The 917,937-nt window shown below is 72.8% G+C and carries 856 protein-coding genes, 3 tRNA genes, 3 rRNA genes, 1 other RNA gene, 11 pseudogenes and 2 riboswitches (2 of these 876 cut by a window edge); of the genes and pseudogenes, 366 read left to right on the top strand and 508 right to left on the bottom strand.

Annotation, left to right across the window (positions count from 1 at the left end; genetic code table 11):
• On the bottom strand, positions 1–2,485 hold the beginning of the coding sequence (locus FHX44_RS30745; RefSeq protein ID WP_147258978.1) for a hypothetical protein. 4,085 nt of this gene lie to the left of the window's left edge; only the first 2,485 of its 6,570 coding nucleotides appear in the window; the start codon lies at positions 2,483–2,485; its stop codon lies off the left edge, out of view.
• Positions 2,383–38,028 carry a preprotein translocase subunit SecA gene (locus tag FHX44_RS30740; RefSeq protein ID WP_147258977.1) on the bottom strand — a complete coding sequence of 11,882 codons (35,646 nt, stop codon included), beginning with the start codon at positions 38,026–38,028 and terminating at the stop codon, positions 2,383–2,385. The genes FHX44_RS30745 and FHX44_RS30740 overlap by 103 nt, the downstream gene beginning before the upstream one ends.
• Positions 38,029–38,687: 659 nt before the next feature.
• Here FHX44_RS30740 and FHX44_RS43465 point away from each other — a divergent pair.
• Both FHX44_RS43465 and FHX44_RS43920 read left to right on the top strand, forming a co-directional pair.
• Positions 38,688–38,987: pseudogene (locus FHX44_RS43465) on the top strand (tyrosine-type recombinase/integrase); the annotation flags it as partial.
• Between the two features lie 12 nt (positions 38,988–38,999).
• A complete protein-coding gene (locus FHX44_RS43920) occupies positions 39,000–39,128 on the top strand; it encodes a hypothetical protein (RefSeq protein ID WP_281287927.1) in 129 nt (42 codons plus the stop codon).
• Positions 39,129–39,359: 231 nt separating this feature from the next.
• Here the strand turns inward: FHX44_RS43920 and FHX44_RS30725 are convergent.
• The 12 genes from FHX44_RS30725 to FHX44_RS30670 all read right to left on the bottom strand — a co-directional run bounded on the left by FHX44_RS30725 (position 39,360) and on the right by FHX44_RS30670 (position 49,096).
• Positions 39,360–39,433, bottom strand: a tRNA-Pro gene (locus FHX44_RS30725).
• 241 nt (positions 39,434–39,674) lie between these two features.
• Positions 39,675–40,823 (bottom strand): sensor histidine kinase, encoded by a 1,149-nt coding sequence (locus FHX44_RS30720; RefSeq protein ID WP_246170674.1) that lies wholly within the window; start codon positions 40,821–40,823, stop codon positions 39,675–39,677.
• Complete coding sequence (locus FHX44_RS30715; protein WP_147258973.1) at positions 40,820–41,461, bottom strand: response regulator; 642 nt, start codon at positions 41,459–41,461, stop codon at positions 40,820–40,822. The genes FHX44_RS30720 and FHX44_RS30715 overlap by 4 nt, the downstream gene beginning before the upstream one ends.
• A gap of 29 nt (positions 41,462–41,490) precedes the next feature.
• Positions 41,491–42,897 carry a ribosome biogenesis GTPase Der gene (der, locus tag FHX44_RS30710; RefSeq protein ID WP_147261594.1) on the bottom strand — a complete coding sequence of 469 codons (1,407 nt, stop codon included), beginning with the start codon at positions 42,895–42,897 and terminating at the stop codon, positions 41,491–41,493.
• A gap of 23 nt (positions 42,898–42,920) precedes the next feature.
• Entirely contained in the window at positions 42,921–43,565 is a 645-nt protein-coding gene (locus tag FHX44_RS30705) for a lysophospholipid acyltransferase family protein (protein ID WP_147258972.1), read from the bottom strand.
• Entirely contained in the window at positions 43,562–44,272 is a 711-nt protein-coding gene (gene cmk / locus FHX44_RS30700; RefSeq protein ID WP_147258971.1) for a (d)CMP kinase, read from the bottom strand. The genes FHX44_RS30705 and cmk overlap by 4 nt, the downstream gene beginning before the upstream one ends.
• Before the next feature lie 97 nt (positions 44,273–44,369).
• Entirely contained in the window at positions 44,370–44,732 is a 363-nt protein-coding gene (aroH, locus tag FHX44_RS30695) for a chorismate mutase (RefSeq protein ID WP_147258970.1), read from the bottom strand.
• Positions 44,733–44,736: 4 nt separating this feature from the next.
• Positions 44,737–45,513, bottom strand: coding sequence for a pseudouridine synthase (locus FHX44_RS30690; protein WP_147258969.1), 777 nt, complete (start codon positions 45,511–45,513; stop codon positions 44,737–44,739).
• 20 nt (positions 45,514–45,533) lie between these two features.
• Positions 45,534–46,349: an SMC-Scp complex subunit ScpB gene (gene scpB / locus FHX44_RS30685; RefSeq protein WP_147258968.1), complete on the bottom strand. Its 816-nt coding sequence runs from the start codon at positions 46,347–46,349 to the stop codon at positions 45,534–45,536.
• Positions 46,342–47,157 (bottom strand): segregation and condensation protein A, encoded by an 816-nt coding sequence (locus FHX44_RS30680; protein ID WP_147258967.1) that lies wholly within the window; start codon positions 47,155–47,157, stop codon positions 46,342–46,344. Before FHX44_RS30680 ends, scpB begins: the two co-directional genes overlap by 8 nt.
• 76 nt (positions 47,158–47,233) lie before the next feature.
• Complete coding sequence (locus tag FHX44_RS30675) at positions 47,234–48,148, bottom strand: ParA family protein (protein WP_147258966.1); 915 nt, start codon at positions 48,146–48,148, stop codon at positions 47,234–47,236.
• 195 nt (positions 48,149–48,343) lie between these two features.
• Positions 48,344–49,096: a DeoR/GlpR family DNA-binding transcription regulator gene (locus FHX44_RS30670; protein WP_147258965.1), complete on the bottom strand. Its 753-nt coding sequence runs from the start codon at positions 49,094–49,096 to the stop codon at positions 48,344–48,346.
• Between the two features lie 50 nt (positions 49,097–49,146).
• Between FHX44_RS30670 and FHX44_RS30665 the strand changes: the two genes are divergently transcribed.
• On the top strand, positions 49,147–49,515 hold the full coding sequence (locus FHX44_RS30665) for a DUF4406 domain-containing protein (RefSeq protein WP_246170673.1): 369 nt from the start codon (positions 49,147–49,149) through the stop codon (positions 49,513–49,515).
• Positions 49,516–49,567: 52 nt separating this feature from the next.
• Here the strand turns inward: FHX44_RS30665 and xerD are convergent, their stop codons facing one another.
• Positions 49,568–50,482, bottom strand: coding sequence for a site-specific tyrosine recombinase XerD (gene xerD, locus FHX44_RS30660; protein ID WP_147258964.1), 915 nt, complete (start codon positions 50,480–50,482; stop codon positions 49,568–49,570).
• 115 nt (positions 50,483–50,597) lie between these two features.
• Positions 50,598–51,593 (bottom strand): LLM class F420-dependent oxidoreductase, encoded by a 996-nt coding sequence (locus FHX44_RS30655; protein WP_147261592.1) that lies wholly within the window; start codon positions 51,591–51,593, stop codon positions 50,598–50,600.
• A gap of 150 nt (positions 51,594–51,743) precedes the next feature.
• Here FHX44_RS30655 and FHX44_RS30650 point away from each other — a divergent pair, with 150 nt between their 5' ends.
• Genes FHX44_RS30650 through FHX44_RS30625 form a run of 6 tightly spaced genes read left to right on the top strand, consistent with a single transcriptional unit; the run spans position 51,744 to position 59,437 of the window.
• The gene (locus tag FHX44_RS30650) at positions 51,744–53,081 is read left to right on the top strand and encodes a purine-cytosine permease family protein (RefSeq protein ID WP_147258963.1); all 1,338 of its coding nucleotides are present in this window, start codon (positions 51,744–51,746) and stop codon (positions 53,079–53,081) included.
• Positions 53,082–54,653: a hydantoinase/oxoprolinase N-terminal domain-containing protein gene (locus FHX44_RS30645; RefSeq protein ID WP_147258962.1), complete on the top strand. Its 1,572-nt coding sequence runs from the start codon at positions 53,082–53,084 to the stop codon at positions 54,651–54,653.
• A complete protein-coding gene (locus FHX44_RS30640; protein ID WP_246170672.1) occupies positions 54,650–55,777 on the top strand; it encodes an S-methyl thiohydantoin desulfurase family protein in 1,128 nt (375 codons plus the stop codon). Before FHX44_RS30645 ends, FHX44_RS30640 begins: the two co-directional genes overlap by 4 nt.
• On the top strand, positions 55,774–56,877 hold the full coding sequence (locus tag FHX44_RS30635) for an S-methyl thiohydantoin desulfurase family protein (RefSeq protein WP_147258961.1): 1,104 nt from the start codon (positions 55,774–55,776) through the stop codon (positions 56,875–56,877). Before FHX44_RS30640 ends, FHX44_RS30635 begins: the two co-directional genes overlap by 4 nt.
• Positions 56,878–56,894: 17 nt before the next feature.
• Positions 56,895–57,968, top strand: coding sequence for a DUF917 domain-containing protein (locus FHX44_RS30630; protein WP_147258960.1), 1,074 nt, complete (start codon positions 56,895–56,897; stop codon positions 57,966–57,968).
• Positions 57,965–59,437, top strand: coding sequence for a PucR family transcriptional regulator (locus tag FHX44_RS30625; protein ID WP_246170671.1), 1,473 nt, complete (start codon positions 57,965–57,967; stop codon positions 59,435–59,437). The genes FHX44_RS30630 and FHX44_RS30625 overlap by 4 nt, the downstream gene beginning before the upstream one ends.
• A gap of 31 nt (positions 59,438–59,468) precedes the next feature.
• Here the strand turns inward: FHX44_RS30625 and FHX44_RS30620 are convergent, their stop codons facing one another.
• Positions 59,469–60,584 carry an IS630 family transposase gene (locus tag FHX44_RS30620; RefSeq protein ID WP_147256888.1) on the bottom strand — a complete coding sequence of 372 codons (1,116 nt, stop codon included), beginning with the start codon at positions 60,582–60,584 and terminating at the stop codon, positions 59,469–59,471.
• Between the two features lie 183 nt (positions 60,585–60,767).
• Between FHX44_RS30620 and FHX44_RS30615 the strand changes: the two genes are divergently transcribed.
• From FHX44_RS30615 to FHX44_RS30605, 3 genes are read left to right on the top strand one after another with little or no spacing between them, the layout of a single operon-like run.
• Positions 60,768–61,319, top strand: coding sequence for a TIGR03086 family metal-binding protein (locus FHX44_RS30615; protein WP_147258959.1), 552 nt, complete (start codon positions 60,768–60,770; stop codon positions 61,317–61,319).
• Positions 61,316–61,675: an ArsR/SmtB family transcription factor gene (locus FHX44_RS30610; RefSeq protein ID WP_211362153.1), complete on the top strand. Its 360-nt coding sequence runs from the start codon at positions 61,316–61,318 to the stop codon at positions 61,673–61,675. Before FHX44_RS30615 ends, FHX44_RS30610 begins: the two co-directional genes overlap by 4 nt.
• Positions 61,672–62,142 carry an SRPBCC family protein gene (locus FHX44_RS30605; RefSeq protein WP_147258958.1) on the top strand — a complete coding sequence of 157 codons (471 nt, stop codon included), beginning with the start codon at positions 61,672–61,674 and terminating at the stop codon, positions 62,140–62,142. Before FHX44_RS30610 ends, FHX44_RS30605 begins: the two co-directional genes overlap by 4 nt.
• Positions 62,143–62,149: 7 nt before the next feature.
• Here the strand turns inward: FHX44_RS30605 and FHX44_RS30600 are convergent, their stop codons facing one another.
• Positions 62,150–63,373 (bottom strand): RNA polymerase sigma factor, encoded by a 1,224-nt coding sequence (locus FHX44_RS30600; RefSeq protein ID WP_147258957.1) that lies wholly within the window; start codon positions 63,371–63,373, stop codon positions 62,150–62,152.
• A complete protein-coding gene (locus tag FHX44_RS30595) occupies positions 63,357–63,728 on the bottom strand; it encodes a YciI family protein (protein WP_147258956.1) in 372 nt (123 codons plus the stop codon). The genes FHX44_RS30600 and FHX44_RS30595 overlap by 17 nt, the downstream gene beginning before the upstream one ends.
• A gap of 153 nt (positions 63,729–63,881) precedes the next feature.
• Between FHX44_RS30595 and FHX44_RS30590 the strand changes: the two genes are divergently transcribed.
• On the top strand, positions 63,882–64,385 hold the full coding sequence (locus FHX44_RS30590; RefSeq protein ID WP_147258955.1) for a DUF1707 domain-containing protein: 504 nt from the start codon (positions 63,882–63,884) through the stop codon (positions 64,383–64,385).
• On the opposite strand, the gene FHX44_RS30585 is transcribed toward FHX44_RS30590, so the two are convergent.
• The 4 genes from FHX44_RS30585 to steA form a co-directional block, all read right to left on the bottom strand.
• Positions 64,386–65,018 carry an NUDIX domain-containing protein gene (locus tag FHX44_RS30585; protein WP_147258954.1) on the bottom strand — a complete coding sequence of 211 codons (633 nt, stop codon included), beginning with the start codon at positions 65,016–65,018 and terminating at the stop codon, positions 64,386–64,388.
• Entirely contained in the window at positions 65,015–66,742 is a 1,728-nt protein-coding gene (locus FHX44_RS30580) for a CTP synthase (RefSeq protein WP_147258953.1), read from the bottom strand. The genes FHX44_RS30585 and FHX44_RS30580 overlap by 4 nt, the downstream gene beginning before the upstream one ends.
• Before the next feature lie 71 nt (positions 66,743–66,813).
• On the bottom strand, positions 66,814–67,749 hold the full coding sequence (locus tag FHX44_RS30575; protein WP_147258952.1) for a copper transporter: 936 nt from the start codon (positions 67,747–67,749) through the stop codon (positions 66,814–66,816).
• Positions 67,746–68,942, bottom strand: coding sequence for a putative cytokinetic ring protein SteA (gene steA, locus FHX44_RS30570; protein WP_147258951.1), 1,197 nt, complete (start codon positions 68,940–68,942; stop codon positions 67,746–67,748). Before steA ends, FHX44_RS30575 begins: the two co-directional genes overlap by 4 nt.
• 104 nt (positions 68,943–69,046) lie before the next feature.
• Here steA and FHX44_RS30565 point away from each other — a divergent pair, with 104 nt between their 5' ends.
• Positions 69,047–69,916, top strand: a complete 870-nt coding sequence (locus FHX44_RS30565; protein ID WP_147258950.1) for an alpha/beta fold hydrolase — start codon at positions 69,047–69,049, stop codon at positions 69,914–69,916.
• A 495-nt stretch (positions 69,917–70,411) separates the two neighbouring features.
• On the opposite strand, the gene recN is transcribed toward FHX44_RS30565, so the two are convergent.
• From recN to FHX44_RS30455, 22 genes are all read right to left on the bottom strand, one after another.
• On the bottom strand, positions 70,412–72,223 hold the full coding sequence (gene recN / locus FHX44_RS30560; protein WP_147258949.1) for a DNA repair protein RecN: 1,812 nt from the start codon (positions 72,221–72,223) through the stop codon (positions 70,412–70,414).
• 45 nt (positions 72,224–72,268) lie between these two features.
• Positions 72,269–73,183 carry an NAD kinase gene (locus FHX44_RS30555; protein WP_147258948.1) on the bottom strand — a complete coding sequence of 305 codons (915 nt, stop codon included), beginning with the start codon at positions 73,181–73,183 and terminating at the stop codon, positions 72,269–72,271.
• The gene (locus FHX44_RS30550) at positions 73,180–73,971 is read right to left on the bottom strand and encodes a TlyA family RNA methyltransferase (RefSeq protein WP_147258947.1); all 792 of its coding nucleotides are present in this window, start codon (positions 73,969–73,971) and stop codon (positions 73,180–73,182) included. The genes FHX44_RS30555 and FHX44_RS30550 overlap by 4 nt, the downstream gene beginning before the upstream one ends.
• A gap of 4 nt (positions 73,972–73,975) precedes the next feature.
• Positions 73,976–74,158, bottom strand: coding sequence for a hypothetical protein (locus FHX44_RS30545; RefSeq protein WP_147258946.1), 183 nt, complete (start codon positions 74,156–74,158; stop codon positions 73,976–73,978).
• A complete protein-coding gene (locus FHX44_RS30540; protein WP_147258945.1) occupies positions 74,155–75,216 on the bottom strand; it encodes an HAD-IIA family hydrolase in 1,062 nt (353 codons plus the stop codon). Before FHX44_RS30540 ends, FHX44_RS30545 begins: the two co-directional genes overlap by 4 nt.
• Positions 75,213–76,412: a tetratricopeptide repeat protein gene (locus FHX44_RS42375; protein ID WP_212612718.1), complete on the bottom strand. Its 1,200-nt coding sequence runs from the start codon at positions 76,410–76,412 to the stop codon at positions 75,213–75,215. Before FHX44_RS42375 ends, FHX44_RS30540 begins: the two co-directional genes overlap by 4 nt.
• Before the next feature lie 1,380 nt (positions 76,413–77,792).
• Positions 77,793–77,909 (bottom strand): 5S ribosomal RNA (gene rrf / locus FHX44_RS30530).
• Positions 77,910–78,001: 92 nt separating this feature from the next.
• Positions 78,002–81,115, bottom strand: a 23S ribosomal RNA gene (locus tag FHX44_RS30525).
• Positions 81,116–81,448: 333 nt separating this feature from the next.
• Positions 81,449–82,970 (bottom strand): 16S ribosomal RNA (locus FHX44_RS30520).
• Together the 16S, 23S and 5S rRNA genes form the textbook arrangement of a ribosomal RNA operon.
• Positions 82,971–83,447: 477 nt before the next feature.
• Entirely contained in the window at positions 83,448–84,719 is a 1,272-nt protein-coding gene (gene tyrS / locus FHX44_RS30515) for a tyrosine--tRNA ligase (protein WP_147258944.1), read from the bottom strand.
• A 33-nt stretch (positions 84,720–84,752) separates the two neighbouring features.
• A complete protein-coding gene (locus tag FHX44_RS30510; protein WP_147258943.1) occupies positions 84,753–85,754 on the bottom strand; it encodes an iron-siderophore ABC transporter substrate-binding protein in 1,002 nt (333 codons plus the stop codon).
• Between the two features lie 19 nt (positions 85,755–85,773).
• Positions 85,774–86,409 (bottom strand): DNA-3-methyladenine glycosylase, encoded by a 636-nt coding sequence (locus FHX44_RS30505; RefSeq protein ID WP_147258942.1) that lies wholly within the window; start codon positions 86,407–86,409, stop codon positions 85,774–85,776.
• Positions 86,402–87,643 (bottom strand): aspartate aminotransferase type Ic, encoded by a 1,242-nt coding sequence (locus FHX44_RS30500; RefSeq protein WP_147258941.1) that lies wholly within the window; start codon positions 87,641–87,643, stop codon positions 86,402–86,404. The genes FHX44_RS30505 and FHX44_RS30500 overlap by 8 nt, the downstream gene beginning before the upstream one ends.
• Positions 87,640–89,061 (bottom strand): argininosuccinate lyase, encoded by a 1,422-nt coding sequence (gene argH / locus FHX44_RS30495; protein WP_147258940.1) that lies wholly within the window; start codon positions 89,059–89,061, stop codon positions 87,640–87,642. The genes FHX44_RS30500 and argH overlap by 4 nt, the downstream gene beginning before the upstream one ends.
• A complete protein-coding gene (gene argG, locus FHX44_RS30490; protein WP_147258939.1) occupies positions 89,061–90,494 on the bottom strand; it encodes an argininosuccinate synthase in 1,434 nt (477 codons plus the stop codon). The genes argH and argG overlap by 1 nt, the downstream gene beginning before the upstream one ends.
• A 21-nt stretch (positions 90,495–90,515) precedes the next feature.
• Complete coding sequence (locus FHX44_RS30485) at positions 90,516–90,971, bottom strand: arginine repressor (protein ID WP_147258938.1); 456 nt, start codon at positions 90,969–90,971, stop codon at positions 90,516–90,518.
• Entirely contained in the window at positions 90,968–91,891 is a 924-nt protein-coding gene (argF, locus tag FHX44_RS30480) for an ornithine carbamoyltransferase (protein WP_147258937.1), read from the bottom strand. Before argF ends, FHX44_RS30485 begins: the two co-directional genes overlap by 4 nt.
• Positions 91,884–93,086, bottom strand: a complete 1,203-nt coding sequence (locus FHX44_RS30475) for an acetylornithine transaminase (protein WP_147258936.1) — start codon at positions 93,084–93,086, stop codon at positions 91,884–91,886. Before FHX44_RS30475 ends, argF begins: the two co-directional genes overlap by 8 nt.
• Entirely contained in the window at positions 93,083–93,976 is an 894-nt protein-coding gene (gene argB, locus FHX44_RS30470) for an acetylglutamate kinase (RefSeq protein ID WP_147258935.1), read from the bottom strand. Before argB ends, FHX44_RS30475 begins: the two co-directional genes overlap by 4 nt.
• Positions 93,960–95,120 carry a bifunctional glutamate N-acetyltransferase/amino-acid acetyltransferase ArgJ gene (gene argJ, locus FHX44_RS30465; protein WP_147258934.1) on the bottom strand — a complete coding sequence of 387 codons (1,161 nt, stop codon included), beginning with the start codon at positions 95,118–95,120 and terminating at the stop codon, positions 93,960–93,962. The genes argB and argJ overlap by 17 nt, the downstream gene beginning before the upstream one ends.
• Entirely contained in the window at positions 95,117–96,136 is a 1,020-nt protein-coding gene (gene argC / locus FHX44_RS30460) for an N-acetyl-gamma-glutamyl-phosphate reductase (protein ID WP_147258933.1), read from the bottom strand. Before argC ends, argJ begins: the two co-directional genes overlap by 4 nt.
• A gap of 356 nt (positions 96,137–96,492) precedes the next feature.
• Positions 96,493–97,050: a DinB family protein gene (locus FHX44_RS30455; protein ID WP_147258932.1), complete on the bottom strand. Its 558-nt coding sequence runs from the start codon at positions 97,048–97,050 to the stop codon at positions 96,493–96,495.
• 93 nt (positions 97,051–97,143) lie between these two features.
• On the opposite strand from FHX44_RS30455, the gene FHX44_RS30450 reads away from it, so the two are divergent.
• Positions 97,144–98,148, top strand: a complete 1,005-nt coding sequence (locus FHX44_RS30450) for a helix-turn-helix transcriptional regulator (protein ID WP_147258931.1) — start codon at positions 97,144–97,146, stop codon at positions 98,146–98,148.
• A 45-nt stretch (positions 98,149–98,193) separates the two neighbouring features.
• Here the strand turns inward: FHX44_RS30450 and FHX44_RS30445 are convergent, their stop codons facing one another.
• Genes FHX44_RS30445 through FHX44_RS30430 form a run of 4 tightly spaced genes read right to left on the bottom strand, consistent with a single transcriptional unit; the run spans position 98,194 to position 102,502 of the window.
• Positions 98,194–99,042 carry a carbohydrate ABC transporter permease gene (locus FHX44_RS30445; protein WP_147258930.1) on the bottom strand — a complete coding sequence of 283 codons (849 nt, stop codon included), beginning with the start codon at positions 99,040–99,042 and terminating at the stop codon, positions 98,194–98,196.
• A gap of 2 nt (positions 99,043–99,044) precedes the next feature.
• Positions 99,045–100,001, bottom strand: a complete 957-nt coding sequence (locus tag FHX44_RS30440) for a carbohydrate ABC transporter permease (RefSeq protein ID WP_147258929.1) — start codon at positions 99,999–100,001, stop codon at positions 99,045–99,047.
• A gap of 3 nt (positions 100,002–100,004) precedes the next feature.
• Positions 100,005–101,309: an ABC transporter substrate-binding protein gene (locus FHX44_RS30435; protein ID WP_147258928.1), complete on the bottom strand. Its 1,305-nt coding sequence runs from the start codon at positions 101,307–101,309 to the stop codon at positions 100,005–100,007.
• A gap of 2 nt (positions 101,310–101,311) precedes the next feature.
• The gene (locus tag FHX44_RS30430; protein ID WP_170309099.1) at positions 101,312–102,502 is read right to left on the bottom strand and encodes a mandelate racemase/muconate lactonizing enzyme family protein; all 1,191 of its coding nucleotides are present in this window, start codon (positions 102,500–102,502) and stop codon (positions 101,312–101,314) included.
• A gap of 351 nt (positions 102,503–102,853) precedes the next feature.
• Here FHX44_RS30430 and FHX44_RS30425 point away from each other — a divergent pair, with 351 nt between their 5' ends.
• The 3 genes from FHX44_RS30425 to FHX44_RS30415 all read left to right on the top strand — a co-directional run bounded on the left by FHX44_RS30425 (position 102,854) and on the right by FHX44_RS30415 (position 105,282).
• The gene (locus FHX44_RS30425; RefSeq protein WP_147258926.1) at positions 102,854–103,597 is read left to right on the top strand and encodes a FadR/GntR family transcriptional regulator; all 744 of its coding nucleotides are present in this window, start codon (positions 102,854–102,856) and stop codon (positions 103,595–103,597) included.
• A 335-nt stretch (positions 103,598–103,932) separates the two neighbouring features.
• Complete coding sequence (locus FHX44_RS30420) at positions 103,933–104,616, top strand: DNA alkylation repair protein (RefSeq protein ID WP_246170670.1); 684 nt, start codon at positions 103,933–103,935, stop codon at positions 104,614–104,616.
• A gap of 141 nt (positions 104,617–104,757) precedes the next feature.
• Positions 104,758–105,282 (top strand): hypothetical protein, encoded by a 525-nt coding sequence (locus tag FHX44_RS30415; RefSeq protein WP_147258924.1) that lies wholly within the window; start codon positions 104,758–104,760, stop codon positions 105,280–105,282.
• Here FHX44_RS30415 and pheT read toward each other — a convergent pair.
• The 7 genes from pheT to FHX44_RS30380 form a co-directional block, all read right to left on the bottom strand.
• Positions 105,279–107,792 carry a phenylalanine--tRNA ligase subunit beta gene (gene pheT / locus FHX44_RS30410; protein WP_147258923.1) on the bottom strand — a complete coding sequence of 838 codons (2,514 nt, stop codon included), beginning with the start codon at positions 107,790–107,792 and terminating at the stop codon, positions 105,279–105,281. The two genes, FHX44_RS30415 and pheT, sit on opposite strands and share 4 nt — an antisense overlap.
• Before the next feature lie 21 nt (positions 107,793–107,813).
• Positions 107,814–108,881 carry a phenylalanine--tRNA ligase subunit alpha gene (pheS, locus tag FHX44_RS30405; RefSeq protein WP_147258922.1) on the bottom strand — a complete coding sequence of 356 codons (1,068 nt, stop codon included), beginning with the start codon at positions 108,879–108,881 and terminating at the stop codon, positions 107,814–107,816.
• Between the two features lie 12 nt (positions 108,882–108,893).
• Positions 108,894–109,712: a TrmH family RNA methyltransferase gene (locus FHX44_RS30400; protein WP_147261589.1), complete on the bottom strand. Its 819-nt coding sequence runs from the start codon at positions 109,710–109,712 to the stop codon at positions 108,894–108,896.
• A complete protein-coding gene (gene rplT / locus FHX44_RS30395; RefSeq protein WP_147258921.1) occupies positions 109,709–110,086 on the bottom strand; it encodes a 50S ribosomal protein L20 in 378 nt (125 codons plus the stop codon). The genes FHX44_RS30400 and rplT overlap by 4 nt, the downstream gene beginning before the upstream one ends.
• A gap of 88 nt (positions 110,087–110,174) precedes the next feature.
• On the bottom strand, positions 110,175–110,369 hold the full coding sequence (gene rpmI, locus FHX44_RS30390; RefSeq protein WP_147258920.1) for a 50S ribosomal protein L35: 195 nt from the start codon (positions 110,367–110,369) through the stop codon (positions 110,175–110,177).
• A 76-nt stretch (positions 110,370–110,445) separates the two neighbouring features.
• Complete coding sequence (gene infC, locus FHX44_RS30385; RefSeq protein WP_147258919.1) at positions 110,446–111,033, bottom strand: translation initiation factor IF-3; 588 nt, start codon at positions 111,031–111,033, stop codon at positions 110,446–110,448.
• Positions 111,034–111,231: 198 nt separating this feature from the next.
• Positions 111,232–114,183 (bottom strand): ATP-binding protein, encoded by a 2,952-nt coding sequence (locus FHX44_RS30380; RefSeq protein WP_170309098.1) that lies wholly within the window; start codon positions 114,181–114,183, stop codon positions 111,232–111,234.
• Between the two features lie 122 nt (positions 114,184–114,305).
• Between FHX44_RS30380 and FHX44_RS30375 the strand changes: the two genes are divergently transcribed.
• From FHX44_RS30375 to FHX44_RS30360, 4 genes are all read left to right on the top strand, one after another.
• Complete coding sequence (locus FHX44_RS30375; protein WP_147258917.1) at positions 114,306–115,127, top strand: GNAT family N-acetyltransferase; 822 nt, start codon at positions 114,306–114,308, stop codon at positions 115,125–115,127.
• Complete coding sequence (locus FHX44_RS30370) at positions 115,124–116,203, top strand: class I SAM-dependent methyltransferase (RefSeq protein ID WP_147258916.1); 1,080 nt, start codon at positions 115,124–115,126, stop codon at positions 116,201–116,203. Before FHX44_RS30375 ends, FHX44_RS30370 begins: the two co-directional genes overlap by 4 nt.
• Before the next feature lie 63 nt (positions 116,204–116,266).
• Complete coding sequence (locus FHX44_RS30365) at positions 116,267–117,232, top strand: ATP-binding cassette domain-containing protein (RefSeq protein WP_147258915.1); 966 nt, start codon at positions 116,267–116,269, stop codon at positions 117,230–117,232.
• Positions 117,229–118,014 carry an ABC transporter permease gene (locus FHX44_RS30360; protein WP_147258914.1) on the top strand — a complete coding sequence of 262 codons (786 nt, stop codon included), beginning with the start codon at positions 117,229–117,231 and terminating at the stop codon, positions 118,012–118,014. The genes FHX44_RS30365 and FHX44_RS30360 overlap by 4 nt, the downstream gene beginning before the upstream one ends.
• On the opposite strand, the gene FHX44_RS30355 is transcribed toward FHX44_RS30360, so the two are convergent.
• Positions 118,011–121,121: an AfsR/SARP family transcriptional regulator gene (locus FHX44_RS30355; RefSeq protein WP_246171014.1), complete on the bottom strand. Its 3,111-nt coding sequence runs from the start codon at positions 121,119–121,121 to the stop codon at positions 118,011–118,013. The two genes, FHX44_RS30360 and FHX44_RS30355, sit on opposite strands and share 4 nt — an antisense overlap.
• Positions 121,122–121,203: 82 nt before the next feature.
• On the opposite strand from FHX44_RS30355, the gene FHX44_RS30350 reads away from it, so the two are divergent.
• The 8 genes from FHX44_RS30350 to FHX44_RS30315 all read left to right on the top strand — a co-directional run bounded on the left by FHX44_RS30350 (position 121,204) and on the right by FHX44_RS30315 (position 127,760).
• Positions 121,204–121,737, top strand: a complete 534-nt coding sequence (locus tag FHX44_RS30350) for a hypothetical protein (protein WP_147258912.1) — start codon at positions 121,204–121,206, stop codon at positions 121,735–121,737.
• A gap of 64 nt (positions 121,738–121,801) precedes the next feature.
• Positions 121,802–122,662 carry a DUF4097 family beta strand repeat-containing protein gene (locus tag FHX44_RS30345; RefSeq protein ID WP_147258911.1) on the top strand — a complete coding sequence of 287 codons (861 nt, stop codon included), beginning with the start codon at positions 121,802–121,804 and terminating at the stop codon, positions 122,660–122,662.
• Positions 122,663–122,688: 26 nt separating this feature from the next.
• Positions 122,689–123,639 carry an ATP-binding cassette domain-containing protein gene (locus FHX44_RS30340; protein ID WP_147258910.1) on the top strand — a complete coding sequence of 317 codons (951 nt, stop codon included), beginning with the start codon at positions 122,689–122,691 and terminating at the stop codon, positions 123,637–123,639.
• Positions 123,636–124,412 (top strand): ABC transporter permease, encoded by a 777-nt coding sequence (locus FHX44_RS30335; protein WP_147258909.1) that lies wholly within the window; start codon positions 123,636–123,638, stop codon positions 124,410–124,412. The genes FHX44_RS30340 and FHX44_RS30335 overlap by 4 nt, the downstream gene beginning before the upstream one ends.
• A gap of 12 nt (positions 124,413–124,424) precedes the next feature.
• Entirely contained in the window at positions 124,425–125,744 is a 1,320-nt protein-coding gene (locus tag FHX44_RS30330) for a cytochrome P450 (protein WP_147258908.1), read from the top strand.
• 42 nt (positions 125,745–125,786) lie between these two features.
• The gene (locus tag FHX44_RS30325; RefSeq protein ID WP_147258907.1) at positions 125,787–126,215 is read left to right on the top strand and encodes a MerR family transcriptional regulator; all 429 of its coding nucleotides are present in this window, start codon (positions 125,787–125,789) and stop codon (positions 126,213–126,215) included.
• Positions 126,216–126,261: 46 nt separating this feature from the next.
• Positions 126,262–127,377, top strand: coding sequence for an aldo/keto reductase (locus FHX44_RS30320; protein ID WP_281287926.1), 1,116 nt, complete (start codon positions 126,262–126,264; stop codon positions 127,375–127,377).
• Positions 127,377–127,760 (top strand): PPOX class F420-dependent oxidoreductase, encoded by a 384-nt coding sequence (locus FHX44_RS30315; protein WP_147258906.1) that lies wholly within the window; start codon positions 127,377–127,379, stop codon positions 127,758–127,760. The genes FHX44_RS30320 and FHX44_RS30315 overlap by 1 nt, the downstream gene beginning before the upstream one ends.
• A gap of 215 nt (positions 127,761–127,975) precedes the next feature.
• Here FHX44_RS30315 and uvrA read toward each other — a convergent pair whose 3' ends face one another.
• Positions 127,976–130,888 (bottom strand): excinuclease ABC subunit UvrA, encoded by a 2,913-nt coding sequence (gene uvrA / locus FHX44_RS30310; RefSeq protein WP_147258905.1) that lies wholly within the window; start codon positions 130,886–130,888, stop codon positions 127,976–127,978.
• Positions 130,889–131,114: 226 nt separating this feature from the next.
• Here uvrA and FHX44_RS30305 point away from each other — a divergent pair, with 226 nt between their 5' ends.
• Positions 131,115–131,537: an OsmC family protein gene (locus tag FHX44_RS30305; RefSeq protein ID WP_147258904.1), complete on the top strand. Its 423-nt coding sequence runs from the start codon at positions 131,115–131,117 to the stop codon at positions 131,535–131,537.
• Here FHX44_RS30305 and FHX44_RS30300 read toward each other — a convergent pair.
• The gene (locus FHX44_RS30300) at positions 131,516–132,472 is read right to left on the bottom strand and encodes a LysR family transcriptional regulator (protein ID WP_147258903.1); all 957 of its coding nucleotides are present in this window, start codon (positions 132,470–132,472) and stop codon (positions 131,516–131,518) included. The genes FHX44_RS30305 and FHX44_RS30300 overlap by 22 nt on opposite strands.
• Positions 132,473–132,546: 74 nt before the next feature.
• Between FHX44_RS30300 and FHX44_RS43915 the strand changes: the two genes are divergently transcribed.
• Positions 132,547–133,521 (top strand): EamA family transporter, encoded by a 975-nt coding sequence (locus tag FHX44_RS43915; protein WP_212612717.1) that lies wholly within the window; start codon positions 132,547–132,549, stop codon positions 133,519–133,521.
• Between the two features lie 55 nt (positions 133,522–133,576).
• Here the strand turns inward: FHX44_RS43915 and FHX44_RS43455 are convergent.
• The 5 genes and pseudogenes from FHX44_RS43455 to FHX44_RS30270 form a co-directional block, all read right to left on the bottom strand.
• Positions 133,577–134,074, bottom strand: a pseudogene (locus FHX44_RS43455) (ABC transporter ATP-binding protein); the annotation flags it as partial.
• A complete protein-coding gene (locus FHX44_RS30285) occupies positions 134,071–134,829 on the bottom strand; it encodes an ABC transporter ATP-binding protein (protein ID WP_212612716.1) in 759 nt (252 codons plus the stop codon). The pseudogene FHX44_RS43455 and the gene FHX44_RS30285, both read right to left, overlap by 4 nt.
• Entirely contained in the window at positions 134,826–135,818 is a 993-nt protein-coding gene (locus FHX44_RS30280; protein ID WP_147258901.1) for a branched-chain amino acid ABC transporter permease, read from the bottom strand. Before FHX44_RS30280 ends, FHX44_RS30285 begins: the two co-directional genes overlap by 4 nt.
• Complete coding sequence (locus FHX44_RS30275; protein ID WP_147258900.1) at positions 135,815–136,678, bottom strand: branched-chain amino acid ABC transporter permease; 864 nt, start codon at positions 136,676–136,678, stop codon at positions 135,815–135,817. Before FHX44_RS30275 ends, FHX44_RS30280 begins: the two co-directional genes overlap by 4 nt.
• A complete protein-coding gene (locus FHX44_RS30270; protein WP_147258899.1) occupies positions 136,678–137,904 on the bottom strand; it encodes an ABC transporter substrate-binding protein in 1,227 nt (408 codons plus the stop codon). Before FHX44_RS30270 ends, FHX44_RS30275 begins: the two co-directional genes overlap by 1 nt.
• A 165-nt stretch (positions 137,905–138,069) precedes the next feature.
• Between FHX44_RS30270 and FHX44_RS30265 the strand changes: the two genes are divergently transcribed.
• The 3 genes from FHX44_RS30265 to FHX44_RS30255 all read left to right on the top strand — a co-directional run bounded on the left by FHX44_RS30265 (position 138,070) and on the right by FHX44_RS30255 (position 140,502).
• Positions 138,070–138,753, top strand: coding sequence for an MBL fold metallo-hydrolase (locus FHX44_RS30265; RefSeq protein ID WP_147258898.1), 684 nt, complete (start codon positions 138,070–138,072; stop codon positions 138,751–138,753).
• A 318-nt stretch (positions 138,754–139,071) separates the two neighbouring features.
• Positions 139,072–139,674, top strand: coding sequence for a DUF1326 domain-containing protein (locus FHX44_RS30260; protein ID WP_147258897.1), 603 nt, complete (start codon positions 139,072–139,074; stop codon positions 139,672–139,674).
• Positions 139,675–140,502 carry a DUF2182 domain-containing protein gene (locus tag FHX44_RS30255; protein ID WP_147258896.1) on the top strand — a complete coding sequence of 276 codons (828 nt, stop codon included), beginning with the start codon at positions 139,675–139,677 and terminating at the stop codon, positions 140,500–140,502. It abuts the gene before it with no gap.
• A 19-nt stretch (positions 140,503–140,521) separates the two neighbouring features.
• Here FHX44_RS30255 and FHX44_RS30250 read toward each other — a convergent pair whose 3' ends face one another.
• The 3 genes from FHX44_RS30250 to FHX44_RS30240 form a co-directional block, all read right to left on the bottom strand.
• The gene (locus FHX44_RS30250) at positions 140,522–140,863 is read right to left on the bottom strand and encodes a PadR family transcriptional regulator (protein WP_147258895.1); all 342 of its coding nucleotides are present in this window, start codon (positions 140,861–140,863) and stop codon (positions 140,522–140,524) included.
• A gap of 269 nt (positions 140,864–141,132) precedes the next feature.
• Entirely contained in the window at positions 141,133–142,089 is a 957-nt protein-coding gene (locus FHX44_RS30245) for a ParA family protein (RefSeq protein WP_147258894.1), read from the bottom strand.
• 203 nt (positions 142,090–142,292) lie between these two features.
• Positions 142,293–143,129: a hypothetical protein gene (locus FHX44_RS30240; RefSeq protein ID WP_147258893.1), complete on the bottom strand. Its 837-nt coding sequence runs from the start codon at positions 143,127–143,129 to the stop codon at positions 142,293–142,295.
• 404 nt (positions 143,130–143,533) lie between these two features.
• Between FHX44_RS30240 and FHX44_RS30235 the strand changes: the two genes are divergently transcribed.
• Together FHX44_RS30235 and FHX44_RS30230 are read left to right on the top strand one after the other, a co-directional pair.
• Entirely contained in the window at positions 143,534–144,148 is a 615-nt protein-coding gene (locus FHX44_RS30235) for a hypothetical protein (protein WP_147258892.1), read from the top strand.
• A gap of 151 nt (positions 144,149–144,299) precedes the next feature.
• Entirely contained in the window at positions 144,300–144,590 is a 291-nt protein-coding gene (locus FHX44_RS30230; RefSeq protein ID WP_147261586.1) for a GlsB/YeaQ/YmgE family stress response membrane protein, read from the top strand.
• Between the two features lie 56 nt (positions 144,591–144,646).
• On the opposite strand, the gene FHX44_RS30225 is transcribed toward FHX44_RS30230, so the two are convergent.
• The 14 genes from FHX44_RS30225 to FHX44_RS30160 all read right to left on the bottom strand — a co-directional run bounded on the left by FHX44_RS30225 (position 144,647) and on the right by FHX44_RS30160 (position 151,979).
• The gene (locus tag FHX44_RS30225; RefSeq protein ID WP_147258891.1) at positions 144,647–145,036 is read right to left on the bottom strand and encodes an STAS domain-containing protein; all 390 of its coding nucleotides are present in this window, start codon (positions 145,034–145,036) and stop codon (positions 144,647–144,649) included.
• Positions 145,037–145,074: 38 nt separating this feature from the next.
• Positions 145,075–145,365, bottom strand: coding sequence for a gas vesicle protein K (locus tag FHX44_RS30220; RefSeq protein WP_147258890.1), 291 nt, complete (start codon positions 145,363–145,365; stop codon positions 145,075–145,077).
• Positions 145,362–145,532 (bottom strand): gas vesicle protein, encoded by a 171-nt coding sequence (locus FHX44_RS30215; protein ID WP_212612715.1) that lies wholly within the window; start codon positions 145,530–145,532, stop codon positions 145,362–145,364. Before FHX44_RS30215 ends, FHX44_RS30220 begins: the two co-directional genes overlap by 4 nt.
• Positions 145,529–146,284, bottom strand: a complete 756-nt coding sequence (locus FHX44_RS30210) for a GvpL/GvpF family gas vesicle protein (protein WP_147258888.1) — start codon at positions 146,282–146,284, stop codon at positions 145,529–145,531. The genes FHX44_RS30215 and FHX44_RS30210 overlap by 4 nt, the downstream gene beginning before the upstream one ends.
• Positions 146,277–146,639, bottom strand: a complete 363-nt coding sequence (locus FHX44_RS30205) for a gas vesicle protein (protein WP_147258887.1) — start codon at positions 146,637–146,639, stop codon at positions 146,277–146,279. The genes FHX44_RS30210 and FHX44_RS30205 overlap by 8 nt, the downstream gene beginning before the upstream one ends.
• A complete protein-coding gene (locus FHX44_RS44050; RefSeq protein ID WP_147258886.1) occupies positions 146,636–147,064 on the bottom strand; it encodes a gas vesicle protein GvpO in 429 nt (142 codons plus the stop codon). Before FHX44_RS44050 ends, FHX44_RS30205 begins: the two co-directional genes overlap by 4 nt.
• The gene (locus FHX44_RS30195; protein WP_147258885.1) at positions 147,057–147,317 is read right to left on the bottom strand and encodes a gas vesicle protein GvpG; all 261 of its coding nucleotides are present in this window, start codon (positions 147,315–147,317) and stop codon (positions 147,057–147,059) included. The genes FHX44_RS44050 and FHX44_RS30195 overlap by 8 nt, the downstream gene beginning before the upstream one ends.
• Positions 147,318–148,049, bottom strand: coding sequence for a GvpL/GvpF family gas vesicle protein (locus FHX44_RS30190; protein ID WP_147258884.1), 732 nt, complete (start codon positions 148,047–148,049; stop codon positions 147,318–147,320).
• Entirely contained in the window at positions 148,046–148,504 is a 459-nt protein-coding gene (gene gvpJ, locus FHX44_RS30185; protein WP_147258883.1) for a gas vesicle protein GvpJ, read from the bottom strand. The genes FHX44_RS30190 and gvpJ overlap by 4 nt, the downstream gene beginning before the upstream one ends.
• A gap of 3 nt (positions 148,505–148,507) precedes the next feature.
• On the bottom strand, positions 148,508–149,644 hold the full coding sequence (locus FHX44_RS30180) for an SRPBCC family protein (RefSeq protein WP_212612714.1): 1,137 nt from the start codon (positions 149,642–149,644) through the stop codon (positions 148,508–148,510).
• The gene (locus FHX44_RS30175; protein ID WP_147258882.1) at positions 149,637–150,197 is read right to left on the bottom strand and encodes a hypothetical protein; all 561 of its coding nucleotides are present in this window, start codon (positions 150,195–150,197) and stop codon (positions 149,637–149,639) included. Before FHX44_RS30175 ends, FHX44_RS30180 begins: the two co-directional genes overlap by 8 nt.
• A gap of 316 nt (positions 150,198–150,513) precedes the next feature.
• Complete coding sequence (locus FHX44_RS30170) at positions 150,514–150,804, bottom strand: hypothetical protein (RefSeq protein ID WP_147258881.1); 291 nt, start codon at positions 150,802–150,804, stop codon at positions 150,514–150,516.
• 150 nt (positions 150,805–150,954) lie between these two features.
• Entirely contained in the window at positions 150,955–151,350 is a 396-nt protein-coding gene (locus tag FHX44_RS30165) for a hypothetical protein (protein WP_147258880.1), read from the bottom strand.
• 224 nt (positions 151,351–151,574) lie between these two features.
• Positions 151,575–151,979, bottom strand: coding sequence for a VOC family protein (locus FHX44_RS30160; RefSeq protein WP_246170669.1), 405 nt, complete (start codon positions 151,977–151,979; stop codon positions 151,575–151,577).
• 85 nt (positions 151,980–152,064) lie between these two features.
• On the opposite strand from FHX44_RS30160, the gene FHX44_RS30155 reads away from it, so the two are divergent.
• Positions 152,065–152,298, top strand: coding sequence for a hypothetical protein (locus FHX44_RS30155; RefSeq protein WP_147258879.1), 234 nt, complete (start codon positions 152,065–152,067; stop codon positions 152,296–152,298).
• 70 nt (positions 152,299–152,368) lie between these two features.
• Here FHX44_RS30155 and FHX44_RS30150 read toward each other — a convergent pair whose 3' ends face one another.
• Positions 152,369–153,265 (bottom strand): hypothetical protein, encoded by an 897-nt coding sequence (locus FHX44_RS30150; RefSeq protein WP_147258878.1) that lies wholly within the window; start codon positions 153,263–153,265, stop codon positions 152,369–152,371.
• Positions 153,266–153,638: 373 nt separating this feature from the next.
• Here FHX44_RS30150 and FHX44_RS30145 point away from each other — a divergent pair, with 373 nt between their 5' ends.
• Both FHX44_RS30145 and FHX44_RS30140 read left to right on the top strand, forming a co-directional pair.
• Positions 153,639–154,877, top strand: a complete 1,239-nt coding sequence (locus FHX44_RS30145; RefSeq protein ID WP_147258877.1) for an LCP family protein — start codon at positions 153,639–153,641, stop codon at positions 154,875–154,877.
• Between the two features lie 27 nt (positions 154,878–154,904).
• Complete coding sequence (locus FHX44_RS30140; RefSeq protein ID WP_147258876.1) at positions 154,905–156,995, top strand: S9 family peptidase; 2,091 nt, start codon at positions 154,905–154,907, stop codon at positions 156,993–156,995.
• A 15-nt stretch (positions 156,996–157,010) separates the two neighbouring features.
• On the opposite strand, the gene FHX44_RS30135 is transcribed toward FHX44_RS30140, so the two are convergent.
• Entirely contained in the window at positions 157,011–158,408 is a 1,398-nt protein-coding gene (locus FHX44_RS30135) for an MFS transporter (protein WP_147261583.1), read from the bottom strand.
• A 156-nt stretch (positions 158,409–158,564) separates the two neighbouring features.
• Here FHX44_RS30135 and FHX44_RS30130 point away from each other — a divergent pair, with 156 nt between their 5' ends.
• The 3 genes from FHX44_RS30130 to ligD are packed head-to-tail and all read left to right on the top strand — an operon-like array spanning position 158,565 to position 160,427.
• Positions 158,565–158,939, top strand: a complete 375-nt coding sequence (locus FHX44_RS30130; protein ID WP_147258875.1) for an FKBP-type peptidyl-prolyl cis-trans isomerase — start codon at positions 158,565–158,567, stop codon at positions 158,937–158,939.
• Positions 158,940–158,941: 2 nt separating this feature from the next.
• Positions 158,942–159,442, top strand: coding sequence for a metallophosphoesterase family protein (locus FHX44_RS30125; protein ID WP_147258874.1), 501 nt, complete (start codon positions 158,942–158,944; stop codon positions 159,440–159,442).
• 28 nt (positions 159,443–159,470) lie between these two features.
• A complete protein-coding gene (ligD, locus tag FHX44_RS30120; protein WP_147258873.1) occupies positions 159,471–160,427 on the top strand; it encodes a non-homologous end-joining DNA ligase in 957 nt (318 codons plus the stop codon).
• Positions 160,428–160,529: 102 nt separating this feature from the next.
• Here the strand turns inward: ligD and FHX44_RS30115 are convergent, their stop codons facing one another.
• The gene (locus tag FHX44_RS30115) at positions 160,530–161,948 is read right to left on the bottom strand and encodes a gamma-glutamyltransferase (protein ID WP_147258872.1); all 1,419 of its coding nucleotides are present in this window, start codon (positions 161,946–161,948) and stop codon (positions 160,530–160,532) included.
• Positions 161,949–161,979: 31 nt separating this feature from the next.
• Positions 161,980–162,372 (bottom strand): cupin domain-containing protein, encoded by a 393-nt coding sequence (locus tag FHX44_RS30110; protein ID WP_147258871.1) that lies wholly within the window; start codon positions 162,370–162,372, stop codon positions 161,980–161,982.
• Positions 162,373–162,423: 51 nt separating this feature from the next.
• Between FHX44_RS30110 and FHX44_RS30105 the strand changes: the two genes are divergently transcribed.
• Genes FHX44_RS30105 through FHX44_RS30095 form a run of 3 tightly spaced genes read left to right on the top strand, consistent with a single transcriptional unit; the run spans position 162,424 to position 166,461 of the window.
• Complete coding sequence (locus FHX44_RS30105; protein ID WP_147258870.1) at positions 162,424–162,735, top strand: antibiotic biosynthesis monooxygenase family protein; 312 nt, start codon at positions 162,424–162,426, stop codon at positions 162,733–162,735.
• 46 nt (positions 162,736–162,781) lie between these two features.
• Positions 162,782–165,544: an alpha/beta fold hydrolase gene (locus tag FHX44_RS30100; RefSeq protein ID WP_170309095.1), complete on the top strand. Its 2,763-nt coding sequence runs from the start codon at positions 162,782–162,784 to the stop codon at positions 165,542–165,544.
• Entirely contained in the window at positions 165,541–166,461 is a 921-nt protein-coding gene (locus FHX44_RS30095) for an ABC transporter permease (protein ID WP_147258869.1), read from the top strand. Before FHX44_RS30100 ends, FHX44_RS30095 begins: the two co-directional genes overlap by 4 nt.
• 21 nt (positions 166,462–166,482) lie before the next feature.
• Here FHX44_RS30095 and FHX44_RS30090 read toward each other — a convergent pair whose 3' ends face one another.
• Positions 166,483–167,253, bottom strand: a complete 771-nt coding sequence (locus tag FHX44_RS30090; protein WP_212612713.1) for a DUF2182 domain-containing protein — start codon at positions 167,251–167,253, stop codon at positions 166,483–166,485.
• A gap of 2 nt (positions 167,254–167,255) precedes the next feature.
• Entirely contained in the window at positions 167,256–167,897 is a 642-nt protein-coding gene (locus FHX44_RS30085; protein WP_147258868.1) for a DUF1326 domain-containing protein, read from the bottom strand.
• A gap of 191 nt (positions 167,898–168,088) precedes the next feature.
• Between FHX44_RS30085 and FHX44_RS30080 the strand changes: the two genes are divergently transcribed.
• Positions 168,089–170,716: a helix-turn-helix transcriptional regulator gene (locus FHX44_RS30080; RefSeq protein WP_147258867.1), complete on the top strand. Its 2,628-nt coding sequence runs from the start codon at positions 168,089–168,091 to the stop codon at positions 170,714–170,716.
• Here the strand turns inward: FHX44_RS30080 and FHX44_RS44325 are convergent.
• A complete protein-coding gene (locus FHX44_RS44325; RefSeq protein ID WP_425469204.1) occupies positions 170,702–170,923 on the bottom strand; it encodes an SDR family NAD(P)-dependent oxidoreductase in 222 nt (73 codons plus the stop codon). The genes FHX44_RS30080 and FHX44_RS44325 overlap by 15 nt on opposite strands.
• A 29-nt stretch (positions 170,924–170,952) precedes the next feature.
• A complete protein-coding gene (locus FHX44_RS30070) occupies positions 170,953–171,168 on the bottom strand; it encodes a hypothetical protein (protein WP_147258866.1) in 216 nt (71 codons plus the stop codon).
• 731 nt (positions 171,169–171,899) lie between these two features.
• On the opposite strand from FHX44_RS30070, the gene FHX44_RS30065 reads away from it, so the two are divergent.
• The 3 genes from FHX44_RS30065 to FHX44_RS30055 all read left to right on the top strand — a co-directional run bounded on the left by FHX44_RS30065 (position 171,900) and on the right by FHX44_RS30055 (position 174,338).
• On the top strand, positions 171,900–173,162 hold the full coding sequence (locus tag FHX44_RS30065; RefSeq protein ID WP_147258865.1) for an arginine deiminase: 1,263 nt from the start codon (positions 171,900–171,902) through the stop codon (positions 173,160–173,162).
• A 40-nt stretch (positions 173,163–173,202) separates the two neighbouring features.
• On the top strand, positions 173,203–173,754 hold the full coding sequence (locus FHX44_RS30060) for a hypothetical protein (RefSeq protein ID WP_147258864.1): 552 nt from the start codon (positions 173,203–173,205) through the stop codon (positions 173,752–173,754).
• 98 nt (positions 173,755–173,852) lie between these two features.
• The gene (locus FHX44_RS30055) at positions 173,853–174,338 is read left to right on the top strand and encodes a DUF1269 domain-containing protein (RefSeq protein WP_147258863.1); all 486 of its coding nucleotides are present in this window, start codon (positions 173,853–173,855) and stop codon (positions 174,336–174,338) included.
• Between the two features lie 1,039 nt (positions 174,339–175,377).
• On the opposite strand, the gene FHX44_RS30050 is transcribed toward FHX44_RS30055, so the two are convergent.
• From FHX44_RS30050 to FHX44_RS30025, 6 genes are read right to left on the bottom strand one after another with little or no spacing between them, the layout of a single operon-like run.
• A complete protein-coding gene (locus FHX44_RS30050; protein WP_281287923.1) occupies positions 175,378–176,454 on the bottom strand; it encodes an acetoin dehydrogenase dihydrolipoyllysine-residue acetyltransferase subunit in 1,077 nt (358 codons plus the stop codon).
• A gap of 46 nt (positions 176,455–176,500) precedes the next feature.
• Complete coding sequence (locus tag FHX44_RS30045; protein WP_147258861.1) at positions 176,501–177,514, bottom strand: alpha-ketoacid dehydrogenase subunit beta; 1,014 nt, start codon at positions 177,512–177,514, stop codon at positions 176,501–176,503.
• A 14-nt stretch (positions 177,515–177,528) separates the two neighbouring features.
• Positions 177,529–178,524, bottom strand: coding sequence for a thiamine pyrophosphate-dependent dehydrogenase E1 component subunit alpha (locus tag FHX44_RS30040; protein ID WP_147258860.1), 996 nt, complete (start codon positions 178,522–178,524; stop codon positions 177,529–177,531).
• On the bottom strand, positions 178,521–179,288 hold the full coding sequence (locus FHX44_RS30035) for an acetoin reductase (protein ID WP_147258859.1): 768 nt from the start codon (positions 179,286–179,288) through the stop codon (positions 178,521–178,523). Before FHX44_RS30035 ends, FHX44_RS30040 begins: the two co-directional genes overlap by 4 nt.
• On the bottom strand, positions 179,285–180,352 hold the full coding sequence (locus FHX44_RS30030; RefSeq protein ID WP_147258858.1) for a 2,3-butanediol dehydrogenase: 1,068 nt from the start codon (positions 180,350–180,352) through the stop codon (positions 179,285–179,287). Before FHX44_RS30030 ends, FHX44_RS30035 begins: the two co-directional genes overlap by 4 nt.
• On the bottom strand, positions 180,349–181,443 hold the full coding sequence (locus FHX44_RS30025) for an ATP-NAD kinase family protein (RefSeq protein ID WP_246170667.1): 1,095 nt from the start codon (positions 181,441–181,443) through the stop codon (positions 180,349–180,351). Before FHX44_RS30025 ends, FHX44_RS30030 begins: the two co-directional genes overlap by 4 nt.
• A gap of 339 nt (positions 181,444–181,782) precedes the next feature.
• Here FHX44_RS30025 and FHX44_RS30020 point away from each other — a divergent pair, with 339 nt between their 5' ends.
• Positions 181,783–182,217 carry an SRPBCC family protein gene (locus tag FHX44_RS30020; protein ID WP_147258856.1) on the top strand — a complete coding sequence of 145 codons (435 nt, stop codon included), beginning with the start codon at positions 181,783–181,785 and terminating at the stop codon, positions 182,215–182,217.
• Between the two features lie 4 nt (positions 182,218–182,221).
• Here the strand turns inward: FHX44_RS30020 and FHX44_RS30015 are convergent, their stop codons facing one another.
• Together FHX44_RS30015 and FHX44_RS30010 are read right to left on the bottom strand one after the other, a co-directional pair.
• The gene (locus FHX44_RS30015; protein ID WP_147258855.1) at positions 182,222–183,475 is read right to left on the bottom strand and encodes a GAF domain-containing protein; all 1,254 of its coding nucleotides are present in this window, start codon (positions 183,473–183,475) and stop codon (positions 182,222–182,224) included.
• A gap of 21 nt (positions 183,476–183,496) precedes the next feature.
• Positions 183,497–184,399, bottom strand: a complete 903-nt coding sequence (locus FHX44_RS30010; RefSeq protein ID WP_147258854.1) for an EamA family transporter — start codon at positions 184,397–184,399, stop codon at positions 183,497–183,499.
• Between the two features lie 73 nt (positions 184,400–184,472).
• On the opposite strand from FHX44_RS30010, the gene FHX44_RS30005 reads away from it, so the two are divergent.
• Complete coding sequence (locus FHX44_RS30005; RefSeq protein ID WP_147258853.1) at positions 184,473–185,405, top strand: LysR family transcriptional regulator; 933 nt, start codon at positions 184,473–184,475, stop codon at positions 185,403–185,405.
• Here the strand turns inward: FHX44_RS30005 and FHX44_RS30000 are convergent.
• From FHX44_RS30000 to uvrB, 4 genes are all read right to left on the bottom strand, one after another.
• On the bottom strand, positions 185,368–185,769 hold the full coding sequence (locus FHX44_RS30000) for a VOC family protein (protein ID WP_147258852.1): 402 nt from the start codon (positions 185,767–185,769) through the stop codon (positions 185,368–185,370). The genes FHX44_RS30005 and FHX44_RS30000 overlap by 38 nt on opposite strands.
• Before the next feature lie 18 nt (positions 185,770–185,787).
• Positions 185,788–186,123, bottom strand: coding sequence for an MmcQ/YjbR family DNA-binding protein (locus FHX44_RS29995; protein ID WP_147258851.1), 336 nt, complete (start codon positions 186,121–186,123; stop codon positions 185,788–185,790).
• On the bottom strand, positions 186,120–187,397 hold the full coding sequence (locus FHX44_RS29990; RefSeq protein WP_246170666.1) for a glycosyltransferase 87 family protein: 1,278 nt from the start codon (positions 187,395–187,397) through the stop codon (positions 186,120–186,122). Before FHX44_RS29990 ends, FHX44_RS29995 begins: the two co-directional genes overlap by 4 nt.
• 459 nt (positions 187,398–187,856) lie before the next feature.
• Complete coding sequence (uvrB, locus tag FHX44_RS29985; RefSeq protein WP_147258850.1) at positions 187,857–190,037, bottom strand: excinuclease ABC subunit UvrB; 2,181 nt, start codon at positions 190,035–190,037, stop codon at positions 187,857–187,859.
• A 40-nt stretch (positions 190,038–190,077) separates the two neighbouring features.
• Here uvrB and FHX44_RS29980 point away from each other — a divergent pair, with 40 nt between their 5' ends.
• Complete coding sequence (locus FHX44_RS29980) at positions 190,078–190,644, top strand: ribonuclease FAU-1 family protein (RefSeq protein WP_147258849.1); 567 nt, start codon at positions 190,078–190,080, stop codon at positions 190,642–190,644.
• 374 nt (positions 190,645–191,018) lie between these two features.
• Here FHX44_RS29980 and FHX44_RS29975 read toward each other — a convergent pair whose 3' ends face one another.
• From FHX44_RS29975 to rpsA, 5 genes are all read right to left on the bottom strand, one after another.
• The gene (locus tag FHX44_RS29975) at positions 191,019–191,666 is read right to left on the bottom strand and encodes a hypothetical protein (RefSeq protein ID WP_147258848.1); all 648 of its coding nucleotides are present in this window, start codon (positions 191,664–191,666) and stop codon (positions 191,019–191,021) included.
• Positions 191,663–192,355, bottom strand: a complete 693-nt coding sequence (locus FHX44_RS29970) for an RNA polymerase sigma factor (RefSeq protein WP_147258847.1) — start codon at positions 192,353–192,355, stop codon at positions 191,663–191,665. The genes FHX44_RS29975 and FHX44_RS29970 overlap by 4 nt, the downstream gene beginning before the upstream one ends.
• A 98-nt stretch (positions 192,356–192,453) precedes the next feature.
• Positions 192,454–193,647 carry a dephospho-CoA kinase gene (gene coaE / locus FHX44_RS29965; RefSeq protein ID WP_147258846.1) on the bottom strand — a complete coding sequence of 398 codons (1,194 nt, stop codon included), beginning with the start codon at positions 193,645–193,647 and terminating at the stop codon, positions 192,454–192,456.
• A gap of 125 nt (positions 193,648–193,772) precedes the next feature.
• The gene (locus FHX44_RS29960) at positions 193,773–194,462 is read right to left on the bottom strand and encodes a hypothetical protein (RefSeq protein WP_147258845.1); all 690 of its coding nucleotides are present in this window, start codon (positions 194,460–194,462) and stop codon (positions 193,773–193,775) included.
• A gap of 137 nt (positions 194,463–194,599) precedes the next feature.
• On the bottom strand, positions 194,600–196,066 hold the full coding sequence (gene rpsA / locus FHX44_RS29955) for a 30S ribosomal protein S1 (RefSeq protein ID WP_147258844.1): 1,467 nt from the start codon (positions 196,064–196,066) through the stop codon (positions 194,600–194,602).
• A 195-nt stretch (positions 196,067–196,261) separates the two neighbouring features.
• On the opposite strand from rpsA, the gene FHX44_RS29950 reads away from it, so the two are divergent.
• Positions 196,262–197,125 (top strand): class I SAM-dependent methyltransferase, encoded by an 864-nt coding sequence (locus FHX44_RS29950; RefSeq protein ID WP_147258843.1) that lies wholly within the window; start codon positions 196,262–196,264, stop codon positions 197,123–197,125.
• Positions 197,126–197,320: 195 nt separating this feature from the next.
• Here the strand turns inward: FHX44_RS29950 and FHX44_RS29945 are convergent, their stop codons facing one another.
• Positions 197,321–197,989: a transposase gene (locus tag FHX44_RS29945; RefSeq protein ID WP_147258842.1), complete on the bottom strand. Its 669-nt coding sequence runs from the start codon at positions 197,987–197,989 to the stop codon at positions 197,321–197,323.
• A 16-nt stretch (positions 197,990–198,005) separates the two neighbouring features.
• Complete coding sequence (locus FHX44_RS29940; protein WP_147253724.1) at positions 198,006–198,443, bottom strand: IS110 family transposase; 438 nt, start codon at positions 198,441–198,443, stop codon at positions 198,006–198,008.
• A gap of 371 nt (positions 198,444–198,814) precedes the next feature.
• Between FHX44_RS29940 and FHX44_RS29935 the strand changes: the two genes are divergently transcribed.
• Positions 198,815–199,939 (top strand): winged helix DNA-binding domain-containing protein, encoded by a 1,125-nt coding sequence (locus FHX44_RS29935; protein WP_147258841.1) that lies wholly within the window; start codon positions 198,815–198,817, stop codon positions 199,937–199,939.
• Positions 199,940–199,953: 14 nt separating this feature from the next.
• Complete coding sequence (locus tag FHX44_RS29930) at positions 199,954–200,373, top strand: hotdog fold thioesterase (RefSeq protein WP_147258840.1); 420 nt, start codon at positions 199,954–199,956, stop codon at positions 200,371–200,373.
• A gap of 49 nt (positions 200,374–200,422) precedes the next feature.
• Here FHX44_RS29930 and FHX44_RS29925 read toward each other — a convergent pair whose 3' ends face one another.
• From FHX44_RS29925 to FHX44_RS29900, 6 genes are all read right to left on the bottom strand, one after another.
• Positions 200,423–201,145: an ABC transporter ATP-binding protein gene (locus tag FHX44_RS29925; RefSeq protein WP_147258839.1), complete on the bottom strand. Its 723-nt coding sequence runs from the start codon at positions 201,143–201,145 to the stop codon at positions 200,423–200,425.
• Positions 201,132–201,989 carry an ABC transporter ATP-binding protein gene (locus FHX44_RS29920; RefSeq protein WP_147261578.1) on the bottom strand — a complete coding sequence of 286 codons (858 nt, stop codon included), beginning with the start codon at positions 201,987–201,989 and terminating at the stop codon, positions 201,132–201,134. The genes FHX44_RS29925 and FHX44_RS29920 overlap by 14 nt, the downstream gene beginning before the upstream one ends.
• Positions 201,990–202,063: 74 nt before the next feature.
• Positions 202,064–203,206: a branched-chain amino acid ABC transporter permease gene (locus FHX44_RS29915; RefSeq protein ID WP_147258838.1), complete on the bottom strand. Its 1,143-nt coding sequence runs from the start codon at positions 203,204–203,206 to the stop codon at positions 202,064–202,066.
• Positions 203,203–204,204, bottom strand: coding sequence for a branched-chain amino acid ABC transporter permease (locus FHX44_RS29910; protein ID WP_425469203.1), 1,002 nt, complete (start codon positions 204,202–204,204; stop codon positions 203,203–203,205). Before FHX44_RS29910 ends, FHX44_RS29915 begins: the two co-directional genes overlap by 4 nt.
• Before the next feature lie 104 nt (positions 204,205–204,308).
• The gene (locus FHX44_RS29905) at positions 204,309–205,532 is read right to left on the bottom strand and encodes a branched-chain amino acid ABC transporter substrate-binding protein (protein WP_147258837.1); all 1,224 of its coding nucleotides are present in this window, start codon (positions 205,530–205,532) and stop codon (positions 204,309–204,311) included.
• A 153-nt stretch (positions 205,533–205,685) separates the two neighbouring features.
• On the bottom strand, positions 205,686–206,318 hold the full coding sequence (locus FHX44_RS29900; RefSeq protein WP_425469160.1) for an ANTAR domain-containing response regulator: 633 nt from the start codon (positions 206,316–206,318) through the stop codon (positions 205,686–205,688).
• 140 nt (positions 206,319–206,458) lie between these two features.
• On the opposite strand from FHX44_RS29900, the gene FHX44_RS29895 reads away from it, so the two are divergent.
• The 4 genes from FHX44_RS29895 to FHX44_RS29880 all read left to right on the top strand — a co-directional run bounded on the left by FHX44_RS29895 (position 206,459) and on the right by FHX44_RS29880 (position 209,809).
• Positions 206,459–206,536: transfer RNA gene (locus FHX44_RS29895), tRNA-Leu, on the top strand.
• A 44-nt stretch (positions 206,537–206,580) separates the two neighbouring features.
• Positions 206,581–207,336, top strand: a complete 756-nt coding sequence (locus FHX44_RS29890) for a transcriptional regulator (protein ID WP_147258836.1) — start codon at positions 206,581–206,583, stop codon at positions 207,334–207,336.
• Positions 207,337–207,765: 429 nt separating this feature from the next.
• Positions 207,766–209,007, top strand: coding sequence for a lipopolysaccharide biosynthesis protein (locus tag FHX44_RS29885; RefSeq protein ID WP_147258835.1), 1,242 nt, complete (start codon positions 207,766–207,768; stop codon positions 209,005–209,007).
• Positions 209,008–209,017: 10 nt separating this feature from the next.
• Positions 209,018–209,809: an SDR family NAD(P)-dependent oxidoreductase gene (locus FHX44_RS29880; protein ID WP_147258834.1), complete on the top strand. Its 792-nt coding sequence runs from the start codon at positions 209,018–209,020 to the stop codon at positions 209,807–209,809.
• 212 nt (positions 209,810–210,021) lie between these two features.
• Here FHX44_RS29880 and FHX44_RS29875 read toward each other — a convergent pair whose 3' ends face one another.
• Both FHX44_RS29875 and FHX44_RS29870 read right to left on the bottom strand, forming a co-directional pair.
• Complete coding sequence (locus FHX44_RS29875) at positions 210,022–210,723, bottom strand: DUF6319 family protein (RefSeq protein ID WP_147258833.1); 702 nt, start codon at positions 210,721–210,723, stop codon at positions 210,022–210,024.
• Positions 210,724–210,834: 111 nt separating this feature from the next.
• Complete coding sequence (locus FHX44_RS29870) at positions 210,835–211,662, bottom strand: NAD(P)H-binding protein (RefSeq protein WP_147258832.1); 828 nt, start codon at positions 211,660–211,662, stop codon at positions 210,835–210,837.
• A 133-nt stretch (positions 211,663–211,795) separates the two neighbouring features.
• Between FHX44_RS29870 and FHX44_RS29865 the strand changes: the two genes are divergently transcribed.
• The 5 genes from FHX44_RS29865 to FHX44_RS29845 all read left to right on the top strand — a co-directional run bounded on the left by FHX44_RS29865 (position 211,796) and on the right by FHX44_RS29845 (position 215,914).
• Entirely contained in the window at positions 211,796–212,584 is a 789-nt protein-coding gene (locus FHX44_RS29865; RefSeq protein WP_147258831.1) for an AraC family transcriptional regulator, read from the top strand.
• A gap of 70 nt (positions 212,585–212,654) precedes the next feature.
• Complete coding sequence (locus tag FHX44_RS29860) at positions 212,655–213,746, top strand: LLM class flavin-dependent oxidoreductase (RefSeq protein ID WP_147261575.1); 1,092 nt, start codon at positions 212,655–212,657, stop codon at positions 213,744–213,746.
• Positions 213,743–214,360, top strand: a complete 618-nt coding sequence (locus tag FHX44_RS29855; protein ID WP_147258830.1) for an FMN reductase — start codon at positions 213,743–213,745, stop codon at positions 214,358–214,360. Before FHX44_RS29860 ends, FHX44_RS29855 begins: the two co-directional genes overlap by 4 nt.
• Positions 214,357–215,367 (top strand): sigma-70 family RNA polymerase sigma factor, encoded by a 1,011-nt coding sequence (locus FHX44_RS29850; protein ID WP_246170664.1) that lies wholly within the window; start codon positions 214,357–214,359, stop codon positions 215,365–215,367. The genes FHX44_RS29855 and FHX44_RS29850 overlap by 4 nt, the downstream gene beginning before the upstream one ends.
• 1 nt (position 215,368) lies before the next feature.
• On the top strand, positions 215,369–215,914 hold the full coding sequence (locus FHX44_RS29845) for a dihydrofolate reductase family protein (RefSeq protein ID WP_147258829.1): 546 nt from the start codon (positions 215,369–215,371) through the stop codon (positions 215,912–215,914).
• A 72-nt stretch (positions 215,915–215,986) separates the two neighbouring features.
• Here FHX44_RS29845 and FHX44_RS29840 read toward each other — a convergent pair whose 3' ends face one another.
• Together FHX44_RS29840 and FHX44_RS29835 are read right to left on the bottom strand one after the other, a co-directional pair.
• A complete protein-coding gene (locus FHX44_RS29840) occupies positions 215,987–216,754 on the bottom strand; it encodes an SDR family NAD(P)-dependent oxidoreductase (RefSeq protein WP_147258828.1) in 768 nt (255 codons plus the stop codon).
• Entirely contained in the window at positions 216,751–217,932 is a 1,182-nt protein-coding gene (locus FHX44_RS29835; RefSeq protein WP_147258827.1) for an MFS transporter, read from the bottom strand. The genes FHX44_RS29840 and FHX44_RS29835 overlap by 4 nt, the downstream gene beginning before the upstream one ends.
• Positions 217,933–218,056: 124 nt before the next feature.
• On the opposite strand from FHX44_RS29835, the gene FHX44_RS29830 reads away from it, so the two are divergent.
• Together FHX44_RS29830 and FHX44_RS29825 are read left to right on the top strand one after the other, a co-directional pair.
• Positions 218,057–218,635: a TetR/AcrR family transcriptional regulator gene (locus FHX44_RS29830; RefSeq protein ID WP_147258826.1), complete on the top strand. Its 579-nt coding sequence runs from the start codon at positions 218,057–218,059 to the stop codon at positions 218,633–218,635.
• A 24-nt stretch (positions 218,636–218,659) separates the two neighbouring features.
• Positions 218,660–219,145, top strand: a complete 486-nt coding sequence (locus FHX44_RS29825) for a DUF309 domain-containing protein (RefSeq protein ID WP_147258825.1) — start codon at positions 218,660–218,662, stop codon at positions 219,143–219,145.
• On the opposite strand, the gene rnhA is transcribed toward FHX44_RS29825, so the two are convergent.
• Together rnhA and FHX44_RS42370 are read right to left on the bottom strand one after the other, a co-directional pair.
• Positions 219,119–219,592 (bottom strand): ribonuclease HI, encoded by a 474-nt coding sequence (gene rnhA / locus FHX44_RS29820; RefSeq protein ID WP_212612712.1) that lies wholly within the window; start codon positions 219,590–219,592, stop codon positions 219,119–219,121. The two genes, FHX44_RS29825 and rnhA, sit on opposite strands and share 27 nt — an antisense overlap.
• 35 nt (positions 219,593–219,627) lie before the next feature.
• Positions 219,628–221,409 carry an arylamine N-acetyltransferase gene (locus FHX44_RS42370; RefSeq protein WP_170309094.1) on the bottom strand — a complete coding sequence of 594 codons (1,782 nt, stop codon included), beginning with the start codon at positions 221,407–221,409 and terminating at the stop codon, positions 219,628–219,630.
• Positions 221,410–221,499: 90 nt separating this feature from the next.
• Between FHX44_RS42370 and FHX44_RS29810 the strand changes: the two genes are divergently transcribed.
• Positions 221,500–222,615 carry a GNAT family N-acetyltransferase gene (locus tag FHX44_RS29810; RefSeq protein WP_147258824.1) on the top strand — a complete coding sequence of 372 codons (1,116 nt, stop codon included), beginning with the start codon at positions 221,500–221,502 and terminating at the stop codon, positions 222,613–222,615.
• A gap of 723 nt (positions 222,616–223,338) precedes the next feature.
• Here the strand turns inward: FHX44_RS29810 and FHX44_RS29805 are convergent.
• The 4 genes from FHX44_RS29805 to FHX44_RS29790 are packed head-to-tail and all read right to left on the bottom strand — an operon-like array spanning position 223,339 to position 226,928.
• Entirely contained in the window at positions 223,339–224,478 is a 1,140-nt protein-coding gene (locus tag FHX44_RS29805; protein ID WP_147258823.1) for an ABC transporter substrate-binding protein, read from the bottom strand.
• A gap of 16 nt (positions 224,479–224,494) precedes the next feature.
• Positions 224,495–225,304 (bottom strand): ABC transporter permease, encoded by an 810-nt coding sequence (locus FHX44_RS29800; RefSeq protein WP_212612711.1) that lies wholly within the window; start codon positions 225,302–225,304, stop codon positions 224,495–224,497.
• Positions 225,301–226,062 carry an ABC transporter ATP-binding protein gene (locus tag FHX44_RS29795; RefSeq protein ID WP_147258822.1) on the bottom strand — a complete coding sequence of 254 codons (762 nt, stop codon included), beginning with the start codon at positions 226,060–226,062 and terminating at the stop codon, positions 225,301–225,303. Before FHX44_RS29795 ends, FHX44_RS29800 begins: the two co-directional genes overlap by 4 nt.
• On the bottom strand, positions 226,059–226,928 hold the full coding sequence (locus FHX44_RS29790) for an ABC transporter permease subunit (protein ID WP_147258821.1): 870 nt from the start codon (positions 226,926–226,928) through the stop codon (positions 226,059–226,061). Before FHX44_RS29790 ends, FHX44_RS29795 begins: the two co-directional genes overlap by 4 nt.
• A 206-nt stretch (positions 226,929–227,134) precedes the next feature.
• Here FHX44_RS29790 and FHX44_RS29785 point away from each other — a divergent pair, with 206 nt between their 5' ends.
• A complete protein-coding gene (locus FHX44_RS29785; protein WP_147258820.1) occupies positions 227,135–228,010 on the top strand; it encodes a phosphotransferase in 876 nt (291 codons plus the stop codon).
• Between the two features lie 167 nt (positions 228,011–228,177).
• Here the strand turns inward: FHX44_RS29785 and dprE2 are convergent, their stop codons facing one another.
• Complete coding sequence (dprE2, locus tag FHX44_RS29780) at positions 228,178–228,912, bottom strand: decaprenylphospho-beta-D-erythro-pentofuranosid-2-ulose 2-reductase (RefSeq protein WP_147258819.1); 735 nt, start codon at positions 228,910–228,912, stop codon at positions 228,178–228,180.
• Between the two features lie 101 nt (positions 228,913–229,013).
• Here dprE2 and FHX44_RS29775 point away from each other — a divergent pair, with 101 nt between their 5' ends.
• Both FHX44_RS29775 and FHX44_RS29770 read left to right on the top strand, forming a co-directional pair.
• Complete coding sequence (locus FHX44_RS29775) at positions 229,014–229,829, top strand: shikimate dehydrogenase (protein WP_147258818.1); 816 nt, start codon at positions 229,014–229,016, stop codon at positions 229,827–229,829.
• A 16-nt stretch (positions 229,830–229,845) separates the two neighbouring features.
• The gene (locus FHX44_RS29770) at positions 229,846–231,096 is read left to right on the top strand and encodes an ROK family transcriptional regulator (RefSeq protein ID WP_147258817.1); all 1,251 of its coding nucleotides are present in this window, start codon (positions 229,846–229,848) and stop codon (positions 231,094–231,096) included.
• Here FHX44_RS29770 and FHX44_RS29765 read toward each other — a convergent pair.
• On the bottom strand, positions 231,075–231,674 hold the full coding sequence (locus FHX44_RS29765; RefSeq protein ID WP_147258816.1) for a class I SAM-dependent methyltransferase: 600 nt from the start codon (positions 231,672–231,674) through the stop codon (positions 231,075–231,077). The genes FHX44_RS29770 and FHX44_RS29765 overlap by 22 nt on opposite strands.
• Between FHX44_RS29765 and FHX44_RS29760 the strand changes: the two genes are divergently transcribed.
• A complete protein-coding gene (locus FHX44_RS29760) occupies positions 231,673–232,425 on the top strand; it encodes a DsbA family oxidoreductase (protein ID WP_147258815.1) in 753 nt (250 codons plus the stop codon). The two genes, FHX44_RS29765 and FHX44_RS29760, sit on opposite strands and share 2 nt — an antisense overlap.
• A gap of 1,143 nt (positions 232,426–233,568) precedes the next feature.
• On the opposite strand, the pseudogene FHX44_RS29755 reads toward FHX44_RS29760, so the two are convergent.
• From FHX44_RS29755 to FHX44_RS29740, 4 genes and pseudogenes are all read right to left on the bottom strand, one after another.
• Positions 233,569–233,759 (bottom strand): annotated as a pseudogene (locus tag FHX44_RS29755) (dihydroxy-acid dehydratase domain-containing protein); the annotation flags it as partial.
• Positions 233,760–233,797: 38 nt separating this feature from the next.
• Positions 233,798–235,150, bottom strand: a complete 1,353-nt coding sequence (locus tag FHX44_RS29750; RefSeq protein ID WP_147258814.1) for an MFS transporter — start codon at positions 235,148–235,150, stop codon at positions 233,798–233,800.
• A 137-nt stretch (positions 235,151–235,287) separates the two neighbouring features.
• Positions 235,288–237,033 carry a DEAD/DEAH box helicase gene (locus tag FHX44_RS29745; protein ID WP_246170663.1) on the bottom strand — a complete coding sequence of 582 codons (1,746 nt, stop codon included), beginning with the start codon at positions 237,031–237,033 and terminating at the stop codon, positions 235,288–235,290.
• A 301-nt stretch (positions 237,034–237,334) separates the two neighbouring features.
• Positions 237,335–238,318 carry a TIGR03557 family F420-dependent LLM class oxidoreductase gene (locus tag FHX44_RS29740; RefSeq protein WP_147258812.1) on the bottom strand — a complete coding sequence of 328 codons (984 nt, stop codon included), beginning with the start codon at positions 238,316–238,318 and terminating at the stop codon, positions 237,335–237,337.
• 68 nt (positions 238,319–238,386) lie between these two features.
• Between FHX44_RS29740 and FHX44_RS29735 the strand changes: the two genes are divergently transcribed.
• Positions 238,387–238,806, top strand: coding sequence for an SAM-dependent methyltransferase (locus FHX44_RS29735; protein WP_212612710.1), 420 nt, complete (start codon positions 238,387–238,389; stop codon positions 238,804–238,806).
• A gap of 48 nt (positions 238,807–238,854) precedes the next feature.
• Here FHX44_RS29735 and FHX44_RS29730 read toward each other — a convergent pair whose 3' ends face one another.
• Positions 238,855–241,383, bottom strand: coding sequence for a Tex family protein (locus FHX44_RS29730; RefSeq protein ID WP_212612709.1), 2,529 nt, complete (start codon positions 241,381–241,383; stop codon positions 238,855–238,857).
• A 15-nt stretch (positions 241,384–241,398) separates the two neighbouring features.
• The gene (locus FHX44_RS29725) at positions 241,399–242,610 is read right to left on the bottom strand and encodes a macrolide family glycosyltransferase (RefSeq protein WP_147258810.1); all 1,212 of its coding nucleotides are present in this window, start codon (positions 242,608–242,610) and stop codon (positions 241,399–241,401) included.
• 116 nt (positions 242,611–242,726) lie between these two features.
• On the opposite strand from FHX44_RS29725, the gene FHX44_RS29720 reads away from it, so the two are divergent.
• From FHX44_RS29720 to FHX44_RS29710, 3 genes are all read left to right on the top strand, one after another.
• Positions 242,727–243,311, top strand: a complete 585-nt coding sequence (locus tag FHX44_RS29720) for a TetR/AcrR family transcriptional regulator (RefSeq protein WP_147258809.1) — start codon at positions 242,727–242,729, stop codon at positions 243,309–243,311.
• 135 nt (positions 243,312–243,446) lie between these two features.
• Positions 243,447–245,018: an APC family permease gene (locus FHX44_RS29715; protein WP_147258808.1), complete on the top strand. Its 1,572-nt coding sequence runs from the start codon at positions 243,447–243,449 to the stop codon at positions 245,016–245,018.
• The gene (locus tag FHX44_RS29710; RefSeq protein WP_147258807.1) at positions 245,015–246,961 is read left to right on the top strand and encodes a primary-amine oxidase; all 1,947 of its coding nucleotides are present in this window, start codon (positions 245,015–245,017) and stop codon (positions 246,959–246,961) included. Before FHX44_RS29715 ends, FHX44_RS29710 begins: the two co-directional genes overlap by 4 nt.
• Positions 246,962–246,965: 4 nt before the next feature.
• On the opposite strand, the gene FHX44_RS29705 is transcribed toward FHX44_RS29710, so the two are convergent.
• Complete coding sequence (locus tag FHX44_RS29705; protein WP_147258806.1) at positions 246,966–247,370, bottom strand: RidA family protein; 405 nt, start codon at positions 247,368–247,370, stop codon at positions 246,966–246,968.
• A gap of 31 nt (positions 247,371–247,401) precedes the next feature.
• Here FHX44_RS29705 and FHX44_RS29700 point away from each other — a divergent pair, with 31 nt between their 5' ends.
• Both FHX44_RS29700 and FHX44_RS29695 read left to right on the top strand, forming a co-directional pair.
• Positions 247,402–248,028: a CGNR zinc finger domain-containing protein gene (locus tag FHX44_RS29700; protein WP_147258805.1), complete on the top strand. Its 627-nt coding sequence runs from the start codon at positions 247,402–247,404 to the stop codon at positions 248,026–248,028.
• A 37-nt stretch (positions 248,029–248,065) separates the two neighbouring features.
• Positions 248,066–249,256 carry an ROK family transcriptional regulator gene (locus FHX44_RS29695; protein ID WP_147258804.1) on the top strand — a complete coding sequence of 397 codons (1,191 nt, stop codon included), beginning with the start codon at positions 248,066–248,068 and terminating at the stop codon, positions 249,254–249,256.
• Here the strand turns inward: FHX44_RS29695 and FHX44_RS29690 are convergent.
• Together FHX44_RS29690 and FHX44_RS29685 are read right to left on the bottom strand one after the other, a co-directional pair.
• Positions 249,246–250,433, bottom strand: coding sequence for a class I SAM-dependent RNA methyltransferase (locus FHX44_RS29690; protein WP_147258803.1), 1,188 nt, complete (start codon positions 250,431–250,433; stop codon positions 249,246–249,248). The genes FHX44_RS29695 and FHX44_RS29690 overlap by 11 nt on opposite strands.
• Positions 250,430–252,472 carry an APC family permease gene (locus tag FHX44_RS29685; RefSeq protein WP_147258802.1) on the bottom strand — a complete coding sequence of 681 codons (2,043 nt, stop codon included), beginning with the start codon at positions 252,470–252,472 and terminating at the stop codon, positions 250,430–250,432. The genes FHX44_RS29690 and FHX44_RS29685 overlap by 4 nt, the downstream gene beginning before the upstream one ends.
• 68 nt (positions 252,473–252,540) lie before the next feature.
• Here FHX44_RS29685 and FHX44_RS29680 point away from each other — a divergent pair, with 68 nt between their 5' ends.
• Both FHX44_RS29680 and FHX44_RS29675 read left to right on the top strand, forming a co-directional pair.
• A complete protein-coding gene (locus FHX44_RS29680) occupies positions 252,541–253,203 on the top strand; it encodes a potassium channel family protein (protein WP_147258801.1) in 663 nt (220 codons plus the stop codon).
• 5 nt (positions 253,204–253,208) lie between these two features.
• Positions 253,209–253,865, top strand: coding sequence for a potassium channel family protein (locus FHX44_RS29675; protein WP_147258800.1), 657 nt, complete (start codon positions 253,209–253,211; stop codon positions 253,863–253,865).
• 129 nt (positions 253,866–253,994) lie between these two features.
• Here FHX44_RS29675 and FHX44_RS29670 read toward each other — a convergent pair whose 3' ends face one another.
• Positions 253,995–254,672 carry a DUF3159 domain-containing protein gene (locus FHX44_RS29670; RefSeq protein WP_246170662.1) on the bottom strand — a complete coding sequence of 226 codons (678 nt, stop codon included), beginning with the start codon at positions 254,670–254,672 and terminating at the stop codon, positions 253,995–253,997.
• Between the two features lie 126 nt (positions 254,673–254,798).
• Positions 254,799–255,182 carry an OB-fold nucleic acid binding domain-containing protein gene (locus tag FHX44_RS29665; RefSeq protein ID WP_147258799.1) on the bottom strand — a complete coding sequence of 128 codons (384 nt, stop codon included), beginning with the start codon at positions 255,180–255,182 and terminating at the stop codon, positions 254,799–254,801.
• Between the two features lie 232 nt (positions 255,183–255,414).
• Between FHX44_RS29665 and FHX44_RS29660 the strand changes: the two genes are divergently transcribed.
• On the top strand, positions 255,415–256,017 hold the full coding sequence (locus tag FHX44_RS29660; RefSeq protein WP_246170661.1) for an alpha/beta hydrolase: 603 nt from the start codon (positions 255,415–255,417) through the stop codon (positions 256,015–256,017).
• Between the two features lie 2 nt (positions 256,018–256,019).
• Here FHX44_RS29660 and FHX44_RS29655 read toward each other — a convergent pair whose 3' ends face one another.
• Positions 256,020–259,283: a DUF3710 domain-containing protein gene (locus FHX44_RS29655; RefSeq protein WP_147258798.1), complete on the bottom strand. Its 3,264-nt coding sequence runs from the start codon at positions 259,281–259,283 to the stop codon at positions 256,020–256,022.
• Positions 259,283–259,774 (bottom strand): dUTP diphosphatase, encoded by a 492-nt coding sequence (gene dut / locus FHX44_RS29650; protein ID WP_147261568.1) that lies wholly within the window; start codon positions 259,772–259,774, stop codon positions 259,283–259,285. Before dut ends, FHX44_RS29655 begins: the two co-directional genes overlap by 1 nt.
• Positions 259,775–259,884: 110 nt before the next feature.
• Between dut and FHX44_RS29645 the strand changes: the two genes are divergently transcribed.
• The gene (locus FHX44_RS29645; protein WP_147258797.1) at positions 259,885–260,364 is read left to right on the top strand and encodes a DUF3093 domain-containing protein; all 480 of its coding nucleotides are present in this window, start codon (positions 259,885–259,887) and stop codon (positions 260,362–260,364) included.
• 80 nt (positions 260,365–260,444) lie between these two features.
• On the opposite strand, the gene FHX44_RS29640 is transcribed toward FHX44_RS29645, so the two are convergent.
• A complete protein-coding gene (locus tag FHX44_RS29640; protein ID WP_142104151.1) occupies positions 260,445–260,747 on the bottom strand; it encodes a DUF4193 domain-containing protein in 303 nt (100 codons plus the stop codon).
• 248 nt (positions 260,748–260,995) lie between these two features.
• Between FHX44_RS29640 and FHX44_RS29635 the strand changes: the two genes are divergently transcribed.
• Both FHX44_RS29635 and cei read left to right on the top strand, forming a co-directional pair.
• Positions 260,996–262,105 (top strand): phosphotransferase family protein, encoded by a 1,110-nt coding sequence (locus FHX44_RS29635; RefSeq protein ID WP_147258796.1) that lies wholly within the window; start codon positions 260,996–260,998, stop codon positions 262,103–262,105.
• Positions 262,102–262,761 carry an envelope integrity protein Cei gene (gene cei / locus FHX44_RS29630; RefSeq protein WP_147258795.1) on the top strand — a complete coding sequence of 220 codons (660 nt, stop codon included), beginning with the start codon at positions 262,102–262,104 and terminating at the stop codon, positions 262,759–262,761. The genes FHX44_RS29635 and cei overlap by 4 nt, the downstream gene beginning before the upstream one ends.
• A gap of 16 nt (positions 262,762–262,777) precedes the next feature.
• Here cei and FHX44_RS29625 read toward each other — a convergent pair whose 3' ends face one another.
• Positions 262,778–263,686, bottom strand: coding sequence for an inositol monophosphatase family protein (locus FHX44_RS29625; protein ID WP_147258794.1), 909 nt, complete (start codon positions 263,684–263,686; stop codon positions 262,778–262,780).
• On the opposite strand from FHX44_RS29625, the gene FHX44_RS29620 reads away from it, so the two are divergent.
• Entirely contained in the window at positions 263,580–265,328 is a 1,749-nt protein-coding gene (locus FHX44_RS29620; RefSeq protein WP_342793096.1) for an RNA polymerase sigma factor, read from the top strand. The two genes, FHX44_RS29625 and FHX44_RS29620, sit on opposite strands and share 107 nt — an antisense overlap.
• 34 nt (positions 265,329–265,362) lie before the next feature.
• Entirely contained in the window at positions 265,363–266,337 is a 975-nt protein-coding gene (locus FHX44_RS29615) for a tyrosine-type recombinase/integrase (RefSeq protein WP_246170659.1), read from the top strand.
• A 586-nt stretch (positions 266,338–266,923) separates the two neighbouring features.
• Here the strand turns inward: FHX44_RS29615 and FHX44_RS29610 are convergent.
• From FHX44_RS29610 to FHX44_RS29600, 3 genes are all read right to left on the bottom strand, one after another.
• Positions 266,924–267,337, bottom strand: coding sequence for a hypothetical protein (locus FHX44_RS29610; RefSeq protein WP_147258793.1), 414 nt, complete (start codon positions 267,335–267,337; stop codon positions 266,924–266,926).
• Between the two features lie 270 nt (positions 267,338–267,607).
• Positions 267,608–268,111 carry a hypothetical protein gene (locus FHX44_RS29605; RefSeq protein WP_212612706.1) on the bottom strand — a complete coding sequence of 168 codons (504 nt, stop codon included), beginning with the start codon at positions 268,109–268,111 and terminating at the stop codon, positions 267,608–267,610.
• A gap of 256 nt (positions 268,112–268,367) precedes the next feature.
• Complete coding sequence (locus FHX44_RS29600; RefSeq protein WP_147258792.1) at positions 268,368–268,721, bottom strand: hypothetical protein; 354 nt, start codon at positions 268,719–268,721, stop codon at positions 268,368–268,370.
• 798 nt (positions 268,722–269,519) lie between these two features.
• Here FHX44_RS29600 and FHX44_RS29595 point away from each other — a divergent pair.
• Entirely contained in the window at positions 269,520–270,980 is a 1,461-nt protein-coding gene (locus FHX44_RS29595; protein ID WP_170309092.1) for an ApeA N-terminal domain 1-containing protein, read from the top strand.
• A 217-nt stretch (positions 270,981–271,197) separates the two neighbouring features.
• Here FHX44_RS29595 and FHX44_RS29590 read toward each other — a convergent pair whose 3' ends face one another.
• Positions 271,198–272,292 (bottom strand): MGDG synthase family glycosyltransferase, encoded by a 1,095-nt coding sequence (locus tag FHX44_RS29590; protein WP_147258790.1) that lies wholly within the window; start codon positions 272,290–272,292, stop codon positions 271,198–271,200.
• Between the two features lie 44 nt (positions 272,293–272,336).
• Entirely contained in the window at positions 272,337–272,966 is a 630-nt protein-coding gene (locus tag FHX44_RS29585; RefSeq protein WP_147258789.1) for a hypothetical protein, read from the bottom strand.
• Positions 272,967–273,937: 971 nt separating this feature from the next.
• Between FHX44_RS29585 and FHX44_RS44320 the strand changes: the two genes are divergently transcribed.
• Positions 273,938–274,369, top strand: coding sequence for an MrcB family domain-containing protein (locus tag FHX44_RS44320; RefSeq protein WP_425469159.1), 432 nt, complete (start codon positions 273,938–273,940; stop codon positions 274,367–274,369).
• Entirely contained in the window at positions 274,302–274,790 is a 489-nt protein-coding gene (locus FHX44_RS42905) for an MrcB family domain-containing protein (RefSeq protein WP_281287922.1), read from the top strand. The genes FHX44_RS44320 and FHX44_RS42905 overlap by 68 nt, the downstream gene beginning before the upstream one ends.
• A gap of 1,535 nt (positions 274,791–276,325) precedes the next feature.
• Here FHX44_RS42905 and FHX44_RS29575 read toward each other — a convergent pair.
• Positions 276,326–276,769: a hypothetical protein gene (locus FHX44_RS29575; protein WP_147258788.1), complete on the bottom strand. Its 444-nt coding sequence runs from the start codon at positions 276,767–276,769 to the stop codon at positions 276,326–276,328.
• 517 nt (positions 276,770–277,286) lie between these two features.
• Here FHX44_RS29575 and FHX44_RS29570 point away from each other — a divergent pair.
• Positions 277,287–277,748 (top strand): hypothetical protein, encoded by a 462-nt coding sequence (locus FHX44_RS29570; RefSeq protein ID WP_147258787.1) that lies wholly within the window; start codon positions 277,287–277,289, stop codon positions 277,746–277,748.
• 271 nt (positions 277,749–278,019) lie between these two features.
• Here the strand turns inward: FHX44_RS29570 and FHX44_RS29565 are convergent, their stop codons facing one another.
• Complete coding sequence (locus FHX44_RS29565) at positions 278,020–278,751, bottom strand: XRE family transcriptional regulator (protein WP_147258786.1); 732 nt, start codon at positions 278,749–278,751, stop codon at positions 278,020–278,022.
• Between the two features lie 110 nt (positions 278,752–278,861).
• Between FHX44_RS29565 and FHX44_RS29560 the strand changes: the two genes are divergently transcribed.
• Both FHX44_RS29560 and FHX44_RS29555 read left to right on the top strand, forming a co-directional pair.
• Complete coding sequence (locus tag FHX44_RS29560; protein WP_147258785.1) at positions 278,862–279,332, top strand: GntR family transcriptional regulator; 471 nt, start codon at positions 278,862–278,864, stop codon at positions 279,330–279,332.
• Positions 279,333–279,386: 54 nt separating this feature from the next.
• The gene (locus FHX44_RS29555; protein WP_212612703.1) at positions 279,387–279,929 is read left to right on the top strand and encodes an HD domain-containing protein; all 543 of its coding nucleotides are present in this window, start codon (positions 279,387–279,389) and stop codon (positions 279,927–279,929) included.
• A 493-nt stretch (positions 279,930–280,422) separates the two neighbouring features.
• On the opposite strand, the gene FHX44_RS29550 is transcribed toward FHX44_RS29555, so the two are convergent.
• Together FHX44_RS29550 and FHX44_RS29545 are read right to left on the bottom strand one after the other, a co-directional pair.
• Complete coding sequence (locus tag FHX44_RS29550) at positions 280,423–280,902, bottom strand: NUDIX hydrolase (protein ID WP_147258784.1); 480 nt, start codon at positions 280,900–280,902, stop codon at positions 280,423–280,425.
• A complete protein-coding gene (locus FHX44_RS29545; protein WP_147258783.1) occupies positions 280,899–281,645 on the bottom strand; it encodes a DUF5919 domain-containing protein in 747 nt (248 codons plus the stop codon). The genes FHX44_RS29550 and FHX44_RS29545 overlap by 4 nt, the downstream gene beginning before the upstream one ends.
• 109 nt (positions 281,646–281,754) lie before the next feature.
• Here FHX44_RS29545 and FHX44_RS29540 point away from each other — a divergent pair, with 109 nt between their 5' ends.
• The 8 genes from FHX44_RS29540 to FHX44_RS29510 all read left to right on the top strand — a co-directional run bounded on the left by FHX44_RS29540 (position 281,755) and on the right by FHX44_RS29510 (position 288,916).
• On the top strand, positions 281,755–282,114 hold the full coding sequence (locus tag FHX44_RS29540; protein ID WP_147258782.1) for a WhiB family transcriptional regulator: 360 nt from the start codon (positions 281,755–281,757) through the stop codon (positions 282,112–282,114).
• The gene (locus FHX44_RS29535; protein WP_147258781.1) at positions 282,114–282,446 is read left to right on the top strand and encodes a hypothetical protein; all 333 of its coding nucleotides are present in this window, start codon (positions 282,114–282,116) and stop codon (positions 282,444–282,446) included. The genes FHX44_RS29540 and FHX44_RS29535 overlap by 1 nt, the downstream gene beginning before the upstream one ends.
• On the top strand, positions 282,443–283,141 hold the full coding sequence (locus tag FHX44_RS43445) for a hypothetical protein (RefSeq protein WP_246170658.1): 699 nt from the start codon (positions 282,443–282,445) through the stop codon (positions 283,139–283,141). The genes FHX44_RS29535 and FHX44_RS43445 overlap by 4 nt, the downstream gene beginning before the upstream one ends.
• Complete coding sequence (locus FHX44_RS44315; RefSeq protein ID WP_425469202.1) at positions 283,024–283,275, top strand: hypothetical protein; 252 nt, start codon at positions 283,024–283,026, stop codon at positions 283,273–283,275. Before FHX44_RS43445 ends, FHX44_RS44315 begins: the two co-directional genes overlap by 118 nt.
• Positions 283,268–285,664 (top strand): cell division protein FtsK, encoded by a 2,397-nt coding sequence (locus FHX44_RS29525; protein ID WP_147258780.1) that lies wholly within the window; start codon positions 283,268–283,270, stop codon positions 285,662–285,664. Before FHX44_RS44315 ends, FHX44_RS29525 begins: the two co-directional genes overlap by 8 nt.
• Before the next feature lie 664 nt (positions 285,665–286,328).
• Positions 286,329–286,601, top strand: coding sequence for a hypothetical protein (locus FHX44_RS29520; protein WP_147258779.1), 273 nt, complete (start codon positions 286,329–286,331; stop codon positions 286,599–286,601).
• Between the two features lie 796 nt (positions 286,602–287,397).
• Complete coding sequence (locus FHX44_RS29515; protein ID WP_147258778.1) at positions 287,398–287,670, top strand: hypothetical protein; 273 nt, start codon at positions 287,398–287,400, stop codon at positions 287,668–287,670.
• Between the two features lie 322 nt (positions 287,671–287,992).
• Positions 287,993–288,916, top strand: a complete 924-nt coding sequence (locus tag FHX44_RS29510; protein ID WP_170309090.1) for a spherulation-specific family 4 protein — start codon at positions 287,993–287,995, stop codon at positions 288,914–288,916.
• A 749-nt stretch (positions 288,917–289,665) separates the two neighbouring features.
• Here FHX44_RS29510 and FHX44_RS29505 read toward each other — a convergent pair.
• The 3 genes from FHX44_RS29505 to FHX44_RS29495 form a co-directional block, all read right to left on the bottom strand.
• Positions 289,666–292,512 carry a transglutaminase family protein gene (locus FHX44_RS29505; protein WP_147258776.1) on the bottom strand — a complete coding sequence of 949 codons (2,847 nt, stop codon included), beginning with the start codon at positions 292,510–292,512 and terminating at the stop codon, positions 289,666–289,668.
• Between the two features lie 383 nt (positions 292,513–292,895).
• A complete protein-coding gene (locus FHX44_RS29500) occupies positions 292,896–293,453 on the bottom strand; it encodes an ImmA/IrrE family metallo-endopeptidase (protein ID WP_170309089.1) in 558 nt (185 codons plus the stop codon).
• A complete protein-coding gene (locus FHX44_RS29495) occupies positions 293,450–293,959 on the bottom strand; it encodes a helix-turn-helix domain-containing protein (RefSeq protein ID WP_147258774.1) in 510 nt (169 codons plus the stop codon). The genes FHX44_RS29500 and FHX44_RS29495 overlap by 4 nt, the downstream gene beginning before the upstream one ends.
• A gap of 314 nt (positions 293,960–294,273) precedes the next feature.
• Here FHX44_RS29495 and FHX44_RS29490 point away from each other — a divergent pair, with 314 nt between their 5' ends.
• The 4 genes from FHX44_RS29490 to FHX44_RS29475 all read left to right on the top strand — a co-directional run bounded on the left by FHX44_RS29490 (position 294,274) and on the right by FHX44_RS29475 (position 297,767).
• Positions 294,274–295,098 (top strand): adenylate/guanylate cyclase domain-containing protein, encoded by an 825-nt coding sequence (locus FHX44_RS29490; RefSeq protein ID WP_212612702.1) that lies wholly within the window; start codon positions 294,274–294,276, stop codon positions 295,096–295,098.
• Positions 295,099–295,112: 14 nt separating this feature from the next.
• Entirely contained in the window at positions 295,113–295,709 is a 597-nt protein-coding gene (locus FHX44_RS29485) for a type II CBASS E2 protein (protein WP_147258773.1), read from the top strand.
• A 43-nt stretch (positions 295,710–295,752) separates the two neighbouring features.
• The gene (locus tag FHX44_RS29480) at positions 295,753–296,220 is read left to right on the top strand and encodes a Pycsar system effector family protein (RefSeq protein WP_147258772.1); all 468 of its coding nucleotides are present in this window, start codon (positions 295,753–295,755) and stop codon (positions 296,218–296,220) included.
• 488 nt (positions 296,221–296,708) lie between these two features.
• A complete protein-coding gene (locus FHX44_RS29475; RefSeq protein ID WP_147258771.1) occupies positions 296,709–297,767 on the top strand; it encodes a DUF2157 domain-containing protein in 1,059 nt (352 codons plus the stop codon).
• A gap of 87 nt (positions 297,768–297,854) precedes the next feature.
• Here FHX44_RS29475 and FHX44_RS29470 read toward each other — a convergent pair whose 3' ends face one another.
• Both FHX44_RS29470 and FHX44_RS29465 read right to left on the bottom strand, forming a co-directional pair.
• The gene (locus FHX44_RS29470; protein WP_147258770.1) at positions 297,855–298,472 is read right to left on the bottom strand and encodes a hypothetical protein; all 618 of its coding nucleotides are present in this window, start codon (positions 298,470–298,472) and stop codon (positions 297,855–297,857) included.
• 219 nt (positions 298,473–298,691) lie between these two features.
• Complete coding sequence (locus FHX44_RS29465) at positions 298,692–299,009, bottom strand: ArsR/SmtB family transcription factor (RefSeq protein ID WP_281287921.1); 318 nt, start codon at positions 299,007–299,009, stop codon at positions 298,692–298,694.
• A 142-nt stretch (positions 299,010–299,151) separates the two neighbouring features.
• Here FHX44_RS29465 and FHX44_RS29460 point away from each other — a divergent pair, with 142 nt between their 5' ends.
• Entirely contained in the window at positions 299,152–301,020 is a 1,869-nt protein-coding gene (locus tag FHX44_RS29460) for a heavy metal translocating P-type ATPase (protein WP_147261561.1), read from the top strand.
• Here FHX44_RS29460 and FHX44_RS29455 read toward each other — a convergent pair.
• A complete protein-coding gene (locus FHX44_RS29455; RefSeq protein ID WP_147258769.1) occupies positions 301,005–301,346 on the bottom strand; it encodes an MmcQ/YjbR family DNA-binding protein in 342 nt (113 codons plus the stop codon). The genes FHX44_RS29460 and FHX44_RS29455 overlap by 16 nt on opposite strands.
• A 174-nt stretch (positions 301,347–301,520) precedes the next feature.
• Between FHX44_RS29455 and FHX44_RS29450 the strand changes: the two genes are divergently transcribed.
• Entirely contained in the window at positions 301,521–302,849 is a 1,329-nt protein-coding gene (locus FHX44_RS29450) for an MFS transporter (RefSeq protein WP_212612701.1), read from the top strand.
• A 16-nt stretch (positions 302,850–302,865) separates the two neighbouring features.
• Positions 302,866–303,948 carry a PTS fructose transporter subunit IIC gene (locus tag FHX44_RS29445; protein ID WP_246170657.1) on the top strand — a complete coding sequence of 361 codons (1,083 nt, stop codon included), beginning with the start codon at positions 302,866–302,868 and terminating at the stop codon, positions 303,946–303,948.
• Here the strand turns inward: FHX44_RS29445 and FHX44_RS29440 are convergent.
• On the bottom strand, positions 303,942–304,607 hold the full coding sequence (locus FHX44_RS29440) for an NAD(P)-dependent oxidoreductase (RefSeq protein ID WP_147258767.1): 666 nt from the start codon (positions 304,605–304,607) through the stop codon (positions 303,942–303,944). The genes FHX44_RS29445 and FHX44_RS29440 overlap by 7 nt on opposite strands.
• 242 nt (positions 304,608–304,849) lie before the next feature.
• On the opposite strand from FHX44_RS29440, the gene FHX44_RS29435 reads away from it, so the two are divergent.
• Genes FHX44_RS29435 through FHX44_RS29425 form a run of 3 tightly spaced genes read left to right on the top strand, consistent with a single transcriptional unit; the run spans position 304,850 to position 306,496 of the window.
• Positions 304,850–305,272 carry a PPOX class F420-dependent oxidoreductase gene (locus FHX44_RS29435; protein WP_147258766.1) on the top strand — a complete coding sequence of 141 codons (423 nt, stop codon included), beginning with the start codon at positions 304,850–304,852 and terminating at the stop codon, positions 305,270–305,272.
• Positions 305,265–305,783, top strand: a complete 519-nt coding sequence (locus FHX44_RS29430; RefSeq protein ID WP_147258765.1) for a dihydrofolate reductase family protein — start codon at positions 305,265–305,267, stop codon at positions 305,781–305,783. Before FHX44_RS29435 ends, FHX44_RS29430 begins: the two co-directional genes overlap by 8 nt.
• Positions 305,780–306,496 carry an SDR family oxidoreductase gene (locus FHX44_RS29425; RefSeq protein WP_147258764.1) on the top strand — a complete coding sequence of 239 codons (717 nt, stop codon included), beginning with the start codon at positions 305,780–305,782 and terminating at the stop codon, positions 306,494–306,496. The genes FHX44_RS29430 and FHX44_RS29425 overlap by 4 nt, the downstream gene beginning before the upstream one ends.
• On the opposite strand, the gene FHX44_RS29420 is transcribed toward FHX44_RS29425, so the two are convergent.
• Together FHX44_RS29420 and FHX44_RS29415 are read right to left on the bottom strand one after the other, a co-directional pair.
• The gene (locus FHX44_RS29420) at positions 306,489–307,448 is read right to left on the bottom strand and encodes a sigma-70 family RNA polymerase sigma factor (protein ID WP_170309088.1); all 960 of its coding nucleotides are present in this window, start codon (positions 307,446–307,448) and stop codon (positions 306,489–306,491) included. The two genes, FHX44_RS29425 and FHX44_RS29420, sit on opposite strands and share 8 nt — an antisense overlap.
• Before the next feature lie 98 nt (positions 307,449–307,546).
• Positions 307,547–308,038: a MarR family winged helix-turn-helix transcriptional regulator gene (locus tag FHX44_RS29415; protein WP_147258762.1), complete on the bottom strand. Its 492-nt coding sequence runs from the start codon at positions 308,036–308,038 to the stop codon at positions 307,547–307,549.
• A gap of 94 nt (positions 308,039–308,132) precedes the next feature.
• On the opposite strand from FHX44_RS29415, the gene FHX44_RS29410 reads away from it, so the two are divergent.
• Complete coding sequence (locus tag FHX44_RS29410; RefSeq protein ID WP_147258761.1) at positions 308,133–309,512, top strand: MFS transporter; 1,380 nt, start codon at positions 308,133–308,135, stop codon at positions 309,510–309,512.
• An 8-nt stretch (positions 309,513–309,520) separates the two neighbouring features.
• Here the strand turns inward: FHX44_RS29410 and FHX44_RS29405 are convergent, their stop codons facing one another.
• From FHX44_RS29405 to FHX44_RS29380, 6 genes are all read right to left on the bottom strand, one after another.
• Positions 309,521–310,840, bottom strand: coding sequence for a lysine N(6)-hydroxylase/L-ornithine N(5)-oxygenase family protein (locus FHX44_RS29405; protein WP_246170656.1), 1,320 nt, complete (start codon positions 310,838–310,840; stop codon positions 309,521–309,523).
• 44 nt (positions 310,841–310,884) lie between these two features.
• Positions 310,885–311,697, bottom strand: coding sequence for an alpha/beta fold hydrolase (locus FHX44_RS29400; protein WP_147258759.1), 813 nt, complete (start codon positions 311,695–311,697; stop codon positions 310,885–310,887).
• 246 nt (positions 311,698–311,943) lie between these two features.
• The gene (locus tag FHX44_RS29395; RefSeq protein ID WP_147258758.1) at positions 311,944–312,165 is read right to left on the bottom strand and encodes an MbtH family protein; all 222 of its coding nucleotides are present in this window, start codon (positions 312,163–312,165) and stop codon (positions 311,944–311,946) included.
• A 342-nt stretch (positions 312,166–312,507) separates the two neighbouring features.
• Positions 312,508–313,668, bottom strand: a complete 1,161-nt coding sequence (locus tag FHX44_RS29390) for a trypsin-like peptidase domain-containing protein (protein ID WP_147258757.1) — start codon at positions 313,666–313,668, stop codon at positions 312,508–312,510.
• 309 nt (positions 313,669–313,977) lie between these two features.
• Positions 313,978–314,436, bottom strand: a complete 459-nt coding sequence (locus tag FHX44_RS29385) for a universal stress protein (RefSeq protein WP_147258756.1) — start codon at positions 314,434–314,436, stop codon at positions 313,978–313,980.
• Between the two features lie 6 nt (positions 314,437–314,442).
• On the bottom strand, positions 314,443–316,236 hold the full coding sequence (locus FHX44_RS29380) for a thiamine pyrophosphate-requiring protein (protein ID WP_147258755.1): 1,794 nt from the start codon (positions 316,234–316,236) through the stop codon (positions 314,443–314,445).
• Between the two features lie 119 nt (positions 316,237–316,355).
• Between FHX44_RS29380 and FHX44_RS29375 the strand changes: the two genes are divergently transcribed.
• Positions 316,356–317,405 carry an NAD-dependent epimerase/dehydratase family protein gene (locus FHX44_RS29375; RefSeq protein WP_147258754.1) on the top strand — a complete coding sequence of 350 codons (1,050 nt, stop codon included), beginning with the start codon at positions 316,356–316,358 and terminating at the stop codon, positions 317,403–317,405.
• Between the two features lie 19 nt (positions 317,406–317,424).
• On the opposite strand, the gene FHX44_RS29370 is transcribed toward FHX44_RS29375, so the two are convergent.
• From FHX44_RS29370 to FHX44_RS29350, 6 genes are all read right to left on the bottom strand, one after another.
• Positions 317,425–317,979: a GNAT family N-acetyltransferase gene (locus FHX44_RS29370; protein ID WP_147258753.1), complete on the bottom strand. Its 555-nt coding sequence runs from the start codon at positions 317,977–317,979 to the stop codon at positions 317,425–317,427.
• Between the two features lie 9 nt (positions 317,980–317,988).
• Complete coding sequence (locus FHX44_RS43910) at positions 317,989–318,120, bottom strand: hypothetical protein (protein WP_281287920.1); 132 nt, start codon at positions 318,118–318,120, stop codon at positions 317,989–317,991.
• Between the two features lie 6 nt (positions 318,121–318,126).
• Positions 318,127–320,778, bottom strand: a complete 2,652-nt coding sequence (locus FHX44_RS29365) for an MFS transporter (RefSeq protein WP_147258752.1) — start codon at positions 320,776–320,778, stop codon at positions 318,127–318,129.
• A 64-nt stretch (positions 320,779–320,842) separates the two neighbouring features.
• On the bottom strand, positions 320,843–321,322 hold the full coding sequence (locus FHX44_RS29360) for a MarR family winged helix-turn-helix transcriptional regulator (RefSeq protein WP_147258751.1): 480 nt from the start codon (positions 321,320–321,322) through the stop codon (positions 320,843–320,845).
• 101 nt (positions 321,323–321,423) lie between these two features.
• Positions 321,424–322,152, bottom strand: a complete 729-nt coding sequence (locus FHX44_RS29355) for an SDR family oxidoreductase (RefSeq protein WP_147258750.1) — start codon at positions 322,150–322,152, stop codon at positions 321,424–321,426.
• Positions 322,149–322,676, bottom strand: coding sequence for a PadR family transcriptional regulator (locus tag FHX44_RS29350; protein WP_147258749.1), 528 nt, complete (start codon positions 322,674–322,676; stop codon positions 322,149–322,151). Before FHX44_RS29350 ends, FHX44_RS29355 begins: the two co-directional genes overlap by 4 nt.
• 99 nt (positions 322,677–322,775) lie before the next feature.
• Between FHX44_RS29350 and FHX44_RS29345 the strand changes: the two genes are divergently transcribed.
• Positions 322,776–323,645: an SDR family NAD(P)-dependent oxidoreductase gene (locus FHX44_RS29345; RefSeq protein ID WP_147258748.1), complete on the top strand. Its 870-nt coding sequence runs from the start codon at positions 322,776–322,778 to the stop codon at positions 323,643–323,645.
• Between the two features lie 7 nt (positions 323,646–323,652).
• On the opposite strand, the gene FHX44_RS42900 is transcribed toward FHX44_RS29345, so the two are convergent.
• Positions 323,653–324,201: a hypothetical protein gene (locus FHX44_RS42900; protein ID WP_212612700.1), complete on the bottom strand. Its 549-nt coding sequence runs from the start codon at positions 324,199–324,201 to the stop codon at positions 323,653–323,655.
• Between the two features lie 169 nt (positions 324,202–324,370).
• On the opposite strand from FHX44_RS42900, the gene FHX44_RS42895 reads away from it, so the two are divergent.
• A complete protein-coding gene (locus tag FHX44_RS42895) occupies positions 324,371–325,120 on the top strand; it encodes a YqjF family protein (protein ID WP_212612699.1) in 750 nt (249 codons plus the stop codon).
• Between the two features lie 234 nt (positions 325,121–325,354).
• Here the strand turns inward: FHX44_RS42895 and FHX44_RS42365 are convergent, their stop codons facing one another.
• Positions 325,355–325,528 (bottom strand): hypothetical protein, encoded by a 174-nt coding sequence (locus FHX44_RS42365; protein WP_170309087.1) that lies wholly within the window; start codon positions 325,526–325,528, stop codon positions 325,355–325,357.
• A 1-nt stretch (position 325,529) separates the two neighbouring features.
• Between FHX44_RS42365 and FHX44_RS29335 the strand changes: the two genes are divergently transcribed.
• A complete protein-coding gene (locus FHX44_RS29335) occupies positions 325,530–326,816 on the top strand; it encodes a hypothetical protein (protein WP_147258746.1) in 1,287 nt (428 codons plus the stop codon).
• A gap of 69 nt (positions 326,817–326,885) precedes the next feature.
• Positions 326,886–327,323: an SRPBCC family protein gene (locus FHX44_RS29330; RefSeq protein ID WP_147258745.1), complete on the top strand. Its 438-nt coding sequence runs from the start codon at positions 326,886–326,888 to the stop codon at positions 327,321–327,323.
• Here the strand turns inward: FHX44_RS29330 and FHX44_RS29325 are convergent.
• Entirely contained in the window at positions 327,296–328,891 is a 1,596-nt protein-coding gene (locus FHX44_RS29325; RefSeq protein ID WP_147258744.1) for a phytoene desaturase family protein, read from the bottom strand. The two genes, FHX44_RS29330 and FHX44_RS29325, sit on opposite strands and share 28 nt — an antisense overlap.
• 62 nt (positions 328,892–328,953) lie before the next feature.
• Between FHX44_RS29325 and FHX44_RS29320 the strand changes: the two genes are divergently transcribed.
• A complete protein-coding gene (locus FHX44_RS29320) occupies positions 328,954–329,370 on the top strand; it encodes a nuclear transport factor 2 family protein (protein WP_246170655.1) in 417 nt (138 codons plus the stop codon).
• Here FHX44_RS29320 and FHX44_RS29315 read toward each other — a convergent pair.
• Both FHX44_RS29315 and FHX44_RS29310 read right to left on the bottom strand, forming a co-directional pair.
• Positions 329,325–329,741 (bottom strand): type 2 periplasmic-binding domain-containing protein, encoded by a 417-nt coding sequence (locus FHX44_RS29315; RefSeq protein WP_147258743.1) that lies wholly within the window; start codon positions 329,739–329,741, stop codon positions 329,325–329,327. The genes FHX44_RS29320 and FHX44_RS29315 overlap by 46 nt on opposite strands.
• 605 nt (positions 329,742–330,346) lie before the next feature.
• Positions 330,347–330,808, bottom strand: a complete 462-nt coding sequence (locus FHX44_RS29310; RefSeq protein ID WP_147258742.1) for a 2,4'-dihydroxyacetophenone dioxygenase family protein — start codon at positions 330,806–330,808, stop codon at positions 330,347–330,349.
• A gap of 114 nt (positions 330,809–330,922) precedes the next feature.
• On the opposite strand from FHX44_RS29310, the gene FHX44_RS29305 reads away from it, so the two are divergent.
• From FHX44_RS29305 to FHX44_RS29275, 7 genes are read left to right on the top strand one after another with little or no spacing between them, the layout of a single operon-like run.
• The gene (locus tag FHX44_RS29305) at positions 330,923–331,858 is read left to right on the top strand and encodes a LysR family transcriptional regulator (RefSeq protein WP_147258741.1); all 936 of its coding nucleotides are present in this window, start codon (positions 330,923–330,925) and stop codon (positions 331,856–331,858) included.
• 55 nt (positions 331,859–331,913) lie between these two features.
• Entirely contained in the window at positions 331,914–332,675 is a 762-nt protein-coding gene (locus tag FHX44_RS29300) for an SDR family oxidoreductase (protein ID WP_281287919.1), read from the top strand.
• Between the two features lie 22 nt (positions 332,676–332,697).
• Complete coding sequence (locus FHX44_RS29295; RefSeq protein WP_147258740.1) at positions 332,698–333,843, top strand: ABC transporter substrate-binding protein; 1,146 nt, start codon at positions 332,698–332,700, stop codon at positions 333,841–333,843.
• Between the two features lie 38 nt (positions 333,844–333,881).
• A complete protein-coding gene (locus FHX44_RS29290) occupies positions 333,882–334,670 on the top strand; it encodes an ABC transporter permease (protein ID WP_212612698.1) in 789 nt (262 codons plus the stop codon).
• Positions 334,667–335,467 carry an ABC transporter permease gene (locus FHX44_RS29285; RefSeq protein WP_147258738.1) on the top strand — a complete coding sequence of 267 codons (801 nt, stop codon included), beginning with the start codon at positions 334,667–334,669 and terminating at the stop codon, positions 335,465–335,467. Before FHX44_RS29290 ends, FHX44_RS29285 begins: the two co-directional genes overlap by 4 nt.
• Positions 335,464–336,255: an ABC transporter ATP-binding protein gene (locus tag FHX44_RS29280; RefSeq protein WP_147258737.1), complete on the top strand. Its 792-nt coding sequence runs from the start codon at positions 335,464–335,466 to the stop codon at positions 336,253–336,255. The genes FHX44_RS29285 and FHX44_RS29280 overlap by 4 nt, the downstream gene beginning before the upstream one ends.
• Entirely contained in the window at positions 336,233–336,577 is a 345-nt protein-coding gene (locus FHX44_RS29275) for a hypothetical protein (RefSeq protein WP_147258736.1), read from the top strand. Before FHX44_RS29280 ends, FHX44_RS29275 begins: the two co-directional genes overlap by 23 nt.
• A 12-nt stretch (positions 336,578–336,589) precedes the next feature.
• Here FHX44_RS29275 and FHX44_RS29270 read toward each other — a convergent pair whose 3' ends face one another.
• From FHX44_RS29270 to FHX44_RS42360, 3 genes are read right to left on the bottom strand one after another with little or no spacing between them, the layout of a single operon-like run.
• A complete protein-coding gene (locus FHX44_RS29270) occupies positions 336,590–337,309 on the bottom strand; it encodes a GAF and ANTAR domain-containing protein (RefSeq protein ID WP_147258735.1) in 720 nt (239 codons plus the stop codon).
• Between the two features lie 49 nt (positions 337,310–337,358).
• Positions 337,359–337,838 (bottom strand): STAS domain-containing protein, encoded by a 480-nt coding sequence (locus FHX44_RS29265; RefSeq protein ID WP_170309086.1) that lies wholly within the window; start codon positions 337,836–337,838, stop codon positions 337,359–337,361.
• Positions 337,835–338,239: an STAS domain-containing protein gene (locus FHX44_RS42360; protein ID WP_170309085.1), complete on the bottom strand. Its 405-nt coding sequence runs from the start codon at positions 338,237–338,239 to the stop codon at positions 337,835–337,837. The genes FHX44_RS29265 and FHX44_RS42360 overlap by 4 nt, the downstream gene beginning before the upstream one ends.
• Positions 338,240–338,524: 285 nt before the next feature.
• Here FHX44_RS42360 and FHX44_RS42355 point away from each other — a divergent pair, with 285 nt between their 5' ends.
• The gene (locus tag FHX44_RS42355) at positions 338,525–339,289 is read left to right on the top strand and encodes a GAF and ANTAR domain-containing protein (RefSeq protein WP_212612697.1); all 765 of its coding nucleotides are present in this window, start codon (positions 338,525–338,527) and stop codon (positions 339,287–339,289) included.
• Positions 339,290–339,361: 72 nt separating this feature from the next.
• Positions 339,362–340,570 (top strand): alkaline phosphatase, encoded by a 1,209-nt coding sequence (locus tag FHX44_RS29255; protein ID WP_147258732.1) that lies wholly within the window; start codon positions 339,362–339,364, stop codon positions 340,568–340,570.
• A 1,561-nt stretch (positions 340,571–342,131) separates the two neighbouring features.
• On the opposite strand, the gene eda is transcribed toward FHX44_RS29255, so the two are convergent.
• Entirely contained in the window at positions 342,132–342,776 is a 645-nt protein-coding gene (eda, locus tag FHX44_RS29250; RefSeq protein WP_147258731.1) for a bifunctional 4-hydroxy-2-oxoglutarate aldolase/2-dehydro-3-deoxy-phosphogluconate aldolase, read from the bottom strand.
• A 39-nt stretch (positions 342,777–342,815) separates the two neighbouring features.
• Here eda and FHX44_RS29245 point away from each other — a divergent pair, with 39 nt between their 5' ends.
• Positions 342,816–343,544 carry an SDR family NAD(P)-dependent oxidoreductase gene (locus FHX44_RS29245; protein ID WP_147258730.1) on the top strand — a complete coding sequence of 243 codons (729 nt, stop codon included), beginning with the start codon at positions 342,816–342,818 and terminating at the stop codon, positions 343,542–343,544.
• 399 nt (positions 343,545–343,943) lie between these two features.
• Here the strand turns inward: FHX44_RS29245 and FHX44_RS29240 are convergent, their stop codons facing one another.
• The gene (locus FHX44_RS29240) at positions 343,944–344,963 is read right to left on the bottom strand and encodes an NAD(P)-dependent oxidoreductase (RefSeq protein WP_147258729.1); all 1,020 of its coding nucleotides are present in this window, start codon (positions 344,961–344,963) and stop codon (positions 343,944–343,946) included.
• Between the two features lie 112 nt (positions 344,964–345,075).
• Here FHX44_RS29240 and FHX44_RS29235 point away from each other — a divergent pair, with 112 nt between their 5' ends.
• Both FHX44_RS29235 and FHX44_RS29230 read left to right on the top strand, forming a co-directional pair.
• Positions 345,076–345,855, top strand: a complete 780-nt coding sequence (locus FHX44_RS29235; protein ID WP_147258728.1) for an HpcH/HpaI aldolase family protein — start codon at positions 345,076–345,078, stop codon at positions 345,853–345,855.
• 51 nt (positions 345,856–345,906) lie between these two features.
• A complete protein-coding gene (locus FHX44_RS29230) occupies positions 345,907–346,581 on the top strand; it encodes a FadR/GntR family transcriptional regulator (RefSeq protein WP_246170654.1) in 675 nt (224 codons plus the stop codon).
• 18 nt (positions 346,582–346,599) lie between these two features.
• Here the strand turns inward: FHX44_RS29230 and FHX44_RS29225 are convergent, their stop codons facing one another.
• Positions 346,600–346,800: a hypothetical protein gene (locus FHX44_RS29225; RefSeq protein WP_147258726.1), complete on the bottom strand. Its 201-nt coding sequence runs from the start codon at positions 346,798–346,800 to the stop codon at positions 346,600–346,602.
• A 208-nt stretch (positions 346,801–347,008) separates the two neighbouring features.
• Here FHX44_RS29225 and FHX44_RS29220 point away from each other — a divergent pair, with 208 nt between their 5' ends.
• Entirely contained in the window at positions 347,009–347,452 is a 444-nt protein-coding gene (locus FHX44_RS29220) for a MarR family winged helix-turn-helix transcriptional regulator (RefSeq protein WP_147258725.1), read from the top strand.
• Positions 347,453–347,539: 87 nt separating this feature from the next.
• Here FHX44_RS29220 and FHX44_RS29215 read toward each other — a convergent pair whose 3' ends face one another.
• The gene (locus FHX44_RS29215; RefSeq protein ID WP_147258724.1) at positions 347,540–348,364 is read right to left on the bottom strand and encodes a PaaX family transcriptional regulator; all 825 of its coding nucleotides are present in this window, start codon (positions 348,362–348,364) and stop codon (positions 347,540–347,542) included.
• Between the two features lie 97 nt (positions 348,365–348,461).
• Here FHX44_RS29215 and FHX44_RS29210 point away from each other — a divergent pair, with 97 nt between their 5' ends.
• Entirely contained in the window at positions 348,462–349,763 is a 1,302-nt protein-coding gene (locus FHX44_RS29210) for an MFS transporter (protein WP_147258723.1), read from the top strand.
• Here the strand turns inward: FHX44_RS29210 and FHX44_RS29205 are convergent.
• The 3 genes from FHX44_RS29205 to FHX44_RS29195 are packed head-to-tail and all read right to left on the bottom strand — an operon-like array spanning position 349,729 to position 352,320.
• Complete coding sequence (locus FHX44_RS29205) at positions 349,729–350,772, bottom strand: ABC transporter ATP-binding protein (protein WP_147258722.1); 1,044 nt, start codon at positions 350,770–350,772, stop codon at positions 349,729–349,731. The two genes, FHX44_RS29210 and FHX44_RS29205, sit on opposite strands and share 35 nt — an antisense overlap.
• Entirely contained in the window at positions 350,769–351,461 is a 693-nt protein-coding gene (locus FHX44_RS29200) for an ABC transporter permease (RefSeq protein WP_147258721.1), read from the bottom strand. Before FHX44_RS29200 ends, FHX44_RS29205 begins: the two co-directional genes overlap by 4 nt.
• 16 nt (positions 351,462–351,477) lie before the next feature.
• Positions 351,478–352,320, bottom strand: a complete 843-nt coding sequence (locus tag FHX44_RS29195; protein WP_212612696.1) for an ABC transporter substrate-binding protein — start codon at positions 352,318–352,320, stop codon at positions 351,478–351,480.
• Positions 352,321–352,346: 26 nt separating this feature from the next.
• Here FHX44_RS29195 and FHX44_RS29190 point away from each other — a divergent pair, with 26 nt between their 5' ends.
• A complete protein-coding gene (locus FHX44_RS29190) occupies positions 352,347–353,264 on the top strand; it encodes a substrate-binding domain-containing protein (RefSeq protein WP_147258720.1) in 918 nt (305 codons plus the stop codon).
• Positions 353,265–353,680: 416 nt separating this feature from the next.
• On the opposite strand, the gene FHX44_RS29185 is transcribed toward FHX44_RS29190, so the two are convergent.
• Genes FHX44_RS29185 through FHX44_RS29170 form a run of 4 tightly spaced genes read right to left on the bottom strand, consistent with a single transcriptional unit; the run spans position 353,681 to position 356,991 of the window.
• Entirely contained in the window at positions 353,681–354,457 is a 777-nt protein-coding gene (locus FHX44_RS29185) for an alpha/beta hydrolase (RefSeq protein WP_246170653.1), read from the bottom strand.
• Between the two features lie 4 nt (positions 354,458–354,461).
• Entirely contained in the window at positions 354,462–355,919 is a 1,458-nt protein-coding gene (locus tag FHX44_RS29180; RefSeq protein WP_246170652.1) for a DUF2252 domain-containing protein, read from the bottom strand.
• Positions 355,920–355,948: 29 nt separating this feature from the next.
• Entirely contained in the window at positions 355,949–356,560 is a 612-nt protein-coding gene (locus tag FHX44_RS29175; protein ID WP_147258719.1) for a LysE family translocator, read from the bottom strand.
• The gene (locus FHX44_RS29170; RefSeq protein ID WP_170309083.1) at positions 356,557–356,991 is read right to left on the bottom strand and encodes a DUF2000 family protein; all 435 of its coding nucleotides are present in this window, start codon (positions 356,989–356,991) and stop codon (positions 356,557–356,559) included. The genes FHX44_RS29175 and FHX44_RS29170 overlap by 4 nt, the downstream gene beginning before the upstream one ends.
• A gap of 59 nt (positions 356,992–357,050) precedes the next feature.
• On the opposite strand from FHX44_RS29170, the gene FHX44_RS29165 reads away from it, so the two are divergent.
• The 3 genes from FHX44_RS29165 to FHX44_RS29155 are packed head-to-tail and all read left to right on the top strand — an operon-like array spanning position 357,051 to position 358,569.
• Positions 357,051–357,524, top strand: a complete 474-nt coding sequence (locus tag FHX44_RS29165) for an Lrp/AsnC family transcriptional regulator (protein ID WP_147258717.1) — start codon at positions 357,051–357,053, stop codon at positions 357,522–357,524.
• 33 nt (positions 357,525–357,557) lie between these two features.
• Positions 357,558–358,145 carry a TetR/AcrR family transcriptional regulator gene (locus tag FHX44_RS29160; protein ID WP_246170651.1) on the top strand — a complete coding sequence of 196 codons (588 nt, stop codon included), beginning with the start codon at positions 357,558–357,560 and terminating at the stop codon, positions 358,143–358,145.
• The gene (locus tag FHX44_RS29155) at positions 358,135–358,569 is read left to right on the top strand and encodes a hypothetical protein (protein WP_147258715.1); all 435 of its coding nucleotides are present in this window, start codon (positions 358,135–358,137) and stop codon (positions 358,567–358,569) included. The genes FHX44_RS29160 and FHX44_RS29155 overlap by 11 nt, the downstream gene beginning before the upstream one ends.
• Here FHX44_RS29155 and FHX44_RS29150 read toward each other — a convergent pair.
• From FHX44_RS29150 to FHX44_RS29140, 3 genes are read right to left on the bottom strand one after another with little or no spacing between them, the layout of a single operon-like run.
• Entirely contained in the window at positions 358,544–359,422 is an 879-nt protein-coding gene (locus FHX44_RS29150; protein ID WP_147258714.1) for a TroA family protein, read from the bottom strand. The two genes, FHX44_RS29155 and FHX44_RS29150, sit on opposite strands and share 26 nt — an antisense overlap.
• A 30-nt stretch (positions 359,423–359,452) precedes the next feature.
• Positions 359,453–360,310, bottom strand: coding sequence for a helix-turn-helix transcriptional regulator (locus tag FHX44_RS29145; RefSeq protein WP_147258713.1), 858 nt, complete (start codon positions 360,308–360,310; stop codon positions 359,453–359,455).
• 34 nt (positions 360,311–360,344) lie between these two features.
• Positions 360,345–361,238: an IS982 family transposase gene (locus FHX44_RS29140; RefSeq protein WP_147254063.1), complete on the bottom strand. Its 894-nt coding sequence runs from the start codon at positions 361,236–361,238 to the stop codon at positions 360,345–360,347.
• Positions 361,239–361,379: 141 nt separating this feature from the next.
• On the opposite strand from FHX44_RS29140, the gene FHX44_RS29135 reads away from it, so the two are divergent.
• From FHX44_RS29135 to FHX44_RS29120, 4 genes are read left to right on the top strand one after another with little or no spacing between them, the layout of a single operon-like run.
• Positions 361,380–362,180 (top strand): phytanoyl-CoA dioxygenase family protein, encoded by an 801-nt coding sequence (locus FHX44_RS29135; RefSeq protein ID WP_147258712.1) that lies wholly within the window; start codon positions 361,380–361,382, stop codon positions 362,178–362,180.
• 28 nt (positions 362,181–362,208) lie between these two features.
• Entirely contained in the window at positions 362,209–362,715 is a 507-nt protein-coding gene (locus FHX44_RS29130) for a (2Fe-2S)-binding protein (RefSeq protein ID WP_147258711.1), read from the top strand.
• On the top strand, positions 362,712–363,713 hold the full coding sequence (locus tag FHX44_RS29125; RefSeq protein ID WP_147258710.1) for an FAD binding domain-containing protein: 1,002 nt from the start codon (positions 362,712–362,714) through the stop codon (positions 363,711–363,713). The genes FHX44_RS29130 and FHX44_RS29125 overlap by 4 nt, the downstream gene beginning before the upstream one ends.
• Before the next feature lie 3 nt (positions 363,714–363,716).
• Positions 363,717–365,804 carry a xanthine dehydrogenase family protein molybdopterin-binding subunit gene (locus FHX44_RS29120; RefSeq protein WP_147258709.1) on the top strand — a complete coding sequence of 696 codons (2,088 nt, stop codon included), beginning with the start codon at positions 363,717–363,719 and terminating at the stop codon, positions 365,802–365,804.
• 130 nt (positions 365,805–365,934) lie between these two features.
• On the opposite strand, the gene FHX44_RS29115 is transcribed toward FHX44_RS29120, so the two are convergent.
• From FHX44_RS29115 to FHX44_RS29085, 7 genes are all read right to left on the bottom strand, one after another.
• Complete coding sequence (locus FHX44_RS29115; RefSeq protein WP_147258708.1) at positions 365,935–367,071, bottom strand: ABC transporter ATP-binding protein; 1,137 nt, start codon at positions 367,069–367,071, stop codon at positions 365,935–365,937.
• A 34-nt stretch (positions 367,072–367,105) separates the two neighbouring features.
• Positions 367,106–367,726, bottom strand: coding sequence for a GNAT family N-acetyltransferase (locus tag FHX44_RS29110; protein WP_147258707.1), 621 nt, complete (start codon positions 367,724–367,726; stop codon positions 367,106–367,108).
• Positions 367,727–367,825: 99 nt separating this feature from the next.
• On the bottom strand, positions 367,826–369,292 hold the full coding sequence (locus FHX44_RS29105; RefSeq protein WP_147258706.1) for a rhamnulokinase: 1,467 nt from the start codon (positions 369,290–369,292) through the stop codon (positions 367,826–367,828).
• Positions 369,289–370,737 (bottom strand): L-fucose/L-arabinose isomerase family protein, encoded by a 1,449-nt coding sequence (locus FHX44_RS29100; RefSeq protein WP_147258705.1) that lies wholly within the window; start codon positions 370,735–370,737, stop codon positions 369,289–369,291. The genes FHX44_RS29105 and FHX44_RS29100 overlap by 4 nt, the downstream gene beginning before the upstream one ends.
• Positions 370,738–370,757: 20 nt before the next feature.
• On the bottom strand, positions 370,758–372,794 hold the full coding sequence (locus FHX44_RS29095; protein WP_147258704.1) for a bifunctional aldolase/short-chain dehydrogenase: 2,037 nt from the start codon (positions 372,792–372,794) through the stop codon (positions 370,758–370,760).
• A gap of 89 nt (positions 372,795–372,883) precedes the next feature.
• Positions 372,884–374,041 (bottom strand): L-rhamnose isomerase, encoded by a 1,158-nt coding sequence (rhaI, locus tag FHX44_RS29090; RefSeq protein ID WP_147258703.1) that lies wholly within the window; start codon positions 374,039–374,041, stop codon positions 372,884–372,886.
• Positions 374,038–374,403: an L-rhamnose mutarotase gene (locus tag FHX44_RS29085; protein WP_212612695.1), complete on the bottom strand. Its 366-nt coding sequence runs from the start codon at positions 374,401–374,403 to the stop codon at positions 374,038–374,040. The genes rhaI and FHX44_RS29085 overlap by 4 nt, the downstream gene beginning before the upstream one ends.
• 359 nt (positions 374,404–374,762) lie before the next feature.
• On the opposite strand from FHX44_RS29085, the gene FHX44_RS29080 reads away from it, so the two are divergent.
• From FHX44_RS29080 to FHX44_RS29065, 4 genes are all read left to right on the top strand, one after another.
• Positions 374,763–376,055, top strand: coding sequence for an MFS transporter (locus FHX44_RS29080; RefSeq protein WP_246170650.1), 1,293 nt, complete (start codon positions 374,763–374,765; stop codon positions 376,053–376,055).
• Positions 376,052–380,137 (top strand): hypothetical protein, encoded by a 4,086-nt coding sequence (locus tag FHX44_RS43440; protein ID WP_246170649.1) that lies wholly within the window; start codon positions 376,052–376,054, stop codon positions 380,135–380,137. The genes FHX44_RS29080 and FHX44_RS43440 overlap by 4 nt, the downstream gene beginning before the upstream one ends.
• A 171-nt stretch (positions 380,138–380,308) precedes the next feature.
• Positions 380,309–381,319, top strand: coding sequence for a LacI family DNA-binding transcriptional regulator (locus tag FHX44_RS29070; protein ID WP_147261553.1), 1,011 nt, complete (start codon positions 380,309–380,311; stop codon positions 381,317–381,319).
• Between the two features lie 74 nt (positions 381,320–381,393).
• A complete protein-coding gene (locus FHX44_RS29065) occupies positions 381,394–382,209 on the top strand; it encodes a tetratricopeptide repeat protein (RefSeq protein ID WP_147258702.1) in 816 nt (271 codons plus the stop codon).
• Here the strand turns inward: FHX44_RS29065 and FHX44_RS29060 are convergent.
• From FHX44_RS29060 to FHX44_RS29035, 6 genes are all read right to left on the bottom strand, one after another.
• Positions 382,128–382,886: an ABC transporter ATP-binding protein gene (locus FHX44_RS29060; RefSeq protein ID WP_147258701.1), complete on the bottom strand. Its 759-nt coding sequence runs from the start codon at positions 382,884–382,886 to the stop codon at positions 382,128–382,130. The two genes, FHX44_RS29065 and FHX44_RS29060, sit on opposite strands and share 82 nt — an antisense overlap.
• Positions 382,879–383,775, bottom strand: coding sequence for an ABC transporter permease (locus FHX44_RS29055; protein ID WP_147258700.1), 897 nt, complete (start codon positions 383,773–383,775; stop codon positions 382,879–382,881). The genes FHX44_RS29060 and FHX44_RS29055 overlap by 8 nt, the downstream gene beginning before the upstream one ends.
• Positions 383,750–384,769 carry an ABC transporter substrate-binding protein gene (locus FHX44_RS29050; protein ID WP_246170648.1) on the bottom strand — a complete coding sequence of 340 codons (1,020 nt, stop codon included), beginning with the start codon at positions 384,767–384,769 and terminating at the stop codon, positions 383,750–383,752. The genes FHX44_RS29055 and FHX44_RS29050 overlap by 26 nt, the downstream gene beginning before the upstream one ends.
• Positions 384,760–384,873, bottom strand: a riboswitch (TPP riboswitch). (Overlaps the previous gene by 10 nt.)
• Before the next feature lie 66 nt (positions 384,874–384,939).
• Complete coding sequence (locus FHX44_RS29045; RefSeq protein WP_147258698.1) at positions 384,940–385,608, bottom strand: phosphodiesterase; 669 nt, start codon at positions 385,606–385,608, stop codon at positions 384,940–384,942.
• Between the two features lie 38 nt (positions 385,609–385,646).
• The gene (locus FHX44_RS29040) at positions 385,647–386,645 is read right to left on the bottom strand and encodes a cytochrome d ubiquinol oxidase subunit II (RefSeq protein ID WP_147258697.1); all 999 of its coding nucleotides are present in this window, start codon (positions 386,643–386,645) and stop codon (positions 385,647–385,649) included.
• Positions 386,642–387,985 (bottom strand): cytochrome ubiquinol oxidase subunit I, encoded by a 1,344-nt coding sequence (locus tag FHX44_RS29035; protein WP_246170647.1) that lies wholly within the window; start codon positions 387,983–387,985, stop codon positions 386,642–386,644. The genes FHX44_RS29040 and FHX44_RS29035 overlap by 4 nt, the downstream gene beginning before the upstream one ends.
• 617 nt (positions 387,986–388,602) lie before the next feature.
• Here FHX44_RS29035 and FHX44_RS29030 point away from each other — a divergent pair.
• The 5 genes from FHX44_RS29030 (at position 388,603) to FHX44_RS29010 (ending at position 395,506) form a co-directional block, all read left to right on the top strand.
• Entirely contained in the window at positions 388,603–389,538 is a 936-nt protein-coding gene (locus FHX44_RS29030) for a UDP-glucose/GDP-mannose dehydrogenase family protein (protein ID WP_147258696.1), read from the top strand.
• Positions 389,535–390,800 (top strand): glycosyltransferase, encoded by a 1,266-nt coding sequence (locus FHX44_RS29025; RefSeq protein ID WP_147258695.1) that lies wholly within the window; start codon positions 389,535–389,537, stop codon positions 390,798–390,800. The genes FHX44_RS29030 and FHX44_RS29025 overlap by 4 nt, the downstream gene beginning before the upstream one ends.
• Positions 390,797–392,695 (top strand): right-handed parallel beta-helix repeat-containing protein, encoded by a 1,899-nt coding sequence (locus tag FHX44_RS29020; protein ID WP_147258694.1) that lies wholly within the window; start codon positions 390,797–390,799, stop codon positions 392,693–392,695. The genes FHX44_RS29025 and FHX44_RS29020 overlap by 4 nt, the downstream gene beginning before the upstream one ends.
• The gene (locus tag FHX44_RS29015) at positions 392,695–394,038 is read left to right on the top strand and encodes a right-handed parallel beta-helix repeat-containing protein (RefSeq protein ID WP_147258693.1); all 1,344 of its coding nucleotides are present in this window, start codon (positions 392,695–392,697) and stop codon (positions 394,036–394,038) included. The genes FHX44_RS29020 and FHX44_RS29015 overlap by 1 nt, the downstream gene beginning before the upstream one ends.
• A 169-nt stretch (positions 394,039–394,207) precedes the next feature.
• Positions 394,208–395,506 (top strand): NAD(P)/FAD-dependent oxidoreductase, encoded by a 1,299-nt coding sequence (locus FHX44_RS29010; RefSeq protein WP_147258692.1) that lies wholly within the window; start codon positions 394,208–394,210, stop codon positions 395,504–395,506.
• A gap of 28 nt (positions 395,507–395,534) precedes the next feature.
• On the opposite strand, the gene FHX44_RS29005 is transcribed toward FHX44_RS29010, so the two are convergent.
• From FHX44_RS29005 to FHX44_RS28980, 6 genes are all read right to left on the bottom strand, one after another.
• Positions 395,535–396,803 carry a DUF4232 domain-containing protein gene (locus FHX44_RS29005; protein ID WP_147258691.1) on the bottom strand — a complete coding sequence of 423 codons (1,269 nt, stop codon included), beginning with the start codon at positions 396,801–396,803 and terminating at the stop codon, positions 395,535–395,537.
• A 16-nt stretch (positions 396,804–396,819) separates the two neighbouring features.
• Positions 396,820–398,022, bottom strand: a complete 1,203-nt coding sequence (locus FHX44_RS29000) for an ROK family transcriptional regulator (protein ID WP_147258690.1) — start codon at positions 398,020–398,022, stop codon at positions 396,820–396,822.
• Complete coding sequence (locus FHX44_RS28995; protein ID WP_147258689.1) at positions 398,019–399,503, bottom strand: sugar ABC transporter permease; 1,485 nt, start codon at positions 399,501–399,503, stop codon at positions 398,019–398,021. The genes FHX44_RS29000 and FHX44_RS28995 overlap by 4 nt, the downstream gene beginning before the upstream one ends.
• Positions 399,503–400,276 carry an ATP-binding cassette domain-containing protein gene (locus tag FHX44_RS28990; RefSeq protein ID WP_147258688.1) on the bottom strand — a complete coding sequence of 258 codons (774 nt, stop codon included), beginning with the start codon at positions 400,274–400,276 and terminating at the stop codon, positions 399,503–399,505. Before FHX44_RS28990 ends, FHX44_RS28995 begins: the two co-directional genes overlap by 1 nt.
• Before the next feature lie 71 nt (positions 400,277–400,347).
• Positions 400,348–401,475: a sugar ABC transporter substrate-binding protein gene (locus tag FHX44_RS28985; protein WP_147258687.1), complete on the bottom strand. Its 1,128-nt coding sequence runs from the start codon at positions 401,473–401,475 to the stop codon at positions 400,348–400,350.
• 293 nt (positions 401,476–401,768) lie between these two features.
• Positions 401,769–402,587: an EamA family transporter gene (locus FHX44_RS28980; protein WP_147261551.1), complete on the bottom strand. Its 819-nt coding sequence runs from the start codon at positions 402,585–402,587 to the stop codon at positions 401,769–401,771.
• Positions 402,588–402,935: 348 nt separating this feature from the next.
• Here FHX44_RS28980 and FHX44_RS28975 point away from each other — a divergent pair, with 348 nt between their 5' ends.
• On the top strand, positions 402,936–403,121 hold the full coding sequence (locus FHX44_RS28975; protein WP_147258686.1) for a DUF7455 domain-containing protein: 186 nt from the start codon (positions 402,936–402,938) through the stop codon (positions 403,119–403,121).
• A 417-nt stretch (positions 403,122–403,538) separates the two neighbouring features.
• On the opposite strand, the gene FHX44_RS28970 is transcribed toward FHX44_RS28975, so the two are convergent.
• Positions 403,539–405,251, bottom strand: coding sequence for a DEAD/DEAH box helicase (locus tag FHX44_RS28970; RefSeq protein ID WP_147258685.1), 1,713 nt, complete (start codon positions 405,249–405,251; stop codon positions 403,539–403,541).
• Positions 405,252–405,505: 254 nt separating this feature from the next.
• On the opposite strand from FHX44_RS28970, the gene FHX44_RS28965 reads away from it, so the two are divergent.
• Both FHX44_RS28965 and FHX44_RS28960 read left to right on the top strand, forming a co-directional pair.
• Entirely contained in the window at positions 405,506–407,197 is a 1,692-nt protein-coding gene (locus FHX44_RS28965) for a PHA/PHB synthase family protein (protein ID WP_212612694.1), read from the top strand.
• Positions 407,198–407,258: 61 nt separating this feature from the next.
• Positions 407,259–407,930, top strand: coding sequence for a flavin reductase family protein (locus FHX44_RS28960; protein ID WP_147258683.1), 672 nt, complete (start codon positions 407,259–407,261; stop codon positions 407,928–407,930).
• A gap of 1 nt (position 407,931) precedes the next feature.
• Here FHX44_RS28960 and FHX44_RS28955 read toward each other — a convergent pair whose 3' ends face one another.
• Positions 407,932–408,612 carry a class I SAM-dependent methyltransferase gene (locus FHX44_RS28955; RefSeq protein WP_212612693.1) on the bottom strand — a complete coding sequence of 227 codons (681 nt, stop codon included), beginning with the start codon at positions 408,610–408,612 and terminating at the stop codon, positions 407,932–407,934.
• 12 nt (positions 408,613–408,624) lie between these two features.
• Positions 408,625–408,888, bottom strand: a complete 264-nt coding sequence (locus FHX44_RS28950) for a DUF3039 domain-containing protein (RefSeq protein WP_147258682.1) — start codon at positions 408,886–408,888, stop codon at positions 408,625–408,627.
• Positions 408,889–408,898: 10 nt separating this feature from the next.
• Here FHX44_RS28950 and FHX44_RS28945 point away from each other — a divergent pair, with 10 nt between their 5' ends.
• Complete coding sequence (locus FHX44_RS28945) at positions 408,899–409,831, top strand: pseudouridine-5'-phosphate glycosidase (RefSeq protein WP_246171011.1); 933 nt, start codon at positions 408,899–408,901, stop codon at positions 409,829–409,831.
• The gene (locus FHX44_RS28940) at positions 409,828–410,709 is read left to right on the top strand and encodes a carbohydrate kinase family protein (RefSeq protein ID WP_147258681.1); all 882 of its coding nucleotides are present in this window, start codon (positions 409,828–409,830) and stop codon (positions 410,707–410,709) included. Before FHX44_RS28945 ends, FHX44_RS28940 begins: the two co-directional genes overlap by 4 nt.
• Here FHX44_RS28940 and FHX44_RS28935 read toward each other — a convergent pair.
• The 10 genes and pseudogenes from FHX44_RS28935 to FHX44_RS28890 all read right to left on the bottom strand — a co-directional run.
• A pseudogene (locus FHX44_RS28935) lies at positions 410,669–410,899 on the bottom strand (HAD hydrolase-like protein); the annotation flags it as partial. The gene FHX44_RS28940 and the pseudogene FHX44_RS28935 sit on opposite strands and share 41 nt — an antisense overlap.
• Before the next feature lie 135 nt (positions 410,900–411,034).
• Positions 411,035–411,730 (bottom strand): ArsR/SmtB family transcription factor, encoded by a 696-nt coding sequence (locus FHX44_RS28930; RefSeq protein WP_212612692.1) that lies wholly within the window; start codon positions 411,728–411,730, stop codon positions 411,035–411,037.
• A 45-nt stretch (positions 411,731–411,775) separates the two neighbouring features.
• Complete coding sequence (locus FHX44_RS28925) at positions 411,776–412,099, bottom strand: DUF3099 domain-containing protein (protein ID WP_147258679.1); 324 nt, start codon at positions 412,097–412,099, stop codon at positions 411,776–411,778.
• Between the two features lie 69 nt (positions 412,100–412,168).
• Complete coding sequence (locus tag FHX44_RS28920) at positions 412,169–413,011, bottom strand: energy-coupling factor ABC transporter ATP-binding protein (RefSeq protein ID WP_147258678.1); 843 nt, start codon at positions 413,009–413,011, stop codon at positions 412,169–412,171.
• Entirely contained in the window at positions 413,008–413,742 is a 735-nt protein-coding gene (cbiQ, locus tag FHX44_RS28915) for a cobalt ECF transporter T component CbiQ (protein WP_147258677.1), read from the bottom strand. Before cbiQ ends, FHX44_RS28920 begins: the two co-directional genes overlap by 4 nt.
• Positions 413,742–414,041: an energy-coupling factor ABC transporter substrate-binding protein gene (locus FHX44_RS28910; protein ID WP_147258676.1), complete on the bottom strand. Its 300-nt coding sequence runs from the start codon at positions 414,039–414,041 to the stop codon at positions 413,742–413,744. The genes cbiQ and FHX44_RS28910 overlap by 1 nt, the downstream gene beginning before the upstream one ends.
• The gene (locus tag FHX44_RS28905) at positions 414,042–414,716 is read right to left on the bottom strand and encodes an energy-coupling factor ABC transporter permease (protein WP_147258675.1); all 675 of its coding nucleotides are present in this window, start codon (positions 414,714–414,716) and stop codon (positions 414,042–414,044) included.
• A gap of 73 nt (positions 414,717–414,789) precedes the next feature.
• On the bottom strand, positions 414,790–415,152 hold the full coding sequence (locus FHX44_RS28900; protein ID WP_246170645.1) for an ArsR/SmtB family transcription factor: 363 nt from the start codon (positions 415,150–415,152) through the stop codon (positions 414,790–414,792).
• Positions 415,153–415,188: 36 nt separating this feature from the next.
• Positions 415,189–415,764 (bottom strand): HhH-GPD-type base excision DNA repair protein, encoded by a 576-nt coding sequence (locus FHX44_RS28895; protein WP_147258673.1) that lies wholly within the window; start codon positions 415,762–415,764, stop codon positions 415,189–415,191.
• A gap of 60 nt (positions 415,765–415,824) precedes the next feature.
• Positions 415,825–417,102: an MFS transporter gene (locus FHX44_RS28890; protein WP_246170644.1), complete on the bottom strand. Its 1,278-nt coding sequence runs from the start codon at positions 417,100–417,102 to the stop codon at positions 415,825–415,827.
• A 349-nt stretch (positions 417,103–417,451) separates the two neighbouring features.
• On the opposite strand from FHX44_RS28890, the gene FHX44_RS28885 reads away from it, so the two are divergent.
• From FHX44_RS28885 to FHX44_RS28870, 4 genes are all read left to right on the top strand, one after another.
• Positions 417,452–418,939: a DUF7782 domain-containing protein gene (locus tag FHX44_RS28885; protein ID WP_147258672.1), complete on the top strand. Its 1,488-nt coding sequence runs from the start codon at positions 417,452–417,454 to the stop codon at positions 418,937–418,939.
• Positions 418,936–419,361, top strand: coding sequence for a D-aminoacyl-tRNA deacylase (dtd, locus tag FHX44_RS28880; protein WP_147258671.1), 426 nt, complete (start codon positions 418,936–418,938; stop codon positions 419,359–419,361). The genes FHX44_RS28885 and dtd overlap by 4 nt, the downstream gene beginning before the upstream one ends.
• A gap of 147 nt (positions 419,362–419,508) precedes the next feature.
• Positions 419,509–420,573, top strand: a complete 1,065-nt coding sequence (locus FHX44_RS28875) for a sigma-70 family RNA polymerase sigma factor (protein WP_147258670.1) — start codon at positions 419,509–419,511, stop codon at positions 420,571–420,573.
• Between the two features lie 170 nt (positions 420,574–420,743).
• Entirely contained in the window at positions 420,744–421,271 is a 528-nt protein-coding gene (locus FHX44_RS28870) for a flavin reductase family protein (protein WP_212612691.1), read from the top strand.
• Between the two features lie 91 nt (positions 421,272–421,362).
• On the opposite strand, the gene ptsP is transcribed toward FHX44_RS28870, so the two are convergent.
• The 4 genes from ptsP to FHX44_RS28850 form a co-directional block, all read right to left on the bottom strand.
• The gene (ptsP, locus tag FHX44_RS28865; RefSeq protein WP_246170643.1) at positions 421,363–423,843 is read right to left on the bottom strand and encodes a phosphoenolpyruvate--protein phosphotransferase; all 2,481 of its coding nucleotides are present in this window, start codon (positions 423,841–423,843) and stop codon (positions 421,363–421,365) included.
• 61 nt (positions 423,844–423,904) lie between these two features.
• Positions 423,905–424,552: a dihydroxyacetone kinase subunit DhaL gene (dhaL, locus tag FHX44_RS28860; RefSeq protein ID WP_147258669.1), complete on the bottom strand. Its 648-nt coding sequence runs from the start codon at positions 424,550–424,552 to the stop codon at positions 423,905–423,907.
• Complete coding sequence (dhaK, locus tag FHX44_RS28855) at positions 424,552–425,553, bottom strand: dihydroxyacetone kinase subunit DhaK (protein ID WP_147258668.1); 1,002 nt, start codon at positions 425,551–425,553, stop codon at positions 424,552–424,554. Before dhaK ends, dhaL begins: the two co-directional genes overlap by 1 nt.
• 38 nt (positions 425,554–425,591) lie before the next feature.
• Positions 425,592–426,200 carry a TetR/AcrR family transcriptional regulator gene (locus FHX44_RS28850; protein WP_147258667.1) on the bottom strand — a complete coding sequence of 203 codons (609 nt, stop codon included), beginning with the start codon at positions 426,198–426,200 and terminating at the stop codon, positions 425,592–425,594.
• A 66-nt stretch (positions 426,201–426,266) separates the two neighbouring features.
• On the opposite strand from FHX44_RS28850, the gene FHX44_RS28845 reads away from it, so the two are divergent.
• Both FHX44_RS28845 and FHX44_RS28840 read left to right on the top strand, forming a co-directional pair.
• Positions 426,267–427,433 carry an FAD-dependent monooxygenase gene (locus tag FHX44_RS28845; protein ID WP_147258666.1) on the top strand — a complete coding sequence of 389 codons (1,167 nt, stop codon included), beginning with the start codon at positions 426,267–426,269 and terminating at the stop codon, positions 427,431–427,433.
• Positions 427,430–427,891: a bleomycin resistance protein gene (locus tag FHX44_RS28840; RefSeq protein WP_147258665.1), complete on the top strand. Its 462-nt coding sequence runs from the start codon at positions 427,430–427,432 to the stop codon at positions 427,889–427,891. Before FHX44_RS28845 ends, FHX44_RS28840 begins: the two co-directional genes overlap by 4 nt.
• 5 nt (positions 427,892–427,896) lie before the next feature.
• On the opposite strand, the gene FHX44_RS28835 is transcribed toward FHX44_RS28840, so the two are convergent.
• Entirely contained in the window at positions 427,897–428,874 is a 978-nt protein-coding gene (locus tag FHX44_RS28835; protein WP_147258664.1) for an endonuclease/exonuclease/phosphatase family protein, read from the bottom strand.
• A 240-nt stretch (positions 428,875–429,114) separates the two neighbouring features.
• Positions 429,115–430,344, bottom strand: coding sequence for a PucR family transcriptional regulator (locus tag FHX44_RS28830; RefSeq protein ID WP_147258663.1), 1,230 nt, complete (start codon positions 430,342–430,344; stop codon positions 429,115–429,117).
• 160 nt (positions 430,345–430,504) lie between these two features.
• Between FHX44_RS28830 and FHX44_RS28825 the strand changes: the two genes are divergently transcribed.
• From FHX44_RS28825 to FHX44_RS28785, 9 genes are all read left to right on the top strand, one after another.
• Positions 430,505–431,293, top strand: a complete 789-nt coding sequence (locus FHX44_RS28825) for an ABC transporter ATP-binding protein (protein ID WP_147258662.1) — start codon at positions 430,505–430,507, stop codon at positions 431,291–431,293.
• Between the two features lie 91 nt (positions 431,294–431,384).
• Positions 431,385–432,104, top strand: a complete 720-nt coding sequence (locus tag FHX44_RS28820) for an ABC transporter ATP-binding protein (RefSeq protein ID WP_212612690.1) — start codon at positions 431,385–431,387, stop codon at positions 432,102–432,104.
• A 12-nt stretch (positions 432,105–432,116) separates the two neighbouring features.
• The gene (locus FHX44_RS28815) at positions 432,117–432,995 is read left to right on the top strand and encodes a branched-chain amino acid ABC transporter permease (RefSeq protein WP_147258661.1); all 879 of its coding nucleotides are present in this window, start codon (positions 432,117–432,119) and stop codon (positions 432,993–432,995) included.
• A complete protein-coding gene (locus tag FHX44_RS28810; protein WP_147258660.1) occupies positions 432,995–434,086 on the top strand; it encodes a branched-chain amino acid ABC transporter permease in 1,092 nt (363 codons plus the stop codon). The genes FHX44_RS28815 and FHX44_RS28810 overlap by 1 nt, the downstream gene beginning before the upstream one ends.
• Positions 434,083–435,396: an ABC transporter substrate-binding protein gene (locus FHX44_RS28805; protein ID WP_147258659.1), complete on the top strand. Its 1,314-nt coding sequence runs from the start codon at positions 434,083–434,085 to the stop codon at positions 435,394–435,396. The genes FHX44_RS28810 and FHX44_RS28805 overlap by 4 nt, the downstream gene beginning before the upstream one ends.
• Positions 435,397–435,466: 70 nt before the next feature.
• Positions 435,467–436,615 (top strand): NAD(P)/FAD-dependent oxidoreductase, encoded by a 1,149-nt coding sequence (locus FHX44_RS28800; protein WP_147258658.1) that lies wholly within the window; start codon positions 435,467–435,469, stop codon positions 436,613–436,615.
• A gap of 100 nt (positions 436,616–436,715) precedes the next feature.
• Positions 436,716–437,684, top strand: a complete 969-nt coding sequence (locus tag FHX44_RS28795) for an ABC transporter substrate-binding protein (protein ID WP_147258657.1) — start codon at positions 436,716–436,718, stop codon at positions 437,682–437,684.
• Between the two features lie 25 nt (positions 437,685–437,709).
• Positions 437,710–438,426: an HpcH/HpaI aldolase family protein gene (locus FHX44_RS42890; protein ID WP_147258656.1), complete on the top strand. Its 717-nt coding sequence runs from the start codon at positions 437,710–437,712 to the stop codon at positions 438,424–438,426.
• Positions 438,427–438,458: 32 nt separating this feature from the next.
• Entirely contained in the window at positions 438,459–438,923 is a 465-nt protein-coding gene (locus tag FHX44_RS28785; protein ID WP_212612689.1) for a group II truncated hemoglobin, read from the top strand.
• A 37-nt stretch (positions 438,924–438,960) separates the two neighbouring features.
• Here the strand turns inward: FHX44_RS28785 and FHX44_RS28780 are convergent, their stop codons facing one another.
• The 7 genes and pseudogenes from FHX44_RS28780 to idi form a co-directional block, all read right to left on the bottom strand.
• Positions 438,961–439,959: a methyltransferase gene (locus FHX44_RS28780; RefSeq protein WP_170309082.1), complete on the bottom strand. Its 999-nt coding sequence runs from the start codon at positions 439,957–439,959 to the stop codon at positions 438,961–438,963.
• A 176-nt stretch (positions 439,960–440,135) separates the two neighbouring features.
• Positions 440,136–440,804 carry a transposase gene (locus FHX44_RS28775; protein ID WP_147258653.1) on the bottom strand — a complete coding sequence of 223 codons (669 nt, stop codon included), beginning with the start codon at positions 440,802–440,804 and terminating at the stop codon, positions 440,136–440,138.
• Between the two features lie 16 nt (positions 440,805–440,820).
• Positions 440,821–441,258, bottom strand: coding sequence for an IS110 family transposase (locus FHX44_RS28770; RefSeq protein WP_147254181.1), 438 nt, complete (start codon positions 441,256–441,258; stop codon positions 440,821–440,823).
• Positions 441,259–441,543: 285 nt separating this feature from the next.
• Complete coding sequence (locus FHX44_RS28765; protein ID WP_147258652.1) at positions 441,544–441,906, bottom strand: VOC family protein; 363 nt, start codon at positions 441,904–441,906, stop codon at positions 441,544–441,546.
• Positions 441,907–441,946: 40 nt separating this feature from the next.
• Positions 441,947–442,969, bottom strand: a complete 1,023-nt coding sequence (locus tag FHX44_RS28760; RefSeq protein ID WP_147258651.1) for a hypothetical protein — start codon at positions 442,967–442,969, stop codon at positions 441,947–441,949.
• 12 nt (positions 442,970–442,981) lie between these two features.
• Positions 442,982–443,926 (bottom strand): ribose-phosphate diphosphokinase, encoded by a 945-nt coding sequence (locus FHX44_RS28755; protein WP_147258650.1) that lies wholly within the window; start codon positions 443,924–443,926, stop codon positions 442,982–442,984.
• A 144-nt stretch (positions 443,927–444,070) separates the two neighbouring features.
• A pseudogene (gene idi, locus FHX44_RS28750) lies at positions 444,071–444,655 on the bottom strand (isopentenyl-diphosphate Delta-isomerase); the annotation flags it as partial.
• A 21-nt stretch (positions 444,656–444,676) separates the two neighbouring features.
• On the opposite strand from idi, the gene FHX44_RS28745 reads away from it, so the two are divergent.
• Positions 444,677–445,249, top strand: a complete 573-nt coding sequence (locus FHX44_RS28745; protein ID WP_212612688.1) for a TetR/AcrR family transcriptional regulator — start codon at positions 444,677–444,679, stop codon at positions 445,247–445,249.
• A complete protein-coding gene (locus FHX44_RS28740; protein ID WP_147258647.1) occupies positions 445,246–446,436 on the top strand; it encodes an MFS transporter in 1,191 nt (396 codons plus the stop codon). Before FHX44_RS28745 ends, FHX44_RS28740 begins: the two co-directional genes overlap by 4 nt.
• A 118-nt stretch (positions 446,437–446,554) precedes the next feature.
• Here the strand turns inward: FHX44_RS28740 and FHX44_RS28735 are convergent, their stop codons facing one another.
• The 7 genes from FHX44_RS28735 to FHX44_RS28705 are packed head-to-tail and all read right to left on the bottom strand — an operon-like array spanning position 446,555 to position 454,087.
• The gene (locus FHX44_RS28735; protein WP_147258646.1) at positions 446,555–447,385 is read right to left on the bottom strand and encodes an amidohydrolase family protein; all 831 of its coding nucleotides are present in this window, start codon (positions 447,383–447,385) and stop codon (positions 446,555–446,557) included.
• Positions 447,382–449,295, bottom strand: a complete 1,914-nt coding sequence (locus FHX44_RS42350) for an enoyl-CoA hydratase (RefSeq protein WP_170309081.1) — start codon at positions 449,293–449,295, stop codon at positions 447,382–447,384. Before FHX44_RS42350 ends, FHX44_RS28735 begins: the two co-directional genes overlap by 4 nt.
• Before the next feature lie 14 nt (positions 449,296–449,309).
• Entirely contained in the window at positions 449,310–450,638 is a 1,329-nt protein-coding gene (locus FHX44_RS28725) for an ABC transporter substrate-binding protein (protein ID WP_147258645.1), read from the bottom strand.
• Between the two features lie 13 nt (positions 450,639–450,651).
• Entirely contained in the window at positions 450,652–451,506 is an 855-nt protein-coding gene (locus tag FHX44_RS28720; RefSeq protein WP_147258644.1) for a carbohydrate ABC transporter permease, read from the bottom strand.
• Positions 451,503–452,459, bottom strand: a complete 957-nt coding sequence (locus FHX44_RS28715) for a carbohydrate ABC transporter permease (protein WP_147258643.1) — start codon at positions 452,457–452,459, stop codon at positions 451,503–451,505. Before FHX44_RS28715 ends, FHX44_RS28720 begins: the two co-directional genes overlap by 4 nt.
• The gene (locus FHX44_RS28710; protein WP_147258642.1) at positions 452,456–453,310 is read right to left on the bottom strand and encodes an NAD(P)-dependent oxidoreductase; all 855 of its coding nucleotides are present in this window, start codon (positions 453,308–453,310) and stop codon (positions 452,456–452,458) included. The genes FHX44_RS28715 and FHX44_RS28710 overlap by 4 nt, the downstream gene beginning before the upstream one ends.
• A 15-nt stretch (positions 453,311–453,325) precedes the next feature.
• Positions 453,326–454,087 (bottom strand): RraA family protein, encoded by a 762-nt coding sequence (locus FHX44_RS28705; RefSeq protein WP_147258641.1) that lies wholly within the window; start codon positions 454,085–454,087, stop codon positions 453,326–453,328.
• 139 nt (positions 454,088–454,226) lie between these two features.
• On the opposite strand from FHX44_RS28705, the gene FHX44_RS28700 reads away from it, so the two are divergent.
• The 3 genes and pseudogenes from FHX44_RS28700 (at position 454,227) to FHX44_RS28690 (ending at position 456,607) form a co-directional block, all read left to right on the top strand.
• Positions 454,227–454,892 (top strand): GntR family transcriptional regulator, encoded by a 666-nt coding sequence (locus tag FHX44_RS28700; RefSeq protein ID WP_147258640.1) that lies wholly within the window; start codon positions 454,227–454,229, stop codon positions 454,890–454,892.
• A 322-nt stretch (positions 454,893–455,214) separates the two neighbouring features.
• Positions 455,215–455,508, top strand: a pseudogene (locus FHX44_RS44310) (DUF222 domain-containing protein); the annotation flags it as partial.
• A 55-nt stretch (positions 455,509–455,563) separates the two neighbouring features.
• Positions 455,564–456,607 carry an HNH endonuclease signature motif containing protein gene (locus FHX44_RS28690; protein WP_147258639.1) on the top strand — a complete coding sequence of 348 codons (1,044 nt, stop codon included), beginning with the start codon at positions 455,564–455,566 and terminating at the stop codon, positions 456,605–456,607.
• A gap of 40 nt (positions 456,608–456,647) precedes the next feature.
• Here the strand turns inward: FHX44_RS28690 and FHX44_RS28685 are convergent, their stop codons facing one another.
• Positions 456,648–457,025 carry a nuclear transport factor 2 family protein gene (locus FHX44_RS28685; protein ID WP_147258638.1) on the bottom strand — a complete coding sequence of 126 codons (378 nt, stop codon included), beginning with the start codon at positions 457,023–457,025 and terminating at the stop codon, positions 456,648–456,650.
• Positions 457,026–457,111: 86 nt separating this feature from the next.
• Between FHX44_RS28685 and FHX44_RS28680 the strand changes: the two genes are divergently transcribed.
• On the top strand, positions 457,112–457,903 hold the full coding sequence (locus FHX44_RS28680; RefSeq protein WP_147258637.1) for a helix-turn-helix domain-containing protein: 792 nt from the start codon (positions 457,112–457,114) through the stop codon (positions 457,901–457,903).
• Between the two features lie 15 nt (positions 457,904–457,918).
• On the opposite strand, the gene FHX44_RS28675 is transcribed toward FHX44_RS28680, so the two are convergent.
• The 3 genes from FHX44_RS28675 to FHX44_RS28665 are packed head-to-tail and all read right to left on the bottom strand — an operon-like array spanning position 457,919 to position 460,952.
• Positions 457,919–458,836 (bottom strand): fumarylacetoacetate hydrolase family protein, encoded by a 918-nt coding sequence (locus FHX44_RS28675; RefSeq protein ID WP_170309080.1) that lies wholly within the window; start codon positions 458,834–458,836, stop codon positions 457,919–457,921.
• Positions 458,836–459,759, bottom strand: a complete 924-nt coding sequence (locus tag FHX44_RS28670; protein WP_147258636.1) for an MBL fold metallo-hydrolase — start codon at positions 459,757–459,759, stop codon at positions 458,836–458,838. Before FHX44_RS28670 ends, FHX44_RS28675 begins: the two co-directional genes overlap by 1 nt.
• Positions 459,756–460,952, bottom strand: a complete 1,197-nt coding sequence (locus FHX44_RS28665) for an MFS transporter (protein WP_147258635.1) — start codon at positions 460,950–460,952, stop codon at positions 459,756–459,758. The genes FHX44_RS28670 and FHX44_RS28665 overlap by 4 nt, the downstream gene beginning before the upstream one ends.
• A gap of 96 nt (positions 460,953–461,048) precedes the next feature.
• On the opposite strand from FHX44_RS28665, the gene FHX44_RS28660 reads away from it, so the two are divergent.
• The 4 genes from FHX44_RS28660 (at position 461,049) to FHX44_RS28640 (ending at position 464,999) form a co-directional block, all read left to right on the top strand.
• Complete coding sequence (locus tag FHX44_RS28660) at positions 461,049–461,657, top strand: TetR/AcrR family transcriptional regulator (RefSeq protein ID WP_147258634.1); 609 nt, start codon at positions 461,049–461,051, stop codon at positions 461,655–461,657.
• Between the two features lie 467 nt (positions 461,658–462,124).
• Positions 462,125–462,421 carry an alpha/beta hydrolase family protein gene (locus tag FHX44_RS28650; RefSeq protein ID WP_246170641.1) on the top strand — a complete coding sequence of 99 codons (297 nt, stop codon included), beginning with the start codon at positions 462,125–462,127 and terminating at the stop codon, positions 462,419–462,421.
• 70 nt (positions 462,422–462,491) lie between these two features.
• Complete coding sequence (locus FHX44_RS28645; protein ID WP_246170640.1) at positions 462,492–463,820, top strand: MFS transporter; 1,329 nt, start codon at positions 462,492–462,494, stop codon at positions 463,818–463,820.
• Positions 463,821–463,853: 33 nt separating this feature from the next.
• Positions 463,854–464,999, top strand: coding sequence for a Gfo/Idh/MocA family protein (locus FHX44_RS28640; protein ID WP_147258633.1), 1,146 nt, complete (start codon positions 463,854–463,856; stop codon positions 464,997–464,999).
• A gap of 56 nt (positions 465,000–465,055) precedes the next feature.
• Here the strand turns inward: FHX44_RS28640 and FHX44_RS28635 are convergent, their stop codons facing one another.
• On the bottom strand, positions 465,056–465,982 hold the full coding sequence (locus FHX44_RS28635) for a DMT family transporter (protein ID WP_147258632.1): 927 nt from the start codon (positions 465,980–465,982) through the stop codon (positions 465,056–465,058).
• Here FHX44_RS28635 and FHX44_RS28630 point away from each other — a divergent pair.
• Together FHX44_RS28630 and FHX44_RS28625 are read left to right on the top strand one after the other, a co-directional pair.
• Positions 465,981–467,390 (top strand): aminotransferase-like domain-containing protein, encoded by a 1,410-nt coding sequence (locus tag FHX44_RS28630; RefSeq protein WP_147258631.1) that lies wholly within the window; start codon positions 465,981–465,983, stop codon positions 467,388–467,390. The genes FHX44_RS28635 and FHX44_RS28630 overlap by 2 nt on opposite strands.
• Positions 467,391–467,472: 82 nt before the next feature.
• Entirely contained in the window at positions 467,473–468,261 is a 789-nt protein-coding gene (locus FHX44_RS28625) for a DUF899 domain-containing protein (protein WP_147258630.1), read from the top strand.
• Between the two features lie 109 nt (positions 468,262–468,370).
• On the opposite strand, the gene FHX44_RS28620 is transcribed toward FHX44_RS28625, so the two are convergent.
• Genes FHX44_RS28620 through FHX44_RS28580 form a run of 9 tightly spaced genes read right to left on the bottom strand, consistent with a single transcriptional unit; the run spans position 468,371 to position 478,265 of the window.
• Complete coding sequence (locus tag FHX44_RS28620; protein WP_147258629.1) at positions 468,371–469,687, bottom strand: ABC transporter substrate-binding protein; 1,317 nt, start codon at positions 469,685–469,687, stop codon at positions 468,371–468,373.
• Between the two features lie 11 nt (positions 469,688–469,698).
• Positions 469,699–470,511, bottom strand: coding sequence for a carbohydrate ABC transporter permease (locus FHX44_RS28615; RefSeq protein WP_147258628.1), 813 nt, complete (start codon positions 470,509–470,511; stop codon positions 469,699–469,701).
• Positions 470,508–471,395 carry a carbohydrate ABC transporter permease gene (locus tag FHX44_RS28610; RefSeq protein WP_147258627.1) on the bottom strand — a complete coding sequence of 296 codons (888 nt, stop codon included), beginning with the start codon at positions 471,393–471,395 and terminating at the stop codon, positions 470,508–470,510. Before FHX44_RS28610 ends, FHX44_RS28615 begins: the two co-directional genes overlap by 4 nt.
• A gap of 16 nt (positions 471,396–471,411) precedes the next feature.
• Entirely contained in the window at positions 471,412–472,578 is a 1,167-nt protein-coding gene (locus FHX44_RS28605; RefSeq protein ID WP_147258626.1) for an acyl-CoA dehydrogenase family protein, read from the bottom strand.
• 10 nt (positions 472,579–472,588) lie between these two features.
• Entirely contained in the window at positions 472,589–473,782 is a 1,194-nt protein-coding gene (locus tag FHX44_RS28600) for an SfnB family sulfur acquisition oxidoreductase (protein WP_147258625.1), read from the bottom strand.
• Complete coding sequence (locus FHX44_RS28595; protein ID WP_281287918.1) at positions 473,779–475,173, bottom strand: LLM class flavin-dependent oxidoreductase; 1,395 nt, start codon at positions 475,171–475,173, stop codon at positions 473,779–473,781. The genes FHX44_RS28600 and FHX44_RS28595 overlap by 4 nt, the downstream gene beginning before the upstream one ends.
• Complete coding sequence (locus FHX44_RS28590) at positions 475,170–475,973, bottom strand: carbohydrate ABC transporter permease (protein ID WP_147258624.1); 804 nt, start codon at positions 475,971–475,973, stop codon at positions 475,170–475,172. Before FHX44_RS28590 ends, FHX44_RS28595 begins: the two co-directional genes overlap by 4 nt.
• Complete coding sequence (locus FHX44_RS28585) at positions 475,970–476,905, bottom strand: carbohydrate ABC transporter permease (protein WP_212612687.1); 936 nt, start codon at positions 476,903–476,905, stop codon at positions 475,970–475,972. Before FHX44_RS28585 ends, FHX44_RS28590 begins: the two co-directional genes overlap by 4 nt.
• 37 nt (positions 476,906–476,942) lie before the next feature.
• The gene (locus FHX44_RS28580) at positions 476,943–478,265 is read right to left on the bottom strand and encodes an ABC transporter substrate-binding protein (protein WP_147258623.1); all 1,323 of its coding nucleotides are present in this window, start codon (positions 478,263–478,265) and stop codon (positions 476,943–476,945) included.
• 359 nt (positions 478,266–478,624) lie between these two features.
• Here FHX44_RS28580 and FHX44_RS28575 point away from each other — a divergent pair, with 359 nt between their 5' ends.
• Together FHX44_RS28575 and FHX44_RS28570 are read left to right on the top strand one after the other, a co-directional pair.
• A complete protein-coding gene (locus tag FHX44_RS28575) occupies positions 478,625–479,779 on the top strand; it encodes an LLM class flavin-dependent oxidoreductase (RefSeq protein ID WP_147258622.1) in 1,155 nt (384 codons plus the stop codon).
• Entirely contained in the window at positions 479,776–481,104 is a 1,329-nt protein-coding gene (locus tag FHX44_RS28570) for an MFS transporter (RefSeq protein WP_147258621.1), read from the top strand. The genes FHX44_RS28575 and FHX44_RS28570 overlap by 4 nt, the downstream gene beginning before the upstream one ends.
• A 74-nt stretch (positions 481,105–481,178) precedes the next feature.
• On the opposite strand, the gene FHX44_RS28565 is transcribed toward FHX44_RS28570, so the two are convergent.
• The 11 genes from FHX44_RS28565 to FHX44_RS28515 all read right to left on the bottom strand — a co-directional run bounded on the left by FHX44_RS28565 (position 481,179) and on the right by FHX44_RS28515 (position 492,885).
• A complete protein-coding gene (locus FHX44_RS28565) occupies positions 481,179–481,712 on the bottom strand; it encodes an NAD(P)H-dependent oxidoreductase (RefSeq protein WP_246171010.1) in 534 nt (177 codons plus the stop codon).
• 5 nt (positions 481,713–481,717) lie between these two features.
• Positions 481,718–482,215 (bottom strand): flavin reductase family protein, encoded by a 498-nt coding sequence (locus FHX44_RS28560; protein ID WP_212612686.1) that lies wholly within the window; start codon positions 482,213–482,215, stop codon positions 481,718–481,720.
• Positions 482,212–483,018: a DUF1684 domain-containing protein gene (locus FHX44_RS28555; protein WP_147258619.1), complete on the bottom strand. Its 807-nt coding sequence runs from the start codon at positions 483,016–483,018 to the stop codon at positions 482,212–482,214. Before FHX44_RS28555 ends, FHX44_RS28560 begins: the two co-directional genes overlap by 4 nt.
• Positions 483,018–484,343, bottom strand: coding sequence for an NtaA/DmoA family FMN-dependent monooxygenase (locus tag FHX44_RS28550; RefSeq protein WP_147258618.1), 1,326 nt, complete (start codon positions 484,341–484,343; stop codon positions 483,018–483,020). Before FHX44_RS28550 ends, FHX44_RS28555 begins: the two co-directional genes overlap by 1 nt.
• Positions 484,340–485,476 carry an LLM class flavin-dependent oxidoreductase gene (locus FHX44_RS28545; protein WP_212612685.1) on the bottom strand — a complete coding sequence of 379 codons (1,137 nt, stop codon included), beginning with the start codon at positions 485,474–485,476 and terminating at the stop codon, positions 484,340–484,342. The genes FHX44_RS28550 and FHX44_RS28545 overlap by 4 nt, the downstream gene beginning before the upstream one ends.
• Before the next feature lie 70 nt (positions 485,477–485,546).
• On the bottom strand, positions 485,547–486,767 hold the full coding sequence (locus FHX44_RS28540; RefSeq protein WP_147258617.1) for an LLM class flavin-dependent oxidoreductase: 1,221 nt from the start codon (positions 486,765–486,767) through the stop codon (positions 485,547–485,549).
• Positions 486,764–487,867 (bottom strand): LLM class flavin-dependent oxidoreductase, encoded by a 1,104-nt coding sequence (locus tag FHX44_RS28535; RefSeq protein ID WP_147258616.1) that lies wholly within the window; start codon positions 487,865–487,867, stop codon positions 486,764–486,766. Before FHX44_RS28535 ends, FHX44_RS28540 begins: the two co-directional genes overlap by 4 nt.
• The gene (locus tag FHX44_RS28530; RefSeq protein ID WP_147258615.1) at positions 487,864–489,477 is read right to left on the bottom strand and encodes a dipeptide ABC transporter ATP-binding protein; all 1,614 of its coding nucleotides are present in this window, start codon (positions 489,475–489,477) and stop codon (positions 487,864–487,866) included. The genes FHX44_RS28535 and FHX44_RS28530 overlap by 4 nt, the downstream gene beginning before the upstream one ends.
• Positions 489,474–490,355: an ABC transporter permease gene (locus tag FHX44_RS28525; RefSeq protein ID WP_147258614.1), complete on the bottom strand. Its 882-nt coding sequence runs from the start codon at positions 490,353–490,355 to the stop codon at positions 489,474–489,476. Before FHX44_RS28525 ends, FHX44_RS28530 begins: the two co-directional genes overlap by 4 nt.
• Complete coding sequence (locus tag FHX44_RS28520) at positions 490,352–491,293, bottom strand: ABC transporter permease (protein ID WP_147258613.1); 942 nt, start codon at positions 491,291–491,293, stop codon at positions 490,352–490,354. The genes FHX44_RS28525 and FHX44_RS28520 overlap by 4 nt, the downstream gene beginning before the upstream one ends.
• A complete protein-coding gene (locus FHX44_RS28515) occupies positions 491,290–492,885 on the bottom strand; it encodes an ABC transporter substrate-binding protein (protein ID WP_147258612.1) in 1,596 nt (531 codons plus the stop codon). The genes FHX44_RS28520 and FHX44_RS28515 overlap by 4 nt, the downstream gene beginning before the upstream one ends.
• A gap of 428 nt (positions 492,886–493,313) precedes the next feature.
• On the opposite strand from FHX44_RS28515, the gene FHX44_RS28510 reads away from it, so the two are divergent.
• The 9 genes from FHX44_RS28510 to FHX44_RS28475 all read left to right on the top strand — a co-directional run bounded on the left by FHX44_RS28510 (position 493,314) and on the right by FHX44_RS28475 (position 502,105).
• On the top strand, positions 493,314–493,925 hold the full coding sequence (locus tag FHX44_RS28510; protein WP_147258611.1) for an FAD-dependent oxidoreductase: 612 nt from the start codon (positions 493,314–493,316) through the stop codon (positions 493,923–493,925).
• Positions 493,926–494,114: 189 nt separating this feature from the next.
• Positions 494,115–494,228: riboswitch (SAM riboswitch) on the top strand.
• A gap of 42 nt (positions 494,229–494,270) precedes the next feature.
• On the top strand, positions 494,271–495,620 hold the full coding sequence (locus FHX44_RS28505; protein ID WP_147258610.1) for an aminotransferase class V-fold PLP-dependent enzyme: 1,350 nt from the start codon (positions 494,271–494,273) through the stop codon (positions 495,618–495,620).
• A 111-nt stretch (positions 495,621–495,731) separates the two neighbouring features.
• Entirely contained in the window at positions 495,732–496,577 is an 846-nt protein-coding gene (locus FHX44_RS28500; protein WP_212612684.1) for a pentapeptide repeat-containing protein, read from the top strand.
• 114 nt (positions 496,578–496,691) lie between these two features.
• Complete coding sequence (locus tag FHX44_RS44305) at positions 496,692–496,769, top strand: putative leader peptide (RefSeq protein ID WP_425469201.1); 78 nt, start codon at positions 496,692–496,694, stop codon at positions 496,767–496,769.
• A gap of 62 nt (positions 496,770–496,831) precedes the next feature.
• Positions 496,832–497,707 (top strand): TauD/TfdA dioxygenase family protein, encoded by an 876-nt coding sequence (locus FHX44_RS28495; protein ID WP_147258608.1) that lies wholly within the window; start codon positions 496,832–496,834, stop codon positions 497,705–497,707.
• A 49-nt stretch (positions 497,708–497,756) separates the two neighbouring features.
• On the top strand, positions 497,757–498,704 hold the full coding sequence (locus FHX44_RS28490) for a glycine betaine ABC transporter substrate-binding protein (RefSeq protein WP_147258607.1): 948 nt from the start codon (positions 497,757–497,759) through the stop codon (positions 498,702–498,704).
• Positions 498,689–499,894, top strand: coding sequence for a quaternary amine ABC transporter ATP-binding protein (locus FHX44_RS28485; protein ID WP_246170639.1), 1,206 nt, complete (start codon positions 498,689–498,691; stop codon positions 499,892–499,894). The genes FHX44_RS28490 and FHX44_RS28485 overlap by 16 nt, the downstream gene beginning before the upstream one ends.
• 3 nt (positions 499,895–499,897) lie before the next feature.
• The gene (locus FHX44_RS28480; protein WP_147258606.1) at positions 499,898–500,788 is read left to right on the top strand and encodes an ABC transporter permease; all 891 of its coding nucleotides are present in this window, start codon (positions 499,898–499,900) and stop codon (positions 500,786–500,788) included.
• 81 nt (positions 500,789–500,869) lie between these two features.
• On the top strand, positions 500,870–502,105 hold the full coding sequence (locus tag FHX44_RS28475; RefSeq protein WP_147258605.1) for a flavin-dependent oxidoreductase: 1,236 nt from the start codon (positions 500,870–500,872) through the stop codon (positions 502,103–502,105).
• Positions 502,106–502,174: 69 nt separating this feature from the next.
• Here FHX44_RS28475 and FHX44_RS44300 read toward each other — a convergent pair.
• The 8 genes and pseudogenes from FHX44_RS44300 to FHX44_RS28435 all read right to left on the bottom strand — a co-directional run.
• A pseudogene (locus tag FHX44_RS44300) lies at positions 502,175–502,702 on the bottom strand (amino acid synthesis family protein); the annotation flags it as partial.
• A gap of 48 nt (positions 502,703–502,750) precedes the next feature.
• Positions 502,751–503,728, bottom strand: a complete 978-nt coding sequence (locus FHX44_RS28465; RefSeq protein WP_147258604.1) for an LLM class flavin-dependent oxidoreductase — start codon at positions 503,726–503,728, stop codon at positions 502,751–502,753.
• Between the two features lie 15 nt (positions 503,729–503,743).
• Complete coding sequence (locus tag FHX44_RS28460) at positions 503,744–504,367, bottom strand: VOC family protein (RefSeq protein WP_246170638.1); 624 nt, start codon at positions 504,365–504,367, stop codon at positions 503,744–503,746.
• Positions 504,364–504,939 (bottom strand): UbiX family flavin prenyltransferase, encoded by a 576-nt coding sequence (locus FHX44_RS28455; RefSeq protein WP_147258603.1) that lies wholly within the window; start codon positions 504,937–504,939, stop codon positions 504,364–504,366. The genes FHX44_RS28460 and FHX44_RS28455 overlap by 4 nt, the downstream gene beginning before the upstream one ends.
• Entirely contained in the window at positions 504,936–506,312 is a 1,377-nt protein-coding gene (locus FHX44_RS28450; RefSeq protein ID WP_147258602.1) for a UbiD family decarboxylase, read from the bottom strand. The genes FHX44_RS28455 and FHX44_RS28450 overlap by 4 nt, the downstream gene beginning before the upstream one ends.
• On the bottom strand, positions 506,309–507,697 hold the full coding sequence (locus FHX44_RS28445; protein ID WP_212612683.1) for a sodium:solute symporter family protein: 1,389 nt from the start codon (positions 507,695–507,697) through the stop codon (positions 506,309–506,311). Before FHX44_RS28445 ends, FHX44_RS28450 begins: the two co-directional genes overlap by 4 nt.
• Positions 507,694–508,434: an SDR family NAD(P)-dependent oxidoreductase gene (locus FHX44_RS28440; RefSeq protein ID WP_147258601.1), complete on the bottom strand. Its 741-nt coding sequence runs from the start codon at positions 508,432–508,434 to the stop codon at positions 507,694–507,696. Before FHX44_RS28440 ends, FHX44_RS28445 begins: the two co-directional genes overlap by 4 nt.
• Before the next feature lie 18 nt (positions 508,435–508,452).
• Complete coding sequence (locus FHX44_RS28435; RefSeq protein WP_246170637.1) at positions 508,453–509,769, bottom strand: MFS transporter; 1,317 nt, start codon at positions 509,767–509,769, stop codon at positions 508,453–508,455.
• Between the two features lie 194 nt (positions 509,770–509,963).
• Here FHX44_RS28435 and FHX44_RS28430 point away from each other — a divergent pair, with 194 nt between their 5' ends.
• Both FHX44_RS28430 and FHX44_RS28425 read left to right on the top strand, forming a co-directional pair.
• Positions 509,964–510,326 carry a PPOX class F420-dependent oxidoreductase gene (locus FHX44_RS28430; protein ID WP_246170636.1) on the top strand — a complete coding sequence of 121 codons (363 nt, stop codon included), beginning with the start codon at positions 509,964–509,966 and terminating at the stop codon, positions 510,324–510,326.
• A 44-nt stretch (positions 510,327–510,370) separates the two neighbouring features.
• The gene (locus FHX44_RS28425; protein ID WP_170309079.1) at positions 510,371–511,936 is read left to right on the top strand and encodes an HNH endonuclease signature motif containing protein; all 1,566 of its coding nucleotides are present in this window, start codon (positions 510,371–510,373) and stop codon (positions 511,934–511,936) included.
• 233 nt (positions 511,937–512,169) lie between these two features.
• Here the strand turns inward: FHX44_RS28425 and FHX44_RS28420 are convergent, their stop codons facing one another.
• The gene (locus tag FHX44_RS28420) at positions 512,170–513,057 is read right to left on the bottom strand and encodes a helix-turn-helix transcriptional regulator (RefSeq protein ID WP_147258598.1); all 888 of its coding nucleotides are present in this window, start codon (positions 513,055–513,057) and stop codon (positions 512,170–512,172) included.
• Positions 513,058–513,159: 102 nt separating this feature from the next.
• On the opposite strand from FHX44_RS28420, the gene FHX44_RS28415 reads away from it, so the two are divergent.
• The 3 genes from FHX44_RS28415 to FHX44_RS28405 are packed head-to-tail and all read left to right on the top strand — an operon-like array spanning position 513,160 to position 515,977.
• Positions 513,160–513,678, top strand: a complete 519-nt coding sequence (locus tag FHX44_RS28415; RefSeq protein WP_147258597.1) for a cyclophilin-like fold protein — start codon at positions 513,160–513,162, stop codon at positions 513,676–513,678.
• Between the two features lie 29 nt (positions 513,679–513,707).
• Entirely contained in the window at positions 513,708–514,721 is a 1,014-nt protein-coding gene (locus tag FHX44_RS28410) for a zinc-dependent alcohol dehydrogenase family protein (protein ID WP_147258596.1), read from the top strand.
• Entirely contained in the window at positions 514,718–515,977 is a 1,260-nt protein-coding gene (locus tag FHX44_RS28405; protein WP_212612682.1) for a multidrug effflux MFS transporter, read from the top strand. The genes FHX44_RS28410 and FHX44_RS28405 overlap by 4 nt, the downstream gene beginning before the upstream one ends.
• Before the next feature lie 137 nt (positions 515,978–516,114).
• Here FHX44_RS28405 and FHX44_RS28400 read toward each other — a convergent pair whose 3' ends face one another.
• The gene (locus tag FHX44_RS28400; protein ID WP_147258595.1) at positions 516,115–516,714 is read right to left on the bottom strand and encodes a TetR/AcrR family transcriptional regulator; all 600 of its coding nucleotides are present in this window, start codon (positions 516,712–516,714) and stop codon (positions 516,115–516,117) included.
• Between the two features lie 70 nt (positions 516,715–516,784).
• On the opposite strand from FHX44_RS28400, the gene FHX44_RS28395 reads away from it, so the two are divergent.
• The gene (locus tag FHX44_RS28395; RefSeq protein WP_147258594.1) at positions 516,785–517,612 is read left to right on the top strand and encodes an alpha/beta hydrolase family protein; all 828 of its coding nucleotides are present in this window, start codon (positions 516,785–516,787) and stop codon (positions 517,610–517,612) included.
• Positions 517,609–518,739, top strand: coding sequence for a YbfB/YjiJ family MFS transporter (locus FHX44_RS28390; RefSeq protein ID WP_147261533.1), 1,131 nt, complete (start codon positions 517,609–517,611; stop codon positions 518,737–518,739). The genes FHX44_RS28395 and FHX44_RS28390 overlap by 4 nt, the downstream gene beginning before the upstream one ends.
• Here FHX44_RS28390 and FHX44_RS28385 read toward each other — a convergent pair.
• The 6 genes from FHX44_RS28385 to FHX44_RS28360 all read right to left on the bottom strand — a co-directional run bounded on the left by FHX44_RS28385 (position 518,702) and on the right by FHX44_RS28360 (position 526,549).
• A complete protein-coding gene (locus FHX44_RS28385) occupies positions 518,702–519,622 on the bottom strand; it encodes a LysR family transcriptional regulator (protein WP_147258593.1) in 921 nt (306 codons plus the stop codon). The two genes, FHX44_RS28390 and FHX44_RS28385, sit on opposite strands and share 38 nt — an antisense overlap.
• Positions 519,623–519,632: 10 nt before the next feature.
• On the bottom strand, positions 519,633–520,868 hold the full coding sequence (locus FHX44_RS28380; RefSeq protein ID WP_147258592.1) for a xanthine dehydrogenase family Fe-S subunit: 1,236 nt from the start codon (positions 520,866–520,868) through the stop codon (positions 519,633–519,635).
• A complete protein-coding gene (locus FHX44_RS28375; RefSeq protein ID WP_147258591.1) occupies positions 520,865–521,758 on the bottom strand; it encodes an FAD binding domain-containing protein in 894 nt (297 codons plus the stop codon). The genes FHX44_RS28380 and FHX44_RS28375 overlap by 4 nt, the downstream gene beginning before the upstream one ends.
• 1 nt (position 521,759) lies before the next feature.
• Complete coding sequence (locus FHX44_RS28370; RefSeq protein ID WP_147258590.1) at positions 521,760–522,539, bottom strand: enoyl-CoA hydratase/isomerase family protein; 780 nt, start codon at positions 522,537–522,539, stop codon at positions 521,760–521,762.
• Positions 522,520–524,955, bottom strand: a complete 2,436-nt coding sequence (locus tag FHX44_RS28365; protein WP_147258589.1) for a xanthine dehydrogenase family protein molybdopterin-binding subunit — start codon at positions 524,953–524,955, stop codon at positions 522,520–522,522. Before FHX44_RS28365 ends, FHX44_RS28370 begins: the two co-directional genes overlap by 20 nt.
• 76 nt (positions 524,956–525,031) lie before the next feature.
• On the bottom strand, positions 525,032–526,549 hold the full coding sequence (locus FHX44_RS28360; RefSeq protein WP_147258588.1) for a class I adenylate-forming enzyme family protein: 1,518 nt from the start codon (positions 526,547–526,549) through the stop codon (positions 525,032–525,034).
• 124 nt (positions 526,550–526,673) lie between these two features.
• Between FHX44_RS28360 and FHX44_RS28355 the strand changes: the two genes are divergently transcribed.
• The 3 genes from FHX44_RS28355 to FHX44_RS28345 all read left to right on the top strand — a co-directional run bounded on the left by FHX44_RS28355 (position 526,674) and on the right by FHX44_RS28345 (position 528,213).
• Positions 526,674–527,252, top strand: coding sequence for a PadR family transcriptional regulator (locus FHX44_RS28355; protein ID WP_342793024.1), 579 nt, complete (start codon positions 526,674–526,676; stop codon positions 527,250–527,252).
• Positions 527,253–527,371: 119 nt separating this feature from the next.
• The gene (locus FHX44_RS28350; protein WP_147258587.1) at positions 527,372–527,614 is read left to right on the top strand and encodes a hypothetical protein; all 243 of its coding nucleotides are present in this window, start codon (positions 527,372–527,374) and stop codon (positions 527,612–527,614) included.
• Between the two features lie 143 nt (positions 527,615–527,757).
• On the top strand, positions 527,758–528,213 hold the full coding sequence (locus FHX44_RS28345; protein ID WP_170309078.1) for a DoxX family protein: 456 nt from the start codon (positions 527,758–527,760) through the stop codon (positions 528,211–528,213).
• A gap of 69 nt (positions 528,214–528,282) precedes the next feature.
• On the opposite strand, the gene FHX44_RS28340 is transcribed toward FHX44_RS28345, so the two are convergent.
• From FHX44_RS28340 to FHX44_RS28310, 7 genes are all read right to left on the bottom strand, one after another.
• Positions 528,283–529,542 carry a DUF6777 domain-containing protein gene (locus tag FHX44_RS28340; protein WP_147258585.1) on the bottom strand — a complete coding sequence of 420 codons (1,260 nt, stop codon included), beginning with the start codon at positions 529,540–529,542 and terminating at the stop codon, positions 528,283–528,285.
• Positions 529,543–529,547: 5 nt separating this feature from the next.
• Entirely contained in the window at positions 529,548–531,455 is a 1,908-nt protein-coding gene (locus tag FHX44_RS28335; protein ID WP_147258584.1) for an Hsp70 family protein, read from the bottom strand.
• Positions 531,448–533,280 (bottom strand): dynamin family protein, encoded by a 1,833-nt coding sequence (locus FHX44_RS28330; RefSeq protein ID WP_170309077.1) that lies wholly within the window; start codon positions 533,278–533,280, stop codon positions 531,448–531,450. Before FHX44_RS28330 ends, FHX44_RS28335 begins: the two co-directional genes overlap by 8 nt.
• The gene (gene grpE, locus FHX44_RS42345; protein WP_170309076.1) at positions 533,277–533,729 is read right to left on the bottom strand and encodes a nucleotide exchange factor GrpE; all 453 of its coding nucleotides are present in this window, start codon (positions 533,727–533,729) and stop codon (positions 533,277–533,279) included. Before grpE ends, FHX44_RS28330 begins: the two co-directional genes overlap by 4 nt.
• A 158-nt stretch (positions 533,730–533,887) precedes the next feature.
• Entirely contained in the window at positions 533,888–535,327 is a 1,440-nt protein-coding gene (locus FHX44_RS28320) for a dynamin family protein (RefSeq protein ID WP_147258582.1), read from the bottom strand.
• 147 nt (positions 535,328–535,474) lie between these two features.
• The gene (locus tag FHX44_RS28315; RefSeq protein ID WP_342793020.1) at positions 535,475–535,759 is read right to left on the bottom strand and encodes a response regulator transcription factor; all 285 of its coding nucleotides are present in this window, start codon (positions 535,757–535,759) and stop codon (positions 535,475–535,477) included.
• 96 nt (positions 535,760–535,855) lie between these two features.
• Positions 535,856–536,056, bottom strand: a complete 201-nt coding sequence (locus tag FHX44_RS28310; protein WP_147258581.1) for a hypothetical protein — start codon at positions 536,054–536,056, stop codon at positions 535,856–535,858.
• A 157-nt stretch (positions 536,057–536,213) separates the two neighbouring features.
• On the opposite strand from FHX44_RS28310, the gene FHX44_RS28305 reads away from it, so the two are divergent.
• From FHX44_RS28305 to FHX44_RS28280, 6 genes are all read left to right on the top strand, one after another.
• A complete protein-coding gene (locus FHX44_RS28305; protein ID WP_246170635.1) occupies positions 536,214–537,371 on the top strand; it encodes a hypothetical protein in 1,158 nt (385 codons plus the stop codon).
• Positions 537,372–537,482: 111 nt separating this feature from the next.
• Positions 537,483–538,478 carry an endonuclease/exonuclease/phosphatase family protein gene (locus tag FHX44_RS28300; RefSeq protein WP_170309075.1) on the top strand — a complete coding sequence of 332 codons (996 nt, stop codon included), beginning with the start codon at positions 537,483–537,485 and terminating at the stop codon, positions 538,476–538,478.
• 137 nt (positions 538,479–538,615) lie between these two features.
• Positions 538,616–538,822, top strand: a complete 207-nt coding sequence (locus tag FHX44_RS28295) for a DUF7455 domain-containing protein (RefSeq protein WP_147258579.1) — start codon at positions 538,616–538,618, stop codon at positions 538,820–538,822.
• Positions 538,823–538,887: 65 nt separating this feature from the next.
• The gene (locus tag FHX44_RS28290) at positions 538,888–539,637 is read left to right on the top strand and encodes an enoyl-CoA hydratase-related protein (protein ID WP_147258578.1); all 750 of its coding nucleotides are present in this window, start codon (positions 538,888–538,890) and stop codon (positions 539,635–539,637) included.
• A gap of 9 nt (positions 539,638–539,646) precedes the next feature.
• Positions 539,647–540,351: a class I SAM-dependent DNA methyltransferase gene (locus FHX44_RS28285; protein ID WP_147258577.1), complete on the top strand. Its 705-nt coding sequence runs from the start codon at positions 539,647–539,649 to the stop codon at positions 540,349–540,351.
• Between the two features lie 36 nt (positions 540,352–540,387).
• On the top strand, positions 540,388–541,305 hold the full coding sequence (locus FHX44_RS28280; RefSeq protein ID WP_170309074.1) for an arginase family protein: 918 nt from the start codon (positions 540,388–540,390) through the stop codon (positions 541,303–541,305).
• Positions 541,306–541,470: 165 nt separating this feature from the next.
• Here the strand turns inward: FHX44_RS28280 and FHX44_RS28275 are convergent, their stop codons facing one another.
• The 5 genes from FHX44_RS28275 to FHX44_RS28255 all read right to left on the bottom strand — a co-directional run bounded on the left by FHX44_RS28275 (position 541,471) and on the right by FHX44_RS28255 (position 544,851).
• Entirely contained in the window at positions 541,471–541,854 is a 384-nt protein-coding gene (locus FHX44_RS28275) for a DoxX family protein (RefSeq protein ID WP_147258575.1), read from the bottom strand.
• 122 nt (positions 541,855–541,976) lie between these two features.
• Positions 541,977–542,546: a TOPRIM nucleotidyl transferase/hydrolase domain-containing protein gene (locus FHX44_RS28270; protein ID WP_147258574.1), complete on the bottom strand. Its 570-nt coding sequence runs from the start codon at positions 542,544–542,546 to the stop codon at positions 541,977–541,979.
• A 123-nt stretch (positions 542,547–542,669) separates the two neighbouring features.
• The gene (locus tag FHX44_RS28265; RefSeq protein WP_147258573.1) at positions 542,670–543,680 is read right to left on the bottom strand and encodes a phosphotransferase enzyme family protein; all 1,011 of its coding nucleotides are present in this window, start codon (positions 543,678–543,680) and stop codon (positions 542,670–542,672) included.
• A gap of 182 nt (positions 543,681–543,862) precedes the next feature.
• Positions 543,863–544,259, bottom strand: an RNA gene (gene rnpB / locus FHX44_RS28260) — RNase P RNA component class A.
• A 28-nt stretch (positions 544,260–544,287) separates the two neighbouring features.
• Positions 544,288–544,851, bottom strand: coding sequence for an AMIN-like domain-containing (lipo)protein (locus FHX44_RS28255; RefSeq protein WP_147258572.1), 564 nt, complete (start codon positions 544,849–544,851; stop codon positions 544,288–544,290).
• Positions 544,852–545,137: 286 nt separating this feature from the next.
• Between FHX44_RS28255 and FHX44_RS28245 the strand changes: the two genes are divergently transcribed.
• The 7 genes and pseudogenes from FHX44_RS28245 (at position 545,138) to FHX44_RS28220 (ending at position 550,681) form a co-directional block, all read left to right on the top strand.
• Positions 545,138–545,899, top strand: a complete 762-nt coding sequence (locus FHX44_RS28245; RefSeq protein WP_147258570.1) for a sulfite exporter TauE/SafE family protein — start codon at positions 545,138–545,140, stop codon at positions 545,897–545,899.
• Between the two features lie 52 nt (positions 545,900–545,951).
• Positions 545,952–546,440 carry an SRPBCC family protein gene (locus FHX44_RS28240; RefSeq protein WP_147258569.1) on the top strand — a complete coding sequence of 163 codons (489 nt, stop codon included), beginning with the start codon at positions 545,952–545,954 and terminating at the stop codon, positions 546,438–546,440.
• Complete coding sequence (locus FHX44_RS28235) at positions 546,437–546,808, top strand: YciI family protein (RefSeq protein ID WP_147258568.1); 372 nt, start codon at positions 546,437–546,439, stop codon at positions 546,806–546,808. The genes FHX44_RS28240 and FHX44_RS28235 overlap by 4 nt, the downstream gene beginning before the upstream one ends.
• Positions 546,802–548,022 (top strand): RNA polymerase sigma factor, encoded by a 1,221-nt coding sequence (locus tag FHX44_RS28230; protein WP_147258567.1) that lies wholly within the window; start codon positions 546,802–546,804, stop codon positions 548,020–548,022. Before FHX44_RS28235 ends, FHX44_RS28230 begins: the two co-directional genes overlap by 7 nt.
• Before the next feature lie 56 nt (positions 548,023–548,078).
• Positions 548,079–548,246 (top strand): annotated as a pseudogene (locus FHX44_RS44295) (IS982 family transposase); the annotation flags it as partial.
• A 1,353-nt stretch (positions 548,247–549,599) separates the two neighbouring features.
• Positions 549,600–550,013: an IS110 family transposase gene (locus tag FHX44_RS28225; protein ID WP_147258566.1), complete on the top strand. Its 414-nt coding sequence runs from the start codon at positions 549,600–549,602 to the stop codon at positions 550,011–550,013.
• Positions 550,013–550,681 carry a transposase gene (locus tag FHX44_RS28220; protein ID WP_147258565.1) on the top strand — a complete coding sequence of 223 codons (669 nt, stop codon included), beginning with the start codon at positions 550,013–550,015 and terminating at the stop codon, positions 550,679–550,681. The genes FHX44_RS28225 and FHX44_RS28220 overlap by 1 nt, the downstream gene beginning before the upstream one ends.
• 239 nt (positions 550,682–550,920) lie before the next feature.
• Here FHX44_RS28220 and FHX44_RS44290 read toward each other — a convergent pair.
• From FHX44_RS44290 to FHX44_RS28190, 6 genes and pseudogenes are all read right to left on the bottom strand, one after another.
• Positions 550,921–552,002, bottom strand: a pseudogene (locus tag FHX44_RS44290) (histidine phosphatase family protein).
• Between the two features lie 10 nt (positions 552,003–552,012).
• Complete coding sequence (locus FHX44_RS28210; protein WP_147258564.1) at positions 552,013–552,750, bottom strand: zinc ribbon domain-containing protein; 738 nt, start codon at positions 552,748–552,750, stop codon at positions 552,013–552,015.
• 36 nt (positions 552,751–552,786) lie between these two features.
• Positions 552,787–553,680, bottom strand: coding sequence for a nitrilase-related carbon-nitrogen hydrolase (locus FHX44_RS28205; RefSeq protein ID WP_147258563.1), 894 nt, complete (start codon positions 553,678–553,680; stop codon positions 552,787–552,789).
• 430 nt (positions 553,681–554,110) lie between these two features.
• Positions 554,111–555,277, bottom strand: coding sequence for a cupin domain-containing protein (locus FHX44_RS28200; RefSeq protein ID WP_147258562.1), 1,167 nt, complete (start codon positions 555,275–555,277; stop codon positions 554,111–554,113).
• 9 nt (positions 555,278–555,286) lie between these two features.
• Entirely contained in the window at positions 555,287–556,285 is a 999-nt protein-coding gene (locus FHX44_RS28195; protein WP_147258561.1) for a nuclear transport factor 2 family protein, read from the bottom strand.
• 92 nt (positions 556,286–556,377) lie between these two features.
• On the bottom strand, positions 556,378–557,373 hold the full coding sequence (locus FHX44_RS28190; protein WP_147258560.1) for a LacI family DNA-binding transcriptional regulator: 996 nt from the start codon (positions 557,371–557,373) through the stop codon (positions 556,378–556,380).
• Positions 557,374–557,502: 129 nt separating this feature from the next.
• Between FHX44_RS28190 and hisD (FHX44_RS28185) the strand changes: the two genes are divergently transcribed.
• Genes hisD (FHX44_RS28185) through FHX44_RS28175 form a run of 3 tightly spaced genes read left to right on the top strand, consistent with a single transcriptional unit; the run spans position 557,503 to position 560,299 of the window.
• On the top strand, positions 557,503–558,822 hold the full coding sequence (gene hisD / locus FHX44_RS28185) for a histidinol dehydrogenase (RefSeq protein WP_147258559.1): 1,320 nt from the start codon (positions 557,503–557,505) through the stop codon (positions 558,820–558,822).
• A complete protein-coding gene (locus FHX44_RS28180; protein ID WP_147258558.1) occupies positions 558,819–559,568 on the top strand; it encodes an SDR family NAD(P)-dependent oxidoreductase in 750 nt (249 codons plus the stop codon). The genes hisD (FHX44_RS28185) and FHX44_RS28180 overlap by 4 nt, the downstream gene beginning before the upstream one ends.
• Positions 559,568–560,299 (top strand): HpcH/HpaI aldolase family protein, encoded by a 732-nt coding sequence (locus tag FHX44_RS28175; protein WP_212612681.1) that lies wholly within the window; start codon positions 559,568–559,570, stop codon positions 560,297–560,299. Before FHX44_RS28180 ends, FHX44_RS28175 begins: the two co-directional genes overlap by 1 nt.
• 101 nt (positions 560,300–560,400) lie before the next feature.
• On the opposite strand, the gene FHX44_RS28170 is transcribed toward FHX44_RS28175, so the two are convergent.
• Genes FHX44_RS28170 through FHX44_RS28160 form a run of 3 tightly spaced genes read right to left on the bottom strand, consistent with a single transcriptional unit; the run spans position 560,401 to position 562,046 of the window.
• Entirely contained in the window at positions 560,401–560,754 is a 354-nt protein-coding gene (locus FHX44_RS28170) for a VOC family protein (RefSeq protein WP_147258556.1), read from the bottom strand.
• Between the two features lie 28 nt (positions 560,755–560,782).
• Positions 560,783–561,514, bottom strand: coding sequence for an SDR family NAD(P)-dependent oxidoreductase (locus tag FHX44_RS28165; RefSeq protein ID WP_147258555.1), 732 nt, complete (start codon positions 561,512–561,514; stop codon positions 560,783–560,785).
• 1 nt (position 561,515) lies between these two features.
• Entirely contained in the window at positions 561,516–562,046 is a 531-nt protein-coding gene (locus FHX44_RS28160) for an SRPBCC family protein (RefSeq protein ID WP_147258554.1), read from the bottom strand.
• 58 nt (positions 562,047–562,104) lie between these two features.
• Between FHX44_RS28160 and FHX44_RS28155 the strand changes: the two genes are divergently transcribed.
• The gene (locus FHX44_RS28155) at positions 562,105–562,581 is read left to right on the top strand and encodes a winged helix-turn-helix transcriptional regulator (RefSeq protein WP_147258553.1); all 477 of its coding nucleotides are present in this window, start codon (positions 562,105–562,107) and stop codon (positions 562,579–562,581) included.
• A 228-nt stretch (positions 562,582–562,809) separates the two neighbouring features.
• Positions 562,810–563,235, top strand: coding sequence for a TIGR03667 family PPOX class F420-dependent oxidoreductase (locus tag FHX44_RS28150; protein WP_170309073.1), 426 nt, complete (start codon positions 562,810–562,812; stop codon positions 563,233–563,235).
• A 41-nt stretch (positions 563,236–563,276) separates the two neighbouring features.
• On the opposite strand, the gene FHX44_RS28145 is transcribed toward FHX44_RS28150, so the two are convergent.
• The 7 genes from FHX44_RS28145 to FHX44_RS28115 all read right to left on the bottom strand — a co-directional run bounded on the left by FHX44_RS28145 (position 563,277) and on the right by FHX44_RS28115 (position 570,318).
• Complete coding sequence (locus FHX44_RS28145) at positions 563,277–564,170, bottom strand: carbohydrate ABC transporter permease (RefSeq protein ID WP_147258551.1); 894 nt, start codon at positions 564,168–564,170, stop codon at positions 563,277–563,279.
• Complete coding sequence (locus FHX44_RS28140; RefSeq protein WP_147258550.1) at positions 564,167–565,036, bottom strand: carbohydrate ABC transporter permease; 870 nt, start codon at positions 565,034–565,036, stop codon at positions 564,167–564,169. The genes FHX44_RS28145 and FHX44_RS28140 overlap by 4 nt, the downstream gene beginning before the upstream one ends.
• Positions 565,037–565,060: 24 nt before the next feature.
• The gene (locus FHX44_RS28135) at positions 565,061–566,377 is read right to left on the bottom strand and encodes an ABC transporter substrate-binding protein (RefSeq protein ID WP_170309072.1); all 1,317 of its coding nucleotides are present in this window, start codon (positions 566,375–566,377) and stop codon (positions 565,061–565,063) included.
• A gap of 9 nt (positions 566,378–566,386) precedes the next feature.
• The gene (hisD, locus tag FHX44_RS28130) at positions 566,387–567,748 is read right to left on the bottom strand and encodes a histidinol dehydrogenase (protein ID WP_147258548.1); all 1,362 of its coding nucleotides are present in this window, start codon (positions 567,746–567,748) and stop codon (positions 566,387–566,389) included.
• Positions 567,749–567,797: 49 nt separating this feature from the next.
• The gene (locus tag FHX44_RS28125) at positions 567,798–568,940 is read right to left on the bottom strand and encodes a Nif3-like dinuclear metal center hexameric protein (RefSeq protein ID WP_147258547.1); all 1,143 of its coding nucleotides are present in this window, start codon (positions 568,938–568,940) and stop codon (positions 567,798–567,800) included.
• Complete coding sequence (cobC, locus tag FHX44_RS28120; protein ID WP_147258546.1) at positions 568,937–569,986, bottom strand: Rv2231c family histidinol phosphate aminotransferase CobC; 1,050 nt, start codon at positions 569,984–569,986, stop codon at positions 568,937–568,939. The genes FHX44_RS28125 and cobC overlap by 4 nt, the downstream gene beginning before the upstream one ends.
• Positions 569,987–570,048: 62 nt before the next feature.
• Positions 570,049–570,318 carry a hypothetical protein gene (locus tag FHX44_RS28115; protein ID WP_147258545.1) on the bottom strand — a complete coding sequence of 90 codons (270 nt, stop codon included), beginning with the start codon at positions 570,316–570,318 and terminating at the stop codon, positions 570,049–570,051.
• A gap of 104 nt (positions 570,319–570,422) precedes the next feature.
• On the opposite strand from FHX44_RS28115, the gene FHX44_RS28110 reads away from it, so the two are divergent.
• From FHX44_RS28110 to FHX44_RS28100, 3 genes are all read left to right on the top strand, one after another.
• A complete protein-coding gene (locus tag FHX44_RS28110; protein WP_246170634.1) occupies positions 570,423–570,605 on the top strand; it encodes a MerR family DNA-binding transcriptional regulator in 183 nt (60 codons plus the stop codon).
• Between the two features lie 96 nt (positions 570,606–570,701).
• Entirely contained in the window at positions 570,702–571,181 is a 480-nt protein-coding gene (locus FHX44_RS28105) for a low molecular weight protein-tyrosine-phosphatase (RefSeq protein WP_147258544.1), read from the top strand.
• A gap of 8 nt (positions 571,182–571,189) precedes the next feature.
• Positions 571,190–572,023 (top strand): fructosamine kinase family protein, encoded by an 834-nt coding sequence (locus FHX44_RS28100; RefSeq protein ID WP_147258543.1) that lies wholly within the window; start codon positions 571,190–571,192, stop codon positions 572,021–572,023.
• 86 nt (positions 572,024–572,109) lie between these two features.
• Here the strand turns inward: FHX44_RS28100 and FHX44_RS28095 are convergent, their stop codons facing one another.
• The 4 genes from FHX44_RS28095 to FHX44_RS28080 form a co-directional block, all read right to left on the bottom strand.
• Positions 572,110–573,036, bottom strand: a complete 927-nt coding sequence (locus FHX44_RS28095) for a GNAT family N-acetyltransferase (protein WP_170309071.1) — start codon at positions 573,034–573,036, stop codon at positions 572,110–572,112.
• 76 nt (positions 573,037–573,112) lie between these two features.
• Positions 573,113–574,507 carry a WS/DGAT/MGAT family O-acyltransferase gene (locus tag FHX44_RS28090; RefSeq protein WP_147258541.1) on the bottom strand — a complete coding sequence of 465 codons (1,395 nt, stop codon included), beginning with the start codon at positions 574,505–574,507 and terminating at the stop codon, positions 573,113–573,115.
• 74 nt (positions 574,508–574,581) lie between these two features.
• Entirely contained in the window at positions 574,582–575,811 is a 1,230-nt protein-coding gene (locus FHX44_RS28085; RefSeq protein ID WP_147258540.1) for an SAM-dependent methyltransferase, read from the bottom strand.
• A gap of 11 nt (positions 575,812–575,822) precedes the next feature.
• A complete protein-coding gene (locus tag FHX44_RS28080) occupies positions 575,823–577,175 on the bottom strand; it encodes an FAD-binding oxidoreductase (protein WP_147258539.1) in 1,353 nt (450 codons plus the stop codon).
• 128 nt (positions 577,176–577,303) lie between these two features.
• Between FHX44_RS28080 and FHX44_RS28075 the strand changes: the two genes are divergently transcribed.
• A complete protein-coding gene (locus FHX44_RS28075; protein ID WP_246170633.1) occupies positions 577,304–577,999 on the top strand; it encodes a dienelactone hydrolase family protein in 696 nt (231 codons plus the stop codon).
• A 10-nt stretch (positions 578,000–578,009) separates the two neighbouring features.
• Here the strand turns inward: FHX44_RS28075 and FHX44_RS28070 are convergent, their stop codons facing one another.
• Positions 578,010–579,023 (bottom strand): alpha/beta hydrolase, encoded by a 1,014-nt coding sequence (locus FHX44_RS28070; protein WP_147261527.1) that lies wholly within the window; start codon positions 579,021–579,023, stop codon positions 578,010–578,012.
• Positions 579,024–579,159: 136 nt separating this feature from the next.
• Between FHX44_RS28070 and FHX44_RS28065 the strand changes: the two genes are divergently transcribed.
• Both FHX44_RS28065 and FHX44_RS28060 read left to right on the top strand, forming a co-directional pair.
• Positions 579,160–579,792 (top strand): DUF4190 domain-containing protein, encoded by a 633-nt coding sequence (locus FHX44_RS28065; protein WP_170309070.1) that lies wholly within the window; start codon positions 579,160–579,162, stop codon positions 579,790–579,792.
• A gap of 40 nt (positions 579,793–579,832) precedes the next feature.
• A complete protein-coding gene (locus tag FHX44_RS28060; RefSeq protein ID WP_147258536.1) occupies positions 579,833–580,975 on the top strand; it encodes an acyl-CoA dehydrogenase family protein in 1,143 nt (380 codons plus the stop codon).
• A gap of 1,524 nt (positions 580,976–582,499) precedes the next feature.
• Here the strand turns inward: FHX44_RS28060 and FHX44_RS28055 are convergent.
• The 9 genes from FHX44_RS28055 to FHX44_RS28015 form a co-directional block, all read right to left on the bottom strand.
• Complete coding sequence (locus FHX44_RS28055; protein WP_147258535.1) at positions 582,500–583,345, bottom strand: PPK2 family polyphosphate kinase; 846 nt, start codon at positions 583,343–583,345, stop codon at positions 582,500–582,502.
• Between the two features lie 16 nt (positions 583,346–583,361).
• A complete protein-coding gene (locus tag FHX44_RS28050) occupies positions 583,362–584,498 on the bottom strand; it encodes a mandelate racemase/muconate lactonizing enzyme family protein (protein WP_147258534.1) in 1,137 nt (378 codons plus the stop codon).
• Positions 584,495–585,382: a dihydrodipicolinate synthase family protein gene (locus FHX44_RS28045; protein ID WP_212612680.1), complete on the bottom strand. Its 888-nt coding sequence runs from the start codon at positions 585,380–585,382 to the stop codon at positions 584,495–584,497. Before FHX44_RS28045 ends, FHX44_RS28050 begins: the two co-directional genes overlap by 4 nt.
• Positions 585,379–586,770: an MFS transporter gene (locus FHX44_RS28040; RefSeq protein ID WP_147258532.1), complete on the bottom strand. Its 1,392-nt coding sequence runs from the start codon at positions 586,768–586,770 to the stop codon at positions 585,379–585,381. Before FHX44_RS28040 ends, FHX44_RS28045 begins: the two co-directional genes overlap by 4 nt.
• Before the next feature lie 22 nt (positions 586,771–586,792).
• Positions 586,793–587,416: a GntR family transcriptional regulator gene (locus FHX44_RS28035; protein ID WP_425469200.1), complete on the bottom strand. Its 624-nt coding sequence runs from the start codon at positions 587,414–587,416 to the stop codon at positions 586,793–586,795.
• Positions 587,417–587,809: 393 nt separating this feature from the next.
• Positions 587,810–588,526: a Uma2 family endonuclease gene (locus FHX44_RS28030; protein WP_147258531.1), complete on the bottom strand. Its 717-nt coding sequence runs from the start codon at positions 588,524–588,526 to the stop codon at positions 587,810–587,812.
• Positions 588,527–588,592: 66 nt separating this feature from the next.
• Complete coding sequence (locus tag FHX44_RS28025; protein WP_147258530.1) at positions 588,593–589,447, bottom strand: ABC transporter ATP-binding protein; 855 nt, start codon at positions 589,445–589,447, stop codon at positions 588,593–588,595.
• Positions 589,444–590,532 (bottom strand): FecCD family ABC transporter permease, encoded by a 1,089-nt coding sequence (locus FHX44_RS28020; protein ID WP_147258529.1) that lies wholly within the window; start codon positions 590,530–590,532, stop codon positions 589,444–589,446. Before FHX44_RS28020 ends, FHX44_RS28025 begins: the two co-directional genes overlap by 4 nt.
• A complete protein-coding gene (locus FHX44_RS28015; protein WP_425469199.1) occupies positions 590,532–591,566 on the bottom strand; it encodes a FecCD family ABC transporter permease in 1,035 nt (344 codons plus the stop codon). The genes FHX44_RS28020 and FHX44_RS28015 overlap by 1 nt, the downstream gene beginning before the upstream one ends.
• Before the next feature lie 110 nt (positions 591,567–591,676).
• Between FHX44_RS28015 and FHX44_RS28010 the strand changes: the two genes are divergently transcribed.
• The 9 genes from FHX44_RS28010 to FHX44_RS27970 all read left to right on the top strand — a co-directional run bounded on the left by FHX44_RS28010 (position 591,677) and on the right by FHX44_RS27970 (position 597,073).
• Positions 591,677–592,408 carry a pyrimidine reductase family protein gene (locus FHX44_RS28010; RefSeq protein WP_147258527.1) on the top strand — a complete coding sequence of 244 codons (732 nt, stop codon included), beginning with the start codon at positions 591,677–591,679 and terminating at the stop codon, positions 592,406–592,408.
• A gap of 86 nt (positions 592,409–592,494) precedes the next feature.
• Positions 592,495–592,977: an Asp23/Gls24 family envelope stress response protein gene (locus FHX44_RS28005; protein ID WP_147258526.1), complete on the top strand. Its 483-nt coding sequence runs from the start codon at positions 592,495–592,497 to the stop codon at positions 592,975–592,977.
• 26 nt (positions 592,978–593,003) lie between these two features.
• On the top strand, positions 593,004–593,312 hold the full coding sequence (locus FHX44_RS28000; protein ID WP_246170630.1) for a hypothetical protein: 309 nt from the start codon (positions 593,004–593,006) through the stop codon (positions 593,310–593,312).
• Positions 593,309–593,551, top strand: a complete 243-nt coding sequence (locus tag FHX44_RS27995; protein WP_147258524.1) for a hypothetical protein — start codon at positions 593,309–593,311, stop codon at positions 593,549–593,551. Before FHX44_RS28000 ends, FHX44_RS27995 begins: the two co-directional genes overlap by 4 nt.
• 12 nt (positions 593,552–593,563) lie before the next feature.
• A complete protein-coding gene (locus FHX44_RS27990) occupies positions 593,564–593,743 on the top strand; it encodes a hypothetical protein (RefSeq protein ID WP_147258523.1) in 180 nt (59 codons plus the stop codon).
• Positions 593,740–594,111, top strand: coding sequence for an Asp23/Gls24 family envelope stress response protein (locus tag FHX44_RS27985; RefSeq protein ID WP_147258522.1), 372 nt, complete (start codon positions 593,740–593,742; stop codon positions 594,109–594,111). The genes FHX44_RS27990 and FHX44_RS27985 overlap by 4 nt, the downstream gene beginning before the upstream one ends.
• A 77-nt stretch (positions 594,112–594,188) precedes the next feature.
• Positions 594,189–594,728: a DUF6286 domain-containing protein gene (locus tag FHX44_RS27980; RefSeq protein ID WP_147258521.1), complete on the top strand. Its 540-nt coding sequence runs from the start codon at positions 594,189–594,191 to the stop codon at positions 594,726–594,728.
• Complete coding sequence (locus tag FHX44_RS27975; protein WP_246170629.1) at positions 594,725–595,375, top strand: alkaline shock response membrane anchor protein AmaP; 651 nt, start codon at positions 594,725–594,727, stop codon at positions 595,373–595,375. The genes FHX44_RS27980 and FHX44_RS27975 overlap by 4 nt, the downstream gene beginning before the upstream one ends.
• 93 nt (positions 595,376–595,468) lie before the next feature.
• The gene (locus FHX44_RS27970) at positions 595,469–597,073 is read left to right on the top strand and encodes an alpha/beta fold hydrolase (RefSeq protein ID WP_147258520.1); all 1,605 of its coding nucleotides are present in this window, start codon (positions 595,469–595,471) and stop codon (positions 597,071–597,073) included.
• A 134-nt stretch (positions 597,074–597,207) separates the two neighbouring features.
• Here the strand turns inward: FHX44_RS27970 and FHX44_RS27965 are convergent, their stop codons facing one another.
• Positions 597,208–600,051, bottom strand: coding sequence for a DUF732 domain-containing protein (locus FHX44_RS27965; protein ID WP_147258519.1), 2,844 nt, complete (start codon positions 600,049–600,051; stop codon positions 597,208–597,210).
• A gap of 344 nt (positions 600,052–600,395) precedes the next feature.
• Between FHX44_RS27965 and FHX44_RS27960 the strand changes: the two genes are divergently transcribed.
• The gene (locus FHX44_RS27960; protein ID WP_212612679.1) at positions 600,396–602,021 is read left to right on the top strand and encodes a glycoside hydrolase family 13 protein; all 1,626 of its coding nucleotides are present in this window, start codon (positions 600,396–600,398) and stop codon (positions 602,019–602,021) included.
• Between the two features lie 74 nt (positions 602,022–602,095).
• Here FHX44_RS27960 and FHX44_RS27955 read toward each other — a convergent pair whose 3' ends face one another.
• From FHX44_RS27955 to FHX44_RS27900, 12 genes are all read right to left on the bottom strand, one after another.
• Complete coding sequence (locus FHX44_RS27955) at positions 602,096–603,358, bottom strand: aminotransferase family protein (protein WP_246170628.1); 1,263 nt, start codon at positions 603,356–603,358, stop codon at positions 602,096–602,098.
• A gap of 21 nt (positions 603,359–603,379) precedes the next feature.
• A complete protein-coding gene (locus tag FHX44_RS27950) occupies positions 603,380–603,814 on the bottom strand; it encodes a DUF5709 domain-containing protein (RefSeq protein WP_147258517.1) in 435 nt (144 codons plus the stop codon).
• Positions 603,815–603,876: 62 nt separating this feature from the next.
• Positions 603,877–605,040 carry a PucR family transcriptional regulator gene (locus FHX44_RS27945; RefSeq protein WP_147258516.1) on the bottom strand — a complete coding sequence of 388 codons (1,164 nt, stop codon included), beginning with the start codon at positions 605,038–605,040 and terminating at the stop codon, positions 603,877–603,879.
• Positions 605,041–605,132: 92 nt separating this feature from the next.
• Positions 605,133–606,101, bottom strand: a complete 969-nt coding sequence (locus FHX44_RS27940) for a 5-oxoprolinase subunit C family protein (protein WP_147258515.1) — start codon at positions 606,099–606,101, stop codon at positions 605,133–605,135.
• The gene (locus FHX44_RS27935; protein ID WP_246170627.1) at positions 606,098–606,991 is read right to left on the bottom strand and encodes a 5-oxoprolinase subunit B family protein; all 894 of its coding nucleotides are present in this window, start codon (positions 606,989–606,991) and stop codon (positions 606,098–606,100) included. The genes FHX44_RS27940 and FHX44_RS27935 overlap by 4 nt, the downstream gene beginning before the upstream one ends.
• Positions 606,992–607,025: 34 nt before the next feature.
• Positions 607,026–608,384: an acetyl-CoA carboxylase biotin carboxylase subunit gene (locus tag FHX44_RS27930; protein ID WP_147258514.1), complete on the bottom strand. Its 1,359-nt coding sequence runs from the start codon at positions 608,382–608,384 to the stop codon at positions 607,026–607,028.
• 2 nt (positions 608,385–608,386) lie between these two features.
• Positions 608,387–608,632 carry an acetyl-CoA carboxylase gene (locus tag FHX44_RS27925; protein ID WP_147258513.1) on the bottom strand — a complete coding sequence of 82 codons (246 nt, stop codon included), beginning with the start codon at positions 608,630–608,632 and terminating at the stop codon, positions 608,387–608,389.
• Complete coding sequence (gene pxpA / locus FHX44_RS27920) at positions 608,629–609,369, bottom strand: 5-oxoprolinase subunit PxpA (RefSeq protein ID WP_147258512.1); 741 nt, start codon at positions 609,367–609,369, stop codon at positions 608,629–608,631. The genes FHX44_RS27925 and pxpA overlap by 4 nt, the downstream gene beginning before the upstream one ends.
• A gap of 13 nt (positions 609,370–609,382) precedes the next feature.
• Positions 609,383–611,770 (bottom strand): xanthine dehydrogenase family protein molybdopterin-binding subunit, encoded by a 2,388-nt coding sequence (locus FHX44_RS27915; RefSeq protein WP_147258511.1) that lies wholly within the window; start codon positions 611,768–611,770, stop codon positions 609,383–609,385.
• A gap of 288 nt (positions 611,771–612,058) precedes the next feature.
• The gene (locus FHX44_RS27910) at positions 612,059–612,682 is read right to left on the bottom strand and encodes an NADPH-dependent F420 reductase (protein WP_147258510.1); all 624 of its coding nucleotides are present in this window, start codon (positions 612,680–612,682) and stop codon (positions 612,059–612,061) included.
• 201 nt (positions 612,683–612,883) lie between these two features.
• Positions 612,884–613,618 carry an SDR family NAD(P)-dependent oxidoreductase gene (locus FHX44_RS27905; RefSeq protein WP_147258509.1) on the bottom strand — a complete coding sequence of 245 codons (735 nt, stop codon included), beginning with the start codon at positions 613,616–613,618 and terminating at the stop codon, positions 612,884–612,886.
• 94 nt (positions 613,619–613,712) lie between these two features.
• Positions 613,713–614,648: an SDR family oxidoreductase gene (locus FHX44_RS27900; RefSeq protein ID WP_147258508.1), complete on the bottom strand. Its 936-nt coding sequence runs from the start codon at positions 614,646–614,648 to the stop codon at positions 613,713–613,715.
• A 220-nt stretch (positions 614,649–614,868) separates the two neighbouring features.
• Here FHX44_RS27900 and FHX44_RS27895 point away from each other — a divergent pair, with 220 nt between their 5' ends.
• A complete protein-coding gene (locus tag FHX44_RS27895; RefSeq protein ID WP_147258507.1) occupies positions 614,869–615,780 on the top strand; it encodes a LysR family transcriptional regulator in 912 nt (303 codons plus the stop codon).
• A gap of 70 nt (positions 615,781–615,850) precedes the next feature.
• Here FHX44_RS27895 and FHX44_RS27890 read toward each other — a convergent pair whose 3' ends face one another.
• Positions 615,851–616,981 (bottom strand): FAD-dependent oxidoreductase, encoded by a 1,131-nt coding sequence (locus tag FHX44_RS27890; protein WP_147258506.1) that lies wholly within the window; start codon positions 616,979–616,981, stop codon positions 615,851–615,853.
• A 153-nt stretch (positions 616,982–617,134) separates the two neighbouring features.
• Here FHX44_RS27890 and FHX44_RS27885 point away from each other — a divergent pair, with 153 nt between their 5' ends.
• The 4 genes from FHX44_RS27885 to FHX44_RS27870 are packed head-to-tail and all read left to right on the top strand — an operon-like array spanning position 617,135 to position 622,332.
• Positions 617,135–617,710 carry an urease subunit gamma gene (locus FHX44_RS27885; protein WP_147258505.1) on the top strand — a complete coding sequence of 192 codons (576 nt, stop codon included), beginning with the start codon at positions 617,135–617,137 and terminating at the stop codon, positions 617,708–617,710.
• Entirely contained in the window at positions 617,707–619,380 is a 1,674-nt protein-coding gene (locus FHX44_RS27880) for an urease subunit alpha (RefSeq protein ID WP_147258504.1), read from the top strand. The genes FHX44_RS27885 and FHX44_RS27880 overlap by 4 nt, the downstream gene beginning before the upstream one ends.
• A gap of 17 nt (positions 619,381–619,397) precedes the next feature.
• Complete coding sequence (locus FHX44_RS27875; RefSeq protein WP_425469158.1) at positions 619,398–621,035, top strand: amidohydrolase; 1,638 nt, start codon at positions 619,398–619,400, stop codon at positions 621,033–621,035.
• 1 nt (position 621,036) lies between these two features.
• On the top strand, positions 621,037–622,332 hold the full coding sequence (locus FHX44_RS27870) for an MFS transporter (RefSeq protein WP_147258503.1): 1,296 nt from the start codon (positions 621,037–621,039) through the stop codon (positions 622,330–622,332).
• 152 nt (positions 622,333–622,484) lie between these two features.
• Here FHX44_RS27870 and FHX44_RS27865 read toward each other — a convergent pair whose 3' ends face one another.
• Positions 622,485–623,216: an alpha/beta hydrolase gene (locus FHX44_RS27865; RefSeq protein WP_147258502.1), complete on the bottom strand. Its 732-nt coding sequence runs from the start codon at positions 623,214–623,216 to the stop codon at positions 622,485–622,487.
• A 139-nt stretch (positions 623,217–623,355) separates the two neighbouring features.
• Positions 623,356–624,624: an MFS transporter gene (locus tag FHX44_RS27860; RefSeq protein ID WP_246170626.1), complete on the bottom strand. Its 1,269-nt coding sequence runs from the start codon at positions 624,622–624,624 to the stop codon at positions 623,356–623,358.
• A gap of 68 nt (positions 624,625–624,692) precedes the next feature.
• Between FHX44_RS27860 and FHX44_RS27855 the strand changes: the two genes are divergently transcribed.
• The 3 genes from FHX44_RS27855 to FHX44_RS27845 are packed head-to-tail and all read left to right on the top strand — an operon-like array spanning position 624,693 to position 626,942.
• Complete coding sequence (locus FHX44_RS27855) at positions 624,693–625,619, top strand: LysR substrate-binding domain-containing protein (RefSeq protein ID WP_246170625.1); 927 nt, start codon at positions 624,693–624,695, stop codon at positions 625,617–625,619.
• 28 nt (positions 625,620–625,647) lie between these two features.
• Positions 625,648–626,196 (top strand): GNAT family N-acetyltransferase, encoded by a 549-nt coding sequence (locus FHX44_RS27850; RefSeq protein WP_147258500.1) that lies wholly within the window; start codon positions 625,648–625,650, stop codon positions 626,194–626,196.
• Positions 626,193–626,942 (top strand): helical backbone metal receptor, encoded by a 750-nt coding sequence (locus FHX44_RS27845; protein WP_212612677.1) that lies wholly within the window; start codon positions 626,193–626,195, stop codon positions 626,940–626,942. Before FHX44_RS27850 ends, FHX44_RS27845 begins: the two co-directional genes overlap by 4 nt.
• A gap of 350 nt (positions 626,943–627,292) precedes the next feature.
• Here FHX44_RS27845 and FHX44_RS27840 read toward each other — a convergent pair whose 3' ends face one another.
• Both FHX44_RS27840 and FHX44_RS27835 read right to left on the bottom strand, forming a co-directional pair.
• Complete coding sequence (locus FHX44_RS27840) at positions 627,293–628,477, bottom strand: mandelate racemase/muconate lactonizing enzyme family protein (protein ID WP_147258499.1); 1,185 nt, start codon at positions 628,475–628,477, stop codon at positions 627,293–627,295.
• Positions 628,477–629,640, bottom strand: a complete 1,164-nt coding sequence (locus FHX44_RS27835; protein WP_147258498.1) for a M24 family metallopeptidase — start codon at positions 629,638–629,640, stop codon at positions 628,477–628,479. The genes FHX44_RS27840 and FHX44_RS27835 overlap by 1 nt, the downstream gene beginning before the upstream one ends.
• 71 nt (positions 629,641–629,711) lie before the next feature.
• Here FHX44_RS27835 and FHX44_RS27830 point away from each other — a divergent pair, with 71 nt between their 5' ends.
• On the top strand, positions 629,712–630,614 hold the full coding sequence (locus FHX44_RS27830; protein ID WP_147258497.1) for a LysR family transcriptional regulator: 903 nt from the start codon (positions 629,712–629,714) through the stop codon (positions 630,612–630,614).
• A gap of 65 nt (positions 630,615–630,679) precedes the next feature.
• Here the strand turns inward: FHX44_RS27830 and FHX44_RS27825 are convergent, their stop codons facing one another.
• The 7 genes from FHX44_RS27825 to FHX44_RS27795 form a co-directional block, all read right to left on the bottom strand.
• Positions 630,680–631,534 carry an ABC transporter permease gene (locus FHX44_RS27825; protein ID WP_147258496.1) on the bottom strand — a complete coding sequence of 285 codons (855 nt, stop codon included), beginning with the start codon at positions 631,532–631,534 and terminating at the stop codon, positions 630,680–630,682.
• Positions 631,534–632,442, bottom strand: coding sequence for an ABC transporter permease (locus FHX44_RS27820; RefSeq protein WP_212612676.1), 909 nt, complete (start codon positions 632,440–632,442; stop codon positions 631,534–631,536). The genes FHX44_RS27825 and FHX44_RS27820 overlap by 1 nt, the downstream gene beginning before the upstream one ends.
• Positions 632,439–633,554 carry an ABC transporter ATP-binding protein gene (locus FHX44_RS27815; protein WP_147258495.1) on the bottom strand — a complete coding sequence of 372 codons (1,116 nt, stop codon included), beginning with the start codon at positions 633,552–633,554 and terminating at the stop codon, positions 632,439–632,441. Before FHX44_RS27815 ends, FHX44_RS27820 begins: the two co-directional genes overlap by 4 nt.
• Positions 633,551–634,759 (bottom strand): extracellular solute-binding protein, encoded by a 1,209-nt coding sequence (locus tag FHX44_RS27810; protein ID WP_246170624.1) that lies wholly within the window; start codon positions 634,757–634,759, stop codon positions 633,551–633,553. Before FHX44_RS27810 ends, FHX44_RS27815 begins: the two co-directional genes overlap by 4 nt.
• Entirely contained in the window at positions 634,756–635,763 is a 1,008-nt protein-coding gene (locus tag FHX44_RS27805; protein WP_147258494.1) for a LacI family DNA-binding transcriptional regulator, read from the bottom strand. Before FHX44_RS27805 ends, FHX44_RS27810 begins: the two co-directional genes overlap by 4 nt.
• Positions 635,764–635,975: 212 nt before the next feature.
• On the bottom strand, positions 635,976–636,977 hold the full coding sequence (locus tag FHX44_RS27800; RefSeq protein ID WP_147261517.1) for a TIGR03557 family F420-dependent LLM class oxidoreductase: 1,002 nt from the start codon (positions 636,975–636,977) through the stop codon (positions 635,976–635,978).
• Between the two features lie 86 nt (positions 636,978–637,063).
• On the bottom strand, positions 637,064–637,726 hold the full coding sequence (locus FHX44_RS27795; protein WP_147258493.1) for an FMN-dependent NADH-azoreductase: 663 nt from the start codon (positions 637,724–637,726) through the stop codon (positions 637,064–637,066).
• A gap of 106 nt (positions 637,727–637,832) precedes the next feature.
• Here FHX44_RS27795 and FHX44_RS27790 point away from each other — a divergent pair, with 106 nt between their 5' ends.
• The gene (locus tag FHX44_RS27790) at positions 637,833–638,312 is read left to right on the top strand and encodes a MarR family winged helix-turn-helix transcriptional regulator (protein WP_246170623.1); all 480 of its coding nucleotides are present in this window, start codon (positions 637,833–637,835) and stop codon (positions 638,310–638,312) included.
• Positions 638,313–638,348: 36 nt separating this feature from the next.
• Positions 638,349–638,678, top strand: a complete 330-nt coding sequence (locus FHX44_RS27785) for a DUF3140 domain-containing protein (RefSeq protein ID WP_147258491.1) — start codon at positions 638,349–638,351, stop codon at positions 638,676–638,678.
• Here FHX44_RS27785 and FHX44_RS27780 read toward each other — a convergent pair.
• Both FHX44_RS27780 and FHX44_RS27775 read right to left on the bottom strand, forming a co-directional pair.
• A complete protein-coding gene (locus FHX44_RS27780) occupies positions 638,665–639,510 on the bottom strand; it encodes an imine reductase family protein (RefSeq protein WP_147261516.1) in 846 nt (281 codons plus the stop codon). The genes FHX44_RS27785 and FHX44_RS27780 overlap by 14 nt on opposite strands.
• An 8-nt stretch (positions 639,511–639,518) precedes the next feature.
• Entirely contained in the window at positions 639,519–640,403 is an 885-nt protein-coding gene (locus FHX44_RS27775; protein ID WP_147258490.1) for an NAD(P)-dependent oxidoreductase, read from the bottom strand.
• A gap of 104 nt (positions 640,404–640,507) precedes the next feature.
• On the opposite strand from FHX44_RS27775, the gene FHX44_RS27770 reads away from it, so the two are divergent.
• Entirely contained in the window at positions 640,508–643,708 is a 3,201-nt protein-coding gene (locus tag FHX44_RS27770; RefSeq protein WP_147258489.1) for an AfsR/SARP family transcriptional regulator, read from the top strand.
• On the opposite strand, the gene FHX44_RS27765 is transcribed toward FHX44_RS27770, so the two are convergent.
• The 8 genes from FHX44_RS27765 to FHX44_RS27730 form a co-directional block, all read right to left on the bottom strand.
• The gene (locus FHX44_RS27765; protein ID WP_147258488.1) at positions 643,688–644,932 is read right to left on the bottom strand and encodes an MFS transporter; all 1,245 of its coding nucleotides are present in this window, start codon (positions 644,930–644,932) and stop codon (positions 643,688–643,690) included. The genes FHX44_RS27770 and FHX44_RS27765 overlap by 21 nt on opposite strands.
• A gap of 238 nt (positions 644,933–645,170) precedes the next feature.
• Positions 645,171–645,638 carry a hypothetical protein gene (locus tag FHX44_RS27760; RefSeq protein WP_147258487.1) on the bottom strand — a complete coding sequence of 156 codons (468 nt, stop codon included), beginning with the start codon at positions 645,636–645,638 and terminating at the stop codon, positions 645,171–645,173.
• A 47-nt stretch (positions 645,639–645,685) separates the two neighbouring features.
• The gene (locus FHX44_RS27755; RefSeq protein WP_147258486.1) at positions 645,686–646,096 is read right to left on the bottom strand and encodes a MarR family winged helix-turn-helix transcriptional regulator; all 411 of its coding nucleotides are present in this window, start codon (positions 646,094–646,096) and stop codon (positions 645,686–645,688) included.
• 25 nt (positions 646,097–646,121) lie between these two features.
• On the bottom strand, positions 646,122–647,963 hold the full coding sequence (locus FHX44_RS27750; protein WP_170309067.1) for a putative nucleotidyltransferase substrate binding domain-containing protein: 1,842 nt from the start codon (positions 647,961–647,963) through the stop codon (positions 646,122–646,124).
• Positions 647,964–647,983: 20 nt separating this feature from the next.
• Positions 647,984–649,537 (bottom strand): GMC family oxidoreductase, encoded by a 1,554-nt coding sequence (locus FHX44_RS27745; protein WP_147258484.1) that lies wholly within the window; start codon positions 649,535–649,537, stop codon positions 647,984–647,986.
• 2 nt (positions 649,538–649,539) lie between these two features.
• Positions 649,540–651,084: an APC family permease gene (locus FHX44_RS27740; protein ID WP_147261515.1), complete on the bottom strand. Its 1,545-nt coding sequence runs from the start codon at positions 651,082–651,084 to the stop codon at positions 649,540–649,542.
• A 51-nt stretch (positions 651,085–651,135) separates the two neighbouring features.
• Entirely contained in the window at positions 651,136–652,605 is a 1,470-nt protein-coding gene (locus FHX44_RS27735; protein ID WP_147258483.1) for an aldehyde dehydrogenase family protein, read from the bottom strand.
• A gap of 56 nt (positions 652,606–652,661) precedes the next feature.
• Complete coding sequence (locus FHX44_RS27730; protein ID WP_246170621.1) at positions 652,662–653,858, bottom strand: MFS transporter; 1,197 nt, start codon at positions 653,856–653,858, stop codon at positions 652,662–652,664.
• Between the two features lie 103 nt (positions 653,859–653,961).
• On the opposite strand from FHX44_RS27730, the gene FHX44_RS27725 reads away from it, so the two are divergent.
• Positions 653,962–655,035, top strand: coding sequence for a LacI family DNA-binding transcriptional regulator (locus FHX44_RS27725; protein WP_246170620.1), 1,074 nt, complete (start codon positions 653,962–653,964; stop codon positions 655,033–655,035).
• Between the two features lie 42 nt (positions 655,036–655,077).
• Positions 655,078–655,722, top strand: coding sequence for a LuxR C-terminal-related transcriptional regulator (locus FHX44_RS27720; RefSeq protein WP_212612675.1), 645 nt, complete (start codon positions 655,078–655,080; stop codon positions 655,720–655,722).
• A 104-nt stretch (positions 655,723–655,826) separates the two neighbouring features.
• On the opposite strand, the gene FHX44_RS27715 is transcribed toward FHX44_RS27720, so the two are convergent.
• Both FHX44_RS27715 and FHX44_RS27710 read right to left on the bottom strand, forming a co-directional pair.
• Positions 655,827–656,798, bottom strand: a complete 972-nt coding sequence (locus tag FHX44_RS27715) for an IS481 family transposase (RefSeq protein ID WP_147253972.1) — start codon at positions 656,796–656,798, stop codon at positions 655,827–655,829.
• A 249-nt stretch (positions 656,799–657,047) separates the two neighbouring features.
• Positions 657,048–657,611, bottom strand: a complete 564-nt coding sequence (locus tag FHX44_RS27710; RefSeq protein ID WP_246170619.1) for a dihydrofolate reductase family protein — start codon at positions 657,609–657,611, stop codon at positions 657,048–657,050.
• Positions 657,612–657,855: 244 nt separating this feature from the next.
• Between FHX44_RS27710 and FHX44_RS27705 the strand changes: the two genes are divergently transcribed.
• The 5 genes from FHX44_RS27705 (at position 657,856) to FHX44_RS27685 (ending at position 664,831) form a co-directional block, all read left to right on the top strand.
• On the top strand, positions 657,856–659,493 hold the full coding sequence (locus tag FHX44_RS27705; protein ID WP_147258479.1) for an ABC transporter substrate-binding protein: 1,638 nt from the start codon (positions 657,856–657,858) through the stop codon (positions 659,491–659,493).
• Positions 659,494–660,459 (top strand): ABC transporter permease, encoded by a 966-nt coding sequence (locus FHX44_RS27700; protein WP_246170618.1) that lies wholly within the window; start codon positions 659,494–659,496, stop codon positions 660,457–660,459.
• A complete protein-coding gene (locus FHX44_RS27695; protein WP_147258478.1) occupies positions 660,459–661,340 on the top strand; it encodes an ABC transporter permease in 882 nt (293 codons plus the stop codon). The genes FHX44_RS27700 and FHX44_RS27695 overlap by 1 nt, the downstream gene beginning before the upstream one ends.
• Before the next feature lie 74 nt (positions 661,341–661,414).
• Complete coding sequence (locus FHX44_RS27690) at positions 661,415–663,148, top strand: gamma-glutamyltransferase family protein (protein ID WP_212613061.1); 1,734 nt, start codon at positions 661,415–661,417, stop codon at positions 663,146–663,148.
• Positions 663,149–663,223: 75 nt separating this feature from the next.
• On the top strand, positions 663,224–664,831 hold the full coding sequence (locus tag FHX44_RS27685; RefSeq protein WP_147258476.1) for a dipeptide ABC transporter ATP-binding protein: 1,608 nt from the start codon (positions 663,224–663,226) through the stop codon (positions 664,829–664,831).
• On the opposite strand, the gene FHX44_RS27680 is transcribed toward FHX44_RS27685, so the two are convergent.
• A complete protein-coding gene (locus tag FHX44_RS27680) occupies positions 664,823–665,704 on the bottom strand; it encodes a LysR family transcriptional regulator (protein ID WP_425469157.1) in 882 nt (293 codons plus the stop codon). The genes FHX44_RS27685 and FHX44_RS27680 overlap by 9 nt on opposite strands.
• An 80-nt stretch (positions 665,705–665,784) precedes the next feature.
• Here FHX44_RS27680 and FHX44_RS27675 point away from each other — a divergent pair, with 80 nt between their 5' ends.
• From FHX44_RS27675 to FHX44_RS27650, 6 genes are all read left to right on the top strand, one after another.
• Entirely contained in the window at positions 665,785–667,017 is a 1,233-nt protein-coding gene (locus FHX44_RS27675) for an MFS transporter (protein ID WP_246170617.1), read from the top strand.
• Positions 667,014–667,355, top strand: coding sequence for a UBP-type zinc finger domain-containing protein (locus tag FHX44_RS27670; protein ID WP_147258473.1), 342 nt, complete (start codon positions 667,014–667,016; stop codon positions 667,353–667,355). The genes FHX44_RS27675 and FHX44_RS27670 overlap by 4 nt, the downstream gene beginning before the upstream one ends.
• Before the next feature lie 283 nt (positions 667,356–667,638).
• Positions 667,639–668,646, top strand: coding sequence for a Gfo/Idh/MocA family protein (locus FHX44_RS27665; protein ID WP_212612674.1), 1,008 nt, complete (start codon positions 667,639–667,641; stop codon positions 668,644–668,646).
• A gap of 92 nt (positions 668,647–668,738) precedes the next feature.
• A complete protein-coding gene (locus FHX44_RS27660; RefSeq protein ID WP_147258472.1) occupies positions 668,739–668,939 on the top strand; it encodes a hypothetical protein in 201 nt (66 codons plus the stop codon).
• Between the two features lie 63 nt (positions 668,940–669,002).
• Positions 669,003–670,268 (top strand): threonine ammonia-lyase IlvA, encoded by a 1,266-nt coding sequence (gene ilvA, locus FHX44_RS27655; RefSeq protein WP_147258471.1) that lies wholly within the window; start codon positions 669,003–669,005, stop codon positions 670,266–670,268.
• Positions 670,265–670,882, top strand: coding sequence for a uridine kinase family protein (locus FHX44_RS27650; RefSeq protein WP_212612673.1), 618 nt, complete (start codon positions 670,265–670,267; stop codon positions 670,880–670,882). The genes ilvA and FHX44_RS27650 overlap by 4 nt, the downstream gene beginning before the upstream one ends.
• Before the next feature lie 20 nt (positions 670,883–670,902).
• Here the strand turns inward: FHX44_RS27650 and FHX44_RS27645 are convergent, their stop codons facing one another.
• The 6 genes from FHX44_RS27645 to FHX44_RS27615 form a co-directional block, all read right to left on the bottom strand.
• A complete protein-coding gene (locus FHX44_RS27645; protein ID WP_147261509.1) occupies positions 670,903–672,048 on the bottom strand; it encodes an RNA polymerase sigma factor in 1,146 nt (381 codons plus the stop codon).
• Between the two features lie 8 nt (positions 672,049–672,056).
• Entirely contained in the window at positions 672,057–672,464 is a 408-nt protein-coding gene (locus FHX44_RS27640; RefSeq protein ID WP_147261510.1) for a YciI family protein, read from the bottom strand.
• A 68-nt stretch (positions 672,465–672,532) separates the two neighbouring features.
• Positions 672,533–673,720 carry an MFS transporter gene (locus FHX44_RS27635; protein ID WP_212612672.1) on the bottom strand — a complete coding sequence of 396 codons (1,188 nt, stop codon included), beginning with the start codon at positions 673,718–673,720 and terminating at the stop codon, positions 672,533–672,535.
• 35 nt (positions 673,721–673,755) lie between these two features.
• Positions 673,756–674,991 carry a VOC family protein gene (locus tag FHX44_RS27630; protein WP_147258470.1) on the bottom strand — a complete coding sequence of 412 codons (1,236 nt, stop codon included), beginning with the start codon at positions 674,989–674,991 and terminating at the stop codon, positions 673,756–673,758.
• Entirely contained in the window at positions 674,988–675,518 is a 531-nt protein-coding gene (locus FHX44_RS27625; protein WP_147258469.1) for an RNA polymerase sigma factor, read from the bottom strand. The genes FHX44_RS27630 and FHX44_RS27625 overlap by 4 nt, the downstream gene beginning before the upstream one ends.
• A 150-nt stretch (positions 675,519–675,668) precedes the next feature.
• Positions 675,669–676,253, bottom strand: coding sequence for a TetR/AcrR family transcriptional regulator (locus FHX44_RS27615; protein ID WP_147258468.1), 585 nt, complete (start codon positions 676,251–676,253; stop codon positions 675,669–675,671).
• A 58-nt stretch (positions 676,254–676,311) separates the two neighbouring features.
• Here FHX44_RS27615 and FHX44_RS27610 point away from each other — a divergent pair, with 58 nt between their 5' ends.
• Positions 676,312–677,454: an acyl-CoA dehydrogenase family protein gene (locus FHX44_RS27610; RefSeq protein WP_147258467.1), complete on the top strand. Its 1,143-nt coding sequence runs from the start codon at positions 676,312–676,314 to the stop codon at positions 677,452–677,454.
• Positions 677,455–677,529: 75 nt separating this feature from the next.
• Here the strand turns inward: FHX44_RS27610 and FHX44_RS27605 are convergent, their stop codons facing one another.
• Entirely contained in the window at positions 677,530–677,940 is a 411-nt protein-coding gene (locus tag FHX44_RS27605; RefSeq protein ID WP_147258466.1) for a tautomerase family protein, read from the bottom strand.
• 130 nt (positions 677,941–678,070) lie between these two features.
• Between FHX44_RS27605 and FHX44_RS27600 the strand changes: the two genes are divergently transcribed.
• On the top strand, positions 678,071–678,736 hold the full coding sequence (locus tag FHX44_RS27600) for a winged helix-turn-helix transcriptional regulator (protein WP_147258465.1): 666 nt from the start codon (positions 678,071–678,073) through the stop codon (positions 678,734–678,736).
• An 8-nt stretch (positions 678,737–678,744) separates the two neighbouring features.
• On the opposite strand, the gene FHX44_RS27595 is transcribed toward FHX44_RS27600, so the two are convergent.
• A complete protein-coding gene (locus FHX44_RS27595; protein ID WP_147258464.1) occupies positions 678,745–679,341 on the bottom strand; it encodes a TetR/AcrR family transcriptional regulator in 597 nt (198 codons plus the stop codon).
• Between the two features lie 85 nt (positions 679,342–679,426).
• Between FHX44_RS27595 and FHX44_RS27590 the strand changes: the two genes are divergently transcribed.
• Entirely contained in the window at positions 679,427–680,920 is a 1,494-nt protein-coding gene (locus FHX44_RS27590) for an MFS transporter (RefSeq protein ID WP_246170616.1), read from the top strand.
• A 61-nt stretch (positions 680,921–680,981) separates the two neighbouring features.
• Here the strand turns inward: FHX44_RS27590 and hutH are convergent, their stop codons facing one another.
• Both hutH and FHX44_RS27580 read right to left on the bottom strand, forming a co-directional pair.
• Positions 680,982–682,529, bottom strand: coding sequence for a histidine ammonia-lyase (hutH, locus tag FHX44_RS27585; RefSeq protein ID WP_147258463.1), 1,548 nt, complete (start codon positions 682,527–682,529; stop codon positions 680,982–680,984).
• A 58-nt stretch (positions 682,530–682,587) separates the two neighbouring features.
• On the bottom strand, positions 682,588–684,765 hold the full coding sequence (locus FHX44_RS27580) for an MMPL family transporter (protein ID WP_147258462.1): 2,178 nt from the start codon (positions 684,763–684,765) through the stop codon (positions 682,588–682,590).
• Positions 684,766–684,892: 127 nt separating this feature from the next.
• Between FHX44_RS27580 and FHX44_RS27575 the strand changes: the two genes are divergently transcribed.
• From FHX44_RS27575 to FHX44_RS27565, 3 genes are read left to right on the top strand one after another with little or no spacing between them, the layout of a single operon-like run.
• Complete coding sequence (locus FHX44_RS27575; RefSeq protein ID WP_147258461.1) at positions 684,893–687,493, top strand: PEP/pyruvate-binding domain-containing protein; 2,601 nt, start codon at positions 684,893–684,895, stop codon at positions 687,491–687,493.
• Positions 687,494–687,513: 20 nt separating this feature from the next.
• Positions 687,514–688,491: a non-homologous end joining protein Ku gene (gene ku, locus FHX44_RS27570; RefSeq protein WP_147258460.1), complete on the top strand. Its 978-nt coding sequence runs from the start codon at positions 687,514–687,516 to the stop codon at positions 688,489–688,491.
• Entirely contained in the window at positions 688,488–688,922 is a 435-nt protein-coding gene (locus FHX44_RS27565; protein ID WP_147258459.1) for a hypothetical protein, read from the top strand. Before ku ends, FHX44_RS27565 begins: the two co-directional genes overlap by 4 nt.
• Positions 688,923–688,928: 6 nt before the next feature.
• Here FHX44_RS27565 and FHX44_RS27560 read toward each other — a convergent pair whose 3' ends face one another.
• Complete coding sequence (locus FHX44_RS27560) at positions 688,929–689,108, bottom strand: hypothetical protein (protein WP_147258458.1); 180 nt, start codon at positions 689,106–689,108, stop codon at positions 688,929–688,931.
• Positions 689,109–689,159: 51 nt separating this feature from the next.
• Between FHX44_RS27560 and FHX44_RS27555 the strand changes: the two genes are divergently transcribed.
• On the top strand, positions 689,160–690,116 hold the full coding sequence (locus FHX44_RS27555; protein WP_342792993.1) for a LysR family transcriptional regulator: 957 nt from the start codon (positions 689,160–689,162) through the stop codon (positions 690,114–690,116).
• 62 nt (positions 690,117–690,178) lie between these two features.
• Complete coding sequence (locus FHX44_RS27550; RefSeq protein ID WP_147258457.1) at positions 690,179–691,117, top strand: aldo/keto reductase; 939 nt, start codon at positions 690,179–690,181, stop codon at positions 691,115–691,117.
• 12 nt (positions 691,118–691,129) lie between these two features.
• Here the strand turns inward: FHX44_RS27550 and FHX44_RS42340 are convergent, their stop codons facing one another.
• The 3 genes from FHX44_RS42340 to FHX44_RS27535 all read right to left on the bottom strand — a co-directional run bounded on the left by FHX44_RS42340 (position 691,130) and on the right by FHX44_RS27535 (position 694,169).
• On the bottom strand, positions 691,130–692,296 hold the full coding sequence (locus FHX44_RS42340; RefSeq protein ID WP_170308685.1) for a hypothetical protein: 1,167 nt from the start codon (positions 692,294–692,296) through the stop codon (positions 691,130–691,132).
• A 116-nt stretch (positions 692,297–692,412) separates the two neighbouring features.
• Positions 692,413–692,847, bottom strand: coding sequence for a hypothetical protein (locus FHX44_RS27540; protein WP_147258456.1), 435 nt, complete (start codon positions 692,845–692,847; stop codon positions 692,413–692,415).
• The gene (locus FHX44_RS27535) at positions 692,844–694,169 is read right to left on the bottom strand and encodes a phosphodiester glycosidase family protein (RefSeq protein WP_147258455.1); all 1,326 of its coding nucleotides are present in this window, start codon (positions 694,167–694,169) and stop codon (positions 692,844–692,846) included. Before FHX44_RS27535 ends, FHX44_RS27540 begins: the two co-directional genes overlap by 4 nt.
• 171 nt (positions 694,170–694,340) lie before the next feature.
• Between FHX44_RS27535 and FHX44_RS27530 the strand changes: the two genes are divergently transcribed.
• Positions 694,341–694,712, top strand: coding sequence for a hypothetical protein (locus tag FHX44_RS27530; RefSeq protein WP_212612671.1), 372 nt, complete (start codon positions 694,341–694,343; stop codon positions 694,710–694,712).
• A 94-nt stretch (positions 694,713–694,806) separates the two neighbouring features.
• Positions 694,807–695,481: a DUF6766 family protein gene (locus FHX44_RS27525; protein WP_147258454.1), complete on the top strand. Its 675-nt coding sequence runs from the start codon at positions 694,807–694,809 to the stop codon at positions 695,479–695,481.
• Between the two features lie 4 nt (positions 695,482–695,485).
• Here FHX44_RS27525 and FHX44_RS27520 read toward each other — a convergent pair whose 3' ends face one another.
• Positions 695,486–697,234, bottom strand: coding sequence for an ABC transporter ATP-binding protein (locus FHX44_RS27520; RefSeq protein WP_212612670.1), 1,749 nt, complete (start codon positions 697,232–697,234; stop codon positions 695,486–695,488).
• Positions 697,235–697,308: 74 nt separating this feature from the next.
• Here FHX44_RS27520 and FHX44_RS27515 point away from each other — a divergent pair, with 74 nt between their 5' ends.
• Entirely contained in the window at positions 697,309–697,884 is a 576-nt protein-coding gene (locus FHX44_RS27515) for a TetR/AcrR family transcriptional regulator (protein WP_246170615.1), read from the top strand.
• A gap of 593 nt (positions 697,885–698,477) precedes the next feature.
• Here the strand turns inward: FHX44_RS27515 and FHX44_RS27510 are convergent.
• Positions 698,478–698,876, bottom strand: a complete 399-nt coding sequence (locus FHX44_RS27510) for a RidA family protein (RefSeq protein ID WP_212612669.1) — start codon at positions 698,874–698,876, stop codon at positions 698,478–698,480.
• 51 nt (positions 698,877–698,927) lie between these two features.
• On the bottom strand, positions 698,928–699,566 hold the full coding sequence (locus FHX44_RS27505; RefSeq protein WP_147258451.1) for a TetR/AcrR family transcriptional regulator: 639 nt from the start codon (positions 699,564–699,566) through the stop codon (positions 698,928–698,930).
• 109 nt (positions 699,567–699,675) lie between these two features.
• On the opposite strand from FHX44_RS27505, the gene FHX44_RS27500 reads away from it, so the two are divergent.
• Both FHX44_RS27500 and FHX44_RS27495 read left to right on the top strand, forming a co-directional pair.
• A complete protein-coding gene (locus FHX44_RS27500; RefSeq protein WP_170309065.1) occupies positions 699,676–700,224 on the top strand; it encodes a YceI family protein in 549 nt (182 codons plus the stop codon).
• A gap of 3 nt (positions 700,225–700,227) precedes the next feature.
• On the top strand, positions 700,228–700,776 hold the full coding sequence (locus tag FHX44_RS27495; RefSeq protein ID WP_147258449.1) for an NADPH-dependent FMN reductase: 549 nt from the start codon (positions 700,228–700,230) through the stop codon (positions 700,774–700,776).
• A gap of 12 nt (positions 700,777–700,788) precedes the next feature.
• Here the strand turns inward: FHX44_RS27495 and FHX44_RS27490 are convergent, their stop codons facing one another.
• The 7 genes from FHX44_RS27490 to FHX44_RS27460 all read right to left on the bottom strand — a co-directional run bounded on the left by FHX44_RS27490 (position 700,789) and on the right by FHX44_RS27460 (position 707,003).
• Positions 700,789–701,037 carry a hypothetical protein gene (locus FHX44_RS27490; RefSeq protein ID WP_147258448.1) on the bottom strand — a complete coding sequence of 83 codons (249 nt, stop codon included), beginning with the start codon at positions 701,035–701,037 and terminating at the stop codon, positions 700,789–700,791.
• A 236-nt stretch (positions 701,038–701,273) separates the two neighbouring features.
• Positions 701,274–701,828, bottom strand: coding sequence for a hypothetical protein (locus tag FHX44_RS27485; protein WP_147258447.1), 555 nt, complete (start codon positions 701,826–701,828; stop codon positions 701,274–701,276).
• Positions 701,829–702,902: a hypothetical protein gene (locus FHX44_RS27480; RefSeq protein WP_147258446.1), complete on the bottom strand. Its 1,074-nt coding sequence runs from the start codon at positions 702,900–702,902 to the stop codon at positions 701,829–701,831. It lies immediately after the preceding gene.
• A 2-nt stretch (positions 702,903–702,904) separates the two neighbouring features.
• Positions 702,905–703,306, bottom strand: a complete 402-nt coding sequence (locus FHX44_RS27475; RefSeq protein ID WP_147258445.1) for a hypothetical protein — start codon at positions 703,304–703,306, stop codon at positions 702,905–702,907.
• A complete protein-coding gene (locus FHX44_RS27470) occupies positions 703,303–704,664 on the bottom strand; it encodes a hypothetical protein (RefSeq protein WP_147258444.1) in 1,362 nt (453 codons plus the stop codon). The genes FHX44_RS27475 and FHX44_RS27470 overlap by 4 nt, the downstream gene beginning before the upstream one ends.
• A gap of 108 nt (positions 704,665–704,772) precedes the next feature.
• Positions 704,773–705,420, bottom strand: coding sequence for a response regulator transcription factor (locus tag FHX44_RS27465; protein ID WP_147258443.1), 648 nt, complete (start codon positions 705,418–705,420; stop codon positions 704,773–704,775).
• Positions 705,411–707,003 carry a sensor histidine kinase gene (locus tag FHX44_RS27460; protein WP_147258442.1) on the bottom strand — a complete coding sequence of 531 codons (1,593 nt, stop codon included), beginning with the start codon at positions 707,001–707,003 and terminating at the stop codon, positions 705,411–705,413. The genes FHX44_RS27465 and FHX44_RS27460 overlap by 10 nt, the downstream gene beginning before the upstream one ends.
• 85 nt (positions 707,004–707,088) lie before the next feature.
• Between FHX44_RS27460 and FHX44_RS27455 the strand changes: the two genes are divergently transcribed.
• From FHX44_RS27455 to FHX44_RS27445, 3 genes are all read left to right on the top strand, one after another.
• Positions 707,089–707,781, top strand: coding sequence for a hypothetical protein (locus tag FHX44_RS27455; protein WP_147258441.1), 693 nt, complete (start codon positions 707,089–707,091; stop codon positions 707,779–707,781).
• A 94-nt stretch (positions 707,782–707,875) separates the two neighbouring features.
• Positions 707,876–708,400, top strand: a complete 525-nt coding sequence (locus FHX44_RS27450; protein WP_147258440.1) for a cupin domain-containing protein — start codon at positions 707,876–707,878, stop codon at positions 708,398–708,400.
• 39 nt (positions 708,401–708,439) lie between these two features.
• Complete coding sequence (locus FHX44_RS27445; RefSeq protein WP_147258439.1) at positions 708,440–709,411, top strand: helix-turn-helix domain-containing protein; 972 nt, start codon at positions 708,440–708,442, stop codon at positions 709,409–709,411.
• Here FHX44_RS27445 and FHX44_RS27440 read toward each other — a convergent pair.
• Positions 709,382–710,155 carry an AraC family transcriptional regulator gene (locus FHX44_RS27440; protein ID WP_147258438.1) on the bottom strand — a complete coding sequence of 258 codons (774 nt, stop codon included), beginning with the start codon at positions 710,153–710,155 and terminating at the stop codon, positions 709,382–709,384. The genes FHX44_RS27445 and FHX44_RS27440 overlap by 30 nt on opposite strands.
• Before the next feature lie 100 nt (positions 710,156–710,255).
• On the opposite strand from FHX44_RS27440, the gene FHX44_RS27435 reads away from it, so the two are divergent.
• The 7 genes from FHX44_RS27435 to FHX44_RS27405 all read left to right on the top strand — a co-directional run bounded on the left by FHX44_RS27435 (position 710,256) and on the right by FHX44_RS27405 (position 716,582).
• Positions 710,256–711,116, top strand: coding sequence for a phytanoyl-CoA dioxygenase family protein (locus FHX44_RS27435; RefSeq protein WP_212612668.1), 861 nt, complete (start codon positions 710,256–710,258; stop codon positions 711,114–711,116).
• Positions 711,113–711,382: a hypothetical protein gene (locus FHX44_RS27430; protein ID WP_147258437.1), complete on the top strand. Its 270-nt coding sequence runs from the start codon at positions 711,113–711,115 to the stop codon at positions 711,380–711,382. The genes FHX44_RS27435 and FHX44_RS27430 overlap by 4 nt, the downstream gene beginning before the upstream one ends.
• Before the next feature lie 97 nt (positions 711,383–711,479).
• A complete protein-coding gene (locus FHX44_RS27425; RefSeq protein ID WP_170309064.1) occupies positions 711,480–712,736 on the top strand; it encodes an ABC transporter substrate-binding protein in 1,257 nt (418 codons plus the stop codon).
• A 7-nt stretch (positions 712,737–712,743) separates the two neighbouring features.
• The gene (locus FHX44_RS27420) at positions 712,744–713,676 is read left to right on the top strand and encodes a carbohydrate ABC transporter permease (RefSeq protein WP_212612667.1); all 933 of its coding nucleotides are present in this window, start codon (positions 712,744–712,746) and stop codon (positions 713,674–713,676) included.
• A gap of 100 nt (positions 713,677–713,776) precedes the next feature.
• Positions 713,777–714,568, top strand: a complete 792-nt coding sequence (locus tag FHX44_RS27415; RefSeq protein ID WP_212612666.1) for a carbohydrate ABC transporter permease — start codon at positions 713,777–713,779, stop codon at positions 714,566–714,568.
• A 17-nt stretch (positions 714,569–714,585) separates the two neighbouring features.
• Positions 714,586–715,908 carry an alpha-L-fucosidase gene (locus FHX44_RS27410; RefSeq protein ID WP_212612665.1) on the top strand — a complete coding sequence of 441 codons (1,323 nt, stop codon included), beginning with the start codon at positions 714,586–714,588 and terminating at the stop codon, positions 715,906–715,908.
• Entirely contained in the window at positions 715,908–716,582 is a 675-nt protein-coding gene (locus FHX44_RS27405) for a FadR/GntR family transcriptional regulator (protein ID WP_147258433.1), read from the top strand. The genes FHX44_RS27410 and FHX44_RS27405 overlap by 1 nt, the downstream gene beginning before the upstream one ends.
• A gap of 10 nt (positions 716,583–716,592) precedes the next feature.
• On the opposite strand, the gene FHX44_RS27400 is transcribed toward FHX44_RS27405, so the two are convergent.
• On the bottom strand, positions 716,593–717,249 hold the full coding sequence (locus FHX44_RS27400; protein WP_147258432.1) for a GntR family transcriptional regulator: 657 nt from the start codon (positions 717,247–717,249) through the stop codon (positions 716,593–716,595).
• Between the two features lie 138 nt (positions 717,250–717,387).
• On the opposite strand from FHX44_RS27400, the gene FHX44_RS27395 reads away from it, so the two are divergent.
• The 3 genes from FHX44_RS27395 to FHX44_RS27385 are packed head-to-tail and all read left to right on the top strand — an operon-like array spanning position 717,388 to position 721,427.
• Positions 717,388–718,656, top strand: a complete 1,269-nt coding sequence (locus FHX44_RS27395; protein ID WP_147258431.1) for an MFS transporter — start codon at positions 717,388–717,390, stop codon at positions 718,654–718,656.
• On the top strand, positions 718,653–720,263 hold the full coding sequence (locus tag FHX44_RS27390) for an N-acyl-D-amino-acid deacylase family protein (RefSeq protein ID WP_147258430.1): 1,611 nt from the start codon (positions 718,653–718,655) through the stop codon (positions 720,261–720,263). The genes FHX44_RS27395 and FHX44_RS27390 overlap by 4 nt, the downstream gene beginning before the upstream one ends.
• Before the next feature lie 27 nt (positions 720,264–720,290).
• Positions 720,291–721,427, top strand: a complete 1,137-nt coding sequence (locus FHX44_RS27385) for a mandelate racemase/muconate lactonizing enzyme family protein (protein WP_147258429.1) — start codon at positions 720,291–720,293, stop codon at positions 721,425–721,427.
• A gap of 131 nt (positions 721,428–721,558) precedes the next feature.
• Here FHX44_RS27385 and FHX44_RS27380 read toward each other — a convergent pair whose 3' ends face one another.
• From FHX44_RS27380 to FHX44_RS27370, 3 genes are all read right to left on the bottom strand, one after another.
• Complete coding sequence (locus tag FHX44_RS27380) at positions 721,559–722,044, bottom strand: cupin domain-containing protein (RefSeq protein ID WP_147258428.1); 486 nt, start codon at positions 722,042–722,044, stop codon at positions 721,559–721,561.
• 158 nt (positions 722,045–722,202) lie between these two features.
• Positions 722,203–723,609: a selenium-binding protein SBP56-related protein gene (locus tag FHX44_RS27375; protein WP_147258427.1), complete on the bottom strand. Its 1,407-nt coding sequence runs from the start codon at positions 723,607–723,609 to the stop codon at positions 722,203–722,205.
• Positions 723,610–723,778: 169 nt separating this feature from the next.
• Positions 723,779–724,807 carry a LacI family DNA-binding transcriptional regulator gene (locus tag FHX44_RS27370; protein ID WP_147258426.1) on the bottom strand — a complete coding sequence of 343 codons (1,029 nt, stop codon included), beginning with the start codon at positions 724,805–724,807 and terminating at the stop codon, positions 723,779–723,781.
• A 78-nt stretch (positions 724,808–724,885) separates the two neighbouring features.
• Between FHX44_RS27370 and FHX44_RS27365 the strand changes: the two genes are divergently transcribed.
• Positions 724,886–725,695, top strand: a complete 810-nt coding sequence (locus FHX44_RS27365; protein WP_246171008.1) for an MBL fold metallo-hydrolase — start codon at positions 724,886–724,888, stop codon at positions 725,693–725,695.
• A 59-nt stretch (positions 725,696–725,754) separates the two neighbouring features.
• Here the strand turns inward: FHX44_RS27365 and FHX44_RS27360 are convergent, their stop codons facing one another.
• The 4 genes from FHX44_RS27360 to FHX44_RS27345 form a co-directional block, all read right to left on the bottom strand.
• Positions 725,755–726,549, bottom strand: coding sequence for a DeoR/GlpR family DNA-binding transcription regulator (locus FHX44_RS27360; RefSeq protein ID WP_147258424.1), 795 nt, complete (start codon positions 726,547–726,549; stop codon positions 725,755–725,757).
• A gap of 7 nt (positions 726,550–726,556) precedes the next feature.
• Positions 726,557–728,737, bottom strand: coding sequence for a 4-hydroxythreonine-4-phosphate dehydrogenase PdxA (gene pdxA, locus FHX44_RS27355; RefSeq protein WP_212612664.1), 2,181 nt, complete (start codon positions 728,735–728,737; stop codon positions 726,557–726,559).
• Between the two features lie 116 nt (positions 728,738–728,853).
• Entirely contained in the window at positions 728,854–730,374 is a 1,521-nt protein-coding gene (locus FHX44_RS27350; protein WP_147258423.1) for a carboxylesterase/lipase family protein, read from the bottom strand.
• A gap of 73 nt (positions 730,375–730,447) precedes the next feature.
• Entirely contained in the window at positions 730,448–730,927 is a 480-nt protein-coding gene (locus FHX44_RS27345) for a cupin domain-containing protein (RefSeq protein WP_246170614.1), read from the bottom strand.
• Positions 730,928–731,128: 201 nt separating this feature from the next.
• Between FHX44_RS27345 and FHX44_RS27340 the strand changes: the two genes are divergently transcribed.
• Entirely contained in the window at positions 731,129–731,428 is a 300-nt protein-coding gene (locus FHX44_RS27340; RefSeq protein ID WP_212612663.1) for a hypothetical protein, read from the top strand.
• Between the two features lie 34 nt (positions 731,429–731,462).
• On the opposite strand, the gene FHX44_RS27335 is transcribed toward FHX44_RS27340, so the two are convergent.
• The 4 genes from FHX44_RS27335 to FHX44_RS27320 form a co-directional block, all read right to left on the bottom strand.
• Complete coding sequence (locus tag FHX44_RS27335; RefSeq protein WP_246170613.1) at positions 731,463–732,116, bottom strand: class I SAM-dependent methyltransferase; 654 nt, start codon at positions 732,114–732,116, stop codon at positions 731,463–731,465.
• A 151-nt stretch (positions 732,117–732,267) separates the two neighbouring features.
• Positions 732,268–732,990 (bottom strand): alpha/beta fold hydrolase, encoded by a 723-nt coding sequence (locus tag FHX44_RS27330; protein ID WP_212612662.1) that lies wholly within the window; start codon positions 732,988–732,990, stop codon positions 732,268–732,270.
• A gap of 180 nt (positions 732,991–733,170) precedes the next feature.
• Positions 733,171–733,243 (bottom strand) — tRNA-Asn (locus tag FHX44_RS27325).
• 43 nt (positions 733,244–733,286) lie between these two features.
• The gene (locus tag FHX44_RS27320) at positions 733,287–733,514 is read right to left on the bottom strand and encodes a hypothetical protein (RefSeq protein WP_147258420.1); all 228 of its coding nucleotides are present in this window, start codon (positions 733,512–733,514) and stop codon (positions 733,287–733,289) included.
• A gap of 205 nt (positions 733,515–733,719) precedes the next feature.
• Here FHX44_RS27320 and FHX44_RS27315 point away from each other — a divergent pair, with 205 nt between their 5' ends.
• Genes FHX44_RS27315 through galK form a run of 4 tightly spaced genes read left to right on the top strand, consistent with a single transcriptional unit; the run spans position 733,720 to position 738,723 of the window.
• Positions 733,720–735,696, top strand: coding sequence for a beta-galactosidase (locus FHX44_RS27315; protein WP_246170612.1), 1,977 nt, complete (start codon positions 733,720–733,722; stop codon positions 735,694–735,696).
• Positions 735,696–736,463 carry a DeoR/GlpR family DNA-binding transcription regulator gene (locus FHX44_RS27310; RefSeq protein WP_147258418.1) on the top strand — a complete coding sequence of 256 codons (768 nt, stop codon included), beginning with the start codon at positions 735,696–735,698 and terminating at the stop codon, positions 736,461–736,463. The genes FHX44_RS27315 and FHX44_RS27310 overlap by 1 nt, the downstream gene beginning before the upstream one ends.
• 35 nt (positions 736,464–736,498) lie before the next feature.
• Positions 736,499–737,596, top strand: a complete 1,098-nt coding sequence (gene galT, locus FHX44_RS27305; RefSeq protein ID WP_147261497.1) for a galactose-1-phosphate uridylyltransferase — start codon at positions 736,499–736,501, stop codon at positions 737,594–737,596.
• The gene (galK, locus tag FHX44_RS27300) at positions 737,593–738,723 is read left to right on the top strand and encodes a galactokinase (RefSeq protein ID WP_246170611.1); all 1,131 of its coding nucleotides are present in this window, start codon (positions 737,593–737,595) and stop codon (positions 738,721–738,723) included. The genes galT and galK overlap by 4 nt, the downstream gene beginning before the upstream one ends.
• Here galK and FHX44_RS27295 read toward each other — a convergent pair.
• The 3 genes from FHX44_RS27295 to FHX44_RS27285 form a co-directional block, all read right to left on the bottom strand.
• A complete protein-coding gene (locus tag FHX44_RS27295) occupies positions 738,716–739,114 on the bottom strand; it encodes a type II toxin-antitoxin system VapC family toxin (protein WP_147258417.1) in 399 nt (132 codons plus the stop codon). The two genes, galK and FHX44_RS27295, sit on opposite strands and share 8 nt — an antisense overlap.
• Positions 739,111–739,338 (bottom strand): FitA-like ribbon-helix-helix domain-containing protein, encoded by a 228-nt coding sequence (locus FHX44_RS27290; RefSeq protein WP_147258416.1) that lies wholly within the window; start codon positions 739,336–739,338, stop codon positions 739,111–739,113. The genes FHX44_RS27295 and FHX44_RS27290 overlap by 4 nt, the downstream gene beginning before the upstream one ends.
• Positions 739,339–739,430: 92 nt before the next feature.
• Positions 739,431–740,252, bottom strand: a complete 822-nt coding sequence (locus FHX44_RS27285) for a hypothetical protein (protein ID WP_212612661.1) — start codon at positions 740,250–740,252, stop codon at positions 739,431–739,433.
• 231 nt (positions 740,253–740,483) lie between these two features.
• Between FHX44_RS27285 and FHX44_RS27280 the strand changes: the two genes are divergently transcribed.
• Positions 740,484–741,317 carry an ETEC_3214 domain-containing protein gene (locus FHX44_RS27280; protein ID WP_147258415.1) on the top strand — a complete coding sequence of 278 codons (834 nt, stop codon included), beginning with the start codon at positions 740,484–740,486 and terminating at the stop codon, positions 741,315–741,317.
• A 2-nt stretch (positions 741,318–741,319) separates the two neighbouring features.
• Here the strand turns inward: FHX44_RS27280 and FHX44_RS27275 are convergent, their stop codons facing one another.
• The 3 genes from FHX44_RS27275 to FHX44_RS27265 are packed head-to-tail and all read right to left on the bottom strand — an operon-like array spanning position 741,320 to position 744,848.
• Positions 741,320–741,730, bottom strand: a complete 411-nt coding sequence (locus FHX44_RS27275) for an OsmC family protein (protein WP_246171007.1) — start codon at positions 741,728–741,730, stop codon at positions 741,320–741,322.
• A 2-nt stretch (positions 741,731–741,732) separates the two neighbouring features.
• Positions 741,733–743,178 (bottom strand): ATP-binding protein, encoded by a 1,446-nt coding sequence (locus tag FHX44_RS27270; RefSeq protein ID WP_147258413.1) that lies wholly within the window; start codon positions 743,176–743,178, stop codon positions 741,733–741,735.
• The gene (locus FHX44_RS27265) at positions 743,175–744,848 is read right to left on the bottom strand and encodes an FAD-dependent oxidoreductase (RefSeq protein WP_147258412.1); all 1,674 of its coding nucleotides are present in this window, start codon (positions 744,846–744,848) and stop codon (positions 743,175–743,177) included. Before FHX44_RS27265 ends, FHX44_RS27270 begins: the two co-directional genes overlap by 4 nt.
• A gap of 145 nt (positions 744,849–744,993) precedes the next feature.
• Between FHX44_RS27265 and FHX44_RS27260 the strand changes: the two genes are divergently transcribed.
• From FHX44_RS27260 to FHX44_RS27245, 4 genes are all read left to right on the top strand, one after another.
• The gene (locus FHX44_RS27260; protein WP_246170610.1) at positions 744,994–745,638 is read left to right on the top strand and encodes a FadR/GntR family transcriptional regulator; all 645 of its coding nucleotides are present in this window, start codon (positions 744,994–744,996) and stop codon (positions 745,636–745,638) included.
• Positions 745,635–746,411 (top strand): creatininase family protein, encoded by a 777-nt coding sequence (locus tag FHX44_RS27255; RefSeq protein WP_246170609.1) that lies wholly within the window; start codon positions 745,635–745,637, stop codon positions 746,409–746,411. The genes FHX44_RS27260 and FHX44_RS27255 overlap by 4 nt, the downstream gene beginning before the upstream one ends.
• A 137-nt stretch (positions 746,412–746,548) precedes the next feature.
• Entirely contained in the window at positions 746,549–747,508 is a 960-nt protein-coding gene (locus FHX44_RS27250; protein ID WP_246170608.1) for a CE1 family esterase, read from the top strand.
• Complete coding sequence (locus FHX44_RS27245) at positions 747,505–749,046, top strand: AbgT family transporter (protein WP_147258410.1); 1,542 nt, start codon at positions 747,505–747,507, stop codon at positions 749,044–749,046. Before FHX44_RS27250 ends, FHX44_RS27245 begins: the two co-directional genes overlap by 4 nt.
• A gap of 47 nt (positions 749,047–749,093) precedes the next feature.
• Here FHX44_RS27245 and FHX44_RS27240 read toward each other — a convergent pair whose 3' ends face one another.
• A complete protein-coding gene (locus tag FHX44_RS27240; protein ID WP_147258409.1) occupies positions 749,094–750,551 on the bottom strand; it encodes an aldehyde dehydrogenase (NADP(+)) in 1,458 nt (485 codons plus the stop codon).
• Positions 750,548–751,453 (bottom strand): fumarylacetoacetate hydrolase family protein, encoded by a 906-nt coding sequence (locus tag FHX44_RS27235; RefSeq protein WP_147258408.1) that lies wholly within the window; start codon positions 751,451–751,453, stop codon positions 750,548–750,550. Before FHX44_RS27235 ends, FHX44_RS27240 begins: the two co-directional genes overlap by 4 nt.
• A gap of 61 nt (positions 751,454–751,514) precedes the next feature.
• Here FHX44_RS27235 and FHX44_RS27230 point away from each other — a divergent pair, with 61 nt between their 5' ends.
• Positions 751,515–752,168, top strand: a complete 654-nt coding sequence (locus tag FHX44_RS27230) for a GntR family transcriptional regulator (RefSeq protein ID WP_147258407.1) — start codon at positions 751,515–751,517, stop codon at positions 752,166–752,168.
• Entirely contained in the window at positions 752,152–753,525 is a 1,374-nt protein-coding gene (locus FHX44_RS27225) for an FAD-binding oxidoreductase (RefSeq protein WP_147258406.1), read from the top strand. The genes FHX44_RS27230 and FHX44_RS27225 overlap by 17 nt, the downstream gene beginning before the upstream one ends.
• 63 nt (positions 753,526–753,588) lie before the next feature.
• Here FHX44_RS27225 and FHX44_RS27220 read toward each other — a convergent pair whose 3' ends face one another.
• Complete coding sequence (locus FHX44_RS27220; RefSeq protein ID WP_147258405.1) at positions 753,589–754,635, bottom strand: tartrate dehydrogenase; 1,047 nt, start codon at positions 754,633–754,635, stop codon at positions 753,589–753,591.
• Positions 754,632–756,236 carry an SLC13 family permease gene (locus FHX44_RS27215; protein ID WP_147258404.1) on the bottom strand — a complete coding sequence of 535 codons (1,605 nt, stop codon included), beginning with the start codon at positions 756,234–756,236 and terminating at the stop codon, positions 754,632–754,634. The genes FHX44_RS27220 and FHX44_RS27215 overlap by 4 nt, the downstream gene beginning before the upstream one ends.
• 57 nt (positions 756,237–756,293) lie before the next feature.
• Here FHX44_RS27215 and pepE point away from each other — a divergent pair, with 57 nt between their 5' ends.
• The 3 genes from pepE (at position 756,294) to FHX44_RS27200 (ending at position 759,610) form a co-directional block, all read left to right on the top strand.
• The gene (pepE, locus tag FHX44_RS27210; RefSeq protein ID WP_147258403.1) at positions 756,294–757,016 is read left to right on the top strand and encodes a dipeptidase PepE; all 723 of its coding nucleotides are present in this window, start codon (positions 756,294–756,296) and stop codon (positions 757,014–757,016) included.
• Positions 757,017–757,851: 835 nt separating this feature from the next.
• Positions 757,852–759,387: an HNH endonuclease signature motif containing protein gene (locus tag FHX44_RS27205; protein WP_212612660.1), complete on the top strand. Its 1,536-nt coding sequence runs from the start codon at positions 757,852–757,854 to the stop codon at positions 759,385–759,387.
• A 28-nt stretch (positions 759,388–759,415) separates the two neighbouring features.
• Entirely contained in the window at positions 759,416–759,610 is a 195-nt protein-coding gene (locus FHX44_RS27200; RefSeq protein ID WP_147258402.1) for a hypothetical protein, read from the top strand.
• Here FHX44_RS27200 and FHX44_RS27195 read toward each other — a convergent pair.
• The 3 genes and pseudogenes from FHX44_RS27195 to FHX44_RS27185 all read right to left on the bottom strand — a co-directional run bounded on the left by FHX44_RS27195 (position 759,600) and on the right by FHX44_RS27185 (position 760,498).
• Complete coding sequence (locus FHX44_RS27195) at positions 759,600–759,806, bottom strand: MerR family transcriptional regulator (protein WP_147258401.1); 207 nt, start codon at positions 759,804–759,806, stop codon at positions 759,600–759,602. The genes FHX44_RS27200 and FHX44_RS27195 overlap by 11 nt on opposite strands.
• 16 nt (positions 759,807–759,822) lie before the next feature.
• Positions 759,823–760,203: pseudogene (locus FHX44_RS44285) on the bottom strand (aldo/keto reductase); the annotation flags it as partial.
• 73 nt (positions 760,204–760,276) lie between these two features.
• Positions 760,277–760,498, bottom strand: a complete 222-nt coding sequence (locus tag FHX44_RS27185) for a hypothetical protein (RefSeq protein WP_147258400.1) — start codon at positions 760,496–760,498, stop codon at positions 760,277–760,279.
• A 296-nt stretch (positions 760,499–760,794) separates the two neighbouring features.
• Here FHX44_RS27185 and FHX44_RS27180 point away from each other — a divergent pair, with 296 nt between their 5' ends.
• The 4 genes from FHX44_RS27180 (at position 760,795) to FHX44_RS27165 (ending at position 764,334) form a co-directional block, all read left to right on the top strand.
• Complete coding sequence (locus FHX44_RS27180; RefSeq protein WP_147258399.1) at positions 760,795–761,646, top strand: TIGR03560 family F420-dependent LLM class oxidoreductase; 852 nt, start codon at positions 760,795–760,797, stop codon at positions 761,644–761,646.
• A 105-nt stretch (positions 761,647–761,751) separates the two neighbouring features.
• Positions 761,752–762,591 carry a glycoside hydrolase family 16 protein gene (locus tag FHX44_RS27175; RefSeq protein ID WP_147258398.1) on the top strand — a complete coding sequence of 280 codons (840 nt, stop codon included), beginning with the start codon at positions 761,752–761,754 and terminating at the stop codon, positions 762,589–762,591.
• Positions 762,592–762,679: 88 nt separating this feature from the next.
• A complete protein-coding gene (locus tag FHX44_RS44280) occupies positions 762,680–763,228 on the top strand; it encodes a UGSC family (seleno)protein (RefSeq protein WP_425469156.1) in 549 nt (182 codons plus the stop codon).
• Positions 763,225–764,334, top strand: a complete 1,110-nt coding sequence (locus FHX44_RS27165) for a hypothetical protein (RefSeq protein ID WP_212612659.1) — start codon at positions 763,225–763,227, stop codon at positions 764,332–764,334. Before FHX44_RS44280 ends, FHX44_RS27165 begins: the two co-directional genes overlap by 4 nt.
• Here the strand turns inward: FHX44_RS27165 and FHX44_RS27160 are convergent.
• The 9 genes from FHX44_RS27160 to FHX44_RS27120 form a co-directional block, all read right to left on the bottom strand.
• The gene (locus FHX44_RS27160) at positions 764,318–765,616 is read right to left on the bottom strand and encodes an aspartate aminotransferase family protein (protein ID WP_147258397.1); all 1,299 of its coding nucleotides are present in this window, start codon (positions 765,614–765,616) and stop codon (positions 764,318–764,320) included. The genes FHX44_RS27165 and FHX44_RS27160 overlap by 17 nt on opposite strands.
• 25 nt (positions 765,617–765,641) lie before the next feature.
• Positions 765,642–766,544: a universal stress protein gene (locus FHX44_RS27155; RefSeq protein WP_147258396.1), complete on the bottom strand. Its 903-nt coding sequence runs from the start codon at positions 766,542–766,544 to the stop codon at positions 765,642–765,644.
• Between the two features lie 85 nt (positions 766,545–766,629).
• Entirely contained in the window at positions 766,630–769,389 is a 2,760-nt protein-coding gene (locus tag FHX44_RS27150; RefSeq protein ID WP_147258395.1) for a helix-turn-helix transcriptional regulator, read from the bottom strand.
• A gap of 187 nt (positions 769,390–769,576) precedes the next feature.
• Positions 769,577–771,196 carry a peroxidase family protein gene (locus FHX44_RS27145; RefSeq protein ID WP_212612658.1) on the bottom strand — a complete coding sequence of 540 codons (1,620 nt, stop codon included), beginning with the start codon at positions 771,194–771,196 and terminating at the stop codon, positions 769,577–769,579.
• Positions 771,174–772,130 (bottom strand): alpha/beta fold hydrolase, encoded by a 957-nt coding sequence (locus tag FHX44_RS27140; protein WP_147258394.1) that lies wholly within the window; start codon positions 772,128–772,130, stop codon positions 771,174–771,176. The genes FHX44_RS27145 and FHX44_RS27140 overlap by 23 nt, the downstream gene beginning before the upstream one ends.
• On the bottom strand, positions 772,127–772,846 hold the full coding sequence (locus tag FHX44_RS27135) for an alpha/beta fold hydrolase (RefSeq protein WP_147258393.1): 720 nt from the start codon (positions 772,844–772,846) through the stop codon (positions 772,127–772,129). The genes FHX44_RS27140 and FHX44_RS27135 overlap by 4 nt, the downstream gene beginning before the upstream one ends.
• A 27-nt stretch (positions 772,847–772,873) precedes the next feature.
• Positions 772,874–773,824, bottom strand: coding sequence for an alpha/beta hydrolase (locus tag FHX44_RS27130; RefSeq protein WP_147258392.1), 951 nt, complete (start codon positions 773,822–773,824; stop codon positions 772,874–772,876).
• Complete coding sequence (locus tag FHX44_RS27125) at positions 773,821–774,267, bottom strand: cupin domain-containing protein (protein WP_147258391.1); 447 nt, start codon at positions 774,265–774,267, stop codon at positions 773,821–773,823. The genes FHX44_RS27130 and FHX44_RS27125 overlap by 4 nt, the downstream gene beginning before the upstream one ends.
• Positions 774,268–774,330: 63 nt before the next feature.
• On the bottom strand, positions 774,331–775,077 hold the full coding sequence (locus FHX44_RS27120; RefSeq protein ID WP_147258390.1) for an SDR family oxidoreductase: 747 nt from the start codon (positions 775,075–775,077) through the stop codon (positions 774,331–774,333).
• 162 nt (positions 775,078–775,239) lie between these two features.
• On the opposite strand from FHX44_RS27120, the gene FHX44_RS27115 reads away from it, so the two are divergent.
• Positions 775,240–777,918, top strand: coding sequence for a cation-translocating P-type ATPase (locus FHX44_RS27115; protein ID WP_147258389.1), 2,679 nt, complete (start codon positions 775,240–775,242; stop codon positions 777,916–777,918).
• On the opposite strand, the gene FHX44_RS27110 is transcribed toward FHX44_RS27115, so the two are convergent.
• From FHX44_RS27110 to FHX44_RS27100, 3 genes are all read right to left on the bottom strand, one after another.
• Positions 777,908–778,192 (bottom strand): Rossmann-fold NAD(P)-binding domain-containing protein, encoded by a 285-nt coding sequence (locus FHX44_RS27110; protein ID WP_212613136.1) that lies wholly within the window; start codon positions 778,190–778,192, stop codon positions 777,908–777,910. The genes FHX44_RS27115 and FHX44_RS27110 overlap by 11 nt on opposite strands.
• Positions 778,126–778,305 (bottom strand): arginine deiminase family protein, encoded by a 180-nt coding sequence (locus tag FHX44_RS27105; protein WP_246170607.1) that lies wholly within the window; start codon positions 778,303–778,305, stop codon positions 778,126–778,128. Before FHX44_RS27105 ends, FHX44_RS27110 begins: the two co-directional genes overlap by 67 nt.
• Positions 778,306–778,481: 176 nt before the next feature.
• Positions 778,482–779,042 (bottom strand): YceI family protein, encoded by a 561-nt coding sequence (locus tag FHX44_RS27100; protein WP_147258386.1) that lies wholly within the window; start codon positions 779,040–779,042, stop codon positions 778,482–778,484.
• A gap of 187 nt (positions 779,043–779,229) precedes the next feature.
• On the opposite strand from FHX44_RS27100, the gene FHX44_RS27095 reads away from it, so the two are divergent.
• The 4 genes from FHX44_RS27095 to FHX44_RS27080 are packed head-to-tail and all read left to right on the top strand — an operon-like array spanning position 779,230 to position 782,905.
• Entirely contained in the window at positions 779,230–780,240 is a 1,011-nt protein-coding gene (locus tag FHX44_RS27095; protein WP_147258385.1) for a patatin-like phospholipase family protein, read from the top strand.
• Entirely contained in the window at positions 780,237–781,460 is a 1,224-nt protein-coding gene (locus tag FHX44_RS27090; RefSeq protein ID WP_147258384.1) for a macrolide family glycosyltransferase, read from the top strand. The genes FHX44_RS27095 and FHX44_RS27090 overlap by 4 nt, the downstream gene beginning before the upstream one ends.
• Positions 781,461–781,463: 3 nt before the next feature.
• Entirely contained in the window at positions 781,464–781,955 is a 492-nt protein-coding gene (locus FHX44_RS27085) for a hypothetical protein (protein ID WP_147258383.1), read from the top strand.
• Positions 781,952–782,905 (top strand): hypothetical protein, encoded by a 954-nt coding sequence (locus tag FHX44_RS27080; protein WP_147258382.1) that lies wholly within the window; start codon positions 781,952–781,954, stop codon positions 782,903–782,905. Before FHX44_RS27085 ends, FHX44_RS27080 begins: the two co-directional genes overlap by 4 nt.
• A 258-nt stretch (positions 782,906–783,163) precedes the next feature.
• Here the strand turns inward: FHX44_RS27080 and FHX44_RS27075 are convergent, their stop codons facing one another.
• The 5 genes and pseudogenes from FHX44_RS27075 to FHX44_RS27055 form a co-directional block, all read right to left on the bottom strand.
• Entirely contained in the window at positions 783,164–783,520 is a 357-nt protein-coding gene (locus tag FHX44_RS27075) for a CBS domain-containing protein (RefSeq protein ID WP_170309061.1), read from the bottom strand.
• A gap of 71 nt (positions 783,521–783,591) precedes the next feature.
• Positions 783,592–784,194, bottom strand: a complete 603-nt coding sequence (locus FHX44_RS27070) for a GNAT family N-acetyltransferase (protein WP_147261492.1) — start codon at positions 784,192–784,194, stop codon at positions 783,592–783,594.
• A complete protein-coding gene (locus FHX44_RS27065; protein ID WP_246171006.1) occupies positions 784,194–784,673 on the bottom strand; it encodes an RbsD/FucU domain-containing protein in 480 nt (159 codons plus the stop codon). The genes FHX44_RS27070 and FHX44_RS27065 overlap by 1 nt, the downstream gene beginning before the upstream one ends.
• Before the next feature lie 18 nt (positions 784,674–784,691).
• Positions 784,692–785,222: a flavodoxin family protein gene (locus tag FHX44_RS27060; protein ID WP_147258379.1), complete on the bottom strand. Its 531-nt coding sequence runs from the start codon at positions 785,220–785,222 to the stop codon at positions 784,692–784,694.
• A 156-nt stretch (positions 785,223–785,378) separates the two neighbouring features.
• Positions 785,379–785,570: pseudogene (locus FHX44_RS27055) on the bottom strand (NAD-dependent epimerase/dehydratase family protein); the annotation flags it as partial.
• Between the two features lie 174 nt (positions 785,571–785,744).
• Between FHX44_RS27055 and FHX44_RS27050 the strand changes: the two are divergent.
• The 6 genes from FHX44_RS27050 to FHX44_RS27025 all read left to right on the top strand — a co-directional run bounded on the left by FHX44_RS27050 (position 785,745) and on the right by FHX44_RS27025 (position 793,186).
• Positions 785,745–786,140 carry a cupin domain-containing protein gene (locus FHX44_RS27050; protein ID WP_212612657.1) on the top strand — a complete coding sequence of 132 codons (396 nt, stop codon included), beginning with the start codon at positions 785,745–785,747 and terminating at the stop codon, positions 786,138–786,140.
• A gap of 2 nt (positions 786,141–786,142) precedes the next feature.
• Positions 786,143–787,360, top strand: a complete 1,218-nt coding sequence (locus FHX44_RS27045; protein WP_246170606.1) for a low temperature requirement protein A — start codon at positions 786,143–786,145, stop codon at positions 787,358–787,360.
• Entirely contained in the window at positions 787,357–789,087 is a 1,731-nt protein-coding gene (locus FHX44_RS27040) for an L-aspartate oxidase (protein WP_147258378.1), read from the top strand. Before FHX44_RS27045 ends, FHX44_RS27040 begins: the two co-directional genes overlap by 4 nt.
• Before the next feature lie 108 nt (positions 789,088–789,195).
• The gene (locus FHX44_RS27035; RefSeq protein ID WP_147258377.1) at positions 789,196–791,934 is read left to right on the top strand and encodes an ATP-binding protein; all 2,739 of its coding nucleotides are present in this window, start codon (positions 789,196–789,198) and stop codon (positions 791,932–791,934) included.
• Between the two features lie 182 nt (positions 791,935–792,116).
• Positions 792,117–792,764, top strand: coding sequence for a sigma-70 family RNA polymerase sigma factor (locus FHX44_RS27030; protein ID WP_147258376.1), 648 nt, complete (start codon positions 792,117–792,119; stop codon positions 792,762–792,764).
• A gap of 137 nt (positions 792,765–792,901) precedes the next feature.
• Positions 792,902–793,186, top strand: coding sequence for a DUF3040 domain-containing protein (locus FHX44_RS27025; protein WP_147258375.1), 285 nt, complete (start codon positions 792,902–792,904; stop codon positions 793,184–793,186).
• On the opposite strand, the gene FHX44_RS27020 is transcribed toward FHX44_RS27025, so the two are convergent.
• Together FHX44_RS27020 and FHX44_RS27015 are read right to left on the bottom strand one after the other, a co-directional pair.
• Positions 793,144–793,824, bottom strand: a complete 681-nt coding sequence (locus tag FHX44_RS27020; protein WP_246170605.1) for a response regulator — start codon at positions 793,822–793,824, stop codon at positions 793,144–793,146. The two genes, FHX44_RS27025 and FHX44_RS27020, sit on opposite strands and share 43 nt — an antisense overlap.
• Before the next feature lie 8 nt (positions 793,825–793,832).
• Positions 793,833–794,984 carry a sensor histidine kinase gene (locus tag FHX44_RS27015; RefSeq protein ID WP_170309060.1) on the bottom strand — a complete coding sequence of 384 codons (1,152 nt, stop codon included), beginning with the start codon at positions 794,982–794,984 and terminating at the stop codon, positions 793,833–793,835.
• A gap of 212 nt (positions 794,985–795,196) precedes the next feature.
• Here FHX44_RS27015 and FHX44_RS27010 point away from each other — a divergent pair, with 212 nt between their 5' ends.
• Both FHX44_RS27010 and FHX44_RS27005 read left to right on the top strand, forming a co-directional pair.
• Positions 795,197–795,607, top strand: coding sequence for a DUF6223 family protein (locus FHX44_RS27010; RefSeq protein ID WP_147258373.1), 411 nt, complete (start codon positions 795,197–795,199; stop codon positions 795,605–795,607).
• 41 nt (positions 795,608–795,648) lie between these two features.
• A complete protein-coding gene (locus tag FHX44_RS27005) occupies positions 795,649–796,290 on the top strand; it encodes a TetR/AcrR family transcriptional regulator (protein WP_147258372.1) in 642 nt (213 codons plus the stop codon).
• Here the strand turns inward: FHX44_RS27005 and FHX44_RS27000 are convergent, their stop codons facing one another.
• Complete coding sequence (locus FHX44_RS27000) at positions 796,291–797,031, bottom strand: SDR family NAD(P)-dependent oxidoreductase (protein ID WP_147258371.1); 741 nt, start codon at positions 797,029–797,031, stop codon at positions 796,291–796,293.
• Between the two features lie 114 nt (positions 797,032–797,145).
• Here FHX44_RS27000 and FHX44_RS26995 point away from each other — a divergent pair, with 114 nt between their 5' ends.
• Complete coding sequence (locus FHX44_RS26995) at positions 797,146–797,946, top strand: enoyl-CoA hydratase/isomerase family protein (protein WP_147258370.1); 801 nt, start codon at positions 797,146–797,148, stop codon at positions 797,944–797,946.
• Here the strand turns inward: FHX44_RS26995 and FHX44_RS26990 are convergent, their stop codons facing one another.
• The gene (locus FHX44_RS26990) at positions 797,947–798,951 is read right to left on the bottom strand and encodes an LLM class flavin-dependent oxidoreductase (RefSeq protein ID WP_147258369.1); all 1,005 of its coding nucleotides are present in this window, start codon (positions 798,949–798,951) and stop codon (positions 797,947–797,949) included.
• A gap of 107 nt (positions 798,952–799,058) precedes the next feature.
• Between FHX44_RS26990 and FHX44_RS26985 the strand changes: the two genes are divergently transcribed.
• Entirely contained in the window at positions 799,059–800,030 is a 972-nt protein-coding gene (locus tag FHX44_RS26985; protein WP_147258368.1) for a pirin family protein, read from the top strand.
• 49 nt (positions 800,031–800,079) lie between these two features.
• Entirely contained in the window at positions 800,080–801,165 is a 1,086-nt protein-coding gene (locus FHX44_RS26980; RefSeq protein ID WP_246170604.1) for a cyclase family protein, read from the top strand.
• Between the two features lie 31 nt (positions 801,166–801,196).
• Here the strand turns inward: FHX44_RS26980 and FHX44_RS26975 are convergent, their stop codons facing one another.
• The gene (locus FHX44_RS26975; RefSeq protein ID WP_170309059.1) at positions 801,197–802,129 is read right to left on the bottom strand and encodes a LysR family transcriptional regulator; all 933 of its coding nucleotides are present in this window, start codon (positions 802,127–802,129) and stop codon (positions 801,197–801,199) included.
• Between the two features lie 88 nt (positions 802,130–802,217).
• Here FHX44_RS26975 and FHX44_RS26970 point away from each other — a divergent pair, with 88 nt between their 5' ends.
• From FHX44_RS26970 to msrA, 4 genes are all read left to right on the top strand, one after another.
• Positions 802,218–802,751, top strand: coding sequence for a flavin reductase family protein (locus FHX44_RS26970; protein WP_170309058.1), 534 nt, complete (start codon positions 802,218–802,220; stop codon positions 802,749–802,751).
• Positions 802,752–802,755: 4 nt separating this feature from the next.
• Positions 802,756–803,952: an acyl-CoA dehydrogenase family protein gene (locus FHX44_RS26965; protein WP_147258365.1), complete on the top strand. Its 1,197-nt coding sequence runs from the start codon at positions 802,756–802,758 to the stop codon at positions 803,950–803,952.
• Positions 803,949–804,605: an SDR family oxidoreductase gene (locus FHX44_RS26960; RefSeq protein WP_147258364.1), complete on the top strand. Its 657-nt coding sequence runs from the start codon at positions 803,949–803,951 to the stop codon at positions 804,603–804,605. The genes FHX44_RS26965 and FHX44_RS26960 overlap by 4 nt, the downstream gene beginning before the upstream one ends.
• A 65-nt stretch (positions 804,606–804,670) precedes the next feature.
• Complete coding sequence (msrA, locus tag FHX44_RS26955; protein WP_147258363.1) at positions 804,671–805,189, top strand: peptide-methionine (S)-S-oxide reductase MsrA; 519 nt, start codon at positions 804,671–804,673, stop codon at positions 805,187–805,189.
• Between the two features lie 19 nt (positions 805,190–805,208).
• Here msrA and FHX44_RS26950 read toward each other — a convergent pair whose 3' ends face one another.
• Together FHX44_RS26950 and FHX44_RS26945 are read right to left on the bottom strand one after the other, a co-directional pair.
• Entirely contained in the window at positions 805,209–806,678 is a 1,470-nt protein-coding gene (locus FHX44_RS26950) for a mannitol dehydrogenase family protein (protein WP_246170603.1), read from the bottom strand.
• A 205-nt stretch (positions 806,679–806,883) separates the two neighbouring features.
• On the bottom strand, positions 806,884–807,753 hold the full coding sequence (locus FHX44_RS26945) for a hypothetical protein (protein ID WP_147258361.1): 870 nt from the start codon (positions 807,751–807,753) through the stop codon (positions 806,884–806,886).
• Positions 807,754–807,945: 192 nt separating this feature from the next.
• Between FHX44_RS26945 and FHX44_RS26940 the strand changes: the two genes are divergently transcribed.
• The 4 genes from FHX44_RS26940 to FHX44_RS26925 all read left to right on the top strand — a co-directional run bounded on the left by FHX44_RS26940 (position 807,946) and on the right by FHX44_RS26925 (position 811,150).
• Positions 807,946–809,148: an aminotransferase gene (locus tag FHX44_RS26940; protein WP_147258360.1), complete on the top strand. Its 1,203-nt coding sequence runs from the start codon at positions 807,946–807,948 to the stop codon at positions 809,146–809,148.
• 12 nt (positions 809,149–809,160) lie between these two features.
• Positions 809,161–810,027, top strand: coding sequence for a sugar phosphate isomerase/epimerase family protein (locus tag FHX44_RS26935; RefSeq protein ID WP_147258359.1), 867 nt, complete (start codon positions 809,161–809,163; stop codon positions 810,025–810,027).
• Positions 810,024–810,665 carry a nucleoside/nucleotide kinase family protein gene (locus FHX44_RS26930; protein ID WP_212612656.1) on the top strand — a complete coding sequence of 214 codons (642 nt, stop codon included), beginning with the start codon at positions 810,024–810,026 and terminating at the stop codon, positions 810,663–810,665. Before FHX44_RS26935 ends, FHX44_RS26930 begins: the two co-directional genes overlap by 4 nt.
• Before the next feature lie 83 nt (positions 810,666–810,748).
• On the top strand, positions 810,749–811,150 hold the full coding sequence (locus FHX44_RS26925) for an ester cyclase (RefSeq protein WP_212612655.1): 402 nt from the start codon (positions 810,749–810,751) through the stop codon (positions 811,148–811,150).
• Position 811,151: 1 nt separating this feature from the next.
• Here the strand turns inward: FHX44_RS26925 and FHX44_RS26920 are convergent, their stop codons facing one another.
• On the bottom strand, positions 811,152–812,252 hold the full coding sequence (locus FHX44_RS26920; protein WP_147258356.1) for an LLM class flavin-dependent oxidoreductase: 1,101 nt from the start codon (positions 812,250–812,252) through the stop codon (positions 811,152–811,154).
• A 15-nt stretch (positions 812,253–812,267) separates the two neighbouring features.
• Positions 812,268–812,612, bottom strand: coding sequence for a hypothetical protein (locus tag FHX44_RS26915; RefSeq protein WP_147258355.1), 345 nt, complete (start codon positions 812,610–812,612; stop codon positions 812,268–812,270).
• Between the two features lie 264 nt (positions 812,613–812,876).
• On the opposite strand from FHX44_RS26915, the gene FHX44_RS26910 reads away from it, so the two are divergent.
• Both FHX44_RS26910 and FHX44_RS26905 read left to right on the top strand, forming a co-directional pair.
• Entirely contained in the window at positions 812,877–813,824 is a 948-nt protein-coding gene (locus FHX44_RS26910; RefSeq protein WP_147258354.1) for a PDR/VanB family oxidoreductase, read from the top strand.
• A 58-nt stretch (positions 813,825–813,882) separates the two neighbouring features.
• Complete coding sequence (locus FHX44_RS26905) at positions 813,883–814,830, top strand: DMT family transporter (protein WP_147258353.1); 948 nt, start codon at positions 813,883–813,885, stop codon at positions 814,828–814,830.
• Here FHX44_RS26905 and FHX44_RS26900 read toward each other — a convergent pair.
• Together FHX44_RS26900 and FHX44_RS26895 are read right to left on the bottom strand one after the other, a co-directional pair.
• Entirely contained in the window at positions 814,754–816,076 is a 1,323-nt protein-coding gene (locus FHX44_RS26900) for an MFS transporter (protein WP_147258352.1), read from the bottom strand. The genes FHX44_RS26905 and FHX44_RS26900 overlap by 77 nt on opposite strands.
• A 97-nt stretch (positions 816,077–816,173) precedes the next feature.
• Entirely contained in the window at positions 816,174–816,812 is a 639-nt protein-coding gene (locus FHX44_RS26895; RefSeq protein ID WP_147261488.1) for a TetR/AcrR family transcriptional regulator, read from the bottom strand.
• Positions 816,813–816,956: 144 nt separating this feature from the next.
• Here FHX44_RS26895 and FHX44_RS26890 point away from each other — a divergent pair, with 144 nt between their 5' ends.
• Together FHX44_RS26890 and FHX44_RS26885 are read left to right on the top strand one after the other, a co-directional pair.
• Positions 816,957–817,880: a shikimate dehydrogenase gene (locus tag FHX44_RS26890; RefSeq protein ID WP_246170601.1), complete on the top strand. Its 924-nt coding sequence runs from the start codon at positions 816,957–816,959 to the stop codon at positions 817,878–817,880.
• A gap of 128 nt (positions 817,881–818,008) precedes the next feature.
• Positions 818,009–819,157, top strand: coding sequence for an ABC transporter substrate-binding protein (locus FHX44_RS26885; protein WP_147258351.1), 1,149 nt, complete (start codon positions 818,009–818,011; stop codon positions 819,155–819,157).
• An 8-nt stretch (positions 819,158–819,165) separates the two neighbouring features.
• On the opposite strand, the gene FHX44_RS26880 is transcribed toward FHX44_RS26885, so the two are convergent.
• The gene (locus FHX44_RS26880; RefSeq protein ID WP_147258350.1) at positions 819,166–819,813 is read right to left on the bottom strand and encodes a cytidylate kinase-like family protein; all 648 of its coding nucleotides are present in this window, start codon (positions 819,811–819,813) and stop codon (positions 819,166–819,168) included.
• A 94-nt stretch (positions 819,814–819,907) separates the two neighbouring features.
• Positions 819,908–820,693: an SDR family oxidoreductase gene (locus FHX44_RS26875; RefSeq protein ID WP_147258349.1), complete on the bottom strand. Its 786-nt coding sequence runs from the start codon at positions 820,691–820,693 to the stop codon at positions 819,908–819,910.
• 26 nt (positions 820,694–820,719) lie between these two features.
• Between FHX44_RS26875 and FHX44_RS26870 the strand changes: the two genes are divergently transcribed.
• Together FHX44_RS26870 and FHX44_RS26865 are read left to right on the top strand one after the other, a co-directional pair.
• Positions 820,720–821,505, top strand: coding sequence for a polysaccharide lyase family 7 protein (locus tag FHX44_RS26870; protein WP_147258348.1), 786 nt, complete (start codon positions 820,720–820,722; stop codon positions 821,503–821,505).
• Between the two features lie 55 nt (positions 821,506–821,560).
• Positions 821,561–822,085, top strand: a complete 525-nt coding sequence (locus FHX44_RS26865; protein ID WP_147258347.1) for a pyridoxamine 5'-phosphate oxidase family protein — start codon at positions 821,561–821,563, stop codon at positions 822,083–822,085.
• A gap of 5 nt (positions 822,086–822,090) precedes the next feature.
• On the opposite strand, the gene FHX44_RS43435 is transcribed toward FHX44_RS26865, so the two are convergent.
• Genes FHX44_RS43435 through FHX44_RS26840 form a run of 5 tightly spaced genes read right to left on the bottom strand, consistent with a single transcriptional unit; the run spans position 822,091 to position 827,209 of the window.
• The gene (locus tag FHX44_RS43435; RefSeq protein ID WP_147258346.1) at positions 822,091–822,912 is read right to left on the bottom strand and encodes an ATP-binding cassette domain-containing protein; all 822 of its coding nucleotides are present in this window, start codon (positions 822,910–822,912) and stop codon (positions 822,091–822,093) included.
• Complete coding sequence (locus tag FHX44_RS43430) at positions 822,909–823,724, bottom strand: ABC transporter ATP-binding protein (protein WP_147258345.1); 816 nt, start codon at positions 823,722–823,724, stop codon at positions 822,909–822,911. Before FHX44_RS43430 ends, FHX44_RS43435 begins: the two co-directional genes overlap by 4 nt.
• Entirely contained in the window at positions 823,721–824,605 is an 885-nt protein-coding gene (locus FHX44_RS26850) for an ABC transporter permease (RefSeq protein WP_147258344.1), read from the bottom strand. Before FHX44_RS26850 ends, FHX44_RS43430 begins: the two co-directional genes overlap by 4 nt.
• Complete coding sequence (locus FHX44_RS26845) at positions 824,602–825,630, bottom strand: ABC transporter permease (RefSeq protein ID WP_212612654.1); 1,029 nt, start codon at positions 825,628–825,630, stop codon at positions 824,602–824,604. The genes FHX44_RS26850 and FHX44_RS26845 overlap by 4 nt, the downstream gene beginning before the upstream one ends.
• Positions 825,620–827,209, bottom strand: a complete 1,590-nt coding sequence (locus tag FHX44_RS26840; protein WP_147258342.1) for an ABC transporter substrate-binding protein — start codon at positions 827,207–827,209, stop codon at positions 825,620–825,622. The genes FHX44_RS26845 and FHX44_RS26840 overlap by 11 nt, the downstream gene beginning before the upstream one ends.
• Before the next feature lie 181 nt (positions 827,210–827,390).
• Between FHX44_RS26840 and FHX44_RS26835 the strand changes: the two genes are divergently transcribed.
• Positions 827,391–827,978 (top strand): Lrp/AsnC family transcriptional regulator, encoded by a 588-nt coding sequence (locus FHX44_RS26835; RefSeq protein ID WP_212612653.1) that lies wholly within the window; start codon positions 827,391–827,393, stop codon positions 827,976–827,978.
• Between the two features lie 6 nt (positions 827,979–827,984).
• Here the strand turns inward: FHX44_RS26835 and FHX44_RS26830 are convergent, their stop codons facing one another.
• From FHX44_RS26830 to FHX44_RS26815, 4 genes are all read right to left on the bottom strand, one after another.
• Positions 827,985–828,911, bottom strand: coding sequence for an AEC family transporter (locus FHX44_RS26830; protein ID WP_147258341.1), 927 nt, complete (start codon positions 828,909–828,911; stop codon positions 827,985–827,987).
• 62 nt (positions 828,912–828,973) lie between these two features.
• Complete coding sequence (locus FHX44_RS26825) at positions 828,974–829,918, bottom strand: NADP-dependent oxidoreductase (RefSeq protein WP_147258340.1); 945 nt, start codon at positions 829,916–829,918, stop codon at positions 828,974–828,976.
• A 12-nt stretch (positions 829,919–829,930) separates the two neighbouring features.
• On the bottom strand, positions 829,931–830,524 hold the full coding sequence (locus FHX44_RS43905; RefSeq protein WP_212612652.1) for a TetR/AcrR family transcriptional regulator: 594 nt from the start codon (positions 830,522–830,524) through the stop codon (positions 829,931–829,933).
• A complete protein-coding gene (locus FHX44_RS26815; protein ID WP_147258339.1) occupies positions 830,521–831,204 on the bottom strand; it encodes an alpha/beta fold hydrolase in 684 nt (227 codons plus the stop codon). Before FHX44_RS26815 ends, FHX44_RS43905 begins: the two co-directional genes overlap by 4 nt.
• 315 nt (positions 831,205–831,519) lie before the next feature.
• Between FHX44_RS26815 and FHX44_RS26810 the strand changes: the two genes are divergently transcribed.
• From FHX44_RS26810 to FHX44_RS42330, 3 genes are all read left to right on the top strand, one after another.
• The gene (locus tag FHX44_RS26810) at positions 831,520–831,957 is read left to right on the top strand and encodes a hypothetical protein (protein WP_212612651.1); all 438 of its coding nucleotides are present in this window, start codon (positions 831,520–831,522) and stop codon (positions 831,955–831,957) included.
• 154 nt (positions 831,958–832,111) lie between these two features.
• Positions 832,112–832,711 carry an RNA polymerase sigma factor gene (locus FHX44_RS26805; protein WP_147258338.1) on the top strand — a complete coding sequence of 200 codons (600 nt, stop codon included), beginning with the start codon at positions 832,112–832,114 and terminating at the stop codon, positions 832,709–832,711.
• A 34-nt stretch (positions 832,712–832,745) separates the two neighbouring features.
• Positions 832,746–833,684 (top strand): hypothetical protein, encoded by a 939-nt coding sequence (locus tag FHX44_RS42330; protein WP_170309057.1) that lies wholly within the window; start codon positions 832,746–832,748, stop codon positions 833,682–833,684.
• A gap of 67 nt (positions 833,685–833,751) precedes the next feature.
• On the opposite strand, the gene FHX44_RS26795 is transcribed toward FHX44_RS42330, so the two are convergent.
• Entirely contained in the window at positions 833,752–834,531 is a 780-nt protein-coding gene (locus tag FHX44_RS26795; RefSeq protein ID WP_147258337.1) for a helix-turn-helix domain-containing protein, read from the bottom strand.
• A gap of 91 nt (positions 834,532–834,622) precedes the next feature.
• Here FHX44_RS26795 and FHX44_RS26790 point away from each other — a divergent pair, with 91 nt between their 5' ends.
• On the top strand, positions 834,623–835,912 hold the full coding sequence (locus tag FHX44_RS26790) for an FAD-binding protein (RefSeq protein WP_212612650.1): 1,290 nt from the start codon (positions 834,623–834,625) through the stop codon (positions 835,910–835,912).
• Here FHX44_RS26790 and FHX44_RS26785 read toward each other — a convergent pair.
• The 6 genes from FHX44_RS26785 to FHX44_RS26760 form a co-directional block, all read right to left on the bottom strand.
• The gene (locus FHX44_RS26785; RefSeq protein ID WP_147258336.1) at positions 835,897–837,120 is read right to left on the bottom strand and encodes an MFS transporter; all 1,224 of its coding nucleotides are present in this window, start codon (positions 837,118–837,120) and stop codon (positions 835,897–835,899) included. The two genes, FHX44_RS26790 and FHX44_RS26785, sit on opposite strands and share 16 nt — an antisense overlap.
• Before the next feature lie 100 nt (positions 837,121–837,220).
• Positions 837,221–838,621 (bottom strand): helix-turn-helix transcriptional regulator, encoded by a 1,401-nt coding sequence (locus tag FHX44_RS26780; protein WP_147258335.1) that lies wholly within the window; start codon positions 838,619–838,621, stop codon positions 837,221–837,223.
• On the bottom strand, positions 838,618–840,090 hold the full coding sequence (locus FHX44_RS26775) for a dynamin family protein (RefSeq protein WP_147258334.1): 1,473 nt from the start codon (positions 840,088–840,090) through the stop codon (positions 838,618–838,620). The genes FHX44_RS26780 and FHX44_RS26775 overlap by 4 nt, the downstream gene beginning before the upstream one ends.
• Positions 840,087–841,904: a dynamin family protein gene (locus tag FHX44_RS26770; RefSeq protein ID WP_147258333.1), complete on the bottom strand. Its 1,818-nt coding sequence runs from the start codon at positions 841,902–841,904 to the stop codon at positions 840,087–840,089. Before FHX44_RS26770 ends, FHX44_RS26775 begins: the two co-directional genes overlap by 4 nt.
• A 43-nt stretch (positions 841,905–841,947) precedes the next feature.
• Positions 841,948–842,703 (bottom strand): IniB N-terminal domain-containing protein, encoded by a 756-nt coding sequence (locus FHX44_RS26765; protein WP_147258332.1) that lies wholly within the window; start codon positions 842,701–842,703, stop codon positions 841,948–841,950.
• A gap of 83 nt (positions 842,704–842,786) precedes the next feature.
• Entirely contained in the window at positions 842,787–843,308 is a 522-nt protein-coding gene (locus tag FHX44_RS26760; RefSeq protein ID WP_147258331.1) for a hypothetical protein, read from the bottom strand.
• 239 nt (positions 843,309–843,547) lie between these two features.
• On the opposite strand from FHX44_RS26760, the gene FHX44_RS26755 reads away from it, so the two are divergent.
• Positions 843,548–845,251, top strand: coding sequence for an Hsp70 family protein (locus FHX44_RS26755; RefSeq protein ID WP_170309056.1), 1,704 nt, complete (start codon positions 843,548–843,550; stop codon positions 845,249–845,251).
• A 49-nt stretch (positions 845,252–845,300) separates the two neighbouring features.
• Here FHX44_RS26755 and FHX44_RS26750 read toward each other — a convergent pair whose 3' ends face one another.
• The 3 genes from FHX44_RS26750 to FHX44_RS26740 form a co-directional block, all read right to left on the bottom strand.
• A complete protein-coding gene (locus tag FHX44_RS26750; RefSeq protein WP_212612649.1) occupies positions 845,301–847,376 on the bottom strand; it encodes an adenylate/guanylate cyclase domain-containing protein in 2,076 nt (691 codons plus the stop codon).
• The gene (locus tag FHX44_RS26745; RefSeq protein WP_147258329.1) at positions 847,373–848,035 is read right to left on the bottom strand and encodes a Crp/Fnr family transcriptional regulator; all 663 of its coding nucleotides are present in this window, start codon (positions 848,033–848,035) and stop codon (positions 847,373–847,375) included. The genes FHX44_RS26750 and FHX44_RS26745 overlap by 4 nt, the downstream gene beginning before the upstream one ends.
• A gap of 63 nt (positions 848,036–848,098) precedes the next feature.
• A complete protein-coding gene (locus tag FHX44_RS26740; RefSeq protein WP_147258328.1) occupies positions 848,099–848,734 on the bottom strand; it encodes an RNA polymerase sigma factor in 636 nt (211 codons plus the stop codon).
• A 375-nt stretch (positions 848,735–849,109) separates the two neighbouring features.
• Between FHX44_RS26740 and FHX44_RS26735 the strand changes: the two genes are divergently transcribed.
• Positions 849,110–849,748: a hypothetical protein gene (locus tag FHX44_RS26735; RefSeq protein WP_147258327.1), complete on the top strand. Its 639-nt coding sequence runs from the start codon at positions 849,110–849,112 to the stop codon at positions 849,746–849,748.
• Positions 849,745–850,302, top strand: a complete 558-nt coding sequence (locus FHX44_RS26730; RefSeq protein ID WP_147258326.1) for a DUF6529 family protein — start codon at positions 849,745–849,747, stop codon at positions 850,300–850,302. Before FHX44_RS26735 ends, FHX44_RS26730 begins: the two co-directional genes overlap by 4 nt.
• A gap of 16 nt (positions 850,303–850,318) precedes the next feature.
• Here FHX44_RS26730 and FHX44_RS26725 read toward each other — a convergent pair whose 3' ends face one another.
• The 13 genes from FHX44_RS26725 to FHX44_RS26665 form a co-directional block, all read right to left on the bottom strand.
• A complete protein-coding gene (locus FHX44_RS26725; RefSeq protein WP_147258325.1) occupies positions 850,319–850,786 on the bottom strand; it encodes a RidA family protein in 468 nt (155 codons plus the stop codon).
• On the bottom strand, positions 850,786–851,937 hold the full coding sequence (locus FHX44_RS26720) for an aminotransferase class V-fold PLP-dependent enzyme (protein WP_147258324.1): 1,152 nt from the start codon (positions 851,935–851,937) through the stop codon (positions 850,786–850,788). The genes FHX44_RS26725 and FHX44_RS26720 overlap by 1 nt, the downstream gene beginning before the upstream one ends.
• On the bottom strand, positions 851,934–852,788 hold the full coding sequence (locus FHX44_RS26715; protein WP_170309055.1) for an acetylxylan esterase: 855 nt from the start codon (positions 852,786–852,788) through the stop codon (positions 851,934–851,936). Before FHX44_RS26715 ends, FHX44_RS26720 begins: the two co-directional genes overlap by 4 nt.
• A 70-nt stretch (positions 852,789–852,858) precedes the next feature.
• The gene (locus FHX44_RS26710) at positions 852,859–853,767 is read right to left on the bottom strand and encodes an acetylxylan esterase (protein ID WP_147258322.1); all 909 of its coding nucleotides are present in this window, start codon (positions 853,765–853,767) and stop codon (positions 852,859–852,861) included.
• Entirely contained in the window at positions 853,764–854,885 is a 1,122-nt protein-coding gene (locus FHX44_RS26705) for an ABC transporter ATP-binding protein (protein WP_147258321.1), read from the bottom strand. Before FHX44_RS26705 ends, FHX44_RS26710 begins: the two co-directional genes overlap by 4 nt.
• A gap of 3 nt (positions 854,886–854,888) precedes the next feature.
• Entirely contained in the window at positions 854,889–855,743 is an 855-nt protein-coding gene (locus FHX44_RS26700; protein ID WP_147258320.1) for a carbohydrate ABC transporter permease, read from the bottom strand.
• Positions 855,740–856,684, bottom strand: coding sequence for a carbohydrate ABC transporter permease (locus tag FHX44_RS26695; RefSeq protein WP_147258319.1), 945 nt, complete (start codon positions 856,682–856,684; stop codon positions 855,740–855,742). Before FHX44_RS26695 ends, FHX44_RS26700 begins: the two co-directional genes overlap by 4 nt.
• Positions 856,681–858,009, bottom strand: a complete 1,329-nt coding sequence (locus tag FHX44_RS26690) for an ABC transporter substrate-binding protein (protein WP_147258318.1) — start codon at positions 858,007–858,009, stop codon at positions 856,681–856,683. The genes FHX44_RS26695 and FHX44_RS26690 overlap by 4 nt, the downstream gene beginning before the upstream one ends.
• Positions 858,006–859,316, bottom strand: coding sequence for a helix-turn-helix domain-containing protein (locus FHX44_RS42325; protein ID WP_170309054.1), 1,311 nt, complete (start codon positions 859,314–859,316; stop codon positions 858,006–858,008). Before FHX44_RS42325 ends, FHX44_RS26690 begins: the two co-directional genes overlap by 4 nt.
• 295 nt (positions 859,317–859,611) lie before the next feature.
• The gene (locus tag FHX44_RS26680) at positions 859,612–860,298 is read right to left on the bottom strand and encodes an ABC transporter ATP-binding protein (protein WP_147261482.1); all 687 of its coding nucleotides are present in this window, start codon (positions 860,296–860,298) and stop codon (positions 859,612–859,614) included.
• A gap of 114 nt (positions 860,299–860,412) precedes the next feature.
• A complete protein-coding gene (locus FHX44_RS26675) occupies positions 860,413–860,877 on the bottom strand; it encodes a cupin domain-containing protein (protein WP_147258317.1) in 465 nt (154 codons plus the stop codon).
• A gap of 10 nt (positions 860,878–860,887) precedes the next feature.
• On the bottom strand, positions 860,888–861,703 hold the full coding sequence (locus FHX44_RS26670; protein ID WP_425469155.1) for an ion transporter: 816 nt from the start codon (positions 861,701–861,703) through the stop codon (positions 860,888–860,890).
• Between the two features lie 135 nt (positions 861,704–861,838).
• Entirely contained in the window at positions 861,839–862,714 is an 876-nt protein-coding gene (locus FHX44_RS26665; protein WP_147258316.1) for an NAD(P)-dependent oxidoreductase, read from the bottom strand.
• Between the two features lie 586 nt (positions 862,715–863,300).
• On the opposite strand from FHX44_RS26665, the gene FHX44_RS26660 reads away from it, so the two are divergent.
• A complete protein-coding gene (locus tag FHX44_RS26660; RefSeq protein WP_147258315.1) occupies positions 863,301–864,677 on the top strand; it encodes an HNH endonuclease signature motif containing protein in 1,377 nt (458 codons plus the stop codon).
• A 361-nt stretch (positions 864,678–865,038) separates the two neighbouring features.
• Here the strand turns inward: FHX44_RS26660 and FHX44_RS26655 are convergent, their stop codons facing one another.
• Entirely contained in the window at positions 865,039–865,506 is a 468-nt protein-coding gene (locus tag FHX44_RS26655) for an Lrp/AsnC family transcriptional regulator (protein ID WP_147258314.1), read from the bottom strand.
• A gap of 158 nt (positions 865,507–865,664) precedes the next feature.
• On the opposite strand from FHX44_RS26655, the gene pdhA reads away from it, so the two are divergent.
• From pdhA to FHX44_RS26635, 4 genes are all read left to right on the top strand, one after another.
• Positions 865,665–866,708 carry a pyruvate dehydrogenase (acetyl-transferring) E1 component subunit alpha gene (pdhA, locus tag FHX44_RS26650; protein ID WP_147261479.1) on the top strand — a complete coding sequence of 348 codons (1,044 nt, stop codon included), beginning with the start codon at positions 865,665–865,667 and terminating at the stop codon, positions 866,706–866,708.
• A gap of 14 nt (positions 866,709–866,722) precedes the next feature.
• Entirely contained in the window at positions 866,723–867,685 is a 963-nt protein-coding gene (locus tag FHX44_RS26645; RefSeq protein ID WP_147261480.1) for an alpha-ketoacid dehydrogenase subunit beta, read from the top strand.
• Entirely contained in the window at positions 867,682–868,941 is a 1,260-nt protein-coding gene (locus FHX44_RS26640) for a dihydrolipoamide acetyltransferase family protein (RefSeq protein ID WP_147258313.1), read from the top strand. Before FHX44_RS26645 ends, FHX44_RS26640 begins: the two co-directional genes overlap by 4 nt.
• 70 nt (positions 868,942–869,011) lie before the next feature.
• Positions 869,012–869,569, top strand: coding sequence for a hypothetical protein (locus FHX44_RS26635; protein WP_147258312.1), 558 nt, complete (start codon positions 869,012–869,014; stop codon positions 869,567–869,569).
• Here the strand turns inward: FHX44_RS26635 and FHX44_RS26630 are convergent.
• Together FHX44_RS26630 and FHX44_RS26625 are read right to left on the bottom strand one after the other, a co-directional pair.
• The gene (locus FHX44_RS26630) at positions 869,556–870,146 is read right to left on the bottom strand and encodes a GNAT family N-acetyltransferase (protein ID WP_147258311.1); all 591 of its coding nucleotides are present in this window, start codon (positions 870,144–870,146) and stop codon (positions 869,556–869,558) included. The genes FHX44_RS26635 and FHX44_RS26630 overlap by 14 nt on opposite strands.
• The gene (locus FHX44_RS26625; protein WP_246170600.1) at positions 870,143–870,748 is read right to left on the bottom strand and encodes a TetR/AcrR family transcriptional regulator; all 606 of its coding nucleotides are present in this window, start codon (positions 870,746–870,748) and stop codon (positions 870,143–870,145) included. The genes FHX44_RS26630 and FHX44_RS26625 overlap by 4 nt, the downstream gene beginning before the upstream one ends.
• 88 nt (positions 870,749–870,836) lie before the next feature.
• Here FHX44_RS26625 and FHX44_RS26620 point away from each other — a divergent pair, with 88 nt between their 5' ends.
• Entirely contained in the window at positions 870,837–871,352 is a 516-nt protein-coding gene (locus FHX44_RS26620; protein WP_147258310.1) for a gamma carbonic anhydrase family protein, read from the top strand.
• 9 nt (positions 871,353–871,361) lie between these two features.
• Here the strand turns inward: FHX44_RS26620 and FHX44_RS26615 are convergent, their stop codons facing one another.
• Positions 871,362–872,246 (bottom strand): LysR family transcriptional regulator, encoded by an 885-nt coding sequence (locus FHX44_RS26615; RefSeq protein WP_147258309.1) that lies wholly within the window; start codon positions 872,244–872,246, stop codon positions 871,362–871,364.
• A gap of 71 nt (positions 872,247–872,317) precedes the next feature.
• Between FHX44_RS26615 and FHX44_RS26610 the strand changes: the two genes are divergently transcribed.
• Together FHX44_RS26610 and FHX44_RS26605 are read left to right on the top strand one after the other, a co-directional pair.
• A complete protein-coding gene (locus tag FHX44_RS26610) occupies positions 872,318–873,463 on the top strand; it encodes an MFS transporter (RefSeq protein ID WP_147258308.1) in 1,146 nt (381 codons plus the stop codon).
• Positions 873,460–874,476, top strand: a complete 1,017-nt coding sequence (locus FHX44_RS26605; RefSeq protein ID WP_147258307.1) for an endonuclease/exonuclease/phosphatase family protein — start codon at positions 873,460–873,462, stop codon at positions 874,474–874,476. The genes FHX44_RS26610 and FHX44_RS26605 overlap by 4 nt, the downstream gene beginning before the upstream one ends.
• Here FHX44_RS26605 and FHX44_RS26600 read toward each other — a convergent pair.
• Genes FHX44_RS26600 through kdpF form a run of 6 tightly spaced genes read right to left on the bottom strand, consistent with a single transcriptional unit; the run spans position 874,439 to position 882,126 of the window.
• Entirely contained in the window at positions 874,439–875,113 is a 675-nt protein-coding gene (locus tag FHX44_RS26600; RefSeq protein WP_147258306.1) for a response regulator, read from the bottom strand. The genes FHX44_RS26605 and FHX44_RS26600 overlap by 38 nt on opposite strands.
• A complete protein-coding gene (locus FHX44_RS26595; RefSeq protein ID WP_147258305.1) occupies positions 875,110–877,602 on the bottom strand; it encodes a DUF4118 domain-containing protein in 2,493 nt (830 codons plus the stop codon). Before FHX44_RS26595 ends, FHX44_RS26600 begins: the two co-directional genes overlap by 4 nt.
• Positions 877,603–877,618: 16 nt before the next feature.
• Positions 877,619–878,227 carry a potassium-transporting ATPase subunit C gene (locus FHX44_RS26590; RefSeq protein WP_147258304.1) on the bottom strand — a complete coding sequence of 203 codons (609 nt, stop codon included), beginning with the start codon at positions 878,225–878,227 and terminating at the stop codon, positions 877,619–877,621.
• 1 nt (position 878,228) lies between these two features.
• Entirely contained in the window at positions 878,229–880,376 is a 2,148-nt protein-coding gene (gene kdpB / locus FHX44_RS26585) for a potassium-transporting ATPase subunit KdpB (RefSeq protein ID WP_147258303.1), read from the bottom strand.
• Entirely contained in the window at positions 880,373–882,037 is a 1,665-nt protein-coding gene (gene kdpA, locus FHX44_RS26580) for a potassium-transporting ATPase subunit KdpA (RefSeq protein ID WP_147258302.1), read from the bottom strand. The genes kdpB and kdpA overlap by 4 nt, the downstream gene beginning before the upstream one ends.
• Complete coding sequence (kdpF, locus tag FHX44_RS26575) at positions 882,037–882,126, bottom strand: K(+)-transporting ATPase subunit F (RefSeq protein ID WP_075952592.1); 90 nt, start codon at positions 882,124–882,126, stop codon at positions 882,037–882,039. The genes kdpA and kdpF overlap by 1 nt, the downstream gene beginning before the upstream one ends.
• A 344-nt stretch (positions 882,127–882,470) precedes the next feature.
• Between kdpF and FHX44_RS26570 the strand changes: the two genes are divergently transcribed.
• Both FHX44_RS26570 and FHX44_RS26565 read left to right on the top strand, forming a co-directional pair.
• Positions 882,471–883,577, top strand: a complete 1,107-nt coding sequence (locus FHX44_RS26570) for a cupin domain-containing protein (protein ID WP_147258301.1) — start codon at positions 882,471–882,473, stop codon at positions 883,575–883,577.
• The gene (locus FHX44_RS26565; RefSeq protein ID WP_147258300.1) at positions 883,574–884,443 is read left to right on the top strand and encodes a fumarylacetoacetate hydrolase family protein; all 870 of its coding nucleotides are present in this window, start codon (positions 883,574–883,576) and stop codon (positions 884,441–884,443) included. Before FHX44_RS26570 ends, FHX44_RS26565 begins: the two co-directional genes overlap by 4 nt.
• Here FHX44_RS26565 and FHX44_RS26560 read toward each other — a convergent pair.
• Positions 884,406–885,764, bottom strand: coding sequence for an MFS transporter (locus FHX44_RS26560; protein ID WP_212612648.1), 1,359 nt, complete (start codon positions 885,762–885,764; stop codon positions 884,406–884,408). The genes FHX44_RS26565 and FHX44_RS26560 overlap by 38 nt on opposite strands.
• Positions 885,765–885,828: 64 nt before the next feature.
• Here FHX44_RS26560 and FHX44_RS26555 point away from each other — a divergent pair, with 64 nt between their 5' ends.
• Positions 885,829–886,620, top strand: coding sequence for an ArsR/SmtB family transcription factor (locus FHX44_RS26555; protein ID WP_147258299.1), 792 nt, complete (start codon positions 885,829–885,831; stop codon positions 886,618–886,620).
• Here FHX44_RS26555 and FHX44_RS26550 read toward each other — a convergent pair.
• From FHX44_RS26550 to FHX44_RS26515, 8 genes are all read right to left on the bottom strand, one after another.
• The gene (locus tag FHX44_RS26550) at positions 886,606–887,598 is read right to left on the bottom strand and encodes a hypothetical protein (RefSeq protein WP_212612647.1); all 993 of its coding nucleotides are present in this window, start codon (positions 887,596–887,598) and stop codon (positions 886,606–886,608) included. The two genes, FHX44_RS26555 and FHX44_RS26550, sit on opposite strands and share 15 nt — an antisense overlap.
• A gap of 122 nt (positions 887,599–887,720) precedes the next feature.
• Positions 887,721–888,764, bottom strand: coding sequence for a cation diffusion facilitator family transporter (locus FHX44_RS26545; RefSeq protein WP_246170599.1), 1,044 nt, complete (start codon positions 888,762–888,764; stop codon positions 887,721–887,723).
• A 65-nt stretch (positions 888,765–888,829) separates the two neighbouring features.
• Positions 888,830–889,489, bottom strand: a complete 660-nt coding sequence (locus tag FHX44_RS26540; protein ID WP_212612646.1) for a TetR/AcrR family transcriptional regulator — start codon at positions 889,487–889,489, stop codon at positions 888,830–888,832.
• Between the two features lie 40 nt (positions 889,490–889,529).
• Positions 889,530–891,158: an asparagine synthetase B family protein gene (locus tag FHX44_RS26535; RefSeq protein ID WP_147258295.1), complete on the bottom strand. Its 1,629-nt coding sequence runs from the start codon at positions 891,156–891,158 to the stop codon at positions 889,530–889,532.
• Positions 891,159–891,163: 5 nt separating this feature from the next.
• Positions 891,164–891,670: a hypothetical protein gene (locus FHX44_RS26530; RefSeq protein WP_147258294.1), complete on the bottom strand. Its 507-nt coding sequence runs from the start codon at positions 891,668–891,670 to the stop codon at positions 891,164–891,166.
• The gene (locus FHX44_RS26525; protein WP_212612645.1) at positions 891,667–892,380 is read right to left on the bottom strand and encodes a hypothetical protein; all 714 of its coding nucleotides are present in this window, start codon (positions 892,378–892,380) and stop codon (positions 891,667–891,669) included. Before FHX44_RS26525 ends, FHX44_RS26530 begins: the two co-directional genes overlap by 4 nt.
• Positions 892,377–893,381, bottom strand: coding sequence for a hypothetical protein (locus FHX44_RS26520; protein WP_147258292.1), 1,005 nt, complete (start codon positions 893,379–893,381; stop codon positions 892,377–892,379). Before FHX44_RS26520 ends, FHX44_RS26525 begins: the two co-directional genes overlap by 4 nt.
• A 44-nt stretch (positions 893,382–893,425) precedes the next feature.
• On the bottom strand, positions 893,426–894,031 hold the full coding sequence (locus tag FHX44_RS26515; protein ID WP_147258291.1) for a cupin domain-containing protein: 606 nt from the start codon (positions 894,029–894,031) through the stop codon (positions 893,426–893,428).
• A gap of 130 nt (positions 894,032–894,161) precedes the next feature.
• On the opposite strand from FHX44_RS26515, the gene FHX44_RS26510 reads away from it, so the two are divergent.
• A complete protein-coding gene (locus FHX44_RS26510) occupies positions 894,162–895,043 on the top strand; it encodes a formylglycine-generating enzyme family protein (RefSeq protein ID WP_147258290.1) in 882 nt (293 codons plus the stop codon).
• A gap of 59 nt (positions 895,044–895,102) precedes the next feature.
• Here the strand turns inward: FHX44_RS26510 and FHX44_RS26505 are convergent, their stop codons facing one another.
• The 3 genes from FHX44_RS26505 to FHX44_RS26495 all read right to left on the bottom strand — a co-directional run bounded on the left by FHX44_RS26505 (position 895,103) and on the right by FHX44_RS26495 (position 897,537).
• On the bottom strand, positions 895,103–895,384 hold the full coding sequence (locus tag FHX44_RS26505) for a YggT family protein (protein WP_147258289.1): 282 nt from the start codon (positions 895,382–895,384) through the stop codon (positions 895,103–895,105).
• A 64-nt stretch (positions 895,385–895,448) separates the two neighbouring features.
• Positions 895,449–896,285, bottom strand: a complete 837-nt coding sequence (locus FHX44_RS26500; RefSeq protein WP_147258288.1) for an SDR family oxidoreductase — start codon at positions 896,283–896,285, stop codon at positions 895,449–895,451.
• 82 nt (positions 896,286–896,367) lie between these two features.
• Positions 896,368–897,537, bottom strand: a complete 1,170-nt coding sequence (locus tag FHX44_RS26495) for a glycosyltransferase (protein WP_147258287.1) — start codon at positions 897,535–897,537, stop codon at positions 896,368–896,370.
• 224 nt (positions 897,538–897,761) lie between these two features.
• On the opposite strand from FHX44_RS26495, the gene FHX44_RS26490 reads away from it, so the two are divergent.
• Positions 897,762–898,418: a TetR/AcrR family transcriptional regulator gene (locus tag FHX44_RS26490; RefSeq protein ID WP_147258286.1), complete on the top strand. Its 657-nt coding sequence runs from the start codon at positions 897,762–897,764 to the stop codon at positions 898,416–898,418.
• Here FHX44_RS26490 and FHX44_RS26485 read toward each other — a convergent pair.
• Together FHX44_RS26485 and folP are read right to left on the bottom strand one after the other, a co-directional pair.
• On the bottom strand, positions 898,388–899,137 hold the full coding sequence (locus tag FHX44_RS26485) for a dihydrofolate reductase family protein (protein ID WP_147258285.1): 750 nt from the start codon (positions 899,135–899,137) through the stop codon (positions 898,388–898,390). The genes FHX44_RS26490 and FHX44_RS26485 overlap by 31 nt on opposite strands.
• Positions 899,137–900,012, bottom strand: coding sequence for a dihydropteroate synthase (gene folP, locus FHX44_RS26480; protein WP_147258284.1), 876 nt, complete (start codon positions 900,010–900,012; stop codon positions 899,137–899,139). The genes FHX44_RS26485 and folP overlap by 1 nt, the downstream gene beginning before the upstream one ends.
• Before the next feature lie 209 nt (positions 900,013–900,221).
• On the opposite strand from folP, the gene FHX44_RS26475 reads away from it, so the two are divergent.
• Complete coding sequence (locus FHX44_RS26475; RefSeq protein WP_147258283.1) at positions 900,222–900,608, top strand: SCO5389 family protein; 387 nt, start codon at positions 900,222–900,224, stop codon at positions 900,606–900,608.
• A 69-nt stretch (positions 900,609–900,677) separates the two neighbouring features.
• Here the strand turns inward: FHX44_RS26475 and FHX44_RS26470 are convergent, their stop codons facing one another.
• Entirely contained in the window at positions 900,678–901,676 is a 999-nt protein-coding gene (locus tag FHX44_RS26470) for an AraC family transcriptional regulator (protein ID WP_147258282.1), read from the bottom strand.
• Between the two features lie 103 nt (positions 901,677–901,779).
• On the opposite strand from FHX44_RS26470, the gene FHX44_RS26465 reads away from it, so the two are divergent.
• Positions 901,780–904,947, top strand: a complete 3,168-nt coding sequence (locus FHX44_RS26465; RefSeq protein ID WP_147258281.1) for a bifunctional cytochrome P450/NADPH--P450 reductase — start codon at positions 901,780–901,782, stop codon at positions 904,945–904,947.
• Here the strand turns inward: FHX44_RS26465 and FHX44_RS26460 are convergent.
• Both FHX44_RS26460 and FHX44_RS26455 read right to left on the bottom strand, forming a co-directional pair.
• On the bottom strand, positions 904,923–905,516 hold the full coding sequence (locus FHX44_RS26460; protein WP_147258280.1) for a DedA family protein: 594 nt from the start codon (positions 905,514–905,516) through the stop codon (positions 904,923–904,925). The genes FHX44_RS26465 and FHX44_RS26460 overlap by 25 nt on opposite strands.
• Before the next feature lie 3 nt (positions 905,517–905,519).
• A complete protein-coding gene (locus FHX44_RS26455) occupies positions 905,520–906,638 on the bottom strand; it encodes a cytochrome P450 (protein ID WP_147258279.1) in 1,119 nt (372 codons plus the stop codon).
• Between the two features lie 65 nt (positions 906,639–906,703).
• Between FHX44_RS26455 and FHX44_RS26450 the strand changes: the two genes are divergently transcribed.
• From FHX44_RS26450 to FHX44_RS26420, 7 genes are all read left to right on the top strand, one after another.
• Positions 906,704–907,069 (top strand): BlaI/MecI/CopY family transcriptional regulator, encoded by a 366-nt coding sequence (locus tag FHX44_RS26450; protein ID WP_147258278.1) that lies wholly within the window; start codon positions 906,704–906,706, stop codon positions 907,067–907,069.
• On the top strand, positions 907,066–907,959 hold the full coding sequence (locus FHX44_RS26445; protein ID WP_147258277.1) for a M56 family metallopeptidase: 894 nt from the start codon (positions 907,066–907,068) through the stop codon (positions 907,957–907,959). Before FHX44_RS26450 ends, FHX44_RS26445 begins: the two co-directional genes overlap by 4 nt.
• A gap of 89 nt (positions 907,960–908,048) precedes the next feature.
• Positions 908,049–909,056: a 4-hydroxythreonine-4-phosphate dehydrogenase PdxA gene (locus FHX44_RS26440; RefSeq protein ID WP_147258276.1), complete on the top strand. Its 1,008-nt coding sequence runs from the start codon at positions 908,049–908,051 to the stop codon at positions 909,054–909,056.
• A 113-nt stretch (positions 909,057–909,169) separates the two neighbouring features.
• Complete coding sequence (locus FHX44_RS26435; protein ID WP_147258275.1) at positions 909,170–909,787, top strand: hypothetical protein; 618 nt, start codon at positions 909,170–909,172, stop codon at positions 909,785–909,787.
• 20 nt (positions 909,788–909,807) lie between these two features.
• Positions 909,808–910,536, top strand: a complete 729-nt coding sequence (locus tag FHX44_RS26430; RefSeq protein WP_212612644.1) for a B3/B4 domain-containing protein — start codon at positions 909,808–909,810, stop codon at positions 910,534–910,536.
• A 29-nt stretch (positions 910,537–910,565) separates the two neighbouring features.
• Positions 910,566–911,039 carry a hypothetical protein gene (locus tag FHX44_RS26425; RefSeq protein ID WP_147258274.1) on the top strand — a complete coding sequence of 158 codons (474 nt, stop codon included), beginning with the start codon at positions 910,566–910,568 and terminating at the stop codon, positions 911,037–911,039.
• A 732-nt stretch (positions 911,040–911,771) separates the two neighbouring features.
• A complete protein-coding gene (locus tag FHX44_RS26420) occupies positions 911,772–913,409 on the top strand; it encodes an IS4 family transposase (RefSeq protein ID WP_147258263.1) in 1,638 nt (545 codons plus the stop codon).
• Between the two features lie 328 nt (positions 913,410–913,737).
• On the opposite strand, the gene FHX44_RS26415 is transcribed toward FHX44_RS26420, so the two are convergent.
• From FHX44_RS26415 to FHX44_RS26405, 3 genes are all read right to left on the bottom strand, one after another.
• A complete protein-coding gene (locus tag FHX44_RS26415; RefSeq protein ID WP_147258273.1) occupies positions 913,738–916,176 on the bottom strand; it encodes a glycoside hydrolase family 65 protein in 2,439 nt (812 codons plus the stop codon).
• 61 nt (positions 916,177–916,237) lie between these two features.
• Positions 916,238–917,080: a carbohydrate ABC transporter permease gene (locus FHX44_RS26410; protein ID WP_246170598.1), complete on the bottom strand. Its 843-nt coding sequence runs from the start codon at positions 917,078–917,080 to the stop codon at positions 916,238–916,240.
• Positions 917,077–917,937, bottom strand: the 3' portion of a protein-coding gene (locus FHX44_RS26405) for an ABC transporter permease (RefSeq protein WP_246170597.1). The gene runs 444 nt beyond the window's last position; only the last 861 of its 1,305 coding nucleotides appear in the window; its start codon lies beyond the right edge, outside the window — the gene reads right to left on this strand; the stop codon is at positions 917,077–917,079. Before FHX44_RS26405 ends, FHX44_RS26410 begins: the two co-directional genes overlap by 4 nt.

Genomic DNA, 917,937 nt, shown 5'->3' with positions numbered 1-917,937 from the left:
CACCCAGCGCGAGAGCACCCGCCGCCGCAGTCACCTTGACCGTCGCAGCGAGGGCGCGGGCTGCCACCCCCTTACCGACGATCTCACCTGGTGCGGCCCGCAACTCGTCCACCAACGCCGCGGCGTGCTGGTCGTGCCGATCACCGGTGTGCTCGTCGCCGGCCAGGTGGAACTCCCACTCGTGCCGCAGCAACCGCTCCCACCACGCAGCGAACCCCGCGTCGAGGCCGACCAACCGGTCGACCAGCGCCGCGACCGCGGCCGGGACCACGATCACCCCGTCCCCGGGTGCGGCACCCTCGGGCCGCCAACCGAAGCCGATCAGCTTCCCGCCGAGGGGACGCTCATCGGTGATCCGCACCAGGCCGGTCAGCTCCGGCGGCCCGCGCGCCAGATGCGGGAACTCCTCACCACGCAACGGCCGAGCACCCGCCACCAGGGCCGGCGTCGACGGCATCAACACCTCGCGGGCCCGGCCGCCATCCACACCGTCCGCGACCGCCCCGCCCTGACCAGCCGAGCCGGCGGCGCCGTTCGTGCGCTCCGTGCCACAGGCCTCGCAGAACCGATCGGCCGGCCCGAGCAGGTAGCCGCAGTTCGCGCAGTTCTCGATCAGCGGGGGCGCGGGTGCGTACTGCTCGGTGAAGTGAGCAGCCAGCAGCCGCTGGGTGAGTTCGAGTGCGTCGCGTGCCTCGGCAGGCGGCAAGCCGGCGGTTCGCTCTCCCCGTGCGATCTGTTCGCGCAGCACGGCGAGGTCACCGACCAACTCGGCATGGAACCGGTGAAGCGGTGGCCCACCCGAGGGGCGCAGGTGGCTGACGTCCTCCCACACCATGTGCGCCCCGTACTCACCTGAAGCATGCCGGGTGACCTGCAGGTCACGGACCACGAAGGTGGACCCCGGGATGAAGGTCAGCTCGTGGAACCGCCCCCCGGCCATCGCCTGCATCACCGGCCAGGAGTTCCGGCCGGTGCGCGAGCGGACCTCGATGGTGACCGGGTGCACGAGGTAGTAGATGGTGCGCAGGCCTGCGACGGGGTCGGCGCCGGCCGGGACGGGGTCCGGCAGCTCCGTGCTGACGAAGCCGGGGTCGATCACCAGCCCGCCGACGGGGTGGGTGTGGCGCAGCCGCACGATGTCGGATTGCGACAGCCAGATCGCCCGGTAGGTCGTGGTGTTGTCGACGGCGTCGAGCTGGTTGAACCCGGAGGCCGCGACCCGGATGAAGTCCTCGTAACGAGCGATCTGCTCGGCATCGCCGGACCTCAACGCCGCGTTCGGTTCCGCGTACAGCGCGGACAGGTACACCACCACCGCGTGCAGGTCGGCGCGCGGAATGCGGGTGCCCAGCTTGTCGACCGTGCGGTGCGCCGATGCGTTCTGGCCGGCGGTGATCGGCGGGTTCGCCAGGTAGCGGCGCCGATCCTCCTCCGACGCACGGAAGTCGGGGTTGCCGAAGTACTCCCCGTACGCGGCAGTCGGATGCTCACCAGTGACCGGGATCGGGTTCGTGCCCAGGACGTGAAGCACGGGATGGTCAGCCAGCAGTGCCGCCACGGCGCGCAGGTGACGCAGCGCGTCCTGCCCCAGGTCCGTGGTCCGGGAGCCTGCCGGGTCCGCCGCCTCCCGCCGCACCCTCGCCAGCAGGACGAGGCCGGCCAACTCGGCGGCGTGCGCGTCGTGCCTCGGTCCGGTGTGCTCGGCACCGTGGAGGTGGAACTCCTGCTCGTGCCCCAGCAGCCGCGACCAGAAGCCCTCGTCCAGCCGGCCGGCGGCGATGTGCCCGGCGATCTCGTCCAGCATCACCCGGGTGATCACCGCCGCCCCGGCCTCGGCCCAGCCGAACCCGACCAGCCGGTCCGCGTGCGGCAGCGCCACGTCGTCGCCTGCCACCAGAACCCGCACGCCCGGTGGGCCGCGCGGCATCCGGTGCGGCAGCTCGTCCAGCGGGGTCAGCCGGCTGGCCTGCGCCCGCAGGACGGCGGCCACCTCGCGGCGCTGGTCGTCGGTGAGCGGCTCCCCGATGACCACTGGGCCACCGGCGTCGTCCACCGGCCTGGTGAGCCGACGGGAGCCGAGCTCGATGACGACGGCGGTCTTGTTGCCGCTGCCCTGGGTCAGCACGCGGTCGATGAGGTGGTCGGCGGCCTGGCCGGGGCTGGTGGTGGCACGGACGACGGCGCCGAGGTCGGCGGCGTCAGGGTAGAAGTCGTGCAGCTCGTCGGTGGTCAGCACGATCGTGGCCGCGCCGGTCAGCTCGCGGGTCTCCACGGCGGGCCGGTGGCCGGAGCCGCGGCCGATCCAGCGGGTGACGTACTGGACCGGGTTCTCGACGGGCGGCGCCTCGACGGTGTGGGCGGCGCTCCAGGTGTGGTCGGTGGTCACTCGTTCGGTGCGATCGGAGCTGACCAGGTAGCCGCGGCTGTCACCGACCCAGACGAACGCCACCCGGGTGGCGCCGGGCCCGGTGGGGGCGGCGACCACGACCAGCAACGTGGTGGAGCTGTGCGCCGAGGCGGTGGCGGCCTCGGCGGCGTCGAACGCGATCCGGGCGACCTGCTCGACGGGCAGGTTCCGGTCGGCTTCCCGGGCGGCCGCGATGGCGGCGGTGACCGCGGCCTCGGACGCCGAGACCGGGACATCGGCGTAGCCCTGCTGGTCGGCGATGACCGCGATGAGCCGCCCGCTGCGGTGATCGCACCGGCCATCGCGTCGAAGTTGCGGTTGGCGGGGTGTCCCTGGTCGGTGCGCCCGGCCATCACCCGGCCGAGGTCGAACCCGAACCGGATCTGGTGGTCGGCCCCGGGCCGGACGGTCTGGGGACGGCCCGGGAGCGTGCCGGACTCCAGCAGCCCGGGCGGGACGCTCTCCGGCCGGGTGGGCAGCGGCGGGTCGTGCGGTCGGTGCTTGCTGCCCGGACCGTCCTCGATCGCTCCGCGGGCCGCGTTGTTGGCGTTGATCGCGGTCGTCAGCTGGGTCTCGAGGTGGCGCAGCCGCCGCCGGCGCGCCTCGGCCGTGAGGATGGCCTGCTCGGCCAGGCCGCCGGCCGCGATCGGGTCCGTGCGCCCGGCGCGCAGCGCGTCGAGCTGGTCCGCCACGTCGATCAGGGACAGCCGCACCCGCCGCAGCCAGGACAGCTGCCGGCTGATCGTGGCGTCCAGCTGGCGCAGCGCGCGCCCGCGCAGCACCGCGTCGTGGGCCGTGCGCCGCTGGGCCACCATGTCCAGCCACAAGAGCCACCTGATTCGCGCGTCGGTTCGCCATCGCTGGGGGAGCAACCGAACCAGGGGCCTGGTGACGAACTGGATCCCTCGGGCCAGCAGGCCGGCGATCGCCGGGCCCGTGTGCTGGACCAGATGGAACGGCTCCTCCCAGATCGGCTTGTCCTTGTGGTGGATCTCCAGTTCCTGGGCGGAGGCTCGGTACTCGACGAAGTTCGGCAGCAGCGGGTTGCGCGGCCCGAACCCGACCCCGAACTGGGTCTGCGAGAGGAACTCCCACGGCTTCCACGTCCATGGGCTCAGGTCGTGCGCCCGGATCCAGCGCCAGAACCGGCGCGGCAGGTCGAACCGCTGCCGGCCGACCAGCTCTGCCGGGGCGTGTTTGCGCTCGAGCTTCTTTCCGGGTACGTCGAAGTGCACCAGGAAGAAGTCCAGCCGGATGTCCCCGAGGTAGATCTGGAACGAGATCCGCCCGATCGGGAAGATCCCGAACACCCGGTTGCGGTTGTTGGTCGTACCGCCCAGCTCGGCCAGGTCCAGCACCGTGAACGTGCCCAGGTTGCCACCGCTGACCTTGAGCCCGACGCCGAACCAGCCGACGTGGGCCTCGGGCCCGACCGGCGGGGTCATCCAGGGGAGAACCGACGTGAACGCGCGGTTGTAGCGCAGCTTCGCCGTCTTGGTGAACGCCTTCAGCTTCAGGTGCAGCAGCTGGTATAGCTCGAACGAACCCGCGAGCCACGGACCGACCACCGGGATCGAGGCGATCAGGGTCTGGATCCAGGTCGGGTAGATCCGGTTCTCCCAAGTGAGCGTGTACCGCCACTCGCCCACCCGGATCTCCAGCGAGGTTCGCAGCCGCCCCAGCCAGCCGCTCGCCAGCGCGACCTGCAACCGCGCGACCGCGGCCCACCGGCCGGCGAGCTCGCGCGCCAGATCGACCCACGCGGCAACCCGCGCCCGCGCCGCGCCGACCTGGAACCGCGCCGCAGTGATCCACCAACCGGCGTGATCACGAACCGGGCCGACCCAGGGCCACGCATCGGGGAACCGGAACCCGTAGGTGTCCTCCAGCGCGATGCGCGTCTGCTCGAACCAGGCCCGCACCGCCCGGCCGGCCGCCGCAACCACCTCACGCGGCGGTGCCCGCGACTGCCGTGGCGCCCACCAGGCGCGAATCGCGGCCGCGACCGCCGCAGCCGTGAGCAGCAGCCCGGTCAGGGTCACCGGTGTGCCCGCCCCGGACAGAGCCATCCCGAGGCCCACGGCGGCACCGGCAACCGAGCCGGCCCGCAGCCCGGCACGGGCCGGACCCGGCACCATCGGCGCGCCCCAACCCGTGAACACCGCGCCGGCCGCGTCCCGAACACCCCCGAAGGCGCTGCCCAGCCCGCGTCGAATCCCGCCCATCAAGCCACCGAACGCAGCGCGGATGACCGGAACGTGCCGCCACAGCGCCCGCAGCCCGAAGAACGCGGCGACGACTACGAGAACCGCGCCGGCGACACCCAACAGCACCGGCCACGGCGTCCCCCGAACCGACGGCGGGCGGGTCGGGGCCGGTGACGAGGCCGACGGTGTCGGTGTCGGCGTCCGGGTCGGGACGGGCTGTTTCGGTTGCTCCTCGTCCGGCGTGCCCGACCGCTCCCGTTCCGGCCTGGGCTCCACCGGCGGGGCCTTGCGTACGCGGTACTCGTTGCCCGGGTGGATCCGGTCGGGGGTGGCGTCGCGGGCCACGGCGCGGCGGTACCCGGCCGGGTCGTGGAACCGCTCGATGTAGATCCGCCAGTACGAGTCGCCCCGCTGGCTGATCCACACACCCGTCCAGTTCTTCGGGGCGAACACAGTGCGTCCGCCGATCCGCTGGCCGGGCCCGGTGAACCGGTTGCCGTTCGCGGCGTTGAACGCCGCGAAGCCCACCGGGCGCCCATCAGGCCCCATGAGCGCGGCGGCCACCTCACCGGCGCGGTCCGTGGGGCCCGCGGTGAACCTCACCTTCGAGCCCAGCACCGGCTCGTTCCCGGAGACCGGCCGCACGGGGCTACCGGCCGCGAGCGCGTCGTCCACCCCACCCCGGATGTTCCGCCCCGCCGCCACCGGGGCGGCGGGCACGTCTGCGGACTGGGTCGCCCCGGCGCCCGACGCCAGGAGCGCAACGACACCGACGGCGGCACCAGTGATCACGCGACCGACCCGGCCGGCAGCGCGGAGCCGCTCGCCGAGCCACCGCAGGACGTCGGCCGCGAACGGCGGCGCCCGGACGGTCTTGCCCCCGGTCAAGGCCTGCACCGCGAGCACCGCGGCCGCGATCGTCGCGGCGGCCATGCCGAGCTGGGCGGCAATCTCCAGACCGTGCTGGACGCCCCCGGACAGCCCACCAGCGGCCAGCCCGACCGGCGCGACCGCGCCCGTCAAGCGCGCCGACCCACCCGGGCGCTCCGTGCCGCACGCCTCGCAGAACTGCCAGGCCGGATCGAGCGGTGCGCCACAGCTCGAGCACGTCTGGGTCGACGGCACCTCGGGGCCGTTCGATTCGGCCAGGCGGAACTCGGCGTGCCGCAACACGGCGAGTGCCCAGTCGACCCGAAGGCGACCCGGTGAGCCAGTACCGGCCACGACCGCGAGCCACTCCGGATCGCCGTAGGTGCCGGCCAGCACTGCACGGGCCCGCTCGCTGGCACGGTGGTACACGGCACGGTAGGCGACCGGGTCGGTCTGCGAGGTTTTGACCGCGACGATCCGCTGTGGCTCCCTGAGCGGCTCGATCCGACCCGCGCCGAGCCGGCTCAGCCTGTCGGTGACGTCCTCCAGGTAGGGGTGGACCTTCGCACCGGTCTTGACGAACAACACGCCGCCCACCCGCAGCGAGGCCATGACCTCGGCCAGTGACCCGATCCTCGGCCCGGTGAACGCGGTGTAGTCGAGGTCCTCGAAAACCACCTCCTGGTACCAATCCTCGGGCAGAGTGACGGCGGCGATATCGGCGATTTCATGCGGCCAGGCGGCGCGGTCCATGTTCAGCGTCTTGTCCCGCCACGAGTTGGCCGGCATTTCCGCCGATCTGCCACCCCCGACAACCAGCCGAGGGCTGTTCGCGCCCGGTGCACTCGTTGTTCCGGCCACAGCGGGCACATCCGACAACGAGGTCAGCACCGGCAGCGGGGAGCGGGCCGCGATCTGCGCTTCGGTCTCGTTCCCATGGAGCACGTGCGCCAGCTCGTGGCGCAGCAGCGCGGCGAGTGCTTGCTCATCCAGGGCGCCCCCGCGCAGAGCAGCCAGCGTTCGGGTGTCGGTGAACAGCCAGCGGCCGTGGGCGTAGATCACCAGGTCGTCGACCCCGGTGGCCTGTTCGGTGCGCTCGTTGAGCCCCCCGATCGCGCAGAGGCCCTTGCAGATGCTGACCTCGGCCAGGCCCAGCCCGGCCCAGCCCGCCAGCTCACTGGGCAGCAGCACCTCGTCGGCCAGGGCCGGATCCAGCAACGGCGCGATAGCGCCGCGCTGCTCAGGGGTGAAGTCACCACCCGATACCCGTGACGGGCCGCCACTCTGCGGGCCCCAACCCGCAATGCGCCGCCACCAGCGCGAGAGCGGCGACGATCGGCGGGCTGTCTCGTCACGGTCGACGGTCGGTTCGTCCAGCCCACTGGCATACAGGAACGCGGAGACGACATCGGCACGGACCGCGACGACAGCTCGCCCGGGCACGATTCCGTCGTTGTACGCACGAACCACCCCGGCCAGCCGTTCCGCGCTGCGTCCGTCCGGGCGGTGGACTTCCACGATGACCGGGCCGCCAGAGGCCCCTACATCGACGGTGCCGTTCCCACCGACGACCAGATCGAACCGCCGGTACCCGAACCGTTGCCCCCGATCCGGCCCGATCACCACGAATCCGCCGTCGACCACCAGAACACGCCCGTTGGTCGGCCGCGGAGTGCCCTGAGGCCCGACGGGAATCGTGATGTCGGGGAAGCCCAGCACGATGACGCGGGTATTCGGGGTATCGAGCGATTCATCCAGTGCGATGGGCTCGATCCCGAGCTCGGCGATCGCAGGATGCTCGATGCGCATGATGGCCAGGTCGAGCTGGCGCACCGCCTCGAGCAGATCCGCACCCGACAGACCGCGAGCAGCCCCCTGCGCCGCCAACCGGTCGGCGATGACCCCGGCGGACGGCCGAGGCAGGACCGTGCCCGGGATCGTCAGTTCCCCGTCCGGGGTGGAGACGCTTACCCGCAGGTCACGCACCTGCTCGACGACGTGCTGGTTGGTCAGCACATAGCCGACCGAACCCTCAGTCCACAGGATGGTCCCCGAACCATCGACCGCCCCTGCCTGCACCTGACCGACAACTTGCACGACCCGGTTCGCGGTGCCCGGCGCCTCCCGTCTGAGATCCGGAGCCAGCCAGACCTCCCGGCCGTGCCCGTCCGCAGCCACCGAGAACGATCGGCCTGCCCGGCCGTGCTCGTCCCCCGCCACCGAGGACGCGGCCACTCCCGACAACGAGGTCAGCACCGGCAACGGGAAGCGAGTCGCGATCTGCGTTTCGGTCTCGTTCCCATGGAGCACGTGCGCCAGCTCGTGGCGCAGCAGCGCGGCGAGTGCTTGCTCATCCAGGGCGCCCCCGCGCAGAGCAGCCAGCGTTCGGGTGTCGGTGAACAGCCAGCGGCCGTGGGCGTAGATCACCAGGTCGTCGACCCCGGTGGCCTGTTCGGTGCGCTCGTTGAGCCCCCCGATCGCGCAGAGGCCCTTGCAGATGCTGACCTCGGCCAGGCCCAGCCCGGCCCAGCCCGCCAGCTCACTGGGCAGCAGCACCTCGTCGGCCAGGGCCGGATCCAGCAACGGCGCGATAGCGCCGCGCTGCTCAGGGGTGAAGTCACCACCCGATACCCGTGACGGGCCGCCACCCTTCGGGCCGGTGGGGCCCGCGTCGACCCGCGGGGTGCGGGAGATCACGCGGTCCGTCCACCGCCACGCGGCCAGGCCGCCGCTGGCGGGTGTGGTCGCGTCCACCCGGCCGGGTGGACCGCGGATGCGCACCAGATGCACCGCCATCGCCAGCGCACCGGCCAGCACGGCACCGGTCACCCAGAACAGCGCGATCGAGATCGCCGGCCCGCCCGCCAAGGCGGCAGCCGCCCCGCCACCGGCGCCGGCCAACAGGGCGGCCCCGGCGGTGGCCCGGACCGGGAACCGGCGCGGTGCGGCGGGCGGCGGCGGCCCGGCGAGCGGTGGGCCGTGCTCGGCCTGTGTGCGCACGTTGAGGACCAGCAACGCCACCCGCTGGGCGCTGTCCCCCCTCGCACCCGTCCGATCCAGCTGAGCCGGGCGCAACCAACCCGAGCCGGCCGCCGCCAGCGTGGCCAGTTCATGCTCGGTCAGCGGGGCGAGCTCGCCGTCGGTCGGGATGGCGGCACGACGCAGCAGACCCGCAGTCTCCGCGGGCAGCCCCTCCGCAAGCACGGCGAGCTCGTCGACGTGAGCTCGCCGCACCAGCGAGTCGAGCGAACCGGCCGTGGCCGGACCGACCGAGCGGCCAGGCAGGCCGACCGCGATGCGCAGCGCAGTGAGCAGCTGGTCGTGCCCCCAGGGGGCGTTCTTGGCCAGCTCGGCGGCCAGGCGCTGGTCCACCGTGCCGGTACGGCTGGGTACCCCGGACCGGCCGAGCACACGGCGTACCGCCCGGATCGCGGTGCCCGGCAGTTCCATTTCGGCCAGGTGGTCCGCCGACAGCGCGGCCAGCTGCGCCACCGAGACGATCCCGGCCCGCGCCAGCGCGCGATACACCCGGTCTCGGTGCCGGGCGGGCAGCCGCTCGATCAGCTCCTCGATCCGGTCCGCCGGTTGCCACAGCGCGGCCGCCTCGGCCGGGTGCAGAACGGTGACCTCGACGTCCCGCAGCTCGTCCCGGACGCGCCGCCACGCTCCCTCGACGTCCAGCCCGCCGAGGTCTGCGATCGCCCGGTCACGCACGTCCGCCTCGGTGCGCACCCCGCGCCCGGCCAGCTCCCGCGCACCCAGCCGCGCGTTGTTCCGCATGAGCCCGGTCAGCTTCTCGACCGCGGTCCCGTTGAACCAGCGGACCTCGTGTGGCGTCACCCCGAGTCGGGCGGCGATCTCGGCCTCCGGCAGGCCCCGGGAGTAGTCGAGAAACGCCCGCAGCTCCCGGTCTCGCAGGGTGGTCAACCGCAACCGCTCCTCCGGTCGAACCTTCGCGGCCAGCACCGCGTCGGGCTGTCCGTGGATCTGGTCGAGCAACCTTCCGGCCACGGCGAGCGTGTCGGCCAGCGTCCGGGCGTCCATCCCCAGCCGGGCGCGCAGCTCGACGTCCCGCTCGAAGGCGCGCAGCTGGTCGGCGAGGGCCCGCTGCGCTCGAACCACGTCCGCCAGGTCTTCTTCGGTGTACTGGTGGGGCACCCAGCTGCGCCGGGGGATCAGTTCGGCCAGCCACGTGGCCGCCTCGGGGTACGCGGCCAGGTCCAGCTGCGTCAACCGCTGGACCTCGGCGTTCGCCGGCTCGGACAGGCCGTCGATGGTGTGGCCGAGCCGCGCCGCTTCCAGCTGAGCCAGGTCGATCGGGCTGTCCTCGTCGATCCGGACGGCCATCTCGGCGCCCGACCCGGTGGACAGCTTCGGTCTGGCGAGCCTCCGCTCGGCCCTGGCTTCCCGGCGGACCTCGGACCGGCTGCGGAGCGGAACGGCATCGAGCCCGCTCAGGACGCGCGCCTGGAGACGCTGCCGAGCCAACCCGAACATCGTTGCCAACCCGGGCGCATCAGGCGCCAACGTCGGCTGCTCGACGACCTCGCGGGCCACCTGGTACCTGGCCCTGGCCCGGGACTGAAGCACCCTGTCCTCGGGCGAGCGGTGGATCTCACTGTGGCCGAACTGGCCGTCCCGGCCGGCGCGACCGCGCAGCTGCCCCTCCAACCGCGCCGACGGTGGGTCACCGAGGCCGATCACGTGCAGCCCGCCGCCCGGCACGTTGAGCCGGCGGAACTCGGCGTCGCGCTGGGCCTCGATCTGCCGCCGCACCGCGTCGCGCCGGTCTCGGTAGGCCGCGTCGTCGCCGGCCACCCCCGGGTACCGGCGGTTCATGGCGTGGGTGGTGCGGAAGCCCACGTCGCCGCCGAGCTTGATGTCGGTGCCCCGGCCGCTCACGGTGCTGACCGTGACCACACCGGCCCGACCGGCCTCGGCGATGATCTGGTCCTCGAACCGGATGTTCTCGGCCGTGAGCACCCGGTGCGAGATGCCCTCCTCGCTCAGCCGCGCCGAGACGGCTCTCGCCTCCAGCACGTCCGGGACGTCGATCAGCACGGGGTACCCGCCACGGTGTGCGCGCTTCGCGGCGGCCACCACGGCCTCACGCTGCGCCACCCGCGTCGGGTGCGTGACGGTGGCTGCATCGGTGCGTCGCACACCGTTGTGCGGGTCGATGGCCACCACGCCCTTGCGGTAGTGCCGGGCGAACGCCCTCTCGGTCTCGCCGATGACACCGGTCATCCCGGCGAAATCGCGATCGCCGAGGAACTCGCGGACGGTCATCGAGTCGATCGTCCTGCTGGGCCTGCCGACGTGAATGCCGGGATGGGTCCGGGACTCCGCGTACTCGATGGCCTCCTGCAGACCGTCGTGATAGCGGCGGCCCGCCAGCGGGCGGCGGTCGGGTGGGTGTGCCCGCAGGTCTCCGGCGCCACTTGCGGGGCCGCTCACGACGCCGTCGACCTCCGCCGCGGTCCGACGACCGGTCGCCACGACCGGCAGTACCCGGCCCGGTGCCCGGCGGTCCCGCCAGGAGAGCTCACCCGCCACGACGACCGGGACGGGTGGGCCGCGTTGCCGGTGCAGGTGCAGGAGGACCGCGACGGCCACGGCGACCAGCACGGCCACTGCGGCTGCGGTCAGCGTCGGCGCGTTTCCCAGCAGGTCGGCCAAGTCACCCAACAGCGAGCCGGACGCCTGCGTCGCACCGTCGACGGCCCCGGTCGTGGGATCGGCCGGCGTGGCGGCGTGGGCGGGGGCGCCGCCACCCGGCAACAAGGCCGGCAGCGCGACCAGCGCCCCCGCGATCCCGACGACCGCAGCCGCGCCACCAGCGCGGGGGCCGTGTTGCGGGGAGGCCGGGCCGGGATCGGCCTTCGCGCTGGGCCGGGCCGGGCCGGCCGGGTCGGTGTTGACCGCGACGACGACCGCGGTCTTGTCGTCTCGTCCGCCCTCGGCGTTCGCGGCGTCGACCAGCTGCTGCGCCGCCCGCTGCGGGTCGCGCACAGCGGTGCCGAACTCGACCGCAGCGGCGAGGTCGGACGGCGCCGGGAAGTTGTCCGAGACCCCGTCGGTCACGACCACCAGCAGCGCGGGCCCGTCCACGGTGATCGTGTGCGTCTCCGCCTCCGGGGCCGGCCGCTCACCCAACGACCGGGTGCTCGCCGACGTCGGACTCGATGAAGGCTCACCCTCGACCGTCTGCGCGGTGGCAAGGTTGTCGTCGACGGTCACCAGCACCGCGCGGCCCTGCGCGTCGATCAGGTAGACCCGGCTGTCACCGACGCCGACCAGCGCGACCTCGCTGCGCCGCGCCACCGGGTCGGCCGACCGGTCGACGACCACCACCCGGAACCCGGTCAGATCCGAGTCCGTGGAGTCCGCCTGCGGGGTGGTCGCGGCCACCGCGGCGTCGTAGACCGCCCGACCGACCCGCACCCCGCTCAGACCCCCGGGCTGCGCGGACACCGCCTCCGCCCCGGCCCGGACCGCGACCTGCGCGGCCGGCAGCGGACGCGGGCTCACACCCTGCTGGTCGGCCACCATGACCACCGTCCGGCGGCCCGAGCGCAGCAGCCGCATCGCGTCCCCGCCGTTGCCCACCGGGCCCGATTCCACCACCCCGGCCGCACCCGGGACCCGCACCGTCGTCGCCGGGCCCAGCTCGGCCACGGTGCCCGGGATGACCACGCCGTGCGCGGTCAACGACTCGATCGCCTCGTTGGCCACCTCCTTGTTGTGCTGGATCGCCTCGATGAGAGCGGCGCGGCGGCGCTCCAGCCGCCCGATCTCGGCCACCAGCAGCTCACGGGGGTCCATCGCGACACCGGCCACCGAGTACAGCGACGCGTACCACGGCGGCGCCACCACACCGTGCGGGTCCGCCAACACCCCTTCCAGGAACACCAGCCGCTGTCGGACGGAGTTCAGCTCATCCAGCTGCCCGGCGAGCAGCTGATCCAGCCGCTCCAGCAGCTTCGTCTTCTTCTCCTGGTCGTACGCCGCCGATCGCGCCGCCTTCCGCGCCGGCAGCCCCCGCAGCCAGGCCCGCACCGCCACCGGCACCCACCGGCGCAACCCGCGCTGCACCCGGCCCGGCGGGTGCTGGGGGTGGATGCCCAGGAGCCGCTCGCCCAGGTACCGCAGCAGGTACCCGAGGCCCTTGACCAGGTCGAGCTTGACCTGCTTGCCCCGCCAGACCACCGTCACCGACTGCAGCGACACCCGGAACTCGAGGAAGTTCGGCAGCTCCGGATCACCGGGTCCGAACCCGAGGAACAGGTGGAACTGCGAGATGAACTCGAACACCCGCCACGACCACGACGACCAGTCCCGCACCAACACCCAGTCGCCCAGCCACTGCAGCGGGTGGAACCCGACCACCGCGGGCATCTTCGACACCAGGACGAACTGCTTGCCGGGCGTCGTGAACGCCACCACGCCGAAACCCATACCCACGAGCCGCCACAGCACCAGTCGGCCCTCGAACCGTCCCAGCGTGAACACACCCAGCGACCGGTTGTCGTTCTTCGTGGTCAACGGATCGCCCACCGCGGCCGTGTCCAGCACCGTCAGTTCACCGGCGATCTCCGCGGAGGCCTTGGCGAACATCTCGACCCCCAGATGTGCCAACCACCGCGGCAGTGACACCTCGGTCACCGTGGAGAGGAACTCCAGGCGCGGACCGATCGTGGCCGCCCGGTTGAAGATCAAGGACCGCACGATCCGCCACCACCGGACCACCCGCTCCCGCAGCGTCAACCGCTGCCCCTCGGCAAGAGCACCCTCCTTGTCCTTGCGCACCAGCTTCAGGTGCAGCAGCGACAACACGTAGTCACCCAGGGGCCCCAACCACTCCTGCACTCCGGTGGGATAGATCCGGTTCTCCGTGCCCCACGTCCAGCGCGGCCGCGAGGCGGCCCACTCCGCCACCCGCCGCAGCGGCGCCAGCAGCCGACCGGCCTGGACGCGCGCCCACGCAGCACCCAGGTGCACCTCGATCGGCATCCCGTCCCACCACCGCGACAGCGCACGACCGACCCGGCCCGCCACACCGGCCCGACCACCACGCGGCTGCACGGCACCGGCGACCGGCGCATCCGAGACCGCCCGCCGCAGCCCGGCCCGCAACGTCCCGGCCAGCTCCTCGGTTGATCGCCCGGCCAGCTCGTCGTCATCCAGTACGGCGGCCGGGTTCCGCAGCAGCGCATCCGCGTAGGCCGGCGGCGCACGAGCCACCAGGTCCCGCAGCATCTCGCTCGCCTGCACCACCCGACCTCGCCGTGTCCGCACCACCACGACCAGGCCGGCCGCTTCCAGCTCAGCCACCCACGGCGCCAACTCGCCGGGCACGCCGGCCAGGAACACCGCTAGTTCCGCCAGCCACTCCGGATCACCCGGCCGGTGCACCCACTTCCCCCGCCGCAGCAGCGACAGGTTCACCCCCGACCTCTTCAGATCCCGCCGGTCGGCGCCCAGCACCAACCGCAGCAGCAGGACCGGGCCCGCATGCTCGGCCGCCGAACCACCAGCAGGCAGCTCCGCCACCGGCACCCGCCGCCACATCCCCGACAGCACCCGCGCCCGCCACCGCGACACGCCGGCCCTGACCGCTCGGACCGCCTTGCGACCGGTCCACCAGGCCACCGCGAGACCCAGCCCGGCGTAACCGAACTGCACGACACCCTCGACCCAACCCGGAACCCCACCCAGACCCCCGGCCAGCCCGATCAGCTGCACGGGTCCCCCACCGATCACGAACAGCCCGGCCGCGGCGCTGAATGCGATTCCGGCACTGACCCGAATCGCGGCCGCCCCGACTCCGCGCGCACGCAACAACCGCGCGGCGAGGTAGGCCACGACCACGCCCAAGATGCCCCCGATGCCGAACAACACGAACCACGGCACGCCGCGCACGGCGGGCGGCTCGTCCGTGGTGGGCGCGGGGCTCGGGGACGGGGATGGGGTGGGCTGTTCCTCCGCCGGCTTCTCCTCGTCCGTCCGGGGCTCGTCCACCGCGCGTTCGCGCGGCGGCGCCTTACGCACGCGGTGCTCGTCGCCCGGGTGGATCAGGTTCGGGGTGGCGTCGCGTTTCACCGCGCGCTCGTACCCGGCGGCGTCGCGGAACCGGACGATGTAGATGAGCCAGTACGAGTCCCCCGGCCGGGTGCTCCAGACGCCCGCCCAGTCCTCGGGGGCCACCACCTTCCTGCCACCGATCCGCTGGTGCGGCCCGGTGAACCGGTGCCCGTTGGCCGCGTTGAACTCCGCGAAGCCGACACCAAGCCCTCGCGCCACTCCACCCGCGTCGTCGAACTGGGCCGTGACGAACTCGCGTCGACGCACCGGGTCCGGGACAACCGGCTCCCGTAGCACCGACGTCGCCTGCCTGCCACCCCCGACCGTCACGACCGGCTGCGCCACGACCGGCTGCGCCACGGCAGCGTTCGAAACCCCCGCCGCCCCGGCAGCGACGACGCCGGCCGCCAGCAGCGCTCGGGCCGCACCGACCCACGCGGTACGCCGATCCGGTGATGGCGCACCAGCAGCGTTGAACGCCGCACGCTTCGACGGCATCGCGGTGCCGCGGACCACGCCGGGACCACGACCGGCTGCTCCGTACGTGTTCGGGACGGCCTGTGCATCTCGGATCCTCTGCAGGATCGCCTGCACGTCGGCGAGGTGCTCCACCTCACTGGCGAACCCACCGACGCCGTGCCGCCGCTCGTGCTCGAGCACGAGCTCCAGCAACCCGAGCCCCTCCAGCTCCGCGAGGCTGTCCGGGAACAACGCGACCACGAGCACGCCGTCGGCGTCGCGCCAACCGAACGCCCGAACCGCGAGGATCCGCCCGACCTGCTCCGGGGTCGCGCCACGCTCGTGCAGCGCAACCGCCACGGCCGCCGGATCGGCGACGAGCAGCTCCTCGTCACGACCGAACCCGGGCGGGCCCCGGCTGCGCGGCCCGTACCCGTCGATCCCGCTGCCCCACCGCGCCGCAGCGCGTACCGCCGCGAACGCCTGCGTCGCGAACGCGATCTCCTCGTCGGTGAGGTGACCGAGCGGCCCCGCACCCGAGCCGAGCCCGCTCGCCCGCAGGAAGGCGTCGATGGCCTCGGCGCCGACTGCACTCTCGGCCCGCCGGCCGCCGGCCGTCTCGCGCACGGTGGCCTGCCATAGGCCCGCCACCCTTTCGATGCGGACGCCGCGATCGTCCACCCCCCTGGTGATCAGTGGCCCGCCCGAGTTGCCGTGGCCCAACCACTGGTTCCCGCCGAAGTACAGGTCCAGGTGACGCACCGGAGTCCGGCGAGCCCAGTCGGCGTCCACGACGAGTCCTGCGCTGACGACCAGGTGCTCGGCCCGGGTGCGCAGATCGCGGACGACGCGGTCGCCGGTCTCCACGGGCAGTTGCCGCCACGGGAAACCCATCAGCACGACCCGCTGCTCGCCACCATCCAGATCCAGTCGCAACGACGGCAGCACGCGGTCCTCGACGATTCGCACCACAGCGAGGTCCACCTCAGCGGCCGCCTGCATGAGCTCGTCACGTGTCAGACCTGCCGCGGTTCGAGTACCCATCAACCAAGACACGATCGCCGCAGCCGAGGGTCGGGGCGCCACGACTCCGCGCACGCGCCGCACTCCCGCGGCAGTGGACACCTCCACCCACGATGCGGTCGCGTCCATGACGACGTGCCGGTTGGTGAGCACGTAACCGAAGCCACCATCAGCCGACCACAGCACACCGGACCCGACATGCTCGTACCCATCCGCGCCGTGCACGATCACCCGCACCACTCGAGAAAGGGTCTGCGGCGCGACGCTGCCCAGCTCCGGCGCCTGCCACGCCGACCGCCCGAAGCCGTCACGCACGCGCTGCAGCGCGGTCGCCGCGGCGACGGCCGGCTCGAACAGGTGCCGCAGCGGGCTGAGGTCCGGCAACGGCGCGGCCTGCTCGACCTCAGCTTCCGGGATGCTCAACGCCGATATCTGGAGCAACGTGTTCTCGAACAGCTCCCGGCGGGCTGCCGCATCCAACGCGCCGGCGCGAAGAGCGGCCAGCACCCGGACGTCGGTGTAGAGCCACCCGTCCGTCGAGGGCCACACGACCCGGACCGAACCCCCGATTCCCCGAGCCCCTGAGATGAACCCGTCCAGCGCGCGCATCCCGCGGGCGCCGCTGGCCGTCCAGGGGTGCCCGGGGTGCCCGCTGAGGGCCGACAGCTCGGCGTCGCCCGCCTCCAACTGCTCGACCACCGGCAACCGCGCCAGCAGGTGTTCGGTCCTGGTCCGCCCCCATACCGCCTCCTCGGCCTCGTGCAGCTCCCGCACTAGCCGGTCGGCATCGCCGTCATGCCGGTGCCCCGTGTGCTCGTCGCCGGCGAGGTGGAACTCCCACTCGTGGCGCAGCAACCGCACCCACCACTCGGCGAACGACGGGTCCAGCTCGATCAGCCGGTCCGCCAGAGCGGCCACCCGCACCGGCACCACGATCACACCGTCCTCCGGCGCGCCGCCCTCGGGCCGCCAGCCGAACGCGATCAGCCGACCACCGAGCAACTCCTCGTCGGTGATCCGCACCAGGGTGACCAACTCCGGCGGTGCCCGCGCGAGGTTCGGGAACTCCTCGGCGTCGACCGGCCGCGCACCGTCTCGCACGCGCGCCATCCGCGGCGACAGCTCGTCCCGCGCGGTCGCGCTGCCCACGCCGTCCGCGACCGGTCCACCGTGACCGCGCTTGCCGCTGTCCGGCTTCCGCTTCCCGACGGCACCAGGGGAAGAGGTGCCCGCACCACCGATGTTGATCACGATCGTCGTCTTGTTGCCGCTGCCCAGGTGGGCGACCCCGTCGATGAGAGCGTCCGCGGCCACGCCCGGCGCCTGCGCCCCGCGGACGACGGCGGCGAGGTCTGCGGCGTCGGGGTAGAAGTCGTGCAGCTCGTCGGTGGCCAGCACGATCGTGGCCGGCCCGGTCAGCGTGCGGGTCTCCACACCCGGCTCGTGGTGGGAACCACGACCGAGCCAACGGGTGAGGTACTGCTCCGCGCCCGGCGACGGGGTCGTCTCGACGGTCTCCGCGACGCTCCACGTGTGGTCGGTCGTGACCTGCTCGACGTCGTGCCGCGTCACCAGGTAGCCGCGGCTGTCACCGATCCAGAGGAACACCACCTCCACGGCGTTCGGACCGGCCGGGACGATCACCACCACCAGCAGCGTCGTCGAACTGTGCGCCCCGGCGGTCGCCTCGACCGCCGCCTCGTAGCCGATCCGAGCGACCTCCGCGGCGGGGGTGCCCATGGGCACCCCGCGCATCGCGGCCATCGCCGCCTCCGCCGCGACCTGCGCGATGGACAGTCCGTGCACGCCCTGCTCGTCGGCGATCGCGGCGACGATCCTGCCGTCGGTGGACCGCACCGCCGCCGCCATCGCGTCGAGGTTCGGGCTGTCCGGGTGCCCGGGATCGCTGCGCCCCGCCACCCGGCCGTCAACCAGCTCGAACCCGACACGGCCCGATCCAGGAGCCGAGTCGGTCCCCGGGAGGGTGCCCGACTCCACCTCGCGCCGTCCGACGCGGGACTGTGCCAGCTTCAGATTCACCGGGGGCGGCGGAATCATCGGCTGTCGATCCGAACCGGGGCCCTCCTCGATGGCCTCGTGCCGCGCGTAGTTGGTTTCGATCGTCTTCACCAGCTGTTCGCGCAAGCGCTCCAACCGGGCCCGCTCGACCTCCGCGGACACCAAGGCCGGCCCCGCCCCGGCAACCGGGTCACCGTTCGCATCGCGCATCACCTCGATGCGTGCGTCGACGTCCCGCAGCGCGGCGACCAGCGACTCCAGCGCGGCGCGCTGGCCGTCGATCACCTTGTCCAGCTGGCGCAGCCCCCGACCCCGCAGCCGCTGGGTGTAGGCGCGGCGCCGCTCGGCGAGGCTCTGCCGCCACACGTACCGCCACACGGCCAGCGCACCTGCACGAACGACGGCCGGTACCCGGCGACCGATGCGCTCTCCGAGGAACCGGACGACCCAGCCCACACCCTTGACCGCCAACGGGACCAGGCCCTTCACCAAGTCGATCTTCCAGATCGGCTTCCCGTGCCGCCGGACCTCCAGCGTCTGCCCCGAGAGGCGGTGCTCGTAGTAGTTGGGCAGCAGCGAGTCCCGCGGCCCGACACCCGCACTCAGCTGGACCTGGGACACCGCCTCCCGGAACTTCCACATCGACGGGCCCAGGGTGTGGACCCGCAGCCAGCGCAGGAACCGCAACGGCACGTTGAACCGCTGCAAGCCGGTCACCCGCGGGGTCGCGAACATCTGCTCCGGCTTCCACCCCGGGACGATGAAAACGATGAAGGAGACATCCACCCTGTGAGGCCCGAGGTAGGCCTGGAAAGAAACCCGCACCACCAGGAAGCCGCCGACAACGCGGTTGCGGTTGATGGTCGCGCCACCCAGCTCGGCGACGTCCAGGACGGTGAACGACCCGAGATTGCCGAAACTGATCTTGAATCCGACCTCGAGGCCGTTCCACACGAACTCCGGTCCGACCGGGGGGTGCATCCAGGGCAACCCCGAGGTGAACGCACGGTTGAAGCGCAGCTTGGCGAGGAACGCCCGGACCCGGCCGAACCAGTCGGTCACCACTTGCAGACCCCGCGGGCCGATCTCGGCACCGCAGGTCGCACACGTCGCGCGTCCCCGGGCCCCCCTCCGCCACACGTTCGCGCCCTTGACGAAGACCTTGAACTTCAGGTGGAGCAACTGGACCACGTCGAGCGTGCCCGTCAGCCACGGGCCGATCACCGGGATGCTCGCCAGCACGGATTGCAGGCCCGTGGGATACGCGCGGTGCTCCCACGCGATCTTGACTCGCATCCCCCACAGACCGCGCACGACCCGGGACGCCACCACGCCGCGCAGCCACGTGAGGATGGCTCCGGCCTGCAGCTCGATCGGAAGTCCGTCGAGTCCGACCCCGGCGACCCCGAGCGGGTCGCGCAACAGCGCCGCCACCGCCTCGGGAGGCGCCCGCGCCAGCAACCGACCCAGCTCACCACCCGGCCGGTACCGCTCCACACGTGACCGGGTGGTCTCCGCGACCAGCAGGCCGTGATCGGCGAGCTGCGCCAGCCACGCCGCGACCTCCCCCACCGCGGCAGGTTGGCCCACGCCGCGCGCCGCCAAGCGCTCGACCAGCGGGACGAACCAGGCGGGCGCACCGTCGACCGCCTGCTCGCCGGCCATGCGCTCGACCAGCGACACCACGTCGGCGGCCGAGATACCCCAGAGGTGGACCGGGCCCAGGGCCGGCGGGGCCCCGGGGCGCCCCCACAGCTGGACGAGCCGCCACACACCCCACGTGGCCGCGTCGGCCTCGCCCAGCTCGGCCGCGGGATGCCGCTCCCACTCCTCCTCCGCGGCTTCCCATGCCTGGTGACGCGCCGCAGTCCGACCGCGGGCGGGAGCCGGCGCCACCTGGGTCGCGCGACCAAGCCACGCGTCGAGACGGGGAAGCAGGTCGGCGATCTCGGCCAGCAGCGCGGTGCGCTGCTCGGTGTCCGCGGTGGCCAACTGGTCCCGGATCGCGAGGAGCCGCTTCAGCGACGCGGCGGCCGAGTCCGTCCGCGAGCGGCCCCACCACATCGGCAGCGCGGAGAACGTCATCTGCCGGTCCAGGTATTCGGCGAAGACGACCGCCTGGTCCAGCAGATGGTGCCGCACGACCAGGTGCCCGACGAAGGCCGGGTCGTCGTGGCGGGCCTTCGGGTCGATGAAGTGCACCTGCTCGTGGTCGTACACGTCGAACAGCCAGCCGTCCAGCATCCGCTGGAGCTCGTCGGCCTGGCTGTTCCTGTTGGCCGCCCGAGCGGTCGCGATGACCTCCCGAACACGCTGTACCCGCGCGGCCAGTTCCGCGTCCACCGCCACCAACTGCTGCCCCTCGTGCCGCCAGGCGAACGCCACCAGGTCGTGCACACCCAGCACGCGCAACAACACCCAGCTCGACATCCCGCGCACCGGGTGCAGGTCGAGGACGCCGACGACGTCGCCGTTCGTGTTCCGCACCGCGACGGGCAGCACCACGGCCTCGCCCTGCCGGTACCGCGTCGCCAACCACTCGGCGAGCTTGGCCCTCGACCAGCGGCCCATATCCCCGCCACCGCGGCGCGACGGCCCACCTGCCGCGCTCGCCGCGGACGCCGCTGTGAGCGACTCACCGGTGTCGGTCGACCGCGGGGCCGGCGGACCCGCGGGCCGCAACCGGTCGAGCTCGGCCAGCACCTCGGACGCCGCCGCCAGCGCCCGCGTCCGATCGGCGGCGCTTCCAACACTGTTCGCCTCCTCGCGGAGCTGCTCCAGCTCCTCGAACAGCGCTGTGTGCTGCCGCTCCTGCGCAGGCGTCCAGATTCCGCCCGGTACGCGCTCGCGCAGCGCCTCGACCGCGTCGTGCAGCCCTTCCACGGTCGCCGGCGGCGAGCGCTGCGATCCCGCACCGGTCATCGCCCGCCGCGGCCCGGGTTCCCACAGGACGGCCGCGGCGGCGACCGCCCGTGCCACGGCCCATCCCGACGACGCCACGGCCACGAACCACGCGACGCTCGCGACCAGCGGCACGCCCGGCACCGTCAGGGCCGTCGCGACGCCGGCACCGAGCCCGACGACGATCCCGACGACCTGCACCCGCCCGTCGCGGACCGGCCGAGCGGCAACCGGATCCCCGGTGAGCGGCATCGCCCGCGGCCGCAGCAGCGTCCGCACCGCCGCGAGCACCACGAACCCGACCACCCCGCCTGCGAGCAGCAGATCGGTCACGGCGTGCCCGGCACCGGTCGCAGCGCCTCCCGCGACCACAGCAGAGGCACCAACGGCCGTCGCGGCCGACGCCGTACCGGACAGCACCACCAGCAGCACGGCGGCCACCAGCAGGACACGGATCGCCGTACGCATCCACGGGGGCCCCCGCGTCCACACGTGGTGCAGCAACGCCGCCAGCACCGGACCGACGACCGCCGCGCCGATACCGGCCAGCGCGACCACCGCGTCGGCGGCGCTGAGGACCACCACCACACCCGCGGCCCGGACGGCACGGGTCACCCACTCGACGCCCGACGCCCGCGCGCTCCGCCGGACCCGCGACACGAACTCGTCGAACGACGTCGTCACGAGCCGGACCGCGGCCGCCCAGCCCACCCACGACGCCAGACCGGTCAGCACCGCCACGCCGACCCAACCCACGGCGCCGAAGGCCGACGACGCCGCGACCGGGGCCACGAACCCGGCCAGCGCCGACGTGATGACCGTCGCCGACAGCCCGGCAGCGGCCTTCGGGCCCAACCGGGTCGCGACGAAGCCGTTGATCCCCAACCCCACACCGGCGTTCGCCACGACGAACAAGAAGTTGCCTGCCACGACCCCCATCACCGCCACCGCGGTCACGGGGACGAGCGCGGTGAGCAGGACGACCGTCCCGGTCGCCGCCATCCCGGCGGCGATCCACATCAAGAACTTCCCGGCACCCTCGCCGAGCAGGTCGCCGACCTGTTCACCCGCGAGTCGCGCACGCCGGCTCCTGATGTCGGCGGGACCGAACACACCCAGGAACAGCACGACGTTGGCGAAGAACACGGCGCCGTTCATCACGAAGGCCAGCGGGCCGTCGGAGGCAACGCCGTAGCGGTCCAACGCCATGCGCCAGACGGTGTTGAACGCGCCCTGGATGAACGCCGTGGAGGCGAACACGAACGCGGCGATCCGCAGCGCCCGGTCCGATCTCAGCGCCGACCACACCGCACCGACCGAGTCCGCCATCGTGCCCAGCGGTCCCCGACGACCGCTCGTCCCCGACGCCACCTGCGGTCCTCGCGGTGCGGACACCTGCTGCCGCATCGTCAGCCGCAGGAGCACGGTGGCGAGCACTGCCGTGCCCACCATCGCCCACGCCCCGAGCGCTGCCGACGACTGGGCGGGGAACGCCAATACACCCCAGGTGACCAGCCCGGCGGCCGCTCCCAGCAGCGGGTTGACGCTGTCGATGACGCGCAGGCCCTTGTCGACGGCCAACCGGGCCTGGTTGGACTCCCGGAACCACCCCTGGACGAATGCCATCAACGACGGGAAGGCGCTGGTCCCCACCCCGACGGTCACCGCGATCACCAGCAACGGCGCGGCCGAGGCCCACGCCACCACCACCGCGAAGGCGGCGTACCCACCGGCCAGCAGGGTCAGGAACACCGTTCCCATCCCACGGGCCGAGCGCGAGCCCCACATCGGCCCGAACAGCAGCGCACCGATCAGGAAGCCGCCGAACGACAGCGTCCCCATCAGCCCGACGTCCACGATCGTCAGCGTGCCCAGCAGTGCCGCCATGCTCTGGTAGCCGGCCCCGATGAGCCCCAGCGCCACACCCGAGGCGACGCCGAACGCCCAGCGCAGCGACCGCGACGGTGCCGCCTCCCGCTGCTCCGAGCGCTGCGTCCGGGCGCCGGCCCGCAGCGGCCCGGTCGAGCCCGCATCGCGCCACCCGGCCCAGCCGGACAGCCCCGCACCCAGCACCACCCACGCGACCGTCGCGAGCAACGGCTGCGTCGGCGCCGTCAGGACCGCCGCGACCCCGAGCCCGAGCCCGATCGCCCACCCGGCGACCCGCTCCCGACGACTCCCCACCGACGGAGCCGTGACCTGGGCCACCAGCAGCCCGCCCCGCAAGGCGTTGCGCAGCACGCGCTGCGCCACCACGAGAACCACCGCCGCCACCCCGACCGCGGCCGAGGCCCGTGCGGCCGCCGCCGGCATCGCACCGATCCCGTCGACCACCACACCGAGCAGGAACGGCGAGGCCCAGCCGAGCAGCCCACCCACCGTCGCCGAGGTGGCCACACCACCGACGCGCCACAGCCTCGTCGACCACGAGCCGCCCCACGACGGCGCACCCGACGCGGCCGCCGACGACCACAGGACCCAGATCGCCAACGCCGTACCGGTCACCCACAGGACCGTCGCGGCCACCGGTACCACCGGCGCCGCCACGACCGCCGCGACGCCGACCCCGTCCCCGGCCAGGAACGCACCGACCCGCGCCAGCACGCTCCGCGCCCGCGCGGCAGCCTGCTCGGTGCCATCCGCGGCCAGCGCCCCGACCCGACGCAGGGCCACCGCCGCCACCACACCGACGACCGCCAGCACCGGACCGGCGGCGAGCAGCACGTCCGCCACCGCTCCACCCGAGCCGCGCAGAGCAGCACCGGCGACCGCGGCGGAAGCGGATCGGGACAGCACGCCCAGCATCACCGCGACGACGACGACGACCAGCGCGACACGCGCCAGCACCCGCACGCTCGACCCGCTCGTCCACCGCCGCTCGACCGAGCCGGAGGCGGTGGGTTCAGAGGCGTTCGGGCCCGGCGGTGGTCCCCGGTTGCGGATCAGGTGGATCATCATGACCGAGGCGACCGCCAGCGCGGCGCCGATCGCTGCGAACAACGCGAAACCGATCACCCCGGCCTCGAACAGGGCCGCCAGCACCCCACCGGCGTAGCCGCTCACTGATGCGGACGCCACGGCGGCACCGGTCGGGAACGGACGTCGCGGAGCGGTGGCCGGTTCGGCCGGCGGCGCATCCGTGGGAGCGGGGACAGGGGCGTTCTGACGAGCCCGGAACTGCTCGTAGAGGATGCCGATGGCGAGCGCGCGGTCGGCGGTCTCGGTGGTGCCCCGACCGACAGCGACCCGCGCGAGCCCGGCGACCTGCGCACGGGTCAGCGCACCGTCCCGGGCCGCCTGCACGAGGGCCGCCGCCACGGTGGAGGCATCGCCGACGTGGTCCACGTGGGCGACGGCATCGCTCGCGCCGGTCGCCGACAGCAGGTCGGCGAGATCGGACGGCGGGAGGCCCCACGTGGGCAGGCGCGAGTCGTGCAGCAGCAGCCGCAGCGCCGTGACCAGCTGCTCCTCGGTCCACTCGGGCGCCTGCTCGAGCTGTTGGCGCACGGGTTCCCGCGTCGACGGCCCGTGCGGGATCTCGCTCCGCAACGCCGCGATCACCTCGGGGTCGAGCCCGACCGCGGCGAGGGTGGTGTCGTCGGCCGCCATGACGTCGGACGCGGAGACGATGCCGGCTGCGACCAGCATCCCGTACACCTGCTGGCGCCGGGTAGGGGACAGCGACAGTCGGTCGATCCACTCCTCGATCCGTGCCGGGCTCCACAGGGCCTCGCGCTCGCCCGGGGTCAGGTTCTGCTCGTCGTCACGAAGCCGCCCCCGCACCTCCGACCACCGGCCGTGGGTCTCCGCGAAGGCCTCGGAGCGCGCGCCGGCTTCCGACCGGGGCAGGCGCGCGCCGCCACGCCCCAGCTTCTCGACCGCATTCGCGCGGAGCCCCTCGACCTCCGCGACGGGTATCCCGAGCTCGGCCGCCAGCGCCTCGGGCACCCTGCCGCTGCCGTACCCCACGAGCACCCGCAGCTCCTGCCGGCTCAGCCGGTCGAGGCGCATCTCGGCGTCCTCGGTAGCGGGGTGCGGCACGCCCGACTGCAGCCGTTGCCGCGCGACGCGCAGGGCGTCGACGACCTGATCGACCGTCAGCTGCGTGTCACCGGCCAACGACGCGACCTGCTCGGCCTCCCGCACTCCCGCGTCGAGGATCGACCCGAGCTGCTCAGGGTCGCCCGTGACGAACCGCTGACCCGCGATCGTCCCGGCGACCGGCGGGGGCACGCCCAGCCCCGCCGAGAGCCGCAGCCCATCCACCACCTGCTTCCGCTGGTCGGCCGACCACCCCAGGATGTTCCCGAGCCTGTGCGCCGCCTGGTACGACTCCGCCGGCGTGCGCATCCATCCGGTCTGCAGCAACCCGAGCACGTCCGCCGCGTCCACCGCCGGCGCGCCCGGCCCGGTGGGGAAGAGCGCTCGGTAGACGTCGTCCACCACGTCCCGGGCGTGACGGGGCGGAGGGACCTGGCCCGCGGCCATCGTCCACTCGTCTGCCAGCCGCAGGTGGTGTTCGGCCAGCCCGAGGTAGCCCTCTGCGATGTGCGCGGCGAGGGCGTTCGCGCGGTAGCGGGCCGCTTCGGCAGCCAGTGCGTACACCGGCGAGGCGTCGTCCTGCGCCTGATCGGCGTAGCCCTGGAGGTGCCGCGCGAGCTCGCCCCACACCTCCACGCGCTCTGCTCGCGTCGTGGTGCGCCACGCCGAGGGCGACACCCCGCGAGGTGCGCTCCTGCCGACCAGCGCGTTCTTGGACACCGGAACTGCGCGGAGCGGTCCCAGCCGCCCATCACGGAGATCCCGCTCGAGCTCCGGGGTCAGCACGGCCTCCGGTCCGTGGAGCACCAGCGCTGCTCCGCCGGGCTCCCAGCGCTCTGGGAGAGCACCGCTGCGGGAACCGGGCCCGGTAAGTCCGCCGGCCTCGCCGTGCCGGCCGACCTCGGCGTGGCGGCCGAGCTCGATGACCGCACTCTTGGGCACCTCCACGGTATGCGCGGCCTGTGGTGTCGCGTGCGCAGCAGCAGCGGCGTCAGGGGCCAGCACGTGTGACACGAGCATGGCGGCGACTCCGAGCACCTGCCTCATCTCGCCACCGCGCGCGGTGGCGGCGTCCAACGCGGCGTCGGCAGCCGCCGTGGGCCGGGCGGCGTGAGCGACCGGCTCCGCCTCCTGCTGCTCGCCGAGGAGCTCGTCGAGTCGAACGATGCGCGCTGCCGACGGCCGCTCGCCCACCGGTTGGGTCGTGATGGCGTACCCACCGTCGGGCCGCGCCGAGATGATGACGTCGACCGCGCTCGTCGGACCATCCGGTGCGCGCTGCGGTGTGGGCTCCGCCGGAGCGAACTCGAGGGTCCCGTCCGGCTTCAGCTGAACACGGCCCCGCCACGGCGACTGGCGGACGCCGTCGGCCGTCGCCCCGTTCCCCGTCTCGCGAACAGAGGCCGGCCCGGCACGGGTCGTACGTGCTCCGTCGAGGGGATGTTCGAGCACATAGCCGTCCTGCTCGGAGAAACGCCCCGCCGGGTCCGCCTCGATCGCCGACCGAACCCGCTCGGGTGTGCTCCCGACCGCGGCGGCGACCTCGGCGAGCGGGCGCTGCGGCCCCTGCATCGCCTTGTTGATCCTGCCGAGCACCGCGGACGTTTCGCGGAGCGCAGCGCGGGCCTCCCACCTGGTCACCCCGGTCTCGGCAACCACATCGGACACGGTGGGGCGCCTGCCGCGCTCGGCAGCCATCCTGGTGACCCGATCCACCGGCAGCGGCAACGGGGCGGCTCGCAAGGACCGGCGGATGGTGGTCGGGCGGATGCCCAGCGTCTGGGACAGCTGGTGAACGCCCGGGCGGACCCCGCCCCGTGCCGCGGTCAGCGCCTCGATCTGCCCGTTGATCGTCTGCGCCCGAGCCGGACTCACCCTGGTGCGCAGGTTGAACCCCAGCGCGCCGAGGGAGAAGGCCCCGATGGCCGAGTCGATCACGGTATCGGTCTTTTGGGACGGGGTGAGGCTGTTCCAGTTGGCCAGCGCGGAGTAGGTCGAGTGGGCCTGCTGCACGCCGAAGAGGGCGCCGCCGGTCAGGCTCGCACCGTTGCCCACCCGGCGCGTGACGACCGCGGCCGGCGCGAGGCTCCGCCCGGCGAGCATCTTGAGCCCGCCCCCCGCCCCGACGAGCAGGGTGGCTCCCATCGTCATCCAGTTCTGCCGGGCGACGGGGTCCGACCAGCTGATGTCCTGGTTGTGCTGGCTCCGCTGGTACTGGTCGTGTGCGGCCGTCGCGCCCATGACGAGGCCGCTGACCGCGAAGGCCCCAGTGATCACGGCACCGCCCACGGGCGCGCCCAGCCCGCTGGCGATGAGCAGACCGCCACCGGCGACGGCCAGCCCTCGCCCGGCCCACACACCAGCCGTCTTCCACACCGGATCGTCGTGACCGTCGATCTGGGTGAGACCGCTCCTCGCCTCGTACACGCCGTCGGCGGGGTTCGGGTCCGCGTTGTCGTAGGGGTACGTCGGCGCCAGCAGGTACTGGTCGTCGGGGAGCTCGTTGTGGAGCCGGTAGTCCTCGATGCTCGTGTAGGTCGCGCCAGATCCGTCGACGAAGGTGTACTTGTCCCGCACCTTCACCCGGAAGAGGGTGAGCTCCCCGACCACGGCGTTCGTGTCGTTCGGGTCCAGCGCGTACAGGCGGAGCGCAGCGATCTCGCCTCCCTTCTTCATCGCGCTCTCGAGCGCTTCGAGCGCTCGGTCCACCTTCTCTGCACCCTGCTCGCCCGGGTTCTCCCGCTCGAGCGACGCCCTGGCGGCGAGCAGGTCCTTGACCTTTGTGACGGCGGAAGCCTCGTACAGCGCCTGCTCCGGGCTCTGCCGGGACGCCAGGTCGGCGAGCTCGTCCTCGTCGAGGTGGCCGACCAGCGTGGCGAGGGCGGGGTTGTTCCGGTAACCGGGCGTGTTCACCGCCGAGTTGAGCACCAGCACCATGTCCGACCGCCCGGTCGACGGCAGCGCGATCAGGCGCAGGTTCGAGGTGTCCTTCCCGTCGGTCGCCGGGTCCCGCGCGTAGGCGAGGAGCTTGGTCTCGGGCGAGCGGGAGGCCAGGTCGCGGGAGACCGTCTCGTAGTTGAGCCCGGCGGTAGCGGCGATGACGCCCACCTGCGCGGCGAGCTTCTTGTTCCCCGACCCACGCAACCCCTCGGCGAGATCCGAAGCGCGCGTCTGGAAGGCGTCCCACGCCTTCATCTGGTCGGCCATGTCCTGCTCGCCGGCGTTGCGCGCGAGCCCGATGTCGAACTCCCGCAGGGGCTTGGCACCGGGCCTCGCGGCGGCGTCCCGCTCGGCCTGCCTCCGGAACAGCTCGCCGGTGGCTTCGATCGCAGCCCTGTCGGCCTCGATCCCCTTGCGCAGGGTCGCCAGCCGCGTGAACTCGGCGTCGAGCGCGGCGCGGTCGGCCGGGGTGGCCGAGCCGTTCCCGACCCTCTTGTTGTAGTCCTCGACCATCGTGTTGTACGCGGTGGTCCGGTCGTTCAGCGCGTCGCTGCGCAGCCGCACGTCCTCCTGCCGCCCCGTCAGGCTCATCGCGGCGACCGCCCGAGCATCGGCTCGCGCCTGCTGCTCGGGGGTCAGGACGACGGGCCTTCCCGCGCCGTCGACCGGCTCACCCAGACCATTGACGCCCAGTGCCTTCTGCAGCGCTCGGTTGACCTCTGCCGACGACTGGCCCTTGAAGAACCGGGACAGGTCGGCCTCGCCCGCACCGCGAGCCCTGGCGTCGATGAACAGTTGCTCGGCCTGGATCTGGTCCAGGCCGTTGATGATCCCGCGATCGATCTGGTACAGCGGGAACCGGTCCATCGCCCGGTCCCACAGCTGCCTCTCCTTCTGGGTCAGGGTGGACAGCGAGCCGGCTTTCTCGATCTTGTTCAGCACGGTGCGCAAGCCGGGCAGGGCCTTGTTGCCCTCGTTCTTGACGTACTGCGCGTTGGACTCGGCGGCGGTCGCCCGGGCGCCTGTGAGGGCACGCTCCAACCGGGTCAGCGGGCGCAACGCGTCCTTGTAGCGCCTCGCCGCGTCCGGATCGTCCTTGCGGAGGTTGTCCAACGCCTGCGGCGACAACGGCGGCAGCGGGTCGCCCTCCTCGACCCCGAACTTGGCCAGGTCCTTGGCCAGCTGCTTGTCGACCGCCGCACCGGTGTACGCCCGGGTGTAGTCCGCACCGAACAGAGGCATCCAGCTGGGATCGGCCTCACCCCGGCCCATGAACTTGTGTTCCGGGTCGTTGTGCTGGCAACCGCCGCCGCCCGCCCCCAGACCACAGGACCAGCCCTCGTTCGGACCGTAGATGTCCCGGTTGTAGATGTCCCGCCCCTTCGAGACGCCCTCGAGCTTCGTGTCGGGGTTCGGATACAGCAACGTCGCCGGCTTGCTGCACGATTCGGCGCACTTCAGGAACTTGCGCTCCTGCTCGTTGTTGGTGGTCTCGCCGATGCAGGTCCCGGCGCCACCGCAGTACATGAACCCGTTGTTGCCCTTGTCGTCCCGGTAGCGCTGGATGTACCAGCAGCCCTCGCCCTCGCAGTAGGCGCCGTCGCCCTTCGTCGTGAAGCTGGCGACCTTGCCGTTCCCGAGCAGCTCGACCTCGAACCGGCCGAACGGGGTCGGGCTGCCCTCGTTGCCGGCGAACTCGTCGTACATCACGCACCGCGCGGTGCACGTCCGCGAACGCGGGTCGACCTCGAGCGGGCGACCCTCACCCGTACGCGCCGCATCGCAGATCGCGCTGCAGTTCTCCTGCAGCCATGCCTTCGACTTGCCCGCGACGGTCTCGCTGCACATGCCCCGGCACGCGATGCTCCCACCCTTGCCCCGCGCGTCCGGGGCGACCACGACGATCTCGTCGTCGAGCGTGGGCACCGTGCGCCCTTCTGGCCTGGCGCGCTGGCAGAGCGCCGAAGCTGCTCCCACGCAGAGGTCCGGCATCAGGGAGGAGAGCGCCGGCTGCTCCGCCGGGTACTCGTTCTTGATCGTCTTGCCGTTCGGCAACCGGACCGAGCCGGACTGCCCGTAGATCTCGTAACGACCGTGTGGGTTGTCCGTGCCCTCGGTCTGGATGCGGACGGAGTTGGCCTTCGCCGCCACGTCGGGGGGCACTGGGCCGTGGACGCCCTTCGGCAGGCCCGTAGGTCCGTCTCCCATGGCCTTCAGGACGACGTTCTCCGCGGACGTGAACGTGCCGGCGCCCTTCCAGGTGAGCAGCGCCGACTGACCGTTCGGGCCGCGCCCCAGAATCTCGGCGTTGGTCCCGGTGATGTCGAAGGCGTCGATCTTGTCGCCCTTGACCAGCCAACCGCTGCAACCCTTCGGGCAGCTCGCCGAGAACCTGCCGGCCGCGTCGCGGTAGGTGGTGGTGCGGGCGCCACCCTTGCCCGTCGTCCAGGTGCCGGAGCGGCCGTCGGTGATGGTGCCGGTGGATGCGACCCACGCCTTCCAGACGCCCTTGGCGTCCACGGCGCTGGAGGCGGCCTTCGGGTCGGTCGCCTTGTCGTACTTCTGCTTCGGGTCGCAGACGCCGGTCTTGCACGGCTTGGTCGGTGTCTCCACACCGAGGTCCCCGTTCCGACCCCCGGTCAACCTCTGGCCGTTCCCGCCGACGCCGGCTTGCGCAGCGCACTCCGACTTCTGGCAGCTGTGCCATTCGCCGTACTTCTTGTCGCCGAGGTTGCGGTACCGGTACTTGCAGTCAGCACCGTCGCACTTCGTCTGCGCGCCCGTGTGGTCCTTGCCGAGCGTGGGGTGTCGGATGATCGGGTTGCCGTTCTTGTCGACCTTGCCACCGCGCGCGATGTACTGCGCCATCAGCGACGGGGAGGTCTGGGTGAAGTTGTTGCCGCCGCTCTGGTGGAAGTTCGCGCAGTTGCCCCAGCAGCTCGCGCCGCCTCCCCCACCGGGGCTGGCCTGGGCCCAGGCCCGCACGCCGCAGCCGCCGTCGCTGCCCGAGCAGGTGCCCTCGCCGTGGGCGTTCCAGCGCCCGCCCGGCGCGGTCCAGGTGGGCGCCTGGGTCCGGCTGTCGGAGGCCGAGGCGTGCGCGCGGTAGTGCGAACTGCACTTCGTGCCCTTGGAGCCGCGGCAGCCCGCGGCGGCCTCCGCGGTGCTCGGGCCCGCCGACGCTGCCGCGCTCGTCATGACCTGCCCGCCGCCGCGGGTGCCCTTGCGGTAGCCGGTAGCGGTGCCGTGCGCGTTGCTGCCCGGCCCCGAGGCGGAGGCATCGCTGTGCGCGCGGTAGGAGAAGCGGCACTTCGTTCCGGTGCAGCTGGCGCCGGCGAAGGCCTGCGTGCCGGCCGGGGAGCTGACGACCTGGCTGAAGCCCGAGCAGGCTCCACCCGCACCGGCGCGGCAGTTGCCGTGCGCGGTGGACTTCGCACCACCGGAGTGGGTGGCGCCCTTGGTGTTCACCCGGCAGCCGGTGCCCGCGCACGTGCCGCTGACGAACGCGCCGCGGCTGGCGCCGTGCGCCGCGACCGTGGTGCTCACCCCGGCGCCGATCTGGCCCGCGCAGGCGGTCTTGCCGCCGCACACGACCCGCCCGGTCGACGTGGTCGTCCCGCCCGAGGTGGCGCGGCCGGTCAGCTGGCCCGTGCAGCCCTTCTGCGGGCACGACAGCTGCGAGCCGGCCTGGCCGGTCACCGACAGCCCGGGCAGGGTTCGGGTCTTCTTGCTGCCCTTCGTCGCGACGACGCCGGCGTTCGCCGTGACGCTGGCGGTCGCGCTGCTCACCGCCGCGCAGCCGCCGCTCTTGCCGCGGCACACCGCGCCGGTGTGCGCCTCGCCCGCGGTACCGCCGATGTCGCCGGAGGTGCTGACGGTGCAGCCGCGGCCGACGCACTGGCCGACCACATTCGACACCGACATGCTCGCCGGCGGGTTGGTCACCTTCCCGGTACGGAGGATCTCCGCCGCGGTCGCGGCGTTCCTGCGTGTCTCCTGCGCGATCTGGGTGGCCTGGGTGGCCGCCTTCTTCTGCTTCTTCGTCGCGCCGGGCGCGGCGGCGACCTTACGAGCCTGCGCGGCGGCCTGCCGCGCCTGCCGAGCCTGCGCCGCGCTCGCCGTGGCGTTGTCCTCGGCGTTGGCCAGCAGCGTGTCCACCACGGCCTGACCGGACACCGAGTACGAGGTGCTCTGCATCGTGCAGGCACTGCCCGAGGTCGTGCAGGTGCCCTTGGTGGTGGCCTGTGCGTTGGCCGGTGGGCCGCGCGCCCCGACACCGCCCGCGGCGTTGTCCGGGTCCACGATGCTGCCGCCGCCGGAGCGCGGCGTACCGGTGCACTTGCCGCCGCCCGAGCAGTCGACGGCCGCGGAGGCCATCGACCAGCTCGACGGGCCCGACACGCTCGCCGCGCCGCCGCTCGCGGCCGCGCCCGGCGACCCGGCCGGCGGCAGGCCCTTCGTCTTGCCCTCCGGCGTCTGGGCGTCGTTCCGGCCCGGGTCCTCGCTGGAGTCACCGTCACCGGCCGGGGCGGTGCCCGCCCCGGCCCCGGTGCGCTCCGTGCCGGTCTTCGCGTTGTCCGTCGACCGGCCCCCGACCAGCGGGCTCAGCGAGGAGGCGTCCGGGCCGGAGGAAGCCCCGGAGTTGGTGACGCCATGACAAGCTCCGCCGGACACCCCCGCACACGAGGCCCAGGTCCGGTCGCCGCTGGTCTTGCCGGTGGCCCCGTCGGTCGCGCTGGCCGAGCTGGTGACCTTGCCGTTGCACGTCCCGGCTCCCTCACAGGACACCGCGCCGCCGGTGACCGTCGCGACCGACGGGCCCCCGGTGCGGCGGGCGTTGCTCGGGCGCTGGGCCAGCGTCTGCGCAGCACCCGGGCTGGAGTAGGCGACCGAGACCATCTGGCCCTCGCACGCGTCGCCGCCCCGGCAGGTCACGTCATCCCGCGTGGCGTCGGGCTTGCCGCCGTTGACGTCGCCGTCCCACGCGGACGCCTCGACGGTCACGGTGACCCGGCAGCGCCGGTCGGCGCAGCCGATGCTCCCGGTGGCCCTCGAATTCGCGGTAGCGCCCTCCTTCGGCCGACCCTTGCCCTTGAGCGCCTTGCCGGTCTTGGTGTCCAGCGCGACGAAGTCCGGCTCGCTGCCGGCGTTGGAGCGGGTCCCGACCACGCAGCTGCCGTGGCTGGCCGCGCAGGTCTCCTTGTGGCCGGCGCCCTTCCACTCGTCCGACACGGCCGTGTTGCGGGCCCGCGCCGAGCTCGACGCCGTGCCACCGCAACGCGTGCTGTCGGCGCAGCTGACGTACGCGTCGCCGGAGGAGACTGTGACCGGGGTGCCGTCGCGGCGCTCCACGGTGCTCACGCTGCTCGCCCCGCAGGACCCGCCGTCCCCGTAGACCGTGCAGCGGCCCTTGCCCTCGCTCTCCCGCAGCTTCACGTCCCCGGATGCGGAGCTCGTGGTGCGGGTGCTGGCCCTGCCCTTGCAGGAGACGCTGTCGCAGACAACCTGGCCGTGCGCCTCGCTCGCCGCGTGGAGACCGGGGCGTGCGTCGACGGTCGAGGTGGAGTCGGACGTGCAGCTGCCGCCGCTCACGGTGCACTCGCCGTGGCCGGTGGTGGTGCGGGTCGCCGCATTGCGGCCCTTGCCGTTGTCACTGCCGGTGGTGATGGTGGCCCGGGTGTCGGTGGTGCAGCTCCCGTTGGCCGAGCCACAGGCCGACGCCGAGCGGTCCGCCGCGGCGAGGGTGCTCAGACCGCACTGGCCGGTGCAGCGGCCGGTGGCCTCGGTCTCGACCCGCGCCTTGCTGCCCTTGGTCGTGCTCGCGGTCTTGCCGATCTCGTCCCGCGACGGCGTGACCGCCCGACCGGAGTAGCTGCTGGCGGCCGTGCAACCGTTCGACGCCTGGCAGCCGGTGACCGCCTGCTTCCGGTCGGCCATCGCGGTCACGGTGCACTCGCCGATGCCGCACCCGGTGGTGGCGGCCTTCTCGCCGCTCTGGGCGGTGGTCTTGCAGCCCTTCGTGGTGCACTTCGCGGTGGCCTTGTTCGCTCCCTTCTGCGACTTCGCGCCACAGCCCTTCCCGGCGAAGGCGGTGCAGTCGTCGCGGGTGACGTCGCCGGTCTTCTTGTTCGCCGCAGCGGTGTTGCACGAGGTGAACGCGCCACTGCGTCCGCAGGCACCCGCCGCGCCCTTGTCCCCGACCTCGACCGCGTCCACGACGTCGTTGCCCGACGCCTTCTGCAGCTTCTCGGTCTGAGTGCCGATCTTCTTGCGCTCCGCCGCCGTGAGCTTCTTGTTGCTGGCGAGCTGCTGCTGACCGGTCACCACACTGTTGATCAGTTTGCGGTTGGCCGCGCTCACCTTCTTCGCGGCGGCGTCGGCCGTCTTCTGCGCGGCCTTCTCCGCCTTGACCTGCTTGTTGTACTGCGCCTTCGTGATATCACCTGCCGCGAGGTCCTTCTTGGCCGCCGCGACCTTCTTCTCCGCCTTCTCGACCTTCACACGGGCGTTGACCGCAGTGTTGACCTTCTTCTCGGCCGCGGTCCGTCCGGTACCCGCCGCGGTACCGCCCGTCGCGCCGTGCGGCGCCTCCTCGACATTGACGGAGTTGAAGTCGATCTGATCGGTCGTCACGCACGAGAGGCAGTCACCGATCATGCTGTCGCCGCCGGAACCGCCGTCGGTGGGCGGGCCGATGAGCTGGTCCCCGAAAGTGACCGACCCGCCCGAGGTGCCCCCGTCGACGAGAGCGGTGCCGAGGCTGCTGTCGTAGGTGATCGCGCTGGAACCGCCGCCGTCGGAGTAGGAGCTACCGCCGTCCGAGCCGCGGGCGTCCACGAGAGCCGTGCCAGGGCTGCTGTCGAACGCGATCCCGGAGGAACCGCCGCTGCTGTAAGTGCTGCTGTCGTACGAGCTGCCGCCACCCGAGTCGCGGGAGGTCGTGAGGGCCGTGCCGGCCCTGTCGTCGAACGTCAGCTGCGAGGCACCGCTGCCACCGGAGTACGTGCCGTGCGTGCCGCCACTGTGCCGGCCGTGACCGCTCGGCTCGGCGTAGTCGGCAGCACCGCTGTAGTCGGCAGCACCGGAGAAGCCGCTGCGGCCACCGCGCCCCTCCCTGCTGCCGCGTTCACGAGCCGCACCGCTGTACCCGTCGGCGCGGCCGAGCTCAGCGAGGTCGGAGAAGCCGCCTCTGTGGTCGGTCGTGCCGTCGACCGCGTGCCTGCCGCCCTGCGCGTTCCTGCCGGCGTACCCGGAGAGGTCGGTCGCGTAGCTGTCGCTGGTGTATCCGTCGCTGGTGTAGCTGTCGCTGGCGTAGCTGTCGTTGGTGTCGTGGATGCCGTTCCCGATGCCGTCGGAGTGCATGGCGTGGTGTGGAGGACCGCGCGCGCTCTCGGAGGACGCCCACTGCGGGCCGAACGACCCGGTGTCGCAGCCTCCGCCCGAGGCGGCGCACGGATTGCCGACGCCGGGGTCGTCGGGTGGCAGCCCGTCGTCACCACCCGGGTCGAAGCGGCGCTCACCCGCCCGCTTCGCACCGGAGTCGCGCGCCAGCACGGCCAGCAGCTGCTCGGGGTGCTCCGACCGCTCGTCGCCGGACCTCATCGACCGCGAGACCTCGTCGGCCAGGTCCTTGACGGCGTCGACGAGCGCGGCCACATCGACGTCGCCAGCGGACAGCGCTGTGTCGACGGCCTCCTCGACCACGTCGACCACGCGGTTACCGACGCGGCGCAGGGACTCGGTGTCGACGTGGGTCCGCCGGTCCGACGCGTCGCGCATCACGACCTCGGGACCGCCCCGTTCCGCGGCGACCCCGCCGCCGCTCTCGGTGGCCTCGTCCTCGATGTCACGCGGCGGCCCGTCCCGGACGTCGCGCAGCATCTGCCCCGCGCGGTCGAGCGCGTAGTCCGCCGACTCCTCACCGGGCGGGCGGGCCGTACGCGGGCTGTCGTCGGTCCCGCGGGCGTCGCGGTCGCGCCAGCCGGAGCGCGCGGACTCGACGCTGCGGGTGATGTCCTCGCCGGACGAGACGGCCTCGACCCAGTCGGGCAGGCGCGTGAGCACGTCGCGCGCGACCCGGTCGGCGTCGTCGCGGTTGGCGTCGTCCCGGCCCGCCACGAGCTCCTCGACGGAGTCGGTCACGCGGCGCGCGGCGTCCTCGACCTCATCAGGCACGGCGCCGCCGGAGCTCAGGTCGCCGGAGCCCGGGTCGTCGACGAACAGGTCCATCGCGGTCGTGCCGCCGGACGGGTCGGGCATCGGGTGCTCATCGCGCCGGTGGGCGTCGTGGTAGCGGTCGCGTCCCGAGTACCGACCGTCGGCGTCCCCGTCGTCGACGGCCCCTCCATCGGCGGCCCAGAGCCGCGACCGCGCGGTGCGACCGTCGTCGCCCTCGCCGCTCACCCGGCCGCGCTCGGAGGAGACGTGCCCGCCGAATGTGTGGGACAGCCCCTGCTCCCGGAGGTCGACAGGCCGGTCGTCGCCGGAGCGCCCGGAGCCGCTGTCACGACTCGCGCCGGAGCGGCCGTGCCAGCCGCGCTCGGTGCGGCCGTCCGCCGGGTCGCCGTCGGAGATCGCCTCAGCTCCGAACGTCCGGGACAAGCCCTTCTCCCGGACGTCGATCGACCAGTCGTCGCCAGAGCCCTCGGAGCCGTCGCCAGAGCCGTCGCCGGAACCGTCGTCGGGGCGCTCGGTCCAGCGGCCCTCGGTACGGGTGTCGGTGCGGGTGTCGTCGTCACGGCCGTCCGCCCGGTCGCCGCCGGAGAACGCCTCAGCTCCGAACGACCAGTCGTCGCCAGAGCCCTCGGAGCCGTCGCCAGAGCCGTCGTCGGGGCGCGCGGTCCAGCGGCCCTCGGTACGGCCGGTCCGGCGCGGCTCGCGGACGTCGTCGCGGTCGGAGCGGTCATCCGTGGCGCGGGCGCGCCCCGATCCGCGGGAGTCGCGCGACCCCACCGCGGCGAGCTCCTGGTCGTCGGAACGGTCGCCCCAACGGCTGTCGGCGCGGTCCTCCCGGCGCGACCCACGGTCCTCGTCGCCGCCCGAGCGGTCGTCGCTCTCCTGCGATCGCGTCGATTCCCGGGAACCCCGCGTTGCGAAGACGACGGTGTCGCGGTCGTCGGACGCGGAATCGTCGCGTGCGCGGCTGTCGCGGGACGCGGAATCCCGGGAGGCGGATTCACGGGACCTGCTGTCGCGGTCGTCGCGGTCGCGGCTCTCGTCCTCGCGCGTGCGGCTCTCCCGCTCACCCCGGGAACGGTTCTCGTCGTGGCCGCGGCTGCGCGTCGCGCGCTCTTCGTCGCGGTTCCGATCGCTCTCACGGGTGGCGCGGCGGTTCTCGTCCCGGCCGTTCTCGTCCCGGCCGTTCTCGTCCCGGCCGTTCTCGTCCCGGCCGTTCTCGTCCCGGCCGTTCTCGTCCCGGCCGTCCTCGTCCCGGCCGTCCTCGTCCCGGCCGTCCTCGTCCCGGCCGTCCTCGTCCCGGCCGTCCTCGTCCCGGCCGTTCTCGTCCCGGTTCCACTCGTCGCGCTGGGGCCGCTCATTCCGGTCGCGGTCGCCCGTCTCCCGCTCACGGCTCTCGCCCTTGTCGCGCTTGCGACCGTCGTCCGAATCCTTGCGCGACTCCTTCCGTTCGCGCTTCTCCGTCTTCTGCTCGCGGCTGTTGCTCTCGTCGCGATCGCGCCCGCCGCGTTCCCGGTCGCCACGGCTGTCGTCGCCGCGGCTCTCGCCCCGGTCGGAATCGCCCCGGTCGGAATCCCCACGGTCGGAATCGCCCCGGTCGGAATCCCCGCCGTCGGAATCCCCACGGTCGGAATCGCCGGAATCGCCACCACCGTCACTCGACCCGCGGTCCTTGCCCTTGGCGGCGGACTGGTAGGCCATGGCGACCGGCACGGCCGCGGCCGACGCGGGGGTCGCGAGGAACGCCGCCCCGATCCACAGGACGGTGACTGCGACCGCGAGTCCGAGGACCCATCGCAGAGCGGTCAGCGCCCGCTCCGCGGTCGAGGTCCGCAGGCGCACGACCACATGCTCGCGCACGACGGGGCCGACGGCCCCACCGTGGGATGCGGCATGCGTGCGCAAGGGAACTCCTTCGAGCTGTGGACGCGAAGCGGAAGAAAGCGCAGGAAAGGACACACTGCGAGGTGGCGGGCAAACCCGTGCACGCTGCGCTCGACGCAAGCAGCCCACGACGGGGACGGCCCACTCACCGGTCGACGCTGCGACCCGTCTCCCGTTGCGAGCGTCAGCAACTTGAGCGATCCCAGCGGATCGGAAGGTAGCAGAGGGGCCAGTGGGAGTCGAGACTCGATCACCCTGATGGAGCTACCGCTCGGCGCGCGAAACCCCGCGCCGACCAGCGGATGTCCGGTCAGCGGGGTCCACAGCGGACGGCGCGGCACGCCGCCGCGGCGGGATCATGGCTGACGACGCCGTGTCCGGTGGGATCCGTCGCCGACGATCGGCACGAGCTGCTGTCCCCCGCCGACAGCGGCATGCGGTCGCACGTTCCGGTGACGCCGAAAGCGGTTCGAGGGCGGCGCAGCGGCGTTCGGCCGTCGACGGGGAACAGCGGTTCAGCGGCCGCCAACCGGGTTCGACCGCGGGGTGGTAGCGGACTTCGCACGTGTTCGGCACGGCGGCGTCGCCGGAAAGCCCGAAGACCTCGTCGGCCCGAGGAAGAACTGCATCAGCCCGTCGGTGGAATATTCGTCCAGCACCGGTAGTTCGGCGAGGTTCAGCTGCGCCAGGAACCCAAGACCAAGAGCAGCCACACCTGGATCGGGCTCTCCTCCCGCGCCGTCCGCGCCCTGCGCCGACAGGCCGAACGGCAACGTATCCTGCGACTCACCACCGGCCCGGCCTATCGCGATCAGGACCTGGTATTCACCCGCCGCGACGGACAACCCCTTCGACCCGAGTACGTGCTGTGCCACCTCCACCAGCTCACCGACCAGGCGGGTCTGCCGCGCATCCGGGTGCACGACCTGCGCCATTTCGCCGCCACGACCATGCTGTCCTCGCAAGTCCCACTGGCGATGGCGTCCAAGACGATGCGGCACTCGACCCTGTCGACCACCACCGAGGTCTACGGCCACCTACTCCGCCACGTCGCCCAGCAAGCCGTCGACGCCATCGACACCGCGCTCACCTCGGCCGAGAACTCGACGCACGCCGCCTGACGACCACATCGCGACCACCCGATGATCGACCGGCCCTCACCGGCCCGTGGCACCACGACAGACCGCACCGGAACGGTGGCCGCAGCCTGGCCGAGTGCGACCACATCGACGCAGTGGATCACCAACTCCCACGTGCGCCGTCCCACCCGCCCCAAGACGGCGACAGCGTTTCCGCAGGTAGAGACAGCGATGGGCGGCTCCCCAGTAGCAAGGGAACCGCCCATCACGCCGTCGGGACGACAGGATTTGAACCTGCGACCCCTTGACCCCCAGTCAAGTGCGCTACCAAGCTGCGCCACGTCCCGGCCACCCCCCGAGGGGGCCCGATCAGCCTACCCCATGACCGATCCGCCCCGATCGGCCGGTCGTGACTCCCCCGACGCGCCTGGTAGCCGCACCTGACCCTCCGCGCGCCGATGGCCCGGCGCGGCGGAGGCATCAGTCTCCGCAATGGGAGCCGCAGGCACCACCGTCGTCGGTAGGCCCCCGGGGGCGACTTTGGTAGGTACCCGGCGGTAGCGCGGATGTTACGTCCCGTTCGCCCGATCAGGACAGCGCCGGCTCTTGCTCGCGGGCCGGTTCGACGGGCGCCGGGGGCGGCGGGTCGAGCGGGAACACCGCCCGCACCGCGAAACCGCCGCCCGGTCGCGCACCGGCGGTGAGGTCGCCGCCTGCGGCCGAGACCCGCTCGGCGAGGCCCGTGAGCCCCGCCCCGCCACCGGTGTCCGGGCGACGCGAGGTGGCGGCGGTGGGGCCGTTGCGCACCTCGACGACCAGCTCGGTGGAGCGCCAGTGCAGGAGGACCGACACGCGCGCGCCCGCAGCGTGCCGGGCCGCGTTGGTGAGCGACTCCTGCACCACGCGGTACACCGCACGGCCGGTGCCGGGCGCGACCTCGACGGGGTCTCCGCGCTCGTCGAACTCGACGGCCACGCCCGCCGCCCGCGAGCCGGCCACCAGCGCGGGGATCTCGGTGAGTCCGGCGACGTGTTCGCTGCCGTCGAGCAGGCCGAGCGCCGCACGCATCTCGGCGAGCGCGCGCTTGGCGAGGACGCGCAGCTGCTCGGCGCCGCGGCGCGTCTCCTCCTCCGCGGTGGAGGCGGCGATGGCGGCCGCGCCCACCGCGATCAGCGTGGCGTGGTGGCCGACCGCGTCGTGGATCTCCCTGCCGATCCGGGCCCGCTCCTGCGCCCGCGCGGCGTCCCGCGACGCGGCGAGCGCCTCCTCGCGGGCTTGCTCGAGCTGCCGCAGGCTCTCGGTGAGCCGGGCACGGGTGCTCACGAGCAGCCCCAACGCGGCAGGCGCACCGGCGTACAGCGCGACGAACGCGACCATCAGGACGATGCGGCCGATGGGAAGGTCCTGCGTGAGCAGCACCGGGGTGATCGACACCGCGAGCGTGGCCACGAGCCACGGTGCCAGCATGCCGACCCGCCTGCAGCGCCGGCCGAGCGTGTAGAGCGCGACGATCGCGGGCGGCCAGCCCAGGCCACCTGCGAGCGCCCAGAACGAGCCGAGCAGCCCCAGCGGCGGCCAGAGGTGCCGCAGCGGCAGCAACGCGCACGCCACGAGCGCCGCGGCGACCGACCACTCGAACGGCGGGACGCCCAGCAACACCGCGATGGCCGGGAGAACGACGGCGGGCAGCTCGACGAGCACCCGCCGCACCGGTGGCGGAACCCGGAACACTGTCACGACAACCCCCATCCCTGGGCGAGCAACGCGGCTTGCACGCGGTTCTCCGCGCCGAGCTTGATCAGGAGTGCCGACACGTACTTCTTGACGGTGGCCTCGGCGAGCCCGAGCCGATCCCCGATCGCCGCGTTGGAGTCGCCGGCGGCGAGCCCGCGCAGCACCTGCAGCTCGCGGGGTGTCAGATCGGCGAGCTTGGACGAGCGGGGCCGCGCGGTGCCGGCCGCGAGCCGTGGCAGCAGCCGGGCGGTGATCCGCGGGTCGAGCACGGCGCCGCCTGCCGCCAGATCGAGCACGGCGCGAACCAGCGCGTCCGGCTCGGCGTCCTTGAGCAGGAACCCCTGCACGCCCAGCCGCAACGCCTCGGCGACGTAGTCGTCGAGGTCGAAGGTGGTGAGGACGGCCGCGGCCGGCGCGTCGGGGCGCGCGCACAGCACGCGCAGCGCCTCCAGCCCGCCGACGCCGGGCATCTGCACGTCGACCAGGACGACATCCGGCCGGTGCGCGTCGACGCACGCGAGCATCGCCGCGCCGTCCTCGGCCTGCCCGACCACCTCGACGGCGCCGCCGGCCTCCAGGACGGTGCGCAGTCCGGCCCGCATCAGGGGTTCGTCGTCGGCGAGCACGACCCGGACCGGCACCCGTCCAGGGTAACCGTGGTATCCGCTGATCAGCCCTTTCGGTTGCGCTTCTCCCGCACCCGGACCGAGATGCGCACCGGCGATCCGGTGAAACCGAACTCCTCGCGCAACCGCCGCTCCAGGAACCGCCGGTACCCGGCCTCCAGGAACCCGGTGCTGAACAGGACGAACGTCGGCGGCCGGGTCTGGGCCTGGGTGGCGAAGAGCACCTTGGGCTGCTTGCCGCCGCGCACCGGCGGCGGGGTGGCCGCGATGACGTCGGACAGCCAACCGTTGAGCCGGCCGGTCGGGATCCGCTTGTCCCATGACGCGAGTGCCGTGCGCAGGACCGGCGCGATCTTCGCGACGGCCCGGCCGGTGAGCGCCGAGACGTTGACCCGCTCGGCCCACTGCACGCGGACGAGGTCGCGTTCCAGCTCGCGCTTCATCGCATGCCGGCGGTCCTCGTCGACGAGGTCCCACTTGTTGAACACCAGCACGAGCGCCCGGCCGGCCTCCTCCACCATGGAGATCACGCGCTGGTCCTGTTCGGCGATCGGCTCACTCGCGTCTATCAGCACAACGGCCACCTCGGCGGCCTCGATCGCGGCGCGCGTGCGGAGGCTGGCGTAGTACTCCATGCCGCTCGCGGTCTGCACGCGCTTGCGCAGGCCCGCGGTGTCGACGAACCGCCAGACCTCGCCGTCGAGCTCGACGAGCGAGTCAACCGGGTCGACGGTGGTGCCCGCGACGTCGTGCACGACCGAGCGCAGCTCGCCGGAGACGCGGTTGAGCAGGCTCGACTTGCCGACGTTCGGCTTGCCGACGAGCGCGACGCGCCGCGGCCCGGTCCCGGTGGCGCCGAAGTCGTCGCGCGGGGTCTCCGGGAGCGCCTCGAGGATCGCGTCCAGCAGGTCACCGGAGCCGCGCCCGTGCAGGCCGCTGACGGGGTGCGGCTCCCCCAGCCCGAGCCGCCAGAGCGCGGCGGTGTCGGAGATGAGCCGGTCGTCGTCGACCTTCGTGGCGGCGAGCAGGACGGGCCGGTCGGAGCGGCGCAGCACGCGCGCCACCGCCTCGTCGGTGGCCGTGGCGCCGACGCTCGCGTCGACGACGAGCAGGACCGCGTCCGCGGTCTGCATCGCGAGGTCGGCCTGGGCGGCGACAGCGGCCTGCAGGCCGGTGGCGTCGGGCTCCCAGCCCCCCGTGTCGACGAGCGTGAAGCGACGCCCGTTCCACAGGGCGTCGTAGGCGACGCGGTCGCGGGTGACACCGGGGATGTCCTGCACGACCGCCTCACGACGACCGAGGAGCCGGTTGACCAGCGTGGACTTGCCGACGTTCGGCCGCCCGACGACGGCGAGAACCGGGGCGGGCGGTGCCGCCTCGGTGCCCTCGTCGGGGGTGCCGGGGCTGTCGGGCGCCCCGAATTCGTCGGGGTCGATCCCCAGCGCGGCCATGGCCGCCCGATCGTCGGTTCCGTTCACGCCTTGCTCCGTAGCTCGTCCAGTTCGCGGACCATGCCGGCCAGCTCGGCCCGCATCGTCTCGGTGGCGGCGGTGAGTCCCGCGCGCCCGCCACCGGCAGGGACGCTCAGCGGCCGCCCCACCACCACGTCGACGCGCGGCCGCCACCGCCGGCCGGAGCCGGCGGGGCGCCGGGTCCCCCGCGACACGACCGGCAGCACGGTGGCTCCGCTGGTGCGCGCCAGCCATGCCGCTCCGTGCTCCGCTGTCGCGACGTCGCCGCTGCCGCGCGTGCCCTCCGGGAACACGCCGACGAGGCCGCCGCCGCGCAGCACGCCGATCGCCGCCGTGAGGGGCCGCCGGTCGGCCTCGCCGCGACGCACCGGCAGCTGCCCGATCCGCCGCAGACCCCAGCCGGCGACACCGGTGAACATCTCCTGCTTCACCCAGAACACCGCGCGGCGCCCGAGTAGTCCGAAAAGCAGCGGTCCGTCGACGAACGCGCTGTGATTGGCGACGACGACCACCGGGCCGCGGGCGGGGATCCGCTCCCGGTGGTGGACGCGCACCCGGTAGACGGGCCGGAAGAGCCAGGACGCGAGCCAGCGGCCGCGGTCGTGCAGCCACGGCCACGCGTCGGGAGGCAGGTCCGGAGAACTCACGTGACCATCCCGCGGTCCGTCACCAGCCGCAGGAGCTCGGTCAGGACGTCGTCGACGGACAGCCCGTCGGTGTCGAGCACCAGAGCGTCCGGCGCGGCGTGCAGCGGCGATGTCTTCCGGGTGGAGTCGAGCTCGTCGCGCCGCCGGACGTCCGCGAGCACCGCGGCGTGGTCGGCGGCCCGGCCCGCCTTGCGGTCCTGCGCCTCCCGGCGCGCAGCCCTGACGTCCTCGGACGCGGTGAGGTAGACCTTGAGCGGCGCGTCGGGGACCACGACGCTCCCGATGTCCCGGCCCTCGACGACGATGCCGCCGCAGCCCGTGATCGCCTCGTCGATCAGAACGCGCTGGCGCTCGACGAGAGCGGCGCGGACAGCGGGGATCGCGGACACCGCGCTGACCGCCGATGTGACGGCGGCGCCGCGGATCTCGGACTCGACGTCCTCCCCGGAGAGGCGGATCGCCGGGGCCGACGGGTCGGTCACCGACTCCAGGTCGGCCACGGCGGCCACCGCGACCTTCTCGGTGTCCGATTCGGTGCCCTCGAGCCCGGACCGCAGCACGGCGAGCGTGAGCGCGCGGTACATGGCCCCGGTGTCGAGGTAGGCGGCGCCGCACGCGGCGGCCAGCCGTCGCGAGACGGTGGACTTCCCCGTCCCGGACGGTCCGTCCATCGCCACGACCCCGTGCAGCCGCCCGGTCACCCGCATGCCCCCTGGTTCTCGGGCCCCGGTGGCCCGTCCTGCCGCGCGCCTCCGCGGGCCGCGAACCATCATGCCTTGCCGGCTCCGGAGTGATTCCGCGCGGTCACCGGGGCAGGTCGGTGCGCAGTGCGGCGGCGCCGCGCAGGTAGACGTGGCGCAGCTCGGACCGGGCCCGCGGGGTGTCGACGTGGGCGAGCAGCCGCAGCGTGCGGGGCAGCGCGCCCGGCACCGCGATCTCCGAGGCGCACAGCAGCGGCACGTCGGTGAGGCCGAGCAGCCGCGCGGCGTAGGCGGGGAACTCGGCGGTGAGGTCCGGGGTGGCGGTGAAGACGATCGAGATGATGTCGTCGGCCGTGAGGTCGTTGCGCTCCAACACGGCGCTGACGAGCTCGGCCGAGCCCTTCAGGATCTCCTCGCGGGTGTCGCCGTCCACCTGGATGGCACCGCGGATCGCGCGGACGGGCACTTACTTACATCCCCACAGAGCGGTAGAGCGAGCCGACCTCGGGCCGGGTGAGCGGCCGGAACCGGCCGGGCCGCTGGTCGCCCAGGCGCACCTCGCCGATCGCGGTGCGCACCAGCCGCTGCACCGGGTGCCCGACCTCGTCGAGCAGCCGCCGGACCACGTGCTTGCGCCCCTCGTGGATGACGAGTTCCACCAGCGAGCGCCCGGGCGTGGAGTCGACCAGCTTGAACGAGTGGACCCGCACCGGGCCGTCGTCCAGCTCCACGCCATCGCGCAACCGCCTGCCCAGGTCGCGCGGCACCTGCCCGATGACCTCGGCGAGGTAGGTCTTCTCGATCTCGTACGACGGGTGCATCAGCCGGTGGCCCAGCTCGCCGTCGTTGGTGAGCAGCAGCAGGCCCTCGGTGTCGGCGTCGAGGCGTCCGACGTGGAACAGCCGCGCCCGCGGCGACCCGGTGAAGTTCTCCTCGACGATGCCGCGCTCCACGACGAGGTCGCCGACACAAGGGCGACCCCGGTCGTCGTGCATCGTGGAGAGGATGCCGCGCGGCTTGTTCAGGGCCAGGTGCACGAGATCGTCCTGGAGGACGATGCGGGAGCCGTCGACGTGCACGACGGCCGTCTCGGGGTCGATGCGGCGGCCCATCTCGCGCACGACCTTGCCGTCGACGCTCACGCGGCCGGCCGCGATCAGCTCCTCGGCGGCACGCCGGGATGCGACGCCGGCCTGGGCCAGCACCTTCTGCAGGCGGACGCCGGCCGGCCGCTCGCCAGTGGTCATGTCATTCATCTGAAGGTTTCTCACAGTTCGTCGATCGCGTCGACGTCGGGGAGCAGGGGAGCCAGCGGGGGCAGCTCGTCGAGGGAGGACAGCCCCAGCCGCTCCAGGAACAGTTCGGTGGTGCGGAACAAGGTGCCCTGGGTGGCGGGGTCGACCCCCGCCTCCTGCACCAGTCCGCGGGTGAGCAGGGTGCGCAGCACACCGTCGCAGTTGACGCCGCGGACGGCCGACACGCGGGCCCTGGTGACCGGCTGCCGGTAGGCCACCACCGCCAGGGTCTCCATGGCGGCGCGGGTGAGCCGGGCGCGCTGGCCGTCGAGCAGGAGGCGTTCGACGTACCGGGCGTGGACGTCGCGGGTGTAGAAGCGCCACCCGCCGCCCGCGTGGCGCAGGTCGATCCCCCGCTGCTGGGCCGTGTACACAGCGGACAACCGCAGGACGGCTTCCCGCACACGCGCCACCGGCTGGTCGAGGGCCTGCGCGAGCGTCTCCTCGTCGGTGGGCGCGTCGACCACCAGCAGCAGGCCCTCGAGCGCGGCGTCGAGGGCGGCGTCGTCGGCGAGCTCGTCCGTGCCGGGCTCGTCGACGGCGAGGCCGGGGTCGAGCTCCTCCTGCGCCTCCGGGACGAGACCGAGTACGGCGGCGGCTAGTGCCCCCTGCCGGGAGTCCTTTGCGTGTATCGGCGGATCCAGGTTTCCGCTGGGCGTGCCGGCGAGTCGTCCCTCGTATCGGGCATACTCGGGCGGCTCGCCGGTGCGCCCAGCGGGAGGCTGGGCCGTCGAGACATGTGAGGGACTCCCGGCAGGGGGCACTGGGTCGGACGGGGTGTCAGTCATCTGTTGCGGAGGCCTGCTCGGGCTGTTCGTGGGGGAATGGTGTCCAGCGTACTGTGAGTTCCCCGAACGGCTCTGGCTGCTGCAGGTCGATGACGGCGCTGCGGAACAGGTCGAGCACCGCGAGGAAGCGGGCGACGACCTCGAGGGGGTTCGCGCAGTCGGCGGTCAGCTCGGCGAAGGTCGCCGAACCGAGCTCGGCGAGCCGCTCGCGCAGGATCGCGGCGTGCTCGGCCACGGACACCGCTGCGGCGTGGAGGTGGTCGATCCCGACCGTGGGCGGTGGTTTGGGCCGGAACACCGAGGCGGCGAGGTCGGCGAACTGCTCGGGGTCGACCCCGAGCAGCACCTCCGGCAGCAGCGCCGCGAACCGCTCCTCCAGCGCGACCGACCGCGGGAACCGCCGCTGCGCCCCGGCCTCCAGCTCGACGAAGAGCCCGGCCACCTGCTTGTAGGCGCGGTACTGCAGCAGGCGGGCGAAGAGCAGGTCACGGGCCTCCAGCAGCGCGAGGTCCTCGGCGTCCTCCACCTCGGCGTCGGGCAGCAGCCGGGCCGCCTTCAGGTCGAGCAGCGTTGCCGCGATCACCAGGAACTCGGTGGTCTCGTCCAGGTCGGCGTCGTCGCCCAGTGCGGCGAGATGGGCGATGAAGTCGTCGGTGACGGTGTGCAGCGCCATCTCGGTGATGTCGAGCTCGTGCTTGCCGATGAGCTGCAGCAACAGGTCGAACGGACCCTCGAAGTTGTGCAGCCGCACCTGGAAGCGCGGGCGCGCCGGTGCGACCACCGGCACGTCGTCGTCGACGACGGTCACCCGCCCCGACCCCGCCGCGCTCGGAAGGGCGAGCGACCGAGGTCGCGGTGCCCGACGGGCTCGCCCGCGCGCTCGCTCACCGTGCGAGAACCTCACGGGCCAACAGCCGGTACGAGTGGGCACCGTTCGAGTTGGAGGCCCACGTCGTGATCGGCTCGCCGGCCACGGTGGTCTCCGGGAAGCGCACCGTCCGGTTGATCACGGCCTCGAACACGAGGCCGCCGAACGCCTCGATCACGCGCTGGCGCACCTCCTTGGTGTGCAAGGTGCGCGGGTCGAACATCGTGGCGAGGATGCCGAGGATCTTGAGGTCCGGGTTGAGCCGCTGCTGGACCTTGTCGATGGTGTCCATCAGCAGCGCGACCCCGCGCAGCGAGAAGAACTCGCAGGCCAGCGGGATGAGGATGGCTTCGGCGCAGGCGAGCGCGTTGATCGTCAGCAGGCCGAGCGACGGCTGGCAGTCGATCAGGATGACGTCGTAGCGGTCGAGCACCGGCTTGATCGCACGCCCGAGCGCCTGCTCCCGGCCGACCTCCGTGACGAGCTGCACCTCGGCGGCGGACAGGTCGATGTTGCTGGGCAGCAGGTCCATGCCCTCGACGTTCGTGGACCGGATGACGTCGTCGATCTCGGCTCCCCGCTCCATGAGCAGGTTGTAGATCGTGGTCTCCAGCTCGTGCGCCTGCACCCCGAGGCCCACGGACAAGGCCCCCTGCGGGTCGAAATCGACCAGCAGGACCTTGCGGCCGTACTCGGCGAGCGCCGCGCCGAGGTTTATCGTCGACGTCGTCTTGCCGACGCCGCCCTTCTGGTTCGCCACCGCGATGACCCGCGCCGGGCCGTGCTCGGTCAGCGGAGCGGGCTCCGGCACCTTCAAGCGGTGACTCCCCACGGACGCGGCGGCGGCATCCAGCTCGCCACCCTCGTAGTCGCCATACGGTTCCTCTTCTAGCGGCTCCGGGCGGGGAGTGAAGGGCCGCGGCGTGTCCATGCGGTCTCCGGTCTCTAACGGGTGACCCGGGAGGGGCCGATCTCCGCAGGGTAAGAGGCCGGGCGGACGACCGCCAACGCACCCCGCCGCGTGTCGGCCGACCAATCGGCCGGATGTGGCCGACGCATCCGGAACGTTACCGCCCGGTGTCCGAGCGGTGGCGGCCGCCCACCGACCGTGGGCGTGTCGCCAGCCTCAGGACACGAGCTGAACGCCGGCGGCCGTCAGGTCGCGCACCGCGGGTGCGGCCGGGTCCGCATCGGTGACGAGCGCCGTGACGTCGCTGAGCGGCAGCACCGCGAACCGCGACGCCGCCCCGATCTTCTCCGCACTCGCGAGCACGTACGTGTCGGCGGCGCGGCGGGCGAGAGCGCGCTTCATGGCGGCCTCGTCGGCGTCGCCGGTGGTGAGTCCCGCCTCGTGGTGCACACCGGTGACGCCGAGCAGGAACAGGTCGGCGATGACCCCCTGCGCCGCTTCGACCGCCGCCGCGCCGCACGTCACCAGCGAATGCTTGAACAGCCGCCCGCCGAGCAGGAACACCTCGACGTCGCGGTGGTCGACGAGCGCGGAGGCCACCGTCGGGCTGTGCGTGACGACGGTGGCCGCGAGGTCGAGCGGCAATGCGCGGGTGACTGCGAGCGCGGTGGTGCCGCCGTCGATGATCACCGTGCACCCCGGGACGACGAGCCGGGCCGCCGCGGCGGCGACCCGCTCCTTGCTCGCCGGCTCGACGCGCTCCCGCCCCGCGACGTCGGCGATGGCGGGCGAGATCGGCAGAGCTCCGCCGTAGACCCGCTGGCAGAGCCCTGCGGCGGCGAGCTCGCGCAGGTCGCGGCGAACGCTGTCCTCGGAGACGCCGAGCTCGACGGCGAGGTCCTTCGCGACCAGGCGTCCGTCCACGCGGAGGCGTTCGAGGAGCAGGTCACGGCGCTGCGCGGCGAGCATGCACATTCTCCCTTGTTTATTCCGACTCGTGCACACTACCGTGCCGAATCATGCCGACTTCACTGATGGTTCTGATCGCCGGTCCCTACCGTTCCGGCACCGAGGACGATCCCGGCCTCATGGCCGCCAACCTGGCCCGCCTGGAGGAGGCGGCGTGGCCACTGTTCCGGGCCGGGCACGTGCCGATGATCGGAGAGTGGGTCGCGCTCCCCGTCCTGCGCAGCGCCGGCGCGACCGGCGTCACCGATCCCCTCGCTGAGCGGGTCATGTACCCGACCGCTCAGCGGCTGCTGCAGCACTGCGACGGGGTCCTGCGCCTCCCCGGGAAGTCGAAGGGCGCCGACCAGGACGTGGCGATCGCCCGCGAGCGCGGGATCCCGGTATGGCACCGCCTGGAGGACGTGCCCGGTTGCGGGTGAGCCCGCGAGTCGCGGTCCAGGTGCGCGGTCCAGGTGCGCGCGAGTGGCGGTCTCAGCGCAGGGCGCGGGGGTGGGAGGTGGCGTAGACCTCGCGCAGCGTGTCCACCGTGACGTGGGTGTAGACCTGGGTGGTGCTCACCGAGGCGTGGCCGAGCAGCTCCTGCACGACCCGGACGTCCGCGCCACCGGCGAGCAGGTGCGTCGCGAAGCAGTGCCGCAGCGTGTGCGGGGAGACCTCGGCGGTGAGCCCGGACGCCTCGGCGGCACCGCGCAGGACGTGCCACGCGCTCTGCCGCGACAGCCGTCCCCCGCGCGCGTTGAGCAGCAGCGCAGGGCTCCCGCGCCCGCGGGTGGCGAGCGCGGGGCGAGCCCGCACCAGGTACGCGTCGACGGCGGTGAGCGCGGGCCGCCCGACCGGCACCACGCGCTGCTTGCCACCCTTGCCGCGCAGCAGCACCGTGCGCGCATTGGTGTCGAGGTCGTCGAGGTCGGTCCCGACCGCTTCGGAGATCCGGGCGCCGGTCGAGTACAGCAGCTCCAGCAGCGCGCGGTCTCGGAGCGCGCCCGGCCCGTCGCCGATGCAGCCGGCCAGCAGCTGCTCGACCTGGTCGACCGACAGCGCCCGCGGCAGCCGCGCCGGCAGCGCGGGTGGCACGACGTCGCGGGCGACGTCGACCGGCACGAGGTCGTCCCGCACGGCGAACCTGTGCAGCCCGCGCACCGCGGCGAGCGCCCGCGCCGCCGACGACGCGGCCAGGTTCAGGGGCGGGCTGCGCAGCGCCGGGACGAACGCCGCCACGTCGGACTCCCGCACCGCGGCCAGGTCGTCGAGGTCACGGGCCCGCAGGTGGTCGAGGTAGCGGGCGAGGTCGGAGCGGTACGCGGCCAGCGTGTTGGCCGCACTCCCCCGCTCGACGGCGAGGTGGTGCAGGAAGGCCTCGACGACGTCACCCGGCCGCGCACCCACGACGCGATCCTCCCGGAGCACGCACCCGAGCGGATGGCGACGCGCCGGTCCCGAACGTCAGCAAAGCCACTTTCATGTCACGTGACGTCATGAAAGTGGCTTTGCTGCCATCGGGTCAGCGCAGCGCCGGGATCACCTCACGCTCGAAGAGCTCCACGCCCGACAGGTCGTACGCGGAATCATGGAAGTTGAAGATGCCGTAGGTCAGGCCCAGCTCCTTGAACTTCCCGAGCTTCTCCACGATCTGGGCGGGCGTGCCGACCGTGGGGCTGTCCCCGTTCAGCGTCCAGCTCGCGATGGAGCTCTCCGCCCTCTCTGCGCCGACGTAGGGCTCCAGGCGGGCCTTGGCGGCGTCGATCCGCTTCTGCACGTCGGCCTCGGTCTCGCCGATGAAGACGTTGAAGTTGGCGGACCGGACGATCGCGTCGTAGTCGGTGCCGACCGTGTCGCAGTGCCCCTTGAGGATCTCCGACTTGCGGGAGAAGACGTCGGCCGTGCCGATGAAGTTGGTGTACTGCGCGTACTTCGCAGCGATCTTCAGGGTGACCTGCTCCCCGCCACCGGCGATCCAGAGCGGGATGCCGCCCTCCTGCAGCGGCAGCGGGCGGACGATGGCTCCGTCCACCTGGTAGTGCTTGCCGTCGAGGGAGGCCGTGCCCTCGGTCCAGGCCTGCCGCATGATCTGCACGCCCTCGTCGAGCATCCGCAGCCGCTCCCGCGCGACCGGGAAGCCGTAGCCGTACGCGCGCCACTCGTGCTCGTACCAGCCCGCGCCGATGCCCATCTCGATGCGGCCGCCGGAGACGTGATCGCAGGTGGCGGCGACCTTCGCGAGGTAGACGGGGTTGCGGTAGCTCATGCACGTGCACATCTGGCCGAGCCGCACGCGCTCGGTGACGGCGCCGAGCGCCGACATGAGCGTCCAGGCCTCGTGCGTGGCCTCGTCGGTGGGGGCGGGGACGGTGTGGAAGTGGTCGTAGACCCAGATCGACTCCCACGGCCCGGCGTCGGCACGCTGGGCGAGGGCCTTCATCGTGGGCCACTGGTCCTTGGCGTCGATGCCGACGAGGTCGAGGCGCCAGCCTTGGGGAACGAAGATTCCGAAGCGCATTCCGGTCACGGACTCTCAGCGTAGTCCACTTGTATGACGAGTGCGCAGCTGTGCACAGTGCACTGCCGCCCCGATCCGACCGAGCACTCTGCCTCGTGACCACCCTCTGACCAGCGCCTACGGTTCCGCAAACGGCCCGAGGAGGTCACCGTGGCAGCACATGTGGGTGTCGACGACTACGCGCTCACCCGCGTCCCGGCCGCAGCACGCCATTCCTGGTGGACCGTCGCGGTGCAACGGTTCGGGCAGGTCTCGGCGCTGAGCCAGTTCCTGCTGGGCTCCACGCTCGGGTTCGGAATGGGCTTCTGGGACGCGTTCCTCGCGTTCACGTTCGGCGCGGTGATCCTCGAGCTGGTCTCGATCGGCGTCGGGATCATCGGCAGCCGCGAGGGCCTGCAGACCTCGTTGCTCACCCGCTGGACCGGGTTCGGCCATGGCGGCAGCGCCGTGGTCGGGGTGGCGATCGGGATCTCGCTGATCGGCTGGTTCGGCATCCAGTCCGGTGTCTCGGCGGAAGGACTGGTCAGCCTGATCGGCGTGCTGCCGTCGTGGGCGTGGTCGCTGCTCTTCGGGCTGGCGGTCACCTTCATCGTGCTGTGGGGCTTCGCCTCGATGAAATGGGTGGCCTACCTGACGGTGCCGTCATTCCTCGTCCTGGTCGCGTGGTCGATCGGCAGCGAGCTCTTCGACCACGACTTCGGCACGCTCGTCGCCTCCGCCCCGCCCGGGCCGAGCCTCTCCCTGCTGGAGGGCACCACGCTCGTCGCGGGCGGCTTCATCGTCGGCGCCGTGATCACCCCCGACCTGACGCGGTTCAACCGCAGCGCGGCCGACGTCGTCAAGCAGACGGTCGTCGGGTTCACCGTGGGTGAGTACCTCATCGGGATGTCGGGCGTGCTGCTGGCCCACGCCATCCGCTCCGACGACATCATCGCGATCGTGACGTCCTCGGTCGGCTGGGTCGGCACGCTCGTGATCATCCTGGGGACGCTGAAGATCAACGACTGGAACCTCTACAGCTCCGGGCTCGGCGTCGTGAACTTCGTCGGCACGGTGTTCGGCAAACACGTCAACCGCGCGATGGTGACCCTGGTCCTCGGCGTGATCGGCAGCGTGCTGGCCGCCGGCGGGATCCTCGACAGCTTCATCGGCTTCCTCACCGTGCTCGGCGTGGCCTTCCCGCCGATCGCCGGGATCATGGTGGCCGAGTACTTCGTGGTGAAGCAGTGGCGGCCGGACCTGGAGCGCTCCCGCGCCGCGGGCACCGTGCCCGAGACGGCGCCGACCTGGGTCCCCGCCACACTCGTCATCTGGCTCGGCGCCGCGCTGATCGGCCACTTCGTCAGCTGGGGCCTGCCCAGCATCAACTCGCTCGCCGCCGCGTTCGTGCTCTACGTCGTGGCGGGCAAGCTCGGCCTGGTCCGCGGCGTCGGGGTCAGCCGCACGATCGACAGCTTCCAGCCCGTGGACCAGAAAGAGAGCGTCTGAATGCGGATCGGGATCGACGTCGGGGGCACCAACACCGACGCGGTGCTCATGGACGGCGACCGGGTGCTCGCCGCGGTCAAGGCGGCCACCACGCCCGACGTCACCTCCGGCATCGTCACCGCGCTGGACGGGCTGCAGGCCGGGCACCCGTTCCCGCCGGCCGACGTGCAGGCGGTGATGATCGGCACCACGCACTTCATCAACGCGCTGGTGCAGGCGCGTGATCTCGCCCCGACGGCCGCACTGCGCCTCGGTCTGCCGGCGACGGCGTCGCTGCCGCCGATGGTCGACTGGCCGGGGCGCCTCGTGGAGGCGATCGCCGGGCGCGCCTACCTCGCCCACGGCGGCCACGAGTTCGACGGCCGCCCGATCTCCGCCCTCGACGAGGACGAGCTGCGCCGCCACGCCGCCGACATGGCCGCGAACGGCGTCCGCTCGGTGGCGATCTCGTCGGTGTTCTCCCCGGTCAACACCGAGTTCGAGGTGCGAGCCGCCGAGCTGGTCGCCGAGGTCATCGGCCCGGACGTCCCGGTCTCCCTCTCGCACGAGATCGGCCGTGTCGGCCTGCTCGAACGCGAGAACGCCACGATCATCAACGCGGCCCTGCGCGAGCTGGCCGCCGGCATCGTCGACGGGCTCGCCGCCTCCATCGCCGGTCACGGCATCACGGCGCCGCTCTACCTCAGCCAGAACGACGGCACGCTGATGGACGTCGAGTTCGCCCGCCGGTACCCGGTGGCGACGTTCGCGTCCGGCCCGACCAACTCGATGCGCGGCGCCGCGGTGCTGTCCGGGCTCGGCACCTGCGCAGTCGTCGACGTCGGCGGCACCACCACCGACGTCGGCGTGCTCACCGGCGGTTTCCCCCGCGAGGCCACGGTGGAGGTCAGCGTGGCCGGCATCCGCACCAACTTCCGCATGCCCGACGTGCTGTCGGTGGGTCTCGGCGGTGGCAGCCTGGTGCGGGGTTCCGGCACGGACACGACCGTCGGGCCCGACTCGGTCGGCTACCGCCTCACCGAGCAGGCGCTCGTGTTCGGCGGCAACGTCCTCACCGCCACCGACGTCGCCGTCGCGGCGGGGCGGGTGGAGATCGGCGACAGCTCCCTGGTTGCCGGCCTCGACCCGGCCGACGTCGCGGCGGCCCTCGAACGGATCGCCACGGACGTCGCCGACGTCGTGGACCGGATGCGGATCTCCGCCGACCCGCTGCCGGTCGTGGCCGTCGGCGGCGGCTCGGTGCTGCTGCCGGAGTCCTTCCCCGGCCTCGGCGCGGTTCACCGGCCGGAGCACTTCGCCGTGGCCAACGCCATCGGCGCGGCGATCGCGCAGGTGGGCGGGGAGGTCGACCGGGTGTTCGCGATCGCCCCCGGCCGGCGCGACGCCGCGGTCGACGAGGCCCGCCAGGAGGCCGTGGACCGCGCGGTGGTGGCCGGCGCCGACCCCGCCACCGTCGAGATCGTCGACTTCGACGAGGTGCCGATCCCCTACCTGCCCGGCAACGCCACCCGCATCCGCTGCAAGGCCGTCGGGGACCTGCGGATCGAGCAGGCGGCGGGACGGCGCGCGTGACGGGGGTGATCACCGATCGGCTCACCACGATCGGCGCGGACGATCTCGAAGCACTCGCCCGCGGCGCCGCCGTGCTCGGCACCGGGGGCGGTGGCGACCCCTACATCGGGCGGCTGCTCGCGGCGCAGGCGCTGCGCGAGCACGGGCCCGTCCGGCTCGTCCACCCCGCCGACCTGCCCGACGGCGCCGTCGTCTTCCCGGTCGCGATGATGGGCGCGCCCACCGTGATGGTCGAGAAGACCCCGTCGACGGAACGGATCGGGGCCGCGGTCGCCGCGCTGGCGGAGTTCCTCGGCGTCACCCCGACGCACATCGCCTGCATCGAGGCCGGCGGCGTCAACTCCACGTTCCCGCTGGTGGCGGCCGCACAGCTGGGCCTACCGGTCGTCGACGGCGACGGGATGGGCCGCGCGTTCCCGGAGCTGCAGATGGTGCTGCCGACGCTGTCGGGCATCCCCTGCACCCCCATGTCGATCGCCGACGAGAAGGGCAACATCGGCGTCCTGAACACGGTGGACAACCACGCGGCCGAGGCGCTCGCCCGCTCCCTCACGATCACGATGGGCTGCGCGGCGATCATCTCCAACTACGTGATGAGCGGCGCCCAGGCCCGCGAATCCCTCGTGCCCGGCACCCTGAGCCTCTGCACCCGGATCGGCCGCCGGCTCGACCGGGTGCGCGCCGAGCACGGCGACGCCGTGGCCGCGGTGGCCGACGAGCTGGGCGGGCGGGTGCTGCACGCCGGCAAGGTCAGCGACGTCGCCCGCCGGACCCTCACGGGCTTCGCTCGCGGCACGGCGATCATCTCCGGTACCGCGCCGATGGCCGACCCTGCGAGCAGGTCGGCTGCGGGCGACCTCACGCTGGAGTTCCAGAACGAGCACCTGATGGCGGTGCGCCACGGCATCGTCGAGGTGACGACGCCGGACCTGATCGTCGTGCTCGACACCGACACCGGCGAGCCCGTCACCACCGAGGCGCTGCGCTTCGGCCACCGCGTCACCGTGGTGGCCGCCCCGACCGACGAGCGCTGGCACTCCCCCGGCGGGATCGCCCTGGTCGGCCCGCGCTACTTCGGCTACGACACCGACCCCGTCCGCTTCGACGCCCGGGAGCGCCCATGACGTGGCAACTGAGGCCGGAGGACCTGCCCGACCTCGCCCGCGGCGCTGCGCTGCTGGGCACCGGTGGCGGCGGCGACCCGCACATCGGCCGGCTGATGGTCGAGGCCGCCATGCGCGAGTACGGCGCGGTGACCGTGCTCGACCCCGACGAGGTCGCCGACGGCGCGTTCGTGGTCCCCACCGCGATGATGGGCGCACCGACCGTGATGGTGGAGAAGATCCCCCGCGGCGACGAGGCGGTCCGCGCCCTCCGCACACTCGAGACGCACCTCGGCCGGCAGGCCGACGCCACGATGCCGATCGAGTGCGGCGGGATCAACTCGATGATCCCCCTGGTGGTCGCCGCCACCGCGGGCCTGCCCGTCGTGGACGCGGACGGGATGGGCCGGGCGTTCCCCGAGCTGCAGATGGAGACGTTCGGCGTGTACGGGGTGCCCGGGTCGCCGATGGTGGTCTCCGGCGACCACGGCGAGACCGTCACCATCGACACCGGCCCGGACAACGAGCGGATGGAGTGGCTCGCGCGCGGCGCGGCCATCCGGATGGGCGGTGCGGCGCTCATCGCGGAGTACGCGATGTCCGGAGCCGACGTCAAGCGCACCGCGATCCCCCGCACGCTCTCCCTCGGCCTCGCGGTCGGGAGGGCGCTGCGGGAGGCCCGCGAGCAGCTGCGCGATCCGATCTCGGCGCTCACCGAGGTGCTGGCCCCCACCCTGTACTCGCACCTGCGCGTGCTGTTCGCGGGCAAGGTCGCCGACGTCGAGCGGCGCACGGTCGACGGGTTCGCACGCGGCAAGGCCCGGTTCGTCTCCTTCGACGGGACCTCGACCCTGCGCACCGAGTTCCAGAACGAGACGCTGATCGCCGAGGTCGACGGCGTGGTGCGGTGCATCGTCCCGGACCTGATCTGCGTGCTGGAGGCCGAGTCGGGCGAGCCGATCACCACGGAGACGCTGCGGTACGGCCAGCGGGTCGTCGTGATCGGCATCTCGACGCCGGAGATCATGCGCACGCCGGAGGCCCTCGCCGTCTTCGGGCCGTCCTGCTTCGGGCTCACCGAGGAGTTCCGCCCCGTCGAGGACACCGTTCCGGTTCCCTGATCTGCGACCATTCGCGGATGGCGGGTGTCCGGCTCGGAACCGCCGACGTCGACCCGCTCGTCGTCGGGCTCCAGCTGCTCGGCTCGGGCGGGGGTGGCGACCCGCTGCCGTTCCGCCACGGGCTACGCCGCGCGCTCGCGGCGGGCGGTGTGGAGCTGCACGACCCCGCCGATCTCGGCGACGCTCCGGTCGTCGCGGTCGGGATGCTCGGCGCCACCAGGGTGTTCGCCGAGAAGCTGCCGAGCGGGCAGGAGATCACGCGGGCCGTGCGGGCCCTGTCCCGCTGGACCGGCGTCACGCCCGCCGCGCTGATGCCCTACGAGGCGGCCGGCCTGAACGGCGCGCTCGCCGTGGTGGCGGCGGGCGAGCTCGGGCTCCCGTTGGTCGACGCCGACCTCATGGGTCGCGCCCTCCCCCGCCTGGACCAGCTCACCCGCGCCGTCGCAGGCGGGACGCTCACCCCGTACGCGCTGGCCGAGGCGAGCGGTCAGATCGTGCTCGTCGACGACGCCGACCCGGTCGCGCTGGAGCGGGTGGCCCGCACGGTGGTGGCCCAGGGCGGCGGGTGGGCCGGCGGAGCGCTGGCGCCGGTGCCGGCCCGGCTCCTCGCCACCGACTCCTGCGCCGGCACCCTCGCCAGGGCGCTCGGGTTGGGACGCGCGCACGCGGGGCTCGTCCGGCCCAGCCCGGCCGAGGTGGCCGAGGCGCTCGGCGGCCGGGTGCTCGCCGCAGGCCGCACCGTGGAGATCGCGCGGCATCCCTCCTCCACCTTCGGCCGGGCGGGCGTCACGGTCGTCGACGACGGCGGCGGTGTGCTGCGCGTCGAGGCGGAGAACGAGTACCTGCTCGCGATCCTCGACGGCGAGCCGGTCGCGAGCTGCCCGGACCTGCTGTGCCTGCTCGACCGGCGCACCGCGGCCCCGATCCCGGTGGACGGGCTGCGCATGGGCGACGACGTCCTCGCCGTGGCGCTGCCGGGCCCGCCCTGGTGGCGCGCCGCCCCGGAGCGGCTGCGGCACGTCGACCCGCGCGCGTTCGGGCTCGACTGCGACGCCGTGCTGCTCCCCGACCCGGTCCGGGGCGCGTCGTGACCGACGCTCCGCTCGTCCTCCAGGCGCTGCTGCGCCACCCCGACTGGGCCGCCGTCAGCGTGCTCGCCGTCCCCGGCGGCGGGCCGGACGGGGTGCCCGTCCGGGGCGTGCTCACCGTCGCCGACCTCCGGGCGGAAGTGGCCACGGCCCCCGACGCCCTGCTCGCCGTCGCGCTGTCCGGCGACCGGGAGGACTGGCACCTGGACGCGCTGCTGCGCCGGGCCGCCGCGGCGGAGGCGGCGGCGGTGTTGCTCCCCGGCGGGGAACCGCTGCGGGTGGCGAGCCGGCTGCTCGCCGAGCGGGTGGGGCTCACGGTGCTCGGCGCCCCGGACCCGCTCGCCGCCGCGATGGCCGCCGCGCGCCTGCTGCGCGAGTCCGACCAGGTGGTGGCCGCGCTCGTCGCGACCACAGCCGCGGTGTGCTCGGCCACCGGCGGCGGCGTCGACGAGCTGGTGGCCGCGCTGGCCGCGGCGTGGCGCCGCCCGGTGTGGCTGCTCGACGGCGCGGGCGACCGGCTGGCCGGGCCCGAACCGGGCCCCGCCGACCCGGGCGCCCTGCTCACCCGCCCCGTCGGTACGGGACGCAGGCCCACGGTGCTGGCGGCCGCCGTCCCGCCGGGGATCCCCGCGGAACTGGCCGCCGTGCGCGCCGCGCTGGGGGTGGCGGCGGGCGCGGTCGGGCAGCGACTGGCCGAGAACCGGCTCGCCGTCGAGCGGGACGCCCGGCTACGAATGTCGCTGCTGGCCGAGCTCGTGCAGGCCGAGCCGGACCCGGGCACGCGCCGTCGTGCTCTCGACGCCGGCTGGCAGCTGGACGGCTGGCACGTCGGCATCCGCATCGACGTCCCGGACACCGTCGACCCGCTGGCGATGCGTCCCGAGGTGCTGCGCGCGTTCGGGACGGCGCACCTGCACGCGCTGGTCGTCGAGCAGGGTCGCGGGTGGAGCGCCTGGACGACGTTCGCCGAGGAGCCGTCGGCCACCGAGCTGCACCGCCACGCCGCCGCGGCCCGCCGCGCGCAGTGGCTGCTGCGATCCACCCTGCCCAGCGCCATGGGCGTCGGCCGGCTGTACCGCGACGCCACCGGCATGGCCCGCACCCTCGGGGAGGCGGGCGACGCCGCCCGCCTGGCGGCCACCCGCTCCGCGAGCGGTTACTTCGTGCACGTTGACCGGCTCGGGCTCGGCCAGCTCCTGCTCGCCTGGACCCGCACCGACACGTTCCTCCCTGCCGCCCGCTCCCTGCTCGAACCGCTGCGGGACCAGCCCGGCGACCTGCTCGCGACCCTCACCGCCTACCTCGACGCCGAGTCCTCGCTCACCGAGACCGCCGCGGTGCTGGGGGTCCACCGCAACACCGTCGCCACCCGCATGGCCAAGGCGCAGGAGCTGCTCGGCGTGGAGCTCACCGATCCCGACGAACGGCTCGCCCTGCACCTGGCCTGCCGCAGCGTGCTGTTCCACAGCTAGTGCGTTGACCACATACGTTCGCCGGGTTTGATCATGCGGCGGCGCGGGGTCGGCCCCAGCGTTGTTGGCGTTCGCTGCGGACCCGGGCTCGTTCGCGGCGCTGGGCCGCGAGGACGTCGGGGTGGCGGGCGTTGGCGTTGCGCCAACGCAGGTAGGCGTGCAGCTCGCGGGCCAGGACGGTGTGGTTGGGGTGGTTCGAGGCGCCCATGACGAAGGTCCGCAGCGGCCCGAACTGGGCCTCGATCGGATTGGCCCAAGAGGCGTAAGTCGGGGTGAAACACAGCTCGACCTTGTTGCGGGCCGCCCACGCCCGGATCTTCGGTGTCTTGTTCGCCGACAGGTTGTCCAGGATCACGTAGATGGGTGCGCCGTCGGGTCGGGCGGCTCGGATCGATTTGAGTGCGGCGAGGGTGTGGTCGCCGCCTTTGCGGCGCCGGATGACACCCCAGAGCTGGTCATCGCCGAGGCTGTAGCAGCCGTGGAAGTAGCGGATGCCGTGCGTGCGAGTGTAGGTCGCGGGCAGCCGGGTCGGTTTGGACTCGAGCGCCCAGGTGGAGCCGTGGCAGGGGCGGATCGACAGCGGCCCGAACTGGTCGAACGCGAAGCACCGGTTCGGGAACTTGGCGGTCACTTCCTCGATCCGGTCCAGCTTGGCGTCCTTGTCCGGGTCGCGCGACTCCTTCCAGGTCCGGGTCCGCTGGAACGACACCCGCCGCTCACGCAGCAGTTGACGCAGCCGCTCGTACCCAATCCGTATCGGTCGGTCCGGGTGCTCGGCCAGATACGCGGCGAGCTTGCGCAAGCTCCAGCGGGTGAACGGGCGCCCGAGCTTGCGCGGGCGAGTGGTGGCCGTCGCGATGACGAACTCGATGTCCTCATCGCTGATCAGGCGGGGACGGCCTCCCGCCCACTGAGGGTCCAGCGCGGCCAACCCCCGCCGGTTGAACGCGTGGATCACGTCCCGGACCGTGTCCTCATCCGCGGCGACCAGCCGGGCGATCGCGGGAACCGGAGTACCCGACGACGACGCCATGATGATCATCGCTCGGCGGACCCGGATCGAGCCGTGCTTGCCCCGGCGCACGATCTGGGTCAACCGCTGGCCCTCCGCATCGGTGAGCCTGCGCGCTCTGACCGGTTCTGCCATCCAGACCTCAACCCTCGATCCCGACCTCACGTCGGGACCGAGAGTGGGATCAACGCGACTCCACGCCCGGGACGCTGCCCGGCGTGTCGCCAACCCGGTGAACGTTCGTGGTCAACGCACTAGCGGCTTGACGGCCAGATTCAGCAGTGCCTTAATTAAGATCTACTGCAATCAGGAGGGCTGATGAACGACACCGACCCGGTGAGGCTGTTCCAGCGGGCGACGGCCCGGGCGTCCACGATCATGGGCGGGATCACCCCGGAGCAGCGCACAGCCGGAACACCGTGTTCGGAGTGGTCCGTGCAGCAGCTCATCGACCACATGACGGGGTCCACCGACTACCTGCTCGCCGCCGTTGCGGGAGAGCCGCCGTCCGTCCGCCGGGGAGCGACCCCGGACGACTACCGGGCAGGTGTGGCGGCGGCGCTCGAGGCGCTCGCCCGCCCCGGCGTCCTGGACCGGCGGTGCGCGTCACCGCTGGGCTTCGAGTGGTCGGTCGCCGAGGCGACGGCAGGCACGTTCATGGACAACCTCGTGCACACCTGGGACCTCGCCGTCGCGACCGGGCAGGACCCGACGCTGGACGTCGACCTCGTCGACGCGTGCGTCGCGATGTTCCTCCCGGACATGCCCGAACGCGGCCGGGCGGCCGGGATCGTCGGACCGGCCGTCGCCGTCCCGGTCGACGCCTCGCCGCAGGTCCGGCTGCTCGGGGCGATGGGCCGCAGGCCGTGACCCCCGCCGCCGGCCCGTCGGACGATCCGTCGGACGAGGCGATCCGCGCCATCGCGCACCCGAGCAGGCGGACCATGCTGCGCTTAGTGTGGGACCGCGAGCGCCCGGCATCGGAGCTGGCGGACGCGGCGGGCCTGTCCCGACCGGCCGCGAGCCAGCACCTCAAGCAGCTGCGGGAGGCCGGGCTCGTCACCGTGCGGGTGGATGCGAACCGGCGGCTGTACCGGGCTGATCTGGGGCGGATCGCCCAGGTCGCGTCGTTCCTCGACGACTTCTGGTCCGAGCCGCTGCGCCGCCTGACCGCCGCGGCCGAGGCGAAGGCGGGGAACCCGGACGCCGGCGGGCAGGCGCCGTGAAGCTCGTCGTGCAGGAGCTGGTGATCGCCGCGCCGACGGACGTCGTCTACGAGCTGCTCACCGACCCGGTGGAGTTCGTGAGGTGGATGGCGGAGGAGGCCGTTCTGGACGCCCGCCCGGGTGGCGCCATCAGGTGGACCCACGCCAACGGCGACACCTGTTCCGGGACCTACGTCGAGCTCGTCCCCGGGCGGAGGGTGGTCTTCACCTACGGCTGGGAACGCCCGGAGGTCGAGATCCCACCCGGCTCGACCACGGTCGAGATCGACCTGACGCCCACGGTCGACGGCGGCACGCTGCTGAAGCTCGTGCACCGCGGCCTGGCAGCACCGGCCGCGGACGCGCACGACGGCGGTTGGCACCACTACCTCGGCCGACTGGGCAGGCTGGCCGCCGGAGACCCGCCGGGCCCGGACCCGTTCGCGTCCCGCCGGGTCCCGACACCGGCCGAGTTGGCCCAGCGGTGATCCCTGCTCAGCGTCTGCCTCTGCCGCCGAGCCTGAGGAAGTCGCGTTCGGCGTCGGTCGGCGCCATGGTGGCCGCACGTTCGTAGGCGACCGCGGCCTCGCTGTCGCGGCCCAGCCTGCGCAGCAGGTCCGCCCGGGTGGCGTGGAAGGCGTAGTAGTGGCCGAGGTCGAGCTCGTCGACCAGGGCGAGCGCGGGGGCGGGGCCGTGCACCTCGCCGACGGCGACGGCCAGGTTGAGGGCCACGACGGGGGTGGGCGCCATGGCCAGCAGCTGGTCGTACAGGGCGAGGATCTGCGGCCAGTCGGTCTGCTCGGCAGTGGCCGCGTCGGCGTGCACGGCGTTGATCGCCGCCTGGATCTGATAAGGGCCGGGACGGTTCCGGCGCAGGCATCCCCGCACGATGGCCTGCCCCTCCTCGATCAAGGCGCGATCCCACCGGGAACGGTCCTGCTCACCGAGCACCGCGAGGGAGCCGTCGGGGCGCGTGCGCGACGCGCGCCGGGACTCGATCAACAGGACGAGTGCGAGCAGGCCGGCCACCTCGGGCTCGTCCGGCATGAGACCGCTCAGGATCCGCGCGAGCCGGATCGCCTCCGCACACAGTCCCGGACCGGCGAGCCCGGCGTTGTGGACCCCGGCGTTGTAGACGAGGTAGATGACGGCCAGGACGGATCGCAGCCGGTCCGGCAGCTCGCCGTCCTCCGGCACGCGGTAGGGGATGCGGGCGGCCTTGATCTTGCGTTTGGCCCGGACGAGCCGTTGCGCCATCGTCGGCTCCGCCACCAGGAAGGCCCTGGCCACCTCCGTGGTCGACAACCCGCCGAGCAGCCGGAGGGTGAGCGCGACCCGTGCTTCGGCCGACAGGGCCGGGTGGCAGCAGGTGAAGATGAGGCGCAACCGGTCGTCGGGCACGGTTCCTCGTCCCTCCGCACCATCCCGTTCGGCGAGTGCCGCCACCTCACCGAGCAGATCCCTGCCCCGTGCCTCCCGGCGCAGCCGGTCGATGGCGCGCTTGCGGGCGGTCGTGGTGATCCACCCGCCGGGATTGGGCGGCACACCGGCGTCGGGCCATCTGCGCAGCGCGATGGCGAACGCCTCCTGCACCGCGTCCTCCGCGACGTCGATGTCTCCGCAGAACGCGATCAGGGCGGCGACCGATCGGCCGGACTCCTCGCGGAAGATCCGGCCGATCAGGGGCGCGTCGACCACCCCGTCAGGCGTGTGGTTCATCCGCGAAGCCGGCCAGCGGACGGACCTCGATCGGTACCTTGATCGCCGCGGTGACCTTCGCCGCCCAGCCGAGCGCGGCGTCGAGGTCGGCGGCCTCGATCAGGTAGAAGCCGCCGAGGTGGTCCTTGGTCTCGGCGAACGGACCGTCGGTGGTCAGGATCTCGTCGCCGGACACGCGCACGACCGTGGCGGTGTCCGCCTCGTGCAGGCGCGCGGAGAACACCCACGCGCCCTCTGCCGCCATCTCCCGCTCGATGTCCCTGAGCTGCGCGTGGGACCGCTGCATCTCCTCCTCCGTCAGCGGCTCGCGCACCTCACCCTCGCGGCTGTGCACGGACAACATGTATCGCACCATGCCGGTCCTCCTCCTGGTCGGCGGGCGCAATCCCCGCATCCTCACCCCACTACGAACGGGGTGCGCCCGAATCGACACCGGACCGGAGGAATCTCGCTGCCGGCACCCGCCGCGTTCCCGCCGACCCCCGGCGGGAGCGGTACCGTCGATTGCGTGAGCACGCCATCGGTGCGCATCGGCTACGTCGAGCGTGAGGCGGCGGTCCGCGAGCTCGGCGAGCACTACACCGCGGGCCGGCTCGACGCCGCCGAGTACGAGGAGCGCACGTCCGCCGCCTACGCGGCCCGCACCGCCGACGACCTGGGGCCGCTCTTCGCCGACCTCCCGCGGGAGCAGCCCACCGTCGCGATCCCGCAGCAGGCCACGGCCGCCTTCCCCACCACGGCCGTGCCGGTGGCGTACGACCCGGAGGCGCCCTACGGGCGCGACCCGGTCAGCGGCCGCCCGTACTCGGACCGCCTCAAGGTGATCGCTGCGCTGCTGCAGCTGTTCCTGCCGTTCGGCACCGGGCGCTTCTACACCGGGCACACCGGACTCGCGATCGCCCAGCTGCTGCTGGTGTTCCTCGGGGTCGGGGTGATCTGGTCGTTCATCGACGGGATCGTCCTGCTGGCCGGTGACCCGACCGACCCTCAGGGCCGCCCGCTGCGCCCCTGATCAGCCCTCGGCGACCCGATCCGCGAACCTCGTGGGGCGGTCCGGCCACGGGGCGTCGGCGGGCCGACCGGCCTTCGGCGCCCCGGACAGGACGTGCGCCGCCAGTACCCCGGCCACGGTCGTGGCATTGATGATCGTCCCGGACAGCACCATCCGCACCGCCACCGGCAGCGAGACCCAGCGGGCGGCGAGGTCGGCCTCCTCGTCGTCGGCGTGCTCGGGGCGCCCCACCTCGGTGAGCCCGCGGGCGAGGTAGACGCGCACCGCCTCGTCGGTGAAGCCGGGCGAGGGCGTGACGTCCACCAGCACCGACCACTCCGCCGCCGCCAGCCCGGTCTCCTCCGCCAGCTCGCGCTGGGCGGTGGCGAGCGGGTCCTCACCCTTCACGTCGAGCAGGCCCGCGGGGAGCTCCCAGAGCCGGCGCCCGACGGCGTGCCGGTACTGGTGGATCATCATCAGCCGGTCGTCGGCGTCGAGCGCGGCGATCGCGACGGCCCCGGGGTGCTCCACGATCTCCCGCACGGCCACCCGGCCCGACGGCATCAGCACGTCATCGGCCCGCAACGCCATGACGCGGCCCGCGTAGATGTCCTTGCTGGCCTGCACCGTGAACTCGTGCCGCGAACCGGTCATGACGCCGCCCCGTTCACGGCCGCCTTCGCGCCCGCGGTGGCGGGCTCACGGGCCGGCAGCTCCACGGGCAACCGGCCGGCGGCCTGGTAGGCCAGCGCGGCCTTGACGAATGCGCTGAACAGCGGGTGCGGGCGCGTCGGGCGGCTCTTGAGCTCGGGGTGGGCCTGGGTGCCGACGAAGAACGGGTGCTTGTCCGCGGGCAGCTCGATGAACTCGACGAGCTTGCCGTCCGGCGACGTGCCACCGAAGACGAGCCCGACCTCCTCGAGCCGCTCCCGGTAGGTGTTGTTGACCTCGTAGCGGTGCCGGTGCCGCTCGGACACCTCCCGCGCGCCGTAGGCGCCTGCCACCACGGAGCCCTTCTTCAGGACGGCCGGGTACGCGCCCAGCCGCATGGTGCCCCCCATGTCGCGTTCACCGGCCACGACGTCACGCTGGTCGGCCATCGTGGAGATCACCGGGTGCGGGGTGCGCTCGTCGAACTCCGAGGAGTTGGCGTCGGTGAGGCCACCGAGCGACCGGGCCGCCTCGATCACCATGCACTGCAGCCCGAGGCACAGCCCGAGCGTGGGGACGCCACGGGTGCGGGCGTGCCGGATCGCGCCGAGCTTGCCCTCGATGCCACGCACGCCGAACCCGCCGGGGATCAGCACGCCGTCCATCCCGTCCAGGTGCGCGGCGGCCCCCGCGGGGGTGCGGCACTCGTCGGACTGCACCCAGACGATCTCCACCCGGGCCCGGTGGGCGAAGCCGCCCGCCCGCAGCGCCTCGGTGACCGACAGGTAGGCGTCCGGCAGGTCGACGTACTTGCCGACGAGGGCGATCCGCACCGTCTCGTCCGGGTGGTGAACCCGGTCGAGCAGGTCGCCCCACACCGTCCAGTCGACGTCGCGGAACGGCAGCCCCAGGCGGCGCACGACGTACGCGTCGAGGCCCTCGCGGTGCAGCACGCGGGGGATGTCGTAGATCGACGGGGCATCGGGTGCGGCGACGACCCCGTCGGTGTCCACGTCGCACATGAGGCTGATCTTGCGCTTCATCCCGTCCGGGATCTCCCGGTCGGCGCGCAGCACGAGCGCGTCGGGCTGGATGCCGATGTTGCGCAGCGCGGCCACGGAGTGCTGGGTGGGTTTCGTCTTCAGCTCCCCCGAAGGCGCCAGGTAGGGCACCAGCGAGACGTGCAGGAAGAAGCAGTTGTCGCGACCGACGTCGTGGCGGACCTGGCGCACCGCCTCCAGGAACGGCAGCGACTCGATGTCGCCCACCGTGCCGCCGACCTCGGTGATCACGACGTCGGGGACGTTGCCGTCCTCGTCCGGCTCCGCCATCGCATGGATGCGGTCCTTGATCTCGTTGGTGATGTGCGGGATGACCTGGACGGTGTCGCCGAGGTACTCCCCGCGCCGCTCCTTCGCGATCACCGACGAGTACACCTGGCCGGTGGTGACGTTGGCACGGCCGTGCAGGTTCCGGTCCAGGAACCGCTCGTAGTGGCCGATGTCGAGGTCGGTCTCGGCTCCGTCCTCGGTGACGAACACCTCACCGTGCTGGAACGGGTTCATCGTGCCCGGATCCACGTTCAGGTACGGATCCAGCTTCTGCATGATGACCCGCAGGCCGCGGGAGGTGAGGAGCTGGCCGAGGCTGGAAGCCGTCAGGCCCTTACCCAGCGAGGACGCTACCCCGCCGGTGACGAACAGATGACGCGTCGCGCGAGGCTGCACGGGTCTTCAGGGTACATACGAACCCGCGCGCTCGGCCAACTCCCCCGCGTGTCGTACGCCTCGGCACCCGATCAGGCGGCCGGCGCCGCTCCCCCACTGGCCGTGTCCGCGGTGCCGTAGCTGCCGGACCGGCCGTCGAGCTGCTCGCGCAACGCGAGTACCGCCGACACCTGGCCGGCCCCGGTCTGCAGGTCGTCCACGGTGGACACGCGCTCGACGATGCCGGGGTCGGCGCGCGCCACGCCCACGGCGCCGGTGGCGTCCGCGGAACCGGTGCGGCCGGCCAGCACCGCACCGCCACCGACCCGGTCGAGCTGGGCCGTCAGCCGGGCGATGACGGCTGCGGCGTCGCCCGCGTCGACACCCTGCAGCGCGCCGCCGGTGAGCACGAGAACGGCGTTCCCGGGCTGCGGCCGCGGGCCGGGCGCGACGAACCCCGCGGCCGCGAGCCCGGACAGCACCGCGTCGGCCTGCTGGGCCGCGATCGGCTGGCCGCCCTGCTCACCCGCCGGGGCGAGGACGATGCCGCCGAGCAGGCCCCCGACGAGGCTGCCGGTGTCGGTGGCCGCCGGCAGCTGCGCACCGGTGGGCAGGAGCCCCGCGGTCAGCTCGCGCAGCTGGTCGCCGCGCGCCGGGTCGCCGACGGCCGGGGTGAGCGCCACCTCGCCGCCCACGGTGGCCCCGGCCTGCTGCAGGAGCGCCAGCACGGCGTCGCGGTCGGCCGGGTCGGCGCCGGAGGTGACCAGCGTGACGCTGCTGCCCTGGAGCAGCCCGCGCACCGCCGCGGGGCCGACGCGGCGCGCGAACTCGTCGGACGCGCGCTGGCCCGCGGCGAGCTCGTCCCGCTCCGCGCGCAGGGTCTGCACCTGCCCCGCGAGGTCGTCGGCCTCGTGGGAGACGGCCGACAGCAGCCGGTCGGACACCCCGGCCGACCCCAGCACGACACCGACGGCGAGCGCCAGGAACACCGCGGCGATCGAGACCAGGTGGTAGCGGAACGAGATCACGACAGCAGTCCCCCGGTCACGTCCCTGATCTGCTGCACCAGGCCGACGAACACCTGGGAGATCCACGCCAGCACGGCCTCGCCCGCGTCCGACACGAGCAGCGCGGCCAGCACCGCAACGAGCGCGGACGCCGCCATCAACATGATCGCGCCGATCGAGATGCGGCTGCGGTAGAGCGAGGCGATCACCCGCCCGTCCACGAGCAGGCCGCCCAGCTGGAGCCGGGTGAGGAACGTCGAGGCGATGCTGCCCGACCGCCCGCGGTCGAGGAACTCCGCCATGCTCGCCGAGAGCCCCACCGTGACCACGAGGGACGCCCCGCCGTGCGCGGCGATGAGCAGGGCGAGGTCCTCCGGGTTGGCCGAGCTCGGGAACGTCACGGCACCCACCCCGAGGTCCTGCACGCGGTGCAGCCCGGGCGCGTGCCCGTCGGCGAAGGCGGGGACCACGACGTCGGCGCCGCAGGTCAGCGCTTCGCTGGAGATCTCGCTCGGGTCGCCCACGATGAGCTGCGGCCGGTGCCCGGCCTTGATCAGAGCGTCCGCGCCCGCCCCGACGCCGACCAGCACCGGCCGGTACTCGCGGATGTAGTGCGCCAGCCGCTCGAGCTCGCTGTCGTGGTCGTACCCCGTCGCGACCACGAGCACCTGGCGGTCGGTCAGCTGCACCTCGACGTCGGGCACGCCCGCCCCGTCGAGCAGCATCGAGCGCTCACGGCGCATGAACTCGATGGTGTTGGCGGCGAACGCCTCGAGCTGGTGCGTGAGGCCCGACTTCGCCTCCACCATCGCGTCGGCCACCGTGTCGGCGGTCTGCTCGACGCCCTTCGCCAGCTCCAGCTCGCCGGCGTAGACCGTGCCCTCCAGGATCCGGATCCGGCTCCCGTCCTTGATCACCCGCAGGGCCTCGTCGCCGACGTTGTCCACCAGCAGGATGCCGGCGGCGACGAGCACCTCGGGGCCGAGGTTCGGGTACCGGCCGGAGATGGACGGCGCCGCGTTGACGACGGCCGCCACCTGCGCGGAGACGAGCGCCTCCGCGGTGGCACGGTCCAGGTCGACGTGATCGATCACAGCGATCTCGCCCGCCTTGACGCGGCGGAGAAGGCCGTCGGTGCGCCGGTCGACCCGGGCGACGCCGGACAGCCCGGGCAGCGCCGCACGCGAGCGGTGCAACAGGCCGGACAGCTTCATGCACGCACTGTGACACTCGATAAGCAGGATCCCGGGAAGGCACGCCGGACGGTCACCGTCGGTTCACCACGCGAGTTGTCGGTGCCGCCCGAGAGCATGAGCCCATGACGCCGCACATCCCCGGCTTCGACGTCCACGACGTGTCGCTCCCCGCCGGACGGCTGCGCGTGGCCGCAGGCGGCGCCGGGCCGCCGGTCCTGCTGCTCCACGGCTTCCCGCAGACCCACCTCGCGTGGCGGGCGGTCGCGCCGCTGCTCGCCGAGCGGTTCCGGGTCGTCTGCCCCGACCTGCCCGGCTACGGCGCCAGCGCACCCGCCGCGAGCTACGCGAAGCGCACCACCGCGGCCACGATGGTCGCGCTCATGCGCGAGCTCGGCCACGAGCGGTTCACCGTGGTGGGCCACGACCGCGGCGCGCTGGTGGCGTTCCGGGCCGCACTCGACCATCCCGGCGCCGTGGAACGGGTGGCCGTCCTCGACGTCATCCCCGCCGTCGACATGTGGGCGGCGCTGCACGGCACGGCTGGCGTCTTCGCGTTCCACCTCTACCTGCTGGCCCACCCCGCCGACCTGCCGGAGCGGATGATCGCGGCCGACCCCGACACGTTCTTCGGCCACTTCCTCGACATCTGGTCCCGCCGCCCGACGGCGACCCCCGCCGAGGTGCGCGCCGCCTACCTGGCTGCCTGCCGCACCCCGGAGGCGATCCACGCGATCTGTGAGGACTACCGCGCGAGCGCCACGGTCGACGTCGAGCACGACGCGGCCGACCGGCAGGCAGGCCGCCGCATCGGTGTGCCCGTGCTCGCGATGTGGCAGGACCCCGGCGACCTGGTCCTGCCGTTCGACCCCGAGGAGATCTGGTCGACATGGGCCTCCGACCTGCGCACCCGGGTGCTGCCCGGCGGCCACTTCCTGCCCGAGGACTGCCCGGAGGAGGTAGCCGCGGCCCTGACCGACCTCCTCACGAGCTGAACCCGGACCACGTCCCCATCCATGATCACCGGCCTGGAGCACGAGCGGCCGCATCCGGCCGGAGTCGCACCCGGCCGATGATCATGGCCTGGCCGGCTCCTCCCCATGATCATCCATTTGGCGCGCCCGCGGCCGAATCCGGCCGCGATTGCACCAATCCCGTGATCACCGCCTGGTCAGCCCCGCCGTCCATGATCATCCATCTGGAGCACAGGCGGCCACATCCGGCCGGGAATGCCCCCAGCCGGCGATCACAGGGCGAGGCCCATCACCACTTCCGCCGACGCAGCAGCCTCGAGACCCGCCCCTCCCGACGGGCACGCCCTAGCCATGATCGTCGGACTGGTGCAGGCGCGGCCACATCCGGCCGGAGAGGCACCCAACAGCTGATCTTGATCCTGGCCTCGCCGGGACCATCCACCATGATCACGGGATCGGTGCGTGAGCGGCCGCATCCGGCCGGGAATGTCCCCGACGGACGATCATGAGCTCGCCTCAGCCGGCCTGGGGCACGGCCTGCTTCCTCCGGCGGCCACCCCGCCCGGCACCGGCGGCGGCCCGGTCGGCCTCCCGGTGGGCCCGCGCGGCAGCGAGGAGCTCCTCGGCGTGGGCGCGGCCGGTGTCGGTGTGGTCGAGGCCGGCCAGCATCCGAGCGAGCTCGACGATGCGGTCGGGCTCCGCGAGCGTGCGGACGCTGCTGCGCGTGGCGCCGTTGTCGCGGGCCGTCTTGTCGACCACGAGGTGGCGGTCGGCGTACGCGGCCACCTGCGGCAGGTGGGTCACGACGATCACCTGGTGGCGCGCTGCGAGCCGGGCGAGCCTGCGGCCGATCTCGACCGCCGCGCGACCACCGACACCGGCGTCGACCTCGTCGAACACCATCGTGGGCACCGGGTCGGCGCCGGCGAGGGCCACCTCGAGGGCGAGCATCACGCGCGAGAGCTCGCCGCCGGACGCCCCCTTGTGCAACGGCTGCGGTGTGGCACCGGCGTGGGCCACCAGGCGCAGCTCGACCTCGTCGACGCCGTCGGTGCCGGCCTGCAGCAGTGCGCCCCCGACCTGCAGGGCGTCGGGGGCGTCGCGGCCGGCCTCCCGCGGTGTGACCGACACCTGCAGCCGGGCGTCGCGCATCGCGAGCCCGGCGAGCTCGGCGGTGGCCCCGGCGGCGAGGCGGGTGGCGGCCTCGGTGCGCGCGGCGGTGACCGCCTGCGCGTGGCCGGCCAGCTCGGCGGCGAGCTCATCGCGACGGGCCGCCAGGGCGGCGAGGGCCTCGTCGGAGGTGTCGAGGCCGGCCAGGCGCTCCCGCGCGGCGTCGGCCCATGCGAGCACGCCGTCGATGTCGGCGGCGTACTTGCGGGTGAGCGCCTTCAGCTCGGCCTGCCGGGCGAGTACCTGGGCGAGCCGTTCGGGGTCGGCGTCGAGCTTGTCGAGGTAGGCGGTGAGTTCCGTGCCGACGTCGCCGAGCAGTGCGAGCGCCTCGCCGAGCCGCGCGTCCAGCGCCGCGAGCTCGGGGTCGCCCGAGGCGGCGAGCCGGTGGCGGGCATCGCCGATCAGCGCGAGCGCGGCCGGCGCGTCCGGGTCGCCCTCGTCGGCCCCGACGAGGGCGACCTGCGCGGCCGTGGCGGCCTCGCGCAGGTCGTCGGCCGCGGCGAGCCTGCGCGCGAGGTCGACCAGCTCGACGTCCTCCGCCGGCCGGGGATCGACCGCCTCGATCTCGGTGAGGCCGTGGCGCAGCATGTCGGCCTCCTGCGCGAGACGCCGGGCGCCGTCGCGGCGCTCCGCCAGCTCCGCGGCCACCCGCTGCCACTCCGCCCGCACCGCGCGGTAGCGCTCCAGGGGCCCGGCGACGGCGTCGCCCGCGAAGCGGTCGAGCAGCGCCCGCTGCTCGGCGGGGCGCAGCAGGCGCAGCTGGTCGTTCTGCCCGTGCACCGCCAGGGTGGCCTCCGCGAGCCGCGACAGCACCCCGGCCGGCACCGACCGGCCCCCGAGATGCGCCCGCGACCGCCCGTCCGCGGACACGGTGCGGATCGCGATGAGGGTGCCGTCCTCGTCGGCGTCGGCGCCCACCTCGTCGGCCACCGCGAGGGCCGCGGCGTCGGCGGTGAACCTGCCCTCCACGACCGCACGGCGAGCGCCGCCTGCCACCCGGGACGCCTCGGCCCGGCCGCCGCCGAGCAACGAGAGGCCGGTGACGACCATGGTCTTCCCCGCACCGGTCTCGCCGGTGAGGACGGTGAGCCCCGGGTCCAGTTCGAGCGTCGCGTCGTCGATCACGCCGAGGCCCTGGATCCGCATCTCGGCCAGCATGGCCGTGAGCGTACGGCGCCGGTCGGACAGGCGGTCGGACACGGCCTAGTGTCGTCTCCCGGGCGCGCCGCGCCAGCCCCGCACGGGGAGGTCGAACTTGCGGACGAGGCGGTCGGCGAAGGGCTGGCCGTCCAGGCGCACCATCTGCACCGGCATGGCGCCGCGCCCCAGCTCGACCCGCGCCCCGGGCGGCAGCGTGAACGTCCGGCGCCCGTCGCACTCCAGGACGGCGGGCGGGCCGTCCGGGTCGACCTCGATCGCCACCCCACTGTCCGGGGCGATCACCATGGGACGCGCGAACAGCGCGTGCGCGTTGCTCGGCACCAGCAGCAACGCCTCGACCTGCGGCCACACCAGCGGGCCACCCGCGGAGAACGCATAGGCGGTGGAGCCGGTCGGGGTGGCGCAGAGCACGCCGTCGCAGCCGAACGCCGACACCGGGCGCCCGTCCACCTCGAGCACCACCTCGAGGATCCGCTCCCGGCTGCTCTTCTCGACGGTGGCCTCGTTGAGCGCCCAGGTGTGCGCGATGACGTCCCCGTTGGTGCGGGCGACGGCGTCGATCGTCATCCGTTCCTCGACGGCGTAGTTGCCCTCGACAACGGCGTCGAGTGCGGCGTCGAGGGACTCCTGCTCGGCCTCGGCGAGGAACCCGACCCGGCCGAGGTTGACCCCGAGCAGCGGCACGCCCACCGGGCGAGCCATCTCGGCGGCCCGCAGCAACGTGCCGTCGCCGCCGAGCACCAGCACCACCTCGGCGCCCTCGGCGCACCCCGGCCTGCCCTCGACGATGCGCGGGCTCAGCGCCGCTGGCAGGTCGCCGTCCTGCACCTCCGCCCACTCCTCGCCCAGTACGCGCAGCCGGACACCGGACGCGGCCAGCCGGTGCGCGACGTTCGCGGCGGTGCGGAGGTTGGTGGCTCGACCCGTGTGCAGGACGACCAGGATCTCTCTGGTCATGGTCCCTCCCCGACCGCGGCGGCCAGCACGCCGTCGCCCGCGTCGGCGCCGGAGCGAGCGAGCCGCAGGAAGTACTCCACGTTGCCCGACGGGCCGGGCAGCGGGCTCGCGACGGCGCCGCGCACGACGAGGCCGAGCTCACGCGCCGCGGCCGCCACCTCCATGAGCGCCGCGAGGCGCAGCTCGGGGCTGCGCACCACGCCGCCGGCGCCCAACCGCGCCTTGCCGACCTCGAACTGCGGCTTGACCATCGGCAGCAGCTCCCCATCGGCCGCGGTGCAGGAAACGAGCGCCGGCAGCACGGTGCGCAGCGAGATGAACGACAGGTCGGCGACGGTGAGGGCCACCTGGCCCCCGATCGTCGCCGGCTCGAGCGCGCGGACGTTGGTGCGATCGAACACCCGCACGCGTTCGTCGCTGCGCAACCGCCACACGAGCTGCCCGTACCCGACGTCGACGGCCACCACCTCGGCCGCCCCGCGGTCGAGCAGCACGTCGGTGAAGCCGCCGGTGGAGGCGCCCGCGTCCAGGCAGCGCAGGCCGGTGACGTCCACGCCGAAGGCATCGAGCGCACCGATCAGCTTGTGCGCGCCCCGCGATGCCCACTCGCGCTCGTCCCCGCGCTGGACGGTGACCGGGGTGTCCCGGTCGACGACGGTGGCGGGCTTCCCCGCCGGGACGCCGCGCACGACGACGCGGCCTTGCGCGATCAGCTCGGCCGCCTGCTGCCGGGAGCGGGCGAGCCCGCGCCGGACGAGCTCGGCGTCGAGACGGGCTCGGGTGACCACCGCGTCACGCGCCGCCCGAGGACCCGGCGGAGAGCGCGTCGGACAGCGCGGCGTGCACCCGCTCGTACGCCTCGACGTGCTCGGCGAGCGGCCGGTCGGCCAGCCCGTCGAGGCCGGCGACGGCGCGCTCGACGGCGTCGAGGGGGTCGGCCGGGCGCAGTGGCGGCCCTGGCATGGGGACAGTCATCGATCGGCTCCCGCCGTCTGGTCGTGCTTCCCGACCCTCGCCACGGTAGCCGAGCCAACGGCATCGAGGCCGAGGCGGCGCAGCGCGACGCCCGCGCCGTCCCCGTCCGCGGTGACGCGGGCCGGCCCGCCACCGGCGGCCCAGTGGGCGGCGCACAGGGCGCGCAACGCGTCGACCGGGTCTGCGCCGGTGCCGGCCAGCACGAGGCTGCCGGGCTCCGGCACCCGGACGTCCCAGCCCGGCCGCGGCCCGAACGCGAGGTCCTCGGGACGGGCGGTGAGGCCGTCCAGATCGGCGGCCACGTGATCGGGCCGCATTCGCGGCGGCGCGGCCAGCAGCTCGGCGGCATCCGAGATGCCGGTGAGCACGAGCAGCGTGGCCATCCCCGCGGCCCGGCCGCCCTCGACATCCGTGTCGAGACGGTCGCCGACCATCAGCGGGCTCCGCGCACCGGTGCGCCGCGCCGCCTCCTGGAGCAGCGCGGGACCGGGCTTGCCTGCGACCTGCGGCTCCCGCCCCGTGGAGACCCGCACGACACCCACCATGGCCCCGTTCCCCGGCAGCGGGCCGCGCTCTGTGGGCAGGGTGGGGTCGAGGTTGCAGGCGACCCACAGCGCGCCCGCACGCACCGCGACCGTGGCCTCGGCCAACTGCGGCCAGCCCGTGTCCGGGCTGTGTCCCTGCACCACGGCGTCGGCCTCGTCCGCCATCGTGACGACCTGCAGCCCGCGCCCGGTCACCTCGGCGACGAGGGCCTCGGTGCCGACGACGAGCACGCGGGCGCCGGTCGGCAGCTGGTCGGCGAGCATGGCCGCCGCAGCCTGCGAGCTCGCGACGACGTCCTCCGTACGCGCCGCGAAGCCCAGGTCGGCGAGGTGCTCGGCCACCGCGGACGGGCGGCGCGACGCGTTGTTCGTGACGTACACGGTGCGTACGCCCCGCTCCGCCGCCCCTCGCACTGCCTCGACCGCGCCCGGCACGGCCGAGGGTCCCCGGTAGAGCGTGCCGTCGAGGTCGGCGAGCAGCACGTCGTGGCGGCTGAGCAGGTCGTCGCTCAACCCGACGCTCCGGTGCCGGGCTCGTCGTCCCGGCGCGCCTGCCCGTCCTCGGCAGCGACGACGTCGGCACTCGCGCCCTCGCCGCCGGAGAGATCCGCGCTCGACGATGGCGCCGGCTCCGCATCGGCGCCGGCAGCGTCCGGACCGGCGCCCGTAGGCTCGGCCGGCTCGACCGCCGAAGGCTCGGACACGGCATCGGCGCTCGCGGCGGCCGGAACAGCCGGATCGGCGTCAGCACCGACCCCGGCGTCATCGACGTCCGGGCTCTCCTCGACCGCCGAGGCGGGTTCGTCCCCGGACTCCGCGGCATCTGCACCCGAACCGGCACCGTCCGCGGCGTCGTCGGCGTCGGCCGCTGCGTCGGCATCGGTGTCGTCGGCGGCGGCATCCGCTTCGGCGGCATTGTCGGTGTTGTCGGCGTTGTCGGTGCCGGCGTAGTCGATGTCGTCGGCGTCGTCGGTGTCCGCTTCGGCGGCGGCGGCAGGAGGTGTGTCCTCCACCCCGAACGCGAACTCCTCCTCCGGGAGCGACTCGCCGGTCAGCTCGGCGATCCGCTGGGCGGCATCGGTCTCGCCGTCCTCGTCCACGTCGGCGGCGTGCACGAACCACTGCAGCGCGTCCGCGTCGCGGCCGGCGGCGAGCAGGTTGTCGGCGTAGGCGTAGAAGAGCCGCGCGCTCCACGGTTCCCGGCGCGCCGGGTCCAGCTCGGGGATCTGCAGGCTGACGACCGCGGCGTCCAGCTCTCCGAGGTCACGTCGCGCCCCTGCCGCGACGATGGCGAGCTCGATGCTCTCCGCCCGGCCCAGCTCGCGGACCTCGGGTCCGCGACTGAGCTCCAACGCGCGCTCGGGCCGGCCCAGGGCGCGCTCGATGTCGGCCATGACCGCCAGGTGCCCCGGTCCACCGCCCATGCGTCGCGCAGCGCGCAGCTCACCGAGCGCCTCGGCCCATTCCCCGGCGTGGTACGCGGCGATGCCCGCCGCCTCGCGGACGACCGCGATCCTCGACGCCCTGGCCCGCGCGAAACGGGCGTGCTCGAGCGCGAGCTGCGGGTCCTCGTCCACCAACCGGCCGGCGGCCACCAGGTGCCGGGCAACGGCGTCGGCGGTGTCGCGCTGCAGACCGCGCAGGTCGCGCCGCACGTCGGCGTCGAGCCCGGCGGCCGTGATGTCCTCGGTCAGAGCCGGCTCGGGCACCTTCGCGGCGGTCTGCGCGGCCGCGCTGTCGGGCCGCTGCTGCCGGGGCGACGCATCGGCGTACCTGCGCCCGGCACCCGGTCGCGACTCGCCCCGACGCTCCGGGCGCCCCGACTCGTCACGCCGGCGGGAACCGCCCTCCGGCCGTCCGGCCGACCGACGTCCCCGCTCTGCCCCACCGTCACGCTCGTCACGCCGATCGCCCCGGAACCGCTCCTCAGAGCGACCCCGCGACTCGCCGCGATCTCCCTGCCGGGACTGGCCGGCGGCACGATCGCCGCGGTCGGTCCAGGGCCGACGCTCGCCCGCGCCGCGATCGTCTCGACCACCACGCGCATCGCCGCGGTCGGCCGACGGCCGCCGGTCTCCACCGGATCGGTCGTCCCGCGCACCGCGGGTGTCGCCGCGGTCCTGCCAGGAGCGCCGGTCACCGGCGGAGCGGTCGTTCCGCCCGCCTCGCGCGTCTCCCCGGTCTGCCCACGGCCGCCGCTCACCGCCGGACCGGTCGTCCCGCGCACCGCGGGTGTCGTCGCGGTCCTGCCAAGAGCGCCGGTCACCGGCAGAGCGGTCGGTCCGCCCGCCTCGCGCATCGCCGCGGTCGGCCCACGGCCGCCGCTCACCACCGGACCGGTCGTCCCGGGCGCCACGATTGTCGCCGCGGTCCACCCAGGGCCGGCGCTCACCTGCACCGCGGGTGTCCCGGCCACCCCGCGCGTCTCCGCGATCCACCCACGGCCGCCGCTCGCGACCAGGGCGGTCATCCCGCCTGTCTCCGCGCTCCGCGGGCCGCCCGCCGCCGTAGGGTCGGCGGGGGCCGCGCTCGTCGGCCCGCTCGGGCCGACCCTCGCGGCCGCCCCGGTAGTCGCCACGGGGATCGTCGCCGCGGCGCGGACCCCGGTCGTTGCGCTCGCCGTCGTTCCGGCGCGGCTGCGGCCTGGAGTCGTCCTGCCACCCGCGACGGCCACCGGGCTCGCGACCCGGCGCGCGGCCGCCGGCGTGGCCGCGATCGTCCCGGTCGCGGCCGGACCCGCTCCGGCGCTCCCCGCCGCTGTCGCGATCCGGGCGCGCACCACGCCGGTCACGCTGTTCGTAGGGCCGCCGGTCGCCTCGACCTCGACCCTCGTCCTCGCCCTGCCGGTTGCCGGCGCGGTCGTTCCAACCGGATCCGAGCCGCGGCGAGCCGGCTCCCCGGCCGCGTTCGTCGTTCTGCCGGCCTCGGGCTGCACCGCCACGCGGGCGGCCTTTTCGATCATCGGTTCCGCGGCCGCTGTCGCGATCTTCTCGCGGGCGGTCATCGCCGGAACCATCCGCGATACTCACCTAGAGAGGATACAAAAAAGTGGGCCCCCGCCTGACGGCGGGGGCCCACAACACGTTGAATGTCGGCGGCGACCTACTCTCCCACACCCTAACGAGTGCAGTACCATCGGCGCTGGAGGGCTTAGCTTCCGGGTTCGGGATGGGACCGGGCGTTCCCCCTCCGCCAAAACCACCGACAACACTATCAAATTATATAAACCCCAAAACCGGGTTGCAATGTGGATGCGATTATGTGCTCAGGGTCGCACAGTGGATGCAAACAACTCGTCATGAACAAGCCCTCGGCCTATTAGTACCAGTCAACTCCACCCATTGCTGGGCTTCCATCTCTGGCCTATCAACCCAGTGGTCTGCTGGGGGCCTTAACCACGCAAGGTGGTGGGAGACCTCATCTTGGAACGAGCTTCCCGCTTAGATGCCTTCAGCGGTTATCCCTTCCGAACATAGCCAACCAGCCGTGCTCCTGGCGGAACAACTGGCACACCAGAGGTTCGTCCGTCCCGGTCCTCTCGTACTAGGGACAGCCTTCCTCAAGTCTCCTGCGCGCGCGGCGGATAGGGACCGAACTGTCTCACGACGTTCTAAACCCAGCTCGCGTACCGCTTTAATGGGCGAACAGCCCAACCCTTGGGACCTACTCCAGCCCCAGGATGCGACGAGCCGACATCGAGGTGCCAAACCATGCCGTCGATATGGACTCTTGGGCAAGATCAGCCTGTTATCCCCGGGGTACCTTTTATCCGTTGAGCGACACCCCTTCCACCAGGAGGTGCCGGATCACTAGTCCCGACTTTCGTCCCTGCTCGACCTGTCAGTCTCACAGTCAAGCTCCCTTGTGCACTTACACTCAACACCTGATTGCCAACCAGGCTGAGGGAACCTTTGGGCGCCTCCGTTACACTTTGGGAGGCAACCGCCCCAGTTAAACTACCCACCAGGCACTGTCCCTGAACCAGATCATGGCCCGAGGTTGAGACACCCAATTCGACCAGAGTGGTATTTCAACAACGACTCCACCATCACTGGCGTGACAGCTTCACAGTCTCCCACCTATCCTACACAAGCCGAACCGAGCACCAATACCAAGCTGTAGTAAAGGTCCCGGGGTCTTTCCGTCCTGCCGCGCGTAACGAGCATCTTTACTCGTAGTGCAATTTCGCCGAGTCTGTGGTCGAGACAGCGCCCAAGTCGTTACGCCATTCGTGCAGGTCGGAACTTACCCGACAAGGAATTTCGCTACCTTAGGATGGTTATAGTTACCACCGCCGTTTACTGGCGCTTAAATTCTCCGCTTCGCCCCCGAAGGGACTAACAGGTCCTCTTAACGTTCCAGCACCGGGCAGGCGTCAGTCCGTATACATCGTCTTGCGACTTCGCACGGACCTGTGTTTTTAGTAAACAGTCGCTTGGGCCTGGTCTCTGCGGCCGGCTGCCCCTAGCCCGAAAAGAGCTTCAGAGCCTCCGGCCCCCCTTCTCCCGAAGTTACGGGGGCATTTTGCCGAGTTCCTTAACCACAGTTCACTCGATCGCCTTGGTATTCTCTACCTGACCACCTGTGTCGGTTTAGGGTACGGGCCGCAACAGCACTCGCTAGAGGCTTTTCTCGGCAGCATGGGATCATCCTACTTCGCCTCAATCGGCTACGCATCACCTCTCACCCTTGATGACATGCGGATTTACCTACATGTCGGGCTACAGGCTTACACCAGGACTACCACCGCCTGGCGGGACTACCCTCCTGCGTCACCCCATCGCTTGCCTACTACCGGATCGGGTCCCACGCTCCCCCAACAAGCCAGCCCGAAGGCCAGCAAGCGGGTTCGGATGGTTAGCATCACCGGCCTCAGCACGGACGCACTGTCACGGGCACGGGAATATCAACCCGTTGTCCATCGACTACGCCTGTCGGCCTCGCCTTAGGTCCCGGCTCACCCTGGGCGGATTAACCTGGCCCAGGAACCCTTGGTCATTCGGCGGCAGAGGTTCTCACTCTGCATTCGCTACTCATGCCTGCATTCTCACTCCCACACCCTCCACCCCTAGGTCACCCCGAGGCTTCACTGGATGCAGGACGCTCCCCTACCCAACACCACGACTACACAACCCCCCGAAGAGGAGAAGCGGATCTATTGTGGCATTGCCACGGCTTCGGCGGTGTGCTTGAGCCCCGCTACATTGTCGGCGCAGGACCACTTGACCAGTGAGCTATTACGCACTCTTTAAAGGGTGGCTGCTTCTAAGCCAACCTCCTGGTTGTCTGGGCGATCCCACATCCTTTCCCACTTAGCACACGCTTAGGGGCCTTAGCCGGTGATCTGGGCTGTTTCCCTCTCGACTACGAAGCTTATCCCCCGCAGTCTCACTGCCGCGCTAGAAATACCGGCATTCGGAGTTTGGCTGAGTTCAGTAAGCTTGTCGGCCCCCTAGCCCATCCAGTGCTCTACCTCCGGCATCCACCACGCAACGCTGCACCTAAATGCATTTCGGGGAGAACCAGCTATCACGGAGTTTGATTGGCCTTTCACCCCTACCCACAGCTCATCCCCCAGGTTTTCAACCCTGGTGGGTTCGGGCCTCCACGACGTCTTACCGTCGCTTCACCCTGGCCATGGGTAGATCACTCCGCTTCGGGTCTACACCCCGCGACTACACGCCCTATTCAGACTCGCTTTCGCTACGGCTACCCCACACGGGTTAACCTCGCCACGAAGCATAACTCGCAGGCTCATTCTTCAAAAGGCACGCCATCACTTCGAAAAGCTCTGACGGCTTGTAGGCACACGGTTTCAGGTACTATTTCACTCCCCTCCCGGGGTACTTTTCATCTTTCCCTCACGGTACTAGTCCGCTATCGGTCATCAGGGAGTATTTAGGCTTACCGGGTGGTCCCGGCAGATTCACAGCAAATTCCACGAGCTCGCTGCTACTCGGGAACAACGTCCATAGCGCGTGCGGAGTTTTCGCGTACGGGGCTCTCACCCACTACGGCGACCCTTTCCAGAAGTCTTCCACTAACACCACACCACACCATCTGGAGCTCGGCAGAACCCCAACGACGAAATCCCACAACACCCCAGCCGCAACGCCTGCCGGCTTGACACGACCGAGGTTTAGCCTCATCCGCTTTCGCTCGCCACTACTCACGGAATCACGGTTGTTTTCTCTTCCTGTGGGTACTGAGATGTTTCACTTCCCCACGTTCCCCCTCATACCCTATGTATTCAGGCATGAGTGACACCCCATGACGGGTGCCGGGTTTCCCCATTCGGAAATCCTCGGATCACAGCTCGGTTGACAGCTCCCCGAGGCCTATCGCGGCCTCCCACGTCCTTCATCGGCTCCTGATGCCTAGACATCCACCATGTGCCCTTAAACACTTATTCACAACAAGATGCTCGCATCCACTATGCAACACTCAACACACAACCACACCCCAACCCACCACGACCACCACCACCCCGACAAAGCAGAGCGTTAGACGATCCAGGCCAGGGGCCAGAAGAAACACCCCAAACAAGGTGTCCCCTCAGGACCCAACAGCGTGCCGAACCCCCGAACCGAAATCCGGAAAACCATGAACCAGACTCTATGTTCCACCCAGCCACACCCACACCACCCCCGAAGAAGGCGGCACGAGCATGGAATCAAGGAAAAGGAGAACGAACCCCAACCGAAACCAGAGCTGGCCAACCCCACCACACGGTGAGACTCCTTAGAAAGGAGGTGATCCAGCCGCACCTTCCGGTACGGCTACCTTGTTACGACTTCGTCCCAATCGCCGGTCCCACCTTCGACGACTCCCTCCCACAAGGGGTTAGGCCATCGGCTTCGGGTGTTACCAACTTTCATGACGTGACGGGCGGTGTGTACAAGGCCCGGGAACGTATTCACCGCAGCGTTGCTGATCTGCGATTACTAGCGACTCCAACTTCACGGGGTCGAGTTGCAGACCCCGATCCGAACTGAGACCTACTTTAAGGGATTCGCTCCACCTCGCGGTCTCGCAGCCCTCTGTATAGGCCATTGTAGCATGTGTGAAGCCCTGGACATAAGGGGCATGATGACTTGACGTCATCCCCACCTTCCTCCGAGTTGACCCCGGCAGTCTCCCATGAGTCCCCGGCATAACCCGCTGGCAACATGGAACGAGGGTTGCGCTCGTTGCGGGACTTAACCCAACATCTCACGACACGAGCTGACGACAGCCATGCACCACCTGCACACCAGCCACAAGGGAACGCCTATCTCTAGACGCGTCTAGTGCATGTCAAACCCAGGTAAGGTTCTTCGCGTTGCATCGAATTAATCCACATGCTCCGCCGCTTGTGCGGGCCCCCGTCAATTCCTTTGAGTTTTAGCCTTGCGGCCGTACTCCCCAGGCGGGGCACTTAATGCGTTAGCTGCGGCACAGAGACCGTGGAATGGCCCCCACACCTAGTGCCCACCGTTTACGGCGTGGACTACCAGGGTATCTAATCCTGTTCGCTCCCCACGCTTTCGCTCCTCAGCGTCAGTATCGGCCCAGAGACCCGCCTTCGCCACCGGTGTTCCTCCTGATATCTGCGCATTTCACCGCTACACCAGGAATTCCAGTCTCCCCTGCCGAACTCAAGTGATGCCCGTATCGACCGCACGCTCAGGGTTGAGCCCCAAGTTTTCACGACCGACGTGACACACCGCCTACGAGCTCTTTACGCCCAATAATTCCGGACAACGCTCGCACCCTACGTATTACCGCGGCTGCTGGCACGTAGTTGGCCGGTGCTTCTTCTACCGGTACCGTCAGTCACCCTTCGTCCCGGTCGAAAGAGGTTTACAACCCGAAGGCCGTCATCCCCCACGCGGCGTCGCTGCGTCAGGCTTTCGCCCATTGCGCAATATTCCCCACTGCTGCCTCCCGTAGGAGTCTGGGCCGTATCTCAGTCCCAGTGTGGCCGGTCGCCCTCTCAGGCCGGCTACCCGTCGTCGCCTTGGTAGGCCATCACCCCACCAACAAGCTGATAGGCCGCGGGCCCATCCCCAGCCGAAAAAACTTTCCACCCACTGTCATGCAACAGCAGGTCATATCCGGTATTAGACCCAGTTTCCCGGGCTTATCCCAGAGCTGAGGGCAGGTCACCCACGTGTTACTCACCCGTTCGCCGCTCGTGTACCCCCGAAAGGGCCTTACCGCTCGACTTGCATGTGTTAAGCACGCCGCCAGCGTTCGTCCTGAGCCAGGATCAAACTCTCCAACAAAATCTGGCTCTAGCAAAACCTGCGACGGGGTCGCAGGTAAAACAAACTGGCATAAAACCAATTCATGATAAAGCTCGACACACTGTTGAGTTCTCAAGAGACACCCGCACACCATGCGATCCTTGCGGATCGGGCCGGGGCAACTTTCACACGGTACGTGGTCCTGGGCGCGGAGTCAAGCTCCGCCAGGCCCACTCCTTCAGGCTAGCACCGTGGTGCTCGGCCTTCCGGGGCGGCCGCCGTATCCGGGGGCTGACTCTGGGCCGGAGATCCGTCCCGGTCTGTCGTGCTGCCCGCCGTGGCGACGAGGAGAAAGTTACACACCCCCGTCAGAGGCCCGAACACCGGGGGTCCTTTTTTGGCATCTCCGCTGGTCAGGGGCCCTTTCGGGCGATCCGGGCCTCAGGGCGGCTTCCCGCCCCGTCGAGCCCGGCGCGCGGGGGCGGGTGGGTGTTCCCGCCCCCGCGCGCGGACGGCTCATGTCGCGCGGACGCCTGCGAGGTTGCGCTTGCCCCGGCGCACGACGGCCCATCCCCCGGCGAGGAGGTCGCTCTCGCCGAGCGTCCAGCCCTCATCGGGAACCTTGGTGTTGTTCACGTACGCCCCGCCCTCGGCCACGGTGCGCCGAGCCGCGCTCCGGCTGTCCACGAGTCCGGTCGAGAGCAGGAGATCGACGATCGTCGGCTGCTCGTCGATCTTCACGTCGGCGTGCGGCACCTCGGCGAGGGCGGCGTCGAGCGTGCCGGCGTCCAGCTCACCGAGGTCGCCCCGCCCGAAGAGCGCTGAACTCGCCGCCACGACCTGCTCGGTGGCGCGTTTCCCGTGCACGAGCGTGGTGAGCTCCCCGGCCAGCCTGCGTTGCGCCTCGCGCATGTGCGGCCGTTCGGCCACGGCCTGCTGTAGCTCGTCGATCTCCGCCCGGGACAGGAACGTGAAGTACCGCAGGTACCGGATCACGTCGGAGTCGGCGACGTTGACGAAGTACTGGTACCACGCGTAGGGCGAGGTCATCTCGGCGTCGAGCCAGATGCTGCCGCCACCGGTGGACTTGCCGATCTTGCGGCCTTCCGCGTCGGTGACGAGCGGGGTGGTGAGCGCGTGTACGGCGGCGCCGTCGACCTTCCGGATCAGGTCCACCCCGCCGACGATGTTGCCCCACTGGTCGGACCCGCCGATCTGCAACCGGCAGCCGTGCTCGCGGTGCAGGTGCAGGTAGTCCTGGCTCTGCAGGAGCAGGTAGCTGAACTCGGTGTAGGACATGCCGTCGCCTTCGAGCCGGCGCTTGACCGTCTCACGCTGCAGCATCACGTTGATCGAGAAGTGCTTGCCGACGTCGCGCAGGAACTCGAGGGTGGTCTGCCCGCCGGTCCAGTCCAGGTTGTTGACGACGAGCGCGCCGGTGGGACCGTCGTCGAAATCGACGAACCGCTCCAGCTGCCCCCGGATCCGGCTCGCCCAGTCGCGGACGGTGTCGGCGCTGTTCAGCGTCCGCTCGCCGACGTCGCGAGGATCACCGATCATCCCGGTGGCGCCGCCGGCGAGGACGATCGGCCGCGCCCCCGCCTGCTGGAACCTCCGCAGCGTGAGCAACAACATGAGGTTGCCCGCGTGCAGGCTGGGGGCGGTGGGGTCGAACCCGGCATAGAGCGTGAGCACGCCGTCGGCCAGGTCCCGGCGCAGCGCGTCGAGGTCGGTGCTCTGCGCGATCAGGCCGCGCCACTCCAGCTCGTCGAGGATGTTCGTTCCCACACGCCGATCCTCCCCCACCCCGGCCAGGGGGTTTCAGCCGCCCAGACGCGCGGCGAACTCGGCGGGCAGCTCGTCGAGCAGCGCGGGAAGGCTCAGCACGCTGCTGAACGACAGCGCGACGCCCTGCTCCTCGGTGAGTTCCACCACGCGGCCCTCCTGCGCCACGCGCAGCGCGGCCGCACCGGGCTGCTGGGCGATCCCCGGGTTCGACGCGCCGGGGATCGTGATCCACGCCACCAGCTCGTTCTGGTCGAGGAGGCCGAACTGCTCGCCGCTGATGTCGGCGTAGAAGTCGCCGTCGGCGAGCTCGTCGAACCGGGCGGGCACCGTGAAGCCGAGCGAGGTGAGGAAGCGCCCGCGGTTGTCGTCGGAGGTCCACACGAAGTAGTGACCGTTGCCGTTCGAGCTGGCCGCGGCCACGGCGGCCGGCCGCCCGGCGAACTGCGGGTACTGCGCGCGCACCGAGGCGAACCGGGCCTCCAGGTCGGTGACCAGCCGGTCGGCCTCGTCGGTCTTGCCCAGCGCGCTGCCGATGAGGTGCGTCGCGTCCTGCCAGGCGGTCTGGTACGCATCCGCGCCCGGCGGTTGCGTGATCGTGGGCGCGATCCGCGAGTACGTGTCGTACTGCTCCTGCGTGAGCCCGGCCGACACGGCGACGATCAGGTCGGGCCGCAGCGCCGCGATCGCCTCCGTGCTGATCTCTCCGGTGAGGACCTGCGGTTGCTGGCCCTGCAGCCGATCGCTCGCCCACGGCCACGTGGCCGCAGGCCGGTTGCCGGTGAACTCCCGGATCGCGACGGGCACCACACCGAGCGCGAGGATCGTGTCCTGATCGGTATAGCCCAGCGACACCACGCGCTGCGGCTCCGCCGGGATCACCGTGGAGCCGAGCGAGTGCTGCACCGTGACCGGGAACGCTCCCCCACCGGCGGCCGGAGGGCCGTCCGCCGCGGGGACCGATCCGCCTCCCCCGCACGCGCTGAGCAGGACGGCGGCGGTGAGAAGAGCCGCGAGGGCTCGCAGGCGCACGATCACGCGCGAAGGCTAGGCTGCCCTACCCCACACGTCCAGTCGATGTGATCGGCGCGCCGCGGCCCGGCCGGTACTGGCTGACCGCGGGCGACCCGTCCAGCCAGAACCGCCACGGCAGCTCGTGGGCTGCGGCCACGCCCACCCGCGGACCGGTGCGCACCAGCGCGGGGTCGACCGGCGGCGCGGCCAGCAGCCGGACCGGCGACGTGGGGTCGGTCACGTCCACCCCGTTGTGCTCCCGCCCGAGCCCGAGCAGCGACGCGAGCCGCGCCGGGCCCTTGGCGAGATCGTCGTCACGTCGGGCCGTCGGGCGCCGCACGCGGGCGACGGCGAGGTCGGACACGACCTCGCCCGCGCGCACCAGCACCGCCCCCGCCTCACCGTCGTCCAGCGCGGTGATGTTGGCGCAGAAGTGCATGCCGTAGACGAAGTAGACGTACAGGTGCCCGGCCGGCCCGAACATCACCGCGTTGCGCGGGGTGCGGCCGCGGAAGCTGTGGGACGCGGGGTCGTCGGCGCCGCGGTAGGCCTCCACCTCGACGAGCCGGACCGCCACCGTGCCCTCGGGCGTGTCCGAGACGACCGTGCAGCCGAGCAGCCGCACGGCCGCCTCGGGGACGTCGACGGCCAGCTCCTCCCGCGGGAGAAGGTCACCCACGTTCGGCGAGCGCCAGCCGCACGCACACCGCCACGCCCTCCATCGCCTTGCGCACCTCGGCGAGGACGGGGAACGTCGGCGCGAGCCGGATGATGCTGTCCTGCGGGTCCTCGCCGTACGGGTGGGTGGCCCCGGCCGGGGTCAGGGCGAGACCCGCCTCCTTGGCGAGCCGGACGATCTCGGTGGCGGTGCCCTCCGGCACGGTCAGCGTGACGAAGTACCCGCCCGCCGGCTTGGACCACTCGACGCCGGGGGTGTCGGCGAACTCACGCGTCAGCACCTCGTCGACCGCCGCGAACTTGGGGGCGATGATCTCGCGGTGCGCGCGCATGTGCGCCCGCAGGCCGTCGGCGTCGCGCAGGAACCGGACGTGACGCAGGTGGTTGACCTTGTCCGGGCCGATCGTGCGCTTCGACGTGAGCCGGATCCACCAGTCGACGTTCTCCGCCGACGCGCCGAGGAAGGCCACGCCCGCGCCGGCCAGTGTGATCTTCGACGTGGAGCCGACGACGAACGGCCGGTTCGGGTGACCCGCCTCGGCGGCGAGCGCCAGCACGTCGGCGATCTCCACCTCGTCCTCGGTGAGGTGGTGCACCGCGTAGGCGTTGTCCCAGACGATCCGGAAGTCGGGCGCCGCCGTGGGCATCGACGCGAGCCTGCGCACCGTCTCGTCGGAGTACACCGCGCCCGTGGGGTTGGAGTACTTCGGCACGCACCAGATGCCCTTGACCGTGGGATCGGCGGCCACCAACTGCTCGACGACGTCCATGTCGGGGCCGTCATCGGTCATCGGCACCGGGACCAGCTCGATCCCGAGCCGCTCGCACACGCCGAAGTGCCGGTCGTACCCGGGGACGGGGGCGAGGAAGACGACCCGCTCCTCGTCGGCCCAGCGCCGCTCGGCGTCGGGGAGCGGGCTGAGCAGCGCGTGGACGAGCGTGTCGTGCATCAGCTCGAGGCTGGAGTTGCCGCACGCGATCAGCTGCTCGACGGGCACGTGCAGGAACGGCGCGAAGATCTCCCGCAGCTCCGGGAGGCCGTGCAGGCCGCCGTAGTTGCGGGTGTCGGTGCCGTCGGCGGCGCGGAAGTCGTCGGGGCCGGGCAGGCTCAGCATCGGGGTGGCGAGGTCGAGCTGCTCGGCCGACGGCTTGCCCCGGGTGAGGTCGAGCTTCATGCCCTCGGCCTGGAGCTTCTCGTATGCGGCGCGGGCGTCCTCGAGCCCCGGCGTTGTCATGCTGATCCTCCATGGTCGGTGAGGGCCTGTCGCGCGGCGGCGACGGTGGTGCGCAGCTCGGCGAGCTGCTCGGTCACGCGCTCACCCGCGGTGCCGCCGCGGGCGGCCCGGGACGCGATCGAGCCTGCCACGGTCAGCACCTCGCGCACGTCCGGGGTCAGGGCGGGGTGGACGGCGGCCAGCTCGGCGTCGGTGAGGTCCTCCAGGCCGACGCCGCGGGCCTCGGCCGCGCGGACGCATCCGCCCGCCGCTTCGTGGGCCACGCGGAACGGCACGCCCTGGCGCACCAGCCACTCGGCGACGTCCGTGGCGAGCGTGAAGCCCGCGGGGGCGAGCTCGGCGAGCCGGTCGGTGTGGAAGGTGAGAGTGGCCACCATCCCCGCGACGGCGGGGAGCAACAGCTCGAGCTGCTCGACCGAGTCGAACAGCGGCTCCTTGTCCTCCTGCAGGTCCCGGTTGTACGCCAGCGGCAGGCCCTTGAGCGTGGCGAGCAGCCCGGACAGGTTGCCGATCAGCCGGCCGGCCTTGCCTCGCGCGAGCTCGGCGACGTCCGGGTTCTTCTTCTGCGGCATGATCGAGCTGCCGGTGGAGAAGGCGTCGTCGAGCGTGACGTAGCCGAACTCGGCGGTGGCCCAGATGATCACCTCCTCGGCGATCCGGGACAGGTCCACCGCGATCATCGCCAGCACGAACGCCGCCTCTGCGGCGAAGTCGCGCGACGCCGTGCCGTCGATGGAGTTCGCCGACGACGAGTCGAAGCCCAGCTCGGCGGCCACGGCCTCGGGGTCGAGCCCGAGCGATGAGCCGGCGAGCGCGCCCGACCCGTACGGCGACACGGCGGCGCGCCGGTCCCAGTCGCGCAGCCGGTCGACGTCGCGCAGCAGGGCGTGGGCGTGTGCGGCCAGGTGGTGCGCGAGCAGGACGGGCTGGGCGTGCTGCAGGTGCGTCCGACCGGGCATCGCCGCGTCGGGGTGCGCCTCGGCCTGCGCGACCAGCGCGTCGACGACCTCCAGCACCCCCGCGCCGAGCCGGCGGGCCGCGTCGCGCAGCCACATCCGGAACAGCGTGGCGACCTGGTCGTTGCGCGACCGGCCGGCGCGCAGCTTGCCGCCCAGCTCGGGCCCGGCCCGCTCGATGAGACCGCGCTCCAGCGCGGAGTGCACGTCCTCGTCGTCGGGCGCAGGGCCGAATGCCCCGGACTCGACGTCGGCACCGAGTTTGGCCAGCGCGTCGAGCATGCCGGTCAGCTCGTCGTCGGTGAGCAGGCCCGCACGAGCGAGCACGCGGGCGTGCGCCGTCGAGGCGCGCACGTCGTAGGGCGCCAGGCGCCAGTCGAACTGCGTGGACTTCGACAGCGCCGCCAGCGCGTCGGCGGGGCCGGAGGCGAACCGGCCGCCCCACAGCTGGGAGCCGGCCATCAGTCGGTACCCGCTTCCAGCGCGACGTCGTCGAGTGCCGCTCCGGCACCGGGCTCACCGGCCTCGTCGGCCGCCGCGATCCGGTCGAAGCCGCCTGCAGGGAGCTCGCCGAAGAGCGTGCCGTGCTCGACGAGCACCGTCCCCTGCTCGTGCGGCTGCCCCGCGTAGGCCTCCAGCTTGGCGCGGGAGTCGGCGATGTCGAGGTTGCGCATGGTGAGCTGGCCGATCCGGTCGGTCGGCCCGAACGCGGCGTTCTCCACCCGCTCCATCGAGAGCCGCTCCGGGTGGTAGGAGAAGCCGGTCCCCTCGGTGTCGAGGATGGTGTAGTCGTCGCCGCGGCGCAGGCGGAGCGTGACGGTGCCGGTCACGAGCGAGGCGATCCAGCGCTGGATCGACTCGCGCAGCATCAGCGCCTGCGGATCGAGCCAGCGCCCCTCGTAGAGCAGCCGGCCGAGCTTGCGGCCCTGGTAGTGGTAGTTGGCGAGGGTGTCCTCGTTGTGGATCGCGTTGAGCAGCCGCTCGTAGGCGGCGAAGAGCAGCGCCATCCCGGGCGCCTCGTAGATGCCCCGCGACTTCGCCTCGATGATCCGGTTCTCGATCTGGTCGGACATGCCGAGGCCGTGGCGCCCGCCGATCGCGTTGGCCTCGAGGACGAGGGCGACGTGGTCGGCGAACCGCGTGCCGTTGATCGCCACCGGGTACCCGGCCTCGAACGTGATCGCGACGTCTTCGGTCTCGATCTCGACCGACGGGTCCCAGAACTTCACGCCCATGATCGGCTCGACGGTCTCGAGCGACACGTCGAGGTGTTCGAGCGTCTTGGCCTCGTGCGTGGCACCCCAGATGTTGGCGTCGGTGGAGTACGCCTTCTCGGCGGCGTCCCGGTACGGCAGCCCGTGGGCGGTGAGCCACGCGCTCATCTCGTGGCGCCCGCCCAGCTCCTGGACGAAGTCGGCGTCGAGCCACGGCTTGTAGATGCGCAGCTCGGGGTTGGCCATCAGGCCGTAGCGGTAGAACCGCTCGATGTCGTTGCCCTTGAAGGTCGAGCCGTCGCCCCAGATGTTCACACCGTCGGCCTGCATCGCCCGCACCAGCAGCGTCCCGGTGACGGCACGGCCCAGCGGCGTGGTGTTGAAGTACGTCCGGCCCGCTGACCGGATGTGGAAGGCGCCGCACGCCAGCGCCGCCAAGCCCTCCTCGACCAGCTGCGGCCTGATGTCGACCACGCGGGCGATCTCGGCGCCGTACTGCTTCGCGCGCGCCGGCACACCGGAGATGTCCTGCTCGTCGTACTGGCCGAGGTCGGCGGTGTAGGTGCACGGGATCCCGCCCTTGTCGCGCATCCAGGCGACCGCCACGGAGGTGTCGAGGCCCCCGGAGAAGGCGATGCCGATGCGCTCGCCCTTGGGGAGGGAGGTCAGGACCTTGCTCACGAGAGGGATGCTCCTTGCTCCTCAGAGTTCGCGCAGGCGCGCGACGAGTTGGGCCCCGGTGAGCGGCTCACGGGCCACCACCAGGAGTGTGTCGTCGCCTGCGATCGTGCCGACGACTTCGTGCAGGGCGGCGCGGTCGAGCGCGCTCGCCAGATAGTGGGCCGCACCGGGTGGGGTGCGCAGGACGGCCAGGTTCCCACTCGCGTCCGCGGACACGAGCACCTCCCCCAGCAGGCGCGCCAGCCGGGCGGTGCCGCCCTCGATGCCGCGCACCGGGCTGCCGTCGTCGGGGATCACGTAGGCGCCGCGGACCTTGACCGCGCCCAGCTCGTCGAGGTCGCGTGACAGCGTGGCCTGCGTGGTGGCGATGCCCTCGGACTCCAGCAGCCCGAGCAGCTCGGTCTGGCTGTGCACGGCGCGGTCCCGGACCAGCTCCACGATCCGGGCCTGGCGGGCCGCGCGCGTCCCCGTGGTCATGCCTGTCGGAGCAGCCACGAGAGCAGTGCCTTCTGCGCGTGCAGCCGGTTCTCGGCCTCGTCCCAGACGGCGCTGGCCGGGCCGTCGAGGATCTCGTCGGTGATCTCGTCGCCGCGGTGAGCGGGCAGGCAGTGCAGCACGATCGCACCCGGGGCGGCCCGATCCAGCAGCGCCGCGTTGACCTGCAGCGGACGGAACGGCGCCGCGCGGTCGAGACCGTCGTGCTCCTGCCCCATCGACACCCAGGTGTCGGTGACGACGACCTCGGCGCCGTCGACCGCGGCGTGCGGGTCGGCGACGAGCTCCACGCCTCCGCCCGTCTCCGACGCCCGGTTCTTCGCGTCGCGCAGCACGCCGCCGTCGGGCTGGAAGCCCTCGGGGGCGCAGACCCGGACGTGCAGCCCCGCGGTCGCACCGCCGACCAGCAGCGAATGGGCCATGTTGTTGGCGCCGTCACCGAGGTAGGTGAGCGTGAGCCCGGCCAGGCGCCCGAAGCGCTCCCGGATCGTCTGCAGGTCGGCCAGCACCTGGCACGGGTGGAACTGGTCGGTCAGGGCGTTGACGACCGGCACGCTCGACCCGCTCGCCATCTCCTCGATCCGCGACTGGTCGCCGGTGCGCCACACGATCGCGTCGACGTAGCGGGACAGCACGCGGGCGGTGTCGGCGATCGTCTCGCCGCGCCCGAGCTGGCTCGCCCGGGCGTCGACGATCAGGGGGGTGCCGCCGAGCTGGGCGATCCCGACCTCGAACGAGATCCGGGTGCGCGTGGACGGCTTGTCGAACAGCACGGCGACGGCCTTCGGCCCGGCGAGCGGGCGCTGGGCGAACCGGTCGGCCTTCATCGCGTCGGCGAGGTCGAGGACCTCCCGCTGCTCGTCGGGCGTGAGGTCGTCGTCGCGCAGGAGGTGCCTAGTCATCGCTGCCCGCGTCCAGGAATCCGGGGAAGGCCGCGAGGAACTCGCGGGCCTGCTCGCGCGTGAGTACCAGCGGCGGGACCAGGCGGGTGCGGTCGGGCACCGCGTTGTTGACGAGGAAGCCGCCCGCCCGCGCCGCGGTGGCGACGGCCGTGGAGACCGGCTTGCGCAGGCCGATGCCGATCAAGAGCCCGGCCCCGCTGACATCGGCGACGAGCGGGTGGCCCAGCGCCTCGACGCCCGCGGCGATCTCCTTGCCCACCAGGGTCACGTGCTCGAGCAGGCCATCCTGCGCGATCGTGCGCAGCACGGCCAGCGCGGCGGCCGCGCACACCGGGTTGCCGCCGAAGGTGCTGCCGTGCTGGCCGGGGCCGAACAGCTCACCGGCCGCGCCGAGCGCGATGCAGGCGCCGATCGGCAACCCGCCCGCGAGGCCCTTGGCCAGCGTCACGACGTCGGGCACGACCCCGGCCTGCTGGAACGCGAACCAGGAACCGGTGCGCCCGATGCCGGTCTGCACCTCGTCGAGCACGAGCAGCGCTCCGCGCTCTGCGGTGATCCGCCGCGCGGCCTGCAGGTAGCCCTCCGGCGGGGTGACCGCGCCCGCCTCGCCGAGGATCGGCTCCAGGAACACCGCGGCGGTATCGGCGTCGACGGCCGCCTCGAGCGCGGCGACGTCGCCGAAGGGGACGTGCTCCACCCCCGGCACCAGCGGGTGGAACGGCGCCCGCTTGGGCTCCTGCCCGGTGAGCGCGAGCGCCCCCATCGTGCGGCCGTGGAAGGCGTTCTCGCAGCCGACGACCTTCGGCCGGCCGGTGCGGCGGGCCAGCTTGAACGCGGCCTCGTTGGCCTCCGCCCCCGAGTTGCAGAAGTAGACGCGGCCGGGGGCGTCGATCAGTTCGAGCAGCTTCTCGGCCAGCTCGAGGGGCGGCTCGGTGATGTAGAGGTTGGACGTGTGGCCGAGCGTCCGCATCTGGGTGGTGACGGCCTCGATGACGGCCGGGTGCCCGTGGCCCAGCGAGTTCACCGCGATGCCTGCGACCAGGTCGAGGTAGCGGTTGCCCTCGGCGTCCCAGACCTCGGCGCCGCTGCCGCGCACGAGCGTGAGTGGCGGGGTGCCGTAGTTGTCCATCATCGCGGCCTGCCACCGCTGGGTCGTGTCCGTCAGCGCTGACGATTCGCTCGCACGCGCGCTCATTCCGGGACCACCATCGTTCCGACTCCCTCGCTGGTGAACACTTCGAGCAGCACCGAGTGCGGCACCCGCCCGTCGATCACGTGGGCCTGTGGCACCCCGCCGCGCACCGCCCGGAGGCAGGCCTCCATCTTCGGCGCCATCCCGCTCGCCAGGCCGGGCAGCATCGGCTCCAGCTCGTCGGCGCTGAGCGAGCTGATCACCGACTCCGGGTCGGGGTAGTTCGCGAAGAGCCCCGCCACGTCTGTCAACACGACGAGCTTGGCCGCCCCCAGCGCCGCGGCCAGCGCGGCGGCCGCGCTGTCGGCGTTGATGTTGTAGACCGTCCCGTCGACGTCCGGGGCGACGCCCGCGACGACCGGGATCCGCCCGGCCCGCACGATGTCGAGCACCGCGTCCGGGTTGACGTGCACGACGTCGCCGACCAGCCCGATGTCGACCGCCTCGCCGTCGACGAGCGCGGTGCGCTGCTCCGCGGTGAACAGGTGCGCGTCCTCACCGGACAGGCCCACCGCGTACGGGCCGTGCTTGTTGATCAGCCCGACGAGCTCCCGGCCGACCTGCCCGACCAGCACCATCCGCACGACGTCGATCGTCTCCGGGGTGGTGACGCGCAGGCCGCCGCGGAACTCGGCGGGCAGGCCGAGGCGGTCGAGCATCGCGGTGATCTGCGGGCCGCCGCCGTGCACGACCACGGGGTGGATGCCTGCGAGGCGCAGGAACACCATGTCCTGGGCGAAGGCCTGCTTGAGCTCCTCGTCGATCATGGCGTTGCCGCCGTACTTGACCACGACGATCTTGTCGTGGAACCGCTGCAGCCACGGCAGCGCCTCGGCGAGGACCCCCGCCTTCTCGCCTGCGCGCTCCAGCCGCGCCTCAAGAGGAGTATGCACTGTTCTCCTCCACGTAGCCGTGCGACAGGTCGGTGGTGAGGATCTCCGCCGCGCCGTCGCCGAGGCCGAGCGCGATCTCGACGAGGACGTCCGCGCCCTTCAGGTCGGCGGCGGAGCGGTCGCCCGCGGCCACGCCGCCCTGGCAGAGCAGCACGCCGTTGATGGTGACGTCGATCCGGTCGGGGTCGACCGCGGCGTCGGAGTAGCCGACGGCGGCCGCGATCCGGCCCCAGTTCGGGTCGGAGCCGAAGAGCGCGGTCTTGACGAGGCTGTCGCGGGCCACCGTGCGGGCGACCGTGACGGCGTCGTCCTCGTCGGCCGCGCCGGTGACGTTGATCGTGATCCGCTTCGTGACGCCCTCGGCGTCGGCCTGCATCTGCCGCGCCAGGTCCTTGCACAGGTCGGTCACCGCGGCGCCGAACGCCTCGGCGTCGGGGACGACCCCGGACGCCCCGGAGGCGAGCAGCAGCACGGTGTCGTTGGTGGACATGCAGCCGTCGATGTCGAGCCGGTCGAAGCTCACCCGCACCGCCGGGCGCAGGGCCGCGTCCAGGGCGGGCGCGTCGAGCACGGCGTCCGTGGCGATGACCGTGAGCATCGTGGCCATCGACGGGGCGATCATCCCGGCACCCTTGGTGAACCCGCCGATGCTCCAACCCGCGACGTCGGTGTGGGCGGCTTCCTTGGCCACGGTGTCGGTGGTCATCACGGCGGTGGCGGCGGCCAGACCGGCCGCGGCGTCGGCGCCCAGGGCCGCGTGCGCGGCGGCCACGCCGTCCAGGACGTTCTCGCGGGGCAGCTGCGAGCCGATGAGCCCGGTGGAGCACACCGCGACCTCGATCGCGCCGCACCCGAGCAGCTCGGCGGCCTTCTCCGCGGTGGCGTGGGCGGTCTGGAAGCCCTCGGGACCGGTGCAGGCGTTGGCGTTGCCCGCGTTGAGCACGACGGCGCGCAGCTTCCCGGTGGCGAGCACCTGCTCCGACCACAGGACGGGGGCGGCCTTCACCTGGTTGCGGGTGAAGACGCCCGCAGCGGCGTGCCGCGGGCCGTCGTTGACGACGAGGGCGAGGTCGGGGCCTGCGCCGGTGCGGATTCCGGCGACGACGCCCGAAGCCCGGAAACCCTGGGGAGCCGTGACACTCACGGAGCCACCCCCGTGACCGGAAGACCTGCGGTCTCGGCCAGGCCGAGCGCCAGGTTCATGCACTGGATCGCGCCGCCGGCGGTGCCCTTCGTCAGGTTGTCGATCGCGGCGACGACGACCAGCCTGCCCGCGTCCGGGTCGACCGTGACCTGGAGCTGGACCGTGTTGGCGCCCAGGGTGGACGCGGTGGCGGGCCAGCTGCCCTCGGGGAGCAAGTGCACGAACGGCTCGTCGGCGTAGGCCTTCGCGTAGACCTCGACCGCCTCGGCCGCCGTCACGCTCGTGCGCGCCGTGCAGGTGGCGAGGATGCCGCGCGGTAGCGGGGCGAGTACCGGCGTGAAGCTCACGGTGACCGGGGCGCCGGCCGCGGCCGACAGGTTCTGCGCCATCTCCGGGGTGTGCCGGTGCACGCCGCCCACGCCGTAGGCGGACAGCGAGCCCATCACCTCGGCGCCGAGCAGGTGCGGCTTGAGGGACTTGCCCGCACCGGACGTCCCGGTGACGGCCGTGACGACGACCTCGGGCTCCGCGATGCCTGCGGCCAAGGCCGGGGCCATGGCCAGGCTCACCGCGGTGGGGTAGCAGCCGGGGACGGCCACGCGCTTCGCGCCCCGCAACGAGTCGCGGGCGCCGGGTAGCTCGGGAAGGCCGTACGGCCAGCTCCCGGCGTGCGTGCCCCCGTACCAGCGCTCCCACGCGGCGGGGTCGGCGAGCCGGTGGTCGGCGCCGCAGTCGATCACCACGGCGTCGTCGCCGAGCTGGGCGGCGAGCTCCGCGGACTTCCCGTGGGGCAGCGCGAGGAAGACCACGTCGTGCCCGGTGAGCATCTCGGCGGTGGTGTCCTCCAGCACCCGGTCTGCCAGCGGGAGCAGGTGGGGCTGGTGCGCCCCCAGGCGCGTGCCCGCGCTCCCGCCCGCTGTGAGTGCCCCGATCTCCACGTCCGGATGCGCGAGCAGTAGCCGGAGGAGCTCTCCCCCGGCATACCCGCTCGCACCCGCCACCGCTACCCGCGCCATGCGTATGACTATGCACGCCGACGCAATCTGATGCAATCGACTTCGGCCGTGACCTTGCCGGCGGCCGGTGGCCTCGGGATCGCCACCCCCCATGATCGGCAGGTGGGTGCGAGAACGGCCGGATCCGGCCGCGTTCGCGCCGAACCGCTGATCACGGCCGGCTCGGGTGCGTTCAGCGGAACGAACCGGGGTGCCGCTCAGGACGAAACCGTCTTGCGGGCGGGCCGTTCCCGGCCCGGGCCACATTGAGTTCCCCATTGCTGTCGCCACAGCAATGGACAACCGCTACTGCGGATCATGCCGCGGGAGGCCACCGCCGGACGTGCCGCAGACCATGATCACGGCCTGCAGTGGTCTCAGCCCATCGTCTTCTGGCCGTCCAGGGACTCCCGGATGATGTCGGCGTGCCCGGCGTGCTGGGCCGTCTCGGCCACGATGTGCAGGAAGGCCCGGCGCGCCGACCGGTGGGCGCCCTTCGGGAACCACGGCGCCTCGGGGAGCGGGTGGGACAGGTCGAGGTCAACGGTGGCGACGAGCTCGTCGGTGCGCCGGGCGACCTCGTCGTAGCGGGCGAGCACGCCTTCCAGGGTCTCGTCCGGGAGCAACTGGAAGCCGGCCTTGAAGCTCTCGATCAGCTCCGGCGACGGCTCGCTCCAGTCGACCCCACCGCCCATCGCCTCGGGCCCGTCGACGATGAAGTCCACCCATCCCTTCTCGATCTCGGCGACGTGCTTGATCAGCCCGCCCAGGGTCAGCTCGCTCGCCGTGGTGCGCTGCCGGGCCTCGTCGTCGGTGAGCCCCTGCACGGTGTGACGCAGGAACTGGCGGTGCGCCGTGAGGGTCTCGAGGATGTCGGCACGCTCGCCGGTCAGCGCGGTGGTGATCATGGCGGGGGCCTCCTGGGTGCTGGTCATCGGGTTCTCGCTCTCGGTATCGGCGCTGTTGAGGACTACGTTAGGGCCCTCAAGTGCCACTTTCTGACCTCAATTGGCGAGAATCTTCCGGACATGGCGAACACGAGCTCACGGACACTGCGGTTGTTGTCCCTGCTGCAGACCCACCGGTACTGGCCGGGGCCGGAGCTGGCCGACCGGCTCGGCGTCTCGGTGCGCACGCTGCGGCGCGACATCGATCGGCTCCGGGAGCTCGGCTACCCGGTGGAGGCCAGCCGCGGCGTCGACGGCGGGTACCAGCTCGCCCCGGGCGCGGCGCTCCCCCCGCTCGTCCTGGACGACGAGGAGGCGGTCGCCCTCGCGGTCGGCCTGCAGGCCGCCTCACAGGGCGGCGTGGCCGGGATCGCCGAGTCGTCGGTGCGCGCGCTCGCCAAGGTGGTGCAGGTGATGCCGCCGCGGCTGCGACGGCGGGTGGACGCGCTGCGGGCAATGACCGTGCCCGTCACCTGGGGCGCCGCCCCGGCGACCGACCCGGCCGTCCTCACCGCCCTCGCGCAGGCGTGCCGCGACACCGAGCGGATCGAGTTCGGCTACCGCGCCGCAAACGGCGAGCGCACCGACCGGCACGTGGAACCGCTGCGGCTCGTGTCGCTCGGGCGGCGCTGGTACCTCGTGGCCTACGACCTGGGCCGGCACGACTGGCGCAGCTTCCGCGCCGACCGGATCGACGCGCCGCGGACGACCGGCGCCCGGTTCCTGCCCCGGGCGCTCCCTGCGGAGGACGCCGCCGCGTTCGTGCGGGCGTCGGTGGACCAGCGGGCCTCGGGGTGGGACGTCGAGCTGGTCGTCGACGCGCCGATCGCCCGCGTGCGGGCCCTGGTGGAGCGGTGGGGCACCGTCGAGGACGCAGGCGGCGGCCGGTGCCGACTGCGGATGCGGGTGGACTCGCTCGACTGGCCCGCGATGCTGCTCGGCGCGCTCGGCGCCGACGCGGAGATCGTCTCGCCGCCCGAGCTGCTCGACCACGTGCACGGCTGGGCGCAGACGTTCCGCCGGCTACGGATCGGGAACGGCGCGCCCGCGCAAGCCGCGGACCCGCGCCCCGAGATCACGCCATAGCGGCTCACCCGCTCCGGGGTGGGCGGCACGCGATGTCGCCAGCCGCTACTTCACGGCCCCTGCGGTCAGGCCGGCGATCAGCTGCCGCTGCAGGACGATGAACAGCAGGATCACCGGGAGCGAGACGATCACGCCACCGGCGGCGAGCAGACCCCAGTTCACCGTGAACTCGGTGATGAAGAACTGCAGCGCGACCGGCAGCGTCCGTACCGCCTCGTCCTGCGCGAGCATCGCCGCGAACGTGTACTCGTTCCAGGAGACGATGAAGATGTAGAGCGCCGTCGCCGAGATCCCGGGAACGGCCGTCGGCAGCAGCACCCGGACGAAGGCGCCCAGCCGGCTGCAGCCGTCCACGCGGGCGGCCTCCTCCATCTCGACCGGCAGGGCCGCGAAGTAGCCGGTCATCATCCAGACCGCGAACGGGATCGTGAAGGAGCTGTACGCGACGATCAAGGACGCGTAGGTGTTCAGCAGGCCGGTCACCCGCATGATGTCGTAGATCGGGATGAGGATCAGCACCGTCGGGAACATCGGGATGACGAGGAACAGCGTCATGAAGAAGCGCCGGCCGCGGAAGCGGAACCGGGCGAACGCATAGCTCGACGACATCGAGATGATCAGGCCGAGCACGGTGCTGCCGATCGCGACGATGAAGCTGTTGGCGAAGTAGCCGAAGAAGTTCATCCGCTCGAACAGCATCACGAAGTTCTCGAGCGTCACCTGCGACGGCAGGTACTCCAGCGGGCGGACGAAGATGCGCGCTTCAGGCATGACCGACGTCTTCAGCAGCCACAGGAACGGCCCGAGGGACAGCAGGATGACCGGGACCGCCAGCAGCCAGATCACGAACACGCTTCGGCGCCGGCGCGCGGCGACCGGGAGAGCTGTTGCCATGGTCAGTCGTCCTTCCGCATCTGCCGGACGTAGAGGTGCACGACGACCAGCAGGATCAGCGCGAGCAGCACGCTGACCGCCGACGCGTACCCGAAGTCGAGCCCGCGCACGGCCTCGAAGAAGGTGACCACCGGCAGGGTGGTCGTCGCGAAGTTCGGCCCACCGGCCGTCATGATCCAGATGATCTCGATCGAGTTCGCGAGCCAGATGATCCGCAGGAGCGTCGTCGTGCGGATCGTGTCGATGATGCTGGGCCAGGTGATGTAGCGGAACCGCTGGAGGGCCGACGCACCGTCCAGGTGGGCCGCCTCGTACATCTCCGCAGGCACCGCCTGCAGGGCCGCCAGCAGCATCAGCGCGAAGAACGGCATCCCGTGCCAGGTCATCGCGATCACGACGACGGCCATGGCCGTGCTCGGGTCGTTCAGCCACGGGATGCCCGTGTCGATGAGACCGATCCGGATCAGCAGGTCGTTGACGACGCCGAGGTTGCCGTCGAGGAGCCAGCGCCACAGCAGCGCCACCACGGCGCTGGGCACCACCCACGGCAACAGGACGGACGCACGCAGCACGAGGCGGCCGGGGAACGCCCGGTTCATCAGCACCGCGATCGCCATGCCGATCACGAACTGGATCGGCAGCACCGCACCGACCCAGATCGCGGTGGCCCGCAACGCGCGCCAGAACATCTCGTCGGTCAGCGCCCGGACGTAGTTGTCCAGGCCGGAGAAGTAGACGTTGTCCGGCTCGCGCAGGTTGTAGTGGTGCAGGCTGTAGCCGATCGACTGGGCGATCGGGAATGCCACGACCAGCGCCACCACGCCGCATGCCGGGAGCAGCAGCAGGTACGGGAGCAGGAGGTCCCGGGGCCGGCGGCGGGCTCGCCGCACCGGCGTGGCCGGTGGGGTGCCTGCCTGGCGTCGCGCGACGCCGGCGGTTGCAGGTGCACCAGCGCTCACGGTCTACCGCACATCCTCGGCGAGGCGGCCCGCGAACTCCGCGCTGGGCATCTCCCCGGACAGGGCCGGCTGGGTGAGCTGCGGCCAGGTCTGCTCGGCGAGCCGCGCGTAGCCCGCGCGCTCGGTGAACGGGATGAGGTACGCATCGGGGAGGCTGTCGATCGACACCTTCGCGAACGGGTTCTCCTGGAAGTACGGGTCGGCGCCGACCGACTGACGCACCGGCAGCCCGCCGTCCTCCGTGCAGAAGATCCGCATCGCCTCGGGCGAGGCCAGGTAGGACACCCACTCCCAGGCGGCGTCGGGGTCCTGCCCGCCCGCGTAGACGGCGTTCATGCTGGGGCCGAACTCGGTCCACCGCTGCCCGGACGGGCCCACGGGCATCGGGACCGCCCGGATGTTCTCCGCGCCCAGCGTCGAGACGAGGGTCTCCGACGACTTGACGTGGTGGATGGCGGTGCCGGTGACACCGGCCTTCATGTTGTTCATCAGCTGCTCGAACCCGTCGCCGGACGCGGTGGGGGGCACCACCTCGTGCCGGCGCGCGAGATCCAGGAACCAGTCGGTGCCGGCGATTCGCTCGGGCTGGTGGAAGACCGGGCCGCCGTCCTGGCCCCGCACCGCTTCCAGGCCGCCCAGCGTGGCCAGCCAGATGAAGTAGTGGATGTGGCCGTGCGTGGCCCCACGCAATCCGTACCCGTACCGGCCTGCGGCCGGGTCGGTGATCGCGCGGCAGGCCGCAACGAAGTCGTCGGTCGTACGCGGCTCGGGCAGCCCGGCGGCCCGGAACCAGTCGGGCCGGTAGTACAGGTAGCTCACCAGGCCGTACCAGGGCATGGTGTGCAAGGGGGCGCTCTCGTCGCCGAGGCGGGAGCCCAGCACCGCGGTGGGGACGAAGTCGTCCTTGTCCGGCAGCGCGTCGAAGTACTGGTCGAGCGGGTGCAGCGCACCCATCGCGGCGACGTCGGCGACGTTGTTGACGTGGATCGCCGATGCGTCCGGCGGGTCGCCCGCGTTGATCGCGGCGAGCAGCCGCTCGTACACGGCGCTCGCCGGCATCAGCTCCACGTCGACCTCGATCGACGGGTGGTTCTCGTTGAACCGGTCGGCCAGGTCGTTCAGCACCCGCGACGTCGGGTCGTCGACCCACGCCCAGTAGCGCAGGCGCAGCTTCTGCGATCCGCCGGAGGAGCCCGGGCTGCCCGTTCCCGGCCCGGGGATGCAGGCGCTCAGCGCGGTTCCCGCCGCCGCGAGTCCCGCTCCGCGCAGCAGGGTCCGCCGGCTGATCCTCGATGTGGAGAGAGTCATCGTCACGCCCTCCCCGCCACCGCGCCCGCGGCCGGCGAACCCGGTTCGACGTGGTCGGACCAGGAGTGCCTGCGGCGGCGCCCCTGCGTCGACACCATCGCCCCGAAGGGCAGCTCGTCCACCTCGTACCGCTCGGCGTCCGCGCGCAGCTCCAGGCCGTGGCCGGGCCGGTCGCTCAGGGTGATCCAGCCGTCGGCGACGACCTGGTGGTTGTCGACGATCGCTTCCCACCCCGGCCAGACCAGCTCGACGCCGAGGTGCAGCGGCATGACCGTGCCGATGTGCGCCATGAAGTCGCCGGGGCAGTTCATGGTCGCCACCGGCAGCTCGTAGGCCGCCGCGAGCTCCGCGACCTGCAGCGCCCCGGTGATGCCGCTCGTGTACTGGCCCACCTGCACGATGTCGACGGCCTCGCCGTGGACCAGGGGGAGGAAGTCCCACGTGCCGTTCAGGTTCTCGCCCGTGGCGACGGCGGTGGCGATCTGGCGGGACACGGCGCGGAGGCCGCGCACGTCCCACCGTCGCGTCGGTTCCTCGCACCACTCCAGGTCGAAGGTCTTCTCGACCTCGCGGACGTACCGCACGGCCTCCTTCGGCGACCAGTACTCGTTGGCGTCGATGGCGAGCCGGGCCGTGCGCCCGTCCTTGCTCAGGGCCTGGCGCATCAGCTCGATCCGCCGGAGGTCGGCCTCGAGGTCGCGGCCCACCTTCAGCTTGCCCAAGGTGATCCCGAGGTCGGCCATCCGCCCGTAGAACGCGGTGATCTCCTCGTCCGACAGCGGCAGGTCGATCCCGCTCGCGTAGGCCAGGACCTGGCCGGACGAGGCGCCGAGGGTCTTCCACAGCGGCTCGCCGTTCGCCTTGGCCTTGAGGTCCCACAGTGCGACGTCGAGGTGGCAGATCGCCTCCTTGACGATCCCCTCGACGCCGCCCTTGAAGGCGCGGTCGGCCATCCGCTGCCAGAGCCCGCGGACACCTGCGGGGTCCTCCCCCACGAGCATCTCCGCGAACTCGACGACCGTCTGCCGGGACCCCGGGTTCCCGAGGCTGAGGCCGGTGAGGCCCTCGTCGGTCTCCAGCTGCACCGCCATGACCGTGGCACGGCTGCGTCCCACGGGATCGTTGGCGTCGCCGATCGGGCGCTGCAGGGGAACCTGGAACACTCTGGTCGTCACGCCGGTGACGGCAACCACGTCTTCTCCTCGGGGTCGAGCGCTGCGCGCGCCGGTCGTCCCGGATCGCAGCGGGGCATCGGTGGACGAGCCCCGCGCCGTGGGACCGCGGAACGTCGCGTGCGGGAAATGGCGGTCGCGGCAGTGGACGGATGTGGGCATCGCGACGGGTCCACTCCACCGACGCGGCCGAGACGTGCCCGCCGCACGGTCGAGGTCGAGTCCCATGTGATCTCCCTTGATCCACTGCCATTAGTTGCCAACTAATAACGCGGAGGAGGCTAGATCGGCCGCAAGGAGGGGTCAATAGTTGCTATCCAACTTTGGCCGCGAGAGGATCGACGCCAGTCGAGCAACGGTGAGGGGGAGGACGTGACCGATGAGCGGGCGTACCGCCCGGGCTACCAGATCGCCGCGGAGCGGATACTCGAGCACATCCGCGCGGCCGGCCTGAGCCCTGGCGACCGGCTGCCGACCGAGAAGCAGCTCGCCGCCGAGCTCGGGGTGAGTCACACGGTGGCACGCGAGGCCGTCAAGCTGCTGTGCGCGCGCGGTCACCTCACCGTGCGCAAGCGCGCGGGGATCTTCGTGGCACGCCCGGACGACCGGCTACCGCCGGAGATCTGGGGCAGCCTGCTCGTCGAGAACCTCGAACACGTCGAGATGCTGTTCGAGTGCCGTCGGACGATCGAGGGGCAGACGGCGGCGCTGGCCAGCCAGCGGGCCACCCCCGTACAAGTCCGCGCGCTGCGGGAGTTCGCCGAGCGCACGGTCGCCGCCGCCGAGTCCGACGACCAGGCCGCGTTCATCGAGGCGGACGAGGAGTTCCACCGGGCCCTCGCGGAGGCCGCGCACAACACGTTCCTGGCCTCCATCGTGGAGACGATCTCCGCACTCAAACTCAGGGTCCTGACCGTCGGGCTCGGCACCGAACCCGGCACCGGGATGCGTCGAGGCGCCGCCGAGCACCAGGCCATCGCCGCCGCCGTCGCCGACGGGGCCACCGAGGCGGCGGAGTCGGCGATGCACGTCCACGTGGACAGGGCACTGGCCGGATACCGCGCGGAGGTGCAACGCAACCTCTTCGCCGCCACCACCCCCGCACCTCCGGGCTGATTCCCGCAGCGCGTCCGGCTACAGGGGCGCGGAACCAGGAGACCGCGACCTCCCCGAAGCGCTGCGCGGCCCGCGAGAGGTAGGCGTCCTTCCCACCCCACCAGCGTGAGCACCGAGATCGCCCGCCGCGAGCGGACGGCCGGCCGCGCGGACGACCGGTGCGGCCACTGCCACGGTGCTCGCCGTGCAGGGTGCGACCCCGGCCGGCGTCGCCCTCCTCGCATCCGGCCGGCTCGGGTCCCCCTTCTCCCGGGCCGAGCGTGACAGTCTCACCGACACATTCCAGCCGTGGGACCTGCGGGGACGCTGTCGGGGCCGGGCCGTACGGTGCCGGCGTGCACCAGATCGTCGAGCGGCTGCGGGCCGATCTCGCCGCGCAGGCGGACCCGTCCGCGGCCGTGGAGATGCAGCGCTACATGAAGTCGGCGATGCCGTTCCGCGGGGTCGCGAAGCCGGCACGCGAGCGGTTGCTCAAGACCGCGGTCACCGCGCATCCGCTCGCCGACCCCGGGGAGCTGGCCTCCGTCGTGCGGGAGCTGTGGGACGGCGCCGAGTTCCGGGAGGAGCGCTACCTCGCCCTCTCGCTCACCGGCCACCGCCGGCACCTGCCGTGGCTCGACCCCTCGTGGGTGCCACTGCTGCGGCACTGGATCGTCACGGGCGCGTGGTGGGACTTCACCGACGAGATCGCGAGCCGCCGGATCGGGCCGCTGCTGCGGGCACACCCCGACGAGCTGCTGCCCGTGGTCCGCACGTGGATCACCGAGCCGGACCGCTGGCTGCGCCGCACGTCCGTCATCTGCCAGCTCCATGCGGCGGGGTCCACCGACATCGCGCTGCTCACCGATGCGATCGAAGCCAACATCTCCGACCCCGACTTCTTCCTCCGCAAGGGCATCGGATGGGCCCTGCGCCAGCACGCCCGGATCGACCCGGACTGGGTCCGCGCGTTCGTCGACGGCCACCCCGGGCTCTCGCCGCTCTCGCGCCGCGAGGCCATGCGCCACCTCGGCGGCTGACCCGCAGGCCCCCCGGTGCGACGCTGATCGTTCACTGCGCGCCTCGCACGCCCCGAGCCGAGACCGCGACTCGCGGAGTGGCCCGGGGTGAATTGCGCGGAACGGGCCCGGAGCCCGGGGGTGGCTGGTTACCGTCGCTGCGTGTGGCGGGCGCGGGCGTGCTGGGTGGTGATGGCGCTCGTGCTGCCGCTCGCCGGAGCGGGATGCACGACCGTCGTCGCGGGGTCGGCCGCGCCGGCGGCACCTCGCATCGACGGGCTCGACGCCGACGTGCTGGCCGACGAGTGCCTGCTCACCGCGGCGGAGTTCGGCGAGCTCGTGGACCTGCCGGTGCAGCCGCCGGAGCAGGGCGCGGTCGACCGCGGCGACGGTTCACGCAGCGCCGCCTGCGTGGTGGTGGCAGGGGCCGAGCCGGTCGCGCTGGTCAACGTCTACGGGGTTCGCGCGGGCGCTCCCGCCGACTACGTCAGGGCCGCAGGCGCGGCGGGCAGGCGCGAGCTGCCGGGGGTCGGTGCCGGGGCAGCCGTGATCGGCACCGCGGCGGGACCCACCCTGCAGCTCGCGGGCGAGCGGTACCTGGTCACGATCCTCGTGTCGGGCAGCGTGCCATCGGACGAGGAGTGGCGCGCCGCCGCCGAGGCCGCGCTGTCCCGACTCCCCGTCTAGCCGCGCAGCTCCGCCGAGTGCCGCTGCGCCGCCAGCGCGACCGCCGCGTCGCGGGCCTCGTTGGCCTCCTCGCTGGTGAGGGTGCGATCCGGGGCGCGGAACCGGAGCGTGAACGCCAGCGACCGGCGCCCGGCGCCGACCTGCTCGCCGGTGTAGACGTCGAAGAGGCGGACGTCCTCCAGGAGGTCGCCGCCGCCGTCGTGCAAGGTGTCGGCGACGTCAGCGGCGGGCACCGCGGCGTCGGTCACCAGGGCGACGTCGACCGCGATCGGCGGGTACGGCGACACCTTCGGCGCGGGCCTGCGGTCCGTCAGCGGGATCGCGTCGAGGTCCAGCTCCATGGCGCAGGTGCGCTCCGGCAGCCCGAGTGCCTCCACGACCTTCGGGTGCAGCTCGCCCGCGTGCCCCACGACCCAGTCGCCGACGCGCAGGGCTGCGCACCGGCCGGGGTGGAACGGCGGGAGCGTGGCCGCGGTGACCCGCAGCTCGACGCCCGCCGCCTGCCCGACGAGCCGCGCGGCCTGCACGGCGTCGGCCCACCCGGCCGCGCGTCCAGGACCCCACCAGCCGCGCTGCTCGCGCTCGCCCGCGAGCACCGCTGCGACGTGCAGCGGCTGCACCGGCAGGGCGGCCTCGATCTGCGCCAGCTCGGCGTCGGACGGGCGTCCGCTGACGTCCGGGTCCGGCATCGGCTTCGGCTCGGCGTGCGGCAGCACGACCTGCCCGACGTGGAACAGGGCGAGGTCTCCCGTGCCGCGGGAGCGGTTGCGCACCAGCGTGTCCAGCAGCCCGGGCAGCAGGGTGGTGGCGAGCTCGGCGCGCTCGGCGTCCAGGGGGTTGAGCACGTGCACGGTGCGGCGGCGCACGTCGTCGGCCGGCAGCCCGAAGGCGTCCCAGGCGGCGGGCCCGACGAACGGGAACGGCTCCACCTCGACGTACCCGGCCTCGGCGAGGGCCCGCGACACGGCGCGGCGGCGCTCCTGGCCCGGCGTGTGCCCGCGCCCGGCGGGCGCGGGGGGCAGCACCGAGGGGATCGCGTCGTAACCCTCCAGTCGCAGCACCTCCTCCACCAGGTCGGCGGGCTGCGTGAGGTCCGGCCGCCACGACGGCGGGAGTGCGACGACGCGGGCGCGGCCGTCGTCACCGGTGACGAGGTCGACGGCGCAGCCGATCTGGGCGAGCCGCCGGACGGTGGCCCCGGGCGCGTAGGTGAGGCCTGCGACCTGGTCGGGCAGGTCGATCGGCATCCGCACGGGCGCGGCCTGCGGTGCCGCGCCGGCGTCGGTGCGGCCCGGCGCGAGGGTGCCGCCCCCGTGCTCGACGAGCAGCTGCGCGGCCCGCTCGGCGGCGACCGGTGGCAGCTGCGGGTCGACCACCCGCTCGAACCGCTTCGACGCCTCCGACGGCAGCTTGTGCCTGCGGGCGGCGCGCGCGATCACGGCCTGCTGGAAGTGGGCGGCCTCGATGAGGACGTCGATGCGCCCGTCCTCGCCGGGGGCTGTGCCGTCGGACCGGCCTCCGGCCGTGGCGATCTCGGTCGACGCCCCACCCATGACCCCGGCGAGCCCGATGGGCCCGGAGTCGTCGGTGATGAGCAGGTCGTCGGGGTCCAGGGTGCGCTCGACGTCGTCGAGCGTGACGAGCTTCTCCCCCGCCTGCGCCCGGCGCACGACGATCGGGCCGGACACCCGGCCGGCGTCGTAGGCGTGCAGGGGCTGGCCGAGCTCGAGCATCACGTAGTTGGTGACGTCGACGATGAGCGAGATCGGGCGCATCCCGGCGGCGAGGAGCCTGCGCTGCATCCACCACGGCGACGGCGCGGCGGGGTCGACGCCGTCGACGCGGCGGGCGACGAACCGGGCGCACCCCGGGTCCGGAAGCTCCACCGGCCAGGCGTCGCCGTCGGCGGCCGGCACGTCGACGCGGGCGGCGGGGTCGGCGAAGTCGACGTCGAGGGAGCCGGCCAGCTCGCGGGCGAGCCCGCGAACGGAGAAGCAGTAGCCGCGGTCGGGGGTGATGGCCAGCTCGACGACCGGGTCGTCGCGCCCCAGCAGCGGCAGCGCGTCGTCGCCGGGCTCGGCGGTGCCGGGCGGGAGCACCATGATGCCGGCGTGGTCGGAGCCGAGGCCGAGCTCGCGGGCGGAGGCGATCATGCCGTCCGACACGTGGCCGTAGGTCTTGCGCGAGGAGATCGGGAACGGCCCGGGCAGCACGGCCCCCGGCAGCGCAACGACGACGAGGTCGCCCGCCGCGAAGTTGGCCGCGCCGCAGATGATGCCGCGCACGTTCTCGCCGACGTCGACCTGGCACCACCGGATGGGCTTCTTGAGCCCGTCGAGGACCTCGAACTCCAGCACCCGCCCGACCACGATCGGGCCGGTCAGCTCCGGTGGCTCGTGGACGTCCTCGATCTCCAATCCGACGCGCACGAACGCCTCGGCGGTCTCGTCGGCAGGCGGGACCTCGACGTCGCCGATGTGCTCGGCGAGCCAGGACAGCGGAACACGCACTCTTCGCCCTCCGGGGCAGACTCAGACGCCGAACGCGCGGCTGAACCGCACGTCGCCCTCGACCATGTCGCGCATGTCGGGGATGCCGTTGCGGAACTGGAGCGTGCGCTCCAGGCCCATGCCGAACGCGAACCCGGAGTGCACATCCGGGTCGATGCCGCAGGCACGCAGGACGTTGGGGTTGACCATTCCGCAGCCGCCCCACTCGACCCAACCGGCCCCGCCCTTCTTCTCCGGGAACCAGACGTCGACCTCGGCGGACGGCTCGGTGAAGGGGAAGAACGACGGCCGCAGCCGGGTGCGGGACTCCGCGCCGAACATGGCGCGGGCGAACGCGTCCAGGGTGCCCTTGAGGTGGGCCATCGTGATCCCGCGGTCGACCGCGAGGCCCTCGACCTGGTGGAAGACCGGGGTGTGGGTGGCGTCGAGCGCGTCGGTGCGGAACGTGCGGCCCGGGCACACGACGTAGACCGGCAGCTCGCGCTCCAGCAGCGCGCGCACCTGCACGGGCGAGGTGTGGGTGCGCAGCACGGTGCCGGAGTTCTCGGACTCGCCCAGGTAGAACGTGTCCTGCATGGTGCGGGCCGGGTGGTCCTTGCCGAAGTTCAGCGCGTCGAAGTTCAGCCAGGACGACTCCACCTCGGGCCCTTCGGCCACCTCCCAGCCCATCGCGACGAACACGTCCGCGATGCGCTCGGCGATCTGCGTGATCGGGTGGCGGGCGCCGCGCGGGACGCGGTCCCACGGCAGCGTGACGTCGACGGCCTCCTCGGCGAGCACGCGCGCGTCGCGCTCCTCGACGAGCACCGCGCGCCGGGCGTCGAACGCCTCCTGAGCCTGCTGCCGCGCGGCGTTGACGCGCTTGCCGGCCTCGGCGCGGTCCGGCCCGGGCAGCGAGCCGAGCTCGCGGCGCGCCAGCAGGATCGGGGCGCGGTCACCCAGGTGCGCCGGGCGGACGGCGGCGAGCTCGGCGAGGTCGGACGCCTCGGCGAAGGCCCGCTCCGCGGCCGCGACGGCAGCCTTCAGCGCGTCGGGGTCCAGCAGGCTCGTGACACCGCTGGGGACGTCGAGGTCCGTGCTCTCAGACATGATGAGGGGATCCTATCGGCGACGTGCGGCGGCACTCGCGTAGAGGCAGACGGCGGCCGCGGTGGCCAGGTTGAGGCTCTCGGCGCGGCCGTGGATGGGGATGCGGACGCGGTGGTCGGCGCGCGCCGCGAGGTCGGCGGGCACGCCGTGCGCCTCCCCGCCGAAAACCCAGGCCACCGGCCCGGCGAGCACCGGCCCGGCGGCGGGTTCGTGCAGGTCCAGCTCGCCCCCCGCGTCGGCGGCGAGCAGGGTGAGCCCGGCGGCGGCGCACGCGTCCAGCACGGTGGCGGCGTCGCGGTCGCGCGCGAGCGGCAGGTGGAAGACGCTGCCCGTGGACGCCCGGACCGCCTTGCCGTTGTGCGGGTCGACCGTGTCGCCTGCCAGCAGCACGGCGTCGGCGCCCGCGGCGTCGGCCACCCGGATCACGGTGCCGGCGTTGCCCGGGTCGGTGATGCCCGCGCAGACGGCCACGAGCGACGGCCGCTCACCGAGCGCCACTCCGACTGCGACGTCGAGCAGGTCGCAGACCGCCACCAGGCCCTGCGGGGTGATGGTGTCCGAGAGGGCCGCTGCCGCCCGATCGGTCACCGGGCTGATCCGCGCTCCCGCGGCCGCAGCGGCCTCGACGAGATCGCGGTGCCTGTCGGCGGCCCCGTCCGTGACGAACAGCTCGTGGACCCGGGCGTACCGGACGGCCTCGCGGACCGCCTGCGCCCCCTCCACGAGGAACCGCCCGGCCCGATCGCGGCCTGCGCGGCGGAGCAGCTTGCGGGCTGCGACGACGCGCGGGGTGCGTTCGGTGCCGGGCGGGTCGGCCTGGACCGCGCTCAGGCGGCGCTCCCCTCCTGGGAGGGAACGTTGGCGCGGGCGAGCTCGACGAGCGCGGTGAACGCGGCCGGGTCGCTGATGGCGATCTCCGACAGGTTCTTGCGGTCGACCTCGACACCCGCGGCCTTGAGGCCCTGGATGAAGCGGTTGTACGTCATGCCGTTGGCGCGGGCGGCAGCGTTGATGCGGGTGATCCACAGCTGCCGGAAGTCGCCCTTCTTGGCGCGCCGGTCGCGGTAGGCGTAGTTGAGCGAGTGGAGCATCTGCTCCTTCGCCTTGCGGTACAGGCGCGACCGCTGCCCGCGGTAGCCGCTGGCCAGCTCGAGGGTGGTGCGGCGCTTCTTCTGAGCGTTGACCGCGCGCTTCACGCGTGCCATGAGGGTGTTCCTTCGTGTCGGGCCGGCGGCGGGGTGGCCGCGCGCCGGTCAGGCGGGATGGGTCGGTCCCTGGCCAGGGACGCGGCCGTCAGCGGCCGAGGAGCTTCTTGACGCGCTTGACGTCGGCCTTGCTCACCGGCACGACGCCGGACAGGTCGCGCGTCTCCTTGCTCGACTTGACCTCGAGGCGGTGCCGCAGGCCGGTCTGCTGGCGCAGCAGCTTGCCCCGGCCGGTGACCTTGACCCGCTTGGCGATCCCGCTGTGCGTCTTGTTCTTGGGCATGACAGTTCCGTTCACCGTTGACGCCCCCTTGGGGCGGGGACGTCGAGCTTGTCGTACTGGGCGTTCCGTCGAGCCGTCAGCCCTGCGGTGCGTCCGCCGGCCCGGCTGCGGGGGCGGTGGCACGCGGACGAACTGCCGGCTTCTTGTTCGGAGCGATCACCATCGTCATGTTGCGGCCGTCCTGCTTGGGCGCAGCCTCGACCGTGCCCAGCTCCGCCACGTCCTCGGCGAGACGCTGCAGCAGCCGGAACCCCAGTTCGGGGCGGGACTGCTCGCGACCGCGGAACATGATCGTGACCTTGACCTTGTTGCCACCCTCGAGGAAGCGCACGACGTTGCGCTTCTTGGTCTCGTAGTCGTGGGTGTCGATCTTCGGCCGGAGCTTCTGCTCCTTGATCGTGGTGAGCTGCTGGTTGCGGCGGGACTCCCTGGCCTTCTGCGCGCTCTCGTACTTGAACTTGCCGTAGTCCATGAGCTTGCAGACCGGCGGGCGGGCCTGGGCCGCGACCTCGACGAGGTCGAGCTCGGCCTCCTGCGCGAGCCGCAGGGCGTCCTCGATGCGCACGATGCCGACCTGCTCCCCGTTCGGCCCGACCAGGCGGACCTCGGGAACGCGGATGCGGTCGTTGATGCGCGTCTCTGTGCTGATGGGGTCTCCTCGTATCGACGTCGTGGGGTGCGACGGAGCGAAGACCCTGTGGCCGAGCCGACGAACCTACGGCTCGCCGGCGGACCGTGACCCGGACACCCTGGAGGTGGCGGGTGGGAGCGGGGCTCCGCTTTGTCGCCCTGACGCGCAGCACAACGCGCGACAGGGTGGTCGCATTCCGGAGGGTACCAGGTGCGTCCGCCGGTAGCGCGGTCAGGCCGGAGCACCGGCCCGCGACCGGGCGAACGCGATCGCGCCGGTGTCGCCGAGTGCGGCGCCCCGGGCGAGTAGGGGCTCGAACTCGGGTCCGAGTGCTGCTGCGGCGGCGTCCACGACGGCGCGTACGCGCGCCGAGTCGGCACCGTACGCGGTCGTGGCGCGTGGACTCGCCCGCATCGCGCCCAGCAGGACGGCGGCGTCACGGTGGTGACCGAGCCGCGACAGCGCCTCCGCGAGCGCCCGCACGGCGATCCACAGCTGGGTCCACGACCCCAGGCCGAGCCACGTGTCGAGCAGCGGCCCGAACCGGGCGAGGGCTTCTACCGGATCGCCCACCCGCGCAGCCGTGGTGAGCAGCGTGTGCCGCGCGACCCCGGCGAGGAAGGCCGCGTCGACCTCCTCGGCGAGCACGACGGCGCGCTCCAGGAAGCGTGCGGCGTCCGGGTCCCCGATCTCCGCGCGGCGCTCCCCGGCCGCGTACGCCGCCCACCCGCGTGCGGTCGGGGAGCCCATCCGCTCCGCCAGGCTGTTGGTCTCCGCCTCGTAGCCTGCGGCGGATGCGTCCTGACTTGCGTAGGCCGCGATGAGGACCATGTCGGTCAGGGCCATCACGAGGGTGGTCTCGTCACCCGCCGCCCGGGACAGCTCCGCGGCGCGCCGGCAGTGTTCCGCCGCGGGCGCCAGGTCGCCGCGGAACATCGCCGTGTTGGCGAGCACCTCGTACGCCTCTCGTGCCAGCAGGGGGTCACCGAGCCGCTCTGCGAGCTCGAGCGCGCGCCGGCAGCGACGCTCGGCGCCCTCGACGTCGCCCCGCTGCCATCGCGGCGCAGCGGACAGGCCGAGCAGCCGGGGCAGCAGCGGGTGCAGCGCGACCCGCTCGTCGGCCGCCGGATCGTCGCTGTCCGGGTCGTCGCTGTCCGGGTCGTCGCTGTCCGGGTCGCAGCCCGCCGTCCGGAGCGCCTCGTCGGCCATCCGCACGAGGTCGCCCCGCGCCTGCTGGAAGCCCAGCTCGGCGCAGACCACACCGAGCCGCAGCAGATCTTCCAGCGGGCCGTCCGTGCACAGCCACGCGTGCGCGCGGCGGACGTCGGCGAGGTGGCCGGTGAAGCGGTGGACGGCAGCGGGTTCGTCGGGCCGCGACCGCGCGACCGCAGCGTCGGATGCGAGCCCGAGCGCCCACGCCGCGTGCCGAGCGCGCAGCTGCGCCGCCGCCGGCTCGGACGCCAGCCGTTCCCGGGCGAACGCGCGCAGCGTGTCGAGCATGCCGAAGCGCGTGCCCTTGCGGACGACGAGCGACCGCTCCACGAGGTCGGGCAGTGCCGCCGCGTCGCCGCACACGGCGGCGACCGCCTCGGGCTCCACCGCGCCCGCGAACACCCCGAGCCGGACGAACAGCACCCGCTGCTCGTCGTCGAGCAAGCCGTAGGACCACGCGACGACGTCGCGCAGCGACCTGTGCCGTGGCGCCGCGTTGCGGCGCCCGTGGCCCAGCGAGTCGAGCGGCGCGTCGAGCGCGTCGAGCAGCCCGGCGAGGCCGAGCGCGGGGACCCTGGCGGCGGCGACCTCCAGCGCCAGCGGCAGCCCGTCGAGCCGCGCGCAGATCCGCTCCGCGAGCGCGGCGTCGGTCGGTGCAGCCCCGCCCGCGGCGCTGATCCGGTCGGCCAGCAGCTCTGCGGCCGGTGCCGGCAGCAGCGGCTCGACCTGGAACACCTGCTCGCCGTCCACCCGCAGCGCCTCCCGGCTGGTGGCGAGGACGTCCACGCCCGGGGCACCCACCACGACGGCGTCGACCAGGGCGGCCACGCCGTCGAGGACGTGCTCGCAGTTGTCGACGACGAGCAGCTGCCGTCGCACGGCGAGCACCTCCACGATGCGATCGAGGAGGCGACCCGAGCCGCCGCCGGACAGCCGGAGCGCCGCGCCCACGGCGACGGCCACGACGCCGGGGCCGACCACCGCACGGGGACGAACGGCGTCGAGCTCGACGACCAGGACGCCGTCGGGATACCGGTCGGCGACGGCAGCGGCGGTGTGCCGGGCCAGCCGGCTCTTGCCGACGCCACCGGGGCCGCAGAGCGTGACGATCCGGCGCTCGGCCAGCAACCCGGCCGCACGGGCGAGGTCGGCGTCGCGCCCGACGAACGAGCTGACCGGGACGGCAGGCGGGGGAGGCCTCGGCGGACCCGCGACCGCGGCAGCCGGTCCCCGGCGCAGCACCTCCTCGTGGAGGGCACGCAGCTCCGGCGAGGGGTCGAGGCCGAGCTGCTCGGCCAGTTCCCGGCGCAGCCCGGTGTACGCCCGCAGCGAGTCCGCGGGCCGACCGGCCGCCACCAGCGCGCGCATCAGGACGGCCACCCCGCTCTCCCGGATCGGGTCGGCCGCCACCAGCGCTTCCGCCGCCGCGACCGCCGCACCCGCCCGGCCTGCGGCGAGCAGGGCCTCCGCCCGCTGCTCGACGGCGGCGGCACGGAGCGCCGAGAGCCGAGCGACCTCGGGCTCGGCGGCCGGATCGTCGAGGTCGGCGAACGGGCGACCGCGCCACAGTCCGAGCGCCGCGTCCAGCTCGGTGAGCCGCGCCCCGGGTTCCGGCGCCGCCGCGGCGCGGGCGAGGTGCGCGGTGAACCGGCTGGAGTCGAGGTCGTCCGAGGCGACCACGAGCCGGTAGCTCCGGGCCCCGGTCTCGATCGTCACATGCGCGGGCAACAGCCTGCGCAGGCGCGCGACGTTGGTCTGCAGCGCGGCGTCCGGATCGGCGGGTTGCTCGTCGCCCCACACGATCTCGGCGAGGGTCCCGCACCCGACCTCCGCACCTGCGTGCAGAGCGAGGGCCGCGAGCAGCCGGCGTTGCCGGCCGCTGGCGACCGGGATCCGGACGCCGTCCGAGGCCAGCAGGAGCAGCGGCCCGAGCACGCCGACAGTCACATCGGTGCTGCTCGCGGCCGCCATGCCGCGATTGTGGTGGGGACCGGGCATGGGCGATAGCGCCGTCCGTTGCAGAAGGGTGCGGGTGCCGGAGGTGACAGTCCGGTGAGAGGGATCCGACAGACGGCGTTCCTAACGTCGCCGTCATGACCACCACGCCCGCACCGGAGCACCTGACCGACGGCTGGGAGCAGGCGACACCGCACGCCGACTCGTTGTGCCGGACGTTCGTACACCACTGGGCCGAGCAAAACGCGGCCTTCGCAGCGGCCGCGGGCGGGATCGTCGCGCGTACCGACCGGTTCATCGTGGCCGACCACGGCCATGAGACCGGCTTCTTCAACGCCGTCGTCCTGCTCGCCCCGCCGCGGGACTGGGATGCGCTGCTCGACGAGCTCGACCCGTACCTGACCCGCGGCAGCGGCAACCTGATGCTGTGGAGCCTCTGGCCCACGCCCGACCTGCGTGGGCGGGGCTGGTCGCTGATGGGCCACCCGCCGGTCCTGCTACGCCCGCCCGCAGACCTGGCACCGGTCCCGCCGCCCGCGCCCGAGCCACACGTCGTCCGCACCGCCCCGGAGCTGGCGCTGTGGGCGGACGTCGCCGTCGAGGCCTACCCGCTACCCGCGCCGGACGGCGGCCCGGCACTGCTCGGCCCGGCACTGCTCGCCGACGAGCGGCTGGCGTTCCGGGTCTCGCACGACGACGGGGGGAACCCGGTGTCGGTTTCGGCGCACTTCGTCGAGCACGGGCTGGCGAGTCTCGCGTTCGGCGCCACCCTCCCGGCCGCGCGGGGCCACGGGCACTGGGCGCGGCATGCCCGCACCCGGCTGCGGGCACGGCCCGACCTGTGGCACGCCGGGATCTTCTCCGACCTCAGCCGTCCCCTGGCCGAAGCGATCGGGTTCCTCCCGATCGTCCGGTTCAGCCTGTGGTTCCACCCCCGATGCGATGAGGAGCAGTCATGACCATCACCGACACCTCGCCCACCACGACCGCCGAGGAGTTCGGCGAGCGGATCTTCGATGCCGTGCTCGGCGCCCAGCTCGTCCAGGCCGCCTACCTGGGCGACCGCCTCGGCTACTACCGCGTCCTCGCTGCCGAGCCCTCGACCCCGCCCGAGCTGGCGGCGCGCACCGGCACCGCGGAGCGCTACGCCCGCGAGTGGCTGGAGCACCAGGCCGTGGCCGGAGTGCTCACCGTCGACGACCCGGCCGCCGCACCGGCCGAGCGGCGTTTCCGGCTCCCGGCCGGCCACGCCGAGGTGCTCACCGACGTGCTGAGCCCGAACCACGTCCTGCCGCTGGCCCGGTTCGTGGGCGGGGCGGGCCTGCACCTGGACGCGCTCGTGGGTGCCTACCGCTCGGGCGGCGGGGTGTCCTGGTCACAGCTCGGGGCGGACGTCCGCGAGGGCCAGGGCGCGGCGAACCGCCCTCTGTTCCTCGGGGCGCTGCCGCGGGAGTACCTGCCGTCCATCCCGGAGATCCGCGCCGTGCTGGAGCGCGGCGGGCGGGTCGCCGACGTCGGCTGCGGGTACGGCTGGTCGTCGATCGGCATCGCGCTCGCCCACCCGGGCGTGACCGTCGACGGTTACGACGTCGACGGTCCGTCCATCGACGTCGCCCGGCAGAACGCGGTCGAGGCCGGAGTCTCCGACCGGGTGCGGTTCCACTGCGCGGACGCCGCCACCGCAGAGGGGCGCTTCGACCTGGTGGCCGCGTTCGAGTGCGTCCACGACATGTCCGACCCCGTCCCGGTGCTCGCGACGATGCGCCGGATCGCCGCACCCGATGGCGTCGTGCTCGTCGTCGACGAGCGGGTGGCGGAGACGTTCACCGCGCCGGGCGACGAGGTCGAGCAGCTGATGTACGGCTGGAGCATCACCTGCTGCCTGCCGGACGGGCTCGCGCACCCCGGGTCCGTCGGCACCGGCACGGTGATGCGGCCGGACACCCTGCGCCGCTACGCCCGCGACGCCGGTTTCGCCGACATCGAGGTACTGCCGGTGGACGACATGTTCTTCCGCTTCTACCGCCTCGGCTGAGTGCGCCGGCGCTGTCAGCGGAATATCGCCGCGCTGTCAGCGCCGGCCCGCAGCCTTCCGGCCATGGACTGTGTCATCCAGGCCGAGGGCCTGGTCAAGAACTTCACGGGGACGACGGCGCTCGCGGGCGTCGACTTCGCCGCCCGGCGCGGCACCGTGCTCGGCCTGCTCGGCCCGAACGGCTCGGGCAAGACCACGTCGGTGCGCGTCCTCACCACGCTCCTGCGCCCCGACGGCGGCCGCGCCCGCATCCTCGGGCACGACGTCGTGCGGGACGCCCCGGCCGTCCGCAGGCGGATCGGGCTCACCGGGCAGTACGCAGCCGTCGACGACGCGCTGTCCGGCACCGACAACCTCGTGCTCGTCGCCCGCCTGCTCGACATGCCACGCCGTGCGGCGCGGGCCAGGGCGGCGGGCCTGATCGAGCGGTTCGGGCTAACCGAGGCCGCGGGGCGGCTGGTGCGCACGTACTCGGGCGGCATGCGGCGCAGGCTCGACCTCGCGGTCAGCCTCGTCGGCCACCCGGAAGTGCTGTTCCTCGACGAGCCGACCACCGGCCTCGACCCCCGCCACCGCGGCGAGGTGTGGGACGCGGTACGCGCGCTCGTCGCCGACGGTGTCACGGTGCTGCTCACCACCCAGTACCTCGAGGAGGCCGACCAGCTGGCCGACGACCTCGTCGTGCTCGACCGCGGCCGGGTGATCGCCGCGGGCACCCCGGCCACGCTCAAGGCGGAGGTCGGCGGGCAGCGGCTGCACGTGCGACCGCTGTACCGCGAGGACCTCCCCCGCGTCGCTGGCCTCGTCGCCGAGACGGCTCCGGGCGCCGCGGCGAGCACCGACTCCGTGGGCGAGCTGATCGTCCCGGGCGGCGGGCCGGGGCTGCTGCACCGGCTCGGCCTGCGGCTCGACGAGGCCGGCATCGCGATCGCCGAGCTGGGGCTGCGGCTGCCGAGCCTCGACGACGTCTTCCTGACCCTGACCGGGAGCGCCACGAGCTCCGAGATCGAACAGGAGGTCGCGGCATGACGACCGCCATCACGGCACCCGCCCTCCCGGCAACCCTGCGACACAGCGCCACGCTCGCCTGGCGCGGCATCGTCAAGACGGTCCACTCGCCGGAGGCGCTGCTCGACGTCACCCTGCAGCCGGTGATCTTCCTGCTGCTGTTCGTCTACGTCTTCGGCGGCGCCATCTCCGGGGACCCGCAGACGTACCTGCAGTTCGCCCTCCCCGGCGTGCTCGTGCAGACGTTCGTCTTCGCGTCGGCCGGTACCGGGGTGGCGCTCGCCGACGACCTCAACACCGGGATCTTCGACCGGTTCCGCAGCCTGCCCATCGGGCGGTCGGCCCCGCTGGTCGGGGCGATCGGGGCCGATCTCGTCCGGTACCTCACCTCCGGGCTGATCATGCTGGTGCTCGGCGTGGTCCTCGGGTTCCGGTTCGGGACGAACCCGCTCGCCGTGCTCGCCGCGCTCGGGCTGGTCACCGCGTTCGCGTTCGCGCTGTGCTGGGTGTTCACCGCGCTCGCCATGGTGGTCACCCAGCCGAGGTCGGTGCAGGGGCTCAGCGCGCTGATCATGCTGCCGATCACCTTCGGCAGCAACGTCTTCGTCCCGGCGGCGACGATGCCGTGGTGGCTGCGGGGGTTCGTCGAGGTCAACCCCGTGTCGAAGCTCTCCGACGCCGTGCGCGGGCTGCTCACCGGCGGGCCGGTGGCGGGTCCCGCGACGGCGGCGCTGGTGGCGTCCGCCGTGATGGTCGGGATCTTCGCGCCGCTCGCGGTGGCGCTCTACCAGCGCCGGACCTAGCGTGCGGCCGACTCACCGGCGTACGCGACGAGGGCGGCGCAGCCCTCGTGGCGAGGCAGTTCCAGGCCACCGCGCACCGCCTCGTCCGCCTCCCGGCCGAGTGCGGCGCGGACGCGGTCGTACGCGACCTGCACCTCCGGGTTGCCGACGTCGACCGATCCGCGCTGCGCGGCGGCGACCCCGAGCAGCAGGCCGGCCGCCGCGGGATCGCCCTCCGCCAGGGCGAGTGTCGCGGCCACCTCGGCGACGCGCGCGATCACCGGGCCGTCCCGCGTCTCCACCGATGCCGTGACGGCCTCCGCGAGGCACGCCCTGGCGGCCGCGAGGTCGCCCGCGGCCACCTCGACGGCGGCGCTCGCGAGGCCCAGGCTCGTCCGACGGTGGGGACGGTCGACTCCGTCGGTCGCCGCCGCGGCCGCGAGGTGGTGGCGCGCCCGGTCGAGATCCCCGGCCATCCGCTCGACGTGCGCGAGCGAGATCAGCAGCGCCCCGTCGTTGCCGAGCCAGGACGCCTGCAGGTCCAGCGCCTGGCGAAGCCGGGAGCGGGCCGCCCCGAGGTCACCGCGGCGCGCGTCCAGCATGGCGCGGTTGCTCGCGAACAACGGCAGGTCGTCGGTGTTGCCCAGCTCGGTGGCGAGCGCGATCGACTCGTCGTAGGCGCCCGCCGCGGCCGCGTAGTCCCCCGCGATGTCCTCCAGCTCGCCGAGCGAGTGCACCACCATGCCCAGGCCGAAGCGGTCGCCGGTGGCCCGGAACGCTTCGTGGGCCGCCCGCAGCAGCTGCCGCTGCTCGTCGAGCTCGCCGTTGTTCTCCGCGGCGAGGGCCAGCGTGTTGAAGGCGAAGGCGCGCACCCACGGGTCCTCCGCCTCGGCCGCCAGCCGACGGATCGGCCCGTCGTCGGCGTCGACGAAGAGCGTGTGGATCGGCCACGTCAGCTGGAGCGTCGGGTGGGGTGGACGGGGCAGCTCGTCGGCAAGCGCCACCGCGGCCGTGACCGCCTCCAGCTCCCCGCTGCCGTCGCCCCGGATGGCGCACTGGAGCGCCTCGTACGCCCAGTTCACGGCGCGCGCGGCCGCCGGCGCGGGCCCCTCCATCGCCACCACGGCGCCGAGCCAGCGCGCCACGTCCTCGAACAGGCCGCGGATGATCCACGACCACGCCATGCCCGCCACCAACCGGTGCGCGCTCGCCGCGTCCCCCGCCGCGACCGCCCGCCGCAGCGCGACGTCGATCTCCTCGGCCTCGGCGCGCAACCGGGCGAGCCACGGGAGCTGATCAGCACCGCGCAGGTGCGGCTCGGCGGCCTCGACGAGCTCGAGCAGCACCCCGAGATGCGCGGCCTCGGCGGCGCGGCGCTCCCCCGCCTCGTCGAGACGTTCGCCCGCGTACTCCCGGATCGTCTCCAGCATCCGGTAGCGGGTCGGCACACCGTCCGGTTGCGGGACGGCGACCACGATGGACTTGTCGACCAGCGATGCGAGCAGCTCGAACACATCCCCGGTGACGGGTGGGCCGGCGCAGACCCGCTCCGCGGCCTCGGCCGTGGCGCCCCCGGCGAACGCCGCGAGCCGGCGCGCAACCGCCCGTTCCGGTTCGGCCAGCAGGTCCCAGCTCCAGTCGACCACGGCTCGCAGCGTCTGGTGCCGCGGAAGGGCGGTGCGCGCGCCGGAGGTGAGCAGCCGGAACCGGTCGTCGAGGCGAGCGGCGATCTCCGCGGGGGACAGCGTGCGCAGCCGTGCCGCGGCCAGCTCGATCGGCAGCGGCTGTCCGTCGAGCCGGCGGCAGATCTCGGCCACGGCCTGCGTCACGTCCGGGGTGAGGGCGAAACCGGGACGCACCGCGGCAGCGCGGTCGGCGAACAGGCGCATCGCGTCGGCGAGGGCGAGCGCGTCGACGGGGTGCAGCACCTCGCCCGCGATGCCGAGCGGCTCCCGGCTGGTGGCCAGCACGCGCAGTCCGGGGCAGGCGAGCAGGAGCGACTCGGCGAGGGCCGCAACGGCGTCGACCAGGTGCTCGCAGTTGTCGAGCACGAGCACGATCCTGCGCCCGCTCAGCGCCGCGACGAGCCGCGCGTTCGTATCGGGCTCGGGGGCCTCGCCGGAGCGGACCACGAGCTCCGGCTCGCCGACGGCGGCGAGCACCGCGGCCGGGAGCTGGTGGGCATCGGTCAGCGCGGCGAGCTCGGCCACCCGCGATTCGCCGGCTCTTCCGTCGGCCCTGCCGGCGATCGCCTCGCGCGCCAGCCGCGTCTTGCCGGCACCACCGGGCCCGGTGAGCGTGACGAGCCGGGCGGTGGCGAGCAGCTCACGAACCCGTCCCACGTCGCGGTCGCGCCCGACGAAGCTGGTCAGCGCCGGGACCGGGGGCGGCACCGCCCGACGCACCGGGGCCGCGGCCCCGCGCAGCACGGCGAGCCGGGCCTCCTCGAGCTCCGCGCCCGGGTCGACGCCCAGGTCCTCGACGAGGCGGCGGCGGGTGCGATCCAGCACCGCGAGCGCGTCGGCCTGGCGACCGCAAGCGTGCAGCACCCGGGCGAGCAGCGCGGCGGTGGTCTCGCGCAGCGGGGCGGCGTCGAGCTGGGCGGTGAGCGCGTCGATCTCCGTGGACGGCTCGCCGAGCAGCAGCGCGAGCCGGGCCCGCTCCTCCACCGCCGCCGCCCGCCGCTCGGCCAGCCGGTGTGCCGCGGGCTCGGCGAACGGCAGCTCCCGCACGTCGGCGAGGGCGGGACCGCGCCAGCACCCGAGCGCCTGCCCGAGCAGCGCGTGGCCGGCACCCGGATCGCCCGCCCCGCTCGCGGCGGCCACCAGCTCGCCGAACCGCGTGGTGTCCACCGCGTCCGCCGGCAGCGCGAGGCGGTAGCCGCCGGCCGCGGTGGCGACCAGGTCCGTCCCGACGGCGCGGCGCAGCCGGGACACCAGCGCCTGCAGCGCGTTGGCGGCGCTGCCCGGCAGCGCATCGCCCCACAGGTCGTCGATGAGGGTCGACACCGGGACCGCATGCCCGGCGTCGAGCGCGAGCCGGGCCAGCAGCCCGCGCACGCGCAGGCCGCCGAGCGGGACGGCGGCACCGTCCCGCCGCGCCTCGACGACGCCGAGCAGCCCGATCATCACGAGGGCAAGTCTGCTCCGGCACCACGCTTGGCACCACCCTCGCTTGACTTGGCACCATCGTGGTGCCACAGTGGCACGCATGGACCTGACGCCACACGTGGAGCGGCTGCGCTACGAGCTCGGGGTCGCCGCAGGCGCGGGCGGTGAGGACGCCCGGGCGCTCGCCGAGCGACTCACCGCGCCCCTGGAGTCGGCCGTCCGGCTGGTGCTGCTGGAAGCCCTGTCCGAGGCCGCCGACGAGATCACCCAGGAGCTGGCGCCCGGGTCCGTCGAGATGCGGCTCCGCGGGCGGGAGCCCGGGTTCGCCGTCACCCTGCCCCCGGCGGACGACGTCGTGCCCACCGACCAGGACGCCGCCGGCGCGATGGGGGGTGGCGCCGGCGGCGTCGCACCGCCCGACCTCGAAGACGGCCCCATGACGCGGATCAACCTGCGGCTGCCCGACACGCTCAAGTCGCGCGTCGAGGAGGCCGCGGGCCGCGAGCGTCTGTCGGTGAACGCGTGGCTGGTGCGCGCGGCCACGGCCGCGCTCTCGTCCGACACCCGCGGCGCGCCGCCGGCCACGCGCCGCACCGCGCTCGGCGGCGACAGCCTCACCGGCTGGGTCCGCTAGCAGCTCCGGCCCCGCGCTCCGGGGCCCCTCCACATCCATCACTCCTACGAGGGAGGGCTTTGCCATGCCCACATTCGCCACCCCGGAACCGATCACCGTCACGCTCACGCTCACGCTCGCCGACATCCGGCTGCGGGCGAGCGAGCGCACCGACACCGTCGTGACGATCGGACCGCGCGATCCGTCCAACGCCAAGGACGTCGAGCTCGCGGAGCGGACCCGCACCGAGTTCGCCGACGGCCACCTGGAGATCCGTGCTCCGCAGCCGTGGCGCGTGCTCGGCCCGTCCCGGACGGCCGGGGCACTCGACATCGAGATCGAGCTGCCCACGGGCTCCGCGGTACACGGCGAGGCCTGGATCGCCGACCTGCACACCACGGGTGAACTCGGACGCTGTGACTTCGCCACGTCGATGGGCGACCTCACCCTCGACCGCACGGGTCCCGCGAAGCTGGCCACGAACAGCCGGGTCATCGTGCACCGGATCGGCGGAACCGCCGAGATCAAGTCCGCGGGCGCCGTGCGCATCGACGAGGTCGGCGGCACCACGACGATCAAGAACCTGAACGGCGCCACCCAGGTCGGCCGGGTCGAGGGCGACCTCACCTGCCGGTCCGCGAACGGCGACATCACCATCGACACGGTGCAGGCGGCCGTCACGGCCACCACCTCCAACGGCGGCATCCGCGTCGACGAGATCGTTCGCGGCGACATCTCGCTCAAGACCGCCAACGGCCACATCGAGATCGGCATCCGCCCTGGTACGGCCGCGCGGCTGGACGTGCACACGAAGTTCGGCCGGGTCCGCAACACCCTCGATGCGGCCAGCGGCCCCGGGGAGTCCGACGAGGTCGCCACCGTCAGCACCCGCACCTCCCACGGAGACATCGTCGTCCGGCGCCCCGAGTCCCCCGCCGCCCGATGAGGAGCCCGGAGATCAAGGACGCAGACATGCCCGCCCCGGCGGCTATCATCGTGCGCGGCCTGCGCAAGGCGTACGGCCGCAAGATCGTGCTCGACGGCCTCGACCTCGAGATCCCGGCCGGCTCGATCTTCGCCCTGCTCGGGCCGAACGGCGCCGGCAAGACCACCGCCGTCAACATCCTCTCGACGCTCATCGCCGCGGACGGCGGGAGCGTCCGCGTCGCAGGCCACGATCCGGCCCGCGACCCCGACGCGGTGCGCGCGGCGATCGGCGTGACCGGCCAGTTCTCCGCCGTGGACGGCCTGCTCACCGGCGAGGAGAACCTCGTCCTGATGGCCGACCTGCACCACCTGCCCCGGGCCGAGGGCCGTCGCCGGGCCCGCGACCTGCTCGAACGCTTCGACCTGGCCGACGCCGCCGGCAAGCCCGCCGCCACCTGCTCCGGCGGCATGCGGAGGCGCCTCGACCTGGCGATGGGTCTCGTGGGCCGCCCCCGGGTGCTCTTCCTCGACGAGCCGACCACCGGGCTCGACCCCCGCAGCAGGCGCGCGCTCTGGCAGATGATCCGCGAGCTCGCCGCCACCGGCGTCACGGTGCTGCTCACCACCCAGTACCTGGAGGAGGCCGACCAGCTGGCCGACCGCATCGCGGTGCTCGACCACGGCCGGATCGTCGCGGCCGGCACGGCCGACGAGCTGAAGAGCCTCGTGCCCGGCGGGCACGTCCGGCTGACCTTCCCCGACGCCGCCGGGTACGACGCGGCGGTCCGGGTGCTCACCGGCGCCGTCCGGGACGACGCCGCGCTGGCGCTGCAGGTGGCCAGCGGCGGCACCGCCTACGAGATCCGCGACCTGCTCGACCAGCTGGACCGCCTCGAGGTCGAGGCCGACCGGCTGTCCGTGCACACCCCCGACCTCGACGACGTGTTCCTCGCCCTCACCGGCCGCCCGACGCTCGAGGAGGCGACCTCCCGATGACCACCGCCCTCGCCGCTCACCCCGTCCGGGACTGTTCGACCATGCTGCGCCGCCAGCTGCGGCACATGCAGCGCTACCCCTCGATGACGCTGATGCTCGTCGGGATGCCGGTGATCTTCCTGCTCCTGTTCGTGTACGTCCTCGGCGGCACGCTCGGCGCCGGGCTCGGCGGAGGCCGCGGCGACTACGCCACCTACGTCGCCCCCGGGATCCTGCTGATGACCGTGGGCACCGCCGTGAGCGGCACGTCCGTGTCGGTGGCGATGGACATGACCGAGGGCATCGTCGCCCGGTTCCGCACGATGGCGATCTTCCGGCCGTCCGTGCTGACGGGGCACGTGCTGGGCAGCATGGTCCAGACGATGCTGTCGGTCGCCGTCGTGGCCTGCGTCGCGGTCCTCGTCGGGTTCCGTCCGGCCGCGGGCGTCGGCGGGTGGCTCGCCGCGCTCGGGACGATCGCCGCCTTCGCCTTCGCGCTGATCTGGCTCGGCGTCGCGCTCGGCATGAGCGCGGGCAGCGTCGAGACCGCGAGCAACACGCCCATGCCGCTGATGCTGCTGCCCTTCCTCGGCAGCGGGTTCGTCCCGACCGACTCCATGCCGGTCGTGCTCCGCTGGTTCGCCGAGTACCAGCCGTTCACCCCGGTGATCGAGACCGTGCGCGGCCTGCTCATGGGCACGCCGGTCGCCGACGCCGTCGCCGCGTTCCTCTGGAGCGCCGCCATCGCCCTGGCCAGCTACCTCTGGGCGATCCACCTCTACAACCGTGCCTGATGGGGGACCGCCATGACCTCGCTCGCCCCTCGCGTCACCACCCTGCCCACCGTCCGCCACCCGGACCGGCCGTTCGACCCGCCCGCCGAGCTGGCCGAGATCCGCGACCGGCACCCGCTGGTCCGGATGACCTACCCCGACGGCCACGACGGCTGGCTGGCCACCGGGTACCAGGTCGTGCGCACCCTGCTCGGGGATCGCCGCTTCAGCAGCCGGTACGAGCTCATGCACCTCCCGATCGAGGGCGCGCCGCCGCAACTGCCGCCTGCCCCGGTCGGCGACCTCACGGGGATCGACCCGCCCGAGCACACGCGCCTGCGGCGCCTGCTCGTCGGCTACTTCACCGTGCGCCGGATGCGCGCGCTCACCGAGCGGGTCGAGGAGATCACCGCGGCCCAGCTCGATGCCATGGAGCGGCAGGGCCCGCCGGTCGACCTCGTGACCGCGTTCGCGGCGCCGGTCCCCGCGCTGGTGATCTGCGAGCTGCTCGGCGTGCCGTACGCCGACCGCGAGACCTTCCAGCGCCACGTGTACACGCTGACCGGCATGAGCGAACCGGAGGCGATGGCCGACGCCTGGACGGCGCTCCACGAGTACCTGCTCGGTCTGGTGCGGGCCAAGCGCGCCGACCCCGGCGAGGACATCCTCAGCGCGCTGTGCGAGAGCGACCTCACCGACGACGAGCTCGCCGGCACCGGCGCCTTCCTGCTCGGGGCGGGCCTCGACACCACGGCGAACATGCTCGGCCTCGGCACGTTCGCGCTGCTGCGCCACCCGGACCAGCTCGCCGCGTTGCGCTCCGCCCCCGCGATCGCCGACGCTTGCGGACCGGCGTCGTCCTGCGGGGGAGGCGCGCAGGGAGCGAGGAACGAGCGACCGAGCACCGGAGGAGCAGGACGGCGCCTCGAGGGCCCGCAAGCCCGCCGGAGCGGAGCCGAAGCCATCGATACGGCGGTGGAGGAGCTGCTGCGCTTCCTGACGATCACCCACACCAACATCCGCGCCGCGCTCGAGGACGTCGAGGTGGAGGGGCAGCTGATCCGGGCGGGCGAGAGCGTCACGCTGGCCGTGCAGGCCGCCAACCGCGACCCCGCGCAGTACCCGGACCCCGACACCCTCGACCTGCGCAGGCGGGCCACCGGCCACCTGACGCTGGGCCACGGGATCCACCAGTGCCTCGGCCAGCAGCTGGCCCGCGTGGAGATGCGGGTGGCCTTCCCCGCGCTCCTCAGCCGGTTCCCGACGCTGCGGCTCGACTGCGACCCCGCCGACGTGCCGCTGCGCACCCACTCCACGATCTATGGCGTGCACCACCTCCCGGTCGCCTGGTAGAGGCTTGCGTTAGAGCGCGCTCGAAGGCCTAGCGTCGTGGACATGACCGCATCGGTGGACGCCGCACTGGACCGCCTGCAGAGGCAGGACGCGGCGGTTCCGGCTCCGGACGCGACGCTGACGATCGCCGAGATGGCCGAACGCACCGGTGTCTCCGCCCACACGTTGCGGTACTACGAGCGGATCGGGCTGCTGACGGTCGCGCGCGACGCCACCGGGCACCGGATCTACAACGCCGGTGACTACGCCCGCGTGGTGTTCCTCAACCGGCTGCGGATGACGGGGATGTCCATCCGCGACCTGCAGCGCTACATCGCCCTCGTCGCCGAGGGCGAGGCCAGCGTGCCGGAGCGGCTGGAGATGATGCTCGCCCACCGCGAGGCGGTCCGCGCGCAGATCCAGGAGCTCACGTTCGCCCTCGACACGATCGAGTTCAAGATCGCCGCCTACGGCGGGCACGCTCAGCCCTGACCCACCGCTCGGCTTCTCGGATCACCCTTCACCCCAGGAGACATCTGTGTCCCTACCCACCCGTGCCCTCGGCCCCCTGTCCGTGAGCGCGCTCGGCCTCGGCTGCATGGGCATGAGCACCGCGTACGGCCCGACGGACCGGGACGAGTCGCTCGCCACCCTGCACCGGGCGCTGGACCTCGGCGTCACCTTCCTCGACACCGCGGACCTGTACGGCCGCGGCGCCAACGAGGAACTGCTCGCCGAGGTGCTGGCCGACCGCCGCGAGGAGGTCGTGCTCGCCACCAAGTTCGGCATCATCGCCGGCGAGGACGGCCGCCCGGCCGGCGTCGACGGACGGCCGGAGTACGTCCGGCAGGCCTGCGAGGCGTCGCTGCGCCGGCTCGGCGTCGACCACATCGACCTGTACTACCTGCACCGGCCCGACCCCACCGTGCCGATCGAGGACACCGTCGGCGCGATGGCCGAACTCGTGGCGGACGGGCTCGTCGGCCACCTCGGTCTGTCCGAGGGCTCGGCCGACACCATCCGCCGGGCCGTCGCGGTGCACCCGATCGCAGCGGTGCAGACGGAGTGGTCGGTGTTCAGCCGCGACATCGAGCGCGCCGTGCTCCCGGCCTGCCGGGAGTTCGGCATCGGCGTGGTGCCCTACAGCCCGCTCGGCCGCGGCCTGCTCACCGGCACCCTCACCGGCACGTTCGCCCCTGACGACTTCCGCCGCACCCTCCCCCGCTTCCAGGGCGAGAACCTCGACCGCAACCTGGCCCTGGTCAGCGCGGTGCGGGAGATCGCCGAGGCGCACGGGGCGACCGCGGGCCAGGTGGCGCTGGCCTGGTTGCTCGCGCAGGGCGACGACGTCGTCCCGATCCCGGGCACCAAGCGCGTCCGGTACCTGGAGGAGAACGCAGGCGCGCTCGACGTCACGCTCACCGCCGACGACCTCGCCCGCCTCGACGCGTTGCAGCCCGCGGGCGAGCGCTACCCGGACATGACCTGGGTGGAGCGCGACACGGCGAGCGGGCCGGCGCTGTCCTGCGGGGGAGGCGCGCAGGGAGCGAGGGACGAGCGACTGAGCAACGGAGGAGCAGGACGGCGCCTCGAAGGCCCGCTCGCCCGGCGGAGCGAAGCGGAGGCAATCGAGCACGGCGACGGAGCCGCCTGATGATCCCGGCCGAGTACGAGGACCTGCTGACCCGCCCGCTCTTCGGACACCTCGCGACCGTCCGCCCGGACGGGACCCCGCAGGCCAATCCGATGTGGTTCTCCTGGGACGGCGAGTACCTGCGGTTCACCAACACGACGACCCGCCAGAAGTACCGCAACGTGACGGCGGAGCCGCGCATCGCGATGTCGGTGAACGACCCGGACAAGCCGTACCGCTACCTCGAGGTGCGCGGCACGGTGGAGCGGAGCGAGCCCGATCCCGACGCGGAGTTCTTCGCGGAGCTGGCGAAGCGCTACGGCCTCGAGCTCGACGGCCCGCCCGGCGACGCGCCCCACCGCGTGGTGATCGTGGTGCGGCCGGAGGCGGTGAGCTACCAGTAGCGATCCGACGAACGGCGCCCTCGTCGGTACCTATCCGACGAGGGCGCCGTTCGTCGGAATCGCCACGTGATGATCATCGCGAGAAAGTACTTCGGAGCTCTGAGTCACGCGCTGCTGTGGTGATCGAATCGATCATGCGCCCAGCGGCCGCTCCCGATCCCTGCACCCGGGCGACGTCCCCGGAGCCGACCCTGCCCGGTCGGCCCCAGCGGCACTCAGCTGGCGGCGGTCGCCTTCTTCCGGCGCGTGGTCCTCGGCGCCGGTGCCTCCTCCGGCGTGACCAGCCCTTTCAGGAACTGACCGGTGTAGCTCGCAGGGTTGGCGGCCACCTGCTCCGGGGTGCCCTCGGCGATCACCGTGCCACCACCCGAGCCGCCCTCCGGGCCCATGTCGATGATCCAGTCGGACGTCTTGATGACGTCGAGGTTGTGCTCGATGACGATCACCGAGTTGCCCTTGTCGACCAGGCCGTTGATCACGTCGAGGAGCTTGCGGATGTCCTCGAAGTGCAGGCCGGTGGTGGGCTCGTCGAGGATGTAGATCGTGCGGCCGTTGGACCGCTTCTGCAGCTCCGACGCGAGCTTGACGCGCTGGGCCTCCCCGCCGGACAGGGTGGGCGCCGGCTGCCCGAGCCGCACGTACCCGAGCCCGACGTCGACGAGGGTGCGCAGGTAGCGGGCGATCGAGGTGATCGGCGCGAAGAACTCGGCCGCCTCCTCGATGGGCATGTCGAGGACGTCGGCGACCGTCTTGCCCTTGTAGTGCACCTCGAGGGTCTCGCGGTTGTACCGGGCGCCCTTGCAGACCTCGCACGGCACGTAGACGTCCGGCAGGAAGTTCATCTCGATCTTGATGGTGCCGTCGCCGGAGCACGCCTCGCAGCGGCCGCCCTTGACGTTGAACGAGAACCGGCCCGCCTGGTAGCCGCGCACCTTCGCCTCGGTCGTGGAGGCGAACAGCGTGCGGATCTTGTCCCACACGCCCGTGTAGGTGGCCGGGTTGGACCGCGGAGTGCGCCCGATCGGCGACTGGTCGACCCGCACCAGCTTGTCGAGCCCGTCGAGACCGGTGATGCGCGTGTGCCGGCCCGGGACCTGGCGGGCGCCGTTGAGCTTGTTGGCGAGCACCGTGGCGAGGATGTCGTTGACCAACGTGGACTTGCCAGAGCCCGACACGCCGGTGACGGATACGAGGCACCCGAGCGGGATGTCGACGTCGATGCCCCGCAGGTTGTGCTCGCGGGCTCCGACGACCGTGAGCTGGCGCTTGCGGTCGCGCGGCCGGCGGATGTCGGGGACCGGGATGGAACGCCGACCGGACAGGTAGGCGCCGGTGAGCGAGGTGTCGTGCGCCTCCAGCTCCGCGACCGGGCCGCTGTGGACGATCTGCCCGCCGTGCTCCCCCGCGCCCGGGCCGATGTCGACGACCCAGTCGGCGTGCCGGATGGTGTCCTCGTCGTGCTCGACGACGATGAGCGTGTTGCCGAGGGCGCGCAGCCGGGTGAGGGTCTCGATGAGCCGCCGGTTGTCGCGCTGGTGCAGCCCGATCGACGGCTCGTCCAGCACGTACAGGACGCCGACGAGGCCGGAGCCGATCTGCGTGGCGAGCCGGATGCGCTGGGCCTCGCCACCGGACAGCGTGCCCGCGGCGCGGTCGAGCGAGAGGTAGTCCAGCCCGACGTCGAGCAGGAAGCCCAGCCGCGCCTGCACCTCCTTGAGCACCCGGCCCGCGATCGCCGCCTGACGCTCGTCGAGCTGCATGCCGCCGAGGAACTCCGAGCACTCGCCCACCGACATCGCCGTGACCTCGGCGATGGAGCGGTCGCCCTGGATGCGGTGCTTGAGCGTGACGGCCAGTACCTCGGGCTTCAGCCGCGCCCCCTTGCACGCGGGGCACGGCACGTCGCGCATGTACCCCTCGTACTTCTCGCGCGCGTACTCGGAGTCGGTCTGGTCGAGCCGCCGCTCCAGGAACGGGACGACGCCCTCGTAGTTGGCGTAGTACGAGCGCTCGCGGCCGTAGCGGTTGCGGTAGCGGACGTGCACCTGGTCCTGGGTGCCGTGCAGCACCGCCTTCTGCGCCGCGGCGCCCAGCTTGCGCCACGGGGTGTCCATGCGGAAGCCGACCGCGCGGGACAGGCCCTCCAGCAGCCGCCCGAAGTACTCCGCCGACTGCCCGCCCGCCCACGGCGCGATCGCGCCCTCGGCGAGGGACCGCTCCGGGTCGGGCACCACGAGCTCCGGGTCGACCTCCTTCTTGACGCCGATGCCGGTGCACTCGGGGCACGCGCCGTAGGGCGAGTTGAAGGAGAACGTGCGCGGCTCGAGGTCGTCCAGCGAGAGCGCGTGGCCGTTGGGGCAGGCCATCCGCTCGGAGAAGCGGACCTCGCGGTGCGGGTCGTCGTCGGGCAGGTCGACGAAGTCGAGCACGACGAGCCCGTCGGCCAGCCGCAGCGCCGTCTCCACCGAGTCGGTGAGCCGCTGCTTGGCCGACCCCTTGACGGTGAGCCGGTCGACCACGACGGAGATGTCGTGCTTCTCCTGCTTCTTGAGCTTGGGCGGGTCGGTGAGCTGGTGGACCGTGCCGTCGACCATCACGCGCGAGTAGCCCTGCGCCTGCAGGTTGGAGAACAGGTCGACGAACTCGCCCTTGCGGGTGCGCACCACCGGCGCCAGCACCTGGAACCGGCTGCCCTCCTCCATGGCGAGGACCTGGTCGACGATCTGCTGCGGGGTCTGCTTCTCGATGACGTGCCCGCACACGGGGCAGTGCGGCACGCCCGCGCGCGCGTACAGGAGGCGCAGGTAGTCGTAGACCTCTGTGATGGTGCCCACCGTGGACCGCGGGTTGCGGTTGGTGGACTTCTGGTCGATCGAGACCGCGGGCGAGAGGCCCTCGATGAAGTCGACGTCGGGCTTGTCCATCTGGCCGAGGAACTGCCGCGCGTACGCGCTCAGGGACTCGACGTACCGGCGCTGCCCCTCGGCGAAGATGGTGTCGAAGGCGAGGCTGGACTTGCCCGACCCGGACAGGCCGGTGAACACCACGAGGCTGTCGCGCGGCAGGTCGAGGTCGACGCCGCGGAGGTTGTGCTCGCGGGCGCCGCGTACTACCAGACGGTCGGCCACGGTGGGGAAGCCTCCTGAGATGCGGGTGGAGGGCCGATGGCGGCCCTCGATCCATGCTAGGCGCGGCCACCGACAGAACCGGTGCGTCGGCCCGGCGAGCGGCTGCTGCGGGGAGCCGGGCAGCCGGAACGAGGATCGCACACACGTTCGAACGACCGCTCACCGGGGGCGCGCCGGCACCGAGAGGGCTGCGTCAGCAGTACCCGCGGGGTTCTAGGCTGATGCGGTGGGAGAACCGAACGTCTGGTCCGTCGCGCGCCTGCCGTCCCCCGAGAGCGAGGCAGCGGACCTGAGCGTCAACGGGCTCGAGCTGAGCTGCGCCGTGCCCGACGGCACCGGGGAAGAGCCGCCCGGCGCCACCCCGTTCGGCCTGCTGGCGGCGTCCCTCTCGGCCTGCACGGCCATGTCGGTGCGCACGTTCCTGCAACGCTGGCACATCGATCCCGGCGCCGTCACGGTGCACGTTGGCGTGCACCCGAGCACCCCGCCGATGCTCGACCGGCGCGTCACGGTCGACAGCGAGGTCGGCCGGGACCTGAAGGAACAGCTGGCGGGGGTGGTCGACACCACGCCGGTCACGGTCCTGCTGCGCGACGCGGTGACCATCCGCACGGTGCTGACGACGGGTCAGGACGGAGCCGCCCGGTAGGTGTGCCGGTGCGGCACGGCCTCGTCGTGCTCGCCGTCGACCAGCGGCAGCGGTGACTGCGCACCCACCGCCGCGAGGGCGGCCAGCCCGCGCGCGACCGCCGGCTGCGCACCGCTCCCGCGGCGCACGCACGTCAGCACCGCCCGGGACGGAGCGGGGTGGCGCAGCGGTATCCGCACGACCCGGTGGTGCGCCGGGACCGGCGCGAGCCGTGGCATCAGGCACACCCCGAACCCGTGCGAGACGAGGGCGACGACCCCGTTCCACTCCTTCGCGCCGTGCGCGATGCGCGGGGCGAAGCCTGCGGCGCTGCACGCGGCCAGCACGATCGCGGAGTCATCGCCCCGGTCGGCCCCGATCCACGGCTCGTCGGAGGCCGCGGAGAGATCGACCTCGGCGGCCGACGCGAGCGGGTGACCCGCCGGCACCACCAGGTCGAACGGGTCCTGCAGCAGCGGCTGCTGGTCGAACCGGGGGTCGTCGCGCGGGGGCGCCTCCGGCGCCGGGAGGACGACGGCGATGTCGGCCTCACCCGCGAGCAGCAGCGCGAAGCACTCGGCATTGCCCGCCTCCGTGACCTCGACGGCCAGTGCGTCCCGCAGCGCTGCGGCGGCGGGCGCGAGCAGGGCGGCGAGCGCCGTGGGGAACCCGCAGAGCCGCAGCACCCCGCCCGCGGGGGCGGCGGTCGCCTCGGCGAGCACGCGTTCCCAGTCGGCGTAGAGCCGGTCGGCGTGGCCGAGCAGTACCCGCGCGGACGGCGTGAGCCGCACCCCGCGACCCACCCGCTCCAGGAGGTCGACGCCGGTGTCCCGGCCGAGCAGCCGGATCTGCTGGGACACCGCGGACGGCGTGAGGTGCAGCGCCGCCGCGGCGGCCGTGACGGTGCCGTGCTCGTCGAGCATCCGCAGGACGTGCAGCCTGCGCAGATCGATCATTCAGCTCATGCTACATGAATTAACGTAGAAAATTACAGCTGGACGTTCATCGATTCCGGCCGGACGGTGGAGTCATGTCCCGTGCCCCGCTGCTCGTGCTCGCGAGCGTGGTGAGCGTCCAGGTCGGGCAGGCGTTCGGGAAGCAGGCGTTCGGCGTGCTCGAACCCGCAGGCGTCGTCACGTTGCGGCTCGGGCTCGCGGCGCTCGTCCTGCTCGTGGTCCTGCGCCCGCGGCCGCCTGCCGACGCCCGGACGGTCGCCCTCGTCGTCGCGTTCGGCACCGCCATCGCCGGGATGAACCTCGTCTATCCCGCCATGCAGCTCCTCCCGCTCGGCATCGCGATGTCGCTGCTGCTCCTCGGCCCGCTCACGCTGGCGCTCGCCGGTTCCCGCCACCCCGTGGACGCGGGATGGGCGCTGCTCGCCGCTGCGGGTGTGTTCCTGATCGGCCGTGGTGCCGGCCCCCTGCCGCTCGTGGGCGTGCTGCTCGCGCTCTGCGCGGGCGCTTCGATGGCCGCGTACCTGCTGCTCAGCCGTCGTGCGGGCACCGCGCAGCCGGGCACGCTCGCCCTCGCCGTGACGTGGGCGGCTGCCGTCTCGCTCCCGTTCGGGATCTCGTCGTCCGGCACGGAGCTCGTCCAGCCACGGGCGCTGGCCATCGGGCTGCTCGTCGCCGTGCTGTCGGCGGTGCTCCCCTACTCGCTCGACCTCGCCGCGCTGCGCAGGCTGCCGCCACGCACGGTCGGCGTGCTGCAGAGCCTGGAACCGGTGGTCGGCGCCCTGGCGGGACTGGTGCTGCTCGGCGAACTGCTGGACGCGCGGCAGTGGGCCGCGGTCGGCTGCATCACGGCGGCCTCCGCGGGCGCTGTGTTCACGCCACGCCGAGCAGCCGGTAGGCCGTGTCCGGATCCCGCCGGAACTCCGGCGTCGGCACCCGGTGCACGAGCACGCCCTTCTCCATCACCGCGATCTCGTCGGCCACGGCGAACGCCAGGTGCAGGTCCTGCTCCACGATCAGCACCGCAACCCCCTCGCCGCGCAGGGTGCTGACGACCTCGCCGATCTTGTCGACCACCGCCGGCGCGAGTCCCTCGGACGGCTCGTCGAGCAGCACCAGCCGCGGGTCGGTCAGCAGCGCGCGGGCGACGGCCAGCATCTGCTGCTCCCCGCCCGACAGCTGGCCCGCGTAGTGCCGGCGACGCTCGGCGAGCCGGGGCAGCAGGTCGAGCACGGTGTCCACGGTCCAGGTACGTCCGCGGCCCCGGGACGAGAGTGCGAGGTGCTCGGCCACCGTCAGCGTCGCCCACACCCGCCGCCCCTGCGGCACGAGCGCCACGCCGGCTCGCGCGATCCGGTCCGGGCGCTGCCCGGCGAGCTCGCGGCCGTCGAGCAGCACCGAGCCCGCGCTCGGCGGCACGAGCCCGGCCAGCGTCATGATCAGCGTCGACTTGCCGACCCCGTTGCGCCCGAGCAGCCCGAGCACGCTGCCCGCGGCCAGGTCGAGGTCGACGCCGTGCAGCACGACGCCCCGGTCGTAACCGGAGACGAGCCCGCGGACCTGGAGGAAACTCCGCGCTGATGATTCGCTCGCAAGCTCGCTCATGACAGGAACAACTCCTCGCGGCGGCCCGCCCCCAGGTACGCCTCGCGCACGGCCTCGCTCGCGCGCACCTCGTCGGGCGTGCCGGACAGCAGCACCCGCCCGAGGTGCAGCACGGTGACGGAGTCGGCGAGGGAGAACACCAGATCCAGGTCGTGCTCCACGAAGAGCACCGTGATCTCCGCGGGCAGCGCGGACAGCAGCGTGAGCAGTCGCGCGCTCTCGGCGGGCGACATGCCGGCCGCAGGCTCGTCGAGCAGCAGCAGCGACGGGCGGCAGGCCAGCGCGAGCGCCACCTCCAGCTGCTTGCGCTCGCCGTGCGAGAGGGCCGGGACGGGCACGTCGCGGCGGTCGGCGAGCCCGACCTCGGCGAGCAGCTCCTCGGCGCGGGCCCGCACCGCCGGACGCCTGCGCGGCAGCGGCGAGATCCGCCCGCCCTCGTGCCGGGCCGCCGCAAGCGCGACGGTCTCGGCCGCCGTCATCGACCCGAACAGGCTCGCGTGCTGCATCGTCTGGCTCATCCCGAGCCGGCAGCGCGCCACATCCGACAGCCGGGTGACGTCGCGCCCGGCCAGCTCCACGGTGCCCGCGTGCGCCCGCATGGTGCCGGTGACCAGCTTGAACAGGGTCGACTTCCCGGCACCGTTCGGCCCGATCAGCGCGTGCCGGGCGCCCGGTTCCACCGCGAGATCGACCCCGTCGACGGCCTTGAGCGCGCCGAAGGACCGGCCGAGGCCCGTGCACCGCAGAGCGTTCACGACGACCTCCGACGGCGCAGCCGGATACCCGCCGCCCCGCGCGGGAGCACGTAGACGACCAGCACGAACACCGCACCGAGCAGCAGCGTGCCGTGCCCGCCGAGGCTCGGCCCGAGCGCGTCCCTGACGACGATCACCAGCGCCGCGCCGAGGCACGCGCCCCACAGCGACCCGGCCCCGCCGATGACGACGGCGAGCAGCGCGAACGCCGCCGTCACGAAGCCCATGTCGGGCAGCGCGACGAACCGCGCCTGCGCCGCGAGCAGCGACCCCGCCAGGCCCGCGACGCCGCCTGCGAGCACGAACACCGCGTACTTGTAGAGCGATGTCGGGTATCCGATCGCGCGCATCCGCGGCTCGTTGTCCCGGATCCCCCGCAGCGCGGCCCCGAACGGCGACCGCGCCACCAGCCAGACGAGCGCGAACCCGAGGAGGAACACCGCGAGCACGTACCAGTAGGTGAACCCGGCGTTCGCGAGCGGCGCCCCTGCGACCCGCACCGACGGGATCCCGGTGAGGCCGTTCGCGCCCCCGGTGACCGAGTCCCACGCGTTGCCCAGCTGCTGCACGACCTCGCCGATGGCGAGCGTGAGCATCAGGAAGAACACTCCCGCGCTGCGGACCGTGATCCAGCCGGTGAGCGCGGCGGCCACCGCCCCGACCGCGGCCCCGACCAGCAGCGGCACCGGCGCCTCCGCCGTGACGTGGATCGAGACCCAGCCCGCGGCGTAGGCGCCCGCGCCGAAGTAGGCAGCGTGCCCGAGCGACGGGAGGCCCGTCACGCCGACGAGCAGGTCGAGGCTCACCGCGAACAGCGCGAACACCAGGATGCGGGTGAGCGTCGTGGTGGCGAACGGCGCGAGGAACAGCGGCACCGCCGCGAGCACGGCGACGACGGCCACCGCACCGAGCCAGGCCCGGCCCCGCGGCGCCCGCGGGGTGACCGCCGCCGCGCCGCCCGGAACAGCGGGCGCCTCCACGGCCGTCACCGGGCGCCCACCGCCGCCGGCCCGCCGAACAGGCCCTGCGGCCGCAGCACCAGCACCAGTGCGAGCGCCGCGAACAGTACGAAGGAGGCCAGCTCGGGCAGGAGCATCCGGCCGAGCGTGTCGACCTGCCCGATGATCAGCGCCCCGACCAGCGCGCCCCGCACCGAGCCGAGTCCGCCGATCACGACGACCACGAGCGCCAGGATGAGCACGGTGGCGTCGAGGCCCGGCCGGGCGCCGTAGATCGGCCCGCCGAGCACACCCGCGGTGGTGGCGAGCAGCGACCCGACGGCGAACACGGCGGTGGTGACGAGGCGGTTGTCGATGCCGAGCGTGGCCACCATGTCCCGATCGGCGACGGTGGCGCGCACCAGCGCGCCGACCCGCGTGCGCTCGACCACCAGGTACACCGCGACCGCCAGCACCGCCCCGACGCCGATCAGCACGAGCCGGTAGGCCGGGTACACCGCGCCGAACACCGTCACCGAGCCGTCCAGCGCGGGCGGGGCCGCCGCCGACAGCGGGTCGTCCCCGAAGGCGATGATCAGCAGCTCGGCCACGACGAACGCCACCCCGAGCGTGAGCAGCGCCTGGTCCAGGTGCGAGCGCCTGCGCAGCGGCCCGGTCATCAGCGACAGCAGCGCCCCGGCGAGGAGCCCGCCCACCGCGGCGATCCCGAGCGCCGCGAGGAAGCCGCCCCAGCTCCCGGAGAGCGCGGCGCCCAGGTACGCCCCGCCGAGGAAGAGCGCGCCGTGGGCGAGGTTGAGCACGTCCATCATCCCGAACACGATCGACAACCCGACCGCGAGGATGAACAGCAGGAACCCGATGGCGAGCCCGTTGAGGACCGAGACGAGCATCAGACCGCCGCTGGCTGGCTCTGCGGGCCGAGATCCTGCACCACGGCGTTCACCAGCGTGCCGCCGACGTTCTCGACCTTGCGCAGGTAGATGTTCTGCCGCGGCGTCTGGTTCTCGAACGTCCACGGGCCGCGCGGGCTGTCGTCGACCGTCCCGATGCCGCCGAGCGCGCCGGAGAGGGCGTCGCCGTCGAGCGCGGTGGCGCCGCGCAGCGCCCGGTCGAGCACGTTGGCCGCGTCGAAGGTGGCCATCGAGAAGCAGCTCGGCGCCTCGCCGTGGGCCGTGGTGTAGGCGTCGACGAACGCCTTGTTGGCCGGGTTGTCCAGCTGGTCGCTGTAGTGCAGCGTGTTCTGCACGCCCAGGGCGGCGTCGCCCTGCTGGGGCAGCACGTTCCCCTCGGTGAGGAAGCCCGAGCCGTAGAGCGGGATCGACCCGGCCAGCCCGAACTGCGCGTACTGGCGCACGAACGTGATCGCCTCGGAGCCGGAGAAGAAGCAGAACGTGGCCCGCGCCCCGGAGTCCTGGATCCCGGTGAGGAACGGCTGGTAGTCCGATGTGGTGCCGAACGGCGTCTTCACCTCGCCGACCACGCGCCCGCCGCCGGCCTCGAACGCCCGCTTGAAGTGCGAGATCACCTCGCTGCCCGCCGCGTAGTCGGGTGCGATCGCGTAGACGCCCTCCGAGAAGCCCGACTCGGCGAGGTGAGTGCCCATCGCGGCGGAGATCTGGCCGTTGGTGAACGACGTGCGCCAGATGTACGGGGTCCGGCGGGCACCGGTGACGTCCTCGGCGCCCGCGTTGGTGACGATCAGCAGCTTGCGCGCCTCGGTGATGGCGTCCCGCACCCCGAGCGCGGTGGCCGAGTTGACCAGGCCGACGACCACGTCGACACCGTCGCTCTGCAGCACCTTCTGCACCGCGGGCACGCCCGTCTGCGGGGTCTCGCCCTCGTCGGCGACCACGGTCTCCACGGCGAAATCGCCGAACTTGCCGCCGTTCTGGTCCAGCCAGAGCTGCCACCCGCGCTGCATGTCCGTGCCGAGCGCGGCGTAGACGCCCGACTGCGGCACGACGAGGCCGACCTTGACCGTGCCTCCGCCACCGCCGGTGGCGCCCCCGCCGTCGGAGCCCCCGACGCTGCTGCCGCACGCCGAGAGCACCGGCACGGATGCGGCCGCACCGAAAAGACCGAGGAGACGTCGTCGGGTGAGTGGGTGGGGATCCATCGCAGACAGCTCCTCGTCGAACTGGTCACGCCCGGGGTCGAGTGTCGACGGATCGTTGTCGAGCGACCGATCTGCTGTCAACGATTCGGGCTAATCGCTCATCCCAACGCGATCCGATCGTGACGGGCGGGTCCCGCCACCCGGCCACGGTCCTAGTCTGTGCGGGTGGACGTCCTCGACAGCTACACCGGCCATGTCGACCCGGGCGGCGCTGCCATCCGCCGCGACCTCGAGTCCCTCAGCATCACCAAGATCTCCGTGGGCCCGATGGACAACAACGCCTACCTCCTGGTGTGCCGCGCCACGAACGAGGCGCTGCTGATCGACGCCGCGAACGAGCCGGACCGGCTCGCCGACCTCGTCGGTGCCGACGACGGCCGCCCCGAGCTGAACCACCTGGTCACCACGCACCGCCACCACGACCACTGGCAGGCCCTCGGCGCCGTGGCCGGGATGTTCCAGACCCGCCAGATCGCCCACCCCCTCGACGCCCCCGAGCTGCCGATCCCGATGGACGAGCTGGTGGAGCACGGCGACACGGTCCGCTTCGGCGAGATCGAGCTCGAGGTGGTGCACCTGCGCGGCCACACCTCCGGCTCTATCGCCCTCGTCTACCGCGACCCGGCGCCCGGCGGGTACCCGCACCTGTTCACCGGCGACTCCCTCTTCCCCGGCGGCCACGGGAAGACGGCCACCACCGAGGACCACGTCCAGCTCATGGACGACCTGGAGGAGCGGATCTTCGGGCCGCTCCCGGACGAGACGTGGTTCTACCCCGGCCACGGCGACGACTCGACCCTCGGAGCCGAGCGACCGCACCTCGGAGAGTGGCGGGAGCGAGGCTGGTGAGCTGACGAACCCCGCGGCATCGGTCGCGGGCAGGCGGTCCCGGGTTTCGCCCGCAGGCCACCGCGGCAGCGACGGTGGGGTTCGAAGCCGATCGGCAGCCGGTTGATCGGGCCGAGAACCACCCCACGGCCGCTCCGACAGCACACGCGTGCTCCTCAGCGCGATCAACCCGCGATGATGCCGCTACCGGACTCACCGTTCCCCGGCGGGCACGTGCGCACCACCACCCACGAGGACCACATCCGGCTCACGACAGACAGCTTGACCGGGCAAGATCACAGGACAAGACTTGCCGCCCCATTTCGGGAGGGGGCACACATGACCTGGTCCATTCGCGGTCGCTACTTCGAGAACTGTTCGTGCGACATGCCCTGCCCATGCACCATCTCCTTGGACGCGGGCGCCGACAAGGAACGCTGCAACGCGGTGCTCGTCTTCCACGTGGACACCGGCGAGGTCGACGGTGTTGACGTCAGCGACCGGACCGTCGTGGCGGTGGTCGACAGCCCGCAGGTCATGGCCGACGGCAACTGGAAGCTCGGGCTGGTGGTGGACGAGCGCACTTCCGACGACCAGCTCCAGAAGCTGGGCGCCGTGTTCGGCGGTGAGTTGGGCGGCCCGATGGAGGCGCTCGGCCCGTTGGTCGGCGAGATGCTCGGCGTGGAGCGGATGCGCATCGAAGTCAGCGAAGGGAACGGGAACCACCGGCTGACCGCCGGAGACGCTGTCGAGGTCGACGTCGACGACGTCGTCCCGTTCGGCGTCGAGAACGGGCAACCGGTCAGGCTCGTCGACGTCTTCCACCCCGCCGGCAACGAGCTCACCGTGGCGAAGGGCCGTTCGCGGGTCGGGGTCCTCGGCCTCGAATGGAACCAGGAGGCGACGTCGGGTTTCTCCGCACCATTCTCCTGGTCCGGCTAGATGAGCGCGGCGTCGGTCCCCGTCAGGTCGGGGCGCCTGCCGACGGTCCTGGTGCTGCTGGCGGTCGCCGCGCTCTGCTGGGTCGTCGTGGTGCAGCTGATGGGCGGTGCGCACGAACGCGACGATCCGGGCGCGCTCGGCTTCTTCGTCGGGATCTGGGTCCTGATGATGGCCGCGATGATGCTCCCGTCGGTCTGGCCGACGGTGCTCGTGTACCAGCGTCTGCAGGCCGCGCGGCGCGAGCGCGGGGAGCACGGCGTCCCGATGGGGCCGTGCCTGCTCGTCGTCGGCTACCTCGCTGCATGGACCGCTGCCGGACTCGTCGGCTTCGCGATCCTCCAAGTGGGACGATCGATGCAGGTCGACGCGCTGAGCTGGGACCGTGGCGGGCCGCTGCTGACGGGCGGGGTGATCGTCGCGGCCGCTGTCTACCAGCTCACCCCGCTGAAGGACGTTTGCCTGCGCCATTGCCGCGGGCCGTTCAGCTTCCTGCTCGAGCATTGGCGCCCGGGGTCACTCGGCGCTGCACGGATGGGTGTGCGACACGGCGTCTGGTGCATCGGCTGCTGCTGGGCACTGATGGCATCGCTGTTCGCGCTCGGGATCATGAGCATTCCGTGGATGGTCGTGATCGCCACCTTCATCGGGGCGGAGAAGCTGCTGCCGTGGCGCCGAACCGCCACGGGCGCCGTGACCGTCGCGCTGCTGGTGCTCGGCATCGCAGTGGCTCTCGTTCCCGAACGGGTGCCTTGGCTCATGACGCCCTCCGGCGGGATGCACGGGACCACGACGCCGGAGATGGTGCCTGAGATGGAGATGCCGACATGAGCATGTGCGGTTTCCGCGTCTACTCGGCACGCGTGGGACGTCCGCGGTCGATGTCGTCGGCTGCGCCGAGCACACCGTCGAGCCCGTGGGACAGCGCCTCCCATTCGCGGCGTCGCATCGCGAGGACCCGCTGCCCGAGTGGCGTCACCGCGTAGCGGCGAACCCTTCCGTTCCCCGTGACCCGCATCAGCCGCTCGTTCGTGAGCCGGTGCACCTCGCGGACGACGATGCGCAGGGACAGCACGAAGATCCCATCGCTCCGCTCGCGGACGAGATCGATCAGCTCGCGCCCGCTCGCCGGCCCCTCGGTCGCCGCCGCGAGCAGGAGCAGGTCGACGTGCCGGCGGTCGCGAACCTCCACGGCACCGAGCCCTCGACGCGGTGCGCGGGCGCCCGGAAGACGGGAGGCTCGCGCGGCCCCGTCCGCCACCGGCGCCCGACGACTCGTCCTGTCAGGCACGTCGTCCTCCATCGTCTCCGGCTCGACCGGGTCGGGCTGCTGAACCTGCCTCGGCCGCCGCGTGCGGATGCGGCGTCGCGACAACGCGGCCGCCGGGGCGCCGAAAATCGAGGACAGTTCGGCGGCGGGCCTGTGGTCGTGGCCGTCGTGGGCAGCCGAGCCGCTCGAGGTCATGCCGGGCCCGCTGTGCTGTCCGGAGCATCGGCCCGCTCGGCCTCCTCGGCGGCCTGCAGCGCGGTGAGCACCTCCACCCCCAGGGCGCGGTAGTCGCCCGCGACGCTCGCGGCGGTCGCCGAGACCCGTGGCGCCCGGACGCCCGACCGCAGCGCCTCCCACCACGCCGGTTGGGCCGCAGCCTCGATCTCGAGCTCATGGGCGAGCTTGCCGAGACGACGCGCGTCCTGGGCGGTTCGCTCCGCGTGCCGGATGGTCGTCTCGAACCGCGGCGAGTTGCCACCGAACGCCGTGTCGATCGCCGCTCGCGCCTCGCTGTGGATCGCGCGCGAGCGCGTGCCGGTCGCGAAGAGGACCACCCCGAGCAGGCCCAGCCGCGGATTGATCTCCTGGGCGAGGGCGAACCGCTCCGCGACGAGGGTCATGCCCACGAGGCCGCCGACGTCGGACTTCGTCGGCATCAGCACCCAGCGGGCCGCGGCCAGCGCCAGGTCGGACAGGATCGTCGACTCCGGCGGGCAGTCGATGAACACGACCTCGTAGTCGGTCGCGATCGGGGCGAGCACGTCGCCGAGCACCCGGAACGCCCTACGCCCGCGGTGCTGCAGGCGCGAGACCATGATCGGCGTCAGGTCTTCGAGCCGCGCTCCCCCGCACACCACGTCCAGCTTCGGGCGCACGTCCGCCGCCGGGACGAGAGGCGTGCCGGCGAGGACGCTGCCCAGCAGCCCCGCACCCTGGTCGTCGGCGTCGGAGTCGCGGTAACCGAGGTCGTCGGCCAGGTTCGCCTGCCGATTGAGATCGATGAGCAGGCAGCGGTAACCCGCGCCGGCGAACTGGCCCGCGAGGTTCGCGGCGATCGACGTCTTACCGACGCCGCCCTTGTCGTTGACGATCGCGATGACACGCGCCAACGCGAAATCGCGTTCCTGCTCCGTCGAGCGCTCGACCATCGGCCCCTCCGCACGGTTCGACGAGGAGGACAGCACCCTGCGCCCACCTGACCCGGCGCAGCGGCAGATACCCGCCCGCGGGGATCGTCATGCCTGGCCGCGGCGGGCTAGCCCGCCGCGCGCAACGCGGGCCCCCACTTGCACGCAGGCGTTGCGGCGAACAGCCGCCACAGCGGAAGCGCACTCGGACGGACCTCGTCCCGTCAGCGGCGCGGCCGCGCCGCACCTTCCCTGCTGCCCCGGCGGGCCGGCTGCCCGGCCTGCGCCTCGCCGCCTCGCGGCGGCGACGAATCGGCCCGGCGAGCGCCCGCATCCGGCACCGACGAGCGCCCTTCCGGCCCCTCCGAGGACCGGCCGGAGGCCTGCCGGCGCGATCGCCGGTCGTCGGCGGCCCTGCGTGGGCGGCCTCCGCCGTCGTCACCCCCGCTCTCCTCGGGGCGGCGGGGCCGCGGGCGGAGCAGGTCACGAAGGCTGGCTTGCGCGGGAGCCCGGTCGTCCCGGTCGACGTCCTCGGTGTCGTCCTCTTCGTCGAACGCGCCGTCGTCCTCCTCGTCCTCTTCGTCGAACTCCGCGTCCTCCTCGGCGTCCTCCTCGGCGTCCTCCTCCGCGTCCTCCTCCGCGTCCTCCTCCGCGTCCTCCTCCGCGTCCTCCTCCGCGTCCTCCTCCGCGTCCTCCTCCGCGTCCTCCTCCGCGTCCTCCTCCGCGTCCTCCTCCGCGTCCTCCTCCGCGTCCTCCTCGTCGTCGGTCTCTTCGTCGAACTCGGCGTCGTCCTCGTCGTCGAACTCCGCGTCCTCGGCGTCGACGTCGTCCCGCTCGCCCTCGTCCTGGTCGCCGGCCCCGTCGTCCTCGTCGAACTCCGCGTCCTCGAACTCCGCGTCCTCCTCGTCGCCGAACTCGACATCGCCCTGATCACGATCCTCGGGCTCGATCTCGCCCACGGCGTCGCTGTCTTCGAGGGTGATGTGGATGTTCAGCCGTTTCGTGCCCAGGAGGATGTAGCCACTGATGTCGACGGCATTGATCGGTACTGGATCGCTCACGGTCGGTGACCCCCTTGCACGGTCGATATCGCTCTGGCGTCGCGCTCACGTTGCGATCACATCGGCTGCCAGGCCCAGCGTGACTACCCCACCTGCGAAGGCTGAACCCGGATCTGTGGGCAGTGGTCCCTATGCGGAAGTTGCGTTGCTACATCTGCTTCGATGCGCGCGCAATCGGCGGCGACCCATGGGCCGAGCGGGCGCCGCCCTTGTCATCGGACGCCATGGCGAGGAGCATCGATTCCCTCGAAGCGGCCTCCAGAACGGGGGTGGCTCTTCGATGACCCCGCTTCTCGCACCCGACGTGGCCCACGGCGACCGGCGGTGTGCTCGAGGATGGCGTGAAGAACCGCGACGCCCGCGGGGCGGCCGCATGCCGCTGCAGCGAGAAGGGACGTGACCCGATGTCCACCACCGCGACGCGCACGGCAACGGACGCCATCGACGGGGCCCCGCAGGCCGGCCGGGAGACCACGCGAAGCGCGATCCGCGGGGCCGCCCGCGAGGTGATGAGCGAGGTCGGCGGTGTCGCGCTCAGGGCCGTGGTCGAGATGGGCGTCTCACAGGTCGGCCGGATGGCCGACCGGCTCGACGCCGTCGCGGAGCGCGGGGGTACCGGCGTACGGGAAGCGCTGACCGGCAAGCCCGCCCCGGCGCGATCGGACCGGAAGCCCGTGCGCCAGGCCGCGAGGGCGGTGCGGGCGCGGGTGGGCGCGGCGTTCAGCCTCGTCGTCACCGCCGCCCTCAGGCTGCTGCAGTTCCTCCAGAGGCTGGCCGCGCAGATGCTCGAGGCACTGCGACGCCTCGCACGGCGGCCCCGTAGGGCACGTCCCGAACCGGAGGCCGGCGCCGACGAGGCGGGTCCGGTGCCGGAGGCAGCGGGCGAGGCCGGCGAGCACCGGGAGCCCCGCCGCGCTCGTACCGCACCACGCGGCGATGCTCCCGGCCCGAGGCGCGACGATCGCTCCGTCCCCGCCCGGCCGACGGTGCGGCGCCGCCGTCCCGCCGTCTCTCCATGATCTCCGCCTCCGATCGTGGGGCGAGTTCGTTGTCGCACACGCCAGGCGCCATTCCCGGCGGGTGCGCAGAATTCTGCCGCCACGACGCTTGACGAAGGTCAGGACCGGGTATTCGAGCGAATCATCCGGGCAGTTGGTGGTTGGAGGTAAAATGACCATCACCGGCATCATCAGCGCGCTACTCGTCGGGATCGTCGTCGGCGCACTCGGCCGACTGGTCGTACCGGGCAAGCAGCACATTCCGATCTGGCTCACGATCGTGGTCGGAATCGTGGCCGCCTTCATCGGCACCGCCCTGGCCAGGTCGCTCGGCATGCCGACCACGACGGATGGCATCGACTGGCTGGAGCTGATCGTGCAGGTGGTGATCGCGGCCATCGGCGTGGCGTTGGTGGCAGGCATGTACGGCCGCCGTCGATCCCGCTTCGGCCTCAGGGGCTGACGAGGACGCCGGTGCGCCCGGGCCGCATCCGGCCCGGGCGCACCGCTGTTCGTTCCTCAGCCGCCCGACGCGCGAAGCGCCTCCTCGACCGTCGGGTACACGCCTCCGAGAGCGAGCAGCCCGCCGGTGGACAGGTGCATCCACGCCGGCCCGGACGCGACGAGCCGCAGGTCGATGTCCGCCCTCTCGGCGCGCTCCGCCACGCACCACAGGCCCTCTGCGCCGCCCCGATCGACGAACGTGACCCCGGTCAGGTCGAGGACCACGACGGCGGGGACCAGAGCCAGCTGCGCGATGACCGCGTCCCGCACAGCCGCCGCGGAATCACCTGTCAGGACTCCGCGCAGGCGCAGGACCCGGGCGTGCTCGTACCTCCGGTCGAGCGTCATGGTCAACCCGGCGCCGGACGCCGTTCCGGTCGCGGTGCGTTTGTCGTCGACGTGCACGTCGGTGCCTCCTCTTCCTACGCGCCCCCGCCGTCAGGTCACTCGTGCTGCCGGGGCAGGAGGTTTCCCAGCGGGCCGAGGTCGATGTTGAGGTCCTCGGCCCGCAGCCCGAAGTGCTCCCGCAGGTCGGCCATGGCCTCGTCCAGCCGCATGAGGCCGAGCCCGAGCCGCTCGACGGTCTCCTCCGGCAGGTCACCGGCCTCGACCCGTCGGAGCGCCTGCCGCTCCATCAGCTGGCGAACGAGCTCGACGATGGTGAGGACGAGCCTGCCCAGGTCGCGGCCGACGGCCTCCGGGTCGAGCTCGAGCCGCTCCGGGACGCTGGTCACGGTTCCACCAGGGTCTGCACGGAGCTGATCAGGGCGCGGAGCGAGACGTGCACCAGATCGACCTCGGCCAGCGAGATGGTGATGTCCCCGCTGATCACGACGCCGCCGGCGAGCAGCCGGTCCAGCAGGTCGACGAGTGCGACGTCGCGGTCGGCCACGACCGTCACGGTTCCTCCAGGGTGGCGAAGGAGTACGGGGCCCACGGCCCGGTCAGCTCCAGGCGCAGCTCCGGCACGTCACGGTCCTCGACGAGCCGCCGCACGGCCGCGGCCCCGGCCTCGTCGACGAGGTACGCGGCGTTGAGCACCATCTGCTCGCGGCGACCGGACAGCCTCGGGTCCTGCGGCTCGTAACGGCGGGTGGCGTCGGCGAGGTCCGAGATCACCCGGTGCACCGCATCCGCCGCCTCCACCGCGGCCCGGAGCCCGCCTGCCGCGCGGTCGCGTTCGGACCGCCGTCGCATCAGGTAGGACGTTCCGGGCTTGGCACCGTCGGCCTCGTCCCGGTCATCGGCCTCAGGGGCGGGCACGGCGTAGGCCTTCACCCCCCACTCGCTCCGCCCGCGGACCCGGTCCAGTGCCCGGTGCAACGCGGAGGCGCGGTCGTGCAGGAGTGCGCGGACGTTCTGGTCGTCGAGGTAGACCGTCGCCATCCGCACGGGCGCGACGGGGCCGGATCGCGCGAGGGAGGCGACCACCTCGTGGTGCGAGCGTGCCACCTTCTCCAGCCACTGCAGGTCCTCCAGGCTGCGTCGCAGCGCCTCCTCGCCGAACCGCTCGGCGTCGACCGAGCTGACCACGGCGGCGAGGCCGTCGGCGACGACACGGCGCACCGGCGCCCCCTCCACGCCGGAGATCGCATGGTCCTGGGCGTCGGCGGCGTCCGCGACGGCGTAGAGGTACACGAGGGTGTCAGTCATCGGCACCGTCCCGCCGGGCGCCGGCTCCGTCGTGCTCGGGCCGGCCCGCCTCGAGGGCGGCGATCCGCTCCCGCAGCGCCTTGTTCTCCTCGGCCAGGTCCCGCTTGCCGATGCTCAGCGTCGGATCGTGCTCCCACCAGTCGATGCCGATCTCACGCGCCTTGTCGACGGACGCGACGAGCAACCGGATCTTGATCGTCAGCAGCTCGATGTCGAGCAGGTTCACCCGGATGTCCCCGGCGATCACGATCCCCTTGTCCAGCACGCGCTCCAGGATGTCGGCGAGGTTCGTCGACTCCTGACGGTGGTCCGGCTGACGGGCGCGGTTGGGTGTGGTCAGTCCGCCCGAGGTCATCGGCACTCCTTGTCCAGCTGTCCTCGCGCGTAGCGGCGCGTTCGGCGGTAGGAGACGAGGCTGCCGTCGCCGTCGAGGCGCACCTCGTAGGTCGCGAGGACGTCGGTCGTGTCCGGGATGCGGTGCGTCTCGACGACCTCGACGCCGACCTGCCAGTCACCGTCGTGACGCTCGACCGAGATGACGCTCTCGGGATGCCGGCCGGTGAACTCCGCGATGTACCGCGCGGCCCTGCGCGCCGCCGCCGGGGCAGGGATGGCACTTCCGTCGTGTTCCTGCTCGCCGGGTTCCTGCTCGCCGTCGTCCTGCTCGTCGCCCTCCGCGGCACCCTCGTCCCGCACGGTCTCCTCGCCCTGCTCCGGGCCGCTGTCCCCGGTCCGCGCGCGCCGTTTGCGGCGTGGTGTCGCCTGCTCGTCATCAGCCATGATCGGCTCCAGAACCGCCGGACGCCCGCCGACCGGCCATCAGACGCTGCAGCAGCTCGTCCTCCAGCTCCGCGCATTCCTGCTCGGAGAGCTCACCGCTGCGGCGGGCCTCGTCGACCCGGTCCAGCTCGGCGCGGATCCGGACCGGGTCGTAGTACTGCTCCTCCGCGTGGTCGCGGATCTGCTCGGCCAGCCACACGACGCCCCGGACGGGCGCCAGCGGCAGGCCGAGCAGACCGGTCAGCAGTCCCACTCATTCCTCCGGGACGAAGTCGTAGGGCGCCAGCGGCCCGAGCAGCCTCAGGCGCACCCGGTCGACGAGGTCCCGGCCCAGATCCTCGACCGCGCCCTCGAACTCCGGCACGCGCTCCCGCTCCACGAGGAAGGCCGCGTTGACCACGTCGTCCGGTTGGCCCGGGGGGTTGGCCACCGCCCGCACCGCGAACGGCTCCAGCCGACGCACCATCTGCGCCCCCTCGGCGTCACGCCGCTCCTGCAGCGCCTCGACCACGAGCTCGCCCAGCCGGACCCGGTCGTAGTAGGAAGCGTCCTCGGGCAGGTCCCGCACCTTCTCCTGCAGAGCCCTGATCTCCGGATCCGCGTCGACCAGCTCACGCAGCACCGGCTCCTGCTCGTAGCGGCCCTTGAGCGTGAACTGCACCCGGCCCTCCAGCTCGCCGAGGACCGCGACGAAGTGGTCGTGGTGCGGGCCGAGCAGCTCCTCCACCACCCCGTCCTCCTCGACGACGGCGGGGAACCGCATCGGGAGGACGGCGGTGGTCGCCGCCACCGTGTCGACCACCGCCTCGTGCGCGAGCAGATCGTCGCGGATGCCGAGCGGGCGTTCGGTCGGCACGTCGCTGACGATCGCGGCGACCTTGCCGTGCGCGATCGTCGAGACCCGGCCGGACGGGCCGAGGCCCTTCAGGTCGTCGGGCAGCTCCGCGTCGGCGCCGACGAGGCCGTAGACGTACGTCGCGCTCATTCCTCGCGCTCCCGGGGACGCTGCCGGGCGGGCCGCCTGCGGGGCGCCTCCTCGCGCTCGGCACGTTCCTGCGGCTCGGCGCGCTCCTCACGCCCGCCGCCGAGCATGTCGCCCACCTTGTCGGCAGCGGCCTCGAGGACCCCGGACGTCTTGCCCTTGGTGCCGCTCTCGGTGACGCCCTCCATCAGCTCCGGCAGGTCCTTGCCGCCCTTGCCCTTGCCGTAGAGGTCCAAGCGGTTCGTCGCCTCGGCGAAGCGCAGGAACGTGTCCACGCTCGCCACGACGATCCGGGCGTCGATGGTGATGAGCTCGATCCCGACCAGGGACACCCGGACGAACACGTCGATGACCAGACCCCGGTCGAGGATGAGCTCGACGACGTCCGCGAGGCTGCTGGAACCGCCGCCGCCCCGCTCCACGTATCCACCGCTGCGGCGCTGTGTCGCCACTGTCATGTGTCATCGCCCCCGTCGTGATCTCGAGGCGGCCACCGGCTCCCTGGCCTCGGCGTCCTCGTCCGGTTCCGCGTCGACGTACTCGTCCTCGAGGTCTGCCTCGTCGACGGGTTCTCCCTCGTCGACGTACTCGTCCTCCTCGCTGTAACCCGCGTCCTCGTCGTACGGCTCCTCCTCGGCCGGCTCCTCCTCGTACTGCTCCTCCTCAGCCCGCTCGTCGGCGGCCTCGCTGCTCTCCTCCGGCTCCTCCGCGCCGGTCTCCTCCTCAGGCTCCGGCTGCTGCGCGCGCTGCTCCTCCTCGAGGGCCTCCTCGTGGGTCTTGACGACCTCGTTGTCGCGGATCTCGCCGCGCCAGCCCTCGACCTCCTCCTGGTGCAGGATCACGTTGGCCATGGCGTGCCGGCGGAAGTGTTGGAACTCGAGCCGGGCGCGCCGGCCCTGCGCGCGCCAGAGGTTGCCGGTCCGCTCGAACAACCCCTGCGGGTGGTACTCGAGGACCATCATCACGCGGGTCAGGTTGGGACCGAGCTCGGTGAAGCTGACCGCCCCGTCGACGTGCCCCTTCGGGCCCTTCGACCGCCAAACGATGTGGGAGTCGGGCACCTGCTCGGCGATCGTCGCCTCCCACGTCCGGTGCGACCAGAAGACCTGCGCCTTCCAGTTCGTCTTCTCGTCGGACTCCTGCTCGACCGACTCGACCTTCTTCATGAAGCTGGGGAAGTCGGCGAACTGGGTCCAGAGGTTGTAGGTCGTGCGCAGGGGCAGGCCGATGTCCTGGTCCTCGCTGATCACGGTGACCTTGAGCTTCTTGCCCTGGCCACCCCCGCCGCCCCCGAAGACGTTGCCGATCTTCTCCTTGAGCGTGGAGAGACCCCGCCTCAGCGCCCCACCTGGCGACCCGCCCTCGCCCTCGGCATCCGTGTCCTCCGTCTGCTCCCGGCGCCTGCCGAGGACCGTTCCGAGTCCCTGCCCCGGGTTCTCGGCGACGTCGGTCAGACGGTCGGACAGGTTGCCGATGCGCTGCGCCGCGTTCTCGGCCGCACTCTGGACCATCAGCCCCAGCAGCCGCTGCCCGGCGTCTTTCAGCGCGTCCGTGGGCAGTGCTTCCTTGAGCCCGGCCCGGTCAGTTCCCTCAGCCATCGCCGTCGTCCCTCCGGGTGCGGGTGGCCCGCGCGGGCTTGCGACCGGTCGCCCTGCCCGTACCCGACGCGGTCCGCTTGACGGCCGCGGACGCCGAGGTCCCCCGGCCGGAGCGGCCTGCGGTGGCCTTGGCAGCCGGGGTTCGGGTCCGGCGAGGAGGTGCCGGTGCTCGTTCCTCGGCGGGCTCCTCGTCCTGCTCGGCGGTCGAGCCGGCGTCGCGCGCGGCCTCGTCCTGCCCGCTCCCGTCCCGGTCGTACTCGTCCCGCTCGTACTCGGCCTCGTCCTCGGCCTGCTGGTCGGTCGCGGGCTCCTCCTCGGCCTTGCCGCGCTGCGGCACTCCGGCGCCTGCGAAGGACTCCACCCGCCGGCCCACCCGGTCGGTGAGCGCCTCGACCTGGCGGCTGGCGACGGCGACGGCGGCACCCTTGCCCGCCTCCAGCAGACGCCCTCGCACCTCGCCCACGAGCCGTGACAACTCCGGCGAGGCCTCGACGAGCTTGCTGCCGCGACTCAGGAGCTCACCCGGTCCGCCGGCGCGCCGACCCGCTGCCATCCCACCCAGCATCAATGCGAGCTTCATTTTCTTGGTTCGTCCGAGTAAATAGCCGCCGGCAACGCCGAGGGCCACTCGTGCCCCACACTTCACTGGATCTCCTCTATCGGTTGTCGGGCGCTCGACCGTTACGCCGTCGCAAAAACATCGGTTCCTGCAATGGGCGCCCCCGATGGCCGCGTCAAGCGATTACCCAGCGGGGTGATCTCACACTCCGCCACGGCAAGATCGCCTGAAATTTAGGCCGTTCGGAGCAGGCGGGACGGCCATCGGCGCGTTCACGCCGCCGCTCCCTCCGCGCAGCGACCGGCGACGGTCACCGGCCTAGCCGCATGATCTTGCGTGCTCGACGCCGGGTGCGCTTCGTCGAGAGGTCCCGCAGCGGGCTCTTCCGCCACCACCTGCGCGCCTGCTTGCGCACGCCCTTCTCGATATCCCGCGACCGCGGGAGCAGCAGGCCGAACCCCACCACGTACAGCCGGAGCGCGACGAGCCCCAGCAGCACGCCGACGGGGAGGAGCAGGATCGTGATGCACAAGACGATCGACAGGACGAGGAGCAGGGAAGCGACGAGCCAGATCAGAACCGCCGCAAGTGATCGGAGCACCCTCATCGATCATCAGCTCCTCGGCCGGCTGCTCGCACAGGGATAGCCGCCTGCCACTGCGCTGAATCGCAGCACCGCCGCTCTCGTCGGCTCTTGCGACGAATGCCGTAGCAGATCCCGGCAGAAGGACGAGTGAATTGCTTTCTCCGGTCAGCGCGAGGCCGCCCGGACCGCGACCCACACGGCGAAGACGATCAGGGCGAGCAGCACGAGGACGACGGTCAGCGGCAGCAGGAGCACCGCGAGGACGAGTGCGGCGATCAAGGCGACCCTGGCCGCCGGGCTCATCGCCGCGACCGCACCCTTGATCGCCCCCCAGACCGGGTTGCTCCCCTGGGCCAGTGCCCTGGCTCCCCCGAGCAGCGCGTTCAGCCGAAGACCTCCTCGAGCGGCCACCTCGTCCAAGGCGCGAGCGAGGCTCTCCACCGCGTCCAGTGCGAGCCCGAACGCCCGGTCGATCAGCGTGGCGAGCAGCTCCCGCAGGCTCGCCTTGAGCTGCTCGGACGCCGTCCGCTCGGTCCGAGCACCCTGCGTGGTCTCCACCATCCGACCCATCCCCTCGTCCGGTCACGCCCGCCTGTGCTCCCGCCGCATACCCGGCACCGGGCGCCTCTACCGATCGTGGTCGGAGGAAGGAGGACGACGCGGCGCGAAGCCTCGGGGTCGGGTCGCGGTGAGGCGATGCAGGGCTGCGTCATCGTGGGCGTCCGTTACAGGAGCAACGCATTGGCAGGAGCTCCGGACGGGAGGTCGGCCACCCGCGCGAACACTCAGGCGCGCACGAGGCAGAACGGGTGCCCGGCCGGGTCGAGGTACACCCGGAACCGATCCGGCGCGGGCTGCACCTCGTGCTTGCGGGCGCCGATCGCCAGCACCCGGCGCTCACCCTCGTCGAGGTCGGGCACGTCGAAGTCGATGTGCAACTGCTGCGGCACCTCCTGGCCGGGCCACTGCGGCGGCCGGTACTCGGACGACACCTTCTGGAATCCGAGCCCGGCGCCGCGGCCGTCGGGCGGGTCGAGCTGGACCCACCCGTCGGAGCCCGCATGCGGGTCGAACGGCCAGCCGGTGATGGCGCTGTAGAAGCGCGCGAGGGCGACCGGATCGGGACAGTCGAGCGCGACGACTCCGAAGCGGGCGATGCCCCCGCCATGCGCGTTCTCCGTGGTGGTCACGCGACGGACGCTAACGGCCGGCACCGACAACCGCTGGAAGCACGCGACCTCGGCGGCGATCACCCATCTCGGGCATGGTGGGGCGATGCGCATCCAGCAGGACACCACGCTCCCGATGAACCTCCAGGTCGAGATCGCTATCCCGAACGAGGCGCGTCACGACGACGCGGGCGCGCAGGCCCAGGTCGTGGTCCGTCCCGCCGGAGGCGATGGCGATCCGGCGGGCTCGGCCCTCCGGTGGTCGTTCAGCCCGGACGAAGCCGAACTGCTGGCGCGTTCGCTGCAGGAGGCGGCCGACAGTGCCCGTGCGATGACCTGAGGCGATGACCCGAGGCGATGACCTGAGGCGATGACCGGGGGCGATGGACCTGAGCGGTACCGGGTGCCGGTCAGCCGCCCAGCGCCAGGCGGTTCACGGTGGCGATCCGGCAGTCCGCGGGCCCGGCCTGCGCCCGCCCGCTGACCTCTCCGCTCGCCTGCGCGCCCGACAGGACGACGGTCTCGCCCGGAGCGACGGTCGTGGCGATCGCGTTGATCTCACCGACGCGGGGACCCGTCTTGTCGTTCACGGTCACGTTGATGTTGTACGACTGCCGCTCGGCCGTGCGGTTCGTGATCTCGAGCGTCGCCTCGGCCGTGACCGCGCCGTCCTGCCGCACGACCGTGCAGTCGCGGAGGGCCACGTCCTGCGAGGCCACGTCGCCGACACCCGTCGTGCCCTCGACCTCCGGCGTCGCCACCTGGGCCGTCAATGCGACGGCGATCGCCCCGGCGCACAGGACCACGCCGATGCCTCCGAGCACCTTGCGCGTGCCGAGGAGTGCGATCGCCCCGAGCAGGACGCCGACCACCGCGAGGCCGATCGTGAGGTACTTCAGCACGACGATCGACGAGCCCACGAGCACGCCGACGACGCCGGCGACGATGCCCACGATCCCGAAGACGAGCGCCGCCCAGGCCAGAGCCACGAACCGCTGCTTCCGCACGAAGATCGGCCGCGGCGGCTCCGCGGCGGGACCGCCGGGCAGCCCCTGCGTCCGGGCCTGCGCCCGGCGGAGCTCCTCGTCGGCGGCCTGCCGGCCGGACACCTGCTCCGGCTGGCCTGCCGCCCGGTACGGCTGGTCCGGGTGCGCCTGCTGCTGCTCGGGGTTCACCGGCCACGGGCGCAGGTGGTGCCCGGGGGCCACCGGCGGGTGCACAGGCTGATGGGGCTGTTGGTGGGGCTCCTGCGGGTACGGCCGTTCCGCGAACGCCGTCTTCTGCGGGGACTGGTGGGGAGCGGTCATCACGAACGTCCGTTCTGCGCTGTGATCTTGCCGTTCATACTCGATCTCTACCGGGAACCGTTACCGACGAGCGCGCCCCAGCGCGCACGACCGCTGCGCCGTCGTCTCGCACGGTGGTCTCTGCGGCCCTGTCATCGATGCGTTCCCCCCGGGGTGGCAAGTGAAGTAGGCGGCGACACTAGCGCGTTGATCATGGAATGGTCACCGAACGTGTGACGACACGTGACAAACGTGGTGTGACGTGCGCCGTTCGGAGCAGTCACGTCGCACCTGGCGTGACTACAGTGGACCGAAGCCGCAACGGCGGCCGAGCAGCCCCGGGCGGTCGCGGCACCGGTCCAGGCGCAGGGCGACCGCAGTGACCCGGAGTGACATGGACGCGAGACGCACGATGCGCGCGGTCCTCCGCGCCGTCACCGCGCTGGCGTCCGCGGCCGCGCTCGTCACCACCGGGTTCGCCTGGTCACTGCACCAGCGGGTCGACACCGCGGTCGTCAGCAGCACCGCGGCCATCCCGACCCCGCGCCCCACGCCACCGGGCGAGCCGTTCACGGCGCTGCTCGTCGGACTCGACGCACGCACCGACGCGCAGGGCGACCCGCTCCCGCCCGCGCTGCTCGACGCGCTGCACGCAGGCCCCGACGAGGGCCAGCTCCACACCGACACGATCATCCTGCTGCACGTGCCCGCCGAACCGGGCGGACGCGTCGTCGCCATCTCCATCCCGCGCGACTCGTACGTGCCGATCGCGGGTGGACGCGGCACCCACAAGATCAATTCCGCGTACCGGCGCGGGATGCAGGGCGCCGAGGAGTCGCTGCGCGCCCAGGGCATCGACGGCCCCGAGCTCGACCGGCGCGCCCGCGAGTCCGGCCGGCGCACGCTGGTCGCCACGGTGGAACAGCTGACCGGTGCCCGGATCGACCACTTCGCCGAGATCGGCATGGCCGGGTTCGTCGAGCTCACCGAAGCGCTCGGGGGCGTGCCGGTCTGCCTGAACGCGCGCGTCCGCGACTCCTACTCGGGGGTCGACCTCCCGGCGGGCCGGCACCTGGTCAGCGGCGCGGGCGCGCTCGCGTTCGTGCGGCAGCGGCACGGGCTCGAGGACGGCGACCTCGACCGCATCGCCCGCCAGCAGGCCTTCGCCGCGGGCCTGGCGCAGCGGGTGCTCGCGCCCGGCACGATCACCGATCCGGCGCGGCTGCAGCGCCTCGTCGACATCGCCACGCGCTACCTCGTGCTGGACAGCGGCTGGGACCTCGACCAGGCGCTCTCCCAGATGCGCCAGGCCTCCACGGAGGCGCTGAGGTTCTACACGATCCCGACCGGCCGCCCTGACCTGCGCACCCCGGCCGACGGCATCGCCGTGCAGATCGACCGCGACGCCGTGCAGGCGTTCGTCGGGCCGCTGCTCGCACCGGCCACCTCGCCCCCGGTGGCGACGCCGGGGCCCACCGGGCCGGACGCGCCACCCACCACCGCCCGCGCCGTGACCGACGACGACCCGATCACCGTGCAGCGGGCCGACGAACCGGAAGCCGGCAGCACGCCGGCCCCGGCGACGAACAGCCCTCCGGTGATCACGGCGGATGGCGTGCCCTGCGTCGACTGACCGGTGCCAGGGGCAGACTGATCTCCCGTGACCGACAGCTTCCCGCGCCGGCAGGCCCGCACCCGTCGCTTCACCCTCGGCGCCCCGCGCGGCATCACCGTCTCCCCCGATGGCGAACGGGTGGTGTTCCTGCGCAGCCGCGGGGGCACAGACCCCGTCACCTGCCTCTGGACGCTGGACCTCGACACCGGCGAGGAACGGCTCGTCGCCGACCCGCGGGAGCTCGAAGGCCCTGCGGACGGCGCCGGTGACGAGGACCTGCCGGCCGAGGAGCGGGCCCGCCGCGAACGCAGCCGGGAGCAGGCGGGCGGCGTGGTCGGGTACGCGGCCGACCGGCCGGTCACCATGGCGGCGTTCGCCCTGTCCGGCCACCTCTACCTCGCGGACTTCGTGGGCGGGATGAGCCCGCGCCTGGTGGACACCCCGGCCGGCGTGATCGACCCGCGGCCGGACCCGCACGGGCTCAAGGTCGCCTTCGTCCGCGACGGGGCGCTGCACGTCCACGACATCACCTCGCGCATCACCACCGCCGTCGCCGAGCCGGACGCCCCCCACGTCACCTACGGCCTCGCCGACTTCGTGGCGGCCGAGGAGATGGGCCGGATGCGGGGGTACTGGTGGGCGCCCGACGGCGAGTCGCTGCTGGTCGCGCGGGTGGACGACGCCGAGGTGCGGCGCTGGCACATCGCCGACCCGGCCAACCCCGAGCGCGTGCCCGCCGCCGTGGCCTACCCCGCTGCGGGCACGCCGAACGCTCGCGTCACGCTCGAGGTGATCGCGCTCGACGGCACGGCCGTGCCCGTGCGGTGGGACACCGGGCGCGACGAGTACCTCGCCGACGCCGTCTGGGACGGCCACGGCCTGCTGATCGTCGTGCAGCCGCGCGACCAGCGGGCCCTGCGGGTGCTCCGCGTCGACCCGGACACCGGGGCCACCACCCCCGTGCACGAGCAGACCGATCCCCTCTGGGTCGACATCGTCCCCGGCGTGCCCGCGCACACCGCCTCCGGCGCGCTCGTGACGGTCGGCAGCGTCGAAGGCGGCATGCGGCTCGTCGTCGACGGGGAGCCGGTGACGCCCACATCGCTGCAGGTGCGCGACGTCGCGGACGTCGACGGCGACGTGGTGCTGTTCCGCGCGAGCGACGACCCCACATCGATCGGCCTCTGGACGTGGGGGCCCGACGGCCTCACCGCCGTCGCACCGGAGCCGGGGGTGCACAGCGGCCGGCTCGTCGGGGGCACGCTCGTCGTCACGCGGCAGGACCTCGACACCGACGGCACGACCACCACCGTCCGCCGGGGCGGGGCCGAGCGCACGATCTCCTCCTTCGCCGACCTCCCCGGCCTCGTCCCGCGGATCACGCTCCTCAGCGCGGGCGAGCGCGCCCTGCGCACGGCCGTGCTGCTCCCGACCGACCACGAGCCGGGCACCCGCCTGCCGGTCCTGATGGATCCCTACGGCGGCCCGCACGCCCAGCGCGTGCTCGCCGCCCGCGGCGCACACCTGACCAGCCAGTGGTTCGCCGATCAGGGATTCGCCGTGGTGGTCGTCGACGGGCGCGGCACCCCGGGGCGCGGCCCGGCGTTCGAGCGCGCGGTCCACGGAGACCTCGCCGGACCGGTGCTGCAGGACCAGGTCGACGCGCTGCACGCGGTGGCCGAGCGCCATCCGGATCTCGACCTCACCCGCGTCGGGATCCGCGGCTGGTCCTTCGGGGGCTACCTCGCCGCGCTCGCGGTGCTGCGCCGACCGGACGTCTTCCACGCGGCCGTGGCAGGCGCCCCGGTCACGGACTGGGCGCTCTACGACACCCACTACACCGAGCGCTACCTGGGCCGCCCGGACACCGACCCGGACGCATACGCCCGCTCGTCGCTGATCGCCGACGCGGCGGCGCTGAGCAGGCCGCTGCTGCTCGTGCACGGTCTCGCCGACGACAACGTGGTGGCCGCCCACACGCTGCGCCTGTCCTCGGCTCTGCTCGCCGCGGGCCGGCCGCACAGCGTGCTCCCGCTGTCGGGGGTCACCCACATGACGCCGCAGGAGGTCGTGGCGGAGAATCTGCTCCTGCTGCAGGTCCAGTTCCTCCGGGAGGCCCTGCGCGTCGGGCCGTGAAGCCCACTCGACCCGTCAGCCGTGGGCCGCGTGGTCGTAGCTGTGGGTCTCCTCCTCGGTGCACCGGCGCCGGGCGACCCGCTCCTGCCGCAGGTCCCGCACGGCGATGACGAGCGCCGCCGTCACCGAGAGCACCGCACCGGAGAGCGCAACCGCGGCGGCGACCTGGTGGTCCTGCCCGGTTGCGCCGAGCACCAGGTAGTACGCGCCGGGCAGCGCAGCGGTGCCGATCGCCGCCCCGACGCGCTGGCCGGTCTGCAGGGCACCTCCTGCCGATCCGGCCATGCGGACCGGCACCTCGCGCAGCGTCAGCGTGATGTTCGGGGAGATCACCAGCCCACCGCCGATCCCCGCCACCAGGAGCGGCACCGCCAGCGCCCCCGCCAGCGACTCGGCCGGCACGACCAGCACCACACCGATCGTCACCAGCAGCCCGATGAGCACGCCGCTCAGCCCGATGACGGTCAACCTGCGGCCGAAGCGCTCGACGAGCCGCCCACCGATCGCGGCCGACACCGCGGACCCGATCGCGAACGCCGTGACCGAGAGACCGGACTGCAGCGGCGTGTAGCCCAGCCCGGACTGCAGGAACAGCGCGAACACCAGCCAGATGCCGGAGAAGCCGAGGAAGTAGACGGCGCCGAGCGCCGCGCCGGTGGCGTATCCGCGCGTGCTGGACAGGAGGCGCAGGTCGAGCAGCGGGGCGCCGTGACGGCGCATCACGCGTCGCTCCCACCGGACGAACAGCGCCGCCGTCCCGACCGCGACGGGGAACAGCCACCACAACCGGGCGAGGCCACCGGCGTCGGCCTCGGCCAGCGGCAGCAGCACGGCGAGCACGGCGCCCGCGAGCAGCAGGCCGCCGACGACGTCGATGTGCCCCGCGCGGCCGGCCGCCGTCCGGGGGATGAGCCGCGCCGCGAGCACGAGCGCGACCACCCCGATGGGCACGTTGACGAGGAAGATCCAGCGCCACCCGTCCACGCCACCCGCCAGTGCGAGGATGACCCCGCCGACGACCGGGCCCACGGCCGTGGAGATCCCGACGGTCGCGCCGAAGAGCCCGAACGCCCTCCCGCGTTCGGCGCCGCTGAAGAGCTGCTGGATCAGCCCGGAGTTCTGCGGCGCCAGCGCGCCCGCCGCGAGGCCCTGCGCGAGCCGGGCCGCCACGAGTAGCCCGATGCTCGGGGCCGCGCCGGCGAGACCGCTGAACAGCACGAACGCCGACAGGGCGCCGAGGAACATCCGCCGCCGCCCCAGCGCGTCGCCCAGCCGTCCCGCCGGCACGAGCGCGAGGCCGAACGTGAGCGCGTACCCGGAGACGACCCACTGCACCGTCGCAGGCTCGGCGCCGAGGCTCTGCTGCAGGGAGGGCAGCGCGACCGAGACGATGCTGACGTCGAGCAGGCTCATGAAGCCCGCGACGAGCGTGACCGACAGCGCCCGCCACCGGTTCGGGTCCGGGGCGTCGGCGACCGGTCGCCCCACGTCAGGCCTGGCCACGAGGCCTGTCTACCCCGCGCCACCCCGTCTGGCACGCTGGGCACGCCCACCCTCAGGAGGAAGAACGTGGCTCTGCAACGACCCGACGTCGACCCGCACGACGGCCCCGCCCCCGCTGACCTGCTGGTCGAGGACCTCAACCCCGGCGTCGGCGCCGAGGCGACCCCGGGTCGCACCGTCGAGGTGCACTACGTCGGTGTGGCGCAGTCCACCGGCGAGGAGTTCGACGCCTCCTGGAACCGCGGCTCGACGTTCCAGTTCCCGCTGGGCGCCGGGCGCGTCATCGCGGGCTGGGACCGCGGCGTGGCCGGGATGAAGGTCGGCGGGCGCCGCAGGCTGGTGATCCCGCCGCACCTGGGCTACGGCGACCGCGGCGCGGGCGGCGCGATCAAGCCCGGCGAGACGCTGATCTTCGTCGTCGACCTCGTGGACGTGCACTGACCCTGAAGCTGCTGCTGATCTCCGACACCCACCTGCCGGTGCGGGCGAAGGACCTGCCCGCACCGGTGTGGTCGGCCGTCGACTCCGCCGACGTCGTGATCCACGCGGGCGACTGGGTGTCGGTCGACCTGCTGGACGCGCTCGAGGCCAGGGCGCGCCGGCTCGTCGGCGTCCACGGCAACAACGACGGCGCCGCGCTGCGGGCCCGGCTGCCCGAGGTGGCGCGGGTCGAGGTGAACGGCGTCCGGTTCGCGGTGGTCCACGAGACCGGCGCCGCCGCCGGCCGCGAACGGCGCTGCGCGCGGGCCTACCCGGACGTCGACGTGCTGGTGTTCGGCCACAGCCACATCCCGTGGGACACCACGGCGGCGACCGGGCTGCGCCTGCTCAACCCCGGCTCCCCCACCGACCGGCGCCGGCAGCCGACCTTCACCTGGATGACGGCCGAGGTCGCCGACGGCGCCCTCCGCAAGGTGGATCTCCACCATCTGCCACCTGGCTGAGGTGGCTCTGCCGTGGTTGAGTGCCCCGGTGAGCCGCGCGAAGACCGTCGAGACGCGGGCCGGGGTGGAGCTGACCAACCTCGACCAGCCGCTCTTCGACGGCGCCGACGCCACCAAGCGCGACCTCGTCGACTACCTCGACGCGGTGCGCGACCGCATCCTGCCCGAGCTGCGGCGGCGACCGCTGTCGGTGATCCGGATCCGGCCGGGGCAGGAGCCGTTCATGCAGAAGAACGTGCCCAAGTACACGCCCGACTGGGTCGAGACCACCACGGTGTGGGCCGAGGCGTCGCGGCGCGAGGTGCGCTACGCGCTGGCGAACGACCGGCGCACGCTGCTGTGGTTCGCCAACCAGCGCTCGGTGGAGTACCACCCCACCCTGATGCGGGTGGGCGAGCCGCACCCCACCTACCTGATCCTCGACCTCGACCCACCTGAGGGCGACGACTTCTCCCACGTGGTCCGGGCGGCGCGCCTCGTGCACCAGGCCCTCACCGACAGCGGGCTCGAGGGCATCGTGAAGACGAGCGGGTCGAAGGGGCTGCACATCTTCGTGCCCCTCGACGAGGGCGTCGGCTTCGAGGACGCCGCTGCGGCCACCCGCGCGCTCGCCGCCCGTGCGGAGCGCGTCGACCCCGACGTCGCCACCACGGCCTACATCAAGGAGGACCGGGGCGGGAAGGTGTTCGTCGACTCCACCCGATCGGGTGGGGCCACCGTGGTGGCGGCCTACAGCCCCCGCGTGCGGCCGGGCGTGCCGGTGTCGTTCCCCGTGGCATGGGACGACCTGGACGGCGTGTCGCCCCGCGACTTCACCGTCCGCACCGCCGTCGACCTCCTCGGCGACGGCGACCCCTGGCACGAGCGGATGCCCGCGCCCCAGAGCCTCCCCGCCGATCTCCTGGAGGAGGGGCACGCGATCCCGATCGCCCGGGTCGCGGCCATGCACGAGGGGAAGCGGCGAGCGCGGGCCCGGCGGCAGTAGGCCCTCCAGCACCACAGCCGAATCTCGTGATCATGGTCTGGCGCTGCTGCCGGGCCATGATCCGATGTATCGGCATAGCGATCTACAGCTGGAGTTCGAGCCTCAGACCACTACCACCGCGCCGCACCGCCGCGCGTCCGCTCCCCCGTCGAGCGCGCCGGTGGCCGGGTCGCGCCGGACGGCCTGGCACCCGCCGAAGAACAGGTTCGGGGCGGCGAACCGCGTGACGGGGTAAGCGGCCGCCTCCAGCGCCACCGCGTCGATCCCCGGCTCGGCGTAGGCGGTCCCCCGCTCCACGTGGATCCGCGGCGCATCCACGGCCCGCTGCGGCGAATCGCCCCGATCGAGCACGTTGACGAGGACCTGCAGCAGGGCGCTGCGGATCCGGCTCGACCCCGCGGAGCCCAGCACGAGCTCGGTGGTGCCGTCGCGGCGGACCACCGTCGGGGCCATCGCCGACGACAGCCGCTCACCGACGCCGTCGGGGACGAACAGGTCGTGCTCGCCGAGCATGTTGTTGAGGTGGACGCCCGTCCCCGGGACGGTCACCCCGGAGCCGGTGCCGTTGGAGCAGGTCACCGAGCACGCCCAGCCCTCGGCGTCGAGCACCGAGGTGTGCGTGGTCGATCCCAGCGCGTCCCCCGGCGCCGGCCCGTTGCGCACCCCCGCTTCGAGGGCCGCGGCGATGCCGGGCGCGTCCGGCGCGTGGCCGGTGGTCTCCAGGTGGGCGAGCGCGCCGACGAGCCGGCTGCCGCCCGCGCTCGGCGGGGGGTTGGTGAAGACCTGGCGCCCGCCGTAGGTGACGCACAGCGGGTTCCGGCGCACGACGCGGTACGCCTCGAGGTCGGCCCGCGTCAGCACGCCGCCGCCGGCGCACACCCGGTCTGCGACGGCGCAGCCGATGTCGCCGGTGTAGAACGGCGCGGCCCCTTCGGCCCCGAGCCGGTCGAGCGCGTCGGCCAGCTCCGGGTCCCGCAGCAGCTCGCCCTCCCGCGGCGGGCGCCCGTCCACCGTGAATCGCGCGGCCGCCTCGGGGGTCGAGCCGACGACGTCCACCAGCAGCTCGAATACGTACGCCTGCATCGCGTTCACCCGCACTCCGGTGCGGGCGAGGCGGGCCGCGGGCGCGGTCAGCTCGGCCAACGGCATCCGGCCGAACTGCTCAGCCGCGGCGGCCACGCCGGCGGGCACCCCGTACGTGGCGCACGAGGAGGCCCCGATCTGGAACACCTGGGTGGTGCCCTCGAACGTCACCAGGACGTCGGTCATCGGGGCGGGGCGCGCATCCGCTCCGCGACCGGGGGTCTCCACGAAGAAGTCGAGGAGCAGCGGCCGCTGCCCGGGCGGCGCGACGAGCATGTAGCCCCCCGCACCCAGCCCGGTGAGCAGCGGCTCCGCCACGAACGACGTGAGGACGGCGGCCACCGCCGCGTCCACGGCGTTGCCCCCGGCCCGCAGGGCAGCCGCGCCGGCCGCCGCCGACGCCGGGTGGCCCGCGGCCACAACGCCCTGTTGGGTCACGGCCGAACGCTGACGCGCTGCCCTCGCCGGGTCAGGAGGTCGGCGGTTCGTCCTCGCCCGACTCCTCCGCCGCGTCGGCCTCCTCCTTCGTGCGGTGCACGGCTCCGGGCGCGTGGTCCGGCGGGCCGTAGACCGTGTACAGGACCAGCGGGTTCGGGCCGGTGTTCACGAAGTTGTGCTTCGTGCCCGCCGGCACGACCACGAGGTCGCCCGCCTCGACGGCCTTCGTCTCGCCGGCCACCCGCGCCTCGGCGGATCCGCTGACGAACGTGAGGATCTGGTCGATCCCCTCGTGCACCTCCTCGCCGATCTCCCCACCGGGAGGGATCGTCATGATCACGAGCTGGGTGTGGTCACCGGTCCAGAGGACGCGGCGGAAGTCGTCACTCCGCTCCGCGACGGAGGCGATGGTGAAGTGATCCATGCCGGATCTGTGCCCCGATCGCGCCCGTTCCACTCGTGCGAGGATGCCCACATGGTCCTGGAGATCGCTGACATCGCCGTGCTGCCGGGCACCGATGAGGAGTTCGCCGCCGCCGTCCGCGAGGGCATCCGGTACGTCTCGGACACGCCGGGCTTCCGCAACGCCCGCCTCACGAAGGGCATCGAGACACCCGGCCGGTTCGTGTTGTTGATCGAGTGGGACAGCGTGGAGGCCCACACCGTCGGCTTCCGGGAGTCGGAGAACTTCGGGCGCTGGCGCGGCCACATCGGCCCGTTCCTGGACGGCGAGCCCCGCGTGGAGCACTTCGACGAGGTGACGCTCCCGGGTCCAGCCGCGCCCTGAGAGCGCACTGAGGACACTACGGACAGGCACCCCGTAACGTCGTCCTGTGCACCCCGCCCGCGGCGCCCGGCCGTCCCCAGTGGCCCCCCTGGCGATCAGCGTCGTGCTCGCGGTCGTGGCAGGTCTGCTGCTGACGGGTGCCGCCCCCGCCGGTGTCGCGGTCGCCGAGGAACGGGTCACCGAGGAACGGGTCACCACATCCGACGGCGTCGAGCTCGACACCTCGCTCTACCTGCCGGCCGTCACCCCGGCCCCTGCGGTGCTGGTGGCCCACGGTTTCGGCGGCAGCAAGGCGTCGGTGGACGCCGACGCCCGCGCGCTCGTCGCCAGCGGGTTCGTGGTGCTCACCTGGTCGGCGCGCGGTTTCGGCACGAGCACCGGGCAGATCGCGCTCGACTCCCCCGACCACGAGGTGGCCGACGCGCGGGCGCTCGTCGACCGGCTCGCCACCCTCCCCGAGGTCCAGCAGGACGGGCCGGGCGACCCGCGCGTCGGCGTCACCGGCGCCTCGTACGGCGGGGCACTCGCGCTGCTGCTGGCCGGGTACGACCCGCGCGTCGACGCCCTCGCCCCGGTGATCACCTGGAACGACCTCGGTCAGGCGCTGTTCCCGAACACCGCCACCGCGACCCCGCCCCCTGCCGACACCCCCGCCGGGGGCGTCGCCGCACCCGACGGGGTGTTCAAGAGCGGCTGGGCGGGGATGCTCTTCTCCGCCGGGAGCGACCCGTCCGACGGCGACCCGTCCACCGGTACCCCGGCCACCGGCGTGAACCCCTGCGGCCGGTTCACCGCCGAGATCTGCGCCGCCTACACCGAGGCCGCGACCACCGGCCGGCTCTCCCCCGCCACGGCCGAGCTGCTGCGCCGCTCCTCGCCCGCCACCGTCGCCGGGCGCATCACAGCGCCGACCCTGCTCGTGCAGGGTGAGCAGGACACCCTGTTCGGCCTCGACCAGGCCGACGCGACCGCCCGGCAGATCGCGGCGGCAGGTGGCCGGGTGAAGGTGGAGTGGTTCGCGGGCGGCCACGACGGTGCCGCGCCGGGTGTGGCCGTCCGAGACAGCATCCGCGACTGGTTCGGCTTCCACCTCGCCGGCACCGGCGACGACCCGGGCACCGGCTTCTCCTACGTCGTGCAGAGCGGCGTCCGCGCCGGCGCGAACACGCCCACCAGCCGCACCCTCGCCGCACCCGCCTACCCGGGCCTGCCGGGCACCGCCCCGCTCCTCACCACGCCGCTGCCACTCGACGGCGGCCCGCGGCAGGTCGTCCACCCGGCGGGCGGCCACCCGGCGGCGATCACCTCGCTGCCCGGGATCGGCGGCGCGCTCGGCTCCGTCGCCGGCCGGATCTCCGCGTTCGCGGCCGACCCGGCGGGCCAGTCGGCCACCTTCCGCACGGAACCGCTCGCGGCCTCGCTCCTCGTGGCGGGCACCCCGCGGGTGCAGGTGAGCGTCTCGCGCGTGCCGGGCCAGCCCGCACCCGCCGAGGCCGTGCTGTTCGCCCGGATCACCGAGCTCGCGCCGGACGGGCGGCGCACACTGCTCGGCGGCGCGGTCGCCCCGATGCGCGTGCCGGTGCCCGCCGACGGGACGCCCGTGACGGTCACGGTGGCGCTGCCCGGCGTGGTGGCGCCCGTCGAGTCCGGCAACCAGCTCGCCGTCTCCATAGCGACCACCGACCAGGGCTTCACCGGCCCGGTCGAGCCCGCGGTCTGGCAGGTCGGGGTGACCGGAGATCTGACCGTGCCGGTCGTGCCGGGCACCAGCGCCACCGCCTCCACCGTGCCGCTCGGGCCGCTCCTCGGCATCGTGGCGGCACTGGCCGTCGCCGTACTCGGCTGGGCGCTCGCCCGGCTGCGCCGCAGGCGCGACACCGCGCAGCCGGCGGACGGCGACGGCCCCCCGCTGGTCGTCACCGGGCTCGCCAAGACCTACGCCGGCGGCTTCCAGGCGGTGAAGGACGTCTCGTTCACCGTGGAGAAGGGGATCGTGCTGGGCCTGCTCGGACCCAACGGCGCAGGCAAGACCACCGTGCTGCGCATGCTCATGGGCCTGGTGCGCCCCACCGCCGGCACGATCAGCGCGTTCGGGCAGCCGATCGGGCCGGGATCTCCGGTGCTGGCGCGCATCGGGGCGTTCGTCGAGGGCCCCGGCTTCCTCCCGCACCTGTCCGGCCGCGACAACCTGCGCCTCTACTGGGCGGCCACCGGTCGCCCCGCCGCCGACGCGCACATCGAGGAGGCGCTCGAGATCGCCGAGCTCGGCGCGGCGCTCGACCGCCGGGTGGGCACGTACAGCCAGGGCATGCGCCAGCGGCTCGCCATCGCGCAGGCCATGCTCGGGCTCCCCGACCTGCTGGTGCTCGACGAGCCGACCAACGGGCTCGACCCGCCCCAGATCTCGACGATGCGCGACGTCCTGCGCCGCTACGCCGCGCGGGGCCGGACGGTCGTGGTGTCGAGCCACCTGCTCGCCGAGGTGGAACAGACGTGCACCCACGTCGTCGTGATGCACCGCGGCGAGGTGGTGGCCGACGGCACGGTCGAGGAGATCATCGCGGGCGGCGGTGCCGCCACGTTCACCGTCGACGCACCGGAGCGCGCGGCATCCGTGCTCTCCGACCTCGCAGGCGTCCGCTCCGTCGAGGTGATCGACGGAGGCGTGCACGCCGAGCTGAACGGCACGCCTCGCGGCGCGGCGGTGCGAGCGCTCGTCACCGCGGGGGTCGAGGTGACGGCGGCCGGCCCGCGCCGGCGCCTCGAGGACGCGTTCCTGCAGCTCGTCGGGGAGGACCGCACGCCATGACCGAGTCCACAGCGACCGGACCCACAGCGGCCGGACCCACAGCGGCCGGACCCGCGACCCGGAGGAAGCCACCCTCGCCGGTGACCCGCCGCCCCTTCCGTCCCGAGCGGACGCTGCCGTTGCGGGTCGAGCTGGAACGCCAGCTGCGCCGCCGCCGGACGCAGGTGGTGTTCGGCCTGGTCGTGCTGCTGCCGGTGCTGCTGTGGGTGGCGTTCGAGCTGGCCCCCGACGCGCCGCCCACCGGCTCGCTCACGCTCGTCGACCTCGCCACCAGCAGCGGGCTGAACTTCACCGTGTTCGCGATGTTCGCCTCGTCGTCGTTCCTGCTGGTCGTGGTCGTGGCGCTGTTCTTCGGCGACACGGTGGCGGCCGAGGCGTCCTGGTCGAGCCTGCGCTACCTGCTCGCGGCTCCGGTGCCGCGAGCGCGCCTGCTGCGGCAGAAGGCCGTGGTGGCGGCAGCGCTGTCGCTGGCGGCCCTGCTCCTGCTGCCGGTCGTGTCGCTCGTCGTGGGCACACTCGCCTACGGCGCGGGCGACATGGTGAGCCCGACGGGCGTCTCGCTCGACTACGGGCCCGGCACCGTCAGGGTCCTGTCCGGCGCGGTGTACCTCGCGGTGCACCTGAGCTGGGTGGCGGCGCTCGCACTGCTGCTGTCGGTGTCGACCGACGCCCCGCTCGGCGCCGTCGGTGGGGCGGTGATGGTGTCGATCGTGTCGCAGATCCTCGACCAGATCACCGCGCTGGAAGGGCTGCGCGACTTCCTGCCCACGCACTTCGACGACGCGTGGTCGGGCCTGCTCGGCGACCCGGTGGACTGGAACGGCATGACACGGGGCGCGCTGTCGGCGTCGATCTACGCACTGGTTCTCGGCGCGTTGGCGATCTGGCGCTTCCAGCGCAAGGACATCACGAGCTGAGGGCCCGCCCCTGGCTGCAGTTCACGGTGCCCCGAGCAGGCCGGACACCGACAGCGAGGCCCCGGCCACGAGCAGGACGACGCCCACCGGCGCCACCAGCCGCGCTCCTCGGCGGGCCGTCTTCTCGATCAGCATCACCGCGGTGAGCCCGACCATCCAGACGAGGCTGCCGATGCCGGTCCCGATCATCACGAGCATCAGCGCCCAGCAGCAGCCCAGGCACGACACGCCGTGCCTCAGGCCGAGCCGCCAGGCACCTGCGGCACCGCGGCGGTAGTTCAGCCAGAGGAACTCGACCGGGTTGCGGCACGCCGTCAGGCAGGCGTTCTTCAGCGGACTGAACTGGAAGGCGCCCGCCAGCACGAGCGTCGCGCCGAGCAGGAAATCCGGCCGGGCCGCGAGCCACGCCCACGCGGCCACCAGCGCTTGCACCGCCTGGTCGGCGAGCAGCGCGAGCACGGCGAACGCGGTCCACACGGCGAGGTAGCCGGCCAGGAAGGTCAGTCGCGCGGCCGTCGGGCCGGGGGCCCGCGCGGTCACCACGCCGAACAGCCGCACCATCGGCACGACGGTCGGCAGCATCATCGCGCCGATCATGACCAGCCAGACGGCGAGGATCGCCCCGAGCCGCAGCGGCCCCGTCGAGCGTTCGAGCACGGCGCCGTGATGCCCCACCCCGCCCGTGCCGGCGACGAGCCACACGGTGCCCACCCAGCAGACGCCCGCAACGACCCAGAGGGCGACCCCCGGGTCGCGGCGGGCGCGTACCGCCGCGGAAGCGATGCCCGGCACGATCAGACCGTGAACCGGAACATGCCCTGGATGGCGTTCTGCCCGGTGACCGCCACGTCCGGCAGGCCGTGCCGGCTGCCGTCGCGGCGGAAGCTCTCGGCCTTGCCGACGTAGGCGGGTGCGCCGGGAATCGTGGAGAAGGCCGAGTCGTGCAGCGTGGTCGGATTTCCGGTGGCGCCCACGAACTGCACGAGCCGGGCCTCGGCGACGTCACCGATCCTGAGGTAGCCCTTGCCCTCCACGACGTCGAACGTGATCGGCACCCGCTCGACCGCCACCACCTCGCCGATCAGGGCGGCGAGGTCGGCGACCGCGCCCCCGAGCTGCCCGGTGAAGACGTTCAGGAGGGCGGCCTGCTGCTCCTCGCTGCACCGGTCGTCCACCAGGACGGCGACCTTCCAGTTGCCGGCCAGCACGTTGCCCGGGATGTGCGTCGACACGCAGAGGCAGCGGTCGCTCACGTCCACGCCCTGCACCGTGCCCCGGTCGACGTACCAGCCGAGGACCGAGTCGCACGTGCCGTCGCCGTCCGGGTCCTCGCCGACCCAGCAGGGGCACAGGGTGTTGCACGTGCAGACCTCGAGCAGCCTGCCCTCCACGTCGTAGGTCGCCGCCGTCTGCGCTGCCACGGTCTCTGCCGTCATGGCACACCCCCTCCAGGTGAGGAAGCGCAGCGTAGGGACGGCCGGCCCGCGGCGACATTCGGAGAACTACGTAGGTCAGGACCGGCACGCTGAGCCGTTCGGGGGTAACCCGGACGGCTGGCGGGCCTTGCCTGGGGCATCTGGGTCGGTAGCGTTCTCGGTTCGTGGAATCGTGGCGGGGGGTGATTCCGGTGCTCCGTCCGGGAGTGCCCGCGGTGAAGACGGCGGTTCCGCGGCCGCCGCCCAGCTACGTGCCACGCCCCCGGCTGCTCGTCGCATTGGACGAGGCGGCGGCCGGGCAGGTCACGCTGGTCAGCGCGCCGGCCGGGTACGGCAAAACCCTGCTGCTCGCCGAGTGGGCGACGCGGCGCCCCGAGCTGACGGCGTGGGTGTCCCTCGACGAGGACGACAACAACGACCGGCGCTTCTGGGCCGCGGTCCTCACCGCGCTCGACAGGTGCGCGGCGGTACCCGCGGACAACGCGCTGCACGATCTCGCGCTCCCCGGTCTCCCGAGCCGCGACCCCGAGTTCCTCGCCCTCGTCGCCGACGCCATCGGAACGGCGCCCGGGCCGCTGCGGCTCGTCCTGGACGACGTCCACGAGCTCACGGCGCCCAACCCCCTCCACGGGCTGGCATCGCTCCTGCGGGACCGGCCGCCGGGCCTGCACCTGGTCCTGTCGGGGCGCACCGACCCACCGTTGCCGCTGGCCCGCATGCGTCTGACCGGCGAGCTGCACGAGATACGCGCCGATCGGCTGCGCTTCTCGCTGGCGGAGGCGGGGACGATGCTCGCCGCCGCGGACTTCCGGGCCCGCCCCGACCAGGTGCGGCTGCTCGTCGAGGAGACCGAGGGGTGGGCGGCGGGACTGCGGCTGGCCGCGCTGTCGCTGCGCGAGGCCGAGGACCCCGACAAGTTCCTGGCCGGCTTCGTCGGCAGCGGCCGCGCGGTCTCGGACTACCTGGTCGGGGAGATCCTCTCCCGGCTCACGGTGGAGACCCGCGAGCTGCTCGGGGCCGTCAGTGTCTGCGACCAGCTCTCCGCCCCGCTGGCCGCGGCCCTGTCCGGCCGAGAGGACGCCGGGGCCGTGCTCAGCTCCCTCGAGCGGGAGACCTCGCTCGTCCTCAGCACGGGCGAGGACCGTCGCTGGTACCGGGTGCACCCCTTGCTCCGGTCGCACCTGCGGGCAGACCTGCAGCGGCAACGTCCCGATCTGATCGTGCGGCTGCACGGTCGAGCTGCCGACTGGTACGCCACCGCGGGGCAGCCGGTCTCCGCCCTCGCACACGCGCGCCAGGGCGGGGACCCCGAGCGGATCGCGCAGCTGTTGCGCCAGCAGGCGACCGCGCTCATCGCAGACGGCGAACACGCGGTGGTTCGTGAGGCACTCGATCAGCTGGGTGACGCTCAGCGCGGCAGCGAGCCTCTGCTCGCCCTGGTGGCCGCCCTGATCGCGACCGAGAGTGGGGACATCGCGACGGCCGACCACCACCTCGCCGAGGCTGCATCGTCGTGGCCGTCCGATCCGTCGTCCGACCTGCTCGCCCTGCGCAGTCTCGTCCGGTCGCGGCGGGCGATCGTCGCAGGCGATCCGAGCGACCGGGCCCGGACCGCCGACGAGATCGGCTCCGGCGCTGCGACGGACCCGGAACTGGCCCCCATGGCGATGGCGCACGATGCGCTCGGGCTGCTCGCCGAGCGCCGGCTGGACGAGGCGCGCGCAATCGCCGAGGCCGGGCTCGCGCACGCGCGGCAGCAGCACCACATCTACCTCGTCGCGCTCGGACTCGTCACGCTCGCCGCGATCGCCGCCGCGGAAGGCGACTACCGGCGGATGACCCGGCTGGCTGCGGCCGCCGACGCGGAGCTCGCCGATCCGACGTGGCGGGCGACGGTCGGTGCAGCGTGGTCGTCCACGATGCGCGCGTACGGGGCGCTGCTGCGCGCCGAGCCGGCCACGTGCCTGGAGCTGACCTCGCCCGACGTCCCGGACGAATCGGCTCCACAGCTCTCCGATCAACTCTTCGTGCTGCGCGCCGCGCTGCGCGGGGCGGCGTTGTCCGACATCGGTCACGGCGACGAGGGCCTGAACGAGCTCCGGGAAGCACGTGCGGTGGCCGCGGGCAGGCCGGGCGCGGCCGAGATCCCCGCCACCGTCGCGCTGCTCGAGCACCGCACCGCAACGTTGCAGGGCCACGACACCGTGGCCCGCTCCATCCTGAGATGGGCCGAGGACGAACTGGGCCACGTCGGCGAGGTGCATCTGTTGCGCGCCTGGCAGCTGGCCAGGCTCGGCCGTCCCGCAGCGGCGAGCGATGCCCTCGTCCACCTGCTGGACGGCGCGGCGCCGGTCGTGCTGCCCTGGACGATGGTGGAGGGCAGGGTGCTCGGATGTCAGCTCGCGCTGCGTGGGGAACGCCGCCCGCAGGCCCGTAGAGAACTCGACCACGCCCTGGCGCTGTCGGAGGCCATGGACGTGCTGCGGCCACTGGTGATCGGCCCACCCGAGGTCATCGACCTGCTGACGAGGCACATGGGCAGCTTCGGTGATAAGGAGTCGACGGCGCTGCGGGTACTCGCGGCGCGTAACGCGCTCGGCACCGGCACCCAGCCGGTGTCGCTCACCGAGCGGGAACGAGCGGTGCTGAACATGCTGCCCACGCAACGATCGTTCGACGAGATCGCTCTCGACCTCACCGTCTCGCACAGCACCGTGAAGACGCACGTCCGAGCGCTCTACGGCAAGCTCGGCGTCGGCTCCCGCCGCGACGCGGTGGCTGCGGCGCGCAGGCGAGGCATCCTCTCACCAGAGACCTGAGCCTCCGTGAGGTCGATCCAGGAACTCGCGTCCGGCGATCGAGGACACGAAGATCACGCGTCCGCCGCCCCGCGCCACCATCCCCGGCACGAGAGCCTGGGTGAGTGCCAGTGTCGCGAACACGTTGACCTCGAAGACGTCCCGGACGCGCTGCAGCGGGACCTCGGCGATCGGGCCACCCGCGCCGATCGCGGCGTTGTTGACCAGGACGTCGACGCCCCAGCCACGAAGACCCCTCAGCGTTCCGAGTCGGCGACCTGGTTCACCGACACGATGCGCAACCCGAGGTTCTGGATCAGTGCCAGCACCCCGTGCATGTGGGACTGGTCGATGACCTCACCCCGGATGATCGTCTCCGGTGGGGCGTCGAGCACGGTCATGTCCGGGAACGCTCCGCGGGTGTGCTCCGACAGCCGCCCGGCCACCCGGAACTCGTAGCGTCGCGATGTCACGCTGCGCTCCCTTCCTGCGGTGCGTCGTTCCGGCGTTGCGCTGGACCGCAGTGGCGTCACCGTCGTCGGGACGGCATGTTCTCGGCGTCGTCCCCGCAGGATGAGATGGCAGCCGTCGGGCAAGGGGGCGGGCCGGCGATCGGCGGGCGGGCCGGGCCCGCGGGCCCGCCGGTCCGGGCGACTCCGGACGATGGCGACACCCGACCCCATCCCACGCGGGGGAGGCTCCGTGCGTCGGCGCCCGATCACGCTCCTCACGGGTCGTGGCACTCCGGCACGGCCATGAGGTCCGTCGGCCAGAGGAGAACGCCGTGTCCACCCCGACGTCCATGCCACCCGGATCCGCCGACGACACCCGAGCCGACGGCGCCACACCAGCCGGCACCGGCGCCGCTCCCGCCGGAGGAGGGCGGCGCGCGACGTACGGCGATCGGCTCGGGCGGGGCGGTTGGCCGGTTCTGCTCGTCGTCGGGATGCTCACCGTCTTCTACGGGCTCCTGGTGATGAGCCTGCGGCCCGTCGCCATCGCAACGGTCGGCGGTGCTGGCCGCGATCGCGTTCCTCGTCGCAGGCGTCGGGCAGGTCCTGCTCGGTGGCGGCCTCGACGTCCCATGGCGCTGGTTCGCGTACGCAAGCGGCGTGATCGCGATCCTGGCGGGCATCGCCCCTGGCCGTCCTCCGAATCGCCGGACTCGCCACGGGCCTGATCACCATCTAGGAGGAGCTGACCCATGGCCAACCCGATCCCGACTCCCGAGCCCGGCGCCACCTTCGGTGTGCACTCCGAGGTGGGGACGCTGCGCAAGGTGCTCGTCTGCGCGCCGGGGCTCGCCCACACCCGCTTGACCCCGACCAACTGCGACGCCCTGCTGTTCGACGACGTCATGTGGGTGCAGAACGCCCGGCGGGACCACTTCGACTTCGTGAGCAAGATGCGCGAACGGGGCGTCGAGGTCGTCGAGCTGCACAACCTGCTCACCGAGACGATGGCGATTCCCGAGGCGAAGGCGTGGCTGCTCGACCGCAAGATCGTCGCCAACGAGGTCGGCCTCGGCCTCGTCGACCACACCCGCGCCTTCCTGGACGGCCTCGACGAGCGCACGCTGGCGGAGTACCTGATCGGCGGCCTGTCCACCGTCGACCTGCCCGAGGGTTTCCGGCCCGGCTACGTCGCGCTCGCCCGTGAGTCCGCCGGCGTGCCCGAGTACCTCATGCCACCGCTGCCCAACACGCTCTACACGCGCGACACGACGTGCTGGCTCTACGGCGGCGTGACGCTCAACCCGCTGTACTGGCCCGCCCGGCACGACGAGACCCTGCTGATGAAGGCGATCTACACCTTCCACCCCGACTTCGTCGGGGCAACGGTCTGGTGGGGCGACCCGGAGCGGGACTGGGGCCTGGCCACGCTGGAGGGCGGCGACGTGATGCCGGTCGGCAACGGTGTGGTTCTGGTCGGGATGAGTGAGCGCTCCTCGCGACAGGCGATCACGCAGCTCGCCGCGTCGCTCTTCGCGAACGAGGCGGCCGAGCGGGTGATCGTCGCGGGGATGCCGAAGCTGCGTGCGGCGATGCACCTCGACACGGTCTTCACCTTCGCCGACCGCGACTGCGTGACCGTGTTCCCGAACATCGTCGACGGCATCCACACCTTCTCGTTGCGGCCGGGCGACAAGGATCCGGTCGAGGTCACCGAGGAGAAGCTCGCCTTCGTCGACGTCGTGGCCGAGGCCCTGAACCTGCCCGCGCTGCGCGTGCTCGAGACCGGAGGCGACGCCTACGCCAGTGAGCGCCAGCAATGGGACAGCGGCAACAACCTCGTCGCCGTCGAACCCGGAGTCGTGTTCGCCTACGACCGCAACACCCACACCAACTCGCTCCTGCGCAAGGCAGGAGTCGAGGTCATCACGATCGTCGGCGCCGAGCTCGGCCGGGGCCGCGGCGGCGGGCACTGCATGACGTGCCCGCTGCTCCGGGACGCGGTCGACTTCTAGGAGGGGAGAAGACATCGAACCTGTCGCCGCGACCGGTGGGTTGGGCATCGCCCTGCTCATCGCCGGCATGCTCCTGTGCTTCGTCGGCGCCCGGTCGCTCGTGCTCGCCGCGGCCTGCGCCGGGTTCGGCCTCGGGAGCGGCCTCGCCGCGGCGCTGGGCGGTGGTGCGGTCACCGCCGTCCTCGTCGGGGTGGGCGGCGGTGTGGGCGCGGTCCTGCTGGTCCGCCTCGCGCTCGGAACCGGACCGTTCGTCGTCGGCGCGCTCGCCGGTGGCGTCGTCGCGGCCAGCGCCTACCGGACGCTTCCGCCGACGCTCTCGTGGCCTGCGCCCCTCGTCGTGCTCGTCGTCCTGGCTGTCGCCGTGCTCAGCGGGGCCGCCGTGCACTTCCTGCGGGCGCCGCTGCTCCGCGCCGTCACCGCGCTCGCCGGGGCGGGCCTGATCATCCGAGGCGTCGTCGAAGCCGGTCCCGCATTCCTCGGCTTCCTCCGCAGCCCCGCCACGTGGGTCGAGAGCCTTGTCGCGCTGGCCGCGCTGCTCGCGCTCGCGTGGGTCGGGTTCACCACGCAGCGCCAGCGGGTGGACAAGACCTGACGTCTCATCCCCTGCGGAGGAGGCCGGCCCCGCCCGGGTACCAACACCATCACGCCCCGGAGGGCGCCATCCGCGGTGCCCGTCCGAGGAGGAGACCGATGTCCACCCTGAGCGTGTGGCAGTTCGACACTCCCGACGGCGCCGAGAAGGCCGCCAGCACCCTCGAGACCCTGTCGAAGCAACAGCTGATCACGGTCCACGACGCCGCGACCGTGTCCTGGCAGGCGGATGCGAAGAAGCCGAGGACCCGCCAGCTGCACAACCTGGCAGGAAGCGGCGCGCTCGGCGGCGCCTTCTGGGGCATGCTGTTCGGCCTGCTGTTCCTGGTGCCGCTGCTCGGCGCGGCCATCGGCGCTGCAGCAGGCGCGCTGGTCGGCACGCTCTCCGACGTGGGTATCGACGACGAGTTCATCAAGCGCACCCGCGACCAGATCACACCCGGCACGTCGGCGCTGTTCGTGCTCACGTCCGGCGCGGTCGTCGACAAGGTGCAGGACGCCTTCACCGGCCAGCGCGCCGAGCTGCTGTTCACCAACCTGTCCAAGGACCAGGAGGACACCCTGCGCGAGGCGTTCGCCGAGTGACGTGAGTGGATCGCGGGTCGCCGCAACGCGGCCTGCCCCGCGTCGCCGCATACCCGAGGAGCGCCGACTTCTCGATCCGGCCTCCACCCCGCACCGCGAGGGCCGCGCTGGTCGCGTCGCCGGCCTGGGCGCCGCCAGGAGGCGGTCCCAGTGTGATCAGCAGGTCGGATTTGTGGTCTGTAGCGACGATCAAGGGCAGATGGTCGCCGTTGAAGATCAACTAGCGACCATCTCGCCTTGATCGCCATCAGCCCCGGTGCGCGGCCGTGGTTGGTCCTCATCGGGAGGAAGATCGCCGATTTGGTGCACTCACGGCAGGCAGGGAAGCAGCAGGTACACCAAAGCGCCGATCACCAGGGCGCGTAGGCCTCATGATCGGCGTTCCGGCGCCTTCACGGCCGGATTCCGCCGTAGAGGCACCGACGCCCCGATCATGACCGTCGCACCGCCTTCGGCGGCGCCGCGCGTCCCCGGGCAGGCCCCGGCCTGCCCGCGTTGTGCCGCCCGGAGGGGCCGCAGAGGCTCAGAGGTCAAGGGTCGCGCAGCGATCGCGAAGCGACGCCGCAGGCGCCCTTGAGCTCTGAGGGGCGGCCCCGCACAATGCGCGGCGCCACCGAAGGCCCTGCGTGAAGGCCCTGCGTGAAGACGCCACCGAAGAACTCTCATCCAGAGGCGTCACCGAGGGCCCGCACCCCGAGGCCGGCATCCCGGCGCCCAGAACCAGGAGGCCGCCCCTGAGAGCGCGCCGGGGGCCTCATGATCGGCGTTCCGGCGCCTTCGCGGCGGGATTCCGCCGTAGAGGCACCGACGCGCCGATCATGACCATCGCGCCGCCTTCGGTGGCGCCGCGCGCCCTCCGGGCAGGCCGGCGGCCTGCCCGCGCTGTGCCGCCCGGAGGGGCCGCAGAGGCTCAGAGGTCAAGGGTCGCGCAGCGATCGCGAAGCGACGCCGCAGGCGCCCTTGAGCTCTGAGGGGCGGGCCCGCACAATGCGCGGCGCCACCGAAGGCCCCCCGAGCACTCGTAACCACTCACCGCCCGTCAGAGGCGAGCCCGGACCGCCGCGAGCACCTCCCCGGGAGCCTCCATGTGCGGCATGTGCCCGGCCTCCACCCGGGTCAGCTCCACCCCGTCCGGCACCGGGACGATGCGGTCGGACGCTCCCCACACCACCGTCACCGGCACGTCGACGCCCTCCAGCAGCGCCGGCGTGTCGAGTGCCTGCCGGTCGCCGTCGAGCAGGGTGCCGAGCACAGCGGTGAGCGCCTTGTCGACGCCGTCGAGCCGCTTGTAGCGCAGCAGGTCGTCGACGAGCTGGCGCGTGACGAGGGCCTCGTCCGCGAACAGCCGTCCGACCAGCGGCTTCAGCTCCCTCCGCGAGGCGGCCGCCGCGAACCCGCGCAGGTACTCCGCGTCGACCTCGGGGGTGAACCCGGCCGGGGCGATCAGCGTCAGCGACGCGACCTTCCCGGGCGCGGCCTTCGCGACCGCCGCCACGACCGCTCCGCCGAGCGAATGCCCGACCAGGTGGGCCCGGCCGATCCCGAGCGCGTCGAGGAAGCCGCTGACGGTGTCGGCGAGGGTCTGGAGCGACCCGTCCCCCACGTCCTTGCCGGACGCACCGTGCCCGGGCAGGTCGAGCGCGATCGCCCGGCGGCCCTCCTCGGCGAGCGGCTGCTGCACGAACAGCCAGGAGTTCTTGTCCCCGCCGTAGCCGTGCACGAGCACGACCGGGTCGCCTGCGTCCTCGGGCCCCAGGACGAGGTAGGAGATCGTCCGCCCGCCCACGTCGACGAGCTGCGGCTCCGGCTCGTCGTCGGCTTCGAGCGCCCCGGAGGCGACGGCGGCCTTCGCCTCCTCGACGACGGCGTCGATCTCCGAGTCGGGCACGTCCGCAGGCGCGACGACGGCGAGCACCGCCCCGACCGGCAGGTCCGCACCCGGCTCGGCGACGATCCGCCGCAGCGGTCCCTCGACCGGCGACTCCAGCGTGCCGGCGATCTTGTCCGTCTCGATGTCGACGATGTCGTCGCCCTTGGCGATCGTGTCCCCTTCCGACACGAACCAGTCGACGATCTTGCCCGTCTTCATCGACAGGCCCCACTTGGGCATCGTCACGCGCTGGATGCGCGCAGCGCTGTCTGTTCGCTCCGCGGAGCTCCGCTCATCGGGCATAGTCGACCGCCGTCTTCACAGCGCCGGCGATCTTCGCCGCGTCCGGGATGAACAGGTCCTCGAGGGAGTCGGAGAACGGCACCGGCGTGTGCGGGCCGGTCACCAGCTGGATGGGCGCGCGCAGCGACCCGAAGGCGTCCTGCGCGACGGTGGCGGAGATGTCGGTGGCCAGCGAGCAGCGCGGGTTCGACTCGTCCACGACGACCAGCCGGCCGGTGTTCTCCACCGACTCCAGGATCGTGTCGACGTCGAGCGGGCTGGTGGTGCGCGGGTCGATCACCTCGGCCTGCACCCCGGAGCCCGCCAGCTCGTCGGCCGCCTCCAGCGCGGTGTGCACCATGCGTCCGATGGCGACGATCGTGACGTCGCCGCCTTCCCGCACGATGTTCGCCTCGCCGAACGGGATCGTGTAGCTCTCCTCCGGGACGTCGGCCGTGGTGTCGTAGAGCATCTTGTGCTCGGCGAAGATCACCGGATCGTCGTCCCGGATCGCCTGGATCATCAGGCCCTTCGCGTCGTAGGCGTTGGACGGCGCCACGACCTTGAGGCCCGGGATGTGCGTGAACACCGACAGCAGCGACTGCGAGTGCTGCGCGGCGGCCCGCAGGCCCGCGCCCCACATCGTGCGGACCACGACCGGCGTGACCGCCTTGCCACCGAACATGTACCGGAACTTCGCGGCCTGGTTGAAGATCTGGTCGAAGCAGACACCCATGAAGTCGATGAACATCAGCTCGGCCACCGGTCGCAGCCCGCCGGTCGCGGCGCCGATCGCCGCGCCGATGAATGCCGACTCCGAGATCGGGGTGTCGAGCACCCGGCCCGGGAACCGGCCGTACAGGCCCTTCGTGACGCCGAGGACGCCGCCCCACGCGTCCGGCTCGCCGGGCGAGCCCTCGCCACCGGCGTTGTCCTCCCCCATCACGATGACGCGCTCGTCGCGCTCCATCTCCTGGGCCAGCGCCTCGTTGATCGCCTCGCGGTAGGCGATGATGCGTGCCATGTCGGGCTCTCCTCTCAGTACGAGACGTAGACGTCGGTGAGCAGGTCGGCGGCCCCCGGCTTCGGCGCCGCCTTCGCCGCCACCACGGCGGCCTCGACGGCGGCGGCGACCTCGGAGTCGATCTGGTCGAGCTGCGCGCCGTCGAGCTGCCCGCCGTCGGTGACGGTGGCGCGGAAGCGCTTGAGGCAGTCGAGCTTCTCGCGCGCGTTCGCGACCTCGTCGGCGCGGTAGAGCTGCTGGTCGCCCTCGAAGTGGCCGAAGTAGCGGGTGAACTTGACCTCGATGAGCGTCGGGCCGCCGCCCTCGCGGGCCCGCGCGATCGCCTCGCCCGCGGCCTCGTGCACCGCGAAGAAGTCGAACCCGTCCACGATCACGCCGGGCATGCCGAACGCCGCGGCCCGGTCGGCGATGTCGTCGGTGGCGACCGACCAGCTCGACGACGTGGCCTCGGCGTACCCGTTGTTCTCGGCCACGAAGATCGCCGGCAGGTTCCAGATGGAGGCCAGGTTCAGCGACTCCAGCGTGGTGCCCTGGTTGGACGCCCCGTCGCCGAAGAACGCGACCGCGACCCCGCCGTCGCCCTTGTGCTTGGACGCGAGCGCGCGGCCGCAGATGAGCGGCGGGCCGCCGCCGACGATGCCGTTCGCACCGAGCATGCCCTTCGACAGGTCGGCGATGTGCATCGAGCCGCCCTTGCCGCGGCACGAGCCGGTGATCTTGCCGTAGATCTCGGCCATCATCCCGGTGATGTCCACGCCCTTGGCGATGCAGTGGCCGTGGCCACGGTGCGTGGAGGCGATCGCGTCGCGGTCGTCGAGGTGTGCGCACACCCCGGCCGCGGACGCCTCCTCGCCCGCGTAGAGGTGCACGAAGCCGGGGATGTCACCACCGGCGAACTCCTCGTGCACCCGCTCCTCGAAGTCACGGATCGTCCGCATCACGCGATAGGCGTCGAGGAGCTGGTCGGGGGTCAGGTCCTGGGAGGCAGGGCTTTCGAGCGTGCCCGTCATGACATCACGATCCCTCCGTCGATCATGACCGACTGCCCGGTCATGTAGTCCGAATCCGGTCCTGCGAGGTACGAGACGAACCCGGCGACGTCCTCCGGGGTCTGCACCCGACCCAGCGCGATGAGCTGGGAGTACTGGGCGAGGGCCTCGCCCTTCCCGGTGCCGAGGTAGGCGCCGAGGCCCTCGTCGATCTGGTTCCACATCTCCGTGCCGACGATCCCGGGGCAGTACGCGTTGACGGTGATGCGATGCCGCGCGAGCTCCTTCGCGGCGGCCTGCGTCAGCGCCCGGACGGCGAACTTGGTGGCGCTGTAGTGCCCGAGGTAGTCGAACCCGCTGTGCGCGGCGATCGACGCGGCGTTGATGATCTTCCCGCCGCTCCCCTGCGCGATCATGCGCTCGGCCGCGGCCTGCAGGCAGTAGACGACGCCGAACACGTTGACCTCGAACATCCGCTGCAGGTCCGCGGGCGTGACGTCGAGCAGCGTCTTGACCTGCGCGATCCCGGCGTTGGCCACCATGACGTCGACGCTGCCCAGCTCGGCGGCGACGCGGTCGACCATCGCGAACACCGCGGCCCGGTCGGTGACGTCGGCCGGCACCGCGAGCGACCGCCCGCCGGCCTCCGCGATCTCACCGGCGACCGCCTCGGCGGTGTCCTTGTCGAGGTCGTTGACCGCGACCGCGTGCCCGTCCCGGGCGAGCCGCAGCGCGATCGCGCGCCCGATTCCCCGTCCGGCGCCCGTCACCACCGCAACGGTCACGAGAGCTCCTTCGGCGAGACGAGGATCTTCACGTTCTCCTCCTTGTTGTCGATCAGCTCCCGGAAGCCGCCGTCGACGAGGTCGGCGAGCCCGATCCGGCCGGTGATGAACTGCTCGGCGTCGACCTTCCCGTCGCGGAGCAGGGCGATCGTGTCAGTGTGGTCGCCGCAGTAGGCGAGAGAGCCGATCACGCTGACCTCCGACAGCACGAGGTCGTTCATCGCCACCTGCGGCACATGGCCCCAGATCGCGACGTTGACGACCGTGCCGCCGGGACGCACGGAACCGATCGCGGCGGCCAGCACGGCGTCGACGCCCGCGCACTCGAACGCGACATCGGCGCCCGCTCCGCCGGTGAGGTCGCGGATCGCGTCGGGCACGTCGATACCGCCCGGGTCGACGACCTCGTCCGCACCCGCGCCCGTCGCCTTCGCCTTGCGCGCGGCGGCGGGCTCGACCACGACCACCTTGCCGGCGCCGGCGGCCTTCAACGCGGCGGTCGTCACCAGGCCGATCGGGCCGGCCCCGAACACCGCCGCCGTTCCGCCCGGCTGCAGTCCGGACAGCCGCACCGCGTGGTAGCCGACCGCGAGGGGCTCGACGAGGGCCCCGATGTCGGTGGGGAGGTCGCCGAGCGGATGCACCCAGCGCGCGTCCACGACGCACCGCTCGGCGAACCCGCCGTCCGGCCCGGACAGACCGACGAACCCCAGCTTGCGGCAGATGTTGTAGCGGCCGGCGGTGCAGGCGACGCACTCGCCGCAGACGTAGTACGGCTCGACGGCCACGCGGTCGCCCTCCCGCACGTCCGTCACACCCGAACCGACGGCGGAGACGACGCCCGCGAACTCGTGCCCCATCACGACGGGCAGCTCCGAACCGGTGATCGGGTGCGGTGCCCCCTTCTGCGGGATGAAGATCGGGCCTTCGAGGAACTCGTGCAGGTCGGTGCCGCAGATGCCGCACCAGTCGACGCTCACCTCGACCTGGCCGGGCCCGACCTGCGGGTCCGGGACGTCGTCGATGCGGATGTCGCCCCTGCCGTGGAACCGTGCCGCCTTCATCGGGCCTCCAGAGCACGTGGTTCGAGAAGCCGCCGCTGGGCCGCGGCGGCGAGGACGGCGCGCACGTCGAGCACCCGCGGCCCGTCCGGCGCGAGCGTGACGGTGACGGGCGTCGACGGCCCGAACTCGATCTCCCGCTCGCCGTCGACGGCGACCGTGCCGCGCGCGAGATCCACGACATGCGGCCGTCCGGAGACGAGCGGGCCGGCCGCACGCACACCGATCGGTGCGACGACGCCGGGCGCGATCGGGGCGAGCACGGTCTGCGGCGCGTGCCCGGCGCCTGCGAGCCGGACGACGACGCCGTCCGCCGCCGTGCGGGGAGTCGGGTGCAGCAGCCCGGCGATGCTGGACAGACCGATCGCGTGCGGCTCGGCGAACGCGCAGTAGAGCTCGTGCAGGGTGGCCGGCTGCCACAGCGCCCGCGAGCCGACGTGCGTCACGGTCGAGACGCAGGCGTCGACGAGGGCGAGCTCGTGGGTCGCGCCCGCGACGACGTGGAGGGCCTTTGCGCGGTAGCTCGCCTCCTCGACGGGCACCCGACCGGTCGCGACGAGCGCGGCCGCCGTACCGGCGACGGTCGCCTCCCACATCTCGGGGAACGCGTTGTTGGTGCCGGTGGACAGCGGCAGCAGAGCGACGTCCCCGCTCGCGGACGCCGCCGCGCGCACCGTCCCGTCGCCGCCGAGCAGGACGACCACCGACGCCCCGGCCGCCACCATCCGCCGCACCAGCTCACGGGTGTCCTCGGCCGTGCCGCTGATCGCGTCCAGCGCGACGAAGTCCAGCTCGGGCCACCGCGCGGCCCCGGGACGGCGCTTGTCCCGCGCCCTCAGCACGCCGGCCGCGACGCCCATGCCGTCGGTCGACATCAGCACGCGGGCCACGCCCGTGGCGCCCGCCGCGGCGACGAGCCGCAGCGCCATGTTGGTCTTCTCCGCGTTCGGGAAGACCGAAGCCTGCGCGACGAGCCTGCGGATGTCGCGGCCGGACATCGGGTTGGCGACGATGCCGACGGCCGACCCCGGCACGACCGGCAGCTCTCCCGCGGACGGCCGCACCACCCGCCCGTTCGACCCGCCCTGCTGCACTCGCGCCTCCGGACCTGCCCGCGAGGCCCCGGCGCCCCGCGTGACCCAGTTCACTCCTGGTCGGGCCGCAAGACAACGGTTGCACCGGGGTTGCACGCTCCCGAACGCCGAACGCCGAACGCCGAACGCCGGACGCGCGGCGCTCGAAACGCCGGACTCACCGTGCACGAACGTCGGACTCGCCCGGGATGGGCCCCGCCAGCAGCGAGTCGGCATCCCAGCACGGCGAGTCCGGCATCCCAGCACGGCGAGTCCGACAACCCGACACGGCGAGTCCGCCTTTCGGGCTCGGGGTGCCTCGCCGGTAACGCCTGGCAGGCCCGACGACACTCCCTCGCCATGACAGTCGATGTCCGACCGAGCGTGGTGGTGCACCGTCCCCGGGCCGAGGTCGCCGCGTTCATGTTCGACCCCGCCAACGATCTGCGCTGGACCGGCGGCATCACCGCAAGCACGCCGGCCCGGCCCGGCCCGCTCGTCGAGGGCGCGACCGTCGAACGAACCGCGCGATTCCTCGGCCGCCGGTTCACGTACGGCTACGTCGTCACCCGGCACGAAAAGAACCGGCTGGTCGAGTTGGAGGTCGACCGCCCGTTCCCGATGCTCATCCGCTACGAGCTCGCCGACCACCCCGACGGGACCCTGGTGAGCATCCACGCCACCGGCACTCCCGGCCGCTTCTTCGGCTGGGCCACCCCGCTGCTGGCCCGCCAGGTGCACCGGAACATCGCAGCCGACCTCGGCCGGCTGCGCAGCTGCCTGGAGGCCGGCTGAACGACTACTGCTCGGCGAGGCGACGCACGCCCGGGGCCGTGGACCGGCGCAGCAACGACGACTCCTGCGGGTCGGGCGCCACCACCTCGACGTCCGGGGAGATCCGGTAGGGCCGCGCGAGCAGCAGGCCGCCCAGCGACCTGCGCAGGCGCGACATCTCGGCGCGCACCGTGACGAGGTGGTCGCGATCGCCGTAGAGCGCGATCGACAGCGCCCCGGCGTCCATCCCGGCAGTGCCCGCGGCCGCCAGCAGCACGAGCACCTCCGCGTGCCGCGTCGACAACGGGTGCACCCAGCGCGCCGCCCCGTCGACGACGGCGCGGGGCGGGCGGGCGTCGAGCTCGAGGCTGAGCCGGATGCGGGCGGTGTCCTCCACGCGGAGCAGCCAACCGCCGGGCACCGGTTCGGGCAGGAACACGCCGACGCCGTGCACCGAGATCGGCCGGTCCGCCCGCGGGACCGCGACCCGCTCCACGCTCGGCATGCCGGTGACGGCCGCGACCCAGCCGTGCTCGTCGACGACGAGGCCGGCCCCCTGGAGGCGGGAGAGGATCGGTGCCGCGACTGCGCGCAGCGCGTCGATGCGGCCCTCGTGCTGGCGCCACAGGCTCGCCTCGGCGAGCTTCACCGCGGTGCCGACGAGCGCCACCGTGGTGGGGTGCACGGTGTGCGCAGGCCCGCTGACGTCGACGACGCCGAGGAGCTCACCCGAGCGCGGATCGTGCACGGGGCACGCGGTGCAGGTCCAGACGTGGTGGGACCGCACGAAGTGCTCGGCGGCGAACATCTGCACGGGGGCCGCCTCGGCGAGGGCTGTGCCGATCGCGTTGCTGCCGACGCTGCCCTCGGACCAGTCGGCACCCTCGGTGAAGCCGAGCCGGTCGGCGCGGCGGCGTACCTGCACCGACCCCTCCCGCCAGAGCAGCCTGCCGTCGGCGTCGGTGATGACCATGATGTGCGAGGCGTCGTCGGCCACCGACGTGAGTGCGGCCCGCAGTTCGGGCAGCACGCGCTGCAGCGCGCTGCCAACCCGGCGCCGCTCCACCTCCGCGGCAGGCAGCGGTCCCGCCGGGTGGCCCAGGTCGGGGTCGACCCCCTGCGCCCGGACCCGCGCCCAGGAGCGCGCGACGAGGCGCCGCGGCGAGGCGGGCGGCCGGTCCCCCGAGAGCAGCGCGTCGTGCACGCGGGCGAGCACGCGTGCGTGCCGGCCGATGTCGGTGCCCGGCCGGACCGCGCAGACGCCCTCGTCCGCTGTCATGAGCATCACCCGCCGACCACATTAGGCAGGCACGACGCCCTTCGTCGACACCGCCGGCGCAACGGGACGCGGCGTGCCCAGCAGAACGCCGCAGACGATGACGGTCGCGGCCACCAGTTCCACCGCGCTCGGCCGCTCCCCCAGGAACGTGGCGGCCAGCCCGATCCCCACCACCGGGACGAGCAGCGAGTACGGCGCCACCACGCCGGCCGGGTACCGCCGCATCAACCCGACCCACAGCCCCGAACCGACCAGGGTCCCGAGCACGGCGATGTACCCCAGCGCGACGACGCCGGGCAGCCCGGCGGGTGTGACGGTCGTGCGCAGCGCCTCCCAGCCGGCCGAGGAACCCTCCCAGATCATCGACATCGCCAGCAGCGGGATCGGCGGTACCACCGTCATCCACAGCGTGAGGTGCATCGGGTTCGGCGCGGCGGCGAGCCGGCTCGCCAGGTTTCCGAACGCCCAGCCCAACGCCCCGAGCAGGGTGAGCAGCACCGGGAGCACGGCGGCGACCTGGGCTCGCGACACCGCGATCGTCGCGAGCCCGAGCAGCGCGAACGCGATGCCGATCCCCTGCCGCGGCGAGATCCGCTCGTGCAGCAACAGCGCCCCGAGCAGCACGGTGAACGGGGCGGACGCCTGCAGCACCAGCGACGCGAGCCCCGTCGGCATCCCGATGTCCATGGCGATGAACAGGAAGATGAACTGCACGGTGCCGAACCCCACGCCGAACCCGAGCAGCCAGCGCAGCGGCACCCGCGGCCACGGCACGAGCAGCACCGTCGGCACCGCGAGCACGAGGAAGCGGATCGCCGCCAGGAACAACGGGGGGAAGTGCTCCAGCCCGACGTGGATGGCGATGAAGTTCCCGCCCCAGAGGATGGCGACGAACCCGGCGAGCAGGCGGTGGCGGATGGTCACGTCCTCACAGTCTTCGCGCCGGGAACCGCTCAGACCAGCGAAATGTTCTGAAACGACTCTTTAGAATCACTTCATGGACGTCCAGCGGTTGCGGGTGCTGCGCGAGCTGGCCGATCGGGGCTCCGTCACGGCGGTCGCCGCGGCCCTCTCCTTCACCCCGTCCGCGATCTCCCAGCAGCTCAAGACGCTCGCCGACGAGGTCGGCGTGCCGCTCACCGAGCCCGCGGGGCGCGGGGTGCGCCTCACCGAGGCCGGGCACGCCCTCGTCGCCGAGGCGGAAGGCGTGCTCACCGCGATCGCCCGCGCCGAGGCGGCGGTGGAGCGCCTGCGCACCGAACCGCGCGGGCTGGTGCGGGTCGCGCTCTTCCCGTCCGGCGCGCGGATGCTCCTGCCCGGCTTGCTCCGACGGCTGGACGCGGTGGCCGGCGTCGAGCTGCAGTGCCGCGACGTCGACATGACCCCCGCCGACGTGCCCGCCCTCGCCGCCGACTTCGACGTCGTCGTCAGCCACCGCGACGAGACGGCGCCCGCCCCGCCCATCACCCGGTGGCAGGTCGTCCCGCTGCTGCGCGAACCGCTCGACGTCGCGCTCCCACCGGGGCACCGGCTCGCGCGGCGCCGGAAGCTGCGGCTCGAGGAGCTCGCCGACGAGGACTGGATCAGCGTGGGCGTCGGCTGGCCCGTCGACGACATCCTGCGCTCGCTCGCCATGGCCACCGGCGCCACCCCGCGGGTGGTGCAGCGGATCAACGACTTCGCCGTCACCGAGGAGCTCGTGGCGGCGGGGCACGGGATCGCGCTGCTGCCCCGCTACTCCACCGACGACCGCGGCGGCCGACGGCTCGTGTGCCGCCCGCTCGCGGGCGTGCGCGCCGGGCGGCTCGTCGAGGCGGTAGTGCGCACGAGCACGGCGGAGCGGCCCGCCGTCGCGACCGTGCTCGACGCGCTGCGCGCCGAGGCACGCTCGCTCACTGCAGGCAGAACTCGTTCCCCTCGGGATCGGTGAGCACGATCCACCAGCCGCTCTCCTCCTGCATCTCCCGCACCACGGTGGCCCCCGCGGCGACGAGCTGCGACATGTGCGACCGCACGGCCGCCCGCCGGTCGTTGGCACCGTGCCCGGCGTTGACGTCGAGGTGAACCCGGTTCTTGATGGTCTTCGGCTCCGGCACCCGCTGGAACAGCATGCGCGGCCCGAAACCGGCGGGGTCGACGATCGCGGTGTACTGCTCCTCCCGCGCACCGTCGCCGCTGCTCACGAGGTACCCGGGCCGCGGTGGCTGCAGCACGTAGCCGAGGGCCACCGCCCAGAACGCGGCGAGCCGCCGGGGGTCACGCGCGTCCACAGTGATCTGGAGGGGGATCGCCATGGGTGCATCCTGCCGGGTCTACGGACGCAGTCGTTTCGGCAGCTTTGCGACGATCGCGTCGTAGGACTCGTCGACCAGCTCTCGCAGCTCCTCGTCCGGGATCGTCCCGTCGATGCGCACGCTGTTCCAGCCGTGCCGACCGATGTACGGCATCACCGTGACGTGATCCGGGTAGCGGTGGCGCAGCTCAGCGGCCTCATCGGCGTCGCGGCCGCACTTGACCCCCAGCCCACCACCGCCGAGGAACGCGAAGATCTTCCCGCCGACCTTGGCCACGACGTCGCCCTCCCAGGGCTCGTCCTCGAGGGCGCCGGGTTTGGCCAGGCAGTACGCCACGAGTTCGTCGTGGGTCACGCGGCGATCCTGGACCGGGATCGGCGGGCGAACCACAGCAGGACGATCAGCAGCACCGTGAACCAGACGTACGTCCCGTCGACGACCTGCTGCAGCGGCGTCCACGTCAGCTCCTGCTCCCCGCCGCGTGGGTGGACGTACTGGTGCGGCGCGACGACGAACACCGCCGCCATCGCCACCGTGACCGCCGTCCACGCCGCCGAGCGGTTCGCCCAGGCGGTGGCCGCGGCGACGAGCAGCGCGGGCGCCACCCACACCCAGTGGTGCGACCAGGAGGTCGGGGAGACCAGCAGCCCGACCGCCGCGAGCGTGACGAGTGCGAGCGAGGCGGGCGCCCGCCGGATCGCCGGTGCGGCGAGAGCGAGCAGCCCGGCCGACAGCAGCAGCCAAATGACCGTGCGCGCCGTGCCGTCGACGCCCGCACGCACCAGCATCGCCTCGAACGTCTGGTTGGTGAAGAACGGTGACCCGCTCACTCCGCCTGCCGGGTCGGACCAGAACTCCCGGGACTGCGCCGGCGCCACGGCGAACCCGATCGCCGTGGCGACCATCCCGGAGACCGCGGCCGTGGCGGCGGAGCGGTAGTCCCGGCGCAGGAGGAAGAACAGCACGAAGACCGCGGGCGTCAGCTTGATCGCGGCGGCGATGCCGATGAGCATGCCGCGGGGCCACTTCGGCTTGGCGACGAGGCAGTCGAGGGCGACCAGCGCCATCAGCACCAGGTTGATCTGCCCGAACTCGATGGTCTGCAGCACCGGTTCGAGCCCGAACGCAGGCCGCCCCGCGATGGGGTGGTCGAAGTCGATGGCCCGGCCCGGCTCGACGGCCAACGCCAGCGGCAACGCGATCGACGCCACCGAGAGTGCTCCGCCCCGCCCGCCGGAGGGCCAGAGCCGCCGCGCGAAGACGTACAGCGTGACGCCGAGCGACAGCGCCGAGAGCCCGAGCAGGCCCACCCACGCGACGAGCCACGGCACCACCGCGAGCGGCACCATCACCACCGCCGCGAACGGCGGGTAGATGAACGGGAGCGCGATCTTCCCCGAGGTCTCGGGAAGGGGCCCGTAGAGGTCGCCACCGGCCAGCCAGGCCTGCACCCCGAACCGGTAGACCTCCAGATCGATGTGCCGGCCGCCGGTGTGCATCACGAGCCCGGCCAGTACCACTGCCAGCAGCGGCACGGTGACCGGCAGGACGCGCGACGGCGTGCGGAGGACCTGGAGCAACCGTGGGGCAGCTGGCGTGCGTGCGGTCGAGGCGCCGACAACCGTCACGCCGATCCCCTCCCTGTCGCCTCTCCCCCTGCCACGGTAGCCCGACCGTGCGCCCGCACGACCCCCACCCCTGCGGGCCCCGGCTCCCGGATCACGGACCGTGATCAGCCGCCTGGTGCGCGAGCGGCACGTCCCGCCACGTCCGGCCGCTGGTGCACCCACGCGACGATCACGCAGACGTACGCGCCAACGAGATCACCACTCCGGCGCACGCACGGCCACATATGGCCGTCAACGCACCCACCCGACGATCACGCTCCGGCCAAACACACGGGCCAACAAGATCACCAGCTGGGCACGAATACGGCCACATCCGGCCGCAAACGCACCAGGCGGACGATCACGGCGTTGCCCGGCCCCGGCCCGCCTCCCGGCCCCGGCCCGCCCAGGCCCTGCCCGTCCCCCCGGTCTCGGCCCGCGCCCGGCCTACCCCGGCGGCCCATCCGAACCGCGACGACCTCAGCGGATCCCCGCCGCGTCCATCCCCCGCAGCTCCTTCTTGAGATCGGCGATCTCGTCGCGGAGCCGGGCGGCGAGCTCGAACTGCAGGTCGCGGGCCGCGGCGAGCATCTGGTCGGACAGCTGCTGCACCAGGTCGGCGAGCTCGGCGCGGGGCATGTTGGCGGTGTCGCGCCGGGCGACGATGCCGGAGCTGGCGGCCGGTGCCCGGCCGGGCTCGCCTGCCGCGCGCTTGCCCCGGGACTGGTTGCGCCCGGAGCCGCCGACCGGGACCTCCTCGGCCTCCCGGTAGACCTGGTCGAGGATGTCGGCGATCTTCTTGCGCAGCGGCTGCGGGTCGAGACCGTTGGCCTCGTTGTAGGCGATCTGCTTGGCGCGGCGGCGGTCGGTCTCGTCGATGGCGTACTGCATCGACTCGGTGATCTTGTCGGCGTACATGTGGACTTCGCCGGAGACGTTGCGGGCCGCGCGGCCGATCGTCTGGATCAGCGAGGTGCCGGACCGGAGGAAGCCCTCCTTGTCGGCGTCGAGGATCGCGACGAGGGAGACCTCGGGCAGGTCGAGACCCTCGCGGAGCAGGTTGATGCCGACCAGCACGTCGAACTCGCCCAGCCGCAGCTGCCGCAGCAGCTCCACGCGGCGCAGGGTGTCGACCTCGGAGTGCAGGTAGCGCACCCGGATGCCCAGCTCGAGGAGGTAGTCGGTGAGGTCCTCGGCCATCTTCTTGGTGAGCGTGGTGACCAGCACGCGCTCGTCGCGCTCGCTGCGCTCCCGGATCTCGTGGACGAGGTCGTCGATCTGGCCTTTGGTCGGCTTGACCACGACCTTCGGGTCGACGAGGCCGGTGGGCCGGATGACCTGCTCGACGAACTCGCCGCCGGTGCGGGAGAGCTCGTACGGGCCGGGGGTGGCCGACAGGTAGAGGGTCTGCCCGATCCGGTCGGAGAACTCCTCCCACGTGAGCGGCCGGTTGTCGACCGCGGACGGCAGCCGGAAGCCGAACTCGACGAGGTTGCGCTTGCGGGACATGTCGCCCTCGTACATGCCGCCGATCTGCGGGACGGTCTGGTGGGACTCGTCGATGACCAGCAGGAAGTCGTCGGGGAAGTAGTCGATGAGCGTGGCGGGCGCGGAGCCGGGGCCGCGGCCGTCGATGTGGCGCGAGTAGTTCTCGATGCCGGAGCAGAACCCGACCTGGCGGATCATCTCGAGGTCGTACTGGGTGCGCATCCGCAACCGCTGCGCCTCGAGCATCTTGCCCTGCCGCTCGAGCTCGGCGAGCCGCTCCTCCAGCTCGGCCTCGATGTCGCGGACGGCCCGCTCCATGCGCTCAGGGCCCGCGACGTAGTGGGTGGCCGGGAAGATGCGCACGTCGTCGACCTGGCGCAGGACGTCGCCGGTGAGAGGATGCAGGTAGTACAGCGACTCGATTTCGTCGCCGAAGAACTCGATGCGGATCGCGAGCTCCTCGTAGGCCGGGATGATCTCGACCGTGTCGCCGCGGACGCGGAAGGTGCCGCGGTTGAACGCGAGGTCGTTGCGGGTGTACTGGACGTCGACCAGCGCGCGGAGCAGCGCGTCGCGCTCGACGGTGGCGCCGACCTCGAGCTTGACCGACCGGTCGAGGTAGGACTGCGGCGTGCCGAGACCGTAGATGCACGAGACGGACGCCACCACGACGACGTCGCGCCGGGACAGCAGGTTCATCGTGGCGGAGTGGCGCAGCCGCTCGACGTCCTGGTTGATCGAGGAGTCCTTCTCGATGTAGGTGTCGGTCTGCGCGATGTAGGCCTCGGGCTGGTAGTAGTCGTAGTACGAGACGAAGTACTCGACGGCGTTGTTCGGCAGCATCTCGCGCAGCTCGTTGGCCAGCTGCGCCGCGAGGGTCTTGTTGGGCGCCATCACGAGCGTGGGCCGCTGCAGCCGCTCGATCAGCCACGCGGTGGTGGCCGACTTGCCGGTGCCGGTGGCACCGAGCAGCACGACGTCCTGCTCGCCTGCCTTGATGCGGCGCTCCAGCTCGTCGATGGCCGCCGGCTGGTCGCCCGCGGGCTTGTACGGGCTGACGACCTCGAAGCGGCCGCCCGTGCGGGGGATCTCCCCGACAGGACGGAACTCCGAGTGCGCCACCGGAACGTCCGGGAGCGCTGCGCTGCCGGGAACCTCAGTCGCGAATGCCACGAGTCCAGGGTACGAGCCGGGTCCGACAGGAACAGGCCGCATGCTGGCAGCATCGGTACCCGTGCACCCGCCGAAGACCGTGACCTTCGACGTCCCGGCCCGCGTCAACACCGACACCAAGGGCTTCGAGCGCCCGGTGGACGAGTACCGCGAGACGTCCTTCGGCCTCTACATGAGCCGTGCGATGGTCAACCGGCCCACGGCGCACTGGGTGGAGTCGTGGCTCCTGCCCGACCTCGGGCTGTGCGTCACCGACTGGTGGTGGAACCCGGGCCACGCACGGGAGCAGGACTACTACCTCGACGTCTGCGAGATCGTCCGGGACGGCGGGCGCTGGGTGCTCACCGACCACTACCTGGACATCGTGGTGCGCACCGGACGCGACGCCGCCGTGGTGGACGTCGACGAGTTCGTGGCCGCGGTCGCACTGGGCCTGCTCGCCCCGGCCGCCGCCGAGTCGGCGATGCACACCGCGTACCGCGCGGTCGACGGGCTGGCGTCCCACGGCCACGACCTGGACGCATGGCTCGCCACGTTCGGCATCACGCTGACGTGGAAGGACCGTGCGAGCGGAGACTCGGCAGGCGCGCCGGAACGGCCCGCATGAGGCGGTGGAGTTGTTGCGCCCAAGATCCGCAGTATCGGTTGGCTATGGCTGTGGCGACAGCCATGGGCAACCGACAGTTCGGATCACGCGCGTCCCGGCCGGTCAGGCCATTGCGCCATCCCGGTCACCCTGCGGGCGTGAGCGCGGTCATCCCCTCGCGCGGGTCCCATCGAGTCGGCCTTGTCCGGCGGGTTCCGGTGGGCGCGCCCACGGCGGCAACGGTGCGTTCCGCAATACGCACCCGGCCGTCATCAGCGACTCGGCGCGCAGACCGGGGCCAGATCCACCCGACTACCCGCCGATCACGACGATGCCGGCGCCACATGCGGCGGGAAGCCCCTACACAGGCACGACGATCGACAGCTGGACCTCTGCTACGACGACGAGGTCGAGGGTTCCGGGTCGGGCTCCGAGGTCGGCTCGGGGTCCTGCGTGGGGTCCGGATCGTCGGTCGGCTCGGGCTTCGTCGGCTCGGGCTTCGTCGTCGGCTTCGGCGGCTTGGTCGGCTTCGGCGGCTTGGTCGACGGGTCGTCCTCGTCGCCCTCGTCGTTGTCCGGCCGCCGCGACGTGGTGGTCGTCTGCGGCGGCGGGGCGGTCGTCGGCGCGACGATCGCCGGGGGAGGCGGGGGCGGCGGCGCGGCGAGCCCGGGATCCGGAGCGAGGGCCGGGCCGGGTTCCTCGACGGGCAGCGAGTCCGCCGACGTCGACTCCTCGGTGGACGAAGGAAGTTCCTCCACCACGGGCAGCGACGCGCCCGCGCCGACCCGCGAGGACGGTTCGGCGTCGGCCGAGATCGAGGCGGCCGGGTCGACGATCGGGCTCGGCGCGCTGAGCTGGGCCACCGCGGTGGTGGCGCCGAGCGCGCCGACGGTGAGCACCGCCGCCGCGGCCGCGGTGCTGGCCCGGTTGAGCATGCTCGCCCGGCGGATGACGGTGTCGACCGACGGAAGGGTGACGGCGCCCGCCAGCTCGTCGTCGAGCCTGCGCAGCTCGTCGGTGATGCGCTCGTAGCCGTCCGTCACCGACGACCTCCCTCGTAGTCGCGGGCGTCGGCGTCGTCGAGCCCGTAGTCATCGGATGCCCCGCCGCCGGAGTCGTCGAGTCCGTAGCCAGGGGCGTAGCCGGTGGCGGCGGCATCACCCAGCACGTCGGGGAGCACGTCGGCCATCCCCTCGGTGACGACGTGGCGGCCGCGCGTCAGCCGGGCGTGGACGAGTGTCTCGGAGGCCTGCTCGATGGCCGCGATCTCCTCGACGGTGGCACCGGCCATGTGGAACAGGACCACCGCGCGCCGCTCCGCAGGCGACAGCCGGGCGAGTGACCTGAGGATGGCCCGCGTGCGGTCGTCGACGCCCGCACCGATCGCCCGCGGGCGGCCGATGCCGAAGCGGGCCAGGGCTCCCCGCCAGCTGCGGACGGTGGACCGGACCGCGACCCGGCGGATCCACGCGCTCGGGTCGGGCGTTCGGCCGATCGCCACCCAGCTGCGCCACGCCCGCGAGTAGGCGTCCTGCACGACGTCGTGGGCCTCACCCGGATTGAGCGTGATCGCGTAGAGCTGGGCGACCAGACGCTGGTAGTTGGCCTCGAGGTGAGCCCCGAAATCCGCGCGCAGCTCGGCCGGCGTGCTCAGACCCCGCCGCTGCACCAGCTCGGTGCCGTCCGACACGTCGTCGTCGAGATCGGCACCGTGGGAGACCGACGTCGTCACTCGGCCCTCCCCGACAGCTCGTCGTTCACCCGAACGGAGATCGCTCTGCCTCCTCCATCGCCGGACTACTCCGGTCCGTTACCAGCGGCATCCTCCGTTCAGTCCAACGACGGGACCCATGCGGAAGTTGCGGCCCATGCGTCAGCCCGTTGCAGAACAGCGTCGAACCACGGTTCCTTCGCCTCGACGTGCCGATCGGCGTCGGGGTCGCCGCCGTAGCGGGCCTCCGCCTCCCGCTTGACGGCGAGGTACTCCGCACGGGCGGTGGCGTCGGCGCGCAACCAGTCGCGGAAGAGCAGCGCGTAGCGCCATCCCGGCGAGCCCACCTCGCGGATGTGCAGGTTCACCGACCGCCCCGGATCGGCGCTGCCGTGGAACCGCTTCGGCCACACCGGCGAGCCCGGCGGCTTGGGGTTGTCGTGGCCGATGTGCGGATGCCACGGGAAACCGGCGTCCTGCAGTGCGTCGCGCACCGCGTCGGCGTCGGCGAGCGAGGCGACCCCGAGCTGCAGGTCGATGACGTCCTTCGCGGGGAGCCCGGGTATCGAGGTGGACCCGATGTGCGCCACACCGCGGCCACGCTCCCCCGCGGCTGCGGCGACGCGGGCCCGCAGGCGCTCGGCCGTGGCCGGCCACTCCGGGTCGGGCTCGACGAGCCGCGGCGCACCGGCCGAGACGATCCGGCGCTCCCGCAGGTTCGCCTCGAACCGGACGAGCCGCCGCTCCCAGAGCGCGTCCACGGCGATCGCGAGGTCTCGTTCGTCGCCGGAGTTGTCCAGCCGGACGTCGGCCGCGGCCCGGCGGGCCTCGTCGCTCGACTGGGCGGCGATCCGCGCACGGGCGTCCGCCTCGGGCAAGCCGCGCCGGACGAGCCGCCGCACCCGCTCCTCCGCGTCCGCGTGCACGACGACCACCAGCGGGAAGAGCGGCGCCATCCCGTTCTCGACGAGCAGCGGGATGTCCTGCACGACCACCGCGTCCGCGGGAGCCGCGGCGATGAGCTCGGCGGACCGGTCGCGGACCCGCGGGTGGACGATCGCGTTGAGCCGCTCGCGGGCGGCCGGGTCGCCGAACACGACGGCGGCCATGGCCGGCCGGTCGAGCGCACCGGACGCGTCCAGCACGCCCTCGCCGAACACGGCGACCACCTCGGCGAGCCCGTCGGTACCGGGGGCGACGACCTCTCGGGCCAGCACGTCGGAGTCGACGAGCACCGCACCGCGCGCGACCAGCCGACGCGCGACGGTCGACTTGCCCGATCCGATCCCCCCGGTGAGTCCGACGCGCAGCACGGCGGGAGGCTACATGGCCGCGTCCCGTAGATCGCGGGCGACGGGATTCCCGGTCGGGCCGACAACGCAGCCAGGGCCATCCGGGCGCGAATCCCGCGGTCGTGATCTGCGGGACGCGACCAGGATCAACGGGAGCTTCCCGCCTGCGACATCGGCTCACCCGGCGGGGGCGGCGGCGGAGGCGCGCTCGCCTGGTCCACCGATACGGCCGGGAGCACCCGCAGCGCGAGGTCCACGAGCGCGTCGGCGCGGGTCTTCCCCCCGGGCAGCGGCTGGTCCGGCAGCACGAGCGTGAGGTTGCTCGTGGAGTGGGCGACCATCAGCACGGCCTGGCCCCGCTTCTCGAAGAGCGCACCGGGCGCGCTGCCGAGCGGCAGGTCACGCCGCTCCCCCGACTCCGCCCGGACGTTCACCTGCCACTGGGCCGAGGCGGCTGCGGCGTCGCGGTACGCGGTGGCGTTGACGTCCAGCAGCGCCCGGCCACCACCGTCGCCGACACGGGTGTAGCGGCAGGTGACCCGTTCGGTACGGCCCACCGCGGGCTGAGGGACACCGATGGTGGTGCGCACGGTCACCGAGCCGAGCGGAAGCCCCATCACGGCCTCGAGATCGGGGGTGGCGAGGATGCGCCCGCAGTCGGCGGGGATGACCCGGCCGTCCTCGGCCGCCGTGGTGGCAGGCCCGGACTCGGTGGCCGAGGGGAATGTCGGCAGGGCCGTCGGCTCGGCCTCGGACGTGCCGCACGCCCCGATCGCCAGCGCGAGCGCGGCGGCGAGCAGCGCCCGCGCGGCGCGCCCGCCTCCCGCCCCGCGCATGGTTCCACGTTAGATCGGAACCGCTCGGTTATCACCCGACGCGCCCGCCCACTCACCGAACCGTGACAATGCTTCCCCCGAACGCAGGACGACCCCGGTGACCAGTGGTCACCGGGGTCGTCGCAGCGATCTTGCGATCAGGCTCCGCCGGACAGCTTCTCCCGCAGCGCGGCCAGCTGCTCGTCGCTGGCGAGCGAGCCACCGGTCTGCGCCGGAGCCGCCTCACCACCGGACGAGTAGTTGGCGGCCCCACCGTCGGCAGCGGCCTCGGCCTCCGCCTCGGCGGTCTTGCGGATCTGCGCGATGTGCTGCTCGTAGCGGGCGTGCGCCTCGGCGTACTCCTTCTCCCAGGCCTCGCGCTGGGCCTCGAAGCCTTCCTTCCACTCGCCGGTCTCGACGTCGAAGCCCTCGGGGTAGATGTAGTTCCCCTGGTCGTCGTACTCCGCCGCCATGCCGTAGCGGGTGGGGTCGAACTCGGTGTCGACCGTCATGCCCTCGTTGGCCTGCTTGAGCGACAGCGAGATGCGGCGCCGGTCGAGGTCGATGTCGATGACCTTGACCATGCAGTCGTCGCCGACCTGCACGACCTGCTCCGGGATCTCGACGTGGCGCTCGGCCAGCTCCGAGATGTGCACCAGGCCCTCGATGCCCTCCTCGACGCGCACGAACGCACCGAACGGGACGAGCTTGGTGACCTTGCCCGGCACGATCTGCCCGATCGCGTGGGTGCGGGCGTACAACCGCCACGGGTCTTCCTGCGTGGCCTTGAGCGACAGCGAGACGCGCTCGCGGTCCATCTCCACGCTGAGCACCTCGACGGTGACCTCCTGGCCCACCTCGACGACCTCGCTGGGGTGGTCGATGTGCTTCCAGGACAGCTCGGAGACGTGCACCAAGCCGTCGACCCCGCCCAGGTCGACGAACGCACCGAAGTTGACCACCGAGGAGACCACGCCCTTGCGGACCTGGCCCTGCTTGAGCTGGTTGAGGAACTCGCTGCGGACCTCGGACTGGGTCTGCTCCAGCCAGGCGCGGCGCGACAGGACCACGTTGTTGCGGTTCTTGTCCAGCTCGATGATCTTGGCCTCGATCTTGCGGCCGACGTACGGCTGCAGGTCGCGGACGCGACGCATCTCGACCAGCGAGGCCGGGAGGAAGCCGCGGAGACCGATGTCGAGGATCAGGCCGCCCTTGACGACCTCGATGACCGTGCCCTCGACCGGCTCGTCGGCCTCCTTGAGGGCCTCGATCGTGCCCCAGGCGCGCTCGTACTGGGCGCGCTTCTTGGACAGGATGAGCCGGCCTTCCTTGTCCTCCTTCTGGAGGACGAGGGCCTCGACGTGCTCACCGACCGACACCACCTCGGCGGGGTCGACGTCGTGCTTGATCGAGAGTTCCCGAGAGGGGATGACACCCTCGGTCTTGTAGCCGATGTCGAGCAGGACCTCGTCCCGGTCGACCTTCACGATCGTGCCCTCGACGATGTCGCCATCGTTGAAGTACTTGATCGTCTGGTCGATGGCGGCGAGGAAGTCCTCCTCCGACCCGATGTCGTTGACGGCGACCTGCGGCGTGGTCGGGGCGGCGGTGGTGTCGATGGACATGTAGTGGGGTGCTCCGGTGGTGGATGGGCTGGTGGTGCGTTCTTCGTGGCGTTCGTCTCGTGACGTGGCGCTGTCACCTTTGCTTGTGGATCGTGGAGTGCGTCGCGATGCGTGGTCTGAGCGAAGCGCGCGTCGTACCCGCGACGTTGACCACACCGCAAGTAGGATGCTACGCGCCGCCCGATCAGCAGGGCAATGCGGGTACCCCCTGCTCAACCGCGGACATTCCCCGATGATTCCCAGGTGAGCGCCGAAGAGTTGCTGGGGACGGCCGGGGTGGCCCGCCGGGAGGTCGACAGCGCCGAGTCCGAGCGCGCGAGCAGGCTGTGGTGGGACGCCGACGCCGACGACTACCTGGCAGAACACGGCCGCGACATCGGCGAGGCCGACTTCGTCTGGTGCCCGGAGGGCCTGCGCGAGGCCGACGCGCGGCTCCTCGGCGACGTCGCAGGCATGCGGGTGCTCGAGGTCGGCTCCGGCTCGGCGCCGTGCGCGCGCTGGCTCGCCACGCGGGGAGCGCACCCGGTGGCGCTGGACCTGTCCGCCGGGATGCTGCGCCACGCAGCCGACCTCGGCGCCGCCACCGGGCTGGTGGTCCCGCTCGTGCAGGCGGGCGCCGAACGCCTGCCGTTCGCCGACGCGTCCTTCGACGCCGCGTGCTCCGCGTTCGGCGCCGTGCCGTTCGTGGCCGAGCCGGAGCGCGTGATGCGGGAGGTCGCACGGGTGCTGCGGCCGGGCGGGCGTTGGGTGTTCGCCGTCAACCACCCCATGCGCTGGATGTTCTCCGACGACCCCGGCCCCGACGGCCTCACCGTCCAGCAGTCCTACTTCGACCGCACCCCCTACGTCGAGATCGACGCCGGCGGCCACGCCACCTACGTGGAGCACCACCGCACGCTGGGCGACCGCGTCCGCGACCTCGTGGCCGCCGGCCTGGTGCTCGACGACCTGGTGGAGCCGGAATGGCCGGAGGACCGGGAGACGGTGTGGGGCCAGTGGTCTCCCTTGCGAGGCCGTCTGTTCCCCGGCACGGCGATCTTCGTGACGCACAAGCCGTAGCCACTGGATGCACGCTCCCGGCCACGCCTGTCGGCGCCGGCGACGCACGTGCCCCGCCATGGGCACGGCGGGTCGGTGGTCCGCGCGTCGAGCTGATCATGCGTAGGGAAGCCTCATGCGGCTTCGATCGCCGCGAGACCACCCGGAGCGCCCTCGTGAGGGCGCCGGCGCGGATCTCGGACGCTTCTATATCTGTCAAGCGGCTGAGGACGCGTTGCTGCTTGTGGTCGTGATGGTCGCGGTGAGGAAGCGGTAGAGCTCGCGCGCGATGTAGCGCTTGAGGCAGCGTCGGATCTCTCGGGTGGTCTTCCCTTCGGCGGTGCGGCGGGCGAGGTAGGCCTTGGTCGTGGGGCAGCTGCGCATGCGGACCATCGCGATGGTGTGCAGTGCGCTGTTGAGGGCGCGGTCACCGCCGCGGTTGAGCCGGTGGCGCTTGGTGTGGCCGCTGCTGGCCTCGAGCGGGCTGGCGCCGGCGAGCGCGGCGAAGGCGCCCTCGTTGCGGCAGCGCCCGGGGTGGGAGAAGCTGATGATCGCTTGGGCGGCGGTGATCGGGCCGATGCCGCGGCGGTCGGTCAGCCCGGGAGCGAGGTCGTCCACGATGCGCTGGAGTTCGCGGCTGTTGGCCCGTAGTGCGCGGTGAGACTCTCGCAGTGCGAGAGCGAGGCGCCGGATCTCGGCCTGGCGCACGACCTGCTCGCGGCTGGCATCGCGGGCCGGACGGTGGCGGGCCAGCGCAGCGAGCCTGGTGTCGGTGAGCGTGCCACGGGCGAAGTCACGGTCGCGGTCGTCGCCGCCCAGCAGCAGTGCGCGTAGCCGGTTGGTCTGAGCGGTCGAGCTGTCGGTGAGCTCGTGGCGGGCGTCCATCAGGATCCGGCGTCCATCAGGATCCGGCGTCCATCAGGATCCGGAGCGCTTCGCGGTCACCATCGGCGCGCGGGCTCGGGAGCTGGTCGGCGTCAAGCCGCAGCGCGGTGAGCACGGCCAGGTGCGCGTCGATCGCGTCGGACTTTCCCCGACCGCGACGGGACTTGCGGTTGGGCTGCTCGCACTCGATCACCATCACACCGGCACCGCTGACTGCGCGCGCTAGTCCGATGCCGTAGCTGCGGGTGCCCTCGATCGCGACGGCGACCCGCGACCCGGGAGCGTGATCGCCGATCCAGGCCAGCAGCTCGGCGTAGCCGCGGGAGTCATTGCTGACCTGGCAGGTCGCGATCGGGGCTCCGGTCGGGAGGGCGATTTCTGCGTCGTGGGTGTCGTCGTGGGTGTCACGGTGGGTGTCGACACCGACGACGGCGTCGACACGTTCTGCCAACATGGGCACGGGCCTGGTCCTTCTGACGGGGAACGGGTCCAACAGGCGGCACCGGCCCGGGTGAGGGTCACCACGTGGCACATCTGTGACGGGTCACGCCGGTAACCGGCGGACAGGCTTCTGATCAGGCCAACCGGTGAACCGGGCCGGTGCCGGCGACCACGACGGAACAAGTCCGAGACAGGGCACGCCGAAGCGGCCAGATCGATCACGAGTCACATCGGGTCACCGGCACCGAGCCTGACGGTTCTCCACCCAGGAGCACCGCACCGACACACTCACAGATCGATCAGCTGCCGATCCGTCCGCCGGGCGCCCCTGCTGGCGCGAACGGCACTGCGGGGAACGTCGGTGGCCTGTGCTGGGATCGGTCCGTGAAGGTCACGTGGCGGCAGGTCGTGCGGTGGCGGATGCGGCGGCAGCTCCTCGTCGAGCCCGCGGACGACGCGCTGGCCGTGGCCCGGCGGGTCTGCGGGCTGCACGCGCAGGTGGCGTCGTGCACCGAGCTGATCGCCGGCATCCGCAGCGCGGCCCCGCCCGACCTCGACACGGCGCTGTGGCGCGACCGCTCGCTCGTGCGCACCTGGGCCATGCGCGGCACCCTGCACCTGCTGCCCGCCGACGAGCTCGACGTCTGGGTGGGGGCGCGCACCGACTACGAGTCGCGGCGCCGCTTCCCGCCCTCGTACGAACGCGAGCACGGCGTCACCGGGGAGCAGGTGCACGCGATCACCGACGCCATCGGCGAGGTGCTCGGCGCGCAGCCGCTGACCAGGGCGGAGCTGGCCGCGGCGATCAGCGAGCGGCTGGGCGACCCGGCCCTCACGGCCCCGCTCTCCACCGGCTGGGGCGCGGTGTTCAAGCCGGCTGCCTCCCGAGGCCTGCTCTGCTCCGGCCCCGCCGCCGACGGGGCCGTCACGTTCGTCAGCCCGGCGGCCTGGCTCGGGCGGCCCGTCCGGCCGGTCGACGCCCCCGCGGCCAACCGCGAGGTGCTGCTGCGCTTCCTCGCCGCCAACGGGCCGGCCACGGCCGCGGACGTCGCCCGCTGGTGGGGCGAGCAGCCCGGCCCGGCCCGGCGCTGGATCCGCGAGCACGGCGACGCGCTCACCGCCGTCGAGATCGACGGCGAGGCGGGGTTCGTCGTCCGCGCCGAGGACGCCGACGAGCTCGCGGCCGTCCCCGATGCGCCGGCCGGGGACGTCGTGCTGCTGCCCGGCTTCGACCCCTGGGTGATCGCCCCGCGCTCGCACCGCGAGCACGCGGTGCCGCCGGACCGCATGCCCGAGGTGTCGCGCACCGCGGGTTGGATCTCCCCCGTCCTCGTCGTCGGCGGCGCCGTGGCCGGGGTGTGGGAGCACGAGCGGCGCGAGGGGGAGCTCTCGATCACCGTCCGCCCGTTCGGCGAGCTCCCCGCGGCGGTGCGCGACGGGGTGCAGGAGCACGCCGCGCGCTACGCCACCCTGCTCGGCGCCGCCGGCATCAGCGTCGGGTGGGGCTGACATAAGGTGCCGGAATGCCCATCGACCCCGCCGACCTGACGCTTCCCGACGCCCCTGAGCAGCTCCCCAAGCTGATGGGCATCGAGCTGGTCACGCTGAGCCTCGACGAGGTGATCGGCACCATGCCGGTGGCGGGCAACCGGCAGCCGTTCGGGCTGCTGCACGGCGGCGCCAACGCCGTGCTGGCCGAGACGCTGGGCTCCACGCTCTCGGCGCTGCACGCCCTGCCCGACCGGTTCCCGGTCGGCCTGGAGCTCACGTGCACCCATCACCGCTCGGCGACCGATGGGCTCGTCACCGGGGTGGCCCGGCCGATCCACATCGGCCGCAGCACGTCCACCACCGAAATCGTGATCATCGACGCCGAGGGCAGGCGCACCTGCACGGCGAAGCTCACCTGCCTGCACCGGGACACCCGGCCGTCCGGGTTCTGACCCGGACGGCCGAGCGTCGGTGCCCGGTGTTCGCTCCCGCGGGCTCCGGTCAGACCACGCCCAGGTAGGCGTTGCGCACGGCAGGGTCGTCGAGCAGCTGACGGCCGGTGCCGTGCTGCACCACCCGGCCCGTCTCCAGCACGTACGCCCGGTGCGCCAGCGCGAGGGCCTGGCTCGCGTTCTGCTCCACCAGCAGCACCGTGGTGCCCCGGTCGGCGTTGATGCTGCTGATGATCCGGAAGATCTGCTGGATGATCTGCGGCGCCAGCCCCATCGACGGCTCGTCCAGCAGCAGCACGCGGGGCCGGGCCATCAGCGCGCGGCCGATGGCCACCATCTGCTGCTCACCGCCGGACAGGGTGCCGCCCGGCTGGTTGCGCCGCTCCGCGAGGCGCGGGAACAGCTCGAACACGTGGTCCAGGTCCTCGCGGTAGGCGGGCGAGCGCCGGTCCTTGCGGCTGTAGGCCCCCATGTCGAGGTTCTCCAGCACCGTGAGACCGGGGAACACGCCGCGGCCCTCCGGCGCCTGGCAGATCCCGCGCCGGACCCGCAGGTCGGCCCGCAGCCGGGTGATGTCCTCGCCCTCGAAGACCACCCGGCCCGCGCTCAGCGGCAGCAGCCCGGAGACCGCCCGCATCGTCGTGGTCTTGCCGGCGCCGTTGGCGCCGATCAGCGCCACGATCTCACCGGCCTCCACCGTGACCGAGACGTCGGCGAGCGCCTGGATGCGCCCGTAGTGGACGGCCACGCCGTCCAGCTCAAGCAAGGCCATCGTCGGGCACCCCCAGGTACGCCGCCACGACGGCGGGATCCTCACGGATCGCGTCCGGCTCACCGTCGGCGATCTTGCGTCCGAACTCGAGGACGATGATGCGGTCGGTGACGCCCATGACCACGCGCATGTCGTGCTCGATGACGAGGACGGTGTACCCGTCCTCCCTGATCTTGCGGATCAGGGCGACCAGCTCGTCCTTCTCCGCGGGGTTGAACCCGGCGGCGGGCTCGTCGAGGCACAGCAGCTTCGGCTCGGTCGCGAGCGCGCGGGCGATCTCCAGCCGCCGCTGGTAGCCGTAGGGCAGGTTGCGCGCCTTCTCGGCGGCGCGGTCGGCGATGCCGACGAACTCGAGCAGTGCCATCGACTTCTCGACGCCTGCCCGCTCCTCCTTGTAGTGCCGCGGGAAGCGGAAGACCGCCCCCGGCACGCTCGTCCTGTGACGGGCGTCGGTGCCCACCATCACGTTCTCGAGCGCCGTCATCTCACCGAACAGCCGGATGTTCTGGAACGTCCGCGCGATGCCGAGCCGGGTGATCTGGTAGCGGTGGCTGCGAGCGATCGAGCGCCCCTCCAGCAGCACGTCACCCGACGTCGGGCGGAAGACGCCGGTCATGGCGTTGAAGCAGGTGGTCTTGCCTGCGCCGTTCGGTCCGATCAGCCCGAGGATCTCGCCCCGCTGGATCGAGAACGACACGGCGTCGAGCGCCGTCAGGCCACCGAAGCGCATCGTGAGATCGCGCAGCTCGAGCAGCGTGTCGCCGACGCCGACGGCGATCTCCCGATCCGTCGCGGCGGCTGCGGCCACCTCCCGCTCGTGCGCCGCCCGCTCTTGCGGGGTCATCCGTTGCAGCTCGGCGACCAGCCCGCCCTCCGGCGGCTCGGCCGAGATCTCCTCGGTGGGCGGCTCGGGGTGGGTCACCGGAGCACCCCTTCCTCGTGCTTGCCCAGCGCGCTCTCGCTGCTGATCTGCTCCCCCTTGCCGATCAGGCGCTGGTAGGCCTGCCTGCCGTAGGTCAGCAGGCGCTGGCGGGCGCCGAGGAGGCCCTGCGGGCGGAAGATCATGAGCACGATGATGGCGAGGCCGAAGATCAGGAAGCGGTACTGGGCGATCACCTGGAACCGGTCCGGGATGTAGACGATGATGAACGCGCCGAGGATGACCCCGACCTTGTTGCCCGAGCCCCCGAGCACCACGGCGGCGAGGAACAGGATCGACGTGATGATGTCGAAGCCCTGGCTGTTGATGAAGCCGACCTGTCCGGCGTAGATCGAGCCGGACAACCCGCCGACGGTGGCGCCCATCGCGAACGCCCACAGCTTGAACCGGAACGTGGGCACGCCCATCGCCTCTGCGGCGTCCTCGTCCTCCCGGATGGCCACCCAGGCCCGGCCCACGCGGCTGCGCTCGAGGTTGCCGACGAACATGAGCACGACGATGATCACGGTGACGGTCAGCCAGTACCACGGCGTGCCGTCCGTGGACGTGAAGACCTGCGAGCCGTCCGCGCGGGTGACCTCGGGGCCGGGGATGGCACCGAAGCCGCGCTGGCCGCGCAGCGGGTCGAGGTTGTCGGCGAGCAGCCGGACGATCTCGCCGAACCCGAGGGTGACGATCGCGAGGTAGTCGCCGCGCAACCGCAGCGTCGGGGCACCGAGGATGAGCCCGGACACCGCCGTGACGAACATCGCCAGCGGGATGCAGGCCAGCCACGGGTAGTCGGTGGCGAGGAACGAGTCGGGGCTCGAGAACACCGCCGTGGTGTAGGCGCCGACCGCGAAGAACCCGACGTAGCCGAGGTCGAGCAGGCCCGCCTGCCCGACCACGATGTTCAGCCCGATCGCGATCAGCGCGATCCGGGCCGCGTTGAACAGCGTGATCTGGAAGTCGGTGCCCGGCTCGGTGGTCAGAAATGGCGGGTTGAGCACCGGCAGCAGGTAGATCACCACGACCACCGGGATGAGGACCGCCCACTGCTGCCAGCGGTCCAGCGATCCCCACCAGTCCCGCAGCCGCGTGCCGAACGGGACCTTCGCCGCGGCGGCCTGCGGGGCGTTCATGCGCGTGCCTTCGCGAGCGACTCGCCGAGGATGCCGGTGGGCCGGAACATCAGCACGACGATCAGCAGCACGAACGCGATGACATCGCGCCACTCGCCGCCGAAGAACGACTGGCCGTAGTTCTCGACGACGCCCAGCACCAGCCCTCCGAGCAGGGCGCCGCGCAGGTTCCCGATCCCACCGAGCACCGCGGCGGTGAAAGCCTTGATGCCGAGCAGGAAGCCGCCGTTGTACACCGCTGCCGCCGGGATGGTCATGATGTAGAACAGCGCGGCCGCGCCGGCCAGTACGCCGCCGAGCAGGAACGTGAGCATGAAGACGCGCTCGCGGTTGACGCCCATCAGCGTGGCCGTCGCCGGGTCCTGGGACACCGCCCGGACGCCCCGCCCGAGGCGGGTTCGGTTGACGAACGTGTCGGCGACGACCATCAGCACGATCGCCGCCACGACCGTCATGATCTGGATGTTCGTGACCCGCGCACCGAAGATCTCGAACACCTCGGTCGGGCGCAGGAGCCGGATCGTCGGCTGCGAGTTGGCGCCGAGCGTGATCAGGAAGATCTGCTGGATGGCGAACGACGCGCCGATCGCGGTGATCAAGAAGACCAGCGGTGGAGCGCCGCGCTTGCGCAGCGGCCGGTAGCAGACGCGCTCCAGCAGCACGGCGGATCCGCCCGACACCGCCATCGCCACGAGCCCGGCAGCCAGCAGCGAACCGATCAGCACGAACAGCCCCAGCTGGGGCGACTCGCCGGGGACGAACCCCAGCGACGCGAACGTGAAGTAGGCGGCGAAGACGCCGATGACGAAGATCTCGCTGTGCGCGAAGTTGATCAGGCGCAGCACGCCGTAGACCAGTGTGTATCCGATTGCCACCAGGGCATAGATGGAGCCGTAGGACAGGCCGTCGATGGTGTTGGCCCAGAACCGGTCGATCAGCAACTCGAAGTTGAAGTCGATCAGCCCGTCCTGCGCGAGCACGCTCGTGACGTGGGTGATCACAGGGTGTTTCCCGTCTTCACGTGGCTACGAGCGCGGTCCCGGGCTTGTCCCGGGACCGCGCCCGTAGCCACCGCTTACGTTGTGGCGCCTGGCTCGTGCCGCTACTCGATCGGCGACAGCCGCTGGATCTGGCCGTCCCTCACGACGTAGCTCCACACCGGTGTCTCGTTGAGCTCACCGTTCTCGTTCCACTGGAACCGCTTGGTCAGGCCCTGCCCCTGGTAGTTGCGCACGTGCTCGAGCAGTGCGGCGCGGTCGGCGATGCCCTGGTCGAGGCCGCGCAGCAGGATCGTCGTGGCGTCGTACGCCTCGGCCGAGTAGGTCTGCGGGTCGACGTTCCAGCGGGCCTTGTAGGCGTTCGTGAACTCCGGGAACACGTCACCCGGCAGGCACGGGCAGGTCATGTAGACACCGTCGGACGCCTCACCGGCGTTCTGGACGAAGATCGGGTCCTTCACACCGTCCGGCACCACGAGGTCCGCCTCGATGCCGGCGTCGCGCAGCTGCTGGGCGAACGGGGCGCCCTCGTCGTAGTACCCGGCGTAGAAGATCGCGTTCGGGTTGGCCGACTGGATGGTGCCGATCGCCGCGGAGAACTCGCGCTGACCGGTCTTGACCTCCTCCTGGCACGTGGCGGCGTCACCCAGGGCGTTGGTCAGCTCGGTGGCGAGACCCTGCCCGTACGCGCTGTCGTCGCGGATCACGCAGACGCTCTGGGCGCCGAGGGTGCCGGTGATGAACCGGGCCGCAGCGGGCCCCTGCACCGCGTCGTTGCCCAGGCCGCGGAAGAAGTGCGACCAGCCCTTCGTCGTGAGGTCCGGCCGGGTGGCCGACGGGGTGACCGAGACCAGGCCCGCCTCGGTGAGCGCCGGGCCGACGGCCTCGGACTCGCCGGAGAACGGCAGCCCCACGATCCCGAGGATCGACGGGTCGTTGATGGCGGCGACCGTGGGAGCGAGCGCGGTCTGCGGGGAACCGCCCGTGTCGAACTCCTTGTAGCTGACCTGGCAGCCGGCGTTGGCCTGGTTGTGCTCCTCGATCGCGAGCTCGACCGCCTGCTTGATCGCGATGCCCAGCCCCGCGTTCGCGCCGGCGATCGTGCCGACGTAGGCGATCGACGGGTTGCCGCTGCACTGCCCCTGACCGTCGCCGGCCGGGAGCTCGGCGTCGGCCGGCGGGCTGAACGGCGCCTGCGTCGGCTCTGCACGCTGCTGGGTCGGGGCGGCACCACCGGTGTCACCACCGCCACCGCCGCCACACGCCGCGAGCACCAGGGCTCCGGCCAGTGTCGCGGCGACCGCGAGCACCATCCGCTTCCGACTCATGTCCATGTCCTTCCGTACCGCCCCCGGAATCCCCGCGGGACCGTCCACGCTCGCGCCCCCGGTTGCGGGAGACGGGCGGACGTTAAGGGAAAGGCAGTGACAGAGTCATCATCAGCGGCGGGTCCTTTACCGGACCGCAACGTTCTTGACCCGTCAGGACTTCGGCGCGGCCAGCCCGTCCACGATGGCCTCGGCGACCGCCTTCATGGTGGTCCTGCGGTCCATCGCGGTGCGCTGGATCCACCGGAACGCCTCCGGCTCGGTCATGCTCTGCCGGGTCATCAGCAGGCCCTTGGCCCGGTCGACGATCTTGCGCGTCTCGAGCCGGTCGGTGAGCGTGGCCACCTCGTCCTCGAGCGCCCGCTTCTCCGCGAAGCGCGACACCGCGAGCTCGATCGCGGGCACCAGCTCGTGGCGCGCGAACGGCTTGACCAGGTAGGCCATCGCCCCCGCGTCGCGGGCCTGCTCGATGAGGTCGCGCTGGCTGAACGCCGTGAGCATCACGACCGGAGCGATCTTCTCCTCGACGATCGAACCGGCCGCCGCGATGCCGTCCACCTTCGGCATCTTCACGTCCATGATCACGAGGTCGGGCCGGAGCTCGCGGGCGAGCTCGACGGCCTGCTCGCCGTCGCCCGCCTCACCGGCGATGACATAGCCTTCCTCGGTCAGCATCTCCGTGAGGTCGAGGCGGATCAGTGCCTCGTCCTCCACCACGAGCACGCGCAGACCGGCGGCCGGTCGGGCCTCGTCCGCGGCCTTCTGCTCGGACACCTGCTGGCTCACAGGGCTGCTCTCCTTCGCCGGAGGGGTTGTACCGGAAGGATTCAGAATACCGGCCACCTGCCTGGCCGAACTGTGATCCCGCCGATCCCGGCGGGCCCGGAACCCGCTGCAGACCCCGTCCGCGATAGAGTTCGCTGGCCGCCCCCGTAGCCCAATTGGCAGTAGGCAGCGCTCTCAAACAGCGTCCAGTGTGGGTTCGAATCCCACCGGGGGCACCAGGGCTGCGATCACAATCGTCGGTGCTCAACGCCACACTGTCTGCGTGTACGACGCCGACGTGCGCCGCGTCGCGTTGACGGCCATCCGTTCCGGCCAGAGCATCTCAGCGGTGAGCCGGGCCACCGGCGTCAGCCGGGCGGCGTTGCGCAGCTGGCGCGACGGCACGCAGGTCAACCGCACCTCGGATTGCCCGCGCTGTGGTCCCGATCAACGGAAGCCAGCGCCGGATCTGGCGTACACCTACCTGCTGGGCCAGTACCTGGGCGACGGCACCCTCAGCCGGGGGCGAGGGGACGTGTGGTCCCTGCGGATCGCGTGCGCCGATTCCTGGCCCGCGATCATGACCGAATGCACGAGCGCGGTTCGCGCGCTCCGACCGCTCAACTCGGTCAGCCATCTTCGTCGACAGGGATGCACGTACGTGACCGCCCGGTGGAAGCACTGGCCCTGCCTCTTCCCCCAGCACGGCCCGGGCATGAAGCACACCCGCCCGATCGTGCTCGAGCCGTGGCAGGACGATCTCGTCGCCGAGCACACCGGCGCGTTCCTCCGCGGCCTGTTCCACTCCGACGGCTGCCGGATGACCAACTGGACCCGCCGCACCGTGGCCGGAGTGCCGCGGCGCTACGAGTACCCGCGCTGGTTCTTCACCAACAAGTCCGCCGACATCCTCGGCCTCTGCAGCGCGGCTCTCGACCGGCTCGACATCGCCCACCGCTTCCCCCGCCCCGACACGATCTCGGTGGCCCGCCGGGAGGCCGTGGCCGCTCTGGACGCGGCGGTCGGCCCGAAGGCCTGACGCCCGGATGCCCTTGGCAGCGTGACCAGGGCTTTCACCGTGACTAAGGGTCACCTAACGTCCCGATTTTGCTACCCCGATAGGGTGACGCAACTGCTATTGCGGGCACGGGGAGGTACCGATCATGCCGTCGCGGTGGGAAGCGGCTTGGTGACAGAGCGAGAACGGCACACGGCCACTCCCGATCCGAGCCCGACGGTTCCGATCGTGCGGCCCGCACGCCCGTCGGCGCGATCACGACAACGCCCTGCCGCGCCGTGCCCCGGCACCGAGGTGGCGACCACGCCGCTCCGAGTGGCCGGGTCGTCGTGGCCGCACCGCGGCGATTTCGCGATCGCCGAGCTGCCGACCCAGCCGGTGGTGGTCACGCTTCCGCCCACGACGGACGGTGCCACGAAATCGACCGGACGCGGCGGCGGGGGCGCCGCCATGTCGATCAGTTCCGCGATCGGCGCTCTCGCCGGACTCGCGAGCTGGCTCATCGCCGCGCGCCTGCTGCCACAGGCCGAAGTGGGGCTCGCCGCAGCCGTCGTGTCCGCGTTCATCCTGATCGCCGGCATCACGCAGCTGAACCTCGGCCTCGGGCTGATGCGTTGGCTCCCGGTCGCCGGCTGCCACGCCCCGCCCCTGGTGTGGCGGAGCCTGCTCCTGATCATGCCGTTGGCCGGGCTCGTCGGCCTCGGCTACGTCCTGGCCGTACCCGAACTGGCCCGCACAGCCGCCGGTGCGGACGGGCCGCACTCCCTCGGCGTGTGCCTGTTCGCACTGGCGGCGGCCGGATGGGGCGCGTTCGTCGTCCACGACTACATCCTCATGGCGATCGGCAAGCCCTGGTGGTGCGTGTGGCGCAACGGCCTGTTCGCGGTCGTGCGGATCACCCTGCTGGTCGCGCTGGGCACCGCCCTCGGCGCGCAGGGGGTCGTCCTGTCGTGGGTCGGGCCCATCGTGGTGTGGATCACCGTCGGATCCCTCGTCCTCCTCGTGGCCGTGCGCCGGTTCGCCCGCCGGGCCTGCGGCGGGATCCTGCCCGGCCGGTCGGAGATCGTGGGGTTCCTCGGCCCTACGGCGGCGGCCCAGATGGGCTACACCCTGCTGCTCAACCAGGTGCCCCTGGTCGTGATCCTCCGGTTCGGGCCGGAGGCCGGGGCGGCGTTCTTCATCGCCTGGCAGGCCACGGTCGTCCTGGAGACCACCGCCACCTACTACACGCACTCGCTCTCCGCCGCCTGGGCCCGAGCGCCAGAACGCGCGGCGGAGCTGACCTCCTCGTCGCGCAAGCGCCTCCTGGTGATCTTCCTGCCGCTGCTCGCGGTGGGCGCGCTGCTCGCCGGGCCCGGTTTGTCGATCTTCGGCGCGAACTACGCGCCTGCGGCCGACGTGCTCCGCCTGCTGTTGCTCGGACAGGCGTTCCGGCTGATCGTCGTGCACGAGCTCGGGGTGCGCACCGCAGCGGGACGCAGCATGGCGTACGCGCGGCTGCACCTCGCCAGCACGTTGCTGGTGCTTGCGACCGTCGCCCTCGTACCGGCCGCCGACGTCGGGCCGGGCGGTGCCGGGGTGGTCCTGCTGCCGGTCGCGGTCGGCTACGCGGCCGTCCAGCTGGTGGTCGCGGCGCACGTCGTCGTGGTCGGGCTGCGGGGGCTGCGGCGGGCTCGGGTGAGGCATCACTAATCTGCCGGGCATGCCTACTGCGCTCGTCACCGGTGCCAGCCGCGGGCTCGGCTCCGCCTTCGCCTCGCGGCTCGCCCGTGACGGCCACGACCTCGTGCTGGTGGACCGCGACCAGACCGGGTTGGAGCGCGTCGCGACGTTCCTCCGCGGGCCGGGGAGGTCGGTCGAGGTGCTGGTGGCCGACCTCAGCGACGAGAAGGGCCTCGCCGCGGTGCAGACGCGGTTGGAGGCGAAGGACCGGCCGGTCGACCTGCTCGTGAACAACGCGGGCGTCAGCGGCGAGACCGAGTTCACGGTGGCCGACATCGCGAAGCTGCAGGCCGAGATCGACGTCAACATCACGGCGCTGATGCGCCTGACCCGCGCCGCCCTGCCCGGGATGATCGATCGGCACCGGGGCGCGGTGATCAACGTCGCGAGCTTCGCCGGGTACCTCGCCGGGAAGGGCGACGCGTACGCCGCGAGCAAGGCGTGGGTGCTGTCGTTCACCGACACGGTCTCCGCCTCGCTCGAGGGCACCGGCGTCCGCATGATCGCGCTGGTGGCGGGACAGCTGCGCAATGCGATGTTCCCCGCGCCCCCGGATGCGTCCCGGGACGGGCTCGACCCCTCCGCGGTGGTGGACACCTGCCTCGCCGATCTCGCGAAGGGACGCACGCTGTCGGTGCCGGGATGGCGCTACCGCGCCGTGGTGGACGTGCTGGAGCTGCCGCGCCGCACGCTGCGCACGGCCGCCCGGCTGGCCCGCAAGGGCCGCGACCAGGCGGGCACCCTGCGCAAGCCGGCGCACCCGCAGTCCTGACGTCCGCACTCACACGTCCGCTCTCCGCCCGCGCCACCGGTCGACGGGGAGCGTCGGCCACGACAGGGCGCGCCGGCTGAGACGAGGCGCGTGAGCCGCCCGCCACCGGCGTACCCCGGCTCCGTACGCGCACCCACTGTCCGCCCGTGCTCCCGGTCGACGGGGCGCGCCTGCGGACGCGGGTCGCGCCCGGCGCATGCGCCGGGGGCGGCTCAGCCCGACAGGTCCTGCAGGGCCCGCTGGGCGGCGTCGAGCTCGGCGCGCAACCGCTCCACCCGCTCGATCTGGCGCTGCCGCGCCGCCGCGAGGGACGACTCGATCGCCTCCGCGACGGCGGCGGGCAGGGACCGGGCGGCCTTGGCCACCTCGGCCGGCTGGACCGGTGTGGGCCGCACCGTGCGCTTGCGCCCGGTGACGACCTCCACCGTCCACTCCCCCTCGACCGTGCTGCTGAGCGTGACGGTGACCTCGGCGGGACGCGCGACGGCGCGGGGGCGTGCCGGCTTCTTCTCCTCCGCGGCCGGCGCGGAGCCGTTGCGCTCCGGCGCCGGGGCGGGGCTCTCCCGGCGCGCAGGCGGCCTCGGTGCCGGGGGCGCCGGGGCCGGCACCGTGCTCTCCTCTTGCTTGGGCTTCTCGGCCGGCTTGCCCGCCGCCTTCTGCGCGCGCCGCCGCGGTGGGCGGGTGCTCGTGAGCTCGTTCGGGGAGCAGAACACCGTGTCCTTGCTGCCGGTGGGGCGGACCTCGACGAAGTCGCCCTCGGCGGGCTCACCGATCGAGACGAGCTTCGCCGAGCCGCCCACCGGGACGCCGACCGCGGCCGCGGTGAACCACACCGGGAACGGCCGGCCCTCCGCCAGCTCCGCGCGCGCTGCCGCCAGGTCCTGCTCCGACAGCGGTGCCGGTGCGTCCGTCATCCGTGGCTCCCCTCACTCAGCGTCCATCTGCCTCCGCTGCGCTCCGGCGGCTCGCGGGCACCTCGGAGGCCACTCGCTCGGGGGCATCATGCACGGACGCACCGACAACGATCAGCTCGCCCACACCCCCGTGGGTGCGACGTGCGCCACCCACTCCGCGAACGAGCGCGGCGGGCGGCCCAGCACGTCCTCGACCCCGGACGTGGGGGCGGCGACGTGCCCCTCGCGCATCAGCCCGAGCAGGCCGCCCAGCAATGCGACCCACTCCTCCTCGAGGCCTGCCGCGCGCAGCTCGTCCGCGTATGCCGCGGGGGTGAGCTCCTCGAACCGGATCGGCCGGCCGGCCGCGGCCGCGATGGTGGCCACCGCCTCGGCGTACGTCAGCGCGGCCGGACCCGACACCTCGACCGTGCGGCCCGCGTACTCGTCGGACGTGAGCAACCTCGCCGCGACCGCGGCGACGTCGTCGAGGTCGACGAGCGGCTCGGGCACCCCGCCGGTGGGCAGGGCGAGCCTGCCGGCCAGCAGCGGCTCGTACCAGAGGTCCTCGGTGAAGTTCTGCATGAAGTTGTTGGCCGCCAGGATCGTCCAGCTCAGGTCACTGCCCCGGACGGCGTCCTCGGCCGCCGCCATGGCGTGCCCGAAACGGTCACCCCACGCCTCCCTCGCCCGGCCCGAGAGGAGTACGACGCGCTTCACGCCGGCCTCCTGCACGCGGTCGACGAACTGTCGCACCGGGGCGGGGTCATCCGGGGCGACGAGGTAGAGCGCGCCCGCCCCGTCGGTCACGGCGGGCCAGGTGCGCGGGTCCTGCCAGTCGAAGTGGACCTCCGCGGTCCGGGACGCGGCCCGGACGGTGTGCCCGGCCGCCCGCAGCGCCGCGACCACCCGACGGCCCGACTTTCCGCTCGCGGCCAGCACCGAGATATCTGCGTTCATGCCGCCCAGTGGATCTCGGGGGCACCCGGCGCGGCCATGCTCGCGCGTCCGCGGGGGATGCGAGCGCGTCCAGTGCGGTGCCACAGACGTTGCCGGGTGATCGTCTGTGGCCGCCGCACTAGGCTGCGGACTCGTGACGGTCCTGGAGACCCTGCTCCGTGGGATCCGGACGCACGAGGGAGCGGTGCTGCGTGCCCGGCTCGGCCCCGGGGAGGAGTACGTCGTCCCCGTCGGCTCACCGCTGGTGTTGTGCGGCGTGGTGGCGGGCGGGGTCACGGTGGCGGGCGAGCCGCTCCAACCCGGCGGCACCGCGATGATCCAGCCGGGCGCCACCGTGACGGTGCGGGCGGGCGATGCAGGCGCGTCGCTGCTCGTGTGCGGTTACCGGTCGCGGGACAGCGGGATCCGGCTGACGAGCGCGTTGCCCCCGGCTGCCGTCGTCGCCACCGACGACCCGGACTGCGTCGCGCTCCTCGAGATGCTCGACCGCGGGGGCGCCGGCGGACCGGCGGTGGTCCGGGACCGTCTGCTGGACTGGCTGCTCACCTGCACGCTGAACGCCTGGTTCGAACGGCGGGCGCCGGAGCGTCCCGGCTGGTTCGTCGCGCTCGCCGACCCAGTGGTCGGACCCGCTCTCGAGGCGATGCACGCCGACCCCGCCCGGCGCTGGACCGTGGAGGAGCTGGCCGCTCGCGGCGGGTCGGGTCGGGCGGCGTTCGCGAAGCGGTTCCGCGAGCTCGTGGGGACGGCGCCGCTCGCCTACCTGCGCAGCTGGCGGATGACGCTGGCCGCCGAGTACCTCGCGGACCCGCAGGTCACGGTCGGGGCGGTGGCGCGGCGGGTGGGGTACTCCGACGCGTTCACGTTCAGCGCGGCGTTCAAGCGGGAGCGGGGTGTGGCGCCGAGCACGGTGCGGGCATGAACTCGACGACCCGCGCGTTGGGGCCGGGTGATTGCAGATGCAACTACCGGAGGCAGGGAGCGAGATGGAGATGCAGTTCGGCGTCTTCTCCGTCGGTGACGTCACGCCCGACCCGACGACGGGCCGCACACCCACCGAGGCGGAGCGGATCAAGGCGATGGTCGCCATCGCGCTGAAGACGGAGGAGGTGGGCATGGACGTCTTCGCGACCGGCGAGCACCACAACCCGCCGTTCGTGCCCTCCTCCCCCACCACGATGCTCGGCTACATCGCCGCGCGCACGAAGCGGCTGCTGCTGTCGACGGCGACGACGCTGATCACCACGAACGACCCGGTGAAGATCGCCGAGGACTACGCGATGCTGCAGCACCTCGCCGACGGGCGCGTCGACCTGATGCTCGGGCGCGGCAACACCGGGCCGGTCTACCCGTGGTTCGGCAAGGACATCCGCGACGGCATCTCGCTCGCCGTGGAGAACTACGCGCTGTTGCGCAGGCTGTGGCGCGAGGACGTCGTCGACTGGGAGGGGAAGCACCGCACGCCGCTGCAGGGCTTCACGGCCACCCCGCGCCCGCTCGACGGGGTGCCGCCGTTCGTGTGGCACGCCTCGATCCGCAGCCCGGAGATCGCGGAGCAGGCCGCCTTCTACGGCGACGGCTTCTTCCACAACAACATCTTCTGGGACGCCGGGCACGTCCGGCGGATGGTGAACCTGTACCGGCGCCGCTACGAGCACTACGGCCACGGCCCCGCCGACCAGGCGATCGTCGGCCTCGGCGGGCAGGTGTTCATGCGGAAGAACTCGCAGGACGCGGTGCGCGAGTTCCGCCCGTACTTCGACAACGCGCCGGTCTACGGCCACGGCCCGTCGCTGGAGGACTTCTCCGAGCTGACGGCCCTCACCGTCGGCAGCCCGCAGCAGGTCATCGACAAGACGCTGAGCTTCCGCGAGTTCGCGGGCGACTACCAGCGCCAGCTGTTCCTCATGGACCACGCCGGGCTGCCGCTCAAGACGGTGCTCGAGCAGCTGGACATGCTGGGCGAGGAGGTGATCCCGGTGCTGCGCAAGGAGTTCGCGGCGCGCACGCCGGCGCACGTCCCGGACGCACCGACGCACGAGAGCCTGAAGGCGGCCCGCGACAAGGAGGAGGTGTCGGCATGACCACCCGGAAGATCACCGTCGTGAGCGCCGGGATCGGCGTCCCGTCGTCGACGCGGCTGCTCGCCGACCGGCTCGCCGCGGCCACCACCGCGGCGCTGGCCGAGCACGGCGTGGAGGCCGAGCTCGAGGTCGTCGAGCTGCGCGAGCACGCGCACGAGCTGGTGGACGCCGTGCTCACCGGCTTCGTCGCGCCGGGCCTGCGCCCGGTCGTGGACGCGGTGGCGGGCGCCGACGGGCTGATCGCGGTGACGCCCACGTTCTCCGCTTCCTACAACGGCCTGTTCAAGCTGCTCTTCGACGCCCTCGAGGAGGGCACCCTGGACGGGAAGCCGACGCTGATCGCCGCCACCGGCGGCACCGGCCGCCACTCCCTCGCCCTGGAGCACGCGGTGCGCCCGCTGATGGCGTACCTGCACGCGGTGGTCGTGCCCACCGCGGTGTTCGCGGCCCCGGAGGACTGGGCGGGCGGAGCAGCGGGCGTGCCCGCGCTCGACCGGCGGATCGCCCGGGCCGCGGGCGAGCTCGCCGACATCGTCGCGGCCCGGCCCGCCGCCGCCGCGCCGGACCCCTTCGAGGAGCCGGTCCCGTTCGAGCAGCTGTTGCGGGGCGAGTGAGCATCGAGCACGAGGAGTTCGCGGCGCTGGCGGAACGCCACCGCCGCGAGCTGCGCGTGCACTGCTACCGGATGCTCGGCTCGTTCGACGAGGCCGAGGACCTGGTGCAGGAGACGTTCCTGCGCGCGTGGAAGGGCATCGGTTCGTTCGAAGGCCGCTCCAGCGTGCGCGCCTGGCTGTACCGGATCGCGACGAACGCCTGCCTCGACCACCTCGACGGCCGGGCCCGTCGGGTGCTGCCGCAGGACCTGCGGCCACCGTCGGACGCGGGCGCCGGGTCGCCGCCGCGCACCGACATCCCGTGGCTGCAGCCGTTCCCGGACCGGCTCACGCCCGACGACGTGGAACCGGGCGCGGCGGCCGTCGAGCGGGAGACGATCGAGCTCGCCTTCCTGGCCGCGATCCAGCACCTGCCGCCCCGCCAGCGGGCGGCGCTGCTGCTGCGGGACGTGCTCGGCTGGCGCCCCGGCGAGATCGCGCCGGTGCTGGAGGGCAGTGTCGCGTCGGTCAACAGCGCGCTGCAGCGGGCGCGGGCGACGCTGCGCGAACACCTGCCGCAGCGCCGCTCCGACTGGGCGCCGTCCACCCCGCCCACCGCGGAGGAGCTCGCGGTGCTGCGCCGCTACATGGCCGCGATGGAGAGCGCCGATCCCGACGCCGTCGCGGCGCTGCTCGCCGAGGACGTGCGCACGGCGATGCCGCCGTGGCCGATGTGGTTCGAAGGCCGCGACACGGTCGTCGCGGCGCTCCGTGCGAGCTGGGCCCCGGACGGCCTGGGCTTCCGATTCCGGATGCTGCCGACCCGGTCCAACGGGTGTCCCGCGGCGGCGGCCTACGTCCGGACCGGGGCGGATCCCGGCTTCCGTGCGTTCGCGATCTCGGTGCTGCGGATCGAGCACGGCCTGGTCGCCGAGGCCGTCGCGTTCCACGAGACGCATCTCTTCTCCGCGTTCGGCCTTCCACCGCTGCTCGCCGATGACGTTCCGGGTGCCGCACCGTCTCCATGACATGGCAAAGCTCCTGTACTCGGTCACCATGTCGCTGGACGGGTTCATCGCCGGCCCGGGCGGGGACATGTCCTGGCTGACCCCGTATCTCGGTCCGGATCCGCTGGTCGACGACCTGATCACCCGCGTCGGGGCGATCCTCGTGGGCGGCCGCACGTTCCGCGGTGACGACCCGCACGCCGGCACGGAGGCGGAGGGCAAGGTGTTCGGCGGGGGCTGGAAGGGTCCGCAGTTCGTGCTCACCCGCAACGCCCCACCCACCCCGGTGCCCGGCCTGACGTTCGTGGCCGACCTCGGGGACGCGATCGCCGCCGCCCGGACGGCGGCCGGGGACAGGTACGTCAACGTCCTGGGCGCCGAGACCGCGCGCTCCTGTCTGGAGGCGGGTGAGCTCGACGAGGTGCTGACCTTCATCCTCCCCGTGCTGCTCGGCGACGGCGTGCGGCTGTTCGAGCATCCGGGCGGCACACACGTCCGGCTGGAACGGATCGACATGAGCTCGGCGCCACTCGCGACGCACCTCTGGTTCCGGGTCGCCGGCCGGTGATTGCACTCCCCGGGGAAAGCGCAGCCACCTTCACGCAACCTCGTTGCATGAAGGTGGCCATGCTGCAACCGGCTAGGGCGTGGGCGGGCCGAGCCAGAGCCCGCCGTTGACCTCGAGGGTCTGCCCGGTCACCCAACGGCCGTCGTCGGATGCGAAGAACGCCACCGCGTCGGCGATGTCGGCGGGCTGTCCGTGCCGGCCGAGGGCGACCATGTTCGCGACCCCGCGGGCGGCCTCGGGGCTCTCGGCGAGCCAGGTGTTCATGTCGGTCTCCGTGATGCCCGGCGAGACCGTGTTGACGGTGATCCCGCGCTTGCCCTGGGTGTGGGCGAGTGAGCGGGTGAGCACGTTCAGCGCCCCCTTCGACATGCCGTAGACGACGTCGGGCGTGGCGAACCACGTCACGCCCGAGGAGACGTTCACGATCCGGCTGCCATCGGGCATCAGCTGCAGTGCCCGCTGGACGATGAAGAGCGGCGCGCGCACGTTCACCGCGAACAGCCGGTCGAAGGCCTCCGGCGTGGCGCCCTCGATCGTCCCCGTGTAGTCGATCACGGCGGCGTTGTTGACCAGGATGTCCAGCGGGCGTCCGGCGAGGCCGTCGCGCAGGCCGGCGAACAGAGCGGCCAGCTCGGCGGTCTCGGCCAGGTCCGCGCGCACCGCGAAGGCCTGCCCGCCCGCCTGCTCGATCGCGGCCACCGTGGCCCTCGCGGCCGTCTCGTTGCTGCCGTAGTGCACGGCGACGAGCGCGCCGTCTGCCGCCAGCCGCTCGGCGATCGCGCGGCCGATGCCGCGGGAGGCCCCGGTGACGAGTGCGGTGCGTCCGGTCAGGACGGTCATGCCGATACTCCTTCGATCTGCTGGGTGGGGGTGGGGCGCAACACGGAGGTGGCCCAGGCCGCGGGCAGCGCCACGGCGGCGACCACGAGGCCGGTGATCACGGGGGCGCCCGCGCCGTAGGCGTCGAGCGTCCAGCCGCCTGCGAGCGCGCCGAGTGCGATCCCGGCGTTGAGGGCCGATGCGGGGAGCGTGGCGGCGAGGTCACGCCCCGGGCCGGCGAGCTCGAGCACGCGGTACTGCAGCGAGGGCACGAGACCCATCCCGACGACGCCCCAGACCACCAGCACGACCGCGACGAGCACCGGGATCGCCGCGACGACGTGCAGGAGACCGAGCGCGACCACGAGCGCGGCGTTGCCGAGCACGAGGGTCCGGGTGGCGCTGCGGTCGGCCGCCCACCCGCCTGCGAAGACACCGACCGCGGTGGCCACGCCGAAGGCGAGCAGGAACGCGCTCACCGCGCCGCTGGACACTCCGGTGCGTTCCTGCAGGAACGGCGTGATGTAGGTGAGCACCGCGTACTGCCCACCGAGGATCAGCAGGCCGGTCCCGAGCACGGCCAGCACCCGGGGCGCGAACGCGTGCCGGGCCTGCACGGCAGCGCGCCCGCCGCCGGTCGCGGCGACCGCCGGCACGACGCGGAGCAGCGCGAGCAGCGCGCCCAGCCCCAGCACGCTCACCCCGACGAACCCGGCGCGCCAGCCCATCGCCTGCCCGACGAGCGTGCCCAGGGGAACGCCGAGAGCCGTGGACACCGAGATCCCGCCCAGCACGATCCCGATCGCGCGACCCGTGCGCTCCGGCGGGACGAGCGCGCCGGCGACGGCGAACGCGACGCCGATGAACAGGCCGTGCAGGGAGCCTGCGGCGAACCGGGCCGTCAGGAAGAGCGTGGCGCTCGATGTGACGAGCGGTGCGGCGGTGGCGATCACGTACGCGGCGAGCGCCCAGGCGAGCACCCTGCGGCGCTCGGACCGGATCGTCAGCGCGGTCAGGACCGGCCCGCCGATGGCGATCCCGAGCGCGTACGCGGTGACGGCCGCCCCTGCGGTGCTCACCGGCACCGCGAGGTCGGCGGCGATGAGGTCGATCACCCCGACGACGAGCAGCTCGGCGCTGCCCATCACGAACGCGGCAGCGAAGAGCGCCGCCATGGCCGGCCCGGATCGGGTGTTCATGACCCGCCCCTCTCCTTTGTTAGGGGTCGTTCCCTAACAAGAAGCTAGGCCGGTGCCGAGGTGACGGCAAGCCAGTGTGACGCAGAACGCTAGGGAACGATCCCTAACAAGGTACGATGGACCCATGGCCCGCGCAGGATCGGTGACGCGCCGCAGCTCGGCGGAGACGCGCGAGCACGTCCTGGAGGTGGCGCACGACCTGTTCTACTGGCAGGGCATCCGCGCCGTGGGCGTCGACCGGATCGCCGCCGAGGCCGGGGTGGCCCCCACCACGCTCTACCGCCTGTGGTCGTCCAAGGACGACCTCGTGGCCGCATACGTGGAGCGCGCCGACCGCGGCTACCGCGAGTGGTTCGACGCCGCGACCGCCCACGGCAGCCCGCGCGAGCGGATCCTGTCGCTGTTCGACGCGCTCGCCGTGCAGACGCAGCCCGACCGCTGCCGGGGCTGCCCGTTCCAGATGGCGCTGACCGAGTTCCCCGACCCCGAGGTCGCGGCACACCGCAACGCCGCCACCAACAAGGCATGGGTCCGCGCCCGGCTCGGCGAGCTCACGGCCGGGATGCCCGGCTCAGAGGCCCTCGCCGATCAGCTCGCGGTCCTCATGGAGGGCGTCTACGCATCCGCGCAGGCACTCGGGGCGGAGGGGCCCGCGCGGAGCGCACGGGCACTCGCCGAGGCGCTCCTGCCGCCCGAGTCGTGAGCGGGTCGTGGCACGGTGGTCGTCGTGGACATCGCGCGCGACCGTGACCCGGCCGGACGCCCCCGCAACTCGCGACCCCGTGACGCGGCGGGGCGCCCGCTCCCCCGCGGCGCGGAGGGCGTCGAGCGGGTGCCCGACGACCTCGTGCTCACCTCCGACGAGGGCGTCACCGAGGCGCAGCGGCTGATCGACGCCGGCCTGCCGTTCCCGGCCCACGACGTGCTGGAGGCCGTCTGGAAGTCCGCGCCCGACGCCGAGCGCGAGCTCTGGCGCGGGCTCGCCCAGCTCGCCGTCGGCCTGACACATGCGCAGCGCGGCAACGCCCGGGGCGCCGCGGCACTGCTCGAACGCGCCGCGCACCGGATCGGCTGCTGGGCCGCCCCCGCACCCGCGGGCCTGGACATCGCGGGGCTCCAGGCGCACGCCGAGGACCTCGCCAGGCGGATCGAACGCGACGGCCTGGCAGGCATCTCCGAGATCGATCTACGACCCCGCCTGCGCGGCTCCTGACGCCGCGACGACCTCGGCCACGCCGCGCACGGCGAGCCGGTCGGCGCGCTCGTTCTCCGGGTGCCCGGCGTGGCCCTTCACCCAGTGCCACTCGACCTGGTGCCGCGCCGCCGCCTCGTCGAGCCTGCGCCAGAGGTCGGCGTTCTTCACCGGGGTCCGCGCCGAGGTCGTCCAGCCGTTCGTCTTCCACCGGGGCAGCCAGCTGAGGATCCCGTTGCGGACGTAGGTGCTGTCGGTGTAGATCCGGACCGCGACGGGCCGGGTCAACGACTCGAGCGCCCGGATGGGGGCCATCAGCTCCATCCGGTTGTTGGTGGTCGGCCCGGCGTCGCCGCCGTGGAGCTCCTTCTCGACGGTGCCGTAGCGCAGCACCGCGCCCCAGCCGCCGGGGCCGGGATTCCCGCTGCACGCGCCGTCGGTGTAGATCTCCACGACGCGGTCCGGCACCGGCACACCGTACCGACGCCGGCACCGGCCCCGGCTCAGCGGTCCTGGAAGAGGCGCGCGAGCGCCGTCTCCAGGTCGGGGAGGCCGGAGGTGTCGATCAGGAACGTCTCCTCGAGGACCTTGCGGATCTCCGCGGGCGACTCCAGCGTGCGCCGCTCGGTGGGGCCGTCGAGGTGGTGCACGGCGAGGCTCGTGCTGCCCAGGGCGTACCGGCGGTCGGGCTCCGGGCGGGCGGCCATGATCCCGCTCAGGAAGTGCGAGCGCGGGTGGTGGCAGAGGTACCAGTTCGACACCTCGTAGTCGGCCAGGAGCTGCTCGGTGAGGTCGAACCAGTACAGCGGCCGCCACTGTCCGCCCACCCGTGCCTGCATGACGTACCCGGCCCGCTCGGCCGACACCAGCCGGAACGGCTCGTGCGGGGTGGCCTGCTCGACGTCCGGTTCCAGCGCCAGCACGCCGGTGAGCGTGAGACCGCCGAAGCCGACGTCGACGAGGTGGGGCCCCTCCGGCAGGTCGACGCGCAGCAACATGTGGCTGCGGGGCACCGGCGGTGCGTCCGGCGGGCGGCCCCACATCACCCGCGCCGCGAGGCAGGTGGTGGTGTAGCCGACCGCGTCGAGGGCGCCGCGCAGCAGCAGGTTCTGCTCGAAGCACCACCCGCCGCGGCCGCCGTGCACGAGCTTCGCGGCGAGGGCGTCCGGGTCGAGGGCGATCTCCCGGCCGGTGAACGCGTCGAGGTTCTCGAACGCGATCGACCGCGTGTGACCTGCGATGATGCGGTGCAGCGTCGGGAGGTCCGGACTGGTGACGTCGGCGACGCCGATCCGGTCGAGGTAGGCGGCGAGGCCGGTGTCGGTCCCGGCAGCGGTGCTCATGCCCCCCATCCTCCCGGACGCCGCGCCCGCGTCACGCAGCTTCGTGAACAGGTCACCGAAGATCGCGTCCCGATCCAGCTGCCGCATCTCGCGGATCAGGTGCCGCCGCGGGTCGTGGCTCCAGGTCCCCTCGGAGGTGAGCACCGGGCTGTGCACCAGCGCGCTCGGCGTCCACTCCGGGTCGACGAGCCACGCCACCGCACCGACGTCCCAGATGACCTTCGAGCGGGCGAAGTGGTCGTCGTAGTAGGCCTCGAAGATCCCCGCGAGGTACGCGCCGACCGGTCCGGTCGGCCGGACGAACGCGTCGATCTCGGCGAGCGTGGTGGTCAGGTGCTCGGTCACGTTGACGCACGGCACGTACACGAGCGGGACGCCGGAGTCGAGCAGGACGCGGGAGGCCGCCACGTCCTGCTCGAGGTTGTACTCGTTCGCCTTCGGCCAGGTGGTCGGGTTCCCGCCGAGCCACACCACGACGATCTTCCCGGCGATGTCCGGCGCGGCCAGCAGCGCCGACGAGACGTTGGTCGGGGCCCCGATCGCGACCACGTACAGCACCTCGTCGTCACCCTGCCGCCTGGCCCTCGCGACGAGATCCTCGGCCGCCGCGCTCGGGACCGGCGCGCCAGCGTCGGTCAGCCACCGCTCGGACCCGGTGAACACGAAGCCGTCGGGCCGCCGGTCGAACCGCTCCAGCACCCGGAGGATCTCGTCGTAGCTCTGGCGCATGCCCGTCGCGGGGTCGGTCGCGTCGTTGCAGAACGGCGCCGCGTAGACCGCCTGCAGGTCGAGCCGGTCCGGTGACAGCAACGCGTAGGCGAGCGCGAACTGGTCGTCGATCTCGTTGAACGTGTCGGTGTCGAGCACCACCGACAGCCGCGCGCCCTGCGCGGGCGGCTCGAGCCGACGGATCCGGTCCGGGTCGCTGAGCGCTGGGGGCATGAACCCTTCCTATCCGGCGGTCCCGGCGCTGCGCACCCCGTTTCGCCGAACTCGGTGGGCGAGCCGGGTCGCGGGCGCGATCATGGACGGGTGCGAGCGCCGACACTGACCGATGGGGCGGTGACCCTGCGGGCCCACACCGCCGCCGACCTGGACGGCCTGCTGGCGTTCGCCCGCGATCCGGAGACCGCCCGCTGGACGCGCATCCCGCACCCCTACGGCCCGGCCGACGCGCGCCGGTGGATCGAGGAGACGGTTCCCGCGGGGTGGCGCGACGGCACGGCGGCGCGCTGGGTGGTGGAGGCGGAAGGACGGTTCGCCGGCAACGTGGACGTCCACCGGGGTACGCCACCGTTCGTCGGTTACGGGCTCGTCCCGGCTGCGCGCGGGCGTGGCCTCATGTCGAGGGCGCTGCGGCTGGCGGCCCGCTGGGCGTTCGAGCAGGCCGGGCTGCCGGTGCTGCACTGGTGGGCGCAGGCGGGCAACCTCGCGTCGTGGCGGGTGGCGCACGCGTGCGGCTTCACGTTCGAGGGCACCCGGCGCCTGGCCCTGCCCCGCCGCGACGGCCTCGCCGACGGCTGGTTCGCCTCGCTCACCCCCGACGAGGAGATGGCGCCCCGCACCACCTGGTGGCCGGTGCCCGAGCTGGTGGGCGAGCGGGTGCGGCTGCGCCAGCACACCGATGCGGACGTGCCCCGCATCGTCGAGGCGTGCAGTGACCCGCGTACCCGGCACTGGCTGGCCACGCTGCCGCACCCGTACACCGAGGACACCGCGCGGGACTTCGTGATGGACTGCCGGCTCGCCGAGTCACTCGGGCAGAAGGTCACCTGGGCGGTCGCCGACCCCGTCGACGACCGGCTGCTCGCCAACGTCTCCGTCTTCCGGCTCGACGACCCGATGAACCCCACCGGCGGGGAGATCGCTTACTGGGCCCACCCGGACGCGCGCGGGCGCGGCGTGGTCGGCGAGGCCGTCGACCTCGTCGTCGCGCACACGTTCACGCCGCGCGAGCGGGGCGGGCTCGGCCGCCACCGGCTGCAGATCGGCGCGTCTCGGGACAACACGGCGAGCAGGCACGTCGCGGAGCGGGCCGGCTTCACCCTGGTCGGGGAGGTGCACCAGGACGGCGTCGTCGGCGTCGGTGCGGACCGCACGGTCGACGACGGTGTCTGGTACGAGCTGCTGGCGCCCCGGACGTCCTGATCGCGCCCCGTGATCGGCAGGTCGACGCGAGAACGGCGAAACAGAGGCTGTGCTGTCTTGCCACGTCTGTCGAGGTCGTCCTGACGATCTGGACGGTGTCGCGCGCCGCAGCTTCACCAGGGCCTTCGGCGGCGCCAGGGCCTTCGGTGGCGCCGCGCATCGTGCGGGGCCGCCCCTCCGGTCAGCACAACGCGGGCAGGCCGGGGGCCTGCCCTTCGGGCGCGCGGCACCACCGAAGGCCGGCCTCGCGGGCATGATCAAGGCTTTGGCGCGAAAACGGGCGAAAACGACACGGCAACGCGCCGAACTGCCGATCGCGCCGCTCGTAGCGCCGGCACAGCCGACTTCACACACCCAGTACGGACTTCACACAAGGAACGATCTCCGCCGCTCGCGCACCCGTTCACCGCCCAGGCATCCCGTCGACCGGGCGCGTGGGCCGACACGGGGCGCGCGAGCGCACACCGGGCGCGCGACCGGCACCGAGGCCCGCTCACCTGTCCGGGAGACCGGCCTGCTGGCGACGCCGCGCACCCCACCGGGCAGGCCCCCGGCCCGCCCGCACCGCATGCCCGAGGGGCCGCAGAGGCTCACAGGTCAAGGGTCGCGCACCGATCGCGAAGCGACGCCGCAGGCGCCCTTGAGCTGGGAGGGGCGGCCCCGCACAATGCGCGGCGCCGCCAGCAGGCCCACCGACATCCACGGAGCGCGGACACGGCGCGGCTATGCCCCGCCGGGGTTGAGCGTGACCTCGATCGGCTGGTAGCCCTCGCCGGTGACGTCGACGCCCTCGCCCCGCAGCTGGTCGAGGGCCCGCTGCACGTAGGTGTTGGTGTGGGCCTCTGCGTCGGGGTCGCGGGTGAGCACGGTCTGCCCGTCGGCGTTGACCGCGGTGCGCGCCACCTGGACGGTCTGGGTCCACGCCGCCTCGTCGATCGAACCCGCGCCGTCCGGCGACGGCCAGATCAGCTTGTTCACCTCGTTGACCTGCCACAGCTGGTGGCTCGCGCCGAGCGTGGAACCCGCGGCGACGACCATGTCCCGGCACGACTCGACGTTGTCCCGGCAGTACGCCCAGCCCTCGAGGGAGCCTGCGATGAACCGGGTGGTGAGGTCCTGGTAGGCCGGGTCCTGAAGCCGCTCGGTGCTGGCCCAGATGGCGTCCTGCAGCATGGCGGTGCCGGTCTCGTTCCAGTCGATCACGGAGAAGTCGCTCGGCTGGTAGAGCTGGCCCGTCGCGGGGTTGGTGGCCTCCAGCACCTGCGCGTACTCGTTGTAGGACATGGCCTGGGCGGCGTCGATCTCTCCGGAGAGCAGCGCCTGCATGTCGAACTGCTGCTGCACCAGGGTGACGTCCGTGGCGGGCGTGAGCCCGGCCTTCGTCATGCCGGCGAACAGCTCGAACTCGTTGCCGAAGCCCCAGTTGCCGACCTTCTTGCCCTTGAGGTCGGCGGGCGTCGTGATCCCCTTGTCCGCGAACGCCACCTGGTAGGTGCCCGACCGCTGGAAGATCTGGGCGACGTCGGTGATCCCCGCGCCCTGCTCGCGCGAGGCGAGCGCCTTCGGCACCCATGCGATCGCGAAGTCGGCCTGGCCCTGCGCGAGGACGGTCTGCGGGACGATGTCGACCCCGCCCTCCAGGATCTCCACGTCCAGCCCGCGCTCGGCGTAGAAGCCCTGCTCGACGGCCGCGATGTAGCCGGCGAACTGGCCCTGCTTGAACCACTGCAGCTGCAGCCGCACCTGCTGCGGGCCCTCAGCGGGTGGCGCGCTGCCGCCGCCTTGTGGGGTGACGCTGCAGGCGGTGACCGCCACGAGGAACGCAGCCACCAGGGCGAGGCGGCGGATGACCGAGCGAGGCATGGGGACCTCCGGGGGTTCAGGCGGTACGACCGCGGGTCACCAGGCGCTCGATGAGCAGCCCGGCAAAGTGGAACAGCAGCCCCAGTGCGATCGAGGCGGCGACGAAGGCCCACGCGCGGGCGTAGGCGGTGTTGGCGGCGGCCGAGGTGATGCGGCTGCCGAGCCCGTTCTGCAGGCCGCCGAAGTACTCGGCGACGATCGAGGCGATCACCGCGGCCGGGGCGGCGAGCCGCAGCCCCGTCATGATGTACGGCACGGCACCGGGCAGCCGGACGAACCGCGCGTGCTGCCACGGGCTGGCGGCGAGGGCCGTCATGAGCTCGGCGTGCACGGGCTGCACCTGCCGCAGCCCGCGCGCGGTCGCGACGAAGACCGGCACCGTGACCACGACCGTCACCACCAGCCGGCGCGGGATCTCGGTGGCCGAGCCGTACATCGTGGTGAAGACGGGTGCGAGCGCGACGATCGGGACGGCGCTCGCGGCCAGCACGATCGGCGTGGCCAGCTCCCCGAAGATCCGCGACCGAGCGGCCAGCAGCGCCAGCGCCACGCCGAGCACGAAGCCGGCCACGAGACCGATGAGGGCGTTGCCGCCGGTGACCGCGGTCGTGGAGAGGATCACCGGGAGCTGGGCGCCGACCTGCTCGGCGATCGCGCTCGGCGCGGGCAGCAGGAAGGCCGGCACCCCGGCGATCCGGACGACCAGCTCCCACACCACCAGCAGGCCGAGCCCGAACACGACCGGCGGCCACACGGCCGCGAACCCGCGGGGACCGCGCCGCGGGCCGGCCTCGACCCCGGCGGCACCCGGCACGACCCGGGTCACGCGTGCCCCTTGCGCAGCGCCTCGCGCACGGTCGTGATCGCGGCGAAGAACGCGCCCGACTCGCGGACGTCGTCGACGTCCTCGTCGGGGCCCGGGCGCTCCCCGGTGACGACCTCGGTGATCCGCCCGGGGCGCGGGGACATCACGACCACGCGGTCGGACAGCACGACGGCCTCGGGGATCGAGTGCGTGACGAACAGGACGGCGGCGTCGGTCTCCCGCGCGATGCGCAGCAGCTCGGCCTGCATCCGCTCCCGGGTCATCTCGTCGAGCGCGCCGAACGGCTCGTCCATCAGCAGCAGGCGCGGGCTGGGCGCGAGCGCGCGGGCGATCGCCACGCGCTGCTGCATGCCCCCGGACAGCTCGCTCGGACGCGAGCCCGCGAACTCGGCCAGCCCGACGAGTTCCAGCAGCTCGGTGGCCCGCGTCCGGCGCTTCGCCTTGTCGACCCCGTGGACGTGCAGGGGCAGCTCGACGTTCTCGACGACGCTGCGCCACTCCAGGAGCCCGGCCTGCTGGAAGGCGATCCCGTAGTCCTGGTCCAGCCGTGCCTGGTACGGGGTCTTCCCGCCGACCAGCACGCTTCCCGACGTGGGCTGCTCCAGGTCGGCGACCACGCGCAGCAGGGTGGACTTCCCACACCCGGACGGCCCGATCAGCGAGACGAACTCGCCCGCGGCGATCTCCAGGTCGATGCCGTCCAGGGCGTGGACGTCCCCGAACCGCTTCTGGACCCCCGCGAGCTGCACGGCGTTCATCGGACACTCCCCCGGTACCGGCGCAGTGCGACGTCCAGCAGACCGACCGCGCCCGCCGCGAGGAGCCCGAGCGCGGCGGCGCCGAGGATCGCGGTGTAGAGGCGCGACGGGTCACCGGTGGCCGACTGCGCGTACTCGATGATCAGGCGGCCGATCCCGCCGCGCGTGCCGGTGGAGATCTCCGCGACGATCGCCCCGACCACGGCCGCGGCCGCCGCGAGCCGCACCGCCGGGAGCAGGAACGGCACCGACGTGGGCAGCCGCAGCCGCAGCAGCGTGGTCCACCAGCCGGCGGCGAGGGTGCGGAACAGCTCGACGTCGGCCTTCGCGGGCGCGTTCAGGCCGCGGAGCATCCCGACGGCGATCGGGAAGAACGCCAGGTACGACGAGATCACCATGACACTCGCCCACGGCTGCCACGACCAGCCCATGATCGCGATCTTGCCGCCCCACCCGGCCACGAGCGGGGCGATCGCGATCAGCGGCACCGTCTGCGACGCGACGACGTAGGGCAGGGCCGCGCGCTCCAGCAACCCGAACCGCTGCATGGCCAGCGCCAGCAGCATCCCGAGCACCCCGCCGAGCACCAGCCCGCCCAGCGCGAGGCCGAGGGTGAACAGCGCCCCCGACGCGACGGCCGCGCCCACCGTGCGCGCGTCGGCCGCACCGGCCACCTCCGGCTCGAGGAGCCGCCCGAGCACGGTCCAGACGTGCGGCATGGCCGAGTCATCGGTGCGGGGCAGGACCCGGGTGTCGCCGATCAGCACGCCGTCGCCGGGCAGCGCGAGCTTGACCAGCTCCCACAGCACCACCAGCAACACGAACGCCGCCACCGCAGCGACGACCGTGCGCGCCCGACCGACCATCCCGCGCTCCCCTCAGACCGGGTGATCCTCTGAGCAGGGGATGACGGTAGCGTTACGAACGCGTTCCCAATAGGGCATGTACTCCGCCAGGGGGCCGCTGATGCGCGAGACCGTGGCGCGTCTGCTGCACGAGATCGCAGGCGCGCGGGTCCACGACATCGTCGAACTCGGCAATCCGGTGGCGCCGGTACTGCGGATCACCCTCGATGCCGACTACCCCGGGATCGGCCGCTCCGTCATCGCCGAGCTACGGCGGCGTGCGGGAGCCGGGTGGAACGGGGGATCCCGCGTACCTCGACAACGAGCGCCGCGCGCTCGAACACCTCGAGCGGGCCGGCGTCGCACTCGCGCCGCTCATCCTGACCAGCGACGTCGGTGTCGTCCTCATGACCGACATGGGCACGGGGCCGTCGGTGCAGGATCTGCTGATCGCCGACGCCTCGACGCCGGCCGAGCGCGGACTCGTCGCGCTGGCGTCCGCGGCCAGCAGGGTGCACGCGGCGCGCGGTTCCGAGCGGTTCAGGGCGGCTCGCCGCGTGCCGTTCCTCGACGATCCGCTCGGCTCGTGGAGCGACCTGTGTGCCGCTGCCGACGACCTGGGCTTCCCATCACCCGCGCACGCCTGCGCCGATGCGGAGGCTCTGGCGGGGGCGCTGGCCGACGAACGGTTCCGCGGCTTCACCCACGGCGACCTGACGCCGAGCAACGCCGTGGTGATCGATGGAGAAGCGCGGATCTTCGACTTCGAAGGGGCCGGCGTCCGCCATCTCGGGATCGATGCCGGGTGCCTCCGATTGTCGTTCCCCCAGTACGGGCGCTGGGCCGTCCTGCCGGGCCCGGTGCTGGCGAGGATGGACCGGGCCTACCGCGCCGAGCTGGTCGAGGGGCGCCCCGCCGTCGCGGACGACGCGGTGTACGAGCGGCTGATGGCCGAGGGCTGCCTCGCCTGGGCGGTCGTCCGGGCCTCGAGGCTGCGGCTGATCGCGTCCGCTGATCAAGCGTCCGACGGCGCACCCAGATCGTGCACACGCTCACCGCCGCGACCGATACCGCCGGGCCCACTGGGCTCTATCCCGCGCTGACTCGGTGGCTCGACGACCTGGTCGAGGAGATGAAGTACCGGTGGGACGAGGCCCGGCTCCCACCGCGGGTGTTCAGGGCGTTCGACCCGCTCTGACTGATCGCTTCCTCCGCGTTTGCCGTCGCCCTCGGCGATCACGGTGATCCACGCCGCGGGCCACCATGCCGACTACCGGGGCATGCGCCGCCACAGCGCCCGCGGCGCGTGCCGCAGCACCGCGAACACGGGCCGCAACACCCTCGGCACCCACACCTCACCCCGGCCCGCCCGCAGGGCGGCGACCGTGGCATCGGCGACCTGGTCCGGCTTGGACGAGAACGGCGCCGGAGTCATCCCCTCGGTCATCCGGCCGATCACGAAACCCGGCCGGACCAGCAGCAACCGCACACCGCTGCCGTGCAGGGAGTCGGCGAGCCCGCTCGCGAACCCGTCGAGGCCCGCCTTCGCCGAGCCGTACACGAAGTTGGCCCGGCGCACCCGTGCACCCGCCACGGAGGAGAACACGACCATCGTGCCGCGCCCCTGCTCCCGCAGGATCGCGGCGAGGTGCAGGAGCAGCATCACGTGCGCGACGTAGTCGGTGTGCACGATCTCCACGGCGTGCGCCGGGTCGCGCTCGGCGCGGGCCTGGTCGCCGAGGATCCCGAAGGCGACCACGACGACGTCGAGCCTGCCGTGGCGACGCACGACGTCCAGCAGCACGGCGCGGTGGGCGTCCAGGTCGTCGGCGTCGAACTCGACGCGGTCGACCGCCGCCCCGGCCTCGCGCAGCAGCTTCTCCTCGGCGTCGAGGTCGGCACTGCGCCGGGCCGCGAGCACGACGGTGTTCCCGGCGGCGAGCCGCTTCGCCACGGCCAGCCCGATCTCGCTGCGACCCCCGAGCACCAGCACTGTTTCCGTCACCAGCCGAGCCTGGCACAGCGTGTCCGCGCGGATCCTGCGGTCCTCGCAGGATCCACGGGCCCTGCGAAGACCCTGCTCGGCGAGCGGAGATACTGGCGGGCATGCGCGCCGCAGTGCTGGGGAGTCCCGTTGCCCACTCGCTGTCGCCGGTGCTGCACTCGGCGGCGTACGGGGCGCTCGGGCTCGACGGGTGGCACTACGACGCACACGAGTGCGATGAGACCGGCCTCGCCGGTTTCGTCGACGAACTCGGCCCCGAGTGGGCCGGCCTGTCGCTCACGATGCCGTTGAAGCGGGTGGCCCTGGACGTCGCCCGGGACGTCTCCCCGCTCGCGGCGGCCGTCGGCGCGGCCAACACGCTCGTGCTCACCGACGGCCGCCGGTACGCCGAGAACACCGACGTCGCGGGCGTCGTCGAGACCCTGCGCGGCGCCCCGCCCGGCGGGCGCGCGGTCGTGCTCGGCGCGGGCGGCACCGCGCAGGCCACCCTTGCCGCGCTGCGCGAGCTCGGCATCGCCGACATCACCGTGCTCGTGCGCTCCACGGCGCGGGCCGGCGAGCTGCAGGCCGCCGCCGACCGGCTCGGCGTCGCCCCGGAGATCACCGACGGCCTGCTCGACCCCACCCGCGCGCGGGCCGCGCTCGCTGACGCCGACGTGGTGGTCTCCACGCTCCCCCGCGGCGCCGCCGACGGCCTCACCGGCGTGCGGCCGGGCGCCGTGGTGCTCGACGTGGTCTACGCGCCGTGGCCCACCGCGTTCGCGGCGGCCGCAGACGCCTCGGGAGCGCGCGTCCTCAGCGGGCTGGAGATGCTGCTGCACCAGGCGGTGGCACAGGTGGAGCTGATGACCGGCCTCGCCCCGCCGGTCGACGTCATGCGCGACGCGCTCGACGCGGCGGTCGCGGCGCGCGCCTGACCGTTACCATCCGGCCATGGAGGGCAGGCGCGGTACCAACCTGCCGCGCGTCGCCGACTTCAACCAGGCCGTGATCCTCGACGCCATCCGCCACGCCCCCGACGGCCTGTCCCGGGTGGAGCTCGCCGAGCTCACCGGCCTCTCCGCGCAGTCGGTCTCCAACATCACCCGGCGGCTGCTGGACCGCGAGCTCATCACGGAGGCGGGCACGCTCGTCCAGGCCGGCCGGGGCAAGCCACGCACCCTGCTGCGGCTGCACCCCACCGGGCACTTCGCGATCGGCGTGCACATCGACCCCACCGTCACGACGGTCGCACTGCTCGACCTCGTCGGCGACGTCGTGGCATCGGTCCGCACGCTGCCTGCGTCGGCGACGTCACCGCCCGAGCTGGTCACCGCGATCGTCGAGGCCGCCTCCGGGTTGGTCACGTCCACCGGGATCGACGCCGGCCGCGTCCTGGGTATGGGCATCGCCGCGCCCGGCCCGCTCGACCCGGGCACCGGCGTCGTGCTGGAGCCGCCGCTGCTGCCGGAGTGGACGCGCGTCGGCCTGCGGAAGCTGCTGCACGAGGCCACCGGTTACCCGGTGGTGCTGCACAAGGACGCGGCCGCCGCTGCGCTGGCCGAGCTGTGGCGCGGCTCGGCCACCGCCCTCGCGGACTTCGTGTTCCTCTACCTGGGCACCGGGCTCGGGGCAGGGCTCGTGATCGGCGGCGAGCTGCTCGGCGGGAGCACGGACAACGCGGGCGAGATCGGGCACCTGATCGTCGACGCCGACGGGCCGCGCTGCCGCTGCGGCCAGCGCGGCTGCGTCGGGCCGGCGTGCATGCCGCGCACCCTCGTGGCCGAGGCCGCCGACGCGGGCCTGCTCCCCCCGCTCCCGCCGGACGCAGGCGACCGCGAGATCGACGAGCTGTTCACCAGGATGTGCCGGCTGGCCGCGGCCCGGCCCATCCTCGAGCGGAGCGCGGCACGGCTGGCACGCGGCGCGGCCACCATCGCCAACCTGCTCGACGTGCGCGCCGTCGTGGTCGGCGGACCGATCTGGGACCGGATCAGCGAGGTCTTCCTGCCGATCCTGCGTGACACGCTGCTCACCACCACCGAGGCCCGCCACGTGCACCCCGTCGCGACGCTGGGCAGCTCGCTCGGCCCGGACGTCGGCGCGATCGGCGCCGGGTGCCTCGTGCTCGAGCACTCCTTCTCCACCCGGCCGTCCACGCTGCTGCTCGGGCCCCGGGACGATCAGGTGGCCGCCGCCCCCTGATCGCGCCGGTGCACCGACACGACGTAGTCGCCCGCCGCGTAGGGATCACGTTCCCAGGTGGCGAACCGGTCCTCCGGCACGGCGCCGGCCGCGGCGCACCACCGGTCGTGGTCGTCCGGGGTGGGCCAGCCCGGCCGCAGCCGGAAGCCCGCGACGAGCCGGCCGCCGGGCGCGAGGTGCGCGATGCACGCCGCCACCGCGCGCGCCCGCCGTTCGGGTGCGATGTACGCCACGACGTTGCCGGCGAGCACCACCACGTCGAACCGCTCCGGCCGGTCGAGGTCGGCGAGGTCCGCGGTGACCCACTCCAGCTCGGGGGCCTTCGCACGGGCGGCGGTGATCATGTCGGGGTCGGCGTCCACGCCCAGCACTCCGATCCCGCGCCGGGCCAGCTCGATCGCGACCCGTCCGGTGCCGCACCCGCCGTCGAGCACCCGGACCGGTGCGTAGGAGGCCACGAGGTCGGCCTCACCGTGCGGGTTCCGCCCCGACTCGGCCAGCCGCCGGAAACGCTCGTCGTAGCGGGCGAGGTCCTCCTGCTCGCGCCAGGCATGCCAGTCGTCGGGAAGGTCGGACATGCCGGCCAGGCTAGGGAACACGATCCCGGCACCGGCGGTTGACCTGGCCGTGAAGGTGGAGATCTGGTCGGACGTCGTGTGTCCGTGGTGCGCGGTCGGCAAGCACCGCTTCGAGAAGGCGCTCGCGCGGTTCGACCACCGCGACCAGGTCGAGGTGAGCTACCACAGCTTCGAGCTGGACCCCGGCGCACCGCCGGAGCAGGAGGGTGACCTCAACGACCACCTCGCCGCCAAGTACGGCATGACCCGCGCCGAGGCCGAGGCCAAGCACCGCCAGATGACGGCGATGGCCGCCGAGGACGGCTGGGACTTCCACTTCGACCGCGCCCGCCGCGGCAACACGTTCGACGCCCACCGCCTGCTGCACCTCGCGGCGGAGCGCGGCGTGCAGGACGCGGTGAAGGAGCGCCTCTTCCGCGGCTACTTCACCGAGGGCGAGCCGATCGCCGACCCCGCCACACTCGTCCGGCTGGGCGCAGAGGCCGGGCTGGACGCGGACGAGGCCCGCGAGGTCCTCGCCTCCGACCGGTACGCCGAGGCCGTGCGCGCCGACGAGCGGCAGGCCCAGGCGTACGGCATCACCGCCGTGCCCTTCTTCGTGGTCGACCGCAAGTACGGCGTTGCGGGCGCCCAGCCGCCGGAGGCGCTGCTACAGGTGCTCGACACCGCCTGGGCCGAGGCCCACCCGCTGCAGGTCCTCACGCCGGCCGGTGGCGACGAGGCTTGCGCCGACGGCTCCTGCAGCGTCTGACCAACCGCGGGCCTGACGTCCAGGCCTGCTGGCGGCGCCGCGCATCGTGCAGGGCCGCTGCTGGACCAGGCCGTGCACAGAGACAGGCAACGCGGTCAAGGCTCCTGACCGAAGGCCTCCTGACGGCGCCGCGCATTGTGCGGGGGCCGCCCCTCCCAGCTCAAGGGCGCCTGCGGCGTCGCTGCGCGATCGCTGCGCGACCCTTGACCTGCGAGCCTCTGCGGCCGCTCGGGCATGCGGTGCGGGCAGGCCGGGGGCCTGCCAGTGGGGGTGCGCGGCGCCGCCAGCAGGCCGGTCTCACGGGCAGGTCACGGGCATCTTCCCGCCCGTCACGCACCTGGTGTGCTCGCGCGCCCCGTGTCGGGCCACGCGCCCGGTCGACGGGGTGCGTGGGCGGAGAACGGGTGCGCCGGTTGCGGAGATCGCTCCGATCAGCACACCGGGGGCTCGGCGGTGACGTTGATGTACTCCTCGGGCCGATCCCGAGGGCCCTCTCTCCCCGCCGACAGCCACTTCACACACCCAGTGGCGACTTCACACAAGGCCGGCCTTGTGTGAAGTCCGTACTGGGTGTGTGAAGTCGCCTATGTGACGGCGCCCCGGGCGGCGTCATCGACAGTTCGGCGCGTTGCCGTGTCGCTTTCGACCGTTTTCACGCGGAGCCTCGATCTTGGCCGTGGGACCGCCTTCGGTGGCGCCGCGCGCCCGAAGGGCAGGCCCCTGGCCTGCCCGCATGGCTTGCCCTCAGGGGTCGCAGAGGCTCAGAGGTCAAGGGTCGCGCAGCGATCGCGCAGCGACGCCGCAGGCGCCCTTGAGCTCTGAGGGGCGGCCCCGCACGATGCGCGGCGCCACCGAAGGCCTTGCCGGGAGGCGCCACCGAAGGCCCTGGTCGAAGGCTTCAACGCCGGAGGGGCTCCACCCGGCCCACGCCGACGAACGGCCCTTTCGTCGCCTAGGTTCCGACGAACGCGCCGTTGGTCGGAAGCAGGGCCGGTGGATCAGCCGCAGACCGCGCCCTGGGCCGCGGAGCCCACGAGCCGGGCGTACTTGCCCAGCACCCCGGTGCGCAGGGTCGGCTCGGGCGGCGTCCGCTAGGCCCGCCGCCGGGCCGGCTCGGGCTCGTCGGCCTCGACGTCGAGGGACGTCGAGCAGCGCCCGCATGACGACGGGCACCCCGCCGACCTGGTCGACGGTGGACATCACGTGCGGGCCGAACGGCTTCACGTCCGCCAGGTGCGGCACGCGGTCGCCGATGCGGTTGAAGTCGTCGAGCTCGAGGGGCACGCCCCCTCCCATGCGATGGCGAGCAGGTGCAGCACCGCTTTCGTGAGGCCCCGGGTGACCTCCGCGCTCCGTGGCTGGAGGTTCGTCGTCAGTGCTCCCCGGCGACGGCACTGGGTACGGCCCGCACGTCCTCCCGCTCGTGCCTCCGGCCGACCACCATGACCACGATCCCCGCCATCACCATGAACCCGGCGACGACGAACATGCCCGCCTCGTTGTTGCCCGTGAGGTCGCGCAGCCACCCGGTCATGTACGGCCCGGCGAAGCCACCGATGTTGCCGAACGAGTTGATCATCGCGATTCCCGCGGCCGCGCCCACACCCGTGAGGAACGTGCTGGGCAGCTGCCAGAACACCGGGATCGCCGAGTTGACCCCCGCGGCGCAGAGCGTCATCGCGGCGATCACGAGGTAGGGCGAGTCCATGAACAGCGCCGACGCGACGCCCACCGCTCCGATGAAGGCCGGGACCGCCACGTGCCACCGCCGCTCGCCGGTGCGGTCCGAGTGCCGGGCGTTGAAGATCATCACGACGCACGTGATCGCGTACGGGATCGCGGTGATCAGGCCGATCTGCGCGATCGAGAACTCGATCGCGAACGTCTCCTGCAGGTCCGAGACGACCTGTGGCAGGAAGAACGCCAGCGTGTAGTTGCCGAACACGATCCCGAAGTAGACGAGCGACAGTCCCACGACGCGCGAGTCGCGCAGGCCCTCCCGCAGCCCGGTGGTGTGCGGCACGTGCGCCGCGTCCTCGTCGGCGATCTTCTTCTCCAGCGCGTCCCGCTCGTCGGGCGACAGCCAGCGCGCCTTGCGCGGCCGGTCCGGCAGCAGCAGGAGCACCAGGAAGCCGACGAGGATCGAAGGCAGGCCCTCGACGAAGAACATGAACCGCCAGCCGGCGTCGAAGCCCCACGCACCGTCGCCGTACTGGATCAGCAGCGTGGAGATGGGCGAGCCGACCACCGACGAGATCGGCACGGCCAGGAAGAACAGCGCCACCACCTTGGCCCGCTGTACGCGTGGGAACCAGTAGGTGAGGTAGAGGATGATCCCGGGGAAGAAACCGGCCTCGGCGACGCCCAGCAGGAACCGCACGATGTAAAAGCTGACCTCGCCCTGCACGAACGCGGTGCTCGAGGCGATGATCCCCCAGGTCACCATGATCCGGGCGATCCAGAGCCGGGCGCCGACCTTGTGCAGGATGACGTTGCTCGGCACCTCGAAGAAGAAGTAGCCGATGAAGAACAGGCCGGCGCCGAGGCCGTAAGCCGCCGCCGACAGCCCGAGGTCCGCGTTCATCGTCAGCGCGGCGAACCCGACGTTGACGCGGTCGAGGTAGTTCAGCAGATAACACAGTCCGAGGAACGGCAAGAGCCGCCACATCGCGCGGCGCACCGCGCCCTCCACCACCTGCTCCTGCCCGGTCCCCGCGTCGGCCATCGGCTCCTCCTCGAGCTCATCAGAGGACTACACCTAACCGTCCGGCCGACCGGAGATCAACATTTGATCCCGCGACGACGAACGGCACTCCGTCCGCCAGCGTCGGACAGGAGTGCCGTTCGTGCAGAGTGGATCAGTCAGTCGCGGCGCCCGCGACCCCCCGCCGTGGCGAAACCACGGTCCCGGCGGATGTTCGTGCGCCGCCCCTTCAGGGTGGTGCCACCCCGGAGGCTGCGCAGCACGTCGTCGGCGGCGTGCTCGGGGATCTCCACCAGCGCGTGCCGCTCGTGGATCTGGATCGCGCCGATGTCGCGCCCGGACAGGCTCGACTCGTTGGCCAGTGCCCCCACGATGTCCTGCGGCCGCACGCCGTTCGACCGACCCGCGTTGACGAACAGGCGCGTCGTGCCTGCCTTCGGCGGGCGGGTGCCTGCGGCGCCGCCGCGACCGCGGGGCTCGCGGCGCTCACCGGAACGGGGCGTGACGACCGGGATGTCCTCGGCGTCGTCGGGGGCGCCGGTGGCCGCCTGCAGCAGCCGGACCGCCGCCGCGGCGACGTCGACCGGGTCGAACTCGCCTGCGAGCCCGGCCAGCATCTCGCGGACACCGTCGCCGGACTCCTCGTCGCGCAGGTCGTCCACGAGCCGCTCGCGCAGCGCGGCCGCGGTGCGCTCCAGCCGGGCGGCCCGCAGGTCGGCGGCCGTGGGCACGGGGGCGAACTCGATCGGCTGCCCGGTGAGCCGCTCGACGGCGCGCATCGCGTGCACCTTCGACGGCGGCACGAGCGTGATCGCCACGCCCTCGCGCCCGGCGCGGCCGACCCGGCCGATCCGGTGCACGTACGCCTCCGACGACTGCGGCACGTCGTGGTTGACCACGTGCGTGAGCAGGTCGATGTCCAAGCCGCGGGCCGCCACGTCGGTGGCGACGAGCAGCTCGGTGCGCCCGCTGCGCAGGCGCTCGACCACGCGGGTGCGGTGCTCCTGGTCCATGCCGCCGTGCAGCGCCTCGGCGCGCAGGCCGCGGGCGGTGAGCGTCTCGGTGACGGCGTCGACGTCGAGCCGGGTGCGGCAGAACACGATCGCGGCCGTCGGCCGCTCCGCCTCGAGCACGCGTCCGAGCGCGGCGGTGGTGTGGGTGCGGGGCACCAGGTAGGCCGTCTGGCGGACCTTGGGGGCCTCGCCCTCGGGCACCGCCTCCCGGCGGATCCGGACGGTGACCGGCTCCCGCAGGTACTTCTGGGCGAGCGTCTCGATGCGCCGCGGCATGGTGGCCGAGAACAGGACGGCCTGCCGGGTGTCCGGCGTGGCGTCGAGCAGCGTCTCGATGTCCTCGACGAAGCCCATGTCGAGCATCTCGTCGGCCTCGTCGAGCACGACGGTCTCGAGCTCGTCCAGGCGCAGGGCGCCGCGGTTCATCAGGTCGATCGCGCGGCCGGGGGTGGCCACGACGACGTCGACACCCTGCTGCAGTGCCTTCCACTGCGGGCCGGCGGGAGCGCCGCCGTACACGGTGACGACGCGCGCGCGGAGGCCGCGCCCGTACCGGGTGACGGCCTCGGCCACCTGCAGGGCGAGCTCACGGGTGGGGGTGAGGACGAGCCCGAACGGCGCGTCCCCGCGGCCCTGCTCGGACCGCTGCTCGGCGAGGCGCTCCAGCATCGGGAGCGCGAACGCCGCGGTCTTGCCGGTGCCGGTGGCGGCCTGGCCGAGCAGGTCACGGCCCTCGACCAGCGGCGCGATCGACTGGGCCTGGATGGGGCTGGGGTACTGGTAGCCCAGCTCCTCGACCTCGCGCAGCAGCTCCTCGCGCAGTGGCAGATCCGAGAAGCGGGGGAGGTCGGAGAAGCTGGGCTGGTCGAGCTCGTGCTCGTTCTCGATCAAGAATCGTCTTCCGTCGCAGGGACGGGAGCACCGACGGCGCTCCCGCGGGATGAGCCCGCGGGGCCGTCGGCACGACTACTACCTGGCCGGTGCGGTCTCAGGTGGTCCAACACACCACCGACCTCACATAGTCCCAGGTGATCGCCGTCACGCCCCCACCGGGGCCAAGGAGCGCGCCGAAGAACCCCGACCTACTGCGCGACGCCCAGGCGGCCACCCCGCTGCGTTGTCGTCGTCGCCGATACAACCCGGCAGGGGACTCCTCCTCCGCCTTGCGATGCGGCCACCTGGCCGCCGCTCGCTACGGCCGCGGTTCTTCAGCACGCTCCTCCTGCCGCAGCGCCGGGAGCACGTCCTTCTCCCATGCCGTGAAGAAGCCCTCCATGTCGTGACCCATCTGGGAGACGTACACCTCGTCGACGCCGGCATCGATGTACTCGCGGATCTGCGCGAGCTGCGCGTCCACGTCGTCCCCGCAGGCCACCGCGTTCGCCGTCGACTCGCGCGTGACGAGCGTCTGCGCGTCCATGAAGTCGCGCGGGCGGGGCAGCGTCTGGGAGAGCTGGCCGGGCAGGCCCTGGTTGCCCCAGGTGCGGTGGGCGATGTCGACGGCGCGCTCGGCGTCGCGGTCCCAGCACACCTTCGTGCCCGCCTGCACCGGCTTGCCCTCGCCGCCCGCCTCCTTGAAGACCCGGATCAGGTCGGCGTCCGGCGAGGTCGTGACGTAGCCGTCGCCGATCCGGCCGGCCAGCTCGGTGGCCTGCGGGCCGAACCCGGACACGTAGATCGGCACGGGCTCCGCGGGCAGCGTGTAGATCCGCGCGTCCTGCACCTCGTAGTACGTGCCGTGGAAGCTGATCTCCTCGCCCTCGTGCAGCTTCCGGATGACCTCGATCGCCTCCTCCAGCATCTCCAGCCGGACGCCGACCGAGGGCCACTGGTCGCCCAGCACGTGCTCGTTCAGGGCCTCGCCGCTGCCGACGCCCAGCACGAACCGCCCGTCGAGCTGCGCGGCCGCTGTCGCGGCGGCCTGGGCGATGATCGCCGGGTGGATGCGGAACGTCGGGCAGGTCACCGCGGTCGTCACCGGTAGCGACGTCGCCTGCGAGAGCGCGCCGATCACACCCCACACGAACGGGCTGTGCCCCTGCTCGTCGTTCCAGGGGTGGAAGTGGTCGGAGATCCAGAGCTTCTCGAAGCCGGCGGCTTCCGCGCGCCTGGCCTGATCGATGAGCTCCTTCGGGCCGAACTGCTCGCAGGACAGGAAGTAGCCGATGCTCGCCATGTCGGCAGCGGTACCCGCAATGCCCCACACCCACGCCGCGAACGATCCCGGCGGGTGACGAGCAACGCGTGCCGCTGCACGCCGATCTGCGCGAGACCGACACGATCCTGACCGCCGCGGCCCGCACCCTGGACTTCACGCGGCCCGTCGCCTTGATCCTCAGCGGCATGCTCGGGCACATCACCGGCTACGACGAGGCCCGCGCCATCGTCGGGCGGTTGCTCGCCGCGCTGCCGGCTGGAAGCCACCTGCTGGTGTGCGGCGGCACCAGCACCAACGAGTCGCTCAACGAAGCGCAGCAACAGCACAACGACCGCGGCGCGGTGCAGTACCAGCTGCGCACGCCGGAGGAGATCGCCGGCTTCTTCGACGGGTTGGAACTCGTCGAGCCGGGGGTCGTGAGCTGCCCGCTGTGGCGGCCCGAGACCACACCCTTCAGCGACCCGCGGGGCGTCGACGCCTACGGCGGCATCGGCCGCAAGCCCTAGGAGCGCCCTCACGCGGAGGTGGCACCTGCCGCGTGAGGCCGGTTCCGGTCAGCGCTTGCCGTCACCCCCGGCGAGTCCCGCGCGGCGGAGGGCGTCGGCCATCGCGCTGTTCGCCGGCGCGCCCGAGCCCTGGCGCTGCGCGCCCCGCCGGTCGCCACCGCGACGGTCGCCGCCCCGCTGGTCCCCACCCCGCTGATCCCCGCCACGCTGGTCCCCGCGACCGCGGTCGCCTGCCTTGCGCTCGCGCGGCCCGCCCTTGCGGTCGCGGTTCTGATCCCGCGGGCCGCCACGGTTCTGCTCACGCGGGGCACCACGGTTCTGCTCCCGCGGGCCACCACGGTTCGGCCGCCCCGCCCCGCCGGCCTCGTCCTCGAGCCGCAGCGTGAGCGAGATGCGCTTGCGCGCCTCGTCGACCTCGAGGACCTTGACGCGCACGACGTCGCCGGACTTCACGACGTCGCGGGGGTCGGACACGAACTGGTTGGACATCGCCGAGACGTGCACGAGCCCGTCCTGGTGGACGCCGATGTCGACGAAGGCGCCGAACGCGGCCACGTTCGTGACCACGCCCTCCAGGAGCATCCCCGGCTTGAGGTCGGAGATCTTGTGGACGCCCTCGGCGAAGGTGGCGGTGCGGAACGCGGGGCGCGGGTCGCGGCCGGGCTTCTCCAGCTCGGCGAGGATGTCGGTGACGGTGGGGAGCCCGAACTGCGCGTCGACGAAGTCCTGCGGCTTGAGCGACTTGATCTTCTGGGCGTTGCCGATCAGCGCGTCGATGTCGGTCTTCGCGCGCTCCAGGATCCGGTGCACCACGGGGTAGGACTCGGGGTGCACGCCGGAGACGTCCAGGGGATTGTCGCCGCCGCGGATGCGCAGGAAGCCCGCGCACTGCTCGAACGCCTTCGGGCCGAGCCGCGGCACGTCCGCGAGGGCCGTGCGGGCGCGGAAGGGGCCGTGCGTGTCGCGGTGCTGCACGATCAGCGCGGCGAGGCTCTCGGTGATGCCGGAGACCCGGCGCAGCAGCGGCACCGACGCGGTGTTGACGTCGACGCCGACCGCGTTCACGCAGTCCTCGACCACCGCGTCGAGCGACCGGGACAGCGACGACTCGGGGAGGTCGTGCTGGTACTGCCCCACGCCGATCGACTTCGGGTCGATCTTCACCAGCTCGGCGAGGGGGTCCTGCAGCCGCCGGGCGATCGAGACGGCGCCGCGCAGCGACACGTCGAGGTCGGGGAGCTCGGCGGAGGCGTAGGCCGACGCCGAGTACACCGACGCCCCGGCCTCGCTGACCATCACCTTCGTGAGCTTGAGCGCGGGGTTGCGGGCCACGAGCTCGCCCGCGAGCTTGTCGGTCTCGCGCGACGCGGTGCCGTTGCCGATCGCGATCAGCTCGACGTCGTGGGCCGCGGCGATCTTCGTCAGCTTCGCCAGAGCCCCCTCCCAGTCGTTGCGCGGGGCGTGCGGGTAGATCGTGTCGGTGGCGACGACCTTGCCGGTGGCGTCGACGACCGCGACCTTCACCCCGGTGCGCAGACCCGGGTCCAGGCCCATCGTGGCCCGGCTGCCCGCGGGCGCGGCGAGGAGCAGGTCGCGCAGGTTGGCGGCGAAGACGCCGATGGCGCCCTCCTCGGCCACCGTGCGCAGCCGCACCCTGATGTCGATCGAGAGGTGCAGCAGGATCCGGGTGCGCCAGGCCCACCGGACGGCGTCGGAGAGCCACTTGTCGGCGGGGCGGCCCTCGTCACGGATGCCGAACGCGGCCGCGATCGTGCGCTCGTAGTCGGTGACGACGCCGGGCTCGACGGGCTCGGCCTCCGGTTCGAGGGCGACGTCGAGCACCTCCTCCTTCTCCCCGCGGAAGGCCGCGAGGATCCGGTGCGAGGGGAGCTTGGTGAACGGCTCGGAGAAGTCGAAGTAGTCGGCGAACTTCGCGCCCTCGGTCTCCTTGCCCTCCCGCACCTTCGTGACGAGCCGGCCGCGCGCCCACATCCGCTCGCGCAGACCACCGATCAGGTCGGCGTCCTCGGCGAAGCGCTCGACGAGGATCGCCCGGGCCCCTTCCAGCGCGGCGGCGGCATCGGGGACCTGCTCGTTCAGGTATCCCTCCGCGAGGGCAGCCGGGTCCTGCGTCGGGTCGCCCAGCAACGTGTCGGCGAGCGGCTCGAGGCCGTTCTCCCGCGCGATCATCGCCTTGGTGCGCCGCTTCGGCTTGTACGGCAGGTAGATGTCCTCCAGCCGCGCCTTCGACTCCGCGGCCATGATCCGCGCCTCGAGGGCCTCGTCCAGCTTGCCCTGCTTGCGGATCTCCTCGAGGACGACGGTGCGCCGCTCCTCCAGCTCCCGCAGGTAGCGCAGCCGCTCCTCGAGGGTGCGCAGCTGCGCGTCGTCGAGCGCCCCGGTCGCCTCCTTGCGGTAGCGGGCGATGAACGGCACGGTGGCGCCGCCGTCCAGCAGGTCGACCGCGGCCGTCACCTGGTGCGGGCGCACGCCGAGCTCGTCGGCGATGCGCTGCGGGATCGACTGGGGCTGCTGGGGCGGGGGCTGCTGCTGGGTCGAGAGCGACGTGCTGGTCACCCGCACATCGTCCCGCTAGCCCCGCGGCTCCGCTCCGAGGGGTGGCCGCAGCGCCGCCGCGGCCGCGAGCTCCTGCTCGATGAGCCGCACGGCCTCCGCCGTGCCGCCCTGTTCGCGCAGCTCCCTGCGGATCTCGGCGCTGCGCGCCGCGACCTGCGGCGAGCCCGTGAGCTGCAGCAACGCCGCGCGGAGCTCGTCGGCGGTGACCGTCTCCGACTCGACGCGGCGTGCCACCCCTGCCGCGACGAGCGCGTCGGCGTTCCCGAACTGGTCGACGGCCTGTGGCGCGGCGATCATCGGCGTGCCGGTCCACAGCCCCTCGGACGAGCCGCCCATGCCGGCGTGGGTCAGGAACGCGTCGGCCTGCTCCAGGATCGCCAGCTGCGGCACCCAGGAGTGCACCTCGACCGAGGCCGGCACGTTCCCGAGGACGGCGGGGTCGACGTACTTCCCGACCTGCAGGACGACGTGCCAGCCGGGCAGGTCGCCGAAGGCCTCGACGCAGCGGCGGTAGAAGTCCGGGTGGTCGGTGAACGCGGAGCCCAGCGAGACCAGCAACACCTTCTCCGCGTCCGCAGGGCGGGTCCACTCCCCCTGCTCGGGCCGGGGAGCCAGGCACGGCCCGACGAACGTGTACTGCGGTCCGACGCTGTCGGCGTTCGGCTGCAGCACCCGCGGGATCAGCACCAACGACTTCTCGGGCCGGCCCATCCACCCCTCCACGGGCGGTTGGCCGTTGGCGGCCAGCCACTCCCGCTCGACGCGGTACATCTCCGCGCCGCGCGGGTCGGCCTTCCACGCGTCCGTGGTCTCCTTCATGTCCTCCTCGTAGCCCTCCCAGGCCACGTAGGTCGGCGAGAGCTGGACGGCGGGGATCTCCCACTGGGCGCCGAGGATGCGGGCCGGGGCGCCCGCGATGTCGTAGAGGAACAGGTCGGGCCGGTCGTTCTCGTATGCCGCTCGCAGTTGCGGCAGCATCGCGATCGCGTCGTCGAGGAAGAGCCGCAGCGCCTCGATCGCGTCGCCGTCCCAGGAGTCGTCGCGGTGGAACGGCAACGTCGACTCGTACGGGACGAGCTCCGCCCCGACGCCCCGCACCGTCTCGGCCCACGCCGGGTCGTTCGCGTACGTCACGCGGTGCCCGCGGGCCACCAGCTCCCGGATGACCTCCAGGCTCGGGTTCACGTGCCCGGGTGCCGGGATGCTGACCATGGCGATGTGCGCCATCGAACTCCTTCTTCCCGTCGGAACGAGACGACTCGTCTCGCCACACGACGATGCAGGAGGCGCGTCCAGCCTGTCAAGACGATTCGTCTCGTCTCGCCTGTGAGTAGGATCGCCCCGTGCCCCCCGACCCGTCCCGGCGCAGCGAACGCTCCCGCCGCGCGATCCTCACCGCCGCGACCGATCTCGTGCACGAGGTCGGCTACCGCAAGCTGACGATCGAGGCGATCGCCGCCCGGGCGGGCGTCGGGAAGCAGACGATCTACCGGTGGTGGCCGTCGAAGGGCGCCGTGGTGCTCGACGGCTTCCTCGCCGCGGTGAACGAGAACCCGGACGACCTCTCGCTCCCCGACACCGGCGACGTCGCCGCCGACATCCGCGGCGTCGTGCGCGCGATCGTCGCCGAGCTCGCCGACCCGACGCTCTCGGGCACCACTCGCGCCCTGATGACCGAGATGCAGGACGACCCCGAGTTCGCCGACATGGTTCGCGAACGGTTGCTCGGGCCGCAGCTGCAGGCCATCGCCGACCGGCTGCGCGCCGCCCAGGAGGCCGGGCAGCTGCGCGCCGACCTGGACGTGCCCGTGGCCGTCGAGCTGCTCGTGGGGCCGCTCTACCACCGGTGGCTGCTGCGCACGGCTCCGCTCACCGAGGCCTATGCAGACACGGTCACGGAGCTGGCCCTGCGCGCCCTCTCCCCCTGATGGAGCAACGCGTTTCGTCCTGAATGGCGCTCAACGGCACGGAGGGTCAGCGCATTCACCCGACCGTGACACGGCGGACACGTGACGTGCTCACGCTGCTCAGAGGTAGTCCTACGCCTCGACCCCGGAGCAGCCATGACCGCCGCACCCACCGCCGGCCCGCACGCGGGCGCCCCACTCCCCGACGGCCAAGACTCATCGACACAGCCCGACCGCCTCTCAGGCGGGGCACTCGGTCTCACGTCCGTCCTGTTCTGCATCGTCACCGGCGCCGCCCCGCTCGCCGCGATGCTGTTCAACGTCCCCGTGGCGACGCTCGGCGGTGGTTACGCCTCCCCGGCCGCGTTCGCCGTCGCCACCGTCGCGCTGACGATCTTCTCGGTCGGCTACATCGCGATGTGCCGGCGGGTGACCTCGGCCGGCGGCTTCTACACGTTCGTCACCCGCGGTCTCGGGCGCGTGCTCGGGCTGGGCTCCGGCCTCCTGATCGCCCTCTGCTACATGGTGTTCACCGCCGCCGTGACCGGCACGATGGGCTACTTCGCGTCGACGACCGTGGCAAGCCTGACCGGCCTCGTGCTGCCCGCCTGGGTCTACATGATCGTCGGGCTCGGCCTGATGACCGTGTTCGCCCTGTTCCACATCGAGCTCACCGCCAAGGTGCTCGGGGTTGCGCTGGTCGCCGAGGTGGTCGTGCTCGCGGTGCTCGCGATCGGCGTCTTCGCGGCCGGGGGCGCGGAGGGCTTCTCGCTCGCCCCGCTCAACCCGCTCGCCATCTTCGACAACCCGGCCGCCGTGCAGGTCTTCGGCGCGGGTGCGTCCGGCATCGCGCTGTTCGCGGCGTTCTGGTCGTGGGTCGGCTTCGAGATGGCCCCCAACTACGCCGAGGAGACCCGCGACCCGCACAAGATCGCCCGTACCGCCACGTACGGCTCGGTCATCGGGCTCGGCGTGCTGTACGTGATCATCTCCTACGTCTACGTCACGGGCTGGGGTCTCACGGGGGCGGTCGAGGCCGTGCAGGCGCAGTACGCGGGCGAGATCGCATCGGCGTTCTACCCGCTCACCGACCGCTACGTGGGCACGTGGGCCACGGTCCTGATGGAGATCCTCATCGTCACCGGCTCGTTCGCCTGCGCGATGGCGTTCTACAACACCAGCGCCCGCTACCTGTTCGCGCTCGGCCGCGAGGGCGTGCTGCCCACCGCGCTCGCCCGCACGTCCCACCGGCACAGCCCGGTGACCGCCTCGATCGCGGTCACCGCCCTCGTCGGCCTGTACTGCCTCGCCTTCGTGCTCTACGACCCGAGCAACGAGGGCGCGCTGCTCAAGCTCGGCACGTGGTCGCCGCTGCTCGGCGTGCTCGGCATCCTCGGCGTGCAGGCGCTCGTCTCGATCGCGATCATCCGCTACTTCCGCACCACAGCGCGCGACGGCTTCCGCTGGTGGTCCACGCTCGTCGCCCCCGTCCTCGGGTTCGCCGCCATGGCAGGCGCGTGCACGCTGCTCGTCGTCAACCGCTACGACCTCGCAGGCGCGGACGACGCCGCGTTCATCGTGCTGCTGCCCTGGGTGGTGCTCGCGGTGTTCGTCGGCGGCCTCGTCCTCGGGTTGGTGCTGCGCAGCCGCTACCCCGACCGCTACGCCCGCATCGGGCAGTTCGAAGTCCCCGAGACCGACGCCGAGCCGACCGGAGCCGCAGCATGACCGCCGTCCAAGAACCCGCCGTCACCGCCGCAGCCCACCCGCTCGAGCCGCTCACCGCCGACGAGATCGTCACCGCGGCCGCGGTGCTGCGCACGGAGCAGGGCCTCGGTGACTCCGCGCGCTTCGTGTTCGTGGCCCTGCACGAGCCGCCGAAGTCCGCCGTCCTCGCCTGGACGCCGGACGCCGCGCCGCTGCCGCGGGAGGCGCACGTCGTGCTCTACGACCGGGCAGCGCGCACGACCTACGAGGCGGTCGTGTCGCTGACCGACCGGGCCGTCCGGTCCTGCACGCCCGTGGAGGGCGTGCAGCCGCCGATCATGGCCGAGGAGTTCACGTCCTGCGAGGCGATCGTCCAGGCCGATCCCCGCTGGCAGGAGGCCATGCGCAGGCGCGGGATCGAGGACTTCTCCCTCGCCATGATCGACCCGTGGGCGTCCAGCTGGACCGGGCCGGAGGACGACCCGTCGGCCCGCCGCATCGCCCGCCCGCTCACCTGGGTGCGTTCGGCACCCGGCGAGCACGGCTACGCCCGGCCGGTCGAGGGCCTGGTCGTGGTGGTGGACCTCGATGCGGGCGAGGTGGTGGAGGTCGCCGACCACGGCGTCGTGCCGCTGCCCGGCCGGCCGGGCAATTACGAGGAGCCCTGGCTCTTCGAACCCGGCAACGTGCCCGCGGTCGAGGCCTACCGCACCGACGTCTCCCCGATCTCGATCACCCAGCCCGACGGGCCGAGCTTCACCGTCGACGGGCACGCGGTGACGTGGCTGGGCTGGCAGTTGCGGATCGGGTTCACCCCGCGGGAGGGGCTCGTCCTGCACGAGGTCGGCTACGACGGGCGGCCGATCGTCTACCGCGCCTCCCTCGCCGAGATGTACGTCCCCTACGGCGACCCGGCGCCGACGCACCGGTTCAAGAACGTGTTCGACCAGGGCGAGTACGGCGTCGGATGGCTGGCCAACTCCCTGACCCTCGGCTGCGACTGCGTGGGTCACATCCACTACTTCGACGGCGTCGTCAACGACAACGACGGCGCCCCCGTCACCATCCCGAACGCGGTCTGCATGCACGAGGAGGACGCCGGGATCGCCTGGAAGCACACCGACTTCCGCACCGGGGCGGTGCAGGTGCGCCGGCGCAGGAGGCTGGTGGTCTCGACGATCGTGACCGTCGGGAACTACGAGTACGGCTACTTCTGGTACCTCTACACCGACGGCACGATCGAGTACGAGGTCAAGCTCACCGGCGTGATCTCCACCGGCGCGGTGGCCCCCGGCGAGGAACCGGCGCACGGCACCCTCGTCGCCCCTGGTCTCTACGGGCCCCATCACCAGCACTTCTTCTGCGTGCGGCTGGACATGACCGTGGACGGCACCGCCAACACCGTGGTGGAGATCGACTCCGCGCCGAGCCCGCCCGGCCCGGAGAACCCGCACGGCAACGCCTGGCAGACCCACCGAACGGTGCTCGCCAGCGAGGCGGTGGCCCAGCGTGACCTCGACGCGTCGAGGGCCCGGTACTGGAAGATCGAGAGCGCCGAGCGGACGTCCGCGCTCGGCGCCCCGACCGCGTACGCGCTGATGCCCGGCGCGAACGTGCCGCCGATGTACCCGGGGGAGGCGCTGTTCGCCCAGCGGGCGGGCTTCACGCAGCACCAGCTGTGGGTCACCGCGGCCGACGACACGCAGCGGTACGCCGCGGGCGACTACCCCAACCAGCACCCGGGCGGGCAGGGACTGCCGGCGTACGTGGCGGGCGACCGGCCGCTGGAAGGCCGGGACGTGGTGGTCTGGTACACGTTCGGGGCCCACCACGTGGTGCGGCCGGAGGACTGGCCGGTGATGCCGGTGAGCACCATCGGGTTCATGCTCAAGCCCAGCGGGTTCTTCGACGGCAACCCCTCACTCGGCCTCCCGCCGTCGGCGCCGCACTGCCACGGCGGCTGAGAACTCAGGCCGCGGGGACGGCCGCCACCGCCTCGATCTCGACGACCGCACCGGGCACGCCGAGTCCGGCCACGAAGGCCATCGTGATCGCGGGCGGGGCGGCGTCCCGCGGCCAGAACTCGCTGAACGCGGCGAAGCCCTCCTGGATGTCGACGCCCTCCACGCAGAGGATCGTCCACTTCACGACGTCGGTGACCTCCGCGCCGGCTGCCTCGAGGCACGTCCGCAGGTTCACGAACGCCTGCCTGGTCTGCTCGCCGACGCCGGGCCCGACCACCGTGCCGTCCGGTCCGACGCCGTTCTGCCCGCCGACGTAGATCGTGTCGGCACCTGCCGGCACCCGGACGACCCAGCTGAATGCAGGGTTGCGGTGCATGGAATCCGGATTGATGTGGGTGGCAGTCGTCATGCGCGTGAGTGTAACCATTTATAGTGGTTACATGTACCTCGGATCGCCGGCCGATCTCCGCAGGCGCTTCCGCACCGGACGACCGTGCCTCGACCTCGTGCACACGGGCGGCGAGGGCGCACTGGCGCGCTGGGAGATCGTGCACAGCCCCGACGACCTGGGCCGGCTGCTCGGAGTGGTCCTCGGGCTGCCGCCCCTCCCCGCGGACGAGGCCGACCTCGCCGCGATGCGGCCGCTGCGCACGGCGATGACGCATCTCGCCTACGGGCTCGCTGCCAGCGGGAACCCACGGCCCGCGGACGGCGACGCCGTCGGCCGCCTCGTCGACGAACTCGCCGCCGGCGCCCCGCGGCCCGCCGACATCGCCGTCCTCAACGCCGCGGCGGCCGCCCCGCCGCTTGTACCGGCACTGCGACCGGAGGGCAGCGGCAGCAGGGTCGTCGACCCCACGGCCGCCGCGGCGCTCGCCACGATCGCGCGCGATGCCGTCGACCTGTTCGGCGGGCCGCTCGCCCAGCGGATCCGCGTCTGCGACGCCGAGGACTGTGGCCTGCTGTTCGTCGACACCTCGCGGCCGGGCCGGCGCCGGTGGTGCTCGATGGAACGCTGCGGCAACCGGGCCAAGATCCGCACGCACCGCGCGCGGCGCTCCGGGTAGAGCGGCTTCGTAGGGGCGTCAAATCTAAGCTGGCGCCGTGGAGCCGGAGCGGATGGTGGCGCCGTCCTCGCGAATGGTGCGCGAGGCGAGTGCCCGGCTCGTGCTCGACCACATGTGGGACGCGCCGGCGGTCACCGGCACCGACCTCATGGCCGCCACCGGTCTCTCCCGCGCCACGGTCCACGACGTCTGCGAGGAGCTCATCGCGCGCGGCTGGGTGCGCGAGGTGGCCAACCAGCGCGAGCACGGCGACTACCGCAAGGGACGCCCCGCCCGCCGGTACGCGTTCGACCCGCTCGCCGGTCTCGTCGTCGGTGTGGACGCGGGCCAGCACCGCGTGGACGCGCTCGTCACCGACCTCCGGGGCGCCGAGCGGGGTAGACACCAGAGCCCACCGCGAGCCGGGTTCACCGGCACCGCGGAGCGGGTGGCGGCGGTGCGGAACGCCATCGCGGGCGCGCTCGCGGGTCTGCCGTCCGAGCGCGTGCTGGGCGTCACGGTGGGGGTGCCGGCACCGGTCGACGCCCGAGGCCGCACGGTGTTCCGCGGCAACCCGTACTGGGAGCTGATGAACCCCGACCTGGGAGAGCGGCTGCAGGCGCGGCACGGCTGGCCGACCGTCGTCGACAACGACGCGAACCTCGCCGCGCTCGCCGAGGGCTGGCGGGGCCACGGCCGCGGCGTCCGGCACTTCGTGGCGCTGCTCGCCGGCGAGCGGCTCGGCGCAGGCATCGTCGAGGACGGGCGGCTGGTCCGGGGCGTCCGCGGCGGTGCGGGCGAGATGGGCTTCCTCGACCTGGTGGACGGTGTCGGGTCCACCGACGGCATCGCGAAGACCGCGCGCGAGTGGGCGCGCGAGGCGCTCGCCGAGCCGGGGGCGCGCTCCTCCCTGGCACCCGACCCCGACGCCGCCTCCGTGTTCGCGGCGGCCGGGGCGGGCGACGCGCTCGCGGCCGGGGTCGTCGAGCGGGTCGCCGAGCGGATGGCCAGGGTGATCGCGACCCTCGCCAGCCTGGTCGACACGGAACGGGTGATCATCGCCGGGCGGGTGGCCGCGTCCTGCGGCCCGCTGCTCGCAACACTGGAGGAGCGCCTGGCCCGCCGCGGCGACCCGCCGCCCCGCCTGCTGGCCTCGACCCTCGGCGGGGACGCGGTGATGCTCGGCGCCGTCAAGCGGAGCGTCGACCGCGTCCGCGAGCACGCGCTCCACCTCATGCTCAGGGCGTGAGCAGGGCCACGCTCTCGAAGTGGTGGGTCATCGGGAACGCGTCGAACGCGCGCAGCTCGGCGAGGCGATACCCCCGCGCGGCGAACAGGGCCAGGTCCCGGGCGAGCGCCGCCGGATCGCAGGCCACGTGCACCACGCGACCGGGGCCGCGCGCGCACAGCGCCTCGACGAGCTCGCGGCCCAGCCCTCGCCGCGGCGGGTCGGCCACGACCACGTCGGGCCTGCCCTCCAGGGTGGGCAGCACGCGCTCGACTCGCCCGATGCGCCAACCCACCTGCGGCAGGTCGGCCAGCGCCGCCCGGCCGTCGGCGACGGCCCGGGCCGAGGACTCGACGACCACCACCTCGCCGTCCGGCCCCACCTGCCCGGCGAGCACCGCCGCGAAGAGGCCGACGCCGCCGTAGAGGTCCCATGCGACGCCGCCGGAGGGCGCGGCCGCCCACTCCGCGACGACCGACGAGAGCGCGTCCGGCAGCGCCGGGTGGACCTGCCAGAAGACGCCCGGCGAGAGCAGCCATTCCCGGCCGGCGGCGCGCTGCACGGCGGGGCCGCCCCCGACGTGCGCGGTGCTGTCGAAGTGCGTGGTGCCGTCGGCGTCCACGACCACCTCGACCTCGCCCCCCGGCGCGAAATGCTGCTCCAGCACCGGCGGGAGCGCGCCGGCCGGGGTGATCGGGCAGTCCGCGATCGGCAGCACGTCGTGGCTGCGGTGCGCGCGCAGCCCGGCCCTGCCGTCGGCGTCGACGGCCAGCCGCACCCGGTGGCGCCAGCCGAGCGCGCCGCCGGGCAACTCCTCGACCTCCACCGCACGTTCGATCCCCGCCAGCCTCCGCAGCTGCTCGGCGAGCACCGTCGCCTTGAGCTCACGCTGCAGCGCAGGGTCGGCGTGCTGGAAGTCGCAGCCGCCACAGCCACCGGCCCGCGCCCACACGCACGGCGCAGGCACCCGCCGCGGCGCCGCCTCCCGCACCGCCACCGCGTCGGCCCGGCAGAACCCACCTCCTGCGTCCTCGACGACCACGGCGAGCACCCGCTCCCCCGGCAACGCGTGCCGGACGAACACCACCCGGCCCTCGTGGCGGGCGACGCAGTGCCCGCCGTGCGCGACGGGGCCGACGTCGAGCTCCAGCACCCGATCGGTCCAGTCGAGCGCCGGCTCCGAGACCGCCTGCTTCACGGCCGCCGCTGACCCGCGGTCGCCTTGGCCGGCGCCGCACCGTCGTCGCCGACCACCGGTTCGTAGCCGCGCCGCGACGACCCCGGCGCGGTCTCGGGCCTGCGGGTGACGACCCGCTCGGACGAGCGCAGCTGCCACGGCACGCTCGTGACCATCACACCCGGCTGGAACAGCAGCCTGCCCTTGAGCCGCAGCGCGCTCTGGTTGTGCAGGATCTGCTCCCACCAGTGGCCCACGACGTACTCGGGGATGAACACGGTGACGACGTCGCGCGGGTTGTTGCTGCGGATCCGCTTGACGTAGTCCAGCACCGGCTTGGTGATCTCCCGGTACGGCGACTCCACCACCTTGAGCGGAACCGGGAGCTTGCGCCGGTCCCACTCGCGCATGAGCCGCTTCGTGTCGGCGTCGTCCACGTTCACGGTCACGGCCTCCAGGCGGTCCGGGCGGGTGGCCCTGGCGTAGGCGAGCGCGCGCAGCGTGGGCTTGTGCAGCGTGGAGACGAGCACGATCGCGTGGTTGCGCGACGGGAGGACGGCGTCGGTCTCCCCCGCCACCAGCTCGACGGCCACCCGGTCGTAGTGGCGCCGGATCGCCTGCATCATCACGTAGAACACTGCCATCGCGGCGATCGCGATCCAGGCACCCCGGGTGAACTTCGTGATGAGCACGACGACCAGCACGAGCCCCGTCATCCCGGCGCCGAACCCGTTGATCGCGCGTGAGCGCATCATCCGCCGCCGGGCGACCGGGTCGGTCTCGGTGGCGAGGAGCCGGTTCCAATGGCGGAGCATGCCGGACTGGCTGAGCGTGAAGGAGGTGAACACGCCCACCGTGTAGAGCGCGATGAGGCGGGTGACCTCGGCCTGGAACCCGACGACCAGCACGATCGCGACGGCCGCGAGCACGACGATGCCGTTGGAGAAGGCGAGCCGGTCCCCGCGGGTGTGCAGCTGTCGCGGCAGGTAGCGGTCCTGGGAGAGGATCGACCCGAGCACCGGGAATCCGTTGTAGGCGGTGTTGGCAGCCAGCACGAGGATCAGCGCCGTCACGACCACGACGAAGACGAACCCGGGCCGGAAGTCGTGGAACACGGCGTCGGCGAGCTGGGCGACCAGCGTCTGCTGCACGTAGCCGGGCGGTGCCGAGACGATCTGCGTCTCGGGGTGCTCGGCGACCTTCGCGTCGGTGAGGTGCGCGAGCGCGATGAGGCCGGAGAACATCGACACGGAGATCACGCCGAGCAGCAGCAGCGTGGTCGCCGCGTTCCGGGACTTGGGCTTGCGGAACGCGGGCACGCCGTTGCTGATCGCCTCGACGCCGGTGAGAGCGGCGCAGCCCTGGGTGAACGACCGCAGGATCAGCAGTGCGAGCGCGAGCCCGGTGAACGCGTCACCCTCGGCCAGCAGCTCGACGTCGGCGCTCGGCGCGCGCACCACCTCGCCGAGCAGCAGCACCCGCGTGAGGCCCCAGATGATCATGGAGCCGACGCCGAGCATGAACAGGTACGTCGGCACCGCGAACGCGACCCCCGACTCCCGCACCCCGCGCAGGTTGATGGCGGTGAGCACGACGATCGCAGCCACCGCGAAGGCGACCTTGTGCTCACCGACGTACGGGACCAGCGCACCGACGTTCGCCGCTGCCGCCGAGATCGAGACCGCGACGGTCAGCGTGTAGTCGACGAGCAGTGCGCTCGCGACGGCGATGCCCGCCCTCCGGCCGAGGTTGACCGTGGCCACCTCGTAGTCGCCTCCGCCGGACGGGTAGGCGTGCACGACCTGCCGGTAGCTGGTGACGACCGTGAGCAGCACGACCACGACCGCGAGGCCGACCCACGGCGAGAACGCGTACGCCGAGATCCCCGCGACCGACAGCGTCAGGAAGATCTCCTCCGGCGCGTATGCCACGGAGGACATCGCGTCAGAGGCGAAGATGGGCAGCGCGACCCGCTTGGGGAGCAAGGTGTGGGAGAGACGGTCGCTGCGCTGCGGCCGCCCGACGAGGACGCGCTTGAGGGCGATGCCGAGCTTGGGCACGGGGAAAGCCTATGCGGTGTGGCAGGTCGCCACGCGATAGCGTTCCCGCGACCCGGGGAGGCAGTGCGGTGTACGTCGTCATCATGGGATGCGGGCGGGTCGGGGCGGCTCTGTCCGCCGGCCTGGACCGGCTCGGCCACGAGGTCGCGGTGATCGACCGCAACCGGCAGGCGTTCCGCAGGCTGAGCCCCGACTTCCGCGGCAAGCAGGTGGTCGGTGAGGGCTACCACCGCGAGGTGCTCGTGGAAGCCGGCATCGAGCAGGCCCAGGCCTTCGCCGCGGTCTCCAGCGGCGACAACTCCAACATCATCTCCGCGCGGGTGGCCCGCGAGACGTTCGGCGTCGAGCACGTCGTCGCTCGCATCTACGACGCCAAGCGCGCCGCCGTCTACGAGCGGCTCGGGATCCCGACCGTCGCCACCGTCCCGTGGAGCACCGACCGGTTCCTGCGGATGCTGCTCCCCGACGGCGTGGCGTCGGCGTGGCGCGAGCCCACGGGAACCGTCGCGATCCTGCCGCTGCCCGTGCACGAGGAGTGGATAGGCCGCCCGATCCGCGAGCTGGAGATCGCAGCCGGCTGCCGCGTGGCGTTCATCGTGCGGTTCGGTACCGGTGTCCTCCCCGGTCCGGACACCGCCCTGCAGGCCGAGGACACCATCTACGTCGCAGCCGTGTCGGGCACGGTCAGCGACGTCACCGCAGCGGCCGGCGCGCCGCCCCAGGAAGGCTGAGAGAGATGCGCATCGCGATCGCGGGAGCCGGCGCCGTCGGCCGCTCCATCGCGCTGGAGCTGGTGGAGAGCAAGCACCAGGTGATGCTCATCGAGCGTGAGCTCGCCAACATCGAGCCCGAGGCGGTGGAGCGCGCCGAGTGGGTGCACGCCGACGCCTGCGAGCTGGCCTCCCTCGAGGAGGCCGGCATGGAGAGCTGCGACGTCGTCATCGCCGCCACCGGCGACGACAAGGTCAACCTCGTCGTGTCGTTGCTCGCCAAGACCGAGTTCGCCGTGCGCCGCGTCGTGGCCCGGGTGAACGATCCGCGCAACGAGTGGCTGTTCAACGACAACTGGGGGGTCGACGTCGCCGTGTCCACCCCCCGCCTCCTCGCCGCGCTCGTGGAGGAGGCGGTGGCCGTCGGTGACCTGGTGCGGCTGATGACCCTGCGCCAGGGCCAGGCCAACCTCGTGGAGGTCACGCTGCCCGAGGACACCCCGCTCGCGGGCAAGCCCGTGAAGTCCCTGCAGCTGCCGGTCGACTCGGCGCTCCTGGTGATCCTCCGCGGCGGCCGGGTGATCGTCCCCCAGGCCGACGACGCCCTCGAACCCGGCGACGAGCTGCTGTTCGTCGCCACGTCCGCCGTCGAGGAGGACATCCGGGACGCACTGGGCGTCTAGAACGGTGTTTCCTCCACGTCGCCGTCGGGTGTGGCTGGCGGTGGTGGTTGCGGGTTGCGGCCGTCCCGCCACAGGATCCGCAGGTCCAGCTTCTGCCCGTGTTCGGCCTCCGGGTCAGCTACCTGATCGTCACGCCGGAGCGGGATCGCGCCGTGCTCGGCGAACCGCCCAGATCGTGCCCAGCAGCGCCAGCCCGACGAGCGGGTAGCCCATGGCCAGCCGGGCGATGCCGAGCCACGTCTCCTCGTCGGCGTTGTAGAGCCAGCCCTGAACCACCACGCGGGACGCGAACACGAGCGTCCAGAGCGCGGTGGCGAACGTGTAGGCGCGCAGGAGCCGCCGGTCGGCCCGCCACGACTGCCCGTCGCCGTTCACGGCGTGCCAGACGACTCCGGCGAGCGGCCAGCGCACCAGCATCGACACCAGGAACGCCAGCCCGCAGACCGCGCTGAAGAGCAGCCCGGGCAGGTAGAAACCGCGGGCCTCGCCGGTGCGGTAGGCGATGAACGCCGCGACGCCCACGCCCAGCAGCCCGGACACGGCCGGCTGCAGCGCCTGCTTGCGGGTGATGCGCCACACCGCGATCGCGACACCGGCCGCGAGCGCGGAGATCACCGCGGGCTGCAGCCCGAACACCACGTTCGCGACGACGAAGACCGCGACCGGGATCGTCGAGGCGACGACGCCCTGCACGCCGCCCATCTGCTCGAGCAGGGTGGGGAACTCGCGCTCCTCCCGCGACCCGTCGGCCGCCCGACCGTCGGTCTCGGACTCAGGAGGGAGGCCTGGGTTCGGGCCGTGGGTCACGGTGCTCCTAGCGCCCGGACCCGGAGGCCCGGTGCATGTCTCGACGGTTCCAGGTGCTGCAGCGCGTGCCGGCAGGCCGGCGGCGCCGAGGGTACCCGCCCGGCCCGCCGGTGCGGCCGGAGGGAATCAGGGGGTGTTGGCTGGGCAGATCTCGTAGAACGGGTTGTAGAGGACCTTGTGCCCGTCCCGCAGGGCGAGCCGCCCACGCACGCGCATGGTGCGCCCGGGTTCGATGCCGGGGATTCGTCGCCTGCCGAGCCAGATCAGGGTGACACCGTCGGTGCCGTCGAACAGCTCGGCCTCCAGCGACGCGTCGGCGTCGTGCGGCCGGAACTCCACGCTGCGCAGCCGCCCGAGCATCGTGACCTCCTGCCCGCAGGCGCAGTCGGAAGCGCGCTGCGCGCCGGACTTCTGCGAACCGGCCTCGAGGTCATCGGCGTCCAGCTCGTCCACATCACTGGTCAGCCGGCGAAGCATGCGGCGGAACGCACCGCCATCGCTGCTGGTCATCTCTCCCCCAGCTCGCTCGGCACCCCCACGCGGGGCCCGATATGTTCCCAGCGTAACTCGCAGGAAACCATCTTCGCCGACCTCACCGGCCACCTTCTCGCCAGGTCACGGCGAGCGGTCGGCCCGTCGCGCCGTCCGGGCCGTCATCCTGCCCGGCTCCGGCTCGGATGCGCGGTTCGTCCGGAACGCGTTCGAGACCGCGCTCACGGCGCGAGGCCTCGCTCTGGACGCGGTGGAGCCGCGGCCCGGGGTGGACGTCGTCGCCGGGTACCGGGCCGCACTCGACGCCGCGGCCGAGCGGCCAGGGGCGTTCCTCGTCGGCGGGATCTCACTCGGCGCCCACGTCGCGACGGCGTGGGCCGCCGACCGGGCGCCCGCCGGGCTCGCCGGCGTGCTGGTGGCGATGCCGGCCTGGACCGGCGCCCCCGACGGCGCACCCGCCGCCGCGGCGGCGCGGGCCACGGCGGCGCAGGTCCGAGCGGGCGGCCTCGCGGCTGCCGTCGCGACCGCACGTGCGGGCGCTCCCCCGTGGCTGGCCGAGGAACTGGCCCGCGCGTGGGCGGGGTACGGGCCGGGGCTGGCCGACGCGCTCGACGCCGCCGCGGCCGAGCCCGCCCCCGACCTGGACGCGCTCGGCTCGCTCGCCGTACCGGTGGGCATCGCCGCCGTCGTCGACGACCCGGTGCACCCGCTGGTCACGGCCCGCGCGTGGGCGCGAGCACTGGCGTGCGCGGCGATCCGCACCACCACCCTCGCCGCGCTCGGCGCCGACCCCGCCGTGCTCGGCAGCGCCGCCGTGCTGGCCTGGCAGCGGGCGACCGGCGCAGGCCGGTGACCTCAGCGGCGGTGGCGGCGTCTCGGGCGGTTCGGGTCCAGCTCGCTCAGCAGCGCCTCCAGCCGGACGGTGGGGGGCGACGCGTCGCCCGCCCCGGAGTGCCTGCCGCCGCCGCGCCGCTCCGTGCGGTCGTCGAGGCCCGTGGCCCAGCCGGCGTCCTGCTCACCGGTCTCGATCAGGTACTCGGCGCTCAGGGTGCGGCGGGCGCTCCCGTCGGACGGACCGTCGGGCGCGACGAGCCACGGCTCGGTCTGCGAGCCGTCCCGGACGGGTGCCGGCTCCGTGTCGCGCAGTCGTCGCCGCCCACCGGTGCCGGAGATCGGGTCGTCGCCACCGGGCCGACGGCGCGCGCTCCGTTCGATCGGCTCGGGTTCGCCCGGCATCCGGCGAGCAGCTGATCCGTCCGGCCTCCCGCGGGCCGCGTCGTCCCACAGCTCGCCCAGGCGACCGCGGCCGGACGCGGACACGCCCGTGTCGGCCGGCGGCGGGGCCGCTTCCAGACCGAAGGGTCCCGGCTCGCCGAAGTACTCCTGCCTGCGACGGCCACCCGCCGCAGGCTCGCCCGTTCCGTTCGGCAGGCCAGGAGCCGGCTCCCGCGGACCGGCGTCCGGCGGCGCGTCCTCCCACGACTCCCGCAACCGTCGCCGGCCGGTCGCGGAGACGCCCGTGTCGGCTACTCGCGGCGCGGCCGGCTCGGCGGCCCGCCGTCGTCCGGCCGCCCCGTTCAGCGCCCCGGGCCCGGTCTCCCACGGCCGCGGTCCGGTGTCGAGGCCCGCCTCGTCCCACGGCTCCCGCAGGCGCCGCCGGCCCGACGCGGACACGCCCGCATCCGCCGCGGCCGGGCCCGGCGGCTCAGGGCCGCTGCCCGGCCCGCTCTCGTCCCACGACTCGCGCAGCCGCCGCCGGCCCGTGGCCGACACGCCCGTGTCGCCCACGGGCCCGTTCGCCCCGGCGCCCTCGTTCCACGAGTCCCGCAACCGCCGTCGACCCGACGCCGACACACCGGTGTCGGCCGCGCTCGGTGCAGGGCCCGGGTCCACGCCGGGGAATCCGGCCGGCTCCCCCGACCTGCGCCGGCCACCCGACCCGTCGGGCTCTCCTGGGCCGTCCCACGGCCCCCGCAGGCTCCGCCGCCCCGACGCGGAGACGCCGGTGTCGGCGGCAGACCGGCTCGGTTCCCACGGCTCACGCAAGCTCCGCCACCCCGAGACAGAGGCACCGGTGTCGGCGGCAGGCGGGCTCGGTTCCCAGGGCTCCCGCAACTGTCGCCTGCCCGAGGCGGAGACACCCGTGTCGGCGGCGGGCGCGATCGGCTCCGCGCCGTCCCACGGCTCCCGCAGGCTCCGCCTGCCCGCCGTGGAGACGCCCGTGTCCACACCTCGCCGAGGGTGCTCATCACGTGGCCCCGCGGCCAACGGGTCGGCGGGCGGCCGGGACGACCCGTTCATCCGGTCGGAACCGGGTTCCCACGGCTGCCGGTCCGCGCCGCGCTCGGTGCCGTCCCACGGCTCCTGCAGACGCCGGCGCCCGGACGCCGACACGCCCGCGTCTGTGGCGGGCTCACGCAGTCGGCGCCGCCCACCGGGCTCACTCAGGTCCCACGGTGCCGTGGCACCCGGTGCGCCGTCCGGCTCGTGGAGAGGCGGCCGCCCGCCCCGGGGAACCCCGGGGTCGACCGGGTGTCGAGAGCCGGTGGGCGGCAGGTCGGCCGCGGCGTCGCGCAGGCTGCGCCGCCCGCCCGGGTAGGACTCCTCGGCCGGGGTTTCCAGCAGGTGGCGCCGGCCGGACGGGGGTGGCACGGGAGGAGCGGGCTCACCCAGCCGTCGCCGGCCGCCGGTGCCCGGCTCGACGACGCGCAGAGCCTCCGTGGGGAGCTGTGCCTCCGTGGGGAGCAGGGCATCCGAGGGGGGCAGCGACTCCGACCGCGGCCGCGACTCCGAGGGGCGCAACGCCTCCGAGGGGAGCAGCGACTCCGACCGGGGCCGCGACTCCGAGGGGCGCAACGCCTCCGAGGGGAGCAGCGACTCCGACCGCGGCCGCGACTCCGAGGGGCGCAACGCCTCCGAGGGGAGCAGGGCATCGGCCGGAGGCCGGGTGGCGCGGAACGCCTCCGTCACGGGCGGGTCCTCGACCGGACGCGCGACGGGCAGCGCCTCCGTGGGCGGGGGTGCCTCGGTGGGCGGGGGTGCCTCGCTCCGGAGCGCCCCGGACCGGGAGCGCCACGCCGCGGCGGCCGCACGGCGCGCGGACGGCGACTGCTCCCGCAGCGGCGCATCCGGGCCGGGCCCGGTGGGGATCGTTCCAGGAACGGGGTGGGACCCGGTTCGTCCGAGGCGTGCGGCGCTCCCGGTGTCCGGGTGTTCACCGGCGGCGGCTCTGTCCTCCGCCGCCTGCTCGGCCAGCGCCTCCGCCGCCGCCTTCACGGCAGCGGCCGCGGCGGCCTTCCGCGCGGCCGCCCGGCGTGCGGCGGCCTTCTTGGCGGCCGCGGCCGCCACGTCCGAGTTCGGGGGTGCCGTCTTCCCGGGTGCGGCCTTGCCCGGCGCCGACCTCCCGGCCGCGGCCTTCGCCTGCGACCTCTTCTTGGCACCCGGCGCGGGGACCGCGGGGGTGGCCGCAGCCTCGTCGGCGAGGTGGTCGGGGATGGTGAGCGGAAGGATCGTGCGGACCGGGTAGGGCTGCTTCCCGCGCACCACGACGGTGCCCCGCAGCATGCGGCGCAGCTCGGCGTCCAGCGTCTCGGCGTGCGCACTCGGTCCGGTCGCGACCCCGTACAGCATCCAGCGCGGCCCGTCCACCCCGACGAACACGGACGTGGCGCCGCCGGACGTCGCGTGCAGCTCGCGCCCCCAGGCGCCGGGGAACGACCGCACCCGGGCCCCGCCGTCGCGCAGCGAGGTGTCGATCTCGCGGGCCAGCTCCGGCCACAGCTTCGACGACTTCGGCGCGGCGAGCGCGCTCACCGACAGCCGACCCTCCGCAAGCCTGATGTGCACGGCCTGCATCCGGTCGCCCGCCGTGGGTTCGACGGCGACCGTGCCTTCCGGTGGCACCGGCACGCGGATCGACCCGAAGTCGACGAGGCCTGCCGCGTCGGTGACCTCGGGGTCGAGGCCGTCGCTGTCGTGCGGGCCGGTGAGCGGTAGGGGATTCTCGGTGTCGAGCGCCACGCCGCCACCGTCGACGTCCGGGGTGAGGTCGGCGTCGCGGTCGGCGTCGACGTCCGGGGCGAACCGGACGGCGGAGGTACTCCGGTCGCGTCTGGCCACTACGGCCCGTCCCCGGTGCTCAGCCGCTCGTGCCCGCCCGTGGAGCCGTGGCCGCCCGCACCGCGTTCGGAGCCGGGCAGCTCACCGACCTCGACGAACCGGGCGTGCTCCACCTTCTGCACCACCAGCTGGGCGATGCGGTCGCCGCGCCGCAACCGCAGCTCGTCGCGCGGGTCGAGGTTGATCAGGCAGACCAGGATCTCGCCGCGGTAGCCGGCGTCGACGGTGCCCGGCGCGTTGACGATCGACAGCCCGGCACGCGCGGCCAGCCCGGACCGCGGGTGGACGAACCCCGCGTACCCCGGCGGGAGGGCGATGGCCACGCCGGTGCCGACCACGGCCCGCTCGCCGGGAGCGAGCACGACGTCGGTGGTGCAGTGCAGGTCCGCGCCCGCGTCACCCGGGCGCGCGTAGGACGGCAACGGGAGCCCGGCGTCGAGCCGGGTGATGAGCACCTCGACGGTGGGCGCCGAGGCGGCAGGCGCTGACACGGCATGCGCTGACACCACCGCAGGCGCTGGGACGAGCGGTGCGCTGAGCGGCTCGCGCTGGGGAGCATCGACGGGGCCGGGCACGACGGGCGAGGTTACCCTCGGATGCTGTGAGCGAGCACCCGTCGGCCACCCCGCCTGCGACGTCCGGCACCCCTCGATTCGACGAGCGGTTGTCGGTGCCGTTGTGGTGGTACCTGTTGGCGCTCGGCCTGGCGGTGTTGCTCGGCGCCGAGGTGCACATGGGCTATCCGGGCATCCGCTCGTGGATCGGCTACGCGATCACCGTCCCGCTCTGCCTCGGTGCGATGGTGTGGCTGGGCCGGGTCCGGGTGCAGGTGGCCGACGGGGAGCTGCACGCGGGCGAGGCCCGGCTGCCGCTGCGTCACGTCGGACACGTCGACGTCGTGCCGCGGGAGGGCAAGCAGGTGGCGCTGGGCCCCGAGCTCGATCCCGCCGCCTTCCTGATGCACCGGGCGTGGATCGGCCCGGTCGTCCGGATCGAGGTCACCGACCCCGATGACGACACGCCGTACTGGATCGTCAGCACCCGCGATCCGGACGCGCTGGTGAAGGCGCTGGGCCGCTGAGCCGTGTTCCGCGGACACGACACAGCCCCGAACCGGCGAGCGGTCCGGGGCGGTTTCGCTCCCCCTGTTACCCCGGGAGATCAGGCAGCGCAGTCGCGGCAGATGTACTGCCCACCGCTGCTGGACGCCAGTCGGCTGCGGTGGTGGACGAGGAAGCAGCTCGCACAGGTGAACTCATCGGCCTGCTTGGGCAGCACCTTGACCGTCAGCTCCTCGCCGGACAGGTCGGCGCCCGGCAGCTCGAAGCTCTCCGCCGTGTCCGACTCGTCGACGTCCACGACCGACGACTGGGCCTCGTTGCGACGGGCCTTCAGCTCGTCGAGCGAGTCCTCGGCCATGTCGTCGGTCTCGTTGCGCCTCGGCGCGTCGTAGTCGGTCGCCATCGTTCCCACCCTCTTACACACATGTCGTCGTCGTGCGGCTGGACAACGCCCTAGGGCCGGGGTTTGTGCCCGGCAATTCTGTGACGCACGTCTCAACCCAGCGCCACTGGCGGTCGGGATGCGCTATCACGCCCGCGATAGTGGAGCTCCCCCTCGGGGCGCAGAAGGGTAACCCAGGGCGCTGGCGTCCACACCCCTGCCCGTGTCGCCCAGAGGTGGCGTCCACATGCGCGGTTAGGGTTCCCGGCGTGGCTGTCACTCCCGAGCGCGATGATCGCGGGCGCAGCGGCCCCGCGCCGGTGCCGGGGGCCGACCCGGTGGCCGTCGGCGCGTGGCTCGCCGCGGAGCTCGGCGACGAGCGCTGGCGCGGCTGCACGCTGCGGTCCCTCGGTGAGGGCCGCTCGAACCTGACCTACCGGGTCGACAGCCCGGCAGGTGCCGTCGTGCTGCGCCGTCCGCCGGTGGGCCGGGTGGCGGCCACGGCGCACGACATGGGCCGCGAGCGGCGCGTGATCACAGCGCTGGCCGGTACCGCCGTTCCGGTGCCGCGGGTGCTGGCGGCGTCCGCGGGCGGGCCGCCGGTGGACGCGCCGTGCTACGTGATGGAGCTGGTCGAGGGCGTCGTGCCGCTGCGGGAACTTCCACCCGGATGGGCGAGCACGGAGGACGAGCGCCGCCGGGCGAGCGAAGCGCTCGTGGACGTGCTGGTGGCGTTGCACGCCGTCGACCCGCACGCGGTGGGGCTCGGCGACTTCGGTCGCCCGGAGGGCTTCCTCACGAGGCAGGTCCGGCGCTGGGTCTCGCAGTGGGAACAGGCCCGCGACGGCGTGCCGACCGACGCGACCACGGCGGCCGAGCTGTCCCGCCTCGCCGAGCGGCTCGGGGCCACCGTGCCCGCCACCCAGCGGCACGCGATCGTGCACGGGGACTACCGCATCGACAACTGCCTCTTCGACGCCACCGACCCGGGACGCATCCGCGCGGTGCTCGACTGGGAGCTCTCCACGCTCGGCGATCCCCTGGCCGACCTGGGCCTGCTGCTCGTCTACTGGCACCAGTCCGAGGAGCACCCCGTCTGGCGGGCCGCGCAGTACCTGTCGAGCCCCACCCGGCTGCCGGGGTTCCTGCACCGCGACGAGGTGGCGAGCGCCTACGCCGCCCGGTCCGGTCTGGACCTCGCGCCGCTGCACTGGTACGTCGCGTTCGGCGCGTTCAAGCTGGGCGTGGTGCTCGCCGGCATCCTCGCCCGCGTGCAGGCTGGGATGGTGCCGGCTTCCATGGCCGCCGGGCTCGACGGCAGCCTCGCCCCGCTCGTCGCGCTGGGCCAGCACGTGCTCGCGGAGGGACTGGACCGATGACCGCTGCCCGTACCCGCCCCTACCAGCGCCGCAGGCGAGGGCCCGTGCTCGTCGTGGTCGGCGTGCTGGCCGCGCTGGCGATCTTCACGTGGAGCGTCGTGCTCGTCAACGCGGGCGGCGCGGCGAGCGCGACGTCGTGCCCGGTGCCCAACCCGCCCGCAGGCGAGGTGCTGCCCACCGGGGCGCTGGACCAGGTGGCGCCGATCCCGCCGGGCGGCGTGGAGGTGAACGTGCTCAACGCGGGCGGGCAGCGCGGGCAGGCCAGCCTGGTGGCAGCGCAGCTGGGCGACCTCGGGTTCTCGGTGAAGGGGACGGGCAACGACCCGCTGTTCCCGGACGGGAACATGGAGTGCTACGGCCAGCTGCGCTTCGGTGCGGCAGGCGAAGCCGCGGCCAGCACGCTCACGCTCGTGATGCCCTGCGCCGAGCTCGTGCGCGACGGGCGCCCGGACGCCGGGGTGGACATCTCGGTGGGCACCGGCTTCGGCGACTTCAACCCGGGCCGGGAGGCGCGCGACGCGCTCGACCAGCTCACCGAGCCCGGTGGCGGGACCGACGGCGCCGCCAACGCGGACCCGAACGCCGCCGAGGCCGCGCCCGCCCCGACCGCCGTGGACCCGGAGCTCGTCCAGGAGGCGCGCGACGCCAGCTGCTGAGGTGCGCCCCACGGGCTCAGACCTCGGCGGCGCCGTGCTCGCGGGCGAGCGCGGCGAGCTCCTCGGCGATCGCGGGGGTGGCGGCGAAGAGCGCGTCGGCGCCCAACCCGTCGTCGGGGGGCACGCTGCCGGTCGGGCCAGGCGTGCGCACGAGCGCTCCGGCCTCCTCGGCGATCAGGGCGCCGGCCGCCCAGTCCCACCAGTTGCAGCCGTGCTCGAGATAGGCGTCGGCCCAGCCCGCGGCGACCGCGCACAGGTCGAGGGAGGCCGCACCGGCGCGCCGCACGTCCCGCACGTGCGGCAGCATGGCGCCGATCATGCGCACCTGCCGCTCGCGGCGCTCCGGGCGGTAGGAGAAGCCGGTGGCGAGCAGCGACAGTGACATGTCGGTGGCGCCCGACACGCGCAGCGGCCGTCCGTCGCAGGTGGCGCCCGCGCCCGCGGCGGCGCTCCAGAGCCGTCCCGATGCCGGCTCGATGACGGCACCGGCCACCGATACGCCGTCCCGGACGGCGGCCACCGAGATCGCGTACCAGGGCATGCCGTACAGGAAGTTCACCGTGCCGTCGATCGGATCCACCAGCCAGACGGTGCGGGACTCCCCCGCCGTGCTCCCGTGCTCCTCCCCCACGACGACGTCGCCGGGCCGCAGCGCGCCGAGCCGCTCGCGGATGAGGGATTCCACGGCGTGGTCGGAGGCGGTGACGACGTCGGTCGGGGTGCTCTTCGTCGCGACCCCGGCGGTGGCGACGCCCGCATCATCGCGCTCGTCCCACGGGCGGGGCAGCTCCCCGAGGTGCGCGGCGGCCTCCGTCACGATGTCCTCGGCGATGCGGCGCAGGTCGGCGGGCTCGTCGCCGGCGAGCGCGGCCGGGCGAGCGGGAGTGGTCGGAGCGGTGGGACGGGCCTCGTTCACGGTGACCATCCGACCACATCGCACCGCGCGAGCGCGTGCACCGGGCCCGCGGAACGACCATTGGGCTCAGCTTCGGACGCCTGGAGCACGCGCAGTTACAATGGAGCAGTACCCCGATGCGGGATGGCCTCAAGAACTCACTTTGAACGCCATCCGTCGAGGTATCGCACAACATCTCGTCCAGCAGCCGGAGCTCGACGTCTCCCGGCGCACCATAGAGCGCACGCAGCGAGAGGGCCTAGTGGCAGCCGCAGACTCCGCAACCCGTATCGACCCGACCGTCGACCAGGCGGCAGGTCCCGCACCTGCTCGCCGATCCGGCAAGCGGTCGAGCGCATCCGCCAAGACCGGCACCACCCGGTCCCGCGCGGGCGCCACGAAGGGCGGGACCGCCAAGACGGCGGCCAAGTCCTCCAAGAAGGCCGACCCCGCCGCCGAGGGTGAGCCCACCGAGCTCGACGGCGAGGTCGATCTGGCTGACGCCGAGGTCGGTGAGCTGGAGGACGTCGACGTCGAGCTCGAGGCCGACCTCGGGGACGACGTCGCCGAGGTCGTGGACGAGGAGGACGAGGCCGACGAGGAGGAGGACGACGAGGAGGTCGCCAACACCGGCGCCAACCGTCGCGCCCCCACCACGCGCAGCTCCCAGCAGAAGCAGTCGGCCGACTTCGTCTGGGACGAGGAGGAGTCCGAGGCGCTGCGGCAGGCCCGCAAGGACGCCGAGCTCACCGCGTCGGCCGACTCGGTCCGGGCCTACCTCAAGCAGATCGGAAAGGTCGCGCTGCTCAACGCGGAGGAGGAGGTCGAGCTCGCCAAGCGCATCGAGGCCGGCCTCTACGCCGCTGAGCGGATGCGCCGCGCCATCGACGCAGGCGAGAAGGTGTCGCCCCAACTGCGCCGCGACCTGCGCTGGATCGTCCGCGACGGCGAGCGCGCCAAGAACCACCTGCTCGAGGCGAACCTCCGTCTGGTGGTGTCGCTGGCCAAGCGCTACACCGGCCGCGGAATGGCGTTCCTGGACCTCATCCAGGAGGGCAACCTCGGTCTGATCCGCGCGGTCGAGAAATTCGACTACACCAAGGGCTACAAGTTCTCCACGTACGCCACCTGGTGGATCCGGCAGGCCATCACCCGCGCGATGGCCGACCAGGCCCGCACCATCCGCATCCCGGTGCACATGGTCGAGGTCATCAACAAGCTCGGCCGCATCCAGCGCGAGCTGCTCCAGGACCTGGGCCGCGAGCCCACGCCGGAGGAGCTGGCCAAGGAGATGGACATCACCCCGGAGAAGGTGCTGGAGATCCAGCAGTACGCCCGGGAGCCCATCTCGCTGGACCAGACCATCGGCGACGAGGGCGACTCGCAGCTCGGCGACTTCATCGAGGATTCCGAGGCCGTCGTCGCGGTCGACGCGGTCAGCTTCACGCTGCTGCAGGACCAGCTCCAGTCGGTGCTCGCCACCCTGTCGGAGCGTGAGGCCGGTGTCGTCCGGCTGCGGTTCGGTCTCACCGACGGCCAGCCGCGCACGCTCGACGAGATCGGCCAGGTCTACGGGGTCACCCGGGAGCGGATCCGGCAGATCGAGTCCAAGACCATGTCGAAGCTGCGCCACCCCTCGCGGTCGCAGGTGCTGCGCGACTACCTGGACTGAGACTGATCTAACCTCGGGCGGGTGACCAGCGGAAATGCTGGTCACCCGCTCAGTGGTAGGCAAGCATGCCGCTCCCAGTCAAGATATCGGCATGTCCCGCGCTCGGCCTCGCTCTCGGCCGCTACCCGATCTGAGCGTCCTGCTCGACTCGTGGACGGTGCATCTACGCGCCGAGCGCAAGAGCCCCGAGACGGTGGACAACTACACCACCGGCGTGCGCCAGTTCCTTGCCTGGTGCGCCCAGCAAGACCGGCCCGCGGTGCTCGACCGGGCCAGTGTGAACGAGTTCGTGGCGGCGATCCTCGACCGCGGCGTGGAGGCGGCTACCGCGCGGGCACGACAGCTCGCAGTGCGTCGGTTCTCCGCCTGGTGCGCTGACGAGGGCGAGATCGACTACGACGACCTGTTAGGGCTCAAGCCGCCCAAGCTCGACCAGAAGGTCGTCGAACGGCTGTCCGAGGATCAGATCCGGGCGCTGGTGAAGGCGTGCAGCGGGACGGACTTCCGGGATCGCCGTGACGAAGCCCTCGTGCGGTTCATGCTGGAGGCCATCGTGCGGGCAGGCGAGGTGGTCGCGATGACCACCGCAGACGTGGACATCGTCCGTGGGATCGCCGTCGTCCGCCGCGGCAAGGGAGGCAAGGGCCGCCCGGTGCCCTTCGGCCCGCAGACCGGCCGCGCGATAGACCGCTACATGCGGGTCCGGCGCAGCCACCGCCTCGCGGCAGATCCGCCGCTGTGGCTGGGCGACCGGGGCAAGACCCTGTCGTATGACGGGCTCTACCGCACCCTCAAGTACCGCGCCGAGCTGGCAGGTATCCCGAACTTCCACCCGCACGTCACCCGGCACACCGCCGCTCAGCGGTGGCTGTCGGCCGAGGGATCAGAAGGCGGTTTGATGGCGGTCGCGGGCTGGACCCGGCGCGACATGCTGGACCGCTACACCCGCGCCACCGCAGCCGAGCGAGCCGCGGAGGAGTCCCGCCGGCTGAACCTGGGTGATCTTTAAGCGACCTCCGCGACAGTTGGCAGGAGCGGCGCCTTGGCACGCTCGGGGGCGACGCCAAGGGCATGCCGCGACGCATCGCGGCCTCACGGGTGGCACGTCGTAGTGGTCGTCGCCGACGAGGTACGGGCGCGTTCGATCCCCAACGAGACCGCGCCCCCCGCCACATCGCGGGTGGAAGGGGAAGCTGTGCCGTATAGGCCGTGGTCATCCACAACCGCTGCGCCGCCTCCACCACTGGATCAGCCAGTGTGGGCTGACATCCGCTTGGGTCATCCGCTGGCAGCTGCCCCCTGCCCGGCGGCGATGCCTCCCGTCGACCGGGGTCAGACAGGTTCGGACGCGGCCTGCGAACTAGAGATTCCAAGATCGTGTCTCGGAACAGCACCCCGTGTTGCCGGACAGTGCCGCTGAGCTGCGGGGGCACCTGCGGCGGCTTCCAGACGTTCCGTGCTGGTCCTGGCGTTCCCGGTAGGTAAACGTGGGATCTGATCTTGGGACTGTCACCCCATGCCATCGCTCCAGGCTCGGTTGGGCTCGCCGGGGAGTCGCTGGTTGTGGTTGGTGACAGCGTGGGCCCGGCCAGCTCCTAGGGCTCGGCCCGGGTGCATCTGGCTCCGTCAGAGTAGATGGCGGTGACCCCAGCGGCGGCGAGGAACGCCAGAAGATCGTCCCGAGGGCGCGTCGGTACGAGCACGGCGTAGCGCTTGCTGTCGACAAACCGTCCGTAGTCGAGGAGCTGACCGACGGCCATACGAAGGGCATCGCGGGTGACGGTGCCCTTCGCCTCGACGAGCTCGCCGGTCGTCTCGTTCCACAAGTCGCTGTAAATCGGAGCGGACTCCCCCGCGGGCACGACCCGAAGTCGGCTCACAACTTGGCCGTCGAGATCGAGCGCGCGGCGGTACCGGTGAACGAGCTCCGCCTCACGGCGCTCGGCCTCGTACGGCTCGCGGGTCGGCGTGACGTGTGCCCGCTCCGTGTGCCTCTCCTCGATGGGCACATTCGTCACGGTGTGCGTGGATGGCGGTGGGACGGGGAGCGACGGCAGGTCTACAGGAACCGGCTCGCTTCGCTTGAGCCGGAACACGACGACCTGGCGTAGGACGTTGACGTCGCCGGTCTCGTGAGCATCGGTGAAGTAGTAGTCGACCAGCGAGAACTCGCCAGGTACGCAACCGACGTGCCCTCAGCGCGGAAGCCTTCGCGAACGAGTCGCTTCTGGAACTCGAGGAGACAGGATGAGACCTGGACTGAGCCCTCCGGATTCTGTTCACTCTGTAGAGCTTGATCCAAACCGCCGCGGCGGGCGGCCAGGCGCAAGAACTCGTGCGTCTACTGCCCTTCGCTCGACCGCGCCGGTTTCCACGAACTGATCGACCGCTTTCCTAGCTGCCTCGCTGCGCGCGTCCATCTCCTCACGAGTAGCAGCCTTGTGGATCACACGCAGCTCGTCGACGACCTGATCGGCGGCCAGGCGAACGCGCTGGTCGTCGGCAACAAGCTGGACGCGGAACAGCGCCTCGATGAGGCTCGTACGCAGCCGGTAGGACTCGAACCGGGCAAGTCTGTGCTCCTCGCCGTCCGGGTCCTCGGTACGGCGGTGCCATCGGTCCATCAAAGCAAGCCGGTACTGGATAGCCACGCCAGCGAACGCGCTGTAGGCATCCAGGCGCTCTTGCCGCAGGCGTTCTGCGCGAGTAAAGGCCTGAGTGCGCTCAATGCTGCGCCACTGAAACTGGTACGTCAGGAACGAACCGAGCAAGGTCCCGAGCACCGCTATAGCTGTAGTCGCGATAGCCATCCCGTCCACGTGCGCCTTTCCGCGGGTCTTCGGAGTGATGGCGGGCCGGGCGCACCGCCACCGCGCTGCCCGCAGCGCCTCGACTGACCGCTAGCCGGCGGCGTGGACAGCTGGGCGCCGAGCGGCAAGGGCTGCGGGTGCTGCCCGTTGCTTATCAGATGTCAACTAGCGGGAGTTGCGCAGCGCTCTGTCCCACGCCGGAAACTGACGGCCAATCGCCGTCAGGCTATCAGCGATCTCCGGCCCGCCGCAGCCTGCGGAGGATTATGAACTGACCGGTAATGATTGCCGATGAAATGATGACTCCAGCTCCCACACCGATCGTGGCGCCATCACCAACGGGGTCACTGGCCCCCACCTCTCCCCCGATACAGAGCGTGAAGGCCATCCCCATGGCGAACAGCACGGATGTTAAAATTGGCACCCACCACGATGCAAGTACGGCGGCAACAGCCGCTGCGAACCCTGCCCCGGTTCCGCCTGTTCCAGTAACCAGAACCACGACTATCGCCGCAACGACGATGAGACCGACAGTGATGCCTCCAGCAATCAGGGCAGCAACTATGCAATCCTCCAAGGACATGACTATCTCCCCACGGCGACATCGAAAAGCCGACTGTCTTGATAAAGCACTTCCGGCATCATTTCACCATTTCGAGGTTAGGGATGCGAGCTAGCGGTGGCAGCGGCAACGCTCGGCCCCGCTGGAACCGACCGGGAGGTAGAGCTGCTCATCGCGGGACTCGCGGAGGGCACCCATGGCGTTACCGAGCGTCATAGCCTAGCGAGTTCGTGTAGTAGCCGGACGACGACGTGCTGGTAGTGGCTGGCATCGCTCGACCGGGGGAGCGGGTGGGTCGCCGGCGCCCTTGGCGGCTCCTGGGCGAGCAGGGTGTGGCGTCGCCCATCGCTGCCCGCAGGCAACGTGCTAGGCGGGGGGTTCGGTGTTTCCTTCGTCGGGTTGGCCGGCTGGTCCTGCCGCCTCCACTGCAGATGGCCACCGTCACGCTGTCTGCGACGATCACGGTGTTGCTCGCCTACGCGTCGGCGGTGCTGCACAGGACCGTCTCGCCGACGTCGCGCTCGCGCTGGGCGCGATCATCACCGTCCTCGCCGCGGCGGAGGCCTTCTTTTCCCACCGGGGCCTATGGGTCTTGCGAACCGCGACCGTCCGCGATCTGGAGATCTTGGCCCGCCGCCTCGACTACTACCAGGCCGGCCTCGACGGGCAGGCTCCCGACACGGCGGCGGTCGTTTACCTTGAACGATCATGCCCTCACCGCGATCGCTCTGCGGGGAAGCGCTGAGGGGCTGCCCGTCGCGAGCAACCGGCCTGCCATCATCTCGCGCGTGATCCCCACGAGGCCCGGGAGTCGTTCCGATGCGTGACCGCACATTAGAGGGATATTGGTGGCTCCCAGGGCGAGAAGACACCAAGATCGCCGGGATCCTGACGTATGACGGCACCGACCCGAGCCTACGGCTCCTTGGCGCCTTCAGGAACGAGTCCGCACCCGACTCCCTCCCCGTGGAGCCCGTGGTGTCAGCTCCGCTCATCCGGGGTGCTTGTGACGGCACGGCCGTGACGCTTCTGGACTGCCGTCAAGTCCAGTTTCGAAACAAGCTCGGCGTGACTGACGGTTGGCGGCAGACCCTGCATGCCCGGCTCATGCTGGTTGGCGGCATCTGGCTGGACGAGGCCGATGAGGAGTTCTTCGACAAGATCGTTATGGGGATCGACCACCTCCTCCCGTGGTCCAACCAGTCCGGCCTCGTGCGAGCCTTCGAGCAGGTCAATGACCGCTCGAGCTCGGTCACGGTCAGCTGGAAGCCTGCCGAAGCTCTCACGGCGCACGTCGGAGACGCCTCGATCCAGCTCCGACTGCGCGGCGTGACGAACGAAGCTGCCCACGCTGACCGAACAGTCGAGTCGCTCGCCGAGCGAGCAGACCTGGCGGTTACCGTCCCCGAGCCCCGAAGTGCATGGACACTGATCGATCAGTGGACCAAACCGCTTCAGGACCTCCTGACCCTGGCTGCGGACACTCCGTGCGGATTGCACGACATCACCTTGATCCGGACGGACCCACCGCAGCAAAGCCCGCCAGACGCCGAGGCGCCACAGGGGCATCCCGTCAAGGTTGAGGCCTACTTCGCACCGCTCTACCGAGCGAAGCCGGACAGCAAGGCTGTGGCCGACCATCAGGCGCTCTTCACCCTGAAGGACATCTCGTTCGCTGATCTTCTGCCGACCTGGTTCGAGATGGTAGATCGCCTCGGGCCCGTGATCGGGATGCTTCTTGGCCAGCGCTACATGGCGCGATCCTTCATGGAGAACCGGTTGATCACGGCCGTTGCAGCAGCTGAAGGCCTCCACCGGCGTCTATTGCCTGACCAGACGTACGTGTCTCACGAGCAGTTCGACGCAATGCAGGCGGCCCTCGTGAAGGCCGTGGCGCCTGAACACCGGCAATGGCTCACGAGCCGGCTCTGGAACGAGCCGAGTCTCAAGCAACGGCTCATGGAACTCGTCGACCGGCTGGGTCCGGAAGTTGTCCACCCGTTCATACCCAAGGCGAACCGCTGGGCGAGGGCAGCCACAGAGGCCCGAAATGTCCTGGTACATCGCTTCGACGTCGATCCTTCTGACGACCCACCCACCGGCCCAGTGATGTACGCACTTGCCGAACTGACATCAGCAATGATTACGCTGTCGCTACTGCAGGAGATTGGCCTCAGCACCTCGAAACTGACGGCGTTGGCAAATCATCACCAGTCATTCCAGTGGGTTCGGGAGGAAGCCAGCAAGTACGTTCCGAAGGTCTTTGGCATCAGCGCCTAGCTTTTTCGAGTGCTACCTTCGGTTCAGGAAGCTGGGCCGGATCCGCCGCAGGCCTGTAGCCGCTTTGGCTGGGTGTTGCCGCCGAGGAAGACCCAGCGCGAGCCCGCCCGGACATCGACATGCGTCGAGCACGACGTAGCTTGACGTCTCGATCGGCACGGCGAGGTTGGCCCCGAGCCGCACATGCAGCCCTTCCACCTGCACGGCAACCTCGTGATCAAGTGCCAGTGGCCAGGAACCCTGCGAGGCATCGCACGATCTTCAACGGATCGGACTCCCGTCCTACTCTCCTGCACCTCATAGCATATGAATCGCAGGCTAGATCTAGCGCAGCAAGTGCCGCCTTTGCCGGATCGGACTCGTACATGCCCCAGCCCGACACCTCGACCTTCCGCCCGATTCCTGACTCCTGGATCCCAACCTCGGAAGCGACTATGATCGGGAGACCTACGGCTACCGCCTCCATGATTGTTGATGAGCCACCCTTTGTAACAATGACATCGCTCATCGCCATCAAGCGCGGCATCTCATTAGTCGCACCAACTATGACAAGGTTGGCGCCGTGCCTGCGCCTGAGTCGACGCGCAAGGCTCCGATTTCGACCTGTCACGACAACAATATTGGCTTTTCGATCATCCTCAGCAAGGGCTGAAACGACTGCCAAGGTTGGACCAGCACAAGCCTGTCCCATCGTGACCAGAATGACAGGTCTGTCGGCAACCACTCTCGATGCGTTCCTAGCCGCATACGCTTCCGATCGCGTAAAGTCCGAATGCACCGGAAAAGGCAGGACTTCGAATGGCGAGTTGAGGCCGTACGAGAGCAGTCTTTCAAGTACGGCCACGTCGCACGCAATTGTTGCGTCTATTCCCGGACACACCCAGAGGCGATGGAGCGACGAAGACAAGTCTGTGACGACAACAGCAAGGTAGTAGGGTCGATCCACAACTGTCCGGATATGGTCAAATACATGAGCTACGGCGGGGGCCGTAATCACGATTAGGTCAGGTTGGTGCTCCTCTACAATCCGGCGAGCCGCGTCTGCCGTGACCGCCTTTAGTATTTGAACTACCCGTGCCGCCGGCAGTGCCCTATTCAAGAATCTGAAGATCGCGTCGTAAAGCCAGACCGCATTTCGCGTCAGCCAGCCGTAAACTGTTGGTAGCGGTCGAAGTAGAGACACGCGACGAAAGAAGTCCTCTTCCGCTAGCAGGAGGGCAGGATATTCCCTCCTTGTGGCATCGAGCAAGGCCTTCGCTACACTCTGATGTCCTCCCCCGGCAGTCGAGTATACGAACAAGACTCGCTGCATCTTTGCGGTCCCCTCCTGAGTGCGAGGCCGGTTTGGCGGCACGTTCAAGGCCTAGCGATAGACCACGAGTGAAGTAGCGGACTTTCGGGCGGCGGCAGCGGGCCACTGGACCCGGTTCGCGTCGCCCTCCGGGCTATTTCGTACCCTTTCTTGTAGGCAGCGCGCAGCTCGATATATGCACTGACGTTCAGACTAGCGAGGAGGACGATACCGATCACATACAAGTACGGCACGAATGCCGCTTGACGCAGCGATACGACGAATCCCACGATGGCGAGTAACCCTAGGAAGGTCGCGATTGAGAGATACATGAGGCCATGACTAAGCCTCGACTGCCGTACGCTCGCGACATATATTTCATCCAACAGGACCTGCTCGCCCAGGCGTTCGTTGATCGTCTCTTCCAGATACCGCTTATGGCCCGCGCGCGAGAGCATCTCAGTAAATGCCTGCAAGGCGAACGCATAGAACACCAGGAGCGGAAACGGGAGAACGACTAGGATGACGTGACGACTAGGGTCGAGCCCAAGCGTTAGACTTCCGATCAGCACGACGATACTTAGACTGAATATCCGCTCGAAGCTGAGCAGAAATGCAGGCAGCGCCTTACCGAGCTCTCGAGCTTCCTGAATCATTGCATCAAGCGCAATTCTCTCACGGTCATCAGGTCCCATGAATGTTGCCCTCCTCGAACCGAGGAGGGCAACATAGCGTTGAGCCAGGACCTTAGTCATCCGCTGATCGGTCGAACATCGACCTATTTCTGCTCCCTGCGGGTCGATTGGGCGAGGCCGCGCGTAGAATGAGGTCCTCTAAGCATGAGCACGACCCCGATGATCATCGGGACGTGCTCTCAGGAGATCTGCGGCTCGCAGCTCTTGTTCGCAGTGTGAATCAGACTTTGACGGGGTGGATGATCCGCCGCCGAGCGGGTACCTGAAGGCGACTGGGCGCGTGCCCGGCCTGCTCAGGTGGTGGAGGCGCACTGTCGATGGTCGCTGGTTCGGTTGTCGCCCCGGTTTGAGGTTGACCGTTGACCTGCACGGCCTGCAATTGGTTCCGAGTGGCGTCGATCACCAGCGCCGGGAGACGCCGCGTCGGACATGAGGGAACGCTGCGACCGTTGCTGGAGGGGCCCACCCAGTCGTCGCCGTGGCGGACCGCGCGGTCGAACTGGAAGCCGGTGCGCCCTTCGCGGCTACGGAAGCCGGCTCACTCAGCGGGCGCACCGCGGTGTACACGATCTGGGGCGGGTGATCAGCAGGTTTTGTGCCCCCGGCAGGACTCGAACCTGCGACCCAGGGATTCCAGGATCATGCCTTGGGGCGGTGCCTCGCGGTGCCGGACACTACCGCCCAGCTGCGCGGGTACCTGCGGTGACTTCCCGGCGTTCGGCGTGGTTCCTGGCCGGTAAACCTGGGATCCGATCTTGTGGCGACCGCCTCGCACGAGGCGACCCTTGCGAGGCAAGGTCCACTACTTCGGTCGGCATCGATCAAGCTCCAGTTTGGACGTCTGCCCCGAGTACTACTCCGTTCGCCCCGCCGCTGACCTGCGCTCACAGGATGCAGCACGGTGCATCCTTTTGACGGCTCGCACCCTGACTAGTTGCACGCTAGCTGCACGGCCCCCGCCCGCGTACCTTATGGGCACTAAGCGGAGGTCATGTGGCGAACGTGGCCATCCTCTAGTCCCGACGGGGCTGTCAGACGGGCCGCATACGATCGCCGCCGTGGACCTCAAGGGCGCGCTACTCGGTGTCGTGACGTACGGCTATCGACACGTAGACGAGAGACAGCAACCTGCGCAGGAGCACCTTAGACGCAGTAAGCAGCAATTGCCTGATCTCCTGCCGCCCGGCATGCGCGCGCTTGTCAGCGGATCTGGCCAGTCGCTACCTGTGGTTCCTTGGATCGCAATACTCGATCCTGACGTCACCACCACCGCCAAGGAGGGACTGTACATCGTATATCTGTACAGTGCCGATCTTTCTAGACTCTACCTCAGCAATGAATCAAGGAGTGACGCAACACAAAGACAATGCAATGCGTCGAGGGCTGTCCGGTGCCGCCGCTGAGCGGGCGGCACTAGAGGAACTCGACAAGGAGAGCGGACTACTTCGCAGCCGCTTCTCAGTTGAAGCACTCAAGGGCATTACCTCGAAGATCAAACTCGACGCGGACCGCTACTTTCTTCCACGAGCCTACGAGAAGGGCAACATCGCCGCAATTGAATACTCGGTTCGAGATCTGCCGAGCGAAGAGGTATTGCGAGAAGATCTTACCCGCCTGCTAAGTTTCTACTCGGCCTGCGTCGAAGCTAAGCGTGAGGTGCTCGCTCAGCACCCAGGCATAATCGCGACTTCGCCAGACAGTGAGCGCGCGAAGAAGAAGTTTCGCCCCAGCCGCCGGCATTCAAGCCTAAGAGTGGCGCAAGCTATCGCGCCTCTGTCCGGACTCATGAACAAGTACGCCAGCGCCGTCATGAGGATCTACTGACGTCATTCCGCGACTGGGTCCGCGGATCACAGCTCGAAGTAGCGAACAACACCCATCCGTGCGACATGACCGTGGACGATGAGGCGGACCACTGGCTAGTAGAAGCCAAGACCGTAGGCCCTAACGCTGAGATCGCGGTCCGTGAAGCTATCGGCCAACTCTTCTCTTACCGACATTTCTGCTATCGGGACATTGGCCGACCAGATCCATCGCTGATCGCGCTGTTCTCTGAGCCAATTGGCAACGCTTTCGTGGATCTCATTTTATCGCTAGGTATTGAAGCCATCTGGCGGGAGCCAGACAAATGGGCCGAAAGGTCGCCAGATGACCATATAGGACTCCTGGAGAGGATCGAGCAGAGGCGTGCCAATCATCCGCGCTAAGTTGAGTAATTCCGCGCTAGCCACGTCCGCGCTGTGCCGGATTATCGGACAAGAATCGCGGGAGATGTCACCCGACACCTGTTGGCTGCGAGTGCTCGCTGAGCTGAAGCTGGGACTGCCTGACTGCCAGGCACTTGTACATCTGATCTGAGCTGGACCGTGCACAGCCCGGCGCAAGCCGGCTCGTCGGGTCGCACCCGATCACGCCAAGCTCGCGACCCACCGTGTTGAGCCAGCATCCGCCCCGGGTGTGGTTTTGGAATCTATGTCCCCGGCGGCAGTGCCTCGATCCGCCCGGCATGAGGGTCGAACCAGAACCGAGGTAAGCCCGGCCAGATTGATGGGGACCACCACTGAGTTCGGAGCTCCGGCTGGCCGGTAGGATCGGCGGTCAGCCCTCCATGGGCGTCGATAAAATGACCAGTTGGCATACTGCCCCAGCGCGCAGGTATCCAACGGGGGTCGCCGACCAGGATGCCAATGAGGCCTGCCTGGCGAATCGGCAGCGAGTCAGCCTGTAAACGCCACTCCTTCTCGTGCGTCCAGTCGGAGTAGCGACCGACGGCAGTTTCGAACCTGACAGCCCACTCTGCTGCCGGAGTACCCCTGGCCTGCTCATAAGCTTCGGGACGCGCATACCATACGGGGCCGCCGCCAAGATCGAAAACGCTCTGCTTGGCGAATATCAGCGCCCAGGGTGGAAACGCTCGGCTTGTAACGAGCCACGCGAGATGCGCCTCAGCTGCCTCAGAGAAGCACACAGAAGGTCGAGCCGCATCGAACGCTGCACTTCCCCGCAGTCGCTCCTCCCAGAGGATATTAGCTAACCGCTCCGGGGGCGACATTGCTGCGATCGCCGTGTCGAGCCCCCAGTGTTGAGCAGTTCCTGGTGGACGGCCGCAGAAATGGACCAAGATGCTGGCCTGCCCGGGACCTGAAGTCTGGAGAGAAGGGCTGGTCATGCTCGCACTACCTAGGGCGCGCGATCGAGGTAAGCATGAGCCTAAGCGTCTCGGTCCGCCGACGAAGGACCCCGGTCGTCCGCCACGAGCAGAGGTCCGTCGTGATGAGTAGTTCGACTAGAGGCGCTGCCGACGTGGCTCCACACCGGCGACAGAAGTAGCACCGGTTCCGTTCAGCTTGCAGGATATCCTACTTTCCGTCGAGAATGGCAGGCACAGTAATCGAAATGGCCAGGACGATCAGGCTTGCAAGACCGAAGATGCAAAGCCCAATCGACCACATTCTATAGCCTCCGATATGAGCAAGCGCACTGAAAGGTTGCGCATCTGGATCTACTGCATTGCGGGCGCTCTGCCACGATCGCCCATGGAAAGCGGAACTATTGAGTTGTGCCTCACGCTCTTCAAGCCAGTGCGCATCGGTAATCTCAGACTGCCTATGGCGAACGAAGAGCTGCAGTGTGAGTACGGTAACGATCAGTGAGAGACTCGAAGAGATGACGCGAGCGGCTTGGCTAGTATCGGCACCCAGCGAGACAGTGAACAAAAATGCTTGTGCGGTGATGCTAAGGATCGGAACTTGCCACATCAGGTTATCGAACTGCGTCCTACGCGCCGCGACCGCCGAGTACATGGCAATCTCGCTGGGCGATACCGTCCCCGATGGTGGAGTGCTCGAACTGCCAGATGTCACAACTTGTCTCCGCTCGACTCAGTCTCTGGCGCGTCTGTCGCTTAGCGGAGCTGTGGTGTTACGCGTTCAGCTGCCGCGGGCGCCCAATGCACCGACCCTGCATCTCCGAGCTGGCCGCGCGCTGACCGGCCCCGGGCCGTGCCCTCTGGGTTATGAGTCGGGTGGAGGACGTCTCTGGGCGTCTCACAAGTAGCAGCGAGAGCATCGCGACCTGCTGGAACAAGTCCAAATCGTCTCACCCCACGTCGCTCCGCACCGGCACCTCTCAGGCCGTCGTGGTCACAGATCTGGTCACTGCCTCGGGTGACGCTCGATGTGGCTCGCCGAGCCCGCTAGCGCATCCGATGGCCTGGCGCAGCCGCATGGGAAGCCACCTGGCAGCATCCGGGCGGCCTCGCGGCCTAACGAGATTGCTCCCAGAAGTGACACGAGGACGAGATCCGATAGAATCAGACGAATGATTCTGAGCCTGCAGCTTCCAGAAGCAGTGGTTGATTGGTCACAGGTGATCAGTGCTGGCCTCAGCCTACTGGCGTTAGTGCTCGCACTTTTCGCGATTGTCAACGCCAAGCAGGATCTGGCGAACGAAAGAAGAATAGCACACGAACTCGACGTGCTGCGCAGCATTGCCGATTCGCTACGGTCGTTCGGCTCCTCCTCACTGCTTCAGCTCATGAGAACATACCTACATATCCTCCCAGGCAACCAGGATTTCCCGATCGCCCGGGCCCAGTTCGATGTTCGGGCTACGGACGAGGCGAAGCAACGCCTGGCAGAAATCAAGCAATCATCTCCGCCGAGTCCTATCGAGCAGTACCACGCAACACAAGAGCTACTGGACATCTACAGGGGTGAGCTTTACGACGCTATAGACAGGCGCGCCTCATCTCACCGACCTGTCCGCTCGGCGCGGTCATGAGCACTTCCGTGTGAACGCCCGTCCACCGTCCTACCGAGGAGCGCTCCGTACCGTTCACGCTGGTCACGGTGCTGGTCAGCGTCGATCGCGACCACCACTGACGACCGGCTGACCCGCCCCGCGAGAGCGATGAAGCGCCGTGACGACGCCTCGTCCAACATGAGCGAGCATGCAGATGTGGCCGAGCGACACGGCACCTGCGATTCGCAGTTGCACTGGATCAAGCGCGTCAGTCCGGCCAGAATCTGTCACGGATCAGGTGTGTGTGCCGCTACGCGAGCGTGTTCATCGGCCCTGCGTCGGCCCAGACACGCTCAAAGCAGTCGACGTACGTGGAGAACATACCGCTCGCCTCAACGCGCCGCAGGTGCAGCACCGGCGCGTATGCGGCGGCGATGCCGTGGACCTGCGGGTTGACCAACATCTCGTCGTCGGCCCGGAAGATCGAGTTGTAGAGCACCGTGTCGTGCTGGCGAGCCTGGACACCCTCGGCCTCCAGGAGGGGCCGGAACAGGGATACCGCGTTCTGGACCCGGGCGGCGACGGCGTCGCCGATGCCCTCCTCGGCGCCGCGTTCGGCCATCCGCCGAGAGCCCGGGTCGGCAAGAAGCAGGCGCACCGCCACCCCGGATCGAGCCTTGTCTGCCAGCAGACGGACCAAACCGACGTCCTCAGCGAGGAAGAGCGCTGCGTAGACCAGGATGCCGATCTCGCGCTCGGCGCCGGCGAACAGTTGCCGCCACTCCTCGCGAGGTACGGCGCTGCGGTACGGATAGCTCATCTTGATCTCATGGGACACCTGCGTGGGGGCGTCGTCCGGGTCAGGCCACAGGTCTTGCTCCCGGAGATTCAGGAGGTCGGCGACCGCCCAGCGGTGTCGGGGGTGCGGGACGCGGCCACTGATCCAGCGCTGCACGGTCTTCGGGTCGACATCGAGCGCCGCTGCAACGGCCGTCTCGCGTAGCCGCGCATCGGCGAGCGCGCGACGAAGGGCGTCGTTCACGGTCCCTCCTACCTCAGCAGCGCGACGTCGGCACGCTAGCACAAGAAGTCCCAAGACGTCCCACGGCGTGGTTCAGGCGTACCCGACGTTCGGCGAAGCTCGCAGCGGCCATGAGCAGTGCAAGCAACGGAACCGGCGAGCGGCCTGATCTCTTCAACGCGCTCGCGCACCCGCTTCGGGAGCAGATCCGGAACGGCCGGTTTGCTGCGGGTGCACTCCTGCCGTCCGAGTCCGAGCTTGCGCGAGCCGCCGGGACCAAGCGCTACTCGATCCGCAAGGCGCTGCTTCTGCTCCAGAACGAGGGCCTGATCGAACCCGTGGCCGGGCGGGGTTGGGCCGTCGTGGACCAGGCCGTCGGTCGCTCGGGGTTGCTTCCGCGGTACCGGCAGATCGCGGAGGAGCTGCGAGATGGGACAGTGACGGGCCTGCTCGCGCCCGGCTCTGCCTTGCCGAGCGAAACGGAGCTCATGGCCGCCTATGGGGTGTCCCGCGCGACCGTTCGTCGCGCCCTCGTGGTGCTGGAGTCGGACGGGCTGATCAGCACCTACCCGGGCAAAGGCAGATACGTGCGCCACCGGTGACCCGATAAGTTGATCTCGACAGGTACGTACCTGTCGCGGGTAACCTCTGCGCCCGTGCAGGTCGAACGGGCACGCCAGATCGCAGAGACGCTCCTCGCGGACTCCTTGCCGCGTCGCTGGGCCCATACCCAGGGGGTTGCGGCGGCAGCGCGCCGCTTGGCACCGATCCTCGGTGACGATGCCGAGCTGCTTGAAGCCGCGGCGTGGCTGCATGACATCGGGTACGCGCCGGACATCGCTCACCTCGGGTTCCACCCGCTCGACGGCGCGCGCTACCTGCGCGACTTCGAGAACGCAGACCCACGAGTCTGTGCCCTCGTCGCCTATCACACGGGTGGATTGCAGGGGGCGCGTGAATGTGGCCTCGGCGACACCCTCGGAGGCGAGTTCACCGCCCCGCCGGAGTTCCTCCTTGACGCCATCACCTACTGCGACCTGACCACAAGTCCGGACGGCAACGAGATCGACGCCGAGGAACGAGTGGCTGACATCGTGCGCCGCTACGGCGCTGAGCATCCCGTTGGCAAGGGGGCGCTCAGTTCAAGCCGTTCGTGGTTCGCGAGCGTGCGGCGCATCGAAGCCCACCTCGCGTCGTAACACCATCAGGGACGTTGCTCGGGACGTTTCTGACGTTCGCAACGTCCTGAGCTGTCCTGGAAGCGAGGTGCATACGCCCCGCTGACCTGCTGTCTCGTTGCGGCATGGCAGCACGAAGGGGTGAGCGTGCCCCCATCTGCGGTTCAGCGTGCACCGTTCCCGTCACGGACCAATTCGGCGAACGGCTTGCGCACCAGGTGTTCGACCAGCACATTACGCCGGAGGGTGTGGGCGGTGCGCTTCGCACCGCCTGCGGTGAATGGATCATTCCTGCTTCGATGATGGCGCCGATCGGACGGCCATGTGCGACTTGCCTGGCGAAGGTCGCAAGTCGCGTCGAACAGCCGGCTCCCCGTAGGAGTCGATGGATGTGGGTTCGGCGATGAGCTACCTTGCGCAGAGCTGCCCGGACTGTGGCGGACTGTTCATACGGGACGAGGATCTGGGCCGATTTCATGCGACCACGGGGGAAGAGTTCTGTCCCGTGCCAGGTTCACTCCAGATAGGGTTCGCCGGTGAACTCCAGGAAGTAGCGGATCCGGCGCCGTTGGGCAGGTGTCATGCTGAGCTTGAGGACACTGTTCCGGTCGCACCACTCGACTTCCTGAGATTCGCTGCTCGTCGCAATCTCGCCGCCGACCGGGCGACCGGCGAAGAGGATTGAGAATTCCTGCCTGACCTCGCCGTTGCTGGTGTACTCGATCACGTTGCGCGGGCTGCTGAAGATCCCGACCAGGCCGGTGACCTCACACAGGATGCCGGTCTCTTCACGTACTTCGCGCCGGCCCGCCTCGATCGGCGTCTCGCCGACCTCCTGCTTCCCGCCGGGGATCGACCACTGGTCGTTGTCGGTACGGCGGATCATCAGGAGCTGGCCAGCCTCGTTGACTACCGCGACAGCCACCCCGGGAACGATCCGGGTCGGTCGAGGTGCATCGGGGTCGTCGAAGTAGTCGATACGGCGCCCTGTCATGGGCTGGACTCTAGTGATCGAGCGCTGCTCCAGACCTTTTCGAAGCTGTCCCGGTAGAGCGTCACCATGTCGCCGCCGGGGATCTTCCGCAGGTGGAGCACGGGCGAGTTGGATCCGCCCATGCCGTACACGTGCGGGGTGACGATCATGTCGTCATCCGAGCGGAAGATCGAGGCGTACAGACAGGTTCCGTGCAGCCGGAACTCGATACCGTCCACGCCCCGCAACGGACGCAGCAGGGCAAGCACATTACGAACGCGCGCGGCGACCACGCCGGGCCCGGTCTCTTCTTCCTTCTCCCGCAGTGCGACCGCTTCCGAGTCCGGATCGCTGATCAGCAGCCGGATCCGTACTCCCGCCCCTGCCTTCTCACGGAATGCCCGCACCGTGCCCGAGTCCTCCGCGATGAAGAGTCCGGCCATGGTAAGCATGTCGATCGATTCCTCGGCGCGAGTAAAGTGCTGGAACCAGACCTCTCGGGTAACCATCCAGCGGTGCGGATAGGCGCTGATGATTTCGCTCTCGGACGCGGCTAACACCTGGGTGCGGCTGAGCGCGTCCGGCCAGAGGTAGGTCTCGTCCACGCCGAGCAGGGTCGCAACGGCGAATCGGTGTTTGCGGTACGGTGCGCGGCCGCTGATCCAGCGTTCCGCGGTCTTGACGTCCACCTGGAGTCGCTCCGCGAGCTGCGCGGGTGTCAAGCCGTTCTTGAGCAACGCCGCGCGCAGACGCTCGTTCGACAAGCCGCACCCCTCAGGACGTCCTGGGACGACTAGAACCTTATGGGGACGTCATCAACACGTCCAGCCATGTGGTGATCTTGTCCCCTGCTTCGCCACGAATCTCGTCGCCATGAACGAGCGACCGAGCTTCGAAGAGATGTGCACCGAGCTGGACGAACTGGCCGCGGTGCCCACGGAGGTTTTGGCGGCCTGGGTGACCGACCGGGGCCTCTGCCTGTGGGAGTCGACATTCGGCGATCCCCCGGAGTGGAGCGGTGAGGACGAGCCGGATCGGGAGCTGGCCACGCGCATGTGCGCCGGGTGCCCGGTCCGGGCCGAGTGCCTGGAGCTGGAGCTGCGGGTTGGCGGTGCCGAGACGGTCGGTGTGTGGGGTGCGCTGAACGAGGACGATCGGCGCGCGCTGCACTCGGTGTGGACGCGGCGCCGCCGGGCCGAACTCGAGGCCATGCCCGACGGGGAGGCGCCGTGATGACCGGTTCCGAGCTGTTCCTCGGTGGTGTCGCCGCGCTCGCGGTGCTGTCAATGGTGGTAAAGGCGCGGGCCGGGGTGAAGCGGGCGCGGGTTGCGGCGGAGATCGCCCGGGTCGGCGCGAACCCGGTGTCCCTGCTGGGGCGGGTGCTGACGACCGCGAGCGCGATCGTCGGAGCGCAGTGGGTGGTGATCATCTACGCGGTGAGCAACACCACGTTGCTGCTGGCGGTGCTGGCCGCGCCGGCGCTGGTCGCTGCCTACACCCTGACGCGGGCTACGACCGCGATGCAGCTCGGCCCGGCCGCCCGGCCGGGAGGTGGCCGCCGATGACCAGCACGGGGACGGCTGCCGAGGTGCACGAGCGGGCGCGGCAGGCGTACCGCGTCAGCGTCGCCGCCGGTACCGGGCTGAGCGGCAAGGCGCTGGGCGAGCGGTTCGGCCGCAGCGAGCGGTGGGGGCGCGAGCGGATCGCCGAGGTCCGCTCCGCCCCGCCTCGACCTGAGCGGCGTGCCGACGGCGGCGCTGGCCGGGACGACGGCGAGCGTGGTGCGGGTGCGGCTGCCGTGAGCGAGTCCGCGCGGCAGCCGCACGGCACCGAGACAGCCATCGACGTGAACCCCGCGGGAGACGGTGCGGCGCCGATGGGTGCGCGGTTCGTGGCCTGGCTGGGGTTCGTGTTCGGCTCGGCGATGTCGGTAGCGGCCAACGTGCTGCACGTCTGGCTGCCGGCGGATGAGCGGCCAGCGGGCTGGACGCCGGGGATCGCGCAGCAGGTCGGCTCGGCGGTGTGGCCGGTCGGGCTGCTGTTGTCGGCGGAGGTGCTCTCCCGGGTGCGCTGGGCGCCGGGGTGTGGTGGGCGCTGGCCCGCTACGGCGGTGCCGGAACCGTCGCCGTCGGCTCGGCAATCATCTCCTACGGCCACCTGCATGAGGTCCTCCTGGCCTGGGAGTACGGGCCGCTCGGGGCCGCGGTCGGGCCACTCGTGCTGGACGGGCTCATGGTCGTGTCCGGCTTCGCACTGCTAGCCATGTCCCGCGCCAGTCAGGGCACCGCCGATCCCGGGATCGCGGGTTCCGTGACGGATTCCGTGACACCGGTGGCAGCGAAGCCGCCTACAACCAACCGTTGCGCAACGGGTGCGGGTGGGGCCGATGACTGAGTTCCGGAGCGGCAACGAACCGCGCCGCAGCGGCGTGCCCGGCGACGATCCGCCCACTGAGCCGATCCCCGTGGTGCCGGCCCCGCCGAACGGGGCGGCTCCGGCAGGCCCATTGCCGCGGTGGCCGCTGCCGGCAGGCACAGCGGGGCCCGCGCTGGAGGGGGTGATCCTGTCCGAGTTGGAAAGCGAGTACGTCGCCCGTCACTTCGAGTACCAGCGCCGGACGCCCGGTCGCTCGCCCGCAGATCAGAGCAAGGCCGTTCAGGTGCGGCGCGCGGCGCCGCTGGTGCGTCGGCGGCGTTCGGTGGCGCCGGCGCTGCGCAAGGCTGTCTCTGTGGTGCGCGGCGGCACTGGACGGGCCACGGTCTACCTGATCACGACGGCGCGGGTGGCGGTCACGCACGAGCGGATCCGCAGCACACTGCGGTGGGCGGTCCGCAACGCCGTGGTCTACGTCGCCACCGGGGTGTGGGTGGTGGTGCGGAGGGTGTGGGAGGCACACACCCAGTCCCGCTACGAGCGGATGATGCGCCAGGCCGAGCTGGCCGGCGACATGCAGCGCCTGATCGACTGGGAACATCGAGCGGAACGAGCGCGCGCGATGCGGCACAAGCGGCGGATGGACTGGATGTACGCCCCGTTCGCACTCGCCAAGGCCGTTGCCGTCGCCGCGATGACGATCGCGGGGATGTTGCTGGCGTTGGGGATCACCCTCGCCGTCGGCTACCAGGACATCACGTGGGTGCTCGCCCCGCTACAGGCCGCGGTGGACCTGATCGCGTGGGTGGTGTGGCTGGTCACCGTCGTCTGGTTGCCGCTGGTGTTGGCGGCGCCCTGGCTCGCGCTGGCGGCGTTGTGGCAGCTCGGCCGCGCCCACGGCACTGTGCCGACGTGGGCCGCCCCGCTCCGCATGCGCGAGCAGGAGGGCGTGATCGTCACGCCCGGCGGGGTCGCGGCCGCGCTCGCGCACCTCGGGATCGGCAGGCTCAACGAGGCGATCAAGAAGGGGTGGGAGGTCGAATTCCTGACCCCGCCGGTGCGGGTGAACAACTGCGGCTACCACGCGGCGTTCTCGCTGCCGATGGGCGTCACCCCGGACATGATCGCCGACCGGCGCGACGTCCTGGCCCGCAACCTCAACCGCGCACCCCTGGAAGTCTGGCCCACCGCAGCCGAGCGGGCCGGCTACGTCGACCTGTGGGTAGCCGACCCGGGCTCCACCGAGAAACCGGCCCCGCCCTACCCGCTGCTCCACGACGGCAAGGCGGACGTGTTCGCCGGGATCCCGTTCGGGGTCTCCCAGCGCGGCGACGTCATCATCGTGGTGCTGCCCGGCGGAAACCTCGTATTCGGCGGGCTGATGGGCCAAGGCAAATCCAACGCCGCCCGCGTAGTCATCCTCGGCGCCGCCCTGGACCCCCTGTGCGAGTTGTGGGTGTTCGTGTTCGCCAACAACGGCGACTTCGACGCCTACCAACCACGCCTGGCCCGCTACCACCGCGGCATCGACGACACCGTGGCCGCCGCCGCGCTGCAAGCGCTGCGGGACCTGTACGAGAAGGTCGCGCAGCGCGAGGCGCGATTGGCCGAGCTGGGCGCAAAGAAAGTCACCCGGACCCTGGCCGAGAAGCACCCGGAGCTGCGGCCGCTGGTGGCGTTGTTCTCCGAGTGCCACGAGCTGTTCGGACACGAGCAGTTCGGGAAGGAGGCCGCGGACCTGGCGGTGCAGACCATGCGCCGCGGGCGGAAAGCGGCGATCACGCTCGCGTTCGACACCCAATCGTCGCGGGCGGACGCGATCCCGCCGAAGATCGTCGAGTTGGTGAAGGTCAACGCGTGCTTCGCGGTCAAGTCATGGCGCTCCAACGACGGGTTCCTCGGCGACGGCTCGTTCCAAGCCGGCATCCGGGCTACCGAGCTACGGCCCGGCAAGGACGTGGGCACCTCGCTGCTGACCGGGGCCACCGATGAGCGGTTCGAGATCCTCAAGTGGTTCTACATCGAAGCCGACGACGACACCGGATACGACGCTGCCGCCGAGGTCATCGAGCGCGCGATGACGTATCTCGACGAGCGCACAGCCCGTGCTGAAATCGACGCTGGGTCGGATGACGCGCATGATGTGGGTGAGCGTCGGGATCTGCTCGACGACCTTGCCACGGTTCTCGGGAACGAGCGGATTCCCGCAGCGGATGTCCCGGCCCGGCTGCGCGACCTCGCGCCGAATTACGAGCCGTATCGACGCATGCCTGGCGTGAAGCTGCGGGAGGTGCTGGAGCGCGAGTACGGCATCAAGGTGCCGTCGACCGGCAACCGCTACCCCGTAGACCCGGTGACGGTGCGTAGCCGAATCGCCGAGCGCGGAGCTGCCCGTGGGGGGCGACGATGAGTAGCCCCGGGGATGCGCGAGTGAGGTCGGTTAGGTCCCAGCAAGGTCGACGCCACGGCGTCGATCCGGGGACTTCTGGAGCCTCTGCGGGACACCCCAAACCACCTAACTCACCTACCTCGCCGCAGGTAGACGGCATGATCATCGGTCCGGTGGGAGGAGTTAGGAACCTAACTCGATCGCCGTCAGCTAACTCGGGAGCTGATCTCCCGCGCACCTGCGCCAACCCGGACCAGGGAGGAAGCGCCGAAGATCGTTCGGAGCCCGATGGATCACTCTCAGGCACGGATACGGGACCGACGGTGACGCGTCCCTCCCCCGCGCCACGCCGTGTCCATCTGCTCGCGGACATCACGGCGTCAGGACACAGGTTCCGTGCGTACTGCACCTGCGGGTGGTCAACCACGCCACGGGTCAACAGGCGCCGGGCCGTCGAGGCGCTGGAGACCGGGCACGGCTACGAGGATCCGATCTGCGACCTGTGCGGGCGTGACCGCACCGACACGAACCTTCCGTGGCCGCAGCGGAACGACCATGTGCGTGTGCTCGTCGATGAGCAGAGCGGCGACCAGCTCGTCGTCTGCCGAGACCACAAGCGGGCGTGTTCGGATCTCACGTGCCGCGCGCGGCTGCAAGCGGTCCGATCAGGGACGGGTGAGCGCCGATGGCGCTGACACCCGAGCAGCGCCGGCTACGCGCCCAGATCGCTGCCCACATCCGCTGGTCCCGCGAGGACCCCACGGCCAACGCCGTGCGCGCACAGGCCGGGCTCGTCGCTCGTTTCGAGCGCGAGATCGATCCGGACGGGACCCTCGAGCCGGCCGAGCGAGCGCGCCGAGTCGAGTCCGCGCGGAAGGCCCACATGAAGCGATTGGCCCTCAAGTCCGCGAAGGCTCGCCGACGGCGGGCCGAGGCCAACCGCGAGCGTCAGCCGTGAATGGGCGGGAGCCGGGCTCTCCCTCACTGCGGCGGAGGCCGCCCGCGCGGTGGACACGCTGAGACGGTGCTGGCTGTCTCCAGGGCGCCGACCCCCGCCGGATCGGGCTCGGCTGGGTGTCGTCGACCTCGGGGCAGCGGCATCCGACGGCCCAGCTGTTCGCCTACGACGCCCAGCTCACGAACTCGGGCTGTTCAACCCGCACCCGACGAGCAGCGACCTGATCGTCGCGAGCTTTCTGCTTGGCGGGCGCAGACACAGCTGCGGCCACCTTCGGCGTCCGGCAACCTGCTCGGCTGTTCCCACAGCCGCTTGCGCAACTCCCGCCGCTGGATCTGATCCAAACGGTTCCAGTCCGCCTCCCATGTATCACCCGCCCCGAGCTCGACCTCGTCTTGGCGCACATCGGGCCCATCCGCAGGTTGATCCAAGTCGCCCAGGTGCGCAGGAGAAGAGAGGTGACATCGTGGGATGGCGCGTTAGCAATACGACGTTCATCGCCCCAGGCGCTACAATAATCCACAGGTTCTGGTGGCCGGCTGGGAGCTCCGACAGAGGAGCGCAATGGGCGATGGCTCATCCAGTCCTCGGGGAGTCCGACGACTGGCTCATGACAGAGCGGGTCGGGAAACATTTGCTGTGCGAGATCGGACAGGTGATCGAAAATGGCCCACCCATTTACCGGTGCGTGGAGACCGGTAGGGACTACGAGTACCGTGCCCTTATTCGAAATGATGGGACGTCGGGATGCCGCTATCAACTCGAAGGCGGAGGGGTTGCCTAGGCCATGGCAAGAGTGACGGCAATCGTCGACATGAGCGGTCGAATCCTCGCCGCCCAGATTGATGCTGAACGTGCGAACGATGCCAACGGAGACATGCCCTCTGCAGAGTTGGTCCAACTGCCGGGCCAACGCACAGTAGAGATGGACGTCCCGGACGAGATCCGCGATCTGTCCGGCCCAGAATTGTCGCGCTTCTTCTATCACGTCGAGATAGTCTGGCCTGCGACAGTTAACGTCCCGCGTATTGAGATAGTAGGAGAGGCACACGATTCCTCCGAGACGTAGCATCGTCACGGCAGGGCCCGGTCAGTGCCGTGAGATTGCGAACTGATCTCCGCATCCCTCCGGATCTAACAGAGCCTCCCGCCTGACACCTTTCGCCCATCCCCGGAGACGCAGCCGCCGCATCCGGTTCTAACCGCGTAGCCGAGCAGGTCGGTGGCGCAACTAGTCCAGGGTGAGGCCCTATCGAATGATGTGACCAGTCTCGCGTACGACGAAGCGCGAGCCGCGGCCTAAGGGCACGCCCGCCAACTCGGTGGGCGGCCGCCCGTAGGAGTCCCTTGGAGGAATGAGGAGACTTCGAATACGCATGTGGAGAGCCGAGATGTCAAATGAACCGTCTGGCCTGCTGGTTCCAGCGTATGACTACCCGAGCGAAGGAGATGAGGCTTGGGATACTCTCACAGATGTCGGTGGAATATTGACGTCTGGCCAGATGATGGTAGTGGTTAACCACGAGGACGGCCATTTCACCGAAGCAAACCCGGACTACGAAGCAGTTATCGGAAAACTAAATGGAGTGTGCGCTTCAGTTTTGGGTTACGTGCATGACTGCTACGACAATACCAAGGTAGAGCCACCCCTCTGTCCGAGAACCACAGACATAATGGGAGACGTTGACCGGTGGTTCGCCACATATGAAGTCGCCGGGATCTTTATTGACCAGCTACTTCCGGACCGTGTGGACCATGCCGCTGCGCTCGTGCAGCAAGTGCGCGATCGTCATCCCGGTGCTGTCGTCGTCCTCAACCCGGGCACCATCCCCCCTGAGGAGTTCATGGAGCAAACGGATCCGGCTGTCGTCGTGATTCAAGAGGGATCAGTGCATTCTGAAGACCCTAACAATCCTCCTACTTTTGACGCTAATTGGCCGCCGCCGGGCTGGGTGAGAGATAGAGCAACGCCTACGCCAACGGGCGCCGCATCGATAGCGGCTGGGCGACTCGCGATTATAGGCCACACGGCGCCGGACCCGGAACACGTCGATAATTTGATTGCCAAAGCGGCGCAATACAATATCAGGTGGGTATACGCCCAACACGTGACTGGTTCTACCTATAACCCACTCTCCATTCATCTTCAGTTGCTGGGCGAGCGCCTCAGCGCGTTTTCCCGCTTGGGATGCCTAGCTGTTCCCTTCGGTCGCGTATTTATCTATCTCTTAAACTACATCCTCTGCCGTGCTATCCGGGGAACTTCCCGACTCGTCACTGCCGCCAGGCAGCGCAAGGACGGGCCGCGGCGTTAGGCGTGATATTTCCCACGGACTGGGGCTCCGGCGCCTTGGTGCCTTCGCCTTGGCGTACGAGCAATGTGGTGCGGACCTCGATCGGAGGCCGCGAAGCTAGCGCGGCTCGCGTGCGCGGCAATCGGGTCTCGACACGGCATGGTTTGCTGGGCTCTAACAAGCGAGTTCGGTCAAACGGCCAGGCGACCGGCAGACCCGTGACACAAACACCGGCGTCATCCTGCAACCCCTCCGAATGGGCGCCACAGATCGTCACCATCCGCCAGATCGCCGGATCCTCGGGCGGGGCCTAACGAAAACGTTCCTTGTGACACCGCACCGCCAGCGGGGTCGCCGCGCTCCTCGACTTCGCTGGACTCAACGGTGCGCACGGGCCCGCGCCACCGATCGAGTCGAGCCGAGGGTCGGATCGAACCGACGACCTACCGCTTACAAGACAGTCATTCCGCGTCTTCCAGAGCCCTACCTGCGACATCGTCCATCAGGTCGGCCCCGCTGATGGGCCGATTCAACACCGTTCAGCGCCAGTTCGTGCCACATCACGTGCCACGGGGCGCGCCTACCGCCCTGTGCACAGCTCAGCACGCCGGCCGCCAACGTTTGAGGCCACAAAGGAGGCCACACAGGATGGAGCTACTCGCGCGGATCGACCGGCTCAACGGCCCGCGTTGACACGTGCCTGTCAAAGGGTGCCGCTCCAAGCGCAGGATCCTGGCGGATCCGCGTGGCCGACAGGCCGCGGCGATCGGTCACCGCGCGATGGCTCCCGGGCCCGCGTCCGTCGGCGCCTCCGGAGCCTCAATCCGGATCGGATGTCTGAGGATCCCCCCGCCGCCCTCGGCGCTGGCGAGGCTCACGTGCACGCTTCCGGAGTCGAGGCCCGCGACAGTGGTGACCCCGGTCGTGATCTCCCGTTCCTCGCGTGGGCCCAGGTCACCGAGGGTCCAGACGACGCGTTCGGCCGCCACCGCGTGGAGCGGATCGAGCCGGACGACGACGTCGCGTGCGACGGCGTCGGTCGGGTTGACCACCCGGATCCGCAGCGTGGAGGCCTCCCCCAGGACGTGGCGGTGCGGCCAGTCGACGCTGCCCTCAACCCGCGGTGTCAGGCGCACTTCGCGCTCGACGGCAATCCGGCCGTCCAGCCTGCCCCGCAACAGCAACCGCTCTGCGGGGGGCAGCGTGGGCGGGAGGTCGAACCGGAAGGGCACGGTGACCGTGCCCGCCGGATCGAGCGCGACACGAAGCTCGGTGGTGGCGTAGACCGTGTCGGCGGGGGCCTTGCTCTCCGCGCGGCTCCCGACCAGTTCGACAACGAACGTGCCGAACTCCCGGTCCGGCCCCGTGTTGCCGACCTCGAGCGTGCCCTCCAGGGTTCCGCCGAAGTCGGGCGGTCCGCCCGCGAACCGCACCCCGGCGCCCGCCGCGAGCCCGCGGCTCCGCACCCCCGTGCAGTCCCAGTGCGGGTCGGGCCAGTACCCCTGCTCGCAGAGCTCGTCGACCCACGCGGCGCGGGTGACCTGTTGCTGGGGCTCGCCGCAGTCGTTGCGGCCGTAGGTGACATCGGATGAGCCGTCGTCCAATGCGGCCGCCGCCCACGTCTCTCCCGCCATGACGATCACGTCGTTGAACGACTTCACTGCCACCCCGCGGGTCGTGCCGAACGTCCGGCGGGACTCCGGCTGCATGCCCGGGTACTCGTGCGGATGCAGGATCCGCCACTCGACGGCGCCGCCTCCATCGGGGGCCAGGAACTCCACCCAGGTGTCGAAGGTCCAGTTCGCGGCGCCCGTTTCCAGGCCGGCATCAGCCGTGACGGGGTGGGCCGGGATCCCAATGGCGCGCAGCATCGCCACGAGCAGGCAGGCGTCGTCGGCGCACTGGGCCTCGGAGAAGTTCGTGATGAGGTCGATCGTGTCCTGGGTGTGGTAGTTGAGCGAGTAGGCCAGCAACGCCTCCTCCGTCCGGGCGACCCGCACAGCCGCGCTGAAGGAGTCTGTCCCGCCGCTGACCGCGGCGAGGGCAGGCCCGAAGATCCGCACGTCGCTCGGGTGGAGGTAGTAGTGAAGGCCTGCGACGGCGTTGGTGCGCGCGCCGAACCACACTGCCGTCGGGTCGAACGAGAACCGCGCAGGCCCGCCGATGGTCGCCGGATCGAAGATCACGAAGAACGGGACCTCCGCGGCCTGTTCGGTGCAGGCCGACTCTGCGACGACGGTGTACCGGCCGACCCGCACGGCGTTCGCGGGTTGCGGCCACGTCCAGCGAGTCGTCGCGTAACCCGGGAAGACCTCGACGACCTCCGGCTCGGCGACGATGTCACCGTCCGGGCCGAGGATCCGCACCCGGGGGAGACCGTCGGTGCAACATGACTGCACCGCGATCACCGGGCCCTCGCCGACGCCGCGGGGGAAGACCGGGCCCTCGATGGCCTGCTCCCCCGGCTTCGCCGTGAAGAACGGGTTCCCACCGAGGATCTCGACGCTCGGCGCGCGCAGCCTGCTGACCACGACGACCGGCGCCGACACCGGGCTGACGATCGGGCCGAGGTACTGCACCGCCGTAATCGTGTCCCCCGATGACAGCGACGCTCCCCCGCCCAGCTGCAGGGCGACGTCACCGGGTGCGGCGCCGCCGTACGCCGCGGGAACGCCGTTGCGGAGGACGACCACGACAGCGTTGATGACCGTGTCACGAACCACGACGAACCGCGCGCCCGCGCAGATCGGACCCAGCACCATCGGGGCGCGCAGGGTCTTCTCGGGTCGCTCTGGCGGCGCGGGTGGGCTGACGTTGCCGCACAGCTCCTGGGTCCCACTCACCGGCCCGCCCGTCAGCGGCGGGGTGACCGGGAAGAAGTTCGCCGCGGCCGTCGCGAGCCACCCCGACGACACCGTCGCGCCGGAGTCGGTGACCTCCACACCCGCCCCGATGAGCAGCCCGCGCAGCGTGACGGCGTCGTTGCCCACCACGAGCGACGCCGTGTCGACCACCGGGCTCGGGGCCGGCACCGGCGCAGCGGTGACCGTCACGGGCGCAGACGACGATCCCGCGATCTCGTGGCCCGTGCCCTCGCACGCCACCTGGCGGGCCGTCACCACGCCGCCCGCATGTAGCGCCGCGGTCACCACCGGCACCCGGTCGCTGGCCGCCACGGCGGTCCCGACCTCGATACCGTTCTCCTCGACGTGCACTCGACAGCCCGGCACGAGATCGCTCACCGGGACCACCCGGCCACACTCGACCAACCCGTCGGCCACCCGCGGCGCCCGGTCCCGGATCTGCCCTTCCGGCAGCGCTCCGACCACCACCGGTGGACTCGACGGTCCGCTGTCGACGTTCGCCACGGTCTGCGTCGCCACCAGCCGCTCGCCGAGGGCCACCGGTCGCCGCAGCGGGACGTCCGTGAACCCGAAGGGCGGGTTCTCCTCGCCGAGCAGCTCGCCGACATCGGTGAACACCCGCACGACCGCATGGGGGACGAAGCCGGAGAGCGCCAGCGCCTCCGCACACTCGACCACCGGCCGGCGGATCACCGGCGGGGACAGGCTCTCGCGGATCGGGAAATCCTCGTTGAGGCGGGGCTCATCGGCCATGTGGAGTCTCCGTTCAACTCGTCCGGGAAAGGAGACGCTGCCTCACGAGCGAGATACGGCGATCACCCAACCGTCGCAGTGAACACACAGACGAACGAAAGGAGCAGGTGGCGCATAGGCCGCACACCCATGGCGTTGAGCGAGCAAGTCGAGACGGACAGCTTGTCCGGGCGTGCGTGCTGGTCAAGACCGTGGTGGGTTCAGCCGGTTCGAACCTGCGACCGCTCGGGTGTAAAGCGAGGAGACACGATCAACTAGGCCATCTACCTGCGACAACAGCAACACGACCGCCGGCTGAGACGCCATAAGTCACACCGACCAACCGGGCTTCGCACCATGATTGATTCCACACTGCCTGTCCCGTGGCCGTGCTGCCGGTGGGTTCAGCTTGAGCGTCGTTGGACCTGCCGTGCAACCCCGGTGGTGTTGTAGCGGAATCTGGCCATCTCGATCGTTACGCCGAAGGTCGCGGCGATCTCGGCCGGCCCGTCTCCGCGTAGAGCCGCACGCATCAGCAGGGGGCGAGGCAGGAGCAAGGTGCCGCCGAAGGCGGTCGCCTGCTCCTCTTCGTCCGGTTTGCAGGTGCGGAAGGGGACGCCTTCAATCACCCGGATCTCGCTGAGGTCGTGCCGGAGTAGCTGGTGAGCGATCTCGTGGGCGACGTCACTGGCGAGGCGGCCCGGCGTCCGCAATGGGTTGGTCACCACGAAACGACGCTGTTGGACCTCGAAGGTGGCGGCGGAGAACGCGAAGGCCTGAAGACGTTCGATCTCTTCCAGGCGACTGCGGTTAACGAGTTGGTCGGCACTGACGAGGGTGATCCCCAGATGTGCAGCCAGTCGATCGAGCGGTAGCGGGTCCCCTGCGGTGAGCGCAAGTTCGGTTCGCAGACGCTGCGCCTCCCGCTCCGCCTGAGCTTTGAAGCCGCGTGGAAGTGTCACCGGCCCGCTTCCCGAACCACCAAGTCCTCCAACGCGCTGTGGATGTCGGCGAGCAACGCTCCCAATCGCTGGGGCACACCCGGCCGCATCACCGACGCAGCGCGCAGGTGACACGCGACCACCGGTTTCGACGGTGCAGCGGTCTTCGCCAGGTTGGCGTACATCTCCCTGAGCACGCCGCTGATGGCCTTCGCCGCGTCCGTACTCAGGCGCGGGTCGGCGCTGAGATGCGCGATGGCCTGATCCAGGGGCTCCGCGGGGCGGGCCGCGACGGGGGTGAAGAATCGGCTGGGCGGCATTCCCAGCCATGCACAGAGTCGGGTGAAGGACGCGAGGTCTGGCTGAGCCCCAGCCTCGACGCGCGACATCGTGCTGAAGCTGACGCCGGCCTCGGAGGCGGCGAGCCGAAGCGACTGGCCACCCCGGCGCTCGCGCACAAGCCGGCCGAGCTGGGACACATCCAGCATCTCGACCTCGACGGGCTGGCCGTCGGGGGGCCCGGTCATGGGCGGCCATTCGAGTCAGGCACGGCGCGACTGTAGCCGCTCGTCGCAGCTTTGCTGCAACACACCGCGCGGGTCACAGCCGCGTGCCGATGAATCTTGGCTGCAACAGCTACGGTCAGCGTGCCGCTCCCCGGCAACTCAGGGCGATCAGGAAGGTCACCACCGTGGACAACCACGCAGACCGTAGGACCCGTCAAACGCACTTCACCCTCGGACGCGGCGAACCCATGCCCTTCGTCGACCACGCGGAGACCCGCATCTTGCGACACGACCGGTTCGCGAGTGTCAACCAGCAGACGGCGGTGGCCTGAACCATGCCGTCGGACAGCACCGCGTTCGCTCGGGACGTCATGGGGGCCTACCGGTCCTTCGGCCTGGCGGAGAAGTCCCTCAGTGAGAGCGTCCGCGCGTCGGCCGCCGAGACCATCGAGCAGATGGCCCGACCGATGGGGCACCCCGCGTTCGCCGGCCTCGGGCTCGGTGAACGAGGACACTGCGACGCCGCCGTCGCGTTCCTCGACCTGTCGGCGTTCACGGCCCGCACCTTCTGGGATTGCCCCGACGATGTCGTGCGGCTCGCCCGGGCAGTGCTCACCCAACTCACCGAGGTCGTCCACGACTTCGGTGGGCACGTCCTCGGACTCCGCGGCGACGGGGTGTTCGCCTGCTTCGGCGGCCCCGACAGCCGGCACCCGGACGTGGACACGAGCGCTGCGCTGGGCGCTTGCGCCTTCGCCCTCGACGCCACCCAGGGCGCACTCAACAACCTGCTCAAGCTGGACGGCCTCGCACCGGTGCAACTCCGCGCCGGCGCGGACCACGGACGCCTCGACTTCGAGCGCACCGGGATCGCGGGCACGAGTGAGGTCAACGTCATCGGCTTCGCCGCCAACTTCGCCGCGAAGTGCGAGAAGACGGCGAACAGCTGGGAACTGGTCGTCGGCGCCGGCCTCGCAGATCTCATCCCCGACAAGAGCCTGCTGGTCGAGCACTCCAACAGCCCCAAGGTCTACCAGCGCGACTACCAGAAGAAGACCTACGCCTTCTACGACTTCCGGTGGCGTTCCTTGCTACCCGAGCTGCAGGGAACCCGTGAAGACCTCGCTGGTGCCCCGATCAGCCGCGTGCGCATCCTCTGAACCAGGAGAACCCGATGACCTTGCCCAGCCTGCTGCGCCGCGTCGGCCTGGACGTCCCCCGCGGCGTCAGCATCGACGGCCGCATCCTCACCGGCCGCGCCGCGACCGCCGCGATCGCCAGCGGCGCCGCCACATCGGTCGAGCGACACACCTTCCACGGCGGCGACGATCCGCCGACCCTCCACATCCGCAACGCCTGGTGGCAGGATCCCGCGGCCCGCCGCACCGACATCTCCGCCGTCGGTCACGCCTTCCCCCACTTCCAGCTCGACGACTCCGACGGTGCACACAACTGGCGCGGCACCATCGACACCGGGCGGGGCCGATTCGTGATCCACGTCGTCGGCGATCCGGGCGGCGGACTGCCGCACGTGGTCCCCGTGCTCCCACGCGCGCTGGGCCGACATGAGGGACGCCGCGGCTTCCGTCGCGCCGAGCATCTCTACGCCAGCGGCAACCTGTGTGTGGCCGACATCTCCGACTGGGATCCCGACCTCCACACCAGCGCCACCGCCATCGCCTGGGCCGCACATTGGCTCGCCGCCTACACAGATTGGTGCCTCGGCGGTCCCTGGCCCACCGACGGATATCAGCCCCGTGCGGCCGCGTAGGAGACAATCCGCCGGGTCCTCCCCGCCGAAGGGCAACGAGGACGTGTTCCTCGCACTCACCACCATCGGCCCCTGGGTCAACAACGCCGACACCAAGATCGGCCTGCTGGCCGCCGCTCTGACCGTGATGACCGGCGGCGCGATTCGGCAGCGACCTCGCGTTGAAACGGTCCTACTCGCGGGCATGGACACCCGCGGAAGCATCGCGCTCGCATCGCTCGCCGTCTGCGCCCTCGCGCTCCTCACCGCCGGCATCTACCTGTTCCGCGCGCTAAAACCCCGCCTCACCAACACCGCGCCAAGCCGTTTCGCCTTCCCGCACCTCGCCGACGCCGACCTCAGCCAGCTGACCGACTCCGACCCCGCGGCCGTCCGCGCCGAAGGCTGGATCCAGGCCCAGACCCTCGCTCGGATCGTCCGCCACAAGTACACCTGCTTCCGAAAGGCACTCATCGCCGGGACGATCGCCGGCGGCGCCTTCGTAACCTGGCTGCTACTTGTCCCGATCTAGACGGTGGCAAGCCCCGGCGTCGAGACTCGCACACCTCGAAAGGAACCTGACCACAGCATCTCCAGATCGTTCGGGACTGGTACCCGTAGATCAAGAGTCGTCTCGTCCAGATCTTGGCCCCTGAGCCGCGACGCCCCCTCGGCCCAGGATGATCCACGTCTTCGCAATGGCCGCAAGGGCGCCTACATGGCCGCGGACGCTCCTCTGCGAGTAGGCCTAGTCGACGTTGGAAGCCGCCTGACGTCCCAAGTCAGCCCGAAGGTTCAGTCCAGGATATCGCACGGCATGCCGCTCCCAACCGGACAGCATTTCCGCAGGTAAGCATGCTGTTTGACTCGTTCGTAGTGCGCGACTACCTGGACTGAGATTCCTTTCCGAAGAGGCCCTCCACACCGTGTGGAGGGCCTCTTCGCGTTGCGGTGACCGGTCCACATCCGGCGGAAGCCCCCGGCTCTGCGCAGCCGCCGGCAGGCGGCCACCATCCACCCATGACCTCACCGGCATCGGACAGTGACGGCCCCGACCTGGCCGCCGGCGTCCGGCGTTGGGTCGACAGCGGGCTGATCACCTCGGACCAGGCGGAACGCATCCTCGCCGCCGAGAGCATTCCGGCCGGGCGCCCGGCGGTGGCGTCCCGGGCGTCGATGGTGGCGGAGGCACTCGGCTACGTCGGCGCGGTGCTGGTCCTCGTCGGCGCGGTCACCGTCGCCGACCGCTACTGGTCGCAGATCGGCGTCGGCGGACGGCTGGGCATCGCCTTCGGTGCCGCCGCGCTGCTGCTCGCGACCGGCGCCGCCGTCCCCGCGCGGCGCGCTGATGTGGGGCGTCGGCTGCGCGGTGTGTGCTGGTTGCTGTCGGCGGCCCTGTTCGGCACCGGTCTCGCCCTGCTGGGCGACGAGGTCCTCCAGCTGCGCGGGGAGTCGATCGCGCTGCTGGCCGCAGCCGGCACCGCCGCCTACGCCGCCGTGCTCTGGTGGCGCCACCGCGGGGTGCTGCAGCAGGCCGCGCTGCTCGCCGCGCTCGCGGTCGCGGCGGGAGCCGCCGCCGCGCACCTGCCCGCCGACGACGACGCGGTGACGGGCCTCGCGGTGTGGGGCGTCGGCGCCGGATGGGCGGTGCTCGGCTGGGGCCGGGTCATCGCCGCGCGGAACGTGGCGTACGCACTGGGCGGCACCGCCCTCGTGGTCGGGTCGCAGTTCGCCGTCGAGACCGGCTGGGGCGCCGTGCTGGCCGTCGGATCCGTGATCGCACTGGTGACGGCCGGAGCGTGGCTGCGTGAGCTCGTCCTGCTCGGCGTCGGCGCGGTCGGCACGTTCCTCACGGTGCCCGCGGTGGTCGGGCAGTACTTCCCGGACACGCTCGCCGTTCCCCTCGCGCTGGTGGGCTGCGGCCTGCTCCTCGTGGCCGGGGCGGCCTACACCGCCCGCCTGCGCCGAACCGCCGCGACGCGCAGGAGGCAGGCGGAAGGCACCAGGACGGCGGCTCTCACCGTGGCGGCCGTCATCGCGGTGGCGGTGACCGTCGCCGTGCTCGTCATGGGATCGTGAACCGCCGCCGGAAGCGGGCCCCCACGACCCCGTTGGCTCCGACGGGGGTCCGAGGACCCGATCCGGAGAGGGCAGAACGGATGAGCGCTACTGGTTCTCGAGGACCCAGAACCGCTCGCCGCGCGAGGATTCGAGCTTGGCCAGCAGCTCCAGGTGGATCTCGCGGACCCGCTCGGCCGTGATCGCCTCGGCGGGGTCCACCTCCTCCAGCTGCACGCTGGTCGGATCCTCGTAGAGGTGCTCCCCGGCGAGGCGGCCGCGCTCGTCGTAGGGCCAGATGAACGCCTGGCGGCTGGACACGTGGTAGAGCTTGTCCGCGTCCGGGACGTCGTCGTAGCCGACGGCTCGCAGGTCCGAGCCCTTCGCCAGCTGGTGGAAGGTCAGCTCGTCGGCCACGCCCCAGTCGGCCACGGCGAGGCGGTCGTCGGAGTTCCACAGCACCGAGTTGCCGACGCTGTTGTAGAACGCGACGACGCCGTCCTTGCCCTCGATCACGGCCGGGTGGGCGCCCCAGGTGACCCGGTAGACGGGGTGGTCCACCATCATGTCGGGTGCGACGATCTTGTCGAACTGGCCCGATCCCTCCAGGTGGACGTGCCGCCAGAAGTTCAGCAGGATCGCCCGGTGCAGGGGCACGGTCGTCCGCTCGAGCAGCTCGGCGGTCGGCGTCATCGTCTCGTACAGGGCCTTCTCGAAGCGGTTCATGGCTTCCTCGTCGCTGTCTCGTCGTGGCGGGATGTTCGCCGGTTCGATGGCACAGGCTCACCACAGCGGCACGAACCCGCCAGCCGCGACGGTGAACCGTTCCCGCAATGACGGGTGCCGTGCGCTCGACAACGCCTCGCCCTGCGTCGCCACAGGCACGATCAATTCGAGATGCGGCCGTTGGCCGTGCTGAGGGCGCTCAGGCGCACCTCCGAGGGATCAGCGGGCGGCCGGGCGCGCGCCGAGGGCCGCGGCGAGCAGGGCCGCGACGTCGTCGTCCACCGCCGTGTAGTGCACGAACGTGCCGTCCCGGCGTCCGCGGACGAGGCCGGCGAGGCGCAGCTTCGACAGGTGCTGGCTGACCGCCGTGGGGGTGGCACCCACGAGCTCGGCGAGGCAGGCCACCGAGGTCTCTCCCTGCGACAGCGCCCAGAGGATCTTCACCCGGGTGGGGTCGGCGAGCAGCCGGAAACGCTCGGCGGCGGCGCGGGCCTCGTCGTCGCCGGGCATGTCGAAGTCGGGCAGGGTGCCGTGCACGTTCCGAGGGTAGCGGAGACCACAACTACCTGACTGTCTTTGTACCTTCGCATATGCGCAGGTACTGTCCCATGCCGTGGTCACCCTGGAACGGTCCGCCTCGCCCACGCCCGCCATCCGTCGCCGAGCGGCGATCCACGCCATGCCGGAGGTGCGGTGGGCCGCGGCGTCGCTGGTGCTCTTCGCCGCCGGTGGCGCGGCCCAGCTGGCGGGGGCGCCCGCGCCGGTCTGGTGGGCGCTCTACCTCGCCTGCTACGCCGCGGGCGGCTGGGAACCCGCGCTCGCCGGGCTGCGCGCGCTGCGCGAGCGGACGCTCGACGTCGACCTGCTGATGGTCGTGGCCGCGATCGCGGCCGCGGCGATCGGCCAGGTGTTCGACGGCGCCCTCCTGATCGTCATCTTCGCCACCTCCGGCGCGGTCGAGGCCGTCGTCACCCGGCGCACCGAGGAGTCGGTGCGGGCGCTGCTCGACCTCGCCCCCGAGCGCGCCACCCTGCTGCACGCCGACGGCACGGAGGAGAACGTCCCGGTCGCGGACCTCGCCGTCGGCGACGTGGTGCTCGTCCGGCCGGGCGAGCGGATCGGCGCCGACGGCATCGTGGTCTCGGGCATCACCGAGGTCGACCAGGCCTCGATCACCGGCGAAGGGCTGCCGGTCACCAAGCGACCCGGCGACGAGGTGTTCGCCGGCACCGTCAACGGCACCGGCTCGGTGCGGGTCGGCGTCGAGCGCGTCGCGGCGGAGTCGGTGGTGGCCCGGATCGCCACGATGGTGGAGCAGGCCTCGGCCACGAAGGCGCGCACGCAGCTGTTCATCGAGCGCGTCGAGCAGCGCTACTCCGTGGCCGTGGTGACCGGGGCGCTGGCGCTGGTCGCGATCCCGCTCGCCTTCGGCGCGGCCTTCGAGCCGACGCTCCTGCGCGCGATGACCTTCATGATCGTCGCCTCGCCCTGCGCGATCGTCCTCGCGACGATGCCGCCGCTGCTCGCCGCGATCGCGAACGGCGGCAGGCGCGGTGTGCTGGTGAAGTCCGCGGTGGCGATGGAAGCGCTCGGCCGCACCACGGTCGTCGCGTTCGACAAGACCGGCACGCTCACGGAGGGCCGCCCGCACCTGGAGTCCGTGACGCCGATCGGTGAGCTCGACGAGGACGCCGTGCTCGCGCTCGCCGCAGCCGCCGAGCGCCCCAGCGAGCACCCCCTCGCCGGCGCGGTCGTGCAGGCCGCCCGGGAACGCGGGCTGCCCATCACCGATGCCACCGACTTCAGCGCCGTGCCCGGGCGCGGCGTCCGCGCCACCGTCGGCGGGACGGCCGTCGTCGTCGGCTCGCCCGCACTGCTGGACGGGCTCGCGGCGGTGCCGGTCGCGCGGCTCGAGGCCGACGGCGCCACCGTCGTCGTCGTGATCGCCGACGGCCGCCCGGTCGGGCTGCTCGCGCTCGTCGACCGGCTCCGATCGGACGCGGCGGAGACGGTCGCGCGGCTCGCGGAGCTGACCGGCAACGCACCCGTGCTGCTCACCGGGGACCATCCGGCGGCCGCGGCCCAGGTGGCCGCTGCCGTCGGCATCAGCGACGTGCGCGCCGGCCTTCTCCCCGACGCCAAGGCCGCCGCGGTGTGGGAGCTGCGGGCCGCCGGGCATCGCGTGCTCCTCGTCGGCGACGGCGTGAACGACGCGCCGGCGCTCGCCACCGCCGACGCCGGGGTGGCGCTGGGCGGGCGGGGTGTCGCGCTTGCCGTGGAGACCGCCGACATCGTGATCGTCCGCGACGACCTCTCCACCCTGCCGAACCTGCTCGGCCTCTCCCGCCAGGCCCGCCGGGTCGTCCTGGCCAACGTCGCGATCGCGGCCACGGTGATCGCCGTGCTGGTCACGTGGGACCTCGTCGGCACCCTTCCGCTCCCGCTCGGCGTGGCCGGGCACGAGGGGTCCACCGTCGTGGTCGCGCTCAACGGCCTGCGCCTCCTGCGCGCCGCGGCCTGGCGGCGTGCCGGTCAGCGCGCCAGATGACCCGCGGCCACGCTCTTCGGCACGACCATGCGCCACGCGTCCACCACCAGCTCGCGCATCTCGTCCTCGTCGAGCGCGGCCGTCCACGCGTGCACCCAGTTGAACCGCTGGTCGGAGAGGCCGGGCAGGTGGAACTTCGCGGGGGCGGATGCGATGAGGGCGTCGCGTTCCTCCTTGGGGAACGCGAAGCCCATCACCGTCTCGTCCCGCGAGAACGCGACGTAGACGATCTGGCCGACGCGGAACTTCACGCGGTCGTGGATGAGGTGCTCGGTGGTGCGGGGCAGCGACACTGCCAGCCGCCGCACCTCGTCGACCGTGACCATGGGCCCAGCATGCACCCGGGGCCCGACGATTCCGTCCACCCGACGGGGCCGTGAGCGGTCTCACCGCTTTCTGGATCGATTCCAGCTGGGCTTTCGTGGACCCTGGAACCCGGTGCCCGCAGTCGCCGCGCCAGCCAGCCGAACGCCGACGATCACGTGGAACCGGACTCCCCCATGCCTTTCCCCCTCGATCCCGCCCGCCTGCGCAACGCGCGTCGCCGCAGGTCGACCCCTCCCCCGGTGCGCCGGCACCGCGCCGCCGCCACCGTCCTGTTCACCGTGGACGGAGCCGTCTTCGGCTCGTGGGCCTCGCGCATCCCCGACGTCGCGGCGAACGTCGGCGCGGGGCCGACCGCCCTCGGCCTCGCCCTGCTGTGCGTCTCGCTCGGGGCGCTCGCCAGCATGCAGCTGACCGGAGCGCTGTGCGCCCGGCTCGGCCCGGGGCTCGCCGGCGTCGCCGCCGCGGTCGCGACCTGCGCCGCGCTCGCCCTCCCCGGTCTCACCGGCTCGATCCCCGAGCTCGCGGTGGCGCTGCTGGTGTTCGGTGCCGCCACCGGCACGCTGAACGTGGCCGCCAACGCGATCGGCGTGCAGGTCGAGGCCGCGGCCCGCCGCCCCGTCCTGCCGTCACTGCACGCCGGGTTCAGCTTCGGCGGGCTCGCCGGAGCAGCGGCCGGCGGGGCCGGCGCCGCGCTCGCGTCCCCCGCCGTGCACCTGCTCGTCGTCGCCGCGCTCGGGGTGCTCGCGACGGCGACCGTGGCGCCCGTCCTGCTGGCGGCCGACGGCGAGCAGGCCCGGGACGGCGCCGCCCCGCCACCGCGCGGCACCACGCGCGGTCTCGTCGTGCTGCTGGGCGTCATCGCAGGCTGCACCGCGTTCGGGGAGGGCGCGGTCACCGACTGGGGCGCGCTGCACCTGCAGGAGATCGGCGCGACGCCGGTGCTCGCGGCCGCCGGGTACGCCTGCTTCTCCCTCGCGATGGCGTGCGGCCGGCTGGCCGGGAACGGCCTCGTGCACGCGCTCGGGCCGACCCGCGTCGTGACGGGTGGGGCGCTGCTCGCCACCGCGGGAGCCCTGGTCGTCGCGACCGTGCACGACGTCGAGATCGTGCTCGCCGGCTTCGTGCTGATCGGGATCGGCCTCGCCAACGTCTTCCCGATCGCCATCGCGCGGGCCGGCGCCCACGCCGGGGCCGGCGGGGTCGCGCTCGCCTCCACGGTCGGCTACACCGGTCTGCTCGGCGGCCCGCCGCTGCTCGGGATCGTCGCCGAGTCGGTCGGGCTGCCCGTCGCGTTCGCGACGGTGGCGGCACTGGCCGCGGTGGCAGCGGTGTTGGCCGTGCCTGCGCTCGGTGGCGGTGAACGCGTGCTCCGCGTCATCACCACCGCCCTCGTCGCCGCCCTCCGCCGGCACACCGCGCAGCTCGGCGTGCTGCACGCCCAGCTGGGCGGCCCCGCAGGTGACCGGCGCCCGTACCCGGGGCTCGAAGCCCTCGCCACCTGATCCGAGGTCCGACATGATGAACGCTCCCACCCTGGCCCACCCCACTTCCAGCCCGACCGTCGCCGCGGTCCACGGCAAGCTCATGCAGGGCGTGAGCTACGCGATCCCGTTCGTCGTCACCGGCGGCGTGCTGCTCGCGCTCGGCTACGCACTCGGCGGCCCGACGATCGGCGCCGCACCCCCGGTGACCGCCGGTTTCGACTGGCTCGCCCCCGTGAGCTGGGCAGCGCTGCTGCACCAGCTCGGCGCGCTCACCTTCGGGCTGCTCGTCCCCGTGGTCGGCGGGTACGTCGCCCACGCCATCGCCGACCGGCCCGCGCTGGTGCCCGGGTTCGTCGGCGGCACCGTCGCCGCCCAGACCGGGGCCGGCTTCCTCGGCGGGCTCGTCGCCGGGGTGCTCGCAGGCGTCGTCGTCGACCGGCTCGCACGCTGGCGGCCACCGCGCGTCGTCGCGGGGCTGCGTCCCGTGCTGGTCCTGCCGCTGGCAGGCACCCTGGTCACCGGCGCAGTCATGTGGCTCGTCGTCGGCAGGCCGCTGGCCGCCCTGACCTCCTCGCTGACGAGCGGGCTCGCCGACCTGTCCACCGGCAGCCTCGTGCTCGCGGGCGCGGCGCTCGGGCTGATGGTGGCCGCCGACCTCGGCGGGCCGATCAACAAGACGGCCTACACGTTCGCCGTCGCGGGCCTCGCCACGGGCACCCCGTCCGCGCAGACGGTCATGGCCGCCGTCATGGCCGCCGGCATGACGCCGCCGCTCGCCATGGCGCTCGCGACCACCCTGCGCCGCGACCGGTTCACTCCCGCCGAACGGGAGAACGGGCGCGCGGCGTGGCTGCTCGGCGCGGTGTACGTGACGGAGGGCGCCATCCCGTTCGCCGCCGCCGACCCGCTGCGCGTGCTGCCGTCGCTCCTCGCCGGCGCGACGGTCACCGGCGGCCTCTCGGCCGCCTTCGGCGCTGCGACAGCCGCCCCGCACGGCGGCATCTTCGTGCTCCCGCTGGTCGGCAACCCGCTCGGCCACGTGCTGGCGATCGCCGCCGGCACGCTGGTCTCGGCGGTGATGGTCCTGTCGCTGAAATCGCTCCGGCGGCCTCAGTAGGCGACGGCGATGGCGTGGCCGATGGTCGACGGCTGCACGAGGGTCTGGAGCATGAAGTGCGCGGCGTCCGCGCGGGACAGCCGGAGGCCGCGTCGGACGTTGCGTTCACGAGCGGTGCGGTACCGCCCGGTCGAGGGGCCGTTCGTCAGGTACGGGGGGCGCACGGAGGTCCAATCGAGGCCGCTGGCCCGCAGGACGTCCTCCATCATCGCGACGTCGGTGAAGTGCGGCCCCACGGCCAGGCGCGCCAGCGGTGTGGCGAAGAACTGGTTGTAGAGGCCGGCCCCGGGCTCACGCCTCGGCGGTCGGGGTCGGGCCGGCGTCCGGGCGGTCGACACGCCGGCGCCGCTGACCGCGACGATGCGCCGGCAGCCGGCCTCCCGCATCGCCGCGACGATCGTCTCGGTGCCGGCGGACACCACCCCGTACTCGTGCCGTCCGCGCGGTCCGAGGCAGGACAGCACGGCGTGCGATCCGTACAGCGCCGAGCGCAGGACCGTGCGGTCGGCATGGCCGAGGTCCACGGCGACGGCGGGAACGTCGCGGTGCAGGTTATGCGGGTTGCGCACCGCGGCCGTGACCGTGTGCCCGGCGGCGAGTGCCTGGTCGACGAGCTGGCGGCCGATGCCCCCTGTTGCTCCGACGATCGTGACGTGCATCTGACCCCCCGTAGATCCCTACGATCTAGATATTATATGGATACCGGATCATACGGGATCGGTAGGGCTGTCGGTGGCCGGGACGGTCGGTGACGAGGCGCCGGACACCAGCGGGACGTTCTCGTCTCCGCCGGCCGCGGACGACCTCCGCGAGCTGGGCCGCCACGCCGGGCATCCACGAGTCGCCGAAGTCATCGAGCTGCGGCAGATTCCTCTCGCGTCGCCTCGGGGTCTACCCCTGCATGCAACTCGCATTGCCCGAGAGGGCCAGAGACCTGATCGACGGACCGCACACGGCGATCCTCGCCACCCCGAACCGCGACGGTCACCCGCAGTCGTCCGTGATCTTCGTGAAGCGGTCGGGGGACACGGTCGTGTTCAGCACGATCCGCGGGCGCCTGAAGACCCGGAACATGGAACGCGATCCCCGCGTGAGCCTGCTCGTGCTCGCGCACCCGGGGAGGTACGTCGAGATCCGCGGCCGCGTCGACATCACCGACGACCCGGACAAGACCCTGCTCGGCGAGATGTACGAGCGCCACATGAACGGCGCGACGCCACCTCCCGAGCCCGACGCCGAGCGCGTGATCGTCCGCGTCCACCCCGAGAAGGTCTACTTCTGGCCCCCGCTCCCCGCAGCCGCTGAAAGGAACGCACATGCGTGAGATCGTCGAGTCGACGTTGATCTCCCTCGACGGGGTCGTCGACGATCCCGGCTCCTGGGCACTGGACTATTTCGACGAGCAGTTCCTGCAGGAGGCGTACGAACTGCTGAAGGGCTGCGACGCGATGCTGATGGGTCGCGGGACCTACGACGACCTGTCCTGGCGGTGGCCCGGCCAGAAGGGCGACTTCGCGGACGCGATCAACGGGATCCGGAAGTACGTCTTCTCGTCCACCCTGGAACGCGCCGAGTGGAACAACTCGGTCATCGTCCGGGGCGACGTGGTCGAGGAGGTCCGCACGCTGAAGGAATCCGGCGACGGGGACCTGGTCGTCTTCGGGCACGGGCGGCTGTCGCGCACCTTGCTCCAGCACGGCCTCCTGGACAGGTTCCGTTTCGCGGTGCACCCGATCGTCGTCGGGGACGACCCGAAGACCCCGCTCTCGCTCGTCGGCACCCATTCCCGGCGCTCGGGTGTCGTGGTGCTGAACCACAGGGTCGACCGGGGATGACCGATCTCCTCGCCGGGTGCACCGTGCTCGTGATCGGCGGCAGTTCGGGCATCGGAGCCGAGGTCGCCCGGCGCGCCGCGGCCGCAGGCGCGCACCTGGTTCTCACCGGCCGGGACGACGCCAAGCTCGCGGCGGCCGCTGTCCGGATCGGTGCGACGCGGGCCGACGCGTTCGACGCGCACGACGAGTCCGCGCTCACGAGCTTCTTCGACGGGGTCGACGAGATCGACCACGTCGTCTCGATGATCGGCGACTCGATGTCCGGCGGCTTCCTCGAGACGTCGCCGGACACGATGCGCCACGTCCTCGCGTCCAAGTTCGCGACCAACTGGGCCATCGCCCGGCTGGCCGCCGGGAAGATCCGCGACGGCGGCAGCATGACCTTCACCGCGGGTACCGGCGGGCGTCCGCACGACACGTCCGCGTCGAGCGTCGCGAACCTCGGGATCCAGGCGATGGTGCAGGGGCTCGCGGTCGAGGCGGCGCCCGGCGTCCGGGTGAACGCCGTGGCGCCCACGTTCATGGACACCCCGTTCTGGCGCGGGCTCTCCCGGGAGCAGTTCGACGGGATACGGGCCGGCTTCGTCCCGAGGGTGCCGTTGCGCAGGCTCGGCACGGTCGAGGAGGTGGCCGACGCCTACGTCTTCCTGATGAGGGCCACGTTCGTCACGGGGCAGGTGCTCGCGGTGGACGGGGGCGTCTCGCTCACCTGACCGACGGGAATCCGAAGGCCGTCACGAGGGCGGGGTCGGCGAACACGACGATGCGGCCGATCCCGTCCTCCGCGACGGTCAGCACCGCCACCCCGAACGCCTCGTGGGCGCCGGAGGGCCCGCGGAGGTACGCCACGGCGGCCGGCTGCCCGTTGGCGCGGGTCGGCACCATCCGCCAGTCCCCCGGGGAGCCGAGGACCTGCGGGCTCGTGAGGTAGGGCAGGCAGGTGCACAGCCCGGAGAACCACGTGCGGGAGCCGACCATCTCCAGCGCGGCGTCGGCGCGCAGCACCTCCTCGAACGCGGCCGCGTCGGCGTTCTCGAAGGCGGCGATGTAGCGGTCGAGCAGTGCGCGGGCCCGCGGCTCGTCCGGCTCGGCGAGTGCCTCGGCACTGGGCGCCACCTCCTCCAGCCGGGCGCGGGCGCGCTGCAGGGCGCTCTTGACCGCCGCGACGCTGATGTCGAGCACGGCCGCGACGTCGGCGGCCGGGAACGCCAGCACGTCGCGCAACAGAAGCACCGCGCGCTGCCGGGCGGGCAGGTGCTGCAGGCTGGCGACCAGCGCGAGCCGGAGGTCCTCCCGCTCCACCACGACCGCCGCGGGATCCCCCTCCACCAGCGCATCCGGGAAGGGCTGCACCCAGCTGACCTCGGGCCCCGCCGGCACCGGCGGCGCGTACGGGTCGTCCGACGGGCCGGTGAGCCCGGACGGCAACACCCGGCGCCCCCGGCGTTCGAGCGCGGTCAGGCAGGCGTTGGTCGCGATCCGGTGGAGCCAGGTCCGCACCGACGAGCGCTCCTCGAACGCGCCGTAGGCCCGCCAGGCGCGCAGGTACGTCTCCTGCACGACGTCCTCGGCGTCGTGCAGCGACCCGAGCATCCGGTAGCAGTGCGCGAGCAGCTCGCGGCGGAACGGCTCGGTGCGGGCGGCGAAGTCCCGGGAGTCGGGCATCACGTCATGGAAGACCATGACAGGTAGACCCGCCGACCCGCGGAGAGGAATCGCTCCCGAAGCACTTCGGCTCCGAGGTGGGGCCGTGGAGCGGGTGCTCAGCTCTCCCTGGCGAGGGTCGGCCTGCGTTCTGCGAACGCGGCGGTGAGCTCCTCCAGCGCGGGCAGCGCGGCCAGCAACGCGGTGGCGGTCTCCGCCGGGAGCCGCTCGACGACGGCGAGCAGGATCGCGGTGCGGCGTTCCATGATCCGCATGCTCTTCTCGCGCCCCGCCACGGTGGCCTCGGCCACGACACCGCGCTGGTCGGACGTGGCCGAGGAGCGCACGATCAGCCCCTTCTGCTCCAGCACGCCCATCACGCGCGAGAGCATCGTGGGGTTGACGCCCTCGAGCTCGGCGACCGCGGAGATCCGGATCGGACCGCGCGCGACGACCACTCCGAGGACCGACGCCTGGGTGGGGGTGAGCTCCTCGCTGGACGCGGACTCGTTCATCGACCGGGCCAGCTTGCCGATCACGCGCCGCAGCCGCGCGGCGGCATCGGTGTCGAAGGCCGTGTCGACGCCTGCGGCATCCCCTGCGCCCTGCATCTGCCCATGAAACCAGGGCGAACCGCGCCCCGGAGCCGCGACCCGGTGTTAGATTGCTTGCCGTCAAGCAACTAGCGGGAGGGATCCGGTGCCCGTGACCGTCGAAGCCGCACGGCGCCCGGCGCTCGTCCGCTGGCTGGTGTTCGCCACCGTCGTGCTCGCCATGCTGATGCACGCCATCGACCAGACCTCGGTGGCGACGGCGCTCTCGGCGATGCAGGGCGACCTCGGCGCGAGCCTGGCGTGGATCGGCTGGACGATCACGATCTACTCGGTCGGGCAGATCCTCGTCCTGCCGCTCGGCGGGCCGATGGGCGACCGGTTCGGGGCTCGCCGGGTCTATCTGATCGCCGTCGCGGCGTTCACGGTGGCGTCGGTGCTGTGCGGGCTCTCGTCGGGCACGGCGCAGCTGATCGTCTTCCGGTTCCTGCAGGGGCTCGCGGGCGGCGTTCTGCTGCCGGTGGCCACCGCGATCGTCTCCGCCGAGTTCGGCCCCGACCGGGACCGGGCGATCGCGCTCTTCAGCACCGCCTTCCCGATCGGTGCGGTTCTGGGACCGCTGGCCGGCGGGCTCATCCTCACGTTCGCGTCGTGGCGGGAGATCTTCTTCGTCAACGTGCCGGTCGGCATCGTGCTGATCTGCCTCGGGCGAGCGCTGATCCGGGAGACCCCGCGCACGGCGGTGGCCCGCGTCGACCTCGTCGGGATCGGGTGGCTCACCGCGCTCCTGCTGTCCGGCATGGTCGCGATCACCCGGATCGGCGCGCTCGGCGAGGGGTGGACCGGGCCGGCGTCGGTGCTGTGCGCCGCCGCCGTCGCACTGGTGGCCGGCCGGTTCCTGCTGCGCCACCTGCACCGCCACCCCGCCCCCATCGTCTCGCCCAGGCTGCTGACCGGGCAGCGGCTGGGCCTGATGAACGTCATGAACGTCCTGTTCGGCGCCGCCGTGCTCGGGTTCTCCGCGCTGCTCCCGCACTACGCGCAGATCCGCTACGACATGACGCCCATCGCCTCCGGCGGCCTGCTCACGGTCCGGGCCGTGTTCATGATCGCCCTGTCGGCGATCGCCGTCGGGCTGCTGCGCCGGCTGGGACACCGACCGCTCCTGCTCGCCGGAATGGCCGCGATCACCATCGCGCTCCTGCTCACCGGGCTCCCGCCCGTGCACAGCGGCCCCGAACTCTGGCTCTCCCTCGGCGCCGCGGTCATGGGGGTCGGGATGGGCCTCGCCGCCCCGTCCTCGGCCAACGCCGGGATGCACCTCGTGCCGGACCAGGCCGCGGCCGTCTCAGGCCTGCGGGTGCTGTTCCGCCAGGCGGGGGCGATCATCGCCGTCTCGGTGGTGACGGCCGTGACCTCGGCCGCTGCCGACCCGGCGGTGGCCAACGCCTACGCGTTCCTCGCACTGGCGGTGGCGATGGGAGGCGCGGTCGCCCTGGCCACGCGCATCCCGAACCAACGGGGCCGCTGGTAGGCCGCCCGCTACGACGGCCGGTGGGCCGGCGGAACCGCCGGCTGCGACGAGTCCGGTGGCTCGTCGATCCGTGACTCCAGCGACGCGAGGATGTCGCCGCTGCGCACGGCGACGTTCGAGAGCAGGGTCGAGGCCGGACCGTGCGTATGTTCCGTGGCGCCCTGCACGTAGACCAGCGCATCCGAGCCGTCGAGCTCGAGCCGGTAGTCCTCGGTGATGCGGGCGCGGCCGTGCTCGTCGCGGCGGGCGACCAACCCGGCGAGGAAGCGCGCCGGGTCGGCGGAGCGGTAGCCGGTGGCGTAGACGATCGCATCGGCGTCGAGGTCGGTGACCGTGCCGTCGAGGGAGCTGCGGATGCGCACCCGCACGCGGTCCCCCATGTCCTCGCACGCCTCGACCGCGCACATCTTCTCGAACCGCAGCCGCTCGCGGCCCTCCACCCGCTCGGCGTAGTGCCGCTCGTAGAGGGCCTCGATGAGGTCGGGGTCGACCACGGAGTAGTTGGTGTTGCGGTGCAGCGTGGCGACCCGCCCGCGTACCTCCGGCGGGCTGCCGTAGAACTCGTGCACGGCGTCGGGGTCGAAGACGCGGTTGGCGAAGGCGCTGTCGTCGGCCGGGCTGTAGCCCCAGCGCTGGAACACCGCGTGGACGTCGGCGTCGGGGAAGCTGCGGTGCAGGTGGTCCACGCTCTCGGCGGCGCTCTGCCCGGCCCCGACCACCACGAATCGTCGCGGCGCAGGGCCGGTGGCGAGCTTGGCCACGTTGGGCACGAGCCGGCTGTTGTGCCAGATCCGCTCCCGCGCCTCCAGGCCGTCGGGCAGCACGGGCGCGAGCCCGGTGGCGATCACGACGGCGCGCGCGACGACGCGGACCGCCCCTCCACCGCGCCGGCCCGTCACCGCGAGCAGCCCGTCACCCGTCGGCTCGATCTTCTCGACCGTGGTGCCGTAGGAGACGACGTCGTCGAAGCGCGCCGCGGCCCACGACAGGTAGTCGTGGAACTCCAGCCGGGTGGGGAAGAACGTCTGCCGGTTGACGAAGTCGACGAGCCTGCCGCGCTCGGCGAGGTAGCTGACGAACCCGAAGCGGCTGGTCGGGTTGCGCAGGGTGGCGAGATCCTTGAGGAACGCGACCTGCATGCGGGTGTCGGGGATGAGCATGCCGCGGTGCCAGCCGAAGGCCTCCTGCCGCTCCAGGAAGCGGACCGAGATCGGCCGCTCGGCGGCGTCATCGCGCTCGGCGACGGCGATGGCGAGGCCGAGGTTGGCCGGGCCGAAGCCGACCCCCACGACATCGAGGACGGAACCGTCATGGGAGTCGTGGGGCACCGGAGCTGGATCCTCTCGTGACGTTGATTCGCTCGCAAGCTCGCTCATCGGACGGCGAGGAAGTCGAGCAGCACCCGGTTCACCTCGTCGGGGCGCTCCAGGTAGCCGAAGTGGCCGGCGTCGGGGATCTCCACGTAGCGGGCGCCGGGCACGGTGTCGGCCACCTCGCGGGAGAGGCGGGGCGGGATCGCCACGTCGTCGGCGAACGCGACCACGAGCAGCGGCACGGCGACGTCGCGGTAGGCGGCGCCTCGGTCGGCGAGCGCCGTCGACGCGGCGAGCTGCGCCCGGTGGCCGGGGGTGATCGCCGCGCCGCCGAAGGAGAGCAGGTCGAGCCAGTCCTGGGCGGTCTGCTCGTCGCGCAGGGTCGCCGGGGAGAGGTTCTGCATCGCCGCCACGGCGGCGTGGAAGCCGAGCGGCAGCACGATCTTCTCGTCGGCGAGCGCGATCTCGCCGGCCGTGAATGCCCGCTGGACCGGGTCGAGGCGGGCGTGGGCGGCCAGCGCGACGGCGCGCGTGACCAGGTCGGGGTGGGCCAGCGCGAGCTCGACCACGATCCGCGCGCCCAGGGACGTGCCGACCACGGCGGCCGGTCCGGCGTCGAGGTGTTCCACCAGTGCCGCGACGTCGCCGACCATGTCGTCGATCGTGAAGCCGGCGGTGCACTCGTCGCTGCCGCCGACGCCCCGGTTGTCCAGGGTGACCACCCGGAACCCCGCGCCGCGCAGCGCAGGCACCTGGTGGGTGTGCCAGACCCGCCCGGGGCTCCCGCTACCCATCACGAGCACGGCGAGCGGGCCGGTCCCGCCGCAGTCGTCGTAGGAGATCCGCACGCCGCCCCGCGTGATGATCGTCATGGCTGGAACCCCCCGCGTGGATCCTCGGCACCCGTCATCGATTCCCCGCTCCCGGTCGACCTGCGTGGGAAGGACCTGGTCATGGCTGCCGCGCCCCGGTACGACAGGGACGCGGCAGCCGGGCACCGCGCTATGCGGTGGTCGGGCGGGGCGGTCGCGGCGGCGGCACGGCGCAGGCGATCGACCGTCCGCGCGGACGGGCCGTGCCGCTGAGCGGCGTGCGGCGCGCGGTGGCAGTCGACCGTGTCACGCGGGCGTGCCGCCCATCCTCGCCACCAGGCTCGCGGGGCGCAGGTCCGTCCACGTCGACTCGATGAACGCGAGCACCTCGGCGCGCGAGCCCGGGCCGTGCACCGCGGTCCAGCCATCCGGGACGGGCGCGAACGTCGGCCACAGCGAGTACTGCTCCTCCCCGTTGACCAGCGCCACGAACTCGCCGGACTCGTCATCGAAGGGATTGGTGGTCACCCGGTCACTCCTCGCAGCTCGACAACGAAGGCAACCCTAAGCACAAGGAAGGTAAGCCTGAACTAGGCTGATCGGGTGAAGGCGCTGCTACGGCTGGTCAGCGCCCCGCGCGGTACGAAGGGGCGCACGGGATGTGACAGGGCGCACGTCGGCCGACGCGCTCCGCGGGAGCCGCCCGATCCGCCGTTCACCATCCACGGCAGGGTCGAGCCCCGGCGGGCAGCACACCATCGCTGTCGCCGCCACCGCGACGCGCTGATCGGATCGACGTGCGTGATCGTTCCGGATCGGGCTCGGCCCCCCCGCGGAGGGCGGAGCCGCGATCCCGGAACGGTCAGGTGCCTACTCGGGGTCCGCCTCCGAGCCCGGCGTCTTCGCCGCCGGCCGGGGACGTGCGAAGAGCCACATGAGGATCGCCCCGATGATCGCTCCGCCGACCAGCGCGATGACGACCGTCAGTGGCGCCGCCTGCCCTGCGCCGCCCGCCGTGTTCTCGATCGCGACCTCGCTCGGCTCGCCCGGCGGGGCCGCCCCTGGTTGGGCAGCGCCGTGGCCGAGGAAGTCCCGCAGCATCCCGGTGTCGGTGATGACGTTGAAGTTCTGCCCGATGAACGGCACGGTCATCTGGCTGTTGATGCCCAGGACCTCGCCGCGCGAGTTGATGGTGGGCCCGCCGGAGATGCCCTCGGCGAGGTCGGCGTTGATCTGGTAGACGGCCACCCCTTGGCGGAACTGCCGGGCGGTGATCGTGCCGCTGGTGTTCACCGGCTGGAGCCGGGAGTCCTGCAGCACCTCGGCGGGCGTCTTGCCGCCGCTGACGAGGCCCTCGACGTCCACGCCGTCGGTCGCGTCGATGTTGAGCCCGGGGAAGCCGATCGACGTCACGGTCTCCCCGAGCTGCGGCGCGTCCGGCGCGATCGGCAACGGCTTGGCCGGCGGCAGGCCGTACATCTCGAGCTTGGCCGTGTCGCCCTCGTCGGCCGGGCGGAAGCTGTCGACGCGGACGATCACAGGCGCCGTGATCACGGCACCTTGCATCTCACGCGGCTGGAAGGCCCATACCGTGCGCTTCGGCTCCGGGCGTGCCGCCTGGGTGGGCGCGGGCGCACCGGTGGTCGGGTCGATCGCCGGTCCGACGCGGCTGTCGAGGGCCAGGCGGCCCTCCTTCGGGTCGACGCAGTGGCCTGCCGTCACGATCGTCGTCGGGCTGTCGAACCAGCCGGTGCAGATCGTCATGACCGGCAGCTCGTCCTCGCCCCCCGTGGGCGACGGTGCCGGCATCAGCGCGAACGGGTCCTGCGGTTCCTCCCAGATCACGACCAGGCCCACGATCGACTGTTGGATCGACTCCAGCAGGGCCGGGTCGATGAGGCCGTTCAGCGCAGGCGGCTCGGGCGCGGGCGGCTCGTCGGCTCGCGCCGAGGTGGCGCCGGTGAGCAGCGCCGACACCACGATGGCGGCCAACGCCACCAGTGCCCCGGTCGACTTCCGAACGGATCTCACGCTTCAGTTCCCCCCATGGGCTCGTGCTCGGTGGAACGAGCGCCACCCGGCATCCGATCGGCAGCGTCCGCCCCCCGGCGAACTCCCGTCCACGCCCGGCACCGGGAGCCGCTCGCCCTGCCGTCTGTGTCCTCGTTGATGCCCCAGAGTGTGCCCGTCGACAGGCCGCCGCGCACGGGTTCGGCAAGATTCGTGACCGGCCTGCGGCTCGACGCTCGGACCCACTTCACAGACCTCATGCGCACTTCACACAGGGCGGGCCTCATGTGAAGTCTGCGTCCGATATGTGAAGTTCCAGAGCGGTGGGCATCAGCCCTCCTCGGGGCCCGGGACGAGCACCAGCGGGCAGGTGGCGTGGTGGGCGCAGCGCTGCGCGACCGATCCGGTCAGAGCACCGGCGAGGCCGCCGCGGCCGTGGTTGCCCAGCACCAGCAGATCGGCGTCGTCGGCGGCCTCCAGCAGCACGGTGGCGGCGTCGCCGTGCCGCACCTGCCGGTCGACGGCCTGCGCCCCTTCAGCCGGCACCGCGCCGATCGCCTCGGTCAGCCACGCCTCGGCCGCGGCGGTGAGCTGCGCGTCGTCGAGCACGGGCTGGGCCACGTAGCCTCCGGCGACTTCCGCTCCGCCCGCCACCGGGAACGGCGGCTCGCTCACCGCGATCGCGAGCACGGATGCCCCGGTCGCCCGGGCCTGGCCCACGGCCCAGCGCAGCGCCGCGACGCCCGCAGCCGTGCCGTCGATCCCGACGACGAGCTGCTTCGCCGTCATCTCGCCTCACCTCCTGCGGCCGGGAACGGCCTCCTGCAGCTTGGTCTTGATCCCCTCGACGACGAGGTGGAAGGCCTCCGGGTCGCCCCTCAGCACGGCCTGGGCCGCCGACTTCGCCTGCTCGAACGTCGCGTGCGGCGGGATCGGCGGGACCTCGGGGTCGCAGTACACGTCGAGGACCGCGGGCCGGTCGGCGGCGAGCACCCGGTCCCAGGCGGGCCCCAGCTCGTCCGGGGAGGTGACGGTGATCGCCTCCAGGCCGAGGCCGCGGGCGAAGTCGGCGTAGGACACGTCCGGGAGCACCTGCGACTCCTCGAACTTCGGCGCCCCGCCCATCGCCCGCAGCTCCCAGGTGACCTGGTTGAGGTCGTTGTTGTGCAGCACGCAGACGACGCACCGGTGGTCGGACCAGCGCTCGGCGTAGCGGGCGATGGTGAGCAGCTCCGCCATCCCGTTCATCTGCATCGCGCCGTCGCCGGTGATCGCGATGACCGGCCGGTCGGGGTGGGCGAACTTCGCCCCGATCGCGTACGGCACGGCGGCGCCCATCGTGGCGAGCGTGCCCGAGAGCGAACCGCGGATGTCGCCGCGGATGCGCAGGTGACGGGCGTACCAGTTGGCGGCCGACCCCGAGTCGGACGTGACGATCGCGTCGGGCGGGATGCGCTCGGACAGCTCCCACACGATCCGCATCGGGTTCACCGGGTCGGCGTCCACCATCGCCTCGCGCCGCATGGTGTCCCACCAGCCCGCGACGTTCTCCTCGACCTTCTCCCGCCACGCCCGGTCGGTGGGCCCGGACAGCAGCGGCAGCAGCGCCAGCAGTGTCGCCCGCGCGTCGCCGACGAGGTTCACCTCGGTCGGGTACCGCATCCCGATCATGGTGCCGTCGATGTCGATCTGCACGGCCCTCGCCTGCCCGAACTCGGGCATGAACTGGCTGTACGGGAAGCTGGAGCCGACGATGAGCAGCGTGTCGCAGTCGCGCATCAGCTCGTAGCTGGGGCGCGTGCCGAGCAGCCCGATCGAGCCGGTGACGAAGGGCAGCTCGTCCGACAGCACGTCCTTGCCCAGGAGCGCCTTGGCCGCACCGGCACCGAGCACGTCCGCGACCTGCTCGACCTCCGCGGCGGCGCCGCGCGCGCCCTGCCCCACCAGGATCGCGACCTTCTGCCCGGCGTTCAGCACCTCGGCCGCGCGGGCGATCTCCGCCTCCGCGGGCACCAGCGTCGGCGCCACCAGGCCCGGCTCGCTGGACGGCACCTGCTTGAACGCGTGCTGAGGCGGCCGGTACGGCTCCGTCTGCAGGTCGCTCGGGATGATGATCGCCGTCGGGGCGCGCCGCGTCAGGGCGGTGCGGAAGGCCCGGTCGACGGCGTTCGGCAGCTGCTCCGGGACGTTGACCTCCACGAGGTACTCGCTCGCCACGTCCTTGAACAGCGCCTGCAGGTCCACCTCCTGCTGGTAGGACCCGCCCATCGCGCTGCGCTCGGTCTGCCCGACGATCGCGACCACCGGCACGTGGTCGAGCTTCGCGTCGTACAGGCCGTTGAGCAGGTGGATCGCCCCCGGGCCGGACGTGGCCATGCAGACGCCCACCTTCCCGGAGAACTTCGCATAACCCACGGCCTGCAGCGCCGACATCTCCTCGTGCCGCGACTGGATGAACCGCGGCCGGTCCTCCGCCGCCCCGAAGGCGGTCACCAGACCGTTGATCCCGTCCCCCGGGTAGGCGAAGACCTGCTCGACACCCCATTCCCGCAACCTGCGCAGGACGTAGTCACCCACTGAGTCGGCCACGTGCACTCGCCTCCACTGCTGTCGCCCACGTGTCTTCCCCACGGCTACCCGCGATCAGCCGCCCGACACCGGCGGCGGAACCACCCGTTTGCGGCGGCCGCCCCGGGTCACCCTCGGGCATGCGCGTCGTCGTCGTGGGTGCCACCGGAAATGTCGGAACCAGCCTCGTCCGGGCGCTCGCCGCGGAACCCGAGGTCACCTCGGTGCTCGGGCTGGCTCGGCGCCTGCCGGGATGGCACCCGGAGGGCGTCGAGTGGGCGGGCGCGGACATCACCTCCGACGACATGGCCGCCCACCTCCGGGGCGCGGACGCCGTGGTGCACCTGGCCTGGCTGATCCAGCCCACGCACGACCCGGTGCTCACGTGGCGGGTCAACGTGCTCGGCGGGATCCGGGTGTTCCGCGCCGCGGTGGAGGCGGGGGTGCGCACGCTCGTGTACGCCTCGTCGGTGGGGGCCTACTCCCCCGGCCCGAAGGACGCCGACGTCGACGAGAGCTGGCCGACCCACGGGTGGCCCACCGCCGCCTACACGCGGGAGAAGGCCTACATGGAGCGGGTGCTCGACCACCTCGAGGTCGAGCAGCCACAGCTGCGGGTCGTGCGGATGCGGCCGGGATTCATCTTCAAGCGGGAGGCGAGCACGGAGCAGCGCAGGCTGTTCATCGGACCGCTGCTGCCGAACCGGCTCGTCCGGTCGAGCACGATCCCGGTCGTGCCGGACCTGCCCGGACTGCGCTTCCAGGTGGTGCACTCACTCGACGCGGCCGAGGCGTTCCGCCAGGCCGTGGTGCGCGACGTCCGCGGCGCGTTCAACCTGGCCGCCGACCCGGTGATCGACGCGCGCGAGCTCGCCCGCCTCCTCGGCGCACGCACCGTGCGGCTGCCGCTCCCGATGGTGCGCAGCGCGCTGGCCACGACCTGGCAGCTGCGGTTGCACCCGGCCGCGCCGCACCTGTTCGACGCGGTGCTCCGGCTCCCGGTCATGAGCACGGCACGGGCGCGCGACGAACTCGGCTGGCAGCCGCGGCACAGCGCCACCGACACGTTCGCCGAGTTCCTCGCCGGCCTCCGCGACGGGGCGGGGTTCGACACGCCGCCGCTCGCGCCGGCCACCAGCGGGCCGATGCGGGCGCGTGAGGTGGCCACCGGCACCGGCAACCGCCCGTAGCTCGTCGAGCCGCGGCCGGCTACGCCGCCGACACCGGCGACGTCGCCACCCAGAACCTGAGCTTCACGCCCCGCTGGTCCTCGAACTCCCCGCCACACGCCTCGATCACCTTCCGGGACCCGACGTTGTCGACGTCGCAGGTGACGAGCGCCCGGTCGATGCCGAGACCGGCGGCGATCGGCAGCGCGGCGCGCAGCATGGCGGTGGCGTGGCCGCGTCGGCGGGCGCTCGGGCGCACGTCGTAGCCGATGTGCCCGCCGACCTCCCGCAGCTTCGGGGTCAGCCGGTGCCTGATGGCGAGCCGGCCGAGGTACTCCGCGCCCTCGACCCACCACAGCGTGGTGGCCGGCACGAAGCCGGCCGGCCGTGGGGTGTCCTCCTCCGCCTCGGCACGCAGGTCCCTCACGTACCGGGCGAAGCCCTCCGGGGAGTGCCAGGTCGAGCCGTACACGCGGATCTCCGCGCCGACCATGGTCTGGTCGTCCGCCGCACCCCTGCCCTCGGCCTGGAACTCCGCCATCGCCGCGACGTACGACTCGCGTACGCGGTCCACGGGACGGATCAACTCGGGCATGCGCCACTACTACCCGGCGGCGAGCGAGATCGCGATCTCCTCCAGGAGGTCGTAGCGCAGGCCGAGCGCCGCGACGAAGTCGCCGATGGGCCGCTGCCCCGCGGCGGGCAGGTCCAGGATCTGCCCGCCGCCTGCGACCACCGCCGGTCATCGCAGGCGTTGTGACACCGATTCGCTCGCAAGCTCGCTCATGGACACCGATTCGCTCGCACGCTCGGCCATGCGGTTCACCCGATCGGCCTCGGCGGACGGCGGGACGAGCTCGACGACCGCGGTGGCCACCGTCCCGGCCTCGACGTGCACGACCTGCGCCACCGGCTCGTAGCCGCGGGCGGCGAGCGTGTACGTGCCGGCGGGCAGGTCGGCGAACTCGAACGTGCCGTCCGGCCCGGTGACCGCGGACGCGACCACCCTGCCCTCGGCATCCACGAGCGCGGCGAGGGCGTGGCCGACCAGCGCGCCGGTCGCGATGACGGTGCCGCGCAGGACGGCACGGCCGGGCAGCTCGAGATCGCGCTCGGTGTACCGGCCCCGAGTCAGCCGTACGGTCGCCGCCAGCGGCGGATGCCCGGGTGCGGTGGCGGCCAGCGTGTACTGCCCCTCCGGCACGCCGGGGATGCGGTACCGGCCGCCGCCGTCGCTGCGGGTGGCACCGGCCACGGCGCCCTGCACGTCGATCAGCGTGACGGACGCGCCGGGAACGGGAGCAGCGTCGTCGCCGCTCGTGACGCGGCCGTGCACCCCGCTGCCGGCGGAGAGCACGATGTCGTGCCGGACCGGCCGGTCGGCCACCGGCACCAGCGCTGCGTGCGGATCCAGCGCGCCGGATGCGGCGACGACGAGGTAGGTGCCGCCGGTCGGCAACGTGACGCGGTAGGCCCCGTCGCGGCCGGTGGTCGTGCTGCCCTCCTGCCGCCCGCACTGGTCGGTGACGGTCACGACGGCCTCGCTCAGTGCCGCACCGTCGCCGCGGGAGACCGTGCCGTGGACGCCGGGACCGGCAGGAGCGGGGCGCGGCCGCGGGGACGGGCGGTCCGCGGCGTGGGCGGCGGCATGCCTGCCGTCCGCGTCCCCGCCGTGCCGGCCGTTGCTCGCGGCAGCCCGTTCCCACCCGTTCACGCTGCCGTTGGCACTGCCGTTCACGCTGCCGTTCGCGTGGGCGCCGCTGCCGTTCAGGGACGTCTGCCCCGGATTCTGGCCGGTGGGGGTCTGGGCCTCCGCACGCTCGCGCTCCATGCCGGTCTCGGTGCGCAGGGGCACCTCGCGGATGGCCAGTACGGCGAGCAATGTGACGACGGCGAGGGCGCCGCCGATCATGAAGGTCAGCGCGGTGGCGTCGCCGTAGGCGGCGCGGACGATCCCCGCGATGGTGTCGGGCAGCTCGTTCAGGCTGCCGATGCCGGCACCGCCTGCGGGCGCGGCCACCCCGGCGGCGGCGAGCCCCTCGGTGGTCAGCTCGCCGACGCGGGTGGCGAGCACGGCCCCCAGGACCGACACCCCGATGGTGCCGCCCATGGAGCGGAAGAACGTGACGGTGGAGCTGGCGGCCCCGAGGTCCGTGGCGGCCACCGAGTTCTGCACGGCCAGCACGAGGTTCTGCATCGACATGCCCATGCCGAGGCCGAGGACGAACAGGAAGGTCCCGAGCAGCACCAGGTCCGTGCTGTGGTCGATCGTCGACAGCAGCCCGAACCCGGCGAGCAGGAAGATCCCGCCGAGGACGAGGTAGATCTTCCACCTGCCGTAGCGCGTGATGAGCGACCCGGATCCGGTCGCGGCGATCATCGACCCGAGGATCATCGGCAGCGTGAGCAGGCCGGCGGCGGTCGGCGAGAAGCCGCGCGCGATCTGGAAGTACTGGCCCAGGAAGACGGCACCGCCGAACATGGCCACGCCGACGGAGATGCTCGCGAGGATCGCGAGTGTGGTGGTGCGGTCCCGGAAGAGGCGCAGCGGGATGATCGGCTCCTTGGCCCGCGCCTCCACCACCAGGAACAGCACGATCAGCACGGCGCCGAGGCCCGCGAGGGCGTACGAGGTGGTGGAGTCCCACGCGAACTGGTTACCGGCCAGAGTCACCCAGATCAGCAGTGCCGAGACGCCGGACGCGACGAGCGCGGCGCCGAGGTAGTCGATGCTGACCTTGCGCTTGACGACCGGCAGGTTGAGCGTGCGCTGCACGACCACCAGCGCGACCGCGGCGAGCGGCGCGCCCACCCAGAAGCACCAGCGCCAGCCGAGCCAGTCGGTGTCGACGATGAGGCCGCCGATCAGCGGGCCAGCGACCGGAGCCACCGACATGACGGTGGAGATGAGGCCGGTGTAGCGGCCCCGCTCCCGGGGGCTGATCATCGCAGCCATCACGATCATGATCAGCGCCTGCAGCCCGCCGAGACCGATGCCCTGGAGGACGCGCCAGCCGATCAGCGTGCCGACCGAGTGGGAGAACCCGGCGAGGATCGAACCGACGGTGAAGATCGTGATCGCCAGCTGCACCAGCAGCTTCTTGCTGAACAGGTCGGCGAGCTTGCCCCAGATCGGTGTGGTGGCCGTGGAGGCGAGCAGGGTGGCGGTGACCACCCAGGTGTACTGGCTCTGCGTGCCGTGCAGGTCGGTGATGATCGTCGGCAGGGCGTTCGACACGATCGTCGACGACAGGAACGCCGTGAACATCGCGAGCAGCATCCCGGAGAGCGCCTCCAGGGTCTGCCGCCGCGACATCCGTCCGCTGTCCTCGGCGGCCGGTCGGCGGGCGACGGCGGCCTGGGCGGGCAACGTCTCCTCCGCTGTGGTGGTCAATCCTTCTCCTCGGACCGATGCTCGGGTCTCTGCTCGGGCACGCGTGTGGTGGGGGTGGTGGTGATCAGGAGGCCGACCGGGCCACCCGAGCGGGTGGGCGGTGGTGGGCGGCCAGCGCGCAGTGCAGGTCGTCGACCAGCTGGCGCAGCCGCGCCACGAGGTGGGTGACCTCGGCGTCGTCCCAGCCCTGGAGGGCCTCGGCAACCCATCGGGCCCGCATGGCGAGGTACCCGTCGCGGGCGGCGAGCCCCGCGGGGGAGATGGCGAGCAGCTGCGCGCGGCCGTCGGCGGGATCGGGGCGGCGCGTCACGAAGCCGAGCTGTTCCAGCATGGCCACCTGGCGGCTGGCGACGGAGGGGTCGACCTCGAGGTGCGCGGCGACCTGGCCGAGGCGCTGCTCCCCCTCCCTCGCGAGCAGGCCGAGCACCGCGAACTTCCAGCCGGGCATGTCCTCCGACTCGGGACCGAGGCGCGCCGTGCGGTTCGCCCGCATGATCGAGCGCAGGAGCTCCAGCAGCTCGTCGGCGGTGGCCGTGGTGATCACGAAGGCCTCCCAAGTTGGTTGCTACCAACAACTATACGCAGTTAGTTGGCCTCTACAACTGATTTTGGTGTGTCCTGGGCCACCGACCCGTGGCGGGTCGGTCAGATCCCGCCGCCGGCCTGCAGCACCGCGCCCGTGACGTAGGAGGCCTCGGCCGAGAGCAGCCACAAGACCGCGGCGGCGATCTCCTCCGGCTCCCCGGCCCGCCCCATCGGCACACGAGCGGCCACCCGTTCCGGACGCGCGGGGTCCCCCGCCGCCGCGTGGATGTCGGTGTGGATCGTGCCGGGGGCGACGCAGTTGACCCGGATCCCCTGCGCCGCGACCTCCTTGGCCAGCCCGCGCGTGAACGTCTCGACGGCCGCCTTGCTGGCGGCGTAGTGCACGTACTCGCCGGGCGAGCCCAGCGTGGCCGCCCTCGAGGACACGTTGACGATCCGGCCAGGCGTGCCGCGGTCCGCCCAGCGGCGCAGCGCCTCCTGTGCGCACAGCATCGTGCCGAGGACGTTGACGTCGAGCACCCGCCGCAGCGTCGCGACCGGCGCGTCCGTGAACGCGCCCAACCGCCCGGTCACGCCCGCGTTGTTCACGAGGGCCGTGACCGGGCCGAACGCGGCCTCCGTCGCGTCGAAGAGCGCCGTGACGGAGGCGGGGTCTGCGACGTCCGCGCGGACGGCGACGACCCCGGGCAGCTCGGCACGCAACCGGTCGGCGGCCGCGTCGTCGCTCGCGTAGCCGGCACCGACCGCGTACCCGCGCGCGTGCGCCGCCCGCGTGACGGCGGCGCCGATCCCCCGGCTGCCGCCGGTGACCACCAGCACGTCCCTCATGTGGCAGGCGGCACGGTCCGCGCCCACTCCGCCCAGTCGGCGAGCGCCTCGTACAGGCGGATCCCGCCCTCGATCGCCACTCGCAGCGACATCGTCTGCGGGCTGTCGCCGAACTCGCCCCGATCCTTCGCATCGGCATAGCCGCGGTAGCGCTGCGCCGTCTCGCGGTAGTACTCCGCCTCGCGCGCGAGGTGCCGCTGCAGGTCCTCGGGGGGCGCCAGCCAGAAGAAGAACGACCGCAGGAGGGGCTCCAGGCGCACCGTGTGGTCGACATCGGCCGTGGCCAGCCAGTGCCGGATGTCGGCGAGTCCCGCCTCGGTGACGCGGTAGACCTTGCGCCCCCGCGGCCCCTCCTCGGCGACCTCGATCATGCCCTCGTTCGCGAGCCGGGTGAGCTCGCCGTAGATCTGCGGGTGCTTGGCAGGCCAGATGGAGCCGAGCGCCTCCTCGAAGCGCCGGGCCAGGTCGTAGCCGCTCGCGGGCTCACCGGCGAGCAACCCGAGCACGCCGTACCGGAGCGACATGGCAGCGACCCTACGCGACGGTCGGACCTTGACAGGTGCAAGGCGAGCTGTAGCCTCTGACATGTTTAAATCTACATGTCGCGACAGAGGGGTGTAGGAATGGCGAGCAAGGCTGTCCTCATCACCGGAGCAGGCGCCGGCCTGGGACTGGCCACGGCGCAGGTGCTGGCGGAGAAGGGCTATCGGGTCCACGCGGGTGTCCGCGACCCGCAGCGGTACCCCCAGCTCGACGCCCCCGGCGTGCACCCGCTGCGGCTCGACGTCACCGACGAGGCGAGCGTCGCCGCGGCCGCCGACGAGGTGGCTGCCGCCGAGCCCGAGGGCCTGCACGCCGTGGTGAACAACGCCGGCGTGATCGTGCAGGGCCCGCAGGAGCTGCTGCCCTCCGAGGAGTGGCAGCGGCAGTTCGACGTCAACGTCTTCGGCCCGGCCCGCGTGACCCGCGTCTTCCTGCCGCTGCTGCGCCGGGCACGGGGCCGGATCGTCAACATCAGCGCCGCCAGCGCGCGCGTCGCGCTGCCGTTCCTCGGGCCGCTGTCGGCCAGCAAGGCGGCCCTGGAGTCACTGTCCGACGCGGCGCGGATCGAGCTCGCACCGTGGGGCATCCGGGTCGTCGTCGTGGAGCCGGGCGCCCTGGAGACCGAGATCTTCACCAAGTCGGCGACGGCGGTAGCGGCCGCGCTGGACGGCGCCGAACCCGGACGGCTCGCGCTCTACCGTGCCCAGCTCGACGCCGTCGACGCCGCCACGGCTCGGCAACGGCTCGGTTCGGTGACGAAGGCCGCGCAGGTGGTGGTGCAGGCCGTCGTCGCGCCGCGGCCGCGGCGGCGCTACTACGCCGGGGCGGACGCCCGCGGCCTCGGCCTGCTCGCGGGCCTCCCGGCCGGGCTGCGCGAGCGGGCGCTCACCGGGGCGTTCGGCCTGCCGAGCCGCCCGGGCGCGATCGAAGCGCCGGCCACGGGCGCCTGAGCCGGGCTCAAACCGAGTCCAGGAACCGTCGAGCGACCTCGCGGACGGCCTGCGCCCCGTCGTCGATCTCCGCGGTGTAGTACTCGCCGGTCGCGTGGGCGAGGAAGACCGCGCTCCCCGCCCGCGTCACGGCGATGCGCGCGCCGTCGCTCGCGTACTCCGGCGCGACGACCGTGGACGCGGCCAGGAAGCCGTCGTCACCGAGGTCCGGGACGTCCGCCGTCACCCAGGTCCACCGCGCGCCGCCGTCCAGCTGCCCGGTGCGGCAGGCGGCGAGCACCCGCCGGAAGCCTGCGAGCACCTCGGCGGCCGCCTCGGGCGTCGGGTACACCCCCAGCTGGCGGGCGTCGAACGCCTCGGGGCCCTCCCGGCTCACCGTGCGGAAGCGGACGCGCTGCCCGTCGGTCGGGTACGTGGTGGGCCGGCACGGGTCGAGCAACCAGGCCCTGCCGAGCGTCCGGTCGGTGGTCCAGTCGGTGAACTCGGCCACGGTGCTGCGCCTGCCCTCGTCGGGCAGCAGCACCGTGTCCGGCACGGCGGGCTCAGCGCTCGGCACGGCAGACACAGCGTTCGGACCGTTCGGTGGAGCCTGCGCCGCACACCCGGTGAGCGCCACCAACACGGCCAGTGCGGCCGCCGTTCCCGTCCTGCGCATACCGACCCCCGTTCCCCGTACCAGGAGGACGTCCGGCAGACCGCGGCGTTGCGCGCGAGACGATGTCACCTTGGCCGTACCGATCGAGCCAGTGCAGGCCGACCCGCCGTTCCTGCCCCGCCCGCACCTGCTCTCGCAACGCTGGCTCGATGTGGCGTTCCTGCACTGGGCGGTCGATCCCGACGCCGTGCGGCACCTGTTCCCCTCCGGGGTGGCCCCGGACGCGCTCGACGGGCAGACCTACGTCGGGCTGGTGCCGTTCCGCCTGGTCGGCACGGCCATCGCGGGCGGCCCGCCGGCGCCGTGGGTGGGCACCTTCCTGGAGACCAACGTCCGGCTGTACTCGGTGGACGCCACGGGCAGGCGCGGCGTCGTCTTCCTGACCATGGCCGCGGAGCGGGCGATCGCCGTCGCGGCGGGCCGGACGGTGTTCGGGCTGCCGTACCGGTGGGCCCGCATGGGGCTGCGGCACGACGGGGATCTGCGCACCTACGCCGCCCGCCTCGTCCGGCCGGGCCCTCCCGTCCGCAGCAGGGTGTCCGTCCGGCCGGTCGGCCCGGCGATCGACGGGCCGCTCGAGCGGTTCCTCACCGCGCGCTGGGGTCTGCACGTGGCCCACCTCGGGCGCACGTGGTACCTGCCGAACACGCACGTCACATGGCCCTTGCACCGGGCGGAGGTGCAGGAGCTGGACGACGGGCTGCTCGCCGCGGCCGGCCTCGGCGATCTCGCACGGCGCCCGCCGGACCACGTCGCGTTCAGCGCAGGGGTTGCAGCGACGTTCGGACGGCCGGTGCTCGCGTCGACCCCGCGCATCTGACCGCACCGGCGTCGGCCGCTTGCCCGAGCGGTGCTGGGCCGATCGGGCAGCACCGTCCGGGTGAGAGCTGTTACCCACGGTCACACTCTCGCGCGCAGTAGCTGAACCAGCGCGGACAGTGAGGAGCAGAATCGTGCTCCATTCGGATCTGCGATCCTGGTCGATCGGCGCAACCGGATCGGCGACCGGAGCTCTTCGCACGTCCAACGGTAGGTGGCGGCGTCTCGCGGCTGTTCAGGTGACGTGCGACGAGCGGGCGAACTGCGTCTGGCCGCCCGCGGCCGGGCCCGGGTAGGAAAACGACATCACACCGATCAGGACCTGCACGAACGCCACCCGGAAGACGTCACCTGTGGAACCGTCCGACTGCTCGCACGGCACTGGCCCCAGGCCGACCGGCACGGTCACCGTGGCTGAGCTGCTCGCCCGGTGCGCAGGGGCGAACCCGCCTCCGCCGCGCCCGACGGGACCGGACGGCGCGGTGTCGGTCGCGGCACTGCTGCGCCGCGAGGGCCGCGGTCCCCACGTCGCCGACCGGCCGCTGGTGCCGCGCGGGCACGCCCGCATCGCGCAGCCGCCACCCGAACCGCCCCGCCGGAGCGTTCGGAAGGTGGCGGTCGCCGCGGGCGCGCTGTTCGCGGCGACGGCCGTGCTCGGGCCGTCGGTGGTCGAGGACGCGGCGGACCGCTCGGCCGCCGGGCGGGGCGCGGGCATCCCCCTTCCGCCCGCGAGCCTGCCGCTGTCCGCGGACTACGGCTGGTCCGGCAACGCGATCGGCACGGGCGCCACCGCCGCCGACGACGACGTGGTGCTCGCCGCGATGCGGCAGATCTTCGCCGAGGACGTCCCGTCCGAGGTGGGCAGCCCGGCCTTCGACCGGCTCGGCACCGAACCCGCGGCCGGCAACCAGTACTTCGCCGTCAGGCGCCTCCAGACTCCGGACAGGGCATCGGCCGGGCCTACCGGCCCGGCGGTCACGCCCGAGTCCGGGACCGTCCCGCCCGGCGGAGCCGGCACCCCGCCGGGCGGGACGTGGTCGTACGCCACCCAGCCGAACAGCAGCAAGCCGGGTGGCGGGCCGCCCGGCGACGTACCGGCCCGCGCACGCTCCAACGGCGCCGGCAACGGGCCACCCGCTGACACGTCCGGCAACGGACCACCCCAGAAGACACCAGCGAGTGCGCGCTCCGCAGGCGGCCCCGGCAACGGGCCGCCCAGCGACACACCCGGCAAGCGTGCCGATCGACCGGACCGGCCGGTCAAGGCGGCGTCCGGGTCCGAGGGCTCCCCAGGACCGGGCCGCAAGAACACCGACGGCGCGGCGGCCGAGAACGCCTCGGGTGGGAAGAACGCCCGCAGCCGGGCCGCGACCGACGACAAGGCCGGAGACAACGGAGAGAAGGACCGGCCGAACCGCGAGCGGAGCGACGACGGCGGCTCCGGCGGCAAGGACCAGGGCAGCGAGAAGGAGAACGACAGCAGCGATCGCGGCGACAACGGCGGTGGCAGCGACAGCAAGGGCGGAGACAGCAAGGACAGCGGCAGCAAGGACAGCGGCAGCAAGGACAGCGGCAGCAAGGACAGCAGCGACAAGGGCGGTAACGACAAGGGCGGTAACGACAAGGGCAGCAGCGGCAAGGGCGGCAGCGAGAAGGGCAGCGGCAGGGGCAACAAGGGCAACGGTGGCGACGGCTGAACCGCCCCCGGGTGTGAGATCGGGAGACCTCCCGAAAGGGGTGACCGGGCGCGGATCTACCCTTCCGCCGTGGTCACCGTTCGCCGCGAGGTCGGCGCCGTCGCGGATGCCGTGTGGGCGGTCCTCTCCGACGGCCGGCTGTACCCGTCCTGGGTGGTCGGGGCCACGCGGATGCGCGAGGTCGACCCGGCGTGGCCGGGCGTGGGATCACAGCTGCACTACTCGGTCGGCACCTGGCCGCTCCTGCTGGACGACACCGTCACCGTCCTCGCGTGCGTGCCGAAACGGGAGCTCGTGCTGCGCGGCCGGGCGTGGCCCGTGGGCGAGACCGAGATCCGGCTGACCCTCGACGAGCGGGCGGACGGCTGCGAGGTCGTCCTGTCCGAGGAGGTGCGCGGGGGCCCCGGCCGGCTGCTGCCACCGCAGGCCAGGTCCGCCGTGATCGGCCCGCGCAACGCTGAGACGCTGCGCCGCCTCGCCTACCTCGCCGAGGGCGATTCCCGGTAGATCAGCTCCAGCGCCGCCGACGTGACGCGGCGGCGCAGGCCGCCGAGCAACCCCTGCTCGGCGAGCGCGGCACGCGCAGCGAGCCAGCCGCACACGCCGTGCACACCCCCGCCGGGGTGCGCCGACGCGCTGCCCAGGTACAGCCCTCCGACCACCGTCTCCGATCGACCGAGCCCCGGCACGGGTCGGAACACGAGCTGCTGGTGCAGCTGCATCGTGCCGCCGCCCACCGCGCCGTGCACGAGGTTCGGGTCTGCCGCCTGCAGGTCCCCTGGGCGCTGGACCGCCCGGTGCAGCACCCGCCCGCGGAAACCCGGGGCGAACTCCTCGACGGCCTCGTCGATCCGCTCGGCCAACCGGTCGGCGCTCTCGTCGTCGGCGACACCGCGCGGGAGGTGGGTGTAGGCCCACGCGCTCTCGGTGCCGGCCGGGGACCGCGTGGCGTCGGCGGTGGTCATCTGCCCGAGCAGCGCGAACGGCGTGGCCGGCACGGTGCCCGACTCGATCTCGCCCGCCCACCGCGCGAGGCCCCGCTCGTCGGCGCCCAGGTGCACCGTGCCGGCCCCGGCGACCCCCGGGTTGCGCCACGGGATCGGCTCGCGCAGCGCCCAGTTGACCTTGACGACCGGGGTGTCCCAGGTGAACTGCTCGAGATCGGCGCGCAGCCGGTCCGGCACCGCGCTCGCCGGCAGCAAGTCGCGGTAGAGCGCGGGCGCCGCGACGTCGGCGATGACGGCGCGGCGGACCCGCACGGTGCGGCCCGTCGCGCTGTGCACGGCGACGGCACGACCGCCGCGCACGTCGATCCGTTCGACCCGCTCCCCGGTCCGCAGCTCGGCGCCCGCCGCCGTGGCCCGCCGGGCGAGCGCGCCGGAGAGCTCCCCCGCCCCGCCCACCGGCACCGGGAAGCCGTACTGCTGGCCCAGCATCGCGAGCAGCCACCCGAACACGCCGCTCCCCGGCGCGTCCGGCGGGATGTCGGCGTGCCCGCCGTTCCCGGCGAGCAGCAGCCGGGCCCCCTCGCCCGCGAAGAGCTCCTCCCCCATCCTCCGGACCGGCAGCACGAGGAACCGAGCGAGCCGCAGCGCGTCCGCCGTGCCGACGCGGCGCAGCACCTGCAACGGCCCGCGCACCGGTGGGAACGCGGTGAAGATCGACCGGAGCACCGCGTCGCCGACCGCGTCCCACTGCGCGCAGAGCCGCAGCCACGCCTCGCCGTCGCGCGGGTCCATGGCGGCGGCGGTGCGCTCCCGGTCCCGGTACAGGACGGCCGCCGGGGCACCGTCCGGGCGAGCGGGATGGGCGAGGACCGCGGGGGCGTGCGTCCACTGCAGCCCACAGCCGCCGAGGTCGAGGGCCCGCAGCACCGGCGACGCCGCCGCGAGCGGGTAGAAGGCGCTGAACAGGTCGGCGGTGAACCCCGGGTGCAGCTCGGCCGAGCGGACGGCACCACCGACCCCGTCGGCGGCCTCCAGCACGCACACGTCCCAGCCGGCATCGGCCAGCACCGCGGCCGCGACGAGGCCGTGGTGCCCGCCGCCGATCACGACGGCGTCAGCGATCTCCACACCGCCACTATTACCCCTCAGGTCATCGACCGGGCGACGGCCCGCCGGCCAGGCTGGGTCCCGTGAACACCCGAGAGACGGTTGACGAGCTCATGCGCCGCGTCGCGGCGGGCGACCCGGAACGGATCGCGCAACTGTTCGCCGAGGACGTGGACTGGAAGCTGGACTGGCCCGATGGCGACTACGCGCAGACCGTGCCGTGGATCCGCCACCGCAGCACGAGGGCCGACGTCGCCGAGAACTTCAGGCTGATCGGCGAGCACCACGTACCCGGGGAGAGCGACGCGCGCGTGCACGCGGTGCTCGTCGACGGGGCGGACGCGGTGGTGCTGGGCGAGATCGCGCACACCGCGAAGCCCACCGGACGCAGCTACGTCGCCGCGTTCGCGCTCCACCTGACCGTTGTGGACGGGTGGATCACCCGCTACCACATCTACGAGGACAGCCTCGCCGTTGCGGAGGCGTTCGGCGCGGTGTGACGGTAGGCGACTGCCGCGGCCACCCGGACGAACGCGGCCACGGCCCGAGACGTGCCGGCGGCAGGCCACGCCACGTGCAGTGCCACGGTGGGCGCGTCGAGCACGGGTACCGCGGCCATGTCGCGCCCGAGGCGCGGGCGGACCGACTCGGGCAGCACCGCCACGACGCGGCCCGGTGCGACCAGCTGCACGAGCTGGGCACCGTCGCGCACCCGGAGCTCGTCGCCGGACCGGACGACCTGCTCCTCCGCGAGGTCGGCCAGCCGCAGCGCGGCCCTTGCGGCCAGCGGATGGCCCGTGGGCAGCACCGCGACCTGCCGCTCGACGAGCAGCTCATCGGAGACCGGGCCTGTGCCCTGGTAATAGGCCACGACGCACTCCGTCCCCGGTCGAACAGCTACCTCGGTGGCGCCGCGCATCGTGCGGGGCCGCCCCTCCGGGCAAGCGACGCGGGCACGCCAAGGGCCTGCCCGGTGGGCGCGCGGCGCCACCGAAGGCGGGCCCACGGGCATGATCACGGCGTTGGTGCCTCTACGGCGGAATCCGGCCGTGAACGCGCTGAAACACCGATCATGAGGTCCGTGCACCCTGATGATCGGCGATCTGGCGCACCCACGGCTGCCCGGCCCGCCGTGAGGGCACCGAATCGGCGACCTTCCCCTCGGTGAGGGACCAACCACTGCCGCGCGCCGGGGCCTGATCGGCGATCAAGGCGAAATGGTGGCTAGTTGATCTTCAACAGCGACCATCTGCCCTTGATCGCGGCCATCAGCCCTTGATCACGCCCGAGACCGCCTCCTGGCGGCGCCGCGCGCCCATCGGGCAGGCCCCCGGCCTGCCCGCACCGCATGCCCGAGGGGCCGCAGAGGCTCGCACCGGGACCGCGACGCACCCCTTCTCCTGCGAGGCCCACCGTCGACGGGGAGCGCGGAACCGAGCAGGGTGCGTGAGCCGAGACGGGTAGCGCGAGCCGTCCCTAGAAGACGATGTCCGCCGGCTCGATCCCGGCCTCTTTGCAGTAGTCGGTGTAGCGCTTCAGCTTCGTCTCCGCCGTTTCCACGTAGGCGAGGTTGCCGTCGGCGTCCATGTACTCGATCGGTCCGTGGATGGAGAACAGCGTGAGCATCGGCTCCGACTCGTCCTCGACGTCGGCCACCAGCGTGTGCACGTCACCGGGCGGCTCGTAGACGTACGCGCCGGGCGAGGCCTGCCAGTCGTGCTCGATGTAGTGCCACTTGCCCTGCAGCACCCAGCCCTCGACCTCGGCGAGGTGGCGGTGCCGGTTCACGACACCCTTCCTGGCCACCTTCAGCAGGTTGACCCAGCTGCCCTTCTCCAGGTTGATCCGGATCGGTTTGAACCAGACGTTGTTCGAACCCTGCGGCACCCAGGGCAGGTCGGCGGTCTGCACGAGGAAGTCCGGCGCGTGCTCGGTCATCGTCCGGTTGTACCCCGCGCTCGTCCGTCGCGTGAACCGCGCTTCTCGGATGCCAGCATCAGCGTCGCTGATGGGATGCGGGTTAGGGTCGGCGCGGGCTCGGGGAGGTGTCTGATGCGCCTGGAATGGCTGGTCTCGTTCCTCGCCGTCGTCGACACGGGCAGCTTCGTAGCCGCCGCGGAAGCCACCCACCGCTCCCAGCCGCGCATCAGCATGCACGTCGCATCCCTGGAACGCGGGGTGGGCATCCCGCTGTTCAACCGGCGCAAGCGGCCCGTCGAGCTCACGGAGGCGGGCAAGGCGCTGGCCGATCACGCCCGGTCCATCCTGCGCGAGGTCGAGGCCACCGAGGCCGCCATGACGGCGTGGCGCGGCGGCGCCCGCGGGGTCGTCACGCTCGGCTGCCACCCGAGCGCGAGCGCCGCGTTCGTGCCCCACGTGCTCCGCGAGGCCGCACGCAGCAGCCCGGACGTGCGCGTGGTGCTCGTCGAGCGCTCCACGCTCGAGCTCGACGAGGCGCTGACGGGCGGGGAGCTCGACCTGTGCATCCGCCCGGTGAAACCGCGGCCGTCCAGGGTGAGCATCCGCCGGCACCTGCTGTGGGCCGAGCCCCTCGTCGCGCTGCACCCGCCCGGGCACCCCCTCTCCGAGCTGCCCGACCCGCTGCCCGTGGCGGAGGTCGCCGCGCATCCCCTGCTGTCGATCGGCCGCCTGGACGCGCCCGAGACCGGGGAGTTCGAGTCCTACCAGCGCTTCCGGGAGTGCGGGTACGAGCTCGAGCCCGTGCAGGCCACCAACCAGCCGCAGACGCTCATGTCGCTGGTGCGCCACGGTCTCGGGGTCGGTGTCACCAACTCGCTCGCCGCCCAGGTCGCCGACACCACCGGCGTCTGCGTGCGCCGGCTCGAGGGCGGTGCCGGGCGCCGCGTCGCCGTCCACTGGGACTCCTCGCGGATGCTCACCGCCGCCGCACGCACCCTCCTGCAGCAGATCGTCCAGCAGCCCCGCCCCGACGGCACCGAGCCGGTGCCCGATCCGAGATCCGAATAACCCGATCCGGAAGTCGCGCTTCACCGCGCCGCATGCCCGCTCCTACCGTCCAGGCGTGGCCGTCACCTCCCCTTTCTCGCTCGACGGCCGGCTGGCCATGGTCACCGGCGCCGGGTCCGGGATCGGCCGCGCGATCGCGCTCGGCCTCGCGGGCGCGGGCGCGGACCTGCTCCTGCTCTCCGAGCGGGACAACCTGGCCCCGGTGGCCGAGGAGGCGACAGCCCTCGGCGCGGCGGTGACCACCGAGCTGCTGGACCTCTCCGACCGGCCCGCCCGCCGCGCCGCCGCCGAGCGCCTGCTCGACGCGCACGCCGTCGACGTCCTGGTCAACAACGCAGGCCTCATCCGCCGGGCCCCGGCCACCGAGTTCCCCGACGAGGACTGGTACGAGGTCATCGAGGTGAACCTGCACGCCGCGTTCGAGCTGTGCCGGGCCGCCGGACGCCGCATGGTCGCCCGCGGCTCCGGGAAGATCGTCAACGTCGCGTCGCTGCTGAGCTTCCAGGGCGGGCTCGTCGTGCCCTCGTACACGGCGAGCAAGCACGCGCTCGCCGGGCTCACCCGCGCGCTCGCCAACGAGTGGGCGTCCCACGGCGTCAACGTCAACGCGATCGCACCCGGCTACGTCGCCACCGCCACCACCGCGGCGCTGCGCAGCGACCCCACCCGCAGCGCCGAGATCCTCGCCCGCATCCCGGCCGGCCGCTGGGCGGAGCCGGAGGACGTCGCGGGGGCCGCGGTCTTCCTCGCCTCCCCCGCCGCCGACTACGTCCATGGCCACGTCCTCGCCGTCGACGGGGGCTGGCTCTCCCGCTGAGCAGACAGGAGGGGGTTCAACGATGAACCACCGGAGCACGCACCGCCTCGCCGCCGCACTGACGGGCAGCGTCCTCGTGATCCTGCTCGCCGCGTGCGGCGGCGGATCCACGGTCGACGAGGACGTGAGCGGTGGCGAGGCGCCGCAGCTCGTCACGATCGACGCGGGCTACGTGTCGGCCGTCGACCAGATCGGCCTTCCGATCGCGCTGGAGATCGGCGCGTTCGAGGAACAGGGACTGGACGTGCGCCTGGCCCAGCCGTTCCCGACCGGCGTCGACTCGCTCAACGCGCTGCAGGCGGGCGAGGTCGACTTCGTGCAGGTCGGCACGCCCGGGATCGGCGCCGCCCAGCGCGGGCTGGACATCGTGCTGCTCGGCAACTACTCCGGCTCGGCGAGCAAGCGGGCGATCGACGACACGATGGCGGTGGTCGCGCGGCCCGGCTCGGGCATCAGCAACGCTGACCTCAGCACGCTGCGCGGCAAGCGCATCGGCGTGTCCGTCGGCTCGATCAACCACCTCTACCTGATCGGGCTGCTCCAGGAGCTGCAGATCCCCGTGGGCGAGGTCGAGATCGTCAACACCGCGCCTCCGGACATGCCGGTTGCGCTGCAGACGGGCGGCATCGACGCCGCGATCGTGTGGGACCCGTGGCCGCTCACCATCACGCGGCAGGTTCCCGGCAGTGAGGAGGTCGTGCGCGGCGGGGGCCGCATCCCCTACGTCGGCTACATCGTCGCGATGCGCGAGTTCGTGGAGCAGAACCCGGACGTCGTGAAGCGGTTCCTCACCGCTCGTGCCGCGGCGGACAAGTGGATGCGCGACAACCCGGACGAGGCGGCCGAGGCGGCCACGCGGTGGCTGCCGGGTACCGAGCTGGAGATCGCCCAGCAGGCGATGCAGTACAACGTGGCGCAGCTCGACCCGCGCTTCTCCGCCTGCAACTACGCCGCCATGGACACGGTGGCGCAGATGCTCGCCGAGCAGGGCGTCACCCAGCCCGGCTTCGACGTCGCCGACCGGTTCGTGCCCGGCCCCATCACGACGGTGATGGCCGAGCGACCCGACCTGTTCGACGACCTGCCTCCGATCCCGGAGGCCGCCCGCATCGACGCCGGCTTCGCCTACGACCGCGACGCCGCGCTCGTGGCCTGCCCCGCGGCATGAGCGCCACGGGAACGGCGCCACCGCCTGCGGTGTCCCGGATGCGACGCCGCAGGACCTCGCCGATGCGGTCGGTGCTCTGGTTCCTCGCGCCGTTCGCCGCCCTGCTCGCCCTCTGGGCCGCGGTGGTGGCCGCCACCGGCGTGCCGATGCGGATCTTCCCGCAGGTCACCGACGTGGCGTGGGCCCTCGCCGACATGACGGCCAGCGGTGAGCTCGTCACCCACCTCGCCGCGAGCCTGCGCCGGGTGCTGATCGGCGCGGCGCTCGCCGTCGTCACGGCACTGCCGTTCGGCGTCGCGCTCGGGGCGAGCCCGCGGCTGTCGGCGTTCTTCGCGCCGCTGCTGCGGTTCTCCGTCGCGCTCGCCGGCATCGCCTGGATCCCGATCGCGACGCTCTGGCTCGGGTACGGGGACGGCGCGGTGATCTTCATCGTGTGGAACGCGATGTTCTTCGCGCTCGCCTACAACACCGTGCTGGGCGTGCGGCGCATCCCGATCCCGCTGCTGCGCGCCGCGCGCAGCATGGGCACCGGCCGGGTGCGGATGTTCTGGGAGGTGTTGCTGCCCGGCGCGCTGCCGAGCGTGGTGACGGGCCTGCGGGTCGGGCTCGGCTACGGCTGGCGCGGCCTGGTGGCCGCGGAGATCATCGCCACCAGCGCGGGACTCGGGTACGCCCTGTTCCTCGCCCAGAAGACCTTCTCGACCGACGTCATCATCGCCTCGATGGTGATCATCGGCGTGCTCTGGCTCGCGATGGACCGGCTGCTGCTCGCGCCGCTCGAGCGACGCACGGTGCAGCGCTGGGGCATGACGGCGGCCCCGTCATGACCGTGCTCGCGCGCCGGCTGGCCCGCAGCGGGGCGGTCCGCACCCTGGGCCCGTTCGTACCGGTGGTGGCTCTGTGGTGGCTGCTGGCGCAGCTGCAGGTCTTCCCGCCCGCGTTCTTCGTCGGCCCCGACGTCGTGCTGGCCGAACTAGGTGGCCTGCTGGAGCGCGGCATCCTGCCCGGGTACCTGTCCGACTCGCTCACCCGGCTGTGGAACGGCGTGCTGTTCGGGCTGCTGATCGGGCTCCCGCTCGGGTTCCTGGTCGGGATGTCGCCACTCGCACGGCGGCTGACCTGGCCGCTGCTGCTCTTCTTCCAGGCCATCGCCGACATCGCGTGGCTGCCGATCGTCATCGTCTGGTTCGGCTTCAGCCTCACCGCTGTGACGTTCGTGATCGTCTACACCATCGTCTTCCCGCTCGTGCTGAGCATCGTGGCCGGGATCGAGCAGGTGCCCCCCGAACTGGTGCGCGCGGCCCGCAGCCTCGGCGCGGGCCGGTTCCGGGTGTTCGTCGAGGTGATCGTGCCGGGCTCGCTGCCGTCGGTGGCCAGCGGCGTGCGCACCGGGCTCGGCTACGGCTGGCGGGCACTGGTGGCCGCCGAGATCATCGTCGGGACCAGCGGGATCGGGTTCATGATGTTCGACGCCCGCCGCGTCGGCGACGTCGCCGAGGTCTTCCTCGGGATGATCGTGCTGGGCATCCTGTGGTACGCGCTCGACGCGCTGCTGCTCGCGCCGTTCGAGCACGCCACCGTGGAACGCTGGGGACTGGTCCGTCAGGAGGCAGCAGCCAGGTGAGAGCGCTCCAGGTCGAGAACCTGCACAAGACCTACGTCGACGGCTACACCGGAGACGAGGTCGTCGCGATCGGGGACGTCTCGTTCGACGTCGCCGAGGGCGAGTTCGTCTCGGTCCTCGGCCCGAGCGGGTGCGGGAAGACCACCGTGCTCAACATCGTCGCCGGCTTCGTCGAGGCGACCGCAGGCACGGTCACCGTGGCCGGGAAGCCGGTGCGCGGCCCCGGCCCGGACCGCGGGGTGGTGTTCCAGAACCACGCGCTCTTCCCGTGGAAGACGGTGCAGGGCAACGTCGCGTTCGGACTGCGCATGCGCGGTGTCCCCAAGGCGGAACGGGAGGCGACGGCGGCGGAGTACCTGCAGCTCGTCGGGCTGGCCGGGTTCGAGCACCGCTACCCGCACGAGCTGTCCGGCGGCATGCAGCAACGGCTCGGCGTGGCCAGGGTGCTCGCCAACGAGCCGGCGGTGATGCTCATGGACGAGCCGTTCGCGAGCATCGACGCCCAGACCCGCCGCAAGCTGCAGGAGGACCTCACCCGGATCTTCCAGGCACGGCGCCCGACCGTCTTCTTCGTGACCCACGACGTGGACGAGGCGGTGTTCCTGTCCGACCGGGTCGTCGTGCTCACCGGGCGGCCCAGCCGGGTGCACGAGATCGTCACGGTCGACCTCCCGCGCCCCCGGGACTGGCGCACCACCGGCGAGCTGCCGCAGTTCCGCAGCATCCGCAACCGGATCACCGACCTGCTCGCGGGGGACGAGGCAGATGCCGTCGCCGATCCTGCGTAGAGCAGTCCGCAGCGCCCCCGTGCGCCGCATCGCGGTCGTCGTCCTGCTGGTGCTGCTCTACCAGGGCTGGCTCGGCGTCCAGGCCATCGGCAAGGCCGCCCCCGGCGTCGGCGCCCACCGCGACGAACGCGGCCGCTTCCCGGTCGACGTCGTGCTGGACTTCCCGCCGGAGCGCTACCACGTGCTGGAGCTGCAGAAGCACGGGCGTATCGCCGGCACCGACGGCACCGTCGTGCACCTGCGCGGGGTCTCACCCGCCGGCGTCGACGCGCTTGCCCGCGAGTACTGGATCGACGCCCTCGAGCCCGGGCGGCCCGGTTAGGAGGCGGGGCCGTCACGGGCGGATCAGCGCCTGCGCGTCGGTGCGGGCCACGAGGTCGGCGGCGACGTCCGGCAGCGTCGTGCCGCGGGTGCGCGCCGTCGCGCGCAGGACGGCGAGGGCCGTCTCGGGCGAGCACGTCTCCCGGGCCATGACGATGCCGATCGCCTGGTCGATGCCCGATCGGGAGACGAGGGCCTGGCGCAGGCGCGCGGACAGCACCGTGTCGTCGTAGTTGCGCATCGTCCCCGCGACCGCGACGGTGGCGAAGCCTGCGATCCGGTCGGCGAGGCTGCGGTCCGACGTGTCGAACGCGGCCGGGGTGGCCCCGTAGACGGTGAGCACGCCGATCGGGCGGCCGTCGCGGACGAACATCGGGACGGTGCGGAGCGCCAGCACCCCGGCGCCCGCGGCTGCACGGGCGAACGCCGGCCAGCGCCGCTCGGTCCGCAGGTCACCCGCCTCGATCACCCGCGCCGACCGCAGGGCGTCCGGGCCGGGACCCGCCCCGCCCCGGCGTTGCAGTGCCTCGAGCCGGGCGGCGCGCTCGTCGACCGCGATCGCGTACCCGCTCCACGCCGGCGCCGTGAGCGCGACGCTCGCGGACACCGCAGCGGGCACCGCCCCCGCCGTCAGCTCGGCGATTCCCACGAGGAGCTCGTCGAGCGACGACGTCGCCACCACCATTGCCGCCAGCTCGACGCCGATGTCCGTCCCCGCAGCTGCCCGCCCCACCGACGTCCCCCCGGTCCACCCGCCCCCGCAGACGGTCGCCCTGTGTGCCTCAACCGTTACGGGGTGCGAGGCATGCGAGAACCGAGTCGGCGGTGCCCGCGACGACGGGCTCGCCCAGATCGATCCGTCGCAGCCCTTCGACGACCCGCTCGTTCTCGGCGGCGAAATGCAGGTGGGTGCAGCAGTCGACGGCCATCGAGCGCAGGGCTCGCAGCTCGCAGGCCACCTCCGGGTCCATCCAGGTCACCGAGGAGAGGTCGAGGATGACGTGCGGCGCCCGGTGCAGCTGCTGACGTACCCGGATCGCCAGCGTCGTGCAGCCGCGCGAGTCCAGCGGACCGATGACCCGCACGATCACGATGTCGGGCGTCGGCGCGTGCAGCCGCACGTCGAGCGGCTCGTCCCGATCCGGGACAGCACGCGGCCGGATCTCCCGCCGGGGGGAGGGCAGGAATGCCAACAGGTCCACCGGGGCCGCCTCCCGGTGGAGCAGCGCGCTGCCCGTGCCGGAGCGCCATTCCGTGCTCATCGCGCTCCACCGCCGGCTTCCCGGACCGCGCCCCGCCGGACGGCCGCCTGGTACATCACGAAGAGGTCCAGCAACGAGGCCTCGTGCCGCGCCGCGGACGACGAGTCGTGCCCGACCGTCCGGAGCCACCCGTTTCGCCGCGTCAGCTGTCGTCCCGCGGAGGCGAGCGCGGCGCTCGTCGTGGGTGCGACCTCGCCCGCCGCGGTGAGATCCACCAGTACGAACCGCGCACCGGCGATCAACAACCCGTCCACCCTCTGCCGCAACTCGGCGACGCCCTCGTGGCCGCAGGCCCCGACCACCTCGACGAAGGCGTGCTCCCGGTCGGGCTGAACGGACATGATCCGCAGGCTCGGCTGGTCGGGCGTGAGGTACTGCTCCGGCGGCACGGCTCCGCGCATGCTTGCCCCTCTGCTGGCTCGACTCACGAAGCGCCCGCCGGGCAGAGGGTCCGCAGGATCACCGACCACGACCATGCCCGTGCGCACGCTCACGCACCGGCTGTCGGTCCAACCGCTTCCGGATGCTACGAGAGCCTCACCGGGGACGGCAACCACGCGTCGCGGCCCGCCCACCGTGGGTGCATCTGCACGCGTCCGACGGTCGCCCCTGTTCTGCGGGGTACCCGTACGGCCTATCGGCCGATGCGGAAAGCGCCGTCTCGTGTCAGGCTCTGCGGTGACCCCATGGCGTTGACCGGCGCGTTCGCTGGGCGCGGGACGGGCACGCAGATGGCAGAAACCTCAGATCAGGACGACACGGCAGCGGAGCTGGCGGCCCTTCTGCTGTCCACGGAGTCGTTCGACGACCTGCTGCGCGGTGTGGCTCAGCTCTCGGTCCAGCTCGTCGATGGCGCGGCGACGGCGAGCATCACACTGGCCGAGCGGGGCCGGGTGATCACCGTGGCGGCCGCGGACCACGTCGCCTCGCACATCGACGAGCACCAGTACGAGCGCAGCGCCGGACCGTGCCTGGACGCCCTCCGCACCGCGTCCGTCGTGCACGTCGCCGACCTGCGCCGGGAGCGGCGATGGGCCGGGTTCGACACGGTCATGCTGAGCCACGGCATGACGAGCGCGCTGGCCGTGCCGCTGATGGTCCGCGACGGCGCGGTGGGCGTGCTCAACCTCTACGCGGGCGCCGACGCCGGTTTCGACGAGCGCGACCGGCAGCTGGCGCAGGCGCTCGCCGCCCATGCCGCGGTCGCGCTCACCGCCGCCCTGCGCACGTACGACCAGGTCAGCCTCACCGACAACCTGCGCATCGCGCTGTCGTCCCGCTCGGTGATCGACCAGGCGATCGGCATCGTGATGGGCCGTGAGCGCTGCTCGGCCGACGAGGCGTTCGACCTGCTGCGCAAGGTGTCGCAGCAGCGCAACACCAAGCTGCGCCACGTCGCCGCCGAGCTCGTCACGGCGATCGCCCGCACCGCCGGGGACAGTGCAAGCTGAGTCACTAGGCTTCCGGGGTTCCCGACGCCAGGAGGTCTCCCACCGTTGGCTTCGCCGTCCGTCCGCCCCCGCATGGCCCGGAGCCTGGCGACCGCCGCTCTGGCCTGCACGCTGGCCGCGTGCAGCGCGGTGCCCGCCGACGCACCCGCGGAGGGGGCCCGCGAGGAGGTGGCGCGCAACGTCATCCTCATCCTGGGAAGTGGGCTGGGGAAGGCCCAGCACGACTTCCTGCAGCTGGCGATCGCGGGCCCCACGGGCCGGCTCGCGATGGACCGGCTCAGCGAGTCGATGGGGGCGAGCGGGACGGTGACGCCCGTCGACCCGGTCTCCGACGCCGCCGCGGGAGCCACGACCCTGTCCACGGGCATGCCCACCGCGCCGGGCGCGATCGGCGTCGACGCCGACGGTGAAGCCCTGGCAACGGTGCTGGAGCACGCGCGGGACGCGGGCAAGGCCACCGGCCTCGTGACCACGGCCGAGGTCACCGACCCCACGGTCGCCGCGTTCGCCGCGCACGTCGCCCCCCGGCCCGCCCTCCCGCCCTCGGACGACGGCGACGGCGACGAGGACGGGGACGAGGACGCCGTCGAGCGCACGATCGCCCGGCAGTACCTGGAGGAGTCGCGGGTCGACGTGATCCTGGGCGGCGGCGCGGCACGGTGGCCGGAGCTCACGGGGCAGGCGCAGTCGCTCGGCTACACCACCGTCTCCGACACCGTCGCGCTGCGGACGACGGCGGCCGAGCGGCTGCTGGGTCTCTTCGCCGACGGGCCGATGTTCGAGCCGGGCCGGCCGGGCGAGGGCCGCTACGCCCCCGCCGTGCCGCTGCCCGACATGACGCGCGCCGCGCTCGCGGCCCTCGACCGCCGAGAGGCGGGCTTCTTCCTCGTCGTCAACGAGGCGGGCATCGACGCGATGGCGCGCGAGGGCAACGGTGCACTCGTGCTGGAGGCCGGGCGGGCGCTGGACGCCACCGTGCAGGCCGCGCTGGACTTCCGGGCGGTCAATCCCGGCACCTTGATCGTCGTGGCCGGCGACCACGAGACCGGCGGCATGAATTTCACCCTCGCCGACCCGGGCCCCACCCGCCCGGGGTCGGACGGCCCGTACCCGGCCGCCGACTCCGACCAGGTGATCTGGCTCCGTTGGACCCGCAAAGGCCCCACGAACGCACCCGTCCCCATCACGGCCGCCGGCCCCGGCGCCGAGGCCTTCCGGGGAAGCATGGCCAACACCCAGATCTTCCCCGAGCTGCTGGAGGCGATGAGCCTGCGGGCGTGAGGTGCTTCACCACAGCTCGCTGCTCACCACCTGGACGGCCGCGGCGGTCTCCGACGCCCACTGATCGAGTTCTGAGCAGCGGACGAGCATTTCCGAACTCGATGCCGCCGAAGCCGGATGTGCATGATCAGATCGATCTCATGTGTGGTGCGACCCAGACCCATGGCATCGACGTGACCATGCATGCTCCGCAGCGCCCGCCACCACTGGATGCGACGACGGGACGTCGGCATCCCCGGTGCCGCGCCGGGCGGATTCGCTGATCACGGGTGCTCGGCGCTGCTGCCGAGGCCCGTTCCGTGTGGATGCGCCCAAGATCCGCAGTATCGGTTGGCGATGGCTGTGGCGACAGCAATGGACAACCGACACGCGCGATCTTCGCGCTCATGATCCGCAGTAGCGGGTGCTCATGGTCGTGGCAGCAGCCATGGACAACCGACAGTTCGGATCATGGCGCCCCGGCCGGTGAGGCCGTGGCGCAGCCCGCCCGGCGTGAGTGCGGTCATCCCGTCGGTCCCATCGAATCGGCCTGGTCCGGCTGGGTTCCGGTGGGCGCGCCGTTCCCGGCCCGGGCCACCCGGCGCTCGCCCACCATCCAGGCCTCTCGCCTGGTCCCGCAGTTCGCGTCGCACCGCTCGCCTGTGCGGGGTGGCCGGGTTGTGTTCACTACCGACCTCCGGGGTTGCGTGGGCGGCCGTTCCCGACCTGGGGGCACGCCCGTTCCCGACGAGGCCGTCGCTGCCGGGTGCCACTCAGCCGGCGGTGGTCCCGACCCCTCACTCCCGACCTTTCCCTGGACCGTCAGGGTGAGATCACTCCCGGACCCCGGGTCGGCGACAGCCCTCATAATCAGCGGAAACGGGACACCAGCTGCACCGAGAGCCCGTTAGCCGATCGGAGCGAAGGGCCTTGAGCGATCAAGGCGAGATGGCGGCTAGTTGATCTTCGAGGGCGACCATTTGCCCTTGATCGCCACTGTCGAACCCGGGCGGCCCCTCGTTCGGACGACGATGGCCGTCACTGCAGCCACGGAACCGATGAGGCGGACCATCACGACAGATGCCCAGGTCGAGCGCCACTCGATCGGGCAACGCCGCCGGGGGTCAGCTCACGTCCCGATCCAGCCGATCTTCCTGGGAATCGTCGGGGTGGGAACGGGACCACAGCCAGTCACGTGGCACCCGACCGCAGCGATCTCGTCCCCAACGGGCGTGCCCCCTGGCCGGGGACGGCACCCAGCGCAACCCCAGGCGTCGGTAGTGAACCCAGCCCAGCCACCCCGCACCGATGCGGGCTCGAGGCGAACCGGATCGACACGACAGCAGCCCCCGGTCGGTGCGCAGGGCAGGGCGACCCGAGCCGGGAACGGCGCGCCCACGAGACGGATCAGTCACACCCGGGAGCGTTCCGCGGGACGCGCCGGCCCCCGGCCGTGATCGGCGACTCGGTGCGCAAACCGGGGCGAGATCCACCCGGCTACCCGCCGATCACGACGACGCCGGCGCGGCATGCGGTGGGAGTCCTCAGCACACGGGCACAACGATCGACAGCCGGAGCACCACTACTGGTAGTGCCGCGCCACTGCCGCCCGGGCGCGCTCGCCGATCACGTCCCAGCGCTCCGCGGCGATGTCGGCACGCGGCGCGATCCACGTACCACCGACCGCGAACACGTTGGGCAGCGCGAGGTACTCCCCCACGTTCTCCGGCCGCACGCCACCCGTCGGCATGAACCGAGCACCCGTCCAGCCGAACGGACCGTCCAGCGCCTTCAACGTCGCGATGCCCCCGTAAGCACCCGCCGGGAAGAACTTGATGTGCCGCGCCCCGACCTCCAGGCACGCGCCGACCTCACTCGGGGTGACGGCACCCGGCACGAACGGCAGCCCCGCCTTCTCCGCGGCGGCCACGCAGGCGCCCGAGAAGCCGGGCGACACCCCGAACCGCGCACCCGCCTCCGCAGCAGCGCTGACCATGTCCGGCAACACCAGGGTGCCCGCACCCAGCAGGAAGTCCGGCAGCTCCGCCGCGATCGCGGCCACCGCGTCCCGCGCCGCCGGCGTGCGGAACGTGACCTCGACGACCGGCAGACCCGCCTCGGCGAGCGTGCGGGCGAGCGGCACGGCCGCCGCGGCATCGTCGATCTCGACGACCGGAACGACCGCGAGCGCCTCCACGGCGGTGAGAACATCGGACTCGAGGGCCATTGCCCCACTACATCACACAGCTACGAGGGGGGAGCGAGCGTGACCAACCGCTTCGAGGGGCGGCGCGTCGCCGTCATCGGCGCCACCGGCGGGATCGGGCTGGCGATCTGCGAGAGCCTCGCCGGTCAGGGCGCCCATGTCCACGGGCTCGACCTGAAGGGCCTGGAGGCGCTCCCGGCCGGTGTCAGCGGCCACCAGGTCGACGTGACCTCGGAGGAGTCGGTGGCCGCTGTGGTCCGCGCGCTCTACGCCGACGACGACCGCCCGGTCGACCTGGTCAACAGCGCCGGCACCGTCGAGAACGTCGCGGCCGAGGACATGCCGCTCGCCGAGTTCGACCGGATCCTCGCGGTGAACCTGCGCGGGGTGTTCCTCACCTGCCGCGAGTTCGGCCGCGAGCTCCTCGCCCACGGTGGCGGCGCGATCGTCAACATCGCCTCGATGTCGGGCAACGCGATCGTCAACCACCCGCAGCGCCAGTGCGCCTACAACACGTCGAAGGCGGGCGTCAGCGCGCTCACCCGGTCGCTGGCCGTCGAGTGGGGGCCGCGCGGGGTGCGGATCAACACCGTCTCGCCCGGCTACGTGCAGACCCCGCTCACGATGGCCAAGACCGACCTGCACCCGCAGTGGATGCGCGAGACCGTGCTCGGCCGGTTCGCGCAGCCCTGGGAGATCGCGAAGGCGGTGGAGTACTTCCTCAGCGACGACTCGGCGTTCTGCTGCGGCACGGAACTGCTGATCGACGGCGGTTTCGCGCTGAGGTGAGGAACCCGGGTCCCCCTGCGCCGCTGATGCACCCCGGGTCTCCCGGCGCGCCCGTCGTGGGTCGACGCGCCCGATCGACGGGCTGCGCGAGCTGAGACTCAGTGCGTGGCCCAGCCCGGCTCGGGCCCATCGCCGTCGCCGGCCTCGGGGTACGCCTGGTCCGGCCTCCGGACGCTATGGCAGCCATGATCACGGCATCGGTGCGGGGGCGGCCACATGCGGCCGTGGAGGCGCCCGTCGGCTGATCAAGCCCGAGCCTCGACGCCCTCGATCGACCGCCCGGTGCGTCAGCGGCTACATACGGCCGTGCATGCGCCCATCCGCTGATCAACGCTTGGGCAAGAGCAGCCGCCGAAGGACCAGCGGGCCGCCGTCCGCGTCGGCGCGATGCTCTGGTACTCAGCGCAGTTCGCGCAGGGCCGGGTGGTCGAACGCCTCCGGGTTGACCACGTCCCGCGGGCGCTTCCCGTCCCGCACGTCGAGCACGGCCCGGATCGCGCTCGTGCCGTTCGCGAGCGCGAGCTCGTCGGTCCAGCAGGTGGCGTGCGGGCTGAACAACGTGTTCGGCGCCGAGAGGATCGGGTCGTCGGGCGCGGGCGGCTCGTCGCGGAAGACGTCCAGGGCCGCCCCGGCGATCCGCCCCTCCGTGAGGGCGGCGGCGACGGCGCCCTGGTCGACGATCGGCCCGCGGGCGACGTTGACGAGGAACGCCGACGGCTTCATCCGGGCGATCGCCGCGGCGTCGACGAGGTTGCGGGTCTCCTCGGTGAGGGCGGCGGTGACGACCACGAAGTCGGCGCCGCCCAGCACGGTGTCCAGGTCCCCGAGCTCGACGCCCGCGGCGGTCGCGGTGCCCGGATCGGCATACGGGTCGTGGGCGGTCTGGCGCACCCCGAACGGGGCGAGGTAACCGCTGATCGTGCGCCCGATGTTGCCCCACCCGACGAAGGCGACCGTGCGCCCGGTGATGCCGGTGCCCATGAAGTCGAGGCGGTCCTGCCAGCGGTGCTCGCGGACGAGGCGGTCCTTGTCGAGCAGGCGGTGCGAGACGGCGAGGATCAGGGCCAGCGCGGCCTGCGCCACCGGCCGCGCGACGGCGTCGCGCGTGATCGTGAGCAGCGTGCCGCGCGCGGTGAGCGCGGCGACGTCCACGTTGTCGTAGCCGACCCCGAAGCGGGCGACGACCCGCAGCCGGTCAGCGTTCTCCAGCGATCGCGCCGTGACCCGGGGCAGGAGCCCGACCAGCGCGTCGAGGCCGGCCAGCTGCTCGGGCGGGATCTCCCCCGCCGTGACCTCCAGGAACCGGTACTCGACGCCCGGCGCGTCGGTGAGCAGCGACAACCCGATGTCGCCCCAGCCGATCCGCCCGTCCGGGGTGAGGAAGTCCCCGGTGAGCCCGACCTGGAAGGTGCTCGCCATCAGCTGGTCCTCTCGGTGGTGACGGTTGGCGACCGTATCCAGGCCCTCGGAAATTGGTCAACCGGTTGCTACGTTGGCCGAGGACTCATCGACGAGAGGAAGGCGGACCACCGTGACCCTGCCCGTGATCGAGAAGGCCAGGTCGGGCGAGCTCGCGCTCGGCACGTTCGTGTTCGAGTTCGCCACGAACGGCATCGGCCGGCTCGCCGCGCACGCGGGCGCGGAGTTCGTGCTCTACGACGCCGAGCACACCGGCTGGGGCTGGGAGACGCTCGGCGGGCTCGTCTCCACCACGCGGCCCACGGGCGTGCCGGCCTGGATCCGGATCCCGTCGGCGTTCGACCGCACCTTCGTGAGCCGCGCCCTCGACGTCGGGGCGAGCGGGATCATGGCTCCGATGGTCGGCTCGGCCGAGGTGGCCGCACAGCTCGTCGACTGGGCGAAGTACCCGCCGGACGGCAGCCGCGGCGCGGCCTTCGGCGTGGCGCACGACGACTACCGCAGCGGCGACAACGTGGCCACGATGCGCAAGGCCAACAGCGACAACGTGGTGATCTGCCAGATCGAGACGGTCGCGGGGCTGGAGGCCGTCGAGGAGATCGCGGCCGTGCCCGGCGTCGACGTCGTGTGGGTCGGGCACTTCGACCTGACCAACTCCATGGGCATCCCGGGCCGGTTCGACCACCCCGACTACCTCGCCGCGCTCGACCGCGTGGCCAAGGCCGCCGCCGACACGGGCACGATCGCCGGGTTCATGCCGACGTCGGTCGAGCAGGCCACCGACCTGATCGGCCGGGGCTTCTCGCTGCTCGCCTACAACGGCGACCTGTGGCTCTACCAGCAGGCGCTCGCGGCCGGGCTGACGGCGATCCGGTCGGCGGCGAAGGCCTGAGACGTGCTCGCCGACGCCGGCGGGCCGGCGCCGATCCGGCAGGACAGCCCGGTGAGTCAGGTCGCCCGCCGCCTCCTGGACGAGGTGACGGCGGGCGGCCACCGCCCGGGATCACGCCTCCCGTCCGAGCGACGGCTCGCCGAGTCGCTCGGGGTGGGGCGATCCGCCATCCGGGAGGCGATCGCCGTGCTCGAGGTGCTCGGGATCGTCGAGGTGCGCGTCGGGTCGGGCACCTACGTGCGCGGGACGGTCTCCGACCTGCTCCCCCAGGCGATCCACTGGGGCCTCATGCTGGGCGAGCGGCACACGCGTGATCTCGTCGAGACCCGCAGGCACCTGGAGGCGGTCACCGCCCGGCTGGCGGCGGAGCGCGCCACGGACGACGACGTGGCGCGGCTGCGCGCCCGCCTGGACCGGATGCGGGAGACCGCGGACTCCGTGGCCGCGTTCACCGAGGCGGACGTCGAGTTCCACCTGGAGGTCGCCCGGATCGCCGGCAACACCGTGCTCCGCGACATCCTGCACAGCGTGCGCGCGCTGCTGCGGGTGTGGATCCTGCGCGCCGTCGGCGCCGACGGCGACACGGCGGCCACCCTGGCCGAGCACGTGGGGGTGTTCGAGGCGATCGAGCGGCGGGACCCCGATGCGGCGGCGACCGCGATGGGCACGCACATGGCGTCGGCGAGCGCGCGGCTGGAACGCTCGCTGTCGGAGGCCCGCCCCTGAACCAGGACTCGGACGACCTCAGTGCTGATCCGGCTCCTGACGACCGTCCAGGCCGAGCATCGCCAGCATCTCGGCGCAGTCGGCGGCGTCGAAGGCGCGGCCTGCGACGACGCGGGCCGCCCGGTGGTGCTGCACGACGGTCTCCGCGGCCGCCGCGGCCTGCGCGGCTGCGTAGCGGCCGGTCTCGTCACCGCGGGAAGGGTCTCCGGTCCATCTCATCGTCCGTACTCCCTCGATCGTCCCGCCGGCCCCGCCCCCAGGGAACGGGGCGTCTCGACGCGACCACACGTCAGGCGGCGATCTGCACGAGGCGCACACGGAGTGCCCGCCCGTCCTGACCCACCGACCCTACGCGAGTCGGGGCACATCAGCTGATCATGCGGGCCGTACCCTGGTCGCGCCGGCACGAGGCGACGGAGGGACTTTGATGACGGCGGATCCCGCGGGCCCGTCGCTGCTCTACGCCGTCAAGCAGGTCGAGCTCGCCGTGCGTGCCCACCTCGACGAGCTTCTGCGTCCGTCCGGCACCACGGTGCTGCAGTACACCGCGCTCACGGTCCTCGCCCGCCGCGACGGCCTGACCAGCGCCGAGCTCGCGCGCAACGCGTTCGTCACCCCGCAGTCGATGGGCGACCTCGTCACCGCACTGGAACGCCGCGACCTCGTGACCCGCCACCGCGACCCCCGCCACGCCCGCCGCCTGCTGATCAGCCTCACGCCGGCGGGGCACGAGCTGCTCGCGCGCATGGAGTCGCGGGTGCGGGCGCTGGAGGAGCGGATGCTGGGCGGCCTGACGGCGGGCGAGCGGGCGGAGCTGCGCGACTACCTCAACCGCTGCCGCAGCGCCCTGTCCGACGGCCCGGCCCGCTAGCGATCTCCGCAGAGGCGGCCACCGGGTAGGACGTCCGTGGGAACGCCCTCGTCCTCGCAGGGACGCACCGGCGCTGCGGCGCCCGGGTCAGCCCCGCCCGGCCTCCTCGTCGGGGATGACGTCGAGCGTGGCAGCGGCGGCCCGGGCCTGCGGGTCCAGCTCGGCGTACAGCGCGCGGAACAGCCGCCACGCCGGTTCCGCGGGCCAGCCGGCCGGGAGGTGCTGGGCGGGCAGCCGGGGGTCGCGGCGGATCACCTGCAGCCACTCGGTCTGCAGGACGAGCTGGGTGGCCAGCGCGTCGGGGAATTCCGGACGCCGCCGCGGATCGGACCAGCGGTGCAGGAAGCCGCGGTAGCGGACGGCGATCGCGTCGAGGTCCCACGCGTCCCGCACGAGGGCGTCGACGTCGGTGGGCGGCAGCGCCCTGGCGGCGAACACCTTGACGTGCGCCGCCGCTTCGAGGTCCGCGCCGATCACGGCGAAGTCGACCGGTGACGGGGCGATCCACAGTCCTCCCTGCAGCGGGCCGAACCCGGCCCACAGCAGCCGGGAGCGCAGCTCGTGCCGCTGCCGCTGCCATGAGTCGGGCAGGCTGAACGAGAGCAGCGTCCAGGTGCCGTCCCACCCGTCGTGCACCGCCGCGGTGCGCCACACGCGCACGTCGCCGTCGTGGAGCACCTCCCGGGAGCGCGGGGTGAGTCCGAGGTAGACCTTCCGCCCGCGGCGCACGCGGCGCAGCAGGTCGCGGCGGGCCATGCGGGAGAGCGTGGAGCGGGTGGCGTGCTCCGAGACGCCCACCCGGTCGAGCACGTCGATCACCGCGCTCGTCGCCACGTGGACACCGCGGCCGAGCAGGTAGCCGCCGAAGAACGCGAGCAGCAGCGGCTGCGGCCGCTCTCCCTGCGTGGACATGCTGAAAGCCTAGATCTCGATATTGGGCAAAACGTTGACGGCCGTGACGTGTCTGCCTACATTCGCCGCAGCGGACCCCGGCAAGGAGGCCACCCGCATGACCGGACCACGCTCCCGCACCCAGCTTCGCCGCGCCGTGGTGTCGAGCTACCTCGGCAGCGTCATCGAGTACTACGACTTCCTGCTCTACGCCACGGCCTCGGCCGTGGTGTTCAACCAGGTCTTCTTCTCCTCGCTCGACCCGGTGGTCGGCACGGTCGCGAGCTTCGGCACGCTCGCCACCGGCTACCTCGCCCGGCCGCTCGGCGGCGCCCTCTTCGGTCACTACGGCGACCGGATCGGCCGCAAGCGGATGCTCATCCTCACGATGGGCCTGATGGGCGTGGCGAGCGTGCTCATCGGCCTGCTGCCGACGTACGCGCAGATCGGGGCGCTCGCCCCGGTGCTGCTCGTCGTGCTGCGCATCGCGCAGGGCGTCGCGGTCGGTGGTGAGTGGGGCGGTGCCGTGCTGATGTCGGCCGAGCACGCCACCAGCCGCCGCGGGCTGTGGGCGAGCTTCACCAACGCGGGCGCCCCGAGCGGGATGGTGCTCTCCACGCTGGTGTTGGCGCTCGCCGCGGGGATCAGCGGCGAGGAGGGGTTCCTGACCTGGGGCTGGCGGATCCCGTTCCTGCTCAGCGCGGTACTGCTGGCGATCGGGCTGTTCGTGCGCGCGCGGGTGGACGAGACGCCGGTCTTCACCGCCGCCGCCTCGTCCGTGCCGGACCGCCCCCCGTTGATGGAGGTGCTCACCCGGCACCCGCGCGCCCTGCTGCTGTCGGTGGGCGTCGGGTTCGGGGCGTTCGTCGCGCAGGGAACGCTCACGGTGTTCGTGATCTCCTACGCCGTGCAGGCCGGCTTCCCTCGCCCCACCGTGCTCAACGCGCTGACGATCTCCTCGGTGGTCGCGGTCGTCGGGATCATCGGGTTCTCCGCGTTGTCGGACCGGCTGGGCAGGCGCCCGGTCGTGCTCGCGGGCGCGATCGCCATGGCCGTCTGGGCGTTCCTGATCTTCCCGCTGATCGGCAGCGGCTCCACCGCGCTGCTCGTGCTCGCGGTCGTGGTCGGGCAGGGCGTGGTGCACGCGTCGATGTACGGGCCGCTCGCCGCGCTCTACAGCGAGCTCTTCCCCACCCGGTCGCGCTACACGGGCGCGTCGCTGGGGTACCAGATCGCCGGCATCGGCGCCGGGCTCGCGCCCGTGGTGTTCGCCGGCGTGATGGCCGGATCGGGGAGCTCGACCGCGGTCTCGGCGATCATCGCGGTCTGCTGCCTGGTGAGCGTCGGCTGCATCCTGGCCCTGGGAGAGACCTCTCGCCTGGACCTCACGAGCGAGTCCGAGGCGCGCGCACTCCCCTGACCCTTCCGACGAACGCGCCGTCATTCCACTGACGTCGCGTCGGAATCGTGCGCAGGTCGGACTCCGCGACCGCGACCGTGACGGCGCGGCCGGGCTCCAGGCCGTCGGCGTCAGGTGCCCGGCAGGCGAGGGTGCCTGCCGCGGTGTCCACGTCCACCCGGGTGGCCCCGCCGAGCGGGACGACCCGGCGCACGGTGCCGGGGATCCGCAGGCCGGCGGAGTCGCCGAGCGAGCAGTGTTCCGGGCGCGCGACGGAGACCTCCGGGCGGCCCGTGACGGCGGGCGGCAGCACGTTGGTGAACCCGACGAGCCGGGCGCAGTCGACGTCGACCGGCCGGTCGAGCACCCGCTCGGTCGGTCCGAGCTGCCGGATCCGCCCCCCGACGAGCAACGCTGTGCTTCCGGCCAGCGCCATGGCCTCGTGCCGGTCGTGCGTGACGAGCACGGCGGCGGTGTCCAGCCCGTCCAGCACGGTGCGCAGGTCGGCCAGCAGGTCGGCGCGGGTGGTGGCGTCGAGGCCGGCGAACGGTTCGTCGAGCAGCAGCACCCGTGGCCCCACGGCCAGTGCGCGGGCGATGGCCACTCGCTGCGCCTCGCCGCCGGACAGAGTGCGCGCCGAGCGCGACGCGAGGTGCCCGACGCCCAGTGCGTCCAGCCACGGACCGGACCTGCGGCGCGCCTCCGCCCTCCCGACGCCACGCAGCCGCAGGCCGGCCGCCGCGTTCGCCGCCACCGTCCCGTGCCGCAGGATCGGTCGCTGCAGCACGGCCGCCACCGCACTCCGCAGCTCCCGTGGCCCGGCCGGCCGGCCGTCGAGCAGCACATCGCCGCTGCGGTGGAGGCGCCCGAGACGGCCGAGCGCACGCAGCAACGTCGACTTCCCCGCCCCGTTCGGTCCCAGCACGGCGAGCACCTCACCCGCGGCGACGTCGAGGGCCGGGACGTGCAGCAGCAGATCCCGGCCGCGTGCGCTCACCCGCAGCTCCCGGCACCCGATGCGGCTGCTCACCGCACGGCCTGCCCCGCCAGCGTCACGACCAGGTTCACCGCGAACGCGAGCAACAGCAGGACCAGCCCGAACGCGATGGCGAGCCCGAACTCGCCGCGACTCGTCGCGAGCACGGCCGCGGTGGTGAGCACCCGGGTCTGCCCGGCGATGTTGCCGCCCACCATCTGCGCCGCGCCGACCTCGCTGACCACGGCCCCGAACGCCGCCATCGCCGCGGCCAGCAACGGCAGCCGCGCCTCGGCGGCGAGCGCGAGCAGGGCGCGCGCCCGGGTGGCGCCGAGCCCCTGCATCTGCACCAGGAAATCGGGGTCCACCTGCTGCAACGCGGCCGCCACCAGCGCGACGACCACCGGCGTCGCGATCACCGCCTGGGCCACCACCATCGCCGTGGGGGTGTAGAGCAGGCCGAGCCCGCCGAGCGGCCCGCTGCGCCACAGCACGACGGTGACGACGAGCCCCACGACCACCGGGGGAAGTCCCATCCCGGTGTTCGCCCCGGCGAGCAGCAGCCTCCGCCCGGGGAACGAGCAGAGCGCGATCGCCGCGCCGAGCGGCACCCCGAGGAGCGCCGCGATCAGCGTGGCGCCGAGCGAGACGCGCAGCGTGAGCAGGGTGATCGCCCAGGTCTCCGCGTCGCCGGAGAACAGCAGCGACAGAGCCTGCGCCAGGCCGTCGAGCAGGACGTCCATATCGATGCTCGCTCGGTCAGTCGCCCGTGGGCTCCGGCTTGCCCGCGTCCGGCACGAATAGGGGCTGCCCGTACTCCTCCCGGCCGAACTCCCCGATCCGTCGCTGCGCGTCCGGGCCCGTGATCCAGTCGGCGAACGCCGCGGCCGCCTCCGGCTGCACCCGCTCGCCTGCCCGCTTCGTCACCTCGATGACGTGGTAGACGTTGAGCAGCCCCGGGTCGCCCTCCACGAGCAGCGCGAGCCCGTCGGGCTGGGAGAGGTACGTCGCGCGGTCCGACAGCGTGTAGCCGGCCTTCTCCGCGGCGACCCGCAGCGTCGCCCCCATGCCCTGCCCGGTCTCCTGGTACCAGGGCGCACCCGGCGTCACGCCCGCCTTCTCCCACAGCGACTTCTCGCGGGCGTGCGTGCCGGAGTCGTCGCCGCGGGAGACGAACACCGTCCCCGCGGCGGCGATCCGGCGCATCGCCTCGTCGACGGGCACCCCTCGTAGGCCCGCCGGGTCGGCGTCCGGCCCGAGCAGCACGAAGTCGTTGTGCATGACGAGCAGCCGTCGCCCCGCCGTGCCCTCCGCGACGTACTCCTCCTCGGCGGCGGGCGAGTGCACGAGCAGGACGTCGGCCTCGCCGCGGCGCCCCATCTCGATCGCCTGCCCGCTGCCCACGGCCACCGGCTTCACCGCCCATCCGGTCTCGGCGGTGAACGCCGGGAGCAGGTCGTCGAGCAGGCCGGAGTCCTGGGTGCTCGTCGTCGTGGCGAGGATCAGCGACCGCTCGGCCGAAGGCCCCGCCGCGGGCGATCCGCAGGCGGCGAGCGCCAGCAGGACCACCGCCGCCACTCCTGCACGCAACTGTGCTCGCACAGACCGGGACTATAGGGTCCCCTGCCGTGACCCGGTACCGGGAGATCTCCGCCGACTTGGCCGGGCGGATCGGCGCGTGCGAGCTCGCCGAGGGGTCAGAGCTGCCCGGCGTGCGCGAACTGGCCCACCGGTTCGGCACAACCCCCTCGACGATCGGGCGGGCCGTCCGCGCCCTCGCCGACGCCGGCGTGATCGTCACCGCCGACCGGCGCCGCACACGCGTCGCCGAGGGCGGGGCCGTGGCCGCCCGCCGCTTCCTGCACGGCGAGCGCGTGTTCCGGCTGGCCGGCAGCGACGATCCGGCCCTCGACGTGGTGCTCCGGGGGCTGGGGCGCGCGGTCCGACCGATCGGCACGGAGGGGAGCTTCGGCGGGCTGCGGGCGGTGCGGCAGGGCCGGGCCGACGGGGCCGCCGTGCACCTGCAGCACCACAGCGGCCGCTACAACGCTCCGTTCGCCCGCGGGCTGCTGCGCGGGCTGCGGCCCCACCTCATCCACCTGTGGCGCCGCGAGCAGGGCCTGCTCGTGCCGCCGGACAACCCGCGCGGCCTCGCCTCCGCCGCCGACCTGGCCGGGCTCCGCGTCGCCAAGCGCCGCTTCGGCACAGGCACCCGCGTGCTGCTCGACCGGCTGCTGCGCGAGGCCGGCCTCGACCCCGACGCGGTGGCCGGCCCGGAGGCCGGCTCACACCTGGAGACCGCCCTGTCCGTGGCATCCGGCGTGGTCGACGCAGGGCTGGGCGTCCGTTCGGCGGCCCGCGACCTCGACCTCGGCTTCGTGCCCCTGGTGTCCGAGGAGTACGACGTGGTGCTCCCCGGCGCCGCCCTCGACGCGGCGGCCCCGCTCGTGGCCGCCCTGCAGGACCCGGCCACCCGCTCCGCCGTCACCGCCCTCGGCGGCTACGACGCCTCGGAGGCCGGGAAGGTGGAGGACCTGGACGCCTGACCCGGCGGCGACCGGAACGCCCACACCACACTCCGAACGTCGGACTCGCGGTGCGAGATCGCGAGACTCGCCGCGCGCGAACGCAAGACTCACCGTGCCCGACCGCAAGACTCACCGTGCCCGACCGCAAGACTCACCGTGCCTGAACGCAAGACTCGCCGTGCCCGAACGCAAGACTCGCGCATCCAGAGCCCCGAACCTCACGCGCGAGTCCGACATCCCAGCACGGCGAGTCCGACACCCCAGCACGGCGAGTCCGACACCCCAGCACGGCGAGAGCGACATCCCGGCACCAGACCGCGACGCGCGCGCAGCCAGACCGCGACTCGCGTACCCGGAGAGCGCGACTCGCGGGCAGGGGCGGAGATCCCGGTCCCGCGAGTCGCTGTGTGGGTGCGCGCGAGTCGGGGTTCCGGTCAGGTCCGGGGTGTGCGGGACACCCAGGCCGCGAGGCGTGGGGCGAGGGCGGTGTAGACCGCGGGATCGGTGCCCATGCCGGTGTGGCTGCTCCCGACCTCCACCCACTCGGCATCCGGGTCCTGGCAGGACCGCCAGCCGACGACGCCGTCCTCGCGGGAGTAGATCGAGACGGCCGGCACGGGAAGCGGCGCCGCCAGCCCGACCGCGGCGGTCGCGCTGCACGGCCCGGTGAGGCAGTCGCCGTCGACCAGGCCGCGCACGCCGAGCTCGGACAGGCGCAACACGGCCGGCAGCACCATGGTGGCGAGCCCCCCGGCGTCGAGCGGGTCGAGCACGGGGCTGCCCAGCATCGCGAGCCCGCGCACCAGGTCGGGCCTGCGCACGGCGACGATCCGCGCGAGCATCCCGCCCCGGCTGTGCCCGACGAGCACGACCGGCCCCTCGGTGCGCTCGGCGTGCTCCGCGACGCGCCGTTCGAGCCGGTCGACCAGCTCCTCGGTGCAGCCGACGTTGATCCCGAGGCCGGCGCCGGCGGGGGCGTAGCCGCGGCGGGCGAGCCACCACCGCAGCATCCCCATGGACGCGTCGGCGCCTGCGAACCCGGGCGCCACCACCACGCCGGTGCCGCCGCCGTCGACCGTGGCCGCCTGCCAGACGGGGTGGCGCACCAGTGCGGGGGCCGTCAGGCCCAGCGCGGGCGGAAGCGTTCGCCCGACATGGCGGACGACCCGGCGCATCCGGTGCCACGGGGCCATCGGCAGGTCCACGGTCACCCGCTCACACCCCCCGCTCGGCGGGCAGCTGCCCGCGTTCGACGGCCTTGATCAGGGCGGCGTGATCGGCCTCGGTCTGATCCGCGTAGGCGCGGGCGAACCGGACCATGGCCCTGTCCAGATTGTCGGAGCCACCGACGTACCCGGCGATCATCGACGCACCGCTGGTGCGCGCGTGGCCCTTTGCGAGCAGGTGTCCGAGCACACCTGCATAGTCGGCGAGCGCCGCCGCATCGATAGCGTCGAGCGGCACGGTGCCCTTCATGTCCCGGAACTGCCGCACGTAGTACTGGCGCTCCCCCACGGTGGCCCAGCCCAGCAGCGGGTCACTCACGGTCTGGAGCGCCTGCTGGTACTCGACGACGCGTTGCCCCTGGTGGGCGTGCCAGGCCGACTCGCCGTGCACGTGCCGCGCCAGCACCGACCGGCGGGCCTGCTTGAGCTGCAGGAACACCACGTCGTCCGGCGAGGATCCCTCCAGCAGCGCCACGTAGGCGCGCAGCCCGACGCTGCCGACGCCCACCACCTTGTGCGCGATGTCGACGATCGTGTAGCCGCCCAAGGCGCGTCGCCAGTGGGAGGCGAGCGTCAGGAGGTACTGGTCGAGGGCTGCGGCGAGCTCGTCCGCCTCGGCATCCGGGACGCGGGTGATGAGCGGTGGCTCCTCGACGATCCGGCGCCTGCCCTCGATCTCCTTGGTGAACCGCGGCAGGGCGCGGTCGCTGGTGCGGCTGCGCGCCCGCCTGGCTGCACGCTCGACCTCGGCCCGCAGCCGCTTGGGGCTCTCCTGGGCGAGCCGGTCGACGTCGAGGCGCTGGTAGGAGCGCGAGAGCAGCGGCTGGTCGGCGAGGAAGCGCACCTCGTCCCGGTACGCGGCGACGCACGCCGTCACGGCGGTCGCGCAGGCGTCCTCGCTCGCACCGTTCTGCCGTCCGGCCACCCAGATGCTCGCGACCAGCCGGCGCAGGTCCCACTCCCAGCAGCCCGGGTGGGCCTCGTCGAAGTCGTTGAGGTCGATCACCAGGTCGCGCTCCGGCGACGCGTAGAAGCCGAAGTTGCCCAGGTGCGCGTCGCCGCAGACGACCGGCATGATGCCGGTGGCGGGCAGCCGCGCCACGTCCTCGGCCATCACGACCGCGGTGCCGCGCAGGAAGCCGTACGGTGACTCGATCATCCGCCCGACCCGCACCGGCACCAGCCGCTCCACCCGGCCGACGTGGCTCTCCATGATCAGCTGGATCGGGTCGGGACGATCCGCGGACGCTTTCCACTCGCCGAGCGACGAACGCGGCACCCGCTTGCGCAGCGCCCTGCCGAGCGCGTAGCGCTCCGCCCGCTCCACCGGCCGCTGCCGCAGGGATGAGTACGGGGTGCCGTCGGCTTCGGCGAGGACGGTGTGGGCGTGCACGGGACCACGCCCGGGGGCCGGACCGGCGAGCGGGAGCTGAGCGGAGCCGGTCACGCCGTGATGCTACCCGCGGGGCGGTCCGACTACCCGCGTGCGATGCCGACCGCAACGGCGAGCAGCACACCCCCGGTCACCCCGTCGACGGCCCGCCGCACGCGAGCGCGGCCGAGCACGGCCCGGCCCCGGGCAGCGGCAAGGATCACGACCGTCCACCACAGCACCGCCGCCACCACGGTGGTGCCCGCCAGCAGGAGCAGCTGGGCGGTGACCGTGGGCCCGGGCACGACGAACTGCGGGATCAGGCCGAGGAAGAACAGCAGCGCCTTGGGGTTGAGCAGGTTGGTCGCGAGTCCGTCGAGGTACGGATGAGGGCTGCGCGCCCGTTCCGGATGCGCTGCCGCCGGGTCGCGGGCGAACGCGGCCCTGATCGCCTGCACGGCCAGCCACCCGAGGTAGGCGGCGCCCGCGAGGCGGATCGCGGTGAGCACGTCCGGGCGGGCGGCGAGCACGGCGGAGAGCCCGAGGGCGGCGGCCGTGGTGTGACCGGCCAGCCCCGTGACGTTCCCCGCCGCGGCACGCACGCCCCGCGCCGGGCCACCGAGCGAGTGCCGCAACACCACGGCGAAGTCCGGTCCCGGGGTGAACACCACCACCAGCAGGACGCCGACGAACGCCGTCCAGCGCTCGAGGGTCACGGGACCGGCTCCGGCTCCGGGACCGGATCGGTGAGGGCGGGCAGGTGGCGGGTCAGCCGGCGGACGGCGTTGCCGGACCCGAGCAGCGCGATGGCGTGCACGCCGATCTCGGCGGTCGGGGTGGCGGCCACGGCCGCGGTGTAGTCGGCGTAGGTGGGCGAGGCCTGGGCGAGGTCCGGGAAGGCGAGCGCGGTGACGCCTGCCTCCTGTGCCGCCGCGCGGAGGGCGGCGAGCTCAGTGGGTGACGCGGCCAGCACGGGCACGACGATCTCCGCGATGCCGGCCCAGTGGCTACCGGAGGCGTCGGTCAGGTCGGGCCCGAGCGCGGCGGCGCCCGCGGCACCTGCGGACGCACCGAGCACGGCGGCGGCGTTGGCGATCAACCAGCGTGGGGAGGCGGGGTCGAGGACGAGGACACAGCGGGGAGGCACCGCTCCAATCTCGGGCACTGTCCGGGACCTGACAAACAGATCCGGATATCGTCCGGCACATGCCCCTCGACAAGGATCTGGATCCGGTGGACTGGCGAATTCTGCGGCAGCTCCAGGACGACGCGTCGATCACCAACAAGGAGCTGGCCGCCCGGGTCGGCCTGCCCACGTCCTCGTGCCACGAGCGGGTACGCCGGCTGCGGGCGCTCGGCGTGATCACGGCCGTCCGCGCGGTGGTGGACCCGGCCGCCGTCGGACGCGGTCTGCAGGCGTTCATCGCAGTGCAGTTGCGTCCGCACCGCAGGGAGTTCGTCGAGGCGTTCACGGCGGCGGTGCTCGCGCTGCCGGAGACCCTCGCGCTCTACACCGTCTCGGGCCCGGACGACTTCTTCCTCCACGTCGCCGTGGCCGACAGCGCCCACCTGCACCGCCTGATCGTCGACCACCTCACCACCCGCCCCGAGGTCGGCCACGCCCAGACCCACCTGATCTTCGACCGGCCGATGACGGCTCCGGTCCGACCGATCCGTTGATTGAATACAGAGCAGTGTTGTATTCTAATGGTTGTGCCCGGCCGCCCCCGCAACCCCGAGGCAGACGCCGCCATCCTGGCGGCCGCACTCGACCTCCTGCTCGAGCGCGGCATCGAGGCCACCAGCATCGAGCAGGTGGCCCGCCGCGCCGGGGTCACCCGGGCCACCGTCTACCGGCGCTTCCCGGACAAGACCCGGCTGCTCATCGCGGCGATGGAGGCCGCGTACGGCAACCCGCCCGCGTCGCCCGAGATCCGCGACATCGAGCACCTGGTGACCGGCTGGGCGCACGCGCTCGCCGACGCCGGCGGGCGCCGCCTGCTGCGCCGCCTCTACGGCGCCACCGACGACCTCCCCGAACTCGCCGCGGCGTACCGCGCCCGCTTCGGCGAGCACCGCGACGACGCCCGACGGAAGGTGCTGGAGCAGGCCCGCGACCGCGGGCAGCTGCCTGCCGGGACCGATCCGGCCCTCCTGCTGGACCTGCTCACCGGCGCCGTCTGGCAGCACCTGGCCTCCCGGCCGGACACGACCACGCCCGCCGATGCGGAGGCGTACCTGCGCGCCGTGCTGCACCAGGCCGGCTACCGCCCGGAACGAGGAGAAGAAGATGCCACCTGACGTCGAGGCACAGCTGCGCACCCGGGCATTCGCCCGGGTCATCGGGCCCTACGTCGCGACCTTCGGGATCGTCTACGCGATCCGTCTGCCCGAGCTGACCGGCCTGGTCGACGAGTTGTTCGCCCAGCCCTTCCAGATGCTGATGCTCGGCGCACTCATGCTCGCGGCGGGGCTGGTCATCATCGGCATCCACCGCAACTGGCGCGGCCCGCTCGCCGTGACGATCTCGCTCTTCGGCTGGTTCGTGGCGATCCGCGGGTTCCTCCTGATCGCCACCCCGTCGACGATCGAGGCGGGCGCCGCGGCCACGCTGCTCTCCCCCGCCGCCACGACGGTGGCGCGCGTGTTCTTCGCAGCGCTCGGCGCGCTCGGTCTCGTGCTGGCCTACGCGGGCTGGTTCACCGCGCCGAAGCGCACCACCTGATCCGCCCCGGCGGGGGTGGAGGCACGGCGTCCGGGTGCAGCGCCCATGCGATCGCCTCGATCCCGTCGACGAGCCGCGGGCCGGCCCGCACCACGTAGGAGTCGGCGTCGATCGCCACCACCGCCGCGCCCGGCAACCGGTCCTGCACGGTCGCGGACTGCGCAACGGCGGCGTCGAGCCCGTAGCCGCACGGTGCCACGAGCACGACGTCGGCGGACAACGCGGCGACCTCGGGCCAGCCTGCTGCCACGCTGCGGCCCGCGTCCACCCCACCGACGGGCTCCCCGCCGGCGCGGCGCACCAGCTCCGGCACCCAGTGGCCGGCGAGGAACGGCGGGTCGACCCACTCCAGCACCAGCACCCGCGGCCGCGGGCGAGCGCCGACCGCGGCCTCGACGGCCTCGAGCCGGGCCCGCAGCCCGTCGACCAGCTCGCACGAGGCCCCGATGCGCCCGCCGATCGCGGCGATCGCGACGAGCACGTCCTCGACGGTGTGCGAGTCGAGCGACAGCACGTCGGCCCGGCAGCCGATCGCGGCCAGGGCGTCCGTCACGGTGCTCGACGGCAGCGCGCACACCGCGCACAGGTCCTGGGTGAGGATCAGGTCCGGATCCACCGCGGCCAGCGCGGCCCGGTCGAGCTCGTACATCGGCAGGCCGCGGGCCGCCCGGTCGCGGACGACCGCGTCGATCGCGGCGGGTTCCAGACCGGGCGGGAGCACCGTGTCGACGACGACGCTCGCGCGCTCCCGGATCTCCGGATCACACTCGTAGGTGACGGCCACCAGGTCGTCCGCACGGCCGAGAGCGGCGACGATCTCGGTGGCCGCAGGCAACAGGGAGGCGATCCGCACGGGCCCCAGTCTCCCCCGCTGCCGTGCGGGTCAGCGAGGGCTCGGCGCCGTGAAGGCGAACCGGCGCCGGTACTCCGTCGGCGAGAGCCCGTACGTCGCGCGGAACCTCCGGGCGGCGTAGTTCGGGTCGTGCCAGCCGACCGCCCGGCCGATCTCGGCCACGGATCTCCCGCCCGCGGCCAGCTGCACCGCCATCAGCTCGGACCGGTACTGCGTGAGCCAACCCAGCAGGCTGATGCCCATCTGCCCGGCGAACCGGTGCTGCAGGTGGGACGGCGAGATCCGGGCGATCGCGGCCAGCTCGGCGACGCTCCAGGCGCGCGCCGGGTCCTGCGCCATGGCCAGGAGCGCGGCGCTCGTCGCGGGGTCCATCGCACGACCGGCGTGCGACGCGCTCGCGCCCGCGAACTCGGCGAACACGCAGCCGAGCAGGCTGCGCAGCTGCAACGCCTGCTCGACCTCGGGACGATCACGGCAGCCGGCCAGCTGTTCCAGCCACCACCGGGTCCGGTCGGTGGCCGTCGGCGTGAGCCTGAGCCGGACGTCACCGGTGCCGAAGATCAGGTTGGTCAGGCTCGAGTAGCCCAGGATCCAGGCCAGATCACCGGAGAGCAGCTCCGGGCCGAGGTAGACGTTCAGCACGTCGAGATCGACGACCTGGCGGTACTCGTGCCAGCTCCCCGGCCGCACCGCGACCACGTCACCGCCTTCGAGCCGGCGGGTCCCGTGCCGGGTGCGGTACACCGCACGCCCGGAGACGATCACCATCAGCTCGCAGAAGTCGTGCGCGTGGGGCATGACGGGTGCGTCCAGCAGCCGCCGGTCGCTGTGCAGGGGATAGGCGCCGTCGGGAAACACCTCGGTGCGGCGCAGCCGCGGGATCGCCACGACGCCGAAACCTAGACGAGTAAGTCCGAATTGATCAGTGGTCGTAAGCGATCAGGGATCGGGTGATGGGCTGGCCGGTGGCGCGGTTGTGCCAGATCGCCGCGGTCAGGGCGAGCAGGCGCTGGCCGATCCTGGCGCCGACGCCATCGATGCTGCGCCCGCCATGCAGTTCGAGGTCGAGCTGGCCCTTGAGGGTGTCGTTGACCGACTCGATGAGCTGCCGAATCGGTTTGAGTAGGTGTTCTCCGGGGCGGGGGGCGCGGTTGCGGTACGAGGGGCGCAGCAGCGTCGCGCCGCGTTCGGCCAGGTAGCGGTCGAGCTCGGCGGAGGCGTATCCCTTGTCGGCGATGATCGTCAGCCCGAGCCGGGTGGCGGTGAGGGTGGGGTCGTGGTCGAGCACGGCCATCAGCACCTGCCGTTCGTCGAGTTTCGGGTCGGCCAGCGCCCAGGTGATCGGCAGCCCGGCCGGGGTGCACACCAGGTGTAGGCGCAGGCCCCAGAAGAACCGCGAGTGCGAGGCGCAGTAGCTGTAGCCGGCCCACCCGGCCAGGTTCGAGCGGCGCACGGTGGGGCGGGAGCGGGCGCACTCGACCGGGGTCGAGTCGACGATCCACACCGGGTCGTCCCACAGGTCGGTGTCGGTGGCCAACACCCGGATCAGCCGCTTGATAAGTGACAACGCGCCACGGAGGCGCTTGTTGTAGCCGGATTGCCCGGGCAGGTAGGGGAACGCGCCGGGCAGCGCACGGGGGACGAACCGCAGCCAGCGGGCCTCCGAGCGCACCCCGAGCAACACCTGTGCCACGGCCAGAGTGAGCAGCTCGGCATCCGAGAGCTTGGGTGGTCTACCCGGACGGGTACGGCGGCCCAGGTAGTCGTCGATCTTGACGTACAGTGCGGTCAGGAGGGTGTTCAGGTCGGTCGTCACAAACTGATCTTGAACGCCCTCCTGCCACGTCTACGGGCCACCCCGCCGTTAGGACTTACTCGTCTAGGTCAGCAGGATCGTGCTGGCCAGAGACCAGCACCGTCCTAGCCCCCACGACGGCGACGCGCCGACGATGCAGGCATGACAACAGCTGCTCGGACCACGGAGTCCACGGATCAGCAGGCGGGCCCGGTGCTGCCGGAAGAGATCGTCGCCCGGTACCGCTCGGACGGATTCGTCCACGTCCCCGGCGTGCTGCGGCCCGAGGAGGTCGAGCGGTACCGGAACGCCGCCCGATCGGTCTTCGACCGCGAGCAGGGCCTCCATCCCGACAATCCGATGTTCAAGCAGGTCGTCAACATCTGGCGGCGTGACGAGGTCCTGCGCGAGCTGACCCTGCACCGCGGGCTGGCCGAGCTGGCCACCCGGCTGGCCGGTGTCCCGCTGCGGATCTGGCACGACCAGCTGTTGATCAAGCCGCCGCACAACGGGACCCCGACCGAGTTCCACCAGGACGCGCCGTACTGGCCGCACGCCGACAGCCGGCATTCGCTCTCGGCATGGGTCGCGCTCGTCGACGTCCCGGTGGAGCGCGGCTGCATGACCTTCATCCCCGGGCAGCAGGAGCGCCGCGACATCCGGGCCACGGACATCTCCGATGCCCACGACCTCTTCGACGCCGCTCCCGATCTCGCCTACCAGCCGCGGGTGACGATCCCGCTGCGGGCCGGCGACGTCACCTTCCACAACGGCTACACGCCGCACACCGCGAACGCCAACGACACCGACGAGTTCCGGCTCGCCCACGTGAACATCTACGTCGACCGCGAGCTCCACTACAACGGACGCCGGCACGTCTGCACCGATCCGCTCGGCCTGGAGCCGGGTGATCCCCTGCCCGACGACAGCTTCCCGCCGGTCCCCCGCGACCGCGGGGCATGACCGCGCCGGTGGCGGGAACAGCCCCGGTATGGACGCCGACATCACCCTCCACGTCGACGGCGTACCGCGGCCGGTCACCGTCGACACCCGCACGACGCTGCTCGACGCGCTCCGCGAGCGGCTGGGGGTGACGAGCCCGAAGAAGGGCTGCGACCACGGGCAGTGCGGGGCGTGCACCGTGCTGCTCGACGGCAGGCGCGTGCTCTCCTGCCTCGCGCTCGCCGTGGCGCACGACGGCCGCGAGGTGACCACGGCCGACGGGCTCGCCCCGGACGGCGAGCTGCACCCGGTGCAGCAGGCGTTCCTCGACCACGACGGCTTCCAGTGCGGCTACTGCACGCCGGGACAGGTCTGCTCCGCCGTCGGCGTGCTCGACGAGCTCGCGGCCGGGTGGGCCAGCGCGGTGACGCCGGGCGGGGCGCAGCCGCGCCTGGACCACGACGAGGTGGCGGAGCGGATGAGCGGCAACCTCTGCCGGTGCGGCGCGTACGTCGGCATCGTCGAGGCCGTCACGGCGGCGGGAGCGGGCCGGTGAAACCGTTCACCTACCGATCCCCGGCCGACGCGGCCGCTGCCGTGCGGGCTGTGAGCGCCGACCCGGACGCGGCGTTCCTCGCGGGCGGCACGAACCTGGTCGACCACCTGAAGCTCGGCGTCATCGAGCCCGACCTGCTGGTCGACGTCACCGCGCTCACCTCCGCCGAGATCATCGATCTCGACGGCGGCGGCCTGCGGGTCGGAGCCGGTGTCCGCAACAGCGACCTGGCCGCCGACCACCGCGTCCGCGAGCGGTACCCGGCGCTCGCGCAGGCGCTGCTCGCCGGGGCGTCCGGCCAGCTGCGCAACATGGCGACCACCGGCGGCAACCCGCTGCAGCGCACCCGCTGCGTCTACTTCCAGGACGTCACCAGGCCGTGCAACAAACGCGAGCCGGGTTCGGGGTGCTCGGCGATCGGTGGTGCCACGCGCGGGCACGCGGTGCTCGGCGCCTCCGAGCACTGCATCGCGACCCACCCCTCCGACATGGCGGTGGCCCTCGCCGCGCTGGACGCGCAGGTGAACGTGCTCGGCGTCGAAGGTGAGCGCACGATCCCGTTCGTCGACCTGCACCGGCTCCCGCAGGACCACCCCGAGCAGGACACCGTCCTCGCGCACGGCGAGCTGATCACCGCGATCGACCTGCCACCGCTGCCGATGGCCCGCCGCTCCCGGTACCGGAAGGTGCGCGACCGCGCCTCGTACGCGTTCGCGCTGGTCTCGGTGGCCGCGGCGCTGGAGGTGGCGGGCGGGGTCGTCCGCGACTGCCGGATCGCGTTCGGCGGAGTGGCCCACACGCCGTGGCGGGCGTGGCGCGCAGAGGAGGTGCTGCGCGGGACCGTCGCGGAGGAGCGCAGCTACCAGGCCGCGGCCGAGGCCGAGCTGGCCGACGCCCGCCCGCAGCACGGGATCGACGGCGGCAACGGGTTCAAGATCCCGCTGCTCACGCGCACGCTCGTGGCGGTGCTGCGCGAGCTCGCCACCGCGGAGGCCTGAGCCATGACCGAGCTGCTGGAGCCCCGTGCCATCGGGCGGGACACCGTCCGCCGCGACGGCGCCGACAAGGTCCGCGGCATCGCCGTCTACGCCTACGAGACGCCGGTGCCGAACCCGACGTACTGCCACCCCGTGCAGGCGACGATCGCACGCGGCCGCGTGACCCGCATCGACACCGCGGCGGCCGATGCGCTCGAGGGCGTGCTGGCCGTGCTCACCCCGGCCACCGCCGAGCGGCTCGCCTCCACCGAGGACGCCGAGCTGGCCGTGCTGCAGGGCGACGAGGTCTCCTTCCGCGGCCAGTTCGTCGGGGCGGTGGTGGCCGAGACCTCCGAGAGCGCCCGCCGGGCCGCCGACCTGGTGCGCGTCGAGTACGACGAGGCGGCGCACGACGTCGCGCTCGCCGCCGACCGCGACGACCTCTACGCCCCGGAGAAGGTGAACCCGGCCTTCCCCACCGACACCGGCGAGGGTGATGTCGATGCCGCGCTGGCCGACGCGCCCGCGACCGTGCGGCAGACGTACACGACCGCGATGTACCACAACAACCCGCTCGAACCGCACGCGACGACGGCCCTGTGGGACGGGACGGCGCTGACGCTCTGGGACTCCACCCAGGGCGTGCACCCGGACCGAACCGCCGTCTGCAAGGTCTTCGGACTCGACGAGGAGCGGGTCCGGGTGATCTGCCCGTACGTGGGCGGCGGCTTCGGGTCCAAGGGCACCCCGCACGCCCACGTCGTACTCGCGGCGCTGGCCGCGCGGGCCGTGCCGGGGCGGGCGGTCAAGCTCGCGCTCACCCGCCAGCAGATGTTCGCCCTCGCCGGCTACCGCACGCCCACGATCCAGCGCGTCCAGCTGGGCGCCGACAGGGAGGGACACCTCACCGCGATCGCCCACGACGTGGTCGAGCAGACCTCCCGGATCAAGGAGTTCGCCGAGCAGACCGCGGTGCCGACCCGGCACGTGTACGCGGCGCCCAACCGGCGCACCACCCACCGGCTCGCGGCGCTGGACGTGCCGGTGCCGTCCTGGATGCGAGCTCCGGGCGAGTGCCCTGGAATGTTCGCGCCCGAGGTCGCGATGGACGAGCTCGCCGCCGAACTGGGCATCGACCCGGTCGAGCTGCGGATCCGCAACGAACCCGGCGTCGACCCGGACTCGGGCAAGCCGTTCTCCAGCCGCGGCCTGGTCGAGTGCCTGCGTCGGGGCGCGGAACGGTTCGGGTGGGCCGGCCGCGATCCGCGCCCCGGCGTCCGGCGGGAGGGCGACTGGCTGGTCGGCACCGGCGTGGCGTCGTCGATCTACCCGGCGATGCGCCAGCCGTCCAGCGCCGTGATCAGGTTCGATGCCGGCCGCTACGTCGCGCGGATCGGGGCCGCGGACCTCGGCACCGGCGCGTGGACCGTGCTGGCGCAGATCACGGCGGACGCCCTCGGCGTGCCCGGCGAGGACGTCGACGTGCTGATCGGCGACACCGACCACCCGGCCGCGTCGGTGGCGGGCGGCTCGTCGGGCACGTCCAGCTGGGGGTCGGCGCTGGTGGCGACCGCGCGGGCGTTCCGGGAGAAGTTCGGCACCGAACCCGACGACGGCGACGAGATGGACGGCGCCACCGGGCCGAACCCGGAGACCGAGGAGTACGCGATGTTCGCGTTCGGCGCGCAGTTCGTCGAGGCCCGCGTGCACGCCGACACGGGCGAGATCCGGGTGCCGAGGATGCTCGGCGTGTTCGACGCCGGCCGGATCGTCAACCCCCGCACCGCGCGCTCCCAGTTCATCGGCGGCATGACGATGGGGCTGTCGATGGCGCTCGAGGAGGAGAGCGTGCTCGACCCGCGGTTCGGCCACGTCGTGAACCACGACCTCGCCGAGTACCACGTCGCGGTGGACGCCGACGTCGGCGACGTGCAGGTGTACTGGCTCGACCGGCCGGACCCGCACGTCAACCCGATGGGCGCGAAGGGCATCGGCGAGATCGGGATCGTCGGCACCGCGGCGGCGGTGTCGAACGCGGTGCACCACGCCACGGGTGTGCGGGTGCGCGACCTGCCGATCACGCTCGACAAGCTGCTGGACGGCCTGCCCTAGGCTCCAGTAGTACGCACGCGGGTGCCGATACGGCGGATCAACGGGACCGCGTCCAGCCGGTTGGCGGGCGGTGCGGCCGTTCCGCGGAACGAACTCGATGCATGGACACGTCGAGTTCGGGATCGCTCGTCTAGTTCGGGTGGAGGAGAGCCTTGCCCGTGGCCGGGTCGAAGACGTGGGCGCGCCGGGCGTCCAGGAGCAGCCGGGCGCGCGCCCCCTTCCGCAGGGACGTGCCGCCGGGGATGCGGGCGAACAGCCGCGCGCCGTCGGCCTCCCCCGGTAGCCCGACCTCGGCGCTCACCACGGCGTCCCGGCCCGGTTGCTCGACGCTGCGCACCGACACCGGCAGCGCCACCGAGGCGGGGTCGGCGTCGGGACCGGCCTCCGCGACGTCCTCGGCGCGCAACCCCAGCAGGACCGGCGCGTCGATCCGGGACGCCAGCGCGTCGGGCACCGGCCCCCACAGCGGGATGGTGCGCTCGCCGACCCGGAAGCCCGCCGCTCCACCGGAGGTCACCAACCGGGCCGGGAGCAGAGCCGTCCCGGCCCCGCCGACGAACTCGGCGACGAACGTGTCGGCCGGTGCCTCGTACACCCGGCGGGGCCGGTCGACCTGCCGGACGCGGCCCTCGTGCAGCACGGCGAGGCGGTCGCCGACCGCCATGGCCTCGGCCTGGTCGTGGGTGACGTAGAGCGCCCCGGCACCGGCCCTGTGGACGGCGTCGACGATGGTGCGGCGCGTGCGGGCGCGCTCGGCGGCGTCGAGGTGGGCGAGCGGCTCGTCGAACAGGAACGCCCGCGGTGTGCGCACGAGCGTGCGTCCGATCCCGGTGAGCCCGGACTCCCCGGCGGACAGGGTGCCGGGCAACCGGGGCAGCAGGCGGACCAGCCCGAGCAGCTTGCTGCGGGAGGCGACCCGCTGCGCGGCCTCCGGCTCGGGCACGCCGAACGCACCGGCCGATCGCGCGAGGTTGGCGGCCACGTCGAGGAACGGCACGAGCGTTGTGGAACGGAAGACCATCGAGACGTCGCGCTGCGAAACCGGGACTTCCGAGACATCGCGACCCGCGACCAGCACCCGCCCGCCGCGCACCGCCTGGAGCCCGGCGAGGGCGCGCAGGGCCGTGGTCTTGCCGCTCCCCGAGGGGCCGACGACCGCGAGCACCTCACCGGCCTCGGCCAGCAGCGTGACGCCCCGCAGGGCGGGCTCGCCGCCGTAGGTGACGGTGACGTCCACGAGCCCGGAGCGCCCTTTACCGGTATCCACGTCAAGGAACGGTAAGGACCGCCCCTGACAGTTGTCATGCGAGTTCTGCGGAACCTCCGGCGGGGAGCGCTGGTCCGGCCTTGCGCGGACCGTGCGCGTGGCCGGCCGCCGGGCCGGCCCCTGGAGAACGGCGCGCGGGCCGGCCTAACCGGCTCCACGGCAGTGGGATCGCTGCGGCGTTCATCGCGTCCGGGACGAGCGCGCGCTCGTAGCAGACCGAGAGCTCCGATGCCGCGTAATGGCCGAAGTTCGGGATCCGGCGGTAGCCGTGCCGCTCGTAGAAGGCCATCGCGTCGGGCTGCTCGGTGCCCGTCTCCAGCTTCAGGACGGTCCAGCCACGCCGCCCGGCCTCCGCCTCGAGGGCCGCGAGCACGACGCCGGCCACCCCGGTACGCCGTCGCGCGGGCACCACGTACATGCGCTTCACCTCGCCGACCCCGCCCCCCAGCGCCCGGAGCGCGCCACAACCGACCGCGTCGCCGCCTGCGTCGCGGGCGAGCAGGAACACCGTCGTGTCGGCGGCCGTCGGGGCGGGGCCGGGCTCGCTGTCCGGAGTGCCGTAGCGAGCGGTGAGCTCGGCCCGTTGGGCCGCGCGCAGCGCCACGGCATCGGGGTGGTCGAACGGGACGGGCTCGATGCGGAGATCAGGACGCACGCCGCCACGCTACGGCCGCGAGGTCACGCACCGACTGCGGTGCACGCACATCGACCGCGGTCGGGATGTGAGCGCCGAAGTCGGTGTGCGCCGAGGGCGTCAGGCAGGGGCGTGCTCCCGCAGCACCCGCCGCTCGGCCTCGGCCCAGGCGCGCTCGTCACCCCGCGGCTCGTAGCGGGTGAGCGGCTGGGTGGCCCGCAGCAGGGCGCGCAGCGCCGCGAGGTCGCCGTGCAGCGCGCCCAGCGCGCGGGCCTGCACCAGGACGTTGCCCAGCGCGGTGGCCTCCACCGGCCCGGCGACGACGGGCAGGCCGCACGCGTCGGCCGTGAGCTGGCAGAGCAGGGCGTTGCGCGCCCCGCCTCCCACGACGTGCACGACGTCCACCTCCCGCCCGGACAGCTCCACCGCCTGGCGGACCGTGCGCCGGTGGGCGAGGGCGAGGCTCTCCAGCACGCAGCGGACGATCCCACCCCGGTCGGCGGGCGGGTCCTGCCCCAGCCTGCGGCAGGTGTCGACGATGCGCTCGGGCATTCCGCCGGGGGCGAGGAAGGCCGGATCGAAGGCATCGATCACAGCACCGAACGGCCGGGCCCGCGCAGCCTCGTCCAGCAACGGCAGCAGGTCGGCGTCGGGCCACGCGCGCAGGCACTCCTGCAGCAGCCACAGCCCCATCACGTTGCGCAGGTAGCGGACCGTTCCGTCGACGCCCAGCTCGTTGGAGAAGTTCGCGGCGCGGCTCGCCCCGGTGAGCACCGGCGCGGGCAGCTCCACCCCGACCAGCGACCACGTGCCGCAGGAGATGAACGCGAACCGCTCTCCCTCGGCCGGCACACCCACCACGGCGGACGCCGTGTCGTGGGAGCCGACCGCGATCACCGGCACGGGGCCGGCGAGGCCGGTGTCGGCGAGCACGTGCGGCGAGAGCTCGCCGATCCGCTCCCCCGCCTCGATCAGCGGCGCGAACAGGCGCGGGTCGACGCCGACGCGCCGCGCCACGTCGTCCGACCAGGACCGGGCCGTGACGTCGAGCAGCCCGGTTGTGGACGCGTTGGTCACCTCGGCGCGGCGGGTGCCGGTGAGCCAGTAGGCGAGCAGGTCGGGCAGCAGGAGCAGGTCCTTCGCCGCCTCGAGCTGCGGGGTGCCGAGCGCTGCCACCAGCTGGTAGATCGTGTTGATCGGCATCACCTGCACGCCCGTGGCCGAGTACAGGTCGGCGGGCGGGATGATCCCGTTCACCCGCTCGGCCACGCCGTCGGTGCGGGAGTCGCGGTGGTGCACCGGGTTGCCCAGCAGCGCGCCGGTGGCGTCGAGCAAGCCGTAGTCGACGCCCCACGAGTCGATGCCCACCGCGTCCAGCTCCGGGCCTGCCGCCCGCAGCCCGTCCAGCACGCCCCGGTACAGCGCGAGCACGTCCCAGTGCAGCGTGTCGCGCAGCCGAACCGGGCCGTTGGGGAACCGTGCGACCTCGGTGAGCTCCAGCCGGTCGGCGCCGACCTCGGCGGCCATCACGCGTCCGCTGGACGCCCCGAGGTCGACCGCCCCAACCCGGACGGAACGAGCCCTCATACCCGGACCTGCACGAACTCGAGCCCGAGCAGCTCGGCCACGGCCTTCAGCTCGGCGGCGCGGTGCCCGGTGCCGAGGGCCCAGTGGTGGTCGACGCCGGAGGCGCTCCAGGCGTCGGTCCACTCGCCGGGATCGCAGCCGAAGTCGACCCGGGAGGTGGTGTTGCCGATCCTCAGCAGCGGGCCCGGCACGACCGTGCCCTCCGAGGCGACCATCACGTAGCGGCCGTCGCGGCGCTGCCCGATCCCGAACGTGGTGACCGGGCCCTGCTTCACGTCGAACTCGACGGACACGCCCCACCCGCGCTTGCCGTGGTAGACGCCCAGGCCGCGCAGCAGCGGCCTGCGGGAGCTGATCGCGAGGTGTGCGGGACCGTCGTGGCCCATCTCCACCACGTCGTCGACGAAGTTGAGCGCCTGCAGCTCGGTGAACGACCCGCCGGCACCGAGCCGGTCCATCACGAGCATGGCGATCGAGTTGCGCAGCTCGTACTCCCCCGCAGCGGGGATGCCGCGGGCCGTGAGCAGCGAGGCGCCGAGGATCATGCCTGCGCCGAGCTTCTCGTGCTGCTCGCCGTTCAGGCCGCGGTGGTAGTAGGCGAGCGAGTCGAGCGCGAAGTCGTCGACGAGCCGGTCCAGCCCCACCGAGACGCGCGCGCCCCAGGCGAGGTCGTCCGGGTTGACGGTGTCGTCGAGCTCGAACACCTCATCGGCCAGCTCCACGCGCTCGCGCACCTGCGCATCGGTGACGTCCTCGACCCGGACCCGCAGGTCGTCGAACTCCAGCACCTCGACGTGCCCGCCGAGCTGCGTCGACACCGAGGTCAGGTCGGTGGAGACGTCGAGCATCCCGGGGTAGAGGTGGCCCATCAGCCCGTGCCGGCCGTGCCGCAGCGCCCCGCGCACGCCTGCCGCCTTCACCCAGCGCTCGATCCGCGCCCACGCGCGCTCGTCCTCGAGGTAGCCCGACACCGACCGGAACTCGACGCCCGCGCGCTCGAACGCGTTGGCCATCTCCGGCAGCGGGCAGGCGCCGCAGTAGGCGAGCCAGGCCCCGGTGTCGAAGGTCTCGTGGTCCATCTTCTCGGTGGGCTGCAGGTTGATCAGCAGCACCGGCGCGCCGCTGCGCTGCGCCACCGGCAGCAGCATCGACGCCGTCATGTACGTCGTCAGGAACCCGACGATCAGGTCGCAGCCCGCGGAACGCAGCTTCTCCGCCGCGACGGCCCCCTCCGGGGCGTCGGAGATGAACCCGACGTCCACCACGTCGATGTCGCCGACCTGGCTCAGCCGCTGCGACACGCGGGCCGCCGAGCTCTGCAGCTGCGGGAGCAGGTCGGGGAACTGCGGCCAGTAGGCGCCCAGCCCGCCGGCGACCAGCCCGACGGTGGTGCGGCGCGGCGTCACGCGCTGCAGCGCGGCCGGGCTCTCGAGCAGGGACGTCATCGTTCCTCCTTCTCGGGCTGCTAGCGCAGGAAGGCCGCCGCCACCCCGGCGTCGACCGGGATGTGCAGGCCCGTCGTGTGGGTCAGGTCGCCGCCGGTGAGCGCGAAGACCGCCGCCGCGACGTGCTCGGGCAGGACCTCGCGCTTCAGCAGGGTGCGCTGGGCGTAGAACTTGCCCAGCTCCTCCTCCGGCACGCCGTAGACGGCGGCGCGCTGCGCACCCCAGCCGCCTGCGAAGATCCCCGAGCCGCGCACGACGCCGTCCGGGTTGACGCCGTTGACCTTGATGCCGTGCTCGCCGAGCTCCGCGGCGAGCAGCCGCACCTGGTGGGCCTGGTCGGCCTTCGCTGCGCCGTACGCCACGTTGTTCGGGCCGGCGAACACGCCGTTCTTGCTGGAGATGTAGACGATGTCGCCGCCCATCCCCTGAGCGATCATGGCCTTCGCCGCGGCCCGGGACACGAGGAACGAGCCCTTCGCCATGACGTCGTGCTGGACGTCCCAGTCGGCCTCGGTGGTCTCCAGCAGCGGCTTGGAGATCGACAGACCGGCGTTGTTGACCACGAGGTCGACCCCGCCGAACGCCAGCGCCGCGGCGTCGACGGCAGCGGCGACCGCCTCGCTGTCGGTGACGTCGACGGTGACCGGCACCGCCACGTCGGTCGAGCCCAGCTCGGCGGCCACGGCCGCGGCGGCGTCGCCGTCCCGGTCGGCGACGACGACGCAGGCACCCTCGGCCGCCAGCCGATGGGCGATGGCCTTGCCGATGCCGGACCCGCCGCCGGTGACGAACGCGATCCGGGTGGCCAGTGGCTTGGGCTTGGGCATCCGCTGGAGCTTGGCCTCCTCGAGGGCCCAGTACTCGATGCGGAACTTCTCCGACTCCGGGATCGGCGCGTACGTGGAGATCGCCTCGGCGCCGCGCATCACGTTGATCGCGTTGACGTAGAACTCACCCGCCACGCGCGCGGTCTGCTTGTTGGCGCCGAAGCTGAACATGCCGACGCCGGGCACCAGCACGATCGCCGGGTCGGCTCCGCGCATCGCGGGGCTGTCCGGGCCGGCGTGCCGCTCGTAGTAGGCGCGGTAGTCCTCGCGGTAGGCGGCGTGCAGCTCCTTCAGCCGGGCGATCACCTCGTCCAGCGGGGCGGTGGCCGGCCGGTCGAGCACCAGCGGCGCGACCTTCGTGCGCAGGAAGTGGTCGGGGCAGCTCGTGCCCAGCGCCGCGAGCGGCGCGAGCTTCTCGCGGGACAGGAAGTCCAGCACCACGTCCGAGTCGGTGAAGTGCCCGACCTGGCGCCGGTCGGTGGAGGCGAGCCCACGGATCACGGGCGCAAGCGCCGCCGCCCGGGCCCGCCGCTCGTCCTCGGGCAGGGGTTCGAAACCGGGACGCAGCGGGCCGAACGGCTCCGCCGCACCCCGGGAGTCGATGTAGGCCTGGGCGGTGCGGATGATGTCGAGCGAGTTGCGCTCGCACTCCTCGCTGGTGGCACCCCAGGCCGTGATGCCGTGTCCGCCGAGGATCACGCCGATCGCCTGCGGGTTGGCCGCCTTCACCGCGGCGATGTCGAGGCCCAGCTGGAACCCGGGCCGCCGCCACGGCACCCACAGCACCCGCTCGCCGAAGATCTCCTTGGTGAGCGCCTCCCCGTCGGCGGCGGTGGCGATCGCGATGCCGGCATCGGGGTGCAGGTGGTCGACGTGGTCGGCCTCGACGAGCCCGTGCATGGCCGTGTCGATCGACGGGGCGGCGCCGCCCTTGCCGTGCAGGCAGAAGTCGAACGCGGCGACCATCTCGTCCTCGCGCTCCACGCCCGGGTAGACGTCGACGAGCGCCCGCATCCGGTCCAGCCGCAGCACGGCGAGGCCCTTCTCGGTGAGCGTGCCGAGGTCGCCGCCGGAGCCCTTCACCCAGATCAGGTCGACCGGCTGCCCGGTGACCGGGTCGGTCTCCGAGCCCTTCGCGGATGTGTTGCCGCCCGCGTAGTTGGTGGTGGTCGGATCGGCCCCGAGCCGGTTGCTCCGCTCGATCAGCTCGTGGACGGTGGGGTTGGTCATGATCCCTTCCGGGGTCTCGGCGGTTGCAGCATGGCCACCTTCACGCAGCCTGGTTGCAGCATGGCCACCTTGCTGCAACCGGGCCAGGCCTACGCGCCCCAGCCTGCCTGCTCGCCGCCCACCCGCTCCGCCACGATCTTCTCGGCGTAGCCGGACCGGGCGTACGCGGCCATCGGGTCGGGGTCGAGGCCCATCTCCTCGCGGACCTCGCGCAGCAGCGGGCGCACGTCGGTGTTGTAGGCGTCCATCAGCGCCGCGTTGGCGCCGAGCACGTCACCGGCCCGCTGCGCGGTGGCGAGCGCATCGGCGTCCACCAGGAGCGCCTTGGCGGTGGCCTCCTGGACGTTCATCACGGAACGGATGATCGCCGGGATCTTGGGCTCGATGTTGTGGCACTGGTCCAGCATGAACGCGATGCCGGCGTCCTCGCCGAGCGCGTCCGCCGAGACGATCTCGTGCATGATCCGGAACAGCTGGAACGGGTCGGCCGCCCCGACCATGAGGTCGTCGTCGGCGTAGAAGCGCGAGTTGAAGTCGAACGCGCCCAGCCGCCCGGCCCGCAGCAGGAACGCCACGATGAACTCGATGTTCGTGCCCGGGGCGTGGTGGCCGGTGTCGATGCACACCGTGGCCTTCGGGCCCAGCTCGATGCAGTGGGCGTACGAGGTGCCCCAGTCCGGCACGTCCGTGGTGTAGAAGGCGGGCTCGAAGAGCTTGTACTCCAGCAGCATCCGCTGGTGGTCGCCGAGCCGGTCGTACACCTCGCTCAGCGCCTCGGCGAGCCGGTCCTGGCGGGCGCGGATCGAGTCCTGGCCGGGGTAGTTGGTGCCGTCGGAGAACCAGAGCTTGAGGTCGCGGCTGCCGGTGGCGTCCATGATGTCGACGCACTCGAGCAGGTGGTCGGTGGCCTTGCGGCGCACGGCCGGGTCCGGGTTGGTGACAGACCCGAGCTTGTAGTCGTCGTCCTGGAAGACGTTGGCGTTGATCGCCCCGATCCCGACGCCCTGGTCGGCCGCGTACTTGGCGAGCGCCGCGTAGTCGTCCACCTTGTCCCAAGGGATGTGCAGCGCCACCGTGGGAGCCACCCCGGTGAGCCGGTGCACGACGCCCGCGTCGGCGATCTTCTCCTCCGGGTTGCGGGGCACCCCGGCCTGGGCGAACACCTTGAACCGCGTGCCGGAGTTGGCGTAGGCCCACGACGGGGTCTCGATGCGCTGCTGCCGCAGGGCGGCCCGGACGTCACTCACCGTTGGTTCTCCGTTCGGGACAGCTGGTCCTCCAGGTGGAAGACCTCCTCGAGGACGAGGAACCCCTCGTCCGGGGCCCGGCCGTCGAGGCCGGTGAAGTACTGAGCCATCTCGGCCTGCCAGCGGGTGTTCACGTCGGTCGCGGCCATGGCGCGCTGTGCGGCGGCCAGGTCGTCACACTCGACGTACCCCACGAGCAGCCCGTCCTCGCGGACGTGCAGCGAGTAGTTCCGCCAGCCGGTGTCGCGCAGCGCCGCGAGCATCTCCGGCCAGACCTGCCGGTGGCGCTCCTTGTACTCGTCCAGGCGGTCGGGCCGCACCTGGAGCAGGAAGCAGTAGCGCATCGGCGCTCGGTCCCCCATACGACGACGGTGGCGACGGAATGAAACCTTTCAATCCACTCTAGGAGACGCGGTCCGGGGCGTCAACGGGCGCCCGGGCATCCCCAGCTCTCGCCGCCCACGCGGGGCGACGAGGACGAGCACACCGCACGTCGTCCCAGCGCTCCGGCCGATCGACGCGAACCCGGAGCCAGCCACCACGGCGCGATCCGACCCTCTCGATCGCGAACGAAACTGGGATGTTCCCAGCCTCGATCGTTATGATTCGGGCTTGTTGCGCGTCCCTCCCGCCGCTAGCCTCCCCGCTTAATACGTTTCAACCGGCGGCGGTAGAGCCGGTACTGCGTGTGCGAAGCCGTCGACGAGGACGAGGAGAGGTCATGGCCGCACCCGATGCCGTGGGGGTCGAACCCGGCGGGGACGAGAGCACGATCAGCAAGCAGCAGTGGAAGTGGTCCGTACTCGCCGCGATGGCCTCCTACCTGGACGCCGGTTCGATCGTGGCGCTGGGTGCCGGGCTCACGCTGTTCCAGGCCGAGCTGGGTCTGTCCAGCTTCGGGGTCGGGGCGCTCGCGGCGATCGGGCCGAACGCCATCGGATGCGCGATCGGCGCGTTCATCGGCGGGCGGCTCGGCGACAAGCTCGGCCGCAAGCGCATCTACAAGTGGGACCTCCTGGTCTACGCGCTGGGCATCCTGCTGATCGCGTTCGCGGTGGACCCGGTGATGCTGTTCGCCGGCACGTTCATCGTCGGTGTCGCGGTGGGCGCGGACGTGCCCACGTCGCTCGCGCTGGTGGGCGAGTTCGCGCCCGCCAAGGGCCGCGGGCGGCTCATCGGGCTCACGCAGGTGGCGTGGAGCCTCGGCCCGGTGGTCGTGCTGGTGCTCGCGCTGGTGCTGAGCCCGATCGGCCTGCTGGGCACGCGGATCGTGTTCATCCACCTGGCGATCGTGGCGCTCGTGACGTGGGCGCTGCGTCGCGGCATGGTCGAGTCGGCGCGCTGGACCGCCGCCGCGGGCCGAGCGCGCTCGGCCGGCGAGCAGGTGAGCGCGCTCTTCCGCGGCGCCAACCTGCGCGCGCTCGCCTGGACGGCCTCGATCTACACCTTCTGGGGCCTCGCAGCGGGCACGGCCGGCATCTTCACGCCGTACGTCGTCGAGACGCTCGGGGCGGGCACGCAGGCGGCCGGCGTCGCGCTGTCCTGCGCCGGGTTCATCATCACGATCTTCTCGACCGTCTTCGTGTTCATGCGCTACAACGACCGCAGCTTCCGCACCCGGCGGATGATGTGGGGCATCGGCGCTCTGTTCCAGGTCGCCGCGTACGCGATCTACCTCGTGCTGCCGTTCACGGTGCCGGTCGTGATCGCCAACATCGTGCTGTTCGGCATCGGCGCCTCGCTGGCCGGTGAGCCGACGTACAAGGTGTTCAGCCAGGAGCTGTTCCCGACGATGCTGCGCGGCACCGCGCAGGGCTTCACGTTCGGCGTGGCCCGCACGCTGCTGGGCATCTGGTCGTTCTTTGTCCCGGTGCTGGCCGCGGTGGAGATCGGCCCGGTCGCGCTGCTGCTCACCGTGTTCCTGCTGATCAGCGGGATCATCGGGTTCTTCTGGATGCCCGACACCGTCGGCAAGTCGCTCGAGCAGATCGAGGCCGAGCGGGCCGCGGCATGACGGCCGGGGTCGAGGACCTGCTCGCCCGGTTCACCGACCCCGGCCCGCAGTACGGTCCCCTGCCGATCTGGTGGTGGAGCGGGGCGAGGGTCACCCGGGAGCGGCTGCGCTGGCAGATGGAGCAGCTGGTGGCGGGCGGCGTCCGGCAGGCCGTGGTGCTCTGCCTGGCGCCGACCGGTCCGATGTTCGGCTCGGTGGCCGACGACCCGCCGTTCCTCTCTCCCGAGTGGCTGGAGCTCTTCGACGCCGCCTGCGCCGACGCCGAGGAGCTCGGCTTCACGCTCTGGCTCTACGACCAGATCGGGTTCTCCGGCGCGAACTTCCAGGGCCGGCTCATCGCGGCCGAGCCCGGGTTCGCCGGGCAGGCGCTGTTCCGGACCGAGCGCGAGGGCACGGACGTGTCCGTCACCGCGCCTGCCGGGCACGAGCCGCTCGCCGCCTACGCCGTGGCGGAGTCCGGCGAGCGGGTCGCCGTCCCCCTGGACGGCGGCACCGCGCGCTGGACGGGCCGGCCGGCCCGGCTCTCGCTCGTCCACGCGGGCACGAGCGGATTCGACTACTTCTCCGCACCCGCCTGCGCCGCGCTGCTGGACCAGGTCCACGGGACCATGGAGAAGGCCGTCGGGCACCGGTTCGCGCGAGCGGGCCGACGCCGTCCTGCGGGGGAGGCGCGCAGGGAGCGAGGAACGAGCGACCGAGCACCGGAGGAGCAGGACGGCGTCTCCCCGGGCCCGCGAGCACGCCGGAGCGAAGCGGAGGCGATTGAACACCGCTCCATCGGCGGGTTCTTCCAGGACGAGCTGCCCCCGATGCCGACATGGGGCCGCGACTTCGCGGCCACCTTCGCCGAGGAGCACGGCTACGACCTGCTCCCCCGGCTGTGGGCGCTCTGGGAGCCGGACACCTCGCCCGAGGCCGCCCGGGTGCGCCGCGACTACCACGCCCACCGCGCCGCGCTCGCCCGCCGCGGCTTCTTCGACCAGCACGACGCCTGGTTCGCCGAACGCGGTCTCGTGTGCGGCTTCGACCAGGCCTCCCCGGCCCGCGAAGGCGACCCGGTCGGCGGCGTGCACACCTACGGCGACTACCTCGGCCTGCACCGCGGCTACGGCGCCCCCGGCAGCGACCACTGGGGCGACGCCAAGGTCCACAGCTCGCTCGCCCACGCGAACGGGCACGACCGCACCTGGATCGAGGCGTTCCACTCCTCCGGCTGGGGCGGCACCCTGGAGGAGACCTACGACTGGCTCTCGGCGTTCCTGCGCCGCGGCGCCACCCTGTACGACCCGCACGCCGTCTACTACTCGACGGTGGGCGGCTGGTGGGAGTGGGCGCCGCCGTCCACGTGCTGGCGCCAGCCGTACTGGCCGTCCTACCCGGTGTTCGCCACCGCGGTGGCCCGGCTCTGCTCGGTGCTCACCGCCGGTGCGCACGTCGCCGACGTGCTGCTGCTCTCCCCCACCACCACCGCACAGGCCCACGTCACGCTCGCCGGCCCGCTCCCCGACGCCGAGCGCGTCAACCGGGTGTTCCGCGAGCTGAACGGCGTGAACTCGTGGCTCTCCGAGCGGCGCGGCGTCCTGGAGCGCGCCGGGATCGACCACGATGCGCTCGACGAGTCCACCCTCGCGCAGGCGACGGTCGGTCCGGCGGGGCTGCGGGTCGGCGGCGAGACCTTCCGCACCGTCGTGCTGCCCGCGGTGTCCGCCCTGCACGGCGAAGCCGCGGGGCGGCTACTGGAGTTCGCGGCCGCGGGCGGGCGGGTGCTCTGCGTCGAGCGCGCGCCGGACCTCTTCCTCGGCGGTGACCCGGGGGTCGGCGAGCGGTTCGCGGCCGCCGTCGCGGACGGGACGATCACGGTCCTCCCGAGCGCGCGGGAGGTTCCGGCCGCCGTGCACCGCGGCCCGGTCCAGGTGGACGCCGACGCCCCCTTCCTGTTGCGCCGGCACGGGAACGCCCACGTCCTCGCGCTCACCGCCCACGACGAGCACACCGGCACCGAGGCGCCGATCCTCGACCTGCACGGGTCGTGGCTGGAGAGCGGCTTCACCTGGCAGGGCTACAACGACGCGCTCCGCGGCACCGGCTACCGCTTCCGCCCGCCCGGCGACCGGGTCGCGCGGGTACGCGTCACCGGGATCGAGCGGCCGCGGGCGCAGAGCTGGTCGCCGGGCACGGGCCGGCGCACCGAGCTGGAGGTGACGGGTGCGGACGAGGGCTGGGAGTTCGCCGTGCCGTTCGACGACGGCGCGGTCGCCCTCGTAGTCCTCGGCCCCGAGCTGCCGGAACCGACCGCCGAGCCGCTCGGCCCGGTCGTGGAGACGATCCCGGTGGAGGGGCCGTGGCGGGCGCTACCCGAGTCCACCCTGGACAACCGCTGGGGCGACCTGGCGGCCGCCGACCGCCCCGGGACCATGCCGATCGAGGCCTGGCGGCTGGAACACGCCTCCTCCCCGGCGAGTCCGACGTCCGAGCACGGCGAGTCTCGCGTTCCTCCCGTCAGGGAACCGCCATCGGCCGGGTGGAGGCCCGTCATCGCGGGGTTCGGCCCGTTCGCGCAGGTACGAGGGCCGTGGGGCGACGGCCCGGCACCGGGGTGGCAGCCCGCCGAGTGGTCTCTCTCGCGCGGGATCCGCGACGACCCCGCGCACGCGGAGACCCTCGGGCCGAAGGGCCACGTGCCGGAGGAGTTCCTGGACTGGCGCCACGTCCGTGCGGGCGAGCGGGTGGCCGTGCGCACCCACCTGCCCCTTCCCGACCGGCCCGGCCTGCAGCTCGCGGTCGGAGCCGGGGCTCCCCGCCGCGTGCTCGTCGACGGCGTCGAGGTACCGGTCGACGGCGCGGGGCACCTGTCGTTCAGCCCGCTGCCCGCCGGCCGCACGGTGGCCGTGGAGATCGAGCTGACGGCAGAGCGGGACGGCCCGCTGCGCGCGGCGTTCGCGGTGGTGACCGATGCGGAGGCGTACCGGCGCCCGGAGTGGATGCTCCCGGGCGGAGAGGTGGTGGTGGGCGAGTCGGCCGACCTGGTGCTGCGCCTGCCGCTCGATGCGGTGCCGCCCGACGCGGTCGTGCACGTCGGATCGGACGGGGCGTGCCGCGTGCTCGTGAACGGCGTCGAGGTGGGACGCCAGGGCGACTTCCAGCCCTATCCCGACCACCGCGAGGTCCGCGTGCACGCCTACGACCTCGGCCCGCACCTGCGCGCCGGGGCCAACGAGCTCGTCCTGCGCGTGACCAACCAGGGCGGCGAGTCCACCGCCGCCACCCTCGACTCCCCCGGCCTCGGCATCACCAGCGGGCCCGGCTGGACCGCCCGGCGCGACGGCACGCCGGTGCCGCTGGTGCTGCGCCGCCGCCACCCGCTCGACCCCGCGTTCGTGTGTGCGCGGACGCGTCCGCACCCGCTGCCCGGGGCGGCGTGGCTCGACCCGGCCGCGGCCGGGGGCGACGTGGTGCTGCCCGTCGTGCCGGACGTCGCGCCCGGCCCGGAGCGCACCGAGTGGCTGCGGCTGCGCGTCCCGCCGGGCACGGTGGCCCTGCGGGTGCCGACGCCGCTGCCGGTGGTGGCGGAGGTGGACGGCACGCAGATCACCCCCGTCGACGGGATCGTGCAGCTGCCCGCGCACCACGGCCCCCACGTGCTGCTCCGCGTCGCCGCCCGCGACGGCCGGCGCGGCGGCGCGCTGCTGGACGGCCCCGTCGAGCTGGAGGTCACCGAGGCCCAGGTGCCGCTCGTGCCCTGGGAGGACCTGGGCCTGCGCGCACTGGGCGGGCAGGTCACCTACCGCACCGCCGTGACCGCACCCGCAGGCGGGCGCAGCGTGCTCGACCTCGGCGAGGTCCGCGGCACCGCCGACGTCCGGGTGAACGGCACGCTCGCCGCCCGGCTGGTCTGGGGACCGTGGCGCGCCGAGCTCACCGACCACCTGCGCCCCGGCGAGAACGAGATCGAGGTGGTCGTGCGCGGCACGCTGGCCGGCTACCTCGACGACGCCTCCCCCACGGCCGGGGTCTACGCGGGCCAGGTGCGCACCGGGCTGTTGGGGCCGGTCGTGCTGCGCAGGCACGGGAGTTCCCGGTGAGCGGTGGCACCGGGAACCACTGCCCAGTGGTTCACCCGTTCGCTCATCCCTCGGCGCCAACCCGCGCTGCGGAGGGATGATGACCTGTGGAGCACTACACTCCACCCGTTTGAGCGGTCTCGGGAGGCAACGGTCGTGACGGCGGGGACGAGCCCACGGGGCGCCCCGAGCATGAAGGACGTGGCGCTGCGCGCCGGCGTCTCGCTCGGCACCGTGTCCAACGTCCTCAACCGGCCCGAACTGGTCAGCGAGCGCACCCGGCAGCGCGTGCAGGCCGCGATCGCCGAGCTGGGGTTCGTGCGCAACGAGTCGGCCCGGCAGCTGCGCGGCGGGGGCAGCCGCACGCTCGCCTACGTCGTGCTGGACACGTCCAACCCGTTCTTCACCGACGTCGCCGAGGGCGTGCAGGAGGCCGCCGACGGCGCGGGGCTCGCGCTGTTCCTCTGCAACAGCGCCGAGAGCAGCAGCCGCCAGTCGAGCTTCCTCGACCTGCTCGAGCAGCAGCGGGTGGAAGGCGTGCTGATCACACCGGTGGACGTGTCCGACCCGCGCATCAGTGCGCTCGCGGGGCGCGGCACCCCGGTGGTGATCGTCGACCGCGGCGCAGGGCCGGACGGCTGCTCCGTGGCCGTCGACGACGTGCTCGGCGGCGATCTGGCCGTCACGCACCTGCTGGAGACCGGCCACCGGCGCATCGCCTTCGTGGGAGGGCCGCGCGCGATCGGCCAGGTCGCCGACCGGATCACGGGCGCCCAGAAGGCCATCTCCCGCGCGCCGGGCTCGGATCTGGTCGTCGTGGAGACCGCGGCGCTCAACGTCGCCGAGGGCCGCCGGGCGGGCGAGCGGATCGCGGGTCTGCCGGCAGCGCGCCGCCCCACCGCCGCGTTCTGCGCCAACGACCTGCTCGCCCTCGGGCTGCTGCAGCAGATGGTGCGCCTCGGGCTGCGGGTGCCCGACGACCTCGCGATCGTCGGCTACGACGACATCGAGTTCGCCGAGGCCGCCGCCGTGCCGCTGACGTCGGTGAGCCAGCCCCGGCAGCTGCTGGGCCGCACCGCGGCCGAGCTGCTCCTCGAGGAGGCCCGAGCCCCGGAGAGCCACGAGCACCAGCAGGTGGTGTTCGCCCCCGAACTCGTGGTGCGTGCGTCCACCCGCCTGCGCCCCGCCGACCGACCCGCCTGAGCGGGGACCCGCTTCGGGCTCGGAAGCGGCTATCGGTACCGTCTGGCTCCACCGTTCGGGGGAAGGGGTCGGCAATGGCGTGGTGGTCGCGCGAAGGACGCGATCGCGGATCCGCCCGCCGGCGAGGCCCGGAGGACGTCGCCGCGCTCGCCGAGCGCAACGCCGACGGCGTGAGCTACTTCGCCGTGGGCCGTGCCTCCGATGCGATCGCCCGCTTCGCGGACGCGCACGAGGGCTGCCTCGTCACGCTCGGCGCCGATCACCCGCACACGCTCGTCACCGCGGGCAACCTCGCCGCGGCGTGCGTGGCCGCGGGCGACTGGCGGCGCGGGCTGGACCTGATGGCCGTGAACCTCGCCGACCGGGTGCGGGTGTTCGGCGACGACGACCCCCGCACGCTCACGGCCGCCGACGCCATGGCATCGGCCTACCGCCTGGTCGGTGACGTGAACGAGGCGATCACGCTGTCCGATCGCGTCACCGCGGAGCGCAGGCGGGTCCTCGGGCCCACCCACCCCGACACCCTCGTCTCCCGGATGGGCATGGCACTCGCCCGCGCGGCGGCGGGCGACGTCATGGCGGCCATCACCCTCCTGGAAGTCACGCTGCACGACTCGGAACAGGCACACGGCGCCCGCCACCAGCACACGATCGCCCTGCGGGCGAACGTCGCCGCCTGCCTGGTCACGCTCGGCCGCGGCGACGAGGCCGTGGCTGCGTACCGGCAGGCCGTCGACGACTCGGCAGCGTTGCTCGGGGCCAACCACCCCGACACCGTCGCGTTGCACGAGGAGCTGCTGAAGATCGTTCAGGACGGAGCGTCGCGCAACGCCGCGAGCAGCTCCGACTCGACCTCCGCGAACCGCGTCGAGGTGATCAGCTCCACCTGACGGGGACGGGGCAGGTCCACCGCCACCTCCCGCCGCACCCGGGTGGGCCGGGGCCCGAGCACGATGACCCGGTCGGACAGGAACGCGGCCTCGCGGATGTCGTGGGTGATCAGCAGGACCGTCCAGCCGAAGTGGGCACGGACGTCCTCGAGCCAGGTCTGCATGTCGGTGCGGGTGAGCGAGTCCAGTGCCCCGAACGGCTCGTCGAGCAGCAGCACCGCCCGGTCCTGCACGACGGTGCGCAGCAGCGCGGCCCGCTGGCGCATCCCACCCGACAGCTCGTGCGGGCGCGCCGACTCGAACCCCTCGAGGCCGAACGGCGCGAACAGCGGGCGGGCGCGCTCCCGCGCCGCCCGCCGCGACATCCCGGCCACCTCCAGGCCGAGCGTCGTGTTGTCCAGCACCGTGCGCCACGGGAACAGCAGGTCGCGCTGCGGCATGTAGGCCACGTGGTCGACGCGCCCGGTGGCGTCCACGCCGTCCACGAGCACGCGCCCCGCGTCCGGGAGGTCCAGCCCGGCGATCACGTTGAACAGCGTGGACTTGCCGCAGCCGCTCGGCCCGATCACCGAGACGAACTCGCCGGGCGCCACGTCGAACTCGACGCCGTCCAGCACGGGCAGCGGGCCGGGGAAGGCCTTGTGCAGGCCGTCCAGGACGAGCTTGCTGTCAGCCACGGTGCCACCAGGGGATCACGAGCCGCTCCACGGCGTAGGTCAGCAGGAACAGCGCCACCGACAGCAGGGCCGTGACCAGCACGGCGGCGAGCACGAGGTCGGTGCGGAAGGAGTTCTTCTGCAGGCTCATGAAGATCCCCAGCCCGGCCGTCGCGCCGACGTACTCGGCGAAGATCGCCCCCGTGACGGCGTAGGTGATGCCGATGCGCAGCGCGGTGAAGAACCGGGGCATGGCGCCGGGCAGCCGCACGTAGCGGAACTGCTGCCAGCGCGAGGCGCCCATGCTGCGCAGCAGGTTGGTGGCCTGGCGGTCGGTGGCCGCGAACCCCTCGATGAGCCCGACCGTGATCGGGAAGAACGTGACGAGGGCGATCACCACGACCTTCGGGAACATGCCGAACCCGAACCAGATGATCAGCAGCGGGGCGATCGCGATGATCGGCAGCGTCTGGGAGGCGACGAGGAGCGGGGTGAGCGCCCGGCGCAGCCACGGCGAGAAGTCGACCGCGATCGCGATCGCCCAGCCCAGCGCCAGCGACACCGCGAACCCGACCGCGGTGACCTGCAGCGTCGGCACCGTGTTCGCCCAGATCTGGTCGCGGAACGCCCAGCCCTGCTCCAGCACTCGCAGTGGCGAGGGCAGCACCTGCGGCCGCACCTCGGCGGCCGTCACGTACCACTGCCACCCGGCGAGACCTGCCGCGACGAGCACCAGCGGCGGCGCCACCCGCCCCCACACCCGCGAGTCCCGCACCTCGACCCGGCGAGTCCCGCGTTTCGACGGGGCGAGTCCCGCGTCTCCGCCCGGCGAGCCGGGCGTCTCGACCCGGCGGGGGTTGCGATCGAGCACGGCGAGCTCGGGCTCAGGCGGGCGATGCGAGGTAGTCATTGCTGAACCAGGTGGCGAAGTCGGGGCGTTGGGTCAACGGCGCCCCGTCAGGGCCCGTGAGGGCGCCGGAGTCGAACACCCACCCCGAGTACCCCGCCCACTTCTCGGGCGTCTGGGTGCCGACGCGGCCGTTCTCGTCGCGCAGGAACCGCTCGGCGAGCATGTGCTGGCTGCGCGTCACGAGCTCCGGTTCGGCGAACGCACCGGGGTTGGCGTCGATGAGGAGCTGGGCCGCGCGGTCCGGGTCGTCGGCAGCGAGCTGGTATCCGCGCTGCGCCGCCTGCACGAACTTCGCCGCGAGGTCGGGATGCGCGGTGAGCCACGGCGAGTTGCCGATGAGCAGCACGTTGTAGGCGTCCGGAAACCCGTAGTCGGTGTAGGAGAACGTCTTCAGCGGCTGCCCGCGCAGCTCCGCCTCGATGCCCTCCCAGGCGACGAACGGCTCGGTGAAGTCGACCTCTCCCGCGTAGAGCGCCTCGTACGCGGCCGTTCCCAGCACGACCGTGCGGAACGTGCCCGTGCCGCCCGCGTCCTGGATGACGGCCCGCATCTTGGGTTCCTCGTACGCGGCGCCGAACCCGCCGTACGTCTTGCCGTCCAGGTCGCGCGGCGAGGTGATGTCGGCGCGGTCGGCCCGCACCGCGATCTGCGTGGCCCAGTGCTGGAGCACGGCCATCACGGACGTGATGTCGGCGCCCGCCGCCTTCGAGAACGTGAACGAGTCCTGGAAGCTGATGCCGAACTCGGCCGCGCCGGACGACACGAGCGTGTCCGGCGAGGTGTTGTTGTACGGCAGGAACTGCACGTCGAGGCCTGCCTCGCGGAACCAGCCCTCCTGCTGGGCCACGAACAGGCCGGTGTGGTTGGTGTTCGGCGTCCAGTCGAGGGCCACGCGGATCGTCGGGGTCCCGCTCCCCCCGCCACAGCCGGCCAGCAGCAGGGCCAGCACCGCCCCGATGGCGGCCAGGATCCGGGGTGCGCGTACGGGTTTCACCAGTTCCTCCCTACGCCGGTACTAACCGGGTCAGGTGCGAACGGTCGGCGGCCGGTCCTGCCGCCCTCTCAGCCTCGGATCGCGAGGCTCCCGTGGGTCGGGAGGAGGATACGTCCTGCGTCCCCCTCCGCGCAGTCGTGCTCCTCACGCGGGACGAGCGCCGCCCGGCGCTACGGCTCCGAGGGGGGCCTGCGGTGCAGGTCGTCGCGGGCGGCGCCGCGTCCCCGGCGCGAGCCGGTGTAGGCCCACACGCGCAGCCGGCGCAGCGGCGCGGCCGGGCGGAGCTGCGGGTGGGCGTTGAGCACGGGGTCGAACGCCACCGGATCGCCGGTGTGCGGCGCCACCAGCACGAGCCGCCCGACCGGGCGCGGAGCGCCACCGCGCTCGCGTTCTGTGACGGTGAAGGCCATCGGGGTGGCGGCGGCCGGGTCGGCCGCCGCCGCAGGCGCCTCGGGATCGAGGCCGAGCACCACCCGGGCGCCGGCCGCGGTGTAGGGCAGCAGCGTGGTGTACGGCCGCCGTCCCCACCCGGTGGACGGAACCAGCAGCCGCCTGCGGCCACTGGTGAACAGCACGTCGAGCACGTGCCCGCCCACCTCAGTCCGGAGGGCGACGCCGAGGAGGTCGGGGAGCGCCCCGGGCGTGCCCACTCCCTTCGACAGCCGCACGAGCGCGGGGCGCTCGCCGGTGCCGCCGAGCGCGGTGGCGGTGGCGGACTCGCGTTCGGTGAGCGCGACGCGCCCGTCGAACAGCGTCCCGCGGGGGTGGAAGGCCGGGGCGCGCCGCCACCGCGCGAGCCGCGCGAAAGCGGCCGCGACCAGCTGAGGGAGACCGGGCACGACGGGAGCGTTCCCGTGAAGGCGCCGGGGGAACCGGATCAGCCCGCCGCCCGCTCCCGCTGGAACAGCAGGAACAGGAAGACCAGCGACGGCACCAGCAGCACGGAGCCGATCCCGAGGACCCACAGCACCGCCACGAGCACGGCCGGGTCCCCGGCCGCGGCGGCGACGGTCAGCCCGGGCAGCATGGTCGGGTACTGCGCGATCCCCCAACCCCAGATCACGGCGGCGACGGCCAGCGCGGCGGTGATCCGGACCGGCACGTAGCGCCGCGCCGCCAGCAGTCCGAGGGACGCGGCGCCCGCGACCACGCTGAGCACCGCGAGGGGCAGGGCGCGGCCGGTCAGCCCGGCGACGAGGCCGGGCGCGTCGACCCGGACCACCAGCGGCGCCGCCACGGTCGCGGCGCCGACGAGCACCCCGGTCGCGAGCGCCCGCACGCGGAAGGCTTCGGCCAGCTCCTCGTCCCCGGCCCGCCGGGCGTCGGCGCACAAGTAGACGGCCGCGAGATAGGCGCACGCCCCGACGGCGAGCACACCGGTAGTGACCGACGTGGGGTTCCACCAGCTCGCGACGATGTCCCCGGCGCCGATCCCGGGCGGCACCCGGGCGGAGGCGACGGCACCGGCGATCGTGCCGAGGAAGAACGGGGTGACGACCGACGAGAACGCGAACGCGGCACCGAACACGCGGCGCAGCCACAGCTCCTCGATCGCCTTGCGGAACGCGAAGGCCGCCCCGCGGGCGATGATGCCCAGCGCGGCGAGGGTGAGCGGGATGTAGAGCGTGGCGGCGAACGGGGCGAACGCCTCCGGGAACGCCGTCCAGAACAGGGTGATCACGAAGATCAGCCACACGTGGTTCGCCTCCCACACCGGGCCGATCGAGTGCTCGATGAGGTCGCGCTGCGGACGGCCGCGTTCGGCGCCGCCCGCGAGCAGGTCCCACAGGCCTGCGCCGAAGTCGGCGCCGCCGAGCAGCGCGTACAGGGTGAGCCCGATCCAGAGGGTCACGAGCAGGACGTCCGCGGCGGTCACCGGGCGCCCGCCCGTTCCTGCGGGGCCACGGGACCGCGGCGGGCCAGGCGGCGCAGGACGGCGACCGTCGCGACCGTCAGGACGGCGTAGACGGCCAGCACGGTCAGCAGGCCGGCGACGAGACCGGGGTGCGGGTTGACCGCGTCGCGGGTGAGCAGCACGCCGTAGACGACCCATGGCTGGCGGCCGACCTCGGTGACGACCCAGCCGGCCTCCAGGGCGAGCGCCGCGGCCGGGCCGGCGAGCACGGCGGCGCGCAGGAACCATGGCGAACGGGGCAGTTCCCGGCGGCGCCACCACGACCACGCGAGCCACGCGCCGAGTGCGACCAGCGCGAACCCGATCGCGACCATGACCTGGAAGCTCCAGTGCACGATGTTCACCGGCGGCCGAAGCTCGGGTGGGGCTTGGTCGAGGCCGAGGACGACCGCGTTCGGGTCCCAGTGCGCGAGCAGCGAGAGCGCGTTCGGGATCTCCAGTGCGTAGCGGAGCTCGCCGTCGACGAAGACCCCGCCGAGCGAGAGCGACGCACCTGCTGTGGTCTCCGCGAGTCCCTCGATCGCGGCGAGCTTGAGCGGCTGGTACTCGGCGAGGAAGCCCGCCGCCCAGTCCCCCACCACCACCTGCACCGGGGCGAGCACGGCCGCCACGGTGAACGGGACGAGGAAGCCGAGGCGGTGGTGACGGTCCCGGCGCCCGCGCAGCAGCCCCACCGCGTAGACCGAGGCCACGCCGAACCCGGCGACCATGAACGCCGCGACGATCATGTGGACGGTCTGCGGGGGCGTCGCCGGGTTGAACATCGCCTCCCACGGCCGCACGCCGACCACCTCGCCGTTCACCAGGTCGAACCCCCGCGGTTGGTTCATCCACGCGTTCGCCGTGACCACGAAGAACGCCGAGGCCACCCCGGCCACGATCACCGGGATGCCGGTGAGCACGTGGACGCGCGGTGGGAGCCGGTCCCACGCGTACAGCCAGATCCCCAGGAAGATCGCCTCGACGAAGAAAGCGAAGCCCTCCAGCGCGAACGGCAGCCCGATCACGTCGCCGAAGGGGCCCATCAGGCCGGGCCAGAGCAGGCCCATCTCGAAGCTGAGTATCGTGCCCGAGACCGCGCCGACCGCGAACAGCACACCCATCGCGCGGGCCCAGGTGCGGGCGAGCACCTCCCACGCCGGGTCGCCGGTCCGCAGCCCGCGCCACTCCGCGAAGACGGCGAGCCCCGGCATGCCCACGCCGAAGCAGGCGATCACGATGTGCCAGCCCAGCGAGAACGCCATCTGCACCCGCGCCGCCACGAGGTCGCCCGCCGTCGCGGCCCACACCGAACCGTCCACCCGCACCCCCTCGTCCCTGGAGGGCTACCCGCGGGAACATCGATCCGCACCATGCCGTTGGGTGAGTAGTGATCAGTGGTGATCCGTGCGAGGGATCACACGAGCGGCACGTCCACCGCACCGCGAGCGGGCATTCGCACCTCGCGGGGTGGGAACCTGCGCAAATAGCCGGGAATGACCCGCAGGGATCGCCGCTGGTGACCCGTGCCGGACACAGCGTGACCACAAATCTGAGACGATCTCAGGAGTCGTTGAGATAGTGTTTATCGCGTAGGGGTTCCACCGGCGAACAGCCGGTCAGCGGTAGAAGTAACGACCGACCTCGACTCCCGGTGATGGGGGCCGTCCGGCGGGGGCGCAACACCGGACGACTTCATCGGGAGCTGGCAACGGCCGCACCGAGGATCGGCTTGACCTGCACCGATGCACTCGAACACCTGTCGCCCACGGGGTGTTCGAGCGCGCCCGAGTGCCCGGTCGTCGACGACCGGCGGGTCGAACTGATCTTCGCGGACGACGACGTCCGTCGTTCCGCACACCACCGGATCCGAGGTGAGGCTTGCCTGCCTTCGGGTCGCATCAAGAGGGGAATAAACGTGAACAGCAGGATTTTCATCATGGGTTCCGGTGTCGTGGGCGCCGCGACCGGTGAGGGTTTCCTGAAGGCCGGCCACGACGTCACGTTCGTCGACATCAACGAGGTGCGGGTCCGGGAGCTGCGCGACCGCGGCTGGGACGCGCGCACCGAGATCGACCTGGCCGGCGAGCCCGAGTCGCTGATCTTCCTGACGCTGCCGACGCCGAACGACGGGCACCGCTACGACCTGTCGGCGTTCACCGCCGGCACCGCGGCCGTCGGCCGTGCGATCGCGGGCGCATCGGCCAGGCACATCGTCGTCGTGCGCTCCACCGTTCCCCCGGGCACGACCGAGGGCCTGGTCAGGACCACCCTGGAGGAGAACTCCGGGATGGTCGCGAACGAGGGCTTCGGGCTGGCGTCCAACCCGGAGTTCCTGCGCGCCGCGTCCGCGGCGGAGGACTTCGCCAACCCGTGGATGACGATCATCGCCAGCCGCGACCCGAAGAACGTCGAGCGGCTGCGGGAGCTGCTGTCCCCCTTCGGTGGCGAGCTGCGCACCTTCTCCGACCCGGCCGAGGCCGAGTTCATCAAATCAGCGCACAACATCTACAACGCCACCAAGATCAGCTTCTGGAACGAGATGTGGCTGGTCGCCCAGAAGCTGGGCCTGGACCTCGACCCGATCGCCGCCACCGTGGCCCGCTCGGCCGAGGGCTCGATCAACCCCGAGTACGGCATCCGCGGCGGCGCCCCCTACGGCGGTGTCTGCCTGCCCAAGGACACCCAGGGCTTCCTCGGCTTCGCCGACACCGTCGGTGTGAACATGCCGCTGCTGTCCGCCGTGGTGGAGGTCAACGACCGGCTGGCCGAGATCGTCGACCACGAGATCGACACGGTGGCCCACGCCGACGCGAGCGAGCTCCGCGGCCAGAGCACCGCGGCCGCCGCCGCGCAGGAGCGCGAGTCGGCATGAACCTGCCGATCTACTACTACGTGCTGGGCACCCCGCTCGGGGTGCTCGGCCTGATCCGGTGGGGCACCTGGCTCGTGCGGCGCATCCCCGCGGTGCTCTACAAGCCGGTGATCAACGACCACCGGCTGCCGCTGTCGATCGTGGTGCCGGTCTACCAGGAAGACCCGACGATCCTCGCGACGGCGATCGAGTCGTGGCTGGCCAACGACGTCGAGGAGGTCATCCTCGTCATCGACGCCTCGGACACCACCTGCCAGGACGTCGCGGCCCGGTACCCGGTCACCGTCGTCATCACCGACGTCCCCGGCAAGCGCGACGCGTTGCGGCGGGGCTGGCGGGCGGCCCGCACCGAGCTGGTCGCACTCGTCGACTCCGACACCATCTGGGCCGACGACGTCGCCGTCGAGGTGGCCAAGCCGTTCGCCGACCCGCGCATCGGCGGTGTGGGCACCCGGCAGTCGGTGTACGGGTCGAAGGGCTTCCTGGCCCGGATCACCGACATGTTCCTCGACCACCGCTACTTCGACGAGAACGCCTCGCAGAGCCTGCTGGGCAAGGCCGTCTCCTGTCTGTCCGGGCGCACCGCGGTCTACCGCCGCGAGCTGCTGCTGGAGATCGAGGACGACTTCATGAACGAGACGTTCTGGGGCGTCCAGTCGCTCTCCGGTGACGACAAGCGGCTCACCACGCTGATCCTGGAGCGGGGCCACCTCACCTACATGCAGCGCACCGCCGAGGTGTGGTCCACGTTCCCGGACCGCTGGCGCACGTTCTTCCGCCAGCGGCTGCGCTGGGCCCGCAACACCTGGCGTTCGGACCTGCGCGCGCTGTCCAAGCCGTGGGTGTGGCGCCACCCCTTCCTCGCCTACACCATGATCGACAAGGGCCTCAGCAGCTTCACCCTGCTGCTCGGGCCGATCGCGATGGGGTTCGCCCTCGTCACGCAGAACTGGATCCTCGCGGGTGTGCTGCTGCTGTGGTGGCAGGTCAGCCGCGCGGCCAAGCTGGCCCCGCACATCCGGCGCCGGCCGTCCAGCTTCTTCTTCGTGCTGGGCTACGTCGCCGTCTCCTGGCTGATGGCGATCATCAAGATCACCGCGCTGGTCACCATCCGCAAGCAGGCCTGGCTCACCCGCCAGGTCGCGGTCGAGAACGGCGAGGTCGTGCGCACCACGGTCGACGACCACCACGACGACCACGACCACCACGACAGCGACGACCACCACGACAACGTCATCCCACTGCGGAGGGTCGCGGCATGAACACCGGCACCACCAGCAAGCGGTGGGTCGGACGGCTCCTCGCGGCGGGCATGACCACCGCCCTCGGCCTCGGGCTCGCGGCGGGCACCGCCGTGGCCGCCCCGACCGCGACCCCGATGGCCCAGACGGTGACCCAGGCGGTGGCGCAACCGACCCAGGTGGTCACCCCCGACACCGCGGCTTCTGTGCGCAGGGCCTGGGAGGCCCGCGGCCGCCCGCACCGGATGGTGGTCGTGCGGGACTTCCGCATCGACCTCGCCACCGACGGTCGCGTCACCCGCCAGGTCGGGCGCGCAGGGGGCAACCTGACGATCTCGGCGCTCGACCAGGCCCTGCCGTCCGATTGGCTGACCGTCACCGACGGCACCGCGACGCTCGACGCCACGCTCGTCCTCACCCGGGGCGTCTCGATGCAGCTCGGCGGGAGCGGAAGCACCCTGCGCACCCTGCAGCTCGCGGGCGGAGCCACCCCGGCCGACGCCGCCTCGATCCACACCGGCGGCGGGCGGGTCGCCCTCAACGGGATCACGGTCGCCTCGATCGACCTCGCCACCGGGCAGCCGCTGCCCTCCACGGCGAAGGGCCGTCCGACGATCGTGGCATCGGGCGGCGGCCGCCTGGACGTCACCGACGTCACGATCAACGACCTCGGCACCGTGTCCGACGGCACGCCCGGATCCGACGAGCGCGGCGCCGCCGCCGTGGAGTTCCGCACGGCCAGCACCGGCTCGCTGGTGCGCACCACCGTGGCGCGCGGGAGCACCGGCGTGGAGCTGTCCCACTCGCAGGGCGTGCACCTCGAGCAGCTCACGGTGTCCGACTCGGCCGACGACGGACTCGTGCTGGCCGGCGACCAGGGCACCTCGATGAGCGGGATCCGTGCCACCGGCAACGGCGCCAACGGGGTACTCGTGTCCGGGCAGAGCGGCGGCCGCCCGATCACCGGCATCAGCACGAACGCCAACGGGGCGTTCGGCGTGGCAGTGGTCGGCGAGAGCGGCACGCAGATCTCCGCGGTCGACACCACCGCCGACGAGGCGGGCGGGCTGCGCATCTCCCGCTCGACGAACATCGGCGTCACCGGCTACACGGCCACCGACCAGCGCATGGGCGTGTTCACCCACGTCAACAGCTCCGGGATCGTGCTCGACGGGATCCAGACCACCGGGGGCGCCCGCGGGCTGGTCGTCGAGAAGAGCACCAGCCACCTCGAGGCGAAGAACTCGACGTTCAGCGGCGCCCGCGTGGCCGGCGCGGCCCTCAACGGCGCCGACATCGCCCTGAACGGCGTGCACGTGACCGGTTCCCGGTCCGCCGTGCGCGTCGACCGCGGCGCGCACGACATCCGCCTCACCGGGCTCACCGTCGACGGCGGGCGCGACGGCCTCGTCACCGCGGCCGGCACGTCCGGTCTCGTCGTCACCGACCTCACCGTCAACGACGTCGCGTCCGACGCCGTGCGCAGCTTCACCCCGGACGCGCGCATCACCGGCGCGGAGATCACCGGCGGCGGCACCGGCCTGGACCTCGCGGCGGGTGCCACGATCACGAACTCGACGATCGTCGCCGCCCGGGAGGGGATCCGCTCCCGATCCCCCGAGCCGGTCTACGCGTCAGGGGTCACGGTCGACACGACCGAGCTGGGCGTCAACAGCGCCGAGGGCAGCCCGTTCACGCTCGTCAACTCGAACGTGCACGCCCTGGAATCGGTGCGCGGCGTGATCAACCAGCAGGGCACCAACGACCTGAGCCTGCCCCCGCTCAACCTGCTCGGGGCGATCGGCATCCCGCTGATCATCCTGGCCGTGGTGCTGGAGGAGCTGCACTCCTACCGCCAGCGCCGCCTCGGTGGCGCCACCCGGCGCCGCCGCCCGCCGCTCCCGGTGGAGGCGTGATGAGCACATTCCGGCGGACCGTCCAGCTCGTCGTCGCGGGTGCGGTCGGGGCGGTCCTCCTCGCAGGCTGCGGGGCGCCGAGCCCACCGCCGCTGCAGCCCCGGCAGGTCGCCGCGCCCGTCATCGACAGCCCCACGCAGCCCTGCGTCCGGGAGGCGCCCGCAGCCGACGTCCCCGCGCCGGCGGCACCGGCCGGCCTCGACGTCCGGTTCGACCGCGCGACGAACGTGATCGACGTGGTCGCCGGCACCGGGGCGACGCTGCCGGCGATCGCCGCCGCGGTGGGCGATCCGGCCGCGCTGCGCGAGGTGGGCCCGGGCGAGTGGCAGCTGGGCGCCGACCTCGTCGTGCGCGGCGGGGCCGAGGTGCAGATCAGCGCGCCCGAGGTCCGGTGGCTCAAGCTCGAGAGCGCCCCCGGCAGGTTCGTGTCGGTCGAGGCGCTCGGCGGGAAGCTCGACGTCACCGGCTCCTGCGTCACGTCGTGGAACGACGCGGAGGGCACCGTCGACACCGGCTACGACGACGGTCGCAGCTTCCTGCTCGCCCGCGACGGCGCGCAGATGACGATCAGCGATGCCGAGCTGCACTACCTCGGCCACGGCGACGTGGAGTCCTACGGACTCTCCTGGCGCACCGCAGGCACCGGTGGGGGGATCAGCGACAGCATCGTGTCGAACCTCTACTACGGGCTCTACACCTTCGAGGTGAGCGGGCTGTCCGTGCTCGACAACGAGTTCCGCAACAACGTCCTCTACGGGATCGACCCGCACACCGGGTCGTCGAAGCTGGCCATCGAACGCAACGTGGTGCACGACAACGGCAAGCACGGGATCATCCTCGCCGAGGACTGCGTCGACAGCGTGATCCGCGACAACGTGGTCTACCGCAACGCCCACCACGGGATCGTGCTCTACCTGCGCTCGGACCGGAACCTCGTCGAGGGCAACGAGACGTTCGACAACGCGGCCCAGGGCATCAACGTCAACGAGTCCGGCGACAACACGCTGCGGAACAACCGCGTGTACGACAACGGCGAGACCGGCGTCGGCATCACGCAGCTGGCGCAGGGCAACGTGGTGGAGGGCAACCAGCTGCGCGGCAACCAGCAGGACGGCGTGCGCGTGGTCAGCGAGTCCACCGCCACCACCGTGCGCGGCAACGTCATCGCGGACAACGTCCGGTACGGCGTCTACGTCGACACCAGCGGCGCGATCGACCTCACGGGCAACACGATCACCGACAACCGCTCCGGGATCATGAGCACCGGCGACGCGGTGGCCCCGGCCGACGCCAACGACGTGCGCGGCAACAAGGACTCCGACGTGGTGGCCGACAAGAGCTGACCGAGGCCGAAACGGCTCGCGAGGCCGGCCTGCCGTCCGCCGGACGGCAGGCCGGTCAGGTCATCCGCGATCCGCACGGCCGCGCCGGACCGGGATCGCGTCGAGTCATCCCCGTCACAGGTGGGCGCCTGCGCTGTCACATGTCACGCCGGTGTCCCGTCCTCGATGCATGAGACAGAACGAGCATCGCGTCGTGATCGTCGGTGCCGGCTTCGGTGGCCTGTTCGCCGCCAAGGCGCTGGGCAGTGCGCCCGCGTCCGTCACCTTGATCAACGGCACCACCTACCACCTCTTCGAGCCCCTCCTGTACCAGGTGGCCACCGGCATCCTGTCCGAGGGCGAGGTCGCGCCTCCGATCCGGGAGGTCCTCCGGCACCGCGATCTCGACGTCCGGCTGGGCTGGGTCACCGACGTCGACGTGGCGGGACGGACGGTGCTCGTCAGGGCGCCGGACGGCCGGGAGCGGCGGGTGGCCTACGACTCGCTGATCGTGGCGGCCGGCGCCCGCAACTCCTACTTCGGCAACGAGCGGTTCGCCGAGCACGCGCCCTCGCTGAAGGACATCGACGACGCGCTCGAGGTGCGCAGCCGGATCTTCCACGCGTTCGAGATGGCCGAGCTCGAGGAGGACCCGGAGGCCCGCCGCCGCCTGCTGACGTTCGTGATCATCGGTGCCGGCCCGACGGGCGTGGAGCTGGCCGGGCAGATCGCGGAGCTCGCGCACCGGTCGTTGCGGGGCCAGTACCGGCACGCCGACCTGACCGAGACGAGGGTCGTCCTCCTCGACGCTGCGGACCGCGTGCTGCCGGCCTTCGACCGGCCGCTGTCGGTGAACGCGCGGCGCCGGCTGACCCGGATGGGCGTCGAGGTCCGCCTGGCCACCCGCGTCGTGGACGTGGACGCGGGCGGCGTCGAGCTCGAGGGCGGTGAGCGCATCGAGGCCCACACCAAGATCTGGGCGGCCGGCGTCGCCGCCACTCCCCTTGCCGCACGCCTCGCGGACGCCACCGGGGCCGCGACAGACCGCGCAGGCCGCATCCGCGTCGCCCCGGACCTCACGATCCCGGGCCACCCGGAGATCTTCGTGGTCGGCGACATGGCCGCGCTCGACCTGCCCGGCGTCGCGCAGGTCGCGATGCAGGGTGGCCGCTATGCCGCCCGCGCCATCGCGGGACGGCTGACCGGCCGGCCGGTGACGACGCCCTTCCGGTACTTCGACAAGGGCAACATGGCGACGATCGGCCGCTTCTCCGCGGTGGCCAACGTCGGAAAGTTGCACTTCAGCGGCCTGCTCGGCTGGATGATGTGGCTCGGCGTGCACCTGTTCTACCTGATCGGCTTCAAGAACAAGGTCACCACGCTGCTGCACTGGGTGGTGAGCTTCCTGGGCCGGGGCCGCTCGGAGCGGATCGCCACGGCGCAGCAGATCGAGGCGCGCAACGCGCTGCGTCACCGGGACGCGGCATAGCCGCGGCGCCCCGAGCGCGGGCGTGTGACTACGGACCAGGCTGCCACGGACCCACGCGGATCGTGCCGCCGTCCACCAGGTCGAACGGGGCGGGCGAGGTGCCCAGCGCAACGGTGCTCGGCTCGCCTCCCGCGAGCGTGACGCGCAGCTCCTGCGGGGTGTCCTCATCGGCAGCCGCCCCGTACCCCTTCCAGATCAACGGGAAGGACGCGGTGCCGCCCGGTGCCAGACCGACCCGCCGGGCCTCGGGAACCTCCGGGCCCGACGGTGAGCCCGGCTCGGTCGTGAGCCGGAGGTCCCGGCCACCCTGGGCGAGCGTGATGCCGGGGAAGCCGTCGACGTAGCAGGGGCGGACCGCATGGCTCGTGGCGACCACCGACACCGCGCGGGTTCCCATCGCCGCGTCCCACCCGTTGGCGCTCCAGGTGAGGTCTTCGGGCGCGCAGGCCACGGAGGCGTCGACCGGGGCCGGGGTCGGCGACGGCTGCGGGACGGCCGACGGCGCGGCGGGCACCGCCGCACGAGGCGGGAGCACCGGGGCGGCCGGCGAATCGACACCGCCCACCTGATCAGCGCCCACCTGATCAGCTCCGCTCGTCGCGACGATCACGGTCGCGGCCGCGGCGAGGACGCCGAGCGCACCGATCCCGGCCTGCGACGGCCGGATGCCGCCGGCCGCGGCGCGCCACGCCAACAGCCCCAGCGCGAGCGCTGCCCCGTCGACGACCGGCAACGCCCAGAGCATTCCGCGCATCTCGACGGCCCACCACACCACCGCGGCGACCCCGGCCGCTCCGACGACCAGACCGGCGAGCCAGCTCGGGAACGCCGACGCGTGCGCCGCGGCCACGCGCCGGTCCAGTGCCGTCACCGCTGCGGCGTGCACCAGCCAGAACAGGCACAACCCCGCCGGGATCGCCGGCGCGGACAGGAGCACCCCGACCAGCACGAACCATCCCACCACCGCGCACAGGGCCGCGCCTGCGATCGCGCAGGCCACGACCACGGCCCAGGCGGGCAGCGGGCGCGTGACCGGCGGGGCCGGCATCCGCCGGAGCTCCCGCCCGGTCAGGACGAGGCCGGCGAGCACCATCGCGAGCCCGACCGCCTCGAGCACCCACATCGCCGTCAGCACTCCGCCCGCGGAACGAGCAGGCCCGTCGTCGGGATCGAACCAGGACGGCGTGTACGGCGAGGCGGCGATGCCCGCACCGACCATCAGGAGCACGCCCGCGATGGTCACGCCCACCTCGAGCACAGGGCCCGTCCTGCTGTCCGGGAGGCGGGAGAACACCACGACGGCTCCGCTCCTCCTAGACCGCGCCCAGCACCGGCTCGAACGCCAGCTCCGCGGCCCCCACGAGCTTGGCGTCCCGGCCGAGCGGGCTGGTCTCGATGCGGGTGCCGCCGACCGCCCGGCTCACCAGGCTCCGCTCGTGCACCTGCGTCCGGACGTGGTCGACGACCGCGGGCGGGAGCGCGGTGAACAGGTCACCGAGCACCACCAGGTCCGGTGCCGTCACGTTGACGACCGTGACGAGGCCGGTCGCCAGCCACTCCGCGAACTCGTCCAGCGGTCCGGGCAGCGGTGCCGTCGCGAGCGAGCGCAGCTCGGCCACGACCACGCCGCGCGGGGTGTCCTCGGGAAGGCCGAGCGCCCGGCACAGCGCCGCCTCCCCCACCTCGGTCTCCCAGCAGCCGCGGTTGCCGCAGTAGCAGGCCCGCCCGCCGGGGCGGACCACGAGATGGCCGATCTCCCCGACGTACCCGCGGGTGCCCCGCAGCGGCCTGCCCGCGGAGATCACCCCGCCACCGACACCGCGGTCGGCGGAGATGTAGACGAGGTCGTCGACGCCGTGGGCCTCGCCGCGGACGTGCTCGGCGAGGGCGCCCAGCTCGGCGTCGTTGGCCACCTGCACCGGGATGCGCAGCACCGCGGCGAGGCGGGTGCCGAGCGCGACGTCGCGCCAGCCGAGGTTGGGCGCCTCGTGCACGAACCCGTCGTCGCGCCGCACGACGCCGGGCACCGACACCGCCGCCCCGCGCGCGGCCACGGCGAGCTCGTCGGCGAGCAGCTGCGCCGACTCCGCGATGTGCGTGATCACCTCGCCGGGCGCGCGGGTGCGGTGGTGCAGGTTCCAGCTGTGCCTGCCCAGCACCTGCCCGCCGATGCCGACCATGGCCATCGCCACCTGCTCGACGCGCACGTCGATCGCGAGCACGACGGCTGCCTCCGGCTCGGGCAGCACCATCAGGGACGGGCGGCCGGCTCCGTTGCGCTGCGCCGGCACCGCCTCGGTGACGACCCCGGCCTCGGCGAGGCCGTCGACCACCGCCTTGATCGTGCTGCGGTTGAGCCCCAGCTCGGCGGCGAGCGTGGCGCGCGTGCAGGGGCCGGCGACGTGCAGACGCCGGAGCAGGGCGGCTCGGTTGTGCCGACGGGCCTCGTCGGGCCGGGCACCTGCCGTGACCGCAGGCGCCCCGCCGCCACCGTCACCGCCCCACGTGCGACTCACCTGCCGGCGACCGCCGATCGCCGCCTCGACAGCACGTCGACACCCGCGGCGAGCAGGAGGACCAGACCGTTGACGAGGAACACCACCGACGCAGGCTGGCCGAGCAGGCCGAGGCCGTTGTTCACGGTGGCGAGCACCGCCCCGCCGATCACGGCGTTGCTGACGCGTCCGCGCCCGCCGAACAGCGACGTGCCGCCGATCACCGCGGCGCCCACGGCGAACAGCAGCGTGTTGCCGCCACCCGCGGCCGGCGACACCGAACCCACCTTCGAGGAATACACGATCGCTCCGATCGCCGCGCACGCCGCCCCGATGACGAACACGGTGGCCCGCACGCGCGTGACGTCGATGCCGGCCCGGCGCGCGGCCTCCCGGTTGCCTCCCACCGCGTAGACGTGGCGACCGAAGCGGGTGCGGTCGAGCACGTACGTGCCCGCGACGAGCAGCACGAGCACGACCGGCACCACGTACGGCACGCCGGAGATCGGCGTGGTGCCCGGCGCGCGGTCGAGCGTGAGCAGGAACGTCGCCACCGCGGCGAGCACCACGACCGCGCCGACCTTCAGCAGCACGAGGCCCGTCGGCTGAGCCACCAGCCCGAGCTTGCGCCGCGACCGCTGCCGGTTCAGCAGCACGGCCGCGTAGCCGCCCGCGCCGATCACGAACAGCAGCCAGCTGGCGAGCGTCGACAGGTTGCCGTTGGCCACCGCGATGATCACCGGGTCGCGCAGGCCCAGCGTGCCGCCGTCGCCGATCAGCTGCAGGATCACGCCCTGCCACGCGATGAACAGCGCCAGCGTCACCACGAACGAGGGCATGCCGAGCTTCGCGACGGCGAACCCGGTGAGGCAGCCGATCGTCACACCGACGCACACGGCCAGCAGCATCTCCAACCACGGGTTCGGCGGGAAACCGACCAACATCAGCACCAGCGCCACGGCCGAGAGCACGGCCCCGAACCAGATGCGCAGCATCAGCGCGAGCGCGATCGCGACCACGGTGACCACGAGGAACAGCACGAACACGGTCGTGCCCATGCCCCCGAGCAGGTTGCCGCTGCTCACCAGGTGCAGCGCCATCACGGCCGCCGCGAGCCCGGACCCGGTGCCGGCGGCGAGGTCGATCTCACCGGTCAACAGCACGAACACCAGACCCATGGCGATGATCGTCTGGCCTGCGCCCTGCTGCAGGAGGTTGGCCAGGTTCAGCAGGCTCGGGAACGTGCCGCCCGAGTCGAGGACCGTGAACAGCACGAACAGGGCCGCCAGCCCGAGGAGGGCGGGCAGCGCGCCCAGGTCGCCGTTGCGCAGGTTGCGCAGGTAGGCCTGGATGGCTTCACCGGTGGTGCGCGCGGTGGTGTCGATGCCGAAGTCGGCCGCTCGTGCCGAGGCGGGCGCGGCTCGCTCCGCCGCGCTGGTCTCGACCTCGGCGGCGCCCGTCTTCTCCACCGTCGACTCCTCGGTCTGGATCTTCTCGGCCATCAGACGGCCACACTCTCAGGACGCTGCAGGCCCAGGTCACCCGACCGGCCCGCGGTGATCAGCTCGACGACCTGGCCGTGCGTCACGTCCTTCGTCTGCACCTGGGCGACCATCCGGCCCAGGTAGAGCGTGGCGATCCGGTCGGCGACCTCGAAGACGTCGGCCATGTTGTGGCTGATCAGCACGACGCCGAGGCCCTGCTCGGCGAGGCGGCGGACCAGGTCGAGCACCTGCCGGGTCTGCGCGACGCCCAGCGCGGCCGTCGGCTCGTCCAGCAGCACGACCTTGGAGTCCCAGAGCACCGCCTTGGCGATGGCGACGGTCTGGCGCTGCCCGCCGGACAGCGCCGCCACCGGCATCCGCACCGAGGTGACGGTGCGCACCGACAGCGACGCCAGGGTGCGGCGAGCCGCCTGCTCCATGTCGGCCTCGTCGAGCAGCCATGCCTTGCCCCGCTCCCGCCCGAGGAACATGTTCTGGACGATGTCGAGGTTGTCGGCCAGCGCGAGGTCCTGGTAGACGACCTCGATGCCCAGGTGGGACGCGTCCGTCGGCCCGTGGATCGCCACCGGCTCGCCCGCGAAGCGGATCTCGCCGCTGTCGATCGGGTGGATCCCGGCCACACACTTGACCAGCGTCGACTTACCCGCCCCGTTGTCGCCGACGAGTGCGGTGACCTCGCCGGCCCGCACATCGAAGTCGACGTCGTGCAGCACTTGCACGGCGCCGAAGCTCTTGTTGACCCCGCGCAGCTGCAGGATCGGTTCACTCATGGTGCACCTCCGGTGCTCGTGAGTGGATACGCGTGCTGGAGCACGCGTATCCACTCACGAGGGGTCGATGATCAGCTGGCGCTGATCCCCAGCTCCTGGCAAGCCGCGGTGGTCTCGGCGACGCAGATCTCGGAGCCCTTGACCTGGCCGTCGTCGATCACCTTCTTGACGTTGTCCCGGGTGATCAGCTGCGGCTCGAGCAGCACCGACTTGACCTTGCGGTTGCCCTGCGGGTCGTCCACCGAGTCGGTGGCGAGCGCGTCGCCGGCGGCGGTGTCGCCCTTCGCGAGCGCCGCGGCCAGCTTCGCGGCGGCCTCGGCCTCCTGCTTGATCGGCTTGTACACGGTCATGTACTGGTCGCCGCGCAGGATCGCCTGCAGGCCGTCCGGGGTGGCGTCCTGGCCGGTGACCGGGACCTGGCCGTTGAGGCCGTACTTCGTGAGGACGGTGATGACCGCGCCTGCGAGCCCGTCGTTGGCCGCGACGACGCCGTCGACCTTGCCGCCGTTGCCGGTGAGGATCTGCTCGAACAGGGTGCCGCCGATCTGGCTGTCCCAGTCCTCGGTCTTCTGGCTCTGCACGAGCTTGTACTCGCCGGACTGGTACTTCGGCCCGAGCACCCGCTGCTGGCCGTTGTAGAACAGCGTGGCGTTGTTGTCGGTGGGTGCGCCCTCGATCTCGATGATCTGCGGGTTCGGCGTGCCCTTGGCCGCCAGCCCCTGCACGAGGCCCTCGCCCTGCAGCTGGCCGACCTTCTCGTTGTCGAACGACACGTAGTAGTCGCTGGAGCCGCCGAGGTTGAGGCGGTCGTAGTCGATGGTCGGGATGCCCTGCGCCTTGGCCTTCGCCGCGACGGCCGAGCCCGACTCGCTGCTGATCGAGGCGATCACGAGCACCTTCACGCCGCTGGCGAGCATGCTGTCGGCCAGGGTGGAGAACTTCTGCTCGTCGCCGAGGGCGTTCTGGATGTCGGCGTCGAGGCCTTCGGCCCGCATCGCCTCCTCCAGCAGCGGCTTGTCGAAGCCTTCCCACCGGGCGGAGCTCTCGGTCTCGGGGAGGATCACCCCGACCTTGACCCCGCCGGTCGGCGCTTCGCTCTGTGCGGGCGCGGAGGGCGCGGCAACGTTCTGACCGCAGCCGGCGAGTACGAGGGCAAGCCCCAGCCCTGCGGCCGCGAGCGCGGTTCTCCTGATGCGCATGGTCGTCCTTCCACAGCTGCGGGGAATGTTGTGACCGACAACGTATGTCCCCGGTCCGGGTGGCGCCAAGCACACTGAATCGTTACAGGCAGCCGCAGACGGTCACATTTCGGTCTCGTCGAGGGGTATTTGTTGCGGGCACCCCACTTCCGGCCGCCCGCTGTGCATGTGCCTCATGCACTCGCCCGGAACCGGGCTGATCGCGATCGAGATTCACCCGACCGCCCCACCGTCACTCGATCAGGCGGAACCGCATGACGGATCGTGAAAGCCGTGACCACTACCCACCGTGGTCAACCTCCCGTTCGGCCCACCGTCGCCGGGGCGTCCCCGTCCCGGGACCGGAGCGCCACGGCGGTCACGACGGCCCCGATGCCGAGGAACTCCAGGACGGTCGGGAGCTGCGCCAGTCCGACCAGGCCGACGACCGTGGCGGTGGCCGGCAGCAGGGCGAGCAGAACGGCGAACCGCGCCTGCCCGAGGCGGCGCAGCACGACCTGGTCCAGCACGTACGGAACCACGCTCGACAGCACGCCGACACCGACCGCGAGCACGAGCACGAGCGGGTCAGCCAGCGCGGCGAGCGCGCCGGGGCCGCCCGCGAGGAGCAGCGGCGAGAGCACGACGGCCGCAACCGCGAACCCGACGGTCATGTCGTCCAGGCCGTTGCCGCCGGACGCCACGCGCTTGCCGAGCACGATGTACGCGGCCCACATCGTGGCCGCCCCGAGCGCCCACAGCACCCCCGAAGGGCTTCCTGACCAGCGCACATCCGCGATGAGCAGTACGCCGACGGCGGCGAACAGCACCGCGCCGACGTCCCGCGGGCGGCGCGAGGCGACGGCCGCGACGGCCACCGGGCCGCAGAACTCGATCGCCACGGCGGTGCCGAGCGGCAGCCGGGCGATGGCCTCGTAGAACGCGACGTTCATCAGCGCGGTGGCCAGACCGAACGCCGACGCCCGCCAGAACCGGGTGCCGCGCCACGCAGAGCGTGCCGGTCGCCGCCAGGCCAGCAGCACGGCGGCGGCGCCCATCAGGCGCAGCACGGCGACGGCACTGGGTGGCAACCGGTCGAAGAGCGCGACCGCCAGCGCCGCACCCACGTACATCGAGACGGCCCCGATCACGAACAGGATGGGCGCCGGGACCCGGGTCGCCACACCACTACGCACGTGTGCCCAGCGTAGTCAGCTCGTCAGAAGTGTTTACACGGGTCGTGTTGCGGCATCCCGCGCGGGAACGCATCATTCACTCGTAGTCAACTGGATCTGCAGGAGTCACCGCAGCGCCACCGCGATGCCGGCTCGGTCACACGGTCGAGCGTGACGTCCGTCGCGACGCGCCACGGGAACACGTGCAGGGGTGCTGAACGTCTGGGAGAGTGGGCGCACCGCGCGAGCGGTCGTCACAGCTAGCGATCCCGGGTCCGCCCGGGGTCGAGACGGAGGGAGACCGCTATGCAGCCAGGAACCCTGACCCGGCCCGCGTTGACCGCCGCTGACCGCTGTGACCGGTGCGGAGCGGCCGCGAAGGTCCGGGCCGTGATGCCGAAGGGCGGCGAACTGCTGTTCTGCGGTCACCACGCGCGGGCCCACGCCGACAAGCTCCGCGAGCTGGACATCGACGTGCAGTCAGGCAGTTGACCAGGCCGGCTCCGGCCGGCCCGATCTGACGCCACGACGGGGCGGGGACCACGGTCCTCGCCCCGTCGTCGTATCCCCACCCCGGGGGTGAGTCCGACAAACCACCACGGCGAGTCCGACGTTGCCGCCCGCCGAGTCCGGCATCCCGACACGGCGAGTCCGACGAACGGTCACGCCGAGTCGGCCATCCCGTCCGGCGAGTCCGGCATCCCGGCACGCACCGCTCCGACCGACGCCGGTCCGTCGGCTGCTCGGCCGATCACCAGGGATTGATCCATCCGGGTGGAATCGCTCTGTTGCACGGACAGCGTCAGCGTGCGTGTCGTGATGATCCGGCCGAGTGGGCACCGCCGCCGGACTCGCCGTGCCCACATGCCGGACTCGCCGTACCGGAACGCAAGACTCGCGTGATCGGGGTCAGCGCCAGGAGCGGAGGGTGGCGATGCGTTCCTCGAGCTGCTCGATGTTGGCCATGGCTGTGGGCGGGCCGCCGCAGGCCTTGCGCAGCTCGCTGTGGATCACGCCGTGCGGCTTGCTGGTGCGGTGGTGGTACAGGGCCACCAGGGTGTTGAGCTCCTTGCGGAGCTTGTTCAGCTGCTCGCGAACGGTCAGCTGCGGCCGTTCGGCGGGCGGCGGGGGCACCGCGGGCGCATTCTTCTGGGCGCGCGTCATCCACTCCTTCTGCCGCTGGTTGAGCAGCGTGCGCACCTGCTCGGGCTCGAGCAGGCCGGGCAGGCCCAGGTAGTCCTCCTCGTCGGCGGAGAACGACGTGCCCTCGTAGATCAGCTGGTCCAGCTCCGCCTGCGCGCCGAGCGCGGTGAACGACTTCTCGTCCTCCCCCGGCTCGTCCTCCTGCCGTTGGGCCCGGGCGAGCAGCTCGTCGTCCCACTGCTCGTCGGCCCGGTGGGGCTTGCCGAGCACGTGGTCGCGCTGGGCCTCCAACTCGCTCGCGAGCCCCAGCAGCACCGGGACGCTCGGCAGGAACACCGACGCCGTTTCCCCCTGCCTCCTCGACCGCACGAACCGGCCGATGGCCTGGGCGAAGAACAGCGGCGTGGACGCGCTCGTGGCGTACACGCCGACGGCGAGCCGCGGCACGTCGACGCCCTCGGACACCATCCGGACCGCGACCATCCAGCGGTCGTCCGACTCCGAGAACTTCGCGATCCGCGCGGAGGCGCCCGCCTCGTCGGACAGCACGACGACGGGAGCGGTGCCGGTCACGCGCGTGAGGATCTCCGCGTACGCGCGGGCCGTGGTCTGATCCGTGGCGATCACGAGCCCGCCCGCGTCCGGCATCCCGCCGGTGCGGTGGGCGGTGAGCCTGCGGTCGGCGGCCGCGAGCACCGCGGGGATCCACTCGCCGGCCGGGTCGAGCGCGGTGCGCCAGGCCCGGGCGGTCTGCTCCGCGGTCATCGGCTCGCCGAGCCGGGCGCTCATCTCCTCGCCCGCGCTGGTGCGCCAGCTGGAGGTGCCGGAGTAGGCGAGGAACACCACCGGCCGCACGACGCCGTCGGCGAGGGCTTCGGCGTAGCCGTAGGAGTGGTCGGAGCGGCTGCGCAGGCTCCCGTCGGAGTCGGGGAGGTAGTCGACGAACGGGATCGGGTTGTCGTCGCTGCGGAACGGGGTCCCGGTGAGCGTGAGCCGCCGCGTGGCGCCGTCGAAGGCCTCCCGCACGCCGTCGCCCCACGAGCGGGCGTCGCCCGCGTGGTGCACCTCGTCGAGGATCACCAGGGTGCGCCGGTTCTCGGTGCGGGCGCGGTGCAGCAGCGGGTGGGACGCGACCCCGGCGTAGGTGACGGCGATGCCGCGGTAGTCCGACGAGGTGGCCCCGGTGGAGTTGCGGAAGTCGGGGTCCAGTGCGATGCCGACGCCCGCCGCCGCGCCCGCCCACTGGTGCTTGAGGTGCTCGGTGGGCGTGACCACCGTGATGGCGTCGATCACCCGGTCGGCGATCAGCTCGGCGGCCACTCGCAGGGCGAACGTCGTCTTGCCCGCGCCGGGCGTCGCGACCGCGAGGAAGTCCTTGGGCGCTGCGGCGAGGTAGCGGGCGAGTGCGCTGCGCTGCCACGCGCGCAGGGGTCGTGCGGAGGGAGCGATCTGCTGGGCCTGAGGGGTCGGCGCGGACACACATCTCCCTGACGTCTCGACTGCTCGGGAACGGCCCGGTACCAGGACCCGCGGCGTCACCGTTGATGGCGCGGGGGCTGCGGGGGGCGTCGATCAGGTTAACGGTCGTGGCCCACGGGACCGGTGGGACCCGCCGATGGTGCATTCTGTGGGCGGATGCCGGTGTCCCCCGGACCGGGTGAGTGACGACTCGCCCCCGAGGCCCAGCTGGGACGATGCTCCGGCAGCCCCCTGCCGGCAGCGAGGAGCCCGCGATGACCGACCCGCACCCGTCCGCGCCGGCTGCCGCCGAGGCCGCCGCCACCGGACTGGACGCGTTGATCGCAGAGGGGCACCCCGGCCCGCTGGGACTGCTGGCCGGGGGTTCGGCGCTGCGGATGGCCGCCGCGCTCGCGGCCCGGCCCGGCGCTCTCGCCCGCCGCGGCGTGGGGCTCGCCGCCGAGCTGGCCCGGATCGGTGCCGGCCGATCCCGGCTGATGCCGGAGGCGGACGACGACCGCTACGCCGACCCCGCGTGGACGCGCAACCCGCTCCTGCGCCGCCTCGCCCAAGCGCACCTCGCGGTGAGCTGCACCGCCGACGCGCTGGTGTCCGACGCCGGGCTCGGCGCCGCGGACGAGGCGCGGCTGCGCGCCGCGGTCTCCGCGCTCTCGGGCGCGTTGTCCCCGAGCACGTCCCCGCTGAACCCGGCTGTCTGGCGGGCGGCGCTCGACACCGGCGGTGCGAGCGCGGTGCGGGGCGTCCGCATGCTCGTCAGCGACGTGGCCGCCCCACCCCGCATCCCCGCGCCCGCGGCCGCCGGCACGTTCGAGGTGGGCGCCGACGTCGGCGCGACACCGGGCGCGGTGGTGCTGCGCACGCCCGTGTTCGAGCTCATCCAGTACCTGCCCCGGACCGAGCTCGTCCACGAGGTGCCGCTGCTCGTCGTGCCGCCGGTGCTGAACCGCTACTACCTCGCCGACCTGGCTCCCGGCCGCAGCATCGTCGAGCACCTCGTGCAGTCGGGCGTGCAGGTGTTCGCCCTGTCATGGCGCAACCCGGACCCCTCCCACGACCCGGCCCACGCGCAGTGGGACCTCGACACCTACGGCCAGGCCCTGCTCGAGGGGATGGACGCCACCGAGCACGTCGCCCGCACCCATCGCACGTCACTCATGGCGTTCGGCGCGGGCGGCACGATCACCGCGATGCTGCTCGCCCACCTCGCTGCCACCGGCGCCCAGCACCGGGTCGCGGCCGTGACGCTCGCCGGCACCGTGCTCGACGCCCGGTCCGTGCCGCCGGATCCGGCCGGGGCGCGGGCGGCGGTGGCGGAGTCGGAGCGCACCGGTCACCTGGACGGCCGCCCGCTGCTCGCCGAGCTGGCCTGGCGGGCGCCGGACGCCCTGTTGTGGCCGCAGGCCGTGCGCTCCTACCTCTGCGGCGACGAGCCGCCGTCGTCCGAGGTGCTGTTCTGGTTGACCGACACCACCCGGGCACCCGCGGGCCTGCACCGCGACCTCGTCGACGTCGCGCTGCGGGCACCGCTCGCGGTGCCGGGCGCGGCGAGCATGCTCGACACCCCGCTCGACCTGGCCAAGGTCGACCGCGACTGCTACCTGGTGGTCGGCGCGGCCGACCCCGTCACGGCATGGCGCGACGCGTACGCCGCGGCAGGCCTGCTCGGCGGCCCCTGCCGGTTCGTGCTGGCGACGGGCGGCCACGCCGCGTCGCTGGTGAGCCCGCCGGGTGGGGTCGGGGCCGGCTTCCGAGCGGCCGGCGCGGTGCCCGGCGAACCCGCCCGCTGGCTCGCGGAAGCGGTGGACGAGCCCGGGTCCTGGTGGACCGACCACCTCACGTGGCTCACCGCGCGCAGCGGGCCGCTGCAGGACGCCCCACCCGAGCTCGGCGGGCGCGGGATGCACGCGCTCGCACCGGCGCCAGGGGCGTACGTGCTGGGCCGTTGAGCCTCCCGCCGGGACCGATTCCCGCCAGAATCGACCGCGCTCCCTCGCCAGTGTGGAGTGCATGACGACGACAGCGGCTCCACCGGTCGGCCACACCGCGATCGAGCCGGGCATCCTCTACCTCGGCACGCCGGTCGTTCTGATCTCTACGACCAACGCCGACGGGTCGGCGAACCTCGCTCCCATGTCGTCGGCCTTCTGGCTGGGCTGGCGCGGCATCCTCGGTCTGGACGGCACGTCCAGGACGACGGAGAACCTCCTGCGCACCGGCGAATGCGTGCTCAACCTGCCGTCCGCGGACCAGGCCGACGCCGTCGACCGGCTCGCGCTCACCACTGGCGCCGACCCCGTCCCGCAGCGCAAACAGCACCGCGGCTACCGCCACCTCGCCGAGAAGTTCGCTCGGGCCGGCCTCACCCCGGTGCCGTCCGACGTGGTGTCGGCGCCGCGGGCCGCGGAGTGCCCGGTCGCGATGGAGGCCGTCGTCGAGGCCTCGCACGGGATCGGCAGGGGGAACGCGTCGTGCTTCGAGGTGCGCGTCGTCCGCGTCTGGGTGCACGACGACATCCGCACCCCGGGATCGGCGAACCGCATCGACCCGGACCGGTGGCGCCCGCTCATCATGAGCTTCCAGCGGTTCTACGGGCTGGGAGCGCAGCTGCGTCCGTCGCGGCTCGCCGACATCCCGGAGGACGAGTACCGGACCCCCGACATCGAGCGTGCTCGGACGTGAACTACGCCGCGTCGGGCACCCGGGCGACCGCGAGCCGGTAGGACGAGTGCCGCGTGCCGCGCATCGTGGTCAGCTCCTCGAGCTCGACCCCCGCGTCGGCGAAGGCCTTGCGGAACTCGTGCTCGTAGGTGACCCGACCGAAGTGGATCGTGGTGACGTGCTGGGCCAGCGGCTTCGCCCACTCCAGGAGCGCGGATCGGCGGTGGTGGAACGTCTGCGTGCTGAACAGCCGCCCGTTCGGCACGAGCAGCGTCGCCACGTGCGCGATGGCGGCGGCCGGATCGGGGAGCAGCATCAGGCTGGCGCTGAAGTAGACGGCGTCGTAGGGGCCGCCGCGGTGGTCGTAGACCGACCCCAGAACCGGGGAGACGTGGCCGGTGAGGCCGGCCCGCCGGACCGCGGCCTGGCAGCACGCGAGGTAGTCGCGGTCGATGTCGAGGCCGACGACGGTGAGTTCCTTGGCCCGCACGACGTCGGCGCACCGCGCCAGCGCCGCTCCGGTGCCGATGCCGACGTCGAGCATGCGGGCACCGTGCGGTAGCCGCGCCAGCACCTGCCGGTACCAGGTGGCCGTCATCCCGGCGATCACGCGGTCGTAGACCCAGGCGCGGACCGCGCTGCGCAGGGGTACCCGGGCAGCGGACGGCATGTTGCCGGGTACCCCGGCGGGGTGGTCAGTCAACAGCGTGGCCGCTCAGTCTCCGCCACCGTCATTGCCGTCGTCCTTGCGGAAGGTGTCGAAGATCTTCTTGCACTCCGGGCACACGGGCGAGCCGGGCTTCGGTGAGCGGGTGACGGGGAACGTCTCGCCGCAGAGCGCCACCACCATGTTGCCGAGCACCGCGCTCTCCGCGATCTTGGCCTTCTTCACGTAGTGGAACATCTTCGGCGTGTCGTCGCCCGTGGTGTCCGTGCCCTCGGGCCGGGTGTCGACGTCGGGCAGAACCTGCGTGGCCATGTCGTCCATGATGCCCCACGTGCCCGTTCCCGTCTCCCCACGTGATCCGTTGCAGACCTCACCCGAGGTCGCCGATGCCATCGCAGACGGCCGCCCGGTGGTGGCCCTGGAGAGCACGCTGCTCGCCCACGGCCTCCCGGCGCCGCAGAACCGCGCGGCCGCGGAGGACCTCGACACCGCCGTCCGCGCCCACGGCGCCGTCCCCGCCACCGTCGCCGTCCTCGACGGGGTGGCCCGGGTCGGTCTGACCGCGGCCGAGCTGGACCGCGTGTGCGCGGGTGGCCTGGCGAAGCTGTCGGTCCGCGATCTGGGCGCGGCGGTGGGTCTGCGCCGGGACGGGGCCACGACGGTGGCGGCCACGGCCGCGCTCGCGCACGCCGCCGGCGTGCAGGTGTTCGCAACGGGCGGCCTGGGCGGCGTGCACCGCGGCGCCCGGGAGAGCTGGGACGTGTCGGCCGACCTGGCCGCGCTCGCCGCCACACCCGTGCTCGTCGTCTGCTCGGGCGTGAAGTCGATCCTCGACGTGCCGGCCACCCTGGAGGTACTCGAGACCGAGTCCGTGCCGGTCGTCGGCTACCGCACCGATGCCTTCCCCGGCTTCTACCGGCGCGACTCCGGCCATCCGGTGCTGTGGCGCGTGGACACGCCTGCCGAGGCCGCAGCCGTGTGGCAGGCACACCGCGCCCTGGGTGGGACGTCGGGCGCCGTGCTCGCGCAGCCGGTGCCGGCCGACGCCGAGCTCGACGGCGTGCTGCACGACCGGCTGCTCGACGAGGGCCTCGCGCTGATCGCGTCGCGCGGGGTCACCGGCAAGGACGTCACGCCGGTACTGCTCGAGCACTTCCACACCGGCAGCGGCGGCGCGAGCCTGAAGTCGAACCTGGCCCTCGTGCTGGCCAACGCCGAGCTCGCCGCGCAGGTGGCGGCGGCGCTCAGCGCATGACGCCACCTCGGATCGTGGTGGTGGGCGACGTCGCGGTCGACGTCCTCGTCGAACCCCGCTCGCCCGCCGTCCCGGGGGCGGACGTGCCCGCCCGGATCCGCATGCGCGCGGGCGGGGCTGGTGCCAACACCGCCGCGTGGCTCGCCCATCTCGGTGCGGACGTCACGCTCGTCGCGCGGGTCGGTGACGACCCGGCCGGGCGCACCGCCGTCGACGACCTGCGAGCGGCCGGCGTGCGCCTCGCCGCCACGATCGACCGCGACGACCCGACCTGCACGGTGGTCGTGCTGCTCACCGACGGCGACCGCACGATGCTCTCCGACCGCGGCGCCGCCCGCCGGCTCGCGCCCGCCGACCTGCCGTCCTTCGAGGAGGCCGACCATCTCCATCTGTCGGGCTACGTCCTCGTCGACCCGGCGTCCCGGGCGGCGGCCCGGGCGGCCCTCGCGCAGGCCCGGGCCGCCGGGGTGAGCACATCCGTCGACCCGCAGGTCGCGCCCGCACTCGGGCCCGCGTTCCTCGACGACGTGCGCGGCGTCGACCTGCTGCTGCCCAACGCGGCGGAGCTGGCCGCGCTCGGGGGCGTCGACGAGCTGCGCGACGTGGTCGGGGCGGTCGCGGCGACGGACGGGCCGCGGACCGCACGGTGGACCGACCGCCGCGGGACGTGGACCGCGGAGCCACCGCACGCCGACGTGGTGGACCCGACGGGGGCGGGAGACGCCTTCGACGCGGGGGTGCTCGTCGCGTGGCTCGGCGGGTCGGCCCCGGCGGCCGCCCTGGAAGCGGGCTGTGCAGCGGGCGCGGCGGCGGTGGGACGGCTGGGCGCGCGGCCCGTCAGCAGCCCAACGCCGTCGCCAGCTCGTCGACGCTGCTGACCGCCAGGTCGGACGGGGTGTCGGCGGGGCGGTCGGCGGCCCTGTCCGGGCCCTTCTCCCCCGGGCGTTCGAGGAACGCGGTGCGCAGCCCGGCGTTCCTCGCCCCCGTGATGTCCCAGCCGTGGCAGGCGACCATCAGCATCCGCGCCGGTTCGACGCCGAGCAGGCCGGCCGCGGTCCGGTATACGGCGGGATCGGGCTTGTACGTCCGGGCGAGCTCGGACGAGCGCGGTGGCGATCTCCGTGATCCGGCGGGTGATCCCGGTCCACCAGTCGACGCTGGTGCCGAAGACGTCGAACGCCACCACGTCGATCTCGTCGGCCCTCACGACGCACCCGCCAGGTCGACCTGCAACCAGTCGCCGAGGCCCCGCTGACCCTGCGCCGTCATGCGCACCACCCGGCTCGCCTCGGACAGGCGCAGCCAGTCCAGCTCGATCAGCCGGCTCGTGACCGCCGCGCCGAGGCTGCCCGCCAGGTGGTGGCGGCGCTCGCTCCAGTCCATGCAGGCGCGGGCCAGCGGGCGGCGCCGGTGTTCGAGCCGCTCGATCCGTACGCCGATCTGTGCCAGCACGGCCGGGGCCGCCGGGGTGAGGGTGTAGCCGTGAGCGTCCGGGACGAGCACGCCGCGGTCGGCCAGCGCCTCGGCGAGGGCGACGCCCATCGTGCCCGCCAGGTGGTCGTAGCACATCCGGGCCCGGCGCAGGTTCTGCCCGCGGACGGCCGCCCGCAGCGATGTCACCCGTTCCGGCGGCGCGAGCAGCAGCAGCGCTTCGACGGCGTCCGCCACCGCGTTCGCCAGTCGGAACAGCCGCTGCCGGCCGGCCGGCTCGACGACGAGCAGCCCGCCGTCGACGAGCTTGCGCAGGTGCGCGCTCGCGAGCGACGCGGACGCCCCCGCGGCGTCGGCCAGTGCGGACGCCGACATCGGGCGGCCGCTGAGCAGCGCCAGCACCATCGCGACGCGCGTCCGGTCGGCGAGCAGCGACCCGATCCGCGCCAGTTCGGCCTCTCCCGTCACGGGCCGAACGTAGCCGCCGGACGCTTCAACCGCGGTTGAAGCGTGCTAGTGCCCCTGGCCGTCGATGACGGGGTGCTCGCGCTGCTCGATCTGGCGCCGGTCGGGCCGGTAGCTGTTGGTCTTCTCCGTCTTCTTCGGCAGCCGGTCGTTGGCGACGAGCACGGCCACCCACGGGAGCGGGATCGACAGCACGAGCAGGGTGACCGCGAGCCACGGGATCTCGTAGAAGGCGGCGGCGAGGACCATGAACGGGATCCGCATCCCCATCATGATCTTGTAGCGGCGCTTCCGGACGGCGAGCTCCTCCTCGTAGGAGAGAGCCGCGTCGGTGATGAGCACCGGGTCGGCTGCGCGCTGCGGATCTGCCACGACTCTCCCTCTGGCGCCGGTGGCGCCCTACACGTCCCATCGTGCCACTCGGGTGCGGTCGCGTCTGCCTTACCCGGGTGCCCGTTTCGCCATCTGCCCGGCGAGCAGGGCGTGCAGCTCGGCGGCGCTGCGGGGGCGGGCGTCCGATCCCGCGGCGCGCAACAGCCGGTGCACGCCCGGCGCCCAGGCGGGCCCGAGCCGCGCGCTCCGCAGCAGCTCCGGGTCGCCGAGCAGGTCGTCCACCGGGCCGGTCCGCACCCACCCGTCCGCGACCACGGCGACGTCGGCGGCCCAGCGGTGGGCGAGGTCGACGTCATGGGTGGAGAGCACCGGCGTCGTACCGCCCACCTCGAGCGCGGCGAGGGTGTCCAGCAGCGCCTCGACGCCCGCGGGGTCGAGGCCCGCCGTCGGTTCGTCGAGCACCAGGAGCCGGGGCGCCATCGCGACGGCGCCCGCGATCGCCACCCGCTTCTTCTGCCCGAACGAGAGCAGGTGCGGGGGCCGGTCCGCAAGGGCGGTGAGGTCGAGCGCGGCGAGGGCGGCGTCCACGCGCGCGTGCACCGCGGCGTCGTCCAGACCCATGTTGACGGGCCCGAACGACACGTCCTGGGCCACGGTGGCGGCGAAGAGCTGGTCGTCGGGGTCCTGCAGCACGAGCTGCACCTGCGTGCGCAGCGCGGTCCGGCCGGCCCGGGTGTGCCGCACCGGAACACCGTCGAGCAGCACCTCGCCCGCGTCCGGCACGAGCGCCCCGGCGAGCAGCCGGAAGAGCGTGGTCTTGCCCCCGCCGTTCGGGCCGAGGACCGCGACGCGCCGACCCGCGTGCAGCTCGAGGTCGGCGCCGGTGAGGACGGGACGGCCGGGCTCGTAGCCGAAGTGCAGGCCGCGGGCCTCGAGGACCGGGGGTGTCACGCGAGCACCAGCGAGACGGTGACGACCGCCGCGAGCAGCAGCCCGGTTCCCGCGAGGAACCGTCGCGAGAGCCGCTGTGGGGGCAGCATCACCCGCAACGACCCCGGCTCGCCGCGCAGGGCGAGGCCGTGTTCCATCCGCCGTGCGCGGTCGAACGCGCTCACGAACACCGCTCCCGCCTGCCCGGCAACCGATCGGAACGTGGTGCGCACGTCGCGGAACCCGAGCCGCCCCGCCTGCGCGGCGCGCACCGCGGCGATCCGGTCGAGGAGCAGGAACAGCAGCCGGTAGACCAGCCCCGCCACGTCGACGACGGCCGGCGGCACCCCGAGCCGGACCAGCCGGGGCAGGGCGTCGGCGACCGGGGTGGTGGCCGCGAAGAGCAGCAGGCACAGCAGCGCGGCGGTGGCGCGGCCTGCGAGCGCGAGCGCCGCGCCCGCGCCGGCGGGATCGAGCCGCACGAGCGTCGGGCCGCCCACCGAGAACAGCAACGGCAACGCGCCCACCACGACGAACACCAGCGGGCCCCGCACGGCCCGCACCAGCCGGCGCGGCCCGAGGCCCGCCGGGCCGAGCAACAGCGCCAGCGCCGCCACCCCGACGACGAGGGCACCCGGCCACGGCGGCAACGCGACGGCGCAGCAGAGCAGGCCGAACGCGAGCGCCGCCTTCTCCCCCGGGTGCCGGTGGCGCCACGGCCCGGTGCAGGCCAGCGCGTCGAGCGCGGGCATCAGGCCGGGGGGTCGGCCGGCCGCCGCGCGTTCCGGCGGCGGGTGCGCGCCACCCCGAACACGTAGCCGAGCACGCCCCCGCCGATCGCCGCCTGCAGCGCGAACAGGCCGGACGCCGTCTCCGCCGACGGCTCGAACAGCGGGGCGAACCACGGCCGGTAGTCGGTCTCGTCGATGCGCTCGACGGCCACTCCGTCGGCGCCGGCGAACTCGGTGTCGCTGCCGATGACGATCGGCACCGCCGCGAGCAGCACGACACCCAGCACGAGCAACCAGTTGACCAGGCTGAACCGGGACACTCAGACCTCCTGGCGGGCCGGTCGGACGCCGAGCCGGGCGAGCTCTGCCGGGCTGACGCGGGTGAGCAGGCGCACGACCAGCACGGTCAGCAGGCCCTCGCTCACGGCGAGCGGGATCTGCGTGACGGCGAAGATCGCGAGGAACTCGGCGAGCGCGCCCGCCACGCCGGACGCGGCGTCCGAATGGGCGAGGGCGAGCTGGACTGCGGTGGTGCAGTAGGTGGCGAGGTCGGCCAGCGCCGCGGCGAGGAACACCGCGACCGAGAGCCCGCCGCCGATGCGCCGGACCAGCGCGTACACGGCGTAGGCGACCCACGGCCCGACCACCGCCATCGAGAAGGCGTTGGCGCCGAGGGTGGTGATCCCGCCGTGGGCGAGCAGCAGCGCCTGGAAGGTCAGCACGATCGTGCCGAGCAGCGCCATCACGGGTGGTCGGAACAGGATCGCGCCGAGACCCGTGCCCGTCGGATGCGAGCTGGAACCCGTGACGGACGGGAGCTTCAGCGCCGAGAGCACGAACGTGAACGCACCGGCCGCACCGAGCAGCAACCGGGTCTCGGGCTCCTCACGGACCTGCCGGACCACGGCGCGCGCCCCGTGCACGACGAACGGGGCAGCCACGGCCGTCCAGGCCAGGGCGTGCAACGGCGGCAGGTACCCCTCGGCGATGTGCACCGGCGGACCCTAAGCCGGGTCCGCGACCACCTGCAAGCCTGAACAGTCCTTCAATCGTCCACGAGCAGGCGTTCTAGCGGTGGGCGTCTCCGTGGGCATGCAGCACGACGTCGCCGACGACGCCCTCGGACACCACGTCCAGAAGCCGGGTGGTGAGCCCGCCGGTGACCCGGTAGCGCACGAGCCTGCCCTGCCGGTGGGCGCTGACCATCCCGTGCGCACGCAGCAGCCGCAGCGCGTGCGACACGGCGCTGTCGCTCATGCCGACGGCGAACGCGAGGTCGGAGACGCACAGGTCGCCCGCGTGGTGCAGCGCGAGCAGGATGCTGAGCCGGTTGACGTCACCCAGCGCGTCGAGCACCGCAGCCGAGTGCTGGAGCTGCGCGGCGTCGGCCAGGACGGCCGCGGCGTCGCACACCTGGTCGGGATCGATCACCCGCGTGTCCCGGCGGGCTGCGGGCACCCGATGCACTCAGCCTCCCGCCTTCGCGGCAGCCTTCTTGGCCTGCTTGTACTCGCGGACCTGGGCGAGGGACGCGGCGTCGACGACGTCGGCCACCGAGCGGTGCACGCCCTCCTCGCCGTATCCGCCCGCGGCCTCCCGCCATCCCGCAGGCGTGACGCCACGCTGCTTGCCCAGCAGGGCGGTGAAGATCTGCGCCTTCTGCGTGCCGAAGCCGGGGAGCTCGTTGAGCCGGCGGAACAGCTCGCGACCGTCGTCGACGCCGCTCCAGATCCGGGAGGCGTCGCCGTCGTAGTGCTCGACGATCGCGGCGGCGAGCGCCTGCACCCGTGCGGCCATCGAACCCGGGTAGCGGTGCACGGCGGGCGGGCCGCGGAAGATCTGGACGAGCGCCTCCGGGTCGTACGCGGCGAGCTCGCGGGCGTCGAGCTCGGTGACGCCGAGCCGCTGGGCGATCAGGCCCGGGCCCGCGAACGCCCGCTCCATGGGGAACTGCTGGTCCAGCAGCATGCCGATCAGCAGTGCGAGTGGGTCGCGGTCGAGCAGCGCGTCGGCGTCGGCGTCCTGGGCGAGACAGAGGGCCACAACGGGAGAGTAGCGCCGCCGAACACCCCCCGGCTGCGGCACACACGCCCCGCAGGCCCCTCAGGTGAGCGCGGGCACGGGCTCGTCGCCGCTCTCCCGCGGCGTGACCGGCGCGGGCCGTGCCGATCGCCGCGCATCGCGGATCCTGACGAGTGCGGCGAGTGCCGCGACGGTGGCCAGCAGCGCGACGACTCCGGACACCTGGAGCGCCGTCGCCACGCCCATGGTCTCCGACATCCAGCCCACCAGCGGGCCACCGAGCGCCCCGGCGGCCGCCGACACGCTGCTCTGCGCCGCCAGCACGCGCCCACGCATGTCGTCGGCGCTGTCGAGCTGCACCCGCGTGCCCATCGCGGTGTCGATGACCACCGCGCCCGCCGCGATCGGCAGGATGACCGCGGCGAACAGCAGCAGGCCTGCCGACAGCCCGCTGACGAACTGCAACGCGCTCGTGACGAGGGCGGCGCCCAGCAGCACGCGGACACCCAGCTCGCGGCACTGGGCGGCGAGCAGCCCGCCGATGACGGTACCCACCGCGAACACCGTGGACAGCAGGCCGAACCCGGCCGCCCCGGCCTGCAGCGGGCCGGTGCTCATCGCGGCCATCGTCACCTGGTAGTTGCGGCCGACGCTGGAGAGGACGAAACCGAGTGCGAACAGCACCAGCAGCCTGCTCTCGCCCCGCAGGTAGCGGAAACCGGCCAGCATCCCGCTGCGCTGCGGTGGACTGACCTCCATCGGGTGCAGGGTGTTCGGACGGATGGCGAGTACGGCGGCGATCACGGCGAGGAAGCTGAGGGCGTTCACGCCGAAGAGGAGCGCCGCGCCGCCGAGGCCGGCGAGCACGCCGCCGAGGCTCATGCCGAGGATGCGGCCCGTCGAGTTGAAGATGCTGCCGAGGGCGAGCGCGTTGCCCAGGTCGGCAGGTCCGACGACCTGGGCCGCGAGCTTGCCCATCGGCGGCCCGTCCAGCGCCGAGACGAGACCGGTCAGGACGGCGATGGCGTAGATCGAGGTGGTGGACGCGCCGGTCAGGGCGATCACGCCGAGCGTCGCCGCCAGCAGCAGGTGCAGGCTCTGGGTGGCGAGGACCATCGGCCGCAGCGGCAGCCGGTCGGCCAGTGCACCCGACCACGAGCCGAGCACCAGCATCGGCACGGCCTGGAACAGGATCGTGAGACCGACCGCGGTCGCCGAGCCCGTGGACTCGAGGACCAGCCAGTTCAGTCCGAGCACCTGCATCCAGGTGCCGGTGGAGGAGACGAGGTCCGATGCCGCCCACAACCGGTAGTTGCGGTGACGGAGTGCGCGGAACATCGGCGGCAGTTGCAGCCGCAAGGGGGGAGCCTTTCGGGGAGCGCTTCGGAAGCGCGCGTGCGGGGAGCGGCACCGGCCGCGGGGAAGAATGTGTCTGAGAAGCCCGCATGTGGGCCGCAGACGCCGGTGATCGAGCAAGCAGGTCCCGGCCGCCCTGGGCGGCCCGCTCCGCGCTTCTCGAACACATTCTCAGCGACGTCGACGTCGTGACGGCCGTGCCGGGCGGTGCAACCCACTGCTTCCCCCCGCGGAATCCCGCGGCGCCGGGATTGAGGCGGACGCCACGCCCGATCCGCGTTTGGACGCGGGCGCGTCAGGGCACAGGTGGCGCCCTGGATCGGGCGTGCGGGCGGCAGGCGAGACTGTTGCGGTGCTTCCCCATCTCTCCCCCGGCGCCGCGTCGGCGCTGCGCACGGCGCTCCTGCGCGCCCGCTACACCACGGACGGCGTGCGCGAGCTGCTCGGCCCGTCCGCGCACGCCGCACTCGGGCGCGGCGAGATCGAGCCCGCCTTCCGCGCCAGCCGCGACGGCGGGGAGCTCGGCGTGCTCGTGCGGCTGCTGCTGCTCGGCGTCAGCGAGCCGGAACCGGCCGTCGTGGCCGCGCTCGCCCCGCTCGCGCCCGCCGATGCGGTGGCGGCGGGCCTGCTCACGCCGTCGGATGGCGGCTGGCGGGCGGCGCTGGACCTTCGCCCGTACGGCGACGAGGACGGCGACTGGTGGGTGCTGTCCGACCTCGACGCCCGCCGGCAGGAGCGCGACCACGTCACCGGGGTGGGCGGCGCGTCACTGACGCTCGCCGCCGCCACGGTCCGGCGTCCGGTCGGCTCGCTGCTCGACCTCGGCACCGGCTGCGGCGTGCAGGCCCTGCACGCGAGCCGGCACGCCCGGGCCATGACGGCCACGGACGTTGCGCCGCGGGCGCTCGCGATGGCCGGTGCGACGTTCGCGCTGAACGCACCCGCTCTTCGCGGAATCGACGTCGAGCTGCTCGACGGGCCGTGGCTGGAGCCGGTGGCCGGCCGCCGGTTCGACCAGATCGTCTCCAACCCGCCGTTCGTGCCGGGGCCCGCACGCGTGGACTACGTCTACCGCGACTCGGGACAGGACGGTGACGCGGCGCTCGCGGCGCTGCTGCGCGCCCTGCCCGGCCACCTGGAACCCGGCGGTGTGGCGCAGCTGCTCGGCTCGTGGCTGCACGTGCGCGGCGAGGACTGGCCCGACCGCGTGCGGTCCTGGCTGCCGCCGGGCGTCGACGCGTGGATCGTGCAGCGCGAGGTGTCCGATCCGGCGCTGCACGTCGGGACGTGGCAGCGCGACGCAGGCCTCGACCTCACCTCACCGGAGGTACGCGCCCAGGCGGGCGCGTGGCTGGACTGGATGGAGCGCGAGCGCGTCGAGGCCGTCGGGTTCGGGTTCCTCACCCTCCGGCGAACGGACGGGGAACCGACCGTCGTGTTCGAGGACCTGCTCGGGGACGTCGCCGACCCGCTGGGCCCGGAGACCGCGGGCTGGCTGGACCGCGTCGACTGGCTGCGCGCCCACGCCCGCGACGACGCGCTGCTCGCCGCGCCGCTGACGGTGGCGCCGTCGGTGGTGCTGGAGACCTACGCCGAGCCCGGCGCAGAGGGGTGGACCGAGGTCGGTGCCGCCGTCGCCCGGTCGGACGGCCCGCGCTGGCGCCACGAGGTCGACGGCCCCGCCGCCGCGCTGCTGGCCGGTTGCCAGGGCGCGCTCGCGCTCGGGGAGCTCGTGGAGCTGCTCGCCGTCGCGCACGACCGGCCGGCCGACGAGCTGGTGGCCGCGACGCTGCCGGCCGTGCGCGAGTTCGTCCGGCACGGCGTGCTGGTGCCGGCGTGAGGGCCGTCGCCGCGCGGGTGACGCGGGCCGCTGTACGGGTGGACGGCGAGGTGGTCGGCGAGATCACCGGCCCCGGCCTGCTCGTGCTGCTCGGCGTGCACCGGGACGACACCGTGGCCGCCGCACCCGTGATGGCCCGCAAGCTGCACGAGCTGCGGGTCCTGCCCGGCGAGTTGTCGTGTGCCGATGCGGGCGCCCCGCTGCTCGTGGTGAGCCAATTCACGCTCTACGGGGAAACCCGCAAGGGCAGGCGCCCGTCGTGGTCGGCAGCCGCCCCGCCGGAACAGGCGGAGCCGCTGGTCGAGGCGGTGGTGGCGGCACTGCGCGAGCGTGGCGCCCCCGTCGCCACGGGCGTGTTCGGCGCCATGATGGCGGTCGAGTCGGTCAACGACGGCCCGTTCACGGTGCTGGTGGAGGTGTAACCCGGGCCGCTGAGGGCACGCTGAGAGTGCACGAGCGCACAGTGGCGATCCGGGAACGATATGAGCAAAGGGTGCGTTGACCCCCATGAGAGCCCCGGCGGCAGCTGAAGCCAACGCCCCGCCCGGGTCGCGCAAGGGGAGGACCACATGACAGCGCCCACGATCAACGGGCCGAAGACCGCCCGGCCCGCCATCCCGGGCCAGCGTACCGACTCCGACCCGCTGGAGACCACCTCTGGCGACCGTTCCGAGGAAATCGCCCCCGAGCTCTCCGCTGAGGACCTCGACGCCCAGAGCCCCGCGGCCGACCTGGTCCGCGTCTACCTCAACGGCATCGGCAAGACCGCGCTGCTCACGGCGGCGCAGGAGGTCGAGCTGGCCAAGCGGATCGAGGCCGGCGTGTTCGCCCAGCACGTGCTGGACGAGGCCGCGACCGGCGATCTCGACAAGCAGTACGCCGCCGACCTGCGGGCGATCGTCCGCGACGGCCGGCGGGCCCGTAACCACCTGCTCGAGGCCAACCTGCGCCTCGTCGTGTCGCTGGCCAAGCGCTACACCGGCCGTGGCATGCCGCTGCTGGACCTGATCCAGGAGGGCAACCTCGGCCTGATCCGCGCGGTCGAGAAGTTCGACTACACCAAGGGCTTCAAGTTCTCGACCTACGCCACCTGGTGGATCCGCCAGGCGATCACGCGCGGCATGGCTGACCAAGCCCGCACCATCCGCCTGCCCGTCCACCTCGTGGAGCAGGTCAACAAGCTGGCCCGGATCAAGCGCGACCTGCACCAGAAGCTCGGCCGCGACGCCACCCACGAGGAGCTCGCCGCGGAGTCGGGCATCGACGAGGGGAAGATCGCCGACCTGCTCGACCACGCCCGCGACCCGGTGAGCCTCGACATGCCGGTCGGGTCCGAGGAGGAGGCGCCGCTCGGCGACTTCATCGAGGACGGCGAGGCCACCGACGCCGAGACCACGGTGATCTCGCACCTGCTGCACGACGACCTCCGTCGCGTGCTCGCCACCCTCGAGGAGCGCGAGCAGCAGGTCATCCGGATGCGCTACGGCCTCGACGACGGCCAGCCCCGCACGCTCGACCAGATCGGCCGCCGCTTCGGGCTCTCCCGGGAGCGCGTGCGCCAGATCGAGCGCGAGGTCATGGCCAAGCTGCGGATCGGCGAGCGCGCCGACCGGCTGCGGGCCTACGCCAGCTGAGCCGGCTGATCCGGGGGCACGTGGATCGCCTGACCGGCGCCACCCGAGTGGGCTCCCCGTGAGCCGGGTGGCGCCGGCCAGCACACTGTGTACCGGCTGAGCGGGAACACACCGGTCGGGGCACACCGATGAGGCCCCGACTTCATCCCAACGGGTCTTAGGCTCAGGGCATGGGTGTTCCCGCCGGACCCGTCTCCCCCGCCGTCATGCGGGAGGTGCTCGGCCACTTCGTGTCCGGGATCGTGGTCGTCACCGCGGCCACCCCCGCCGGCCCGCTCGGCTTCACCTGCCAGTCGTTCGCCTCGCTGTCGCTGGACCCGCCGCTGGTCAGCTTCGCCGCGGCCCGCACGTCCACCACCTGGCCGCGGATCCGCGAGGCCGACACGTTCTGCGTCAACGTGCTGGCCGCCGACCACCAGGAGCTCTCCGCCGGCTTCGCCCGCTCCGCGGGAGACGGCGTCGACAAATTCGCCGGTGTCCTCTGGCGCCCGAGCCCGTCCGGCGCACCGGTGCTCGACGGCGTGAGCGCCTGGATCGACTGCACCCTCTGGAACGAGTACGACGGCGGCGACCACACCATCGCGGTCGGCCGGGTCCAGGACCTCGGCGCCACCCCCGACCGGCTCCCCCTGCTCTACTACCGCGGCCGCTACGGCGTCACCGCCGATCCCCCGCACACCGAGCGAACTGTGCAGTGACGCTCCTGCCGTGAGCGCGCGCCCGATGGGGTGAGAGTCCCTCCAGCGGATCCGGGTGACGCATGGGGGACCCAGCACGTGAGCCGCGGTGTCACTGCACGCGGATCGCGCTCTCGGCCGCGCGGCGGACGGCGGCCGGGCCGTCCGCGGTGAGCGCGTCGGCGGCGCGGCGGGCGGCCAGGACCGCGTCCAGCTCGCGTACGACCTGTTTGGTGCCCGGGACCGCGGGTGGGGCCGTGCTCAGCTCGCGCACGCCGAGCCCGACGAGGAGCTGCGCGGCAAGGGGGTCGGCGGCGGCCTCGCCGCACACCGCGACGAGGGCCCGCTCCCCCGCCGCCCGGCACACCGCGTCGACCAGACCGAGCACGCCGGGATCGAGGGGGTCGGCCAGCGCCGCGACGGCCGGGTTGCCGCGCTCGGCGGCGAGCGCGTACTGGGTGAGGTCGTTCGTGCCGATGCTGAAGAAGTCGACGTGGGGCGCGAAGGCGGCCGCCTTGAGGGCGGTCGCGGGGACCTCCACCATGATCCCGACCTGCAGCCCGGGAGGCGTCCCCCTGCCGTCCGCGGCGATCGCGGCGTCCAGGGCGCGGCGGGCCGCGACCAGCTCGTCGAGCGTGGCGACCATCGGGAACATCACGCTCATCGGCGTCTCGTGCGCCACGCGGACGGCGGCGAGGAGCTGGTCGGCGAGCAGGCCGGGGAACCCCTCGGCGAGCCGGATGCCGCGCATCCCGAGGAACGGGTTGGCCTCGGCCGGGAGCGGCAGGTAGGGCAGCGGCTTGTCGCCGCCCACGTCGAGCGTGCGCAGCGTGATCCGGCGGCCGCCGAGCGCCGCGGCGACCTCGCGGTACGCCGCTTCCTGCTCGTCGACGTCCGGCGCCTCGGTCCGGCCGAGGAACAGGAACTCCGTGCGCAGGAGCCCGACGAGGTCCGCTCCGGACGCCGCCGCGTGTGCCGCGTCCGCCGGCGAGCCGACGTTGGCGCCCACGAGCACGGCGATGCCGTCGCGGGTCACGGCCGGCGCCGCCGCCTGCTGCCGGGCCTGCGCCTCCCGCTCGGCCTGCGCCTCTGCCCGTGTGCGGAAGGCGGCCAGCACGTCCGGCTCCGGGTCGACGACCAGCTCGCCCGCCGCGCCGTCGAGGACGAGGGGCGTGCCCTCCGGTACGTCGAGCACGCCGGGACCGGCCGCGACGATCGCGGGCACCCCGCGGGCGCGCAGCAGGATCGCGCTGTGCGCGGTGGGGCTGCCGCCCGCGAGCACGACGCCCGCCACCCGTTCCGGGTCGAGCACCGCGGCCTGCGCCGGGGCGAGGTCGGTGGCCACGAGGACGGGGGCGGGGCCGCCGTCGTCGATCGGGACGAGGGCCGGCGCGCCGACGAGAGTCCGCAGCACCTGCGCGGAGACGGCGCGCACGTCGGCGGCGCGCGCGGCGAGGTAGGGATCGGGCACGGCCTCCCACGCGGCCGCGACGCGCTCGGCGGCGTCGGCCCAGGCGCGCGGCGCCGACGCCCCGCCCGCGATTCCGGAGCGGGCGTCGGCGAGCAGTGCGGGGTCGTCGAGCAGGAGCAGGTGGGCGTCGAAGATCGCCGCCTCCTCCTTCCCCAGCTCGCGCTCGGCGGCGTCGCGGCCGGCCCGGATCTCGGCCGCGACCACCGGCAGCGCCGCGTCGAGGCGCTCGCGTTCGACGGCAGGGTCGGCGGCGGGGTCGTCCGGCACGACCGGGACCGGCGGTTCGGCCGCGCGCTTCGGCCCGATGCCGATCCCCGGCGAGGCCGGGAGGGGCCCTCCACCGGACGCGCGTGCCGCCGGCTGGGCGACCGGCGCGGGCTGCGACGCGGTGGGCGCCTCGTCGAAGTGCCGGGACGCCAGGCCGAGCACGGCCTCGACGGCGGCACCCGCGCCCGGACCCGTCGCGCCGACCTCGACCCGGTGCCCGGCCAGCGCACCCAGCGCGGTGAGCCCGGCGAGGCTCGCCGCCGAGATCCAGTCCGACCCGGTGGTCGCGTTGCGAACCCGCACCTGGGCCCCGTCCAGGCTCCGGACGAGGGCGGCGAGCCGTGCGGCGGGGCGCGCGTGCAGGCCGTGCGGGTTGGCGACGGTGAACTCGGCGGTGACCCCGGCGTCTCCGGCCGGGGCCGGAGGCGCGTCCGACGGGGCGCCGCCGAGCTGGGCCTGCTTCCCACCGAGCGCGGCCGCCGCCTCGGCGGCCACCTCCTCCCGGTCGGCCCCGCCGGCCGCCGTGACGGCCGCGACGACCAGCCCTTCGACGAGCGGCGCCGGGCACAGCAGCACGCGATCGCGCGCGTCCGGGTCGTCGAGCAGGTCGAGCGCCAGCTCGGCGGAGAGCACGGCGCTGCCGAGGTCCATCAGCACGACCACGCCGGCCCCGGAGTCGGCGGCGCCGATCGCGGCGGCGATCGCGACGGCGTCGGTGCCGAACGTGGTCTCGTCGAGCCCGGCGGCCACCTCGATCGCGAGCTCCCCCGGCGCCATCTCCCGCGCCAGCGCCACGGCACCGTCGGCCAGCGCGCGGCTGTGCGAGACGACGACGATCCCGACGAGCCCGCTCACGCCGCCACCCCGTTCTGCAGCACGGTGGCCGTGCTGCGGTGGGGCGTGAGCGGCGGCAGGCTCATCCGAGCGTGTCCGCCGCCGTCTGCAGGAGCAGGGCGGCCGACGTTGCGCCGGGGTCCTGGTGGCCCACGCTGCGCTCGCCCAGGTAGCTGGCGCGGCCCTTGCGGGCCTGCATCGGGGTGGTGGCGTCGCGGCCCTGCGCTGCGGCGTCCGCGGCGGCCCGCAGCGCGCCCCCCGTGTCCTCCCCGCCGAGCGCGGCGTCGAGGGCGTCGACGGCGGGGGCGAGCGCGTCGTACATCGTCTTGTCGCCCGCCTCGGCCTTGCCGCGCGCGACCACGCCGTCGACGCCCGCCCGCAGGGCCGCGGCGAACAGCTTCTGGTCGAGCGTGCCTGCGTCGCCGATCGCGGTGGCCATCCGCAGGAAGAACGTGCCGTACAGCGGGCCGCTGGCACCGCCGACGGTGCTGACGAGCGTCATGCCGACCTGCTTCAGCAGGGCGGCCGGATCGTCCGGGGAGGCCGTGTCGAGCTTCGCGATCACCGCCTTGAAACCGCGGTTCATGTTGGCGCCGTGGTCGGCGTCGCCGATCGCCGAGTCGAGCCGGGTGAGCTCCTGCTCGTTCTCGGCGATGGCGGCCGCGAACGCGCGGATCCAGCGCTCGACCGCGGCCGCGTCGATCACGGCGAACTCGTCGGGGGCGGCCATCAGGCGCCCCACCGCAGGCCGGGGGTGCGGACGGGCGCGTCCCACAGCCGCAGCAGCTCGTCGTCCAGCTGCAGCAGCGTGACCGAGCAGCCGGCCATCTCCAGGCTCGTGATGTACGACCCCACCAGCGACCGCGCGACGCCGACCCCGGCCTTCGCGAGGATCCGTGCCACCTCGTTGTACATCAGGTACAGCTCCAACTGCGGCGTGCCGCCCATCCCGTTGACGAACAGGAGCGTGCCGCCGTCGCCGGTGAAGTCCCGGTCGGCGAGGATCGGCTCCACGAGCATCTCCGCCACCTCGCGCGCGGGTGCGAGCGGCACCCGACGACGGCCCGGCTCGCCGTGGATGCCGATGCCGATCTCCATCTCGTCGTCGGGCAGGTCGAACGTCGGCCGGCCCGCGGCCGGCACCGTGCACGACGTGAGCGCCATGCCCATGCTGCGCCCGGCCTCGTTGACCCGGCGGGCGATCGCGGCCACGCCCGCGAGGTCACGTCCCTCGTCGGCCGCGGCGCCCGCCAGCTTCTCGACCAGCACGGTGACGCCCACGCCCCGCCTGCCGGCCGTGTAGAGGCTGTCCTGCACCGCGACGTCGTCGTTCGTCACGATCGAGACGACCTCGACGCCGGTGTCGGCGGCGGCGAGCTCGGCGGCCATCTCGAAGTTCATGACGTCGCCGGTGTAGTTCTTCACGATGTGCAGCACGCCGGCTCCGCCGTCGATGCCGCGGGTGGCCTCGAGCATCTGGTCGGGCACCGGTGAGGTGAACACCTCGCCCGCGCATGCGGCGTCGAGCATGCCGGGCCCGACGAACCCGCCGTGCAGCGGCTCGTGCCCCGACCCGCCGCCGGACAGCAGCCCGACCTTGCCCTGCACGGGCGCGTCCGCCCGGTAGACGATCTTGTGTTCGAGGTCGACCCGCAGATCGGGATGGGCCGCGGCGATGCCGCTCAAGGCCTCGGTGACGACGTCGGCAGGATCATTGATCAGCTTCTTCACGCCGGCCCTCCGCAGCGACTGGGACGATCTCGCGGACCCTACGACTCCTCCGTGTCCTGCGCCACGTCCCTTGGGACGGCTACGCCCGGTTGGGCCCGCAGCGCCCGCTCCAGCGCCGGCCCGAACACGGCCGCGAGGGCTGCCGGCTCGCACGGGCCGCGGACGAGCGCGGTGAACATCAGGCCGTCCAGCGTGGCCGTGATCTCCTCGGCGGAACGGTCGGCGTCGGTGGCACCGTGCCCCCGCAGCACGTCCGCGGCGAACGCCCTGACGGTGTCGCCTGCGCGCAGCAACGCCTCCTTCAGCTGCGGGTCGCGCAGCGCGGCGAGGTTCAGCTCGTATCGGGCCACGGTGCGGTACCGCTGGGTCGTGACCAACGCGATGGCGGCGTCGACGAGCGCCTCGACCAGCCCGCGCCCCTCGCGTTCGACGGTCGAGACGACCCGCCCCTCGACCGCGAAGTCGAGCTCCAGCAGCCGCTCGACACAGCCCGCGACCAGCGCGGAACGGCTGCGGAAGTAGTACGACGTGCTGCCCGGGGGGATGCCGGCCGCAGCGTCCACGGCGCGGTGGGTGAGCCCCCGCATGCCGCGCTCGGCCAGCACGTGCAGGGCGCCGTCGAGGATCTCGGTGCGGCGGTCGGACATAAAACCTCTACGTCTTGTAGAACCAGATCGGGTACGATCCGACTCTACAGATGTAGAGGGGGAAGCATGCACGTCGCCGTGATCGGGGCAGGGCTCGGCGGGCTGGCGGCGGCGGTGGCCGCGGACCGGGCCGGGCACACCGTCACCGTGCTGGAGCGGGCGCCCGCGCTGCGCGAGACGGGGGCGGGCATCGGGATCATGCCCAACGGCGTGCTCGCGCTCGACGCGCTCGGGCTCGGGGGGCCGGTGCGGGCACAGGCCGGTCCCCTCGACTCCGACGGCGGGATGCGGGACCGGCACGGGAACCCGCTGGTCACCGCCGATCTGGCCGCCGTGCAGGAGCGCGCCGGGGCGCCGCTCGTCGTCGTCCGCCGCTCCTGGCTGCACGGCCTGCTCGCCGACGCGCTGGCGCCGGGGATCGTGCTCACCGGAACGCCCGCCACGGCGCTGTACGACGCCGGGGACCACGTCGAGCTCCGCACGGGTGGTGGCCCCGTGCACGCCGACGCCGTCGTCGTCGCCGACGGCGCCCACAGCAGGCTGCGGTCCGCGCTGCTGCCCGATCACCCCGGCCTCGCGGGGTCCGGCGAGTACGCGGCGCGCGCGATCGCCCCTGCTGCACCGGCGGGTGTCCCGCTGCCGGTGGGAGAGCTCGTCGACCACCACACCGGCGACCGCTTCGGCTGCCTGCCGCTCGCCGACGGCGGCGTCTACTGGTACACGACGTGGCACGGCACGGCCCCGGCCGATCCCGCGGACCGGCACCGCTGGCTGCGCGATCGCCGTTCCGGATGGCACCCGTCGACCGTCGCGCTCCTCGACGCCACGCCGGCCGAGACCGTGCACGTCGTGGAGACCCAGCAGCTGGTCCACCCGCTGCCCACCATGGCCGTCGGCCGCGTCGCGCTGCTCGGCGACGCCGCCCACGCGATGACCCCGGACCTCGGGCAGGGCGCCTGCCAGGCGTTCGAGGACGCCGTGATGCTGGGTGCCGTGCTCGACGGGGCCTCCGCGGCCGGCGTGCCTGCCGCGCTGCGGGGCTACGACGCGATCCGGCGGCCCCGCACGTCGCATCTCCAGCGCGAGTGCCGCCGCATGCACCGGTTGCTCGGCCTCACCGGGTGGCGCGGCAGGCTGCGCGACGCGCTGCTGCGCCGCGTCCCCTCGGCCCTCGCCGTGCGGTCGCTCGCCGCGCAGTACCGGTTCGACGTCCGTGGCAGCATCGCGGTGTGACCGACACGGGCGACGATCGGGAACGCGCGGTCCCGATCCTGACGGTGCTCGACCTCGACGAGGCGGCCGGGTTCTACGCCCGGCTCGGGTTCGAGGTCGGGTCGCGCTACGACGACTACGTGATCCTGCACCGGAGGCCGTCGACCGAGCTGCACCTGGCCCGGTTCCCGGAGCACGACCCGCACGTGACCGCGGGAAGCATCTACCTGCGGGTCACCGACCCGCAGGCCCTCCACGACTCGCTGCGCGCCGAACTCGCCCGCGAGGGCGTCCTGTACCCGGCCCCGGCGAGCGGCCTCACGCCCGAGCTGACGACCGAGCTCCGCGCCCGGATCGCCGCGGGCGAACGGCTGGTGCGGCTCCACGAGATCGAGGACAAGCCGTGGGGGATGCGCGAGTTCACCGTGGTCGACCCGGCAGGCAACGCCGTGCGCGTCGGCCAGGTGATCGACGCGTAGCCGCGTCAGCCGGTCAGGCGGAGGCGCGCGAGCACGGCACGGTGATCGCTGCCGGTGAGGTCGAGCACCTCGAACCGGGTGGTGACGGCGTCGGCGGGCACCAGCACGTGGTCGATCTGGATGCCGAGCCAGCGGGGAACGCCCGCCGGGAACGTGCCGGCCAGGCCGCGCCCCGTGCCGTCGGCGGCGCTGCGGCAGCGGCCGAGCGCTGCGCGCAGGGCGGGGTGGTCGAGCGTGGCGTTGAAGTCGCCTGCCACCAGCGGCGCCACCGGGCCCGAGCACCAGCTCCCGATGAGCGCCAGCTCGTCGTGCCACCAGGCGGTGCTGCGCCGCGACATCGGCGCGGTGGGGTGCACGGCGTAGAGGGTGCGTTCTCCCAGGATCCCGCCGGTGGCCTCGAGGTGGGGCAGCCGCATCCCGTGGCCCGGCCGGACCCGCACGTCACCCGCGCGCTCGCCCACCAGCAGGACGACGTCGCCGCCGTCGCGGCGCCTGCCGCCCGAGGCCACCCAGGCGCGGTAGCCGAGCCCGGCGAGCAACGGCATGAGCTTGTCGCGGAAGTCGGCCCCCGCCTCGGGCAGCACCACGAAGTCGGGGCGCTCGTCGGCCACCAGCGCGGCGAGCGCGCCGGTGTCGGCGCTGCCGTGCCGCACGTTGGCGGTGACGACGGTGACGTCGCCCGGCCCCGGTGCCGCGCCGGGCTTTCGGGCGGCGCGCCGCCCTACGGGCGCACCGGCGGCCAGCCCGGCCGCCGCGAGGCCGGCGGCGAGCACGCGGGTGCGGGGGCGGGTGGCCAGCAGGACGGCGCCGGCGAGCGCGGATGCCGCCATGTGCGGGCGCCACGCCTGGGCGACCGCGGCGAACGTGGCGGGGCCGCCCTCAGCGAGTGCGCGCGCCGTGTACGCCTTCTCCGCGACCAGTGGCCGGAGGCTCCGCGGGACGAGCGGGCGAACCAGCGCGTTCACCAGCGGTAGCAGGGCCATGGATGCCGGTTCCTCTCTCCGTGGGCGCCCGGCAGTCGCGTCGGCGGGCATCCGGTGAACGTCCACGACGCGCGGCGGGTTCCTCGGCGGCCGCGTCGCTCGGGCGGGGATCAGGGTATCCGACCACCGATCGGCTCCCCGAGCATGATCCTTCCGAGATCCCCGCTCATCGCCCTCTAGGGGGCGATCCCGCGCATCCCAGAACGGTCGATCGTTGCGAGACCACGGGCTCCGCCCTGCTCAGGGCGCTGAGCGCGATATCGGAATGATCTTGGCCGCCAGGAGGCCGAGGGTGAGGAGCAGGCGGTCCCGGGGGTCGCCGAGGGAGCGCCCGGTGGCGGCCTCGATGCGGCGCATCCGGTAGATCACGGTGTTGCGGTGGCAGAAGAGCGCGGAGGCCGCGTGGGTGGGTGAGCCGCCTGCGGCGAGCAGCTGCTCGAGGGTCTGCAGGAGCGAGTCCCGGTCGGCGGTCGGCAGGTCGAGCAGGCCGCCGAGGCCGGCCCGCACCACGCGCGGGGCGAGCTCGGGGCTGTCGGCGAGCAGGGCCTCGGGGAGCCGCTCGTCCAGCACCGCGAGGCCGGGAGCCGCGAGGGTGCGGGCGGCGGTGTGCGCGAGCCGGTAGCCGGTGTCGAGGGCGCCCAGCCCGTCGACGACCGGGGAGACGCCCACCCGGCCGGCCGCACACGGACGCAGCGCGTCCACGGCCACCTGCGGGGAACGGTTCCCGAGCGCGGCGACGCCCACCTCGTCGCGGGGGCGCAGGAACCACGCCGACGCGATGCCGACGGCCGCGAGCACCTCCTGCGGCCCGCGCAGCGCGTCCTCCCCCGACGGGTCGACGGGGGCGACGATGCACAGCACCGGCCCCGTCTCCGGGAGCCCGAGCACGGTCGCGGCGTCGCGCAGGAAGGCCGGGTCGCCTCCGCGGCCCTCGATGAGCCCGTCGAGCACGGCGTGGCGGCGGCCCAGGTCGTGGCTCTGCAGCCGCAGCTCCTCCTGGCGGTAGGCCTGCACGAGCGCCGACGAGCTGCTGTCGTTGACCCGCCAGACGTAGCTCGCCGCGTCCAGCAGCGCCTCGTCGTGCGCGCCTGCGAACCGGCGGCGCGACACCTCCAGCAGCGCCTCCCAGAGTACGCGGCCGCCCAGCCGGTAGGCGCGCAGCACGACCTCGAGGGGCACGCCCGCGCGGGCCCGCCGCCGCCCGGTGTCGCAGGACGTGTCCTGCGGGTCCACGCCGTCGGGCACCTGGTCGGCGACCACCTGGACGCCCCGCTCGAGGTTGGCCCGGCACGCGGCGCGCAACTCCTCGATCATGTCGCGCTCGGCGTAGACCGGCTCGCGTTGCAGCACGAGCACGGTGAGCCGGTCGGCGAGCCCGTCGATGTCGTCGAGCAGCGCGGTACCCAGCATCCGCAGCGCCTCGTCCGCGGCCGGCCGCAGCCGACGGCCCGGGCGCCCGGTGGGCAACATCCCGGCACTGTGCAGCAGAGCGCACAGCACAGTCCAGCCCCTACGGGCGCACCGCCCAGATTCGCGGGCGGGATCTTGGGCGGCCCGCCCATGGCGCTCGTTGGGCGCTGCGCCCAAGGTGTGAACCGGGTCACCGCTGCCACCCGGGAGGACGCACTCCGTGAAGCCGCCCGCCGAAGAGATCCCGGTGTTCGCGGTGGCGGGGGCCGGCGTGCGGTTCGGCGGGCTCGTGGCGCTCGACGACGTCTCGCTCGCCGTCACCGCGGGCGCCGTGCACGGGGTGATCGGACCGAACGGGGCGGGCAAGACCACCCTGTTCAACGTCTGCTGCGGCTTCGTGCGACCCGACACCGGCCAGGTCCTGCGCCACGGCCGCCCGGTACGCGACCTGCGCCCGCACCGGCTCGCCGCGATGGGCGTCGCCCGCACGCTGCAGGGCGTCGGCCTGTTCCGCGGCCTGACGGTGGCGGAGAACGTGATGGTCGGCGCCGACCGTCATCGCCGCGCCGGGTTCGCCGCCTCGCTCTTCGCGCTGGCCCGCTCCGACCGCGACGAGCGCGCCCTGCGCGAGCGCGCCATGGCCGCCCTCGCGGAGCTGGGCGCCGACGGCTACGCCGACCGGCTGCCCGGCAGCCTGCCCTACGCCGTGCAGAAGCGGGTGGCGCTGGCCCGCGCCCTCGCCGCGGAACCCGACCTGCTGCTGCTCGACGAGCCGGCGAGCGGGCTGGGCGCCGACGAGATGGCCGAGCTGGGCGAGCTGATCCGGGGGCTCACCGCCCGGATGTCGGTGGTGCTGGTGGAGCACCACATGGACCTCGTGATGGGCGTCTGCGACCGCATCACCGTCCTCGACTTCGGCCGGGTGGTGGCCGACGGCACCCCGGACAAGGTGCGGGACGACCAGGCGGTCATCGACGCGTACCTGGGTGAGGAGGCGGCGCGTTCATGATCGCGACGACGCCCCGGGGGTTCAGGAAAGCCACATTCCTGTACTCCGGGGCCCTGAATGTGGCTTTCCTGAACTCCCCCGGAGCCGCGGCGTGAGCACCGGCAGCCTCGAGGTGCGAGGGCTCACCACGTCGTACGGCGCCGTCACCGCCCTGGACGAGGTCGATCTCGGCGCGGAGCCGGGGCAGATCACCGCCGTGCTGGGGGCGAACGGGGCGGGGAAGACCACGCTGCTGCGCACGATCTCGGGGCTGGTGCGGCCGTCTGCCGGGCAGGTGCTGCTCGACGGCGCCGACCTCACCCGGTCCGCGACCGAGGAGATCGCCCGCGCCGGCATCGCGCACGTCCCAGAGGGCCGCGGCGTGATCACCGAGCTGACCGTCGAGGAGAACCTCCGGCTCGGGGCCATGCTGGGGGCGTCGCGGCGCCGGGACGGGCGGGGCCTGGCGCAGGTCTACGAGATGTTCCCGCCGCTGCGGGAGCGCCGCCGCCAGGACGCGCACGTGCTCTCCGGCGGCGAGCGGCAGATGCTCGTGATCGGGCGGGCGCTGCTCACCGGGCCGTCGGTCCTGCTGCTGGACGAGCCGTCGCTCGGGCTGGCGCCGCGGATCGTGGCCCAGATCTTCGAGCTGCTGCGCGGCCTCGTCGACGCCGAGGGCACCACGGTGCTGCTGGTGGAGCAGAACGCCCGAAGCGCCCTGTCCATCGCCGACGTCGGGATCGTGCTGAACCTGGGCCGGGTGGTCGCCCGCGACCGCGCGGCCACCCTCGCGGCCGACGACGCCCTCCGCCACGCCTACCTCGGGTTCTAGGGAGCCAGCGGGATGCAGCAGTTCCTCAACATCACGCTGACGGGCCTCGGCCAGGGCGCGATCTACGCCGCGTTCGCGCTCGCCCTGGTGCTGATCTGGCGCTCGACGCGGATCGTCAACTTCGCCCAGGGCGCGATGGGCATGTTCACGACCTACCTCGCACTCACGGTGATCGAGGCCGGGCAGTCGTACTGGGTCGGGCTCGTCGTGGCGCTGCTGGCGGGGCTCGTCCTGGGGGCGCTGGTCGAGCGGCTGGTCATCCGCCCGGTCGAGGGCGGGCCGGAGCTCAACGCCGTGATCGTCACGCTCGGGCTGTTCGTGGCGCTGCAGGCGCTCGCCGCGATCCTGTTCGGCTCGACCTTCCGGTCCTTCCCCGCCCCGTTCGACCTGCGCGGCTTCACCGTCGGCGGCGTCAACATCGCGTTCACCGCCAACAGCATCTACGTGATCGTCGCCGTGGTCGTCGTGATGCTCGGGCTGGTCGCGCTCTTCCGCTTCACCGACCTCGGCCTGAAGATGCGCGCCGCCGCGTTCAGCCAGGAGGTCTCGCGGCTGCTCGGCGTGCGCGTCGGCCGGATGCTGACGCTGGGCTGGGCGCTCGCCGCGGTCGTCGGGTCGCTCTCCGGGCTGCTCATCGCAGGCGGCAGCCTGGTGTTCCCCGCCTACATGGACGTCGTGATCGTCTACGGGTTCGTGGCCGCGGTGCTGGGCGGGCTCGACTCCCCCGGCGGCGCCGTCGTCGGCGGGCTGACGATCGGGTTGCTGCTCTCCTACGTCAGCGGGTACCTGGGCAGCGAGCTCGTCGCGCTCGCGGCGCTGGCGATCCTCGTCGCGGTGCTGTTGGTGCGGCCACAGGGCCTGTTCGCCCGGACCGCGGCGCGGAGGGTCTGATGGTGCAGCAGACCGACCGGCCCTCCACCCGTTCCGCTCCGGTCCGCGAGCGCCGGTTCCGGTGGCGCCCGCGCTCGACGTTCGCACGGCACGGGCTCGCGGTCGTCATCGCGCTGGTCGTCGTGGTGCTCGTGCTGGAGTTCACCAGCCCGTTCCGCAACTCGCAGCTCGCCACGATGTCGTACTACGCGATCGCGGCGGCCGGGCTGACCGTCCTCACCGGGCTCAACGGCCAGATCTCACTCGGCCACGGCGCGCTGATGGCCGTCGGCGCGTACACGACCGGCCTGCTGCTGGGCCCCGAGGGCGAGGGCGCGCTGCCGCTCCCGTTGGTCATGCTCGCCGCCGCCGCCGTCACGGCGCTGGTCGGCGCGGTGGTCGGAGCGGCGGCCGCCCGCCTGCACGGGCCGTACCTCGCGGGCGCCACGCTCGCGCTGGCCGTCGCGGTGCCGGGCCTGGCGATCTACTTCGACCACACGCTCGGCGGCGAGCAGGGCCTGCGCATCGCCTCGCCCGACGTGCCGGGCTGGTTCGACGCCACGATCTGGTTCCTGTTCGCACACGAGACGCCCAGCGCGAAGTACCTCGCCTACCTCGGCTGGGGCACGCTGTTGCTGGTCCTGCTGCTGCTCGCCAACCTCATGGCCGGCCGGGTCGGGCGCGTGTGGCGCGCGGTGCGCGACGACGAGGTGGCCGCCGAGCTCGCCGGGATCCGGCTGGGGCGGGTGCGGGTGCTGGCGTTCGTGGTCAGCGCGGCGTGCGCCGGGCTCGCGGGCGCGGTGCTCGGCGTCGTCGTCCGGCTGGCCGCGCCCAGCGGGTTCACGATCGTGCTCTCGCTCGGGCTGCTCACGGCGGTGGTCGTCGGCGGGCTCGGCAGCCTCGCAGGCGCCCTGCTCGGCAGCGCGTTGCTGGTGTTCCTGCCGCCCGCGGTCACCAACCTCGGCATCGGCGCCGGGCTGGACGGCACGCAGGCCGCGCAGCTCGCGCCGTTCGTCTACGGCGTGGTGCTGATCCTCGTGATGCTGCTCGCCCCGACGGGGGTGGTGGGCGTGCTGAAGACGGTCTGGGGTCGCAGGAGGAGGACACGATGAAGGCAACGGCTCTCTGCGCCGCTCTGGCCGCAGCGGTGCTGGTCAGCGCGTGCGGCGCAGGCGGTCGCCCGGAAGGGGGCGGCGCCGGCACCGAGGCCGAGGTCGGGATCACCCCGACCTCGGTGAAGGTCGGCGCGCACTTCCCGCTCACCGGCGTGGCCGCGCCGGGCTACAGCGAGATCCCGACCGGCACGAAGGCCTACTTCGACTTCGTCAACGCGGCGGGCGGCATCCACGGGCGGCAGATCGAGTACGTCTTCCGCGACGACGCCTACAACCCGACGCAGACCAGCCAGGTCGTCAACGAGCTGGTGCTCCAGGACCAGGTCTTCGCGATGATGGGCGGGCTCGGCACGCCCACCCACTCGGCCGTGCTCGACCACCTCAACAGCGAGGGCGTGCCCGACCTCTTCGTGTCCTCCGGCTCCCTGCTGTGGGACCAGCCGGCGGAGAACCCGATGACGTTCGGCTGGCAGCCCGACTACGAGATCGAGGCCAAGATCATCGGGCAGTACGTGGCGCAGAACTTCCCGCAGGCGCGCGTGGGGCTGTTCCTGCAGGACGACGACCTCGGCCGGGATGCCGAGATCGGCGCCCGCCGCTACCTGGAGAACCAGATCGTGGCCGCGGAGCGGTACACGCCCGGCAACACCGACGTCGCCCCGCAGATCGCCGCGCTGCAGGCCGCAGGCGCCGACCTCGTGATCGGGTTCAACGTCCCGTCGTACACGGCGCTGTCGCAGCTGCAGTCGCTGCGGCTGAACTACCGGCCGCAGTGGATCTACTCGAACATCGGGTCCGACCCGGCCCTGGTCGGATCGCTGCTCGCCCGGTTCTCGGAGGGCGCCGTGACCGACGCCGGGCTCCTCGAAGGCGTGCTGACCACCGAGTACCTGCCCGGCGTCGACACCCCGGACAACCCCTGGACGCAGCTCTTCCAGCGTGTCTGGGACGCCCACGGCGGCGAGGGCGAGCTCACCAACTACCGCGTCTACGGCATGTCCGAGGCGTACACGTTCGTGCAGGCGCTGCAGGCGGCGGGCCCGAACCCGACGCGCGAGGGCATCGTCGATGCGGTCGAGCGTGCCGGCGGCTCGTTCACCGGCCCGTGGGCCGCGCCGTTCCGGTACTCCGCCGACCGGCACGCGGGCATCTCCGGCGTGCAGGTCACCCGGATCGCGGGCGGCACCACGCAGAACCTGACCCCGGTGCTCGTCACCGACAACGGCGACGCGCCGATCAGGGAGGCCACCGGGGCACCGACGCAGCCTCCGGCGGACGGCATCCCGGACGTGCAGCCGGCGAGCTGAGCCACGAATTGCAGTAAGCCCACCCGGCCCGGCTGTTCGGCACCAGCCGCTGAGATCGGAGCAGTTCCCCGTGCACGTCATCGTGATCGGAGCAGGAGTCGTGGGCGCGGCCGTCGCGACGGCGCTGGCCCGCCGCGGCGCCGACGTCACCGTGCTCGACGCCGGCCGGCCCGGCGCGGGCACGACCACGACGTCGTTCGCGTGGGTCAACGCGAACAACAAGGACCCGCTGCCCTACTTCGAGCTCAACAACGCCGGCGTCGCGGCGCACCACGCGCTGGCCGGCGGGCCCACGCCGTGGTTCTTCCCCACCGGGCACCTGGAGTGGGCCACCACCGACGAGCACGCCACGCAGCTCGCCGCGCGCGTCGCGAAGCTGGAGGGCCGCGGCTACCCGGTGCGGCGGCTCACCCGTGCCGAGGCCCTGGCCCTGGAACCCGACCTCGTCGCGCCGGCCGACGCCGAGTTCGTGTTCTACCCGCAAGAGGCCCACACCCTGCCCGGCCTGCTGCACGCCCGCCTGCTCGGGGAGGCCCGCGACCGGGGCGCGACGGTGGTGCCGCACACCGAGGTGACCGGCATCGACCTCGGGGCGCCCGCCGTCACCACCGCGAGCGGTGACGAGCACGGCGCCGACGTCATCGTGAGCTGCGCGGGCCGGTGGAGCACCTCGGTGGCGGCGCTCGCCGGCCTCGACGTCCCCCTGCTCGACCCGGACCTGGCCGGATCGGCGACCGTCGGGTTCCTGGCCACGACGGAGCCGGTACCCGCCCGGCTCTCGCGGATCCTCACCCACTCCCGGCTCAACGTGCGCCCCGACGGCGGCGGCCGGCTGCTGCTGCAGGCCCTCGACCTGGACGGCGCGGCCGACCCGGCCGCCCCACCGCCCGCCGACGGCCCGCTCGCCGCCGAGATCACCGGCCGGCTCCCCGACGTGCTCGCCCTCACCGGGGGCACTCGGCTGGAGAAGATCCGCGTCGGGCAACGCCCGCTGCCCGCGGACGGCCTGACGATCGCCGGCTTCGCCGACCCGGACCGCCGCTTCTACGCGGTGGCGACCCACAGCGGCATCACCCTCGCCCCGCTCCTGGGTGACCTGGTGACCGACGAGCTGTTCGGCGCGGAGTCGCCGCTGCTGGCGGCCTTCCGCCCGACCCGCTTCGCGCGCGGCGCCACGGAGGTGACCCCGACGGCGGCGAGGCGCCCGGGCGAGCAGTAGGCCCACCTCGACGTTCAGGGGCGTGCGGGTGCACACAGTCCGGAGCGGCGAGCCGCTCCAGTTAGTAAGGTGAGGCTTCCTTACTCCCGGGAGATCTTCGATGCGACTGCTCGGCCTGCTCCTCGCCGGCCTGCTTGCCGTGACGGCCTGCTCCACCGCGGCGCCCGAGACCACCGGCAGCGGGAGCTGGTCCTACACCGACGACCTCGGCCACACCGTCACGCTGGACGAGCGGCCCACCCGCATCGCCGGGCTCACCGACGTCGTCGCGTCGCTGTGGAACTACGGGATCCAGCCGGTGGCGGCGTTCGGCTACACCGGGATCAGCCAGGACGAGCGCTTCGCCGGGCGCGACCTGTCCGGCGTGGCCGAGCTCGGCCCGATGTACGGGCAGATCGACCTCGAAGCGCTCGCAGCGGCCGAGCCGGATCTGATCGTCACGCACGCCTACCCCGTCGACGCCGCCGGCACGATCGACCCGCAGGCCCCGCTCTACGGGTTCGCCGACCTCGCCCAGCAGGAGGCCGCGGCCCGCATCGCCCCGATCGTCGCGATCACGATGGACGGGTCGGCGGTGCAGGTCATCGACCGCACCGCGCAGCTGGCGCTCGCCATCGGCGCCGATCCGGCGGTCGTCACCGGCGCCCGCGCCGACTACGACGCGGCGGCCGACCGCCTGCGCGCGGCGGCGATGTCCGGGCTGCAGGTGCTGGTGGTGGCCGCGTACCCGGCCGAGGGCTTCTACGTCGCGAAGGCCCCCGACGACCCGACGCTCACGGCGTTCGCCGACCTCGGTGTCCGGTTCGTCGACCCGGGCGGCTCCGCCTACTACTGGGAGATCGTGAGCTGGGAGAACGTCGGCTCGCTGCCCGCCGACGTCGTGCTCGAGTCGAGGATCGACGACATGACCGCCGAGCAGATCCTCGCGCAGCCGACGTTCGCGCGGACGCCTGCGGGACAGGCGCGCCAGGTCTACTCGTGGGTGTTCGCGACGATGGACTACTCCGCACAGGCCGCGTACATGAACGAGGTGGCCGGGCACCTCGAGTCGGCGCGCAAGGTGGTGTGATCCGGCGCCTGGCAGAGTGCCGGGCGTGAACGCACTCGATCTCACCTCCGACGTCGTCGGCGGCTGGTTGCAGCTGCCCGGCTCCGCCACCGCGGAGATCATGGGCACCGTCGGGTTCGGCTTCGTGTGCCTGGACCAGCAGCACGGCCTGATCGGTGACGATGCCCTGCTGCCGATGCTGCAGGCGCTCGCCGCCACCCGAACACCGGCGATCGTGCGCGTGCCGGCCAACGATGCGGCCGCGATCGGGCGGGCGCTGGACCGGGGCGCGGCCGGCGTGCTCGTCCCGCTGGTCGGCAGCGCCGAGGAGGCGGCGAGCGCGGTCGCAGCCTGCCACCACCCGCCGCGCGGCAGCCGCAGCTACGGCCCGACCCGCCCGGCCTGGGCGCCGCTGCAGGCCGAGCCGATCTGCATCGTGATGATCGAGACCGTCGATGCGGTCGAGCAGGCGGAGGCGATCGCCGCCGTCGAGGGCCTCGACGCGGTGTTCGTCGGCCCGTCCGATCTCGCGCTCAGCGCAGGCCTCCCGGTCTCCGCGCAGCTGGACGACCCGGGCTTCGCCGACCTGGTGCGGCGCGTCGCGCAGGTGTGCCGGGAGCGCGGGCTGCCCCTGGGGATCTACAGCGCCTCCCCGGCGCACGTGCACCGCTTCCGCGGGCTGGGCTGCACGTTCTTCACGCTGATGTCGGAGACGGCGCTGCTGCGCCAGGCGGCGGTTCAGAAGCTCACCGAGTGCCGATAGGGTGTAATCACGTAATCACGGAGGTGATCCTCGTGACCGACACCGTTCCCACCCTGTACGAGTGGTGCGGCGGCTCCGCCGCACTGCACCGCCTCACCGACGTCTTCTACGAGAAGGTGCTCGCCGACCCGCTGCTCGAACCGATCTTCCGGAACATGAGCCCCGACCACCAGGACCATGTGGCCCGGTGGTTCGGCGAGGTGTTCCGCGGGCCCACCGAGTACACCGACCAGCTCGGCGGCTACCCGGCCATGCTCTCCCACCACATCGGGCTCGCGATCACCGAGGAGCAGCGGGCCCGGTGGGCCCAGCTGATCGCGCAGAGCGCCGACGAGGCGGGCCTGCCCGACGACCCCGAGTTCCGCTCCGCATTCGTCGCCTACGTCGAGTGGGGCACCCGCATCGCCAAGGCCAACTCGGCGCCGGGCGCCGACCCGCCCACGGACTACCCGACCCCGCGCTGGGGCTGGGGAGAGGCGCCGCCCTACATCCCCTGATCAGCGGACGCGCACGCGAGCGGCACGCCGCCCGAGGTCATGCCGACCGATCGTCGCGATCAGGCGCAGTGCGGGCGACGAGGACGTGCACACCGCTCCCCGGGCCGGTCGGGAGGACGCGGTCGAGCCGGAACCCGGCGGCGTCCAGCAGCACGGCGAACTCAGCTGCCGTCCGCTCCTGGCCTCCCAGCAACGTCAGGATGTGCACGTCCATCCGCACGGCCGCCGGGTCGTCGGCCGCCCGGGCCGGGAGCACCGCCTCGACGAGCAGCAGCGTGCCGGTGTCCGGGATCGCGCGGCGGACGGTCCTCAGGATCGCGACGGCGTCGGCGTCCGACCAGTCGTGGATCACGCGCGAGAGCACGTAGGCCTCCGCCCCGGCGGGAACCTCGGCGAAGAAGTCGCCGCCGACGTGCGGCACCTGCGCGTCGCGCACGACCTCGGGCCGGTCGAACAGCACCGCGGACACCCCCGGCGCCGCCCGCAGGATCGCCGCGAGCAGCACGCCCGTGCCGCCGCCGACGTCGACGAGCGTGCGGAATCGCCGGAAGTCGTACGCCTCCACGACCGCGGCCGCCTCGCGCGCCGCGCGGACGGCCATCGACCCCTGGAACCGGGCGCTCTCGGCCGGGTGGGCGTCGAGGTGGTCGAAGAAGGTCCGGCCGTGGACGCGCTCGAACGGGACACCACCGTCGCGCACCGCGTCGAGCAGCCCCGCCAGCGCGCCGTAGTAGAGCCCTCCGCGGGCGAGCACCGCGCCCCGCTGCGAGCCCTCGACGCCGTCCCGCAGCAACCGGCCGGTGGCCGTGAGCGCGAAGCGGCCGTCGGGCAGGTCCTCGAGCACCTCCTCGGCGGCCAGGCCCCGCAGTACCCGGCGCAGCACGCCCGCGTCGGCGCCGACCTGCGTCGCGAGCTCCTCCGCGGTGCGCGGACCGTCGGCGAGCGCGTCGGCGATCCGCAGCTCGGCCGCGACCCACAGCAGCTGCGTGACGACATAACCGTCGGTCAGGCGGGCGAGCCGGGCGGCAGGAGTCATACCCATGAACGGTATGGGCGGACCGTCGCGACGCCTATCCGCCGGAAGCAGCTCAGCGGCTACTCGTCCCGCTGCCGCGCATCCCGGAGCTGGGGGTGACGCTCGTGATCGGCGCGAGCAGCGCGCCGGCGCGACCGGGACAGCGCCGGCGTCCTTCTCGGACGCTTCTATATCTGTCAAGCGGCTGAGGACGCGTTGCTGCTTGTGGTCGTGATGGTCGCGGTGAGGAAGCGGTAGAGCTCGCGCGCGATGTAGCGCTTGAGGCAGCGTCGGATCTCTCGGGTGGTCTTCCCTTCGGCGGTGCGGCGGGCGAGGTAGGCCTTGGTCGTGGGGCAGCTGCGCATGCGGACCATCGCGATGGTGTGCAGTGCGCTGTTGAGGGCGCGGTCACCGCCGCGGTTGAGCCGGTGCCGCTTGATGTGGCCGCTGCTGGCCTCGAGCGGGCTGGCGCCGGCGAGCGCGGCGAAGGCGCCCTCGTTGCGGCAGCGCCCGGGGTGGGAGAAGCTGATGATCGCTTGGGCGGCGGTGATCGGGCCGATGCCGCGGCGGTCGGTCAGCCCGGGAGCGAGGTCGTCCACGATGCGCTGGAGTTCGCGGCTGTTGGCCCGTAGTGCGCGGTGAGACCCTCGCAGTGCGAGAGCGAGGCGCCGGATCTCGGCCTGGCGCACGACCTGCTCGCGGCTGGCATCGCGGGCCGGACGGTGGCGGGCCAGCGCAGCGAGCCTGGTGTCGGTGAGCGTGCCACGGGCGAAGTCACGGTCGCGGTCGTCGCCGCCCAGCAGCAGTGCGCGTAGCCGGTTGGTCTGAGCGGTCGAGCTGTCGGTGAGCTCGTGGCGGGCGTCCATCAGGATCCGGCGTCCATCAGGATCCGGCGTCCATCAGGATCCGGAGCGCTTCGCGGTCACCATCGGCGCGCGGGCTCGGGAGCTGGTCGGCGTCAAGCCGCAGCGCGGTGAGCACGGCCAGGTGCGCGTCGATCGCGTCGGACTTTCCCCGACCGCGACGGGACTTGCGGTTGGGCTGCTCGCACTCGATCACCATCACACCGGCACCGCTGACTGCGCGCGCTAGTCCGATGCCGTAGCTGCGGGTGCCCTCGATCGCGACGGCGACCCGCGACCCGGGAGCGTGATCGCCGATCCAGGCCAGCAGCTCGGCGTAGCCGCGGGAGTCATTGCTGACCTGGCAGGTCGCGACCGGGGCTCCGGTCGGGAGGGCGATTTCTGCGTCGTGGGTGTCGTCGTGGGTGTCACGGTGGGTGTCGACACCGACGACGGCGTCGACACGTTCTGCCAACATGGGCACGGGCCTGGTCCTTCTGACGGGGAACGGGTCCAACAGGCGGCACCGGCCCGGGTGAGGGTCACCACGTGGCACATCTGTGACGGGTCACGCCGTAACCGGCGGACAGGCTTCTGATCAGGCCAACCGGTGAGCCGGGCCGGTGCCGGCGACCACGACGGAACAAGTCCGAGACAGGGCACGCCGAAGCGGCCAGATCGATCACGAGTCACATCGGGTCACCGGCACCGAGCCTGACGGTTCTCCACCCAGGAGCACCGCACCGACACACTCACAGATCGGTCAGTCTCCCGGCGGCAGCACGCAGAACTCGTTGCCCTCCGGATCAGCGAGCACCACCCACGGGTGCTCGGGCTCGTCGGCGAGCCGGGTGGCCCCCAGGTCGACGAGCCGCTCGACCTCGGCCTCCTGCGTGCCGGTGGCCGGCGCGAGGTCCAGGTGCAGGCGGTTCTTCCCCGACCGCGGCTCGGGCACGGGCTGGAACAGCAACAGCGGCCCCTCCCCCGTGCTGATCTGCACGTACTCGACGCCGTGCGCGTCCCGCCACCGCCGGTCCACCTCCGCCCCGAGCGCCGCGCACCAGAACGTGGCGCACCGCTCGGCGTCCCGGCAGTCGACGGCCACCGCGATCACCTTGCTGACCATGCCTGGCCGTTCCCGCGCCCGCGGCGGCGAAACGCCGCGATCAGCGGGTCCGGCCGGTGATCGCGGTCGTCGCACCCTCCAGCTCCGGGAGGAAGGCAAGGGTGGCAGCAGTGCGCGTGCGCAGGTCGTCCGGGCCGTGCACACCGGTGAGCTCGGCCACGGCCACCCGGAACGCCCGTGCGGTGGCCAGGGACCGCTCCGGCGCCGCCTCGACGTCGAGGATCTGCTGGCAGCGGGCGAACGTGGCCACGATCCAGAAGACCGCCTCGCGGTGGTCCCCGGCATCGACGAGCGCGCGGCTGCCGTCGATCGCGACGGGACGGGCCTCGGGGCTGATGTCCGACGAGAAGGAGAACCGGGTGCTGCCCACCGCGGCGGCCTCGTCGAACACGTCGCCGAGCCGGTCGAGGTGGCGGGCCACCACCGCGGCGTCGACGGCGGCGCAGCCGAGGAGCTCCAGCATCCGCTCGTACACGTCGGGGCGGTCGCGCAGCACGTCGCGGGCGCGCAGGAAGCGCAGCCGGACGGTAGGGCGCTCACGGGCCGCCACCAGCGCCGCGACCGTGACGAGGGTGGCCGGGAAGAGCCACGCCAGTACCTGCTGGGGCCACGGCGCGGCGTCGTCGCGGGCGGTGAGCCGCATCCGTACCGCGGTGAGCACGTCCGCGACCCGCCTGTGCACCGCCGACGGCGAGTCGTAGGTCGGCGCGATCGCGGCCCGCAGCCGCCCGAGCACACCCTCCGGGTCGAGCAGCACGCCGCCTGGACCGGCGAACGACGGGGCGAGGTAGTGGGCGGCCGCCACGCGCTCCGGGTCGGCGAGGAGCGCCTCCGGGAGGTACGAGACGTCCAGGAGGGCGCCGCGGTGGCGGATCTTGCCCGGTTTCGGCGGTGCCGCGGCCCCGGCGACCACCACGGTGACGTCCACGTCCGACCACGGGGGCTGCACCGCGTCGGCTGGCCGATCCGCGGCGGAACCGGCGAGGAACGCCCCGCGGAAGCCGGGCGGGGTGTTCTGCCGCACCCAGTGCAGGGCGGCGTCGCGCGCCTCGCCTGCGAGCACCGGTGCCGACCTCTAGTGCTCGTCGAACAGCACGCTCACCGACTCGCCGTTGTGGATCCGGCGCACCGCCTCGGCCAGCGCGGGGGCGATCGAGAGCACGGTGAGCTTCGGGGCGTGCTCGGCACCGGGCACCGGAACGGTGTTGGTGCAGACGATCTCCGCGACGTCGTCCCGGCGCCCGATCCGCTCCAGCGCGCCGTCGCTGAACAGGCCGTGCGTGCACGCCACCCGGGCGGAAGCGATGTCGTGGTCGACGAGCCGGTCGAGCAGCTCCACGATCGTGCTGCCGCGCGCGATCTCGTCGTCGAGCACCACGACGTCCTTGCCCCGAACGTCGCCGATGATCGAGCTGATCACGACCTTGTCGTCGGAGATCCGCTCCTTGGCGCCCGCCGCGACGGGCAGGCCGAGCAGCCGGGCGAAGCGCGATGCCTCCTTGGCGTTGCCGAGGTCCGGCGACACCACGACGGAGTTGGACAGGTCACCGGCCCGGAAGTGGCGCGCCAGCTCGTGCAGCGCGTGCAGGTGGTCGACCGGCACGCCGAAGAAGCCGTGGACCTGCGGGGAGTGCAGCGTCATCGTGAGCACGCGGTTGGCGCCGGCGGTCTGCATGAGGTCGGCCATCAGCCGCGCGCCGATCGAGATCCGCGGGGCGCCCTTCTTGTCGGACCGGGCGTAGGCGAAATGCGGCATCACGACGGTGATCCGCGCGGCCGACGCGCCGCGGGCGGCATCGAGCATCAGGAGCAGCTCGACGAGGTGCTCCTGGACGGGCTGCACCAGCGGCTGCACGATGAACACGTCCCGCTCGCGGCAGTTGGCCTGCAGCTGGACCTCGAGGCAGTCGTTCGCGAACCGGGTGACCCGCGACGGCGCGAGCGGCACCTCCAGGTGGTGGCAGATCGCGGCCGCCAGCTCCGGGTGGGCCGAGCCACTGAAGATCGTGATTTCTTTCATCTAGTGTCCCCCGCCGGAAGTCCGTTGCGTACATCGGCGGATCCAGGTTTCTGCTGGGTGCGCCGGTGAGGCGTCCTCGTATTGGACATACTCGGGCGGCTCGCCGGTGTGCTCAGCAGGAAGCTGGGCCGTCGAGATATGTGGCGGACTTTCGGCGGGGGGCACTAGCCTCCAGTCTCGGCGCCGAGCGTCGAGCAGCGGGGCCTGCAGCTGCGCCCACGGGGACAGCTCCCCCGCGCCGGCCGCCGCGACGAACGCCTCCCAGCTCCACCACTCCACCGACTCGACCTCGTCGGGCCGGGCCCGTGGTTCACCCACGAGCGTGCACACGTACACGGGGCAGACCTCGTTCTCCTCGACGCCGCCCGCCGCGGCCCGGTAGGCGAAGTCGGGCAGCACGAGCCGCAGGTCCACCGCGCCCACGCCGAGCTCCTCGGCGAGCCGGCGCCGGACGGCGTCCTCCATCGCCTCGCCGGGCGCCGGGTGACCGCAGCAGGTGTTGGTCTGCACGCCCGGGAAGGTCGCCTTGTGCCGGGCGCGGCGCGTGACGAGCAACCGGCCCTCCCGATCGAAGCCGTAGCAGGAGAACGCCAGGTGCAGCGGGGTGCTCGCCCCGTGGACGGTGGCCTTGTCGGCGACGCCGATGGCGCGCCCGTCGTCGTCGAGGAGCACGACCTGCTCGGGGGAGCCCACGGGGCCACGGTAGTCGACCGCTTGCTTTTCATACATACATGCATGTACGAAAGACCGGTGCGCAGGACGGCAGAGGACACCGCGGCCACGCGAGCCGCGCTCGTCGACGCGGCGCTCTTCACCTTCGCCCGCGAGGGGATCGACCGCGCCACGCTCGCCGGGATCGCCGAGGCCGCCGGCGTCACGCGCGGCGCCCTCTACCACCACTTCGACGACAAGGAGGCGCTGCTCGCCGCGGTGCTCGGCGAGACGTGGGACGTGGTCGCAGCGCCGATCTGGGCAGCGCTGGACGCACCCGGCGTCCCGCTCGCGGCGCGGCTCGAGGCGTTCGCGCTCGCCTGGCTCGCGGCGTTGCACACCGATCGCCGGTTCGCCGCCCTGATGGCGGTGAGCCTGCGGGCCACGGGCTCCACCGGCACCGTGCGGGAGAAGAGCACCGGCCTCCACGCGTGGCGCGATCGGCTCCGCACGGCGTTGCGCTCCGAGCTCCCCGCCGACCCGGCCCCCGCCGCGGCGCACCTGCTGGCCTGGCTGACCGGCACCGCACTGCTCGCAGGCCACGACCCCGCACTCGTCCCCCCGGCCGACGCCGGCAGCGTGCGGCCCCTACTCGGAGGGATCCTCCCGTGACATCGCGTCGACCGACCCGCCCGCGCGCCGCGGTCATGGTCGTCACGCTGGCGCTCGCCGTCGACATGTTCCTGTACGGCAGCCTCGTCCCGCTGCTGCCGGAGCTCCCCGCCGTCGCCGGGTCGTCGGGCGCGGCCGGGCTGCTCTTCGCCGCGTACGCGGTGGCGATGCTCGTCGCGACACCGCTGGTGGGCCGCTGGGTCGACCGGAGCGGTCCGCGGGCGCCCCTGCTCGCCGGTCTGATCGCCCTTGCCGCCGCGACGGCGCTGTTCGCGGCCGTGGTCGAGGTCCCGGGTGGCGGCGGGCTCGCGGTGCTCTCGCTCGCACGGGCGGCGCAGGGAGTCGCGGCGGCGGCGAGCTGGGCGGCCGGGCTGGCGCTGATCGCCAGCACGCACCCGCCCGAACGGCGCGGCACGGTGATGGGGTTGGCGCTCTCCGCCGTCGGGTTCGGCGTGCTGCTCGGGCCTGCCGTGTCGGGTTTCCTCGCCGACGCGTTCGGCCCGCGCGCCCCGTTCGTGCTGGTCGCGGTGCTGGCCGCGGCCGACGCCGTGGCCCGGATCATCTGGGTCGGGCCCACGGCCGACGCGCCTGCGTCGGCCCCGCTGCGGGTGGTCGCGCGCGGGCCGCGCGCCGGGCTGCTGATCGGGCTCACCGCACTGGGAGCGGCCGCGATCGCGTTCGCCGAGCCGGTGCTGCCGCTGCACCTGTCCGCGCTCGGGCTCGGCGCCACCGGCATCGGGCTGGTGTTCGGTGCGGCAGCGCTGCTGGGCGGGTTGACAGCACCGCTCGCCGGGCTGGTGACCGACCGGCTCGGCGCGGCCCGCGTGGCCGCACTCGGCACGCTGGTCGCCGCCGCCGGGTTCGTGCTGTGCGGGCTGCCCGTGGCCGGGGCGTCGATCGCAGGCGTGCTCGTGGTCGGGGTCGGTGCACAGCTCGTGCTCGCGCCCACCCTCGTGCTGATCGGCGAGCTGGCCGAGCACATCCAGCCCCCCGCCTACGGCGCCGCGTACGCGCTCTACAACCTCGCCTACACCGCCGGGCTCGCCGTGGCGCCGCTCGCGGCCGGCACCGCGGCCGCGCTCGCCGGCGTCGCGGCCACGACGATCGCCGCCGCCGCGGTCGCCGCCCTCACGGGCGCTTGGCTGCTCCTCCGACGCCGCACGCCGAGCCCGACCGCGCCCGGCTGATGGCCCGGACGCCCGACTCGCCGCGTCAGAACGCCCGACTCGCCGGCGGAGCGGGCGTGGCCAACACAGGCGCGAGTCCGACGTGTCGACACGCTGAATGCCGCGCTCCGCACGGGCCTCAGGTGCGGGGCAGGCGGTACCAGCTCCTCGCGGTGCCGGCGCGCACCTCGGCCAGCCCCGCGTCGTCGACACCGGCCGCGACCACCGCGGCCTCGAGGTCTCGCACGGCGGTGGCGTAGTCGGCGCGCAGGGTCACGACGGGCCAGTTGCTGGCCAGCATCAGCCGGTCGGGGCCGAACGCCGCCACCGCGTGAGCGACGGCGGGGGCGATCGCCTCGGGATCCCAGCGCTCCCAGGACGCGAGCAGGTCGATCCCGATCGACAGTTTGAGCGCCACGTTCGGGCGGCCGGCGAGGGCCGCGAGGCGCGCGGCCCAGCCGCCGAGGTCGCCTGACTCCAGGGGCGGGCGGGCCATGTGGTCGACGACGATCCGCAGCTCGGGCACCTGCCCCGCGAGCGCGACCACCGCCTCGACCTGCGCGTCCGTCACCGGGACGACGTCCCACGCGAGGTCGGCGGCGGCCAGCGTGGCCATGAGCCCGGGGTCGAGCCAGTCGAGCGGCTCGCGGGCGACGAGGCAGCGCACGCCGCACCAGCGGGCCCGGTCGGCGCGGGCGAGCTCGGCGCGGGCCGTGGCCGGGTCGGCGAGCGGCAGCCACCCGACGATGCCCGCCACCTGCGGAAAGGCGGCCGCATACGCGGCGAGCCGGTCGTTCTCCTCCGGGGTGTCGACCGACTCGACGAGCACGGTGGCCTCGACGCCGGACTCCGCCAGCAGCGGCGCGAGGTCGGCGGGCTCGAAGTCGACGGCCAGCTCGGTGTGCGCAGGGCTGCGCCACGGCTGTTCCTGGAGGGCGGTCCGCCAGAAATGGTGATGCGTGTCGATCATGAGCCCGTCCAGCGCGGAGCCCGGCGTGCGACGAACGCGGCAACGCCCTCGCGGAAGTCGGCGCTGCCGTAGCAGTCGGTGAGGACGTCGTCGGCGTCCACGTCGACCGCCGAGAGCCTGCGGTCGATCTCCTTGAGCCCGGCGAGGGTGCGCGGCGCTCCGGATGCGAGCCGTTTCGTGAGATCCGCTGCAGCCGCGTCCAGCCCGTCCGGCGGGACGACGGCGTGGACGAACCCCGCGGCCGCGGCCTCGTGGACGTCGATCGTGCGGGCGGTGAGCAGCATGCCCATGGTCCGGGAGACGCCGAGGCGGCGCTGCAGCCGGGCCACGGCGGCGGGCGCGAGGACGTTGCCCAGGGTCCGCGCGATCGGCGCGCCGAACACGGCCCGGTCGGTGGCCACCAGCACGTCGCAGCACGCGGCGAGGGCGAGGCCGCCGCCGACGGCGGGCCCGTCCACCACCCCCAACACGGGTACCGGCACTGCCAGGAGGTCTTCGAGCACTGCACCGACCCGGCGCTCGTAGTCGAGGCCGTCGGCGGCGCCGTCGAACTCGGTGAACTGGGCGATGTCCGTGCCGGCGGCGAACGCCTCGCCCGCCCCGCGCAGCACCACGACCCGCAGGCCGGGATCCGTGCGCGCGGCGACGCAGAGCTTCTGCAGCTCGTCGTACATCTCCCAGGTCAGGGCGTTGCGCCGGGCCGGGTTGGCCAGCTCGATGTGCAGGATCGGGCCGTCGCGCCTGCTGTGGACGCTCGCCCGTTCCGGCTGGGCCGCGGTGCGGGCGAGCACCTCGGCGTTGTGCTCCCCGAGCAGCGGCGGGGGCAGGCGGACCGTGGCCGGTGTGCCCGACAGGTGCAGCGGCGAGGAGAGCACCGGGACCGACCCCTCGACCGGGTGCTCCACGGTGGTCACCATCCCGCGCGCCTTCACGTGCGGGTCGTCCTCGAGGACCTGCCGGTAGTCCTGGATCGGCCCGGCCGGCACTCCCGCGGCGAGCAGCCGCTCCACCCAGGAGGCCGTGTCGTCGGAGGCGAGGCGGCGCTCGAGCTCGGTCACGAGCTCGGGGCGGTGGGCCATCCGGTCGTCGTTGCGCGCGAACCGCGGGTCGTCGGCCAGCTCCGCCGCGTCGAGGGCCCGGCACAGCCGCTGCCACAGGCGCTCGTTGTTGGCGCCGACCGTGATGAAGCCGTCACGCGTGGCGAGCGCCTGGTACGGCGCGGACATCCGGTGGGCCGAGCCGAGGGCCTGCGGCGCGTGCCCGGTGGCCCAGAACTCCGTCGACTCCCACACCGACAGCGCGACCGCCGCCTCGAACAGCGACGTCTCGACGAACTGGCCCTGCCCGGTGCGCTGCCGGGACGCCCACGCGGCGAGGATCCCGACCGCCGTGAACAGCCCCGCCCCGAGGTCGGCGACCGGGATGCCCGACTTCACCGGCCGGTCCCCCGGCTCCCCGGTGACGCTCATGACGCCGGACATCGCCTGCGCGATCAGGTCGTAGCCGGGCCGGTCGGCGTACGGGCCGGTCTGGCCGAAGCCGGACACGCTCGCGTAGATCAGCCCCGGGTTGAGCGGCCGGAGCGTCTCGTAGTCGACGCCGAGCTTCGCCGCCACGCCGGGCCGCCAGTTCTCCACCACGACGTCGGCCGAGCGCACCAGCTCGTGGAACGCCGCGCGCCCCTCGTCGGACTTCAGGTCGAGGGTGATGCTGCGCTTGTTCCGGTTGAGCGCGCGGAACGCGCCCGGATGTGCGAAGGACGAGCGCGTCTGGTCGCCGGACTCCGGGTTCTCCACCTTCACGACGTCGGCCCCGAGGTCCGCGAGGATCATCGTGCAGAACGGGCCGGCCATCACCTGGGTGAGGTCGAGGACGGTCATGCCGGCCAGTGCGCCGTCGTGGTTCGCCATGTGTGTCCCTCCGGTCAGGTGGTGGCCAGTGCCGCGTTGACCTCGGTGATGAAGGCATGCGCAGCATCGCGCGTCGAGGTGCCGCCGAACACCACACTCTCGTATGCCCGCACGAACGCACCCTCGAAGCTCGCGTGGTACCCCGGCGGGTAGACGACGCTGACCGGGTTCTGCGCCACGATCCGCTGGTACAGGTCGAGCTCGGCGCGCTTCAGCGCGGGCAGGTCCGGGTCGTCGAGCTGCTGCTGCAGGTGCCGGCTGTTGGTGACGGCTCCGTTGGCCGAGAGGAACGCCTTCGCGCCGGCGTCGTCGTTCATCCAGAAGTCGACGAACGCGGCAGCCGTCGGGATGTTGTCGCAGGTGGTCGGGATCGAGAAGCCCGAGGTGAAGAGCACGTTCCCCGGGCCGGCCGGCCCCTTCGGCTGCGGCAGCGTCACCAGCTGCTGGCCGGGCTGCGTGCCGTCGAGGGTCTTCTGCGCGGGGGTGAGCGCGTTGCCCGGCAGGTTGTCGACGAGCACCCGGCCCTGGGCGACGTAGCGCTGCTCGGTCTGGTTCGGCTCCTCGGCGGTGGCCTCGGCCGTGGTGGTGACGCCGGCTGCGCGCAGCCGCTCCCACATGTCCCAGAACTCGACCAGCAGGTCCTCCGAGAAGCCGAGCTGCCGGTCGGCGAACAAGGACTCGCCGCGCCCGGCCGCGTAGGAGATGAAGTTGTTCGGCAGCGACCCGCCGAGGTTGACGGCCGGGACGCCCTCCGGCAGGCCCGGCTGGGCTCGCGTCACCCAGTCGGCGAAGGCGTTCCAGTCGTAGCCCTCCGGCGGCAGACCGACGCCGGCCTGCTCGGCGAGGGTCCGATTGACCGTCATCGCGTCGTACGCCGCTCCGTACGGGATCATGTAGAGCTTCCCGTCGAGGCCGCGGCCGGTGTCGAGCACCTCGGCCGGGACGTCCGACACGTCGATCGCGCCGGAGTCGATCATCGGCTGCAGGTCGAGCAGCACGTTCTTCGTGGTGTAGTCGTTGAGCTGGCGGCCCTGCATCTGGGTGATGCAGGGCATGTTCCCGCTCGAGGCCTGCACGTTGAGCCGCTCGAAGTAGGCCTGGAAGTCGGCCGACTCCCCTTCCACCGTCGTGCCCGGGTGCGCCGCCTTGAACAGGTCGATCACCGCGTTCGTCACCTCGTTGCGCGGGCCGGAACCCCACCAGGCCATGCGGACGTTCCCGCCGACCTCCCCGGTGCCCGTGGCGCCCTCGTTCGGGTTGGCGCCGATCGAGGTGCCCCCCGCGCAGCCGGTGGCGAGCAGGCCGAGCGCGAGCGCGCCTGCCGTGAGCGAGCGTGTGAACATCGTTGTCCCTTTCTTACTTCAGCCCGCTGGTCGCGATGCCCTCGATGAGCAGGCGCTGGGCGACGAGGAAGAACCCGACGATCGGGGCGAGCGAGAGCGTCGCCATGGCGAAGAGCGGCCCGTACGCGGACTCGCCGGTGGCGTCCAGGAAGCCGTTGAGCCCCTGCGCGACCGTCCACGTCTCCGGGCGGACGAGGTAGAGCAGCGGCCCCAGGAAGTCGTTCCAGGTGGAGATGAACGTGAACAGCGCCGTGGTGCCGAGCGCCGGGATCGACAGCGGCAGGATCACTCGCCGGAAGATCCCGATGTGGCCGCACCCGTCCATGCGCGCGGCGTCGTCGAGCTCCTGCGGCAGCGTGCGGATGAACTGCACCATCAGGAAGATGAAGAACGCGTCGGTGGCCAGGAACTTCGGCACCACCAGCGGCAGGATCGTGTTGATCCACGCCAGCTCGTTGAACAGCACGTACTGCGGCACCAGCGTGACGTGGTAGGGCAGCAGCATCGTGCCGAGCATCAGCGCGAACATCGTCTTCTTGAACGGGAAGGTCAGCCGGGCGAACGCGTAGGCCGCCATCGAGCAGGCCATCACGTTGCCCACCACGGCGAGCACCGTGATCACCAGGGAGTTCAGGAAGAACCGGGAGAAGTTGAGGTTGCCGAGGCTCCAGCCCTCGACGTAGTTGTCGGTCGTGAAGTGGTCCGGCCAGATGCTGAGCGTCCCGAACGCCTCGTTGCTCGGCCGGAACGACGCGCCCACCATCCACAGCAGCGGGTAGAGGATGACGACCAGCACCGTCACCAGCAGCGCGTGCCGGGCCAGCGCGAGCACGAGCGGGTTCCGCGACCGCCTGCGTCCGAAGATCATCGTTCGTCCCCGTAGTGGACCCAGAACCGGGCACTGGCGAACAGACCCGCCGTGAACAGCGCGAGCACCACCACGAGCGTCCACGCCATCGCCGAGGCGTAGCCCATCTCGAGGTTCGCGAAGCCGCGTTGGTACAGGTAGAGCGTGTAGAAGAGGGTCGAGTCGAGCGGCCCGCCCTCCCCGCCGGAGATCACGTACGCCGGGGTGAACGCCTGGAACGCGTTCACGGTCGACAGCAGCAGGTTGAAGAAGATCAGCGGGGTCAGCATCGGCAGCGTGATGTGCGCGAACCGGCGCACCGCGCCCGCGCCGTCCACCGCTGCGGCCTCGTAGTACTCCTTCGGCACCTGCCGCAGCCCGGCCAGGAAGATGATCATCGTGGAGCCGAACGACCAGACGTGCAGCACCACCAGCGTGTAGAGGGCGGTGCCCGGGTTGCCGATCCAGCTGCCGCCCTCGATCCCGACGAGCGCGAGCACCTCGTTGACGATGCCGTCCTGGCCGAAGACCTGGCGCCACAGCACCGCGATCGCCACGCTCGATGCGATCAGCGACGGCAGGTAGAACGCGGCGCGGTATGCGGGCAGGAACGCCATCGCCTTGTTCAGCAGCATCGCCACCAGCAGCGACACCACGAGCAGCAGCGGCACCGAGATCGCGACGTAGCGCAGGGTGACGCTGACCGAGGAGAGGTAGCGCGGGTCGGCAGTGAACATCCGCACGTAGTTGTCGATGCCCACCCACTGCGCCGGGGTCATCAGGTTGTAGCGGGTGAACGACAGGTACAACGAGTAGACCATCGGGCCGATGGTCAGCAGCAGCATCCCGGCGATCCACGGCGACAGGAACCCGTAGGCCGCGAGCGCCTCCCGGGTGCGCCGGCTCGTCCTGGCCGGTGCGGGCGGCCGTGGTGCTGCAGGCGGCGCGACCGGGGCCGCCGTCCCGGCCGTCATCTCGCGGACTCCGCCGCGTGGGCCTCGACGCGGGCCGCGAGGGTCTGCGCGAGCCAGCCGGCCAGGGGGACCGGGACGTCGGCGGCGCGGGCCGCCTGCACCACCTCGGCCAGGTCCTTGCTCCACGGGCGCGCGCTCACCGGGGTGCCGCTGCGGTCGTACGCCGCGGCGGTGCGGTCCCAGAAGCCGAGGTTGCGGGCGATCCAGGAGTCGCCGAGGCTCGTCTCCAGGGCGGTGAGGAGGGCGTCGGTGGCGACGCCGTGCGCCGCGGCGAAGTCGATCGCCTCGTAGACGCCGGCCAGGTTCGCGAACATCGTGAGCTGGTTGGCGAGCTTCGCCGCCGCGCCCGCCCCGACCGGGCCGACGTGCAGCACCGGGTCGCCGATGGTGTCCAGCAGCGGACGCACCCGCTCCACCGCCGCGTCGGCCCCGCCGACCATCACGGTCAGCGTGCCCGACTCCGCCCGCTCCGCTCCCCCGCTCACCGGGGCGTCGACGAGTTCGACGCCGCGCGCGGCCGCTACCTCGGCCAGCCTGGTCGCGGTCTGCGGCAGCACCGTGCTGTGCACGACCACGGCCCGGCCCGGCCGGTCGGCGGCGAGGTAGGCGTCGAGGACCTGCTCGACGGCGGCGTCGTCGGGGACGGCGAGCACCAGCACGTCGCGCTCGGCGAGGGCGGCCGCGTCCGGCACCGCCTTCGCACCGAGCGCCACCACGGGCTCGGCGCGCTCGCCGACGGTGTCGTGGACGGCGAGGTCCCAGCCGGCCCGCACCAGCGTGCCTGCGAGCGGCAGGCCGAGGTTCCCGAGGCCCGCGAGCCCGATCGTCGTCGACCGGGGCGAGACGTCCATGGCTGCTCCTGCAGGTCAGAGGCCGGCGTAGTAGGCCTCGACGGCCTCGATGTCGACCGTGCTGTCGGCGGGGAGGCCGAGCGCGGCGTAGTGCTTGCGCCGGGCGTTCATGTCCGCGAGCAGGATCGCGCGGGCGTGGGTCGCCACCTCGTGCGCGGCCTCCACGGGCACGACGATGCAGCCGTCACCGTCGGCACCGACGATGTCGCCGGGGCGCACCTGCACGCCGCCGCACGCGATCGTCGTCTGGACCTCGACCACCTCGATGCGCCCCGGGATGATCGTGCGGCCGCGGCGGCGGGTGCAGATCGGCGTCCGCTGGCGGATGACCTCGTCCGTGTCGCGGCAGTACCCGTCGGTGACGATGCCGTTGGCGCCCTTGACGACCGCGCCCATCGAGTTCTCCGAGCCCCAGAACCCGACCTCGCGCCCACCGCCGGAGTCGGTGACCACCACGTGACCGGGCTCGAGGTCGTCGGGCAGCCGCTTGTGGCCGTACTTGCCGAACCAGATGCCGTGGGCGCCGACGATCTCCTCGGTGGTCTCGAGCTTCCACATCGGCTTGTTGGCCGGGACGCACCGGATCGTCGCCGCGGGCCCCCAGAACCGCATCCCCTCCCAGAGGGGCCGGATCTCCGGCGACATGAGCGTGAGGTCGAAGTAGCCGATGCCGTCGAGGGCGTCGGCGACGTCGGCGACCCGCAGGTGCCGGTAGAGCGAGCCGAGGTTCTCGGGGTCCGCCGTGGCCGGGGCGGAACGGTCCTGCGCGATCGTCATCGAACGCCTTTCGGGTAGCCCTACGCAGATCGGCTATTGTCTACAACAGTCAAAAGACCAGCGCAAGGACCGGATCCTCGCCGCCCCCGCCACGGGTGTGCGGGATGCTGTGGGCGAGCAGGGAGCACGGGAGGGCGACATGACCAGCGTCGGCGAGCGGATCGACCCGCCCAGCCTGGTGGCGCTGGCCGCCGAGTCGATCCGCAAGATGATCCTCTCCGGCGCGCTCGCGCCCGGAGAACGGCTGATCGAGGAGCGGCTGACCGAGCACCTCGGCATCAGCCGTCCCCCGCTGCGGGAGGCGATGCGGCTACTGCAGAACGACGGGCTCGTCGTCACGCGCCCGCGCTACGGCTCGACCGTCGCCACCCTCACCGACCAGGACGTCTTCGAGATCCTCACCCTGCGCACCGGCCTGGAGCGGATGGCGGTGGAGCTGGGGGTGCCGGTCGAGGACCGCTCCCGGCTGGTGGCCTGCCACGAGGCGCTCGAGCGGATGGAGCGCAACGCCCGCGACGAGGACCGCGGCGCGCTCGTCGAGAACGGCTACGCGTTCCACGCCTCGATCGTCGGGCTCGCCGGGCACCGCAGGCTCTCGGAGATCTACCGCTCGGTGCAGCAGCAGATGCTGCTCTGCATGTCCCGCAACCTGGACGCCCGCGAGCGGCACTACGAGAACCTCGTCGAGCACGTCCGGCGTCACCGGTACCTGTTGGAGCTGATCGAGGCGGGCGACCCACAGGCCGTCCTCGCGGAGCTGGCCGTGCACGGGGAACGCAGCTTCGCCGAGCCCCACGACGAGTAATCCGAACTCGACGGCGGCGGGGCATTCCGCTTCTCTCATGTTGTCTCGTGTTCTCGCGTGGGCGAGCCTGGTGGTCTCGGGTGGCCGCTGCGAGTCGCCATCACATAGTTGTCGTCGTTCCGCCGCGTCCGTTCCAACGCGTTCCGTTCCAGCCCGTTCCGTTCTGCCGCGTTCCGTTCCCGCCGCGTTTCCGCGGAACGCCGCCGACCCTCCACGGAGGTCGGGAATTGTCGGACCCGGCTGCCATCCTTGAGATCGAACATCAGTTCGCCTCAGGAGGTGTCCCGTGTCCGTGATCGCGCTCCCCACCGCACTACCCGCGATGACAACCGACGACCTCGAATCCGAACTGCTCGGGCTGGCCGGGCACATCGCCGCCGCCGAATGCCGGTTCCTGCAGTTGTTGGCCGAGTTCGACCAGCGCAAGGGCTGGGCCGGAGACGGGATCTACTCCTGTGCGCACTGGTTGTCCTGGCGCGCCGGGATGAACCTGCGCACCGCCACCGAACGCCTCCGCGTCGCCCACGCCCTACGCAACCTCCCGAAGATCAGCGAGGCGTTCGGCACCGGGGAGCTGTCCTACTCCAAGGTCCGGGCGATCACCCGCCTCGTCGGCTCCGACAACGCGACCCTGACCCGCCTCGCCGCCGAGATCGCCGCCGACCTCCGAGTTGCGCCACACCGGGGTGGCCGACCCGGACACCGCCGAACAGATCCTGTTGAGCCTGGCCCGCAACGGCACCGCCAGCCATGTGGAGACCGTGGTGCGGGCGGTGCGCCGCCGCCACACCCCGCCCGACAACCACACCGCCCGACGATCCTTGTCCTGGCAGTGGGACGAGGACGGGTCGCTGGTCCTGCGTGCCCGCCTCACCCCCGACGACGGCGCAGCGTTCATCGCCTCGATCGAAGCCCTGGTCCCGCCACCGACCCCGATCAGCCACCCGGTGCCGCCCACACCGGACGACCCGCAGCAGCGGGCGCGGGAGCAGGAACCCGGGCCGGCGGTGGATCGGGTGGCTGCACGGCGTGCGGACGCGCTGCTCGCCCTGGTGAACGGCCACGCCCACACCGACTCCGACTCCGACTCCGAGGCGGGCTCGGGGGCGACGGTGGAGCGCGGGCGGGCGCAGGTGATCGTGCACCTGGACGCCACGACCGGCACCGCCCGCCTCGACGACGGCCCCGAGGTTCCGCACCCCACCGCCGAGCGGCTGGCGTGTGATGCCCGGGTGCAGCTCCTGCTCAACGACCGCCGCGGCAACCGGATGTACCCGGGGCGCAACCGGCGCCTGGCCACCCCGGCCCAGATCGCCGCGTTGACTGTGCGGGATGGGGAGGGGTGTCAGTTCCCCGGCTGCAGCCACACCCGCCACCTGCACGCCCACCACGTCATCCCCTGGTGGTTCGGCGGCCGCACCGATGTCGACAACCTGATCCTGGTGTGCTCGTTCCACCACCGGCTGATCCACGACCACGGCTACCGCATCCGGTGGCTGGCCGGGCGGTGGGAGTTCCGCCGACCCGACAACACCCCCATCCCGGCCGCCCCGACGCCGTTGACCGGTAACACCGAGAGCCTGATCGAGATGCACACCCGCGCCCGGCTACAGATCGACCACACCACACTCACCCCGGACTGGGAGGGCGACCGGCTCGACCCGGACCCCTTCCTCGACGCCCTGCTGCCCCGCCGGATCCGCACGGCCGCCTGAGCGTTCCGCGGAACGCGCGAGTTCGGTGCCCGTCGGTGACTCAGAACATCCCGTTCGGCACCAGCCCCGGCTCAGGGACGGGCTGCAGCACGTCCCAGTGCTCGACGATCAAGCCGTCCTGCATGCGCACGATGTCGACGACGGCGGTGCCGCGCTCCTCGCCGGGTTCGACCATGCGGTAGTGGATCACGACGTACGCGCCGTCGGCGATCACGCGCTTGACCTCCAGCCGGGAGCGGGCGAACGGACTGTTCAGGATGTGCTCGATGAACGCGTCCCGGCCCGAGGGGTTGCCCGGGCTGTGCTCGACGAAGTCCGCCGCGATGAGGGTCCTCAGGACGTCCCTGTTGCCCCGCGCGAACTCCGCGAATCCGTCGAGCACGATCTTCCGGTTGCGTTCGGTCTCGGTCGTCGTCATGCCTCGAATCTCGCGCTCCGGGCGCGATCCCGCCATGACATGCCAGGTAGTGGCGCAGGTGCCCCCGGGTCGGTAGAACTCGGGCGGTGAACGTCGGTGACCTGCTGCGGGAGTGGCGCCGACGCCGTGGGCTGAGCCAGCTCGACCTCGCGATCCAGGCCGACGTCTCCAGCAGGCACGTCAGCTTCGTCGAGACCGGCCGGACGGTCCCGAGCCGCCGCATGGTCCTGCACCTCGCCGAGCACCTGCAGGTCCCGCTCCGCGAGCGCAACCGGCTCCTCGTGGCGGCCGGGTACGCGCCGGTCTTCCGGGAGCGGCCGCTCGACGGGCCGGACCTGCGTGCCGCGCGGCAGGCGCTCCGGCAGATCCTGCGCGCCCACCTCCCCAACCCCGCGGTGGTCGTCGACCGCCGGTGGAACCTGCTGCTCGCCAACGACGCGGCACGCGTCCTGCTCGCGGGGGTGACGCCCGCGCTGCTCGAACCGCCGGTCAACATGATGCGGCTGGGCCTGCACCCGGACGGCTTCGCGGCCCGCGTCACCAACCATGCGCAGGTGCGCCACTTCCTGCTGTCCCGGCTCTCCCGCCAGGCCCACCAGACCGGCGATCCCGACCTCCTCGCACTCCACGCCGAGCTCGCCGGCCACGGCGACGGCGACGGAACAGACCCGCCGGACCCGGCGGAGATCGCGATGCCGCTGCGGATCACCTACGACGGGGCCGAGCTGTCCTTCCTCAGCGCGATCACCACCTTCGGCGCCGCATACGACATCACCCTCGACGACATCGTCGTCGAGGCGCTCTTCCCCACCGACGCCGCAACCGCGGCCGCGCTGCAGGAGATCGCCACCCGTGAAGGGTGGAGCACGGCACCCTGAGCTCGCGGCCGCGGGTCAGGACAGTGGCACGACGGGCGGGCCCGCGACGATCCGGCCCGTCAGCTCCCCGAGCTGCTCCACCTCGATCGTCACCACGTCGCCCGGCCGCAGCCACGGGTAGCTCTGCGACCCGTGCAGCCCGGACAGCTCCAGCAGGCAGCCCGTGCCGACCGTGCCGCTGCCGATCACATCGCCCGGAAGCAGGCGGGTGCCGCGGGAGGCGTAGGCGAGCATCTGCCCGAACGACCAGTGGATGTCGGCCCAGGTGCCACCGCCGAGTTCGCGGCCGTTCACCGACGCCCGCATCGCGAGGCGGTAGCCCTTGCCGTCGCGGTGTGGCTCCAGCTCGTCGGGCGTGACGAGGACGGGGCCGATGCTGGTGGCGCCGTCCTTGCCCTTGGCCGGCCCGAGCCCGGCGGTCGACTCGCGCTGCTGCACGTCGCGGGCGGACCAGTCGCAGAAGATCGTGTAGCCCGCGATGTGCGACTCCGCGTCGGCGGGCGTCAGGTCGCTGCCTGCGCGCCCGACGACGGCGGCCACCTCCACCTCGTAGTCGAAGGCCTCGCACCCGGGGGAGATCGGGACCTCCTCGTCGGGCCCGAGGATCGCGGCCGGGTTGGAGAAGTAGAAGACCGGCTGCTCGAACCACACCGGCGGCACCTTGTCGCGGCCCAGCGCGTGCAGCGCGTTCCGCAGGTGTTCCTCGAAGGACAGGAAGTCGCGCACCGACGGCGGCCGCGGGATCGGCGCGGCGAGCCGCACGTCGGCGAGATCGACCACCTCGACCGGCTCGGCGAGCGCCCGCTCCGCCGCGGCGGCCAGGCCCGACTCGATCAGCTCGAGCAGGGTGCCGTCCAGGCCGTGCACGCGCCCGTCGTGCAACAGACCGGGACGCTCGGCGCCGTCGCTCGAGCGGTAGGTGACCCAGCGCATCAGGCGAAACACCCGATCGGGCCGCCGTGGAAGGCGACCATGTCCGGCCAGACGGTGTCGAGCGGGATCCGGGTGCCAAGTGGGTGCCCGTCCAGCTCGCTGTAGGCCCGGTGCAGGTTGCCGACGAGCCGCTCGCTCTCCTGCCACGAGGCGAACCTGTTGTCCTTCTCCGCGGTGGCCGCCTCCATCGGCGTGTGGCCTGCCGCGTGGTGCTCACGGGCGACGGCGTCGACGAACGCGGCGTACTCGGCGAGGTCGTCGAGCAGCGCGGGGATCTCCTCGCCCCGGCACACCGGCCCGTGCCCGGGCACGAGGACGTCCGGCTCCAGCTCGCGGATCCGGGCAAGTGCCTGCGGGTAGCCGGCGAGACTCCCCTCCACGAGGAACGGCTGGCCGCCTGCGAACGCGAGGTCGCCCGCGAAGAGCACGCGCTCCTGCGGCAGCCAGACGATCACGTCGCTGCGCGTGTGGGCCGGTCCGACGTGGATCAGCTCGACCGGCCGGTCGCCGAGGTGCACGGTCATGGCGCCGGTGAACGTGACGTCCGGCGGCCGGACCTCCAGGTTGCCGTAATCGGGCCCGGTGAGCACGTGCGTGGCGACGAGACCGGCGGCCAGCACGTCCTCGCGGCAGGTGACGTGGCCGATGATCGGGGTCTGCGGCGGCATGAGCCAGTTGCCGAAGGTGTGGTCGCCGTGGTGGTGGGTGTTGACCAGCGCCCGCGCCTCCCCCGGGCAGACCGTCGCGACGGCCGCGAGCAGGGCCCGGTTGCGCGCCTCCGTGGACGTCGTGTCCACGAGCAGGTGCCCGATCTCCCCGGCCACGGCACCGGTGTTGTTGATCATCCAGCTGCCGTCGGGCTGGATGTAGGCGAAGACTCCGGGCACGAGCTCGACCAGCTCGGGCGGGGGCATGGTGGTCATGCGGTCCTCTCAGGGATGGCGGCGGGCACTCCGGAACGCGGAAGCAGGAACGTCAGCAGTCCGGCGGCGGCGAAGAACGCCGCGCACACCAGCAGACCGCCGGACAGACCGATGATCCCGGCCACCGCGGCGAGCCCGAACGGTGCGAACGCCGACACCCCGCGGCCGACGTTGAAGCAGAAGCCGGCACCGGTGGTACGGATCCTGGTGGGGAAGAGCTCGCCGATGTACGAGCCGAACAGGCCGGTGAACGCCGCGAAGAAGGCGAACAGCGGCCCGAACCACAACAGCGCGGTCTGGTTGGCGGTGAGGGCGTAGAGCGGGAGCGTGACGGCCACGCCGAGCAGCGAGAGGATGATCGCCGAGCGGCGGCCGATGCGGTCCGCGATCAGACCGAACACGTTGTACCCCACGAACATGCCGAGGTTCAGCACGGTCATGAAGACTGCCACCGTCGCCGTCGGGATGCCGCGGTCGGTGGCCAGGTAGGTCGGCAGCCAGGTCGAACCGCCCCACCAGCCGGTGAGGGCGAGCCCGGCGACGAGCGTGGCGACGACCGTCCGGCGGCGCACGTCGGGGGCGAAGATCTCGGCGACGGAGACCCGGCCGCCCGGGTCCGCGGCCCTGGCCTCGGTCCACGCCGACGACTCCGGGAAGAGCGGGATCACCACCAGCAGCGGCAGGACCACACCGGCGCCCGCGACGAAGAACATCAGCCGCCAGTCGGGCAGGAACACCCCGGACAGCACGGCCGCGACGACCCCGCCGATCGGGAAGCTGCTCAGCACGAACGCCGCGGCGCGGCCGCGCGACTCGCTCGGCCACGTCTCGACGACGTACGCCGACACCACGCCCCACACTCCCCCGAGGCCGAACCCGGCGACGAACCGCAGCAGCATGAACAGCTCGAAGCTCGGCACGAACGCCAGCGCCGCGGTGAACACCCCGAACGTCGTGAGCGAGGCGATCAGGGCGGTCTTGCGGCCGAAGTTGTCGGACACGTAGCCCGCGAGCACGCTCGACAACCCGATGCCGAGCAGCGTCGCGGTGGCGAGCAGGCCACCCTGCGCCGGGCTGAGCTGCAGGTCCTCGCGGATCGCCGGGAGCGCCAGCGACAACAGGATGATCTCCATCGCGTCGAACATGTAGGCGAGGAAGCTCCCGCCCAGCACCACCCACCGCGTCCGTCGCATCGCGTCTCCCCTTCGAGGCCGATGGCGGGGACTGTACGGACGTCCAGTCAGCCGGGTCAATATCCGACTGGACGCTCGTGCAGTACCGTGGACGGCATGCCCGACGACGTCGACGCGCCGCTGGAACGGCGGGAGCGGATCCTCGACGCCGCCGAGCGCGTGTTCGCCGAGTCCGGCTACCACGGCACCACGCTCCGGCAGGTCGCCGCGGCCGCCGGGGTCAAGCTGTCGCTGATCGGCTACCACTTCCCGTCGAAGCTCGCCCTCTACGTCGCCGTCTTCGCCCGGCGCCAGCAGGTCAACGAGGAGCGGCTGCGACTGCTCCGCGAGATCGACGACGTCACCGCACCGGACGGGCTGGACCGGATCGTCGCGGCCTTCATGGACCCCGTGATCGCGCTCGCCGAGGAGGGCGCCTGGTACCGGCGGCTGGTGCTGCGCGAGGCGGCCGACCCGTCGAGCATGCAGCGCCCGGTGATCCGCGAGCTGTTCGACCCGATGGCGCGCGAGTTCATCGCCGCGCTGCGGGCCGCCCTCCCCGGCAAGCCGGCCGGGTTCTACGAGTGGAGCTACCTGTTCGCCGTGGGTGCCCTCACCCAGAGCGCCTTCGACGACCGCATCGGCAACCTGTCCGACACTCCCCCTCCCACCTCGAACACCGAACTGCTCCGCAGGTTCATCACGGCGGGGTGGCGGTACGGCTAGTACCACTGCCCGGACTCCGTGATGAGGTTCGGTGGACGAGACGGCGCGTCCCGAGCGGCACCGGGCGCGTTCCGCTGAACGCACCCGAGCCGGCCATGATCAGCGATTCGGCGCGAACGCGGCCGCATCCGGCCGTTCTCGCACCGACCTGCCGATCACGGGAGCGGCAACCGCGAGGCCTTCGTGCATGCCAGGTGCCTACGCACCGGATGCCGGCCCGACGGCGAGAGTGGCGGCGCGCTCGACGAGGTCGCGCAGGTACCGGTGCTCGGCGTCGTCGTCGTAGACCGGGTGCCACCACATCGCCTCCACCAGCGGTCCCGCCTCGAACGGGACGGGGAGCGCGCGGATACCGGCGTCGAGCGGCAGCAGGTCGACGAGCCTGCGCTGCAGCAGCGCGATCCGGTCGCTGCCCGCGACCAGGCCGGGGACGGTCAGGAAGGTCTCGGTGACGACCTGGACGTGCGGTGTGGGTGTGGGGCCACGACGACTTCGACACCTTCATCGAGTTCGTCGACGACGTGCACCTCGACGGCGTCGTCGAGCGCATCCGGGTGCCGTTGCTCATAGCCCACGGCGCGAACGACCGGCAGATCCCCCTGGAGTACGCCCACCGCTCCTACGCGCAGGCGGTCCGCAGCCCCAAGCGGGAGCTGCGGATCTTCACCGCCGAGGAGGGCGGTGCCGAGCACATCGGCCTCGACCACCTGCCGCACGTCAGCGCGTTCATCGCCGACTGGGTGGCCCGGTCTTTCAATGATTGAGAACGGTCTTATCCGGCGATCGTGGTGAACCACATCCTTCCCGGGACTCCCCCCGAGAAAGGCAGCTGCCATGAGCACCGGAGCCATGAGCACCGACCTGCGCGCCGTACTGGACGACGGCCCGATGCACCGCTTCCAGTGGACCGCCGTCGCGGTCTGCGTCCTGCTGAACATGCTCGACGGGTTCGACGTGCTGGTCATGGCCTTCACCGGACGCGCGGTCTCCGCCGAGTGGGGTCTGTCGGGCTCACAGCTCGGTCTGCTGCTGTCGGCCGGGCTGGTCGGCATGGCCGCCGGATCGCTGTTCCTCGCCCCGCTCGCCGACCGCATCGGGCGCCGACCGATGATCCTGGCCTGCCTGGGGATCGCCTCCGCAGGCATGCTGCTGTCGGCGGTCAGCCAGTCGGCCGTGCAGCTCGGGCTGCTGCGCGTGCTGACCGGTGTCGGCATCGGCGGGATCCTGGCCAGCAGCAACGTCATCGCCGCCGAGTACGCATCCCGCCGCTGGCGCGGCATGGCCGTCAGCCTCAACTCCACCGGTTACGCGCTCGGCGCCACGTTCGGCGGCCTGCTGGCGGTGGTGCTGATCGCGGGCTTCGGCTGGCGATCGGTGTTCCTGTTCGGCGGCGTCGCCACCCTGCTCGCCATCCCGGTCGTGCTCGCCGGCCTGCCGGAGTCCCTGGACTTCCTGCTCACCCGCCGGCCGGCCCGGGCCCTGGACAAGGTCAACGCCATGGCCCGCAGGCTCGGCAGGCCCGCGATGGCCGAGCTACCCGCGGGCGGCGAGAGCACCGCGCCCGGGGCCGGTGCCGGGTTCCGCGCCCTGCTCGCCCCGGCCCTGCGCCGCCCGACACTGCTGCTGTGGGCCTCGTTCTTCCTGGTCATGGCCGGGTTCTACTTCGTGACGAGCTGGACGCCCTCACTGCTCGTCGAGGCGGGCCTGTCGGCAACCGAGGGCCTCACCGGAGGCACCCTGCTCAACCTCGGCGGCATCTTCGGAACAACCCTGCTCGGTGCCCTCGCCGCCCGTTGGGCCCTGCGTTCGGTGCTCATGGTCTACCTGCTGGCCACCGCGGCCCTGCTGGCCCTGTTCGTCGGGGTGCTGGGCTCGCTCGGGGCCGCGTTCGCGACCGGCGCCCTGATCGGCCTGTTCGTCAACGGATGCGTCGGTGGTCTCTACGCCCTCACCCCGATCGTCTACGACGCGGGCGTGCGCACCACCGGCGTGGGCACCGCGATCGGCATCGGTCGCATCGGCGCCATCGTCTCCCCCACCCTCGCCGGCGCGCTGCTCGACCTCGGTTGGACGCCGGAGAGCCTCTACCTCGCGTTCGGTGTCGTCTTCGTCGCCACTGCGGGGCTGCTGCTCCTCCTCCGCACCGACACCCGCGTGAAGTAGGGTGGCAACCGCTTTCCCAAGGAGGATCGAGACGTGGACGGGACCCCACGCGTCGCGCTGCTCGGACTGCACGGCTTCGGGCGGGTGCACCTCGACGGCCTGCTGCGCCTCGCCGCCACCGGCGCCGTGCGGGTGGCGGGGCTCGCCGACCCGCGGCCGCCCGCGCCCGATGCCCTCGAACGGGTGCGGGCACTGCCCGGCGGCGCGGACGTGCCGGTGCTCGCCGACGCGGCCACGCTGCTGGAGCAGGTCCGCCCGGACGTCACGATCGTCTCCACCCCGATCCACACCCACCTCCCGCTGGCCCGGCTCGCGCTCGGCGTGGGGTCGCACCTGTTCCTCGAGAAGCCGCCCACGGCGTCGATGGAGCAGTTCCGAGACCTCTCGGCCGAGGTCACCGCAGCCGGGCGGGTGTGCCAGGTCGGGTTCCAGTCGCTCGGCTCGCACACCCTCGCGCACGCGGCCCGGCTCGTCGCCGACGGCGCGGTCGGGCGGGTGCGCGGGGTTGGGGTGCACGGCGCGTGGGTGCGGGAGCGCTCCTACTTCACCCGCGCGGCCTGGGCCGGCCGGATGGAGCTGGACGGCCTGCCGGTCACCGACGGCGCGCTCACCAACCCGTTCGCCCACGCCACCGCCTCCGCCCTGCGCGTGGCCGGGGTACCCGACGACGCCGACATCACCGTGGAGCTGGAGCGCTACCGCGTCGCATCCCCCGAGAGCGACGACACCGCGGCGGCCCGGCTCACCGTCGCCGGGACGCCGATCGTCGTGGCCGTCACGCTGTGCGCCGCCGAGCAGCGGCCCCCGCTGATCGTGGTGCACGGCGAGCAGGGCCGGCTGGAGCTGGAGTACACCACCGACACGCTCACCGGCCGCACCGCCGACGGCACCCCGGTCACCGGGCCGCCCGGCCGCACCGTGCTGCTGGACAACCTGGTGGCCCACCTGGCCGACCCGACCGTGCCGCTGCTCGCCCCGCTCGCCTCGTGCGCGCCGTTCATGCACCTGCTGGAGGCCGTCCGCCGCGACGGACCGGCGCGCCCGATGCCGCCCGGCGCGGTCACCGAGATCGACGGCCGGCCGGTGGTGGTCGACGCGGACGAGACGATGCGCCGGTGCGCCGAGGAGCTCGCGCTGTTCTCCGAGCTGCCGGCGCCACGGCCTGTCGTCCGCGGCTGAATCCGTGATCGGCTGATCGCGGGTCCGGCACCGCCGAGGCCGACGGGACGGTGCTCCTATCGCGGCCGTGCGGAGGCGCGGTCGAGGCGGATGCGCACGGCGACGGCTGCACAGAGGATCACGGCGACGCCGCCGAGCACGGTCGGCCATGTCAGCTCCTCACCCAGCAGCAGGGCCGCCCAGCCGATCGTGAGCACGGGCTGCACCAGCTGCACCTGGCTCACCTGCGCCATCGGCCCGATGGCCAGACCGCGGTACCAGGCGAAGAAGCCGAGGAACATGCTCACCACCCCCAGGTAGGCGAACGCCGCCCACTCGGCCGGGGTCGCGGACGGCGGCTGCTGGAGCACCGACACGGCCGCAAGGGGCACCATCAACGGGGCGGACAGCACCAGCGCCCAGGACACCGTCTGCCACGACCCGAGCTCGCGGGCGAGCAGCCCGCCCTCCGCGTAGCCGATCGCGGCCGCGACGACGGCGCCGAACAGCAGCAGGTCCGCGGTGTGGAGCTGCCCCAACCCGCCGCTCTGCAGCGACGCGAACGCCACCGCCGCGAGGGCGCCGACCACCGCCGTGACCCAGAACGACCGGGGCAGCCGCTCGCGGCCGCGCAGGACGGCCGCCACCGCGGTCGCCGCCGGGAGCAGCGCGATCACCACCGCGCCGTGGCTCGCGGGCACCGTCGTCAGCGCGTACGAGGTGAACAGGGGAAAGCCGGCGACGACACCACCTGCCACGACGGCCAGCCGCACCCACTGGCCCCCCACCGGCAGGCGCTGCCGGGTCAGCACGAGCGCGGCGGTGGCCAGCAGCGCCGCGACGACCGCGCGCCCCGCGCCGATGAGGAGCGGCGACAGCCCGCCGACCGCGACGCGGGTGAAGGGCACCGTGAACGAGAACGACGCCACGCCGAGCAGGCCCCACCAGAGCCCGGTGGATAACGCAGCCGCGCGCGGCGGAGTAACGCTACTGTCTACTGACATGTCCGACGATAGCAGTACGCGGATCGTGTCCGGGCTGCGCAGCTGGATCGCGCAGGCGCCCCCGGGCGCGCGGGTGCCGTCCAACCGGGCGCTGATGGCCCGGTACGGAGCAAGCCCGGTGACGGTCCAGAAGGCGATGCGCACGCTCGGCGCGCTGGGGCTGGTCGAGAGCCGCCCGGGCGTGGGCACGTTCGTCCGCGCCGTGCGGACCGCCCGTGCGCTCGACTACGGCTGGCAGACCGCGGCGCTCGGCGCCCCCCGGGCCCGGATCCCCACGCTGTCGACGGCCCTGCACAGCAGCTCCCCCGAGCTGATCGGCCTCCACTCCGGCTACCCCGACCGCACGCTCCTCCCGGAACGCCTGGTACGCACCGCGCTCGCCCGGGCAGCCCGCGGCACCTCCGCGATGACGCGCTCGGACGCCGAGGGCCTGCCGGAGCTGCGCGCCTGGTTCGCCACCGAGCTCGCCGAGGCCACGCCGGTCGGCGTCACCCCGCCCACAGCGCGGGACGTCGCGATCGTGCCCGGCAGCCAGAGCGGGCTGAGCTCGATCTTCCGGGCCCTCGTCGGCTCCGGCCGGCCGGTGCTGATGGAGTCACCGACCTACTGGGGCGCCATCCTCGCCGCGGCACAGGCGGGCGTGCGCACCGTGCCCGTGCCCAGCGGCCCGGACGGCCCCGACCCGGCCGACCTCGCGCGCGCGTTCGAGGAGACCGGGGCACGCCTGCTCTACGCCCAGCCCAACTACGCCAACCCCACCGGTGCGCAGTGGTCACGTGAACGCGCCGGGCAGGTGCTCGACGCCGTCCGCGCCCACGGCGCGTTCCTCGTGGAGGACGACTGGGCCCACGACTTCGGCATCGACACCACCGCGCGGCCGCTCGCCGCCCACGACGACGCAGGCCACGTCGTCTACCTCCGCTCCCTGACCAAGAGCGTGTCGCCGTCGGTGCGCGTCGCCGCCGTCATCGCCCGCGGACCGGCCCGCGACCGCATCCTCGCAGACCGAGGTGCCGAGTCGATGTACGTCAGCGACCTGCTCCAGGCCGCGGCGCTCGACGTCGTCACCCAGCGCGGCTGGCACACCCACCTGCGCACCCTCGGCCCGCAGCTGCGCACCCGGCGCGACCTGCTGATCGACAGCCTCGCCGAGCACGTGCCGGACGCGCAGCTCGACCACGTGCCCCGCGGCGGCCTGCACCTGTGGGCGCGCCTGCCCGACGGCACCGACCTCGACCGGCTCACGCGCGACTGCGCGGCAGACGGCGTGCTGATCGGGCCCGGCTCCGAGTGGTTCCCCGCCGAGCCCGCCGGCACCTACATCCGGCTCAACTACACCGGGCCCGCGCCCGAGCGCTTCCCCGAGGGCGCCCGCGTGATCGGACGCGCACTCGCCGGCCGCCCCTGAGCGCCGCCGCTTGACGCAACCAGTGGATTGCCATAGCCTGAGTAGCAACTGAGCGATTGCTATTCAGGGAGCGAGATCCGAGATGACGATCGGGAACCTGCCCGAGGTGGTGTCACGCGAGGAGTGGCTCGCCGCCCGCAAGGAAATGCTGGCCAAGGAGAAGGAGCTCACCAGGGCTCGGGACCGCCTGAACGTCGATCGCCGCCGGTTGCCGATGGTCCGCATCGACCAGCCGTACACGTTCGAGGGCCCGGACGGTCCGGCGAGCCTGCTCGACCTGTTCGAGGGCCGGCCGCAGCTGGTGATGCACCACTTCATGTTCGCCCCGGACTGGGAGAGCGCCTGCCCGAGCTGCTCCTCGGCCGCCGACCAGATCCCCGCGCACCTGCGGCAGCTGCACGTGCGCAACACCACGCTCGTGGCCGTGTCGCGGGCCCCCTACGCGAAGCTGGCCGCGTACCGGGAACGGATGGGCTGGACGTTCCCCTGGTACTCCTCCTACGGCAGCGACTTCAACTACGACTTCCACGCCACCCTCGACGACCGGGTGGCGCCGGTGCTGCTGCATTTCCGCACCGAGGCCGAGCTCGCCGAAGCGGGCGTGCCGTGGACCGACGGGCCGTGGACGACGGACATGCGCGGCACCGAGATGCCGGGCGTCAGCACCTTCCTGCGGGTCGGCGAGGAGGTCTTCCACACCTACTCCACCTACGGCCGCGGCATCGAGCAGTTCCACTACGGCATCCCCTACCTCGACCTCACCGCCCTCGGCCGCCAGGAGGTGTGGGAGGAACCGAAGGGACGCGCCGTGTCGCTCGGCCTGCAGGTCGGCGGCCCGGCGATGCGCCTTCCGGACGAGTACGACGTCTGATACCCACGCGGCGACCCGGATGGGCGTCTGACTGCTCCCCGGAGTTCAGGAAAGCCACATTCAGGAACCACAAGGCCCTGAATGTGGCTTTCCTGAACCTCGCCGGGTCTCAGCGGAGAGCCGCGTTTCCCGCGTCCTGCGCCTGCTGCATGCCCTCCGCCACCGGGGTGCGACCGGCGAACACCTCGTTCAGGATCGGGTTGAACGCCGTGCTGGCCGCCTCGAACTTCGGCCCGAACGGGGCCGGGATCGTCGCCCTGCCACCCGCGTCGCCGAAGAACGTGGTGTCGACGCCCTGGCCCTCCCAGTAGTCGAAGTAGGCCTGCTGCGCCGCGGTGACGGCGGGCAGCGCCGCGCCCTCCTCGCCCACGTAGGAGGCGCCCTCCTCCGAGCCGATCCACCGCAGCACCTTCAGGATCGCGTCGCGGCGCGGGCTGTCGGCGTTGCCGGCGGCGATCACGCTGCTGACGACGCTGACCCGGCCCTGCGGCCCGGCGACGAGCGGCGCGACCCCCCACTCGAACGTCGCGCCGTCGCCGACGTTCTTCAGGTTGTAGGTGCCGGACTGGAAGAGGGCCATCTTGCCCTGCAGGAACTGGTCGCGGCTGAAGTCGGGGTTGTCGTTGGTGTCGGCGGCCGACGGTGCCACGTGGTCGGTGTTGACCAGCTTCACCAGGTAGGAGAACGCCTCGACGGTCTTCGGGTCGGTGAATGCCAGTGACCCGTCCTCCGCCTGGATGCGCCCGCCGTTGGACCCGACGAAGTCGTAGTAGATCGCCTGGAGGTCGCGGGCGGCGTTGAAGCCGTACTGCGTGATCGCACCCGGGTCGAAGCCGGGCTGGTCGGCGGTGCGGCCCGCGCTGTCGCGGGTGAGCTTGCGGGCGGCGGGCAGGAACGTGTCGGCGGCCGGGTCGGCCGGGTGCCAGGTCAGGTTGTCCGGGTCGACGCCCGCGGCCTCGACCATCGCCTTGTTGTAGTAGACGGCGATGCGCCCGTCGGTGAGCGCGGGGACCCCCCACAGCGTGCCGCTGCGCGAGTACTGCTCCACCGCGGCCGGCACCCAGCTCGCCTGCTCGTCGGCGAGCTCCCGGCCGACGTCGATCAGCTTCCCGCCGTCGGCGAGCGCCCCGAAGTTGGAGCTGTTGAGCCAGTAGACGTCGTCGACCGTGCCGCCCGCGACGTCGAGGGGCAGGCGGACGAAGTAGTCCTTCCACGGCACCACGTTCACCTGCACCTGGATGTCCGGGTTCTGCCGCGTGAACTCGTCGAACGACTGCTCGTACGCGGCGGCCACCTGCTCGTCCCACAGGCGCACGGTGACCGTTGTGGCGCCCTCTCCCGACGGCGCGTCGTCCGGGCCGGCCGGCGAACAGGCCGCCAGCGCGAGTGCGGCGACAGCAGCCGCCACCAATGGGCGCAGTCTCATTTCAGGACCCCCTACCGGAACCCGGTGATCGTGATCGAGCGGACGACGTGGCGCTGGAACGCCAGGAACAGGATCGTGAGCGGCAGGATGGCGATCGTCGTGGCGGCCATGACGATCGTCCAGTTGGAGTTGTACTGCGACTGCAGCGCCGAGGTCGCCACCGTCAGCACCTGCCACTGCCGGCCACTGGTGATCACCAGTGGCCACAGGAAGTTGTTCCAGTGGGTGACCACCGTGATGATCGCGAGCGTCGCGAGGATCGGCCTGCTCACCGGCACCACGACGTGCCACAGGATCCGCGGGGTGCCTGCGCCGTCGAGCTTCGCGGCGTCGAGCAGGTCGCCGGGGATGCCCTTGAAGTACTCGCGCAGCAGGAAGATCCCGTACGGGTGCCCGAAGACGTACGGCAGCACGAGCGCCCAGAACGTGTTGCGGATGCCGAGGTCGGCGAACACGGCGTACAGCGGGATGATCGTGACGATCTGCGGCACCATCAGCGTGGCGACGTACAGCCAGAACAGCGCGTCGCGGCCGGGGAAGCGCAACCGCGCGAACGCGTACGCGGCGAACACCGAGAACACCAACTGGCCGAGCAGGATCACGGCCACGACCTGCGCGGTGACCACCGTCGGCGACACGAAGTCGTAGCGGTCGCCGAACAGCTCGGCGAAGTTCTCCAGCGTCGGCGGGGCGGGCGGGGTGAGCACGGGCTCCGACGCGAACTGCTGCGGCGACTTCAGGGCCGTCTGCACGCTCAGCAGGAACGGGGCGAGCGTCACGACCGCCCCCAGCACCAGGAGCAGGTACGTTCCGGCGGTTCTCATGTCGACAGGTCGTAGGTCGTGCGGCGGGAGAACCACCGCTGCTGGACGAGGGTGACCACGACGAGCAGCACGAACAGCACCAGCGCCATCACCGCTGCCTGCCCGACGGCGCGCTGCTCGAACGCCTCGTAGTAGATCCGCCCGGCGACGACGTCGGTGACACCCTGCGGACCGCCGTCGGGCGTGAGCGCGTAGACCGAGTCGAACACCTGGAAGGTCGCGATGATCTGGGTGACCAGTACGAAGAACGTCGTGGGCCGCAGCAGCGGCAGCGTGATCCGCCAGAAACGCTGCCCGGCGCCCGCGCCGTCGAGCATCGCGGCCTCGTGCACGGTGTCCGGGATCGCGCGCAGCCCGGCGGAGAAGAACAGCGCGACGTAGCCGACGTGCGTCCACACCGTCACCGCCGCCACCGACGGGAGCGCGAGCACCGGATCGGCGAGCCACTCGACGCGGCGGCCGATCAGCGCGTTGAGCGCGCCGTCGGTGGGGGCGAGGACCCAGCGCCACACGACGCCGAGCACGAGCGGCGCGCAGATCCACGGCAGCACGTACAGCACCCGGAACGCGGCCGAGCCGCGCAGCCCGCGGTTCAGCAGCAGCGCCGCGACCAGGCCGAGCACCGTCTGCGCCGGGATCACGATCGCCACGAACACCGCCGTGATCAGCAGGGAGCGCGCGAACCGCCCGTCCGCGGCCACCGCCACGACGTTGTCGAGCCCGACGAACGTGCGCGGGCCGATCAGGTCCCAGCGTTGCAGCGCGAGCCATGCCACCACGAGGATCGGCAGAACCAGGAACGCGCTGATCCCGAACAGGCTGGGGCCGAGCAGCAGGTAGGCCGTACGCGTGTCACGACGCGCTCCCTGCCGCCTGCCGGCCATCCGCCCCCCGAGAGGATCATGTGTAGAGCGTGAACGGCGGGTAGGTGCCGTTGAGGTAATGATCGCCCACCTCGCGGCGCTTGTAGGCAACCGGGTCGTGCAAGGTGTGGGTGCGGACGTTGCGCCAGAACCGGTCGAGCCCCACGGCGTTGCTGGTCGCGCGGGCCCCGGTCACCTCGAAGATCGTGCTGGTGACGTCGAGCGCGACGTCGGTGGCCACCACCTTGAGGGCGGCCACGTGCTCGGCGAGCTCGCCGCGGGCGTCCCAGGTGAGGGCGCCGCCCGCGACGTCGGCGCGGTCGAGGTGGTCGGCCACGGCGTCGGCGAGTGCCTCTACCGCCCGCGTCGCCGCGACGAGCCGGCCGTAGGTGGCGAGCACGTACGGGTCGGCGGTGGCGCTCGGGCTGTCCGAGAGCAGCCACGGCCGCGAGGTGCTGCGGGTGTAGTCGCGTGCCGTGGCGAGCGCACCCTGCGCGACGCCGAGGTAGAACGCCCCGAACACGGCCTGGATCGCGGGGGTGACGAGCGAGGACCGCGGGGTCGCCGCGTCGGGGCCGATCCCGCCGAGCACCTGCTCCGGGGTGATCACGACGTCGGTGAACGTGACGCTTCCGCTGGCCGAGAGGCGCTGGCCGAGGTTGTCCCAGTCGCCGCCCGTCGCGAGCCCCTCCGTGCCGAGCGGCACGACGACGAGCAGCGGCTCGCCGGTGCCCTCGACGGCTCCCGCGACGACCGACGCGTCCCCGGACGAGACCCCGGTGGCGAAGTTCTTGCGCCCGTTCAGGCGGTAGCCGTCGCCGTCCGGGGTGAGCACCAGGTCGGGGTCGGTCGGGTTGACCGCGTCGCCCCACAGCCACTGCTCCTCGGCGGAGCGCCTGCCCCAGCGCTCGACGCCGCCGACCCACCACAGGTTGGCCACGTTGACGTAGTGGTAGCCGAGCAGCTGCGCGATCGAGCCGTCGGCCACCGCGATCTCGCGGACCACGCGCAGCGCGGTGGTCCAGCCGAGGCCCGCACCGCCGACGGACGTCGGCAGCAGGAGGGCGGGGAGGCCTGCGTCCCGCAGCAGCTGAGCCTCGGCGAGCGGCTCGGCGTTCGCCCGGTCGCGCTCCAGCGCGTCCTTCGCGATGACGGCGGCGACGCCGCGGGCCGCCTCGACGGCCTGCTCGTGGGTGAGGGTCATGACCGGGCCCTCAGATCAGGCCGCTGGGTGGCGGCGGGACGTCGTTGAGGGCGTGGTTGCCGATGTGCTGGATCTTCATCCGGCGCGGGTCGTGCAGCGTGTGGGTGCGGGCGTTGCGCCAGTGCCGGTGCAGGTTCAGCTCGTTCGCGGTGGCCCGGCTGCCGATGAGGGCGAACACGTCGCTGGCCACGCTCACGGCGGCCCGGTCGGTCTCGGCCCGTGCCGCCGCGACCGCGAGCGACGCCTCCGCGGCGGACTCGACGGAGAGGTTCGCCCGCGCCGCGTCGATCGCGTCGCCCGCCTCGTGCAGCAGGGCGGCCGCGGTGCGCACGCGCAGGGCCAGCTCGCCGAACTCGTGGACGACCAGCGGATCCTCTGCCGGCCGGGCCGCGGTGGACTCGGCGCCGGGCCGGGCGAGGCGCCGGATCAGGTCCTTCCCGTCGCGCAACGCCGCCCGCGCGATGCCGAGGTCGATCCCGGCGTGCAGGTAGTTGCCGAACGCGCCGAACACCTCCGGCCCCTCGAACATCGTCCAGACCGGCACCACCCAGTCCGACGGGATCACGACCTGCTCGAACCGCACGGTGCCGCTGCCGGTCGTGCGCTGCCCCATCCCGTGCCAGTCGTCCTCGACGGTGACGCCGGGCGCGTCGGCAGGCACCCAGGCGGCGACCTTGCGGTCATCGGGGTCGTTGGCGTAGATCGGGATCCAGGGCGCGAACGGCGAGCCGGTGGCGTAGTACTTCGTGCCGTCGATCAGCACGTCGCCGCCCGCGCGGGGCTCGAACCGGATGGCGTACTCGCCGGGTGTGCGGGTGTTCCGCTCCGAGAGCGCGTTGCCGAAGTGCCGCCCGGCGAGCACCTCGGCGAAGAAGAACTCCTGCTGGGCGGCGCTACCGGCCTCGCGCAGCACCTGGACGAAGAAGTAGTGGTTCTGTGGGATCTGCCCGACGCTCGCGTCCCCCTCGGAGAGGATCGCCATGAGCTCGCCCATCGTGCGGGCCGAGACGTCCGCGCCGCCGAACGCGCGGGGCACGGTCACGCCGAGCAGCCCGGACGCGGCGAGCGCGGCGACCTCGGCGCGGGGCAGCCTCCGCTGCGCGTCCCGCTCGCTGTCGCCGGGGGCGAGATCGGCGGCGAGGTCGCGGGCCACGGCGAGCGCCCGGGCGTCGTCGGTGATCACGGGAACGGCGGTCGTGGTCATCGCGCCACCGCCTTCGCGGCGAACCTGGACCCCGGGTGGTCGTCGCGCAGCCGCACCTGCCCCGGCCCGTGGAGCCGCTCGCGCAAGGTGCGGCCCGCGTAGTGCTCGGGAAGCAGGCCGCGGCGGCGCAGCTCCGGCACGACCAGCTCGACGAGGTCTTCGAACGTGCCGGGCGTGATCGCGTAGGCGAGGTTGAACCCGTCGACGTCGGCGACCTCGACCCAGCGCTCCATCTCGTCCGCGACCGTCTGCGGGCTACCGACCACCACGACGCCCATGCCGCCGATGCCGACCCACTCGGCGATGTCGCGCGGCGTCCAGTCGCGGTCCGGGTCGACGGTGGTGAAGGCCTCGACGGCGCTGCGCACGGCCTCGGTCTCGGCGTACCGCAGCGGCTCGTCCGGGTCCATCGTGGACAGGTCGAGCCCGCTCCAGCCGCCGTAGAGGGTGAGCGCGCCCTCGAGGCTGACGTGGCGGCGGTACTCCTCGTACTTGGCCTGCGCCTCCTCGTCGGTGGGCGCGGTGATCACCGTCATCAGGGAGAAGAACTTGATCGAGCGCGGGTCCCGGCCCAGCTCGGCGGCGAGAGCGCGGGTGGCGGCGATCGACCGGCCGAGGATCTCCGGACGGGTGGCGGTGGTGAAGATGCCCTCGGCGTGCGCTGCGGCGAACCGGCGACCGCGCGGCGACGCGCCCGCCTGGAAGATCACCGGCGTGCGCTGCGGCGACGGTTCGGTGAGGCCGATGCCAGGGACGTGGAAGTAGCGGCCGTGGTGGCCGATCGGGTGCACCTTCTCCGGGTCGGCGTAGACGCCGGCGGCCTTGTCGAGGCGCACGGCGTCGTCCTCCCAGGATCCCTCCCAGAGCTTGTAGACGACCTCCATGAACTCCTCGGCCACCTCGTAGCGCTCGTCGTGGGGCACCTGGTGCTCCAGGCCGAGGTTGCGGGCGGCCGACTCCAGGTACGAGGTCACGACGTTCCAGGCGATCCGGCCCTGCGTGTAGTGGTCGAGCGTGGCGAACCGGCGGGCGAACGCGTACGGCTTCTCGTAGGTCAGCGACACCGTCACGCCGAAGCCGAGGTGCTCGGTGACGGCGGCCATCGCCGGCACGGCGAGCGTCGGATCGCCCACCGGCACCTGTGCGCCGTCGCGGATCGCGGTCTCGGGGCCGCCGCGGTAGACGTCGTAGATCCCGAGCACGTCCGCGATGAACAGGCTGGTGAAGCCGCCGCGTTCGAGGAGCTGGGCGAGGTCGGTCCAGTAGCGCAGGTCGCGGTAGCGGTGGGACTGATCGTCGGGATGGCGCCACAGCCCCGGCGACTGGTGACCGGCGCAGGTCATGTCGAACGCGTTGAGATGGATTCTGCGCTGTTCTTCTCTGGGCGTCACTTGACCGCTCCCTGGGACAGGCCGCCCACCAGCGCGCGCTGGGCGAGGACGGCGAGGACGTACACGGGCACGATCGCGACGAGCGAGGCCGCCGCCTGCTGCCCGAACTGCACGGTGCGGTCGCCCTGGAAGAGCGAGAGGCCCACCGTCAGCGTCTGCGCCGACGGGGACTGGGCGAACGACACCGCGAAGAGGAACTCGTTGTAGGCGAGGAAGAAGCAGACCAGCGACGCCGCGACCAGTCCCGGCACGATCAGCGGCAGCACGATCCGCCGCAGCCCGGCCGCGACCGAGAGCCCGTCCACCCAGGCCGCCTCCTCCACCTCGGCCGGCACGCGGCGGACGAACCCGTCGAGCAGCCACACCGCCACCGGCACGTTCGCCAGCCCGTTGACCAGGACGAGCCCGACCACCGAGTTCGTCAGCCCGACGGACTTCAGCAGGAAGTACAGGGGCAGGACCGCGACGACCGGCGGGGCGCAGTAGGCCGCGAGCAGCGCGGAGTAGAGGCGCTTGCCCGACCGGCCGGCGCGGGCCGTGACGTAGGCGGTTGGCACGGCGATCAACGCGGTGAGCAGGGTGGCGCCGATCGCGACCACCCACGAGTTGGCGAGCATCTGCGCGAGCGGCACCGTCTGGAACGCGGCCGGCCAGTTGTCCCAGCGCACCCGCTCGGGCAGCCAGCCGCCGTTCTGCACGTCGTCGACGCCGCGGAGCGAGAGCGACCCGAGGAACACGACGGGAGCGACCGCCAGGAGAGCGGCGAGCGCGAGCACCCCGCGGGAGACCGCGGCCCTCACGTGTCCTCCCGGATCCGGCGGGTCACCAGGCCGGCAGCGCCGAGCACCAGGCCGACGAGCACGCCCAGCACGATCGTCTCGGCCGCGGCCGTGCCCACTTCGAAGCTGCCGCGGAACGCCGTGCGGAACACCTCGAAGCCCGCGACGATCGTCGAGAAGCCCGGCCCGCCCGCGGTGACGACGGCGACCAGGTCGAACACCTTGAACGCGATCACCAACTGCAGCACGGCCGCGGCCACCACCGTCGGGGCGACGACCGGCCCCACGACGGACCGGAGCGTGCGCCACCAGCCCGCGCCGTCGAGTGCAGCGGCCTCCCACAGCTCGGCAGGCACCCCGAGCAGGGCGGCGTGGACCAGCAGCAGCACCAGCGGCGCCCACTGCCAGGCGTGGATCAACACGAGCGTCGTGAACGCCCCCGCGCCGGTGCCGAGCGGGTTGAACCCGCCGATGCCGATGGCCTCCCACAGCCCGGTGAGCCCGCCGCCGACCGGGGCGAGCAGCAGCTTCCACGCCACGCCGACCGAGACCGGCGGCGTGACCATCGGCAGCAGCAACACGGCACCCAGCAGCCCGAACCGGCCGCCCCGGGCGTGCAGCGCGAGCGCACCGGCCACGCCCGCCAGCACCGCGAGCAGGGTGGCCAGCACCGCGAACAGCGCCGAACGCAGCAGCGAGCCGCCGAACGCCACCGACTCGGCCGCCGCCACGAAGTTGCCGAACCCGACGAGCTCGCGCAGCGGCCGGGCCAGCGACGAGTCGGTGACGGCCAGCGCGATCCCCGCCACCGCCGGGTAGAGACCCGTGATCAGCAGCGACACCACGGCGGGGACGGCGAGCCATCGTGGGACGCGGTGCCGTCCCCGCCCCGGTTGCGCGGGCGCGTGGGGCGCCGGAGCGCGGGTCGGCGGGCGCTCGACCAGAGCTGTCACGATGCCGCCTCCGCGGGAAAGAGCACGTCGGCGGGGGTCATGTGAGCGCCCGCTCCCAGCTCGCCTGGGCGTTGGCCAGGGACTGCTGCGGCGTCTGGGTACCTGCGATGGCGAGCGCCAGCTGGTCGACGAGGTCCTGCAGCAGCCGGGGCGCGTGCTTGTCCTTCGGCCAGACCAGCGGGGATCCCTCCAGGCCCGCCTTGATCACGTCGGTGGCCGGTGCGCTCACCTTCGCGTAGTCCGGGGAGCCGAGCGTGCTGCGCCGAGCCGGGTCGATGCCCGAACCCGCGGTGCTCGCGAGCAGCAGGTTGCGCGTGGGGTCCGTGGCCCACGTGACGAACGCGGCCGCCACCGCCGGGTCCTTCGCGGCGGTGGAGACGCCCAGGCCGAAGCCGGCGTTCAGTGCGGTGCGGTGCTCGGTGTTGCCGCCACCGACAGGGAGCGGCACCACGCCCCACTTGTCGACGATCTTCGAACTCGCCGGGTCCTGTGCCTTCAGCCCGAGGTCGGTCCAGGTGTCGAGCATCGCGGCCTGCCCCGACAGGAACGCCGAGTTGGCCTGGTCGAAACCGACCTGCAGCGGGGTCGGCAGCGCGTAGGGGTCGACGTCGACCAGGTGCTGCAGCGCCCGATGCGCCACGTCGGAGGTGAGCGTCGGGGCACCGTCCGGCCCGACGAGCGCGCCGCCGTAGCCGGCGAGCCGGTTGATGAACGAGCAGCCGAGGATCATCGGAACCTGCTGGCCCTCGACCACGGCACCGTAGACGGAGCCGCCGCTGTGCTCGGTGATCGTGCGCGCGGCGGCGTCGTACTCGTCCCACGTGTTCGGCGGCGTGAGGCCGTAGGTCTCGAAGACCTCGCGGTTGTAGTAGAGGACGTGCACGTCGCCGTCGAACGGCACGCCGTAGCGGCGGCCGTCGAGCAGCGTGTAGGCGTCGTAGACGGTGGGCAGGAAATCCGACGTGTCGGTGGCCGCGAGCTGGTCGGTGAGGTCGACCAGCGCGCCGGCGTCGACCAGCGCGCCGAGACCGAAGTAGAAGTAGTCGAACACGTCGAACTGCCCTGCGCCGCCCTGCACGTCCAGGATCTGCTGGCTGGTGAGCTGGTCGTAGGGCACGGCCGTGGTCTCGAGCCTGCCGCCGAACTCGCGCTCGAACGCCGGGGCGAGCAGCTGCGTGAACGCCAGCACGTGCGGCTGGTTGACCATCGCCCGGATCGTGGCGCCCCTGAGGTCGGCGGGAGCGGCGGCCGGCAGCGACGTCGTCGTTCCCTCACCACAGGCGGCGAGGCCGAGACCGAGGGCGCCCGCTCCGAGGGCGGAGCGCAGGAGGAGACGGCGGGACAGCACGGGCGAGGGCATGCGGGGACTCCGGGAACGAGCAGGGAAGAGGGACGAGGTCGGGCGTCAGGCCGGACAGACCGCCGTGCTCGTGCGGCAGAAGTCGACGTGGTGGCGCCGGACGAGCGGAGTGCTCATGCCGTCCTCCTCCAGGTCGAGCCATCAGATGCCGCCGGGAACGGTAGAGAAACAACCGCAGCGCAATCAAAGCCCCGACGTTTTTGCGATGGACATCACGCCTAATTGTCGGGACATCAGCGCGCCTCGCCCAGCCGTTGGGAACGAATTGTCCGGACGATTACGGCGGGTTTGCATTTCTGGCGGCGCCGTGCTGCGCTGGAATTGATTTCTGTGCCCGTTCCCCCGAGGAGAACCTTCCCGTGTCCCTGACCGCCCACTGGTTCCTGCCCACCTACGGCGACGGCCGCCAGCTCGTCGGCGGCGGCCACGGCGTCGGCGTCGGCTCCGCAGGTGGCGTCCGCCCGGCGTCGATCGGCTACCTCACGCAGGTCGCGCGGGCGGCCGAGCAGGTGGGGTTCGAGGGCGCGCTCACGCCCACCGGGGCGTGGTGCGAGGACGCCTGGCTCACCACGGCGATGCTGGTGGGTGAGACGGAACGACTCAAGTTCCTCGTCGCGTTCCGGCCGGGGTTCGTCTCCCCCACGCTCGCCGCGCAGATGGCCGCCACGTACCAGCGGCACTCCGGCGGCCGGCTGCTGCTCAACGTCGTCACGGGCGGCGAGCCATCGGAGCAACGCGCGTACGGCGACTTCCTCGACAAGGACGCCCGCTACCGCCGCACCGCCGAGTTCTTGCAGGTCGTGCGGGGACTGTGGCGCGGGGAGAAGCTCGACCTGCACGGCGAGCACGTGCAGGTCGAGGGCGCCCACCTGGACCGGCTGCCCGACCCGGTGCCGCCGCTGTACTTCGGCGGCTCCTCCCCGGCCGCCGTGGCGGTGGCCGCCGAGCACATCGACGTCTACCTCACCTGGGGTGAGCCACCGGCCCAGGTCGCGGAGAAGATCGCCGCTGTGCGCGCGCTCGCCGCGAAGCACGGCCGGACCGTCCGGTTCGGCATCCGGCTGCACGTGATCACGCGCGACACGACCGAGCAGGCGTGGGCCCAGGCGGAGTCGCTGCTCGCGGCGATCGACCCGGCCACGATCGAGAAGGTGCAGGCCGGGCTCGCGCGCAGCGAGTCGGAGGGGCAGCGGCGGATGCGCGCCCTGCACGGCGGGTCGACCGCGAACCTGGAGGTGTCGCCGAACCTGTGGGCAGGGGTCGGGCTGGTGCGCGGCGGCGCAGGCACCGCGCTCGTCGGCAGCCACACCGAGGTGGCCGACCGGATCGCCGAGTACCACGCGCTGGGCATCGACGAGTTCGTGCTCTCCGGCCACCCGCACCTCGAGGAGGCGTGGTGGGTGGGCGAGGGCGTGCTGCCGCTGCTGCAACGGCGCGGGCTCTGGCAGCCGCCCGGCGGCGCGGACCTCGCCCCGGCCCCGTCCCGGACCGTTCCGTTCGCGGCGGCCCGATGACCGCCGTCATCGAGGAGCGCGCTCCCGTCACGGGAACGCGGACCGTCCTCACCGCGAGCCTCATCGGCACCACCGTGGAGTGGTACGACTTCTTCCTCTACGCCACGGCCGCGAGCCTGGTGTTCCCGCAGCTGTTCTTCCCCGTCGGCAACGAGGTCGTGGCCGCGCTGCTCGCGTTCGGCACGTTCGCGGTCGGGTTCGTGGCCCGCCCCATCGGCGGCATCCTGTTCGGCCACGTCGGCGACCGCATCGGGCGCAAGCGCACCCTCGTCGCCACGATGCTGCTGATGGGCGCGGCCACCGCGCTGATCGGCCTGCTGCCCTCCTACGCCACGATCGGCGTCGCGGCGCCCGTGCTCCTGGTGGTGCTGCGGGTGCTGCAGGGCCTCGCCGTCGGCGGCGAGTGGGGCGGCGCGGTGCTGCTCGCCGTCGAGAACGCACCGCCCGGCAGGCGCGCCCGCTACGGCAGCGTCCCGCAGATCGGGCTCGGGCTCGGCCTCGCGCTGGGCACCGGCGCGTTCGCGCTGCTCGGCGAGCTGCTCGACGACGAGGCGTTCCTCTCGATCGGCTGGCGGATCGCGTTCGTGCTGAGCGTGGTGCTGGTGGCCGTCGGGCTGCTGGTGCGGCTGCGCATCATGGAGACGCCGGAGTTCCAGCGGCTGCGCGAGAGCGGTGCCACCGCGAAGGTGCCGGTGGTCCAGGTCTTCCGCACGCGCGCGCACCGCCGCGGCATCGCGGCCGGCATGCTCGCCCGCTGGGCCGAGGGCGCGGCGTTCAACACCTGGGGCGTCTTCGCGATCACGTACGCGACCGCGACCGTCGGCATGGACCGGGTCGTCGTGCTGCTCGCCGTCACGGCCGGTGCGCTGCTGATGGCCGCGGTCGCGCCCGTCGCCGGGGCGCTCGCCGACCGCTACGGGCGCAGGCTCGTGTTCGGCACCGGCGTGGCCGGGTTCGGGATCACGGTCATCCCGTCCTTCTTCGCGGTGCAGACCGGGTCGGACCCGCTCGTCGTTGCGATCCTGCTGATGCAGCTCGGACTCTGGTACGGCCTGATGACCGGTGCCGAGTCCACGCTCTTCGCCGAGCTGTTCGACACCGACGTCCGCTACACCGGCATGTCCCTGGTGTTCCAGGGCTCCGGGATCTGGGCCTCCGGCCTCACCCCGATGGTGCTGACGGCCCTGCTCGCCGCAGGCGGCGGCAGCCCGTGGTGGGCGGCCGGCTACCTGGCGGCCACCGCGGTGATCAGCTTCGCCGCGGTCGTCGCGATGCCCCGCTGGATCGGCTGGCGGCCGGCCTGGACCGGCGGCACCCGCTGGTGAGAGTGCGACTCGCCGAGGTTCAGGAAAGCCACATTCAGGAACTGCGTGGCCCTGAATGTGGCTTTCCTGAACCTTCAGATCTGTGGCGTGATCGCCTGGAGCGCCGCAGACGCCCGGACCGCCGCCGCCAGGTCGGCGAGGGCCGCGCCGTGCCTCGCGGCGAGCTCGGCGCTCTGCTCGGTGAGGGTGGTGCGGTCGACGTAGCCGCCGTGGTCGAGGTACAGGCCCGGCGAGAGGACCTGCACCGCGAAGAACCCGGCGAGCACGTCACGCAGGTCGCCCAGCGCGAGGTAGTGGTGCCCGCTCGCCCCGGTGAGCACGGTGGCGGCGACCTTGCCCTGCAGCGGTGCCGTGGACTCGCCCCACTTCCCACGCTCGGTGCGTTCGAGGAGGTCCTTGAGCAGGGCGCTGTAGGTGGCCCGGTAGACGGGGCTGCCGAACACGACGGCGTCGGCATCGGCGAACGCGGCGATCACCGCGTCGGCGCCCGCCTCGGACAGCTCCAGCAGCGACGTCGTGGCGCCTGCCTTCTCGGCGCCTGCGAGCACGCCGGCCACGGCCGTGGCCGTGCGGCCGCCGGGCTCCGGCCCGGCGACCACACCCAGCACTCGTGTCAACGGTCCTCCTCGAGGTGCGTGGCGAGACCGTAGCGGCCCCGGTGGAAGAGCAGCGGCGTGCGGGTGGCGTCGGCCCCGAGGTCGCGCACCCGGCCGGCGACGATCGTGTGGTCGCCGCCGTCGTACTCCCGCCAGAGCGTGCAGCCGATCCACGCGCACGCTCCGTCGAGCACGGGCGCCCTGTCCGGCCCGGGCCACCAGCTCACCCCGGCGAACTTGTCCACTCCCGAACGCGCGAACCCGGCGGACAGGTGCTGCTGGTCCGCCGCCAGCACGTTCACGCAGAACGCGCCGACGTCCCTGATCCGCGGCCACGTCGACGACGTGCGCGCCGGCGAGAAGCTGATCAGCGCAGGCTCCAGCGACAGCGAGGCGAACGACTGGCACGTGAAGCCGAGCGGCCCGTCCGGGCCTGCCGCCGTCACGACGACGACGCCCGATGCGAAGTGCCCGAGAACCTCCCGCAGCGTGGCGGGTTCGACCGTGACGGTCACGCCTGCAGGTCGGGCCGCGGCGGGGTGCGCTCCCCCGCCTCCACCGCCACCGCCAGCCGGTTCTCCGCCGGTGGGAGCGGGCACGTGGCGTGGGCGGTGAACGCGCACGGCAGGTTGACGGTGCGGTTGAAGTCGATCCGGACGCGGCCGTCGGCGTCCGGGTCGGGCAACGCGACCTGGCGGCCGCCGCCGTAGGTGCTGTCCCCGGACGTCGCGTCGCGGAAGTGCAGGGACAGGCCGCCGGTCTTGCCCGGGAACGCGACGAGCTCGTGCTCGGCCCCGCCGAGCTCGAACCGGACCACGCCCACGGCGGTCGGGAAGTGTTGCAGCCCGTCCACGACGGCGCCGACGGTGAGCTGCTTCGGCTCGGGGTACGGCTCGAAGCTGCCGTCGACCACCCAGCGCTCGTCGACCGGGAAGGCCGGCGCGCCCCTGAACGCGGTGCGCGTGATCGCCTCGGGATCGCGGACCCGCAGGGCGTAGGCGTCGGTGCGGCGGATGACCTCGACCCGACGGTCCCCGATCTCCACGAGCACGCCCGGCTGTCCGTCGACGGGCTCCAGCCGGACGGTGCCGGTGACGGGTGTGCCGTCGATGGCGGCGTCCCCGGCGGCGGTGAGCTCCACCGCGCCGTCGCCGGTGGCGCGCCAGGTGCCGGGGATGCCGTCGTAGGCGCGGGCCGTGCCGTCGAGCCAGTGCAGGGCGGTGAGGCTGAGCCAGCCGTGCGGCGTGCTCAGCTGCTCCTCGCGCTCGCGGTGCCAGGCCGCCCACTCCTGCTGGAGCGGGGATTCCAGGGTGGTCATCAAGCGCTCTCCTTCCGGGTCAGCGGTGCGTGCGGGTGGCGCAGGCCGAGGTGGTCGCGCAATGTCGGTCCGGGGTATTCGGTGCGGTAGCTGCCGCGGTCCTGCAGTTCGGGCACGACCTCGGCCACGAAGCGGTCCAGGCCGCCGGGCGTCAGGTGCGGCACCAGGATGAAGCCGTCGCAGGCGTCGCGCTGCACGAACTCGTCCATCTGCGCGGCGACGGTCCGCGGCGTCCCGATGAACGACTGCCGCCCGGTCTTCTCGATCACGACCTCGCGGATCGAGAGGCCGCCGTGGGCGGCGGCGTAGTCGCGCCACTCCTGCGCGACGGCCCGCGGGTCGCGGGCGTGCCGCACCCGGCCCCGGGTGATCGAGACGTTGTCCACGTCCGGCTCGACGTCGGGCAGCGGGCCGTCCGGGTCGTACTCCGACAGCTCGCGGCCCCACACCTGCTCGAGGAACGCGATCGCGGTCTGCGGGGAGACCTGCTGGCGGCGGATCCGCGCGGCCTCCTCGTGGGCGTCGCCGTCGGTGTCGCCGAGCACGAACGTGACGCCCGGCAGCACCTTGAGGTCGGCCGCGCTGCGGCCGTGCTGCGGGAGCCGGGCCTTCACGTCGGCGTAGAACGCCCGCCCGGCCTCGAGGGTGCCGTGCAGGGTGAAGATCGCGTCGGCCGTGGCGGCGGCGAAGTCCCGGCCCTGCGCGGAGTCGCCTGCCTGGATCAGCACGGGGTGGCCCTGCGGGCTCGGCGAGAGCGGGAAGCCGCCGCGCACGTCGAAGTGCGGGCCGTGGTGCTCGATCCCGGTGCCGCTGGAGTCCCCCTGCGCTGAATCCCACAGCGCGCGGGTGACCGCGACGACCTCCGCCGCCCGCTCGTACCGCTGCTCGCGCGGCAGGAACCCGCCCCGGCGGAAGTTCTCCCCGGTGAACGCGTCGGACGTGGTGACCATGTTCCACGCGGCGCGGCCCGCGGAGAGGTGGTCGAGCGATGCGAACTGCGACGCCAGCTCGTAGGGCTCGTTGTAGGTGGTGTTGATCGTGCCGGCCAGCCCGATCCGGGAGGTGACGGCGGCGAGCGCGGCGAGGACGGTGAAGGTGTCGGGCCGCCCCACGACGTCGAGGTCGTGGATCCGGCCGCGGTGCTCGCGCAGCCGCAGGCCCTCGGCGAGGAACACGAAGTCCATCAGCCCGCGCTCGGCGTTCTGCGCGAAGTGCACGAACGAGGCGAAGTCGGTCTGGCTGCCGGAGCGGGGGTCGCTCCAGACGGTCGTGTTGTTGACGCCGGGGAAGTGGGCGCCGAGGTGGATCTGCTTCTTGACGGTCACGAGCTCGCTCCAGCGAAGTGGTTGGCCGGACGGGACAGCCCGAACCGGGCGCGCAGCGAGCCGCCCGCCGAGCCGGTGCGCAGGAGGCCGCGCCCGGCGAGCAGCGGGACGACCTGGTCGGCGACGACGTCGAGATCGGCCGGCAGCACGAGCGGCACCAGCGTCACGCCGTCGGCGGCGCGCGTCCGCACGGCGGCGCCGATCAGGTCGGCGAGGTCGGTGGGCGGGCCGAGCACGCGCACCGACGACGCCGGCAGCTCGGCACCGGAGAGCGCGTCCAGCTCGGCGACGTCGCGGCGGGCCCGGTGGCGGTCGGCGGCCAGGTGCACCTCGACGTCGAGCAGCACGGTGAGGTCGTCGGGGTCGCGACCGGCGTCGGCAGCGGCCGAGCGGATCCGCTCGCGGGCGGCCGCCGCGCTCGGGAGATCCGGCGCCGCGATCCGCACGACGTCGGCCCAGCGCGCGGCCACCGGGAGCGCCTCGTCCTCGTCGGCGCGCACCACGACCAGCGGGTGCCCCTGAGGCGGCCGCGGCGTGATCGACGGGCCCTTGACGGAGAAGAACTCGCCCCGGAAGTCGATGTAGTGGAGCTTGTCGCGGTCGATGTAGCGGCCCGCGGCGGCGTCGCGGATCACCGCGTCGTCCTCCCAGGAGTCCCACAGCCGCACCACCACCTCGATGGCGTCGGCGGCCTCCCGCCACAGCTCGGCGGCCGGCGCCGCGGGCTTGCGGCCGAACAGGTCGGCCTCGACCTGCGTGCGCGACACGGCGGGCTCCCAGCCGGCGCGGCCGGAGGACACGAGATCGAGCGTCGCGATCGCCTTGGAGAGGTGGAACGGCTCGGTGTGCGTCACGGTCGCGGTCGGCGCCAGGCCGATCCCCGGCACCACCGGCGCGATCCGCGCCGCCAGCGACACGGCGTCGAGCAGCGGGCCGCCGTCGGGGTGGAAGGTGTGCGGGAGCAGCGCCAGGTCGAGGCCGCGCCGCGCGGCCGTCCGCACCATGCCCACGTGGTGTACCGCGCTCAGCAGGACGGCCGGGTCGAGCCGGGCCCAGCGCGCGGCCGCGGGGTGCCGGCCTGCCGCGGTCAGCTCGACGGCGAGGTGCATCCGCGCCTCGGTGAATGGACTCATCGTGCGGCCTCGCTGGGCTCGGCCGACGCTTCGCGCGGACGCTGTGACATTGATTCGCTCGCAAGCTCGCTCATCGGATGACGGCCTCCGCCTGGTTCTGTTCTGCGTTCCAACCCACCCGCCGACCGGCGTGTTCCGCCCACGCGCGGGCCAGCAGCTCGGTGCTGCGCACCCGGTCACCGTGCTCCGTGGTGATCGTGGTGATCAGCAGCTCGTCGGCGCCGGTGACGCGGGCGAGCGTGGCCAGCCCCTCGACGACGGTCGCCGGCGAGCCGACGAACTGGGTGTCGACCCGGTCCGCGACGATCGCCCGCTCGGCGGGGGTCCACTCCCGGGCCCTGGCCTGCCCCGGGGCGACGTAGGGCCGGGCGCCGACACCGGTGCGGATGTCGAGCACCCACTGCGCGTACGGCGCGGCCAGCTCCTCCGCGCGCTCCTGCGTGTCCGCGACCACCACGTCGGCCGAGACCACGACGTGGGGCGCCGCGAGGCGGGCCGACGGCCGGAACGCGCGCCGGTAGGCGTCGACGGTGTCCAGCACCGTGCCCGGGGACGTGTGGTAGCTCGCCGCGAACGGCAGGCCCCGGGCGCCCGCGACCTGCGCGCTCTCGCCCGGGCTGGAACCGAGGATCCAGACGTCGAGGTCGGCGCCCTCCGCGGCAGGCACCGTGACCGGCTGCCCGTCGGGGCGGCGGGCGGCGCCGCCGAGGTAGTCGAGGATCGCGCCGACCTGCGTGTCGTAGTCGGGCGCCGGGTCCTCCTCGCGGATCCCGAGCAGCCGGGCGAGGTGCACGTAGGTCGACAGGTCGCCGCGGAACCGGGCGGGCGGCGGGATCAGGAGCCCGTCCACCACCCGCGACGGCGGGGCGGGCGGCGGTTCGGCGTCCGGCTTCGGAGCCGTGCCGGCCAGCCGCAGGATCTTGTGGATGTCGAAGCGGCCCAGTCCCAGGTCCACCCGGCCCGGGTGCAGCGCCGCCACCGTGCCGAACTGCTCGGCGGCCTGCAGCGGCGAGGTCACCGGCAGCTGCACCGCGCCGGAGCCGACCCGGATCCGCGACGTGGCCGAGGCGATCAGCGCCGCCAGCACCGGCGTGGACGACGACGCCACCCCGGACGCGAGGTGGTGCTCGGCCACCCAGTACCTCCGGTAGCCCGCCCGCTCCGCGACCCGGGCGAGGTCGACGGAGTTGCGCAGCGCATCGGCCGCGGTGCCTCCGGCCGGGACCGGGGAGAGGTCGAGGATCGACAGGGGGATGCGCGGTACCGATGATTCGCTCGCAAACTCGCTCATGACGCCACGCCCACCGGTGAGTCGGCGGGCCGCGCGTCGTCCACGTCGCGTGGCACCGCACCGGCGAGAGGACGGCTCGGCACGGCGGCCCGCAACGCGGGCGCCACCTCGGACTGGAACGTCTCCAGCAGCTCGCGCTGCCGCCGCGGGGACAGGCCGTCGCCGTCGAGGTGCAGGTGCAACACCTCGTGCCCGAACACCGCGTGGTAGCGCAGCACCTTCTCGATGATCTGCTGCGGGCTGCCGACCAGCGCGGACGAGCGCTCGACGAAGTCCTCGACGTCTGCGAACACGATCGGCAGCCCGAACCGCTCCGCGGCGGCGAGCCGTGCCGCGAAGACCGGCCGGAACTCCTCGATCGCCTGCTGGGAGGTCTTCGCGATGTGGAAGGCGGCCGTACCGGCGCCGACGAGCGCGTCGGCCGGGTCGTGGCCGTGCGCCGCCCAGCGCTCGCGGTAGTACGCGATCAGCTCGGCGTAGGGCTCGATCGGGTTGGTGACGTTGGCCGAGAACAGCGGGTCGCCGTAGCGGGCCGCGACCTCCACCGACTCCTTGCTGGTGGCGCTGCCGTGCCAGACGCGGATCGGGTGCTGGCGCGGGGGCGGCCACGTCTCGGCGTCGACGAGCGGCGGGCGGAACCGGCCGGTCCACGTCGTGCGCTCCTCGCGCCACAGCCTGCGGAACAGCTCGTAGCCCTCGGCGTTGCGGTCCCACTGGTCGTCGGCGGTCACGTCGAACAGCTGGGCCTGCGCCGCGCCGTTGCCCTTGCCGATGATCAGCTCGAGGCGGCCGTCGGCGAGCTGGTCGAGGGTGGCGTAGTCCTCGTAGGCGCGCACCGGGTCGAGCAGCGACAGCGTGGTGACGCCCGTGAACAGCGTGATCCGCGATGTGAGCGCCGCGATGTGCGACAGCACCACCGGCGGCGCCGACGACAGGAACGGCCGCTCGTGCCGCTCCCCCACCGCGTATCCGTCGAAGCCCAGCTCCTCGGCGAGCACCGCGTTGTCGACCACCCGGTGCAGCCGCGCGTTCGGCGTCGGCGTGCGACCGGTCACCGGGTCCGGCCCGTTCGTGATGAGCGTGAGGACGAGGATCTTCATGCCGTCTCCTCCATGACGCGTTGCCCCGCGATCGCGGCGAGCAGCTCGCGCGTGTACTCGTGCTGCGGGTCGGCGAAGAGCTGCTCGGTGGGTGCGAGCTCGAGCAGCTCCCCGTCGCGCAGCACGCCGACGCGGTGCGCGATCCGGCGCACCACGGCGAGATCGTGGGAGATGAACAGGTACGTGAGCCCGGCGTCGGCCTGCAGCTGGGCGAGCAGGTCGAGCACCTGCGCCGACACGCTGACGTCGAGCGCGGACACCGGCTCGTCGCACACCACGAGGTCGGGCGAGAGGGCCAGCGCACGGGCGATCGCCACCCGCTGGCGCTGCCCGCCCGACAGCTCGGCGGGCCGCCGGTCGAGCACGGACCCCGGCAACGCGACCCGGTCCAGCAGCTCGGCGGCCCGCGCCCGGCGCGACCGCGCGTCCCCCACCCGGAACGCCCGCAGCGGCTCGGCGATCACCTCGGCGATCGAGAAGCGGGGGTCCAGCGAGGCGTACGGGTTCTGGTAGATCAGCTGCGCGCGCCTGCGCAGATCCCGCCAGGCCCGCCCGCGGACGCGGGTGATGTCGGTGCCGTCGAACTCCACCGTGCCCGACGTGGGGTCGGCGAGACGCAGGACCAGCCGGGCCGTGGTCGACTTGCCGGAGCCCGACTCGCCGACCAGCGCAAGCGTCTCGCCCCGCGCGATCGAGAAGCTCACCCCGTCGACGGCCCGGATCCGGCCCCGGCCCAGAGGGAACTCCTTCACGAGGTCCCGCACCTCCACCACCGGCGAGTCCGACGTCTCGACACGGCGAGTCGGGCGTGCGTGCACGTTCCGCGGCAGCCCGGGCGCGCTCTCCAGGAGCCGCCGGGTGTACGGATCGCGCGGCGCGGCGAGCACCTCCCGCACCGGCCCCTGCTCCACGACCCGCCCGCCCTGCATCACGACGAGCCGGTCGGCGCGGTCGGCGGCGACCCCGAGGTCGTGGGTGATCAGCAGGACGGCCGTGCCGGACGCGCGGACGAGCTCGTCGAGGCGGTCGAGGATGTGCCGCTGCACGGTGGCGTCGAGTGCGCTCGTGGGCTCGTCGGCGACGAGCAGCTGCGGGCGCGCGGCGATCGCGATCGCGATGAGCACGCGCTGGCGCATCCCGCCCGACAGCTCGTGCGGGTACTGGCGGGCCCTGGCCCCGGCGTCGGGCAGGCCGGCCTCGGCCAGCAGCTCGACGGCCCGAGCGGGGGCGCTGCGGCGGTCGGCCAGACCGTGGACCGTCAGCACCTCGGCGACCTGCGCCCCGACCCGCTGCACCGGATTGAGCGCGACGCCAGGGTCCTGCGGCACGAGCCCGATCCGCCGCCCGCGCACGGTGCGCCACGCCCGGTCGGACAGGCTCGTGAGCTCCTGCTCGGCGAGGGTGATCCGCCCGGTGTCGACCCGGCCCGTACCGGGGAGCAGCCCCGCGACGGCGTGCGCCAGCGTCGACTTCCCCGACCCGGACTCCCCGACGACGGCGACCACCTCGCCCGGCGCGACGGCCAACGAGACGCCCCGCACGGCGGGAACGAGGCCGCCTGCGGTGGCGTAGGAGACGCGCAGGTCCTCGACGTGCAGCAGGTCGGTCATCGGGCCCGCTCCCCGTCGAGGGCGCGGGAGATCCGGTTCACCGCGAGCACGGTGGCCGCGATCGCGGCGCCCGGCACGGCGCACAGCCACCAGGCCACGGCCATGTAGTTGCGTCCCTCGGCCACCAGCGAGCCCCACTCGGGAGCCGGGGGCGGCGCGCCGTAGCCGAGGAACGACAGCGACGAGACCGCGAGGATCGCGAGCCCGAACTCCAGCACCGCGAGCACGAGCACGGGCCCGGCCGCGTTCGGCAGCACGTGCCGCAGCAGCGTGACGTGCCAGCGGGTGCCGACGGCACGCGCCGCCTCGACGTAGACGGACTGCCGCACGCGCAGCGTCTCCGCGCGCATCACCCGGGCGAAGCTCGCGACGCTCGCGATGCCCACCGCGACCGCCACCTTCACCGTGCCGTAGCCGAGCGCGGTGATCAGCGCGAGCGACAGCAGTACCGCGGGCACCGCGAGCAGCACGTCGACGAGGCGCATGAGCACCTCGTCGAGCCAGCCGCGGACGAACCCGGCGAGCACGCCCACCAGCCCGCCGACGACCAGCGCGACCGTCACCGCGATCAGCGTGGCCTGCAGCGACAGCGCCGCGCCGTGCACGACGCGGGTGTAGACGTCGCGGCCGAGGTAGTCGGTGCCGAACACGCCCGCCGTGCCCGGTGGCTGCAGCCGCAGCGCGGGCACGCCCGCGGCCGGGTCGCCGGGCGCGAGCACCTGCGGCGCGAACGCCGCGAGCACCACCAGTGCCACGAAGACCACGGAGACCACGAGCCCGGGCCTGCGCAGGAAGAACCGGACCCGGCCCTCCCGGCGCGGCGGCGCCTCGTCGGCCTCGGGAACCGCGACCGGCTCCCGTACGAGCAGCTCCGTCATGAGGTCGCCCCGATCCGTGGGTCCAGCAGCGGGTAGATCACGTCGACCGTGAGGTTGACCAGCACGAACACCGCGGCGGCGAACACCACGATCCCCTGCACGAGCGGGATGTCCTGCACCCCGACGGCGGCGACCGTGAGCCGGCCGAGGCCCGGCCGGGTGAACACCGTCTCGACCACCACCGACCCGGCGAGGAGGTTGCCCACGACGTAGCCGAGGACGGTGAGCGCGGGGAGCGCCGCGTTGCGCAGGGCGTGCCGCAGGTGGATGCCGGCGCGGCCGACGCCCTTGGCGCGCGCGGTGGTGACGTACGGCTCGCCGAGTGCCTGCGACAGGCTCTTCGCGAGCACCTGCGCCACCAGTGCCCCGGTCGGCAGCCCGAGCGTCACCGCGGGCAGCACGAGCGCCGCCGGGCCGTTCGCGCCCACCGACGGCAGGAGGCCCAGCCCGAACGCGAAGACCTGCACGAGCATGAGCCCCACCCAGAACACGGGCAGCGACACCGCGAGCGAGGGCAGCGCCATCAGGAGCTGCCGCAGCCACAGCGCGCGCGTGTAGGTGGCGACGAGCGCCACCGTGCCGCCGAAGAGCACCGCGACCGCGAGCCCGGCGACCGAGATCTGCAGCGTCGGGGGCAGCACCCCGAGGATCGCCGAGCGCACGTCCTGCCCGTTCTGGATCGACGTCCCGAAGTCCCCCGTGAGCGCCGCGAGCAGGCGCCGGCCGTACTGCACGAGCACCGGCTGGTCCAGCCCGTAGCGGGCCCGGAGCGCGTCCAGCTGCTCGGGCGGGAGCGGCTCGCCGTCCAGGCCGCCGCTCGCCATCGTGGCCACCGGGTCGCCCGGCAGCAGGTAGAGCACGACGAACGACACCGTGAACGCCGCCCAGAGCACCCCGACCGCAGCCAGCAGCCGCCGGAGCAGGTAGCGACCGGTCACGGCTGGACCTTCCAGGTGTCGTGCAGCTGGATGCGCGAGCTCGCGTCGAACAGGATTCCCTGGACGTCGGGCGCAACGCCCAGCACCGTCGTCAGCTCCACGACCGGGATCGTGTGGTGTTCCTGCACCAGCAGTTGCTGCGCCTGCGCGACGATGGCCGCCCGGGCCGCCGGATCGGGCTGTGCCGCCTGCTCGGCGAGCAGGGTGTCGATCGGGCCGGGCGGCAGCCGGTAGTAGTTGTTGCCTGCCGTCGAGTACTGGCTGCGCAGGATGTCGGGGTCGGCGCGGGTGAGGTTGCCCCAGCTGGCGACGAAGTCGCCTGCCTGCTGGGTCGGTGTGCTCTCCGAGATCGGCTTCTCGCGCAGCTGCAGGTCGATTCCCACCTTGCGCACCTGCTGCTGGATCAGCTCGACGGCGGCCCGGTTGGCGGGCGAGTTGGAGTACCAGGTCAGCTCCACCGTGAGCGGCGTGCCGTTCCGCGCCCGGATGCCGTCCGGGCCGGGCAGCCAGCCCGCGGCGTCCAGGACGGACCCCGCCTTCGCCAGGTCGAACGGGAGCAGCGCGGCCTGGTCGGCGTAGCCGGGCGTCGTGGAGGCGAGGGCGCTGGTGGCCGGCTTCGTCTGCGAGCTGTAGACCGTGGCGACCACCTCTGCGCGGTCGATCGCGAGCGAGACGGCCTCGCGCACCGCTGGATCCGCACCGAGCGGGGTGGCCTGGTTGAACGAGATCCCGAACGGGATGCCCGGGTTGGCCCTGCCCAGCAGCTGCGCCCCGGCCGCGGTCAGCGGCGCCTCGTCCTGCTGCGCGAGGTTGCCGATGGCGTCCACCTCGCCGGAGGCCAAGCTGCCGACACGCACCCCGGACTCGGGCACGATCCGGAACTCGACCCGGTCCAGCCGGGCCTCACCCGGCGACTGCCACAGCGACGAACCCCACGCATACCCCGGCCGTCTGGCGAGCACGATCGACTCGTCGCGGGTGTAGGACTCGATCACGAACGGGCCGGAGCCGACCACCGCCGCGCAGCGCTCGTCGTCGCTCTTCGCCACCGTCGCGGGCGAGAGGATGCCCAGGCTGTGCGTCGACGTGCCCTGCAGGAACTGCACGTTCGGCCGGTCGAACGCCACCGTGAGCCGCGTCGGGCTCTCCACCGCGGTGCCCGTGTAGCCGGCCAGGTAGCCCTTCGGCAGCGTGCCGCGGGCCCCGAGGTCCTGCACGGCGTCGAAGTTCGCCTTCACGGCGGCGGCGTCGAGGGGCGTGCCGTCGCTGAACGTCACGCCATCGCGCAGGGTGAACGTGTAGGCGCTGGCGTCGGCGTTGCTCTCCCAGGACGTGGCGAGCCACGGCCGCAGCTCGCCGGTGGCCGGGTCCTGGTCGGTGAGCGAGTCGACCACCTGGCGCAGCGAGAAGATCGTGTCGTTGCTGCCGACCTGCTGGGGATCGACGCACCCCTGGTCGCTGCTCACCGCGAAGCGCAGCGTGCCGCCCGGCTGCGGGACGCCCGGGTCGGCGGTGCTCGTCGCGGGCGCCGAGCCGCACGCGCTCAGCGACACGGCAGCGGCGACGAGCCACGGTGTGAGGGATCGGGGCATGACGGTGGTCCTTTGTCCGAGAGCGCGCAGGAGTCAGCACCGCCGCACGGTCGGCGGCGGGGCGTGTGAGGGCTGGAGTCGGGTCGTCAGCCCCGACAGAGGGCCGCGCAGGTGCGGCACAGATCGACGTGACGACGCCACGCATGCCACGTGGTGCGCTGCTCGACCCGTTCCCGACCCGGCACGGCGACCTCCATCGCTCCCGGCGGTAGCACCCGCTCCCGCTCGCACGGGGGGTTGCTGCGGCGTCGTCGATCCGGGTCTCTCGGCCGCTCTGGATGGCGTCTGGATTGCGCTTCGAACTTACGTAGCGATCGCATCATTTTTCAAGCGGTGTGTTACGCGCCATTGTCCGCGCGAAATGACCGGACAAGACGTTCGGCAAATGTCCGTTCGTTGACACGGCACCGGGCCGGCTGCCTACCGTGATGACCCGCGTACCGGGAGAGCTGGAGGCCGACGTGCCCTGTCCACCGAGCCTGCTGGAGCCGAGCCCCACCACCGACACCCCGACACTCACGATCGACGTCGCCGTCGTCGGCGCGGGCCCGGCGGGCGCCGCCACCGCGTGGCACCTCGCGCGCCGCGGCCTGCGCGTCGTGCTCCTGGAACGGCGCACGGCGGGCGCGGTCTGGCGCTCGGCCGGGCCGGCGGCGTGGACCGAAGCGGGCCTGCCCACGGCGCTCGCCGCGGAGGCCATGCGACTCTGGCGGCAGGTCGAGCAGGAGACCGGTGCCGCGTTGTTGCACGTCAGCGGCGAGGTACGGCAGGTTCGCGCCGACCAGGCGACGGCGGCGCTCACGGCCGCGGCCACCGCCTGGGGCGCGCATCTGCGCCACTGCGACGAGGTCGTCGCGATCGACGGCTCTGTGGGCGGCCGACTGGTCCGTACCCGCACCGCCACCCTGGCGGCCGCCCGGGTGGTGCTGGCCGGAGCGGGACCGGCCGCCCTCGTCACCGACGCGGCCGCACCGGTCGTCACCGTCGCGGCCCGCGGCTGCTTCGCCGTCCCCGCGCTGACGGCCGCCGTCGCGCACTGACCTCCTTTCGTCATTGCTCGAAACCGGTCGCCGATTTCGGTCGGCAGTGGCTCGATCCCCCCGGGAAAGGGGACATCAGCTGAACAGGTACAGCTCATGTCCCGATCCGGCCGATCATGCTCCGCGCCGCGCAGTGCAGCGGAAGATCCGCTTGACCGATCGCGCCGTCCGCCCGTAACCTGCCCCCCAGGTCAAGAGCGCCAGCGTCAAGCCCCGGCTCGCTGGCCGGCAACCCTCCTCCGCGGTGGGGTGCTCCGGGTGACGACCAGGCCGCCGTGCAACCACGGCCGGCAAGCGCGGACCCGACATCCGTCCGGGTCCACCGAGTGGGTCCGGAGGACCTCCATGACTGCTGTGCTGTCCGCTCGCCCCGGCATCTGCGCGCCGGCGACCGTCACGGGCACGGATCTGCGCGTCCCGCTCGTCACGGGCGAGCACGTGCGGTACGCCAACCTCGACCTCGCCGCCAGCGCTCCCGCGCTCACCGCCGTGGCCGACCACGTCGCCGCGCTCCTGCCGTACTACGCGAGCGTCCACCGCGGTGCCGGCTACGCCTCGCAGGTCTGCACCGCCGTGCTGGAGAAGGCGCGGGAGACGGTCGGCCGGTTCGTGGGCGCCCGCGCCGACGACGTCGTGGTGTTCACCCGCAACACCACCGACGCGCTGAACCTCCTGGCGGGATGCGTGCCCGGCCCGGCGCTGCGGCTCGACGTCGAGCACCACGCCAACCTGCTGGCCTGGGGGCCCGGCCGCGTGCTGCGCGCCGCCCCCACCGTCGCGCAGACGCTCGCCGACCTGCGCTACGCCCTCGCCGCCGACCGGCCTGCGCTGCTCGCCGTCACCGGGGCGTCCAACGTCACCGGCGAGCTGCTGCCGCTCGAGGAGATCACCGCGATCGCCCACGCCGCAGGCGCCCGCGTGGTCGTCGACGCCGCCCAGCTCGCGCCGCACCGCCCCGTCGACATCGCCACCACCGGCATCGACTACCTCGCCCTCTCGGGCCACAAGCTCTACGCCCCCTACGGCGCGGGGGCGCTCGTCGGGCGCCGGGACTGGCTCGACGTCGCCACGCCGTACCTGTCCGGCGGCGGCGCGGTGCACGCGGTCACCGCGCCCGACGAGGGCGGCGCCACCGAGGTGTCGTGGGCGCCCGCGCCGCACCGGCACGAGGCCGGCACCCCGAACGTCCTCGGTGCTGCCGCGCTCGCCGAGGCCTGCCGGGTGCTGTCCGGCGCGCTCGACCCCGCCCACGAGGCCGCTCTCCTCGACCGGCTCGAGACCGGCCTGGACGCGCTGCCGGGCATCCGGACGCTGCGGATCTGGCCGGACAGCCCGGACCGGGTCGCGGTGTGCACGTTCGTCGTCGACGGCCACCCGGCCGGGCGCGTCGCCGCCTACCTGTCGGCGGAGCACGGCATCGGCGTGCGGGACGGGAAGTTCTGCGCCCACCCGCTGCTCTCCCGCCTCGCCGGAACCCCGGACGGCTGCGCCGTGCGGGCCAGCCTGGGCCTCGGCACCACGGTGGACGACGTGGACCGGCTCGTCGACGCCGTCGAGTGGCTGGTCACGGACGGTCCCGGCTGGGACTACGCGGTGGTGGACGGCCGCTGGAGCCCGGTGCCCGACCCGCGCGAGACCGACCCGCTGGGCATCGGCACTCCGACGGGCCCCGCGCTCCCCGGCTGCGGCCACTGAGGTCCCAGGAAGTTCAGGAAAGCCACATTCAGGGCTTTGCAGTACAGGAATGTGGCTTTCCTGAACCCACGGGCGCGCAGCCACCCCTCCACGGAGAGGACAATGGGGGCGATGTCCGTCCCCGACCGCCTCACCGCCGACTGCTCCCGCTGCGCAGGCCTGTGCTGCGTCGCCCTCCCGTTCGCGGCGTCGGCCGACTTCGCCGTCGACAAGGCCGCCGGTACGCCGTGCCGGCACCTGCAGCGCGACTTCAGCTGCGGCATCCACGCCGGGCTGCGCGAGGCCGGCTACCCCGGCTGCACGGTCTACGACTGCTTCGGCGCCGGGCAGCAGGTCGTCCAGGTGACGTTCGGCGGGCGGAACTGGCGCGACCAGCCGGAGGTCGCCGGGTCGATGTTCGCGGTGTTCCCGGTGGTCCGGGTGCTGCACGAGCTGCTGCGGTACCTCACCGAGGCGCAGGCGCTCCCCGCGGCCGCCCCGCTCTCCGACGCGCTCGACGAGGCGCTCGCCGCGACCGACCGGCTCGCCGCCGGCACACCCGAGGAGCTCGCCGCGCTCGACGTGGAGGCACACCGGCGGTCGGTCGCCGATCTGCTGGGGAGGGTGAGCGACCTCGCCCGGGCCGGCAGCCCGGGGCCCGACCGTCGCGGGGCGCAGCTGCTGGGTGCCCGGCTGCGCGGCGCCGACCTGCGCCGGGCGAGCTTCCGCGGCGCCCTGCTCGTCGGCGCCGACCTGCACGGGGCCGACCTGCGCGGAGCCGATCTCCTCGGCGCGGACCTGCGCGGCGCCGACCTCGCAGGCGCCGACCTGCGCGACACGCTCTTCCTCACCGCCGCGCAGGTCACGGCCGCGCGCGGCGACACCGGCACCCGGCTTCCCCCGGCGCTCCCCCGCCCCGGTCACTGGGAGGCCGCCGGGCGGCGTCCGTCCCGGCGCCGCGGCCGCGCCCGGAGATGACGGTCCGGGCCTCGCCCGTGGAATGTCCGGACCTCTGACGCCCGGCATCCGCTGCGGTCCCAGATCCCGGGCGGGCGGTTGCGCGGCGCCGGACGTCCGGATGAGTATCGCGGCGTGCCCGGCGGTCTGGTTCTCGTGGAACGCATCCACGTCGACCTGTGCCGCCTGCAGGCCGGCGCGCTCTGTCGCTGACCGCGCTCCCCTCTCCCCTCGCGCCCATCGCGGCGACCTCCCCTGCTCGAAGGAGCATCCGCATGACCAGCACGCTCGCCCAACCCAACCTCGCGCTCGAACGCCTCGGGCCCGGATTCGGTGCCGAGGTGCGCGGCATCGACCTCGCCACCGCCTCCGACGGCGAGGTCGCGGCCGTCCGCCGGGCGCTCACCGAGCACAAGGTCCTGTTCTTCTCCGGGCAGAACCTCGACCCCGACTCGCAGATCGCGCTGGGCAACCGGCTGGGCAGCCTCACCGCGTCGCACCCGGTCGTGCCGGGCCTCGACGATGCGCACACCGAGATCTACGCGCTCGACAGCGCGGACAACGGGTTCGCCGACGTCTGGCACACCGACGTCACGTTCGTGCGCCGGCCGCCGCTCGGCTCGATCCTGCGGGCGGTGACCCTGCCGCCGACCGGCGGCGACACCAACTGGGCCGACCTGGAGCTGGCGTACCGGTCGCTGTCGGAGCCGGTGCGCGCACTCGCGGACCGGCTCACGGCCGTGCACGACGGCACGCGCGAGTTCGGCTACTACCTCGCCCAGCGCCGCGGCGGGGAGGGCAGCGTCTGGGAGGGCGAGCGCTACCGGAGCCTCGAACCCGTCGAGCACCCGGTGGTGCGGGTGCACCCGGAGACCGGACGCCGGTCGCTCTTCGTGAACCCCGGCTTCACGAGCCACATCGTCGGCGTGTCCGACGCCGAGAGCCGCCACCTGCTCGACCTGTTCTACGCCCACATCACCAAGCCGGAGCACATCGTGCGACACCGTTGGCAGGTCGGCGACGTCGCGATGTGGGACAACCGGGCCACCGCGCACTACGCCAACCGCGACTACGGCGACGCCAGGCGGGTCATGCACCGCGTCACGCTCCGGGGCGACGAGCCGGTCGGCGTGGCCGGGCGACCGGCGTGAGCCGCCGTTTCGTCGTGCGGAGCACCCGCGAGCGCGGAAGGATCGGCGGATGACCCGCTCGTACCGCAGTCGCGGCCTCGCGCTCCTGGCGGCCGCCACCGCGCTGCTCACGGCCTGCAGTGGCACGCCCGCCGACACCGGCTCGAGCGAGGGCGTCACGATCGCCGCCGCCGAGTTCCCCTGGAGCGCCGCCAAGCTCACCAACGCGATCCTCGCGGAGGTGGTGGCGCAGCACCCCGACCTGGGCGTCTCGACGATCGAGCCCACCGGCCTCGGTCCCGCCCCCGCCTGGGCCGGGGCGCAGCGCGGCGACATCGACCTGCTCACCGAGGTGGCGCTGCCCAACCAGCAACAGCTCGCCGACCAGGCGGCGAACCGCGTCTCGCTGGTCCACCAGACCTACGGCGGCGCCGCCCAGGGCTGGTTCGTGCCCACGTACGCCACCCAGCCCGGCCAGCCGCTCGCGGGCCTCACCAGCGTCACGCAGCTCGGCCAGTACGCCGACGCGCTCGGTGGGCGCCTCGTCGACGCCGACCCGAGCTTCATCACCACGACGCAGAACGCGAAGCGCATCGCCGGCTACGGGCTCCCGCTGCAACAGGTGACCTCGAGCGAGGCGGCGCAGCTCGCCGAGCTGCGCCGCGCGTACGAGCGCCAGGAGCCGATCCTGGTGTACCTCTACCACCCGCACTGGGTGTTCGCCGAGTTCGACATGACCCAGCTGCAGGAGCCCACGCCGTTCCAGCCGGGGTGCTTCGACGAGGGCGGCAGCGGCGCCTGCGCGATGCCGGACTACTCGGCCTGGACCGCGGCCAGCACCGACCTGCAGCAGGAGGCCCCGCGCTTCTACGCGCTGCTGCAGCGGTTCGAGCTGCCGCTGCCCGACGTCGAGACCATGCTGCGCAGCATCGACGTCGACGGCGAGCCGGCCGAGGACGTCGCGAAGCGCTGGGTGGACGCCAACCCGCAGGTGGTGCAGCAGTGGCTGGCAAGCTGATCCAGACCAGGGACCTGACGAAGGTCTTCGGCCCGAAGGCGGCGGTCGAGCGGGCGCTCGCGATGGCGGGCGACGGCGCGGGCCGCGCGCAGATCCAGGAGCGCACCGGCGCCACCCTCGCCGTGCACGACGTCTCGTTCACGGTGGAGCCCGGCGAGCTGTTCGTCGTCATGGGCCTGTCCGGATCCGGCAAGTCCACGCTGGTGCGCCTGCTCAACCGGCTCATCGAGCCCAGCAGCGGCACCGTCGAGGTGGACGGCCGGGAGCTGGGCGGGCTCGACGACGCCGAGCTGCGCCTGTTGCGCAACCGCCACATGAGCATGGTGTTCCAGCACTTCGCGCTGCTGCCGCACCGCACCGTCGCGCAGAACGCGGCCTACGCGCTGCAGGTGCGGGGGGTCGGCGAGGCCGAGCGCCGGGAGCGCGCGCGGTGGGCTCTCGATCACGTGGGGCTCGGGGACCGCGGCGACGCCCTGCCCGACCAGCTGTCGGGCGGTATGAAGCAGCGGGTGGGCCTCGCGCGGGCGCTCGCCAGCGGCACCGACGTGCTGCTCATGGACGAGGCGTTCTCCGCGCTCGACCCGCTGATCCGCCGCGACATGCAGGCCCTGCTGATCCGGCTGCAGAAGGAGCTGCGCAAGACGATCGTCTTCATCACCCACGACCTCAACGAGGCGATGCGCCTCGGCGACCGCATCCTGCTGCTCAAGGACGGCCGCCAGGTGCAGCTGGGCACCGGTCCGGAGATCCTCGCGCGCCCGGCCGACGACTACGTCGCCGACTTCGTCTCCGACGTCGACCGCACCCGCGTGCTCACCGCGGAGGACGTGCTGCGCGAGCCACGGCTCGTCGTGCGGGTGGACGAGCGGCCGGAGGAGGCGCTGCGCCGCCTGGGCGCGGCCGAGTTCACCGACGCCTACGTCGTGGACGCCGACGGCCGGGTGCTCGGCGTCGTGCACGACGAGTGGCTCGCCCACGCCGCCCGCAACGGCCGCGAGTCGGTGGGCAGCGACGGGCTCGGCGACGACTACGCCACCACCGAGCCGGACCGCCCGCTGATCGACCTGATGGACCGGCTGGGCCGCCACGCCGTGCCGATGGCCGTGGTCGACGACCGCCGCCGGCTGCTCGGCGTCGTGCCGCGCGCGGCCGTGCTCTCCTCCCTCTCCGCCGTCCCGACCAGGAGCTGAGAAGTGCCGCGCATCGAACTCGGCGCCATCGTCGAATCGTTCATCACCTGGCTCCTGCGTGCCTTCCCCGGTCTGTTCGACGCCGTCAGCGCGGTGCTGACCGTGCTCGTCGACGCGCTCACCGCCCTGCTCACCGGCCCGTCGTACCTGCTGTGGATCGCCGTGTTCGGCATCGTCGCGCTGCTCGTCCGCGGCGTCGGCCTCGCGGTGTTCACCGTGCTCGCGTTCCTGCTCATCGCGTCGCTGAACCTGTGGCCGGAAACCATGGAGAGCCTCGCCGTGGTGCTGGTGGCGGCCGTGCTCGCCACCGCCATCGGCGTGCCGCTCGGCATCTGGGCGGCGCGGCGGCGCAGCGCGAGCGCCGTCCTGCGTCCGGTGCTGGACTTCATGCAGACCACGCCGGTGTTCGTCTACCTGATCCCCGCCGTGTTCTTCTTCGGCATCGGCGTGGTGCCCGGCGTCGTCGCCACCACGATCTTCTCCATCCCGCCCGCCGTGCGGCTCACCGAGCTCGGCATCCGCGGCGTGGACCCCGAGGTGGTGGAGGCCGCGCACGCCTTCGGCGCCCACCCCCGCCAGATCCTGCGGGAGATCCAGCTCCCCATGGCCCTGCCCTCGATCATGGCCGGGATCAACCAGGTGATCATGTTGGCCCTGTCGATGGTGGTCGTCGCCGGGTTGGCCGGCGCGGGCGGGCTCGGCAGCGTCGTCGTCAGCGCGGTCACCCAGCTCGACATCGCCGCGGGCTTCGAGGGCGGGTTGGCCGTCGTCATCCTGGCGATCTTCCTCGACCGCGTCACCGCAGCGCTCGCCGATCGCCCGAACCGGGGGCTGTGGCGGCGCCTGGTCCCGGCGCGCAAGGTGGCGGGCGCGCGGAGCCCGTCGGCCGTGTAGCGACCGGGATGTCCCGATCGACGCGCACGTTGTCCGGATTCCGGGTTACGGCGAACGGGCAGCGACGCTAGCGTGCCGATCGTGAAGGTGCTGATCGTCGGGGCCGGCATCGGCGGGCTGGCCGCTGCCCTGTTCCTGCACGACGCCGGGATCGAGTGCGAGATCTACGAGCGCAGCCCCGCGATCCGGGAGCTGGGGGTCGGGATCAACGCCCTCCCGCTCGCCGTCGGGCCGCTCGCCGGGCTGGGCCTCCTCGACCGGCTCGACGAGGTCGCGGTCCGCACCGAGGAGCTGTTCTACTGCCACCGCCTCGGCCAGGTGATCATGCGCAGGCCGTGCGGCCTCGCCGCGGGCTCCGACGTCCCGCAGCTCTCGGTGCACCGCGGCAGGCTGCAAGGTGTGCTGCTGCGCGCGGTCCGCGAACGCCTCGGCCCCGACGCGGTGCACACCGGGCACCGGTTCGCCGGGTTCGAGCAGGACACCGACGGCATCCGCGCCACGTTCAGCGACCCGGCCGGCGAGCCCCTCGGCGAGCGCACGGGTGACGTGCTGCTCGGCGCCGACGGCATCCACTCCACGGTGCGCGCCGCCTTCTTCCCCGACGAGGGCCCGCCGCGCTGGAACGGCGTGATGATGTGGCGCGGCGCCACCGACTGGCCGCCGTTCCTCACCGGCCGGTCGATGATCGTCGCCGGGGGCAACGCCGCCAAGCTGGTGCTCTACCCGATCGGCCGGGGCCACTCCCCCGACACCGTGCTCACCAACTGGGCGATCTGCATCCGCAGCGGCGATCCCGGCGACCCGCCGCCACGCCGGGAGGACTGGTCCCGCCCCGGCGACCCGGCCGAGCTCGCCCCGCACCTCGAGCGCTTCCGCACCCCGCACCTCGACCTGCCGGGTCTGGTGGCGGCCACGCCGGAGTTCTACGAGTACCCCATGTGCGACCGCGACCCGCTGCCCCGCTGGAGCCACGGCCGCGTCACCCTCCTCGGCGACGCCGCCCACCCGATGTACCCGATGGGCTCCAACGGCGCGGGCCAGGCCGTGCTCGACGCCGTGGCCCTCACCCGCCACCTGACGTCCGGCGCCGACCCGGAGGCCGCGCTGACGGCGTACCAGGACGAGCGGCTGCCGGCCACGCGCGAGATCGTGCTGCGCAACCGGGTGGGCGGGCCGGAGATGGTGATCGACGAGGTCGAGCGCCGCGCCCCGGACGGTTTCGACCACCTGGACGACGTGATCGACCCGGCCGAGCTGGAGGAGATCGTCAAGAGCTACGCGGCCGCGTCCGTGGCGGCGCCGACGGGCCGGTCCTGACCGATCAGCCGAACGACGCCACGAGGGCGTCCACCTCGGCCTGGGTGGGCCCTTCGACCTGGCGTTCGGCCGGGCACCGGTCGTGTAGCCGACGAGCAGCAGCAGCTCGTCGGGGCGCGGGGAGTCCGCGACGGCGACGGTGAGCGTGTCCATCGCGTCCAGGTCCCAGCTCTCCTCGAGCGGCCCGAAGAGGACGTCGATGGGAGCGCCGGCCGCGCCGACCTTCGCGTTGCCGGGGATCAGCACCCTCCCGCGACGCAGGGTGGCGCGCATCGCCATACCGAGCCTCGGATGGATCAGCGCGGCGCCGTGTTCGGGATCGCCCGCCGTCCCGATGAGCGCCGCCTTGCCGTAGGCGCGGATCCCCGCCGGGTCGCCGATCCGCTCGAGCGCTCGCGTGGTGAGCTGCTCGCCGAGGACCTCCGAGAGCTCCACCAACGGCGTGAGGTCGGTCGTCGCAGGCTTGCCGGCCAGGGGGTTCGGCGCCACCGCGCCCACCACCACCCGCGTCAGGGGTGGGGAGACCGCGAGGCCGGACTCCTCGTGCACCTGCTCCTCGAACTGCACGAACTTGCGAACGGCCGGCTGCGCTGCCATGTCCCCTCCTTCGAGCGTCCCCGGCGATCCCGGGGAAGCACCGTCAGGCTAAGCGGCGTCCGTCAACCGCGGGACGACCTCCTTCACGAGCAGGTCGAGCTGCCGGCGCCAGTCCCACGACGTGATCCGCAGGGTCACCTCGGTGGCGCCGTCGGCGTAGAGCTGCTCGATGTCGGCGGCCGCCTGCTCCGGGGTGCCGGTGGCGGTCCAGTGCCGCGTGGCCTCCCTGCTGAAGACCGGGCCGTAGTACTCGCCGAGGAAGCGGTAGCTCTCCTCGTACGCCGCCTCCCGGTCCGGGCTCAGGTTGAGGTTGTGGTATGCCGACACGGCGAACGACTCCGGGTCGCGCCCCTCCTCCCCGAGGTACTGCTTGATCGCGGGCAGGTTGACCGTCAGGTGTTCGGGGCTCTTGCGGGTGGTCATCCAGCCATCGGCGATGCGCGCCACCCGATGGAGGGCGCGGGTGGCGAGCGGCTGCGGCGCCGGGTTGGACGCGATGTAGATCGGCGGGGGCGACTGCACCGGTTTGGGCAGCACGGTCACGTTCTCGAACGAGGTGTAGCGGCCTTCGTAGGTGACGTCGTCCTCGGTCCACAGCCGCCGCACGATCTCGGTGTTCTCCTCCATCCGGGCCGCCCGCGAACCGTCGGTCACGCCGTAGGGCGCACCCTCGCGCGCGGACGCGTCCTTGGGCTTGACGATCCCCGTGCACACCGCGAGCAGCATCCGGCCGCCGGAGAGCTGGTCGAGCGTGGCCCACTGGTCGGCGAACAGGATCGGGTCGCGCACCGGGAAGCTCGCCATGCAGCCGACGGCGAGCGTCACGTTGCGGGTGGCGGCGGCGAGCGAACCGAAGAGGGCCACCGCCTCGGGGCGGGGCTTGGCGAGCAGGCTGTCGCCGATCCACAGCGAGTCGAACAGGCCCGTCTCGTCCGCCCAGTGTCCCGTCTCGACGAGCTCGGACAGGCTCAGCACGTCGAAGAACGTGCCGCGCTGCGGCAGTGTCAGCCCGATCTTCCGGGTCATCGCAGTTCCTCCTGGTCAGCTGATCGTGATCGGGCCGCGCGGGGTGTCGAGCACCGCCTCCAGCGCCGGCGGCCCCGCCGTGACGTCGAGCGTGACGCCGAGCGCCGCCAGCGCTCGCTGCACGGCCGGCGGGTCCGGGTGGCGGCCGGCGAGCGCGACGAGCCGCAGCTCCGGCAGGCCTCCCGCCGTGGGGTGTTTCGCGTCCTGCCAGTCGATGAGCGCGGGCGCGAGCCCGTCGAAGCGGTCGCCCTGGTTGGGCGTCAGGCGCCACTCCAGGAGGTGCCCGTCGGGCGTGCGGCGCGAGAGCGGCACGATGTCCCCCGGGTCGTAGCCCTGCGCGCGGGCGTGCCGGACGGTCGCGTCGAGGTCGGTGGGCCGCACGACCCACGCCGCCAGCCGGGGCGCGGCCAGCCGGTCGATGCCGAAGACGTCCGGGAGGGGCGTCGCGGCCGGGTCGTCGGGGCCGATCAGCTCCAGGTAGGCCGCACCGCCGAGCCCGACGAGGTGGTTGCGGGTGCCGCGGCCGACGTGCTTGCCGCCCGGCGCGGGCGCGACCCCCGTCCGCGCGGTGAACCCGGCGACGAGCGCGTCGAGATCGGGGGCGGCGTACACGAGGTGGTCCAGCCGGGGCTCGATCACGGAACCACCGCCTCTCCCCAGCGTCGGACGACGCCGAGATCGAGGTCGAACAGATCGAGCACGCGTCCCACGGTGTGGTCCACCATCTCCTCCAGCGTCGCGGGGCGGGCGTAGAACGCGGGCACCGGCGGCGCGATCACTGCGCCGAGCTCGGTCAGCTCGGCCATGGTCCGCAGGTGGTTGCGGTGCAGGGGGGTCTCGCGGACCATCAGCACCAGCCTGCGGCGCTCCTTGAGCACGACGTCGGCCGCGCGGGCGAGCAGGCTCGTCGTCACCCCCGAGGCGATCTCGGACATCGACTTCACCGAGCACGGCGCCACCACCATCCCCAGCGTCCGGAACGAGCCGCTGGAGATCGCGGCGCCGAGGTCGGTGTTGGAGTAGCTGACGTCGGCGAGCGCGGTGAGGTCGGCGAGGGACATGTCGGTCTCGTAGGCGAGCGTCATCCGCGCCGACTTGGTGACGACGAGGTGGGTCTGCACCGGCGTGGGCCGCAGCAGCTCCAGCAGCCGCACGCCGTAGGTGATGCCGGACGCACCGGAGATCCCCACCACCAACCGGGGCGCGCTCATCGCAGCGCCTGCCAGTCGGCCGGCGCGGGCGCGGTCAGCGCGTCGACGTCGAGGTCCCGCTCGCCCGGCACCGCGATCCGTGTGAACTTCATGGGCGGCGCGTCCACCGGGACCGTGGCGTCGAGGCCCATCTTGGCGCCCACCCCGCCGTCGGTGGACGGGTCGAGCTTCGAGCCCTGGCTGCCCGCTACGACGACGAGGTCGCGGTCTGCCTGGAAGCGGGTGGCGACCGCCCACTCGACCTCGGTGGGGTCGTGCACGTCGACGTCGGTGTCGACGACCGTGACGTGCTTGATGTCGTAGTGCGTGGCGAGAGCACCCAGCACGACGTTCTTGGCCTCGCCCGGTGCCGGGCGATCCACCTGCACGTACAGGTGGTAGCGGCACGTTCCCCCGCGCGAGAGGTGCACGTCCCGCACGCACGGGAAGCTGCGGCGCAGCGCGGCGAGGAACGACGCCTCCCGCGGGATGCCGCCGAGCAGCAGGTGTTCCAGCCCGCCGCCGACGATCGTGTGGTAGATCGGCTCCTCCCGGTGGGTCAGCGCGTCGATCTCCACGACGTGCCGCTCGGCCCGCTCGCCGTAGTACTGCGGGAACTCGCCGAACGGGCCCTCGGGCTCGCGCACCTGTGCGAGCAGCCGCCCTTCCAGGACGATCTCGGCGTCGGCGGGCACGCGCACCTCGTTGGTGACGCACCGGGTGACGGGCAGCGGCTCGCCGCGCAGCGCGCCGGAGATGTCCAGCTCGTCGTGGTCGATCGGGACGATGGCCTGCGAGGCCATGAGCGTGAGCGGGTCCACCCCGATCACCACGGCGATCTCGAGGTCGGCCCCCGCCGACTCCTGCGCCTGGAAGAAGGCGAGCGTGTGCCGGGGCAGCAGCAGCGCGCCGAGCCGGTTCGGGCCGCTCACCTGGAGGCGGTGGATCGAGACGTTCTGCACGCCGGTGTCGGGCCGGCGCGCGACCAGCAGGCCTGCGGTGATGTAGGCGCCGTGGTCGTGCTCGTTGTGCGTGGGGATCGGCAGCATCGCGGTGAGGTCGACGTCCTTGTTCACCACCTGCTGGCAGGGCGCCTCGCCGACCTCGCGGCTGGGCACCGGCTCCAGGCACGCACCGCGGTAGCGCTCGACCAGCCGGTCCTGCGCCACTCCCACCGCCTCGGCCATCCACGCGCGGTCCGACAGCAGCCCCGACACGATCGGGACCGGGTGCCCGCCCGGACGCGGGAACAGCGTGGCGCTGCGCCCGTCGAGGCGGTTCGCGATGCCCGCGACGCCGAACCGCAGGTCCACCCCGGGCTCGGCCACCGCGAGGCGGCCGCGGGAGCGCAGGTGGTCGAGCCAGCCCCGCAGGCTCGCGCCGGGCGGTGTCATGTCGCCTCCACCGGGGCGGGACGGCGCCGGAACAGGTGCGCCACCGTCATGATCACGAGCGGGGTGGCGACGGCGATGTAGGCGTTGTCGACGCCGAACGGGTCGCCCACCAGGAACCACCCGGTCGTCGCCACGAGCGCGGCGAGGATGGACCACATGGCGGCCCGACTGCTGCCGTACCCGGGCTTGTAGAACATCAGGACGATCAGGACGGCGAGCGCCGCGCGCAGCGACTTGGCCAGGAACGTCACCGCGAGCACGTCCTTCGCGAGCAGCGCCAGGACGATCGGCAGGACGCCCGCCACGAAAGTCGCCACGCGGAGGAAGACGAGGTCCTTGCGGTCGTCACCATCCCGGTTGAAGTACGGCCGGTAGAAGTCCTTGAGCAGCAGGGTCGCCGAGCCGATGATCAGCGCGGCGATGCTGCCGAGGATCGCCCCGACCAGGCCGCACATGACGAGCCCGGTCAGCAGCGGATCGATGTCGACGGCGAGCGCGGGCAGCGCGTCGATCGAGTCGATGTCCGGGTAGAGCACCGCGCTCACCATCCCGACGACGGCGGCGAGGAGCCCGAACGGCACCAGCATCAGCGCCGCGTAGAAGCCCGCGCGCTGGGCGCGCTCCGGGTCGCGGACGGTGGTGACGGCCTGCACGACGTACTGCGTGGCGAAGATCGCGCCGACACCGGCGATCAGCCAGGCGAAGATCTGCGCCCACCCGACGCCGACCACGGAGAAGTTCGCAGCGGGGAGCGCGGCGCGCAGCTCGTCGATGCCGCCGACCCGCGACAGGCCGATCCCGGCGAGCACCGCCACAGCGGCCAGCTTCATGATCGCGTGGAGCAGGTTGGTGTAGACGACCGAGCGCATGCCGCCGACGACCACGTAGAGCGTGGCCAGCACCCCGACGAGGATCGTCGCCCAGACGTGGTCGATGCCGAGCAGGGTCGCCAGGATCGCCCCGCCGCTCGCGTAGATCGCGACGGCCACGATCAGCAGCGCGCACGTCATCGTCAGCGAGGTAGCCGTGCGCACGCCCTCGCCGTAGGTGCGGGCCAGCGCGCCGGAGATCGTGTTCTCGCCGAGCGCCTTGTACTTCTTCGCCACGAACACCGAGAACAGGACGAAGCCGATCGCCAGCGCGAGGACGTTCCAGGCTGCCGAGATACCCGTGGTGTACGCCTGCTGCGCCGTGCCGAGCGTCGCGGACGTCCCGATGAACTCCGACATCAGCAGGAACCCGATCAGCGCGGCCGGGAACACCCGCCCGCCGCTGGCGAACCCCTCCGAGGTGCGCGACGACCGGCGCACGACCACGCTGATCCCGGCGAGCACCGCCATGTAGAGCACGACGATGACCAGGACGATCCACAGCTGTTCCGTCACGTGAACACCACTCCCCCGTCGATGACCAGGGTCTGGCCGGTCATGAAGCCCGCGGCGTCGGAGGCGAGGAACAGCACCGCGCCGACCAGGTCCTCGGGCACCATCTCCCGGCCCAGCGCCCGCCCGCCGGCTGCAGCGGCGATGTAGTCGTCGCTGTTGAGCGTGCGGGTGGCCTCGTCGCTGACCAGGCCGGGCGCGACGGCGTTCACCGTGATGCCGTCGGCGCCGAGCTCGCGGGCCGCGGCGCGCGTGAGCCCTTCCACGGCGGCCTTGGAGGCCACGTAGTGGACGAAGCCGGGCACGCCCATCCGCGCGGTCGAGGAGGAGATGTTGACGATCCGCCCGCCGCCTGCCGCCCGCATCGCCGGCACGACCGCCTTGATGCCCTGCCACGTGCCCCGGACGTTGACCCTCAGCACCGTGTCCCAGTCGTTGGTCGACAGCTCCGTGAGAGGGCGTTTGGCGCCGAGCCGCTGGTAGATCGCGGCGTTGTTGACCAGCGCGTCGACGCGGCCTCGTGCCCGCGCCACCACGGCGGCCCAGTCGTCGTCGGAGGTCACGTCCGCGGCCACGAAGGCGCAGCCGGCCTTCTCGGCGAGCTCGGCGCCGGCCTCGGCCGCGGCGGGGACGTCCGCGGCGATCACGTTCGCGCCCGCAGCGGCGAAGGCGTGGACGTAGCGCTCGCCGATCCCGCCGGTCGCCCCGGTGACGACCACGGTCTTGCCCTCGAGCTGCATGCAGGTCTCCGTTCCTTCTCAGGCCGCGGTCACGACGGGCTCGCGTTCCAGGGCGCCCCGGGTCTCCCGGGAGAGCGCCGCGCCCGCGAGGAACAGCACCACGCAGGCCGCGAGGAAGATCGCGAGCCGGCCGGGGATGTCGGCGACGGTGGGGCTGGCGAGGCTCACGAACGTGGTCATGAGCCCGCCGATGGCGAACCCACCGTTCCACACGACGGCCGTCGCCGTGGCCCGCAGCCGCGTCGGGAACGCCTCGTTGAGGAAGATCGGCACGGCCGCGTAGGAGGCGTTGGCGCACACCGTGAGCAGCAGGCCGTAGCCGAGCAGTGGGCCGATGCCGTCCGGGCCGAACCCGGCCATGGCCAGCACGAGGACCGGCAGCGCCACGACGTTGAGCGCCCCGACCACGAGGAACACCGGCCTGCGGCCGAACCGCTCGGACAGGTGCCCGGCGAGCAGCGCGGCGGGCAGGATCGCGAGGCTCGTCCACACCAGTAGCTCCCCGCGCGGTCCCGGCGGCACCTCGTTCACGTTGCCGAGGAAGGTCGGCAGGTAGCCGGTGGTGAGGTAGTACTGGGCGCCCGCGCCGATCACGAGCGCGAGGCTGGTCAGCAGGGTGCGCCGGTGCTCGCGACCGAGCAGCTCACGGGCCCGTGCCGGCGGGGTGTCGGAGGTGCGCCACAGCGGCGACTCCTCCGTCGCCCGGAAGAGCAGCAGGCTGAGCAGGGACGCGACCAGCCCGCTGAAGAACATCACCCGCCAGCCCCATGCAGCGAACGCCTCGCCGGGGAAGGCCGCGGACACGGCCAGGAAGGTCAGCGAGGCGACGACGGACCCGATGGCGGCCCCACCGCCGCCCACCAGCCCCGACACCAGCCCGCGCCACCGCTGGGCCACGGTCTCGGTGCCGAGGGTGTGCGTCGAGGCGACCACCCCGCCGACCAGGAGGCCCTGCACCAGCCGCAGCACGATGAACACGGCCGGCGCGAGGACACCGATCGACTCGTACGTCGGCAGCAATCCCATCAACGCGGTGGCCACCCCGACCCCCACCACCGTGACGATCAGCGTGTGCCGCCGCCCGCGGCGGTCGGCGTACCGCCCGAACACCGCCCCGCCGAGCGGGCGCATCACCAGGCTCACCCCGAACGAGGCGAACGTGGCGGCGAGCGTCAGCGTCGGGCTCGAGGTCGGGAAGAACAGCGGCCCCACCGTGGAGGCGACGTACAGGAGGACGAAGAGGTCGAACAGATCGAAGCCGAACCCGACCACGGACGACAGGCCGGCCGCGATCATCTGCCGCCTGCTCGGGGCAGGTGCTGCGGTGTCGCCCACGTTGGCTCACCTCCACTGGAACGCGTCTCCGCGACAGTACGATCCGGACCGTCCGGAAGGTACGTCTGATCCGCAATGGGAGGCATAGCCGCCGGCGCGGAACGCGCCTGAAAACCGTCAGGGGGCCGCCGTAGCGTCACAGCCCTCACCCAGAAGGAGAAGCCCCCATGGCTCGACTCGGCGACAAGGCAAGCATGCTGTTCGACGGCGCGAATTTCGCCGTGCTGTCCACCCTCGAACCGAACGGCAAGCCGCATTCGACGGTCGTCTGGGTGAAGCGCGACGGTGACGACCTCCTGTTCGCATTACCCAGGAGCCGCCGCAAGACCGCCAACCTGTACCGCGACCCCCGAGCCGCCGTGGCGATCTTCGATCCGGCCAACCCGTACGAGAGTGTCCAGGTGCAGGGCACCGCATCCCTCGAGGACGACCCGGACGGCGAGCTGATCGACGAGCTGTCGCACAAGTACACGGGCGGGCCGTATCCCGGATTCGCCGGGCCGAACCCGGAATGGGTGACCGTGCGAATCAGCGCCGAGAAGGTCTTCGGCCCCTGACCATAGGGGCTTGCATTTCAGACGCCACTCCAATACTCGAACACATGTTCGAGCGCACGGTCGTCGAGATCGACCGGCCCGAGGGCTGGGTCGGCGAGGACGAGCTCGACGTGCTCGACCAACTGGAGCTCGACGAGCTGCTCGGCCCACCCGGGAGCCTGGAGCCGCAGCCGAGGGTGCACCTCGCGCCGGACGAGTGGCCGTGGGGCTTCGCGCTGCCGGGCGAGGAGTCCGCGGTCGGGCTAGACGCGGCCACCACCGAACCCGCCGCGCTGTCGGACGCCGGACTGATCGAGGCGATCGTCGGGTTCGAACGACTCGCCGGGTGGGCCCAGGCCCGGCAGGCGCGGCTGCTGGCCGAGTTCGCCCGCCGCCGCCCCGGCGACGACCCGACCATGGTGGCCACCGACAAGCCGTGCAGCATCGCTCGGTTCGCCCCCGACGAGGTCGGGTTGGCGTTGAAGCTGTCCCGGTTGACGGCCAAGGCGCGGTTGGGGCGGGCGGTGCAGCTGACCGAGGTGCTGCCCGAGACGCTGCACGCCTGGCAGCAGGGGGAGCTGGACGAGCGGCGGGTCAGCGCGGTGTGCGATGCCACCCACTACCTACCCGTGGAGAAGGCGCGGGCCGTGCAGCAGCGGGTGCTGGGCCGAGCGCCCGAGCAGACCCTCGCCCAGCTCAAGGCCGCGTTGAAACGCGCCGTGCTGCAGGCCGACCCCGACGGCTGCCGCGAGCGGCACCGGGCCGCCCGCCGTGACCGGCGGGTGGCGGTCGGGGACGAGCAGGAGGGCATGGCGTCGCTGTGGGCACTGCTGTCGGCCACCGACGCCCGCTCGTGCTTCCAGTGGTTGACCCGGCTCGCGCGGGGCTGCGGCACCGACGACCCGCGTGGCATGGACGCCCGCCGCGCCGACCTGATGGTCAGTCTGCTGACCGGCACGCTCACCTACGCCACCCCCGACTCCGAGGACACGGCTGGAGACGAGTGCCGTGCCCCTGAAACCGAGCCACCATTGCCGGTGAACCCCGGCAAGCCGCTGGTGCAGGTGCTGATGCCCTTCACCACCCTGCTCGGCCTCGACGAACAGGCCTGCGAGCTGGCCGGACACGGGCCGATCCCGGCCGAGCTGGCCCGCGAGATCGCCGCCGACGGCACCCTGAAACGCCTGGTCTACGACCCGCTCTCGGGCGCCCTGCTCGACCACGGCCGCACGACCTACCGGCCCCCGGCCGCACTGGCCGACTTCGTCCGCGCCCGGGACGTGCACTGTCGGGGACCCATCTGCGGTCGCCGTGCGCTGGACTCGGAGCTGGACCACATCGTCCCGTACCCGAAGGGCCCGACCAGCGAGCAGAACCTGGTGGGCGGCTGCGGGCACGACCACCACGCCAAACACGCCCCCGGCTGGCAGGTCCGCGCCCGCCCCGGGCGGCGGATCGAGTGGATCACGCCCACCGGGCACCGGTACTACAGCGACCCGCACGACTACCGACCCGACCACGGCCCGCCACCGGCGCCTCCACCCCCGTCACAGGAGCAGATGGCACTCGTCGATCCCTGGAACAGCCAGAAGGCCGTCCCACCCGACCCACTCGACCGTGCACCGTTTTGACGGCGGCGGCTCGCACGCCGATTCCGGTGCCGGCACCGCGCGGACGGCGCCAGGTCGCGCTCATACACAGGATCCCCGGTGGCGCTACCGATCGACGCGGGGCGCCGGCCCGATCGGGGCGCGTCGACGCAGTCGGGATGCGCGGGCCTCGCACCAGGAAGCGCAGGTGAGACCCCTTGTTCGCCCACGCACTCGCTGTCCGCTCACGCCACGCGCGGGCCGGTACAGCGGCACTATTCGGTCGGGAGTGCCTGTGCGCTGGGGTCCGACGTCCGTGAGGCGGCCCAGGAGGCGAGCAGGCGGAGTGCGTCTTCGGACGGCGAGCCCGGCTCGGCCGTGTAGAGGGTCATGGTGAGGTCGGGCTCGGCGCGCAGGTCCATGCTCTCGTAGGCGAGGGTGAGGTCGCCGACGACGTGGTGGTGGAAGCCTTTGACGCCGGTGCCGTGGGTGCGCACGTTGTGGGCTCCCCAGCGGCGGCGGAACTCGTCGCTGCGGGTGGACAGCTCCCCGACGAGGTCATGGAGGCCTTTGTCGTGCGGGTTCTTGCCGGCCGCGGTGCGCAGGTTCGCCACGCACATCGCGGCGGCCAGGTCCCAGTCGGGGTAGAAGCGGCGGGCCGCGGCGTCGAGGAAGGTGAACCGGGCGAAGTTCGGCGGGTGGGTCGGGTCGGAGTAGACGTCGCAGTACATGGCCCGGCCCAGGTGGTTGGCGGCGAGCAGGTCCAGCCGGTTGTTGCCGACGATCGCAGGAGCGGTGGTGATCGCGTCGAGCGACCACTGCAGGCTGGGCCGGACCGACCACTGCTGCGGGCGGCGGCGCGGACGCAGGATCGCGTTGCTGCCGTCGGCCTCGTGGGCGAGCCGCAGCAGGTGGGCGCGTTCGGCGTCGTCGAGCCGCAGAGCGCGGGCGATCGCGTCGAGAACGCCGGCCGAGACCCCGGCGAGCGAGCCGCGTTCGAGCTTCGCGTAGTACTCCACGCTCATCCCGGCCAGAGCGGCGACCTCGCTGCGCCGGAGCCCGGGCACGCGGCGCTGCCCGGCGGCGGGTAGCCCCGCCTGCTGCGGGGTGATCTTGGCGCGGCGTGAGGTGAGGAACTCGCGCACTTGCACACGGTTGTCCACGCCATCGACGGTACGACGCAGGCCGCGGACCTGGGATGTACTGACAGTGCACCCATCGCCAGTGACTTCCTCCCGGCCCGCCGCACGCGTGTGCTGGGCACCGTGAGCACGACCTGCACCCCGTGGACCGGACGCGCGGTCGGCGTGACCGCCGTCGCCGTCGCCGTCGCCGTTCTGGTCGGCTGCGCCACGGCCGGTGGCACCACCGACCCGGCCGCTGCCATCCCTGCACCCCCGGTGTCGGGCATGCAGGTGGTCTTGCGGGCCGGCGGGCACGCCGTCGGGGCGACTCTGGCCGACACACCCGCCGCCAGGGAACTCGCGGGAATGCTGCCGTTGACCGTGGAGCTGACCGACGCCTGGGGACAGGCGAAGACCGGGCGGCTCCCACACCCGGTCACCGCTGAAGGGGCCGCTCGGACCGTGCAGCCGGTCCCGGGTGGCATCTACTACTGGCCCGACACGGCGACGCTCGCCGTCTACTACGACGACATCGGCCAGAGCGTCCCGCCGCCCGGGCTGATCCACCTCGGCGCGGTCGCCACCGGCATGGACCGGATCACCGACGCCGGCAGCGACGTCACGGTCCGGATCGAGCGGTCCGCCGCCGCTCACCCCTGACCCCTACCGCCTTTCGAGGAGCTCTACCCATGCGTGTTGCCGTCATGACCGCTCCCGGCGAGGTCCGCGTCGAGGACCGGCCGGAACCGGAGATCATCGAGCCGACGGATGCCATCGTCCGGCTGGCCGCGACCTGCATCTGCGGGTCGGACCTGTGGCCCTACCGGGGCGTCGAGGCGGTCGACGCGCCGCGGCCGATGGGCCACGAGTACGCCGGGATCGTCGAAGTGGTCGGGTCCGCGGTCACCGCGGTGCGGCCCGGCCAGTTCGTGGTCGGCTCGTTCTTCGCCTCCGACAACACCTGCGAGATCTGCCGGGCCGGCTACCAGACCTCCTGCGTCCGGCGGGAGGCCGCCGCGCCGGGAGGAGCGCAGACCGAACGGATGCGGGTTCCGCTGGCCGAGGGCACCCTGGTCGCCACGCCCGGCATCCCTTCCGACGACCTCGTTCCGAGCCTGCTGGCCGCCTCGGACGTGCTCGGCACCGGCTGGTTCGGCGCCGTCGCCGCCGCGGCCGGCCCGGGCAAGACCGTCGCGGTGGTCGGGGACGGCGCCGTCGGGCTGCTCGGCGTGCTGGCCGCGCGCCGGCTCGGCGCCGAACGCGTCATCGCCATGAGCCGGCACGAGCCCCGCCAGAAGCTCGCCCTCGACTTCGGCGCCACCGACATCGTCACCGAGCGCGGCGTGGCCCGGATCAAGGACCTCACCGAGGGGCTCGGCGCGCACTCGGTGATCGAGGCCGTCGGCACCAAGGAGTCGATGATGCAGGCCATCCGCTCCACCCGCCCCGGCGGGCACGTCGGCTACGTCGGCGTCGCCCACGACGTGCATCTGCCCGGCGAGGAGCTGTTCTTCTCCCACGTGCACCTGCACGGCGGCCCCGCCCCCGTGCGCCGCTTGCTGCCCGAGCTGATCGACCTGATCTGGACGCGGCAGATCGCCCCGGGCACGGTCTTCGACCTCGAACTCCCGCTCGATCAGGCCGCCGAGGGCTACCGCGCCATGGACGAGCGCCGCGCCGTCAAGGTGCTGCTGCGCCCGTGAACCTCCGTGATCAGCCAGTCGGACGCGGGCTGGCGGTCGTGCTCGGCATGCTCACCGTCTTCGGGCCGATCTCGATGGACCTGTACCTGCCGGTGCTGCCCGCGCTCACCCTCGAGCTGGGGTCGGCGACGTCGACCGCGCAGCTGACCGTGACCGCGTGCCTGCTCGGGCTGGGCCTCGGGCAGCTCGTCGCCGGACCGCTGTCGGACCGCCTGGGTCGGCGCCGCCCGCTGCTGGCCGGCGTGGCCGCCTACGTCCTCACCTCTGCGCTGTGCGCGATCAGTCCCACCATCGAGACGCTCATCGTCGCCCGGTTCGTCCAGGGCCTCGCGGGCGCGGTGGGCATCGTCATCGCCCAAGCCGCCGGGCGCGACCTCTACACCGGCTCCCGGCTGGTGCGGTACTACGGCCGGCTCACCGTCCTCGCCGGCCTGGCGGCGATCATCGGCCCTGTCATCGGCGGGCAACTCGCGGCATTCACCGACTGGCGCGGGCTGTTCGTCCTGCTCGCCGCCGTCGGCGTCGCCATCCTCGTCGCCTCGGTCGTCGTCTTCCGCGAGACGCTGCCTCGCTCACGCCGGGTCACCGGGGGGCTGACGCACATGCCACACGATTTCCGGCGCCTGCTCTCCGACCGGATGTTCCTCGGCACCGTGCTGGTATCCGGCTTCACCAGCTCCGCCCTCTTCGCCTACCTCGCCGGAGCCACCTACGTCCTGCAGGGCGGCTATCGGCTCTCTCCGCAGGAGTACTCCTTCGCCTTCGGCCTGAACTCCCTCGGATTCATGGTCTTCGGATACCTCGGCGGGCGGCTCGCCGAACGCTGGTCACAGAAGGGCACCCTGGTGGCCGGGCTCGTCATGTGCGCGTTCGGGGCCGGCGGGCTGCTCGCCACCGCCGTCCTGCAGCTACCCCTGATCGCCATCGTGATCTCGCTGCTCACGATGGTCAGCGGCGTTGCCGTCACATCCTCGCCCGCCACGTCGCTCGCCATGACCGACCACCCGGATCTCGCCGGCACCGCCTCATCGCTCCTCGGGCTCGCCCGCTTCGCATTCGGCGGCCTGACCGCACCGCTGGTCGGCCTCGGCGGCGCCGATGACGCCGTCCCGCTCGGACTCGTCACGACCGTCGCCACCGCGCTAGCCCTGATCGCCTACGCCACGACCATCAGGCGCGCAGCGACCAGCACACCGCGGAGGCCGTCCGGCAGCACCGCCCACGACCTGCCGGGCCCCTCTGCACGGCTGTCGTGACGGCAACACAGCTCGACCGGATGATCGACTTGTTGCCGAACCGCCCGTGAAGCGGGGACGGCCGGCTGACGCGCCCATCCGCTGGCGTGCCCGTCGCCCGGTCGCATCGGCGACGGGGTGCATCGGCCGGAACGGGCCTACAACGCCGACGGGCTGTGGCACGCGGCAGCCAGCAGGATGAGGGCGGCGTCGCGCGCCTGCGCCGCCGCCTCGGGGGCGCCGTGGTGGGCGGCGACCACCGTGGCGCCCTCGACCAGCATCAGCAGCTGGCGGCCGAGGGTATCCGGGTGCGGGGCTCCGGCGCGGGCGGCGATCCCGGTGAGGAGATCAAGGTAGCGGTCCAGGTGCCGAGCGGTGAGGGCACGCACCGCCTCGTCGTGGTGCTGGGCCGCCGCGTTCACCATCGCGCAGCCGCGGAACGCCGACTCCCGGTACCACCGGCCCAGCGCGTCGAACACGGCGCCCAGCTGGCCGGCCGGGTCGTCACCGGCCGCCTCGACGGCGGCGGCCATCCAGGCGTGCACCCGCTCGCTCCGCGCCTCCAGCACGGCCTGCACGAGGCCGTCCTTCGCGCCGAAGTGCCGGTAGAGGGTCTCCTTGGACACGCCGAGCCGGGCGCAGAGCTCGGCGACGCCGACGCCGTCGAGCCCGCGCTCGTACAGCAGCGGCGTCGCCGCCTCCACGATGGCCGCCCGGGTGCGGGAGGGGTCGATCGTCGAACCCTTCGGAACCGGCATGCGAGAGATAGTACCGATCGGTTCGGCCACCTGTTAGCGTACCGATCGGTTCGATCTCAGGAGGTCACGAATGACGGACCCGCTCGCCACCGACCCGCCGTACGACCCGGCCTTCCCCGCCGGCACACCAGCGGTGACCTTCGACAGCGGCGGCGAGACGTTGCTGGGCGTGCTGCACGTGCCCGCTGGCCGCGGGCCGCACCCGGTCGTCGTGCTCCTGCACGGCTTTCCCGGCAACGAACGCAACTTCGACCTCGCCCAGGTGCTGCGCCGGGCCGGATACGCGGCACTCGTGTTCCACTACCGAGGCTCGTGGGGCGTGGGCGGCGCGTGGTCGTGGGGCCATGTGCTCGAGGACGCGGCCGCGGTCGTGGCCGCCCTCCGCGATCCCGGCCTGGCGGCCACCCACCGGCTGGATCCGCGACGATTGGTGCTGGTCGGCCACAGCCTCGGCGGCTACGCCGCGCTCATGACGGCGGCCGCGGATCCCGCGGTGACCGCGGTCGCCTCGGTGGCCGGGTTCGACCTCGGTGCCGTGGCCGCGCTCTGCCGTGCCGACCCGAGCGCGCGGGCGGGTTGGGTCGAGGCGTTCGCCGGCGAGCTCGGCCCGCTCCGGGGCACCAGCGGGGAGGCGCTCGTCGCCGAGATGGAGGCGGCGGGTGACGCGTGGCGGCTGGGCGGCCTCGCGGCGCCGCTGGCCGGCCGCCCCGTGCTCCTGATCGGCACGGGCCGCGATGCGGTCACCCCGCACGAGGTGCACCACGACCCCGTCGTCGAGGCGTACCGAGCCTCGGGCGTGCACCTGGAACACCACGTCTTCGCGACCGACCACGCCCTGTCGGACCACCGCGTGGCCCTGGCCCGCACGATCCTGGGCTTCCTGGGCACGTGCCGATGACGCAGGCGCTGCGGCTGGCCCTCGGCACCGCGTCGGCACTCGGGTTCGCGCGATTCGCATACGGCCTGCTGCTGCCGGCCATGCGCGACGACCTGGGCTGGAGCCTCGCCCAGGCCGGGGCGATGAACACCGCCAACGGGCTCGGCTACCTGCTCGGCGCGCTGCTGGCGGCCGTCGTCGTGCGCAGGCTGGGCACCGCGGCCGCGTTCCGCTGGGGCATGTCCCTCACCGCGGTAGCGCTCGCCGCCACCGCGCTGAGCAGCGACTTCGTGGTGCTGCTCGCGGCCAGGGCGGCCGCTGGGGTGACCGGCGCGGTCGTCTTCATCGCCGGCGGGGTGATCGCGGCGCGCATCGCGGCCCGCTCCTCGTCCGGCGCCCCACTCACGATCTTCTTCGCCGGGGCGGGGCTGGGCATCGCCGTCAGCGGGGCGTCCATCCCCGCACTGGGATCCGCATGGCGTACGGGGTGGATCGGCCTGGGCGTCGCCGCCGCCGTCGCGGCGCTGGTGAGCTGGACGGCGGCGCGCACGGACGGGGACCCGCCGTCCCGGGCCACCGGGCGCGCGCGGGTGCTCCCGCTGTGGCGGGTCGCCCTGCCCTACGTGCTGTTCGCGATCGGGTACATCACCTACATCACCTTCTTGTCCGCCTACCTCGCCGACCGCGCGGCCTCGGTCGCGCAGGTCACGCTCGTCTGGACGGTGATGGGGCTGGCCGTGATCGCCGCGCCCGCGCTGTGGAGCCGCGCGGTCGTCGGCTGGCCCGGCGGCACGGCGCTCGGCACGTTGCTGGCGATCCTCGCCGCGGGCGCGGCGCTCGCCCTCGTGTCCGCGGCGCTGCCGGTCGTCCTCGCGTCCGTGATCCTCTACGGGGCGACGTTCATGTGCGTGCCCGCCGCCGTCACCGCGCGGGTCAGGGACGGCACCCCACCGCAGGACTGGACGGCGACGATCGCCGCGTTCACCACGCTGTTCGCGGCCGGCCAGACCGCCGGTCCCTGGATCGCCGGCGTCGTCGCCGACCACACGTCGACCGGTGCCACGGTGGCGTGGACCGCGGTCCTGTGTGCCGCGGGGGCGGCGATCGCGGTCACCGCGCGCCGGCCGCACCCCGCGCCGCAGGCCTGAGTTCGCTCGCGCCGTCGCACGTGGCGAGCAGGCGGTCGAGGAAGGCGGCCACCGGCGGCGACTCCTGCGCGCTGCGCCGCCACACCACGCCCAGCTCCCGGCGGGCGTGCGGATCCGACACCGGCACGACGTGCTCGGCGCCGCGGGCCGCGAGGCGGGGCAGCAGGGCGACCCCGACCCCGCTGCGCACCATTCCGTGCACGATCGACAGCTGCCCGGTCTCGATCACGACGCGCGGGACGAAGCCGGCTTCCGCGCACAGCTGGTCGGTGAGCTCCCGCAGGCCGTAGCCGCTGCGCATGCAGACGAACCCCTCGTCGGCGAGCTCGCGCAGCGCGACGCCCGCCCGGCCGGCAAGGGGATGGCCGGGCGGCACGAGCGCCACGATCGGCTCGCGGACGAGGGTGCGGGCGCCGAGGCCGGCAAGGGTCACCGGCATGCGGGTGACCGCCACGTCGAGCTCGCCTGCCTGCACGAGCTGCTCGAAGTCGCGCGACACGTCGTTCTCGACCAGGTGCACCGTGACGCCCGGGTGCTCGGCGCGGAACTCGGCCAGCACCGCCGGCAGCAGGTGCGCGGCGACGCTCGGCAGCACGCCCACCGCCACCCTGCCCTGGCGGAGCCCGACGACGTCCGCGACCCGCTCGCGGCCCCGTTCCAGCTCCGCGAGCGCGCGTTCGGCGTGTTCGAGGAACGCCTTCCCGGCGGCGGTGAGCACCACCCGGCGGGCCAACCGCTCGAACAGCTTCGCCCCGACCTCCTGCTCCAGCTTGCGGATCTGGATCGACAGGGTCGGCTGGGCCAGGAACAGCGAGCTCGCGGCCGCGGTCATGCTGCCCTCCCTCGCCACGGCGACGAAGTAGCGCAGCTGGTGCAGCTCCATGGCCGGTGAGCTAACGCGACCGGCGGATCCGGCGCACGACGGCGCGCAGCCGCGCTGCGATCACCCCGGCGAGCAGGGCCAGCGCGCTGGTGGGCTTCACCGGGCCGGCAGGCGCCCGTCCGGTGCGCGCGTTCTCCTCGACGGCCCGGGCGAACTGCTCGAACATCCGCCTGCTCACGTCGCCGGCGAGCGCGCGGCCGAACTGCGCGATGCGCCCGGAGAGGAAGAGCGCCGCGTCGGCCTGCAGCACTGTGCCACCCGCTTCCGTGGGTTCGGCGCGCAGCCGGATGTCGGCCTGCGTGGTGCTCCCGCCCGTGTCGGCGCCCTGCGCGAGGACCCGCATCCGGCGCCCCTCGCGTTCGACCACGTGGGCCAGGCCGTCGAACGTCAGCTTCACCGGTCCGAGCGCGACCGTCGCGCGGCCCCGGTAGCGGTCGTCGCCCAGCACTTCGACGAGTTCGGCGCCGGGCAGGCAGGCCGCGAGCCGGTGGAAGTCGTCGAGTACCTCCCACGCCTTCTCCACGGGCACGCCGAGCTCGGTGCGCACCTCCACCGTGGCCGACGGCGCGCCGGAGGGCAGCCGCACCTCGACCGGCGCCGGGGGCCTCGCCTCCGGCACGGCGTCGCCCGCGCGGGCCGGTGCCGGGCCGCCGCGCCCGACGAGCGTGCGCGGCCGGCAGTTGCGCGGCGCCGGCACCCCGTCCGGGTGCTCCGCCGCGACGTCGGCCACGGCCGCGAGGATCCCGCGGTACCCGGTGCAGCGGCACAGCACGCCGGACATCTCGACGGGCAGGTCCTCCGGCTCGACCGAGGCGCATCCGGCGAGCAGGTCGTAGCTGCTCATGAGCATGCCGGGGGTGCAGAAGCCGCACTGCAGGCCGTGGTGCGCGGAGAAGGCCCGCTGCAGCGGGTGCTGGTCCTCCTGGCTGCCCAGGCCCTCCACGGTGACGATCTCCGCACCCTCGCACTGCACCGCGAACAGCAGGCAGGCACGCGCCGCCGCACCGTCCACGAGCACCGTGCACATGCCGCAGACGCCGTGCTCGCAGCCCAGGTGCGTGCCGGTGAGCCCGAGCTGCTCGCGCAGGGCGTCGGCGAGGTGGACGCGCGGCGGCACGCGCAGGGTGACCTCGGACCCGTTGACGGTCATGTCGATCTCGACCCGCTCGTGCGCCGCCACCTTGGTGGCTCGCGGCGCCGGTCGGGTTGCAGCATGGTGGGCCGGGGTGTGGGACGGTGCGCTCATCGCGTCGCCTCCTCCGCCGATGTGTGGGCTCGGCCGCGGGCCTTCGCCAGCTCCCGGGCGGCCAGTACGCCGAAGAGACGTCGCCGGTACCCGGTGGAGCCGTGCGCGTCCCCCGCGGTGTCGACGACCTCGGCCGCCAGCTCCGTCATCGCTTCCCGGAGGTCCCGCTCGCGCACCAGGTCGGTGACGTCCCGGGTGACCGGCCGGTCCGAGATCCCGAACCCGGTGAGCCGGGCCTGCGCCACCGCCCCGTCGCCGCCCACGCGGACCTTCGCGGCGACGCCGGCGAGGGCGAAGTCGCCGTGCCGCCGCGCGATCTCGGCGAACCCGAACCCCTCCCCAGGCCGGGCGGCCGGGAAGTCGACGGACACGACGACGTCCTCCGGGCCCGCGCCGGTGGTCATGGCACCGGCGAAGAAATCCCCCGCCGGCACGCGCCTGCGCCCCGCGGGCCCGGCGACCTCGATCGTCGCGTCGAGACACGCGGCGACGGCAGGCAGCTCGGCGGCCGGGTCGGCGTGCGCGAGGCTGCCGACCACCGTGCCGCGGCTGCGCAGCTCCCGGTGCCCGACGAACGGCATCGCCATCCCGATCAGCGGCACCGCGCGGGTCACGTCGGCCCGTTCGACGGTGCGCTGCCGCACGGCGGCACCGATCCGCAGGGCCCCGGCCCCCGTGCCGTCGATGGCCTCGAAGCCGTGCAGCTCCGCGACCGAGTTGATGTCGACGAGCGTGGCCGGCCGGCCCAGCCGCATCGCCAGCACCGGCACCAGCGACTGCCCGCCGGCGAGCACCTTCCCAGAAGGAACGTCGCCAGTGCCGCCTGCCAGCTCGGCGATCACGTCGTCGAGCGTGGCGGGGCGGACGTACGCGAACGGCGGGGCCTTCATGTCATCGACCCCTGAAGACCGGCTTGCGCTTCTCGCCGAACGCCTTGACGCCCTCGGCGAAGTCCTCGGTGGCCCGCAGCATCGCGTACGCCTTCCGCTCCAGCTCGATGCCGGTGTACAGCGGCCCGTCCAGGCCCTTGTCCAGCACCTCCTTGGCGGTGCGCTGCGCCGACGGCGAGAAGTCGGCCATCTTGGCCGCGAGCTCGTCGACAGCGCTGTGGAGGGCGTCGCGGTCGTCGTGCAGGCCGGCCACCAGGCCCCAGTCGAGCGCCTGCTGCGCCTGGATCCGGGTGGCGGTCAGGACGTGGAACTTCGCCCGCGAGAGCCCGATCAGCCGCCCCAGCCGCTGGGTGCCGCCGGAGCCGGGAATCATCCCGAGGTTCATCTCCGGCAGCGCGAACTGGCTGCGCGGCGTGGCCAGCCGGATGTCGCAGGACAGCACCAGCTCCAGGCCCACCCCGAAGCAGTAGCCGTCGACGGCCGCGATCACCGGCTTGGGGCTGCGGGCCGCCGCGGTGACGTTGTGGCCGAGATCGGTGAAGTCGATCGGGTCGACCTCCATGAACCCGGCGATGTCCCCGCCGGACGAGAAGTGCTCGCCGTCGGAGCAGACCACCACGACGCGCACGTCGTCGTCGCGGTCGATCTCGGCGAACCGCTCCGCCACGAGCCCCCGCATCTCCCAGGTGATCACCGTGTACGTGCCGTGGGAGAGGGTCAGGTAGGCGATCCGGCCGTCCGGGGAACGGTCGAGGCGGACCTCACCGCCGGTCAGTGCCATGGGACAACTCCTTCTGGTCGAGCAGCCGGTGCAGCACTTCGCCGTGCAGCGGCAGCCGGGTGATGGGGACGCCTGCCGGGCGCAGCGCGTCGGCGACGGCGTTGGCGAACGCCACCGGGAAGCTCATCGACGAGCCCTCCCCGCACCCCTTCGCGCCGAGCGGAGTGAGTGGCGACGGGGAGACGACGTGGTCGGTGCGCAGGTCGTAGCCGGTCTCGGCCGACGTCGGGCAGAGGTAGTCGAGGAACGTCGCCGACGTGGGCTGGCCGGACTCGGCGTAGGTGAACTCCTCGTACATCGCCCCGCCGAGCCCGTGGGTGAGGGCGCCGAGCACCTGCCCGTCGAGCAGCTGCTGATTGAGGACAGTGCCCGAGTCGTGCACCGACGAGACGCGGTCGAGCGTGATCTCGAGGGTGTCCGGGTGGATCCGCACCGCGACGACCTCGGCGACGAAGCCGTAGCACAGCGAGGAGTTGATGCGGTCGTCGCGCGTGGCCGCCTTCACGTCGGCGGGCGCGAACGCGGCCTCCTCGTACAGCCGGGCGGACGTACCGTCGGGCAGGGCGCCGGGATCCCAGTGCACCAGGCCCGCCGCGTGCCGGAACTGCACGCTGCGCGCCGGATCCGACCGGTGCCGGACGACCCCGTCGGCCAGCTCCAGCTCCTCGGGCGGCAGGTCGAGCATGACCCCGCCCGCAGCGCGGATGGTGGCGGCGATCCGGTCGGCGGCCTGCACGACCGCGCTGGTCACCAGCGGCGCGAACCGCGAGGAGTAGCTGCCGGAGGTGACCGTCCACGGCGTGGTGGCCGTGTCCATGTCGACGACGACGCGCACCTGCTCCGCAGGCAGCCCGAGGCGTTCCGCGGCCACCGCGCGGGCGACGGTGGCGTGCCCCTGGCCCTGCGGGACGCTGCCCAGCAACACCGTGACCAGGCCCTGCATGTCCACCGCGACCCGCACGTGCTCCGTGGAGCCGGACTTGTCCCGGCCCGGCCTGCGCTGCTCGCTCGGCGTGGCGAGGCCGACGTAGCCGATGTTGGTGCCGGACGGGTCCACGACCAGGCCCACGCCGACGCCGTAGAAGCCACCCGCCGCCCGCACCTCCGATTGGCGCGCCCGCAGCTCGGGCAGGTCCGCGTTCTTCATCGCGAGGTCGACGGCCGCGGCGTAGTCGCCCGAGTCGTACACACCGCCCGTCGGCGTCTCGTAGGGGAAGGAGCCGACGAGGTTGCGCCTGCGCACCTCGAACACGTCCTGCCCGGTGGCCTCGGCGACGGCGTCCATCAGGCGTTCGAGCCCGAAGTAGAGCTGCTGGCCGCCGAAGCCGCGGTTGAGCCCCACCGGCATCTGGTTGGTGACGACCGCCCGGGCCCTGATCTCCACCGCGCCGATCCGGTACGGGCCGGTGATGTTGCCGTAGCAGCGGTAGAGCGTGGACGGCTCGGGTGGACGCATGTAGGCGCCCACGTTGTCGACGAGGTCGGCCTTCAGCGCGGTGACGGTGCCGTCCGCGGCGACGGCGGCGGCGAAGCGCATCACCCGGTCGGCGCCCGCCGAGCTGGCGAGCAGGTGCTCGATGCGGTCCTCGCTCCACCGCACGGGGGTGCCCGCGTGCTTCGACGCGAGCGCCATGAGCACGACGTACGGGTAGATCCCGGCCTTGATCCCGAAGCTGCCGCCGATGTCGGCGGGGACGTGCAGCCGGATCCGCGACGTCGGCAGGCCCAGCGCCCCGGCCATGACCGGCACCATCGTGAAGGGCCCGTGGAAGTTGGCCCACGCCTCGACCGAGGGGCCGTCGGTGCCGTCGCGCCAGTCGGCGATCACGGAGTAGCACTCCATCGGCACCGACGAGTAGCGCGGGAAGTCGTACTCCCCCTCGACGACGTGGGCGGCGGTCGCGAACGCCTCGTCGACCGGGCCGAAGGAGAACGTCCGGTCGGTGGCGACGTTCGAGCCCGCGTCCTCGTGCAGCAGCGGGGCGTCCGACTCCAGCGCTCGGCGGGGGTGGACGACGGTGGGCAGCGGCTCGTAGTCGACCGCCACCAGCTCGGCGGCGTCCTCCGCGGTGTACCGGTCGGTGGCGACGACCACCGCGATCGGCTCGCCGACGAAGCGGACCTTGTCGGTGCCGGTCGGGTAGTAGGGCATCGCCGTTCCGGTGGAGAGCGGGAACGGGCGCAGGGCGGCACGCACCTCGTCCGGTCCGATCACGGCGGCGACGCCGGGGTGGGCCCGCGCCCGGGACAGGTCCACACCACGCAGCCGGGCGTGCGGCTGCGTGGAGCGCACGACGGCGGCGACGAGCGTGCCGGGCAGCGGGTCGAGGTCGTCCAGGAAGCGGCCCTGGCCGGTGACCAGCGGACCGTCCTCGATGCGAGCCGGGATCCAAGAACGTGTTCGAGAAGCCGGCATGTGGGCAGCAGATGTCGACGATCCCGCAGGTCCCGGCTGCCCTGGGCGGCCCGCTCCGCGCTTCTCGAACACATTCTCAGCCACGGGTGCTCTCCCCGAGCGGCTCGAACTCGCCCGCGACGAGCGTGCGGCGCAGCGTCTTGCCCACCCCGGAGCGCGGGATGGCGTGGACGGCGATCACGCGCTTGGGCCGTTTGAGCGAGGGCAGCACCTCCCGCGCGAACGCCATCGCCTTCTCGGCTGCGGCCACCGGATCCGCATTCCGTGCCGGCACGACGAACGCCGTGACCGCCTGGCCCCACCGCTCGTCGGGCAGCCCGACGACGCACACGTCGTCGACATCGGGGCAGCGCACGAGTGCCGCCTCGATCTCGTCGGGGTAGATGTTCTCCCCACCCGAGTTGATCATGTCGTCGACGCGGCCGGAGACCCACAGGTCACCGTCCTCGTCGGCGACGGCGAGGTCACCGGTGTAGTACCAGCCGTCGCGGATCGCCTTCGCGTCGGCATCGGGTCGCTGCCAGTACCCGGCGAACGCCTCCGGGCTGGCCAACGACGCGATCACCTGCCCCTGCTCCCCGGGCGCCACCAGCGCGTCGGGCGGGGTCCCCGGCTCGGGGGCGACGAGCCGAACGCGGGAGAAGATGCCGGCCCGGCCCGCGGAACCGGGCTTCGCCGCGACGTCCGGACCGATCGTGAAGGTGTAGATCTCGGTGCTGCCGAAGTGGTTCACGAACGCGCGGGGCGCGACCTCCTCGACGAGCCGCTCGGCGAGGGCGGGCGTCATCGCGGCCCCGGCGTAGGCGAGCCGGTCCAGCGAGCGGGCCTCGGAGAGCCGGCCGGTGCGCAGCAGCGACCAGAAGATCGTCGGCACCAGGTACAGCGAGGTCACGTTCTCGGTGCTGACGAGCTCGATCGACTCGTCCGCGTCGAACGCGGGCTGACCGACCCAGGCGCCGCCGACGACGATGCTGGTCAGCAGCGTGCGCAGCCCCATCGTGTGGAACATCGGCATGACGCCGAGCACCACCTCGCCCGCGCGTTGCTGTGTCTGCACGGCGTGCGCGACGGCGGCGCTGTGCTCGGCGCGGTGGGTGCGCGGCACGCCCTTGGGCCGCCCGGTCGTGCCGGAGGTGTAGAGCATCACGCTGACGTCGGTCTCGGCGGGGTGCGTGCCGAGGGCGTGGTCGGGCTCGCGCTCGGCGCCCGCGTCGATCTCCACGACCGTCCGCAGCGCCACCTCGCCTGCCGCCGCGGCGGCGCGGGCGGCGTTGGCCTCGTCGGTGACGATCAGCGCGGCGGCGGCGTCGGTGACGCAGTAGCGCAGCTCGTCGGGCGAGAAGCGGGTGGAGAGCGGCACCGAGACCGCGCCCAGCTTCTGCGCCGCCAGGTGGAGGCTCGCGAGCGGCTCGCCGCCGGTCAGGGCGAACGCGACGCGTGCGCCCGGCCGCACCCCCTCGGCCGCGAGCGCCCGCGCGAGCCGGTTGGTCCGCGCGTCCCACTCGCGGTAGCTCAGATGCCGCCCGTGCCCGCGCACCGCGGGTCGCTCGGGGAAGCGCTCGGCCGTCCAGCGCATGACCGTGCCCAGATCCATGCTGCCTCCCTCCACGATCTGTTTCAGACCGTACTGTCCGGACTTTCAAGCCGCAAGGGCGCGGACGGTCCGTCTCGGATGGTGCGGCGGTTATGATCGGCGGCCCGGCCGGGAGGAGTAAGCAGTGAGCGATGTGCGGCTGTCCGCGACGTCGTACGTCGTGCTCGGGATGATCGCGCTGCGCGGCCCGTCCACGCCGTACGAGCTCAAGCGCGCGGTGGGCCACTCCGTCGGCTACTTCTGGCACTTCCCGCACGCCCAGCTGTACTCGGAGCCGGATCGGCTGGCCGGCCTCGGCCTGCTGGAGCTCGCCGTCGAGGCGACCGGGCGGCGGCGAAAGACGTACTCGCTCACCGATGCCGGGCGCACCGCGTTGAAGGACTGGCTCTCCTCTCCCACGCACGAGCACTTCCAGATGCGCGACATCGCCGAGCTCAAGCTCTTCTTCAACGAGGCGGGTGACCCGGAGGACGACATCCCGGCGCTGGCCCGCGACCAGATCAAGCAGCACGAGGAGCGGATCGCGGTCTACGAGGGGATGGTCGAGCGCTTCGGCGACGACCCGCACGCCCAGCCGCGGATGATCACCCTCGAGCTCGGGCTCGAGATGGAGCACGCGGCCCTGCGGTTCTGGTCGGCCCTTGCCGACGGCGACCTCGACCGCCTCCGCGCGGCCCGGTCGGCGCGTCGGAACCGGGGGTGATTCAGGGTCGGATCGGGGGCGAACCCCATGGTCCGGCGCGGGTCGGGGCCGCAGAGTCTTCTGCCATGCGGTACTGCTCACCCGACCTCCCATCGCCAACCGAGCCACGCACCTTCGCGATGAGCGCCAACCAGCAGATCGATGCCGCGATCCAGCACCTGCTCAGCGCCTTGAACGCGGCCGCCGAGGACGCCGCCCGCGCCGGCGCCACCGACACCGGCGCGCGCAGTGCCGCCGCCGCGCTCCTCGACGCCGGCATCGCGGTGCACCAGGCGATCACTGCCGCCGGTCGCGCGCTCGCCGATCGCGAGCGGACCGTCGACGTGCCGGGTGTCCACATCCCCGCCCCGGTCGCCGCCTGATCCGCGCCGCCTGATCCGCGCCGCCTGATCCGCGCCGCCTGATCCGCGCCGCCTGATCCGCGGCACCGAACCGATGAGTTCTTGCCAGGTCGACGGTCATAAGCCCACATCGGCTACCACTCACGCTAGAAAGCGGAATGACTATGACGACCGTCAACGCCCCGGGTGTCCGGGTGGCTCGTGACCTCGTACTCCTCCTGGCCCGGATCGGCCTCGGCATCATCATGATCGCGCACGCCAAGCTCATGTGGGACTTCGGCGGCGGGAGCCTGGCCGGGGTCGGTGGGCTCTTCACGCAGTCCGGCGTGCCACTGCCCTCGATCACAGGGCCGGCGAACGTCCTCTTCGAGTTCGTCGGCGGCGTCGCGATGATCATCGGCCTCGGTGTACCGATCGTCGGCGTCCTGATGGCGCTGAACATGGTGGGTGCCTGGGTGCTGGTGCACACGGCCCCCCTGTTCTCCATGGATCACAACGGGCCGGAGCTGGTCATCACGCTCGCGCTGCTCAGCCTCGTCCTCGCCGTGATCGGCTCCGGCCGGTTCGGCGTCGACCACCTGATCATCGCCCGCCGGAGGGCCGGGGCCGCACGGGTCTGATGACACCGGCGTGGGCCGCGACCGACCCTGCTCCTTGATCGGGTCGATCACGCGCCCGTCGACTCCGCGTCACCCGTCTCCGCCCGTGTCGCCCTCGTCGGGCCCGCCGTCGCCCTCGTCGTCGCCCTCCTCGCGACCGCTGTCACCCTCCTCCGTCTCCCGCTCGTCCACCTCCGGCTCGGGGCTGTCCACGTCCGTCTGGTCGTCCGGCTCGGGCGTCACGGGTTCGTCCGGCTCCGGCCTCGCAGGTTCGTCAGGCTCGGGCGTCACCGGTTCGTCCGGCTCCGTCGTCGCAGGTTCGTCCGGCTCGGTCGTCGCAGGGCTCTCGGGCTCGGGGATCACCGATGTCTGCGGGTCGGGGATCTCGCTGCTCGCAGGAGCAGCTGATGTGGTGCCCGGAGTCGGAGTCGGAGTCGGCGCGCTCGAGGACTCGACGGGAGCGGCTGTCGACGATTCAGGAGGTCCGGGTATGGCGGAGCTCGTCGGGCCCACCGGATCCGGCGAACTCGGGGCGCTCGACGACCCGGGGTTCGGAGGCAGTTGGCCAGATCCGATCCCCCCGCCCTGGAGGCTCGAACGAAGCGTCAGGGCGAGGATGGGATCGACGGCGCTGTCCCTGTCTCCCGTCGTCGCCCGGGGCCGGTTGACGACCTTCGAGATCGCCCCGTCGGGCTCCCGCTCGACGATGACGAACTGCTGGATCACCGTCGAAGCCGTCGCGATCTGAGTTACCGACTGCGCGTCGAAGCCGTCCCATCGGACACCCACGTACCGGGGGTTCCGGCGCGATGCCGGCGTCTGGAGCGGATTCCCGCAGTAGCAGCGCACGCGGGGAAGCCCGACCGCGTCGACCAGGACGGCGGTGCCTGCCTGCAGAACGCTCTGGATCGGGGTCGCTGCGCCGCTGTCGAAGCCGTGGTTCGTCACTGCTGTATCGGTCTGCAGGCTGACCGGGGTCAGAGATGCGAAGTGCTCGTCGATCTGGGACGGCTCGATCATCAGGGCCGCCGCCCAGGCGGCGGCGTGATCCGGGTGCGTCCGCAGGAACGCCTGCATGGCGGCGACGTCGCAGGAGTTCGCCTCCACCCCACCGTAGAGACCGGGCGCGTCGCCGGACACCACGTGCCCGGCGGTGTGCAGTGGCCGCCGAGGTGTGGCAGCGGTTCCGGCCCGGGGGATGAACGCGGGGACCGCTCCGGGCGAGTTGGCGGCCTCCACCTGGACCGTCTCGCCGGTGTTGGTGCTCGCGATCCAGGTCACCGCGGAGGACGCCACGACGAGCACCACCGCGGTGACGAGCAGGGAGCCCACCCCCCGGTTGATCTTCATCGTCCTCACCCCGCTCCCAGTGCGGACTGGATCGCGGAGGAGTCGAGGAATTCCGCCGTGCCGCACAGGGCGACCGTCCCGTTCTCGTTGGGCCCGTCGAGGACCATGGTCACGGGGTGGGCCTGATACTCCCAGGCGCAGGTGTAGCGCATGCCGGACGGGGTCGACCGGGTCCCGCCGACCTGGCTGCCGAGCTTCTCGGAGCTTCCCGGGAGCATGAAGTGCGCCGTCGTCGGCATCATCATCTGGCCCGTGAGGGACGAGACGAGGGATCCCGACCTGCGCCAGAAGACGAGATAGATCGTGGTCGGGCTCGTCTGGCACTCCGCCGAGTAGGCGTCAACCCCGTAGAGGGAGTCGTTGACCTTGCAGCCGCCCTCGGGGAGCGTCGGCCACGCCGCGTGGGCGGCGGCGAGGATCTTCGTCTTGCACTCGTCCCCCTCGGCTGTCGGGCAGGCAGCGAGCGTCGGGTCGGACGCGGGCAGGGCCGACTGCAGCGCAGGGGACGTCGTCGGCGGCGGCGCCGGAGGCGACGTCGGCGGCACCTGCAGGGGCTCGTTCGGGGGAATCGTCAGGGCGGCCAATGCCCCACCGACCATCAGCAAGGCGACCACGCTGGCCAGGACGCGGCTGGTCAGAACGCGCCGCCACCACGGCGGGGGCGGGTCTCGGCCGTGGTCCTGGTGCTCGGCCGGTTCCAGCAGTCGGAGGGCGCGCGTCGCCGCGCCGTCCGCGACGGTCGTGCTCGGGTCACCACCCGTGATCGGGGGCTTGCCGGTCGCCTGCTGCACGAGCATGCCGAGCATCGGGATGCGCGACGACCCGCCCACGAGGTAGACCCCGGCGAACGGGGGGCCGTCCTGCGGTGCGCCCCGGAGCGCCTCCGTCGCCAGAGCGACCGCGTCGGCCAGCCCGAGGGGATTCCCCTCGCCACCCTTGATCAGCTCCTCGAGCTGCGGGCGGCTGACCTGCACCGGCGTGTCGTCGGGGAGGTCCGGAGGGGATTTCGGCAGGCTGGCTGGGACGACCGCCTGCCGCGAGAGCTCCTCCTTGACTGCTCGTGCCATCGAGCGGATGTCGACAGCCCGCTCCCGCTCGTCGGGATCGGCCGACTCGGCCAGCCGTTTGTAGAGACCGGGGGCACCCGCATCCTCGGTCATCTTCACGGCGAGTCGGTAGTCGAAGTCCTCGCCTCCCGCGCCGTCCATGCCCGTGGGGCGGCCGACAACGGTCAGCTCGGGCTCGGGCCTGCTGGTGTTCGAGGGATCGGTGATCGCGATGTCGAGTGCCGCGAGGTCGGCCGCCGCGACGTCGACGGTCGCAGCGTCGACGGTGCCGCCGCCGAGATCCAGGACGACGATTCGAGCGACGGTCGGTACCTCGGCCACGCCGAGCGTTCGTTCCGCCGCCGCGACCGGCTCGGGCAGCGCCTCCGGTGCAGGCCATTCCTGCCGGTGCGAGACCGCGGTCCGCGCGGCGTCCTTCAGCACCTCGACCCGGGACTCCGGCCAGTTGGCCGGATGCGTCACGACGAACGCCTCCGGCGATTGCGATCCCTGCTGCTTGGCCGCCTCGTCGACGACGACGCGCAGCACCGCCGCCACCACTTCGACGACCGGCACATCGCGATCGCCGAGCAGCAACGACCCGTCGGGGATGTGCCTCTTCGGCGAGCGCTCGAACCACTCCATCCGCCGCCGGGCCATGTTGACCGCCTGCTCGCCGACGAGCCACTTGTTGGTACATCCGCGTCCACCTTCCAGCAGCACCGCGGACGGCATGATCGTTTTGCCGTCGACTGTCAACATCCGCACGCCGTTGGCATCGCCGATCGCGGCAACCGTGTTCGTGGTGCCGAAGTCGACGGCCAGGACCCACCGCTCGGCGAGGCCGGCCGGGGCCGGCTCAGGCACGGCGCACCTCCTGCGCCCGCGACACCAGGGCGCCGACCTCACGCTCGACGTCCCGCAGACCTTCTGCCACGGCGCGACGCTCCTCCAGTGCGGCCCCGAATTCCGCTGCGTCGGACCTGACCCGCCTGAGCTCGTCGGACAGCCGGGTGAGTTCCGCCTCGCGCGCGGCGACGAGCGCGGGGAGGACCCGGGCGACGCGACGCTCTGCTTCCCGGACCCGGGAGTCGATCTCACGCCGGAACCTCGCGCGCGCGTCCGCGGCGGCGTCGTCGACCCATGCGGCGAGGCTTGCCCGCCGCTCCTGCTCGGCGCCGCTCTTCGCCTTCACCCATCCGACACCCACGGCGAGCACCATGCTCACCGCGACCGCCGCGGGGCCCCCGATGGCCGCGCTGGCGACAATCGGCCCGGCGAAGATCTGCACGAGGTTCGTGAAGAGGTCCGCCGCCGCGGGCAGGTCGACGCCGTCCTGGCGGGTCGACGGGTCCGGCGGCTCCAACCCGATGGCGAACCCGGCGGGTGCGGTCGTCGACGTGACCGGCCACCGGTCCGCCCCGCCGAGCTGCCGCATGAGGTCGGCGACGATCCGCGTGCAGTGCCGGGCGGTCTGTGCGAGCGCGGCGACCGCGGCGGCCGTCATGTCACCGATGAGGCGGGACGCGAGATTCGGCAGAAGTGCTGCCGAACCCTTCTCGGCGAGGGAGTGGTACCGCCTGCGCAGCTCCTCGATCGCCACGTCGAACGCCTCCGCCGGTTCGTGGTGGAGCCGGTCGAGGCTCTGGTGGACGACCACGCGGAGCCGGGGGGCGTCGTCGAGGACCTTCCTCAAGGCCACGATGTCGGCCTGCACGTCGCGCTCGCGATCCGCGTTGCCCTCGAGGAGGTCGAGGACCTTGTCGGAACGGCCCCGCAGCGCGCGGCACACCTCCGCGAGCACCCGCGCCGCGTTCTCGAAGCGCACCGCGGCTGCACCGGCTGCGCTGCACCGACGCAGGTTGTCGAGCAGCGGGGGAATCCCCGAGATCTCCAGCATCCGCTGCGCCCGCCGGGCGTCCGCCAATTCCGTCGCGCGATCAGCGAGTGGGGAGGCCACCGGGAGGACCGGTGCGGACTCCAGTCCCGGCGTGCCCGCGACGATCTCCCGAGTCGCTTCGACGATTTCCTCGAACTCGGGATTGATGTCGCATTTCGTCACGGCGACCACGACCGTCGGTACCCGACGCGCCGCCTCGGCGAGGAAGGCGATCTCCGGTTCCGACACGGGCTGCTTGGAGTCGCACACGAAGAGGAGGGCGTCGGCGGTCCGGAGAACCGCGAGCGTCGTGCGGGAGTGCCCGGCCTCGAGGCCCCCGACCCCGGGCGTGTCCACGATGGTGAGACCGCGCAGCACCGGCGACGGGACACGCACCTGGACACCGATCACCGGCTCGGTCACCTCGGCCAGCGCCACGTAGCGCTCCACCTCGTGGAGCTCGCACAGGCGACGGATCGGTTCGCCGGGGGACGCGGGGTTGGCGATGGCGACCTCGGCCTCCTCCCGCTCGCCGTACGCGACCTCCATCCAGCACGACGTGGTGACGTCGACGCCGACCGGGCTCAGATGCGGACGTCCGATGAGCGTGTTCAGCAGCATCGACTTGCCGCGTTTGGTCTCACCGACCACGACGACCCGCATCGATCCCGCCTCGTCGAGTGCAGGAAGGTCGTCGAGGAGCCGGATCAGGTCGTCGCGCTGAACGCGGCGCGCCTCCGCGGCGAGCCGCTCCCGGAGGCGATCGACGGCCAGCAGGTCCGCAGGCCCGATGCCGCCGGCGACGGCCGTCACGGCAGCACCTCCGACTGGGACGTGTCGACGTACACGACGACCCGGGCCGGCACGACGACCCGCTCGCGATCGGCCCATCCCGGCTTGACGGTGCGCGCCACGACATCGTGGAGGGCAGCCTCCGAGGTCGGTTCGGTGCCGACGGCGGAATGGATCTCGGGGTCGAATGCCTTGCCATCGGCCAGGATCTGCTGGACGCCCGCCGATCTGAGCACGTTCGCCGCCTGCCACGCGTACTCCGGTGGGAGCCTGCCGACGAGCTCGGCGAGCTCGCGCACCGCCTTGTCCCGCTGGGCGAGCCTGGGGTCGGGCGGCGGCGGGGTCACGACGGCCGGTGGGTCCGCGGGATGTGCGATCTGGGCGGGGACGCCGGATGGCGATGAGGCCTCCGACACCAGCAGAGCAACGAAGCACGCGAGAAGCCCGGTCAACACGGTCACGGCCGTCACGACCGGCACTTCCCACGGGCTCTCGGGCACCTGAGGCGGCGGGACGATCGCAGGGTCGACCACAGGCGTCATCAACCACGAGACCAGGAAGGCCGCGCTCCCCCCGAGGAGTGCGATGCCGACGCCTGCGGCTGGCGCTAAGAACCGGGACGCAGCATTCACGGTGGTCCCTCCCCGGACTTCGACTCGGCGGCCAGTTGCCAGGCGCGCACCATGACGCGGGCGAGCCGCTGCCCGGCGCTGTCGGTCAGCTCGGCCCATCGTTTCCACTCGGCGGCGGCTCTGGATGCTTCCGCCTTGGTGGTGCGAGGAAGCCCGGTCTGGACGGTGATCCACGCCTGTTCGACGAGTCCGGCCGGTGGCTTGACCTCTCCGGTCGCGAGCTGCCGTCCCATACCGATCACCTTCAGCGGGAACATCTCGGGCCGGTCGAGCATCGACTGGGCGGCGTCGTACAACGACCGGTCGCCGGCGTCGTAGGCGCTCTCCATCAGCTCCTCGAGCGCACCCGACGCCTTGAGCACGTCGGAACGGCTGCCGAGGGACCTGCGGATCTGCGTCCGCATCGCGGCCAGCCCGGACGCCGCGGCGGCTTCCCTCGTCAGAGACACGACGTCGGGACGGGTTCCGCTCCGGATCCGGTCGAGCATCCTGCCCACACCGAACTGGCCCAGGAGGTCCAGCAGCTCGGTGCGCACCGGTCCCTCGACCGGTCCTCCTTCCTCGCGGAACATCATCGGGCTCGCGAGCGCGTCGTGGGCGACGTCGGGACTCCATGCCCGCGCGAGTTCTCCCAGCGCGCGGGCGTGCGGTTCGCGCAGGGCGCCGGTCTCAGCGGTCTCGGCGAGCAGCCCGACCACCGGAACGACCGTCGAGAACAGCTCGGTGTTCCGGGCAGCCATGTCCCGAGCAAGGCCGGTCGCGGCGGTCCACGAGCTCAGCGGATCCTGCGCCACCTGATCCGCCCTGGTCAGGATCCCGATCGCCGTGGCTCCGCTGAGTCGCTTCGCCCCGCGGCTACCGCTGAAGGCGCGTACGGCGGCGGCCTCGTCCTCCCTGATCGGGCCGTTGACGCAGAACAGGAGTGCGTCCGCCCGGGCGGCGGACTCCTCGGTGTCGTGCAGCATCCGCTCGGTTGCGGCCGAGTTCTGGGTCTCGGCGGACGCCAGCCCGGGTGTGTCAAGGAGGGTCACCTCCTCCAGGAGGGGCAGCGGCATCGTCACGTCGATGTAGCTGATCTCGGAGGCCGGGAGGTCGAAATCCGCCGGAAGGCGCGATCGGTCGTCGAGATCGACCGTTGTGCGTTCCGATCCCGCTCGCGAGACGAGCGTGGCTGTGGTGTGGGGGTCGTACCGGAACACGTAGACGATCTGCGTGCACTCGCGCCCGTCCGTCGGCGCCATCTTCCTGCCGAGAAGCGCGTTCAGCAGCGTCGACTTCCCAGTGGAGACGCGGCCGACCAGCGCGATGGACAGCGGGATCCGCAGCCGGTCCAGGCATCGACGACCGACCTCCGCCAGCCGCGGGTCGTATGACCGCTCGGCTATGGCAGCGAGGTCGACGACTGCTGCTGTCAGTGGTCCTGGACCAGGAGGCATCGCACGGAACGCCCCGGATCGCTCGCCGCGTGATCTGCCTCCGGGGGTCTCGCGCGGCCGGCCGAGCCCACCCCAGAGCGAGGATCCGTTCTACACGCCGGGCGGGGTAGGTGGAAGAAGTACGTAGTATTTTCCGGCGGACGCAGCTCACGACCCGGGGGAGGCCAGCCCCGACTCGTACGCGATCACCACGAGCTGCGCCCGGTCCCGGGCGCCCAGCTTCGTCAGCAACCTGCTGACGTAGGTGCGCGCCGTTGCCGGGCTGATGAAGAGGGCCGCGCCGATCTCGGCGTTCGACTCCCCCAGCGCCACGCGCTGCAGCACCTCCCGCTCCCGCTCGGTCAGCCCCTCGACGAGCGCAGGCCGGGTGCTGCGCCGCAGCTGCCCGGCGAGCGCGCGCATCACGGTGCCCGTGATGGCCGGGGACAGCACCCGGTGCTGCTGACCAACGCGTTCTGGGGGCTGGTCACCGGGCTGATCGCGGTGCTGGTGCGCCAGGCGTGGGCGGGCTCGGGCGGATGGGGCTGATCAGGCTCCGGCGAGGACGTCGTCGAGCACGCCCCCGCGCACGTCGGCCACGAGGTCGGCCAGCTGCTCGAAGTTCATCTGGATGCGCTGGCCGAAGTCGTCGGTGATGACGACCTGGCGCTCCGGCGCCGCGGCGTCGTCGAGGTACAGCTCCGGGCAGCCGCAGTTGCACTGGCCGCAGAAGGTGGCGATGTGGCGCATGGCGTCCTCACAAGGGGATTCGAGGGCGGTGCGGTCGACGAGCAGGTCGCCCGCGGCCGCCTCCCGGTTCGGGACACTGTCCCGATCCCCCGTTCGGCGGGACGGAACTCCTGGGACAACTTGAGCCGTACCGGCTCAACCTTGTCATAGTTGAGCCATGGTGACTCAAGATTGGCTGCGCGCCTACGCCACCCTCGCCCTGCGGATCGACCGGCACCTGGGTGGCGGTGCGCTCATCTACGACGGCCCGCAGGAGTGGCGGGCGGCGGTTGCCGCCGAGGAGCCCATCCCACCCGCGCGACTCGTCGAGGAGTGCGGGGCGCTGCAGGAGCGCATCCCGGTCGACGGCGAGCGCGGGGCGTTCCTCGCCGCGCAGCTCACGGCGATGCGCGCCACGTCGCTCCAGCTCGCCGACCCCGGCGTCCCGTTCGCCGAGCACGCCCGGCAGTGCCTCGGCGTGCCGATCGACCCCGTGCCGGAGGACCTGCTCGCCGACGCCCACTCCCGGCTCGCCTCCGCACTCCCGCCCGGGCCCGGGTCGCCTGCCGAGCGGCTGCACGCCTGGCAGCAGGCCCACGCCGTCCCGGCCGATCGCCTCCCGGAACTGGTGCGCCGCGCGATCGCCGAGACCGTCGCGCGCACCCGCGCGATCGTCGAGCTCCCGGCCGACGTGGACGTCGACGTCCGGCTGGACCCGGGCCCGCACCGCGGGCACTACGCAGGCGGGAACCGGGGCACGCTCCACGTGAGCGACGCCCAGCCGTTCAACGGCGCGGACCTGCTCTACGTCGTCGCGCACGAGGGGTTCCCCGGGCACATCGCCGAGTCCCTGCTCAAGGACATCCACCTGGCCGACCGGCCGGAGCACCGGATCCGCTTCATGATCTCCCCGCCGTTCGTGGTCAGCGAGGGGCTCGGGCTGCACGCCCAGGAGATCGCCTTCCCCGGCGACGAGGCGCAGCGCTGGCTCACCGACGAGGTCGGGATCAGCGTCGGCGGCGACCTCGCCGCGATCCACGACGCCCGCAACGCGCTGTGGGGCGCATGGGGAAATGCGGCCCTGCTCGCCGGGGAGGGCCGTCCCGACGCCGAGATCGCCGACCATCTGACGCGCTGGGCGCTGCTCACCGAGGCCGAGATCAGCTGGGCGCTGGGTTTCCTCCGCTCCCCCGGCATGCGCAGCTACGTCCTGGGCTACTTCCACGGCTGGCGACTGCTGCGGACCTGGCTCGACCACTCGGACCGGCCCGCGCGCGTCCGGCGGCTCCTGACCGAGCCGGTGCTGCCGGCGGACCTGGCGGATTCGAGCCCGTGAGGACGGGCGCGAGCGCCGGCTGTCGGCTCGCGCTGCCCGCCGATGCCGTCGTGCGCGAGCTGTAACGTCCGCTCCACCGTGTGCGAGCGTCGATGTGCCGGGGAGGTCGCCATGGTGGATGTCAAGGTGGGCACGTTCAACGTCCTGAACCTCGCGCGGCCCGGCGAGCAGTTCTACCCGGACCAGCGGCCGTACACGTCGACGGAGTTCGATCGGAAGGCCGACTGGATCGCCGAGCAGCTGCGCCGGATGGACGCCGACGTGGTCGGCTTCCAGGAGGTGTTCCACGCGGAGGCGCTGCAGGAGGTCTGCAAGCGGTCGGGGCTCTACACCGGGGGCACCGTCGTCGCGCCGGGGGCGGACGGGGTGAGCGGGCCGCGGCTCGGCCTGGCCACGCGCCTTCCCGTGACAGAGGCGGCCACCACCGTCGAGAGGTTCCCCGCAGGCGTCGACGTCCCCGCCGAGGGCGTCGCGCTGCCGGTCGGCAACTTCAGCCGGCCGGTGCTGCGGGCCCGCCTGCGCCTGGACGAGACGCGCGAGGTCACGGTGTTCGTGGTGCACCTCAAGTCGAAGCGCCCGATCCGCGCAGCGGGCGCCGACGAGCACGAGCCCCGCGAAGAGGCCCTCGGAAAGGCGAGGGCGCTCGTCCGGCGGGCGTCCGAGGCGGCGGCGCTGCGGTTCCTCGTCCTCGACGAGATCGTCGGCAACGCACGTCCCGCGATCGTCCTCGGCGACCTCAACGACGCGACCCGCGCGGTCACCACGGACATCGTGATGGGCGACGAGCCGTCCCGGTTCTGGCCCCGGCGGGAGCAGAAGCCCGCGTACTGGGACCGGGTGCTGTACTCGGCGCACGAGATCAACTCCCGGCTCGCAGGCCGCGACGTCAGCTACACGCACATCTTCAACGGCCACTACGAGAACCTCGACCACGTCCTGGTCAGCCAGGAGTTCTACGACGGCAACCCGCAGCACATCGGCGAGGTGGCGAACGTCCGCTACTTCAACGACCACCTCTTCGACAGCCGCCTGAGCAACGACGACCGGGACCGGATCGTCTCCGACCACGCACAGCTGGTCGCGGAGATCCGGCTGCGCGACGGCTGAGCACCCGGGTGGGGTCAGCCCCCATCCCGACCTGCGGGCCTGCCCCATGCGGTCGTGGTGCCAGCAGGCTGGCCGGAGGGGTGCGTCGCGCGGACCCTTTCCGGCAACGACAAGTGAGCGATCGGAAGGTGATCGAGATGAGCACCACGACGCCCGCGAGCGCGCGTGTCCCCGCCGTTCCGGCCCCACTCGCCCGACCCGAACGCTGCGACCGTTGCGGCGCGGCGGCCCTGGTGAAGGTCACGCTGACCACCGGGGGCGAGCTCCACTTCTGCGGCCACCACGCCCGCAAGCACGCGGCGCGCCTGCTCGAGATCGGCGCCGGGTTGCGGTCGGCCCTCTGACTCCCGAGGCGTCGCGAGCCCGGTCGTCTCCCGCGCGATCGGGCTCGCGGCGTTAGGGTCGATCCGTGCTGGTGCGGGTGGAGCGACGGAACGCGGTGCACCTGCTCACCCTCGACCGGCAGGCGAAGCGCAACGCGTTCGACAGCGCCCTGACCACGGCGCTCGACGACGCGCTCAACGACTTCGAGGACGACGAAGGCGCGTTCGTCGCCGTCCTCACGGGCGGCCCGGACTTCTTCTCGGCAGGCACCGACATCCGGGCCTGGGCAGGCGAGCCGACCGAGCGGGGCGGGCCGTACGGGATCGCGGGCCGTCGGATGCGCAAGCCCCTGATCGCGGCCGTCGAGGGAGTCGCGGCGGGTGGCGGGTTCGAGATCGCGCTGTCCGCCACGATGATCGTGGCCTCGCGCTCGGCGACGTTCTCGTTCCCCGAGGTCGGGCTGGGCCTGATCGCCGAGTGCGGCGGCCTGTTCCGCGGACCGCGGGCGCTGCCCCTCAACGTGGCCCGCGAGCTCCTCCTCACCGGCGACCCGCTGCCCGCCCGGCGGGCGTACGAGCTCGGCCTGGTCAACCGGCTGACCGAGCCCGGCGAGGCCGTCGAGGAGGCGCTCGCACTCGCCGAGCGGATCGCCGACAGGGCCCCGATCGCCGTCCGGGAGACACTGCGCGCGATCGAGGCCGCCCATGTGGCGGCCGACGAGCACGGATGGGCCGAGACCGCCCTCGCCCGGGACCGGGCCCGTGTCTCGGCCGACGCCGTCGAGGGCGTGGCCGCCTTCCTGGAGAAGCGCCCGGCCCGCTGGACCGGCCGCTGAGGACGGCGGATGGGAGATCGTCTCGAGGAAGCGTGGGAGCGGCGGGCCACCGAATGGCCGGCGTGGGCCCGCACCCCCGGTCACGACGTGCACTTCACGAGGCTCAACTGGCCGGCGTTCGAGCGGGTGCTGCCCGCACCGGGGCGGCTGACCCTCGATCTGGGCTGCGGCGAGGGTCGCCTGGGCCGGCTGTTGAATCCCGCCGGGTACCGGCTCATCGGGCTCGACAGCTCACCCACACTCGCCGCGCTCGCCCGCGACTCGGGCGGCTACGACCGCGTGCTCGAGGCCGACGCCTGCGCGATCCCGCTCGACGACGGCGCCGTCGACCTGGTCGTCGCGTTCATGAGCCTGCACGACATGGACGACCCGGCGGCCGCGATCGCCGAGACGGCCCGCGTACTGGAACCGGACGGACTCCTCTGCGCCGCGATCGTGCATCCGCTCAACCGGCCCGCCGATCGACTGGTGGACTACTTCGAGCACCAGCGCGCGGCGGACTCCGTCGAGTCCAACGGGCTGACGATGACCTTCGACTCGATAGACCGGCCGTTGGAGTACTACACGCTCGCCCTCGAGCAGGCCGGGTTCGTCGTCGAGGCACTGCGGGAGCCGCGCCCGGACGCGGCCACGCTGGAGGCGGAACCGCGGCTCGCCGGGGCGGCGCAGCGACCGTTCTTCCTGCACCTGCGCTGCCGCCGTGCCTCGCGTTGATGGCCGATCGCCCTCCGGCGTTGAAGAATGCCGATCGTGACGAGTCCTCGGGTGGCCGTGATCGGAGTTGCCAGCAGCGCCGGCACGCATCACGCCGGGCAGGACCGGGCACCTGCCGCCTTGCGCGCCGGTGGGTTGATCGAGCGGCTCCGCGCCGCAGGCGTGACCGTCGAGGACCGCGGGGACCTGGTGCACGAGGTCTTCGTCGCCGACGACATGGGCTCGAACGCCCGGAACCTGGCCGCGGTGGTTCGAGTCGCCCGGGCCGTCGCCGATGCCGTCGGCGACGCACTGGCCGGCGGTGCACTACCGCTGATCCTCGGCGGCGACTGCACCATCAGCCTCGGCGTGGTGGCCGGCGCCCAGCGCCAGGATCCCGCCGTCGGCCTGCTCTACCTGGACGGGGACGCCGACCTGGCAACGCCGGAGACGACCGGGAGCGGTGTGCTCGACGCCATGGGCATCGCCCACCTGCTCGGGCTCGCCGACACCGAACTGGCCCGTCTGGGTGCCGGCCCGCCGATGCTGACCGACGAACGACTCGCCCTCCTCGGCTACGACGAGAGCGACCCTGAAACCTACGCCGCAGGCGTGCTGCGCGATCGTCCCGCGCTGGTCCACTTCGCCGATCACCAGGTCCGAGCCGATCCCGCCGGTTGTGCACGGACCGCATTGGCCGCGGTGCAGAGCCACGCGTCGAGCCTGATCGTCCACTTCGACGTGGACGCCGTGGACTCGCGCGACCTACCTCTCGCCAACTTCCCCCACTACGGCACCGGGATCTCGCTCCGCGCCGCAGGCGAGGTGCTGGCCGTCCTCTGCGGGGCGCCTGCCCTGGCCGCCATCGTCCTCACCGAGGTCAACCCCAGCTACGACCCCGGCGGCCATCAGCTCACCCGCTACATCGAGACCGTCACCGGGGCCATCGCCCGTGGCCTCGCCCCCACCTCCTGAGGGTTTCTCCAGGACCCGGAGACCCGTCGCGGTCTGGGTGCGCGCGAGTCGCGGTCTGGGTGCGCGCGAGTCGGGCGTTTCGACCGGCGAGTCGTGCGCCTGGGACGGCGAGTCCGGCATTCGGACGCACACGCTCTTGGAGCGCGGGAGACACGCTCGTGGTCGTCACGCGGTGAAGGACTCGACGCCGAAGCGGCCCCACGCGACGAAGGCCGCGAGCGCGAGGTAGACCGCGTTCAGCAGCACGAGCTTGAACTGGCCGTATCGGCCATGGGTGATCATCGCGCCGATCATGAGCAGGATCCAGCAGACAGCGGTCACCGCCACCATGACCGGTGCGATGCCGAGCACGGCGGGCAGGATCAGGCCGACCGCGGCCAGGAGCTCGAGGATCCCGAGGGTCTTGACGAAGCCGACACCGGCGTCTGCGGTCCATTGCCCGCCCTCGTGCGCAGCCAACTTCTCCTTCGGGACGAACGTCTTGCTGATGCCGCCGGCGAGGGCGACGGCGGCCAGCAGTCCGGCGGCGATCCACAGTGCGAGGTTCACGACTTCTCCTTCGTGTGTGCTCGGAGTCGACCTCCAGACCCCGCGGGACGGGTCGCTGTGACAGCCGCGTGAGGCACCTCACCCCACGAGCGCGAGCACCATCGGTATCCCGAGAATCCGCGTCACCGGTCCAGCAGGTGGGCCAGCAGCATGTCCAGCGGCCGCGGGGCGCGGTCGAGATCGAGCGCCGCGACGAGCGTGCCGGAGTAGCGGATCTTGCGGCCACCGCCCGAGCCCATGAACCGGCGCAGCTGGTCATGAGTGGTGCCCGAGCGCCACGCGGGCTGCTTCTGGAGCGTGCGGAACGAGCCGAGCTCACCCGCCGCCTCGACGACGCGCTCGACCGCGGCCGTGCCGAGGGCACGGATCAGCTCGTCTTCCAGGTCGGCCACGCACACGAAGAATCCGAGCGCCTCGAGATCGCTTCGACGGGGACCGGACCCGAGACCGCCGCGCTCGAGACCCCTCCGGAAGTCGCCTTCCTCCCCGGCGTCGCAGAGACCAGCCAGCCGGAGACCGCGCCCGGACGGGCCGAACCTGCGGACGTACGTCCCGATGTTCGTGGCACCGCCCATCGCCACGAGGGAGACGCCCTCGGCCGCCAGATTCCGGCCACGGCGCTCGGCCAACGCTTCGATGGCCGACTCGTCACTGGCTCCCTCGACCAGGACCACGGTGTGCGCGGCGGTCACGAGCCCAGCCTCGCACCGAACACGTGAGAACAAGAGCGGATGGTGTGGCCGGCATGCCGGCGCTGCCATACGGACCCTCGATCTCCGGGCGTGGGCGGAGGGCTGCCCCGTGGAGCGGACAGATCAATCGTCGGACGCATGGAGGTGACCTGCACCTGGGAGGCGCTCCGACCCGCCGGACAGGGCAGTCCCGGCCAGGGTGTCGAGCATCTCCTCGATGTGGTGTGGCCGCAGCGGCCGGTCCAGCAGCTCCGCAACCCGGTCCACGCTGTGTGCCCGCTGCTCGTCGGTCGCCTCCGGTGCGGCGTAGGTGCGAACCGCCGACTCCCAGAAGTGGCCGAACTGGGCGATCACCATCGTGAACGACCCCGGCCCGCTGACCCGGCCAGGGCCACCGTTGTCCAGGTACGCCCGGTAGAGCGCGGCGATCCGGCGCTGGTCGTCGCCGCCGAAGTCCACCAGGGCCATGGGGACCTCCTGCGAAGGATCCGCCAGTCCGCAGTTCTCCCAGTCGATCACGCAGATCGCGCCGTCCGGGGTCGGGAGCATGTTGTCGGCCCAGAGGTCACGGTGGCAGTTCTGCAGCCGGCTCGGCGCCTCCAACACGGCCTCCAGCGCCAGCAGGTGAGGCACCTCCGCACGGAACGCCTCGGCGAAGGGAGCGCGGGCGGCCTGCGCGGCCGTCAGGAGATCGGCCCATCGCGCCTCCCCCACCGGCTCGGAGTACCAAGGGTGCAGCGGCCGTGCCAGCAGGTGCTGCACGCGGTGCACGGCGGCGAGCGCCGCACCGACGGATGCGGAGTCGAGGGTCAGGTCGGTCGGCAGCAGGTCGACCCATGTGTAGGCCCTCACCTGCTGCCCGGCCACCTCGAGCAGGACGTCCCCGTCGACGGTGCGGATCGGCTGCGGCATCGTCACCGACCCGGCGGCGAGAACGGCCTCCTGGAAGGCCACGTCCATCTCCACATCGGCCGGCGTCTGGCGGACGATGAGCTCCTTGACCGCGTAGGTTCCCCGCTCGGTGGTGAGCCGCCAGACGCGACCCTGCTCGCCCCGGGCTGCCAGGGCCATGTCGTGCACGTGGCCGCCCCAGCCGAACCCGTGGGCGATGGGCCCGGCGTGGTCCGACAGCACGCTGCCAGCATCGCAGGTCACTCAGCCCTGGCGAGTCGGTTGAACGGTCAGGTCCCCAATTGTCGACGGTCTCCGCGCACACCGTCCCTGACGCGATCGCCGCCGCGATCTCGACTGCTGCGGCCCCCGGTGTGCCCCGAGAACAAGAGCGGATGACATATCCGCAGCTCACAGGCGTGGGGCGGACGAGCTGGCCTGTAAGCCGGATCCTGTTCCCGGGCGCCTTGCGGCGCACCGTTCGGCGACCATCCATCTAGGCCCGCCGTCACCGGCGGGCTCGAGCGGTCTACCCGCAGGCTCGGACGGGCCGCCCTCGAACGCCTGCGCAGCTCCCGCACGCGGGAGCCTTTTGACCTTGCTCCGGGTGGGGTTTACCGAGCCACCCCGGTCACCCGGGGTGCTGGTGGTCTCTTACACCACCGTTTCACCCTTACCCCGCGCGGTTGCGCGAGGCGGTCTGTTTTCTGTGGCACTTTCCCGCGGGTCGCCCCGGGTTGCCGTTGACAACCACCCTGCCCTGCGGAGTCCGGACTTTCCTCGGCGACGGTTGCCCGTCGACGCGGCCGCCCGGCCAGCTCGTCCGCCCAGCCAGTCTACTCGGGACGGTTCAGGACCAGCGGTGCGCCACGTCGACGACGACGCGGGACCCGTCGACGGTGAACACGCGGAACGGGAGCTGCGCGCGGACCCCGACGCCGAAGGTGGTGGCGCCCTCGAAGCTGCTCCCGTAGACGACGGAGCGCAGCGTCCGGTAGCCGCGCACGTCGGCGACCTGCTGCCCGGCTGTGGGCGTCGGCCGGATCGTCGGGTGGCCCGCGTCGTCGTAGGCCGGGTGGTTGACGTTCACGAGCAGCCGGGCGCCGCCGGGCACCGGGAGCACGGCGCCGGAGCCGTCCTGCAACACCTGGTCCACGTACTCCACGCGGTATCCGGCCGCGGGGCCGGCCAGGTCGAACACGACGCGGTCGAAGCAGTCGTGCCGGCCGGTGCGCACGGCGGTCAGCGTGGCGCGGCCCAGCGGCATGACCCACTCGGGGGTGCTGCCCCACGGCGTGGCGCAGGACGTCGTGGCGACGGGCACGGGTGTGGCGACCGTGGCGGCCAGGAGGGGCAGCGCGACGGCGGTGAGGGCGAGCACGACGGTCAGCAGGTGGCGGAGGGTGCGGGACATGGCGGCCTCCTCGGGCGTCATACCTGAGGACGTGCCGCCGACCTCTCAGGTTGCGTCGCGTTCCTCGCCCGTCTGCCGGTCCGCGCCGCACCTCCAGCAGCGGTCCGTTCCCTCGCTGGGCATGGCACCGCACTCGGGGCACAGCATCCCGAGCCAGCACACCGCGTCGCCGCTCTCCTCGCCGTCGGACACGGCCCCATACTCCGCCCGCTCCGGTGTCATGCGCCACGCGTGACGCGGGCCGCGCATCGCGGGATCCGCTGCATGCCGCAATTACCGTGGCTTCGTGATCGATGCGTCGCCGGGCTCGCTGGCGTTCCTCCTCGTCGCCGGCCTGGTGGCCGGGGCGGTGAACGCTGCTGCCGGCGGCGGCTCCCTGCTGGTGTTCCCCTCGCTGCTCGCGGTGGGTCTGCCGCCGCTCGCCGCCAACGTCACGAACTCGATCGCGCAGTGGCCCGGCTACCTCGGGATCGTCACGGGCGCCCGGCGCGACCTGAAGGGACAGGGACGGCGCGCCGTGCTCACCTCGGTGGTGGCGGCCGCCGGCTCGGCGGTCGGCTGCGCGCTTCTCCTGGTGCTGCCCAGCGCGGTGTTCGACGCGGTCGTACCGGTGCTGGTGCTGCTGGCCAGCGCCGTGTTCGCGTTGCAGCCGTTGATCCGGCGCTGGACGGCCCCCACGCCCGGTGCACCGGACCGGCTCGCCACCCTGCTGCCCACCGTGTTCCTCGCGGCGGTGTACGGCGGGTACTTCGGCGGCGCGCTCGGCGTCATCCTCATCGCGACGCTCTCCCTGTTCGCCCACGACACCCTGGTGCGGCTCAACGCCTTGAAGGGGATGCTGTCGCTGGTGGTGGCCACGGTGACCGTCGTGTACTTCGCGATCGGCGCGCCGGTGGACTGGCTCGCGGTCGGGACGCTCGCCCCCACGACGCTCGTCGGGGGCTACGTCGGCGCTCGCGTCGCCCGCCGGTCTCCCGAGGCCGTGCTGCGCGCTGCGGTGGTGCTGCTCGGCGTGACCGTCGGGGTCTACCTGCTCATGACCGCTTGACGCGCCCCGGGCGCGGCGGGACGCTCCGGTCCCGCGGCGGAAGGAGCGGATCGTGCAGACCCTCGACCGCGACGAGCTGACCGTCCACGTACAGGCGCCGCCCGACGCCGTCTACCGGCTCGTGTCCGACGTGACCCGGATGACGGAGTTCAGCCCGGAGATCCGCCGCTGCGTCTGGCTCGACGGCGCCGACGGGCCGGCCGTCGGCGCGCGGTTCCGCGCCACCAACCAGCTCCCGCGCCGCCCGCCGTGGCGGAACACGCCGATCGTGATCGCCGCCGAGCCCGGGCGCGAGTTCGCGATCAGCCGCACCGAACCGTTCGCCGGCACCCTCGTGTGGCGCTACCGGCTGGAGCCCGAGGACGGTGGCACGCGGCTCACCGAGAGCTACGAGGTCACGCGGCCGATCACGCGGATCGGCTGGTTCATCATCGGCACGTTGTTCGGCGGGAAGGACCGCCGCTCCGATCTGCACCGGGGCATGCAGGAGACGCTCCGCACGATCACCACGGTCGCCGAGAAGGAGGCTCCTGCGCGGTGAAGTACGTGGTCCTGATCTACAGCAACGCCGAGTCGCGGAAGCTCTGGGAGCAGTTCTCCGAGACCGAACGCGGCGAGGGGCTCGCCTACTACGCGGGCCTGACCGCGGAGCTGGAGGCGTCCGGTGAGCTGGTGGCCACCACCGCGCTGGCCGATCTCTCGACCACGAAGCGCGTGCGGGTCGACGAGGGCCGGACGCTCACGACCGACGGCCCGTTCGCCGAGGCGAAGGAGCACCTGGCGGGCATCTACCTGCTCGACGTCGCGGGCGAGGAGCGGGCCGTCGAGATCGCGGCGAAGGTCCCCGAGGCGGCACTGGGTCTCGTGGAGGTGCGGCCGGCGCGGAGCCTGGACGTCACCGAATGGTGACGCCGACGGACGTCGGGAACCTGGTACGGGAACTGGCCCCGCAGGTGCTCGTCGCCGTCGTCCGGCGGCACGGCGGGTTCGACGCCTGCGAGGACGCCGTCCAGGAGGCGCTGCTCGCCGCCGCCGTGCAGTGGCCGGCCGAGGGGGTGCCGGACAACCCGAAGGGCTGGCTGATCACCACCGCGTCCCGGCGGCGCATCGAGATGTGGCGGTCGGACACGGCCCGCGAGCGGCGGGAGGAGAGCGTCTTCGCGCTGACGCCGCCCCCGCCCGACCCGGCATCCGCCGTCGACGACTCCCTCACCCTGCTCCTGCTCTGCTGCCATCCCGCCCTCACCCCGCCGTCGCAGGTGGCACTCACGCTGAGGGCGGTCGGCGGGCTCACCACGGCGGAGATCGCCCGCGCGTTCCTGGTGCCGGAGTCCACGGTCGCGCAGCGGATCAGCCGGGCCAAGCAGCGGATCAAGGCCGCGGGCGCGGAGTTCCGGATGCCGCCACCCGCAGAGCGCGGGGAACGGATCGCGGCAGCGCTGCACGTGCTCTACCTGATCTTCAACGAGGGCTACACGGCCACCTCCGGCACGGAGCTGGGCCGGGTCGAGCTCACCGCGGAGGCGATCCGGCTCACGCGGCAGCTGCGCGCCCTCCTGCCCGCGGACGGCGAGGTCGCAGGCCTGCTCGCCCTGATGTTGCTCACGGACGCCCGCCGCCCCGCGCGCACCGCACCCGACGGCAGCCTCGTCCCGCTGGCCGAGCAGGACCGGCAGGCTTGGGACGAGGCCGCGATCGCCGAGGGCACCGCGTTGATCAGCGAGACCCTCGCCACCGCGCCGATCGGCCCGTACCAGCTGCAGGCCGCGATCGCCGCGGTGCACGACGAGGCCACGCTGGCCGAGGACACCGACTGGCCGCAGATCCTCGCGCTCTACAACCACCTGCAGGTCCTCTCCCCCGGCCCGATGGTGACGCTCAACCGGATCGTGGCCGTCTCCGAGGTGCACGGCCCGCGCGCCGCCCTCGAGCAGCTCACCGCGGCGGCGACCGATCCGGCGCTCGCCGGGCACCACCGGCTGCACGCCGTGCGCGCCCACCTGCTGGAGGCTGCCGGCGATCTCGACGCCGCGGTCGTCGAGTTCCGGCTGGCCGCCCGCGGCACGCTCAGTGCGCCGGAGCAGCGCTACCTCGAGGCGCGGGCCGCGCACCTCGGGCGCTGATCCAAGACGAGCAACTCCGACTGAATGCCAGTGGTGGACATGTCAGGAGGGCGTTCAAGCTCTCCGACGCCGAACTGCTCACCCTGGCCGTGTGTACTCGGGTTCCGTTCCGAGGCCCGCTGCGTCCCGCGTGCGCTGCCCGGCGCGTTCCCTACCTGCCCGGCCGATCCGGCTACAACAAACGCCTCCGCGTCGCGTTGTCACTGATCACACGCCCTGTTCGGTGGTGGTCGCGGGCATGATCCGCAGTGTCGGTTGTCCAGTGCTGTGGTGGCAGCACTGTGCACCCGCTACTTGCGATTTTGCCTTCCATGATCCGCGGTATCGGGTGTGCATGGTTGTGGCCACAGCCATGGACAACCGATAGTCCGGATCATGCCGCCGGCGCCGGGACGATCCGGTCGGGTGGGCTGCGGTGGGCGCGCCGTTTCCGGCTCGGGCCGCCCGGTGCTCGCCCGCCCTTCCAGGCTGCTCTTGTGATCCAGCCTGTTCCCGGTCGACCCCTCGCCTGCGTGAGTGGCCGGGTTGGGTTCACTACCGACCTCCCGGGTTGCGTGGACGGCCGTCCCCGGCTGGGGGCACGCCTGTTCGGGACGAGTCCGTCGCTGTCGGGTGCCACGCAACTGGCTGTGGTGCCGACCCTCGATCCCCAACCCGTCCTGGCAAGCCCCGGCGCGACCACCCCAGGCGCCGAGCCCTGCAGTCCTCCGACCAGTGAGGAACGGGGCATGAGCGCACCGAACAGCTCATGTCCCGCTCGGGTCGAGTCGTGCCTTCGGCTCCTGGGAACTGCTGAGGTCGGAACGGGACCACAGCCGGTTGCGTGGCACCCGACCGCAGCGGTCTCGTCCCCGAACGGGCGTGCCCCCAGGTCGGGGACGGCCGTCCACGTAACCCCGGGGGGTAGTGAACCCAACCCGGCCACCCCGCACACGTGAGGTGCGACGCGAACCGGATCGACACCACGACAGCCCAGGACCGGTGCGTGAGGCCGGGCGGCCCGAGCCGGGAACGGCGCGCCCACGAGACGGTTTCGTCCCGAGCAGCACCCCCGGCGCGTTCCGCGGAACGCGCAGTGATCAGTGCGGCGCGCACACGGCCGGATCCCGCTGTGCTCGCACCGACCCGCCGATCACAGGGTGCAGCAACCCGAGTCCGCCGGCGGCCGGGAAGCCCTCCGTGCACCGGGCACAACGATCCACCAACTGGAGGACCGGCCGAGTGATGGCGACCGCGATCGGAGCCACGAACGCGCGGCAGTGGCGAGGGCGGGCGCCCCCTCCGGAGCATGATCGATCTGTGAGTGTGTCGGTGCGGTGCTCCTGGGTGGAGAACCGTCAGGCTCGGTGCCGGTGACCCGATGTGACTCGTGATCGATCTGGCCGCTTCGGCGTGCCCTGTCTCGGACTTGTTCCGTCGTGGTCGCCGGCACCGGCCCGGCTCACCGGTTGGCCTGATCAGAAGCCTGTCCGCCGATTACGGCGTGACCCGTCACAGATGTGCCACGTGGTGACCCTCACCCGGGCCGGTGCCGCCTGTTGGACCCGTTCCCCGTCAGAAGGACCAGGCCCGTGCCCATGTTGGCAGAACGTGTCGACGCCGTCGTCGGTGTCGACACCCACGACGCAGAAATCGCCCTCCCGACCGGAGCCCCGGTCGCGACCTGCCAGGTCAGCAATGACTCCCGCGGCTACGCCGAGCTGCTGGCCTGGATCGGCGATCACGCTCCCGGGTCGCGGGTCGCCGTCGCGATCGAGGGCACCCGCAGCTACGGCATCGGACTAGCGCGCGCAGTCAGCGGTGCCGGTGTGATGGTGATCGAGTGCGAGCAGCCCAACCGCAAGGCCCGTCGCGGTCGGGGAAAGTCCGACGCGATCGACGCGCACCTGGCCGTGCTCACCGCGCTGCGGCTTGACGCCGACCAGCTCCCGAGCCCGCGCGCCGATGGTGACCGCGAAGCGCTCCGGATCCTGATGGACGCCGGATCCTGATGGACGCCCGCCACGAGCTCACCGACAGCTCGACCGCTCAGACCAACCGGCTACGCGCACTGCTGCTGGGCGGCGACGACCGCGACCGTGACTTCGCCCGTGGCACGCTCACCGACACCAGGCTCGCTGCGCTGGCCCGCCACCGTCCGGCCCGCGATGCCAGCCGCGAGCAGGTCGTGCGCCAGGCCGAGATCCGGCGCCTCGCTCTCGCACTGCGAGGGTCTCACCGCGCACTACGGGCCAACAGCCGCGAACTCCAGCGCATCGTGGACGACCTCGCTCCCGGGCTGACCGACCGCCGCGGCATCGGCCCGATCAGCGCCGCCCAAGCGATCATCAGCTTCTCCCACCCCGGGCGCTGCCGCAACGAGGGCGCCTTCGCCGCGCTCGCCGGCGCCAGCCCGCTCGAGGCCAGCAGCGGCCACATCAAGCGGCACCGGCTCAACCGCGGCGGTGACCGCGCCCTCAACAGCGCACTGCACACCATCGCGATGGTCCGCATGCGCAGCTGCCCCACGACCAAGGCCTACCTCGCCCGCCGCACCGCCGAAGGGAAGACCACCCGAGAGATCCGACGCTGCCTCAAGCGCTACATCGCGCGCGAGCTCTACCGCTTCCTCACCGCGACCATCACGACCACAAGCAGCAACGCGTCCTCAGCCGCTTGACAGATATAGAAGCGTCCGAGCCGCGCCCGAGCGCCCGCCCGACGACGCTCACGGTGGTCTCGCAACGATCGAGCCCGCATGGTCGGTCCGAGTCGCACGGGACGGCCCTCGGCGGGGCGCTCGACGCCGGGTCGGAACGATCATGATCCGCGCCCGGTGCTGATCGGTCCGCGGAGACCATCAGGCAGTCGCCCCGCCTCCCGTACCCGGGAACCGCTCCCGCGTCCGCGAGTCAGGACTCACTCGTCTGGTTGCCCGGGGTGGTGGCCCGTGTCGTTCACGAGCCGCACGCTCGCACCGCCGTCCGGGTAGAAGTCGACGATCGAGAGCGACGCGAGGTCCAGGTGCAGCCGGTACAGCACGCCGGGGCCGCCCTGCAACGCGTCGCGCAGCAACATCTTGATGGGCGTGACGTGCGAGACCAGCACGAGCGTGGCGCCCGGGTACTCCCGCAGGAGGTCGGCGAGCTCCGCCGCCACCCGTCGGCCCACCGCCGCGAAGCTCTCCCCGTCGGGCGGGGCGACCTCCTCGGAGCCGAGCCACTCGCCGTGCAGCTGCGGGTCACGGGCCCGGGCCTCGGCGAAGGTGAGGCCCTCCCACTTGCCGAAGTCGGTCTCGATCAGCCGCTGCCGGACGACGAGCGGCGCACCCGTCGCGGCGGCCACCGCCTCCGCGGTCCGGTGGGCCCGCCGCAGCGGGGAGGTGAGCACGGCGGCGATCTTCGGGACGCCCGCGAGCCGCGCGGCCGCACCGGCCGCCTGCGCGTGGCCGAGCGGGGTGAGGTCGGGATCGCCGTGGCCGGAGTAGCGCCGCTGCACCGAGAGTTCCGTCTGCCCGTGGCGCAGCAGGAGCAGCCGGGTCGGTGTGCCGACCTGCCCCGTCCAGGAGGCGACGCCGCCGGACGCCGTCACTGGGCGGAGGCCTGCGCGTCCATCGCCTGGTTGGCGAGCGCGTCGGCACGGGAGTTGCGCAGCCGCGGGACCCACTCGTATCGCACGGAGCCGATCTCACGGGCGAGCTGGGCCGCCTCCTGCGCGAGCGGCCGCATGGCGGGGTGCTTGATCTTCCAGCGGCCGCTCATCTGCTCGACCACGAGCTTCGAGTCCATCCGGACGTCGACCTCGGTGGCGCCCAGCTCCCGGGCGGCGCGCAGCCCGGCGATCAGACCCTGGTACTCGGCCACGTTGTTGGTGGTGATACCGAGGCCCTCGGCCCGCTCGACGAGCACCTCGTCGGTGTCGGGGTCCAGCACGACCGCGCCGTAACCGGCGGGACCCGGATTGCCGCGGGAGCCGCCGTCGGCCTCGACGACGACCTTCACAGCGCGACCTTCACAGTCCGGAGCCCTCGGTGCGCACGAGGATCACGCCGCATTCCTCGCAATGGACCAGGTCGTCGGCGGGCGCGGCCTTCAGCTCGGAGATCGCCGTGCGGTCCAGCTCCAGCCGGCAGGCCTGGCAGCGCCGCGCGATCAAGGCCGCCGCACCCACCCCGCGCTGCCCGCGGCGCCGCTCGTAGGCGGCGAGCAGGTCGGCCGGAAGGGTGGCAACGACCTCGTCGCGGGCGCGGCGCCGGCCGGCCTCGGCGGTGTCGATGTCCAGGAGGGCGGTGTCGCGGCGCTCTGTGACGGCGGCGAGCTCCTGCTCGGCGGTGGCCAGCACGACGCGCGAGTGCTCCACGTCCGCGCCCACCGCCTCACGCTGCTCCATGATCTCCAGCTGCTCGTCCTCGAGCACGGCCTGCCTGCGCGCGAGGGTCTCCAGCTCGTGCTGCAGGTCCGCGGCCTGCTTCGCACTGATCCCGGCCCCGGCGAGCAGCTTGTTGTCGCGATCGGTGCGGGTCCGCACCCCGTCGACGTCACGTTCGAGGCGGCGGATGTCCCGGTCGAGGTCACCCGCGGCGGTCTCGACCTCCACCAGCTTGTCCTTGGCCTCCCGCACCGCGGCCTCGGCGGCGGTGAGCTCGGCGTGCTCGGGCAGGGTGCGGCGGCGGTGCGCGAGCCGCGACAGCTCGGCGTCGACCTCGGCCAGGTCGAGCAGCCGGCGCTGGACGGCGGGGTCGGCTTTCACGAGGTAGGTCCTTCCGAGCGAATGCGGACCCCGACGCTACCGCCCCGCGCCACGCCCGCACCGGCAGGCGTCTTGGGTCAGCCGCTCAGGGGTGAAGTTCGCCGGCGGCTGCTCGGCGTAGAGCCCCGGCCTGCGGTCGCCGAGGGCGTCGTTGCGGGGGCCGATCGCCTTGTCCCGGGCCGCCGTCGGGTCGAGCTCCGCCATGAGGACGGCCGGTGCGGCCACCGCGCCCTCCGGCGTCGCCGGGCCGGCGAGCAGGTACCCGGTGCTCGCGCACACGAGGCTGCCGCCGATCCAGTCGACGCCCCGCTCGCGGCCGCACCGGTCCGCGACGACCACGTGGACCCGGTAGGTGCCCGCAGCCGCCTGCGCCTTGATCACCTCGAGGGCGGGCTCGCCCGCAGGCCGAGGCAGCAGCGGCCAGTTGACGGGCACCGCGACGATCTCCGCGCCGGCCTGCGCGGCGAGCCGCACCCACTCGGGGAACTCCAGGTCGTAGCAGATCATCACGGCCACCCGGCCGGCCGCGGTGTCGACGACCGGCGGGGGCGCGTCGCCGGGCACGAACAGCTCCGCCTCCCGGTCCCACAGGTGCGCCTTGCGGTAGCGCAGCCGCACCTCGCCGTCCTCGACGAGCACGGCGGAGTTGTGGACGGCCCCGTCCTCCCCCGCCTCGGCGAGCCCGCAGACGAGCACGCACCCCAGCTCGCGCGACAGCTCCCGCAGCAGCGCGACGGTCGGCCCGGCCATGTCCTGCGCGGCGGCGCGGGCCTCGGCGGCGTCGCGGAAGACGTACCCGCACACGGCGAGCTCGGGCAGCACGATCAACTGCGCTCCGCGCCCCGCCGCCTCGCGGACGGCCGCGACCAACGGATCGTGGTCCCCGGCGCCGATGCGCACCGGGATCTGACACGCCGCGACGGTGACCACACCCGCTCCTCTCCCGACCCTCGCCGTACGAACAGCACCCTCGTCCGATGGACGCGTACGAATGCCCGCCCGTCCGGGCTCGGACCGCTGCTGGCCCCGATCACGACGCCGTGATCACCCGACCAGCACGTCAATGCTCCCGGAAGCATCATGCTGTGCGCCTCGCACCGATCACACCGCGCGGATCATCCCGAGCAGCACGGTGCCGCTCCGGGTGGTGCAGCCACGACTGCCCACCCGGATCACACCCCGCAACCGTTCGAGGAGCACATCAAGGCTCCCGCAAGCGCCGCGATGTACTCCTCATACCGATCACACGATGCTGATCGCCCCGAGCCGCACGGTGCTGCTCCGGGTGGTGCGGTGACGTGCTGCTCGGACCTGGGGCCGGGGCATGACCGTCGGGCGCGGACGAGCGGCGTTGTTGCCGTCAGTCGTCCTCCGTGGCGGAGGCCAGCACGGCGGCGGGGGCCAGGTAGCCGTTCGGGTCGAGGACCCGGCCGTTGCGGCGGGCCGCCGCGACGACGTCCGGTGCCCACTCGAGCAGCGTCCGCCCGTCGCCGCCGGTGACGACGAGCAGCTCGCCGGTGCCCGGGTCGGCCGCCCGGCCACCGTCGGTGTGCAGCAGCTCGAAGGATCGCCACGCGCCGGCGGGCACCGACAGCGTGTCGAGCGGGCCGAGCTCGACGGTCTGCTCGTCCGCGCCGGTGTTGAGGCGCACCGCCCAGCGGCCGGCCTTGGCCGTGATGACCTGGGTGGCGTCGTGGCGGTGCCGCAGCACGCCCTCGCCGGGCGTCGCGCGCAACCAGGCCAGCGAGAACCCGTGGGGCTCGTGCAGCCGCGGCACGGCGCGGCGGCTCTCGCTGATCCCGTAGCCGATCACCAGCGACAGCTCGGCACCGCCGCCGGCCAGCCCGGAGCACAGGAACGGCTCGGCGGTCCACTCCCGGTCGGCGGCGGTCGTCACGCGGCCGCGGAACTGCGCCGTGGTGAAGACGTCGAGGCGGTCGATCTCCTCCTGCGGCATCGGCTCGATCAGCTGCGCGCCGGGTGGCACCTGCTGCCCCTGCACCGTGTCGATCAGCTGGTTCTCGGCGGTGAGGTACAGGCCGTGGCCCGCGGCCTCGCGCAGCACCTCGGGGCCCCAGATGATGCCGCCGGTGTCGTCGCGGCCGAGCACGGTGAGCAGGATGCCCTCGTCGTCGCCGACGTTGGTGAAGCCGCGGAAGATCCAGGTGGGCACCGAGATCACGTCGCCGTCGACGCTGCGGTACTCGCCCTGCCGACCGTCCGCGCCCCAGCGCAGCTGGTAGTCGCCGCCGAAGTTGATGAACACCTCGGCGGTGAAGTGCAGGTGCAGGCTGTTGGTGGTGCCGTTCGGCATGCCGGCGGCACCCAGGTTGAACCCGTGCGGCTCGATGAGGTTGACGAACTGGTCGGCGTTCTGCGAGACGCCTGCGCCGATGAAGGAGTAGTTGTCCTTGCGGTCCGAGCCGGGCGTGCGGCAGTCGATGAACGCGGCCTTGCACGGGACCCAGTCGGTGCGGCGGATCGTCCGGCGGGCGACCTCGCCGGGCGGGACCACGGTGTCGGTCATGATCTTCCCTCAGTAGATGTTGGTCTCGGTGAACTCGCCGTCGCCCCGGGTCGCGTTGATCTGCGCGCGCAGCGCGATCTCGTCGTAGACCCGCACCTCGCGGACGATGCGCCCGCGCTGCACGAGGAACTGCGAGACACCCAGCAGGTCGACCGGGGCGTTCGTCAGGGGGCCGAAGTCGGCCGTGCCGTGGTAGGTGCCGTGCATGGTCCACAGCACGGCGATGCGCAGGCCTGCGTAGCGCTCGGCGGAGTTGGTCTGGACGTCGCGCACGGCAAAGCGCCCGTCCGGGAACGGGGCGACGAGCGAGAGCAGGTCGCGCTGGTAGCCGTCGGGACGCACGACCGTGGTGTCGCCGATGGTGTGCAGGAACAGGTCCCGCTCCATGTACTGCGGCACCTTGTGCAGCCGCCGCTGGTTCCACACCTCGTCGAGGAACTCCAGCACCATCTCGCACTCGGGGCGGAAGTCGTCCGGGCGCGGGCCGCTGTCGCCCGCGGTGAGCACGTCGGACGGCGCCGGCTTGGTCATCGAGCCCTCGTAGCCGCGGAAGCGCATGCCGCGCGCCACCTCGTCGGGGTCGAGGCCGCGCTGCAGGCAGTCGGCGAGCTCGTCGCGCACCACCCACTCCTCGACCATGCGGCCGCGGCGGTAGAGGCAGTTGGCGACGGTCCGCTTGCGGATGCGGCGCACGCGCCCGTCGACGATGTTCTCGTCGCTGGAGAACACCAGGTGCGAGGACAGGAAGGCGTCGTCGCCGCGCGCCTCCCACACCACGTCCTCGGCCTGGCCGACGTGCTGCGGGGTGCCCGCGATGCGCATGAGGCTGCCCTCGATCACGCCGTCGCGCCCGACCACCGTGCCGAGCCCGCCGTGGACGATCGAGTCCGGCTCGTAGTTGTCGACGATGTAGGAGATGTCGCGCTGCACCCAGATCCGGTCGGTCACCTCCCGGATGAAGTCGTCCGGGTCCTCGTAGGGCCGGTACGCGACCGGGTCGAGCGGCATGTCCCTTGTCCTCTCCTCGTCGGGCGTCGAGCCGACTGTATGCGTATGCACAGCACGGCACAAGAGGGTGCCGGACCCACCAGAGGGGGAGATCAGGCCCGCGGGGCCGCGATCGTCGCGCGTGCGACGTAGCGCGTGGGGTAGACCGGCTGCGCCTGCGGCGCGTCGGGCTGCTCCACCCGCGCGACGATCAGCCGGGCCGCCTCCCGCGACATCTCGTCGAGGTCGTAGGCCACGGTGCTCAGCCGGATCAGTGCCCAGCGCGACGTGGGGAGGTCGTCGAATCCGGCGATCGAGACGTCGTCGGGCACGCCCACGCCGAGCTCGGCCGCGGCGTTGAGCGCGCCGAGGGCCACCACGTCGTTGCCGCACAGCACGAGCGTGGGCGGGTCGGCTCGGTCGAGCAGCTCCCGCAGGCCCTCGTCGCCGGTGCGGAAGTCGAACGGACCGTGCCGGACGTCGCGGTGCGCGAGCGCGAGCCCGTGCTCGTCGAGCACCGCGCGCACGGTGTTCTCGCGCTGCTCACCGGTGCTGGTGTTGCGCGGGCCGAAGATCGCCCCGATCCGCCGGTGTCCCTTGCCGATCGCGTCCCGCAGGAGCTCGCGGACCCCGTTCTCGGGGTCGACGGTGACCGAGTCAGCCTGCACGCTCTGCGAGGTGCGGTTGAAGTAGACGAACGGCACGCCCCGGTCCCGCAGCCGGACCGGCACGATCGACTCCACGGTGGTGGTCGCGAGGACGACCCCGCACAGCCCGTGGGCGGTGACGTGCTCGGCCACCGGCGCCGACTCCGACGACTCGGTGATCAGCACCAGCTCGTAGCCCAGCCGTTCCAGCTCGTGGTGCATGGGCGCGATGACGTGCGCGTAGAACTGGTTCTCCAGGTCGGTGACGACGAGCCCGACGCGCGTGGACCGGCCCACGGACAGCGCGCGGCCGATCGCGTTGGGGGCGTAGCCGAGCGCGAGGGCCGCCTCGCGCACCCGCTGCTTGGTGGCCTCGGAGACCTTGGGGTCGTCGCGCAGTGCACGGGACACCGTCGGCTGGGACACGCCGGCGAGCCGCGCCACGTCCCGACTGGTGATCATCTTCGACGTCCTCCCCCCGCCCCGGCGCGAGCATAGCGGCGGCCCGAGGCGGCCGGGTGCCGCCTTGACAGCGCAGCCGCCCGCCGGGTTCACTGCCGCGCATACGTATGCTACATCGACGGGAGCAGCATGGCGCGCGAGCTCAAGAAGGCTCTTCCACCCGCCCCCCGCGCGGCCTCCGGCGGCGCGGTCGCCGAGCGGGTCCGCGAGATCATCGCCGACGTCCGGACGCGCGGGGACGCGGCGGTGCGCGAGTACTCCGCGCGGTTCGACGGCTGGGAGCCCGAGTCGTTCCGGCTCGACGCCGACCGGGTGGCCGAGCTCGTCGCCTCGCTGCCGGCCCAGGTCATCGAGGACATCCGGTTCGTGCAGGCGCAGGTCCGCGGCTTCGCGCTGGTCCAGCGCGAGGCGCTGCGGGAGGTCGAGGTCGAGACGCTCCCCGGCGTCGTGCTGGGGCACAGGCACGTGCCGGTCGCCGCCGCGGGCGCCTACGTCCCCGGCGGGCGCTACCCGCTGACCGCCTCGGCGCACATGACGATCGTGACGGCGAAGGCCGCGGGCGTCCCCCGCGTCGTGGCCTGCACGCCGCCGATCCGCGGCGAGATCCCCGCCGCCACGGTGGCCGCGATGCACCTCGCGGGCGCGGACGAGATCCACCTGCTCGGCGGCGTGCAGGCCGTCGCGGCGATGGCGATCGGCACCGAGTCGGTGGCGGCGGTGGACCTCATCGCGGGCCCGGGCAACGCCTACGTCGCCGAGGCGAAGCGGCAGCTGTTCGGCGAGGTCGGCATCGACCTGTTCGCCGGGCCCACCGAGATCCTCGTCGTCGCCGACGGGACGGCCGATCCGTTCACCGTCGCCGTCGACCTGCTGTCGCAGGCCGAGCACGGGCCGGACTCCCCCGCGGTGCTCGTCACGACCTCCGAGGCGCTCGCGCGCGAGGTCCTCGACCTGGTCGAGCGGCTGCTGCCCGGCCTGCCGACCAACGACATGGCCGGTCCGGCGTGGCGCGACCACGGCCGGGTCGTCGTGTGCGACGACGCCGACGAGATGTGGCGCGTGGCCGACTCGTTCGCCTCCGAGCACGTCGAGGTGCTCACCGCGCAGCCGCGGGAGGCATTGGAGCGGATGCGGAACTACGGCGCGCTCTTCCTCGGCGAGGGCACCTGCGTCTCCTACGGCGACAAGGTCATCGGCACCAACCACGTCCTGCCGACGCTCGGTGCCGCCCGCTACACCGGCGGACTCTGGGTCGGGAAGTACCTCAAGACCGTCACCTACCAGGAGGTGCGCGACCCGGCGCAGAGCGCGGAGCTCGGCCGCGTGTGCGGGCGCGCCTCGCGGGTGGAGCTGTTCGAGGGGCACGCCCGCTCCGGCGACCTGCGCGCGTACAAGTACGGCGGCGACCGCTTCGACTGGATCGACGACGTCGTCGGGGCGCAGGCGTGAGCCTGTCGGGACGCACGGCGCTCGTCACCGGCGGCGGTTCCGGGCTCGGCGCCGCGATCGCCGCGCACCTCACGGCGGCCGGGGCCCGGGTCGTCGTGACCGGGCGGCGCGCGGAACCGCTGCGGGAGGTGGCCGGGCGGCTCGGCGCCCGGGCCGAGGTGTGCGACGTCGCCGACCCGGCCGCCGTCGACGCGCTCGCCGCGCGGCTCGCCGACGAGGAGGTCTCGATCCTGGTCAACAACGCCGGCGTCGCCGGGCCGGTCGCCCCGCTCACCGAGATCACCCCCGACGAGTGGGACGAGGTGTTCGCCGTGAACGTCCGCGGCACCTACCTCGTGTGCCGGGCGTTCCTGCCGCCGATGGTGGCGCGCGGGGACGGCGACGTGATCAACCTGGCGTCGGTGTCCGGCAAGCGCCCGCTGGCCCGCCGCACGCCCTACTGCGCGTCCAAGATGGCGGTGCTCGGGCTGACCTCCACGCTCGCGTTCGAGGTCGGACCGGCCGGCGTGCGGGTCAACGCGCTGTCCCCCGGCCCCGTCGAGGGCGACCGGATGGACCGCAACTTCCGGCTGGAAGCCGAGCGCACCGCCACGTCAGTCGACGAGGCGCGCGCGGCGTTCGTCGGGCGGGCTGCCCTCGGCCGGATGATCACCGCGGACGAGGTGGGCGCCGCGATCGTCGCGATGCTCGCGATGCCCGGGATGTCGGGCGCGGACGTGGACCTCTCGGCCGGGATGGTGGCGTGATGGCACCCCTCCGGTCCCGGTTGCGGGCGGGTGAGCGGGTCGCCGGCGGGCTCGTGCGGATGCCGTGCGAGGAGCTCGTGGAGATGATCGCGGTCGCCGGGCTGGACTTCGTGCTGGTCGACTGCGAGCACGGGCCCGCCGACGTGGTCGAGCTGCGCCGGCACATCGCGTTCGCCGACGCGCACGCCCTGCCGGTGCTCGTCCGGATCGGCGAGGGCGAGCACCACCTCGCCCAGCGCGCCCTCGACCAGGGCGCGCAGGGCATCGTCGCGCCGCACGTCGAGTCCGCCGCCGACGCCGCGGAGCTCGTCCGTGCGGTGCGCTACCCGCCGCACGGCGCCCGGGGCTTCGCCACCTACCCCCGCGCCGGGCGGTTCGGCACCGTCCCGGCCGCCGAGCACCGCACCGCGGCCGCGGAGTCGACGCTCGTGATCGCGATGCTCGAGTCGCCCGGCGCGATCCGGGACGCCGGCGAGATCGTCGCCGTCGACGGGATCGACGGCTGGCTGGTCGGTGTCGCCGACCTCGCCGCCGCCCGGGGCCCGGACGCCCCCTCCGTGGAGGAGCTGCTGGCCGCGGTCCACCGCGACCCGGCCGTCGCGAGCGCGATCCGGGCCGACCTGGCGACGAGCGCGGCCGCGGCGGAGGCGTCCTTCGCCGACGGCGCACAGCTGGTGGTGCACAACGTCACGCACGTCCTGATGGAGGCCCTCCGAACGCTGCGCGCCTGAGCCGGGGACGGCACGCCCCGAAGTTCAGGAAAGCCACATTGCTGTACTCCAGGTTCTGCAATGTGGCTTTCCTGAACCGACGCCGGGGCCCCGGTCACCTCTCATGAGCCCCGCGTGAACTGGATGATCTGGAGGTAGTTGCCGTCGGGGTCCTCGAACGTCCCGAAGCGGCCGGAGGGCCGGTCCGCGACGGGGACGAGCCAGTCCACGCCGGCCGCCCGCAGCTGCGCCTCGACGGCGTCGAAGTCGTCGACGTGGAAGTTGAGGATCATCCGGCCCGGCTCGTTGTTCTTCGCGTCGACGTCGTCACGCTGATCGATGACCAGCAGGAAGCCGCCGAAGTCGATCGGGCCGTCGCCCTCGTGTCCCGGCGCGAGGGCCTTGCGGTACCAGTCGCGCAGTACGGCAGGCCGGGTGGTTCCCAAGACGATGCTGCCGGGCTTCGGTGTGATCATCGGAGATCTCCTTGTCGTTCCTGATGGTTCATGCCGAGGACTCGGCCGCGGCTGCCGCGAGGGCGGCGTACTCGCGTTCCAACACCGTCGCCGGACCGTGCCGCCACGCGGCGGCCATGGCCTGCGACATGGAGTCGGGGAAGATGTCGTCCTCCTCGTTCTCCACACCGTCGAAGACGGCTCGCGCCACCGATTCCGGCGAGGCCTTCGGGGCGTCGAAATCACGGGACATGTCGGTGTCGGTCGGACCGGTGAGGACGGCGTGCACCCGCACGCCCCGATCGGCGAGGAGCGCCCGCTGTGACAGCGTCAGCGAGAGCGCGGCCGCTTTCGAGATCGAGTAGGCCGGGATGATCGGCAGCGGGGCGACCGCCGCCACGGCCAGGTTGTTGACGACGGCGCCGCCCGTGCGGGTCAGCAGGGGCAGGAAGGCCTGTGTGACGCCGTGGACGCCGAAGAGGTTGACGGCGAGCTGGCGTTCGAGTACGGCGCGGTCGCTGAGATCGTCGTAGAGCGCGACGCCCGCGTTGTTGACGAGGATGTCGAGCGCGGGGACCTGCCGGGCGGCCTGCTGCGTCTGCGCCGGGTCGGTCACGTCGAACTGCAGGACCGTGACCCGGTGGTCCGGATGGGCGAAGGATCCGCGCGTGCCGGCGTACACCCGCTGCGCGCCCCTGCGCAGGGCTTCCTCCAGCAGCGCCCGCCCGATACCGCGGTTGGCACCGGTGATCATGACGGAGCTGCCGGCGACTGCGGTCATCTCAGGCGCCTGCGAGGCCGCTGCGCCGGGCCCGCGCGCCGGTGGCGGCGTCCTGGTGGGACGGCGCGTTCCCGTCCTCCCGCGGGTTGGGCTGCCCCACCCCGGTGTTGATCAGGTTCCGCAGGCTGCCGCTGATGTAGCCGGCCCACGCGTTGGAGCACACGTCGTAGCAGTCGTACTGCTGCACCAGTCCCACGTGGGTGAAGCGGACCTCTGCGCCGCCGCCGGTCTCGGAGATCTCGAAGACGACCTCGGTGTCCTTCCACTCGGACTGGTCGTCGATGAAGTTGAAGTAGTTGTCGAGGACGCGCCATGCGACCTTCCGGCCGGGCACGAGTTCCGTGACACGGACGCGACAGCGGTGCACGTCCTTGTAGTGGTAGTCGAACTCGCCTCCGACCTGGTCGGCCACGCCCTCGACCTCTTCCGACCACCAGCCGCGGACGTCGGTGATGGCGTCGAACGCCTCCTGAGGGGTCCGGTCCACCGCGAAGGTGGTGGTGTAGCTCTGCTCCTGGGTCGCTTGTGTCATGAAAGTGACCGTAGAGCAGACCACTGGCATGATGCAAGTAGGCGGGTACGATGGGGACATGCTCGGGAAGACGTACGACTCGCAGATCTGCTCGATCGCGCGCTCCCTCGAGGTGGTCGGCGAGCGCTGGAGCCTGCTGATCGTGCGCGACGCCGTGTTCGGGGGCGCGACCCGATTCGGCGACTTCCAGCGCCGTCTCGGGATCGCGACCAACATCCTCACGAACCGCCTCGAGGGCTTCGTCGAGGCCGGGATCATGCGCCGCCACCAGTACTCCGAGCAGCCCGAGCTGTACGAGTACCTGCTGACCGAGAAGGGGCAGGCGCTCGCGCCCGCGCTGGTCGCGCTCTCCGAATGGGGCGACCGGTGGGCGACCGACGGGGAACCGCCGATCCTCTACACGCACGCGACGTGCGGGGCGGGCGTCACCCAGCAGACGATGTGCTCACATTGCGGTTGCGTTGAGGACCCGACCGAGATCCGGGCCGTGATCGGGCCGGGCATGCCTCCCGAACGCCTGCCGCAGGAGGCGTGACCCTCCCTCCGCCGCCGGCCCTCCAGCGTGATGCAAGAACCGGCACCCGTGGAGGGGCCTGAAGTTCAGGAAAGCCACATTCAGGGCCTTGCGGTTCCTGAATGTGGCTTTCCTGAACCTGCCGGGATCTACGAGGAGAGCATGCGCGGGTGGGCCGACCAGCGCGGCGAGCGTCCGGCCCTGCTCGGTCACGGGTCTTGGCCTACCGCTCGGGTAGCCTCCTCCACCGTGGAACTCACGTCGCACCTGCCACCGAGTGACCGCGAACGAGTCGAGGCCCGACTGCGGCAGAACCTCATGGCCTGGCTGACGACCGTTCGGCCGGACGGCCAGCCCATCAGTGTCCCCGTCTGGTTCCTGATGCGCGACGACGCGTCGATACTGATCTACAGTCAGCCGGGTAAGCAGAAGCTGCACAACATCGCCGCCAATTCCAGGGTGAGCTTGGGGCTCGACGTCACCGATATCGGCCGGAACATCGTGCGCATGGAAGGCATCGCGAGGGTGGTCGACAACGAGCCGGCCGCCGACCGACACCCAGGATACTTGGCCAAGTACACCGAGCGAATCGCTGCACTGTTCGGCACCCCCGAACGATTCGCCGAACTCTTCTCGACCGCCGTCGTCGTCACACCGACGAAGCTGCACATCTGACCGTGCTGTGGCCGGCGATCGTTCGTGGCCACGCCGTCGCGTCACCCCTTGACCGATCCCGCGTTCAGCCCGGCCACCAGGTACCGCTGCGCGATGAACGCGAACGCGACCACCGGCAGCGTCAGCAGCATCGCCGCCGCCCCGGCCTGCTGCAGCATCGGCAGCGTCTGGCCGAGCTGGGTGGCGATGAACACCGGCACGGTGCGGGCGGAGACGTCGGTGAGGATGTTCGCGGTGAGGTACTCCTGGAACGCGAACAGGAAGATGAAGATCCCGGCCGTCAGGATGCCCGGCCCCATCAGCGGGATCATCACGCGGCGCAGGATGCCGAACCGGCTGCAGCCGTCGATCATCGCCGCCTCGTCGAGCTCCTTGGGGATCTCGGCGAAGAAGTTGCGCAGCAGCCAGATGCTGAACGGCTGGTTGATCGCGACGAGCGCGGCGGCCACCGCGAACGTGGTGTCGTAGATGCCGAGCGACCGGGAGATGTCGTACATCGGCAGCACCACCGAGAACCGCGGCAGCGCCCGGAACACCAGCGCGGCGATCAGCAGCACCGCGCTGATCCAGCCCGGGAACCGCGAGAGCGCGTACGCCGCGGGCAGCCCGATCACCAGCGCCGCGACCGTGCTGAGCAGCGCCACGATCAGCGTGTTGATCAGGTACTGGTAGAAGAGCGTGGTCTGCCAGAGATCGACGAACGCGGTGAGCGTCGGCTCGTAGAAGAACACCGGCGGGTCGAGGAACGCCACGTCGGTGGGCTTCGTGACCGTCATCGCGGTCCACAGCACCGGGCTGAGCATCGCCCAGCACACGAGCACGAGGATCCCGCCGACGAGGTACGTCGAGCCCTTCCGGCGGCGCTTCGGTCGAGGCGGCGCGGTTGCAGGCGGCGCCACCGCGGCAGGCGCGGCCTTCTCCTGCACGACACTCATGCCTGCCTGGCCTCCTTCGCGATGCCCCGGATGAAGGGGAAGAGCATGAGCACGATCAGCAGGATCAGCAGCACGTTCACCGCGCTGCCGAGCCCGAGCTGCTGGCCGCCGTCCTGGAACGCCACGTTGAAGATGTAGAGCATGATCGACTCGTTGCCGAGCTGGACGGCCTGCGGCGACAGCGCGACGAGCTGGTCGAACGTCCGCAGGATGTCCATGATCGAGATGATCGCGACGAAACCCAGCACGCCGCGGATGCTCGGGATGATCACGCTCCAGTGCGTGCGGACCGCGGAGGCACCGTCGATGCGCGCCGCCTCGAGCAGCTCGCCGGGCACGCCCTGCAGCCCCGCGATGATCACGAGCATCGCGAACGGCAGCATGAACCAGATCGTGTTGAGCGCGACGATGACCCGGTTCGGCCACGGGTCGGTGAACCAGAGCACGTCCTGGCCGGTGACGAGCGTGACCAGGTGGTTGACCACGCCGCCGAAGTTCGCGTCGAAGAGCCAGGAGAACATCGCGCCGCCCACCACGTGCGGGATCACGTAGGAGATCAGCAGGATGCCCAGCACCCACGGCTTGGACCGGCCGAGGCCGTTCACCATCACCGCGAGCAGGTAGCCGCCCACGATCAGGGCCGCGGTGACGGCCAGTGTGAGCCCGACGGTGAACAGCACCGCCTGCCCGAGCCGCGGGTCGCTCAGCGCGGCGCCGTAGTTGGCGAGGCCGACGAACGTGCCGGCCTCGCCGTAGTTCACGCGCTCGAGGCTCCACTCGAGCGTCCGGTGGAGCGGCAGCACGAGCAGGCCGCCCATGACGAGCACGCTCGGGGTCACGAGCGCCAGGAACTCCCGCCGCCGCATGACGTCACCTCCCCTGTCGGCCGGTCACGGCTGGTACTCGGCCAGGATCTCGGTGGCGATCTCCTGCATCCGCGCGGTGCCCTCCGCCACCGGCACGGCGCCGGTGATCACGTCGGCCACCACGGACCGGGTGTCGTTGCCGATCCGGGCGGTCCAGGGGTACGGCTCCGCGGGCGGGGCCTTGCCGATCGACTGCTGGGCCGCTGCGGCGTACGGGCTGCTCTCCGGCGTCACGATGCCCTCGCGGGCGGGGAACGCGGCCGGCACCGAGGCGCGCGAGGCGTCGACGCTCACCGCCGAGGCGATCATCTCGAACAGCAGCGCCTTGTCCACCTTCGTGTTGGTCGGGATCGACCAGCCGTCCACCGAGAGCACGTTGTAGAGGGTGTCACCGCCCGCGACCGACGGCGGCGGCGCGAACGCGAACTGGGTCGCGAACCGGCTGTTGGTCGGCTGGGACAGGTCGTTCATCCGGCCCGAGAACATGATCGCGATGGCGGCCGAGCCGTTGTACATCTGCTGCTGCACCCGCGGCTGGTCGAACGTGGTGACCTCCGGATCCATGAACGGCAGCAGGGAACGCAGCTCCTCGAACGCCTTCGCCGCCTCCGGCCGGTCGAAGTTGGGGCGCATGGCGGTGGCATCGACGTAGTCGACGCCGAGCGAGCCGAGCGCCGCGTCGTAGGCCGTGGAGATGTCGGCGCTCGCGAGCAGGGGCAGCGCGACCGGGTACTCGATCTCGCCGGCCTGCTGGATCTTCGCGGCCACGTCGCGCAGCTCGGCGAAGGTGGTGGGCGGCGCCACGCCGAGGGCGTCGAGGACGTCCTTGCGGTAGGCCATCACGTACATCTGCGCCTGCATCGGCAGCCCGTAGAGCTTGCCGTCGTAGGACAGTGCCTTGCGCATGTCGGCGTTGATGTCGCTGAGCGCGTACTCCTGGTCGAACTCCGCCACGAGGTCGTCGAGCGGCTGCAGCTTCTGCTGCGAGGCGTACTGCGGCACGACGTAGGAGTAGGTCTCGACGATGTCGTAGGTGCCGGAGTCGCCTGCGAGCGTGGCGGTGGTCTTCTGCACCTGCCCGCCGAAGTCGATCGGCTCGTGGTTGAGGGTGACGCCGCTCTTGGTGCAGCTCTTGACCATCGTGTTGGTGAAGGGGTCGATGGCCGAGGAGTTGTAGGCCAGCACGTTGACCGTGACGGGCTGCGGCGGCGCGGGGATGTCGCACGCGACCTGGGTGGCGGACTGGGCGGCGGTGCGCGAGCCGGCTCCGCAGGCCGTCACGGCGAGCGCGACGGCCAGCGCGACGGCGGTGGCGCGCAGCACGGTGGTGGGGTTGGGCATCATCGGCTCCTACCGGGCCAGTTGTTCATACGCATGCATTGAACTGGAATCGTCCGCGCCGATCATGTCGAGGCGGATCTGCGCGCTGTCGCGGTGACCGACGAGCGCTTCGAAGTCGGAGACGGCCACGGTGGGCTCGGCCTGGGTCCGCGTGGCCTCGCGGGTGGCCCGCTGGTAGGTCAACTGCTTGAGGAACCCGGCCACCGAGAGCCCACCGGTGAACTTGGCCCCGCGGGCGGTGGGGAGCACGTGGTTGGTGCCCGACATGCCCTTGTCCGCGTACACCACCGTCGACCAGGTACCGAGGAACAGCGACCCGTAGTTGTGCAGGGCGCCGAGCCACCAGTCCAGGTCCTCGGCCAGCACCTCGAGGTGTTCGGGTGCGAGCAGGTCCATGGCAGCGGCCGCGGTCTCCCGGTCGGCGGCCAGGTAGACCGAGCCGTGGTCGCGCCACGCCGCACCGGCGATCTCGCGGGTCGCGAGGCCCGCGAGCTGCCGATCGACCTCCACGGGAACCTCGGCGGCCAGCCGCTCCGACGTCGTGATCAGGCACGCGGGCGACGTGGGCCCGTGCTCGGCCTGTGCCAGCAGGTCGGCGGCCACGACCGCGGCGTCGGCCGTGTCGTCGGCGAGCACCGCGACCTCCGACGGGCCTGCCAGCACGTCGATCCCCACCCGCCCGTAGAGCTGCCGCTTCGCCTCGGCGACGTAGGCGTTCCCGGCCCCCACCAGCATGTCCGCCGGCTCCCCGTCGAGCAGGCCGAAGGCCATCGCGGCCAGCGCCTGCACACCGCCGACGGCGTAGACCGCCTCGGCGCCGCTCACCAGCGCCGCGTACAGCACGGCCGGGTGCGGGCGCCCGTTCAACGACGGCGGCGTGCACGTCACGACGTTCGGCACACCCGCGACCCGGGCCACGCCGACCGTCATGAAGGCGCTCGCGAGCAGCGGGAACCGCCCGGCGGGCAGGTACGCGCCGACGTTCTGCACCGGCACGAACCGCTGCCCGCACACGACGCCCGGCACGACCTCGTCCTCGAAGTCCTGCAGGCGGGCCCGCTGCATGGCGGCGAACCGCTTGGTGCGCTCGGCGCCGGTGTCGAGTGCGGCACGCACCGGGGCGGGCACCTGGTCGGCCGCGCGCGCCAGCTCGGCCTCTGGGACCCGCAGGTCGGTGCCGGTGAACCCGTCGAGGCGTGCCGCGTAGTCGAGGACCGCCGGCATGCCCTCGCGCTCGATGCGCGCGAGCATCTCCGACACCGTCGCGACGACCGCCGGATCGCGCTCGGCGGGCCGGTCCGGACCCGCCGGCTCCTTCACGACGCGAATGCGATCGGCGACCCTGCGCTTGTCCCGGTCCGTGAGGTGCATACGCATACACTAGGGATCGCCGGAAGCCGAGGCAAGGGCGGGGGTGGCCTCAGCCTGCGGCGCCGACGCTCCACGGGTCGGTGCGGCGGGTGGACACCGCGACCTCCACGCGGTCGCCCAGCGCCCGGCGCACGACGTCGGCGGCCTGCGCGCACCACGGCCACTCCGACGCCCAGTGCGCCACGTCCACGAGCGCGGGTGTCGGGCGACCGACCGTCCCGGCGAGCAGGTGCTCGGACGCCGGGTGGTGGCGCAGGTCCGCGGTGACGTAGGCGTCGACGCCCGTGGCCGTGGCCGCCCCGAGCGCGGAGTCGCCCGCGCCGCCGCAGACCGCGACCGACCGGATCGGCCGATCGGGGTCACCGGCCGCACGCACGCCCCACGCCGTCTCCGGCAGCGCCGCACGCACCCGCGCGGCGAACGTCGACAGCGGCTCCGGCCCGGGCAACGTCCCGACCCGGCCGAGCCCGCGCGACGTCGCCAGCTCGGCGAGCTCGAACACGTCGAATGCCGGCTCCTCGTAGGGATGCGTGGCCCGCAGCGCGGCGACGACCGCCTCCCGGCGCGCGCGGGGCAGCACCATCTCCAGCTTCGTCTCGGCCACCCGCTCCAGCTTCCCGACGGCCCCGATCGTCGGGTTCGCGCCTTCGAGGGGCTTGAACTGGCCGGTACCCGCAGTCGCGAACGAGCAGTGGCTGTAGTCGCCGATCCGGCCGGCGCCCGCCGCTGACATCGCCTCGTGCACCGCGGTGATGACGGGCCCCGTCGGGATGAACGTCACGATCTTGTCCAGCGGCTCGGCCAGCGCGCTGACCAGCGGGCCGCCGACCTCCAGCCCGATGGCGGCGGCGAGCGCGTCGGACACACCGGGGTCGGCCGAGTCGGCGTTCGTGTGTGCGGTGAAGAGCGCGGTGCCGCCGCGGATGAGCCGGTGCAGCAAGGCACCCTTGGGTGTGTCGGCGCCGACCCCGTGCACGCCGCGCAGGAGCAGCGGGTGGTGGGTGACGAGCAGCTGGTGACGCCCGATCGCCTCGTCGACGGTCTCCGGCACGGGGTCCACCGCGAACAGCACGGACGAGACCTCCTCCGCCGGGTCGCCGCAGACGAGCCCGACCGCGTCCCACTCGGCGGCGAGGGCGGGCGGGTAGGCGGCCTCCAGCGCGGCGACGACGTCGCCGACGGTCGCGGTCACGCCGCCACCGCCGCGAGCGTCTCGGTCAGCGCCGTGACCAGCCGCGTGACCTGCGCCGCGGGGCGCACGGCGACCCGGATGTGATCGGGTCCGAGGCCGGGGAAGGTGTCGCCGCGGCGTACCGCGATCCCGGCCGCGCGCAGCGCCGTGCGCACCCGCTCGCCCTGGCCTTCGGGCAGCCGGAGGAGCAGGTACGGGGCGGTGCCGGGCAGCACCGTGACGCCGGGGAGCTCCGCCAGCCGCTCCGCCTGCTCGGCCCGCGCCGCGGCGATCCGCTCCGCGGCCTTGCGGGACTCCCCCACCGCCGCGGGCATCGAACACCCGATCACGGCCTCGAGCGCGAGCGTGGACACCGGCCACGGCGGGCGCGGGGCGGCCAGCCGGGCGAGCAGCTCGGGATCGCCGAGCGCGTATCCGGCGCGCAGGCCGGCGAGGGCCCACGTCTTGGTGAGGCTGCGGAACACCAGGAGCCCCGGCACGTCGGCGGCACCCGCGAGGGACTCCGGCTCACCCGGCACCGCGTCGGCGAACGCCTCGTCCACGAGCAGCACGCGGTCCGGTGCGGCGAGCGCGCGGACGTCCGCGGCCGGGTGCAGCACCCCGGTGGGGTTGGTCGGGTTGCCGATCACCACGAGGTCGGCATCGGCCGGCACGGCCTCGGGGTGCAGACGGTGGCCGTCGGCCTCGTCAGTGAGCACGTGGACGACCTCGACCCCGGCGGCCCGCAACGCCGCCTCAGGCTCGGTGAACCCCGGGTGCACGACGGCGGCCAGCCGCGGCCGCAGCGCCGGGAGCAGCGCGAACCCCTCGGCGCTCCCCGCGAGCACGAGCACTTCCTCCGGCCGGCGCGAGTGCCGCGCCGCCACGGCCTCGCGTGCCTGCAGGTCGTGGGCGGCGGACGGGTAGCGACCGATCCCGTCGAGAGCGACAACGAGCCGATCCCGCAACCACGGCGGCGGCCCGCTCCCCTGGACGTTGACGGCGAAGTCCAGCAATCCGGGCCCGGCATCGACGTCCCCGTGATGCCGCAAGGACGCAAGATCCATGGCCGAAGCGTACGGCGGACCGCGAACGGCAGTCGCGGGACTTCACAGACCCAGGGCGGGCTTCACACAGGGCCGGCCTTGTGTGAAGCCGGTCCCGGGTGTGTGAAGTCGCGGTGGGACCAGGTGCGGGCCGCCACCTCCTGCGCCGCCCGCGCCAGCGCCGCCGGGCCGCACGGCCAGCGCTCACCCGGGGTGCCGCGGCCGGGGAGCGTGCAGCGGACGCAGCGGCCGCGGCCGTCGTCGCGGTGCTCGGCGATCAGGCGGCTGGCGAGCTCGGGCATCTGCGCCAGCTGTGCGGCGAGACGCATCCAGCCGCTCGGGTCCTCAACCATGTGCGCATCATCGCGCCAAACTCACACAACTCGCAATACTGTTAGATCCCCCGCATCTCACACAGATAGCGGCAGCTCGCACAACACGCAACTACCGTCGCCCCGTGCCCACGTTGACCACGGGGGAGCTGGCCCGTGAGCTGGGCGTCTCCCACAGCGCGATCCTGAAGTGGGCGAAGGACGGCCTGATCACTCCGGAGCTGACCACTCCCGGTGGACATCACCGATGGGACGCGGAGAAGGTCCGCCAGCAACTTCGGGAGCAGCGCCAGCGCGGCGACTCGTGACGCCGAGGCTCGTCAGTACCACCGTCGCGGCCCCGAGAGCTGGGCTTCGGGACAGGCGGCAGCGCGAGCCGGAGTGAGGCGCGCGAGACTGGCGGCGTGTCGTCTGAGGCAAAGACCTTGCACGTCGTGTTCGTCTGCACCGGCAACATCTGCCGGTCGCCGATCGCGGAGAAGGTGTTCGTCCACGAACTGGAGCAGGCGGGGCTGGCCGATGCCGTGCACGTGTCCAGCGCGGGCACCGGCAACTGGCACGTCGGGTCGCCCGCCGACGAGCGGGCGGCGGCCGTGCTGCTGGCGGCGGGCTACCAGGCCGAGCACATCGCGCGGCAGGTGGACGCGGAGCAGCTCGGCGCGGACCTGATCGTCGCGCTCGACCGCTCGCACGAGCGGGCGCTGCGGACGCTGGTTCCCGAGCCGGACCGGGTGCGGCTGCTGCGCTCGTTCGACCCGGACGCTCCGCCCGGAGCCGAGGTGCCCGACCCGTACTACGGCGACGACGGCGGCTTCACCACCGTGCTGGGCATGATCAAGGCCGCGATGCCGGGGATGGTCGAGTGGGTGCGGGAGAACCGCTGAGCGACGCGATGGCGAGCACGGTCCTGGGCGCCGAGGTCCGTGACCGCGTGCCGCTCGGGGGTGGCGCGGCGCGAGTCCGGCTCGCCGACGGGCGGACCGTCGTCGTGAAGGACGGAGACGAAGCGGCGATCGCGGCCGAAGCGGCCGGGCTGCGCTGGCTCGGCGCGGCGGGCGGGGCGCGCGTGCCCGCCGTGCTCGACGTGAACGGCGGGCGGTTGGTCACCGAGCTGGTCGCGGGCGGGACCCCCGGCACCCGGGCGGCCGAGGAGCTGGGCCGCGCGTTGGCCCGGACGCACGCGGCCGGGGCACCCGCGTTCGGCGCCGCGCCACCGGGCGGTCCCGCGGACGCCCGCATCGGCGCCGCCCCGATGCGCAACGCGCCCGCCCCGAGTTGGCCGGAGTGGTACGCGACCGACCGGCTCCTGCCCTACCTGCGCACCGCCCGCGACGCCGGCACCCTGACCGGCGACGCGGCGCGGGCGATCGAGGCGGTGGCCGACCGGCTCCCCGAGCTCGCCGGGGCCGCGGAACCACCGGCCCGGCTGCACGGCGACCTGTGGTCGGGCAACGTCCTGTGGTCGCCGGAAGGGGCCGTGCTCATCGACCCGGCCGCCCACGGCGGGCACCGGGAGACCGACCTCGCGATGCTCGCCCTCTTCGGCTGCCCGCACCTGGGCACCGTGCTCGCCGCGTACGACGCGGCCGCGCCGCTGGCCGCAGGCTGGCGCGACCGCGTGCCGCTGCACCAGCTCTTCCCGCTGCTCGTCCACGTGGTGCTGTTCGGCGGCGGCTACGCCGCCCAGGCGCTCTCCGCAGCTCGAGCAGCGCTCCGCGCAGCCTGACCCGTTCCGACGAACGCTGACCCGTTCCGACGAACGGCGCGTTCGTCGGATAGGTACCGACGAGGGCGCCGTTCGTCGGAAGCGGATCAGCGCCAGTCGTCGAGCAACCGCACGTCCTCGCGGTCGTAGCCCGGCTCGTTCGGGCGGTGCATCGTGACGCCGGGGCTTTCGGTCCGGAACCCCGCCGCGAGCAGCTGCCGGTACGCCTCGTGCCGTGCCGTGTTCACCCCGAGCGTGAGCCGCACCGCCCCGGCCTCCGCGGCGTACCCCTGGCAGGCCGCCACCAGCGACTCGAACGCCTGCGCCGCACCCGGGCCCGGCCGGACCGCAGCGAACTTGACGTACGCCACCCCGCTGCCCGCCTCCGTGCCCGCCCCGGCGTGGCACACCGCGAAGCCGCGGGGCGCGTCCGGCTCACCGATCAGCACGACGTCACCGAGCCCCTGGTCGAGCACGGCGGCGATCTCGCCGCGCACGTCCAGCCCCACGTGGACCGCGTCGGTGACGGCGGCGCAGCCGGCCACGAGCGCCGGGCGGTCGGCGGGCGCCACGGCCGACAGGCGCCACCCCAGCTGCGGCTCCGAGCCCGTCAAGGGCCGGGACATGATCGCCGTGAGAAAGCGCGGCCAGAAGCCGAACCGCTGGTAGAAGCCGTGGTGCTGCGGGCTCTGGGCGAACGTGAAGAGGCCCTGGTGCCGCGCACCCCACCGGTCGAGCACGTCGACGGCCGCGACGACGAGCCGGGTGCCGATCCCATGGCCCCACAGCTTGGGGCTCACCGACAACGGGCCGAAGTAGGCGACGCTGCCCCACCGCGTGACGATCGTCGAACCGACCACCTCCCCGTCCACGAACGCCCCGAGGGCCGTGGTGTGCCCAGCCCGGAACCGGGTGTGCACGAGCTGCGTGTCCCGGTGCACGCCCGCGCCGAGAACGGTGGAGAACGCGTCGCGGAAGACGTCGTCCGCGGCGTCCACGTCGGCCTCCTCGAGCGGCCGAACCTCGATGTCCACGAAGGCAGGATGCCGTGCCACTGCTCTGAACGGACGGCGGGGTTACTCCGGACCGACTTGATCGGGTGCGGGTGGGTCAGGAAAGGGCGACGAGCTCGGACAAGGACTCGGCGACGAACCCGGCGAGGAGGTCGACGTCGGGGAGGGCGTCGCGGTCGGCGGTGAGGCCGTAGTGGACACCGTTGTCGTAGGACGTGATCCCGATCGCGACGGCCTGGCCGCCCGCGAGCGGCACCACGGGGAACATGTCGAGCATCCGGGCGCCCATCGCGTAGAGCGGGCGGGGCGGGCCGGGGACGTTGGTGACGAGCACGTTGTAGAAGTTGCTGGAGTACTGGCTGGCCAGCCGTGCACCGAGGCTGTGCACGATCGGCGGGGCCAGCCCGACCAGCTTGATCAGCGTTGCGGCGCCCACCGCCTGCCCGCTGCGCTTGTGCACCTCCATGGCGTCGCGTACCACGGCGAGGCGCTGCACCGGGTCCTCCTCGATGACCGGCAGGTCCACCAGGTAGGCCGAGATGCTGTTGCCGGCCGCGGCGGCGCCGCGGGCGCGGGCGCGCACGCTCACCGGGACCATCGCGCGGACGGAGGTGTCGGCCGTGAGCGGCTCGCCCCGGCTGATCAGCCAGCGGCGGATGGCGCCGGTGACCACGGCGAGCACGACGTCGTTGACGGTGCCGCCGTGCGCTCTGCGGACGGCCCGGTGTTCGGCGAGCGACGTGCGGCACATGCCGTAGCGCCGCTGCTGACCGGTGGCCGCGTTGAGCGGCTGCACCGGCCGGACGGTGGCGGCGCTGCGCCCCGCGGCGAGCACGCCCTCCACGGTCCGGCCGACCGTCGACACGGCCTCCCGGACGTCGGTGAGCGCCCGCCCTGCGACGTCGAGCACGTCCCGCGGCCTGCGCAGCGCGTGCGCGGCGGCGGACGCGGCGAGCTCCAGCCCGGATGGTTCGGGCGCGGGCTCCCAGTGGTCGTCCGGGGTGTCGCGCGGCTGCGGGGTGAGGTCCAGCAGGGCCGCGCCGACGTCCATGGACGCGAGCCCGTCGACCATCGCGTGGTGGCTCTTGGTGACGACGGCAAACCGGCCGTCGGCGAGGCCCTCGACGAGGTAGACCTCCCACAGTGGGCGCGAGCGGTCGAGCTGCCGGGCGAGCAGCCGCCCCACGAGCTCGAGCAGCTCCTCCTCCGTGCCGGGCGCCGGCAGCGCGGACCGCCGGACGTGGAAGCGCAGATCGAAGTCCGGGTCGTCCACCCACACCGGCAGCCCCAGGCCGCCGGGTACCTCCCGCACCTTCTGCCGGTACCGCGGCACGAGCGCGAGCCGGTGCCCGATGAGCTCGGTGAAGGCCTCCGGATCGAACGGGCCGTCCTCCGGCGGCGCGAACGTCATGACGGCGCCCACGTGCATCGCCGCGGTGCGGTGCTCGGCGAAGAGGAACGACGCGTCCAGCGGCGAGAGGCGGTCGACCACGTCGCCATTCTCCCGGTTCCGGTTCGCGTGTGGATACGGGAGGTGGAGCATCGTGTTCGCTCAGTAGCGGCGCGTCACGACCAGCCCCGAAGCGGGAAGCCCGAACGGCCGCGGTCGCCGACCTTCACCCCGAGCACCTGGTGCAGCTGGATGTTGTCGCGCTCGAACCCGAGCCGGCTGGCCGCCATGTAGAGCCGCCACACGCGCGCCCGTCCGAGTCCGACCTCGGCGACTGCCTCCTCCCAGTGCTCCTCCAAGTTGCGGCACCACCCGGCGAGGGTGAGCGCGTAGTGCTCGCGCAGGTTCTCCTCGTGCCGGACCTCGAACCCGCTGTCGTTCATGACGGAGATCAGGTGCCCGACCGGCTCCAGCTGTCCGTCTGGGAACACGTAGCGCGCGATGAACGCGTCGAGCTTGCGGGTCGGCGTGCGCGGCTGGGTGATGCAGTGGTTGAGCAGCCGCCCCTCCGGCTTGAGCCGGTCGTACAACGACGAGAAGTAGCTCGGCAGGTTGTCCTTCCCGATGTGCTCGGTGAGCCCGATCGAGCTGATCGCGTCGAACTCGGACTCGGGCGCGTCGCGGTAGTCGAGGTGGCGCACCTCGGCGAGGCCGGACAGGCCCCTGCGCTCGATCTCGGCCTGCGCCCACTCGGCCTGGTTGCGCGAGAGCGTGACGCCCAGTGCCTTGACGCCGTGCTCGGCGGCCGCGTGCATCACCATGCCGCCCCAGCCGCAGCCGACGTCGAGCAGGCGCATTCCCGGCTTCAGCGCCAGCTTCTGCGCCACCAGCTCGTGCTTGGCGGCCTGTGCCTCCTCGAGCGTGGTGTTCTCGGTGGCGTAGACCGCGCACGTGTACGCCATCGACGGGCCGAGCACCCACTCGTAGAAGCGGTTGGACACGTCGTAGTGGTGCGAGATCGCCTTGCTGTCGCGAGACTTCGAGTGCAGCCGGCCCGGCGGGCGGTACTCGAACTCGGGCGGCGGCTGGCGGTGGCGCAGCCACACCGGGAACAGCCTGCGCGCGAGCCGCACCTGCTCCTTGCGGCTGAGGTCGTGCAGCGTGACGTCGGCCATGGCGTTCAGCACGTCGTAGACGTCGCCGTCCACTTCGATCTCGCCCGTGACGTAGGCGCGGGCGAGCCCGAGGGTGCCCGGTGCGGTCGCGAGCCTGGCGAGCGCGCGCGGCGTGAGGATCTTCAGCCCGACGTCGGAACGGTCCGGCCCGGCTTTGCTGCCGTCGTAGGCCACCACCCGGATCGGCACGTCCTCGCCGAGGACGTCGGAGATGAGCTCTGCTACCTGCATGACTGCCCCCTTCACCTGGTGACCTTGGAGTACAGATCGGGCTGCCTGCCGTGCGGGTCGTAGCGCTCCTTGAGCGCGCGGTAGGCCGGCCCGTTGTAGTGCTTCCAGAACTCACCTTCGTCGTAGTGCACTGTGGAGTACAGCGACTTGTGGCCGCCGAGATCGGCGACGAGCTCCTCGATCCGCCGGTTGTGCGCGTCCGGTCGCCCCGGCACCTCCGGCACGCTCGACCAGAACCCGACGTTGACGTACAGCTCGCCGGGCTGCATCGGGTAGAGCGGCCACGTCCGCTCACCGCGCAGCCGCAGCGGGCACAGCCACACCGGGCGGATGCCGATGTCGCGGTGGAACGCGTCGAGGAACTCGGCGAGCCGCTCGACCGGGATCTCGACGTCCTGGATCACCGGCTCCTCCTGCGGCGTGCGGGTGACGCGGTGGGCGAGCCGGGAGAAGCCGTAGCGCCGGTCGAGGGCGACGATGCGGCGGTAGACGTCGGAACGGCGGTAGCGGCGCGGCCAGAACCTGCGCACCACGGGGTGCTGCGCGCCCAGCGCGCGGGAGCACCAGAACCAGTCGGTGTCCCAGCGCCAGATGTAGTCGTGCACGGTGAGCACGTCGGAGGTCCGCTCGCGGATGGAGCGGTAGAAGATCTGCTGGCCGGTGTAGTCGCTCACGCCCGGCCCCGGGTCCTCGGTGAACGTGCCGAGCGTGAGGTACTGCTCCCCCGGCTCGAAGACCGTGCCGTCGACGAAGTCGGGCCCGGCTGCACTGCCATCGCCGCAGACCTCGGTGATCGTGGCCGCGAGGTCCTCCGTGGACACGCGCCGGTGCTCCAGCCGGACGTACGGGGAGACCGGCTGCAGCTCGATCTTCAACCGCAGTGCGTAGCCGAGGGTGCCGTAGGAGTTGGGGAAGCCGGCGAAGAGGTCGGCGTGCTCGCCGTCGGGCGTGGCCGTGACGAGCTCACCCTCCGGCGTGAGGATGTCCATCTCGAGCACCGACTCGTGCGGCAGCCCGTGCCGGAACGACGTGGACTCGATGCCCAGCCCGGTGACCGCGCCGCCCAGCGTGATCGTCTTCAGCTGCGGCACCACCAGCGGCATCAGCCGGTGCGGCAGGGTGGCCTCGACCAGGTCCTCGTAGGTGGTCATGCCCTGCACGTCGGCCGTGCGCGCCACGTCGTCGACGGAGATCACGCCGGCCAGCGCGGACGCGTCGAGGGTCCCGGTGGGTTCGGCGTCGCCGAAGCGGAACAGGTTCGAGGTCTTCTTGGCCAGCCGCACCCGCGTGCCCGGCGGCAGCGCCCGGTATCGACCGACGAGATCCGCCACCGCTGCGTCGTGCCGGCTGGGCGTCAAGGTCATGTACGCGACGCTAGTCCGCTTCCCTCGCCTCACCCAAGCCTCCGACCTGCACCGTTTCTCACACCGTCCGGATCGTCCCGGAGTGGGGGATCCAGCGGCGCCCATATGGGCGTGGTGAGATGTGGGCCGTGACCGAGAACCCGCTCCAGAACGTCACGTTCCCCTCGAACGGCGGAACGGCGCACGGCTACCTCGCCGTCCCCGCCTCCGGCAGCGGCCCGGGTGTCGTCGTCATCCAGGAGTGGTGGGGGCTGACGAACCACATCGCCGACGTCACCAACCGGCTCGCCGCGGAGGGATTCGTCGCGCTGGCGCCCGACCTCTACGGCGGCACCACCACGCACGACGCCGCCGAGGCAGGGGAGCTGATGCAGAAGCTCCCGGTCCAGCAGGCCGCTCGCGACCTCGCGGGTGCCGTGGACCACCTGCTCGGCCACGAGGCGGTCACCTCCCGGAAGGTCGGCGCGGTCGGCTTCTGCATGGGCGGCGGCTTCGTGCTCGTGCTCGCCGCGCAGCAGGGCGACAAGATCGGCGCGGCGGTACCGTTCTACGGCGTGCTGGGAGAGGACTACCCCAGCTTCTCCGGGCTCACCGCGCCGTTGCTCGGGCACTTCGGCGAGCAGGACGACTACGCGAACCCCGAGGCCGTGCGTGCGCTCGCCGCGCGGATCGAGGACGAGTCCGGGGTGCAGCCGGAGTTCCACACCTACCCGGCGGGCCACGCGTTCTTCAACGACGAGAACCACCTCGGCACGTACGACGCCGAGCAGGCGCAGATCGCCTGGGACCGCACGGTGGCGTTCCTCCGCACGCATCTGGCCTGATCGGCCCGGGTCAGCCGTGGTCGGCCAGGAACTCGTCCAGGGCCGACCAGGTGGTGGTGCGCGCGCCGCGCCCGGTGAGCACCCCCAGGTGCCCGCCGGGTGCGGTGCTGAAGCGCACCTCGGGGGCACCGGTGAGGAGCCCCACGACCTTCTGCACGGCCGGCAGCGGCGCGATCAGGTCGGAGCGGCCGCCCACCACCAGCACCGGGACCTGCACGGCGGCGAGCCGGATGGACCGCCCGCCCAGTGACAGCTCGCCGTCGGCGAGGTCGTTGCGGCGCAGCATGAGGTGGAAGATCTGACCGAACACGCGGCCCGGGTAGCCGTGCATGTTGCGCATCAGGTACTCGACGGCCTCGATCTGGGCGAGCGCGTCGCGGTCGTCGAGCTGGGACAGCACCGTCAGCGGCTTCGTGACCAGCTTGTCGACGGCCACGAGCTGGAACGCGGCGCTCACCACGGGCGCCGGGAAGCTCCCGATCGCGCGGTAGACCGCCGACAGGCCGCGCCCGCCGGTCACCATCGCCAGTGGCCGCAGCGGGGCCACGAACGGCACGGCCGACACGTCGACCGGGCTGCCGATCATCGTGAGGGTCCGCACCGGGAGCGGCTCGCCCGCCTGCACCCCCGCGGCGACGGCCAGCGAGCAGAAGATTCCCGCGAGCGACCAGCCGACGAGGTGGACGTCCGGTCCGGCGTCCTCGGCGGTGAGCCGCGCGGCCCACGGCACGACGTCGTCGACCCAGTGCTCCATGCCGAGGCGACGGTCGGAGAACGACTTCGGCCCGTGGTCGATGAGGTACACGAGCCGGCCCTCGGAGAGCAGGTGCTCCACGAGCGAGCAACCGCGGCGCAGGTCGTAGGCGAAGTCGGGGGCGCCGAGCGGGGGGACCAGCAGCACCGGCTCGCCGCCCGCAGGCGCCACCCCGGGCGTCGGGACGTACCGGTAGAGCGCGCCACGCGGGCCGTCGTCGACCAACTCGCGCGGCATCCGGCGCAGGTCGGCCACGCCACCGCGCACCATGCCGACGACGTTGACCGCGGCGGCCGGGAGGTCCACGGGGCGACACGCTACCGATCTCCCGGGCAACCCCGCCGTCGCCGGTAGGGGGTGGGGAAGGAACGATCTGTGCAAAGCCGCCGTGTCGAGGGGGGACATGATGAGCACGCCCGATCCGCAGCAACCGTCCGAACCGCGGCAGCCGTCCGAACCGCAGCGGGACCCGGCCGGGCAGGCCGACTCGGCCACCGTGCAGATCCCCCAACCGCAGGGCGGCATGTCCTTCGACAAGCCTGCGGGACCGGCGCCCGCTCCGCCCTACGAACAGCCGACCGCTCCGGCGTACGGCCCTCAGACGACGCTGCCCTACGACCCGCTGCCGGGTCGGGCGTACGACCCGCGGACCGGGCTCCCCCTCGGCCCACCACCCACCTCGCCGTACGGCCCCCAGGGCCCGGCGCCGTACAACGCTCCCTCCGGGCACCCGGCCGGATACGGCCCGCCGTACCAGGGCTGGTACCCGCCGCCGGGCTACGTCGCCTACGTGACGCGGCCGACCAACGGCATGGCGATCGCCTCGCTCGTCCTGGGGATCCTGTGGATCTACTGGGTCGGCAGCATCATGGCGCTGATCTTCGGGTACGTCGCGCGCCAGCAGATCGCGGAGCGCGGCGAGCCCGGCGGCGGCTTGGCGATCGCGGGGATCGTCCTCGGCTGGATCGGGGTGGGGACCCTGGTCCTCGTGCTCCTCTTCCTGTCGTGGGTGGACGTGCCACCATCGCGGGGCTTCTAGCTCGCTTCTTGGTTACCGCTCGGTATGTGAGACTCGGCCGATGCAGCGCGACATCTTCGACGCCGAACATGACGCCTTCCGCGACCTGGCCCGCACCTTCATCGCCAAAGAGGTCACCCCGTTCCACGAGCAGTGGGAGCACGACGGCCAGGTCAGCCGCGACGTCTGGCTGGCGGCGGGGCGGGCGGGGCTGCTGGGTATCGACGTGCCCGACGAGTTCGGCGGCGGAGGGGTGTCCGACTTCCGCTACAACGCCGTGCTCACCGAGGAGCTGTCGCGGGCGGGCGCGAGCGGTGTCGGCTTCCCGCTGCAGAACGACGTGGTGGCGCCCTACCTGCTGCGCCTGGCCACCGACGAGCAGAAGCAGCGCTGGCTCCCCGGCTTCTGCTCCGGTGAGATCATCACCGCGATCGCGATGACGGAGCCCGGCACCGGCTCCGACCTGCAGGGCATCCAGACGAACGCCCGCCGCGACGGCGACGTCTGGGTCCTCAACGGTGCGAAGACCTTCATCACCAACGGGATCATGGCCGACCTGGTGATCGTCGTGGCGCGCACCGACCCGGACGCCGGCAGCCGCGGGTTCAGCCTGCTCGTCGTGGAACGCGGGATGCCGGGGTTCGAGCGCGGCCGCCGCCTGCAGAAGGTAGGCCTGAAGGCGCAGGACACCGCGGAGCTGTCGTTCACCGACGTCCGCGTGCCGGATGCCAACGTGCTCGGCGAACCGGGCGGCGGGCTGATCGCGCTGATGCAGAACCTGGCGCAGGAACGGCTCTCGATCGCGGTCGGCTGCGCGGCGGGCGCGGCGCGGGCGCTCGAGGTCACCGTGGAGTACACGAAGGAGCGCACCGCGTTCGGCCGCCCGGTGTCCGCTTTCCAGAACACCCGGTTCGAGCTCGCGGAGATCGCCACCGAGGTCGACGTCACCCAGGCCTTCGTCGACCGCTGCCTCACCGAGCACGTGGCCGGCCGGCTCGACCCGGCCGACGCGGCCAAGGCCAAGTGGTGGGCGAGCGACGTGCTCAAGCGGGTGGTGGACCGCTGCGTGCAGCTGCACGGCGGCTACGGCTACATGCTCGAGTACCCCATCGCGAAGGCCTTCGTCGACTCCCGCGTACAGGCGATCTTCGGGGGGACCAACGAGATCATGAAGGAGATCATCGGGCGGCAGCTGCTGGGGTAGCTGCTCCATCCAGGAGGGCCTCCTGGGCCGCGCCTCGTGCGGGCCCGCTGCTGGCCAGGCGGTCGCGCGCCGGGCCCCTGGCAGCCCGAGGCCAACGCGGTCCAGGCGCCCTGGCGCCCTGGCGCCATGCGGGCCGACGGCTTCTGCGCCGGGCCGCCGCACAGGGCCTCCGGGCCGCTCGACAGGAAACGCGCGGTCAAGGCCTCCTGCCAGCCCTGCGCACCGGGCAGGCCGCTGCTGACCCGGCCCTCGTACGTCGGGGCCCGCCAGTCGGACAGGCCGATGTGGTCATGGCCTGCTGGCGGCGCCGCGCATTGTGCGGGGCCGCCCCTCCCAGCTCAAGGGCGCCTGCGGCGTCGCTGCGCGATCGCTTCGCGACCCTTGACCTGCGAGCCTCTACGGCCCCTCGGGCATGCGGTGCGGGCAGGCCGGGGGCCTGCCCGATGGGGCGCGCGGCGCCGCCAGCAGGCCGCTCTCACGGACACGCGATGGCGGATCTCCCCGCCCGTCGCGCACCCTGTGTGCGCTCGCGCGCCCCGTGTCGGGCCACACACCCGGTCGACGGGGCGCGTGGGCGGAGAACGGGTGCGCCGGTTGCGGAGATCGCTCCGATCAGCACACCGGGGCTCGGCGGAGACCTGATGTACTCCTCGGGCCGATCACGAGCCCTCTCCCAACCACTTCACACACCCAGTGGCGACTTCACACAAGGCCGGCCTTGTGTGAAGTGCGTGCTGGGTGTGTGAAGTCGGCTGTTGGCGGCGCTGCGGGCGGCGTGATCGGCTGTTCGGTGGGTTCTCGTGTCGTTTTCGACCGTTTTCGCGCCGAGGCCTTGATCTTGGCCGTGGGACCGCCTTCGGTGGCGCCGCGCGCCCGAAGGGCAGGCCCCTGGCCTGCCCGTGTTGTGCTGCCCGGAGGGGTCGCAGAGGCTCGGAGGTCAAGGGTCGCGCAGCGATCGCGCAGCGACGCCGCAGGCGCCCTTGAGCTCTGAGGGGCGGCCCCGCACAATGCGCGGCGCCACCGAAGGCCGCCCGATCGCCAGACTCACCGCGTCGATTCGCCAGACTCACCGCGTCGATTCGCCAGACTCACCGCGTCGATTCGCCAGACTCACCGCGTCGATTCGCCAGACTCACCGCGTCGATTCGCCAGACTCACCGCGTCGATTCGCCAGACTCACCGCGTCGATTCGCCAGACTCACCGCGTCGATTCGCCAGACTCACCGCGTCGATTCGCCAGACTCACCGCGTCGATTCGCCAGACTCACCGCGTCGATTCGCCAGACTCACCGCGTCGATTCGCCGGACTCGCCGTGGCGGTACGCCGGACTCGCCGTGGCGGTACGCCGGACTCGCCGTGGCGGTACGCCGGACTCGCCGTGGCGGTTCGGCGGACTCGCGGCTCAGGGGCTCGAGGTCGGCCTGGCCGGCCCGTCTGCGACCGCTCACGACCGGTCTGGAGATCACCCTCACCAGCGCGCTCGGCATGGCACCGAGCGCCCTCCGCACACCGCGAGCTCGGGCTCAGGACACGCCGCTGGCCGCCAGCCGGGCGCGCTCGGCGTCGACGTCGAAGTCCGGCTTCGGGAACTTCGGGTCGATGTCGGCGAGGGTCTCCGCGAGCAGGGCGGCGATGGCCCAGTTGCGGTACCACTTGCGGTCGGACGGGATCACGTACCAGGGCGCGGCGTCGGTGTCGGTGCGGCGCAGCGCCTCGGTGTACGCCTCCTGGTAGGCGGGCCACTTCGCGCGCGCGTCCAGGTCACCCGGGTTGTACTTCCAGCGCTTCCCGGGGTCGTCGAGGCGCGCGATGAGCCGCTCGGCCTGCTCCTTGGCCGAGATGTGCAGCATGCACTTCACGATGGCGATGCCCTGGGCGTCCAGTTCCGCCTCGAACTGGACGATCTCGGTGTAGCGGCGCCGCCAGACGTCCTCGGGCACGAGCTCGTCGACGCGGGCGATGAGGACGTCCTCGTAGTGCGAGCGGTCGAAGATCCCGATCCGGCCGGGGATCGGGACCTGGCGCCGGACGCGCCACAGGAAGTCGTGCGCGAGCTCCTCGTCGGTGGGCTTCTTGAACGTGGCGATCTGCAGGCCCTGCGGGCTCACCAGGCCGCCGACGTGCCGGATCACCCCGCCCTTGCCGGAGGTGTCCATCCCCTGCAGCACGAGCAGGACGGCTCGCGGGCTCCCACCGGTGGCCTCGGCGTAGAGCGCCTCCTGCAGGCCGTCGAGGCGGCTCCCGAGCTCGGCCATCTCGCCGGCCGCCGCGGCCTTGTCCTGCGGGCCGACGGGCCGACCGCGCGGGTCGATGGCGGCGAGGTCGAGCTCGCCGGGCACCCGGAACGTCTCGCGCACGGACTTCCCCATGCGGCGACACTACTGGTCACATGTACGCCGTCGACCCGTCCGGTCGCACCGGCACGCGCCGCTCCCAGTGGACGTAGTCGTCGTGCGCGAGCGCCGACTCGTCGATCTCCACGCCCCACCCGGGGCGGTCGGGGCGCAGCTGCAGGTACCCGTCGACGGGGAGGTACGGGTCCACGCACCAGGTCGTGTCGTCGGGCTTGTACTCCAGGATGTCGAAGTTGGTGGTGGCCGCCGCGAAGTGCAGGTTCGCCGCCGTCGCGAGAGGACCCATCGGGTTGTGGGGGGCCACGCCGACGTAGTGCGCCTCTGCGAGCACCGCGATCTTGCGCATCTGGGTGAGGCCGCCGACGACGCAGATGTCGGGCTGCACGATGTCCGCGCCCTGCGCCGCGAGCAGCGCGAGGAACTCGTTCGGGGTGTACAGCGACTCCCCCGTCGCGAGCGGCACCCGCATCTCGCTGCGGATCCGCGCCCACGCCGGCACGTGCTCCGGACGGATCGGCTCCTCGAGGAAGAGGGGCTCGTTCGGCGCGAGGGCGGCGGCGAGCTGCACCGCCTGCCCTGGCTCCCAGATGCACGCGTGGGCGTCGAAGGCGAACTCCCACGCGTCCGGCAACCGCTCCCGGACGGCGCCGAACCAGTCGCCGATCTCCCGGCAGACCGCGCCCCAGCGGGTGGCGTGGATGTCGCCGCGGTACGGGCTCAGCTTGAAGGCCGTGAAGCCGTACCGCTCGTTGAGCTCGGTGGTCCGCTCGGCCAGCTGCGGGACGTCCGGGGCCGAGTAGAGCCCGGCGTACACCCGCACGCGGTCGCGCACCGCCCCGCCGAGCAGCTGGTAGACCGGCAGGCCCGCCGCCTTGCCCGCGATGTCCCACAGCGCATGGTCGATCGCCGCGATCGCGGCGAGGCCGAGCGCGCCGGGCGGGAAGCGCGAGGACTGCAGCAGGTACTGGTTGACGTAGCCGACCCGCCGCGCGTCCACCCCCTCGATCTGCGTGAACAGGTACTCCAGCAGCGGCACGAGCGCCCGGTCCGGGCCGTGGTTGTACGCCTCGGCCCAGCCGGCGATCCCGTCGTCGGTGGTGATCTTGACGAGCAGCCGCGGCCGGTCACCCACGCGCTGCATGAACGTCTCGAGCCGGGAGATCCTCATTCCGGCCACCCGGCGATCGCGGCGGCCACCTCCGCGGCTGCGTCCGGTCCGAGCACGTGGCCCGGCGGCCGGACGTCGCGCCGGCACAGCCCGCGCTGGTGCAGCGCCTCTTTGACGACGGCCACGTTGTCCGCCGCACCGCCCCGCGCCCTGAGCTCCTCGAACCGCCGCACCCGCAGCCACGCCTCTTCCACGCCCTCCCCCGCTCGCAGGGCGGCGAGCAGGTCGAGCGCCACCCGCGGCGCGACGTTCGCCAGGCCGGAGGTGAACCCGCGGGCGCCCGCCTGCCAGTACGACGGCGCGTACGGCTCGGCGAGCCCGGCGATCCAGAGCAGCCGGTCGCCGCCCGCATCGGCGCGGACGGCGGCGAAGTGCACCGGGTCGTCCACCGAGTACTTCAACCCGATCACGTTCGGCGCGCGGTCGGCGAGCTCGGCGATGTGCGCGCCGGTGATCGCCCGGCTCTTCAGGTAGGGCAGCACGCCGAGCTCGGGGGCGGCCGAGGCGACGGCGGCGTTGTAGTCCACCCACCCCGCGGGCGAGAGGTACGGGTGCACCGGCTGGTGGATCATGATCGCGTGCGCGCCCGCGTCCCGGGCGGCGCGCGCATCGGCCGCAGCGGTCTGCACGTCGAAGCCGACCCCGGCCACCACCACCGCACGCCCGGCGGCCGCTGCGGTGCAGGTCTCCAGCACGAGCTGCCGTTCCTGCGGGGTCAGGGTGTAGAACTCGCCGGTGTTGCCGTTGGGCGTGACGGCGGTGACGCCGCCGTCGAGCAGCCGCGTGACGAGCTTCGTGTAGCAGTCGACATCGACGCTGCCGTCCTCGGCGAACGGCGTGACCGGGATGACGATCGCGGTCGCCAAACGCTCCACCGAGCTCACTTGCTCTCCTCGAAGGTGTGGACGGGCTTGATGCGCACGCACAGGCCGTAGATCAGCGCGCTGATGATGCAGCTGGCGCCTGCGAACACCAGCGGCCCGAGGTAGGAGCCGCCGCTGAACGTCAGGAACAGGCCGATCGCGATGGGGCTCACGATGTTGCCCAGCTGCGAGCCGAAGTTCTGGAAACCGGCGATCGACCCCACGACGTCGGGGGACGGCGCCACCTCGGAGGGCAGGCTGAGGATCGCCGCGCCCGCGAACGAGTGCGCCGCGCTGCTCACCGTCAGCAGGATCATGACGACGAGGTTGCTCTCCACGAACGGCGTGATCGCGATGCACGCGCTGACCCCGAGCCCGGCGATGATCGGGGCCTTCCGCGCGACGTTCGTGGACATGCCCGCCGCGAGCATCCGGTCGGACACGATTCCGCCGAGAACGGTGGCCCCGATTCCGATGACCGCCGGAATAGCACCCACCATTCCGAAGTCGGCCTCGGAGAATCCGCGGTCGTCGAGGAGGTAGCTCGGGTACCAGGTCAGGAAGAAGGCGCCGGCGAGGGAACGGAACACGTAACCGCTCATCAGGGCCCAGACCTGGCCGTTGCGCAGGAGCGGCAGCCAGCTGCGGGCATCGCGCGGGGTTTCCTCGACCACCATCTCGGCCTGGTCGTACCGGATGTGCGCGAGCTCCGCGGCGCTGACCCGCGGGTGGTGCTCCGGGGAGCGGTAGATCCGCAGCCACCCGAAGATCCACAGCAGCCCGACGGCCCCGATCACGACGAACACCGCCCGCCAGCCGACCGAGACGGCGAGCACCGTGACCACCGGGACCGAGAGCGCCACGCCGATCTGCTGCCCCATGTCGAACAGGCTGGAGGCGAACGCCCGCTCGCTGCGCGGGAACCACTTGGAGACGACCTTGATGTTCGCCGGCTGCACCGGCGCCTCGCCGATGCCCAGGCCGATCCGGAAGACGATCAGGCTGGCGACGCCGCCCGCCAACGCGGTGAGCGCGGTCCAGATCGACCACCAGCCGACCGCGACCGGGTAGACGACCCGCGGACCGACCCGGTCGAGCAGCCAGCCGGACGGCACCTGGAAAACCGCATAGCTCCAGAAGAACGACGAGAGCACCACGCCCTGCACGGCAGGGCTGATCTCGAATTCACGGGTCATGAACGGCAGGGCCACGCTCAATGCGGACCGGTCGAGATAGGCGATCGTCAGACCGAGTGCGGAAAATGCGACGATCGTCCATCTGAAGTGGCTGCGCTGCCGTGCGCGCGATGGATCTTCAATTCCCTCGGCCGTGCTAGGGTAGGGCAACGTTGCTCCTCGTGAGTGACGGTTCGGGAGTGTGGCCCGGACGCTTGGCGGTGGCTGGGCCACACTCCTTTTCTTGCTTTCCCGATCAGGGAAGTCTTCGCAGGAAGCCGGCCACGTGCTCGGCGGTGAGCCTGCGGGCGGTGTCGGCGTCGCCCGCCTCGGCGGCGGCGAGGATCGCCTCGTGCTCGTCGGCCTCGGCCTCCCAGGTGGCGGTCTTGGCCCAGGACGCCGCCGACACGAGCGCGGTGCGGTCGCGCAGCCCGTCGAGGGTGGCCACGAGCAGCGCGTTGCCGCACCCGGCGTAGAGCTGCCGGTGGAACTCGCGGTTGGCCAGGCTCCGCTCGGCGTTGCCCGCCGCGGCGCGCGCCTTGCGCAGGCACTCGGCGGCACCGGACACGTCGGCCCCGGCGGCGACGCTGCGCTGCACGGCCTCCGGCTCCAGGAGCAGCCGCAGGTCGTAGATCGCGACGGCATCGGCGCGGGTCAGCTCGCGGACCGCGGCGCCCCGGTACGGGGCCATCACCACGAGCCCGGTGCCTTCGAGGGTCTTGAGCGCCTCGCGCACGGGGGTCTTGGACACGCCCAGCTGCGCCGCGAGCTCCTGCTCGACGAGCGCGCTCCCGGGCGCGAGCTCGCCGCTCAGGATCGCGTTGCGGATGATCTCGAGCACCCGCGCGGTGCGCGAGGGCATGAGCCCGGCGTCGGTCAGCGGCACGGTTCCCTCTCATATCTCATATACGATGTCCGACCGTATGCCTCGCGCAGATCACCCGTCAAGCCCGCGCGCTCATGCACCTCGTACCGGTCCGCGCGACTCGTCTCGGCCGACGCTCCCCGTCGGCCGAGGGCGTGCGCCGTGACGGGGTGCGCGGGAGGGGAAGTGGGCGCGAGCGGCGCCGGACACGAACCGCTCAGGCCACGCACCCCAACTCAGGCAACGCACCTCGACTCCGGCGGCACACCCCATCGACGGGGCGCGTGAACGCAAACCGGGCGCGTGAGCGGTCCCGGACGCACACCGCTCCGGGCCGCGCACCTCGACTCCGGCGGCGCACCCCGTCGACGGGGGGCGTGAGCGCAGAGGGGGTGCGTGTGCCCCGGGTCAGGCGTTGATCGGTCGCGCCGGGCCGCCGGGGTCCTCGGTGGGCACCACGGGCAGAGCCTGGGTCGGTGGGGCCTCGGTCGCGGAGTCCCGGGGCTCCGCGGGCCGGGCGGGCTCCGGCGCCGTGATCTCCGCGAGGTCGAGCTCGAGCCGGAACGGCTCCTCGATCAGCAGCTTCTCCTCGCCGCCCGCGCGCGCGTACTCGTGGTAGCGACCACCGATGATCATGTCCGCGACCGCGAACGGGCCGTCGTGGTCGAGCAGCACGGAGTACGGGATGCGACTGCGGGCGTACAGCTGCAGCTTGAAGCTCCGGTCGGCGGCGCCGTGGTCGCTGCCGACGACCTCGATCACCATCAGGGCCGCGGCAGCGTCGACGATCACGGGCGCCTCGACCTCGGCAGCGGGCTGCGCATCCGCGGATTCGTCGCCGGGCTCGCCCTCGTGGGCGGGGGCCGCGGTGATGATCAGATCCGGTACGAGCACGCAGTCCGGGCCGAGGCGCAGCGGCAGCGGGCCACGCACGATCAGCCCGTCCGGCAACGCCGCGGCCACGGCCTCGCGCACCCGCCCGATCGCCCGCGTCCGCCGCGGGCGCGCGTTGGGGCCGACGAGCAGCGTGCCGTCGACGACCTCGACGCGGCCATCATGCTTCAGGGCGAGGTAGGCCGCCTCGGACCAGGGTCCCTCGTGGTCGAACACCGACTGGCTGTCCACCTGGCCTCCTCTCGCTCGTTCCCGGGCCGTCGCAGGTCACATGGTGACACGTGACACACGGGGAGCTCAGGACGACTGAGCGTGACCGCCCATCGGCACGACCAGGGGGGTGCCGGCCACCGGATCGGGGATCACCCGGGCTGCCAGCCCGAACACCTCGGCGAGCATCGACTCCGTGACGACCTCGGACGGCTCACCCGCTGCGACGATCCTGCCGTCCCGCATGGCGATGAGCCGGTCGGCGTAGCGGGCGGCCAGATTCAGGTCGTGCAGCACCATGACGACGGTGCGGTCGGCTTCCTGGTGCAGCCGCCGGACGAGCTCCAGCACGTCGACCTGGTGGGCGAGGTCGAGGAACGTGGTGGGCTCGTCCAACAGAAGCAGGTCGGTGCCCTGCGCGAGCGCCATCGAGATCCACGCCCGCTGCCGCTGGCCACCGGACAGCTCGTCGACGGGGCGTTCTGCGAGGTCGGCGATGCCGGTCCACTCGAGGGCCTGGGCCACGGCCTCCTCGTCGTCGGCCGACCACTGCCGGTACCACGCCTGGTGCGGGTGCCTGCCGCGCGCCACGAGGTCGGCCACGGTGAGCCCCTCCGGCGCGGTCGGAGCCTGCGGCAGCAGGCCGAGGATCTTGGCGACCTCGCGGGTGGGCATCTTGTCGATGCGCCTGCCGTCGAGCAGCACCTGGCCCGCGGAGGGCTTGAGCAGCCGCCCCAGCGCCCGCAGGAGGGTGGACTTGCCGCACCCGTTGGGCCCGATCACGGCCGTGATCGTGCCGGCGACGACGTCGAGGTCCAGGCCGTCCACCACGGTGCGCTCACCGTAGGCCAGCCGGACGTGCTCGGCCCGCAGCCGGACGGCGGGGTCGGAGATCGCGGCAGCACCGTCCTGAGAGGCGTCGGTCTTGGTCAACGGCGTCATGCACGGGCCTCCCGGCCGTAACGGGCGAGCAGGTAGAGCAGGTAGGGCGCGCCGAGCACGGCGGTGACGATGCCGACCGGCAGTTCGGTGGCGCCGAACGCGGTGCGCGCGACGACGTCGGCGATCACGGTGAGCGCCGCGCCGACGACGAGCGACATCCCGATGGGTGGGCGCGCTCCCCCGACGAGGCGCTGCGCGATCTGCGGTGCCACCAGCGCCACGAACGCGATCGGCCCGGCGCTCGCCGTGGCCACCGACGCCAGCCCGACGGCGACGAGGAGCAACAGGGACCGTGCCCGGTTGACGGGGACGCCGAGGCCGCGCGCGGTGTCGTCGCCGTACTGCAGCGCGCCGAGGACGTGCGCCAGCAGGAACGCGGCCGGCAGCAGCACGGCGAGCGCGATCGACACGGGCACGACGTGCTCCCAGCCGCGCGCGTTGAGGCTGCCGTTGAGCCACACGTAGGCACGCGCCGCCTCGAACACCTCGGCCACGACGAGCAGCCAGTGCACGATGGCCAGCAGCATCGCCTGCAGGCCGATGCCGACCAGCACGAGCCGGAACCCGTGCACACCGCGCCGCCAGGCCAGACCGTAGATCAGGAACGCGGTGAGCAGGCCGCCGATCAGGGCGGCCATCGGGAGGCCTGCGGCAGCGAGGAACCCCCCGACCGCGCCGAACCCGCCCCCGAGCACGATGACGAACACCGCCGCTGCGCTCGCGCCCGCCGTGAGACCGATCATGTCCGGGCTGGCGAGCGGGTTGCGTGCGATCGACTGCGTGATCGCCCCGGCCACGGCGAGGGCTCCCCCGACGAGCGCGCCGGTGAGCGAGCGGGGCAGCCGCAGCTCCAGGATGATGAACTGCTGGCCGGAGTCGCCGCCCCCCAGCAGCACCGCGAGCACGTCGGGAACGCTGATCGGGTACTCGCCGCGGCCGATGTTCGCCGCCATGCCGAGCACGAGGGCGGCGATGCCGATCGCGAGCACGACCACGTACCGCGGCCGCCAGACGAGCGACACTCCCCTGGCGCGCAGCGCGGGGCGTCCCGGTACGCGCTGGGGCGCTTTCTCGAGGACGGCCATCAGATCGCCACCATCTTCCGGCGGCGCACGAGCCAGACGAAGAACGGGCCGCCGATCAGCGCCAGCACGATCCCGACCTGCAGCTCGCCCGGACGCACGACGATGCGGCCGATCACGTCGGCGACGAGCAGCAGGGCGGAGCCCGCGAGCGCCGACGCGGGCAGCAGCCACCGGTAGTCCGGGCCGGTGAACGACCGGACGATGTGCGGGACGACCAGCCCGACGAACGCGATCGGCCCGCACGCCGCCGTGGCCGACCCGGCCAGCAGGGTGATCGCCACGACCCCCATCGTGCGGGTGCGGCGCACCGAGTGCCCGAGCGAGCGGGCGACGTCGTCGCCGAGCGAGAGGGCGTTCAGGGCGGGGGCGCTCGCCAGGCCGATCAACGCGCCCGCGAGCAGGAACCACTGCACCTGCCCTGCGATCTCCACCTCGCGCCCGGCCAGCGATCCCACCGCCCAGAAGCGGTAGGCGTCGAGGGTCTGGACGTCGATCAGCACCACGGCCGAGGTGAGCGCGGCGAGCAGCGCCGACACCGCGGCACCCGCGAGCGCCAGCGTGACCGGCGTGGGCCCGCCACGGCCGACGGAACCGAGCACGAACACCGCGACGCTCGCCACGAGCGCACCGGCGAAGGCGAACCAGACGTAGCCGTAGAGGCTCGTGACGCCGAACACGTAGATCCCGATGACGACGAAGAACGCCGCCCCGTTGTTCACGCCCAGCAGCCCGGGGTCGGCGAGCGGGTTACGGGTGTGGCCCTGGATCAGCGCCCCGGCGAGGCCGAGCGCTCCGCCCGCGAGCACGCCGAGCACCGTGCGGGGCACCCGCAGCGAGCGCACCACGATGTCGTCCTCGAGGCCGGTGGGCGTGAACACGGCGTGCCACACGCCTTCGAGGGGGATCGCCTTGGCGCCGACGGCGATGCTCGCCAGGCAGGCACCCACCAGTACGGCCGCGAGCAGGGCCAGGCCGGCGAGCCGGCGCCTGCGCAACCCGCCGACCGCGGGCGCGGGAGCGGCCGGCGTCGTCAACACGGACACACCATAGGTGAGCCTGGCCTTCACTCCATAGTGGCCCCGCGCGCCGGCGAGTTCGCCGACCGCTGGGCGAAGCGCTCCTGCGGACACGAGAGGATGGCGCGGTGCACCCGCTGCTGCCCGCCGACGAGGTCCTGGACGACGCGCAGCTCGCGGACCGCTACGCCTATCCGCGGGACCTGGGCGCGCCGTTCGTGCGGGTCAACTTCGTGGCGAGCGCCGACGGGGCCGTGTCCGTAGAGGGCGCCTCCGCGGGGCTGGGCTCCCCCGCCGACCGCCGGGTGTTCCTGATGCTGCGCCGGCTCGCCGACGTCATCCTCGTCGGCGCGGGAACGGTGCGGGCCGAGGACTACCGGGGCGCCCGCAGGCCCACCATCGGCCGGGACACGCCGCCGCCGATCGCCGTCGTCACCGGCTCGGCCCGGCTCGATCCGGCCGGCAGGCTGTTCACCGACACCCACGTCCCGCCGATCGTGCTCACCCTCGACACGGTCCCACGGGAACGCCGTGAGCGGCTGGCCACCGCGGGCGCCGACGTCGTGGGGCTCGAGCGCCTCACCCCGGACCTCGTCCTCGCCGAGCTGGCCCGCCGCGGCCTGCACCGCGTGCTCTGCGAGGGCGGGCCCACCCTGTTCGGCGAGCTCGTGGCGGCGGACGCCGTCGACGAGCTGTGCCTGACGGTCGCGCCGCTGCTCGTCGGCGGCAGGGCCGGCCGGATCGCGACCGGCCCGCGGGGCGAGCACCTGCGCCGGCTGGAGCTCGCCGACGCCCTGCACGAGGACGGCGTCCTGCTGCTCCGGTACCGCCGCGCCGGTGGCTCTACCCCGATCGAGTGACTTCGCGGAAGAGTGCGCGGGAGAGTGGTTCCGACCGCGTCCCACTGGCGAACACTCCGGAAAGCCGATGGAGAAGGATCAGACCCATGAGCGAGAGCACCGCCACTCCCACGACGACGACACCCACCGCCACCGCCTCGTCGCCTGCCCGGCTCGCCGACGAGACATCGCAGGGCAAGACCACGATCGCCGCCTCGGTCGTCCAGAAGATCGCCGGCATCGCCGCGCGCGAGATCTCCGGCGTGCACTCGATGGGCGGCGGCGTCTCGCGGGCCTTCGGCGCGATCCGCGAGCGCATCCCGGGCGGGGGCACCGGCGCCGCCAACATCACGGGCGTGCAGGTCGAGGTCGGTGAGAAGCAGGCCGCGATCGACCTCGACATCGTCGTCGAGTACGGCGCGTCGATCGTCGAACTGGCCCGCGCCGTGCGCCGCAACGTGATCACGGCTGTCGAGCGCATGACCGGGCTCGAGGTGATCGAGGTCAACATCGCGGTCAACGACATCCACCTGCCGACGGCCGTCGACGAGGACGCGCAGCCGCCCGTCCAGTCCGCGCGGGTCGAGTGACCGCTCCTGCCCGGAGGATGACCGTCGTGCCGAACCCACCCGACCCGGCCGAGCTGGCTGAGCGGGTGGCCGCGGCCGTCGCCGCCCATCCCGCGGTCGCAGGCCTGCACGGCGGCATCCACGGCTCCGTGACCACCTACCTGCCCGGGCGCAGGCTGCTCGGGGTCCGGATCGGCGAGGGCGACGAACCCGTCGAGGTGGCCGTCGTGGTGCGCTCCGACCGGCCGATCCCGGAGACCGTGCGGTCGCTGCGCCGCGAGGTCTCCCGGCTCTGCGGCGGTGCCACCGTCGACATCACCGTCGCCGACATCGTGCTGCCGGGTGAGCTGCCGTGAACGAGCAGGAACGGGCCGCCTACCGGGCCTTCGTGCGCGAGAACCACCCGGACCGCGGCGGCGACCCGGAGGTGTTCGCCGCCGGACTCGCGCGGTTCCGCGAGGCGGAGCAGGATCCGATCGACGACGCCCGCTTCGACGCGCCCGTCGAGGTGGTGCGCCCGCTGCCCTTCCCGGTCCGGGTGGGCGTCGCGCTGATCCGCACCTGGCACCGCCGCCGCAACCAGAGAGTCCTGTAAGAGGAGATCCGGATGAATGCCACCCAGACCGGCCTGCTGGCCGGCCTCACCCTCGGCCTCGCCGGGGCGTTCGGGGGCCTCGGGGCCTTCCTGATCGTGCTGGTCCTCGGCGCGATCGGGCTGATGGTCGGCCGCGCCCTCGACGGTCAGCTCGATCTCAACGCGCTGCTCGGACGGGGCCGCGACCGGTGAACCCGCTCCCGGCCGTCGAGGAGCGTGGCCGGCTCGAGATCCATCCCGCCGTGCTGCGCAAGATCGTCGAGCACGCCGCGGACCAGGTGCCCGGCACCCTCCGCCACGAGCGGCGCCTCGCCGGCATCGACATCGGCGAGGCCGGGGCGAGCGCACGCATCGTCACCGGGTCCGGCGATCCGCCCACCGTCGACATCCGGCTCGAGCTCACGCTCCAGTACCCCGCCCCGGTGCGCACGGTCGTCGCGGACGTGCGGGCCAAGGTGGACGAGGAACTCGCGCGCGTCACCGGGCACCGCGTGCGCGCCATGACCGTGACCATCGCAGGCCTGCGGTCGGCGCACCCCACGGCGGCCCGGCTGCACTGATTCCTGACCACGACGACTGACCATCGACCACCGAGAACCGACCACCGACAACCGACCACTGAGCAAGGAGGAATGTCGTGCGCGTGCTGCTGCGAGTGCTCGCCCCGCTGCTCGGCCTCGCCGTGGCCCTGGTCGGGGTGCTGGTGCTCCTGGAGGTGGTCGCCGCGTCGGTGCGGCCCGACGACGGGGACGGGCTCGTCGTGCCGTGGCCGGACTGGTATGCCACGCTCGGGCGGACCGCATGGAGTGACGTCCCGGTGCCGGGCATCGCGATCGGCGCCGCCGTCCTCGGGCTGTTGCTCGTGCTCGTGGGGCTGCTGGCCCGACGCCCCGACATCGCGGTCGAGGGGCCTGCGCCCGAGATCACCGTCACCACGTCGCCCCGCGTGCTCGCGCGCCTCGTCGGCCGCAGGGTGCGCGCCGCGGACGAGGTGGCCGCCGCGTCCGTCACGGCGTCCCGGCGCAGGGTGTCGGTGGCCGCCGAGGCCTGGAACGACGCCGGTCCCGCGCTCGCCGATCGGGTACGCACCCGCGTGGAGGACCTGCTCGACGAGGTGCCGCTGCGCAGGCGCCCACGGGTGACCGTGACGGTGCAGGACCGGAAGGGACCCCGGTGACCACCGACCTGCCGAAGACCACCGGTGCCGGCTCGTCCGCGCTGCGGCGGCGGGCCGCCGCGGCGAGCGCGCGCTCCACCGCGGGCGAGCGCACGCTCGCCGTGGTGGTCGGGCTCGTCCTGCTCGCCGCGGGCACCCTCGTCACGCTCCTGTCCTACGGGGTCTTCGGCACGGCCCGCGCGAGCCGGCCGCTGCTGGACCCGATGATCGTCGACGCGTTGCGCGCGCAGCCGCTCGTCGCCCTGGTCGCCGCGATCGTCGGCGGGCTGCTGCTCGCCGTGCTCGGGCTCGTCTGGGCGGCGCACGCCCTGCGCCCGGAGCGCCGCCCCGACCTGGTGCTCGGCACCCTCGACGGCGGCGACACCTCCGTCGTCGTGAGCGCCGCGGCGGCGGCAGAGGCCGTTGCGGCGCAGGCCGCCGAGCTGCCCGGGGTCGGGCGGGCCAGGGCCCGGCTCGTGGGCTCCGAGGCCGCGCCGGCCATCCGCGTCACGCTCTGGCTCGCCGACGACGCCGACGTCCGCGACGTGCTCGCCCGCCTCGACTCCGAGGTGCTCGCCACTGCCCGCGGTTCCCTCGGCGTCACCGACCTCCCCGCGGCCGTGCGGCTGGAGCTCGACCACCTCCAGCCGGGCCCCCGCGTGTCCTAGTAGTGCTTCCCGCCGGAGGGAGCACCAGGTTCACGTCGCTCACACCGGCCGTGCGGCACCCTGTGCTGGGAACCAGCACGACCGGGAGGGCACGTGGCACGACCACCGCGTCACGCGGTCGGAGCTGCGCAGCGACCGCGGTCCTCAGCCCGCCTGGTGGCGCTGCTCTGCCTCGTCGTCGCGCTCGCCGGCTGCACGGTCGGCCCCTCCGAACGTCCGCCGGTGGCCGTGCGCGGCGAGAACGTCCCGGCGGCACCGGGCCAGCCCACGCCCACCGCCGAGCCCGTCCTCCCGGAACCGGAGCCGCAGCGGGCGACGATCCCGTTCTTCGAGTGCACCGAGGACACGCTCGTCACGCTCGTGGAGCCGGTGCCCGCCGACCGCCAGCTCCAGGTGGACTGCGGGGACCTCACCGTGCCCGCCGATCCCGACCAGCCGTCGCGCGGCGCCGTGACCCTCGGCGTGATCCGCGTCGGGGAGGCCGGAGCGCCCGCCGACCGGCCACCGCTGCTCGTGCTCGGCGACAGCACCCGCGAGCCGTCCACCCGCCACGCGGCCATACTCGCCGGGCAGGTCGACCCGGCCCTGCTGCAGCACTACACGCTCGTGGGCATCGACCGGCGCGGTGCGGGCGAGGACATCCTGCACTGCGCGCCGGACGACGCTCGCGCGGCGCTCGTCGACGCCGACGCCGGAGCCACCGGTGAGGCGGACCTCGCCCTGCTGCTCGAACGGGCGCGCGCGGTGGTGCAGGAGTGCAACCTCACGCTCGACGGCGGCCTGGGCAGCTACCGGACCGCCGCGTCCGCCGCGGACGTCGAGCTGCTGCGCGCCGCCCTCGGGGTGGAGCGGCTGTCCGCGGTCGGTGTGGGCGACGGCGCCGCCGCGCTCGCCATGTGGGCCAGGTCGGCGCCGCGTTCCGTCGGGCGCCTGGTGCTCGACGGGCCACCGCACCCCACGCAGGACGAGCCCGATCTCACCGACACCCGCGCCGCGGCCGCCGAAGCCGCTCTCGGAGCGTTCGGGGTGGCCTGCTCCGCACGCCCGGACTGCCCGCTCGGGCCCGACCCGCGCGCCACGGTCGCCTCCCTCCTCGCCCAGCTCGAACGCCGGCCGCTGGTCACCACCGACGGCAGCCGGCTCACCGCGGGCGCCACCGTCACCGCGCTGCTGTCCGGGCTCGGCGAACCGAGGCGATGGCCCGCGCTCGCGGCGGCTCTCGCCGCGGCGAACGCGGGCGACCCGGTCCCGATGCTGACGATCCTCGCCCCGCTGACCGGGCCGCGCGGGCTGTTCGACGGGATGCTCGCCACCAGCTGCAACGACACGCAGCGGCGCCTCGCCCCCGGCGAGATCGCTGAGGTCGCGCAGCGGTGGACCGGTGCGTACCCGACGTTCGGGGCGACGCTCGCGCTGCGACTGCTCGCGTGCGCGCCGTGGCCGACCGGACGGGAGGCCCGGCTCACCGGGCAGGCCGAGGCCGCGCCCCCGATCCTCGTGATCGGCACGGCCGCCGACCCGCGCGGCGCGCTCGACGGCTCCCGGCGCACGGCCGACTCCCTCGCCACCGCCCGCTTCATCAGCTGGCAGGGCGCGGGCACCGGGGCCTACCCGCGCACCTCGTGCATCAGCGGTGTCGTGGACGCGATGCTGCTCGACGGCGTGATGCCCGACTCCGGCACCCTCTGCCCGCCCTGAGGCGCCCCGGGCTGAGCCGGACCCACCCGACCACGCGCCGACCTGCCGATCAGGACGACGCCGGCGCCTGTGCGGCGGGAAGCCCTCCACACCCGGGCGCAACGATCGACAGCGGGAGCACCACTACGTGGTGCTCAGCAGTAGAACTGCTTGGCGTAGTCCACTACGTCGCTCGCCTGGCCACGCGTGACGTTCGGGAGCACCGCGGGCACCGACCGCGCGAGCTGCGCCTCGTCCGCGCCCTGGTCGAGCTGTGAACAGATCGCGTCGGCGGCCTCGACCTCGGCCTGGCCGCTGCTGCTCGTGGGGATGTCGGCGTCGCGCAGCGCGGTGAGGAAGGCGACCGCCTTCCGGCCGTCCAGGTCGACGGGCTGTGCCGTGGGCTCGGGCTGTTGCGCCACCGGGGCGCTCACGGCGGCCGGTGCCGCCTCCGCCGGTGCCGCCTCGGGCTCGGACGTCGTGAAGATCGCGACGATCGCGGCCAGCACGAGCACCGCCCCCACCCCGACGGCGGCGAGGACCGGCCGGGAGGTGAGGCGGCCGGCCAGGCCGCGCTCCTCCGGCTCGTCGTCGTGCTCCGCGTCGTCGACGTCGTCGGCGTCGTCCGACTCGCGGACGGTCTCCGCTTCCTGGCGCCGGGGGGCGATGGTCGTCACCTCGGCGGGCGCAGGCTCCTGGCGCCGGGGCCGGACGGGGTCGCGCAACGCGTCCAAGCCGGTCAGAACGGCGGTGGCATCCCCGTCCGTGCCGCCGCGAAGCGGCGCGTTCTGGTGAGCGGCACGGGGCGGAGGCCCGCCGGAGCGCCCGGGCTCCTCGGGCCGGGCGCCGCGGGGCGGCGGCCCGGCGGGGCGACGCGGCGGGGGACGCCTGCCGGGGGCGCGGGCCGGCGCGATCAGCGGGACGGCCTGGGTGGGCGGTTCCGGGGTGCCCTGCTGGGCGGGTGTCTCGCCGCGGGCGGCGGCGTCGGCGATCGCCCGGACCTCGGCCTCGGCCGCAGCGTTGGCCTTCTCGGCCGCCTTCGCGGCGGCCTCGGCCGCCGCCTCGGCCTCCTCGGCCGCGCGGGCCGCCGCGGCGATGGCGGCGGAGGCGCGTTCAGCGGCCGATGCCGCCGCCTCCTCGGCGGACGCGGCGGCCTGCTCGGCGGCGCGACGGCGAGCGGTGTACTCCTCCAGCGGAAGTTCGGGAGCGTCCGGAGCGCTGGGCCGGGCCGACGCGGCCGGGGCGACCGCGGTGAACGCGGTGGTGGGATCGGGCGTCACGTCGAGCGGGTCGGGCCCCGACGGCGGCCCCTGCTCGGACGTGTCCCGGGGCGCCGGGTCTCCGGCCGGTGGCTCCTGGAGCGGGCGATCGGGGCCCGGAGAGTCCGCGTCGGTGATGCGGATGCGTCCGGTGAGGGCGCTCTCGGTGAAGGCGGGGTCGGCGAACTGGTCCGCGTCGCGCGGGTCCGGTCCCGCGTCGGGACGGTTGCGGCCGTCCGGGCCGGCACCGAGCACGTCGGCCCCGAACTGGTCCGGAGCGAACAGGTCGCTGCCCTGGTCATCGTTGTGCTGGTGACCGTTGCGCTGGTCACCGTTGCGCGGCGCTTCGCCGCCCCGGTCCTCGCCGACCTGTTCGGCGCCCAGCGGGTCGGGTGTCGCGGACTCGTCGGCGAACAGGGACGGCGGACGGCCGATGCGGGGCGCACCACTGGGCCGGTTGCGATCGGCCCAGCGGCGCAGCCGCGGGTCCGCGTCCACCAGCTTCCGCTCCGGCGGCTCCGTGGCCAGCGCGTCGGGGTCGTTCGGACCGCGCTCCTGCGGATCGCGCTCGAAACGATCGGGGTCGCCCGGGAATCCGCCGCTGAACCGGTCGCCGTCGCCGCGGGGCCGCTCGAGCGGTCCCTGGTCGGAGGGCAGGTGGTCGGCGGGCTCACCGGTCGGCGGGCCGCTGCGGGGACGCGTGTCCCGGTCCGGCCAGTTGCGATCCGGCGAGTCGTGATCGAACGGGTTGCGGTTCAGCCGGTCCCAGTTCACCGGGTCCCTGTTCATCGGGTCGCCGTTCAACGGGTCTCGGTCGAACAGCGCGGGGCGGGGCTGCTCGCGTTCACGAGGATCCCGGCCGGCCGAGATCCGGTCGAGGTGCTCCCCGGGTTCGTGGCCGGGCGCCTCGTGGCCCGACCGCTCCCCCTCGTACGGATCGCGGTTCGGGAACGGCGGCGCGAGGGGCGATCGATCCAGCGGATCCGCCCCGGCCCGGGAGCCGACGTGATCACCGTCCATGGGGACATCGTCCTGCGGCGCACGGTCCGGCGCGCTCCGATCTCGTGGGCTGTCGCCGAGCGGGCCGATCTCGGCGTGGACCCGCCCCGTCGAGAGCGCGTCGAGCGCGTCGCCGCCGAGGCCCGGGTTCTCGGGCCCTGCACCGTCGAGGCCCGTGCCGTCGAACCGGCGATCGTCCACGCTGTGCTCGATCCCGTGCTCGACCTCGTGCTCCCCGGCCTCCGCGGCGCGGTCCCGGCCGGGCACGGGGTCGCCGAACGCGCGTGCGAAGGAGTCGCCGACGTCGGGACGCCGGTCCTCGACGGCGAGGGCGGGTGCGCCCCAGTCGTCGCTGCCCGGGTCGTCCAGCCTCCGATCCGACCAGTCGCTCTCGTCGTCGCCGCGGGCGCCGGCCTGGTCGTCGTCGAGGGAGTTCTCGCCGTGCAGGCGCGGTGTCGGGAAGTGCTTCTCCTCGGCGCCGTCCGGACGGCCGAGTTCCCGAGCGGTGCGCTCGTCCGACCCCCACAGCTCCGGGATGTCGTGCAGCGGTTCCCGATCCGAGACGAGGTCGCCGCTCGCCGGGTCCCCCCAACCCCAGTCGAAGGCCTGCTCCTCGCCCCCGCCCAGCAACCGGTCGACCAGGGATCTGTCCTCGGAGGCCGGGTGGTGCCGCGACCCACCCTCGTCGGCCACGGCATGCCGGGCCGCGCCGTAGCGCCCACTCACCGCCTCACCGGCCATCGCACGCTCCCGTCCCCCAAAAGCAGTCACTTGCCGTGTCTGTACAACGAGCGGATCACGGGGAAGGCGCGGTAGCCCCCGTCACGGCGCCCGCGTGAGTGATGTCAGTCACAGTACGTACGCGCAGGTCACGCGGTACGTACCCCACTCGTCACGGGCGGTCACCCGGGTCGGGTCGCCCGAGCACCGCGCGTTCCGCCGTCCGGCTGCCGGGGTACGCCCGGACGGGGCAGCGGGCTGCTACGGGTGAATTCGGAGGGCTTCGGCGCGCTTGATACCGCCCATGACGCTGCCTATCGTCGGGACCGGAGCTTAGATTTAATGCCTGAACAAAAGGAGTGCTCGTGCCGGACCCCGCGGCGTGGTGGCGACAGGCCGTCGTCTACCAGATCTATCCCCGCAGCTTCGCCGACTCGAACGGCGACGGCATCGGCGACCTGCCGGGGATCACGAGCCGCGCCGGGTACCTGCGCGAGCTCGGCATCGATGCGGTGTGGCTGTCGCCGTTCTACCCGTCCGCGCTCGCCGACGGCGGCTACGACGTCGACGACCACCGCGACGTCGACCCCAAGATCGGCACGCTCGCACAGTTCGACGACATGGTCGCTGCGCTGAAGGCGGCCGGCATCAGGCTGATCGTCGACATCGTCCCCAACCACACCTCCGACCGGCACGAGTGGTTCCGCGCGGCCCTCGCCGCCCCGCCCGGCTCGCCCGAGCGCGACCGGTACGTCTTCCGCCAGGGCCAGGGCCCGAACGGCGAGCGGCCACCCAGCGACTGGACCGCCGCTTTCGGCGGGCCTGCGTGGGAGCCGGTCGGCGACGGTCAGTGGTACCTGCACATGTTCGCGCCCGAGCAGCCGGACCTGAACTGGGACAACCGCGAGGTCAGGGACGACTTCCTGAAGACGTTGCAGTTCTGGGCGGACCGCGGCGTCGACGGGTTCCGGGTGGACGTCGCCAACGCGCTCGCCAAGGACCTCACGCCGCCACTTCCCAGCCAGGCGGAACTGGACGCCGAGGACCTGCCCGACGGCGTGCACCGGCTGCTCGACCGGGACGAGGTGCACGAGATCTACGAGGAGTGGCGGGAGCTCTTCGACCGCTACGACCCACCGCGCACGGCCGTGGCGGAGGCGTGGGTGCGCTCCGCCCACCGCCGGGCCCGCTACGCCTCCCCCGAGGGCCTCGGCCAGGCCTTCAACTTCGACCTGCTGCTGGCGTCATGGGACGCCACCGAGTTCCGGAAGATCATCGAGGAGAACCTGGCCCACGCCCGGTCGGCCGGCACGTCGTCGACATGGGTGTTCTCCAACCACGACGTCGTGCGCCACGCCACCCGGTACGCCCTGCCTGCGGGCACCGACCTCAAGGCATGGTTGCTGGGCGACGGCACGAACCCGCCTGCGGACCTCGAGCGCGGCCTGCGCCGCGCCCGCGCGGCCACCCTGCTCGCGCTCGCACTGCCCGGTTCGACCTACCTGTACCAAGGAGAGGAGCTCGGCCTGCCCGAGGTCGCCGACCTCCCGCCCGAGGTGCTGCAGGACCCCACCTGGATCCGCTCCGGCGGCACGCACAAGGGGCGCGACGGCTGCCGGGTGCCGCTGCCGTGGGCGTCGAGCGGCCCGTCGCTCGGCTTCGGCCCGGGTCCGGCGCACCTCCCCCAGCCCGCGGTGTTCGCCGAGCTGTCGGTCGAGCGCCAGGAGGCGGACGAGGCCTCCACCCTCGCCCTCTACCGCCGGGCGCTTGCCGAGCGGCGCCGCCTGCAGACCGCCGAGGCCATGGAATGGGCCGAGGACGCGCCGGACGACGTCGTCGAGCTCAGCCGCCCGAACGGTTGGACCTGCATCACGAACTTCGGCGAGAACCCGGTGCCGCTTCCGCAGGGCCGGTTGATCCTCTCCAGCGCCCCCCTGCCGGAGGGGGCGCTCCCCGGCGACACGACGGTCTGGCTCGAGACGACCGGCTGACCCGACCTGCAGCACGGTGGCCATCCTCCGGCCGGGCCGGAGGACGGCCGCCATGCTGCGATGGCCTTGAGCCGTTACCGCGCCGCGTCGTCCAGGCCGCCGCGGAACGCCTCCGTCATCAGATCGAGGTGCTCCTCGGCCAGGGTGAGCGGCGGCGAGACGGCGACGGCCGAGACCATCGGCCGCACGAGCACGCCGCGCCGGCGCGCCCCTGCGGCCACGGCGGCCGGCAACCCCGGGTTCGCGGCCAGCCGCTCCGGGTCGAGCTCGATGGCGGCGAGCACGCCGGTGCCGCCGCGGGCCTCGACGACGAGGGGATGGTCGGCGAGCGACTGCACCGCCTCGTGGAGCGGCAGCTCCAGCCCGTCGGCCCGCTTGAGCAGTCCCTCGTTCTCCATCACGTCGAGGTTCGCCAGCGCGGCGGCGCATGCCGTCGGGTGGCCGGAGTAGGTGGCCCCGTGCCGGAACGGGGCGGCGCCGTCGGCGAAGAACGGCTCGGCCACCCGCTCGTGCGCCACCACCCCGCCCAGCTGCACGTACCCGCTGGTGATGCCCTTGGCGAACGTGACGAGGTCGGGCACGATCCCGAACCGGTCGACCCCGAACCAGTCGCCGAGCCTGCCGAACCCGCAGATGACGCTGTCGATGACGAGCAGCACGCCGTGGCGCGTGCAGATCTCGCGCACGCGCTCGATGTAGCCGGGCGGCGGGGGCAGGACGCCGCCTGCGCCGATCACGGGCTCGGCGAAGAACGCGGCCACCCGTCCCGGCCCGATCCGCTCGATCTCGGCGTCGAGCGCGTCCGGGTCGTTCCACTCCACCTGCGCGACGTCGGGCACGAACGGGGCGGCGAGCCGGTTGGCCGGGATCCCGGCGAGCGCGGTGCCGAACCCGTGGGTGCCGTGGTAGGCGTGCCGGCGGCTGATCAGCACGGTGCGCTCCGGCTGCCCCGTGCGTGCGAAGTACTCGCGAGCGATCTTCGCGGCGGTGTCGATGGCCTCACCACCACCGTTGACCAGGAAGATCTTCGCTCCCGGGACCGGCGCCAACCCGGCGAGCCTGCGGGTGAGCTCGAGCGCCGGACGGTTCGCGACGTCGGTGAACGTGTGGTAGGTGGCGAGCTCGCGCATCTGCGCGGCCACGGCGTCGGCGATCTCCGCCCGGCCGTGGCCGACGTTGACGCACCACAGGCTCGCCGTGGCGTCCAGGTATCGCTGCCCCGCCTCGTCCCAGACCCACACGTCCTCGCCACGGGTGATCACGAACTCGGAGCGGCGCACGGCGCCCATCGCGGCGAACGGGTGCCAGAAAGCGGTGTCGGTCGCGTCCTCACTCATGCCGGTGACGGTACGCGGGGGTCAGTCGTCCAGCCTGCGTTCCTCCGAAACCACGTGCACAGCGGCCTCCTCCGCCGACGCCGCGCCCCCGTCGATCCCCGCGTCGACCGCGTACAGCTCCGCGTCGTCGTCGAAGTCGCCGCTCCCGGCCACGAGCCGACCAGCGCGGATGTCGCCGACCTCGTCGTCGAGCAGCTCTCCGTCGGTGTCGGAGCTGTCCCCGAGCCCGTCGCCCGGCCGGTCCTCGCCGTCGGGGAGCTCACGCGCGAGCCGCGCGTCGAGCGGCTCGTCGCCTGCCTCCTCGCGGGCGGTGGTGCCCCAGCCGGTGCTCGCCCACGGCTTCTCCGCCGGCGACCAGCCCTCGTCGAGCACGTCACCCACGCCGCGGTCGTCCAGGCTGTCCTCCGGTTCGAGGACTCCGGAGTCGTCCTCGTCGGAGCGGTTCTCACGATCCATGGCCGAAGCCTGGCACGTGCGGGCACGCCCGGTCACCCCGGCGGCCTGCCCGCCGTGCCGGATCACTGCGTTCGGGTGCACTGCAGCGCGAGGAGCACCACGGCGGCGTCGGCCGGCACCGTGACGTCCCGGCCCGTGAGCTCGGTGAACCGGCGCAGGCGGTTGAGCACGGTGTTGCGGTGGCAGTACAGCCGCGCCGCGACCTGCGCCACCGAACCGGTCGCCAGGTAGGCGCGCACGGCGGCCAGCAGCCGGTCCCGCTCCCTCACGGGCACGTCGGCGAGGCCGGCGAGCTCGCTCCCCACGAGCTCGGCAGCGGCGTCCTCCAGGCGCGCGGCGGCGAGGGGGAGCCAGGCGTCGGCGAGCTCGCATGGGCCGTCCGCGCGGGGCGACACGTCGACTATCTCGCCCGCGATCCGCGCGCTGCGCGGCACGTTGGCGAGCCCGTGCGCCAGCGGGCCGACCCCGCAGGGCACGCCGGCGAGCGCGGCCCGGACCGGCGCGCCCGTCCCGCCCTCCCACCGCGCGATCAGCACGACGTGCCGCCCGGTGGACTGCACGTGCACCATCCGGCCGTCGGCACCGAGCCGGTCGGCCGCCCGCCGCAACGCCGGACCCGCAGCGGCGGTCGCCGCCGCGACGAGCAGGTCGGCGTCGACGTCCACGTCGAGCGCGACGGCCAGCCGCTCCACCTCGTCGGGGTCGGGGTCACGGCCTGCGAGCAGGGCGGCCACGAGCATCGTGCGCTCGCCCTGCCGCTCCCGGGCCAGTAGCGCCGCCTCGGCCTGGTAGCTCACCTGGATCTGGGTGGTGTAGTCCTCGACGGCCGCCCAGACGTCCTCGACGCGGGACACGAGCAGCGGCTCGTCGTCCGGGTCGGCCCGCTCGCGCAGGCCCGCCCAGAGCACCCGGAAGTCCAGCCGCACCGCCGTGAGCAGGTCGTTCAGCGGAACGCCTCGGCGCGCCCTGTCCCGGCCGATGGACGGCCCGATGTCGAGCAGCCGCTCCGGGACGGGCTGCCCGGCCACCCGCCGCAGCAGGTAGTCGAAGGTGCGGTCGGCGTCGGCCTCGAGCACCTCGTGCGGCACGACCCCGCGCCCGTACGGGCCGATCGCCCGCACGCGGTCGACGAACTCGGCGACGAGCGCGTCGGCGTCCGCGCGCAGCCGCCCGGCGAGCGCGGCCCACCGCGCCGCCGGGGCGTCGTCCCACCGCTGTTGTTGCATCCGCACACGCTAAGGGGGACACCACCGCGAGTTCAGGAAAGCCACTTTCCTGGCCTGTACGGCCCTGAATGTGGCTTTCCTGAACTTCCGGGTCAGCCCTCGAGCGCCTCCGCGAGCCGCCGGGTGCGCTTGCGGTAGTCCGAGCGGGCGGCCAGCGCGCCGTCCAGGTCCACTTCCACGAAGCGGGTACGGGTCTTCGGCGCCGACTGGGCGACGACGTCGAGGTCCCCCGACAGCACGGTCGCGATCATCATGTAGCCGCCCCCGGAGACGGCGTCGCGGTGCAGGATGATCGGCTCGACGCTGCCCGGCACCTGGATCGAGCCGATCGGGTACGGCGCGTCCACGATGTTCGACGGGTCCTGCCCCGCCCCGAACGGGGGCTCGCGCGGCACGGTCTCCAGCTCAGGGCCTGCGTAGCGGAACCCGATGCGGTCGGCGACCGGGGTGAGGTCCCACGTGCTGTCGAGGAAGGCCGTGCGGCCCGCCTCGCTGAGGCGGTGGTCGTAGAGGCCCATCACGACCCGCACCTCGACGTCCTTCGCCAGGTTCGGCCGCAGGTCGGCGGGCACGCTCCGCCCCGGAGCCGCGCCCGGACCCGACCCGACCGGAAGCCGGTCCCCGGCCGCGAGCGGACGTCCGGACAGGCCGCCGAGTGCGCCGAGGGCGTAGGTCGAACGGCTGCCCAGCACCTCGGGCACGTCGATCCCGCCGGAGACCGCGATGTATGCCCGTGCCCCCGCGGTGAGGTAGGCGAAGCCGAGCACGTCGCCCGCGGACACCGGGAACGACTCCCAGTTCGGCCGCTCCTCCCCGTTGACCTTCGGCACCATGCTCGCCCCGGTGACGGCGACGACGGCGTCGGCGGTGAAGGCCAGCTCCGGTCCCATGTAGACGACCTCGAGCGCCGCGGCGCCCGCCGCGTTGCCGACCAGCAGGTTCGCCGCGCGCAGCGAGTACTGGTCGAGCGCGCCCGACGGCGGGATGCCCAGGTGGTAGTAGCCGGTGCGGCCGGCGTCCTGCACGGTGGTGGACAGCCCGGGCTTGAGAACCTCGATCACTTCAGGACCTCCAGGAGCCGGGCGTTGTAGCCGTCGGGGTCGTCGAGGAACGACTGCAGGTGGAACTCGACGGGCCGGGCCGTGACGTGGAACGTCCCGGCCTCGACCTCCGCCAGCAGCTCGTCGTAGCGATCACTGTCGATGGGCGCGAACTTCACGATGTCGGCCGGGCGGAACAGCACCATGAAGTCGGTGAAGTCCGGCAGCGTCTGGGTGGGGTCGTAGATCGGGGCGGGCGTGATGCCGAGCATCTGGTAACCGCCCGCACCGCGCACCGAGTAGATGCAGGCGAAGCAGCCGCCGTAGCCGACCGTCTGCTTCGGGGTGTCGGTCCGCGGCCGCAGGTACTTCGGCACGATGATCTGCCGCTCCCGCGGCACCATCTGGAAGAGGAACGGCAGCCCGGCCACGAACCCGACCATCGAGGTGAACCACGGCGAGCCGGAGTGCGCGGCGATGAAGTCGTCCACCGACGAGTAGCCGTTGATGCGCGCCGCGTACTCGATGTCGGTGGCGGACGGGTCCTGGTGGCGGTCGCGGAACCGCATGAGCGTCTCGGTGGTCCACGGGTCGCGGTAGAGCACCGGGATCTCCAGCACGCGGGTGGACAGGGCGAGCTCGTGGGCGTCGCCGACCTGCTGCTCCAGGTCCTTCAGCAGCGCGAGGAGCTCGTGCGGATCCAGCACGTCGGGGTCGAACCGCACCTGGTAGGACGCGTTGGCCGGGCAGATCTCCAGCACGCCGTCGGGCCGCGCGTCGGAGAGCTTCTTCGTGATGGCCATCGCCCGGAAGTTGGCCTGCAGGCTCATCTCCTCGGCCAGCTCGACGAAGACGAACTCGTCGCCTCCCCAGCTGTAGCGGGCCGGCGTCACCTCGGCCATGGCCGTCATGACGCCGCCTGCGCGGGAACGAGTACGTCGGCGGTCATGCCGTTGCCTCCTCGCGGTCGGACAACCACTGCTCCAGCGTTCCGGTGTGGAACTCCCCCGCCGCGAACCACGGCTGGTCGAGGATCTCGGTGTGCAGGCCCGCCGTGGTCGGGACGCCCTCGACGGCGAACTCGGCGAACGCGCGGCGGGAACGGCGGATCGCGGACTCCCGGTCCTCGCCCCACACCACGACCTTCGCGAGCAGCGAGTCGTAGAACGGCGGGACCGTGACGTCGGGCTCCAGCCACGTGTCGACCCGCACCCATGGGCCTGCCGGCAGCTCGACGCGCCCGACCTTGCCCGGCGAGGGCAGGAAGCCGCGCGCCGGGTCCTCGGCGTTCACGCGGAACTCGATGGCCCACCCGCGAACGGCGATGTCGGGCTGCGCGTGCGGCAGGGGGTCGCCCGCCGCGATGCGCAGCTGCGCGGTGACCAGGTCGATGCCGGTGACCAGCTCGGTGGTCGGGTGCTCCACCTGGATGCGGGTGTTCATCTCGATGAAGAAGAACTCGTGCGTCTCGTCGTCGACGAGGAACTCCACGGTGCCCGCGCTGCGGTAGCCGACCTCGCGGGCCAGCCGGACGGCCGCGGCGGTCATCCCGTCCCGCACCCGCGAGTCGATGCCCGGGGCCAGTGCCTCCTCCACCACCTTCTGCCGCCGCCGCTGCAGCGAGCACTCCCGCTCGAACAGGTGCACGGCATCGGTGCCGTCGCCGAGCACCTGCACCTCGACGTGGCGGGCCCGGCGGACGAAGCGCTCCAGGTACATCCGCCCGTCGCCGAACGCGCTCGCCGCCTCCCTGGACGCGGCCGGGAACGCCGTGCGCAGCCCCGCCTCGTCCTCGACGACGCGGATGCCGCGCCCGCCGCCGCCCGCGGCGGCCTTGAGCATGACCGGGTAGCCGACCTCCGCGGCGGCCGCCACGGCCGCCTCGACGTCCTCGACACCGCCAGGCGTGCCCGGCACGGTCGGCACGCCCGCGGCCGCGGCCACCTGGCGGGCCCGAACCTTGTCGCCCATCCGGTCGATCACGTCCGCATCCGGTCCGACGAAGGCGAGCCCGGCGTCGGCGACCGCCGCGGCGAACCCGGCCCGCTCGGACAGGAACCCGTAGCCCGGGTGCACGGCGTCGGCGCCCGCCGACCGGGCCGCCTCCACGATCGCGTCGGCCACCAGGTAGCTCTTGCCCGCGGGCGGCGGGCCGATCTCCACCGCCGCGTCGGCGAGCCGGACGTGGCGGGCCCCGGCGTCCGCGGTGCTGTGCACCGCCACCGTGGAGATCCCGAGATCGCGCGCGGCCCGGATGATCCGCACCGCGATCTCGCCGCGATTGGCGACGAGGAGCCGCTTCACGCTCAGCCGGCCTCGATCACCGCGACCGGCTGCCCCGCGTCGACCACGTCCTCGTTCTCGACGAGGAACTCCACGAGGGTGCCCGCCGCGCCGGCCGGGACCGGGTGGAAGGACTTCATGACCTCGACGAGGCAGACGGTGTCGTCGGCGCCGATGGTCTGCCCCTCGGTGGCGAACACGTCGCTGTCCGGGTCGGGCCTGCGGTAGAAGATGCCGGGGATGGGTGAGACGACCTCGAAGCGGCTCACGCAGAAGCTCCTCTCTGGTCCAGGTGGGGACGCAGCGCCTCGTGAACGGCTTTCGCGAGGTCGACGGCGTTGGGGGTGTCGGAGTGCACGCAGACGCAGTCGGCGCGCACGGGGATCTCGGTGCCGTCGACGGCGGTGGCGACCCCGTCGGTGACGGCGCGGAGCGCCTTCCGGGCCGACGAGGCGGGGTCGAACGCGGCGTGCTCGCGCGTGATGATCAGCGAGCCGTCCGGGCGGTAGTCGAGGTCGGCGTAGTACTCGGAGATGAACCCGCCGGGGCTCGACCCCCAGACGCGCTCGTGCACCGTGCCCGACATGCCCATGAGCGGCACGCCGAACACCGCCGCCGCGTCCGCGACAGCCTCGGCGACCTGCTCGTCGCGGGCCGCCATCCCGTACAGCGAACCGTGCGGCTTGATGTGGTTGAGCTCCATGCCCCGCTCGCGCAGGAAGCCGGCCAGCGCGCCGACCTGGTAGATCACGGCCGCGGTCAGCTCGTCGCGCTCCATCTTCATCTCGCGGCGGCCGAAGCCCTCGCGGTCGGGCAGCGACGGGTGGGCGCCCACCCGCACCCCGTGCTCCTCGGCGAGGGCGACCGTCCGCCGCATCACCCGCGGGTCGGAGGCGTGGAACCCGCAGGCCACGTTCGCGAGCGTGATCCAGGGCATCAGGCCCTCGTCGTCGCCGCAGCGGTAGATGCTGAAGGCCTCGCCCATGTCGCAGTTGATCGCCACCATTGTCGGACTCCCGTCATTGTTGGCGCGTGCTGGCAGTGTGACCCGCCCCGCCGACGGCCCGCCAGACCTTCTCGGGAGTGATCGGCATGTCGAGGTGCGTGACCCCGAGGTGGGCGACGGCGTCGATCACCGCGTTCACGACCGCGGGTGAGGAGCCGATCGCCCCTGACTCGCCGATCCCCTTCACCCCCATGGGGTTGGTCGGCGACGGCGTGACCGTCTGGTCGAGGGTGAAGCTCGGCAGGTCCATCGCGGTCGGGAAGTGGTACTCGGCGAGGGTGGCGGTCCTCGGGTTGCCCGCCGCGTCGTAGAGGGCCTCCTCGTAGAGCGCCTGCGCCACGCCCTGGGCGATGCCGCCGTGCAGCTGGCCCTCGACGATCGCCGGGTTGACGATCGGGCCGCAGTCGTCGACGGCCACGTAGCGGCGGATCTCGACACGGCCGGTCAGCGTGTCGACCTCGGCCACGCAGATGTGCGTGCCGAACGGCCACGTGAAGTTGGGCGGGTCGAAGTGGTGGTCGGCGGTGAGGTTCGGCTCCATCCCTTCGGGCAGGTTGCTGGCGAGCGACGCCGCGAGCGCGACCTCCTGGATCGTGACCCCGGGACCCGAGGTGCCGGCCACCGAGAAGCGGCCGCCCGTGAACTCGAGGTCGTCCTCGGCCGCCTCGAGCAGGTGCGCGGCGATGGCGCGGGCCTTGGCGGCGACCTTCCCCGCCGCCACGTGCACCGCGACACCCCCCACGGGGAGGCTGCGCGAGCCGTAGGTGTCGCGGCCGAACGGGGCGATCGCGGTGTCGCCGTGCAGCACCTCGACGTCGTCGGGGTGCACGCCGAGTGCGTCGGCGGCGATCTGCGCCCAGACCGTCTCGTGCCCCTGTCCGTGTGGCGACGTGCCGGTGACGACCTCGACCTTGCCCCCGACCGTCATCCGCACGGTCGCGGCCTCCCAGCCGCCGCTCTGCAGCCGCACCCCCGCGGCGACCTTGGACGGCGACAGCCCGCCGCTCTCGGTGAAGTTGCCGATGCCGATGCCGAGCTGCACCGCGTCGCCCGCTTCGCGGCGCTCGCGCTGCTCGGCGCGCAGCCGCTCGTACTCGACGAGCTCCAGCGCCCGCCGCATGGTGGCCTCGTAGTCGCCGGAGTCGTACATCACGCCGGACGGGACGGTGCGCGGCTCGGAGAACGGCGGGATGAGGTTGCGCAGCCGGACCTCGGCCGGATCCATCCCCAGCTCGCGCGCCAGGTCGTCCATGATCCGCTCGTGCGCGTAGGCCGCCTCGGAGCGACCGGCGCCGCGGTAGGCGTCGGTGGGGGTGAGGTTGGTGAACACGCCCTTGCACTCGAAGGAGTAGGCGCCGAAGTCGTAGAGGCCGCAGTAGGTGAACGCGCCGAACACGGCGATGCCCGGGGTGAGCAGCTGGAGGTAGGCGCCCATGTCGGCGAGCAGCTCCACCCGCATCCCGAGGATCTTCCCCTCGCGCGTGGCCCCGACGGCGATCCTCTGGATCTGGCCGCGGCCGTGGGTCGTCGCGATGTGGTTCTCCGACCGCGTCTCGGTCCACTTCACCGGCTTGCCCACGCGACGCGCCAGCACGAACGCGAGCGCCTCCTCGGCGTAGACGTTGAGCTTCGAGCCGAACCCGCCGCCGACGTCCGGGGCAACGACGCGGATCTTGCTGTCGGACACCCCGCAGATCAGGGCGAGCAGGTCGCGCACGAAGTGCGGGACCTGGGTGGAGGTGTAGACGGTGAACGCGCCGCCCACCGGCTCCGGCGTCACGACGACCGCGCGCGGCTCCATCGCCGATGGCAGCACCCGCTGCTGCACGTACCGGCCCTCGACCACCACGTCGGCCTGCGCGAACGCAGCGTCGACGTCGCCGACGGCGAGCGGCCACGTGTAGCAGTGGTTGGTGCCGAGCTCCTCGTGCACGAGCGGGGCGTCCGGTTCGAGCGCCGCCTCGATGTCGACGACCGCCGGGAGCTGCTCGTAGTCGACCTCGACCAGGCCGAGCGCCTCCTGAGCCGTGTGCGGGTCGGTGGCCAGCACGACGGCCACCCCGTCGCCGACGTGGTTGACCTCGGCCACCGCCAGCGGCGGGTGGTCGGGGATCTTGATGTCCTCGGTGACGGGCCAGCCGCAGGGCAACCCGATGGCGAACTCGCCCGCCAGGTCCACGCCGGTCAGGACGGCCACGACGCCGGGGAGCGCGCGGGCGGATCCGGTGTCGATCCCGCCGATCCGGGCGTGTGCGAACGGGCTGCGCAGCACCGCCATGTGGAGCGTTCCGGCCGGCGTGATGTCGTCGGTCCAGGTGGCCCGGCCGGTGATCAGGGCGGCGTCCTCGCGGCGAGGCACGCTCTGCCCGACGTAGGCCGGAGTCTCGGCGATCTGGGTCATCTGGCGCGCCTCCTCGCTGGACGGGACCCCTCAGGGTGTTCTGGATCACGTCCTGCGGGAAGGGGAGATCGTCGGATTCACCCGGCCGCCGCCGACCACTCGGCGAGTCGGGGCCAGGAGAGTCCTGAACAACTCGCCCCGGACCGCGGTGGTGACGAACGCCCCCGGCAGCCGGCACCGGCAGTGCCAGTACGAGGCTGCCGATCAGCGAGGGCAGACGCTGCGTACCCGACCCGACCAGATTCCGGCGATACCGCCTCGGCGCGGGCGTGGGCCGGGGTGGGCCGCTCAGCCGGTGAATTCGTTGACGCCGAGAGCGAAGTCCCAGTGGCCAACCCCGTTGCCGGCGAGTCCCACCGTGACTACGCCCACTCCTTCGAGCCAGTGCGCCATTTTCAGGCCGCCGACGTCCAGCGGGCGCAGCCCGATGCTCTCGATGAATGACTTCACGCTCGCCTTCGCCAGCACACTGTCGCCGGCGATGAAGACGTCGGGTCGACCCTTCTCCAGGACATCACGGAAGATGGTGTTGAATGCCTTCACCACGCTGGCGCCGGCCGGGGCCACGTTGGCGACTTCCTGCGCGATCGAGGTCTCCTCGCTGTGGGCCAGCCCGTCGAACGCAACGTTGAAGGGGTTGCTGATGTCGACGATCACCTTGCCCGCGAGGGCGTCTCCGTACTCGACGACGACCGGAACGACACCGTCGTACAACAGGGCCGTGATGACGATGTCCCCGGCCGGGACGGCGCCCCACTTTCCCGCCGTCGCGCCGCCGCCCAGAGCCTCGGCCAGGTCATCGGCCTTGGACTGATCGCGGCCCATGACCTCGACGGTGTTACCGGCCGCCACCGCGAGCGTGCCGATGGTACGGGCCATGTTCCCCGTACCGATGAGGGTGATGCTGCTCATGAGATGTGCTCTCTTCCTGTTCTCGAGGTGTCGCTCTGTCTCGTTCGTGCGCGGCCACCGCGTGCACGTGCTGACCGATCCGCTTTCCCGGACGCGTCGCCCACGCAACATTTCGGCGTGTTGCGGATGTCCGCGTTCGAGATCAGTTCCTTGTGGCGACCGGGATGTTGCGGGGGCTACCCGCGGTATTCCCGTGTGTGGTCAGATGGCGGTTGTGCCACCGTCGGTGACCAGTTCCAGGCCGTTGACGTAGCTGGAGTCCTCGGAGGCGAGGAACAGGGCGACGGTGGCGACTTCTTCGGGGCGACCCATACTTCCGCGGGGGATCAGGGACTCGAATGCGGCCTTGGTGGCCTCGTCGAACAGTTCTTCCTGTTTGGCGGTGGCGACCTGGCCGGGAGTCAGGACGTTGACCCGGATCTTGCGGTCGCGCAGTTCGTTGAGCCAGACCCGGGCCCAGGCCTGCTGGACGGCTTTGCTCCCGGCGTAGAGGCTCCAGCCGGGGAAGGCGCCCAGTGAGGCGTTGGATCCGGTCATGAAGATCGAGCCGTTGTCGTTGATCAACGGCAGTGCTTTCTGCACGGTGAACAGGGTGCCGCGCGCGTTGAGCCAGAAGGCGCGGTGGAACTGTTCCTCGGTGATCTCGCCGAGGACGGCCGGTTCGCCCATCCCGGCGCTGGCCCACAGCACGTCGATCGAGCCCTTTTCCCGCTTGACGGTGTCGTACAAGCGGTCCAGGTCGTCCAGTTCGGCGGCGTCGCCCTGCACAGCGGTGACGTTGCGGCCGATCAGCTTGACGGCGTCGTCCAGTGCTTCCTGCCGCCGGGCCTGGATGAAGACGTGAGCTCCTTCCTCGACGAACAGCTTCGCGCCGGCCAGTGCCATGCCGGTGGATCCGCCGGTGATCACCGCTACCTTGCCATCGAGCTTTCCCACGATCACTCCTCTTGAGGTTGGGTATTCGGTGCCACAACCGGTGCGCCGGGACCTGCAAGCTTCACGGTGCAGCAGGCTGCGAGATTGCTCGCCGTCAGCTGGCGGAGAAATAATGGCCATTGTCCAAATCGGCAAGCAGGCCGGGCTGCGCGGGTTCCCAGCCGAGGGTCCGACGGGTGACGAGGTTGGACGCCGGGTAGCTCTGCGTGACCATGTTCGCGAGGAACCCGAAGTATCCCGGCACCATCAGTACGTCCGCGGGAACGCTCACGGCAGGCAGGCCCAGACGGCTGCCAATGGCCTCGGCGATATCGCGGAGCGGGATGGCCCCGTCCCCGACCGCGTGCCAATACTTGCCAGCCGGCCCCTTCTCCAGGGCCAAGCGGAACAAGGAGGCGGCATCGCGGATGTGCACGGCGTTCCACAGGTTCGCGCCGTCTCCCGGGTAGCCGACGAAGCCCTTCTCCTTCGCGAGCGCGATCAGCTGCACGAGGAAGCCGGCACGATCGGTCGCGCTGTGTGCGATGTTGGCAATCCGCACGACCGAAGACCGCACTCCCCGCTCGGCGAGGCCGACGACGGCGGTTTCCACGACGTTACGAACCCGCAGGGTGCCCTTGTACTCATCGCCGCCGGGAAGGGCCGGATCCTCCTCGGTGGCCGGCCGGCCCAGGTTCCCGGGCGAGCCGATGCTCCCCGCCGCGACCAGCGGCTTCCCGGTTTCCGCGAGTGCCTCGCCATACGCGAGCATGATCGGGAGCTCCGCGGCGGCCACGGCGTCGATCCCGCCGGACGGAAGCAGGTCTTGCCTGTGCGCGACGTGGATGACGCCGTCGGAGTCCGCGGCCGCCTCCTTCAGCCCGTCGAGATCATCGAGGTCGCCGCGACGCACCGTCGCGCCGAGCGCGGACACCGCCGCCGCGGCCGCGTCCGACCGGGCCAGGCCGGTGACCTCGTGCCCGGCGGCGATGAGCTCGGGGATGATGTACGAACCGAAATGGCCGGTCCCGCCAGTGACGAAAACGTGCATACTACTGTCCTCGCGAGACTAGGTGGATAGATCGACTGGCGTGATGTGGCGCGAGAAGCGATGATGCGGGTGCGGCTCAGCCGAGAATTCTGACGCCGTAATCCCGAATTCGCTCGGCCCCATCGGTTACTTGTCAAGGTAGCCATTGGCCTGAGTGGATGTCCAAGACTTCTTTCAGCCGTGGTGATACCGTGGGGGCATCACCAGACCGGGAGGCGCCATGGATCTGGACCTGCGCAAACTGCGCTACTTCGTCGCCGTGGCCAACCGGTTGCACTTCGGCCGCGCCGCCGATGAGCTGCATATCGCGCAGCCGGCGCTCAGCCGCCAGATCCGCGCGCTGGAGCAGGATCTCGGCGCCTCCCTGTTCACCCGGGATCGCCACGCCGTAGCGCTGACCGACGCGGGCCGACAATTGCTGGCCGACGCCGGTCCGCTGCTGGCCTCCGCAGACGCGGTCCGGCGCCGGGTGTCCGTGGCAGCCCGCGGCAGCCGGCGGCTGGTGGTCGGATTCCGGGCCGGCATCCCGGTCATCCCGGCGGCGCGGGCGTTCGAGGCCCGGCATCCGGACGTGGTCGTGGACGTGCAGCGGATGGAATGGGACGACCAGGCCCCGATGCTGCTCGACGGCCGCGTCGACGTCGGCTATGTGCGGCTGCCGATCGACGAGACCGGTCTGCGTGTGACTCCGCTGTACACCGAGCCGCTCATGGTGGTGCTGCCCGCAGGCCACCGGCTGGCGGGCAAGGAGGAGGTCACCGAGGCCGACCTGGCCGGTGAGCCGCTGGTCTGGCATGCCGACCCGAGCACGCAGCCCACCAGGCGCCCGCACCCCGACTCCGGGCTCCGGGTGCGCGGGGTGGAGGAGAAGCTCGAGCACGTCGCGGCCGGCCGGGGCATCTCGTTCGTGGGGCGTTCGGAGACCGTGTTCTACTCGCGTCCGGACATCAGCTACGCACCCATCCCGGAACTCGCGCCCGACCAGGTGTGCCTCGCAGTGGCGGCATCACGCACCTCGCCGCTGGCCGACGACTTCTTCGCCGCGGCTCAGGCGACGGCCGAGATCACGGCAGAATGTGGGAACCATGATGTGTCGCGGCTTGGAAGCGGCACCGTTTCACAGCACGGTTGAGCGGTTCGACTGACCACAGCCGCCTGGGCGCCGCGCAGTAGGCCTGAGTTGTTCAGGGCGCTCCTCAGGGCTACGCCCGCGTGCCGAACATGTGCCCTGCCATCCGCAGCGAGCCCTCGACGACCTCGAACCCGCGGGGCAGCATGACCCGCTCGTAGGCCGCGACCGCGTCGACGAGCGACGACCCGCCGGTCAGCTCCGCCGCGAGCGTCTGCGCGTCCCGCAGCGCGGTGTTCGCGCCCACGCCGCCGGTGGGCGGCATGGTGTGGATCGCGTCGCCGAGCAGCGTGACCGGGCCGGGCTCCCACGCCTCGACGCGCTCGCCGAACCGGATCGTGATCGGGAAGAACGTGTCCCGGTCCGCGTGCGCGAAGAGCTCGCGGACTCCTGCATGCCAGCCTGCCGTGGCGTCGACGGTCAACGCCCAGATCTCCTCCGGCGTCATCCGGAACAGCTCGTCGTCCGGCACGCCGAGGCGTTCGGGCGTGGCGGTGAGGACGGTCATGAGGTAGTCGGATGCGCCGTTGCCCGGCGGCGTGCGGAACCGGACCGGGGCGAAGCCCGCGCCGTACCCGGTGTCGTCGGCCACCCAGGAGAAGCCGCGGTCGAAGTCGGCGGGCACCAGCGGGTCGGTGGCCGGGGTGAGTGCCATCCGGCCGTACAGGCACCGGACCCCGAGGTCGCGCACGGCGGCGTGCGGGAGCAACTGCCGGCGCACCGCCGACCCGACGCCGTCGGCACCGACCAGCAGGTCGCCCTCGTCGCCGCCGCCCTCGGCGAAGTCCACGCGCACCCGCCCGGACGGCGACACCTCGAAGCCCGCCACCGTCCGCCCGAAGTGGACGGTGGCGCCGAGCCCGGAGAGCAGCCCCTGCCGGAACGTGAACCGGTCGACGCAGGTGATCTCGTCGCCGATCGGCGGGAAGGTCTGGGCCATCACCTGCTCCAGCTGGTCGGTGTAGCCGGCGACGAGGTCGCCGTTGACCCCGCTGGTGCGCTGCACCAGGTGGAGGACCTCCGGCGGGAGGCACGCGGCCAGCGCGGCGTTGCCGTCGCGGTCGATGTGGATGCGATAGCCCTGGTTGCGCAGCTGCGGCGACGGGTCCCGCTCGTACACCGCGACGTCCAGGCCGGCGCGGCGCAGCGCCTGCGCGAGCGCCAGGCCGCCGATGCCGCCCCCGCTGATGAGGATCCGAGTCATGCGAGCAGGTTATCATTCAACTGTTTGATTGAGTCACTCGTCTAATCGAATTGTGCATCTGCACAGTTTGAGAGCCCGATCTCGTGGGGCATCCGGCTATCCCACCGACCGTCCGGCCTCCATGCTGTGCCGGATGCCGATCCCGGAGGGCCGATGCACCTGACCCCTCGCGAACACGAGCGGCTGCTCCTCGCCGCGGGCGCCGACCTGGCCCGCCGCCGCCTCGCCCGCGGCGCCGTTCTCGGAGCGCCCGAGGCCGTTGCGCTGGTGTGCGACGAGATCTGCGAGCTCGCCTGGGACGGCCTGCCCTACGAGGAGGTCGTCGCACGGGCGCGCGAGATGGTGAAGCCCGAGCAGCTCGTCGACGGCGTGCCGGCCGCGGTGCCCGCGCTGCAGGTGGAAGCGCTGTTCCCGCACGGCTCGGTGCTCGTGCACGTCGACGCGCCGTTCGGGCCGCCGCCCACCGACGGCCCCGGCGCGGTGCGCGTGACCGCCGGGGAGGTCGCGCTGGCGCCCGGCCGCGAGCGGGCCACCGCGGTGCTGCGCAACACCGGCCACCTGCCGATCTGGGTCTCCTCGCACGTACCGCTGGACCACCTCAACCCGGCGCTGCGCGTCACCGCGCCCGAGGGCCACTACCGGCTCGACGTCCCGGCGGGTACGGCGATCCGCGTGGACGCGGGGGCCGAGCGCGAGGTCGCCGTCGTCCGGATCGGGGGTACGGCGTGACCGCGCTGGACCGGGCCGACTACGCCCGCCGCTACGGCCCCACCACCGGTGACCGCATCCGGCTCGCCGACACCGAGCTCTGGGTCGAGGTCGAGGCCGACGACACCGAACCGGGCGAGGAGCTGCTCGGCGGGTGCGGTAAGACCGCCCGGCACGGGGCGCTCGTCTCCAGCTCGGCCGACCGCGCCAGCGCGCTCGACATGATCGTACTCGGCGTGGTCCTGCTCGACCCGGTGCTCGGGATCCGCAAGACCAACATCGGGATCAAGGACGGCCGCGTCGTCGGCGTCGGCCGCGCGGGCAACCCGGACGTCCTCGACGGCGTGGCGCTCGAGGTCGACGCCCACACCGCCATGATCACCGGCGAGGGCCTGCTCGCGACGCCGGGGATCGTCGACTCGCACGTGCACCTCTCCAACGCCGACCTCGCCGAGGCCGCGCTCTCCGCGGGCGTCACGACGATCGTCGGGATGGGCATCGGCGGCGTCTGGGACGTCGGCGCGAACCCCCGCTACAACCTGCACTCCCTCATCGCCGGATGGGCGGACGTCCCGATCAACGCCGCGTTCCTCGCCCGCGGCTCCTCCACGTCGGCGGGCCTGCTGGAGGAGGCTGTCGTCTCCGGCTGCGCCGGGTTCAAGGTGCACGAGGACTGGGGCGCCACCCCGGACGTGATCGACACCTGCCTTGGGGTGGCCGAGGCCGCCGACCTGCCGGTGGCCCTGCACACCGACACGCTCAACGAGTCCGGCTACCTCGCCGACACCCTCGACGCGGTCGGCGGCCGCACCGTGCACGCCTACCACGTGGAGGGCGGCGGCGGGCACCCCGACCTGCTGTCGATCGTCTCCCGGCCCAACGTGCTGACCAGCTCGACGACGCCGACGCTGCCGCTCACGCCGTCCACCGTGGCCGAGCTCGGTCCGATGACGCTCACCGTGCACCGCGGCCACGCCCACGTCCCCAGCGACGCCGCGATCGCCGCGAGCCGCATCCGCGAGCACGCGATCTCGGCCGAGAACTGGCTGCACGACCAGGGCGCGATCAGCATCGTCAACTCCGACGCGCTGGGCATGGGCCGCATCGCCGAGTCCGCGCGGCGCACCTGGCAGCTCGCGTCCGTGCAGGCGGGCCTGGCCGGGGAGACCGGCCCGGAGGTCGCCAACAACGCGCGCGTGCTGCGCTACCTGGCCAAGCTCACCCACAACGCGGCCGTCGCGCACGGCATCGCGGGGCACGTCGGCTCGCTGCGGCCGGGCCGGCTCGCCGACATCGTGCTGTGGAACCCGGCGTGGTTCGGCGCCCAGCCCGAACTCGTCATCAAGTCGGGGTTCGTGGCCTGGGGCGCGGCCGGATCGGGATCCGGCTCCACCCGGCTCACCCAGCCGCGGCGGATGCGCGCCTTCTACGGCGGGCACGGCGCCGCGCCCGCACGACTGGCGCACGTGTTCGTGTCGCGGCACGCCGACACCGATGCGCTGCCGGCGGGACGGACGTACTCCCCCATCGCCGACAGCCGCGGCCTGACCTGCGCGGACATGCTGCACAACACCGCCACCCCGACCGTCGAGGTGGCGCCGGAGCCGATCCCGGTGCGCGTCGACGGCCGGGAGATCCCGCTGCACCGGTCCGCGACGCTGCCGCTGACGCGGCTGCACCACCTGGGATAGAGGGGTATGGGCTCGAATTGATCGCTGACCTGCTCGTGCGCAACGCCGTGATCGTCACGGTGGACGACGCGGCGCCCCGCGCGCACACGCTCGCCGTGCACCACGGCCGCGTGCTCGCCCTCGATGCCGACGGCCTGCGCGGCGAGGTCGAGATCGACGCGCAGGGCGCCGCCCTCGTGCCCGGGTTCGGCGACGCGCACAACCACATGGCGTGGTTCGGGTCGTCGCTCGACGAGGTCGACCTCTCCGGCCTCACCGACCTCGCCACCCTCTACGGCCGCGTGGCGGAGCGGGCGGCGACCCTCGCACCCGACGCGTTCGTGATCGGCGCCGGATACGACGACACCGCGATCGGCGGGCATCCCCACCGCCGCGAGCTGGACCGGGCAGCCGGGGGCCGCCCGGTGGTCCTCAAGCACCGCTCCGGGCACGTGACCACGGTGAACAGCCCCGTGCTCGAACGCATCGGCGTGCTCGACGGCTCCGCAGTGGTCCCCGAGGGCGGCGTCGTCGTCCGTGACGACGACGGCCCGACCGGCACCCTCGAGGAGCAGGCGCAGAACCTCGCGAGCGCCCTGCTCGTCCCCTACCCCACCGACGACCTCGCCCGCGCGATCGGCAACGCGTCCGCGGTGTACGCGGCGGAGGGCCTCACCCACGTCACAGAGTGCGGCATCGGCGGCGGCTGGGTCGGGCGCTCCCCGCGCGAGCTGGCGGCCTACCAGCAGGCGCGCGAGGCCGGCACGCTCACCGTGCGGGTGCAGCTCATGCCGGTGGCCGACGCCCTGCACCCCCTGGAAGGGCACGCGACCGACCCCGAGGGGATCGGGCTGGACCTGGCCATCCGCACCGGATTCGGCGACGACCGGCTGCGCATCGGCCCGATGAAGATCTTCACCGACGGATCGCTCGTGGCCCGCACCGCCGCCATGCGCGACCCCTTCTGCGACCGGCACAGCCACGGGTACCTCCAGGACGACCCGGAGCTGCTGCGATCGCGGATCCTGGGCGCTCATGCCACCGGCTGGCGCATCGCGGCCCATGCGATCGGCGACCGCGCGATCGACCTCGCCCTCGACGCGATCGCCGAGATGCAGCGCAGGCACCCGCGCCCCGACGCCCGCCCGCGCATCGAGCACGCCGCCGTCACCACCCCCGACCAGATCGCGCGCATGGCGGAGCTGGGCGTCACCCCGGTGCCGCAGGCGCGGTTCCTGTACGAGATCGGTGACACGATGGCCGCCGCCATCGGCCCGGACCGGGCCGCCGGTCTGTACCGGCACGCGAGCTTCCTGCGCGCCGGGCTGCGGGTGCCGGGCAGCTCCGACCGGCCGGTCGCGGCCGGTGCGCCGCTCCTGGGCATGCAGTCGATGGTGCAGCGACGGTCGGCGACCGGGGCCGTCATCGGCCCGGACGAGCGCGTCGACGCCGCCACCGCGCTGCGCGCCTACACGCTCGACGCCGCCTGGATCGCCGGCGAGGAGCGCGAGCGCGGCAGCCTCACGCCCGGAAAGCTCGCCGACTTCGTGCTGCTCACCGACGACGTCACCGCCGTCGACCCGGAGCGGATCGCTGACGTCGGCGTCGTCGCGACGTTCGTCGGAGGGCGCTGCACCCACGGTGCCGAGAAGCTCGGCTTGGACCAGGAGGTATGACATGGCGGTCACCGTCACCGAAGCCGAGGCGCGCAAGGTCGCGTTCGGCGCGTTCGTGGGCACCGCGCTGGAGTGGTACGACTTCTTCCTGTTCGGCACGGCCGCGTCGCTGGTGTTCAACCGGCTCTACTTCGCGAGCGACGACGTCGTCGTCGCCACCGCGGGCGCGTTCGCGTCGTTCGCGGTCGGCTTCCTCGCGCGCCCGCTCGGCGCCGTGCTGTTCGGCCACCTCGGCGACCGCATCGGCCGCCGCAAGTGCCTGATCATCACCGTCGCCCTGATCGGGTTCGTCACAGGCGCGATCGGGCTCCTGCCCACCTACTTCTCCATCGGCGTCGCCGCACCGGTGCTGCTCACCTTGCTGCGGCTGCTGCAGGGGGTCGCGGTCGGCGGGGAGTGGGGCGGCGCGGTCACGCTCGCCGTCGAACACGCCCCGAAGGAGCACCGCGGCCGCTACGCCGCGATGCCGCAGATCGGCTCCCCGATCGGCACGCTGCTGTCGTCCGGCGCGTTCCTGCTGGTCTCGCTGCTGCCGCCGGAGAGCTTCGACGCGTGGGGCTGGCGGCTGCCGTTCCTCGCCGCGTTCCCGCTGCTCTACATCGCGCTGTGGATCCGCAGGCGCGTCGAGGAGTCGCCGCTCTTCGAGCAGCTGCTGAAGGAGGACGAGCTCGCGAGCTCCCCGGTCACCGAGGTGTTCCGCAAGGCGTTCCCGCAGCTGCTGGTCGGTGCGGGCACGGCGTTCCTCGGCATCGGCGGCTTCTACCTCATCACGACGTTCGTGATCAGCTACGGCACCGCGAACCTCGGCATGAGCCGCTCGCTGCTGCTCACCGCCACGCTCGTCGCGGCCGCCGTCGAGATCGTCGTGCTCATCATCGGCGGGCGGATGGCGGAGCGCTTCGGGCCGGGACGCATCACGCTGATCGGCGGGGTGGTGTCGGCGCTGATCGCGTTCCCCACGTTCTGGATGATCGACACCACCAACGCAGCGCTCGTGATCATCGGGGTGACGCTCGCCGTCGCGTGCCTCTCGATCCCGTACGCGGTGTCCGGGGCGCTGCTCACCGACCTCTTCCCGGCGCACCTGCGCTACAGCGGCGTGGCGCTCTCGGCCAACGTCGCGGGGATCGTGAGCGGGTTCGTCCCCCTGCTCGCCACCGCGCTGCTGACCGTCAGCGACGGGCGGTCCTGGTCGGCCGCGCTCCTGCTGGTGGTCATCGCGCTGATCACGGCCGCCTGCGGCGCCCTCGCCCCGCGCGTCGCGCTCGCCCGCGACGAGGTGGTGTCCCGCGGGTAGGCCGACGCCCCGTCGGCACAGCCAGGTGCAGGCGGACACACGGGCGACACCGTACAACCGCAGGTAGACGCGCCGCGGGCCGATCAAGGCCCGCGGCGCACGCGCGGTCGCCGACACCGCCTACGGTCTGCTGCCGGCCTGACGACCCGGCCTCACTTCAGGTGCCGGGCGAAGAACCGGTTCCCGTCCTCCCCCTCGAACTGCGGGACGCCGGTGTGCCCGCCCATGTTGGCGTGCAGCGTCTTCTCCTCGGTGCCGAAGGCGTCGAACAGGTCCAGGGCCATCTGCCGGTCGTTTCCCTCGTCGTCCCACTGCAGCAGGACCTGCAGCGGAATGGTGACCTGCCGGGCCTCCTCGAACAGGGTGCGGGGCACGAAACTCCCGGCGAACAGGAGGGCGGCCGAGATGCGCGGCTCGACCACCGCCAGCCGGATGCCGATCGCGATCACCCCGCCCGCGTACCCGACCGGGCCGCCGATCCCGGGCAGCGAAAGCAGGGCGTCCAGGGCGGCCCGCCATTCCGGGACCGCCTTGTCGACCAGCGGGAGGACGAGCCGGTCGACGATCTCGTCGTCAACCGGCTCGCCGGCCTCCAGCGCACGGCGCAGGTCGGCGCGGGCCTCCTCGGCGGCGGCGGAACGAGGCCGGTCACCGCTCCAGGGGAGCTCGATGGTGGCCGCGGCGTAGCCCTCCGCCGCGGAGATCCGGGCCCGGGCCGCCAGTCGGGGGTACATCTTGTGCAGTCCGCCGGGGTGGCCCAGCAGGATCAACGGGGCCGGTGCGGATGCGGACCCGGGCGTCCACAGGATGCCCGGGATCTCGCCGAGGGTGAACCCGCGTTCGAGGACACCGTCGTCGAGGCGCTGTTCGGACGTGAATCGCATGGCCGTGCCTTTCGGGAGCGCTCGTGAACGGCGCTCCCGGACGACCTATCGCCCGACCGTGACCCCGGAGGGGAGCACCCATGTCGATACTGCGTTCACGGGTACCACCTCCTCGTTCTCTCGCACGGCCCCCGGAAAACTAGTCGTGGCCGCCGTGGTCCGCCAACAGGTTTTCGCGGAGGCTCCGCGTGCCGATCCGGCGCAGCGCGAGCGACAGGGCCAGCGCCATCCCCAGCAGCGCCGTCACGTACGCCACCACCGCGGGCCAGCCGCCGTGGTCGTAGGCGACGCCGCCGGTCGCGCCGCCGACGCTGCTGCCGAGGTAGTAGGCGAAGAGGTAGAGCGAGGACGCCACGGCCGGCGAGCCCGCGGGCAGCATCGACGCGCGCCGGCCCACCCAGCTGCTGGCCACCGAGTGGGCGGCGAAGAATCCGACGGTCACGACCAGGAGCCCGGCCAGCACCGCGGGCAGCAGGTCGGGCAGCGTCACCCAGGCCCCGGCGACGGCCACGAGCACCGCGGCCCAGAGCACCCGGCGCCTGCCCCAGCGGTCACCGAGGCGGCCGGCCCCGGTGGAGGCCCATGTTCCGGCGAGGTAGCCGAGGAAGACCAGCCCGACGAGCGCGGCCGGCAGCGCGAACGGCGGCGCGAGCAGCCGGAAGCCCAGGTAGTTGTAGACGGTCACGAACGCGCCCATGAGCAGGAACGCGATGGCGAAGAGGCAGCGCAGGCCGGGGTCGGCCAGCTGCGCGCGCAGTGGGCCACCGAGCTCGCGCAGGCGCACGCGCGGCGGCGCCGCGGCGAGCGCGGGCGGCAGCAGCACCCGGAACGCCACCGTGCACAGCAGCGACAGCCCTCCGATGACGGCCAGTGCCACGCGCCAGCCCGCCACGTCGGCGACAGCGCTTGCCACGAGGCGTCCGGACAGGCCACCGATCGTGTTGCCCGCGATGAGCAGCCCGACGGCGCCGCCGAGCCAGCGCGGGGCCACCTCCCGCGTCACGTGCGCCATGGCCAGGGCGGGCAGGGCAGCGAGCGCGACGCCCTGCAGCGCCCGGACCGCGACGAGCGCGCCGAACGTGGGCGCGAGCGGGGCGAGCACACCCAGCACGGCGGACGCCGCGAGGGCGACCGTCATCACGCGCGCGCGGCCCCACGACTCGGCCACCGCGGAGAGCGGGACGATCGCGAGCGCGAGCGTCCCGGTGGTCGCCGACAGCGCGAGGCTCGCCACCGACGACGACACGGCGAACTCGGTCGCGAGCGTCGGCAGGAGCGCCTGCACGCAGTAGACCAGCACGAACGTCGCCAGGCCCGCACACCACATGGCGGCGCCGAGCCGCCGGTAGGCAGGTGTGCCCCGCTCGTGACCGCGGGCGACGGCGGGAGCAGGCTGGGTCGTTGTCATCGCTCACCACGGTAGGAGCGAGCCCATCGATGCGTCCAATGCATCTCTGCTCGCCCTACGATGAAGAAGTGGATGAGTCCGAGCTGCTGGCCGCCCTCGCTCCCCGGCTTCGGCAGTTCACCGCCGTCGCCCGCACCGAACACATGACCCGGGCCGCCGACGCGATCGCGGTACCGCAGCCCACGCTGAGCCGCGGGATCGCCCGCCTCGAACACGACCTCGGCGTCGCCCTGTTCGTCCGGGCCGGCCGCGCCGTGCGGCTCACCCGCGCGGGCCGCACGCTGCTGCGGCACACCGAGCGCGCGATCGCCGAGCTCGACGCGGCGGCCCGCGAGATCGTCACGGACGCCGACGCCGTGCGCGGCCGCGTCGCGCTCGGCTTCCTCCACACGTTCGGCGCCGAAGCGGTGCCGCGGCTGCTGCGCGAATTCCGCCGGACCCACCCCGACGTGCGGTTCGACCTCGCCCAGGGTGGCAACGACGCGATCCTGGAACGGCTGCGGGCCGGCGAGGTGGACGTGTGCGTGACCTCCCCGCTGCCCGCCGACCCCGCGCTGGTCAGCGCTCCGATGTACGAGCAGGAGCTGCGGCTCGTCGTGCCCGCCGACCACCCGCTCGCGGTCCACCGGGACGGCCTGCCGCTGTCCGCAGCGGCCGGCGCCCAGTTCGTCGGCTACCGGCCGGGGTTCGGCCTGCGCAGCCTCACGGAATCCTGGTGCCGGGAGGCGGGGTTCGCACCGCGGATGGCGTTCGAGGGCGAGGACGGTGAGACGCTGCGCGGCCTGGTCGGCGCCGGGCTCGGGGTGGCGCTGCTCGCCCCCTCGACGCACGTCACGCCGGGCGTGGTCGAGCTGACCGTCACCGCGCCGCGCACCACCCGCACCGTCGGGCTCGTCTGGGTGGCCGATCGCCCTGCGGGCCCGGCCGTGCGCGTGTTCCGCGACTTCCTGCGCCGGTCCGGCCCGGCCCTGCTCGCCCCACCGGACACACCCTGAGCCGAGCGCCTGGGGCATGCTGGGTGCCGTGATCGGCGCCGATGTGTTCCGTGACCAGCCGACGCTCACCGGTGAGCGCGTCCGGCTCGAGCCGCTGACCCCTGCCGTGCGGGACGACTACCTCGCCACCCTCCGGGACCCGGAGGTGCGACGGCTCACCGGCAGCCACGACGAGGTCCATCCCGTCGAGGTCGAGATGTGGCTCGCCAGCCGGCAGGACCACCACGACCGGGCGGACTGGGCGGCCGTCCGCATCGCCGACAACGCGTTCCTCGGCGAGGCCGTGATCAACCTGCTGGACGTCGACAACGCCTCGGCCAACTACCGCATCCTGCTGGGCAGCCCGCACATGAACCGCGGCTACGGCACCGAGATCACCCGCCTCGTCGTGGACTACGCGCTGAGCGTGGGGCTGCACCGGCTGAGCCTGGGTGTCTTCGACTTCAACCCGCGCGCCCGTCGGGTCTACGAGAAGTGCGGCTTCGTGCTGGAGGGCCGCCTGCGCGACACCCTCCACTGGGACGGCGAGTGGCACGACGAGCTGATCATGTCCGTGCTGGCGGGTGACCCGAGGTGATCGACGATCTCGGCACGCCCGTCCCCGTTCTCGGGGAGGTCGGGCGGGTCGTGTCGATCGTGCCGTCGCTCACGGAGGCGGTCGCGGCCACCGCTCCGGGGCTGCTCGTGGGCGCCACCGACTGGTGCACGCACCCGCCCGACCTGGACGTCCAGCGCGTGCGCGGCACCAAGAACCCCGACGTCGACGCGATCCTCGCGCTCGCGCCCGACCTCGTCGTGGCGAACCAGGAGGAGAACCGCGCGAGCGACCTCGACGCGCTCCGCGCGGCCGGCATCGCCGTCTGGGTCACCGACATCCGCACGCTGGACGGCGCGTTCGCGTCCCTGACCCGGATGCTCGCCGCGTGCGGGCTCGAGCGGCCGGCGTGGCTGGACGAGGCCGAGGCCGCCTGGAATGCGCTGCCCGAGCCCGCCGTGCGCCGCCGGGCGGTCGTGCCGATCTGGCGCAGGCCGTGGATGGCGGTCGGGCGCGACACCTTCACCGGGTCGGTGCTGCAGCGCCTCGGCATCGACAACGTGCTCGCCGACGCCGACGAGCGCTACCCGCGCATCCACCCCGGTCACCTGCCACCGCACGACCTCGTGGTGCTGCCCGACGAGCCGTACCTGTTCACCGCCGACGACGGGCCGGAGGCGTTCCCCGGCGTACCCGCGGCACTGGTCAGCGGCCGGCTGCTGACCTGGTACGGCCCGAGCCTGACGGAGGCGGCACGGGTCCTGCCTGCCGCGCTCCGCTCGAGCTAGTGCTCTGACGGCCAAAGGCAACCGAAAATAGGGTCAGCCGGGTCCGACAGTGGCGATCAAGGGCAAATGGTCGCTCCCGAAGATCAACTAGCCACCATCTCGCCTTGATCGCTGAAGGCTCCGCGCGCCGATCAGGCAACAGCCTCCCCGTGCTGGCCGCGGCCCGGTCCGGCGGTGATCTCGCCGTGACTCGCCGGGGAAGGACTGAGGTGACGGGTCGCGACCACCGCCGGTTGCGTGGCACCCGGCACCGACCTGATCATGCAGAACCAGCTCGACCCGGCGGCATCGAATTCGGAATCGACTGGAAGCCGTGGTCTCCGTGTGCGCGGGCCGGGCGCCGGGTGCGGTCAGAACTTGGGCAGCGCCGCCGCCGCGTGCACCCGCTCGCGGTCGTGGAACCCGAAGCCTGCGCCCTCGCGCCGGTACAGCTCGGCGTAGCGCTCCACCCGGTCGCGGTCCAGCTCGACGCCGAGCCCCGGCCCGGTCGGCACGGTGAGACACCCGTCGGAGTAGTTCGCCGCGGGCCCGCCGAACCCGGCGACGACGTCGTCGGTGAGCAGGGCTCCGTACGCCTGGTGGGCGGGGCGGGCGTTCGGCGTGGCCGCGAGCGCGTGGACGGCGGCGGCGAGGGCGACGCCCAGCTCGCCGAGGCTGTGCTTCACGACCGGCAGCCCGGCCGCCTCGCACATGCCCGCGGACCGGCGCAGGTTGGCGAGCCCACCGTCCATCTGGTTGTCCACCGAGATCACGTCGGCCGCGCCTGCCCGGATCACGGCGAGCTGCGCGTGCCGGGTCCAGGAGGCCTCGTTCGCCAGCAGCGGCACGTCGATGCGCCGCCGGACGTAGGCCATCTCGTCGAGGTTGCGTCCGGAGACCGGCTGTTCGACGAGCTCCAGGTCGTAGCGGGCCAGCTCCCGGATCACCCGCACCGCGGAGCCCGGCGACCATGCCTCGTTGGCGTCCACCCTGATCCGCGCGCCCGGCCCGGCACCGTCCCGCAGAGCGGCGACGCGCTCGACGTCACGGCGCGGGTCGTCGGCGCCGACCTTCAGGTAGCAGGTGGAGAACCCGGCCTTCGTCGCCCGGCGGCCCTCCTCGGCGACCTCGTCGGGCTCGGCTCGGGCCACGTACCAGAAGAACTCGACGCCGTCGCGGAAGCGCCCGCCGAAGAGGTTCACCAGCGGCTGGCCGCAGACCTTGCCCGCGATGTCCCAGCAGGCCATCTCGACGGCGGCGATCGCCGGGCTGCTCGCTCCGACGTGGTGCCACGTGCCGACCACGTCGATGCGCCGCACGAGCTGCTCGATGCGCAGCGGGTCGGCGCCGATCACCAGCGGCTCCAGGCTCGCGAACACGGCGAGCACGATGTCGGCCGACGGGTAGGTCGCCGCTTCGCCGAGCCCCACGACGCCCTCGTCGGTCTCCAGCTCGAGCAGGACGCTGACCTGGCCGCGGCGCCGGCCGAACGCCCAGATCTCGTCGGTGCGGAACGGGACGGCGACCGGAGTGGTGCGCATGCCGGTGATGCGCATCAGGCCACCACCGTGAGCTCGCGGGAGACGGTGGTGAGCAGCTCGCACCCGTCCTCCGTCACGAGCGCCGTGTCGGAGACGACGTGCCCGACCGGGCGCTCGACCCACGACATGAGGTGGAAGACCATCCCGGCGACCACCTCGACGTCCCCGCCGGGCCGGATGCCGAGCACCTCCGGGCCGCCCACCCAGCTCGGCGGGTAACCGATGCCGACGAGGTAGCCGCAGTGGTGCCGGCGCGGCATGCCACCCACCGCGCGCTGCCAGGCGGCGAAGACCTCGCCCGTGCGGGCGCCCGGCCGCAGCGCCGTGCGGGCGGCGGCGAGACCGGCGAGCGCGGACTCGGCGGCCTCCACGGCCTCCGGAGGCGCGTACCCCGGGTAGACCGTGCGGCTGAGCGGCGCGTGGTAGCGCCGCACGCAGCCCGACAGTTCCAGGAACAGCCCGTGGCCGGCGTGCAGGTGACGATCGCCCCAGGTGACGTGCTCCTGTCCGAGCATCGCGACGGGACGGATCAGCGGGACGAAGCCGGGCGCCTCGCCGCCGGCCGAGATCATCGCGTGGTAGGTCGCCGCGGCCACGTCGCGCTCGGCCACGCCCGGCCGCGCGGCCGCGATCCCCGCCTGCATCGCGGCGTCGGACACGACCGCCGCCCGGCGCGCACACCCCGTCTCGGTCGCCGACTGCACGGCGCGGGCCGACGCGAGAAGGCCGGTGCAGTCCTCCCAGGCGAGCGCGGGCAGCACGGCCCGGAGCCCGTCGAGCACCGCGGGAGGCAGGAACGACCCCCGGCCCTCGATGCCCACCGTCCCGCCATCCGGCGCGACGTGGCGGAGCGCGCGGGACGCAGCGCACGCGGGATCCTCGCCGTCGGCGAAGGTGACGTGCCGGACCTCGGGCACCTGAGCCAGCACCGTCGTGCGCTCCATCTCGCGCGTCACGAGGACCGGATCGCCCTCGGCCGGCAACACGAGCATCGTGAAGGCGAAGTAGCCGAGGTGGTCGAGGCCCAGCAGGTAGTAGACGTTCTCCGGACTGGTCAGCGCGACGGCGACGAGCCCGCGGGTGGCCATCGCGGCGCGCAAGGCCTTGATCCGGGAGTGCCGCTCGGAGTCCTCGTGGGGGTGCGGGGGCGGTGCGCCCTGCACGGCGGTGATCGTCACGAGCGAAGGGTGCGGCCCGCCCGTCTTCAGGACAAGTGACGGTTTCTGCTGGTGATCGGTAGCATCACTTCATGTTGGAGCCACGTCGGCTGCGGCTGCTCAGGGAGCTCGCGAACCGGGGCACGATCGCCGCCACCGCGCAGGCGTGCGGGTACACGCCCTCGGGTGTGTCGCAGCAGCTCGCGCTGCTCGAGCGCGAGGTGCGCATGCCGTTGCTGGTGCGCGAGGGCCGCCGGGTGGCGCTCACCGAGGCCGCCCGCGTGCTCGTCGACCACGCGGAACGGGTGCTGGCCGAGCTGGAGGCCGCCGAGGCGGCGCTCGCGGGCCTCGCCGGATCGGTCCGCGGCACCGCGCGGCTCGCGGCGTTCCCCACCGCGGCGGCCGCGTTCGTACCGGCCGCGATCGCCCGCTGCCGCACCGAGCACCCGGACCTGCGGGTGATCCTCTCCGAACTGGAGACCGACGAGGCGGTGGCGGCGGTCCGGTCCGGTCGGATCGACCTCGCGCTCGTCTACGAGTACGCGCTGCTCCCCCGCGTGGCCGACCCCGGCGTCGACGTCGGGCCGCTGTTCACCGAGCCGCTGCTCGCCGCCCTCCCCCGCGGCCGTGATGCACCGGAGCAGGTACCTCTCACGATCCTGCGCGACGACGCCTGGATCGCCCCGCACAGCGACACGGCACTGCGCGCGGTGCTGGACCGGGCCTGCGGGCTGGCGGGATTCGCGCCCGACATCGACTACGTCAGCGACGACTACACGGTGATCGTCGCGCTGGTCGCAGCCGGGCTCGGGGTGGCGCTGCTGCCCCGGCTGGCGACCGAGGCGCTGTCGGCCGAGGTGCAACTGCGGCCGGTGGTCGACCCCGCCCTGACCCGCACGGTCTCACTGGTCACGCGGGCCGGCGGCCGCGCCCACCCCACGGTCGCCGCGCTCGCCCGGTGCCTGCGCGAGGCCGCGCGCGACCACGGGTCCTGAGAGCGCCGGGTTGCAGGAAAGTGGCTCTGCTGCAACGGCCCCGCCTGGCCGGTGTGCTGCCCCGGTCAGGGCTCCGGCGCCTCCTTCACCCGCGCCACGAGCTGGGTCGGGTTCACGTAGCGCAGCGCGATCACCAGCAACACCAGCATCGTGCTCGTGTAGATCACGGCCATCGCGTCCACCGACTGCTGCGCCCTGATCCCGGCGGCCGACATCGAGTAGTACAGCGCCACCACGAGCGTCTGGGAGTCCGGGCCCGCGGTGAGGAACGTCAGCTCGAACATGCCCACGGTCCGGACCAGCACCAGGATCGACGCGGCCAGGATGCCGGGCACGAGCAGCGGGCCGAGCACACGCAGGAACAACGCCCGCATGCCGGCTCCGCACATCCGGGCCGCGGATTCGATGCTCGGGTTGATCTGCTCGATGAACGGGGTCATCGTCAAGATCACGAACGGCACCGACGGCACCAGGTTCGCCAGCACCACGCCGGACATGTTGCCGGCGAACCCGTACTTGTAGAGCACGGTGGCGAGCGGGATGCCGTAGGTGATCGGCGGCATGAGGATCGGCAGCAGGAACGCGAAGTACACGAGCCTCTTGCCGGGGAAGTTGCGCCGGGCCAGCACGTAGGAGGCCGGCACACCGATCAACACCGAGATCAGCACGACGAGGAGCGAGACCTGCAGGGTGACGCTCACGACGTCGAACAGGCCGAAGCTGCGCCACGCGTCGGCGTACCAGTTCGTGGTGAACCCCTCGGGCAGCCAGGTGCCGAACCAGCGCGTGCCGAAGGAGCTGACGAGCACCGACCCGACGACACCTGCGAGGTTGACCAGGAAGAACGCGACGGCGCCCCACACGAGCCACGCAGCGGGGCTCGCGACGATCCGGCGCTTTCCGGGCTGGAGCGCGACCATCAGCCCTTGCCTCCCGTCGAGCCGGTGTAGAGCCGCGACCGCCACAGCAGCACCACGGCGATGACGATCAGCTCGACCGCGCCCATCACCATCGCGATCGCCGACGCGAGCGAGTAGTCGTACTGCTCGTACGCGGCCTGGTAGGCGGCCAGGGCGAGCACGCGGGTCTCGCCCGCGGGGTTGCCGACCAGCACGGCCGACGGGAACACGCTGAACGCGAGCACGAACGCCAGGCAGAACGTCGTGGCGAGCCCGGGCGCGAGCAGCGGCAGCGTGATGCGGCGGAACCGCTGCTTCCAGTCGGCGCCCAGCGTGGCGGCGGCCTGTTCCAGGGTGGGGTCGATACCGGACAGGTAGGACAGGATCAGCAGGAACGCGAACGGGAACCCGGTGATCACCAGGGAGAAGAACACGCCCCAGTAGTTGCCGACCAGCCGCGCGGGCTCGTCCACCCCGAAGGCGGTGAGGATCTTGTTGAACCAGCCGGCCGGGCCGAGGAAGTTGAGCAGGCCCTGCGCGGTGAGCACCGTGCCGAGCGTGATCGGCACGACGAGCACGGTGGTGAGCAGCCGCTTGCCGCGGAAGCGCCCGCGCATCCGGTAGGCGATGGGCACCGACGCCAGCACGTTGAGCAGGGCCGCCGGCAGCGCGAGCCCGAGCGTGATCCAGATCGTGCCGCGCTGGTACGGGTCGGCGAAGAACGCGGCGTAGCTGGCCAGCGGCCCGCCCTCCTCGGGCGCGAACGACAGCTGCAGCCCGTAGAAGAACGGGTAGAGGAACAGCAGCACGACGAACAGCAGGGCCGGGACGAGCAGGAGCAACTGCCGGTCCACCCCTCGCTCGGCCAGCCGGTGACGCAGCGCGGGCGTCTGCGCCTGACGCTCCGCACGCTCCAGCGTGGCGGTCACGACGCCACCGCCTCGACGTCGGCCAGCGGCGCGGGGGCCTGCTCACCGGGGGCGAGCGGGTAGACCAGCAGGCGCTGCGGGTCGATCGCGAGCGACACGCGGTCGCCGGGGGCGAGCCGCTGGTCGGTGCGCACGTGCAGGGCCCGGCCGGACGCCGTGCGCACCTCGACGGCGAGCTCGCGGCCCTGGTACTCGACCACCTCGACATCGACGTCGAGGTGGTTCTCCCCCTCGCCCGTGACCACCCGAACGTCCTCCGGGCGCACCGCGGCGACCGCCCGCGAACCCTCGGCGATCGGGGACACCGCCGACCCGACCAGCTTCATCCCCTCGCCCTCGACCACCACGTCGCCGCGGGAGGCCTGCGTCGCGGTCATCTCGAACAGGTTCCGGAAGCCCATGAAGTCGGCCACGTGCCAGTTCACCGGCCGGGCGTGGAGCTCCTCGGGCGTGCCGACCTGCTGCACCCGCCCGGCCCGCAGCACGACGAGCCGGTCGGCCAGCGACAGGGCCTCCTCCTGGTCGTGGGTGACGTACACGGTGGTGAGCCCGAGCGACTGGTGCAGCCTGCGGATCTCGGTGCGCATCTCCAGCCGCAGCTTGGCGTCGAGGTTGGACAGGGGCTCGTCCATCAGCACCAGTGACGGCTCCAGCACGACGGCCCTGGCGATCGCGACCCGCTGCTGCTGCCCGCCCGACAGCTGCCCGGGCAGCTTGTCGACGTGCTCCTCGAGCTGCACGAGCCGGATGGCCTCCGCGGTGCGGCGCGCGACCTCGGCCCGCGGCAGCCTGCGCATCTGCAGCCCGAAGGCGATGTTGCGGCGCACCGACATGTGCGGGAAGAGCGCGTAGCTCTGGAACACCATGCCGAACCCGCGCTTCTCCGGCGGCAGCACGTCGATCCGCTTCTCATCCTGCCAGATGCTGCCTGACGTCAGCGGCAGCAGGCCGGCCAGGCAGTTCAGCGCCGTCGACTTGCCACACCCGGACGGCCCGAGCAGTGCGATGAACTCGCCCGCCCGGATCGTCAGGTCGAGGTCGGCCAGGGCGTCCTTGCCGGCGAACCGGCGCCCGACCCCGTCGAGGCGAAGCTCGCGGAACCCCTCGGTCACTGGTTGCCCCCGCCGATCTCACGGTCCCACCGGTCGAACGCCGCGACGATGTCCTTCGTGGCGAGCGGGGTGGCCTTCGGGTTGTTCGCGATCAGCGCGTCGTACTCGGGACGGCCGAACTGCCGGATCACCTGCTGCGACTCCGGCGGCGCCATGTCCAGGGTGACGCCCTCGACGGCCGGGCCCGGGTAGAAGTAGCCCGTGTCGTAGGCCTTCGCCTGCTGCTCGGGCGTCAGCATGAACTCGATCAGCGCGAGGAGCGCGGCCTGCTTGTCGGCCGACACGCCCTTCGGGATCGCCGCGTAGTGCGCGTCGGTGACCCAGGTGAAGCCCTCGAGCGTGCCGACCCTGTACTCGGCGGGCACCGTGCCCAGCGCCCGCGGGTTGATGTCCCAGCCGGTGGTGGAGACGATGATGTCGTAGGTGCCGTTGGCCAGGTTCTTCATCGTGTCCGCGGTGCCCGACGGGTAGGACGTGACGGTCTTGTCCAGCTCCGCGAGGTACGCCCAGGTCTTCTCCCACCCGTTGACCGGGTCCTTGGGGTTCGAGTCGCCGAGGATGTAGGGCAGGCCCATGAGGAACGTGCGCCCCGGCCCCGAGTTCGCCGGCCGCGCGTAGCCGACCTTGCCGGGATTGGCCTGCGCGTAGGCGAGCAGCTCCTGGGCGGTCTTCGGCGGGTTCGGCACCCGGTCCGGCGCGTACTCGATGAGCGGGCCCGACGGGTAGTAGGTGATCACGACGCCGTGGTCGACGGCCAGCTCCTGCATCGCCGCCGCAGGCTCCTGGTAGTTCTCCATCCCCTTCAGCCGGTCGGCGAACTGCGGCAGCAGCGGCGTGAACAGGCCCTGCTCGGTGCCGGCCGACAGACCGTCGGTGCCGGTGAGCACCAGGTCGATGCCCAGGCGGCCGGCGTCCTGCTGCGCCTTGATCTTGCCGGCCATCTCGGGCGCCGCTGCCTTCTCGGTGGTCACCCGCGAGACGATGTCCGGGTTCTTCGCCACGAAGTCGTCGATCATCCCCTGCGTGAGCTGCAGGTTGCCGGCGACGTCGAGGATGTTGAGCGTCACCGGCTGGGACGGGCGGTCGGGCACCTCGCCCGCGGGCACCTGCGCGGCGCCGGGCCCCTCCGGTGCCCCGCAGCCGGCCAGCAGGAGGATCGCGCTGATCCCTCCCGCGGTGAACGCCCTGCGCCAGTGCATGGTCATCGGCTGGATCCCTTCGGGGAGATGGGCGCGACCCCCGTCGTGTCGCGCACGATGAGCTGGGTGGGAAGTTCGCGGTGCATCGGGCCCGCATCCGGGCCCGCGTCGAGGAGCGCCAGCAGCAGTCCGACGGTGGCCCGGCCTGCCGCTCGCTTGGGCACCGACACCGTGGTGAGCGCCGGATGGCTCATGGCCGACATGCCGATGTCGTCGCATCCGAGGACGCTCATGGCGGCCGGCACCGGGATACCGCGGGCGCCGAGGCGGCTGAGCAGGCCGAGCGCGACCAGGTCGTTGTAGGCGATCACCGCCGTGGCGCCGGAGGCCACCGCGAGGTCGGCCGCCGCGACGCCGCCCTCGAACTGCGGCGGGAAGTGCCCGAGGTGCACCAGGTCGATCCCGCCGGCCGCGGCCGCGCGGTGCAACCCCACCTCACGCTGCGCGTTGGACCACGACGTGCGCGGCCCGGCCACGAACGCGACGCGGCGGTGCCCCAGCGCCGCCAGGTGCTCGAGGGCCTGCCGCATGCCGTCGGCGTTGTCGGCGGTGACGCTGGGCCGCTCGCCCGACTCGCGGTTCATCAGCACGATCGTGGTGTCCGTGCCGACGCTCGCGAGCTCGTCGTCGGGGGCGCGTGGCGAGCACAGGATCAGCCCGTCCACCTGCTTGGCGAGCGCGCGCAGCAGGTCGGCCTCCACGCCGGGTTCCTCGTCGGTGTCGGCGATGAACACCGAGTGGTCCGCGGCCCGTGCCGCGGACTGCACGCCCTTCACGACGGCCGCGAAGAACGGGTTCGACAGGTCCGGGACGATCAGGCCCAGGTTGCCCGTGCGCCCGGTGATCAGGCCCCTGGCCGCCCGGTTGGGCCGGTAGCCCAGGTCCCGCGCGGCTGCCTCCACCCGCACCCGAGTGGCCGGCCGCACCAGCTCGGGCATCGAGAGCGCCCGCGAGACGGTGGCCTGCGAGACCCCCGCCGCTCGAGCGACGTCCCGGATGGTCGGTGCCACGCGGCCTCCGTCGTTGGTCGGCTGTTGCGTGCGGAAGTCTGAAACCGTTTGCGGCGAACGTCAACCCCCAAGTTCCAGGAGAGTCGATCGCGCCGTCACACGGTCCCATGTAACATTCTGCAACCGTTTCCATCCCCGGGGCGCGCCAGCAAAGCCACTTTCACGACGTCAGAGGTCGGGAAAGTGGCTTTGCTGACGTTCCCGGGGTCCGCTCAGCGGACGCGGATCGCCGGGGCCTCGGACTTGCCGTAGGCCTCCCGCAGGGCGGGGAGGAGCTCCCGTTCGGCGAAGGCCAGGTAATCGGGCTGGGTCTCGCCGCCCACCTGGACCAGCGCGACGTGGGTGAACCCGGCGTCGACGAACGGGCGCACGGCCTCGACGTGCGCCGCCACGTCCGGCCCGCAGGGGATCGCGCCCGCGACGTCGTCGGGCTTCACGAACTGCGTGGCCGCGGCGAACGCGGCCGTGCCGGGCAGCTCGGCGTTGACCTTCCAGCCGCCTGCGAACCAGCGGAACTGGTCGTGCGCGAGGGCGACCGCCGCGGCGCGGCTCTGCCCCCAGCAGACCGGCTGCTGGCCGATCTTGGGCAGCCTGGTGCCCGCGGCGGCGTCGAAGCCGTCCACCAGCTCCGGCAGCGGCTCGACGGCCACCATGGCGTCGGCCACCGGCGCGAGCGCCGCCACCGACTGCTCCCCGGACACCGCGACGGCGATGGGCACGCCGCCGTCGGGGCAGTCCCACAGCTTGGCGGAGTCGACGCGGTAGTGCCGACCGCGGCGATTGACGTAGCCGCCCGTGAACAGCTCGCCGATGATCTCGATGGCCTCGCCGAGCATCTCGTGCCGCACGTTCACCGGCGGCCAGCCGGCCCCGATCACGTGCTCGTTGAGGTTCTCCCCCGCCCCGAGCCCGAGGCAGAACCGGCCCTCGCCCGCGAGCAGCGCCACCGTCGCCGCCTTCTGCGCCACGACCACCGGGTGGTAGCGCATGATCGGGCACGTCACGTAGGTCATCAGCGGGATGCGCTCGGTGGCCGCGGCCGCCGCCCCCAGCACCGGCCACGCGTTGGGCGCGTGGCCCTGGCTGTCGAGCCACGGGAAGAAGTGGTCGCTGATCACCGCGAAGTCGAAGCCCGCCTCCTCGGCACCGACGGCGTCGGCCACGAGCTCGCGCGGTCCACGCTGCTCGCAGAGCAGGGAGTAACCGAAGGCCACCATGACATGTCCTCCCGGGTCGGCTGCGCTCGCCTTCCCGGTACCCCCGCGCGTCCGACCTATCCGGCGAACGCCCTGCTCATCGGTTACCGGGCCACGCCGGCGGGTGCGACGCGCTCGGCGAGGGCGCGGCCGCTGGCTGCGGCGTCCGCGATCGCCCGGGCGCGGGATGCGTCGGCGAGCTCCCGCAGGTGCGCCATCTCCGGCTTCAGCGCGGCCAGCGTCAGCTCCGCGGTCACGACCGTGACGTCACCGCCGAGCACGTCGCCGAAGATCCGCTGCACGTAGGGCGTGTCGTGGTCCCACCCCTCGCGCGGGGTGCCGGGGCCGTAGCCGCCGCCCCGCGAGACCACGATCGTGACCGGCCGCCCGCCGAGCCCTGCGGAGCCCGGAGCGAGCCGAGGATCGGTGAGCACCAGGTCGAGCCAGGTCTTGAGGTGCTGCGAGACGCCGTAGTTGTACAGGGGCGCCGCGACGAGGGCGGCGTCGGCGCCGAGCAGCTCGTCCGCGAGCGACGAGGCCAGCGTGGCGGCGGCCCGCTGCTGCGGGGTGCGCTCGGCATCGGGCGCGAACATGGCGGCGACCGCGAGCGGCCACGCGTCGGCGGGCACCGGGTTCGCGGCGAGGTCGCGCCGGACCACCTTCGGCTCGGGGTGGTGGTCGCGCCAGGCGCGCTCGACCACGTCGGCCACCGCTCGGCTGACGGACGCGTCGCCCTGGATGCTGCTGTCGACCCGGAACAAGGTCATCGAGAGTTCCTTCCACAAGATGCGTGCTGCTCTTCAGATCGTCTGTGATGCAGACGATCGTGTCAACAGAGCGTCTCGTGCGCCACATTCCCGGTACGATCGACGTGTGACCAGCCCCGCGAACGTCGAGTCCGATCTGGGCTGGGCGCTGGGCACCGTCACCCGCTCCTACCTGCGCATCGCCGCGGAAGCGGTGGCGGACGTCCCCGGCGGGCCCCGCGGCTACCAGGTGCTCTCCTCAGCCGCCCGAGGCGATGCCGGCACCCAGCTCGCGATGGCCCAGCGCCTCGGCGTCGACCGCACGGTGATGACCTACCTCCTCGACGATCTCGAGAAGGCAGGCCTGGTCGAGCGCAAGCCCGACCCCGCCGACCGCCGCGCCCGGCGGGTCGTGCTCACCGAGCGAGGCACGGCCCGGCTGTGCGACGTCGAACGCCGGCTGCGCCGGGTCGAGGAGCACGTCCTCGGCCCACTGGACCCCGCCGAGCGCGACACCCTGCGCACGCTCCTGCAACGCGTCGCCGTCGCCACCGGCGAGCGGGCCGACGCCTGCGAGATCGCGGAGGAGATCGAGAACAACTGCTGAGGCGTCGGGCCGGCCGATCGTGGGTAGGCGTGGGGCATGGCCGATGTCGACGACGAGCTGTGGGACGAGTTCCACCGGGTGGTCAACATGACCTCGCGCGAGCTCTCGGAGTGGCTGCGCACCCGCGACGCAGGTGAGGAGGGCGAGGAGCTGCCCGACCAGGCCGGGACGCCGACCGGGCAGCAGGTGCTCGCCATCCTCGGCAAGCGTCGCCTGGACCTGACCCCGCACGACACGGACGTGATGCGGCGCGTGGTGGACCGCGTGCACGCCCAGCGCCGCGACGACCTGGAACCGACCGCGGGTCAGGCCGGCTGGCGGCACCGCCTCATGTCGCTCGGGCACGACCCGCTCAAGCCGACCTGATCACGTCGATCATCCTGGTCCAGGAGTCCTTCCCGTACCCGGCCGTGACCATGCGGTCGTAGAGGGACTTCACGGCCGCCGGGAGCGCCGTGTCCTGGCCCACCGCCGCGACGGCGCCCGCGATGTGGTCGACCCCGACCGCCATCATCTGCGCGGACGCGCCATCGTCCGGGTGATCGCCCGCGTCGATGTTGCGAGCCACCTCCCCGAACGACGACCGCGCGAGCTCGACGAGCTCGTCCGCGAGCGGCGCGTACTCCCGCGCCGTGACGCCGGCCGTGCCCAGCAGCGCGGCGCCCTGCACGAACGCCGCCAGCGTGGTGACGAAGACGTGCACCAGCGCCTGGTAGAACAGCTGGGCCAACGCCGGGTCGGTACCGCGGTAGTCCGGCCGCCCGATCACCCGCAACGCGGGCTCGTGGGTCTCGAGCACCGACCGCGGGCCGCTGTAGAAGACGTACGCCCCGTCCGTTCCCACCACCTCGGCGGGCACCATGATCCCGCCGACCAGCAGCTCGGCCCCGCGCTCGGCGAGCCAGGCCGCGGCATCCCGGGAGGCCTGCGGGGTGTCCGAGCTCAGGTTGACCACGACCTTGCCGGCCAGCGCGTCGCCGACGTCGCCGAGGATCTCGTACATGGCGGCGTAGTGGGTGAGGCTGAGCAGCACGAGCGGGCCGGCCGCGACCGCCTCGGCCGGGGTGGCGGCCCGGGTCGCACCCGCCGCGACGAGCTCGTCGGCGCGGCTCGCCGTGCGGTTCCAGACCGTGACGGGGTGGCCTGCCGCGAGGTACGCGCGCGCCATGGCCTGGCCCATCGGACCCAACCCGATCATGGTGATGTTCACGTGGTCCTCCTTCTGGTGAAGAGGAGTTCGATGAGGCCGACGTTGTCCTCGTGGCCGTGGCCCTCGGCGGTGCGGCGCAACATCAGCGGGTAGAGCGGCGCGAGCAGCTCGGGGCTCACGCCCTGCTCGTGCGCCGCGTCGATCAGGTTGTGGTAGGCGGCGGCCTGCATGCCGAGGTTCGAGACGACGTCGCGGGTGTAGTCCCGGGTGTCGACGAGCTCGGCCGTGCGGTCCTGGAACCCGCCGACGGCGGCCATCCAGCGCTGCAGCAGCGGCGCGAACCCGGTGGCCGCCACGCCCGCCGAGCGGACCATCGCGAACGCGTGCAGCTCGCCCATCATCGCGCCGTACATGGCGCTGAGCAGGGCGATGTCGTAGAGCGCCGCCATGCCGTGGTCGGGCCCGGCGTAGACGCTCTCGCCGAGGGCGTCGAGGGCCTCGCGATGGGCCGTGAACACCTCCTCCGGGCCGCTGTAGAGCACGAACGCCCCGGGCCCTCCGATCATCGGGGGCACGGCCATGATCCCGCCGTCGAGCAGCGCGAACCCGTGCTCTCCCGCCCACGCGCCCAGCTCGCGGCCCTGGCCCGGCGTGCCGTTGGTGAGGTTCACGACCACCCGCCCGGCGAGCGCGCCCGCCACCGGGTCCAGGGTCTGGTGGACGGACCGGTGGTCCCACAGGCAGGCCACCACCAGCCCGCTCGCCCGCACGGCCTCCTCCACCGTCGCGGCCTCGGTGGCACCGCGGGCCACCAGCTCCCCCGCCTTGCCCGTGGTGCGGTTCCACACCGTCACCGGCCGGCCCGCGGCGAGGAACGCTGCGGCGAGAGCCGATCCCATCGCGCCGAGACCGAGCACGGTCACCGACTTCTCGTCTGTCATGCGACCGAGCCTGGGCGACGGCACGCACGATCCACGCACGGTCCGCGCACGCCCGGCTCGAGCCGGCGGGCGGAATGGTCGGAGCGGGCGGTTAACGTGGCTCTGTGCAGTTCGGGGTGCTCGGGCCGGTGGCCGTGTGGGACGGCGACGGCTCACCGGTACGGGTGCCGGAACGGAAGACCCGCGCCCTGCTGGCCGACCTCCTCGTCCACGAGGGTCGTCCGGTCGCCGTCGAGCGGCTCGTCGAGCACCTGTGGGGCGCGCAGGAGCTCCGCAACTCGCTGAACACGCTGCAGACCAGGATCTCGCAGCTGCGGCGCACGCTGGAGCGCGCGGGCGGGCACGACCTCGTGGTCCGCCAGCCACCGGGGTACCTCCTGCGCCTTGAGCCCGGGGCCCTCGACGTCCACCGGTTCCGCGACCTCATCGCGCGGGCCCGGGAGTCACCCGACGCGGCTGACCGGGTCGCCCTCCTCTCCGACGCGCTGGCGCTGTGGCGCGGCCCGGCCCTCGCCGACGTCCGCGAGGAGCCGTTCGCCGTGGCGGCCGCGCAGCGGCTCGACGAGGAGCGGGTCGCGGCGGAGGAGGAGCGCGCCGAGGCGCGGCTCGCGCTCGGCGGCGCGGAGCTGGGGCAGCTCGTCGCCGAGCTCGGGGCGCTGGTGGCGCGCCACCCGCTGCGCGAGCGGCTGCGCGGCCTGCACATGCGCGCGCTCTACCGGGCGGGACGGCAGGGCGAGGCGCTCGCGGCGTTCGCCGAGCTGCGCTCCGCGCTGGTCGCCGAGCTGGGGCTCGAACCCGGCCCCGAGATCAGCGCCCTGCAGCGGGCGATCCTCGCGCAGGACCCGGCGCTGCAGGGCCCGCCACCGCAACCGGTCACCCGTCCGCGGCAGGTGATCGTGGCCCCGCTCACCGAGCTCGTCGGTCGCGAGGCCGCGGTCACGCAGGTGCGCGAGCGGCTCCGCACCGCCCGGCTCGTCACGCTCACCGGGCCGGGCGGGGTCGGCAAGACCAGCCTGGCGATGGCGGTGGCGCGCGACGCAGGCGAGGCGTGCCTCGTCGAGCTCGCCGGGCTCGACCGGCAGGTCTGTCCCGAGGACGAGTGCCCTGCCGACCGGTGGGTGGCCACGGCGGTCGCGAGCGCCCTCGGGGTCCGCGAGGGCGCGTCCGCCGACCTGATCGGGCAGATCGGCGAGGCCGTCGCCGACACGCGCATGCTCCTGGTGCTGGACAACTGCGAGCAGGTCGTCGAGTCGGTCGCCGTGCTCGCCGGGCAGCTGCTGCGGGCCGCCCCCGGCCTGCGGATCCTCGCCACGAGCCGGGAGCCGCTCTCCGTGGCGGGCGAGGTGCTCTGGGAGGTCCCGCCGCTGGAGCTGCCCGCGGGCGCGGACGACCTCGACGCCGTGCGCGCGTCGAGCGCGGCCCGCCTGTTCACGGCTCGGGCCGCGGCGGCGGCGCCCGGGTTCGTCCTCGACGCCGACACGGCGCCCGCGGTCGCGGCGATCTGCAGGCGGCTCGACGGCCTGCCGCTCGCGCTGGAGCTCGCCGCCGGCCGGGTGCGCGCGCTCGGGGTGCACGAGCTGCTGGCCCGGCTCGACGACCGGTTCGCGCTGCTCGCAGGCGGGCCCCGCGACGCGCCGGACCGGCAGCGCACGCTGCGCGCGGTGATCGACTGGAGCTGGGAGCTGCTCACCCCCGGCGAGCGGGTCGTGCTGCGGCGCCTCGCCGTGCACGCCGAGGGCTGCGACCTCGACGCCGCGGAGGCGGTGTGCGCGGGCGAGGGCGTGCGCCGCGAGGAGGTGCTCGACCTGCTCGCCCGCCTCGTCGACCGCTCCCTGGTGGTCAGCAGGCCCACTCCCGACGGCGCGCCGCGGTTCCGGCTGCTGGAGACGGTGGCGGCGTACGGGTTGGAACGCATGGCCGATGCGGGCGAGCTCGAGCTCGTCCGGCAACGGCACAGCGCCCACCACCTCGCGCTCGCCGAGCGGGCCGAGCCGGAGCTGCGCGGCGCCGACCAGCGACGTTGGCTGGAGCGGCTCGACGCCGAGGCCGCCAACCTGCGCGCCGCCCTCGACCACCTCGTCCAGCAGGCCGACGGCGCCGAGCCGGCGTTGCGGCTGGTGCAGGCGCTCTGCTGGTACTGGTTCCTGCGCGGGCGCACGGGGGAGGCCATGCGGTCGCTGCGGGCCGCGCTCGCCGTGCCCGGCGACGCGCCCGCCGCGGCGCGCGTGCAGGCCACGGCCTGGCTCACCGCTCTGCGGGTGCTCGACGGCGTGCGGCCCGACGATGCCGCGCTCGACGTGTCGGCGATCGCGGATCCGGTGGCGAGGGCCCGCACGCAGTGGTTCCTCGGCTACGCCCTCACCACGGTGGCCGACACCCGGGCGGTGCCGCTCACGGCCGCCGCGCTCGCCACGTTCGAGGCGCTGGGCGACCGGTGGGGCATCGCGGCCGCCCTCGTCGACCGCGTCGGCCAGGCCCACTACGCCGGTGCGCGGGAGCAGGCCGAGCGGGCCGCGTCCCTGTTCCGCGAGGTGGGCGACCGCTGGGGGCAGGTGCAGACCACGTTCGCGCTCGGCGCGCTCGACGAGCTGGCCGGCCGCTACGCAGAGGCGGCCGAGCAGCACCGCGCCGGGCTGCGGATGGCCGAGGAGCTCGGCCTGTGGGCCGAGGTCTCCTACCAGCTGTCGTGGCTGGGCCGGGTCGCGCTGCTCGAACAGCGGTTCGCCGAGGCCGACGAGCTGCACCGGCGGGCGGTGGACACGGCCGTCGCCCACGGTTTCGCACCGGGGCGCATCTACGCCCTCACCGGCCTCGCCCTCGGCGAGCGTCGCACCGGCCGCCTCGACGCCGCGGAGGAACACCTGCGAGAGGTCCTCGAGTGGCACCTCGGCGTCGATGCCGAGCTGGCCACGACGCTGATCCACGCCGAGTTGGGGTTCGTCGCGGAGATGCGAGGCGACGCCGAAGCCGCCCTGCGCCACCAGCTCGCCGGGCACTCCGTCGCCCGGCGCGGCACGGATCCGCGGGCGCTCGCCCTGAGCCTGGAGGGCCTCGCAGGCGCCGTCGCGCTCGCGGGCGGGCACCGCCACGCGGCCCGGCTGCTCGGTGCGGCGGCCGCGGCGCGCGAGAGCGTCGGTGCGCCACTGCCCACGGCCGAGCGCGGGGACGTCGACCGGATCACGGCGGTGGCCGCCGCGGCGCTCGGCGAGGCCGAGTTCGCCGCCGAGCTCGCCACGGGCTCCGTCTCGGATCCGGGCCAGCTCGTCCACGCGGCGACGGCCGGGTCAGCCGTGCCGATCAGCTGATCGGCGCGCGGGGCGGCCGGTGCCGAACCGCCGGTACAGCTCGACGACCGGCGTCAGCAACGCCGCCGAGCCCACCAGCGCGGTCGTGAGCGAGAAGGCCGTGCCGATCACCCCGAACACCGGGCCGCCCGCTGCCTGGCCGACCGAGTTGGCCTGTCCCGTCATCGACAGCACGGTGGCCCGCACCGCAGGCTCGAGGCCGCGGTTGACCCACGCGGTCTGCACCGGCTCGCTGATCGTGGCGAGCACCCGGCGCGACCACATCATCGCGAAGGCGAGCCACAGGTGCCCGCACACGGCGAAGACCACCAGTGCGGCGATGTCGAGTGCGGCGAGGCCGGCGAGCAGCCGCGCCGGGACCCCGTCCACGAGGAACCGGGTGAACCGGCGCCCGAACACCTCGGCGGCCACCACGCTGACCAGCAGGCCGGCCAGCCCGCTCACCCCGAACCAGAACGCGGGCTGGTCGGAGCCGAAGACCTGCGGGAACGCGAACCTCTCGATCACCGACGGCACCGCGAGCCGGTCGTACGCCTCGGCGGCCAGGCCGGTGATCAGGCTGATCAGCAGGATCACACGCACCACGGGGCTCACCACGGCGAGCCGCAGCCCGGCTCGCGCGGTGGCCGACATCCGGCCGAACGTGGAGCGCTCGGGCGACGAGGCGCGCATGTGCCGCTCCGGCATGACGATCGCCAGCGCCCCGACGAGCACGAACATGCCCAGGCCTGCCAGCACCATCGGGATCTGGACGTGCACGAGGGCGAGGCCCGTGGCCAGGACGGTGCCGGTCACGCCGCCGAGCAGCCACGCCTTGCGGTAGCGCAGGAAGACCGGCCCCGCGGCGGCCTCGCCGATCTCGTCGGTGATCCACGCCTGGTGGGCCCCGCTGGTGAAGGTGTAGCCGAGGCCCCACAGCACCTGGCCGACCAGCGCGGCCCAGAACTGCGCCACCCCTCCCTCCAGGGCGTAGCTGCACCCCATCAGGGCCAGCCCGATCAGCACGGACAGGCGCCTGCTGTGCGCGTCGGCGACCACGCCGGTCGGCACCTCGAACACGAAGCAGACGATCTCCAGGACGGTGCCGACCAGGACCATCTGCAACGGGTCCAGGCCCATGACGGTGGCGTGGTAGACGAGCTGGACGGTGAAGAAGAGCGAGAAGCAGACGGACTGGACGAAGGCCAGCCCGAGGTAGACCCGTACCGGGTCGGAGGACTGCATGCGTGCGCACACCCCTCGGGTGAAGTGGGCAGGGAAGGACCGAGCCCAGCTCCGGGGGTGACGCGGGACGACCTACCGGAGGGCGAACGGGCTCGTCGAAGCAGCGGAACGAGCGCGCGTTGCCCTCACGACGAGACCTCCCACAGGTGTGGCGACGGCCGGGACCATATCCGAGGCCCTGCCCGGACTGCACGTCATTTCGATGACGCGCAGCAAGACGCGGACCGAGCTCCTGGAATCACTCGGCACCCGGTCGCACGATCATCAGCACCACCACGATCGCCCAGAGCAGGTTGTAGATCCCGGCGTACATGGCGAGCGAGCGCAGCCGGGCGCCGCCGTCCGGGTCTGCGAGCGCGGCCTTCTGCCTCGGGTAGATCACCAGCGCCAGCAGCAGGCCTGCGGCCGCCGTGAGGAGCATCGCGACGTTGATCCAGATCTCGGCCATGCGGCCCTGGACCATCGCCAGCACGATCCCGACGACGGGCACGACGATGCCGAGCAGGCCGTACACCCGCGTGATGCGGTGCAGCAGCACCGCGACGGCCTCGTTGCGCTCCCCCGCCCGCCCGGCATCGTCGGGAGCACCGGCCGGCACCGTCGCCGCGACCGGTGCGTAGCGCGGGAACAGGCTCGCCGCAACGGCCGAACCCCCGACGAAGACGATGCCCGCGAGCACGTGCACCGACAGCAGCAGACCTTCCACGACCCCTCCAACCTTCAATCTTTCTGAAGGTTAGCAGGGCCTTCAGATCACCTGAAGGCGGCCCGCACTGCTTCACCGACCTGCCGGAGCGCCGGGTCCGCGTCGGGACCGAAGAGCTCAGCGTCGACGGCGGCCACCGCGGCCATCGCCTCCCGCAGCAGCCGGACACCCTCCGGCGTGAGCTCGATGCGGGACGCGGCCCCGGCCCGCGCCGTCGCGTCCCGCACCAGCCCCGCCGCGACCAGCGCCTTCACCGCGGTGTGCACGCTCTGGACGCTGATCCCCGACATCCGGGCCAGGTCGCTGAACGATGCACCCGGCACGCCCGAGATGTGCCCGAGCAGCCCGAGCCGGCTCACGGTCAGGCCGAGCGGGGCGAGCGCGGCGCCCAGCGCCGTCTCCACCCGGTGGGCCACGGTGAGCAGCACGACGGAAGGGCTGGTCGGCGGCGTGCTCACGGGAGCCGACCCTAGCGCCCCCTTCTCACCGCACGCCGAGCTGCAGCTCCCGGTCGATGCGCCGCTGCACCGTCGCGATCGTCCGGAACGCTTCGCGCAGCGAGACGCGGGTGACCGGGCTGAGATCGACGGGCCGTACGAGGTCGTCGGGTTCCTCGCCGGCGCGCAGCTGCTCCACCTGGTGGGCGAGGCGCAGCTGCAGCACGAGGTGGAAGGCCTCCTCGAGGGCGGCGGCCGGCCCCGCGTCGAGGGTGCCGGCGGCCGCGGCGGCGCGCAGCCTGGCCGGGGTGGACGCACTGGTGACCCCGGCCGCCATCCCCGCCCATCGGGCGAGGTCGACGATCGGGACGAGCCCGCCGCGCTTGAGGTCGAGCTTGCCTCGGCGCCGCCCGGAGTGCTCCACCACGAAGTCGCGCAGGAAACCGGTGGGCGGACGGTGGGCCAGCGCGTAGCGGCCGAGCAGCCGCAGCAGGTCGGGATGGCGGCGGGCGTCGCGGAAGACGTCGGCCACCGACGGGGCCGCGCGCACGCCCCACACCGGACGGGCGTCCACCGCCAGCGAGACGAGTATCGGCGCGCGTTCCTGGGTGGGGTCGGCGAGCCAGCTGTGCGCCGCCGCGACCCAGGCGTCGTAGGAGCGGGAGAAGAGCTTGTTGGTCGCGACCGCCCCGTTGGCATCGGCCGGGAACCCGCAGGCCGCGAGCCCGGACAGGACCTGTTCGGCCAGCGCGTGGGCGTACTCGGCGCTGCCCTGCCCGTCGCCCGCCCAGACGAGTGCGCTGTCCACGTCCGAGGACGGCACGGCCTCGCGGCGCGCGAGGCTGCCCAGTGCCAGCCAGGTGAGCGGGCGCGGAGGCGGGCCGGGGGCGACGAGCTCGATGAGCCTCCGCGTGAGCGCATCGACCACGACCGAGGTGATGCCCGCGATGTCGGCGGCCGCCACCCGGGCGTCGTGCAACGCGATGACCGTGGGTGTGAGCCCGGCGGCCGCGCTCACCAGCTCCTGCACGGAGCCGGCGCGGGCGATCGCCGCGCGCAGCCCGAAGCTGCTGCGGGTGGTTGCGGCGACGACGTCGACGTCGTCGAGCACCCCGAGCACCTCCCCCGTCGCGTCCACCACCGGGGTGTGCCGCACGCCCCGGTCCAGCATGTCGAGCAACACCTCGCCGCCGAGCCGGTCGGCGGCGACCGTCCACGCAGGCGCGGACATCGCCGTACCGACGGGTGCGGCGGTGTCCCGGCCCTCGGCGATCACGCGCCGCAGGTCGTGGTCGGTGAGGATGCCGACCTGGCCGTCACCGAGCGGGACGACGACGGCCGACGCGCGGCACGCCGTCATCCGCTGCGCGGCCTCCCGGATCGGCAGCGCGGGTGACGCGCGGACGAGCGGGGCCCGCAGCAGCTCCCGGACGGGGCGCTCAGCGGAGCTCGCGGAGCGGAGATCGGCGCCGGCGGGATCGGGGAGGAACGGGTCGGTGAGCAGCGACGACATAAGCGATCGGGCGATGTAGCGCAGCCCTGCCGGCTGCCCCAGCACCGGGCGGACGGCGTCGGCGGGAAGGCGCAGGCACGTCGTCGCGCCCACGGCCACGGCGGCGAACCCGAGCGGCAGCCCGGACAGCATCGACGCATGGCCGAACAGCTCGCCGGGCCCGAGCAGGTCGAGCACCAGCCCGTCGAGCACGATCTCCACCGCGCCGGTGCGCACCACCCGCACGTGCGTGGGCGGCGGGCCGCCCTTGGCGAGGATCGTCGCGCCCGCGGGGTGCTCCTCCTGCTCCGCGACGTCCGCCAGTGCGGTGAGCTCGCCTGCGTCCAGCCCGTCGAACGGCGGATGAGCGCTGAGGAAACCGGCGATGTCGCCCACGCCGGCAATCCTCCCCGTTGTCACCCCTCAGTGGTGAGCAGGTCGCTCGCCTTCTCCCCGATCATGTAACAGGTGATGTTCGGGTTGATCGCCGGCAGGAACGGCATGATCGACGCATCGGCGACCCGCAGCCCGTCCACCCCGCGCACCCGCAGTTGCGGGTCGACGACGGCGGCCGGATCGGTGGTCGGGCCCATCTTCGCCGTGCCGGCCGGGTGGTAGACGGTGTTGTGGGTCTTCGCGATGTAGTCGGCCAGCTCGTCGTCGGTGACGGCGTCGGGGCCGGGCGTGAGCTCGCGGGCCACCCACTCCTTGAGCGCCTCCTGCTCGGCGATGCGGCGGGCCAGCCGCACCCCCGTCTGCATGACGCGCATGTCGTGGCCGTCGGGGTCGGTGAAGTAGCGCGGGTCGACCCGCGGGCGGTCGCGGAAGTCGCGGGTGCGCAGCCGCACGGTGCCCCGGGATCGTCCGCGGGTGACGTTCGGGGTGAGGCAGAACCCGTTGTCGGTGGTCGGGTAGCCCCAGCGCACGGTGTTCAGGTCGAACGGCACCGAGCCGTAGTGCATCATCAGGTCGGGCCGGTCCAGGCCGTCGCGGGTGCGGGTGAAGAGTCCGATCTCCCACCACTGCGTGGAGCGGGTGACCATGGGCTGCGCGGCCTCCCACATCACGAGGCCCTCGACGTGGTCGTCCAGGTTCGCCCCGACGCCGGGCGCGTCCACCAGCACGTCGATCCCGAACTCGCGCAGGTGTTCGGACGGCCCGATGCCCGAGAGCATCAGCAGCTTGGGGGTGTCGATCGCGCCTGCGCTGAGCACGACCTCCCGGCGGGCGGTGACCGTGCGCCGGCCCGGGCCGATGTCCTGCTGGTACTCGACGCCGGTGGCGCGCCGACCCGCGAACAGCACCCGGGAGGCCCACGCACCCGTGCGGACCTCCAGGTTCTGCCGCTTCCCCATGATCGGGTGCAGGTAGGCCCGGGATGACGAGGCGCGCGTGCCGTCCGGTTCGCGGTTGATCTGGAAGAACCCGGCGCCCTCGCAGACCGTCACGCCCTCGTTGAACCGGACGGTCGGCAGCCCGACGGCGGCGGCTGCCTCCAGCACGGCGACCCCGCACGGGTCGTCCGGCTGCACCTGCATGATCGTGACCGGGCCGGACCGGCCGTGCCCGTCCCACGGCCCGTCGTTGTTCTCCAGCCGCGCGACGAGCGGCCAGCACTCGTCGGCACTCCATCCCGTGCACCCGGCGGCTGCCCACTCGTCGAGGTCCTCGCGCGGCGGCCAGAACGCGATGCACGAGTTGTGCGACGAACACCCGCCGAGCACCTTCGCGCGGGCGTGGCGCAGGAAGCTGTTGCCGCGCTCCTGCGGCTCGACCAGGTAGTCCCAGTCGTAGCCGGAGTCGAGCAGGGCCATCCAGTCGGTGAGCTTCAGGATCGCCGGGTCGTCGACGTCGGACGGTCCGGCCTCCAGCAGGCACACCGTGACGTCAGGGTTCTCGGAGAGCCGGGCCGCGAGCGCGCAGCCCGACGACCCGCCCCCGACCACGACGTAGTCGAAGACGTCGTCCATGCTCACGCTCCCTCGGTCGGCTTCGGCTGCGGGGGAGCCGGGATGCCCGGGTCGACCTCGTGCGCCTCCTCGAGCTGCTTGGCCATGTGCTCGGGCAAGGTACCGACCTGGTGCCGCCCGCGGACGACGTACCAGATCAGCCCCGCGACGGCAATGACGCCGATGAAGATGAACGCGCTCCACGCGAGCCAGCCGGCGCCGTAGACATCCTCCCGGGGCCATGCCAGGTTGATCGACATCGCGATGCCCCACACGACGGCCAGGACGTTGACGACGATCCCGAAGCGGCCGAGCGAGAAATAGCCGCTCGCGCGGCCTGCCTCGTCCGGCCACTGTCCGCGCACCCTCCGCATCAGCATCGGGATGGTGACCAGCAGGTACGCGATGTAGATCATGATGATGGCGACGCTGGTGACCGCGGTGAACACCTCGGGCGTCCCGATGTTGCTGATCAGGATGAGCAGCGCGAGAATCCCGATGAGGATCGACGGGATCACCGGGGTCTTGTGCACCGGGTCGATCTTGGCGAGGTGCGCCCCCGCGGGGAGGGCGTTGTCGCGGGCCATCGCGAACATCAGCCGGATCGCCGCGGTGTGCACGGCGAGCGCGCACACGGTGATCGCGATCGCGATGCAGACGAGGAACACGATGCCGACCGGGCCGCCGAGCACCTGGAGCAGGATCAGCTGACCGCCACCGGACTTCTCCCCGTACGCCGGGTCACTCAGGTCGGGGGCGGAGAGGATCAGCAGGAGCAGGATCAGCCCGCCGATGATGAACGACGCGATCACGGCGCGCAGGATGGCCGACGGAGCGGTTCGCCGCGGGTCGACGGTCTCCTCGCCGAGGGAGCTCGCGGTGTCGAACCCGTACATGACGTAGGCCGAGGCGAGTGCGGCGACGAGGAACACCCCGAAGTAACCCCCGGGCATGCCTTCGCCCAGGCCCTGCGTGTCGAACAGCACCGACGGCGGGTTCACGATGTTGAACGCGAGCAGCACGATGATCAACACAGCCGCGATCAGCTCGATGAACACCCCTGTGCTGTTGATCCGCGACATCAGCTTGACGCCGATCGCGTTGATCACGGTGGTGAACACGATCAGCAACCCGCCGAGGATTGCGGCGTTGACGGCGGCGTCGTTCGCGTCGGCCGCGTCACCGACGATCTGGAAGCCGGACCAGATCTGCGGCAGCACGAGCTGGTAGGCCAGCACGACCGCCGTGATCGTCACGATGGAGGCGGTGAGCATCATCCAGCCGGCCATCCACGACGTGGTGGCACCGGCGAGCTGCTTCGACCAGTTGTAGACCGAGCCCGCGACCGGGTAGCGGCCCGCGAGCTCGGCGAACGACAGCGCCACCATGAACTGGCCGGCGAAGACCAGCGGCCACGACCACCAGTAGGCCGCACCGCCCGTGCCGAACCCGAAGTAGAAGAGCTGGAACGTGCCGGTCAGGATCGAGATGTAGCTGACGCCGGCGGCGAAGCTCGCGAACTTGCCGATGCTGCGGTCGAGGGTCTGGGAGTAGCCGAACTCGGCCATCCCGTCGTCACTCGCGCGGTGTTCCGTCGTGCTCACGTGCCACCTCCGATGTCAGCCAGCCGTGAACCAACCGGCCGGGGCCGGCCGGGTGTTGTGCCAGATGTGCTTGTGCTCCTGGTACTCGGCCAGCCCCGTCGGGCCGAGCTCACGCCCGTTGCCTGAGCGCTTCATGCCGCCCCACTCGGCCCCCGGCACGTACGGGCCGAAGTCGTTGATCCACACCGTGCCGTGCCGCAGCGCGCGGGCCACCCGCTCGGCCCGCCCCGCGTCGCCGGTCCAGACCCCGCCGGACAGCCCGTACTCGGTGTCGTTGCCGAGCGCGATCGCCTCATCCTCGTCCCGGAAGCGCTCGACGGTGAGGATCGGGCCGAAGGTCTCCTCGCGGATCACCCGCATGTCCCGTCGGCAGTCCGCGAACACGGTGGGCCGGTAGAAGAAGCCCTTCTGCAGGTCCGGCTCCTCCGGGCGGTGCCCGCCCGCCACCAGGCGGGCGCCCTCGGCGTGCGCCGACGCGACGAAGTCCTCGATCTTCGCCCGCTGGGCGGCCGAGACCAGCGGGCCCGACTCGGTGCCCTTGTCCAGGCCGTTGCCCAGCCGGATCCGCTCGGCGCGCCTGCCGATCTCGGCGACCAGGTCGTCGTGCAGCGCGTCCTCGACGATCAGCCGGGCGCCCGCCGAGCACACCTGGCCGGCGTGCAGGAAGACCGCCGTGATGGCGTTGTCGACGACGGTCTCGAAGTCGGTGTCGGCGAAGACGATGTTGGGGTTCTTGCCACCGAGCTCCACGGCGACCCGCTTCACGGTGGTGGCGGCGGCCCGCATGATCGCCTGGCCGGTGGCGAGCCCGCCGGTGAAGCTGATCATGTCGACGCCCGGGTGCTCGGTGAGCGGAGCCCCGACCGAGCGGCCGTCGCCGAGCAGGATGTTCACCACGCCCTGCGGTGCGCCCGCCTCCTCCAGCAGCCGCACGAGCAGCACCGAGGTGAGCGGGGTGACCTCGCTCGGCTTGATCACGACGGTGTTGCCGGCCGCCAGCGCGGGCGCGACCTTCCACGACAGCTGCAGCAGCGGGTAGTTCCACGGCGTGATCAGCGCGCAGACGCCGACCGGCTCGTGCACGACCCGGCTGACGACCGCCGGGTTGCCCGTGTCGACGAGCCGGCCCGCGTCGTGCCCCGCGAGATCGGCGTAGTAGCGGAAGACGGCGGTGACGTCGTCGACGTCGATGCGGCTCTCGACCAGCGTCTTGCCGGTGTCGAGGGTCTCGACGCGGGCGATCTCCTCCTTGTCGCGCACCAGCAGGTCCGCGACGCGGCGCAGCAACTCGCCCCGCTCGGCGGCGGAGGTGGGTCGCCACGGGCCGCCGTCGAAGGCCGCCCGGGCGGCGGCCACCGCACGCTCGACGTCGTCGGGGCCGGCCTGGTCGACCGCCTCGATCACGCCGGCGTCGAACGGGTTGATGACTTCGGCGCTACCGCCGGACCCGGACGTCCAGGTCCCGTCGATGTAGAGGCTGGGCACGGGCTGATGGTCCTCGGGAACGGCGCCGCGTCAAGCGGAAGCGGCTTTCCCGAATGTCAGCGCTCGCCCGCCGGGGCCAGTGGCCGGGCCGAGCCTGCGGCCAGCAGGCCCAGCAGCAGAGCGCCCAGCACCACGAAGAGTGCTCGCAGGATGCCTGCGTGCTCGCCGAGGAGGCCGATCAGGGGCGGGCCCGCGATGAAGGCCGTGTAGCCGATGGAGCTGACCACCGAGACGCGGGCGGCCGCGCGTGCCGGGTCGTCCGCGGCGGCGCTCATGCCCACCGGGAACCCCAGCGACGCACCGATCCCCCACAGCAGGGCGCCTGCGAGCGCGACGGGAACGGACCCGCCGATCAGCATCAGCAGCAGCCCGGCGAGTGCGATGACCGCGGTGGCGCGCACCACCGCGACGCGCCCGAAGCGCTCCAGCGCGGCGCCGCCGACCATCCGACCGGCGGTCATCGCGGCCACGAAGAACCCGAACGCGATCGCGCCGAGGGTCTCGCTCGTGCCGTGGCCGTCGACCATCGCGATGGCGATCCAGTCGTTGGCCGAACCCTCGGTGAACGCGAACGCGAGCACCATCAGCCCGACGACGATCGTGCGCGGCTCCCGCCACGCGGTGAGCACTCCCGAGCCCGACCTGGCCTCCCCGGGCGTGGCCTCCGGCACCGGCAGGAAGCGCCGCACGGCCAGCGTGACGACGATCGGGAGCAGGATCACGATGCCGATCAGTTGCACGGCGAGCGGGATGCCGAGCGCGGCACAGGCCGCGCCGATGCCCGCGCCCGCCACGGTGCCCAGGCTGAATCCGGCGTGCAGCCGTGGCATGAGGGAGCGGCCGAGCCTGCGCTCGACGTCGGCGCCCTCGACGTTCATCGCGACGTCCCAGACGCCGGTGCCGAGCCCGGCGGCGACCAGGCCGACCGCGGCGACGGGGACGAGGGCGGCGGCCATGCCCGCGCCGAGCAGCGCCAGCCCGAGCGTCATCGACAGCGCACCGGAGAGCACCGCACGCCCTGGCCCGAGGCGGTGCACGATCGGGCCCGACAGGGGCAGCCCGGCCACCGCCCCGCCCGACATGCAGAGCAGCAGCAGGCCGAGCTGCCCGGTGGACAGGTCGAGCGCGTCGCGCAGCGCGGGCGTGCGCGCGATGAACGACGAGAACGCGAGACCCGCGGTGATGAACGCGACGACCACGGCCGTGCGCGCCCTCAGCAGCTGAGCGGAGGGCATCGCCCCTGTCGTGGTCACATCGGCTCCCGTCGCAGTGTGTGTCGAATCGATTCGATCTGAGGCTACGTGACAGGTGCGCCGGGCTCAACCAGGTTCTGCCCGCGCCCGCTACGGTTCGGGCGTGTCCACCCGCCCGACGCTCGCCGCAGTCGCGGCGCGGGCAGGCGTCTCCCCGTCGACGGCGTCGCTCGCGTTCGCCGACAGCCCCCGCGTCGCGCCCGCCACCCGCGAGCGCGTGCTCGCGGCGGCCGCCGAGCTCGGGTACGCGGGCCCCGACCCCCTGGCCGCATCGCTGCGCCGCGGGCGCAGCGGCGTCGTCGGGGCGTTCATCGGAGAGCGGCTGCTGTACGCCTTCCGCGACCCCGTGGCGCTGCAGCTGCTCGACGGCATCAGCGAGGTGCTCAGCGCCCACGACGTAGGGCTGCTCCTGCTCGCAGGCGACGTCGGCAGGCCCTCGACCAGCCAGATCGCGCGCATCCCGCTCGACGCGGCCATCTTCGCCACCTGCGGGCTCGAGGACGACCCGGCGCTGGAGCTGCTGCGCGCCCGCGGCGTACCGATCGTGGCGGTGGAGGGCCCGGCGGTCGAGGGCGTCGCGATGGTCGACATCGACGACCGCGGCGGCACCCGCGACCTCGCCCGCCACCTCCACGAGCTCGGGCACCGGCGGGTCGAGGTCATCGCCATGCCGCTGCGCCTCGACGGCACCTGCGGCCCGGTCACGCCGCAGCGCCGGGCGCGGGCGCACTACCGCGACGTCCGGCACCGCATCGAGGGCGTGGAGGACGTCTTCGGCCCGGTTCCGATCTACGAGACCCCGAGCAACGCGGTGGACGAGGGAGCCGCGGCCGCGCGCGTGCTGCTCGACGTCCCCGCCGAGCGGCGGCCCACCGCGATCATCGCCCAGAGCGACGTGCTCGCCGCCGGAGTGCTGCGGGCCGCGTCCGAGCTGGGGCTGCACGTGCCCGACGACCTGTCCGTCGCCGGCTTCGACGGCGCAGAGCTGCACTGGCTCGCGCCGACCCGGCTCACCACCGTCGTGCAGCCGAGCGAGGAGAAGGGCAAGGTCGCGGCCCGCGCCGCGATGGAGCTCGTCGAAGGGGGCGACCCGACGATGGTCATGCTGCCCGTCGAGCTGCGGATCGGTACCACGAGCGGGCGTGCTCCGTCCTCCGATCGGTCGGCACCCCGATAGGAAGAGCGGCTCCCGGGGAAGCCCGCGAGCATGGTGGTCCGCGTGCTGATCGTCGACCGGCAGCCGATGTTCCGCCGCGGCCTCGAGGAGGCGCTGCCGGCGGCAAGCGATGGCGGGGTGCGTGTCGTGGCCGGCACCGACCGCGCCGTCTCCGCCGGGATGCTGGTGCGACGCCATCAGCCGGACGTCGCGCTCGTCGACCTCGAACTCGACGCGCCCGGCCCGCTCGCCGCACTCGCCGCCATGCGCGGCGTGCAGCCGCGGCTCCCGGTCCTCGCGCTCGCCCGGCACGTCGCGCCGTTCCCGGGCGCCCTCGAGCTCCTCGGCGCAGGCGCGAGCGGCGTGCTGGTGCGCACCCGCTCACCCGCCGCACTGGTGCCGTCGCTGCTCGCGGCCGCCGGTGCCGGGTCCCGGCAGGCGACGCCCTGCACGGGCCCCCAGCTCACCGGCAAGGAACGGCATCTCTGGACGCTCATCGCAGGCGGCGCCAGCACCGTCCAGATCGCCCGCGCCCTGCACGTCTCCGAGCGCACGGTCAAACGCCTCACGGCGGGCCTGCTGCGCACCCTCGGTGTCGCGAGCCGCACCGAGGCCGCCGCCCTCGCCGGCCGCGCCGGACTGCTCGACGGCCTGCCGCCGGGCCACCCCTCCCCGGCGCAGCGCCCCATCACCGAGCGAGCCCGCTGACCGAGCCCCACCCCGGCGAGTCCGACACCCCAGCACGGCGAGTCCGACGTTCAGGCACGTCGAGTGCCGCGTCTAGATGTACTGACTCGGGAGGTTGTTGACTGTCATGCGGCGAGTCGGGTGATCGGAGGGCGGCCGCCGAGGGCGGAGTGGGCGCGTCGAGTGTTGTAGTGCTCGACCCAGCTGTCCAGGGCGGTGAGCCGGTCGTGGTTGGACAGCCAGGGTTGGGCGTAGGCGAACTCGGTCAGCAGGGTGCGGTTGAGCCGTTCGGCTTTGCCGTTGGTCCAGGGGCAGCCGGGTTTGGTGAACCGGCGCCGGATCCCGAGCGCGACACACACCGCCCGCCAGTCCTGCCCGATCCGGTAGACCTTGGCGTTGTCGGTCAGGACCCGCAGCACTCGCACGCCGTGCTCACGGAACCAGGCCACGGCCCGGTGCAGGAACCCGGCGCAGGTGGTGTCGCGTTCGTCGGGCAGCGCTTCGATGTAGGCCAGCCGGGAGTGGTCATCGACCGCGACGTGCAGGTAGTCGTAGCCGATCCCGCGCCCGATTCCGCGCCCGATTCCGCTCTGGCGGGCTTCTCGGCGCCCGTGCAGCCGCCAGCCGCCGCCGTCAGGGACCCGGCCCAACTTCTTGACATCGATGTGGATCAGATCCCCGGGGTGGGGGCGTTCGTAGCGGATCCCGCAGTGGCGGCGCCGGACCGGTGCGCCGGTGATCGGGTCGATCGCGGCCAGGTGCGGCACCTGGTGGCGGGCCAGCACCCGGCCGACGGTGGAGGCGACCAGGCCGAGCTCGCCGGCCAGGAACACCGCTCCCCGATGCGCGGTGGCTCGCAACTCGAGGATGCGGTCCTCGATCTGTGCGGCGACGCGGTTCGGGCTGGTGTGCGGCCGCGACGAGCGGTCGGCAAGTCCGTCCCAGCCCTCCTCGCGGTAGCGGCGGACCCACTTGTGCACCGTCGCTCGGGAGACGCCGAGTTGCTCGGCGATCCGCGCCGCTGGCCACCCGGCGAGGAAGCGTTCGACGATGAGCCGCCGCGCAAAGACGGTGGTGCGGGCGTTACGGTGCGCCACGAGGACCTCCTGGGCCTGGAGCGAGTGCGTGAGACACACCCACTCCGCCCGGAGGTCCTCCCTCGATCAAGCCGACACGCTGACCGAACTGTCAACAACGTCCTGAGTCGCTACATCTAGACACAGCGGCTCACCGCGTCGGAACGCTCGACTCGCCGCGTCACGATGTCGGACTCGCCGTATGCGGACGTCGGACTCGCGGGCGGTACTGCGTCGGCGCGGGGCAGGTCCGGCATGCTGGCGCGCCGGCTACGTGGCGGCGTACCGGGAGCAGGTGATGCCGCCGCGGAACGACGTCGATTCGAGCAGACGCAGGGACGGAATCTCGTATCCGTCCGGGAAGAGGCGGCGGCCGCGGCCCTGCACCACGGGGTAGACGAAGAGGCGGTACTCGTCCACGAGCCCCGCCCGGATGAGGGCGTGGCAGAGGGTGATGCTCCCGGTCACGACGATGTCCTGGCCGGGCCCCTCCTTGAGGGCACGGACCTCGGCGGTGGGGTCACCGGACAGGATCGTGGTGTTCTCCCACTGCGGGTCGGTCAGCGTCGAGGAGACCACGTACTTCCGCACCTGGTTCAGGTAGGCGGTGATCCCGGTGGGGTCGTTCTCCTGCTTCGGCCAGTACCCGCGAAAGTCCTCGAAGGTCCGGCGGCCGACGAGGAAGCCGTCGGCGGTGCTGTCCTGCCGGTGCAGCTCCTCCAGCAGGTCCGACTGGTCCACATCGGCCTGTCCTTGCGGGTCGAACCAGTCGCCGAGCATCTCGATCGATCCGTCGACGGTCACGTTCTGGGTGATCACGAGTTTTCGGTTCACACCAGTACGACTCCCATCGGCGCCGCTGTTCATCGCGCCTCACCGGAGTCGATCCGACCTCACCGCCGTTCGTCACCCGCTACGCCAGCAGCGGGCCCGCACGGTCCACCCCCTGGCGAGCGGCCGCAGGGCACGCGCCGGCGTGCGGTCGTGCTCACAGTGGGCTTAACTCTGCTGAAACCCTGGTGTATGCAGTCGGTCTGTATACATCTGATGTCCACGGATCACGCTCGAAGGACCAGTCGTGCCCCACCCGCTCCGCGCGGCCGCCGTGGCCATCGGCGTCGTGCTGGCGGCCGCGCTCGCCGCCTGCATCCCGGTGCAGCCGGTCGTGCCCGCCCCGCCCCGCCCGGACGTCCCCGGCGTGGCCTTCGACGGCCGCCCGGCCCGCGAGGGCGGGAACCTCGTGATGGCCCTGTCCAACGAGCCGGACCGGCTCGACCCGACCACGTCGTCGTCGCTCTACACGCGCTACGTGATGAACGCGATGTGCGAGAAGCTCTACGACATCGACGCCGAGGGCGCCCTCGTCCCGCAGCTGGCCACGGCGCTGCCGACCGTCTCGCCCGACGGGCTCACGGTGACGATCCCCGTCCGCACCGGCATCAGGTTCGCCGACGGCACCCCGTTCGACGCCACGGCGGTCGTCACGACCTTGCAGCGCCACCTGACCATGGAGGGCTCCACGCGCCGCGGTGAGCTCGGGCCGGTCGACGCCGTGGAGGCGCCCGACGCGGGCACCGTGGTGGTGCGCTACCAGCGGCCTTTCGCGCCGCTCACCGCGTCCCTCGCCGACCGGGCCGGGATGATCATGTCGCCCAAGGCGATCGCCGAGCTGGGCGCGGACTTCAGCCGGTCGCCGGTGTGCGTCGGGCCGTTCCGGTTCGCCGAGCGCGTGCCGCAGACCTCGATCACCGTGGTGCGCGACCCGAACTACTACGCCGCCGACCACGTGCACCTCGACTCGATCACCTACCGGATCATGACCGACGCGAACATCCGCGCGGCCAACCTGCGCTCCGGCGACGTGCAGGTGGCCGACCGGATCTCGCCGCAGGACGTGGACTCCCTCCAGCTGGAGAACGGGATCGGTGTGCTGCAGATCGGCTCGCTCGGCTACCAGGCGGTGACGTTCAACGTCGGCAACGTCAACGGCACCGGGGAGCCGCCGGAGCCGATCGACACGCCGATCGCGTCCGACGTGCGGGTCCGGCAGGCGTTCGCGCTGTCGGTCAACCGCACGACGCTGGTCAACTCCGTGTTCAACAACTGGTACGAACCGGCGTGCTCGCCGATCTCCCCGGCCAGCACGTTCTCCACGCCCGCGAGCGAGTCCTGTCAGCCCTACGACCCGGCCCGCGCCCGGCAGCTGCTCGCCGAGACGGGCGTCGAGACGCCGTACCGGCTCACGATGCTCGTGAGCAACGACGCGGACAACCTGCGGTTCGGTCAGGCGCTGCAGGCGAGCGTCCGCGAGGGCGGCTTCGAGATCGCCATCCAGCCGGTCGAGTACTCGACGCTGCTCGACGTGCAGGACCGCGGTGACTTCGAACTGCTGGCCCTCGGCTGGTCGGGGCGCATCGACCCGCACGGCAACACGGCCAACTTCCTCACCACGAAGGCGTCCAACAACTACTCCGGCTACAGCAACCCCGAGGTCGACCGGCTGGTGCGCGAGGCGGCGCAGCTCACCGACCCGGCGGCGCGCGCCGAGACCTACGGCCGCGCCGTGCAGATCGTGCAGCAGGACCTGCCGATCCTCTACGTCTACCGGCTGCGCAACCTCACCGCGTACACCACCGACGTGGCGGGCATCGATACCTATGCCGACGGCGTCGTGCGGCTCGGGCGCGCCGGATTCCTCGCCGAGGAGGGCGACTGAGTGCCAGTGCCGCGCTACCTTCTGACCCGCCTCGGCCAGGGCGTCGTCACGCTGTTCCTGGCCTCGATCGTGGTGTTCGCCGGGGTGCGCGCGCTGCCCGGTGACCCGGCGCTCGCGATGGCCGGCGAGGAGGCGAGCCCGGAGACGCTGGCCGCGATCCGCGCCCAGCTCGGGCTCGACCAGTCGATCGTCGTGCAGTACTTCCGCTTCCTGGGCAATGCGCTGTCCGGCGATCTGGGCGACTCGGTGCGCACCGGCACGCCCGTCATCGAGCTGATCGCGACGACGCTGCCGGTCACGGCATGGCTCTCGCTCTACGCGATCGTGATCGCGGTCGTGTTCGGGATGGCCGCGGGCGCGCTCGCCGCCGCCAACCAGGGCCGCTGGCCGGACCTGGCCGTGGGCGGGGTGTCGCTGCTGTCGCTGTCGGTGCCCAACTTCTGGCTCGGGCTGCTCGCGATCCTCTACCTCGCGGTCGGCCTGGGCTGGTTCCCGGCGTCCGGTTACGTGACCTTCACCGAGGAGCCGCTGCGCGCCCTGTGGCACCTGACGCTCCCCGCCCTGATCCTCGGCACCGGCCTCGCCGCGATCGTGATGCGCCAGACCCGCTCGTCCATGATCGACGCGCTCGCCGCCGACTACGTGCGCACCGCCCGCGCGAAGGGCGCGTCGCGCGGCAACGTGCTCGTCCGCTACGCCATGCGCAACAGCCTGATCGTCGTGGTGACGATCGTCGGGCTGCAGCTGGGCGGGCTGATCTCCGGCGCGGTCGTCACGGAGCGGATCTTCGCGCTGCCCGGGTTCGGGAAGCTCACCCTCGACAGCGTCTTCACCCGCGACTACCCGGTGATCCAGGGCGTCGTGCTGGTCGTGACGCTCGCCTACATCCTCATCAACCTCGCCGTCGACGTCCTGTACTCGGTGATCGACCCACGGATCCGGGTCGCAGGGGGAGGGAACGGCTGATGGCCGTCGTGACACCCGCGGTCGCCGCCGACGACGAGCTCGGCACCCGCCGCGGCCGCGTGCTCACCGGGCTGCTGCACCACCGGCTCGGCGTGGTGGGAGGCGGGCTCCTGCTCGTCGTGGTGCTCGCCGCGCTGCTCGCGCCGTGGATCGCGCCCTACCCACCCGACGAGGTGCACTTCGACACCCCGTTCCAGCTGCCCCGCACCATCGGGTTCCCCCTCGGTACGGACGACCTGGGCCGCGACATCCTGTCCCGCATCCTCCACGGCACGCGGGCGTCGCTGCAGGTCGGCGTGCTCGCCGTGGCGCTCGCGATCGTGGTGGGCACCCCGCTGGGGCTGCTGGCCGGATACTGGCGCCGGCTGGACGCGCTCGTGTCGCGCGTGACCGACCTGCTGCTCGCGTTCCCGTTCCTGATCGTCGCGGTCGGCCTGGCCGCGATCAACGGAGCGAGCCTGACGAACGCCGCGATCGCGCTCGGCCTCGCCCAGGTGCCGACCATGATCCGCATGGTGCGGGCCGAGACGCTGCGGCTCAAGGGCCACGAGTTCGTGCTGGCCGCCCGCGCGATGGACGCATCCGGCGTGCGCATCCTGGCCACGCACGTGCTGCCCAACGCGCTGTCGTCGATCATCGTGCAGGCCACCGTGATCATGCCGGTTGCGGTGATCGGCGAGGCGCTGCTGTCGTTCCTCGGGCTCGGGATCCAGCCGCCGCACCCCAGCCTGGGCATCATGCTGTCCGACGCCCAGCAGTACATCGTCCGCGCGCCGTACGCGGCGTTCTTCCCCGGCCTCGCGATCGTCGTGATCTGCCTGGCGTTCAACCTGTTCGGCGACGCACTGCGCGACGTGCTGAGCCCCGGCTCGCGCCGGTGACAGAAAGGATCTCCGTGACCTTCGTCCCGCCCCCCGCGTTCACGACCCGCCCCACCCTGCAGGGCACGTTCGGCATGTCGGCCACCACGCACTGGCTGGCCACCGCCACCGCGCAGTCCGTGCTGGAGCGCGGGGGCAACGCGTTCGACGCCGCCACGGCGGCCGGGTTCGTGCTGCACGTCGTCGAGCCGCACCTCAACGGCCCGGGTGGCGACCTGACCGGCGTCTTCGCCACGGCCACCGACCCGACCCCGCAGGTCCTGATGGGCCAGGGGCCCGCACCCGCCGGCGCCACGATCGCGCACTACCGGGGCGAGGGCCTCGACCTGGTCCCCGGTGCGGGCGGGCTCGCCGCCGCCGTCCCGGGCTCGGTCGACGCGTGGCTCCTCCTGCTCGCCGAGCACGGCACGTGGGAGCTCGCCGACGTCCTCGCCTACGCGATCGGCTACGCCCGCGACGGCCACCCGGTCGTCGGACGGGTGGGCACCACCATCGAGACCGTCGCGCAGCTGTTCACCGAGCACTGGACGACGTCGGCGCAGCTGTGGATGCCGAACGGGCGCCCACCGCGGGCGGGCGAGATCATCCGCCTCCCCGCCTACGCCCGCACCCTCGAACGGCTCCTGGAAGCCGGGTCCGGGGCCGGCGACCGGATCGGGCGCATCGAGGCGGCCCGTCGCGAGTTCAAGGAGGGTTTCGTCGCCCGGGAGGCCGCCGAGTTCCTGCGCACCCCGCACCGGCACTCGTCCGGCACCGACCACGCCGCCGTGATCGAGGTGGCCGACTTCGCGGCGTTCTCCGCCTCGTTCGAGCCCGCCGTCACGGCCGAGTTCCGCGGCACGACGATCGCCAAGACCGGCCCGTGGGGCCAGGGCCCCGTCCTCCTGCAGGCCCTCATGATCCTCGACGGGCTGCCCGACGAGGCCCTCGACCCGTCCACCGCCGAGGGCGCGCACCACGTCCTCGAAGCGCTCAAGCTCGCCCTCGCCGACCGCGACGCCCACTACGGCGAGGCCATCGCCGACGGTGTGCTGGACGTCCTGCTGTCCCCCGAGTACGCGCGGGAGCGGCGGGAGCTGATCGGCAAGGAGGCCTCGCTCGAGTTCCGGCCCGGCCGGCCCGGCGGGCGGGAGCCGTTCCTGCCGCCGCTCGTCATCGAGTCGGAGGAGGGTGCGGCGGCGGGCGTCGGCGAGCCGACCGTCGTGCTGTCCGGGGAGACCCGCGGCGACACCTGCCACGTGGACGTCGTGGACCGGTGGGGCAACATCGTCGCCGTCACGCCGTCCGGCGGGTGGCTGCAGTCCTCGCCGACGATCCCGGAGCTCGGGTTCTGCCTCGGCTCCCGGCTGCAGATGACCTGGCTGGAAGAGGGCGCCCCGTCGTCGCTCACGCCGGGCGAGCGGCCGCGGACCACGCTCACGCCCACGCTGCTGCTGCGCGACGGGAAGCCGGTGGGCGCGCTCGGCTCGCCCGGCGGCGACCAGCAGGACCAGTGGCAGCTGCTCTACCTGCTGCGCACGCTCGTCGGCGGCTACTCGTCCCAGGAGGCCATCGACGCCCCGGCCCTGCACACCACCTCGATGCCCGGGTCGTTCTGGCCGCGCACCTGGACGCCGGGCGGCGCCGTGGTCGAGGACCGGCTCGGCGACGACGTGATCACCGAGCTGGAGCGCCGCGGGCACCGGGTCACCCGGGCCGGGGACTGGGAGCTCGGGCGGCTGTCCAGCGTCGGGCGCGACCCCGGGACCGGCCTGCTCAGCGCCGCGGCCAACCCACGCGGGGCGCAGGGCTACGCGGCGGGGCGCTGATGAGCGAGCGGAGCTTGCGAATCATCAGCACAGCGCGTCCGCGAAGCGGTCGCCCGAGCGCCAGCGAGGGCGGCGATGAGTGACAGCCCGCTGCTGCGCCTCCGCGGCCTCGAGGTCTCCTACGGCTCCGCGGCCCCGGTCGTGCACGGCGTCGACCTCACAGTGCCGCGCGGGCACCGGGTGGCGATCGTGGGCGAGTCGGGGTCGGGGAAGTCGACCACCGCTGCCGCCGCGATCGGCCTGCTGCCCGGCACCGGGCGCGTCACCGGCGGCACGATCGAGTTCGACGGCGAGGACGTGACGGCCGCGGGCGAGAAGCGGCTGCGCCGGCTGCGTGGCCGCCAGATCGGCCTCGTCCCGCAGGACCCGATGTCGAACCTCAACCCGGTGGCCCGGGTGGGCAAGCAGATCGCCGAGACGCTCGTGATGCACGGCATGGCGCGCGGGCGGGCGGCCCGGGAGCGGGCCGTCGAGCTGATGACCGAGGCGGGCATCCCGGACGCCGCGCGGCGCGCCCGGCAGTACCCCCACGAGTTCTCCGGCGGGATGCGCCAGCGCGTGCTCATCGCCATCGCGCTGGCCTGCGAGCCGCAGCTGCTCATCGCCGACGAGCCGACGTCCGCGCTCGACGTCACCGTGCAGCGGCAGATCCTCGACCACCTGGAGCGGCTCATCGCGGAGCGCGGGACGTCCCTGCTGCTCATCACCCACGACCTCGGCCTGGCCGCCGAGCGGGCCGACGACGTGGTCGTGATGTGGCAGGGCCGGGTGGTCGATACCGGCCCGGCCGCGCGAATCCTGCGCGACCCGCAGCACGAGTACACGGAGCGGCTGGTGGCGGCAGCCCCGTCGGTGGCTGCGCGGTCCCGGGCCGCCCCCGCACCGCCGCCCGCGGCCGACCCCGTGCCCGCGCTGCAGGTCACCGACCTCGTCAAGACCTACAAGGTGCGCGGCCAGCGCGAGCCGCTCCACGCGGTCGACCGGGTGTCGTTCACCGTGCGGGAGGGCACCACCACGGCGATCGTGGGCGAGTCGGGCTCGGGCAAGACCACGATCGCGCGGCTCGTGCTGGGGCTGGAGCAGCCGACGTCCGGGCACATCGTGATCGCGGGGCGCACGTTCCGCGGTGCCGACCGGGGCGCCCGGCGGGCCATCCGCCGGGACATGCAACCGGTGTTCCAGGACCCGTACGGCTCCCTCGACCCGGTGCTCCCCGTCGAGCGGCTGATCGACGAGCCGCTGCGCGTGTTCGGGATCGGCGACACCGCCAGCCGCAGGCAGCGGGTGGCGGAGCTGCTCGACCACGTGGCGCTCCCCCGGGCCGCCGCCCAGCGCCACCCCGTGGAGCTGTCCGGCGGGCAGCGGCAGCGCGTCGCGATCGCCAGGGCGCTCGCGCTGCGGCCGAAGCTGGTGATCTGCGACGAGGCCGTGTCCGCGCTCGACGTCCTCGTGCAGGACCAGATCCTCGAGCTGCTCACGCAGCTGCAGCGCGAGCTGGGCCTGTCCTACCTGTTCATCGCGCACGACCTCGCGGTGGTGCGCCTCATCGCGCACGACGTGCTGGTGATGCGGCGCGGCCGGATCGTCGAGCACGGCAGCACCGCAGAGGTCTTCGACGACCCGCAGGACGAGTACACGCGCGCGTTGCTCGACGCGATCCCCGGGGCAGCCCTGTCAGCCTGAGCCGGCCCACCCCTCGAGGTGCTCGAGGAGCGCCGCGGCCGCAGGCACGAGCGGGACCCGGCGGTGGACGACCCCGGTCGTCCACGCCGGCGCGTGCCGGGCGATCGGCACGGTGCGCAGGTCGGGGAACCCGGCGGCGAGCGCGGCCGGGACGATCGTCACCCCCAGACCGGCCCGGACCAGCTCGGCAGCGGCCAGCATGTCGTTCGTCTCGAACACCCCGGCCCGCTCCACCCCCGCCGCGCGGAAGGCGCGGTCGACCTCCTGCCGGACCGCCCAGCCGGGCACGAAGTCGACGAACGGGTGGCGCGCGAGCTGCGACAGGGTCACCGGGGCGTCCGGCAACCCCGAGTCCGGGCCGACGAGCGCGACCATCCGGTCCCGCATCAGCTCGACGCTGACCAGCCCGCGCCGCCTGCCGGTGAGCGCGATGACGGCCAGGTCGACCGTGCCCTCCCGGACCGCGTCGACGACCTCGTCGGCGGGTGCCTGCCGCAGCCGCACCACGACCCCGGGATGCGCGCGGCGCATCGCGCCGATCGCGCGGGGCAGCCCGCCCAGCAGTCCCTGCATGACACCCACCGTGACCCGCCCGCGCAGCACGCCCCGCGCCGCGACGACGGCCGCCTGCACCTGGTCGGCGGCGGACAGGGCGGCACGCGCCGCCGCCACGAACGCCTCGCCTGCCGCTGTCGGCACCACGCGGTGGGTCGTCCGATCGAACAGCGGCACGTCGAGCTCCCGCTCCACGGCACGCACCGTCGCCGACACCGCCGACTGCACCAGCCGAAGCCGCCTGCCCGCCGCCGAGAACCCGCCGGTCTCGGCCACCGCGACGACCACCTGCATCTGCCGGAGCTCCACGACGCTCATCTTCAACGGAGATGACCGACATCTCCAATCATCGCGGCGACAGGGGAAGCTGGGCCCGTCGCAGCAGGTTGGAAGCGGGAGTGCAGACCTCATATGCCGTGCCGCGCGCGAGCCGCCGACACGGCCGCGGATTCTGGCTGATCGCGTACCTGTTCACCGTCACGATGGCCTCGTCGACGCTGCCGACCCCGCTGTACCCGCTCTACCAGCGCGAGGACGGGTTCGGCGCGCTGATGGTCACCGTGGTGTTCGCCGTGTACGCCGTCGGTGTGCTGGCCGCGCTGTTCCTCGGCGGCCACGTCTCGGACTGGGTGGGCCGCAGGCGGATGCTCGCGCTCGGGCTGCTGGCCGGCATCGCGTCCGGGGTGACCTTCATCGTCTCGACCGCCCTGCCCGCTCTCGTGGCGGGCCGCGTGCTGTCGGGCGTGAGCGTCGGTCTCGTCACCGCGACCGCCACCGCCCACCTGGCCGACCTGAACGGCCGGGCGCGCCCCGGTCAGGGCCTTCGGCGCGCCGAGGTGGTCGCCACCGCCGCCAACCTGGGCGGCCTCGGCCTCGGCCCGCTGATCTCCGGCCTGCTCGCCGAGTTCTCCAGCTCCCCGCTGCGCGTGCCGTACGTGGTGTCGGTGCTGCTGCTCGCGATCGGGCTGGCCGCGCTCGCGGTCGTCCCGGAGACCGTGCGGCGACCCGACCCGTTGCCGGCGTACCGGCCGCAGCGCACCGGCGTGGCCCCCGAGCACCGGAGCACGTTCGTGGGCGCGGCGACGGCCTCCGTTGTGGCCTTCGCGGTCTTCGGGCTCTTCACCTCGCTCGCGCCGATCGTGATGACCACGCTGTTCCACAGCGGGAGCCGTGTCATGGCAGGCCTCGCCGCGCTGCTGGCCTTCGGGTCCGCGGCCGCGGCCCAGATCCCGCTGCACCGGGTCGCCGCCCGCAGGCAGCTGACGATCGGCCTCGCCGTCATGGCGGCCGGCGTGGTCGTCCTCGTCCTCGCGGTGCACCTGGGCCTGCTCGCCCTGTTCCTCGCCGGGGGTGCCGTCGCCGGTGCAGGCGCCGGGATCACGTTCAAGGGCAGCATGTCCACCGTGCTCGCCACCGCGGCGGCGAACCAGCGGGGCGAGACGGCCGCCGCGCTCTTCCTGTTCGCGTACGTCGGGCTCACCGTGCCGGTCCTCGGCCTCGGGTTCGCCGCGCAGAGCCTCCCGGTGACGGTGGCGTTGTACGCGTTCGCCGCCGCGCTGCTGCTCGCATTGGCGTTCGCGGCCTGGCGCATCGTCACCGCGCGCTCCGCAACCGCCATGATGGACGCATGACGGACGGGATCGACCCCACAGCCGCACCCAGCGGCGCAGGCTGCAGCGAGTGCGACGAGGTCGGCGGCTGGTGGGTGCACCTGCGCCGGTGCGCCCAGTGCGGCCACGTCGGCTGCTGCGACACCTCCCCGGCCCAGCACGCCACCGCGCACTTCCGCGCCACCGGCCACCCCTACGTCCGAAGCTTCGAGCCGGGCGAGAGCTGGTACTGGGACTACCGCACGAACGAGTTGCTGGAGGGCCCCGACCTGCCCGAACCCCAGCACCGCCCAGAGGACCAGCCGGTGCCGGGCCCCGCCGGGCGGGTCCCCGAGGACTGGCGGGCGCACATCCACTAGATGAGTGGATCCGAACTCGATCAGTGGTCGCGGGCGGGCCGGCTGCTACCTGTTGTTGTGCCGGCTCGCGTGATCCCAACCCAGCGCCCCCCACACGCACGACGCACCCCGGGAATGGGGTGACAGCGTCCGAAACACCGCTGCGGTCGATCGCAACCCCCGCCCGAGGCGACCAGGCTCGCCCACGAGAGGAGCGGAACGCCGGCGCCCCGACCGGAGGTTCGCCGATACCCCCGGCAGTGAGCACTGGCGCACGGTGGGCCCGCTGGGGAGGATCTTGCCCGTGGAACCCCTTCGGATCGGCGTCCTCGGCGCCTCCCGCATCGCCGTCAACGCCATCGTCGCCCCCGCCCAGCTGACCGGGGCCCGACTCGTCGCCGTCGCGGCGCGCGACCGCGGCCGGGCCGAGGCCTTCGCCGCCCAGCACGGCGTCGAGCGGGTGCTCGGCTCCTACGCCGACGTGCTCGCCGACCCCGAGGTGGAGGCGATCTACAACCCGCTCGCGAACGGCCTGCACGGCCCGTGGAACCTCGCGGCGATCGCCGCGGGCAAGCACGTGCTCACGGAGAAGCCGTCGGCGAGCGACGCGGGCGAGGCCCGCGAGGTGCGCGACGCGGCCGCGCGCGCGGGCGTGGTGTTCATGGAGGCCTTCCACTACCTCTACCACCCGGTGGCGCAGCGGCTGCTGGAGGTCCTGGAGTCCGGGGAGATCGGCGAGCTCCGCCACGTCGAGGTGCACATGGAGATCGGTCCCCCGCCGGACGGCGACCCGCGCTGGTCGCTGCCCCTCGCCGGTGGCGGGCTGATGGACGTCGGCTGCTACGGCATCCACCTGCACCGGGCGCTGGGCCGGTTCGCGGGCGGCGCCCCGCGGGTGACCAGCGCCGAGGGCCGCGAGCGCGCCGGGCACCCGGGCGTGGACGAGTGGGTGCGCGCCGAGTTCGCCTTCCCCGGCGGGGCCACGGGCGTGCTGCACAGCTCGATGGCGGCCGAGGAGCTGCGGATGACGGCGCGTCTCGTCGGCGACGCGGGCGAGGTGCGCGCCGCGAACTTCGTGCTCCCCCACCGCGACGACCGCGTGTGGGTCACCGTCGGCGGCGTCGAGCGGGAGGAACGGCCGGGCCTGCGTCCGTCGTACGCCTACCAGCTCGAGGCGTTCACCGCCGCCGTCCGCGACGGTGCGCCGGTGCCGACCGACGGCGACGACGCCGTGGCCACCGCCGAGCTGATCGACGACTGCTACCGGGCGGCGGGATTCGATCTCCGACCGCGTTCGTCGCCGGTTGCCTGAAAGTGACCCGCGGTGGATCTCCAGTCGCTAGATTCGCCGACATGACGGCCGCGGGGGACGACAGAACGGTACGCCAGCGGAGCATCGACCCGATGGCGATCTACGCGTACCTCTCGGCGATCGCCGCCGCACAGGACCGGCACAGCGCCCGGCTCGACGAGTTCGCAGGCGTGGCGGTGCAGCACACCGCCACGCTCGCGGGTCTCGCCGGTATGCAGGCGCAGCACAATGCGGCCATCGCCGAGCACAGCGCGAAGCTCGACCGGATCCTCGAGATCCTCGAGAATCGCTGACCCCGGATCGGGCGACATGCCCCCACCCGCGGCGACGCGCCGTGGCGGGTGCAGGATCGACCGGTGGTCTCCCGCACGGCTCCGCCCGCCCACTCCCTCGCCGACGCCGTCGGCGCCGCGGCGGCGCGGCTCGAAGGCGTCGCCATCCCCACCCCGCTGCAGCCCAGCGAGCGGCTCACGGCCGCGACCGGTGCGCAGGTCTGGCTGAAGCGGGAGGACCTGCAGGTCGGGCGGTCCTACAAGCTGCGCGGCGCGTACAACCTGCTGGCCCAGCTCGGGGCGCAGGAGCGGGCGGCGGGCGCGGTGTGCGCGAGCGCGGGCAACCACGGCCAGGGCGTCGCGTACGCGTGCCGCCGGCTGGGGATCCGCGGCCGGGTGCACGTGCCGAGCACCACTCCGCGGCAGAAGCGGGAGCGGATCACCGCGCTCGGCGGCGACGCCGTGGAGCTGGTGGTCGGCGGCGACACCTACGACGAGGCCGCCGCGGCGGCGGCCGAGCACGCGGCGCGCACCGGCGCCACCGTCGTGCCCGCGTTCGACGACCTGCGCACGATCGCCGGGCAGGGCACGGTGGCCGCGGAGATCCTGGCGCAGCTCGACGGCGCGCCGGACGTCGTCGTGGTGCCGGTGGGCGGGGGCGGCCTGCTCGCGGGCGTCGGCGGCTTCCTCGCCGCGCGGTACCCGCAGGTCCGGATCGTCGGGGTGGAGCCTGCGGGCGCGGCGAGCATGACGGCGGCGCTGGCAGCGGGCGAGCCGGTGGCGCTGCCCGAGCTCGACACGTTCGTGGACGGTGCGGCGGTGCGCCGCGTCGGCGACGTGAGCTTCCCGCTGGGGCGCGACTGCGGCGCCGAGCTCATGACGGTGGCCGAGGGCCGTGTCTGCACGGAGATGCTCGACCTCTACCAGGTCGACGGGATCATCGCCGAGCCGGCGGGCGCACTGGCCGCAGCGGCGCTCGACGAGCTCGACCTGCCGTCCGACGCCACGGTCGTCTGCCTGCTCTCGGGCGGCAACAACGACGTGAGCCGCTACGCCGAGGTGGTCGAGCGCTCGCTCGTGCACCGCGGGCTCAAGCACTACTTCCTCGTGGAGTTCCCGCAGGAGCCGGGCGCGCTGCGGCGGTTCCTCGACGAGGTACTGGGCCCGGACGACGACATCGTGCTGTTCGAGTACGTCAAGCGCGACAACCGGGAGACAGGTGCCGCGCTCGTCGGGATCGAACTGGCCCACCGCGACGGCTACGAGCCGCTGTGGAAGCGCATGGAGGCCAGCCCGCTGAAGATCCAGCACATCGCGCCGGGCACCACGGCGTACCGCTTCCTGGTGTGACGCGGCTCTACGCCGGGGAGCCCGCCGCGGGCCCGTGGCGGGCGGTACCCGCGCGCGAGGTGCTCGCGCTGCTCGGCCGCCCGCGCGTCCTCGCCGTCGACGGGCGCTCCGGGGGCGGCAAGACCACCGTCGCGCAGCGGCTCGCGGCCACCGTGCCCGGTGCGACCGTGCTGCACACCGACGACGTCGCCTGGTACCACGCCTTCTTCGACTGGGCAGACCTCATGCGGGACGGGATCCTCGCCCCGCTCGCCCGCGGCGGACCGGTCGCCTACCGCCCGCCCGCCTGGGACGAGCGCGGCCGCGAGGGCGCGATCGTCGTGCCGGCCCGCTGCCCTCTCGTGATCGTCGAGGGCGTGGGCATCGGGCGCCGGGAGCTGTCCGCGTACGTCGACGCGCTGCTCTGGGTGCAGACCGACGCGGACGAGGCCCGCCGCCGCGGCCTCGAACGCGACGGCGCGGACCACGCGGACTTCTGGGCCGAGTGGCAGGCGGCCGAGGACCCGTTCCAGGCCGAGCAGCGCCCGTGGGAGCGGGCCGGGCTGATCGTGTCCGGCGCCCCCGACCTCGCCCACGACCCGCTGTCCGAGCTGGTGATCGCCCCGGCTGACTGAGCGGACCCGAGCGCGACCCGTCAGCGGCGCAGGCGGGCGTTGAGCCGGGCGGCCTGTCGGGTCAGGTGGGCGCGCTCGGCGAGGTTGGGTGCCTTCTCGGCCGCCTCGGCGTACAGCCGCGCCGCCGTCTCCGGATCGCCGTCGCGCTCGTGGAGGTACGCCGCCACCGCGGCGTGGCGGGGCAGCGAGTCGTCCAGCGCCGCGAGCGCCGCCAGCCCGGCGCGCGGTCCCTCCGCCTCCCCGACGGCCACCGCGCGGTTGAGCCGCACGACCGGGCTGTCGGTCAGGCCCACGAGCTCGTCGTACCACTCGACGATCTGCACCCAGTCGGTCTCCTCGGCGGTGGGCGCGTCGGCGTGGAGGGCCGCGATGGCGGCCTGGGCCTGGAACTCGCCCAACCGGTCGCGGGCCAGCGCCGCCTGCAGGATCTCGACGCCCTCGGCGATCAACCCGGTGTCCCACCGGCTGCGGTCCTGCTCGGCGAGCGGCACCAGGCTGCCGTCGGGCGCGGTCCGGCCGGCGCGCCGGGCGTGGTGGAGCAGCATGAGCGCGAGCAGCCCCGCCACCTCGGGGTGGTCGATCGCGGCCGCGAGCTGCCGGGTGAGCCGGATGGCCTCGGCGGCGAGGTCGACCTCGCCGGAGTAGCCCTCGTTGAAGACCAGGTAGAGGACGCGCAGCACGGTGGCGACGTCGCCGGGCTGGTCGAACCGCACCCCGGCGACGGTGCGCTTGGCCCGGCTGATGCGCTGCGCCATGGTCGCCTCGGGCACCAGGTAGGCCTGGGCGATCTGGCGGGTGGTCAGCCCGCCGACGGCGCGCAGCGTGAGCGCGACCGCGGACGACGGCGTCAGCGACGGGTGGGCGCACAGGAAGTAGAGCTGGAGCGTGTCGTCCACGGCGGTGGCGGCCCCGGGGGCGGGCTCCTCGTCGACGAGCTCCTCACGCCTGCGGCGGGCGGCTTCCGTCCGGGTCGCGTCGAGGAACTTGCGCCAGGCCACGGTGACCAGCCAGCCCTTCGGGTCCCGTGGCCGGTCGACCGGCCAGACGCGAACCGCCTCGACCAGCGCGTCCTGCACGGCGTCCTCGGCCGCCGCGAAGTCGGCTCCGCGTCGGACGAGGATGCCGAGCACGCTCGGCGTGAGGCTCCGCAGCAGGACGTCGTCCACCTGGGAGGTCACTCCGTGATGGTGGACGGCACGCCGTAGAACGGGCGCACCTCGAGCCACTCGTGGATCGGCTTCCCGCCCGCCCCCGGGGCGGCCGACAGCTCCCCGGCCAGCTCGATGGCGCGTTCGTAGCTGTCGACGTCGATCACCGTCCAGCCGGCGATGAGGTCCTTGGTCTCGGCGAACGGGCCGTCGGTGACCGGCGGTCGCCCCTCGCCGTCGTACCGGACGAACGTACCCCCGGGGCTGAGCGCCTGGTGTTCGACGAACTCGCCGGTCTCCTCGAGCCGGGCTGCGAAATCCTCCATGTACCGCACGTGCGCGGTGATCTCCTCCGGCGCCCACCGGTCCATGGGCACGTCGTTGACGGGGGTCGGAGCGCCGCGGTAGTGCTTGAGCAGCAGGTACTTGGCCATCGTGTTCTCCTCGGTGCCGGTGTGATCCATCTTGGCCACGTTCACCGCCCGGGTGAAGGCCGGCCGGGTCAGGTCGCAGGCCGGGAGCTCCTGATCGGGCGGCCGGAGGTGCGCTTGCGTGACGCCCCGGTCACCGATGTGACCAACGCGCCGGCGGCACTGAGCGCCGCGCCGGCGAGTCCGAGGAGGGTGACGGGCATCGCCTGCTGCAGGATCCCGCCGAGCGCGCCGCCCGCTGCGACACCGGCGTAGATCGCCGAGTTGTTCAGCCCGAGCAGCACGGGAGTCGATTCCGGGGCGTGCGCCACCAGCCGGTGCTGCTGCGGCACGATCGGCATCGAGACGAACACCCCCCACCCGACGGCCCACACGATCGCCGTCACGAAGCCGCCGCCGGCCAGCGGGGCGACCGCGAGCACCAGCGCGGCGGCGACGAGCCCTGCGAGCACGACGCGCTTCGGCGCGTACCGGTCCGACAGCGCGCCACCGAGCGCGTTGCCCGCGACGTTCCCGAGCCCCCACGCGAACAGGACGACCGTGAGGGCCGTGCCGGACCCGCCGGTGGCACCGTCGAGCGCCGGGCCGATGTAGGTGTAGAGCACGTGGGTGCCCGCGAGCGCCATCAGCGTGACCGCGAGGATGCCCAGCACCGACGGCTCGCGCAGCGGGAGCAGCCGCGCACGCAGGGAGGTGCTGGGCAGCGAGACCGGCGGCACCCCGAACGCCACCCCGGCGGCCGCGACGAGGCCGATCGCCGTGACCGCCCACAGGGTCAGGCGCCAGTCGGCCGAGCCGATCAGGGTTCCGGCCGGCAACCCGAGCGCCATGGAGATGCTCAGCCCGCCCATGACCGTGGCGAGCGCACGGCCTTGACGCTCCGGCGGGGTGATCGCCGCGGCCGTGCTGAACGCCGCGGCCCCGATCAGGCCGGCGCCGAGCGCGGTGAACACGCGGGACCCGAGCACGACCGCGTACGTCGGGCCGAGCGCGGTGAGCGCGTTGCCCACCGAGAAGCCGGCGAGGCCGATCAGCATCGTGGAGCGCCGGTCGAGCGCGCTGGTGACGGCGCCGAGCACCGGCGCCGACACCGCGAACGCGAGCGCGAACGCCGTGACGAGCTGGCCCGCAGCGGGGATGTCGACCCCGAGGTCGTGGGCGATCGCGGGGAGCAGGCCCGCGATGACGAAGCCGTCGGTGCCGACCGCGAACAGGGCGAGCGAGAGCGGCAGCAGCCGCACGAACGACGAGGAGCGCACGAAAGGGCCTTCCAGGAGCGACAGGGTGGAGTGGGTCAGAGCTGTGCGAGGCCGAACCGGGCGCCCTGGTCGTCGATGCACTCGATCCGGGGGCCACCGCGTTGGTGGCGGACCGGCCCGACGGCGCGGCCACCGGCCTGCTGCACGGCGGTGAGGGCGGTGTCGAGGTCCGGCACCCGGAACCACGGCACGACCACCGCGTCTGCGTGCCCGCCCTCGAGCCCGCTGCCCGGGGCCGACGGTCCACCGGCGACCTCGGGGTGCCAGTAGCCCGGGCCGGTGCCGGGCCGGAAGCGCCAGCCGAGGACGGTGCCGTAGAAGGCCCGCGCGCGAGTGGTGTCCGGTACCCGCAGCAGTGCGTAGTCGAGCTCGCCCGGCCCGTCGGGGCTCCGCCGCGGGCCGCCGCCGCTCGGTGCGACGAGGGTGAACGGCAGGCCCTGGTCGTCGACGCACTCGGCGGCGCGCCCGTAGGACCGGTCACCTGGCTCGGCCGCGGTGCCCCCGGCGGCCCGCACCAGTTCCGCCGCCGCGTCGACGTCGGGCACGGCGTAGTAGGGGGCCAAGGTGGGCGCCCGGTCGGTGGCACGGAGCCCGAGCGGCAACGCCAGGTCGCTCACCTGCCGCGTCGGCAGGCCGTCGGCGTTCGGGCTCGGGACCGTCCGCCAGCCCAGCACCCGCCCGTAGAAGCGGTCGGCCCGCGCGACGTCGCGCGTCCAGAACGCCGCGTACGTGATCTGCCCCGGCCGCGGGCCGGACGGCGCGGACACCATCCACCGGTGGCCGGACGGATCGCGCACCACGCCGCCCCGGCCGTACGGCCCGTCGGCGACCGGTCGTTCCAGCACGCCGCCACGGGCGACGGCCCGCTCGACCGCAGCGTCGGGATCGGGGACCTCTACGTGCAGCGACTGGCTCGCGCCGCCGCGGTGGACCGGGGCGAGGAGGTCCATCTCCGGGAACTCCTCGGCCAGCATCAGGACGCTGTCGCCGATGACGATCTCGGCGTGCCCGATCCGCCCGTCCGGCATCATGATCGGCTCGCCCCGGCGCCGGGCGCCGAACGCGTCGGCGTAGAGCGCGATCGCCTCGTCGGCATCGGCGACGGTCAGGTACGGGGTGACGGCGTGCGGCGCCACCCCCTCCGACGGCGCGGGCTCACCGTCCGTGGCGAGCAGCGCGCGCTCGATGCGGGCCCGAAGTGCGCGGGCGAACCCCGGGTCGGGCGCGACGGGCACCGACGGGCTGCGCAGGGCGTCGAACGGGTCGGTCATCGCGATCCTCCCTCCCCGATTGCGGTGTAGCTGCGACGGAACGCGGCGCGGGCCCTGACGAGCAGTGCCTCGGTGGCGTGGACGGTGCGGCCGAGCGCCCGGGCGACCTCCGGCACCGGGAGCCCGTCGAGGTAGCGCAGGGTGAGCGCGGCGCGGTGCAGGCCCGTCTGCCGGTCGAGGACCTCACGAGCGAGCAGCGCATCGATCCGCTCGTCCCACGGGTCGTCGGGCGGATCGGGTTCGGCGTCCACCGCCCGCAGCCCGCGCTGCTCCCGCTCGGTGGCCCGCCAGTGGTCCACGAGCTTGTGCCGGGCGATCCCGATCAGCCAACCCGTGCTGGGCACTGGTGGCGGCTGCCGGCGCGCCGCCGTCACGGCGGCGAGGAACGTCTCGGCGGTGAGGTCCTCCGCGAGCGCCCGGCTGCCGCAGCGCGCGAGCAGGTAGCCGTAGATCTCGGGCAGCGCCTCGTCGTACAGGTCGAGCAGCGCGGCCCCGACGTCCGGCCGGACCTTCCCGCTGCTGCTCACGTCCCTCCATCGGTCCGCGCGGGCGCACTCCGACGGAGCTTCACCCGATCGGCGCAGCGGCGTGGCTGCTGTCCGACAGTGCCTCCTACGTCACCGGCGTCATCGTGCCGGTCGACGGTGGGATGAGCGCCTGAGGCCGGTACCGCGGACTCAGCTGCGCGTGGCCAACCCGTGCAGCAACAGCTCGGCGAGCCGGGAGTAGGCCTCCGCGTCGTCCAGGCCCGTGGACGCGGCGACCTGGCGCTGCTGGATGCGAACCATCACCGCCGTCACGACGTCGGCGACGAAGCCGGTGTGCACGTCGCGGAACGCGCCCGCGGTCACGCCGTCGGCCACGAGCTGCTGCACGCGGGCCGCCGCGGCGCGGGTGTTGCGCTCGTACACCTCGGCGGCCGGGGCGAACGCAGCGACGTCGTCGAAGAAGCGCGCGGAGGCGGGCGCCAGCTCGGTGGCGACGGCGCGCAGGTAGGCGCCCACCCGCTCGGCGGGGGCGGTCCGGGCGGCGACGGCGGCCTCGACCCGCTCGGTCGCGCCGCGGAAGAAGTGCACCACCGCGGCTCTGACCAGCTGTTCCTTGCTCCCCGCAAGCGCGTACAGCGTGCGCTTGGAGCAGTGCAGGCGGGCCGCGATGTCGTCCAGCGTGAGGTGCGCGAAGCCCTCGGCGAGCAAGAGGGTCACGAGCGCGTCGAACAGCTCCTCACGGCGAGCGGAACCACGCCTCACGGGAGTCGACATGTCAGCTATCCTAGCCGGTACTGGAGTTCCTCTCCGAGTACCGTTAGGGGACGCCGCCATGGCCGTCGAGCGCCTGCTGCCGACCACGGAAGCCGAGGACCTGCTCGCGCTCACCCGCGAGATCGCCGACAAGGAGCTCGCGCCGCGCGTCGATGAGCACGAGCGGGCCGAGACCTACCCCGAGGGGCTCTTCGCCACACTCGGCGCTGCCGGCCTGCTGGGACTGCCCTACCCCGAGGAGCACGGCGGCGGGGCCCAGCCGTACGAGGTCTACCTCCAGGTGCTCGAGGAGCTGGCCGCCCGGTGGGCCGCCGTTGCCGTCGCGGTGAGCGTGCACGGGCTGTCCTGCTACCCGCTGGCGACGTTCGGCAGGCCCGAGCAGCAGGAGCGCTGGCTGCCCGCCATGCTGGCGGGCGAGGTGGTGGGCGCCTACAGCCTGTCCGAGCCGCAGGCCGGTTCGGACGCGGCTGCGCTCGCCTGCAAGGCCGAGCGCGTGGCCGAGGGCTACCGCATCACCGGCACCAAGGCCTGGATCACCCACGGCGGTCGCGCCGGCTGCTACGCCCTGTTCGCCCGCACGGCACCGGGCACGGGCGGGGTCTCGTGCTTCCTCGCACCCGGACAGGCCGACGGGCTCTCCTTCGGCCGGCCGGAGGAGAAGATGGGCCTGCACGCGATCCCCACCACCACCGCGCACTGGGACGGCGCCGTGCTCGACGCCGACCGGCTGATCGGCACGGAGGGCCAGGGACTGCAGATCGCGTTCGCCGCGCTCGAGTCCGGACGCCTCGGCATCGCCGCGGTCGCCACCGGCCTCGCCCAGGCCGCGCTCGACACCGCCACCGCGTACGCGAACGAGCGCACCGCGTTCGGTCGCAAGATCGTCGACCACCAGGGCCTCGGCTTCCTGCTCGCCGACATGGCCGCCGCCGTGGACGCCGCACGCGCCACCTACCTCGACGCCGCCCGCCGCCGCGACGCCGGACGCGAGTACCGGCGCGCCGCGAGCGTGGCGAAGCTCGTGGCCACCGACGCGGCGATGAAGGTCACCACCGACGCGGTGCAGGTGCTCGGCGGCTACGGCTACACGCGCGACTTCCCGGTGGAGCGGTACATGCGCGAGGCCAAGGTCATGCAGATCTTCGAGGGCACCAACCAGATCCAGCGACTCGTGATCGCACGGTCACTGGCCGCCCGCTGACGGCCGCGACGATCACCTCGCCGCCGAGAGGCGGCCGAGGGAGCATCCGGCGGCCGCCTGCCCATGAGGCGATGGCTACGCCCCGTTGAGCTGCTTCATGGCGTCGACCATCTCCGGGTCGTCGGATTGGAGGCGCCCGGCGAACCCGGCGTACTCGAGGGGGTAGTGGTTCATGAGGATGAGGGTCTCGTCGGTGTTGGCCAGACCGTCGTACGCCTTGGCGATCGCCGCGCCGATCTTGCTGGACATCCGCCGTCGAGCGTCGACGTCGTGCAGCTCGGGTGCTTCCAGGAAGCCCAGTGGCCGTACCGGCTCGGCGCCGAGGCGCCCGTCCTGGGCGACGTTGTCGGCGGGGTATTCGCGCAACCAGATGCGGACGTCCGGGATGTGGAATGCCTCGTCGATCGCCTCGGTGATCTCCCGCACCATTTCCTGTTTCGCGTCGTGGTGAATGCCGAGGGGGGCTTCGATGATGAACTGCGGCATGGGATGACCCTCTCTTGTTCGTGGCCGCTCGGCCGTCGACCGACCAAACAAGTCGAACAGTACGACATTCTAGTTTGTTTGTCCAACCAGAGAGGCGGCCTGTCGTATCTCAGCTGGTAGGCTCGCTGTCATGGTCGGGAGGCGGAAGTACGACGAGGGTTGCGCGGTCTCGCACGCCCTTGACTTGATCGGCGAGCGCTGGGCGCTGCTCGTCGTGCGCGAGCTACTGCTCGGCCCGAAACGGTTCACCGACCTGCGCGCCGGGATCCCCGGTGCGAGCCCGGACGTGCTGGCGAACCGGCTCCGTGAGCTCACGGACGCCGGTGTCGTGCGCCAACGCAAGCTGCCCCCACCCGCCGGCTCTCAGGTCTACGAGCTGACCGACTGGGGCGCGGAGCTCGAACCGGTCGTCACCCAACTCGGGCGCTGGGGCAGCAGGTCGCCGTCATTGCCGAACGACGCCCACACCAGCATCGACTCCCTGCTCCTGTCACTGCGATCGCTGTTCGACCCTCGAGCCGCGTCGGGGTTCAGCGCGACGATCACGCTTCACGTCGAGGGGCGCCCGTTCCACGTCGAGATCAACGACGGTGAGTTCCGGCTCGCCGGCGGTGAGGCGAACCACCCCGCGGCAACGCTGGGCACCGACCGGGAAACTCTGGCCGCATTGCTCCACGGCGGCCGCAGGCTCGACGACGCGCTGCACGCCGGCGAGGCGACGATCATCGGCTCCACCGAGGTCGTGGCCCGACTCCTCGAGCTCTTCCCACTACCCGAACCGGCCGGCGCTCACTGAGCCGACGTTCAGCCGGGCGCCCGCCGGCCACGCACTGATGCCTGCGCCGGGAGCGCGACCGCGCGCAGCGCGGCGGCCACCTCCCGCCCGGACGGCGCACGGTCGGTGTCGACGAGCCACTGCAGCACCAGGCCGTTGACGAGCGCGAGGCCGAGCGAGCCGACGGCGAGCGCCGTCTCGTCGTCGACGTCGTCGGTCCCGAGGAGCATCGTCGCGAAGCTCCGCCGGGCACCGGCGAACGCCTCGGCGAGCTGCCCGCGCACCGTGGCGGAGAACTCGATCTGCGCCACCCACTGCACGCTCGCCGCCACCATCGCGCGGTCGGTGCGCACCTTGTCGATCAGGACGTCCAGGAACGCGGCCAGCCGATCTGCGGGCGCCCCACCGGACTGGCCGGCGAGCGCCGCCTCGATGTCGTCGTCCCAGTCGTCGAACGAGTCGAGGATCGCCGCGTCGAGCAGCGCGTCCTTCGAGCCGAAGTGGTAGCCGATGGACGCCAGGTTGGTGCCGGACGCGGCCACGATGTCGCGCGCCGTGGTGTGGGCGTAGCCCTTCTCGACGATGCAGCGCTTCGCGCCGGCGAGGAGCGCCTCCCGATTCCCCATGCCGGGGAGGGTAGTCGATCCACTTGACGCTCGTCCTAGACGGTCGTACTAGACGTACGTCCTAGACGTTCGTACCATCCGCGTCGTGACTCGTACCGATCCCCGAGCCGGACGTCGGGAGTGGATCGGCCTCGCCGTGCTCACGCTCCCGGCACTGCTGGCCTCCATGGATCTCTCCGTGCTGTTCATGGCGGCCCCGTGGCTCGCCGCCGACCTCGCCCCGACCGGGCCGCAGCTGCTGTGGATCATGGACGTCTACGGCTTCCTGATGGCCGGGATGCTGCTGACGATGGGCGCGCTCGGTGACCGCATCGGGCGGCGCAGGCTGCTGCTCGCCGGGGCGGCGGCGTTCGGCACCGCCTCCGTCCTCGCCGCCTACGCCCCCACCGCCGAGCTGCTCGTGCTGGCGCGGGGCCTGCTCGGGGTCGCCGGGGCCACGCTCGCCCCGTCCACGCTCGCCCTGTTGCGCGGCATGTTCGCCGACCCGGGCCAGCGCCGGACCGCGATCGGGGTCTGGACCGCGGCCTTCACCGGCGGCATCGCGGTCGGCCCGATCGTCGGAGGGCTGCTGCTCGAGCACTTCTGGTGGGGCTCGGTCTTCCTGATCAACGTGCCGGTCATGGCGCTGCTGCTGGTGCTCGGACCGGTGCTCCTCCCCGAGTCCCGCGACCGGATCAGCAAGCGGTTCGACCTGCTCAGCGCGCTGCTGTCGATCGGAGCGGTGCTGGCGGTCGTGCACGGGGTGAAGGAGCTCGTGCACGCGGGACCCGGCGGGTGGCTCGCCCTCCTCGCCGGGTTCGCGCTCGGCGCGGTGTTCGTCCGGCGGCAGCTGCGGTTGCCCGACCCGCTGATCGACGTCCGGCTGTTCCGCGACGGCGGGTTCAGCGCGGCGTTCGGCGGCTACGTCATGATGATCGTCGCCAGCGCGGGCCTCGGTTATCTCGCCGTGCAGTACCTGCAGGTGGTGCTCGAGATCCGGCCGTTCACCGCGGCACTGTGGCAGCTGCCCACCGTCGCCACCACAGGGATCGGCATCGCGCTGTCGACGACGCTGGTCCGACGCGTGCGGGCCGCGGTGATCGCCGGCTCCGCGCTCCTCGTCGCCGCGATCGGCTTCCTCCTGGTGGCGCAGGTCGAGGTCGACACCGCACCGGCCGCGGTGATGGCCGCCTACTCGGTGGTGACGCTCGGCACCGGGATGCTCGTGCCACTGGCCATCGACCTGATCGTCGGCGCAGCGCCTGCTGACCGGGCGGGCGCGGCCGCCGGGCTCAGCGAGGCGGGCAGCGAGCTCGGCGGCGCGCTCGGCATCGCCGTGCTCGGCAGCATCGCTGCGGCCGTCTACCGCAGCCGGTTCGTGCCCGGGGAGCTACCGCCGGTCGCGACCGAGACCGTCGGCAGCGCGATCGCCGCCGCCGACGCGCTCCCGGATGCGCTCGCCGAGACCCTGATCGCCGATGCGCAACGCGCGTTCACCGCCGGCTTCACGACGGCGGCAACGATCATGGCCGCCCTGCTCGCGCTCACGGCCGCGCTGGTGACCACCCGGCTCCGCCGGTCGTGCGTCAGCGGGTCGTGAGTCAGCGGGTCGTGAGTCAGCGGGTCGTGAGTCAGCGGGTCGTGAGTCAGCGGGTCGTGAGTCAGCGCAGCGGGCCCGTCACCGACTCCGCGGCGGCCAGCAGCTCGCCCGAGGCCACGAGCCGGACCGCCTCCTCGATCTCCGGGGCCAGCCAGCGGTCGGGACCCGGGCCGGCGACGGTCGCGCGCAGGCGGTCGCGGGCGGCACCGGTGGCAGGGGCCGGAGCGAGCGGGGCGCGCAGGTCGAGGGCGCGGGCGGCGGTGAGCAGCTCGATCGCGACCACCCTCGTGAGCCCGTCGACGGCGCGGCGCAGCTTGCGGGCCGCCGCCCACCCCATGGCGACGTGGTCCTCCTGCATCGCGCTGGACGGGATCGAGTCGACCGACGCGGGCGCGGCGAGCCGCTTCAGCTCCGACACGATCCCCGCCTGGGTGTACTGGGCGATCATGTGGCCGGAGTCGACGCCCGGGTCGTCGGCGAGGAACGGCGGCAGCCCGTGGTTGCGGGCCACGTCGAGGAACCGGTCGGTGCGTCGCTCGCTGATCGAGGCGACATCCGCGAGGGCGATCGCGAGGAAGTCCAGCACGTAGCCGAGCGGGGCACCGTGGAAGTTGCCGTTGCTCTCCACCCGCCCGTCGGCGGTGACGACCGGGTTGTCGACGGCGGCGGCGAGCTCCCACCCGGCGACGGTGTCGGCGTGGGTGAGCGTGTCCCGGGCGGCGCCGTGCACCTGCGGGGCGCAGCGCAGCGAGTACGCGTCCTGCACGCGGGTGGTGGCGTGGGTGTTGTGGTCGGCCATGATCGCCGACCCCGCCAGCAGTGCGCGCAGGTTGGCCGCGCTGTCGGCCTGACCCGGGTGCGGGCGCAGCGCCTGCAGGTCGGCGGCGAACACGGCATCGGTGCCCAGCAGCGCCTCGACGCTCATCGCGGCGGCGAGGTCGGCGGTGGCGAACAGCCGATGCAGGTCCACCGATGCCAGGAGCAGCATGCCGAGCATCCCGCTCGTGCCGTTGATCAGCGCGAGCCCTTCCTTCTCGGCGAGCTCGACCGGCGCGATCCCGGCGGCGGCGAGCGCCTCGGACGCCGGGCGCAGCACCCCGTCGGCGTCGCGGACCTCACCCTCCCCCATCAGCGCGAGTGCGCAGTGGGCCAGCGGGGCGAGGTCGCCCGAGCACCCGAGCGAGCCGTACTCGCGCACGACGGGCGTGATGCCTGCCGACAGCATCTCGGCGTACGCCACGGCGGTCTGCGTACGCACGCCGGTGCGGCCGGTGGCGAGCGTCGCGAGACGCAGCACCATCAGGGCCCGGATCACCTCCCGCTCGACCTCTGGCCCGTTGCCGGCCGCGTGCGAGCGCACGAGGCTGCGCTGCAGCTGGACCCGCCGCTCGACCGGGATGTGACGGACGGCGAGCGCGCCGAATCCGGTGGAGACCCCGTAGTGCGGCTCCGCGTCGTCGGCGAGCGACTCGACGACCTTGCGGCTCGCCACGATCGCCGCGAGCGCCTCGCCCGACAGCGTGACGGGCGCGCCGTCCCTCGCGACGGCGACGACCTCCCGTGGGGTGAGCGGGTCGGTGCCGATGACGAGGGGAGCATGTGCGGGCATCCCACAATCTGACACCCATCGGCGCCCTGTTACCAGCGGCCACACGTGGAAATCCCGATCACGCACCGCGAATTCCTGCTGCCTGCAACCGGCCTGCCTCCTCACGCAGGCCGATCCGCTCGTGCAGGCGGCGCAGCGGCGCAGGGGCCCACCAGTTGGAGCTTCCGGCGAGCGCCATCGCGGCCGGGACGAGCACGCCGCGTATCACGGTGGCGTCCACGAGCACCGCCAGCGCCATGCCGATCCCGAGCTGCTGCAGGAACGTGACCTCGCTGGTGGCGTACACCGCGAAGGACGCGGCGAGGATCACCGCGGCCGCGGTGACCAGCGGCGCGGACCGGGCGATGCCGCGCGGCACCGAGCCGACGACATCCCCGGTGCGGTCGAAGTCGGCCTTGATCCGTGCGAGCAGGAAGACCTCGTAGTCCATCGACAGGCCGTAGCCGACGCAGAACATGAGGATCGGGATGCTGGGCTCGATCACCCCGGTCGGGGTGAACCCGAGCAGCCAGGCGAGACCACCCTCCTGGAAGCCCCACACCAGCACACCGAACATCACGCTGAGTGACAACAGGTTGAGCACCGACGCCTTGACCGGCGCCACCACCGATCCCGTCATCAGGAACAGCACCACGAACGTGACCAGCACGATGAGGGCGGCGACGAGCGGGAGCCGCTCCACCACGCCCGTCCGGTAGTCCGCGACCTCGGCCGGGTAGCCGCCGACCAGCACGGGCGACGGTGCCGGCAGGGCCCGGACATCGGCCACCAGGCCGGTGGGGTCGGACGCGAGCCGCTCGCCGGTGGGCAGCACGGAGAGCCAGGTGCCGCCTCCGGAGCCGACGAACCGGGACCGCATCACCTCGCCGACGCGCACGCCACCGGTGAACGCGCCTGCCGCGGAGTCGACGCGCAGCACCCCGTCGATCCGCGACAGAGCCGCCGCGTACCCCGCGACGCCGGACGGCGCGAGATCCGGCGCGACGACCTGGACTGCGTCGGCCTCCTCGGTGGCGAAGTCGGCGCGGATCGTGTCGTACATCCCGCGCACCGGCTGGGACGCCGGCAGCAACCGGTCGTCGGGCGACCCGAAGTCGACGCCGAGCGCGGGAGCGCCGAGCAGGAGCAGGACGGCGAGCCCGGCGCCGCCTGCGGCCAGCGGGCGGCGCATCACGCGCTCCGCGGTGCGGAACCAGAAACCCCCGGTCTCCGGCGGCGCGGCCCGCCGGCGGACGCGGTGGCCGGTGAGACGCAGCGCCGCGGGGAGCACGACGACCGCGGCGAACACCGCGGTCAGGACGACGGCGATGCCCGCGTACGCGAACGAGGACAGGAAGGGGAACGGGAACACCAGCAGCACGGCGAGCGCGGCCGCGACCGTCGCGCCGCTGAACGCGACCGTGCGCCCGGCGTGCGCGACGGCGGCGCGCACCGCGGCGTCGACCGCGCGGCCCGCGGCCAGCTCCTCGCGGAAGCGGTGGATCACGAAGAGCCCGTAGTCGACGCCGAGGCCGATGCCCAGCACGAGCGCGATGTTCGCCGCGAACGTCGACACCTCGGTGAACAGCGTGACCACGCGCAGGATCCCGAGCGAGGCGACCACCGCGAACACCCCGGTGGCCAGCGTGAGGAGCGCGGGTGCGAGCCGCCGGTAGACCAGCCACAGCAGCAGCCCGACCAGCGGCAGCACCACGAGCTCGGCGCGGACGAAGTCGGCGCGGGCCTGCTGGGCCACCACGCGGAAGACCTCGTCGGCACCGCCGAGCTGCAGGTCCACCACGCCCCCGTCGAGCGGGGCGATCGCCGCGGACAGGGCCGGGAGCACGGCGGCACGCACGTGGTCGGCGTCGCCGGGCACCCAGGCGAGCACCAGCGCGTGCCTGCGGTCCTCGGCAGCGAGGGTCGCCGGAGCGCCCGGGCTCCAGTACGACCACACGTCCCCGACGCCGGGCTGGGCCGCAACCCGCTGGGTGAGCGCGAGGCCTGCGACGGCCACCCGGGGATCGTCCACGTCGCCCTGCTGCGCCGTCGCCAGCACGGCGACGTTCGGGCTGCCGGTGCCGAAGCGTTCGGCCAGCGCGGCGCGGGCGGCCAGCGACTCCGAGCCGGGCGCCTCGTAGCGGTTCAGCGACAACGCCTCGACGGCCCCCGCGGCGAGCACCGCGAGCAGGGCGAGGGCGAGCCCCGACACGACGAGCACCCGCCGCGGTGCCGCGGTGACGAGACGACCGAGCATCGAACGACCTCCCACAGAACACGAGCGATCTCCCGTATTTGTCGAAGAATACGAGCGCTCTCTCGTATTGTCCAGTGGATATTCATCGACTGTTGAGTTATTCCCCGAACCGGTCTACCGTGCCCGCATGGCCAACGAGGACTTCGTCGTCGAGCTCAAAGCCCTCGACGCGCAGGCGCTTCCGCGGGTGGGCGGCAAGGCCGCGAACCTCGGGGAGCTGATCGCCGCCGGGTTCCCGGTGCCGCCCGGATTCGCCGTCACCACCGCCGCGTACACGCGCGTCGCGGCGGCCCTCGACCTCTCCGATCCGGAGCGTGCGCGGGAGGCGCTCGCGACGGCGGAGCCGCCCGCGGCGATCACCGAGGCCGTGCAGGCCGCGTACAGCGCACTCGGCACCGACGTCCCGGTCGCCGTGCGCTCCTCCGCCACCGCGGAGGACCTGCCCTGGGCGAGCTTCGCCGGGCAGCAGGACACCTTCCTCAACGTGGTCGGAGCCGACGCCGTGCTGGACGCCGTGCGCCGGTGCTGGGCGTCGCTGTGGACCGACCGCGCGGTGAGCTACCGCGAGACGCAGGGCATCGACCACCAGGCCGTGCACATCGCGGTGGTCGTGCAGCGGATGGTCGATGCGCAGGTGGCAGGCGTGCTCTTCACCGCCGACCCGGTGATCGGCACGCGCGGCCGCGCCGTGATCGACGCGAGCCCCGGACTCGGCGAGGCCGTGGTGTCCGGCGCGGTGAACCCCGACCACATCGTCGTCGACGCCGACGGCGTGCACGTCACGGCAGGCGACAAGGCGCTGCAGGTGCGCCCGCTCCCCGGCGGCGGCGTCGAGCACGTGCAGGTCACCGGCGGGGCCGGGTCGTGCCTCACCGACGCGCAGGCCACCGCGCTCGCCGCCACCGGGCGACGCGTCGAGGCGCACTTCGGCACGCCGCAGGACATCGAGTGGGCCGTCGACGGCGACGGCGAGCTGTGGCTCACGCAGTCGCGGCCGATCACGACCCTCCACCCGCTGCCGGCCCCGTCCGGCGACGGGCTGCGCGTCCTGTTGTGCGCGACCCTCGCGCAGGGTCTCACCCGGCCCGTCACCCCGATGGGCCTGTCCGGGATCAGGGTGCTCGCCTCCACCGCGTCCGCGCTCGCGTTCGGCGCGCCGGTCCCCGACCCCGTCGCCGGACCGTCCGCCCTGCGGACCGCGGGCGGGCGCGCGTTCATCGACATCACGCCCGCGCTGCGCAGCGCCCCCGGCCGGGCGATCCTGCCGCGGGCCCTCGACATGATGGAGTCGCGGTCGGCCGTCGTGCTGCGTGCGCTGCTCGACGACCCGCGGTTGTCGCCGACGACCACGTCATGGGCGCCGTTCGTCCGCAGGCTCGTGCGCACGCTGGTCCACTTCCGGGTGCCGGTGCTGATGGCGCTGGCGCTGGTGCGGCCCGATGCCGCGCGGCGGCGCGTCGAGCGGATCGGCGACCGGGTGCGCGCGCTCACGTCCGCACCCGCGGAACTCACCGCCGAGCAGCGGCTCGAGCGGACGGTGCACGTGCTCCGTCAGGCCTTCCCCGTGCTGCCGTTGACGGTGCCGGCGGCCGGCGCAGGTTTCGTCATGCTCGGGGCGGCCCAGAAGATCGCGGGCCCCGACCTGGACGCCGCCGCGGTGCACGACGTGCTGCGGTCGCTGCCGCACAACAGCACCACCGAGATGGACCTGCGGCTGTGGACGCTCGCCCGCAAGCTGCGCGGCGACCCGGTGTCCGCGGCCGTGCTGCGCGACGTGCCGCCCGATGAGCTGGCCCGGCGCTACCGCGACGGTGTGCTGCCGCCCGCGCTGGAGAGCGGCCTTGCCGCGTTCCTCCTCCGCTACGGCCACCGCGCGGTCGCCGAGATCGACATCGGTATGCCGCGCTGGTCGGAGGACCCCACCCACGTCCTCGGCGTGCTGGCCAACTACCTGCGCCTCGACGACCGCTCGCTCGCCCCCGACGTCGTGTTCGCCCGCGGAGCGGAGGCGGCCGACGCCGCCGCGGCCGCCGTGGTCGCCAGGGTGCGGGCCCGCTCCCGCCTGCGCGCCGTCGCGGTGCGTTTCGCCCTGGGGAGGATGCGCGGGCTCGCCGGCCTGCGGGAGGAGCACAAGGACTACCTCATCCGGATCTTCGCGCACGCCAGGGCGCTGCTGACGGCGGTCGGTGCCGAGCTCGCCACTCGCGGCCTGCTCGACCGCCCCGAGGACGTGTTCTTCGTCGACCTCACCGAGGCCCGCGCCGCGCTGGCCGGCGCCGACCTGCGGGACACCGTCGCGGCCCGCCGCGCCGAGTACGACCGCGAGCTGCGCCGCAGGCGCATACCGCGGGTGCTGCTGTCGGACGGAACCGAGCCGGAGGCCGTCGCCCGCCCGGGGACGGCCGAGGAGGGCGCACTCACCGGCACGGCCGCCTCCGCCGGCACCGTCACCGCACCGGCTCGCGTGGTGCTCGACCCGGTGGGCGCCCACCTGGAGCCGGGCGAGATCCTCGTCGCGCCGTCCACGGACCCCGGCTGGACCCCGCTCTTCCTCACGGCAGGCGGGCTCGTGATGGAGATGGGCGGCCCCAACTCCCACGGCGCCGTGGTGGCGCGGGAGTACGGCATCCCGGCGGTGGTCGGCGTGGCGGACGCGACGACCCGCATCGAGACGGGCGACGAGGTGACGGTCGACGGCGCGGCGGGGGTCGTGCGCGTGGCTCCCTGATGTGCGGGTACCACCCATCCATGGCACGGGCTATCTGGACGGGTGCGATCTCCTTCGGGTTGGTGTCCATCCCGGTCGGGCTGTTCAGCGCCACCGAGGACCACACGATCCACTTCCACCAGTTCGAGCGCGACACGTCCGACCGCATCCGCTACCAGCGGGTCAACGAGCGGACGGGCAAGGAGGTGGAGTACTCCGACATCGTCAAGGGCCGGGAGGTCGGCGACGGCGAGTACGTGCTCGTGGAGCCCGACGAGCTGGCCGACATCGCACCCGGCCGGTCGCGCACGATCGACATCCAGACGTTCGTGGACCTCGACGAGATCGACCCCATCTTCTTCCAGAAGACGTACTGGCTCGCCCCGACCGACGAGCGGTACGCGCGCCCGTACGCCCTGCTCCGCGAGGCGATGACCCGCACGAACCGGGCGGGCATCGCGACGTTCGTGATGCGCGGCAAGGAGTACCTCACCGCGCTGCGGGCCGACGGTGACGTCCTCGCGCTGGAGACGCTGTTCTTCGCCGACGAGATCCGGGACCGCTCCGCCCTCGATCTCCCCGGCGGCGCCAAGCCCAAGGGTAAGGAGCTCGACATGGCGACCGGGCTCATCGAGGCGATGAGCGGGGCGTGGAAGCCGGATGAGTACCGCGACACCTACACCGAGCGCGTCGAGAAGCTGATCGAGGACAAGCGGAAGGGCCGCGAGATCGTCACCGAGGCGGAGCCTCCTGAGCCGACGGCGATGTCCGACCTGATCGCTGCGCTCGAGCGCAGCGTCGCCGACGCCCGCGGCGGCGGGAAGCCGCAGAAGGGGAAGAAGGGCAAGGCCGCCACCGACGGCGCACCCGACCTGTCCGAGCTGAGCAAGAGCGAACTCGCGGCGATGGCCCGCGAGCTCGACATCAAGGGGCGCTCCTCGATGAGCAGGCCGAAGCTGGAGAAGGCCATCGCCGCCGCGTCGGGAGCGTCGCCGCAGAAGCGCCGGAAGGCGTCGTGACCTGCCCCGACTGCGTCCGCCTTGTCGACCATTGCCACGGCACCCTCGTCCTGCACGCCGACGGGACGCTCGAGTGCACTGATCCCACCTGCGTCGACACCTGGCGCGAGCGGCACGAGCTGACCGCCGAGGTTGCCGGGCCGGAGCAGCGGGCACCCCGTGACCACGCCGACCGAGGAGGCGAGATGGCGGGTACCGAGTTCGAGCAGCACACGCACGAGTCGCTGGTGCACGACCACGAGCACTGGCACGTCACGCACAACTGGAGCGAGACGGCCGGCACGTTCGAGCACCTCGCGTCCAGGCACAGCCATCCGCACGACCACGCGGAGCTGACGCACTCCCACGTGCCGCACGTGGACTTCGACAGCGAGCACGCGGGCGAGGCCCACATCCACGACCACGACCAGCCGGTGGACCAGGACACGTGACGCCGATCAGGGCCGGACACCCGCGCGAAGCACGAGCGTCGCGCCCCGGTGCACCTGGAGGCGGCCGCACGCGCACCGGCTCCAGGTGATCGTGCCCTCGGACGTCACGTGGCGCGAGACCACCTCGTAGGGCTCGGCGGTGGGCCATCCGCAGCACGGGCAGAAGTCGTCGGTACGGCGATCCATGCGTCCAGGGTCGCGCGGGCGATCCGTCACGTCCATTTCACGTTCCTTCAGGTGACCGTACAATCCAGCTACATGTTCGACCTGCGCCGCCTGCACGTCCTGCGCGTCGTGCACCAGCTGGGCACGGTGACGGCGGCGGCGGGATCGCTGCACCTCACGCCGTCGGCCGTCTCGCAGCAGCTGCGCCAGCTCGCCCACGAGCTCGACGTGCCCCTGCTCGAACCCGACGGGCGCCGCGTCCGGCTCACCCCGGCCGCCCTCCGGCTGCTCCGCCACGCCGACGAGATCGCCGCCCGGTGGGAGGCCGCCCGCGGCGACCTGCAGGCCGGCGCCGGGCGCGTTCCCGGCGTCCTGCGCGTTGCGGGGTTCACCAGCAGCCTGCGGACGCTGGTCGTCCCCGCCGTGGAGCACCTGCGCGTGCACCAGCCGGACCTCGCCGTCCGGATCATGGAGGTGGAGACGGTCTCGGCGTTCGGCCGCCTGCTGACCGGCGACATCGACATCGCGGTGACGCTGCCCAACCAGGGCGGCCCACCGCTCGACGACCCGCGCTTCGAGCAGGAGACCCTGCTCGACGAGCCCCTGGACCTCCTCGTGCCGCGCCACCACCGGCTCGCGGGCACCGGACCGGTCGCCCTCGAGGAGGTCGCCCACGAGCCGTGGATCCTGCCGGCGCCCGGCACCTGCGACCACCAGGAGATCAGCGCGGCCGCCTGCGCCGCGGCCGGCTTCACCCCGAAGGTGGCGCACGAGGCCATGGACTGGTCCGCCGTCGCCGCGATGGTCGCCGGCGGGCTGGGGGTCTGCCTCAAGCCGCGGCTCGTGCGGGTGCCGGCCGAGCTGCCGGTGGTGGCGCTACCCCTCGCCGCCCCGGCCGCCCCGCGTCGGCGCCTGCTGACCTGCACCCGCCGCGGCAGCCGAGCGCAACCGCACATCGCGGCCGGCCTGGAGGCGCTGGCGTCCGCGGCGGCGACGGCCACCGCCCCGCGGATCCGCCCGGCCGGCTGACTTCCCCCGAAGTTCAGGAAAGCCACATCCCTGAACCTCCGGGCCGCCGGTACCGTCGCCGGATGATCGATTGGCAGCGGCCGCTCGGCGGCACCGGGCTCTCCGTCTCCGCCGTGTGCGCGGGCACCGGCGTGCTGGGGAGCATGCCGGGGGCGTTCGGCTACGAGGTGCCGGAGGAGCGCGGGATCGACACGGTCACGCGCGTGCTCGCCGGCCCGATCACCTTCCTCGACACGTCCAACGGGTACAGCGCCGGGGAGAGCGAGCACCGGGTCGGGGCTGCCCTCGCCCGGGCAGGCGGGGTGCCGGACGGATTCGTCCTGGCCACCAAGGTCGACCCGGACGGCGACGACTTCTCCGGTCCCCGGGTCCGCCGCTCGCTCGAGGAGAGCCTGTCCCGGCTCGGCATGTCGAGCGTGCCGCTGCTCTACCTGCACGACCCCGAGCGGATCTCGTTCGACGACGCCACCGCGCCCGGCGGGCCGGTGGAGGAGCTGCTGCGCCTCCGCGACGAGGGGCTCGCCGAGCACGTCGGCGTCGCAGGCGGCCCCGCCGCACTGATGGAACGCTACGTCCGCACCGGCGCGTTCGAGGTGCTGATCACGCACAACCGCTGGACGCTGCTCGACCGCTCCGCCGGCAGGCTCCTCGACGCCGCCGTGGAGCAGGGCGTGGCCGTGGTGAACGCGGCCTGCTTCGGCGGCGGGATCCTCGCGAAGGGCAGCGCCGCGTCGGACCGCTACGCCTACCGCACCGCCCACCCCGAGGTGCTCGAGGCGGTACGCGGCATGGAGGCCGCCTGCGCCCGGCACGGCGTCCCGCTCGCGGCGGCGGCGCTGCAGTTCTCGCTGCACGATCCGCGCATCGCGTCGACCGTGGTCGGCTTCTCCCGCCCGGAGCGGGTGGACGAGTGCGTCGCCCACGCCGGCACCCCGATCCCCGACGACCTGTGGCCGGAGCTGGAGGCGCTGGTCCCGAGCAGCGAACGCTGGCTGCACTGACCCCCGCGGGGATCAGCCCTCGCCGCCTCCGCCGGAGCCGCCGCTGCCACCCGAGTCCGAGCCACCCGAGCCGGAGCCACCTGAATCCGAGCCACCCGAGCCGGAGTCACCTGAATCGGAGCCACCCGAGTCGGAGCCACCCGAGCCGGAGCCCGAGTCCGAGCCGCCCGAGTCCGAGCCGCCTCCGTCGGAGCTGCCGCCACCGGAGTCGCCTCCGCCGTCGTCCGAGCCGCCGCCACCCGAACCGCCGTCGTCGGAGCCGCCTCCCGAGCCGCCGTCGTCCGGCGGGTTCGGGTCGTCGTTCCCGGGCGGGTCACCGGGGTCCGGCGACGGCGTGGGGTCCGGGTCCGGCGACGGAGTCGGGTCCGGGTCGGGCGACGGGGTCGGATCGGGATCCGGCGACGGCGTGGGGTCGGGATCCGGGGACGGCGTGGGATCCGGGTCGGGCGACGGGGTGGGATCGGGATCGGGGGACGGGGTGGGGTCCGGCCGGGAGCTCGGCGGGTCGGACGGACGTGAGTCGTTGTCGGAGTGATCCCCGCCGGAGTGGTCCCGGCCGGAGTGATCGCGACCGGAGTCGTCGGACCGCCCGGACGCGGACGACGAGTGGTCGTCGCTGGTGGGCGGGGTCGTCGGCAGGATCGTCGGGTCGCTCACGAGCGGCGCGAGCGGCCCCCCGGCGGGGGCCACGGGCGCCGCGGCGAGCGGCTGCTGCGGGACGCCCGGGAGCAGCTGCGGGAACGCCGCCGTGGCGAGGACGGTGGGGGCGCTGGCGGCGAGCTGCGCGAGTGCGGCGATGCGGCTGCCGTCGGTGATGTCGTGCTCGACGCTCGCCCCGGTGTCGGTGGTCCCCGCCGCGAACAGGCGCGGGTAGCGGTCGTCGGTGACGTTGCCTGCGGCCTGCACGTCGCCGTGCACGAGGTCGACCGGCGCGTTGCCGGTGGACAGCACGACCACGGAGGAGACGCTGGCCGCGGCGGCGCCGGCCACGGCGGTGGCGGCGAGCAGCGGCGCCGGAGCGATGCCGCGTGCGGGCCCGCGCCGGTGGGCTCCTGAGTGCCGTCCTGCGGTGTTGCTCGACTCGCGGCTGAGCAGTGCCTCGACGCTGACGCCGCTGCGGCGCCCACGCGGGTTCCGCGAAGCGCTCGACGTCGCCGAATCGTTACCGTGCGTGTCCACCCTGCGCACTCCCGGGGAGCAAAGACGCCTGACCGGGGGACGGCCAGAGCCCGAACGGGGTATTCGTGCGGGGAGAATCTAACTCATCGTGTCCGGTGCTCGTCCAGTACCACCGGTCAGGAGCTCTCCTGGCGCAACCGCTGCAGCACCGCCTCGGCCTCGTGCATCTCCTGTGCCGCGCGCACCAGGTCCGCCACGAGCGGGCGGCGCCGCGGTGCCGCCGGCCGCGGCCTGCGCCGCCGCAGCGCGATGAAACCGGCCGCGACCCCCGCCCCGGCGGGCAGGGCGAGCAGCGCCGCGGGGCCGATGTAGGCCGTGGCGAGCAGCCAGATGACGAGGAGGCCGGTCAGGATGCCACCGCCGATGACGAGCAGCAGCATCTGCTGCCAGCTGGGCATCGGGCGCCGGGTGCCGTCACCGGGCGTCGGAGCGGCGGCCTCTTCCTTCAGGGCCCGGTAGCGGGCGGCAGCGGCCTCGGCGTCCTGCTCGGCCGCCCGCAGCAGGCGCGCCGCGCGGTCGTCCGAACGCGACCGGGCGCGCTGCCACGTCATGGCGACGGCCCGACCCGCTTCGATCCGCCCGGGCCCGCGCCGATCAGCTCCCGCTCGGCTCGACACTCCCATGGACACCCTCGTTCACCTCCACCCCTCGTCAACGACCAGTACCCGGCGGGCCTGGAGGCCAGCTCGCTCGATCCGGTGTAGATCCCGATCCCGTTGGGCACGAAGCGCGGCGACGGGCCCGACGGGTCGTTGACGATCGACACCGCGGTGGCGCCGGGGTCCCGGAACACGAGCGTCGACGAGCCGCCGCCGTCGAGGTTGACCGCGTCCTGCACGCCGAGCTCGCGCAGCAGCTGCGCGAGCTCGTGCAGGGTGGCGCCGACGCTGTCGGACTGGCGCCCGTCGAGGGTCAGCAGCCACATGTGGCGGCCCTCCCCGCTGATGCCGACCGCGCTGCGAGGTGCGCGCTCGCGGTCGTCGAGGCCGCGCACCGGCGCGCCGTCGAACATGATCGGGCTGCCGCCGACCGCGAGCTCGGGCCAGTGCCCGCTCTCCGGGACCAGCTCGTACTCGATGTCGACGCGGTCCCCGACCCGCAGCGACCGCACCGCGGCCGCCCCCTTCTCCCGCCCGGTCAGCGCCAGGTCGCCGTCGGGGATCCGGCCGCCACGCGGCCGCCCGACCTCCACCACGACGCCGTCGCTCACGAGCACCTCGGCCTGCTCGACGGCGCACGGCGCGTCGCGGTCGGCATCGGTGCCGCACAGCGTGCGGGCCCGGTCGCCGACTCCCCAGGCCGGGGTGAAGATGGCGATCCCGTCCACCGGCACGGCGTACTGGTTGAGCGCGACGACCTCGTGCGTCCCGGACGGGCCGCTCGCGGTCGCCTCGAGCCGCAGGCGGTCGACGCGGGCCACGCGGTCCGTCCCGACCGTGAACACGGAGTCAATCTCGGCGCCGGGCACGACGGGCCCCATCCGGCGCCCGGGCGGCACCGCGGCCTTCAGCGGGCGGCCGTCGGCCACGGCGGGACCCGCTGGCGCGTCGGTACGGCCGATGTCGAAGAAGTCGCCGTTGATCGCGGCGGTGGCGCCGGAGCGGTCGGCCATCTCCGCCAGGGGGCGGCTGGCCGCGATGGCCCCCGGCATGAGGAGGTCGGCGTGCACCGTCGGATCGGAGAGGTCGGCCTCGACGAGGTCGCCGAGCACCTGGCCGGCCGCCGCAGTGGTGCTGAGCGCGCGGTGCGTGACGCCGGGCGCCAGCTGGGTACGCGCCCCCAGTTCGGCGAGGGCCCGCTCGGCGCCGTGCCCCGGCGGCGGCTCGCCGATGCCGGTGCCGAACGCCAGCACCGCGGCGAGAACCGCAGTCATCACCGCAGGTCACCCCCACCCTCACGATCATCACGACGATCTGGATGGGAACACGGACCGCCGGGCGGGTGGCAGCCCGCCACGGCCCGGTTCACCCTCAGGAGTCCCACACGGCATCCGATCCGGTGAGCAGCGCGGTTTCACCACCGACCCGGGCGGGTAGAACCGATCATGAACGTGACTCGGGCGTTCATCCTGGGTGCCACGGTCGCGATGCTCGCGGGGTGCGCCGCGACGGAGCGCCCCGACGTCGAACGCGTGGCCACCGCCTTCGCCGATGGCGATCCCACCGCCCGCTGCTCCCTGCTCGCCCCCGCCACCGTGGCCGCGCTGGAACGCGAGGGACCCTGCGTCGCGGCGGTCAGGGCGTCACCGCCGGGCGGGCAGGTGCTGGAGACCTCGGTATGGGGTGACGAGGCGCAGGTACGGCTGTCCGGCGACACGCTGTTCCTCACCCGCACCGGTGCCGGGTGGAAGGTGGTCGCCGCCGGGTGCACGCCGAACGGGGACCTGCCCTACGTGTGCCGCCTGGAGGGGCCATGAGAGCCGTGCGCGTGCTGTTCGTCACCTACCTGGCCGTGATCGGGGTCGGCCTGGCCTACTTCACGCTGATCGGACTGCTGGGGCGGTGAGCGCGGTGCGACGCATCCTGCGGGACAACGGCCTCGGCCTGTTCTTCGGCGGCCTGTTCCTGATCACGCTCGTCGGGCAGGCGTTCGCCGGGCAGGCGCAGTACAACGACCAGCAGGTCTCGAACGGCGGCGATCCGGTGTCGCTGATGCAGTACGTGACGTCCTCGACGTTCGCAGTGGACGTCGTGGAGAACTGGCAGTCGGAGTACCTGCAGTTCTTCCTCTACATCTTCCTCACCGTCTGGCTGGTGCAGCGCGGCTCTCCCGAGTCGAAGGACATCGAGAAGGCCGGCACCGAGTCCGACGAGGAGCAGAAGGTCGGCGAGCACGCCCGGGACGACTCCCCGGCGTGGGCGGGCCTGACCGACTGGCGCGGCGCGCTGTTCTCCCGCTCACTCGGGATCGTGATGGGCGCGATCTTCGCGTTCTCCTGGCTCGCGCAGTCGGTGACGGGCTGGGCGGCCTACAACTCCGAGCAGCTCGGCAACCGGGAGGACCCGGTCACGTGGCTCGCCTACCTCGGCGAGCCCGACTTCTGGAACCGCACCCTCCAGAACTGGCAGTCGGAGATGCTCGCCGTGGGCTCCATGGCCGTGCTCGGCGTCTACCTGCGCCAGCGCGGCTCGCCGGAGTCGAAGCCGGTCGGCGCCGCGCACGCGGACACCGGCGAGACCGGCTGACCCCTCATCCGGCCGCTGCGAGCTGCCGGTCGACGCTCAGTGCCGCGACGAGGCCGCGGTACAGGTCGTCGGAGGCCAGCAGCTCGTGGTGGGTGCCGAGAGCGCGGACGCGCCCGCCCTCCATCACGACGATCGTGTCGGCGTCGACGACGGTGGAGAGGCGGTGCGCCACCGTGACGACCGCGCCCAGGCGGGCCTGTTCCCGGATCGCGTCGTGCACCGCGGACTCGGTGAGCCCGTCGACCTGGGCGGTGGCCTCGTCGAGCAGGAGCACCTCCGGGGTGCGCACGAGGGCGCGGGCGAGCGCGATGCGCTGGCGTTGCCCGCCGGAGAGCGACGACGAGGTCAGGGCCGCGTCGAGCCCGCCGTCGAGCGCCTCCACCGCATCCCGCAGGCGCACCCGCTCGAGCGCCGCCCACAGCTCGTCGTCGGTGGCGTCGGGGTGGGTGAAGCGCAGGTTGTCGCCGATGGTGCCGGGCACGACCGGCGCCTCCTGCTCGACGTAGGCGAGGCGGGCGCGGACCTCGGCGGGCGTCTGCTCGCCGTACGGGCGCCCGGCCAGGCGGATCTCACCCGCCTGCGGTTCGAGGAAGCGCAGGAGCAGGGCGATCAGCGTCGTCTTGCCCGCGCCCGACGGGCCGACGATCGCGGTGTGCCCGCGGGCGGGCACCACCAGGTCGACGTCCCGCACGGCGGGGACGCGCCCCGGGCCGTAGGCGGCCGTGACGCCGCGCAGCTCCAGCACGGGCGTCTCCCCCGCGACCGGAGCAGTGCTCGCCACCGCTCCACCGTGCGGCTCGAGCTCGAGCTCCTCGACCTGCCGGATCCGCGTGGCCGCGGCGATCCCGGCCTGCAGCGCCGTGAGGTTCTGGCTGAGCTCCATGATCGGCTCCATCAGCCCGAACGCGTACAGCAGGAACGCGATCAAGGTGGAGACCTCGAGCAGCCCGAGCCCGACCCGCCACGCGCCGACACCGAGGATCACGATGATCGCCAACTGGATCCCGGCCCAGGCGATCGTCCACGCCACGGCCTCCCGGCGCACCCCGCGCACGCTGTGGCGCATCGCCTCGTCCGCATGGCCGAGGATCCCGGTGGCCAAGCGTTCCTCGGCGCGGCTCGCCTTCACCGTGCGGATCGCCCGCAACGCCGTCTCCAGCACGCCACCGAGCCGCCCCACGTGCTCCTGCGCCCGTTCCTGCGCCTTCGCGATCCCCGGCATCAGCACCGCGAACAGCAGGATGACGACCACCACCGCGGCGACGGTCGTGGCCAGCAGCACCAGGTCGAGCACCGCCATCAGCACGAGCGTGCCGACGAGCATCACGACGCCGTTGACCAGCCCCACCAGGCTGGACGAGACCGCCTCGCGCAGCAGCACCGTGTCGGACGTGACCCGCGTGACCAGTTCGCCCGTCGGCCTGCGGGTGAGCCCGGGAACCGCGGCGCGCAGGAACCGGCGCACCATCGACTCCCTGGCCTCCAGCACGACCCGCTCGCCCAGCGTGCCCAGCAGCGTCCACTGCCCGATCCAGATCACGGCGCCGGCGACGAGCAGCGCCAGCAACGCGCCGATCGGACCGGCGAGCGACGCGGAGGCGCCCAGGGAGTCCAGCACCCACTTGGTGACTAGCGGGGTAGCCAGGCCCGTCGCGGAGCCGGCCAGCCCCAGCACCAGCCCGAGCAGGAGCGTGCCCCGGTGCGGCCGGGCGAACGACCGGAGGATGCTCAGGCCGGATGCGGGAGTACTCATGCTCGACAGTGGAGCATCACTGTTCCGTTTTCGTCAACCCGGTTCCGTTTCGGTGCAGTTGCTACTCTTCCGCCGTGGTCGACGAGCCCGGCGCCGCTCCGGAGAGCGGCACGCGCGCCCGTACGCGGCGCGCCATCCTCGATGCGGCCGTGCGGGTGCTGTCCCAGCAGTCGAGCGCATCGCTCGCCGAGGTGGCCGCCGCGGCCGGGGTCGGCCGCACGACGATGCACCGCTACTTCCCCGAGCGCGCCGACCTGCTCACCGGCATCAGCCACGACCTGCTGGAGCAGATCGCGGCCGCCACCGAGCGCGCCCGGCCCGACCTGGGACCGGCCGTGGCGGCCCTGGAACGGCTCTGCCAGGCCTACTTCGCCCTCGGCGACGGCCTCCTGCTCACGATGAACGAGCCGTACCTGTTCACCGATCCCGTCTGGCAGAAGGAGAGCGAGTCCGACCGGGCACTGCTGCGTCTCGTCGAGCGCGGGCACGCCGAAGGCACGATCGACCCCGGCCTCAGCCCGCTGTGGGTGCAGACGGTGCTCTGGTCCCTGCTCTACGCCGCGTGGATGCACGCCCGGGACGACGAGGTGCCCGAGCACGACGCCCTCGCCCTGTGCCTGCGCACGCTGCGCAAGGCCGTGGCACCCTGACCGACCGCGGGCACGGGCGGGTGGTTCTGCTCGCCGGTCGCGCACCCGGTGTCCGCTCACGCACCCCGTGCCGGCCCACGCACCCGCTCGACGGGGCGCGCGGGCGGAGAACGGGCGCGTGAGCGGCGGAGATCGCTCCGATCAGCACACCACGGGCGCGGCGAAGACGCCGATGTACACCTCGGGCCGATCACGAGCCCTCTCCCAACCACTGTGGCGGTGCCACGGGCGGTGTGATCGGCAGTTCGGCGCGTTCTCGTGTCGTCTTCGGCCGTTTCGCGCCGAAGCCTCGATCTTGGCCGTGGGGCCGCCTTCGGTGGTGCCGCGCGCCCGAAGGGCAGGCCCCTGGCCTGCCCGCATGGCTTGCCCTCAGGGGTCGCAGAGGCTCAGAGGTCAAGGGTCGCGCAGCGATCGCGGAGCGACGCCGGAGGCGCCCTTGAGCTCTGAGGGGCGGCCCCGCACGATGCGCGGCGCCACCGAAGGCCCTACCGAAGCGACGCCACCGAAGGCCCTGGCAACCGGGCGCCACCGAAGCCCTCGTGTCCTGCTCCGCAATCAGGCCCGAGACGCCTGGATCGAACCACCTCGGGTCCTCAAGGAAGAGCGGCGGTGAGCTCCAGTTCCACGAGCTGGTCCGGGAAGCCGAGCGCGGCCACCCCGAGCAGGGTGCTGGCGCTGGTGAACGCCGCACCGATCGAGGACTCGGCGAAGCGGTGCCACGCCCGGGCGGCGGCCTCCTGGCCGCCCACCACGTAGACGACCGACCGCACGACGTCCTCGGGGCGTGCCCCGGCGAGCGCGAGCGCCTTCAGCGTGTGCTCGACGGTGACGTCGACCTGACGATCGAGGTCGCCGACGCCCACCACCCGGGTGCCCGTCTCGTCCATCGGCATCTGACCGGCCAGGAAGGCGAGCCGGCCGGGGCTCGCGATGGTCACGTGGTGGTATCCGGACGTGGCGTGCAGGTCGTCTCGGCTGCGCCTCTCGATCACACCGATGACCGTCCCAGAGCCGTCAACGGGAATGTGCGGCGCGTCTGCCGATCAGTTGGGAACCCCGGGACAGGCACCCCGCGCGAGCAGGGCGTCGAGCACGGTGTCCAGCCCGGCCTTGACGCGCGCCTGCGAGAACCCGAGCTCGCGGCGCTGGTGGAGGACCAGGTTCGCACCGACGAGGGCGAGCAGCGCGTCAGCGCAGTAGGCCGCGTCGTGCTGGTGCACCTCGCGCAGCAGCGCGACCAGGTGCGTGCGCGCGGTGCGGTAGGCACCGCTCACGTACCGCGCCGACCGCGCGCGCGACTCGGCGAGGGAGTGCAGCTCCCCGGCGTTCTCCATCCGGTCCACCATCGCGTGCAGGAACGCCCGGATCCGCGCCGCGGCAGGCGCCCCGGGCCCGAGCGGGGGCGGCCCGGACAGGTAGGCGCGCTGGAACTCCCGCTCCTCGTCGTCGAGCAGTGCGAAGGCGAGACCGCCGAGGTCGCCGAACCGCCGGTAGACCGTGCCCACCCCGACGCCCGCCTCGGCGGCCACGCGGTCCATGGTCAGCCCGTCGATGCCGCTCTCGACCATGATCGCGTGCGCCGCGGCGAGCAGGGCACGCCGGTTGCGCGCCGCGTCGGCCCGCTCGGGGGGTGGCTGGCCGACCACCGGCAGCAGCGTGCGTCTCGCCGCTGTGGTCGCCATGCCGTACTCCCTCCTGTTCCGCTCGTCACGGTACCGGACCCTCCTTGCAATCGGAGACTTCTCCACTTACCGTGGGCGAACCGGAGAGAATTCCAGTTTTGGAGGAAGCATGACCACCAGCACCCGCCCGTTCGTCGGGACCTACGTCGTCGACGCGGCGCACTCGTCGGTCGAGTTCGCCGTCCGGCACATGGGTGTCTCGCTGTTCCGCGCCCGGTTCGAGGACCTCTCTGCCCGGCTCGTGGCCGGCGACGCCCAGGTGCGGCTCGAGGGGTCGGCGCCGGTGGAGTCAGTCTCGATCCGCAGCCCGCGCGAGTTCCGCGACCACGTCGTCCACGGCGCCGACTTCTTCGACGCCGGCAACCACCCCGAGATCGCGGTCGTCGCCGACGACGTCGCGCTGCACGCCGACGGCACCGCCACCGTGCGGGCCGAGCTCACGATCCGCGGAACCACCCGCCCGGTCACCGCCACCGGCACCTACCACGCGCCGATCGAGGGCCTCGGCGGTCAGCGCCGGGGCGCGCTCGAGCTCACCGCCACCGTCGACCGCAGGGACTGGGGCCTCGACTGGCAGGCGCCGCTCCCGGCCGGCGGCGACGCGCTCGGCAACGAGGTGCAGCTCTCGGCGCACCTCGAACTGGTCGAGGAGGCCTGAGCCGTGCTGCTCCTCGGCGTGTCCGGGAGCCTGCGCCGCGGCTCCCACAACCGCAGGCTGCTCGCCGCGGCGGCCGCATGCCTGCCGCCATCGGTCACGCTGCGGGTGTTCGACGGGCTGGCGGAGATCCCGCCCTACTGCGAGGACGAGAGCGCGCCCGCCGCCGTGCAGCGGTTGCGGGAGGCACTCGCCGGCGCGGACGGCCTGCTGTTCGCGACACCGGAGTACAACGGCTCCGTCCCCGGCCAGCTCAAGAACGCCCTCGACTGGGCGTCGCGCCCGTTCCCCGACAACGCGTTGCGCGGCCGCCCGGCCGCGGTCGTCGGCGCGTCGACGGGCCTGTTCGGCGCGGTCTGGGCGCAGGCCGAGCTGCGCAAGGTGCTGCGCACGGCAGGCGCGGACGTCCTCGACGACGAGCTGCCGATCGGCATGGCCGACAGCGCGTTCACCCCGGACGGGGCGCTCGCCGACCCGGATCGGGCCGCGGAGCTCGCACGCGTGGTCGAGCGGCTGCTGCAGCGCGCCGGCAGGCCCGTGGCCGCCCGCGCGTGACCGGCCTCCGGCTCAGCCGGTCCGACCGACGTCCACCACCCTGGGTGGCTCGGGTGCGGAGCTCGGGGGGTCGGCGGGGCGGACCACCGCCTCGACCCCGGAGGTGAGGGGCGGCATCTGGCCCGCGGCTCCGGCCGCCTGGATGACACCGACACCGGCCGTGAAGAGGACGACGACCGCGAACCACAACGCCCCCCACGCCAGGGTGTGCAGTCGCACGATTCCGGCCAGTCCGGAACCCGGTGGACCGGCTGCGGTCATGTGTCGTCCTTCCCCCCGCCCCAGCCGGCCGCGATGTTCACGACCGGCGCGAGGACGGGCTCGCGAGCCCCACCCGTGATCCGTCCCCCTGAACTGCCCATCGCCCGATCAGGGGGTCCCATTACGAACCGCATGGTGGCGGTGAGGCGTTTCACCCGGTCGGCGGCACAGGGGCCACTCCCACGGGTGAGAACGCGGCGCGCACGAAGGGCGGCACCCCGTCCATCGGTGCCGGGTCAGGCCGCGGCGATCGCCCTCCCGCCGCGCCGGACGGCGGCAGCCAGCATCCCGAGGATGACGATCAGCGGCCCCGTGCTCACCAGCCAGCTCAGCCCGAGGGGCGGACCCGGCTGGTCGAGCACCGGCACGATCACGTCGGCGGTGGCAGGGCCCTGCGGGCCGTCGAGCCCGAAGGTGAACGTCCAGTCGCCCGGCTCGTCCAGGGCGAACACGTCGAGGCCCCAGACGTCGGGTTGCCGCGGGTGGCGGGGCAACCCGTGGACGCCCGCGGGCCGGCGCAGCTCGTCCTCCTCGCCGGTGGGCGAGACGGCGACGAGCGTGCCACTCAGCTGCTCGATTCCGCTGGCCGGTACGAACGTGAAGTCCAGCGACTGCCGCGCACGCACCGGCCACTCGCTGAACCCGACGGTCAGCTCGTAGGGCCCGACGGTGAGGCGTTCCTGGTGGACGATCTCGACGGGCGCGTAGCTCTGGGAGGTCGCGGCCTGGGCCGGGGCGGCGAGCCCCAGCAGCAGGCCGAGCGTGACGAGGGCGAAGACGACGCGGCGCACTCAGACCGCCTCCCTCGCGGGCGAGGCGACGAGCAGCCGGAGCGCACCACCGAGCCGCTCCCCCAGCAGGCCGCCTCCCGCGCCGAGCAACGCCCCGGCCACGACCGTCGCGGCGACCTCGGCAGGCATCGGGGCCACGGACCCGAGCAGGACCGCCTGCCACGGGAAGGTGGCCGCGAGCGCGGCACCGCCCAGCGCGCCGGCCACGGCGTAGGTCCGCCTGCTGGTGGCGGCCGCGGCCAGTGCGAGTGCCGCGACGCCGAGCAGGAGCGTGGCCGGCATGAGCATCGACATGCGCGGCAGACCGTTGGTGTAGTCGCGCAGCGGCAGACCCTCGGACGCCGCGTACAGGCGGGTCGCCCACGGGCTGAAGAACGCGAGCACGATCTGCACCGCGAGGAGCGTGCCGGCGGTGGCCAGCACGGCGCGCAGGCCGCGGGTGAACGACGCCAGGCAGGCGAGGGCCGCCATCGACAGCACCGCCACCGTCACCGTGCGCTCGTCGACCACCCCCACCTCGGGGAGCGCGACCAGCACGACCATGGAGAACCCCAGCAGGATCGCGACACTCGCGACGAGCGCAGGCCCCGACCACGGTTGCCCCGCCGCGGCCGCGCACGTCATCACCGACCCGAGCATCGCGAGCATCGCCGAGGTCAGCAGCCCGACGTGCGGCGGCGATGCGATCACGGCGTCGAACCCGTACAGGCCGTGCCACCACTCGTCCCACAGCCCGTAGAGCAGGAACAGCGCGGCCCCGACCCCGGACACGAGGTAGCCGGCGGGGGCCTGGAACACGCCGAACACCGCCACCCGGCGGCCGCCCACGGCGGTGTCGACCGCGCGCCCGGACCGGACCGCACCCGTTGCGGCGAGCACGACGGCGAGGCTCACCAGCCCGGATACGGCCGCGCCCGCGTAGATGAACAGGTGCGGGAGCGTGTAGAAGGTGTCCGGCCCGACGTCGCTGTGCCACTGCAGATCCCACGCCAGCCCGACGAACGTCGACGCCGACCCGAGCAGCAGGATCCACGCCGGCACCCACGGACGGGCCAGGAAGCCCGTATCGATCATGACTATCTTCCTCTCGGAGCGATGAGAACGGGGAGGACGACCTCGTCGGTGCCGCCGGAGCCGTGGACGGTCACCGTCACGTCCCAGCGGCCCGGCATGAAGAACTCGACTCCGGGGGCCCGGAAGCGGCCCGCCGCCTCGGGCGTCGCGGTCACCGGCGGGCTCGCGTGGCCCATCTCGACCATCGTCGGGGCGACGACCAGCCGCTCGACGTCGCCCGGGACGTCCACGGTCAGGTCCTGGAGCCCGACGGCGGGCGTCTCGATCAGCAGCCGGACCTGGTGTGGCCCCGCCTGGCCCGCCACGTCCACGGGAACGGAGGGCCGGGGCCAGAAGAGCAGTGCCAGCGCGGCGACGACGGCCAGTGTCGAGAGCGCGATCGCCCACCGGCCGCGGACGGTCATGACCCGTCCTCCGACGCCGCCACGTCGACCTCCACCGGCACCGTGACGACCCGGTAGTCGCGTTCGACCTGGAACCACAGGCGGTGCCGGCCGGGCGTCGCGAAGGTGTAGACGAACTCCACCCGCGGGCCGCCGGCGGCCACCGTCTCGTCCGGCGTCACGGCGGACGCGCCCGCCATCGCGTGGACGTGTCCCAGCGTCCCGTCGGGACCGGCCGTGATCAGGTGACCGGCCATGCCGAGCCACGGCTGCAGGTCCCGCACCGGCGCGCCGTCGCCGAACTCGGCGGCGAGCACCGACGGCTCCCCCGCGACGAGGTCCGATGCCTCGATCCGCGCGGTCATCCCGCCTGCGTCACGCTCGCCCGGCCCGCCCGCGACGGGCTCGGGCACCGCCGGGCCGGTGGCGGGGACGGCGGCGTCCACCAGCTGCACTCCCCCGCCCCACCGCTCCAGCTCGGCGTGGACGCGGTGCTCACCGCCCGAGGCCGGCCGGAACCACACCCGGAACTCGCCCGGTGCGGTCCGCACGGGGTGCAGGTGGGCGAACTGCCCGCCCGGCCCGAGCACGACCAGGTGCACGAGCGCGTCGTGGTGCACCACCAGGTCGTCGACGGGACGGCCGGTTCCGCCGTCGACGAGGCGCAGGTCGATCGGCGAACGCTGCCCGGCGACCAGCGCCGCGTCGGCGAGCAGGTCCACGTGGGGACGCGCGGCGGCCTGCGTGCGGGCGGTCGACGGCAGGCCGGTCGCCGGGTCGATCTCCGCCTCCACCGGCAGGCCCGAGGACAGCAGACCAGCGGTGACGGCGGCCACGACCGCAGCGGCCGCCCCACCACCGAGCACCAGCGGCGGCCACGACCACCGGCCGAACGCCGCCGCCGCCAGCGCCGCGAGCAGGAGGCCGCCCGCGGCGGTGTAGCCGCCCGTCGTCACCCGCTCCCACGCCGGCGTCACGTCGCCGGGCACGACGAACGGGATCCGCGCCGTCTCCCGGCCGTCGTCCACCCAGAGCTCCCACGCGCCGATGCGGTCGACGTCCAGCGCGGTGCCTGCGGACCCGCCGCCGTCGGTGAGCCGCAGCTCGTTGCCCGCGCCCGGCAGGTTGTTCTGCGGGGCCGCGGCGACGCGCAGCGTCCCGCCGGGACTGTCGGCGTGGTTGACGACGTCGACGCGCAGCGGGCCCGGCACGGCGCCCACCCGGCGGATGATCACTGTCAGCTCCCGCTCGCCCAGTGAGGCGGCGACGCGCAGGTCCGCACCGACGACGCCGCCGTGGGCCGATGCCGGTCCCGCGCTCGCCAGTAGCGCGGCAGCCGTCGCGATCACCACGAGCAGCGCGCGGCGAATTGATCTCACGCCGGCAGCCTGCTGCCGATCCGCGGGCGGCGACAGCGTGGCGGCACGCAGCGCCGGAGCGGTCAGCCACGCCGGTCAGGTGCGGCTACCCGCACCTGGGACGCGGCGTCACGCGTTGAGGTAGCGGAGCACGGCCAGCACGCGGCGGTGGTCGTCCGGGCTCGCGGTCAGGCCGAGCTTCGTGAAGATGCTCGTGCAGTGCTTCTCGACGGTCCGCTCGGCGATCTCGAGACGGTCGGCGATGGCCTGGTTGGTGCGCCCCTCCGCCATCAGCGCGAGCACGGCCCGCTCACGCTCGCTGAGCACGTGCAGGGGGTCGTCCTCGCCCGCCCGCCGCTGTACGAGCTGGTTGATCACGATGGGGTCGAACGCCGACCCGCCGCTTCCGACCCTGCGCACGGCCTCGGTGAACTCGGCGATGTTCGTGACGCGGTCCTTCAGCAGGTAGCCGACCCCGTTCGCGCCACCGTCGAGCAGCTCGACCGTGTAGCTCACCCGCACGTACTGCGACAGCACGAGCACGCCGATGCCGGGGTGGCGCCTGCGGATCTCCCGGGCCGCGCGCAGACCCTCGTCGGTGCGCGTGGGCGGCAGCCGGATGTCCACGATCGCCACGTCCGGCCGGTGCCGTCCGACGTCCGCGAGCAGCGCCGTGGCGTCCTCGACACCGGAGAGCACCTCGAGACCGGCCTCGGCGAGCAGCCGGGTGAGCCCTTCGCGCAACAGGACGTTGTCCTCGGCCAGCACTACCCGCACGGCAGCTCCGCCCGCACCCGGGTGCCGCCTCCGAGCGGGCTGGTGACCAGCAGGGTGCCGCCGTTGTCTCCGGCCCGCGTGGCGAGGCCGCGCAGCCCGGACCCGTCCGGGTCGGCGCCGCCGCGGCCGTCGTCGGCGATCTCGACGACCAGCCGGTCGCCCACCTGCTCGATCCGGACGTCGGCCCGGCTCGCGTCGGCGTGCTTGGTGACGTTGGCGAGCGCCTCGGCCACCACGTAGTACGCGGTGGTCTCGATCTCGGCCGAGAGGCCGGCCGGCAGGTCCACGGTGAGGGTCACGGGCACGGGCGCCACGACCGTCAGCTCCCGCACGGCGCCGTCGAGGCCGCGCTCGGTGAGGATCGTCGGGTGGATGCCCTGCGACAGCGCGCGCAGCTCGTCCAGCACCGCGAGCGACATGTCCTTCGCCTCGGCGATGAGGGCGCGGGCCCTCACCGCGTCCGGCGGGAGGGACGACTCGGCGACGCTCAACGCCATCGGGATGGAGAGCAGCCGCTGCTGCACGCCGTCGTGCAGGTCGCGTTCCAGGCGCCGCCGTTCGGCCTCCGCGGCCTGCACGACGTGCCGCCTCGACTCGGCGAGCTGGACGAGGCGGGCGCGCAGGTCGGCGGTCAGGCGCTCGTTCTGCAGGGCGAGCGCCGCGGCGGTGCACGCGGCCTCGATCAACCCGGGCCGCTCCAGCAGCGCGGGGTCGTGCGCCAGCAGGGCGACCGGCTCGCCCGCGCGGTCCACCCTCGTGGCCACGCGGCCCGGGCCGCCCGCCGTGACCGGATTCCCGTCGGCGTCGACGTACCGGCCGGACTCCGCCACCCAGTGGCCCACCGTGAGCGTCGGGTCGTGCAGGGCCTTGGCCAGTGCCGACTGCAGGTTCGCAGGCTCCGGCGCGCTGCCCAGCTGGACGACCAGGTCGGCGACGTCGCCGCGTTCGAGCCGGCTGCGCAGCTCCGTGGCGAGGTACGCGAGCGGCACGGCCACGAGCCCGACCTTCAGCAGGCTCATGTCCAGCAGCGAGGCCTCCGGCGTCCACAGGGGGTTGGCGGCCAGCAGCAGCACGACCATCACCGCCGCCGCGGCCAGCACCGGGGTGAGGGACCGGCGGCTCGGCACGCTGGTGCGCCACCACCGCGACCACTGCATCCCCAGTACCGCCGCGCCGAGCAGCACCGCGACGAGCGTGCCGATCTCCTTGACGGTGGCGCCGGGCAGGCCCCCGAGCAGGAACGGCGTGACCAGCGCGGACGTGTTCACGTACGCCAGCGCGACGACCACGCGCATGGCCGGTGTCCCCAGCCGGCCGCTCGGCAGCGCGGCGACCAGGTGGATCAGCACCGCGGCCCATCCCGCCGCGAGCAGGCGCCTCGAGTCGGGGACCAGCGGTTCCAGGAGTACGAGCACGCCGACCGCCGCCGCCAGCAGGCCGACCCGGCTGCCCGGGTGCTTGCGCCAGGCCACCGCGCCCATGGCGAGGAAGCTCCCGGCGATCACCGCCGCGGCGAGGACGCCCATGCCGCCCGGCCGGTCGGCGAGAACCGCGGCGGCGAGATGCGCGCTGACGACGCCCACCCCCTTCCACCGGTCCCGACCGAGCGTAGCGGCCTCGGCGGTAACGCTCCGACCTGCGAGATCCGACGATCAGCCGGGGGGACTCGTGGACATCATCGACGTCGGCGGTATGGGCGTGCGGACGGCCGTGGTCCAGCTGCGCCGCAAGGGCACGCCGTGCCGCTTCACGATCTACCCGATGATCCACGTCGGGGAGCCGTCGTTCTACCGGACGGTGCGGACCCGCCTGGCCCGGCACGACCTCATCGTCCAGGAAGGGATCTCCGGCCCGACCCGGGCCGGGGAGCTGCTGACGAGCGTCTACCGCTCGGAGACGCTCCAGCTCAGGCTCGGGCTGCAGGTGCAGCCGGGCGACCTGTGCGACGTCGGCGTCCCCGTCGTCCGGCCGGACATGACCGGGCCCGAGTTCGAGGAGCGCTGGCGCGGGATCGGCCTGCCGGAACGCGCGTTCTGGTACGCCACGGTGCCCGCCTTCGGGCTGTACACGCGCCTGTTCATGTCGCGGGAGATGCTCGCCCGGGAGCTGTTCACGCTCGGCGGCGACACGCTCGCGATCGAGGAACCGAGCGGGTTCGCGCTGCACGAGATCGTCCTCGACCAGCGGGACGCGCTCCTCTGCGCGGAGGTCACCCGGATCCACACCGAGCGCTGCGAGGAGGACATCGACGTCGCCGTGGTGTACGGCGCGGGGCACGTCGCCCCGCTCGTGGCCCACCTCCGCGCACGGCACGGATACGTCCCGCGCGACGCCGAGTGGCTCCTGGTGTTCGACTTCTGACCTGCGCACCACGTCCGTGCACCACGCTTGCCCGTCCGTGCACGGATCGCCGGTTGCGGGCTCCGGCCGTTCCCCGCGGCGGGAGCATCCTCGGATGAGCGAACTCCCCGACCGTTCCTACGTCCTCGACCAGCACATGCGCATCACCGTCCTGACCCGGGGCGGTGAGACCGACGGCCGCCACGATCTGGTGCGCGGGTTCGCCGGCCCCGGCATGGCCACGGCACTCCACGCGCACTCCCGCTACGAGGAGCGGCTCTTCATGCTCGACGGCGAGCTGACGGTGTGGGCGGGTGAGGAGAGGGTCGTCCTCGGGCCGGGCGACTTCTACACGATCCGCAGGAACGTCCCGCACATGCTGCAGGCCGGCCCATCGGGCGCCGACACGCTGAACATCAGTTCCCCGGCCGCGTTCGCCGAGCTCGTCGAACGGACCGCCACGCCCGCGCGTCTCGCCGGCCCGGAAACGGCTCTCGACCTGGACCTGTTCATGCGCGTGACGGCCGAGCTCGGCGACACCGTTCTCGGCCCGCCGGGCACCACGCCCGGGAGCCTGGGTCCCGGCGCGGCTGACGCCATCCACGCCGCCCGGCCCCCGGTGCCCGGCCCGCACGCGTGACGGTTTGTGGATGAGCAGGGCCTGGGGGACGATCGGCCCGTGAGCGTGGTGCTCCGGGCCGTCGACCAGCCCCCGGCCGTGCGGGACGAGTACTGGCGCCGGGTGGTCGCCGACAGCATCGTCCCGATGGACGTCTGGCTCGCCGACGGTCCGGGCGCGCGGGACGAGATGGAGATCGGGTCGGCCGGGGCCGTCAGCGTGGTCAGGTCGTCCGCGGGGCCCGGGGAGGCCCGCCGCACCGCTCGGCACATCCGCCGCTGCGACCCCGGCCTCTACCAGCTGTTCGTCCAGGTGCACGGCACCGGCCTGGCCCGGCAGAACGGGCACGAGACCGAGCTCGTACCGGGCGACGTCAGCCTGACCGACCTCTCCCGGCCGTTCCACTGCGTCCACCCGGCGCGCACGGCGATCCTGCTGAGGTTCCCGCGGTCGATGCTGCCCCTGCCGGAACGCCACGTCGCGGCGGTGGCAGGCGCCCGGATCCCCGGCGACCGCGGGCTCGGCGCGCTCGTGTCGAACCTGGCCCGCCAGATCCCGCCGCACCTCGACCACAGCGGGGCCACCCGCCTGGGCACGGCGCTGCTCGACCTGCTGACAGTCGCGATCGGCACCTCGGCCGGGCACTGCTCGGCGGTCCCGGCCGAGACGCACCAGCGCGCGCTGCTGGTGCGCCTCCACTCGTTCATCGAGCGCCACATCGCCGACCCGGACCTCACCCCGGCCTCGATCGCCGACGCGCACCACATCTCCGTGCGCTACCTGCACAAGGTGTTCCGGAGCGAGCAGACGACGGTCGCCGCGCACATCCGCCGTCGCCGCCTCGAGCGGTGCAGCCGCGACCTGATCGACCCGGCATCGGCGCAGCGGCCCGTCGGGGAGATCGCCCGCACCTGGGGGTTCACCAGCGCGGCGCACTTCAGCCGGCTCTTCCGCGACACCTACGGCCTGCCCCCGAGCGAGTTCCGGATCGCTCACGGGCGGTCAGGCGCCGGTTCGCACCGCGCGGGGTGAGCCGCCCAGCTCCCGGCGGCAGGCCTTGTTGAAGGCCTGCAGGTCGTGGATGCCGACGGACGCGGCCACCGCGGGGATCGACATCGTGGTGGCCGTGAGCAGGTGACGGGCGCGAACCATCCGCCGCCGCCGGATCCAGCCGACCACCGGCATGCCGGTCTCGGCGCGGAAGAGCCGGGTGAGGTGGTTGTGCGACACCCCGGCCACGCGCGCGACGTCCGGGACGGTCAGCGGACGCGCCAGGTTCGCCTCGATGTACGCGATCGCCGTCGCGACCGCCGTGTGCTGGGTGCGGCCGGTGGCGGGCTCAGGGAGCTGGGCGATCCGCCACAGCGCCGTCCACACCTCGGCGGCGGTGCGCGCCGACCCGCCCGGCGAGGCGGAGATCGCCGCGCGCAGGAGCTCGGAGAGCCCGGCCGCGGCCGCGCCGGCGTCCCGCACGACGGGCACCTGACACGGCTCGCCCGACTCCTCGGGCCGGAAGTGGGCGAAGAGGTGCTCGGAACGGCCGGTGTAGTCGAAGCGGACCTCCACGCCCGCCGGCACGAAGCTCACCCAGCCCGGCGCGACCGAGTACGCGCGCCCGCCGATCGTGACGTCGGCCGAGTAGCCGTAGAGGTGCACCTGCCACAGGTCGGGCAGCCGGAACACGTCGTGCAGGCTGCGCACGCCGTGCACCCCGACACCGGCGTTGGCCACGACCGGCGGCCAGCCGAGGTGCAGGGGGACGCGCTCTACGTCCATGGTGAGAAATTACCACCAGTGGCGAGCCAGACCCACGCGCCTGACCGTGGTCCCGCCCTAGCCTCGGTGCGCGAGAACCACTCGGATCCCGAGGAGGAACGTGCACCGCAAACACTTGCTGACGTCCGTGCAGATGGCCCGGTTCGTCGCCTACGGCTCGCACCGCATCGATGGCGTGGTACCCGCGGACATGAACGCCGAGGCGATCGACGTGCTGGAGGCGGGCATCCCGGCCGTTCCCTACGGCACCCCGCTCTCGGAGACGTTCGCGGAGGGCTCGTTCGCCCAGCGCCTCGTGCAGCTGCCCGAGGTCGCAGGCGCGATCCACAGCTTCGTGGGCCCGGACCCGGCCGTCGACCACCACGCCGTGCACATCCGCAAGGCGCACGAGGGCACGGCCCAGAACCTGCACGGTGACGCGATCATCGACGTCCGGCCGGACGCGTTCGACGTGCAGCTCATGTACTACCCGCAGGAGGTCACCCTGGAGATGGGCGGCACCCTGTCGGTGCCGGGCAGCCACCTGCGGCGCACCAACGAGTCCGACACCGGCCGCTACCAGAACCTCCTCGGCCAGACCCGCCTCGTCTGCCCCGCGGGCACGGTGGTCTTCCTGCACCACGGCATCTGGCACGGCGGGCGGCGCAACGACAGTGACGTCGACCGCTACATGTTCAAGATCCGCTTCAACCCGACCGTCCGCCAGCTGCGGCTGTGGAACACCGACGACCTGTACGACCCGGCCGTCGCCGCCGAGCTGGGCACCCGTTTCCCCTGGTACGAGCACGCCACGGGCCGGCTGGAGATCTACAACCGCGTGCTGCTGTGGCGCGCGCTGATCGGTGACGACAGCTACGACCCGGACTACTGGGTCACCCGCGTGACGAACCGCCCGACCCGGGTGGTCGCGGGACGGAGCCTCAACCCCCATGCCCCGGCCCCGACGGAGGTGCCCGCATGACGACCGCACGACAGCAGGTGCTGGTGCTCTACCTCGCCTCGTCGGCGCTCGACGCGAAGGTCGTGGGCTGGTCGAGCTATGACGGCACCGGGGAGACCACCCCGACCACCGGCGACAGCGACCTCCCCCCGTACGAGACCGGGCTGGACGCGTTGAAGGACGGCTGGCGGCTCTTCCAGGCCTCCCAGCTCCTCCCGCCACAGCCGGGCAATGAATACGACGTCTCGTTCCTCAAGCACGAGTTCTTCTTCGAGAAACTCGCTTAACATCGGATCTTTCGTCGGCGTGGACACTTGACTCGCGGCATTCTGGGCGACAGAGTAGGCCGAACATCGGATGTCTCACTCAATGCCGAGGAGCACCATGACGGTCAAGACGATTCGGAAGCGCGCGCTCGCGGTGGCTGCTGCCGCCACCCTCGCTCTGGCCGTGGCCGCCTGCGGCTCCGGCGGCGGCGGGGGCAGCACGACCGCAGACGGCAGGACCACGATGGTCTGGAACATGTGGAGCGGCTCCACCGCCGAGGTGGACGCGTGGAACCACCTCTCCCAGATGGTCACGGCGAAGCACCCCGACCTGGCCCTCGACTTCCAGACCAGCAGCTTCAACGACTACTGGACCAAGCTCGCTGCGCAGGCGAGCGGCGGCGACGCGGGCTGCATCCTCGGCGTGCAGTCCTACCGGGCACCCAGCATCAGCCAGCTGCTCGTGCCGCTCGACGACATGCTGGCCGGGGCCGGGATCGACGGTGCCGACTTCGACCCGTCGATCTGGAAGGCGTTGCAGGTCGACGGCCAGCAGCTCGCCGTGCCGTACGACTTCGGGCCGCTGCTCATGTTCTACAACGCCGACCGATTCCGCGAGGCGGGCGTTCCGGTGCCGACCACGAGCTGGACCGTGCAGGACTTCCTCTCCGCGGCGCAGTCGCTCACCAGTGGGGGCAAGTACGGCTTCGCGGTCTACCCCACGATCGACGCCGTGATCCCGTGGTCGCTGTCGTTGCAGGGCACCGGGCCGCTCAACGCCCAGGGCGAGCTGGAGCTCACGCAGGAGGGCTTCGTCGAGGCCGTCCAGTGGTACGCCGACCTCGTCACCCAGCTCAAGGTCGCACCCCAGGTGGTGGCCACCAACGACGCCACGCCCGCACTGAACTCGTTCATCGCGGGGGACGCCGCGATGGTCGTCGACGGGCCGTGGCAGCTGGTCAACGTGATGGACCAGGCGCAGTTCGAGGTGGGCGTGGCGCCGATCCCGTCGGGCGACTCCGGCTCGCACAGCCAGGTGGCCGGGTCCGGGTTCGGGATCTCGCAGACCTGTCCCGACCCGGACAAGGCGCTGCAGGCCATCGCCGTGCTCACGGGCCCCGAGGGGCTGCAGTACCTCGCCGAGCAGGGCCGGGCGTTCCCGGCGCGCACCGCACAGCAGGACTCGTGGTTCAGCCCGGAGCTCGCCGGTGCGAAGGACGGACTGCTGGCGGCGATCGAGAACGGCGTGCCGGCGCCTGCCACCGAGAACTACCAGCAGGTCAACCAGCTGTTCATGCAGTACGGCGTGGAGGCGGTGAACGGCCAGCAGAGCGTGCCGGACTTCCTGAACACGGTGCAGCAGCAGGCGGGGTGACGACGCCGTGACGCTGTCGGTACCTGCACCTCCCACCCCACGCGCCGCCGCCGAACCGGGCGGCGGCGTGCACCGCGGCGACGGCCGCGCCGCCCTGGGATTCCTCGCGCCGAGCACGAGCGGGTTCCTGCTGTTCACGCTCATCCCGCTCGTCGGGTCGCTGGCCATCAGCTTCTTCGCGTGGCCGGTGCTCGGGCGGCGGCGGTTCGTCGGGCTGGAGAACTTCGTCGAGCTGCTCAGCGACCCGATCTTCCACCGGGTCATGCTGAACACGCTGGTGTTCGTGGTGGTCTACGTGCCGCTCAACATCGTCGTGTCGCTCGGGCTGGCGCTGTGGATCTCGCCCCGCATACGCGGGCGTGGGCTCTACCGCCTGCTGTTCTTCATCCCGACGGTCACCCCGATGATCGCGAACGCTCTGGTGTGGCGGCTGCTGTACCAGCCCGGTGGCGCGATCGACCAGGCGTTCCAGGCGGTGCTCGGGACGCCCGCGCCGAACTTCCTCGGCGACAACCGGTGGGCGATGGCCGCGGTGATCCTCATGTCGGTCTGGCAGGGGTTCGGCTACAACATGCTGGTCTTCTCCGCCGGGCTCGACGCGATCCCGCAGAGCCTGCACGAGGCGGCGTCCATCGACGGGGCCGGGCCGCTGCGCCGGTTCTGGAGCGTCACGCTGCCGATGCTCTCGCCGTCGATGTTCTTCGCGATGATCATGACGCTGATCACCTCGTTCCAGGTGTTCGTCCAGCCCTACGCCCTCACCGCGGGCGGGCCGGGCGTCGCCACCGAGACGATGGTGCTCCACCTCTACCGCGAGGGCTTCGTGCAGTTCGACCTCGGGACGGCGTCGACGATCGGCTGGTTCCTCTTCATGATCATCATGCTGGTCACCGCGCTGCAGTTCCTCGGCCAGAAGCGGTGGGTCCACTATGACGATTAACAGCGCGACGACCGAGACTCTCGCACCACCGGCTCCTGCAGACGCGATTCCCGTACGGCGGTCGCGCCCGCGTACCAGCCCGCGCACGGTGGTGTCGCAGGTGCTGCTCACGGCCGTGCTCCTGCTGTTCCTCATGCCGTTCGTGTGGATGATCGCGACGGCGCTCAAGCCGCCGGCCGAGGTGTTCGGCGCGGGCAACGGGCTCGTCGGGTCGGAGATCCGCTGGTCCAACTTCGCCGAGGCGTGGGGCTACCTGCCGTTCGGCCGGTTCATGCTCAACGGCCTGTACGTCGCGCTGGCGGGCACGGCCGTGGTGTGCGTGACGTCGGTGCTGTCGGCGTACGCGTTCGCGCGGCTGCGCTTCCGGTTCCGGGACCGGATCTTCCTGCTCTACCTGGGCACGCTGATGGTGCCGCAGGAGGTCACGGTGGTCCCGATGTTCATCCTCATGCAGCAGTTCGGCTGGGTCGACAGCTACGCCGCGCTGATCCTGCCGTGGGCGTTCACCGCGTTCGGCACGTTCCTGCTGCGCCAGTTCTTCCTGACCATTCCGCGGGAGCTGGAGGAGGCCGCCACGATCGACGGCGCGAGCCGGCTGCGCATCCTGCTGCAGGTTGTGATGCCGATCGCCCGGCCGGCCATCGCGGTGCTCGCGGCGTTCACCTTCATCAACTACTGGAACAGCTTCCTGTGGCCGCTGATCGTCGTGAACAGCCGCGACATGTCGACCGTGCCGCTCGGGCTCAACCTCTTCCTGTCCCAGAACGGCAACCAGTGGCACCTGCTCATGGCCGCCGCGGCGATCTCGATGCTGCCGACGGTCGTCATGGTCGTGCTGCTGCAGCGCCACCTCGTCCGCGGCATCGCACTGTCCGGCCTCGGTGGCCGGTGAACTCCCGGGAGGATCTCTTGACCGTCGACTGGAGCCGGCTGGAGCGTCCGCTGCCGCAGTGGTACGCCGACGCCAAGTTCGGGATCTTCGTCCACTGGGGCGCCTACTCGGTGCCGGCATGGGCGGAGCCGACCGGCGAGCTCGGCACCGTCGACGAGCGCACGTGGTTCCGCCACAACGCCTACGCCGAGTGGTACTGGAACACGATCCGGTTCGACGACAGCCCGGCGCGCAAGCACCACCAGGAGACCTACGGCGACGCGCCCTACGACGACTTCCTCGACGCATGGCGCGCCGAGGAGTTCGACCCGCAGGACTGGTGCGCGCTCTTCGCGCGGGCCGGGGCGCGCTACGTCGTGCCGACGACGAAGCACCACGACGGCATCGCGCTGTGGGACGCCCCGGGCACCGCCGCACGCAACACGGTGCACCGCGGCCCGCGGCGCGACCTGGTCGGCGACCTGGCGACCGCCGTGCGCGCGGCCGGGATGCGGTTCGGCGTGTACTACTCCGGCGGGCTCGACTGGAGCGTCACCGAGCACCTCCCGGTGATCGACACCTTCGCGAACGTGCGTGCACGGCGTCCGAACGATGCGGCGTACGCGGCCTACGCGTACCTGCACGTCCGCGACCTGGTCGAGAGGTACCGTCCGGACGTGCTGTGGAACGACATCGAGTGGCCCGACGCCGGCAAGCACGACGGCGCGCTCGGGCTCGCCGAGCTGTTCCGGCAGTTCTACGCGACGGTGCCCGACGGCGTCGTGAACGACCGCTGGGGCGACACGCACCGGGACTACCGCACGAGCGAGTACCAGCACGGCCTCGAGGCCGAGACCGCCCCGGCATGGGAGAACAACCGGGGCATCGGGCTGTCGTTCGGCTACAACCAGGTGGAGGACTCCCGGCACCTGCTGAGCGGGCCACGCCTCACGCGCCACCTCGTCGACGTGGTCTCCCGTGGCGGGAACCTGCTGCTCAACGTCGGTCCGACCGCGAGTGGCCTGATCCCCGACGGGCAGCGCCGCACCCTGGAGGAGCTGGCCACCTGGATGGCGTTGCACTCGCGCACCGTCCACGGCTCCCGGCCCCTGGACGCCGGCATCGCCGACCCGTCCGACGACCCGTGGGTGCGCTGGACCCGCACCGGCGATCGTGCGTGGGCCTTCGTCGACGCACCCGGCCCCGTCGTCCTGCCCGCCCGCGCCGACCGGCTCGAGCTCTCCTCGGCCGCACTCGCCGACGGCACCCCGGTGGCGGCGCGGGCCGACACCGCCGGGATCGCCGTGGACCCGACCCGGAACTCGGAGCTGCCCGTGGCGGTCGGGTTCGACGTCCGCTGATGGCCGTCACCGACGAGGCCATCGGAAAGATCAAGGAGATGATCCGCTCCGGCGAGCTCGGGCCCGGCGACCGGCTGCCGCCGGAGAAGGAGCTGTCCGAGGCGCTGGGCCTGTCCCGCAGCTCGCTGCGCGAGGCCGTGAAGGCCCTGGAGATCATCCGCGTGCTCGACGTCCGCCGCGGCGACGGCACCTACGTCACGAGCCTGACGCCCGACACGCTGCTCGACGCCATGTCCTTCGTGGTGGACATCCACCAGGACTCGTCGTTGCTGGAGCTGTTCGAGGTGCGGCGCATCCTGGAGCCCGCGGCGGCCTCGATGGCCGCCGCCCGCGTCGCACCTCCGGACGTCGAGGAGCTGCGGGACCTGCTCGCCGCGCTGGGCGACTCCCCCACGGTGGACGAGCTCGTGGCGCACGACCAGGTGTTCCACCGGCGCATCGCCGAGCTCGCCGGCAACACCTACCTGACGAGCCTGCTCGACACCCTCTCCAGCAGCACGCTGCGGGCGCGGATCTGGCGCGGCCTCTCCGAGGAGGGTTCGACGGAGCGCAGCCTCACCGAGCACCGGATGATCATCGACGCGCTCGCCCGCGGGGACGCTGCGCTCGTGGCCGCCCGCGCGACCGTGCACATCGACGGGGTGGCCGGCTGGCTGCGGCGGGCGATCGCCTGACCGGCACGGCTCAGCGGGCCCGGCCCGGATCGTGCAGGTGCAGCTCGATGTGGTCGGCCACCGCGCGATCGACGATGGCCGGGTCGCCGGTGCGCAGGGCATCCAGCAGCTCCCGGTGCTGGCGCGGGATCTCGTCGGGACTCGGGTGGGCGGGCGCGTCCCGGACGAAGTAGGCGCGGACGCGGGGCTGGATCGTGCGCCATATCTGCAGCGTCTGCGGGTGGCCGGCGGCTCTGATCACGGCCTCGTGGAAGTCGACGTCGAGGTCGGCCAGGCGGTCGGCATCGCCGCGCCGCGCCGCGGACTCCATGTCCCGGACGATCCCCTCGAGCCTGCCGAGCAGATCCGGCAGCGCCGCGGCGTTCCGGAAGGCGAAGCGCTCGATCGTCTGCCGGATCGGGACCAGGACCTCGCGCACCTCGTCCGCGGAGACGGGGGCGACCTGCGCCCCGCGGTAGGGGTGGGAGACGACGAGGCCCTCCTGCTCCAGGATCATGATCGCCTCGCGGACGGGGCCCCGGCTCACCCCCGACCGCGCGGAGATGTCCCGCTCGACCAGACGCTCCCCCGGTTCCAGCTCGCCGGTCGCGATCGCATGACGCAGCCAGCGCAGGATCCACTCGCGGCGCGACTCGGGTACGGCACCGCTCGGGGCTGACGTGCTCACGGTCCTCCTGTTCGCCGGGCGGCGACCACCGTAGGCGATCGGCCACCCTCATGGCAAATGGTTGACCATCTGCCAAATCGTCGATTACGGTCCGCTCCCCGACAGGGCTCTACCAGCGCTTCCGAAGGGGGCAGGCCGATGCAGCCGTCCGCACCGCCCGCGAGGGCCGACCTCGGGGTTCCCCGGCGCGTCCTCGCCGCCGCCGTGATCGGCACCGTCCTGGAGTGGTACGACTTCGCGATCTACGCCGCCCTGGCCACGGTGATCGGCCGGCTGTTCTTCCCCTCCGAGGATCCGGCCGTCTCGCTGCTCGTGACCCTCGGTTCCTACGCGGTGGGGTTCGTCTGCCGGCCACTCGGCGGGATCGTCTTCGGCCGCCTCGGCGATCGGGTCGGGCGGCGGAGCATGCTCGCGATCACCATGGTCGTCGTCGGAGCGGCGAGCCTCGGCATCGGCCTCCTGCCGACGTACGCGACCGCAGGTGTCCTCGCGCCCGCCCTGCTCGTGGCCCTGCGGATGGTGCAGGGACTCGCGGTCGGTGCCGAGTGGACCGGCGGTGCCACCTTCCTCATCGAGTACGCCCGCACCGGAAGGCGCGGCCTGTGCAGCGGGATCGTGCAGGCCTCGACCGTCGCGGGCTTCCTGCTCGGGACCGGCACGGCGACGGTGGTCGTCGGCGGTCTCGCCCAGGACGCCGTGGACTCGTGGGCGTGGCGCCTGCCGTTCCTCCTCGGCGGCGTCGTCGCCGCGGTCGGCCTGTTCGTCCGGCTCCGGCTGGACGAGTCGCCGGTCTTCGTGCAAGCGGAGGACGCCCCAGCACCGGACGGCCGCACCATCCGGCGGAACTGGCTGGTGCTGCTCGGCGTCGTCTTCGGGGTCACCCTGTGCGGCTACACGGCCACCAGCTTCCCCGCCTACCTCGCGGGCGTCACCGAGCTGCCGCTGCCCACCGCCCTCGCGACGAACGTCGTCGCGCTCGCGATCGAGGTCCCGCTGATCGTCCTCGCGGGCGCGCTGTCGGACCGCGTCGGCCGCAAGCCCCTCATGGCGGCGGCCCTCGTCGGCTTCGCCGTCGGCACGTACCCGATCTTCCTGCTCGTCACCAGCGGGACGTACGCAGGCGCCCTCGCAGGCCAGATCCTCTTCGTCGTGCTGTTCGCGACGGTCTCCGGCCCGATGGCGGCGATGTTCGTCGAGCTGTTCCCCACGCGGGTGCGCTCCACCGCGTTCTCGAGCTCCTACAACATCGGTGTCGCGGTTTTCGGCGGAACCGCGCCGTTCGTCAACACCCTCCTCGCCACGAGCACCGGCACCCCGATGGCGCCTGCGTACTACCTGACTTTCGGCGTGGTCGTGTCGCTGCTGGTGCTGCAGGCGGTGCGCGACCGGCACGCGGAGGCCCTGTGAGCCTCGACATCGTCGTCGCGGGCGGGACCGTGGTCGACGGCACCGGTGCCGGCCCGTACCGCGCCGACATCGGCATCTCCGGCGACCGGGTCGTCGCCGTCCGGCCGGGGCTCGCCGTGCCGGCCGGGCTCGTGATCGACGCGACCGGCCTCGTCGTGACGCCGGGACTGATCGACCCGCACAGCCACTCGGACTGGTCGGTGCTCGGCAACCGGGACGCGCAGAGCACGATCCGGCAGGGGGTGACGACCGAGATCGTCGGGAACTGCGGCGTCACCTACGCCCCGGTGACGGACGCGACCGCACCGGCGGCCCGGGCGGCCCTCGCCGCGTTCGGTCACGACGGGGAGGCGGACTGGCGCTCGTTCGGCGAGCTCGTCGACCGCGTGCACCGCGAGGGTGGCGGCACGGCGCAGAACCTGGCCTGGTTCGTCGGCCACACCGCGCTGCGCGAGGCCGCGGGGGCGAGCGGGCCCGACGTCACCGGCGAGCAGCTGCGGACGATGCGCCGGCTGCTCGCGGACGCCCTGGACTCCGGCGCGCTCGGCATGTCGACCGGACTGGAGTACGGGGCGGGCCGCGAGTCGCGTACCGCGGAGCTCTCCGACCTCGCCGCGGTGCTGGCCGGGCGCGGCGGGATGTACGCCAGTCACGTCCGCAACCGCGATGCCGGGCTGGCCGCCGCAATCGAGGAGTTCTTCCGGGTCGCCCGCCCGCACGGGCTCGCCGCGCAGCTGTCGCACCTGAACGTCCGCCACAACACCGGTGCGCCGCCCGACGGGTGGCAGCGCGCCGTCGAGCGGCTGCAGGCCGAGCGGGACGCGGGCCTCGACGTGCTGGCCGACATGACCCCGTACCCGGACGGCATCGGTCTCGCGGCCGGCCTCCTGCCCGGGTGGCTGCTCGCGGACGGGGCAGCGGCGGCCGCGCAGCGCCTCGGGGATCCCGGAGTCCGGCGGCGGGTGCGCGCCGACTCCGACCGCTACTGGCGGTTCGTGCACCGGGGCGAGTGGGACCGCGTCCTGCTCGCCACGAGCCCGGCGACACCGGAGTGGGAGGGCCTGTCCTTCCCGGAGATCGCACGCCGCCGCGGGCGCGACGAGTGGGACTGCTTCCTCGACGTCCTGGAGGCCGCAGGCCCCGACCTCCCGGCCGTTCAGCTGGTGGGGCGGCTGTTCACCGAGGAGCACGTCGCGGAGGCCGTCGCCCACCCGCTGTTCTGCCTCGGCGTCGACGGGTTCTCCAGCCGCACCGACGGTCCCCTCGCCGCCCGGACCCGCCACCCGTTGTTCTTCAGCGGGCACACGCACTACCTCGCCCACCACGTCCTGCAGCGCGGCACGCTCGGGCTGGCCGAGGCCGTGCACAAGATGACCGCGATGGTGGCCGACCACTTCGGCATCGACGGCCGCGGCCGCCTCACCGCGGGGGCCTGGGCCGACGTCGCGGTCCTCGACACCGCGACGCTCGCCCGGCAGGAGACGTTCCGGCTGCCCGACGGCTACGCGGCCGGGGTGCCCTACGTCATCGTGAACGGCGCGCTCGTCGTCGACCGCGGCGAGCACCGCGGCGTCCGGGCCGGCCGCTTCCTGCCCCGCTCGACCTGAACCGCCCAGTACGAGGAGAGATGCCAGATGAAGATCCGTGCCGTCCGCGCGGCAGGCCTCCGCGGTGCCACTCCGGCCGGAGGCTGGACCGAGGAATTGGAGAGCGACGACGTCGTCCACACGCTCGTGGCCGTGCACACCGACGAGGGGATCGTCGGGATCGGCAGCGTGTTCACGAGCGAGGCGCTGGTGCGCGCCGCGCTGGACGTGCTGTCACCGCTGCTGATCGGCGAGGAGGCCCTCGAACCGGAGCGCGTCGCCGAACGCCTGCACCGCACCACCTTCTGGATGGGCAGGGGCGGATCGGTCACCCACACGATCAGCGGCGTCGACACGGCGCTGTGGGACGTGCTCGGCAAGGCGACCGGGCAGCCCGTCGGCCGGCTGCTCGGCGGCCGCTACCGCGACCGCGTCCGCCCGTACGCGTCGCTGCTCATGGACGAGCCCGACCGCCTCGCCGCCGAACTGCGGATGCTCGTCGGCCGCGGCTGGACCGCGTTCAAGATCGGCTGGGGCCCGTTCGGGCGGGTCGGTGCCCGGCTGGACGAGGAGATCGTGGCTGCGGCGAGGGAAGCCGTCGGACCCGACGCCCTGCTCATGGTCGACGCAGGTGCCAGCGACTCCACCTGGTCCCACGGCTATAAGTGGGCGCTGAGGACCGCGGGCATGCTCGAGCGCTACGACGTCGCGTGGTTCGAGGAGCCGCTTCCACCGGACGCCCTGGCGGACTACGTCGCACTGAGGCGCGAGGCACCCGTCGCGATCGCCGGCGGGGAGGTGCTGACCCGCAGGCAGAGCTTCCACCCCTGGCTGGAGGCCGGGGCGCTCGACGTCGTGCAGCCGGACGTGACGAAGGTCGGCGGGCTGAGCGAGCAACGGCGCATCGGCTGGGCGGCCCACGACCACGGCGTCCGCCTGATCCCGCACGGGTGGAACACCGCGGTCGGGCTGGCGGCCGACCTCCAGCTCGCCTCCGCTCTCCCCGACACCGACCTGGTCGAGTACCTCACCGGCTCGCCGTACGTCGACGAGATCGTCACCCGCCCGTGGCAGCTCGACGAGAACGGCATGCTCCCCATCCCGGACTCCCCCGGTCTCGGCATCGACCTCGACCCGGACGCGCTCGCGCGGTACGCGGACGTGGATGCGCTCCTGACCCCCTGAGGACCGCGTTGCACGGCGGGCCCGTCACGCTCTCGTCGATCACGTCTCAGCCGGAAGCCGAGCGGCGAGGCCGTCCAGCAGGTGCGGAGACCTCGCCGACGAGCGGCCCGGCCACCGGACGGGGAGCTCGCTCAGGGGGCCGGCGGGGGACCGATGATGTCGATGCCGTACGCGGCGGCGATCTCGGCCAGCCGCGACGGGTCGGGGATGCCGTCGCCCTCGCCTGCGGCGGCCGCCGTGAACTCTTCGAACGTGGGCCCGTGGTGCAGCGTCAGGTAGCGCGCGGCCTCGCTGGTGACGACGAAACCGTGCGGGCGGCCCGCCGGCAGCACGGCGGCACTGCCGGCGCCGGCCTCGTGCTCCTGTCCGTCCACGACGACCCGCAGCGTGCCCTCGAGGACGAGGAAGACCTCGCAGTCGTTGCGGTGCACGTGCATCGGGCTGCCGTGGCCCCGCGCGGCCCCGGTCTCCATCACGGCGAAGGTGCCGCCGGTGTCCTGGCCCGAGACCAGCACGCGGTACGACTGGCCCAGGAAGGGGATCAGCCGCTGGGTCTGCGGGGTGGTGATCACCGGCGTCACGATGCGGGACGCGGGGCTGGGCTGCGCACCGGTCATGGTGCGAGTCTGCACCCGGCCCTGATGACGGGGAAAGCGGTACCGGACCGGCCGGTCACCTGGCCACGGATAGCTGAATGATCACGCGTTCGGTGCGTTGGCGGCCGCATACGGCCGGCAGCGCACCCACACGATGATCATGCACGGGCTACCGGCCCTCAGCGGTAGCAGTACGAGTCCGAGGACGCGTCGCCTCCCTGCAGGCGGATCTGGTGCGGCCGCAGGCCCCGGAAGTCGTCCCCGTGCGGGAAGAAGCGCTCGTCCACGGCGAGCCCGCCTGCCGGGTCCACGTCCAGTTTCGCCATCCACGCGCCGACGCCGTCGGGGTAGAACTGGTCGTCCCACGCGCCGTAGAGCGAGTTGGTGAAGTAGACGCGGCTCCCGTCGCGGCTGACCTCGACCATCTGCGGCCCGCCTGCGAGCGGCAGGTCCGGCCGGGCGGGGTGGGCGGCCCGGTCGACGATGCCGCCGAGCCGGACGGACCCGGTCTGCCTCGGGTGTGCGGGGTCGGTGACGTCGAACTGCTTCATCTCGCCGGTACCCCAGCAGGAGACGTAGAGGAACCGGTCGTCCACCGACAGGTCGATGTCGGTGATGAGCGGCGGCACGGCGCCGAAGGGCTTCAGCGCGGGAGGCAGCCGGTCCGGGTCGGCGGGCTCGGCGGGAACGCTGATGACCTTCTCGACCTTCCACTCGTCACCGTCGCGGAACCACCGCCAGATCGAGCCGGACAGATCCTCCGTGGAGATCACGACCCCGACGAAGCCCCATGTGGCGTCCGGGTCGTGGGACGGGCGGACCTCGAGGACCATCTGGTGCTGGGCGCCCAGGTCGACGCTCTGGACGTGCCTGCCGTCGGCCAGGTCCCAGAAGTGCAGGGCGTGGCCGTACTTCCCACCCAGCAACAGCTCCGGCACGACGCCGTCCTCGATCATCGAGGGGCTGCCCCACTCGCTGGAGATCAGCGTGTTCTGGTTGAGGTGCCACCATGCGTCGTAGGCGAAGTGCTGCGGGCCGCGGTCGGTCTCCCAGGCACGCAGGACGTCGAACGTCGTGTGGTCGAGCAGCGCGATCCCGCCGGGACCGTCGTCGTTGCCCTCCGGGCCGCCGATGCAGGTCAGGAACACCCCGTCCGGCCCGCAGTGCATGGTGTGCGGGCGCGAGTAGCCCGCCTTGTCCGACAGCTCCTTGCCGCTGATCGTCCGGACCAGCCGCGGGGAGCGCGGGTCCGGCTGGGTGTCGAGCACGTGGATGTCCGACGAGCGCAGGCCCGGCACCAGCAGGTACCGCCGGGCGAGCTCGCCGCCGTGGCCCTCGTGCCGCAGCGCGCTCGAGCACGCGTTCCAGCCGAAGTGGTGCAGCTCGTGGCCGACGCCCGGGACGTCCGTCCAGCCGACCACCTGCCCGTAGCTGCCGGACGCCGGGTTCACGTCGACGACGGTCATGGCGTCGTGCTTCTGCGCGGCCCGGTCGAATGCGACGACGTAGGCCAGTTCTTCGGGCGGGGCGGCCGCCGCCTCGGCCGGCGAGCGGTAGAACGTCGGGTCCACGGTCGACTGGGTCATGTGTGGGGCCTCCTGCCCGGAGTGACCGACGGTCGGACGAGCCCTCGGCCGCTCGACGCGGCGCCGGGCGACCTGAGCCGGAGCAGCCGTGTCTAGCAGCGCGGCGGCGACGGCACAATCGCCCGCCTGCCTCACCGAGTCGCGTCGGGTACTCGCGCTCCAGGCGTGATCAGGGCGCAGTTCGATCGCTCGACGCCCTGACCCGCAGCTGTGGAGGCAGCCGGATCGAGCCGGGCCGCTCGCCGTCCAGGATCTCGACGAGGAGCTCCACTCCCCTGCGCCCCATCTCGAGGTTCGGGGTGGCGACGCTGCTCAGTGGGATCGGCAGCTCCGCGGCGAGCGACACGTCGTTGTACCCGACGATGGCCACGTCCCGGCCCACGCGCAGCCCGGCGTCGCGCAACGCGCCCATCGCCCCGATCGCCGCGAAGTCGTTCACGGCGAAGACCGCGGTCGGCGGCGGGCCGGGCGCGTCCAGGACCCGCTGCATCGCCTGCCGCCCGCCTGCGACGTCGAAGGGCCCGTGGACGACCCGCTCCGCGGGCACCGTCCGGCCCGCGGCCGACCAGCGCTCCAGGAACCCCCTGGTCCGGTCGCTGCCGGTGCTGGCGTAGGGCTCGCCCGCGAGGACCGCGACCCCGACGTGCCCCCGGTCGAGGAGGTGCTCTGCGACGAGCCGGCCGCCGGCGAGGTCGTCGCCGGTGACCGCGGCGTGGGCGCCGGTCCGCCGGCTGACGAGCACGAACGGGACGCCCCTGCGCTCCAGATCGTCGAGCAGGTCGCCGCGTTCCGATGCGTCGCCGATGATCAGGCCCTCGACGCGGTGGTCGAGCATCACCTCGGCGCGGGCCCGCTGCTCGTCCGGGTCGTCGTAGGTGTTGGCGACGACCGTGCGGTACCCGGCGTGCCGTGCGGCCTCCTCGACGCCCTCGTAGATCGTGGCCAGGACGTAGTCGGACAGGCGTGGGACGAGCATCCCGAGCAGCCGGCTGCGCCGGGTGCGCAGGCCGCTGGCCAACTGGTCGCGGGAGTACCCGAGCCGCGCCGCGGCCGCCAGCACCCGCGCAGTCGTGTCCGCCGACGGAGCCCGCGCTCCGCCGGTGACACCGTGGAGGGCGCGGGATGCGGTGGTCACGGAGACGCCTGCGTCCTGCGCGATGTCCTTCAACGTGACCCGGCGGTGGCGCGCTTCAGGCACCGTCACCCCTTGACGCGACCGTGCGCACTGCGGTTCAGTGGCTGTACAAACGATAGTACAAGATCAAGGCGGTTGAAGGTGTACATCTGCAGCACCTGCGCGGTGGAGCACGAGGAAGCAGTCGAGGTGTGCGCCATCTGCGCCGACGAGCGGCAATGGGTGCCCGCGGCCGGGCAGCAGTGGACCACCCTGGACGAGCTCACCGCCGCGGGGCACGAGGTCCGGGTGCAGGAGCTCGAGCCGGACCTGTTCGGCATCACCATCGAGCCCAAGCTCGGCATCGGCCAGCAGGCCCACCTCGTGCGCACGCCCGCAGGCAACGTCATCTGGGACATGGTCGGCTACGTCGACGAGGACGCCGCCCGCCAGGTCCGGGAGCTGGGTGAGGTCGCCGCGATCGTGGCCAGCCACCCGCACATGTACGGGGTGCAGGTGGAGTGGAGCCGGGCGCTGGGCGGCGCGCCGGTACTGGTCTCCGAGGCGGACCAGAAGTGGGTGGCTCGGCCCGACCCCGTGATCCGCACGTGGTCGGGCACCCTCGACGTCGTGCCCGGGGTCAGGCTCCTGCAGCTGGGCGGCCACTTCCCGGGCAGCGCGGTGGCCCACTGGGCGGCCGGCGCAGGCGGCAAGGGCGTGCTCCTGGGAGGGGACACGATCCAGGCCAACCCGGACCGGGCGACCATGACGTTCATGCGCAGCTACCCGAACCGCATCCCGCTGTCGGCGGCGGTGGTGGACCGGATCACGCGCGCGGTCGAGGTGCTCGAGTTCGACCGGCTCTACGACAACTTCGGCAAGACCGTCGACACGGACGCCCGCGCGGCCGTGCGCCGCTCGGCCGACCGCTACATCGGCTGGGTGCGGGGCGACTTCGACCACCTCACCTGAGCAGGATCAGCAACGTGTGGATCTTCTGATCGTCACGTGGGCCGACTGATCCCGGCAGGTCAGGCCGAGGACTCGATGCCCTCGTCCGCCCCCGCGACCACCACGGCGATCCCGGCACCGCGGAGCCGCTCGACCTTCGCACGCTCCGCGCTCGCATCCGTGATCAGCGTCCAGCCGGGCTCCAGCCGGGCCCAGGCGTGGAAGGGACGGCGTCCCAGCTTCGCCCCGTGCGCGAGCACGTAGACGTCCGTGGCCCGCCTCGCCATGAGCTCCTTGAGGCGGGTCTGGGCGAGGTCGGCCTCGCACAGCCCTTCGGCGGTGACGCCGTCGGCGCCGAGGAAGGCCCGGTCGAACGTCACCCGCTCCAGCGCGGCCTCCGCGAGGGGTCCGACGAAGCCCTGGCTCAGCGGCCGCAGGGTGCCGCCGAGGCAGTGGACGGTGATCCCCTCGGCGTCGCTCAGCTCCTGCAGGGCGGTCAGCCCGACGGTGACGGCCGTGAGACCCGGCACCGACCGCAGCTCGTGCGCGAGCGCGCCGACCGTCGAGCCCGCGTCCAGCAGCACCGTCTCGCCCGGACCGACCTCGGCCGCAGCCGCCCGCGCGATCGCCCGCTTGGCCGCGAACGCCTCCCCGATCCGCTGCCGCAGCGACGTCTCGGGGTGCGCGGTGAGCGCCATGGCGCCGCCGTAGGTGCGGGCGAGCCGGCCCTCGGTGGTCAGCAGCGCGAGGTCCCGCCGGATCGTCGAGGCCGTGACGCCGAACGTCTGCGACAGCTCCTCGACGCTGGCGAGGCCGGATGTGGTGGCGAGCCGGACGATCTCGTCGCGCCGCCGCTGCGATCCGCGTGCCGGCATCGGCGCGTCAGGCGGCCGGCCGCGACGCCAGCTCGGCCGCCTGGCGCAACGCCTCGACCATGCTGCCGGGCTCGGCGACACCCTGTCCCGCGATGTCGAAGGCCGTGCCGTGGTCGACGGAGGTGCGGATGACCGGCAGGCCCACGGTGATGTTGACGCCGGACTCGATGCCCAGCACCTTGACCGGCGCGTGCCCCTGGTCGTGGTACATCGCGACGATCAGGTCGTAGTCGCCGCGCCCGGCGAGGAAGAACGCCGTGTCGGCGGGCAGCGGGCCGCGCGCGTCGATGCCGTCGGCCTGCAGCACCTTCAGCGCCGGGACGATCTTCTCCTCCTCCTCGCCGTAACCGAAGAGGCCGTTCTCGCCCGCGTGCGGGTTGATGCCGCAGACGCCGATCTTCGGCTCCGTCACCCCGGCGCGCACCAGGGCCTCGTGCCCGCGCCGCACCGTCCGCTCGACGAGCCCCGGCTCGATCCTCGCCACGGCGTCGATCAGCCCGATGTGCGTGGTGACGTGGACGACCTTGACCTTCGGGGTGGTGAGCATCATCGACACCTCCTCGGTGCCGGTGAGGTGCGCGAGCAGCTCGGTGTGGCCGGGGAACCGGTGCCCCGCGGCGTGCAGCGCCTCCTTGTTCAGCGGCGCGGTGCAGATCCCCTGCACGGCACCCGCAACCGCGAGCTCCGCCGCCACCCGGATGTACTGGTAGGCGGCCTCGCCCGCGACGGCCGACACCGCGCCCCACGGCAGGTCCTCGGGCAGCAGCCCGAGGTCGATCACGTTGATCCGGTTCCCGCCGAACTCGGCCTGCGCGGGCTCGTCGACCGTGACGATCTCCACCTCCTGGCCGATGATCCGGGCGGCCAGCCGGAGCCGGGCCGCGTCGCCGATCACGACGGGGCGGCAGCGCGCCAGGGTGTCGGGGTGGACGACGGCCGGGACGATCACCTCCGGCCCGACGCCTGCGCCGTCGCCCATCGTGACAGCGACGAGTGGCCGGGCGTCGTTCGATGCTGCGGTGGCTGTCATGGCGCCTTCCTGGTCTTCGGGTGAAAGTGACTGCAGCTCCGCGACGATGTCGCGCAGTGAATCGACCCCGCCGAAGCTGCCCGGCCGGGTGACGACGTGGCGCCCGTCGGCCGTGCGGCTGCGGACGGCGCCGTGCCCGATCTGGGCGAGCGGTTCGAGCTGGTCGATCCCCAGCTCGTCGAGTACCCGCCGGGCGGTCTCCCCTCCGGTGAGGACGAGGTCGGCGCCGTCGGGACCGGGATCGAGATCGACGACGGCCCGGGCGAGCGCGGCCACGACGGTCCGCGGGTCCGCACCGGCGCCCGGGGCGGGACGCAGGACGGTGACCCCCGGTTCGAGCCGCGCCCCGGCGATGGGCACCCGGAGCTCGCGCGCCCCGTCGGCGAGCAACCGCTCCACCTGCTGGGCGGCGACGTCCGCGGCCGATCCGACCACGACGAGGACTGAAGGCGGCCGCTCGGGACGCGGAGCGCCGCTCTCCACCGGCGGGCCCGCGACGACCCGGCCGATGGCGGCGGCGAACGCACCGGACCCGGCGAGCACGATGTCGGGCCGGGCGAGCGCGGCGGCGGCCAGCGCGTCCAGGTCGGCATCGGTGACGGCGTCGCAGATCACGACGGGCGCGCGCTCGAGTGCCCCGGCCAGCGCTGCGGCGACGTCGCCCCGGACGGCCTCGAGCCCGAGCACGGTGGTGCGCAGCGGCGCGAGCGCCGCCGCGACGCTCAGCGGGGCGGGTGACGGCTCGATCCGCCACGCGTCGGTCTCGTGCAGCGGGATCCCGGACAGGTGCACGACCCCGTCCCGGACGGTGCGCTCCGCCACCGGTAGGGCGGGGGCGAGCACGACGCGCCGTGCGGCGGCCAGCGCGCCGATCTCGGCCGCGAGGTTGCCTCGCAGCAACGAGTCGATCTTCTTGACGATCCGGGCCGACGGGGGCGCGGCCGCGAGGGCGGCGTGCACGGAATCGGCGGCGTCGGCCGGCGCCGCGGTGCGGCTGTCGAGGTCCACCACGGTGAGGCCGGGCGCCACCCGCAAGGGACGCCCGCCACCGGCGAGCACGACGCGCGAGGCGGCGCCGGGCCGGGCCAGCACGGCGGCGGTCTCCGCGGCGCCGGACAGGTCGTCGGCGATGACGAACAGCTCGGTCGGCCCGGACACCGCTCCTCCGTTCCACGGTCGCGGGTCCATCATGCGCTACATGCGCGATCCGCGCGACGTGATCCGCGCCGTTGCGCGTACCGCGCAGGTGCGCCTGCGGCCCCGGATCCGGGTGGTCAGCGCAGGTCGAGCACTTCGGGCGGGGCGTCGGCCCACAGCTTCCACGAGGCCTCCTCGGGATAGGGCCGCACGCCACCCCGCTCGGCCGCGTCGAACACGCGCGTGAGCTGCTGCCCGTCGTAGGGCTCCCACCCGGGGTCGCCTTCGCGGGCGAACGCGATCCACGCGCCCTGCATCTGGGCGGACACCTCGCGGGCCTCGCCGGGCGGCGGGGAGCCCAGCAGCTGGAGCGGAAGGCCGCTGTCGGACACGCCGAAGACGAGCGGCACGTCGAGGAAGTGGCAGGCGCCGAACACGCCGCCGAGGGCGGGGCTGGGCCAGGTCAGCTCGTAGAGGTGACTGCGCCCGCCACCGGCGGCGTGGGCCTCGGCGAGGTGCACGCTCGGCATGCGGAACATCCGATCCGAGCAGGTGAGGACGAGCAGCTCCTCCGCGCTCGCGCCGGGGAAGGCCGCCCGGATCCGCTCCTCCGCGTCCGGGCCGGGCCCGAACCCGCGCATCGCGCCTGCCGCCATCTCGTCGGTGATCCGCTCGCCGCCCATCACGAGGAACAGCCGCCACTCGTCGCGGTTGTGCCCGACGATCAGCGGGACGTCCCGCGCGACGCCTGCCGCCAGCCCGGTCCACGGGGTCGTGGGCAGCACCTCGCCGTCCACGACCGGCGAGAACGGGGTGGGCGTGTGGGCGACGAGGCCCCAGCGGCCGAGTGCCGGCATCCGCTGGTCCAGCGCGGCCAGTGCGCCGATGAGCCGCTCCGGTGGCACGTCGGCGAGGGCGGCCGCGGCCGGCGCGAGCCCGAGCGGCGCGACGAGCTCGGCGCTGACGTCACGGGCCAGCGCGGGGCTGAAGAACGTGCCGGGCACGCTCTGCGTGATCGCCCTGGCGAAGAGGCCCTCGGCCACGGGCATGACCATGAGCGCGGCGATCGCGCCGGCACCCGCGGACTCGCCGAACACCGTCACCCGAGCGGGGTCGCCGCCGAACGCGGCGATCTCCTCCTGGACCCAGCGGAGCATCGCGACGGCGTCGAGCAGCCCGCGGTTCGCCGGCGCGCCGTCCAGCTGCGCGTACCCCTCGACGCCGACGCGGTGGTTCGCGGTGACGACGACGGCGCCGCCGCGGGCCAGTACCGACCCGTCGTACCCCGGGTCGGCGGAGGAACCCATCCGGTACGCCCCGCCGTGGATCCACACGAGCACCGGCAGGCCCGCCGCGCCGGGGTCGGGCGTCCAGACGTTGACGGTGAGCCAGTCGCCGGGGTCGTGCCGGACCGGCCCCACCGGGGCGGGGACCGGCGGCGGTGGGGCCAGCGGAGCCTGCGGAGGGGGCGGCCCGAACACGTCGGCCTCGCGCACGCCGTCCCACGGGTCGGCCGGCCGCGGCGCCTGGAACCGCAGTGCGCCGACGGGTGGTGCCGCGAACGGGATGCCGCGGAAGGCCGCGATCCCGCCGTCGAGCACGCCGCGCACGGCGCCGCCTCGCGTGCGCACCACGGGGGACGCCGTCTGCTCGGCCATGGAACTCCCTGCTGTCGGTGGTGGCGCCACGCCCCCGCCTGCCGCGGACCGGCGTGAACGGGCGGACGACGGCTCAGGCGCCCTCCACCGACCCGGGCGGCAGGAAGTCGACGTCGTGCTCGGCGGACAGGCGCACGACCTCCTCGGGATCGGTGAGGTTGTGCAGCTGGTCGAAGAGCGCCACGAGCTTCCCGGCCGGGCTCACCCAGAACAGGCCGCGGGTGGGCGCCTCGCTCCGGTTGTAGTACGCGTGGGGCCGGTTGCGCGGCATGAGCACGGTGTCGCCGGGGCCCGCCGTGGTCCACTCGCCGTCCAGGTACAGGGTGAACACGCCCTCCAGCACGTAGATGTGCTCGTCCTGGAGCGGGTGGACGTGCGGCGGCACACCCGTACCGGGCGGGTCGTAGGTCTCGAAGGCGAAGCTGGAGTCGCTCGCGGCCTTCATCCAGTACGTGTGGCCGAGAACGTTCCACACCTTCTTGCGCATCCCCTCCTTCGCGAGGGTGATGCCCTTGGGCAGCGGGCCGAGCACGATCTCGTCGCCGGTCATCATCGTCCGATCCTCCACCGGATGTCGGGCCCGTCAATCCCTGATGCGGGCTAGCCCTGATACTCCGGCTGTGGATCGTTGTGTCCGCGCACGAAGGCCGGCGGCGGGTGATCGTGAACCCGTGGACGTCGACGTCGAAGGTGCCCGGGGAAGCGGCGTCAGCCGCGGCACAACCGTCGAGAGCAGGCCCCTATCGTTCCGGCCGTGGACTACACGCTCATAGGTCTGGTTGCCGCCGTCGCCCTCGGACTGGTCGTCACGAGTGTGGCGACGGGCCGGCGGGACGCAGAGCGCCAGATGCGGCGACTGGCCCTCGTCGAGCGCAAGCTCGACGAGGTGCTCGACCACCTCGGCATCGAGGTACCCGAGCCGCACCTCGAGCGGGTCGAGGCCCTGGTGGCGCAGGGCAGGACGGTCCAGGCGGTCAGGGTCTACCGCGAGGCCACGGGCGCGGATCTTCGCGAGGCCAAGGAGGCGGTGGATCGCCTCGGCGGGCGAGACTGACCCGCCGCGCAGCCGGCGATGCCGTCACCACCCGTCACTGATCGCGCCGGGCCACGAGCACCACGACCGGGCCGATCGGGCCCTCGGGGGGAAGCCGCAGGTCGGCCACCGGTCGTAGGCCTGCCTGCTCGACCAGCGAGAGGAGCTGCTCCGGCTGCCACTGGTAGGTCGTCCAGCTGACCGCGACCCCGCCGTAGGCTTCGGTCCGAGCCAGGTCGGCGTCCCCCACGTGCGTCGCGATGATCAGTTGCCCGCCTGGCACCAGGGCGTGGGCGAACGACGACAAGACCTGCGGCAGAACGTCGCGAGGCAGGTTGAACAACGACCACCACCCCAGCACTCCACCCAACGACGACTCGGCCAGATCGAGCTCGGTCGACGAGGCGACGCTGAAGCTGCAATGGGGGTACAGGCGGCGTGCGTGCTCGATCATGCGAGGCGACAGGTCCACACCGGACACGTCCAGACCGCGCTCAGCCAGGTACGCCGTCACGGTGCCCGGGCCGCACCCGACGTCGAGCACCGGGCCCAGTCCGCCGACCGCGTCGGCGAACACGTCCATCGCGGCTCGCAACCAGGGCTGGGTGCGGATGTCCCCGAGACCTGTCGTCGCCACCATGTCCACGTAGTTGTCCGCGACGCGGTCGTAGGACTCGCGAACGAGGTCGAGATCTGCAGGACGACGCACAGATGATGAACTGCCCATTGGACCGACCCTAGGAGAGACGGCACCCCACCCGAGTCCGGGGGTCGATCTTGGCGCGCAATCCCGATCAGGCCGCTGACCTGGGGAGATGCTCCTCCGATTGGACTCGAACCAGCAGGTGATCGCCCTTGTCTCAGCTCACGGTCGTCATGAACCGGCGGATCTCCGTCGCGCAGGTCTCGGGGTCCTCGACCACACAGGCGTGGCCGAGTCTCGGAAGCACGACGAGCTGGGATGTCGAGATCGCAGCGTGGAGCGCCTCGGCGTTGGCGCGGGGCGAGCGAACGTCGGCCGCGCCGTGCAGGACGAGCGTCGGGACGTCAACAGTGGGCAGCACGGGCCGGAGGTCGGTCTCTGCTCCGGTGTACCCAGCCGCTCGAACACTCGCCGGGCGGATGTTCTCACGCATCATCGTGGCCAACACGGCCTCACGGTCGGGCGGGATGAGTTCGGAGAACAAGCCCGGATACGACTTCGGGTCGAACGCGTCGCCCAGCTCGGCCATGCCGACGAACATCTCGAGCCGTCGTGCCACCTCCTCCGGCGGCAACGAACCTGCCCAGCCCGCATAGCCGCTGACGAGCACCAGACTCGCCGGCACTGTGGGATGACGCCGGAACAGCGACAATGCGACCATCGTCCCGAATGAGTGACCCACGAGGTGTGGCCGTTCGAGGTCGAGCGCGGCGACGAATGCCGCCAAGGCGTCGGCGAACTGCGGCGCTCGCCAGTGATCATCGATGTCCGACGACTCGCCGAAACCCGGCGCGTCCCAGGCGATGACGGTGTGGTCGCGCGCAAGGTCAGGGAGCATCCACTGCCACGTGCGGCTGTCGGTCGGCGCGCCGTGCAGCATCACCAGGACCGGACCGACACCCGCGCGCCTGTAGGCGATACGCATCCCGTCGACGTCGACGTGATCCATGCCCGTATTTTGCCTCAGGAGAGGTATCCGCGCCTCCGATGAGTACGAGATCGCGTGACGGGTGCCAATCCTGGCTCGCAGTCCCGATCAGGCCGCTGGCCTGGGGAGATGCTCCTCCGGTTGGACTCGAACCAACAACCCTGCGATTAACAGTCGCATGCTCTGCCAATTGAGCTACGGAGGACCGTACGGGCGCGGGGGCTGAGCCCCCGCTGGCAGGAAGAACCTTAGCGCACGGCCCCCGCCCGCCCGCGGACCCCCTCCCCGTGCGCGTCGGAGTGCTTGTGGCCGTTCACCGCCTCCTCGACGCGTGCGCGGACGACGCCGGCCGCCCCCTGGACGGCGGGGTGGTCAGCGATGCGCTGGTAGGTGCGGTGCAGCTGCTCGTAACGTTCGTGGCCGGCCCGGGCGCCCAGCACGTACCCGACGGCGGCGCCCAGCAGGAACTTCCACATCTCGTCTCCCCGGTTCGTGCGTCCCCCGTCCACACATGGTGCCCGCGATGGGAGCGCGGTAGACGTTCGATCGCCGATGGGTACGTTCGGCGCTGCGGCCGGATGGACCCGTCCGCCTTGACACATGCCGGACATCACACCAGGGTCGCTTGGGTTTCTGTTCGGAAGTGTTGTCTTGTGTGCGAGTCACCGACGAGAGGATGACGTGCTCCCCTTCCCCGGCATCGCGATGGGATGCGACTACAACCCCGAGCAGTGGGACCCTTCGGTGTGGCGCGACGACGTGGCGCTGATGGAGGAGGCGGGCGTCGGGTTCGTGACGCTCGGGGTGTTCTCGTGGGCGATGCTCGAGCCCACGCCGGGCGAGTACGAGTTCGAGTGGTTCGACGAGGTCATCGAGCTGCTGCACGCGAACGGGATCGCCGTCGACCTGGCCACCGCCACCGCGTCGCCGCCGCCGTGGCTCACGACGCGCCACCCGGAGATCCTCCCGGTCGACGCCGAGGGGCGCACGCTCTGGCAGGGCAGCCGGCAGTCCTGGTGTCCCAGCTCGCCGGTGTTCCGCGACCACGCGCTGCAGCTCGTCGGTGAGCTGGCCCGCCGGTACGGCAGCCATCCGGCCGTGAAGCTGTGGCACGTGAGCAACGAGCTGGGGTGCCACATCGTCAGGTGCTACTGCGACGTGAGCGCCGCGGCGTTCCGGCGCTGGCTGGCCGGCCGGTACGGCTCGGTCGAGAAGCTGAACGAGGCGTGGGGCACGGCGTTCTGGTCGCAGCGCTACTCGTCGTTCGACGAGGTGCTGCCGCCGCGGCTCACGCCCACGATCAGCAACCCGGGCCACGAGCTGGACTTCTCCCGCTTCTCCTCCGACGCGCTGCTGGACTACTACCGCGCCGAGCGGGACGTCCTGCGCCAGCTCTCGCCGGACGTCCCCGTCACCACCAACCTGATGGTCAACCCGCGGCAGTCGGGCACCGACTACTTCCGCTGGGCGCCGCAGCTCGACCTCGTCTCGCAGGACCACTACATCGACACCCGGCTGCCGCGTCCGCGCGCCGAGCAGGCGTTCAGCGACGATCTCACCCGTGGGGTCGCCGGTGGCGAGCCGTGGATGCTCATGGAGTCGGCCACGAGCGCGGTGAACTGGCAGCCGGTCAACCCGGCCAAGAAACCCGGTGAGCTGCTGCTGGACTCGCTGCGCCACGTCGCCCGTGGCGCCGACACCGTCGGGTTCTTCCAGTGGCGGGCGTCGAAGGCCGGTGCGGAGAAGTACCACTCGGCGCTGGTGCCGCACGCCGGGCCCGACTCGGCGCGCTTCCGCGAGGTCGTGGAGCTCGGCGCGACGCTGCAGAAGCTCGGTGAGGTCGCCGGGAGCCGGGTCGAGGCGGACGTCGCGCTGCTCGTCGACTGGGAGGCCTGGTGGGCGTGTGACCTCGGCTCGCACCCGTCCTGCCAGGTCCGCTACATGGACGCCGCGCTGCGCTGGCACCGCGCGGTCACGGAGCTGGGCGCCACGGCCGACGTCGTGCACCCATCGGCCGACCTGTCGGGCTACAAGCTGGTGATCGTCCCGACGCTGTACCTGTGCACCGACGAGACGGCCGCGGCGCTGGAGGCGTACGTGGAGGGCGGCGGGCACGTCCTCGTCACGTACTTCTCGGGGATCGTCGACGAGCACGACCACATCCGCCTCGGCGGCTACCCGGGCGCGTTCCGGAAGCTCCTCGGGGTGCGCACGGAGGAGTTCGCGCCGCTCCTGCCCGGGGTCACCGTCACCCTCGACGACGGCAGCACCGCCGACGTCTGGACGGAGCGGCTGGAGGCGGGCGGCGCCGAGGTCATCGCGAGCTACACCGACGGCCCGCTGCCCGGTACCCCCGCGCTCACCCGCCGGGCCGTCGGCGAGGGCGCGGCCTGGTACCTCGCCACGTGGTTGGACGACGAGGCCACGGCCGCACTCGCCGACCGGCTCACCCGCGAGGCAGGCATCGACCGGCTGGACGCGCCCCAGCCGGGGCTGGAGGTCGTGCGCCGCGGCGGGTACCTGTTCGTGCTCAACCGCGGCGACCTCCCGGCAGGCGTCCCGGCCACCGGCACCGACCTGCTCACCGGGGAGCGCGTCGACGGCGAGGTCCGCGTGGCGGCGGGCGCGGCCGCGGTGATCCGGTCGGACGAGGGCTGATGCTCGCCCGCCAGCGGCAGGAGCTGATCCTCGACGCCGTCCGTGCGACGGGCGGCGTGCGGGTGTCGGAGCTGGTCGACCAGCTGGGCGTCTCGGACATGACGGTGCGCCGCGACATCGACGAGCTCGCCCGGCGCGGGCTCGTCACCCGCGTGCACGGAGGCGCGACCGCGGCGGGCAGCAGCGTGGAGGAACCGGGATTCGCGGCGAAGTCGGCGCTGAACACCGCGGCGAAACGGGCGATCGCGCAGGCGGCCGCCGCGCTCGTCGGACCGGGGGCGTCGGTGGCGCTCTCGGCGGGTACGACGACGCATGCCGTCGCGTCGATGCTGCTGGCGATCCCGCAGCTCACGGTCGTCACGAACTCGCTGCGGGTGGCCGAGGTGCTGCACGCCGCGCCGCGGCCCGACCTCACGGTCGTGCTCACCGGCGGCGAGCGCACCCCGTCGGACGCGCTGGTCGGACCGGTCGCCGTGGCGGCACTGCGCGGGCTGCACGTCGACTGGCTGCTGATGGGGGTGCACGGGATGGACGTCGAGGCGGGCTTCACCAGCCCGAACCTGGCGGAGGCCGAGACGAACCGGGCGCTGCTCACCAGCGCGCGGCAGGTGGCCGTGGTGGCCGACAACTCGAAATGGGGAGTAGTGGGGTTGAGCACGATCGCCACCCTCGACGAGGTCGACGTCGTCGTGAGCGACGACGGCCTCGAACCGGAGGCACGCCAGGCCCTGGAGCAGAACTGCGGACGGCTGGTGCTGGCGGCATGAGCGAGCTTGCGAGCGAATCATCGGCGCAGCGCACTATCCGACGCACGGCCGCCCGGATGGCCGACGGGCGCGAGCTGATCTACTTCGACGACGTCACGCCCGACCGCGTGCCGCCGCCGGACACGCGTGACCTGCCGAAGGTGCAGACCGGGTCGATCATGCGATACGACGTGCTCACCGGCGAGTGGGTGGCGATCGCGGCGCACCGCCAGGACCGCACGTTCCTCCCGCCCGCCGACGCCTGCCCGCTGTGCCCGACGCGTCAGGGCCGCGCACCGTCGGAGATCCCGGCATCGGACTACGACGTCGTCGTGTTCGAGAACCGGTTCCCGTCGTTCGCCCAGGACGTCGCCACCGACGTGCCGACCGAGGTGGACGGCGACCCGTTGTGGCCGCAGCGCCCGGCGGTCGGGCGGTGCGAGGTCGTCTGCTTCACCAGTGACCACAACTCGTCGTTCGGCGCACTTCCCGTCGATCGGGTGCGCACGGTGATCGAGGCGTGGGCCGACCGCACGGCGGCGCTGTCGGCGATGCCGGGCGTGGAGCAGGTGTTCCCGTTCGAGAACCGCGGCACCGAGATCGGGGTGACCCTCGAACACCCGCACGGGCAGATCTACGCCTACCCGTTCGTCACCCCGCGCACCGCACAGCTGCTGAACCGGGCGGCGGAGCACCGCCAGCGGACGGGCCGCGACCTTCACGACGACGTGCTGGCCGCCGAGCACAAGGCCGGCACCCGCGTCGTCCGCGAGGGCACGCACTTCACGGTCTTCGTGCCCGCCGCGGCGCGCTGGCCGGTGGAGGCGCACCTCGTGCCGCACCGGCCCGTCCGCGACTTCGCCGACCTCGCCGAGGAGGAGCGCGCCGAGCTTGCGGAGCTGTACCGCGACCTGCTGCACCGGTTCGAGGTGTACTTCGACGAGGCCCCGCACCCGCCGTACATCGCGGGGTGGCACCAGGCGCCCGTGCACACCGGGCGCGACCTCACCCGGCTGCACCTGCGGCTGTTCTCGCTGCGCCGCGCGCCCGGGAAGCTCAAGTACCTCGCCGGCTCGGAGTCCGGGGCCGGCGCCTGGATCAACGACGCGCTGCCGGAGCGGATCGCCCAGCGGCTGCGGGAGGTCGGATCGTGACGACGTTCGCGGAGCTCTTCGAACGCGAGCCGGACGGCCGCTGGGCCGGGCCCGGCCGGGTCAACCTGATCGGCGAGCACGTCGACTACGCCGACGGCCTGTGCCTGCCGTTCGCGATCGCGCAGCGCACGATCGTCGAGGTGGCGAAGCGGGACGACGACCGCCTCCGGCTGCGCAGCCTGTCGGAGGAGGGCGGCTTCGACGGAGCACTCTCCGACGTCGGGCCGGGCCGCCCGGAGGGCTGGGCCGGCTACGTCGCCGGTGTGCTGTGGGCGCTGCGGGAGGCGGGCCACGCGGTCGGCGGGATCGACCTGCTGGTCACCGACACCGTTCCCCTCGGCTCGGGGCTCTCCTCGTCCGCGGCCCTCGAGTGCGGGGCGGCCCTGGCCGTCGACGACCTGTTCGGGCTCGGCCTCGGTGGCTCGGCCGAGGGCCGGAAGGTGCTCGTCGACGCGTGCCGCCGGGCGGAGAACGACGTGGTGGGCGCGCAGACCGGCGGCATGGACCAGGCCGCGTCGCTGCTCGGACGGGCCGGGCACGCGTTGCTGCTCGACACCCACGACGAGTCGACGCGCCAGGTCCCGTTCGACCCGACGGAGGTCGGGCTCACCCTGCTCATCATCGACACGAAGGTGCGCCACAGCCACGCCGACAACGAGTACGGCGCCCGCCGCGCGTCGGTGGAGAAGGCTGCGGACGCGCTCGGGCGGCCCAGCCTGCGCGACGCCACCCTCGACGACCTCGCCGCGCTCGACGCGGACCTGCTCCCCCGCGCCCGGCACATCGTCACCGAGATCGACCGGGTGCGGCGCACCGTCGCGCTGCTGGACGCCGGCCGGATCGCCGAGATCGGTCCGCTGCTCGACGCCTCCCACGCCTCGCTCGCCGGGGACTACGAGGTGTCGGTCCCCGAGCTCGACCTGGCCTGCTCCACCGCCCGGGCCGCCGGCGCGCTGGGCGCCCGGATGACCGGGGGCGGGTTCGGCGGCTCCGCCATCGCGCTGGTGCCGACAGACGCCGTCGACACCGTCTCGGGAGCCGTACGGGCGGCCTTCGCGACGGCGGGCCACCAGGATCCGGACATCCGCGCCACGGAGCCGTCCGCGGGCGCCGAGCGGATCACATAGCCGCGAGGTCGACGCAGAGCCCGGGGACCGCTCGCGCCAGGCGCTGGTCGGTGGTGAGCAGCCGTCCGCGCAGGCGCCGGGCGAGTGCGACGTACAGCGCGTCCCGAGCCGTGATGTTGTGCCGGAGCGTCCAGGCCTCCTGCAGCAGCGCCCCCGTGATGGGCAACCGGAGCACGTTCATCCGGGCCAGCAGGCGGAGTCGGACGTCCACCGCTGCGGCCGCAAGCGTCCCGTCCCGGTGCAGGCGCGCCAGCGCGGAGAACACCTCGGCGTCGAGGTGGGCGACCGAGTGCAGCTCCGCACCGTCGAAGTGGGACTGCACCGCCTTGCCGTTCCGGTTCCGCAGCAGCAGGTCGACCACTGCCGAGGCGTCGAGGACGAGTGTCGTCACGGCAGCTCGTCGCGCGCCGAACGGACGGCGTCAGCTCCGCTCGCGCCCTCCACCGGCGGGATCTCCTCCAGCTCGGCCAGCCAATCCTCGATCGCCGGGCGAGCGGTCTGCGCTTCGAGCAGCCCGGCCACGTAGGCCTGCAGGCTCTGCCCCGCGCGCTGGGCGCGGCGCTTGAGCTCCCGGTGCGTCACGGGATCGAGGTTGCGGATGAGCAGGTCGGCCACAGTGGCTATCATACCGATAGCATTGCGGTGCGGCGACATCGCTGATTCCGATGCGGTGCGCGCCGCCCGAGCGGCGGAGGGCCACTGAGCTCTCAGAGGCGGGGAACGCCGGCCGCGGCGAGCGCCGCGTCCAGTTCCTCGTAGGTCGGCGCGAAGCGGGCGAGCAGCTCGCTCACGCGCTCCCGGTGGCCCCGGACCAGCGGGTACTGCAAGCCGCCGACGAGCCGCGCCTGCCGCTCGGCCACGGCTGCCGCGTCGGCGAGACCGAGCCGGGCGAGCCACGCCGTGGCGTCGGCGAGGCGACGGGCACCGACCCGGACGGCGAAGTGGACGAGGTGCGCCTCGTGCCGCGGGCTCAGCCCGGCCGCGACGAGCCCGGCGAACCGTTCGACGGCGGCACCGGGGCTCTCGCCGTCCGGGTTGAGCAGGCGCCGGGCGGCGGGCAGGGATGCCCGCAGCGCGTCGGCCACGGCCACCTCCCGGACGCGGCGGAACCCGGTGCGCATGGTGAACGGCTCGGCGGCGTATTCGAACGTGACCGATTCCCAGGCGGTTATGAATTCGTCGACGGGCAACGTGGCGTACGGAAATCCGTGCGGGTCGTGGAAATGTACGACGCCGTCCGTCACGGACGTGACGACCATGAAGTGGTCGGAGTCGAGCACTTCACCGGATCCGGGGTGATGCAGCAGGAGGCCGAACTCGACGGGCCCGACGAACACCGGGCCGTCGGCGGCGCGCAACCGCTCGACCGCGTCCGCGGCCGAGCCACCCGAAGCCCGCTCGCAGGCCCATCCGAGCAGGTCGATGGCCGAGTCGAAGCCCAGATCCGGATCCCAGCCGAGCGGGTCGAACCACGCGAGCCCACCGCCCAGGTGGAACCCGAACGGCGAGCCGGTGAGCACCTCGATCACGACGGCGGCGGGGCACCCTCCCCGAGGACCATCGCGAGGGAATTGCTGTAGCAGTACGGGCCGGAACCGATGTAGGGGAGTCGCACACGACGAGCGTGCCGGAATTCATCGGAATCTGCCACGGCAGGAATTCCCGCACCTCGGCGCGCGGCGGGCTCGACCGTCGCAGCATCGGCTGCCATAGTGGGTCGAGCAAGCCGACGATCAAGGATCGCTGGGGGGACTGGTGAGATGCCCGAACCCGAGCCAGGAGGACCCGCTCGCCAGCACCCCGTCGCCCGGGCCATCGACAGCGCGAAACGCCATCCCGTCGTGCTCATCGCCACCACCGTCGTGGCCGTGCTCGTGTTCTTCGGCACGGTGAGCGACGTGTTCGGCCGCGTCACCGGCGCGGTCACGGGTGTGGTGAACCCGCACCAGCAGGACTACGAGCACCTGGAGCAGATCGAACTGGGTGTCACCCCGCAGTACCTCGCGGAGCGGCTCGGCACCGCCCGGCGGTCGATCGACCTGTGCAAGGAGATCCCCTGTCCCACCGAGGCCGCGGGCCGGACCCTCACGATGAACCTCTACCAGTCGGAGTTCGTGGCGGTCCGGGCGCTCTTCGAAGACTCCGGCCTCGAGTGGTTCGCGATCACGTTGCTCTCCGACGACGTGAACCCGCCCATGAAGTGGCTGGGCCACGATCTCGGCGCGCTCGGCGACGTCACGTTCGCGCAGGCCCTCGAGGCCGCGCAGGTCGAACCGACGGACGTCGACGTGTTCCTCGGGCCGGAGTCGACCGCGTACGTCGAGGTGGTCGCCGCCGGCGCCCCTGCCGACCACCGGGGCCTCCTCCTCGCCGTCGCACCGGACGGGTGGTCGGGTGACTTCGAGCGGGACGCGGCGGACGTCGTCGAGCGGCTGAACGACGCCCCGTACGACCCCGCGGTGGCCGGGCCGTTCCGGTCGGCGTCGCAGCCGAACACGTACGGCGAGTTCCTCGACGACGGCGGGACCGTCTCGGTGCTGGCAAGCGACCCGGAGTTCGATCGCGCACTGCTGTACGTGTTCACCTCGCTCTGAACTCAGACGAGGGGCTCTCCGGCGTGCTCGATCTGCGTGCGAATGGCGAACGCGGGCCTGAGCATCATCGTCACCTCGGTGCGCTCGAGCGCGTCGGCCAGCCGGTGGGCCTCTTCCCGGTCGAGCCGGAAACCCAGCAGCACCCGCCGGTAGAGCAGGGTGGGCGGGCCTGCGTCCAGGGTGACGACCACCTCGATGTCGCCCGGGTCGCCGTCGCGCTCCAGGTGGGTGCGTGCCGACATCGCACTGCACGCCGCGAGCGCGCCCGTCATGAGCTCGAGCGGGGTGGGACCGGCGCCCGCACCGGAGACGGCGTGGTCGGCGGTGACGCTGTGCGGACCCAGCCGCAACTCGACCGCCCGTCCCGCGTCGGCCGCGAGGAGCGCACCGGCCGACGCGAGCGGGATCTGCATGGTCACGCGCTGGTCTCCTCGGTGATCGGCAGCCGCACCCGGAACCGGGTGTCACCCGGCTCCGAGGTGACGGAGATGTCGCCGCGGTGCCGGTTGACGATCACCCGGAACGTCACGTCCAACCCGAGGCCCGTGCCCCGCCCCACGGGCTTCGTGGTGAAGAACGGGTCGAAGATCTTCTGCCGGACGTCGGCCGGGATGCCCGGCCCGGTGTCGCCGATCTCCACGAACACGCACTCGTCGACGCGACCGGTGCGGACGGTCAGCGTCCCCTTCCCGTCCATGGCGTCGAGCGCGTTGTCGATGATGTTGGTCCACGCCTGGTTGAGCTCGGCCGGGTAGGCCGGGATCAGCGGCAGCGTGCGGTCGTACTCCTTGACGATCCCGATGCCGGCCTCCTCCCCCAGCTTGCGCCCGAACATCACCAGCGTGGCGTCGAGGCCCTCGTGCACGTCGATGAAGCGGTGCGGCGCCCGGTCGAGCTGCGAGTACTGCTTCGCGGCGAGCACCAGGTCGGAGATCCGCGTGGTGGCGTCGAGGATCTCGCGCAGCAGGCTCTCGGTCTCCACGGTGTAGGCGAGCCAGCGGATCGCGCCCTCGAGCGTGGTCTCGTTGGCCGCCACCTCGACCGCGTCCAGGTCCTCGACGCCGAGCCCGCCCGCCACGAACACCGGGGCGAGGTCCCAGCTGCCGTCGATGCCGCGGTCGTCGAGCCACTCGCCGAGCTCGTCCTCGCGGTCGGTGGCCTCCAGGGGCGAGAGCGCGGGCGCGTGGCGGACCTTCTTGACGAACTCGTCCTGCGCCATCACCAGCTTCTTCAGCTGGTCGCCCGCGATCTTCCCGTCGGCGATCATGGCGAGCTTGGCCCGCATGCCGGCCACCTTGTCGCGCAGCGCATCGGCCGCGCGGCCGGCGGCGGCCGCCGGGTTGTTCAGCTCGTGGGTGAGCCCCGCGGAGAGCCGGCCGAGCGCGAGCAGCCGCTCCCGCTCCGCGAGCACGTGGTTGCCCCGCTTCATGCCCAGCCGCAGGCCTTCGAGCAGGTGCACCGCCATCGGGTACCAGCGGGTGAACTCCGCGGCGAACGGCCCCTTCGGCAGCGCGAGCGCCGTGCAGTCCGTGATCGCACGCACGGACGCCGGGTACTCCTCGGTGGTCTCGTCCTCCACGTAGAACTGGACGGCGCCGAAGTACACGCCGCGCTGGTCGGTGCGCGTCGTCTCGACGTTGTCGCCGCCGACCAACCTGCTCATCGCGATCGTGCCCGACAGCAGCACGTGGAAGCAGTCGGCGGGCTCGCCTTCCACCACGATGTTCTCGCCCGCAGGCACCGCGATCACGTCGCCGTGCTCGGACACCCAGGCCAACTGCTCCTCGGTGAGGTCGGCGAACAGGAACAGGGTGCGCAGCTCGTCCGGCGTCAGGTGCGCCGCCACCTCGGGGCTGGTCACTGATCCGCCAGGTAACGGTGCACGAGCGTCACGGCCATGGCGCCCTCCCCGACCGCGGACGCGACCCGCTTCACGGAGTCGGACCGCACGTCTCCTGCCACGAACACTCCGGGCACACTCGCCTCCAGGTGGTAGGGGTCACGGTCCAGTGTCCACCCCGGGGGCCGCTTCCCGTCGACGACGAGGTCCGGACCGGTGGGGATGAAGCCGCGGGCGTCCCGCTGGACGAACCCGTCGAGCCACTCGGTGCGTGGCGCGGCGCCGATGAACACGAACATCGAGCCCGCCTTGACCGACTCGGTCGAGTCGCCCTGGCAGAGGGTGAGCGACTGCAGGTGGTCGTCGCCGTGGGCCTCCACGACCTGGCAGCCGGTGCGCACGAAGATGTTGTCGATGCCCTCGATCTGCTTGATCAGGTACGTCGACATCGACGCCTCCAGGTTCGGCCCGCGCACCACCAGCGTGACGGTGGCGGCGTGCCGGCTGAAGAACACCGCCGCCTGACCCGCCGAGTTGGCGCCGCCGACGATGTAGACGTCCTCGCCGCGGCAGGCGGGCGCCTCGGTGGCCGCCGAGCCGTAGAACACCCCGCGGCCGGTGAGCTCGGTGACACCGGGGGCGTCCAGGGTGCGGTAGGAGACGCCGGTGGCGAGCACCACCGCGTGCGCGGCGATCTCGCTGCCGTCGCCGAACCGCACGACGCGGGCCGAACCGCGGGCCTCCAGCGAGACGACGTCGCGGGCGGTGAGCACCTCGGCGCCGAACTTCGCGGCCTGCCGCCGCGCCCGGTCGGTGAGCTGCGCGCCCGACACCCCGTCGGGGAAGCCCAGGTAGTTCTCGATGCGGGAGCTCTGCCCGGCCTGGCCGCCGGTGGCGTGGCGCTCGACGAGCACCGTGCGCAGCCCCTCCGAGGCGCCGTACACCGCCGAGCCGAGCCCGGCGGGACCGCCGCCGATGACGATCAGGTCGTAGAATTCCGACACCGGGTCGGTGGTCAGCCCGCAGGCCGCGGCGATCTCGGCGTCGGTGGGCGAGCGCAGCGCCGTGCCGTCGGTGGTGATCAGCACCGGCACGTCCTCCGGCCCGGCGCCTGCCGCCTCCAGCAGCCGCGCGCCCTCCGGCTCGTCGATCGAGTAGTAGCGGTAGGGCACGGAGTTGCGGGCGAGGAAGTCGCGGGCCGAGAAGCACTCCGCCGACCAGCGGTGACCGACGATGCGGATCTCGTCGATCGGCCGCTGCCCCACCGCCCGCCACGTCTCGACCAGCGCGTCGACGACCGGGTAGAGCTTCTCCTCCGGCGGGTCCCACGGCTTGAGCAGGTAGTGGTCGACGTCGACCAGGTTGATCGCCTGGATCGCCGCGTCGGTGTCGGCGTAGGCGGTGAGCAGGGCCCGGCGCGCGTGCGGGGCGATGTCCATGGCCTGCTCGAGGAACTCGATGCCGTTCATCTCCGGCATCCGGTAGTCGGCGAGGATGGCCGCCACCGGCTCACCGCGCAGGGTCAGCTCGCGCAGCGCGTCGAGCGCGTCGCGGCCGGACTCGGCGCGGACGATCCGGTGCTCCTGGCCGTAGCGACGGCGCAGGTCGCGAGCCACGGCGCGGCTCACTCCGGGGTCGTCGTCCACGGTCATCAGGACGGGCTTTGTCGAGCGAGGCTCGATCGTGGTCATGCAGGCTCCTGCGGAACGTGCTGCAGTCCCCGGGGTGGGACGAGATCGGTGTCGAAAGTACGCGCCGCGGGCCCCGACGGCGAGGGACGGGTTGACCCGGCAAGTTGCTAAGTGATTTAGTCACTTGGTGACCAGAGGTGACACGTTGTCGGAGCGCCTGGCCGACGAGATCGTCGAGATCATCCGGACCGAGAACCTGGAACCCGGTGACCAGCTGGCGTCCTCGCGGGACCTCGCGCGCCGGTTCGAGGTCACCACGCCCACCATCCGTGAGGCGCTCCGCCGCCTCGAGGCCACCGGCGCCGTGGAGTTCCGGCACGGATCGGGCACGTACGTCGGCGCGGGGATCGACCGCAGGCTGCTCGCCAACCCGCACCGACCGAGCACCTCCCCGGCGGCCGTGCTGGAGCTCGTCGAGGCGCGGCTCGTCCTGGAGCCCTCCATCGCCGCCGCCGCTGCCCGCACCCGCGACGCGGACGGGCTGCGGCAGCTCGAGGACAGCGTGACGAACGCGCTGCACCCGCCCCGGGGCGACCAGCGCCCCGCGGTGCACTTCCACGCGGCGCTCGCCGCCACCACGGGCAACACGCTGCTGCGCGAGACCGTCGAGGCCCTGCTGCACGTGCGGGTCCGGGAGCAGATCGAGATCCGGCACCGCTACGACGACCGCGAGCGCGACCACGCCGAGCACGTCCGAATCCTCGATGCCGTGCGCGCGGGCGACGCCGCGCTCGCCCAGCGCCTCACCGAGGAGCACCTGGTCTCCATCCGCGAGGCGGTCCGGGCGTGAGTCCGGGCGTGCGCAGCAGGCGGCTCGGCGAGCTGACCACGGCGGAGGCGGCGGACGCGGTCGTCACGAGCCCGGTCGTCATCGTCCCCGCCGGGGCGTTCGAGCAGCACGGGCCGGGCCTGCCGCTCGCCACGGACCTCGTGCGCGCGGAGCACGTCGCCGAGCGCGTCGCGGACGTGCTGGCGGGGCCCGCCGTGATCGGGCCGCCCGTTCCCGTCGGCGTGTCGCCGCACCACATGGCCTTCGCCGGCACCGTCACGCTCACCACCACCACCTTCGCCGCGGTGCTGCGCGAGTACGCCGACAGCCTGCACCGGCACGGCTGGCGCAAGATCCTGGTGATCACCGGCCACGGCGGCAACGGCGCCGCGCTCTCGACGGTCGCACAGGACCTGCTCACCACCCGCCCCGACCTGCAGTTCGCCTGGACCCCCCTCACCGCGCTCGCCGCCGATGTCGTTGCCGGGATGGGGGTCAGCGAGGTGCACGGGCACAGCGGCGAGGCCGAGACCGCGCAGATGCTCGCCGTCGCCCCGCACCTGGTGCACCGCGAGCGCCTGGCCGCCGGCACCACCCGCCTCGCCGAACTCGACGCCCTCGGCGCCGTCAACCGCCGGCCCGGCGCCCCCACCCTGACCGTGCGCTACGACCGGCTCTCCGCGAACGGCGTGCTCGGCGACCCCCGCCGGGCCACGCCCGCGGACGGCACCGCGCTCGTCGACGCGATCGTCGCGCGCATCGCCGACTTCGTCACGGAGTGGCTGAAGGCCTGACCCGCACGCACAACCACACGACCGCACAACGCAGATCGATCCCGCATCACGACGGCACCCATCGGTTCCGCCGCCGATCCCCCGCGCCCTGATGCAGCGCTCCACGGCCGTCGAGGACGCCGACCGAAGGGAACACCATGACCCGCACCCGCAGGTGGGCGCGTGGCGCCGCCACCGTCGCGATGACGCTGGTCGCGGCGCTGTGCGCCACCGCGCCCGCCCACGCGCAACCCGGCCGTTCCGACGGCTGCGGCACGACACCGGCCCAGCGGCCCGGCACCAGCGAGCTGCACGCGATCGGCAGCGGGGGCCGCGACCGCACCTACCAGCTGCACCTGCCGCCGGACTACGACGCCGGACGCGCGTGGCCGGTGGTGCTCGTCTACCACGGCCGTGGCAACACCGGGGCAGGCACCGAGGAGTTCTCGAAGCTCTCCACGCTGCCCGCGATCGTCGCGTACCCGAACGGCGTGATCGGCCAGGGTGACGGCGACCGCCAGGCCTGGCAGGGCGCGCCGTACTCCGCACCGGGCGTGGACGACGTCGCGTTCACCCGCGACCTGCTCGACCACCTCGAGGCCGGCCTCTGCGTGGACGAGCAGCGGGTCTACGCCACTGGCAAGTCGAACGGCGCCGGGTTCACCGGGATCCTGGCCTGCCGGGCGGCGGACCGGATCGCCGCGATCGCGCCGGTGGCGGGCGCCTTCTACGGCACCGGGGAGCCGCCCTGCGCGCCCGCCCGCGCCGTGCCCGTCATCGAGTTCCACGGCACCGCCGACACCACCATCCCCTACACCGGCGACACCGACCGCGGCCTGCCCGCGATCGAGGACTGGGTGGCGGCCTGGGCACGGCGGGACGGCTGCCACGCGGGACCGCAGCGCACGACGATCGGCCCCGACGTCACCGTCAGCCGCTGGACCGGCTGCTCGCGGGGCGCCCAGGTCGAGCACGTCGCCGTCGACGGGGGCGGTCACACCTGGCCCGGTGCCGACAGCTACTCGGGCGGCGGGCACACGACCCAGACCATCGAGGCGCACGAGGTGCTGTGGGAGTTCCTGCGCCACCACCGGCTTCCCGCCCAGGAGGCGTCATGACCACGACCAGGAGCACACCGACCCCGCAGGAGCTGCCGCGCATCGTGCGCGCGATGGCCGTGGTGGAGCGGGTCGGGAACGCGCTGCCGCACCCGTTCTGGCTGTTCTGGGCGCTCTCGGCCATCCTCGGCGTCGTCAGCGCCTGCCTCGCCGCGGCCGGGGTGTCGGTGGTCTCGCCGAGCGACGGCGAGACCGTGACCGTGCGGAACCTGCTCTCCGGCGACGGCCTCGCGATGGCCGTCTCCACGATGGTCGACAACTTCGCGACGTTCCCGCCGATGGCCACGATCGTCGTGGTGATCATGGGCGTGGCGGTGGCCGAGCGCACCGGCTTCCTCGCCGCCGTCATGCGGGTGGGCGTCTCGCGGGTGCCGGCCTCGCTCGTGGTGTTCGCCGTGGCGTTCGCCGGCACCGTGGCGCACGTGGCCTCCGCGGCGGCCTACATCATCCTGGTGCCGCTGGGCGGCCTCGCCTTCCGCGCGGTGGGCCGCTCCCCGATCCTCGGCATCGTCGTCGCGTACACGGCGATCGCCTCGGGCTACGACGCGAGCCCGGTGCCCACCCCGAACGACGCGATCTTCGCGGGGATCACCACGGCGGCGGCGCAGATCGTCGACCCGGCCGCCTACGTGTCGCCGATCAGCAACTGGTACTTCAACATCGCCTCGTCGGTGGTGCTCGCCCTGGTGATCACGGCTGTCACCCGGCTGGTGCTGAGCAAGCGCCCGGACCTGGACGCCGACCCGGACGCGCCCGACGACGACATCGCCCAGCTGCAGCTCAGCGCCCGCGAGCGTTCGGCGCTGCGGCTGGCCGGGCTCGCGCTGCTGGTGGCGCTGATCGTGCTGGTGGCCGTGGTGTCACCCGCGTCGTCCCCGCTGCGCGGGGAGGGCGGCAGCATCGTCGAGTCACCGCTGCTCGAGGGCGTCGCCGCGCTGGTGGCGTTCCTGTTCGGGCTGGTGGGAATCGTCTACGGCGCGCGGGTCGGCACGATCGCGAAGCCGGCCGACGTGCCGAGGCTGATGGTCGAGGGCGTCAAGCAGATGGCCCCGGTGCTGGTGCTGTTCTTCGCGATCGCGCAGTTCCTCGCCTACTTCGACTGGACGCACGTCGGAGACGTGCTCGCCGTCGTCGCGGCGGATGCGCTGCACACCACGGGCACCCCGACCGTCGTGGTGTTCCTGCTGGTGCTCGTCCTGCTCACCCTGGTGAACGTCATGGTCACCAGCGGCTCCGCGATGTGGTCGATCGCGGCGCCGGTGCTCGTGCCGATGCTGATGCTGGTCGACGTCCCGCCGGAGACCACCCAGGCGCTGTTCCGGATCGCCGACTCCGGCTCCACCGCGATCACGCCGATGAGCCCGTACTTCGTCATGGCGCTGGGTTTCCTGCAGCGCTACCGCAAGGACGCCGGCATCGGCACCCTCGCGTCCTACACGTTGCCCCTGGCCATCGCCATGACGACGGTGTGGACGCTGCTCTTCCTCGCCTGGTGGGCCCTCGGCATCCCGCTGGGTCCCGGCGCCCCGGTGCGCTGAAACACGAACGGCACCCTCGTCCGGGACGAGGGTGCCGTTCGTATCGATCAGGACAGGACGCCGTCGACCCGCCGCGGCAGGCCGAGGGGGTTGTCGTCGCGCAGCGCCTCGGGCAGCAGGGCCTGGGGCGTGTTCTGGTAGCACACCGGGCGCAGGAAGCGGCGGATCGCCGTGGTGCCCACGCTGGTGTGGATCGACGCCGTGGTGGCCGGGAACGGGCCGCCGTGGTGCATCGCGTGGGCGACGGCCACGCCGGTGGGCCAGCCGTTGTAGACCAGGCGTCCCGCGCGGTCGCGCAGCACGTCCAGCAGGGCCGGCAGGGTGGCGGCGTCGGAGTCCTCGGCCTGGACGGTGGCGGTGAGGTTGCCGCCGAACGCCTCGGCCGCGGCGAGCATCTCGTCGCCGTCGGCGTACTCGACGACGATCGACGTGGGCCCGAAGCACTCCTGCAGGATCGGGTCCGGGTCGGCGAGCAGCTCCTTGGCCGTGGTGGCGAGCAGCGTGGGCGCCACGCCCGCGTCGCCGTCCGCCCCGTGCACGAGGGTGCGCAGCGGGCCGAGGCCCTCCAGCCGGTCGCGCTCGTGGGCGTGGCCCTCGCGGATGCGGTCGTTGAGCATGCCGGCGGGCGCGGTGGCGCGCACGGCCTCGACGAGGCGCTCCTCCAGGCCGTGGCCCTCGGGGAGGAACAGCAGGCCGGGCTTGGTGCAGAACTGGCCGGTGCCCAGCGTGAACGAGCCGACGTAGCCCGCTGCGATGTCGGTGCCGCGGGCGGCGATCGCCGCGGGGGTGACGAACACCGGGTTGAGGCTGCCCAGCTCGCCGTAGAACGGGATGGGCTCCTCCCGCCGCGTGGCGATCTCCAGCAGGGCGAGGCCGCCCTTCACCGAGCCGGTGAACGCGCCCGCCTTGATGCGCGGGTCGGTGAGCGCGGTCGTGCCCGCCTCCATGCCGTGGATCACAGCGAAGGTGCCATCGGGGGCACCGGCCGCGCGCAGCGCCTCGGCCAGCACCTCGCCGGTGCGCTGCGAGAGCCGCGGGTGGCCGGGGTGGGCCTTGACGACGACCGGGCTGCCCGCGGCGAGCGCCGAGGCGGTGTCGCCGCCGGGCACGCTGAACGCGAACGGGAAGTTGCTCGCGGCGAACACCAGCACCGGGCCCACCGGCACGAGCATGCGGCGCAGGTCCGGCCGCGGCACCGGCTTGGCGTCCGGGTCGGCGGAGTCGAGGATCACCTCGAGGTAGGAGCCCTCCTCGAGGGCGTCGGCGAACAGGCGCAGCTGGCCGCTGGAGCGCGCCACCTCGCCGGTGAGCCGGCCTTCCGGAAGCGCCGACTCCTCGATCGCGATGGGCACGAGCTCGCCTGCGGCGGCGTCGAGGGCGTCGGCGGCCGCGCGCAGCAGCCGGGCGCGTTCGGCGGGACGCAGCGCGGCGAGCGGCCCGGCGGCCTGAGCCGCCGCGGCCAGTACGCGCTCGAGCTCCTCGGGAGCGGTATCGGTGACGGTCACTGCTGGCCCTTCCTCCTGGCCGCGGGACGCTCGATGGCGTCGACGAGCCAGGACAACGGTTCGCGGCCCCGTACGACGGGGTTGGACAGGGTGCCGACCTGCGCGATCTCGATGTCGACGCGGTCGCCGTCGGTGAGCGAGAAGCTCAGCTCGGGGACGATTCCCGTGCCGGTGGACAGGATCGCGCCGTCGGGGAAGTCGCTGGGGGCGTACAGCACCTCCACCAGCTCCTCCAACGTGCGGTGCAGGCGGGCGGTGCTCGTCTCGCCCTCGAACACGACGGCGCCGTCGCGGACGATCCTCATGGCGATCGCGAGATCGGAGGTGTCGACCTCCCACGCAGGCCGGATACCCGTGGCGAGGGCGCAGGAACCGTTGAAGATCTTCGCCTGCGGGATGTAGAGCGGGTTCACGCCCTCGATGGAGCGCGAGCTCATGTCGTTGCAGACCGTGTAGCCGACGATCTCGCCACGGCTGTTGGCGACCACTGCGAGCTCCGGCTCGGGGACGTCGACCTCGGAGTCGGCGCGCACCCCCACCGGCTCGCCGTCGGTGACCACCCGCCAGGCCACCGCCTTGAGGAAGAGCTCGGGGCGCGGTGCGTCGTAGACCAGCTCGTAGACCGAGGCCTGGACGCTCTCCTCCACCCGGCCCTCGCGCGAGCGCTCGTAGGTGACCCCGGACGCCCACACCTCGGTGCGCCCGTCGACGGGCGGCAGGTAGGTGACGGAGTCGGCGTCCACCTCCGCCCCGGCGGGTTCCAGCCCGGCGCGCAAGGAGTCGAGCGGTTCGCGCAGGAGCTCGGCGACCGAGCCGAAGCGGACCGGGGCGATCTTCCCGTCCCGGCGTACTCCCACACGCGGCTGCGCTGCCCCCTGCTCGACGTAGCGGACGATCTCCATGCTCCACCGGCTCCTGTCCGTCGCGTCAATGCTGCGCCCCGGATCCTATAGGATCTTGCCGATGTTGCCAGGGCGGCTGGTCGACGACGTCCACGAGACGATCAAGGCGCGGATCATGGACCACGCGATCGCGCCGGGTGCTCGCGTGTCCATCGACGGGCTCGCCCGCGAGCTCGGCGTCTCCCCCACCCCGGTCCGCGAGGCCCTCGCCCGGCTGGAGTCGGCGCAGCTCGTCGTGAAGGAGCCGTTGCGCGGCTACCGCACCACGCCGCTGCTCACGCCCGCCCAGCTCGCCGACCTGTACCGGTTCCGGCTCCTCATCGAGCCGTGGGCGGCGGCGACGGCCGCCGAGCGGGCCACCCCGGACGGCCGCGCGCGGCTCAAGACCGAGCTCGCCACCGCCGACGCGCCAGAGTCCGAAACCTACGCCGCGTACCGCGCGTTCTCCGCCCACGACGCGCGCTTCCACCTGCTGCTGGCCGAGCTGGCGGGGAGCGACCAGGTGCGGGAGGCGTTCCAGCGCACGAACTGGCACCTGCACATCTACCGGCAGCACTACCACCGCGGCATCGGCCCGCAGGCACTGGCCGAGCACCGGCGGATCGCCGACGCCGTGCTCGCCTGCGATGCGCAGGCTGCGGCGGAGGCGATGCGGGAACACCTGGAGCTGTCGCACGCCCGTCTCGGGGAGGAGACACATGACGGTCCTCGATGAGCTCGCCGCAGGCCTACCGGCCGACGCGCTGATCACCGATTCCGCGAGCACCGACGCCTACCGCTTCGACGAGGCGAGCTTCTGCGCGGCCGGCGCCCCGCTCGCGGTGGTCCGTCCGACGGAGACCGAGCAGGTGCAGCACGTGCTGCGGGTGGCGTCGGCGCACCGCGTGCCGGTGGTGCCGCAGGGTGCGCGGTCGGGCCTGTCCGGTGCCGCCAACGCCGTGGACCGGGGCATCGTGCTCTCCCTGACCCGGATGGACCGGATCCTGGAGATCGACCCGGTCGACCAGGTGGCCGTGGTCGAGCCCGGTGTGCTCAACGCCGTGCTGTCGCGCGCGGTGCTGGAGCAGGGCATGTACTACCCGCCCGACCCGTCGTCGTGGGAGCTCTCGACGATCGGCGGCAACCTCGCCACCAACGCCGGCGGGCTGTGCTGCGTGAAGTACGGGGTGACGGCCGACTTCGTGCGCGGGCTGGAGGTCGTCACGGCGTCCGGCGAGCTGCTGCGCACCGGCAGGCGGACCGCGAAGGGTGTCGCGGGCTACGACCTCACCAAGCTGATCGTCGGGTCCGAGGGCACCCTCGGGGTGATCACGAAGGCCACGCTGGGGCTGAAGCCCGCACCCGAGGCCGCTCTCACCATGGCGGCGGCGTTCGCCTCGGCCGCCGACGCGCTCTCGGCCGTCACGCGGCTCATGGCGGCGGGCCTGCAGCCGTCGCTGTGCGAGTTCCTCGACGCGGTCACGGTGCGCGCCATCCAGGACTACCGCGACATGGGCCTGCCCACCGGCGCCGGCGCCCTGCTGCTCACCCAGTCCGACCGCGGACCCCGCGCGGCCGAGGACGTCGAGGCGATGGGCGCCATCTGCACCGCGCTGGGCGCACTCGACGTCGCCGTGGCCTCCGACGCCACGGAGTCGGAGATGCTCATGCAGGCGCGCCGGATCGTCCACTTCGCGGTGGAGAAGCTCGGCTCCACGCTCATCGACGACGTGGCCGTTCCCCGGGCGAGGCTGGTGGAGCTGCTCGACGGCATCACCGCGATCGCCGAGGAGCACGACGTCGTCGTGTCCTGCCCCGGCCACGTCGGCGACGGCAACATGCACCCCACCGTGATCTTCGACCGCGGCGACCCGGCCGCCGTCGAGCGGGCGCAGAAGGCGTTCGACGCGATCATGCAGCTCGGCCTCGCGCTGGGCGGCACGATCACCGGCGAACACGGCGTGGGCGTCCTGAAGCGCGAGTGGCTGGAGACGGAGCTGGGCCCCCTGAGCCTGGACCTGCACCGCAAGATCAAGGAGGCCTTCGACCCGCTGGGCATCCTGAACCCCGGCAAGGTCCTCGCCTCCGGGTGAGTGCAGGAAAGCCACATTCCGGGCCTTGTAGGCCCTGAATGTGGCTTTCCTGCACTTCCGGCGTCAGCCCAGGGCCACCACCAGGGCCTGGGTCGCCTCCGTCGTGGTTGCCGTGCCGCCCAGGTCGCGCGTGCGGGTCTCGGGCTTGGCCAGGGTGGTCTCCATGGCGCGGAGGATGTCGGCGGCCGCCGCCGCGTGGCCCAGGTGCTCCAGCATCATCGCGGCCGACCACACCGCGCCGACCGGGTTGGCGATACCCTGACCCGCGATGTCCGGCGCCGAGCCGTGCACCGGCTCGAACATGGACGGGAACTCCTTCTCCGGGTTCAGGTTGCCCGAGGGCGCGATGCCGATCGAGCCGGCGACGGCGGCGGCGAGGTCGGAGAGGATGTCGCCGAACAGGTTGGAGCCCACCACCACGTCGAACCGCTGCGGCTGCAGCACGAACTTCGCGGCGAGGGCGTCGATGTGCTCGCTGTCGAAGCGCACGTCGGGGTGCAGGGCCGCGCGCTCGGCCACGACCTCGTCCCAGAACGGGAGCGTGTGCACGATCCCGTTCGACTTCGTGGCCGACGTGACGTAACCGCGCCGGGACGCGGCCAGCTCGAACGCGTAGTCGGCGATCCGGCTCACCCCGACCCGCGTGAAGATCGACTCCTGGACGGCGAGTTCGTCCGGGAAGCCCCGGTTCACCCGGCCACCGACCTCGGAGTACTCGCCCTCGTTGTTCTCGCGGACGACCACGAAGTCGACGTCGTCGGCGACCCGCAGCGGGCTCTGCACGCCCTCGAACACCCGGATCGGGCGCAGGTTCACGTACTGCCGGAACGCGCGCCGGATCGGGATGAGCAGGCCCCACAGCGACACGTGGTCGGGCACGCCCGGCCACCCGACGGCGCCGAGCAGGATCGCGTCGAACCCGCGCAGCGTCTCGATGCCGTCGGCGGGCATCATCGCGCCCTCGCGTTCGTGGCGCTGGCAGGACCAGTCGAACTCGGTGTAGGAGAGCGAGACGCCGTGCCGCGCGCAGGCGGCGTCGAGCACGGTGCGGGCGGCCTCGATGACCTCGGTTCCGATCCCGTCGCCGGGGATCACGGCAATGCGAGTCACATACCGAATCCCATCACAGCGACCATCAGCGGCAGGAGCACGATGATGAGGATCGCCCCGAGGATGTCGAACGAGAACCCGGACCGGATCATCGTGGTGATCGGCACCGCGCCGGAGCCGTAGACCACGGCGTTCTGCGGCGTCGACACCGGCAGCATGAAGCCGAACGACGCCGCGAACGTGGCCGCCAGCGCCGGCACGAACGGGTTGACGCCCGCCGCCACGGCCACCGGGATGACGATCGGCACCACCACCGCGGCCGAGGCCGTGTTGCTCGTGGTTTCCGAGACGATGATCGCCAGCAGGGCGGCGAAGATCGTGATCGGGATGATGCTGGTGAGGCCGAGCGCGCTCGACACGCCGTTGCCGATCGTCTCGGCGAGCCCGGTGGACGACAGCAGCCCGCCGAAGATGATGCCGGTGCCGAACAGCACGATCGTGCCCCAGTCGATCTCGGCGGCGTCGCGCCACCGCAGGGTGAACTCGCGGTTCTGCCAGTCGACGGGCAACAGGTAGAGCAGCGACGCACCGAGCACGGCCACCATGCCCTCGTCGAGCCGGTCGGACACCGCTGTGTAGAAGTCGGAGTCGGTGCCGGCGAAGAGCGCCACGATGCCGGGGAAGATCCACAGCAGGACGGTGATGCCGAACGCGATCAGGGTGTTCTTCTCGGCCCGCGACAGCGGCCCCATCTCGGCGCGCTGCTGCGCCACGTATTCCTCGACACCCTCGATCCGCTTGATCTCCGGCTTGTTGAGCAGCAGCAGTACCAGCGCGAGCGCCACGAACATCAGCACGCAGATCGGGATCGCCATGCCCACCCACGCCGCGAAGCTGATGCGCTGGCCCGTGGCCTCCTCGATCAGGCCGCGCCCGATCAGGTTGGGCGGGCTGCCGACCGGCGTGAGCAGGCCGCCGACGCTGGCGCCGTAGGCGAGCATCAGCATGATCGCGGCACCGACGCGCAGCCGCAGCGGGTCGAAGTCGATGGCCACCAGCCCGCGGTCCTGCAGCAGCTTGGCGATCACGGCGAGGATGCCCAGCGCCGTGGGCAGCAGCATCGCGACGGTGGCCGTGTTGGACACGAACGCCGAGAGCAGACAGGTGATGACGCCGAACGCGATGATCACCCCAGCCGTAGAGGTCCCGACACGCGGCAGAGCGAGTATGAAGAACGCGAACCGCCGCGCCACGCCGTGCTTGAGCATCGCCTGGGCGAGGATGAACGCCCCGATGAACGTGAACACCGTGGACGAGCCGAACCGCGCGAGCACGTCGTCGGCCGGCTCGACCTGGAGGAACACGATCACCGCCACGCCGAGGAGACCGCCGATCGGGATCGGCACCGCCTCGGTGACCCAGAGGATGACGACGCCGAGCAGTACGGCCGCGAGCGTCTTCTGCGCCGGTTCGAGGGGCAGCGGCAGCAGCAGGAAGACGATCGTGACGATCGGTGCGAGGAAGAGCCCGATGGTGCGGCGGCCCTTCTCGAACCGCTCCTCGGCGGGCGACAGCCGCTGCTCACCGAGGCTGCGATAGGTGGCGTGCCCGAGCAAGGCCTTGTCGACGTCGGTACGGACGCGCTCGCTCTCCGCGGTCATGCCGGAAATCGTGACATCGGCCACTGGCGCTGTCACCAGGAAGTGGAGGATCCCAGCGTGAACCTCCTGCTGCTCTCGAACTCGACGAACCACGGCCGGCGCCGGTTCGAGCACGTGCAGGACGAGCTGACCTCGTTCTACGGGCAGTGCGAGGTGCTGTTCGTGCCCTACGCCCTCGCCGACCACGACGCCTACACCGAGGCCGTCGGCGACGCGTTCGCCCGCTCCGGCGTGACCGTGCGCGGCCTGCACACCGCGCCCGACCCCCTGGCCGCGCTGGCCGCCACCGAGGCCGTGTTCGTCGGCGGCGGCAACACGTTCCGACTGCTGCGCGCGCTGCAGCGGGGCGGCCTGCTCGCCGCCCTGCGCGCGGCCGTCGAGCGCGGTGCCCGCTACGGCGGGGCGAGCGCGGGCACCAACCTCGCGTGCCCCACCATCCGGACCACGAACGACATGCCGATCGTCCAGCCCGACGGCTTCGAGGCGCTCGGGCTGATCGACTTCCAGATCAACCCGCACTACCTCGACGCCCCGCCCGACTCGACCCACATGGGCGAGACCCGCGCCCAGCGCATCGCGGAGTTCCTGGAGGAGAACGACGTGCCGGTACTGGGGCTGCGCGAGGGCGCCTGGCTGCGGGCGGACGGGGTGACCACGGTGCTGCACGGCCGGGACGCAGTGCTGTTCCGCCGGGGGCGGGAGGCGGAGGAGATCGCTGCGGGCACCGACCTCGCCCCGCTCATGGCCGAGCCGCCCGATCAGTGCATTTCCGACGGATAGAGGCTTTTGCCTGATCGACGCGAGGAACCTTCAGCGATCAAGGGGAGATGGTTGTCAAACGATCTTCGGGAGCGACCATTTGCCCTTGATCACCATTGTAGGAACCGACTGACCTTCTAATAGAGAATGCGCCTAACTGGTGATCATGCCGGTGGGCGCGCCGTTCCCGACTCGGGCACGCAGGCAATCGCTCCCGCTTCAGGCCCCGTGCACTGACGATTCCGTCCGCCGCGCCGTCACCTCGACCTGTTGGCCCGGTTGGCATCACCACCGAATGACGTGGTCGCGTTGACAGCCGTCCCCGAACGGAGGGCACGGCGGTTCCCGACGAGACCGTCACCGCCGGGTGCCCACGCAACTAGCCTGTGGTCCCGACCCCTCCCTCGCAGCGCAACCACACGCTAGTTGCCGCGCTCCCCAACCGGACGGGCTCGCACGCAGGCCCGGCAGGCAAGGCGAGCACCACGGCAACGCAACCACGGAATCGGCAGTTCTCACCCGGCCACCTACCCGGCCGGACACGTTCTCCCGCTCAAGCCGCGTTCACAATAGTGAACACCTCGATCACCCGAAAAGACCTACGAGTCGAACATCTGTTCGCGTAAACTGGAGGCATGTCGAAAACCGCGCCAACCCCACCAACCCCCGCCCTCACGCGAAGACCCGAGAAGCGTCCGCGACACCGGCGAATACCCGACAGCAAAGAATGCGTACCATGCTGACCGGGGCACTACTCGAAACCGCAGCCGACCCGCCAGACATCCCGCCAACTCCGGTGTCGGGCGCGCGGCCGGTCGCCGCGCCGGATCCGCCAGTCGTCCCCACCTGGGAGGCCTTGCCCGACACCTTGCCCGCCACCGTGCCCGACACCGTGCCCGACACCGTGCCGGCAGTGTCGCCGGACGTCTTGCCGGACGCGCTGCCCGATGTGCCGCCGGGCGCCGGGCCGGACGCGCCGTCCGACGCGTCACCGGAGGTGTCGCCGGACGCCGTGCCGGGCGCGCTGTCAGACGCGCTACCGGATGACCTGCTGAACTCCGCAGCGATCAACGCCTGGGTCGATCGGCTGGCCCGGTTCGACCGGGACGTCCCCGACACCGAACGGATCGAGCAACTGCGGGCCCTGGAACGGTTGAAGTCGGCCGCCGCGGCCGCCCAGGCCCGGATCGCCGTCGACCTGGACACTTCCATGCGGGCCGGGCACGCCGCCACCGGGCTGCCGGCGCAGCGGCAGGGCCGCGGGGTGGCCGCGCAGGTGGCGCTGGCCCGCCAAGAATCCCCCTACCGCGGCAGCCGGCACCTCGGCCTGGCCAAGGTCCTGGTCGCCGAGATGCCCCACACCCTCACCGCCCTCGCACACGGTGCGATCTCCGAATGGCGGGCCGGCCTGCTCGCCCAAGAAACAATCTTCCTATCCCGAGAGCACCGCCAGCTCGTCGACGCCCACCTGTGCGCCGACCCCACCGGGCTGCACGGGTGGGGGGACCGGCGGTTGACCGGCGAGATCCGCAAGATCGCCTACCGGCTCGACCCGGCCGGCTACACCCGGCGCCGCGCGAAGGCCGAATCGGAACGCCGGGTCACCTCCCGGCCGGCCCCGGACGTCATGGCCCGGGTCACCGCGCTGCTCCCCGTCGCCCACGGGGTCGCCGTCCACGCCGCCCTGCGCAAAGCCGCGGACACCGCGATCGCGGCCGGGGACGGGCGCACCCGCGGCCAGCTGATGGCCGACACCCTCGTGCAACGCGTCACCGGGCAGGCCACCGCGGACGGGGTGCCGGTGGAGATCCACCTGATCATGACCGACCGGACCCTGCTCGGCGAAGGTCAAGGCGACGGCGACGGCAGTGAGCAGCCGGCGCAGCTGGCCGGGTACGGGCCGATCCCGGCCGGCCTGGCCCGCCGACTCGCCGTCTCCGCCGCCGAAACCGAGACCGCCTGGCTGCGGCGGCTCTACAGCAGGCCCGACAGCGGGCGGCTGGTCGGGATGGACTCGACCCGGCGGGTGTTCCCGGCCGGGCTGGCCCGGTTCATCGAGATCCGCGGCCAGTACTGCACCACCCCATGGTGCGACGCCCCGATCCGCCACATCGACCACGCCCTACCCCACCACCAGGACGGGGCCACCTCGGCGGACAACGGCAACGGCACCTGCGCCCAATGCAACTACGCCCGCCAAGCACCCGGCTGGAAAGTCCGACCCGAGCCCGGACCGCGGCACACGCTGCGGATCACCACACCGACCGGGCACAGCTACCGCAGCACCGCACCCCCACCACCCGGACACCCGAGATCCGAGCGTCGTCACCCCACGGGACGGCGGGCGCGCCGAACCCGCGACACCTCGAACGAGTCCGTCGCCACGGCCTGAAACCGGCACACCGGGGTACGTCCGGGAGATGCCTGAGCAGCGGAACGAGCCGGTGGACGCCCGCGCCGAGCACGACCAGGACGCCGAACCGACGATGACCGCTCCCCCTGAGGTCCGGCCTGATGGCGGGGCATCCGCCTCCGGACGGGACGACAGCCCGGACGCGGTGGACGCCGACCAGGCGGATGCGGAAGAGCCGCCGCCACCAGCCGTCACGAACTGACCTGAGCCGGATGAGCCGCCCGCTCCTCCATCTCCCGGTACGCCGCGATCTTGCCGTCGAGCACCTCCAGCTCGCGGTGGGTGCGCTCGATGCGTTCCAGCACGGCGGCTCGGTGCGCCTCCAGCAGCTCCCGCCTGCGGGCCGGTTCGTGGTCGCCGTCGATCGACACGAACCGGCGCAGGTCGGCCATCCTCATGCCCGTGTCGCGCGTAGACGTCGATGTGGTCCACCCCGAGCCGGCGCAGGCTCTCGTCGCACGCCTTGCGGACGTGCGCTGCGGACAGGTCACTGCCCGCGCCCGTCCTCGTGACCTCGTCGAACACCAGCCCGACCTTGGTCGCGAGCACCACGTCGTCGCGGAACGGGGCGATCGCCCGGCCGACGACCCGCTCGGCGTGCCCGCACCCGTAGACGTCCGCCGTGTCGACGAACCGCACACCGCCGTCGTACGCGGCGCGAACGGCCGCCACCGACTCGTCGTCGTCCACGGGGCCCCAGCCCGCCGACCGTCCCTCGAACTCCCAGTCACCACCCAGCGCCCAGGTCCCGATTCCGAGCGCCGGAACGCGCCACTCCCCCACGCTGCGAGCCATGATCGATCCACTCATGACTGCGAGGCTCCACCCTGGAGCGCGCTCCAGGTCAAGGCGCGACGAGGGACCCGCGTCAGTCGTCGTCCTGCTCGACGCCGTCGCCCGCCAGGACGGGATGCACCGCCTCCCAGCGCTCACGACGCTGCGCCGCGAGGTCCGCGAGCCGCGGCCGGCGGATCGCATCCGTGATGCGGAGGACGACCGCGCCGAGCGAGAGGCATTCGAACCCGGTGATCATGAACCCGATCAACGGCGTGATCTTCGCACCGCTGGCGGTGACGAGCAGCGTGATCATGATCGGGTCTCCCTCTTCCCGCCCTCCCGGATCGGCGGCGGCCGGCGGTCGGATGAACTCCTCCCACGAAGAAACCGAGCTCACCGGCGCTCTCGCCGATCTCGTTACCCGATTATTGATCCGGTCGCGCTATCCGCACCGAGAATTCATCACGAAATGCGACACAAGCCGCCCGATCGAGTGAGCCCGGCAGAGTCGCCGATCACGCATCCGTGACGATGACGTCGTCTCCGATGACGCTGCGTGAACCCGTCCGGACCATGGCGTGCCGCCCGGCCCCGGCCTACGGTCGCGACATGCGCTTCGCGATCAAGACACGGCCCGAGCACACGACCTGGGAACGCATGCGCGACGTCTGGGTGGCCGCCGACGAGTTCGACGTCTTCGAGTCGGCCTGGAACTGGGACCACTTCTACCCGCTCAGCGGCGACCTCGCCGGCCCGAACCTGGAGGGCTGGACGACGCTCGCCGCACTGGCCCAGGCCACCCGCCGGATCCGCGTCGGCTGTCAGGTCACCGGCATGATCTACCGCCATCCGGCCGTGCTGGCGAACATGGCCGCCACCGTCGACGTCATCTCGGGCGGACGCCTCGAACTGGGCGTGGGCGCCGGCTGGAACCAGCAGGAATGCGACGCGTACGGAATCCCGCTGCCCCCGATGCGGGAGCGGTTCGACCGGTTCGACGAGGGGGTCGAGGCGATGGTCGGGCTGCTGCGCGACCCCGTCACGACGTTCAAGGGCAGCTACGTCACGCTCACCGAGGCCCGCTGCGAACCCAAGCCGGTGCAGCGCCCGCATCCGCCGATCACGATCGGCGGCCGCGGTCCGCGCCGCACCCTCGGCGCCGTCGCCCGCTGGGCGCAGGCGTGGAACGTCATCGTCACCGACGCCGACGAGTGGCGCCCGCTGAAGGACACGCTCGTCACCCGCTGCGCCGAGGTCGGCCGCGACCCCGCCGAGATCACCTGCTCGGTGAACGTCCGGATCGACGGTGACGTCCCGCTGGAGCAGGCCCTCGAAGCGGCGCTCGGGCAGATCGAGGACTTCACCGCGGCGGGCGTCGACCTGATCGTCCTCAACCTCCCGCTGGACGCCACGCCGGACGTCCTCCGACCCCTCGCCGATGCGGTGGCGCCGCTGACCTGAGCGAGCGACACCCGATATATCCCTTTTCGTCCGGTTCGCTATCGTCGCCCTGCGCGCCGGCGCTCCCCGTGACTCCCCCTCCGGCGTGCACGTCGAGGAGGCTGGATGTCCCGGTTCCCGCGGCGCGTCTGCTGTGCGCTGCTCGGTGCCGTCGCTGTCCTGGTGGCCGGTTGCGGGAGCCCCGTGACCGGTGAGCCGGACCTGTTCGAGGCGCTGCCGGCGCCATCTCCCGCACCGACCGCCGTCCCCGCCCCGCTGATCGACGACGCGCGCAGCCCGGGCAGCCGGCATCCCGGGACCGCCGGGGACGAGTGGCGGCTGGTGTTCAGCGACGACTTCGACGGGACGCGGCTCGATCCGACCGTGTGGAACCGCTACAACTCCGTGGGCGGGTTCGGCAACGGCTTTCGCCGCCCCGAGGCCATCACCGTCGAGGACGGCATGCTGCGCATCACCGCCCGCGGCAACGTGTCCGGCGGCATGAACCACGAGCGCAGCCAGAGGTACGGGCGTTGGGAGTTCCGCGCCCGCACGGACAAGGGCCGCGGCCGGGGCTCGGCGATCCTGCTGTGGCCGGATTCCCTGGACAAGGAGGCCGATGGCGAGCTGGACATGATGGAGGTGCCGCGGGAGGACCGGTCGCAGGCCCACTTCGTGATCCACTACTCGGCCCAGAACAAGCTCGCGGGCAACAAGGTGGCCGGCGACTTCAGCCAGTGGCACACGTTCGCGATGGACTGGCTGCCCAACCGGATCACGTGGTACGTCGACGGCGTCAAGCAGTTCGAGACCACCGACCGCAACGTGATCCCGACGAGTTCCATGCACCTGGCGATCCAGCTCGACATGGGCCCGTTCGAGGAGTGGATCCTCGCGCCGGACGAGACCACACCCGCCGAGGTCAGCCTCGAGGTCGACTGGGTGCGCGTGTACGCGCGGCGCTAGCGGCAAATGACGCGTTCCCAGGTGCACTCCCGACCGACGACGGCGCCGCTCCCGCTGGATACCGTCGCCGTACCGGGAGAACTCGGAGGTGGCCGTGACCGACTGGGCGAGCGTGTTCCTGGACCCGACGGGCGCGGTGGAAGGTATCGAGGACCGCTCCCTCTCCCCGCGGCTCACCACCCTGCACGGGGCGACCCTCGGCCTGCTGGACAACGGCAAGCCGAACGCGGCCCTGCTGCTCGAGGAGGTCGGCAGGCAGCTCGGCGAGCGGTTCCGGCTGCAGGACGTGAAGGTGTTCACCAAGGGCTACTTCGGCACGCCCGTGGAGCAGACCCAGGTCGAGCGCATCGTCGCCACCTGCAACTTCGCCGTCACGGCGGTCGGTGATTGAGGCTCGTGCAGCGCGGCCAGTCTGGCCGACGGGATCCTGCTGGAGCGTGCCGGCATTCCGGCCGTCAGCATCTGCACCGAACCGTTCCGCCTCGCCGCTGACGCGATGGCGCGCTCGTACGGCTTCCCCGGCTTTCCGTACGTCGTGACGGAGCACCCGGTGGCGAGCCTCTCGCGGGACGAGGTGCGCGAGCGCGTGAGCGCGATGCTCCCGCGCATCCTCGCGCAACTGGGGGTCGAGGCATGACGGTCGAGGACACCCGCGCGATCGCGGACGCCATCGTGGACGCGATCGAGTACTGCTACGACCAGGAGTGGAGCGACGGGCTCCCGGTGGTCCCGTGCACCGCGGAGCGGCTCGACGCGTTCCTCGCGCAGACCGACCGCACGCCGGACGAGGTCCTGCTGGCCATGCCGCAGATCGGCCGCGAGTGCACGGTGCGGCTGGCGGCGCTGAACGCGGCGATGGCCGGCTGCCGCCCGGAGTACTTCCCGGTGGTCCTCGCGGCTTGGGACTCGCTGCGCGCCGAGGGGTACGCCGGGCGGGGCATCTGGCAGAGCACCACGGGCACCGCGCCGCTGCTCCTGGTGAACGGGCCGGTACGCGGGGAGCTCGGCATCAACTGCCGGGGCAACGTGTTCGGCTCGGGTTTCCGCGCGAACGCCACGATCGGTCGGGCGATCCGGCTCGCGGCGCTCAACGCGTTGGGGCTCCGCCCGCACGCGCTCGACCAGGCCACCCAAGGCACCCCGGCGAAGTACACCTGCTGCATCGGGGAGAACCAGGAGGAGAGCCCGTGGCCGGCGTTCCACGAGGAGTTCGGGTTCTCCCCTGACGAGAGCACCGTCACCGCGATGACGATCCGCGCGGTCGCCCACATCGAGGCGCGGCACACCTCCGAGGCGCCGCAGCTGCTACGTGACCTGGCCGGGACGATCGCCCGCACCGGCGCGATGCTGCACCGCACGACCTCCTCCTGCCTCGTGCTCAGCCCGGAGCACGCCCACCTGCTGGCCGGGCAGGGCTTCGACAAGCCGGCCATCCGCCGGTTCGTGTTCGAGGAGGCCGTCCTGCGCCGCGAGGACCTCGACCGGGTCGGCAAGACCGCGGTCTCCCGCACCACGTCGTGGCGGCTGCCCGCCGATCACCCCGAGGCGGTGCCCGACGAGGGCATCGACCCCACCACCGGGTCCTTCCACGTGCTCACTTCGCCCGACGCGGTGCAGGTCGTGGTGGCCGGCGCGTCGAACTCCGGGGTGTCGGCGGTGGTCGACGCCTTCGGCCCGCGGGGCGACCGGCCCCCGCTCGTCCCGGTGTCGCGCGCCGGCCTCGGCCCTACCGGGACGAGCTGACGGCCTCGAGCGCGGCGTCGAGGATGTCGATGCCGGCGTGGAGCTCCTCGTCGCTCGCCGTGAGCGGCGGGGCGATCCGGAAGATCCCGCCCATGCCCGGCAGCTGGACGATGTTGACGTGCAGCCCCCGGTCGAGGCAGGCCGCGGTGACGGCCTGGCCGAGCGCGTCGGCGGGGGCCTTGCTCTCCTTGTCGGTCACGAGCTCGATGCCCTGCAGGAGCCCACGGCCGCGGACGTCGCCGACGACCTCGTGGTCGGCGCGCAGCCGCAGCAGCCGCTCCGTGAGCTGCTCGCCCAGCTTGGCGGCACGTTCGACGAGGTTGTCCCGCTCGATGACGTCGAGGACGGTCAGCGCGACCGTCGCCGCGAGGGGATCGGAGACGTGGGTGGTGAAGAAGAGGAAGCCGCGGTCCCGGCAGACCTGCTCGATCTCGCCGCTCGTCACCACCGCCGCGACCGGCAGGCCCGCGCCGAGCGTCTTGGACAGGGTGAGGATGTCGGGGACGACCCCGTCGCGCTCGAACGCGTACATGTGACCGGTTCGCCCGAGACCGGTCTGCGCCTCGTCGAGGACGAGCAGCATGCCGCGCTCGGCGCACATCTCCTTCAGGCGGGCGAGGTAGCCGGGCGGCAGTTCGATGACCCCGCCCGACGACAGGATCGGCTCGACGAGACACGCGGCCAGAGCCCCGGTCGACTGCTGGTCGACCAGCGCGAACCCGTACTCGAGCTCGGCCTCCCAGTCGTAGGAACCATCCGGCCTGCGGAACGGCGACCGGTAGGCGTTGGGGGTCGGCAGCGTGAAGTTCCCCGGCAGGGTCGGGCCGTACCCCCGGCGCCCGGCGGAGAAGGTCGCCGCCGCGGCTCCGGACGTCATCCCGTGCCATGACCGGTCGAACGAGACGATCTCGTACCTGCCGGTGTACAGCTTCGCCATCTTGACGGCGGCCTCGTTGGACTCCGCACCGGTCGTCAGCAGCAGCGTCTTGGTCAGGGGGTCGGGCAACGTCGCCGACAGCCTTCTGGCCAGGTCGACGACCGGGCGGCTCAGCATCCCGCTGAACAGGTGGTCCAGCGAGGCGACCGACCGGGAGACCGCTCGGACGACATCGGGGTGCGAGTGCCCCAGCACCGCGCTCATCTGGCCGGAGGTGAAGTCAAGGATGGCCGCCCCGTCACTGTCGTAGACGTAGGAGCCTGCCGCGCGTTCGATGATGCGCGGCGTGAAGGTCGGTCCGTACCGGACAAGGTGGCGTTCGACGTCGTCCCAGAAGGCGTCCACACCCCGTCATACCGCAGGCGGGGCGTCACCGCCCAGCGGCACTCCGCTCGGACCGGACGACCGCGACCGGGCACGGTGAGTGGTGCAGCACCGCGTGACTGACCGACCCGAGCACGAGGCCCGCCGCACTGCCCCTCCCGTGCGAGCCGACGACCACGAGCTGAGCGCCATCGGCGCTCGCCTGCTCGATCAACGCGTGCGCGGGCCGGTCCTGTACGACCACCCGGCGCACCTCGACATCGGGGTACTTCCCTCCCCACCCCGCCAAGCGCTCGGCGAGCACGCGATGCTCGTCCGCCTCGATGGCGTCCCAATCCAGCAGCGGCGCCACGGCGGCCTCGAGCACGCTGTCGGTCCAGGCGTGCACCGCCACAAGGGGCACCTCGCGCCGCGCTGCCGTCTCGAAGGCGAAGCCCAACGCCATGTCGCTGATCTCCGAGCCGTCGACGCCGACCACGACCGGGCCCGCCTCGGACGACCGTTCACCACGAACGACCACGACCGGGCACGCCGCCCCCGCGGCCAGCCCGATGGCCACCGAACCGACGAGCAGGGACGTGAACCCGCCGAGCCCGCGATCACCGAGGACGACCAGGCCCGCCCGGCGCGACGCGGCGAGCAGCAGCGGCACCGGGAAGCCGTCGACGACACGCTCGGAGATCTCGACGCCGGGAGCGGCCTCCGCTGCGGCCGCTGCGGCCGCCGAGACCTCCTCGCGGGTGCGCTCCAACATCGTCTCGCGGTAGCGAACACCGAGTCCCCCGCTGTGGAGGTGCCTCGTCTCGAGCCAGCCGAATGCGCTGATCAAGCGCAGGCCGGTCCGGCGACGCGCGGCTTCGCGCGCCGCCCAGCGGGCGGCCTCGAGCGCCGAAGGCGACCCGTCGATGCCGACGACGACCGGCAGCCCTCGCTCTCGCGCTTCCTCCATCGCACGCTCCTGTCCGCTCCGGGACCGATTCGTTTCGGCGCCCCAGTGTGGACAAGACGGAGCGCCATTGCGTGACAACCTACGATCAGGCGCGGGTCAGCGCTCCGCGTAGCTTGTTGCGCGAGCTGACGTCGAGCTTGGTGAACACCTTGCGCAGGTGCCATTCGACGGTGCGGGGGCTGATGAACAGTTCGGCGCCGATCTCGGAGTTCGTCATCCCCTCGCCGGCGAGGCGGGCGATCTGGGCCTCCTGCGCGGTGAGGACCTCACGCACGTCGGCCGAGCGTCGACGGACCGTCTCACCGGTGGCCTGGAGTTCACGACGAGCGCGCTCGGCGAACGCCCCGGCGCCGAAACCGCTCAACATCTCGTGGGCGGTCCGGAGTTGCGCACGCGCGTCGACGCGCCGGTTCTCCCGGCGCAGCCATTCGCCGTACACCAGATGAGCACGGGCGAGGTGGACGTTGACGCGGGTGCGTTCGAGGCGCTCGATCGCCTCGCGGTACAGCGAGTCCGCGGACCGGCCGTCGCTCAGCAGCGCGGCCGACCGGGCTCGTACGCCGAGGGCCCAGTCCGTTCCGCTGGCGTCGGTTCGCTCCTCGAGTCGTCGCATGGCAGCACCGGCCACCTCGGGGGCATCACCTCGAACACCGGCCTCGACGAGCTCGACGAGTGTGAACCCGGAGACCCCCAGATCCTCGAACTCGCACCCCCGTTTCGCGCTGGCCAGGGCCTCCTGGTATCGACCGAGACCGTTGTACAGCACCGCCCGCACGTACTCGACCCCACCGATGGCTCGTCCCTCGCCCCAGGAGATCCCGTCCTGGGCATCGGACTGGAACGGCACCGAAGCCGCCGATGCCTCGCCGCGCCAGGCGACGAGCGACAGCTTGGAGTACCCCATGGGTGCGTGGCCGGTGGCCTCCGTGAGCGCGTCGCACTCCTCGATCAGCTCCGAGGCCGCAGCAAACTCTCCGGCGTGCAGGTGCACGGCAGCACGGTGGGTCAGGGCCAGGGGGAGGACGTTGAGCGCCCCGGCCTCGCGAGCCAGCCGGACCGCGCGCGTGGTCAGCTCGTACGACGTCTCGTCGTCCCACATGTCGCCCGCGACGAACCACGCCAGCCAGTACCAGCGTATGAAGTCGTCCTCGTCGGGTCGGGAATCCTGCCGGAACGCCTGCAGCGCCCGCTTCAGAAGCGGCGCACCCGCGACGTGGCCCTCGGTGAACCGCGCCACCAGCCCGTCCAGGAGCACGTCGATCGGCCGTGGCGGCCGCGAGGCCGGCGGCGCTGCCCTGGCGGCCTCGGCCACCTCCCGCAGCCCGTTCTGACCGAGCAGGCGACCGGCGAAGACCGCGGCACCCAACGACTCGAGGTAGGCCTCCCTGGCCTGTCCGTCGCCGAGTCGTTCGAGTTGGTCGGCCGCATCGACCAGGAACGGCACCGCGTCGCGGCCGCGCCGGCGGGTGAACACTATTCGGGCACGGAGTCGGGCCAGCCGCGCGCGCTGCAGCTCGCCGACGGGACCCAGCTCCGCTGCGGCGAGCAGCTCGGAGGCTGCGTCGGAGGATCCTGCCTCGAAGCTGGCGTGCGCTGCGGCCAGCGCACGTGCGACGCGGTTGACCGGATCGGGCGTCAGCTCGGTCGAGCGTTTCAGGAACACGGCCGCGGCGGCGATTCCGCCCCTGGCCTGCGCCCGGTCGGCCGAGCGCTCCAGCTCGCCTGCCACCGACTCGTCGGGTTCCACCACCCCATGTGCCCGATGCCATGCTCGGCGATCCGGATCGGACTCGGGATCGGTCGCGGCGGCCAACGCGCGATGGACGGCCTGGCGGTCGTCGGCGCTCGCCGCGCGGTACGCGGCCGAGCGCACCAGCGGATGGTGGAACCGCACCCGCACCCCGAGCTCGATCAGCCCCGCCGCCTCGGCCGCGGCCGCTGCGTCCGGCTCAATGCCGAGCCGCTCGGCCACCCGCCGCAACAACGACACGTCCCCCAGCGGCTCGGCGGCCGCGGACAGCAGCAGCCGTTGCGTCGCGATCGGGAGCGCCTCGATACGCCGCAGGAAACTCTGCTCGATCTGGCCGGCGAGCGGCCGCGCGTCGGGACGCCCGAACCCACCGGCCAGCTCCGCCGCCGTCAACCCCCGTGGCAGCTCCAGAAGGGCCAGCGGGTTGCCGCGGGTCTCGGCGACGATCCGATCCCTGACCCGCTCGTCGATCCGCCCGGGGACCGCCGACTCCAGAAGCGCACGGGCGTCACCGTCGCGCAGGCCCGTGACCACGAGCTCCGGCAGCCCCACCAACGGGTCGGCCGGGGCGAACACCGGCTCGCGCACCGCGAACACCAGCGCCGCCCGCTCCGCGAGCAGCCGACGCGCGACGAAGGCCAGCGTCTGCGCGGAGACCTGATCGAGCCACTGCGCGTCGTCGATCACGCAGACGAGGGGCTGTTCCTCCGCCACCTCGGCCAGCAGGCTCAGCACCGCCAACCCGACCATGAACCGGTCCGGCGCGCTGCCCGTGCTCAGCCCGAACGCGACGGACAATGCGTCCCGTTGCGGGCCGGGAAGGCGATCGAGATGCGCCATCATCGGCACGCACAGCTGGTGCAGCCCGGCGAACGGCAGCTCCATCTCGGACTCGACGCCGACGGCGCGCGCGATCCGGCACCCCGCCGCGCTCCCCACCAGGTAGTCCACCAACGCGGACTTGCCGACCCCCGCCTCACCGCGCAGGACCAGTACCCGGCTCCGACCGGCCCTGACGTTCGCCACGAGCCGACCGAGCGCCTCGCACTCGCTACGCCTGCCAAGCAACCTGCGCCGGACAGCGCCGCTCGACATCAACCACCACCGCGCAGGTCAAGGAGGCCCGGCTCCGATCAGCGCGGGTGATCCCATGATGCCCTGCGCGCGAGCGCGGCAGCCAGTGTCGGGGTGTGACGTGGTGCGCGGCACCCATCGCTCGGACATGAGCGCCCCTCCGGCGCGCGGACGGCCGTGTTCGGCCGGGAATGCACCGGCCTGGCAATCATGGGCCGGCGGCGCCGCCCGCTCGGTCGCGCGTGGCACCGAGGGTGAGCAGATCCGCCAGGCCGAAGTCCGGTCCGTCGGCGGGGAGGATCGGCTCCCAGTCCGGTTCGAGGCTCAGGTAGCTCGCCGGGTCGGCGCGCAGCAGCCCGATCAGGACCTCCGCCACGATCCGGCCGCCCACCGGGCCGAGCCGGTCACCGCCGCCGCGGTGCTCGGCCTCCTTGAGGATGTAGAACCACAGCGGGGTGCCGTGCGGCCACGCCTGATCCAGCTCGTCCGCCGTCAGCGGCGAGACGTTCATGACCTGCGCGACCGCCTCCCCGCTTGGCAGCGCGGTGGTCTCGCCGCGCAGCAGGTCGCGGACCGCGAGTGAACGGTAGGCGGCGGTGTCGACCGCGCCCGTGACCTGCTCCGGAAGGCCGATCAGGCTGGTCGCGAGCCGGCCGTCGAGACGTTTGGCGCGCTGCGCGGGCGGGCGTCCCGGCAGATCGAAGACCTGCGCGAGATCCAGGCGACGATCGGCGGGTTGCGGGCCGAACCCGACGAGGTCGGGGAAGAGCGGCACCAGCGGACCGCCGTTGACGAGCCGGTAGGTGTGCCGGATCTGGCCGTGGCCGTAGCGGAAAGCCGCGTCGGCGAACTCCAGCGGGATGTAGGCCTGCCCGGGCGCGGGCGTGAACCACCGGCTGCCCTCGGCGAGCACGCGCTCGACGAGGCTCGCCCCGACGAGACGGGGCAGGAAGTCATGGACCACGACCCACTGGTAGTGCCAGGTGAGGATGATCCGTGCCCGCTCGAAGACCTCGGCCTCGGGCACCCCGTTCTCGCGCAGCAGGTCGACGGTGCGGTTGTGCGCCTGCAGCAGGGCGACGTGCAGGGCCAGCGCGAACAGGTGCACGTCGTTGCGGGGATCGCCGATCAGGGCGACGCCCTGGTGGTTGCGCGGCGCGTCGGCGCCATCCGGTCCGAGCAGGAACTTCGCCGGGTCGGCGATGTCGAACAGGTACGGCGACCCGACCGGGCCGTCGGAATAGAGCATCTCCAGGTTGAGCTTCGGGGCGCGGGCGTTGCGCAGCGCATCAGGCGCGACGTCGCCTTCGATGGGCGAGCGATCGGCGGTGATGTCGTGGGCGATCAGCTGGCCGAAGAACGGCCACCCCGCGGCCTCGGAGGCGTCGTCGTCGCCGGGACCCAGCCCGCCCAGCACCGCGGCGGCGTCGCAGATCCCGCCGTTGCCGCCCGCGCGCATCAGCAGCTGTGGGTCGGTGCCCAGCGGGTTCAGGTCCGGGAACATCCGCCCGTAGCGCGCAGCCCCGGTGGGCCGGTCCACGGCCCGTACCAGGCTCAGGCAGTGGCCACGGGCGGCCACGTGGATGCCGTGGGCGGATGCCGGGGCGGCGCTGGGCCGGGAGCCGTTCTCCATGGCCTTCACCGCGCCGAGAAGGCTGCGGAGTCCGATCTCTTCGCGCTGGACATCCGCCGGATCGAACATCCACTCGTCGATCGGGAGACCGCCCGCCTCGTCGTCCGGCTCGCTGGCCTCCGCCCGGCGGAGTTCTGCCGCGACGTCCTGCTCCAGCGAGTTCAGGAAGGCGTCATCGCCGGTCGGGGTGCTCATCTTCGCTCCATGCGTGACGTAGGTGGATCACCTCTCGGACGGCGTCGGCGAAGTCCTTCGGGGCTTCCTGGGGCAGGTTGTGCCCCGCCCCGGTGACCTGGAGGTGCAGTCGAGGGCCGGTGAAATGCGCTGCTGACGGGCTGCCGTCGGTGGCGGGGAAGTTCCCGTCGGCGAGGCCGTCAAGGGTGACGGCCGGGACCGTGATCACCGGCATAGCGGCGAGTCGTCGTTCGATCTCGGCGTAGGCCGGGGCGCCGGGGGCGTATCCGAGGCGGTGGCGATAGGAGTGGATGACCACATCGACGTAGTCGGGGTTGGTGAAGGCCTCGGCAGCCCGGTCGAGCGTGGCGTCGTCGAACGGCCACGCGGGCGAGTTGCGCCGCCAGATCACCTCGGCGACGCCGCGGGGGTCGGCGGCGAGCCCGGCCCTGCCGCGTTCGGTGAGGAAGTAGTAGAAGTACCAGAACCCGGCTTCCAGATCGGGCCGGATCGGCGTCATCGCCGCGGCGATGTCCTGGATCAGGTAGCTGTTGACGGACACGAGCCCGGTACAGCGCTCGGGCCAGAGCGCGGCCACCACGCAGGCCGCGCGGGCTCCCCAGTCGTAGCCGGCGAGGACGGCGCGGCGGATGCCGAGCGCGTCCAGCAGGGCCACGACGTCGGCGCCCAGCGCGGCCTGCTGGCCGCTTCGTGGCGTTGCGGGATCGAGGAACCGGGTGGCTCCGTGCCCGCGGAGGTGGGGGACGATCACGCGGAAACCCTCGGCGGCGAGCGCGGGCGCGACGTCGACGTAGCTGTGGATGTCGTAGGGGAAACCATGCAGGAGGAGCACGACCTCCCCGTCGGCAGGGCCATCCTCGTGGTAGGCCACGTCGAGCACTCCGGCGTGGACGCGCCGCACCGGTTCGAGCCGCTGACCGTCCCCCGCGCTCACCCGGCCGCCCCGACCGCGTCGAGGATGGTCGCCGTCACCTGGTCGGGTGCCCCGACGCTGATGGCGTGCGATGCGCCCGCGACCTCGCGAGTGCCCTTCGACCCCGCGCGATCGGCCATGAACCGCAGCGCCTCTGCGGGGATGTTGCGGTCCTGGTCGCCGAACACGAACCACGACGGCAGCTGCCGCCACGCCGGTACGTCCGTGGGCAGGCCTTCGGCCAGCGCCGCCTCCGTGACCGGGCGCTGGGTCACCGCCATCAGCGCGGCCTCTTCCGCCGTCCCGTCGGCGACGAACTGATGGTGGAACGCGTCCGGCCGGATCCGGAACTCGTTGCCCCCGCCCGCGACCGGGGAGGGCACGATGGCCTCGCCGAGCGTGCTGCCGGGGAACCGGCTCGCCAGCTGGAGCGCGCTCTCGCCGCGGTCGGGGGCGAACGCGGCGGCGTAGACGAGCGCCCTGACGGCGTCGTTGCCCGCCGCCGCCTCGGTGATCACCATGCCGCCGTAGGAGTGACCGGCGAGCACGACCGGCGTGCCGATGCCGGTGATGACGTCGCGCAGGTAGGCGGCGTCACCGGAGACGCTGCGCAGCGGGTTGGCCACCGCGACGACGTCCACCGACTCCGCGCGGAGCCTGGCGATCACCGGGTTCCAGCTCGCGGACTCGGCGAAGGCTCCGTGGATCAGGAGCACGGTGAGGTTCTGTGCGGACATGTCCATCTCCCTGAGGTCGATTGCGGTTCAGCCGGTGCCGAGCGCCCCGCGCAGGACGCGGATGGCCTGCTCGATGGCGGCCGTCGCGGCGCGGGTCCCGTGCACGGGGTTGAGCATCATGAAGTCGTGGAGCGTGCCGTTGTAGCGGACGCTCGTCGTGGGCACGCCCGCCTGCGTGAGGCGGCGGGCGTAGGCCTCACCCTCGTCGCGGAGGACGTCGTTCTCGTCCACCGCGACGAACGCTGGGGGCAGGCCCGCGAGCTCCTCGAGGCTCGCCCGCAGCGGTGACGCGGTGATCTCCGCCCGCTGGGCGGGGTCGGTCGTGTAGGCGTCCCAGAACCAGGCCATCCCCTTCGCGGTCAGGTACGGGCCGTCCGCGAACTCCCGGTAGCTCGCCGTGTCCTGCGCGGCGTCGGTGACCGGGTAGTACAGCGACTGGTGCACGAACGTGACGTCGCCCCGCTGCTTCGCCATGATCGTGAGGGCCGCGCTCATGTTCCCGCCGACGGAGTCACCGGCGATGGCGAGCCGCGACGCGTCGAGTCCCTCTGACCGGCCGTACTCGGTGATCCACCGGGCGGTCGCGTAACCCTGCTCGATGGCGAGCGGGTAGCGGGCCTCCGGCGAGCGGTCGTACTCGACGAACACGACCGCGGCGTTCGCGCCCACGGCGAGCTCGCGCACGAGCCGATCGTGGGTGCCGGCGTTGCCGAGGACCCACCCCCCACCGTGCATGTAGAGGACGGTCGGCAGAACCCCCGTCGCCCCGACCGGCTTGACGATGCGGACCGTCACCGGACCGACGTCGGCCGGCACGGCGATCCACTTCTCGGCGACGTCGAGCTTCTCGACAGGGGCGGCCTGGATGTCGTCGAGGACCTTCCGGGCGCCCTCCACGTCGAGCTCGTACAGGAACGGCGGCGTGGCGGTGGCGTCCGCGATCTCCTGCGCCGCCGGTTCGAGGACGGGTTCGCTCATGATCGGCTTCCGGACGGGCGAGGAGCGCGACGAGGGCGGCGTTCCTCGAGCTCCTCGGCGCTCACCGGGACGAGCATCGGCTGGCCGGGGACGCAGAACATGGTCACGACGAACCGGGTCTGCGCGTCCGCGAGGTTGTTGCCGTCCTGGTAGTGGATGAGGTCGCCGCCGGGCTCCCAGAAGGTCTCCCCGGCGCGCACCACGCGCTCGGGATCACCCTCCAACTCGAAGATCATCTGGCCCTCGAGCACGTACCCGAAGGCCGGACCGGAGTGCCGGTGCGGCGGGCTGCCGGTGCTCCCCGGCGGCAGGGTGACGACGATGGTCATCGCCTCGGACTGATCCGGCATCGGCGGGGTCGGCACCGAGCCGGCGACCGTGAACTGCGGCGGGGGCGTCGTCCGGTTCGGGTCGTCGATGTGGTGCGAGTGGTCGACGGTCATGACTGCTCCAAGAGGATTCGAGGTGGGGTGCCAGGCGGCCGCTCGGTCGCGCGGCGCGTGCCGTCACTTCTGCTGGGCGAGCCAGGTGCCGAGGGTGATCTCCCCGAGCTGGGCGTCCGGGCCGGGGAGCAGCGTCCGCTCGCCGATCAGCGCGCCGGAGTAACGCGCCTTCTCGTCGGTGACGACCTCGCGCGGGTCGTTCCTCGCCGCGAGGGCCTTGCGCACCAGCTCGTCCAGCCGGAACTGCTCGGGGCCGCCGATCTCGCGGATCCCGTTCAGCGGCTCCCCCACCGCGACCCGGCCGACCCCGGCGGCGACGTCGTCGGACGCCATCGGCTGGAACAGGGCAGGCGGCAGGAGGACCTTGCCGTCGACCGTGCTCAGGTCCGCAATACCCCGGACGAACTCGAAGAACTGCGTGGCGTGCACGATCGAGTACGGCCGGTCCGCCTCGCGGATCAGCCTCTCCTGCTCGATCTTCGCGCGGAAGTAGCCCGACTCCGACAGCCGGTCCGTACCGACCACCGACAGCGCCACGTAGTGCCCGACCCCCGCCTTCGCCGAGTACCCCAGCAGGTTCGTGGTCGAGGTCCGGAAGAACTCCATCACCGCGTCGTCGGCGAAAGACGGCGAGTTCGACACGTCCACCACGACCGCCGCGCCGTCGAGCACCTCGGCGAGCCCCTCGCCCGTCAGCGTGTTCACGCCGGTGTTCGGGGCCGCCGGCACCGCCTCGTGCCCGTGCTCGCCCAGCTTGGCCACCAGCTTCGACCCGATCAGCCCGGTCCCACCGATCACAACAACCTTCACGACGCGTCCCTTCGTTCGACCAACGCCCGCTCTCGTACGGAGCGGGGTCGGAAGCAAGGACAAGGCGGCCCACCGATCCGTGACGGCAGGCGGTGTCACGGATCGGACCTCCGTCCGGTCCTCACTGAGGCGAGCCGTCGGGACGATTCGAGGGATGGCGAGATGGCGCTCTCAGAGCCGCACGCAGTGGACGAGCGCGAGAGCCGGTCCGCGGGCTGGCACGCCTCGTCCGGCGAGGACGTCCTCGCCCGCCTGTCGAGCGATCGGCGAGGGCTGAGCGCCCACGAGGCTGCGCGCCGGATGGGCGAACACGGTCCGAACCGGCTCACCCGCCGGCAGGGCCCCTCGGCCTGGGCCGTGCTGGCGCGGCAGTTCGCCAGCCCGCTGATCTACGCGCTGCTGATCTCGGCCGCCGTGGCCTTCGCGTTCGGGGACCTGGCGGACGGCGCCGTGGTGCTCGGTGTCGTGGTGCTGAACGCGCTGATCGGATTCGTGCAGGAGTACCGGGCGGGTAGGGCGATCCAGGCACTCGCCCAGTTGGTGGCGGAGCCGGCGACGGTGCTGCGCGACGAGCGCTGGACGCAGGTGGATGCCGCGGACCTCGTTCCCGGGGACGTCGTGTCGATCGAGGCGGGTGGCCGGGTCGTGGCCGACCTGAGGATCCTGCAGGCGAACGGCCTTCGCGTCGACGAGTCCACGCTCACCGGCGAGTCGGTGCCGGTGGACAAGTCGGCCGACCCGGTCGGTCCGGCCGCGGAACTCGCCGAACGGCGGTCGATGCTGCACGGGGGCACTCTTGTGACGACCGGCTCGGCCGTTGCCGCCGTGGTCGAGACCGGGGATCGGACGGAGCTGGGACGGATCTCCGGCCTGCTCGGTGGCATCGAACAGACCCAGACCCCGCTGACCCTCGGCATCGCCCGGCTCGGATCGACGATCACCAAGATCATCGGCGTGGTGGCGGTGGTCCTGCTCGGAGTCGCGCTGCTGCGGGGGTTCCCGGCCGCCGACGCCGCCATGGCCGCGATCACGCTGGCCGTCGCGGCGATCCCGGAAGGACTGCCTGCCATCGTGACGATCGCACTGGCCGTCGGGGTGCAGCGGATGGCCGGCAGGCGGGCGGTGGTCCGCGAGCTGCCCGCGGTCGAGACCTTGGGATCCACGTCCGTGGTCTGCACGGACAAGACCGGCACGCTGACCCGCAACGAGATGACGGTCCGCCGCGCGTGGACGCCCCACGGCGGCGAGGCGGAGTTCGACGGCGTCGGATACGAGGCCACCGGGCGGATCGTGGCCGGTGGCGGGCTCGCCGGTCCACTGCGGAACCTGCTGATCGGGGCCGCGCTGGCGAACGAGGCTCGGCTCGACGGTTCCGGCGATCGGCGGACCGTGCTGGGCGACCCGACCGACGGCGCGCTGCTCGTCGCCGCCGAACGGGGCGGCGTCGAACTCGACGAGCTGTTCCGGAACCACCCGCCGCGTGCGGTGCTGCCGTTCGACTCCGGCCGCAAGTACATGGCCAGCGCCCCCGCATGGAGCGCCGACGGGGTCACCTATTTCAAGGGCGCACCGGAGGTCCTGCTCGCACACGTCGACCCCGTCGAGGCCGACGTGGCACGCACCGTCCTCGATGCCTACACGGCCGACGGCATGCGGGTTCTCGCGCTCTGCCTCCGATACGGCCCGGAGGGCGATGCGGTGGTTCTCGACGGCCGCAGGCTCGAACTGCTCGGCCTCGTCGCGTTGATCGACCCGCTACGGCCCGAGGTGGTGGACGCTGTGGAGGCGTGCCATCGCGCAAGCGTGAGCGTCAAGATGATCACTGGCGACCACGCCGCGACCGCGGCTGCGATCGGCCGTGAGCTCGGCATTGGGCACGGTTCGCCGATGACCGGCGCCGAGATCGCGGAGCTCTCCGCGGACGAGCTGCGGCACCGGGTCCGGACCACCGACGTCTTCGCGCGCGTGGCACCCGAGCACAAGCTCGCGCTCGTACGGGCGCTCCAGGCAGGGGGCGCGGTGACGGCGATGACCGGTGACGGCGTCAACGACGCGCCTGCGCTGCGTCAGGCCGACATCGGGGTGGCGATGGGGCGCGCCGGTACCGCGGCGGCGAAGGAAGCCGCCGACATCGTCCTCGGTGACGACAACTTCGCGACGATCCGGGCAGCCATCGAGGAGGGGCGCCGGGTCTACGACAACCTGGTCAAGGCACTGGCATTCGTGCTGCCGACCAACGTCGGCGAGGCGCTGATCATCCTGGTGGCGGTGCTGGCGTTCCCGGTGGTCGGAGGCTCCCCCGTCCTGCCGATCGAGCCCGTGCAGATCCTGTGGATCAACCTGGTGGCGACGGTGTCACTCGCGCTTCCCATCGCATTCGAGGCGCAGGAGCCCGACTCGATGCGCAAGCCACCTCGCGATCGGAACGAGCCGGTGCTGTCGCGCTTCGTCGTGGTCCGCACGGTCTACGTCGGCGCGCTCATGGCGGCGGTCGCGATCGCGCTGTTCCTGGTGGCCGGGCCGGGTGCTGAGGTCGCACAGGCCCAGACGCTCGCGGTGACGTCGGTGGCCTTCTTCCAGATCTTCTACCTGCTCATGTGCCGGACCCTGACCGCACCGGTGCGCAGCGTCGGCTGGACCTCGAACCGGTACGTCTTCGCCGGCATCGCGGCGCTGCTGGTGCTCCAGGCCTCGGTCGTGCACCTGCCGTTCCTGCAGGCGGTCTTCCACACCGAGGACCTGACGGTCCCGCAGTGGGCGCTCGCGGCAGCGTCGGGTGCGGTGGTGGTACCCGTGGTCGCGGTGGAGAAGTGGTGGCGGCGAAGGGCACTCACGCCGTGATCGCAGTGCCGGCCGTGCCGGCGAGCATGGCCCCGGTGGCCAGGAGCGACCGCGCCACGTTGCTCCGGCCGTCGCCGAGGAAGCAGTAGCTGATCGCCTCGACCTCGCCGGGCTGGTGCTCGCGCATCGTGAGGACGTCGGCGAGCATCTGGGTCGGGTGCCACTCGTCGGTGAGCCCGTTCCACACCGGCACGCCGGCATGGCGGCTCAGCTCCTCGACGGTGCTCTGGCCGAACCCGCGGAACTCGATCCCGTCGAACAGCGCGCCGAGCACCCGCGGTCGTATCCGAGGACCACACCGGGTGCGATCGCGAGGAAGTTGTCGGCGTCGTTCCACTGCTCGCGCTCGGCTTCGCGCCTGCCCTCGACGGCCTTGAGGATGCGCACGTCGTCGACCTCGAGCGCCTCAGCCAGCGCGGCGGCGAGTGGGTGGGGTAACCCGGGTCAGGTGGATCGCCGCACTCTTTCCGGTCCGGCGCGATTCTGCGGTGGGTTGCATGTCTTCCTCGTCGTGTTGTGCTCGAAGGAAAAGCCCGCGGCGTTCCGCCAGCCGATCGTCGCGGTCATTCCTGGCGCAGCACTGCCTCGATCTCGATGGCGATCTGCACCTTGTCGCTGACGACGACGCCGCTGCCGTCGAGCGGCATCTTGATGTCAACGCCGAAATCGTTGCGATCGATCGTGATCGAAGCGGAGAATCCGATGCGGGTGCCGCCGCCTGCGTCCGGTCCGATGCCGCCCACCTCCACGGCCAGCGGCACCGACCGGGTCACTCCCTTGATCGTGAGCTCCCCGTCCACCACGAGGTCGTCGCCGTCGGCGCGCACGCCCGTCGAGCGGAACGTCCAGGTGGGGTACCTCTCGACGTCGAAGAAGTCGGCCGAGCGGAGGTGCCGGTCGCGTTGGCCGTTACCGGTGTCGATCGAGGCCGCGTCGATCGACGCGGTGACGGACGAGCCGGTCAGGTTCTCGCCGGTGACGATCTCCCCGGAGAAGGTGCCGAACCGGCCTCGCACCTTGCTCACCATCATGTGGCGCACCGTGAAGGAGACGTCGGAGTGAACGGGGTCGATGTCCCAGGTACCCGCGAGGTAACCGGGAATTGCGGTCGTGGCCGTGGTCATCTGATCTCCCAGGGTTTCGGACGTCTCAGCGAGGACCGGGAGGCCGCTCGATCCGTGACATCGGTACCGGCAATTCCTCGGTCCTTTTCCACGCGCAGCGCGGGACCGGGCGGCGGTGTCACGGATCGGGCCGCCGCCCGGTCCTCGTTGGGGAACGCACCCGGCGCCGTGGCGAGGAAGGTGGACCATGAGGTTCGGCGAGTGGCCGTCCTGCGAGACGCGCCCGACCACGACGGGCGGCAACGGGACGAGCCCACCGTTGTCGGGCCGGACGGCCGTGGGCCCGGAGCCGGCGGGCCTGGGCGCCCTTCCCCGTCCCGTCGCGGCGGTGGTGGGTGGCGGCGGTGTGTTCGGCGCGGCGCAGGTCGGCGCCGGATACGCGCTGGAGCAGCGCGGATTCGTCCCGGATCTGATCTTCGGCACCTCGGTCGGCGCCCTCAACGGGGCGATCGTGGCCGCGCACCCCGGCACCGCCGCGTCATGGCTGGACCACGTGTGGACCAGGCTGCGCCGACGTGACGTGTTCCCGCTCGGCTACCCGTCCTCCCGCGTCAGCGTCTTCGCCGATCACGGCCTGCGCCGGCTGATCGCCCGTGCCGGGCTGCCGTCGCGGATCGAGGAGCTTGCGATCCCGTTCAGCGCGATCGCCATGGACCTGGTCACCGGGGCTCAGGTGTTGCTCGACCACGGTGATCTCGAGTCGGCGCTGCTGGCCAGCGCCGCCATTCCCGGCGTCCTGCCCCCGGTGCTCCGCGCCGGCCGGATGCTCGTCGACGGCGGGGTGATCGCCTTCGTCCCGGTGCGCGCAGCCCACCAGGCCGGAGCGGCCAGCGTCGTGGTGCTGCCGACCGGGCCGGCGAGCTGGCCGCTGCGCCCGACCATCCCGCGCAGGCGGGCCGGTGCGATCGCCGCCCGGGCCGGGCTGCTGATGTGGCACCACCAGATCGAGCGCGACCTGCACGAGGTGTCCGAGCACATCCCGACCGTCGTCCTGCCGACCGGCATCGAGGCCTGGCCCTCCCCGTGGGACTTCGGCCACTCCGGGCGGTTGATCAGCACCGCGTCCGCCGCGGCTGCGCGCTTCCTCGACCGGTTGCGGATCAGCGGGCCCGGCCTGTACCGGGCGGAGCACCCCCCGGCGGCATCGGCAGGTCCGGCCGGGGCGGCGACTCCCTCCCTGTCGGGGGCGGACCGATGAGCACCATCGCGTTCCTCAACATCGGCATGCACGGGCGCGTCAACCCGACGCTGCCGGTCGTGGCCGAGCTCGTGCGGCGCGGCCACTCCGTCACCTACCACACCACGCCCGCCTTCCGGGAGGAGATCGAGGCCACCGGCGCGACCGTGCACCTCTATCCCGGGGGTGACCAGCCGCTCCCCGACCCGCCGACGCCGGTCACGCTGGTGGAGGGGCTCGCGCTCACGACGGTCCGCGTGCTGCCCACCGTGCTCTCCGAATTGCGTCGCATCCGGCCCGACCTGATCGTCCACGACAACGCATGCCCGTGGGGCGCGGTCGCCGCCCGCGAGCTCGGGGTGCCGGCGGCGTCGTCGTTCACCACGTTCGCGTTCGACCGGCACGTGCCCAGCCCCACCCGCGCCTCGCGGGACCTGCTCGTCGAGGCGGCGGCTCGCCGCCGCAGCCTCCTCGGCTACCTGCGGTCGCGCTGGGAGCTGCGCCGCCGCTTCGACACGCGCGGGTTGCCGCTGATCGACCTCGGGAACATCCGCCAGCCGCTCAACCTGGTCTACACCTCACGGGCCTTGCAGCCCGCCGTCGAGTACTTCGACCAGTCCTACCGGTTCGTCGGCCCGAGCATCGGCTCCCGCCCGGCCGACCCGTCGTTCCCGCTCGATCGGCTGCGGGACCCCGTGCTGTACGCCTCGCTGGGCACGGTCTTCAACGCCGACCCGCAGCTGTTGCGCGGCTTCGCCGCCGCGCTCGCCCCGCTGGGCGGCACCGTGGTCGTCTCCACCGGGCAGACCGATCCCGCCGCGCTGGGGCCGTTGCCCGCGCGCGTGCTCGCCCGCCGCTCCGTGCCGCAACCGGAGGTGCTGGCCCGCGCGGCGCTGTTCGTCACCCACGGCGGGATGAACAGCGTCAACGAGGCCACGTACGCCGGCGTTCCGATGCTGGTGGTCCCGCAGGGCGCTGACCAGCCGCTGGTGGCCCGTCGGGTGGTCGAGCTCGGCGCCGGCCTGTCGATCGGCACCCGTGATGCGGCCGTGGACAGCGTGCACGCCCTCGCGCGGCGCCTGCTCGACGACCCCCGCTACCGGGCGGGCGCAGCCGACCTGCAGGTCGCCCAGCGCCGGGCGGGCGGCTACCGGCGCGCCGCCGACGAGATCGAGCGCTACCTGCACCCGGCCGGTCCGGTCGGCCGGACGACCCCTGCCGATCCGCTACGACAGCGCTGACCGATGTCGCCTGCCGTCGTCGTCCTGCTGCTGATCGCCGGGCTGTCCGAGGCACTCGGGCGCCTGCTGCCCGTGATCGCCCGCCGGTCCGGCACGTCGCGGAGCGTCGTGGCCGGGCTGCTGTTGACCGGTGCCGTGGTCGAGGGCACCGTGTTCGCGCTCTGGCCGCTCACAGCGTGGTCCCTCGCCCAGCTGGTGCAGCCCGCTCCACCTCCGGACGTAGTCGTGCCGGCCTGGACACCGGGCCAGCTCGCCCCACTGGTGCTCGCCGCCGTCCTCGCGTTCCCGCTGCTCGGGCCGCTGCTGCACCTGCTGCTCCTGGTGGCGGTCGGGGCGGGCCTCGCCGGGCCCCTCGGCGCGGCGACCGGGCTGGGCTGGTGGGCCGCCGCCGGCTGCGTGGCCGTCGCCGGACTCGGGCTGGCCCTCGCCGTCGAGGCGGTTCGGCGCATGGTCGGGACGATCGGCGCCACCGGGGCGGCGGAGCCCCAGCCATGAGCGAGCTCCTGTTCCTGCTCATGGCCGGCGGGGTCGGGCCGGTCCTGCTCGCCGAAGCGCTCCTCGCCCGGTACGAGGTGCTGGCGTACACGGCCGGCTGGCGGGCTCCCACCACCGAGCTCCCGGCGGGCATGCCCTATGCCCTCGGCGCGGCCGCCGACCGTCCCCCGGACGCCTACCTGGTGTACCTCGACGGCATCGGGAAGCGCCGCTTCCGCGACAGCCGCGACGGCGGCCGGCTGGTCAAGGCGCTGATCGCCGGGGCGCCGGAGCTGCGGGTGCTGGGTCAGGTGCTGCCCTACTCCCCGCTGGCCGACCCGCTCGCCGACCGGCCGGTGTGGGCGTGGCTACGCCGGCACGTCGGTCTGCTGCTGTTCCTGCACAACGTCATGCAGATCTTCGTCGCCGCCGACCGCCGGTACCGCCCCCTCTACAACCGCGCCGTCGGCACCCAGATCGCCACCCAGCTCCGGCTCGCCGGCTACCGGCCCGGCAGCGGCATTCCCGTGGTGCTGCTCAGCTACAGCGGCGGCGCCCAGGTCGCCACCGGCGCGGTCGACGAGCTGCACGCGCAGCTGCGCTCCCCGCTCCTGCTGATCACCCTCGGCGGGTTCCACAACGGCGCCAACGACCTCACGCACGCTCTGCACCTGCACCTGCTCACCAGCGCCAACGACCGGATCGAGCGGGTCGGCACCTGGATCTTCCCGCAGCGCTGGCGGTTGTTCCGGCGCAGCGGGTGGAACCGGGCCCGACGCGCCGGAAGGGTCACCGTGCACCGGCTCGACCCGGCCACCCACGTCGGGCCCCGCAGCTACATCAGCCCCGAGGCCCAGCTGCCGGACGGCCGCAGCCACCTCGACCGCACCGCCGACACCGTCATCTCGCTCGTCCGGGCGGGGCGCAGCGCCACAGCGGCGACGGAGGACGAGCAGCACCAAGGCCATTGACAAGATCCGACCGGTTCCGCGGCGAACCGCTGATCGCGGCCGGAGCGCGGGTGCGTTCCGCAGAACGCGCGGATCAGCAGTACCCCACTGCCGCGACGGTCGCGGTGGCGTGCTGCTCGTGCCGACCCGGCGTGGGTGACCGATCCGGTCAGCACACGACGGTGGTGGCGACAGCGATGGTGTGCGATCCGCCGTGGCTCCGCCCTGTCCGCGGCACCCGCACCCGCCCCGGGTGCGCTACGCCGCCGCCGGCAGCGGTCAGGGCGCGAAGCTCGCCCGGCACAGATCGGCGAGCTCGACCATCCCGACGAGCCGCCGGCCCTCGACGACCGGCAAGTGCCGGATGCCGTGGGACAGCATCAGCCGGGCCGCGTCCTCGGCGAAGGCATCGGCTCGGACCGTCACCGGCTTCGCCGTGACGACCTGGCTGACGCGCGTGTCCTCGAGGCTTCGACCGTGGGCGACCGCCCTGGTGATCTCGGCGGCGGTGATCATCGCGACGGGTTCGTGGGTGTCCTCGTCCACCACCACGAGCGCCGGGTCGTGGAGGTGCTCGATCAGGTAGGCGGCCGCGGCGAGGTGCGCGTCCGGTTCGATCGTCGCCGGCGGCCTCATGACCTGCCCGACGGTCTGCCGGCGTGACAGGTCGGCCGCTGCGGTTTTCACCGGTGACGGGGAATGAGTGCTCATGATGATTCGTCCTGGTTCTCGACGTTGGGTGTCGGCACGTCCAGATCGCCTCGACGGAGGCGGTACACCTCGAGCGTGAGGTCGTAGTACTTGTCCGTCACGCCGACCCACTCCATTCCGACGCGACGCGCGGTGGCCGCACCCTTCACGTTCTTCGGGCGCACCACGGCGAAGATCTCGTCCAGGCCGGCTTCGAAGGCGTAGTGGGCGACGGCATGGCCGGCCTCGGTCGCAAATCCGTTGCCCCAGGCCTTCGGAACGATCTGCCATCCGACCTGGAGGTCCAGTTCGTACGGAGGCAGCGGCAACAAGGTCACGCCGCCGACCACCTCGCCGGTCTCCTGCAGCTCGACGGCCCAACGGCCCTGGCAGGAGTCCACCGACGCGCATTCGGTCATCCAGCTACCGAGGTGCGCCCGCATCGTCGCGATGTCGGGCACCCGCTCCACCGCCGGCGCGAGCCATCTGGACACGTCGTCGGCACCGTAGATGGCGAGCGCGGCCTCGGCGTCGTCGAGGATCCACGGCCGCAGGAGGAGCCGGGCCGTGCGGATGCGCTCCCCGTCGACGATCAGATCGTGCTTCCCCCCGGGTGCCATCACGGGCTTTGCTGCCCGTTCGGGGAGAGGACGCTGGCCGGTGTCACGTCCAGCCCCTTCCGCAGGATGAAGTTCCCCTGCTTCCTGGCATCTCCGGTGATGATCAATCCATAGCAGTTCCTGACCTGCTCGTGGAATTCCCGGTGTGCGACTGCGGCGATCGAGCACCGGAACCCCAGTGCGTCATCGACCTCGACCTGCACCGCACGTCGCACCTCGCACAACGGTCCCGAATCGGCGTGCTCGATCTGCCTGACCGGAGCAGCGACGAAGGTGGTGTCGATCTGCACTGCCGACAGGACGGCACGCATCGCCTGGAGGATGTCGGCGCCGCCCATCTGCACCACCATGCCGCGCAGCTGTCCGTCCTGGCCGACGAGGTAGCACGAATCCACCACGGCGACCTCGTCGCCGTGCCCCATCGCCCACAACAGGAACAGCACGTCGCGCGGAAGGCGGGGATCAACGCTCCTGATCATCCGGGCCACCGGCCGTCATCACGCGACCGGGACCGGTCCGCCCTCGGCGGCCGCACCGGCCAGCAGCCGGCCTGCGACACGGGCGACGTCCCGCCCGGTCTGCCGAGCGACGGCGCGCCCGTCCAGGTCCTGGGCGCGGGGTGCGGGGACGAGGACGCCGTCCAGGCGGAGCAGCGCGCGGAACAAGGTCATCAGCGTGGCCTCGTGCCCACCGTGCAGCACGCCGTCGTCGGAGGCGAAGCCGGACCAGACGATCTCCCGCTGCCTGCCGCCGCCGAGGGGCTCCAGCGTCTCCAGGAACGATCTGAGCGGAGATGCGAGGCTGCCGTAGCGGCTCGGCGAGCCGAGGACGACCGCGTCCGCCCAGCGGACGTCGTCCGGGGTGGCGAGGTTCCCGACACCCGCCTGCGCCGCGGCGGCGTGGTCCGGCACGCGCCGGATCCGGACGACCGCGCCCACCTCCTCGGCGCCGGTCGCCACCTCCTTCGCCAGGGCCTGGATGCCGTCCGCCGTTCCGAGGTGGATGACCGAGACCTTCGGTTGCTCCATGGGTGTCTCCTTCGACTGCGACGGTGTGCGTGATCGGTGTGTTCGCCCCGCGGACTACTGCCGCTGGGCGAGCCACGTGCCGAGGGTGATCTCCCCGAGCTGGGCGTCCGGGCCCGGAAGCAGCGTCCGCTCGCTGATCCGCGCGCCGGAGTAGCTGGCGAACGACGGCGAGTTCGACACGTCAACCACGACCGCCGCGCCGTCGAGCGCCTCCGCGAGCCCTTCACCCGTCAACGTGTTCACGCCGGTGTTCGGGGCCGCCGGCACCGCCTCGTGGCCGTGTTCGCCCAGCTTGGTCACCAGCTTCGACCCGATCAGCCCGGTACCACCGATCACAACGACCTTCACGACGCATCCCTTCGTCCGAGCCCGCTCTCGTGCGGAGCGGCGCCGGAAGCGAGGACAGGACGGCCGGTGGATTCGTGACGGCCGGGTCCGCCACGTCACGGTGCCGGTCCTCGTGTCACGGCCAGGGCGTCCGTCCGGTCCTACTGGCGGCACACCCGCACCCGAGGAGGACACATGGATCCGACGCCCCTGATCGAAACCGCGCGGGCGCACGTCGAGCGGGCGCGGGCGGCGGCTCACGGCCGCAGCACGCACACCGTGCACGGCGGCCACGACCGCGCGCTCCGGCAGGCCGTGGTCGCCCTGAGAGCCGGCACCACGCTGCACGAGCACCACAACGTGCGGGAGGCGACGTTGCAGGTGCTCGCGGGCCGCGTCCGGCTGACCACCGGCACGCAGGTGGTGGAGGCCGTGACGGGCGCCCTCGTCACGGTGCCCACCGAGGCCCACACCCTCGATGCCGTCGAGGACTCCGCGCTGCTGCTCACCGTCGCCCTCGGTGCGCTCGACACCGTCGCCGTGGTGAGTAACGCCGGCCCGGCCTACTCGTGGCAGGAGGACTGGGCGTAGCCATGCCGCAGCTCCGGATCCCGATGACGGCGCGCAGCGTCGACGAGCCGCACCGAGCGGCGACGCAGCTCGAGCTCCTGTTCGACCTGACGTTCGTGGTCGCCGTGGCCGCGGTGGTGGCGCAGCTCGGCCACGCGGTGGCCGACGGGCATGCGGCGCAGGCCGTGAGCCCGTTCCTGCAGGTGTTCTTCGCCATCTGGTGGGCCTGGATGAACTTCACCTGGTTCGCTTCGTCCTACGACACCGACGACGTGCCGTACCGGCTGCTCACCTTGCTGCAGATGGGCGGGGTTCTCGTCCTGGCCGCCGGGGTGCCGGCCGCGTTCGCGACGGGCGACTACCGCGCGATCACCCTCGGCTACCTGGTGATGCGGGTGGGCCTGCTCGTGCTGTGGCTGCGGGCCGCGCGGGAGCACCCGGAGGGCAGGCGCACCGCCCTCCGGTACGCCGCGGGCATCGGCATCGCCGAGGTCCTCTGGCTCGTCCGCCTCCTGCTGGCCGAGCTCGGGGTGCTCACCGGCGTGGCGCTCGTGGTGGCGTTCGTGGCCCTCGCCGGGGCGGAGCTGGCCGTGCCGATGTGGGCCGAACGCAGCCGGGGCACGAGCTGGCATCCGCGCCACATCGCCGAGCGGTACGCACTCTTCACGATCATCCTGCTGGGCGAGAGCGTCCTCGCGGCGTCGATCGGGATCGCCGACGTCGTCTCGGAGGGCCTGCACTGGTCGCTCGTGGTCGTCGCCGGCTCCGGGCTGGTGCTGCTGTTCGCGCTGTGGTGGCTCTACGAGCTGGAGCCGAGCGGAGACGGGCTGTCGAACCGCCGGAGCCGCTCGTTCCTGTGGGGCTACGGCCACTACGGGATCTTCGCCTCCCTCGCGGCGCTCGGGGCGGGCCTCGAGGTCGCCGTGCGGCAGACCGGGGCGCACGGCGCGCTGGATCCGCGCGGCGCGGGGTACGCGGTGGCGATCCCCACCGCGCTGTTCCTGGCGCTGCTGTGGGCGAGCCACTCCCCGATCGTGCCGAGGTCGCGCGTCCGGCCGTCCGTCCTGTTCGGAGCGGCCGCCCTCGTGCTCCTGGCCCCGGCGGTGGGCGCCGGAGCCGGGGTGGGCGCGGTCGTCGCCCTCGTCGCGCTGGCCGCAGCCGCGGCCGTCCTCGTGACGATCCTGCGCACGACGACACCGGGATCCGCACACCCGCTCACCACGGTCCGGTCCCTCCGATGAGCGCGCCGGAGCGGCGGCTCGCGACCTCCGTCCTGATCATCGGGACCGGTGGCTCCGGCCTACGGGCCGCCATCCAACTGGCCGAGCGGGGCACCGACGTCCTCGTGGTGGGCAAGCGGCCGAGTGCCGACGCGCACACCACCCTCGCCGCGGGAGGCATCAACGCCGCCCTCGGCACCATGGATCCCGGGGACTCCTGGCAGCAGCACGCGGCGGACACGCTCAAGGAGAGCTACTTCCTCGCGGACCCGACCACCGTTCGGATCGTCACCGAGGGCGCGGCCCGCAGCATCGCCGACCTGGACCGCTGGGGCATGCCGTTCGCGCGCGAGGCGGACGGCCGCATCTCGCAGCGGTACTTCGGCGCGCACACGTTCCGGCGGACCGCCTTCGCGGGGGACTACACCGGCCTGGAGATCCAGCGCACCCTGGTGAACCGCGCCCGGCAGCTCGACGTTGCGATCATCGACACGATGTACGTCACGCGGATCCTGACGCGGCACGGCGTGGTGTTCGGCGCCTACGGGTTCGACATCGGAGACGGCACCCGGTACGTGGTCCACGCCGACGCGGTGATCCTGGCCGCGGGCGGCCACACCCGGATCTGGCGGCGCACCTCCTCGCGACGCGACGAGAACACGGGCGACGCGTTCCGGCTCGCCGTCACCGCGGGAGCGCGCATCCGGGATCCCGAGCTCGTGCAGTTCCACCCGTCGGGCCTGCTCGGGCCCGAGAACGCCGCCGGCACGCTCGTGTCGGAGGCGGCCCGCGGCGAGGGCGGCGTGCTGCGCAACCGGCTCGGCGAGCGGTTCATGGTGCGCTACGACCCCGTCCGGATGGAGCTCTCCACCCGGGACCGGGTCGCCCTCGCGGCCTACACCGAGATCAAGGAGGGCCGGGGCACCCCGGACGGCGGCGTGTGGCTCGACGTCTCCCACCTGCCCCGGGACACGATCATGCAGCGGCTCCCCCGCGTCTACCAGACCCTGATCGAGCTGCAGATGCTCGACATCACCACCACGCCGATCGAGATCGCGCCCACCGCCCATTACTCGATGGGCGGGGTCTGGGTGCGGCCGGAGGACCACGGCACCGGGATCGCCGGCCTGTACGCCGTCGGCGAGGCCGCCAGCGGGCTGCACGGGGCCAACCGCCTCGGCGGCAACTCCCTGATCGAGCTGCTCGTCTACGGTCGGATCGTCGGCGACGCCGCCGCGGACTACTCCGCCGACCTCGATGCGCAACCGCGCAGCGCCGCCGCCGTGGCGCAGGCGCGTGACGAGGTGGACCAGGTGCTCGCCGCAGACGGGCCGGAGAACGTGCGCTCCCTGCAGCGCGCGCTCCGCGACATCATGACCGAGCACGCGGGCGTGGTGCGCGACGAGACCGGACTGCGGGAGGGCCTCGCACGCCTGGGGGACATCGAGACCGCCGAGAAGAGCATCGGGGTGCATCCCGACCTGGCCGGCTTCCAGGACCTGGCTCACGCGTTCGATCTGCGCTCCTCGCTCGTCGCCGCGCGCGCGACGGTGGAAGCGGCACTCGAGCGCCGCGAGACCCGCGGTTGCCACAACCGCTCCGACTTCCCGGACGTGGACGAGTCGCTGCGAGTCAACCTGGTCTGGTCGGGGCCGGGGCAAGTCGTCAGGGAGCCGGTGGCGGAGACACCGGTCGAGATCGCCGCGCTCATCAGGGAGGTCTCGAGCATCGGCAAGCTCGTCGAGTGACCATCGTTCTACGACGAACGCCCATGATCCTTGGCCCGATCGGCGTCTGGCCGCCCCGGATGGCCTGGTCGATAGACTGAAAGCCCTTTCGAGCAGCGGCGGTGGGGGATGTCGAGCAGCGGTCCGCAGGGTCTGCGCGGGCGCCGCCGTGAATGCCGCGAGCTGGATCAGCTACTGGCGGGTGCCCGCGAGGGACGGAGTCGCGTGCTCGTCCTGCGCGGCGAAGCCGGGATCGGCAAGACCGCGTTGCTGGAACACCTCGCGAGCCGCGCCGAGGGGTGCCGCATCGCGCGCGCCGCGGGCGTGGAACTCGAGATGGAGCTCCCTTTCGCCGGGCTCCACCAGCTCTGCGCACCGTTCCTCGACCGGCTCGAGCGGCTTCCCGGCCCTCAGCGTGACGCGCTCGGCACCGCGTTCGGCTTGCGCAGCGGCAACCCCCCGGACCGCTTCCTGATCAGCCTGGCGACCCTGAGCCTGCTGTCGGACGTCGCGGAGGAGCAACCCCTGGTCTGCCTCGTCGACGACGCCCAGTGGCTCGACCAGGCCTCGGCACACACTCTCACCTTCGTGGCCCGGCGTCTGCTGGCGGAGCCGGTCGCGCTGGTGTTCGCCACCCGGACGGTCGGCGAGGACCAGACGTTCCGGCAGGTCCCGGAGATGCAGGTCACCGGCCTGAACGACGCCGACTCCCGCGCGGTGCTCAGGACGGCACTGCGCGGCCCGCTCGATGCCGCGGTACTCGACGAGATCGTCGCCGAGGCGCGGGGCAACCCGCTGGCGCTCCTGGAGCTGCCGCGCGGGCGCACACCTGCAGAGCTCGCGTTCGGGTTCGGGCTCGCGCACACGATGCCGCTGGCCAGCCGCGTGGAAGAGGAGTTCGTCCGGAGGCTCCGGCCGCTTCCCGCAGACACCAGGAAGCTCCTCCTCGCGGCTGCGGTGGAGCCGGTCGGGGACGTCATCGTGCTCTGGCGCGCGGTCGAACTGCTCGGGATCAAGCCTGACGCGGCGGTTCCGGCGGAGACGGACGGCCTGATCGATCTCGGCACGCGCGTACGGTTCCACCATCCGCTCGTGCGCTCGGCCGCATGGCGTGCAGCCGAGGTGCACGACCTGCAGGATGTGCACGGCGCGCTCGCGGAGGTGACCGAGCTCGATCCCGACCGCCGGGCGTGGCACCGCGCCCAGGCGAGCGCCGAGCCGGACGAGGAGGTCGCCGCCGAGCTCGAGCGCTCGGCCGACCGTGCCCGTTCGCGCGGCGGGTTCGCGGCGGCTGCAGCCTTCCTCGATCGGGCGGCCGAGCTCACCCCTGACGAGGCGCGGCGGACGGGCCGCATCCTGGCCGCGGCGCAGGCCAAGCTGCACGCCGGCGAGTTCGACGTGGCTCGGAACCTGCTCGCAGTCGCCGAGGCGGGCCCGCTCGACGAGCTCGGGCGGGCACGGGCCGATCGGCTGCGCGCCCAGGTCGCATTCGCATCGAACCGCGGCAACGAAGCCCCTCCCCTGCTGCTCGCCGCAGCCGAGCGGCTCGAGTCGCTGGACGCCGAACTGGCCCGCGACACGTACCTGGACGCCTTCTCCGCTGCGATGTTCGCCGGCCGCCTCGCGGGCACGGCCAACACCGTCCACGTGGCGCGAGCGGTTCCGCGCACCCATGCGGACGGAACGCGCAAGGGCGACGTGCTGCTGGAAGGACTGGCCTCGCTGTTCACCGATGGCTACTCGGCGGCGATGCCGCTGGCCCGGCGAGCGCTGCAGGCGTTCTCCGCCGAGGACCTCTCGGTGTCGGAGGGACTCCGCTGGCTCTGGCTCGCGTCGATCATCTCGGTGGACGTCTGGGACGACGAGTGCTGGCAGGTTCTCTCCGCCCGCCACGTGAGTCTCGCTCGGGAGGCCGGTGCCCTCGGCGAGCTCCTCCTCGCGCTCAACTCGCGCGTCATGGCGCAGGTCTTCGCCGGCGAGCTGACGGAGGCCGCACCCCTCATCGACGAGGCGAACGCGGTGGGGGAGGCGACCGGAAGCAGTCTGGCTCCATGCGGAGCCATGGCGCTCGCCGCGTGGCGCGGGCGCGAAGAGCAGGCGCGCGCCCTGATCGAAACCAGCATGAACGAGGCCGTGGCCCGCGGTGAGGGGATCGCGGTGACCATCGGGCACTGGACGAGCGCGTTGCTCCTCAACGGGCTGGGCCGGTATGAGGACGCCCTGGACGCGGCTCGCCAGGCCGGCTTGTTCCCCACCGAGCTGTGCGCGGCGAACTGGGGGTTGGCCGAGCTGGTGGAGTCGGCGGCCCGTACCGGCGCCGTCGAGGATGCGGCCGAGGCCCTCGAGCAGCTCTCCGCGATGACCCGGGCCAGCGGCAGCGACTGGGCGCTCGGTGTGGAGGCGCGCTCACGCGCGCTGCTGAGCGATGGCGAAGCCGCCGGGCGGCTCTACCAGGAGGCGATCGAGCGGCTGAGCCGAACCCGGGTCCGGGGCGAGCTCGCCCGGGCCAGGCTGCTCCACGGCGAATGGCTCCGCCGAGAAGGCCGACGCCTCGACGCACGCGAGCAGCTGCGGGCTGCTCACGAGCTCTTCATCGCGATGGGCGCCGAGGGGTTCGCCGACCGGGCCCGCCGCGAGCTGCTCGCCACCGGCGAGACGGCACGCAGACGCACTGCCCACACCCGTGACGAGCTCACCGCGCAGGAGGCGCAGATCGCCCGGCTCGCCGCGCACCGGCACACGAACTCGGAGATCGGCGCCCAGCTGTTCATCAGCCCCCGCACCGTCGAGTGGCACCTGCGGAAGGTGTTCACCAAGCTCGGCGTCAGCTCCCGCAAGGAGCTGTCCGAGGCCCTCCCGACGCCGTAGCACCCGGGACGTCCACGTCCCCGAGGGGCTCGTTGCGGCCGCCGAGCCCGTCCGGGCTACCTCCCGCCACAGCAGGCCCGGCGACGGGCACACCTGACCCGGGGACCCTGGCCCCGCCCCCAGGGGCACACCCGGGGTTACCAAGGGCGCGACCGGGCCCCGGGCCGGACGACGGTGGTCCCATGCCCATCGACATCGCGTCCGCAACGGCCGAGGAAGCAGCGGACTTCCAGAGCGTCCGTCCACGTCTGTTCGGGATCGCGTACCGGCTGCTCGGCCGGGTGGCCGACGCCGAGGACGTCGTCCAGGACGTCTGGGTGCGTTGGCAGGGCGCAGACCGAGCACAGGTGCACGACCGGGTCGCGTTCCTCGTGAAGATCACGACGCGGCTCGCGCTCAACGTCGCCGTCTCCGCACGCGCGCGCCGCGAGGTCTCCGTCGACAGCTGGTTCCCGGCGCGAGCCTTGACCGCCGAGGACCCGACGGTGGCTGCCGAGCGGTCGGCCGACCTGGAGCAGGGGGTCCTGCTCCTGCTCGAGCGGCTGTCACCGATCGAACGTGCCGTCTTCGTACTCCGGGAGGCGTTCGACTACCCGTTCCGCGACATCGCGGAGGCGCTCGGGATCAGCGAGGCCAACGCGCGACAGCTCGGGCGACGGGCCCGGATGCACCTCACCGAGGCCCGGCATGCGCCCGTTCACCAGGTGGCTCGTGACCGGTTGCTGCGGGCCTTCCTCGACGCCGCTCAGGCCGGCGCCGTGGCGCGCCTGGAACAACTGCTCGCCGCTGACGCCCTGCCTCCGTCCGGGCGCGGCCGTGCAGTGGCGTGACCGACCGACGAGAACGTCATGCAGGAATCCCCGAGTACGGCACCGTGGGGTCTTCTCGACGACGAGGCACGTCTGGTCGATGCCGCCCACGGCCGCGAGAACGGACCCAGGAACGATCCCGAGAGGAACGCCGGACCATGAACCGCCAGGAGCACCGCGCGCTGCGCGCCATCGAGAGGAACCTGGCCGTCGAGGACCCGAGACTGGCCGAACTGCTCCGCACGTACGGGAAGAGCCGTTGGAGCCGGATCGGCCACTACGCCGGATGGATCGCCGTCCCGTTCACGCTGCTGGGATTCGTACTGGGAGACGGCCTGCTCCTGCTGACCGCTGCGCTCCTGGTGAGCGGCGCCGTTCTCGGGTGGGCCCTGCGGCCCGGTCAGGGGCCCGGGTCCGGTGGTTCGACGAGGCGGAACCGGTAGGCCATGGCGACCAGCTGTGCGCGGTCGCGGGCGCCGAGTTTGGCCATCGCGCGGCTGACGTGGGTCTTCGCGGTGGCGTGGCTGATCGTGAGCGCGGCGGCGATGTCGGCGTTGCTCAGCCCGTGGGCGACGAGTCCCACGATCTCCTTCTCCCGGGCGGTCAGCTGGGCAAGAGCGTCGGCATTCAGGCGCGGGGTCGTGCTCGCCTCGGCGAGCCGGGCGATCAACCGGCGGGTCAGCCCGGGCGACAGGAGTGCCTCGCCGCCTGCGACCACGCGGATGCCGCGCAGCAGCTGGACCGGCTCGGTGTTCTTGATCAGGAAGCCGGCGGCTCCGGCACCGAGCGCTTCGACGACGTACTCGTCGTGGTCGAAGGTGGTGAGGATGAGCACGTGGACACCGGCGAGGTCGGGGTCCGCTGCGATCTCGTGGGTGGCCCGCAGTCCGTCGACCCCTGGCATCCTGATGTCCATCAGCACGACGTCGGGGCGGGTCTGGCGGGTCAGGGCCACCGCGGTGGCCCCGTCGGCGGCCTCGCCGACCACGACCATGCCGGGCTCGGTCTCGATGAGCACCCGGAAGCCGCCTCGGACCAGGGCCTCGTCGTCCGCGATGAGCACGCGGATCGGTTCGCTCACACCGGCCATCATCGCGGGTTCGCGATGGGCAGCTCGGCGTGCACCTCGAAGCCGCCGTCGGGATGCGGGGCCGCGGTGAGGTGCCCGGACAGGGCGCGTGCGCGTTCGCGCATCCCGTCGATGCCGTGCCCGCGGGAGGTGTCCGCGCCGGCGCCGACCCCGTCGTCGCGGATCCGGACCGACAGCCGGGACGGCTCGTGCTCCAGCGTGAGCCGGACGGTTCGCGCCTCGGCATGGCGCAACACGTTGGTCAGCGACTCCTGGATGATCCGGTAGGCGGCCATGTCGACCGGGGCCGGCAGCGGCCGCGGATCGCCGTCGACGCGCAGCTCCACCCGCAGGCCCGCGGCCTCCGCCGTGCCGACCAGCTCGCCGACCCGGTCGAGCCCGCCTCGCGGCGCACGCGGTTCCTCGCCCGCGGTGTCGGAGCGCAGGATGCCGAGGATGGTCTTGACGTCGGTGAGGCCGTCGTCGCAGACCTCCTTGATCGCGGCGAGGGCCTCGCGCGCCTGCCCGGGGCGTCGGTCGATGACGTGCAGACCGACTCCGGCCTGCACGCTGATGGCGGCCATGGCGTGCCCGAAGACGTCGTGCAGCTCGCGTGCGATGCGCAGCCGTTCCTCGGCCGCGAGCCGGCGTGCCCGCTCCTCTCGGGTCCGGGTCTCCCGGGCGAGCTCGGCGCGGGTGGCCGAGAGGAGCGCCCGGTAGTAGCCCACGGCCGTGCCTGCGCTGGCCGCGGTGGCCGCCAGCAGCACCGCGATGGGGACAACGCCCGCGGTCTCGGTGTCGCCGAGCACCACGCGGATCGCGAGGATCTGGATCAGCGCCGTGACGACGGCGCCTGCGAGGCCCCACCGCCACCCCCGGTCGGCCGCGAGGGTGTAGCAGCCGATCATCGGCGCGAGCGTGATCAGCAGGCCGGGACGGGCACCGAGGTACCAGACGATGGTGATCGCGTTCAGCACGACGAGCACCGCGACCGGAAAGCGGCGGCGCAGGGCGAGCGCGGCGGCGACGGCCACGAGCAGCGCGATCGCGCCGGCGTCCACCGGGCGGCCCTCGACGAGGGTGGCGGCGACGAGCCCGAGCGCCACGCAGCCGCCGAGTATCGCGTCGACCACGAACGGCGTCGGCGCACCGCGATCCACCACCACAGGCATGCTGTCGACCATCCTCCCGCCCTCGGCCGGGCCCATGGTGCGTGGCCTGCCGCGAGCGCGCATCCACGCGGTGTGGTGTCTTCGGACTACCACCGGCGGCTGACCGTACGCCCAGCGGATCAGCCGGGAAACACATCCGTCGTCCGACGCGCGGGCCCCCGCCCGGCGGTCAGCATCGACGCCGACACCCGCCTCGACGGAAGGAACCGCCGATGTCGTCCGTGCACCTCCTCCTCTCCGCACCCGAGACCGCGCACGCCACCGTCGCCGCAGGCGGTTACGTACTCGGCGTCGGGCGAACCGTGCCCACCTCGGCCGCCGTGCTGGCGTTGGCCGGCGTGGTCGTCGGCGGATGGGCACTGGCCCGCCCCGGCGACCGCCGAGCCGTGCCGATCACCGCGCTGGTCATGGGCCTGATCGGCGTGGTCGTCGGCGGCGTGCACGGGGCCAACGCCGCAGGCGGTCTCGGTACCGGCAACGGGCTGGCCGGGGCCGTCATCGCCGTGGTACTCGGGCTGGTCGGCGTGGTCCTCGCCGGGCTGGCGCTCGCCCGCTCCCGGCGCATCCACCGGCGTGGACCGATCGCCGGGTCGAAGAACGGTCCCGCTGGTCGGCTCACCTAGACTCCGTCGCGGACCGGGTACTTCGACGGGAGCGACGATCAGTGGCTGAGCCAGCGACGACTGCCCGCGCGAGCAGCCGGGTGGAGCGCCGCCGGGACCGGCGCAAGGCCGAGATCGTGCGCACCGCGACGGCGCTGCTGTCCGAGCACGGGTACCAGGGGATGAACCTGGAGGACGTCGCCGAGCGGACCGACATCGCCAAGGCCACGCTCTACCACTACTTCTCCGGCAAGGACGAGCTGGTCGCCGCGGTGATCGAGGGCCTGACGGTCGAGGTCAACCGGCGCCTGGAGCAGGAGCTGGACCGGGTCCGCGACCGCAGCCACCTGGAACAGATCCGCACCCTGATCCGGGAGCAGGTCCGCATCCTCACCGACACGGCCCCGGAGGTGGCCACCGTGTTCTCGTGGCCGACGACCTGGCCTGCATCGTTCCAGGAGATCATCAAGGAGAGCCGGCGCCGTCACGACGCGATCTTCCGGCGCGTGGTCGAGGCCGGGATCGCCACGGGTGAGTTCGACTGCCCGAACCCGGACGTGGCGCTGCAGTGCCTGCACGGCGTGCTCAACCAGTCGGCGTTGTGGATCCGCCCGTCGCTGCCGCTGGAGAGGAAGGCCGAGCTGTGGGAGGCGGTCGTCGAGGCCGCGGCCCGGATGTTCAGCCTCGACGGCGCCCGGTCGTGATCAGCCGGCCATGGTCAGTCCGCCGCTGACGCTGAGGACCTGGCCGGTGACGAAGTTCGAATGGCCGGAGGCGAAGAACAACACGGCGTCGGCCACCTCGTCGGGGGTGGCGAGCCTGCGGAACGGGATGGCGCGGATCAGCCCCTCCCGCACCTTCTCGGGCAGGGTGGCGAACAGCGGGGTGTCGGTCGGGCCGGGGCACACGCAGTTGACGTTGATCTGGTAGCGGGCCATCTCCCGGGCCAGCGACTTGGTGAACGCGATCAGCCCGCCCTTGGTGCCCGCGTAGACGGTCTCGCCCAGGCTGCCGACCCGGCCCGCGTCGCTGGCGATGTTGACGATCTTGACCGGGTGCTGCGCCGCGAGGATCGGCTCGAGGAACGCGCGGGTGAGCCGGACGGGGCCGAGGAAGTTCACCGCGGCCAGCTGTTCCCACAGCGCGTCGTCGTTGTCCATGAACGGCTCGGCCCGGTCGAACCCCGCGGCGTTGACGATCACGTCCGGCAGGCCGTGTGCGGCGAGCACCTCGTCGCGCAGCGCCAGGATCGCCTGCTTGTCGGCCAGGTCGACCCGGTGCGCGGTCGCCCCGGTGCCGATCGTCCGCACCGTGGCGGCGAGGCCGTCTGCGTCGCGGTCCGCGGCGGCGACCGTGGCGCCCGCCGCCGCCATCGCGACCGCCGTCGCCCGGCCGATCCCGGACGCCGCGCCGGTCACGACTGCCACCTTGTTCCCGAGCTCCACCACCGAACCGTATCGGCCAGGCACCCGCTTCTTCAACCGTCCGGTCGACTTTCAGTCGCGCTGGTCGAGAAATCGTAGGTGTGGTTGACTCGGCGCGACGAACGGAGGAGCCACGTGGGTTTCGACGACTACACGCAGCTGAGGTTCTCCCGGCGCGCGAACGGGGTCCTGCTCATCACGCTCGACCGGCCGGAGAAGTACAACGCCGCCGACGAGCAGATGCACAGCGAGCTCGCCCGCGTCTGGGTGGACGTCGCCGCCGACCCCGAAACCCGGGTCGCGGTCGTCACGGGTGCCGGCAAGGCGTTCTCCGCGGGCGGCGACCTGGCCATGGTCGAGCGGATGGCAGGCGACTACGACCGCGTCTCGCACATGCTCCGCGAGATGAGCGACCTGGTCTACAACATCATCAACTGCGACAAGCCGATCGTGTCGGCCATCAACGGGGTCGCCGTCGGTGCAGGCACCGTCGCCGCCCTCTTGGCCGATGTCGCCATCGCCGCGGAGGACGCACGGATCGGCGACGGGCACGTCAAGCTCGGTGTCGCCGCCGGCGACCACGCCGCGATCATCTGGCCGCTGCTCGCCGGCATGGCCAAGGCCCGCTACTACCTGCTCACCGGCGAGATGATCACCGGCGCTGAGGCGGAGCGGCTCGGCATGGTCGCCAAGGCCGTGCCCCGTGACCAGGTCCTCGACGAGGCGCTGCGGGTGGCCGACGTGCTGGCCACGGGTTCCCAGCCCGCGATCCGGCTCACCAAGAAGGCGCTCAACAACTGGCTGCGCGCGGCAGGTCCCACGTTCGACCAGTCCGCGGCATACGAGATGCTGACCTTCCTCGGCCCCGACGTCGTCGAGGGCGCCGCGGCGCTCCGCGAGAAGCGCCCTCCGCGCTTCCCCTCCGCCCAGCCCTGATCACGCCCACGCGGACGCCACCTCGATCAGGGCCAGCTCGTTCGCGTGGACGCGCTCCTGGTCGACCCCGAAGTGGGGTGGGTAGAGCAGCGCCCAGTCGACGACGTCGGCGTAGCGGCGCAGCTGCTCGGCCACGTCCTCCGGTGTCCCGAACACGGCCCGCTCCTCGACCATCGCCCCACCCGCCGCGACCACACCGGCCACGTCACCGCTCGCGACCGCCGCCCGAGCGGCAGCGCGCTCGGCGCCGAACCGGCCGTCCGGGAAGAGCGCGTCGTACCCCTTCGGCGTCGCGTAGAACCCGACCTGCGCCGCGGCGTCCCGGCGCGCGGCGCGCACATCGGGCCCGGCCGCGGCGACGATCTGCGTGGTCATCCGCAGCCCCGTCACGTCCCGGCCCGCCCGGGCCGCCCCCTTCGCCAGCAACGGGCGAGCGGTGTCGCGCAGGTACTCGGCGGAGGCGATCGTGTGTCCGACGAACCCGTCCGCGCACTCCCCCGCCGCACGGACCATGTGCTCTCCCACGCCCGCGGCCAGGATCGGCACGCTGTCGGGCAGCGCGGTGCGGTCGTAGTGCCCCAACGAGATGCGGTCGAACTCGCCGTCGAACCGGAACGGCCCGCTGCGGTGGGCGAGCAACCGGCGGATCAGCTCGACCCGCTCCCGCACCTGCGGCGCCGGGCGCTGCAGCGCGGCGCCGTACCAGTCCTGGTTCATCCTGCGCGTGCTGCTGCCCACGCCCAACACGAAACGGCCATCCGCGATCGCCTGCACGTCCGCGGCGGCCGACGCGAGCGCCAGCGCCGAGCGGGCGAACAGCGGCGTGACGCTCGTGCCGACGATCGCGTTCACCGACACCGCCGCGAACGCCGCCGCCCGGGTGAGGCTGCTGCGGTTGTAGTAGTCGATGCTCCAGAGCGAGTGCACCCCGGCGCGATCGGCCGCCCGGACGACCCGCAGCGCGTCGGCCGGGTTCTCGTCCATGACCACGAGCCCGATCTCCATGCGTCGATTCAACCACGTGGACGACAGATCGACCAAAGAGTCGAACTTCTCGCTCGCCCCGCTCCGGCCGTATCGTTCGGCGCCTGCACCTCACCGGAGGACTTCGCATGAGCAACACCGAAGCGTTTCCCGTCGAACTCACCTGCCCCGGCGGCGAGCCGGGCACCGGCGGCGTCGAGGTCCTGGCCGCCCGTGACGTGCCGCTCGGTGGCCCGCGGGCGATGACGGTCCGGCGCACCCTCCCGCAGCGGAAGCGGTCCCTGATCGGCGCGTGGTGCTTCGCCGACCACTACGGCCCCGACGACGTCGCCGCCGGCGCGAGCATGGACGTGCCGCCACACCCGCACACCGGCTTGCAGACGGTGACGTGGTTGTTCGCCGGCGAGGTCGAGCACCGCGACAGCCTCGGCACGCACGCGATCGTGCGGCCCGGCGAGCTGAACCTGATGACGGGCGGGCGCGGCATCTGCCACTCCGAGGTCGCCACCGAGGGCGCCACGATCCTGCAAGGGGTGCAGCTGTGGGTCGCTCTGCCCGACGCGCACCGCCACACCGCACGCGCCTTCCACCACCACGCGCCTGGCCCGATCGACCTGGGCGGCGCGACAGCACGTGTCTTCCTCGGCAGCCTCGCCGGCGAGACCTCCCCCGTGCCGACCTTCACCCCGCTGCTCGGCGCCGAGATCGTGCTCGATCCGCGCGCCCGCGTCACGCTCGACGTCGAACCCACCCACGAACACGGCGTCCTCGTCGACACCGGAACGGTCCTGCTCGCCGGCACCGAGCTGGCCCGCGCCGAGCTCGGCCACCTCGCGCCCGGCCCGCAGAGCCTGGAGCTGGCCAACCCCACCGGGGAACGGGCCCGAGTGCTGCTCCTCGGAGGCGCCCCGTTCGACGAGGACGTCGTGATGTGGTGGAACTTCGTGGCCCGCAGCCACGACGAGATCGTGGCGTTCCGCGAGGCGTGGGAACACGAGTCCGACCAGTTCGGCGGCGTCGAGGGCTACACCGGAGTGCTACAGCGGCTGCCCGCCCCCGCCCTGCCCAACGCCCGGATCACGCCCCGCCGTCGCGGATGACCTGCTACCCACCTCAGCACCGTCCGTGATCTTCTGTGTGGGTCAGACCATGGACGACGGAGGTGGCGTGATGGCGCGCTGGCGCAACCGGCCCGAGGGTTCGACCTGGGGCGACTTCGGCCCGGACGACCGTCTCGGACGGCTCAACCTGGTCGGGCCCGATCAGGTCCGAAAGGGCGTCGCCGAGGTGCGCGACGGCATCACCTTCTGCCTGTCGCTGCCGCTGGACCTCCCCGGTGGCGCGGTGCTCAACCCGAACCGGCTCCCACCCGTCCTGCGGCCCACGCTGCGGTCCGGCGTGGTCGGCTTCAACTGCGACATGACCGTCGCCTTCCCCGGTGCCACCGACGTCATGTGCGACGACCTCGTCGTGCTGCACACCCAGTACTCCACGCAATGGGACGCCTTCGGCCATGCGGGCTCCCACTTCGACGCCGACGGCGACGGGACCGCCGAGCGCGTCTTCTACAACGGCTGGCGCGCCGGGACCGACGTGAAGGGCCCGGACGATCTCGCGATGGCCGGCATCCGCAGCCTCGGCCGCCTCGATGGCGCCACCGAGGGCACCGCCTCGACCTCGTACGCCGGCCCGGTCGACATCAGCCACATGGCGCGCCACGGCGTCCAGGGCCGGGCCGTCCTCGTCGACCTCGAGGCCCACTTCGGCACGGAGCGCACCGTCGTCGGGTTCGAGGCGCTCTCGCGGGTGCTCGACGCCGACGGCGTCGTCGTCGAACCCGGCGACATCCTGGTGCTGCACACCGGGTTCACGCGGCTGCTGGCCGACCAGCACGGTCGCCCCGACCCCGACTCCCTCGACGTGTGCGCCGTCCTCGACGGCGCCGACCCGGACCTGCGGGACTGGATCCGAGACAGCGGCATCGCCGCGATCGCCGCCGACAACTACGCGGTCGAGGCCTTCCCGCCCGACCACGAGCTGCGGGACGAGCCGGCGCTGCCGCTCCACGAGCTGTGCCTGTTCCGCCTCGGGGTGCACCTCGGCGAGCTGTGGTGGATCTGCGAGCTCGCCGCCCACCTGCGGGCGGCGGGCCGCTCCCGCTTCCTGCTCACCGCTCCCCCGCTCCGCCTGCCCGGCGCGGTCGGGTCGCCCGTGACCCCGATCGCGACGGTGTGACGTCCGCGGACGCCGACCGGGCGCGCCGGCGTCATGACCGGCGGGCGTCCCCGCTGCCGATGATCGCCTCGGCCGCGCCGCGGCACGCGTCGACGAACGCCGTCGTGCGCCGGTGCAGCGGGATTCCCGCCACGTGCAGGATCCCGATGCCGACCGGCTCGGCGTCGGCGATCGTGACGGCGAAGGCGGCGCCCGGGCGGGGCGAGATCACCTGCGGGCGCTGGTTGAGGATCGCGAACCCGTCACCGGCCGCCACGAGCCCGCGCATGGTCTCGAAGTTGGTGGTGCGCAGGATCCGGCTGGGCCGGGCGCCGGCCCGTTCGAGCATGCCGAGCATGAAGCGGCTGGTCTCGGGCAGATCCAGCATCACAATGGGCCGCTGCACGAGCTCGGCGAGCGTCGCGACCTCCCGGCCGGCCACTGGGTGCCGGGCCGACACCAGCGCGTACGGACGCACCTCCACGAGGGTCCGGAACCGCATGTCCTCGCCGATGTCGAGCCCGTAGGTCACGGCCACCTCGCAGTCCCCCGACCGCAGCGCCGCGTGCAGGCCGGTGCCATCCGCCTCCAGCACGTCGAGCTCGATCCGCGGGTGGCTGCGCTGCAGGCGGGTCAGCACCTCGGGCAGGTAGAACGGCGCGAGCGTCACGAAGAACCCCGCGCGCAGCGTCCCGGCCGGCTCGTCCTGCAGTGCCCGTCCCACCTCGGCGAGCTCGGCGGCCCGGTCCAGCAGGTCACGGGCGCGGGCGAGCAGCTCGCGACCGCCCGGCGTGAGGCTCACGCCGCGGGCCTGGTGCCGGACGAACAGCGGGCACCGCAGCTCGTGCTCGAGCCGCTGGATCGCCGACGACAGCGTGGACTGCGACGCGTGCAGCCGCTCGGCGGCCACGGTGATGCTGCCGGTCTCGGCCGCCTCCACGAAGTACTGCAGCTGGACGAGCGTGAACCGAGGCCGACGCGACACCGCTGACCTCCGTACATCGAAGGAGTCGATGCAGCGTAGCGAGAAGTTCCGTTTGAGGTTGTGTGCCAGGTCTCACCAGACTCGCGACATGCCGACGACCTCTCGCGTCGATCTCCCGGGCGACTGCGACCCCGCCCTCCGGCAGGCCTACGTCACCGCGATGGCCCGGACCGCCGCGGCGGTCACCGTCGTCACCACCGACGGGGCGGCCGGCCGGTTCGGCCAGACGGTCAGCGCGGCGACCTCGGTGACCGCCGACCCGCCGACGCTGCTGGTCTGCCTCTACCGGGCGACGGCGGCCGCGGAGGCGCTGCTGGCGAACGGGTGTTTCGCCGTCAACGTGCTCGGCCCGGCGCACCGCGCGGTCTCCGACGTGTTCGCCGGGCGGGGCGCGGTCGGAGAGCGGTACGCGTTCGACGGCTCCTGGCGGACGGCCCGCACCGGCTCGCCGGTCCTCCCGGACGTCCCGGCGGCCTTCGACTGCGTCCTGAGCCACCCGCTGATCGTCGGTACCCACGTGGTGTGCGTGGGGCGCGTCGTCGCCGCCACCTCCTCCGCGGTGGAGGGACTGACCTACCGCGACCGCGGCTACGGCCGCCACCTTCCCGAACCGAGGAGCTGAGGGCATGAAGCAGTGCCTGACCGAGCGCCAGCAGCAGTTCGTCGAACTGGCGGCCAAACTGGCCGACACGTTCGCCGAACGGGCCGACGAGCACGACCGCGACAACACCTTCCCGTTCGAGAACTACGAGGACATGCGGTCCACCGGTTTCCTCCGGCTCACGCTCCCCGAGGAGCTCGGCGGTCTCGGCGCGAGCCCTGCCGAGGCCATCCCGGCCTTCGAGCGGCTCGCCCAGGGCGATGCCGCGACGGCGCTCGCGGTGAACATGCACATCTCACCGCTGGGGCAGTGGTCGGCGGTGTGGCGGCGTACGCGGGACCCGCGGCTGGAGGGCTTCCTGCGCGCGGCCGCCCGCGACGAGCTCGTGTGGGCGGCCGTGACCAGCGAGATCGGGAGCCCGAACCTCATGACCGACGCCCGCACGACCGCGACGGCCGTCGAGGGCGGGTTCCTCGTCAACGGGCGCAAGAACTTCGGCACCAACACCTCCGTCGCCACGCACTGCTCCACCACCGCCCGGTACGAGGACCCCGAGCGCGGGCCGTTGCTGCTGTTGCTCCGCGCCGACCTGTCCGATCCGGCCGTCACCATCCACCAGAACTGGGACATGCTGGGGATGCGCGGCACGCAGAGCAACGACGTCGAGTTCACCGATCTGTTCGTCCCGAGCGAGAACGTCGTGCACTCGCTGCCCGTCGGCCACCTGGACGCCCGCGTGCTGGAGACCGTGTTCGCCTGGGCGATGCCCGCCTTCGGCGCCGTCTACAACGGGATCGCCGTCGGCGCGCTTGAGTGGACCAAGCGCCAGGCCGTCCGCCGCGGCATCGCAGCAGACACGCTCATCCTGGACACGATCGCGCGGGTGGAGATCCTCGTCGAGCAGTCCCGCGCGGTGCTGTACCGGCACGCCGAGGAGGTCGGGTCCGGCATGCTGCGCGAGCAGCTCGGAGTCCAGGAGGGCCTCGCCCGGTGCGCCTTCGTGAAGTACGTGTGCACCAACAACGCGGTCGAGGCGCTCACCACGCTGGTCGAGGTGGTCGGTGGCGCGTCGTACGTACGGAAGCTGCCGTTCGAGCGCATGTGGCGGGATGCTCAGGCCGGCCCGTTCATGCCGTTCGCCAACCACGCCGCGCGGGAGCTCATCGGCGCGACGTCGGTCGGCGTCGAGCTCGCGCCGACGACCGGGGGAGCCCGAGGATGACCGACCACCGCGAGGGTTCGCGCGAGTACCTGCGCACGCTGTTCTGCATCGGCGTCCGGGACACGTTCTTCGCCGCGGGCCCCGACGAGCGCAAGGCCGTGTTCGACGAGTCCCGGCGCGCGTTCGACGACCTCGGCGGCCGCTTCGGCGTGCGCGTCCTGGGCACGATGGACGACGACGAGTCCATGGTCGGCCCGATCTGGGAGATCGAGCTCGACGAGTGGGACGACGTGCTCGCCACCAATCTCCGCAGCGTGTTCGTGCTGACCCGCGAGCTGGCGCCCGCGATGCGCGAGCGCGGCTGGGGCCGGATCGTGAACACCGCGTCCCTCGCGGGGCAGCAGGGCGGCCTCGTCGCGGGCGCGCACTACGCCTCGTCCAAGGCCGGGATCCTCGTGCTGACCAAGATCTTCGCGAAGGAGCTGGCGCCGTCCGGGGTCACGGTGAACGCGATCGCCCCCGCCGCGACCCGCACCCCGGTGATGGACGGGATGGACCCCGAGCAGCTGCGCGCCGCCGAGGCCGCGATACCCGTTGGCCGGTTCGGCCGGGCGGAGGAGGTGGCCGGGCTCGTCGGCTACCTCTGCGGCGAGGACACCGGGTTCATCACCGGGGCCACCTTCGACATCAACGGCGGTGTCTTCATGAGGTAGTGGAACAGTGGTAGGCGCACATCGGTTGGAGCAGGGGCAGGATTCGAAACGAGGAGGCGATCACGATGGCGACCGAGCGCGCGATCCTGGCGGGCGGCTGCTTCTGGGGAGCGCAGGAACTCCTGCGCGCACGGCCCGGCGTCGTCTCCACCCGGGTCGGCTACTCCGGTGGGGACACGCCGAACGCGACCTACCGCAACCACGGTGACCACGCCGAGGCGGTCGAGGTCGTCTTCGACCCCGACGTCTTCACCTACCGCGAGCTGCTGGAGTTCTTCTTCCAGATCCACGACCCGACCACGAAGGACCGCCAGGGCAACGACGTCGGGCGCAGCTACCGGTCGGCGATCTACTACACGAACGACGAGCAGGAGCGGGTCGCCCGGGACACGATCGCGGACGTCGAGGCCTCAGGCCTGTGGCCCGGGAAGGTCGTGACGGAGGTGGAGCCTGCGGGCGACTTCTGGGAGGCCGAGGAGGAGCACCAGGACTACCTCCAGAAGCACCCCTACGGCTACACCTGCCACTGGGTGCGGCCGGGCTGGGTGCTCCCGCGGCGGGCGGCCGCCTCCGGGCAGAGTTGACCTCCCGAAGGCCGCCGGGTCAGACCAGCTTCTCCAGCGTCGCCCGGGCACCGATCTCGTACAGCGAGTCGAGGTGCTGGCGGTAGACGCTGGTGAAGCGCTCGTCGTCGACCAGGTCGCCGAACACCTCGCGGTCGGCGAGGAAGGCGAGCCGGTCGGCCCGCTGGCGGCGGGCGGACGCGGTGAGCCGGTCGGCGAGCCGGTCGACGACCTCGATGGGCCGCCCCTCCTCGTCGACGCCCTCGGCGTAGCGGGCCCAGCTCGCCACCACGGCCGCGGAGCGGCTGATCTCGCCGTCGTGGGCCAGGTTGTGCCGGATGACCGGTAGCAGCCACTTCGGGATGCGGTCGGAGCTCTCCGCGCACAGCCGTGCGACGGTGTCGCGGACGTGCGGGTTGGAGAACCGGGCGATCAGGTTGGGCTTGTACTCCCCGAGGTCGACACCGGGGACCGGCTCCAGGGTCGGCGTCGCCTCGCGGTCCATGTACGCGAGCAGGAAGTTCGCGAACAGGGGGTCCTGGCACACGTCGTGCACGAGCCGGTGGCCCGCGAGGTAGCCGAAGTAGCACAGCGCCTGGTGGCTGGCGTTGAGCAGGCGCAGCTTCATCAGCTCGTACGGCTCGACGTCCGCGACGAGCTGCACGCCCACGTCCTCGAACCGCGGGCGCCCCAGCGGGAACGAGTCCTCCAGCACCCACTGCGTGAAGGGCTCGCAGACCACCGGCCAGCGATCCTCGACGCCGAACCGGCGCGCGATCTCGGCCCGGTCGTCGTCGGTGGTCACCGGCGTGATGCGGTCGACCATGCAGTTGGGGAACGCGACGTTCTCCTGCACCCACCTGCCGAGCCCGGGATCGCGCAGTGCCGCGAACGCGCCGAAGCTCTTGCGCGCCGCGTCCCCGTTGCCCTGGATGTTGTCGCAGGACAGCACGGTGAACGGCGGCAGGCCCCGCTCCCGGCGCCGGACGAGCCCCTCGACGATGAGCCCGAACGTGGTCCGGGGCGCCGCACCGGGCTGCAGGTCGTGCACCACGTCCGGGTTGGTCGGGTCGAACTCGCCGGTCACGGCGTTGAAGTTGTAGCCGCCCTCGGTGACGGTCAGCGAGACGATGCGCGTGGCCTCGTCGGCCAGCTTCTCGATCACCGCATCCGGGTCGTCCGGCGCGAAGAGGTAGTCCACGATCGATCCGACGACCCGCGGCTCGAACGTGCCGTCGGCGTGCTTGATCACCAGCGTGTACAGGTGGTCCTGCGCCGCCAGCGCGTCCCGCATCCTCCGGTCGCCGGGCAGCACGCCGACACCGCAGATGCCCCAGTCGAGCGCCTTGCCCTCGTTCATGAGGCGATCGAGGTACATCGCCTGGTGGGCGCGGTGGAACGCGCCCACGCCGAAGTGCACGATCCCGGCGCGGACGGCCGTGCGGTCGTACGAGGGGACCACGACCTCGGGACCGAGCGACGACAGGGCCGCAGCCCCCAGCGCGGTCACGTGACCGCCCCCAGCGGGCCGCGCACTCGTCCGAACCCGGCGACGAACATGAACTCCAGGATCTCCATCGGCACCTCGGCTAGCTCGGCTCGGATTGTTGGCGCCCAGCCGTGCCCGGTCAAGGAAAGTCGGCAAACTGTGCGCGGTCGTGCTCATATGAGCGCGAGGACCGCGGCCGAGCCCCCGCCGAGAGCCCCTCGGGGGACTACTTCTCGAGGTAGTCCTTCACGTCGGAGCGGTCGGCGTCCTTCTCGTCGGTGATCACGTAGAAGACCATGCCCGCGTCGGAGACGTCGCCGTTGCCGACCACGTCGAGGCGGGAGTGCAGCCACTCCCAGTTGTCGTCGCCGCTGTCGGTGAGGAAGTCCCAGAAGTCCATGTCGACCGGGCCGAGGCCGGAGTTCTGGTCGGGGATCTCGACGCGCTCGCAGCCGAGGTCGACCAGGTCCTCGTAGTCGTGGCCGCCGTGCTCTTCCTTCGCGTGGGTCTGGTTGAAGCTGTCCTCGCCGTGGGTGATGCATTCGACGTTCTTGCGGGCATCCGGGTCGGCTGCGTCGAGCGCCATCCAGACCGTCTCGACGGGGCCGGCGAGGACGATCGAGAGCTGGTCGTCCGGGGTCGAGGCGTTGATCTCGGCCACCAGGTTCTTCGTGCCCGCGTCCAGCTGCGCGGGGTCGGTGTCGTCGAAGAACCGGGACATGTCGAAGCCGAAGCGCTTGCCGCCCTCCTGCACGCTCTCGGTCATGTTCTTCAGGTGCTCGTCGGAGGAGTCCCAGATGTGGTTGTTGTAGTCGTAGTGCACGAGGTTGGGCTGCAGGTTGCCGTGCGCGAGGATCGCCAGCGCCATGGGCGCGGACGCCCAGTCGTCGTTGTCGTGCTGGTTGCCGTCGGCCGACATGGCGATGCGCCCGACCTCGCGGTCGAGCGTGGGCGCCCCGCCGCCCTGGCCGTCCTGGGGAGATCCTCCGAGGCCGTCCGCGCACTCCTCGGAGCCGGGCTTGTACACCGAACAGCGGTCCGTGGCCTCGGGCGCCTGCGTGCCGCATGCCGCGACCAGTGCGGTCGCCGTGAGCACGGCCAGAACCGCGGCAAGACGGTGAGACCGACGACGGACGGCCAACGTTCCTCCAGACCAGAAGTTCGACGCCCTGCTCGGGCGGTGTCGAGGCGACCGTGACACAGCCACCCTGTGAGGGCGCTGAGGTTGCTCACGGGGTGAGCACCCGGCACCGCCGATCTGTCGGGGCCGATCTGTTGGGATGGCCTCGTGCGATTGAACCACTGGACGGTCGAGACGACGGACTCCCCGATCGGGGCGGCACACGCGCTCGTCGAGCGCCGCGCGAGGAAGCGCGAGCTGCTCGACCTGTCCCAGGCTGCGCCCCAGTACCCGGCCGCCCCCGAGGTGCTGGAGCACGTCGTCGCGACCGCCCGGAACCCGCGCGGCGGGGACTACGTGGAGATCGCGGGCCTCCCGCACCTGCGCGAGGCGTTCGCCGCCGAGCTCTCGGCCGCGTACCGCGGGCAGGTGCAGGCCGAGCACGTGATCGTCACCGCAGGCTGCAACCAGGCGTTCTGCCTCGTCGCGTCGGCGCTCGCCGCGCCCGGCGACGAGGTGGTGCTGACGCTGCCGTACTACTTCAACCACGACATGTGGCTGCGGATGTCCGGGATCGTGCCGGTGTACCTCGAACCGGGGCCCGACCTGGTTCCCACCCCCGAGGCCGCGGAGGCCCTGATCACCCCGCGGACCCGGGCCATCGTGGTGGTGACGCCGGGCAACCCGAGCGGCGCCACCGCGCCGCCGGAGCGGATCGCCGCGCTGGCGGAGGTGGCGGCCCGGCACGACGTCGCACTGGTCCTCGACGAGACGTACCGGTCGTTCCGCGACACCGATGAGCCGCCGCACGCGCTCTTCGCCGACCCGGAATGGGCCCGCACCGTCGTCAGCCTGCACAGCTTCTCCAAGGACTTCGCCATCCCGGGCTACCGCGTCGGCGCGCTGGTCGCCTCCCCCGATCTGGGCCGGGAGGTCACGAAGCTGCTCGACTGCGTCGCCATCTGCGCCCCGCGGATCGGCCAGGAGGCCGCATGGGCCGGGCTCACCATGGCGCAGGAGTGGCGGCGGGAGCGGGCCCGCGAGATCGCCGAGCGGCGCCACCGGTTCGCCACCGTGATGGTCGACCGGCCCGGCGGCTTCGAGCTGCTCTCCGCGGGCGGGTTGTTCGGCTGGGTCCGCCACCCGTTCGCCGGGCGCCCCACCGAGGACGTCGTGAGCGAGCTCGTCGTCGACCACGACACGCTGGTCATCCCGGGCACCGCCTTCCTCCCGGACGACCGCGGAACGTTCCGCGTCAGCCTCAGCAACGCCGATCACGACGCGCTCACCGACTTCGCAGGCCGCCTCGCCTCCGCCGGGCGAGCCGCTTCCCAGCGGTCCCGCACCGGCACACCGGCCACCCCGAGCTGAAAGGATCCATCCGTGACCAACCCGATCGGCGTCCACGCACTCGTGTGGGTGGGCGACACCAGCCCGTCCGCTCTGAGCGAGGCGGTGGCCCGCACCAAGACGGCCGGCTACGACCTGCTGGAGCTGTCGCTCCACGACGCGAAGCAGCTCGACACCGCGGCCGCGCGAGCGGAGCTGCAGGCCGCGGGCATCGGCGTGGCGTGCTCGCGCGGGCTCGCGTTCGACGCCGACGTCTCGAGCACCGACCCCGCCGTCGTCGACCGCGGGGCGCAGCTGCTCGTCGACTCGCTGACCACCACCCGCGAGCTCGGCGCCACCATCCTCACCGGGGCGCTCTACAGCGCGCTCGGCAAGTACTCGGCACCCCTGTCCGACGCCGGGCGGGCCAACGTGGTGCGGGTGCTGCGCGAGCTGGCCGCCGAGGCCGCCGGGCAAGGCATGACGCTCGGGCTGGAGATCTGCAACCGCTACGAGACCCACGTGATCAACACGGCGCACGACGCCCTGCGCCTCGCCGACGACATCGGCGCCGACAACGTCGTGATCCACCTGGACACCTATCACATGAACATCGAGGAGGACGACCTCGTCCGCCCGGTGTACGAGGTGGGCGACCGGCTCGGCTACGTGCACATCGGCGAGAACCACCGCGGCTACCTCGGCTCGGGGCACCTCGACTTCGGCGCGTTCTTCCACGCGCTGGCCGACATCCGCTACACCGGCCCGATCACGTTCGAGTCGTTCTCGTCGGCCGTCGTCTCCCCGGGGTTGTCGAGCGACCTGGCCGTGTGGCGCAACCTGTGGTCCGACGGCGCCGACCTCGCCGCGCACGCCCGGTCGTTCATCGCGGGGCAGCTCGCGGCCAGCCGCCCCCGGTGACGCTCGCCGACCTCGTCGCCCGGGCCGCCGCCCTGGCGGCCGGCCCGGGCCGGGCCGTCCTCGGGATCACCGGCAGCCCCGGCGCCGGCAAGTCGACGCTCGTCGAGGCGCTCCTGCGCGAGCTGGACCCCGAGCGGGTGGCGCACGTGCCGATGGACGGGTTCCACCTCGCCGACGTCGCCCTGCGCGCGCTCGGGCGCCTCGACGCGAAGGGTGCACCCGACACGTTCGACGTCGGCGGCTACGTCGCCCTGCTGCGCCGGATCCACGCCGACGCCGAGGACGTGATCTACGCGCCGGCCTTCGAACGGGACCTGGAGCAGCCGCTCGCAGGCGCGATCGCCGTGCCCCGCGCCGCCCGGCTCGTCCTCACCGAGGGCAACTACCTCCTCGTGGAGTCGGGACGCTGGCCCGAGGTGGCGGCGCAGCTCGACGAGACGTGGTTCTGCGACCCGCGCCCGGACGTGCGCCTCACCCAGCTCGTCGCCCGGCACATCACGTTCGGCAAGGAACCGGACCGGGCCAGGGCATGGGTGGCCGCGGTGGACGAGCCGAACGCGCGGCTGGTGGAGTCGACGCGGCCGCGGGCCGACGTGGTCGTTCCCGCCGATGTCCTGGAGGCGCTCACGCCCGCCTGACGCCGAGGCGCGCCCCTGCCGCGTTCACTTCGGAACGCGCGGTGCACACTCCTCCGGGGAAGAGCCGTGAAGGGAACCCGTCTGTGGCTGATCTCGAGGCCCGTTATCGCGCCTACCTCACATGCCTCGACGAACGACGGTTCGGTGACCTCGCCGAGTTCGTGCACGACCCGGTCGTGCACAACGACCGGACGCTGACCGTCGCCGAGTTCCAGGACCTGCTGCGTCGCGACGCGACGGAGATCCCGGACCTGCACTATGCGATCGAACGGCTCCTGGTGCAGGGCGACCAGGTGGCGTGCCGCATCCGGTTCGACTGCACCCCCGCTGCGAGCTTCAGGGGCATTCCGCCGACGGGGCGGCGGATCTCGTTCGTCGAGCACGTGTTCTACCGCTACGAGGACGGCAGGATCGCCCAGATGTGGTCCCTGATCGACATGGACGCCATCCGCGAGCAGCTCGACGCGGGCGTCGACCGCCGCTGATTCACGTCGGGAGGCGGATGCCCTTCGCCTCGAGCCTCGGCAGCACCTCCTGGGCGAAGTACTCGAGCTCGCCGACGTAGTCGACGAACGACAGGGTCATGCCACCGAACCCGGCCCGGTGGAACCGCTCGATCTCGTCGGCCACCTCGTCGGGCGTGCCGATCAGGGGGCAGCTGCCGTGGCCGGCCGCGAACCGGGCCCGGAACGTCGCGAGCATCTCCGGCGTGAACGACTGCGCGTGCAGGCCCTGCAGCCGCATGAGGTTGTCCACGGCCGCCCAGTCGGCGTTCTCCACGGCGTAGTGGTGCAGGTATTCCTCGGCCTCCCGCCGGGTGGGCCGGCACACCACGTGTCCGAGGGTGAAGACGCCCACCGAGCGGCCGTACTCCCGCTCCGCCCGCTCCCGGATGCCCCGCACGACCTCGGCGCCGTCGTCCGGACCTGCGACGATCGTGAACGCGAAGTCGGCGTTGCGGGCGGCGAACCCGCGCCCCTGGGCCGACGAGCCTGCATTGAGAACGGGCAGCGCGCCGTCGAACGGCTTCGGCATGCCCTCCACCCCGCGGAGGGTGAAGAACCGGCCCTCGTGGTCGAAGGAGCCGGGTTCGCTCCAGATCGCCCGGATCACCTCCCACCACTCCTGGGCCAGCGCGTAGCGGTCATCGTGGTCGGACGGCAGTTCCACGCCGAACGCCCGGTACTCCGGCTCGTTCCAGCCGGCCACGATGTTGATCCCGGCCCGGCCCTCCCCGATCTGGTCCACCGTGGCGAGCTGCTTCGCCGCCACGACGGGGTGGTTGAACGCGGTGTGGATCGTCGAGAACACGGTGATCCGCCGCGTGTGCGCGAGCAGCGCCGCGGCAGAAGCGACGGGGTCGAGCACGCCCTCGTGGAAGTTGGTCTCCCCGCCGTAGCCGATCCACCGGGCGATGGGTAGCAGGAAGTCGATGCCGACCTCGTCGGCGAGCCGCGCGAGCCGCAGGTTGTCCTCCCAGCTGCCCGACCAGCGCTCGGGGATGCGGGTCACCGCCAGCCCCGACGAGCAGTTCGCGGAGAACAGCCCGAGCTTGAACGCCTTCCCGTCGGTGATGGTCCTCGGCATCGTCACGCTCCAGCGTCATCGGCCCTCGGGCGGCATGATCGCAGGTTTCGACGCATCGCGTTCGCCCGCGTGCGCGCGCTGCAGCGGTACCTCGTCGCGGAGCTGCTCGTCGGCCTGGAGTGCGGCCGCTACGAACACGGAGGCGCGCCGCTCGGCCTCCTCGCGGGATTCCTCGTAAGCGACGTGGTCCGCCACGCCCGGCACGAAGGTCCGCGCGCCCAGGGTGAGGACCGGGGCGAGGACGCGCCCGCCGTCGGCACGTTCCCACCCGACGACCCGTCCGATGTGGGGCTCCATGCGTCCGGTCACGACGACGATCGCGAACAGCGGGTACGGCTGGGCCACGAAGTCACGGATCACGATGTGTCTGCGTCGGAGGATCGGATGGTGTTACTCCCTCTCTGCGCCCTGTGTCCCGGCAGGAATCGGCGGGAACCTACATCCACGCCGAATGCTTCCCGCCGCTAGCGCGATCACCGCATTCCCGTGCGTCCGACCGGGTTCGGGACGTATGGCGTAGCCGACCATGGACTCCCGGCCCGCCGCGGACCCGTCGTTCGCGAATTACCTCGTCCCCCCGCGCTCCTTACCGTCGGGGAGGACGGCCGGGAGGAGAGGATCGACGTGGCGGATCCGTTCGAGGGCGAGGTCGTGGTCGTGTCCCGGCGGGCCGAGTCCGACGGGGTGGTGTCGCTGGAGCTGGGGCTGCCGTCGGGTGATCCCGTCCCGTCGTGGGAACCGGGCGCCCACATCGACCTCGTGCTGCCCGGCGGCCTCACCCGCCAGTACTCCCTGTGCGGGCCGGTCGAGAACGACAAGTCGTGGCGGGTCGCGGTCCTCCGCGAGCCCGACGGCCGCGGCGGCTCCCGGTGGGTCCACGACCACGCCCACGAGGGCTGCACGCTCACGGCGCGCGGGCCGCGCAACCACTTCCCACTCCTGGGATCGCCGCGCTACCTCTTCATCGCCGGCGGCATCGGCATCACGCCGTTGCTGCCGATGATCAGCCAGGTGCACGCGTCCGGGGCGGGCTGGGAGCTGCACTACGGCGGGCGCGAACGCGCCTCGATGGCGTTCCTCGACGAGCTGGAGGGCTACGGCGACCACGTGACGATCCGGCCGGAGGACCAGCTCGGGATGCTCGATCTCGCAACCGTCCTCGCCGGGCCGGACCGGTCCACACTCGTCTACTGCTGCGGGCCGGCCGGCCTGATCGACGCCGTCGAGGAGCGGTGCCGGACCTGGCCCCCGGGCGCCCTGCACGTCGAGCGGTTCACCAACGTCATCACCCCCTCGGGGGACGACGCCGAGTTCGAGGTCGAGCTCCGCGGCTCGGGGGTCACGGTGACCGTTCCCGCGCACCTGTCGATCCTCGAGGCCGTGGAGAACGCGGGGGTCCCGGTGCTGTCGTCCTGCACGGAGGGGACCTGCGGGACCTGCGAGACCACCGTGCTGGAGGGCGAGGTCGACCACCGCGACGTGGTGCTCACCGACGAGGAGCGCGACGCAGGAGAGACGATGATGATCTGCGTGTCCCGGGCCAGGTGCGGCCGGCTCGTCCTCGACCTCTGATCGGTGCGGCGTTCACCTGGTCGGGCTAGCCGCCGAACACGGCTCGTAGTGTGACGGCATGTACCCGCAGATCGCCGTCGTGCTCGCCGTGGCCTCGGCGATCTGCTACGCGCTGTCGGCCGTGCTGCAGGAACGGGAGGCGTCCCGGCAGCAGGCCGGCGGGCTGGCCCTCGTCGCGCGCCTCGTCCGGCGCCGCGGCTGGTGGGCCGCCCTCACGGCGACGATCGTCGGGGCGCTGTTCCACCTCGGCGCGGTCGGCGCCGGACCGCTGGTCGTGGTGCAGCCGATCGGCGTGTCGACGCTGGTCATCGCGCTGCTGATGGGTTCGCGGCTCGGGCGGGAGCCCGTTCCGGCCCGGTCGTGGGCGGGGGCCGCATGCGTCGTGAGCGGGTTGCCCGCGGTGCTCGCCGCGGTCCCGCACGACGCCGTGCGGCCCGCGATCCGGATCGGGGGCGCCGCGGGGTACTGGCCGATCGCGGCGGTGCTGGCGGCGATCGTCGCGGCGACGCTGGCCACCGCGCTGCTGCTCGGCACCCGCCACCACCCGCGCGGTGCGGCCATCGCCTACGCAGCGTCCGCAGCCGTCTGCTTCGGCTTCACCTCCGCCACGGCGAAGACGATCTGGCTCGGCCAGGTCGACGTGCAGCGGGTCGCGGTCGGCCTCGTCGTGGTCTGCCTCGGCACGGTGCTCGCGCAGCACGCCTACCGCGACGGCGGGCTCGGGGCACCGCTCGCGGTGCTCACGCTCCTCGACCCGTTCACCGCGGGGGCGGTGGGCATGCTCGTGCTCGGCGAGCCCTTCGGCACCACGCCCGTCACCCTGGTGCTCGGGGTGGCGGGCGGGCTCGTCACGTCGGTCGGGGTCGTGCTGCTGTCCGCCCGCCCCGACGCACGGCCCCCCGGTACGCCTCCCGGGGAAGCGCTCGCGATCACGCCGGGGCAGCCGTCTCCGGCGCCGGCCTCCCCAGCTTCTCGAGGGGCACCCGGTAGGTCTCCCGCATGGTGAGGGCGGCGATCATCGCGACGAGGGCGGCGCCGGAGCCGAGCATCGCCACCGGCACCCAGTTCTCCAGCTTCGGCCCGGCGAGGGCGGCGGCGATCGTCGGCGCGAAGCCGCCGAGGGCGAACCCGAACTGCGTCCCCACCGCCACACCCGACATCCGGACCCGGGTGTCGAACTGCTCGTTCCACAGCGCGAACGCGGCTCCGCTGTACGCGCTGTAGATGATCCCCGACTGCAGGATGCCGAAGACGAAAACGAGCACGATGTTCTGCTGGCTGATCGACCAGATGAAGGGCCAGATCAGGATCGCGGGGCCGAGCGCACCGGCGACGTAGACCGGCTTGCGCCCGATCCGGTCGGCCAGCATCCCCCAGAGCGGGATCGCGCCGAGCGCCACGACGTTGGCGAGGGCGACCATCCACAGCATGCTCGTGCGGGACAGCCCCATGGTGTTGACGCCGTAGGTCAGGGCGTAGATCGAGAAGAGCGTGCTGATCACGGAGACGAGCGCGGCGAAGAGCACCTTGAGCACGTCGGGTGTGTAGCTGCGGAACAGCACCGGCAGCGGCGCACGGGGCGTCTCCTGGCGCTGCTTCTCCTCGACGAAGACGGGGCTCTCGCCCAAGCTGCGCCGGATCCACAGGCCGGCGACCATCACGATGGCGCTGAGCAGGAACGGGACCCGCCAACCCCAGCTCAGCAGGGCCTCCTCCGGCAGCGCGCCGACGGGGATGAACACCACCGTGGCCAGGATGTTGCCGAACTGCGTGCCGGCGAGGGTGAAGCTGGTGTAGTAGGCGCGCCGGCCGGCCGGAGCGTGCTCCAGGGTCGCCGAGCTCGCGCTCGACTGCTCGCCCGCCACCGCGAGGCCCTGCGCCACGCGCAGGACCAGCAGCAGGGTCGGCGCGGCGATGCCGATCTGTTCGTAGGTCGGCAGGACCCCGATCAGGAAGGTCGCCAGGCCCATCCCGACGAGCGTGATCACCAGGACGTTCTTGCGCCCGATGGTGTCGCCGAGGTGCCCGAGGATGAACGAGCCGACCGGCCGCGCGACGTAGGCCACGCCGAACGTGGCCAGCGACGCGATCGTGGCCGCTGCCGGGTTGCCCGAAGGGAAGAAGATCTTCGGGAAGACCAGCGCCGCGGCCGTCCCGTAGATGAAGAAGTCGTAGTACTCGAGGGCGCTGCCGATCCAGGAGCTGACCGCGGCCTTCCTGGGCGTCTTCACGCGATGCAGGGAGTCGTCCATGTCATCCCCTCTGATGACGTCGGCCCGCCGACCTAATGTACTGAACGGTGAGGTACCAAATGGTGAGTTAGGCCCCGGACCGTGTCAAGGGGATCGGTCAGGCGCGCCCGACGTGAGCGGTCAGGTATTCGAGCACGAGGTCGCCGATCATGCGCCGGTGGTGGTCGCTGAACTGGGGATCGAGCATGTCGCGGCCGAAGATCGCCTGGAACGTGTGCCGGTTGGCGATGCGGAAGACGCAGAACGAGCTGATGATCATGTGGACGTCGAGCGCGTCGACGTCGTCGCGGAAGAGCCCCGCCGCCCGGCCGCGTTCGAGGATCCGACCGAGCACGCCGACCGCGGGGGCCGCGAGGCTGGACAGCACCGGCGACGTCCGCAGGTGCTCGGCGTGGTGGATGTTCTCGATGCTCACCAGGCGGATGAAGTCCGGGTGCGACGCGTGGTGGTCGAGGGTCAGCTCCGCGAGCGCCCGCATGGCGCGGGCCGGGTCGAGGTGCTCGACGTCGAGCCGCTGCTCCAGCGCCCGGATCTGCGCGTAGGCGCGCTCCAGCACGGCGACGTACACGCCCTGCTTGCTGCCGAAGTAGTAGTAGATCATCCGCTTGGTCGTGCGGGTCTTGGCGGCGATCTCGTCGACCCTCGCCCCGGCGAAGCCGCGCGTGGCGAACTCCTCGGTGGCGACGTCGAGGATCTCGGCACGGGTGCGGTCGGCGTCCCGTTGCCGCTCCCGCATGCCGTCCACCTGCGTTGCCACGCCCGCCTCCTCCGGCTTCCCGGTCCGACACTAGGCCAGACGCCCGTCGGCTCGCCCGAACTCCTTCTCGCGGCCACCGATCCGGGGTACAACTAACCATCTGGTACGTCCTTTGGGAGTCTCGTGAGCATCGACGCCGCCATCGCCGACCTCCGACGCCCCGACGACGGCCTCCTCGTGGGGCTGGTCGGGTCCGGGATCGGGCCGTCCCTGTCGCCGGCACTGCACATGCGTGAGGCGCGCGAGCTCGGCCTGCCCTACCACTACGTACGGCTGGATCTCGACGCCCTGCGGCTCCCGCCGGAGGCGATCGGCGATCTGCTGCGACAGGCGCGGGCCGCCGGCTTCCGCGGACTGAACGTGACCCACCCGTGCAAGCAGCTGGTCATCCCGCACCTCGACGCGCTCGATCCCGCCGCGGAGGCGATCGGAGCGGTCAACACCGTCGTCTTCGACGGCGACCGCGCGATCGGCCACAACACGGACTGGACGGGGTTCCGCGACGGGCTCCTCGACGGGCTGCCGGACGCGCGGCTCGGCCGCGTCGTGCTGATCGGCGCGGGCGGCGCCGGTGCGGCCGCGAGCCACGCCCTGCTGTCGATCGGCGCAGGCACGGTCGACGTCCTCGACGTGGACGCCTCGCGGGCCGTCGGCCTCGCCGCCGCACTGGCCGACCGGTTCGGGGTGGGGCGGGCCACGGGCCACGGCATCAGCGAGCTCGCGGACCGGGTGCAGGCGGCCGACGGGGTGGTGCACGCGACGCCGATGGGCATGTCCGAACATCCGGGGCTCCCGGTGCCGCCCACGTCGTTGCGTTCCGGGCTGTGGGTCGCCGAGATCGTCTACCGGCCGCTCGACACCGAGCTGCTCCGCGCCGCACGTGCCGTCGGCTGCGCGACGCTGGACGGCGGCCGCATGGCGGTGCACCAGGCCGCCGAGGCGTTCCGGCTGTTCACCGGCCTCGATGCCGACGCGGGCCGGATGCGACGCCACCTCACCGAGCTGGTGCGCGGCGAGAGCGGGGCGGGCGGACACCGCGTCGCCTGAGCGCCCGGCCGCGACGGTGTGCCCGATCGGCTGAATCCCCGACCCGACCGGGTGCCCGGTCCGGCGTGCCTGCCCGTGGCCGACGTAGCGTCCGCCCGCGGACACGGTCGGCGGCGGAGGGATCGGCGATGACCAGGTTCAGCAGGCGGCGGGTGCTCGGCGCGAGCGCCGCGGCCGTCGGCGCGGCCGCGCTCGCCGCGTGCGGTCGGCCCATCACCGGCGCGTCCGCCTTCCAGGCCGCCCCGGACGTCATGGAGGAGACGAAGACGCTGGACCAGCTGCACGCCGACGCCATGGCGGAGGGCGGCGAGCTCGTCGTCTACGCCGGCGGGGACACGGCCACCCAGCAGGACGGCACCAGGCAGGCGTTCCTGTCCCGCTTCCCCGGCATGACGCTGACGATGGTGGTCGACTACAGCAAGTTCCACGACGTCCGCGTCGACAACCAGATCGGGACCGGCACGCTGGTCCCGGACGTGGTGCAGCTGCAGTCGCTGCAGGTCTTCCCCAGCTGGAAGGAGGAAGGCCTGCTGCTGCCGTACAAGCCGGCCGGATTCTCCGGGGTGCACGAACGCTTCAAGGACCCGGACGGGACGTGGGTCGCGATCGCGGTGATCGCCCACAGCTTCCTGTACGACAGCACGAGCGTCGGCACCGCCGCTCCCCGCACCCCGCCCGACCTGGTCGATCCACGATGGAAGGGGAAGATCGCGTCCGCGTACCCGCACGACGACGACGCCGTCCTGTTCCTGTACCGGCAGTACGTGCACGAGTACGGCTGGGACTTCGTGGCGAAGCTCGCCGCGCAGGGCGTCCAGTTCGCCCGCGGCACCAACACCCCCGTCGCCGCGGTCGGCGCGAGGCACAAGGCCATCGGCATCGGCGGTCCGGGATCGCCGAACCCGGCACCGGGCTCCACCACCCGCTGGGTCGCCACCGACGACACCCCGTTCCTGGCATGGGGCCAGCGGGCGGCGATCCTCGCCGGAGCCGCGCACCCCGCCGCCGCGAAGCTCTACCTGAACTGGCAGGTCTCCACCGACGTGCAACGGGCCTCGTCCAGCGGCTGGCCGGTGCGCACCGACGTCGCCCCCGCCGGCGGGCTCGAACCGATCTGGGAGTACCCGAAGGCCCACGTCGACGAGTTCGAGCAGTTCATGTCCGACCGCGCCGAGGTAGAACGCTGGAGGCAGACCTTCGCGCTGTACTTCGGTGAGGTCCAGGGCGACCCGAGCCCAGGCCGGCTCGGACTGCACCCGGGCCGGCCGGTGACCTGAGGCCGGGGCTACGCGGGCTCGGCGCGGACCCGGGTGCGGGCGACCGCTGCCTTGACGATGAGCTCCGTGCAGTCCTCGAGCGGGATCCGGGTGCTGTCCAGCACCAGGTGGTAGTGCTCGGGGGCGGCGGGATCGGTGCGGTAGAAGTGCTTCACGTAAGCGGTGCGGGCGTTGTCGTTGCCGGCCATCGCGTCCCGCGCGTCCCGCTCGCTCACCCCGAGCATGGTCATCGCCTGCCGGACCCTGCGTTCCGGGTCGCCGTCCAGCCGCACGTGCAGCGCGGTCGCGTGATCGCGCAGCACGATCGCGGCGGCGCGACCGAGGATCACCCCGCCGTGCTCGCGGATGCCCGCCCGGATGACCCGCTCGGTGCAGGCGTTGACGTGCGAGTCGGGCAGCAGCGCGCCGGGCGGGGGCGTCACACCGATCATCCAGTCCGCCGAGGCGGGCGCCGCGGCGGACAGCACCCGCGTCAGCCACCCCTGCACCTGCTCGTCACGGCTCAGGGCGTCCTCGAGCGGGATGCGCAGATCGTTCGCCACGGCCACCGGTATCGCCCGGTCCAGGAAGGGCACGCCGAGCCTCTCGGCGACCGCCGGGCCGACGAGCGCACCCCCGGCACCGTAGCTCGCGGAGATCGTGACGACGTGTCGCATGGCTGGCCCCCCTCGGAAGACCCGGGGCGACAAGGTTAGAGCAAACGGTGCCCAACGGCAGCCGGAGCCGTACGCCCACCCGGGCGAACGGCGACTACTGCTCCTCCGGCGCGCCCGCCCACCGCGCGGCCTCGAGGTCGCCGGAGAGGTCGCGCTGGTGCGTGGGGTTGATCAGCAGCTCCTCGACGACCGCGCGCTGCGGCAGCGACGCGGCGAGCAGCACCGTGGCGGCGACGTCCTCGGGGAGGAGCATCGTGGCACGCTCCTGCGCCGACGGCGGCTTCGGACGGTTGTCCAGGATCGGGGTGTCGACCTCTCCCGGCAGGATCGCGGTGGCCCGGATGCCCTCGCCCCGGTAGGTGGCGTTCAGGTAGTGCATGAAGTTCACGACGCCCGCCTTCGCGGCGCCGTAGGCCGGGCCGCTGAGCAGGCCGGGCCGCACGGCCGCGATCGACGACACGGTGATCACGGTGCCGGCGCCGCGGTCGAGCATGTCCGGCAGCACCGCCCGGGTCAGGGCGAACACGCCGCTCAGGTTGACCCGCACCACGTGGTCCCAGTCCTCGTCGGACAGCCAGCGGGCGTTGCGCGCCCTCGACGACACCCCTGCCACGTTGACGAGCACGTCCACCGGGCCGACGCGCTCGCGCACCCCGGCGACGAGCGCGGCCACCTGCGCCGGGTCGTCGACCGAGGCGGGCTCGACGTGCGCGGAGCCGCCCGCCTCGGCGATCGTCGCCGCGACCTCCTCGAGCAACCCGCGGCGCCGCCCGACGAGGACCGTCACCGCGCCCTCGGCGGCCAGCGCGACCGCCGTGGCCGTCCCGATTCCGCTGCCGGCCCCCGTGACCAGGCAGACCTTGTTCTTCAGCGCGCTCAAAGTTTCCTCCACCTAGCATCGCCCACATGGCCATTCGAGCAGATCACCGCACGGTGAACCGCCGCGTACTGGCCGTCGTCGCGGGAGTGATCATCCTCGGCGGTGGGCTGTTGTGGCTCTTCCTGGCCGTTCTCCGACCTGAGCCACCGACCACCCCGAGCGCGATCGACCTGTCGGGCTGGAAGCTCACGCTCCCCGAGGAGGGTGAGAGCGGCAACGCCGAGGAGGTCGAGCCGGCCGCCGTCACGGATCCCTGGCTGACCGCGGGGCCCGACGGCAGCCTCACGTTCTGGGCACCGGCCGCCGGTGCCACCACCAAGAACTCCAAGAGCCCGCGCACCGAGCTCATCAGCCTGAACGACTTCTCCGCCGGCACCGACGGTGAGCACACCCTCTCCGCGTCGCTCGCGGTGTCCCAGGTACCGGCCGACTCCGAGGAGATCATCATCGGCCAGATCCACGGCTCCGGCGACATCAAGTCGGTGCCGTACGTGATGCTCCACTACAAGGACGGGAACATCGAGGCGGAGGTCAAGCAGAAGCAGAAGGGCGACGAGAAGCAGACCGTCCCGCTGCTGTCCGGGGTGCCGCTGAACGAGCGCTTCGACTTCACGATCACCGACACCGGCGACGGCTCGATGACGTTCAGCGCGAGCTACGGCGGCAACACCCAGCAGGCCACCTCCCAGGTGCCCGAGGCGTTCCGCGGCGAGCCGGTGCGCTTCCAGGTCGGCGACTACCAGCAGGCCGAGTCCGCCCAGGGCGACGACGACGGCGGCCGCGTCACCTTCTACACGATCGAGCAGAGCTGATCGAACGACCGCGGGCGCCGCGATGAGTTCCGCGCGCGACGCGAGTCACCTCCCCATGAGCGAACACGAGCCCACCGCCGTCACCAATCTCGACATCTACGGCTCCGAGCCCCTGCCGTGGAGCAGGCCGCGGGACCTCCTGCCCGAGAGCCTGACCAAGATGGAGACCCCGGTCTTCCTCGGCACCGCGAGCCCTGACGGCCGCCCCCACTCCGCCGGTATCGGAGCCGCGTGGCACGACGGCGAGATCTACTTCGTCAGCGGGCCGGGCACCCGCAAGTCCCGCAACCTGGCCGCCAACGCGGCCTGCACGATCTCCGTCCGGCTCCCGGGCATGGACCTGGTCCTCGAAGGCGAGGCGCAACGGGTCACCGACCCGGAGGCCATCGAGCAGCTCGCCGCGCACTACGCCGCCGAAGGGTGGCCCGCCGAGCCTGACGGGGAGGGCGGCCTCACCGCCCCGTTCAGCGCGCCCAGCGCCGGGCCACCGCCGTGGCACCTCTACCGCTTCACGATCCACACGGCCGTCGGGGTGGCCGGCGCCGAACCGGGCGGCGCCACCAAGTGGACCTTTGCGTGACGGGCTCAGCGCAGCACCGGCTCCAGCGGGAACTCCACCCCGTCCACCGGCGGCTCCGGCATCGTCCCTGAGCCGTCGGGCAGCGGCACGGCCGCGAGGAGGGCCCGGGTGTAGGGGTGCTGCGGGTCCTCCCAGATCGTGTGCGCCGGGCCGGACTCGACGATCCGGCCCCGGTACATCACGGCCAGCCGGTCGGCGATCAGCCGCACCACGGTGAGGTCGTGCGAGATGAACAGCAGGCCCGCGCCGCTCTCCACGGCCAGGTCCCGCATGAGCGCCGCGACGATCGCCTGGGTGGAGGCGTCCAGCGCGGAGATCGGTTCGTCACCGATCAGCAGGTCGGGGCGGGCGGCCAGCGCCCTGGCGATCGCGATCCGCTGGCGCTGCCCGCCGGAGAACTCGTGCGGGTAGCGGCGCGCGGCGGCGCGGTCCAGCCCGACGCGCTCCAGCCACCACCCCGGCTCGGACGCCTCGGCGCCGCGCTGCACGGCCGCCCGCACGCCGTCGCCGATCTGCGCCCCGACCGGGCGACGCGGGTGCAGCGAGCCGTACGGGTCCTGGAACACCATCTGGATCCGCGTCAGCTCCGCGGGACGGCGGCGCAGGCCGAGCGGCGCGACCGGGCTGCCGTCGAAGGTCACAGTGCCCGCGGCAGGCGCGACGAGCCCGCAGACCGCGCGCGCCACCGTGGACTTGCCGCAGCCGGACTCGCCGACCAGGCCCAGGACCTCGCCCGCGCCGACCGAGAGGTCGATGCCGTCGACGGCCCGCACGGGCGGACGCCCGCGGTAGACGACCTCCAGGCCGGCGACCTCGAGCAGACTCACAGCTCCTCCAGGGCGCGCACGTCGTCGAGGGACCGGACGCCGCCCGCCGCGCCGGGCAGGCTCGCGAGCAGCGACGCGGTGTAGGGGTGCGCGGGTGCGGTGAACACCTGGTGGCACTCCCCGTTCTCCACGACCTCGCCGTCGCGCATCACCGCGACCCGGTCGGCGACGGCGCTCATCACCCCGAGGTCGTGGGTCACCAGCAGCACGGCCAGGCCCATCTCGCGGGCCAGGTCGCGCAGCAGGTGCAGCACGCCGGCCTGGACCGTGACGTCGAGGGCGGTGGTCGGCTCGTCGGCGATCAGGACGGACGGGGAGCAGGCCAGCGCGATGGCGATCGCGATGCGCTGGCGCTGCCCGCCGGAGAACTGGTGCGGGAAGCGGCGCAGGGCGCTCGCCGGGTCCGGGATCCGCACGCGTTCGAGCAGCTCGACGGCGCGGGCGCGCGCTGCGGCCTTGTCGAGCCGCAGGTGGTGGCGGAGGTGGTCGGTGAGCTGCGCGCCGACCGCCAGCATCGGGTGCAGGCTCGTCGACGGGTCCTGGAAGACCATCGCGATCTCCGTGCCGCGCAGGTCGTTGTGCGCCCGCGGCGTGAGCGCGAGCAGGTCGCGGCCGCCGAAGGCGATCGTTCCCCCGACCCGCGCCCTGGCCGGCAGGAGGCCCATCACGGCGAGCCCCGTCATCGTCTTGCCCGAGCCGGACTCGCCCGCGAGGCCCTGGATCCGGCCCTTCTCCAGGTCGAGGTCGACGCCGCGCAGGATCTCCGCGTCGCCGATGCCCAGCGTGAGCCCGCTGATCTCCAGGGCGGTCATCGGGTCTCCGCCTTGCCCAGGACGCCCGCCGTGCGCGGGTCGAGGGCGTCGCGCAGCGCGTCGCCCAGGAAGTTGAACGCCATCACCACGGTCAGGATCGCGAGGCCCGGGAAGACGCCCAGCCACCACGAGTCGAAGTTCTGGATCGCGGTGGCGACCATCGAGCCCCACTCCGCCGTGGGCGGCTTCGCGCCCAGCCCGAGGAACGACAGGCCGGATAGCAGCAGCGTGGCCGTGCCGATGTCGAGGCTGGCGAGGATCAGCACCGGCCCGGTGACCATCGGGACGATGTCGGTGCCGAGCGACCGCAGCGGCGAGAAGCCGAGCAGCCGGTCGGCGAGCACGTAGTCGGCCTGCCGGATGCCGACCACCAGCCCGCGCGCGACGCGCGCGTAGGCGGGCCACGAGACGACCAGCGCGGCCAGCACCGCGTTCAGCAGGCTGGCGCCCAGCGACGCCGCGACCACCATCGCGAGGATGACGGTCGGGAACGCCATCACGAGGTCGGTCAGGCGCATCACGGTCTCGTCGACCCAGCGCCCGAAGAACCCGGCGGCGAGCCCGAGGACGCCGCCGATCACCACCGACAGCCCGACGAGCAGGATCGCGAGCGGCATCGTGACCCGGGCACCGGCCAGCACGCGGGTGAACACGTCCCGGCCGAGCTCGTCGGTGCCGAACCAGTGGGCCGCGCTCGGCGCCTCCAGCCGCGCGAAGTCCTGCGCGAGCGGGTCGTGCGGCCAGAGCGCAGGGCCCAGCACGGCGATCAGGATCCACACCAGCGCGACCGCCGCGCCGGTGATGCCGAGCGGCGTTCGCCAGGCCTGCGGGATCCGCGTGCGGAACCGGGCGCGCAGCGGCCCTTCGACGACCGTGCTCATGAGATCCGCACCCGCGGGTCGATGACCCCGTAGAGCAGGTCGACGACCAGGTTGATCACCAGGTAGATGATGCCCACGAGCAGGCCGACGCCCATCACGGCCGGCAGGTCGAGGTGCGAGGCAGCCTGGTAGGCGTAGGACCCGACGCCGGGCCAGGCGAAGATCTCCTCCACCAGCACGGTGCCCGAGAGCAACGCGCCGAACGCGAGGCCGACCACCGTCAGGATCGGCACCATCGCCGCACGCAGCACGTACCGGATGAGCACGGTCCGGCCCGGCAGGCCCTTGGCCCGGGCGGATCGGACGTAGTCCTGCTCCAGCACCTCGAGCACGGCCGAGCGGGTGAACCGGGTGAGCAGGCCGACGGTGTAGAGCGTCAGCACCAACGTCGGCAGCATCAGGTGGGCCAGCGCGTCGCCGAACGTCTCCCACTCCCCAGCCAGCAGCGCGTCCGCGGTGTAGAGGCCGGTGACGTGCGGAGGCGGGGTAGTCGCAGGGGCGAGGCGCCCCGAGCCGGGCGCCAGGTCCAGCTGGAAGGAGAAGACGTAGAACGCCACCAGCGCCAGCCAGAACGTCGGCACCGAGATCCCGACCAGGGACACCAGCCGCAGCGCGCTGTCGGCGAGCTGCCCGCGCCTGACGGCCGCGACGACACCGAAGCCGACGCCGATCAGCACCGACAGCACGATCGCGCCGATCGCGATCTCCAGCGTGGCCGGCACGGCCGACTGCAGGTCGGTCAGCACCGGCCGGTGCGTCTGCTGGGACTCGCCGAGGTCACCCTGGAGCAGGTTGCCCAGGTACGTCGCGTACTGGACGGGCAGGGGCCGGTCGAGCCCGTAGTGCGCCCGGTACGCCGCCACGGTGGCCGGGTTCTCCGCCGCGCGCTGACCCAGGTTGGCCGCGACCGGGTCGCCGGGCACCAGGTTCGTCAGCACGAACGTCACGAGCGTGACGCCGACGATCAGCAGGGCCGACACCCCGAGCCGGCGCAGCAGGTACCGGGCGAACGGACTACTGCTCACCGGCCACACCGACGGAACCCAGGTCCAGCGTCCAGATCGGGTTGTAGGCGGCCCCGGTCACCGACTTCGCCGTGACGATGTTGGTGGCGGGCTGCACGAGCGGGATGAACGGCCCGCCGGCGTTCAGGCTGCGCTGGAAATCCTGGTACCGGCTCGCGCGCTCCGCGGGCTCGACGGCGGCCGCGGCGGCCTTGGCTGCCGCGTCGATGTCCGGTGCCGCGCTCGCCGGCCAGTTCGCGCGCTTGCCGATCAGCCCGTCGGGGCCGAACGCCAGGTAGTTGGACGGGTCCGGGAAGTCGGGTCCCCAGTACCAGAGCCCGATCTCCTCCTTGCCGTTGCGGTAGTTGTCCAGCTCGGTGGCCACCGGCGCCGGGGCCAGGTCGACCGTGATCCCGGCCGCGGCCAGCTGCGACTGCAGCCGCTCGGCGATGGTCTGGAAGCTCAGCCCGAGGAGGGTGAAGTCGCTCGGGTAGGCGAGCTTCGGGGTCTGGCCGCTGACGCCGCTCGCGGCCAGTGCCGCGGCGGCCCCCGCCAGGTCCTGCTTCGGCGCCTCGGCGGCCGGGAGCGAGCCCGCGATCATGGTCGGGATCATGCTGGCCGGCTGCACCGAACCCGTGCCTGCGACCTGCAGCAGGCCCGGGTAGTCGATGGCCTTCTTCACAGCCGAGACGTACTGCGGGTTGCTGGTGGCGGTGGAGATGTCCGCGCCCTGGTTGAGGAACAGGAAGATCGTGTAGGCGGACGGCCCGCTGGTGACGGTCAGCTCGCCCTGGTCGAGGCCGCTCACCTGGTCGCCCGAGAGGTCGAGCGCGATCTGCGAGTCGCCCTTCTGGACGTTCAGCGCCTGCGTCGCGGCCTGCACGTTGCGGATCACGATGTTCTCGTACGCCGGCTTCGCGGACCCGTTGTACGCCGGGTTCTTCGTGAGCACCGCCTGGCTGGCGACGTCGAGCGACTTGAGCATGTACGGGCCGGACCCCGCGGACGTCGAGTTCAGGAACGCCTCCGCGCCGTCCGTGTCGTCGGTGGTGCCACCGTTCGCGGTCACGACCTTCGAGTTGACGACCGACAGCGCCGGGTTGGGCAGGATGAACGGCAGCGCCGCGTTCGGCTCTGCGCTGGTCAGCACGACCGTCGTGTCGTCCTTCTTCGCGACCGTCACGCCGTCGAGCAGGAAGGACGGGTTGCCCTTCATGCCGATCACCCGCTGCAGCGAGAACACGACGTCGTCCGCCGTGACGGGGCTGCCGTCGGAGAACACCCGGCCCTGCGCGAGCGTCAGGGTGAGCGTCTTCGCGTCGGGCGACAGCTCGTAGGAGGACGCGAGGCCCGGCGCGGGCGTGGTGAGGTCGTCGCCTGCGAACGTCAGCAGCGTCTCGTACATGCCGTGGGTGAGCATCTGGCCGGTGAGCTCGTACTCGCGGCCGGGGTCGACGGTCTTGAGGTCGAACGTCGAGTCGATCACGAGCGTCGGACCTGACCCGGACCCGCCGCCGGACCCTCCGGACCCGCATGCCGCCACCGCGAGCACGACCGCCGCCGCGGCGGCGAGCGCGGCGGACCGCCTCGCACCGAACATGTGCACCTCCACGCAGAGAACCGACTCGGTACCAGCTCGCGGTCGGCGCGCTTCGGGGGTTCGCACGAACTCGCGTCCACTGGACGATTCGGCGGTATCATGCGACATTGCTTTACAGTTCGTCCAGTAGCGACGCTGGCGCTCAGACGAAACCGCATCCTACGGATGAAGGGGTCCCCGAGTGTCCAGAACCCAGGAGCCGAGCGGGCCTCCGGCTGGACGAATCGTCGATCTGGACGAGACGGACCAGCGCATCCTGGCGGGGCTGCGGGACAACGGCCGGGTCTCGATGTCCGCGCTGGCCGAGCAGGTCGGGGTCTCGCGGGCCACGGTCTACACCCGCGTCGAGAACATGGTCGCCCGCGGTGTGATCACCGGGTTCAGCGCACGGGTCGATCCGCGCAAGGTCGGCTTCGGGATCTGCGCGCTGGTGTTCGTCACGGTCCGGCCGCAGGCGTGGAAGAGCTTCCGGCGCCGGGTCGTGGAGATGCCGCAGGTCGAGTACTGCGCCGTCACCACGGGCCAGCACGACGCGATGCTGCTCGTCCGCGGGCGCGACGTCGCCGAGGTGCACGAGTTCGTCACCGAAGGGCTGTCGGTGCTGCCGGAGATCAAGGCGGTGGAGTCGGTGCTCGTCATGGACGAGGTGGTGAGCCGGGCGTTCCTGCTTCCGGAGGACGTCCCCGCCGCGACGGCCACCACCCAGCAGATCGGCATGACCCGCTTCATCCGCGCAGGCGACGGGCACGCGGGGCTCGAGTCGCTGTGAGGCCGGTCATGCCAGCACCGCGACGACGGCGAAGAGGACCGGGACGCTGACCACGGTGGTGCTCAGCGCCGCGTCCCGGCCCAGCACGACGCCCTGCTCGAACCGCACCGCGTAGCCGAACACGTTCTGCGCCGTCGGCAGGGCCGCGCAGACCACGACCGCGAGCAGCCCGTGCCCTTCCAGCCCGAGAAGCAGGCCGACGAGCAGCGCAAGCACCGGATGCACGACGCACTTGAGCAGCAGCACGGTCGCCAGGAGCGGCGCTGTCTCGCCCGCGCCGGGCCGCTTCGCCCCGCAGAGCGAGATCCCGAACGCGAGGAGCATCCCCGGCACCGCGAGGTCGGAGATCAGCTCGATCGGCGCGATCACCGGCTCGGGCGGGACCAGCCCCGTGGCCGACACCACGATCCCCGCCCCCGTGGCCAGTGCGATCGGGTTGCGCAGCGGCGCCGTCACCATCCGCCACAGCGGCTGACGGCCGTCGCTCGCCCGCTCCGACAGCACGCCGAGCACCGTGGTGAAGACCGGGGTGAGCACCGCGAGCTGGAACACCAGCACCGGGACGGCCTCGGTCACGTTCCCCAGCGCGTAGGTGGCGATCGGAAGCCCGAGGTTCCCCGCGTTGACGTAACCGCTCGCCATCGCGCCCACGGCGGTCTCCCCCGCCGGCCGCCTGCGCAGCAGCCCGACCGGGACGTAGAGCAGGCACGCCAGCACACTCGTCACCGCCGTGACGACGAGGCCGTCGGAGAACACCGCGCCCACGTCCGTACGGGCGAGCGTGCTGAACAGCAGCGCAGGGGACGCGACGAAGAACGCCGCCCGCGAGAGCACCTGGGTGGCAGCAGGCCCGAGCACCCCGGCCCGCCCGACCAGATAGCCGACCGCGACGACGACCCCGATCACGACGAAAGCGTCGATCACGCCGTTCACGCAGCAGTCACGTCTGCCCAGGGTAGAGCTGTGACGGGGATCAAACCGCGCCGCGTGCGAGTTCAGGCGTCGCTGACGGTGAGCACGACCTTCCCGGTGGTGCGTCCCTCGGCCACCAGCGCATGGGCCGCCGCGACGTCCGCCAGCGGGAACCGCGCCGAGACGTGGACGGTGAGCCGGCCCTCCACCACGAGGCGGGCGAGCGCATCGAGCCCGTCGGCGTCCGGCTCCACGAGGAACGCGGTGGCGCGCACCCCGAGCTCCGCGGCCCGTTCGGCCATGCCCTCCGTCCACGCCCCCTGCGCGTTGACCATGATCCCGCCCGGGCGCAGGCACCCGAGGGCCCGGAGCGCGTGGTCGCCACCGAACATCTGGATCACCACGTCCACGTCGCTAACGGCGTCCGCGACGTCGACGGCCGTGTAGTCGACCACCTCGTCGGCCCCCAGTCCGCGCACGAAGCCGTGCTTGGCCGCGCTCGCCGTGCCGATGACGTGCGCGCCGTGCGCCTTCGCGACCTGCACGGCGAGGTGCCCCACCCCGCCCGCGGCGGCGGAGACGAGCACCCGGTGCCCCGGCGCGACCTGTGCGGCGTCCACCAGCATCTGCCACGCCGTCAACCCGGCGAGCGGGAGCGCGGCGGCCTCGGCGAAGCCCATCCCGTCCGGGATCGACGCGAAGTGCCGGGACGGCGCGACGAGGTACTCGGCGTAGCCGCCCGCCTCCCGCGGGAACCACGGCATCCCGAAGACCCGGTCGCCGGGCCGGAAGCGCGTGACCCCGTAGCCGACGTCCTCCACGACACCGGCCACGTCCCAGCCGTTGACGAACGGCAGGCTCAGCACGCGGTTGTAGGCCAGGCCCCTGCGCGTGTACACGTCCACCGGGTTCACGCCGGCCGCGACGACCCGCACGAGGACCTCGGTGGGCGCCGGCCGCGGCACCGGCACCTCGACGACCTGCAGCGTCTCCGGGCCGCCCCACTCCTGCTGGCGCACGACGTGCATCTTCACCCCCTCTCAGAACATCGCGTCGAGGAGGCGGTGGACCGTCTCCCCCATGGTCGCGCGCGTCGCGCGGGGATCCTCGGCGCCGGCGATCACGATGCCGGCCTGCACCAGCGCGCCGTACACGAGATGTGTGAGGGCCGCCGCGGACGGCGTGACGATCAGCCCCCGTTCAGCGGCCTCGGCCAGGTTGGCCGCGAGCAGCCGGCGTGCACAGCGCGGGCGGTCGAGCCGCTGCCACCGTTCCCAGCCGAGCACGGCCGGCGCCTCCTGCAGGAGGATCCGCTGCACGGCGGGCTCCAGGCAGGCGTCGAGGAACACGTCGACCCCGACCGCGAGCCGGCGCCGCAGGTCGTTGCCCAGCGGCGCGCCCGCGGCCTGCACGCGCTCGAAGATGTCGCCCTCCACCGCGTCGAGGGCGGCCTCGAAGAGCTGGTCCTTGTCGGCGAAGTGGTGGTAGAGGGCGCCGCGGGTGAGCCCGGCCCGGTCCACGATCTCCGTGGTGGACGTGCCGGCGTACCCCTTCTCGGCGAAGAGGGCGACGGCGGTCGCGACGAGCGCGTCGCGCGTGTGCTCGCCCTGTTCGACCTTGCGGTTGCGGGTCACGCGTCGTCCAGGAGGATGCGCGCCAGCTGCGCCGGAGCGCCGGTCATGGCGTCGTGGCCCGATTCCAGCTCCACGGTCTTCCACCCGAACCCGCGGGCCAACTCACCGAACGGCATGGGACCGGGCGGCGTGCAGAGCACCGCCCGGCAGGGGATGGCCTCGACCGCTCCGGTGAGGCGGGTGGGCTCGGAGAACGTCCGCCGCGGCTGCGGGGTCAACCGCGACTCGAGCCACGCGACCTGGTCGGGCTCGGTCACTCCCACCGACGGTGCGGGCGGGACGGGGATCGCGCCGTCCGTCGTGATCGACTCGACCCAGTTGCGGAAGAACTCCGGCGCGAGGCTGTCGATCGACTCCCCGTCGCGCCCTGCCCACGCGTCGACGAGCGTGAGCCGGGCGATCCGCTCCGGTTCGCGGTCGGCGGCCTCGCGCACCACGAGTCCCGCGTAGCTGTGGCCGACCAGGACGACGTCGCGCAGGTCCGCGCGGCGCAAGAGGTCGACCACGTTCTCCACGTGCGTCCGCAGGCCGATGTCCTCGCGGAACTCGGATGCCCGCTCCCCCAGCCCGGTGAGCGTGGGCGTCAGCACCTCGTGGCCGGCCGCGCGCAGCGGCGGCGCGACGTCCCGCCAGCACCAGCCGCCGTACCACGCCCCGTGCACCAGAACGAACGTCGTCATGCTCTGAAGATACATACATGCAGCCTGTACGTACAGGCTGCATGTTCCCAGTGGGGACCGCTCCCTGGCGTCCGCACCATGAGCAGGGCTGACGGCGCGGCGGCGGGCGCGTGCATCCCGGTTCCTCCTGCCGCGATCAGCGCGCCCCGCGTCCTCCGGGGAACCGCGGGAGCACGATTGCCCCGGCCGGGAACGGGCATCCCGCTGCCGGGACCCGTCTCTCTCTCCCGGAAAGGGGCGCTGGTGGCGACGATCAGCAGGCACCGGTGGGCGACGGCACGAGCCGGCGCTCGGGGGTTGATCGGTGCGATGGCGATGACCGGGCTCCGCACGGTCACCGCGGCCGTCGGGCGGCAGGAGCAGAGCCCGCCGGAAGCCATCGTGGAGGAGAAGGCACCCGGGATCGTGCGCCGGCTGCCCGAGCGGTCGCGGAACGCCGTCATCGAGGTGGCGCACTGGACGTACGGCACCGGTGGCGGGCTGGTGTTCGGGCTGCTCCCCGCGGGTGTCCGCCGGCACCCCGCCGCGGGGCCGGTCTACGGCCTCGCGATCTGGCTCGCCTTCGAGCTCGGGATCGCGCCTGCGCTCGGCGTCCGGCACGCCCGCAGGCGCCGGGTGCTCTGGCGCGTGCTGGTGGCGCTCGACCACGTCCTCTACGGGCTCGTCGTGGCCGGCAGGCTTGCTCCCGAACCACCGAGCGTGCCTCCTGCGCTCACGACGGGCAGCGACGGCCGCCGCCGGCCGGTCGACTGACCGCCTGCAGCACCGCCCTGCGCAAGCGCTGAACCATCCGCGCCGCCCGACCGTGTAACGCTCCGGCGGCGCGCGGCGCTGCCGGTCCGGACGGCCCTGGGCGGCGCTCCCCCGCGCTCCCGCCCTCCGTCCCGGGAAAGGACGTGGAGGACGTGTGCGCGCTGCCGCGGGCGAAGTGATACCACCGCGAGCCGAACCGGATCTGGAGGAAGCGCTGCGCGCGGCGTCCCGCGGCGACGAGGCGGGGTTCGTCGCCCTGTACCGCGACCTGCAGCCGCGGCTGCTGCGGTACGCCACGGCACTGATCGGGTCCGAGGCGGAGGACGTCACGGCGGAGACCTGGTTGCAGGTGGCCCGGGACCTGCGGGGCTTCGAGGGCGACCTCGACGGGTTCCGGGGGTGGGTCAGCACGATCTGCCGCAACCGCGCGCTGGACTGGGCCCGCACCCGGAGCCGGCGGCCGGCCGACCCGACCGAGATGGACACGCTCGCCGAGCACCCGGACACCACCGACGCGCACGGGTCGGCGATGGAGGGGATGTCGACCCGGTGGGCGATGGCCCAGATCCTCGCGCTGCCGCAGACGGAGGCGGAGGCGGTCCTCCTGCGCGCCGTGGTCGGGCTCGACGCCCCTACCGCGGCGAAGGTGCTCGGCAAGCGCCCCGGCGCGGTGCGGGTTGCCGCCCACCGCGGCCTCAAGAAGCTGGCCAAGGCGATCGACAGCGACCGCTGGATGGGTGAGCACGATGCGTAACGGTTTGCGGGGGTGCGGCGCTGGACGGCCCGAGATGCGCACCTCGAACCCGGACCGCCTGACCGCGGCCGCCGCCGAGCAACTGCTCGACGGCGGCCCCGGCCCAGCCGGTCTCCGACAGCTCCTCGCCGCCGCCGCGGGCCCCGGCGCGGCGAGCGAGCTCGCCGGCGAGACGGCGGCCGTTGCCGCCTTCGTCGGCGCTCCCCGCGAGACCCCGCTCCCCAGCGCACCCACCCGGAGACCCTCGATGCTCAGTACGGCACTCTCGAAGATCCTCGCGGCGAAGGCCCTCGCCGCCGTCGTCCTGGTGGCCGGCGCCACCGGCGGCGTCGCCCTCGCCTCCAACGCGTCCAGCGGACCGTCGTCGTCCGACGAGACCTCCGCGTCCTCGACGACGAACGCCGACACCGGATCGTCCGGCGCCGAGGACGGCGCGAATCCGGACGCGGATTCCGGCAAGTCCACCGCTCCCGGGCCGGACGCCGCCAACGCACCCTCCCCCGAACCGTCGATCCTCGGCCTCTGCAAGGCGTGGTCCGCCGGAGCCACCGACAACCCCGGCAAGGCCGCGGAGAACCCGGCGTTCCGCTCGCTCGTCGAGGCGGCGGGCTCGCCGGAGGACGTCCCCGGCTTCTGCGCGGTCCGCGAGCGCACCGAGCAACCCGGCAAGTCCGCGACGGCCCCCGGCCGCGCCGACGATCGCGGCGCCACGCCCGGTGACGATGCCGGCCCCACCGCGGGCAAGGGCGGCCCGCCCACGGCCGCTCCCGGGAACCCCGACCAGCCCGCGGGCCCGCCAGCCGGTCGTTCGGCGCGGGAGGGCGACGAGGCGGACAGCGACGACGGCGACGCCAAGGGCGGCGACCACGGCGAGGACAGCAAGAACGGCGACGACGCCAAGGGCGGCGACGCCCACTCCGAGAAGGGCGGCCAAGGCAGCGGCGCCGACCGAGCCGGCCGTTCCGCCTCCTGACGGCCCCAGGAGGCGGGACGGCAATCCCGAACGGGCCCTGGCCCCTTCCCCTCGGGCCGGGGCCCGTTCACCCGTCGGTCGTGAACTCGGTCGGCGTGACCCCGGTGAATTTCCGGAACTCCCGCACCAGGTGGGACTGGTCCGCGTAGCCCGCGTCGGCCGCGATCCGCTCCCACCCCGGCGCACCCGGCTGCTCGAGCCTGCGCAGGACCCGGTCGAAGCGGACGAGCCGGGCCGCCGCCTTCGGCGACAGGCCGACCTGCTGGTTGAACCGCGTGATCAGGTGCTTGTGGCTCCACCCGACCTCGCCGGCGAGCCTGCTTATCCGCGCGGCGCCACCCGTCGCGGCCAGGCGCTGCAGGACCCGGACGACCTCGGGCGACGGCCGAGGCCCGCCGTCGAGGCGATCCAGCAGGAGCCGGTCCAGGAGCGTGAACCGCTCGCGCCACGTCCGCGCATCGCGCAGCCGCTCGGCGAGCAGGCGACCGTCCGCACCGAGCAGGTCGCGCAGGTCGACGATCCGGCCGCGCAGCGCGTTCAGCGGAACGCCGAGCAGCGTGTAGCCGCTCAGCGGGGACAGCCGCACCTCCAGGTACGAGGGCGCGCAGTCGCCGTCCGGCACGAAATGCGCGTGGTGCGGGCCCGCCACGAACGCGGGCGGGTGGTGCGCCGAGTCGCGCAGCTTCACGACCAGCGACACCGTGGCGGACGCCGGGATCACGAGATGGCGCGGGCGCGTCCTCTCCACGAACCCCGCGTGGCGCCGCGCGAGGTGCGGCGCCAGCAGCGGGTGCGGCGCGCCCAGGACACGCGGCGAGCGCAGCCGTTCCAGCTCCGCGGTGGCCACCCACCGGACTCTAAACCCGGCTCCAAACCCGGCTCCGCGAGGTGAACTTCGTTCAAGACGGTGCACCCGGCCCGCACCTACCGTCGCCACCGTGTTGACCGCACTCGACGGTGAGATCCACTTCGACGAACCCACCCGGGCGGCCGCCGCCGACGACTTCGGGCACCTCGTGCACCGGACGCCGTACGCCGTCGTGCGCCCGGCCTCGGCTCGGGACGTGGCCTCGGCCGTGCGCTGGGCCGCGCACCGGCGTCGGCGGTTCGCGGCACAGGGATGCCGGCACTCGGTGTTCGGCCGCTCCCAGGCCGACGGCGGGGTCGTCGCCGACATGACGGCGCTGCGGGCCGTCCACGCCGTCGGGGATGATCGCGTCACCGTCGACGCCGGCGCCACGTGGCGCGACGTGCTCGCCGCGACCCTGCCACGCGTCCCGGCCGGGCTCCCCGACTACCTCGACCTGTCGGTCGGCGGCACCCTGGCGGTCGGGGGTGTGGGCGCGCAGATCTCGCGGAGGGGCGCGGTGAGCGACAACGTCCTCGAGATGGAGGTGGTGACCGGGCGGGGCGAGCTCCTCCGGTGCTCCGGCGGGGACCTGTTCGACGCGGTGGGCGCCGGACTCGGTCAGGTCGCAGTCATCACCCGTGCGACGCTCGCCCTCGTCCCCGCACCGGCCCACGTGCGCCGCCACCTGCTGTTCTACCCCGACCTCGCGACGATGCTCGCCGACCAGCGCCTGCTCGCTCGCGACGACCGGTTCGCGGCCGTTCAGGGTGCCGTGCTCGCCGACCCGGCAGGCGGGTGGACGTTCCGGCTCGACGCCGTCGCCGACGGCGACGCCACCCTGACCGGCCTGTCCGACGACCGGCCACGAGCCCAGGTGACCACGTCGACCCAGCTGGACCACCTCGATCGACTCGCCCAGCTCGAACGGGCGCTGCGCGCGAACGGCCAGTGGGACCTCCCGCACCCGTGGCTCACGACGTTCGTGGGCGACGCGCGGATCGAGGCCGTCGTCGCCGCCGAGCTGGACCGGCTGACCCCGGCCGACCTGGGCCCCTTCGGCCAGGTCGTGGTCTCCGCGTTCCCCGGGCGGTCGGTCACCAGCCCGCTGCTGCGCCTTCCCGCCGACGACCTCTGCTTCGCGTTCAACCTGATCCGCGTCCCGACGACCGGTGACACCGCCGACCGGCTCGTCGCCGCCAACCGGGCCGTCTACGAGCGGATCCGGGCCACGGGCGGCACGTTGTACCCGGCGAGCGCGTTGCCGATGTCGCAGGAGGACTGGCGATCGCATTTCGGGCCGGCGTTCGAGCGGTTGCGCGAGGCGAAGGAGACGTTCGATCCGGACCGGATCCTCACGCCGGGCTACGAGGTCTTCTGAGTCGGCTGCTGCTCACCTTGTCCGCCGCGCAGGGCCACCGTCCGGTCGAGGAGGACGGCCAGCGCCGTGACCAGGGCCAGTCCGGCACCGATCCACGGGATCGACGCGATGCCTGCGCCGGCGCCGAGTGCGGCCCCGGCGAACAGGGGGACGAGGCTGATGCCCAGCTGGAACGCCGACACGGCGGTGGCCCCCGCGAGCGTGGGTGCCTCGGCCGCGATCGTGAACACCCGCCCGTAGATGGCGGGGTTCAGCACGAACCCCGCGACGCCGAGCAACAGGACGAGAGCGGCGACGGCCGGCGCCCGGTCTGCGAGCACCGCGAGCAGGACGGACGTCACGCCGATGCCGACCGCGCCGCCCAGCAGCGCGTGGAAGGGACGCTTGTCGGCGATCCGGCCTCCGGCGGAGAGGCCGAGGAACGCGCCGATCCCGAACACCGTGAGGATCGGCGGCACCCACACCGCCGGGACGCCGGTGGCGTCGGTCAGGAACGCCGCGAGGTAGTTGTAGGAGACCATGTAGGCGGCGGTGCTCAGGAGCGTCACGCCGTAGACGAGCCACAGCTGCGGCCGCGCCATCGTGCGCAGCTCCCGTCGGACGCCCGGTTTCCCGCCCGCCCGGGTCTCGGGCACGGCGACGAGGGTCGCGACCGCACCGACGGCGGTGAGCGCGACCACGGCCCAGAACCCGCCCCGCCACCCCGTGAAGTGGCTGAGCAGTGCGCTCGCCGGCCCGCCGGCGATCATGGCGAGGCTGAGCCCGCTCACGACCACACCGGATGCGCGGGCGGTGCGCTCGGGGGTGACGAGCCCGATCGCGGTGACGGCGGCGGCCGCCCAGAAGCCTGCGTAGGCGAGACCGGACACGAACCGCGTGACCAGGATGAGGCCGTAGTGGTCGGTGAGGAGGCCGGTCGCCACGGAGGCTGCGAAGACGACCTGCGCGGTGACCAGCGTGATCCGTCGCGGCAAGCGGAGGGTCGCGACGGCCAGCAGCGGCCCGCCGATGACGACGCCGACCGCGAAGGCCGAGATCATCGCGCCGGCGGACGGCAACGTGATGCGCAGGTCGTCCGCGATCGCGGGCAGGACACCGGCGACGAGGAACTCCGCACTCCCCATCGCGAACAGGCTGCCCGCGAGCAGGTAGACGGCCAGTGGCAGCGGCCCGCGCTCGGCCATCCGCGGCGAGGTTCGAACACTCATGACCACAGGCTGGGCCCGGTCACGGCGGACCCCAAGATTCGTTGCCGTTACCGGGACGTCCCTCCGGCCCGCCGTCGCGAGCCGCCGCACCGCCGTCCCGTCAGAGCCGGGACCTGAGTGCGGACATCAACTCCGCTCGGCCCGCCACCGACAGCTTCTGGCGCAGACGCGCGACGTGCTGTTCCACCGTCTTCGGCGAGATGTAGAGGCGGGCGCCGATCTCGCGGTGGGTGTGGCCGTCGAGGATCAGCCTGCCGATCTCGCGTTCGCGCTCGGAGAGGCCGTCCGGCCCGGCCCCCCGATCCCGGCCACCCCGGCCCCGCCATCCGCGACCCGCTCCCAGCAGCTCGCGGGTGGCCGCCGGATCGTCGGTCCGCCGGGCCGCCGCGGCGCAGAGGGCGGCCGCCTCCCAGGGCCGCCCGGCCGCCACGAGCCGGTCCCCGGCCTCGCGCACGGCGGTCGGGTCGACCCGTCCGCCCAGCACCTCCACCCAGGCCCGCACGCCGGCGGCCGTCGCGTCCAGGTAGGCCGATCCACCGGGGATCGTGGCCGGAGCGGCGCAGGCGGAGCCGGTGGCAGCCGCCCGCTGCACCTGCCACCACGATCCGGACGCGACGGCCCACGCCGGCCGCCCGGCACGCTCGATCACGCCGTCGATCCCGGCGGCGATCGCCGCCGCGGCCGGCGCGGCCACGGTGGCCGCGGAGACCGACAGCTCGCCCCAGACGTCGACGAGCAGGATCTCCACGTCCGCGCCGGCGACGACCGGGGCGATGCGGTGCCACGTCCTCGCCACGAGCGCCGGGTCGGTGGTCCGGCGGGCGAGCCCGGCGCTCACGGCCGCCGCCAGCAGGGCGTCGCGGCGCAGCGCCGGGCGTCCGGCGGCCGCGGCGAGCCCGGCACGCGCCTCGGCGAAGCGCCCGGCACGCAGGTCGAGCCAGGCCGCGAGCAGCAGGCGCCGCAGGCCGGGCGGGCTGTCGTGGGCGGCCAGCATGGCGCGCGCGGTGTCGTCGTCACCGCTCGCGAGCACCACCTCCACGGCGAGATCGGGCCACGGTTCCACCGCGAACGGGTCCGGCGGGACGGTGGCCGCGGCCAGCCCGGCGAGCCGGGTCGCGGCGCCGGCGAGGTCACCGCCGACCGCGTCGAGCACGGCCTGCACCCCGTTCAGCAGCACGGCCACGCCGCGCGGTGCGGGATGCGCGAGCCCGCCGCGGGCCCTGCCGAGCTCGGCGGCCGCCGCGTCCCGGTCGCCGGCGAGCGCGGCCGTCAGCGCGGCCCGCCCGCGGGCCTCGACCGCGGCCACCCCGTCGACCATCTCCGCGACCCCGCGCCAGCGCGCCGTGGCATCGCCCAGCGCGCCGTCCGCGGCCGCGGCGGCCGCCGCCACCCCGGCCGCCCGCGGCTCCGTCGCCGCGGCGAGCGCCCGGTCCGCCGCCGCGATCGCGGCGATCGCGTCCCCGGCACGCCACGCGCGCTCCGCCAGTGCAGCGTCGTTCATCGGCTCCCCCCGCCGCTCGTGACGAGCATGCCTTCACACGTGCGCACGACGACCCGGCACGCGTCCGCGGCACCGCGCCGCAACATCGGGTTGGCGGCGTGGTGCTGCCATCGGGTCACCGCGGCGCCGGCCGCGGCGCGCACGGACCCGGCGTCGGCGTCGCCGGGCAGCCCGAGCCGGGCGGCCGCGCTGCGCCCGGCGTCGCCGAGCAGCCGCTCGGCCTCGGCCACCAGCTCCTTGGGCAGCCGCACGGCACCGGCCTTGAGCGCACCGAGCGTCCGCAGCTCGGTGAACTCGTGGGCGCCGGCCAGCACGCGTTCGAGCTCGGCCGCGAGCGGACCGGTGCGCCCCCCGCCGGCACGCACCACCGACTCGACGGCCAGCAGCGCCGAGCGCGCCTTGAGCACGTCACGCCGCTCCGCGAACTGGACGCGCAGCACCCGCTGGAGCTCGGGCAGGCCGCTGCGGTCGACGAGCTCGGTGGCCAGGGCGTCCGCGGTGCGGGTGCCCTGCCGGACGAGGGAGACCGCGAGCCGGGTCCCGTACATGCCGAACCGGCGCAGCAGCTGCTCCCGCGACGGCCCGGCGGGGAGTGGCTCGCCGCCCAGGAACCGGTCGACCGACAGGAGCGAGCGGTCCAGCTCCTCGCGCGGGACGGCCGCGAGCGCGGCGAGCGCCTGGTACTCGGCCTGGCGCAGGGTGCGTCCGGTCTGGGCCAGCAGCCCGGCCACCGCGACGACGTCCTGGCACAGCGCCCGCACCGCGGGTTCGCCGCGGTAGCGCTGCGCGATCGCGCGGGCCGAGAACATCGCATCGACGCGCCCCGCACCGATCTCGTCGGCCCGCGAGATCACCGCCACCGCGTTCACCGAGGCCGCCTTGGCCACGCCCTGGTCGCGGAACGACTCGAGGAACTGCGCGTCGGCGGTGTGCAGGTGGCGCATGAGGTAGACGACGGCGTCGGCCTCGGTCGGCGCCTCGTCGTCCGGATCGAGGAAGGTGAGGGTGCGGCGCGAGTTCTCCGCGGTGAGCGACGCGATGCCGGGCGTGTCGATCAGGGTGAGGGTGCGCAGGCCCGACGACGGCCAGTCGACCACCACCCGGTCCAGGTCCTCGGCCGGCGTCGACCCGAGGTCGATGACGAGCGCGCCGTCCTCCCGCGCGACGGTCAGCGGCACCGCGGGACCGCGCTGCGGGTGCATGACGACCCGCGGCGTGCGCCCGTCCCGGAACCAGGTGACGACCTTGGTGCACTCGCCCGCGTCGGTCGGCGCCAGCAGGTCCCCGACCAGGGCGTTGAGCAGTGTCGACTTGCCCGCTTTGACCCGGCCGGCGATCGCCACCCGCAGCGGCTCGTCGAGCCGGTCGAGGTGGCGGTGCAGCAGGGCCGCGGTCTGCGGGTGCCCACCGTGGGACTGCAGCGCCATGCCGAGCAGCCGGCGCGCGGCCTGCGTCAGCGAGGTGCTCATGAGCGCACCAGCGCTTCCGCTTCCCGGCGCACCGCGACGAGGCGCTCCAGCTCCGAGCGCAGCTCGGGCAGCCGCCGCTCGCGCTCGCTGGTGGACGCCTTCACGGCGCGCTCCGCCGCCCGCAGCGACTCCTGCAGCGACCGGTTCAGCTGCTCGGCCTGGGCGGTGAAGTGGTCGCGCAGGTCGCGCTGGACGAGCCGCAGCCGGTCGCGGGAGTCCTTCCCGAGCTGGAACGTCACGTCGTCGACGTAGCGCTTCACCGCGGCACGGGCCTCGGTCTGGCGCTTGGTGATCCTGCGCTTGCGCTCGTCGCCGATGGACTTGCTCCCCATCGCGATGCCCGCGCCGACCGTGATCGGGTTGATCATCGAGAGCCCGACGAGGGTGCCGAGCATCCCGAACATCAGCATCCCCATGTAGCCGCCGCGGACACCGGTGAGCACCTTGCCGCCGAGACCCCACTTCTCGTCGGTGCGGATGGCGAGCGGGCGCACCGAACGCAGGGCGTCGGAGGCGTCGGACCGCAGGGCGGGCAGCATCTGGTCCTGCTCGTCGGAGAAGTGCCGGGCCACCCGCTCGGCCAGCTCCCTCGCCCGCTGCGTCGCCCAGATGAAGTTCGCCGACGCCGCCCCGACCACCTCCTGGTGCACCCACCGGGAGAACTCCGGCCACGACGGGGCCGGGTCGCCGCCGTTCGTGATCTCCTCGTCGGCCGTCCGCGTGATCTCGCGCATCCGCCCCTTGAGGTCGTGGTCGATGTCGGCGTTGAGGTCGGCGACCCCGTCGTTCAGCCGTTGCTGCCAGCGCGCCGAACGCTCCTTGAGCTCGGCCGCGCGCCCGCGAGCCGCCACCAGCCGGGCGACGAGCGCCTTCGCGTCCTCCGGGTCCTGCTGGGCGGCGAGCTCCGCCTCGAGGCTGCCGGCGATCTGCCCGGTGACGGCCAGCACGTCGTGCGCCACCGACCGGCGGGCCAGCCGGTCGGCTCCGGCGAGCACCTCGTGGCGCAGGACCTTCACCAGCTCCGGGAAGCCCGACTCGGCGTTGACCTCGGTGTCGCCCGACCGGATGGCCTCCCAGCGCAGGGTGGACGACACCGGGAAGAGCGGCGCGGCGATACCCGCCTTCTCCAGGTGCTCCCGGTCGATGTCGGCGATGCGCCGCCACTCCGGGTAGAGGTCGGTCTTGGTGAGCACGCACAGCACGTTCGGGCACACGGCCGCGGCCTGGGCGAGGAACGCCAGCTCGGGAGCGGTGAACTCCTGGGAGGCGTCCGACACCAGCACCACGGCGTCGGCGGTGGGGAGCGCGGCGGTGGTCGCGGCGCTGTGCGCGGACGAGAGACCCCCGACCCCGGGCGTGTCCACGACCTCCAGCCCGCCCGACAGCACCGGGCGCGGCAGCCCGACCTCGACCTGTACGAGCCCGTCCCGGCCGGTGCGCTCGCCGGACTCCGAGACGTGGGCCGCGAGCTCCTCGACACCGACCGCGACCCGCTCGGTGCGCGCGTCCGACGGATCGTCGCCCGGTCCGGCGGGCAGCCTGCGGACGAGGGTGACCGCCAGCTCCTCCGAGTGGTGCACCGCCGTGGGCACGGCAGTGGCGATGTCATCGGAGACCGGGCACACCGGCGCCGCGACCAGCGCGTTCACGAGCATGCTCTTGCCCTGCTTGAACTCGCCGACGACGAGCACCCGCACGCGCTCGTCGGTCAACCGGTCCCGCGCCGTCCGCAGGCGGGACGTCAGGTCGGGACGGTCGTAGCGGGCGAGCGCCGCCAGCGCCAGATCGACGACCTCCACCGGGCTGCGTGTCATGTGGCACCTCCACGGTTCACCCGGCCCGCCGCCCGGCGGCGCCTCAGATGACGGCCGCGTCGAGCGCCGGGTCGGGGTCCCCCTCCTCAGCCGGATCGGCCTCGACCGAGTCCGCCACCCCGTCGTCGACGTCGTCGAGATCCGCCGGTACGTCCTCGGCGGGCTCGGCCGGCGCGGTGTCGATCGGCGCGGTGTCGATCGGCGCGGCGTCGATGGGCGTGGTGTCGATGGGCGTGGTGTCGATCGGTGCGACTTGTTCCGGCTCGTTCCCCTCGGGCGCCGGGATCTCGGCGCCCGGCCCGGTTACGGCGGCCGCGGGCGGTGGGTTCACCCCGGGAGCCGGTTCGCCGCCGTCGACGATCGTCCGGTTCGCCTGGATCGCGACGACGTCGGTGGTGCTCGAGTCGTTGAACGAGTCCTGGATCACGGTGACGTCGTCGTCGGAGACGGTCGTGTTCTGGACGACGAGGGTGTCGCGGTCGTCGATGGCGACGACGGTCTGCTCGAAGAAGTCGGGGGCCGGAGGTGGCGGCGGCGGCGCGGGTGCGGGCTCGAAGTTGTCCTCGGTGAACCGGATCTCGCGGATCGGGTCGTCGCCGCCCGGCGGGGGGTCGTCGCCGACGGGCCGGGCACCGCCCCGCTCGGCCAGCTCGAGGCGGGCGTCGCGCACGTCCTGGGCGGTCACGCCCTCGAGCCCGCGGTCGGCGAGCACACCGTCGGGGTCGCGTTCGAACGCGGCCTTCGTCTCCTCGTCGCGGAGCAGGTCGAGCAGGAAGTCGATCACGTCTTGCATGGTCATGCCGGGCTCCTACCTCGTGGCACGGGAACCGGCCCCGCCCGGGTGCGGGCGGGGCCGGTGCGGATTCGTGGTCGAAGGCGACGTCAGACGTCGATCTCCTCGACCTCCTCCTCCTGGTCGGCCTCGTTGTCGGCGTCCAGGTCGGCATCCGCGTCCTGCTCGCCCTCGAGGTCCTGGTCGAGGTTGTTGGACTGGTTGTTCTCCTGCTCGGCCTCGACCTCGACGTCCGCATCGGCGTCGCCGCCGCTCGCGTCGGCGACACCACCGAAGCCACCGGCACCTCCGACGCTCGCGGCGTCGCCGGCGTCGTTGCCGTCGAAGGCGATGTTGACCTCGCCGTCCTGCCTGAAGTCACCGGTCGAGCCACCGATGGCGAAGCTCTCGCCACCGTCACCACCGTCGGCGGAGGCGTTGCCGCCCGCGCCGCCGATGGTGTTGGTGTCGGTGTCGGTGGCCTGGACCTGCTCGGACACCTGCGGCCCGACCTCCTGCGTCCCGACCAGCGCCTGCTCCTGGTTCTGCGGGGCGGCCTGGGCGATGGTCTGGTCGATGTCCTCGGTGAGCTCGCTGATGAAGCTGTCGAGGTTGCTCAGCGGGTTGCTCATTCGGGTTCCTCCACGTTTCGTTCTGGCACGGCCGTCATCGGCTGCGACTGAAGTTAGGTCCGCGCCGAGGCCCCGCCATCCGGTCGCAACCCCGTCCTTCGCCCCCTTGACCAGGGGATTTCCGGGTGCGGTGCGGGACCGCCCCGGGATTGGCCCGGTACCTGCCGCAGGTGCTGAACCCCGCCGGACGTGCCGTCGTAGGCAGGGGGATGGCGGGACCGGCCACGCGAGGAGGGGTGATGGCGTACCAGGTGGGTGTCGATCTCGGGACGACGTGGACGGCGGTGGCCGTGTGCCGTTCCGGTGGCCCGGCGGAGCTGGTGCAGCTGGGCGAGCGGGCGCCTGCCGTCCCGACCGTGGCTTTCGTCGGTGACGGCGGCGAGTTCGGGATCGGGGAGATCGCCGAACGCCACGCGGCCGCCGAACCCGCGCGCGTGGTGGAGGAGTTCACCCGGCGCATCGGCGATCGCACGCCGATCGTGGTGAACGGCGAACCGGTCGCGCCCGAGGCGCTCGCGGCCCGGTTCGTCGGCCATCTCCTGCATCGCGTGGCGGCGCAGGAGGGCGGCCCGGCGGCCGGCGTGGCCCTCACCCACCCCGCCGCGTGGGGCCCGCACAAGCTGGGGTTGCTGCGCGACGGGCTGGCCGGGCACGGCCTGCCCGGCGTGGTCCTGCTGCCCGAGCCGCAGGCCGCCGCGATCGGGTACGCGAGTGTCGCGCGGGTGGAGCCCGGCAGCGTGATCGCCGTCTACGACCTCGGCGGCGGCACCTTCGACGCCGCGGTCCTGCGCACCGCCGACCGCGCCGGTGGGGTCGAGCTGCTCGGTCGCGCCGAGGGGATCGACCGGTTGGGCGGCCTCGACTTCGACGAGGCCGTGTTCGAGCACGTGCAGGCCGAGCTCGGCGACGAGTGGGACGGCCTCGACCCGGCCGACGGCATGGTGCTCGCCGCGGTGGCCGGGCTGCGGCGGGAGTGCATCGCGGCGAAGGAGGCGCTGTCCCAGGACACCGAGGCGACCATCACGGTGGCGCTCCCGGGTGTGCACCGGCTGGTCCGGCTGGACCGCGCCCGGTTCGAGGAGATGATCCGGCCCGCCGTCGAGGAGACGGTGGCCGCGCTCGGCCGCGCGGTCACCTCTGCCGGCCTCCCCGGCGGTGTCGTCCCGACGGTCGTGCTCGCAGGCGGATCGTCGCGGATCCCGCTCGTGCGCACGCTCGTGGAGCGCGAGCTGGGCCTGCCCACCGCGGCGGGCATCGACCCGAAGGGCGTGATCGCCCTCGGTACCGCCCTCGCCGCCCGCGACGCGAACCCCGCCAGCGAGCCGTCGACCACGGTGACGACAACCGCGGACGACGTGTTGCCAGCCGAATCTCCGGCGCTCGTCCCCCCACCGGTCGGGGTCCGTCCGTTCCGCGAGCCCGATGCCGCGCGGCCCAGGGGAAGGTTGCCGGTCGTGCTCGGCGCGGCCGCCTCGGGTGTGCTCGCGCTGGTGATCGGGGGGAGCCTGTTCGCCTACGTCGCCCAGAACCAGCCGGTCACCCCCGTGGGCTCGACCGCGGTGGCGTCCACGCCGGCGAGCACGTCGCCCGGCGCGCCGAGGCCGGCCCCGCCGGCCGTCGCCCCGCCCACCGCGGCACCGCCCGCCGCGCGTCCCCAACCGCGGGAGCAGCCACCGCAGGAGGTGCGGCGGACGACGGTAGCGCCGACACCGGCCGCCGCGACCACGACGACCGCTCCCCCGGAGGAGGAGGCGCTCCAGCCGGAGGGGACGACCGCCCCGCCCGACGACGGCGATCGCGAAGGTGCCGGCGACCGTGCCGCCGACGGTGACGGCGCCGGTGACGGTGGCGGCGACGGTGACGAGGCCCCGCCCGTCGCCGCGGATCCCCCGGCCGACGAGGTGGAGAACGGGGAGACGGCCCCACCGGCCACCGAGGGCTGAGTCAGACGAGGGCTGGGTCAGACGAGGGCTGGGTCAGACGAGGGCTGGGTCAGGCCAGGCGCCGCGGCTCGCGGATCTCCTCGAGCACGAAGCAGTCGACCGGATCCCGCTTGCCCGCCACCCGCACGGCGCGCCGCTCGGAGATGCGGGCAGCGTCGCCGAGCCGAGCCGCCGTGGCCGCCGCGACGACGACCGTGCCCGGCTCGGCGACCCCCTCCAGCCGGGCCGCGAGGTTGGTGGTGTCGCCGATCGCGGTGTAGTTGCGCATCTGGGCCGCGCCGATGTTGCCGACGAGGGCCGGCCCGGTGTTGATCCCCACCCGGAACCGCGGCCAGTCGTCGCGCCCCGCTGCCGCGGCCTCCACCGCGCGGTGCAGTCCCAGGCCGGCGCGTGCGGCGCGCAGCGCGTGGTCGGGCTGGCGGGTCGGCGCGTTGAAGATCGCCATGACGGCGTCGCCGACGAACTGCACCACGGTGCCGCCGTTCCCGAGGATCACCGGGACGATCGCGCCGTAGTAGGTGTTGAGCATCCCGACCACCGCCTCGGGCGTGCTCCGCTCGGAGAACGGGGTGAACCCGCGCAGGTCGGCCATGAGCACGCTGACCTCCACCACCCGGCCGCCGAGGCCTGCCTGGTCGGGGTCGGCGACGAGCGCCGTGGCCACCGCAGGGGAGATGTAGGAGCGGAAGAGGCCGTCGAGCTGCGCGTACAGCCGGGCGTTCTCGAGCGTGACCGAGAACTGGCTGGCCAGCGACGTGAGCACGGCCCGCTCCGCCTCGGAGAACCCGCCGGCGGGGCGGTGGGCCTCCAGCACGCCCGCGGCCTTCCGCTTCACCGCGATCGGCAGGGCGAACGTCGAGCCGTCGGGTGAGACGGTGGGCCGCAGCGTGGACAGCACGGTGAGGGTGGCCGCGTCGCGTGCGGGTGCCCGGTCGGTGAACGCGACGGCGCCGTCCCGGACGAGCCCGAAGCGCAGCCGGTCGCGCCGGAACGCCGCCGCCGCCACGGCCAGGACCTCGTCCATGAGCTGGAGCTCGCCCCGGATCACGCTCGCCCGCTCGCCGATGGTGACCAGCCCGCCCAGCTTGCGCGTCTGCTCCCGCTCGCGGCCCAGCGCCTCGGCGCTCTCCTGCAGCACCGCCAGCTGCCGTTCGGTGAGCCCGAACCTGTGCGCGACCTCGGCGCCGATCACGGCACGGGAGTCGCCGGGCTCGCCGTCGGCGCGCCTGCGCAGCGCGTCGACCATCTCCTCGAGCGCCCGCGAGTACTCCCGCTGCAGCGCCGTGATCGTCTGCTGCAGGGTCATGCTGTCGAAGAGGCCGAGGGCCGACCCTTCCCTGCGGAACTGGGCGTGCACGCTCACCGCGATCAACACGAACGCGGCGACCATGAGCACGTGCCACTCCCACCAGGTCAGCCGCCAGCTGCGGGAGAGCGCCACGGCGAGCATCGCCTCGCCGAGCAGCACGAACGCGGTGAGCACGCTGAGCAGCAGGACGCTCGGGCGGCGCCGGTACAGCAGCAGGTACCGCGCTGCGGCGGCCAGGTAGAACACGGTCCCGGCCGAGGCGGCCAGCGCCGCCACCCAGTGCGTCTCGATGACGTCCGGTGAGACGTCCAGCGGGGGCAGCCGGCCGAACGCCAGTACCGACCAGCCGATCAGGAGCACCCACGGCAACGCGGCGAGCAGCCATTGCCAGCGCATCAACCGCTCCGCCGCGGCCGTGCGCAGCTGCGCCGCCGACGCGAGCGCGGCCACCGACCCGAGCAGGAGGCCGAACGGCGTGGACGCCACGAACCCGGCGTTGCGGGCCTGGAGGATCAGGCCCGGCGTGGCGAGCGCGTGCACCGCGAGGAATCCGGCGTTGACCTGGAACACCAGCGAGACGAGGAACAGGCGCGCGTCCCTGCGCCTGCGCACCGCGCGCATCATCACCACGGCGAGCGCGAAGCACACGGCCGCGGTGCCGAGCACGAGCCAGAAGTGCACGCCGTGGTGCTCGTAGTGCGCGTCCAGCTCGGGGCGGGCCAGCAGCACCACCAGCCCCAGCAGCGGTACGGCAACCGGCGCGAGCCAGGTGATCAGCCGCGCGGTGGCGACGGGTGGCGCCGCGGGCGTCGTCACCGCCCGGCCCGATCCAGTGCGAGCCGATCCCGCACCACGATCCGGCCCCTGCTCAGGCTCAGCACGCCCTGCGCGGCGAGCTCCTGGAGCACCTTGTTGGTGGTGGCCCGCGTGGTGCCGGCCATGCCGGCGAGGTCGTCCTGGGTGAGGCGGATCTCCGCGCTGCCCGTCGCGCCCGGGTACAGACCGGCCAGCCGGGCGAGCTGGCGGGCCACCCGGGCGTCCACCGGCAGGTAGAGCGCCTCGAGCACCATCGACGACAACCTCCGGACGTGGCCCGCGAGCGTCTCGGTGAGGAACCGGTCGATGTGCGGGTGGTGGCGGCGCAGCTCGTCGAGCTGGGCGCGGGTCAGGCTCAGCGTGTGCGCCTCCTCCAGCGCGACGACCGTGGCGGTTCGCAGGGACGCCGGGTCGAGCAGGGCGAGCTCGCCGAACGTGTCGCCGGGGCCGAGCAGTGCGAGGGTGGCACTGTGCCCCAGCGGCGTGGTGACGTGCACCGCCAAGCGGCCGGACATCACGATGTGGAACGTGTCCCCGGGGTCCCCCTCGTGGCAGACGATCTCGCGCGCACGGAAGCGGCGTGGGCGGCTCGTGGCGATCAGACGTTCTCGGGCGGCCTCGTCCAGACCTTGGAGCAACGACGGATGGGCTCGAGTCATGCGTGTCCCCCCATGCGCGTGGTCCGACGATAGGACGCGGCGCACGGGGCGGCTATCCGCTGCTCAGTGCATGGTGGTGTTTCGGCGTGGGTGCGGCGTGCGGACAGGGCTCCTGCGGGCAGGCTCGCCGTCGAGCTGCGCGCGCAACGCGCGCAGCGCGTAGTAGACGCGGCTCTTCGCCGTGCCGAGCGGGATGCCCAGCCGGGCTGCGGCCTGCTCGTAGGTCAGCTCCTCGATGAAGATCGCGGTCAGGACGGCGCGACCGTCGGGAGTCAGCCCGGCGAGCCCCCGGTACACCTGCTCGGCGGTGTCGTAGCGGGCGAACGTGTCGGACGGGTCGGCGACCTGCCCTGCCTGGTCGGCCTCCGCGTACAGCGCCGGACGGCGGCCGCGGCCACGAACGGCGTCGATGACGGCGTTGCGGGCGATCGCGAAGAGCCACGTGCGCAGGCGGGCGACGCGGTCGCGCACCTCCCCGTCCGGGGCCCGGAAGTCGGAGCAGTGGCGCCACGCCCGCAGGAACACGTCCTGGGTGATCTCCTCCGCGAGCCCGTGGTCGGCGAGCGCCTTGCGGCAGTATCCGGTGAGCTCGCCGGCGAGCGCGGCGTGCGCCTGGGCGAACCCGTCCTCCGTGCACAGGCGGGCACAGGACGGGGCGCAGGAGTTGCTGGTGGGGGCGTTGAGTTCGAGTGTCGGCATGGTCGGCGGTCCTAGGTCGAGGGACGGGTGCGTCGCTCGGGGGCGCCGCAACTCTCGCCTTCGGGGACCGGTCCGGTCTGTCAGCGAGCCGACACTCGCCGCGTACTCGCGCACACACTCGAACTCTCGAACGGCCGGCCACGTATACGTGCCATGAGCGGCCGCCCCGTGGCATGCCGGACGTGGCAGGACACCGTCGTCGACGTCGTGATCGGCACCGCCCCGCCGGCGCGAGCCCGGGCGTTCCGCCGGCACCGGACCTGCTGCAGCGCCTGCCGGAGCGAGTACGCGTCCGCACTGTCGCTCGCCACCGTGCTGGGTAACGGCGGCGACGCCGCTCCGAATCCTGGGGGGAGCCCATCCGAGGGAGTGCCGATGAAAGGCCGTCGAGGGCCGCTGCTGACCCTGCTCGCCATGGCCGGCCTCGCCGGCGCGCTGCTGGGCGTCAACACCTCCGGGGAGCCGGCGCCCCCTCCTGCGCCGGCCGCGGCGCCCACCGTGGCACCGGCTCCCACCGATGCGCCCCCGACCACGCCGGCGGTCCGGTCCGAGGTCGCCTACGCAGGCCGGACCGCCGGGAACGAGGCCACCATCGCGATCGCGATGAAGGACGGAAGCGCCGTGGCCTACCTGTGCGACGGCAAGAAGATCGAGGCCTGGCTCGAGGGCACGGTCGAGGGGTCGACGCTCTCGCTCCAGGGGTCCGACGGCGCCACCGTCAGCGGTGAGCTGAGCGACGGCGCGGTGTTCGGCGAGGCGGCCGCGAAGGGCAAGAAATGGCCGTACTCCGCGGCGCTCGCCACCCCGCCCGCCGGCGCGTACCGGGGCCGGGTCTCGGTCGAGGGGGTGCAGAAGCGGATCGGCTGGAACGTGCTCCCCGACGGCACCGTCACCGGCATCGTCAGCGACGCGAACGGGGTGGCCCCGGCGCCACCGCTCGACCCGACGGCCCGGATCGCGTCACTCGACGGCGTGCCGGTCGACGTCGAACTCGTGACCGGGAGGACGGAATGACGCACAGCTCGCCACCCGCCGCCCGCGCCACCGCGGTCGTGGTCGTCCCGGTGGCGATCGGGGTCCTGGTCGCCGTGGCGCTGGGGGTCTACGGCCGTCTCCACGAACCCGCCCTCTTCTCCGTCAACGTGGCCGGCTTCTCCAGCCCGGGCGCGGTGAAGTCCTGGCTGGCGACGGTCGCGTTCGTCCTCGCGCTGGTCCAGCTCGGTTCCGCGCTGGTCATGTGGGGCAAGGTCCCCGGCGTCGCCGCGCCGCCGTGGATCGGCGGGCTGCACCGCTGGTCGGGCCGGCTGGCGGTGCTCGCCACCGTGCCGGTCGCGGTGCACTGCCTCTACGCGCTGGGCTTCGACTGGTCCTCGCCACGCACGCTCGTGCACTCGCTGCTCGGCTGCTTCTTCTACGGGGCCTTCGTCACGAAGATGCTCCTGCTCAGCCGGCCCAACCTGCCCGGCTGGTCCCTTCCCGTGATCGGTGGCCTCACCTTCAGCGCGCTGACCGGGCTCTGGCTCACCGCGTCGGTGTGGTTCTTCACCACCAAGGGCCTGACCTTCTGACGAGAGCGGCGACGTCTCAGCTCCGCACGGCCACGATCAGCTCGATCTCCACCGGCTGGTTCAGCGGCAGGTTGGACGTGCCGATGGCCGATCGGGCGTGCCGGCCGCGCTCGCCGAAGATCTCCACCATCAGGTCCGAGAAGCCGTGCACCACGGCGGGCTGGTCGTGGAAGTCGTCGGCGCTGTTGACGAACGCGAGCGCCTTGACGATGCGGTCCACGCGGTCGAGGTCGCCGAGGTGGTCGCGGATGCTGCGCAGCAGCTGCACGCCGGTGGCGCGGGCGGCGTCGTAGGCCTCCTCGAGGCTGACCTCCGCCCCGACCCGGCCCTTGTAGAGCAGGTTCCCGTCGTTGTCGGCCGGTCCGTGGCCGGAGACGAACAGCAGGTCGCCGTGCTGCACGCACGGCACGAGTCCGGCACCGCGCGCCACCTTGGTGGGCAGCTCGATGCCGGCGGCCTTCAGCCTGTCGTCGACGTCGGACACTAGAGATCCTCCTTGGTTCTCATTCGCAGCAGTCGTTGCAGTTCGGCGAGGACGAGTTCGTCCTCACCGGGCTGCAGGGTCTGCGGGTTGAGTGCGATGGCCCGCGTGCCGTCCGGGGCCACCGCGATCGCGGGGTCGTTGCGCCACAGCGCCCCGATGAGCTCGTCGCGGCTCCACCCCGAGTCCGGGCCGATCTCGACGATCGCGCGGCCGTGCGGCTGGCCCGCCTCGCTCGGGTAGCCCCGGCTGACCGTGATCCCGTCCAGCCCGGACAACCCGAGGATCCACTTCTCGACCGAGGCCTCGTACGCCGCGATCAGTGCCGGTTCGTCCTGCTGGAGGGTCCACTCCACCGCCGCCAGCAACCCGAGCAGCTCCTCCTTGCCGACCTTCATCCCGCGGCCGAGGGAGTGGTTGGGCGCCCCGTTGGCCCGCGCCGCCGCGATCAGCCACTCCTTCCCGACCATGAGGCCGGTAGACTGCGGGCCACGCAGTCCCTTGCCGCCGCTGAAGATCGCCCCGTCGGCCCCGACCTCCGTGGTGAAGTGCCACAGCGAGGACACGGGCGGGATCTGGGCCGCGGCGTCGACCAGCACCGGCACGCCGGCCTTGTGGGCGATCTCCACCACCTGCTCGATCGGCAGCGCCCCGGCGGCGAAGTGCTCGCCCGCGAACCAGAGCACGCACGCCGTGCGGCCGTCGATCGCCGCCTCCAGCTCGGCGGGCTCCGGCCCCACCTCGACGATCCGCACCCCGACCTGACGCACCGCGTAGTCGTACGGGTTGCGCTGGTCGCGGTACATGATGACCGTCTTCTCGCCGGTCCGATCCAGGTAGGGCAGGTCCTCGACGAGGCCGCCGCCCTTCGCGCGGGCGATGCAGGCCGTCACGCCGAGCGTGAGCAATGCCGCCGCACCGTTGGAGACGTACGCCGCCTCGTTGCGGGTGGACTCCGCCAGCCTGCGTCCGACCGCACGACCCAGGTCGACGACGTCGACGAAGTTCCGGGCGGCCGCGGCCATCGCGGGCAGCACCGGCGGCGCCACCAGCGAGCCGCCGAGCCTCGTCAGGGTGGCCGCTGCGTTCACCACCGGGCGCACGCCCAGCTCCGCGTAGACCTCGTTCTGGTACCGGTTCTCGATGGTGGTCATCCCGCTGCCCTGGTGAATCGCGACATCGCCGGCACGCCGAACCGGCCTGCCAGCCAGGCGTCCGCCGCGTCGTTGTCGGCCTGCCCGTGGTGGGTCAGGGTGTAGCGCTGCGCGCCGAGCTCCTCGGCGAGCGTCGAGAGCGGGCTGTCCGCGCCCGGGATCTCGACGCGGGCGGCCGCCGTCACCGCGGGCGCGTGCCGTTCCACGTCGAAGAACGCCAGCGTCCGGCGTACGGCCTCGGCGTCGGTGGGATGCGCCCGAAGGTGGTCGCCGAACTCGGCCGCCGGGTAGTCCGCGTCGGCCTGCTCGGCCGCCCGGTGGAGCAGGGTGCCGGTGAGCTGCAACGCGGCGAACACGGGACGCCGGGCGGCCGTGAGCAGCGCGAGGTCGTCACCGACGGCCGCCACCCGGGAGATGTCGACCTCCGGCAGGCCGGTCAGGTACTCGGCCGCCCGGAGGCAGTCGGCGACGATCCCGCGGTAGACGTAGCCGGCCGGGTCGGCGATCCCGTCGGTCAGCAGGCCCGGGTACGCGGCAGCGTACGGCGAGTCGGCGGTGCGCTGGCCGCGGTGCGCGATCGTCAACGTGACGTACCGGAGCCGGTCGTTGTGGTGCGGCGGGTTGTTCACGCTGCCGTACCGCGGGGTCGTGAGCAGCGCCGGGAACGGCCCCTTCCCCGTCGGCACGCTGAGGTAGCCGAAGATCCGGTACGGGCCGATGCTCGTGAGCCGCACCTCGTAGCCGGTGAAGTCGGCGGTGCACCGGCGCGGGATGCGCTCCAGCACCGGACGCGCCGGCAGCGCGGCCAGCTCGGCGTCGACGGCGTCCCAGTACTCCTCGAACCCGCTCATCGCTCGGCCTCGCTGACGCTCGGCCGGCGCTTCGCGCAGGCGCTGCAACATGATTCGCTCGCGAGCTCGCTCACCGGGCCACCCCCAGGTGCCCGGCGAGGAACGCCTCGACCTTCTCCATCGCCCAGTGGTGCCCCGCGTCGTGGCCGCAGCGCTCGTAGGTGAGCAGCTCCTTCTCGCACTTCATCGCCTCGTGCACCGCGAACCCGGTTTCCGGCGGGCAGACGTCGTCCTCGAGGCCGATGTACACCAACATGGGGGCCTGGATGTTCGGGGCGAAGTTGATGCCGTCGTAGTAGCCGACGGACTCCGCGACCAACTGCTCATGGTCGGGATGGTCCCGCAGGTACTCGTTGATCTCCTCGTAGGGGTAGGAGTGCGTGAGCCGTGCGGAGTCCATGAAGCCGCACAGGTACGGAGCGCCGGCCGCCCCGCACGTCACGACGCCGGGCAGCAGCGCGGCGGTGGTGATGGTGAGCGCGCCGCCCTGGCTGGAGCCGTGCACGCCCACCCGGTCGGCGTCCACCTCCGGCCGGGTGAGCACCGCGTCCACGGCCCGCACGGCGTCGACGTAGAACCCGCGGTAGCCGTAGGTGTTGTGATCCACGATGTTGTCCACGAGCAACCCCGGATAGCCGGGGTCGTACCGCTGGTTCGACCGGAGCTTGCCGCGCGGGGCCACCGCGAACGCGGCGTAGCCCTTCTGCGCCCAGCTCCGCGGGATGACCGGCTCGGAGATGTACCCGGGCACCAGCATGAGCGCCGGGTGCGGCCCGGCCTCGCGCGGAACCGCGTACCAGCCGGAGATCCGCACGCCCTCCCAGCTGTCGTAGTGCACGTCGAAGACCGCGACCTCGTCGGTGGAGCGCTCCGCCACGTACTCGAAGGACGGCCGCAGCGGCACCCGCGCGACCTGCTCCAGGGTCGTGTTCCAGAAGTCGTCGAAATCGTCGGGCCGATACACGTTCACCTGGGTCACAGGCTCTCCTGCCGGTTCGGAACACTGGCCGACCGCGCGGCCAGCACCGCGCGCCCGTCGGACGGATCGAAGAGGTGCACCTTGTCCGGGTCGATGACCACCGAGACCGCGGCGTTGACGCGGCCGTCGTACGGGGCGGGCACGCGGGCCTTGACCAGCTCCTCCCCCAGCCGCACCGTGACCAGCACGTCGGCGCCGAGCAGCTCGGCCACGAATATCTGCCCCGCGGCGCCCCCCGAGCCGGCGAGCAGCACGTCCTCCGGCCGGATGCCCAACACCGCGTCCCGGCCGGCGAGCTCGTCGACCGCCGCGCCGGCGTGCTCGGGCAGCTCGATCGTGACCGCCCCGTGCCGGAAGAGCAGCCGCCCGCCGTCGCGCTGCACCTCGCCCGTCAGGAAGTTCATCGGCGGGCTCCCCATGAACGACGCGACGAACAGGTTCGCCGGCCTGGCGTAGATCTCCTCGGGTGACGCGCACTGCTGCACGAGGCCGTCCTTCATCACCGCGATCCGGTCCGACATCGTCATCGCCTCGACCTGGTCGTGGGTGACGTAGATGAAGGTCCGGCTCAGGTCGGCGTGCAGCCGCTTCAGCTCGGCGCGCATGGAGCCGCGCAGCTGCGCGTCGAGGTTGGACAGCGGCTCGTCCAGCAGGTACGCGCCTGCGTCCCGGATCACCGCGCGCCCGAGCGCCACCCGCTGCCGCTGCCCGCCGGAGAGCTCCTTGGGCTTGCGTTCCAGGAGGCTCTCGATGCCCAGCGACGCGGCCACCTCGTCCACGCGGGCGGCGATCTCCGCCTTCGGCACCCGCAGGTTGCGCAGGGCGAACCCGAGGTTCTGCGCCACGGTCTTGTGCGGGTAGAGCGCGTAGCTCTGGAACACCATCGCCACGTCGCGCTTGTTGGCCGGCAGGTGCGCCACCGGCACGTCGTCGAAGAAGACCTGGCCCCCCGACATGCGTTCCAGCCCGCAGATCATCCGCAGCGTCGTGGACTTCCCGCAGCCGGACGGCCCCACGAGCGTCAGGAACTCGCGGTCGGCCACCGTCAACGAGACGTCCTCGACGGCGACGACGCCGCCGAACTCCTTGCGCACGTTCTCCAGCCTGACCTCGGCCATCGTCTATCCCTTCACCGAACCGGCCGCCATGCCCTGCACGATCAACCGCTGGCAGATCAGCACCAGCACCAGCGGCGGCACCACGGCCAGCACGCCCGCCGCCGCCATCAACGTGACCTGCGTGTTCAGGTCGGTGGCGAAGTTGGCCGCGATCACCGGGATGGTCTGCGAGCTGATGCTGCTGGTCATGAACAGCGCGAACATGAACTCGTTCCACGCCGTCATGAAGGAGAAGATCGCCGCAGCCACGAGCCCTGGTGCGGAGATCGGGAGGAACACCGTCCACATCATGCGGAACCAGCCGCAGCGGTCGACGCGCGCGGCGTCCTCCAGTTCCCGCGGCACCGTGCGGAAGTAGTCCTTGAGGATCCAGATCGTGATCGGCAGCGCGAACGTCGTGTAGGACAGGATCAGCGCGCCGTAGGTGTCGAGCAGGTCGAGCGCGCGCATCACCAGGTAGAACGGGATGATGATCGCGATGCCCGGCACCATCCGCGTCAGCAGGTAGACGATCAGCAGCACCTGGCTGCCGCGGAACTGGATCCGCGAGAACGAGTAGGCGGCGAACGTGCCGAGCACGAGGTTCACGACCGCCGTCGAGAACGCCACGACGAGGCTGTTCAGCACCGCGTACGGCGTGTCCCCCACGGCGTTCGACCCGACGAGCGCCTGGTCGGTGCTCGGATTCACGAAACTGAGGTAGTTCGCCGCGGTGGGGTCGTGCGGGAGGAAATGCGGCGGCACCGAGGCGGCGTCCACCTCGTGCATGAAGCTCATGTTGACGATCCAGTAGAACGGCACCACGAGGTAGAGCGCGAACCCGATCGCCAGGGCGTACAGAACGACTTTTCGGGTCATACGTCGATCCGCCCCCTCTGGTACAGCGTCGAGATGTAGCCGATCGAGATCACGAGCGTGACGATCGTGATCACCCAGGAGTAGGCGCTGCCCAGGCCGAAGTCGGTGTAGGTCAGCACGGTGCGGACGTTGAGCACGGCGATCACGTTGGTCGCGTCGCCGGGCCCGCCCCCGGTGAGCACGTAGATCGTGTCGAACGCCCGGAAGGCGTTCATCGTCTCCAGGATGAGCACGATCAACAGCGGGTGCAGCAGCCACGGGAGCGTGACCTGCGTGAACCGCTGCAGGACCCCGGCCCGGTCGACCTTGGCCGCGTCGTACTGCTCGCCCGGGATCGTCGACAGCCCGGCGAGCAGGATGATCACGGTGAACGGCAGCGTGTTCCAGACCTGCGCGAACGCGGTGATGAAGAACGCGCCGGAGGGCGAGGTCAGCCAGGCCTGGTAGGAGTCGATGAGGCCCAGCTGCAGCAGCAGGCCGTTGAGCGCCCCGGTCTTCGCGTCGAAGATCGTGCGCCACATCAGGCCGTTCACCACGCCGGGCATCGCCCACGGCAGCAGCACGAGGCTGCGCAGCACGCCGCGCCCGAGGAACGTCTCGTTCAGCACGAGCGCCAGCGCCGTGCCGAGCACCACCGTCAGGACGAGCACGACCACGACGAACGCGACGGTGACCCGCAGCGAGCTGAGGAACGTCGGATCGCTGATAAGCGAGACGTAGTTCTGGAACCAGACGAACCGTTCCAGCGCCGGCAGCTTCAGGTTGTACCGGTGCAGCGAGAGCCAGAACGAGTAGGCGATCGGGTACGCCACCAGCAGCCCGATGACGATCATCGCGGGCGCGTTCAGCAGGTAGGCGCGCGCGGTGTCGCCGAGCCCCCGCCGCGGACGGGGAGCCGCATCGGCGCGCGGCTTCTCGGTGTCGACGGCGGTGATCGTCACGAGTACTTCTGCTTGAGCGACGTCACGGTCCCGGACAGCGCCTTGACGGCGTCGTCGGGGGAGGTCTGGTCGGACAGCAGCTGCTGGACGGTCTTCTGCTGCTCGTTCTCGTACTCGCTGTACCAGGGCTGCTTGATCGCCGTACGGGGCCGGGCGAGCGAGGCGAGGCCGGAGTAGATCGTCGGGTCGGCGAAGGTGGCCAGCGTGGTCTGCACCTCCTGGTCCTGCTCCAGTGCCCGGAAGGGGAACCCGAGGCCCTTCTTCTGGAACCAGTACTTCGCCGTGTACGGCTGGCCGTCGGTGAAGCCGCCCAGGTAGGTGAGCAGCCGGAACGCCTGGTCCTTGACCTCGGTGTCCTTGCTCAGCGCGTACATGCGGGTGTTGCTGACGGTGCCGACCACGTTGCCGTCGAGGCTGGGGATGTAGGCGATCTTGAGGTTGCCCGCGGTCTTGGACCGGGACGGGTCGTTGTAGTCCCGCAGCGCGTACCGGGCGCCCACCGTGAAGGCGTACCGCTCGTTCTTCATCGCGTCGTCCAGCGGCACGGGCAGCAGCTGGAGCACGGCGGGGTCGATCACCCTGCTGACGGTGGCGGCGCGCTGCAGCCAGGCGAAGACGTCCCGGGCCGTCGGGTCGATGCCGTCCATGACCGGGTTGCCTGCCGCGTCGAACATGTCGCCGCCGCTGGCGAAGACGAGCCCCCAGACCCACGCCCACCAGGTGTCCTGCAGCTGGGCGGTCAGGCCGATCGGGAACTCGAGGATCCCGGCTTCCTTGATCCGCAGCGACTGCTGCTCCAGCTCGTCGAGGGTCGTGGGCGGCGCCGAGATCCCCGCCTTCGCCAGGACGGCCTCGTTGTAGATCAGGCACTGCGAGTCGGTGTAGTACGGCAGGCCGTACCGCTTGCCGTCGACCGTCATCGCCTCCGCGTTCGACGGGTAGATCCCGGCGTAGACCTCGTCGACGCCGGGCAGCCCGTCCAAGGGCTGCAGGTACTCGGCGGCCACCCATCCGGCCAGGGAGTCGTCGTAGACGTAGAGGGCGTCCGGGCCGTCGCCCGCGGTGAACTCCGCGACGGTCTTCTGCACGTACTGCGCGCTCGTGATCGGCGTGTACTCGACCGGGACATCCGGGTTGAGCTGCGTGAAGCGGTCCACGTTCTGCTGGACGAGGGCGGACTCGTAGTCCCAGCCGGAGAACTTCACAGCACCGGAACCGCTGCCGCCACCGCCCCCGCAGGCGGCCAGTACCGAGCTCAGCGCGGGCAGGCTCGCGGTGAGGGCGCCGAGCTGCAGCACCCGACGGCGACTGAAGGAGGGGTTCATCGGTCGTCCTCTCCGATCGCCGCGGCGATCGTCAGCTGGTAGAGACTGGTCGGCCTTCCCCTGCGGTTGGCCTGGGCGCTGCCCTGGGGCACGGCCAGGCCGCTCGCGGTCAACTTGCGGATCAGCCGGCGCCCGCTCGGATCGGTGATGTGGAGCGCGTCGGCGAGATCGCCCGGCGACAGCGGTCGCCCCGCGAGGTTCCGTTCGAGCGCCGCGAGCCGGGAGATCGTGGCGGCGGACAGTCCGGCCCGGCGGGCGAGCCGTTCGAGCTCCGGCCCGTGCTCCCGGTAGGTGAAGCGCAGCGGGGTGGCGCCAGGCCGCAACGGCCCCACCATCAGGCCGTCCTCGTCCATCAGGAAGCCGCAGGGCGCGCCGGTCTGCTCGGCCTGCGCCACGGCCTTCTCGGCGAGCACCACGCACTTGCGGGCCGACGACCCGAACCCGAACCCGGCCGCAACGCGGATCCCGAGGCTCTCCTGGGCCGTGCCGACCACGGGGAGCGCGGACCAGTTGTGGGTGACCTCGTTGAACAGCGCCCGGTGGGCCAGCACCGCGACGCCACGGCTCCCGCGCGTGTCCACCCAGGCGTCGGCGAACTCCGGGGTGTTCAGCAGCATGTTCAACAGCCCGACGCGGGCCCGGTCGAGGTTGGAGTGCTTGTCGAAGTCGACCACCGAGAAGATGCCCGCCGCGAACGAGAGCTCCTTGGCCCGCTGCGACTGGATCCGCAGCACCAGCTCGTGCAGCTCCGATCGGACCGTCGACTCCAGCGGGATGACGTTGAGCATCCGGACCTTCCCGCCGAGCGCCCGGGTGACCTCGCTCCGGACCGTGATGACGAAGCCCTCCGGGTGCTCGGCCAGGAATCGCTCGTGGAAGTCGATGATCTGGTCGTAGGAGATGTCCGCCGCGTACGGAAGGCAGTTGACCTGCTCCGGCTTCATGCCCAGCGCCGTGGTGACGTCGTCGACGATCGACCGGTCGAACGTGTCGATGCTGACCGGCGCGGGTGCCCACCCCTGCTGGAGCGCGCGGCCGAGCGTGAGCGTGAGCTCGAGCTCCGCGTACCGGTTGATCGACAGCGGCAGGTCCGGCGGCAGCAGGTCGCGGCACGCGTCGTAGGGCACGCGGCCGAGGAGCATCCCGTCCAGCTGGACGCGGTTCAGCAGCGCCTCGACCTGGGGCCGGATCTCGCGCTCCTGCTCGTAGACCACCAGCTCCAGCTGGACGCCCGTGAGCACCTCGCTCGCCATCGCCAGCCGGGCCTGGTGCGAAGTGTGCAGGACGAGCCCGAGAACCATTCGCATGCGACCGCCAATACGATCCAGGTTCGTAAATAGTTCGTTTGAGGGTTTCGGGTACGGTGCCACGGCTTGGGAGAGCGGTCAAGGTCGCAGGGAAACCACGGTGTCAATTCGATGTTTCCGTTGCCCGTGACGGGTGGCGTCCCAGGAGCGAGGCAGGAACGGTCAGCCGACCGGCCGGCCCTCGGAGCCGGTGCGAGACCTTGAGCTCCCTCAGTGCAGCCGTGGCACCCAGGGCAAGTCCCTCGACGAGGGGCTGAGCGGCGCGAGCCTCGTCGTGTCGCTGTGAGGCGGATCGTCAGCCGACGAGCGCACCGCTCGCGGGGTTGTCGTTCACGATCCGGCCGTCCTCCAGCCTGATCACCCGCCGCGCGAGGGCGGCCACGCTGCGCTCGTGGGTGATCATCACGATGGTGTGGCCCTCGTGGTTGAGCTCGCAGAACAGATCCATGACCTCGGTGGTCGCGAAGGAGTCGAGGTTGCCGGTCGGCTCGTCGGCGAGGATCATCCGCGGGTCGGTGACGAGGGCGCGCGCGATCGCCACACGCTGCTGCTCGCCGCCCGACAGCTGGTTGGGCAGGTGGTGCCACCGCTCGCCGAGCCCCACCCGTTCCAGTGCGGTACGGGCGCGGCGCCTGCGGTGGTGGGCGCCCGCGTAGATGAGCGGCAGCTCCACATTGGCCTGCGCGTTCGTGCGCGGGACGAGGTTGAAGGACTGGAACACGAATCCGATCCGCGAGTTGCGGATACCGGCGAGCTGGTTCTCGGTGAGCGAACGGATATCGGTCCCGTCGAGGCGATAGACGCCGGACGTGGGCAGATCCATGCAACCGAGGACGTTCATGAGCGTGGTCTTGCCCGACCCGGACGCACCCATGATCGCGACGAACTCGCCCTCCGCGATCGAGAGGTCGACGTGGTCGAGCGCGTGCACCTCGATGGAACCGGAGCGATAGACCTTCGAAACGGACGCTAGCTCGATCATCAAACTTTCTCCTCGTCGAGAAAGTGCGAGACCAGCATCGTCCGTCCGATCTCCCGGCACGTCAACGAGGCGAATTCCGGCGCCGGCCCGGCGCAAACCCTGAACGGCCGGCGGTCAGCCGGGTGGCAGTGGGCCCAGCGCCTCGAGCCCGTACCGCGAGCCGATGTCCCGCAGCGCGTCCGGCGTGAGCTCGCCGGCCTCCGACGCCCCGTGCACGTCCCGGAAGAAGCCCTCCGGGCCGCCGGGAACGAGCAGGGTGAGCTTCCGCCCGGCCTCGACGCAGCGCAGGCCGTGCGCAACCCCCGCGGGCACGAAGACGAACCCGCCCGGGCCGACCTCGAACCAGCGGCCGTCGACGTAGTAGCGGTACCGGCCGTCCAGGACGTACCACGCCTCGGCGACGTCGTGCCGGTGCACGATCGTCGAGAACCCGGCCCGGTCGACGCCCTCCAGGAGGCCGAAGAGCCCACCGGTCTCGGCGGCACCCGCTTTGACGAGCATCTCGCTGCCTTCCGGCGCGCTCGCGGGTACGCCCTCGCGGGCCGCCAGCATGAACGGGCCGGGAACCTCCGCGTGCATCTCGTCCAACCTAGGGCTCCGCCCGCTCCGGCCGGAGCGCGGCGAGCTCCGCGCGCAACTGCTTGATCTCCTCCAGGATCATCCGGTTCGCGATCTGCTCCTCCGCGGCGTGTTCCTCCTCCTGGGCCCGAACCTCCGCCATGACCTGGCCCTCCATCGCGCTCACGACGACCGCGATGAACAGGTTCAGCACCATGAACGAGCTGATCAGGATGTAGACGACGAAGAAGATCCAGGCCATCGGCATCTCGGCCATGACCTCCCTGGCGATCTCGCCCCAGCCCTCGCCCGTCATGGTCTGGAAGAGGGTGAAGAGCGTGGTGCCGAGGTCGCCGAACCACTGCGGCGCCACCGCGCCGAACAGGTTCGTGCCGAGGACGCCTGCCACGTACAGGATGAGCGAGAGCAGGGCGGCGATCGACGCCATGCCCGGGAGCGCGGCCAGCAGCCCGCCGACGACCCGCCGCATGCTCGGGACCATCGAGATCAGGCGGAGCACCCGGAGCACGCGCAGCGCACGCAGCACCGAGAACGGCCCGGACGCCGGCACGAGCGCGATCGCGACGATCAGGAAGTCGAAGACGTTCCAGGGGTCGACCCAGAACCGCCGCCCGTAGGCCACGAGGCGGAGCGCGATGTCGGCGACGAAGACCGCCAGCGCCACCCGGTCGACGGCGTGCAGCAGCCCGCCCGCGGAGTTCATCACCACGGTGGAGGTCTCCAGCCCGAGGGTCACCGCGTTGACGAGGATGACGGCGATCACCGTCGGCTGGAAGGTGCGGTGCTCCACGATCGTGCGCGCCCTTCGCGCGGCCGAGTCGATCACGTCACGGACTGTAGGGGCGGGCACGCGCACGGAACATGTGAGTCTGGTTGCCCCGTTCCGGGACGCGCTCGGACATGAGCGAGTCGACTCCACCGGTCTGTGCTGCGCCTCGCCAAACCGATGGAGTCGACTTGATCACCTCGTCCGGGCGACCACCTCGTACAGGCTGGTCCAGTTCTCGTTGCCGTGACCGGCGGCGACGGCGCGGTCGTAAAGCGACTTCACGGCCTCGGGCAACGCGGTGTCGAGGCCGGCCGCGGTGCTCGCGGCGACGATGTGGTCCGCCGTCGCGCCCATCATCGTGGCCGTGCTGAGGTCGCCCGGGTAGGTGCGGGTGTCGACGTCCCGGGCGGTCTCGTCCGCGTACACGGCGGCGAGCTCGAGGGTCTCCCGCACGTACGGCGCCAGCTCCTTCGCGCTCACGCCTGCCGATCCCACTAGCGCGGCCGCTTGCAGCTCCGCCGCCAGCGCGGTCAGGAACACGGCCAGCAGGGACTGGTAGAACAGCTGGGCCAGCGCCGGGTCGGTGCCCCGGTAGTCGGGCCTGCCCAGCACGCGCAGCGTGGGTTCGTGGGCGTCGAGCGCCTCGCGGGGGCCGCTGTAGAAGACGTAGGCCCCCTCCTCCCCCACCATCGGAGGGGGCACCATCACGCCGCCCGCGAGCAGCTGCGCCCCGCGCTCGGCCAGCCACGCGGCGGCCTCCCTGGTCTTCTCCGGGCTGTCCGAGCTGAGGTTGGCGACGACGCGGCCGGCCAGCGCATCCTCGGACCGGCCGAGGATGTCGTACATCGCCTGGTAGTCGGTGAGGGAGAGGACGACCAGCTCGCTCGCCGCCACCGCCTCGGCAGGCGACGCCGCGCGCACGGCCCCTTCCTCGACGAGCGCGTCCGCGCGGCTCGGGGTGCGGTTCCAGACGGTCGTGGGATGCCCGGCAGCGAGGAACTTGCGCACCATCGCCTGCCCCATGGGTCCGAGACCGATCACGGTCACGGGCTTCTCGTTCGTGGTCATGCGCCCAGCCTCGGCGTCGCCGCGCACGGTTCTCCGACGATCCACGCACGCTGCCGTAGGTGGCTGTTCGCCTACCGCCTCCCGAGCGAGCCGTTCCGGCCGTGTGGTCCCGTTCCTCCCCTCGAAATGCCCGGAACCCTCCGCGCGTTCCGCGGAACGCACCTCGCGTGGGGCGAGCCTGGTCGCCTCGGGCGGCCGTTGTGATCGACCTCAGCTGCGCCTCGGGCGCTGTCACCCCATTCCCGGCGTGCCTCCTGCGTGGGGAGGATGGCTGGGTTGGGATCACTACCGAATAGCGTGGTTGCGTGGGCGGCCGTCCCCGGCTTGAGGGCACGGCGGTTCTCGACGAGACCGTCACCGCCGGGTGCTTACGCAACTATCCTGTGGTCCCGACCCATCCCCGCAGGTTCACGACGAAACAAGTGCCTGCCTTCATCCCGCGCCTTCTCCTGTCCCCGCGTCCCCGCGTTCCGCGGAACGCAGAAATTGTCAGACCCGACTGCCATCCTTCGGGTCGAACATTGACTCAGGGCGCTTCGGGAGGTTTGTCGTGTCGATCATTTCGCTGCCCACCCAACTGTCGGCAATGACAACCGACGACCTCGAATCGGAGCTGTTGGGCTTGGCCGGGCACATCGCCGCTGCCGAATGCCGATTCCTACAACTGCTGGCCGAGTTCGACCAACGCGACGGCTGGGCCGGCGACGGGATCCACTCCTGTGCGCACTGGTTGTCCTGGCGGGCCGGGATGAACCTGCGCACCGCCACCGAACGTCTGCGGGTGGCGCACGCCCTGCGCAACCTGCCGCGCATCCGGGAGGCGTTCGCCGCCGGGCAGCTCTCCTACTCGAAAGTTCGGGCGATCACCCGGATCGCCGGGTCCGACACCGGAACCTTGACCCGGCTCGCGGCCGAGATCGCCGCCGGCACCTCCGGCCTGCGGCACACCACGGTGGCCGACCCGGACACCGCCGAGCAGGTGCTGCGCAACCTGGCGCGGCACGGCACGGCCAGCCACGTGGAGACCGTGGTCCGGGCGGTGCGGCGCCGCCACATCCCACCCGCCGACCACGCCGTGCGGCGGTCGCTGACCTGGCAGTGGGACGAGGACGGATCACTGGTCCTGCGCGCCCGCCTCACCCCCGACGACGGCGCGGCCCTGGTCGCGGCGATCGAAGCCCAGGTGCCGCCGCGCACCCCGATCAACCATCCGGTGCCGCCCGCACCCGACGATCTGGAGGCACGCGCCCGAGAACAGGAACCCGGGCCGGCCGCCGACCGGGTGGCCGCCCGCCGCGCCGATGCCCTGCTCACCCTGGTCAACGGCCACACCCACTCCGACGAGGGCTCCGGGCCGGTGGTCGAGCGCGGGAAGGCGCAGGTGATCGTGCACCTCGACGCCACCACCGGCACCGCCCGCCTCGACGACGGGCCCGAGGTCGCCTACTCGACGGCGGAGCGGCTGGCCTGTGATGCCCGGGTGCAGGTGCTGCTCAACGACCGGACCAGCAACCGCATGTATCTGGGGCGCAACCGGCGCCTGGCCACCCCCGCCCAGATCGCCGCCCTCACCGTGCGGGACGGGGACGGGTGTCAGTTCCCCGGCTGCACCCACACCCGGCACCTGCACGCCCACCACGTCATCCCCTGGTGGTCCGGCGGCCGCACCGACATCGACAACCTGATCCTGATCTGCTCCTTCCACCACCGCCTCATCCACGACCACGGCTACCGCATCCACCGACCGGCCGGTCGATGGGAGTTCCGCCGACCCGATGGCACCCCGATCCCGGCCATCCCAACGCCGTTGACCGGCAACACCGAAAGCCTCATCGAAATGCACACCCGCGCCCGGCTACAGATCGACCACACCACCCTCACCCCGGATTGGTACGGCGACCGCCTCGACCCGGAACCCATCCTGGACGCCCTACTCCCCCGCCGGATCCGCACGGCGGCGTGAGCGTTCCGCGGAACGCACCAAACGGCTCCGACAGCCACCCGGAAAGACAGGAACGGGACCACAAGATAGTCGCGCAGGCACCCAGCAAGAGCGGTCTCGTCGACAACCGGCGTGCCCTCAAGCCGGGGACGGATGCCCGCGCAACCTCTGTCCCCGGGACCGCCTCGAGCGTTCCGCGGAACGCGGCCTACCGCCCCACCGTGGAGGAAATCCCCGGTCGACCGCACGAACATCGGCCGAGTGGGCGCCGTATTGGTGATGAAGCGGCAGCTCGAGCGTATTGCCGGATCGGGCCGCCCGCGGCGTGGCGACCCGACGCGAATGATCCGCCGTCGGCCGGGCGTACGTCGCGTCGGGCGGGTCAGCGGGCGGTGCCGCCCATGTTCTCGACGTCCTCGAACACCAGCGAGGTGCGGGTGGCGATCACCTCGGGGATGGCCTGCAGCTCGTTCAGCACCACCTCGCGCAGGGCGGCGTTGTCGGCCGCCCTGACCAGCAGGATCACATCGAACTCGCCACCGACCAGCGCCATGTGGCGCACCTCGGGGATGGCCTGCAGGCGGGCCTTGAGCTCGCGCCACGAGTTCTGCCGCACGGTGAGCGTGACGTAGGCGGAGGTGCCCAGGCCGATCGCGGCCGGGTCGACGGTGGCGGTGAAGCCGGTGATCGCGCCGGACGAGGTCAGCCGCTCGAGGCGGGTGTAGGCGTTCGCGCGGGAGATGCTCACCTGCTCGGCGAGCGCGCGTACCGAGAGCCTGCCGTCGCGGCGGAGCGCGTCGATGATGCGGCGGTCGATGTCGTCGAGCTGCACGGCCACCTGTCTCGCCATCCCCGTCCAGGAGGGCCGATCTCGGTTGATCGGCTCACGATGGCCGACCATATCGACATTCCGTCTCGACTTCCCCCTCTCAACTGGTGATCTGTAGCCGCTGCGCCGGACACTTTGATCCGAATGTCTGCCGGGGAGGTGCCGAGGTGACCGAGCCGATGCGGCTGATCGACGAGACGGGCGCCGTCGTCGCGGACGACCCGCCGCTGCCGGCTCCGGAGGTGCTCCTCGAGGGGTACCGGGGGCTCGTGTTCGCCCGCAGGCTCAACGACCAGGCGGGTGCGCTCGTGCGGCAGGGCCGGCTCGCGGTGTACCCGTCCTCGCACGGCCAGGAGGCGTGCCAGGTGGCCGCGGCCGCCGTGCTGGCGGAGACCGACTGGCTCTTCCCCACCTACCGCGACGTCGCCGCGATCGCGGCCCGCGGCGTGGATCCGCTCGACGTCCTCGTGATGCTGGGCGGCGACTGGCACTGCGGCTACGACCCGGTGGCCACGCGCGTGGCGCCGCAGGCCACGCCGCTCGCCACGCAGCTGCCGCACGCCGTCGGGGTGGGGCACGCGGCCCGGCTCAAGGGCGAGGACACGGTGGTCATGGCGCTCTGCGGGGACGGCGCGACCAGCGAGGGCGACTTCCACGAGGCACTCAACTTCGCCGCCGTGTTCGCCTCGCCCGTCGTGTTCCTGGTGCAGAACAACAAGTACGCGATCTCCGTGCCGCTCGCGCGGCAGTCGGCGGCGGAGTCGCTCGCCGCGAAGGGAGTCGGCTACGGCGTGCCGGCCGTGCGGGTGGACGGCAACGACCTCGCGGCGCTCATCGTGGTGCTCACCGAGGCCGTCGCCCGGGCCCGCCGCGGGGAGGGCCCCACGCTGGTGGAGGCCGACACCTACCGGATCCAGGCGCACACCAACGCCGACGACCCCAGCCGCTACCGCACCGAGGCCGAGGTCGATGAGTGGCGCCCGCGCGATCCGCTGCTGCGCATGAGAGCGCACCTCGTCGCCACCGGCGTGCTGACCCCGGAACGGGAGGCCGAGCTCGCCGCGGCCGCCGAGGAGATGGCCGCCCACGTCCGCGCGGGGATGGGGCGGGAGAGCGCACCCGACCCGGCGGAGCTGTTCGCCCACGTGTACTCGACGCCGACGCCGCAGCTGCGCGAGCAGGCGGCGCTGCTCGCGGCCGAGCTGAACGAGGTGCAGGCGTGACCGAGAAGCCGACGATGATCCAGGCCCTCAACCGGGCACTGCACGACGCGATGGCCGCCGACGACTCGGTGGTGGTCTTCGGCGAGGACGTCGGCCCGCTCGGCGGCGTCTTCCGGGTCACCGACGGGCTGACCGCCGCCTTCGGCGAGCAGCGCTGTTTCGACACGCCGCTCGCCGAGTCGGGCATCGTCGGCATGGCCGTCGGGATGGCGATGAACGGGATGCGGCCCGTCGTCGAGATGCAGTTCGACGCGTTCGCCTACCCGGCGTTCGAGCAGATCGTCAGCCACGTGGCCAAGCTCGGGAACCGGACGCGCGGGCGCGTGCGGCTGCCGATGGTCATCCGCGTCCCGTACGGCGGCGGGATCGGCGGCGTCGAGCACCACTGCGACAGCTCCGAGGCGTACTACGCGCACACCCCGGGCCTGCTCGTGGTCACCCCGGCCACCAACACCGATGCGTACGGGCTGCTGCGGGCCGCGATCGAGCACCCGGACCCGGTCGTGTTCCTGGAGCCGAAGCGCCAGTACTTCACGCGCGAGGAGCTCGACGCCGGGCCGGTACCGCCGATCGGCAGGTCGGTGGTCCGCAGGGAGGGCCGGGACGCCACGCTGATCGCCTACGGCCCGTCGGTCCCGGTCGCGCTCGCGGCCGCCGAGCACGGGGCCGCCGAGGGGCGCGATCTCGCCGTGGTCGACCTCCGCTCGATCGTCCCGTTCGACGACGAGACCGTCACCGCTGCCGTGCGGCGGACCGGGCGTGCGGTCGTGGTCGCCGAGGCGCCGGGCTTCGCCTCCGTCGCGTCCGAGATCGCGGCGCGGGTGTCCGAACGCTGCTTCCACTACCTGGAAGCGCCCGTCCGCCGGGTCACCGGGTTCGACGTGCCCTATCCCCCACCGAAGCTGGAGCAGCACCACCTGCCCGGGGTGGACCGGATCCTCGACGCCGTCGACGACCTGCAGTGGGAGGAGGCGTGACCGTCTTCACGCTCCCCGACCTCGGGGAAGGGCTTACCGAGGCCGAGCTGGTGAAATGGCTGGTCCGGCCCGGCGACGCGGTCGCCGTCGACGCACCGGTGGCCGAGGTCGAGACCGCCAAGGCGACGGTGGAGGTGCCCTCCCCGTTCGCCGGGATCGTGGCGGAGCTGCACGGCACGGAGGGCTCGACGATCCGGGTGGGGGCACCGCTGATCACCGTGACGCCGCTGGAGCAGGAGCGCGCGGGGTCGGGCAACGTGCTCGTCGGCTACGGCACCAGCGAGCCATCCCGCAGGAGGCGCCATCACCGGCAGGCGCCCGCGGCGCAGGAAATTCAGGAAAGCCACGTTCAGGGCCTGCAAAGCCCTGAATGTGGCTTTCCTGAACCTCCCCGTCCCAAGATCGTCTCGCCGATCGTGCGGCAGCTGGCGCGGCAGGCGGGTCTCGACACGACGACGCTGGTGGGCACCGGGCGCGACGGCCTGATCACCCGCGCCGACGTCGAGCGGGCGATCGCGGCCCGCAAGGCACCGGACGCCGACCCCGTCGACCGCCGGACCGGGCTGCCGGTGCTCACGCGCGTACCGCTCACCGGCGTGCGGGGCGAGATCGCGCGCATCCTGGCCCGCAGCCGCGCGGAGATCCCGGAGGCCACCACCTGGGTCGACGTCGACGCCACCGCCCTGCTCGCGCTGCGGGAGGACATGCGCGACGGGGTGTGGAAGCCCGCGCTCCTCGCGCTGCTGGCCCGGTTCGTCGTGGCGGGTCTGCGCGAGTTCCCGGCCCTGAACTCGCGGGTGGACGTCGAGCGGGAGGAGGTGGTCCACCTCGACGGGGTCAACCTCGGGATCGCGGCGCAGACCGAGCGCGGGCTCGTCGTGCCGGCCGTCCGGGGCGCCGACCGGCTGAGCATCCGCGCGCTGGACGCCGAGATCCGCCGGCTCACCGCGGCCGCGCGCGAGGGCACGGCCACCGCGGCCGAGCTGAGCTCCGGCTCGTTCACGCTGAACAACTACGGCGTGTTCGGCGTCGACGGCAGCGCGGCGATCATCAACCACCCGGAGGCGGCCATCCTCGGCATCGGGCGGATCCACCCGCGGCCGTGGGTCGTCGACGGCGAGGTGGTGCCGCGGCAGATCACGCAGCTGTCGCTGGTCTTCGACCACCGCGTCTGCGACGGCGGGGTCGCGGGCGGCTTCCTTCGGTTCGTCGCCGACGCCGTCGAGGCCCCGCTGCGCGCCATGGCGAACCTCTGAACCCGGACCGGTATCGCCGAGTTTCAGACAGCCTCTGGCGGGGGTCGGCGGGTGGGAAGACGGTGTTCCCATGACGCCTCCCGCAGTCACCGACGCGGCACGCCGCCGCTGGCCGGCGCTGGCCGGAATCGCCTTCGCCGCGCTCGTCTCCATCGGCATGGCGAGCGGCGTCGACCAGGCGCCCGTTCTCGCCGCGGCCGCGACGGTCTACATCGGCTGCGCGGCGCTGCAGAAGCCGCGTGCGGCGTGGCCGCTGTTCTTCGGCTCCGTCGTCGTCATCACCATCGGGAAGGTCCTCGACGTCGACGCGACGCTGATCGTCCTTGGCTGCGGGTTGGCGCTGGGGCTCTACGGCCTGCTGCGCGGCGTCGTCCGTCCCGGCTACGGGCTGCCGCTGCAGACGGTCGCGCTGCTCGGCTTCGGGGCGGTCGCCGCGCTCGCCCTGTTCGTCGACACCGACCTGGGCGCCTACCTCGTGGCGGCCGGCCTGCTCGCGCACTCGGCCTGGGATCTCCACCACTACCGCGCCGACCGCGTGGTGTCCCGCTCCCTCGCCGAGTTCTGCCTCCTGCTCGATGCCTCGCTCGCGGTGCTGATCGTGGTGATGACGGTCGTCAGTCCTGGGTGAGCTTCAACGAGACGTAGTAGCTGATCCCCGACAGCTTCGTGTGCCGCACCCGCACCCGCTTGTACTCGACGAACCCGAGCTTCCGGTAAAGGTTCAGCGCGGGCGTGTTGATGTCCGAGACGGTCTCCAGGACGTACTCCCGGTACTGCGGCAGTGCGAGGAAGTGCGTGATGAGCGCCGTGGCCACGCCCTTGCCCTGGAACCGCGAGGCAGTGCCGACGACCTCGATCGACGCCGCCCCGTCGGCGATGTCGGGCACGCCCCCGGAGAACTCGCGCTTCAGCGCGATGGCGCCGATCGTCCCCTTGACCAGCCCGAGGTGCCGGCGCAGGTGCCTGCCCTGCGGCACGAGGCTCAGCTGCCGCCCGTCCGTGCAGGCCGCGATCCCGGCCGGCTCGCCGTCGAGCAGGGCGACGTGGAACACGTCGAGCACGAGCATGTGCTCGAACGCGTCGGCCAGCCTTCGGGGATCGTCGGAGAAGTAGGCGAAGTCCCGGCCGAAGGCGTCGACGAACACCTCCGTGATCGGCCGCCGGTAGCCCTCACCCAGCTCGCGGGCCGGAACGATCTCGATCATCTGTGCTCCCTCGTCAGGAATCCGGTGAGCGTCGACGGGTGGGGTGCGGCGAACCGGTCGCCGAGGGCCGCCTTCAACGTCGCCAGCCCGCTCACGGCCGCGAACCAGCACGTCGCGAGCTCGGTGGCGTCGCCGGGCCGGAACTCGCCGAGCTGCTGCCCCCGGCGGATCAGCGCGACGGTGGCGTCGACGAGCGCGAGGTGCTGGTCGAGCAGCGCGTCGATCTGCGCCGACCGCCGCCGCGACACGAATGCCTGGTTCATGATCAGCATGAACTCGGCGGACCCCTGCACGCGCGCGATGTCGTCGACGAACTCCCTCGCGAACCCCCCGAGCAGCGCGGCGGGCGACCCCTCGCTCCGGAACAGCTCGGCGACCCCGCGCAGGCCGTCGGTGGCCTGGGCGGCGAGCGCCGCGAACAGCTCGTCCTTCGTGGCGTAGTGGCGGTAGATCAGGCCGGTGCTGATGCCCGCCTCGCGCGCGATGTCGCGCATGTTGGTGGCGGCGAAGCCGTGGCGCGCGAAGAGCGTGATCGCCGCGGCCTGCACCTTCTCCTGGGTGGCGGCCCGCATGGCCTCGTACTGCTCGCTGCTTCTGGGCACGTCACCCCACTTTGAATGAACAGATGTTCATCCTAACCGCTCGAGGTCCCTCATCGCGCCCCGCCCCCTCCTGATGGATCATCACGGGATGCGCCTGATCCCACTCGGAGACCGCGTGCCCGACGTCGACCGGTCGGCCTGGGTCGCGGACACCGCGACCGTCGCCGGCGACGTGACCATCGGGGCCGGCGTCGGAATCTTCTACAGCGCCGTCCTGCGCGCCGACCTGGAGTCGGTGAGCGTCGGAGCCGGCAGCAACATCCAGGACGGCGCCGTGCTGCACGCCGACCCGGGTTTCCCGGCCCGGATCGGCGACGACGTCAGCGTCGGTCACGGGGCGGTGCTGCACGGCTGCACCGTCGAGGACGGCTGCCTGATCGGCATGAACGCCACCGTCCTCAACGGCGCGGTCATCGGGGCCGGATCACTGGTGGCGGCGAACGCGCTGGTCCCGGTGGGCGCGGTGATCCCACCGCGGTCCCTGGTGGCCGGTGTGCCCGGCAAGGTGCGCCGCGAGCTCACCGACGACGAGGTCGAGCACAACCGCGCCAACGCGGCCGTCTACCGGGAGCTCACCGAGACGCACCGCGCCGCCGCCACGTGACCCGCCGGGTCAACCGCCGAGGGTCGCGCGGACCGTTGCCGTGAAGGCGCTGAGCAGGGGGCGGTCGTTGCCCGCAAGGTGGACCATCGCGATCTCGGCGTGCGCCGGGTCGCCCCGCAGCTGTCGGTGGGCGACGCCGGGGAGCGCGAGGTGGCGCATGCCGGCGGGCACGAGGGCGACGCCCAGGCCGGCGGCCACGAGCCCGACGACGGTCGGCATGGCGAGCGCCTCCTGGACGATGCGCGGGGCGAAGCCCGCTGCGTGGCACGCGGCGACGAGGTGGTCGTAGAACTCGGGCGCCGACCAGCGCGGGAACGTCACGAAGTCCTCGCCGTGCAGGTCGGCGAGGCGCACGTCGGGTGCGGCGCAGAGCGGGTGGCCCGCAGGCAGGACGGCGATCACCGGTTCGCGCCACACCACAGCGGCGGTGAGTTCGGCGGTCGGTGCCGGCGGGCGGGTGAAGGCGACGTCGAGCTCGCCGCGGTGGAGGGCCCGCAGCAGGTCCTGGCTGCCCGCCTCGGTCAGCCGGAGTTCGGCGTCGGGCGCGGCGCGCCGGAACGTCGGCAGGACGGCGGGGAGCAGGGCGAGGGCGGCGGTGGCCAGGAACCCGATGCCGAGGCGGCCTGCGCGGCCCGTGCCGGCCGCCCGCGCGGCGCCGGCGGCCTGCTCGGCGTGGTCGATCGCGCGGCGGGCGTGGTCGAGCATGGCCAGCCCGGCGTCGGTGAGCTCGACCTTGCGCCGGTTGCGTCGGAAGAGCGGCACCCCGATCTCGCGCTCCAGCCGCTGGATCTGCTGGCTGAGCGGCGACTGCGCCATGTGGAGGCGGCGGGCGGCGCGGCTGAAGTGCAGCTCGTCGGCGACAGCGAGGAACGACCGCAGGTGCCTGAGCTCCATGAGACGGGGAACGTATCACCGACGCTCCGGTCAGTCTTTTCCGCCGCAAACCGGCCGGGTAGCCGACGACCATGAACAGCATCACCCGCGGCGGGCTCCACGCCGGGGCGTTCCTCGGGCCGTTCGGTGGCGGGCTCACGGTCGCGATGCTGCCCGAGCTCGGCGCCTCGTTCGGGGTGCCGGCAGGGACCGCCGCCCTGGCGGTCACCGCCTACATGCTTCCGTTCGCGGCCGTCATGGTCGTCTCCGGCACGCTCGGCGAGCGCTGGGGCAGGCGGCGCACGGTCGTCACCGCGTACGGGGTGTACGCGCTCGCGGCGCTGGCCTGCGTGCTCGCGCCGACGCTTCCGCTCTTCCTCGCCGCCACCGCCGTGCTGGGCGCCGCGAACGCGTTCACCACGCCGCTGCTGATGGCGGTGCTCGCCGCCACGGTGCCCGGCGACCGACTCGGCCGCGCGCTGGGCTGGTTCGCGGCCATGCAGGCCGCCGGGTCGACGTCGGCGCCGTTGGTCGGCGGGCTCGTCGCCGAGGCCGACTGGCGGCTCGCGTTCGCCGGCGTCGCGGTGGTGACGGTCGCCCTCGCCCTGATCGGGATCCCGGCCGACCCGACGGCAGGCGGCGAGCCGCCCGGGATACGGGCGGCGCTACGGCCCGCCGTGCTGCGCGCCGGGCTGGCCGCCGCCGTCGGCTGGGGCTGCCTGATGGGCCTGGGCTTCCTCGTCGCGCTGAGGCTCGACGAGCACTTCCACGCCGGCGCCGGACCGCGCGGGCTGGTGCTCACCGCGGCAGGTGTGGCCGGGATCCTCACCGCCCGGCTCGTGGGCGGTGCGGTCGACCGGACCGGAACGCGCGGCAGCGTGCTCGCCGGGGCCGGGCTGGGCGCGCTCGCCATCGCGGCCGTCGGGGCGCTCCCCGCGCTCTGGATGGTCGCGCTCGCCTGGGCGGTGGGTGGGGTGGCCACCCAGCTCGTGCTCGTCGCGGTCAACGCGCTCGTGCTCGGCGCGGGGCGGGGCGCTGGTGGGGCGGTGTCGCTTGTGCAGGCCCTCCGGTTCGGCGGCGGCGCGCTGAGCCCCGTGGCGTTCACGCCGATCTACCACGCCGACCCGATGATCGGCTTCCTGCTCCCGGCCGTGCTTCTGGCCACGGTCGTCCCGATCGTGCTCCCCCGCCGTCCCTCAGCCGTCACTCAGGTGGGCCGGGGAAGATCGCGGGTGTGACGAACGCACGGCCGCATCACCGGCTGGGATCCCGTTGGTGGGCGTTGCCGTTCATCGTCGGCGTGGCCCTCCTGACGCTGCCCGACCTCGTCGGGCTCGACGTGGTCACGCCGCTCGCACAGCTCGTCGCGCTCCGCCCGTACCTGCTCGTCGGGCTCGCGATCCTCGTGCCGTTCCTGCTGGTCATCGCGCGCTGGGTGCGCGGTGCCGTGATCGCCGCTTGCGGGGTCGCGGTCGTGCTGCTGGTCGCGGGCGGCCTGGTGGCCCCACGCACGGTCGCGACGCCGGTCCCGGCGGGCGGGCACACGCTGACCGTGGCCGCCTTCAACACCTACAGCGGCGGCGCGGACGTGGCCGAGGTCGCCGCCCTGATCCGCGACGAGCGCCCGGACCTGGTGTCCCTCGTGGAGGCCGGCGCGGCGTTCCGCTCCGAGCTGGCCCCGCTGGTCGAGCCGCTGGGCTATCACCTGATCACCGCGGTCGGGGAGCCCGAGGGGGATCTCGGCGGCGTCACCGCGGTCGTCGCCGACCACCTCGGCGACGTGCGCAGCAGCACCTGGGTCGCGACCCCGTTCCCGCGCGTCGAGCTGGAGGGCGGCGGGCTCGGCGACGTCAGGTTCGTCGCGTTCCACACCCTCGCCCCGCGCCGCGGCGACGTGCCGCAGTGGCGGTCCGACGTGAGCCTGGTGTCCCAGTGGTGCGCCGATCCCCGGCCTGCGATCATCGCCGGGGACTTCAACGCCACGCTGGACCACTCGGTGTTCCGCTCCGCGATGGCCGGGTGCGGGGACGCGGCGGCCCAGCGGGGCCAGGGCCTCGTCCCGACGTGGCCGACATGGCTGCCGGCTTGGCTGGGTCCGCAGATCGACCACGTGCTCGCCACCGACCCGATCGTCGCCGAGACCTTCGAGGTGCGGGAGATCGCCGGGAGCGATCACCGGGCGGTGCTCACGCGGCTCCGGATCCCGGACGACGTCATGCGCGGAACCGGTAGCCCATCCCCGCCTCAGTGATGAGGTGTTCCGGGTGGGCCGGATCCCGTTCCAGCTTGCGCCGCAGCTGCGCCATGTACACGCGCAGGTAGCTGGTCTCCTTCCGCTCCACCGGCCCCCAGACCTCCCGCAGCAGCTGCTTGCGGCCGACGAGCCTGCCCCGGTTGCGGACCAGCAGGTCGAGGAGGCTCCACTCGGTCGGCGTGAGGTGCACCTCCTCCCCGGACCGGCGGACGAGCTTCGCGGCGAGGTCGATGGTGAGCTCGCCAGCGTCGATCGGACCGTTCTCGGGAACGGTGGCCGCGCGGCGGACGGCGGCGCGCAGCCGCGCCATGAGCTCGTCGACGCCGAACGGCTTGGTCACGTAGTCGTCCGCGCCGCGGTCGAGCGCGCGGACCTTGTCGCCGGAGTCGGCGCGCGCGGACAGCACGATGATCGGCACGGTCGTGGACGCGCGCAGCGCGGTTATCACCTCGGTGCCGTCGAGGTCGGGGAGCCCGAGGTCGAGCACGACCACGTCGATCTCGTGCTCCTCGGCCGCGCGCACCGCGCCCTTACCGGTGACGGCGGTGTGCACCTCGTAGCCCCGCGCGGAGAGGTGGATCCGCAGGGCGCGCAGCAGCTGGGTGTCGTCGTCGACGACCAGCACGGCCGTCACGACGCCACCGCCGCCGGCAGGCTGACCACGACGGTGAGCCCGCCGCCGGGCGTGTCCTCCGCGGTGAGCGTGCCGCCCATCGCCTCGGTGAAGCCCCGCGCGACGCTCAGGCCGAGCCCCAGACCGTTGTGGTCGCGGTCGCCGAGGCGCTGGAACGGGGCGAAGAGCTTCTCGGAGTCCGCGACGGACACTCCCGGCCCGGAGTCGACGACGCGCAGCTCGACGTGGTCGGCGTGGGCGCTGGCCCGCAGGACGACCGGAGCGCCCTTCCCGTGGCGCAGCGCGTTGTCGACGACGTTCGCGACGACGCGTTCGAGCAGCCCGGGATCGGCGAGGACCTCGGGGAGGTGCTCGTCGATCTCCAGCTCGACCCGGCCCGCGCCGTCCAGGCCGCGCAAGGCGAGCACGGCGACCTCGTCGTAGCCGACGGGCCGCAGGTCGGGGGTCACGCCGCCGGTGGCGATGCGGGAGGAGTCGAGCAGGTTGTTGACCAGGCCGGTGAGCCGGTCCGCCGACTCCTCGATGGTTGCGGCCAGCTCCCTGCGGTCCGCTCCCGAGAGGTGGATGTCGCCGGCGCGCAGGCTCCCCGCCGCCGCCTTGATCGAGGTCAGCGGCGTGCGCAGGTCGTGCCCGACCGCCGAGAGCAACGCGCTGCGCAGCTCGACCGCGTCGGCCCGCCTGCGCGCCTCTGCGGCCTGGTCGGCGATCTGCCGGTTGCGCAGGGCGATGAGCGCCTGGCCCGCGACGGCCTCGAGCAACCGCCGGTCCGCGGCGGGCAGCGTGCGCCCGCGCGCGACGAGGTGCACGTCCGGCTCGACCGCGACGTCGACGTCGGCCTGCTCGGGCTTCCCGCAGTCGGGCGGCCCGGAGCATGCGGAGATCACCCACTGGTCGTCGAGGCGTTCCAGTATCGCCACGGTGGTCATCCCGAACGCCTCGCGCACGCGCTCGAGCAGCCGCGGGAGCGGCTCGGGCCGCGTGAGCACGGTCCGCGAGAACGACGCCAGCAGCGCCGCTTCCGCCCCGGCGACCGCGGCCTGCTGCGCCCGCCGGGCGGCGCGGTCGACGACGAGGGCGACGAGCACCGCGGTGAGCACCATCGCCACGAGCATGATCACGTTCTCGCGCTCGCCGATCGTCAACGTGTAGAGCGGCGGCGTCAGGAAGAAGTTGAGCAGGGTCGCGCCGGCGAGAGCCGCGAGGAGGGCGGGGCCGAGCCCGCCGACCAGCGCGACGACGACCGTGGCGAGGAAGAACAGCACGACGTCGGTGGAGAGGTCGAAGAGGTCGCGGCCGAGCACCCCGAGCACCGTGGCGAGCACCGGCAGGACGATGCCCAGCGCCCAGCCGACGGCCCGGCGCGTGACCGGCACCGCGCTGAGCCGGCGCGGCAACCGCAACCCGCGCCCCGCCTCGGCATGGGTGACCATGTGCACGTCGATGGGCCCGGAGTCCTGCACCACCCGGGAACCGATGCCCTCGTCCACGGCACGGGCGAAGCGGGATCGCCGCGAGGTGCCGATCACGAGCTGGGTGGCGTCCACGCCGCGGGCGAAGTCGAGCAGGGCGTCCGGGACGTCGTCGCCGACGACCGTGTGGAACGAGGCACCGACGTCCTCGGCGAGCCGCCGCAGCTTGGCCAGCGCCGCGGCCGTGGCCCCGGCGAGCCCGTCACCCCGCAGCACGTGCAGCGCGAACAGCTCCGCGGAGCCGGACCGTTTCGCGATGCGCGCCGCCCGGCGCAGCACCGTCTCGCTCTCCCGGCCTCCGGTCAGTGCCACGACGACGCGCTCGCGGGTCTCCCAGATGTCGCTGGTCTGCTGGTCGGCGCGATGGCGCTGCAACGCCACCTCGACCTGGTCGGCCACCCACAGCAGCGCCAGCTCCCGCAGCGCGGTGAGGTTGCGCGGCTGGAAGTAGTTCGCCATGGCCGCGTCGACCTTCTCCGGCGCGTACACGTTGCCGTGGGCGAGGCGCCGCCGCAGCGCTTCCGGCGTGATGTCGACGAGCTCGACCTGCCCGGCCTTGCGCACCACCTCGTCGGGCACCGTCTCCTGCTGCCGGCTGCCGGTGATCTTCTCGATGACGTCGTTCAGCGACTCGAGGTGCTGCACGTTGAGCGTGGTCAGCACGGTGATCCCGGCGTCGAGCAGCTCCTCGACGTCCTGCCAGCGCTTGGTGTTGCGCGAGCCGGGGGCGTTCGTGTGGGCGAGCTCGTCGATCAGCACGACCTGCGGCTTGCGGGCGAGGACGGCGTCGACGTCGAGCTCGGTGAGGGTCACCCCCCGGTGGGCGAGCTCGCGCCGGGGGACGACCTCGAGCCCGTCGAGCAGGGCGGTGGTCTTGCTGCGGCCGTGGGTCTCGACGAGACCCACGACCACGTCGGTGCCGCGGTCCCTGCGCCGCCGGGCCTCGCCGAGCATGGCGTAGGTCTTGCCCACGCCGGGCGCCGCGCCGAGGTAGATCCTCAGCTCGCCACGCTTGCCCATGCCGCAATCTTCCGCTCTACCCCGCGATGGCGAGGTTCAGCTCCGTCACGTTCACGCCGTCGGCACCGAAGATCCCCAGCACGGCGTGCTGCGTGCTCGCTGCGACCAGCTGCCGCAGCTCCTCCTCGCCGAGGCCCGTCACGCGGGCCACCCGAGGCACCTGCAGCTCCGCGTACTCCGGAGAGATGTGCGGGTCGACGCCGGACGCCGAGGCCGTGACGGCGTCGGCCGGCACCTGGTCGGGGTCGACGCCCTCGCGCTGCGCGATCGCCTCGCGGCGCTGCTCGACGGCAGCGAGGAGATCATCGTCGAAGCCACCCCTGTTCGACCCACCCGACGTGGAGGGGTCGCCGGGGCCGAGCACGTCCTCCGCGGACGCCGATGGCCGGGTGTGGAAGTACGGGTCGTTCGCCGGGTCCGCGGCCACGGGGTCGATCCCGATCAGCGTCGACCCGACGGGCGTGCCGTCGGCTCGAACGATGATCGAGCCCTCCGCCTGCGTCGCCAGGCCGGGCACGTGTGCCACGCCCCATACGGCCAGCGGGTAGACCAACCCGAGTACGACGGTCGCCACGAGGAGCATCCGCAGCGCGGCGCCCATCTGGCGGCTGAGCATGGTCAACATTTCAGATCCCGGGGATGAGTCGAACGAGCAGGTCGACGAGGAAGATCCCGATGAACGGGGTGATCACGCCGCCCACGCCGTAGATCAGGAGGTTGCGCCGCAGCAGCTGGGCCGCGGTCGACGGGCGGTACCGCACGCCGCGCAGGGCGAGCGGGATCAACGCGACGATGATCAGCGCGTTGAACACGACCGCCGAGAGGATCGCCGACTGCGGCGTGGCGAGCCGCATGACGTTCAGCGCGTCGAGCTGCGGGTAGATGACCGCGAACATCGCCGGCAGGATCGCGAAGTACTTCGCCAGGTCGTTGGCGATGCTGAAGGTGGTCAGCGCGCCCCGGGTGATCAGCAGCTGCTTGCCGATCTCGACGATGTCGATGAGCTTCGTCGGGTCCGAGTCGAGGTCGACCATGTTCCCGGCTTCCTTCGCCGCTGCCGTGCCGGTGTTCATCGCGACACCGACGTCGGCCTGGGCGAGCGCGGGAGCGTCGTTCGTGCCGTCGCCGGTCATCGCGACGAGGCGCCCGCCCTCCTGCTCCTTGCGGATCAGGCCCATCTTGTCCTCGGGCGTCGCCTCGGCGAGGTGGTCGTCCACCCCGGCCTCCTCCGCGATCGCGCGTGCCGTCAGCGGGTTGTCCCCGGTGATCATCACCGTCCGGATGCCCATCGCCCGCATCTCCGCGAACCGCTCGCGCATGCCCGGCTTGACCACGTCGGAGAGCTGGACGACCCCGAGCACCCGGGCCGTGCCGCCCACCCGCTCGGCGACGACGAGCGGCGTGCCGCCGTCGGCGCTGATCCGGTCGACGGTCTCGCCGACCTCGGGCGGCAACGCGGCGTCGGTCCCCGGTCCCGTTGTCCACTGCGCGACGGCCGAGCTCGCGCCCTTGCGGACGCTGCGGCCGTCCAGGTCGAGCCCGGACATCCGGGTGTGCGCGGTGAACGGGACGAACTCGCCGGCCGCGTCCTCCTCCGGGGGCAGGTCGTGCTCCTTCGCGCACAGCTCGACGATGCTGCGGCCCTCGGGGGTCTCGTCGGCCAGGCTGGACAGCCGGGCGGCCGCGGCGAGCTCCGCCGAGCCGATGCCCGGGGCCGGGTGCAGCGCCGTCGCCCTCCGGTTGCCGAAGGTGATCGTGCCGGTCTTGTCCAGCAGCAGCGTGTCGACGTCCCCCGCGGCCTCCACCGCACGCCCCGAGGTCGCCAGCACGTTGCGCTGGACGAGCCGGTCCATGCCGGCGATGCCGATCGCGGACAGCAGCGCGCCGATCGTGGTCGGGATCAGGCACACCAGCAGCGCGGTCAGCACGATCAGCGACTGCTCGGCACCGGAGTAGCGGGCCATCGGCTGCAGCGCGACCACCGCGAGCAGGAAGATGATCGTCAACGTCGACAGCAGGATCGTCAGCGCGATCTCGTTGGGAGTCTTCTGCCGCTCCGCACCCTCGACCAGGGCGATCATGCGGTCCACGAAGGACTCGCCCGGCGCGGTGGTGATCCGCACGACGATCCGGTCGGACAGCACGGTCGTGCCACCGGTCACCGAGGACCGGTCGCCGCCGGACTCCCGGATCACGGGGGCCGACTCGCCGGTGATCGCCGACTCGTCGACAGTGGCGATCCCCTCCACCACATCGCCGTCGCCCGGGATGACCTCGCCCGCCTCGACGACGACCCGGTCGCCGACGCGCAGGGTCGGGGCGGGCACGTGCTCCTCGGTCCCGTCCGGCAGCAGCCTGCGGGCGGCCGTCTCGGTGCGCGTGCGGCGGAGGCTCTCGGCCTGCGCCTTGCCGCGGCCCTCGGCCACGGCCTCCGCGAGGTTGGCGAACACGACGGTGAGCCACAGCCAGACGGCGATCAGCCAGGCGAACACGGTCGGGTGCGCGATCGCGAGCCCGGTGACGAGCACCGAGCCGACCCAGACGACGAACATCACCGGGTTGCGCAGCTGCGCCCGCGGGTCGAGCTTGCGCAGGGCGTCGGGCAGCGACTGCCAGAGCTGGCGCGGGGAGAACGCGCCCGCTGTCACCGTGCGGCCGGTGCGCTGCGCGTGCAGCTCCCGGCGCTCGACGATCGAGCGCCGGTCGAGAGTGCCCGGGGGATGGTGGCCGGCGGAGCTTGCGGAGCCGGCGGGGCGGGTGAGATCAGTGCTCATGCCAGAGCCTCCGCGATGGGCCCGAGGGCCAGAGCAGGGAAGAAGGTGAGGGCGGCGACGAGGACGACCGTGCCGCCGACGAGCACGCCGAACAGCGGCCCGTTGGTGGGGAGCGTCCCGGCGCCGGGTTCGACGCGCTTCTGCGCGGCGAGCGAGCCGGCCAGCGCGAGCACCGCCAGGATCGGCACGAACCGGCCGAACAGCATGGCGAGCCCGAGGGTGGACTGGAAGAACGGGCTCGTCACCGTGAGCCCGGCGAAGGCGCTGCCGTTGTTGTTGCCCGCCGAGGCGTACGCGTAGAGCACCTCGGACAGCCCGTGCTCGCCGGTGTTGGCCAGCGCCGACTCGAGCTCACCCGGCTGGGCGAGCGCGGCTCCCGCGCCGAGCAGGACGACGGTGGGCATCGCGAGGATCGCGATCGCGGCGGCCGTCACCTGCGCCCGGCCGAGCTTCTTGCCGAGGTACTCCGGCGTGCGCCCGACCATGAGCCCGGCGAGGAACACGGCGATGACGGCGAGCACGAGGATCCCGTACAGGCCTGCGCCGACCCCGCCCGGCGCGACCTCGCCGAGCAGCATGTTCAGCAGCACGACCCCGCCCCCGAGGCCGGTGTAGCTGTCGTGCAGCGAGTTGACCGCGCCGGTCGACGTGCCGGTCGTCGAGACGGCGAAGAGCACCGACGACGGGACGCCGAAGCGGACCTCCTTGCCCTCCGTCGCCGCCCCCGCCAGCAGGGCGGCCGGGCCGTTGGGGTGGGTCTCCGCCCACCAGGCGACGGCGAGCAGCCCGCCCCAGAGCACGCCCATCACCGCGAGCAGCACATGGCCCTGGCGCGTGTCGCGCACCATCACGCCGAACGCGCGGGTGAGGCACACCGGGATCACGAGCAGCAGGAAGATCTCCAGCAGGTTCGAGATGCCGTTCGGGTTCTCGAACGGGTGCGCCGAGTTGGCGTTGAAGATCCCACCGCCGTTCGTGCCCAGCTCCTTGATCGCCTCCTGCGAGGCGGTCGGCGCGAGCGCGATCGTGCTCTGGCTGCCGTCCACGCCGGTGACGTCGACCCCGGCCCGCAGGCTCATCGTCACGCCGAGCGCGACCAGGACGATCGCCGCGACGATCGAGATGGGGAGCAGCACGCGGACGGTTCCCCGGACGAGGTCGACCCAGAAGTTGCCGATCCGGTCGCTCGAGGAGCGGACGAACCCGCGCACCAGCGCCACCGCCACCGACATGCCGACCGCGGCCGACACGAAGTTCTGCACGGTCAGGCCGGCCATCTGCACGAGGTGGCCCATGACCGTCTCGGGCACGTAGGACTGCCAGTTCGTGTTCGTCACGAACGACACCGCCGTGTTGAACGCGGTGCCGGGCTCGACGGCCCCGCGGCCCAGGCCGAGCGGGAGCAGCCCCTGCAGCCGTTGCAGCAGGTAGAGCAGCACGATCGACAGGAACGAGAACGCCAGCAGTGCCGCGGCGTACCCGGTCCAGCGCTGCTCGGCGTCGGGGTCCACTCCGACCACCCGGTAGACGGCCTTCTCGACCCGCCAGTGCTCGCCGCTGGTGTAGACGGCAGCGAGGTAGTTGCCCAACGGGACGTACACCACGGCGAGGAGCACGAGGAGAACGCCGAGCTGCAGCAGCCCGGCCGTCGTGACGGACATCAGAAGCGCTCCGGTCGGACGAGAGCGATGACCAGGTAGACGATCAGCGCGGCCGCGAGCAGCCCGCCGATCACGTTCTCGACGATCACAGGCGCTGCAACCCCCGCACCATCAGAAGCAGCACGGCGAAACCGCCGACGAGCAGCAGCGCGTAGGCCAGGTCGGCCATTGAAGGTCCTCCTCCGCCACGGCCCCGTTGGTCGTGGCGGCCGCAAGGATGCGACCCCCGATCGGGGGTTTGCAGGCACCTTGACGGCTTCCTAACGGCGGTGTGCTGCGGCTCATCCGAGCGAGCGCACGCAGCCGTGGCGAAGGGAATTTGGTATAGCGGAACTTCATCGCCGAGCAATAGCGCTCTGCGCACCACCGGGGTTAGGTTCCTCGGGCCCGCGTTCGGGATCGGCACGCCACCGCTCGAGAGGGAGGGAGCGCGATGACGACAGAAGCACCGACCACTCACGTCGAGACCGAGCTGGAGGAGCTCTACCGCGACCTCGACGCCGTCGACCTCCAGCCGCTCTGGACGATCACCGAACAGCTGCTGACCCCGATCCCACGGCCGCGGTCCGTGCCGTGGCTGTGGTCGCACGCCACGATGAAGCCACTCGCCCGCCGCGCGATCCGGCTCGTGCCGGTGGAGCGCGGTGGCGAGCGGCGCGTGCTCAGCCTGCGCAATCCCGGGCTCGGCGGCCTGCCCTACGCCGTCGGCACGCTGTGGGGGGCGCTGCAGTGCCTGGGCCCGCGCGAGACCGCGCCCGCCCACCGCCACTCGCCGGGCGCCATCCGGTTCGTGCTGGAGGGCGAGGGCGTCTACACGACCGTCGACGGCGACGCCTGCGACATGCACCCCGGCGACCTGGTGCTCACGCCGTCGATGAACTGGCACGACCACGTCAACAGCGGCGACGGGGAGATGTTCTGGTTCGACGGGCTCGACCTGCCGATGGTCGCCGCGCTCGACAGCATCTTCTTCGAGCCCTACCCCGGCCCCGGGGAGAACCAGCCGGAGCCCGCCGAGCACAACGCCTCCGAACGCACCTACGCGGGCGGCACCCGCCACGTCGACGGGGCCGTGACAGACGCGCTCAGCCCGGCCCACTCCAAGCTGATGGTGTACCGGTGGGCCGACACCTCGGCACAGCTCGACCGGCTGGCCGCGGCCTCTGACGAGCCGGTCGTGTCGGTCGAGTACGCCGACCCGGAGACCGGTGCGAGCGTCATGCCCACGCTCGCGTGCTCGGCGCAGCGGGTCCGGGCGGGCGGCCGGAGCCTGCCGGTGCGGCGCACCGGCAACGCCGTGCACGTCGTGTTCGCAGGCCACGGCTCGTCCGTGATCGAGGGGCAGCGCTTCGACTGGGGACCCGGCGACATGTTCGCCGTGCCGTCCTGGGCGGCGGCCGAGCACGCGTCGGACGAGCAGGCGGAGCTCTTCGTGCTCTCCGACGCTCCCGTGCTGCGCGCGCTCGGCCTCTACCGGGAGGAGACGCTCCCGGCCGCCCAACCCGTCACGTCCGTGTTTACGCCCCGGGAGAACCCGTGAAGCTCGCCCTGTTCGACGACAACCGGCTCGGCGTCGTGACCGCGGAGGACAGGATCGTCGACGTCACGGACGCGCTGCCCGGCCCGCACGACCCCGACCCGGTCACCGCGGGCTGGTGGCGCGGCCTGTGCCGGGACTTCGCGACGCTCTCCGGAGCCCTCCGTGCGGCCGCCGAGACCGGCCGGCCTCGGCCGCTCACCGACGTCGCCCTGCGCGCCCCGGTGCTCGGGACGTCGAAGGTGGTGGCCGCGGCGATGAACTACGGCGAGCACGTCTCCGAGATGCACGAGGTGCAGGAGCGCACGCTCGGCCGCGTCGAGGCCTGGATGATGGACTTCGACGTCTTCCTCAAGGCGCCCTCGTCGATCGTCGGCCCGGGCGCCACGATCACGCTCCCGCCCGACGCGGTGGCGGCCGGGCACGAGGTGCACCACGAGTCCGAGCTGGTCGTCGTGATCGGCAGCGGTGGGAAGGACATCCCGGTCGAGAAGGCGATGGACGCCGTGCTCGGCTTCACCGCCGGCCTGGACATCACGGTGCGGAGCGCGGCCGACCGCTCCCGGCGCAAGAGCTACGACGGGTTCAGCCCACTCGGTCCCTGGCTCGTCACCGCCGACGAGATCGGGGACGGCTCGGACCTCGACATCCGGCTGACCTGCGGCGGCACCGTCCGGCAGGAGGTGAACACGCGGGACATGATCACGCCGGTGCCGGCGATCGTCGCATACGCCTCGTCGATGATGACGCTCCTGCCGGGTGACGTGCTGTTCACCGGTGCGCCGCCCGGCGTCGGCCCGATCGCCCCGGGCGAGCGGCTGGAGATGACGATCAGCCGGATCGGGTCGATGTCGGTGACGATCGCCTGACCGACCACGCGACCAGCGGCACGACGGCGATCCACACGGCCGCGCCGAGCCCGGCCAGCACGTGCACGCCGTGGACGAACGCGCCGGGCACCGCGGTGCCCCCGGCGACGGCGCCGAAGACCGCGACCCCGAGCGCCGTGCCCGTCTGCCTGGCGGTGTTGTTGATGCCGCTGGCCAGCCCGGACCGCTCGGCGGGCACGGCAGACATCGCGGCCGCCACCACCGGCGCGGTGAACAGGCCCGCCCCGACCCCCAACCCCACCAGCGCCGGCAGCAGCGTCAGGTAGCCGCTCGCCGGTTCGAGGAGTGCGTAGCCGGCAGCACCGAGCGCCGCGACCAGCGCCCCGCCGACGAGCAGCGGGCGGGGGCCGAACCGGGCGACCAGCCGCCCGGCCGGCGGCGCGAGGAACGCCAGCGGCACGAACATCGGCAGCAGGGCGACACCGGCCGCGACCGGCCCCCGGTGCTGGACGCCCTGCAGGAACAGCGTCGTGACGAACAGCAGCCCGTTGACGACGAGGTTCATCGCACCCGCCGCGAGGTTCGGCCCGACGAACGCGGGCAGGCGCAGCAGGTCGAGCGGGAGCATCGGGGCGTTCGCGTGCCGCTCGCGCGCGACGAACCCGGCCACGCAGACCAGTGCCACGGCCAGACCCGCGACCGTCAGGGGCCGGAATCCGTGCTCACCCGCGTCGATGACGGTGAACACCGCGGCGACGAGACCGACCGCGGCGAGCACGGCACCGGGGGCGTCGCCACGGCGTTCGGGACGGGCGGTGCCGGCGGGGACCAGCCTGGGGACGGCGACCAGTGCCGCGAGCACAACGGGGACGTTCACCAGGAAGATCAGCCGCCAGTCACCGGAGGACACCAGGAACCCGCCCAGCAGCGGTCCCGCGGGGAGCGCGAGTGACGACACGGCGGCCCAGATCCCGAGTGCCCTGGCCCGGGCTGCGCGGTCCGGGAAGGCCTCGGTGATGACCGCGAGGCTGCCGGGCAGGAGCAGGGCCGCCCCGGCACCCTGTGCGGCTCGCGCCGCGATCAGCATGCCGGGCCCGGTCGCCAGCCCGCAGGCCACCGACGCCACGCCGAAGACCCCGAGCCCGGTGAGCACCACCCGGCGGTGCCCGATCCGGTCGCCGACGGTGCCGCCGGCCAGCAGCAGGCCTGCGATGGCCACGGCGTAGGCGTCGACGATCCACTGCGTCGCCGCCGGGTCGGCGCCCAGCCCGCTCGCGATGGACGGCAGCGCGACGTTGACCACGGTGACGTCGAGCAGCACGAGGAACATGCCGACGCACATCGCTGCGAGAACAGCCATGACCCCAGGTTCACCCGTGAACACTTCAGCGGCGGCCGAAGTGTCGGCGCGCGACACTGTCGCCATGACCCAGAGGCTCGGCGAGCGCGATGTGGCGGCGATCGCGCGGCTCTTCGGCGATCCCGCCCGGGCGCGCATCCTCATGGCACTGGCCGACGGACGGTCCCTCGCCGCGTCCGTCCTCGCGGACGAGGCGGGCGTCTCGCCGTCGGCCACCAGCGGTCATCTCGTCCAGCTGCGCGAGGCGAACCTCGTGGTCGTCGAACGGTCCGGCCGGCACCGCTACCACCGGCTCGCCCGCCCCGAGGTCGCCGAGGCGCTGGAGGCGCTCGCCACCCTCGCCCCCGCCCAGCCGATCCGCTCGCTGCGCGAGCACACCCGCGCCGCCGCGCTGCGCGACGCCCGCACCTGCTACGACCACCTCGCGGGCCGCATCGGCGTCGAGGTGACGGCCGCGCTCGTCGACCGCGGCGCCCTCGAATCCACCGACGGAGTGCGCGACACCCGCCGCCGCGCGGGCGACGCCCTCTCCGCCCCGCTGCCGACCCACCCCTACCGGCTCGGCCCGGCGGCGGGGCCGACGTTGGCTGCCCTCGGGGTCGATCTCGACGAGCTCCGCGCCCAGCCGTCCCGGCGCCCGCTGCTGCGCTTCTGCCTCGACTGGAGCGAGCAGCGCCACCACCTCGGCGGGCGGCTCGGGGCGGCGCTGCTCACCGCGTTCGTCGAGCGCGGATGGATCACCCGGACCCGCAGGCGCCGGGTCCTCGATCTCACCGACCGGGGCGCCCGCTACCTGCAGGACGAGCTCGGGCTCGACAGCGCGGTCAGCCGGGTCCACCGCTCATCCGGCGCGTAGCGCGAGCTCCCGGCGGCCCCGTGCGTGCCGGCCACCGGCCGGGACCCGACGGCGCGCGGCCGCGACCGTCAGTACTGCCAGCGATGCCGTCACGGCTGCCGTCGCCCCGAGCGCGGTCCACGTGGCGGCGTCGGGGTGCACGAGCGACTGGCCGCGCATCGCCTGCCAGATCGTGATGACGAAGATCCCCGTGTAGCCGAGGATGACGACGCCGGTCAGCTGCGCCCGCACGCGCTCGCTCCGCAGCCACGTGACGCGGGCCGCGAGCGCTGTGAACACCAGTACCGCGAGCACGAAGACCTGGATGGCGTGCAGGCCGATGAAGTGCGGGACGCGCAGGTCGCCGCCCTGGGTGCTCCAGTTCGTGATCGGCATGCCGCCGCCGTCGGGCACGCCGACACCGTGCTGTCCCATCATCCGGACCGGGTTGCCGTACGCGTCCTCGACGGTCCGCGGGCCTTCCGAGCTCGCGCCGACGATGAAGAACGCCACGCCCATCCCGATGGCGGCCAGTGCGATCCCCGCGCGCAGCGACCAGGTGAGCGCCCGCTCCCCGACCCGCTGGAAGAGCAGCATGATCGCGATCAGCAGGCTCGCCCCGAACAGCCCGATCACCCCGGACGAGAAGATCTGCTGACCGACCTGGTTGAACGTGTCGGTGTTGGTGTTGAAGTGGCTGTACGTGCCGCGGGCGGCCTGGACGGCGATGAACCCGACGTCGACGAGACCGGTGACGGCGAAGACGGTCCCGAGCGTCCACATCGTGCGTCGTGCCCGGCGCAGCTTCGGCAGCATCCACGCGAGCGTCGCGCCGTAGAGCACGAACGAGACGCCGAACTTGAACGGCTTCGCCCAGATCGACTCGTGCATGAGCTCGCGGCCGTCGACGACGAGGCCGACACCCGCGACGACGACCAGGCACGCCATCGCGGCCACCATGATCATGAGCGGCCGGTGCCAGGACCGTACCTCGGACACGGAGATGGACAAGGGGTTCCCCCAGCTGGAGCGGGCCGGTTGCGACACCGCTGATGCTGGTTCGGCCGCGGGGGAAGATCACTGGAGTGGGCAGGCCTCCCGGGGGTGGGGAGATCCCCCGTTCAGCGTGTGATGGCGCCGGCTTCCAGCGCGCTCGGATGGTGGGCGAGGACGGCGTGGTGATCGTCACCGTGCGGGCCGACGTGCACGGTGGCCGCGACGAGCCTGGGCACGTCGTGCAGCAGCCGGTGCTGCACCGCGGTGGCGATGTCGTGCGCCGCGACGACGTCCAGGCCCGCGTCGACGGCGATCCCGACCTCCGCCCGCACCCGGTGCCCCGACCAGCGCAGCCGCAGCTCCTCCATCGCAAGGACACCCGGAACGGCCCGGACGGCGGTCTCGGCCGTGTCGACGAGCCGGGGGTCGACCGCGTCCATGAGCCGCCGGTAGATGTCCACGGCCGCGCCGCGCAGGACCACGAGGATGGCGATGGTGATCAGCAGCCCGACGATCGGGTCTGCGAGGGGGAAGCCCGCCATCACGCCGAGCGCGGCCCCGACCACGGCGAGCGAGGTGAAGCCGTCCGTGCGGGCGTGCAGGCCGTCGGCCACCAGCGCCGCCGACCCGATGCGCCGCCCCACCCGGATGCGGTGGACCGCGACGAGCTCGTTGCCGGCGAACCCGATCAGGCCCGCCGCGAGCACGACCCCGACGTTCTCGACGGGCTGCGGCTCCAGGAGCCGGCGGATCGACTCGTAACCCGCGACGACCGCGGAGAGCGCGATCATCGCCACGATGAACACCCCGGCGAGGTCCTCGGCGCGCCCGTAGCCGTAGGTGTAGCGGCGGGTGGCCGCGCGGCGGCCGAGCACGAACGCGACCCACAGCGGCACCGCCGTCAGCGCGTCGGAGAAGTTGTGGATCGTGTCGGCCAGCAGTGCCGCGGATCCGGACACCAGCACGACGACCAGCTGCGCCAGCGCCGTGGCCCCGAGCACGAGCAGGCTGACCTTCAGTGCGCGGATGCCCTCGGCGCTCGCCGCGAGCGCCGCGTCGATCGAGTCGGCGGCGTCATGGCTGTGTGGCCGGAACACCTCCCGCAGCCGGTCCCGGAACGAGTGCCCGTGCCCGTGACCGTGTCCGTGCCCATGACCGTGCGATTCCACGGCTCGAATCTCCATCACGCATTGGCAATTCGCAAGGAAATCGCGGAGATGCAAGGATGTTGCACTCAGCGCTTTCCGGCAGCTGCACCGCCATTGTTTCCGATACTGCTGATCAGCAGCACCAACTGCTCGGCGTAGCGCTCCACCAGCTCGGGCGAGCTCGCGTCGGCGCCGAACAGGCCACGGGCCAGGTGCGGGTAGACGGCGAGTGCGTTGGCCGCGCTCATGGTGATGAGGTGCAGCGCGGCCGGGTCGAACCGGTCGTCGAGCTCACCGGCGCGCTGACGCTCGCGGATCACCTCGACCTCGTGCTGCAGCCGCGCGGTGCGCTCCTGCGCCTCCTCGCCCTCGTCCTCGCCAGTGTCGGCGAGGCCGTCCCAGGCCAGGAGGCGGCCGCCGAGGTTCTCGACGCTCGCACGCACGTAGCGCTTGATCAACTCGCCGATGGGCAGCTCGTCGGGGATCGTCTCCGCCTCGTGGGCCCGCCACCGCCGGCCCATCTCGCGGTACAGACCTTCCTTGCTGTCGAAGTAGTAGGCGATGAGCTGCTGGTTCACCCCGGCGCGCGCGGCGATCTCGGACACGCGGGCCCCGGCGAACCCCTTGGCCGCGAACTCGGCGGTGGCGGCCTCGATGATCCGCGCCTTGGTGCGCTCGGGGTCGCGCTGCCGCTCGTGCGGGGCGGGCGCCCGCCGTCCCCTGGTCGCCCTGCTCTCCGTGCTCACCTGCGGCATCCTGCCATCAGCCACCCGCCGCCCCGGGGAATCAGTCCACGTGGGCGCGGAGCCAGAGCTCGAGGGTCAGCACCAGCCAGAGCTTGGCGCCGTGCCGGGCGTGGACGCTCCCCCGCCCCGCGAGCCAGCCCGCCACGACCTCGCAGCGCAACACACCCCGGTCGGCCGACGACCGGGAGAGCAGCGCGTCGTGCGCGAGGTCGCGGAGGGGGCCGCGCAGCCACTGCTGCACCGGCACCCGCATCCCGCTCTTGGGCCGGTGCACGATCGTGTCGGGCAGCAGGTCGGCGACGGCCTGCTTGAGCACCCACTTCTCCTGCCCGTCGACGAGCTTGAGACGGGGCGGCACGGCGAACGCGAGATCGACGACGGCCGCGTCGAACAGGGGCGCACGTGCCTCGATCCCGTGGGCCGCGGTGAGCCGCCCGACCTTGGGCAGGATGTGGTGGGCGCCTTTCGTGCGCAGGTTGGTGTGGAGCAGCCGGTTGAGCTGCGCGGTCATCGGGCCGTCGAGGTAAGGCCGCACGTGCCGGCTGGGCGACGGCGCACCCGCCAGCGCCGCGTGGACGGCCGGGGTGAGCAGCCGCGGCAGGTCCTCCCCGCATTTGCGGTAGGAGCGCAGGTACGCCTCGGCGCGCGCCTCGGGGGACGGGTCGTCGCGGTGCAGCTCGAACATCAGCATCGGGACGTTCTTCGGCCCGCCGAACACGGGGTCGCCGCCCTCGCCGTTGAGAGCCACCGCCATCCCGTCGGCGGCCATGGCCTCGGCCAGCACCAGGTTGGGGACCGTCAGCGGGTCGCCGACGGGGTTGTCCAGCAACGCGACCGTCTCGGCGAGCCGGCCCGCGACCCGTGCGCCGTCGACGCGGAGCACCCGGTGCGCGGTGCCGCAGTGAGCCGCGACCAGCCCGGAGTAGGCCAGCTCGTTGGGCAGCTCGTCTCCGAAGCTGATCGAGTACGTGTGCACCGGGTGGGTGTGCAGCTTGGCGGCGAGCGCGGTGACCAGGCTCGAGTCGATCCCGCCCGACAGCGTCACCGCGACCGGCCTGCCCGTGGGGAGGCGCGCGGCGGTGGCCCGTTCCAGCGCCTCCCGCAGCCGGACGGGCGCGTCCATCGACGCATCGATCCGCTCCCGCGGTTCCCAGAACGACTCCGATGCGACCGTGCCGCCGGGACCCAGCCGCGTGATGCGTCCGGGGAGCAGCTCGGCGACGCCCTCGACGAGCGTCTCGGAGCCGGGCAGGTATGCGAAGGTCAGGAACGTCGTCACGGCAGGCAGGTCCACGCGCCACCCGAACCCGGCCGGGACGACGTGGTCCCGCAGCAGGCGCAGCGACGACCCGGCGGCCCACCCGCGCGGGGTGAGCGCGTAGTAGGCGGTACGCGCGCCCACGTGGTCGCGGACCAGCACCAGCTCGTCGTTCCTCGACAGCGCGACCGTGAACATCCCGTTCGCCGCGCGCAGCCCATCGCCACCGAGCCGCAGGAAGCTGCGCACCAGCAGCTCCAGGTCGCCGCAGCCGTCCGGCGCCGGGGCGCCCGCCCTCGCCAGCCCTGCCCTGACCGCGGGCTCGTCGTGCAGCGTGACCTCGCCGGCGGCACGCCACCCGTCCACCTCCACCGGGCAGTCCGTCCGGCCAGGGCCGACCACGAATCCCATCCGGTTCACCCGAAGTCGTCGTCCGCGCCGTCGCTCGCGCCGACCCAGTCGGCGTCGGACGAGGTGTCCCCCGAGCCACCGGAGTCGCCGCCTCCGGAGCTCGCCTGCTGGGCCTGCTGCTGGCGCAGCTGTTCCTCCTCCTGCGGGCTCAGGGCGAACGGCGGGTCGACGATCGCCGGGAGCAGCCCCGCCGCGCCGATCCCGGCGATGATCAGGCCGGCCCGCCCGCCGAGGGACGTCCGGTTGACCGTCAACGTCCCGTCGGTCCACGTGGTGCGCCCGTACCCGATGTCGCGGCCGTACAGCACGGTGTCCGGGTCGATGCGCCGCTTGACGACGCGGCCGCCGAGCTGCTCGTCCACCCCGGTCCGTCCGGTGTCGTCGCGCCAGGTCACGCGGAAGCCCGGTGCCCGGCGGCGCCATTCCTGGCGGCCGTCGGCATAGGCACGGCGGACGCTGCCGTCGGCGAGCAGCTCGTCCCGGAACGCGACCTCGCGGTACCGCCGCGTCACGACCGCTCCCCCGGCCAGCTGAGGAACCCGAGGCCGGCACGTCCACGCACGGACGTCGGCCCCGCAGGCGGGCTGGGCTGCCCGAGCAACCTGCGCAGGACCCGCAGCAGGTGGACCGGCGGCACCGCCGCCAGCTCCGCCCCTCCCGACGGCCCGCGCACGAGGTGCAGCGCCCGCGCCTGCTCGGGACGCAGACCCAGTGGCACGACCCGGCCGACGATCCCGTCCTCGATGCCCGCCCGCCAGGCCGCGCCGGCCTCGGTCGCGTCGTGGAGCAGGTACACCGCCGTCGCGCCCCGTTCCATCGCGTCGCGCAGCAGCTCCGGCACGCCGTCCACCACCTGGGTGCCACCGAGCACGGCCGTGCCGCTCTCCATGTGCAGGTCGTTGGCCAGGAGCATCGCGGCGATGCCGTCGTGCTGACAGATCAGCAGCCGGGGCAGCCCGTAGTCGAGCACGTCCGGAGCGTCGGTCGCCCCGGCCGGCACGGGCAGCCGCTCGCGGACGAGGTCCGGGTCGGCCCGGGCGAGAACCCGGTCGAAGGCCGGCCGCGGCAACGGGCGCGGCAGCAGGTACCCCGGACGGCGGGGGCCGCGGTGCAGCGGCCCCAGCACGGCGCGGCACGTCGCGTAGTAGAGCTGGTCGGCGGTGACCCGCACCCCGAACTCCGCGATCGCGGCGAGCGTTCTCCCGAGTGCCCTGGTGATCATCCCGTTCGCTCCGGCCACGCCATGAAACCCACCGCCTCGGCCCGCTCCTCCGCGGGGTCGCCCTGGGGCAACGCGCGTTCGACGGCCGCGAGCAGCCGGGCCGGTCGCACGGCCGCGAGCGGGAGCGTGTTGCCCCGCGCCAGCCACGCTCGCTCGGATGCGTCGAGGGATCCGGTGCGCGCCAGCTCGCTGAGCAGGGACCGGTCGGGCGGCAGGCGCACCGGCGGGCCGATCCGCTCGGCCGCGCGGGGGCGCAACCCGGCGTCGATCACCCGAGTGCCGGGCGGCAGGACGGCCCGCAGCCGGGGCACCGTGAGGCAGCCCGCGGCGTCGGCGTGGTGCAGGACCAGCACCGGAAGCGCCCGGTCCGCGGCCAGCAGGGCCGTCGGTGGCCACTCCCGGCCCTGGACGATCAACGCCACGCCGCGGTTCTCCACGATCCCGGACGCCGCGAGGAAGTCGACCGTGCCGGGGTCAGGGCAGTACAGCAGCGCCGCGGGCGGCCCGGGCGGCAGGACGTCGACGACCGGCCGCGGTGGGAGGAGGCCCGGCGGAGGTCCTCCGTACACCTCGGCCCAGCGGTCCAGCACCCACGACCGGAAGGCCGAGGCGGACATCGGCTCCCCCGGCAACCGGCGCCGCCGCGCGGTGGCCACGTGGCCGATCAGGCAGATCACGACGACCCAGAACACGACGAGGACGATGGCGACGAACACCTCGCCGGTCTGTGCGATCAGCGCCATGAACCCGCCGACCAGGCCGAAGATCATGACCATGCCCGCGCATCCCAGCCAGGCGCTCGAGCCGTCCGGGTTCGCGAGGATCTTGCGTGATGCGGCCATCCGCAGCTGGTCGGCGGTGTAGCGCAGCGGCGGCGACCCGGCGCGCCCCGGATCGGCGAGCACCTCGGCGAGCTTGCGCACCCGCAGGTCGTGCAGGTGCAGCGAGTTCGCCTTCGGCTCCAGCGCGAACGTCCTGCGGCACTTCGAGCAGGTGTGCATGCTCCGCTGCTTGCGCAGCAGGTTCGCCGAGCAGTGCGGGCAGATCACCGCGGCCCCACCGGCTCGAGCAGCCGGGCCACCCGCCGCAGGCCGGCCGCGAGGCGTTCCCGGCCGCTCAGCCCGGCCGGACCGACGCCGTTGAGCAACCGCAGCTCGGCGGCCACGTGGTCCCATCCCCGTGCCGTCGCTTCGTTCGCGTCCACCGCGTAGTTCGCGTCGGCGAGGCCCAGCCCGGTGTTCGCGGCCACGATGACCAGCGGCCGTCCGGCCCGGTTGCCGAACGCGTGCGGCACCATCGCGGGGATCCGCACGCAGTGCCCCGGCGGGAGCGCCAGCTCCACGACACGTCCCCGCTCGACCAGCGTGCAGCTGCCGTACCCGAGGCTCAGCACCACGTGCTCGGCGCCGTGCACGTGCGGGCGGAACGCGCTGTGCGGCGCCACGATGCCGAACTTGACCGTCGCGTGCGAGGGGCGTTCGGGGCCGCTGTCCGCATCGCCGATCAGGTAGTGCGCGCGCTGCCCGTCGTCGATGAAGCGCAGCAGCCCGCCGTCCTCGTCCAGCCGACGGACCCCACTCGCGGTGACCAGCTCGATCTCGTCGCCGTCCCGGAGCCGGAAGAGCTCCACCCCCGCAGGCAATGCCGGCACGGCGTCAACCTATCCGTCCACACCTCCTGATCGGGTGACCGTTCGTTGAACAGTGCGGCTCCTGTTTTCCTCGACAGGCACATGGCCCGCGGCGCTGCGGGACATAGGCTCGGACAGGAGGAGGTGTCCCATGTCGTCGTGTTGCCCGCCGGGTCGTTCCGGCGCGCAGTCACCGGCCCGCGCCGCGGTGGCCGTCGGGAGCGCGCGGCTCGAGGGCATGGTCGAGCTGCCCGGCGGCACGTTCCGCATGGGCACCGACGACCCCGACGGGTTCCCCGAGGACCGCGAGGGGCCGGTCCGCGAGGTCTCGCTGGAGCCGTTCGCGATCGGGGCCCACTGCGTCACGAACGAGCGGTTCGCCGAGTTCGTCGACGCCACCGGCTACGAGACCGACGCCGAGCGGTTCGGCTGGTCCTACGTGTTCGCGAGGTTCCTGCCCAAGGAGCTGCGGCGGGCCTCCCCGCGGCTGGAGCAGACGCCGTGGTGGTGCGGGGTGACCGGGGCGCAGTGGCGGCACCCCGAGGGGCCGGGCAGCGACCTCGGCGACCGCTGGAACCACCCCGTGGTGCACGTGTCGTGGCACGACGCGGCGGCGTTCTGCGCCTGGGCGGGCGCGCGGCTGCCCACGGAGGCGGAATGGGAGTACGCGGCACGGGGCGGGCTCGACCAGGCCCGCTACCCCTGGGGCGACGAGCTCACGCCAGGGGGTGAGCACCGCTGCAACATCTGGCAGGGACGGTTCCCGGTGCACGACACGGCCGAGGACGGCTTCGCCGGCACCGCCCCCGTGGACGCGTACGCACCCAACGGCTTCGGCCTGTACAACGTGGCGGGCAACGTGTGGGAGTGGTGTGCCGACCGGTTCGACCGCACCGAGCAGAACCGCGCGATGCGCGGCGGCTCCTACCTGTGCCACGAGTCGTACTGCAACCGCTACCGGGTGGCCGCCCGCACCGCCAACACGCCCGACAGCTCGGTCGGCAACCTCGGTTTCCGCGTCGTGGTGTCCTGAGGGCTCGTCGTGCTGTTCTGAGAACTCAGAGCCACCGCGAACTCAGAGCCACAGCGAACTCAGAGCCAGAGCACGACCTGGCGCAGCACCACCACCGCGACGAACACGACGATGAACGCCAGATCGATCCCCACGGATCCGAGCCGCACCGGCGGGAGGACCCGGCGCACCGGGGCCAGCACGGGTTCGGTGACGGTGTGCGTGACGCGCTGGGCGGTTCGCCGCCACTCCGGCTCGGGGCCGGATGACAGGGCCGCGACCCAGTCGACCACCGCCCGTGCGATCAGCACGATCTGGAAGAGCAGCAGCACCGTGCCGAGCAGTGCACCGATCGCGGACATCCCGTCTCCTCCCGTTACCTGACAGGAGAACGTCGAGCGGGGCGGCAAAGTGTCCGGATCGTCCTCAGACGAACTCGTGGCGGTGTGCCGTCGCCCACTCCCGGAACGTCCGGCTCGGGTGACCGGTGACCCGCTCGACCGTGTTCGTGACGGTCGCGGGCACACCGACGGCAGCCGCGGCGACGTCGAGCAACGCCTCGAGCACCGGCTCCGGCATCCACTCCGGCCGCTGCGCCAAGGCCTCCTCGCGGGTGAGTGCGTCGATCCCGATCGGCGCGCCGCGCACATCGGCGAGAACGTCGACCAGGCTGCGCTGGGGCACCGACTCCGGCCCGGTGAGCACGAGCATCCGGCTGCGGTGGGCGTCACGGGTGAGGACGTCGGCCGCGACCTCCGCGACGTCGTCGATGTGGATCGGGTTGACCTGCGCGTCCGGGTGGGCGATCCCGACCCGCCCGCGGGCGCGGATCTGCTCGCCCCAGTCGCGGCGGGCGTTGCTCGCGAGCCAGCTCGGGTAGAGCACCGTGTGGCTGAGGCCCGAGTCCTGCACGGCCTGCTCCACGGCGCGGTGCACGAGCCCGATGAGGCGATCGTGCTCGTGGACCTCGAACGCCGCGGGTGAGGAGAGCAGCACGACGTGCTGGACGTCGGCCTTGCGGGCGGCCTCCAGGAAGGGCGCGACCGAGCCGCCGCGCACCGGGTAGAGGAACACCGCCTCGACGCCGGCCAGCACCTCCGCTGCACCCCGGGGCTCGGTGAGATCCAGCTCCACCGGCTCGACGCCCTCGGGTGCGGCCGAGGGTCTGCGGCTCGAGCCGCGCACCCGGTGCCCGGCTTCGACGAGCTTCGCGGCGACCCGGCTGCCGATGTTGCCGTGCACGCCGGTGACGAGAACGGTCACGCGTTCCTCCAGTGGCTTCACTCGCCGATTATCTTTGCAAGCAAAGATAATTTGAAGAGAGAGCTACTGTCAAACGGTTCCCTCAACCCGCGGGCACCGTCGCGGCGGTGACGGGCGGGCGGCCGCAACGAGCCAGCACCTTGTCGTAGAGCCGCAGGTAGCGCTCGGCCATCCGGGCCGGGGTGAAGCGCCGCGCGGCCTCCCTGCGGCACTCCCCCGGGTCCAGCCGGCCGACGACGTCGAGGGCGGCGGCGAGCGCGTCCTCGTCGCCGGGGTCGACCAGGAGGCCCGTGCGGCCGTGCTCCACCAGTTCCGGGAGGCAGCCGCGCCGGTACCCGACCACCGGCGTGCCCAGCGCGAGCGCCTCGACCACCGCGGTGCCGCCCGGCTCGTCCCAGTCGATCGGGAAGAGGGCCGCGGCGGCCGAGGCGACGAGCTCGTCCCGCTCCTCACCGGCCACCGTGCCGACCCAGCGCACGCGGGTGCCGTCGACCAGCGGCTCCACGTCCTCGCGCCAGTACCGGACGTCCGGGTTGTCGGCGTCGGCGCCGCCCAGGTCGCCCGAGCGGTGGCACGGTCCGACGGGGCCCGCCAGCACCACGTTCCGGCCGGTGCGATGGGCGATGCGCGCGGCCACGTCCTGGCCCTTGTAGCGGGTGACCCGGCCGAGCACGACGACGTGGTCCCCCTTGCGGGTCGCCGGGCGCCGGTCGGCGCCCACCGCCAGCGGGGTGGAGAGGTGCACGTGGCCGACGCTGAGCGCGCGCAGCGCCCGCGGGGCGCGTGCCAGCTGCGCGAACGACACGCCGTTCACCCACAGCCCGCCGCCGCCCTCGATGCCCCCGTACAGGGCGGGATGCTTGCCGAGGTCCCAGTGGAGGGTGTGCAGCACCGGGGGCGCGGCCGGACCGAGCGCGCCCAGCACCGTCGGCCCCAGCGCCTCCTGGTGGTCGTGCACGAGGGTGATGTCGTCGCGGCGGCGCAACTCGGTCACCACCCGGTGCAGGTGCGCCGCCGCCACACCCATCACCCGGTTGAAGGGTCGCTGCAGCTGCGCGAACTGGCCGTCGTCGAACACCTCGATGCGCTCGTCGACCGGCAGCGTGCTCGTCCCGACGGTCGCCAGCACCACCCGCACCCCGCGACTGCGCAGTTCCGGGACGAGGGCGGCCACGACGTTCTCGATGCCGCCGTACCCCGGCGGCGGCACGGCGAGCCACGGGCCCGCGTTGACCAGAACGGTGATGCCCACGAGCTGCGGGATTCCCCCTTCGGCCCGGACGAACCCGGTTCCGATGACGATGTGACGGATGGACGCACCGGGTCAGGCGGACGCCACGCCCGACTCGTCCTGGTGCGCCATGAGCCGGGCGTAGCCACCCCCGGCCGCCACCAGCCCTGTCCGACGAACGGCGCGTTCGTCGGTACCTATCCGACGAACGCGCCGTTCGTCGGAAGGGATCTACGATCGGGCCCGTGCCCCGAGCCGACGTGCCCGATCAGCCGCGGCAGCGCCCCGGCCCGCGCACCAAGCCGGCCGCGCAGCGCCGACGCGACCTGCTGGACGCGGGGCTCGCCGTGTTCGTCGAGAAGGGCGTGGCCGCGGCGACCCTCGACCACGTCACACAGCGCTCCGGCGTCGCGAAGGGCACCTTCTACCTGCACTTCGACTCGAAGGAACACCTGCTCGCCGCGCTGCAGGCCGACTTCGAGCAGCGGCTGGTCGAGCGGATCGACACCCGGGTGGCGGGTGCGGGTGACAGCTGGCCGGCGCGGCTGGACACGTGGGTCGACGCCGCGCTCGCCGACTACCCGGCCGACCACGCGCTGCACGACGTGCTCTTCCACCACCCGGTCGTCCTGCCCGACGACGCGAAGGGCATCCACGCCGAGCGCGACCTCGCCCGCAGCCTGACCGACCTGATCGAGGGCGGCATCGAGGCCGGAGCCTTCGACACCGCCGACCCGCCGCTCACGGCGATGCTGCTGTGCAGCGCGCTGCACCGGGCGTTCGACCGCATCTGGCACCAGGACGAGCACTACGAGGTGGGCCGCCTGTCAGCCGCCGTGCGCGAGCTCTTCCGCCGGGCGCTCCGGGCTGGTCAGCGGCCCGATCGGTCCAGCACCCCGTAGCGCACCATCAGCGTGTCGCTCTCCGCGACGACGGACAGCAGCTCGAGGCGTGCCGGCTCGATATCGACGCCGGTGGCGATCCGGCCGGCGATGCCGGACACGAGCGTGGGCGAGACGGTGAGGCGCAGCTCGTCGACCAGGCCGGCCGCGAGCAGCGCTCCGAACAGCTGCGCCCCGCCCTCGGAGTCGACGCGCTCCAGGCCCTGTGCGGCGAGCGCGTCCACCGCGAGGCCCAGATCGACTTCCCGCTCGCCCGCGATGACGACGGTGGCGCCCGCCGCGGCCCACGCCGCGCGCTTGCGATCCGGCGCCGAAGCTGTGGTGATCACGAAGGAGGGCACGACCGCCTCGGTGACGACCGGTGCGTCCTCCGGGAGCGAGCGGCCAGTGGTCACCACCGCCGTGGGCGGGATCGGCGCGAGCCCGTGGCGCTCCCGGCGGGCCGCGGTCTCCGCGTCCGGGTGCACGCCGCGGAACTCCTCGACCATCGCCGTGGTCGCCCCCACCAACAGGACGTCGGCCAGGTCGCTGCCCAGCCGCAGCACCCGCCGGTCGGGCTCGTTCGACAGCTCCCGCGCCCGCCCGTGCAGCGCGACGGCCCCGTCGGCGCTCGACACGAAGTTGACCGCGAGCCACCGGCCCGCCGGGTAGCCGTAGAGGCGTTCGAGCCCGGCGTCGTCCAGCTCGCCTGCGTGCTCCGGCGGCCAGATCTGGCGCATCAGGCGATCCACTCCGACGCCCGGGCGGGGGGACGCCCGTCGAACACGCTGGCCACGATCTCGAGCGCGTGCCGGGTGGGTTCCACCTCGTGCGCCCGGAAGACGCGCGCCCCGGCCTGCGCCGCGATCGTGGTGGCCGCGAGCGTGCCTGCCAGGCGCTCGCCGAGCCCGACCCCGAGCGTCTCGCCGACGAACGTCTTGTTGGACAGTGCCATCAGCACGGGCCACCCGGTGGCCACGAACCGCGGCACCGCGCGCAGCAGCGCCAGGTGGTCGATGGTGTTCTTGCCGAACCCGGTGGCGTCGATCAGGATGCCCTCCCGCGGCACGCCCCTGGACGCTGCCAGCTCGGCGAGCTCCACCGTGTGGTCGAGGACGGCCGACACGACGTCGTCGTACTCCGGCCGGACGGGCGCGGCGCGCGGCTCCCGCCCGCCGGTGTGCGTGCAGACGTACCCGGCGCCGAACTCGGCGGCGACGTCGATCAGCTTCGGGTCGAACCCGGCCCACGCGTCGTTCATCAGGTCGGCACCGGCCCGGCACGCCGCGGCGCCGACCTCGTGCCTCCACGTGTCGATGCTGATGATGATGTCCGGGTACCGCTCCCGGATGAACTCGACCGTGGGCACGACCCGGCGGATCTCCTCCTCGACGTCCACGTCGTCGCCGGGGCTCGCGGCCACCCCGCCGATGTCGATCATGTCGGCGCCCTCGGCGACGGCCCGGTCGATGGCGGCCTTCGCCGGCTCGTCGGCGAACGTCGCGCCCCGGTCGTAGAAGGAGTCCGGGGTGCGGTTCACGATCGCCATCACCAACGCGCGGTCGCGCACCGGCCGGCGCCCGCGTATCACCAGGTCGCTCGCCGCCTCACCCATGCACACCGCTCCCGATCTCCGCGCCGCCGCGGGCGCACCTGGCCGGACTCTACGTCGCGCCCCCGACAGCCGGCGCGACGGCGGGATCACCGATAGGGCCATGTGCGAATTCGTGCATGTCGAAAAGCTCGCCTGATCGGGTGTTTTCACGACCCTGCGGACGCCGTAGCGTTCGCACGCGTCCAGTTCATTCGAACTCGGGAGGTTCGGTGTCACTGACGGTTCCGACAGCCTTGCTGGAGAAGGCTCAACAAGGGACAGTCGAAGACGAAGAATTCGTCGCCTGCATCCGCGACTCGCTTCCGTACGCGTGGTCGATGGTGGAGCGCCTGGCGAAGGAGCTGGAGGCGAGCGGCGCGTCATCGGCGCAGAACACGGAGGTACCGCCGGACGAACGTTCGTGGGGTGAGGTCTTCCGACTGGTCGGGAGCGACTCCATGCGAGGCGCCGTTCAGCGGCATTTCGGCGTGAAACTGGCTTTCCAGAACTGCTGTCGCGTCGGATTGTTCCGCCCCGATGCAACCGCGGAGTACGAGGAATTCATCTCACCGCGCGCACAGCTGCTGAACCAGAAACCGGAACTGCTCAACTGCTGAGCTGAACGCGCGCCGAGTGTGGTCTTCGCAGGGTCCACGGACTCCGCGAGGACCACACTCGGCGCGTCGCTATCCGCGACGGAGCTCGCGCGGGGATCGGCCGAACCACCTCCGACCGGCGCGGCTCAGCGCGGACTGCTCCGTGAGCCCGACCAGCGCGGTCACCTGCGCCAGGGGCAGGTCGGTCTCGGTGATCAACCGCTCGGCGGACTCGCGGCGCACCTCGTCGAGGATCGCCTCGAACGTCGTCGATTCGGCGGCGAGCCGGCGCTGCAGCGTCCGCGGGTGCATCGTGAGCGGGCGGGCCACGGAGGAGATGGTGACCGGGGACGTGCCCAGCGCGCGCCTGAGCAGCAGCCGCACCTCGTCGCCGACGCTCCGGCCCCGGTCGGTGAAGTGCGCGGCGAGGTAGTCGAGCGTGATGTCGCGCAGCATGCTGTTCGCACCGGGCAGCGGTGCGGACAGCAGCCCCGCCGGCACCCGCAGCACGGCGGCGGGACGCTCGAACCGCACGTCGGCACCGAAGAAGCCGGTGTAGCGGGAGACCGGGGCCACCGCCGGGTGCGGCAGGTGGGCCGCGCGCAGGACGTAGGGGCCGTCGTGGAGCTGCGTGATGATCCGGTGGAAGAGCCCGAGCGCGTGGTCGACCGCCTGTGGCTGCGACGGCTCTCCGATGCTCTCGTAGAGCAGCCCGACCACGCCTGCCACCTCGTCCGGGTCGGGGATGCGCGCCACCCGGGACACCGGGCTGTGGGCGAACAGGAACCGGCTCGCGCAGTCGAGCGCCTCCCCCAGCGTCGCCGAGTTCTCCAGCGCGATGGAGAGCGGTCCGAGGATCCGGACGTCCTGCACCTCGGCCAGGCGCAGGCCGAAGTCCGGGCTGTCCAGCTCGGCCGCAGCTGCCTCCATGAGCAGGCCGGCGGTCCGGGCGGTGAGCAGCGCGTCGTCGCTGTCGAGCGCGCCGCCGGGCACGTGGAAACGCGCGAGCACCGCGGCACCGTCGCCGCCGAGGTGATCGACGAGCTGCGGCAGGCCGCGGAACAGCGCTGCCCGAACGACTGAACCCATGTCGCACAAAGGTAAACGGTTGTCGTCCCGGGGCAAGTTTCGGGGACCGGACGGCCGGAGACTCGTCCCTGACGCAGTTCCCACCGTTCGGAGGTCCAGCCCGATGTCCGCCCCGACCGAGCTCATCCCGCAGCCCCGCCCGCTGCCCCTGCTGGGCAACCTGGCCGACGTCGACGCCGACAAGGGCGTCTTCGCCCTGGCCGAGCTGGCACGGGAGTTCGGCCCGATCTACCGCCTCGAGCTGCCGGGCGACGACATCGTGGTGGTCAGCTCGCAGGAGCTGGTGGACGAGCTGTGCGACGAGCAGCGGTTCGACAAGAAGCTGCACCGGCCGCTGCGCAACGTGCGCGACTTCGCCGGGGACGGCCTGTTCACGGCCGAGACGCAGGAGCCGAACTGGGGCGCGGCGCACCGGATCCTGATGCCGGCGTTCGGCCCGGCCGCACTGCGGAACATGTTCGACGGGATGACCGACATCGCCGAGCAGCTGCTGCTCAAGTGGGAGCGGCAGGGTCCGGCGCACCGCATCGACGTCAGCGACAACACCACCCGGCTGACGCTGGACACGATCGCGCTCTGCTCGTTCGGCTACCGCTTCAACAGCATGTACAGCGACCAGATGCACCCGTTCGTCGGGGCGATGGTCCGCTCGCTCGTCGAGTCGGGGGAACGGGGGCGGCGGCTGCCGCTGCAGAACCGGCTCATGGTGCGCACCCGCCACCAGTACGACGAGGACAAGCGGCTGATGTTCGAGATCGCCGACCAGCTGATCGCCGACCGCCGCCGTCACCCGCTCCCCGGCGGCGAGCACGACATCCTCGACACGATGTTGACCCCCGATCCGCGGACCGGTGAGCGCCTGTCGGATGAGAACGTGCGCTACCAGCTCGTCACGTTCCTCATCGCAGGCCACGAGACCACCAGCGGCCTGCTCACCTTCACGGTCTACGAGCTGCTGCGCAACCCGGAGATCGTGGCGGCGGCGCAGGCCCACGTCGACGAGGTGCTCGGCAACCGGGCACCCCGGTTCGAGGACCTCGTGAAGCTCGAGTACCTCGACCGGATCCTGAAGGAGTCGCTGCGGCTGTGGCCCACCGCACCCGCGTTCGCGGTGCAGCCCTACGAGGACACCGTGATCGGCGGCCGCTACCCGGTGCGGAAGGGCCAGACGCTGCTCGTGCTGATCCCGCAGCTGCACCGCGACCCGGCCGTCTGGGACCGGCCGGACGAGTACGACCCCGACCGGTTCGCGTTCGACCGGGCCGAACAGCTCCCGCCCAACGCGTGGAAGCCGTTCGGCAACGGGCAGCGCTCCTGCATCGGACGCGGGTTCGCCCTGCAGGAGGCCACGCTGTTCCTCGCGATGCTGCTGCAGCGCTTCGACCTCACCGCGGCCGACCCGAACTACCGGCTCGACGTCAAGCAGACGCTGACGATCAAGCCCCAGGGCCTCTACGTCCACGCCCGCCGCCGGGCCACGACGATCGTCTCCCGCCCAGAGGACCAGGAGGCGGTGCGGGAGGAGGCCGCGCCTGCCGCGACCGCGAACGGCATCCCGATCCGCGTGCTCTACGGCTCCAACGCAGGCACATCGGAGGCGTTCGCGCAGCGCATCGCCAACGACGCACGCCGCCGCGGCTACAGCTCGTCGGTCGACACCCTCGACAGCAGCGCGGGCCACCTGCCCACGGACGGCGCGGTGATCATCGTGTGCTCCTCGTACGAGGGGCAGCCGCCGGACAACGCGCGATCGTTCGTGCAGTGGGCGCAGGGCCTGCCGGCAGGCTCGCTCGACGGGGTCCGGTACGCGGTGTTCGGCAACGGCAACAAGGACTGGGCCCGCACCTACCAGGCCGTCCCGAAGGCCATCGACGAGCACCTCGCCCGGGCCGGTGCGAAGCGGCTGGTCGAGCGCGGCGAGGCCAACGCGCGCGGTGACTTCTTCGGCGACTTCGACGACTGGTACGCCCGCTTCTGGGAGCCCGTCGGCGTGGAGTTCGGGCAGTCGGCGCAGGCCCCGGCCCCCTCCCCCGCCCTCGAGGTCGAGTTCGTCGGGGCCGTGCGCGACCCGATCCTGCGCCAGAACGAGCTGCAGCTGGGCACCGTGGTCACCAACCGCGAGCTGGTGGACATGTCGGCGCCGCACGCGCGTTCGAAGCGGCACGTCGAGATCGCGCTGCCCGAGGGCATGTCCTACCGCACCGGCGACTACCTCGCGGTGCTGCCGCTCAACCCGGCCGCCCTCGTCGACCGCGCACTGGCCCGGTTCGGCCTTGCCTACGACAGCAACGTCGTGATCCGCGCAGGCGAGGGCACGCGCACGTTCCTGCCCACCGGCACGCCGGTGAGCGCGGGAGAGCTGCTGTCCAGTTACGTCGAGCTCGCCCAGCCCGCCACGCGCAAGCAGATCCGGGAGATCGCCGACGCCACGGTCTGCCCGCCGCACAAGAAGGAGCTCGAGGCGCTCGCAGGCGACGTCGACGCCTACACCGCCGAGGTGCTCGACAAGCGCGTGAACGTGCTGGACCTGCTCGAGCGGTACCCGGCGAGCCAGCTCGCGTTCGCGACCTTCCTGCAGATGCTCGCCCCGCTCGCCCCCCGCCGGTACTCGATCTCGTCGTCGCCGCTGTGGAGCCCCGACCACGTCACGCTGACCGTCGCCGTGCTCGAGGCCCCGGCACTGTCGGGCAACGGCGTGTACGAGGGCGCGGCGTCGACCTACCTGGCGCAGGCCCGGCCGGGCACGAAGGTGGCCGTCACGGTGCGGCCGTCGAACGTGGCGTTCCACCCGCCGGAGTCCCTCGAGACGCCGATCGTCATGGTCTGCGCGGGCACCGGGCTCGCCCCGTTCCGCGGGTTCCTGCAGGACCGGGCGCTGCGCGCGCAGGCGGAGGGCGTGACCCCCGCGCCGGCGCTGCTGTTCTTCGGCTGCGACCACCCGGACGTCGACCTCCTGTACCGCGACGAGCTCGACGCGTGGTCCCGCGACGGGATCGTCGAGGTGCACCCGGCGTACTCGGCCGCGCCCGCCGACGGGGTCACCTACGTGCAGGACCGGCTGTGGGCCGACCGCGACCGCGTGGTCGAGCTCGTCAGGGAGGGCGCGACGTTCTACGTCTGCGGCGACGGCAGGCGCATGGCCCCCGCCGTCTACGACACCTGCGCGCGGATCTACTCCGATGTCGCGGGCGCCTCCACCGACAAGGCCGAGGCCTGGCTGGACGAGATGCAGCACGAGCACGCCCGCTACGTGAGCGACGTCTTCGCCTGACGGCGGCGGAGCGCGGCCGCGATGCCGTACCCCACGGTGAGCGCGATGCTCACGGCCATCGCCCAGAGGGCGACGTCGCGCACCTGCGGCACCGCGGCGGCGGCGTGGCCGAGCAGGACCGTCCCGACCGCCCACAGCAGGGCACCGGTCGCGTTCGCGAGCGCGAACGCGACCGGGTGCATCCGGCCGACGCCGGCCAGCGTCGGCACGACCGCCCGGACGCCGGGGAACCACCGGCAGATCACCACGGCGAACCAGCCGTGGCGGGCGTACATCCGCTCCGCGGCGTCCACGAACCGCCTGCTCCAGCCGCGGTGCCCCCACGGCCGGCCGGCCACCCGGCCGATGCCGTACCCGAGACCGTCGCCGAGGACGGCGCCGAGCCACGCGCAGGCGGCCAGCACCGCGATCGGCACGTCGATCCGCCCCGTTCCCACGAGCAGTCCCGCGCCGAAGAGCAGCGAGTCGCCGGGCAGGAAGACCCCGACGAGCAGCCCGGACTCGACCACGAGCAGGCCGAGCACGACGAGGCAGGCGAGCGGGCCCGGGAATGCGATCAGGTCCGGCACGGGTCAGCCCTTCGGGGTGAACCGCACGGGCAGGGCACGCAGCGCCGGGGTGAACCCCGGCTCCCACACCAGGTCGTCCGGGGCGCAGTCGAGCCGGAGGCCGGTGAAGGCGAGCACAGCCCGGAACGCGGCCAGCGCCTCGCGCCGGGCGAGCATCGCGCCGAGGCAGTGGTGGGCACCGTGGCCGAACGAGAGGTGCCCGGCGGCGCGCTCCGGGTCCCAGCCGGCCCCGGCGGCGAACCGGTCCGGGTCGCGGTTGGCCGCCGCGACGTCGACCACCACGGCGTCGCCCGGGGCGAACACCGCTCCCCCGACCTCCACCTCCTCTGCCGCGTACCGCGCTTCCAGCAGCGGGAACGGCGCCACCTGGCGCAGGCACTCCTCGACGACCGCGTCGACCAGACCCGGATCGCGCCGCAGCCGCTCGTACCGGCCCGGCTCGGCGAGCAGCAGGGCGAGCCCGCCGGAGATCAGGTTCGCCGTGCTCTCGTAGCCGCCCACCAGGAGGTCACGGCCGAGCGCGATCACCTCGTCCTCGGTGAGCCGCTCCGCGCCGGCGAGCTCGCCCAGTACGCCGGGGGCGCCACCGGCGATGCGTTCCCGCAGGTACCCGTCGAGCGCATCGATCGCCTCGAGGGTGCGCCGACCGGCCTCGGCCCCGCCGTCGATCCGGTGGACCTGCCGGACCCACGGGCCGAACCGCGCGTGGTCGGCCGCCGGCAGGCCGGCGACCTCGCAGAGCACGCGCACCGCGAGCGGCACCGCGAGATCGCACACGAGGTCGGCACGGCCCGAACCCTGGCAGCGCTCCACCAGCGTCGAGGCCATCTCGTCGATCAACGAGCCGTGCTGCTCGGCGCGCCGGGCCGTGAACGCCGGGTTCACCGCCCTGCGCACCCGCGTGTGCCCGGGGGTGTCGAGGTGCAGGAGCGTCGCCGCCCGGCCGCCGCCGTGCGGCACCGGCTGCCCGCGCAGCCGGGCCACCCGCGCCGGATCGCGCACGAAGCGCGGGTCGGCCAGCACGGCGCGCGCGTCGGCGTGCCGGGTGACGAGCCAGCCGTCGACTCCGTCCGGAAGGTGCACCCAGCGCGGCGGACCGCACGGAGAGGGAGCGTGAATCATGCTACAAAACGTAGCACTACAAGATGTAGAACTAAACGGGAAGGGGAGGGTGCGAGGATGATCCGGTGCGCAGGGCGCGGGGCGAGCTCGAGCAGGACGTGATGAACGCACTGTGGGCGCACCCGGAACCGGTCACCGCGCGCGCCGTGCTGCGCACGATCGGCGACCCCGACCTCGCCTACACCACCGTGCGGACCGTGCTGGAACGGCTCACGCGCAAGCAGGTCGTCACGCGCGTCAACATCGACCGCACCTGGCACTACTCCCCCGCCGCCTCGCGCGACGACCACATCGCGGAGCTGATGCTGCGCGCGCTGGACCGCACCGGCGACCGCGACGGCGCGCTGGTGCGCTTCGCCCGCGCCGTCAGCCCGGCCGACGCGCGGGTGCTGCGGGCCGCGCTCGACGTCCCCGACGAACCCGACCGATGATCTACGTCCTCCACCACGCCGTCACCCTCGTCCTCGCCGCGGCCGCGGCACGGGCGCTCACCCGCGGACGCTGGCAGCCACGCGCGCCGCGGCTGGCGCTGCTCCTCTGGCACGCGACGGTGGTCAGCGCCGTGACCGGCGCGGTCGGGCTGCTGCTCGGCCTCGGTCTCGCGCCGTACGGGCGCGGCATCGCCCCCGCCCTCGGCTCGCTGGTCACCGACGGAGCTGGGCACCTGACCGGAGCGCACATCGCGGCCGTGGCCGCCGGCCTGCTCCTCGCCGCCGCGGCGGTCGGCGTGCAGGCGCACAGCTCGTGGCAGCTGTGGCGGCAGAGGTCCCGCCACCGCCTGCTGTTGCGGCTCGTCGGGCGACCCGACCCCCACGGCCGCGCGCTCCTGCTCGAACACCCCGCCGCCGCGGCCTACTACGTGCCCGGGCCGGCCGGGTGCGTCGTGATCAGCACCGGCGCCGTCGACGCGCTGACCGAGCGCGAGCTGGCCGCGGTGCTCGCCCACGAGCACGCCCACGCGCGCGGGCGCCACCACCTGGTGCTGGCGCCGTTCCACGCCATCCGCCGCGTGCTGCCGATCGGCCCGGTGGCCCGCGCGGCCGCCGACGTTGAGCTGCTCGTCGAGATGTGCGCCGACGACCACGCCGCCCGCCGCCACGGCCCGACACCTCTCACGGCCGCCCTCCGACGCTTCCACGAGCTGGGAGGCCACCCCTCGCCCGCGGGCACGCTCGCAGCCAGCGAGCACGCCATCGCGCTGCGCATCGCGCGTCTGCACGGCGGGACGTCACCGATCCACCGCTCGATCCGCTTGGCGACCGCCCTCGCCGCGCTCGCAGTCGCCACCACGCCGGCGAGCCTCTACGTCCTGCCGCTCTGACCGGGGTACTGCTCGGCAACCTGATGTTCGCCCACTGATCGCCTCGGCCGTCCGCGGCACCCGCGAACCGTCCCGACCGGAAGGAAGCCATGACCACCAGCCAGTCCGCCAAGCCCCGGGTCGCCGTCACCCTCGGCGACCCGGCCGGGATCGGTCCGGAGCTGGTCGCCCGGCTGCTGGCCGACCCGGGCACCACCGCGGCGGCCGACATCGTGCTGATCTCCGACGAGCGCGAGCTCGCCGACGCGCAGGCCGACGCAGGCGTCGAATTCTCCTACGGCGGACCGCGCGAGCCCCGCCTTCACGACAACGGGGCAGCGCGGCCGGGCGCCTTCGAACGCAAGATCGCCACCGAGGCTGGCGGGCGCTGGGCGATGAGCAACCTGCGCGTCGCGCTGGAGATGGCCGACGCGGGTGACGTCGACGCGATCGTGTTCGCGCCGCTGAACAAGTCCTCCCTGCACCTGGCCGGGATGCGCGAGAAGGACGAGCTGCGCTGGTTCGAGACGATCCTCGGGGCGGAGGCGTACACCTGCGAGCTCAACGTCCTCCCGACGATCTGGACCGCGCGGGTCACCTCGCACGTTTCGATCGCCGAGGTCGCCGACGGCATCACGCGCGAGAACGTGCTCGGCGCCGGCCGGCTGCTGCACACCGTGCTGCGCGACTCCGGCATCGCCGCGCCCCGCATCGGCGTCTGCGCGCTCAACCCGCACGCGGGCGAGAGCGGCCGCTTCGGCCGCCACGAGATCGACGTCATCGCGCCGGCCGTTGCCGAGCTGCGTACCGAAGGCGTGGACGCGGCCGGGCCGTTCCCGTCGGACACGATCTTCCTGCGGCGGGACGAGTTCGACGGAGTCCTCACCATGTACCACGACCAGGGCCAGATCGCGATGAAGCTGCTCGGCTTCGACGGCGGCGTGACCATGGCGGGCGGGCTGCGCGTGCCCATCTGCACCCCGGCCCACGGCACCGCGTTCGACCTCGTCGGCCGGCGGACAGCCTCCACCGGCTCGATCCGCAACGCGTTCGGGCTCGCGGCCCGCATCGGCGCCCGACGGGCTGCACGGAACTCCACTGTGCGCCATTCAGCCTAATATTTCTACGGCCATTCAACGCAACGAAGCTGCTCATTACGGAGGCGGAACTCGTCGATCTTGCAGGTACACGTGCGAGTAATATGCACGTCACTGTGAGTCAGGAGCGAGCCGTGGCCGAGCGAGGGTTGGATCGTTTCGCCGTCCGTGTGCTGGAGCGGATCGGTCAGCGGCTGTGGGGGTTCCCGCCCCGACTGATGGGCCCGATCGTCGCCCAGCTGGGCGCCCTGCCGGCGCTCGGCTGGTTCGTGCTCAACATGCCGCGGTACGAGCGCACGCTCCGCGCCCTCGGCCCGCTGCGCACGCACCTGGCCTGCACGCTCATCTCGCTCCGCAACGGCTGCCGCTACTGCTCGTTCGGGCACCTCTACGCCGTGGAGCTGATCCACCTCGAGCAGCGCGGCGAGCTGTTCCCGCTCGACGCGCGCTCGGTGCCCCGCTGGATCGGGTTGTCCCCGGCCGAGCTGCGCAGGCGGATGGTCGAGGTGCTCCAGCAGGCCGACCTCCACGGCGAGGTGCGGTGGGTCGACACCACGCTGGCGCTGGCCGCCGGGTCACAGCGCCCGGTCGATGCGCAGGAGAGCCGCATCGCCCACCTCGTCTCGATGTTCCGCGTGCTCAACGACGTCGGGATCGCGGGCGACGTCGAGCCCGACGAGGCGCACGACCCGCTCAACAAGAACATCCGTCTCAAGTCCCGCCACCACGAGCTGCGAGCGGCCCTGGCATGAACCGGCGGTAGCGTCGGCACGTGCCCACCTCGCTCACCGTGCACCCCGACGTCCAGGCGCGCTTCTCCGACATGCGCGTGGAACTGGTCGTCGCCACCGGCCTCGACAACACCGGACACTGGCCGGAGGCGGAGTCCGCACTGGCCGCGACCGAGGCGGATGCCGGGACCGGCGCGATCACCTGGTCCGAGGACGAGCCGGCGATCGCCACGTGGCACGCGGCCTACCGCGCGTTCGGCACCAACCCGCGCCGCACCCGTCCCAGTGTCGACGCGCTGCTGCGCCGCCTGGTGCGGCAGGGCAGGCTTCCCCGCGTCAACGGGGCGGTGGACGCCTACAACGCGACGTCCGTGCGGTTCGCCGTGCCCGCGGGCGCATTCGACCTCGACCGGCTCGGCGCGCACGTCGAGATCCGGCCCGCCACCCCCGAAGACCGGTTCACGCCCCTCGGCGAACCCGACGAGGTGGAGGTCCCGGGCGTCGGCGAGGTCGTCTACGCGCAGGGCACCGAGGTGCTCACCCGGCACTGGAACCACCGCGACTCCCACGCCACGCGGGTCCAGGAGAGCACCACGTCCGCCGTCTTCATGCTGGAGCGCATCAGCGCCGACGTCCCGGCCGAGCGGCTGACCGACGCCGCGGCGCACCTGACGGCGCTGCTCGCGCCGCACGCCGCGTCCGTCACGACGGCCACGCTCACGGCGGACGCCCCCGTGGCGCACCTCGCCACCCGCCACGCAGTGCAGTAGCCCGGACACCGATGGGGCACCCTGTCCCCGTGCGCCGCCGGTCCGCCCCACCCCCCACCAGCCTGTCCCGCTACTGGAACGGCTACGTCGGCCACTGCGCGGGTTCGGTGGCCCGCTTCCGTCGCATCACCTACGCGCTGCCGGCCGGGCCCGCCCGCGCGTGGCTCGGCGAGATCGCGCAGCGGCTCGACGTGGAACTCGACGCCGTGCGCAGGCTGGCGATCGTCGGCGACTCGATCGAGCCGGCGTGGTTCCGGGTGCGCGAGGAGCCGGCCAAGCGCATCGCCCAGCGCCTCGAGGCCGCACGCAGCGCCTTCGCCGACGCGGTGTCGCAGGCCGCCGAGGTGGCCGAGCAGGTGGCGCTCGACCCCGCACACAGCGACGTCCGCGCGAACCTGGAGGTGCTCAGCCGCCAGGCCTCGCAGCTGGCCCTGACCCCGGCTCCCCCCGACCCCGAACCCGAACCGGCCCGGCGGCGCAGGAAGCGTCGTCGCGAGGGCTGAACAGCGGCTGATCAAGCCTGGCGGCGCCGCCTTTGTGGGGCTCTTGTGGAGCCTTCACACAGGGCCTCCGAGAGCCGCCTCTGCGCAGTGCCTCCGGTGGCGGCCTTCCCGCAGGGCCTTCGGTGGCCACCTTCCCGCAAGGCCTTCGGTGGCCGCCGTTGCGCAGGGCCTTCGGTGGCCGCCGTTGCGCAGGGGCCTTCGGTGGCGCCGCGCATCGTGCGGGGCCGCCCCTCAGAGCTCAAGGGCGCCTTCGGCGTCGCTCCGCGATCGCTGCGCGACCCTTGACCTCTGAGCCTCTGCGACCCCTCCGGGCAGCACAACACGGGCAGGCCACGGGCCTGCCCGGAGGGCGCGCGGCGCCACCGAAGGCGGTCCCACGGCCATGATCAAGGCGTTGGTGCCTCTACGGCGGAATCCGGCCGTGAAGGCGCCGAAACACCGATCATGAGGCCGGTGCGCCCTGATGATCGGCGATCTGGCGCACCCACGGCTGTCCGGCCCGCCGTGAGCGCACCGAATCGGCGATCTTCCCCGGTGAGGGCCAAAGCCGCACACCGGGGCCTGATCGGCGATCAAGGCGAGATGGTGGCTAGTTGATCTTCCAATGCCGCGACGTTAAGGGTGAGACGATCAAGTCAAGGCTGTGGGGCGGCGTGTCGGGGAGATAGGTAACGGGACCTCTGGTAGGTCGGGGCAACCCATCACGATCTTCCCGGTCTACCTGAGGTCCCGTTGCCTGCGCAGTCTGCCACGACCACGTTCACCCGCACCGTCACCGTGGCCGCGGGCGTGTTCGCCCCGGGTCATCTCGGTGAGTTGACCCCGTATCTGCCGTTCGAGCTGGTCGATGACGTGCTGGCGCAGACCGGGACGGTGCAGCGGCGGCTGCGGGTTCTGCCCTCGCGGGTCGGGGTGTATTTCGTGCTGGCGCTGGGGTTGTTCCCGCGGTTGGGCTACGCCCAGGTGTGGGCGAAGCTGACCGGCGGGCTGGCCGGATTGGCCGGGCTGGCGGTGGCGCGCCCGTCGGAGAAGGCGTTGCGGGATCTGCGGCGCCGGTTGGGCCCGGCCCCGGTGCAGGCCCTGTTCGAGGTGGTGGCCGGGCCGCTCGGGCAGCCACGCACCCCGGGGGTGTGTTTCGCCGGGCTCCGCACGGTCGCCTTCGACGGCTGCCACTCGTTGAAGGTCCCCGACACCGACCGCAACCGGTCCTGGCTGGGCCGGATCCTGCACAAGACCGGCTTTGCCGGCTACCCGACGCTGCGGCTGATGGGCCTGGTCGAGACCGGTACCCGCGGCCTGCTCGGCGCCGCGCTCGGCTCGGCCCGCCACCGCGGCGGCGGCGAGGTCGCCCTGGCCCGGCGCCTGCTCGGGCACCTGGGCCCGGGCATGCTGGTGCTGGCCGACCGGGCCTTCGACACCAACGCCTTCCTGCACGAGGCCGCCGCCACCGGGGCGCACCTGCTGGTCCGCACCAAAGCCACCCGCGTCCCGGGTGTGCTGGCGCATCTGTCCGACGGCTCCTACCTGACCCGCATCGGCAGGCGCCAGCGCGGACGCCAACTGCGGGTCATCGATGCCCACCTGAGGATGTCCGGTGCTGATGGCAGCCGGGTCGGTGACCGCTACCGGCTGATCACCACCCTGACCGACCACCGCCGCTACCCCGCCGAGGCGCTGATCCGGCTCTACCACGAACGGTGGGAGATCGAATCCGCCTACCTGGCGCTGCGCCACACCCTGCTGGCCGGGCACGTCCTGCGCTCCGGTGACCGCCCCGGCCTGGAACAAGAAACCTGGGCCCTGCTCACGCTCTACCAACTCCTGCGCATGGCCATGGTCGAGGCCATCGAGACCCGCCCCGGCACCGACCCAGACCGGGCCTGCTTCACCACCGCCCTGGAAACCGCCCGCACCCAACTCACCGGAGCCCACGGCATCTGCGGACCAACCGGCCACATCGGCGAGATCGGCCAGGCCGTCCTGTCCACCCTGCTGCCCGACCGCCGCCCCCGCTACAGCGCCCGCACCGTCAAATGCGGGACCTCCCGCTACGCCTACCGCGACCCCACCGACCCCCGCCCCGACATCCCCACCGCGATCACCGCCATCGACATCACCATCCGGACCCCACCCCTGACCGCCCCACCACCCACCAAACCGGCCCCACCACCCACCACCCGCACCCAAGTCATCGCCCTGATGAACACCGACCCCCACCGCGGCTGGACCGGACACGAACTGGCCACCGCACTCGGACGCCCACCCCGCAACCTGCTCACCCAACTCGCCGAATGGACCCGCCACGGCTTCTTCACCCGGGTCGCCACCAGCACCTACGCCCTCAACACCCCGACCGACCAAGACCCTTGACGATCAGCCCCCCGGCTTAACGTCGCGGCATTGGTTGATCTTCAACGGCGACCATCAGTCCTTGATCGTGGCCGATCGCCCTTGCTCGCGGCCATCAGCCCCTTGATCGTCGCTGCGGGCCACACAGATCCGAGCTGCTGATCATGCGCGGGACCGCCTCCTGGCGGCGCCGTGCGCCCCATCGGGCAGGCCCCGGCCTGCCTGCACCGCATGCCCGAGGGGCCGCAGAGGCTCGCAGCCAGAAGCACAGCAGCACGCCGATGTACCGCCCCGTCTCGACACGCTCCGGCGCCGAGACGCCGCAAGGAGGCCCTCGCGATGATGCGCCTCACCCCGTCTGCCGCAGCGGCTCCTCCTCCATCCCCAGGGCGATGGGCTGCGGCATCGCGATCTCCGGGAACGTGCGACGGGTGCCGTTCCCGGAGAGGCGGGAGCGGGGCGCGCGGCCGTGGGGCTGCTCGACGGGCTCGACCGGCTCGAGCGCCGGGATCGGGAGGACCTGTGGCTCGCCGTCGAGGGCGATGGCGTCGCCGTGGTGGTGCAGGCGCATCGGCGGGCCCGAGACCAGGCGGTACTCCGCCTCATCGGGCCGGATCTCCACCCGCAGCTGCCTGCCCTGCCACTTGAGACCGAACGAGATCCGCGACAGGGCGGGAGGCAGGCGCGGGGCGAAGTTGATGCCCGCCTCGTCCATCCGCATCCCGCCGAACCCGGCCACCACCGCCGTCCAGGTGCCGGCCATCGACGCGATGTGCACCCCGTGATCGGAGTTGCCCGCCAGGTCGTCCATGTCCACCAGCGCGGCCTCGGCCAGGTAGTCGTAGGCGAGATCCAGGTGCCCGGTCCACGCCGCCACCACCGCCTGCGTGCACGCCGACAGCGACGAGTCGCGCACCGTCAGCGCCTCGTAGTAGGCGAAGTTGCGGCGCATCTGCTCCGGCGAGAACGCGTCCGGCCGCAGCTGCATCGCCAGCACCAGGTCCGCCTGCTTGATCACCTGCTTGCGGTACAGGTCGAAGTACGGCACGTGCAGCAGCAGCGGGTACTTGTGGGCCGGCGTGTTCTCGAAGTCCCACACCGCGTGCGAGGTGAACCCCTCCGACTGCGGGTGCACCCCCAGCACCTCGTCGTACGGGATCCGCATCGACTTGGCCGCGTCGCGCCAGCTGGCCATCTCCTCGGCGTCGACGCCGAAACGGGCGGCGGTGCGGGGGTGGCGGGCGGCGACGTCGGCGGCGTAGCGGAGGTTCTGCTGCGCCATGAGGTTGGTGTAGACGTTGTTGTCGACGATCGCGGTGTACTCGTCCGGCCCCGTGACCCCGTCGATGCGGAACTCCCCCGCCGCGTCGTGGTGCCCCAGCGAGCGCCACAGCCGCGCGGTGGCCACCAGCAGCTCCAGCCCCACCTCGCGTTCGAACACCACGTCCCCGGTGGCCGCCACGTAGCGGCGCACGGCGTCGGCGATGTCGGCGTTGATGTGGAACGCCGCGGTGCCGGCGGGCCAGTAGCCCGAACACTCCTGCCCTCGGATGGTGCGCCACGGGAACGCCGCACCCTTCAGGCCCAGCTGCTCGGCGCGCTCGTAGGCCTGCGGGAGGATCGACTGCCGCCAGCGCAGCAGGTCCGCCGCTGCGTGCGGCGCCAGGTGGACGAGCACCGGCAGGCAGAAGGTCTCGGTGTCCCAGAAGGTGTGCCCGTCGTAGCCCTCGCCGGTGAGGCCCTTCGCCCCGACCGCGCGGCGCTCGGCACGTGCCCCGGCCTGCAACACGTGGAAGGTGGCCACCCGCACCGCCTGCTGCAGCTCGGCGTCACCGTCGATCTCGACGTCCGCGGTCTCCCAGAACTCGTCCAGGTAGGCCCGCTGCTCGGCCGCGAGACCGTCCCAACCGGTGTAGCGGGCGGCGGCGAGCGCAGCCCGCACCTGGTCGTGCAGGGCGGGCAGCGATCGGCGTGACGACCAGCCGTAGGCCAGGTACTTCACCAGCCGCAGCGGCTTGCCGGGCTCGAGCCGGGCGATCACGGTGGTGCGCGCGATGTCCTCGGCGGCCTCCGAGGTCACCTCCGTGGTCTCGGGCCCGTGCACCTCGTGGTCCATCGACGCGGCCACCCGCAGGCCGGAGCGGCGGGTGCTGTGGATCAGGTACGCGCCCGCACCGGCGCTGCCGTGCTGTTCGGCGACCAGCGGATCGGTCAGCGCCGCCTCCACGCGCGGGTCCGCCTCGTTGCGGCTGGGCAGCTGCTCGTTGGCCACGAGCTCGGACTGCAACACGACCAGTGCCGGGGCGTCGACGACCTCCACCTCGTACTCGATCGCCGCGATCGCGCGCTGGGTGAGCGACACCAGCCGGGTGGAGCGCACCCGCACCACCCGCCCGGCCGGGGACTCCCACTCGACGTCCCGCGACAGCGTGCCGGCCCGCAGGTCCAGCACCCGCTCGTGGCGGCGCAGCCGCCCGTAGCGCAGGTCGAACGGCTCGTCCTCCACCAGCAGCCGGATCAGCTTGCCGTTGGTGACGTTGATGATCGTCTGCCCGGACTCCGGGTAGCCGTACCCGCCCTCCGCGTACGGCAGCGGCCGCCGCTCGTAGAACGAGTTCAGGTACGTCCCCGGCATCGCGTGCGGCTCACCCTCGTCGAGGTTGCCCCGCAGCCCGATGTGCCCGTTGGACAGCGCGAACACCGACTCGACCTGGCCCATCCGGTCCAGATCCAACCGTGGCTCCCGCACCACCCACGGCTCCACGGCGAAGACGCGACCGCTCGACATCAGGGGGACCTCCATGCTTCGGGGAGCGAGCTCGGGTCATCGTGCAGCAGGCGTCCCGGGTTCATTTCGTCGACCCCGCGAGTACGCCTTGCACGAACGCGCGCTGGAACGCGAAGAACACGAGGAGTGGCACGATCATGGAGACGAACGCGCCGCTCGCGAGCACGTCGACGTTGCTGCCGAACTGCCGCAGCTGGCTGCGCAGGGCCACCGTGATCGGGGCGGATCCCTCGTCGGCGAACACGAGCGCGACCAGCAGGTCGTTCCACACCCAGAGGAACTGGAAGGTCGCGAGCGCCGCGATGGCGGGCCGCGAGATCGGCAGCACCAGCCGCCAGAAGATCCGCAGTTCGCGTCCGCCGTCGAGCCGCGCGGCCTCGAGCAGGTCGCGCGGAATTCCCACGAACGAGTTGCGCAGCAGGAACACCGCGAACGGCATCCCGAACGCGACGTGGAACGCCACGACACCGGGGATCGAGCCGTACAGGCCGATCCCGCCGAGCAGCTTGGCCACGGGAACGAGCGCCACCTGGACCGGCACGACCAGCAGCGCGACGACACCGATCGTCACCACGTCCCGGCCCGGGAACTCGATCCCGGCCAGTGCGTAGGCCGCGAAGGCACCGATGACCACCACGATCACGGTGGACGGCACGGCGATCAGCACGGTGTTCCACAACGAGCCGAGCACGGCGCGGTCGGCCATGAGCTCGGCGTAGTTGGCGAGCGTGAGCTGTGCGGGCGCGGTGAGGACGGTCCACCAGCCGCTGCGCGCGTTGCTCGCCTCGGGACGCAGCGACGCCACGAGCAGGCCGACCACCGGGAACATCCAGACGAGCGCGACGGCGACCAGGACGCCCCTGACGACCGGACCACCCAGCCGGGCGACCACGCGGCGGATCACGACCGGTCCCCTCTGAACCGTCTGATGTTGAACGCCATCGCCGGCAGCACGAGCAGGAACAGCAGCACCGCGAGCGCACTGCCCAGCCCCTGGTCACCGCCGCCCGCCCCGAACGACACCTGCCACACCTGCAGGGCGAGCACGTTCGCCTCCTCCTGCACCGAGCCCGGCGCGATGACGAAGACCAGGTCGAACACCTTCAGCACGTTGATCACGAGCGTGACGAACACGACGAGCAGCACCGGCGAGAGCAGCGGCACCGTCACCCGCCGGAACACCTGCCACTCGGTGGCGCCGTCCACCCGCGCCGCCTCGAGCGCGTCGCGCGGGATGCTCGCGAGCCCGGCCGCGATCAGCGTCATCGCGAACCCGGACATGATCCACAACCACGCGCTGATCACGACCGGGGTGACCAGGACGGGGCCGAGCCAGGTCAGCCCGCGGAACGGCTCGGCGAAGTTCGCCGCCGGCAACCGGACGGTGTAGGGCCCGCCGGGCAGGTCGGGCACCGTGAACCTGCCGTTGTCACCGGTGGTCGCCGTGGCGACGACGCGATCGCCCTCCAGCACCTCCACGGTGATGCCGGGCATCCCGCGCTCGCCCGCGTCCACCTCGCCGGTGCGGTCCGGTGTGCCACCGACGTCCAGCCAGACCAGGCCGCGCAGCCCCGTGCCGGGTTCGGGTCGCACCGCGGCGGCGGCCCGCGCCGGCAGGTCGACGGGGTCGAAGCCGGTGATCGGCAGGCCGACCGCGCTGCTGGCGCCCACCCGCCCGGACGTCACGAGCGCACCGTCCGGCGCGCCGACGAGCCCACCGCCCTCCCGCGGGCGCGCGCCCGAGTACGGCGAGGCGGGGGT

This window comes from Pseudonocardia hierapolitana (assembly GCF_007994075.1).
GTDB classification, from domain to species: Bacteria; Actinomycetota; Actinomycetes; order Mycobacteriales; family Pseudonocardiaceae; genus Pseudonocardia; species Pseudonocardia hierapolitana.
Note: the sequence above shows the minus strand (reverse complement) of the source record. Positions and strands in the feature narration are given on the sequence as shown.

Coding starts and splice junctions, on each gene's coding strand:
- FHX44_RS27195 (WP_147258401.1), bottom strand. CDS start 759,806: ATGAGGATGGCCGACCTGCGCCGGTTCGTGTCGATCGACGGCGACCAC.
- FHX44_RS29725 (WP_147258810.1), bottom strand. CDS start 242,610: ATGGCGCACATCGCCATGGTCAGCATCCCGGCACCCGGGCACGTGAAC.
- FHX44_RS27690 (WP_212613061.1), top strand. CDS start 661,415: ATGTCGGCCACCACGCACTGGCTGGCCACCGCCACCGCGCAGTCCGTG.
- FHX44_RS27180 (WP_147258399.1), top strand. CDS start 760,795: ATGCGCTTCGCGATCAAGACACGGCCCGAGCACACGACCTGGGAACGC.
- FHX44_RS27100 (WP_147258386.1), bottom strand. CDS start 779,042: ATGACCACGGCCACGACCGCAATTCCCGGTTACCTCGCGGGTACCTGG.
- FHX44_RS27225 (WP_147258406.1), top strand. CDS start 752,152: ATGACGGTCCTCGATGAGCTCGCCGCAGGCCTACCGGCCGACGCGCTG.
- FHX44_RS26815 (WP_147258339.1), bottom strand. CDS start 831,204: ATGACGACGTTCGTTCTGGTGCACGGGGCGTGGTACGGCGGCTGGTGC.
- FHX44_RS27535 (WP_147258455.1), bottom strand. CDS start 694,169: ATGACTGCGGTTCTCGCCGCGGTGCTGGCGTTCGGCACCGGCATCGGC.
- FHX44_RS30040 (WP_147258860.1), bottom strand. CDS start 178,524: ATGACGGGCACGCTCGAAAGCCCTGCCTCCCAGGACCTGACCCCCGAC.
- FHX44_RS28350 (WP_147258587.1), top strand. CDS start 527,372: ATGAGCGCCAACCAGCAGATCGATGCCGCGATCCAGCACCTGCTCAGC.
- FHX44_RS28975 (WP_147258686.1), top strand. CDS start 402,936: ATGCAGCCAGGAACCCTGACCCGGCCCGCGTTGACCGCCGCTGACCGC.
- FHX44_RS26885 (WP_147258351.1), top strand. CDS start 818,009: ATGACCAGGTTCAGCAGGCGGCGGGTGCTCGGCGCGAGCGCCGCGGCC.
- FHX44_RS28490 (WP_147258607.1), top strand. CDS start 497,757: ATGACCCGCTCGTACCGCAGTCGCGGCCTCGCGCTCCTGGCGGCCGCC.
- FHX44_RS30235 (WP_147258892.1), top strand. CDS start 143,534: ATGTCCACCACCGCGACGCGCACGGCAACGGACGCCATCGACGGGGCC.
- FHX44_RS29590 (WP_147258790.1), bottom strand. CDS start 272,292: ATGCAGCGAGTCTTGTTCGTATACTCGACTGCCGGGGGAGGACATCAG.
- FHX44_RS27935 (WP_246170627.1), bottom strand. CDS start 606,991: ATGACGGCCATGGCCGAGGTGACGCCGGCCCGCTACAGCTGGGGAGGC.
- FHX44_RS27640 (WP_147261510.1), bottom strand. CDS start 672,464: ATGGCCAAGTACCTGCTGCTCAAGCACTACCGCGGCGCTCCGACCCCC.
- FHX44_RS28050 (WP_147258534.1), bottom strand. CDS start 584,498: ATGAGGATCTCCCGGCTCGAGACGTTCATGCAGCGCGTGGGTGACCGG.
- FHX44_RS30315 (WP_147258906.1), top strand. CDS start 127,377: ATGATCCCGGCCGAGTACGAGGACCTGCTGACCCGCCCGCTCTTCGGA.
- FHX44_RS30015 (WP_147258855.1), bottom strand. CDS start 183,475: ATGACAGCGGACGAGGGCGTCTGCGCGGTCCGGCCGGGCACCGACATC.
- FHX44_RS30135 (WP_147261583.1), bottom strand. CDS start 158,408: ATGAGCCTGCTCGACGTCAGCATCGTCTCGGTCGCGCTGCCCTCCCTG.
- FHX44_RS30110 (WP_147258871.1), bottom strand. CDS start 162,372: ATGGATCACTTCACCATCGCCTCCGTCGCGGAGCGGAGTGACGACTTC.
- FHX44_RS27965 (WP_147258519.1), bottom strand. CDS start 600,051: ATGGCCGGTGAGGCGGTGAGTGGGCGCTACGGCGCGGCCCGGCATGCC.
- FHX44_RS27990 (WP_147258523.1), top strand. CDS start 593,564: ATGAATGCCACCCAGACCGGCCTGCTGGCCGGCCTCACCCTCGGCCTC.
- FHX44_RS26965 (WP_147258365.1), top strand. CDS start 802,756: ATGAAGCAGTGCCTGACCGAGCGCCAGCAGCAGTTCGTCGAACTGGCG.
- FHX44_RS29710 (WP_147258807.1), top strand. CDS start 245,015: ATGACCGCCGTCCAAGAACCCGCCGTCACCGCCGCAGCCCACCCGCTC.
- FHX44_RS30150 (WP_147258878.1), bottom strand. CDS start 153,265: ATGACCGCTCCCCACCAGTCCCCGCAGAAGACGGCGTTCGCGGAACGG.
- FHX44_RS26440 (WP_147258276.1), top strand. CDS start 908,049: ATGACCACCAGCCAGTCCGCCAAGCCCCGGGTCGCCGTCACCCTCGGC.
- FHX44_RS26700 (WP_147258320.1), bottom strand. CDS start 855,743: ATGACCCGAAAAGTCGTTCTGTACGCCCTGGCGATCGGGTTCGCGCTC.
- FHX44_RS29835 (WP_147258827.1), bottom strand. CDS start 217,932: ATGAACACCCGATCCGGGCCGGCCATGGCGGCGCTCTTCGCTGCCGCG.
- FHX44_RS26980 (WP_246170604.1), top strand. CDS start 800,080: ATGGACGACGGAGGTGGCGTGATGGCGCGCTGGCGCAACCGGCCCGAG.
- FHX44_RS26665 (WP_147258316.1), bottom strand. CDS start 862,714: ATGACCACGAACGAGAAGCCCGTGACCGTGATCGGTCTCGGACCCATG.
- FHX44_RS28065 (WP_170309070.1), top strand. CDS start 579,160: ATGAGCACGCCCGATCCGCAGCAACCGTCCGAACCGCGGCAGCCGTCC.
- FHX44_RS29595 (WP_170309092.1), top strand. CDS start 269,520: ATGCGTGACCGCACATTAGAGGGATATTGGTGGCTCCCAGGGCGAGAA.
- FHX44_RS30600 (WP_147258957.1), bottom strand. CDS start 63,373: ATGAACCACACGCCTGACGGGGTGGTCGACGCGCCCCTGATCGGCCGG.
- FHX44_RS28605 (WP_147258626.1), bottom strand. CDS start 472,578: ATGACCCTCACCCACGAGCAGGCCGTCGAGGCGGCCCGCGGCGTCGCC.
- FHX44_RS27375 (WP_147258427.1), bottom strand. CDS start 723,609: ATGACCCAGTCGACCGTGGACCCGACGTTCTACCGCTCGCCGGCCGAG.
- FHX44_RS29455 (WP_147258769.1), bottom strand. CDS start 301,346: ATGGTCACGGTCGACGAGGTGCGGCGGCTGGCAGTGTCGCTGCCCCGC.
- hutH (WP_147258463.1), bottom strand. CDS start 682,529: ATGCCCGCACATGCTCCCCTCGTCATCGGCACCGACCCGCTCACCCCA.
- FHX44_RS28070 (WP_147261527.1), bottom strand. CDS start 579,023: ATGGTGCGCGGTGGCGTGGCCGACCTGCGCCGGATGCCGCGCGAGTTG.
- FHX44_RS26735 (WP_147258327.1), top strand. CDS start 849,110: ATGAAAGGCCGTCGAGGGCCGCTGCTGACCCTGCTCGCCATGGCCGGC.
- FHX44_RS28700 (WP_147258640.1), top strand. CDS start 454,227: ATGACCAGCGTCGGCGAGCGGATCGACCCGCCCAGCCTGGTGGCGCTG.
- FHX44_RS28020 (WP_147258529.1), bottom strand. CDS start 590,532: ATGGCCGTCCTCGAGAAAGCGCCCCAGCGCGTACCGGGACGCCCCGCG.
- FHX44_RS28440 (WP_147258601.1), bottom strand. CDS start 508,434: ATGCAGCTCGAGGGCAAGACCGTGGTCGTCACCGGGGCGACCGGCGGG.
- FHX44_RS30005 (WP_147258853.1), top strand. CDS start 184,473: ATGGACGTCCAGCGGTTGCGGGTGCTGCGCGAGCTGGCCGATCGGGGC.
- FHX44_RS30595 (WP_147258956.1), bottom strand. CDS start 63,728: ATGGTGCGATACATGTTGTCCGTGCACAGCCGCGAGGGTGAGGTGCGC.
- FHX44_RS29560 (WP_147258785.1), top strand. CDS start 278,862: ATGAGCAGTGCAAGCAACGGAACCGGCGAGCGGCCTGATCTCTTCAAC.
- FHX44_RS27955 (WP_246170628.1), bottom strand. CDS start 603,358: ATGAGTGAGGACGCGACCGACACCGCTTTCTGGCACCCGTTCGCCGCG.
- FHX44_RS28725 (WP_147258645.1), bottom strand. CDS start 450,638: ATGTTCACACGCTCGCTCACGGCAGGCGCGCTCGCGCTCGGCCTGCTC.
- FHX44_RS30670 (WP_147258965.1), bottom strand. CDS start 49,096: ATGCTCGCCGCGCAGCGCCGTGACCTGCTCCTCGAACGCCTCCGCGTG.
- FHX44_RS30675 (WP_147258966.1), bottom strand. CDS start 48,148: ATGGACACGCCGCGGCCCTTCACTCCCCGCCCGGAGCCGCTAGAAGAG.
- FHX44_RS28515 (WP_147258612.1), bottom strand. CDS start 492,885: ATGCCCCGATCCCTCACACCGTGGCTCGTCGCCGCTGCCGTGTCGCTG.
- FHX44_RS29430 (WP_147258765.1), top strand. CDS start 305,265: ATGCGTGAGATCGTCGAGTCGACGTTGATCTCCCTCGACGGGGTCGTC.
- FHX44_RS29875 (WP_147258833.1), bottom strand. CDS start 210,723: ATGACGGACGCACCGGCACCGCTGTCGGAGCAGGACCTGGCGGCAGCG.
- FHX44_RS28200 (WP_147258562.1), bottom strand. CDS start 555,277: ATGACCGACACCGTGGTCCCGCCCGGCGAGGTCGCCCGCCGGACGATC.
- FHX44_RS26635 (WP_147258312.1), top strand. CDS start 869,012: ATGACGCCTCCCGCAGTCACCGACGCGGCACGCCGCCGCTGGCCGGCG.
- FHX44_RS29765 (WP_147258816.1), bottom strand. CDS start 231,674: ATGTCCGACCTTCCCGACGACTGGCATGCCTGGCGCGAGCAGGAGGAC.
- FHX44_RS27045 (WP_246170606.1), top strand. CDS start 786,143: ATGCCGCAGCTCCGGATCCCGATGACGGCGCGCAGCGTCGACGAGCCG.
- FHX44_RS29020 (WP_147258694.1), top strand. CDS start 390,797: ATGAACACCGGCACCACCAGCAAGCGGTGGGTCGGACGGCTCCTCGCG.
- FHX44_RS29885 (WP_147258835.1), top strand. CDS start 207,766: ATGTCGATCAGTTCCGCGATCGGCGCTCTCGCCGGACTCGCGAGCTGG.
- FHX44_RS30330 (WP_147258908.1), top strand. CDS start 124,425: ATGACCTCGCTCGCCCCTCGCGTCACCACCCTGCCCACCGTCCGCCAC.
- FHX44_RS27615 (WP_147258468.1), bottom strand. CDS start 676,253: ATGTCGACTCCCGTGAGGCGTGGTTCCGCTCGCCGTGAGGAGCTGTTC.
- FHX44_RS27085 (WP_147258383.1), top strand. CDS start 781,464: ATGTCGCCTGCCGTCGTCGTCCTGCTGCTGATCGCCGGGCTGTCCGAG.
- scpB (WP_147258968.1), bottom strand. CDS start 46,349: ATGACTGACACCCCGTCCGACCCAGTGCCCCCTGCCGGGAGTCCCTCA.
- FHX44_RS28465 (WP_147258604.1), bottom strand. CDS start 503,728: ATGACCCGGAAGATCGGGCTGACACTGCCGCAGCGCGGCACGTTCTTC.
- FHX44_RS28535 (WP_147258616.1), bottom strand. CDS start 487,867: ATGAAGATCCTCGTCCTCACGCTCATCACGAACGGGCCGGACCCGGTG.
- FHX44_RS30205 (WP_147258887.1), bottom strand. CDS start 146,639: ATGACCTCGGGCGGACTGACCACACCCAACCGCGCCCGTCAGCCGGAC.
- FHX44_RS26730 (WP_147258326.1), top strand. CDS start 849,745: ATGACGCACAGCTCGCCACCCGCCGCCCGCGCCACCGCGGTCGTGGTC.
- FHX44_RS27070 (WP_147261492.1), bottom strand. CDS start 784,194: ATGGCACCCGGGGGGAAGCACGATCTGATCGTCGACGGGGAGCGCATC.
- FHX44_RS29370 (WP_147258753.1), bottom strand. CDS start 317,979: ATGCCCGAGTTGATCCGTCCCGTGGACCGCGTACGCGAGTCGTACGTC.
- FHX44_RS29305 (WP_147258741.1), top strand. CDS start 330,923: ATGCGCCTGGAATGGCTGGTCTCGTTCCTCGCCGTCGTCGACACGGGC.
- argF (WP_147258937.1), bottom strand. CDS start 91,891: ATGACTAGGCACCTCCTGCGCGACGACGACCTCACGCCCGACGAGCAG.
- FHX44_RS28025 (WP_147258530.1), bottom strand. CDS start 589,447: ATGACGCCGTTGACCAAGACCGACGCCTCTCAGGACGGTGCTGCCGCG.
- kdpA (WP_147258302.1), bottom strand. CDS start 882,037: ATGTCCGTCACGACGGCCGGGCTGCTGCAGCTCGGCGTTCTCCTCGTG.
- FHX44_RS28510 (WP_147258611.1), top strand. CDS start 493,314: ATGACCCGCGTACCGGGAGAGCTGGAGGCCGACGTGCCCTGTCCACCG.
- FHX44_RS29080 (WP_246170650.1), top strand. CDS start 374,763: ATGGCCGCACCCGATGCCGTGGGGGTCGAACCCGGCGGGGACGAGAGC.
- FHX44_RS26780 (WP_147258335.1), bottom strand. CDS start 838,621: ATGAACGACGCTGCACTGGCGGAGCGCGCGTGGCGTGCCGGGGACGCG.
- FHX44_RS28140 (WP_147258550.1), bottom strand. CDS start 565,036: ATGCGGCGGCGGGAGTTCCTGGCGCTCGTGACCCCGAGCGTGCTCGTC.
- FHX44_RS30175 (WP_147258882.1), bottom strand. CDS start 150,197: ATGGCAGCGGGTCGGCGCGCCGGCGGACCGGGTGAGCTCCTGAGTCGC.
- FHX44_RS30690 (WP_147258969.1), bottom strand. CDS start 45,513: ATGACCACTGGCGAGCGGCCGGCCGGCGTCCGCCTGCAGAAGGTGCTG.
- FHX44_RS27080 (WP_147258382.1), top strand. CDS start 781,952: ATGAGCGAGCTCCTGTTCCTGCTCATGGCCGGCGGGGTCGGGCCGGTC.
- FHX44_RS27265 (WP_147258412.1), bottom strand. CDS start 744,848: ATGACCACGATCGAGCCTCGCTCGACAAAGCCCGTCCTGATGACCGTG.
- FHX44_RS28780 (WP_170309082.1), bottom strand. CDS start 439,959: ATGACTCCTGCCGCCCGGCTCGCCCGCCTGACCGACGGTTATGTCGTC.
- FHX44_RS27550 (WP_147258457.1), top strand. CDS start 690,179: ATGATCGATTGGCAGCGGCCGCTCGGCGGCACCGGGCTCTCCGTCTCC.
- FHX44_RS30655 (WP_147261592.1), bottom strand. CDS start 51,593: ATGCGCTTCGGAATCTTCGTTCCCCAAGGCTGGCGCCTCGACCTCGTC.
- FHX44_RS27950 (WP_147258517.1), bottom strand. CDS start 603,814: ATGGATCGTGAGAACCGCTCCGACGAGGACGACTCCGGAGTCCTCGAA.
- FHX44_RS28100 (WP_147258543.1), top strand. CDS start 571,190: ATGGCGAGCACGGTCCTGGGCGCCGAGGTCCGTGACCGCGTGCCGCTC.
- FHX44_RS27630 (WP_147258470.1), bottom strand. CDS start 674,991: ATGACCGACCCGTTCGACGCCCTGCGCAGCCCGTCGGTGCCCGTCGCG.
- FHX44_RS28060 (WP_147258536.1), top strand. CDS start 579,833: ATGCAGCGCGACATCTTCGACGCCGAACATGACGCCTTCCGCGACCTG.
- FHX44_RS27150 (WP_147258395.1), bottom strand. CDS start 769,389: ATGTCGAGCGGCGCTGTCCGGCGCAGGTTGCTTGGCAGGCGTAGCGAG.
- FHX44_RS29930 (WP_147258840.1), top strand. CDS start 199,954: ATGCCCATCGACCCCGCCGACCTGACGCTTCCCGACGCCCCTGAGCAG.
- FHX44_RS29015 (WP_147258693.1), top strand. CDS start 392,695: ATGAGCACATTCCGGCGGACCGTCCAGCTCGTCGTCGCGGGTGCGGTC.
- FHX44_RS28995 (WP_147258689.1), bottom strand. CDS start 399,503: ATGGCCGAGAAGATCCAGACCGAGGAGTCGACGGTGGAGAAGACGGGC.
- FHX44_RS26470 (WP_147258282.1), bottom strand. CDS start 901,676: ATGGGTTCAGTCGTTCGGGCAGCGCTGTTCCGCGGCCTGCCGCAGCTC.
- folP (WP_147258284.1), bottom strand. CDS start 900,012: ATGGGTGAGGCGGCGAGCGACCTGGTGATACGCGGGCGCCGGCCGGTG.
- FHX44_RS28540 (WP_147258617.1), bottom strand. CDS start 486,767: ATGAGCGAGTTTGCGAGCGAATCATCGGTACCGCGCATCCCCCTGTCG.
- FHX44_RS29240 (WP_147258729.1), bottom strand. CDS start 344,963: ATGGCGAGCACCTTCCAGGTCGGGCTCACCGGGGACTTCCTCACCCCG.
- FHX44_RS29795 (WP_147258822.1), bottom strand. CDS start 226,062: ATGAACGCCGTGCAGCTCGCGGGGGTCCAGAAGCGGTTCGGGGACGTC.
- FHX44_RS28795 (WP_147258657.1), top strand. CDS start 436,716: ATGCGACTGCTCGGCCTGCTCCTCGCCGGCCTGCTTGCCGTGACGGCC.
- FHX44_RS28875 (WP_147258670.1), top strand. CDS start 419,509: ATGACAGCGCCCACGATCAACGGGCCGAAGACCGCCCGGCCCGCCATC.
- FHX44_RS28135 (WP_170309072.1), bottom strand. CDS start 566,377: ATGCCCAACCCCACCACCGTGCTGCGCGCCACCGCCGTCGCGCTGGCC.
- hisD (WP_147258559.1), top strand. CDS start 557,503: ATGGCGCGCGAGCTCAAGAAGGCTCTTCCACCCGCCCCCCGCGCGGCC.
- FHX44_RS28400 (WP_147258595.1), bottom strand. CDS start 516,714: ATGCCGGTTCCGAAGGGTTCGACGATCGACCCCTCCCGCACCCGGGCG.
- FHX44_RS43920 (WP_281287927.1), top strand. CDS start 39,000: ATGCGGCACTCGACCCTGTCGACCACCACCGAGGTCTACGGCCACCTA.
- FHX44_RS27740 (WP_147261515.1), bottom strand. CDS start 651,084: ATGGCCGAGTTCGGCTACTCCCAGACCCTCGACCGCAGCATCGGCAAG.
- FHX44_RS27695 (WP_147258478.1), top strand. CDS start 660,459: ATGGCCGTCGTGACACCCGCGGTCGCCGCCGACGACGAGCTCGGCACC.
- FHX44_RS27610 (WP_147258467.1), top strand. CDS start 676,312: ATGGCCGTCGAGCGCCTGCTGCCGACCACGGAAGCCGAGGACCTGCTC.
- FHX44_RS30325 (WP_147258907.1), top strand. CDS start 125,787: ATGACCGCATCGGTGGACGCCGCACTGGACCGCCTGCAGAGGCAGGAC.
- FHX44_RS26850 (WP_147258344.1), bottom strand. CDS start 824,605: ATGAGCACGGTCGTCGAAGGGCCGCTGCGCGCCCGGTTCCGCACGCGG.
- FHX44_RS30370 (WP_147258916.1), top strand. CDS start 115,124: ATGACCATCACCGACACCTCGCCCACCACGACCGCCGAGGAGTTCGGC.
- FHX44_RS28660 (WP_147258634.1), top strand. CDS start 461,049: ATGCCCGACGACGTCGACGCGCCGCTGGAACGGCGGGAGCGGATCCTC.
- FHX44_RS29310 (WP_147258742.1), bottom strand. CDS start 330,808: ATGACCGAGCACGCGCCGGACTTCCTCGTGCAGACCGCCGACCTGCCC.
- FHX44_RS28805 (WP_147258659.1), top strand. CDS start 434,083: ATGAAGGCAACGGCTCTCTGCGCCGCTCTGGCCGCAGCGGTGCTGGTC.
- FHX44_RS28665 (WP_147258635.1), bottom strand. CDS start 460,952: ATGCGACGGACGCGGTGGGTGGTGCTGGGCGGGAGCTTCCTCGCCTAC.
- FHX44_RS28195 (WP_147258561.1), bottom strand. CDS start 556,285: ATGCCGCTCGACCCGGTCGCGTACCGGCCCTACGAGGACCCGGACGAC.
- FHX44_RS27175 (WP_147258398.1), top strand. CDS start 761,752: ATGTCCCGGTTCCCGCGGCGCGTCTGCTGTGCGCTGCTCGGTGCCGTC.
- FHX44_RS28345 (WP_170309078.1), top strand. CDS start 527,758: ATGACGACCGTCAACGCCCCGGGTGTCCGGGTGGCTCGTGACCTCGTA.
- FHX44_RS29290 (WP_212612698.1), top strand. CDS start 333,882: ATGCGACGCCGCAGGACCTCGCCGATGCGGTCGGTGCTCTGGTTCCTC.
- FHX44_RS30475 (WP_147258936.1), bottom strand. CDS start 93,086: ATGAGCGCGCGTGCGAGCGAATCGTCAGCGCTGACGGACACGACCCAG.
- FHX44_RS30085 (WP_147258868.1), bottom strand. CDS start 167,897: ATGACGGCAGAGACCGTGGCAGCGCAGACGGCGGCGACCTACGACGTG.
- FHX44_RS28165 (WP_147258555.1), bottom strand. CDS start 561,514: ATGACCGCAGTCGCCGGCAGCTCCGTCATGATCACCGGTGCCAACCGC.
- FHX44_RS26870 (WP_147258348.1), top strand. CDS start 820,720: ATGGCCATTCGAGCAGATCACCGCACGGTGAACCGCCGCGTACTGGCC.
- FHX44_RS28450 (WP_147258602.1), bottom strand. CDS start 506,312: ATGACACCGCCCGGCGCGAGCCTGCGGGGCTGGCTCGACCACCTGCGC.
- FHX44_RS30155 (WP_147258879.1), top strand. CDS start 152,065: ATGCGCATCCAGCAGGACACCACGCTCCCGATGAACCTCCAGGTCGAG.
- FHX44_RS27520 (WP_212612670.1), bottom strand. CDS start 697,234: ATGAGTACTCCCGCATCCGGCCTGAGCATCCTCCGGTCGTTCGCCCGG.
- FHX44_RS42355 (WP_212612697.1), top strand. CDS start 338,525: ATGGCGTTGACCGGCGCGTTCGCTGGGCGCGGGACGGGCACGCAGATG.
- FHX44_RS29070 (WP_147261553.1), top strand. CDS start 380,309: ATGAAGGACGTGGCGCTGCGCGCCGGCGTCTCGCTCGGCACCGTGTCC.
- FHX44_RS27865 (WP_147258502.1), bottom strand. CDS start 623,216: ATGCGATTCACGTCCGAACAGCGCCTCGACGACGGTGTCCTCGAACGC.
- cobC (WP_147258546.1), bottom strand. CDS start 569,986: ATGGATCTTGCGTCCTTGCGGCATCACGGGGACGTCGATGCCGGGCCC.
- FHX44_RS26985 (WP_147258368.1), top strand. CDS start 799,059: ATGAGCAACACCGAAGCGTTTCCCGTCGAACTCACCTGCCCCGGCGGC.
- msrA (WP_147258363.1), top strand. CDS start 804,671: ATGGCGACCGAGCGCGCGATCCTGGCGGGCGGCTGCTTCTGGGGAGCG.
- FHX44_RS43915 (WP_212612717.1), top strand. CDS start 132,547: ATGTCCCGTGCCCCGCTGCTCGTGCTCGCGAGCGTGGTGAGCGTCCAG.
- FHX44_RS29490 (WP_212612702.1), top strand. CDS start 294,274: ATGCCGTCGGACAGCACCGCGTTCGCTCGGGACGTCATGGGGGCCTAC.
- FHX44_RS29210 (WP_147258723.1), top strand. CDS start 348,462: ATGACCGGACCACGCTCCCGCACCCAGCTTCGCCGCGCCGTGGTGTCG.
- FHX44_RS28155 (WP_147258553.1), top strand. CDS start 562,105: ATGCTCGGGAAGACGTACGACTCGCAGATCTGCTCGATCGCGCGCTCC.
- rpmI (WP_147258920.1), bottom strand. CDS start 110,369: ATGCCCAAGAACAAGACGCACAGCGGGATCGCCAAGCGGGTCAAGGTC.
- FHX44_RS26595 (WP_147258305.1), bottom strand. CDS start 877,602: ATGGGCAAGCGTGGCGAGCTGAGGATCTACCTCGGCGCGGCGCCCGGC.
- FHX44_RS29255 (WP_147258732.1), top strand. CDS start 339,362: ATGGCCCGGAGCCTGGCGACCGCCGCTCTGGCCTGCACGCTGGCCGCG.
- FHX44_RS28980 (WP_147261551.1), bottom strand. CDS start 402,587: ATGTACGTGGGTGCGGCGCTGGCGGTCGCGCTCTTCGACCGGTTGCCA.
- FHX44_RS27010 (WP_147258373.1), top strand. CDS start 795,197: ATGTCGTCCGTGCACCTCCTCCTCTCCGCACCCGAGACCGCGCACGCC.
- FHX44_RS30105 (WP_147258870.1), top strand. CDS start 162,424: ATGGTCCTGGAGATCGCTGACATCGCCGTGCTGCCGGGCACCGATGAG.
- FHX44_RS28950 (WP_147258682.1), bottom strand. CDS start 408,888: ATGGCCACGCAGGTTCTGCCCGACGTCGACACCCGGCCCGAGGGCACG.
- FHX44_RS28580 (WP_147258623.1), bottom strand. CDS start 478,265: ATGCCCTCGCCCGTGCTGTCCCGCCGTCTCCTCCTGCGCTCCGCCCTC.
- FHX44_RS27900 (WP_147258508.1), bottom strand. CDS start 614,648: ATGCACGTTTTCGTCACTGGCGGGACCGGCCATTTCGGTTCGTACATC.
- FHX44_RS29845 (WP_147258829.1), top strand. CDS start 215,369: ATGGCAAAGCTCCTGTACTCGGTCACCATGTCGCTGGACGGGTTCATC.
- FHX44_RS27145 (WP_212612658.1), bottom strand. CDS start 771,196: ATGAGCACCCCGACCGGCGATGACGCCTTCCTGAACTCGCTGGAGCAG.
- FHX44_RS43445 (WP_246170658.1), top strand. CDS start 282,443: ATGACCAGCACGGGGACGGCTGCCGAGGTGCACGAGCGGGCGCGGCAG.
- FHX44_RS29640 (WP_142104151.1), bottom strand. CDS start 260,747: ATGGCGACCGACTACGACGCGCCGAGGCGCAACGAGACCGACGACATG.
- FHX44_RS27540 (WP_147258456.1), bottom strand. CDS start 692,847: ATGACGTGGCAGCGCGCCCGGTCGCGTTCGGACGACCGCGCGGCGCGC.
- FHX44_RS27670 (WP_147258473.1), top strand. CDS start 667,014: ATGACGGACGGGATCGACCCCACAGCCGCACCCAGCGGCGCAGGCTGC.
- FHX44_RS27165 (WP_212612659.1), top strand. CDS start 763,225: ATGACGGTCGAGGACACCCGCGCGATCGCGGACGCCATCGTGGACGCG.
- FHX44_RS29855 (WP_147258830.1), top strand. CDS start 213,743: ATGACCACCCGGAAGATCACCGTCGTGAGCGCCGGGATCGGCGTCCCG.
- FHX44_RS29470 (WP_147258770.1), bottom strand. CDS start 298,472: ATGAACCGCTTCGAGAAGGCCCTGTACGAGACGATGACGCCGACCGCC.
- FHX44_RS30335 (WP_147258909.1), top strand. CDS start 123,636: ATGACCACCGCCCTCGCCGCTCACCCCGTCCGGGACTGTTCGACCATG.
- FHX44_RS29085 (WP_212612695.1), bottom strand. CDS start 374,403: ATGGGGGACCGAGCGCCGATGCGCTACTGCTTCCTGCTCCAGGTGCGG.
- FHX44_RS28620 (WP_147258629.1), bottom strand. CDS start 469,687: ATGAGACTGCGCCCATTGGTGGCGGCTGCTGTCGCCGCACTCGCGCTG.
- FHX44_RS27490 (WP_147258448.1), bottom strand. CDS start 701,037: ATGACCGCAGCCGGTCCACCGGGTTCCGGACTGGCCGGAATCGTGCGA.
- FHX44_RS27580 (WP_147258462.1), bottom strand. CDS start 684,765: ATGCTCGGTCGTCTCGTCACCGCGGCACCGCGGCGGGTGCTCGTCGTG.
- FHX44_RS30020 (WP_147258856.1), top strand. CDS start 181,783: ATGACAGTCGATGTCCGACCGAGCGTGGTGGTGCACCGTCCCCGGGCC.
- FHX44_RS30500 (WP_147258941.1), bottom strand. CDS start 87,643: ATGACAACGCCGGGGCTCGAGGACGCCCGCGCCGCATACGAGAAGCTC.
- FHX44_RS28080 (WP_147258539.1), bottom strand. CDS start 577,175: ATGACCTTGACGCCCAGCCGGCACGACGCAGCGGTGGCGGATCTCGTC.
- FHX44_RS27745 (WP_147258484.1), bottom strand. CDS start 649,537: ATGGACGACGTCTTCGACTACGTCGTGGTCGGGGGCGGGTCGTCGGGC.
- FHX44_RS29920 (WP_147261578.1), bottom strand. CDS start 201,989: ATGACCCCGCAAGAGCGGGCGGCGCACGAGCGGGAGGTGGCCGCAGCC.
- FHX44_RS30585 (WP_147258954.1), bottom strand. CDS start 65,018: ATGACCGGTTCGCGGCACGAGTTCACGGTGCAGGCCAGCAAGGACATC.
- FHX44_RS26880 (WP_147258350.1), bottom strand. CDS start 819,813: ATGCGACACGTCGTCACGATCTCCGCGAGCTACGGTGCCGGGGGTGCG.
- FHX44_RS28610 (WP_147258627.1), bottom strand. CDS start 471,395: ATGGCCGGCAGGCGGCAGGGAGCGCGTCGTGACACGCGTACGGCCTAC.
- FHX44_RS27505 (WP_147258451.1), bottom strand. CDS start 699,566: ATGGCGACCACAGCGGCGAGACGCACGCTGCTGCCGGTGGTCGGCCAG.
- FHX44_RS26715 (WP_170309055.1), bottom strand. CDS start 852,788: ATGAGCGGGTTCGAGGAGTACTGGGACGCCGTCGACGCCGAGCTGGCC.
- FHX44_RS29715 (WP_147258808.1), top strand. CDS start 243,447: ATGACCGCCGCACCCACCGCCGGCCCGCACGCGGGCGCCCCACTCCCC.
- FHX44_RS29025 (WP_147258695.1), top strand. CDS start 389,535: ATGAACCTGCCGATCTACTACTACGTGCTGGGCACCCCGCTCGGGGTG.
- FHX44_RS28295 (WP_147258579.1), top strand. CDS start 538,616: ATGAGCACCACGACGCCCGCGAGCGCGCGTGTCCCCGCCGTTCCGGCC.
- FHX44_RS27245 (WP_147258410.1), top strand. CDS start 747,505: ATGACCACGACCAGGAGCACACCGACCCCGCAGGAGCTGCCGCGCATC.
- FHX44_RS30230 (WP_147261586.1), top strand. CDS start 144,300: ATGACCATCACCGGCATCATCAGCGCGCTACTCGTCGGGATCGTCGTC.
- FHX44_RS29415 (WP_147258762.1), bottom strand. CDS start 308,038: ATGCAGGGCGCAGGGGATGCCGCAGGCGTCGACACGGCCTTCGACACC.
- FHX44_RS27075 (WP_170309061.1), bottom strand. CDS start 783,520: ATGAGGCCGCCGGCGACGATCGAACCGGACGCGCACCTCGCCGCGGCC.
- FHX44_RS26465 (WP_147258281.1), top strand. CDS start 901,780: ATGTCCGCCCCGACCGAGCTCATCCCGCAGCCCCGCCCGCTGCCCCTG.
- FHX44_RS29980 (WP_147258849.1), top strand. CDS start 190,078: ATGCTGGCAGCATCGGTACCCGTGCACCCGCCGAAGACCGTGACCTTC.
- FHX44_RS28845 (WP_147258666.1), top strand. CDS start 426,267: ATGCACGTCGCCGTGATCGGGGCAGGGCTCGGCGGGCTGGCGGCGGCG.
- FHX44_RS26485 (WP_147258285.1), bottom strand. CDS start 899,137: ATGCGCCAGATCTGGCCGCCGGAGCACGCAGGCGAGCTGGACGACGCC.
- FHX44_RS28810 (WP_147258660.1), top strand. CDS start 432,995: ATGGTGCAGCAGACCGACCGGCCCTCCACCCGTTCCGCTCCGGTCCGC.
- pxpA (WP_147258512.1), bottom strand. CDS start 609,369: ATGGTGGCGATCAACTGCGACATGGGCGAGGCCTTCAGCATCTACCGC.
- FHX44_RS29785 (WP_147258820.1), top strand. CDS start 227,135: ATGCCGACTACCCCGGGATCGGCCGCTCCGTCATCGCCGAGCTACGGC.
- FHX44_RS28940 (WP_147258681.1), top strand. CDS start 409,828: ATGACGCCACCTCGGATCGTGGTGGTGGGCGACGTCGCGGTCGACGTC.
- FHX44_RS28705 (WP_147258641.1), bottom strand. CDS start 454,087: ATGACGATCGCGCAGGACCGTTCCGCCCCGGCCACGGCGGACCCCGAG.
- FHX44_RS28755 (WP_147258650.1), bottom strand. CDS start 443,926: ATGAAAGAAATCACGATCTTCAGTGGCTCGGCCCACCCGGAGCTGGCG.
- FHX44_RS28430 (WP_246170636.1), top strand. CDS start 509,964: ATGCTGTTCGACGGCGCGAATTTCGCCGTGCTGTCCACCCTCGAACCG.
- FHX44_RS27945 (WP_147258516.1), bottom strand. CDS start 605,040: ATGCAACAACAGCGGTGGGACGACGCCCCGGCGGCGCGGTGGGCCGCG.
- FHX44_RS26615 (WP_147258309.1), bottom strand. CDS start 872,246: ATGGAGCTCAGGCACCTGCGGTCGTTCCTCGCTGTCGCCGACGAGCTG.
- FHX44_RS28300 (WP_170309075.1), top strand. CDS start 537,483: ATGGTGGATGTCAAGGTGGGCACGTTCAACGTCCTGAACCTCGCGCGG.
- FHX44_RS30255 (WP_147258896.1), top strand. CDS start 139,675: ATGAGCGCGGCGTCGGTCCCCGTCAGGTCGGGGCGCCTGCCGACGGTC.
- FHX44_RS29960 (WP_147258845.1), bottom strand. CDS start 194,462: ATGCGCGGGGCGGGAGGCGGGCGCGCCGCGCGGGCGCTGCTCGCCGCC.
- FHX44_RS27385 (WP_147258429.1), top strand. CDS start 720,291: ATGAAGATCCGTGCCGTCCGCGCGGCAGGCCTCCGCGGTGCCACTCCG.
- FHX44_RS29575 (WP_147258788.1), bottom strand. CDS start 276,769: ATGTACTCGGCGGTCGCGGCGCGTAGGACGCAGTTCGATAACCTGATG.
- FHX44_RS30565 (WP_147258950.1), top strand. CDS start 69,047: ATGACGCCGCACATCCCCGGCTTCGACGTCCACGACGTGTCGCTCCCC.
- FHX44_RS29880 (WP_147258834.1), top strand. CDS start 209,018: ATGCCTACTGCGCTCGTCACCGGTGCCAGCCGCGGGCTCGGCTCCGCC.
- cei (WP_147258795.1), top strand. CDS start 262,102: ATGACCGCTGCCCGTACCCGCCCCTACCAGCGCCGCAGGCGAGGGCCC.
- FHX44_RS28530 (WP_147258615.1), bottom strand. CDS start 489,477: ATGACCGACCTGCTGCACGTCGAGGACCTGCGCGTCTCCTACGCCACC.
- FHX44_RS28410 (WP_147258596.1), top strand. CDS start 513,708: ATGCGTGTTGCCGTCATGACCGCTCCCGGCGAGGTCCGCGTCGAGGAC.
- FHX44_RS29945 (WP_147258842.1), bottom strand. CDS start 197,989: ATGGACGCCCGCCACGAGCTCACCGACAGCTCGACCGCTCAGACCAAC.
- FHX44_RS27480 (WP_147258446.1), bottom strand. CDS start 702,902: ATGATCGATACGGGCTTCCTGGCCCGTCCGTGGGTGCCGGCGTGGATC.
- FHX44_RS27380 (WP_147258428.1), bottom strand. CDS start 722,044: ATGACCGGTGCGCAGCCCAGCCCCGCGTCCCGCATCGTGACGCCGGTG.
- FHX44_RS30555 (WP_147258948.1), bottom strand. CDS start 73,183: ATGACCAGAGAGATCCTGGTCGTCCTGCACACGGGTCGAGCCACCAAC.
- FHX44_RS27015 (WP_170309060.1), bottom strand. CDS start 794,984: ATGCCTGTGGTGGTGGATCGCGGTGCGCCGACGCCGTTCGTGGTCGAC.
- FHX44_RS30345 (WP_147258911.1), top strand. CDS start 121,802: ATGCCCACATTCGCCACCCCGGAACCGATCACCGTCACGCTCACGCTC.
- FHX44_RS29400 (WP_147258759.1), bottom strand. CDS start 311,697: ATGACGATCATCACGCGGGGCGGCGTGCGGATCTCCTACGACGACTGC.
- FHX44_RS30435 (WP_147258928.1), bottom strand. CDS start 101,309: ATGACTCTCTCCACATCGAGGATCAGCCGGCGGACCCTGCTGCGCGGA.
- FHX44_RS29905 (WP_147258837.1), bottom strand. CDS start 205,532: ATGAGTCGGAAGCGGATGGTGCTCGCGGTCGCCGCGACACTGGCCGGA.
- FHX44_RS29625 (WP_147258794.1), bottom strand. CDS start 263,686: ATGGTCACCGTGAACGAGGCCCGTCCCACCGCTCCGACCACTCCCGCT.
- FHX44_RS29535 (WP_147258781.1), top strand. CDS start 282,114: ATGACCGGTTCCGAGCTGTTCCTCGGTGGTGTCGCCGCGCTCGCGGTG.
- FHX44_RS27440 (WP_147258438.1), bottom strand. CDS start 710,155: ATGGACGTAGAGCGCGTCCCCCTGCACCTCGGCTGGCCGCCGGTCGTG.
- dhaL (WP_147258669.1), bottom strand. CDS start 424,552: ATGGCCGCCCCCGACGAGTTCGCCGTGATCGACGCGGCCGCGGTCGAG.
- FHX44_RS27090 (WP_147258384.1), top strand. CDS start 780,237: ATGAGCACCATCGCGTTCCTCAACATCGGCATGCACGGGCGCGTCAAC.
- FHX44_RS27310 (WP_147258418.1), top strand. CDS start 735,696: ATGCTCGCCCGCCAGCGGCAGGAGCTGATCCTCGACGCCGTCCGTGCG.
- FHX44_RS26770 (WP_147258333.1), bottom strand. CDS start 841,904: ATGACACGCAGCCCGGTGGAGGTCGTCGATCTGGCGCTGGCGGCGCTC.
- FHX44_RS28310 (WP_147258581.1), bottom strand. CDS start 536,056: ATGCGCCACATCGCCACCTTCTGCGGCCAGTGCAACTGCGGCTGCCCG.
- FHX44_RS29105 (WP_147258706.1), bottom strand. CDS start 369,292: ATGAGGGCTCGTTCCGTCCGGGTTGGGGCGGTCGACCTCGGGGCGTCC.
- FHX44_RS28965 (WP_212612694.1), top strand. CDS start 405,506: ATGACCGACCCGCACCCGTCCGCGCCGGCTGCCGCCGAGGCCGCCGCC.
- FHX44_RS27825 (WP_147258496.1), bottom strand. CDS start 631,534: ATGGTCGCGCTCCAGCCCGGAAAGCGCCGGATCGTCGCGAGCCCCGCT.
- FHX44_RS27780 (WP_147261516.1), bottom strand. CDS start 639,510: ATGATCGGGTTGGGTCCGATGGGCCAGGCCATGGCGCGCGCGTACCTC.
- FHX44_RS29585 (WP_147258789.1), bottom strand. CDS start 272,966: ATGGGACCTGATGACCGTGAGAGAATTGCGCTTGATGCAATGATTCAG.
- FHX44_RS27235 (WP_147258408.1), bottom strand. CDS start 751,453: ATGGAGATCGTCCGCTACGTCGAGCAGGGGGCAGCGCAGCCGCGTGTG.
- FHX44_RS28735 (WP_147258646.1), bottom strand. CDS start 447,385: ATGATCGACACGCATCACCATTTCTGGCGGACCGCCCTCCAGGAACAG.
- FHX44_RS28425 (WP_170309079.1), top strand. CDS start 510,371: ATGTTCGAGCGCACGGTCGTCGAGATCGACCGGCCCGAGGGCTGGGTC.
- FHX44_RS27575 (WP_147258461.1), top strand. CDS start 684,893: ATGGCCAACGAGGACTTCGTCGTCGAGCTCAAAGCCCTCGACGCGCAG.
- FHX44_RS26560 (WP_212612648.1), bottom strand. CDS start 885,764: ATGGCTGTTCTCGCAGCGATGTGCGTCGGCATGTTCCTCGTGCTGCTC.
- FHX44_RS29220 (WP_147258725.1), top strand. CDS start 347,009: ATGACGGCGGATCCCGCGGGCCCGTCGCTGCTCTACGCCGTCAAGCAG.
- pdhA (WP_147261479.1), top strand. CDS start 865,665: ATGCGGCTGATCGACGAGACGGGCGCCGTCGTCGCGGACGACCCGCCG.
- FHX44_RS29510 (WP_170309090.1), top strand. CDS start 287,993: ATGTCAAATGAACCGTCTGGCCTGCTGGTTCCAGCGTATGACTACCCG.
- FHX44_RS29550 (WP_147258784.1), bottom strand. CDS start 280,902: ATGACAGGGCGCCGTATCGACTACTTCGACGACCCCGATGCACCTCGA.
- recN (WP_147258949.1), bottom strand. CDS start 72,223: ATGCTGGCCGAGATGCGGATCCAGGGCCTCGGCGTGATCGACGACGCG.
- hisD (WP_147258548.1), bottom strand. CDS start 567,748: ATGCACCTCACGGACCGGGACAAGCGCAGGGTCGCCGATCGCATTCGC.
- eda (WP_147258731.1), bottom strand. CDS start 342,776: ATGGCCCTCGAGTCCGATGTTCTCACCGCCGTGGAGGCGCTCGCGGTC.
- FHX44_RS28305 (WP_246170635.1), top strand. CDS start 536,214: ATGGTGACTCAAGATTGGCTGCGCGCCTACGCCACCCTCGCCCTGCGG.
- FHX44_RS28500 (WP_212612684.1), top strand. CDS start 495,732: ATGTCCGTCCCCGACCGCCTCACCGCCGACTGCTCCCGCTGCGCAGGC.
- FHX44_RS26825 (WP_147258340.1), bottom strand. CDS start 829,918: ATGCACGTCGTGCGCCAGCAGGAGTGGGGCGGCCCGGAGACGCTGCAG.
- FHX44_RS27320 (WP_147258420.1), bottom strand. CDS start 733,514: ATGTGGAAGTTCCTGCTGGGCGCCGCCGTCGGGTACGTGCTGGGCGCC.
- FHX44_RS26745 (WP_147258329.1), bottom strand. CDS start 848,035: ATGACTCGAGCCCATCCGTCGTTGCTCCAAGGTCTGGACGAGGCCGCC.
- rpsA (WP_147258844.1), bottom strand. CDS start 196,066: ATGTCCATCGACACCACCGCCGCCCCGACCACGCCGCAGGTCGCCGTC.
- FHX44_RS26510 (WP_147258290.1), top strand. CDS start 894,162: ATGTCGTCGTGTTGCCCGCCGGGTCGTTCCGGCGCGCAGTCACCGGCC.
- FHX44_RS29940 (WP_147253724.1), bottom strand. CDS start 198,443: ATGTTGGCAGAACGTGTCGACGCCGTCGTCGGTGTCGACACCCACCGT.
- FHX44_RS28190 (WP_147258560.1), bottom strand. CDS start 557,373: ATGATCACCAGTCGGGACGTGGCGCGGCTCGCCGGCGTGTCCCAGCCG.
- FHX44_RS30300 (WP_147258903.1), bottom strand. CDS start 132,472: ATGATCGATCTGCGCAGGCTGCACGTCCTGCGGATGCTCGACGAGCAC.
- FHX44_RS29165 (WP_147258717.1), top strand. CDS start 357,051: ATGCCCCTCGACAAGGATCTGGATCCGGTGGACTGGCGAATTCTGCGG.
- FHX44_RS28960 (WP_147258683.1), top strand. CDS start 407,259: ATGACGACGACAGCGGCTCCACCGGTCGGCCACACCGCGATCGAGCCG.
- FHX44_RS29870 (WP_147258832.1), bottom strand. CDS start 211,662: ATGAACGCAGATATCTCGGTGCTGGCCGCGAGCGGAAAGTCGGGCCGT.
- steA (WP_147258951.1), bottom strand. CDS start 68,942: ATGAAGCTGTCCGGCCTGTTGCACCGCTCGCGTGCGGCGCTGCCCGGG.
- FHX44_RS29425 (WP_147258764.1), top strand. CDS start 305,780: ATGACCGATCTCCTCGCCGGGTGCACCGTGCTCGTGATCGGCGGCAGT.
- FHX44_RS29350 (WP_147258749.1), bottom strand. CDS start 322,676: ATGTCGCTCCGGTACGGCGTGCTCGGGTTGCTCGCCGGTGAGCCCGCG.
- FHX44_RS44320 (WP_425469159.1), top strand. CDS start 273,938: ATGGGCACTAAGCGGAGGTCATGTGGCGAACGTGGCCATCCTCTAGTC.
- FHX44_RS26810 (WP_212612651.1), top strand. CDS start 831,520: ATGACCGGGCTCCGCACGGTCACCGCGGCCGTCGGGCGGCAGGAGCAG.
- FHX44_RS27475 (WP_147258445.1), bottom strand. CDS start 703,306: ATGACCGTCCGCGGCCGGTGGGCGATCGCGCTCTCGACACTGGCCGTC.
- FHX44_RS27600 (WP_147258465.1), top strand. CDS start 678,071: ATGGTCGGGAGGCGGAAGTACGACGAGGGTTGCGCGGTCTCGCACGCC.
- ku (WP_147258460.1), top strand. CDS start 687,514: ATGGCACGGGCTATCTGGACGGGTGCGATCTCCTTCGGGTTGGTGTCC.
- FHX44_RS27115 (WP_147258389.1), top strand. CDS start 775,240: ATGGCGCTCTCAGAGCCGCACGCAGTGGACGAGCGCGAGAGCCGGTCC.
- FHX44_RS26680 (WP_147261482.1), bottom strand. CDS start 860,298: ATGATCGAGCTAGCGTCCGTTTCGAAGGTCTATCGCTCCGGTTCCATC.
- FHX44_RS28870 (WP_212612691.1), top strand. CDS start 420,744: ATGGGTGTTCCCGCCGGACCCGTCTCCCCCGCCGTCATGCGGGAGGTG.
- FHX44_RS44050 (WP_147258886.1), bottom strand. CDS start 147,064: ATGGCTGATGACGAGCAGGCGACACCACGCCGCAAACGGCGCGCGCGG.
- FHX44_RS29450 (WP_212612701.1), top strand. CDS start 301,521: ATGCCTTTCCCCCTCGATCCCGCCCGCCTGCGCAACGCGCGTCGCCGC.
- FHX44_RS26655 (WP_147258314.1), bottom strand. CDS start 865,506: ATGGCGAGACAGGTGGCCGTGCAGCTCGACGACATCGACCGCCGCATC.
- FHX44_RS29495 (WP_147258774.1), bottom strand. CDS start 293,959: ATGACCGGGCCCCCCGACGGCCAGCCCGTCGAGGTCGAGATGCTGGAT.
- FHX44_RS29460 (WP_147261561.1), top strand. CDS start 299,152: ATGCCGGAGGTGCGGTGGGCCGCGGCGTCGCTGGTGCTCTTCGCCGCC.
- FHX44_RS30095 (WP_147258869.1), top strand. CDS start 165,541: ATGACCGAGTCCACAGCGACCGGACCCACAGCGGCCGGACCCACAGCG.
- FHX44_RS29830 (WP_147258826.1), top strand. CDS start 218,057: ATGGCCCGCGCAGGATCGGTGACGCGCCGCAGCTCGGCGGAGACGCGC.
- FHX44_RS28710 (WP_147258642.1), bottom strand. CDS start 453,310: ATGGACGTCTCGCCCCGGTCGACGACGATCGGGCTCGCGGGCCTCGGG.
- FHX44_RS27830 (WP_147258497.1), top strand. CDS start 629,712: ATGTTGGAGCCACGTCGGCTGCGGCTGCTCAGGGAGCTCGCGAACCGG.
- FHX44_RS42370 (WP_170309094.1), bottom strand. CDS start 221,409: ATGCCCCCAGCGCTCAGCGACCCGGACCGGATCCGTCGGCTCGAGCCG.
- FHX44_RS43430 (WP_147258345.1), bottom strand. CDS start 823,724: ATGACCGCCCTGGAGATCAGCGGGCTCACGCTGGGCATCGGCGACGCG.
- FHX44_RS26760 (WP_147258331.1), bottom strand. CDS start 843,308: ATGAGCAACCCGCTGAGCAACCTCGACAGCTTCATCAGCGAGCTCACC.
- FHX44_RS27840 (WP_147258499.1), bottom strand. CDS start 628,477: ATGCGCATCACCGGCATGCGCACCACTCCGGTCGCCGTCCCGTTCCGC.
- FHX44_RS29135 (WP_147258712.1), top strand. CDS start 361,380: ATGACAACAGCTGCTCGGACCACGGAGTCCACGGATCAGCAGGCGGGC.
- FHX44_RS28720 (WP_147258644.1), bottom strand. CDS start 451,506: ATGATCTTCGGACGCAGGCGGTCGCGGAACCCGCTCGTGCTCGCGCTG.
- FHX44_RS28555 (WP_147258619.1), bottom strand. CDS start 483,018: ATGACCACCCTGGAATCCCCGCTCCAGCAGGAGTGGGCGGCCTGGCAC.
- FHX44_RS30145 (WP_147258877.1), top strand. CDS start 153,639: ATGGACGCGAGACGCACGATGCGCGCGGTCCTCCGCGCCGTCACCGCG.
- FHX44_RS27025 (WP_147258375.1), top strand. CDS start 792,902: ATGAACCGCCAGGAGCACCGCGCGCTGCGCGCCATCGAGAGGAACCTG.
- FHX44_RS27890 (WP_147258506.1), bottom strand. CDS start 616,981: ATGACTCGGATCCTCATCAGCGGGGGCGGCATCGGCGGCCTGGCGCTC.
- FHX44_RS28835 (WP_147258664.1), bottom strand. CDS start 428,874: ATGGCCCTGCTACCGCTGGTGAACGCGCTGGTTCGCCCGCTCGTCCCG.
- FHX44_RS27405 (WP_147258433.1), top strand. CDS start 715,908: ATGGCCGTCACCGACGAGGCCATCGGAAAGATCAAGGAGATGATCCGC.
- FHX44_RS28630 (WP_147258631.1), top strand. CDS start 465,981: ATGTCCGACGATAGCAGTACGCGGATCGTGTCCGGGCTGCGCAGCTGG.
- FHX44_RS26620 (WP_147258310.1), top strand. CDS start 870,837: ATGCGCCTGATCCCACTCGGAGACCGCGTGCCCGACGTCGACCGGTCG.
- FHX44_RS29225 (WP_147258726.1), bottom strand. CDS start 346,800: ATGAGATGGACCGGAGACCCTTCCCGCGGTGACGAGACCGGCCGCTAC.
- FHX44_RS28685 (WP_147258638.1), bottom strand. CDS start 457,025: ATGACGACGACCGAGACCGAACGCAACCGGAAGATCGTGCTCGACGGA.
- FHX44_RS29675 (WP_147258800.1), top strand. CDS start 253,209: ATGCGCATCGCGATCGCGGGAGCCGGCGCCGTCGGCCGCTCCATCGCG.
- FHX44_RS28340 (WP_147258585.1), bottom strand. CDS start 529,542: ATGAAGATCAACCGGGGGGTGGGCTCCCTGCTCGTCACCGCGGTGGTG.
- FHX44_RS30260 (WP_147258897.1), top strand. CDS start 139,072: ATGACCTGGTCCATTCGCGGTCGCTACTTCGAGAACTGTTCGTGCGAC.
- FHX44_RS28570 (WP_147258621.1), top strand. CDS start 479,776: ATGACCGCCGTCATCGAGGAGCGCGCTCCCGTCACGGGAACGCGGACC.
- FHX44_RS29130 (WP_147258711.1), top strand. CDS start 362,209: ATGGACGCCGACATCACCCTCCACGTCGACGGCGTACCGCGGCCGGTC.
- FHX44_RS28160 (WP_147258554.1), bottom strand. CDS start 562,046: ATGACACAAGCGACCCAGGAGCAGAGCTACACCACCACCTTCGCGGTG.
- FHX44_RS27395 (WP_147258431.1), top strand. CDS start 717,388: ATGCAGCCGTCCGCACCGCCCGCGAGGGCCGACCTCGGGGTTCCCCGG.
- FHX44_RS29065 (WP_147258702.1), top strand. CDS start 381,394: ATGGCGTGGTGGTCGCGCGAAGGACGCGATCGCGGATCCGCCCGCCGG.
- FHX44_RS29950 (WP_147258843.1), top strand. CDS start 196,262: ATGCGGGTACCCCCTGCTCAACCGCGGACATTCCCCGATGATTCCCAG.
- FHX44_RS26840 (WP_147258342.1), bottom strand. CDS start 827,209: ATGTTCGGTGCGAGGCGGTCCGCCGCGCTCGCCGCCGCGGCGGCGGTC.
- kdpB (WP_147258303.1), bottom strand. CDS start 880,376: ATGAGCACTGATCTCACCCGCCCCGCCGGCTCCGCAAGCTCCGCCGGC.
- FHX44_RS29860 (WP_147261575.1), top strand. CDS start 212,655: ATGCAGTTCGGCGTCTTCTCCGTCGGTGACGTCACGCCCGACCCGACG.
- FHX44_RS26570 (WP_147258301.1), top strand. CDS start 882,471: ATGACGACAGAAGCACCGACCACTCACGTCGAGACCGAGCTGGAGGAG.
- FHX44_RS26555 (WP_147258299.1), top strand. CDS start 885,829: ATGACCCAGAGGCTCGGCGAGCGCGATGTGGCGGCGATCGCGCGGCTC.
- FHX44_RS30630 (WP_147258960.1), top strand. CDS start 56,895: ATGGCGGGTGTCCGGCTCGGAACCGCCGACGTCGACCCGCTCGTCGTC.
- FHX44_RS28255 (WP_147258572.1), bottom strand. CDS start 544,851: ATGTCCCGCACCCTCCGCCACCTGCTGACCGTCGTGCTCGCCCTCACC.
- FHX44_RS29095 (WP_147258704.1), bottom strand. CDS start 372,794: ATGACCAACCCCACCGTCCACGAGCTGATCGAGCGGAGCAACCGGCTC.
- FHX44_RS27130 (WP_147258392.1), bottom strand. CDS start 773,824: ATGAGCGAACCCGTCCTCGAACCGGCGGCGCAGGAGATCGCGGACGCC.
- FHX44_RS29775 (WP_147258818.1), top strand. CDS start 229,014: ATGCGCGCCGCAGTGCTGGGGAGTCCCGTTGCCCACTCGCTGTCGCCG.
- FHX44_RS29750 (WP_147258814.1), bottom strand. CDS start 235,150: ATGGCCGACGCGGGGACCGGGCAGGAGCAGGTGGTGGAGGGCGCGGTG.
- FHX44_RS29030 (WP_147258696.1), top strand. CDS start 388,603: ATGGGTTCCGGTGTCGTGGGCGCCGCGACCGGTGAGGGTTTCCTGAAG.
- FHX44_RS27795 (WP_147258493.1), bottom strand. CDS start 637,726: ATGACCTTGTTCCGGGTCGACAGCAGCATCCAGGGCGACGCGTCCGTC.
- FHX44_RS30355 (WP_246171014.1), bottom strand. CDS start 121,121: ATGATCGGGCTGCTCGGCGTCGTCGAGGCGCGGCGGGACGGTGCCGCC.
- FHX44_RS26520 (WP_147258292.1), bottom strand. CDS start 893,381: ATGCACACCTGCTCGAAGTGCCGCAGGACGTTCGCGCTGGAGCCGAAG.
- FHX44_RS29705 (WP_147258806.1), bottom strand. CDS start 247,370: ATGACGACTGCCACCCACATCAATCCGGATTCCATGCACCGCAACCCT.
- FHX44_RS26775 (WP_147258334.1), bottom strand. CDS start 840,090: ATGAGCACCTCGCTGACGCAGGCCGCGCGCCGGCTGCTCGGCATGGCG.
- FHX44_RS30365 (WP_147258915.1), top strand. CDS start 116,267: ATGGACTGTGTCATCCAGGCCGAGGGCCTGGTCAAGAACTTCACGGGG.
- FHX44_RS27345 (WP_246170614.1), bottom strand. CDS start 730,927: ATGATGACCGGCGACGAGATCGTGCTCGGCCCGCTGCCCAAGGGCATC.
- FHX44_RS27155 (WP_147258396.1), bottom strand. CDS start 766,544: ATGGAGGAAGCGCGAGAGCGAGGGCTGCCGGTCGTCGTCGGCATCGAC.
- FHX44_RS26895 (WP_147261488.1), bottom strand. CDS start 816,812: ATGCGGGAGCGGCAACGGGACGCCGACCGCACCCGTGCCGAGATCCTC.
- FHX44_RS43440 (WP_246170649.1), top strand. CDS start 376,052: ATGACGGCCGGGGTCGAGGACCTGCTCGCCCGGTTCACCGACCCCGGC.
- FHX44_RS26970 (WP_170309058.1), top strand. CDS start 802,218: ATGCCGACGACCTCTCGCGTCGATCTCCCGGGCGACTGCGACCCCGCC.
- FHX44_RS30620 (WP_147256888.1), bottom strand. CDS start 60,584: ATGGCAGAACCGGTCAGAGCGCGCAGGCTCACCGATGCGGAGGGCCAG.
- FHX44_RS27060 (WP_147258379.1), bottom strand. CDS start 785,222: ATGGAGCAACCGAAGGTCTCGGTCATCCACCTCGGAACGGCGGACGGC.
- FHX44_RS29700 (WP_147258805.1), top strand. CDS start 247,402: ATGTACCTCGGATCGCCGGCCGATCTCCGCAGGCGCTTCCGCACCGGA.
- FHX44_RS26525 (WP_212612645.1), bottom strand. CDS start 892,380: ATGATCACCAGGGCACTCGGGAGAACGCTCGCCGCGATCGCGGAGTTC.
- FHX44_RS28715 (WP_147258643.1), bottom strand. CDS start 452,459: ATGACGGCCGGGACGGCGGCCCCGGTCGCGCCGCCTGCAGCACCACGG.
- FHX44_RS29435 (WP_147258766.1), top strand. CDS start 304,850: ATGCAACTCGCATTGCCCGAGAGGGCCAGAGACCTGATCGACGGACCG.
- FHX44_RS27035 (WP_147258377.1), top strand. CDS start 789,196: ATGTCGAGCAGCGGTCCGCAGGGTCTGCGCGGGCGCCGCCGTGAATGC.
- FHX44_RS27250 (WP_246170608.1), top strand. CDS start 746,549: ATGACCCGCACCCGCAGGTGGGCGCGTGGCGCCGCCACCGTCGCGATG.
- FHX44_RS28985 (WP_147258687.1), bottom strand. CDS start 401,475: ATGCGCATCAGGAGAACCGCGCTCGCGGCCGCAGGGCTGGGGCTTGCC.
- FHX44_RS29805 (WP_147258823.1), bottom strand. CDS start 224,478: ATGCCTCGCTCGGTCATCCGCCGCCTCGCCCTGGTGGCTGCGTTCCTC.
- FHX44_RS29520 (WP_147258779.1), top strand. CDS start 286,329: ATGGCGCTGACACCCGAGCAGCGCCGGCTACGCGCCCAGATCGCTGCC.
- FHX44_RS28675 (WP_170309080.1), bottom strand. CDS start 458,836: ATGCGCTGGGTCACCTACCGCTCGAGCGACGGCGCCGAGCGTCCCGGT.
- FHX44_RS28990 (WP_147258688.1), bottom strand. CDS start 400,276: ATGAGTGAACCGATCCTGCAGCTGCGCGGGGTCAACAAGAGCTTCGGC.
- FHX44_RS29925 (WP_147258839.1), bottom strand. CDS start 201,145: ATGGCCTTGCTTGAGCTGGACGGCGTGGCCGTCCACTACGGGCGCATC.
- FHX44_RS28495 (WP_147258608.1), top strand. CDS start 496,832: ATGACCAGCACGCTCGCCCAACCCAACCTCGCGCTCGAACGCCTCGGG.
- FHX44_RS29790 (WP_147258821.1), bottom strand. CDS start 226,928: ATGGTCGGTCGGGCGCGCACGGTCGTCGCTGCGGTGGCGGCGTTCGTG.
- FHX44_RS42330 (WP_170309057.1), top strand. CDS start 832,746: ATGCGCACCTCGAACCCGGACCGCCTGACCGCGGCCGCCGCCGAGCAA.
- FHX44_RS26590 (WP_147258304.1), bottom strand. CDS start 878,227: ATGTTGACCATGCTCAGCCGCCAGATGGGCGCCGCGCTGCGGATGCTC.
- FHX44_RS29120 (WP_147258709.1), top strand. CDS start 363,717: ATGACCGAGCTGCTGGAGCCCCGTGCCATCGGGCGGGACACCGTCCGC.
- FHX44_RS28775 (WP_147258653.1), bottom strand. CDS start 440,804: ATGGACGCCCGCCACGAGCTCACCGACAGCTCGACCGCTCAGACCAAC.
- FHX44_RS28320 (WP_147258582.1), bottom strand. CDS start 535,327: ATGCCTCCTGGTCCAGGACCACTGACAGCAGCAGTCGTCGACCTCGCT.
- FHX44_RS29915 (WP_147258838.1), bottom strand. CDS start 203,206: ATGAACGCCCCGCAGGCCGCCGCGGCGAAGGTCCCGTTCGGCACGCGG.
- FHX44_RS26630 (WP_147258311.1), bottom strand. CDS start 870,146: ATGATCGAGATCGTTCCGGCCCGCGAGCTGGGTGAGGGCTACCGGCGG.
- FHX44_RS26705 (WP_147258321.1), bottom strand. CDS start 854,885: ATGGCCGAGGTCAGGCTGGAGAACGTGCGCAAGGAGTTCGGCGGCGTC.
- FHX44_RS27660 (WP_147258472.1), top strand. CDS start 668,739: ATGGCGATCTACGCGTACCTCTCGGCGATCGCCGCCGCACAGGACCGG.
- FHX44_RS27500 (WP_170309065.1), top strand. CDS start 699,676: ATGACCACCAGCACCCGCCCGTTCGTCGGGACCTACGTCGTCGACGCG.
- FHX44_RS27450 (WP_147258440.1), top strand. CDS start 707,876: ATGAGCGAACTCCCCGACCGTTCCTACGTCCTCGACCAGCACATGCGC.
- FHX44_RS42325 (WP_170309054.1), bottom strand. CDS start 859,316: ATGCGAATGGTTCTCGGGCTCGTCCTGCACACTTCGCACCAGGCCCGG.
- FHX44_RS27595 (WP_147258464.1), bottom strand. CDS start 679,341: ATGGGGAATCGGGAGGCGCTCCTCGCCGGCGCGAAGCGCTGCATCGTC.
- FHX44_RS29275 (WP_147258736.1), top strand. CDS start 336,233: ATGCCGTCGCCGATCCTGCGTAGAGCAGTCCGCAGCGCCCCCGTGCGC.
- FHX44_RS27275 (WP_246171007.1), bottom strand. CDS start 741,730: ATGCAGATCCCGCTCGCGTCGGCCGGTGCGCTCCTCGCGGCCGACGCG.
- FHX44_RS28360 (WP_147258588.1), bottom strand. CDS start 526,549: ATGGATCTGGGCACGGTCATGCGCTGGACGGCCGAGCGCTTCCCCGAG.
- FHX44_RS28285 (WP_147258577.1), top strand. CDS start 539,647: ATGGGAGATCGTCTCGAGGAAGCGTGGGAGCGGCGGGCCACCGAATGG.
- FHX44_RS27910 (WP_147258510.1), bottom strand. CDS start 612,682: ATGAGCAGCATCACCCTCATCGGTACGGGGAACATGGCCCGTACCATC.
- FHX44_RS30270 (WP_147258899.1), bottom strand. CDS start 137,904: ATGGATCCCCACCCACTCACCCGACGACGTCTCCTCGGTCTTTTCGGT.
- FHX44_RS29505 (WP_147258776.1), bottom strand. CDS start 292,512: ATGGCCGATGAGCCCCGCCTCAACGAGGATTTCCCGATCCGCGAGAGC.
- FHX44_RS28830 (WP_147258663.1), bottom strand. CDS start 430,344: ATGTTGCCCACCGGGCGCCCGGGCCGTCGGCTGCGGCCGGCCGCGGAC.
- FHX44_RS27915 (WP_147258511.1), bottom strand. CDS start 611,770: ATGACCCAGATCGCCGAGACTCCGGCCTACGTCGGGCAGAGCGTGCCT.
- FHX44_RS42905 (WP_281287922.1), top strand. CDS start 274,302: ATGAATCAAGGAGTGACGCAACACAAAGACAATGCAATGCGTCGAGGG.
- FHX44_RS30030 (WP_147258858.1), bottom strand. CDS start 180,352: ATGAAGGCGGCACGGTTCCACGGCAGGGGCGACATCCGCATCGACGAC.
- FHX44_RS29665 (WP_147258799.1), bottom strand. CDS start 255,182: ATGACCAGCAGCGATGGCGGTGCGTTCCGCCGCATGCTTCGCCGGCTG.
- FHX44_RS27095 (WP_147258385.1), top strand. CDS start 779,230: ATGAGGTTCGGCGAGTGGCCGTCCTGCGAGACGCGCCCGACCACGACG.
- FHX44_RS29615 (WP_246170659.1), top strand. CDS start 265,363: ATGCTGGTCACCCGCTCAGTGGTAGGCAAGCATGCCGCTCCCAGTCAA.
- FHX44_RS26415 (WP_147258273.1), bottom strand. CDS start 916,176: ATGTCGAGCGGTCGCGTCTTCGCCGTGGAGCCGTGGGTGGTGCGGGAG.
- der (WP_147261594.1), bottom strand. CDS start 42,897: ATGGCCGCGCTGGGGATCGACCCCGACGAATTCGGGGCGCCCGACAGC.
- FHX44_RS29200 (WP_147258721.1), bottom strand. CDS start 351,461: ATGGACGTCCTGCTCGACGGCCTGGCGCAGGCTCTGTCGCTGCTGTTC.
- FHX44_RS27065 (WP_246171006.1), bottom strand. CDS start 784,673: ATGATCAGGAGCGTTGATCCCCGCCTTCCGCGCGACGTGCTGTTCCTG.
- FHX44_RS27030 (WP_147258376.1), top strand. CDS start 792,117: ATGCCCATCGACATCGCGTCCGCAACGGCCGAGGAAGCAGCGGACTTC.
- FHX44_RS28220 (WP_147258565.1), top strand. CDS start 550,013: ATGGACGCCCGCCACGAGCTCACCGACAGCTCGACCGCTCAGACCAAC.
- FHX44_RS28815 (WP_147258661.1), top strand. CDS start 432,117: ATGCAGCAGTTCCTCAACATCACGCTGACGGGCCTCGGCCAGGGCGCG.
- FHX44_RS30635 (WP_147258961.1), top strand. CDS start 55,774: ATGACGTGGCAACTGAGGCCGGAGGACCTGCCCGACCTCGCCCGCGGC.
- FHX44_RS29485 (WP_147258773.1), top strand. CDS start 295,113: ATGACCTTGCCCAGCCTGCTGCGCCGCGTCGGCCTGGACGTCCCCCGC.
- FHX44_RS28380 (WP_147258592.1), bottom strand. CDS start 520,868: ATGAGCGCACCGTCCCACACCCCGGCCCACCATGCTGCAACCCGACCG.
- FHX44_RS29840 (WP_147258828.1), bottom strand. CDS start 216,754: ATGACCGTCCTGACCGGACGCACCGCACTCGTCACCGGGGCCTCCCGC.
- FHX44_RS28055 (WP_147258535.1), bottom strand. CDS start 583,345: ATGGGGAAGTCCGTGCGCGAGACGTTCCGGGTGCCCGGCGAGCTCGAC.
- FHX44_RS29570 (WP_147258787.1), top strand. CDS start 277,287: ATGATTCTGAGCCTGCAGCTTCCAGAAGCAGTGGTTGATTGGTCACAG.
- FHX44_RS26865 (WP_147258347.1), top strand. CDS start 821,561: ATGAGCGAACACGAGCCCACCGCCGTCACCAATCTCGACATCTACGGC.
- FHX44_RS30485 (WP_147258938.1), bottom strand. CDS start 90,971: ATGACCACGGGGACGCGCGCGGCCCGCCAGGCCCGGATCGTGGAGCTG.
- FHX44_RS27560 (WP_147258458.1), bottom strand. CDS start 689,108: ATGGATCGCCGTACCGACGACTTCTGCCCGTGCTGCGGATGGCCCACC.
- FHX44_RS30445 (WP_147258930.1), bottom strand. CDS start 99,042: ATGGCAACAGCTCTCCCGGTCGCCGCGCGCCGGCGCCGAAGCGTGTTC.
- FHX44_RS28365 (WP_147258589.1), bottom strand. CDS start 524,955: ATGCCGGCTTCTCGAACACGTTCTTGGATCCCGGCTCGCATCGAGGAC.
- FHX44_RS26675 (WP_147258317.1), bottom strand. CDS start 860,877: ATGCACGCGGAGGTTCCCGGCCCGTTCATGCTGGCGGCCCGCGAGGGC.
- FHX44_RS29285 (WP_147258738.1), top strand. CDS start 334,667: ATGACCGTGCTCGCGCGCCGGCTGGCCCGCAGCGGGGCGGTCCGCACC.
- FHX44_RS28370 (WP_147258590.1), bottom strand. CDS start 522,539: ATGGCACTGACCGGCGGTGAGGTCCGCCTCGACCGTTCCCCGGACGGC.
- FHX44_RS27810 (WP_246170624.1), bottom strand. CDS start 634,759: ATGACCATGCACTGGCGCAGGGCGTTCACCGCGGGAGGGATCAGCGCG.
- FHX44_RS26535 (WP_147258295.1), bottom strand. CDS start 891,158: ATGGGATTCGTGGTCGGCCCTGGCCGGACGGACTGCCCGGTGGAGGTG.
- FHX44_RS28645 (WP_246170640.1), top strand. CDS start 462,492: ATGAGCACCGGAGCCATGAGCACCGACCTGCGCGCCGTACTGGACGAC.
- FHX44_RS27185 (WP_147258400.1), bottom strand. CDS start 760,498: ATGATCACGCTGCTCGTCACCGCCAGCGGTGCGAAGATCACGCCGTTG.
- FHX44_RS28395 (WP_147258594.1), top strand. CDS start 516,785: ATGACGGACCCGCTCGCCACCGACCCGCCGTACGACCCGGCCTTCCCC.
- FHX44_RS30055 (WP_147258863.1), top strand. CDS start 173,853: ATGTCCACCCTGAGCGTGTGGCAGTTCGACACTCCCGACGGCGCCGAG.
- FHX44_RS28615 (WP_147258628.1), bottom strand. CDS start 470,511: ATGAGAACCGCCGGAACGTACCTGCTCCTGGTGCTGGGGGCGGTCGTG.
- FHX44_RS27860 (WP_246170626.1), bottom strand. CDS start 624,624: ATGACAACGACCCAGCCTGCTCCCGCCGTCGCCCGCGGTCACGAGCGG.
- FHX44_RS28945 (WP_246171011.1), top strand. CDS start 408,899: ATGCCCCACGTGCCCGTTCCCGTCTCCCCACGTGATCCGTTGCAGACC.
- FHX44_RS28225 (WP_147258566.1), top strand. CDS start 549,600: ATGTTGGCAGAACGTGTCGACGCCGTCGTCGGTGTCGACACCCACGAC.
- FHX44_RS27040 (WP_147258378.1), top strand. CDS start 787,357: ATGAGCGCGCCGGAGCGGCGGCTCGCGACCTCCGTCCTGATCATCGGG.
- FHX44_RS28230 (WP_147258567.1), top strand. CDS start 546,802: ATGGTGACGCCGACGGACGTCGGGAACCTGGTACGGGAACTGGCCCCG.
- FHX44_RS30065 (WP_147258865.1), top strand. CDS start 171,900: ATGGCCAACCCGATCCCGACTCCCGAGCCCGGCGCCACCTTCGGTGTG.
- FHX44_RS28170 (WP_147258556.1), bottom strand. CDS start 560,754: ATGATCACACCGAAGCCCGGCAGCATCGTCTTGGGAACCACCCGGCCT.
- FHX44_RS28765 (WP_147258652.1), bottom strand. CDS start 441,906: ATGGTCAGCAAGGTGATCGCGGTGGCCGTCGACTGCCGGGACGCCGAG.
- FHX44_RS30665 (WP_246170673.1), top strand. CDS start 49,147: ATGCCGACTTCACTGATGGTTCTGATCGCCGGTCCCTACCGTTCCGGC.
- FHX44_RS30000 (WP_147258852.1), bottom strand. CDS start 185,769: ATGGCGATCCCCCTCCAGATCACTGTGGACGCGCGTGACCCCCGGCGG.
- FHX44_RS29155 (WP_147258715.1), top strand. CDS start 358,135: ATGCCACCTGACGTCGAGGCACAGCTGCGCACCCGGGCATTCGCCCGG.
- FHX44_RS26505 (WP_147258289.1), bottom strand. CDS start 895,384: ATGTCCGCGATCGGTGCACTGCTCGGCACGGTGCTGCTGCTCTTCCAG.
- FHX44_RS29010 (WP_147258692.1), top strand. CDS start 394,208: ATGAGACAGAACGAGCATCGCGTCGTGATCGTCGGTGCCGGCTTCGGT.
- FHX44_RS29100 (WP_147258705.1), bottom strand. CDS start 370,737: ATGACGTCCCTGCTCGAGAGCCCGGCCGCGCTGCAGCGCGTGACGCCG.
- FHX44_RS28005 (WP_147258526.1), top strand. CDS start 592,495: ATGAGCGAGAGCACCGCCACTCCCACGACGACGACACCCACCGCCACC.
- FHX44_RS27330 (WP_212612662.1), bottom strand. CDS start 732,990: ATGCTGCACGGCGCGCCGACCGACAGCCGCACGTGGCAGTGGATGCTC.
- gvpJ (WP_147258883.1), bottom strand. CDS start 148,504: ATGACAGTGGCGACACAGCGCCGCAGCGGTGGATACGTGGAGCGGGGC.
- FHX44_RS28770 (WP_147254181.1), bottom strand. CDS start 441,258: ATGTTGGCAGAACGTGTCGACGCCGTCGTCGGTGTCGACACCCACCGT.
- FHX44_RS28635 (WP_147258632.1), bottom strand. CDS start 465,982: ATGTCAGTAGACAGTAGCGTTACTCCGCCGCGCGCGGCTGCGTTATCC.
- FHX44_RS28375 (WP_147258591.1), bottom strand. CDS start 521,758: ATGAAGGCCCCGCCGTTCGCGTACGTCCGCCCCGCCACGCTCGACGAC.
- pheS (WP_147258922.1), bottom strand. CDS start 108,881: ATGTCTGAGAGCACGGACCTCGACGTCCCCAGCGGTGTCACGAGCCTG.
- FHX44_RS26905 (WP_147258353.1), top strand. CDS start 813,883: ATGTACCCGCAGATCGCCGTCGTGCTCGCCGTGGCCTCGGCGATCTGC.
- FHX44_RS28850 (WP_147258667.1), bottom strand. CDS start 426,200: ATGTCCGACCGCCGCACCGAGATCCTCGACGGCGCCCTGCACGTGCTG.
- FHX44_RS30275 (WP_147258900.1), bottom strand. CDS start 136,678: ATGCTCGTCTCGGTCCTCAACGGGCTCGCCATCGGGTTCCTGCTGTTC.
- FHX44_RS26785 (WP_147258336.1), bottom strand. CDS start 837,120: ATGAGTGTTCGAACCTCGCCGCGGATGGCCGAGCGCGGGCCGCTGCCA.
- FHX44_RS29620 (WP_342793096.1), top strand. CDS start 263,580: ATGTCCTCGGCGATGCGGCGCAGGTCGGCGGGCTCGTCGCCGGCGAGC.
- FHX44_RS28545 (WP_212612685.1), bottom strand. CDS start 485,476: ATGAGTCCATTCACCGAGGCGCGGATGCACCTCGCCGTCGAGCTGACC.
- FHX44_RS29215 (WP_147258724.1), bottom strand. CDS start 348,364: ATGTCCACGCAGGGAGAGCGGCCGCAGCCGCTGCTGCTCGCGTTCTTC.
- FHX44_RS30615 (WP_147258959.1), top strand. CDS start 60,768: ATGAACGACACCGACCCGGTGAGGCTGTTCCAGCGGGCGACGGCCCGG.
- FHX44_RS29475 (WP_147258771.1), top strand. CDS start 296,709: ATGACCTCACCGGCATCGGACAGTGACGGCCCCGACCTGGCCGCCGGC.
- FHX44_RS28625 (WP_147258630.1), top strand. CDS start 467,473: ATGACGATCGGGAACCTGCCCGAGGTGGTGTCACGCGAGGAGTGGCTC.
- FHX44_RS29740 (WP_147258812.1), bottom strand. CDS start 238,318: ATGGCGAGCATCGGCTACTTCCTGTCCTGCGAGCAGTTCGGCCCGAAG.
- FHX44_RS26455 (WP_147258279.1), bottom strand. CDS start 906,638: ATGATTCACGCTCCCTCTCCGTGCGGTCCGCCGCGCTGGGTGCACCTT.
- FHX44_RS27765 (WP_147258488.1), bottom strand. CDS start 644,932: ATGCAGTCCTCCGACCCGGTACGGGTCTACCTCGGGCTGGCCTTCGTC.
- FHX44_RS26960 (WP_147258364.1), top strand. CDS start 803,949: ATGACCGACCACCGCGAGGGTTCGCGCGAGTACCTGCGCACGCTGTTC.
- FHX44_RS29525 (WP_147258780.1), top strand. CDS start 283,268: ATGACTGAGTTCCGGAGCGGCAACGAACCGCGCCGCAGCGGCGTGCCC.
- FHX44_RS27360 (WP_147258424.1), bottom strand. CDS start 726,549: ATGCCGGCACGCGGATCGCAGCGGCGGCGCGACGAGATCGTCCGGCTC.
- FHX44_RS30350 (WP_147258912.1), top strand. CDS start 121,204: ATGGACCTGACGCCACACGTGGAGCGGCTGCGCTACGAGCTCGGGGTC.
- FHX44_RS29440 (WP_147258767.1), bottom strand. CDS start 304,607: ATGCACGTCACGATCGTCGGAGCAACAGGGGGCATCGGCCGCCAGCTC.
- FHX44_RS26610 (WP_147258308.1), top strand. CDS start 872,318: ATGAACAGCATCACCCGCGGCGGGCTCCACGCCGGGGCGTTCCTCGGG.
- FHX44_RS27350 (WP_147258423.1), bottom strand. CDS start 730,374: ATGGCCGAGCAGACGGCGTCCCCCGTGGTGCGCACGCGAGGCGGCGCC.
- FHX44_RS30380 (WP_170309098.1), bottom strand. CDS start 114,183: ATGGCGGCCGCGAGCAGCACCGATGTGACTGTCGGCGTGCTCGGGCCG.
- FHX44_RS28525 (WP_147258614.1), bottom strand. CDS start 490,355: ATGACGGAGCTGCTCGTACGGGAGCCGGTCGCGGTTCCCGAGGCCGAC.
- rplT (WP_147258921.1), bottom strand. CDS start 110,086: ATGGCACGCGTGAAGCGCGCGGTCAACGCTCAGAAGAAGCGCCGCACC.
- FHX44_RS29345 (WP_147258748.1), top strand. CDS start 322,776: ATGGCGAGCAAGGCTGTCCTCATCACCGGAGCAGGCGCCGGCCTGGGA.
- FHX44_RS28145 (WP_147258551.1), bottom strand. CDS start 564,170: ATGAGTGTCGTGCAGGAGAAGGCCGCGCCTGCCGCGGTGGCGCCGCCT.
- FHX44_RS27280 (WP_147258415.1), top strand. CDS start 740,484: ATGCCCGAACCCGAGCCAGGAGGACCCGCTCGCCAGCACCCCGTCGCC.
- FHX44_RS29420 (WP_170309088.1), bottom strand. CDS start 307,448: ATGCCCGACTCCCGGGACTTCGCCGCCCGCACCGAGCCGTTCCGCCGC.
- FHX44_RS27530 (WP_212612671.1), top strand. CDS start 694,341: ATGAACGTGACTCGGGCGTTCATCCTGGGTGCCACGGTCGCGATGCTC.
- FHX44_RS26765 (WP_147258332.1), bottom strand. CDS start 842,703: ATGACCATGCAAGACGTGATCGACTTCCTGCTCGACCTGCTCCGCGAC.
- FHX44_RS27430 (WP_147258437.1), top strand. CDS start 711,113: ATGACGACCGCACGACAGCAGGTGCTGGTGCTCTACCTCGCCTCGTCG.
- FHX44_RS28600 (WP_147258625.1), bottom strand. CDS start 473,782: ATGACCACGACCGCCGTTCCCGTGATCACCGACGACGCCCGGGCGCTC.
- FHX44_RS29540 (WP_147258782.1), top strand. CDS start 281,755: ATGAACGAGCGACCGAGCTTCGAAGAGATGTGCACCGAGCTGGACGAA.
- FHX44_RS30455 (WP_147258932.1), bottom strand. CDS start 97,050: ATGACCAGCACCCAGGAGGCCCCCGCCATGATCACCACCGCGCTGACC.
- FHX44_RS29295 (WP_147258740.1), top strand. CDS start 332,698: ATGAACCACCGGAGCACGCACCGCCTCGCCGCCGCACTGACGGGCAGC.
- FHX44_RS26900 (WP_147258352.1), bottom strand. CDS start 816,076: ATGGACGACTCCCTGCATCGCGTGAAGACGCCCAGGAAGGCCGCGGTC.
- FHX44_RS30045 (WP_147258861.1), bottom strand. CDS start 177,514: ATGGCACGCATCATCGCCTACCGCGAGGCGATCAACGAGGCGCTGGCC.
- FHX44_RS28175 (WP_212612681.1), top strand. CDS start 559,568: ATGGCACCCCTCCGGTCCCGGTTGCGGGCGGGTGAGCGGGTCGCCGGC.
- FHX44_RS26660 (WP_147258315.1), top strand. CDS start 863,301: ATGACAACCGACGACCTCGAATCGGAGCTGTTGGGCTTGGCCGGGCAC.
- FHX44_RS42360 (WP_170309085.1), bottom strand. CDS start 338,239: ATGCGCGGAGCCGTGCCGCCGGAGCAGTACCTCACGCCCGACCAGCCG.
- FHX44_RS27215 (WP_147258404.1), bottom strand. CDS start 756,236: ATGACCGCGGAGAGCGAGCGCGTCCGTACCGACGTCGACAAGGCCTTG.
- argC (WP_147258933.1), bottom strand. CDS start 96,136: ATGGCGCGGGTAGCGGTGGCGGGTGCGAGCGGGTATGCCGGGGGAGAG.
- FHX44_RS27680 (WP_425469157.1), bottom strand. CDS start 665,704: ATGAGCGTCGTGGAGCTCCGGCAGATGCAGGTGGTCGTCGCGGTGGCC.
- FHX44_RS28455 (WP_147258603.1), bottom strand. CDS start 504,939: ATGAGCGCGCCCCGGTTGGTGGTGGGGATCTCCGGTGCGTCCGGCATC.
- FHX44_RS28115 (WP_147258545.1), bottom strand. CDS start 570,318: ATGGTTGAGGACCCGAGCGGCTGGATGCGTCTCGCCGCACAGCTGGCG.
- cmk (WP_147258971.1), bottom strand. CDS start 44,272: ATGCGGGTGACCGGGCGGCTGCACGGGGTCGTGGCGATGGACGGACCG.
- FHX44_RS27050 (WP_212612657.1), top strand. CDS start 785,745: ATGGATCCGACGCCCCTGATCGAAACCGCGCGGGCGCACGTCGAGCGG.
- FHX44_RS26740 (WP_147258328.1), bottom strand. CDS start 848,734: ATGCCGACACTCGAACTCAACGCCCCCACCAGCAACTCCTGCGCCCCG.
- FHX44_RS28385 (WP_147258593.1), bottom strand. CDS start 519,622: ATGGAGCTGCACCAGCTGCGCTACTTCGTCGCCGTGGCGAGGGAGGGC.
- FHX44_RS29770 (WP_147258817.1), top strand. CDS start 229,846: ATGGAGGGCAGGCGCGGTACCAACCTGCCGCGCGTCGCCGACTTCAAC.
- FHX44_RS28670 (WP_147258636.1), bottom strand. CDS start 459,759: ATGACCACCATGCCCCCGCCCGAGCTGGTCGAGCTCGTGCCCGGAGTC.
- cbiQ (WP_147258677.1), bottom strand. CDS start 413,742: ATGCCCGCGCTCGACGCGCTGGCCTGCACCGGGCCGTGGCGCCACCGG.
- FHX44_RS28390 (WP_147261533.1), top strand. CDS start 517,609: ATGACGCAGGCGCTGCGGCTGGCCCTCGGCACCGCGTCGGCACTCGGG.
- FHX44_RS30340 (WP_147258910.1), top strand. CDS start 122,689: ATGCCCGCCCCGGCGGCTATCATCGTGCGCGGCCTGCGCAAGGCGTAC.
- FHX44_RS27200 (WP_147258402.1), top strand. CDS start 759,416: ATGCCTGAGCAGCGGAACGAGCCGGTGGACGCCCGCGCCGAGCACGAC.
- FHX44_RS30450 (WP_147258931.1), top strand. CDS start 97,144: ATGGCGAACACGAGCTCACGGACACTGCGGTTGTTGTCCCTGCTGCAG.
- FHX44_RS30375 (WP_147258917.1), top strand. CDS start 114,306: ATGACCACCACGCCCGCACCGGAGCACCTGACCGACGGCTGGGAGCAG.
- FHX44_RS30180 (WP_212612714.1), bottom strand. CDS start 149,644: ATGGCTGAGGGAACTGACCGGGCCGGGCTCAAGGAAGCACTGCCCACG.
- FHX44_RS29600 (WP_147258792.1), bottom strand. CDS start 268,721: ATGTCCTTGGAGGATTGCATAGTTGCTGCCCTGATTGCTGGAGGCATC.
- FHX44_RS29385 (WP_147258756.1), bottom strand. CDS start 314,436: ATGACGGCGAAGCAGCTCGTCGTCGGGATCGACGGCACGGCTGCGGGC.
- argH (WP_147258940.1), bottom strand. CDS start 89,061: ATGGCCGGCTCCCAGCTGTGGGGCGGCCGGTTCGCCTCCGGCCCCGCC.
- FHX44_RS27685 (WP_147258476.1), top strand. CDS start 663,224: ATGAGTGACAGCCCGCTGCTGCGCCTCCGCGGCCTCGAGGTCTCCTAC.
- FHX44_RS26690 (WP_147258318.1), bottom strand. CDS start 858,009: ATGAACCCCTCCTTCAGTCGCCGTCGGGTGCTGCAGCTCGGCGCCCTC.
- FHX44_RS30190 (WP_147258884.1), bottom strand. CDS start 148,049: ATGAGCGCGACGTACGTCTACGGCCTCGTCGGCGCCGACGCGGAGCTG.
- FHX44_RS26920 (WP_147258356.1), bottom strand. CDS start 812,252: ATGCCGAGGACCATCACCGACGGGAAGGCGTTCAAGCTCGGGCTGTTC.
- FHX44_RS28505 (WP_147258610.1), top strand. CDS start 494,271: ATGACTGCTGTGCTGTCCGCTCGCCCCGGCATCTGCGCGCCGGCGACC.
- FHX44_RS42350 (WP_170309081.1), bottom strand. CDS start 449,295: ATGGCGAACCACGACGGCGCACTGGCCGGCATGACCGTCCTCGACCTC.
- FHX44_RS26990 (WP_147258369.1), bottom strand. CDS start 798,951: ATGGAGATCGGGCTCGTGGTCATGGACGAGAACCCGGCCGACGCGCTG.
- FHX44_RS30360 (WP_147258914.1), top strand. CDS start 117,229: ATGACGACCGCCATCACGGCACCCGCCCTCCCGGCAACCCTGCGACAC.
- FHX44_RS26645 (WP_147261480.1), top strand. CDS start 866,723: ATGATCCAGGCCCTCAACCGGGCACTGCACGACGCGATGGCCGCCGAC.
- FHX44_RS27785 (WP_147258491.1), top strand. CDS start 638,349: ATGGCCGATGTCGACGACGAGCTGTGGGACGAGTTCCACCGGGTGGTC.
- FHX44_RS26445 (WP_147258277.1), top strand. CDS start 907,066: ATGATCTACGTCCTCCACCACGCCGTCACCCTCGTCCTCGCCGCGGCC.
- FHX44_RS27870 (WP_147258503.1), top strand. CDS start 621,037: ATGGCGGTCACCGTCACCGAAGCCGAGGCGCGCAAGGTCGCGTTCGGC.
- FHX44_RS27135 (WP_147258393.1), bottom strand. CDS start 772,846: ATGTCCGCACAGAACCTCACCGTGCTCCTGATCCACGGAGCCTTCGCC.
- FHX44_RS29055 (WP_147258700.1), bottom strand. CDS start 383,775: ATGACTACCTCGCATCGCCCGCCTGAGCCCGAGCTCGCCGTGCTCGAT.
- FHX44_RS30245 (WP_147258894.1), bottom strand. CDS start 142,089: ATGGTCGAGCGCTCGACGGAGCAGGAACGCGATTTCGCGTTGGCGCGT.
- FHX44_RS27230 (WP_147258407.1), top strand. CDS start 751,515: ATGTTGCCAGGGCGGCTGGTCGACGACGTCCACGAGACGATCAAGGCG.
- FHX44_RS30165 (WP_147258880.1), bottom strand. CDS start 151,350: ATGGTGGAGACCACGCAGGGTGCTCGGACCGAGCGGACGGCGTCCGAG.
- FHX44_RS30645 (WP_147258962.1), top strand. CDS start 53,082: ATGCGGATCGGGATCGACGTCGGGGGCACCAACACCGACGCGGTGCTC.
- FHX44_RS26720 (WP_147258324.1), bottom strand. CDS start 851,937: ATGACCACCATCGAGAACCGGTACCAGAACGAGGTCTACGCGGAGCTG.
- FHX44_RS30545 (WP_147258946.1), bottom strand. CDS start 74,158: ATGACTGTCCCCATGCCAGGGCCGCCACTGCGCCCGGCCGACCCCCTC.
- FHX44_RS27605 (WP_147258466.1), bottom strand. CDS start 677,940: ATGCCGCAGTTCATCATCGAAGCCCCCCTCGGCATTCACCACGACGCG.
- FHX44_RS29265 (WP_170309086.1), bottom strand. CDS start 337,838: ATGAGCACGGAATGGCGCTCCGGCACGGGCAGCGCGCTGCTCCACCGG.
- FHX44_RS29445 (WP_246170657.1), top strand. CDS start 302,866: ATGAACGCTCCCACCCTGGCCCACCCCACTTCCAGCCCGACCGTCGCC.
- FHX44_RS29375 (WP_147258754.1), top strand. CDS start 316,356: ATGCGCGTCGTCGTCGTGGGTGCCACCGGAAATGTCGGAACCAGCCTC.
- FHX44_RS29760 (WP_147258815.1), top strand. CDS start 231,673: ATGCCGGCCAGGCTAGGGAACACGATCCCGGCACCGGCGGTTGACCTG.
- FHX44_RS27425 (WP_170309064.1), top strand. CDS start 711,480: ATGACGGTCAAGACGATTCGGAAGCGCGCGCTCGCGGTGGCTGCTGCC.
- FHX44_RS30210 (WP_147258888.1), bottom strand. CDS start 146,284: ATGACTGACACCCTCGTGTACCTCTACGCCGTCGCGGACGCCGCCGAC.
- FHX44_RS26755 (WP_170309056.1), top strand. CDS start 843,548: ATGGCGTACCAGGTGGGTGTCGATCTCGGGACGACGTGGACGGCGGTG.
- FHX44_RS27895 (WP_147258507.1), top strand. CDS start 614,869: ATGGATCTGGACCTGCGCAAACTGCGCTACTTCGTCGCCGTGGCCAAC.
- FHX44_RS29355 (WP_147258750.1), bottom strand. CDS start 322,152: ATGAGGGACGTGCTGGTGGTCACCGGCGGCAGCCGGGGGATCGGCGCC.
- FHX44_RS28085 (WP_147258540.1), bottom strand. CDS start 575,811: ATGCAGGTAGCAGAGCTCATCTCCGACGTCCTCGGCGAGGACGTGCCG.
- FHX44_RS27885 (WP_147258505.1), top strand. CDS start 617,135: ATGCACCTGACCCCTCGCGAACACGAGCGGCTGCTCCTCGCCGCGGGC.
- FHX44_RS27775 (WP_147258490.1), bottom strand. CDS start 640,403: ATGACAGACGAGAAGTCGGTGACCGTGCTCGGTCTCGGCGCGATGGGA.
- FHX44_RS27125 (WP_147258391.1), bottom strand. CDS start 774,267: ATGACCGTCGACCACTCGCACCACATCGACGACCCGAACCGGACGACG.